Genomic DNA, 922,746 nt, shown 5'->3' on the forward strand with positions numbered 1-922,746 from the left:
GTTTCGTCGGATCACGCAGCGACTCTGCCTCGTGAGCCGGCAACAGCCGCCGAGGACCAAGAATGCAGCATAAGGCAAGCACCAGCCGATGATCGCAAATACAATGCCCGTGAGGGTCGTCGGAAGCGCGGATGCATAGGCGCTCCAGGCTTGCGCCATGATCGGCTTGTCGTAGTCAACCGCTACCGCCAGGATGGCCGCAGGCGTGACGCCATTCGCCAAAGCCGATTGCTGCTCGTTCAGCCGGTCCAGCCTTCGAACATATTCCGTCATTCGCTGCGCCTGGTCGCACACCAGTCGTTCTGGGTTCTTCGCCATCACACCGAGTGCGCCCGATCGGTCATAACCCGAGCGGCGGGAGTCCTCGTCGAAGTTGCGCACAATGACTATCAGCTCGTCGGCTGCGCCACCGAGCCGCTGCCTATACTGTTGCAGGAGCTCAGGAATCTGCGCAAACAGCAAAGGGTTGCGTCATCTGCTTGCGACCAACGTTCACTGCCGGTGGCCTAGCCTGCCGACGCATCACACACCACGCGGGGTACCGACATGCCTGCCATCGAACCAAAAAACGTCACCGCGCAAATCCTAATACTGTTCACTAGTGTCGACGCCTTTCGCCGTGAATACGAGGGGCGCGCAGCCTAGTTCAGCCAGTGGTGAAGGAGCAGGCGCCGATGTTTTCCTCGTGGCGGCGGCAGCGAAAACCGCGCGGGAATCCGACCTTCATCAGCTTCAGCCACTGCGCGAGATACGAGCGTGATCGGCACGCACATTCCTGCGTGATCTGAAGCTCCGCGCACAGGAACGCCGCGCCGATTTCAGCGACCAATTCCTCGGCGGCGTAGGCCGCCGAAGCGTTTGCCGAACGTGCGATCGAGCCTGTGTTTCGCGCCGGGTCAGCTCGTGGACAAGCGTGCGTAATAGCCTTCGCTTGCGGGACAGCGTTTCGGTGCCTCAGAACATTTCCTCCGGAGGCATCTGGATACGATCGGTGGAGGGCCGGTAAAAGGCCCGGTCGCCCCCGTGCTCGATGCGCGCGCCCGTCCCTCTCACGAACGCATCGGCGCCTGCGATGCGGGCGACCGGACCGAGAGGCTCCGGCACTGGGTTCAGGGCGTAACCCTCGACCTGCGCCGCGTTGAACACCCGCGATGCGCGGGCGACACGCGGTTTGCCGTCGTCATCCGCAACGTCGGGATCGGGCTCGGCGTCGAATTCCTTGTTGAAGATCACAGGGCTCGATTTCACGCCTGCGCGAACCTGAGCGCCAAGCTCCGACCATTGTTTGTAAGTGGCCCACACGGGCGAGCTGAACCCCTTTAATTGGGCGGCGACGCAGAGACTCACGATATTGATGCCGGTATAGCCGTTCTTGGTCAGCACATTGACCGGCATGAAGAGAGCGCCGGATGATTGCGCCAGGGTAATTATGGTCTGTCGGGATTCGCTTCGATTGCGGCCACAAGCTGGGACGTGATCTCTGATTAGCATCCTTCCGGGTGGAGACGCTGGTTGATTGAGGGGACATTGCATCGCCTTTCGCTCTTGCGAGCCCGCCGTGATTGGCGGTCTCGATGCCGAGCGAAGGCGGCGGTGCCTGACGAAGTGCCATACGCTTCGAATCCACGGCTAGTCACAGCACTTATTGCTGTAAGCCCACAAGACTCACAGGGAATTGACGAGCATAGCTCCTGATCTCGTACGTTCAACCTGAAGCGGATTCGAACCAAAATTGTGAAACATCGGCTTGGTATAGCTAATAGTATTCTCGGTTTGGTAAATTATAAAATTGTGAATTTGCAGTTAGTTGGTGGTATTCTTAGATTCCGGCCAGGGGCTTGCGGGTCAGGCCATGGAAACGAAGCTTGGCCGCCACCGCCTTCCTCGACCATGCCGAGGATATTCGACCACCTCTCCGACGAGAGGGATCGCCGCAGCCCGCCCCCTCCGGCCAGCTGTGACATAAAGGCGCCAGGCGCTCGGCACCCTTGAAGCCACGGATCGATGGGATCATTCCAGAGCAACTCGATCGTCCCCTGAAGCACTACGACATCGTCAATAACAGAGTCGACGATCCCGCCCTGGGATTTGGAAGAGACCGCACAGGCCATCGTCGCGCTGGCAATGCTTGATCACTTTCTTTGCTATACAAGTCAACGTGACCCAAGCTTTTCCCATAACGAATCAACGGTGCACTTAGTCAGTCGGAGCCCGAAGACATTGGCCAAGACCTGCTGCAGTTCGATCTTCGTTTCCAGTGTTTGTGTTTCCCTAAATTGGCTGCGAGTCAATCTGAGCTTCTTGTTAAGCAAGGTTGCACGTCCCTCCGATGTCAGCACACTCATCATGAGGACGGATGGAAAGGGCATACGGTCCCAGCGTGCGCAGATGAAGTTGGCGCCCTCGAAATCGGGTGGCAGGGCGACGGCTCGGTCAATGCCGAAAAGAGCGAACCATTCATCTTCGTTCTTGCGTTCAAGCACGAGCTCTCCACTGGCCGGGTCGGCCCGCAGACGAAACACGTCCCCGCCAACTATTTGCTGCTCCTTCGCATCGATTCGTAGCGGTGCAATCGGTGCCGGACCGGGAAAGCCGGCATCGGCAAGCCAGTCGCAACCCTCTATGGTCACGATCAATGCATGATGTGTGCGTGGGCCACCTTCCGAAGCCCCCATGCGCACCCTGCAAAGAATTGGCCGGACCGTGAAATCGAGTTCTTCGAGCGCCAAGCCAAACAACTTGTTCAATTCGAAGCAATAGCCGCCTCGCCGGGCATCGATAAGTTTGGCCCAGATCGAATTCTCAGTCAGATCGGGGATATCGCCCAGCAGAACATCAATGTTCTCATAGGGGATCGCTCGCATTTGAGCCTGCTGGAGCGCAAGAAGGCCATCAACCGTTGTCGGGACTTGAGCAAGGCCGATCCGATCGAGATAGGTCGCAATCTTAAATGCCATGGCACGTCCTCTGATGTCTGGATTCGTTTGATTAAGCCGCCGGAAGCGCGATGACTTCGCAGGCGACGCGTAGAAGGTGGCCATCTCTCCTATAGAAATGAAACAGCCCCAGCACTTCCGGCGACAGCCTCAGTGCCAGTATCGAACCAACAGCCCGTCGGACTCCCGGTCCGCGGCGATTTGCAGCGGCGATCTTCCAGCCTTGCGGAATCATCTCGTCTCGCCTCGCCGCGAATGCTCCGCGTTTCGAGATCCACTGCCGCCCGCGATCCGCCATCACTAAGTAGAGAACGGCGACAGCTACCAGCTGAGGAATCGCTCTCAGCTACACCAGCAGTTTCTGCCGCGTTCAACATGACATCACCCTTGATGAATCGTAGTTACGAACCTGCAGCTCTTGCGCTACTAACGAGCGGCTGTCGCTCTTTTGGTTGCTCAGCCGACGGCAGCGATAAGGCGCCACGCCTGTATCGCGCAACCAGGCGCCCCCCGGTGGCGCGCCGGTCTGCCAGAACACGTCGATCGGGATGCCGCCACGCGGATGCCGGTAGCCGCCGACGCGCAGCCACAGTGGTTTGATCGCCCCGGCAATGCGTCGGCCCACTAGCGCTGTGCATTCATCATGCAAAGCGCCGTGTTTGCGGAACGAAGTCCTGAACTGCTTCAGTGATTTGGAGCCCACCAGTGCCTCGTCGGGCGCGTAGTCGATTACGATGAAACTCGGCTGACCGGTGACGGGCAGACCGAGGTGAATTCCGGGCAGGTGCAGCGCACGATGGCGGGCGGTCCGTCGCCGCGCCTGAGCGGCGCGTTTTCGAGGACCGCCTTATCTGGGCTTCCTGGCGTCTCGACGTGGGCGCCGACCTGTGTAAAGTTCCGGGTGGTAGGCACGGGCAACTCCTTGATGCATGCCGCCGGAAGTGCGGCCGTCGAGCCGGGCATCGCCGATGAAGTCCTCCTGATCCACTGCCGCTGCTCTCGAGTGGACGACGACATCGGAGAAGCCACCGCGATCGTCGCAAGGGTGAAGCCGCAGAACCTTCCAACCCCGTTACCGCACGCCGAGAAACTTCGTGTTTGAATGATGACGCGCTCAGTAAGCGTGCAGTCACCTCCTGAGTGCTCAGCTCCGCTGCCTTGGCTCAACGATTGCATCCATATTGCTGGCTTGGTCGCCCCACCGATGTTGAGGGTTAGTAGTTTGTCGACGTCGGCAGGCTTGTCGACGGGCGACATCTTGGCCCAACAGGCGACGGTGCGACGGCGGGCGCCGCTGGCAATACGCAGCAGATAGGCCGATTTCACGGCCGTATGTCTTGAGTGATACATAGGTCACGGTTTAGTCCTTGATGAGCGCCAGAAATTCGCTACGCAGTATTTTGCTGTCGCGGAAACACGGCGCATGATGCTGGTCACCATAGTGGTTTCCGTCTCGCGAACGCCTCGCCACACGCACTGGTGCCGCGCCGTAACCATGACGGCCAACCCCTTCGGATTAATGTGGCCTCGAGCTCGTCTGCCAACATAATACGCTTCCTCTTGGATTGCGGGAGCGCCATGATCAAGTTGGCCACACGCACAACTTTGCTGATACCGATCACCGACACCAGGCAGCACGCCGACCCACATGCGGTGGAGCTTGTCGGGGCCGAACCTTCCCGAGCCGCCGGGCCGCAATGAGCCGAACGCGGCCGAGAGAAGCGCGCGGCGGGCGCCGGCGGTGAGGCCCGCGAGATCGGGGCAACCCGGCTCGCCGATCACGAGCGTCGGTTGCGGTGTGGAAAGGTCCGGGAGGCGCATCGAAAACCCTCAATGAAAATGCCAATGACCGGAACAAAGTGGTGCGAGCGCGCCGATCTCACGGTGATGGAGCCAAGCGCGTAGGTCTCTTGCAGGCAGCCCGCGCTTGGCAAGTTCCGTAGCCGCAGGGCTAGGTTTAAAGCGCTCGACGAACACCTGGCGCACGTACATCTTGGCTATCCGTTTTGCAGTCCCAGTCGTGTTGTGGTCGCGGCTAGTGTCGATAACCAAGCCTCAAGCAAGACTGCAAGTGCTGCTCGACTTCTGCTTGTACTATCTCACCCTCACCGGGCCGCAAGTATTCTGCGACATTGGCGTTTATTCCAAAGGACACGCCTGCGTCGAGCAGGCGTTTACGAGTTGCTTGCGTTGAGCTCATCAAACATCCTAGCCGGGCGCTTTGCCTCGCTCTCGCGCGAACAAGTTGATGTGCGGGCGCTTCTGCATTTCGGCAGTCCACATGATGCCCCTGGCGTCGGAACGGCCGCTTGTCGCCTCCCGATCTGCGATTACCTGCCGCGTGGCCTTGATATCCTGGATGAGTTCGAGACTTCCACCGTGTCGGCAGTATGGCCAGTCGAGCGATGCCATCCATTGTGCTGCGTAGCGCCTCCAACGTTCGAAGAATGACGGAGTTGTTTGATGGAATAGATAGCTTTCATCTGAACTCTTGACTGGTGACGGCGAGAGATCGCTGTTTTTGAAATGCATCCTTCACCGTCGCTGCAATCAACGTGCCGAAAACCGCCTTCCTCGTCTTGCTGCAAGAGAACAACACCGTGCGCTTTGCGAGCGCGCGCGGAAACATTTTACGCCCTGATGTCGGGGACCGGACATTAACGTCTTCAAGACGACCCGGCTGAAAACAGACATAGCGGCGTGAAAACATGAGCCGGTCCCCTTGCCGACCTCGCTTGCGTCTGCGCCATGTGCCTGAAAGTACATTCAGTGAAGCCTAGCCGAATCGCACGAGCTTCGTTCACAAACGCCCTCATTTATGTGACGCTTCAATAGCCTTCACTTTCCGTATCGATGCCGTCACGGAGCGTCTACCCATTGAAAGCTGCAACAACGGCGCACAGCGCTGTTCGCTCCGTGACATCAAGGAGATCGGAGCGTGCACGAATTCAATCAGCAAACAGGGCCCGATGGTCCCTCAGGTGGGGGTCCAGTTCACTGAACGTTTTGGTTCTTCAGCGTAGGGTTCGGACTGGCCGCTTGAGGATTGGACCAAGACATTCCCGCCGCGGCAACAGTCGCGTAACGCTCTTTGCTGCGGCTGCTAGGCGGAGCACCGCGGGATAGCCCCATCAGGCACCGTGCCCACCAAAGCTGACTTTTGGCGGCCGCGCTGTCGGAAGTCAGGCAGCCGGATCAGGGCGGCTGTTTCGAATCACACAGTTCGCTTGCCAAGCTCGGCGAAGCCTCCTGCCCGCGAAAGAGGACTTGGTACGAGCCTTGCTTGCTGAGGCGCAAAACCATGTGCTTCGCGCCAGTCGACGGATTACCTCCGCTCGGTGTCGGTTCCAGACATCGGATGTCTGCAACCGTACAGGGGGGAAAACAACAACATGCAACGGGCGACATCCATAATCGTCGGTCAAGGAGACATAGCATGTCCGGTGCTGCAGGCGCATTTCTGTTGCCTTCAAGCCGCTCACAAAGGCCGGTTTCCGATCAGCTCAAGCACATGGTGCCGAAGCTTGAAAACCGTGCACAGAGGGGGTTCGGCGTTGCCGCATCTATGCATGAAGAACGGTTTCAACATACAAAGTCATGCCGGCCAGCAGGCAAACTAGCAGATGTTGATTTCACTGAGCAGGACGCGCATTCCAGGCCGCATGTAGCTATAGCACACGTTCGCACTCCCTCTCACAGGGAGAAGAGTGACGCCGACTTCCAGCCCTTTGACAATCATAAAACCTCCCGCCGTCGTTTGACGGTTTGTTTGAACGGGGCTCTGGTCAACGCTGATGTGCCCTTTGAAGTCTGCTTTCTTTGCTGCCGCGGGGACATGAGGGAAACGGTCTTTCTGCGTTTACGTTCGAGATGCCGCCCCGTTGGCGGGCAAAAACGAGCAGACGAGACTTCGAATAGATTGATCGCCGATCTCACCTCAACGAAAACGTCTGCAGCATGAGGCCATGATGAAACCTGCTCTTGTATTCGATTGGAACGGCACTCTCCTCGACGACGCCGACGCCTTGCTACAAACGACGAACACCATTTTGGACCGCTTCGGCCGAGCTGCCATCGACATGCACACTTTTCGGGATCATTTCGATGTTCCACTTTCGGCTTTTTACCGCAATCTAGGAATGTCGGAGAGTGAAATCGAAACGGTCGATAGCCATGACAGCGCTATTTTTCACGACACTTACGAACCGCTGGCGAGCAAAGCCGAACTGCGCGAAGGCGCGCGTTGCATTTTGGAAACGGCACGTCAACAAGAGGTTCCCAGCATTATTGTTAGTAACCATATAGTCGATCCCCTTATTACCCAATTACGAAGACATGGAATCGACGATTGTGTCGCGGAGGTTCTGGCTTTTGAAAGCCGCGCTACTCAATATAAAAGCACAAGCAAAGGAGAGCGGCTTCATCTGTATATGCGAGCATACAATCTGAACCCCAGCTCAACGTTCATCATCGGGGACATGCCGGTCGAAACGGATATTGCACGCGAACTTGGCCTGATCAGCGTAGCCATTACGGGCGGATTTGTTTCCGAGACGCGTCTGCGAGCGGCGCAGCCGGATTATCTCATCGAGGACCATCATAAGCTGCTGCCCATTCTGCAGGAGCGTGGCGTTTTTCAGAACTCATAACGACGCAGAGCATGACTGAAAACCTCTACCGTCCATATCTTCCTGTTCTCCAGCGAAGCCTTCACACTGATGGCCGAAGCATCGGCTCTGGACGGACGAGGCCCAAACGAAGGTGCGCGCCTAATTAGTATTGGCCGATAGGGGACTTCGCCGTTCGAGTTTGTCAATCTGCAACCTGAGGCAGTCCGACTCAACACCCATTCCCTACGTCGAGGTCCTTCCAGACGGGCCGGTGTTGAAGACGTAAGACCCGCGCCGAGAAATTTCCTCTTGTCGGGAGCGCGCTTGCCGCGGCGCTGCCGTCGAGTTCTTATCCAGGAGCGTTAGAGCCTCGGAATTGTGCAGCGATGGGCATGCCTGATAGCGCCCACAAAGCTGCCCAGATTACTCGCGGACCGGTGCGGCAACTTCCGCTTCAAGCTTTGGCTGGTGCTTGAAGATCGCGTGGATCAAAGCTTGCGGCGGCTGCTCGGAAGCCTCCACCAGCAACGCTTTGTCAGCGCGCGCCGAGGGAGCGAAGACTCACCTGATCACGGTCGGCGAGACCACATTTGGAATCGTCCTCGAGACCCGCGTCCTGTGCGTTCCATTTCACCATTGGCGCGCGGGCGGCTCGTAGCGCATGCGGCCATGGCGCCGCGGCGAATCTGGTGGTGGCCTCGAGAATCGTAATGAGATACGGGCTGGTAAGCAGAACCTGGACACCGCCTTCGGCACGTCGTTCCGTTTGGATTGTGCGCACGGTTAGGTCTAGTGCTCTGATCTTGCCGACGTAGGTCAGCCGTAGCATCCCAAGCCGCTTCGCAATCCGGGTCCCACCTGGGCGGTGTCACCGTCGATGGTTTGCTTGCCGGTAAAGATGAAGTCGGCGGTCCATGCTCCTTACGAACTTTTCGGATGGCGGCTGCCAATGCGTAAGTTATCACCAGAGTATCAGAACCAGCGAAGCGCCGGTCAATGAGCAGAACGGCTCGATCGGCGCCGAATGTCAGCGCCTTGGGTACAATCGCCGTCCATCAAGATGCTCACGCAGCATGGACATCAAAAATAAGATTGAGGCGGATCGCCACAATGACGGCTTGGATCCGGCTGGTCGCGCCCAGCTTTCGCATCGCGTTCTTAAGATGAAAGTTCACCGTATTCTCGCTGATTTGTAATATCCTCCCGATTTCCCAAGACGATTTGCCCTCTGCCACCCACCCTAGACAATCTAATTCCCGCTGTGATAGCGCAACTCTCATATTGCAGTTATCTTCCGCCGGACGTGTGATCTCCACACAAGCGGTGTGAAAGTGCCAGGCTAGTGCGTTCAGATGGCCTTTGGAATGTTGAGGATCGGCATCGTCGAACCGAGATGCAAACGATACGACCGATAATCGACCCAATGGCCCAAACAATGGTACACTCATGCCGTGCTTGAGACCGGCCTCTCTGGCCTCATCAAGTACGCGCCTTTCGTCGGGCTGTAGTTGATATTGCTCGGCGAGTTGATCCCACAGAAACGGCCGCGAAAGCGTCGGCGTCCGCCGGACCACCGGATCGATTTTGTGGTACTTTCGCTTAAAATATCGTTCACACCACTCGGGCGGCCACTTAACGGCCACGGCGGGCGGCGGATACTCCGGTAGGCGAAGTGGCTCTGCGAAATTGAGCGCTCCGTAAGAGACTTCGCTGAAGCCTTCGTCGCTGGCACAGCTCACAAGAAGCTCGAAAAGCGATCGGAGCGATTGCGTTCGCGTCGCGCATTCGGTGAAGCTGAAAAGATCCATTTTGGGCGCCTCAGCGGGCTGACCCAAGAGGTCGGTATTGCGCCGCTCGATTGAGCTTGTTTTAAGCGGAGGCAAGTTCCAATCCGTCGCCGAGCCGCTCCGCGGTCCCGAGCTCAACGAGCCTGGTGTCACCGCGGATGTTCGGCTTGCCGGCGAGCATGAAAAGAAGTGGGCCAAGGTCGTGCACGATCTACGGATCTGCATCGTCAGCCCCCAACTGATCTTCACCGCGCCGGCACCGACGATAGCCGGGTCGATGAGCAGCCCAACAGACTCGTCGCGCAAGTTTGGCTCCTTGCATGAACAATGCGCGGCGTCTGGGTGGCTTAGTCGCACGCCTTCGACGCGAACAATTCTTAAGGGTTGAGCGCGACCGGCCCTCGTGGTGCAAGACGATGTTCGTCGGGGGGATACCCCGATATGCCGGCAGTCGGAAATTCTGTTTGGTGCAGAGGGCACTTTGCATACGCATCTCCGGAAGGGAGAGAACCTAGGGATGAGAACAGCAAGGGTCGTACCAGTTGCACCGCTCCAAAAAATCGGGTTTAACGACAATGACTTGAGAGAATTGGGATAGCTGCCTCGAGCGCGTGCGTTGAAGAATTCGCGACAACAGGAGGAAAGCCGACAGCGCCATTTGGCTTAATTGTTCGTGACGATTGCCTGATTGGCTTTTTCTCTTGGGTGTGACCGGTGCCCCTGAATCGCTCATTATTGCGTGTCGCTTGCCAATAAACTGAAAACGAGCGAAAACGTTCAAGGACAGCGCATGCAGGCTGTCTGAATCCTCTGTGAGCCGAATCCGCTCTGGCCGACCAACACATGCACTTCTGAGGCACTGACGGGAGATGAGCGCTCGTCTGTCTAGTTGCGCGCCGACGCTTCAATCTGTCACTGCCGCTGTTAGCGGCTTACCGACGTTTCTCAGGACAGCGGCGCGGCAGTTGACAAACATCTGCTTCGTGTACTTCTCGCCGAAGTAATCCAGTACGAAGGTGCCTGTATAGTCCGGATCATCGCCCACGCTGCGGATTAGGTTGTCGAGAATCTCACCGATTTCGGAAATGCGCTCGCAGTAACGGGCACGGAGAACATTAACAGCGTTCATCGAGTGAACTGCCTCGTCGGCAACCACCTCTCTCAGGCAACGAAGGAAGCTGCTGCCAAGTCCGGCATAGAACTCTCTATCCGCAGCATAGGCGCGGCAAGTACACATCTCATCAAATGCGATCATTACGATCAGAGAGAATTCGTCCTTCAAGTATTCATTGATTGCAGAAAAACTATGCGATCGAGCCTCCAATCTGTCTCGAAGATCTTTTTCGGATTCACCAGCGACAAGCTCCATGATCCGGATGAAACTATCGGTGTGACGCTCTTCATCCGCGGCCCAGGCACTAATAAACGCCTCAGCTTCGTTGGTGGCGATCAGATTTCGGTTGAACACTTCTTGTTTTAAGTGCCTCGCGTCGTATTCAGTATACAACTCTGGCCACAACTTGTGCCGACGTGCGCGCACAATCGATGGTCCGGCCGTGAACATGGCCGGCGTCAACTCATCGAAAATGTCTTTTGGATTCCAGTTCCGTCGAATCGGCGCAATCATCCGACTGTCCTTCTCTGTGAGCAGCCTGGCAGACGGCGCTCGCAAAGCACACTTGCTCCACACCAAGTATGCTGTCGCCCCCTCGTTTTGGTGGGCAATTTCGAGACGGAACTCATCAAACGGTTTGAAACTCGCGATCATCAACAGAAGCTCATGGGGACGGTCAACGTTTTATAGTTCGCGTGTAGTGTAGGCTGCGGCATCCCATCGCTTTCTTTGCAAACCGCTCCCTTTGCTTGCGCGGCAGGCGAACTGGGGGTCGCGGCGGCTTCCCGGCGTGCGTCAAAGCAGAGAGCCGACTGAAGGAATTCTGGCCGATTTGGTGGCCGCCGCAGGAGCTTCGCTCGGATGTGAAGGAGCATGAGCCAAGCTGGGACCATCAGCTATGACGGGTAAACCGGACTTGACCTCCCAACGCCTTTGACCGCCCCTTTTGACCCGATCCAGGCGTTCAGCCCTGACGACATCGTTCGCGGCATGGCGCCCCGCGGCTGCCAAGGAGATTCTCGAACTGCATTTGGAGCGGCCTACGCCATTCTACCTAACGAATATCGACGCAGGTGGCGGTGGCGCGCGATGCCCAACATTGAATGATTTCACTTCGCATGGAGTTGCGAGGGGTCGGCCTGCTTCTGGAGCAGCAAGCCGAGCTTGCGTGCCTTCTTCCTTACTGAGGTGATATGGCGATCGAGCCCCGGCTATATCGAAGGCCACGCGAATGGTCAAAGCAGGAGGCGCAGCGATTGATAGCTCTCGCGCGTCAGAAAACCTGCGCCGTCGGACCCGGTATCTGGGTTGGACTCCGCCCGGCGCCGACAGTGCGGTCGCGATGTGTGTCTCTGTCCTAATTCCCACATTTGCGAACAAAAGCGCAGCCGTTTGTCGCCCCTCGGACAGACGGGCCAAATCCGCTCGGCTCCAACTTCACTATTGGAAGCAGTCATCGGTTGGGGAGACGAAATGGAACATTTCCTATTAATTGAAATGACGCGCGACAAATATGTCGAGCGGTGCAAGCAGCGGGCATTCGATCATCTCGACCGAGCTGATCTTAGGAACTCGGTTGCCTCGTTTGTGCGCAATATGAACGCGCTTCCCGATTGCGAGTTGCCAAACTACTTGGAAATGCTTGGCGGTTCGCTTCTGACGGCGAACGATGCGCTCGGCCGGAGAACGCTCATTGAGGGATTGAGGTGATGGTCCGATGATCAAGCCAGCGAGGGTCTGGGCCCGCTCAATTTCTTGGGAAGGGGATGGCGCACTACCGAGCTTACCTTTTAGATCACGACCGCCACGTTATAAGCGCGGCCAATTTGCAGTGTGCCGACGAGCAAAAAGCACAGGAACGTGCTCAGCAGCTAGTTGATGCCATCGACATCGAGCTATGGCAACTCGACGGACGTATTGCGGTGTGTTTGAAGCCGCCACAAGCCGAGCCTCGCACGTGGCAGGACAGGCAAGACCGCGGCGCCCTACAGACAAACGAAGCGTGCGTGAAAGTTAAGCGCGCGTCTCAGTCCTAGGCTTCGGTTGATTGCGGATCACAGGCGCGGGATAGTTAGGGAAGACGCCCGGCATGGGCTGCAAGTTGCCGACGTAGCGATTGACCACGCGGAAGATGGCTCTTGAGCACTCCCACACGGAGCAGGTTTGCGGGCGCGGTCAACTACCAACCCTCGCAATTGATCTAGATGACGGAAGCAGGTCACCTATCGATTGATGAAATCGGCCGGTCTACACGTTAGGCCCGTCATCACAAGGAATTGGCATGCAAGACCGATTAGCATCTGTTCGCGCCAACGGCCCCGATCAATCCGCTGGTTCCTCACCTGCTGAAATGCTGCGGGCCGAAATCTGTTGCCGCAGCGAGCTATCGTTCCTCATGGAAGCGCATGATGGTCTCTCCGCCGCAATCGCTGAGCGCGCGGGGTTCAAAGGCCTCTGGGCGTCCGGCCTGTCAATTGCCTGCTCCCTGGGCTACCGCGATGCCAACGAAGCGTCGTGGAGCCAACTCGTAGATGTAGTCGAGCGGATCGTGGACTCGAGCGGACTGCCTGTGCTCGTTGACGGAGATGGCGGCTTCGGGAATTTCAACAACGCGCGCCTCGTGACACGCAGCCTCCGTCAGCGTGGAGCAGCCGGCGTGGCGCTCGAGGACAGTTGCTTTCCGAAGATGAACTCGTTTGTTGGGCATCGGCACCCCCTCGCCGATATCGACGAATTCTCTGGCCGCCTCCGGGCAGTGAAGGATACAGTCGCGGACGACTTGATCTTGGTGGCAAGGACCGAGGCGTTGATTGCTGGGCATGAGATGGACGAAGCACTTTCGCGCGCTCACGCCTACGCCGACGCGGGAGCCGATGCGATCCTCATTCATTCGCGAAGGAGCACCGCGGACGAAGTCCTTTCGTTCGCGCGCGCTTGGCAGAACAGACTGCCGGTCGTGATCGTTCCGACGAAATACTATCGAACACCGATTTCTGTATACCGAGAAGCCAGCATCTCTACGGTGATCTGGGCCAACCAGTCTATGCGAGCGGCAATAGCGGCAATGCGTCAAGTCTGCGGTCGCATCATCGCTGAGGAAAGCACCGCGAGCATTGAGCCGCACATCGCTACTCTCGAGGAAGTCTTCGAACTGTTCAAGTACGACGAACTCGCCCGTGCGGAAACGCGATATTTGCGTCCCGACGCTGAACTGCGCAAATAGGGTTTCGTCGACACAGGAGCGCATTTTCGTTGTCCACCTACTGTCCTGGACTTCCTCCTAGCTGGCCAAGTTCGACTGCAATCTCAAATGCCTAACCATTGCACTGAGATGTCCTGAGATAGCGTAGCCCGCCTCACTCAACCGAAATGCGCACTTTGCCATCTCGGCAGCTCGAGGCACCGGATCCACCGCCTCCCTTCTCTCTGGTGAAAGGACCGACGAGAACCATTTGTCTGTCTTAACGCTTGGGCTCCATTTTCAGATGGCTCCGGCAGACCTGATCTCGCTTCAGCACGCTAAAGCTGGCGCAAGAAGTCCGTCGGTGTTTCACCTTAGAGGCGCGACGAAAAAGGAACTAAACTGTGACCGATGCTCCCAAGAACGCCATCATTCTCGCCGCTGGCTGCGGCTCCCGCCTGCGTCCTCTGACAGATCTGCGGCCGAAGTCGCTGGTCGAGGTCAACGGCACTTCGATTCTTCACAACGCTCTACACAATCTGGAATCTGTTGGCGTGGAAGAGGTGACGATCGTGGTGGGTTACCGCAAAGACGCCATTCAATATGCCTGCGGTAGCAACTTTGGCGAACTCAAAATCAAATATGTCGAGTCGACCGTCTTCGACCGCACCGGAAGCGCCTATTCTTTGTGGCTGGCGCGCGACGCTCTTCTCTCCGGAGACTGCTTTCTTCTCGAGGGCGACGTCTTTTTCGAAGAGGATGCGCTGCGACACTTGATGGTCTGCCGCGGGACCGACGTAGCTGCAGTCGTTCCCTTCGATGATTCAATGGAAGGGTCGGCCGTCCTGTTGTCGCAGAACGGCTTCATCTCAGGCTTTCGATTGAAGCAAACCGCGGCAAATCTTGTCGCGGATGGCCCAAAGCTTTTCAAGACGATGAACCTGCTACGGCTTTCAGCGCCGACACTCAAGGCAACGATCGTTCCGACACTGGACGATATCATCACCGCTGGAGCTAGGCAGACCTACACCGAAGAACTTTTGGGTTATCTGATAGCGAGGCGAGGCCTACAGCTCGCCGCGGCGCAATGCGACGGCCTCAGCTGGTACGAAATTGATAATGCTGACGATTTGGAGATTGCCGAGCGCATTTTCAAGGACCGAACGAATGCCTACGCGGCGAGACGTCATTTGCAAACGAGGTGAGAGTTCAATGCTGAAATACCTTTGGGATCCAGCGAACGCGATAACGATCACAGGTCTTCTCTTTTCCTCCGCCAGCCTGTTTTTAGCTCTCTCTGACCGCCTGGAGCTATCTGTGGCAGCGGCGCTTTGGGCTGTTCTATCGGACCACCTGGACGGGTTTGTGGCAGGTCGCACGAAAGGTCGGGATCCAGATGTCGCAAAAATGGGAGCGAGCCTCGACGGCTTTGCAGATATCGTCTATGGAGCCGTTGTGCCTGCGGCAGTTGTGGTACAAGTCAGCCAAGCTTCACAAGTCGCGTTTGCGACCGCAACCGCTCTACTGGTGACGGGAGCAATACGGCTTAGCTACTTTGCGAACTTTGGCAGGTCGCGTGATGGACGGTTCTTGGGCATCCCCTTATCATACGACGTGCCGCTCCTGGCGCTTCTATTTCTTTTTAAGCCTCTTATTCCTGCTGAAGCATTTCCGGATTTCGTGAACATTGCCTTCTTGCTGCTCGCTATAGCGCATGTCGCGCCTCTTCGCGTGCCACCACTCAGCGCAACAATGTATACGGCAATAAGCATCTTCGCCGTCGCGTCATCGGTGCTTTTAGCCAGTCGCTCCTTTTGATGGCGGATGGAAGTATGATCCAGCGACTGGCCTTCTTGGGCTTGCAGGCTTCACTTCCATGCAGGTCACATGATGACGTGTAGTCTCGCCAACCCCGGCGTGCACCAGACTTGTTGCCGAGAACATCTCCGCACGGATCGGCACTGCTCGATGCTTGTTCGCCGGGAGCTTGTCGGGAGATCGCGACCATCCTACGATTTTCGTTTGCCCTGAAACGTTGAGCTAGTCGCACTCATGAACAGCGCAGCACAAATCGCCGTATCCCTTAGGCCGGACGAGGTTTCTGACCTGGTCAACCGATTCCCCGGCGGCTATTGGAAATATGACATCAAGGACTTCGTCCTTCTGGTAAATCCGTATTTTCCGCCGCAGGCGTTCCTTGACGAACTTAAGAACGCTCTACCGCGGCTTATTACTTGCTATCCCTCTCCTAATGCGCAGCTGGTCCAGCTTCTTGCGGATGCGGTGAAGACGCCGGCTAGTAATCTTGTCATTTGCAATGGCGTGGCTGAACTGATTCCCATCCTCCTTGGCCGACTGGGTATGCGGATTGCTGTCCCGGTCCCAACCTTCAATCCCTATGAAACCACCGCCTTGCCCGGGCGGTTGTCACGCTTTTTCCTGTCACCGCCAGATTTTGAACTCGATGTGCACCGCTATGCAGCATTTGCGCGTGCAAATGGTGTCGACGGCGCAGTCGTGATATCGCCGAATAATCCCACTTCGCGGATGGTTCCCTATGCGGATTTACTATATCTGGCTTCCGCGCTTCGAGCTCAACAGCAACTCCTACTGATCGACGAGTCATTTATCGAGTTTAGTGAGCTCGGGCGACGTGCAAGCCTGGAAAATCACTTGCTGGAATTTCCCAACGTGATCGTTCTCAAAAGCCTTGGAAAGATTTACGGGACATGCGGTTTACGGGTCGGGTATGCGGCATCAGCAAATGTACAGACGATGGACGAAATTAGAGCCGCCCTCCCCACGTGGAATGTTAATACGTTTGCTGAGTTTTTTCTAAGCAAGCTTCCTCACCTGGCGCACGCTGCAAAGCAGAGTTGGGTGAGGGTGGGCAGCGACAGGGACAAACTATACGCAGACCTGCGCAGCATCGACGGAATGAGAGTTCTGAAGCCCGACGCAAATTTCGTGTTCTGCGAACTCCCGCCCCATTGGCCGGATGGGGACGTGATCGCCCAAACACTTTTAAAAGATAGACGGATATTGATCAGGCACAATGGCGGCAAGACTCTTCAGAATGGTAAACGATTCTTGCGCATCGCAAGCCGCACTGAAGACGACAATAGGCTTTTGGTGGAAGCACTGAAAGACATCTCTGATTAGCGCAACCGACGCCGGTACTAAGCCTTCTCATGGCTGATCCAGAAGGAAAGAAACTTTAGTTGGGGCCAGAGCTGCAATCACAGAACACTGCATTACGCTTTTCGTCTATCTGGTCCGTCGAGCGGAATCAAAGCAGATCAAGGCGCCGCGGCAACCACATCGCGGTTCTCTTCGCGCGGTCGGCAACCACAATCTTCCAGCGCGGATCGGCTATGTACAGCACTCTTCATGCTTACCTAATCTGGTATGCGACACAAGAGCGCGTCCGCGCTGGCGGACGGAAGTCCGCCACGCTCGACTAATAAGGCGCGAAACTTGCCCCATCGGGTCACATGCCCGTCCTCAAGCCACGCACACTGAGTCTGCTGTCCAAGTGCGAGCGTCGTTCTCCCGAACAAGCCTCATCATTTCCACCTTCGCGATGTTCTACCTCGCCCACCGGGCGTTGACCGTCTGAAAGCGGGTTCTCCCGATTCTCGGAACGAGGTATCTGCATTAAGTCGTCATGCGCTCGTCTATTGGTGTTGCCATCTCGTAGTCCGCCTGCCTCAGGCCGCGAGCGACAGCTTCCGTTCCTTGTAGTCTCGCCCCCGACAATCGATAATCCTTGGTAACTCCATGTCCCGTTGCGCCCCTTGGCCGACGCGATGCCGAGTTCGGCCAGGTGCCCGCGCAGTGCATTGCTCAACATTGGTAGGCTGGCGCACCAGCGATTGTCGAGTCCGGTGCAGCATCAAAACGGCTGCTGCTCCGTCGTCTCTTGACCGGGACAAAACGCATCGACGGCCGCGTCACAACCTCACAGATTGCAGCCGCATCATTCGCATCGTTCTTACTGCGGTTGAGGTAGGCCTTCACATAGCTCGGAGGTGTCAGTCTGACCGTATGTCCAAGCGCCTGAAGTTCGCGGCCCCAATGATGCGCTGACGGTCATGCTTCGATCCCAACCAAACAACGTGGCTGCTGGCAAAAATACTCCAGCACCTTTGCCCGACTTACCCGCTTCATCAGGACCGCGCGCGTGACATCGATCCGATGCACCTGGAACAGCGACTTCGCCAAATCCAGACCAATCGTGCTAACCTCGCCCATGGACGCCTCCCTCAACGGGCAGAATCACGCTTCCCAGCACGCCCGGCATGTTCCGGCGGTACCAACTTGGTCGGCTTGGCGATGTCAGGCGTGCTGAGCAACATCGCTGATGTCCCGACTGGTCACAAGTATGAACTGCAGATGAGGCAGTGACGATCATCTTCGAGACCGGCCGGTCCAGTGGCCCGCCGCAGCCTTGAGCAGCGGCATGCCATCGAGCGCCGGTTCGTCGGGCTCGACCAGATACGCCAGCAAGGCGCCAGGTGTATTGCGTTCGATTTTAGCCAGATCAGCGCGGCGGTGGTGACGATTACTCACAGTGATACCTCGTCGTCTCCCGCAATCGTTTCTGTCACCCAGTTTGTCGTCGTAGCAAGCCATCTGGTGGTGCCTTGCGTGGCGGGCGTGGCGCGCGGCGGTGCATCATGCTGTAACGCGAGCTGTAACGCCAAACGCTCGCGGCATGCGCGCGTTCTGCACGCCCCCGAACAGAACCGCGAGCTGGAGCGCTGCAGCGTTTAAGCCCTGCCGCACTGCTCGCACTTCCTGCACCGTTCCGGAGGACTCTCGCCCTCGTCACGAACGTGGAAGACACGGCGGCTCGTGTGTCGGGCATCGAACCTGAACTCACGACGACGCTCCGGCAAAACACCCAGACGCTGGGATAATCGACGAGCAGCGGTGGGCTGACGTGTGACTGCTGGCTCGCCTCGATTCAGAACGGCACAGCCGGGGTCAAAATCTCAAACAAGGTAAATGCCGCCAAGCCCAACCGCTCGGCGCCCAGAGGGAGCGGCTTGCGTCAACATCCGGGAATTCTGCGGCTGACAAGCGGCTTGGAACGACTTCCCGATTGCAAAGTTTCCTGTTGCCCTTTGCCAGCGGGTGGCTGCCTTTCCCAAGGGGCAGCCTCAAGACAGCCCCAGCTTCACCGCCCTGAAGCTGGGGTCCTTTTGCTCTCTCAATGGTCTCGGACCGCGCTGACCGAAGCAGCCACCCTGCGGCAATTTGCCTGACGTATTGAAATCCGATATTTACCCATGATAGTTTTCACTTTTACGCTCGCGCTATTTGCTCTGAAGCCGTCCTGATAGTGCTTTTTGTGCTGGGGAGGACATTATGCGAAGCTCTCGCCCAATCTTTTGTGCTCGACGACTTGGTGAACTCATTTCTCAGCTCTCAGAGTTGGAAGATCTTCGAGATCTGGTCGAAGAAGCTGAGCGAAGCGCCCGAGGTGTGCCTCCACTACGCTGGACACATCCTCCGTCGCGCCGCGTTCGACGTGGTGAACGGGTCGCTTTGTCTGTTCGCCTCCGTCGCCACGCGGCACTAAGGGGGAATGCAGGAGCTATCAGCTCCCCCTGACAACGACAACCAAGTCGATTGGGCTTTGCCGGAGCCATTCCTGGACGGATGGTGGGCTTCCTCCTAAGCCTCTCCAAACGCTGGCTTGACCAAGAGATTGATCGAATGCTGGTGGACTACCCACCGAGAGAAGACACCTGACAGCCCTTCGGACTATTCTTATCGTGGCCATAGCCCATGCAACAGAAGGGCCGTTCGCCAATGGACGAATTCGCGATGCTTCTCGCCGAGCTGGACCGGTGCAAGGCGGAATTTCAGCACCTGCAGAACGAACCCAATCTCGCGACCGGCGCCGGGCCGACCGACATAGTAGCGCTTCAACACGCGGCCCGCCGGATGAGCGGCATCGCAGCCCGCCTCGAGGCTTTGACGCGCGCCATCTCGAAAGGTACGGCCAGCGGAGTACATTGAGCACTCCCCTCCCTTCCCTTGAAGGGAGTGAAGGCAACCGTCGAGAAGGCGACCTACGAACGCCATTACGGGGCTATGACCCGAATCGGGAAGAATAGCGCCACAATCACGAGACAAACGCCAAGTCCAGAGATCGCAAGGTTCATCGCAATCCAAAACTGATTCAGACGTAGAACACTCAGTTTCGGAAATTCTCGCGTGTTGTCATCATCCGCGATCCGTCTGATGCTTCTCAGAGGTGACCCTGGAAGCAGCGCATCATAGGCATCACGATAGCCCCGTGCGCGCCGCGTGTGTAGCTGTATCCGCTCGTATTGCTTCGCGGAAAACACTGCTCCGAACATGCCGAGCAGAACGAGTAGCAGTGCAGGCGGCAGGTCCAAAGGACTCAGCGTCTTGTCCGAAGTCATGAAGGCGATGACTGCGCCCGAAATGCCTATGAATGTAGATGCTACCGCCGCTCGTTGCGTCTCGTGATGACGCGCTTGGATCGAATTCTCTGAGTACATTTTCCAATGCGCATCGCGCAAAGTGGAGTCGTGTTCATCAGGCACTGGACCCTCCCGGCGTAGGAGCGAGTTTCCCAAAATGAACTGCAATTAATGCTTTAGACCACAACATTAGCAGAAATGCCACAGGTTGATAGTCCCTATGTGCTCACCCCTGAAGGGAGTCTAGCCGAAAATCTGCACCGGAATAGCGCCGCTGTTATTGGGGTCCACCCGTATACTTGTCAACCGTCGACATGAGCGGCTTCGAGGTCGACAGATTGAACATCAGCCCGAACCGACCATCGGGACCAGTCTTGTCCGGCTCGTCGATCAGCTCGTAGAGATCGATCCACTCGATGAACGAATACTGAGAGAATTTCGCCAGCATCGCATCCAGGTTTGAGTTGCAGGCCGACATCGACGCAGACGTCGAGGTGTTGACGAACGTTGAGTCGTAGATCTCGGCGCCGTTCATCTCATTGATGGCGACTGGAACGCCGTAGCTCGACAGCTTTGTGAACAGGTTGAAATTGGGACGAACTCCGCCCCAGTAGTTCGTCGGGTCCAGGCCGGCATGCTCGTAATAGTGATAGCCGAGCACATCGACCTTGACGCCATTCGCCTTCATGAAGTCGATGTAGCCGAACATCGTCGATGTGGTGCCGACGATGCGCCGAAGGTTTCTGCCGGTGTCGCGGCGTACCTGCTCGATCGCGTCCGACATTCCCCGCAAGAGATTGGCGAAGTCGGCCATCGACGGATATGCAGCGAACTCGGCAGAGGTCCACCCCTTGCCGAACAACGGAGAGCCGTTGCCATCACGCACGGTCAGATTGATCTCATTACCAAGTTCCCAGTCGCCGACTGAAGATGCGAACTGCCGAACAAACGCCAGGGTCCGATTGTAGCCCTGGGAGTAGATCGCAGCAGCTTCGCCGGCAGGATACTTGCCGGCGTCGGTCTTGTCGCCCCACATTAGCGGAAGCGCCAGAACAGGTTCAAGAGTGACGCCATAGTTGGCGGCAAGGCCTACGATCGAGGTGAAGCGCGTCGCTACCCATGGATCAGTGTCAGCCGCCAGAGGAATGGTCAGGCGGTATCGCTTGAGTTTATGTGCGGCGAGCGTCTTGAAGACGTCCTCGTCATTGATCTGGCGGTACGCCCCGGAGGCGAACATGGAGTGGCCATTGACGCCGATTTGAACTGTCAAGTCTTGTTCCTTGATTGCGCGAGGAAAGAAGAGGACGCCCGACGTTTTGCAGCAGATCTGATTTCGGGCGCGGCGGGGTAAAGGAGGAGAAACCCCCGCCGCAGTCGGTCCTTAGCAGTCAGTCGCGCTCTGTGTCGCAGCTCCCTATTCTGTACTCCGAGTATGGTTGTATTTTGGCCAACTCTCCCTGAGGGAGTGAACGCTAGACCTGCCGCCCGTATGGGCAGGTAGCCTCAAGTTTCGGCGAACGATGATATTCGCGCCGTGCTAGCTTTCGGCATTCCCGCACGGTTGGCGGAGGAAGCGGACCGGCACCTGACAAAGTGCAAAGTTCAATGCGGCTAAAAATGTGCGCTGTTTCACAAAAGTGCACAGACTGCCGGGCTAAAGTCATACACGCTTACTTTCCCTCGTACGTTGCGCCTGCACTATTTTTTGGCTTTCATTGTTTTGTGTTGGAGGCATTGATGAAGAGCTCTCGCGGTCTCCTTTTTGCCCAGCGGTTGAACGAACTCAATTCTCGGCTCTCAGAATTGGAAGAACTTCGAGAGCGGATCAAAGAAGCGGAGCGACGCGCCTGCGGTGCACCGTCACTACAATCGACACCAAAGCTCCGAAGTCTCGCGAATATCGATATCTGTCCTGACACTCGTAACCGGGCACGCGCCGCTTCTATGCGACGGAGTTCCCGAAGGGCGCGACCGGCGCCCTAATGGAGTGGCCGGATTCACCTATGAAAATGCTGGAACTGGAGAGGACTGCGACGCTGCGGCCATTCCCATCGTTCCAAGTATTGCGGGTCGCTCCATGGTTTCAGCCGATCAGTCGAACGAGAACACCGTTGTCGCTACGCAGTTGCCGATCGCGGGCAATTGGCGCCTTTTCGAGTGGATTTGGGGAGTGAGCTTTTTCCTCAGCATCATGCTGGCGATGGCGGGATGGCTCTACGTGCTGGGCACGCTTTCCATCAAAGTTGTCTATTGGCTAGCTTCCTAGCAGCTTCGCGCGACGCGCCCATTGCCGTGAAGATTACCATTAAAATTTGACCGAGATTTTAGAACCGTCCTTCAGCGGTCTTCCGGTACGCTGTTTGAGCATTCATCAGTGGAGGCACTCATGAGATATCTACCTGACCATGGCCTGCCCCTTGTTCAACTCAAAGAGCGTCGCCGCGAATGGTCGTGGCGCTGCAGAGCCGCATCGGCCCGATCAGCGATGACGAACTGCAGAAGATTGCAGCCATACAGCAGACCAGCTCAGCTTTCGAGGATGTCATCGCAGATCTCGACACGGAATGCCTTGATCGGGCGGCTTGAGACGAGCCAATCAGGCTTGCGCACGCCCCGGATCTGGATAAGGATCATGCCGCTACCGGCTCGCGTATTGGGTGGCCGCCCCACCTTTTATTAGGACCATTGGCAGGCCGCCGTCATCCCCAGGATGACGGCGGTATGATTCAGGGGCGACGAGCTAGCCTAGTAGCGCGAGCACTCTCAATGCCGCGCAGCCGATGATTCCCCAAATCGCAAGGCTAATCAGCAGCGCATCGCTCATCGCGTCCATCCTGCGTATCCCCTGGTGCAGAGTGGCGGTGGTTCGAAGAAGTGACCAGAAATTCCCGTTGTGCGCCGCAAGGCCAGCACGTACTCGCCTCCCAACGAGAGAGCCAATACCCTGAGGGAGTGGAAGGACTGCCATCTGCGCCAACCAGATCGCATCGACAGTCGCGCAGATGACGACAATCTTACGCAATAACCTTTACGAACAAACTATGCGTCTACTTACCGAGGAGAGCGAACCGCATGTTGCTAGCCAACATAGATTCAGCCAAAGACTAACACTGGCTGGAGGCAAGGCCGAGGGAACGGCTGATGCCAAGAACTATCCAGGAACAACTGGACCAGGTGGAACGTGATATCAAACTTTACACTGAATTCGATAAGGCCGAAAAAGCTCGCTTCGATCGCGAGTGTTACCTCTGGACCGCGGAAGACCGCATCGAGTGGCAGGAGACGCAGCTTTCCAATGCTCAATATCTTCGCGAACTAAACGACGAGCGCGTTGCGTTGCTTAAGCGGCTAAAGGGGTGAGCGGCTGTTGGCGCAGCGCGGTGCCCTGAAGGGAGTGGACCGCCTGTCCTGAGGGAGTGGACGGTTGGCGAGGGGAGATTTACGCTGCGATTGTCCAGCCGAGAGGAACCCTAAGTAACTTTCTCACGTAAACACTTCTAAGATGGCATTTTCGGAGAAGACCCATGGCCAACGCGAACCTCGCAAACCCGTTTGCCAGCTGCTCAATGAAGCTGAAGCGCGCTCATTCCCATACGGAGGCTTTCGCGAGAGAGTTTAAGGCACTCGACGGGACTGATTTTGCTGCAATGTATGTAAATTATAATCGCGCCAGCGGTGATTTCGACCTTAAGTGGGGCGGATCGCAGCCCTTCATTGTCGATCTACAACTCACCGTCGCAGACTCGCTTTACAATCTTCGGTCGGCATTGGACCAAGCAGCATGTGTATGCGCAGAATTAGGCGGCCAAGCTGCAGACGGAACGTACTTCCCCCATGGGAAAGATGCGGCACATTTCGAAAAGAATTTAGAGAAGCAATGTCGCAGGGTACCCCAACATTTCGTGCAGATTATTCGTGAATGCGAGCCATACTGTGGGGCACAGGGATACCTAATCCGTGCCCTGCACGAGCTAAACATCGTAGACAAGCATCGCCGTCTTATCCAGCAAGATTTCGCGATGCAAGAGGTGCATATCGATCAACAAGTCGAATCGACCCCCGAAGGTCTTGTCATCCTTCCGCCCGTGCATTGGAGCAGCGAAGCGGCCGCGAAAGATGAAGACACCATCGAAAACTCAAAAGACGGAGTGCGTTTTAGCTGTTCGCTCTCGTTTGGAGAAGTCGAAGTCCTCCGAAGCCGGCCGGTCGAGTAGTGATGGAGGAAATGGCGGCCTGCGTTCAGCAGATTATCGAAAAGCTAGGAAAATCCGCTCTCTCGCAGCCATGACCATACCGAAATGCCTGCACCTATGTAGTTCGTTTGATGCACCGCCCTGGGAGATTGTTCTCGGAAAGGCACTGTCCAGAAGGGAGTGGACACAGCTTGCTCAGGGCTCGTAGGATCAAGCACTCAGGAGAGGCCAGATGCCTGTTGCAAAGCCCTTTCAGCGGAATTTTCGAGGAATCGCAGATGGACCGAACTCGGGTTACAGCAGCTTGGCCTACATCCTCGATCGCGACTACGCGAGAGACGCCGAACATTATGTTCGTGCACTGACACTGATCCAGGACGATCTTCGTTCAATATTCGAATACGTCGAACCAAGCGCCGAGTGCATGAGCGCCTACTCGTTCCGGATCCACTCGCTCTTCATGCGGACCTGCATCGAGATTGAAGCAAATTTCAAGGCGATCCTAGCCGAGAACAATTGCAGCCGCAGCGGCCGGCAATTGAATATGGTCGACTATCGAAGGGTAGATGCTACACACCACCTGTCGTCCATGTTACCTATTTGGAGCGGTTCGCCGCCGACCTTGCGACCTTTCGAACAGTGGCGACCTCTACGTGGACTTCCGAGTCCCCACGGAAAGGGCGCCCCAATTTCCTGGTACCAAGATTACAACACCAGCAAGCATGATAGGCACGATGCTTTCAAGAAGGCTAATTTGAAGAATCTGATCCTGTCCGTCGCCGGTCTGCTGGTGATCGTCACGTCTCAGTTTGGTGCACACGATTTCGGCGCTGGCACACCAGCAATTGTTTGGTCCAACGGCTATCAGCCGATGCGCGCTTCGATCGGCGAGCTATTCAGAGTCAACTATCCCACCGACTGGGCCGAAGATGAAATCTACAACTTCAACTGGTCGGATATCAAAGATCAACCGAACCGGTTCGGGCGCATCGACTTCGACGCCATACCCGCTTAAGCGACGTGACGCGCGATGGACGATGCACGAATAGTCAAACTAGCTCTTCGATTCAGCTCGCCTCAGGCCCAAAGCGCTCAACGAGGCGGCCAGTGTCTCTTGAGCCTGTTGCGTCGTGTAGCTGTCTCGCGTCGTCATGGTTACGATCAGAGCTGCCGCTGCCGCGATAGCTTCTGCTTCACTGACTGGCCCAGCCACCCCCTGCACAGGCCAGGTCGCAACTGGCATATTGCCTGGCAAACTCTGAATTACCGAGAGTTCGCCGCCGTCGTAGGGACGACCGCCAAACCAGTACGTTGCCGCATCGCCGATGTCGCCGCTTTGATTTGCCGGCTGGCTGACATTCTGCGAGACGGCCGGATTGTCTCCTACCCAAAGGGCGAGCACGACGTTGATTGTGTTCTTGTTCGCAGCAGAAATAAGAGTCACACCATAGTGAGCGGTCATGATCAGGGGTTCCTTCGCGACATGAGATAGGAGGCCAGGACCGCTGGTTTGGTGGCACTCAGTGGCTTGGTGATAAGAAAGGCCGCTCCGATCCCGGTCCAATAGTTTGACGGAGTGGCGAGCGCGCGAGCAAACAGAGCGACGCGGGCTGCCGCCGTTGCGGGCGTCCCGGGCAAGCTCCCTTCCTGCGCTCCGTCCATGAACAGCACAGTGCCAGCGGAGCTATAGGCCCCTCTGATCACCCGGCGTCCTGAGAATAGCGTGGTGCCGCCGACAGAGACGTTGCCGCCGCCGGTTCCGAAAACCGTTCGGCCGTAGACTGGCGTGGCGATCCTTCCGATCGTGCGAGCGTCGCTTTGCGACGCGTTGGCATAGCCGAACAGATCGAAAAACGTTGCGCCGGCCACAAGATTGTCGTTCTGCGCCAGCGACCACAATTCGCCGCCCGCGTCCCCTGCCGGCAGGCCGGTGAGCAGCGCGGCGTCTGTGCACACCAGACAGTCGTCGATACCGTCAGAGGTTAAACCCGGGGAGCCGTTGAACGAAGTGCTGGAAAACACCGGCTGCGCTGCCCCCGAAGCTTGAACCGCGCTGTATCCAGCGACGATATCCCGCCAAGAAGAAACCCCCGTCGCAATCGTCATGCCGCCGTTCGCGCCCCAATAGTGCGCGTCAGCGTCCACCATGCAAGCAGATCATAGCCGAGCGCCACTACGGGATTGTAGGCGTTCACTCCCCCAAGGAGTGTGTACAGGTCAGTGAAGTTCGCCTGCGTCGCGGCGCGCAACTGATCGCTTGAGAGCCCGGCATTTAGATAGCGCGCGACCGGCAGCAGCAAGCCGCTGGCCACGATCGCATAGGCCGGCACGAAGACAGGAACTCCGGTGAGCGCCTGCGCCTTCACCGCAGCATAGAGGTCCGCAAAATTGGCCCGCGTAAAGTCCAGCACCTGGCTGTCAGAAAGCCCGCTGTTCAGAAGCCGCGGCACCAGGTTGGTACCGTACTCGGAATTCAAAGCGGCATAGAGCTCCACGAAGTCGGCCTGCACTGCCGCCCGGATCTGCTCGCGGGAGAGCCCGATGTTTAAATTTTGCTGCGTCATCTTAAGCGGCCGATCTCAGGATGTCGTTGAGCGACGCAAACCGAAACTCCTTCAGCGCGCTGCCTTCAGTCGCGTTGATGACTTCGACGCCGACGGCGCGTGCGGCCTCGTCCCAGCCTGCAAAGCCCGGAACGAATTCGCGCTAATAGATCTCGGAATCGCGGGCCGAGCCCTTGTACTCGTCGTGGCAGTGCTCCCGGTCCTACCCGCGTCGCGCCGAGCGCGATCGCCAGGCCATCCCAGTTCGCCACCAGCTGGCGCCGCGGCTCGTACCAGCCGGAATCCGTGAAGAACAGCGCGCTCGCCCAGGGCGCCAGCACGGCCGACAAGTTGATGGCGATCGACCGCCGGCCGCGCACACGCTGGCAGATCTCCGCCATGAGGCTCGGGCCCGACGCCAGGCAGAAAATCGTCTCGCCCTTGAACAACCAGGCGTGGTTGTCTTTTCCGGCATGCTTCAACCCAGGAATCCGTTCCAAGCGGCCGACCGCCACGATGTGCGAGCACGCTTGCCCAGTCACGTGTTCCAGCAACAGCGCATGCATCACCTCCCCGGTGTAGGGCGGGCTGGCGGGCGGGGGCGTCTTTTCACTTCCGCACGTTCCGATCCCTGTACTGCCGGAGAAGCGCAGAGCGTCGCGCCAGAGGCGCCGTGCCTAACTATTGACGAGCTCCTGGCACAGATCGGGAGCCCCGTCACACGCCTGACCACACGAGCGAGCTAGACGATGCCGTTTATCAAGGAAGTAAAGTGGGAGCACGTTCCTAGCAGCACCAGCGGCGAGGATAGTAAATGGTGAAGCCGCTGCGGCCAAGGCCGTGCTTGGATCGGATCAGTTGGCTATTTGACGGCGCGCAAGGCGCCGAAGGAATTGTTGCTTTGGTCTTTGACATGCCGCTGGAACATTGCCCAAGCGCGGTCCAAACATCTCCATCTTCTGTTTGATTGAACGCGCGACCGCGACCACCGCGTCGGTCCCCTGCCCGATCGCGTTGTTCAGATTGAGCATGCCGAAGTCAGGCCTTATTTCGCAGCGGCCACAATTCAACCGGGCCGCCGTGACTCTTCCGCAATGAGACGTGGCCGACTCATCTGGCGGCGTTCCGCTCGCATAGACAAAGTGGCGGCGATCTCGCTCCTGCCGGAACTGGCAGGGGGCGCCGCTCAGTTTTTCGAGTATTCTTTGCCGCTTCGGCGAGAAGCTCTTCCCAGCTGAAGCACTCGGCACGCACTCCATGCGGTTACGACCTGTCGAGATCGGGTTCTTCAAAGAGAAACGGCCAAAGGACACGGTCATGAAAACGCCCTTTAACGTGCGCGGAGGCGAAGATGTGCGCGGCATCCCGTTGAGAGATCTAGATGTAAGCGAACCTAGACGATTTCAAGATGATAGCTTATGGCCCTGCTTCGAGCGGCTGCGAAGGGAAGATCCCGTTCACCACTGCCAAGACAGCCCATACGGACCATATTGGTCGATAACGAGATACCGCGATATCGTGGCCGTCGATACAAATCATAAAATATTCTCGTCAGAGCAAGGTGTCACGATCCTCGACGTGCCCGAGGAACATTGGACACCGAGTTTTATCAAGGCAGGTCCTCCCAAACATGCCGCGCAGCGCAACACCGTAAGTCCGATACTCGCACCGGACAATTTGGAAAAACTCGAGGGATTAATCCGCAGTCGCGCTAGAACAATCCTTGATGGCCTGCCGCGCAATGAAGCCTTCAACTGGGTCGATATGGTCTCGATCGAGTTGACGACGCAGATGCTGGCCACACTTTTCGACTTTCCGTTCGCGGATCGCCGGCTCCTAACGTACTGGTCGGACGTAGCCGTTGCAGCGCCGACGGTTGGGCAGGCGATCGACAGCTGGGGCAAGCGAAGCGCAATCCTGTCCGAGTGCTTGACATATTTTACTCGGCTTTGGCGGGAGCGGATAAATGCCGAGCCACGACTTGATCTCATTTCGATGATGGCGCACTCGTCCGGGACTCGGCATATGGAGCCACGTGAGTTTCTTGGCAATCTCATTCTACTGATCGTGGGGGGCAACGACACCACGCGCAATTCGATCACCGGTGGCCTGCTGTTCATGAACCAGCACCCCTCCGAGCTACGAAAGCTACGAGATAATCCCGCCTTGGTGTCGAGCGCTGTGTCCGAGATTATTCGGTACCAAACGCCCATCGCACATATGCGCCGCAACGCCACCGCGGACATTATCATGGGAGGCAAACAAATCAGGCGAGGCGACAAGGTTGTAATGTGGTACATCTCTGGCAACCGAGACGATGAGGTCATCGAGGACGCCAACAAATTTACGATCGATCGCAAGAACGTGCACCAACATCTCTCGTTCGGATACGGCATCCATCGTTGCCTTGGTCGACATCTCGCGCGGCTGCAGCTTAAAATCCTCTGGGAGGAGATACTGAATAAGCGCATGGAGGTTGAGGTCGTTGGCGATCCGGAGCGCGTTGCATCGAACTTCGTGCACGGTTATTCCGCACTCCCGGTCCGAATCATAGTCTAGGCTGTGACGCCCTGAAATGATGCGTGAGCTACACGGCAGGACCGTCGTCGGGCTCTCTGATGACCAGTTACGCCATTGCACGCGGACTGGCGCGCGCCGCTGAAGATCGCCATCCCGGCTGGAGCCCGCACCTCTTGACCAACTTGGTCCGCCACTACGCTTCGCGTGACGCATCTCTCAAAGGCATCAAGTCCATGTCCGGGAACTCTGTCACAATCGGGTTCAGACCGGAGCACGGGCGTATAAGATGATAGGTAAGCGGCAACGAGACCCGCAAGCCCGGAACCTTTGGTCGCAGCGGTCCTCCGGTGCCGGCTTATCGCTTCGAAGACAGCCGGTCCGGCGAATGCACTGTTCGCGATTCAGTGGCCTTCTGCCCGCGCAGAAGCCGGCCGCCGACCGGCGTGCGGCCTGATCCTGAACCCCTGCGGCCATTATCGTCGGCACCAACCCCAGGTGCAGCGCCCATCATCATAGCGGTGTCAGGCCACAATGAATGCGCGATCATCGCGATCCGTCATCGGCGCTGCCGGTCGATCCAGAGCCCGCGCGGGGCGACGAGCGGACCAACTTCACCGCATGATCGGCGTCGAGGGTGCGTGGCCACAGGTTCACATACACGCGTCAGCGACGGTCTGGGCCGGGCGAGGAGCATCAGTTCTTCTTCGGCACGAGGTTGAGACTGACAGCGCTGCAACTGCAGCGGAGCACTTCCTTGTCACCCTTGATAGGCGAAACGCAGAGGAATTCGCCGCAATCGGTGTTGGGGCACTGCATCAGTTGAAGCAATTGTTGAAACGAACTTACGACCGCAGCGAATTCCTTCGATTGCAGGTCCGCCCAGGCGTTGTAGTGAACCGCCTTGTTGATCATCCACTCTTCGGACTTTGTCGCCGCCACCCGCTTTTTGGATTCTATCTGGAGCGCTTCGGCATCCTGAATATTTTTCCCCCACGAGGAGGCGGAGTCGCGCGCCTCTTTGAGACGGGCCTTCCATGCGGCTAACACCCCAGGCCAGAGATCGCCCAGGTCGTATTGTCCGTTTCCATGATATTCGATGCGAGCGCGCAGATTATCCGCAAGGATCGTCGAGGTGAACTCCAGATAGCGTCGCAAAGTCCCTGCCGCCAAAAATACATTGTCATTGGCGAGGTGTTTCTGGATCTGCGTCCAGACGTGACCCTCGTTCCAGACCTGTGGGCCACTGTCGACCGTCCAGCCGCCAAAGCTAAGAGTGCTCTGAACCAGCTTTTCGCTCTGCATGAACTTGAGCCACACGCCGTCGTGAGTGGTCAGGACAAACTGCGTGTTTGGAAATTTCTGCTTCAGGAGCTCGCGCAAACCTCACGACGATGGCCGGCGTCGACCGTTCAGCACATCGTCGAGGACGGCAAGCGTAAATCCATCGCCGAGCGTGTGCTTCACCAGTGCAAGATAGAGGCAAAGCCCCATGCCATCCTGATGGCCCTCGCTGTGGTAGGCCACGGGAGGAAATCTGCCTCGTCCGTAAAAGTCGACATCGAAGGCCAGTTTGCCGAATGATGCAGAGAGCTTGCCCTCGAAATTGGCCTCATCGTCGCGGTTGATGAAACTGTAGTATTCGGTGAAGTCCTTCTGCACCTTGTCGTAGATGCCTTCCAACATTGCGGTGCTGACCGTACCGTAGTGGCTAAACACCGCAGAAGCTGTTTCGGCCTGCTGGGCCGCGATATTGAGGGTCTGCTGCGTCCCACGGCATTGATCGTATTTCTCCTGGGCGACGATCAAGAATTCCTTGGCTTCTTGCTCCTTTGAAGGGTCGGAGAGCGTTTCGATATAGGCCGCCAGACGATCGGCGGGCTGAAGCAACTCGACCGCGGGCGATGCCCCCAGTCGACCAAGGGCTTGCAGCGCGTGGGCGATCGCTGCCGGGTCCCGGACGACCTTGTCTAGTGTGTCGCGGTCACCGTCGAGGGCCTTTGCGTGGGACCGCAGCGACGTGGCATCTATAGGAGGATTGGCCTTTTCGCACCATTCGGCCACTTTGCCCGCGTCAAGCGCCATCGCCCGCAGGTGAGCCGCGAGGGGGTCGATCGCCAGGGCCAGTTGCTTCAATGCCGTCGAGGCTGCATCTGCCTTTGCGATCTTCTCTTGAAGATGTGTTGCCAGGAGGGCCATCTCCCAGGGACCGTCGCACAGTGGACAAGCGTCTCCTTCGACCAGCTCAAGACCCCGCTCAACCAAAGCGCGCTGCTTGACACCCCTTAACAGGGCCGGATCGTCCGTGAGCTGGGCGAGAGCGGCGACTGCATCCGACTTTGCGCCAGTTATGGTTATTTCCTGCGAGACAGCCAGCCTCTTCAGGAAGCTCGCAAGGTCATTCTTGGCGCCGAGCTTGGAGAATGGCTGCGACGCCTCGTGCTCGGCATCTGGATTGATGCCTACCTTCAAGGCATTTTCCGGCGCGAGGTCCGCCACAGGATCGAGCTTCAGCACAGCTCGACGAGCATTTACAGAAGCAAGCAGATCAGTTTTGTTTGGAGTGGCAATGCCGAGATGGTGAAAGAAATCGGACTTGGTCCGCCGATCCTCCACCTCGGCCCTTCCGTGGTCGCGTTTTGCATCGTTGGCGACGCGTTGGACTGAGACCCGCAGCTTTTCGAGCTGATCAAGGCGCAGCAGCTCTTGGACGTATTGTGATCGTTTGCCTGCAGGAACGTGAATATATTTGATGATTTCTCGACGAGACAGGGCAAACTCAGGATGGGTTTCGAGCTGCGCCAGAAGCGCCATGGTTTCAGCACTGCTCGGCTTGAGTACCGCGGCGCCTGGATTCTTGACGCTCCGCTCGATTATGAAGCTCTTTTTGAGAGCGGGCGCATAGACCTGCAGGCGAACGAGCGCGGTTTCGGGCTTTTTGCTCGCGTCGACATGTGGAGCGTGCGCCTTGACACTCAGCTCCGCCGTGCCCGCACCGCCGAGACGAGTGATGTTTCCGGTGAGGGCAAATTCGATCGCATCCACGATGCCGCTCTTGCCAGTACCGTTCGGCCCCGCAATGCCAAAACTCCTTCGGCCCAACGAGCGCTTGAGATGACGAATTCCACGGAACTCGACAATTTCGATTTCTTCAATCTGGATCATTGCTCGGCTCAGCAGCATTGAAAATGGCCGCCCGTAGGCTCTCGGCGTCCAATTGATGATCCGCCAGTGCCTTTCGCAGCGCCGACAAAGACGCCCGCGAAAGGGTTTTCTGGTCCTCGAGCTTTTTCAAGAAGGCATCGACAACGGATGAGACCGTAGATGAAAAGGGAAGATCGTCAGCGGCCATATGGTTGCTATTCCTGGGCTGGCCACCTGCTTCTGTGCGGCAGCGTCAATCGCGAGACGTCTCGACAAACAGCGATTTCGGACGTGGTCCTAGTGGTTGTGCACAATGCGCACTAATCGCTTACGTTACTAGCCCTGCAAAGCCGCCCAGAACGCTTCGCCAAATGAAATTGAGATTAGAACTGAGCCACCCATCTGGCACAATGAAGCCGACTTGAAAGCGCTGCCTGAAAATCAATCAAGCCGACCGATCGACCATCGGAAAGATCTGCAGTGACCTCGGCTTGAGTTTGACTTGAACTGAGTCAGCGAGCACACCGCGGCGGCCAAGCCGACGCGAACGAAGCAAAGAACGCTGCCCTCTCAAGCTTGACATATTTTCCTGCCCCAGGCCCGTGGCGGGGCTCGTTTTACCCGCCACGGCAGCTGCGAACTAGGCTAGGCGGCCGCAATGTTCGCAGCGCGGCCGCCCTCCGGTGCCGGAGGCGAGATTCTGCCGTTCGATGTTATTGCCCTCGGTACACTTGTCGTTGTCGTGATAGACGCTTCGCGCACCAGGCTTCGTTGAATGAAATGGTGAAACTTTCGACATAAATCGGTCCCCGACGGAGATGGGTGCATTTGTCGTATGTGGTAGCAAACATGGGGGTTTGAATTAGTGCAATGACTCTCGAGCCAGCGCTTAAATTTGGCGCTCCATCGAATTTTTCGACGAATTTCACCATCGGTGGCACAGACCGGCGCTTGCGGGACGCAGATCGAGCTTGAGTTATGTCAGTTATTGGGACGCCCCACGACGCCAGCAAAATCAAGATAGACTGCCTCACCGACCTGCACACGACGAAGGTGCTGCCGGTATGCACCGGGAAGCCCGATATTTCCTCGCACGATTGTGGGACTGGCGCGCCAAAGACGATGGCAGCGATCAGCTTTGTCGATCGGCAGTTGCGCCGCGTGCTCGGTAGGAGGCTGAGGGCGCCTCCCTTGGCGTGCACCTGATCGCCGCCTCCGATCATGGACATGTGACGGTGCATGCGCGGGCCGATCTATTTGAGACGCTCGAGGCTGCCGGGCTGCGCTGCGGCCCGGCACCGGCGGCCGGCATCGATGCCATCGTCATACTTGGCCAAGTCGGAGCAATTTACCGCCGAGCCATCGGACGCCGTTATCCGCCGCACAGTAGGATCGATGATCGAGCGGCCCTGGTGTGGTCCGGTGCTTACCGCGGGTGGCGCGGCCTATGGCATTGCAGCGGCCAGCTTTGCCCGCCATTTGGTGTTCGCCGACGATGCCCTATCGGCGGACATTCTGTTCTCGTTCCGGTCGGATGGTCTCGATCCATTTGGCGTTATGGGCCGCACCTTGAGTGCGGATGGGGCGGTCGGCTTCGGAGTGCACGGCGGGTGGCATGCCAACGAGATGTCGTCGGTCGGCATTTTGGCGGGACCGCTGATCGAAAAACGCTTCGTCTCGCAAGTTCCCTCAGGCATTTGCGACATTGCGCCGACAGTGCTCGGTCTTCTGGGCCTTTCGCGACGGGCAACGATGACCGCTCGTGCGCTCGCAGAGATCTTTATCGATGATGGACAGGACGTACCTCGTACGGTTGAAAAGATATGCGAGACCAGCAGCGGAAGGAGAGGATTGCGACGTCGGGCCGAATTTGAGGCCAGATTACGTCGAGGAACGCTGAAGTCAGGAAGGCTTGAGAGGCAAGATCTGGGTTGCCGGCGGGGGGACGCCGCAGGCGTCGGCGCCAGCGGGGTCTCCACTCGTCTGAGCATCTCGGCGGAGGTCGCGATGCAAGGGAAGTGGCCGGAGAGCGTCACTTGTCCGAGCTTTCGAGCTTTATGGTTCAGCAGGCGCCTTGCCCCCGCCGAGTTGGAAGCGAGGACTGAGAAGGTTCTGCCGTTCGCCGCGAGGATCTCACCAAGTGATGGCACACCGACTAGATGGCCCTTGCTCGCGGCATCAAGGTGCTCGATCAGGCGCGCATCGCTCGTGTCGACAGAGCGCGGTATGGGCGACTGCCTGTCGAGATATTGATCTCAATGATGCCGTGGCGATCAGGCGTCGCGCCAGTGACGAGGCTCGTGAGCGCTATTCGTGTTTCGCTGGGCGAGACGGTGCGCTGCCTGGCCAGCACAGCACCGCGGCGCTGGAACCTGACCAGTTTCGGCGTCAATGATGGTTTGACGAGATCGGGTCGAATCCCATCGAACAGCACGATGAGAACCCGATTCCGGATCGGTCGGTCGAACATGTAAAACTTTCGTCTAACTGGAACGTAGCGGACTGGGAGCGACCAGGACCTGGCTGGCGCAGCCCAGCGCCATCGACTTGGAGCCGAGGCTGATCGCTAGCACGAGCGCAATGCGGGTATGGCGCTCCCAGCCATGCTGACCAAAGCCCGGCCAGCGCGACGGCCGCTCCCGAGCCGGGATTAGCGGCGTGCGAGCGCCAGCAGCTCTCCTCAGCTGTAGATCGGCCCGGCTTGTCTAAAACGGAGGGTGCGGGGTCAGTGGTTTGGTCTGATCATGATCGCCTGATGCACCTCTGCGGGCACAGCGTGAAGACACGGAAATCATCACAGGCCCCGAGGATCGCCCAATTCCGGCGAGGACGTCAGGTAGGATGTCCAGCAAGCCGTCGATAGCACGGCCCCGCAAGCAAGCGTAGCAAATGCCGCGTCCAGGAGAACCTGCTCGCGCCCTAGCCGATCCTGATCTGGTCGACGTCGCTTGAGCCAGCAAGCGTGATCGATGCTGCCGGCAGATCGTTTTGCCTGGCGGCTTGATTCCTGCGAATGCGATGCATCTCGTGTGCTTCGCATTTCACAGCTGTGGCGCTCGAAGACACCGGTGGGCGTCTCGAAAATTGATATGCCCCGACTAAGCGTGATCGTATCGACGCCCGGTGCGCTGGGCTGCTCGATTTTGCCGGCGTTGCTCTCGAAGGGAGGGACCCGTTGAGCCATTCTGGCAGGAGTGACAAGTTGGAAAGCCTGCAAATCGCCAGGGACGCCTTGAGGACTCCTACTCGCACTCGAACGAGCTAACGACACTTTGGCTATCGTTTTTTGAAATGAAATGATCGAAAAATATGATGCTAGTTGAGTTCCTATTTCGTTGTTATGTTATCCCTGCAGTCGCGCCGTGAAGCGAAACCTTCAATTTTTCAGTCCGGGCGTTCGCCCCGGTCACAACCGCACGGGCAAGCACCCGGGCATATCGTCGCCGCTGGCATCAGTGATGCGCGCGCCTCAGAGAGGGCGACTTGCTAAGTGGCGGAACCGCAGCACGAGGATCGCCGCATAGATTGTGAATCCGGTCGACAAGCCAATCCATATACCGACGGCCCCCAAACCGATCTTCAGACTGAGCCAATAGCTGAGGGAAAAGCCGATCGGCCACCAAGCAATAGTCGCAAACAGCAGCGGCACCCGCGTGTCCTTCAGCCCGCGCAGGCCGCCTGCCGTAATGCACTGGGCGGCGTCAGTGATAAAGAGGGTTGCGCCGACGATGAGGAGCGTTGCAGCGAGGCTGATCGTTGCCTCCGAATCGCGAGCCGTTCTGCCCAGAAACAGCTCCACGACCTCAAAACGCACGGTGATCAACGTAAGCGTTAGCGTTGTAGCTATGACCATACCGAGCAACATCGCCGCCAGATTCGCCCGCTTGACGCCTGCACGGTCGTCGCGGCCGGCGGCATGGCCAACGCGCATGGCAGCAGCCGTCCCAATGCCGAGATAAATCATAAACAGGGTCGAGGAAACCTGAACAACAATCTGGTGAGCGGCCAGTGCGCTGTTGCTGATCGAGCCCGCAACGAGCGACGTGGCTACAAATAGTCCCGACTCGATCAATGAAGCGATGGAGATCGGCGTCCCAAATGCGATGAGCTGCCGCATTGCCCGCCAATCGAAACGCCAGAGATCCGCAAGCACATGGTACTCACGGAACGGCCGGCGCAGTGCAGCGAACCACAAGCCCGCCAAAAACATGCCGCAGTTGACCAGCGTGGTCGCAAGACCTGCCCCGAACAGTTCCAACCGGGGCAGCCCAAGCTTCCCATAGGCCAGAATATAGACCAACAACGCATTGAGGGGGATGGCGGATAGCGTAATCCAGAAGACTGGCTGTGGCCGATTGACCCCACCCATGAAATTGCGGATAGCCAAAAACGCCAGTGCCGGAGCCGTGCCGAGGGCTAATCCGAAGAGGTATTGCTGGGCGAGCTGCGCCACATCTGGGGTCTGGCCCAAGGCAAGCAGTATTTGCTCTGCTCGCAGCGCCACAGCAATGATCGGGAATGACAGGATCAGGGCCAGCCATAGGCCCATGCGCAGCGAGCGCTGTACCGCGCCTAGATTATTTTCACCAAACGCCCGCGCCGCCAAAGGCGCAATGGCACTTAGTAGTCCCACGCCGAATGTGACGCTAATGAGATAGAGCCGGCCTGCCAGCGCTGCCGCGGCGAGCGCCTCAGCGCTGATACGCCCGATGAAGGCAAGATCAGTCGTCATCATCGCAACCTGCGCAACCTGCGTCAGCACCATTGGCAACGCGAGCTTCGCGGTTTCGCCGAGCTCGATAGAGAAGCGACGGATAGCCGCCCGTCTCGTCCCTTCTGGTCGCCAGATTAATGCCGGCTTTGTCTTGGCTATCTTGTCCATATCATCAGGCCGCCGTTTGCCTCGGCGAACGAAATACCGCTTCTTTCACGGAGTATTACGTTCTGACGTGAATTCGCGGTCAGCCTGCGATGCTGCTCGCGGGCAGCCTCGTGCGACCGCACGTTTAGACGCAAAAACGGACCACGGCTTGGCCGCTGGGCTTCGACCAGCGCGGCGCCGATTTTCGCATGCGATAAGCGCCAAGGAGAGGTTGCAAATGCCGCGCCAGAATTGGCCAATCACCGCAATCGTGCAATGGTAACGCCGCCCATCGGGATGGAGCCAGGTCGATCATGGAGGCGATTCATGCGCAGGCCACTGCGTTGATGCCAAAGATTGGAGGCCCGAAGCGGACCCGATCTATGCCACGAACTGAAGACTTATCATCCCGCAAGCCATCCCTGCACTCCTGAGCAATCGATGGGATCTCACTCTTCAAAGCCCCTCTCACTCTTCAAAGCCCATGCCAACTGCGACGAATTGAATAGATGCTCGCTCTTCTGCAAGCGGACTTGTCGGGAGATCGACAGCACGTCGCAAATAAGACAACCGGCATCGCCTGCTCACCGGCGAGAGGGCGGCGATGCGACCACATGACGAGCGTGATTTCATCCGTTAGGAGGACCTAGCGGGATTGACTCGTTTGCTCGACTAGATCACAGACATCGATATGCAATCACATTGATGAGCTGCGTGGCCTCGATCCCAGGCTTGGCACCTTGGAAAATGACGTGCTCTCGACATTGGTGGCCCAAGTTAGGAAGCCATAGACGTCGATCGTGACTTCCCCTTCCTGAGCCTTGCACGGGATTGTCCAGGAAAGGCTGCATATGAATGCGGTACTGTGCTGCCTCGTTAGCCTTATCCGGCAAGGTTTTCGTTTGAAAGCGCTGATGTACGCTACCCGGCCGTGGCTAGTGCCGGTATCGTCGGGAGTTCCTTGAATCTTTGCGTGCGCATGTGAGCTTTCAGCTATCCATACTGAAGATACTTGCCGGCCAGCCGGGCGGCCGAGCCGCTCTTGAAGTCGTCAAACAGCACTTGGCCATCTTTTACACCAGCGGACCCGAGTGGGCAGCGCGCATGAAGCGCATCGCGAGCCGCGAGCCGAACCTCGACATCTTCGGACAAAAGCTCATCGACCGCGAGGTGGGATACTGGACCATCACTGGGGAGGGACGGAAGGTCCTTGAGGTCCTTGAGAAGCTCGATCGATGTGTGGCGCAAGGCCAGCCCGAGGCACAGGCCGATGAGCCAGCTGGCGATGAGCGACCGCCATTGCCGGCTGCGCCGCCACGACCGATGGCCCGCAGAAACCGCCCTGGGCGTAAACGGTTGTAGACGCGTGATGGGCCCTCAACGTCAGGGGTCGCGCGGACGTCCTTATGGTCAGGCAGTTCTTCGATTAGATCGCGGAACTTCAGTTTGGAAATAATGCAATGGCATTGGGGACTGTGAAGTGGTTCAACGCGGCCAAGAGATACGGCTTCACCAGCCAGAAGACGGGGGAGCTGGCCTCTTCGTTCACATCAGCGCGGTCGAGAAGGCCGGCTACACTGATCTCGCGGAAGGCGTGCGGGTCAGCTACGAGCTGATGGCTGGTCGTTCGGGCAAGACGAGCGCCGAAAATCTGCGCATCGGCTGATCGGTAGCCCTGAGGAATCTGCCAAGCTTTGGGGTTTCTGAATTAGCTTCTGGCTTGCGCGAGAAGCATGGACTCAGCAAATCTCCCGGCCTGAGGCCGTTTCCTGTCCGACGCACGATCAGCGGCGCGTATCGGAGCGCCGTGCGAGGCGCTTATCGGGATCGCATTCTCAAGCAGACATTGCAGTGAGGGATGCGACAAATCTCTCGGCCTGCTTCAAGCGCGAACACTGGATCCGCTGGTTCACTCCGTTGGACGCGCGAAGATCGATTTTGCCATATAGGCCGATCGGTAGCTCCCGGTTGTCGTTGAAGCGCCGGTCCGGGCCGCCCTTACGATTCAGGTAGCGCCAAGTCTGGTCTACGACAGTCCCGTCGGCGGGCGGCGTCTCTTCCTCGATCAAGCGAGCGCTTCGAAACATGATTCAACGTCTTCGTAGCCGAACCCGGCGGGTCTTGCCGGCACTAACCAGGATCGCGTCAGGTGTCAGATAGAACGTCTCTTTTCCGGGTCCGCTCGCTGGCGAGCAGGCCGTTCACGCGCGCGGAAAGCTTGGGAATGATGCGCTATTCGATGCCATCGAACGGGGGGGGCGACCGCCCCAATACGAATCGTGGGCAACCAGCGAGACACGAATATCGAGCTTGTGGTCGAGGAGCTTGTAAGGACCGCTTCCAACAGGGGCTGTGGTCCACCGCTCCCACGAGCCCGCCGCCACGAAGGCGCGCTGACTGACGATCTCCGATCCCCAAGCAGCCAGACGCTGCTCGAGGAGCGCGTCGCCGCCCTTGGCATGCACAATGACGATAAACGGATCAACGATTTCGACTTTCTCAAGCCGATCAGGCGACTGAAGCGCCTGGGACATTCCGCTGCGTCCAGGTCCGAGCAGGTGGTCAGGACCAAGACTAAAGGCGACATCTTCAGCCGTCAAAGACGTTCCGTCATGGAAAGCCACTGCCTTGCGCAGGAACAGCCGCAGTGACTGCGCATTGATCCGCTCCCAACGCTCGGCCAAGCCGGGCCGTAGCGCCATATCATGGGCATGGTCGAAGGTGATCAGCGTTTCGAAAGCTGCGGCATGGTCCGGCGAATGGCAGTATCGGTCGCGATGACCGGTCTAACGATCGCGGAAATCCGGACATGGCGACCTTGAGGCGGCGACGCGTCAATGTCTTAGGCTCACCCCCACAGCACCGGCGCCTGTGCTGGCCAACACGCTTGCGGCAACCGCGCCTGCGATGGCTTGCCGTCACGTCAGTTCGATATGGGTCATCACCCCCTCCGGTTCCACTTCCATTCCTACGAATGCCACGCCCGCGAATTCTTAGATCGGCACTGACATTGGCGGACCACCGAAATTGGGCGCTTGTGTCATCAGGCATATTCGCGATTGTGTACGACCCTAAAAACCTGAACTGCTGCGGCAGGATGACACTATCGAATAATTCGATGTAAGCTTGCGAAGATGCGATAGTTGGCCCTTCTAACGCAGGCTGATGAAGAGGGAGAGCGAAGACGCAACGCACTGCGAACGGCCCAACAGCGCCGCACGAAGAAGCGATACGATTATTGTAATCTTCGATGATTTTATCCAATGCCGCGATCCCCCGGTTAGTTTGGTCGTTCGCGTTCGGATAGACGCCACGAAACCGCTCATTCGAACTCGAAGGATATTGTGTCTTGTCTCTCGTTTCAGATCGGCTCAATCTCGTCCGTCCCTCTCAAACCAAGGTCATGACGGCTCGCGCCGCCGAGCTGCGCGATCAGGGCGCCGACGTGATTGCGCTCAGCCAGGGTGAGCCGGATTTCGACACGCCGTCCGCTATCTGTGAAGCTGGCATCCGAGCCATCCGCGACGGGAAGACGAGATACACGGCGGTCGCCGGAATCAAGCCACTGCGGGCAGCGATCGGCGAGAGCCTCCGTCGCGATCATGGCCTCGATTACGGTATTGACCAGATCACGGTGGGCTGCGGCGCCAAGCAGGTCGTGTTCAACGCCCTATTCGCTAGCCTCGATCCGGGCGACGAGGTTGTGATCCCAACGCCATGCTGGGTCTCCTATCCCGACATGGTGGTGCTGGCCGGCGGCAAGCCGGTGCTCGTCGCCTGCAGCGAACTCGACGGCTTTAAGCTCCTCCCCCGGGCGCTGGAGAAGGCGATCACGCCGCGCACCAAATGGTTGATGTTGAATTCGCCATGCAATCCGACCGGCGCAGTCTACAGCCGAGGTGATTTGCTCGCGCTCGCTGCGGTGTTGCACGAGCGTACCCATGTGCATGTGCTATCCGACGACATCTATGAAAAGCTCACCTACGACGCCGAATTCGCAACAATGGCCGCAGTCGCGCCGGATCTCTACGAGCGCACACTAACAGTCAACGGCGTGTCCAAAGCTGACGCGATGACCGGTTGGCGCGTCGGGTATGGTGCCGGACCTCTGGCGCTAATCAAGGCCATGAACCTCATCCAGGGCCAGACTTCTTCGCACACCAGCTCGATTTCTCAACATGCCGCGCTCGAGGCGCTGTCAGGGAGGCGGGACTATATCAAAGAGTTCGTGCGCGCGTTTTTGGAGCGCCGCGATCTTGTCGTGGCCAAGCTAAACCAGGCCAAGGGGCTTGATTGCCGTGTGCCGGACGGTGCCTTTTATGTTTTCCCGTCCTGCAAGGGGGTTATCGGCAAGCGCACGCCGGACGCCAAGCTGATCGAAACAGACAGTGACTTTGCCATGTATTTGCTCGACGCTTTCGCCGTGGCTGTCGTGCCCGGCAGCGGCTTCATGGCCTCGCCCTATATCCGGATTTCCTATGCTTCCTCGTTCGAGGACCTCAACCGGGCCTGCGACCGAATCATCGCCGCCTGCGCGACCCTGTCCTGAAAGCCAATCTGATGTCCCCAAAAAAAGCCTGCGCGCCCGCATGGCCGAGACTGGCCTGGTCCACATCATGGCCGCCCACAGCCCATTTTCGGCGATTCTCGCGGAAGAAGCCGGATTTGACGGACTGTGGGCGTCCGGCTTTGAGCTGTCTGCGCCTTTATGGGCTGCAGGACATGAGCCTCATCTCAATGAAACAGCATATGGACATGCTGCGGGCGATCGCCGGACGCACGAGGCTGCCGATCGTCGCGGACATTGATACGGGCTATGGCAATGCGATTAGTGTCATTCACACTATCACGGACGAGCGGGCCGGCGCCAACGCCGTTATGAGCGGCGAGGCCGCCATCACGGCCAGATCGGACCCTGATTTCCTCGTCATCGCCCGCACTGAAGCCTTTATTGCGAGCCTCGGCGAAGCCGAGGCGCACGCTTACGCGGAGGCTGGCGCGGACATGATCCTGATCCATTCGAAAAGGGCGAGTCCTTCCGAGATCGAAAGCTTTTCGCGCGCCTGGACCGGAGCGGTGCCGCTGGTGATCGTGCCGAACGCCTACCCTGACCTCGAGTCCAAGCGGGTCAAAAACGTTGGCAATATCAGCATGATGATCTTTGGCAGTTACGGCATCCGTGCTGCTGCGACCGCCATGCAGGAGACCTCCCGACGGATCATCGCTGACGGCGGCGTCCAGAACGTCTACAAAGGATATTCTGCCGGTGGATGAGATCTTCAGAATCCAGAATATGCACGAGCTCAAGGCGGCTGAAGCTCGCTTCCTTCGGTGAACGCTGCGACTAATACTGCTGTCGAGATTTGAGAAGGAACTCAGGACCGCGCTCTGCTCCGGCGCACTCTAAACGTTCTTAAGATGTGGTCCTGTCGTCTAGACGACCCTCGATGTCGACTGCTCCATCAGCGGTTAGCCCGCTTGGCGGCACCTCGAGATCACCTCTTAAAAAACCGTCGACGGGAATCGGTAGTTGCGGGCCAGACCGCAGGAACCGTAGCAAGAAGGCGGATTTTGCGCGTGAGAAATCGTTCATAAGCGGCAATCCGGCTACACACATCAAATAATGTGATGGAGCATTCATTTCCGGCAATGGCCCGCCGTGACAATCAGCGGACATTCCAGGATCTACCGGAGCAGAAAATGGCTGTCGAACACAATGAAGTGCCTCTCAATGCTATACGGGTGTTTGTGACCATTGCGCGCGAGGGAAGCGTAACGCGTGCAGCGAGCACATTGGGGACGACACAGAGCTCGGTCAGCCGTTATTTGGCTGTGTTACAAGACTACTTTGGCACCGATCTTGCAACGGCGAGGCCGGCGGAACGAATTGACTGAATTCGGAAGGCTCTTCGCGAACGCGGTTGCCGAACCGCTTGACACAGTGTGTTACCGCGAAGAGGATGCGGCGTAGGAGCCGAACGGACGCTAATCGAATCGTGGTCCACACGTCTCTTTCCACCTTCGCGTACTCCTTTCTGATTCCGAATCTCCAGGCGTTCTCTGCCGAGATGGGCGGCGTAGTCGTCGATGTGATCAGTTCATTGTCTCCGCCGAGATCCTCCGACAATTTCGACATCTTGCTCACTCGCGATCTTTGTATCGCTGAACCGGCCGACGACTGGGCGATCTACAATGAGACGCTCGTATGCGTAGGTTCTCCAAATCACGTCATGGGAAAAACGCTCTCAACTGTCCGCTCGATGCCAATTCTGAACATCACATCGCGGCCCGACATACTGCCAACATGGCTTAGGGCCATGAACCTTTCCGCAAAGGACATCAAGTCGGGGGTAAGCGGGGCTGCGAGGCCCACCAGATTGTTTGTGCGTAGACCTGTGAGCGCCGTTAGAAGAGTCATCTTCTGCAAGGGTGCTCACAATGGACGACCATTCGGACGACATAAGACGACCGTTGTCACCGCGCATAGAAGTGTACGCCGGCGGCGGCCGGAAACAGTGGCCAGATGATTTGAAGGCGCAGATTGTCGCGGACAGTCTCGAGCCGGGCGCGATCGTAACAGATGTCGCACGTCGCCATGGCTGCCGGCCCCAGCAGGTGCATGACTGGCGGCGCCGGGCGCGTTTGGGTCAACTGGTGCTGCCAGCTGCGGCGGGTGCACTGTCGTTTGTGCCGTTAGTGTCGGAATCGTCGCCATCGGCGGCTGCAGCTCCCTCCGGGGCGCCGGAAGCAGCCGTTGTGACGGTTGAGCTCCATGGGGCACGAGTTGAGGTGCGAGGGACGCCTGGACTTGCCGTGCTGAGTGATGTGTTTGTTGCGTTGCGCCGGACACGTTCATGCTGACGGCTCCCGCTAACCTCATGATTTACGTTGCGAGCCGACCTGTAGACTTCAGGAAGGGCGCGGATGGTCTGGCGCTGTTGGCGAAGGAGACGCTGGGCCACGATCCGATGAAGGGCGTGGCGGTGGTCTTCCGTGCGAAGCGCGCTGATCGGGTGAAGATCGTGGTCTGGGATGGTAGTGGCCTCGTGCTGTATTGGAAGCGGCTTGAGGGCAGCGCCTTCAAGTGGCCGCCGGTCGTTGACGGCGTCATGCGAATGAACGCCGCGCAGTTGTCCGCGCTTCTGGCCGGCATGGATTGGACACGCATGCATGCGCCTCGAATCCCGCAGCCGAAAGCGCTTGCGTAGGACATAAAATCGTCGCTGCATCGGGGCGCGAAGCATGGCAGACTCGGGCCAATGAGTGATTTGCCTGATGAACTGCCGAGCGATCCAGCCGAGTTGCGTGCCTTTGCCGCGGCTCTGCTGGATCGCTGCGCCAGGCTCGAGCGGTTGCTCAAGCTTGCAAAAGACGCGCAGTTCGGTCGATCGCCGGAAAAGCTTGACGGTGATCAGCTCCAGCTTGTTCTGGAGGATATCGATCAGGCTGTCGCGGCTCTCGAAGCAGCCGAGGACCGCGCCAATCCCAAAACACGCGAGAAGAGGGCTGCCGAGCGCAGGGCCAATCGTGGCAAGCTGCCGGAGCATTTGCCGCGCATCATCGAAACGCTGATGCCGGCTGCAACCTGCTGCCCGTGCTGCAAAGGCGATCTCGTTGAGATTGGCCGCGATGAGAGCCAGAGGCTGGACGTCGTACCGGCGCAGTATCGCGTCATCGTTACCCGCCGGCCCAAACTGGCCTGCCGCGCCTGCCCGGGCGTCGTTCTCCGGCACGCTGCTCTCGAGCGACTGATCAGGGGTGGATTGCCGACCGAGCGGCTCGTCGCGCATGTGATCGATGCCAAGTCATTGGCATTTGCCGCTTTACCGCCAGACGCAGATGCTGGCGACGCACGGTATCGCCATCGACCGTTCCACGCTCGCCTTCTGGGTCGGCTATGCTGCCCAGGAGCTGAAGCCCTTGTGGGGTCGTCTGCGCGAGGTTTTGCTCGCCTCCGCGAAGCTTTGTGTCGATGAGACCCCGGCGCCGGTGCTGGATCCCGGGCGCGGCAGGACCAAAACCGGCTACTTCTGGGCGCTCTCGCGCGATGACCGGCCTTGGGCCGGGCCTGATCCGGTCGATGCCTATGCGCCGGGCCGTGGGGCCATCCATGGCTTGAGGCTGCTCGAAGGCTATCGCGCCATCATCCATTGCGAGGCTATGAGGTTTACAAGACCATGATGCGAGAGACGCGTGCGGACGCCTTGTCCGGGACGCTCGCATTCTGCTGGTCGCATCTCCGGCGCCAGTTTGTGAAGATCGAGCGCGAGGCTTCGCCGGCGCCGGCGCCGGTTGCCCGCGAGGCCCTCGAGCGCATCGCCCAGCTCTACGCGGTCGAGAAAGCCCTCCGTGGCCGATCTGACGCCGAGCGCCGCGGCGGGCCGGCAGGCGCATGCCCGGCCGTTGGCTGCAGCCTTGAAGCAGTGGTTTGAGGCCAAGCTTGGTCACCTCGCGCAGAAGAGTGAGACGGCGAAAGCTTTACGCTATGCACTGCGTCATTGGGACGGCTTGACGCTCTACCTTGATGACGGGCGCATCGAAATGGACACCAACGCAGTCGAGCGTGCGATGCGGCCGATCAAGCTCAATGCCAAGAACGCCCTGTTCGCCGGGTGTGACGAGGGTGCTGAGAATTGGGCATTGCTGGCGTCGCTCATTGAGACCAGTAAGCTCAACGGCGTCAGCGCCGAGTATTGGCTTGCCGACGTTCTGGCAAAGCTCGTCAATGGCTGGCCGGCGGCACGGCTGGACGAACTGCTTCCCTGGGCATCCACCTATACGATGCATGCACAAGATCCGAGGCTTGCGGCATGAGCCTCAGCACGACCGCGGTCCGGATCAAGGTGACCCTCAAGGACGTGAAACCGGAGGTGATGCGATGCCTTGTCGTGCCGCTCACGCTGCGCCTTGATCGGCTGCATCTGACGCTTCAGGCGGCGTTTGGCTGGACGAATAGCCATCTCTTCGGTAAGCGCGATTTTCTCCGCACGATGACGCCCGCGCTTTTGACGGATGGCCTTCGTATCGAGGGCGGCATCTGACCCGTTCAGGCAGCGGCGGTTTTGGGGAAGTTGAAGGGCAGCAGGTCGGTGATATCGGCGTCGTCGGCGCGCTGAGGCAATTCGGTGAGCACGTGGCGCAACCAGGCTAACGGCTCGACGCGTGAGGCGCGGCAGGTCAGCATCAGACTGTAGACGACGGCACTGGCCCTGGCTCCCTCGACGGTGTCGCTGAACAGCCAGCTCTTTCTGCCAGTGGCAAAGATTCTGATATCGCGCTCCAGGAGATTGTTGTCGATCGGCATCCTGCCGTCTTGCGTGTAGCGCGTCAGATATGACCATTGGTTCAGAGTGTAGGATACGGCATCGCCAAGCTTGCTGTCGGGCAAGACCTTCGGGGCGATTTGATCGAGCCATTCCTTGAGGGCGTTCAGGACGGGAATGCTGTGTTGCTGGCGGAAGCGGCGAATGCATTGATCTGGCGTTTCGCCTCTGTCTGGTTTTTCGTCCCGCGCCTGCCTTTCAACCCGGTAAAGCTGTTCGAAGAACCGCAGCGCCTGCTCTGGCGGGCCGCCGCCCTTCTTCCTCGCCTTGAGGGCATCGACAAAGCGCCGTCGGGAGTGGGCCATGCATCCAATGTGGGTGGTCCCTTCCAGCGTGCGCCATGCGGTATAGCCGTCACTCATCACGATGCCACGGTAATCGCCGAGGAAGGCCTGCGGGTGGATCTGGCCGCGGCCCGGCTGATAATCCAGAAGAACGATGGGCTCGTGACTGCCCTGGCCGCTGCGATAAGCCCACATGTACGATGTGCTGGTGGCTTTTTTGTCCTTCTCCTTGAGGACCTGAACCGTCGTCTCGTCGCCATGGATGAGAGGTTGCAGTCTGAGCCGCAGCTTCAGGGCGTCTGAGATGCGATGCAGATGCTTCTCGCTCGAGCCGATCACCCAGTGACCCAAAGCGCCGCGGCTGACAGGAACACCTGCGCGTTCGAAGGCCTGCGCCAGACGGTAGAGCGGCGTGCCATCGACATATTTGTGAACCAGCGCGAACGCCAGCGTTGAGGCCGTGGCAACGCTGCCCGGCAAGGGCTGCGTCGGCATCGGCGCGGTCACGACAGGGGCATTGATCCCGGTGCGATCGCAATGGCGGCACCCATATTTGAAGCGCACATTCTGTAAAACCTTCGCCTTCACCTCGATATGAAGTTGCTCGGTGACAGTCTCGCCCATGCGATGCATCTGGCCACGGCAGCAAGGACACGCCTTCTGATCGTCGGGCAGGTCATACTCGACCCGCTCACGCGGCAGGTTCGCCGGCAGCGGTCTGCGGCCGCGCTTCTTTCCCGTTGTGCTTTCGACGGGTGGCAAGCCCGTGTCCGGAAGTTCGGCGATATTGTCCGTTTCGCTGCCGGCATCATCCTCGTCGGCGGCCTGCTCGGCTTCATTGAACAGACGGTCGACGTGCTTTTCGCTGCGCGGCGCAAAACGATGCAGGCGTGCCAGCGCCAGTTCTTCCTCGAGCCTGACGACGCGCTCCGTGAGCTGACGATTCTCCACCTGCAGCGCAGCAATGCGCGCCAACAGCGCTTCGACACTCGGTTCGCCGGTTCGATTCATCGGATTCTTGAATCTGAACCGTACCGACGCGTCAACCGCTCAAGTCGAGAGCTCAGCCGGCAACCTGATATTGCCGCACCGGATGGCGGACCATCGCATCGATATCGATGCCGTCAAGGATCCAGTGCAATTGCTCGGTCGTCAGCGTGACGACCGCCTCCTGGCGGCGCGGCCATCGGAACTTGTCCTCGGTCAGCCGCTTCAGGACCAGCACAAAGCCGGACCGGTCGAAGAACAGCAACTTCATCCGGTCGCAACGGCGATTGCAGAACGCAAAAACCGCCGGAGCGAACGGATCGAGCGCCATCGTCTCCTGGACCAGAACCGCAAGGCTGTTGATGCCAGCCCGGAAGTCGATCGGCTCACGGTGCAGATAGACCTGCAGGTCACCGCCCAGTCTGAACATGGCCCAGGGCTCCGATGATCGCCGTCAATGCATCCACATCGCCGCATTCCAGCGCGACCTTCACGCCGTTCGGCAGCGACGCGCTCACTTTGGCCGGAGAACAAAAAGCTGTAGTCCCCTTGGGTTCCGACCCGCGCACTTCATCGCAAGCCGCCGGCAAACCCACCATCGCCACGCTGCTCCCCCGCGACAGGGCGCGATCGGAAGCCCCCTCAAGTTGAACCGGGATGAACGCCGATGGGGGAGACCGCGGGACAGACCTGGTCGCGGTGTGCTTCTTGATCCATTTCCGAAGCAGGTTCGCGTTGACCCCGTGTTCGAGCGCAAGTCTCAATACCGAAACGCCAGGCTCAAGACAACTCGCGACAAGACGCTCCTTCGATGCCGCCTCGTAGCGCCGGCGACCGTTCCGACCAACAAGCCTGACCCGCAGTTTCTGATCATCGTCTGCCATCACAAGGTGTCCACCTATTTTGGTGGACACCTCATGCATCAGAGCACTCAAAAGCAAAAGGTGCAGGGAAATTCGCGCTTACTCTCTTCGAGTTCTTCGCTGGTGAGGCACATTGGGGGATTCCCGACCCCGACAATGATTACGGCCACCAGCCCATGGATGCCCGTAAAGCGCGGCTTTGCGATATCGTTCGAGAGACTGGCGCCAAGACGATCCACTATCTCTATGACTTCGGCGACAGCTGGGACCATGTGATCAAGCTCGAAAAATGGTTCGACAACACCACGACGGAGGGCATGCCCTTCCTGCTCGAGGCCGCCGGTCGTTGTCCTCCGGAAGACGTCGGCGGTGCGCCAGGCTATGCCGAATACCTCGACGCCATCAGCGACCCTGCTCATCCGGAGCACGAACATATGCGCCGCTGGGGCCCAGAGCGGTTCGATCCCAACGTAATCGACCGGAAGGCCCTCGAGGCCGCCGTCGACGCGTTGTCCGACACATGGAAACCGCGGCGACGCGCCACGCGAACAAAATAGACGTCAAGCGCCATTCAAAAGGGCCGCAGAGCTACGCTTACAGTCGGGGGCGCATACGATCACAATTACCTTGCTTTGCCGGCCGTCATGACCGGAAAATGCCTGCTGGTGGCGCCTGAAATCATCGTCAGCGATCTCGTGCGGACAGGGGCGCTCCATGTGATACCAGGATCGCGCACTTCAAGCGGCATGCAGTATCGGGCCTATGCGGTGGACCGAAGTGACAATCCCGAGATCGCTCGTGCCTTCTGCCGATGGGTCGCTCGGCTCTGCAAAAAGGCCGCAACTCCGGAAGCCGCCTAACCGCGTATCGGTGTTAGCAGAAGTTCGATCGATGCTTTGAATAATGCTAGCGCGTCCATTTGCACATGCAGACCGTTCCCAATGGACGGCGAGGCTCGTTTTTAGGCGAGTACCGCGGCCAACCCGCAGTCCAAAACGCTAACCGCCCCGCCAGAACCCTTTCCGCCTTCAAACCGGCCGACTACAATCGTCTTGTGAGATATCAGGGCCGCACCATCAACCAAAAGCTCAGGACCCCTTGCTCCTGTCTTTGCGGTTGCGACGGAGCAATGCGCGATAGCCGCCTCGCATGAGACGCAGCCCCGCCCGGACCAGGCGAATGGTCCGGCTGCGGAGATGGTCTGTTTTCCAACCGCGATCGGGAATACGATGGTTGCCGAATAGGCCTTGCGCGATTTCGCGATAGCTGTTTCCTTCCAAGGACCCATCGACTGCACGCAAGGCGAGGATAAGCCGATGACGGGTCAAGATTGGCAGCGTCAGAGGGGGTGGTCCGATGGGCCGCCGTTCAAGCGCCAGCCAAAGTCGATGAGCTGCCCGCACACGAACCTCAAAATTGCGATCGAGCGGCAAGTCGACAGCAACCGATGAGCCCACCGGTGGCAGTTCTGCTAGCCAAAGGCGATGCTTCGCTCCTCCGAGCGCCACGACGGCATGCCATCCATCCGGCGCGCAACGAAGCTCGCTATCCGCTAGTTTGCTGAAATCCAGGTCATACCGTTTGGACGCCGCCGAGCGGACAGCTGCGCGCACGGGCAGCACGGTCGACAGCACTTCAGGCGCCCAGAAAATGGCTTGTTGGTCGAACGTCTTTTGCGGATCAGCTGCGAAAAGACAGCCCCCATCGCTGTCGGAAGGGACCCGTCGTCGCGCTGGATCGTTGGCTGGTGGCCAGGGCCATATAGTCCCGCTGGTACTCGCAATTGCGGCGCAGCCATTCCCAGGCTATGTCCACAGCTTCTGCTTTCTTGGCGTCAGGATAGGCTTCCTCTGATTTCCAGTCAGCACCTGGCATCGTACCACTTTCCCCGTATGTTCTTAACGCACATGCAAGGAATTGCAGCCCGACAAATGTGACGATTTATGGTTGCACAAATGAAGATATTCACTTTAAATGCACTTACGCGATGGGACGATCACATTTTGCGATCGGACATCAACAGAAGTGACGTCCGTTTCGAACGCATTCATTCCTCGCTGTTGGGCCAACCGCGCTGCAGGAGATGCCGAAAGCCGTGACGCGCCGCCCATTTGGCGCGAGCCAGATGACTTTCAAAAGTACGGCGGGCGCGATCCGGATCCAGGGTGGGATCAATACCAAGCACAATGCGCGCAACTTCGCGCCAATCAGCGTTATCGGCCTCGGCATCGAGCAGACGCATATAGGTGACGGCATGTTGCTCGTCATACGGCGTGAGCTGGGGCGCGTTAGGCGCGGAATCTGCGATCTTGGGATCGGGCGGCACTGCCTGAAAGTCCTACCAGATTGAGAAGCATCGATTTAAGCGAGGGTAGCCGTATTCAGAGCCTGTTCGTCGAGAACCGATTGTCGCGGTCTGCAGGAATATTCTTGCCAAATACTGGCTGGCAGCGGCTATTGCCGTCGTTCCCTTCCATTTCGTTCGCGACCACCGCCAGAATACATTTGATCGCCGTCCGTTAGCTCAGAGCGCGATCAGCAGAACTACCGTTCAGCGTGCGGCGCCGTCCGCCCGAATCGAGAGGCTGACGTCGGATGCTGCTCGTCATAACTCGTCAGCACTGTCTCATTCCGCGCGACAGTTGGCGACATCCGGATCCAGTACCAGCTCTTTCATTTAACTTACGCGCGGACTCTGCTCATCTGCATTCTGGACGAACTTACCGCAATAGTATGGCTTTAACCAGTGGTTTGATGGCCGTCAGAATGGCTGCTTTAGCGCATGAAAGCTCGTGCGCTTGTCGCCTGGAATGTGCGCCGGATCCGCGCAGATCGCGGTATTCCGCAAGAGCAGTTGGCGTACGATGCCCGGATTGACCGCTCCTATATGGGCGGTATTGAGCAGCAATCAGAGAACCCGACGATTGACCTTCTCGACCGTATCGCGGCGACGCTTGACGTTCACGTGTCTGAATTCTTTATCCAACCACCCAAAGGTGCGGCGCCTCCAAACACCTTGCGTAAGGGTCGCAAGCCGGCGCGCCCACATCGCAAAAAGAAATAGCACTCCCCGCCCCCTACAAAAAGATTGCCTCAGATTTTTAAACAGAAATCCGCGCGAACCCGTGATGGACCTTGATGCACGTGCGGCGACTCTATGACCAGATCACCGCAGATGCGCCGTTTCAGGTGCTCCTCTCACGTCAACTTCCCCAGAAGCAAACTGGTCCACGATAATCTCGAGCTTCCCGGAACGTCGCATCACCTACACGATCGGCACGCTTGAGCTGTACGGGTGGAGTACGAAGTGGCGAACGCCGCAGAGACATCTCGCCAGTTTCCATACATTCGCATTTGAATCGGAACGATCTCTATTTTGGCAGAAGTGCCTGCCCAAGCAAAGGAGCTCAGTATGATGCGCCAGCGCCATACGGCTTTAGCAGCGTCCGGCTCCAACAGCGTGCGGAGTATAGTGTCCTCGCCTCGGTCGGCCACTCTGTAAAGAAACGATGAGAAGCCACCCACTATCGCGAGTGGTGGTACGATTGGCAGCCGACTTGCAGCGCCGCCACGCCATCCATGGATAATAAAAAAGACGAGAGCGATCGAGAAGCCAAGATCGATCTAAACGTGCTCGCGGTAAATTCGAGAGCTGACTTGAGGAATGTCGTGGGCCGGCTAAGGGCGACCATCCTGAAGTCTAGAGGATTGTGGGTATTATATTCGCATCCCTGTCATTCGAGAACTCAAGGGAGCAACTTCCTCATTCACCGCAGCCTGCACTTCGCATAGTGATAGCCAATAGTCGCACGCCAGAGGCGGCCCCGCCCGGAGGCCCAGCCTTCACGGAAGCTCAGCAGGTCCTCATTTCCGTCGCAACGGCTACTTCGACGGCTTGATGAAGAATGAGCTGCATCCCGCATTGTTGTTGTAGAGCCACTGACACTTATGCGGGACGGCGAGGACTACAGTTGAAATAAAGCGTCCTTGACCTGCCCCTGAAGTTTCACCCAGTAGCGGTTAGAGTCTCGGCGGATGTTACGCCGTTTGGCGCGGTGTGAGCAACGTGCGATCGGCGGAGCCGGTCGGGGTTGCGCAGCCGATCGCACGTTGCGGTGAGGTAGGCGGCATAGGCCGCAGGGGTCAGATAGCCGAGCGAGGAATGCGGGCGTTGGCCGTTGTAGTCGCCGACCCAATCCGCAATCTTGGCGCGGGCGTGATCGAGGCCGAAGAACAAGGTTTCGTTGAGAAGCTCGTCCCGCATCCGGCCGTTGAAGCTTTCACAGAAGCCGTTCTGCATCGGCTTGCCCGGCGCAATGAAGTGCCAGTCGATCTTGTTCTCCTCCGACCATGCCAGCATGGCATTGCAGGTGAACTCGGTGCCGTTGTCGGAGACGATCATGCCCGGCTTGCCGCGCTGATTGATCAGCGCCGTCAGTTCGCGTGCCACCCGCCGCCCCGGGATCGAGGTGTCGGGGATGGCCGCCAGACATTCCCGGGTCACGTCATCGACGATATTCAGGACCCGGAAGCGACGGCCGCTGGCGAACTGGTCGTGGACAAAATCCAGCGACCACCGGGCGTTCGGCCGAGCCTCGACCAGTATCGGCGCTCGGGTGCCCACGGCGCGGCGGCGGGCCCGGCGCTTGCGCACGCTGAGGCCTTCCTCTCGATACAGACGGTAGATCCGGTTCCGCCCGGACGGCTCGCCCTGCTGGCGAAGCAGCACGAACAGCCGGCGGTAGCCGAACCGCCGACGGGCATTAGCAAGCTCGCGCAAGTGGCCGCGTAGTTCGGTGTCCGGCGGTCGGCACGATCGGTACCGAACCATCTTGCGGTCAGCGCCGACGATGCCGCAGGCCCGCCGCTCCGACAGACCCATGACGGCCTGCAGGTGCGCGACGGCTTCGCGCTTGCCGACGGGCCCTACCATTAATGGGATGACCCGCCCCGTCCTCTCAGTCAGACTGAGTTGGCTTTTGAAAGGAGGAAGCAATGAGGACACGGAACAAGCCCAGGCCGGCAACGGTGTTTGGGATCGACATTGGCAAGAACCTTTTCCACGTCGTTGGGCTCGACGCCGCCGGAATGCCGATCCAGAAGGCGACCTTTCGGCGCGATACGCTCTTGCAGTTCTTCGAACGTGCAGGACCGGCTTTGGTGGGGATGGAGGCCTGCTCCGGCTCACAATGGTTGGCCCGCAAGATCGCCGCCATGGGGCACACCGTTCGCATTATCCCAGCTCAATTCGTGAAGCCATATGTGAAGTCCAACAAAAATGACATCATCGATGCCGCGGCGATCGCCGAAGCCGTGACGAGACCAACGATGCGCTTCGTCGAGCTAAGGTCGCCTGAGCACATTGACCTGCAAGCGCTGCATCGTGTTCGCGATCGGATGATGTCGCAACGGACGTGCCTCATCAATCAGATGCGCGCTTTTTGCCTGGAATATGGGATCGCTATTCACCAGGGCGCCGGCAAGTTCAAGGCTGATCTGCCGAGGGTTTTGGCCGATCAGTCGAATGATCTAACCTCGGCGATGCGTCGCATTCTTGCATCTACATTTGACGAGCTGCGGCAGCTGGAGCTGCGGATTGCCGAGGTCAACCGCGAGATTGAGGCAATTGCCTCTCAAAGCGATACCGCACGTCGATTGATGACCATCCCGGGCATTGGTCCGCTGGCCGCGACGGCGCTTTTGGCAGCAGCTGGATCTGCCCGCCAGTTCAAAAAGGCCCGCGATATGGCAGCTTGGCTAGGTCTTGTCCCGAGAGAATATTCTACGGGAGGCAAAACGAAGCTGCTGGGGATAAGCAAGCGCGGCAATCGATATCTGCGCCGGATGATCATCCATGGCGCCCGTTCCTGCGTGACTCATCTTGATCGCTCGCGATACCGCCTTGGCGCGTGGCTTGATGGACTTCAGGCACGCATGCACACTAACAAGGTCACCGTGGCCTTGGCGGCCAAGATTGCGCGGATCGCATGGGTGGTGATGACCAAGCCCGGCGCAAGCTATGAACGGCGGGATCCGGCCTTTAGCTGATCCCGTTTGTTCCAGACTGCGAGGTTCGTGAAGGTGATGACGAAACAGTCGATCGGCGCGCCGTAAACCCTGTGCAAAAAAGCGGGCTTCGAGCCCGAACCATTTATCTGGGAACGGCACGCGCGGATCTCATCATGGCCTGGCCGCAACAGCGGCCCACTTGCAAGAGGCCGGATACATTTGTGCAGACTGCATCGTCCTCATTAAACGACCTTGCACGGGCGGGGCGGGTCATACATTTTTTGACAAAAGCTCGCGTAGCGCTGCAGCATCCAGCATCTGCTCGGCCAGCAGCTTCTTCAGCTTGGCGTTCTCGTCCTCGAGTTGCCGCAACCGCTTGGCATCGGAGACGTCCAGACCGCCGAACTTCGCCTTCCAATTGTACAGCGTCGCTTCAGAGACGCCATGCTTCCGCGCCAAATCGGCAGCCTTCGCACCCGCCTCATGCTCACGCAGCACGCCAATAATCTGCTCTTCCGTAAACCTGGCTCGCTTCATCTGTCCGTCCTTCAGAAGGCCGGACTCTAACTTCAACTGGAGGAAATCGGCAGGGGCAGGTCAGGGGATATGAACGGCAGTCTCTGTCCAGACAGCCGAGTGCCGTCACCCGGATTGTGAAAGGCCAAGTAACCTCGTGCGTCCGTCTCAACGCTACCGTTCGCCAAGATCGAGGGTGCGGGCGCCACGGTGACTTTGCAGGTATGCTAGCATTACAGTTGCTTTTGTTGCGGGCTTCTGAATCCATGGGCAACCATGATTCGAATGTCGTGGGCGCGGGCCGCGTCGGTTGAGGCGACGCTTGCGTTGTGGGCGGCGTCGCTTCGAGAGATCAAGCAACGGATACGTCCGTTGTTCACGCAAGAGCGTGTTGCGACGAATGCAGGTCTGTTCCTGGAAGGTCTGCTCGGAGATGAGCAGCGCAAGACCGGTTGGATGCGCGCGGAGGCGGCTGGCGATCCCGGCCCATGGCGGCAGCAGGCGATTCTGGGTCGTGGAGACTGGGACGCTGATGCCCTGCGCGATATCGTGCACGACTATGTCATCGAGCATTTGGCGGATGACGATGCGGTGCTCGTGATCGACGAGACCGGTTTTCTCAAACAGGGCAAAGCGTCATGCGGAGTGGCGCGGCAATACACTGGTTCGGCAGGAAAGATCACGAACTGCCAGATCGGCGTCTTCGCTGCCTACGTTTCGCGTCATGGCCATGCGTTCATCGATCGCGCGTTGTATCTTCCGAAGGAATGGACCGACGATCCAGATCGTCTGGAAGCCACATATGTGCCTGCCGATGTCGGCTTTGCGACCAAACCAAAGCTTGCGACGAGAATGATCGCACGCGCGATAGCCGGGTCTGTACCATTCAAGTGGGTTGCCGGTGATACCGTCTACGGTGTTGGCAACATCGAACAGCAACTACGTCGGGCAGGCAAAGGCTACGTGCTTGGGGTCAGCAGCGCTCATGTGTTTCGATCCTGGGGCAAGCGACCGCCGGTCGCCGGTACGGCTGCAGACCTCGCCCGGACGCGGCGCTCATCCGACTGGAAGCGCCTGTCGGCGGGAGCCGGAACCAAAGGACCGCGGCTGCACGATTGGTGTTATCTCGAATTGGCGGATCTCGAGGCCGAGCAGTCCAACAGTGCAAATGACGGTTTGTGGACACGCGGTCTACTGATCCGTCGTCGCATTGCCGATGATGACCTCGCCTTCTTCACCACCTGGTGCCCAGCGGGAACAGCCATTGAAACGCTGGTCGCGGTCGAAGGCCATCGATGGGCGATCGAGGACAGCTTTGAAACGGCGAAAAACGAGTTCGGGCTCGATCACAACGAGAGCAGATCCTGGCATGGCTGGCACCGTCATGTGTCCTTGGTGATGCTCGCCTTCGCCATGATGGCCGCGATCCGACATCGCGCTAATCCGCCACCGCCCAAAAAAACGAAACGGCGCCCCCCGGCAAAAGCCAAAACATAACCACCCCACCACTGATCCGTTGGTCAATCCAGGAAATCCGCCGCATTGCTATCAGACTTGCGCGGAAGCGGATTCAACCCGCACACATCATCGCATGGTCCTTCTGGCGCAGAGCTCACCAGGCTGCCGCTCAACGCGCCCACTTCAAATCAAAAAAGCAACTGTAATGCTAGGGTCTGTACCTAATTAGCGAGTTCTGATTCCCTGGTGCCAAGTTGATTCGGCACGGGGGACTTCGATGCGCAAAGGACTGTTCTGGCTCAACGACAAGCAGTGGGCTCAGATAGAGCCGCATCTGCCAACGAACCAGACCGGCCCGGCGCGCGAAGACGATCGACGCATTATCAGCGGTATCATTCACATGCTCCAGTGCGGCGCACGCTGGCGCGATTGCCCGTCCGACTATGGCCCTTACACGACGATCTACAATCGGTTCAATCGCTGGGCTAAGCGCGGACATTGGCAGGCGATCTTTGAAGCGCTCGCCCGCTGCGGCAAGGACCGAGTGGCTTTGTCGATCGACTCCACCTCGATCAAAGCGCATCGCTCGGCGAGCGGCGGAAAAGGGGGGAGTGTGAACAGGCGATCGGCCGCTCGCGCGGTGGGCGGACCACGAAAATCCACGCGCTGAGCGACCCTGATTGCAAACCTTGCGCATTTCATCTCACTCCGGGACAAGCCGCAGACATTGCCGCAGGGCCGGCCCTTTTGAAGCTCGCGCCGCCCATGTCTTCCCTCATTGGGGACAAAGGCTACGATGGCGACGGCTTTCGCGCCGAAATCGTCAATCGCGGCGCGAAACCCGTCATTCCAAACAAATCCAACCGGGTAACCCTCCACAGCTTCAGCAAGCGCCTCTATAAAGGGCGCAATGTTATCGAGCGCTGTTTCTGCCGGCTCAAGGATTTCAGGCGTGTTGCTACTCGCTACGACAAACTTGCCAGAAACTTCTTGGCCGCCGTCCACCTCGCCGCTCTCGTCGCTTATTGGATCAATTGAGTCTGAACCCTAGCATTACAGTTGCTTTTTTGATTTGAAGTGGGCGCGTTGAGCGGCAGCCTGGTGAGCTCTGCGCCAGAAGGACCATGCGATGATGTGTGCGGGTTGAATCCGCTTCCGCGCAAGTCTGATAGCAATGCGGCGGATTTCCTGGATTGACCAACGGATCAGTGGTGGGGTGGTTATGTTTTGGCTTTTGCCGGGGGGCGCCGTTTCGTTTTTTTGGGCGGTGGCGGATTAGCGCGATGTCGGATCGCGGCCATCATGGCGAAGGCGAGCATCACCAAGGACACATGACGGTGCCAGCCATGCCAGGATCTGCTCTCGTTGTGATCGAGCCCGAACTCGTTTTTCGCCGTTTCAAAGCTGTCCTCGATCGCCCATCGATGGCCTTCGACCGCGACCAGCGTTTCAATGGCTGTTCCCGCTGGGCACCAGGTGGTGAAGAAGGCGAGGTCATCATCGGCAATGCGACGACGGATCAGTAGACCGCGTGTCCACAAACCGTCATTTGCACTGTTGGACTGCTCGGCCTCGAGATCCGCCAATTCGAGATAACACCAATCGTGCAGCCGCGGTCCTTTGGTTCCGGCTCCCGCCGACAGGCGCTTCCAGTCGGATGAGCGCCGCGTCCGGGCGAGGTCTGCAGCCGTACCGGCGACCGGCGGTCGCTTGCCCCAGGATCGAAACACATGAGCGCTGCTGACCCCAAGCACGTAGCCTTTGCCTGCCCGACGTAGTTGCTGTTCGATGTTGCCAACACCGTAGACGGTATCACCGGCAACCCACTTGAATGGTACAGACCCGGCTATCGCGCGTGCGATCATTCTCGTCGCAAGCTTTGGTTTGGTCGCAAAGCCGACATCGGCAGGCACATATGTGGCTTCCAGACGATCTGGATCGTCGGTCCATTCCTTCGGAAGATACAACGCGCGATCGATGAACGCATGGCCATGACGCGAAACGTAGGCAGCGAAGACGCCGATCTGGCAGTTCGTGATCTTTCCTGCCGAACCAGTGTATTGCCGCGCCACTCCGCATGACGCTTTGCCCTGTTTGAGAAAACCGGTCTCGTCGATCACGAGCACCGCATCGTCATCCGCCAAATGCTCGATGACATAGTCGTGCACGATATCGCGCAGGGCATCAGCGTCCCAGTCTCCACGACCCAGAATCGCCTGCTGCCGCCATGGGCCGGGATCGCCAGCCGCCTCCGCGCGCATCCAACCGGTCTTGCGCTGCTCATCTCCGAGCAGACCTTCCAGGAACAGACCTGCATTCGTCGCAACACGCTCTTGCGTGAACAACGGACGTATCCGTTGCTTGATCTCTCGAAGCGACGCCGCCCACAACGCAAGCGTCGCCTCAACCGACGCGGCCCGCGCCCACGACATTCGAATCATGGTTGCCCATGGATTCAGAAGCCCGCAACAAAAGCAACTGTAATGCTAGCACTACTTTGGCGGAATGTGTTTTCGCCGCTGTTTTTCAAGGATTTTCTTTCGGCAATATGGGCACTGCTGGGGCGGCGGCCGAAGGATGAGATCGACGATGGCGTGACGTACGGCGGGCATAGTCGGTTGAGGCGGAGGCCCGTTGATTCTTTTTTTTTCGCCCCGCGTTTGCGAGGCGACGATGTTGCAGGAAGGCGTAGGCAATCATTGTCATAAGGGCGTGGCGATGAAGACCTTGCCATGATCGCCCTTCGAAGTGATCAAGTCCAAGTTCCTCCTTCAACTGTTGATGCGCCTGCTCACAAATCCACCGTGCCTTGATGGTGGCGGCCAGCGTGCGCAGATCCGTCGTCGCCGGAAGATTGGCGAGATAGTATTTCTTCTCCCCGGAGGCACGTTGCTCGCCAATGAGCCAGGCTTCGTCGCCTGGGAGATGCTGCTGACCTTTATCCCATATCCGCTGCGGAGGGCCGTCGGCGGTGCGGACACGGAGAGCAGCAAATCGGGCTTTGAGCCGACCTTTCGTCCCGCTGCGCCAACTCACGGTTTTCCATTTGGCGCTGGCCAGCATTTGTTCTGCCGCAATCGATAAGATATCGGGCACGTGGTGCTTTCGTGGTTTGCCACGGGCTTTGGTGATCGGCCAAATGAGCTTCACATCGACCGGATACACTTTCTGGTGCCGAGGGATACCGACCGCCCAGGCCAGCCCGCGCTCTGTTAGCCCTTGTCGAAACGGCGCGCTGAGGCCGTATCCTGCATCCGCCAGCACACATCCAAAGCGTATGTTGGCTGCCATCGCGCGGTCAATCTCGGCCAAAGCGATCTCCGGCTTGGACCGCGGCGTTCGGTGTTCGACTGGCACGCGAGCGCGCTTCAAGCGAGGCATGTCGCTTGTCCAGCTGTCAGGCAGAAAGAGACGTAACGCGACCATCACGGGCACTTCCCCGCGCGCAAGCGTTAAAGACACCAGCGTTTGGCAATTTGCAGTTTTACCGAGAGCCGACGCGTATTGAGCCGCAACACCGACCGATCGCTCACCCTTTTTCGGCAGTGAGGTGTCATCAATAACCAGCACCGCATCCCTGCCGCCGACAAGTCGGTCCGCCTGGTTGAGCAGCTCTGTCTCTAGCGGCGTCGCGTTCCAGACGCCGTCCGCAATGAAATGGTGCAACTGGTCGTAGTTGCTCGTGGCAAGGCGTTCCGCCATCGGCTGAACGCTCTTGCGATCGCCAGGACCGATCAATCCCGCAACATATACCATCCGCTGTCGGGTCTTATGACCCAGCCGGTCCAAGAACGGCATCAGCCAGCGTTCGAGTTCGTCTTCCCATCCCGGCATGGTCAGCCCTCCAAGAGCCGACCACCCATGAATCATTGAAAAATTGATTCGGGAATCCTATAAATCGCGGCAAAATCAACAATCTGCCAAAGTAGTGCTAGCTTGTCGCATAGTCCTTGTACCGCCTCGCAAGGGCTGCCGGGGAGCTATCGCCAAATTTTGGTGACGGCCGGAGCCGGTCAGGCGGCGGCGGTTATGGGCTGACGGTCGGTCGGCTTGGCGATGACCTCGATCCTGTCGCTGAATGTCACACCGACAACGAGTTTTGGCAACTGGTTGTGGCCATCGAGACGACGCCAGCTTCTCTGCGCGGCCTCGAGCAGTTTGAAGACCATCGCGAGTGCCGTCTTGTTGGACAGGCAGCCCTTCGATCGGATGGTGCGGTGGCGAACGGTGGCGAAGGTGCTTTCGATGGGGTTGGTAACCGGTATGAGAGTTTCTCGGTGCCGATGTTCCGCTGCGATTTTCAAGATCGTAGCGTATGGTGCGACCATCGGGACAGAGGCACCGGGAGCACGAAGGTGCGGGCAGGCCGATGCATTCGATGAGCCGCGAGCTCGAGTTAGTAGCTGGCCGCCTCTGCGACTCGCCCGGTTGCGCTGAGAGCGCGAATCCGTAGTTGTCGTGTCGCCCGTAGCTCCCGTCATGTGGTCTGATTGGCAGGAGGTGCGAATGCGACGGGTGATTGGCATCGACGTCCACCGAACTTTCGGGGAGGTGGTGATTTGGGAGGATGGCAGGCTCCGACATGCGGGCCGCATTGATTTGACGCGGACTGCGTTGGAGGGATTTAGCAAGACCCTGCTGGCCAGTGATGAGGTGGTGGTCGAGGCGACCGGCAACAGCATGGCGGTATCGCGGGTTCTGGCACCGTTCGTGGCACGGGTGATTATCGCCAATCCGCTGCAGGTGAAGGCGATCGCCCAGGCTCACGTCAAGACCGACAAGATCGATGCCGGCACGCTCGCCAGTCTGCAGGCGGCTGGGTACCTGCCGCAGATCTGGACGCCTGACGCGGAGACGGAACGCAAGCGTCGGCTGGTGGCGCGGCGCTACCAGGTCGTGCGCCATCGCACGCGGCTCAAGAACGAGGTGCATTCGATCCTGCACGCGCACCTGATCCCGAAGTGCCCGCATGCCGATCTTTTCAACGGCCGCGGCCGGGCGTGGTTGGCCGCCCAACCGTTGCCGGACGATGAGCGCGCGGCGATCGATCGGCACGTCCGCGAGCTTGACCGGCTGGCGGAAGATCTGGCCCTGCTCGACCGCGAGATCGCGCAGGACGCCATCGACGATTCCGCGGTCAACAGATTGATGACGATCACCGGCGTCAACTTGGCGGTCGCTGCCGGCATCATGGCGGCGATCGGCGACATCAGCCGGTTCAACAGCCCGCAGAAGCTGGTGAGCTATTTTGGGCTGAACCCGCGGGTGCGGCAGTCCGGACTTGGCGCCGCCCATCACGGCCGCATCAGCAAGATCGGCCGCAGTCACGCGCGCGCCATGCTGGTCGAGGCGGCCTGGGCAGCGGCCAAGGCGCCCGGTCCGCTGCATGCGTTTTTCGTGCGCATCCGCGCCCGGCGCGGCCATCAGATCGCCGCGGTGGCCGTGGCCCGGAAGCTCACCGTGCTTTGCTGGCATTTGTTGACGAAGGGCGAGGATTACCTGTGGGCGCGCCCGGCACTGGTCGCCATCAAGACCCGCGCGATGCAACTTCAAGCCGGACATCCGCAACAGAAAGGCAGCCGGCGTGGGCCAGCGTATGCCTACAACATCAAGGCATTGCGCGACCGCGAGATGTTGATTGCCGCACAGGCGGAGCAAAGCTACCAGCGCCTGGTGACGCAATGGAAACCACGGCGGCCAAAAACCGGCGCGCGGGCGCCTCAGCTCGGCAAGACAAAATAGGGCAGCCTGGTGGCGCTTGCAGCCGATGCGCCACGCTTCGCCACGAGATCGCCCGCGCCCACCCAGGATAATCCCGCCTGACGGCAAGTGCCAGCCAGGAATGCAGTCCCGTTCCACGCCAGCATGCCGCCGTGCTCGGGCCGGTCAAGGCCAAGCCATGCGGTGGCCGCAAATGCGGCCAGCCTTGACCGCCCCTGCGCGCGGCGGCTGCGAGATCGATGGCCGGGACGGAAGAATGGCCCGCAGCGGGACCGAACAAAAGAATGGACGTACGCGATTTCTGCAATCGTCATCTCGGTCATGAAAAAAAATCGCTTGTCCATCTCATCCGTCGTCCGCAAGTGTTTCCAGTGCTCGGCCGGGAAGTCGTAGAACGTCAGTAGCGTGTCTCGATCCTTGCTCAGGCAATCGGCGGCCTTCTCGTACTTCAGCGCGTAGCTCTCGATGAAGGCGTCGAGCGCCAGCTCGGCGGCGAGCTTCGTTTCAGCCATCCAGATCTCCTGCAACGCGCGTTTGGCCTTCGGCTGCTGGCTCTTCGGCAACTTGGCGAGCACGTTGGCGGTCTTGTGCACCCAGCAGCGCTGCTCGCGCGTTTTCGGCCAGACCTCGCCGGCCGCCTTCCAGAACCCGAGTGCGCCATCGGCGATGGTAAGCTGCGGCGCCACGTCGAGCCCGCGCCGCTTCAGATCGAGCAGCAGATCGCGCCAGTCCTGCGCGCTCTCGCGGGCGCCATCGGTGAAGCCGACCAGTTCCTTGCGGCCTTCCGGCGTCGCGCCGATCAGCACCAGGATGCACTGCTTTCGTCTTCGAGGCGCGCTTGGAGATGGATGCCATCAGCCCAGATGTAGACGTAGCGCTTCGCCGACAGATCGCGCCTCTGCCACGCGGCGTGCTCGTCGAGCCAGCCATCCTTCAGGCGACCGATGGCGGATGCCGACAACCCGGCAGCATCCTTGCCGAGCAGCGCAGCGAGCGCCTCAGAGAAGTCGCCGGTCGAGATACCCTTCAGGTAAAGGATCGGCAGCAGCGTCTCGATCGACTTCGACCGGCGCATGTAGGGCGGCAGGATCGACGGCGAGAACCGGATGCGGCCAGGATCGGCGGCGTCCGCTTCGCGATCGCGTACACGCGGCTGGCGGACGGCGACCGGACCGATGCCGGTCATCACCTCGCGCTCCGGCAGGTGACCGTGGCGGACCACGCGCTGGTGGCCGTCCCGGGTCTTCAAATCGGCATGCTGGCCTAGAATGGCTGCAACCTCGGCCTCGACCGCCTGGGCCAGCAGGGCACGCGCTCCATTGCGCAAGACTTAAGTGAGTTGATCGTCGAAGATGCCCGGTTGAATCAGATGGATGACGTTATCGTTGGACACGGCATATCGCTCCTTCGGTGGAGAAGTGGAGGCGTCAAGCACCCCCACGATATGCCGCCTTTCCGATTCCCGCCGTCACCAACTTTGGGCGATAGCTCGCTGCCGGGTCCGGCTTGGTGTAGGGACATAGTATCGCTCAGAAGTGGACCCCGGAGCGGGGACCATGGATCGCCAAAGTTAAGGTGTGATCCGGCCTGCCTTGTCGTTCAAATCAAGCAGCTTTCTTCTGCTGCTGTTGCGTCTGCTGTGGGTATGTGGGCAACGCGTTTGCGTTGTCCAAGCGAAGCGGCATATCCACAGTCCTCGCCGCCTCGATCCTGTCGATGCCGGCACGCCATGCCGCCATCGGAAACTGGTTATTCATCGCCTGGTGCGGGCGGCGATGATTGTAAAAGCTCATCCATGATCCGATGCCATCTCGCGCTTCGCGTCCGTCGGCATAGGCTTTCAGATGCACTTCCTCGTACTTGATCGAGCGCCACAGCCGTTCGATGAAAATATTGTCCATGAAACGACCGCGTCCGTCCATCGAAATCGCAATGCCTACAGCCTCAAGCCTGCTGGTGAAGGCTGAGCTGGTGAACTGCGCGCCCTGATCCGTGTTGAATATTTTAGGCCGGCCGTGCCGCGCCAGCGCTTCGTCGAGCGCGGCGATGCAAAAGCCCGTATCCATCGTGTTCGACAGACGCCACGCCAGTACCGCCCGGGTAGCCCAGTCGATGATCGCCACCAGATACAGGAATCCCTGCGCCATCGGAATGTAGGTGATGTCGCTGGCCCAGACGTGATTGGGCTCGGTGATGCCGACGCCGCGCAAAAGATATGGATAGATCTTGTGGCCGGGCGCTGCCTTGCTGGTGCCGGGACGCGGGACCAGCGCCTCGATTCCCATCACGCGCATCAGCCTTTGCATGCGCTTGCGGTTGATGCCGTAGCCTGCCTGGTTGAGTTCGAACACCATTCGTCGCGAGCCGTAGAACGGCCACTTCAGATGCAATTCGTCGATCCGTCGCATCATGGCCAGATCGTCGGAGCTGGTCACCGGCTCGGAGCGATAGACGCCCGAACGCGCCAGATTCAGCAGCTCACATTGCCGCCGAACCGACAAATTCTCGCCAGGGCGCTCGACCATCGCCCTGCGCTCGGGGACGGTCATCGCCCGGGCCTCTTGGCCAAGAAATCCCTTTCAACCGTCAACTGGCCAATCTTCGTATATAGCTTCGCCGTCTCACGCTCATGCTCCTCCTCGCCATCTCCCAAAGCCGTCGCGCCACGCACGAACAGGCTCGCCAAATTGTCGAGGACTTGCTTCTTCCAGCCGTAGATCTGGTTCGGGTGAACGCCGTGCCGCTTCGCCAGTTCAGGCACCGTCGCGACCTCGCGCAGGGCCTCCAGGGCAATCTTGGCCTTGAATGCGGCATCGAACTTCTTGCGTGATTTCGTCATATCCGTGCTCCGTCGGTTCAAACAGAGCAGGACGCTTCACACCTTAACGTTTGGTCCTATTTCCGGGGTCCACTTCACTCAAGACGATCGACTTTGTAGCCCGAAGCAAAGCAACACTTGGAGAGCCCAAATGAGACCAGCGCACCTGCAGCCGGGATGGATTCGAGGTTCTTCGCCGGCACGCAAAAAAGTGCCAGCTTGATCCAAGGCTGTGAAGACAGGCGATTGCCCACGGTTCTAACCGAAAGCGCTGAACCCAGGTAATAGCGCCATCCCGAACGCAATGAGTTCACGCCTACCTGGAGCGCATCTGGAAGCAGTATGGCGCAGGAAGCGCTGCGTCGAAGGCGCTGCGCCAAAGCGCTTGTCATTCTGTCATCAATCGCAGGGCCTAGGCGGTTGCCGCGGATGATCAAACCTCCCAATACCCGCCAGGATCAGGAAAGTCACACTGGGCACAGTACGCTAACCACTGAGAGACTCACGACGGCAGAAAGATACTTAGAGAGCTGGTCCCGCTTGTCTGAACAGACTTTTCGCGTCGATAAGTGGAGCCTCTGCCGAGATTAGGCCGCCGCGCGGAGCGGCGGAAGGTTGAAGTAGGCTTGATCCGGGGTAATGTCGTCAAGGCTCGAATGGGGCCTTCGTGCGTTGTACAACAACGTTTGAGAACGCCCACAGGACCGTTCTTCGCGAGGTTCTTTATCGGCATCATCCTTGGTTTGGGCGCCGAGTTTGCGTTCATGGGGCCATCGACAAGGCCGACGATGTCGTTTTTCGCTGCACCCTGGACGGATCGCAAGCAGACCGTTGGCTGGAAGTTCCCGATGGATGTTCGACCGGACGGCATGCCATGACGCCGGGTTTCTGACAGCTCAGCCGCTTGTTAGGATCGATGCACTTGCGGCGCTTTCTGCGCTTCTCGATGTAGCGTTGAAGGATCGAACGCCATCAGCTGCCCCGCTTTCTGGCGCATCCAGAGCCTCTCACGACCAGAATCGGGGAGCGACTCATGTCAAGCCAGACGGCAATGCCAGGGAGCGGATACTGACACAATCAACGACCGCGGCCGCAGCAGCAGATGGATCTGTTCGGGAGCGGCCTGTCGAACGGCGCCATCGGCGCGCCCGCTTGGCGGGAGCTGCCGGCGGAAGCGCGAGCGGCCCTCATGAGCCTGATGACGCAATTGATCCTCGACCATGCTGCGACGACAGCGACGCCGCCCACGAAGGAGGCCGGTCATGATCTCTGACAAGGTCAGACCGCATCATCTGGATGCGCAAGGCGATTCTCTACGTGCGTCAATCCTCGGCACATCAGCTGTTGCACAATCGCGAGAGCAGCGCATTGCAATACGCCATGCGGGACCGGCTGACGGTGCTCGGGTGGTCGGAGATCGAAGTGATTGATGATGATCTCCGTCGTTCAGCCGCCGGCGGGGTACAACGCGCCGGCTTCGAGCGGATGGTAGCGGAGGTTTGCCTCGGTAAGGTTGGCGCGGTTTGCGCCCGCGAGGTCTCGCGCTTCGCTCGCAACAGCCGGGATTGGCAGCAACTCATCGAGATGTGCCGCGTGGTCCGATACCGTTCTGGTCGATCAGGAGACAATCTATGCGCCGAGGCACGGCAACGACCGCCTGCTGCTCGGGCTCAAGGGCAGCCTCAACGAGTACGAGCTGGATCTGTTGCGTCAGCGCTCGCTCTCGGCCCGCTACGAGAAGGCGCGCCGGGGCGAGTTAATCGTGGTGGCGCCCGTCGGCTTCGTGAAGGCCGGGGGCCGTTATGAGAAGGATCCGGATCGGCGTGTCCAGGAAGCGATCAAGCTGGTGTTCGACAAGGTCGAGGAACTGGGCAGCGCGCGACAGGCGCTCTGCTGGCTTCACGAGTACAATCTCGATCTGCCGGTGAGGGAGACCAACGGCGATACGGCCTGGCGGCGACCGAGCTACTCCGCCATCCACCGGATCATTGAGAACCCGGTCTACGGCGGCGCCTATACCTATGGTAAGACGGCTGTGGCGGCGGGATACAGCGCCGCGGGCGTGAGCGTGAAGATCCACCGCAAGGCACGGAACGAATGGCTGGCGCTGAAGCCCAACACCCACGAAGGATATGTGAGTTGGGAGAGATTTGAGGCGATCCGCACAATGGTCAGCAGCAACGTTCCCACGGGTCGGCATCACGGCGCGCCCAAGCATGGTGACGGGCTGCTGGCCGGTCTGATCCGGTGCAAGCGCTGCGGCCGCAAGCTCACGCTCCGGTACTCCGGCATGAAGCACCATATCCCTCGCTACAGCTGCAGCCGCGCCTGGATGGATAATGGTGGCCCTCACTGCATCGGCTTCGGCGGACTGCGCGTCGATGATGCAGTCGAGGAAGCGCTGCTTGGCGTCGTCGGTCCGGGCGCTATCGCCGCTGCAACCGCGGCCGCCAAGGAAGCCAGGGAACGGCGGGATCAGGTGCGCGAAGCGCTCAGTCGCGACCTCGAAGCGGCGCGCTATGCCGCCGACCGGGCCTTCCGGCAATACGATGCCGCTGACCCCGCGAACCGGCTGGTGGCCAGCGAGCTTGAAGCGCGCTGGAATAGGGCGCTCGTCCATGTGGCGGAGGTCGAGGGCAAACTTGCCGCGCCTGATGCGAGTACACCTGATCCCGCCGTCGCTCCGGCCTCGTTCGGCATCCTGGCGTCGAACCTGCGAACCGTCTGGTCAGCGCCGACGACCGATGCCCGTATCAAGAAGCGCATCGTGCGCACCCTGATCCATGAGGTCGTGGCCGATATCGACGATGCGGCCTCCGAAATCGCTCTCATCGTCCACTGGGTGGGAGGCGTCCACAGCGAGTTGCGCTTGCCCAAGCGCCGGCGCGGACAGCGCAACAGCACCTCTGCCGATACTATCCAAGCCGTGCGTCAACTGGTGCTGATCGCCAGCGACGATCTGATTGCCGGCCTCCTCAACCACAACGGCCTCAAGACGGGCAACGGCAATCGCTGGACCCGCGAGCGCGTCACATCAATGCGCTCGTACTATCGCACCCCGGTGTTCAAGCCCGTGTTCTTGGCGCTTCGACGGACACGTTCATGCTGACGCTGCCCGCCAGCCTCATGATTTACGTTGCGACGCGACCTGTAGACTCCAGGAAGGGCGCGGATGGCCTGGCGCTGTTGGCGAAGGAGACGCTGGGCCACGATCCGATGAAGGGCGTGGCGGTGGTCTTCCGTGCGAAGCGCGCTGATCGGGTGAAGATCGTTGTCTGGGATGGTAGTGGCCTCGTGCTGTATTGGAAGCGGCTTGAGGGCAGCGCCTTCAAGTGGCCGCCGGTCGTTGACGGCGTCATGCGAATGAATGCCGCGCAGTTGTCTGCGCTTCTGGCCGGCATGGATTGGACACGCATGCACGCACCTCGAATCCCGCAACCGAAAGCACTTGCGTAGGGAATAAAATCTTCGCTGCATCAAGGCGCGGAGCATGGCAGACTCGGGCCAATGAGTGATTTGCCTGATGAGCTGCCGACCGATCCAGCCGAGTTGCGCGCCTTTGCCGCGGCGCTTCGACGGCCGACAGTCGGCAACAATGATATCAGGATGCGAGAGCGGAATTGCATTCACCGCCTCCGCGTCATCGGGGCGATTCTCTGCGGGTCCAGTGCCGATCACCGCCCAACATGCCTTCTAGCCAGCACCAATCCAGTCGCTCGCGCCTGGTCGGCCGTAATCTGCATGCAGTGGTCAGATCCATCGATTAGATGCAGGTCAAACTGCGGAAGACGCCGGAATGGCTGCTGCGCCACATCCGACGCATCACATCGAACCAAGGTGAGCTGCGGAAAGCGGCGCCTTAGGTCAGCAACGGCGCTAGTGTCTGTGTTAGCTGTCTCAAGCAGGCGTTCGATTTCGATCAATAGTTCTGTGGCGAGCGCCATTGTGACTCCTTATGATTGTTGCCAATGAGCATCACTGCCAGAACAGCCGCTCGGGATCCGTGTTCAATTCGTCGATCGCCGACGCAAGCCGGTGGAAAATGCTGTAGAATTTCCAGCTTCCTCGCGCATGATTCTTGAAGAACAGTTTCCAGATCCCGCTCACGGCATCGTAATGAAACAGCGCGACCTCCATCTGACCGCCATCGTTCTCAATATTGCGCGAGCAGCAGGGACTCTCAATGAGATAGCCAGCCTTTACCGGCGTCACACTCGGCGAGTGCTTGCGGGAGATCAAAGCACGTTCGATCCGCTTGCGATCTAGCTCGTTCGGATGCGGGATCAGCCCGACCGGTACCTCTCTCGACACTCTCATTGCGAGAACATCCCCTCAAAGGACTGTGATCTCTTCTTCAAGACAACCAACGACCAGCCGCTCACCAAAATCTACAAGATAAATCGGCACCCTTGCTTCGGTATGCATCGCGACCCGGACGATCTCGCCGATGGCACCGGCGCCGACCAGGATCCCATCAGGCGGCGCGGTGGCAACTGACTCGTCATTGATGAGATTGGCTGCCGTTTTCACGCGCTGGCCCGATCGATATTTTGGCATGCGCGGCTCTGTCATGACACAGCTTCCGGCAATGGCAGATCATCTACGCCCTCGTCGACCGGTCCGACCTCTTTGCGCCTCACGGCGACGCGGTAGCCACTTTCAAGAAGTTCGACACCGCAGATATAGACTTTCTGCAGGAACGTACCGATGGAAACGACGTAACCCAAGTCGCCTTTCTTGGCCAGAATGTCGCCGATCTCCTTGCCGCAAAGGGTGCCGTCATTGCGGATGGTACTCCTCACCTTTTCGCCAAAGCTGAACGCGGGCCGCCCGCTTAGCTGGACCACATCACGGTCGGAAACGATCATGTTCATGCACCGTCCCCTCGCGAACCTGCAGGGCGCACGGAGACGCGAGCAGAGGTGCTCTTCTGCAACATATTGTCCTTGTCTGCGATGAGACATGCCGACTCGTCATCCGCGATGCGACTCGCCACTTCGCAGCGGGCATGCCGTTCAGCTTCGCGGTTCAGAGCGGTTACCAAATGAGGTGAAGGTCGCTGCGCGTACTCGAGGTGCACGGAGGTATCCGGGTCGTTCACCGTCGCAAGCGGCCGCATACGTCGTGCCACCATGCGGCGAAACTCTATCGCTTCATCATTCATCACCCAGCCAAGCCGGCGCGGCGCGATGCGCTGCGTTCCGACCCGACAGACGCTATAAAATGCAGAGCTTTGCCACCCCCGACGTCTTAGCCCAGCGAGTCTGTAGAAGTGGAAGCGGTAGAGCTCGATCGGGGCAGAGGCCAACGCCTCTGCTTCGAGCAGATGTTTTCGGCCACTCCGTCCAGACGATAGAAGAGCCCGGTCTGCCGTTGCTGATCCTCGGCTTCGGGTAGCAGACTTTCGTCGAGCCGCGTGTGTGCGACCAATGCTCCCTTGCTGCCTGATAGTGGAATGACTGGGTCCAGGTTCATGGGCAGCTTTCCTCCTCTGACCGTTGGCCCCTTCGACATTGCAAGGCGATGCGGCTGGCTCGGCGAAGAACAGGCCCGTCAGCACAGAGGCGTGGGTCAAATCGGTGACAGCGCTGCTTAGCGGGTGCTCGGCATCGAGGCGGAACTTTGGACCGTTGCGCTCCGTGACTTTCTTAGGGGACCCGGGGCGCCGCCTACGCACCGATGTTGGCGATCGATCCTGAGTAATCCATGGCCATGACAGGAAATTGCAAGTCGACGCCTGCGGCGCCCTCACTGCACACGGCGATACTCGCGACTTTGGAGTGACGGAGCTCGGCATGAAGTTCACGAGCACCCCCCTTTGAGGCAGGCGCGTGGTAAACGCGACACTGATGTATCCATGACGTTGGTGTTTTCAACTGGACAGACAGCGACACACTGCGGCTCGTCAAAGTAGACGATGCATTCGGTGCACTTCTGGGATTCAATTACGAAGTTTCCAGCCTTCTCCGACGTTGCAACATTCGGGTATAAGGGTTCACAAGCCGAGGAACGCGTACATTGCGAGGCGACGATCTTGAATGGCATAGATACGACCTCTTACGCGACCGAGATCAGCGGTTCTTGCGGGATAGCGGCGTCGCCGCGCTTGGCCTTTGAGCCCGAATGCTGTGCCGTACTCGGGCACGGAGATCTGTGGCATGGTAAGTCATTTTCGGATTGGCCAAGGCATCGCCGGGGCCGACGATACCGAGCACAGTCAGCTGCGGAATTCTGGTGGCTACCGCGAGCAGCTTTCCCGCCGCCTGCTCAGGAGTGAGCTTGTCACGACCAACACCGGGATGCGATTCTTTAGCGCAGTCGTACTTACGATTGCAGTAGTTGCATTGAAAATTGCACGCCGGCGCGACCGCGACATGGATGCGAGCGTCATGATGATGAGCTTCTTCGCTATAGCAGGGATGCGTCCTAACTTTGTCCCAGATTTCGGCCGGCAGATCCCCTGGGACAGCCTGTGACCCATAGCTCCCTTTGCCATTCTTCGAAGAGCTCCGGGAACCCGTATAATCGGCGCATCCCGCCGCTATCCTCAGCATCTTTGACATGTTTTCCGCGTCCGGCAACAGCGTCCATATTCAATTCTCTACCAAGTGTGCCCATGGCGATCAGCCTGAGCGGCCACAGAACGAGAGTTAGCAACTCGCGTGCCATCTCGGATGGCGATGGCATTCCCGCCGTATGAACGAGTTAGCTAGACTTGGTCCGCACAGTTGTGCACGCGTCAGCGACAGTTCACACGTCGGAAATGCGACAGGCGTCGCAATTGTGACGGAGATGGCCGTTGGGTTCTCATTGAGCTCGCGTGAGATCTCCCAACACGCACCGGTCGCTTGCGATGCGACCTCTTCCTACTAGCGGACCGCGGCGAGAAGACCACTTTGCGCCGCTACTTGGCGCTCAACATCTCTATCGCGTGCGGGCCATATCGCGACCAGTGTCAGATGTTGCTCGACCAGAAAGCAGAGTTCGTTGCGTGAGAGTGCTTGCGGATCGACGATCGCGTGATGGACGTCAGCCGAGCGTTTGGTGATCTGCCGGGCATAAATAGCAAAAGCAGATCAGTGAAGAGACAGCCGAAGAAGAGGGAGGAACCTGCATCCGTTCCGCCTTTCCTTGATGAGGTCCGGAACTGGTGTCTGGATGCCGATTCCAGTCAGAACCTCAACATAATCCAGCGTCAGTAATTAGAAAGCTCTTGACCGGCAGCACGCTGCCGTGCGTGTTGCGCAGCACAGTAGGCCAATGGGGCCGCCGAGGCATGATCAACCTCTTGGCCTGCCGGATCGTAAATTGGATACCAGCAATCGACGTGGATGCCGGAGCGCGCGATACCTTCACCTCACGCCATCCGTCGCGTGTACCGGAGAGCCGTCCGCATCGCGCCGTCGTACCAAGAGTCGACTATCACAGGCCGTGGTAAGGATGCTAGATGATGATGCAGTGGTGTCGGCTCCGCCCGCGCACGAACGCCTGGACCGTCAATGCCGTCACGGTGGAGCGATGTGTGTCGCTCTCGACATCCGAGACGTTGCCTTTGGCCTCGCGCGATAGTGCAACTTTGCTGGAGAAGGCAGAAGGCCTCCTGTGTCATTGGCATATCTGGTCCGATCAACTCGGCGAGGTCAGGTCCGAGATACGGAACAATGCTGAGCTCTCATCCTCACCCCAAGATCAGTAGGAATCGCCTTCGCGTCGACTGCGTTGACAAATTTCAATTCGCGGGAGCGCGTTCATCGGTCCCCCTGTCTTCCCGCGCGTTTTGGCATTCATTGTGATCGGGAGCGGCGTGTCGCTCGCCATCTCAGGCAGATCGAGCATCCAGCTAATGGCCATTCTGATCCCAACCGCCCCGGAGCGTTTCATACTCGGATTCCGCGATCGGCTCTTCGAGATCTTTCTTGCGAAAGGCCCGCATCAAGAGAGCGGCGACTCAACTTCATGAGGCCAATTTTCTCGACCGCGATGCATACTTGTGTGGTTTAGCATGCTCCCGCGAGTTGGCGCGCAGGTGAGCCACAATGTTTGACAATACGGCGACGACCTGGTCGACCTCTGGAGGGTTGTCTCACGCGGTAGGGACAAGCGCAGCGCGCCGTGCAGGACATGCGATGGCGCGATTGAGCAGGATCCGCAGGCTGATCCGAGCGAAGCGGCAATGCCCGCACGATTTAGATGGTGGAGAATTGCGTTTCTTTCGCCAAGCGATCTCGGAAGATCTCGGCGTTAAACTGAAGAACGTCACGCTCAACATGCTCGGTCGCACCAAGAAGGGTGATGATCGGCAAGGAGAACACCACCATCGTCAATGGCGCCGGCAAGAAGGCTGACATTGGGGCGCGTGGCCCAGATCAAGGCTCAGACCGAGGAGACCACCTCGGACGAACAGCACGCAAAAGCGCAGTGGTCGTTGCGTCCAACACTTGGCGACTCCGCAAGGAGCAAAGAAGTAGCACGAGGAAGCACGCTGACACTTTAAAATGAACTACTAGCTGATTCCAAGACTATGAACTTCACCACAGTTGCCGTTGTTCTTTGATGCCCGAGACGTCGCGGCCGTGTCCTCCTCACAACGATAGTTGTGATGCTCTCGCTCCGCCACGCTGGTGCCGAGGAACCACCTCCGTGATGGAATCCAGCCCCGGAGGCGCTCTTTTTACGATTTTCATCGCGATGGGTTTGTCCTCGCCGCGCAACATCAATTCATGGTCGTGGCAACGCATCTTCAGCATCAATATCGGGCGCTGAGGCTGATTGAGCTCGCTCACCCGATGCTCAACTGCGCGGACGGCTATTCGTAACTTGCCTTGAACTCCTCAATCTCGCTGAAGCCAAGGCTTCGTCGGGCCGAGACCACGTTCTGGAAGCCCGCTGCGTAGAGATTGATGACAGACCGCAGGGAGGGTTGCAATTTGCCCAGATTCCAAGAAGGTCTGTGACAACGGTATAACATGATCTTTGAATTCGTTGCTGGCATTCGACTCACGTTGCGCCACGCTCCCGTAGAGCATGGCGACAGCGCAGATTGCGCCTGTGACAATGGCGCTTGAAATCCCCAGCGGTGCCAGCTGTTCGCGTAGCCCAACGCGCAATCCGCGACGCGGTGATGATCTCCACGAAATCCGATCGCAACTTTGCGCATTTTGCCCCTCAAATGACTTGTCCGGAGGCGCCCGATGCTGGTTCGCACTGTCGCGACGCGCAGCTATCCTGCTGGATCGCCGCGCTCAACATTTCTCTGCCGCTCGTCACGAGCGCTGACTAATTTAGATTGATTTCCGTAAATCCTGAAACCATCAACGGGACGGACGCGTACACGAGCGAATGTTCGATGCTCTCAATGAACAGTACGCAAGTTCGAATGTTCTCGCGAGAAGCGCTTGCAGATAGCAAGTGCTGCGAAGTTGGCGAAATCTGCGCACAAAAACTGCAAGATATCGCTACGAACGCCTCCAATCCTCTCAGGTAAATGAGTATCCGATATCCGCTTGCACGATCTAACGACCTTTCGTGCAAGATTGGAGTTCGCGGTGAGTTCATTTACTTGCCGAGCTCCTATTCAGTGCCCTTCGGGGCGTTTCCTCCCTGACTCGGCCGCGCGGTATCTCGCGCGGCCTTTTTTCGCGGTCGACGAAGACCTGATTGCTCGAATTTGAAGACCTCCAGGAGCAAGGCGACGACCCCGACCACCGGCGCACAACCCACGCAAGGCTTGTCCTCCTTCGCTAGCGTCTGAAGGACCTGTCACTTCGGCGGGAGACCTGCTACATTGATGGCGCCTGAGTTGGCTCACCTCGCCTTGCGGTAAAAACAATCTGGCGATCAGCATTTGGCTCGCCAAACTGCCGCAGCTCTCAGCCGACGGCTGCACGAGAGCCGTGGAGGCTGCTGAAAGAGCGCTCCCTGCATGGGCTAAACTCACAGCCGAGCAACGTTCCAACACCCTGCGCAAATGGTACGAATTGATCGTCGCAAATCGCGAGAATCTCGCGCTAATCCTGACCTCCAAGCAGAGCAAACCGCTCTCTGAGGCGCTAGGCGAACTCGATATCGGGGCGCCTATGTCGAGTTGTACGCCGAAGAGGCGCGCCGCGTCTATGGCGAAACGATTCTCTCGCCGCGCCCGGATGCAAGGCTGCTTGCGATCACGCCACCGATTGGCGTCTGCGGCTCCACACGCCGTGGAACTTCCCCAACTCGATGATCACCCGCAAGGTCGGGCCGGGGCTCGCCGCAGGTGCACCGTGGTGCTGAAGCCAGGCAATCAGACGCCGCTCTCGGCGGTTGCGCTCGCAGCCCTCGCTGAGAAGGTAGGCGTGCCCAAGAGTGTCTTCAACGTCATCGCCGGAGATTCGGGAGGATCGGCGAGGTTTTGTGCGAGCACGCGGCCGTGCGCTTTGTCGGCCTCACCGGCTCGACGGAGGTCGGCAAGATCCTCTACGGTCGGGCCTGCATCGGCCTGAAGAAGCTCGGCCTCGAGCTGGCGCCTTTCGTGGAGTTCGACGATCCCATATCCGCCATCGAGGGCGCCATCGTCTCCAAATACCGCAACATGGACCAGACCTGCGTCTGCGCCAATCACCTCTACGCACAGGCAAGCATCTATGAGGAATTCGTGCAGAAGCTCTCGACCAAGGTCGCGGCATAGAGATCGGCGAAGATGCGGTTCGTGCCTCCACACTGTCCATGAGCGGCGCGATCGCGGCGATGGTGCTCAGTCATAATTCGGCCTTGACAGCCGCAGCTCTGTTTTTGCGGGCGCCGTATGGACGTGATGCCGTTCAACATTGACGTGCAGCTTTCGGCCCCACGCTGGGTTGCGGGCCGATCCGTTGCAGCTTGGCAGGCTGCGTTCTCTGGAGGCCTCGCTCTTGGCAGTTGGGGCTGGGGTCGCCTCACCGATGCCGTCGGTGTGGACATCACGCTGCTCGCCTCTGCCGGATTGATGCTGCTCTTGCCGCTGCTAGGGCGCTGGCTGCGCATGCCGGCCATCACCGATCGCGGGGAGGACGCCGAAATGCTTGCGATCCTAAGGAGCGGCTTCTGCTGACACCGGAGCGGCCCGCTGGTGGTTGAGCTCGAATATCTTGTGGCTTCGGAAAATGCGCGAGCCTTCCACAACGTTATGCAGAATGTGCAGCGCTATGGGCAACGCAACGGCGCCTATGGCTGGTCGATTGTGCGTGATATCGCCGACCCGAGCTGTGGACCGAGCGCTATCACTGCCCGACATGGCTCGATTATTTGCGCCAACGCAACCGCTGGACGCGCTCGGAGCGCGCATTAGATGCAAGGCCACGGATTTCCATGTCGGGCCTGAGCCCGTGCGTCTCCGTCGTATGCTGGAGCGCCCGTTTGGATCGGTACGCTGGAAGGATGATGTGGCCGACCGCGCCCCGAGTGAGCTCTAGCTGCGGGTTGGACGTGCGCAAAGGCACTAGCAGTCGTCCCTTCCGTGCCCCGCATTGAAAAAGCCCCGGGCGTGTTGACGCGCTTGCGCTTCGCGAGCCCCTCGCCGTCGCCTTGCCTAGAGGACTTCCACTCCAAGCTATGGCTGATACTCGGCACAAAAAAAGGGCCACTCTGATGAGTGGCCCAAGTCTGCGAGAGAATGTCCGCAGCAGAGCCTCTGGGATCAGGCCGCAGCCTGTTCGATCGGCGAGAAGGGAAGCCCAAGACTCTCGGCGACAGCCTTATACGTTAGCCGGCCCCGATAGACATTTAGGCCGGCGCGCAGATGCGGATCTTCGAGCACAGCTGCAAATCCTTTACTTGCGAGAGCCAAACCAAAAGGTAGCGTAGCGTTGTTGAGTGCCTGGCTTGAGGTGAGCGGCACAGCTCCGGGCATGTTTGCGACGCAATAATGGATCACGCCATCCACCTCATAGGTTGGATCGGCATGTGTCGTCGCCCGCGATGTCTCGAAACATCCGCCCTGATCGATCGCCACGTCCACGATCACGGAGCCTTTGCGCATAGAGCTCAACATACCTCGGCTGACCAGTTTCGGCGCGCTCGCGCCAGGAACGAGAACGGCGCCAATGACAACATCTGCCGCAAATACCTCTTCTTCAACGGCCTCGATCGTCGAGAATCTGGTCCGTACTCGCCCTTCGAACTGCTCATCCAGTTCGCGAAGCCTGGGAATCGAACGGTCGAGGATTGTGACCTCAGCGCCTAAGCCTGCCGCCATCCTTGCAGCGTGAGTGCCGACAACGCCCCCGCCGATCACCACGATGCGAGCGGGTGGCACGCCCGGTACCCCGCCAATCAGCAGTCCCCGTCCGCCGGCGTAACTCTTCAGCGCGGCACCCGCGGCCTCGATCGCAAGTCGTCCCGCAACCTCGCTCATAGGGGCAAGCAGTGGAAGGCCGCCGTTCGCGTCAGTCACAGTTTCATAGGCAATTGCGGTGCAGCCAGACTTGATAAGGCCCTTCGCCTGCTCCGGATCCGGAGCCAAATGCAGATAAGTGAAGAGGATCTGGTTTTCTCGCAGCTGCGTCCATTCGGAGGGCTGCGGCTCCTTGACTTTCACGATCATTTCGCTTGACGCGAACACCTCGCGAGCAGAGGCCGCAATCGTTGCTCCAGCCTTTTGGTAAATCTCGTCTGTTGCGCCAATCCCGGCGCCGGCGTTCGTCTCGAGCAATACGCTGTGGCCAGCGGCCACGTATTCGCGGACGGCCCCAGGCGTCAGGCCGACGCGGTACTCGTGCGTCTTGATTTCCTTGGGAACACCGACCTTCATTTGCAATCTCCATGGTGAGCAGCTCGTTGTAATCGGAAGAGCGTTACAAACCTGCGGGGCGAGAGGTCAAATAGCGCAGTAATCCGGCGATCTTCCATGCCCGCTTGCAGGATTTCAAACAGGCGACCGAAGACCGCCCAGTTGGCAGGGATGCTACCACAGGGTGGCGAGACCTGATGCGGCCCCGGCAGCCAAACCAAACAGCCGTGATCAGGATTGATCTACGCCGGATTGGATCGCCTTCTTCGTTGTTTTGCCTCATTCGCAACGATGCTCGATTTGCTAAAATGAGAGCGCTTGAGATGGAGGCCCGTTGGTTCATCAAAGGATGGATCGGGTTTTTCAAGGTCTGCTGAACGATTGATCGAAGGTACGCATCCAGACGCAGCTCAGCAGAGCATGGCTTGGGTCGCCGCTGCGCTCAAACTATCGTGCTTCGCATATCTCGCTCGTCCCGCGAGCCAGGCAGTGCTTGCAACCTGATCTCGACATATCGCCCTCCTGGACCGTCATCCATCTGCAGCGCGGCTACGACTCCGTCGATCCGGTGGTACGTCGGGCAATGCGCCAGCCTAAGCCCTTCCGATCGGGGCCCGGATTGGAAGTGCGAAATCGGCCGAAGCCTGAACGCGCTCTGTTCGAAGAAGCCGACAAAATTGGAATCCGCTGCGGGTTTACGCTATCCTCGATGACAGGTGCGTAACCGCCGCGCTGAGCTTTGCAACTGACGAGCGTCGAGCTGGTTTCGCGCGCGCGCTTCTCGAGCACGCCCAGAGCCTGCGGTTAGTCGCAACCGTTTTCCATGAACATGCAAAACGGTTCTGGACGATTGATCGCATGGTCGGCGGCTTGGTTCTGTCTTCTCGCGAGTACCAGTGTCTCGAATGGTCCGCGCGCGGTAAATCGGCCGGGGAGATCGGGATCATTTCGGTATCGCAGAGCGAACCGCGGGTTTTCACCTGGACAGCGCCCGTGCGAAGCTCCGTGTCAGCTCCCTGCGTCAAGCGATCGTGCTGTTGACCGATCAAAATCTCGAAAATGGATCGCCAGCCCTCCATAAACGCCTCTGGAACTGCACAAGATGCGCTCGCCTAGGCCTCTCTGCTTAGTTGCCGAAATCAAGCAGGGAGGCGAGAATGATGCAGCTCATCATGCCGGAGTACTACGGGGAATTCGTCAACGATCGCGCCGAGATGCACCGGCTGCGCTACGGCGCTTTCAAGCAGCGTCTGGATTGGACCGTCGAAGTCAGCGGCGACATGGAAGTGGACGAATTTGACGTCCTTCGGCCGGTGCATCTACTGAACCGCTCGGGAGCCGGACAAATTCAAAGTTGCGTGCGGCTTTTGCCTTCCACCGGGGCAACCATGCTGAGGGACGCTTTTCCGATCCTGCTGGACGGGCAGCCGGCACCACGAAGCGACTGGATCTGGAGAGCAGCCGATTCGCGCTCGATGTTCCCGCGGATGCGCCGGCGAGCGGTGGAGTTGCTGCTGCCACTTACGTGCTGTTTGCGGGCATTTGGCCTTTCCATCGAATTGATCGAAATCGTCACTGTGACCGACGCCCGCATGGGGCGGATTCTTCGCCGGGCCGGATGGCCCCTTCGCAGAGTGGGAAAAGCGCGCCCCCTTGGAAACACCACGGCTGTCGCCGGCTACCTGGAGGTGCCGTCCGATGCGTTGGACCGCATCCGCAAGGCGCAAATCTCGGGACCGGTGCTCTGGGCTCCGGTCATTCAAGTCGCTGCCTAGCTTCTGGGAAGCAAACGTAACGGCTGCAGATCGGTGCGCAGAGCCACTCTGCGCTCTCAAGACTTACCATGCACAAGCCAGGTCCCACACTTCCGTCACTCCAAGCCACCAGAGCGATCGAACTGAAACACCTGAGATCGGCGGTCGCTGCCGCCGATTGCGGTAGCTTTCGTGAGCCGCCGAGTTGCTCGGATCGCAACAATCGAGCCTTAGCCGCAGAATCAGCGAGTTTGAGCACGACTTGGGCGTTCCATTTTTCGAGCGCTTCAGCGGAGGTGTGCGCCCAACGCGGCCCGGCCGCGACGTTCTTCGGTCCCAGAACCATCCTGGGCGGCGCGCTTATTGCAACGGCCCGATCCGTTCACAACAGCGAAACCGGCCGTCTGAGCGTCGGTTTCTGCACATCACTTTCGGACGGCAATCTGCAAGCCTCCCTACTTGAGTTCAAGCAGCGCTTCCCGCAGAGCACGATCACGGACACGTTTAGCAGCGGCACTTCGTAACGGAGCGCTCGATCTCCTGATCGTCACCGGGCGCTTGCCGTTGTTGGACAATAAAGCCATGGCTCTGTGGAGCGAGGGTGTTCTCGTGGCCTTCTCATGACCATCCCCTCAGTTCGCGCGAAACTGTCTACTGGAACGACCTGCGCGGCGAGACGGTGCTGCCCAGCCACTACGACCCCGGAAAAGAGCTCGAAGATCTTCTGGTTTCCAAGCTCGTCCGACCTGAGGTCCGCCCAAAAATCTGGCGCCACGACGTCAGTCGCGGCATCATCAAAAGCCTGATCAGCATGAACACAGGAATAAGCCTCGTGTTCGAGGCCGACATAGGCGCAAATTCTGCGGGCCTTGTTTACCGGGAGCTGCGCGATGGCGCGGGTGCGAGCCGATTCGAGCTTTCTGCCTATTGGCGCGCCGACAATGAAACCCGGCGCTGCACGAATTCCTCAAGTTGGTCTCTGAGCGCTACCCATCGCCTTCGAGTGGTCGCTGACGCGCGTGGCGCGCTTTCCGGAAGCTCCTGTCGGCTGCCATGAACCGGGCCAGCATGGGCGCGATAAGCTTAGCTGGATCGCCGATCGGCTGAGCGGTCTCCTGCGCAAGGATCTCGGCATATGCCACGAGATCCCTGTGCACGCTCGCGGGCAGTTCATGCGTAATCTTGATCGGCTTGTCGTCGTGGATTGCGCCGAGCTTTAACTTGGGCATCGTTCTCACCCCCTATACGGTTCGAGCACCAGGTCACGGTTGACGATCACCCGCACCGGAAATCCCGGACGGATCGTCAAAGTTGGCTGAATGTTGAGATTGCGGCGGACTATCTGCTGGCCCGCTTGATTGATCGATTCCCCAGCTCCACGGCGGAGCGCGGCAATGAGATCGCTGTTGGTATTGCCGCTATCCGCCCCGGAATTCACCTCCGTGCCGACGGAAAGCAGCGTCGAAAGAGCGGCGGCCCCCAACAATTCCTTCCAATGATTGTCGACTTCGTCCTCAAGACCAGAGTAACCTGCCGCATCTGCGCCGGGCTGCCGTTCCAAAACAATCGACCTCCCATTCGGCATGATAAGGCGCGTCCACACCAGGAGCACGCGCGACTGTCCAAATGCGACCTGGCTATCGTAGCTCCCGATCAGCCTTGCTCCCTGGGGGATAAGGCGAGCTCGCCCGGTAGGAGAATCGTACACCGCTTCTGTGACTTGGGCTGTGATCTGGCCAGGCAGGTCGGAGCGGATTCCTGTGATCAGCGCGGCCGGAATGACCGTTCCGGCCTGAACGACAAAAGGCGAAGCGGGCCTCACAAGGCGATCGGAGCTTGTCGTCCGACGATCGACCGTTGCACTGACGAACGCAAGCTTTCGGTCTTGGCCATTTTGAGCAAATGCTTCGTCGGATGATGGCGCGGCGGATGAACGAGCTTCGCTCGATGAGGTGGCAGGGACCTGTGGCCGGACATTGGTGCTGGCAAATACCTTGCTGATCCGTGCCGCCTCGCTCTCCTGGCTGAGACGCTGCTGTTCGGCATCGATGCCGAGGGAGCTGGATGTCGAAGACCCCTGTGCTGCGACGATCGGCCGGCCGAGATCGCCCGGCAAGGGCGGCCCTAGACGCGGCACGTCCTTCGGGATAACGGTGTAATCCTTTGGTAAGGTCGCGAGCTGATCGGCGATATTGTGGTGGTCGGTGGCGTAAAGCTCCTCAGGCGCTGAAGTATGAGACCGTTTCTCCTGCAGCGCCCAGAGCACCGCGCCGGTGACCAGCACGAGCACAGAAGCGCTGACGCCTATCAGGACCTTTCGCGAGAGGCGCGCAACTTGCGGAGGATCCGGCCGAAGCCGCAGCGCTTCGCCGATCTCTTCCGGTGGCCTGGCCCGAGGTGGTTCGTTTGGTTCATCGATCGCCTGGTCACTATCGTTCAAAGCGACCTCCCGTCGGTTCGCACGATCCTGACCTTCTGCTGGTGCTCCTCGCCGAGCCTCAGCTCGGCGGCCGCGAACAGCCGGTCAACAATCAGCACATTTCCGTAAGCGCGGTAGTTGACGATCTCGGTTTTGCCGTCGGGCCCGATCACGAAGAGCGGCGGCATCTCGCCCTGACTGACGCCGGAGGAGAATTCGACATAGGTTTTGCGGCCGTCATCATAAGCGTTGACGGGACGCCATGGCGGGCTGTCGCCCTCGATCGCGTAACGATACCGGCGCGCCGGCAGGTCCGGAATAAAGGGTGCCGGCGGTAGAGCTCGCGTTCGCCCGCCGCGCGCAGACCCAATGCGATCATCCCAGACCTGGGCGGCGCGTTGATACGGAGTGACAGGCTCCGGCATGCGGCCATAGTGAACGGCCGATCGTTTGAACATTGTTTGACCTCAAGATGCTCAGGAATGGAAATGGTCGATGTGAAGCGTCAGCGGTCTTGTTGCGAGAGGTCGACAGATCCGCCGCCCACGCCGTGATCGCCGGAACGGATCGCCTGGGTAGCCGCTGATGCGCCATGGCTGATCGTCTGCGCTCGCTTCATCCGACGAACCCAAGGGGGCGCGTCGGACCCAGCGGCGGAAGAGTCCCCCTCTTCACGACCGGCATGGTTCGGCGCTCCGCCAAGACCAGTGGCGACCGAACGTAAAGGACTAGCCGCACCTGACGCACTTGCCTCTGCGCCGGACATGCTCCCCGCCCGCGACACGCTCATCGTACCATTTGCAATCGCGCTGCCTCCACGTGCCGCGCCAGCAATCGCGCCGCCGGCGAGACCGGCCGCGCCGGCGGCGAGACCTGCGCCAGCCGCAACAACGCCACCGGCGGCGAGGCCTGTCCCGACAGCGCTTCCGGCGCCAAGCTGCGGACCTCCGGAGACGATGCCGTTGGCAATACCGGGCCCGAAGATCCCGAGCCCCAGAAGTGTGAGCGCACCGAGCACCAGCGCCATCGCATTCTCGATGGTCGGCTGGTTGCCGCCGAAGCCTGCCGTGAACTGGGAGAACAAGGTCGATCCGATGCCGACAATGACGGCCAGGACCAGGACCTTGACGCCGGAAGAGATTACGTTGCCCAGCACTCGCTCGGCCGCAAAGGCCGTCTTGCCGAAGAGGCCAAAGGGGATCAGCACGAACCCGGCAAGTGTCGTCAGTTTGAACTCGACAAGCGTGACGAAAAGCTGGATCGCGAGAATAAAGAAGGCCAACAGCACCACGATCCAGGCGAACAGCAGGACCACGATCTGCACGAAATTCTCGAAGAAGCTGACGTAACCCATGAGCCCCGAGATCGAGTCGAGGATGGGTCGGCCGGCATCAAGGCCAACTTGGGCGATCCGGCCCGGCCGCAGAAAATCTGTCGACGACAGGCTTGTGCCTGAGGCTTTTAGCCCAAGGCCTGCAAAGCTCTCGAAGACGATGCGCGCAAGGCTGTTCCAATTGCTGATCAGATAGGCAAAGACGCCGGCAAACAATGTCTTCTTGACCAGCCGGGCAAAAATCTCCTCATCAGTGCCAAAGGACCAGAACAGGCCCGCGAGCGTGAGGTCGATCGCCGCCAGCGTCGTGGCGAGATACCCCACTTCGCCTCCGACGAGGCCAAACCCGGAATCGATGTAGCGGGTGAAGGTTTCCAGGAATTGATCGATGACGGAGGTACCACCCATGGGTCACTCGCTTTGGCTTGGAATGGAGGGAAAACCGGACGGGAGGCGACTTTCGTCCTTGCGCGGGACAGGAGAGAGGAATGGCGCGGCGCCTGTCCGGCTGTCCGGATCACCTGTCGATCTACTTCCTGCCAAGAACTGCCTGCGCTGCTCGGCCCAGATCTTCTGGCATTCGAGAAGAGCCTCTTTCTGCTCGTAGGTGACGGTGCGGCATTGCTCGAGCTTTGCTGCGGTCGCATCGGATTTTGAGGCGAGATAGACGGAAGATTGGGTCGCGCTCCTGTCCTCAGGCAACCGAATGGCGCAGACGCCAACCACCAGGACAGCAAGACCAAGGGCTGCCGCGGCGGGCAGTCGTTCAAGTCGTTTCTTCATGATCAGTGAAACATCTGCACGGTTGTTGGTTGGTAGCCCTGCCCCTGGCTAAGAAAGCGCCGCAGTTGCTCCCTGCCCTGATCCTGCGCAGCTGCGCGCTGGGCAGACTCGAGCGTTTGCGCACGACCTTGCGACGCGACAGTAGCCGTAAGGTCCGCAAGCTGCTGAGCTTGCAACGCAAGGAGCTGGTTGCCGGCCTGACTTGCCTGAAGCGCACCCGATGCGCCCTGGCTCGCCGTCACCAGGGCGGACATTTGGGTGCGGTTGGTGTCGAGATTGCGGACAACACTCGCTTGGAGCCGCATGGCGTCCTGCAGCCCGGCAACCGAGTTCTGCCAACGCGTCTGCGCATTCCCGACAAGGAGCCCATTGGACATGCTGACCGATGCCGGCGCATAGGTGGTGGAAAACGCGCGATCGACCTGCTCGACATCATAGGCAATTCGCTGTGCCTGCGAGAGTAGCTGCTGGGTGCGCTGAATCGATTGCTTGAGCTGTTGTAACGACGAATAAGGCAGGCTGGCCAGGTTCTTCGCCTGATTGATCAGCATCTGCGCTTCGTTCTGCAGCGAGGTGATCTGGTTGTTGATCTGCTGCAGCTCACGCGCGGCGGTCAGCACATTCTGAACGTAGTTGTTGGGATCGAAAACGATCCACTGCGCCTTTGCTCTGCCGGGCGCTTGGACCATGATCATGGCGATGATGCTTGCCGCCAGAATCGGCCGGATCCAGTTCATGAGAGCGCTCCTTGTTGGGCGAGCTGCGGAATGAGATTGCAGGCCCAGCCGAGGTCGCGCGCCATGAGCCAACCGGTCACGAACTCGTCCCTTCCGTGCTCGGCAAGCACCCGGTCGACGAGAGCCTGGTCGGCTTTGGACGAGGCGGCCACGAAGGCGAGGGCGATTTCGCCAAGTCCGAGCTCGAACAGGCGGTTGCCGCGTCGAGATTGGCAGTAGTAGTGTCGCTTGGGGGTGGCGCGGGCGAGGATCTCGGTCTGGCGGTCGTTCAGCCCAAAGCGCCGGTAAATCGCCATGATCTGCGGCTCGACGGCGCGATCGTTTGGCAACAGGATCCGGGTCGGGCAGCTCTCAATGATGGCAGGCGCGATTTTGGAGCCGTCGACATCGGCGAGCGACTGGGTCGCAAAAACGACGGAGGCGTTCTTCTTGCGAAGCGTTTTGAGCCATTCGCGGAGCTTGCCGGCAAAATCGGCATCATCGAGCGCGAGCCAGCCTTCGTCGATGATGAGCAGTGTCGGACGGCCGTCTAAGCGGTCCTCAATCCGGTGAAACAGATACGCCAGAACTGCGGGCGCGACAGAGGTCCCAATCAATCCCTCGGTCTCGAACACCTGGACGGAGGCTTCACCGAGCGTTTCGTGCTCGCCGTCCAGCAACCGCGCGTATGGCCCCCCGAGGCAGTAGGGCTGCAGCGCGCGCTTGAGAGCGTTGGATTGCAGGAGAACGGAGAGCCCAGTCAGCGTCCGCTCGGCAACCGGCGCCGAGGCGAGCGAGGTCAACGCCGACCAGACATGATCCTTAGTCTCAGGCGTGACCTCGATCCGCTCGCGCGACAGGATCGATGCGATCCAGTCGGATGCCCAGCCTCGCTCGCCGAGGTCGTCGATGCGCGCGAGAGGCTGGAGGGCGACGAGTTCTGACGGATCGAGCGCGCCGCCGAGATCATGCCAGTCGCCGCCCATGGCGATGGCCGATGCGCGGATCGAGCCGCCGAAGTCAAACGCAATGATCTGGGCCGCGCTGTAGCGGCGGAACTGCAGCGCCATGAGCGCCAGCAGGACCGACTTGCCGGCGCCCGTCGGTCCGATGACCAGCGTGTGGCCGACATCTCCGACATGCAGAGAAAACCGGAATGGCGTGGAACCTTCAGTCTTGCCGAAGAACAATGGGGGCGCCTTGAAGTGGTGATCCCTCACCTCTCCGGCCCATACCGCAGATAGCGGGATCATATGGGCGAGGTTCAGGGTCGAGACCGGCGGCTGGCGGACGTTCGCGTAAGTTTGTCCCGGCAGGCTGCCGAGCCAGGCTTCGACGGCATTGACCGTCTCGGCCATACAGGTGAAGTCCCGGCCCTGGATAATCTTTTCGGCGAGGCGGAGCTTTTCGTCGGCTGCGCGCGGATCCCTGTCCCAGACCGTGACCGTTGCCGTGACGAAGACCTGGCCGATCTGATCCGAACCCAATTCCTGGAGCGCACTGTCCGCATCCATCGCCTTGTTGTGGGCATCGGTATCCAAAAGCGCGGAGGCCTCATTCGTCATCACCTCCTTCAGGATCGAGGCGATCGACTTGCGCTTGGCAAACCATTGACGCCTGATCCTGGTGAGGAGCTTTGTGGCATCTGTCTTGTCGAGCATGATAGCGCGCGTCGACCAGCGGTACGGGAATGCCAGCCGGTTCAGCTCGTCGAGAATCCCGGGCGTGGTCGCAGTCGGAAACCCCACGAGCGTCAGAACGCGCAGATGCGCGTCGCCCAGCATGGGTTCAAGGCCGCCTACCAGCGATTGATCGGCTAGCAACGCATCGAGATACATCGGGATTTCTGGCACGCGCACCCGGTGCCGTTTGGTCGAGACCGTCGAATGCAGGTAGGTCAGCGTTTGCTCGTTATCAAGCCAACGGCATTCCGGCATGAAACCCTCGACCAGCTGCAGCACGCGGCTGGTCCGGTCACTAAAGCCGGCGAGCAGCTCGCGTGCATCGGCTCCCGCAGCGCGCTGGCTGCCCTCGTACAGCAGGCGCTCTGCTGCGGCCGCACTCTCTGCCGGAGGCAAATAAAGGAAAGTCAGGTAGTAGCTCGACTCGTAATGACTGCCGGCTTCCTCGAATTGCGCCTTCCGCTCCGCATCCACCAGCGCCGAGGCGACGTCCGGGAATGTATCCGGCGGATAGCGTCCGGCCGAATGCCGCTGCGCCTCGACGAACACGGCCCACCCGGATCCGAGACGACGGAGTGCATTGTTGAGGCGGCCAGCGACCGCAACGAGCTCGGCCGGCACGGAGCTGTCGAGATCCGGCCCTCTGAACCGGGCCGTTCGCTGAAACGATCCATCCTTATTGAGAATGATCCCTTCATCGACCAGGGCAGCCCAGGGCAGGAAGTCGGCAAGACGTGTGCTTGAACGGCGGTATTCGGCAAGATTCATCATGGGACGACTTCAGGTTCTGAGGTGAGCGGGAACGCGAACATGCCGGCGCACGACTTCCACGAATTCCGGATCGCGCTTTGCGGCCCAGACCGCAGCCATGTGACCCACGAAAGCGAGGAGAAGGCCGGCCAGCCACATGCGCAGGCCGAGACCGAGTGCGGCAGCCAGTGTGCCGTTGAGGATGGCAACCGCGCGGGGCGCGCCGCCCATCAGGATCGGTTCGGTGAGCGCGCGGTGGACGGGAGCCACAAATTCCGGGACTGGCTCGTCCATCAGATCACCACTCCGCCGCCGAATGAGAAGAACGAAAGGAAGAAGCTCGATGCGGCGAATGCGATCGACAGGCCGAACACGATCTGGACTAGCCGCCGGAAACCACCCGAGGTGTCGCCAAAGGCGAGCGACAGCCCGGTCACGATGATGATGATGACCGCAATGATCTTTGCGACCGGACCTTCGACCGATTGCAGGATCTGGTTCAGCGGCTGCTCCCAAGGCATGTTCGAGCCGGCGGCCCAGGCCGGCGCGCTGGCTAGGGCAAGGCTGGCGAACGCCACAATTGAGATGAAGCCGCGCCCGAGAGACGATCGTGTGGTCATGACTGATCTCCGATGTTCGAAAGGCTGTAGTCGCCCGATGATCCAAGGCCGTCGACGCTGGCGAGTTCGCTCAACCGCCGTTCGCCGCCACGGCCAGAGAGAACGGCTATGACGTTGATGGTTTCTGCAATCAGGGCGCGCGGGACGGTGATGACGGCTTCCTGGATCAGCTGCTCGAGCCGGCGCAGCGCGCCAAGCGAGGTCCCGGCGTGTATCGTTCCGATGCCACCGGGATGTCCTGTGCCCCAGGCTTTCAAAAGATCCAGCGCTTCGGCCCCACGGACCTCGCCGATCGGAATGCGATCAGGGCGCAGGCGAAGAGAGGAGCGCACAAGATCGGAGAGCGAGATCACGCCGTCCTTGGTCCGCAGCGCCACCAAATTTGGTGCCCTGCACTGAAGCTCCCGGGTATCTTCGATGAGAACGACGCGGTCCGAACCTTTGGCAACCTCGGCAAGCAGCGCATTTGTCAGCGTGGTCTTGCCGGTCGAGGTGCCGCCGGCGACCAAGATGTTCTTCCGTGCGGCGACCGCGTTGCGAAGCGCGCTCGCTTGGCTCGCGTTCATAATGTCCGCGGCGACATACTCGTCGAGGCCAAACACGGCGATCGCCGGTTTGCGGATGGCAAAGGTCGGCGCGGCAACAACCGGCGGCAGCAATCCTTCGAAACGTTCCCCCGTTTCCGGCAGCTCAGCCGAAATCCGGGGCGAGCCGGAGTGAACTTCTGCTCCTACATAGTGCGCGACCAGGCGGACGATTCGTTCGCCATCCGCTGCCGAAAGGCTCTCTCCGGTGTCTGTAAGGCCGCTCGACAGTCGGTCGATCCACAGCCGGCCGTCGGGATTGAGCATCACCTCGACGATTGCCGGATCTTCCAAAAACCCTGCGATGGCGGGCCCCAACGCGGTACGCAGCATACGCGCTCCGCGCAAGTTCGCTTCTGAATCAAAAGAATGGATCGCCACGATTTGCCCCAAGCTGCTGAGGCCGCTTTCGCGCCCTCATCTGAAGGCAAATAAAAGATAGGTCGCGTGTTACCGCAACGAAGGGAATATGCTGTTCGTAGTCTAGCGTAGAGAAAGGAACATTTGAAAAGAGCGCCGGGCTTGACGCCCCGGCCCCTCCACCGCGAGGCGAGAAATCAGCAATGAGCAATGGTCCTGAGCTTATTATTTTTACGCCTTTCCCGGCCGCGGTGTTTGCTCAGCCTCCATTGCTTCTCCTGAACCAATGTCGCTCCCTCGCGTGGGCACGATTGAGTTCCCAGTTTTTGAGGAAGCTCAAACGTGGGATAATGAACCACATCAGCCGGCGGGCTGCAGCAGGCACCAATGCCGACGCTGGTCTGGTGCACCACCGTGAGCGTAGCATGACCCTGCACCATTCTCCCTGGAATCAGGGTGGTCCAGTACTGCACGACGATTGCCGACGCAGAATGCAGGCATTCAAACAGTGATTCTAGTCCGCAATGGCCGAGCTGAAATCGCAGATCTACTTGAGCTGCGCGTGTAGCGAGACATGGTCGAGTTCACCTTCCCACCACGACACAAACACCGCCGCAATACCGTTCCCGATGATGTTGGTAAGCGCGCGCACCTCGCTCATGAACTTGTCTATCGAGAATACGATCGCAATGCCCGGGACGAGGTCAGGACTGACCACGGTCAACGTTGCGGCCAGGGTGACGAACCCGGCACCGGTAACACCACTTGCGCCCTTCGAGGTGAGCATCGCCACAACGAGTATCGTGAGCTGCTGGGCGAAGTCGAGATCGACCCCGAGCGCCTGCGCGATGAACAAGGTCGCCAACGTCATGTAAATGTTGGTCCCATCCAAATTGAAAGAGTATCCTGTCGGCACCACCAGGCCCACGACCGGCTTGGAACAGCCCAGCCGTTCGAGTTTTTCCATCAACTGCGGCAGCGCGCTTTCGGACGACGATGTTCCGAGCACGATCAACAGCTCATCCTTGATGTAGAAGATGAACTTTAGAATAGAAAAACCGACCAAGCGCGCGACCAGGCCAAGCACAATGATCACGAAGAGCCCGGCTGTCACATAGAACAGAGCAACCAAGCCGATGAGTTTACCGAGCGCGGACGGTCCGAATTCGCCGATAGTGTAGGCCATAGCGCCGAACGCCCCGATTGGCGCTGCCTTCATTACGATCCTAATGACGCCAAACACCGCGTGTGCAGCATCGTCGACCAGACTGCGCATCCGCTCACCCCGCTGGCCAAGCGCCATCAGCGAGAACCCGAATAGGATGGCAAACAGCAGCACCTGTAGCACGTCGCCTCGGGCCAGAGCGCCAACTACGCTATCCGGAATAATATTGAGGAGAAAATCGACCGCCTTCTGCCCTTCCGCTCTTTTGACGTAGTTGGCTACCGCCGCGGCGTCAGCCCTGGGAGCAAGCCCATGACCGGCCTGAACGAGATTGCCCATCACGAGACCCAGGATCAGCGCGAAGGTTGACACGATCTCGAAGTAAAGCAGCGCCTTGACGCCGACTCGGCCGACCTTTCGTGCATCCTGAACATGCGCAATTCCGGACACAACAGTGCAGAAGATGATCGGCGCGATCACCATTTTGATCAGCTTGATGAATCCGTCACCAAGCGCTTTGACCCAGCTGTTCGTCCCCACAGAAGGCCACAACCAGCCAACGAGAACGCCAATCAGGATCGCGATGAGTACCTGGATATAAAGAACATTGTACCAGGGGCCAGATGGCTGGAACAGGGCGGCGGCTTTAACAGAGCGGCGCTGGCGGTGATTGTACATCACGCTCGACCCGGCGCCGTGGTACCAAAGCGGAGTGACAATGAAGGCACGGCTTCGCTCAGTGCTCCCTTAGCGCCGCGCGCACAGCGCACTGACCGCTTTAAAAAACGTCCGTTGCCACCGGTTGCCGCCTCTCCCGAATGGGCTTGCGGCCAACGCGAAACAAAGTCCTGAATCCCTTCTGAAACCAGCGGTAAAAACTTCAGAAAGCTTCCTTGAGAGTTCGAATGCATCAGCGTCACCACCCATTTCTATCTTTTTTGGTTGTTCGAAGATGCCACCAGCATGTTAAAAGCCGCCACCCTTAGCAGCCGGCGACCACTCTTCACCTGAGGCATTCTCGCCGTATCGCGCCGGACCGCGACCGTACGTTGAAGAGACATTCACCGTAAAGAACTTGTGGTGGTGCGGCGCGCCTGCGTTCACCCCTCACTCGTCCTATCCTGGCTTCAGGTGAATGCCCGGACATTCCCAAAGGCATCAACTTCGATCGAAAACCACAAGGGCCGAGAAGACATAGCCAGTAGCATTGCTCACGCTGCCTCCATTGGCGATCCCGGTTCCGCCTTTTCGGGAGCTGTGTTTTGCGGTGCCGAACAACACTCCTCGTAACAGAGCTTCTCACTCCTGTAGCTCGCCAAGGCCTGGAGGGAGCACTGCACGAGATCCCGTTTCGCTACATCGGAGGCAGGCGCTGCATCCAGCCATTTCAGCGCCACCTCGACCAATTCGATCGCGCGATCCCTGTTACCGGTCTCGTAATAGTACCGAGCGACCGCCCCGTACGAGAGGAACTTCGCGCCCTCGCTGCCTTGGGGCGGATTCGCCGCGAGGATGTGTTCGGAGAGGTCCTTGCCCATGGCAAAGCGCTCGGCATGTGGGAAACCGGAGTAGTCTTTCGCGGGGTCGAAGAGTTGGCGGATGGCCACGCTCATCCAAACCACAGATTTCTTGTCGATCGCATCGCGAACCAATTGGCGCAATACCGCCAAGCCGGCCCGCATGTCGCGTATCTTGTGAAGCAACAATTCCGCATGAAGCCCACGGAAGGTGACATCGTCCGGCATCGCAGCGAGTGCCTCCTCAACCCCTGAAAGGGCTGCCGCCCAATCCTTACTATTCATGGCGGCTTCAAGTCTGGCAAAGATCGGTTCCACCAGCGCTCGCTTCTGCGATAGTTCGCGCTTTCTGCGTCTGCCCGTGGTTATCCTCTCCGCATCCAGGGCTTTGGCTTCGTCGCTCACTGCCCAGGAACCGTTCAGAACTTTGGGCAACAAGTTATCGAGTTGCGTCGGATGGCCGATAAAGGCGAAGCGGCCGTGACGATCGACCACGAATGACGATGGAATCCCGACAGAAAAGCTGGGATCCATCCAAAGGTTGTTCATTTCGCCGGAGTAGTCGAATGCGATCGCGAAGTTCAGATCTGGCAAGCTCTTCGTCAACCAAGCGTCCAAGCTGGCTCGCGCTTCATCTGCCGTCGAAGCTTGTTCGTGAGCCGCGATGCCCACCACCTCAACTCCGTTGCTCCTGTATTTGCTTTGCAGGGTCACCAAATTCGGCATCGAGGCGATACATGGTCCGCACCACGTCGCCCAAAACTCGATGATGTATACTTTCCCAGGTTCGAACTTTGTAAGCGGTTGGCCACGTAGCCAGTCCTCAACTTTGATGGAGGGAGCCGGCGAACCGACTCTCAGCACACTGTCCGCACCGACTTGACTTGCGCTCTCAGTCACACTGGTCATTGCTCAAATTCGCTTTACCTGGCTCTGTGGAAAACAACAGCAAGTCGCATGCCAGCCAGCGCTCATTGATATTACGCATTTTTCGTATCATTCCTGTCGACCTTGCGACGCATGTCGCATATCCGACCAGCTGTTTGGAGCTTCTTAGGCAATCAGTCGGCCGGACGTCCTTAACGCAGACCGACGAGGCGGGAAGTCAGGCAGAAGGCCGAGTTCACCACTCCACATCATGATCGGTTTCCAGGATTACCATTTCGGCGCTCGGGATCATGACGTGAACTGACCTGCTTTGGCCCGTCGACTTGCGCTTGACGGCGATCTCAGATTTCCAATTCAACTCTTTGAACCAAGGGGCGATGAACCAGACTAGAGCGACCAGCTGCAGCACAACATTCATACTGAACGCCGTCTGATACGCGATTGAGGGGTAGTGTCCGTCCTTTACCGGCCATTGCTCTAGAATTAACCCCGTCCCGTACTGGACGAGGAAAGCCCACCCGAAATGCAGAACATTGAGCACGCCGTTTGCGCGCGCGATCAGTTGGGCCGGAAAGTAATCTCCGATGATCGCGTAGCTGAGGACGATTGCTGATCCGACCACCGCCACAACGATCCACGACGGTAGCGACGGGAATGGCGGATGCAATATCAGCGCGAGTTCGGCTGCAATGAACACAGCAGCTACTATTGAGAGCAACGTTTCAATGTTCTTGCCATGCCGGCGCAGTGAATCGGCGACCACGCTGAGCAGCAATGCGCCAATGCTTAGGGCTATCGCCATTGCGAGCAATTGAGTGACAAGGCTTGTTCGATCCAACCCTTCCACATCGCTCAGCCAGGACGCTGCCCACAAGGACTGCAGGGCCCACGCGGACCCGATACATGTTGAAGAAATCGGCGCAATTCTCCAGAACCGCCCATCCGTATAGACGGTCTTCAGGCTGACTGTCCCTGGAGGGCTCTTCGCAGTTGCCTCATGCTCTGGAACCAAAAAATAGATCGAAGCGGCCGCGGACGCGCTGGATGCGGCAAGCACCTCAAATAGACCGCGCCAGCCTATCCAGTTAAGCAATGCCTCGGCTGGTGCGGTTGCCGTTACCGCGCCCAGTGCACCCAGCATGATCATACAGCCGTTGATGAGCGCCACGCGCTCTCTCGGAAACCAGAGCACGACTGTTTTCAGGCCAGACATGAGGGAAGCTGCGGTACCGAATGCTATCACCGCGCGAGCAATCAGAAGCGACAGAAATCCATTCGATAGTCCGAAAAGCGCAGCGCCTGCGGCAGCCAGCAGCAAGAGCGCACCCTGGACTCGGCGCGGACCGAAGCGATCCAAGAGCATGCCCATCGGAATCTGGCTGCCAGTAAGGACTAGAAAGTAGATCGAGCCCAACAGCCCCAAATCGGCCGTACCAAGCCCCAATTCAGAGGCGAGGCGGTCACAAATGAGCGTGTTGATCATCCGAAACAGGTAGGAAAGATAACATCCCGCTGCAAAGGGAAGGAACACGCAAGAGATCATCCGCCAGCTCCAACCCCGGTTGACCGGCTTCTCGCCTGATCTCAGCCCAGCGGCATCACTGCGCGTGTTGCTCGAAACGCGGCCACTGGCTTTAACACAAGGCGTTTGGCAGCTGTCGAAAGTGGATATTGCTGCCGCCCTCCTCGGCGACAGCACCCGCTTTTGAGTTTTCACCTACGACGGCCACGCAGTGGGTTTCTTCTTCAACTGGCGCTCGTGGAACGGCGCGTGACGCTCCGCCGCCCATTTCAGGCCCAGATCGGCTGGAACTTCCCGAGCTATCAATTGCCTCCTGCAGCAAGGGCCGGCCAAACCGTACGCGACGATCGACCTGCTCGGCAAAAGCCTTGAAGCGCTCGAGCCCCAGTCGCACGCCTCGTCCTGCTTGGATGGTGGCATCGGCGGCGTCAGCGTGAGGTGGTATCGCACATGGAGAGCCACTGTTTCCGCGATCACCGCAATGTCCGTCCGCAGACTGAGCACCTGCTTATTCGTTCGCTCGATCGCCTCGTAAACCAGACCCTCTATACGCGGCGCCGGATCCAGGAAGCGCTCAAGTGCCGCCTCGACGACGACGCTCTTGCCCATACCAGGGCGGTCAGTCGCGGCTTCGAGTCGCTGGAAAATGCACTCAGAAAGTTGAATTGTTATCTTTCTGGTCTGCTGAACTTCGCTTGGACTCGGCTGCGCGTCCACCTCAGGTTCATTCCGACTTGAGCTCGGTTCTTCCCGGCGCCCGCCGCTAATCTGCATACTCCAGCTTCCTTCTTTCTGCGACCGCACACCGCCTGCGCTTGCTCGCGCGTGGTCTGGATGTTTGGTCGAAACAGATGAATCGCCCTGCGATGACGCACGACAAAAGGGCCGAGACCGCATGCCGCTTCAACCGCGGGGACATTCTGGTCGCAGCCTGGCGTACCGAAAGAAAGAAAGGGCGGATTCCTAAAGACCAGCGCCAGACGTCGTAGCCTCTTGTGCCTCTAGACAGTCAGGTCGCCGATAGACGCGCGATTTCGCGGACGGTGCGTGCACCCTTACGTCAAATGGACAAAGTTACCGATCAAAAACGAGGCGCAGGCGCAATCTAGATGCGCCCTCGCGCCCTCGAGGTCGCGAACGACCCGCGCGGACGCACCGGCCTTATTCGCTGTGCGGTGATGCGCCTCGTAAGAAGCGCACCAGCTCATGGGCGCGACCAAATACACCCGCGCCTCGCCCGATTTCCGGCATGCATCACCAGCGTGCGATAGGACTTACACCCGTTCGCGTGCCGCACGTCGAGCCCGTCCTACGGCTGTTCAAACGTATCAGCAGGCCGAGTGCGACCACTCACTTGTCAGGAGGCCTCAGGGGAACTATCGGTCGCACTGGCAGGCGGGAGGACGCAGCGGGTCCCCCTCGTTATGGCTGCAGACGTAGCGCTCGTTGTGCCGGTCCTCGCCAGCCACCCGATTCATCGGTCCGCCCGCACCCCGGGCGTCGCTTCCGGATCGATGGAGGTCTGACATGTGAATTGCCCCTGCCGACGGCGAGCTTACTGCGGCAAATCGGCTGCTACAGCCGCGTTGCAGAATATTGTGCGAAAGGCCCCCCTGTTCGCCCGCCTTGGGATCGGAGCCGCCGATGTACTTAAGCGCAAATCCTGGTGGCGTTGAGTGAGGGCACATCATGGATGTCGAGTTCTACAGGAGCTTTGCAGAGCGGGCCCACGATGGCTGATCAGGCCGACCCGTTCACGCGAAAGCGGCTTCTGGTGCTGGCCGAGAAATACGATGCTAAGCTGGGGAAACCTTCGCCGGCCAGCCGCAATCTTCAACGCACGCTGCCGCTGCACCGCACCGTGCCAGCCGTAAGCGCCATTTCTGATGGTGGCGAAGCTTGAGGAAGAGCGCCGGCAGCGAGGGCGACTGCGACGCCTGCAGCGGCAGCAAGCATCACCCCTCCAAGGCGCTGGATTTTCCAGGGATGGTACGCGAACTACGCCGGAAAGGATGCGCACCCAAACCGGAGTGAGCATGCCGGATGGCACCCGTCGACTGCCCTCACCGCACTTCAGAAGCACTGTGGTCACAGCTTGCCGGTGGAGGCATTCACCAAATGGACCGAGGAGCATGCCGGCCAAACGACCGGTAGATGAGTATCGGGACCGATCTGCTCCAGTCCCGTCAGCAGTTGCTGCACGTTCATGCCCGTCTGCGCGGGCACCTGAAAAGTACTGATTGCTCCATCCCGCCAGCATAGGCCTGGATACTGCGCCCTGAAAGTGCGGTTGTTTACTGAGAGCGTGCCAGCGCCTTCCAGAGCACGTGCGGCGGCAGTTATGAATTTTCATCGCATCTGGAGGCCGGGTCCAGGACACAGCTTTTCGTACTCTTTAGCCCATTTCTCGAGCCGCGGGCTGGGTCCGGATCGTTGAGCGCAACGTGGGCACCTTCTCGGCGAGTAATCTGGTTTTTCTTCCTCCATAAAATTCCTAACCCGAATGGGCGCTCGTGTTGCGCAGGATTGCCGTTGCATGGAGATCACATAGCTTGAGTGCGCGTTCACCTTCAGCCGCCAGCTTCCCCGGCGGGGATCGCCTGGACCTGATCTGTCCGCCGTTTGGCGCCACTCGGAAAGACCTGCCGTGACGAGCCGTCTCGAGCTGACGATGTAGGCTCCCAACATGAGCGGGTCCTCATCGAGGCAACATCCAGATCTCAAGGCGGGGCGCGGCAAGGATGGGCGCGGCGGTCAGCGTAACTTTTCGAACACCTGAAGCGAACTTGCCGCTGCAGTGACCGGGTGCGCTGTAGGCTGAAGGTCATTGGCGAGGCTCCGCAGCTAGTCATTTCTCCAATAGAGAATCGGTCTGGATCATGCCAAGCGGCCCGCATGGCCCTGCTGCAAACAAGCTCTTTCTCTTTGCGCACGCGACTCTCGGGCGATTACCTGATCTCCGGCCGTTCGGGTCGAAGCGGGGATGCGCCATCTCCGGCTCGGGCGGGGAGGACCAAAAAATGTCAAGAGGCGTCCGCAGCACGGTCCTCGCGATGAAGGCCGGCAGTCGCCACGCTCCTCGGAGGAATAGTCCGTTCATGGACGTGCGAAGAAGGTGTTCGGTCGATCAGGAGGCTGATCAGTTCAGGGCGACTGTAGTGACCGCTTGCATCCATCACTCTCTTGCGCCCGTCGATTTCGATGAAGTCGAGATCGGCAATCACCTCTCCTTCACCTTCCTTCAGGGGCTCGCCTATCAATTGACCATCGGGGGCAACGATAGCCGTGAAGCAACCGCCGGAAATCGGGGCGATAGCAGCGCCCGTGTCATTGGCAATTTGGGCTTGTTGGTCGGCGTTGAGCCATGCGGTTGCGCTGACGACGAAGCAGGCCGATTCAAGGGCATGCTGTCGGGTGCTCACTTCCGTTTGCTGGGAGAAAAGAGGGCCGAAGATTGAGCCGGGGTACATCGCGGAGTGGATCTGCTCGCCATCGGCAATCAAGGCGTATCTTGCCAGCGGGAGATAATGTTCCCAGCACGCAAGCTGGCCGATCCGGCCAACGGCGCTGTCTACGGCGCGAAGGCCGGCACCGTCGCCTTGGCCCCAGACCATCCGCTCATGATAGGTGGGGGTGATCTTGCGGCGACGCTGGATCAGCGTGCCGTCCGCATCGAACAGGAGCTGAGTGTTATAGATCGATCCTCCGTCCCGCTCATTGGCGCCGACCGAAACGACCATTTGGGCGTCCTTGGCCGCATCACCGATCGCATGCGTCTCCGCAGAGGGTACCGTAAGGGACTGCTCAAGCAGCCTCTGATGCTCCTTGGCAAGCGTGAAGGGCGGCTGGACGAACGAGAAATACGGGTAGTAGGGAATGATGGTCTCGGGAAACGTGGCGAAACGCACCCCCTTTTTGCCCAATTCGCGAATCTTTCTGGTGATCTTCTCGACTGTCCCCTCTCGGCTGTACAACACGGGGCTGATCTGTACGGCGGCTGCCTTAATGATTTTTCTCATTCTGTTCTTCTGCACATTGTGAGTATCCGCGTTGCACTGCAACTGGTGTAGAGGATGACGGATGACTCTCACGGGGGCTCTTCGAGCCCATGGGGGCTTGTTGGACTCAGGACTGTGTGCGTCTGCCATCGACAGCCACGTCGATGCCGGTGATGTAGGATGCGTCGCCGAAGGCGAGGAAGCTCACGCGCCGCGATCTTCCGTGGCTTACCGAAGTGTTTCGCGGCTATCTGCTCCAGCGGGACCGTTCCGCGGTCTTGCACGCTGGTCTCGGAATGTTTCTAAACAGCGGACTTTCGGTGGCGCCCGAGCTCTCGGCGTTTATCCGAGCGCTTCGGCGGATCAGTTGGGTGCCAAGGGCTCGCGTCAAGTGGCACAGTTCGGCCTTGGATGCCGACACAACCGATGTTCGCGCGATTCCGACCTGATTGGACGAAAAAACCGTGAAGACGATCTCGCTCGGGTTGCGCGCGAGAGGCAGCGCCTTGTGAGTATTGAAATAGAATCCGGGGAAATTGACGAAGACGTCAACGCTCTGCTGAGTTGTTTGCGCGAGCGAGCCGAGTTTCGCGATTTCGGCATTGGCATCGAAATGGGCTATCACAGTTTCGCGCTTTCCTCCGAAGCGGGATAGCCGGCGTGAAAGATAGCCGAGCCTCGCTGTCGGGATAGCTTCGCGATTCCCTGCAGGACTTTGGCTCATGACGCGTTTTCCGCATCACTTGGCTTATACATTGACGGATAGGGCTTTCTGCCCACTGTGTCGGTAGTCGCGTCGGCAACTGCCGTAGTCAAATGATGCGCCATCATGTAGTACGTGGTGAAGTGGCCGCTCTTGCTCGCGATCTTGACCGTTCTTGCGAGTGACGCTGCCCTTCTCACGTTTGGTAATCAGCTTCATCTTGCACCGCTTCGCGATCAGGGGCATCGGGACAAGCTTCCATCCTGTGGCCTTGCGCAACTCTGCTTGCGTAACGCCGTCTTGTCGCGAGGCCAGCGAGCTGATCAGATTGATCTTGGTGTGAGGATGCTTGGCCATCATCGCCATCCGGCGGGATTGGGTCTCATTCAACGGCTCCAAGCCAATGTGCTTCTCCAGTTGTCCTTCCATCGAAAGTGGACGATGTAGTTCCGTTCCTCTGGAATTGTGGAAACATATTGCAGGCGGTCTCAGGGGTTGCCTCATTGCAATCTGACGTAAATGGATAACGTTACACCAGTTTGCTGAAGTTTGGGGCAGTGCAAGTTCTCGCATTTTCGACAGGATTTCGCAGACTAAGACCGTGCAAGGTGGATTGCTAACACAGAGGCCCTGCGATGCAATCCGCAAAAACTGGTAGGCCAACTTTTGAGAAGAGCTTCCGGAACTCTGGAGAGGCTTCCGCTTGCTCAAGCAAGCAGCGTCCATCGAGCGGCAGCTCGAATGCAGGCCGTACCTCGTCTCAACTCGCTTCAGATTTCAGCATTCATGTCATGCGGCCTCCCAGCCCTCAGATATCTGCCGTCGGTCCCGATCTAAGGCGCTCGGTCCGTTCGATTTGGCCCTGTCGTTATCGGGTACTCGTGATAACGAACCTTGGTGGCACGCAGCGGGTGGAGGCCCGACACCATCACAATCGCCTCTTTCGATGAGAGCTGCATGACTTCGCCAGGCGTCAGGAGAGGACAGGACGTTTCTTGGCGACTCACCATCAAGTGTCCAAGCCAGGGGGCTTATGCGATGCCCGGCATAGTTTTTCATGGCGCGCAGTTCGGTCGCGGTCCCCAGCGCATCCGAGACGCGCTTAGCGGTGCGCTCGTCATTGTGGAGACGGCTATCCGGATGTGACGATTGTTGAGGTCGCGTGGTTCGGTCCATAGGCGCGTTCTAACTGGTTCAAGCTCTGAGTGATCAGGAAACTGCGAATGCCATAGCCGGCCATGAAGGCAAGCTGGCTCTCGAACAAATCGAGGCGGCCCAGAGCTGCATGACTCGTGGAGCATCAGGAGGAGCTTTTGACGGCGCCGGTCGGGATCCAGGCTCTCGGTTAGGCGCCGTCCGATCTGATTGAGGATGAGCCACATCAGGAATTTTGTGTGGACGATGTCGGATGGCGGCACGGCGAGATAGAGTGAAACGGGCTGCGGTTTGTCGACGAGATCGAGAATGCGCCAATCGCTCCGCGCGGTGACCTTAGCAACGACCGGATCGCGATAAAGGCCCAAGAAGCTCATTGTGGTCGACAGCACGCCCGACCGCTCGTTCTCGCTCTTGTTGAGCAGCTCTCGCGCTGCTGAAGCGACGACGGGATGAACGCGATCACCAAGTTGAGCCCGGCAAGTGTCTTGTCAGCTTCAGCGTAGAGGACATGCAGGATAGCGCCGACGAGCAGAGAATGGCTGGTTTTTCCCAATGGTTGCGGCGCTCGAGCGCCCCTTCGGGATCAACCAGGATATGCAGACATTTTGCGCTTCTCGTACTTCCCAAGTTGTAGGCGGCGCTTGCCGTGTTTGTCGGTCGAATAAGATTACATCTCCAAGGCGCGCGCGCCATCCCGAGGTCAACTGGAAATTCTCGCGCTTGATTTCGTGGACGATCACCGAACGCGGCCACTCCCGCTCGAGCGAAGGCGACCAGGGCACAAGCTGAAAGCCGAGGCCGTTCTCGATCATCGCGAAGCGTGCGGACGCCACTGACAGACGTCCACGATAATCCCCTCAGATCTGCTCACCTACATCAGATGATAAGTGCGGAAGCCCCGCTTGCTCCATGAGCCGTCGTGTAACGACGTCGAGTTCGCGGTCGCGGAGGCTTTCGATCACGTTGCGGCTTAGCCGGACCTTGTTGCCATCGCGCCGGGCGGGTCCTTGGTCGGCCAAAACATCGATGCGCCGTTCAAGTGCGCACGTACCTCGGCGCCAAACGCAATGCGCGAGAGCTCGGCAGGATCTCGCGCGACGAGCTGCCGGTCTAGCCACGTTGCTCCATCCGCCGCGACCTGCTGGTCCAGAAAGAGCTCCGAGCGAACCGCGAGCGCAATCCGTGTTCGACCACGGGTGTCCGCAAACCGGCGCAGTTCCACGATCCCACCGATCGGCCCATCGCCGGCCGCCTCGACAGCAGGAAGCTTCACGTGATGCACACGCCCGTCAATCCCGTCGACAACGGCAAAGGCTGTGCCCTTCATCAAGCCCGCGCCCGATGAGACGGCCAACGATTGGTTCGCCATGAGTTTCGCCCTCCAGTGCCCAGGATGCGGGGGTGCGGCTGGGGCCGTCCCGCGTGAGGGCTTTGTGCAGCCGCTTGATGATGTCACCGCGCTCGCCCAGCGCGCGCAAGCTCGCCTCCGGATCGGGGGCCAGAACCCGGACGGCGGGGCCCGCAGGTTCCGCCAAACCGCGCCGCGCGAGCGTCCGCATGCGCCCGATCCGCTTTCCCGCAATGCATCGCGCCCGGCATCCCGCTCGGACCTCAAATTGATAACGCCGTCCGCCGTCCCCGCTTCCCGGGCAAGCGTCCGATCGAGTGTGGTCCAGCGTTCGGCTGTCGTGTCCGCCTCAAGGCTCTGGCGAGTCTCGAGCTCCGAACGAGGGCCAAGTTCGCGCATGACAAGGTCGCTGGCGCCGGCGCGCAAGCCATAGCACCGCGGCCGCTGGCGTTGAGCCGTGCCGCAGCGATGCTCGCGGCGCGGCCGCGTCCAAACTTTCCGCCACGGCCATCCTTGCCTCGCGAGAGGCCGCCGGCCTTCTGAGCGGCTGTGAGTACCTGCGCCACAAACGGCTTTGTCCGGGGCGCGCGCGTGGAGCGGATACGGCCAGGACGGGTCCGAAGATCATCCTCGCGCGTCATTCCGGCCGCCGCAAGGCATCGAAAGCCTTGTAAGAACAGCGCCTTGGGGAAAGCTGAACTTTGCTCCGAGTCGCCGCAATGTTTAGTCGATCATTGAAATCCATACACTTTCTCTCACAACCGACCGGCCGCACCTTGCGGCTTTTATCCTGCCGTCTTAATCGGTCGTGTCGTCTGTCTGACCTCAGCCATTCTCGCTTCCTTTCTCGCTTGCGACAAGCCTCTCTGATCCACGCCATGACACGATGCGCCGCGAGGCTTGCGAGTCCTGATGCGCCGTGCAGTCTTCCGCGCTCAGCGACGGCACAGTGTCGCTGCAGCAAGGCAGCGCGGACGCCGTCGCGGCGCATCTTTCCATCGGTGTGACGGAGCCACATCACAGGCAATCCGGCGCGATCGGTCGGCATCCGAAGATGCATCGTCGCAGGCAAGATAACGTGCGTTCCGTCGTGTTGGTGCTGCACCAGTCCTCATCCGCCGGCGGCGGAGCTCCGTGTTCAGGTCGCGGCCATCACCGCGTCGTTGCCAGGTTGCAGGATCACGCGCCTCATGCGTAGGGCCCGAGCAATTTGCGCTGCTTAGCTGTTGTTTCGGCATGCATCTCCGCCGCCGAGGCGTCCGGATCGCCGCAGTAGAACGTGCCGCTGGTCCACATCGCATGCATGATCACAGCGAGCTTGCGCGCTACCGCCACCGTCGCCTTGCGGTGCGAGGAGCGCTTGGCCAGCGCCAGCCCCCACGCCTTGACCTTGTCTTTTTTCTTGTAGCGAGTCAGCAAAGCGCTGGCCGCCTCGTACAGCGCCCGCCGCACGTCACCGTCGCCCGCCTTGCTGATCCGGCCCTTGACGTCGATAGACGAGCCGGACTGCCAGCGCCGCGAGGTCAGGCCAAAATAGGCCGCCACGTCGCGCGAGCGCCTGAAGCGCGAGGGATCGTCGACCGCGGTCATAAAGCTCAGCGCCGCGATCGGGCCGACGCCAGGAATCTGCATGAAGCGCCGGCACAGCTCATGGCCGGCGACCAGGCGAACCACCAGGTCGTGCAGCCGGCAGTACTCCTTCCACAGCGCCGCGCGCGCATTCAGCATGGCGTCGATCAGCTCGCTGACAAGCGCATCGTGGGCCACCGCCTCGCGCACGACTTGCGCAAAGCCGCCGCGCCCGACCCGGTTCAGCCGGATGCCAAACACTTTCAGCGAGTGCCGGATCGCATTCTCGAGGTCCACAAACTTGCGCTTCAGATTGCGCCGGTGCGTCAACAACAGCCGCAGCCGGTAGCAGGCCTCGCTCTTGATATGGGCGCGCCGGAACCAGCCGGTGCGCATGATGTGGGCAATCCCGAGCGCATCTGCCCGGTCGGTCTTGTTGCGCTGCGCCTTCAGCGCCGCGCGAACATGCAAAGTCTCCAGGCAGACCGCCGGCAGGCCCAGCCTGAGCAGCTCCGGATGCAGCCAGGGCGACAGCGATCCCGCCTCATGACCAAGGCGTCGCAAGCGGCCAAGATAGGGCGTCAGCGCCACCTTGATCGCGTCCGGATCGGTCACCACCGCCGTCTCCAGCATCACCTTGCCGGTCGCGTCCACCACGCAGATCGCCGTCTCGTCCATGCCGATGTCCAAACCACAGAAGAATTCCATCACACGCCTCCCGCGTTGCTGAGCCGGTGCAGTGTGCGCAATATTCATCGCGCAGACCATCTGCTCCGCCGCCGCAAGTTCTGCAGGAGACCGATTACGGGCGGCCGTCTTGCCGTCGTGGTCTCCCGGTCGCCGGCTCCCGAAAAAGCCGCCGCGACTTGGCAGCCAACTCGCGAAGCCCCCACTGCTTCCGAGCGCTTGCGATAGCGATCGTTACCCGAAGGGCCGAGACACCCGTAGGGTGGCTCGGTGAGGAGCGAAGCGACGAGTAGAGCGCGGGCCGAAGGCATCGACCATACGCCGTCAGCTTGCGAACCCGCACACTTGTTCATTGCGATGCTCCCGAATCCGATCGAGGGACGAACACGCCAATAGGCAGGGGACCATGGGCGAAACATCGGGCGCCGAGATTGCGGTCGTGTGACCCCTCGACGGCATGGGCGCCCGCAATCGATCGCGCGTTTTCATAGGTTCGGATCGCGTGACGAACAGCATCGCACCTGCTGACGACTGTCCGCCGGACGTCCACGTGGGCGGCAGTTCGATGGCAAGCAGATTTGCAAGCTTTGCGACGTATGCTCGCGTCTCGTCCGGTAAAGCGCCGCCTGCGAGATGCTCTTCATAGCGAGACGGTCCCGCGTTGTACGCGGCAAACACGCCAGGCGAGCCATACCGGTCGAGCAGTTCACGCAGATAGGCTGTGCCTGCCAGAATGTTGTCGCGCGGGTCGTAGGGATCGCTGCCGAGATTATAGCGCTCGCGAAGTTCCGCCCAGGTCGCCGGCATGATTTGCATCAGGCCCATTGCGCCTTTTGGTGATCTGGCGTGCACATCACCAGCACTCTCGATGTTGATGACCGAACCAATCCAGTTCACCGGAACGGCAAAGCGCTCTGAAGCGTCGTTGACGAACGCTGCAAATGAGTTGCTCGCCTGGTTGACCGTTCGAGCCGCGACCGCTCCGCTCTCGGCCAGAGCAGAACTGTGCGGCACACCGAAAATAGACAGCAGCGACACGACAGCCCAAACGCGCGCGGCCGACCGAGCCAAGCAGGCCGCCGTGCTCTCGAGCGTCCCGGGTAAAGCTGCTTCGCGCCGGCCATTCGGCCGCCCTGGACTGCCGCTGCGCGCGCCGGCCTTGCAGACTTTGATCGGAACGGAAGAATGATCCCGCAATCGATCGCACAAGGGAATGGCGAGGTGAACTCGTCGAATACGCACGATCACTCCTCCCGCGTCCACACCGGGATCGCACTGCCGATCACGGCCGACGCCGGGAGAAATCCAAAATATCGGCCGTCAAGAGAGTCGTCCGACTGCCAGTTCATGAGAAAGAGCTCGCCGTCTCCAACGACGCGGCAGCCCTGCCAGTTCGGCAGCGGACGTCCGCGAGCGTCGCGATCCCGCGCCTCGCCCATTGCAATGTCATCGACCGAGATGGTGAGCCCACTTCTGCAGACCGTTTGGCCGGGAAGCGCGAAGACGCGTTTGAGCATGGGGAGACCAATCGGCAGATAGCCGCTCAGGTCGAGAAAGGTTGCAAGCGGCTCCGGCGGCTCGACAGCGAGCAGTTCGGTGACATGGAAGCGCGTCGTCGGCCGTAAACGGTAGAGACCGATAGGCACGCTTGTCGATGCATTCCAAATGTAGAGCGGTAGCGGCTCCAGGACGACTGTCGCGACTAGCGCAGCAGCAGCCCCAAACGTTGTGGTCAGCACCTTCAACCGGCCCGTCATCGCATCACGCTCTGACGGTGAAGCCAAGCCTGGTGGCGTGCCTTGGTGTAGGGACGCGGGTTTTCGTTGACGGATAGCCGGTTATGAACGTGATGCCAATGATCAGGCGCTACGTCAGCGGGATCGATGCCGAGTGCATCAACGGCATCGATCATCTGCAGCACGCGCTCGACCTTCGGCCAGCCGGACAGACGCAGCAGAATGTCTCCGCCGGGTGTCACATAAGGGAGCGGTCGAGCAGCGCTGCCCCGGCGCGACAGCGCGCAGGATGTCGATCCGCGAAATGATCGTGCCAAAGTCGTTGGACGTCCAGCGTACGAAGGCAAAGATGCTGCCCGGTGCAAATGACTGGACACGCCGGTGACGGTCAAGCTTCCGTTCCTTGACGATGCGGCCGAACCGAATGCGGTTTTCGATCCGCTTCTCGAGCCACAGTACTTCCACTTCGGTGAGATCGCTCATGCCGCCGCTCCCTGAAGCTGAGGCTGCGAGCCGTGAGCTTTGGGGCCGGCGAACTGCGTATGCGGCTTCTGAAGGCAAACAGGACTGACGCCCCGCCGTTGCCAGACGTCGCTGATGCGGCTTGTGTCTTGGTCCGTTAGAAGAAATCCGAAGGATTTCCGGTTAGTAAAGTTAGAGCGGCCGGAAAGCGCGCAGGAACAAGCTCTTAAGCTCAATTCCGGTCCACGATAGCACGAGGGTTACGGTCCCCGATAGCACGAGTTGATTCACAAGTTGTCCTCCGAGCTTGGAATGAGACCGCGCCGGCGCAGGCGTGCCGTTAGGGGATCGAGGGCGTTGGCGCGAAGGCAGCCGCTCGGTGCCGTTCGCATCGCGCGTGAGCAGGAGCTGATAACCAGGTAATGTCTGGCGCTGGACAATCTGCCTTACGTCGTAAGCAAAATGCTTGAGCGGCGAGAGGATGCCGGACTTGGCATGGAGGTGCACAAGATCAAAGCTCCAGCCGCCGTCCTGACGACCGCCGTGTTTGCGCATGAGCCGGTAGAGCCACCGCTCAAGCCCGCCCGTCAGATCGAAATACGCGCGATCAATTGTCAGCACGAGCGCGTCATCGATGACGCCCGCATAGAACCAATCCGGCAAAATCAGCTCGAGCCCAAGCGGGCGACCATTAGAATCGGCAGTCTCCTTCCACTCGTTGATCCAGGAGAAGCGATGCCGCCGCCGTTCTGCCGGCTGACGGATCGAGGTCAGCACGGTCGTTGACTGCAACTGTCGAGACCCGCCTTCAGCCGGTCATAGTCGCGCGCGCTGGTGCCGCGGCCGACAAACGTCAGTATCTCGTAAGGCGTTGCAGCCATCAGGCGCGACGTCTTCAAGCCGGCGTCACGGGCTTCGACAATCTAGGACGCGGCCCAGATCAAAACGTCTGCATCCCAGAGGGTCGCCATGCCGTGTTCCGGCACGGCTTCGACACGAATTGCGATCGCCACCCGCGCGGAAATCGATTGGTACAATCCGTTTTGTTTTGGCGAGCGAGAAGAACGGGTAAGCCATCAAATCCTGTGCATCTCGGGGCGCGAGATCGCCGGGCAGCGCCCGAAAGAGCTCCAGCTGGTCGCGCTCGGAATGGTGTCTACGCCGCATGGTCATTGCTCTCACGCGGCGATCAGCGACGTTCCTGGCCCGCATACGGGCGCAGAACCGGATGCTTTTTCGCCGGCAGCACGGTCCCCTTCCCGGGATCGGACGTCGACGTTTTGGCGCCGAGATCGGCCCAAGCTTTCAGATCGTCTACGGCGTACACGACACGTCCGCCGATCTTCCGATACGTCGGCCCGGTGCCGTACGTGCGGTGCTTCTCGAGCGTGCGACCGGAGAGACCAGGTAACGCGCGGCTTCCGGTGTACGCAGGAAGCGCGGGGGCAGTCCGGCCATGGGATCGGGCATTTTAGAACTCCAGGGTGACAGCGCACCGCGCATGGCGGCGTCAGCGTGTGTGCGGTCATCATGGAGAAGCGCGATCTCGGAGGGGGATGCCGAATATTGAGGGTATGATTTTCGATACCCCTCGGCCGAGGGGCTATTCGTCCCTGCGGCCGGGCCGCAGAAGTTTGCGATAGCCTCCGCGTACCAACGCGAGGCCGCCTTTCACCAGGCGGACTGTTCGATTGCGCAAATCGTGCGTCTTCCAGGCGCGTTCAGGGATGCGCTTTGTGCCGAACAGCGCTTCGGCGGTAATGCGATAGCTGCCGCCGGCAGTACGCACATCGAGCGCGCTGATAGCGGCGCTCAGGCGTTCGCGCCGCTGCTTAGATAACTTGTGAAATGCAGGACCTGGCGCGCGTCCATTCATTGGGCGCGACAGCCGCCGCGCTGCATACGCGCGCGCGTTGAAATCGCCGTCAAACGGCAATTCGGCTGCGTATAACGCGCCGAGCACCGGCGGTTCTTTGGACCAGACACGGTGATCCACCGCACCGATGCGCAGCACAGCGTGCCAGCCATCGGCGGCGCGGCGCACCTGACTTGCTGTAAGGTCGAGCAATGGCTGAGACGCCGAATTGCGATCGGCGACCGAGGCAACCGTCACTGGAACGACCGTCGCTAGAACCTCAGGCGCCCAAAAGATCGTCTGCTCGTCGAAGGACCTCTGCGGGTCATGGGCGAAAGCAGATGCCCCACCTCCTCCTGAATTCCGCGGTCGCTTCGCCATCTGGGCTGCTAGCGATCATCGCTTCGTAATCACGTCGATAGTCCGCGTTACGACGAAGACATTCCCAGGCGATGTCGGTGATTTCGGCGTCTTGTAGGCTCTTATAGGAATCCGGCGACCGCCAGTCGAATTCAGGCATTGCTTCCGTCCCATTGCACTCAGCTAACAACGATTGCGGCGCAATAGGTATGAACGAAACGGTTGTAGGAAGCCCCTGATTTGACACCACGTGGTGCACTGGAATGACCACCGGTTAGCAGAAGAAGATAGTTCCGGCTGCAAGCCGCTAAGCGGCGATTTTCTTCTATTTGGAGCCAGTGTCGCGTAGGAGACGACCCTGCTCCGTAACCCATTTAGCGCGCGCAAGATGACTCTGGTATGCGCTCCGCGCACCTTCCGGCTCTCGCTCTGGGTCTATACGCAGCACGATCCGAGCGACTTCCATCCAGTCAGCCCCTTCCCTCTCAGCCTGCAGAAGGCGCATATAGGTCACCAAATGCTGCTCATCATAGACCGTCAGAATCTGGTCCGTGGGCGCGGCGTCGAGTGGCGGCTTCCTCATAAAACTCCACGCCTTAGATTAGACATTTTCTAACACGCGGGCGGCAAGGGGCAGAAGCCTCAACATTTGGCCATTGGACCCGACGATCGCGCTTTATCGAGAATACTCCGTGGTGAAATACTCTTCAAGGACATGCCCTCTCGCGTATGGACATACGCGAGATACTTGCAATCAATTTGCGGAAGCTCCGACAAGCGCGCGGCTTGTCGCAGGAGGAATTAGCTCACGAGCAGAAATTGACCGCACCTATATCAGCGCACTCGAGCGAAGCGTCTATGCGGCGGGTATCGATGTTGTCGATCGGCTGGCGCGTAGCCTGGGTGTCGAGGCAGCCGACCTTCTCACTCGGCCGCCCACAACAGGCCCCAAGCGAAAGACTTGAGGGCAGGCCGAATAGTTGATGCGGGCCGCTCGATCCAGTGGGCGGGCCTCGCTGTAGGGAAGAATGAGAAGCCCCGCCCGGCGAACCGGACGGGGCTTGACGTGGCGATCTTACTCGCCGTTCTTGCGCGGCCGCGACCAGAGCAGGGTGTAGCCTTCACCGCCTTCGTCGTCGAACAGGTTCGCGTAGATCGGTGCGTTGAACGAGGGGTCGTCGAGCTTGAGCGAGAGGTAATCGCGGCCCTCTTCGGAGCGCTTCGACCAAGCTGCGCCGATCTCGGCGCGGCCCACGTAGATGCGGTGGCTGGGAGCGTTGTCGTTGGATCGGTTGGACTCGGCGACGATACGGACGCCCTTGGCTTGCAGGCTCAGGGTGACGATCTCGCCCTGGAAATCGTTGCCGACCTTCTTGAAAGAACCGATGTTAGCCATGTCACTTCTCCTATTTTGTTTCGAGCCCGCGACCACCGCGGCCTCGATGGCGATCTAGAGGCGGAAGACGATCGGCGACGCACCCGCTCGCGGGCCGGAGCGCAGCGGAGGACGTCGGTGCGGCGACTTTCTTGCCTCGCGAGGAATGGGCGCAAGCCCAGGGGAAGAAAGTCGCATCAACGGCGTTGCGGCTCAGACGATCGAGGCGAAGCCGGTCTTCGGCCAGATCAAGCCATCAAAGAGGCCACGTGGGTCCGCGTGCTGAACCGCAATCTTAAGGAGAAGACTTGGCGATTCTCGGTTGAGCTGCACAAGAGGTCGGTACGGTTCGGCGCAGAAGGAGAAACAATCTGCCGCAAAGGGCGGGATCGTCCCGGAAGAAATGACGGGCGCGGCGCGCCGCTCCACCGCAGCAATGTGGGCCGGGCCGAGATTGGGGCTTGGTCAAAGCGCTCCGACGAAAAGCGGGGTTACCTCTCCCCCAAGCTCGATGATCCCTCGTTCAACGTGGCGCCCTTTGCGACCTTGCTCGACCGATGATGGCGACGAAGCGTCATCGCTCATGCGTGGCTGCTGTGAGCACCGGTCGAGGCATGTTCTCCGCCACCCCGGCCGATACCAACGGGCGGGTCTCCGCGAAAACGGTCAAGCGGTCCATGCCGTGCCGCCGATGCAGACCGCACCAAGGGAAGCGAAGGCCTCGCGCCAAGCCAGCGAAGGCACCCCGACCTGCGACAGGGCGAACACCACATGATAGCCAGCGATTGCAGCAGGGACGGCGAATGCCGGTTGCGATCGCAACGCGCAAAGGCAAGGACCGACTGACCGCGACGGCGACCTGACCGGCAGCAAGCGTCAGTGTGCCGGAGGCCAATCCGATAAGCAGCGCCCCGACGACGCCCGCCCGCCATGAAATGCCAACATCCCGATACTGAGCGCGACGAAAAACGGCAAGGCATAGACCGCCAGCGCAAAAATCAGCCAGCAAAACAAACCGATACCAAGTGTGTTGAGGACAAGCCCAAGGGCAAGCATGGCCGTGGCTCCAATGCATAGATGTACTGGTCGCGCCCTCCACCACCACCACCACCGCGGCGCAGCCTAGGACGTACTGTCGAAACGAGGCGGAGTTGCGGCGTGCAACTCCACGTTGATTGTGCACGAGACGAGAAAGGCGGCGCTCATGCGCCGCCGAATTTGCGAACGGGAATGCCGAGTCGCTTCGCTTTGTCGGCTAGGTTGTCTTGAATTCCCGTGCCCGGGAATTGCATGACGCCGATCGGCAGAAGCTCGAGCATGGCGTCGTTGCGCTTGAAGGGTGCCGCCTTGGCGTGCTTGGTCCAATCGGGCTTGAAGGCGATCTGAGGCACCTTGCGGGTGGCCGCCCATTTGGAGGCGATGAGTTCGGCGCCTTTCGGCGAGCCGCCATGGAGCAGGACCATGTCGGGATGCTTGGCGTGAACCTTGTCGAGGCGATCCCAGATGAGGTGATGGTCGTTGAAGTCGAGCCCGCCGGTGAGTGCGATCTTGGGCCCTGGCGGCACCAGGACCTCGGTCTCGGCGCGGCGTTTCGCTGCGATGAAGTCGCGGGAGTCGATCATTGCTGCGGTGAGCGTGCGGTGGTTGACCAATGATCCCGATCGAGGACGCCAGGACGAGCCTGTGTGGACTTCAAAGCGTTCAATCGCCTGGTCGCGGAAGAGTTCTAAGCAATTGCGGCGCTCGATGAGCGTGATGCCCTCGGCCGTCAGACGCTGGAGTTCGACCGATCGCACCTCCGAGCCGTTCTGCTCACGCTGGCTCTTATGCTGCGCCTGCTCGTTGTCGTCGAGCTGGCGTTCGACACGATCGACGGCACGATGAAACAAGTTGACGGTCGACCAGAGCAGATCGTCAAGGTCCGGCTCGAGCCGCGTGTCGTTCAGGGTCGCAACCAGGGCATCGAAGATATCGGCCACGGCACCGGAGATCATCTTGCCTTCGGGAAGAGGTCTCGGATCAGGCTGGTCGTCGAAGGGACGGTAACCGAAGAGCTGTAGTTCGGTGAGGACGTGGTCGGTCGGAGAAGAGGCATGCGGCGGCTCAACGTCGTCATGGTCGGTCATGGAAGGAGGTCCTTTGCCGGGTTTGGCCGCGCCCTTCGCGGCCTTCGTGGCGATCACTCAGACGGCGGGCGGAACAGGCCAGAACCCGAAGGGCCGAAGCGGCAGCGGAGGATGGCGGAGGCCGGCTATTTTGACTCGCGATGCAAAGCGCGCTGGCCAGACGTATGATGTGTGTTTCAATTGCCGGCGCGCGGCGGAAAATAGCCGGACGCAGCCATTGCCGGCCCGGGCCGCTTGCCGTCCGATCGCCCTCTAGAAGGCCGAGGTCGCGTCCTCTTCCGGTATTGGCCTCGCCCATGACGACCTGTCGCGGTCGATCGAACCGTCGTGACCTCTTCCGCGGGCACCGTCGACGAATACAGGAAGCGGACGACATCCTCAGGTACGAGTTGAATTCGCAAGGCCGCTCGGAGACCGTCAAGACCGAAGACGTGCAGATCTTCGTTGAAATCGCCCAGCCGCGGCGACAACGCGATCGCCTCAATGCCGGCGCCTGCTGCGCGCTGGGTCAGAACGGCGAGCACCGTATCACCGGCGGCATCGGCATCGCGAGCGATATAGAGCCGACGCAAGCCAGGCGGCAGCAAGATGGCCAAGAGGTGATTGGCCGAGAGCGCAGCGGTCATCGGCATCGTCGGCAGCAGGTAGCGAGCATGGTCTCGATGCCCTCGCCGGCAACGAGGACGTCGTCCGCCACGCCGAAACGAACGGCATTGCCGAGGAGATCGCCCATCGCGCGTCGTGGCGTATCGATCGGAGCCTTGCCCAGCCGAACACGATCAAAGCCGTCCGGGTCGAGCCAAGTGCGGTGTACGCCGGTGATCCTGCCATCGAGGTCCGTGACAGAAGCGATCATCGCCGGCCAGGTCTCAATCGGCAGTTGCTCGTCCGGCCGATAGTAGCAGCGTGGATGGAACCGCAAGCTGCCACCATGGTGCACATGGGCTATTCCGCGCCCCTGCAAATAAGTCTCGACCACGGTCCCCTCGATCGGGCTGGATATTGCAAAGAGCCGACGGGCGGCCTCTTGCGATCCAGCCGGTGCTGCCCGACCGACGGGCTTTGAGATGAGCTCCGGTTCAGCGCGAGGCAATTTCAAGAAGCGTCTTGCCTCCTTCGCGACCTCGCGGAAGTCGCGCAACCCCAGGCATTCGCGGATGACGTCGAGAAGGTCGCCATGCTCACCGGTCGCAGCGTCCGTCCATTTGCCGGCAGGCCCCTTCGGCGATTCCCGGAGCCGCACGAACATCGAGCGGCCGGGCGTATTGTGGACGTCGCCGACCACCCAATACCGCCCCGCCCGTCTGCCATTGGAGAGATAGTATCGGCACACCGCCTCGGCCTCACGCGCGAGGCGGCGTGCCAGTTCGATGGCATCGCGGGGCATCAGGCGGCCTCCCGCTCGCTGATACGCGCGACGGGATACTGCTCAACTACTTTTGACAGGATCTCGACACCGCTCGCGTCGGTGGGCACGAACATGCGCAGCTTCCAGGAGATGATCTCTCCGAAGAGGCCGTTGGCCCGCAAGCGGTCGCGCATCGTGTCGTTGAACCCACACAGTTCGATGCGGTATGCGCCCATCACCCGAGCACGGCGAAGCTGGAGCCCCTCGGCAAGCTCAAGGACTGTCCGCCCCTCCATCAGCGCAGCAAAGGAGGCGTCCGGTGTCAGCGCCGGCGCGTCAGCCGCGAGGACGTTCGCGACCCAGGTCGCCGAGACCTTGCGGCCGATGACGCGCTCGCCCGCATCGGTCTGAAGCCGATAGACCCGCGTCGACTCGTTCGGCAGCCGCTTTCAGATAGGCAGCAACAAGCCCGCTGCGACGTGAATCGTGGCTTCGGTGAACTCGGGGACCTCGGCGAGCTCCGCGAGCCAGGCTCCAGCAAAACGCTCACGATCCGCCTCGACCCAATGGCTTTCCGCCATCATCGTCAAGGGAGCGCTGTGCTGCTCCATGGGACGGATCAGGCGGACGCGCCGCTCGATCTCGCCGTCATCAAGCATGAAACTCGGAGCCGGTAGCTGTACGGCGGCACGGCCCGATCGCTCATTGATCAAAAAGACGGCACGATGGTCGGAACGACGATCAAGAGCATCATCCAGGCTCAACGGATGATTGCGCTGACGCTCGGTGATCGTGAGAAGCCGTGTTTCGGCGCCGGTGCCGGGATGGGTATAGATCGTGCTCCGGTCGGTGACGACGAAGCTGTCGGCGCGGAGCGTTTCCAGTCCCAGGTCATAGGTGCCAGATGCGACCGCGCCCTCGATCCGAGCAGTCAAGAGCTGCTCGAAGACGGTGAACAGGATGTTCTGAAGCTCGATCGTGAGCGCCAGCAGCCGGTTCAGGAAGGTCGTGATCGGCGGCAGGTCATCCCTGAGCCCGTTGGTATCTGTCAGCTTCAGGCCGGTCGCATCCTCGAACCTCTCGAGCGAGCATCCCTCGACCTTGCCGCGCGCCAGCAGCGTATAGAGCTGGCGCAACGCATCCCGTCCGTACTGGCTTTCGAGATTGTCCTCGGACCGGAACAGGCCCTGCCCTCGGTCTGGCGCTGGCCGCGCGTGATGGCGACCAACGTGTCGAGCCGGCGCGCGATGGTGCTCAAGAAGCGCTTTTCGGCCTTCACGTCGGTCGCGATGGGGCAAAACAGCGGCGGCTGCGCCTGGTTGGTCCGGTTGGTGCGGCCGAGCCCCTGGATCGCAGCGTCCGCCTTCCAGCCGGGCTCCAGCAAATAGTGGACCCGCAGGCGGCGATTCCGGACCGACAGTTCGGCATGGTAGCTCCTCCCGGTGCCGCCCGCGTCGGAGAACACGAGGATCCGCTTGGCGTCATCCATGAAGGCCGACGTCTCGGCGAGGTTGGCCGAACCAGCGCGGTTCTCGACCACTAGCCGGTCGCCCTTGCGAACAATGCGGCGTGATCGACCTGTGACCTCGGCGACAATGTCGATGCCGAAGCGCTGGATCACCTGGTCCAGCGCACCCGGGACCGGCGGCAGCGAGGCCAGCTTCTCGATCAAACGCTCGCGGCGTGCGACAGCGTCCCGGCTCTCGACCGGCTGGCCGTCACGATAGACAGGCCGGGAGCAGAGATTGCCTTCCTGGTCCGTGAAGGGCTCGTAGAGGCACAAGTCGTCGCCGAGGTATGCGCACGACTGATCGGTAATCTCGAGATCGAACTCAACGACGGCGAAAGGCGACGACTGCGACCGGGCGACATCGCATTGCTGGCCCCGGTCTCGACGGACCTGTGGCGATACGAGCGGGCGCTGGAAGAGGCAGGTCTGCCGTTCGCCTCTCAGGCCGGCAAGAACCTCTTCAAGCGTCAAGAAGCCCAGGATCTCGTTTCGTTGATCCGCGCCTTGGCCGATACACGGGATACGCTTGCGCTCGGGGCCCTGCTGCGGGGTCCGCTCGTAGGCCTCACCGAACAGGAGTTGCTCGACATCACGGCGAGCATGCCGGTCGAAGACAGCAGAATCGTCGGCCTATCGCTGCGGACCGACCCGACCACGATCGGAAATCCGGTGGCGCGCGAGGTACTGTCGATCCTGGGAGACCTGCGCCGGCGCATGAACGGCACAACGCCCGCTTCGATCCTCGCAGAAGCCATCGAGCGGCTCCGGATCCGCGCCGTCGTCGCGGCGCGCAGCGCCGACCAGGCGGCCCGTTCTCTCGCGAACATCGACGGCCTCATAGAACGCGCGCGTAGCTACGACGTGCGCGGCTTCGTCCAGTTCGCCAGAGACGTGGACGACGAGTGGTCGAGCGGATCGGGTTCGCCGGAAGGCATGATCGAGGCCGACGGCCAATCCATCGAGATCGTCACCGTACACAGTTCAAAGGGCCTGGAATGGCCGGTCGTCATTCCTATCAACCGCGCCTCCATGCCGCGGAGAGCAGAGGCGTTCGTGCATCGACGGCGCGACGAGAGCCTACACTGGGCTTTGGGCCAGATCGTGTCGCCCGGGTTGGGAGAAGCGCTGCGGACCGAAGAGGCCGAGAAGAAGGACGAGAACGTACGACTGCTCTACGTCGCGTGCACGCGCGCGATGGAGCTTCTGGTCATACCGGACTTCACATGGAGCAACGACACCTCTTGGGCGAAGCTCTTGGATTTCAAGCTCAACGATATTCCGGAGCTGGACATCGGCCGCTTCTCGCGAACGCCGATCGCTACGCAGCCGCCGGCCGTCAACCTCCAAAGCGCGGAGATCTTCGCGGACGAACGAGCTCGCATCGATGCAGCGCCGCGCGTGTGATGGATCAAGCCCAGCGACGGCGACCCGGACGTAATCACCGCTCCGTTGTCTCCGGACGCTAGCGACGAGGGACCGGTCAGCTCTGTCGCGGCGATCGAGGGCGGACGTATCCGCGGCATCCTCTTGCACAAGATCATGGAGGAGCTGATCACCGGAGAGATCGAGGAGGACGTGGCTGTCGTCACCGGCCGGTCCGCGGAGTTGCTCGCTCAACTATCGTCGATGTCGCCGACCGGAGCCATCATCGAAACGGCAGAAATCGCAGCGACCGCGCTCAAAACGCTGCACCTTCCTGATATCGTCGCATACCGTGGACGTATGGTCGCTGAATTGCCGATCTACGCCGCGGCGTCCGACGACGATCTCATCGCGGGTCGAGCCGATGCTGTCGCGCACGACGACGAAGGCGAGGTCGTTCGACTGGAAAAGCGACGTCGCCCCGAAGGAAGCCGAATTCGCCGCCTACCGCAACCAGCTCGGCCAGTATCTGCGGGCGGTCGGTGCCCGCAAGGGCGCCATCGTCTACATGACGACTGGGAAGGTCGATTGGGTCCGCCTTACGTAACGAACACGACCGTGTGTCGTGCAAGCCGACCGGACCGAGAAAGAGGCGGCGCGTGCCGTCGCATGGTTGGCCGAATGAATTGCTGCGCTAATCCAGAGTGAAGCAAGCTGGACCCGCGGACGATCGCGTGCATGAGGAACTTCTGGAGCGCCCGAAGCACGACTCAGATATTTCAGATGCATGGAGGTCGATATGGCGTCGGTTCCACAGCAACCGGCGTACGGCACCTCAGATAGACCACGAAAGCGCGAAATGGCCAGCCAGAAGATCGGGACATTCGGAACTGGGCAGACGCCGTGGCAGGTCCCGAGCGATGACGAAGCTCGCCAGGCGATCGCTCCGCTACGCGGCTATGTCTACCAGATCCACAGAAGCATGTCGGCTTGGTTGGCGCTCCGCGAACACGACGAGCTCCATCTGGAGATTGCCGAAGACTTCGCGGAAGTCCTGAAGGACCCGTCGCAGCTAGACGAGGTCCTGAAGGCGACGCAAGTCAAGGACACCAGGGAATCCGGATCGGTAACTCTCAACTCGACCGACGTTCTCGACGCCATCGGGCGATTGTTCGCCTTGAGCGGGACGAACCCCGGCAGAGAGGTCCGGCTGAGCTTCCTGACCACATCGCCGATCGGCAAGGAGAGAAAGAACGCGCTACCTTCCGGGCGGGCGGCCATCGCTGTATGGCAGGAAATGGATCCGGCGAACGTCGGCGAGCTCCGCGCGGCACTCGCCCAACGGTTCTATCAGGGCGAGATCGGCGATTTCATCCGTAAAACTACCGACGCGGAGTTGCGGAATCGTCTGCTTGACCGACTCGAGTTCGTCTGCGGCGCGGCCGATTGGAAGCACGTGTCGGCGGAAAATCGGAAGACGTTGGTCAAGCTGCGAGACCAAGTCGGAGCAACGGAAGAGGCCGCAGAACGCGCCTACGACTTCATGTTATGCGGAATGATCGACACCGTTCTGGGATCTCCCGACAGACGGCTCGACCGTACCGCCTTCCTTTCGACCTTCAAGAAGGCGACCGTCATCTCGGTACCGTCGCAAACATATGAGAATCTCGTTTCGCAAGCCACCACGCCGAAAAGCGGGCCGGCTGCACCTACGGAAGATCGCCTCCGAACGATCGCGCAAGCGTTGCTGGACGCAAACGCGCCGCCTTCGATAGCAGCGCTAGTCGGGACCGAATCGGCGCAAGCCCGCGCCGCGCTCGACGGTCTATCGTCGATAGAGCGAGAAATCGTCGAGGACAACCGGCCGGTCGGCGACCAGAGCCGGTCCTTCAGGACCATCGGAGAACTCGTCGAGAGTCCTGCGCTTCACAACATCATCGTCGCCGCACCGGGATCGGGAAAAACCCACGCTCTCTGGCGGGTCGCCGCCAATCTGCTCGGACAGCGCGATCTCATCCCTATCTATCTTGCAGCAGGTGGCGTTTCGACCTGGCGGGCGCTGCGGGACTCGATTCTGGACATTGACCCGACGATCGACGCGATGTCCGCCTTGCGACAACCGAAAGTCATCATGTTCGTGGACGGTTGGGGCGAGTTCGCCGATGGCGCCGTCGCCGAACGTAAAGCCGCCGCCAGGGCGATTCACAACATTCGCGTGATCGCCAACGGACGGCAGCGGAACGCATCGGACACATCCTTCAAATCCTGGACGCTTCAACCTTTCACGCCATCGCTGGTCAGATCGACGCTCGAAGAAGCGTTCGGAGCCAAGCATCAGATCGACGCCAATTTCGTCGATCTTCTACGCATCCCTCTGCTACTCGTTCTTTACATCGCCTTGGGCGGCGCGTCGGTCACGCGAGGCGAACTGCTGCATCGTCTTCACGACCAGGTTTCGAACGGAATGCCGGAAGCCATAAGCGAGGCCCTGTTCGGCACGGCAGCCGCAATGACGCTCGCCGGCGACACCGACTACGCATCGCTCCTCGCTGGCTTGAGAGCCCGTGCCAGCAAAACCGGTCTCGAGGGACCCGTCGCCCTTCTCGATCGGCTCGGTACGCTTACGGATCGATCCGGACGCGTACTTCCGATTCACGACCTGTACTGGAGCTGGCTCGCCGGCATGGGGTATCTGCACGCCCGTATAGTGCAAGATGCCCTGCCCGATCTGAAGACACGCGAAAGCTTCAAGCTCGCATTCGAATCGCGAGAGCGGTCGGATGTCGACATGGTATCGGCAAGCGCCCCTTCGGATGCCGTGTTCGCAGCCGCGTTAAGCGTCAACGTCGACGCGACGCGAACCAGTCCCGTTCTGGACAAGCAGCTCGACGGCATGCTTGCCGCGACCGATTTGGCCGTGCGCGTCCGGGGAGCGATCGCTGGTCTGCAGACGCGTCGATCCCGCTTCCTGCGTCCGGCCCTCGATATACTGAGCGAACTCTCGGCGCCCGGCATGCATTCGGTCGAGCTTCTGAACGCTTTCGACGTCGAGATTCTTTTCCAGAATCGCGCCGCGTTGGCGGATTGGCTCGGTGTTCCGGGAACAACAGCCGTTCTGGACATCATAGCCCGCGCGGGCGGTCCGGAATGGCTCGGGTGGCTCGAAGAAATGCAACGCTCCAACCGTCTGGACCCAGAGCTCGCGCTTTCCGCCGCGCTGGCGTGCGGCGATTTCATCCCCGACTGGGGCCGCCCGCATCTGGAGGGCCTCATCAAAAACGGGCCATGGCGGCTCCGGACTGCGGCAGAGCGCGCGACAAACCAGAAGCTCGCGGGATGGATCGCGGACAACTACGGGGACATCGTCGACCGCTTGTTGAACCCAAACACCGGCGGTTGGTGGAGTCTGAACCGATTGTTGGTGACTGTCGGGGACGATGGCATCTTCCAGGATCTTCTCCAACATTTCCCCGGGATGTCACCTAAAGCGCAGGAGCTATTGGGCTTCGCCGTTATCGAAAAAGGAAGCGCGTGGATCGCTCGATTTCAGAGATCGGCGTTCGCGGCGAGCGACATCCGGCACCATCATCAATTGGCAAACGAGGTCTCGCTGGAGATCGACGACCAAACAGCGAGAAGCTGGATCGCAGCTGGCCACGACGCCGTTGGATGGCGCGTGCTCATCGCGCGTCACGGTTCATCCATGGTGCCGGAACTGATCGCCGGATTGCCGGCGTCCTTCGATGGCCTGCATGATGTCCCGACGCTGTCGGCCATGAGCTTCCTGACCGAAGCGCCGGAGACGATCATCGCCGAAATTACGTCTCGTGTCCGCGGCACGATGCAGCCAAAAGTAATGCAGGACGTCATCGAAGCGATCGCGAAAGTCCAAGTTACGGGCTTGCCGGAGATCGTAAAACGGTTCGCCGCGCCATCCGGATTGCCTACCTACCATGTCGTCCAGGTCCTACGGCTCTATGTGGCCTGGAAACGGACGACGGGCGTCGACCTCGAGGTCGGACCGCCGACTGGCGGACTGCCATTCCGTGAGTTTGCCCTCATGCGCGAATATTATCGACGCCAAGATCCCGATATGCTGGCGCGAGGCTTCGGTTTCGCTCCCGACGTTGCAATTCGCTTCGTGCTGTCGACCCCCGGGCCGGACACGCCTTACGCCAAGAAGATTCTCGAATCCCTCGAACCTCTCGAATCCTTGGATCGCGCCTTGCTGCAGCATATGATGGCGATACCCGACCTTACATCGGAGATTCCGACGCTTTTTGCGGAGGTCATCGACGAAATGTCGGCGGACGAGCTGCTCGCGTTGGCGACATCGCCCCACGTCGATTTCAACCTCTTGCTTTGGCGCACGTCGACGACGAGCAATCCGATGCACCGAGCGTTTCACCTGGATGCTATGAAAAGGACGCTTGCGACAGCGGTCAACCTTCACAATTACGGGTACATTGGCTCGATGCTACGCGCTTACTCCCGAGATGATATGAAGGAGCTTCTCGGACAGCCCCCTCTCGACGTTCGAAGCGACAAAGTCTTGTGGCTGATCCGCGCGATCGAGGATGCCCGTCGCGAACGTCTGATCAACGAGGCCGGCGAAGTTCTCGAGTAACGCTTGGCAGACGCTCGATGCGACCGCAAGACGATCGCTATTGCGTGAGCGTCACTGGGGCAGACGATGGTTTCGCCAACGAATGCGGCGCACGAACGCTTAAAAAGCTGTAAAGCGATCGACATCGATCTCTTCGAATTCCGACCTATCAGAGTTCAAAGAACACGTGGCCGACGACAAAAATCTCTGCCCACATTGCATTCAGGAATGGCCGCTGCGGGAGTGGATCGGTACGATCGGTGTCGAGAACGATTGCGGGGCGCTGACACATATCGACTCCGAGCGCCTCGCTGTGTCGGGACCTATCGGGATGCGACGCCGAGGCCGCGCTCGTTCGTCGTGCCCCCGCCGGACTTCCGGGCGTCGATACCGCCCCCCGACGTCTCGGCGCGGTACGCATTCTGCGGTGATAGGCCGCAAAGAAACTACCCGGTAAACGAACTCGTATCGACCTGAAGCCCTTCGATGAGAATCTCGCTTCCGTTGAGACTACCGTTGAAGCGTCCAGGGAAAGTCTCCGACCATGTCACGTCGTCCGAATACTGGAGCGTCACATGCACGTTCACCGGACCTTCGAAATGCGTCCCCGATAGGCGAATTTCGTCCTCAAAGACCTCCACCGCTTCGACGTGGGTGTGCGACGAAAGCAAATCGAGATCGCTCCAAGCTTCCGTCGTGGACACTTCCAGGCTTCTCACCGCGTCCGCGATGTCCCGGGCTTGTCGAGACGTCAAACCGGGTGCCTTTTCGCCGCTCATGCATCCCTCCTATAGTCCGGCCGCGCTGATACCGAGCTTCTTCTCGTATTGCCACTTCAACGACGCGCAGACTCCTTCCAAGTTCGCCCAGATATGAGCCGCGTCGATTCCCATTCGGAATAGCTTGCGTTGAAAGATGAAGCGATAATCCGCCGGAATAATGAAACGATGTGCGCTCAGATGGTCGGGTTGCCAGGGCTGATTGGGCTTGGGATGGACGGAGAACAATCCGCGCTGGCTCGATATCCGTGGTGCCAAGCTGGAGGGAAACAGAAAACCGACTTCTTCGATCTCGAAGGGCGAAGGCCAAGTCGAGGGATCGACGATCTGCTTCTCGTCCAGAGGATAAGCGTACACCACGGCGTCAGCCAATTTGCCTGTGCCAGGAGTTTTCGCCGTCTCGTCGAGAAGCGCGAAATAGCACGCCACCAACGGATTCGTGCTCCAATCCAGCAAACGGGTCGGTAACCCGAAATGTTGCCCGAGCGCCAGCCAATCCCAGTCGGTGGTCTCGGGCAAATGCATGTGAAGCCGAGCGTCCTTCTTGAATGCTCGGAACACCCGTTCCTCGAAGAGAGGGTCGTACGTCTCGCCGCCACGGCCGGCCGCCGGCATCAACTGCCAATCGACCGACGATTGCCCGCGAAACACGTACCGGGATGGCATGTGTCGATCCAAGAAAGAAAGGAATTCATGCCATTTCTGCTGGGAGCGCACGGCTCTCGCCGTCAGGTCTTCCTTCGAGGTAGCAGCCGACGAACGAGGCGGGTCGTCAGGATTGCGTCTGAATGGCTCGGGCCGCTTCATCCTGCCGGTCTCCGCTTGCCCGCCACCATGGCGCGGTAAACCGCAGACGCGAAATCACGCGCGATCTCGCAGTCCGTTCCCTGCCACAAGCTAACGCGCGGCTCGCGCGATTCTTCGGCCAGCACTACGATGGGCAATTTTCTTACGCGCGCAAGCCCGACCGCGAGGACAGATGGAAGATCGGCGCCCTCCGCAAGCACGAGAACCGCCGAGCAGCCGTCCAATACCCGGCCGACATCGACATTCTTTCTCGATACTCCGTCTAATCCCAAGTCGTAAGGCGTTACCGTTTGAATACGTAACATCTCGAAGGTGCGGATTGCCTCGTCGACGAGCCATTGTTGTGCCATCGAGATGCACGGAGAAGCTATGAAGATCTTGCAATCGGCGGTCGGATCGAACTTCTCCATGTCCGGCAGATTCTGCGAGACAGGGATCGGAAGCGCGCGGGAGCCCGCGTAGTATGCGGAGCATCGGGAAGCGAGGTCCGCGGCCGCCATAGCGTCCATATTCTGCTCGCCCCAATAGTGAGCGAACATGGCGCAGAAAATGTTCCCGGTCCCGATCTTGAACCATTCGTTGGCGACGTAAGCCGGAATCGAATGTTCCATCTCGCCATCGAACAAAATGCCGCCGCCGGATTGCCAGCGGAAGATCAGCAAATTGGCGTTGTGCGCGGGCATAGTCTGCGCAGCGAAATCCTGGACGTTTGCGGCCGCCTGAGGGAAATCGTTCTCCGCCGCGATAAGCGCGAGCTTCCCGATGTCACCGCGTTCGATCTCCTCATCCTGCTGGGACAGTTCGAAGACGGCGCGCTTTGCGCTGACGACGATCTTGGTCTCCTGTAGCCGAAAGGCGAGCACGGTATCGCCTTTCACGGACCAGGATTCAGACAGTTGCGGGGCGGCCGAATCGTCCGGCGTCTCTTCTAACTTCGGCGTACGCCGGGGATATGAGAGGGGATGTTTGTAAGAGTAGGCGACCTTTTCCCCTCTCATTCTCACTTGCGGCGTCGCCAATCCATTCGTCAGCATCGTACGCCGAAGATCTTCGATGACCGCATCGTTAGCGTACGAGTAGAGCTCTGTTTGCGGCGACACTTCACTTAGCGCCAAAGCCGCTCGAACGCCCGGGCCCATGAGGCGTGTCCATTCGGGCCAGTCGCACTCTTCGATGTACGTTCCGCCGACCACGATCATCCGTTGCTCCGCGACACGAACACGCCGCAGGCTTGCGGGCTCGACCTCTCGACGATGGCGGAATAAGTCGCTCCACCTTCCATGCACTCTATAAGTTGGGACAGCCCGGGAAAGGCCGACAAAGCTCCGACCGTCTCGGCTCTGTCCGTCTGACAAACTACGGCGCGAAGATCGCCATCGTACAGCAGGACGACCTGAAGCAAGTCTCCCGGCCTGAGCCTGGCGGCCTGAACGCTGCGTACTCCCATCAGATCGATACGGAAGCGCTGATCGCAATCGCCGCCTCCGACCGGTCGACGAGGATCCCGCGCCGGCGATTTCTTATCAGGTTTTGGTCCGCTCATCCCGCGGCTCCCGTTCATCCGAGTTTCTCGATCTGCGCTTCGCCCATGCGAGCGTGGCCAAATGCTTCTCGCATCCGCGACATCGGCCGCACGGGTATTCCATTACATGACAGGAAAACGTCAGGCCGGTCGCCGAAAGAGGAAATCCCGACACGTCGAGGAGTTTCTCGGGGCTTAGCTTACGAGCCGGCGCCGTCACGTTCACGCGACCTTCTTGCAAAGTCATGAGACGATCGATCGTCCGGAGGAACGGGTACTTTCCATCCGCGTGCACGTCGGTCTTGACCGCACCAATCATGATTTCCGTCAATCCGTCAGCCACGAAGCGCATTCCAGCAAGCGTGACCAACATCTGGTTTCGGTAAGGCCACCATTCCTCGGCCTTTGCGAGACGTGACGTCGGTTTGCCCGACATCGTACCGGATCCAAGGGCCTTGAGATCTACCGCAAGGGTTTCCTGGCGTAGGTCAAACTCCGCGCAGATAGCCTGCGCGGCGGCGATCTCCCCTCGCGCAGGCCGTTGCCCGTAATCGACCGTCAGACAAATGTCGGGCCGTTTCCAGTAGGCTATCGCGGAAGAATCCAATCCGCCCGAGAACAGAAGCACCCTCATCGATCAGCGGCCCAAATCAAATGGTAAATCGATGTCGCGAAGTCTTGAACTACCTCGCAGCCGGAGCCTCGCATCATCGTGAGATTGGTGGACTCCAGTCGTTCAGCCAGCGCCACCACGGGAATGCCGAGAGCCCGCGCGTAACCAACCTCGAAAACAGTGCCTGGATCGGCTCCGTCCAGGACAGCCCACACTTTCGTACACGTGCGCAGACCCGCGAGATCGGCTTCCGCAATCGCCTGATCGGGAAGCCCCGTTCCGACTTCGTGCAACGGCGAGAATATTTCGACGCCGAAGCTGGTAAGCGCTTCCGCAGCCTGCTCGATCATCCACCGCTGCGGCAGGTCGAAGAACGGTCCGGCGACGTATATCCGACCGCCGTGCGACCCCATGACCGGCTCCATCGCGGTCTCGATCACCGAAGGTATCGGAAGCACGTGCCCGTCGACAAACTGCGCAGCGCTCCTGGACGCCAGGTCGGCGGCCACCGCCGGGTCAAGGCCTCGCTCGCCCCAATGCGCTGCGAATGCGGCGCTGAACACGTCGCCGGACCCGATCTTGAACACGCTTTCCGATTTGTATGCCGGAACGTGAACGGGCGCGGTCGCTCGGGCGTGGACGGTTGCCCCGAACGGCCCCCGTTTGACAACCGCGAGTTCGGCTCGATGCATGTCGAGCAGATCGTCGATCTGAGCGGTGCCGCCGCCTTCCGCTTCGTCTTGGTTCAAGACGAGCGCAAGGCTGCGGGCGACCGACCCGTTGGCGCTGAAGGGCTCCTGCGGGTGGCTCGATTGAGGGTCGTAGACGGCACGGTCTGCGGTCACGACCGCGTCACCTTCGACGAAAGCGAACCGAAGAACCGTCTGTCCCTCCACGACCAACGGCGGATTACGCTGGACGATTCGTGGATCGCATCGCGCGCGCGACAGCGGGTGATCGTAGGAAAACGATATGGGAGTGTCGGTCGAGGTGACCTTGGCGACGCATCCGAATGCGGCCGCCGAATGTCGGATGTCGTCCGCCCACTCGCCGAACGCGTACGTATGCAGCACGGTACCCGGGGATAGCTCGGCCGACGCACATGTGGCTCTCAGTCCAGAGCCGAATATGCGATGCCATGCCGGTCTCAGACAAAGTTCGAGATAGGTGCCGCCGGCGATGATCATGCGAGCTTCCGCGTGACGTGAACCCGGCATGCGGTTCGGCCGAGCTTGACGATCACGGCGGTATAACGATGTCCGCGCTTCATGCAACCGACGAGATCGGACAAACCTTGGAACGCCGCCAACGAGCCTACGATGGCACCGTCCGCCCGACGCTTACAGACGACGGCGTCGAAGTCCTGCTCGGCAGCCAAATCGACATCGAGCATCTCCCCAAAGGTGACGTCGCGCACGGCTGGCCTGAGCGAGGTCAAATCGACATCGAACACTAGATTGCAGTCGTCGCCGACCGGCTCCGCTCCTGTCGTCGTCGATGCCCTCCCTTTCTTGGTGGGCTTTGGACCGGATTTACCTGACAATGCCCCCCCAAAAAGCGCAATTAGGAAGCGAGTCGGTCCAAGAGTCAAACCGGACCGCGATGAAGTTTGCGCATTTCTCTCCACATCACCGCATCGAGGAGAGATGGACGGACGTTCAGCGCTCGTGCAAAGGACAGGAATCGCTCCTCCATGGCGGAATAATCCCGGGGCACGGTTTGCCCTCGATCGAACAAACCGATCAGTAGACCGGCTCGAATGATGTGAATATCGAGTATCGCGACGTCGTCGCTGCCCAGCCAATTTCGCGTAATCCATGACGCAGTCTTCGGACCTATGCCCGGAATACGCATGAGGTCGTCGCGGAATCGTTTTGGCTCCTCCGTGGCAGGAGGATTTTCCTCTACGAGGCGCATCGCACGTGCCAGACGTGCCGAGCGCTGATGGGGGAAACGATAGCGCCTGAGCTTTCCTTCGACCGAGACCGGTTCGAGCAGCAACTTTTCGATCTTCTGAGCCTCGGGAAGGAAGCGATCCGCAAAGATGCCTTCGCCGTGCAGCCTATCGAAGATCGCGTGATTCATCTCTGCGGTGATGCCGAAACCACCCAGCAGGCAAAACCCGACCTGCTCCTTCAAAGTGGCATCGGTGCAGACGTAATCGTCGTCCTTATCCGAGAACTTCGCCATCACGGCCCAATAGGCGGCGCTGGGCACCCATTCGGGTCTACCCCACTGCACGCCCGGAATGACCTCGTCCTGAGGTGAAAGTTCGCGACTAGCGGGCCGCATGAGCAATTCTCGGTGCATGCAATACTATGTACATTTATGTATTTTTATGCTAGCCATTGAAAATGGCAAGAGACGCATTTTCGAAAGATCTTGATAACTATCGGCGGACAAGGGGCCTGACGCAGGCGGAGTTGGCGAGAGAGCTGCGCGTATCGCAGCCTCACCTTTCACGGTTGCTCGCAGCAGGCGCGAAGCCCGGGGTCAAGTTAAGACGCAGAGCGTCCGAACTACTGGCGATGGAGAGCCGAAAGGTGTCGCCGAGCTCGGAATGGTCACGGGCCGTAGCCGAATTGGCCGCACGTTTGCCGGCATTCAAGAAACTGGTGAATGCCGCGATGGAATTACTGAACCGGCGCTAATTTGACACGCGAGATAGGCAGGCTCTTGAAGGAGTATTGATTCCCGTCGGCGAAATTCGAAAGGCGCAAGCGATCGGCAAGGATCCAAAGCCCTGCATCGTGACGAACGCGCCGTTGCCGAGCGACCTACATCGGAGCGCGGCAGACCATTCGATGGCCAGGGACGCAGGATCTAACCCTGGATCCGCTCGGCGAGCTCGCAGACCCAGGGGGACGGGTGATGCTCCTGAAACACCAAACTCAGCGATTTCCTCGGACGCGTGACGCCGACGTAGAAGCTACGGCGCGCTTCGCGGAGACTATGTGCGGATTTCTTATCCTTGTAGCTCGGAAGATCCGCCGCGTTGACGCCGAACATGACGACCGCGTCGAACTCCCGGCCTTTGGCGCTGTGCAACGTCGTCAAGGTGACGCGGCCGGCCCCCTCGGTGCGACCGGCAAATCGATTGATGGGCATATCGAGATCATTCGCGGGATCGGTATTCGCAATCATCTCGGAGCATACGTCCCAATCCGACTCCGAATTGCGCGAGATCTCACGCCATGGCACGACGAGCTCGTCTTCACATCGTTGGAGCCAGGCGTGCGTGCTTTCTGTCGACCCGATTGAAGAGTTCAGGAAACCAATCAGCCGATCCGAGAGATCTTGCATCTCTCGCTCGCTCGCGTCCCTGCCATAGACGAACGTGCCGGCGCGCGCGAGTAGCCGGCTGTAGCGTGGCTCGGCCTGCCGCCAACCGCCGGTCGCCCATTTCGCGCAGTCTTCGATGAAGCAGGCGAGCCGCGAGCTCCGGCGAACCAGCCCCTTCGGGTCCGCCCGAACGAACGGTATGTCGGCTCGTCTCAACGCATCGGCAACCTTGTCCCCGAGCCAAGCGGCCCGATATAAAACCGCGATCTCGCCCAGCGAGATTCCTTTCTCGGTGATATCCGGGATGATGGTCGTGGCGATCTCTTCCGCCTGCTCGTCGAGCCCGTGCGGGACCTCGTAGAACGAGATTTCGCCCTCCGGCGCCCCCTCGATCTCCTCATAGTCGCGGTCCTTGCCGAGCGCCCCCATGGAAGCTCGAATGATCCGTTTACCCGATCGGTAATTGAAGCGCAGCTTGATGGTTTTGACGTCCGCGCGATCCGTCAGACTTTCCAGAAGCTCCGGGTTGGCGCCGTTGAAACCGTAGATGGACTGATCGACGTCACCGACCGCGAACAGCCTGATGCCTCCACCGAAGCAAAGCAGGAGCACGAGTTCGTGGAGGGCATGGCCGAGATCTTGATATTCGTCCACGAACAGAATCGGGAAGCGCGCCGCCACGGCGGCACGTATCCAATCGTGTTGCTTGATCATACGGTATGCGAGAAGCGGCATATCATCGTAATCGATGAGTCCAAGGCGCCTTAGCTCAGCCTCGTAGGTCTCGATGAAATCAGCGAGTTCGGGGCTTGATCCCCTCCATTCCGGACGTGTGCGGTCGACGTCGCGACGCCGCTTCTCAACGGCGAATTCCCAACGCCGATGCGGATTATCACCATCTCCGATCGCAGCGGCGTGGGCGGTCTCCACCGCGGTGCGACACTCGGTGCGCGTCGCTACCCTGAAGTCGGGCGGTAGGCCGATCGAAACGCAGTGCGCATAGGGCGAGACGACCTGGCTAAGCGCAAACCCGTGTACGGTCCCGATGAAAGCGCGATCGCCAGGACCGATACCGAGCTTGGCAAGTCTAGTCTCCAGCTCGGCGACGCACTCGTTGCTGTAGGTGATGCAGGCAACGCCGCGCGGATCGATAACCTCTTCGATCAGAGCCCGAGCCATGGCTGTCGTAAGAGTCTTGGTCTTGCCGCTGCCCGGACCGGCCATGACGACGCAATGCCCCTTCTCACGGACGGCAACCGATTGCTCGGGATTGCCGGCCAGTTCGTCGAGCGCCTTCAGAAGTCTGCGCGTATCAAACACGGGCGGCCACAAATTCGATGGCATCTGCTATATATTTGGGCGGGGGAAGTCCGACCATCTTCTTGCTGAGCCGCGATCCCAACCGTCCTTTGCCAATATCCGCGATCATGGCGAGCAGTTGCGTCGGATCCACGGCAACTGAACCTGCACGCCAAGCGGCGATGCGACCGGTCCGCGTCGACCCGAACCCCTGCTCGTCGAGAATATCGAGAAGCGGCTTCAAAAGCGCCGGGGTATTCGCAACCGATACCTCGAACGTTCGGTCGTTCAAAAAAATTCCTGTCTTGATCGCCTGATTTGCGAAGTAGGTGTGGTCTTTGGTCTCCAGAGTAGCCAGCCTGGCAGGCTTCATTACCGGCTTGCCTCTGATTCCGAGCATGATCTGTACAAGATCCAGCGTGCGCTTCCGGCCCAACGGCGGCTTCGAACCATCGAGCGGGTCCCAATCCGTGATCACCGCGTACGGCAGGCTCAACGACTCGGCGAGCTTCACGTAGGGGCCGAAATTGACGCCAGCCACGTTGCAAACGGTGATCCCGAGCTCGTCCAGCGGACGCCCCATCGACTGCGCGAAAACCGGGACCAAAGCTTCCTCGGCGTCACCTTCGACGAACAGCACGCCCCGCGCGAACAAAAGCTCCGCCCGCGTCGCGTTCAGATAGCTTTCCAGATCGTCGAGTTCGTCGGCGCTCACGGGGAGTGCGGCCAGTGAGAATGCGCCGGTCGCTCCGTCCCGGCCTCTCAACTGAACGATCGAGCGCAACGGTGTGACTGCGGCCAGGGTGGGCGAATGGCTGGTGACGATGAGCGCTTGCGCGGGATCCTCACCGCCGAACAGCTTCTTGAAGACGGACCGTTGCAACTGCGGGTGCAGATGCGCCTCCGGCTCCTCTATGCACAGCAGCGAGAAATTCCGATCGTTCTTCTTGCGACGCCACGCGAACTCCGCCAGCTTGAGCGCGAGCAGCGCGACGTTTGCCGATCCCAGGCTCGCCTCGGCGATACTGCGCTTGCCTCCGTCGATGAACATCCCGATCGCCCGGAACAATCGGAAGGGATCGGATGGCGCGAACCTCAATCTGGCGTCGATGTCGTGCGCCTTCCCCGACAGGCGAAGGATGCCAGCCCTCAACTCGTCCTCGAGAGCCTTGATCGTCGGAAAGCCTTCCAGCGCCTTGGTGGCGTTGTCGAGCTCCGCAGCGACAGCATCGATATCGGCCGACGGGATGGCGGAGATCGCTTCCTCCAGCAGATGGCGGAGCGGCGAGCTCCGCCAAGTGGCAAGCTGCCCTTCGGCGTCGCGCAGCGCGTCCAGCACGTCGATCGCCACCCTCCGCCGGATTCGGCCGGGCACTGGCCGCGTTTCATCGCCCCCGCCGAAAACGACGAAATCGAAGTCGGCGCTGGTCTCCGGCGCGCCGGACATCCCGGGCTTCTTCCGGAACACGTAGCTGAGGCTGACCGTCATCGGATCATGGGCAGTCCGGAAATCTGTCAACAAGGCGACGAGTGCCGGGTCGCCAGCGAAGTCGGTGAACTCCAGGTGCACCTCGATCGGATCGTCGTAAGTCGCCGCGCAGCCATCCCAGAAATCCGAAAGCCTGAGTTGACGAGCGGAATCCGGCAATGTCGGATCGAGGACGAGGCGTATCGCGAACAGGAGATTGCTTTTGCCGACCCGGTTTTCACCCAAGAACACGACGTTGCCGGATAGAGGCACGTCGACCGCCTGAAAATTCCGGAAGTTGCGGATGCTTAATCGGGAGAGACGCATCTGGCTCCACTCGTACAATCGCAGGTGCGGTGCCGGCAAGACTAAGCACTCGGCCAGTTGCTCCGCAGGTCTAACGCAGCGATCATTCCGATGTCGGGGCTTATAAAGCAAGACTGGACACGAACGCGACCCGCGCCCTCAACATGCCCAGGATTGAAGCAATTTCTCTAACTTATTGATGTATATGATACAGTTGGGTGGGTACTGCCAACCGCGAGCCTCGGGATTGATAAACCTAAAGAATTTGTGCCTCGACGGGGCTGCTTTGTAGCAGGGCTTTGTACTGAACAAAAGCGCTCATCAGGTCCAAATGCTTACGACGTCTTCGCGCTGCGACGCCGTCTCAGTAACTCGCTTAACCGACAGGCAGCCCCAAAAAGCTCCACGGCCCACTCATGCCCCTGCTGCTTTCGAAGCCTCACAAACCCAGACTCGGCCTGCAAGCTATGCACCTTTATGTTGTTGGTTCGAAGGAAGGTTTGCACACTCGGGTGTCTTTTCTTCGGGCGTGTGCCCCCTTCGTCAGAGGTTGCAAAGGCGCGCTGCGCCAAGCCTGTTATTGTCTTGACACCATCCGTACTTGGTAGCCGACCGCGACCCCGCCTCCACGGCGTCAACACAGCGATTGGATCGCTCTCCACCATATCCTGCCAGACGTTGGGATTGTGTCCGGTCATGGAGCCATGATGGGGCACCTTGTAAACCTGCGCCTTGGCCCCGAAGGGGGTAGCCGAGTTAGCACGTAGCACTGCCCCCCAGCCCGAGCTGACCTTGCTGTTCTCCAAATCGGCCCCGAGGAGTAGTACGGCATCTCCTATCTCAACAAGAGACGCTATCGAGATTTCATTAGGGCTTGGGCTGCCGAGGGAGCCCTTTTGCTTTCCCGCCGACGGCATTTGGGCCGCGATGCGGATCAAAAAATCCAAGTGGTCACCGTGAGAAGGCGAGAGCGCAACTAACCGGAACGGGGCGCCGTGAGCCAGTTGCTGACCTGCCACCTGGTGCACCAGCATATTCTGGCTCGCGACACCGAAGGTGGGTAGGCCGGCCCTCTTCCGTTTAAGCAGTTCTTCGAGGATTTGAGAGAACTCTCCAGCCTTGTGGCCCGCAATAGCGGTCTTGTTCTTAGAAAGCCTCTGCACGAACTTTATGAATTCGTGGCTGGTCAGAGCGGATGCGATCCAAATCGACGCGTTAGGACAAGCAGCGACTAATTCCGAAATCCCTTTGCAATGATCATCGTGCCAGTGAGTCACAATGACTCGCTCGACGACAGAGCTGGCGTCTAGACCAAGTTGCTTAAAATAATGGAGGGCCGCCGGTCCGGGAATGCCGGGGTAGCTGCAAGAGTCGATGACAAACCAGCGGTTGCTACCGAAATGAACGATAATGCACTCGCCAAAGTTCGGCCCGAAAATCGTTACCTCAACCTCATCCGGCGCTGGCGGCCCGATCTTCGCTAGCTCCGAAAATGGCATCATGCAGCTCGCTTGCTTCCCGATCCGCTTCTGACATCTCTCGCGCCGTCCAGATAGGAAGGCGGCGCACAATAACTCTCGCAAATCGCTCCTTGCGCCCAGACGCGTAGGAGTACCCTATAATCCAGCGAAAAATCGCGCCCGGCCGAAGCAAAGCCTGATCTGCTTCCGTAACATCATCCAACGGCAGCTCGACTTCTTCGGCTTCTTCCGTGTCGCCCGCTGTAATGTCGACGAGACGCGCTATGACAAGCCTTCCTTGGATTTGTACAACACGTCCCTCCCACTCCTGCAGAGTAATCTCGCGAGGTGCGATGCGGACATGGGATTGGGGAAACCTTAGAGGACGGATGCCCACTTCCTCAGGCGCAGGAAGATCTGCGCGCGGGTCAATGTCCTCACTGCCTACGCTAGTGTTGTCTACACTTTGGTTGCGTAGAATGAGAGCTCGCTTCTTCTGCCGGTACTTTACGGCGTCAGCGTCAAAGGTGACGCGAAGGGCCTTGCCATTTGTTGGACTGCTGGAACTCTCAAATTCAGTTTGCATCGACATCCACAATGCTCATCAGGTGATCAAACCAATGCTCGGCCTGCTCAATAGCGTCGTGCCACATCTCTGACACTAGCTCTGCGGCTGCTCTACCGTCGTTGGGCTCGCCTTTAACAGTCAAATCGAAATGGTTATTAACTGAGCCGAAAACACCATCCGGGACATCCCCGCGTACGGATGGTTCGACCTTGAACTGGATGTACCCGGCGCGTCCGTCTTTCCGTATCTTACGCCCTTCTCGCACAACTCCCTGTTCCATGACAAGGCTTCTTAAACCTCCGATACGTTTCCCAGTTGCCTCTGAGGTCCATTCTTCCCAAAACTGCTTCGGCGCAAGGGTGTCACCAATGAGATGCAGTTTTTCAGCGCTTCCTGCGGGGAAGTGAATTTCCCGGTTAATGCCTACCGCGCGAACTGGCGTCTCAGGTAGCATTTGAAAACAGCTCACAAAGAAATCATAGGCGGTGACTATGGGGTCTTTGTCAGTGGAGACCACGAACTGGCCTTGATCACAATGCAGCCGACCCCATGGAAATTGCAGGAGAACAAGCTCCGAGTGGATCACCTCAACGCGCATCTGCTCGCTGTCACTTCCAACGATCAGCTCCTTTTTGAGGAGCCAATCTGGCCGGAGGATCAGGGGGTTGAAGTGTCCTACAGCAACTATGGAAGACGAGGAAATCTGCGGTTTAATGCGCATCGCTTGGCATCCAGAACATCCGGTCCTTCCCCATTCGTACACGGATAGCTTGCTTGTAGCTTGCTCGCGTTAACAGCCTAGCAAAACCCGTGCAAGGAGGGTGGGAAATCGCAGCGGGGCGCCGATGAAGCCCTTGTCAAAAATCTAATCGGACGTATAGGTTCTTTACAGACCTGATCTGGAGGACCCTAGACGTGCCGGCAGCCCCCCTCGTCACCTACATTCGCGTCAGCACCTCGGGCCAAGGCCGCTCGGGTTTGGGCATCGAGGCCCAACGGCACGCCCTCTCCCACTTTGCGGCTTCCGAGGGATACGAAGTGGTCCGTGAGTTCGTTGAGGTGGAGACAGGAAAGGGGTCGGATGCCCTCGACCGCAGGCCGCAGCTCAAGGCCGCGCTGGCCGCCGCACGGAAACTCAGGTGCCACGTCGGTGTCGCGAAGCTCGACCGCTTGAGCCGCGATGTTCACTTCATCTCCGGCCTTATGGCTCACAAGGTGCCCTTCCTGGTCGCTGAGCTTGGGCCGGATGTTGACCCGTTCGTGCTGCACCTGTTCGCCGCGCTGGCCGAGAAGGAACGCTCACTGATTTCCACGCGCACCCGGCAAGCCCTCTCGGCCGCCAAGGCTCGCGGGGTCACGTTGGGCAATCCGAAGCTCCATGTGGCCCGCAGGAGTGGTGTGGATGCCGTGAAAGCCGAGGCAGACCGATACGCGGCGAACGTGCTGCCCATCATCCGTGAGGCACAGAAGGCCGGTGCGAGCACGCTGAGGCAGATTGCGGAGGCACTGAACGCTCGCGGTATCGCCACGGCACGCGGGGGGCAGTGGTACGCGCAAAGCGTCGCTAACATCCTTGAGCGGGCCTGAGACAAAGCCCCGCTGAATTTCTACGGGTCCCATCTGACGCACCGGGACCCTTTCCGAACACCCTAGCCACCCCGGTTTCAAATAGCGGGCTTCAAGGGGGAAAATGCAGTCAAGCTCGCGACTGCGGCGTCTGCCTTCGAACGAATGGGTCCCTTCTGCGACGCTGGGAATCCCCATGGGTCCCATCGGCCTCCATTGCCCCATACCTCTATTGTATTCGTTGGATAATCCCGAGAAGATCAAGGACTTAGCCGGTTTCGACCCGCACATATAGACCAAAGGGCGCCGTTGAGGGACTTGGCGGGCAATGCGTGCTCGACTACTCGTGATGGCTGAGAAGGATCGTGTGTGGGCCAAGCAAAGCGAAAGAGGCTGGGGCCGTGCCGGTGCGGGGTCGGGCCTTGTAGCTGTGGCGTGCTGTTGGACCAGCCAAGGCTTTCACAAGACGCATCAGCGGATCGATCTACACGACACGGGCGCAACCGGTCAGCGCGATGGTTGCTACATCCGAGCAGCATTTGCTGTAGAGAGCCCCTCCTCCCATGCGATTTACGTTCGGGCCGCTATCGCTGAACAATGCCGCGGAGATGCGCCGTGCAACAGCCTGGAAAGAAAAGCCCGAGGGACTCTGCTGTTCTCGGAACTTGTGAATAGGTTGTGGTCAGGCTCAATGAGGAGATTGTCATCGCGATCATGATATTACCGCGGCCTGAGGGCAAACATATACCAGGCAGGTGCCGATGATGAATCGAAGAGTTGTTCCCGGCTCGTGTAAACTCTCGTCGCAAGACTGGACGGGTGGCTCGCGACATGCGGAGCTCACATCTGTGAGCTTGCTGAAGAGAGGACTTCCCGGTCATATCGGCGCTCATCGGCAGATCGGCCCAATCCGTTGTGGTGCTTTCTGTCTGCGACTTTGTACCGTGCCGCCCCCCTGTTTTGCCGTGCGCGTCTTGATATAGATTCAAGGCGATGTTTATCAGCAAGAAGTCAGCACCTGCCGTCGCTGCGCGATGCCGACCATCATGATGACGTGGTGCTCGGGGCAGGCTACACCGTCGAGATTCATAAGAAAGCTGTCATTCAGCTCATTTTCGAGAGAGCTTGAATCGTACGTAGCGTCATATTGTACTCTATCGATTGCGTAGAGTTTCACTTCGGTCGCGCATTTGGGAGGACATTCATCGCGGACGTGTCGAGTTAAGGACAGTACCGCCAATGGCATGAGTGATGCTTCTTGGAATAAGCGAGACGTTAGACGAACCCCATCGACGGATGTGCATTCGGCAGCCGTCCATTCCTGCTGGACTGGGGTGTTATGGGAGAGAGCCGTGGCGCATCCTTCATCTACCGCGATCGCGCTTGCGACCATGCCGGGTCGCGCTGGTGGACGACGAATCGAGAACTGAAGCATGAGCGAACCGGCATGAGATGCAAATCGACGGTCCCCTCAATATCTCTTTGTTCCAAACGCGGAGCGCGGAAGTGGACAATATAGAATCGATGACTCCACAGGAGCTGCGCTCTGCAATCAGTGGCGGCAGGGTCTTGGAGATAACTACGACAACTGGCTGTGTCGTCGGATGTTCTTATTGTCCGCAAGACAAGTTTGCCGAACGGCAAAGAGCGATATCCGACGTGAAGCATCTTTCTCTCCAAGATTTCAAGCGATGTCTGGCGCGCGTACCAGCAGCCGTCGACATTAGCTTTTCCGGATATTCGGAGCCTTGGCTCAATCCGGCTTGCACCGAAATGGTTGAGCATGCCTATGCGTGTGGCCATGGAATCCGCATTTTCACAACCCTGGTAGGAATGAACGGGCGGGATCTAAGACGTTTGCGTGCGATGCAGTTCCGCGTTTTCCTAGTGCATGTTTTTGATGACGGCACGCACATGGATAGTGGTCTCGTCAAGCGCAACTATGTCGATTTGATGCGCCAACTTGTCGATGCCGACTTTTCATCGTTGCTCTTCATAGTCATGGGCGAGGTGCATCCCGACCTTGTCGGCATAATTCCTGACGAAGCGCTGGTTCGTTCGCGTCCGCCGCGCAGCAGGGCTGGCAACGGCGAGAAGATGGTTGGAGCGCGACAGCCAATCGTTGGAGCACTGACATGTCCTGACGAACGGCAATATCGTAATGTTCTTCTCCCAAACGGCGACGTTACTTTCTGCTGCATGGATTTTGAGCGACGACACGTTTTGGGCAACCTCCTCCGCGACAGGTACAAGGATCTCTTTGAGGGGGCAGCATTTTGCAACATTGCCGATCGCATGAACGGAACGGATGGCTTTCTGCTTTGTCGATCGTGTGAATTCGCCGAACCAATAACGTCGGAATGCTGATCTTTGAGAGAAGTTGACCTTTGCTCGAAGCGAATCGCGAGCCCTGGCAAGGATGGCGCTGCGCTCATCACCACATCAGCCGCAGGGACTACCCTGCCATGAACGGAGGGCCGCCATGGCCTGGAGCATTTTGTTGGCCGCCGGCCTGCTGGAGGTCGCCTGGGCAATCGGCCTCAAATACACGGAGGGCTTTACCAAGCCCGTTCCGTCCGTGCTCACGCTCGCGGCCATGGCCGGCAGCGTGATCCTGCTCGGCCTTGCTCTAAAGACGCTGCCCATTGGAACTGCTTATGCGGTCTGGACCGGCATCGGTGCGGTCGGCACCGCAGCGCTCGGGATCATCCTGTTCGGAGAACCGGCCGCCGCGTTTCGCCTTGCCAGCATCGGGTTGATCGTCGCCGGCATTGTCGGGCTGAAGCTCGTGTCCTAACGAAAACACCGAAAGCATTGACCCCACCAGTTCAGCGGCCGCAACGATCGCCGAGGCCGGCACGCTAATTCTCCAGGCATGGACCATCGAGCTGGCCACGTTCCAGCGCACCGCCGAGCGGCGCGGCGCCGACAGTGGCGCGGAAGTCGCCAAGAACAAAGAGGGATGCAAGGCCTCTGGGCCGAGACCACCTGGCCGCGACTTGGTCGTCACGCGAAAGCCCTAGTGCGGACGATACGCCAGCTGCCCATCAGGGGTCCCACCTGCATCGGTCTGGCACAATAGCACCACCCAGAACGGCACGAACAATTCGCTGCCCAGATCGCCGTGCGAATAGACCAGCAATGAAACCCAGCTATGGGGCTGATCTCGGGGAGACGGTTAAGAAAGGTCGCTTGCCGGAGTTATACGACGCCTGATCTCCGGAGCAGCAGGGGAGAAGATGCAGATCGGCAGATCGTGTTCGTTTGTTTCGGACCGCTTCCGACTATGCCGCGTCGGCATCATCAGGGACTGCCGACCCAGTTCAATTCCTAGATGGCAGAGGTGAGCTTGCGGTCTTTGACTGAGCTCAGCACTGCGCCTCGAATTAAGGTGCGACTTCATTGTGTGGTTGCAAAGAAGCTCGATCACCTAATCTCTTTCGCAGGAGCGTTCACTGAAATCATCGAACTGGCGGTGCCGGCGCTCGGCATTCGATTCGTGTTCGACCTCAAACCCGGGCTTGTTTGAGCAATGACCGCTATCGTCGGGTTGGTGACATCGCGATCGAAAAAGGCCAGGAGCTTGCATCGTGCCCGTCGGCACAGAGTCTGCACACCACTAGGTTATGGGAGCGACGCTGCGAGTTCAGTGGCTCACGCTTCGTTCTGGGACGCGCGCACTTCGCGTTCGGTAGGTGATATGCGATCTGACGTTCTTGTTGGGGTTGCTCATTCAGCGGATCTCCGGTCAGTCGTCAGCGAGCCGTGCTGTTTCCAACCGAACGAGCAGCTGCATTGTCTTCTGAGGCATTGTTGTGATCGGCGCCTGCAAGGCAGGTCCACACGTCTTTATCGCCGAAACCGCGCGTGTGGTGTTCAGCTTGTTACGCGCCCGGCCAAATTCTGGCGTAAATCGGAGCAGCCGTTGCTTGAAAAGGCAATCGCCGCCGATATCGCCAACAGCAGCGAAGTCCGGGAAGGGACCTATGCGGCGTTCCCGCGGCAAAGGGCCCAATTCGATTACCGTCCTTTCGATAGGCCCGCGGAGCCGGCGTTGAGCAAGCGCTCACACCGGCTCGCTGCATCAGATTTGAGTGCGAGTGTATGAGTTTTGGTGGGACGGCATCTGGCGACCTCTGGGAATCAGGCTGCGAGCCCTGGGCATGTCAAAACCTGAAAGTTTGCGTCGAATGGAGTGGAGGTCGGCTGCATCCCAAGCCTCATTCGTGTTGCCTACCGCGCCCAATGGTGCCTTGAACGCCACTGGCCTTCTTTCTTCCGCTCAACCTGTACCCGGCGAAACTGATTGTTTTCCGTGCCACGCCTTTGCTTTGTCCGGAGAGCCCGCCATTCTTCCGAGTAAATGCGGCTCTCTCACTCAAAAGGCGCCGCCTTGGCATGACTGCGAGTCCATGATTCCGAAGAATTAGGGCGAGAACCATGGCGTTCCTGTGGAGCTCGCGATTTTCTGTCTTGCGACTTTCGCGCTTACGAGAGCTTGAGACCATCTTACCCCTTTTGAGCACGGTGGCGCGGCAGTGGTAAGCTTGCTCACTCGCGGCCGACGCCAGCTCGCCCGTGACGGTCACTTTGTGCGGAACGACTCTGGCGTATATTCTGGTGTGAGGAATACCGGTCAAGGGTGAGCATTCGCGTCGTCAGAACAGCTGGCTGGTCCACCACCTAACCGAATGCACGCTCGATATAGCCAAGGTACGGCAAAGCTGCCCGCCCACAAGCCCAGTCCGCCACGATCGGCCGCGCGTTGCGCAGCATGGTATCGGCGCCTGGAGTATCGCTCCCAATCGAGCACGAGACCGTTGCGCACCAACCATTCTCCGAGATCGATGCCATCAGCTGAACAGATCGCCAATGTCCGTCCACACTCATCCTCCAGGACTGACAGACAACTGACTTCGCGCTCTGCAATGAAGGCTTCAAGATCGCTCGCGGCCATGAGGCCACATCGATAAGGATTGAGGTTGATATCTCGGCACATTTGAGACTTGTCCGGCGCGTCGATGCCCCAGAGCCTAACGCGTGTCCCGTGAATTTCAAGGGTGTCGGTGCTGATGACCTTTGCCGGCCCGGTCAATTCGCCGGCAAACACGATGCTGCACAGTGCGAGCGTGGTCAACACCACGATCAATCCATACATGGCGATCTTCTTTGTCGAACTGCGAACATTCCGGCCGAGTGCAGCAGAGCGTGCGAAGCCGCCGAACGGCGGTCCATCGCGCCTGTGCTGAGGAGGCTGCCAATGTTGCATGGATAAGCTCGTTCGACGGATGACTCGCAGTGTATCAGCAGCGCAAGACGCCCTCGTGTCCAACCTCGTCCCCGATGCTCTGCGACCAGGCTGCTGCCCTGAGCGCTTCCCGCCATTCCTCCACGTCGTGGCGGCAGTTCGCCTTCGCCACATCACCCACCAGCAGGTCGAAATCGGTAGTGCGCGTCCGATCGCCAGCGACCGGGCCGGCGCAGACGGCCGGCCGCAATTCGGCGAGAAATGATTTCCTGGTCGCCTTGTGCGGAATGAGCCTAAAGTCGGCCCCCTCGCGGATAACAGCGAGTGCGCGTCGCCCGGGATCGCGGCAGCCGGCTGCTATCGGGGAAAGCGTACGTATCGCTTGAGCAAAGCGGCCGAGATGGCGGCCATCGTTACTTTCGACCGCAACATGCCTTCTGGGAGCGGTAGGCGACAGATCCCCTCACACTCACGCCGCCCAATTTGTGTCCCGAGCGCCAGCGCAGCCAGATCAGCCAGCGGCTCGACCAAGGCCACAACTGCATAGTAAACCGCGAGCGATGCGACTTTACCGAGGTTGGCGGCGCCGAAGCCCGCGCGATAGAGCGCCAAAGACGCGATCCAGACAGCGATACCGGATTGATACGCAGTCGAGAGCGAAAGCGCCTTGCTGTACTGCAGATCGCGATAGGCAGCCTTGGATGGAATGAGGCGCTTGGCGAGCGCCTTGATCGCAAACAGCGGTATTAGAGGCGTCGTGACATTCATCCGATATTGCGGCAGGTCGGTCGGAACAAAGAGGACGCTTTGCAGCAAGGGGCCGAGCGCAAGACCTAAGGCCGCCGGCGCCGCGCCAAACAAGAGGAACAGCGTGGAGCCCAGGACGAGGTGCACTTCCGATGCCCAAACCGCAAAGTGCGGCAGGAATTCGAATAACGTGAACACAAGGCCCGTCGCGGCGATGGCTTGCACAGCAAATGACAGAGCGCGCCGCTCGTGTATGGCCTCGACCACAAGCTTGGCGACGACGCAGCCCATCGCAATGCCTGTCGCGCAGCTCAATACGAACTTGGCGCCTGTTGCTATTCCCGGTTCGATATGCACGGTCTCTAGTCCTTTCTGCCGTTGTACTCGGGCCTTGGCTCAAGAATTTGCCGCGACGTTCGTGTGGCTGACGGTTGGAAACGGCACTTCACCTTCCCCATCCTCGGTCCACGGGCAACTTGCTGTTTTCGCCCGATCGGACCAGGTCTGCACTCAGCCTTCGCTCGGTCTTTGCGACATTTCATAGCAACAGCTATGCCAGCGCCGCTGCCGCGGTTAAGGCTCTGATTGCGCTTTGAAAGCTTGTGCGGCGCCCAAGATCCGCCGTGTTCTGTAGCCGACATGCTCTGGAGGAAATTGAACACACATCGCGACCAGCTTTTTGATCAACCTGCGCCGTTCCAATCGATCATTTTCGCTCGCCCATTGAGGCGGAAATCCTGACGCCGCTGGCGCGAAGACACCGGTTCGGCATCAATCTTGCTCGACGTTGTTCGAGGAAGGCGCCTACGGCGCAGCCAAATGTGGCGGCCGGGGATCGTCGAATTCCTCGAAGAGCTTTGCTGGGCGTTCGATTGAGCTTGCGGGCAAGCATGCACGAACATGAAATAGAGACCACCCATCCAAACTCTGAAGCCGGCATTTGCTGGAGCTCAGCGTCATCTCTCAGCAACGCGCCCGGCAAATTCCGCTGCACCATCTGCGACGAAGTTCTGGACGTGTTTCTGGGGGAACGCTATCGCGTCGCAGTGGCGCCAAACCGGATGCTAAAGTGAACATGGATCAACTTACGCCCGGTAAGGCTGTGGTCTCCGGACAGACGGCGGCCGCCTCGGTGCTGCGCATTCGGGCAGTCATGCTGGGAGATCGTATCAACCCGTCGGCTCTGGAAATCGGAACGCTGGTGTCCTCGACGCCGGTCGCTTTCCGCATTCATGCGGGCCTTGTCGTGGTCTTCCGCTATGGCGTTGTAGTGCTCATCGGACTGTCGCCCTCCGAAGAAACCGCTCTGATCGAAACCCTGATGCCGCGCGTCATTGGTGAACTCACCTCCTGTGAGGAGGATAGCGCGCAGGCGCAGCTCTGCAACGACCAGAGCGCTGAGGTCATCCTGCCGGGCGGGCGGATTTGTCTTAGAAATTTTAGTGACGATCGGCTGCTGCTGATCGCCGATACGCTAGCCAAGAGCACGGCGCTGGAGCGAGATGAGCGCCGTGTCGCCGCGGTGTTCGACGTGATCGAACCCTTTGCACGCGAACTGGCCGAGCGCGGCCGGACGCCGCGGGGCCGCAAGGGCATTCTCCAACTGATCGGCAATGCGCTCCTGGTCGAGCAGCGCGTCGCGGGCCGCATCGCGATTGCCGAAAAGCCCGACGCACTCTGGGAGAAGCCGGAACTCGAGCGGCTCTATGCGCGTCTGAAAGACGAATACGAACTGAAGGAGCGTCTTGAGATGCTTGAGCGCAAGCTGTCGGCCATCTCCGGAACGGCTAACGCACTGACGGACATTATCGACACACGGCGCTCGCTGCGTCTTGAGTGGGTTATAGTCGTGCTGATCGTGATGGAAGTTGCGATCGGATGCTTTCAGATTATTGCAGCAGGTCACTGACGTGCCGCTGGCCGCAGCGCGTGAGGCGCCTTCGTGGGGGTTTGAGCAGGCCTACTGACCGACCTGGCCGGCATTGACGTGGGACGCGCCGTTCGGCCGTACTCAGCTGCGGATTTCGGCTGTGTCTTCGGCGTGCTCGTGGACACGACGTTCGGCGAAAGCCGGTGCGGCTCGCGAAGACAGCGAATAGCCGACGCGAGTTCGGCGTATTTCTCGGCCTCGAGCAAGGATAGGGGGTTTATGGCAGACGCTCGGCGGAGCGTTCATGTCGACGATCCAGCGCCACCCAAGAAGGCCCTTTCGCCCAATTTGCAGCGGGCCGCCACTCAGCTTTTCTGCTATTCTCGACTCGCTCGCGGAAAACTTGCCAGGGCCGCGGCTCCCAGGGCGCAGCCAGCGACTACCGAAACAAGGGCTGTCGATTTCACCAGGACGCCTCACCGAGTTGAGCGACCGCCTTTCGCCGCTTTGGCACATCGCCGCGGCTCGGTCGATCCTGCCGTGATTTCCCTTGCATGGCTGTTAGCGAACGGTTCCATGATCCGCCAGCGGGCAAACGCGCGCTGCAACTGAACATGAAAGCTCAGAGTGCGGATCTCGTCCTCGCTAACGCGAAGGTCACCGAGCTTGACGCGGCCGGGGACTGCGAGCGGGCATGCATAGCGGCTCCGCGCCAGCGATAAACGGGAAACGGATGACAAAGGAGCTACGCCGCGAATTTCGAGGCGGTTTTGACCTCGCAAGCAGGCGCCGAGATTTTCTGACGTCCCCATCCGCTCTGGACATTCAATCTTGCAGGACTGTCCCTCAAAGCGCCCTGGACACTCACGCACGCTCGGCAGCTGCTCTTAAATCCGCGTCCGAACCGATCCCGGCCTGGCGATCCTTCGCTGATCGTTCAGGAGCCCGGCGAGCCTAGAGGCCTTCAAGGACTCCTTCGAGCCGCTGTTCGCGAATGATTGCGGCCAGTAGCGAAACGGCCTCCTCCCGATCGACGGTGAAGCAGACGTCAGGCGCTCGCTCAACCAACAGGTCCAGCAAGGTCGGAAGGTCAGCAACGTGGTGGCGTAAGGTCGAGACCACATCATTTGCGAGATAGGTCGCGAAATCAGCATTCGGCGGCGGATCAAAGTCCAAGTCGACCTCGGCGCGCTTCTCGATCGCATGTCGTATCAACTCGCCCTGCCGTCTTGCATTCATCGGGAGCATGAACACCGCACAGCGAGCTTCTCGCGCGGCAAGCTTCTCAGTTCGGCCATGCGGGCCTGGATGTCGCCCACCGAACTCTCACGGCGTGCCTCTGCTCGCCGCGCGTTAGCGGCTGCCCTCCTCTTTTGTAATCGAACCATCGTCATGCTCTCCGGCCGACCATATATCCCGGCGATACAGGCGAATGAAAGGGCACAATTGTGTGCTGCATGCACGCAGCCCACCTGACGAATGCGCAACCGGCGGCTGCGCGAAGGAGTCGCAAATCGCTAATTTTGTGATCCGCCGTGCTTGTCTAGTCTACAAGGCGCTCGATGGCACCTTGTCGGGTCGGCGGCTATGGCGAAGCGAAATCCTGCTTCCAGCGTTCCGTTTGAGGTGATAGGCAGCGTTGCGAGGCAGTGGCGGCAGGCGGATCGCCGCGAACTCCAAGAAGGACGAAACCGGCCAGATTTTGGGGAAGAGAACCAGGATCGGTCGATCCGAGATGGACGACCTATTCCCGCCAATGCGTTGCGCCCTGTTTCGGATCCGGCTCGCTTTGGGTATCTCCGGGCATATTGTAGCGGAACCTGGGAAGGGCCCGCCCGGTAGATGGAAAGATCGGGACTCGATTGAATCAGGCGAAATCTCAAACTCGCGCGTGATCTCGTTGTACCGCCACAACGCCGCAGCCTTGCCAATCAGCCCCTACCCCGAAGCTTTAACCAAATTTGAATAGCACACCGTAACCGCCACGTGGGTAGCTCCACTCGATATCACCACTTTCTTCGCAGATCACCCGGCAGGTGCCGCACTCGACACACCCGTCGACTGTCACCTCAACATGACCTTTATCGCTGAGCTCGTAGCACCGTGCAGGGCAGGCCTTCAGCATCGATAAGAGCCGCGACGAAGGTGTGGTGTGCGGCCGCACCTTGATATGGGCGCGGCCGGAATCAACGAGATAGCGGTTGTAGAATAGTTTGTCTTCGACACGTCGGGATGGCTCGCTCGGCATTGTTTCTGGCTCCGTCGTTCGTCGTTGTCTTTGGTTTATGATCACCGCCAGGCCCGGGCAATGCGCAGGGCATCGCTGAACAATCCACTCCACGACCGCGCCTTGATGAACGAGCTCAGCATCAGCTTCTCTTTCTCAAGCTTTGGTGTGCCGTCGACGCGCACGTAATCCTGCATCGCCTTGGAGAAGAGCTGCGGATATGTGAGAAAGAAGTTCTGCGAGTGGGTGTGCATCAGTGCCGGCATATCCTTGTACTTCTTCAGGTCCTTGATCACGAAGGATTCATTCAGGAGTTTTTTGTAAAGCGAAAGATTTTTGGCCGTCATCGGATCATTTCGCGATTTGATAAGACAGATCGCTTCCGCGGCGATACGGCCCGACGTCATCGCCAGATTGGACCCCTCGCGATGGATGGCGTTGTTGAGCTGGGCGGCGTCTCCGACAACGACCCAGCCCTCACCACAAAGCTGCGGGATCGCTCTGTATCCACCTTCGGGGATCAAATGCGCGGAATATTCCTTTACTTCCGAACCCTCGATCAACGGCGCGACGGACGGGTGACGCTTGAAGCCCTCGAGAAGGCCGTAAGGCGTCTCGCCAGTACGCTGGAAATCGGCAACAAGACAGCCGATACCGAGCGATATGCATTCCTTGTTGGAATAGATGAAGCCCATACCGGTCATGCCGCGGGAGATGGTTCCGGCGGCTTCGATGACGAGCCCCTCGTCGCCTTTGAGATTGAAGCGAGCATCGATTGTCTCGCGCGACAGGAAATGCATCTCCTTGACCGCGAGTGCGACCTTGTCCGGTTTCGGCCGCCCTCTTAAGCCCGCACCCGTCCCGAGCACTCCGTTTACCCCCTCGGCCAGCACGACGACATCTGCATGGATTTCACCCCCATCTCGGTCTGTGCGCACCCCGACGACCCTCCCATGGGAATCCTGGAGGAGCTCGGTCACCGTGGTCTCGCACAGCACCGTGGCGCCGGCCTCGCGGACCTTCTGCGAGAACCATTTGTCGAACTGCGCGCGGATGATGGTGTAGCGGTTCGGCTTCTCCTCGTTGAAATCATCGGAGCGATAGTGAATCCCCGTGTGCGAACGCTCGTCCACGATCCAGAAGCGTTGCTCGACGAGATGCCGCTCAAGCGGTGCATCTTCTCGGAAATTCGGGATCAGCTTCTCCAGCATGTCGGCATAGAGGATAGCGCCTTGCACGTTCTTCGACCCCGAATACTCGCCGCGCTCCAGCTGCAGCACTTTTAGGCCCCGCTCGGCCATGGTAAGCGCTGCCGCATTCCCGCCCATCCCAGCACCGACGACGATCGCGTCGAATCTTTCCTCGATCATAACAAGCTCCCCTAGCCAGCGATGCGGTCGTGCGAGTGCGGCGACAGCTGCGCGCGGAATGCAGAGGTCAACGCGGGCAACAGTCGAATGGCGTCGGTGACGATGCCGATATGGGCGAAGTCGAAGATCGGAGCGTGCTTGTCGGTGTTGATGGCAACGATGAGGTCGCCCCCCTCCACGCCAACGCGATGCTGGATCGCGCCGGAAATACCGGCCGCGATATAGAGCTTTGGCCGAATGGTTTTCCCGGTCTGGCCGATTTGACGGTCCGAGGTGACCCAGCCCTTCTGGACCAGCGGCCGCGAGCAGCCATATTCGGCGCCAAGCACGTCCGCGAGCTGCTGTACCAGTTGGAAGTTCTCAGGCGATCCCAGACCGAGCCCTCCAGCGACGACCACGTCGGCATAGGCAAGGTTGGACTTTGTAGAATCGCGGTCCGGGAGGAACGACAGCACTTTTGTGACGATATCTTCCTCTACAAGCCCGAGCGGATGCGAGATGACGCGCCAGACGGCGCCGGTCACGCGCTCGGGCATCGGCATCACGCGCGGACGGACGGTTGCCATCTGTGGACGATAGTTCAGTGTGTAGATCGTGCACAATAGTGAGCCGCCAAACGTCGGCCGGGTCGCTGCAAGCGAGCCGTCGGCATCGACATCGAGCTCGGTGCAGTCGGCGGTTAGACCGGTGAGCAGTGTGGTGGCCACTGAGCCGGCGAGGTCGCGGCCCAGTGTAGTTGCCCCTAGGAGTAGGATTTCCGGCTTGTACGTATTGACCAGCTCTGACAGGGCCTTGGTGTAGGATTCATTGCGATAATCGGCCAAGAGATCATCCGCGACGATATAGGCAAGATCGGCGCCGTAGCAGAAGGATTCGGCGACCGCCTGCTGCGTTGTCTCCCCGACCGGGCCGATGACAACCGCGACGAGGTCAACGTTGAGCTTGTCGGCGAGCCGGCGGCCGGCACCCATCAGCTCCCAGGAGACGGGGTGCACTATCCCGCGTTCCTGCTCGATGAAGACCCAGACGTGCCTATAAGCCTTGAATCGTTCGGGCAGCTCCCTCTTGGTCGCCGCGCGACCACCACCCGGGGCCGGAGCTGCGCTTTTGGGTGCGGTGCTCATCATCTGTACTCCCATCCGTGTTCAGTAGCGGCTCGCCAGCGAAGCGTGCTCCGCCTCCAGCTTTGAATTCGCGGGTGAAGATTGCTTCAGTTAAAGTTCGGCCGCGTGCCCGCCGCCATTTTTTCAACACTGCCTGGCAGCAGCGCGGGGCCCAGACACCCGTTGCTGGACCTTGATCGACGAGCCAGGAAGCACGCGCTTGGGCGTTCTTTCCCGGTTCGGCATTCTGGGTCACCGTTTGGCAATGGAACTAGTGAGGCACGCAACCGCGCGGTCACTCGATCCGATCGATTGTTCCCCCTCATCTTCGAGATGCAACCGAGCTGGAACAGACCGAGGACCTGCCAGAGGCTCGGCTGGTCCCATTGCCGGCCGCGAGCTTGCCGGTGAAAACGCGATCCATTACTCCGAATGCCCTCGCAATATTTCCGATTGCAGCGACACGCCCGCAACTCTTGGCGAGGGCACGAGGGCCGGCGGTGAAGCCGCCCGTCAACGGCGCCGCGCGACCAGCGCCGGAGAGCAAGGGCGCCGCCCGGAAAACCTCGGCCATAGATCGGCCAGCGGGAGTGATTTCGTCGACGAATCTTTGGCGCGGATCAAGCGCAGCTTTCAGCTCAGCCGGGCCGGAATATGCAACCATCGCTTTGGCGTCGCGACGTATCATTGTGTCGACAGGCAGCGCGCGCGAAACTGCGCGGCGTCAAAAACAAACTCGATGCGGACCAAGATGTGCATTCCTTTCTCCAGACTAGCTGAGTAAATGTCAGCAATTGTCGTACCAATTGCGCAGACGATGAAAATTGACCGCCAATACAGAATCTTACTGAAGGAAATCGGATTGGCAGCCCCTCACGAGGATCGGAACATTCGGCACCGTGCTGGACCCGTGTCCAGAATGCGACAAAAGACAGTCATCCGCATCTTGGTGCTCTTTCCTCGCCAAATATGTGCTCCCCGCTGCCGGCGTACCATTGCAGGAGATAGGTGCACCATGGGCACCAGCTTGAAACGACGGAAATATCAGCGCTGAGCCGTGATTGGCTCTTAGGGAGCCGAGTGTCCAAGCTGCGGACCCGCGGCCGTAACTGCAACTTGCGTTTGAATTTGACGCCCTGGGTGGTTGGCAGGTTCTCTGGACCTTCACGCTCCAGAGCACGATATAAACTGAATTCACTCCAAAGAACCGAGCTGCACCAATGCTCGATGCTTGTTCGATTGTGGTGCGGCCGCATCCTTCAAGACCTTGAACACGCGCTGTTCGATCGGGGAGGAGGTGACGAAATCGGCATAGGCGCGCTCGAGCGTGGCCTTGCAACGCGAGGCGATGTCAGGATCGGATGCACCGGTAAACTCTTCGCCCGCGAGATATTCACCCATGCGACGCAGAATATGAAGCCGCGCCACGTCGATGATTTTCGCATCGTACTCGACGCCGAGCAGTGCAAAAAACTCCTCTGCCGCGGAGGCCTTGTTCAATTGCGAAAGGATCCCGTCCGTCGTCATTCTCAACCTCCATCTAGATCCGCGACCAGAAGCCGTCCTGGCCCGAATGTTCCAACCTGATCGCGCGAAGCGCATGGCTGACCACCTGATCGCCCTCCGTTGAGGAGCGATCTCTCATGAATGTCGCGCCACATCGCCACCACCTTCCTCGGAAACCGGGCCTTTGTGCTCGACGGCATGCTTACGGACGCGCGCGAGAGTGGTTTGGGTTTCGTCGGCGGTGACCGAAAGCTGCAAGTCGGACAACAGCGAAGTGATAGCGGCAAGCTCTGAATGCTCGCCGATCACAATGCGGTGGGTCGATCAGGAAGTTGACATCGGCACGCGAGGAGTCTTCGCCACCTAGCGCGACACCCAGTCCCTTGTCGCGAGCGTGGGCCACGACGCGCTTCACCCGCTCCAGCACGGCCAAACGGCGCCACCGAGTTTCGCCGCAATCTGCGCGTCCGACGATGGAATCGATAGGATTACCATCGAAACACCGGCCTCGATCTCCGCATCGACATCCGCGGGTTTTATCTGGCACCCGCCGATGATCGTGGCCGCGAGGCCAGCTTCGGCGACCGCTCGGATCGCGGCAATCTCTTCCTGACCCATCGCCGGCGTGCCGGCCTCGATCTCCGTGACTCCGGCCGCGGCCAGCGACACGCGCCATCGAGACATTTTCCGGTGTCGCGAAGGCCACGCCCGGTGTCTGTTCGCCGTCGCGCAAGGTGGTGTCATTAAGGACTATGGACCTCGACTGATCTTTGTCGGGCGCGGTGATTGCGGCAGCTAACGCCATCAGCGGCTCCGTAGGTTTATGCCGGAAGCTTTACAGCAACTGCTGTGCCAAACCGCTCGAATTCCCGAGAACTTGTGAATGACGTCGAATTTCAGATTAGTCCGGTGTGTCGCAAATCCGCCAGGGTGGAAACGGCGGAGTGCAGGTCCGGTGCGCTTGCGACCGAGCTGAAGGCAGGCGCCGAGCTTGGAAGCTTGGCGGCCGGGCAACGGTTCGGGCCTGACCTCAAGCTGCAACACTTCGGGGAAAGGCGCGTGCATCCCGGCGCTGATCGAAGAGGATTCTTGAGCCATCCGGTCGTCCAACCACAAGTCGTCGTTCGTAAAACGTCAGCGGGCGCGATCGAGAGGGCGGATGTTGGCCTCGATCGCGCGTCAACATAGAACATTTTGGCGGTAAATGTGACGGTCGCATCCACCAGTTATCAAGCCCGATGATCAGGCGCCGCCGCGTCCTGCTTAGGCTGCCTGCGCGAAGTTGTTTACCCGGTGTCTTTTCAAACCCTCAGTCCGGTCATGTGACCGTTGGCCGAAAGCTGGTCCGATACACCGGGACTCGCGCCGAGGAGCGGGCATCCAATATGAGCTCAGCCCTGCGAACTTCGGATGGCTTGGACGGAGTCATCGAGACGACGCAGATGATCCCGCCGGCGTCCGGCCATCCGGCTCTCCCCGCTCTCCTCGCCGAAGCAAAGATCAAAATCATTGCATTCCGTGCAGACCGGCGTGGTACACATCACCAGACCGTCATCTTCGCATAGCGTGCGATAGAAGAAGCGCTTCCACCGCATGTTCTTGGTGTTGCGAGCCGCCAGCGGCCTGAAATGGCGCATCAGGAGGCGGGACAATTCGTCCCGCTCCCGCAGACCGAGATCTTCCCACAGGTGATTAGGCTCCATGGCGCGCCGCGCGATCATCGTCGCGAGCCAGCCGCCGACCTCTCCATGAGTGGAACGTTGCGCAAGCAGGAGGTCTAGCACCATAATCGTCTCGTCAGGAGCCGGTAACGCGGACTGTTCGCGCCAGGTACAACTCCTGATCGGCGTCGATGGAAAGTATTGCACCAACAGCGCATCGAGCTCCTGGTTAGTCAAGCCGGCCCGTTCGGGAAGTTGGCCGCCATCCATAGCGGATGCGGCGAGAACGCAAGCGAGCACATGGCGATCGAAATCGTTATCGTCGCTGATGTCGACTTCTGTTGGATGGCGCCCGGTCAGAAGCCCGTAGAGCTCACTCGCATCGCGCTGCTCGGTGACGTGAGCTGCTGATACAGGAGATGACACTGTATTGGCAAATTCGCTTTGTGTGCCAATCATAAAGGTCCCGCAGTGGACGATGTCGGCCTTCCCCGGTCGAGAAGGCCGACAAGATGAACTATGCCGAAACAGCGGCGAGCTCGGCGGCGGTCTTGCCGACCAGGCTCTCGTCGACAGGCTTGATGATGCCGTGCTCCATGAGCATATCCTCGAGCTCGTCCATGCTGATTGGCGTCGGGATGGCGCCTTGTCCCGCATTATTGTGGATCTTGGTCGCGAGATTGCGATAGTGATCCGCCTGCTTGGACTCTGGCGCGTATTCCAGCACAGTCATGCGGCGCAGCTCCGCGTGCTGCACGACATTGTCGCGTGGCACGAAGTAGATCAGCCGGCTGCCGAGCTTCTTGGCAAGAGCATCTGCCAGCTCCAGCTCCTTGTCGGTCTGGCGCTCGTTGCAGATCAGGCCGCCGAGGCGCACGCCGCCGGAATTGGCATACTTCAGAATACCCTTGGAGATGTTGTTGGCGGCATACATGGCCATCATCTCGCCGGACATCACGATGTAGATTTCCTGTGCCTTATTCTCGCGGATAGGCATCGCGAAGCCGCCGCAGACGACGTCGCCCAGCACGTCGTAAGAGACATAGTCGATGTCCTCATAGGCGCCATTCTCCTCCAGAAAGTTGATCGAAGTGATCACGCCTCTTCCGGCGCACCCGACCCCCGGCTCTGGACCGCCGGACTCGACACATCGAATGTCCTTGTAGCCGAGCTTGATGACGTCCTCAATTTCGAGGTCCTCAACGCTGCCGGCATTCGCCGCCAGACTCAGAATGGTGTCCTGCGCTTTGGCGTGCAGGATGAGGCGAGTCGAGTCCGCTTTGGGATCACAGCCGACGATGAGAATCCTTTGGCCCAGCTCAGCAAGAGCCGCCAGCGTATTTTGCGACGTTGTCGATTTGCCGATGCCACCCTTGCCATAAAACGCGATTTGTCTCAGCGAAGACATGTTGCTCTCCATCAACCGATTGCCAATTTTGCGCGCCGAACGCGCGAGGCTGTTTCTCTCTCAGAAACGTGGGCACACGGGTTTCGGGAAGGAGGCCATCGCTCGCCATCGGCGTCGGCGTGCCCTCAGCCCTCACTCCTTGTTGCTGCATTCAGTTAGCAACTGGCGTGCCATTCGTTCGCACGCGCGTTAAGCATCTGATTAGGCTTGACTAATAGCGCAGCGCCCGAGACCGGAAGCTGTGGTGGACCCGACAGCGGCAAGGGCTCTGACAGAAAACCGACAAAGCGGGGCGCGTGGATTCCCCTGCGAGAGGCGGGCGAAGGAGCGCGCAACGGGAATGCCGGGCCCAGTCAATTGAGGAGACCACACGGTGCAGATAGGGTCCGAGGACACCGCCATCATCAAAGGCGAATGTTCCACGACCGGCATGATGGGACTTGCCATCAGCGGGGTGGCATATCGCTTGCTTTGCCAGTCGCGGAACGCTGTTTCCGTGTGACGCGATGCTGTGAGGACAATATGCCTGGAATTGGAAGTAAGTTGCCGCCGTTCGACATCACAGGCGTGAAGCCCGGGTTTCACCTGCCAGAGGAGAACGGGCAGAGCGCCTTCGAGACGCTGACTGAGAGGAGTTTCCCCGGAAAATGGAAAGTCATCTTCTTTTACCCGAAGGATTTCACATTCGTCTGCCCAACCGAAATCGCTGAGTTTGCTCGCCTGTCCAAGCATTTCGCCGATCGCGATGCAATCGTGCTTGGTGGCTCGACCGATAACGAGTTTTGCAAGCTCGCTTGGCGGCGTGAGCACAAGGATCTGCACCGTCTATCGATCTGGCAGTTTGCGGACACCAAGGGCGCACTGGTCGATGGCCTTGGAGTGCGATCGCGTGATGGCATCGCGCATCGCTACACGTTCATCGTCGATCCTGAGAACACGGTCCAGCATGTCTATGCGACAAGCCTCAATGTCGGCCGCAGCCCGACGGACACGTTACGCGTTCTGGATGCGATACAGACGGATGAGCTCTGCCCTTGCAACCGCGAAATCGGCGGCGACACGCTTAAAATTGCCTGAGGCAACATATCGAAAGTGCAGCAAGGAGCAGCTCCCGAATTAAGGACGTCAGATTCAATCGTTTCTGGATACGGGCGATCTTACCGCAAATGCGGCCTGCTGCTAGCGAGTGCGGCACGCAATTCAAATCTCATTGCCACCATCGAGTCTACCGCGGCCGCCGCGCTGTCCGCGCGCGGCAGTCGTGGCGGCCAATCGACGGTCTCGATGATGACGATGAACAAGGTTCACCACCGCTCTTGCCCACCTCATAACAAATCCCGCATACAAGAGGATGCCGAGGCGGCTACGCATGAACATACAAAATACTTGTACGCTTCTGCGCCTACTCGACGCACATCTCCTGCCGGAGTTCCTTTATGTTGTCGCCATAGGCCGGACCGCGGCTATTCCCTTCTTTCTGCGCCTTGCCGGCCCGCAGCATCATCGGAGCGATCTGCGTCAGCCGCAGGCCGCTAATGCTGTAGGCCGACATGCCGGCACCCACGGACTCGGGCCAAGCTCCCTCTTCGGGGCAACTAGGGTTCCAGTAGTCGCGCCTCGATAAGGATGGAGGGAGAGGGAGATAGCTCAGCGCCGAATGACGTCTACCGGCCGGGATGATGATCCGCCGGCACGCTCGCGGACCGTATTTCCGGGCTCGATAAATCTATATTGACCCATGTAAGCCGCACTATGAGACGAACGAGTCGGGCTTATCAGTCCCTGACTAAAACCATGACTCGACGAGTTTTAGGCCAAGTGAGCCGGTCTATCAGGAAATCGGTCAGCTCGTTCATGGCGCGAGCTGACCCTTGGGCGCAAGGACCTGAAGCGATCGGGTGGCCTGGCGGTCGTAAGCCGCCTGGCCATCTCGATCATCACGCCGGTCAATTTCCGAACATTAAGGCGGATATCAGCGCTGGTGACCCAAGCCAATCCCCAAGGTACGTGCTTTCTGTCTTAGAGAGCCCTCGGATCGCTTCATAAGCTTTGAAACCCTAGCTACAGGGGTGCGGGCCTTTGAGTGCGCCTTGAGCAGCTTGACGTCATCCTTACTATACTCTTTGCGCTTGGTGCTTTTTGCCACGTGTTCTCCGATTTCGCTTTGCACATCTGCCTGGAGCGTCTTGTTTTTGGCGAAGACGCAACTGCTTCCCATTACCATATCAATGGTCATCGACAACCATTCAAGCGGATTTTTCTCTTTGAGATAAGAACCGGAACTACACGCGAATTTGTCCTCTGTCATCTGGATCTTTATTCGCGTGACAAACCTGATTTTCTACGTGCACGTCAGCGCCTTCAACATGGAAGCAAGCGATAGAGATGGGACACTCGATGCGTCTTCGAAACAACAACTCGAAAAGCGCTTCTGCTTGAACGCGCCGACTTCACTCAGTAGTTTGTAGTATGATATTTCCAAGCCCCAATACTATTGGTGCACTAGAGAGAGCGGATGGGCCGGGACAGTCGCACTGCCTCACTTGCGCGCGCATCATCAACCGGCCTTCACGGCGAGTGCACGGCGGTTGACCTAAGGGCGAGTACTCACAAAGGCACATCTTACAAAGCCTGAGCGTTATTCCTCGTCAGCAGATCGAGCACGGCTCGCTGATCCAAACTTCATCTACCGCAGTATCCTTGGTTTAATAAGCCACGTTGACGTTCCCAGGCGATTCCGTCCTCAGCGAACAGTTCTGGGAGACCATCGCCTGTCCCCGTCTTATGGACCCGATGGACGAGCGAGCGACCTGATCCTGATATTCCCGGGCCGGGCACTACGGCATGGCAAGCAACCCGCGGGCCTAGCCGTCCTGTGTGAGCTTGGCACCGGCAGGCGATTGCTTGATCGGTTTGCCAGAGCGCTTGGCCAGCACAATGCCGGCGCGCTGCGGATCATTCGTGATCTGTAGCAGTGACCTTCACTGTCGAGTAGATGCAGGTCGAACCTCCAACCCGGCGGAACGGATTCTGCGTCATCTCGGACGCCTCGCAACAAATCCAGGCAAGATGTGGAGCTTTCTGCCGGAGCGTCAGGCAGGGCTCAGAGGCTGTATGAATAGCGGCGAGCGTCTACTCGATCTCCGTCAAGGCGCCTTCGAGCACCATCTCCACGATCTATTGCCAGAACAAACGTTCAGGGTCGGCGTTCAGAACCGCTGTCGCCAGGCCAAGCCGTTGATGGGTTGAATGCCACTCCCAAAGGCCCCTGCGGTGATCTTTGCGGAGCAGCTGCCATGCCGCCGCAGTCCTATCGTGGTGCAGCAGCGCGACGTCGACGAGGCCGCCCTCCGCATTGATATTGCCTGAGCAGCACGGGCTCTCGACCAGATAGCCACCAGCAACCGCTGTCACCTTTGGCGAGACATATCGGTAGTGCTCGCGCTTCTTCAGCGCGCGCACGATCCGCCACCGGTCGAGCTCGTTGGGATGCGCAGGCAATCCGGAATGATGTCGTCTGATGATTGCTGCGTTCATTGCGCGATATCCTAGACTGCAGAGATTTCTGCCTCGAGGCAGCCAACCACCAACTGCTTGCCGAAGTCGACCATATAAATGGGTAGGTTCGCTCCCGTATGGCGACCGACCTGGACGATCGGACCAATATACCCGACGCTGACCAGACACTCTTCGGCCGACGCGCCGGGAAAGGAACCGTCGTTGAGCAGATCGATTGCCGCCTTGACACGTTGGCCTGACCGGTATTTTGGCGATCTTGGTTCGATCATCGGGGTGCCGCTCCTGGCAAGAACGGCTCCTCGGCTTCGTGGCTTGGCGAGACTAGATCGAGCTCCTTGCATTTCATGCCGACGCGATTGCCGGAGCCGAGGAATTCGACTCCATAAATATAAAATTGTTGCAGGAACGTGCCGATCGAGACGACATAGCCAAGCTCCCCTTTCTTGACCAGAACCTCACCGATCTCCTTGCCCACATAGGTGCCGTCGTTGCGGATGGTGCGGTTGGCCCGCACGTTGTCACCATAATCAAAGAAGGGGGCGTCCGTCAGCTCGACGATGTCACTATCACGGGCGATGTTGCTCATGCTGCCGTCCCTGCTCCATGGTTCATTTGTACCGCGCCTCGCGAGCGCCCGGGCTTACGAACCGCCCTATCATGATGCTCGATGGACCCCCTCCATTCCCGCACGGCGGCGCTTGGGGTCACGGATTGCATGAGCCTGTCGGGATCCCGGTGCAGCAACATCAATGCCCGCAGCCTAAAATCGAGACGATCGAGACAACTATCCGTGAGCCCATCGTTGATGTTGAAGAAGCCATCGACGCGGCACGCGCGTCTGTCATCGAGCCGGGCGTGCTTGAGCCGGCCGCGAGCCGCGTGCTTCAGCGCGGGATGCGCACAGCTGACAGAGTCGACCTGATTACCCCGGCAACCGAGGGCATTGTGGACGTGATCACTCACGGTCCCGCCCATACGCTCGCCCAACAACACCTTGGCGCTAGCATCGTCCGCCGGACAAAGCCCCAGCAGCCTCCGACAGTTGTCGTCCTTCGCCGGGTTGCCCGAGACGCACCTGCAAGTCGGCAATAGGCGTTGAGCGAGAACAGGAAGACCCGCACGAGGTGCTCTCATAGCAGCCGAATTCCAACTTGGTGGCGCCGACCGCACCGGTGGCAGGAAATTCGTTTCCGCATCACGTGATCGGGTCCGAACGCCATGCCGCGGCGCAGGTGTATTTCTGCACCTTCATCGAGGTGATAGGATAGCCCTGTCGCCCTGTGATGATGCTTAGCCGGCTCGATACCGTGCGACCAAGACACGGCTCGGTGAGGACGCCCTCTCTCGGATGACCAACTGAAGAAGGCCTCGGGCATGAATATCGCCTGTTCAATGATGGCCGCACGTGACTGGATTGATATCGTGGAAGACGGGTCAGCCCTTTGTGGGTCCATCGGCGAAATTGATCCTTGACACCCAAGACAGCGGCCTTCGGGTCGAGGAATAGCTCGAGCGCTCCCGCCCACGTGCGCGTTGCCAGAATATGGGTCGACAACTGGCGAAAAGGTTAGCGACCAGGGAGAGCCGTCCACCCGGTCTGAGAAGGGGAAAGTCGTGGCCGGCGCCTCGTGAAGGCGGAGCATCATCCGCCCGAGTTTCTGAACGAGTGTCGAAGTGACATCCATCGTGGCCCTCAAGCAGCCTGGTGACGCGGCAGCGCCGTATCAAGCACGCATGTATTGTCAACCGGGCAAACCGCCACGCATTGGGGCTCATCAAAGTAGGCGGCGCACTCGGTGCATTTCTCAGGATCGATCAGGAAAACGCCGGCTCGCTCGGAAATAGCGAAGTTCGGGCACTGCGTTTCGCACGCCGAACAGCCCGTGCATTGCGAGGCGATGATCTTGAACGGCATTGTCTGAACCCATCCTCAGGCGGCGGAAATCAGCGCATTGCGGCGGGCCGCCGGATCGACCCGCTCAATGTGCTTGATCTTCCCCTCATTGACTTTATGGAGATAGAGTTTGAACCAGGCGATCGCCGAGCCATCAATGAACTCCCAGGCGTACTGATCGACCGGTTCGATTCCGGCCTTGATCAATTCGGCCTTCGGGCAGCCGCCGATTTTTGACACGAGCACGGCATGGCAGTCATTGATGGCATCGATGGCGATTTCGAGCTTGCTGTCCTCGCCATCGCCGCCCTGGCAATAGGAATGAATAGGACGATGGCCAACGAATTTTGCGCCCGAAGTTGAGAGCTCGTAGATCTGGAACTCCTTGGCATGACCGAAGTGCTGGTTGATCAATCCCGAGCCCTTGGTTGCAACCGCCACCAGCACCTTGATTTCGCTGGACGCGCTGGCAAGCCCAGCAAGCTGCTCCTGCTTGGCCGCAAGCTTTGCAATGCGCGCCTTCTCGACTTTGGCCTGATACTCCTTTCGGGCCTGTTCATCATATTTGATGTCCATGGCCATGATCTTTTCCATGGTGAACTCGCCGCCGCGGTCCTCCCCGAGCAGTCCGACGGCGTCGGCGCGGCACTGGCGACAGTGACGCATCATGTTCATCTCGCTTTCGCAGCTATCCTGCAATGCTGTCACTTCCTGTGCGGTCGGGCCGCGTTGCCCGCTGAGACCGAACACGGTGCCGTGCTCGGGTGACGAAATCAGCGGCATCACGTTGTGCAGGAAGGCGCCACGCGACTTCACGGCCTTGTTAACCTCAACCAGATGCTGATCGTTAATCCCGGGAATCATCACCGAGTTGACTTTGCACAGGATGCCGCGCGCGGTGAGCATCTCCAGGCCCTGGAGCTGCCGATTGCTGAGGATGCTTGCAGCTTCAATGCCGGTGTAGCGCTTGTGGCGGTAAAAGATCCAAGGATAGATCTTTGCGCCAATATCGGGATCGATCATGTTGATCGTGATCGTCACGTGATCGACATTAAGTCTTGCAATCGTGTCGACATGATCAGCTAGCGCCAGACCGTTGGTCGAGAGGCACAGCTTGATATCTGGCGCGAGTTTATTGACGAGCTCAAACGTCTTGAATGTCTTGTCCGGATTCGCCAGGGGGTCGCCAGGGCCAGCAACGCCGACCACGCTCATCTGAGGGATGGCGGAAGCGACCGCCAGCACCTTCTTGGCGGCCTGCTCCGGCGTCAACTTCTCGCTGACAATGCCGGGGCGCGATTCGTTTGCGCAATCGTATTTGCGATTGCAGTAATTGCACTGGATATTGCAGGCGGGTGCGACGGCGACATGCATCCGGGCATAATGGTGGTGCGCCTCCTCGCTGTAGCAGGGATGGTTCTTCACCTTTTCCCAGACCTCATTTGGCACATTGCCGATGCCGGCCTGAGATCGGCACCTGGCCTTGTCGCTCCCACCGACCGTACCGCAGCTGTTCTGCTTAGCCATGACTTGCATGGTCTCGCTGATGTCGCTGCCGCCGCAGGCTACCTGGTGTTGCGCTGAAGTACTCATTTTTCCAATTCTCTTCGCAAGCCGAATCCCTCCAGCAAGCATCCCCAGAGTTCTGAAAAGGCAAGAGCAACTGGCGTGCCATACCTGCCACAAGCGTATTTTGTGTTTCGCTCCAAGCAGTTAGGCACCGTCCGTTCGAATGTCCGTTATATCAACTCATGTTCGAAAGCTGACAGAATTGCGATCACAAGAGCGCCCAGCAGCGCTATTACGAGGGCGGTACGCTGGTTCATCTATGCCCTTGGGCAAAGAGCATGGCGGCTGGTGTCGTTGAAAGTTGATCTTGTCGCCGAAATGTGACGCGTATGCAAAGCACAATCCGCAAAAGACGTTCCGGACGCTTTGAAGGACAACTTGAACCGGCGATGCTTCCTAGATGCAGACAAGAAACCCGTTACCGACCTATGTCGTGAAGATCACGCGGGCCCCTTCCTGACACTCCGGACGCATTGTCGGGCAGGTGAAGAGAAACGCCTGGTGCCCAGGGTCCCGACGGCCACGAATTGGACCGTGCGTCCAAACGTTGGTAGGCATCTCGAATAGGTGGTGCGGGTGTGGACGCCTCAGATTCGTAAAGCTGCAGCCGCCTCGGTCGACATCGCACGAACTGCCGTCCAACAACTACACTGCGTCGCTCCCGTCCTCGGTATCCAGCCAGCCGATCCTGCTCTTCAGGAAACGCAGGCCCAGCACCAACAAGCCGGCGTGCTCCCTGTTGTCCTTGCCACAGCCGTGTCCGCCGGCGGCATGCTCGTATAAATAAGCCTCATAGCCCATCGCCTGCAGCTTCGCTGCCATTTTGCGCGCATGTCCGGGATGGACGCGATCGTCCCGCCGCCTGGTGGCCATCAGGATCGGTGGATAGGACTGCCCGGGTCTTGCAGCATGATAGGCAGAATAGGTCTTCAGCCACTCCCACTCCTCAGCGTTGTCGGGATCGCCATATTCGGCGAGCCAGTTCGCCCCGGCGAGCAGTTTGGTGTAGCGGCGCATGTCGATCAGCGGGACGGTGCAGAACAGTGCGCCAAAGAGCCCAGGATATCGCGTTAGCATGTTGGTAATGAGGATGCCGCCGTTCGATCCACTCTCGGCCCCGATCCGCTTGGCCTGTGTCACGCCGCGCTTAACGAGATCGGCGGCGACGGCTGCGAAATCGTCATGCGACAATCTCTTGCCGGCCAGTCGGCCGGCGTCGTGCCAGCGCGTGCCGAACTCACCGCCGCCGCGCAAAATTGCCTGAACCGTGGTGCCGCCGCAGTCAAGCCAAAGCTTACCGAGCGCGGAATTGTAATACGGTTTCACGGAGATTCCAAACCCGCCATATCCGCTCAGATGGACCGGCGCGTTGCCGGTCTGTCTGACCGGGCCGGTCTGTAGGTAGGGAATTCGCTCACCGTCGATCGAGATGGCCTCGTGCCGCGTGACCACGCAGTGCTCCGCGGCAAACGTCTTCGGCGCCTGCTTCAGCACGGCGGGACTGCCAACGCCCCGCTCCAGCAGGATGAGAGACGGCGGGGTGAGCGCATCCTCGACGTGAGCCAGCAAGTCGCCATTGCTCTCGGACGGATTGCGATCGAGAGACCAGATGTCAACGACGCCAAGATCAGGAAGCCCGCCCAATTGCTCGCGGTTCCAGCGATGATCGGATGGCGTGCAGATCTCGAACACTGGGCGGAGTTCGTCGAGAATACAAAGCACAAGCTTGCCCGCACTCCAAAAGAAGCTCTGCAGCGCACGGCGCGGGCCCGGCTCGAAGAGAATGTCGAACTGGCGGCTGCCCGACAGGAATGCCGGCAGCGCGATGACGAGCACCGTATCCGCGGCATAGGTGTACCCTGCCACAGACCAGGATTCGCGCGGCTTCAGGGCAAGCCAGTTGCGATGCGACCGCATCCAGATGTTACTTGGCAAATCGAGCCTCGTCTTGGCTCCCGTTTCATCGCCCAGCCAGACCACGCAATTGGAGACGTCTGTCGCATCGAGGAACCAGATCCTGGGCGGCACGACAGTGTCGTCAACACTGCAACCGACTGACACATGAGCGGCCTTGGTCTCAAAGATCACTGCCGCTTTGTCAACATGCGTACCACGCCGCCACAGCCTCACGGTGCGCGCATAGCCGGTGGTCGCGGCCATGCCGTCACCATGGGAGCTTAACAACACCAGCGTATCAAAATCGAGCCATACGCCGCTGCCTTTGGCTTCCGGCAAGACAAAGCCGTCGTGGATGAAGAGCTTCGTGTCTGAGTCGAATTCACGCAAGGTGACGGCATCGCTTCCGCCGCGCGATAGACTCAAGATCCATCGCGAGTGATCTCCAGGCGGTGCGGCCGTGGCGTTCAGAAGCCAGTCTTTGCCTTCGCTGACCGCAAGTTGATCGAGGTCGAGCAGGATGTCCCATGATGGCTTCAGCCTGCGATATTCTTCCAGAGTGGTTCGCCGCCAGAGGCCGCGTGGATTATTGGCGTCCCTCCAGAGATTGTAGAGATACTCGCCGCGCCGGCTGACATACGGGATATTGTCAGATCGGTCGTAAATCGCCGTCAGCGCATCTCTGTCTCGTTCGGCTGCGGGTCCGCCAAACACCTCCAGGGTTCTGCTATTCTGCCGCTCGACGAAGTTCCGCGCCCGCGCGCCTTCTATTTGTTCCAACCACAGATAGGGATCATCGTCAGGAGCGGAGGGCGTTGGCCTTCCAGTTCGCGAGTCGCCGACGCTCCTTGTATGACGATGCGTCATTTACACCCTTAGTCTTCGCGCAATTCGACTGATTCAAGGATTTGCATCGCGACCGTTGCATCACGATTTGCGAGCTACGACTTGGCCCGGTGCGAGATCCAATCCTCTCGAAACTGTATCTTGCGGAGTTGCAGCGATTGGCCTGACGCTGTGAAGATGTGCGGAATGTAACGACCGGGCTGGCGATGTCAGCACAATGCGCCCTCGCGAGGCCTCCCCGGCAACGCCATCTCGCTGGCCCAACAGTGCAGGCCTAGGCCGAGTATTGCGTTTGACACCATGCGTCGGCGCCATCTTGGGTCCCAAGGACGGTTCGACCGCTTCCGGAGTCATTGGCAGGTTCGGCTGGAACCTTCGACCACGCCAAGCCAAAGCCAGGGATTGATGTGGCCTTCCTCGCAAAGGCCGGACCGCTGCGCCAAGAACAGCTTCCGCATCCGATGGTTTGGCGAGGTTCTGTGGAGTCGCAGCATTCATCATTCGGTTGCTTCGCCGCCGCGCTTCCTGGCATTGATCGTAATTGGAAGGATGGTGTCACTCGCCATCGCGGGTAGGTCGAGCACCCACCCGTTCGCGATTCTAATCCAACCACCCCACAGCGTCTCGTGCTCACATTCGACAATCGACTCCTCAAGATCCTTCTTGGGCACATAAATCGAAAGCCCCGTCTCGGGCGAACGGCGAATCATGACCTTCATAGGAGCTCCGCAACTTGTGAGCTCTCGCCCGCGCGCTCCTGACACGCACGCCACAAGGCTCTCTGTTTGGCATTGATGTCCGCCAGGACTTGCAGGACACGATCGATCTCATCCTTCGCCGTCTCGCGCGACAGCGAGAAGCGAACCGCACCGCGCAAAAAGGCCGGTGGTACTCTCATCGCGCGCAGGACATGGGACGGCTCCATCGAGCCGGACGCGCAGGCTGAACCGAGCGAGGCGGCAATTCCGTTGCGGTTCAGGTGGTCGACGATGGCCTCTGCTTCGAGATGCTCGAATGCGATGTTGGACGTATTTGGCAAGCGGTTCTTGATATCACCAAGCACGATGCAACAGCCGAGAGCGAGAATGCCTTGCTCAAGCCGGTCGCGAAGCATGCCAATCTGCGTCTGCTCTTGTATGAGGTGTGCCGCAGCGAGTTCCGCCGCCTTGCCGAGCCCAATAATGCCCGGAACGTTTTGGGTGCCAGCGCGGCGATGCCGCTCCTGTGCGCCGCCGAAGATCAGCGGTCGGAACCTGATGTCCTTGCGCACATACAGCGCGCCGATCCCCTTCGGACCATGGAGCTTATGGCCGGAGAGCGATAGCATGTCGATGTCCGTAGTCTTCAGGTCAATCGGAATCCGACCGACCGCCTGGACCGCATCGGTGTGAAAGAGCGCGCCGACTGAGCGCGCCATCTTGGCGAGGGATTTCACCGGAAAGATCGTACCGGTCTCATTATTGGCCCACATGACCGAGGCGATTGACGTCCGCCTCGACAATGCGTTGCGATAAGCCTCGATGTTCAATCGGCCGCTTGCATCGACCGGAATGACATGGGTCTTGATTCCGCGTCGGCCCAGCTCCTCGGCAAGGGACAGCACGGCTGGATGCTCAACGGCCGTAGTGACGATCTCGTCGCGTCCCTCCTGCACGGCGAGCGCGGACAGGATCGCGGTGTTGTCGGATTCAGTCGCGCCCGAGGTGAAGACGATCTCGTGATCGAATTCCGCGCCAACGAGGGCCTGCAGCTTCCGGCGCGCTTGTTTCAATGCGGGCGCAACCTCAATGCCGAATGCATGCCCGGACGACGCATTGCCGAATTGCCCAGAGAAGAACGGCAGCATTGACGCGACTACCAATGGATGTGCACGGGTCGTCGCGTTGTTATCCAGGTAGATCGGCTGCACGGACTGTCCGCTCTGCACTTAAGGCCCCTCTTTGGCAGCTGCGGGGAGCGGGATCAGGCGGACGAACTCGCCGAGCCGCTCGATCAGGCGCGCCTGAATGGCCGCGAGCGTCGTTCTCGCAAGCTTGCATAACATGCAGGCGCCGGTGAGCCTGACCATGATCTTGTTGCCTTCGATTTCGACGAGCTCACAATCCCCGCGATCACGCCTGAGGCTTGGCCGAATCTCATCGAGCACGGCACGGACAATCCGCGCGCGATCGGAAGCCTCTGCACTCGAAGACTGCTTCGTTCGTTCAGCCTTCAGGCCCATGTTCGATGCTCCTTCCATTGCGAATGGTCCGAAGGCGGCTCAGCTGAACGATTTGCCGCAGGAGCAGCTCGATTTGGCATTTGGGTTATCGAAGCGGAACCCTGATCCTTCGAGCGACACGACGAAATCGATCGTGGTGCCGTTGAGATGCGCCCGGCTCGCCTTGTCGACGAAGACTTTGATCCCGTCTTGCTCAAACACGGGCTCATCGGAGACCGGCTCATGAGCAAGACCCATTTTGTACGTGAACCCTTGGCAACCGCCGCCTTCGACCATGACCCGCAAACCGCTTGCCGGCTGGGCCGTCGAGGAGATTGCGGCCTTCAGTGCGTTGACGGCGCTATCCGTTAGGCTGATCATTTCTGGCTCGCTCTCAGTTTCTGTCGGAGGCACAATTCGCAAATCCCATGCCAATCGAGATGCAGCTGAAGTCCATTGGTTTTGAAGGCGGCGACCATTCGATTTGCGACCTGTCTGATTTGCGACAGGCGGTTTTCGGGCGTCCCGCCCTTATCCGGCCGAGACCTCGTGATGGTGCCAGCACGTATTATCCCTGCACATTGCGCCAATCCGCCGCTTACCGTGTGCGTCGCCGCAGACATGGGCGCACGGCAAACAACTTGCATAAGGTGAGCGGACACGCCGCATTGGCGATGCATGTACACGACAGATTGATGAGGAGCCTTCCATGACGTCGATCGACAACACCGCTCTTGGCCAGTTGGACAAGGAGGGGCGGTTGCTGAATGCGGTGCTTAAGACCGAGACAACGAAGCCGGGGCGATTTGGATTTCGGGGCGACATCGCGCTGAAGTTCCAAGCCCAGCTCGCCGACGAAAAACGACCGCCGGACTATTCCATTGAACAAGTTCTTGCAATCGCGCAGGAAGGCGAACCGACCATCCCAGTCCTTGCCGGATATCTGCATTCGTTCGCGTATCTACCTCAGGCCGCAAAGGTTCTGGATGGCAGGCTGAGCCCCAAAGGCAGCTATTTCATTTTCTGCAACAACATTGATCTGCTCGCGAAGTACCGCACCAAGATAGGCGACATCACCTTCCGCATTCTGCCTTGCGACGAATCAACTGTGTGGAAGGAGATGATGGACCTCGCCGGCGTCGACAAGAATGACATCAAGAAGCTCGGTACGGCGGGTAGGCTCGACTACCTGCTCGACGCGGCCAAGGACATCGGTGGATCATACACGGAAGTTTCATACGAGGACGGCCTTTCCAAAATGGAGCCGGTGAAAAACAGAAGCGAAAACCGCCCCGTCTGAGGCAGACCTCTCTCTCGCCAGCTCGACGACTATGCCGCAGAGAGAGTCACTGCGCCCGCTTCACCGTGACTGGCTCTGACAAACCCTGGTGATGGACTACCGGCCCTCCCTTTCGGGAGATCACACCGCCACTCTGCTGGTCGTGTGTCGGCCAAGAGCACTGTCGTCAACTGCACTGAGGGGCGGCTGGCCACGACCGTCCGCCTGACTGCATCCATGGGGATCCGGACAATCCAATGCTGATCGGCTGATGGTCGCGGTCACATTTCAGAGGGCGGATCGCCGATGTATGGTTCGGCTTTGGCGCTGTGCTCCAGGCCTTTGCCAGCCTGCGTGGCGCAGAGATGTCGCGCGTTCGATGCTCGCCAGCCGAAATTATCGACGAGCTGCGCCCATGAATGATGGAGACCGACCCGGGGACTGAGTAACGCGCACGTTTGCATCGTTCCAGAGAACCCAGTGAGCCAGTGTCAAGCCTCGTACATGCAATTCCGCAGAGCCGTAAAAACGCGACGGCGGGGTGCCGGTTGGTCGAGCCAGGCCAAGCGATAGCTGAGCAGACTTGGCCGCACGTCTTCAATGTTGTGAGAACGAAGCGAAGCTATGCAGCATGCCGCAACTGAATCTGCCCTGGGAAGTTGCTCCAGGTCGCGGATCGCGCGGCCGACCCGCCCATGCCAGAGACGCCACTTCACAGTTCTGACGTCCCTGCCGATGGCTGGAAGCACTCAAAAAGGGCCTGATCGGAATCGTACGATGCGATCGGCGATCTGCTGTATGGGCTGGATCTCCATGGCAATATGAAACCAGTCGATGATGTGGGTCGTTGGTTTCGGCATGGCGCGGGGCAGCCGCTTTAAGATTTCGGCCCCGTCCGAGGTCACCGTCACATCCCCAAAGCCGCGATATTCCGACTTCCTAGAGAGGGCGAAGAGCACGATCGCGGATTGCCTGATGGTCGGTGCTGCCGGTTAAGAAATAGCAACCGCCCCTTTCTCCCCGTCCCCCGCGGGCGCATCTGGCCACGACGAGCTCGAAAATTCGCGCCGAATGTTGATCAGCGCTACGAACGTACGCCGTATCGATGCTGGTGACGAACTCTTGCGCCGAGCTCCGGGAAGCTGCATCTCAAGGTGCCATCGGTCATCCGTTTGGGACCTCGCACGCCAATTTCCTGCATGACCTGGTCGTCGAGCCGCTTGCCGATCCTGATCGTACCTTGCGCACGATCGCATGCGTCTCAGTCGGTTCAGTGGGCAGGAATCGGCCAGCACCTTTGGCGCCTGCCAGTAGGGCAGCATGCTTTCAAGCCGCGCCATCAGTTCCATCAGCTCCGGTGTCGTTCGATCGGCCCTGGATGGCATTCCCGGCACAGCATGCATCGGGGATTGCGAACCTCAATGGTGCCGCAGACGGTTCGGATCCGGCGTGTCGTGTAGTCGGTGACCGGTCGGAGTGTATGGCAGTCCGGGCAAAACCGGCGAGAAGGGCATATGTCTCTGCCTCATGATTCACGACCGCGCTCTGCAGCGCTGCCATGATCTTCTTGCTCTCGCGCATCGACAAGCAAGTTGTCGCCGTCGAACAGGCTCTCCCAGCTCTTTGTCTGTGTCTGTGCGGACCTCCTTCCGGCATTTGTCGTCAAATTCGTTCCGGCCCTCGATCATTCCACCGCCATCGCTTGGTCTCAAAACGATGCTGACGGGACTGCTTGAGCCTAACAACCCTTGTTTGACACCACAGAAATTACCGGTCTCCTCACGACGGATCGCCCATGACTCGGGGTCGATCGCTACTCCTTCATTGCAATGGACTTGCACCATCTACTCCTTGCCGGTCTCCCGGCGCACCTTGTTCCGGCCCCGTCAGGGGCTCAACTCGTTCGGCGTGGCCGATCACCCCGATCAAAGCATCGACATAGGCGCCGAATGCGGCTTCACTCTCGGCTGTCCAGTCGGGCATGGCGGGGCGCTTCCTGGCACGAAGCAGCACCCGAGCAAATCCGCCACCACCGCGAATCCCCGCATCCGCGACTTTCTGGCTGAGTAAGACTAGGCGCCCGCCGCAAGTCCGGGCGACGCCGCCATCAACCGGCGGGCAGATGCGCCGATGGCAACAAGCGCGCGTGACGCAACGCCGCCAGATCAGCCGAACCGGTGCAGAAGCAGGCGACGGCCAACTGGCGGATGACGATCTCGAAATGCGCGACAACCGCCTCGGTGGATACCGTAGCCGCGCGCAGCACGCCGGCCGCCTGCCCGGCGATGTCCGCGCCCAGGCGAATGGCCTTGGCCACGTCAACGCCGTCGCGGATTCCGCCCGACGCGATCAGCTTCACCGTTGGCAGCGCCTCACGTACCGCCTGCAGGCTGGCTGGGGTCGGAATCCCCCAATCGGCGAACGCCATTGCCACTGTACGGTCGGCGGCATCGCGGGCGCGCTCGCCCTCCACCGCGGCCCAACTGGTGCCGCCGGCGCCGGCGACATCGATCACCGCCACGCCCGCCGCAACGAGCGCACAGGCCACCGAGGCGGACAGGCCCGACCCCACTTCCTTGGCCACGATCGGCACGCCCACGCTGCGCGCGGCGCGAGCGATCTGCGCCAGGACGGCGCGCCAGTCGCGGTCGCCCTCCGGCTGTACCGCTTCCTGCAGCGGATTGAGATGGACGATGAGTCCATCGGCCTCCAGCGCATCCACCGCGCGGCGCGCCAGGTCCAGGCCGTCGGCCTCGCGCAGTTGCGCGGCGCCGATATTGGCCAGCAAGGGAATGTCTGGGGCCAGGCGGCGCAGCGCGCGCGTCAGCCCCTGGGAGTTGCGGGATTGCAGGCTCACGCGCTGCGAACCGACGCACATGGCAATCCCCAAGGCTTGCGCTGCCTCGCTCAGATGCCGGTTGATGGCCTCGGCGCGTGACATGCCGCCGGTCATGGAGCTGATCAGCAGCGGGGCGCGCATGGTCTTGCCCAGCAGCGAGGCGCGCAGGTCGATCTGCGTCAGGTCCAACTCGGGCAATGCGCAGTGTTCGAAACGGACGTACTCCCAGCCGGCGGCGATCGTGGCCGGCGCCGTTCGTCGGTCCAGCACGATGTCCAGATGGTCGTCCTTGCGCCGGCTCAGGGCGGTGTCGCTCATGCTCGCTCCGTCCGTCGCATCGGGCGACCGCGTTGCGTCGGATCGGACCGACGGCAGCGCGCGCACGCCGCCGCCTCCCGCGCCTTCAGGCCGGCGCACGCTGGCCTCCCCCGCAGCGTCGCTGCGGTAGCGGCTGCTCGAGGTCTGGTAGTACTGCGCGCGGATGGCCGCCATGGCCTCGATCAACGGTCCCCACGGCGCGGGAAAGCGTTCTTCCGCCATCACCCGGTGCAGCATGCGCGTATGGCCGGCCAGCTCGTCGTTGAGGAACTCCACCGCAGGCATAGCCGGATAGCGCTGCAGCAGCAGGATCGCCGCGTTGTCGGCCTCGCCGGCCGACCTGTCCTTGTCGCGTCCATGCAGATCGTTGTGCAGGCGCCCTATCGCGCAGATGAGCCGCAGGACCTCGCGAAACGCCGGACGCGCGCGCAAGCTCGCCATGTCCAGCCCCCACAGCAACGACAGGCAACAGAACACGTTCGTGTAGGCGATCGAATCGATGCCGTTGTGCAGGTACTCGGCGTAGGACCAGCGTTCCGCCCCTACCGCCTGCGCGTGTCCGCCGCGCAGCGCCGCGCAGTAGCACCGGGTATCGTCAAGAAGCTGAACATAGTCGCGACGATCGTAGGCGAGCGCGGCCAGCGAAGCGCGCAGCACAGCGCAGCCCTCGAATCCGGGCAGCGCGCACGGCACGCCCTGCCCCAGCGCCTGCTCCACGGCAGCGAGCTGCTCCGGCGCGATCAGGCCAAGGTCGTTGCAATCGTCGAGCCAGAACAGCAGCGCCAGTTCGCGATAGAACGCCACGATCAGCGTTTCGTCGTGCGGATCGCGGCCGGTGCGGGCGCTGGTGTCGCGCAGGCTCGCCTGGATGCGCTGCAGGATGTACTGGCCGCCCCTGACCGCTTCCACGGCATGCTCGTCGGCGAACCCGGTCAGGGAACGCCCCCACTCCAGCACCTGCTGCAGCGCGCGTTCGGTCTGGATCATGGCGCCGCTCCTGCTCCCTCGGCCGCGACGCGCCGCCCCCAACCAAGCGCCAGCCACAACCCGGCGAGTTCGGCCACGCGCACGACCCGGGTGGGGCAATACAGTTCCTTACCGATCCACAGCGGCGTCTGCGGCAATGCATGCGCCGCATGGCGGGCGAGCATCCACTCGAGCGCACGCGCCACCGCCTGCGCGATGCGCCGGCGCCCTGTCGGCTCTTCGCTCCGGTCCATTGCGTACAACGCGAACAGCGCATAGGCGGTTTCCTCGAATGTGGACGCGCGACCGGCGCCCCAGCCGCCGTCGTCGCGCTGCGCCTGCAGCAGCGCCGCCAGCGCGCGCTCGTCGCGCCACTGGGGCTTGCCTTGCGCCAGCGCAGCGACCGCATGCGCGGTGGGATACAGCCACGAAACGTGCCATTTTTCGTTGTCCCATACACCATGCGGGTTGCGATTGGCCTCGACGTAGGCACTGGTCCCGGCGGCGGGCTTTCCCAACAGTCGCAACGCATGCAGGGCATGAATGTTGGTCGACACCGAGGCATTGCGCTCGCCGGGGAAGGTGACGAACAGCTCGCCGACTTCGAAATGGCGTAACGCATCGACCGCCGGGTCGCGGCCTGCAAGGCGCAGGACGCACAGCGCAACGGCGGTGTCGTCCGCATCGGCCGCGAAGTGCAAGGCCGGGCCCAGACCGCGCACGCCCAGGCGCGCGTCGAGCTGCGCGACGATCACGCGCACCGCCTCGGCGAGCGCGGGATGCGCGAACAGCCCGGCCAGATGCAGGGTGTACAGCGACCAGCATGGCTCGAACACATTGATCGGCCAGACATTGGGAACGACACCTTCGATGCCGCTGCGCGTCGCCCGCGATGCCGCTAGCAGATACGCGTCGGCGCGCCCGACCTGCGGCGTGCTCCCCTGTGTCACGGCGTGCGCACGACACGCGGCGGTGGCCGCCGGACTGATGCCGATACTGCCGTCGTCATCCGGGCATGCGGTGCTCAGCGAGGTTCCCCAGGCTTCCCAGGAGTGCAGCAACGGATGGCCGCTCGGCAACGTTGCTACCGCCCCCAGCTTGACCAGGCACGCTTGCCGCAACGGCAACAGCGCCGGGTGGCGCGGGAACGCCACGCCGCCCAGTAAGGATGCGGCCTCGCCGCACAACTGCGGCAGGATCAGCTCCGCGGCGATCGGCGCGTCTTCCGGCACCGTATGCGCGTAGGGATCGGGCTCGCGCTCGAGGAACCGTGTTGCAGCCTGGACTGCGTCGGCAGCGCCGGGAAGAGGATCGGCACGCTGCAATGCCAGCAACGCCGCCCAAGTGGGCGCATGGCGGAACAGCGGGAAGTCCGCGCTTCCCCATCCACCATCGGCCTGCTGCTGCGCGATAAGCCATGCGTATGCGTCCTGCCGACCGGTGACGTTGCCGCGGAACTGTAGAGCTCGCGCCGTGTCATAGACCGACGGGCCGACGCTGCCGCCGTCGCTCATCTCGCTCAGCAGGTGGCGCAATTCGGAAAGGATCTGTTCGGAAAGCGCGTTCACTCAGGATGTTCCTTCTGCAGACGGTCCGGGCAGACGCCGCGCACGTCGCCGCGGGCCCGTCGCGGCCCCGCGCATGGGCAGCGCCGGACGGTCGCCCTGCTCCGGTGCGGCGACGCGCCGATGCTGGCGCCGGTCCGCCGCATAGGCTTGCGCGCAGCGCGCCGCGGCCGTTCTGGGCAACCGCTGCGATTGGCGCCGCGGACTCGGACACGGTGCAGCATGCACCGCTCCCGCCCGCCGATCGCAGCGGCACAGGGGCGACTCCACGCAGACGGGCGCGCTCATGCGCATGGCGCGTGCTTGAACAGATACGCGTTGGCCCGCTGCAGCATCTGCGCCAACCGTTCCGCACGCGGCCCCAGTGGGGCGATGGCCTCTCCGGCGTCGCGCAATAAATCCAGCGCGAACTGGCGCGCTGCCTGCAGCCCCATGATCGACGCGCAGGTCGGCTTCTGCGCCGCCGCGTCCTTGCCGGGGGTCTTGCCCAGCGTCGCGGTATCAGCTGTCGCGTCGAGAATGTCGTCGACCACCTGCAATGCCAGGCCGAAACAGGCCGTGTAGCGATCGAGCCCACAGTACAGCGCAGCGTGCGCGGCATCCTCGGCGATGGTGCATAGCGCGCCCATGCGAACGGACGCGCGCACTAGCGCTCCGCTCTTCATCCGGTGCATCGCCACGATCCTGTCCAGCTCGACGTGCTTTCCGACCAGCGACAGATCCATGGCCTGCCCGCCTGCGGCACCCTCGGCGGAGACCGCCTGCGCCAGTTCGCGCACGAGCGCGATACGGTTGTCGCCCGGCACATCCAGGCTCGCCAGGGTCAGGAAGGCGTGCGCCTGCAGCGCATCGCCGACCAGGATTGCAGTGGCTTCGCCGAACTTGACGTGCACGGTCGGAAGGCCGCGGCGAAGCACGTCGTCGTCCATCGCGGGCAGGTCGTCGTGGACCAGGGTACAGGCATGGATCATCTCGATGGCGGCGCCGATGTCGTCGAGCATGTGCGCCGGCGTGTCGGCCAGTGCGCCGGCAGCCAGACAGAGCAAGGCGCGGGTGCGCTTCCCACCATTCAAGGTGGCGTAGCGCATCGCCGCCATCAGCTCGGCCTCACCATCGTCTTCGGCGCAGAGAAGACGCGCCAACGCCTGTTCGACCCGCTTTGCGCCGTCCTGCATCCAGATCTCCGGCAGCAGCCTGCCGGATGCGCCGCGCACCTGCGCGCCCAATCCGCCGAGCGCGGAAACGCCAGTTCGGTCGTCGTGTAGCGTAGAACCGGTCTGCATGTTGTTCATGTCCTTGTACCTGACACGGCCACGGCGAGCGCCGAGCCGCCGCGGTGTTGCCGGCGTCGCACCGAGCGCACGCGCCCAGTGCAGTAATGCCGCCCGTCGCCGGCGCCGCTGCCTCGCCACACGGGGATGCGATGCCAGCTCATGAGAAGCCGATGCGGATTGTCATGGACGGATGTGCGGTTGGGTAATAGCGCCGGCCTTTTTCGACGCCGCTCAGCAACCGTGGCCGCACCCCGGCCTTGTGCATGGTCAGCGCCAAGGCGATGCAGAACTGCACCAGTTCCAGCCATACCAAGTGGTAGCCGATGCAGACGTGTGGGCCGGTACCGAACTGCAGCATGTCCACCGGCTGGATCGGTTCCGTGCGTTGCAGCCACCGCGACGGGCGGAACTGATCAGGCGCCTCGTGCAGCAGCGCCGAGGTCGAGAAATGGAGCAGCGGGATGCACAGATGGGTGCCCGCGGGAATGCGCCGTTGGCCGAGTTGCAATTCCTGCAGCGCGCGACGCGGCAGGAGCGTGGCCGTCGGATGCACGCGCAGCGTCTCGCGGAACAGCGCCTCGGCGACCGGACACTGCGCCAGGTCCGCGTGCCGGGTCGGCACCGCGCCCACGCGTTGCGCCTCCTCGACCAGGGCGTCCCACAGCACAGGCTGCCGCGCCAGCTCGATCACCATCCAGGCCATCGTCGAGGCAGTGGTGTCGTGACCGGCAAGCAGCAGCAAGCGGATATTGGCGACCAGGACGTCATCGGACATCCCATCATCGCTGCGATCGAAGGCGCTCACCAGGTCGTTGATCAACCCGGTGCGCGCGGCATGCGCGCGCACGTCGCGGACGAATTGGCGCAACTGTGCGTCGATCCAGTCGCGGGCGGCGCGGCCGCGCCGCAGGGGCAGTCCGGGCAGGTCGACCGGGGGCGCGACGATCAACTGCACCAGTTGCCGGTACTTGCGATGCCATTCCGGCAGGTCCTGCGCGGGGATTCCCAAGAGGCTGAAGATCAGCTTGAGCATCAGGTCGCCGGTTTCGCGCAGGATAGTTACGTCGCCGCGGTCGCGCCACGCCTGCACCCGCGCTCGGATGACGGGCACGAACAGGTCGCCGATGCCGGCCTGGGTCAGCCCCTTGGGCAGGAACGCCGCCTTGATCGCATCGCGCGCCTGCCGGTGCGCGCCGCCGTCCTGGGTAACCAACGTTCCGCCAAGCAATTCGGGCGCGATCTCTTCGATCAGCGCCGAGGACACGTCCTTGTGCCGGAGCAGTGCGAACGCATCCGGATCCACGCATGTCATCATGTGTCCGGCAGGGCCGAAATCCAGCCAGAAGTGGCTGCCCAGCATCCCTTCCGCGCGCCGCAGCAGGCGCGGCAGGTCGCAGACGATGGCGGGAAGATGCCCCACCAGGGGGAAAGCGCCGGGCACGACCGGAATGTCGTGCCGCAGCCGGTGCCGACGGTCCAGCGGGTTGAGCAGCATGTCCGTCAGCAGCGCGGCGCCGCGGCCGCTTCGGCGGTGTGCCGGCAGGCCGCGCGGCGCGGCTGTTGCCACGCTCGGCGTACGTCGGCACATGCGCCAGCATGCCGAAGTCGATGCACACGACCCGGCCGGTGATGAACGCAGCATCGTCGTAGAGCAGGAATGCCACCAGCGCGGCGACGTCCCTCGGCGCAGCCGACGCGCGGCAGGAGCTGGTGCCGCCGCAGATGCCGTTGCATGCACTCGTCCAGCTTGGCGAGGAGACGCTCGGTCATGACGAGACCCGGCGCAATCGCGTTCCAGCGGATCTGCGCATGACCGTACTGGGTGGCGAGCGAGGCCCACAGCATTTTCATCGCCGCCTTCGACGCGGCGTAGGACGTCTGCGCGGGGTCAGCGCTGAGCCCCTGCCACGACCACATGTTGACGATCGCGCCACCGCCGCGAGCGATATGGCTTGCGGGCAGCAGAGCAGCGTGCCGCGCAGATTGGTCGCCATGGTCTCATCCGAGACGGTCAGGGCCAGGTCGAGGATCGCGCAGTGGCGCGGGGTCAGATGCATGTCGCTCGCGTTGTTCACCAGCAGGTCAACCCCACCGAAGTGCCGCTCCGCCGCCTCGCGCAGCGCTGCCACCGACTGCGCGTCCGCGATGTCCATGGCCACGGCCAGCCGCGTGGCCCGCTTCGGCCGCGATCTGCGCGGTGCAGGCGATGCCCGCCGAGCCATCAATGTGGGCCACCACCACTCTGCCGCCCTCGCGCGCGATGGCGAGGGCGCTGCCTTGCCGATGCCGGCGCCAGCGCCGGTCACCACGGCCACCTTGCCTTCAAACCGCGCCATCGTGTCCTCCTGGATTGCGTTGTTCTTTCGCGGCATGCAGCTCGGCCTCTCCCGGAGAAGGCGCAGGGTCGGCGCTGGCGCGCTCGTCATCGCCAACGTCGCTTTCGATGACCCGAATGGCGGCGACTGGGCATTGGCTGGCCGCGAGCCGCACGGCGGCGTGCAGCGCCTGCGGGACCGTCGCCACGCACACTTCGGCCACGCCGTCCGGTTCGCGCGGGCGAAAGGCGCCCGGCAGCGTCAGCACGCACTGCCCGGTCGTTGCGCACAGATCCTGGTCCACCACGACGCGCATCTTAGCCCCCCTGCCCACGCAGCCGCACCGGCAGCGCGCGGAACGTCCTAAGGAACTCGGAGGGCTCCCGGGTCGGCGGCTCGGCCAATGCCAGCGTGGGGAAGCGCGCCTGGATCCGCGGCAGGCTCTCGGCCAACTGCACCCTGGCCAGTTGCGCACCGACGCAGAAGCGGATGCCGTGGCCGAAGCTCAGCATGATCTTTCCGTCCGTCGACATGCCGGGACTGGTGCCGTAGAACCGCGCGGGATCAAAGCGGTCGGGATCGGCGAAGGCGTCCGGGTCGCGATTGCCGGCCGCGATCAGCACGCGCACGTCCGCGTTCTTCGGGATCACCACGCCGCCCAATTCGATGTCGCGCTGGGCGATCCGCATAGTGGTGCTGAACATGACGGGCGAATCGCGGCGCAGGACTTCTTCGACGAATGCCTGCACCCCCACGGCGTCTCCCTCAAGCCAGTGCCGCTGTTCGGGATACGCCAGCATCGCCAACACCGCATGGTCGATGGTCGCAGCAGTGGTTGAGAAGCCGCCCAGCAGCATGCCCCAAAGCATGCTGATTAACTCCGCATCCGACAGCGTGTCGGCATCGTCGTCGTGTGCGCCGACCAGCATCGACACGATGTCGTGGCGGGGATCGGTGCGCTTACGCTGTATGAGGTCCCCGAAGTAGGCCTGCACCCTGGCGCTGGCCGCGTCCGCCGCGGCGAGCTGGGGGTCGCTGGCGTGCGGGCCCAGGCCTTTCAGAATGGGGTCGATGACGGCGGCGAGCCCGAACATGTCGTCCTGGGGCATGCCGAACAGTTCGGCCAAGACCAGCATGGGTAAGGCCAGCGCGAATTCCCGATGCAGGTCCACCGGCTCCCCGCGCTCCAGCGCGGGCGCCATGCCGTCCAGGCGCGCTGCGACGATGCGCGCGATGCTCGGCCGCAGGTTCTCGATCTGGCGCATGGTGAAATCGCGCGAGATCAGCCGGCGCAGACGCGTATGCGCCGGTGGGTCCTTCATCGCTATTGTAGACGCCAGCAGATTGAGTGACCGGCTGGTCGCCGCACGCGGAAAATAGCGCGCCAGTTCGCCCGGCGCCGGTGCCCGAAAGGCATCGCCCGTGCCCTTGAGCGCCCAGTAAATATCGGCGTGGCGGCTCAATAGAAAGAGGCCCGACGCCGCGCGATGCACCGGATCGTGCTCGCGCAACCACCGCATAAACGGATATGGGTCGTGGGTGCGCGCTGGCGACGCCAGTTCGGCGAAGGCGTCCCGGCATGCTGCCGTGGTTTCTTGCACGTCCATCTTCCTTACCTGTTGGCTGGCTGATCCGACCGGCGCGCGCCAGGCGCTCGGGCAAACTGCTGAGAACATCGGGGCGATTTCGCCGAGGCCCCCTGCCCATAGAATGCTGTCTGATGCGGATTTGACATTTTGCTTTTCTTTCTTCGTTCCATCGATCGCGGTGTCATCCACGAAATGAAGGTCGGTCGGCGGCTCCCGGCTCGCAACGAAGGAGCTTCAAAACTCGTGCCAATTTGCCGACCCAGCAGAAGGAAGAGATCGTGATTGCTTTTCAGCGGATTAGCCTGAGGCCAGACAAGAGCTCGCGAACTAGGCCAGTGTCGCGGACCAACAAAGGCGACAGAACAGTGTCGGATAGTCGTCAGACGCCAGACTGGCGACACCTTCTTTATCAGTTCTCCTGAATGACGATTCCAGTAGCTGGATAATATATGCGGCCTCTCGCAAGTGGACTGCTGTTGCAGGCAGGCCATAATGAGATCCGCGCACACGCGTTCCCAATGAAGGGTTGGGGCACGAAGCCCGCTTTTTTGCACAGGCTTACGGTATGCTGATCCACTGTTTCGTCATTACTATTCGCGAACCTTGCAATCGAGCCAGAAGCGTCAGGCAAACGCGGGATCTCTGCCGTCGCCACGCATCTGCTCGAAGCGCTAACAAAGACAGTGCTCCAGATCGACTTCAGGTCCGTCGCGATGTCCGGGACTGTTAGCATTCTTGCTCTTCGGGGGAGCGCTCCACGTCGATCTCGCAACGTTGGTAAGCCGCGCCGTGCCCCCAATCGAGCTTGCCACCTTCGCCACGATCACGTCGACGTTTATCCTTGGCTTTCTATTCTGGCAGCCCGCTGGTCTACTTGGTTAGTCGCTGCCGCTGCCTTTGCCACTGGTGTTTGGCGGCCTCATCAGCCTGACCGATCCGGTGGCGGTCATGGGTACGCTCAAAATGTAAAGGCACCTGAAGTCTCGAGGTCGAGATGCAGGGCGAGTCACTCTTGAACGACGGTGTCGGCATTGTCGTTTTCACGATCCTGCTGGCCTCCGCCGCCGGCGGTCCATGCGAGGTCGCGGCCCGACTCGGCAACTGCCGGCTTCACGCCAGAACAGGTCGGATCTGGGAGTTCCCTACCAGCTTGTATCTGACAACTCACTCTTCGATTTCGTCGGAGAAAGCTGAATCAACCAGGTGGTGTGTGGGTCTGACAGTTTGTTGGGCACACCCGGGCGCAGGCGCTGCAGCCGATGCAAGCGCCTTCGTCCTTCAGCACCATGACCTTCTTTTCGAGCTCATCGTCGTCCTCGTCGAGATCGATGATCTCGCCACCCTCACTTAGCCCCTTCAGCGTCATGACCTCACGGCCGCAGATCTTGTAGCAGCGGCCGCAGCCGATGCATTTGTTGGGATCGATAGAAACCAGGTAGTCCGGCCTCCAATTGCGACCGTCGCGGGTCCTGAATGACATGGCTAACCGTCCGCTATGTTTTGTCCAGCGCCTCGAGATATTGGCGCTTGCTTTCGAGCTCGCTGAAGGCAGCGTGGGCCCTCTGGGCCACGCTCAGGATCGACGACCAGTTGACTGGCAGCTCCTCGGAGAGGTCGTGGAGGTCCATCTTGGCCTGGGTCGCCTTGGCCGACAGCTTCTTTATTTCCGCTTTCAGAGTTTCGATGTCGCTCACACTTGCCTCAACAACTCGCCACTTCCGGGAACTTACGGATCATCTCAACGCCACTGTTGACGAATTTGTCGCCTTGATTGGCGAGATCAGAGAGATGGTCGAAACCAAAGCGATGCACGTCGCGCAGCTGCTTGCTCACGACAACGAGCCGGCCGCCGATCAGCACGATCCGACCGAACCCTTCGTGATGCATCTTCAGCATTGGCGAGATCATCACACCGGTTGCCTTCTCGATAGAGAGCGCAACGGCGTCGAAGAACAGCTCCAGCCGCCATGTCGTGTCCGGGTCGGGATTGCCGACGATCGGCAGCGCACGGCGCTTGCGCTTGTCGAGAACGTAGGGTTCGAGCAGCTCAAGATCCTTTTTGCCCTCCCAGGCGCCGTGGGTGTCCTGGGCGCGCCAGATCTTGATGAGCTCTTTCAGAAATGGCCATTCCGCGGCGGCGGCGGCTGGAGTGACTTCAGACGGATCGGCCATCTTTATTCCTTCAGGCTTCGAAATCCACCGTACGTTCCCGGCCTTTGGTGAGCAGCTTCCGCAGCCAGGGCGGCGGCGACCCCTTCAGCACGGTTTCGAGTTTGACGCAAAGGTCGTGGATGGGCTCTGGCTGCAGCACCTTCATCGGATGGATGTTCCTGGCGACGACTCGCGCAGCACCCGAGCCGCCAATCGCCGCAACATAGAGGATTGCGCACTCCCGGATCGCCTCGATCTTCGGCCCGAGCTTATCCTCATTGCCGTCTTCGGTGAGGTCACCGTCGAATTGGATCGCCTCGATAAACCGATGCCCGTCCGGGCCGACCTCGTAGATCACGATGTTCTTGGCCCAGCCGAAGTGGGCATCGACGTGCTTCAAGTCCTGAGTGGCGAATGCAACTTTCATCCGGGTTGTTTTCTCTCCCTGCTCAATGCAACTGGGGTGGATGGACCTGTGGGCCGCCGCAGCTTGATCGCCAGGTGTCGGGCGTCGGCCCATGGTTCGCTTCGCGGTCGGTGATGATCAGATTGGCAATGTCAAAGATCAGATCGCGCGTGCCGCGATAGCCAACCATCGTGAGGTGCGCAGCGCCAAGGCGATCGAACATCGGAAAGCCTACCCGGAAGAACGGGACATTGAGTCGCGAAGCGGCCTGGCGACCATGTGAATGCGACATCAAGAGGTCGCAGTCACGCGACCTGGCAAGCTCTTCAAGGTCCTCCAGATCGCCGATCAGGACGTCCTCGGTCCTGACCCGCTGGAGCACCGGTGAGGTCGTCGTCGTCACCGCAGCACTTACCTGTGCGCCCATCTCGTGGAGCAAGCTGGAGAGATCGAATAACAAGTCCGGCTCGGCGCCGATCGCGAGCTTGCGGCCGCCGATATGGAAATGTGCATCCAGCATGGCGTCTGCCAGCTGTCCACGCTGCCGGCGATATTTCCAGGGCACCGACCGCCCGCTGATCTGGCTCAGGAAGGCGATGAATTCGTCATTTGGGATAAGGCCACAGAGCCGCTCGAACAGGCGGAACGGCGCGCCTGTCCGCACCTGCATGGCCTCGGCCGCACGGCGCATCTGCGCGCCGATCGCGATCGTCCAGGCCACCTGCCCCATGGTCGCAATCTCGTCCACTCCAATGCCCCCGATCGTGATGGGCGTGAATTCGTCGGGGATGTGACCGTCCAGCGAACCGGCGACGTCCGGCAGGAACGAGGGCTTGAGCCCAAAATCCTCAAAAATCGTGCGCAGCTCGTCGAGATCGCCGGGCGTGAGGTGGCATCCAGGTAGCACGTTGACGCGGGAGATATCGCGCGGTCTCGCCGTGTCGACGGGAGCCACAAGCATCTCGATCATCCGCGCCACTGTCTTGCCCCAGCCATCCTGAAAGGCATCCTTGAAATCCGGGGTGGAGACGTAGACAAGGGGGAGCTTTTCGAGTTTCGGATGCTTCTGTCGGATCAACCGGATGAAGGCTTCGACGTCATCGCCGTTGGTCTCGGTGACGCCAGTCGAATTGATACCAATGATCTCAGGCTCGAGCCGATTGTAGATGTTGAGGATCGCCTGTTCGAGATTCTCGTGGCCACCGAGCACGGTGGCAACCTCGCTCATGGCCGTCGTCTGCATCGGCACGGCTTCATTGAAATGGCGCACGAACAGCGTTAGCCCGAAGGAGGTACAACCTTGCGGACCGTGCAAAAGCGGCATCGCGCCGCGCAGTCCCAGGAAGGCAAATGAGCCGCCGATCGGCTGGCTCATTTTGAGCGGATTGACCGAACAGGCTTTCTTCGAGGTAGTGACGACCGCCATGCCGCTCCCCTACTCCGCCGCCTGCAGCGCTGGGGGCTGCAAATCGGAACGAATGTCCTTACAAGCAACGCACCGTGCGGTGGAATTGGTGCATGGCTTGGCGAGGTTCAGGCCATGGGCCGCAATCGCGCTCTCGCCACCGCTGGCCTCATTTTCATTCGAGAGACTTATCGTATTGACGCCGTTCTTGCTCGCGTCTCGAACTGGATCAGCGGCTTGCGCATACATCTGCGCAACCGTCCTTGCCTGACGCTTTCGGTCGAACTCATCCCATGGCGCGGCTTGGCGGAGCTGATCCCATATCGGATTGTAGAGCGCTTTCTCGATCTCCTCCATGAGCTTGACAATCCCGATATAGCCCATATAGGCGTGGCAGCGCTCCTGGTTGATATCGAGCCACGGCATCGCCGCCTTTAGTGCGACGAATTGCGACTTGCCGCCGGAGAGCATGATGTCGGCTTTTGCGTCCTTTAGCATCTTGTAGATCTCGCGAGGCGACATGTCCTCGATCATGTGGGCGTGCTGGCCCATTAACTCCTTGATACGTTCCTTGTCCTTCTTGGTCGATTTCTTCACGGACGTGCCGACGATCTCGAGCCCGGCCTCTTGCAAAGCGGACACCATCGACCAGGATTTCACGCCACCGGTGATGAGAACAACCCTCTTTGCGGCAAAGCGTGGCTTGAAACGTTCAATCGCAGCCCAGGCTTTGGTCTCTTCGCGTGCGATCAGGGCTTGCGTGCGTTCCATCAGCTCGGCCGGCGCGCCGCGTTCGATCAGCATGCGCGCGATCTGGCGTAGTGAATCGCTGGAATCCTCAATACCGTAGAACGAGCCTTCAAAAAACGGGATGCCGTAGCGCTGCCTCATCTTGCGTGCGACGTTGATCATTGCCTTTGAGCAGACCATCATCGCGGCTTTGGCTCGGTGCGAATAAGCCACCTCGCGATACTTGCCGTCCCCCGAGATGCACGACAGGATCCGGATTCCGAGCTCATCGAGCAGCGGCTTGACCTGCCAGAGCTCGCCGGACAGGTTGTATTCGCCGATGATGTTGATGTCATACGCAGTGGTGTAATCGGGCTCTCCGGTACCGATGACGTGCTCCAGCAGTGCTTCGCCTGCGAGCTTGTTGCCGAGGTTCTTCGACCCCACAAATCCCGGTGCATTGATGGGAATGACCGGTTTGCCAAGTTTGGCGGAGGCTGCCTTGCAGACCGCATCGATGTCGTCACCGATCATTGCGGGCACGCATGTCTGGTAGACGAAGATGGCCTGCGGGTCGTATTTCTCTGTGATCTCCTTGACTGCCCTGTACAGCCGCTTCTCGCCGCCGAACACGATGTCGGTCTCGCTCATGTCCGTGGTGAAGCTTCTGCGCCAAAGATCGGAGCCGGAGGAGGCGGAACCGCGATTGTCCCAAGAATTGCCCTCACAGGCGATTGGACCATGCACAAGATGGGCGACGTCGGTGAAGGGCTGCAGTGCGACTTTGGCGCCATCGAAGGCACACCCACCGGCGACGCCGCCCGGCTTCAGCTGCTTGGTGCATCCATTCTTGCGCTCGACGTTCGACTTGCTCGCATTCCTGGCGCAGCCCGGTTCGTTAAAGACGTCCTGTATGGTCCTGGGAAGCGAAGTCATGGTGTCTCTTTCGGGGATGTCAAGACATTCGCACAGACCAAGAGGATGGCCCGGCGGAAAACCCGGGATCCCCGCCACAGCGCCGCTGTTCCTGCGGACGATGAGGCGGGGCGCTCGCCTCAACGTATGATGTCGAAGCTGTAGTCTGTCTTGCCAACCGAGCTGGTTTTTCTATCGATCTCATCAAAGATCTTGTCGAGAATCTTGACCAGCACATTCATGCTACCCTGATAGCCCCACACTGGATAACGATGGTGATGATGGCGATCGAAGATGGGAAACCCGATGCGGATTAGCGGCGTTCCAGTGTCACGCTCGAGATACTTGCCGTAGGTGTTACCGATCAGGAAATCGACTGGTTCTGTGAACAGGAGCGAACGCATGTGCCAGAGATCCTTGCCCGGGAAGGCGCGGCAGTTTCTACCGAACGGCGAGCTCGCGAACAGCGCCTGCATCTTCTGCTCCCAGCCCTTACTTCCGTTGGTCGAGAGCACGTGCGTCGGCTCAGCGCCAAGCTCCAGCAAGAATGCGGCAAGGCCATAGCAGAGGTCGGGATCGCCGTAGATCGCGAACTTCTTGCCGTGAACATGCGCGCTAGAGTCAGCCATTGCGTCTACCAGACGCCCGCGCTCCCGCTCCAGCGCATTGGGAATTGCCTTGTTGGTGATACGCGACAGCGTCATCAGGAAATCGTCCGTGGCGCTGACACCCAGAGGGTGATTGAAGGAGACGACCTCCTGGTCGTGCCCCTTGATGAAGGGCAACGTCTTCTCCGTACAATATTGCTGCATGGAAATGGTTGCCTTCGCATGGACTGCGTTCGCGGCATCCTTTAGTGTCGTGCCGCCATCATACATGCGGAACTCGCCGTCGGTGGGGGTATCGAACACATCACTGTTATCCGCGAGGATCGTGTAGCCGATCCCCATCAGCTCGAAGATGCGCTTTATCTCACGGATGTTTCCGACAGTGTAGCCGTCGAAGCCACCGATGAAGTTGATCCAGTTGTTCGCCTTGCGCTGGAGTTTAGGCGCCGTGCCGGCTTTGCCATCCCAGAAATGCTCGAGGATGCCCTTGAGCGCGTTGTCGTAGCCCGTAATGTGACTACCGACGAATGCAGGAGTGTGAGCGAATGGTACGTCGTAGTCCGCGGGGACTGAACCTTTTTCCTTTGATGTTTTGATGAAGGCGTTGAGGTCGTCGCCAATGACTTCCGCCATGCAGGTCGTGGCGACCGCGATCATCTTCGGCTTGTACATGTTGTAGCTGTTGGCAAGCCCGTCGGTCAGGTTGTTGAGCCCCCCGAACACAGCCGCGTCTTCCGTCATGGACGAGGAGACGCACGAAGTCGGCTCCTTGAAGTGCCGCGACAAATGGCTGCGATAATACGCGACGCAACCCTGGGAGCCGTGGACGAACGGCAGTGTGCGCTCGAACCCGAGCGCGGCGAAGACCGCACCTAGCGGCTGGCAAGCCTTCGCCGGATTGACGGTTAGCGCCTCGCGGGCGAAGTTCTTCTCGCGGTATTCGGGCGTCTTGGACCATTCTCCGATACGGTCGACTTCGGCGGGATCGTGCGGATTCTCAAATAGCGCCTTCTTATTGGCCAGCATCTGCTGGTATTCGTCTCCCCGGAAAAGCTCAGAGTGGTCGAGGATGTGTTCGGCGTTCTGTGTCATCATGGCACTCTTCAGGTTCTTGTGTTCGTTCTCCTGCCCTTCCCTCCTCTGCGGAAGAAAGGGCCCGAGCGTCGGCTTTCCTATTCCGCCGCCATGAGGCTCGGCCGCGGAGCGTCCTTCCAAGGTGCGGTGGTCTTCCCCCAGATCGGGGAGTTGATTGCCATGTCCATGTCTCGGGCGAAGATCGCGAAGCCGTCATAACCGTGGTAAGGACCCGAGTAGTCCCAGGAATGCATTTGGCGGAACGGCACGCCCATCTTTTGGAAGACGTATTTTTCCTTGATACCGGAGCCGACGAGGTCGGGCCGGATCTTTTCGACGAAGCGCTCGAATTCGTAACCGGTGACATCGTCGTAGATCAGCGTGCCGTCCTTGACGTAGTGCTGGGCGGTGCGCTGATAGTCGTCGTTGTGACCGAACTCATAGCCTGTGCCGACAACATCCATGCCGAGGTCCTCATACGCGCCGATGACGTGGCGAGGACGTAGGCCGCCGACGAACAGCATTACGGTCTTGCCATCGAGCCGCGGCCGGTATTTCGCGGTCACCGCATCGACCAGCGGCTGATATTTCGCGATGACGCGCTCGGCGCCCTCCTTGATCTTATCATCGAAGAAGCTTGCAATTTTGCGCAGCGACTCCGCGATTTTGGAAGGCCCGAAGAAGTTGTACTCGCACCAGGGAATCCCGAATTTTTCCTCCATGTGCCGTGAGATGTAGTTCATCGAGCGATAGCAATGTAATATGTTGAGCTTCGCTTTCGGCGTCGCCTCCAATTCAGCGAGAGATCCATCCCCGGACCACTGGGCGATGACGCGCAGGCCCATTTCTTCGAGCAGGATCCGTGACGACCAGGCGTCGCCGCCGATGTTGTAGTCACCGATAATGGCGACGTCATATGCGGTCGGCTGAAATTTAGAGCTGGCTTCTGGGGCGCTCTTGTCGAAGATCCAATCTCGAATGGCGTCGTTCGCGATGTGATGGCCGAGCGATTGTGACACGCCACGAAAACCCTCGCACCGCACAGGCACGATGGTTTTGCCGCCATATTCCTTTGACTTTTCTCTGGAGACTGCCTCGATATCGTCACCGATCAAACCAATCGGACATTCGGACTGAATGGTAATGCCCCTGTTGAGAGGAAACAGCTCCTGTAGCTCGTCGATGAGTTTGGTGACCTTTTTATCTCCGCCGAACACGATATCCTTTTCTTGGAAATCGGAAGTGAACTGCAGTGTCACGAACGTGTCGATGCCGGTCGTGCCGACGTAGTAGTTGCGCCGCGAGCCCCATGAGTACTGACCACAGCCGACCGGACCGTGGCTAATGTGGATCATGTCCTTGATCGGCCCCCAGACCACGCCCTTGGAGCCCGCGTAGGCACAGCCGCGGATGGTCATTACGCCCGGAATGGACTTGATATTGGATTTGACGCCACAATCGGACTTCCCCGCCTCGTGAACACTCAGATGCTTGGCGCGCCTTTTGGCGGTCTTCTCTGGGTAGACCTTCAACACCTCATCAATTAGCTGCTTGTTGCGCGCCTTGATCTCTGCGACGCTTTCGGTAGTTGCTCGGCTCATACAAATTTCCTTTCCATTGTCGTCTCAAATGAAGAAGCGACGCTTTTCCGGTAGACCGACGGATTTCCGATCCGGCGTTGAGGTGTAAAGCGTGCAATCTCCCTGTCCGGTCCGACCGGACGCAACTCCGCGGGGTTCTGGATCATGCCGCAGCGATCGATCAGAATGTTGCAGCTCATCTCGGCTAAGCGCTTGCGAGCGCCATGTGTGACGCTGTTGATTTGTCGACGGAATCGCTGACCAAGACGCGTCTCGGTGATGTCATGCCTGCCCTCCAGCCTTGGTCATATCGGCTTCTTTACTCGCTCGCGTGCCATCAGGGGCGGCCTGCCCCTCTGCATGTCGATGCAAAGGGCTAACAGCCGCCTGTTGCGCAGGGGTTTGCAACGAGTGTGCCAGCGCTGGTTGAACACGAAAAACCCACGTCTGTAGAGCTAGATAGCTGGCAGGATGCGGATTGTTATAAACCCGACCCTGCGTGGCACCGACAGGCGTACCCGCTAACGCTCTGTCTGAAACAAAACAATCACTTGCGCTCTCCGCCAGCGAGATAGGTAGAGTCTTCCCGCGCGCCGGCATCACTCCGGTGCGCAGCTTTGCTTGGCGCCCCATCGAGCGATCGCAAACACGATCGGCTCGAGAGAGTTCAGCGCACGTAGATGCGCCCATGGTGTTTGCGTCCGATACTGAGCAAGTGATGATTGAGCGCTGCAGCACCTCTTCTGGATGACTAAGAGAACTCAGTTGTCAGCAGAAGGCGTTGTTTCACTTACAGGCGATCTTTCGCTTCGCTCCTCATTCCAGTTGATCTCTCGTGGAGACGCGCTCTAAGTGGCGACACCCGATCTCGTGGAGAGCATTGGGGCTGATCGATTCTCAACCCGCGATAGCCTTAAAGGCGCAAGCTCCTGGCCCTTGCTCATTCGGGGTAAAGAGGTCGGCGTTCTGCGTCATTCGGCAGCCCAGTTGCAGCTCGTTTCAGCATCTCGGGAAGACACGCCCCGACGCAATTCGGCGCTTCGATCGCTCGCCCGTCGACTTTTTTCTAACGCCGCTTGCGGGAGCGTGACGCGGTGAGCCGACGCCGGCACGCGGCACCGAGTGCAGCGACAACGAGGCCTGTCTGATGATGAGCGCGAGGCGCTGCTCCCACTACAGACGGACACCACTAGAGCGGCTCCATCAGCGCGGGCTGCCCTCAAATTCGCGTTGAGCGTTCATCCTCCGTCAATGAAGCTTCGCATATTCTCCGTTCGGCAAATAGGGCCCGTGGATAGCCTACTTTTATCTACTTCCCGGCGCGAAATTGATGCGTTCCAGCCTTAGGCCAACGGCATGGGGCAAAACAAACCCGCCGGCTGGACGGCGGGGGCCTGAAGCGAGCATGATGGGTCCGAGATCTACGGAGCGGCTCGGCTGCTCATCGTCCGCCCGATGTTGCCGAGGTTGAGATTACACCGAGGGCGAGCCAGCGCTGCATTCCGGCGTCATCCTTCTACCAGCATCGATTGAAGCCGTTTCGCCGCTTAACCACGCTGATGCGTCCATCGCGTGCGCCATTCTTGGCATCGCGGAACCAGCGCTTCTTCTGTTCGCGCTTGCGCTCAGGGCTTTTGCTCGGTCGATTGGGGATGCATACCCCCCAATGCTCTCGCAGCGGCCTCGTTCTGGCAGAGTAGACTCCGGCGTCAGTCGCCACCAGCCGCGGCACGCCCCCTGGTGGGTTGCGATGGCCGGGATCAACAGATCGCCATTGGGCCGCCGGACATAGAGTTAGTCGACAATCTTGCAGCTTGATCATTTTGCCGAACTCATTGGGCTTGCCGGCTTGTCCTTACGGATGATCTCGGGCCGGCGGCTCGAACACGCCGAGAACCTTATCTTCCACATGAGTGTCGCCGTGGAAGATGCGCGCCCGGGCTCTTGACGCATCACCCGCAGTACCAGCGGCAACATCCTATCGAGCTCCGCGCAGAGCCCCTCCAGTGCGATCTGCTGCAGAATGTCCGTTGCCTTCTTCACTCCTTTGGATATTTCTGCGCTTGCGGAAACAAAGCGTAAGACACGAGTTACTTCCAAAAAAGAGATTCTGGCCAATCTGTGAACTCCAATTCGAAGCTACGTAGGCCAGTAAGTTTGGTGGTGAATTTAAGGGTCTTCCCTGAAAGGGCTGCCAATGAGCCAGATGCGAACTTGAATACTGTCGTGCCGGAAGTTGCGACCGCAATGCCTTGCTCGCCTTCCATGCTAGAGAAGCCGGTCGCCTCCGAGAGTTGCCCAATTGCAACTCCCTCCAGCGCGCGGTGAAATTCCAGGGACGCTAGGTACGTTCCTTTATCAGCAGCCCACTCGCTGACCGACACTGCTGTAATCCCCGCGTCACGCGAGAGACCATCCGCGATCCGGCAGCCATATTGAACCGTGAGAATGACCCGCTCGTTCCGAACTCCGACCGGCTCTCTATCGGCGGCAGTGATCGTGCACGCGTACCGCCTTGTGTCCGCAACCGCGCTCGCGCTTAGCCCGAGCAGCTCGAGAGCGAAACATAATGCAAAAGCGATAGCGGCTCTTCTCATTCGGCTACACCTAGTCTGGAGTATCGTTCGCCTGCTCTGTACAATCTGACGCTACGGCCGATTCAAGCTTCTTCGATCGCTCTGTCGGATGAAAGCTACTCATGGTGACCGCGGTTTCGCAGAAACGGCGCAATCGGTGTCCCCCAGCCGTGGTCCTGGATGGCGGGCCCGAACGGTTTCATCATCGGCGCTCAGCGCGGGCCAGCACATCGGTGAAAAGGCCGAGGACCGACGCATTTCAGCTCGGCGGCGGCCATGATGGCGCGGCGGTCCGCGGCGACGGAGCCTACGTTTCTGACGCAGGCGCATGCGTTCTATGAGCCGACGCCATTTTGCGCGCCAATGACCTGCGGCTCCCGAATTTTGCTTGACAGTGTCAATGTAAAAGGAAACGTGGTCGCTAGGAGCCGTTCAAAGGCAGATTGCCGCTCAAGCAGGCGATCTTCGAGAACCTTACGCTCGAGATCACTCAGCTCGCTTTTAAGCCTTCTTCGACAGCGCCAAATGTCATTCCGCACGTGTCGGATCTCATTCAATCGATCGTCAATCGAAGCCATCACCGACGCCATATCTAACTTGAACCAGCCATGGACAACTGGTGATCACGTCCTTCCCTCAGTAAGACGCGGATGAGATCTCACGACCTGGCCATCTGCGGACATGATGTAAAGATCTCCTACCAACATGTCCTCTTGTACGGAAGTCTTTCAACGCAAGAGCACGAAGTGACCATTGCTTCTGCAGAAGTTCAACGATTTTTGCGACCAGCGCGCAGGATTTCAAAAGCTGCCACTCGGCCGTGAGTGGGTCGAAATGGTTATCTTATCCCAACCCACACGCGGCCCGATCAGGTGTCAGGCCGGCACTTCAGCTGGTGTCGAATGGGAATATCCGAGTAAATCGGACGGTCGTACCGTCAAACTCTAGTCTAGGTAACAGATTTGAGATGGGCAATTGCTCTGCCAGCGAACCCCAGGTGGGATTCAAGACGAGCCATGTTCAGGCTTCGGGGCTCGTCTGTTACAAACGAGCGCGATTTCGGAGGCGGCGCGCAAAGAGCCGACCCGGATATGAGTCGGCGAGCCTTCAGTCGGCAGGGCGCGGCGAAATCGTGAGCGATGCGCACCGCCGGGCGCCTCGGCTCAGTGTCTCGCCGTACGCCAGCGTTGATCTTTGTACCGCCGTGCCATGTGTGGCCGGCAAGCCTGGCAATCGGATCTCATCACAAAACTTTCTGTGCGATGATGTCTAGCCGGGACTGGCGCTTGTCGCATCTGTGACACTGTATGTATTCATCAAAGCAAGACATCCGACGTTGTTCGGCAGCCCGGACTCGTTTTGTACCTAAATCAGCAGCTTGCATGTCAGATGCAAGACTGGCATGGGGGTTGCTATTGTCCAGCGGCACCGTGAGCGCTGAGCGCGACCAGCGGTGCAACACGGATAGATCAACTTCGCTGGAGCGTATTGGTCACCCAATCGCTCAATGGAGAACCGATGCGGCCACCGGACAGATTATCCTTTTTCGGCACGCTTATTGTTGTCAGATCGGCCATCATTCCGAAGGTTGAGGCGCTAGTCTGATCTACCAAGGTCGTGATCTAAGCTCAAAGCGAATTCGCGAATCAAATAACGGCTTAAAGCCTCTTGGGCGAACGCCGGCAGCGAGCACCTCGAAATCGAACATTTGATGCAGCCTCGCTTCACAGGATCCGGTGCATGCTGCGCCGGCCCGTTCAGGGAACAGAGTGTGGCATCGCTTTCGACTGTTTCCTTCGTATCAATCAGAACTGATGAGGCGGGTGTATGAACAAATCGATCCGGGAGCTTCGGCTTGTGGCTGAAGCATCTGTTTTGGCGATTGGCCTGTTGATGTCGTCAGGAGCTAGCGCGGACGATGATCTGATGAGAGCCGCCAGGCAGATCTTCCATCCGATCCCCTCAGTCATTCCTGCGGTAAAGGACAATCCAGTCACGCATGAAAAGGTCGAGCTTGGCAAGATTCTGTTCTTCGATCCACGGCTATCGGCAAGCGAGATCATTAGCTGCAATACGTGCCACAATCTCGGCAGCGGCGGAGTCGATGCCGGTCCGACCTCAGTCGGTCACGGCTGGAAGGTCGGCCTACGTCGGGCCCCAACCGTCTACAACGCGGTCTTCAATGCGGCGCAATTCTGGGACGGACGCGCCGCGGACCTCAAGGCGCAAGCAACTGGCCCTGTGCAGGCGAGTGCCGAAATGAATGCGACTCCGGATCATGTGCTCGACACCTTGAACTCAATGGCCAGCTATGTCGTCTTGTTCAAAAATGCTTTCCCGAACGAGGCTAGACCGGTCAGCTTTGAAAACTTTGCGAAGGCAATCGAGGCTTTTGAAGCCACTCTCATCACACCTGCGGCCCCGTTCGATCAGTATTTGGAGGGCAATACACATGCTCTCGATGATCAGCAGAAGTCAGGGTTGGCGCTGTTTATGGAGAAGGGATGCTCCTCTTGCCACAATGGAATCAATGTCGGTGGACAGGCCTACTTCCAGTTCGGCGTGATGAAGAAGCCGGACGCAACCCTGCTTCCCCAAGCCGATAAGGGCCGATTCGCGGTCACCAAGGCGGTCGGCGACGAATATGTCTTCCGCGCTGCGCCGTTGCGGAACGTTGCTTTGCGAGCCCCTTACTTCCATTCGGGCCAGGTTTGGAGCCTGAAGCAAGCTGTTGCCTTGATGAGTGAAATCCAGCTCGGCGCCAAGCTTAGCGATGGGGAAGAAAACGACATTGTCGCGTTCCTGAATTCGCTTACCGGGCGGCTACCTAAGATCGAGTATCCGGTACTACCCACCCGCACCAACACGACGCCAAAGCCTTCAATAGACAGATAGGATTAACAGCACCGGCCTCATGCCTTGCCGAATAATAACAGATGCGACGCAAGAACCCGGCGTCCCGCAATGACGTCAAAATGAATGATCCCACTCATAACCAGGCAATCGGGTAGGAGGAAGCCTCACGGCTTCCCCTTACCGCGGTTCGTCAGGCACCATTGAGGTGGCGGTGCAATCCAATGAGGGACGGCAGCCCGAGTTGCACGAAGAAGGCGGCGCAATAGGCATCGTTCATGTGGCTTGCCCCGGCATCCCGCCCGTCATCAATCCAGCTTGAGCGCCTTGTGCGCAACCCAGGCGGCCCGCTCACCCGGCTGCTGTTCAAACTGCTCAACCCACGGCTCGTGAACCAGACCAGCCAGCCCTATGATCTGCTTGTGCGTTAGCGGGCTCGGCAGTGTCTGCGTGCCGCCCAGAGCTTCGCGAGTGCGACGCCAGCTTGGTTCTTCCGTATTTCGGCGATTGCGACGTCGCGCGTCTTAAGTGAGAATTTCACCTCAGCGCCAATACGGGCACTCACGACGAACGCGGGGCTGCCCATGCACTGCTCGAACGTCAGCAGTGCTCGGTCATTATCCAGGGCGCGCAGAATATCGGAGGGCGTGCGCGTCCTGAAGCTCCAGAACGAGGAGTCGTTGTCTTTCGATAGATAAGCCATTCGATAGTTCATCGTCGCTGTGTCCCGGTTCTGTGTACCGGTCAGCGGCTCAAATTCCCTGCAAATTAGCGATTTCAATCGCTTGGATATGGTGTGGTGCCCAGGAAAGGATTGGGGCCCGATCCGTCAAACTGTAGCAAAAACAGCCACTTACCTCTTCGCCAAGTCCGGCCCTTGTACCACTGGAATGTGCTCGTGTCGACGCTGCTCTGATCACCAACCCACACGCTTGCAAGAGCGGCGATAGTGCGGATGGACGAGCCGCTTGCGAGAGTTTGGCATAACGACGCTTGGCTCGTTTCGTCCTACGTGCGGTCCCCTTCGGGTCTTGGCGATCCTCTTGGAGCCCTCGACAAGGAAGTCGACCGACAGCTGAGCGAATCGTCCAACTTTCTCATGTTCCTCCGGCTCCGACGCGATCTTGGCCTCGGTGCGCTAGACCTCAGCCGCGAGTCTTGGCCGACTTAGCATAAGTAGAGCTGGGGTCATTGCCACCGGCTAAGAGTTTGATCTTGAGATGTCCGTCATTCCCGAAGATGACCGAGAAAGGAAGTTTGCTTTTTGCGGAGAGCATCTCCCAAATCAAAGTGAACGGCGAGCGGTAGTTAAAATACAGTTCGCAGGGGCTTGTGCACGCCTTGACTATTCTCGCGATGCTATCCGGATCCGGAAGACCATGCCGCGAGCCATCCGATGAGATCGCGTAGCGAGGGCAATCGATTTCGGCCATCAGCCGATTGGAGAGATTTCCGGCGCTACCGTGATGGGGGACTTTCAAGAGATCAAGGCGAAAGGGGGGTCCGCCATTTCGAAGTCGCTGGAGCGAGGAGACTAATGTGTCTTCGTGAGCGTCGGCCGCAAGCAGCGCACGTCGACCTTCGAATTCCGCCAGCAGCGCGATACTTGTTCCGTTCGGTCGGCTGTCATCCGGAAAAAAGGGGGCAGAGGCCAGCGCCTCGATGTCAATCTGCTCGCATCTCAGTCGCCGGGCGGCACGCCCAGACCGTTCGTTCCCTTTGCCCGCCACGATGCCTGCGCGTTCGCATTCCGCCACCCACCGAGCTTCGAGCCTGCGGAGCTTGGCCTGTGTTGGGGAGAGAACCGTAATCATAAGGCCTCCAGGCATCGGCACGAGCGGCAGGCTACCGTCGCCACTGATGGCGACTGCGTCGCCTCCGAACGCCTCATTCCAAGCAATTTTTTTGTCTCCCAGTAGTCGCGAAAGTGCCTCGCCGTCCCGAGCGCCCCGTTCATTCCGGGAGCCGGATACATGGCGATACGCGTTGAACCAAACCTCCCCGATCGCAAGGTTGGGGTTTCCCTCCAGAAGCTCAACGGCCCCCTCGATATGATCAAGATCGATGTGGCTGATCACGAAGAGATCCACGGCGTTGTCCGGCGCCAGGCGCTCGCGGACACTGCTCACAGTGCTCTTACGTCCTCCATCGATTAGGATCCTATGAGGCCGATCCGGAGGGCCGTACTCGACGAGGATGCAGTCGCCTTCCTTGGCCGGCAGAAGCTCCACGTTGAATAGGGACCGGGCTCCACGCTCAATCATCGATGCAGCACCTGCTTGACGGGTTCGCGCACAAGTAGATATACCATCCTTTTTAGTATTTGTGAGTTGCATATGACTTCGAAGCACTTGCGGCCCAAGTGGAAGCGGCGGCGCACGCCGCCAGCCAAATTGAAATGGCCCCACCCCACGGAAAGCACCACTCGCGCCAATCCGTTCGAGATCGATCTGACTATCCTCCTCGGCAAAACGGACGACAATCTCGCGCTGAAACTGGGCTTCAAGTCCGACTGGAAGGACATCGCGACTGAAATCTCCTACGTCGGCATGCGAGACGTGTATGAACGGATCGTTCGCTGCGCCCGCGACGTACTTCGTCGCGAGCGTCCCGCGTCGGAGTTGGCGGCCGTGGGCTATGGAGCGTATGTCAAGCTCTTTCCGGACCAAACCATACGGGACAGGGTCGCCACCCTCTTGGTGGAAAATGACGGCTGCCGAATTCAGGTCGCAGCAGGCAAGGCACACATCTTCCCGTGGAATTTCCTCCACGTTCACGGTGAGGCCGATCCGGATCCGCGATGGTTTTGGGGAGCCAGAGCTCGCATCAAACGTACGTTTGTGAATGCGGCCAACGTTCCACCACCGGCCGCAATGTCCACAAAGGTCCCCACCGTGCAGATCGGTGCCTGCAGCACGCTCGCTGGCGTGATCGGCCACGAGGTACCGCACCTCCAACGGATGCCGCCGGACGTGGCGATGACGAAAATGCTGCCCCGCTTCGTTGGCAAGGATAGGCACAAGAACGTGGTCGATCTGCGCAAGCTCATGATGAGCGAAAGCGCGGACATCATCCACTTTGCGTGTCACGGCGAGAAAGGCGGAGGCGGCGTCGCGGCTTCCTTCACGATCGACGACGATCTGGAGGTGCGCTCCGATCTTCTATTCGCGCAGGCAGGCCCGCTGTCCAAGGCTCCACTGATCTTCCTAAACGCGTGCGAAATGGCCGCCCAGGCTTTGGATTCAGAGGCGACGTTCACGATAGGCTTTCTCGAAAACGGTGCGCGGGCGGTGCTTGCGCCGGAATGCCATGTCTCCAACGAGCGATCCGCCGCGTTCGCCTGCGTCGTCTACGACAAACTGTTGCGGGAGCGGAAACCCCTCGTCGACGCGGTGAGGGAGACTACGAACGAAATGCTGAGCGATGACGAATTGACAGGCCTGATGTACGCGATCCACGGGCAAGCCGAGGCGCACCTACTGTGAAATGCAGAGCAAGTTGCATTAGTTCCTAAATTTCAGTTTGATATCAATGCCTTACGGAAGGGAAGAAATAGCGGCCGATCTGGGGAAAAGCGATGCAAAAGCCGACCGCGTCGCTGGGTATAAAGGGGGCGGAGTGTTGACAACCCAAATTGACTTGCGACCGAGGAGCCCGAATCGTTTGATGGGAGAAATCGCAGTGGGCAAGACTCATCATAGGTTAAATCATTGTCACGCTGGGACTCACCTCCGGTTGAATCAAGCGAATCGCCATGTTAATTCTGATTCGTCCGGATCATTGCGATGAAGCTCAATGAGATTGGAACGAATCCTGGTGAGCGTAAGCGGCGGCGCAGGGTCGGACGAGGCATCGGCTCGGGCCGCGGCAAAACGGCTGGCAGAGGCGGCAAGGGGCAGACTGCGCGCTCAGGAGTCGCGATCAAGGGCTTCGAGGGTGGGCAGATGCCCATCCATCGGCGCCTACCTAAACGTGGCTTCACGGGTAAGCCCGAAAGAAGCCGGCCGGCTCATTACGATTTCGACGATTTGGTGCGCCTTATCAAATCGAAGCGGATCGATGCCGAACAAACGATCACCGACGACGTTCTACGCAAGGCGGGAGTTTTGCGCCACGGACGTCCGGGAAAGCTCCTGTCCGAGGGTGAACCGCCGAGCGGCCTTCACATCCAAACGTACAGCGCCTCGCGCCGGGCGATCGAGAAGATTCAACGGTCCGGCGGCTATATCGAGATCGATCCGCTTGCGTTCGGTGTCGCTCGGTGCGAGGCGGCCGACAGCGAGAAGGGCGAACCGGCCATGATGCTATCTGGTTCGATCGAGCGCAGCGGTGACAGGTTGGATTTCGTCTTCAACCTCGAAGCCTCGCCGAACGAGCGCGAGGCATTGAACGACTTCGAGTTCGTCCTTCAACCGAAGGACTCGCACTTCGACACCACGGTTTTCGGGTTGAAACAGATGGCTTCGAAGAGTTCCGAGCACAAGCTCTCTTACGAGATCAAATTGGTAGGCAAATCTGACGGCCCTCGGCCTCGCGTCGATGTGATGACGGTCTTCCGGCGAAACTTCGTAGACGCGCACAGTTTCGTTGCCGCGAAGAACAGGCGTGAGAAGACGACGACTTAGCTCCATCACGCTCTGACCAGGGCGAGCTGGTCGGCCTACCGTTCGGCGTCAACTGACGATGATCGCGCTGGCGGGCAGTTTGCTGCAGTATTTGTCGCCGCGTTCATAGGCTGAAGAGTACATCATCGCGCCCTCTGCAATGAGTGGGCGGTATAACTCGTATGCTTCACGGTCTCCTCCGTCGTCCAATCATAGTGCTTCCTCGGGACGAACTCGGCGAGAGGGCAACCTGTTCCGATATTGCCAGGGCGTCATCAACCTCAATGCCGAGATACCGGACATGGTGCGGCTGACGCTTCAGTGCAGCATCCAGCGGCCTCGCCGGGCGTTCAGAGCTTCCAGTAATTTGAGTTGTCTCACTGAATAAAACACCCTAAGGTAAATGACGTTGATTGCTAGTCTGCCTTTACTTTCTGCATACTCAGGCCTCTAGGTGCAGCTCATGAGCCCCCGGTATCCGGCTCCCCCAGCACGCAGGCTTCGTGTCTACGCCTTCGATCCACAAACTGCCAGCAGGCTGGGCTCGGTCGACTATGCGTTCGCCACTATCTCGTTGCCATGGGGAACAGCCGAGCAAGATCAGGTGCAGCCTGGTCCCATTAACGACTATGTCGAGGTCATCGACGTCGACCCGGCCAGCCGCCAGTTCTACGATCCTGTGGATCTCAACAACCCATACTTGCTTGCGCAGGACGGACTGACGCCGTCCGAAGGAAATCCGCAATTCCACCAGCAGATGGTTTTTGCGGTGGCGATGAAAATTATCCACATCTTCGAGCGCGCGCTCGGGCGCAAGGTGATCTGGGCGCCACACTGGAACCCCGCGCGCAACACGTACGAGCCGGTGGACAAGCTACGCATCTACCCTCATGCGCTGCGCGAGGCCAATGCCTACTACAGCATGGCCAAGCGAGCCCTCCTGTTCGGCTATTTCCGCAGCACCAACGCATCGGCCGCCGCGAGCTGGATCTTTACCGCGCTATCGCACGATATCGTCGCCCACGAGACCACGCATGCAGTGCTCGACGGACTGCACCGGCGATACGCGGAAGCGACGAGCGTCGACAGCCTCGCATTTCACGAAGCGTTCGCCGACATCGTAGCGCTCATGTCGCATTTCACCCTTACCGAAGCCGTTTCCGCGCACATCCAGGACAAGGGCGGGTCGTTCGACCAAGCTGGCCTGCTGAGCGGACTCGCAGAACAATTTGCCCGCGGCACGGTCGGACGAACATCGCTGCGCCAATACGTGGGTCATGCCCCTAAGTCGGAACTGCTCGCCGTGACAACCGAGTGCCACGAACGGGGTGCCATTCTTGTCGCGGCCGTTTTCGATGCATTCCTGACGATCTACAAGGCGCGCACGGATGACCTGCTGCGCATTGGCAACGTGACACGCGGGGAGGGCAAGCGACTTAATACTGATCTCGTCGCCCGGCTGACGAGGGAGGCGGTCAAATCTGCCGATCATGTCCTTCGGATGTGCATTCGGGCGCTTGATTATCTGCCGCCCGTCGATGTCCGGTTCGGAGAATTCCTGCGTGCCATCATCACCGCCGACACCGACCTCGTGCCCGACGATTCGCACAACTACCGGATCGCATTCGCGGAAGCCTTCCGCGGGCGCGGCATTCTGGTCGAGGACTGCCTGTCAATGTCACCAGAAAACCTCCTTTGGGAAACTCCAGAGCAGATGTTCGGGTCGAATCCTCTGAGTGTCGACGACCTGCACTCCCTCAAACTGGACCTCACCCCGCACTACACACGCAAGGACATTCACAAAAGCTCGGAAGCAAATCGCAAGAAGGTCCATGAGTGGCTCCGCGAGCGGGACGAGGACGTATCGGTCGACCTTGCCTGGGAAAATGCACTCGGGGTCTATTTCGTGTTCCGGAAGAATGTGCCGCACAGCATCTCCTCTGGGAAAGTCTACCCGAATGTCGAAGTACATAGCGTGCGGACGACACGGCGAGCTGGACCTGACGGGCAAGACCTCCGGCAACTCGTCATCGAGGTGACGCAACGGCGGCGTGGCTATTTTGATCCCGAACAGCAGAAGAAGGCCGATGCCGACGAGGAAGAGCCTGCAACAGCGGATTTCATCTTCCGTGGTGGCGCTACGCTGATCATCGATCTCAAGGAAGAACTGCTGCGCTACGTAATCCGGAAGCCTATTGCCGATGATACGCGCCTCGACGAGCAGCGAAAGATTTTGTCGAATCCCGAGGGTTTTGGATTCACGTATAATCCGGATGAGAGCGGCGAGCGCGAGCCGTTCGCCATGATCCATCGCGGTCAATAGGAGGCGGCCGTGGCACCAAAGGCAAAGGCCCTCAAGAAAAAGTCGCGCAAGAAGAAAGAAGCATCGAGGTCCACCTCGGGACCCAGCAAGAGGAAACGCTCCGCCGCCGCCCGAACAGCGGCCGGCAGGAAGTCGACGCAAGATGCGAATCCCGCGCGAGCCGCGGATGGCGCCGTCGATCACGACAGCCCTGCGCCTCTGCGTTCTCCCGGAAATGGCACCGTGTCGATCCGGATGTACCGCGGATTGCTCGGCGATTTCTTCCTCGTCAGGCACGCCGCCGGCGGTCGCGTTTTCAAGATGCTGATCGACTGCGGCGTCTTGCAGCGCATTGGTACGGCGGAGGCGAAGCCGTCCACCTCCCTTGGCAAGGCGCGCATCGTAGACAACGTGGCGGATTTCATGAAGGAGACCGAGGAACAGGTCGACCTAGTCGTGGCGACGCACGAGCATTATGACCACCTTTCCGGCTTCATCCTGGCAAGTGAAAAGTTCAAGGATTTCAAGATTGGCAAGGTCTGGATGGCATGGACCGAAGACCGGACCGACAAGATCGCGAACGGTTATCGCAACAAAACGAAGAAAGCTCTCGCGGCGCTTGCGGGCTTGGCACTGAATTCGGCGCTCGCGCCGGACAGTGACGCGATGCAGACGGTGAACAATCTGCTGCAATTCTACGGCGACAAAGAAGACGTTCGAGCTCACGCCCTTGGTGTCGCAAAACTGGAGGCCGACGGGAAGCTCTCCGGTAACGCAAGCTGCGAAGCGGTGTTGGACTGGTTGCGGAAGCGCGCTGGCGCCGCCAACGTATCGTTCCTCAAACCGGGCGAGGTGGTGCGCTGGGGGGTCGATGACGCGTTCCGCGCGTACGTCCTTGGTCCGCCGCGCGACGACAAGCTACTCCGCCGGCTCAATCCCTCCGAGGAAGACAGCGAGGTATATCTCGCGCGCCGTGAGGAACTGTTTCTCGCGCGCAACGAAGAGGTGGAAATGGTCGCGGGGCTCGCGGCGATTCACGGCGACCCCATCGATGTCCGTGATCCCGGAGCAGAGATCGACAACCAGCCCTTCACACGGATGTATCAGCATCCTTACCCTGCCGGTAAAAACGGTGCCGGCGACAGGAAAGGCCTGGTCAAGCTTGTGCCACGTTCGCCTAACGATCCGATCGCCAGGCTTTACAGGTCGAAACAGATTTTCGATCGTTGCATCGATGACGAATGGCTCGGAAGTGCCGAGAGTCTCGCACTAAAAATCGACAACGACGTCAACAACACATCGCTGGCTCTCGCGCTCGAGCTGGCCGACAAGAGGGTGCTTCTGTTTCCCGGCGACGCGCAAGTCGGCAACTGGCTGTCGTGGGACCGCCAGAGTTATCCCGCTGACGACAAGCTAGGCGGACCGGCTCTAAAGATTGACGACATTTTGGCTCGCGTTATCTTCTACAAGGTCGGGCACCACGCAAGCCACAATGCGACCATGCGGGAGCGCGGTCTCGAACTAATGACGAACTCCAGCTTGGTGGCGATGATTCCCGTCGTCGAGTTGACGGCTCGCGAACAGAAGACAAGGACCTCGCCGAAAGGCTGGGCCATGCCTTATGACAAGCTCTACCAACGGCTCGACCAGCGCACGGGCGGCAAGATCATCCGCGGGGACGGCGACACAACTACGGAGCAGGGCAAGTTCAAAGGATCGATCTTCAAGCTGTCCTACGGAGCAGATTTCAAGGACAAGGATCCCTTGTGGGCGGAACTCAAGCTTGATGTCTAGCTGACGCGTCGAACACCAGAGTTCGACGCGAGTTCCGATCGCTCCTCTCCCCGCCGGGAGTGAGGACGCCTTCGAGTCTGCGGCGACCTGATGACATAGCCGCCGTCAATCGCCGTTGTCGAAGCGGTTATATCGGCAAGTCGATCTTCAAACCCCGCCAACGATCGTACCAGGTTTGATCGGGGAATTGACGAAGCTCAATTCTCTTGCCTTGGGTACTCGCGATGGTGCCATCGACGATCCGATTTCCATACTCCCAGTATTTTTCAGCAATCTCTGCCTGCCTTGCGATGACACGGCGTTCCGCCACCGACTTCAGGAGAATCTCGACATACATGCTCTGGATCGCGCGACGCCAGTTTGCAGCAGCCTCCGCACGGCGCGGTGCAGTCGGCTGCCGATCGAAGTGCATGATCCAATAATCTGCTTCCTCGTCCTTCCAAATTCCTGGGTCGTCGGATGGATCGACGCAAGGCGAGCGACAGACCAGTGGCCTGCCCGTCGCTGCATCGACAAAGAAGAAGAAGCCCAGCTTGTGATAGAAGCGGATTCGGAGGAACTTCCGGATCTCCTCCTGCTGTTCAGACGAGAAGCACGCGGGTTCGGTTTTCAGTTGCTTGATCGTTGCGTCCACCGCATCGATGTCGAATCGCTCAACCTCCAGGATCAATGCCTCGTACTCCGGGAACAGGTCTGCCAGCACATCAACAATGTCCTGAAAGAGAGCTTTTGCGAGCTCGCCTTCACGCCAGCATCGCTGCACGCCGACATAATTCACGTAAGCGAGTTTGGCATCATAGTCGTACGTCAGGAATCCGAGACCGACCGCCTTGTTCGCAACACTCAGAATGAAGTAGCGCGAATCCAGCTGATATGAAATTTTTCCCCGGGCTGGCAAGTTGAACGACCTCACCGTTCCGAGATCGGTATCGAGTACCCAATGCACGATATCCTCCGGGTCGTCACGTTCGTTTGGCGGAAACAAATCGGCATACAGCTTGAAGACCTCGGTTTCGTTGAAGCTCTTTACGTCCCGAATATCGCCGCGCGCGACCGTAAGTGTCGGGCGCATGAATGCGATCAAGGCGTTGCGCGCTTGAGGGTGTGTCAATTCGTCGAAGGATGGGTTCAGCGAAAGAAGCCCGGTCCGCTCTCCCGTTTCGAAATCACGAACAGGAAAACTCGGTACTGTTCTGAGCTTTCGCCAGTCACCCTCTCTTGTAAAAACCTGGATTACAATTGGCTGATATCCCCCGGTCTCCCGTTGGCGGGCGCACGCAAGGCCTAGCTCCCGCTGAATGCGATCCGACGCGAGCGACTTGTCGCTAACCAAAAATATGAAGAAGTGCGCGTTCTCGATCTCGCTCCTGCTATCGGCGTGAGACACAACCGAAAACCCGGAAACCACAAGGAGGCTCTTGTACTGCTCGGCCTCATGATGATCTTCGTCGCAATGGGCAACGAAGACGGAATGCTTGCTGCTAGGTCTAATTGTTCGCATGAAATCTGAGTCCAAAAGGCAATCCCGGGCTAAGGCAGCTTACAATCTCTCGGTCGAGTTTCAACGCCAGAACAGCTTTTGTCTCCGCAGGTTGAATTTCTTGACTGTTCCCTCGGCCGGTGTGAACAAGCCGACGCGGACCAGAACGTCGGCGCCACGCCATCCGAAGCGAGTGCCGATCACATTAGTCTCGTTCGACTCAGTTTCCGCCATCGGGACGCATGCACCTTTTCTAGCAACGCGTCTTTTTGAACCAAGCAGATCAGTGCTGTACCACCAGGACTAGATTGGCTGCATTGCTCGCGCACACATGAAGTGAAATTCGGTCTCAGCCCGATCGTCTACGACCTTGTATTGCTTTCCGGCAGCCTGGACCTGGCTCAGGGTGTCTTCCAAACCAGCAACACGATTACGATCTCGAATGGTGGTAGCTACCGCAAGTGCGAGGCCGTCGAAATTTAGCACTTCCTCATGGAAATCCTTCGACGAACCATGATGCGGCAGCGATAGTATGCATATTTGCTTCGAAAAGGGATTGAAGAACGAGTGCCAAGGCTGACGCCTTGCGCTTTGTTTGAGCTTAGAGTCGCCGGTCTCTAACCAAGCTGCTGGCGACGGCCTCATGCTGTACCCGATCGGAGTGTCGCCGGCAGGAACGAGCCAATCCGAACCGGATTGAGATCCAAGCGACCTTCCGGGACCTGAATAGAGCGACATCGATATCGCGTTCTGCCCTACTTCGAAATGATCATTGTATAGCGTGACGAGCCCTTTCCTATTTGAAGCCAGTTTGTCGAGCAGCGCGCTCGCGAACGTCTCGTTTTCAAAGGAATTGAGGCCCAATTCATTCATGATCGCTCGACGAAAAGCCCTCCTCGTTTCGCATTCAACAGGATGCACATAGGGCAGAAGAATCCAGTCTCCTAAACGCCAACGGTCACTCGCATCCTTTCGCCACTCAAGACGAAAATGCGAACCACATCCCGCCAACAACGATCCGCTTGATAGTTCGCGGTCAACATCGCGCGGCGTGTCATAAGGCACGGGGACAAAGCCTTTTGAGGGCGGCTTCCGCGGCCTATTTACGATGAGGGTGAGCCGCGCCTGAAGTCCCTCCTCCGAGGCGGGAGAAATCGGAAGCGGTCCTTCCGGATCAATCGGCTTGTCTGGCACCCCACCACCAGGTGGCTGGTCTTCTCCGTTTCCTGGTTCTACAAAGACGACGATATCTGCTCCATGCCGACGCCACCATCCGCCCGGGTCACGAATATAGTCGCGGATGGACGCGGTGGCGCTCCCGCCATCTACTTCGCGCATCAATAGTTCGGACAAATCTTCGGGTTCCAAATAGGGAAGCACCACTATCTTGGCGGGTGTCGTGCCCATGAGCCGATCGATCTTGTTTACATGATCGGAAACGAGATGTGATATGAAAAGCAGATCGGTTCGCCCTCCCGTCATTCGTTCATGATTTCGGAGAGACCGATCAAAAGACTGAGGCGATTCCGACCCGCAATCGTAGACGTAGAATTTTTCAAGGACCGTGGTCGACTTGCCCGTGGCATCCTTCGTGTCAAGCATCATCAATTCCGGTATGTGAAGTTCGTCCTTGCGGACCGTAATCTTGCCCGCATGAAACCCTCCATGACCTACAGCATATTGCTTCCTGACAACTGAAGCTGTGAACATCTTTGCCTTCCCTCGGGGTGGGGTGGACTAGAGTGCACCAAGTGCACCTTCCGGCCGGATACGATTCAAGAGGATCAAGCTTGCTTCACCGCTCCAGTGCATCCGATTGGCGCCCCGGGTGCTGCGCACGGCAATGACGTGAACGGTGTGGTGGGCGAAACCGTCCAGCCTATGGTCGCCCCGTCTAAATGCGTTCCTGGATGTTGCGCTGTTGCAAGAACATCCCGCGTTGCCACGCTGGTGCCGGGAGTACTGCCAGCCCAAGTGCCATGATCCCAAGACTGAGTTCGGTGTGCATTCATGGCGCCAACTGTCGGATGCTGCACCCCGGGCTTTCGCCCATGTCGGTTCCCAGGTCCAAATGAGTAGAGTAGACGCGCATACGCTGGCGGTCTGCTAGGAGGGATGCTGCTGCTTCCCATGTCAGCACCGTGATGAGGCACAACGATTGCGCTTGGGTTCGAAGGAGGCGTCCCTATCTCGTGATAGCCTGCATCTCCGGTCAGCAACCACTGCTTGCCCGAACTTGCGTCCTCCACAATGGCGGCGATCCCCGAACCGTTTCGGAGAGCAGCGGTACCCGTGCATCGTCGCAATTCGAGAGACTGCCGGCCACTTGCGAGCGAAATGCGAAGCGTTGCCGGGGTTGTACCCCAAACCAATAGAGTTGCCCCAGCCTTTAGGATACGATTGACGAATGCAAGATGCTTCTTGGTAATTGATTGACGCGGGGCGATCCACGTCCTGGATCTCGCTTGCGGGTCCGTCAACTCTCCCGACCAATGATCCGAATCCCAGTGGCTCAGCACGATCGCTGCACCCACTCTCCAGCAGAATCGCAGCGGCTTCGGTCTGGTGGGCGCATTCCTATAGACGCCCCCGCCTAGATCGAAATATAGATGAACATCCTCATTAGCGTCGGCTAGACCTACCGCCGCACCCTGACCGACATCAAAGCCAATGAGATAGTCGAAAGAGGGGGCTGAGATCGCCCCCGAGAGCTCAGACGAAGTGGCGTCCGGAAAAGAGTCCATCGAAAACGCTGCGTCGAGTGCTGCCGCCTCAGGTATAACTCTCTGAACATCCTTCGATGCGGTTACGGCTGCGGCGAGCAACCCACCAAAAAACATCGACTTCGAAGTACCCAGAATCTTCAAGTTCAATTGTCACCCACTCGTTCTCAGTTATCGCAACGAGTAAGTCGAACCAGGCATCGCCCGGGCTAGCTGTAATCTCCACTCGATAGATCGGAAGCTGATCGTATGGATCCGGACCGACGATTGGATAATGTTTGAAAAGTCCTTGCCAGTACTTGGCATGGTCAATCTTCAGAGGCGTCACACTTCCAAGATCGAAGAGGCCGCCATCGCCGAAGCCGGGCCAATCAGCATCGACCACGTCAAAGCAAAATACGGCCACCGACGCACCCTTGGGCGCAATCGGCTCGCTCTGGTCCAGCTTGCCATATGAACGTCTCGGAAAGCTTGGCCATCCCTCGCCAATTGGTGAGAAGATATGATTCATTGCTTTACCCTGCCCGCACCGATTACGGACACTTTCAGCCCTGCGGTCGGCCTCTCAACCGCTTTGAACGTTCGAGCTAGGCTAGCGAAGCCAACGCCCACCCATTAGACGAGGAGATTAGCGGCACCGATTCTTCTAAGATTTTTCTCGGTCACAAACCCGACAACGACTACGTTAATCTGCTTGGGAAGGATCACTCAGGATCTGCCCGCCTACAATGTCATAGCGCCATCAAACACCTTTCGCGCTCTACGTGCAACCTCCCCGAAGCACATTTGTCAGGCAAGAAGTTTCTGCGTTCGCGGGCGGTGCCTATCCTAAGGATCGGATCGCTTGAAAAATCTTGCTCGAATTTTCCAAACATGACGACTATACTACCCGAGATTGTGCGTCTCTCGACTAGGGCCTCGATCAGGCAGAGCGGCGCACCCTCGCGAGGGAGCGGACATGGGGGCCAAGAAGACCAAGGCACCTGCTGAAGCCAAGGCAAACGGCTCGGCGGGAAACTCCGATCGGAAGCTAACGCGCGCCACCTTAATTGAGCTGTATGCGGCCCGACGTTACCTGGGACTCGCTGCCCTAAAGGAGACCGGGCTGCGTTTGCCAATCGAGGTCTATTTCAAGGATCCGGCTGTAGCCAGCGCATCTGAGGGCGCGGGCTTCGACACCGAGTTCACTGCGCCTTGGGAGCCCGGGCTGCGCGACGGTCCAACCAGCGCGCGCTTTGCCGTCGTTGACTATGATGCCACAAGCAACACGCTTACCCCCCCTGCGGTCTGGGACCGCAAGTGTAACTGCTATCGAGCGCTCGACGGCTCGGTACTTAACAGCAAAACAAAGGATCGCTTCCAGTATCATCAGCTCAGCGTCTGGGCAAACCTGCAAAATACTCTTGAGTTTTTTGAGAGCGGCTTTGCGCTCGGTCGCAGGATCAGCTGGGCATTTGAAGGTAATCGGCTGATAGTCGTGCCTCACGCTGGATATGGCGAAAACGCTTACTACGACCGGACTAGCAAGTCGCTGCAATTCTATTGGTTCGGCGATGACAAGAACCGAGTCTACACTTGCTTGTCGAGCGACATCGTAAACCACGAATTTGGCCATGCATTGCTCGACGGGCTTCGGCCACACTTCTACGAATCGGTCGACGCGCAGACCGCCGCGTTTCACGAGTTTTTTGGCGATCTCACTGCTATTGTGATGGCATTCAGAAATAACGCTTTCCGCAAGGTTGTGCTCAAGGAAAGTAACGGCGATCTCAACACTGCCCAATTGCTTGCAGGCCTTGCTCGGCAGTTCGGTGAGGCAACATCTAACTCACCCTATCTTCGCAGCGCGCTCAACGACCAGACGATGGAGAAACTCAAAGGTAAGCTCGAGCCGCACGCGCTCTCAGAGGTCATGACCGCCACGATGTTCGACATTCTCAGGGGTGTTTTCGCCCAGCACCGCGAGCGCGAGTTAGAGCGACACAAGGAAGGCCGAAGCAGTAGACCCAGCGATGTGAGAGCGTTGGCCGACACGGTCCCTCGGATGCAGATGCTCGCCTTTCAACCACTTGACCTCTTACCCCCTTGCGCCGTTACCTTTCGTGACTATGCGTTGGCAGTACTGCGCTCCGAGCAGGTTGCCAATCCGACCGACCCTTCGGGCTATCGGGCGCTCATGCTCGATTGCTTCATCAGGCGCGGCATTCTGACCGAAGGCGACAGGACGGAGTTGCTTGAACCAGCGCCGGTGTTTCAACGGCCGCCCCTAGACGTATTTCACTCGATCGACGCTATCGCCGCATCGAGGGGGGGCGCCTATCGCTTCCTCGATGACAACCGCGCTAAACTACTGATTCCGCTCAACGCGGATCTGATCGTCAGCGAAATCGTGCGCGCCAGCAAGTTAGCGCGGGACGGCCGATCGTTACCCGAGCAGATCATCGTGCAATATATCTGGCGTGAGGATCTTATTCTCGCAGGTAAACAATTTGGCCGCCTCGACGGCGAGCGGACGGCCATGCTTTGCGGCGCAACCATGGTACTCGACCAGAATGGGAATCTGATCCACTGGGCCCGCAAGCCAGGCAGCGTCAGCGTCGGGACCAATGCGGCAGCCACGGCAGAGCAAGTCCAGGGCGCTGCTCGGCGTACTGAGCTTCTGGAGACAATTGCAGCGCGGGTCGCGGCAGGAGCCGTCGGCGAAGCGATCGGCAGTGAGATCGGCTTGGTCGAGCGAGCTACGCCGCCGTTTGGCTTTCAGAAGGTCGACGGAACAATCCGCTTTCAGCTGTCACCGCACTTTTCACTTCGTGGCGACGTCGAACTCGACGAAACGGGGGATCGGCAATGGCAGATAAGCTTCTGATCCGGATGTTCGATGTCGGTCTGGGCGACTGCATTTACTGTCGGATCCCCAAGGCTCATAAAGACGGGCGCGACTTTCACATCCTCATCGATTGCGGAACGCTGAGCAGCACGGATTATCTTTCGGCGGCGATAGAAAACCTCAAGACTTTACTGCCGTTGATCAAAGGCAAGCGCCGCATCGATCTCTTGGTCGTCACCCACGAGCACAAGGATCATATGACCGGCTTCGGAATGGACCTCTGGGAGGATATCTCGTTTGGGGCGATTTGGATGAATGCCGCGATGGACCCGAGACATCCTGAGGCGGAGAAAGCGAAGAAGCTACATAGTTTCGCCGCTGGCGCGATGGCCCAGGCATTGCGCCTCAACCTGGCGCTCGGACCTGAATTGACGGAGCTCGCGAATGTGATGGCGCTCAACGCAGACGCTATGCGGACGCTTCGCGTAACGCTGCCGAAGGCAAGCTGCATTAAACCGACCTACGTTCATGCAGATTCGAGCAAGGCTGATCTTTCGTTGCCGCTTAACAGCGCAACTATCAGCGTGCTCGGGCCGGAGCGCGACATTGATTTCTACTATCCGGGCGACGAGGGAAACCCCTCGCTCCGCCATGCTCTGGCGTTCATCGATTCGGAGCTTCCCCCAGTGGAGGCGGCAGTTCCGGAATTACCAGTATCAGCTCCTGGTAATCTTGATCCTGCCGACTTCCGTCAGTTGCGCTCGCGCATGCTGTCGACGGCACTCGCCTTTGCAGATCTCGACGGGAAAGTCTGTAACAACACGAGCGTTGTGCTTTTGCTTGAATGGAAGGGCAAGCGACTTCTTTTTGGCGGCGATGCCGAGTGGGATGGAGCATACAAGAGGGGGACCAAGGCAAACTGCTCTTGGAACGTAATGTGGAACTTGCGGAAGAACAAGCTCAACGGAGCGCTGAATTTCTACAAGGTAGGACATCACGGGAGTGTCAATGCGACGCCCTGGGGACAAACGGCCGCTGCCAGCAAGGGAGAGCCGCTCGCCATCCTCAATGCAATCCTTCCTGAGGCGTCGAAACCCGGCGCCAACGCAATCGTTTCAACCCACAGGGCTAATTATCCAACGATTCCCTGCACGGACCTTCTCGCTGAAATTGGCAAACGAGTATCGAACACCCGAAACTACGCCGCTCTTTTCAAGAAGGCCAAGATGACGACCTCGGAAGTACCACGCTTCGCTGAGTACGAGAAGGAGTCATTCGCTGCCCCCCAGCCGGTCCGCACGGACCTTGAGCGGATGCTCGGCTCGCAAGGCTTCATCGACCTGGAGATCGAATAGATCGCGACGACATCGAAGAGGTCGAAAGCAAGATCACTACCATCAGAGCAAACCTTTTCATCCGGTCGTCGCCTCGTTAAACAACGCAAGATTGGAGCATCAAATGTCATTAGACGAATTCATTGACAAGCGACCCGCTCAGCCTGAAGACGGAATCGGCCTTGCGCTTTCGGGTGGAGGGTATCGCGCTATGGTCTTCCACGTTGGTGGATTGATCCGCCTCAATGAGCTTGGACTTCTGCGCAAGGTCAAGCGGATATCCAGCGTCTCGGGCGGATCGATCACCGCCGGCGTACTCGGAACGAGCTGGAAGGATCTGCAATTTGCCGATGACGTCGCCGTAAACTTTGAACTCGTCATTGAACGGATCAGGCAACTCGCAGACACTACAGTTGATGCTGGCGCAATCATCGGCGGCATCTTTCTCCCGGGCTCGATCAGCGACAGGGTTGCCAAGGCGTACGACAAGGTACTCTTCAAGGGCGCGAGGCTGAATGATCTGCCAGACGATTCTCAGCCAGGGAACCCCCGTTTTGTCATCAACGCCACAAACATTCAAACGGCTGCGCTTTGGCGTTTCTCTCGAAACTACATGGGCGACTACCGCGTCGGCTTGGTCGAACGGCCCAACATCCTTCTAGCCGTCGCAGTTGCAGCATCTTCTGCGTTTCCGCCGGTGCTTTCTCCCTCCGAACTCGACATCGAGCAGCCAGTTATCAACACGCCTGGAGCAGATCTGCACAAGGAGCCTTACACCGAAAAGGCAATCCTGAGCGACGGTGGCGTGTACGACAATTTAGGGCTTGAGACGATAACGAAGCGCTACGTCACACTTCTGGTCAGCGACGCCGGTCAAAAGATTGCCCCAGATCCAGATCCTCATCGCGACTGGGCGAGACATTCGCTGCGAGTCCTGGATACCGTGGACAATCAAGTCAGGAGTTTGCGCAAGCGTCACCTCATAGATTCCTTTGAGCGCAAGGATCATAACGGCACCTATTGGGGTATCCGCACATCTTTCGCAGACTATAAGTTGGCGGACGATCCTCTGAAATGCCTGGGAAGAAATCCGGTACCGCTCGCCGAAATTCAGACCCGGCTCGAGGCTATGCCTCGCAACGTCCAAGATCGTCTCATGAACTGGGGGTACGCCATTTGCGACGCCGCACTACGTGCTCACATTGACGAAGCCCTGCAGGCCAAATTGGGCGTGAAAATCGGCCTGCCAACAAAATTTCCCTTCGATGGAGGCTATTGAGGATCGCGCGACAGGTACTCCGTCGCCCTGCGAGAGAGGCCTTGGTACAATCGACTCATTCGGCGGACGCTTGAGCAACCTACTCTTTGAGGATAGTCACTGGCGGCACCGTCTTCGGCAAATCACCTTCTTGCGTGGCCGCCTGCACGGTCTGGAGCACGAGATCCAAAGTCTGGAGCGACCGTTCCTCAGTAGGAGATCCGAAGTTGGGTCGAGGAACGTACCAAGTTGTTCCATTGTGCCGAATGTTGACGGCAGCGCCTGCCAATGGCTCACCGTGCATCACGACGAAAAGAGGCACATCGACGAAAACCCGAGTCGGTCCAATAGACCGTCCATATAGAACCAGGGGTGTAAAGGGCTCGTCGATATAGTTTTGAGCCGCAATCAACTCTCCCAGGTAGCCAATCATCTCAAGAGGCGACCGTTCCTTCGCAAGAAGACACTGCGGAGCAGGTCTTTCGCTGCAAACTGGATAGTTGGTGAGCCTGACCTCCTCTAGAAAGAGTCTGAACCGAGTGTAGTGACAATAGTTGACCGCCGTATTGTAGTATATTCCACGATCATTGCTAAACTCGCCAATGCGAGCGCTTACGTCGACAAAATGTGAGTTACAGCGTGATGTAAATTCCGCAATTTGCTCGCTCATCCTTTCGCAGCGTGACGCTGCGCCGGTAGTTGTTGGCGCGAGGCATTGGCTTCTGCGTCTAGCATCAACAGCTCTGAGGATCTGTTCTGTCGGTTTAAACTCTTGGAAATAGACGAGGTCCAATAGCTGGCGGGGCCATCCCGTACTTTCGCGAAAGGCTGCCGTTATTTCTTTTCTAACAGGCGCTCTCATGGCCAACATAAACTTCTGGGCATTCAGATTTCCGAGGGAAAACTGACTGTAACCAGCGCCGGCACTAGCCGAGGGATTGAGAGAGTACGTTTGCAAGCCAGCGAGAGATGTGAAGTTCAACGTGCTAGCAAGACTGCCCGATATCGGTGGGCTGGCGGCAAGTTGACCGACTGACGTAAAGGATTTTGGATAGTGCTGGCTTGCTCTGACAGCATTTAAAAGGAGGAGTTGATTGGCCGTATCCGCGATTGCGTTGTCGTACGTTAATACGTTGTAGCCCATCTGCACTTCGGCGCAGCCACCTAAAAAGCAAGATGCAAGTGCGACATACAGAGATCGAATTGCGACTCCACTCACATTCCGGACCAAGCTGAGCATTGTAAGCCTTCAGCGTTCGATTCTAAATGAAGACGGTTCACAACAGTGAGCGCCGATGAGGGAGACTCAAGCCAAATCGATGATTGGCTGTTCGGTTAACCGCAATGTGAGAAGGCTGCGTGGCCGAAGGTCATCCATCGAGAACGAAATTCTTGGAGACGAACAGGAATGTAGTATTGGTTCACGACCTGAGAATTCATACCCAGCGGCACACGCTTTCCAAAATAGCTGTTGCCATATCGTGCGCCCTCTATTGAATTATAAGCTCATACAGGCCAGGGGCGCAACTGGTGGTTTAGTCCAAATGCACCGGCTTCGGGTCAGGCAATTGATCGGAGCGTCGGCGCCAATAGTAGTAGGCACGCAACTTGCGGAAGTTCGCGTTCAGCGATCTGCAGCGTCCCGCATGTCTAGACCGGTGACGTGGCCGGGCCTATCCGGTGGGATGTGCCTAAACGTCTCCACGAAAGCAGGCCCCATCTTGGGCGAGATGAAGAACCGAACATTGGGGCTTGCGGTGACCGAAAGCCAGCTTCGCCAGAATTTGTTGTAGGAAATGCCAGACGATGCGTTCAGGCTCAGTCTCCGCCTTGAATCTTCTCGCGGATACGCAATGCGATACCCTGGCGAGGGGAATGCCTTGAAGATTTTCGTGACGTCCAGACAGGCCTCATCGAGCGACAGAGGTTCGACGAACTTTTGTGTACTCGGCGAAGATCTCTCGCGTATTGCCGGCTGATCGCCCTGTACACCTCGAAGCGCGGCCTAACGAAGACCAGGTCAGTGACATGGTCACTTCACGGTCACCGAGGGCATTGCAGAGCGAACCCCAAATTTGCGGGCGTCGATCGCGGCCGCCTCGCCCCCCGCTCCGCCGAGCCGCTCACCGCGTTCGGATTGTCGTGGATTATTCGGCGGGTACGCGAAGCGCACGGCGCAAAGCGTCAGTCTTGCGCAATTGCGTGACACCGCAGCTCATTTTCACGCGCGCTATCAGGACAAAACACGATTTGCAAACTTAATGCATGGGGAAAAAGACCCTGCGCCTCTCGGCGTTGCTGGGAGACCCGTTCGAAGAACTCACCAGCGAAGACAAGTTGTTTCTTCTTGTCTTGTCGTCTTCCGATACCGTGACAATATTTTTCACGGCAACAAGGGCGTCGAGTCGTGGCTGCTCTACCGCGAGCAAATTCGACATTGTATTGAGTCCATGCAAGTCTTGATCTCTCATGCCGAGCAGACCAACCCAACCATGAACGACGAGGCGGCGTAAGAGTGTGCTTCAGAGCGCCTCATTGAGCAAAGAGGCTCGCTTATCAGCGCTAGGTGGCGGCGCAGCCTCAATTGTCTTCGCTCTTTGCCTCGTTCCTCCTGGACACTTGGGTCGCGCCGGCGCTAGGACGAGGCCGCTGCCCTGCCGACCACCATGGCGAGGAGGCTCAGAACGCTTCCGATGTCGCTGGGCTTCTACGATCTCGCGGTCAAGGCGCTAGAGCGCGAGAGCGCGCTTCCGTTTGGCTCGATAATCGCTCTAGGCTTCGCCCGTACATAGGATTCACATCGTTGGCTTGCCGCCGCACATAGCCAGCCCCCAACGGGCTCCGCCCTTCAAGCTAGCCAAGCAGTGGAGATTAAGCGGACACAGCCGAAAGGCATCGGCAAAAGCTGACAGTGTCAAAGCTGATAGCAGGAGTGGGCTCCGGTGAATCCCGACCCACAGACGCTGCGCAATGACGGATTTGTTGCGCAGTAGTCCCGCCAGATGAAGCGGCGCGTAAAGGTCGACCGGCTGACCCCGGCCTTCCCGTAACAGGGTGCGCTTATCCGAAGACTGACCGACGGCGTGGCTCCGGTTTTCGAGCGCGGCCTTCAATCAGCAGCTTCGCCCTCGCAGGCGAAGCTGTGCCTCTTCGAGGCACAGAAACCTCCCTCCGACGTCCACCAATTTTCGATACTAAAGAGACGAGCAACGCAACCGCTTCGCTTAATCGCTCGATCAATTCCTATCCCAACCGCGAAGAATTCATCCGAGCCGTACGCTCTTATATCTGCATATCGAGAACTTCATCGAGCGCAATGATCCAGGAACACCCACATGATTATCGGAGACGGCGCCCACAAATTAGAGAGGCGCATCAACGCGACCATGAACGGCACCACCCTGACCGCGAAAGAATTTAACTTCCTTGAGGCTATACTACATAGGATCGAACGATATCGGGACCAAGCCTTCATCACCGACGCTCAAGCCAGTTGGCTTTACACGATCCTCACGCGGGACGAGTCAGACGCAAGCCGCTCCAACTTTCGTCCACCAAAACCTGGCCGCTCGTCTTACGCTCAAACCTTTCGCGGTAACCTTCGCCGAGTTTCCAGCGCTGCCTCCGCTTCGTTAGCTCACGTCAAGTGTGAGGAAGACGAGAGACCCCAGGGGTTCGATATCACCGAGGCGCTTGTTCGAGAATAACGACCCACCTCACCAGGAACCCGTCCAAACACCATTTCCTCCGACGCTCCGCAGGCAGATCTGCCTGAATGCGATCTCCTTTGTGAAGACCGCGGCATCATTCCCGTCTTCGCACAACAGGATCGCTCGACTCCCTGACACCTGCAGTTTCCACACCTGAAACGGCTGAGCCTTGACCAACGGGGTCCCGACCTGAGCGATCGCAATCTCGTCAAGCAACCAGTAAGCACCAACTTGATCGGCAACGTATCGCGCCCCTTGCGTGAAGGTGATGCGCCGGTTGAGCGGGCGGCGGTACCATTCCTCCGAACCGTTGAAATCTTTCAAATTGGATAATCGTTGGTCAGTCATGTTGTGCAAACCGCAAGAGAGAATCCGTAAGGGGTGTGCGGGCGCAGGCGAAGCCGAGCCACGGCCCAAGGATTGTCTTTGCGGTGCGCCGAGGGGCAGCGCCCCTAAGCTTCAGCCGTTAGGCTTGGAAAGGAGGCACCCGCAGGAGCGTCAGCATAGCGCCGCCGCAGGCGGGACGCGGGACCGAGTGCAGCCGCGAGACCGGTTAAGAAGGCACCCGTCGTCCGGGGCAGTGATAGCGACGCCCGGACACGGCGGGCCCCTGATGCGAGTGCCTCCGGCGAACGGCTCAATATGCACTTCCGCGAGGGATCGTCACCGAATGGCCGGGACAAACGTTCCGCCTTCCGCGGCAACGGGTTGGCCCGGTGAGCGTCGGCGAATAGAGCCCGGTGCATCGGACGCGCCCAAGTCGACGATGGCGTAATGATGCGAACTCTACGGAAGACTCGACTTCTTTCAGGCCACTGCGCAATATCCATGCATTGGGTGGGTATTTGAAATGATAGATGATCTATCCGTTCCGACATCTGCGAATTTTTATTCGATCCGAAAGAAATTGTCAGACAAGGCCATCGAGAGCTTGTTCGTGTTGTTGCGCGCTAATCATGGTGTAACGGCACACAATGAATTCAAGCACACCCGACAGCGGCTCGATGGCACTCGATGGTCAGCCGTGTGCTTCAAGTATGATAGTCCACCTTCCTTCTTGGAAGAGCGCACTGCGATCAGAGAGAGCCTTTGCGGTCTTCTGCTGTTGGTCGAGTACCAGGGATACGTAGCGGTCCTCTCCTCTCGGCTGAGTCTCCCGATCTCATTCAAGACGGATCACTTTTCATCCGTCGAGACTACGCGCGTTGAGGGGGCAATTGCCAAGGCAGACGCGATCTTCCAGCGGATGACCATGCGCAACATGTCGATCTCGCCTTACGCAATGCGGACCAAGACTCTCGAAGCTCAGGATCTTGCCAACGTCGTTGGACCGGCAGGTAGTCGCAGATATGCACCGCGAACCTATAGCGTTATCGCAGATGGCAATCAAAGCACCGCGACACCCAGCACAGGACGCATTGGCATTCGTTCTGCACGGGCCGATCTTCCCGGTTTCATCGCGTTCGCCAAGGGCGTAATCGATGAACTTCGGGTGGATAACGCGGACATTTCACCATTCATCCGCTCGTTTGCTCGACCCGTGTCCTTAACGGAGGCCCTGCAACAGTCTGCGCCCATCACGTTGGCCATGGATACGAATAAGCTGACAGGAGCGCTGGCCAGCGAGCAAGCGACCATTCGGCTGGTTCGATTGGAAGAAGAAGATGCAGTCGAGCTAACCGCTGGTGCATTGACCGCCCTGATAGAGCAGCTCGAGCAGGTTTTGAACATAGAGGGCGACGACCGCGTCAGACTCGCCCGGATTCCTGGTATTGGTGATCAGGCGGCGTCGATCAGCTTGAACAAGAACCGCATCGCGCTTCGCTCTTTGTCTTTACCGCCGGCTTCTGACGTTTTTGTAGAGAGCCTGGACGCTCTTTTGGGTGAAGATAGTGAACGTAAGACGCTTCGCGAGTATCTCGACGAGATCGATGCGCTCATCGTTCTTTTTGATGATGTGCGTTGGCCTATATCGACGGTCAAGTCTTTCGAGATGAGACGCTGCTGGATGGCGGGGAATCGTTCTTAAGATACTTGACCACGGATGCATCTTTGGTGGGCGTTACCAGCGAGAAAGGCATCTTTACAGCAGCTCAGACCGGATTCGAGCCGACATCGAGTTTTGGCGCAATCGTCGATCATATCGCCGCCCGCGACGCGACCTTGCTATGTGATGATCTCGGCGATGAGTGGGCGGACTTCATTGGCATCACTGAAGACGGCGGCCTCACGCAAATATCTTTTTATCACGCAAAGCATGGTGTGTTGTCCCTCGGAGCCAGCCCTTTTCACGTTTCAGTCAACCAAGCGACCAAAAATTTGGGAAACATGATGTTTCCCGATGAACGGATGCAGGCAAAATTGGAATTGTGGGGTACTCTTTACAACGCGGCTGGTCAGGCGACACAAATACAAAGAACTATCCGGTCGGGCGAGATGGATCTCGCAGCTATACTGCGCCGAGCAAGAACAGCCGCCGACGCGCGCCGACGCGCCGTCATCGTGACGTCCTCATTGAGCAGGCAGGCAGTGGCGGATGCGTTCCTAGCCATTCAGAACGGTCAGAGGCCTGCGCCGTCTTTCGTCCAACTATATTGGTTGCTTCAGTCATTCTTCGGTGCATGCTCCGAAATCGGCGCAATAGGAATGGTTGTTTGCCAGCCGTAAATGCCGTCTTCAGCGGAGGGCGTTGCCAGAAAAACAGGCCTGCAATGGTCACCGCAAGACCCAAATAGGCGTTGCTGCTACCCCGGTCATAGTGAAGGCGAAGGTCAGTGTGACATCTCACAGTAGAGCCCGGTCAAGGCATGCGGACGCGCCCGACATTCACCAAGCTCCGCGAGGCACTTGTACGTTAAGCTGCGCCCATTCGACGACCGTGCTTGGCATTGGGGTTTTCAAGGCAAAACGTCCTTGCTAACGCGAAGTCTGCCTGTTGGCAGACCACGTAGCGAGAGGCAAACGATGTTTGCAGTGAATTGTAATAGTCCATGTTATCTTGGTTCGACGATACGGGTATGCCTTCTGCCGCGTCACGCAAAAGAGAAGCTGCGGGCTGGTTCGTTGCGTGGAAGCGCTCCATCGATTCCTTCATTTGTCGTGCCGTCATTGTGCCCGCCATCACCCGGCCTAGTGCCTCGGTTTGCCGGAGTCGAGCGGCGCTTTCGTAGTCCGAACGAAGCGCGGAAAGAAGTGAGGGACACCAGGCGCAAAGTAGCAGATCAGAAGCCAAGGGCATGTAGATTTAGATGCCTGTGACGGCAAGGCCAAGGTTTCCATAGGGGCCGAACGTCTGCATATTGTTGAGGCACACCGGATTGTCCCCAAGATAAAAGCTGCGTCCGTCGGCGGGCGCCGCTAGCAGAAAATCCTTTGTGCCGATTATCTGCGCGAATTCGCCGATGCTGTTTCGTATGCTGAGGAGATGAGCGCGTTTGAGTGAGTTTTCCGTGGCGGGTTGCCAATCTTCCCAACCTCGCACGTCCTGCATCTTCCCACCGCTTTCCTCGACCTTCGCAACGATGAGTTCCTCTACTTGTTGCCACTGGTCTCGGTTTGCTTTGGTCCTCAACAATTGGAATGCCATGAGAAAAGCAAGAGCAGCTTTTTCCTCCGGCGAATTGTCTAGGCGTCGTGTCTCCAGAATCTTCTTGTAGACGGGGAGCACTTGGTCTTCCGCAGCACAAGCAATCGGCTCGAAGGAAACCATCCAATCATCATCGAATAGGAAATCGTTGAAGCGGTTTTCTGCCATGACGTTTCGAATGGAAGTGACGAACGTCTTATCCGTTTGCTTGTCGTAAACAGCTACGCGCTCGCCGTCCGTATCGGCCAGAAACTGTCGCAAGATGAACTTGGGAACGTAGTGCTGATTCTGGGTCATCTCTGATATCTACCAGAGTCGCCGAACCGGAGTGCTGGCGAGTGGAGCCTGGTTGGTAAATGCCGGTGCGTGCCGCAAGTGAGCGCGATGAGCATCCAGCCAGGACGGAATAAGCAGACATCTAATGACGTCTTGGAAGACGGGGTTTTCGTCTGCACCGTCGTGCCGGACGACCGACTGAAAGCATCTCCGTGACATGATCTAAAGCGACCCTCTCACTTTTTGCCTTCTAAGCCATTGATTTTGTTGACTCCGGTATTGTCATTGAAAAGCGAGGCCCGACGAGGTAGTAATGTTAATAAATTAAGCAGTGTGACATGGACGATATAGCCAATGTTTTGATGGCTCACGGGCCGAGCCGGTCTTCGCTGATAGCAGAGCTTCTTCAGGAGCAGCACGGTTTAAATCCGGACGCTGCTCGTAAGCGGCTTTCGCGGATCGTGAAGCCGGTTGTCCGCTTTCCTATACCGCTGCTTCCGAAACGAGAAGCCTTCCTTTATCGGCTGGTGGATCGCAACACCGAGCGCTTCTGGACCAATTTTCTCCGCGATCTCCGCGAGACTAACTCAGTGTATGGGGCCGCGATCGACGGTATGCTGGCGCGCGGTGGCATCGTCCTGAAGGAGGATTTCCCTGTAATCAGCGGCGCGCCAGTTGCGCAGAAAGGTCAAGTGTCGGCAGATCGTGTTGCTTCCCAGCTGATAGATGCTGGCTTCATGACGTCCTTTGATCTGCCGGACAGCTGTTACGCTATCACTGGAGCTGGACCAACCGTTGGAACAACTACGCGGAGAGCAAGGGCACTCGCCGAGGGCGTTCTTCTCGATGCGCTTAGGGAATGGACGCGAAAGACCGGCTTCGCAAGTTATAACTCGATCGCCATCAGAGGCGATGCCAGGTCGCGCCAGGTCGGTCCGTTCGTGTGGGATCTGACGGGTCCCAGCTATATACTTCCGTTACGTAATGGGGATGCGCAGCCTGGATTCCTGGTTGCCGACGTTTTCGCGGACGGTACGCTTGACGAATTTCATATCAAATATTTCATCCGGAAAGCCCGTATGTCGAAGGCTTCCCTCAAAGGGATGGGCATATTCCCTATCTTGCTAGCCGATTCGTTTACATCGACGGCACTGACCGAAGGCCACAAAGCCGGGATCGTCATGGTGACGCACGAAACTCTATTCGGTGTCCGGGTAGCAGAATCGATGCGCAATCTGCTCAAAACTTTGAACAATGCAGCTGCAATGGTGTCCGGTTATCCGGAACGTCTCGAAGAGTATATTCGCGAACTGTCCTCGATTGAAGGCAAAGCGGGTAATCTTCGTGGGATATTGTTTCATCTTCTGTCAGCACACTTGCTGCGGAGATCAACAGTCTCGATCGATATCGGCAAGAACGCCTTCGACGAAAAAACGGGTAAGCACGCCGATATCGATATTATTGGCGTGACTGAACAATCGGCCGGTTGCGTGCTTATCGAATGCAAAGGAAAGCAGCCGGGCGGCATCGTAGAGGTCGACGAAGTTCAGGACTGGCTGCGGCGCATCCCAATATTCAATGCGTATATCCAGAGCCAGCCAACGCTTCGCGAGGCGGATAGACGTTTCGAACTCTGGACGTCCGGCATTTTCAGCGCCGACGCTCTGGCGCTTCTTGCCAACGAGAAAATACAGCGCACGCGGCTGCCAATCGATTGGAAAGATGGTCAAGCCGTTCTGGCGCTTGCGCGGGCGGGCAAGCAGAAACTCATCAACGATACGCTGTTCGAGCACTTCTTGCGCCATCCTCTGGCCGAGGCTGCTTCTGTGCTAGAGACAGCCGCCTGAAGCTGCGTTGCGATTTTAAGCTGAGGCGATGGCTCAATCGTGCCGGAAAGTTTAACCTGCCACGTCTGACGGTTTTTCGGTTCGGCCGGCATGGAGCGGACGAGTGTATTTTGCACAAAGCACGATCGACGAGTTTTATGTCGAGCTTGCCGACACGACCGCAAAGCGGATCGCTGTCCTTGAAGCGCTGTTGTCGCAATCCTATCAAGTTCCGCGTGCTCAAGAATTCGCGGCCCATGGTGTCTCGCGTCGCCTCAGAACCATGGAGCTATGCCTAAAGAACGTCTTCGCCATTCTTCCGCCGGAAGTCGAGGATGAGCCGTCGATGAACGAGTTGGTCGATGCAGTCATTCAAATCCAAGCGTTCATTTTCAATGCCTTCGCTTGCGTGGACAACATCGCTTGGATTTGGGTCTGCGAACAAAAATTGACGACCGACAAAGGAGAGGCTATCGCCGCAACGCACATCGGGTTATCGAAAAATTGTCGAATAATCCGGCGTTCCTTGCCGACCGAGTTCCGAGAACATCTCGTGTCGCTCAATCCATGGTTCGCACAACTCGAAGATTTTCGTCACGCGCTCGCACATTGCATTCCGCTTTATATTCCTCCTTCGGCCGTCCTGATAAAGGACGCGGCAAAATACGAACTTTTGGAAAAGAAAATCGCGAAGGCGTTGCGGCGCGGAAGGCGTGATAAGGCAGAGCAGCTTGCAGCCGAACAGCCTGTCGTCTGCGGGTCGCCCACTCGCTGACGACGCGGAGCGAGCCGCGGAAGCCGCGCGCTGCTAGGCGGCGCCAGAGTTCAGCCCCGCTTCGAAGTCGGACACCCCATTGGTTATCGAGACATGGCAAATGCAGATCCAACGAACTTTGCCAGGTTCGAAAGACATCGGTACGTTCGCCGCGGATCTGCGAGAACTCGGTGCCGATGAACTCATCGACTACAAGAGGACTAGCCCCGAAGAAGCCATGCGCGATTTCGATCTGGTGCTCGATGCCTTGGGCGGGCCTACCGCAGGCCGGTTCTTTCGTACGCTCAAGCGTGGCGGCGCACTATTCCCAGTTTTTCCATTGGGCTTCTCGGGCCACGGGGAGGCAGAGAAGATCAGCGTGGCGGTATCCGCGACGCAGGTGCGCTCCAATGGCAGGCAACTCGCCGAACTTGGACGCCTGCTCGACAACGGAGCTATCCGTGCCGTCATTGACAGCACGTTTCGACGTCACCATTAGTGACGCGGTTTTTGATTTCGTGGTTTCAGGGACACCGCTGACAATTCCGCGCTTGGTGATTGGCAAGCCAGACGATAGCGGGGCGGCGGTCCCTGCGATGTCAGCGGTGTCTTAAACGAGCGTTCAAGGCGGAGGACAGCAAAACGGAGAGCAGTGGGCGAAGCGAATTAACTCTGAACCATGGCAGCCGGACCTAATGCGAGTGCTTCCGGCGAGCGGGTCGGAAATTTGCCGATGCGCCCGACTATCACTTCAGAAGATCCTAGAATCGCTTTCGAACTGGCGTTTCGATTTCCTGGGGCGCTCTGCAGACGAACTCATGCGCTTGTGCGCGATCGGTTCCTGCAAGTTCAACGTACCTTGCCGCAGCTTCCACGCTGAAGCTCCCTTCGAACGGCCAGCGTGGTCCGATGGCTGTCCAGATGACGGCGTCTGCGTCCCTCGTCTTGCCCCACTTAGCAATTTCGTGTGCGGTCGCTTTGTGTCGCTCAAGCGCGGTGCCGCTGAAACTTCCATTATTGATATCGACGTAACCAATGCCCTTCGCAGATGGCGCACCTTCACGAACACGGAGGTTCTCGATTGCATCCTCAAGTGTTCCGCAGGCGCTGCGAACAAACCGAGACTTTACCGGGACGCCGTTAGTTTCGTCGATGACGAGTGTCAGGCGCTTGTTGTTTGAGATGCGCGAGAATTCGACTGGCAGTGTCGGGCCATCGAGCGACCAGTCACCGACAGTTTTCAGTTTATCCGGACGCCAGATAAGGGAGCCCCATCCAAGGATCAAGATTTGAGCCATTTGCTACACCCAGATGATCTTTCCGTCCCTGATCCAGAAGTGAGCGCCGCATCTTTCTGCAGGCACCCAAAGTGACGGATGGAAACTCGGCTTTCCGTTTACAACAGAGAACTGCCAGACGGGATTGCGTGATCGCATTAGGTTCACGTCGATTGTGTCGCCGCATCCGCATGGACATTGCAGGATCGCCCATTTCGCGGGATCGCCCACGATGTAAAGCGCAAGCCCCAGCCTCTCTGGAAGCTCGGAGCGGCTGCGGACCTGGACAATCGTCGCTATCTCGTGGCGTCGTCGAGACCAGGGCCGCAGGCTCCAGAGATAGAGCCAGAAACTCCACAGCCGAGTAATCAGGTTTTTCATTCGGTGCGCCAGGTCGTGTCCAGGAAGGGACGAACATCGCCCCGGCCCCAATGATAGCTGTCCACGCAAAAGCAATCATGCCGCGATGCAAGGTTGTTTGTGCGTATCCGGGCTTCATCGATGAGGTAGATGACCTCGGTGCTTTCGCGATCCGGGCCCATGAAACCGGTCAAGCGATGCAGAACTTCGGTCACAGCACCGGCAGCGATCGTGGTGGTGAATGCGACGACCGCTGGTGCCGGATCACCCAGTTCGGGCAGGTAACCTTCATCTTCCAGCGCTTTTGCGCCTTCGGGATCCGTCTCGCGCTTCGCCTGTGCCGCCACGCGTTCAGCAGAGATGCGGCCACGGCAATGCAAGCAGGCCGCTCCGTTCATCAGAGTGGTGACACGGCCCTGAATAGAGCGAATGACGCCGTCTTCTGAATCGATCTTCACCCCCATGTCGAAGACCGGAACGTAGTAGTAGATCGCGAAGGAATTCAGCAAAGAGCGCCCGAGCTCGTCGTCGGTGCAGCCCATGACGATGTCGCATTCGCGGAATCTCTTCAGCGCAGACTGGTACGAGACCGGCTTGTCGATCAGCTCGATCTTGGTTCCCAGACCAATATCTGCGGTCAGCCGCTGCGCGATCTTGATCTTAGCGAGGGTGTCGTCAACGACGCGAGACCCGTAAACGCGGTTGACGTTCGATGACTCGAACATCTCGCCATCGGAAATCATGATCGTTCCGACGCCGAGCCGGATGAGCTGTTCGAGGACGCATGAGCCGGTGCCGCCAACTCCAACGATGCCGACGCGCAGGCGCGACAGAAGCCGCTGGATGTCCGGGCCGAATGCCCGGACCTGGCGGTCGAAGAAGGATAGCACTTCCACTGTCCCGGATTTCGGGAACCAAAACCGGGCGCGCCGTCCAATGATGCGGATACGCTCGATAGCTGCGGTCGATCCATCCGGCAGCCACACGCGGGCGCTCGAGAAGCCCTGACGGGTCAGCACCAGTGAGCCGTGAACACCTTGCGTCCGGATGCGGGTGTAAGCGGTCCTGAATAGCTTTTTTTCCTCGATGTCGTCCTGGCCGGAATGGTCGGCATGGCCGTTGGGGTGCGAGTGGACGAAGAGCAGGCAGGACTTCTCGTCGTTCGCGCGCTTCATCGCGCTTGTATAGGCGCGGGGTGCAATCTTCATGTGCACGGGCGACTGCTCGATGATGTCATCGCCGGTCACCAGGATGCACGCGCGCACGAGCAACCTGGTCTCGTTGTCGGTTTGGGAAATCCTGCAAATCAAAAACGCGGCCTGTTCGTCGGTGCTGGCCGCGATATGCGCCTCGAGCGCTTGGCAATCTTTTTCGAGAAAAGTGACCGAGTAGCGCATCAAAGGCCTTTCGCAAGCTCGGACTTGACCGTGGTCATGTAGCTACGGAGGTTGTCTACGCCGGGCCGCCATTTTCCATCGGCGATGTGCCGCGACCAGCGCTGCCAGTTCCGCTCGCCGTGCTGTTCATGCACGTCAGCCTTCAACGGAATGCCGCCGTTCGGTAAGAACACGTCCGGAAAAGTCCAGAACATGTCGAGTTTCGCGTTCGGGTAGCCACTCGGAACGATAATCAGCAGATCGGCGCTCTGCGGCTTGTAACGCGGCAGCGGGAAGTTCCGGATTACGATGTGAACCTGCTGGCCGACGCGTTCGATTGTATGGTCGTAGCCGGCGGCGGACAGAAAATCCCTGTCGGCTTCTGGCAACAACTCTTTGACATCAGTGACCGTCACGGCGCGCCCCCGGATTGAGCGAGGACTGGGCCGTATAGAAGTGATCGCCATTCTTCAGCACGACCTGCGTCGCATTGTTGGCGATCTGCTCGTCGTCACCCTGGCCGTGCGCTTCGCGCCACAGGTCGTAACCGGCAGCGACCTGACTCAGCAGGTACAGCGCCGAACCCGTCGTCGGGCTCGGCGACTTGTACTGCTTTTTGTCGATGTGGATGGTCACCTCGTCGTTGCCGCCACCATGACCCGGGTTGCCAGCGCCGTGTCCTTCATTTCCATTCGCCATTTCACCTTCTCCTGTTTGTTAGTGTTTTTTGTCGCGCGGCGGGAACGGGTCACGGCCCGGAGCAACAGTGTCCGAATCGCGCCACTTGCCGTCGCGACCCTGGATGCGCACTTCGCCGCCGCCGAGGCCACGGACCGTGGACTTGGCCTGCTGCTCGGCGCGGCTCTGCCTGTGGTGCACGCTCTCCGGTGCGGCGACGCCGCCCTTCTTCACGGCCCAATCATCGCCGTGCCGGACGACGAACCGATCGTTCTTGGACATCATCAACTCCATGTTTCAGGGCTTGCGCCTTGCGATTCCGCCATGGCATGATTGCCACGACCGCCATGAGGATGACTGGGATTGGCGGTTTCGTCAAGTTCCACATGTCGAAAATGCCATGCAAACCAACGAACCTATTGATATCTTTAAAGAACGCCTCAAGGCTGCCCGCGCCTTACGGGGGCTAAACCAGGCCGAACTGGCCGCACGAGCTGGCCTGCCGCCTGCCTCTGTGTCCCATTTTGAATCGGGTCCGCGAAAGCCATCCTTCGATAACCTGAAGGCGCTGGCGACCGCACTTGACGTCACGACGGACTACTTGTTGGGACGCGCCGACACGCCCGAAGCATCGGCAGCAACGGTCGGTCGTCTGCATCGCGATCTCGGGAAGCTCACCGAGCAGGACCTGAAGCTTGCGACTGAGTTCGTCGATCTCCTCGTGAGGCGGGGCGTCAAAGAAGGCGAATGACCCGGAAGCCCGGCCCCGCACGTCGCAGTCTGGCCGAAGCAGCGGCAAGTTCGGTGCTGCGGCAGATGACGATCGATGGCCTCTGGGTGGATCCCGAAGCAATCGCCGCCAGCAAGGGCATCGTCGTGAAAGCGAAGCCGGACACGGCCTCCGGCGTATCCGGCATGCTGATTAAAGCTGGCGACAATTTCGGCATCTTGTACGCGACGCACATCCCAAGCCGGGGCTTTCAGAGATTCAGCATCAGCCACGAGCTGGGGCACTACTGCATCGAAGGCCACCCCGAAGCGCTGCTCACGACCGGCGTGCATCAATCACACGCAGGATTCGTTTCAGGTGATCCATTCGAGCAGGAAGCGGATTACTTCGCTGCCGCGCTGCTGATGCCGGAACTTCCGTTCAAAAAGGCAATCGCGGATCACGATCCCGGCCTGGCCTGTGTCGAGTCTCTTTGCAAGGCGTGCGAAACATCGCTGACCGCCACAGCGATCCGCTATAGCGCGCTCACGTCGGACGGCATCGCCGTTCTATCCAGCACCGGAGATGCAATCGACTGGTGCTTCATGTCCAATGGGCTCAAACAGGCGAAAGGCCTGAGCTGGATCCGCAAGGATACGCCCGTGCCGGCGGGTACAGTCACGGCGCGATTCAATGCGAACCCCGACAACGTATCGTCAGGCCAGCGTGAATCGGACGAAGGACGTTTGAACGACTGGCTAGGCGGAGATCGCATTTACCGTGTGACAGAAGAAGTGGTCGGCCTCGGCCAGTATGGCCGGACACTCACGATCCTTACCTGCAAAAACCTGAGTTTGCGGGCTGAAGCGGAAGAGCCGGAAGATGACGAAGACGCTCTTATCGAAAGCTGGACACCACGCTTCAGGCGGTGACGAATTGGGTGGATCTACGTTTGGGTCCTTCACAACCTCACGCACGAAAGCATTGACCTTATTTCGCGCGGTCTTCACCGCCTTGCGGACGCCAAGGTCGCCGGCTTTGGGGTCTATGAAGAGATAGCCGCTCTTTGAGTTCTCGTAGAACTCCAGAAAGCCCTCCTCAATGATTTGCCGGTGCAGTACGACGTCTCTGGCTTCGTCCGTCTTCACGGGGCCGGCTTCGGGCGTCACGTGCACGACCCAGTGCTTTCCCTCGCGTCGAACGTCCTCCTTGCGAAGTTGAAGCATTTCGCCAACCCGCGCCCCAGTGAAGGCGCACAACCATGGCACCCACCGTTTGGCTGCCGCCAGCTTCGGCGCCTCCCTGCCCGCCGCAAAACTCCGGGCGTGTTTGAGAATGGCGGATGCCTCCTGGTCGTAGAAGCCCTTCGACCTGAGCTTGCGTGACTTTCCGATCTTGATGGTGAGCCCTTCGGCAGGATTGCTGGCCATCCGTCGATTCATGGCTGCCCAGCCGAAAACCGTCTTTAGCCCCGCGAGGTCACTATCCTTGACCGTCTTCGCGCTGGCGCCGCCTTGAAGCCTGTGATCCTTGTACCGAACAATGTCCTGCGGCGTCACGCGGCTCGCTTGGTCATGCTTCAGGAACCCCACAAGCTTCGCCACAGTGTTGCGGTAGCTCTCGTAGGTGCTCTGCTTGCGACCAGCAGCCTTCGCCTCCTTCCACCAATGCTCGACCAGTGCCGATAGTGAATCTTCTAAGGCGGCGCTGTTGACATCATTCTTCGCCTGCTCCGCCCGTGCCGGCCATTGCGGGAACCGAATCACCTGAGGTCTAGGCGACTCTTCGCCTTCCCCTCTTGCAAGCTTCGCCAAACTCAGACTTGCACGCTGAATGGCCGCGCCTAGCGCACTCGCCATGGTTCGGCGGTTCTGATCGTCGACGATAATCCCGTTGCTCGTCAGATAGCCGTTTGCAGCGTCCACACACGCTTGCTCCATCCGGAAGATCTTGTCCTCGGGCAGCTCCGGGGCACCGTCTAACGCCCGTTGGCTCGCAGCCAGGAGCTCTTCCCTGGCCTGTGGGGGGCCAAATAGGCGTGCCCCTGCAACGGTATCCCAGTTGGTCTGCTGGCTTGGGTTATCCCTGTACTGCTCCAGCCATCGCTCATAGGCGACCATGGCAAGACGATGCGCTTCCCGCTCGGTCAGAGGCACCGGGCCAGCGCGCAAATTCGCCCAGCGAGCTTCGAGTTCGGCAAGCGCTTTCGCATGCCGCACCTTTGCCTCAGAAGGATCGCGCGTCTGAAGGCTTACCTTTTCCTCGCGCTTGCCAAGAAGCTTACGCAGATCCTCCGGAACGGCTTTCCGGAGCTGATAGATTCCAGTTTTGGGATGCTTCCACGGACGCGACATAGCCAACGGCATTGTACCACCCTTCTGTACCACTGAGGAGCGGGTAAGCCGTTGAATTTGCTAATCTGCTTTGGATTTCACGCTCTTAGGAGAGCGATGGTGCCCAGGAAAGGACTCTGACCTCCAAGTCATCGACCGGACACCACTCCGGTCGAATCGCGCCAGTCACGGCGGTCCGCGCCATGCCTGGCGCACCAAAAAAAGCCCGGCCTCCTCCGGAGGCCAGGCGAAAGTCACGCAGGAACGACGCTGCTTTACGCATCGCACCAGCTTTCGTCGGCAGGGAGGACTTACCGCCGATTGATCTTCGGCGAGGGCATTCGCCGTCAAACAAGGAGAAACGGATATCACTCCGCGCGAAATCTGGAGCCGTTTGCCTTCCGCTCCTGTCGGAAACTTCACGACTTTTCCACCACTCGCCCGCTGTCCGGTTGGGACGGCAGTGCCTTGACCGAGATGGGATCCTGCGCCGGTTTGGCTGCCGTGCCCTGAAACACAAGCGGCAGTTTGCCGTCGCACAGCAGCATTTGGTACGTCCCCAAAAACCAACAACGCTCGATTACCTCTCCCGAAGAGCGTGCCAGGGCCTGAATTTCGTATGACGTTCCGTAAGGACCGTAAAATAGATTGTTGTGATGAGACGCATCCACGCGATGGATAAATGAAAAAGTCGGGCTGTGCTTCGCGTCGAGCGTTAATGACGTCGCAATAGGACCTGATCGGACCTCGCCGGCATGCTGTCGGCCGTCGGGTCGAGAATCGAGCTTGTCGCCGGCTGTATGCGACCGCCTCCGCCGACGCCCGCCCGCATTCCGCGGCGCTGGGAACTTTGAAAGCTCCCAAGGACATCGTAAGCCCCCAAAGCGCGTGCATCTTGTTCACAAACGCGTTGGCGAAACGCTCCGGCCCATCATGGCTCGGCCCGCAACTCGCGTGCGGCGGCCACCATATTGACGAGCGCGGGACGCACCTCCTCCCACCTTCGCGTTTTCAGTCCGCAGTCGGGATTGATCCAGAGCTGCCGATCGGAAACTCGCTGCCGCGCCAACACAATCAGCTGCTTGATTTCCGCCGCTGCGGGAATGCGCGGTGAATGAATGTCATAGACGCCGGGCCCGATCTCATTTGGATATTTGTAGCTCTTGAAGGCCTCGAGCAATTCCATCTTAGAACGCGACGTCTCGATTGAAATGACGTCGGCATCCATTGCTGCGATCGCATCGATGATTTCGTTGAACTCGGAATAACACATGTGAGTATGGATCTGAGTTCCGTCGGCGACCACGGAGGAGCAAAGGCGGAAGCTGTCCACCGCCCAATCTAGATAGTTCTTCCACTGCGATTTGCGTAGCGGCAATCCCTCCCGCAACGCAGCCTCGTCGATCTGGATCATGGTCGCTCCAGCCGCCTCAAGGTCGATGACCTCATCTCGGATCGCGAGAGCGATCTGTCGGCATGTCTCGCGCCGCGAGATGTCGTCACGGACAAACGACCAGTTCAGGATGGTCACCGGTCCGGTCAGCATAGCCTTGACGGGTTTTTTGGTCAGAGACTGCGCATAGCGCCACCATTCAACGGTCATGGGCTTCGGCCGGGAGACATCTGCGAACAGGATAGGCGGACGAACGTACCGCGAGCCATAAGACTGAACCCATCCATGCTTGGTAAAAGCGAAGCCCAACAGCTGCTCGGCAAAGTATTGAACCATGTCATTGCGCTCGAACTCACCGTGTACGAGCACGTCCAGGCCGATATCTTCCTGCCACTTCACGGTACGGGCTGTCTCCGCTTTCAGAAGCTGCTCGTACTGCGTGTCATTCAACGTTCCCCGCGCATGAGCCGCGCGCGCATTCCGGACATCGGCCGTTTGCGGGAAGGATCCGATGGTTGTCGTTGGGAACATCGGCAAAGCGAACGCGACGCGCTGGACGTCGGCACGCTGGGTGAACGCACTGCGACGGCGAAGCATGCTATCGTCGATCGCGGCGATTCGTCCGGCGACATTCGCATTGTGGATCTCGGGCGATGTTTCGCGGGTGACGGCTGCCTCCTCCGTAAGCGCAAGTTCATCGGCCACCTCGGCAGCATGGCCGGCCAGCGCTTTGCCCAATATCGAAAGTTCCTTGATCTTCTGAACTGAGAACGCCAGCCATGTCTTCAGATTGGGATCGAGATCGGTCTCTAGCTCAATGTCGATCGGAACATGAAGCAGCGAGCAGGAAGGAGCAATCTGAACACGGTGCCTGCCCAATTTTTGGACCATAGGAGCAAGTTGGTCGAGCAGCGCCGGAAGATTGGAGCGCCACACGTTCCGACCATCAACGACGCCTAGTGAGACCACGAGATCTCTACGGGTTGTGGCGACAATTGCGTCCAACTGGTCAGGTGCCCGAACCAGATCCACATGAAGCCCGGCAACGGGCAAGGCCAAGGTTGTTTCAAGATTGTCGCCGATAGCCCCGAAATATGTGGCCAGCATGATTTTAAGGGCCGGCACAAGCTTTGCGAAATGAGCATAGGCCCGGCGGACAGCCGCCCGCGATGCTTCGTCGACGTCCATCACTAGGCATGGCTCGTCCAGCTGAACCCATTCAGCACCGCGCGAGGATAGTTCGCGGAGAACATCGACATAGACTGGGAGGAGCCGATCGAGCAGCGACAGCGGATTGAATGCGGGATTTGCGCTTTTGCCAAGCTTCAGGAAAGTGACTGGGCCAACTAGGACGGGGCGCGTTTGGTAGCCGAGGCTTTTTGCCTCCTCATATTCCTCGATCGGCTTTCGAGAGGAATACTTAAAGATCTGATCCCGGTGAAATTCCGGCACCATGTAGTGGTAGTTGGTATCGAACCACTTCGTCATTTCCTGTGCGGCTACGCCAGGCCCATGCTGAGCGTGACCACCGTCCTGAGCGCCACGCGCCATGGTGAAGTAGGTCTTGAGCGACACAGGACCTTCGGTCCAGCCGTAGACGTCGGGAATGGCGCCGACCATTAGGCTGGTATCGAGCACATGATCGTAAAACGAGAAGTCATTCGAAGGAATGACGGTCGCACCGCGGGATTTCTGCCGTGCCCAATTAGCGGCACGAAGTCCACTCCCCGCCTCGAGGAGCTCGGCTTCGCTGGAGTTTCCCGCCCAGTACCTCTCGAGCGCGACTTTGAGTTCGCGTCGTGGGCCGATGCGTGACGTCCCCAGTGTGGCAACGGGAAGCGAAAGAAAAGACATAGCTCAGACCCCATGATTGGGGCAAAGGCCATGGCGGACGCATGCAGCGAATATCGCGTGAGCGACAGCTGCTTGGCGCACACCGGGACACCCCGCCCGTGGACGATATATTGTCGAGGCAGGTCTCCTGGCTCGCGGGTCGTCGCTGCTGTCCGGCCTTCCCGAAGCCGCATGGCTTCAGTGACTTCGTTGGACAGCGGCTCGCCGCTTACAGTTGCGGGGGCAGCGCCGGCATTGCACCGGCTTCCCTCTTAGCTCCGGATCAAACGAATCCGAAGACCACGACGACTGGCATTAGGCGCACGAGGATCGATCCGTCAACCTACTAGCATTACAGTTGCTTTTGTTGCGGGCTTCTGAATCCATGGGCAACCATGATTCGAATGTCGTGGGCGCGGGCCGCGTCGGTTGAGGCGACGCTTGCGTTGTGGGCGGCGTCGCTTCGAGAGATCAAGCAACGGATACGTCCGTTGTTCACGCAAGAGCGTGTTGCGACGAATGCAGGTCTGTTCCTGGAAGGTCTGCTCGGAGATGAGCAGCGCAAGACCGGTTGGATGCGCGCGGAGGCGGCTGGCGATCCCGGCCCATGGCGGCAGCAGGCGATTCTGGGTCGTGGAGACTGGGACGCTGATGCCCTGCGCGATATCGTGCACGACTATGTCATCGAGCATTTGGCGGATGACGATGCGGTGCTCGTGATCGACGAGACCGGTTTTCTCAAACAGGGCAAAGCGTCATGCGGAGTGGCGCGGCAATACACTGGTTCGGCAGGAAAGATCACGAACTGCCAGATCGGCGTCTTCGCTGCCTACGTTTCGCGTCATGGCCATGCGTTCATCGATCGCGCGTTGTATCTTCCGAAGGAATGGACCGACGATCCAGATCGTCTGGAAGCCACATATGTGCCTGCCGATGTCGGCTTTGCGACCAAACCAAAGCTTGCGACGAGAATGATCGCACGCGCGATAGCCGGGTCTGTACCATTCAAGTGGGTTGCCGGTGATACCGTCTACGGTGTTGGCAACATCGAACAGCAACTACGTCGGGCAGGCAAAGGCTACGTGCTTGGGGTCAGCAGCGCTCATGTGTTTCGATCCTGGGGCAAGCGACCGCCGGTCGCCGGTACGGCTGCAGACCTCGCCCGGACGCGGCGCTCATCCGACTGGAAGCGCCTGTCGGCGGGAGCCGGAACCAAAGGACCGCGGCTGCACGATTGGTGTTATCTCGAATTGGCGGATCTCGAGGCCGAGCAGTCCAACAGTGCAAATGACGGTTTGTGGACACGCGGTCTACTGATCCGTCGTCGCATTGCCGATGATGACCTCGCCTTCTTCACCACCTGGTGCCCAGCGGGAACAGCCATTGAAACGCTGGTCGCGGTCGAAGGCCATCGATGGGCGATCGAGGACAGCTTTGAAACGGCGAAAAACGAGTTCGGGCTCGATCACAACGAGAGCAGATCCTGGCATGGCTGGCACCGTCATGTGTCCTTGGTGATGCTCGCCTTCGCCATGATGGCCGCGATCCGACATCGCGCTAATCCGCCACCGCCCAAAAAAACGAAACGGCGCCCCCCGGCAAAAGCCAAAACATAACCACCCCACCACTGATCCGTTGGTCAATCCAGGAAATCCGCCGCATTGCTATCAGACTTGCGCGGAAGCGGATTCAACCCGCACACATCATCGCATGGTCCTTCTGGCGCAGAGCTCACCAGGCTGCCGCTCAACGCGCCCACTTCAAATCAAAAAAGCAACTGTAATGCTAGGGTCTGTACCTAATTAGCGAGTTCTGATTCCCTGGTGCTAAGTTGATTCGGCACGGGGGACTTCGATGCGCAAAGGACTGTTCTGGCTCAACGACAAGCAGTGGGCTCAGATAGAGCCGCATCTGCCAACGAACCAGACCGGCCCGGCGCGCGAAGACGATCGACGCATTATCAGCGGTATCATTCACATGCTCCAGTGCGGCGCACGCTGGCGCGATTGCCCGTCCGACTATGGCCCTTACACGACGATCTACAATCGGTTCAATCGCTGGGCTAAGCGCGGACATTGGCAGGCGATCTTTGAAGCGCTCGCCCGCTGCGGCAAGGACCGAGTGGCTTTGTCGATCGACTCCACCTCGATCAAAGCGCATCGCTCGGCGAGCGGCGGAAAAGGGGGGAGTGTGAACAGGCGATCGGCCGCTCGCGCGGTGGGCGGACCACGAAAATCCACGCGCTGAGCGACCCTGATTGCAAACCTTGCGCATTTCATCTCACTCCGGGACAAGCCGCAGACATTGCCGCAGGGCCGGCCCTTTTGAAGCTCGCGCCGCCCATGTCTTCCCTCATTGGGGACAAAGGCTACGATGGCGACGGCTTTCGCGCCGAAATCGTCAATCGCGGCGCGAAACCCGTCATTCCAAACAAATCCAACCGGGTAACCCTCCACAGCTTCAGCAAGCGCCTCTATAAAGGGCGCAATGTTATCGAGCGCTGTTTCTGCCGGCTCAAGGATTTCAGGCGTGTTGCTACTCGCTACGACAAACTTGCCAGAAACTTTTTGGCCGCCGTCCACCTCGCCGCTCTCGTCGCTTATTGGATCAATTGAGTCTGAACCCTAAGTGTCGCCGCACCCTAGCTCCATGCACTAGTGCATGGGGAAGGTGGGCAAGCAGATGCCGAGCTTCTCGTACGTCTTCAGGATCTCCGGATCGATCTCGTCGCGCGTGGAGACCGTCTCTTCGGCTTCGAAGTGACGTAGCTTTAGATATCCTGCAAGCTGATCTTGGGATATTCGACGCCCGTCCACCTCGCCTCGGCTCGGCTCGTCAGCCAACGACGATAAGCCTCAACGCGACGACCTGGAGCATCGAGGCGGCCTTGTCATTATTCGAGACAAATTTGACGGTCTCCTCTGACAGAGCCCTTCGAGCGCTTCTCGGAGTCGATCAGCGCCTTAAGCTCATAACGATGTTGATCGACCTCGATGCGCCGCACGCGGACGGCGGCCTCCACAAGCTCGACATCTAGTCCTTCGTTCGCAAAATCGAGCGGTGAAGCCTTCTGGACGCGGGCTGCTTATGTTGTCTTAGACGGGACACAGGTGTCAGGCACCGGACAGACCACAGCGCATTGCGGCGTGTCGGAATGGCCCTCGCACTCCGTACACTTTTTTGCATCGATAACGTAAATGTCGCGCTTGAGGCTGATCGCCGCGTTGGGACACTCGAACTCACATGCCCCACAAACGGTGCATTGCGAAGCGACGATCTTGTAAGCCATGCCTTCCGACTCCTTAGGCGAGCGATGCCATTGGCGATCCCTTTCAAATGCCGTGCCAAGGACAGGCGCGCTCAATGATGGGCAACTTGCCCAATGGTGCTGTGCGGGGTCTGAGACCGTGTTGCATCTGCGACAGCATGGGCCGCTTCAATATCAAGCCGTGCGAGCCCTCGGGCGCCTACTCCGATAGCCGGTCGCGACTCGACTGCTGCGAGCTTCCGTCGGTTTCGCGGGGCCAAGCAACGCTCGACGATTCCCGAAACCGGCGGCGCGAGTAAAAGCCGCGAGCCGACGCACGTCTACGCCGGATGTCGGCAAACCTCCGGTCACACGCCCTGACCGGAGATTTTGTCCAAGCCGCGCTCACGCCTGCAACGTTAGCTCCGCGGATTGACTCGCTGGAGGCTTGCCAAAACGGCTTTGTGCTACAATACCCTTCGGCATCGCTTCGGAGGGAAATGAAGTTCGGCCGGGAGAAGCGATACTGGGTTTGCAAAGTGACCGATTTAATTGCAGTCAGCCGCATGCCTGGTGCCGAGTAGGCATGGCCGCGCGGGCCAGCGCTGGTACGCTTTGCCTGGCTGTGCTCAGTCACTCCTCATACAACTATTTTGGACGAAGTGGAACAGGGCTGAAAGATGACTGTGCAAATTGCTTCAGCGGCATGGCCTTTCCGAACAGATGGCCCTGCGCAAGGTCGAAGCCGAGTTCGGTCACAGCGATCAGGTCGGCGTGGCTCTCCACGCCTGCGGCGACGGTGCGCACACTGTACTCTTTGGCTAGATCGACGATATGGCGGCACACCGTTCGCTTCAGGGGCCCATTTCCGCAACCGGCGACGTACTGCCGGTCCACTTTTAATTTCATGAACGGGAATTTTTCGAGCCCCATCAGCTGCGGCCAATTGGCGCCGATATTGTCGATTGCAAGGCCAATGTTGTGAAAGCGAACCTCACGCGCGACCTCGATCAGGAGATCTAGGTTCTGGATCGCTTCCTCGCTCTCGATTTCGATCGTCAAGCCGCCGAAAGCGGGGTGCGACGGCATGCGCTGACAGAGATCGCGTACCGCCTGCGGGTCAATCAGGAATGCTGCCGGGAGATTGATGGAGAGATCGGTCGAAGTTTGCTGCTCCAGAAGATACTTCCAATCCTTGATCGCGCGGTCGATCACGAACTGCGACAAGTCCCTAAAATGAGGATCGTGAGCCTCCGGGATGAAATACGCTGGTGGAACAACGCCCCAGGTCGGATGCCGCATTCGCACAAGCGCCTCGGCGCCGCGGCGGCTGAGGGTACACGGGTCAAAGTTCGGCTCATACCAGAGCTCAAGCCAGCCAGCGTGTAAGGCTTCTCCGACATGGACTGCGGGACGGGGCGCCGGCTCTCTGGGCAAGAGCATGGCGACCCGATCGCGCAGCGTCTCGGCTGCAAACGGCGTCCTCAGCGGCGGCAGCATATCAAGTCCATATTCGCCCCCGACCTGCTGCACTGCCGTCATGACGATCGACTCGCGGGCGCCGAACGCCAGCACTCTGCCTGCAAATTCTTCGCGTACGAGTATCTCGAGCAATCGTCCAGGCTCGATGCGATCGGAGCCAATGCCGAGCAGGATCAGATCAGGGAAGTCCGTGCAGAGTACGCGCGGCAGCTCGTCAGCAGTCCCGCATTCGCTGATCACAAACCCCATATCCTCTAGCACATCGCGTAGAAAGGCGCGCAGATGCCGCTTGCCCACGGCCACGCACGCTCGCGGCCGCACCTTACGCTGGCCGAAGATTACAGGTTTCCCTCCGACCAGTTCGGCCTGCCCATGCTCCATCGCAACCACTCCCCTTCCGTGAAGGTCCCTTAAACGAGGAGCGAAGGTCCATACAAGCAGTGCTTGCCACTATCTTTCGATTCTTCGAGGTAAGCTTAAGATAGTGCATTAGCGTGCAAAATCTTTTCGCGATGTTGTTCAGACGATTTTGTCGGGCGCACGCGTATGATACCTGTCCCGGCTCGCGCAACTTTGTACGAGTGACGCACACGTGTGTGGGGAATCTCACCTTCGGACGCGCCGAGCTGATGCGCCCTATGCCACGGCGATGATCATGCTGCAAGATGTACTGAATCGACTCTCGTGAGTGATGATCAGCAATCTCTCCTACGAAATGTTTGATCGGCATGGCCGGCCTGCCCACGCGCGAATGTGCCGTCTCGTGGATTTCCTATCTAGTCGAAGGAGATCCAACTGAGTTCGCAGCGGGTCAAGCCGCGGTCGATTCTAAGAACGGCAACAGCTTGCACTTACCTCACCTCTGTTGGTTATAGCGAGTGCGGACGTCCTATTCCCTATCGAGCTTGATAGTTTCTCTCAGTTGCGTTCTCTGTATCCTTCTGAACATGGATATCCTCAAGAGGGACTGGAGGGACTAACGTGACGGGTGTTCGTGTTGGCGCTGAAGCGCAAGGCTTGCCCCACGGGGGCACGGCTTTGCGCAAAGGCGTGCCAGGAGATGAGAACGCGATCGTAGAAGCCGTCGGAAAGCTACTTTCTGAATTAGGTGGTCCCGAACCAGAGTTCAGCCTTGAAGGCGCAAAGCAGACTGCTTTGCGCCTGATTCAGGATCCCGAAGAGGGCTTCATTTTTGTCATCGAGGAACAAGCCACCCGGCAGATTGTAGGGATCGCTGCCATCTCCGCCGTACTGGCCGTGAGAGCAGCTGGAGCGTACGGCGTGCTTCAGGAGCTATGGATTTCTCGGGACTTCCGAAGCTCTGACCGCGGTGGGCATCTGCTCGAGGCGGTACGTTCGGAGGCGAAGCGCCGAGGCTGGCAGATGATTGAGGTTGCGTTGCCCCCTGATGGCTATCCGGCCTTAGAACGGGTACGCCGTTTCTACGAGGAGAGGGGATATCGGGTTGGAGGATTGCGCGCGCGCAAGAGGCTATGACAGACTGCGACCTCTGCTCCACACTTAAAAGCGCTCCTGGTCCTGTCACTAAAGACTTTCAAGGCAGACAATCCTGCTGCTTGTTGCTTCTCAAAACGAACGCTCCAACGCGTGCGTCGCGGCCGAGGACAATCGAGAACCTCGGCGCTGATGCGGTGCTTACTCCCACTGCGAGCGGGTTACCTCTTCGACTTTTTTGGCGGGTATCAACCATCAAATCGTTCTTCATGGTGCGGAGCGATACGATGGTCTTCTCAAGGCTCGTGGACCGCGAGCGGAAACCTGCCCGGCTAGAAGGCGCGGAGCCAGGTCGGCGGCGGCCCGTTGCGGGCGAAGCGCGACCCAGCCTTACAAACGATAGCCGAGTCGTTCTTTCGTGCTTCCCACACAATGCCGCCAGTTTGGGATCACCGCACACAAATGCGATCCATTCGTCGCCAAGTCCAATGCCTCGGCAACTGGCAAGCCAATCATCTATGGGGCTTCTTCCTGCAACTTGATTCGGTGGACCGTCGCGTAAAGGGATTCGGTACCACGCTGTCGCTCCTGCTGGCGAACGTTCAAGGAAGGTGACGAAATCAGCCATCAACACTGATTCGGTAGAGGATTCCGTAATGAGCAATGTGCCGTTTGCCGCCTCCAATACGAGGTTCGTGCAGGTCGCCCCAGCGCAGGACTTGATGCGGGCGATCGTTTCGCCGTTCGGCGCCATGACGAAGACGTGGCCGAGGGAGGCGAGCGCGACAAAGAGCCGCCCGTTTTGATCCATCGTCAGCCCGTCAGGACCGCTGGTCCCGAAGGACAAGCTGAACCGTCCCACCTTCGCAGCCCCGCCGTCACGCATCAGCGGCACGCGCCAGCTGCTGTTGTCGCGCGTCATTGCAACGAACAACACGGCCTCGTCGGCGCTGAGCACCAGCCCGCTCGGGCTTGGCCAGTTCGAAATCAGGCAATCGAGCCGGCCGGCAGGACACAGTCGGACACCCAGCCGGTCGGATCGTGCACTCCAGTTCGCCCCTGATCGGTGAAATAGATGTCGCCGTTAGTCGCGGTATGCAGGTCGTTGCAGCCTCTGAAGGACTCGCAATTGCGGTTGCCCCAGAAGCGGGCTGATAGTATCCCGCTGCGGATCGAGCTCCATGAGGCCGTTCATGTAGTCGGCCACCAGCCCCCGGCCATCAGGTGCGATCTTCAGACCAATCGGCCAGCCGTCATATTCGATTATCAGAGACCAGATCCCGTCGCGCGAAATCCGGAAAATGCGGCCGAAGGGGATATCGACGACGTAGAGATCCCCGGACTTGTCGAACGACGGCCCCTCGATGAAACAGTCCACCGATGGCCTCCGCGGTTGGCATCCGGCCCATTTCGAGGAAACACCACGGCGACGAAATTCCGCGGCATCGACGAGAACACGCGGGTCTCAGCCAGCTGAGGCGGCTTGTCGAGATACATCATGACGGGCCTCCCAGCGTGCGGCGCGGCTGTCCCTCATATTTGTAGCCAAACTGCTTGGGCATCGGTCCCTTGTTACGATCCTTGCGCCTGGTCTGTTCCCAGGCGTGGGCCAGGATTCCGACCGCTCGCGACAGGCAGAAGACGCCGCGCGCCAGCGGTGGCGCGAATCCGAGCTCGCCGTAAATGACCGCGGTCGCGCCATCAATGTTCATTGGGATGAGTTTGCCCTTGCGCTGCTGCATCACCCGCTCGATCGCGCGGGCGGCCTTGGCATAGTCGCCGCTGACACTGCCCTCAGCACTTGCGTCATCCACCAGCGCCAATAGCGGTGCGGCGCGGGGGTCGACCGAATGAAACCGGTGGCCGAAGCCGGGCAGATATTTGCCGCACCTTGCAGTGAAATGGTCAATTGCGGCGGCCGCGGCCTCGCCGATCTCTAGGCCATCGCGCCTCCGCAGCACATCTTCGTAGAGTTCGACCGCCTGCTCCCCTGCTCCGCCGTGCACCTCATCGAGTGTATTGATGGCGGACGCCATCGCACCATTCAGGGGCAGCCCACAGCTCACCGCCATCTGCGCAATTGCGATGGAGGGCGCGTGCGGACCGTGGTCAACGGACGCGACCAGCGCAGCTTGCAGCAGCCGCTCCTGCGCTGGCGTCGGCAGATCGCCGCGCAACATCAGCCAGATCATGGCGGGAAAGGAAATCCGGCCGATCAAATCTTCGATTGGATAACCCCGATAGGCGATGCGACCGGGCGCGATGTCGCAGATGGAGGTTCGCCACCAACGGGCCGCTTGCTGCCGCAATTCTTCTTCGTTCATTTCCGGTTCCGCCCCTTCAACCCTGCCATTGCCGATCGCCGCAAGCCGTCGAATATCATGATATTGGTCCGTCCGCGGCTACGCGGACGGGCAGGAAATCAGCCGCCCGTTGCTTTGGCGTCCCGACGGCCCGGGTTGAGACCAGCTGCTCGACCTCCGCATACGAATAGCCGAGCCGCTGCAGCCATCGCTCGGTGTCTGCTCCGAGCGTCGCAGGTGGTGAAGGCACCGAAAACTCCTCATCCAGCCGGAAGCCCGGCCGCATGATTCGTAACGGCTGCGCACCATCTTGGTCTGGGGCCAAAGTCTCGACGAATCCGCGCTCGAGGAGCTGTGGCTGCTGCAAGATTTGGGAGACCGTCAGCACGCAGCCTGCGGGGACTCCAGCCAGATTCATTTGGGCCTCCCATTCTTCAGCGGGCTTGCAACTCAACGCCTGGTTCAACTCCGTGTTCAGCGCTGCGCGATGGACCTTGCGCATCTCGCGCTCAGCAAAGCGTGGATCCGTCTTCAGGTCCGGTCGGCCAATCAGGTCGCATAGGGCTTGGTACTGCTTCTGCTCGTTGGCGGAAATGTTCAGCGGGCCTGTTGCGGTGCGGAACGTGCCGGAGGGAGCCGCGGTGAAGTTCTCGTTGCCGATGGGCTGCGGCTCGACACCAGCGTTCAGGTGGTTGGAGACGACCCATCCCATCGCTGCAACGGTGGCTTCGAGCAGGGACACGTCAATGAACCGACCGCGGCCGCTATGCCGCTGTTCGACCAGAGCCGCGGCTATGGCAAAGGCAGCAGTCAGTCCCGCAATCGTATCCGAGATCGGAAAGCCGGTGCGCAGGGGAGCCGAGGCCGTATCGCCAGTGACGCTCATGGCACCAGACAGACCCTGAACGATCTGGTCATAGGCCGGACGGGCGGACCATGGCCCGCTCTGCCCAAAGCCGGAGATCGCGCAGTAGACGAGACGCGGGTTGTGCCTGCTGAGCACATTAAAGCCTAGGCTAAGCCGTTCCATCACCTTCGGCCGGAAGCTTTCGAGCACCACATCGGCTTCCTTGACGAGTCGCAAGAATACCTCGCGGCCCGATTCCGACTTCAAGTCCAGCGCCACGGATTGCTTGCCGGCGTTCACCGCGACAAAAGAGAGGCCCTGCAAGCGCTCTGCCCTTTGCGGATCGGCGCCGAGGCGCCGCGCAAGGTCGCCGCCGTTCGGATTTTCGACTTTGATGACCTCCGCGCCAAGACGCGCGAGATGATAACCGCAGAACGGACCGGCCAACACGTTCGACAGGTCCAGGACGCGGATGCCGGTGAGCGGCAGAGACATCTGAAGACGCCTTCCTTTAGGTGATCCGATGGTGAGGGCTTGGCCGGCTGGCAGCTATTTCAGTTGTTGTGCGGCGCGTTCCGCGAAACGATTGGTGAAGGTTTTGTTCAAGTCGATCTTTGCGGCAGCAATTTTTGGATCAAAGTCGCTTAGGACAGCCAGCGGGACCTTGGCCGCCTCGATGTCCATCTGTCCGGTTGGCGAGAAGAGCGCTTTCGATGCGTTCATGATTTCGATATTCACCTCGCGATTGTCAGTCTTGTAACCAGGAGGAATCGTATCGACGAGCTGCTCCGTCGGCGTTGCGTTGATCCAGCGGTGAGTTTTGAGCAAGGCGTTGACCAGGCGCTGGACCGTTTCGGGATTTTTGTCGATGAAAGTCTGCTGAAGGTAGAGACACGCGGTCGGATAGGACCCGCCGAAGGCCTGCTTTGAGCCTTCGATCGTGCGCGCATCGAACAGCGCTGTCGCGTTCTTTTTGCGCGCGAGAAGCGTCGCGATGGGATCGAAATAGACCAGGGCATCGACGTTCATGGCCTCAAGCGCCACCATGCCCGGTGCGCCGCTGCCGACGGCAATGATGTTGACATCGCGTGAACCCAATCCTGACTTCTTGATGTAGTAGCGCGCCATACTCTCCGTCGATGACCCCGGCGCCGTGATCCCGAGCCTGAGCCCCTTCAGGTCGGCGCCGGTTCTGACCTTGTCGGCGAGGTCGCTGCGGACACCGAGCAGGACGCCGGGAATGTCATTCAACAGGAACACGCAGGAAATTTGCTTACCCAGCACCTGCATCTGAATGGTATGATCGTAAAAGCCGATAGTCCCGTCGACAGAGCCGCCGATCAGGGCCTGCAGAGCCTTTGAGCCACCGGCCTGGAAGTTCTCGACGGTAACGTCAAGGCCTTCTTCCTTAAAGGAGCCAAGCTTCACTCCAAGTTCGACAGGCATATAGTTGAGGATTTTTGACCCCACCGCGATCTTCAATTTTGTTTTCTCGGGCGCGGTGGCATGCGCCAAAATGACCGAGAATGCGGCCAGCGCCACCACCGGCATCAATCTTATGGAAACGTGCATGCGAACCTCCATAATTGATGGGAGAGCGTACGATCAGCTTTCGTGCGCAGGCGCCGGCCGCCAGACCAGGAGCCGCTTTTCCGCGCAGTCGACGATGGCATCGAGGGCAACGACGAAGGCGGAGAGAACGATAATTCCTGCGAACACTCCGGTCGCATCGAGGACGCCTTCGGCCTGCGCAATTAAGTGCCCCAATCCTGCGGACGAGCCGAGATATTCCGCGACCACGGCTCCCATCACAGCCATGCCGACGGACACCCGCAGGCTCGACAGAATCCAGGTCGTGGCGGACGGCAGGTAGACGTGCCGTAGCAGGGACGACTTCGAAGCACGCAGCAGGCGGGCATTCGCCAGCACGACCGGATTGACCTCGCGGACGCCTTGGAACGTATTGAAGAATGCGACGAATAGAACCAGCGTGACGCCGAGCGCAACCTTGGAGGTGAGGCCCAATCCGAACCAGATGACGAAAATGGGTCCAAGCAAGATCCGCGGGATTGCATTGAACATCTTGATAAAGGGCTGAACGACTTCGGCAGCAAATGGGCTTAAGCCCAGCCAGATCCCAAGTGCTGTGCCGATCCCGATGCCAGCCAGGAACGACAGGACCGTCTCCAGCAATGTTATGCCAATATCGCCCCAAAAGTCCGCCGTCGACATCCACTCCCCGATCCTTACGACAAGTGTCGACGGCGCCGGAAAGAAGAAGGGATCAATCAGTCCGGCCCAGACGCCCAATTCCCAGATCAGGATCATGCCAAGCAGGATGGCGAACTGCGTGAGAGCGACCCTACCCCTGCGTGACATAGCTTTTCTCCACTTCGGCGCCGAGCAGCGACCAAATTTCACGATAGAGCGCGACGAATTCGTCGGTGGTCTGCAGCGCAGAAACATCGCGCGGACGAGGGAGCGTGATCCTGACGTCGGCAACCATGCGGCTGGCGGGACCGGCAGACATCACAACGACGCGGTCCGCCAGCGTGATCGCCTCATCGAGATCATGGGTGATGAAGATGAGCGAGCGCCGGTCCGCCTGCCAGAGGTCGAGCAGGATGCGGTGCATGAGTCGGCGTGTGTGAACGTCCAGCGCGGAGAACGGCTCATCCATGAGAACGATTTTGGGCTCCATGATCAGGGTTTGTGCCATCGCAACGCGCTTGCGTTGGCCGCCGGACAATTGATGCAGATAGCGCTCCTCGAATCCCTTCAATCCGACCTTGGCGAGCCAGGGCCGTGCCTGCTCGCGCGCTTTCGCGACCGACCTGCCCTGAAAGACGAGCCCGAGGCCGACATTGTCCTGGGCGGTCTTCCAGGGCAGCAGCCCTTCCTGTTGAAGCATGTAGCCGGACTGACCGTTCAGGCCCGTAAGAGACTTGCCGAAAATGCGAACGTCGCCGGCGGCGGGCTTCAGCAGTCCGGTGACAGTGTTGAGAATGGTCGATTTTCCGCAGCCGGTCGGCCCCACCACTGCAACGAATTCCGTCTCGGCCACCTGGAGGTTCATGCTTTTGACTGCCGTGAAGTCGCCGAAGCGAATCATGACGTCGTGCAAGTCCACGGCAAGTCCCGGCCGCCCCATTGTTTCGCTCCATAGAACTTGTGCTGAAACCTGGAACCGAGTAGCTCGCGTTCTCACGAGGAGTCAATCGTATTCTGACGTGCAGGATTGTGCTCGCGCTAGCTTGGTGGACTCCTGGCGTCAGTTTGACTATTGGTTCTGCACAGCAGAACCAGAGGTATCGATGGTAAGAACAGGCGTTGATGCGGTCACGCGGGCACTGGCAATCCTTAAGGCGTTCGACCCGGAGCGCGCCGCGATGACGCTGACGCAGATTGCGGATGCGACTGACCTCTACAAGAGCACAGTCCTTCGCCTTGCCGCATCTCTGGAGGCGGGTGGGTTCCTGGTGCGGGGTACGAACCGGCTATTTCGACCCGGACCGGAGCTATGGCGCCTTGGGGCGCTCTATCAGCGCGGGCTCGACCTTGGTGACCTGATCAGACCCTCGCTCCATCGTCTGGTCGAGGCTACCGGAGAGACCGCATCCTTCTACATCGCGGAGGGCGACGAGCGCATCTGCCTTTATCGCGTCAATTCTCCGCGTTCGGTCCGGCATCACCTCGAAGAGGGTCACCGATTGCCGATTGACCGCGGCGCTGCCGGCCGTGTTCTTACCGCCTACCGCGATTCTGCATCAACCGATGGAAAGAAGGTCAGAGATCGTGGCTTCTACGTCTCGATCGGCGAGCGGGATCCTGAGGTCGCGGCTGCAGCTGTGCCTGTGATCGACGTTCATGGCCAATTGCGCGGCGCTCTCTCGGTGTCCGCCATTCGGAGGCGCTTTGATGCAGATGCTCGGAAGGCTGCGATTCTAGTTCTGAAGTCCGAGGCTAAAGCGCTGATCGGTCTGCTGCCCGCAAGCGAGCGCTGAGCTACAATGGCAGCGTTCCGTTTATGATGCACAGCTCAGCGGGTGCCGCAAGGGCCTCTCCTGAGCGCAGCGTGCATTTTTTACATTGTTGAGGAGCATCGGGACGCGAATCGGCGAGGCGTTCTTTTGCGACAAGAATTTGGTGGTGGAAGGAATGCCCTGACAAACGACAGAGCGTCGTGCAGTGGTGACGCCCCTGAAGCCGTTCCTGGAGTCGTTCCAAGTGATCCCGCCGCAGATCATCCTCGAGCTCGACGCCACCTACCTGTACACGGGCATAAGGAGGGAGGCTTCTTCAAAGGCTACGCTGCTGGATATATGTGCTGGGCGCGCTGACATCGATGCAAGCGCGGCCAGAACGTTGCGCAGTTGTGCGGCCGTTCGACCCATTTGGCCCCCATCTTCGGCGTGGTGGTGTTGAACTGGCGCGCGGCGGCGTGCATTGCTCAGTGCCGTTTCCACACACCGCACCATGGCCTCTCGACCTTTCGGCGCTCCTTGAGAGCTTCTGGCAGGCTCGACATCCGCCTGATACGCCGCCTATCTCAGTCCGTCATCACCCAGCTTATTCAGAGATCGAAGTGATCGATGATGATCTCGGTCGTTCAGCCGCCGGCGGCTTACACACGCCGGCTTCGAGCGAATGGTAGCGGAGGTTTGCCTTGGTAGGGTTGGTGCGGTTTGCGCCCGCGACGTCTCGCGCTTCGCTCGCAACAGTCGGGATTGGCAGCAACTCATCGAGATGTGCCGCGTGGCCGATACCGGTTCTGGTCGATCAGGAGACCATCTAAGCGCTGAGGCATGGCAACGACCGCCTGCTGCTCGGGGTAAGGGGCAGCCTCAACGAGTACGAACCGGATCTGTTGCGCCAGCGCTCGCTCTCGGCACGCTGTGAGAAGGCGCTCCGGGGCGAGTTGGTTATGGCAGCGCCCGTCGGCTTCATGAAGGCCGTTATGAGAAAGACCCGGATCGGCGCGTCCAGGATCAAGATGGTGTTCGACCAGGTCGAGGAACTGGGCGGATCGCGACAGGCGCGTTGCTGGCGCCACGGGTCCAATCTCGATCCCGGTGAAGCAGACCAACGGGGACACGGCCCGGCGGCGACCACACTACTCCGCCATCGGCAGGCTTAAACACCGGGATATGGTAGTTCGAGCGCATTGATGTGACGCGCTCGGGGTACGCGATTGCCGTTGCCGGTCTTGAGGCCATTGCGATTGAGGGGGCGGCAATGAGATCGTCGCTGGCGATCAGCACCAGTCGGCGCGCGGTTGGATGGTGTCGGCGGAGAGCATCACGCAACTGATGCCGCCGTTCTTTAGCTCTCTTGCCGGCCGCGGTTGCAGCGGCGATCGCCCCGGGACCGACGACACCAAGCCGCGCTTCCTCGATCACCGCGCTGAACGATGCGGAGTTGCATGCCCTACACCGGCGTATTGAGGGCGATGGGACAACTGTTCGAAGCGCGACGCCCTGTCGGACGATAGCAGCGCAGACTGTCAGTCTCGAGACAAATGTCAGCAACTTGACGCTACACACCTCACGGAGTGCCTGCAGAGCTTCGAACTCTCTTCGGCACGAGGTTTGCTTTACTCAGTCATCATCATCACCACGCAGTGCGATGGTCTTCGGGACGGGCTCGGCGCATCGCCGTTAGCGTCTGGTCCGCCCGACGTTTTGCTGCGGCGATAACTTAAGGGCGCTCGGTTGTCGACCGAGAAAATGCAGGGAAGGAAGTATTGGTGCGATCTGGAGTTTTTCTTTCGGGAGCCACAACAATTGCGCTCATCGCAACCGGTGCAGCCAATGCGGCGGACCTTGAGCCAGAAGTGAAACTGCCACCAGCGGTGTGGAGCTGGTCCGGAGGCTATATTGGCGGGCACGTCGGCGGTGGGTACGGCCGAACCTCCTTCGGTAATCCCTACGGTCCGTCAATCTATGGCGGCGTCGTCGATACCCCAGTGTTCCTCGCAGGAGGCCAGATCGGCTACAATTGGCAGAAGAACGGCTGGGTCTTTGGCGTCGAACTAGATGCCAGCGGCGCTGTCTCCGATGGCACAAATACTTGTCTCGCCGCCTCCGGCTTTGTTGTGAGCGCAAACTGCACGGCTGGTCCAAACCTCTTTACCACCGGGACCGGTCGCGTCGGTTACGTGTTGGACGCTCTCGGCCATACGCTGGCCTATCTCAAGGGAGGTGTGGCTTGGCAATACAATCAGGGCAACGTCCTCAATAACTACGAATTCAATGACCTCGGGCTACAGAAGAAAACTCATTTCGACTATGGTCAGGTCGGTGGCGTCATCGGGCTGGGCGTCGAACAAGCGCTTACGCCTGCATGGTCGGTCAACGTAGAGTATGACTATCTGCATTTCGGTGGGCCAAGCGTCGCAACGCCTACGACGGTGCAGCTTCCGCCGTTCGCAATTCTTCCGGCGAACACAACGAGCCTGTCCAGCAGCTATCACATCGGAAAGATCGGGTTGAACTACCATTTTGGCGCCGACCCATGGGCGGCGCAATGGGCCGATGCGCCGCTGTATGCGAAAGCACCTGCCGGCGCGCCGCCGATTGCTTACACGGCCGGTTGGTCGTTCGAAGGCGGATCGCGGCTCTGGCTCAGCCGGGGACGATTCCAATGGGACGCCAGCGCTGTTCCCCATGGGATCCCTACTGGAGATCCTAACATTCTTGTATCAAGGCTCACCTACCACGGCCTCGACGGACTTTCCGGCGAATTATTTGGCCGTCTTGACAGCCCGTGGGGAGTGTTCCTGAAGAGCAACGTCGGCATCGGGCGCTTCGATAAAGGAAAGATGAACGATGAAGATTGGAGCCTCCCTCGCGGGGTCTCTTATAGCAACACGATATCGGGCCAGGCAAACGGAAGGTTCACCTATTATACGGTCGACGCGGGTTACGATTTTTTGCGCGGCGCCAACTACAAGCTCGGCGGATTTATCGGCTGGGCCTATTACGCCCAGAACTCCGATACGATGGGATGCATGCAGATTGCCAACCCCATGACACTATGCCCGGCGTCGGCTGATCAAATCATTGGCAGCCAGGATACGCAGTGGAATGCACCTCGCGTCGGCCTGAGCGCCGAAACCATGCTTACCGAGCGTTGGCGTTTAAGCACGGATGTCGCTTACCTGCCTTGGACCGATTTCGCTGGTCGCGACCACCATCTGTTGCGCCCGAGGACTACCTTTATTGATCATCGCGGGAATGGAGGCGGGGGTGTACAGGTCGAAGGCGTGTTGTCCTACTTCATCACCGATAATCTCAGCCTCGGCGTCGGCGGGCGCTATTGGGCAATGTGGACCCAAAAGGACAGCGAAGCGATATGCACAGGCTGTTATCCGGGAACCACTGCGGCTCAGTTTTCAAAGTTCAGCATGGAGCGCTGGGGTACGTTCTTTCAGGCCTCTTACAAGGTCAATTGAAAAGGCCCCACCTTAGTCAGCTCCAGACACCAGCCCTGCTGGACGAGCATCCTGAAGCCGTACGCGTTTCCCTGGCAGAAGTATCTTGAACCGTCCTAGGCGTTTTCGAAGCTGGAAGTCATTACCGGCGTGGCCCGCCCGGATTTACGTTGGATTCCGCCGCCAAATAATAGTGAGATACTGTCGAGCAGCTGATGGAAACGTGGAAGCGGCGCCAGGCTGAAATCGGTAACTTCAACAAGCTCCGCATTTGCCTTTGTAGGACGATTCGCGAAGTTGACGGGTGAAAACAAGGTTCAATTCTGATCGACGGGCGGTTCGTAAGACGCACGCACTCACTCACTAGTAAAGAAGGGGCCGCCGCCGTGAACTTCGGCGGTGACCCACCTAGGCCTACGGTGCAGAAACTCCGGTCCGTCATCGGCCCAACATATCGAACTTGATAACAAAGACATTCAGCGAGATCACATTAATGGGGAAACCGTCCGCGTGTTTCTTTTGCTCCACGAACGCGCTCGACACCTATCGCGATGGCTGCCGTGCGATTGTTTTCACGTTTGCTTCGCGCCAAGACGCGCTCGAAAGCACGATCCAAAGTTGATACTCCCTACTCGTGACTTCCTCCTCCTCCCAGAATAGTCGTTGGAAGCCCTGCACCCCCCATTCAAAGTAGCTGACCACGACACCGCCCGAGTTGCGGAGAATATGGGGATGAGAAAGATCTGCTTCTGATGGCCTTGCTACTGGCTGTTTCGGGGTCGATGCCCCGTTCCGGGCAGCCGGAACAAGCACGTCACACGGGATCGTCAGCAGCTCGCCTGGGTCTAGAGCAAGCTCGCTGGAGTGGCCATCCAGGCTACCTAGGAGGCAGCATGTCCGACCAGCTGTGGTATATCGAGCGCCGAGGTCGATAAAGCGCGCCCGTGTGATCTCTGACTCCGATCACTTTCGCTCGCATATTGTGTAGCTCGAGTGCGGTGATCGAACCGACATCTCCAAAGCCTTGAACAATACCGTGACAGATTCCTTCGGCATCAGCAGGCGGGTTCTTAGGTCGTCTGGTATCCTCGGGATAATTCGCGATCAGTTCGAATTGCTTTACGGCCATCTCAAACACTTGCCCAGTGCAGACAGTCACGGATAGCTCCTGAGCCTGGATATGAAACGTCGGAATGCTTGTGCTTCAGAGCACCGAGCTCCCTGGTGCGTGTTGCGCGTTTCAGACGCGGGTGAGACAACTAGTCCAATCAGCAAGATTGCGTCTCGCGGTCACGCCAGAAATATCACCAATGCGATGAAAGCGAGATTGACCGAGGCGGCCACGACGGCCCAACAGCAAATCGTGGCAGGCGAAAATTCAAGAGCGTCCTGCGAAGTGTCGACCCAAAGCGGCGGCATTCAAGTCAGCTCCAAAGACGCGGTTAAGAGACAAACCTGCATAAGCGCAGAAACCACCCACTCTGCTAAAGCCGAGCCTTTCGACCTTGCGTAGAGCCCTTGCCACCCCGCCTGGCGAGCGGGAGCACATCGGCTATCGCTCGCCGAACTGCCCGATCCGTCCGCTAGGCGAGCCGGTGCGATCCGCGAGTGCGAGGAGCACGGCTGGAGGAAGGACCGCGCGGATCGCACGCCCGCGAGCCCGCAAAATCCGTGCCCACTGGCAGCCCGTCTTGCCGCGAGCTTCTCGGGAGGCTTGCGCCCAATGCTCTGGGTTCGATGACATCCATTCTAAGGTCAACCCGCTATCCCGATCGCTCTTGAGCCACGGTGCCGGAGCGCTCGTCTGAGCTCACCGAACTGATGGAACATGACGAACAGAGCGATCATTCCGGCGCCCAGCTCAGCGATTGCTTGACTGGCTAACAGCCCATCGAAACCCGCAACCACCGGGAATAACAGTACGGCCGGTATGAAGAGATAGCCCTGCCTCGCCAGGGCCACAATTGCACTGAGGCGTGCTCTCCCAAACGCTTGAAGCATTGCCGTCACGAAACTCTGAACCCCAAACAGTCCAAAGAAGAGATGGAACACGATGCAGGACGAGACGGCTATTTCCGTGACATTCTCGTTATCGCTAAATAGACTCACCAAAGGCCTTGCAAAAACAACAACGGCCGCAGAATACGCGATGGAGAATGCGACCGTCACGAAGAGCATGAACTTCGCAGCCTTCAGAATACGAACATAGTCGCGTGCGCCCCAACCGAAACCCAGGATAGCTTGAGCGCCTATGCAGAACCCGGTGATAGGCAGTGCGCCGACCATCAAGATTCGCACAGCTATTCCAACTGCAGCGATGGAATCATCGCCGAACGGTGCGGCAGCTCCGTACAAGAGCATAACCGCAAGAGCCGATAAGATACTCGTCATTGTCGCTGGCGCGCCCACCAACGCGAGCTGTCTGATGCGATCTGCTCGCAATGATATGTGAGATATCCTGACGAGAACTGTCCCGCCAAGCTTCGCAAAATACGCAATATACAGTCCAATAGCGGCGATCTGCGATACCAGCGTTGCGAGGGCTGCGCCACGCACGCCAAGGTCAAACAAGAATATGAAGACAGGGTCAAGCACAGCGTTCAGTAGAAACGAGGTAAGCATCGCCCACATGCTGAATCGCGTATCGCCTTCGGCTCTGACAATGAACCCGCTAACGATGTTTAGAAGCATCAGGGTGTTCCCGAACAAAAGCGTTCCCGCGTAGTCGAGCGCCACGGGCATGATGGTTGGAGTCGCTCCGAGGATTGCGAATATCGCTGGCAGACTTGGAAGCAGAGCGACGGTAACTATGATGCCAATCGGAGCGGTGAGCGCGAGAGCTGTACTTGCGCCTCGACTCGCCTCTAGGTACTCACGAGCGCCCAGATGACGAGATATGAAGGACGCCGTTCCAACACCGATTCCCTGTGCGGCTGCCGCGAGCAGGACCATGATCGGCAAGGTCATGCTCACAGCTGCGGTCGCCTGCGCGCCAAGTGCGCCAACAAAGATCGCATTGACGACCTGCTGTAAAGCATGGATCGATAAACCAACAACAGATGGAATGGCGAGCCGCAGGATAAGGCTCGAGAGATTCGGGTCCGATAGATCGATGTGCTGTTTCTTCTGTGGCATCAAACTTCGCTCGCTCTCGAGCGCGAATTCCGTTCCGGCTCATTCATGCATGAACGTGTCGCGATTTTCCAAATTCGCTGATCGCGCACTCAGCGCAAGCTTTTCCGATCCGCTCTTGCACAGCGGTACATAAGTTTATCTGCGCCGATCGATCGTCGTGATCGCGTGGACCCGTTTGACGTTTCACAAGCTGATTTTTGCCTTGGTCGATTTTCCCTAGGCATGACGCCTCCCGCCAATCGCAGGCTTCTGCGGCTCTTAAGTAGAACAACGAGGATCCTGATTGAGGTGTCCGTGCGTAGCCACCTAGGTTCTGCCAGTCATATTGTGCCGTTCTGCCCTTTGTTGACTTCTCATCCGTTGCGTTTTTCCTCGATGATGATCGGCGGGGAACGCGGCCGGACCCTACAGCCTCAACTTGGCTTTGGCATCTACCGGATCTTGTAGTAGACGCTCCATCGTCTGCATGGCACACGCAATGAACGTGCCCAGAACCAGTGTTAGGTTCGGCGACGATGTCGTGCAAGCGCTCCATGATCTCGGGTTCCTTGTCGCGATCGAGACGAACGGCAGGCTGCTGGTCCCGGCCGGCGTGGTAACTGGGTTTGCGGCAGCAAATCGCGCCGCACTGGCCATCGCTCGCGGACACGAACTCAAAATTCGTGTAGCCGCAGCCGTGTGCCGGCGGTTCGATGAGAGGGCTCGGACGATTTCTGCTTCGGCCCACAGACGGCCCTGGCGCCGTCGACCACATGCGGCAGGCCGTCGCGCAACGCCTGACTCATCGGAAATGGCGAATCAGCGTGCAATGTCACAAACATCCCGGCATCAGATGAAGATATCCCAGGTATTTAAGTTCGAGGCAGCGCACCGACTTCCAACCGTCCCGCAGACACATCGCTGTCATCGGACGCACGGTCATTCCTATCGCGTCGAGGTCGTGCTGAACGGGCCCGTCGATCCGCACACCGGGTTCGTAATGGATTTCTTCAGCATGGAAGAAGCGTTCGGTCTTCTTCTAAAGAAGCTCGATCACCATTGCCTGAACGAAGTCCCGGGACTCGAAAATCCGACGGCGGAAAATATCGCCATCTGGATCTGGCAGCACGCGAAACCGCGCCTTGCGCAACTCTCGAGCGTGAGGGTGTACGAGACGACAGATTGTTGGGCCGAATATGAGGGGCCCGATCGCTGAATTCCGCGCTCATTTTGGGCTGTATTGATGCGGCGCGCCTGTCCTTCTTCGGCTCCGAAACCGACGATCTGCGCTTCGGCTCCTCATCGGCCCGATCCGCGGGCAGATTCCCTCGCTCACGGGAGGCCCTTTGGATCTCGCGGGAGGTCAGACGACGGCGCCCTGCAAGGCTAGGATCTCAAGGAGCGCGAGGCAGCCATCGACAGCGCCATGAGCCGCCGCCTTCATCAGCAAATGCGGCAGCCGTAAGCCTCCGAAGCCCGCCGGACCAATTGCCCGGGTTGAGCGGATTTATGCCTCCCGCGACGACCTGGTGTATGTGCCTGCATGGATGATGATCAGGACCTTTACGCGAGAGGCGGCCTTGAGGGACGACCGGGTTTGACGGGAATCTGAGTCGAGAAGGCCCTCATCATAGGGCACTTTCGGCTTCGGTAGGTTCCCCTTCCACGCCACGCTCGTCGGGCGCTTGACGCGCCGCGCCGGTGAAGCCATCCGGCGTCAGCCTCGAGGGACTGGCACGGCGCGAGCCGTACAAGACGGCCCTTGCGCAGAGGGGTGCGAAGCGCGCGCAAGGCCTGATCTTCACCGCCGAGCTTGGTGAACTCACACACTAGGAAGACAGCGTCATCCTTCTTGCGCTCGATCTTCTCAAGCGAGGTCTGATGCTTTTGCATCGTGGTCTCCGTTCCCACAAAACATGGACGCATAAACGCGAAGACGTTCAATAAAATAGGACAAAACATAATTACACCACTCCGACGCACCGAGGCGGCCATCCTAATGCCTCGACGGAGCCGCGATTCCCGTTGCGGGCTGGCTGATTCCTCGTGGAAAACGGCGAAGGTATCCTGTCCAACCCGATCTTGGCCGAGACGGCAGACTCGGCGTGCTCTTCCCACCACAGGCCAGCGGGTCGCGTATATCGCCAGCGCTGGTGAGGCGCCACGGGGCATCATCGACGGTGTGTCGCCAGCCGACAGGGAGGAAATCCGCGGGGATCCAGACGCCGGACGGGAGCTGAAGCGAGTTCAGTTTTGAACTACTTGGATGCCGGAACGGGAGGACTCTGTCAGAAGTAAGCGTTTTTCTGACAGTGCTTTTTCGACGCGCGCTTGCGGAGCTCACCCACACGCGAGTGCTTGCTCTTGGAGGCTCGACGCAAGGGTCATCGAACCAACGGAATAAGAAAGCCCCAACCAGCGACGGTTCCTTGGTCGAACCACGGCGACTGGGCTGTGCGCGACAATCCGTCCGCCAGCGGTTGATGGACGAGCCGGCGCTCCGCGCCGGCCACTACACATCTGTACGAGAAGCCTCATGAACCGAGAACGGGTCCGCTAGGCACAGCTCACGCAGCCACGGACTTCGTCGCCGTCACCCGCAAGTATTTTTACTCCGCTTTGCTTAGCGTATCTGCTCTCGACTACGCGCCTCATCGCTAGGAATGCCCTCACGCGCGCCGCGGCACTTCAACAATTTCATTTTCATTCGACGCTGCCGAAGTCAGCATGCGAGAAGCGTTGCGAGTAATCGCTGCGGCTTGGCTGTAGCGCAGCGCAGAAATTTAGGCTAGCTTCTGCTCGCGAGTTTGCAAATGCGTACCCGCACCCGATCTCTCCGAAGACAACGAGCGATCATTCGACCGCTCGCCCCCTCACATCCTCAGAGCTGGGATAATCCGGACAATGAGGAAATCTGGTTTGAGTTGGCGCGCGCTATCGGACGTCAGGTCGCACGGGATGAAAATCACGGCTCGGGGCAGCCGATAAAGGACCGACATGACGACAGCGTCATCGAAGAAAACGGCCGTACTATACGCCCGTTATTCCAGCGACATGCAAAAGGCGACCTCGATTGATGGTCAGCTATTGCTCTGCCGGAAGGTCGCATTGCGCAACGACCTCGATGTCATCGGCGAGTTTGTCGATGCCGCAAAATCTGGTCTTACCGAAGGTGCGCGGGACGGCTATCAGCGTTTACTCAACGGTGTGAGAAACCGGGACTTTGACGTAGTCGTGGTTGAGCATTTCGACCGCTTGTCGCGCGATCCCGCAACCATCCAGCGTCTCAAGCAGGTCTTCGAGTTCAACGGCGTTGAGCTGATGGATCAGAAGGGGGTCTATGCGACCGCCACTGACATCAGCATCGCAAGTCTCTACAACACGATTTACAAGCCGCAGCTCGCCGAAAAGGTTCGGCGCGGCCATGACAACGCTGTTGCCAACGGAAGAATTCCTGGCTCATGCGCCTATGGTTATCGGCCGAGGCCGGGCGCGCCGGGCGAACGCGTGATCGATGACAACGAAGCAAAGATTGTGCTCCGCATCTTCAGCGAATATGCAGCGGGCCGCTCGACCCGAACTATCGCCGCTGATCTCACCCGCGAAGGCGTGCCCTCACCAGGGGCAACTCGTCACAAGAACAAGGCTGATCGTACCACCTGGAATCACCAGTGCATTACAGGCGGCCGGCATGGTCGCGGTATTATCGGCAACGATCTATATATAGGCGAGATACATTGGAACGTTCGCTCGACAATTCTCAACCCGGAGACCCAGAAGAAACAGAAGCGCCGCAATCCAGAAGAGCGCCACATCATAGTTAAGAAGCCGGAGCTACGGATCGTGCCGCAAGCGCTCTGGAATCGAGCGCATGAGGTTCGTAGCGCACGCGCCGTATCTATGTTCGGACCGACTGGCAAGCCGCGGCGTCGCGCCGTGATCCCGCGCAACAACGAGCACCCGCTTGCCGGTGTGCTCCGGTGCGGCGTCTGCAATGGCCACATGCGAATCGCTCAATCCTCGCGTAACGGCGCACCGCGCGCGGCATGCGCGAGCGCGCATCAGCGGGGCACGTGCGAGCACACCCGTAGCTTCGACATGGACGTTCTGCTCGAGGATGCCTCCGACAAAATCCAACTGAAATTGCTTTCGCCGAAAGCCATTGAAGAGGCGATGTGTGCCTGGAAAGAGGAGCGCAAAAACGATCGGAACAAGGGCAGCGAACACTCTAAGCTAGAGCGTCGACGCCGCGTGTTGACTACCGAGATGGAACGCCTGTCATATGCCATCGCAAATAGCCGCCGGAAGCCGGACGAGTTGCTCAAGCGCATCGATGAGTGCGACCTGGAGCGGGAAAGCGTTGAAGAGCGCTTGCGGCTGCTGGGCGCTGGCGGCGAAAATGTCATTGGCTTCGATCACCCGAAATTCGGTGACCGATACCGTTCGGAGGTTAGAAGACTGGTCACCGCGCTCAAGGCCAATCCGAAGGCGATCGAAACTCGCGTAGCCTTCCGCAACTTGATCGAATGCATAGTAGTGCATCCGGTTCGCAAGCGGATGCCCTACGAATATACGCCCTACCTGAACAGCTCCGCGCTTTACGGCAAGAACCTTTTCCCAGAAAACCGCAGCAAGGCGCGAGAAATCAGCACGTTTGCCTACTACGACAATGGCAAGTCAGGGAAATCCGTGTCCTCGTAATAGACGCGGACCTGCATATGGTGGCGGCCGTCGCGGATCTCGCCGTCGAGATGAGCTGTCACGTCGCGAGCCTCTTCGCTTTTCGGTAACCAGCCCGTTTTGCGCAAAAACGGCCGGCTGCGCAAGCGTGGCTAGACCACCGCCGGCCCACGCCCCAGCGTCACCTCGACGATCTCCGGCGGCACGCCGACGCGGAGCGGCATGATGCTGCAACCGAGGCCGCCGGAGATGATGACGTCGCATTTCAGCCGGACATGACCATAGGCGAGCCGGATGCCGTGCTGCGGCGGAACCGCCGGCGACCAGCCGAGCAGGCGGACCTGGCCACCATGGGTGTGGCCGGACAGTTGCAGCGCGACGCGGGCGGGCATGCGCGGCGCGATATTGGGCTCATGCGCGAGCAGGATGATCGGCGCGTCGTCGGTGACCTTGGCAAGCGTCGCGTCGAGATCGTCGGCGCCGAAGCGTCCCGTGCTCCGGAAGCGTCGCGCCGGCAGAAAGGCGAGTTGATCGCCAAGGCCGGCGAGCCAGAATGCGCGGCCATCCTTGGCGAGCCGCACGACGTCGTTCTCGTAGACGGGAATGCCGGCCGCCTCCAGCGCGCGATGCGCGACCGTCGGCCCGTGGCCGGCCTGCTGCACGGTCCTATCGGCCCAATAGTCATGGTTGCCCATGACGGCATGGACGCCGAGCGGCGCTTTCAGGCCGGCCAGCACCTTGGCCCATTCGCTCGCCGGAATGATGCGCGTGACCTGGTGCAGACCGGCAACATAGTCGCCGAGCAGCACGATGATATCCGCGCTGAGCGCATTGGTGCGGTCGACGATGGCTTCGATCCGCTCCAGCGGCATCCAGGGATCGCAGGCATGGATGTCGGCGATCACGGCAATCTTCAGCGGGAAGTCCGCCGGCCATTGCCGCGGGGTTGGATGATAGCGGGTGACGCGAAGCCGCAGCACCGGCTCGACGCCGACGCCGTAGGCCGCGGTCGAGACGGCGAGAGCGGAGAGGCCGCCGAAGGAACGGATGAGGTGACGGCGCGTGATCATGGCAGCCCGATCGTGATGCAGCTTGTTGATGCGACCCGATTGAAGCGGAAATGGGGTGCGCTTGTGCAGACCCTCTGCACGAGATCACCGGAAATTCATGACGGCCCGACCGTCCGTACTTGCGCAGATCAGTCGTCGCTCTCGTCGGTGCCGAACAGGCCGAACTGTGCCGCCGCATCGCGCGATGGCTCGCTGATGCCGAGATGGCGAAAGGCGTGCGAGGTGAGCAGGCGGCCGCGCGGAGTGCGCTGCAGATAGCCGCACTGGATCAGATAGGGCTCGATGATGTCTTCGATCGCATCGCGCGGCTCCGACAGAGCGGCGGCCATCGTCTCGACGCCGACCGGGCCGCCGCCATAGTTCTGCGCGATGGTCGTGAGGTAACGGCGGTCCATCGCGTCGAGGCCGGCGGCATCGACCTCGAGCGCGCTCAGCGCGTGGTCGGCAATCTTGCGATCGATCCTGTCGGCATCGGCCGCCGAAGCAAAATCGCGCACGCGGCGCAGCAGCCGGCCGGCGATACGCGGCGTGCCACGCGCGCGTCGCGCGATCTCGTTGGCGCCATCCGCGCTCATGCCGACGTTGAGCACGCGGGCACCACGGGTGACGATGCTTTCCAGCTCCTCGATGGTGTAGAAATTCAACCGGACCGGAATGCCGAAGCGGTCGCGCAAGGGATTGGTGAGCAGACCGGCGCGGGTGGTGGCGCCGACGAGGGTGAATTTCGATAGCTCGATCTTGACCGAGCGCGCCGCCGGACCCTCGCCGATGATGAGGTCGAGCTGGAAATCCTCCATCGCGGGATAGAGTACTTCTTCCACCGCCGGGCTCAGGCGATGGATCTCGTCGATGAACAGCACGTCGCGCTCTTCGAGATTGGTGAGCAGCGCGGCGAGATCGCCGGCCTTGGCGATCACCGGGCCCGACGTGGCACGAAAGCCGACGCCGAGCTCCTTGGCCACGATCTGCGCCAGCGTGGTCTTGCCGAGGCCGGGAGGACCGACGAACAACACGTGATCCAGCGCCTCGCCGCGCTTGCGCGCCGCCTCGATGAAGATGGACAGATTCTTGCGCGCCTGCTGCTGGCCGACGAAGTCGGACAGCGATTGCGGACGCAGCGCAGTGTCGCCGACATCGTCGCTGCGGCGCTCGGGCGTGACCATGCGGTTGGCCTTAGGATCGCTCACTTCGCGAGCTCCTTCAGGCCAAGGCGAATGAGCTGCGCGGTCTCCGCATTCTCACCCGCGCTGCGCGATGCAGATGCAATGGCCGCGGCAGCTTGCGGCTGGCCGTAGCCGAGATTGACCAGCGCGGAGATCGCGTCCGCCACGGGCCGCGGCGCGCGCTGGTCGTCGACGGCGCCGGCGAGGTGCACGACCGCCGGATCGACATTGGCAAAGGCCGGCGCCTTGTCCTTCAACTCGGTGACGATGCGCTCTGCGACTTTGGGGCCGACACCCGGCGTGCGCGCCACCGCAGCCTTGTCGCGCAACGCGATCGCGTTGGCGAGGTCGGACGGCCCAAGCGTGCCGAGCACGGCGAGCGCGACCTTGGCGCCGACGCCCTGCACGGTCTGAAGCAGGCGAAACCATTCGCGCTCCTGATCGCTGCGGAAGCCGAACAGCTTGATCTGATCCTCGCGAACATAGGTCTCGATCGACAGCACGGCGGCCTCGCCCGGCGAGGGCAGATGCTGCAGCGTGCGCGTCGAGCAATGCACCTGATAACCGACCCCGCCGACGTCGAGGATGACGAAATCCTCGCCGTAGGAATCGATCAGGCCCTTGAGCTTGCCGATCATAAGCCTGCCACCTTCAGCCGCAGCGCGGTGCTCTGGCGATGATGGGCATGGGTGATGGCGATGGCGAGCGCGTCGGCGGCGTCCGCGGACGGCGGATCGGCCTTCGGCAGCAAAATCTTGAGCATCATCGCGATCTGCTGCTTGTCGGCGTGGCCGGCGCCGACCACCGTCTTCTTCACCTGGTTCGGCGCGTATTCGGCAACACTGATGCCGAACATCGCAGGCGCGAGCATGGCGACGCCGCGGGCCTGGCCGAGCTTCAGCGTCGCGACGCCGTCCTTATTGACGAAAGTCTGCTCGACCGCGGCTTCCATCGGCTTGTGACTGGACAGGACGGCGGCCAGCCCCTCATGGATCGCGAGCAGCCGGCTCGCCAGCGGCAAATCGTCCGGCGGCTCCACCGAGCCGCAGGCGACGTAGATCAGGCGGTTGCCCTCGGCCTCGATCACGCCCCAGCCGGTGCGGCGCAGGCCAGGGTCGATGCCGATGATGCGAACGGGGCCACGAATCGGGAGCGTCGTCATGAGCCAGTGATAGCGGCTGGCCGCCGTGGGGGAAACAGAAACAGAACGGAAGTAACAGGGGAAGTGCCCCCCTACCCGCCCATCTTCGCCAGCAGCGCGTCCGACACCTCGAAATTGGCGTAGACGTGCTGGACGTCGTCGTGCTCGTTGAGCAGGTCCATCAGCTTGAGCAGCTTCTCGCCGGTCTCGTCGTCGACTGCGACCGTGTTCTGCGGCTTCCAGATCAGCGCGGCCTTGCGCGGCTCGCCGAACTTGGCCTCCAGCGCCTTGGCGACGTCGCGATAGCCTTCGGTCGAGGCGTAGATCTCGTGGCCGCCTTCGCTCGAGATCACGTCGTCGGCGCCGGCCTCGATCGCGGCATCCAGCACCGCATCGTCGGAGGCGATGCTGCGGTCGTATTCGATGATGCCGGTTCGGTCGAACATGAAGGAGACCGAGCCGGTTTCACCGAGATTGCCGCCGGACTTGGCGAAGAAGGAGCGGATGTCGGAAGCCGCGCGGTTGCGATTGTCGGTCAGCGCCTCGACGATGACGGCAACGCCGCCCGGGCCGTAACCCTCGTAGCGGATCTCGTCATAATTCTCGCTGTCGCTGCCGAGCGCCTTCTTGACGGCGCGCTCGATATTGTCCTTCGGCATGTTCTCCTGGCGCGCCGCGGTGATGGCGGCACGCAGGCGCGGGTTCATGTTGGGGTCGGGCGTCCCCAGCTTGGCCGCGACGGTGATTTCCCGCGCCAGCTTGCCGAACAGTTTCGACTTCTGGGCATCCTGCCGCCCCTTGCGGTGCATGATGTTCTTGAATTGGGAATGTCCGGCCATGCGTGATCTTCTCTAGGGACTCGTGCGCCAAGGTGAGCGTGGGAAGCGCGGCCTTATAGGCCGCGACCCCCCTGGAAAGAAAGAGGCTCTACGACTTTAAGGTAACACCGTACGGGCCCGTGCCTAGATGTCAGGCATCGTTAACCCTGATTTCATTCCAGCCTGCGAAAATAGCCTCCGACCGTCCCGTGACAAGAGAGAGCTGATGGCATTCGAACTATTTCGGAAGCGTCTGCCGGACATGGCTGCAACTGCGGCTGCCCCGCAGGCCGCGCAGCCGGCGGCCCATCCCGAGCCTGCCGCGGCCGTCGAAAGCGATTCGGCCAAGGAAATCCTGGAACTGCTGGAACTCGAGCTGGGGCCATGATTCGCCAGCTCGAGCGCGCCGCCAATTCGGTGGCCGGCGGCGCCGAGGCGACCGCCACGACGCTTGCCGCCATTCGCGACCGCACCGACGCCCTGACCGGCCGGACCAACGCCGCGCAATCGAATGCCTCCACCTTCGCCCATGCCGCCGACAAATTCACCCAGTCGGCGCTGGGCATCGGGGCGCAGGTTCGCGAGGCCGGCAAGCTCGCCGACGAGGCCAGTGCCGCGGCACAGGAAGCCCGCGCCAATGTCGATCGCTTGCGCGAATCCTCGGCCGCCATCGGCAACGTCGTCAATCTGATCGCACAGATCGCGCGGCAGACGACGCTGCTCGCGCTCAACTCGACCATCGAGGCCGCGCGCGCGGGCGCTGCGGGAAGAGGCTTCGCGGTCGTCGCCACCGAGGTCAAGGCACTCGCGGTGCAGACCCAAGGCGCGACGGAGGAGATCACCAAAAAGATCGACGCTCTGCAGCGCGACGCCGCCGGCTCAGCAGATGCGGTGCACCGCATCTCGCAGGCGATCGAGGCGATCCGTCCGGTGTTCGAGACCGTCAACGGCGCGGTCGCCGAACAGAATGCCACCACCAGCGAAGTCTCCGGCAACGCGACCAGCGCGTCGCAGTTCATCATCTCGGTCGGCGAAAGCGCAGCCGAGATCGATGCTGCGACCAAGGCGGCCGAGAGCCACGGCGAGCACGTCGCCAGCGCAGGCAAGGCCGTGACCGCCTTCGCACAGAAACTGAAATCGCGCTGCGCCGTGCTGCTGCGCCAGAGCGAGCACGACGACCGCCGCAAGACCGAGCGGCTGCCCTGCCATCTCAAGCTCGAAACCGCCCGCGGCGTGCTGCCGGTCTACGAGATAGCGATGGACGGCGTGCTGATCGGCGGCGCGGACGCGGGCCGCCTTGCATCGCAAGCCATGGTCGAAGGCACCCTCGAAGGCGTCGGTGCCTGCCGCCTGCGCGTGGTCGAGCAGTCCAAGGCCGGGGCCCGCGCGCAATTCGTTAGTCCCAATGCCGAGCTACGCGAGAAGATCGAGGACAGGCTGTGGTCGATCCACGAGGAGAACACGGAGTTTGTCACCCGCGCCATGGAGGCGGGTAACGCGCTGACCGCGATCTTCGAGCAGGCGGTTGCCCGCGGCGAGGTGAAGATCGACCACCTCTTCGACACCGATTATGCCGAAATCGCCGGAACCAATCCGCAGCAGTACCGCACCAGATATCTGGATTGGGCCGATCGCGCGCTGCCGGCGTTCCAGGAAGCCTTTCTGGCGAAGGACCCGCGCATGGCATTCTGCGCCATGGTCGATCGCAACGGCTTCCTGCCGGTGCACAATAGGATCTATTCGCATCCGCAGCGGCCTGGTGATGCCGCCTGGAACACGGCCAACAGCCGCAACCGGCGGATGTTCAACGATCCGGCGGGGTTGGCTGCCGCGCGCAACCTGCGCTCGTATCTGGTGCAGAGCTATGCACGCGACATGGGCAACGGAAATACGGTGATGATGCGCGAGATCGACGTTCCGATCCGCGTGCAAGGCCGGCACTGGGGCGGATTCAGGACGGCCTACAAGCTCTAGTGCGCGCTCAGGCAAGACGCCAAAGCGCGAATCACCTCCTAAGATCGATATTGGAATGGGAATGCCGCGGAGAGCCGGCGAATGGCTCTGACTGGAGGACTCTCAAGACATGTCCGTCGTACAACTTGCAGTACTGGACACCGGCTCCAACCGAACACTTTCCGAACGGCTGATCGATCAGCTCGCCGACCGCATCGGCGGCCTCGGCGTGGAACTGGCTGACATCGCCGGCAACGTCCAGGAAGTCGCAAGCCGCGTCGCGAACCAGTCGGAACGTTTCCACCACCTCCAGGAAACCGCCGAGACGATGGTGTCGGCCAACCACGACATCGCCAATGCGTCACAGGCGGTGCAAACGACCACGTCAGCGGCGGTCGGCGAGATCGCGCAGTCGCGCGGCGCAGTCGACGCCGCGGTTAGCCACATCTCCGAACTCGTTGCAGCCGTCGAACGCATCGAGGCGCGGCTCAGCGCAGTCGGCTCCGCGCTGGCACAAGTCGCAAAGGTCTCCGGCTCGATCGAGGCGATCGCGAAGCAGACCAATCTGCTCGCGCTCAATGCCACCATCGAGGCGGCACGCGCCGGCAATGCCGGCCGCGGCTTCGCGGTGGTGGCAAGCGAGGTCAAGAACCTCGCGGAAGCCACCCGCCAGGCCACGCACCAGATCTCCGACACCGTGCGCGATCTCGACGGCCAGATCGAAGGTCTGATCGGCGAGAGCAGCGATGCCTCGCAGCGCGCGAAGACGGCCGGCGAAGGCGCCCAGCGGATCTCCGGCATCATCTCGCGGGTTCAGCAGGGCTTCGCCTCGGTGGAAGCGGAGATCGGCAGCGTCACGCGCGCGGCAACCTCCAACCTCGGACACTGCGACACCGTCATCAGCGAGCTCAACGAACTCGCCAAGGGCGTCGATCTCTCCTCACGCGATCTCAAGAACGCCGATCAGCGCGTGACCAAACTGCTCGACACGTCGGAAGGGCTGATCGCGCTGATCGCCGACAGCGGCGTCGAGACATCGGATGCGCCGCTGATCCGAATTGTCGTCGAGATCGCAAAGCGGATCTCGGACGAGTTCGAAGCCGCCATCGGCCGCGGCGAGATCACGCTCGACCAGTTCATGGACGAGAACTATCGGGAAATCCCCGGCACCGATCCCAAGCAGTACAACACCAACTATGTCGACTTCACAGACCGCGTGCTGCCCGCGATCCAGGACCCGATCCAGAAATCCGATCCCCGCATCGTGTTCTGCGTCGCCTGGGCCAAGGGCGGCTATCTGCCGACGCACAACCCGAACTACCGCCTGCCGCAGGGCAAGGACCCGGTCTGGAATAACGCCAATTGCCGCAACCGCCGCCTGTTCACCGATCGCGCGGTGCAGAAGGTCGCGGCCAACACCAAGCCGTTCCTGCTGCAGACCTATCGCCGCGACATGGGCGGCGGGCAGTTCGTGCTGATGAAGGACCTGTCCTCGCCGATCATGATCCGCGGCAAGCACTGGGGCGCCTTCCGGATGGGCTTTCGGCAGAGCTGAGGGTCGTCGCGACGCGCTTGCGGCGGGGGCGCATGGTCTCCCTGAATCAGAAACCTCGAAAACAACCCCATGCACAGTAGCCGGGGCGGGCAGAATCAATGGCTTAAGCGCCTGATGAATCCCTCGATCCAGACGCCTCTGAAGCGCTTGCGCCGTCGGGCAAAACAGGCGTATACTGCTATTATTCCGAAATTTCCATCCCCTCCTCTTCTCCCCTCGCGAGAGAAGCCGATTTCGATAGCCCCGCCCCGCTTTCCGTAGACGGCGCTGGCCGCGCGCTGTACGGCCTTCCGGGCCTACGCTTGGGCGGCCCGGTAGCTGTGCTTGGCAATGAACGGACTACTTCTTTTGCTCGGTGGTCGTCGTGGCGGCCGGGGTGCCGTCGCGAGCGTCCCGTCGCTCGTCGCGTCCCGTACGCCTCTCTTGGCGCCGCTCTGTGCGTCCCGTGCGGCGTTCCTGGCGGCGCTCTGTTCGCCCGCTGCGCCGCTCCTGGCGGCGTTCTGTGCCTGACTTCGGCGCGTCCGCTGGCGGCGTGGTAGGCGCGGCGGCTGGCGCAGTGGTTTGAGCAACAGCCTCTGAGGCCGCCAAAATTGAGGACGAAACCACAAGCCCAAACACCCCTGCGTATCCAAGGAAGGTTAGTGCGTTGCGACGACAGACCTGTTTCGGCTCCGAACGTTCATTCATGGTCAGGCTCCCGGTTGCTGCCCCTTAGAGCATGTCACCAGCGTCGGTGGCCTAGTTATTGATCTGGATCAACTTGGTTCGGTGCTTCGAGCCACGTTGGGATTTCGGCCGATGGGATCGACACTCTCGGAAAGTGAGGGATGACAGTCCCTGCACTGACGATCAGTCCGTCGTTGAATTTGGTTCGCGCAAAATCCTTGGCTGCTGCTTCGCTTTCAAACGTGTTGGTTAGCCGCGGATGTCGCCGTCTTGACAGTGTGCCATCCAGCGGCACTTCAAAAGTGACGTACCAAGTGTGTTTCATGCCTAAAGCCGCCCCGTCGGTACCGTGGCCTATCCCCGCCAGACAAAGCAAAGCCGCCACCGGGACGAAGCGATGGCGGCTTCTTCCTGGCTTGCGAAACCGGCCTTTACCGCCTGGCTCCGACACGATTGACGCCACCATTCGCATTGCCGCCGGCGTTATGACGGACTGCGGCGCGCGCCACCGGGCGGGGCCTGAGCACGACGCCTGCCCGAGCAACGCAACCCGCTGGGTAGGCAGTGTATTGGCAATACACGACCGCATTGGCTGGGCCTGGATTGAGCGTGAGACCTGCAAGGCCCAACAGGGCGCTGGCAGCAATCCCGGCAACAGTCGCTGACCTGATCGAAAGATGCTTGCTCGGATGCATGGCGGACCTCTCTCTTGGAACTTGCGCAACTGAGGCTCATCGCCTTCTCAGGTGCGGCAGAACACAGCGTAGTCGCCGCAGTGCGCGGGTTCGATTGATCTACATCAAGCTCCTGCGCGGAGAGAGCCGCAATCTCGCGAGCGGGGCTTAAGGAATTCATGGAAGGGTTTCTGTCATGCTCCGCTTCATTCTTGCTTCTCTTGCAGCTTTCGTTTTGCTCACCGCCTGCTTGATCCCCGATGATGCCGAGGCTCGGCGCGGCGGAGGTGCCTATCGGGGTGGCGGCGGTTATCGCGGCGGTGCGGTCGCAGTTCGAGGACCGCGAGGCGGCGGCGCTGTTGCGGTGCGCGGCGCAGGCTACCGTGGCTACGGCTATCGGGGCGGCTATCGCGGCTACGGCTATCGGGGCTACGGTGTAGGAGCGGCAGCGGTAGGCGCGGCTGCCGTTGGCACTGCTGCGTACCGCCGCAGTTGCTACGATGCTTACGGAAACTATATTTGCGCCTATTAACCCGTCGACCGCGACTTCCATCGTCTTCCGCTCAAGTCCGCGCCTGATCGAGCGAATAGGCGTGGACGGTGAAGAGCGGCTTCGGGCTTTGGCCGGGACCGGCTGATAGACGGTGAACGGCTTTGGGCTTCGCATGGCTTGCTCCTGTTGAAGCTCGGGCGAACCCCGAGCTTCAACTTTCAGCCACCGTTAGCGCGTGCAGTTAAACCAAGATTTCGGCTGGAATTCATTGTCCCCGGAATCGTTGCGGTCCGCTGCCGCTGGGTCCAGTCCTGATCGCTCTCCCCGGCCAAGCCGCCGACAGCCGTTTTTCGGCCTATTAAACATTCGGCCGTGCCATTAGGCTCCGGGACCGAGGGGACTAGGATGGCAATGCGGTTTTGCCTGTTCTCACTATCCTGGCGATCCTTTTGCAGGCGGACCTTCGCCGCCCCGCTGGTCGTCGCATTGTTGCTGGCAACACTGGGCCGGGTCGGGCGGCTGATCCTGAGCCCAAGCGCGTTTTGATGCTGCAATCATTCGGCCTCCGCTTCAAACCGTGGACCGATTTCGCTGAGTTTCTTCGCCCTCAAATGATCAAGCAATCGAAAGTCCCAATCGACTTTCAGGACCACTCGCTGCTAAGCGCCCTTGTGGACGACGACAAGGCGCTCGCACCCTTTATCGGTTACCTCCAAGCATTGTACGGGGCCAAACCTCCCGACCTCATTGTCGCCCTCGGTGCGCCAGCTGCCGAGTTTGTGCAGCGGTATCGCGCTCAGCTTTTCCCCAAGACACCAATGATGTTTACTTCCGTCGAGGCGCGACGGGTCCAATACGACAAGCTGACCGAGTATGACACCGTGGCCGCTGCGGCTCATAATTTTCCTGCCGCCATCGAAACTATTCTGAAGGTGTTGCCCGACACGAAAGTGATCGCCGTCGTGAATGGGGCTTCGCCCAATGAAACATTTTGGCAAGGGGTATTGGAGCGAGAACTCGCACCGTTCAGCGGGCGGGTTGAACTACGATGGTATAACAAGCTGTCATTTGAAGATATCCTGAAAGACGCGGCACATCTTCCACCTCACAGCGCCATCTTCTGGCATCTGATGAGCGTTGATGCGGCGGGTGTTACACATGAGGGCACTGCCGCCTTGCACAGGCTCTCGGCTGCCGCCGATGCTCCCATCTTTTCCTATCTTGACGGATTTTTTGATGGCTCGATTGTCGGCGGCTCTATGCATTCGATCGAGAAGGGCATGACTATCGCAGCCGCGGCGGCAATCCGTATTCTAAACGGTGAAAAAGCTGGCGACGTAAAGGTCGCACCCAGCCAATTCGAGCTGCCAAGGTTCGATTGGCGGCAAATGCAGCGGTTCGGGATCAGCGACAGCCACCTGCCGCCCGGCAGCACGGTCTACTTCCGCGAGCCATCGGTGTGGGAACGGTATTTATGGCTGATCGCATCCGTCGTCGCGGTTTTTCTCATACAAGCCGGGCTTATTGCTATCCTGCTACGTGAGCATCGCCGTCGTCAATTCGCCGAAGTACAGTCGCGACAGCGCATGACTGAACTGGCCCACGTTAATCGCTTCGCGACCGCTGGCGAACTGACCGCCTCGATTGCTCACGAGATCAACCAGCCGCTTGGGTCTATTCTGACGAACGCCGAAACCGCAGCCGCGATCCTGCAATCGCAGCGTCCCGATATCGCTGCACTTTCCGATGTCGTTGAACTCAGGGAAATTGTGAACGATATTTTACAGGATGACCGGCGTGCCACCGAGGTCATTCGCAGGATGCGCAGCCTCCTAAAGAAGGCGCCGTTCGAATTGAAGCAACTGGACCTCAATGAGGTTGTGCAAGAGACGGTCAGATTTCTTTCGGCGCTAACCGTCAGCCGAAAATTCGAAATGGTCAACGTGATCACGCCAGATGCGCTACCGATCCTCGGCGATCGCATTCAGCTTCAACAAGTCATTTTGAACCTTGTGCTGAACGGGGTCGAGGCTATGAAGGACACGTCTCACGAAAGCCGCACTATCAGCATCCGGACCGCGCGCGTCGAGCAATTCGCCGAGCTATCCGTGTCAGATCGCGGACCCGGCATTCCAGAAGACAAATTGAAACAGGTTTTCGAGCCGTTTTACAGCAGTAAAGCGGAAGGCATGGGCATGGGCTTGTCCATTGCGCGCACCATTATCGAAGCACACAACGGGTTCATATCAGCGAGCAATCGGGAGCATGGCGGTGCCTCGTTCGCGATCAGGCTTCCCTTTGTCGCTTGATCCAAAACGGCGCCCGTACGCGGAGACGGACCCCTCACCCGAATGAGCCTGCGTCTACCGGCCTCGCTGCCCTCTCCCACAAGGGGAGAGGGCACAACAATGAGTCGCGGCAATTGATCGCGCCGTCGATCGACTTCCACAATCGCACGAGTTTCGTCATCGCATGATTTTGCGCATTCGCACGATCTTCTGTGGCCATCAATGACGCTTGTGAGCAAAATGCGTCAGAAAATGACGATTATCATATCAATTAGCCCAAAATTACTGCAGTGATCGCCGCACAAATTCGTGAACGTCATGGCCTAACGCGCTCACTGCGCAAAAATGCATTGCCGGACATGTCGACGCTTCATCGTTTCGCATCGATATGATTATTGTGCGCGCAAATTCGCTGACTAGATCGCCGCAAGCGATCGAGCGAGCAAGGGGATGCATATGGCAACTGTTCTCACCATCAACGGCGAAACGAAATCGTTCGACGCGCCACCTGACATGCCGCTGCTGTGGGTGCTGCGCGACGTCCTTGGGATGACCGGCACCAAGTTCGGCTGCGGGATTGCGCAGTGTGGCGCCTGCACCGTGCACGTCGACGGCAAGGCAGTCCGCTCCTGCGTCTTGCCGGTCAGCGCGGTCGCGAACCGCGCCATCACCACGATCGAGCATGTCGGCAGCACGCCAGCGGGCGCAAAGGTGCAGAAGGCCTGGCTCGATGCCGAAGTGATCCAGTGCGGCTACTGCCAGTCCGGCCAGATCATGTCGGCCGCGGCACTGCTGGCGGCAACGCCCAGCCCTGACGATTCCGACATCGACGCCGCGATGGCCGGCAACATCTGCCGCTGCGGCACCTATGTGCGCATCCGCGAGGCCATCAAGCAAGCCGCCTCCGGCCGTCAGTCGTGAGGTCCGCCATGATCACCGACAAGACTCTTCCTGACGTCTCCCGCCGTGCGGTTCTGACCGGCGGTCTCGCCACCGGCTTCCTGCTCGCCTTCCATCTGCCGCTCCGCGCCGCCGTCAACGAGCCGGAGCAGCCGAAGGACACGACCGACGGCAAATTCGCGCCGAACGCCTTCATCCGGGTCGAAGACACCGGCCGCACCGTGCTCCTGATGCCGCAAGTCGAGATGGGCCAGGGGGTCTATACCTCGATTGCGATGATCCTGGCCGAAGAGCTCGACGCGGATTGGGCAAAGGTTGCGGTGCTGCACGCGCCGCCCAACGACAAGCTCTACGCCAATCCGGCGTTCGGCCTGCAGGCCACGGGTGGTTCGACCTCGATCCGCGCCTGGTGGAATCCGTTGCGCGCCGCCGGCGCCAGCGCGAAGGCGATGCTGGTGCAGGCCGCAGCGGCGCAATGGCAGGTCGAGCCGGCAAGCTGCACGACATCGAAAGGCGAGGTCGTGCATGCCGCAAGCGGCCGCAAGCTCGGCTATGGCGAACTGGCACTGGCCGCACAGGGCCAAACGCCGCCGAAGGACGTCCGGGTGAAGGACCCCAAGGACTTCGTCATCATCGGCCAGCCGCTGAAGCGGCTCGACACGCCGGACAAGGTCAATGGCAAGGTCGTCTACGGCATCGACGCGATCCTGCCCGGCATGAAGATCGCCGCGATCGCCAATTGCCCGGTCTTTGGCGGCAAGGTCGGCAAGGTCGACGACAGCGCGGCGGTCAAAATTGCGGGCGTACGCAAGGTCGTGGTGCTCGAGGATGCGGTCGCGGTGATCGGCGATCACATGTGGGCCGCAAAGAAGGGCCTCGATGCGCTCAAGATCGAGTGGAACGAGGGACCGAACGCGAAGCTCAGCACGAAGGACGTCTGGCAGCATCTGCGCGCCGCCAGCGAGAAGGACGGCGTGGTCGCGAAATCGGTCGGCGACATCGCCAAGGGGCTCGCCAGCGGCGACAGGTTCGAGGCAAGCTTCGAACTGCCGTTCCTTGCGCATGCCTCGATGGAGCCGATCAACGCCACCGTTCACGTCAGGCCGGATGCCTGCGAGATCTGGACCGGCACGCAGATCATGACGCGCGTGCAGTCGGAGGCGGCGAAGGCTGCGGGCCTCCCGGTCGACAAGGTGATTGTCAACCAGCATCTGCTCGGTGGCGGCTTCGGCCGCAAGCTCGAGCCGGATATGGTGGTGGCCGCCGTGAAGATCGCAAAGCAGGTCGACTATCCCGTCAAGGTGATATGGACCCGTGAGGAGGACATCCAGCACGACGTCTACCGTCCGGTCTATCGCGACCAGGTCACGGCGTCGCTGGTCGACGGCAAGGTCGCGGCCTGGAAGTACAAGGTCGCCGGTTCCGCCGTGCTGGCGCGCTGGCTGCCGCCGGCGTTCCAGAAGGGTATCGACATCGACGCGGTCGATGCCGCCGTGGATGCACCCTACGACTTCACCAACTTCCATGTCGAATATGTCCGCGCCGAACCGCCGGCGGTGCCCACCGGCTTCTGGCGCGGCGTCGGTCCGAACAACAACGTGTTTGCGGTCGAATGCGCGATGGACGAGCTCGCGCGCAAGGCCGGCAAGGATCCGGTCGAATTCCGCCGCTCGATGCTGACGAAGAATCCGCGCATGCTCGCGGTGCTCAATCTTGCCGCCGAGAAATCTGGCTGGGGCCAACCGCTGCCACCGCGCGTCGGCCGCGGCGTCTGCGTCCAGCCGTCGTTTGCAAGCTTCCTCGCCACCGTGGTGGAAGCGGAGATCGACGATATCGGCGAGATCGTGCTCCGCCGTATCGTCTCGGTGGTCGACACCGGCATCGCGGTCAACCCCGACACGGTGAAGGCGCAGATCGAAGGCGGCCTGGTGTTCGGCCTCACCGCCGCACTCTATGGCGAGATCACCATCGAGAAGGGCCGCGTGCAGCAGTCGAACTTCCACGACTACCGCATGATGCGCATCAATGAGACACCGAAGATCGAGGTCGTCGTCGTCAAGAGCGGCGAAGCGCCCGGCGGCATCGGCGAGGCCGGCGTCAACGCCGGCCCGCCGGCGCTGCGCAACGCCATTTACGCAGCAACCGGCGTGGCGCTGCGGCGCCTGCCGATCGATCGGAAACTGCTGGCTGCGGGGAAAAAGGCATGAGCGGCAAGATGCGTATCCTCACTGGCATCGTCGTGATCGCCATTGTCGTCGTGGCGCTCGGCGTCTGGATCATCCGCGGGCCCGGCCCGCTCGACTTCGCCGGCGGCACCAAGGTGGCGCTGGCGGATTACCGTGCCGGCAAACCGGCCGGCGTGCCGGCAAAGTTGGAGAAGGCGAGCCTGGTCGAACGCGGCGAATACCTGGCGAAGGCGGCCGACTGCATGGTTTGCCACACCAAGCCCGGCGAGACGGACTATTCCGGCGGGCTCGGCTTCAAGCTGCCGTTCGGCACGCTCTATTCCACCAACATTACGCCGGACACGGACACCGGCATCGGCAATTACAGCGACCAGGATTTTCTCAACGCCGTCCAGCGCGGCAAGCGCCATGACGGCGCCCGGCTCTATCCGGCGATGCCCTACACGTCCTACACCTACATGACCGACGACGACGTGCTGGCGGTGAAGGCCTATCTGTTCAGCCTGCCTGCGGTGCGCGCGAAGCCGCCGGAGAACACGCTGTCCTTCCCTTTCAACCAGCGCTGGGCGATGATTGTCTGGTCGGCCGTGTTCAATCCGGACACGCGCTTTGCGCCCGATACGTCGAAGAGCCCGCAGTGGAATCGCGGCGCCTATCTCGTGGAGGCGCTGGCGCATTGCGGCGAATGCCACACGCCGCGCAATCTCGGCTTTGCGCTGGACAACCGCAAGAAATTTGCAGGCGCGATCACGGCCGGGTGGCGCGCCTTCAACATCTCCTCCGACAAGGCCACCGGCCTCGGCAGCTGGCGTGACGAGGACCTGGTCTCCTATCTGTCGCTCGGCCATGCGCCGGGCCACGGCTCGGCGTCGGGTCCGATGGGCGAAGCGGTCGACCACAGCTTTAGCCAGTTCGCGCCTGAGGACATAAGCAGCATCGTCGCTTATCTGCGCAGCGTGCCGCCGCAGCCCTCGCCCGACCTGCCCGCAATCACCGCGCCCGTCGCACCCGCCTCGCACAAGGACGGCGTCACGGCGGATGCGCGCGGCAAAATGGTGTTCGCCAGCGCCTGCGCCAGTTGCCATGGCTGGAGCGGCGAAAGCCCGGTCTCGCCGATGGCGACGCTGACCGGCACCTGGGCCGTCAACGACCCCGCCGCCACCAACGTCGCGCAAATCGTGCTGTCAGGCACCAAGCGCGACACGCCGGACGGCGCGCTGTCGATGCCGGCGTTCGGCAAGGCCTATAGCGACGACGAGATCGCGGCGGTGGCGAACTACGTGACAGCGCGGTTCGGCGCGAAGGGCTCGAAGCTGACGGCGAAGGATGTTGCGGAGTTGCGGGAGCAGACGGCGGAGTAATTCTCGCGCCGACTGACGCTGCACCCTCTCCCCTTGCAGGAGAGGGTGGCTTCGCGAAGCGAAGCCGGGTAAGGGGTTGTCTCCACGCGTCCAACTCGCATTTGAATTCGCGGAAGCGACCCCTCATCCGGCGCTTCGCGCCACCTTCTCCCACAAGGGGAGAAGGTGCAGCGGGATCTGCCGCTGCAATTCAGCTCAGCCAGAATTTCGGCGTCGTCGGCTCCAGCCTGCCGCCGGCGCGCACCGGCCCAATACGGAGCGCAAGCCCCGTCGCGTCATCCGTCTCGACCGCAACGCCGCTGAGCGTCGCAGCGCCCGCTGCCGGCTCGAAGCGGCCTGAGGGGATCCCGGAGGTGAACCTGCGCAACGGCTCCTCCTTCTGCATGCCGATGATGGAATCGTAGTCGCCGGTCATGCCGGCATCGGTCATGTAGGCGGTGCCGCCCGACAGGATCTGGTGGTCGGCGGTCGGCACATGGGTGTGGGTGCCGACGACGAGGCTGGCGCGGCCGTCGCAGAAGAAGCCGATGCCCTGCTTCTCGCTGGTCGCCTCGCAATGGAAGTCGACGACGATGGCGTCCGCGGCAATGCCGAGCGGGCAGGCGCCGAGCTCGCGCTCGAGGGCCGCGAAGGGATCGTCGAACGGGGTCATGAAGACGCGGCCCAAAGCGTTGACGACGAGCGCGTGCTTGCCGTTCTTGGTCTCGACCAACGCGGCGCCACGGCCGGGCGTCCCGCGCGGATAGTTCGCCGGCCGCACCAGGCGCTCCGCGCGCTCGATGAACACCAGTGCTTCGCGCTGATCCCAGGAGTGATTGCCGAGCGTCACCGCGTCGGCGCCGGCGTCGAGAAACTCCTGATAGATCGCTTCCGTGATGCCGAAGCCGCCGGCGGAATTCTCGCCGTTGACGACGACGAAATCGAGCGACCAGTCCTTGACCATGCCAGGCAGATATTCGGCGATGGCATTGCGCCCGGCACGGCCGACGACATCACCCACGAAGAGAATGCGCAACTTCAGAACTCCGGAAATCGAATACGTCCGATTCCGTTAGCACATAATCCAGCGCCACGTCGTGGGCTAGTGCCGGAACCGCCTTGATCTCCTGCGCTGCAAAAGCGAGCCCGATGCCGACGATGGTCTTGGTTTTTCGCAGATGCGCGAAGGTGTGGTCGTAGTGCCCCGCGCCATAGCCGATGCGATGGCCGAGACGATCGAAGGCAGCGAGCGGCGTCAGCATGATGTCGGGAATGACTTCAGCGGCCCCAGGCGACGGCTCGGGAATGCCGAGCGGGCCGAGCATCAGGCGATCGTTCGGATGGAAGATGCGGAAGATCAGCGCCTGGCCCCGCGCAGTGACGCAAGGCAGCGCAAGCCTGGCACCCTGCTCGGCGAGCTTCTTCAGCAGCGGCATCGGATCGATCTCGCTGCGGATCGGCGAATAGCCCGATACGATGCTGCCAGGCAGAAGCTGGAATGGCAGCCCGCGCTTGGCGAGCTTGGCGGCGGCGGCGATGCGTTTCTTTTCGCTCAGCGCATCGCGCGCCGCGAGGGCTTTGGCACGGAGTTCGGCTTTGGTGTTGGTCATGCGCGCTTGCTCCGAAGGCTGAGCCTTGCTCCGCCGTCATCACCCGCCTTGTGCGCCCTTGCGCACTGGGGCGGGTGATCCAGTATTCCAGAGACGCCAATGCAAAAACCTCGACAGCGCGGCGTACTGGATGCCCCGCCTGCGCGGGGCATGACACCGAAATCAAACCGCGAGCGTGTCGGGGACGCAATTTCGACAGGCACGAACCAGAAGGAAGAAAAACAAAAGTGCGAAGCCGCGAACGCCGTTGAAGCACTCGATCCCGGAGTTCCCTACGAAAGTAGGTGGGCACCATATGTCCGAGCCCACGGGCCCGGCCAGGGACAGTTCCCTAAAGGATCGATAAGGCCCCGGGGATAATGGCTCCTGACGCGCGTCGCAGCCCCGCTTGGGCAATGTAACAACGATGCTGACGAATCGCCAGCCCGGTGAAGGGTCAGCCGATGGCGATCCCGTTGCCGACGGTGCGGTTCAGGACCTGGGTCGACTTCTCGATGCGCTCGGCGGCAGAGTTCAGTGCGTTCACGACCGCGGTCTGGGTCAACCGGGCGCGCTCGACGGCGGCGTTGCGGAAATCCCGCAGTTCGGTCAGCTCCTGCTCCATGGTCCGGATGCGGTTGCCGGCATCGACCAGTTCGTCGCAGACGGTCAGCGCCGCCATCACGGTGAGCCTGGCATCACCGATCTCGCCGAACTTTCCGCGCAGCGACTGAATCCGCGTCTCCAGGCTTTCAGCCAGCTTGAGCAGCCGCACCTCCTGGCCTTCCTCGCAGGCCATGCGGTATTGCCGGCCGTTGATGGTGACGTTGATGTGGCTCATCCGTCCTCTCCGGTATCGAGCACCGAACGTATCGTGACGATCGCGGAATCCAGCCGATCGGAGATCTCGCGGCTGGAGCGCTCGAGCTTGCGTGCCTTCACCAGCGCGCCGTCGAGCTCGTCGGCAAGCCGCGAGCGGTCCGCGCCGAGCGCCTGAATCCGCGCCGCGAGCTCGTTCTCGTCGCGATCGGCATCGCGCCGCCGCTCCACCGCGCTTTCGAGCGAGTCGAGCGCCGCCATGAGCCTGCGGGTCGCGATCTCGATCTCGACGGCCGAGGACTCGGTCATGGCAGAGCTGTTGGATACGCGATCGTTCATGCAGTCAGCGGCGGAACCTGTGGCCTTGCCCTTGGAGTTTTCCTTTGGGCTTTTCCTGGGGCTTGCCGTCCGGCAAAAGACTCGGTTCGGCAAGCGGTTAGAAGCAGAAATTTACGTGGCAAGCTAGGGAATCGCAACGCCGCCGCGAAACCTATGCACTGCTAAGCAACTTTTGCGGCCAAACCGGCGTTTGATTGCCTTGGCCTGTCGGAACCGAGATGCTATCCCAGCCGCGACCCCAGCGGCCGAAAGGCTCCTTCCGGCGCGGCCAAATCCAGCCACAAGCGCCTCATTTCAGACGGATTTTCAGACATGACGCAGGTCGATCACAACCGTATGGCCAATGCGATCCGCGGCCTTGCCATGGACGGCGTCGAGAAGGCGAAATCGGGTCATCCGGGCCTGCCGATGGGCGCCGCCGACATGGCGACCGTGCTGTTCACGCAATTCCTGAAATTCGACGTCGCCGCGCTGGACTGGCCGGACCGCGACCGCTTCGTGCTCTCGGCCGGGCACGGCTCGATGCTGATCTATTCGCTGCTGTATCTGATCGGCAGCCCAGAGATGACGATCGACCAGCTCAAGGACTTTCGCCAGTTGGGATCGCTGACACCCGGACATCCCGAGCACGGCCACACCAAGGGCATCGAGACCACCACCGGTCCGCTCGGCCAGGGCATTTCCACCGCCGTCGGCATGGCGCTCGCCGAGAAGATGCTCGCCGCCGAGTTCGGCAAGAAGATTGTCGATCACCATACCTATGTGATCGCTTCCGACGGCGATTTGATGGAAGGCGTGTCGCAGGAAGCGATCGCGTTGGCCGGGCACTGGAAGCTCAACAAGCTGATCGTGCTCTATGACGACAACGGCATTTCGATCGACGGTCCGACCTCGCTTTCCGACTCCGTCGACCAGGTGAAGCGGTTCAAGTCGGCGGGCTGGGCCGCCGAAAAGATCGACGGCCACGACCAGGCCGCAATCGCCGCCGCGATCACGCGCGCGCAGAAATCAAACAAGCCGACGCTGATCGCCTGCCGCACCACCATCGGCTTCGGCGCCCCGCATAAGGCCGGCACCAACAAGGTGCACGGCGAAGCGCTCGGCGCCGACGAGCTCAAGGCCGCCAAGGAAAATCTCGGCATTTCGCTGGAGCCGTTCTCGGTGCCCGACGACGTGCTCAAGGCCTGGCGCGCGGCCGGCAGCCGCGGCGCGGCGGCACGACAGGAATGGGAAGCAAGGCTCGGTGAACTCGGCAGCCGCAAGCGCGCCGAGTTCGAGCGTCGCCTGCGCCACGAGCGCCCGGCCGCGCTCGCGAAGGCGGTGCGCGCCTACAAGAAGGAGCTGCTGGAAAAGCCGATGAATGCGGCGACCCGCAAATCCTCCGAAGCCGTGATCGAAGTGATTGCCGGCGCGATGCCGATGGAATTTCTGGCGGGCTCGGCCGACCTCACCGGCTCCAACAACAACAAGGCGAAGTCCGCAACCGCGTTCTCGGCCAAGACGCCGAAGGGCCGCTTCATCCATTACGGCATCCGCGAGCACGGCATGTGCGCGGCGATGAACGGCATCTTCCTGCACGGTGGTTTTGCGCCGAACGGCGCGACCTTCCTGGTGTTCACCGATTATGCGCGGCCCGCGATGCGGCTCGCCGCATTGATGGGGACCGGGGTCGTTTATGTCATGACCCACGATTCCATCGGCCTCGGCGAAGACGGCCCGACCCACCAGCCGGTCGAGCATCTCTCAGCACTTCGCGCCATTCCCAACATGCGCGTGTTCCGTCCGTGCGATTCCATCGAGGTTGCCGAGTGCTGGGAGCTCGCGCTCAACCGCATCGACGGCCCGACAGTCTTGGCGCTGACCCGTCAGAACCTGCCGCAACTGCGCACCACCGCACCGAACGAGAGCCCCTGCCGGTTCGGTGCCTACGAGCTGGTGGCCGCCCAGGGCGAAGCCAAGGCGACGCTGTTCGCCTCGGGCTCCGAAGTGGAGATGGCCGTGGCCGCCCAGAAGCAGCTCGCCGAGCGCGGCATTCCGACCCGGGTGGTTTCGGTTCCCTCGCTCGAGCTCCTGCTAGCGCAACCAAAGGAGCGCCGCGACGAGATCATCGGCAATGCCCCCATCAAGGTCGCAATCGAGGCCGCCGTGCGCTGGGGCTGGGACGCCGTGATCGGCCAGGATGGCGAGTTTATCGGCATGCACTCCTTCGGCGCCAGCGCCCCTCTCAACAAGGTATTCCAGCACTTTGGCATTACCGCCGAGGCCGCGGTTAACGCCGTTCTGAAACGCGTTTCCTGAGAGTTGAGATTACCGAAAAAAAGGACTACCTAACGTCCCATATGATCAAGCCCCGCCCGGCCGAACCGGGCGTCCGCCCTAAAAAAACCCTCGCAGGCGCGCTAGCGCGTTGTGCGGGATGACAACGGTCATTGAAGGAGACGAAACATGGCAGTCCGCGTCGGAATCAACGGTTTTGGCCGCATCGGCCGCAACATTCTGCGGGCCATCGCTGAGTCCGGCCGCAAGGACATCGAGGTCGTCGGCATCAACGACCTCGGCCCGGTCGAGACCAACGCCCATCTGCTTCGCTTCGACAGCGTCCATGGCCGTTTCCCCGGCACCGTGACCGTCGATGGCGACACGATCAGCCTCGGTGGCAACAAGATCAAGGTGACCGCCGAGCGCGATCCCTCGAAGCTGCCCTGGAAAGATCTCGGCATCGACATCGCGATGGAATGCACCGGCATCTTCACCTCGAAGGACAAGGCCTCCGCGCATCTGACTGCCGGCGCCAAGCGCGTTCTCGTTTCTGCGCCCGCCGACGGCGCCGACGCCACCATCGTCTACGGCGTCAACCACGACACGCTGACCCGGGAACATCTGGTCGTCTCCAACGGCTCCTGCACCACCAACTGTCTTGCGCCGATCGCCAAGGTGCTGAACGACCTCGTCGGCATCGAGACCGGCTTCATGACCACGATCCACGCCTATACCGGCGACCAGCCGACTCTCGACACCATGCACAAGGATCTCTATCGCGGCCGCGCGGCTGCGATGTCGATGATCCCGACCTCGACCGGCGCCGCCAAGGCGATCGGCCTCGTGCTGCCGGAACTGAAGGGCAAGCTCGACGGCGTCGCGATCCGCGTGCCGACCCCGAACGTCTCGGTCGTCGATCTCAAGATCGTGGCCAAGCGCGCCACCGATCCGAAGGAAATCAACGAGGCGATGAAGCGTGCCTCCGAGCAGCAGCTCAAGGGCATTCTCGGCTACACCACCGCGCCGAACGTCTCGATCGACTTCAACCACGACCCGCACTCCTCGACATTCCACATGGACCAGACCAAGGTGCAGAACGGCACGCTGGTGCGCGTGATGTCCTGGTACGACAACGAGTGGGGCTTCTCGAATCGTATGGCGGATACCGCCGTCGCGATGTCGAAGGTGATCTAACTCCGCTCTCGTGTCCCGGACGCGACGTAGCGTGAAGCGCTGCGTCGCAGAGCCGGGGCCCGTTTAACTAACCGCGGGACTCGCCGCAATTTGGGTCCCGGTTCTGCACGGCGGCACTACGCGCCGCGGTGCGCCCGGGACAAGGGCCTCCGATGACGAAATCATTCCGCACCCTCGACGACGTCGATGTGAAGGGCAAGCGCGTGCTGCTGCGCGTTGACCTCAACGTGCCCATGGAGAACGGCCGCGTCAGCGACGCAACCCGGCTCGAGCGCGTCGCGCCGACCATCACCGAAATCTCGGACAAGGGTGGCAAGGTCATCCTGCTCGCGCATTTCGGCCGGCCGAAAGGGCGCGATGCCAAGGACTCGCTCAAGCCCGTGGCCGAGGCGCTGTCGAAGGTGGTGAAGAAGCCCGTCGCCTTCGCCGACGACTGCATCGGCGAGCCCGCGGTCAAGGCCGTTGCCGGCTTGAAGGACGGTGACATCCTCTGTCTCGAAAACACCCGCTTCCACAAAGAGGAAGAGAAGAACGATCCGGCCTTTGTCGCGGAGCTCGCAAAACTCGGCGACATCTGGGTCAATGACGCGTTCTCGGCCGCGCACCGCGCCCACGCCTCGACCGAAGGCCTCGGCCACAAGCTGCCCGCCTATGCCGGCCGCACCATGCAGGCCGAATTGGTCGCGCTGGAGAAGGCGCTGGGCTCACCGACCAAGCCTGTCATCGCTATCATCGGCGGCGCCAAGGTCTCGACCAAGATCGACCTGCTCGAAAACCTCGTGACTAAGGTCGACGCGCTCGTGATCGGCGGCGGCATGGCCAACACCTTCCTGCACGCCCAGGGCGTCGGCATCGGCAAGTCGCTGGCCGAGAAGGATCTCGCCGCGACCGCGTTGCGCATCATGGAAAAGGCCGAAGCCGCCAACTGCGCCATCATCCTGCCGGTCGACGCTACCGTCGCCTATCATTTCGCGGCCAACGCGCCGTCGCACGCCTATGGCCTCGACGCGATCCCGGCCGACGGCATGATCCTCGACGTCGGTCCGCAGTCGATCGCACGTGTCCATGCCGCGATCGACGATGCGGCGACGCTGGTCTGGAACGGACCGCTCGGTGCCTTCGAGATGCAGCCGTTCGACCGCGGCACGATGTCCGCCGCCAAGCATGCCGCCGAGCGCACCAGGGCCAAGAAGCTGATCTCGATCGCGGGCGGCGGCGACACCGTCGCGGCTCTCAACCAGGCCCATGTGGCCGGTCAGTTCACCTATGTCTCGACCGCCGGTGGCGCATTTCTTGAATGGATGGAAGGCAAGCCCCTGCCCGGCGTCGAAGTTCTGCGCACCAAGTAATCGGTCGGCAAGTCGTCAGCCGCCTTCAAGCAGTGGCCTTGCAGGCCCAAACGGGAGAAAAACACAGATGGCTCGGATCACGTTGCGTCAATTGCTCGACCATGCGGCGGAGAACGATTACGGCGTCCCGGCCTTCAACATCAACAACATGGAGCAGGCGCTGGCGATCATGGACGCGGCCAACCAGGTCGACGCGCCCGTCATCATCCAGGCCTCGCGCGGTGCGCGCTCCTACGCCAACGACGTCATGCTCAAGCACATGATGGACGCGGTGACCGAGATCTACCCGCACATCCCGGTCTGCGTGCATCTCGACCACGGCAACGAGCCGGCCACCTGCATGACCGCGATCCAGGCCGGCTTCACCTCGGTGATGATGGACGGCTCGCTCAAGGCCGACGGCAAGACCCCCGGTGACTGGGGCTACAATGTCGGCGTCACCAAGACCGTAACCGACATGGCCCATCTCGGCGGCATCTCGGTCGAGGGCGAGCTTGGCGTGCTCGGCTCGCTCGAGACCGGCATGGGCGACAAGGAAGACGGCCACGGCGCCGAGGGCAAGCTCAGCCACGACCAACTCCTGACCAATCCGGATGAAGCCGTGAAGTTCGTCCAGGAGACCCAGGTCGACGCGCTCGCGATCGCGATGGGGACGTCTCACGGTGCCTACAAATTCACCCGCAAACCCGACGGCGACATCCTCGCCATGAACGTGATCGAGGAGATCCACCGCAAGCTGCCGAACATGCATCTCGTCATGCACGGCTCCTCCTCGGTGCCGCAGGACCTCCAGGACATCATCAACGCCTATGGCGGCAAGATGAAGCCGACCTGGGGCGTGCCTGTTGCCGAGATCCAGCGCGGCATCAAGAACGGCGTGCGCAAGATCAACATCGACACCGACAACCGCATGGCGATGACCGGCCAGATCCGGAAAGTGCTCAAGGACAATCCCGAAGAGTTCGATCCGCGCAAGTACCTGAAGCCCGCGATGGAAGCGATGACCAGGCTGTGCAAGCAGCGGCTCCAGGAATTCAATACCGCGGGCCAAGCCTCCAAGATCAAGAAGGTGCTGACCACGGCCGAGATGGCCAAGCGCTACGCCAAGGGCGAGCTCGCCCCGAAGGTGGCGTAAGCTGCTCTATCCTTCCCCTCTCCCCGCCCTTCGCGGGGAGAGGGTTGGGGTGAGGGGCTCTCTCGGCAGATGAGATGACTGCGGGACCTGTACCCCCCTCACCCGGATCGCAAGGGCGATCCGACCTCTCCCCGAAGCGGGGCGAGGTGAAGAGTCGCCCGGCCGGCCCAACGCTGCCCCAGCCCTTACCCTGCGACGAACGTTAACTCGGCATTTGCCCGAGAACGGTCTATTTTCACCGGCAAGGGCAGAATCGTTTTGGGAGGACATCTCGATGAATCTGACTGAGCTGAACAGGATCGCGACCGCCCTGGTCGCGCCCGGCAAGGGCATCCTTGCCGCCGACGAATCCTCCGGCACCATCAAGAAGCGTTTCGACGCGATCGGCGTGGAATCGACCGAAGAGAACCGCCGCGACTATCGCGAGATGCTGTTCCGCTCGAACGAAGCCATGAGCCGCTACATCTCCGGCGTCATCCTCTATGACGAGACGATCTGGCAGAACGCGAAGGACGGCACGCCCCTGGTCAAGCTGATCGAGAGCAGCGGCGCCATCCCCGGGATCAAGGTCGACGAAGGCACCCAAGCCCTGCCGATGTGTCCGGGCGAGCTCGTCACCGTCGGGCTCGACAAGCTCGCCGAACGGCTGAAGAAATATCACGAGCGCGGCGCACGCTTCGCCAAATGGCGCGCGGTGATCGACATCGGCAGTGGCATCCCTTCCATGACTGCGATCAGCGTCAACGCCCACGCGCTGGCGCGCTACGCAGCGCTGTGCCAGGCCGCGCAGATCGTGCCGATCGTCGAACCCGAAGTGTTGATGGACGGCGATCACGACATCGATCGCTGCTATGAGGTGACGAGCCGTGTGCTCAACAAGACGTTTCAGGAATTGCGCGTGCAGCGCGTCGCGCTCGAGGGCATGGTGCTGAAGCCGAACATGGCCATCTCCGGCAAGAAGTGCGCGAAGCAGGCTTGCGTCGAGGAGGTCGCGGAGAAGACGATACGGCTGCTCAAGGCGTGCGTGCCCGCGGCGGTGCTCGGCATCGCCTTCCTCTCCGGCGGCCAATCGGATGAAGAGGCAACGGCGCATCTCAACGCCATGCACAAGCTCGGCCCGCTGCCCTGGGGCCTGACCTTCTCCTATGGTCGCGCACTCCAGGCCGCGCCGCAGAAGGCCTGGTCAGGCAAGGCCGAGAACGTCGCGGCCGGACAAAGCGCATTCAGTCACCGCGCGCGCATGAATGGCCTCGCCTGCAAAGGCGAATGGCAAAGCAGCCTGGAACAGAAAGCGGCCTAGATCTTGTCGAACAAATCTCCTCCGCCGCGCCCGGCGCCGCGCCTTTATCTCGCGACGCCTGTCGTCGACGATCCCGCTTCGCTCCTGGCCGAGCTGCCCGGCCTGCTCGCCGCCGCCGATGTCGCGGCCGTGCTGCTGCGGCTGAAGCAGACCGATCAGCGCACCATGATCTCGCGGATCAAGGCCTTGGCGCCGCCGGCTCAGAAAGCGGGCGCGGCGCTGCTTGTCGATGGCCATCCTGAGCTCGTCGCACGCGGCGGCGCCGACGGCGCGCATCTGCCCGGCATCGCCGCGCTGAAAGAGGCGCTGCCATCGCTGAAGCCCGATCGCATCGCGGGCGTTGGCGGGCTGACGACGCGGCACCATTCGATGGATGCGGGCGAGATTGGCGCGGATTACGTGCTGTTCGGCGAACCCGACGCAAAGGGCCAGCGGCCGTCGTCGCAAGCGATCGCTGAGCGGCTGGACTGGTGGGCCGAGCTGTTCGAACCGCCCTGCGTCGGCTTTGCCATCTCGCTGGAGGAGGCCCACGAATTCGCCGCCAGCGGCGCCGATTTCGTGCTGGTGGGCGACTTCATCTGGGCCGATCCGCGCGGACCCAAGGCTGCGCTGATCGAGGCCGACGCTGCGATCAAGAAGGCTCATGCGACTGCGCTTGCAGACCAGGAGCACGGCTAGCGCCCGACATGAAGCTCCCGCGCATCATCATGCTGGCCACGCTGCTGCTGACGGCGCCCGCGGCCGCGCAGCTCCAGATCACGCCGCCGGTGGCAACGCCGGGCGCTTCGGCCGAGAAAACCAAAGACAAGCCGAAGGCCACGCCGCACACCATCACCAAGAAGAAGGAAGCGCCGCCGGCACCCAAACCTTCAGCCTCCCCGAAACCTTCCGCTTCCCCAAAGCCTGCTCCGGCCGCGACCGTGATTCCGGCGCCGCCGACCGACAACCCCAACGTCGATCTGGTGTACGGCGCCTATCAGCGCGGCCAGTACAAGACCGCCTTCGAACTCGCCACGGCCCGTGCCGAAACCGGCGATGCCAAAGCGATGACCATGCTGGGTGAGCTCTATTCCAACGCCATGGGCATCCGACGCGACTACACCAAGGCGCTGCAATGGTACAAGCGCGCCTCCGACGCCGGAGACCGCGAGGCGATGTTCGCGCTCGCCATGCTGAGGATGACCGGCCGCGGCGGCCCGGTCGACAAAAATGAGGCGGTCAAGCTGATGGCGTCCGCCGCCAAGCTCGGCGAACCCAAGGCGGCCTATAATCTCGCGCTGCTCTATCTCGACGGCCAGACCCTGCCGCAGGACGTCAAGCGCTCCGCCGAGCTGCTGCGCCAGGCGGCTGATGCCGGCCTGCCCGAGGCGCAATACGCGCTCGCGACCTTCTACAAGGAAGGCACTGGCGTGCCGAAGGATTTGGAACGGGCGGTGCGTCTGCTCCAGGTCGCCACGCTGACCGACAATGTCGATGCCGAGGTCGAATACGCCATCGCGCTGTTCAACGGCACCGGCACGCCGAAGAACCAGCCGGCGGCCGTCGCCCTGCTCCGCAAGGCGTCCCGCCAGGGCAGCGCGATCGCGCAGAACCGGCTGGCCTGGGTGCTGATCAACGGCATGGGCACGGCCGTGGACAAGGTCGAAGGCTTCAAGTGGCATCTGGTGGCCAAGACCTCCGGCAAGGGCGATCCGGAGCTGGACAAGCAATTGTCCGATTTGCCGGCCGAGGACCGGGCCAAGGCCGAGGCCGCCGCCAGGAAATGGCTCGGGGCCAAATGACTTGACGTTGAGGCCCCCGCAGGGCACCCCATCCCTCAAACAGGCGCGATTTCGCGCCATTTCCCCCGATCAAGACCGGAAGCTCATGCTATATTCCGCAACTATCAACGTCATGGTCAAGGCCGCGCGCCGCGCCGGCCGCAGCCTCAAGCGCGATCTCGGCGAGATCGAGCATCTCCAGGTCTCGCTGAAGGGACCGGCGAATTTCGTCTCGCTGGCCGACAAGCGCGCCGAGGAGATCCTCTACCAGGACCTCGCCAAGGCGCGGCCCGGCTACGGCTTCATCGGCGAGGAAGGCGGAACGCGCGAGGGCTCCGACAAGAGCCACACCTGGATCGTCGATCCGCTCGACGGCACCACCAACTTCCTGCACGGCATCCCGCAATTCGCGATCTCGATCGGGCTTTCGCGCGAGGGCACGATCATCGCCGGCGTGATCTACAATCCCGCCAATGACGAGCTCTACATCGCCGAGCGCGGCAAGGGCGCCTTCCTCAACGACCAGCGGCTGCGCGTGGCCGGCCGCCGTCAGCTCAACGAATGCGTGGTGGCCTGCGGCCTGCCTCATATCGGCCGCGGCGACCACGAGGAATTCCGTCGCGAGATGACCGCGATGCAGGAGCGCGTCGCCGGCCTGCGCCGCTTCGGCGCCGCCTCGCTCGACTTGGCCTTCGTCGCCGCCGGCCGCCTCGACGGCTACTGGGAGCGCAATTTGCAATCCTGGGACATCGCGGCGGGTCTGATCATGCTGCGCGAGGCGGGCGGAACGATCACCGACATCGATACGCCGGGCGACGCGCTGGTGACAGGCAATGTCGTGTGCGGGAATGAATACGTGCACGGGGAATTGGTGAAGATCTTGCGGAAGTAGGCCGCAGCAGCACGACGGCTCGATCGACGACGGTTAGGAATCGTCGTCCTCATCGTCCTCGTCGGCTTCGTCGTCGCGATATTCACCGCCGATGGTCAGGCCCTCGATCGCCGTGGCGCCTTTCGACTTGATCACCCGGCGGAGCGGGACCGAACTCTCGCTTCGCAGTGCGTCCATCAACTGTTCCGAATGGGTGACAATCCAGATGTCGGCGCGGCGCGATGCCTTGGCGATGAGCCGGGCCAGCGGCGCAAGCAGCGACGGATGCAGGCTGGTCTCGGGTTCGTTCAGCGCAATGAACGGCGGCAGCCGATAGCCCATGAATACCGCGAGCAGGCAGATGTATTTCAGCGTCCCGTCGGATAGTTCATGAGCCCTGAACGGCCGCGGCATATCCGGCAATTGCAGATCGAATTCACACCTGCCATTTTCTTCCCATGCGCGGAGTTCGGCACCCGGGAATGCATCCTGGATCGCGTCCTGCAGGTCGTCGGCGTCTTCCCGAATGACATAGAGGGTCGCCAGGGTGGCAGCCAGATCGATGCCATCGGCGCTGAGCGAGGGCGTTGCGATCGCCAGACAAGGCTTTCGTATCGGTGACGCCGGATCAGTGCGAAAGTCATGATAGAATCGCCAGCCCAGCATTGCATTTCTGATCAGGTCGATTTCCGGGCATTGCTTGCCATCGGAAAAAGCCGCAAGCGCGGTCTCTGACGGCAGCACCGCATCCTTGTGAGCGTTCCAGGCGCCACTCTCGCCGCGGACGCTGATGAGCGAATTGATCCGCTCCATCAGCTTGACCGTGCGTTTGCCGCGCGTCGTTTCGATCGTTTCGGCCTTGATCATCGGCTCGCCGGAAAATGCCGCCTGAAGCGGGCTGGGAAATCCGAGCTCGATGGAATATCTCATGCCGTCGAATGTCGCCGACAGCCGCAGCCGCCCGTCTTCGCCTCGCTTGCGTATGCCGGACCAGCAGACCGAATTCAAACCGCCTTCATCGGCGATCGTGCGGGTGATCTGACCGGTCGCCGCGTCGCGCAACAGCGACAAGGACTTGTAGAGATTGGACTTGCCGACTCCATTTTCGCCGACGAACACCGACAGGGGATGGATGGGTATGGAGAGCCGCCGAATGGAGCGATAGTTCGAGATCGCAATGTCGGTCGGACGCATCACATGCTCTCAATCGGCGGGCTATCTCCGCATTCGCAGTAAGGTGCGAATACGATGTTTCAATCCAGGGCTGCAGTCTGGATTGAGGCCTCCGAGAAATCAAGCCGACCGATCCGGCGTTCAATGGCCGACTCTCACCAGCGCAAACCCGACGGTCATCATCCGCGAAGGCGGATGATCCAGTATTCCAGAGACGCCGCTCGGATACGGAAAGGCCGCGGGGTACGGCATGCCCCGCCTGCGCGGGGCATGACACCTCACCTTACAGCTCGGCCGGCGCCGGCGGCCCGTACATCTCGCCCTGCTTCGCCGCCTTCTCCCGATCCCCGCCCAGCACGCGCTGCACCGAGACGAAGAACACCGGCACCATCAGCAGCGCCAGGATCACTACCGCGATCATGCCGCCCATCACGACACTGCCGAGCGCCTGCTGGCTGGCGCCGCCGGCGCCATGGGCGATGGCCATCGGCAGCACGCCGCAGATGAAGGCAAGGCCGGTCATCAGGATCGGGCGGAAGCGCAGGCGGCAGGCCTCGATGGTGGCGTCCACCAGCGGCTTGCCTTCTTTCCGCAGATCCTTGGCGAACTCGATGATCAGGATCGCGTCCTTGGCCGCAAGGCCAATGATGGTGATCAGGCCGACGGTGAAATAGACGTCGTTGGGCAGGCCGCGCAGCATCGCCGCGACCACCGCGCCGACGATGCCGAGCGGCACGGTGAGCAGCACCGCGAGCGGAATGGTCCAGCTCTCGTAAAGCGCGGCCAGACACAGGAACACCACGAATACCGAGAGCCCGAGCAGGAACGGCGCCTGCGAGCCCGACAGCTTCTCCTGGAGCGACTGCCCGGTCCATTCATAGCCGAAGCCGCGCGGCAGCTTGCCGGCAAGCCGTTCCATCTCCGCGATGGCATCGCCCGAGGTGAAGCCGGGTTTCGCCTCGCCCGAGATGCGCACCGCCGGATAATAATTGAAGCCGGCGATCTGCGTCGGTCCGCGCGCCCATTCCACGGTGGTAAAGGACGAGAACGGCACGAGCTGGCCGCGGCTGTTCTTGACGTTGTAGTTGAGGATGTCCTCGGTCCGCATGCGGTCGCGGGCATCGGCCTGCACCACGACACGCTGCATGCGGCCGCGGTTCGGGAAGTCGTTGATGTAGTTCGAGCCGAGATTGGTCGAGATCGTATTGTTGATGTCCTCGAAGGTGACGCCGAAGGCGCCCGCCTTTTCGCGGTCGATCACGAGATTGACCACGCCGGCCTCGGGCAGGCCCTCGACATAGACCTTCTGCAGCACAGCGCTCGCATTGGCCTCCGCGATCAACTGATCGGCGGCGCGCATCAAGGCCGGATAACCCTTCTGGCCGCGGTCCTGGAGACGGAACGAGAAGCCCGAGGAGTTGCCGAGATTGTCGATTGGCGGCGGCTGCAGCGCGGAGATTTTTGCGTCGCGGATCGACGACGACAAATCGCGGTTGATGTCGGCGACGATCGCGGCCGCAGAATCCTTCGGCCCGCGTTCCGACCAGTCCTTCAGGGTGATGAAGGCCTGCGCGGTGTTCATGCCCTGGCCGGAGAAGCTGAAGCCGGTGAGGAAGGTGACGTTGTCGACGCCCGGACGCTGCGCCAGGTATTTTTCCACTTTCTCGATCACCGCCTCGGTTCGGCCGTAGGACGAGTCCGACGGCGTCTGCACGTCGGTGGTGACGAAGCCCTGGTCGTCGACGGGCAGGAAGCCGCCGGGCAGATTGACGAAGGCCCAGGACAGGCCGGCGAGCAGCGCGACATAGACCAGCATCAAGCGGCCGGTGCGCTTCAGCGAGAAGCCGACGGTGCGGGAATATCCCTCCTTGCTGCCGTCGAGCATGCGGTTGAACCAGCCGAACACGCCCTTCTTGGCATGGCCATGACCGGCCGCGACGGGCTTGAGCAGCGTCGCACACAGTGCCGGCGTCAGCGACAGCGCGAGGAAGGCCGAGAAGCCGATCGCGGCGACCATGGTCACGGAGAACTGGCGGTAGATGATGCCGACCGAGCCCGGGAAGAACGCCATCGGCACGAACACGGCCATCAAGACCAGCGTGATGCCGATGATGGCGCCGGTGATCTGCGACATCGCTTTCCGCGTCGCTTCCTTGGGCGGCAGCCCCTCCTCGGCCATGATGCGCTCGACGTTCTCGACTACGACGATGGCATCGTCGACGAGGATGCCGACGGCGAGCACCATGCCGAACATCGAGAGCATGTTGATGGAATAGCCGGCGAGCAGCAGCGTGGTACAGGCGCCCAGCAGCGCCACCGGCACCACGATGGTCGGAATGATGGTGTAGCGGATGTTCTGCAGGAACAGGAACATCACCACGAACACCAGCACGATGGCTTCGACCAGCGTCGACAACACCTTCTTGATCGAGGCCTCGACCACGGGCGTGATGTTGTATGGAATCTCGTAGCCGATATTGGCCGGGAAGAAGCGAGACAGCTCCTTCATCTTCTCTTCGACGGCGCTCGCGGTCGCCAGCGCATTGCCGGTCGGCGACATCAGCACGGAAAGACCGGCGGTCGGCTTGCCATCGAGACGGGTGTTGAACTGGTAGCTGAGGCCGCCGACCTCGATCCGCGCGACATCGCGCAGCCGCACGGTCGACCCGTCGGCATTGGCGCGCAGGATGATGGTACCGAATTCATCCGGGGACGAGAGCTGGCCCTTGACCAGCACCAGCGCGGAGGTGCGCTGGGTCGAGGTCGACGGCTCGGCGCCGATGCTGCCCGAAGCGACCTGCGCGTTCTGCGCGGCAATGGCCTTGTTGACGTCGTCGGCGGTCAGGCCATAGCCGACCAGCTTTGCCGGGTCGACCCAGACGCGCAGGCTACGTTCCGTCGAATACAGCGTGGCGCGGCCGACGCCGGGGATGCGGCGGATCTCGCCCAGCACGTTACGGATCATGAAGTCGCCCAGGCCGACCTCATCCAGGCTGCCGTCGGTCGAGTTCAGCGTGATGATCTGGAGCACCGCGCTGGAGGCTTCCTCGATCAGAATGCCCTGCTGGATCACCGCGCGCGGCAGCCGCGCCTCGACGCGCTTGATGCGGTTCTGCACCTCGACCGAGGCGGCGCTGGTATCGGTGCCCGGCACGAAATTGGCGATGATCTCGACCTGGCCGAGCGAGTCGCTGGTCGATTCGAAATTGAGGATGCCGGAGGCGCCGTTGAGCTCCTCCTCGATCAGCCGCGTGACGCTGTTGTAGAGGTTCTCGGGCGAGGCACCGGGATAGCTGGTCGAGATCGAGATCGAGGGCGGCGCGATGATCGGGTACTGCGCGATCGGCAACAGCGGAATCGAAATTGCGCCGACCAGACAGATGAACAGCGCGACGACCCAGGCGAAGATCGGCCTGTCGATGAAGAAGCTCGCCATGGTCTATTACCGCATCAGCTTCTGGGCGTGCCGGTTGTCGGCGGTCGCATCCGCTTCCGACCAGGATTGCGGCTTGACCTTGTCGCCGGCGGCGAACTTCTGGAAGCCTTCGACCACGACCTTGTCGCCAGCCTTCAGGCCGTCGGTGACGAACCAGATGCCGTCCTGCACCGAACCGGTGCGCACCGGCTGCACCGAGATGCGATTGTCGTCCTTGACGACGAACACCTCGCTGCCGCCGCCGCCATTGCGCTGAATCGCCTGCTGCGGCACGGCGATCGCATCGCTATCGAGACCCTGGTCGATGCGGACGCGGACATACATGCCCGGCAGCAGCTCGCGCTTCGGATTGCGGAACTCACCACGCAAGGTCACCTGACCGGTATTGGCGTCGACCTTGGCATCCGAAAACAGCAACTTGCCGTCGAGCGAGTAGAGGGTGTTGTCGTCGAGCACGAGATGCACCTTGGCGGCGTCGGGCGCGATGCGCTCGAGGTCACCGCTCTCGAAGGCGCGGCGGAGCTGGTTGAGCTCGTTCACCGACTGGGTGAAATCCGCATAGATCGGATCGAGCTGCTGAATGGTGGCCAGATTGGTCTCGTTCTGGACCGCGAGCGCGCCCTCGCTGACCAGGGCGGCACCGACGACGCCGTCGATCGGCGCGCGTACGGTGGCATAGTCGAGATTGAGCTTTGCGCGCGCGAGATCGGCCTTGCGGCCCTCGACCTCGGCATGGGCCTGGCGCTCGGCCGCGATCGCCTTCTCGTTCTCGGCTTCGGGCGCGGCGCGCTGGCTGGTGAGCGTGGCGATGCGGCGCGCCTGCTGCTGGGACTGCATCAACGCGGCCTCGGCCTTGGCGACCGCAGCCTCGTTGGCCATCACCTCGACCTCGAACGGACGCGGATCGATCCGATACAGTGGATCGCCGGCCTTCACCTCGCTGCCCTGCCGGAACAGGCGCTCGACCACGATGCCGGACACGCGCGGCCGCACGTCGGAGACGCGCGTCGGCGCAATGCGGCCCGGCAGCTCGCGCACCACGGCACGCGGCTGCGGCTTGACGATGACGATGCTGACGTCGGGGTCGTTGGGCTGGGCGGCTGAAATGGCGGAGCTGGATTCGTCGCAGCCCGCCAACAGCGGCGTAAAGGCCGCGAGCATCATTGCAACGCATGCCGATCGCGCGCGAAGTCCTGACATGAAATGGGGTGCCCCGATATTGTTGAAACCGATCCCGCTCGGCGCGAGGCCCGTTCTGGGCCATGGCACGCGGCTGATGCGGTCAAAATAGAGCGGACGTGCTGCGACGCAACGCACCTTGCGGGCGGCCCAATGTCACACGGCCTAGGGTGCTGAGTTCACGGCGTTTTTCGCGTCTCACCCGATTGTGAGTCCGGTTCCATCACCGCGTGCTGCGTCAGAAGACCGCAATTACCCCGCCGCCTTCATGCGGTAGTGGCTGACGCCCCACTCGGTTCCGTCGGCATAGCCGAACAGGCCCGAGGTCGCGAGAAAGAACCAGCGCCAGCGTCGCATTCGCTGGGCGGTCTCCTCGCCATGGATGTTGCGCAAGGCCGCTTCGATGAAACAGCGATGCGCGTCGAAATTGGCGAGCCAGTCGTTGGCGGTGCGCTGATAGTGCGTGCCGCTCCAGCACCATTCCTTCTCGACTGTGAAAATATCGTCGAATTGCCTGACGAGGTGATGGCTCGGCATCAGCCCGCCCGTGGAGACGCGCTGCGCGATCCAGTCGTCGCGATCGGCCCGGTCGAACAGGTGAGAGCCGGAGCGATGGGCGACGATGTGCATGAAGAACCGCCCCTCCGGCGCGAGCCATGATCGCAAGCGCGTCATCAGCTTGCGCCAGTTCATCACATGCTCGAACATTTCGACCGACACGATGCGGTCGAATTGCCCGTCGGGCGCGAACACGTTGATGTCCGCGCAGACCACCCGCAGATTAAGAAGACCGCGCAGCCGCGCCTCTTCCTCGATATGGGCGCGCTGCGCCTGCGAGCTCGACACCGCCGTCACCTTGGCGTGCGGAAACTGCCGCGCCATCCACAGCGACAGCGAGCCCCAGCCGCAGCCGAGTTCGAGGATGGTCTGACCATCGGCGAGAGCGGCATGCTCGGCGGTCTGACGCAGCGCCTCCTCCTCGGCCTCCCGCAAGGTGGTCGCGTCGGTCTTGTAGAAGCAGCAGGAGTATTTGCGGTTGGGGCCGAGCACCTTCGCAAAGAACGAAGCGGGCACCTCGTCGTGCTCGGCATCCGCGTCCTCGGCGATCGGCCGCAGCATCATCCGCCCGGCGAAGGCGGCATCGTCCGCCCCGCCCAGCGCGGACAGGCGCGTCACCGTGCGCGAGCACAGGCGCTGGATCGCCGCGCGGATCACGACATCAGGCAACGGCACCCGTTCGGCAGTCCCGATGATCGCGGACACGACGCTCATGCGACGACTCCGTCTTGGGCGGCGGGTTTTGGCGCCAGGGGAAAAGTGCGACTTGAACCTGTGGAATGCCGACGATTTGCAAAGTACGTCCTTACCAAAGCCGGTTTCAGCCTTGGGTTCCCCAGCTCTCCCCGAAATCGGCGCATCCGGCGCTTTTTTTGGGCTGGCGCTGTGCCATAGTGCGCGCCGCAAGCAAGTTAACGGATGATACCGGCCATGCCGCCAGGCGCCTCGCCCCGCTCCTCCCTCGACATCGAATACACCAAGCTATCCTCGCCCAGCGTCTTCCTGGTGCGGATGCTGGTCTTCCTGGTGCTCTGCACCCTGGTGGGCGTGGTGCTCTATAAGCAGATCATCCAGGCCTTCTTCGCCAATCCCGGCCTCAATGCCCTGATCGGCGGCGTGCTGTTCATCGGCATCATCCTGGCCTTCCGCCAGGTGATCCGGCTGTATCCCGAAGTCTCCTGGGTCAACAATTTCCGCATCGCCGATCCCGGCCTTGCGCCCGCCCGCCACCCCAAGCTGCTGGCGCCGATGGCGATGATCCTCGGCGGCGAGCGCACCGGGCGGATGTCGATCACCCAGACCACCATGCGGCACCTGCTCGATTCGATCGCGACCCGCCTCGACGAGGCCCGCGACATCTCCCGCTACATGACCGGGCTTCTGGTCTTCCTCGGCCTGCTCGGTACCTTCTGGGGCCTGATCGAAACGGTCGGCTCGGTCGGCAAGGTGATCGACGGGCTCAAGGTCGGCGGCGATTCCGGCGCCCTGTTCGACACGCTGAAGGAGGGGCTGGCCGCCCCGCTCGGCGGCATGGGCATCTCGTTCTCGAGCTCGCTGTTCGGCCTCGCCGGCTCGCTGATCCTGGGCTTCCTCGACCTGCAATCGAGCCAGGCGCAGAACCGTTTCTACACCGACCTCGAAGACTGGCTTGCCACCACCGTGCGCGAATATGGCAGCGGCGAGGTGGCTGTTGCCGGCACTGGCGGTGGCATTGCCAGCGGCGAGCTTCAGGCCGTCGTCGAGCGCTTACGCTCCGTGCTCGAGGAAGGCAGCGGCAGCCGCGGCACCACCGCGGCGATGGCGAGCCTCGCCGAAGCCATCCAGGCGCTGGTCTCGCATATGCGGACCGAGCAGCAGATGATCCGCGAATGGGCCGACGGCCAGGGCGAGCAGAACCGCGAGATCCGGCGCCTGCTGGAGCGCATCGCGCGTCAGCCCGAGAAGGGTTAGCGACATGGCACTGGCGCGCGGTCGCCGCGGCGATACCTCCTTCAACTACTGGCCCGGCTTCGTCGACGCGCTGTCGACGCTGGTGCTGTCGATCGTGTTCCTGCTGTCGGTGTTCCTGGTCGTGCAGTTCTTCCTGTCGCAGGAGGTCACCGGCAAGGACAAGGCGCTGGAGCAGCTCAACGCCAAGATCGCGCAGCTCAACGAATTACTGTCGCTGGAGAAGCTCGGCAAGCTCACGCTCGACGACCAGGTCTCGTCACTGAAAGCCGGCCTCGCTTCGGCCGAGAGCGAGCGCGACCGCATCAAGGGCCTCTATGAGGGGCTCGCCGCGGCCGGCAACGATGCGCAAGGCAAGTCCTCCGAGCTCGGCAAGGCGCTGGATTCCGAGAAGGCGGTTTCGGCCCGGGCGCTGGCGCAGATCGAGGTGCTGAACCAGCAGATCAGCGCGCTGCGGCGGCAATTGGCCGCGCTGGAAGAGGCGCTCGACGTTAGCGAGAAGCGCGACAAGGAATCGCAAAATCGCATCGCCGACCTGGGCTCTCGCCTGAATGTCGCCCTGGCGCAGCGCGTGCAGGAATTGTCGCGCTATCGCTCGGAATTCTTCGGCCGCCTGCGCGCCATCCTCGGCAACCGCCCCGACATCCGCATCGTCGGCGATCGCTTCGTATTCCAGTCCGAAGTGTTCTTCGACACCGGACAGGCGGTGCTGCTGCCCGAAGGCCGCGCCGAGCTCGACACGCTCGCAACCGCGCTGATCGATCTCGACAAGAAAATCCCGAACGAGATCCCCTGGGTGCTGCGTGTCGACGGCCATACCGACGTGCGCCCGGTCAACGGTCCGAACTTCAAGTCGAACTGGGACCTCTCGGCCGCGCGCTCGATCTCCGTGGTGCAGTACCTGATCTCGCTCGGCGTGCCGGCCCAGCGCCTGGTCGCCGCCGGCTTCGGCGAATTCCAGCCGCTCGACACGGCCAACACCGAGGAAGCCTACAAGCGCAACCGCCGCATCGAGCTGAAGCTGACGGAGCGGTAGTGAGCGCCCTCCACCTCCGCCGTTACCGTCCCGAGGACGAGGCCGCCTCGATTGACCTGTGGCATCGCACCTGGCAGCAGGCCTATCCGCAGATCGACTTCGCGGCCCGCCTGGACTGGTGGCGCGAGCGCTGGCGCAAGGAGCTGGTGCCGAAGGCTTCGATCGTGGTCGCGGAGCAGGACGGCGCGCTGACCGGCTTCGTCACCATCGACGGCGACGGTTATCTCGACCAGCTCGTGGTCGATCCCGCGCACTGGGGCTCGGACGCGGCGCGGCTGCTGGTGGATGAGGCCAAGCGCCTGTCACCGGCGGGCGTGACGCTGCTTGTCAACAAGGACAACAGCCGCGCCATCCGCTTCTACGAGCGCAAAGGCTTCGCGCATGCCGGCGACGAGGTGAACCCGACCTCGGGACGTCCGGTGCTGAAGATGATTTGGCAACCTTAGATTCTGGCGATCTTGATTCTGGACGCGTGACGGCCGTCACGTCGGGATCCCAGGACGTCAGCTAGTCGTTGTGCCCGCAAGTTGCGCCGGCAAGCGGATGGAGATGACCGATGAAATTGAGCGATCTGGCCAAGGGGTCTTCGGTCCTGCTCGGCGTCATCGTCGCCGGATATGTTTCGACGAGCTATGTCGACCAGCACCTCGCCACGCCGGTCAAGACGACGAGTGCTCCGACGAATGGCCTTGGGCCATCGGCCTGCGTTGATGAGGACGGGAGCTGGAAGAACTGGCCATGGCCGAACGTGCCGGCGCTGTCGCCGAAGTGCTGATAAGCAGTGCTGCCGTCAACTCGCCGCGGTGCGCTCTCGGCTCAAGCGGAGTTCAAGCTCGAACTGCCAGCTTTCGGCTTGGCGGATCGCGCGTTGGCTGTCTTCGCGAAGCCGGATCGACTCATCGATCGCTCGCTGCGCCCGCTCCAAAAGTTCGTGGGTTTCCTTGCTGAATGGCGGGGCCATGAGGCGCACTCCCATTGAGGCGGGAGCACAAATCATCTCTCAGGCACCGACGCCTACGGACGAGCCTTTGGCCGGCGATACCTGATTAGGCGCCACATCCGGGGGAACTGCAAGGTTCATCCACTCGGCTCAGGGCGCGGGCTGCCCTATCCGAAATTCCGGAAGCCCACGATGGGCAATCCGAAACTCAGCACAACGATGACGCCGCTACCAGCGACAACAAGCAGCGCCGCTTTCCACCCCGCAAGGCCGCGCATCTGCTGTCGAATAGCGAACAGGATGAGGAGGATGAACAGTACCGGACCGATCAGAACAATCATTCACAACACCGTCCACTCCGTCAGCTCAACGAACAACGCCTGCCGCATCGTTCTTGCTAGGAACCACCCAATCGATTGCGAGCAGGCAACTTTCGACGACAATGAAGGCGGCCAGACCGCCGAGCCAACCGAAGAAGACCACGGAAAAGGTAGCAAGCAAGAGCGCGCAGAAGACGTCGGCGACAAGCTTGCCGTTGCGCTCGCCTCGGGTCTGGTCGGCTGTCGAATAAGGCATTTGGCGTCTCCTGGGTCGGCCCGAACCCTAGCTTCAGCAGCCGCGGCCGTCCACTCCCTCCGGGCGCGCCAACGCTGTCCGAAATTCCGGAAGCCAACGACGAGCATTCCGAAACTCATCAAAACGACGACGCCCATGTTCTGCGACAGCCAGCAGCGCCGCTTCCATCGATCACCTTACGATGTGGCCGATTCGAATCGCGCAGCCGATCAGATCGACAAATGTCCGCTATCGACCCGGCTACGAAGGGAGACCACGTGGTGCGACGCTCTCGCCAAAAGCTCCGCTGTCATTCCCCGCGGAGGCGGGGAATCCAGTACGCCGCGGCTTATCGCTTGATCACTTCCGTCTCGGAGTACTGGATCGCCCGCCTGCGCGGGGGATGACAGCCTGAATGAAGCGGCAGTCCAGACTACCTCGCCTCACGCCCCCTCGAACTGCAACCTCGCCAGCCTGGCATAGAGCCCGTTCGCAGCGACGAGCTCCGCATGCGTGCCCTGCTCGACGATCCGGCCCTGGTCCATCACCAAGATGCGGTCGCACGACAAGACGGTTGCGAGGCGGTGCGCGATGACGAGCGTGGTGCGGTGGCGCATCAGCTCTTCCAGCGCGGTCTGCACCAACGTCTCGCTTTCGGCATCGAGCGCGGAGGTGGCTTCGTCCAGAAGCAGCAGCGGCGCATCGCGCAGGATCGCGCGCGCAATCGCGATGCGCTGGCGCTGGCCGCCGGACAGCGTCACGCCGCGCTCGCCGAGCGGGGTGTCGAAACCTTCGGGCAGGCGGCGGATGAACTCGGCGGCGTGCGCCAGCTCGGCCGCGCGCTCGACCTCGGCATCGGTGGCATCGGGCCGGCCGAAGCGGATGTTGTCGCGGGCACTGGCCGCGAACACGTTGGATTCCTGCGGCACCAGCGCAATGCGCGAACGGAATTCACGGGGATCGGCGGATTTGACCGGCACGCCGTCGAGCGAGATCGCGCCGCTGCGCGGATCGTAGAAGCGCAACAAGAGATGAAAGATCGTGCTCTTGCCGGCGCCGGACGGACCGACGATCGCGACCTTCTCGCCGGGACGCACGGCGAACGACACGGCATCGAGCACATTGACGTCGCGCCGCGCCGGATAGGCGAAGCTGACCTGGTCGAAGCCGACTTCGCCGCGCGCCGGCACCGGCAGCGCGCGCGGCGACGCGGGCGCGGTGATGTCGGGCTGCACATGCAGGATCTCGAACAGGCGCTCGGCAGCGCCTGATGCCGCCGAGATCTCGCCCCAGACTTCGCTGAGCTGGCCGAGGCCGGCCGCGGCGAAGGCCGCATAGAGCACGAACTGGCCGAGCCGGCCCGGCGTGATGGTGCCGGTCAGCACGTCGTGCGAACCGATCCAGAGGATCGCGACCACGCTTGCGAACACGATGAAGATGATGATGGCGGTGAGCACGGCACGCGCCTGCGTGGAGGTGCGCGCGGCTTCATAGGCCTGCTCGACCTCGCCGCCGAAGCGCCTCTCGGCGAGGCTCTCGCTGGTATAGGCCTGCACGGTACGGATCGCACCGACCAGCTCGCTCGCATAGGCGGAGGCCTCGGCCAGCGTGTCCTGCGCGTTGCGCGACAGCCGCCGCACCCAGCGCCCGAAGGCGACCAGCGGCAGCACGATCAGGGGAATCGCCAGCAGCACGAATCCCGACAGACGCGGGCTGGTGATCACCATCATCGCCGCGGCACCGAAGAACATCATCAGATTGCGCAGCGCGATCGAGACCGAGGCGCCAACGGAGGATTTGATCTGCGTGGTGTCGGCGGTGAGGCGCGACACCAGCTCGCCGCTTCGCGCGGAATCGAAGAAGGCCGGCGACAGCGAGAGCAGATGGGCGAAGACGTCGCGCCTGAGATCGGCGACGATGCGCTCGCCGATCGTCATTACGAGGTAGTAGCGCGCGGCACTCGCCAGCGCGAGCACGGCGACGACGGCGATCATCACCGAGAAGTAACTGTTGATCAGCTCGATGCCCTCAGGCGTCAGGCCGAAATCGATCATCCTGCGCACCGCGACCGGCACCAGCAGGGTGGTCAGCGCCGCGATCGTCAGCGCGACAAAGGCCAGCGCCGCCCGGCCGCGATAGCGGGCGACATAGGGCGCGAGCGCCAACAGCGGCCGCAGCTTCGCGCGGCTCTTCGCCGGCGCCTCGATCAGGTCGGCCTCGATCGACGGGGCTTCCGCGGGCCCGGTTTCAAGCCGTTCTACTGCGCTCATGAGATCCGACCAAAAGACAAAGAGAAGGTGGTCCGTCCCAAATAGGCCGGGCGAGCGGGAGTGGCAAATCCGGGAAGTCCCTTAGGGGGCAGCCCGGCCCGCTAAGGCCCTCAAAAGGCTTGCAATGGCTTGTTTTACAGGGGCCCGTGGGGTATAGACCCCGCCAAATCCGTCATTCGATAGCCACTCAAGTGAGGCGCCGGGGCGCCGAGGAATTGCCATGAAAGCCGAAATTCACCCGAACTATCATACGATTAAGGTCGTGATGACCGACGGAACCGAGTACCTGACCCGCTCCACCTGGGGCAAGGAAGGCGACACGCTGAACCTCGACATCGACCCCAAGTCGCACCCGGCCTGGACCGGCGGCAACGCGCAGCTGCTGGATCGCGGCGGCCGCGTCTCGCGCTTCCAGAAGAAGTTTTCGGGCTTTCTCAAAAAGGATTGATCCGGCCCCTCGAGGCTGGAGACGAAAACGCCCCCGGAGAGCCGGAGGCGTTTTTTGTTTTGGGGGCGCTCGTCGCGATGACGGGAGCTTACCGCTCGAACGCCGCCTTCAACGCGTTGAGATGCGGCACCAGCGGGTTGCCGATCGAGGAATGATCGACCGGCGGGGTGTGGATGGTGTTGTCCAGGCGGCGCACGCGGGTCTGAAGGCTCATCGAGCGATGGATCAGGTCCTGGAGCTGCGACGGCAGCTTCTCGATGGTGTCGGTTGAGCCGGGATCGGCGGCGGAGAGCTTGACCTTGGTCTTTTCGCGATTGGCCTGGCCCAGCGTCATCTCGCCTTCCTTCACGGCGCGGTGCAGCAGCAGCCACGAGGCGAGCTGCATCAGGCGGGTGGTCAGACGCATGCTCTCGGTCGCATAGGTGAGGCTGACGGCACGATCGAGCGCCTTGGCCTCGGTGCGGCCGGCGCCATCGAGATAGGCGGCGGTCTCCTCGACCAAGTCCATGCCCTCGCGGAAGAGGACGCCGAACGCCGCAGAATTGGTGAACCGCTCGCTGAGTTGAACGAGAGCGCCTTCGGCTTGCAAACGTTCCATGGTTAACGCCCCTTACGCAACTGTCTGACGCCCGGCTTTGGCACCGGCTTATGATGAACAAATCATTGCGCGGGCGAGACGCCGAGTCCAGTGACAAGCGCGGATATGGTTTCCGCGGGTCTTTGCCCGGAATTCAACCGCGGCGAGACGCAAAAAGGCGGAGCTGGGCGCAAAAAAAGAGCCGCCGGAAAACCGGCGGCTTTGAAAGTTGATAACAGGGAGGCGTCAAACAGAGTGGACAGGAGCCACTCGGTGTCCAAACGAGGACAGTTCCCAGTCATAAACTCGAAAGCTTAATGTGGAGTAAACGAGCGATTATCTTGAGGGTTCGTTAGCCATGTCGGTCAGTGGCCGAGTGGGCCCGCGGAACAAACTGCCCGTCATGCCCGGGCTTCCACGTCCTCTCCTTCGGCGAAAGATCAAGAACGTGATGGCCGGGACATAGGCGAGCGGAAGCGACGCCGTCCTTCGGACGTGCCCGGCCATGACGCCGTGGAAGTGGCTGGCGCTCCTCTTCCAATCCGCTACTTCTTGAAAACGCTGTTGGCCGCATCACGCGAGGCGCGCTTCTTTGTTGCGGCTTCTTCCAATCTTGCGATCTCGCCCTTGAGAAGCGCGATGCGGTCGGTCAGTTCCTCCACCGACAAGAGTGAGAGATCCTGTCCGATGTCATGGCTGATCTTCTTGCGCGGGCGGTCGTCGTCTTCCATCGCCATCCTGGTTCCTCCTGCGTTCGCCTCACAAGCGGCTGAGGCGGTTGCCAGCCTGCACCGCGCTGGCTAAGCAATGGCCTCGTTCCATCCCGCACCTTTGCTCAAGGACACATCATGGACAAGCTGCCCGCGCAAATGACCGTGGTCGCCATCTCGAAACCCGGCGGACCGGAGGTGCTGGTGCCGGAACAACGGGCGCTGCCGCAGCCCGGCCCCGACGAGATCCTGGTCAAGGTGCAGGCCGCCGGCGTCAACCGGCCCGATGTCGCGCAGCGCTCCGGCGCCTATCCGCCGCCGCCCGGCGCCAGCGACCTGCCCGGCCTCGAAATCGCCGGCGAAGTGGTGGCCGTCGGCAGCAACGCCAAGCGGCACAAGATCGGTGACAAGGTGATGTCGCTGGTCGCCGGTGGCGGTTATGCGCAGTACTGCATCGCGCAGGACGGTCAGGCGATGAGCGTGCCGCCGTCGCTGTCGATCAAGGAAGCCGGCGCACTGCCGGAAACACTGATGACGGTCTGGCACAATGTGTTCGAGCGCGGCGCCCTGAAGGCCGGCGAGACGCTGCTGATCCACGGCGGCTCTTCCGGCATCGGCACCATGGCGATCCAGCTCGCAAAAGCTTTCGGCGCCAAGGTGATCGTCACCGTGGGATCGCAGGACAAGATCGATGCCTGCCTCAAGCTCGGCGCGGATCGTGCCATCAACTACAAGACCGAAGACTTCGTCGCCGTGGTCAAGGCGGAGACCAACAATGCCGGCGCCAATCTGATCCTCGACATGGTCGCCGGCGACTATGTCGATCGCAACTATGACGCCGCAGCGCTCGACGGCCGCATCGTGCAGATCGCGACCCTCAACGGGCCCAAGGTCACCGTCAACATCGCCAAGGTGATGGTGAAGCGCCTGACCCATACCGGCTCGACGCTGCGCCCCCGTAGTAATGCGGACAAGGCGGCGATGGTGGCCGCGATCGAGGCGAAAGTGATGCCGCTTTTGCGCGAAGGCCGCGTCAAGCCGCTGATGGACAGCACTTTCCCGCTGGAAAAGGCATCCGACGCGCACCGGCGGATGGAAACCTCGGCACATATTGGCAAAATTGTGTTGGAGGTCTAGGCCAACGGCCCACAGGGCAAGCCGGAAACCCTTTGATTTTCCTTGCTTTCGTGGCATCTATCGCGACGCACCGAACCACCTTGTTCCGTTCGGAAAACGCCGTGCACCGAAGAGCCTGCACCGAAGAGTTTGCGTCGAACGCGGAGAACTGACCTTGCGTCTGATCAGGTGCCTCGCGCCCATAGCGCTGGGCCTCATGATTCTCGTCTGCGCGTTCCCGGCGCGCGCGCTGGACGCTGTCAGCGTCCGCGGTGACGCGCCCGCGATCGACCTCACCGGCGTGCTCGAGCATCAGCGCAGCGACGCCGACCGCATCCAGGTCTCGACCGCGCCCGGCACCGACGGCATCGTCCGCCGCATCGAGGTGCGCGCCCGCGAAGGCGGCCAGAACTGGGTGGTGTTCGCGCTCGCCAACAACACCGACGACCAGCTCGACCGCCTGATCGTCGCTCCGCATTACCGTATCGTCTCCTCGGGGCTGCTGTGGCCCGACCTCGGGCTGTCGCGCATCGCGACCATCACGCCCTCGACCGGCGACCGGCCGGAGCGGCAGGAGAGCCCGACCGCCGACGTCTTCCGCGTCACCCTCGATCCCGGCGCGGTCGTCACCTTCGTCGCGGAGCTGCGCACCGACAAGCTGCCGCAGCTCTATCTGTGGGAGCCGGAATCCTACAAGGACAAGGTCAACTCGTTCACGCTGTACCAGGGCATCGTGATCGGCATCTCCGGCTTGCTGGCGCTGGTGCTGACAATCCTGTTCGTGGTCAAGGGCAGCATCATGTTCCCGGCCGCCGCGGCGCTGGCTTGGGCGGTGTTGGTCTATATCGGCGTCGATTTCGGCTTCTGGGGCAAGGTGCTCGACATGTCGAACAACGCCGAGCGCATCTGGCGCGCGGCGGGTGAGGCGATCCTGGCGGCGACGCTGCTGGTGTTCCTGTTCGCCTATCTCAATCTCAGTCGATGGCACGTGCGCTATTCCCACATCACCGTGGGCTGGCTCGCGTTCCTGGGATCACTGGTGGCGCTGGCCCTGTTCGACCCTGCGGTGGCCTCCGGCATCGCGCGCATATCGCTGGTGCTGATTGCCTTCGCCGGCTTCGCGCTGATCGTCTATCTCTCCACCCACGGCTTCGACCGCGCTGTGCTGCTGATCCCGACCTGGTTCCTGCTGGTGGTCTGGGTGGTCGCGGCCGGCATGACGGTCGCAGGCTCCGTCACCAACGACATCGTCGGCCCTGCGCTGCTCGGCGGCCTCGTGCTGATCGTGATGCTGATCGGCTTCACGGTGATGCAGCATGCGTTCGCCGGCGGCGGCGCCACCACCGGCGTCGTCTCCGACATCGAGCGCCGCGCGCTGGCGCTGGCCGGTTCCGGCGATTTGATCTGGGACTGGGACGTGTCCGCCGACAAGGTCTTTACCAGCCCTGAGACCGAGGCCCTGCTCGGCCTCAAGCGCGGCACGCTGGAAGGCCCGGCCGCCTCCTGGCTCGAAGTGCTGCACCCGCTCGACCAGGACCGTTTCCGCGCCGCGCTCGACAGCGTGCTCGACCAGCGCCGCGGCCGCTTGGTGCAGGATTTCCGCCTGCGCACGCCGGACGGTCACTTCATGTGGTTCGCGCTGAAGGCGCGCCCGGTGGTCGGCTCCGACGGCGAGGTCTCGCGCGTGGTCGGCACCCTCACCGACGTCACCGAGCTGCGCAACGCCGAGGAGCGCCTGCTGCACGATTCGGTGCATGACAATCTCACCGGCCTGCCCAACCGCAAGCTGTTCATGGACCGGCTCGGCGCCGTCGCGCATTTCGCCAAGACCATGCCGACGCTGCGGCCGACGCTGATGGTGATCGACCTCGACCGCTTCAAGCAGGTCAACGATTCCGTCGGCATCGCGGTCGGCGATTCCATCCTGCTGACGCTGGCCCGCCGCCTCACCCGCATCCTGAAGCCGCAGGATACGCTGGCGCGGCTCGCGGGCGACCAGTTCGGCTTGATCCTGCTCTCGGAGCAGGACCCCGCCCGCATCACCGCCTTCGCCGAGACCATCCGCAAGACCATCCGCGCGCCGATCGCCTTCAACGAACGCGAAATCTTTCTCACGGCCTCGATCGGCCTCGCCTTGTCCGATCCGCAAGTTCAGCTCACGGACGAGATCATCAAGGACGCCGAGCTCGCGATGTATCACTCCAAGCGCATCGGCGGCGACCGCATCGACGTCTACAAGTCCGCGATGCGCGCGCGAAAAACCGACCGGCTGACGCTGGAGAGCGAACTGCGCCGCGCCATCGAGCGGCAGGAGCTCACGATCCTGTACCAGCCGATCGTGCGGCTTGAAGACCGTTCGGTCGCCGGCTTCGAGGCGCTGGTGCGCTGGGATCATCCCAAGCTCGGACGCATGGCGCCCTCGGAATTCATCACCATCGCGGAAGAGACCGGCCTGATCATCGACCTCGGCATGTTCGTGCTCGACCAGACCGCCAAGCAGCTCTCGATCTGGCAGCGCGCGATGCGCTCGCGCGAGCCGATCTTCGCATCGGTCAACGTCTCCTCGCGCCAATTGCTGCGCCACGATCTGATCCACGACATCCGCACCGTGCTGTCGCGCTCCTCGGTCGCGCGCGGCACGCTGAAGCTGGAGCTGACGGAATCGCTGGTGATGGAGAATCCGGAGCACGCGGCGCAGATGCTGACGCGCATCCGCGAACTCGGCACCGGGCTGTCGCTCGACGATTTCGGCACCGGCCATTCGTCGCTGGCCTATCTGCAGCGCTTCCCGTTCGACACCATCAAGATCGACCAGTCCTTCGTGCGCACCACCAACCGCGGCACCCGCCCGGTGATCCTGAAGTCCATCATCGCGCTCGCGCACGACCTCGGCATGGACGTGGTCGCCGAAGGTGCCGAGACCGATTCCGACGCGGTCGAGCTCTACCAGATGGGCTGCGAATACGCGCAAGGGTTTGCCTTTGGCGAACCCATGGATGCCGACGCCGCGATGCGCCTGCTCACGGAAGAGCGCCTGGAAGCGGCGAGCTGACTTTCCCTTCGCCTCACCCAGGCCTGCGCCGGTCACTCTTCAGCTTGGTGAACCGCACGCTCGCACCGTCCGGCATCCGCATCGCCTTGAAACCCGCGGCGAGGCAGGCTTCGCGTTGCGGCATCTGGATATCCGGGCTGCGCAGGCTGTCCCACCATGAGGCACGATTCGCCGCGCGCGGCAGGGCCGCGCCGATAATCTCTTCGATCTGTTCATAGGTCAGCACGAATTCCGCCTGCTTCTGCCGCATCAGATAATCGCGCAACGCGTCGTAGTCGTTCACCGCTGTCCTCTTCGCTGGTCGAAGCTCCGCTTTGCCCAAAAACGTGAGCCGCGGAAACCAATTTTTAACTCATTCCGGCAGCGCCGTCCCGGCTTAAACACTACTCAAGCTTTCGGGCGCATTCACTGGTGTCGGGAGCAAACGATGTTGTCTCGATGGCGCGACGTCACGGCCCGCCGGCCATGGCGGCTTTCGGCGAAGCTGCTGATCATCTCGTCCGTGGTGACGGTGATCGGCTTTTCCGCCATTTGCGTCAACGTCATGCTGGACATGCGCCGCGGCGAGGAGGCGCTCGCCCGCCAGACGCTGGAAAACCTGGCGACGACCATCGAGTCCGACGTCAGCCGCAACATCGAGATCTACGATCTGGCCCTTAAGGCGGTCGCCAGCAACATGCTGCTGCCGGAAATCGCCACGGTCTCGAAGCCGATCCGTCACCTCATCCTGTTCGACCATTCGACCACGGCGAGGCATTTCGGCGCGATCCAGGTGTTCGACGCCGACGGCCGGTTGACCATTGACGCCTCGACGCTCGATCCCGTTGTCGTGAACCGGGGCGACGAGGATTACTTCAAGGCCCATCGGGACAATCCGCAAGCCGGGCTCTTCATCAGCCGTCCCATGCTGTTCCGCGGCGCTTATTCGATCGTGCTGAGCCGGCGCATCAGCGATACCGACGGCGGCTTTCTCGGCGTCGTCGCCGGATCGATCCGCTTCAGCTATTTCCACGAATTGTTCGAGCGGCTGAGCCTCGATCCCGACGATACCATCACCGTGCTCAGGCGCGACCGTACCGTCATGATGCGGCGGCCGTTTGATCTCGACGTGATCGGCACGAATCTGGCCGACCGGCCGGTCTGGAAGGCCGAAAATCTGAAGGTCGGCAGCGCATTCGCCGGACAGGGGCCGATCGACGGCACGCCGCGGCTCTATGTCCGCAGCGGTGGGACCAGCCCGCTATTCGTGGTGGCAGGTAAGCCACTGAACACCGTGTTCGAGCTCTGGCAGAGGGAAGCCTACCGCATCGGCGCCGTGGTCGTGGCGCTCAGCCTGTTCATGCTGGCATCGACGCTGGTGCTCGCGCGCGAGATCGGCCGGCGCGCCGAGGCCGAGCGCAAGCTCGAGGAGATGGCGACGACCGACGCGCTCACCGGCCTGAAGAACCGCCGCAAGTTCGACCAGGTGATCGACGTCGAATGGCGCCGCGCGATGCGGCAGCAGACGCCGATCGCGCTCTTGATGATCGATGCCGATCACTTCAAGGCCTACAACGACACGTTCGGCCACCAGGCCGGCGACCAGGTGCTGGTCGGCATCGCCATCTGCATTTCCGATTCGGTGAGCCGCGCCGGCGACTGCGCCGCGCGCTATGGCGGTGAGGAATTCGCCGTGCTGCTGCCGGGCACCTCGGTCACGGACGCCCTCCTGGTGGCCGAGACGATCCGCGCCAAGGTGCAGGGATGGTCCGACGACCACACGAGCTCGACGGTGTCCTGCGGCATCGCGAGCCTCGTTCCCACCACCGGCATGGACTGGCCGATCCTGGTCGCCGCCGCCGACAAGGCGCTCTACGCCGCAAAAGCCGGCGGCCGCAACCAGTCGGTGGTCGCAAGCTTGCCGAAGCTGTCGCTGGTGGCGTGAGGGTTTCGTTCCGTCATTGCGAGCGAAGCGAAGCAATCCAGACTGTCTCCGCGAAGACAGCCTGGATTGCTTCGTCGCTTCGCTCCTCGCAATGACGAGCGGAGCGCTACTGCCCCAAATACTTCTTCATTTCCGCAATGAGCCCGTCACGCAGCTCCGGCCGCTTCAGGCCGTAGGCGATGTTGGCGCGGAGGAAGCCGGGCTTGGAGCCGCAATCATGGCGCTCGCCCTCGAACTCGACGCCGTAGAAGCTTTGCGATCTGGCGAGGCCGATCATGGCATCGGTGAGCTGGATCTCTCCGCCGGCGCCGCGCTCCTGGGTCTCCAGGATCTTGAAGATCTCCGGCTGCAGGATGTAGCGGCCGGTGATCGAGAGGTTGGAGGGCGCGGTGCCCTTGGCCGGCTTCTCGACCATGCCGTCGACCTCGAACATCTTGCCGGTGCGTTTGCCGACGCCGCAGATGCCGTATTGATGGGTCAGATGGTCGGGCACCGCCTCGACCGCGATGACATTGGATTTTTCGCCGAGCTTGCTGGCGGTGTCGATCATCTGCTTCAGGCAGCCGGGCGAATTGAGCACGAGCTCGTCCGGCAGCACGACCGCGAACGGCTCGTTGCCGACGATGTCGCGTGCGCACCAGACCGCGTGACCGAGGCCGAGCGGCGCCTGCTGGCGGGTGAAGCTGACGGCGCCGGCCTCCGGCTGGTTCTGCGCCAGAACGTCCTGCTCGGTCTTCTTGCCGCGCGCGGCCAGCGTCGCATCGAGCTCGAACATCCGGTCGAAATGATCTTCGATGACACTTTTGTTGCGGCCGGTGACAAAGATGAAGTGCTCGATGCCGGCTTCCCGGGCCTCGTCATAGACGTACTGGATCAGCGGCTTGTCGACGATCGTCAGCATTTCCTTCGGCATCGCCTTGGTGGCGGGCAGGACGCGGGTGCCGAGGCCGGCAACGGGAAATACGGCTTTGCGGATTTTCATGGGATTGATCGAATACCTGAGGAACACGTGAAGGGAGCAATGGCATCTTGCTAGCTTGTTTGCAGCCGCCAACAAAGGCGGATGTGGGGCCTCATCCTCACAGAGTTAAGAAAAAGGCCACCATCAAAATTTCACCTTTGTTAAGCTGTTGGCAACCGTAACCAGGCCTCCTGATGGCGGATTTTGGCCGGACAGGTGTGGACATGATGCAATCAATGGCAGGGCTGGCAAAACGGGGCGGGTCCGTGACCGGTGCGACGATGATTGCGACCGCCCTGCTGTTCCCACTTCCCGCCAGCGCGCAGGCTCAGAACGGTTTGTCCAATCTGTTCGGCGGTATTTTCTCCGGCCCGAACCAGGCGCCTTCGCCAGCAGCGCCCGGGCCCAGCGGCGCTCAAACGGGAGTTCAACCTTGGACCGGCGAGGATGGCGCCTCCGGGCATCCGCTGATGACAGCCGCCGCGATCCGAGAGGCCGCGGGTAACTTCAACAATTGCGTCGCAGGCATGTGGCCCGATGCCGCACGGCGCAACATCACGCAGGAAAATTTCCAGCGCTTCACTGAAGGCCTCGCGCCCGATCTGCGCATCATGGACCTGATGGATTCGCAGCCCGAGTTCACCAAGTCGATTTGGGATTATCTCGACATCCTCGTGAACGACAACCGCCTCGCCAAGGGCCGCGAGGTCCTGGCCAAATACAAGGCGCAGTTCGAGGCCACCGAAAAAGCCACCGGCGTCGATCGTTATGTCATCGCCTCGATCTGGGGCATCGAGTCCAACTACTCGACGCAGATGGGCGACCGCAGCGTGCTGCAATCGACCGCGACGCTCGCCTGCATCGGCCGCCGCCAGGCTTACTTCAAGGACGAATTCCTCTCCGCGCTGGAGATCCTCAACCGCGGCGATCTCAGGCCCGAACAATTGCGCGGCTCCTGGGCCGGCGCCTTCGGCCCGACCCAGTTCATGCCGACCGCGTTCAAGCGCTTTGCCGTGGACGGCGACGGCGACGGCCGGCGTGACGTCGTCGACAATCCCTCCGACCTGATTGCGTCGACCGCCAACAATCTGAAGAAGGACGGCTGGCAGGCCGGCCAGACCTGGGGCTACGAGGTCGTGGTGCCCCAAGGCTTCAACTACATGCTGGCCGACCGCGCCAAGGCGATGACGGTAGCGCAGTGGGAGAAGCTCGGCCTCAAGCGCCCGACCAACCAGCCCTTCCCGCATCCAGCCGAGAAGGCCTATCTGCTGGCGCCGGCCGGTGCCCAAGGGCCCGGCTTCCTGATGCTGCAGAACTTCCGGGTCATCATGAAGTACAACCCGGCCGAGGCCTATGCGCTGGCGATTGGCCATTTCGCCGATCGCCTCCGCGGCGGCCAGCCGTTCGTTCAGCCCTGGCCGCGGCAGGAACGGGAGCTGTCCCGGACCGAGCGGCTGGAACTCCAGCAGCTGCTGGCCCAGCGCGGCTTCTACAGGGGCACCCCCGACGGCCAGTTCGGCGGCCAGACCCGGGAAGCCCTGCGCAACTTCCAGGCCTCGATCGGGGTCCCCGCGGATGGATTTGCCTCCTCCGACGCGCTGAATCGGCTGCGGGGGCAGTAAAATCGCGCCGAAAGTAACCCTGAACAGGGATTTTGGCCGGCAGTCTTGACCGGGGCGGCGGTTCGCCGTGTATGGGCCAATAATTCTGGGCCGAGAATCTGGGCCCAGAATCTCAAGGATCTGAAGAGAATCTGAAAGAGAATCTGCCCGTTTGGCGCCCGATTCCGTTATTATATCGAGCCTGTCCTGATCCCTATTGCACGTGCCGAGATCGCATGTCGAAGAAGTCCCTGTTCAAGGTGCTGACCGAGACCGGCCCGCTGATCGCGCTGGGGACGGCGCTTGCGATTCTGGTGTCGGTCGCGGGACCCGCCTCGGCGCAGTTCTTCAACTTCCCCGGCTTCGGCGGCCCGCCGCAGCGCTCGGCTCCGCCGCCGCCGCGCAACGGCGGAGGCGGAGGCGGCGGATGGTTCGGCGGCGACTTCTTCGCGCCGTTCCAGCAGCAACAGCCGCAAGCGCCGCGCCAGGATTTTTCGCGCGCACCGGCGCCGGCCAAGCGCGACACCATTCCCGACAGGAACGTGCTGGTGATCGGCGACGCCATGGCTGACTGGCTCGCCTACGGCCTGGAGGACGCCTACACCGAGCAGCCCGACATGGGCGTGATCCGCAAGCACAAGACCACGTCGGGCCTAATCAAGTACCAGCCCAAGGGCGAGCCCTCGGACTGGACCGCTGCTGCGAAAGGCATTCTCGAGACCGAGAAGCCCGACGTGATCGTGGTGATGCTCGGCCTCAACGACCGCATCGCGATCCGCGAGGCGGCAGCACCCGATAAATCGGACAAGGCGACGGACAAGGACAAGAAGAACGACAAGGGCGCGCGCGGCAAACCACCGGCCAAGCCTGGCGATGCCAAGCCCGGCGACACCGCCGCGAAGCCGGATGACAAGCCGGCCGATGCCGACCTGCCGCAGGATGATGCCGACAACGCTGACGCACCGGCGGTCGCCGCGCCCGAGAAGACCGCGCGCAACCCGAACGGCCTCTACGAATTCCGCGACGAGCGCTGGGTCGAGCTCTACGGCAAGAAGATCGAGGAGCTCGCCAACGTCCTCAAGTCCAAGGGCGTGCCGGTGCTCTGGGTCGGCCTGCCCGCCATCCGTGGCCCCAAGGGCACCGCGGACATGCTGTTCCTGGATTCGCTCTATCGCGAAGGCGCGGCCAAGGCCGGCATCACCTATGTCGACGTCTGGGACGGCTTTGTCGACGAAGCCGGCCGCTTCTTGCAGAAGGGCCCGGACTTCGAAGGCCAGATCCGTCAGCTCCGCAGCGGTGACGGCGTCTATTTCACGAAACCCGGCGCGCGCAAGCTCGCCCACTATGTCGAGCGCGAGATCACCCGCCTGCTCGCCGGGCGCTCCGGCCCGATCGCGCTGCCGAGCGAACCGGCGACCCCCGACACCAGTGCCGAACCCGGCAAGCCCGCGCCGCGGCCGCTGGCCGGTCCGATCGTGCCGCTGGTTGCGGCCTCGATCTCGACCGATCAATTGCTGGGTGGGCCGGGCTCACGTCCTGCCGCCGTCGATGCGCTCGCTGCGAAGACGATGGTGAAGGGCGAGCCACTGGCTGCGCCCGCCGGCCGCGCCGACGATTATGCCTGGCCGCGCCGCGAAGTCGGCCGCGAGCAGGCCAAGGGCGATACGCCGGTCGCCACGACGACACCCGATGGCGGTACGCCGGGTGCGGCCGCGGCGATCGCCCCGCCAAAGCTTGCGCCGAAGAAGCCACCGGCGCCGCAGCAACCGGCACAGGCAGCGCCATCGATGCGCGATTTCTTCGGCTTTGGCTCGCCGCCGCCCCCGCCGCGTCAATTGGCGCCGGCGCCGCGCAATCCGAATCCCAACCCTGCGATCCCGCGTCCGCCTGGCAACGTCGGGCGATCGGCGGAAGTGTTCCGATAATTTTCTAAGCTGAGCTCTCGTGTCCCGGACGCGCTGCAGCGGGAAACGCTGCTGCGCAGAGCCGGGACCCAGCTCGTCCGACAGTCACAAAAAGAATGGGCCCCGGCTCGGCAACGCGGCGTACGCGCCGCGCTGCGTCCGGGGCCCTGATGCTTATCGCGCGTTGGCTTTAGCCTAGTAGCGCCAGCGCGGCGGCGGGCGGCGCGAAGGCCGCGCCATCAGCAGTGCCAGTGCAAAGCCGATGCCGCCGGCGACCAGCAGCGCGCCCATCGGGTTGTCCTGCACCTTCTGGGCAATCGCCTGCGAGCCGTCACGCAAGGTTTCGGCCGGCTTGTCGTAGGCGTCCTTGGCATAGCTTGCCGCGGTGTCCGTGGCGTCACGTACGGCATCCTTGGCCTGGCCGTAAAGATTCTGCACACTGCCGGCGGCTTCGCGTGCCTTGCCGGACGCCTGTGTCTGCGTATCGCTAGCCAAATCTCCGATAGCGCCTTCCGCGCGTCCGGCGAATTCCTTGGCCGATCCGACAATCCGATCCTTATCCATGATGCTCCTCCTCGGGGGTCAGCCCAAGTAACCGATCAGGAGCGGCGCAGTTCCATCTGACTTGAAATTGGACTCAGAGAATCAGCCCGCCGTCGACGACCAATGTCTGGCCGATGATGTAGGACGACAGCGGCGATGCCAGGAACAGCGCCGCGCCCGCCATGTCAGCCGGGGTGCCCAATCGCCGCAGCGGAATGCGTGAAAGTGCACCTTCGAGCCGCTTGGGATTGTCGGTCGTCACCTTCGTCATCTTGGTGTCGACCAGACCGGGCGCGATGCCGTTGACGCGGATGTCATCTTCGGCCCAGGCCTCGCCCAGCGTCCGCGTTAGTCCGACCGCGCCGGTCTTCGACGCGTTGTAAGCGGGATTGCCCATGGTGGAATGATAGGCCGCGGTCGAGGACACCATAATCAGCGATCCCCGCGCGTCCCGCAACATGGGATGGAAGCGCGTGGCGCAGGCCATCAGGCTCATCAAATTGACCTCGACGACCTTGCGAAAGCCCGCCATCTCGAACTCGCCGCGGCGATAGAGCACCGCGCCCTGTGCGAGCACCAGGATATCGAGCCGATCGAACGACGGCTTGAACGCTTCGACCGCTCCGGCATTGCCGACGTCGAGCTGCGCATAGGAAAGACCGGTGAGATCCGAGCCTTCAGCTTGCGAATATTCCTTCGCGTGAGCACGCGTGCCGCAGACCGCAACCTGCGCGCCCCTGACGCGAAAGGCTTGCGCAATGCCGTTGCCGATGCCGCTGGATCCGCCGACAACCAGCACCTGCTTGCCTGAGAAATCGAGCTCGTTCGTCATCGCTGGCCTCCCTCATTGTCTTGCTTGTTTGACCTGTCTGCGGATCGATGACAGCCTTGTCAATCACAACAAGAACAAGCAGGGCTCAGAGGAAACAGCATGGCCGATTTCAAACAACTCAGCCGGTCCGTGAAGGGCCTGACCGTTCTCGTTACCGGCGCGGCCAGCGGCATGGGACGCGCGACGGCGCGCGTGTTTGCCACTGAGGGCGCGAACGTTGCCGTCACCGATTATGACGAGCAGGGCGCGCTGGCCGTCGCGAAGGAGATCGTGGCAAGCGGCGGCGCCGCGAAAGCCTGGAAGCTCGACGTTGCCGACGGCGATAAGATCAAGCGCGTGGTCGGCGACGTCGCTGCACATTTCGGTGGACTCGACATCATCGTCAACAATGCCGGCATCTCCGTGCGCGTCGCGATCGACGACGACGCCTATGAGGAAGCCTGGGCCAAGGGCCTCGCGGTGATGCTGACGGCGCATCCGCGCATCATCCGCGCCGCGCTGCCTCACTTGCGCAAGTCGAAGAGCCCGCGCATCGTCAACATCGCCTCGACCGAGGCGCTCGGCGCCACCGCATTGCACGGCCCCTATTCGGCGGCGAAGGGCGGCGTCGCCAGCCTCACCCGCTCGCTCGCGGTGGAGCTTGGCCGCGAGGGCATCACCGTCAACTGCATTTGCCCGGGGCCGATCCGCACCGCCATCACCGACCGGATCTCGGAAGAGCACAAGACCATCTACGCCAAGCGCCGCACGGCACTCGGCCGCTACGGTGATCCGGAAGAGGTCGCGCACATGACGCTGAGCCTGTGCCTGCCGGCAGCGTCCTTCCTCACCGGCGCGGTCATCCCTGTCGACGGCGGCCTGATGGCGCGCAACGCGTAAGCGGCACCAAAGGTGCGTAGCCTGGATGGAGAGCAGCGCAATCCGGGGTTCTCACATCGCAGGAAGACTCCCCGGATTACGCTTCGCTCCATCCGGGCTACGGGCAGCTATGCGCGCCCAGCGTTGACATCGCTTGTTACGGGAGTAACTTTTTCCTCGACAGAGCGGGACCAACCGCTCGCGGTTCGCGGGAGAAACGTCATGACGATCGCCATCCGGCAGCTTCACAAACATTTTGTCGGCGAGGTCTCGGGCCTCGACCTGCGGCAACCTCTCACCGAGGCCGAGGCGCGCGAGATCGAAGCCGCCATGGACAAATATGCAGTGCTGGTGTTCCACGACCAGGACATCACCGACGAACAGCAGATGGCCTTTGCGCTAAACTTCGGCCAGCGCGAGGACGCGCGCGGCGGCACGGTCACGAAGGAGAAGGACTACCGGCTCCAATCGGGCCTGAACGACGTTTCCAATCTCGGCAAGGACGGCAAGCCGCTGGCAAAGGACAGCCGCGCGCACCTGTTCAACCTCGGCAATTGCTTGTGGCATTCCGACAGCTCGTTCCGCCCTATCCCGGCAAAATTCTCGCTGCTGTCGGCCCGCGTGCTCAACCCGAAGGGCGGCAATACCGAATTCGCCGACATGCGGGCGGCCTATGACGCGCTCGACGACGAGACCAAGGCGGAGATCGAGGATCTCGTCTGCGAGCACTCGCTGATGTATTCGCGGGGATCGCTGGGCTTCACAGAATACACCGACGAGGAGAAGGAGATGTTCAAGCCGGTGATGCAACGTCTCGTGCGCACCCACCCGGTCCATCGCCGCAAGTCGCTCTATCTCTCATCGCATGCCGGCAAGATTGTCGGCATGAGCGTCCCCGAGGGAAGGCTGCTGCTGCGCGATCTCAACGAGCACGCCACACAAAGCGAGTTCGTCTACGTCCACAAATGGAAGCTGCATGACCTCGTGATGTGGGACAACCGCCAGACCATGCACCGCGTCCGCCGCTACGACCAGTCGCAGCCCCGTGACATGCGCCGCGCGACGGTGGCGGGCACGGAGCCAACGGTGCAGCAGCAGGCGGCGGAGTAGTTCTCCAGTCGTCCTGGACCAGCGAGCGAAGCAGCGCCGATCCAGGACCCATTACCACCGATGTCCAGTTCGGCGAAGGCTGGTGGTTGCCAGCCTGCTTCAACAATTGCAGCCTGGGGTAATGGGTCCTGACCTTCGCCAGGACGACACTGAGGCGCTACGCGTGCCCCGCCTCGTTCGAGAGCATGCCAGGATCGATGCCGATCTTACGCAGCGCGCGTCCGTATTTTTCGTCGACGTCGTCGCCGAAGATCAAATCCGAATCCGCGTCGCAATGCAGCCAGCCATTGCTCTGGATCTCGGTCTCGAGCTGGCCCGGCGCCCAGCCGGCATAGCCGAGCGCCAGGATGGCGTGCTTGGGGCCGGAGCCGTTGGCGATCGCGCGCAGGATGTCGACGGTCGCGGTGAGGCAGACGCCGTCGTCGATCCGGAGCGTCGCATTCTCGATGTAGAAATCGCTGGAATGCAGCACGAAGCCGCGGCCGGTATCGACCGGACCGCCGCGCAGCACCTTCATGCTTTCGGCATTCTCCGGCAGCTTGATGTGCTCGCCCTTGTTGATGATGCCGAGCTGCTGCAACAGCTCGGGGAAGTCGATGCTGCCGGCCGGATGGTTGACGATGATGCCCATCGCGCCTTCGGCGGAGTGGGCGCAGAGATAGATCACCGAGCGCTCGAAGCGCTCGTCGCCCATCACGGGCATGGCGATCAACAGCTGGCCGTCGAGGTAGCCCGCCGAACTCGGGAGCGCGGGGGCTGGCTTGCGGGTGCTTTCGCCCGTCCTCTTGCCTGTGGGAGCCATCGGTGAAGCACTCCGGTTTCAATTCCTATCCTGATGTCGGGCCGGGCCGCTGTCAAATCAAGGCTTTCAGGGACTTGATTCAAGTGCATCCATCACAAGCAATTCAATGGTTTGCCGCCGGGCGACCCTGTAAAGACGTACCATGCTGACAAGAGTTCCCCGGCGTGCGGCGATTGGCGTCGCGACAACCCTGCTCGCGTCCTCGCTGGCGCTTGCGGCCCATGCCGACGACGCATCGCCGTGGCAGCGCGACGGACATTCCGCGGTGCGGTTGCTGGCAGGATCGCGCAGCGGCGCCGTCCTGCTCGGCGGTATCGCCTTCCAGATCCAGCCCGGCTGGAAAACCTATTGGCGCATGCCGGGCGATTCCGGCGTTCCGCCGCGCTTCGATTTCTCGAAGTCCGACAATGTCGAAGCGGTGACGGTGATGTGGCCGGCCCCGCAGAAATTCGACGACGGCGCGGGCGGCCATTCGATCGGCTATCACGACCAGATCGTGCTGCCCCTGCGCATCATCGCCAAGGCGGCCGACAAGCCGGTGACGTTGCGCGCCGAGATCAATTATGCGGTGTGCGAAAAGCTTTGCATTCCCGTCGAGGCCCGCGCCGAGCTTGGCTTCAACAGCGTCGCCTCGACCGAGGACGCCAATTTGCGTGCAGCGCTCGACACCGTGCCCAAACCTGCCGCCATCGGCGATCCCAATCCGCTCACCATCCGCGACGTGAAGCGTGATGGGCCCAAGAATGTGGTGGTCGACGTGGTCGTTCCGGATGCGCGCACCGTCAGTCTGTTCGTGGAAGGTCCGACGCCCGATTGGGCGCTGCCCATCCCGGCGCCGGTCGAGCCCAGCCCACCGGGCGTGAAGCGATTTTCTTTCGAACTCGACGGCCTGCCGCCGGGCGCCCAGCCCGGCGGCGCAGCGCTGAAGTTCACGCTGGTCGGACCGGAGAAGTCGTACGAGTTCAATACCAATCTGGAGTGAGTGGTCGTCCTGGCGTTCGCCCGGACGACATCTTTGATCCAACCGAATCTTAACGAATGGTTGCTAATCCCCAGGGCTACTGCGGCAAGTCTGCCGCAGCATTCGTGTGCGCCTCGGGGATCCTTCGAATTGGCCGTGATGGATGCAGAACCCGCAACGACCGGACCTGCCGGCCTCATCGCGCGGCTGCGCGACAAATTGACGGGCGGGTCGAGCGAAGCGTCGCTGACGCGGCGGCTGGCAGGCACCATCTTCCTCATCCGCGTGATCAGCGCCGGCCTTGCATATTTCTCGCAGGTCCTGCTCGCGCGCTGGATGGGGACGTCGGACTACGGCGTCTATGTCTATGTCTGGACCTGGGTGCTGCTGCTCGGCAGCATGATGGACTTTGGCATCTCGGCCTCCGCGCAAAAGATCATTCCGGAATACCGCAGCCGTGGCGAGCATGCGCTGCTGCGCGGCTTTCTCTCGGGCAGCCGCTGGCTGACCTTTTGCGCCTCCACGCTGGTCTCGCTCGGCCTCGCGGGCATCGTCAAATTGCTCTCGCCCTGGATCGATCCCGCCGAAGTGCTGCCGCTCTACATCGGCTGCATGACGCTGCCCGCTTTCGTCGTCGCCAACACCCAGGACGGCATCGCCCGTTCGCATGACTGGATGCAACTCGGCCTGATGCCGCAATTCATCATCCGCCAGACACTAATCATCGGCATCACGGCTTGCGCCTTCCTGCTCGGCTATCATCTCGGCGCGGTTGCCGCGATGATCGCGAGCGCAGGCGCGGTGTGGATCGCGATGACCGGGCAGATGGTGGTGCTGAACCGCAAGCTCGCCGATCACATCGAGGCGGGCCCCAAGGCCTACGACGTCGGCGGCTGGCTCGCCGTGTCGCTGCCGATCCTGCTGGTCGAAAGCTTCTATTTGCTGCTGTCCTATACCGACGTGCTGGTGCTTCAGCAATTCCGCCCCTCCGACGAGGTCGGCGTCTATTTCGCCGTGGTGAAGACGCTGGCGCTGGTCTCCTTCATCCACTACGCGATGTCGGCGACGACCGCGCATCGCTTCGCCGAATACAACGCGGCTGGCGACAAGGCGCGGCTGTCGGCTTACGTGGCGCATGCCATCAACTGGACGTTCTGGCCGTCGCTGGCGGCGACCATCGTGCTGCTCGCGCTCGGCAAGCCCCTGCTCTGGCTGTTCGGGCCGCAATTCGTGATCGGCTACGACATCATGTTCGTCGCCGCGATTGGCCTCGTGGTCCGTGCCGCGATCGGCCCGGTCGAACGGCTGCTCAACATGCTCGGCCAGCAGAAGATCTGCGCGCTGGCCTATGCGCTGGCCTTTGCGATGAACCTGGTGCTCTGCATCGCGTTGGTGCCGCGCTTCGGCGGCCATGGCGCGGCGGCCGCGACCTCGATCTCGCTCAGTTTCGAGACGGTGCTGCTGTTCTGGATCGTGCGACAGCGGCTCGGCCTGCACGTGCTGGCGTTTGGGAAATAGACTTCCGACTGCCTTCGCGTGCTGCTCTCGGGGAACGGCTGCTTCGAAGCATGCCCGGGAACAACGCGAAACACCTATTTATTGCCAAGGGCACAGCACGATTTTTCTTATTTGGCCCAAGCGGTTGCACCGCAGGGAAAGTTTATTCTACGTCGTATTGCCCAACTGACGAGATAAACCTAAGATTCCCTGGACATGATCGATCCACTCTACGTCGCCTCTGGTTTCGGCGTCGGCCTGCTGGTCGGGATGACCGGCGTCGGCGGCGGTTCGCTGATGACGCCGCTGCTGATCCTCCTGTTCGGGATTCATCCATCGACCGCGGTCGGCACCGACCTGCTCTATGCTGCCGCCACCAAGACCGGCGGCAGCGTGGTGCATGGCTGGTCGCGCAGCGTGCACTGGCCGGCGGTGCTGCGGCTCGCCTGCGGCAGCCTTCCGGCGAGCGCGCTGACGCTGCTGGTGCTCTGGAAGCTCGACCTCAAGAGCGATTCCGAGCGCAATCTCGTCAACCTCGTGCTCTGCTTCGCGCTGCTGCTGACAGCGACCTCGCTGATCTTCCGCAGATCGATCATGGAGCGCTGTCGCCGGCGCCTGGAGCAGGTCGATGACCGCGCCACGGCGATCGCGACGGTCGTCACCGGGATCGTGCTCGGTGTGCTGGTCTCGATTTCATCGGTCGGCGCCGGCGCGGTCGGCGTCACCGTTCTGCTGCTGCTCTATCCGCGCCTGCCGGTGGCGACCATCGTCGGGTCCGACATCGCCCATGCGGTCCCGCTGACGCTGATCGCCGGAATGGGGCACTGGGCGCTTGGCGACGTGGATTGGGCGCTGATGGGCGTGCTGCTGTTGGGCTCGCTGCCCGGCATCGTCGTCGGCAGCTTTAGCGCGACGCGCGTGCCCGAGACGGTGCTGCGCCTCACACTCGCCAGCGTGCTGTTCGTGGTCGCCGGCAAGATCATGTTCGCGGAGCTGCACCTGTCCTCGGCATTCGAGACGGCGCTGGCCTGGACGCACTGAACGAAAATGGCGGAGCTCGGCTTCCGCCATTCGCCAGCGATCGCGGTCTACTCCGCGGTCCAGCCGCCGTCGATCGACAGATTCGTGCCGGTGATCTGCGCGGCATCGTCGCCGCACAGGAACAGCGCGAGGGCTGCGACCTGCTCGGAGGTGACGAACTCCTTGGTCGGCTGCGCGTCGAGCAGCACGTCGTTGATGACCTGGTCGCGCGTGAGGTTACGGGCCTTCATGGTGTCGGGGATCTGCTTCTCCACCAGCGGCGTCCAGACATAGCCGGGGCTGATGCAGTTGCAGGTGATCTTGCTGGTCGCGACCTCGAGCGCCACGGTCTTGGTCAGGCCGGCGATGCCGTGCTTGGCCGAGACATAGGCCGACTTGAAGGGCGAGGCGACCAGCGAATGCGCGGAAGCGGTATTGATGATGCGGCCCCAGCCCTTCTTCTTCATGCCCGGGACGGCGGCGCGAATGGCATGGAACGCCGAGGACAGGTTGATCGCGATGATCTGATCCCATTTCTCCGGCGGGAATTCCTCGATCGGCGAGACGAACTGGATGCCCGCATTGTTGACGAGAATATCGACCGAACCAAAGCTCTTCTCGCCGAGCGCGACCATCCCGGCGATCTCGGCCGGCTTGGTCATGTCGGCCGGCGAATAGACCGCCTTCACGCCGAAATCGGACTCGATCTTGGCGCGCTCCTTCTCGATGTCCTCCGGCGAGCCGAACCCGTTGATGACGACATTGGCGCCGGCGGCGGCGAAGGCGCGCGCATAGGCAAGTCCGATGCCGCTGGTCGACCCGGTCACGACGGCGTTCTTGCCTGACAGACTACCCATATTATTCGCTCCTTCTTGGCGGGGGCGCAGTGACGTCCCCCGTGAGATCGTAGGTCACCATGGTCTCGCCGGATTGCGGCCGCTCGAGCCAATCCTTGTGGCGCATCGACAGATGCACGTCACGCACGCCGGCTTCCCAATGCTCGACCATGGCGACATGCGAGAAATCGTAATCCTTGGACGAGGATTCGTAGTTCTTGCTGCGGTAGATCAGGTGCACCACAGTCACGGTGCTTTCGCGCGATACCTTGGCAAGGAATTCCACGGAAGGGTCGTTCTTGAGATAATCGGGCAATTTGGAAATCAGGTCGCGCACGGCCCTGCGGGCGTTGTGCACCTGCTTGTTCTTGTCGGTGTTCATCCGCGTGCGGCTCGAGAAGCGGATGTCCTTCTCGCGCTCGGTCGCCTCGAGTAGCGAGGTCGGCAGATCGCCGCGGGCGCTGAACAGGTCGATCTGGAAGATCAGGAGATCGCGGTCGGTCTCGGCGTCCAGCACGTAGTCGAGCGGCGTGTTGGAGGCAATGCCGCCGTCCCAATAATGCTCGCCGTCGATCACGATGGACGGAAAGCCGGGCGGCAGCGCGCCGGAGGCCATGATGTGCTCGGGTCCGATTTTCTTGCCGAGCTTCCTGAACTCGAAATTGTCGAAATATTTGAAGTTGCCGGAGGTAACGCCGACTGCACCGACCGACAGCCGCGTCTTCAGATCGTTGATGCGGTCGAAATCGACCAGACGCTCCAACGTCTTCTTCAGGGGTGCAGTATCGTAATAGCTCTCGGCCTGGGGGCTGCCGGGCGGCCAGAGCGGCGCGGGCGGCATGCGCGGAACGAAGAAGCCGGGCACGCCGAAGGTCGCGATCAATGCGGCGCTGGTCGAATTGAACAGTTCGCGGCTGTGCTCGCTTTTGCCGATCGGCTTCCACGGCACCGGCGCGGAGACCATCTCCCAGAATTCCTTGAGCCGCTTGACGCGCGTCTGCCCTTCGTTACCGGCGATGATCGCGGCGTTGACCGCGCCGATCGAGATGCCGGCGACCCAGTCCGGCTCGAAGCCGGCATGGCAGAGCGACTGATAGGCGCCGGCCTGATAGGAGCCGAGCGCGCCGCCGCCCTGGAGGACCAGGACACGTTGCGCGTTCGCGGGGATAGTTGCGACTTCCGGGCTATGATCGGTCATGCGGGAACAGTAGCAGATGGCGAGCGACCGTGGCGACAGTCTGCCGCGGCGTCAATGCATCCCGTGATCAAGTCTGGCTTATCGGGAGTCCGTCGAGGCCAGGATCATGGTCCAGAACACCTTGTATTTGGTGCCGGGAGCATAGCCCGCCGCAATGCCCAATTTTGTGACACCGCTCTTGAGCATGTTCGCGCGGTGCGGGGGCGAGTCGCGCCAGCCGGAAAACGCTTCCGCCAGCGTATGATAGCCGGCCGAGACGTTCTCGACCGCAACGGTCGCCGGATAGCCGCCGGCGCTGAGGCGCTTGGCCAGCGGCGCGCGGACGTCATGGTCCATCTTGTTGGCGGCAGCCATGGCCTGGGACTGAGATTCGGCGAGCCGCATCAGTTCGGGGTCGATCACGAGGGTGCCGAGCCCGTTGTTCTGGCGGTATTGCGAGATCATGATCGCTGCGGCCTGCGCGTCGAGCTTTGCGCCCGGGACAGCCATATCGGCATACATCGAGGGCTGCTGGACCGATGCTTCGTTGCCGGCGCAGCCGGCGAGCAGCAAAAGGATTGATATCGCGGCCGCGACGCGCATGAACAGGAGCCCCCAAATCAGGCGCCGTTGTTGCATACCAACCGTGGCTGAAAGGTGAATATTGAGGAAAAATTGACCGGTTGACCCCGCTCAGGCGCCCCCAAATATCCGGTAGCGGCGGGGCTCCAGGCCGATCGTGTCGCCGGCGCGCAGTTCCCTGTCCCGCGGAGCGTCGATCTCGATGGTCTCTCCGCCTGATAATGCCACCTCGGCCCGCTGCACGGGACCGAAATTCCGGACGTGCTGCACGGCGCCCTCGAAGGCACCGCTGCCGGGCGGGCCAACGAGCATGTCGTGCCGCCGCACGAACAGTCTTGACGCGCCAGGCGCAAGCCCATCTGCCGCGAGCTGAAGCGGCCGGTCGCCAAGCCTGATGACGCCGTCGGCGATCAGGACCGGAAGCTCGATGGATTCGCCGATGAAGCTGTGGACGAAGGCGGTCGCCGGGCTCTCATAGACGTCATCGGGCGAGCCGATCTGCTCGATCTTGCCCTTGTCCATCACCACGACGCGGTTGGCGACTTCGAGCGCCTCCTCCTGGTCATGGGTGACGAAGATCGAGGTGACGTTGATCTCGTGGTGCAGCGAGCGCAGCCATTTACGCAGCTCCTTGCGCACCTTGGCATCAAGCGCACCGAAGGGTTCGTCGAGCAGCAGGATACGTGGCTCGATCGCGAGCGCGCGGGCCAGCGCGATGCGCTGGCGCTGGCCGCCGGAGAGCTGGCTCGGGTAGCGGTCGGCGAGCCAATCGAGCTGCACGAGATCGAGTAGCTCCTTGACGCGCGCACGGATGGTCGCTTCGTCCTTGCGGATCGCGCGCGGCTGCACGCGGAGGCCAAAGGCGACGTTCTCGAACACCGTCATGTGGCGGAACAGCGCGTAGTGCTGGAATACGAATCCGACGTGCCGCTCGCGCGCGCCCTGCGCCAGCGCGTCCTCGCCGTTGAAAGATACCTCCCCGGAATCGGGCCAGTCCAGCCCCGCGATGATCCGCAGCAGCGTGGTCTTGCCGGAGCCAGACGGACCGAGCAGCGCGAGCAGCTCGCCGTCATTGACCTTGAGGTCGACGCCGTCGAGAGCTTTGAAGCTGCCGAACTTCTTGACGAGATTCCTGACTTCAATGCTCACTTGCGTCATGTCCTTCGTCGAGATGATTTTCGAGAACGGTTTTCGCGACCAGCGTGATCAGCGCCAGCATCGCGAGCAGCGAGGCGATCGCGAACGCCGCGACGAACTGATATTCATTGTAGAGAATCTCGACCAGGAGCGGCATCGTGTTGGTCTCGCCGCGGATATGGCCGGAAACGACGGAGACCGCGCCAAACTCGCCCATCGCGCGCGCGTTGCAGAGCAGGACGCCGTACAGCACGCCCCATTTGATATTGGGCAGCGTGACGCGGAAGAAGGTCTGCAGGCCCGAGGCGCCGAGCGAGATCGCGGCCTCCTCCTCCTGCGTGCCCTGCTCCTGCATCAGCGGGATCAACGCCCGCGCCACGAAGGGGAAGGTCACGAAGGTGGTCGCAAGCGCGATGCCCGACACCGCGAACAGGATCTGGATGTCGTGATCGCGCAGCCAGCCGCCGAAATAGCCCTGCGCGCCGAACAGCAGCACGAAGACGAGGCCCGAAATCACCGGGCTGACCGAGAACGGCAAATCGATCAGCGTGATCAGGAAGGTCTTGCCCGAGAATTCGAATTTTGCAATCGCCCAAGCCGCGACCAGGCCGAAGACGAGATTGAGGCCGACGGAAATTGCAGCAACCAACAGCGTCAACTTGATCGCGGACAGCGCCTCCGGGTCGGTCAGCGCGGCGAAATAAGCGCCAATTCCCTTCGAGAAGGCCTGCGCGAACACCACGACCAGCGGCAACACGACGAAGACTGATAGAAAGGTCATCGCCAGCGCGATGATGACGATGCGGACCGCGCGCGGTTCGGTGCGAAGGTTGTTCCGCGCGGCGGCTGCGTACGCGCGTGCCTTGGCGTCGGAGGCCGGGAGTGGGACGGAATCTGCGATCTGCATCGTCATGGCCCCGTCCTCACCGCACCGGAATCCGGCTCTGCGCCCAGCGCTGGAGCCGGTTGACCGCGAAGATAATGACGAAGGACACGACCAGCATGACAACCGCGATGGCGGTCGCATCGGCATAGCGGAATTCGGAGAGCCGGATCACGATCAGCAGCGGCGCGATCTCGGAGACGTTGGGCAGATTGCCGGCGATGAAGATCACCGAGCCGTATTCGCCGACCGCACGCGCGAAGGCGAGCGCGAGTCCGGTGAGCAGCGCCGGACCGAGCGAGGGCAGGATCACGCGAATGATGGTCTGCCAGCGGCTCGCGCCAAGGCTGCCCGCGGCCTCCTCGATCTCTGGGTCGAGATCCTGGAGCACCGGCTGCACCGTGCGCACCACGAACGGGATACCGATGAAGATCATGGCGACGAAGATGCCGACCGGCGTGAACGCCACCTTGATGCCGGCCGCCGCAAGCGGCGCGCCGAGCCAGCCCTTCTCGGCGAACAACGCGGTCAGCGCGACGCCGGCAACCGCCGTAGGTAGCGCGAACGGCACGTCGACGATGGCATCGAACAGCCGCCGACCGGGGAAGCGGTAGCGCACCAGCGCCCAGACGATGATGCTGCCCATCACCAGATTGACGCAGGCGGCTGCGAAGGCGAGTCCGAAGGACACGCGCAACGCATTCAGGGTGCGGCGGCTGGAGAGGATGTTCCAAAACTGCTCGGGACTCAGCTCGACCGATTTCAGGAACAGGCCGGCGAGCGGAATCAGGATGATGATCGACAGCCAGGATAGCGTCAGCCCCATGGTGAGACCGAAGCCCGGCAATGTCCGGCGTCGTGCTGCGATTGCGCTCACCAGGCCCCCTGTTTAAGCCCCGCCGACAGCGCCCGATCAGTTCTTGTAGATCTGATCGAAGACGCCGCCGTCGGCAAAATGTTCCCTCTGCGCCTTGGTCCAGCCGCCGAAAAGTTCGTCGATCGTGAACAGCTCGACCTTCGCGAAGGAGTTTTCATGTTTTTTGGCGATCTCGGGATCGCGCGGACGATAGAAGTTGCGCGCCGCGATTTCCTGACCTTCCTTGGTGTACCAATATTGCAGGTAGGCATCGGCGACACTACGGGTGCCTTTTTTATCGGCAACCTTATCGACGATCGTCACCGGCGGTTCCGCCAAGATCGAGAGCGGCGGCGCCACGATCTCGAATTTCTCCGGACCGAATTCCTTGAGCGCCAGGTACGCCTCGTTTTCCCAGGCGAGCAGCACGTCGCCGACGCCGCGCTCGACGAAGGTCACGGTCGCGCCGCGCGCACCGGTGTCGAGCACCGGCACCTGCTGATAGAGCTTTCCGATGAAATCCTTGGCCTTGTCCGCCGAGCCGTATTTCTTCTGCGCAAAGCCCCAGGCGGCCAGATAATTCCAGCGCGCGCCGCCTGACGTCTTCGGGTTCGGCGTGATCACGGCGACGCCGAGCTTGAGCAGATCGTCCCAGTCCTTGATGGCCTTGGGATTGCCCTTGCGGACCAGGAACACAATGGTCGAGGTATAGGGCGACGAGTTTTGCGGCAACCGTTTCTGCCAGTCGGCCGTCGTGAGGCCTTTGCCCGCGATGGCGTCGATGTCGTAGGCGAGCGCAAGCGTCACCACGTCGGCCTGCAATCCGTCGATCACGGCGCGCGCCTGCGAACCGCTGCCCCCATGCGACTGCTTGATCTCGACGCTCTTGCCGGTTTCCTTCTGATAGGCACTCGCGAACGCCTTGTTGAACTCGACATAGAGCTCGCGCGTCGGATCGTACGAGACGTTCAGCAGAGTGATGTCAGCGGCAAGAGCCGCGCTTGCCAACAAGCCTGTCACGAGCAGTCCTGCCGCGAGCGGAACGATACGACGCATCATGTCCATCTCCATTCACATCAATGACGTCGGCGTCATCGATGGCAGGCATAACTCGGGGCGAAACGCGCTTAAGTCAACGGAACCGGATTTTCTTGTTCGTAGCCGGGCAGCGTAACTTTGCTACGAAGTCTTCATCGTGTGGATGCCGCATTCCGTCTTGGCCCGGCCACGCCAGCGACCGGCACGCTCATCCTCGCCTTCGGCCGTTCTGCTCGTGCAAGGCATACACCCAACCGATAGAAATCCCGACGCGACCAGGGGATGACGCGGCAATTTGGCGCGGGCGAAAATCGCCTCGAGTTCCTCCCGCGAGACATTGGCGAAGGGATTGAACTTCAACCGCGTACCGTCGTCCTCGACCACCGGGATGTCGGCGCGCGAGTTGCCCTGGAAGCGCTTGCGGCCGTTGAGCCATGCATCGAACGGTTTCAGCGCCCGCGCCAGCGGCTCGACCTTGCGGATACGGCAGCAAGCGTCGGGATCGGAAAACCAGAGGTCGCGGTCGGGATCTCCGCGCGACAGCGTCTCCTCGGCAGGCTTGATCGAGCGGACGTCCTTCAGGCCCAGCGTCGCGATCAGCGTATCACGATAGGCCAGCGTCTCCTCGAACAGCCAGCCGGTGTCGAGGAAGATCACCGGGATCGCCGGATCGACATCCGCCATCACCTTGAGCAGCGTCGCCGATTCCGTACCGAAGGACGACACCAGCGCAAGCTTGTCGCGCCCGACCGTCTTCAGCGCAGCGGCGATGATTTCGGCGGGCGAGGCATCGCGCAAGGCGCGATCGAGGTCCTCCGCCGAGGGCAGCGCCGAGGCGGAGATTGCCGAAATTGGAGACGCGATTGCGTTCACGTGCCGACACCCTCGGAATGACGCAGCTGCATGCGCCGGTGCAGCGCCGTGATGCGGCCATCGCCGGTGGGCTGGTAGAAGACCGAATAGCGCTTCGCGGTCTGCATGAACGCTTCCGCGTCGGCCTGCTTCTTGACGTCGAAGGAATCGAAGCCAGCGCGCAGCATGAACACGAACTGGTCCCGCAGGATCTGGCCCGTCGCACGCAACTCGCCGCGGTAATTGTAACGCTCGCGCAGCAGCCGCGCCTGGCTGTAGGCGCGTCCGTCGCGGAAGGTTGGGAACACCAGCGCGACGACGGCAATCTTGCCGAGATAGGGCACCAGCTCGGCGATGTCGCGATTGTTCGGCCAGATCACACCGACCTTGCCGGTCCGCTTGAGCAACGCATCCGCCTCGCCAACGAAACGCTCGGCCGGCACCAGAATGTCGCCGCCCTCGGGCAGCGGCGTGTCGACGGCGAGCTTGACGAAGCTGTCGTCGGCGATCTTTCCGCCGTTAACGAGTGGCATAAACGCGCTCCTTGAAGGGTTCGACGCCGAGGCGTTTTACCGTGTCCATGAACAGCTCTTCGGGCCGCTCGCGCAGCGCCAGATAGGCTTCCACGATGTCCTCGACGACGTCGGCGACCTCGTCGAACTTGACGCCGGGGCCCATCAGATTGCCGAGTGCGGCACTCTCGTCGGCGCGCCCGCCGATGGTGATCTGGTAGACCTCCTCGCCGTTCTTCTCGACGCCGAGAATGCCGATATGACCGACATGGTGATGGCCGCAGGCGTTGATGCAGCCGGAGATGTTGATGTGCAACCGGCCGATCAGATTGGCCAGCTCATGATTGGCGAAGCGCCGCGTCAGTTCCTGCGCGATCGGGATCGAGCGCGCATTGGCCAGCGAGCAATAGTCGAGACCCGGGCAGGCGATGATGTCAGTGATCAGATTGACGTTCGGCGTCGCCAGCCCGAGCTTGTCGAGCGCCTTCCACAGCGCCGGCAAGTCACGCTTGGCGACATGCGGCAGAGCGAGGTTCTGCTCGTGGCCGACGCGGATCTCACCGAAGGAGTATTCGTCGGCGAGATCGGCGAGCGCATCCATCTGCTCGGCGGTGGCATCGCCCGGAGGCGCGCCGATCGGCTTCAGCGAGATCGTGACGATGGAATAGCCCTGGGCCTTGTGCGGGGCCACCGAGTTCTTGCGCCATGCCTCGAAATCGGGATCGGCCGCGGCCTGGCGCAGCTCGTCCGGCATGTGCGGCAGCTTCTCGTAGGCAGGATAGGTGAAGCGCGAGCGGATGTCCTCGACCACCTCGTCGTCGATCTGGAGCGAGGAGTTGCGGATGTGCTGCCACTCCTCCTCGACCTCGCGCGAGAACTTCTCGATGCCGAGCTCGTGCACCAGGATCTTGATGCGCGCCTTGTAGATGTTGTCGCGGCGGCCGTACTGGTTGTAGACGCGCAGAATCGCCTCGATGTAGCTGAGAATGTCGCGGCCGTGGACGAAATGCTTGATGGTCTTGCCGATGAACGGCGTGCGTCCGAGCCCGCCACCGACCAGCACCTCAAAGCCGGTCTCGCCCTTCTCGTTCTTGATCAGCTTCAGCCCGATGTCGTGGATCTTGATCGCGGCCCGGTCGTGGTCCGACGCGGTGATCGCGATCTTGAACTTGCGCGGCAGGAACGAGAATTCCGGATGCAACGTGGTGTGCTGGCGGATCAGCTCCGACCAGATGCGGGGATCCTCGATCTCGCCGGGCGCGACGCCGGCCCACTGATCCGAGGTGACGTTGCGCATGTTGTTGCCGGAGGTCTGCATCGCATGGATGCCGACCTCGGCGAGATCGGCCAGCGCATCCGGCAATTCGGCGAGCTTGATCCAGTTGAACTGGATGTTCTGCCGCGTCGTGAAATGGCCGTAGCCACGGTCGTATTTGCGCGCGACGTGGGCGAGCGCCCGCAGCTGGTTCGACGCCAGCGTCCCGTAGGGGATCGCGACGCGGAACATATAGGCGTGCAGTTGCAGATAGACGCCGTTCTGCAGCCGCAGGATCTTGAACTCGTCCTCGGTGAGCTCGCCGGAGAGGCGGCGCTTCACCTGGTCGCGGAATTCCGAGACGCGCTCGTTGACGAGCGTGCGGTCGATTTCATCGTAAGCATACATAAGAAAGCGCCTTAAACCTGAACCGGCTGTCCGATGGTCACGCCGGTGCGGCGGATCTGTTCGCGCAGATTTCCGGGTTCGACCTTGCCGTCTGCACCGACCTGTACCGGCGCGATATAGGGGCCGATCGCGCCGACGTCATCGGCAACGGATTCCGCAAGCAACGCCTTCGCCTCGTCGGAGTTGCGCACGATCGCGGCTTCCGACAGGTCCGCGGACCAGCTCTTGGCGGCGGTGCGGTAAACCACGATGCCGTCCCAGGTGCGGTTGGCGGTCACGACCGAGGGGCCGGCGATCTTGATCTTCTTCTGTTCAAGCGGGGAGGTCATTCGGCTGCATCCAATAGGTCAGAGATGATTTGCTTTGGGGTTTGGCGGCGAAGCGAGCCGGCATGCCGGACCACATCGCCGATGATGAGAATGGCGGGACCGCCGTTGGTCCGGCGGACCAGTTCGGGCAGATCGCGCAGCGTGCCGATCTCGCCTTGCGCATCGGGACGCGTGACGCGGGCGAATACGCCGACCGGCGTCTCCGGCGAACGGCCGGCGGCCAAGAGGCCGGCGCGTATGGCCGGCGCAGCCGTCATGCCCATGTAGACCACGACGGTCATCCTGGCGTCGGTCAGCGTCGACCAGTCCACGACTTCTGCGTCGCGCGCCTTGTGCGCGGTGAGGAAGGTGATGCGCGTTGCTTCGTGACGATAGGTGAGCGGCACCTCGAAATCGGCGGCGCCGCCGAGACCTGCGGTGATGCCGGGAACGATCGAATAGGCAAGGCCGGCGGCACGAAGTGCTTCGACTTCTTCGCCGCCGCGGCCGAACACGAAGGGATCGCCGCCCTTCAGCCGCACCACACGCTGGCCGGATTGCGCGGCCTCGATCATGCGCTTGTTGATGGCGTCCTGCCCGATGCCGGGCTTGCCGACGCGGCGGCCGACCGGCACGCGCGTGGTGTCACGGCGGATGCGGTCGAGAATTTCAGGCGAGACCAGCTCGTCATGGAAGACGATGTCGGCATCCTGGAGCGCGCGCAACGCCTTGATGGTGAGCAAATCCGGATCGCCAGGCCCGGCGCCGACCAGCGCGACGGATCCTTCCGGCTTGTCGGCCCGCGCGAACGCGGATGGATCTGAAATCGCCTTGAGCGCTGCGTCCGCCTCGCCTTTGCGGCCGGCCAATACGGCGGCACCGATCGGGCCGTCGATGACGCGCTCCCAGAAGCGGCGGCGCAGCGGAAACTCGGCAATACGTTCGTTGATGGATTTGCGGAAGCCGCCGATGAACTCGGCGAGCTCGCCGATGCGCGCCGGCAGCAGCGCCTCGATCTTCTCGCGCACGCGCCGCGCCACCACCGGCGACGTGCCGCCAGTGCCGACGGCGACCACGACATCGCCGCGATCGACGATCGCCGGAAAGATGAAGCTCGAATGCTCGAGATCGTCCATGACATTGACCGGCAGGCCGAGCGCCTTGGCGCGGACCGACATCGCCACGCCGACATCGCCGGCGCCGGCGCAAACCACCGCGATGATTCCCGAGAGATCGGCGGTCAGCGGATCGGTGGCCGAGATGTCGATACGCGCCGCGTCCTCGGAGCTCAGACCCAGGTCGTGATTGCCATCGATCGCATGCACGCGAATGCGCGCACCGGCAGCGGTCAGCACGCGCAGCTTGGCGCGCAAAAGCTCACCCGCACCGATGAGGACCACCGGACCGGCCTTGAGATCGAGGAACACGGGCAAGAACCGCATACGATACTCGCTTACCCCACATGCGGGGTTGACTGGAATTATTTTCTATATATGTGTCGTTTCAGGCGCGCAAAGAGAAAATTTTTTCTTCTCTCTTGCACCGCAACTATAGAATTTTCGCCTCCAAACGCAAAGTGGCAGAGATGCATCTTCTCAAGGACAATTCCACTGCTGGCGGGCTGAGCAGCCCCGCTCTCGCCGAGCGCGTGCCCGCGCAAGAATTTTCTTCTGACCTTGCCCCGAGCATGGACCATCTCGACCAGCTCGAGGCCCAGAGCATCTACATCTTCCGCGAAGCCTTCGGCCGCCTCAAGAAGATCGCCCTGCTGTGGTCGCTCGGCAAGGACTCCAATGTCATGATCTGGCTGGCGCGCAAGGCATTCTTCGGCCGTCTGCCGTTCCCGGCCCTCCATGTCGACACCGGCAAGAAGTTTCCGGAGATGTATCGCTTCCGCGATCACTACGGCAAGGAATGGGATCTCGATCTGCGCGTCGAGCCCTGCCCGCCGATTGATGCCGTCGACCCAACGCTGCCGCCCGCCGCCCGTTCCGCCGCGCGCAAGACCGAGGGCCTCAAGATGGCGCTCGCCAAATACGGTTTCGACGGTCTGATCGCCGGCATTCGCCGCGATGAGGAGGCGACGCGCGCCAAGGAGCGCGTGTTCTCGCCGCGCGGCTTGGAGGGTAATTGGGACGTGCGCGACCAGCCGCCGGAGTTCTGGGATCATTTCAATGCGTCGCCGCCGCAGGGCGCGCATTTGCGCATCCATCCGATCCTGCATTGGACCGAGTCCGATATCTGGGCCTACACCAAGCGCGAGAACATCCCGATCATCCCGCTGTATCTGTCGCAAAACGGCAAACGCTATCGCTCGCTGGGCGATCAGGACATCACCAATCCGGTCGCCTCAAACGCGTCGACTATCGACGAGATCCTGATCGAACTCGAGCAGACCAAGGTGCCGGAACGTTCCGGCCGCGCGCTCGACCACGAGACCGAGGACGCTTTCGAGCGCCTGCGCGTCGCCGGCTATCTCTGATCAAGGACGCGAGCGTCGTATGAACATGATCGTCACCCCCGCATCGCCCGCCACCCCGAACGGCACCACGCGTCCGCAGGTCCGCATCGTCATCGTCGGCCATGTCGACCACGGCAAGTCGACGCTGGTCGGCCGCCTGCTGCACGAGACCGGCAGCCTGCCCGACGGCAAGCTCGACATGCTCAAGGCCGTCAGCGCGCGGCGCGGCATGCCGTTCGAATGGTCGTTTCTGCTCGACGCGCTCCAGACCGAGCGCGACCAGGGCATCACCATCGACACCACGCAGATCCGCTTCCGCACCAATTCGCGCGACATCGTACTGATCGACGCGCCCGGCCACGCCGAATTCCTGCGCAACATGATCACCGGCGCCTCGCAGGCGGACGGCGCGGTGCTGATCATCGACGCGCTCGAAGGCGTGCGCGACCAGACGAGGCGGCACGGCTATCTCCTGCATCTGCTCGGCGTGAAGCAGGTCGCGGTCGTCGTCAACAAGATGGACCGCGTCGACTTCTCCGCAGCGCGCTTCAAGGAGATCAGCGACGAGATCTCGGCGCATCTGCAAGGCCTCGGTGTGAAGCCCACGGCCGTGATCCCGATTTCCGCCCGCGAGGGCGACGGCGTCGCTGAGCGCACCGACCGCATCGGCTGGTACAAGGGTCCGACCGTGGTCGAAGCGCTTGACCGGCTCGAGCCGGCCCGGCCGCTGGAAGCGCTGGCGCTGCGGCTGCCGGTGCAGGCGATCTACAAATTCGACGATCGCCGCATCGTGGCGGGCCGGATCGAATCCGGCAGCCTGGTTGCCGGCGACGAAATCGTGATCATGCCCGCCGGCAAGATCGCCAGAATCAAGACGGTCGAGAGCTGGCCGGTGACGCCGGTCGCAGGCCGCCAGGGTGCGGGCCGCTCGGTCGGCATCACGCTCGACCGCGAGCTGTTCCTCGAGCGCGGCGACATCATCGCGCATGCCAACAGCGCGCCGCGCGAGACACGACGGCTGCGCGCGCGGATCTTCTGGCTGCACGACAAGCCGCTGGCCAAGGGCGACCAGCTCCTGGTTCGCTGCGGACCGAAGGAAAGCCGTGCCACCGTCGTCGCCATCGAGAAGGCGGTCGATCCCGGTGAGCTGTCGAGCGTCGAGAACAAGGCAATCGGCCGCAACCATGTCGGCGAGATCGACATATCCCTTTCGAATCCGATTGCCACCGATCCCTACACGGAAAATCCGCGCACCGGCCGTCTCGTGATCGAGGTGTCCGGGCGCATCGCCGGCGGCGGTCTCGTGCTGTCGGTCGATGCCGGCCAGCGCGCCTTGCCCGTCGACATCGTGCCGGTGGAATCCGCGCTGCGGCCCGACGAACGCTCCGCGCGCTATCGTCACAACGGCGCCGTGGTCTGGCTCACCGGCCTCCCCGCCTCCGGCAAGTCGACTCTAGCCAAGGCGCTGGAGCGGCGGTTGTTCAGCAATGGCGGCTCACCGATCCTGCTCGACGGCGACACGCTGCGTGCCGGGCTCAACAGCGATCTCGGCTTCTCGGCCGCCGATCGCAGCGAGAACATCCGCCGCCTCGCCGAAGTCGCGACGCATCTCGCCCGTAACGGCCACATCGCCATTGTCGCCGCCGTCTCGCCCGCCCGCGAGGACCGCGCCACCGCGCGCCGCATCGCCGACACGTCGTTCCGCGAGATCTACGTCGCGACGCCGGCGGAAATTTGCGAGGAGCGCGACCCCAAGGGCCACTACAAGAAGGCCCGCGCCGGCACGCTCGCGTCGTTCACCGGTATCGGCACCGACTACGAGCGGCCCGAGGCCGCCGAGCTCGTGATCGACACCTCGACGCGGACGGTCGCCGAGGCGGCGGACGAGATCGAACAGATGCTCAAGACGACCGGCGTGCTGTTCGACGAACTCGTGGACCTCGCCGCGAATATTTGAAGCCGGGCTGCTGCTCCGCTGTCGTCGCCCGGCTTGACCGGGCGACCCAGCATTCCACCGACAGCAGTGATTCAGGCGAGAGGCCGCGGCGTACTGGATTTCCCCGCCTTCGCGGGGAATGACACCGTGCGTGGGCCGCCCACCTCGCCTTGACATTTTGACAACTTTTGGGGGCCTTCTCACGGCCCCGATTTTGGGGCTAATAAGACCCCGAAAGCCGCTCCTTGGAGCGCATTTTGCTGCTGTCGGGTCAAAAGCAGCCAAAAACAGCCATTTCCAACAAGAAAGCCCATCATGAAACGCGTCGACGCCCACGGACTGAAGATCGCTCCCGTCCTGTTCGATTTCATCGCCAAGGAAGCGGCCCCGAAGACGGGGATCGCGCCGGATGCGTTCTGGGCCGGGCTCGCCGCCATCATCAAGGAGCTGGGGCCGAAGAACCGCGCGCTGCTGGCGGTGCGCGACACGTTGCAGGCCAAGATCGACGACTGGCACCGGGCCAACAAGGGCAAGGCGTTCGACCTCAACGCCTATACCGCCTTCCTGAAGGAGATCGGCTATCTCCTCCCGGAGCCGGCGACGCAGAAGGTCGAGACCGCCAATGTGGACGAGGAGATCGGCAAGATCTGCGGCCCGCAGCTCGTCGTGCCGCTGACCAACGCACGCTATGCGCTGAACGCGGCGAATGCGCGCTGGGGCTCGCTCTATGACGCCTTCTACGGCACCGACGCGATCCCGCACGATCCATCCGAGAGCGGCAAGGGCTACAACAAGGCGCGCGGCGACAAGGTGATCGCCAAGGCAAAAGCGTTCCTCGATGCCGCCGTGCCGCTGGCGACCGGCAGTCACACCGACGTCACCGCCTATAGCGTGGTCGCGGGCCAGCTCGCGGTGAAGCTGAAGAGCGGCAACGCCACCGCCCTGAAGAACGCCGCGCAATTCGCAGGCTTCCAGGGCGACGCAGCCGCACCGAGCGCGGTACTGCTCGTCAACAACGGCCTGCACGTCGAGGTAAAAATCGACCGCACCAGCGCGATCGGCAAGGACGATCCGGGCGGCGTCGCGGACATGGTCATGGAGTCCGCCGTCTCCACGATTCTCGACATGGAAGACTCGGTCGCTGCCGTCGATGCCGAGGACAAGGTGCTGGTCTATCGCAACACGCTCGGCCTGATGAACGGCACGCTGTCGGCCGATTTCGAGAAGGGCGGCAAGACGCTGACGCGCTCGCTCAATGCCGACCGCAGCTACAAGATGCCTGACGGCAAAGGCGAAGTGAAATTGCACGGCCGCAGCCTGCTGCTGATGCGCAATTGCGGTCACCACATGTTCACCGACGCGGTGCTGGACGACAACGGCGAGGAGATTCCGGAAGGCTTGCTCGACGCCGCCGTCTCCGGGCTTCTTGCTGTCCATGATCTGAAAGGCAACTCCAAGGTCAAGAACAGCCGCACCGGCTCGGCCTATATCGTCAAGCCGAAGATGCACGGCCCCGACGAGGTGTCGCTGACCTGCGAGATCTTCGACCGCGTCGAGAAGATGCTGTCGCTGCCCGAGAACACGCTCAAGGTCGGCATCATGGACGAGGAGCGGCGCACCACCGTCAACCTCAAGGCCTGCATCCAGCGCGCCTCCAAGCGCATCATGTTCATCAACACCGGCTTCCTCGACCGCACCGGCGACGAGATCCACACCTCGATGGAGGCGGGTCCGATGATCCGCAAGAACGAGATGAAGGCGCAGCCCTGGATCAAGTCCTATGAGGACTGGAACGTCGATATGGGCCTGACCTGTGGCCTGCCCGGCCATGCCCAGATCGGCAAGGGCATGTGGGCCGCGCCGGACAAGATGGCGGACATGCTGGCGCAGAAGCTCGCCCATCCGCAGGCCGGTGCTATCACCGCCTGGGTGCCCTCGCCGACCGCCGCGACGCTGCACGCGCTGCACTACCACCAGGTCAACGTCACCGCGCGCCAGCAGGAGCTCGCCAAGGGCGGCCCACGGGCAAAGCTCGAAGACATCCTCACCATCCCCGTGTCGAAGTCGAACTGGGCGCCCGACGACGTCAAGCAGGAGATCGACAACAACTGCCAGGGCATTCTGGGCTATGTCGTGCGCTGGATCGACCAGGGCGTCGGCTGCTCGAAGGTGCCTGACATCCACGACGTCGGCCTGATGGAAGACCGTGCCACCTTGCGCATCTCCAGCCAGCACCTCGCCAACTGGCTGCACCAGGGCGTGATCACCGAGGCGCAGGTGATGGAATCGCTCAAGCGCATGGCGGTGGTCGTCGACAAGCAGAATGCGGGCGATCCCATCTACAAGCCGATGGCGCCCGCCTTCGACGGCACAGCCTTCAAGGCGGCCAGCGACCTCATCTTCAAGGGACGCGAGCAGCCGAACGGCTACACCGAATACATCCTCACCGCCCGCCGCCGCGAGGCCAAAGCCCTTGGCTGACAACGCCCTGGCTGACAAGGCGGCCTGCCGACCCGACTAGAACACCAAAAGCCCCGGCTCGCGCCGGGGCTTTTTCGTTGCGCTAGCTAAGCGCCCGGCTAAAACACTGCCAGATATTTCAGCAGCGAGACGATGCCGATGATGATGACGACGACGCGCGCGATCTGCTTGGCGCGGCCGTCCATCGGCAGCATGTTGATGAGGTAAAGTACGAGAATGACGACGAGAAAGGTGACGAGTACGCCGACCAGCATCGCTAGGACCCCCCTTTAGGCAAAATTGCTGACAGTCTCCTAACGCGCAGCTCGTGGCTTGGTTCCATCGACGCAACCCTTTGCAACTTCTAGTAAATACGTACTTCTACGATCAGCCGGCCTGCTGAAAACTTTACCCTTTTCCTTTCAGATGCGGAAACCGTTTGGGCCCTGAGCCGCAAACGGCATGCGATTGCCTTGTCTGACGGGCCCCTTTTTCTGCTGTTGCCGGGGCGCCTTTACGAACTTTGTATTGGGAATTGGGGGACTTCGATGCTGAATCGTCTGACCGTATCCGCGCTGCTGAAGGCGGTGATCGCGATCACGTCGATCTGCGTGGTGATCGCGCTCTCGCTCACCGCCTACGAGTCCTGGGATCGCCTGAAGACCGCCAACCGCATCTCGCAGATCGCCGACACGTCCGCCGATCTGTTCAAGGCGATGCACAATCTGCGCACCGACCGCTCGACCACGGTCCGCCTCCTGAATGCGACCGAGCCGATGGACGGCGAGATCGAGAAATATCTGCGCGCGCTGCGCGATGCCCAAATGCCCGCCATGGCGCGCGCGATCGAGCTGCTGCCGGCCATGGACTTTCCGCAATCAGGCACGCTGGTACCGGAGCTTGCGCGCCTCTACAAGCTGCTGATCGAGGAGCAGAAGCAGTTCTGGGAGGATGTAGCCAAGCCGAAGGACCAACGCCGCGCCGGTCTGCCCAAGGAATATATGGAGACAACGCAGGGCCTGCTCGACACGCTCGACAAGCTCTCGAACACGTTGGCCGCCACGGTCAATCACCTGGACGCCGCGATCGACCAGCTGCTGTCGATCAACCAGAACGCCTGGCTGCTCCGCAACACCGCAGGCGAAGCATCGCTGATCGTCTCGACCGGGCTGGCCGCCGGCAAGATCACGACGGAGGGCCGCTACGCCTATACCCAACATGTCGGCGGCACGAGCGCGATGTGGAAGGCGCTGGAGCTGTCGACGTCCGGCATGCAGTTGCCGTCGGGGCTCGCCTCCGCGATGGCCTCCGCCAAGACCTCGTATTTCGAGCCGCAATATCTGGCCTTGCGCGACCGTCTCACGGACGCGCTGGTCAAGGGTGAGAAGCCCGAGATGACGGCGAACCAATGGAGCCCGCTCACGGTCGCCCGTATGGCGAGCGCCGTCACAGTGGCAGAAGGTGCGCTCGATGCTGCCAAGATCCACACGCAGGAGCAGCGCGGCGCCGCACAGCGCGCACTGATCGTGCAGCTTACGCTGCTGGCGCTCGCCGTGGGGCTTGCCGTCGGCGCGATCATGCTGGTCAGCCGCCGCGTCATCACTCCGCTCAACACCATCCGGGACGCCATGCTGAAGGTCGCCGGCGGCGACCTTGCCGTCGATAGCGGCTATCTCGACCGCAACGACGAGATCGGCGCGCTTGCCGGCGCGCTGGAGACCTTCAAGCAGCAGGCCAACGACAAGCTCACGATCGAGGCGCAGGAGCGCGAACGCAATGCGGGCGCCTCCGCGCGCCAGCGCGCGGTCGAGACCTATGTCGGCGAGTTCGAGGGCGCGGTGCGCAAAACGCTCGGCGAATTGAGCGAAGCCTCTGGCGAGATGCGCAAGACCTCGGGCGATCTCTCCGCGGTGTCGCGGCAGACCAACGACCGCGTGCAGATCGCCGGCAAGGCCTCCAATGACGCCTCCATGAGCGTCGACAGCGTCGCCGCCGCCGCCGAAGAGCTGAGCGCCTCGATCAACGACATCAGTCAGCAGGCCGCGCATGCCGCGGGCATCGCCAGCCGCGCCGTGACCCAGGCGCGCGAGACCGACGGCACGTGCAGGGACTTCAAAAGTCGGCCGGCCGCATCGGCGAGGTCGTCGGCCTGATCAACACCATTGCGCAGCAGACCAATTTGCTCGCGCTTAACGCCACGATCGAGGCGGCCCGCGCCGGCGAGGCCGGTCGCGGCTTTGCCGTGGTCGCCTCCGAGGTGAAGTCGCTGGCGAGCCAGACGGCGAAGGCGACCGAGGAGATCTCCGAGCAGATCGCCGACATCCAGAAGGTCGCGGCCGACGCCATCAGCGCCATCCAGACCATCGGCGGCATCATCGGCGAAGTGAACGAGGTCGCGACCGCAATCGCCGCCGCCGTGCAGGAGCAGGGAGCGGCCACCCAAGAGATCACCCGCAGCACCCAGTTTGCGGCGCAGGGCACCAAGAACGTCTCGGACAACATCACCGGCGTCAAATCCGATGCAGACGCTGCTGCCGCTGCCGCCGACAACGTGAAACACGCCTCCGAGATGCTGGAGAGCCAGAGCCGCCAGCTCGGCCATGACGTCAGCGACTTCCTCGGCAAGATCCGGGCGGCATAGCCCACACTCTTGGTGTCGTCCTGGCGAATGCCAGGACGACGTTGAGGCCTATTCCTTCGCCACCACCGGCACCTGGCGGAATCTTGCGCGAACCGAGTCGGGCAGCGGCGAGAAATTCATCGCGACGCCGCGGCGGTCGTTGGCATTGCGGCTGGCGACCACCAGGCCGTCCGCGCCCGCGACGATGTCGCCCTTGCGCAAGGTGGGATCGTCGTCGACCTTGACCTGAGCGAGCCCGACCGGATCCTTGCCGTTGCAGGTACAGCCTGCGACAATCTCATTGCGATAGCGGAACGCGTTAGGCAGGTCGGAATAGGATTTCCCCTTATCCGTCGTCGCGTCGTCGATGTTGCCGCCATAGACCAGCGAGGTCTCCGAGGCCGGGCAGAAGCTCTTGCAGGATTGCGCCTTGCTCTCGGAATCGTTTCCCTGCGCCGGGAAATAACGTCCGTCGCAGCCGCGCACGCAATAGGCCGTGCCGCCACCGTAGGAGGCCCGCTGGCGCGGCGGGTCGTAGCGCGGCGTGTCATCGGTCTGGAAAGGCATGCGAATCTCGGGCGCCGGCCGTCCGCGGAAGCCGCCGAACAGCGCCGAGAAAAAGTCCTCCGCATGGGCGGATGGCGTCAGCGCGAGGCCGAAGGAGGCAATGGCGACGAACGCCGCCGCGCCCCCGGCGAGTTTGCCGATCGAACGTCTCTTCATGTGACCTCACTCGACCCTTAGTTCACGGCCGAATTCGAAATGTTCAGCGCCTGCCGGCCTGAGGGCAGCGCGGTCACGGCTGGGCGCTTGCGCACGGAATCACTGCCTTTCGCCATCAGCGGCGCGTTCTTCGGTAGCACGACCACCTTGGCGCCGACATTGACACGGCCGAACAGGTCGGTGACATCCTCATTGGTCATGCGGATGCAACCGGACGAAACGAACTTCCCGATCGTGGTGGGATCGTTGGTGCCATGGATGCGGTATTCGCTCGACCCGAGATACATCGCACGCGCGCCGAGCGGATTGCCGGGGCCACCAGCGACGAAGCGGGGCAGATAGGGTTGGCGCGCGATCATCTCAGCCGGCGGATGCCAGTCCGGCCACTCCGCCTTGCGGCTGACGCTCTGCACGCCCGACCAGGTGAAGCCCTCGCGGCCGACGCCGACGCCATAACGGATCGCGCGGCCCTGGCCGAGCACATAGTAAAGGTAAGTATTGTTGGTATCGATGACGATGGTGCCGGCCGGCTCGCTGCGGTCGAAGCTGACAATCTGCCTGCGCAGGCGATCTGGCAGCGCGGCATCCTCGTCGGGCGCTTGCGCGTTCTGACTTGCATAGCCTTGGTTCGCATAGCCCTGGTTCGCATAGCTTGGGCTCGCATAACCCTGCGAATAGCCCTGGTCCTGCGGGTAAGCCTGATCTTGCGGATAGGTGTAGCCCAGCGTCTGTGCGCTTGCGGCGCCGAACGGCACTGCCAGCAAAGCGGTTGCAAAGGCAAAAGCGGTGATGCGGCGCTGCGATAAGCGGCGTCGGACTGCAGAGAACTTCGTCATGTGCTGCCCCGTGTGGATGCCTGCATCAGGGTGATGCGCTGGTTTGTTCAACGCGGTCCAACCGCTACAAGTTCCGCGGCGGGATGCAGCAGCGACGTCAGAGTCAAGCGAGCGCTTCTTCGCGAAGCCGCGATGGAACCCGCAGGGCGCGAGGACGTTCTCCCCTGGTCATGGGCGCGAGGACTGAAGTCTCCGTGCCGGAGAGGTATTGTGCGCGTCCTTCCCAGTGAACGTATGACTCCCGGCAATGGCGAAGGCACTCCGCTTCCCGAGAGCCACGGCGAACTCCCGCCGGTGATCCGCCGCACCGAACTCGTCGCCTTCTCGCTCGCCGGACTGCTCCTCATCGCAATCGTCGCGGTGCTCTATGTCGGAAAGGCGTTCTTTTTGCCTGTCGTGATGGCGTTCGTCACCGGCACGATGCTCTCGCCGGCAGCGACCTTTCTGGAGTACCGGAAAGTGCCGCGCGGGCTTGCCGCCGTCTTGATCGTGTTCGCGGTGACCGCCGTGGTCGGCTTCATCGTCGCGCTGATCGCCTCGCCGGCGATGGAATGGAGCTCGCGCCTGCCCGAACTCGGCGCGCAGTTGAAAGACAAGGTCCACGTGTTCGACCGGCCGCTGGCGCTGTGGCGAGAGCTGCAGACGATGCTCGGCGGCTCGGAGGGATTGCCAAGCTTCCAGATGCCGAAATTCGAGTGGGTGCAGCCAACGATTGAATTCCTGTCACCGACCTTTACCGAATTCCTGCTGTTCTTCGTCACCCTGATCCTGTTCATCGCCAGCTGGCGCGACCTGCGACGGGCAATGATCATGACCTTCAGCGATCACGACGCACGGCTGCGCACGCTTCGCATCCTCAACGAGATCGAGGTCCATCTCGGCAACTACCTTTTGACTGTGACCCTGATCAACGTCGGCGTCGGCGTCGCCGCCGGAATCGTCTGCGCCCTCACCGGAATGCCCAATCCGGCTGGCCTCGGCGCGCTGGCGGCCACCCTCAATTTCATTCCGATCATCGGACCGGTGGCCATGTTCGCCATTCTGGTCGTGGTGGGGCTGGTCACCTTCCCGACCGTCAGCGGCGGCCTGATGGCGGCGCTCGCCTTTGGCGGCATCACCTTCCTGGAGGGACATTTCGTCACGCCGACCATCATCGGCCGGCGGCTGGCGCTCAATGCGCTCGCGGTGCTGCTGGCGCTGGCGTTCTGGACCTGGCTGTGGGGCCCGATGGGCGCGTTCCTGTCGTCGCCGCTGCTGATCGTCGCCCTGATCCTGAAGGAGCATCTGTTGCCTGAGGATTCGCCGCAGCTCCCGCAGGACTGACCGGTTTCCGTGAACGGAACTTACACCACGACGAAACGTTTCCCGGCTGTCTCAACCGTCAACAGCCCGGAGCCCCTGATGTCCACCACCAATGCCGAAGCCGGGATGAGAGACTGGACCGACAAAGCCACCAGAGAACGCCTCGAGAAGGATGTAGCAGCCGTGAAAAGCGATATCGCCGCCCTCACTGATCAGATCACCGACGCGCTCAATACTTTTGCCAACTCCTCCAGCAAGCAAGCCCGCCGCGGCTATAGCCAAGCGCGCGAAAACGTGGATTCCGCGATCGACGACATGTCGGAACGCGGCAGCGCGATGATGGGCGCGGCACAGGAGGCCTACGGCTCGATCGAGGAGACGCTGGAGGACGCGATCACGCAGCGGCCGCTCGCGACCGTCGGGCTTGCGCTCGGCATCGGCTTCCTGATCGGCGCGGTCTGGCGTCGCTGAGATCGCGAACGGGTATCGAGACGGTGGCGCAGCGGCGCCGCCGGTGCCGGCTTGTGGGGATCTGAGGAGCAAGACCATGTTTCAGCGCATCATCGACGGGATCAGCGCATCCACCGGCACCACTGTGCGGCTGACCTCGCTGGCAGCAGGCGCGGCGTTCGCACTCTTCATCACCACGTGCTTCCTGTGCGCGGCGGCATTCATTTCGGTGCTCAACAAATATGGTCCGGTGCAGGCCTGCCTCGCCGGTGCGGGCATTTTCTTTCTGCTGACCCTCACCGCGGCGGTGAGCTATTGGGTCTACAAACGGCAGCTGCGCAAGCAAGCTCATATCGCGGCCGAGCGCGCCACGAAATCGGCGGCCTCGAGCATGCTCGCGGACCCCATGCTGCTCGCCACCGGTCTCCAGATCGTTCGCGCCATCGGGATCAAGCGGCTGTTGCCGATCCTGGCGATCGGCGGCGTCGCCCTCGGACTCATGGCGAGCCGCGCCGGCGTACCCGACGAGGCCTCGGCTGAGCCTGCCGAGTAGCAGCTACCGGGTTAGAAAATTTCGTCACGGGTCCCGCGAACGCGCCTATCCAATCGGCACCGGCGGCCCCGCGCCAATTTCGCGCCGTTTGCCTGCGCCATCACGCAAACGCTACTCGGATAGGCAGGCGGTTGCCGCTAAAAGCAGCGCCCCTGATTCCAAAAGCCATTTTTTCGATGAAACCGTCCGTCCAGGCGAACCTCGCCGCATTTCAACACGACCCCCGGCTCTATTTGACGCTCGGTATCGCCAACTGGTCGGTTTTCGTCGACCACATCCCGAACAACGTCGTCAATTTGCTGACGCTGCGCAATTTCGGCTTCAGCGGCGCCGCAGACTTGTTCGTGTTCGTGGCCGGCTATGGCATGGCCATCATTCACGGCAAGATCGCCCTGGAGCGCGGCTACGTCGTCGCGGCGACGCGCATCTTCCAGCGCATGTGGCGGCTCTACGCCGCCTATGTCGTCCTGTTCGTGATCTACATCGACGCCATCGCCTATGTCGCCTCGCAATCGATGGCGCCCGAGATCATCAACGAATACAACATCTCGGGCATCATCGAGCATCCGCTGCGGATCCTGATACGCGGACTGGTGCTTCAGGAAGAGCCGCTGAACCTCGATCTTCTTCAGCTGATGATCCCGCTGATGGCCCTCCTTCCACTCGCGCTGTGGGGGCTGTTGCGGCGTCCGAACCTGACGCTGGCGGCGTCGGTCGCGCTGTACGTTGCGGCGCGCTGGTTCGGCTGGAATTTCCGGGTTTATCCGGACCAGGAGTGGACCTTCAACCCGTTCTGCTGGCAGATGCTGATGGTGCTGGGCGGCTGGTTTGCCGTGACCGGCACGTCGGGCCGCGCGCTGCATGGCCTGTCCTGGCTGCGCGTGCTCGCAGGCGCCTATCTCGTATTCGCGATGGCAATCACGCTGATGCGACACTCGCCGACGCTAGCGGCCTATTTGCCGGATATCGCGCTCAACACCATCACGCCGACCGACAAGGAAGACCTCGCCCCCTATCGCGTGGTCCACTTCCTCGCGCTCGCTTTCCTCGCGACATATTTCGTCCCGGCCGATCATCCCGGCCTGCGACTGAAGCCGCTTCAGGCGGTGATCAGATGCGGCGAGGAATGGCTCGCGGTGTTCTGCGTCGGCGTGTTCCTGTCGTTTGCCGGCCATCTCATCCTGATCACCGGCGCCAATTTGGTGGTGATGCAGATTGCCGTGAGCCTGGCCGGCTTCGCGGCGATGGCCGCGGTCGCATATTACATCGCCTGGTCGAAGCGGCAGGACCTGCCCGCGGCCTTGCGGCAACAGGCCTAACCCGGCACCTTCCGATTCCCCTAGGCCGGCCATTACGGCTGGGCTATGCGGAGCGGCAGCGGATTGCATGGGGAGGCCGGGCGTGGTGATGGCGAATGGCGGGGATGAGGGAGCCGACGGCGCGCCCCGGCGCGGCCGGCCAAGGTCGATCGAGACCACCAACGCCATTCTCCAAAGCGCCTATGCGCTGATGGCCACTACCGGCCTTGCCGCCACCACCATTGACGCGATCGCGCGCCACTCCAGCGTCTCCAAGATGACGATCTACAAATGGTGGCCGTCGCGCGAAGCCTTGCTGATCGACGCCTTTCTTCACCATGCCGCGCAGATGCTGCCGCTGCCGCATGCAAGCTCGGGCAGCCCCGCCGCGCGCGCACGCCGCCATGCCGCCGCCTATGCCGAAGCCCTCCAGGGCGAGTTCGGCAAGGTCCAGCTCGCCGTCATCTCCGAATGCATCTCCAAGACCGGCTCGGCGGAGCTGTTCTACGCCCGCTACCTGCAATTCCGCCGCGACGCGCTGATCGAGATGATCGCCGCGGGCCAGAACGACGGCAGCATTCTGGCGGAAGCACCGCCCCAGGATCTCTACGACGCGATCTATGGCAGCCTGTTCTACCGCTACGTCTTCGGCATCGCGCCGATCACGCCGGCCTACGCGCGGACCCTGGTTGACCTCGTGCTGCGGCCGAAGAGCTAGCCTCGAATTACCGCGCAGGCCGGATCGGTGCTGACAGCTTGTCGGTGCGGTCGCGCTCGGTCATGTCCTCGACCGTCTCCATCGGCGCGGTCAGCTCGTAGACATAGGAGACATCGGTGAAATAGCGCTTGGCGGTGCCGCCGAGCGCCTCGGGCGCGACGCGGTCGAGCAGGATCAGGCCGAAGTCGGAATCGGGGCGGCGCGTCGCTTCGCTGGTGTTGAACTCCTCCCAGCGGAAATAGAAGACCTCGCCGGACCCCTCGTTCGTCACCGTCCAATTGGCAGTGATGTGCGGATGCTTGCCGACAAGCGACAGGCCCTCGTCGGAGTGCGAGGCGAGCTCGAAGAACAGCAGCGACAGACTCTGCGCCGCGCGCGCGCTGACTGCGATATCAGGACCGGTGACGGCAATGCGGTCGGCATGCGGGATGGCGCGCGCCTCGAACAGGCCCTTCAGCTTGACACCCTGCCACTGGCTCTCGCTGAGCAGCGAGACGACGTTGGACATGGCGTGGATGCGGCCGATCAGGAGCTCGCGCGCGACATCGATGTCGGAGCCATGGCGCAGCGTGCGGGTCACGATCGACTGGATCACCGCCAGGATGTTTTTGACCCGATGGTTGAGCTCGTCGATGACAGCCGTCAGCCGGCGCTCGAAGCCGATTCTGACCTGGATTTCCCGGCTGAGCCGCAAATTGTTGTAGGCGACATAGCCGAACAGGCCGCACACCATCGCGGTGATCGCAAGGCCGATCGCCGCCACGATGATCGCAGTCTGCTCGGCGCGGCGCGCCGAATTGGTCTTGGCGTAATAGCCGAGCTGCCAGTCGCGACCACCGAAGCTCACCGTGCGCGTCGCCGACGGCGCCGGCCCATCGGCCGCTGTCGGGCGGGCCGAGACCACGCCTTGATCGTTGGCGACCAACTCGCCACCCTCCCGGCGCGGATCCTTCAGCGCAACCGCGAACAACGACATGTCGTCGTTGGTCAGCATCAGGGAAGAGAGCTCATAGGAAAATGTGATGAAGCCCGCCGGCTCCGTCGCGCCCTCCGGGATGACGGGAGCCGCCACAATGATGCCGATCGACCCGTCGCCACGCAGGAGGGCAACCGGTTCTGAGGCAACCGACCTCTTCTCCACTCTGGCGCGCGCCAGCATGGCGCCGCGCACCTGATCCTGGTCGTAACTGCGGCCGGGCAGCCCCTTGGTCTCGTTGCTGCGCGGCTCGAGATCCATCAGCACATCGATCGGCTGGGTGACACCTGCCGGATCGATCGGCTTGTCCTCATAGCTGCGGATTCGCGGATTGGGGAAGCCGGCGCTCGCGATCGCGGCTTGTGCTGCGGCAAGCTCGTTCGGCTTCAGGCGGGCGACCCAGCCCGCCACCACGAAATCGGTCTTGAAGGCGTAGATGGCCGAGCGCAGCGGCTCGAGCATGTTGGGCTTGAGCACCGACGGCGCCCGGAACAGGCCGGAGGCAACCCGCGCGAGCAGTTCGCGCTCGGTGAGCCGGTCCTGGACCAGGCTCGCATGGACATCGATCGCGCGCGCCAGCGCGATCCGGTCCAGCGCCAGCTCCTGGTCGTGGACGCGATAAGCCGCAAGCCCGGAGAGCAAGGCCCCGAGAAGAGCAATGAAGCCGATGATGAAACCCAGCCGGACCACGCGACTACTCAGGCGAAAGCAGGAGGTCGGCAATAAATACGGAGCATATGGACGCCGCTCGAACGGGCACGTGCCGAAACAGGGTGAACCCCAATCGCCGAGATAATGAAGGAGGAGGCATCGGTACGCAACTTGGTCGCCTGAGAAGCTTAAATCGGCCCGCCGATGGTCCGGCCGAGTTGGATTTGCTCCGGGCACCGGAGGTAATCAATTGCCGTGACCGAAATTTGTTCCGCGGACACGGCTCTGCCCACGGTGTTAACGGGGGAAACGCCTGCGTTAGGTCGTCGCGCCGGTCAGCCGGCCCGTTTCAAGCCGCCTTTGGCCTCAATGAAGCCGATGATGCGGTCCAGCCCCTGGCTCTTTTTCAGGTTGGTCATGACGAACGGCCGCTCGCCGCGCATCCGCCTGGCGTCCGTCTCCATCTTTTCCAGGGAGGCGCCGACATGGGGCGCCAAGTCGATCTTGTTGATGACAAGGAGGTCGGACCGGGTGATGCCGGGGCCGCCCTTGGACGGGATCTTGTCGCCGGCCGCCACGTCGATGACGTAAATGGTGAGATCGGCGAGCTCCGGGGAAAAAGTGGCAGCGAGGTTATCACCGCCGGATTCGATCAGCACGAGATCGAGTCCGGGAAACTTGGCGCGCATATCCGCCACCGCGGCGAGATTCATCGAGGCGTCCTCGCGGATCGCGGTGTGCGGGCAGCCGCCGGTCTCGACCCCGGCAATGCGATCCGGCGTCAGCGAGCCCGAGCGTACCAGGAATTCCGCATCCCATTTGGTGTAGATGTCGTTGGTGATCGCGGCGATGTCGTAGCGCTCGCGCATGGTCTTGCAGAGCAGGTCCATCAGCGCAGTCTTGCCCGATCCGACCGGACCGCCGATGCCGACACGCAAGGGGCCGTGAGATGTAGCCATTGCTTTTTTTCCTATCGTCGTCCTGGCGAAAGCCAGGACCCGTTACCACTGAATCCGATTGTCACGGCACGCTGCAGCCACATCTGTGCATAACCACGCGCACCCGTGGTTATGGGTCCTGGCTTTCGCCAGGACGACAGTGAAAGCGACGAACCCGCTCAAGATCTGAACAGCCGCGTATATTGCGTCTCGTGCCGCACGCTGGCGAGGTCGGCGCGGAACGTCGCGCCGCCGACATCGTCCAATGTCGCATTCAGCGCACGATTCGCCGTCGCGGCAACCGCGGCTTCCAGCCTCACCAGCACGCGCTGGCTGTCGGTCTGGCCGAGCGGAATGAGCCGGCTGGCCGCGGAAATCCAGTTCGAGACCAGCGCATGCAGGAAGGCGTGCAGCGTCGGCGCCAGCGGCACGCCGTGCATCGCAGCGACCACGCCAACGGCAACGGGATAGACCAGTGGCGTACGGCATGCCGCAACCATCGCATCCAGCCCGTCTGCATCCCACGCGGCGCGGGCGATGTCGATGAAGGCACGGCCCTGCGATGTCGTCTCCAGCTGCCGCTCGCGCGACGGCACGAAGGCCGCGGCGAGCTCGGCGATATCGCCCAAGGTGTCGCCCTCGCCCGCTTCAGTGGCGCGATAGGCGTGGACCAGAAACGTCGCATCGCAGAAGCCAGAGCCATCGCGAAGCATCGCATCGAGCCAGTCCGCCAGCGACGCGGTGTCGTTGATGTCACCGGCTTCGACCGCCCATTCGATGCCGCTGGAGTAGGAAAAGCCCCCGACGGGAAACGCCGGCGACAGCCAGGTCATCAACCGGTACAGCGCCGCCGCCTCGCACTCCGCGAGGTCGCGGGCCGCGACCGGCTCATTTGTGGTCATGAGCATGCTTGTGGCCGTGGTGATGGTCCGGGTGATCGCAATGCTCGTCGTGGTGGTGATGGTGATCGTGACCGTCGCCATGTGCGGCATGATCATGATGGTGATCATGACCGTGATGATCATCGTGGCCGTGATCGTGATGCGCGTGGTCGTCGTGTCCATGCGCATGTCCGGCATCCGCATAGGCGCCGCCTTCGGGATCGAACGGCGCCTCGATCTCGATCACGCGCGCGCCGAGGCCCTTCACCATGGCTTCGATGACGTGGTCGCGGCGGATGCGCAGGCTCTTGGCCATGATCTGCGTCGGCAGATGGCGATTGCCGAGATGCCAGCCGACACGAATAAGGTGGTGCGGATCGTGGCCGCGGATCTCGAGCAGCGGCTCGGGCGCAGCGACCACCTCGACCAGCCGGCCGTCCTCCAACACCAGCGCATCGCCGCCGCGCAGCGCGACGGCATTCTCCAGGTCGAGCAGGAACTCGAGTCCCCGCGTCCCCGTCATTGCCATGCGGCGGCGGTGCCGATCGTCGAAATCGAGCACGACCGTATCCGCCGGCGCTTCCGCGAAGCGGTGTTGTCCCCTGACCTGCGTCGCCCGGATCATCCGCGTTTACCCCGTTACCGTGTCTCGACCTTCTCGGGCGTGATCACTTCGATCTTCGGCGGCGCCGTAAAACACTTCACCGCGACGCGGCCGAACGTCTTCATGTGCTCCATGGCGCGATGCGGCACCAGCGCCTCGGCATTCTCCCACTGCTCGACGAACACCATCTTGGCGGGATCGGTGACGCTCTCATGCAGATCATAGGCGATATTGCCGGGCTCTTTCCGCGTCTCCTTGATGCAGGCGGTGGCGGCTGCAATGAATTCGGCGCGCGTTTCAGGCTTGATGGTCAAGGTGGCGACGACGTAGATCACGAGAAATCCTCCCGGCTTTTCTTCTGGGCTTCAGATACCGGGCGGGACCTTAGACCAGGCGGGATCGAACGCAAAACCCGGAAAAGCCGCTCCCGGATATGCGACCAGGACATGGTCCTGGGACATGCGTTGAGGCGCTATTTCAGTACATGAAATATCGCTGCGCCATCGGCAGCACCTCGGCGGGGGCGCAGGTCAAAAGCTCGCCGTCGGCGCGGACCTCATAGGTCTCAGGATCGACCTCGATATTGGGCGTGGCGTCGTTGTGGATCATGCTTTTCTTCGAGATTTTTCCGCGGGTGTTCTGGACCGCATAGAGCTTCTTGTCGATGCCGAGCTTACGCGCGAGGCCGCCGGTGATGGCGGCCTTCGAGGTGAACACCACCGAGGACGCGGTGCGCGCCTTGCCGAAGGCGCCGAACATCGGCTGATAATGCACCGGCTGCGGGGTCGGGATCGAGGCGTTGGGATCGCCCATGGGAGCGGCGACGATCATGCCGCCCTTGACGACGCAATCCGGCTTGACGCCGAAGAAGGCCGGCGACCACAGCACGAGATCGGCGAGCTTGCCCTTCTCCACCGAGCCGATCAGCTTCGAAACGCCATGGGCGATCGCGGGATTGATCGTGTATTTGGCGATGTAGCGCTTGACGCGGAAATTGTCGTTGTCCTTGCCCTTGTCCTGCGGCAGCGAACCGCGCTGCTTCTTCATCTTGTCGGCGGTCTGCCAGGTCCGGATGATGACCTCGCCGAGGCGGCCCATGGCCTGGGAGTCCGAGGAGATCATCGAGAGCGCGCCGAGATCATGCAGGATGTCCTCGGCCGCGATGGTCTCCTTGCGAATGCGGCTTTCGGCGAACGCCAGGTCTTCCGCGATCGAGGGATCGAGGTGGTGGCACACCATCAGCATGTCCAGATGCTCGTCGATGGTGTTGCGCGTGAAGGGCCGCGTCGGGTTGGTCGAGGACGGCAGCACGTTCTTCAGCCCTGCGACCTTGATGATATCGGGGGCGTGACCGCCGCCGGCGCCCTCGGTGTGGAAGGCGTGGATGGTGCGGCCTTTGAACGCCTTGATCGTATCCTCGACGAAGCCGGATTCGTTGAGCGTGTCGGTGTGGATCATCACCTGGATGTCGTAGTCGTCGGCGACCGACAGGCAATTGTCGATCGCGGCAGGCGTGGTGCCCCAGTCTTCGTGCAGCTTCAGCGCACAGGCGCCGGCCTTGATCATCTCGACCAGCGCGGCGGGCCGCGAGGCGTTGCCCTTGCCGGAGACGCCGAGATTGACCGGGAATGCGTCGAACGATTGGATCATCCGCCCCATGTGCCACGGCCCCGGCGTGCAGGTGGTGGCGAACGTGCCGTGCGAGGGGCCGGTGCCGCCCCCTAGCATCGAGGTGACGCCCGACATCAGCGCGTGCTCGATCTGCTGCGGACAGATGAAATGGATGTGGCTGTCGAAGCCGCCCGCGGTGAGGATCTTGCCTTCACCCGCGATCACGTCCGTGCCGGGGCCGATGATGATGGTGACACCGGGCTGGATGTCGGGATTGCCGGCCTTGCCGATGCCGGCGATCATGCCGTCCTTGATCGCGACGTCGGCCTTCACGATGCCCCAGTGATCGACGATCAGCGCATTGGTGATGACTGTGTCGGCCGCGCCCTGCCTGTTGGTGACCTGCGACTGGCCCATGCCGTCGCGGATCACCTTGCCGCCGCCGAACTTCACTTCCTCGCCGTAGCTGGTGAAGTCCTTCTCGACCTCGATGATGAGATCCGTGTCGGCCAGCCGCACCTTGTCGCCGGTGGTCGGGCCGAACATGTCGGCATAGACGGAACGCTTTATTTTGACGGACATCACAAGCCCCGTTTGCGTTTGAATTCTGGATCGGTGCTCACAGAGAGGTTCTCGCTGTGAGCACCATGTCGTCGAAGGTCGTATCGAGCCAAGAGTTACCGCCGCGGCAACCAGCGACAACCTGTTCGGCCCAGTCGGTATAATCGACGAGATCGTCACGTTCCTCGGCCGTCGGATCCGAATGTACGCGCGCGCCGATATTGCTGATCTTGTCGGCGATCTTGATCAGCCTGGCGCCAGCCGATTTTTTCGGTGCGTCGAGCACCTGACGCCGCCGCCGCTCCGGCTTCGACAGGCTCATATCGTCGGTGCACTCGTCGACAAGCGACGCGACACGGTCGGAGAATTTTTGCGCGAGCTCCTCGCGCGTGGTGTCGGTGTCCTCGATCGCATCATGCAGCCAGCCGGCTGCAACCAGTTCGGCGTCGGCGCCGTCGGTCGCGGTCGCAAGCAGGTTCGCGACCTCGGCGAGGTGGTTGATGTAAGGCTCATGACCGCGGCCCTTGCGCGCCATGCCGTTGTGACGGCGCGCGGCGAGTTCGGCGGCTTCGGAGACGAGGCGGACAGGTGACAGCATGGCAAAGTCCTCCGTTTTCGCCTCAACCATGCCGCGCCACGCTCGTTCCTGTGGAATTCACAGCTTCCCCATCACGTCGCCGCGGAAGCCGTAGATGGTCTTCTTGCCGGCCACCGCGACGAGTTGGACGTCGCGGGTCTGGCCGGGCTCGAAGCGGACCGCGGTGCCGGCGGCGATGTCGAGGCGCATGCCGCGGGCCTTCTTGCGGTCGAACTTCAGGGCCGGGTTGGTCTCGAAGAAATGGTAGTGCGAGCCGACCTGGATCGGGCGGTCGCCGGTGTTGGCGACCGTCAGCGTCACCGTCTTGCGGCCGGCGTTGAGCTCGATCTCGCCGTCCTGGATGAAGAGTTCGCCGGGGATCATGCCTCGCTCCTACCTGATCGGCTCGTGCACAGTGACGAGCTTGGTCCCGTCCGGAAACGTCGCCTCGACCTGGATGTCGTGGATCATCTCGGGAATGCCCGGCATCACCTGGTCGCGGGTGAGAACCTGCGCACCCGATTGCATCAACTCGGCGACGGTGCGGCCATCCCGCGCGCCTTCGAGGATGAAATCGGAGATGAGCGCGATCGCCTCCGGATGGTTGAGCTTGACGCCGCGATCCAGCCGGCGGCGGGCCACGATGGCCGCCATCGAGATCAGAAGCTTGTCCTTTTCGCGAGGAGACAGGTTCATACGAAATCTCTTCCGTTCACTTCGTCAATTCAACCAGAGCCGCGGCAGCGCCGCGCCGGTGCGCGCCAGCACGGTCATCATGTCTGCGCGCAGACGCGCCGCATCTTGGGCACAGAACCGCGCCATTGCAAAGCCATTCCAGGCGGATATCCCGACCTCGCTGGCGAAGGATTCCGAGGCCTCGCGGATGCGCTCGATCAGGGCCTCGTCGCCGGGCACGATCAGCGCCGTGCCAATCGCAGCGCCGCCCCTGGCCACCGCCGATCGCGCAAGCTTTGCGCCAATATTGCCGTCGAGCCTGACGGTCTCGGCGAACACTAGCTTGCCGCCGCGACGCAGCCGCCAGCGATCGACGAACTCACCCTGCTCCATCCGTTCGCCCATCGCGGTACGGCCGAACACCACGATCTCGCACAGCAGGAGCGAGGCAGTCGCATCGAGGTCTATGTCGAAGCGACGACGCACGCGCGCGCGGTCGAACAGGATCGTCTCCTGCGGCAGCCAGCCGAGATGTGCGCCTGCGGCAACGTTCAGTGCGATATTGAGCTCCGCCGCCTGACCGGGCGCGCGATAGACCTTTTCCGCGGCCGCCGTCGTCAGCGTCAGCTTCGAACCATCTGCGGCAGCGATCTCGATGTCGAAGCGATCGCCGCCGGCGACACCACCGGCCGTGTTGACGAACACGCCGGAGAGCCCCTCGTCCTCCGGCGAAGGGAAGCGCACGCGCAGGGAGCCGGACTCATGCAATATCCCGCGACGTGTCACACCGTCGCGCGCGTGGACGTCGAAGCGCACCGCGCCGCGGGCACGGTTGGCGTCGAACACCGAAGATGCCGTTAGAACGTCGCTGCGCATCCGCCCCCCAGCCGGTCGCGGCAGAATGGCCTACAGCGCCATCTGGCGGCTGATTTCGCTCGCGTCGAGATTGGAGCGGTCGCAGGTGAACTTCACCGCGCCGCGATCCATCACCGCAAAACTGTCGCCGAGTTCGCAAGCAAAGTCGAGATATTGTTCGACCAGCACGATGGCGATGTTGCCGAGATTGCGCAGGTACGAGATGGCACGGCCGATGTCCTTGATGATCGAGGGCTGGATGCCCTCGGTCGGCTCGTCGAGCAGCAGCAGCTTCGGCCGCATCACCAGCGCGCGCCCGATCGCGAGCTGTTGCTGCTGGCCGCCGGAGAGATCGCCGCCACGCCGTCCGAGCATGGATTGCAGCACCGGAAACAGGGAGTACACGTCGTCCGGAATGTGCTTGTCCTCGCGCCTGAGCGGCCCGAAGCCGGTCTTGAGATTCTCCTCGACCGTCAGAAGCGGAAATATCTCGCGCCCCTGCGGCACGAAGCCGATACCCTTGCGCGCGCGCTCATAGGGTTTCAGGCCCGTGATATCGTTGCCGTCGAGCACGATGGCGCCCGAGGAGATCGGGTACTGCCCGACCATGGCACGCAGGAGCGAGGTCTTGCCGACGCCGTTGCGCCCGAGCACGCAGGTGACCTTGCCGGGCTCGGCCGCAATCGACACGCCGCGTAGTGCCTGCGCCGCGCCGTAGAACAGGTTGATGTCCTTGACCTCAAGCATCGCTCAGCGCCCCAGATAAACTTCGATGACCCGCTCGTTGGACGAGACCTGGTCGATGGTGCCTTCCGCGAGCACGGTACCCTCGTGCAAGCAAGTGACCTTGACGCCGAGCTCGCGCACGAATGTCATGTCGTGCTCGACCACCATCACGGTGTGGGTCTTGTTGATTTCCTTGAGCAGCTCGGCGGTGAGATGCGTCTCGACGTCGGTCATGCCGGCGACGGGCTCGTCGACGAGCAGTAGTTTCGGATCCTGGGCGAGCAGCATGCCGATCTCGAGCCACTGCTTCTGGCCGTGGCTGAGGCTGCCGGCGAGACGGTTGCGGGCATCGGTGAGGCGGATCGTCTCCAGCACCTTGTCGATCTGCTCGGCCTCCGCCCGGCTGCCGCGCCAGAACAGCGTACCCTTGACGCTGTGGTCGACATTGAGCGCGAGCAGCAAATTGTCCTGCACGGTCTGGCTCTCGAACACGGTCGGCTTCTGGAATTTACGGCCGATGCCGAGCTCGGCGATGCGGGTCTCGTCCAGTCGCGTCAGATCGGTGACTCCGTCGAACAGCACGGTGCCTTCGTCGGGCTTGGTCTTTCCGGTGATGATGTCCATCATCGTGGTCTTGCCGGCGCCGTTCGGGCCGATGATGGCGCGCATCTCGCCGGGCTCGAGCGTCAACGAGAGGTTGTTGATGGCGTGGAAGCCGTCGAACGAGACGTGCACACCGTCGAGATACAGCATTGCGGAGGTCGCGCGGGTGTCCATGACGTTCATTGCGCCTCCTCCGCCATTTTGGGTTGGGTGACGCCGTCTTCGGCCGCGGCGCTCGCAATGGTCGCGGCGTCGCGCCTTTCCTTCGACGAGTCCCACCAGGCGTTGAAAGTGCCGACGATGCCCTTAGGCAGCAGCAACGTTACCAGGATGAACATGGCACCCAGCATGAACAGCCAGTAGGGCGCGAGCATGCCGGAGGTGAAGAACGTCTTTGCGTAGTTGACGACGACGGCGCCGAGCGCGGCGCCGACCAGCGTACCGCGGCCGCCGACCGCGACCCAGATCACGGCCTCGATCGAATTGCCCGGCGCGAATTCGCTCGGGTTGATGATGCCGACCTGCGGCACATAGAGCGCGCCGGCGACGCCGGCCATGCAGGCCGACACTGTGAACACGAACAGCTTGTAGGATTCGACCCGGTAGCCGAGGAAGCGCGTGCGCGATTCCGCATCGCGCACGGCGATCAGCACCTTGCCGAGCTTGGACGAGACGATGGCGCGGCAGATCAGAAAGCCGGCGATCAGCGCCAGGCAGCTCAGCGCGAACAGCGCAGCACGCGTGCCCTCGGCCTGCACGTTGAAGCCCAAGATGTCCTTGAAGTCGGTCATGCCGTTGTTGCCGCCGAAGCCGAAATCGTTGCGGAAAAAGGCGAGCAGCAGTGCATAGGTCATCGCCTGGGTGATGATTGACAGATACACGCCAGTGACGCGCGAGCGGAAGGCGAGCCAGCCGAAGGAAAAGGCGAGCAGGCCCGGCACGATCAGCACCATCAGCGCGGCAAACCAGAACATGTCAAAGCCGTACCAGTACCAGGGCAGCTTCGAATAGTTCAGGAACACCATGAAGTCCGGCAGAATCGGATTGCCGTAGACGCCGCGGCTGCCGATCTGCCGCATCAGGTACATGCCCATCGCGTAGCCGCCGAGCGCGAAGAAGGCACCGTGACCGAGCGAGAGGATGCCGCAATAGCCCCAGATCAGGTCGATCGAGAGCGCCAGGATCGCGTAGCAGACATATTTGCCCCAGAGCGCGACGAGATAGGTCGGCACTTGCAGGAACGAACCTGCGGGCAGCAGCAGGTTGGAGAGCGGGATGAGGATGCCGCAGGCCACGACGATGGCAAGGAAGATGGTCGCGCCGCGGTCCAGCGATCGCGTCAGCATGTGAGGGGTCATGCTTCCACCGCGCGGCCCTTGAGCGCGAACAGGCCGCGCGGCCGTTTTTGAATGAACAGGATGATGAGAACGAGGATGGCGATCTTGCCGAGCACGGCGCCGGCGACCGGCTCCAGGAATTTGTTGGCGATGCCGAGCGTGAAGGCGCCGACCAGCGTGCCCCAGAGATTGCCGACGCCACCGAACACCACGACCATGAAGCTGTCGATGATGTAGCTCTGGCCGAGATTGGGGCTGACATTGTCGATCTGCGACAGCGCCACGCCGGCGATGCCCGCAATGCCCGAGCCGAGACCAAAAGTCAGCGCGTCGACCCGCGAAGTGGCGATGCCCATCGAAGCCGCCATGCGCCGGTTCTGTGTCACCGCGCGCATCTCGAGCCCGAGTGCCGTGTAGCGCAGCATCGCGAGCAGAATGACGAACACCGCGAGCGTGAAGACAAGGATCCAGAGCCGGTTATAGGTGACCGTGATCTGGCCGATCTCAAACGCGCCGCTCATCCAGGAGGGGTTGCCGACCTCGCGGTTGGTCGGGCCGAACATGGTGCGCACGGCCTGCTGCAGCACCAGCGACAGGCCCCAGGTCGCCAGCAGCGTCTCCAGCGGACGGCCATAGAGAAAGCGGATGATGCTGCGCTCGATCACGACGCCGAGCGCGCCGGCCACCAGGAAGGCGAGCGGCACGGCGATCAGCAGCGAATAGTCGAACAGGACGGGATAGCGGGTACGGATCACCTCCTGCACCACGAAGGTGGTGTAGGCCCCGATCATCACCATCTCGCCATGGGCCATGTTGATGACGCCCATCACGCCGAACGTGATGGCAAGCCCGATCGCAGCAAGCAGCAGCACCGAACCGAGCGAGAGGCCGTACCAGGCATTCTGCACCATCGACCAGACCGCGAGCGAACTCTGGATCGAGCCGATTGCGCTCGCGGCAGCCTTGGTCACCGAGGCCGGCTGGTCGCCCATGCCGGTCAGCAGCGCCATCGCCTCCTGGTCGCCGCGCGCCTTGATGGTGGCAACGGCTTCGAGCTTCTCGAGCTCGGTGGCATCCGGCTTGAACAACAGGATCGCCGCGCGGGCGTCGCCCAGCGCAGCCTTGACGGATCGGTTGGTTTCCTTGGCGAGCGCGCCATCGACCGCTTCGAGCGACGTCTCCTCATGCGACTTGAAGACGGATTGCGCGGCCTGGAGCCGCGCTCCGATGTCGGGTGACTGCAGCGTCAGGCTGCCGATCGCCGCATCGACGCTGCGGCGAAGGCGGTTGTTGAGGCGGACCGCGCTCGCACTGTCGGGCACGCTGGCCACGGCCTGACCGGTCGTGGCATCGATCGACTTGCCGTCGGTGCCGCTGACGTAAACCTTCTTGCTATCAGGGTCGGCCATGAGCCGGCCGTCCTGGAGCGCGCTGATGATCGGAAAGGCCAGCGTATTGCCGCTGCTTGCGACCACGCCGATCGCCTCCTCCGTGTCGGAATAATCGTCGTTGGCGAATTTGGCGACCGCATCCTCGAACGGGCCGGCCAAGGCCGGCAGTGCGAACGCGATCAGGAAGAACGAGAGCAGGAGCGAACAGAGGCGGGCGGACAAATTGGCTGGCACTGTGAAAGACCCCGGCAGAAAAGGGTGGAGAAGGCGGCGGGATCGCCGCCTTCTCCGATCGTGCAATGGAGCGTCAGATCCGGATCAGGAGCCCGAACCGAGGCACTTGTTGGTTTTGGTGTTGAAGTTACCGCACTTCTTGCCGACCCAGTCGCCGACCAGGTCCTTGGAGCCGTCGAGCTCCTTCGACCAGGCGTCGCCCGCGACAAGACCCGGGGTCTTCCACACCACGTCGAACTGGCCGTTGGCTTTGATTTCGCCAATGAACACCGGCTTGGTGATGTGATGGTTCGGAAGCATCTTGGAGGTGCCGCCGGTCAGGTTCTTGGCTTCGATGCCGGGGAGCGCATCGATCACCTTGTCCGGATCGGTCGACTTCACCTTCTCGACCGCCTTGATCCACATGTCGAAGCCGATCACGTGCGCTTCCATCGGATCGTTGGTCACGCGCTTCGGATTCTTGGTGTAGGTCTGCCACGCCTTGATGAACTTCTCGTTCTCCGGCGACTTGATCGACTGGAAATAGTTCCAGGCGGCGAGATGGCCGAGCAGCGGCTTGGTGTCGATGCCGGCGAGTTCTTCCTCACCCACCGAGAACGCGACGACCGGGATGTCCTTCGCCTTGATGCCCTGGTTGCCGAGCTCCTTGTAGAAAGGAACGTTGGCGTCGCCGTTGATGGTCGAGACCACAGCGGTCTTCTTGCCGGCCGAGCCGAACTTCTTGATGTCGGCCACGATCGTCTGCCAGTCGGAATGACCGAACGGCGTGTAGTTGATCATGATGTCTTCCTGGGCGACACCCTTGGACTTCAGATAGGCTTCCAGGATCTTGTTGGTGGTGCGCGGATAGACGTAGTCGGTGCCCGCGAGCACCCAGCGCTTCACCTTCTCGTCCTTCATCAGATAGTCGACGGCGGGGATTGCCTGCTGGTTCGGCGCGGCGCCGGTGTAGAACACGTTGCGCTCGCTCTCCTCGCCCTCGTACTGCACGGGGTAGAACAGGATGCTGTTCAGCTCCTTGAACACCGGGAGCACCGACTTGCGCGACACCGAGGTCCAGCAGCCGAACACGACCGAGACCTTGTCCTTGGTGATCAGCTCGCGCGCCTTCTCGGCGAACAGCGGCCAGTTCGAAGCGGGATCGACGACCACGGCTTCGAGCTTCTTGCCGTTGACGCCGCCCTTCTTGTTCTGCTCGTCGATCAGGAAGAGGATGGTGTCCTTCAGCGTGGTTTCGCTGATGGCCATGGTGCCGGAGAGGGAGTGAAGCACGCCGACCTTGATGGTGTCGTCCGCGGCTTTCGCACCAGAAATGGAAGCCAGACCAAGCATCAGTCCGGCGGTCGCGGCGAGAACGCCACGGCGGCTAAATGGCGCCGCTATATCGTGAGTGGATTTGCTATGCATGAGTGTCTCATCTCCCTGACGCAGACGTGAAAAACGCTGCGAAACGGCCCCAACGGCCGCCTGCGATTAACGGATTCGCAAGAACTGTGCCATGGATTAGACACCCTTCAACCGATTGTTTTTGCTGGTGAAATTGACAGAAAACGAAGTATCGCACAGGCCGCGCCGCCTAAACATTGAGCAACTCTAATGTATGCGAATGCGGCAGGCAGGTTATTTTCTGAGCAAATTTGTCACTCTGGCTAAATTTCCGGCATAACTATTTCTGCACCGCGATCGCCGTTTCTGTGGGGCGTGCCTTGAAAGCGCCGCCTCAATGTTCCATATGAGGTCGAGGTCTCTTGCGAATCAGGAGACCGTTGCGAGCCGCGTGTTCTTAAGCCCTTACGGGCGTCTGGCTTGCCCCATCCCATCAAGCCATCCGACACCCCAAACACGCAGGTGTCCCACTCGACACCCTTTTGCGCGCGCCGCGCCGAATGCGCCGGGCGCCCGCTTTTGACATGGAAAGAACCCATCTTTTGACTTCGTTTCAGGATTTCGGCCTCGCCGAGCCCATCGCCCGTGCTCTCACCGAAGAGAACTACGTCACCCCCACCCCCATCCAAGCCCAGACAATTCCGACCGCGCTGACCGGCCGCGACGTCGTCGGCATCGCCCAAACCGGAACCGGCAAGACCGCGTCCTTCGCGCTGCCGATCCTGCACCGCCTGCTCGAGAATCGCATCAAGCCGCAGCCGAAGACGACCCGCGTCCTGGTGCTGTCGCCGACCCGCGAACTGTCCGGCCAGATCCTCGACAGTTTCAACGCCTATGGCCGTCACATCCGCCTGTCCTCGACGCTCGCCATCGGCGGCGTGCCGATGGGCCGTCAGGTCCGCTCGCTGATGCAGGGCGTCGAGGTGCTGGTCGCCACCCCCGGTCGTTTGCTCGACCTCGTGCAGAGCAACGGACTGAAGCTTGGCAGCGTCGAATTCCTCGTGCTCGACGAGGCGGACCGCATGCTCGACATGGGCTTCATCAACGACATCCGCAAAATCGTCGCCAAGCTGCCGATCAAGCGGCAGACGCTGTTCTTCTCGGCCACCATGCCGAAGGACATCGCCGAGCTGGCCGACGCCATGCTGCGCGACCCCGCCCGCGTCGCGGTGACCCCGGTCTCCTCGACCGTGGAGCGCATCCAGCAGCGCATCATCCAGGTCGACTTCTCCGCCAAGCCGGCGTTCCTCGCCCAGCTGTTGAAGCAGGAGCAGGTCAACCGCGCGCTGGTTTTCACCCGCACCAAACACGGCGCGGACAAGGTGGTGAAGACGCTCGAGAAGGCCGGCATCCCCGCCAGCGCCATCCACGGCAACAAGTCGCAGAACCACCGCGAACGGACACTCGCTCTGTTCCGCACCGGCGAGATCCGTACCCTGGTCGCCACCGATATCGCCGCCCGCGGCATCGATGTCGACGGCATCACCCACGTCATCAATTTCGATCTGCCCAACGTGCCGGAGACCTATGTGCACCGCATCGGGCGCACCGCGCGCGCGGGTGCCGAGGGCACCGCGATCTCGCTGGTCGCAGGCGGCGAGGAACTCGCCTATCTCCGCGACATCGAGCGGCTGATCAAAGTGGCGCTGCCGCGTGAGGATCGCCGCACCGACGCCGGCCGCCGCGATGCGGGCCCTCCCCCGCAGCAGCAACGACAGGGTCGGCCGGGCCGCCCGGGCCAGCGTCCGCAAGGCGCAAGGCATGGTGAGGGACGCCACGCTGACGGTCGCCGTGCCGACGAAAGGCATGCGGACGGGCGCCACCACAGTGCCGCCAAGCAGGGCGACGGAAGGCCCGGCAGTGGCCCGAAGGCAGCTCCTCGCAGCCGCTCCGGAGGCAAGGCGCATTCTTCGCCAAACGCCCGTCCGGAACAGCGTTCCGCGCATAGCGCCGGGGCGTCTGATGGGATACAAGGCGTTGCCTTTTTGCGCCGCGAGAGTCGGCCGAACGGCCAACCGAACCGCAAACCCCATTCGCACTAGCCGTCCACGACCTGGAGAAATTCATGGCTAAGGAAGAGCTGATCCAGTTCGAAGGACTGGTCACCGAAATCCTCCCCGACGCGCGCTACCGCGTGCAGCTCGACGCCGGACACGAGATCGTCGCCTACACCGCCGGCAAGATGAAGAAGAACCGCATCAAGACTCTGGCGGGCGACCGCGTGACGGTAGAGATGTCGCCCTATGACCTCGAAAAGGGCCGGCTGATTTTCCGCCACAAGGACGAACGTCCGAGCGGGATGGGCGGACCTCCGCGTCCCGGACAGCGCGGCGGCCAGTTCCGCCGCCGCTAGCGGGGGCCCAGCGCGCGAGCGCGGACCTGTAATTCCGACGTGTATGCTGATCCGCCGTGACCATCACGGCGGATCAAAAAATCGTGCACGTCAGCATTGTTTTGGGTGTCTGTTTCCAATAAAATGACTTAATCGATTTTCGGCCGGACGACATTAGCATCCACCGGTACAGCCGGTTCAGACACGCTGACGACCCTTCCAAAAATTCGATCTAACCTGTCCGCGCAAGCGGGCTCTGACATTGTGTTATCTGAGAAGGGACTACCCCCATGAGCATGGGAACCGTGAAGTGGTTTAACGCGACCAAAGGCTTCGGCTTCATCCAGCCCGACGATGGCGGCCAGGACGTGTTCGTTCACATCAGCGCTGTGGAGCGTGCAGGCCTCGGCACGCTGCGCGAAGGTCAGAAGATCTCCTACGAGATCGTCGCCGACCGCCGTTCCGGCAAGTCGGCAGCCGACAACCTCCGCTCCGCCGGCTGAGCCTACCGCTTACGGGCCCCGATCGGCTCGAGCGAACCAATCAATGAAAAGGCCGGGCGCGATGCCCGGCCTTTTTTTATTCCAGGATCTGCTCTCGTATTTCAGCACGGCGACTTTACACCCGTGTAAGGAACGCAGGTGACCTGGCGCGGCCGCGTGTAGGAGACATCGCTCAGCGTGATGCCCGTCTTCAGGACGAATTTGACAGAAGGCGTGTAGACGTAACTCGCCTGACTGAAGATAAGGTAGGTCGACGCGATCAAGAGCGATGGCGGAATCATCGAGGTGACCGTGGTGCCAGCTACCAGAGTCGGGGGCGGAGCCGTCAGCGTGGCCTGCGTCGCACCGTTGGCAATGGTGGCGGACTTGCTCCATTGAATCTTGGCGACCTTGCTTGAGTCGATATAGATCTGAAGGACCGTGCCGTTCACGAGCGTAGCGTCGTACGGCATGATCATCGATATGCTTGCCGTGAACGTGTCCTGCATGTCGCCATCGTCGACCGATGTCGACTGCGACGTCAAATCGGACAGAGTCCGTGCAATCATTGTGACTTTGCGATTGATCGCCACGGCCGATGAAAATTCGACGGTCCCGAAGAACATCACCAGCATCAGCGGCACGATGACCGCGAACTCGGTCGCCGCGATCGCACGCGTGTCGGCGACGAAGTCGCGCACGGAGTTACGGGCATTCCTCCAGATATTCGCAATCGCCTGCATCTGTCCGCTCGGATCCATCTGTCTCAGAAGGGTTCATTCTTGAAGGCCGCGGTCGCAATCAGCAGCCGCTTGTTGTTGCAGCCCATGTTGAAGCCAAGGCCAGTGACGAAGAGCGGCCACTGATAGAACAGCCGCACCACGACGACCTGGTTGGCGGCCCCGGCACTGTACTGCACGCCGGTTGGATTGAAGCTGCAGGAATCACCATAATTGGTGAGGCTCAGCGCTCCGAACGAGTTTGTACTCACGACGTCGACGTAGAGCTTGGTGCAATCAAACAGCGCCGGGATCTGGCTGCAGACGTAAGCCTTGAACGTCGTTTGCGAGCAGGGTGTGCTGACGCCGGAGACCGCGCAGGCCGTGAGCGTGCCGGATTGCGCCTGCCCGGTCAGCAACACGCGCGCAGAATTTTGCGAGGCACTCTCGAGCACCTGGCTCGCCAGGAACATCAGCGCCGACTCGATGATGGCGAACAGCAACGCAAAGAACATCGGCGCAACGAGCGCGAACTCGACGGCTGCGGAGCCGCGGCGGCTGCCACGAAACCGGCGCAACGTGGCGAGGAGCCTGAATCTCGTAGGTGCAGGCGAAGGCATCAAATTCCCCAGCAGCAGCAATCATCTGCCATGTTCAATAGCGGAAACTGATTGTTTAAGTGTTTCAGGCGATCCGCACCCGGCGGCCCGGGCCGTTAAGAGCGCGTTAACCGCGAACGACCCGGACCAGGGAGACGAGGACACGGAAAGAGAAACTCGCGCGCGTGCGGCGGGCGGGGACGATCCTTGCCCCCAAATCCGCCAATCAAACTTGCTGGTTGGTCTTACTTGGTTCGTCTTACTTGGTTCGTCTTGCTCAGTTCGCCTTAGTCAGTTCGTCTTGGCGCCCGCACCGGCACTGCCGCTCGCCGAGCTGCTCAACGAACCGGCCTGGCTCATCGTGCTGTTGAAGTAGGTGTCGCTGTCGCCGAGCGTCACGCGGCGCTGGCAAAGCGGCGCGCAGCTGTAGGACTCGCGTTCGATCCCGCGATAGACGGTAACGAGCCGGTCGCTCGGACCTTCGACCTGGACCTGGCGGTCGACCAGGATCTCGCCGCCGCGGTCGAGCGCGATGAAATTGGTGGCGCCATAGCCCTTTCCGGTGACGACGATCATGCCGCCGGGCTGGAGCGTGACGTCGGCGATCAGGGGATTGCCGACCACGATGGTTGCCACCTTGCCAGGCAGCCGCACCAGCTTGGCCTGGTCGACATTGACGGCGATGGTATCGGCGGACTCGGCAATGACGGCAGCCGGCGATGCCAGCACCGCTGTCGCAACCAGAAGACAGACGCGCGCATGACGGCGCAGCAGTTGTTTACGCATACTCTTACCCCCGGGACGTCACAAACCGGCAGAAGCGATCAGATAACAGCCGAGCCGGTGCCCGACCCGGCTAACCTGCCCTCAATTCGTGAACGTTCCGCAAACTCTCGGACTATTGTTTGAACGGACTGGCGTTCGCGGCTCTCGAGAACCTAGCGGCGGAACGGATAGGCAAGCTGCCCTCCGATTTCCTTCGGCATGGTGGCTTCATCCTTGCCGTAATCCTGCGGCAGTTGCCCCTCGGGCATGCGGAAAGTGCCGAACAGCAAGTCCCAGATCGGGAACGTGCCGGCAAAATTGGTGTCGCCGCCCTCTGCTAGCGCGGTGTGGTGCCAACGGTGGAACACCGGCGTCGCCAACACATATTTGAACGGCCCGAAGGTCCAGTTCAGGTTGGCGTGCACGAAGGCCGAATGGAAGGTCGTGAACGGGGCGAGCCAGACCATGGCGTTCGGCGAAATGCCGGCCATCAGCAGCACGACGTCGACCGCGATGGTACCGAGCACGAGATTGACGGGATGGAAGCGTGCCGCAGAAATCCAGCTGATCTCCTCCGAGGAGTGGTGGATCGCGTGGTACTTCCAGAACCCACCGCCGTGGAACAACCGGTGCAGCCAGTACAGCATGAAATCGGACAGCACCAGGAACAGCATGGCCTGGACCCAGAGCGGCAATAGCGCCAGCGAGCCGTGGCCATTGTCGTAGAAGGCGATGAGCCCGTCGGCATCATGGATGTTGAAGACGAAGCTCGCACCGACGATCAGAAGGCCGATCCGCATGACACGTGCGAACACCGGAACGATAAACCAGTAGCAGATGTCCGTGACGATCTCCCGCTTGCGCCACCACGGCACGCCGGGATTGCAGGCCCAGACATGCTCGAGCACGGTGAAGACCACCGCGAGCGCGAAGGTCGCGGGGATCACCTTCGCGATGGTCTCGCCAAGCATCAGGGCGATTTCCATGGGCAGGCTCGACATTGTCGCCTCTCTTGCGAATTGCTGGTCCCGCCTACGCGTACTCCCCCAAATTTAAGGGAGGGTGAAGCCGGTGCTGCGCTTGCTGCACATCCGGAACCGGAACGAATTGCAGCTGGCTGCCTTAAGGCGAAATTCACTCTGGCCAGCGGCAAGCGCGTTTGCCCGATCGAATTAACTCTCCCGAAAGAGCTCGGATCTCATGGTCGTTGCGTCAAGCACACCGCCGAACGAGGCGATCCCACCCCAGATGGAGTTTTGTTCATGAAGAACCTGATTGCGCGTTTCGCGAAAGATGAATCCGGCGCCACCGCCATCGAATACGGTCTGATTGCCGCCGGCATCGCGCTGGCCATCATCACCGTCGTCAACAATCTCGGCACCACGCTGAACGCCAAGTTCACCTCGATCAGCAGCTCGCTGAAGTAGGCGATCGATCAACGACTGCAAAAGCCCCGGATTTCCGGGGCCTTTGTTTTTAAGACGGCGAGTTCCAGTGGCGTTGAGCAAGTACAGAACCGATGCCGTGGTCGCGGCGAACGCGGCCGAGGCGGCGCAGACCGGCTCGCCGGCTTACTGGGTCTGCCTGGCCCTGCTGCTTGCGACCGTCGCGCTCGCCGCACGCATCGCCTCCCTCTGGTGAGCACGCCTTCGGCTGGTTCTACCCCTCAAGACCGCCGCCGCCGTTTTCGGTTTGTTTAGCACTGCCGGCTAGAATCCGGCGACGCCAGCTCCGCGGCACACCCAGGCCTCAAGACGCAGCCCATGATCCTCGACCTTGCGCGCCTTCTGCTCTTCCCGGCCCTGATGGCGTTTGCCGCCGCAAGCGATCTCTTCACGATGACGATCTCCAACCGCGTATCGCTGGCGCTGGTCGCCGGCTTTTTCGCGCTCGCTCTCGCCGGTGGCATGGCACCTTACGAGATGCTGGGCCATGTCGGCGCCGGCGCGCTCGTCCTAGTCGTGGCCTTCACCTGTTTTGCGATGGGCTGGGTCGGTGGCGGCGATGCCAAGGTGGCGGCCTCCGTCGCGCTTTGGTTCGGGTTCGCACAGCTGATGAACTTCCTGCTCTACGCCTCGCTGTTCGGCGGGGCGCTGACGCTGCTCCTGCTCCAGTTCCGGCAGTGGCCGCTGCCTTACGGGCTCGCTGGCCAGACCTGGCTCGCGCGGCTGCACGCCAAGGACAGCGGCATTCCCTACGGCATCGCGCTCGCACTGAGCGCGCTGATGGTCTACCCGGAGACCGAATGGGTGAAGGCGATCGACCTCGCTCACCTCGCATTGCGCTGAACGCATCGGGTAAACCCGGCGTTAAGGCGATTTAGATACGCCTCATTAACCATGCTTTGACGAATAGCTGGTCAACTGCCGATTACGGCGGCGTCAGCGTCGCGGCGTTTGTTGGAAAGTGAAGCGTATGAATAGGGCACGCATTGTCGTCCTGACGGTCGCCATCTGCGCCGGCGGTGTCGCCGCGTATCTGGCGAGCGGCTCGGACAATTCTGCACCGCCTCCTGCTCCGGTCGCGCAGCTTCCCACCGTCGACGTCCTGGTCGCGAAAAACGACATCGGCCTCGGCCAGACCGTCAAGCCGGAAGACGTGCAATGGCAGACCTGGCCGTCCGCGACCGCCAGCGCCACCTTCATCCGCCGCAACGAGCGCCCCGAGGGGGTAACCCAGGTCACCGGCTCGATCGCACGATCTCCCTTCATCCAGGGCGAGCCGATCCGGGACCAGAAGCTGGTCAAGGCCGAAGGCTCCGGCTTCATGGCGGCAATCCTGCCCACCGGCATGCGGGCGATCTCGACCGAGATCTCGCCGGAAACCGGCGCAGGCGGCTTCATCCTGCCCAACGACCGCGTCGACGTGCTTTTGACGCGCCGTCTCAAGAACCCGGACCAGAGCAGCGGCGCTCCCGATGTCGTCACGTCCGAGATCATCCTGGCCAATATCCGCGTCCTGGCCATCGACCAGGCTCCCAAGGAGAAGGACGGCCAGAACGCGGTGGTCGGCAAGACCGTCACTCTCGAACTCAATCCTGCGCAGACTGCGACGCTCTCCTCCGCACGCCAGAGCGGCACGCTGTCGCTGGCGCTGCGCAGCATCGTCGATGTCAAGCTGAGCGAGATCACGCTCGATGACTCCGCACAGAAGCGCGAGGGCATTTCGATCATTCGGTACGGTATCCCAAGCTCGACGGCGAAGGCACGATGAGGACTGTCGACATGAAATGCAGGGCGAATTTGGCGACGATGCGAACCCCGGTGGTCCGCGCCCTGCCGTTTTCGGCCGCCGTCGCGCTCGCGCTCAACCCGGTGCTCACCCCTGTGGTCGCCGCCGACTATCGCCCTGTGGCGCAGGCTGCGGCCGACGGTCAGATGAACGCGCGATTCCTCTCGCTCGGCATCGGCAAGTCGATCGTGATCGACCTTCCGCGCGACATCAAGGACGTGCTTGTCGCCGATCCGAAGATCGCCAACGCGGTCGTCCGCTCGGCGCAGCGTGCCTACATCATTGGCGCCTCGATCGGGCAGACCAACATCGTGTTCTTCGATTCCGCCGGCCAGCAGATCGCGGCCTATGACATCGCGGTCAAGCGCGACCTCAACGGCGTGCGGGCCGCGCTGAAGCAGGTCCTGCCGAACTCAGACATCCAGATCGACGGGCTAGGCGACGGCATCATCTTGACCGGCTCGGCCGCGAATCCGGCCGAAGCCCAGCAGGCCAACGACCTCGCCGTGCGCCTCGCCGGCGGCCCCGAGAAGGTCGTGAACTCGATCGTGGTCCGCGGCCGCGATCAGGTCATGCTCAAGGTGACGGTCGCGGAAGTGCAGCGCAGCATCGTCAAGCAGCTCGGAATCGACCTCACCGCCAACCTCAGCTACGGCACCTCGGTCGTCAGCTTCAGCAACTCCAATCCGTTCACGGCTCTTGGCCACAACCTCGTCGACGGCAATAACCTGACCACGAAGTTCGGCGCGGCCCCGTCGGTGCAGGCCACGCTGCGTGCGATGGAGACCGCGGGCGTGATCCGGACGCTGGCCGAACCGAACCTGACCGCGATCTCCGGTGAATCGGCAACGTTCATTGCCGGCGGTGAATTTCCGGTGCCTGCGGGCTATGCGTGCGACCCCACCACGCACGTCTGTACCACCCAGATCAGCTTCAAGAAGTTCGGCATCTCGCTCAACTTCACCCCCGTCGTTCTCACGGAGGGCAAGATCAGCCTGCGGGTAATGACCGAGGTGTCCGAGCTCTCGAACGAAAACGCGATCACGCTGTCCCAGGCCGTGACCTCGACCTCGGTCAACTCGCTCACGGTGCCCTCGATCAAGACCCGCCGCGCAGAAACCTCGCTGGAAATTCCCTCAGGCGGCGCGATGGCGATGGCTGGCCTGATCCAGCAGCAGACCAAGCAAGCGGTCAGCGGACTGCCAGGTCTGATGCAGCTCCCGGTCCTCGGCACGCTGTTCCGTAGCCGCGACTTCGTCAACAACGCGACCGAGCTGGTCGTGATCGTGACGCCCTACATCGTTCGCGCAGTTGCGCAAAAGGACCTGTCGCGGCCGGATGATGGCTTCTCCGCACCGGCTGATCCGCAGGCCGAACTGCTCGGCAACATCAACCGCATCTACGGCGTGCCCGGCCGGACCGAACCGGCCAAGAACTACCGCGGCACCTACGGCTTCATCACCGACTGAGGCGGAACGGGGACTTCATGAAGATCACTAGACCACCCCAGATTCGCAGGCGCGCCATCCACCTCGGCGGCGCGCTCGTCGGCATGGCGCTCGCCCTAGGCGGCTGCCAGCATGACGAAGCGGTCACGGCCTCCATTCCCGACGACTACAAGCAGCGCCATCCGATCGCGATCGAGGAGCAGAATCGTTCCATCGTCGTCTTCGTCGGCCATGCCCGCGGCGGCTTGACCGCCGCCCAGCGCGCCGACGTGATGGGCGTCGCGTCGGCCTGGATGCACGAAGGCACCGGCGCGATCCGGATCGACGTACCGTCCGGCACGCCCAACGCGCGTCCGGTCGCGGACACCATGCGCGAAATCCAGGCAATGCTGTCGGCGGCGGGCGTTCCGCCGCGCGGCATCAACGCCCGCTCTTACACGCCGGACGACAAGCGATTCCTGCCGCCGATCCGCCTCACCTATTCCAAGATCGCCGCAGTCGCGGGTCCCTGCGGCCTGTGGCCGGAAGATATCGGCCCTTCGATGAAGAACAAGAGCTGGTTCGAGAACAAGGACTACTACAATTACGGCTGCGCCTATCAGCGCAACCTCGCAGCGATGGTCGACAATCCGTCGGATCTCGAGCAGCCGCGGCCCGAAACGCCGTCCTACACGCCGCGGCGGACCGCCGCGTTCGAGAAGTATCGCAAGGGAATGCCGACGGCGGTCGCCTATCCTGAGGCCGACAAGGCCAAACTCAGCGACACCGGCAGATGATCAGCTACGCTCGCCAGCCCCAAGAAGATCAGTCCGAGGCATCGCTCCCACCGGTCGAGGAGCATATTGCGCCGGCGCCCCGCGTTTCCGTCCAGGCTTTCTGCGAGACCGTGGAAACGGCGGCCGCCGTGCAGTCAGCCGGCGAAGATCGCCGTCTCGGCAAGGCCCATCTGAAGATCCAGATGGGCGGAATGGCGGCTGCGGTGGAAGCCTACCGCTCGGCCCCCACGCCGAACGTGATCGTGCTCGAAAGCGACGGCCGCAACGACCTCCTGGGCGGGCTCGACCATCTCGCGACCGTCTGCGATGCCGGCACCCGCGTGGTCGTGATCGGCCGCATCAACGACGTCACGCTCTACCGCGAGCTGGTCCGCCGCGGCGTCAGCGACTACGTGCTCGCGCCGGTCGGCGCGATCGACGTCGTGCGCTCGATCTGCAACCTGTTCTCGGCGCCGGAAGCCAAGGCCGTCGGCCGCATTATCGCCGTGGTCGGGGCCAAGGGCGGCGTCGGCGCATCAACCATCTCCCACAATGTCGCCTGGGCGATCGCCCGCGATCTCGCGATGGACGCGGTCGTCGCCGACCTCGACCTCGCCTTCGGCACGGCCGGACTCGACTACAACCAGGATCCACCGCAGGGCATTGCCGACGCCGTATTCTCACCCGATCGCGTCGACACCGCCTTCGTCGACCGCCTTCTGTCGAAATGCACCGACCACCTCAGTCTGCTGGCGGCGCCGGCGACGCTCGACCGGGTCTACGATTTCGGCGCCGACGCCTTCGATTCCGTGTTCGACACGTTGCGCTCCACGATGCCCTGCATCGTCCTCGACGTTCCGCACCAATGGTCGGGCTGGACGAAACGCGCCCTGATCGGAGCGGACGACATCCTGATCGTGGCGGCGCCCGACCTCGCCAATTTGCGCAACACCAAGAACCTGTTCGATCTCCTGAAGGCCGCGCGCCCCAACGACCGGCCGCCGCTCTACTGCCTGAACCAGGTCGGCGTGCCGAAACGGCCCGAAATCGCCGCGGCGGAGTTCGCCAAGGCGATCGAGAGCCAGCCGGTCGTCTCGATTCCGTTCGAGCCGCAGATCTTCGGCTCGGCGGCCAATAACGGCCAGATGATCGCGGAGATCTCGGCCAACCATAAGTCGATCGAGATGTTCCTTCAGATCGCCCAGCGCCTGACCGGCCGCAGCGAAACGAAGAAGCAAAAGTCGTCCCTGCTTTCACCCCTGATTGACAAGTTGCGGGGAAAATAGGTCGCCGCATGGAGTTTTTAAGTGTTCGGTAAGCGTAGCGGAACAGACGCCGACGCCCGGGCCCCGAAGCCCGGTGCCGTGTCGCCAGAGCCTGCCCAGGCTTCGGCGCCCGCCATGTCGCGCGTGCCGCCGCCGCCGGCAATCTCCTCGCCGCCGCTCGCCCCGGCGAAGCCTGCGCCGACCATGGAAGCCCGCCGCTCGGACAATTATTACGAGGTCAAGGCGACCATCTTCGGCGCGCTGATCGAGGCCATCGACCTCGCCCAGCTTGCCAAGCTCGATTCGGAGTCCGCGCGCGAGGAAATCCGGGACATCGTCAACGAGATCATCGCGATCAAGAACATCGTGATGTCGATCGCCGAGCAGGAAGAGCTGCTCGACGACATCTGCAACGACGTCCTCGGCTACGGTCCGCTGGAGCCGCTGTTGTCGCGCGACGACATCGCCGACATTATGGTCAACGGCGCCGACACCGTCTACATCGAGGTCGCCGGCAAGATCCAACGCACCGGTATCCGCTTCCGCGACAATCAGCAGCTCCTCAACATCTGCCAGCGTATCGTCAGCCAGGTCGGCCGGCGCGTCGACGAATCCTCGCCGATCTGCGACGCCCGCCTGGCCGACGGCTCCCGCGTCAACGCCATCGTGCCCCCGCTGTCAATCGACGGCCCCACGCTCACGATCCGCAAGTTCAAGAAGGACAAGCTGACGCTCGATCAGCTCGTCAAGTTCGGCGCAATCTCGCCGGAAGGCGCGGAAATCCTCCAGATCATCGGCCGCGTCCGCTGCAACGTGCTGATCTCCGGCGGTACCGGCTCGGGCAAGACCACGTTGCTCAACTGCCTGACCAACTACATCGAGCACGACGAGCGCGTCATCACCTGCGAGGACGCCGCCGAACTCCAGCTCCAGCAGCCGCACGTGGTGCGACTGGAAACCCGCCCGCCCAACATCGAGGGCGAGGGCCAGGTCACCATGCGCGAGCTGGTGCGCAACTGCCTGCGTATGCGTCCCGAGCGCATCATCGTCGGCGAAGTCCGCGGACCCGAGGCGTTCGACCTGCTCCAGGCCATGAACACCGGCCATGACGGCTCGATGGGCACGCTGCACGCCAACAATCCGCGCGAGGCGCTATCGCGCTGCGAATCCATGATCACGATGGGCGGCTTCTCCCTGCCTTCACGCACCATCCGCGAGATGATCTGCGCCTCGATCGACGTCATCGTCCAGGCCGCGCGCCTGCGCGACGGTTCACGCCGCATCACCCACATCACCGAAGTGATGGGCATGGAAGGCGACACCATCATCACCCAGGACGTGTTCCTCTACGACATGGTCGGCGAGGACGCCAACGGCAAGATCATCGGCCGGCACCGGTCGACCGGAATCGGCCGCCCGAAATTCTGGGAACGCGCCCGCTATTACGGCGAAGAGAAGCGCCTTGCCGCGGCGCTCGACGCGGCGGAAGTGGCGCCCACGACGTGAGCAGGTCAACGCAGCCATGAACATGCAAGTCCTTGCCCTCGCCTTCCTTGCCACCGCCACCGTCGGCGGCCTCGCCTGGGTCTTCCTTTATCCAATGCTGTCCGGGGAACGGAAGGCCGAGAGCCGCCGCGCCTCGATCTCGCGGGCCGAGGCGCCCACGGCCCGCGCCGCCGAGAAGACGCAGCGCTCGCGCCGCGAGCAGGTCGAAACCTCGCTCAAGGATCTCGAGGCGCGGCGCCAGCAGGAGAAGAGCGTACCGCTCAGTGTCCGCCTGTCGCAGGCCGGCCTCGATTGGGCGCCGCAGAAATTCTGGATCGTGTCCGCCGTCGTGGCGGGCGTGCTGTTCGCAGTCGCCTTGTTCATCGGCGGCGGCCTGCTCGGTGCCGCCGGCTTCGCGTTTGCCGGCGGCCTCGGTCTGCCCCGCTGGGCGCTCGGCTTCCTGAAGAAGCGCCGTGAAAACAAGTTCCTGGCCGCCTTGCCCGATGCCGTCGACGTCATCGTCCGCGGCATCAAGGCGGGCCTGCCGCTGTTCGAATCGATCAAGGTGGTCGCCGCCGACGCGCCAGAGCCGCTGCGCTCCGAGTTTCTGTCCATCATCGAGACGCAGGCGATCGGCATGCCGCTCGGCGAGGCCTGCACGCGGCTCTACGATCGCATGCCGCTGCCCGAGGCCAATTTCTTCGGCATCGTCATCTCCATCCAGCAGAAATCGGGCGGCAACCTCTCCGAAGCGCTCGGCAACCTTTCCAAGGTGCTGCGCGACCGCAAGAAGATGAAAGAGAAGATCCAGGCGATGTCGATGGAAGCCAAGGCCTCGGCCGGCATCATCGGCTCGCTGCCGCCGATCGTGATGTTCCTCGTCTACCTCACAACGCCAGGATACATCTCGATGCTTTGGACTCATCCCACCGGCCAGCTCATGCTGGTCGGCTGTGTTGTCTGGATGTCGATCGGCATCATGGTGATGAAGAAGATGATCAATTTCGACTTCTGATGGTGTCTTATGGTAGAGTTCCTCGTTGCGAAACTTCACGACGTCCACTTCATGACGATGCTGCTGGCGGCCATTGCCGCCAGCGCCACCGTCTATACGCTGGTGATGCCGCTGTTCGCCGGCGAGGGCCTTTCCAAGCGCATGAAGGCGGTGGCGAACGAACGTGAGCGCATCCGGCAGCGCGAGCGCGAGCGCCTCCACAAGAGTGAAAAAGTCTCGCTGCGCCAGACGCCGAAGCAGCTCGTCTCGAAGGTCGTCGATGACTTCAACCTGACCAAATGGCTCGCGCAGGAAGCTGCGCGGGACAAGCTCATCATGGCCGGCTATCGAGGCCAGGCGCCCTACATCACCTTCCTGTTTGCCCGCCTGGTTGCCCCGATCGTGCTGTTCGTCGGTTCGGTCGTCTACGTGTTCCTGATCGCGCATATGCAGCAGTCCATGCCGATCAAGATCGGCATCTGCGTCGGTGCGGCCTATCTCGGACTCCAGGCGCCGATGCTGTTCCTCAGGAACGCGATCTCCAAGCGCCAACTCTCGATCAAGCGCGCCTTTCCCGATGCGCTCGACCTGCTCCTGATCTGCATCGAATCCGGCATGTCGGTCGAGATGGCGTTCCGGAAGGTCGCGGTCGAAATCGTGGGCCAGTCGATCGCGCTATCGGAGGAGTTCACCCTGACCACGGCCGAGCTGTCGTATTTGCAGGATCGCAAGGTCGCCTACGAGAACCTCGCGCGGCGCACCGGGCTCGAGGGCGTCAAGTCGGTATGTCTCGCGCTCCAGCAGGCGGAGCGTTACGGCACCCCGCTCGGCCAATCCTTGCGGGTGATGGCGCAGGAAAACCGCGACATGCGCATGAACGAAGCCGAGAAAAAGGCCGCGGCACTGCCGCCGAAGCTGACGGTACCGATGATCCTGTTCTTCCTGCCGGTGCTGTTCGTCGTCATCCTTGGACCGACTGGCATCAAGGTCACCGAGATGCAATGACCTTAGACGTGGACCGCGTACGGTCCGAGGATGCCTTCAAGATTGGAAGATCAAGATCGGAAGATCACGTCTGATCAGTCGGGCAGGCCGAGCGAGGCGACCGGCGTCCGCTTCGGCGCACCACGCCGGACGTCGCTGCGGGTCAACATTTCCTTGAGATAGGCGACATTGGCCGTAGCCTGGTCCGGCGGCAGGTCCGCCTTCACAATAGTCTCGGCTTCGGCGAAGCGGCCCTGGAGACCGACGACAAGACCGAGATTCTGCCGCACCCGCGCGCTTGCGTGCGGCGAGGCATAGGCTTGGCGCAGCGCGTCTTCGGCCTTCGGCAGATCTCTCGACAACATGTAGGACAGGCCGAGATTGGAGAGCACGCCGGGATCGCCAGGCGCGATCTTGAGCGCACTCGCATAGTAGGAGCGCGCTTCCTCGTGACGCCCCATCTGATCGAGCGCGGTACCCTGCACCGAGAGCAGGCGCCAATCCGGGTTATCGGGCGAATGCGCCTTCGACAGCACGTCGAAGGCTTGCTGGAAATTGCCGTTGTCGGAGAGCGCGCGGCCGTATTGGGCCATCAGCGCCTTGTTGCCGGGATTGGCGATGGTCGCCTGCTCGAGCACGGCGGCAGCCTGGGCGCGCTGGCCGTTGGCGCGCAGGGCCTGGCCGTAGGCGAGCGCCGCGTCGGCGTCCTTGGGATTGGCACGATAGCGCTCGCCATAGACTTCAGCAGCGCGCGCAGGATCGGTGGGAGCGGCTTCCGCCCGCGGCCCGACCGAGCCCGTGACGTCGGAGAGTTTCGACATCGCCGTGCAGCCGCCGAGACCCATGGCCACCGCTGCGACCAGCGAGGTGGACGCAAGAAGCCGGGCAAGACTTAACCGTTCACGACTGAACCGTTGACGCATGACGCTTTGACTCTCGAGCCGATTGATCGAGCCGAACGCGCCAGCAATAGACTGTTAACCCTAACGGCCGGTTAATGCTCCCGGCCCGGGCCCGTCACTGCGGCGCCTGCGGCGGCACCTCGCCGCCGAGACCCGCATCGAGGCCGAGCGCCTTCGCCTGCTCGTTCAGGTCCCGCAGCAATTGCAGTCGTTGCCGCGTCTCGATCGCGACATCGATGCCCGGACGCACGACCCTCGGCAATTCGCGTCGAAGATCGTCACGATTGACCAGACGCCTCGCGCGGAGCTCGTCGAGCTGAACGTCGTCGATGCCGAGCACATTTGCAGATTGCTCGATCAGTCGGCGCAGTAGTGACGTCACCGCGGCCTCGACATCATGCTTGCGTGCGGATCTCGAGAACTTGCTTTCCAGATCGGCCCAGACATGAGAGGTCACGAGATAGACGTGGAGCAAATTGGCCCAATCCACCTCGTCGTCGGCATAGAAGGCGCGGCGCAGCAGGAGCCGGCGCGCGAATGCTGCGACCTGATTCCGTTTCAGCGTGGTGCATGCGTCGATCTCGATGCCCGATTGGACGGCCGGATCTCGGGAAAAATCCCGTCCGGCCGGCAGTCTGACGACGCCGTGCGGCAGGTTGGAATCGAGCGGCCTGAAGACACCATCCTTGCGCGGACGTGAGTAGCGGGCGATCGCGAAGCGATACTCTGTGCGGCCGCCATGGGACATCGGGTCGGACATCGGGCCGAAATGGATGACGTTGAAGCCGGCATCGTCACCGGCCTGCCCGGTCGATGACGGACAGGACAGGACGTAGATCGTGCGCCAGAATGCTTCAGCGCTCTCGCTCGACGTGGCGCGCGGATCGGGAATCGAATAACGCGTCAGCCCTTCGACATGCCGGTGTCCGTGCAGGACCAGATCGACATTGAGCGATGTCGCCGCTTCGAGGAAGGTCGCGGGCGCGGCGAGATACATCAGCGGCTCGTCGGGCACGCCGAGAAACCGCTTTCCTTCTCCGGTCGCCTGCGGCAGTGGATGATGGTGCAGCGCCAGCACGCGCACGAGGTTTTCCACCGGCTCGGCATAATCGGCGCGGCCGCCCGACCCGAGGCTGCCCGCGAGCTTGACGCTCAGCCGCGCGGAATCCGAAACCATGGCGCTATAGGCGCTCTGGTCGACGTTGCCGCTCACGAGCGTCGTGAGGCTCGCGCGGTTGGAATCCAGCAGCACCAGATCGAGGCCGGCCTGACGGTAGTAGACGCTCTTCGAGGTCCGCGGCAAATGCAGGTAATCATAAACATCGTGGCGACCTGCACGCTGGCTCGGTCGCTTGACGTCGTGATTGCCGGCAATTGCCTGGATGTCGGTGAACAGCCCGGTCTGCCGGAAGGACGCAATGACGGCGATCGCTTCGTCGAGCGCAGGCGGCGCCGGGTCGTCCACGATATCGCCGGTGATCAGCAGGATGCGATCGGGAACATCCGCGAAGTCCGCCATCCTCTCGCGAATTGCGGCATTGAGCGTCTCGATGGTCGCAAGCAGTCGACCAGACCCGTCCAGATGCAGGTCGGAAATCTGTACGATGACGAACGATCTATCCATTTTGCGTCGCTTATTTGCGAATGCCGCGCCGCGCAAACGATGAGAGAAATGCCTTCGACGATCAGGTTCAGTCCGGTATCAATCAGCCCGGGCCATGATGAGCCGGGTAAGAATTGACCCCATCCCCTGTTGTTGCACTCCGTGCAGAACCGTACGACACAATCTAAAATATTGGGCAATAATGCCACAACCGCAGCGCTAGTAAAGCCCTGCGGCCGCTCGCGTGGATCGTGTCCTCGGCATGAGACGGGGCTCGCCCGATGATGGTTTCGCTCACCCGATCAATATTCGATAGCGAGCCTCTTGCGAATTTCATCAATGCGCTTGTCCAATGCATCGAACCGCGCGTGAACGGAGCGGTCGTGGAGATAGAAGACGTAACCGCCGGCAAGGAACGCGAATATCCAATGATGATGCTCGACATAGCCAAAAATCGCCTCGACCGCCTGCCCGATGAAGGTGACCACGCTCCACACAAATTCCATTGCATTTCCTCCCGGCCGGCTTTGTCGTCGGCCGCCGGAGATCTGCACACCTGACGGCCGTTGCCGGAACCTAGCATGGCCCCTTTGCTGCGAGTAGCGGACCGCCGAACGGTGGCAGCAAAGCTGATTGCGGCGGCGGCAAAACTCTGCGAAATCTCGTCCGTTCGTATGACCCGCTCGATCTGACGATCCGGACCCGCCAATGCCTTCTGTCTTCGAGACGTCGCCTACCGCCATCCCGATCACCTTCGTCACCAAGTCGAGCTGGGATCAGGTCGCCGAGGGGCTACCGGCGGCGCAACGCCAGTTCGCCACCGCGAGCGCCTTCACCGCAAAGCCGGGCGGCTATCTCGCGCTGCCCGCGCCCGATGGCGCGATCGCGCAAGTGCTGTTCGGGCTCGAGGACGAGGGTGCAAAATCGCGCGACCTGTTCCGACCGGGCGCCCTGCCCGGCCTCCTGCCGCCGGGCATCTATCGCTTCGCCAATGCACCGCAGGATGCACGGCTCGCCGCACTCGCCTTCGCGCTCGGCAGCTACCGCTTCGCCCGGTACCGCAAGGCCGATCGCCCCGAGGTCAGCCTCGTTCCCCCCGACGGCGTCGACGCGACCGACATCAATCGCATGGCGGACGCCGCAATGCTGGCGCGCGACCTCATCAACACGCCGGCCAACGACATGGGGCCGGAGGAGCTGGCCGCAGCCGCGCAGGATCTCGCCGCCGAATTCGGCGCAAGCTTTGCCTGCACCATCGGTGACGACTTAAAGACGAATTTTCCACTGATCCACGCCGTCGGCATGGCATCTAGCCGCGCGCCGCGGCTGATCGACATTGGCTGGGGCGACCCGGCTCATCCCAAGGTGACGCTGGTCGGCAAGGGCGTCTGCTTTGACACCGGCGGGCTCGACTTGAAGCCTCCGAGCGGCATGCTGATCATGAAGAAGGACATGGGCGGCGCCGCCAACGTGCTGGCGCTGGCGCGCATGGTGATGGATGCGAAGCTGAAGGTGCGACTGCGCGTGCTGATTCCGGCCGTGGAGAACGCGGTCGCGGGCAATGCCTTCCGCCCGCTCGACATCTTCACCTCGCGCAAGGGCATCACGGTCGAGATCGGCAATACGGACGCAGAGGGGCGGCTGGTGCTCGCCGACGCGCTGGCGCTTGCGGACGAGGAAAAGCCGGACCTGCTGATCGATCTCGGCACGTTGACGGGAGCGGCACGCGTCGCGCTGGGGCCGGATTTACCGCCCTTTTACACCAATGATGAGACGCTTGCCGCTGACGTCGCACGATGCGCGGCGAGGGAGAACGATCCGTTGTGGCGCATGCCACTGTGGCCGCCTTACGATGCGTGGCTGGATTCCAAGACCGCCACTATCACCAACGCACCATCAGGCGGCTTTGCCGGCTCGATCATTTGCGCGCTGTTCCTGCAACGCTTCGTCGAGCATGCCAGGAGCTGGCTGCATGTCGACATCTACGGCTGGACGCCGTCGGCGAAGCCCGCACGCCCCGAGGGCGGCGAGTGCCAGGCCGCGCGCGCGATCTACACATTGCTGAGCGAGCGCTATGCGTGATCCAGAACACGATCTAAGCCACGATCCAAGTCACGATCCAAGATACGATCCAAGGCTGACACCGTCGCGCGGCGACATCGCCGCGAAATACCTCGAAAGCAAGGTGCAGGCGGATCGTTTCGTCACGGGCGAGGAATTCGAGATCATCGCGGCGATCGCGCCCGTGCGCGAGCAGCCGTCGTCGAACGCGATGCTAATGACACAAGCGTTGCGCGGCGAGGGCGTCACGGTTTACGACCGCAACGGCGAAGGCTGGGCATGGGGTCAACTTTCAGGTGACGGCTATGTCGGCTGGCTGCCGGACGCAGCGCTCATGAAGCCCGCGGCCGCGCCGACCCATATGGTCAGTGCTTTACGAACCTTTGCCTTCCCCGGTCCCTCGATCAAGCTGCGGCCAGCAGACACGCTGGTGATGGGATCGAAGATCGCGGTTGCACGCGAGGACGGCAGCTTCGCCGTGACACGCGACGGACACTATCTGCCGAAGGCCCATCTCGCCCCGCTTGGTCATTGCGAGCCGGATTTCGTCGCAGTCGCCGAGCGTTTCGTCGGCACGCCCTATCTCTGGGGTGGCAAGAGCAGCCTTGGCGTCGATTGCTCCGGCCTGGTCCAGATGTCGCTGACATCGGCGGGCATCGGCTGCCCGCGCGACAGCGACATGCAGCAGGCCGGCCTCGGCCGCGCGCTGGAGCCCCATGAGCAAAGCAGCTTGCTGCGCGGCGATCTCATTTTCTGGAAAGGTCATGTCGCCATCGTCCGCGATGGCAGCACCATGGTTCACGCCAATGCGCATCACATGGCAACGGTGATCGAGCCGATCGAGCCGGCAATCGCAAGGATCAAGCAAGCCGGCAGCGAGGTCGCCGCGATCAAGCGGCTCTGACGGAGGCTACGTCGCCGCGGACCCGTTCTCCGCCGTCTCCAGCCGGAACGCCGCCGCAAACAGCGCGCGCGTGTAATCCGTCTTCGGGTTCTTGAAGAGCTCGGCGGCCTGACCTTCCTCGACCACCTTGCCGCCACGCATCACGATCAGATGGCTGGCGAGCGAGGCGACGACGCGCAGATCGTGCGAGATGAACATGTAAGTGAGATCGCGCCGGCGCTGCAATTCACGCAGCAGATCGACCATCTGCGCCTGAATCAGCATGTCGAGCGCACTGGTCGGCTCGTCCAGGACGACGAAATCCGGCTCCAGCACCACCGCCCGCGCGATGCTGATGCGCTGGCGCTGGCCGCCGGAGAATTCATGCGGATAACGGTGGCGAGTATCCGGTTTCAGTCCGACGTCCTCGAGCGCCTTGACGACGCGCTCCTCCCGCTCGCCTCGCGAGAGCTGCGGCTGATGCACGGTGAGGCCTTCGGCGACGATGTCGGCGACCGACATGCGCGGGCTGAGCGAGCCGAACGGATCCTGGAACACGATCTGCATGTCGCGCCGGAACGGCCGCATCTCCTTGAAGCGCAGGCCCTGGATATCTTTTCCCAGGAACACAATGCGTCCGTTCGAGGAGATCAGCCGCAGCAATGCGAGCCCCAGCGTGGTCTTGCCCGAGCCGGACTCGCCGACAACGCCGAGCGTCTCGCCCTTGCGCACGGCGATGCTGACGCCGTCGACCGCCTTGATGTGGCCGACCGTCTTACGCATCAGCCCCCGCTTGATCGGGAACCAGACCTTTAGGTCGTCGGCGGACATCACCACCGGGGCATCCGGCTGCGGCGGCGCCGGATCTGGCTTCGGCTCCGCGGCGAGCAGGTCGCGCGTATAGGGATGCTTCGGGGTCTTGAAGACGTGCTCGACCGGCCCCTGCTCGACGATCTCGCCCCCCTTCATGACGCAGACCTGGTCGGCGATGCGGCGCACGATGCCGAGATCGTGGGTGATGAAGAGCAGGCTCATGCCGAGCCGGCCGCGGATCTCTGCGAGCAGCGTCAGGATCTGCGCCTGCACGGTAACGTCGAGCGCCGTGGTCGGCTCGTCCGCGATCAGGAGGTCCGGCTCGTTGGCGAGCGCCATCGCGATCATCACGCGCTGGCGCTGGCCGCCGGAGAGCTGGTGCGGATAGCTCTTCAGCCGCGTTTCAGGCTCGGGAATGCCGACCTGCGTGAGCAATTCCAGCGTCCGCCTGCGCGCCTCGGCATTGCTGGTCGGATTGTGCAGCTGAATGATCTCGCCGATCTGCGCCTCGATCGTATGCAGCGGGTTGAGCGAGGTCATCGGCTCCTGGAAGATGATCGAGATGTCGCTGCCGCGAATCTCCCGCATCTCCTGCTCCGACCGGTCGATCAGTTCCTGGCCCTTGAAGTGGATGCTGCCCGAGGGATGCGAGGCATTTGGATAGGGCAAGAGCTTGAGAATCGAGAGCGCGCTGACCGACTTGCCGGAGCCGGACTCGCCGACCAGCGCCAGGCACTCGCCGCGCTTGATCTGGAACGAGACCTTGTCGACCGCGAGCGTGGTGGCGCCCCCCTGGTGGAAGGCCACCGAGAGGTCGCGCACGCTGAGCAAAGGCTGGTTGATCGCGTCCATTGGCTTACCTGAACGTCTTGCGCGGATCGAATGCGTCGCGCACGGCCTCGCCGATGAAGATCAAAAGCGACAGCATGATCGCGACCGAGAAGAAGCCGGAAAAACCGAGCCACGGCGCCTGCACGTTGGACTTGCCCTGCGACAGCAACTCGCCGAGCGACGGCGAGCCGGGCGGCAGTCCGAACCCCAGGAAATCGAGCGCCGTCAGCGTCATCACCGAACTCGACACGATGAACGGCAGGAACGTCATGGTCGCGACCATCGCGTTCGGCAACAGATGCCGGAACATGATGACCTTGTTCGACACGCCGAGCGCCCGCGCCGCCTGGATATACTCGAAATTGCGCCCGCGCAGGAATTCCGCGCGCACGAGTCCGACCAGCGACACCCAGGAAAATAACAACAGGATGCCGAGAAGCACGAAGAAGCCGGGCACCAGCACCGACGACAAGATCAGCAGCAGATAGAGCGAAGGGATCGCAGTCCATATCTCGATGAAACGCTGGAACAACAGGTCGATCCAGCCGCCGAAATAGCCCTGCACCGCGCCGGCCGCGATGCCGACGATGGAGGAGACGATGGTCAGGCAGAGGCCGAACAGCACTGAGATGCGGAAGCCGTAGATCAGCCGCGCCACCACGTCGCGGCCCTGATCGTCGGTGCCGAGCCAGTTGTATTCGAGATCGCGGCAGCTCTTGAGGCCTTTCTTCTCGACGACGGGCTTGCACTGCGCTTCCGTCAACATCCAGGTCGGCCGCGACGGCGCCGGCGTCGGCAGATCGAGATTGTGGGTGTCGTAGGAATAGCGGATCAGCGGCCAGACGATGCTGCCGCCCTTGTCCCTGATCAGCTTCTGCAAATAGGGATCGCGATAGTCGGCCGCGGTTTCGAAGTCGCCGCCGAAAGTGGTTTCCGAATAGGTGACGACGGACGGCCAATAAAGGTGGCCGTCATATTTGATCAGGAACGGCCGATCATTGGCGATCAGCTCGGCGAACAGCGACACCACAAATAGGATCAGGAAGATCCAGAACGACCAATAGCCGCGCCGGTTCGCCTTGAAATTCTGCCAGCGGCGCCTGTTGAGCGGCGACGGCACGAACGGTTTGCGAGTGATCGGCACGGCACTGCCGAGCGGCGACTTCGCAGTGGTTTCGATCGGCGTGGTGGGGGCGGCCAGCGTCATCAGACCTCCCGCGCCTCGAAATCGATTCGTGGATCGATCCACATATAGGTCAGGTCAGAGATCAGGTTGATCACGAGGCCGACGAGCGAAAAGATGAAGAGCGTGCCGAACACCACGGGGTAGTCGCGATTGAGAACGCTCTCGAAACTGAGCAGTCCCAGTCCGTCCAGCGAGAAGATGGTCTCGATCAGAAGCGAGCCCGAGAAGAAGGCGTGAATGAAGGTCGAGGGAAAGCCGGCGATGACGATCAGCATCGCGTTGCGGAAAACGTGACCGTAAAGCACCCGATTCTCGCTGCAGCCCTTCGCGCGCGCGGTCATCACGTATTGCTTGCGGATCTCGTCCAGAAACGAGTTCTTGGTCAGGAACGTCATGGTGGTGAACGCACCGAGCCCCATGGCGATCAGCGGCAGCGTCAAATGCCAGAAGTAATCGATGATCTTCCAATACCACGGAAACTGCGACCAGCCGTCTGACGTCAGTCCGCGCAGCGGGAACCAGTTGAAGAACGAACCGCCGGCAAACAGGATGATCAGGAGGATCGCGAATAGAAAGCCGGGAATCGCGTAGCCAAGTACGAGCACGCTCGACGTCCAGGTGTCGAAGCGCGTCCCGTCCCTGACCGCCTTGCGGATGCCGAGCGGAATCGAGATCAGGTAGGTCAGCAGCGTCAGCCAGATGCCGAGCGAGATCGAGACCGGCAACTTCTCCTTGACGAGCTGCAGGACGCTGACGTCGCGAAAATAGCTCTTGCCGAAATCGAAGCGGGCGAAATTCCAGACCATCAGCGCGAAGCGCTCCGGCGCCGGCTTGTCGAAGCCGAACTGCACTTCCAGCTTCTTGATGAAATCGGGATCGAGGCCTTGCGCGCCGCGATACTTCGAGTTGATGGCGTCGCCGCCGGCTCCCAACTGCCCCGGGGCGCGCTGCGCAAAGTCGCCGCCGCCCGAAATGCGCGAGGTCCCGCCGGTGTCCGCGCCCGAGAGCTGCGCGATCACGCGCTCGACCGGGCCGCCCGGCGCGAACTGCACGACGATGAAGGAGACGAAGAGGATCCCGAGCAAGGTCGGGATCATCAGCAGGATGCGGCGGGCGATGTAGGCGCTCATGGCTGCTTCGCCTGCTCGAGCCTGGCGGCCTTGCCGCCATCGTACCACCAGATGTCGGGAGCGCCGACGCCGTTGGCATAACGCGGCGGCTTCTGCGGATGACCGAATTGGTCCCAATAAGCAAGCCGGTGCGTCTTGTTGAACCAGTGCGGCACCCAATAACGGCCGGCGCGGAACAGGCGATCGAAGGCGCGGCAGGCGACGGTCAATTCCTCGCGGCTGTCGGCCGCCATGATCTTCTCGATCATGGCATCGATGGCCGGATTGGCGACGCCCGCAAGATTGTACGAGCCCTTCGTTGCCGCGACCTGCGACGAGAAGAACGAGCGCATGGCGTCGCCCGGCGTTGCCGACATGCTGAAGCGCTGGGTCGTCATATCGAAGTCGAAATCTTCCTGGCGTACCTTGTATTGCACGGCGTCGACGAGGCGCACGCTCGCTTCGATGCCAAGCGTCGCGAGATTCTTGATGTAGGGCCCATGGTGCGGCTGGAACGAAGGCTCGTCCAACAGAAATTCGATCCTGAAGATCTCGCCGTTCGGCAGCATCCTCTTGCCGTCCTTGATCGGCAGGCCGGCCTCGCTCAGCAATCGCTGCGCCCTGCGCAACAGGCTGCGATCCTGCCCGGAGCCGTCGGAGACGGGCGGCGTGAACGGTGCGGCGAACACCTCGTCCGGAACCTGGCCGCGAAACGGCTCCAGCAGCTTCAGCTCTTCCGGCGGCGGAGGCCCATCGCTCGCCATGAGGTCCGAGTTCTGAAATGGCGATACCGTGCGGGCATAAGCACCGTACATGATGGTCTTGTTGGTCCACTCGAAGTCGAAGGCGTCGATCAGTGCCTCACGCACGCGAGGATCCCTGAATTTTTCGCGCCGCGTGTTGATGAACCATCCTTGCGCGCCGGACGGCGTGTCGTCGGGCACGACCTCCATCTTGACGCGACCCTCCTTGACCGCGGGGAAGTCATAGCGGGTCGCCCAGATACGAGCGGTGAACTCTTCGCGGTAGAGATAGTTCTTGCCGGTGAAACCTTCAAAAGCGACATCGCGGTCGCGGTAGAATTCGTAGCGCACGACGTCGAAATTGTAGCTGCCACGACAGGGGGGCAGGTCGGCAGCCCACCAATCCTTGACGCGTTCGTATTCGATGTAGCGGTTGACCTCGAACTTGCCGACCTTGTACGGGCCCGAGCCCAACGGGATATCGAGCGATGTTTCGTCGAAAGCGCGAGAGGCATAATATGCTTTCGAGAAGATCGGCAGACTCGCCACATAGAGCGGCACGTCACGCGCGCGTCCCTTGGCAAAGGTGACGACCAGCGTCGCATCGTCAACGGCTTCCGCGCTGACCATGTCGCGCATCTGCACGATGATCAGCGGATGCCCCTTGGCCTTCAGCGACGTCAGCGAAAACGCCGCGTCGTGAGCGGTAAGCTTGGTGCCGTCATGGAATTTCGCCTCTGGCCGCATGGTGAAGCGATAGACCAGCCTGTCTGCCGATATATTTACAGACTTGGCGGCAAGCCCGTACATCCCGTCCGGTTCGTCATTGGCTCGCACCATCAGCGGCGCAAAAGTCATGTCCATGCCCTGCGCGCCATCGCCTTTGAGGATGAAGGCATTGAGCGAGTTGAAGGTCTGGTAGGACTGGTTGTACGCGCGCACCGACGGGATAAGCGAGAAGGTGCCGCCCTTCGGCGCGTCGACATTGACGTAGTCGAAGTGATGGAAGTCGGCGGGATATTTGAGGTCGCCGAAGGCCGACATGCCGTGGGCCTCTGCAGGCATCTCGGACGCTGTCGCGCCCCGGAGCCAGGCGGCGCTGAACGCGCCACCGGCACCCAAGGCCAGCACATGCCGGCGTGAAAGCTGCGCCATGCGAGAAATGCCCTTCACGACTTCTTTGCGATCCGCGCCGCCTTGTCCGCGTCGTACCACCAAATGAACGGGAAGCCGGACTGACCGTATTTGGGTAATTCCGCCGGCCGGCCGAACCGATCCCAGCGCGCGGTGCGCACCTTCGTATAAGTCCACTGCGGTACGACGTAGTGATTCCACAGCAGCACGCGGTCGAGTGCCTTGGTTGCCGCGACGAGATCGTCGCGACCCTTGGCGTAGATCACCCGCTCGATCAGCTTGTCGACCGCCGGATTCTTGATGCCGGTGATGTTGCGTGAACCGGCGATGTCAGCCGTCTTCGAGGACCAGAATTCGCGCTGCTCGTTACCCGGCGACTGCGACTCGCCCCAGGAGTTAGTGACGATGTCGAAATCCCACTCGCGCGTCCTGTTCTCGTACTGAGTGGGATCCACCGTCCGCACGCTGACAGCAATGCCGAGCCGTTCCAGCGACGGCTTGTAGAACAGCGTGATCCGCTCGAAGCTTGGATCCGAGTTCAGCAATTCAAGGGAGAACTGGGCGCCCGTCTTGACGTCGATCAGCTTGCGCTCGCGCACCTCGTAGCCAGCTTCCTTGAACAGGCGCAGCGCCTCGCGCAGATTGTCGCGAACGGCTTCCGGACTGCCGCCGACCGGGTTGGTGTAGGCCGTGGTGAAGACTTCGGGCGGGACCTCGGCGCGGACTGTCTCGAGGATCTCGAGCTCCTTGCCCTGCGGCAACCCGGTCGCCATCAGCTCATCGATGCCGTCGAAATAACTGCTGATGCGCTTGTACTGGCCGTAGAAGATCTGCTTGTTCATCTCCTCAAAGTCGAACGCGTAATTGAGCGCGCGTCGCACGCGCGGATCCTTAAACTTGGCGCGGCGCAGGTTCGGCACGAAGGCCTGCATGACGCCCGAGCTGCGATTGGCGAACTCCTCGAGGATCACGCGTTTTTCGGTGACGGCCGGGAAATCGTAGGCTGTCGCCCAGTTCTTCGCGCTGTTCTCGGTGCGCCAATCGACCTGATCGGCCTTGAATGCCTCAATCGCCACGGTGGCGTCGCGGAAATACTCATAGCGCAGCTCGTCGAAATTATTGCGGCCCACATTGGCGGCGAGGTCGCGCCCCCAATAATCCTTGACGCGCTCCAGCGCGATCGACCGCCCGGCAACGAATTCCTTGACCCGATAGGGGCCGGAACCTAGAGGCACTTCAAGCGTGGTGGCGGAGACATCGCGCTTGCGGCCCTGCGCATCCGTGCCCTCCCACCAATGCTTCGGCAGGACCGTGAGCTGCCCGACGATCTGCGGCAGTTCGCGGTTGCCCGGCGCGTCGAACACGAATTTTACCTCGCGCTCGCCGACCTTCTCGGCTTTCGTCACATGGCTGTAATAGGCCGAGTACTGCGGGTGGTGCTTCTTGAAGGAATCGAGCGAGAAGATCACGTCATCCGCGGTTACCGGCTTGCCGTCGTGCCATTTGGCTTGCGGCCGCAAGCGGTAAGTCACGAAGGAGAAATCATCCGGATGGCTGACGGCCTCGGCCAGCGCGCCGTACTCGGTCGAGACTTCGTCAAGCGAGGCCGTCGTGAGGGATTCGTAGATGAACGCCACGGCACCGGCGACTTGCCCCTTCACACCGGAGACGACGATGTTGAAATTGTCGAATGTGCCGACGGCGATCTGGCGCGCGACGCCGCCCTTGGGCGCTTCCGGATTGACGTAGTCGAAGCGCTTGAAATCCGCCGGGTATTTGATCTGTCCGAACAGCGACAGCGCGTGCCGCCAGGTGGGCTCGTTGGCGGATTGCGCGTGTGCCACGCCGACGCCGGAAAGGCCCCCTACGGAACCAAGGGCGGGGAGCGTTGCGGCAGCAGTGCCGGTGAGCAGGAGATCGCGTCGGGTAAGGGCCAAATCAACATTCCTGTCTTGAAGGAGGCTACTCCTTTAAGTTCCCAATATAGGCGAGGTTTCGACGGAATATGTTGCTTTTTCCTCATCTTGGAGGGCCAGCTGGCCGATCGCTGCGGCCAAACGCCCCGATAACAACGCCGCGAGGCCCGGATAAGCAAACGGCCAGGCTTTTCAGCCTGGCCGCGTACTAAGATCGAAGTCGATAGGCCTTACTTCGCCGCGGTCGGCAGCGGCTTCGGGCTGTCGGAGAGACTGTTCAGGTAAGCGATCACGTCGGCACGCTCGCTATCCTTCGGGATGCCAGCAAAGCCCATCGCGGTGCCCGGGACAGCTGCCTTGGGATTGGCGATGAACTTGTTGAGCGCATCGAAGTCCCAGGTGCCGCCCTTGGCCTTCATCGCGGCCGAGAAGTTGAAGCCGCCGCGGCCCTCGCCAACATGGTCGCCGACGACGCCATAGAGGTTCGGACCGACACGGTTCGGGCCGCCCTTCTCGAAGGTGTGGCAAGCGCCGCACTTCTTGGCAGCGGCGGCGCCCTTCTCGACCGAGGCGGTCTGGAGCAGCTTTTCGATCGGCTCGGCAGCCGCGGCGGCAGCGCCGCCTTCCTTGCCGTGGCCGGCGTCTTCCTTCACGGCGATCTCGAAGCCCGGCTTCTCCGGCATCTTGGGCGAGAACAGCGCACTGGCGGTGAAGCTCGTCACCAGCAGAAGGAGACAGGTGCCGAGCACGGCACCGAGAATCTTGTTCAGTTCGAAAGAGTCCATTTCCGGCCAGGCCCCACACCGCAAGAAGGATCGAGCGGCCCAGTGCGGCCGCCAGGACGAGCCTCGGAGAATCAACGTTCCTTACTGTTTCCCCGAGTTTTGCCATTGAGATATCGGTTTGCCCGGGGTCTGGCAACCCGTATAAGCGAGCGGGCTTCACCCCCGTCCCCACCCCATTTCCCGGCGCGGAAAACGCCCCGTTTCCAGGCCCTTGAACCGATGATCGATCCCCGCATCCTGGTGCTGATTCCGGCCCGCATGGCCGCCACCCGCCTGCCCGGCAAGCCGCTAGCCGATATCGCGGGGCAGCCGATGATCGTGCACGTGATGCGCCGTGCCGAAGCGGCCGGGATAGGCCGGGTCGCGGTCGCAACCGACACCGCGGAGATCGCATCCGTCGTGACCGCCCATGGTGGCGAGGCCGTGATGACCCGCCCGGAGCATCCGTCCGGCTCCGACCGCATCCACGAGGCCATGCAGAAGCTCGATCCGGACGGCAAAGCCGAGATCGTGGTCAATCTGCAGGGCGATTTCCCGACCATCACGATCGACAACATCCGCGAGGTGTTGCCGCCGCTGCAAGACCCCGCCGTGGATATCGCAACGCTGGCGTCGCAGATCCACACCGAGGAGGAGGACCTCGCGCCGAGCGTCGTGAAGGCGATCGGAACCTCGCTCGGCGGCAGACGCATGCGCGCACTTTATTTCACCCGCGCAACCGCGCCGACCGGCGACGGACCGCGCTACCACCATATCGGTCTCTATGCCTATCGCCGTGCCGCGCTGGAGCGCTACGTCCGGCTTCCGCCGTCGCCGCTGGAATTGCAGGAGAAGCTCGAGCAGCTCCGGGCGCTCGAGGCCGGAATGCGCATCGACTTCACCATTGTCGATACCGTGCCCCGCGGGGTCGACACGCCGGCGGACCTGGAAACCGCCCGCAGCATCCTTTCCAAATCCTGAGCCGCTGTTACAAGGCCGAGCATGAGCAAGCTGAAAATCGCATTCCAGGGCGAGCCTGGGGCCAATTCGCACATCGCCATCGTCGAGGCCTATCCCGACGCCGAGCCGATGCCCTGCGCCACCTTCGAGGACGCCTTGTCGGCGATCTCGTCGGGCGAAGCCGATCTCGGCATGATTCCGATCGAGAATTCGGTCGCAGGCCGCGTCGCCGACATCCATCATTTGCTGCCGGCCTCCGGCCTCTTCATCATCGGCGAATGGTTTCTGCCGGTCCGGCATCAGCTGATGGCGGTGAAGGGGACCAGGCTCGAGGACATCAAGAGCGTCGAGAGCCACGTGCACGCGCTCGGCCAATGCCGGCGCATCATTCGCAAGCTTGGCATCAAGCCAATCGTGCACGCCGACACCGCCGGCAGCGCCCGCGACATTTCCGAGCGTAACGACAAGTCCGTCGCCGCGATCGCCTCGCGCCTCGCCGCGCAGATCTACGGCCTCGACATCCTCGCGGAGGACATCGAGGACGAGGCCCACAACACCACGCGCTTCGTGGTGCTCGCGCGCGAACCGAAATGGGCCGCACAGGGCTCCGGTCCGTTGGTCACGACTTTTGTGTTCCGGGTGCGCAATTTGCCCGCCGCGCTCTACAAGGCGCTCGGTGGCTTTGCCACCAACGGCGTCAACATGACCAAGCTCGAGAGCTATATGGTCGACGGCAATTTCTTCGCCACGCAGTTTTATGCCGACGTCGACGGCCACCCCGCGGACAAGGGCCTCGCTTTCGCGATCGAGGAGCTGAAATTCTTCTCACGCGAATTCCGCATCGTTGGCGTGTATCCGGGGCACCCGTTCCGCGCGACGATGGAATAGATTCGTGTCCCGGACGCGCGAAGCGCGAGCCGGAGCACCAGAGCCTTATCCGACCGCCTTAAGCCCGAACGCCTCCGCCAGCAGCGAATATGATTTCTTTCGTGCCTCGTGATCGTACACGGCGGTAATCACCATCAACTCGTCCGGCTTGCTCGCATCGATCAACGGCTGCAGCGTCTTCTGCACGGTTGCCCGGCTGCCGACGAACAGACGGGAACGGTTGCGCCGCATCGAGGCGCGCTCCGAGTCGGTATAGGGATAGGCCAGCGCCTCTTCGACGCTCGGCAACGGAAGATACTGGCCGCGGTCCCGGCGCAGGCGGTTGAGGTCGAAAGACGCGGCGAGCTTTTCGGCTTCGTCATCCGTGTCGGCCGCAATGACGGCGACCGCGAGGATCGCGCGCGGGCTCGCACTCCAGGCCGAGGGCTGAAAACGATTGCGATAATGCACCATCGCATCGATCGCATCGTGGGACGCAAAATGATGGGCGAATGCGAACCCCATGCCGATTTGCGCGGCGAGCTCCGACGAATAATCGCTGGAGCCGAGCAGCCAGATCGGCGGCAACGGCGTATCGTCGGGCATCGCAACGACGTTGTGATAGGGATGGCCCGAGGGGAATTCCCGGGTCTGCCACAGGATCAATTCGTGCAGCCGCTCGAGGAAATCGTCGCCTTCGCGACGGTCGAGCCGGCTGCGCAGCGCATAGGCCGTGGCGCCGTCGGTGCCAGGGGCGCGGCCGAGGCCGAGATCGATGCGGCCCGGAAACAGCGCCTCCAGCATCTTGAAGCGCTCGGCCACGACCAGCGGCGCGTGATTGGGCAGCATCACGCCACCGGAGCCGACGCGGATGTGCTTGGTCACCGCCGCGATCTGCCCGATCATCACGTCGGGCGCCGGGCTCGCGACGGAGGCGAGGTTGTGATGCTCGGCGAGCCAATAGCGGACATAGCCGAGCCCATCGACATGGCGCGCCAGGTCGATGCTGTTGCGCAGCGCCGCGGCGGGCTTTGTGCCGGTGGTGACGACGGAGAGGTCGAGGACTGAGAGCGGGATCATGGCGCGCTAACGTAGTGGAGGGCAGCGCGGCGGCAATGGGAGGGCGCGCAGATCTGACGTGCAGGCCAGGGCCCGCGCGCTCCGGACCCGCGCCGCGGCGTTGGGACAATGATCAATCTGGCAACATGACTTTCATACTGCCCACTCAATATATTGCGCCAGTTAATCCGCAAGTTCTCCCTACTTGGCTGGTATATTTATCTTTTTATACCAAACCGAGCTTCCCACTTCGATTCTAGATCACCGAATATTTTATGCCAACACCGCCAAAGTGGGCCACTTCCCATTACCGATGGGCTGTCGGATGCGGCCGCTTTGGCTTATCTTGGCCTTTCGCAATCTAGACCTGACCGCCGGCCGCCAACGACCCGGCGCGCCCTTGGAGAGTGAGTGGTGCCCATGACTGACGCGACAATGCCTGCCCACACCGGCGGGCAAGACGGGTACCTGAAGCGGCCTGCGATTTCCTTCGAGTTCTTTCCGCCCAAGACCGAAGATATGGAGCGCAATCTCTGGGACACCATCAACCGGCTGGCCCCGCTCGACCCGAAATTCGTCTCGGTGACCTATGGCGCCGGCGGCTCGACCCGTGAGCGGACCCACGCGACCATCTCGCGCATCCTGAAAGAAACCGCGCTGCTGCCGGCCGCGCATCTGACCTGCGTCGGCGCCTCCCGCGGGGAGATCGACGAGATCGTCGACCGCTATCACGAGGTCGGCGTCCGCCACATCGTCGGCCTGCGCGGCGATCCCCCGAGCGGCATTGGCACGGCCTATTCTAGCCATCCCGATGGCTACCAGAGCTCCGCCGACCTCGTCGCCGGCATCAAGAAGCGGCACGGCGATATCGAGGTGTCGGTCTCGGCGTACCCTGAGAAGCATCCCGAGGCGCGCGACTTCGACGATGACATCGACACGCTGCAGGCCAAGGTCGATGCAGGTGCGACCCGCGCGATCACGCAGGTGTTCTTCGATAACGACCTCTATTTCCGCTATCTCGACCGCGTGCGCGCGCGCGGGATCAACATCCCGATCGTGCCGGGCATCATGCCCATGCATAATTTCAAGCAGGCTCGCAATTTCGTCACCCGCGCCGGCACCTCCGTGCCGGACTGGTTCGCCGCGAAATTCGAGGGGCTCGACGAAGACGCCGAGACCCGCAAGCTGGTGGCGGCGACCGTCGCGGCCGGCCAGGTGCAGAAGCTGGCCAAGCACGGCGTCGACACCTTCCATTTCTACACCATGAACCGCGCCGATCTCGTGTTCGCGATCAGCCATTTGCTCGGCATCCGCGCCAAGAGCGCGCAGAAGGCGGCTTAAGACACCATGACCGTATCCACCTCTCCCAAGCGAACCGCCCTGCTCAACGCCGCGCGCGAGCGCATTCTCGTGCTCGACGGCGCCATGGGCACGATGATCCAGAATCTCCAGTTCGACGAGGCCGCCTTCCGCGGCGAGCGATTCAAGAACTTCCATCGCGATTTGCGCGGCAACAACGACCTCTTGATCCTGACCCAACCGCAGGCGATCGAGGACATCCACGCCGCTTACTTGCGCGCCGGCGCCGACATCGTCGCGACCAACACCTTCTCCACGACCTCGATTGCCCAAGCCGATTACGATCTCGCCGACATCGTCTACGAGATGGCGCGAGAAGGCGCCCGCCTCGCCGGCAACGCCGCACGCCGCGTCGAGGCCGAGGACGGCAAGCCGCGCTTCGTCGCCGGCGCCATCGGACCGACCAACCGCACCGCCTCGATCTCGCCCGACGTGTCCAATCCCGGCTACCGCGCCGTCACGTTCGACGACCTGCGCAAATCCTATGGCGAGCAGATCAACGGCATGCTCGACGGCGGCGTCGATCTGCTGCTGGTCGAGACCATCTTCGACACGCTGAACGCCAAGGCGGCGCTGTACGCGATCGCCGAGATCACGGAAGAACGTGGCATCGACATGCCCGTGATGGTGTCGGGCACCATCACCGACAAGTCCGGCCGCCTGCTGTCCGGCCAGTTGCCGGAAGCGTTCTGGCATTCGGTCCAGCACGCCAAGCCCGTCACCATCGGCTTCAACTGCGCGCTCGGCGCGGAAGATCTGCGCGCGCATATCGCCGATATCGGCCGCGTCGCCGACACGCTTGTTTGCGCCTATCCCAATGCCGGCCTGCCCAACGAGTTCGGCCAGTATGACGAGACCCCGGAATACATGGCCCGCCTGGTCGGCGAGTTCGCGCGCGATGGCCTCGTCAACATCGTCGGCGGTTGCTGCGGCACCACGCCGGACCATATCGCGGCGATTGCGGCTGCGGTCGCGCCGCACAAGCCGCGCATCGTGCCGGAGATCGAACCTCGCTTGCGGCTCTCCGGCCTCGAGCCGTTCATCCTGACCGACGCCATTCCCTTCGTGAACGTCGGCGAGCGCACCAACGTCACCGGCTCCGCCCGCTTCCGCAAGCTGGTCACCGCCGGCGACTACACCGCCGCGCTGCAGGTCGCGCGCGACCAGGTCGAGAACGGCGCGCAGATCATCGACGTCAACATGGACGAGGGTCTTCTGGACTCGGAAGCCGCGATGGTGACCTTCCTCAACCTTGTCGCCGCCGAGCCCGACATTGCCCGCGTCCCCGTAATGGTCGACAGCTCGAAATTCTCCGTGATCGAGGCCGGCCTGAAATGCGTGCAGGGCAAGCCGGTCGTCAACTCGATCTCGATGAAGGAAGGCGAGGACAAATTCATTCACGAGGCCAAGATCGCCCGCCGTCACGGCGCGGCCGTCGTGGTGATGGCGTTCGACGAGGTCGGCCAGGCCGACACGTTCGCCCGCAAGACCGAGATCTGCAAGCGCGCCTACGACATCCTGGTGAACCGCGTCGGCTTCCCGCCGGAAGACATCATCTTCGATCCCAATATTTTCGCGATCGCAACCGGCATCGAGGAGCACAACAATTACGGCGTCGACTTCATCGAGGCGACGCGCTGGATCCGCAAGAATCTGCCGGGCGCGCACATTTCTGGTGGTGTGTCCAATTTGTCGTTCTCGTTCCGCGGCAACGAGCCGGTGCGCGAGGCCATGCACTCGGTGTTCCTGTATCACGCCATCAAGGCCGGCATGGACATGGGCATCGTCAATGCCGGGCAGATGATCGTCTATGACGATATCGATCCCGAATTGCGCCAGGTGTGCGAGGACGTCATCCTCAACCGCGACCCCGGTGCGTCCGAGCGTCTGCTGGCGCTTGCGGAAAGATTCCGCGGCAACAAGACTCAGACCAAGGAAGCCGATCTCGCCTGGCGCGAATGGCCGGTGGCGAAGCGGCTGTCACATTCGCTGGTGCACGGCATCACCGAATTCATCGAGCAGGATACCGAAGAGGCCCGCAAGGCCTCGACGCGGCCACTCGACGTGATCGAGGGACCGCTGATGGCCGGCATGAACGTGGTCGGCGATCTCTTCGGCGACGGCAAGATGTTCCTGCCGCAGGTGGTGAAGTCGGCCCGCGTGATGAAGCAGGCTGTCGCCTGGCTGATGCCGTTCATGGAGGAGGAGAAGGCGCGCAATCTCGCCAACGGCATCGGCACGGAAGGCTCCTCGTCCGCCGGCAAGATCGTGCTCGCGACCGTCAAGGGCGACGTCCACGACATCGGCAAGAACATCGTTGGCATCGTGCTCCAGTGCAACAATTACGAGGTCATCGACCTCGGCGTGATGGTGCCCGCGGCCAAGATCGTCGATACGGTGAAGGCGGAGAAGGCCGACATCGTCGGGCTGTCCGGCCTGATCACACCCTCGCTCGACGAGATGGCGTTCTTCGCCGCAGAATTGCAGCGCGAAGGCCTCAAGCTGCCGCTCTTGATCGGCGGCGCCACCACGAGCCGCGTGCATACGGCGGTGAAGATCGACCCGAGCTATCGCGCAGGCCCCGTGGTGCATGTCAACGACGCCAGCCGCGCCGTCGGTGTTGCGTCGGCGCTGCTGTCGCCCGAGAGGCGCGAGGCCTATGCCGCGGAGGTGCGCGCCGAATACGCAAAGATCTCGGACGCCCATATGCGCGCCCAGGCCGACAAGAAGCGGCTGAAGCTGGCGACCGCCCGCGCCAACCGCGTGCCGGTCGACTTCACCGCGAACAAGCCGGTGAAGCCGACCTTCCTCGGCACCCGAAGCTTTGACGACTACGATCTCGCCGAGCTGGTGCCCTATATCGACTGGACCCCGTTCTTCCAGACCTGGGAGCTCGCCGGACGCTTCCCCGCCATCCTCGACGACGCCAAGGTCGGCGAAGTTGCGCGCTCGCTCTACGGCGACGCGCGCAAGATGCTCGACCTGATCGTCAAGGAGAAATGGTTCCGCGCGCGCGCCACCGTCGGCTTCTGGCCGGCCAATGCGCAGGGCGACGACATCGTGCTCTATGCCGACGAGAGCCGGACCAGGACGATCGCGACGCTGCACACGCTGCGCCAGCAGCTCGAGAAGCGCGAGGGCCGTTTCAACGCCGCGCTGTCCGACTTCGTCGCGCCCGCCACAACCGGCGTGCCCGACTATGTCGGCGGCTTCGTCGTCACCGCCGGCATCGGCGAGGATGTGGTCGCTGACCGTTTCAAGATGGCCAATGACGACTATTCCTCGATCCTGTGCAAGGCGCTGGCCGACCGCCTGGCCGAAGCGTTCGCCGAGCGCATGCATGCCCGCGTCCGCCGCGAATTCTGGGCCTATGCGCCGGACGAGACGCTCTCCCCCGACGAGTTGATCCTCGAAAAGTATCAGGGCATCCGTCCCGCCCCCGGCTATCCCGCGCAACCCGATCACACCGAGAAGGCCACGCTGTTCGAGCTGCTCGATGCCGAGAACACCGCCGGCGTGAAGCTGACCGAGAGCTATGCGATGTGGCCGGGCTCCTCCGTGTCGGGGCTCTATCTCGCCAATCCAGAGAGCTATTATTTCGGAGTCGGCAAGATCGAGCGCGATCAGGTCGAGGATTATGCTGCGCGCAAGGGCATGAGCGTCGCCGAGACCGAGCGCTGGCTCGCGCCGATTCTGAACTACATCCCGACGCGAGAGGGTGGGAGCGACAAGGCGGCGTTCACGGCAACGCCGGCGAACGACGAGACGTCGAAGGAGCTTGCGTCGCATCCGCCGGGCTGCACCTGCGCGGTGCACCTGGTCTGGCAGAAGAAGCGCGCGGGCGCGGGTTAGGCGCCCTCCAAACAGAAAACGAGAAATCAACCCCATGCACAGTAGGCATGGGGTTGAAAAAGCTCGATAATTTTTGCGGTGTCACCGAATAATTTTTCGATATTACCGAAATTGCTTGCGGCGTCGGGCAAAACACCTGTAACATTCCATCATCGCCGACCGTGCCCGTTTGATACTCCCTCGCCAGTCGCCATCACGGCGCGTGCCACACGTTCGCTGTCGTCCTGGCGAAAGCCATCCATACCGGGTGATCCATTGGTGGCCATCGCAGGCAATACCGAACGACCAATCTTCGCCAAATGACCCGCTGGGGCAATGGGTCGTGGCTTTCGCCAGGACGACATTGGTGAAGCAATGCCTGGCATGTGCTGGGGCAACGCACAGCATCGAACGCAAAGCGCGTTTGCCGCGACCAATGGCGGTCGTCGCCGAAGCGCAGGGGAATCGGATGCTGAACGCCCAACAATTGATGTGGACACAGATTGCCGCCGGCATCGCCGTGCTGCTGTTTGGATTGACGCTGTTCAATCTGATCCGCATGCGGGGCCGGATGGTGGCGGCGCGGAGCTGGGACAAGGTGGAGGGCATCATCACGGTCTCCCGGGTCGACCAGCCGACGGCGCATTCCTCGGACGATCGGAACGACGCCAAGCCCATCATCCGCTATCGATATCAGGCCGGCGGCCAGGAGCTGGAAGGCGACAAGATCTTTGTCGGCGGCACCGTCATCACGACGAGGGTCCTGGCCGCAAAACTGACCGGACGCTATCCGGTCGGCGCCCATGTCGAGGTCCATGTCGATCCGAAGCAACCGACAGAGGCGCTGCTGGAGCCTGCCGCCGCGCAGAACGTCGCGGCCCTGGTGGCGTTCACAATGGTGTTCGGCGTCATCGCCGCCACCCTGACCGCGCATTCGTTCGCGGGCCACGTGCTCTACGCCGACAAGGGCGTCCCGCTGTTCGCGTTCGCGGTGCCGATCATCGTGCTCGTGGGCGGGGTGTTCCTCGCCGCCGATTATGTCCGGACGCGCCGGCTGGCGAGCGCCAGCCTGCGCTGGCCGACCGCGTCGGGCAGGGTCACCCATTGCGACGTGATCGAGGAAATCATCGAAGAGAAGACCGAGCACGACAATCGACCGACGACTTCAAAGCTCGTCCACCGCTATCAGATCGACCTGCGCTACGCCTACAGGGTCGGCAAGCGCGACTTCATCGGCACCGAAGTCGATTGGAACGGCACCATGATCTCCGGCCTGCGCGAGGTCGCCGAAGAGGCCGCGGCGAAATATCGGCCTGGGAAGAGCGTCCAGGTCTATTACGATCCGGACCAGCCCGGACAAGCCGTGCTGGAGCCTGCAAGCCGGGGAGGCGCGCTGGGGCCGCTGATCGGTGCCGCGGTCTGCGCGGTTGTCGGCGGCCTCTTCCTGACGATCCTGATCAAGGTCGGGTTCGCATAGCGGCGATCACCCCTTCGGCGGTGCCAGGGGCTGCACAATCTCCTTGAACGGCGCCAGCGCCTCGCACGCGTCGGCATGCGCCGACAGCGCCGGATAGCGCGATGGCTCGAACAACTGCGGATGGGCCTCGCGGGTGAAGCGGACGACGCAGGCGACCACAATATCGGCGTGGCCGATGCGCTCGCCCAGCCAGTACGGCGTGGTCACCTTGGCGCGCTCGGCCTCCAGCGCTTTCAGCACGTCCGCGATCTGCGCCTGGCAGCGCTCGACCCATAGCGTAAGCTGCTCCTTCCGCAGCACGCGTTCGTAGAGCAGGCTCACGGCCTTGTCGCCGAGGCCGGACGCGAGCGCGCAGATGCGCAAGTGATGCCGGCGCTCGGCGCCGGAGCGCGGCAGCATCGCCTTCTCCGGCCCGGCGAGCTCGTCGAGATAATCGAGGATGAACGTGCTCTCGATCAGCGCCTCGCCGTTGTCGAGCACCAGCGTCGGCACGCGGCGCAGCGGATTATAGGGCGCGATCTTGTCGGCGTCGCCGAAGGTCGACCACGGCCTGTGCTCGAAGGCGAGGCCGTAAAGCCGCAGCGCAATCGCGACGCGGCGGACGAAGGGGGAATCATATTGGCCGATCAGGAACATGGTTTTGCGCTCTTCTCTGGCTTTTGGACGAGGCAGGGCCGATCAGTTTCCACGGCAAGGCCGCAGTGGCGCAAGCAAAATCATGGAAGTGGAGCATTGCGCTGCATGCAACGGCGCCGCGACAGCGGCTGCCGGATGCGTTATCAAGGACGGCATCATGACAGCAACAATGGACATCAATCGGGAGCGGATCGCGGCGACCGAGGCCGTCATCCGTCCGCACATACGGCGCACGCCGCTCGTTGAGGCCGATCTCGCCGATTTTGGCCTGCCGGCTTCTCCCGTCACGTTCAAGCTCGAGATGCTGCAGCATTCCGGATCGTTCAAGGCGCGGGGTGCCTTCGCCAATCTGCTGTTGCGCCGGCTGCCGGAAGCCGGTGTCGTCGCCGCATCGGGCGGCAATCACGGCGCGGCGGTGGCGTATGCGGCGCAGCGGCTCGGCATCCCGGCCACGATTTTCGTGCCCGACATCACCTCGCCGGCCAAAGCCGAGCGTATCAGAGGCTATGGCGCGAAACTCGTGATTGCGGGCAGCCGCTATGCCGACGCGCTCGCCGCAAGCGAAACCCATGTCGCGCAGACCGGCGCCATGGCGGTGCATGCCTACGACCAGGTCGAGACCTTGCTCGGTCAGGGCAGTGTCGGAATGGAGCTGGAGCAGGATGCACCGGGCATTGACACGGTGCTGGTTGCAGTCGGCGGCGGCGGCCTGATCGGTGGCATGGCAGCCTGGAGCGCCGGCAGGACGCGCATCGTGGCGGTCGAGCCCGAGCAATCGCCGACGCTTCACGCCGCCTTCGCGGCAGGCGCGCCGATCGATGCGCCGGCGGGCGGCATCGCCGCCGATAGTCTCGCCCCGCGACGTGTCGGACAATTGATGTTTCCGATTGCGCGGGCCCATGTCGAGCGGGTCGTCCTGGTCGCCGACGACGCGATGAGGCGCAGTCGGCCTTGTGGTCGAGCCTGCGCCTGGTGGCCGAGCCCGGCGGCGCCGCCGCATTTGCCGCCTTGCTCTCCGGTCGCTATCGCCCCTCACCCGGCGAGCGGGTCGCGGTGCTGCTTTGCGGTGCAAACACCACGGCGGTGAATTTCAACAGCTAGCGAGCTTCGCATGATCGGGTATCGCGGACTCATCGCCGCACGGAGCAGAGCGATTTGACTGCTGACCAGCCTCCCTCACTCACTCTCCTAGGCGCCTACTCCTTCAGCGCTGATAATGCTGCCTATGCCCGTTTCATCCGGGAATTGATCGACTCACACGATCCCCCCAATTTCAGCGAAGAGGTGAACGCTCTGCTGCGGAAAGCCGGCAGGGGCGATGAAATAGTGCCTCTGACTGGTGAGGACCGGCGGAAATTGGAAGACAATCTACGAGGTTACATGGATGACGCTGTAATTCTCGAGGTGCTCGTGGCGAATCCGGACGCGCGGTTCAATCCTCATGATTTTACCCAAATCGATCCGTCCAACCCGGAAGGCCACGCAGAGATGGCGTGGAACGAAACGTTCCTGACCGCGGATGGCGAGACGGTGATCGAGACCGACTACAAGCAAAGACTGCCCGCGGCGAAACAGTATCGCGTGGTGTTCGTCATCCATCGTTGGGAGCCTAGCCTCCCACTGCTCTCCAGCTACGGAGAGCTGTATGCTCCGCCCGTGCAGCCATTGACCGAGCGATTACGGCGTCTCGCTCCCTATGATCTTCCGGAACCGAGTGTTGGCGTGATCCGGTGATCCCGCCACGCGTAGCCCCAATGAAACGCGACGACAGCGCCACACTCCGTCATTGCGAGCGCAGCGAAGCAACCAGTATCTCCCACGGAACCAGACTGGATTGCTTCGTCGCAAGGGCTCCTCGCAATGACGGCGGAGAGGCAGCTGCTACCTATTCGATGATCGGCACATGCTTTGCCGCGGACCGCGGCGCCGTGCCATCGAGCCGCGGGTCGTCGGCGATCTCGATCTGGCGGCGGAACGGACGGAAGCCCGAGCGCTGGTAGAATGCGACGGCGGACGGATGGTCGAACGTGCAGGTGTGCACCCAGACGCGGGACAGGTCGCGTGACCATGCGAGCTCAAGCGCGCGGTTCATCATAAAGCGGGCGGCACCGCTGCCGATCAGTTTTGCGGTGACACCGAAATACACCAGCTCGCATTGGCCGGCCTCGCGAAAGTCCAGCTCCAGCAGGCCCTCATCGTGGCCGTCCACGACAAGCGCATATACCTCGACGCCCGGTGCATGGATGATTGCGGCGAGCTCGCCGTCGTTCATGCGCGCCCGCGAAAACCACAGCCACTCCTCGCCGACGCGGCGATGGAGGTCGCGATACCAATGAAGCGCGGGAGTATCGACCTTGCGCAGGGTCCATGCGCCAAGAGGATTGTCACGCAGCGGCGGACGCGCTGTCATCTCGAGATGCGTGACGACGGCAGCGATCTTGCTGGCGGGAATGTCGGAATAGCCGTCGGGGAGGATCATGGGATGCGTCCCTTAGAAGCTGAACGCCGGCAACACATTCCGGGTCGTCCTGGCGAAAGCCTGGACGACGGCGGGATTTCTGGATACGCCTCATTCACCGCGGCGTCAGCGTGATCGCCTCCGCCGTTGCAGCCTCGACCGCGGCGCGGCTGTAGAGCAGCGGCACATACTGGCCGGTCGCCCAGAGCGGCGCGAGGTCGCGATAATGGCCGCTGAAGGGATCGCCCGACTGGCCCGGTGTGTTGATGGTGCGGCTCGCATCCCAATTGCCGACGTCGAGCACCATGCGGAACGATGCGCCAGCGAACAGCTGATAATCGGTGCGGCGATAGGTGGCCGCGCGCGGCACGTTGGCGGCGCCGCCGTAGGCCAGCGGACCGACCGAGAGCTGAGCGGCCGTCGCCTTGTCGGCCAGCGGCATCAGAGCATGGTCGAATTTTGCGACGTGCAGGCGGCCCCAGCGCCAGGTTGAGGAATCGGCCCCGAGCTTGGCTGTGACATCGGCCACCGCGGCGCCGAGGCTGTCGCGCAGGATCTGGTCGCGCGCGGTGGCGGGATCGGAGCCAAACGACGCGTCCGGAGATTCCAGAAAGGCGACAAGCGCCGAAATGCTGGACGCCTCCGGCGCGATCAGGTCGGCAGCCTTGGGCGCCGTGGTCTTCAGCAGTACCGGTCCAAGATGATTGGAGATCCAGACCTCGAACACCGCAGCAGCGGCATTGTCGGCGGCATCACGGGCGTCCCAAGGCTTGAGCAGTTCGAGGCCCTTCTTCACGTTGGCATCGTCCGAAGTGAGCGGCTGCAACAGCTTGACCAGCCGCCGGCCCAGCATCGTGGTGTCGTCGTTCTGCAGATCCATGGCATCGGCCAGCGTCACCTTGCTGTTGGCCTTCAGGACCTCGGTGATGCGCTGCCAGCGCGCACTGTCCGCCCATTCGAAGCCGACCTTGCGCTCGCTGACGGGATAATCCGCCGGCAGGTTCATCTGGTTGGCGGTGGCGAGAAAGCCCTGCTTGGGCTGATAGGTCTTGGGCAGTTCGTCGAGCGAGAGAAAACCCTGCCATTCGTAGCGGCCGTCGCCGGGCACCGGCATCAGGCCATCATAGTTGGCGCGCCGCGGCGTCTTGCCGGCGGCGACCCAGCCGATATTGCCCTTGGTGTCCGCATAGACCTGATTCTCCGACGGCGCGCCCCAGCGCCGCATGGCGCCGAGGAATCCGTTCCAGTCCTTCGCGGTCATGTAGTCGGAGGAGCCGAAATAGGCCGAGGTGCCGGGCTCGAACCAGATCGAGCGGACGGCGAAGGCCCGCTTGTTGGCGTCGTCGACGTAGATCACCGGACCATGCCGGGTGAATTTCAGCTCGAGATCGCGATCGCTCTCGCCTTTCACCTGCTCTTTCTCGTGGACGATGCGCATGTCCTCCCAGCCAGCGCCATAGCGGTACTGGTTGGGATTCTGCGGATTGAGCTCGTAGATGTAGAGGTCTTCCTGGTCGACGTTGAAGATGGTGAGACCGAAGGCGATGGTGCCGTTGTGGCCGATGGAGATGCCGGGCAGCGCGGGCTCGCCCGCGCCGATCACGGAGAGGCCGGGCGCATTGAGGCCGACGATGTAGCGCAGCGAGGGCACGCTGTGCTCGCGATGCGGATCGTTGGCGAGGATCGGACGCCCAGTCGCGGTCCGTGACGCCGCGATCACCCAATTGTTGGAGCCGATGGTGTCGCGTTGCAGGTCGGCCTCGGTGAGGTACTTGTCGGGATCGTGCGCGAGTGCGGCCTGGCGATCTTTCGGCGCGGCAAAGGCGACCGGGCGCGTCGCCAGATCGTAGGGCGCCAGCACCGCCTTCGGCACGCTGCAGGGATCGAGACCATCTGGAATTTTCGTCGTCCACGCCGGCTCGAGCTTGACGCGAAACCGATCGGCATCGAGGCCTGCCGCGCAGGCGACCAAGGAGCGCTTGACCTCGGAGGCGACATTGCGCGTCAGGCCGTGGCTGCGGATGCGGACGATGTCATCCGCCGTCCACGCATCCGGCATCGTGCCGGCGATCCTGAACTCGATCGGCAGCGGGCGCTTGCCCGCGCGCACATCGGCGACGTAGGCGTTGACCCCGGCGACGAATGCCTCCGCATAGGTCTTCCCCTTGGGGCCGTAAGCCGCCCATTCCGCATTCATATCGCCGCGATAAAGAAAGAGACGCAGCGCCTTGTCCTGTTCGGCATAGGCCGGGCCGAAATCCTTGGCCAGCAGACCAAGCCCTCGCTTGCGCCAAAGATCGATCTGCCAGAGCCGGTCGCGCGCGGCGTTAAAGCCTTGCAGGAAGAACAGGTCGTGCTCATTGCCGGCATAGATGTGGGGGATACCCCAGACATCGACCAGAATCTGCGCGGGAGCATCGAGACCGGCGACGTCGGTCTTGACCTGCCGCGCGCTGCCGAGCGGGTCCGGCTTCTCACGCGCGAGGGAGGTCGAGGTGAGCAGCGCGGCGCAGATCGCGGCGCCGCAGAGCTTTTGGACGACCCGGTTGAAATCCGTGTTCATTGTCGTTTCTCCCGTTTGTTGTTGTTGGGCGCGTCGTGCGCGCCCGTTATTCGCCCTCGTCGCTCGCGAGCACGCCCTTCACCGCCCTCGTCCATCCCGCAAGCTTCCGCTCGCGCGTCGCCTGGCTCATGTTGGGCTTGAAGCGGTGCTCCAGCCGCCAGTTATCGGCGAATTTGGTCGGCTCGGGATAGACGCCGGCCTCGAGGCCGGCAAGATAGGCGGCGCCAAGTGCCGTCGTCTCCTGGATCACGGGGCGATCGACCGGCGCATCGAGCAGGTCGGCGAGGCGCTGCATGGTCCAGTCGGATGCGGTCATGCCGCCATCGACGCGGAGCACGACGCTTGCCACCTCCGAGCTCGGCCAGTCGGCGCGCATTGCGGCCCAGAGATCAAAGGTCTGGTAGCAGACGCTTTCCAGGGCGGCGTGGGCAAGCTCGGCCGGGCCGGTGTTGCGGGTGAGGCCGAACAGGGCGCCGCGCACGCGCGGATTCCAGTACGGCGCGCCCATGCCGACGAAGGCCGGGACGAGATAGACGCTCTGCATGGAGTCCGACTGATCGGCGAGAGGTCCGGTCTCGGCGGCATGCTTGATGATGCCGAGGCCGTCGCGCAGCCACTGCACTGCCGAACCTGCGACGAAGATCGAGCCTTCGAGCGCATAGGTGCGCTTGCCCCCGAGCTGGTAGGCGATGGTGGTGAGCAGCTTGTTCTTCGAGGCCACGGGCGTGGTGCCGGTGTTGAGCAGGGCGAAGCAGCCGGTGCCGTAAGTCGATTTCATCATCCCCGGACGGAAGCAGGCCTGGCCGATGGTCGCGGCCTGCTGGTCGCCGGCGATGCCGCAGATCGCAATGGCGCCGCCGAACAAATCCAGCGTGCTCTCGCCGAAACGGGCGGAGGAATCCTTCACCTCGGGCAGCATCGAGCGCGGCACGCCGATGATCTCCAAGAGCTCGTCGTCCCACTGGCCGGTGTGGATGTTGAACAGCAGCGTGCGCGAGGCGTTGGTGGCGTCGGTGGCGTGGACCTTGCCGCCGGTGAGACGCCAAAGCAGATAGCAATCGACGGTGCCGAACATCAATTCGCCGCGCGCGGCGCGCGCCCGTGCGCCGGGGACGTGGTCGAGAATCCAGGCGACCTTGGTGCCGGAGAAATAGGGGTCGATGATCAGGCCGGTCTTCTGCGAGATCACGGGCTCGCGGCCGTCGGCTTTCAGCTTGGCGCAGATGTCGGCGGTGCGGCGGTCCTGCCAGACGATGGCGCGGTGCACGGCCTGCCCGGTGGCGCGGTCCCACACCACGGTGGTCTCGCGCTGGTTGGTGATGCCGATCGCGGCGATGTCCTTTGCGCCGATGCCGGCCTGCGCGATCGCGTCGCGGCAGACCGTCACGGTCGAGGTCCAGATGTCCTCGGGCTCGTGCTCGACCCAACCCGAGGCAGGGAAATGCTGCGGAAACTCGGCCTGCGCCTTCGCCGCAATGGAAATGTCGCCGCGAAACACGATCGCGCGCGAGGAGGTGGTGCCCTGGTCGATGGCGAGGACGAAAGACATGGAAGCAAACCTTGGGGTTTCTTTGGCGTTTTCCCGGCGTTGTCCGGTGAGGGGCTATTGTGTTTCGCCAAAGGGAGCGGATTAGGGCGGGAAGGTCAAGACGGCTGTCCTCCCACCCTCCCCTGGAGGGCAGGGTGGGCTCGCATGCAGCGAAGCGGAACGCGAACCGGGGCGGGGTGACAGACTATCCGCGAACTTGATGAGCAGCAGCCGTCTCGTCGACGCAAGCGATACCGCCTTTGCGGCTTCACCCCACCCCGCCTCGCGTTGCGCTCTGGGCAACACGAAGCGACCCTCCCCCTCTAGCGGAGGAAAAGTGAAGCGCGCCCGGCGTACAATTGCAAGTAGAGCAGAAGTTACGGCGCCGCCGTGGTCACGCCGCCGTCGATGACGATCGTTTGTCCCGTCATGAAGCTCGACGCGTCGGAGGCGAGGTAGGCCACTGCGCCTGCGATTTCGTCGGGTTCGCCGATACGGCGGAGCGGCGTGGTGGCCGTGCGGCGTTTCAGATTCGCTTCGTCTTCCCACAGCGCGCGGGCGAAGTCGGTCTTGACGAGGCCGGGCGCGATGCAGTTGACGCGGACGCCTTTCGGGCCCCATTCGCCGGCGAGCGAACGACACAGCGCGAAGTCGGCGGCTTTCGAGATGCCGTAGGCGCCGATCACGGTCGAACCGCGCAAGCCCCCGATCGAGGAGATGATGACGACTGAGCCGTTGCCGCGGTCGGCCATCTGCGGGATCGCAAGCGCGGAGAGCCAGATGTTGCTCTTGACGTTGCTGCCCATGATCTTGTCGAAGGCCTCGTCGGTGATGTCGAGCAGCGGGCCGTAATACGGGTTGACCGCGGCGTTGCAGACGAGGATGTCGATCTTGCCGTAATGCTTGATCGTGCCCGCGATCAGCGCCTCGACCTCCTGCTTGCGCGCGATGTTGCAGGGGATGACGGTGGCCTCGCCGCCGGCCGCCTTGATGCCGTCGGCGACTGCCTTGCAGGCATCGGCCTTGCGCGAGGAGACCACCACTTTGGCGCCGAGCTTTGCGAGCAGCTCGGCGGAGGAGCGGCCGATGCCGCGGCTGGAGCCGGTGACCACGGCGACCTTGCCGGTGAGATCGAACGGGGTGTTCTTCATTGTTGTTGGGCTCCGTTGAGGCCACTTGTTCAGACGTCATCGCCCGGCTTACCCGGGCGATCCAGTATTCCAGAGACGGCGCGGCTAGAACCGAGAAGCCGCAGCGTACTGGATCCCCCGCCTGCGCGGGGGATGACAGCGACCTTGTAGCTAGATCAACCCGCCACCGTCCGCCACGCGGCGCTGGTGGTAGTCGGTGTCGCCGAACGAGTTCTCGATCATGGTCAGGCGCTTGAAGTAATGGCCGATCTTCGCCTCCATGGTCATGCCGATGCCGCCGTGGAGCTGGATCGCCTGCTGTCCCACGAACTTCAGCGACTTGCCGATCTGCACCTTGGCCGCGGCAATAGCGTTGCTGCGCTCCTTGGCGTCCTGGAAATCGCCCGCCATGGTCGCGAACATCGACATCGATCGCGCCTGCTCGGTGGCGACGAACATGTCAGAGGCGCGGTGCTGCAGCGACTGGAACGAGCCGATCGGCACCCCGAACTGCTTGCGCGTCTTGATGTACTCGACCGTGGTCTTGAGCGATTCGTCCATCAGGCCGACCGCTTCGGCGCAGAGCGCGATGCGAGCTTCGTCGACCACACGCTCGATCAGCGTGAGCGAATCGTCGGGATTGCCGAGCACGGCATCGGCACCGATTTCGACGCCGGTGAAGGTGATGTCGGCGGCGTGCAGGCCGTCCTGGGTCGGGTACGACTTCTTGGCGACGCCCTTGGCGTCGGCCGGCACCAGGAACACGCCGATGCCGCTCTTGTCGCGGCGCTCGCCCCTAGTGCGCGCGGTCACGATGAGGGTATCTGCATTCTCGCCGTTGAGCACGACGAACTTCTCGCCGTCGATGACCCAACCGTCGCCCTTCTTCTTCGCCGTCGTGGTGACGTCGAAGAGATCGTAGCGCGAGTTCTTCTCGAGCTGGGCAAAGGCGAGCGTCTTGCTGCCGTCTACGATGCCGGGCACATGCGCGGCCTTCTGCGCATCGCTGCCCGCATGGCGCAGGAAGCCGCCGCCGATCACGACGGTTGCGAGGTAAGGCTCGAGCACCAGTGCCTTGCCGAGCGCCTCCATCACGATCATGGTCTCGACGCCGCCGCCGCCGAAGCCGCCATCGGCCTCCGCGAAGGGCAGACCGAGCAGGCCCTGCTCGGCGAGCTTGCCCCAGACCGCTTTGCTCCAGCCGCCCTTCTCCTTCATGTACTTCTTGCGGCTCTCGAAATCGTAGGAATCGGTCAAGAGGCCGTCGATGCTTTCCTTGAGAAGCCGCTGCTCCTCGTTCAGATCAAAATCCATGTTCTTTGCTCTCCGGTATCGATTTCGTCATGCCCGGCCTTATGCCGGGCATCCACGTTCTTTCGTGGCGCTAGGCGTGGATGGCCGGGTCAGGCCCGGCCGTGACGGTGAGTGCGTGTTGATGGTGTACGATCAAAGCCCCAGCACCGCCTTGGCGATGATGTTGCGCTGGATCTCGTTGGAGCCGCCGTAGATCGAGACCTTGCGGTTGTTGAAATAGCTCGGCGCGATCTGGGCGGTCCAGTCCATGGCTTCGTTCGAGCCGTCGTCGCCGTGCACGTCATAGGGTGCCGCGAACGGGCCGATCACCTCCATCAGCAGCTCGGTGGTGGTCTGCTGGATCTCGGAGCCCTTGATCTTCAGCACCGAGGAAGCCGGATTGGGCTTGCCTTTGCCGTGCTTGCCTTCGTCGGCGACGACGCGGAGCTGGGTGAGTTCGAGCGCCTTGAGCTCGATCTCGCAGGCCGCGAGCTTGTCGCGGAAGGCCGCGTCCTGAATGATCGGCTTGCCGCCGGATTCGACCTTGGAGGCGAGATCGCGGATGCGGCGGAGCCGCTCCTTGGAGACGCCGACCCGCGCGATGCCGGTGCGCTCATTGCCGAGCAGGAATTTCGCGTAATCCCAGCCCTTGTTCTCCTCGCCGATCAGGTTCTCGATGGGCACTTCGACGTCGTCGAAGAACACCTCGTTGACCTCGGCGCCGCCGTCGATGGTCTGGATCGGGCGCACCGTGACGCCCTTCGACTTCATCGAGAACACGATGAAGGAGATGCCCATCTGCTTCTTGGCGGACGGGTCGGTGCGGCAGAGGCAGAAGATCATGTCGGCGTGCTGGGCGAGCGTGGTCCAGGTCTTCTGGCCGTTGATGATCCACTTGTCGCCCTTGCGCTCGGCCTTCGTCTTCAGCGAGGCGAGGTCGGAGCCGGAGCCGGGCTCGGAGAAGCCCTGGCACCACCAGTCGTCGACATTGGCGATGCGCGGCAGATACTGCTTCTTCTGCTCTTCATTGCCGAAGGTGTAGATGACGGGACCCACCATGCTGACGCCGAAGGCGAGCGGCTGCGGCGCCGGATAGGACTGCAGCTCCTCGTTGAAGATATAGTGCTGCACGGAGGTCCAGCCGGTGCCGCCATATTGCTTGGGCCAGTGGCTGACGCCCCAGCCCTTCTTGTTGAGGATGCGCCACCACGTCACCATCTCGTCCTTCGAGAGGTGGCGGCCCTCGACCAGCTTGCGCCGCGTATCCGGCGGCACGTTGTCGCGGAAGAATGACCGCACTTCCTCGCGAAACGCCTGCTCTTCTTTCGTGAATGCGAGATCCATCGGATCCTCCTGTGAATGTGTCGTCCCGGCGAAGGCCGGGACCCATAACCACCGGCCTTCGTTGGTTTGCGAAGGCCATTGTTGTTCGCGTGCCACACTCCTGCTGCGGAGTATGGGTCCCGGCTTTCGCCGGGACGACGGTTACTGGACGACGGCTACTGCAACACCTCGAAAAGCCCCGCCGCGCCCATGCCGCCGCCGACGCACATGGTGACGACCGCGTACTTCGCCTTGCGGCGGCGGCCTTCAATCAGAGCGTGGCCGGTGAGGCGCGCGCCCGACATGCCGTAGGGATGGCCCACCGCGATCGCGCCGCCGTCGACATTGATCTTGTCGGGGTCGATGCCGAGCTTGTCGCGGCAATACAGCACCTGCACCGCGAAAGCTTCGTTCAGCTCCCACAGGCCGATGTCGTCGACGGTCAGGCCATGACGCTTGAGCAGGCGCGGCACGGCGAATACCGGGCCGATGCCCATCTCGTCCGGCTCGCAGCCGGCGGAGACGAAGCCGCGGAAGATGCCGAGCGGGTTCAGCCCGCGCTTTGCCGCTTCCTTGTCGCTCATGATCACGCTCGCGCTGGCGCCGTCCGAAAGCTGGCTGGCATTGCCGGCGGTGACCGAAAATCCCTCGCCACGGACGGCCTTGAGGCCGGCGAGGCCTTCTGCGGTGGTCTCGGGGCGCGGGCCCTCGTCCTGCGACAGCGTGACGTCCTTGAACGAGACTGCACCGGTGGCCTTGTCGGTCACCGCCATCCTGGTGGTGATCGGCGCGAGCTCATCCTTGAACTTTCCGCCCTGCTGCGCCGCGGCGGTGCGGCGCTGGCTCTCCAGCGAATATTCGTCCTGCTTTTCGCGCGAGATGCCGTAGCGCTTGGCGACGATCTCGGCGGTGTCGATCATGGGCATGTAGACCTCGCCCTTGATCTCGAGCAGCGCCGGGTCCTGCGCGTGGAAGCCGTTCATCTTGTCGTTCTGCACCAGCGAGATGGACTCGCCGCCACCGCCGACCGCGATCTCGACACCGTCGAAGATCACCGAACGCGCGGCGAGCGCGATCGCCTGCAGGCCCGAGGCGCATTGCCGGTCGATAGTGGTGCCGGCGACGGTGACGGGGAGACCGGCACGGAGCAGCGCCTTGCGCGCGATGTTGCCGCCGGTCGCGCCCTGCTGGAGTGCTGCGCCCATCACGACGTCCTCGACCTCCTTGGGGTCGATCTTGGCGCGCGCGACGGCCTCGCCGATGGCGTGGCCGAGCAGCGTTGCGCCCTCGGTGGCGTTGAGCGCGCCGCGATAGGCCTTCCCGATCGGGGTGCGGGCGGTGGAAACGATGACGGCGTCGGTCAAGCGCGATCTCCTGATGCAAGTCGGGTGGCAAGTTGGGCGGATTGTGACGGTTTCTGCCGCTGGCGCAATTCGTGGCGCGACAGCTTTCCGACCGGCGTGCGCGGCAGATCGTGGACGAATTCGACCTCCGCCGGCAATTCGTGCTTGCCGAGCTTGCCGGCGAGCTGAGCGCGCAGCTCGTCGAGCGAGAACGGCTTTGCATCCGTCTTCAGCTTGATGAAGGCTTTGGCGGCCTCGCCGCGGTACTGGTCGGGAATACCGAGCACGATCACCTCGTGCACGCCTGGTATGGTATAGATCGCCTGCTCGATCATCTGCGGATAGACGTTGAAGCCGCCAGAGATGATCATGTCCTTCTTGCGGTCGACCAGGAAGAAATAGCCGTCGGTATCGACATAGCCGATGTCGCCGGTGAGGAAGCGGCCGTCGACGAAGGCCTCCGCGGATCCTTCGGGCTTATTCCAGTAGCCTTTGGTGACGTTCGGGCCCTTGATGCGAATCTCGCCGACTTCGCCCGGCGGCAGCACCTTCGAGGGATCGTCCAGGGAAACGACGTCGAGCTCGATGCCGGGCAGCATCAGGCCGATCGAGCCGGGCTTATCGGGACCTGTAGGCGGATGGCCGGTGCCGGGCGAGCAGGTCTCGGTCATGCCCCAGCCGCTGCGGAGCTTCTTGCCGACTTTGCGCTCGAAGAAACTCGCGATCTCCACCGGCAGCGGCGCGCCCCCGGAGCCGATCGTCGCCAGCGAGGAGAAATCGCGCTTGTCGAGATCGGGAAGGGCTGCGATCGCGATCCACATCGTCGGCACGCCGGGAAAGTAGGTTGCGCGCTTGATTTCGATGTCGCGCATCACCGCTTCGACGTCAAAACGCTGATGCAGCGAGATCAGATTGCCGCGCCTGAGCGAGGACAGCAGCACGACGGTGAGCGCATAGATGTGGAACAGCGGCAGCACGCAGATCACGCGCTCGACGACGTCGCCACGCGTCGCGCGCGACGGCTTGCCCCAGACGTCGTAGATCGACACGGCCGAGGTGAGATTGCCGTGGGTCAGCATCGCGCCTTTGGGCAAGCCGGTGGTGCCACCGGTATATTGCAGCAGCGCGACATCGTCGGCGCTCACTTGCGGCCACTCTGCCGGCGCGGTGGCGCCCTCGACAAAGGCCTTGAAGGTGACGATGCGGGGATCGCTGGGGATCGCAGCCTGCGGCGTGCCGACCTTACCCCAATTATCGTCCTCGCAGACCACCAGGCGGTCGATCAGGCCCTTCTCCAGGAATTTCAGCGCGGTCGGCAGCAACGCCGCCAGGTTAGAGGTGACGAGCAGGCGCGAACCGGAATCGGAGACCTTGTGCGTCAGCGCGATCTCGCCGTCGAGCGGTGAGAGATGCGCGACGCGGGCGCCGGCCTTCAGCGCGCCGAAGAAATTGACGGGATGGTCCGGCGTATTGCCGAGGAACAGCGCGACCGAACTGTTCTTGCCGTAGCCGGCGCGCAGGAAGGCGGCGGCTGCGCGCTCAGCCATCGCGGCGAGTTCGCTGTAGGTAATCGGATGGTCGCGGAATTCCAGCGCGGTGCGCGGGCCGTACTCGGCGGCGGCTTTTGCCAGCAGATCAGGCAGCGTGCCCTGGACGATGGTGTCGTCCCAGCGCACGCCCTCGGGATAAAACTGTTCGCCGGGATGGGTCATTAGGGGTCGTTACTCTGCAAGGCGGCCGCGACGATACCGTGTGAGGTGGGCACAAGCGGACCGGCTCCCTTCCCCCTTGTGGGGAAAGGTTGGGGAAGGAGGTGGCCACAAACGCCGGCGCCCGGGCCTGCCCCCGTCCCTGACCCTCCCCCACAACGGGGGAGGGAACGGAGAGAGCGTTGCCCGGGACGAGACATCACAGCCACCGCCAATCCAATCACGCCGCTTTCGAGCCCGCCGCGAGCGAGGCGAAGGTCTTGCCTTCGGCCGCGAGCTTCTTCAGCAGCGGCGCGGGCTCGAGGCTCGGATCGTTGGTCTCCTTGGCGTAGAAGGAGAGCCGATCGGCGATGTGCTTGAGGCCGACGGTGTCGGCCCAGAACATCGGGCCGCCGCGGTAGATCGGCCAGCCATAGCCATAGAGCCAGACCACGTCGATATCGGACGGGCGCGCGGCAATGCCCTCTTCCAGGATCTTCGCGCCCTCGTTGATCATCGGGTACATCATGCGCTCGAGGATCTCATCGTCGCTGACGACGCGCTTCTTGCGGCCCAAACGAAGCAGCGTCTCGTCGATCAGCTTCTCGACTTCGGGATCGGGCAGCGCCGAACGGGAGCCGGCTTCGTATTTGTAATAGCCCTTGCCGGTCTTCTGGCCGAAGCGTCCGGCTTCGCAGAGCGCATCCGCGATCTCCGACTTGATGCCGCGGTCCTTGCGCGAGCGCCAGCCGATGTCGAGGCCGGCGAGGTCACCCATCGCGAACGGCCCCATCGGCATGCCGAACTTCGTCACGACGGCGTCGACCTGCTGCGGAAGCGCGCCTTCGAACAGCAGTTTCTCGGACTGCTTGCCGCGCTGGGCCAGCATGCGGTTGCCGACAAAGCCGTCGCAGACGCCGACCACGGCCGGCACTTTTGCGATTTTGCGCGCGATCGAGACCGCCGTCACAAGGGCATCCGGCGCGGTCTTGTCGGCGCGCACGATCTCGCACAATTTCATGACGTTGGCGGGAGAGAAGAAGTGCATGCCGAGCACGTCCTGCGGACGCTTGGTCGACTTCGCGATCTCGTCGATGTTCAGGTAGGAGGTGTTGGAGGCGAGCACGGCGCCCGGCTTGACGTACTGGTCGAGCTTGCCGAACACTTCCTTTTTCACTGCCATGGTCTCGAACACGGCTTCGATGACGAGGTCGGCGTCGCCGACGTTCTCGATGCCCACGACGCCGTTGATCAGCGCCATGCGCTTCGCGGGCGCATCCGCCGGGATGCCGCCCCGTGCCGCGGTCGCTTCCCAGTTCTTCTGCATGATGCCCATGCCGCGCTTGAGCTGCTCCTCGCCTGTCTCGATCAGGGTGACGGGAATGCCGGCATTGGCAAAGGACATCGCGATGCCACCGCCCATCGTGCCGGCGCCGAGGATGGCGACGCGGTTCACGGGCCGCGGCTTGGTCCCTTCAGGAACGCCGGCGATCTTGCTGGCCTCGCGCTCCGCGAAGAAGGCATAACGCTGCGCCTTGGACTGATCGCTGGCGACGAGCTTCAGGAAGCCCTCGCGCTCCTTCTTCAGACCTTCGTCGAACGGCAGGTCGATGGCGTAGCCGACGGCGTCGGCCGCCGCGAACGGCGCTTCCAGGCCGCGCGACTTCTTGGTCATGGCGGCGACCGCATTGGTGAAGATCGAGCGGTCGGCCTTGGCCGCCGCGATCTTGGAGTCGTCGTCACGCAGGCGGCGCAGCGGACGCTTTTCAGCCAGCAGCTTTCGTACGAAGGCTTCGCCACCGGCGGCCGGACCCTCGACGATCTCCTCGATCAGACCGTTCTTCAGCGCTTCCGCCGCTCCGATCGGATCACCGCCGACGATCATCTTGACCGCGAGCTCCGGTCCAACCGCGCGCGGCAGGCGCTGGGTGCCGCCGGCGCCCGGCAGCAGGCCGAGCTTCACCTCGGGGAGGCCGAGCTTGGCTTCCTTCACCGCGACGCGGAAATGACAGGCGAGCGCGACCTCGAGGCCACCGCCGAGCGCGGTGCCGTGGATCGCGGCCACGACCGGCTTCGGTGAATTCTCGATCTCGGAAAGCACGTCGTTAAGGGCGGGCGGCTTCGGCGGCTTGCCGAATTCGGTGATGTCGGCGCCCGCGATGAAGGTGCGGCCGGCACAGGTCAGCACGATGCCCTTGATGGCGGGATCGGCGACCGCGGCCTTGATGCACTCCAGAATTCCGCCACGAACCGCGGCGCTCAGCGCGTTGACCGGAGGGCTGTCGACCGTGACGATCCCGACTTCGTCATGACGCTCAAGCTTGACCACTTCGCTCACGGTGTCCCTCCTTGGTGGGGTAACTTTGTTCAATTTCGCACTGCAGAATTTAATTCCGCATCTTGACGGCAGGGTTATTTTGAAGCACGTGGCTTGTCAACGACTCCGCGCAAGAAGCAGATCAGGGATGAAGCGTACAGGAAAGAAGACAGCGACCGATCGGAATTTCGTCGTCGCGCTTTCCCGCGGACTTGACGTATTGCGCGCATTCCAGCCCAGCGACGGACTTCTTGGCAATCAGGAAATCGCGGCCCGCACCAATTTGCCCAAGCCGACCGTTTCGCGGCTGACCTATACCTTGACCAAGCTCGGCTATCTGACGCCGGTTCCCCGCTTCGAGAAATATCAGCTTGCGCCGGCCGCGATGGCGCTCGGCTACGCCGCGTTGTCCAATCTCGGCGTTCGGCATTTGTCCGAGCCGTTTCGCGAGGAAATGATGCGTGCGACCGGCGGCGCCGTCGCCATCGGCGGCCGCGACCGGCACAGCATGATCTATTTCGGACAGAGCCGTGGCAGCGAGACGGTTGGCGTTCAACTGGACGTCGGCTCCCGCGTGCCGATTGCAACCAGCGCGATGGGCCGCGCCTATTTCTGGGCACTCGACGAAGACAATCGCGCTGAACTGTCTCGTGTCTTGCGCGAACATTACGGCAGCCGCTGGCCCAAGATGCGCGACGGGTTGGAACGCTCCGGCGAGACGGTCGCGAAATATGGATTTGCGATTTCGGTCGGCGACTGGCACGACGACATCGGCGCCGCCGGCGTCGCGCTCAGACTCAACGACGGAACCGGTCCTTACGCATTCAATTGCGGCGCGCCCGCATTCCGCTTCACGGAAGAGCGTTTGATCAACGACATTGGACCGCGTCTGCTTGCGATGGTAAGGAACATCGAAGCGGCACTCGGGGGTCTGATGCCGCATTCCAAAAAAGACGTCAGCAAAAAGCTGAAATCAGGAGGGAAAGTTGCGCGTGTGGCCGAGGGGATCAGATAGCCTTTGTCATCATCGGGAGCGGTTCACATCGCCCCTTCGCTCACTGAACACAGTGGGCGAGACGAGATGACGCAGGCACAGCTCGCGCAGGGGACATCGCCCCTGCTCGCGGTTCGCGACGTCAGCGTCGTGTTCGGCGGCATCGTCGCGCTCAATGGTGTGTCCTTTGACATGCACAAGGGCCAGATCCTCGGCTTGATCGGCCCTAACGGCGCCGGCAAGACCACGCTCTTCAACTGCCTCTCGCGGCTCTACCAGCCGTCGTCCGGCGACATCCTGATGGAGGGCGCGAGCATCCTGACGCGCCCGCCGCACCGGATCGCGGAGATCGGCATCGGCCGCACCTTCCAGAACGTGGCGCTGTTTCCGAATTTGTCGGTGATGGACAATGTCCGCGTCGGCACCCATGCCCGCACCTCCAGCGACATCATCAGCGACTCGCTGCGGCTGGCCTGGGTTCGCCGCAGCGAGAGCGACGTCAACAAGAAGGTGCACGAGATCCTCGCCTATCTCGACCTCGAGGACGTCGCCCACACCGTCGTGTCGGGCCTGCCGTTCGGCACGCAGAAGCGCGTCGAGCTGGCGCGCGCGCTCGCTGCCGATCCGAAGATCCTGCTGCTCGACGAGCCCGCCGGCGGCCTCAACCACGAGGAAGTCTACGTGCTCGGCGACCTCATCCGCCGCATCCGCGACGAACGCCACATGACCGTGCTGCTGGTCGAGCATCACATGGGCCTCGTGATGTCGATCGCCGACCACGTCGTCGCGCTGAATTTCGGCAAGAAGCTCGCGGAAGGCACGCCCGCCCAGGTGCAGGCGGATCCCGACGTCATCAAGGCCTATCTCGGGAGCAAGGACCAATGACGACGCTGCTCAACGTCAAGGACCTGCGCGCTTATTACGGCCAGGTCCAGGCCCTCCACGGTCTGTCCTTCTCGCTCAGCGAGGGATCGCTGACCACGTTGCTGGGGGCCAACGGCGCCGGCAAGACCACCACGCTGCGCGCGATCTGCAACATGGTGCGCTCAACCGGCGGCATCGAGTTCGACGGCAAGCCGCTGAACAACCGCTCCACCGAGAGCATCGTGCGGTTCGGCATCGCCCATGTGCCGCAGGGCCGCGGCACCTTCACCACCATGACGGTGGAGGAAAACCTCCAGCTCGGCGCGATCACCCGCAAGGACAGCGCCGGCATCGTCTCCGACATCGAGCGCATGTATGCGCATTTCCCGGTGCTGAAGCAGCGGCATACCCAACAGGCCGGCACGCTCTCGGGCGGCGAGCAGCAGATGCTGGCGGTCGCCCGCGCCCTGATGCTGCGGCCGCGGCTGATGCTGCTGGACGAGCCTTCGTTCGGCCTGGCGCCGCTGGTGGTGCGCGACCTGTTCGGCATCCTCGGCAAGATCAACCGCGAGGACAAGGTGTCGATCCTGGTGGTCGAGCAGAACGCCCAGCTCGCGCTGGAGCTCGCCGACCAGGCCTATGTGATCGAGACCGGGCGCATCGTGATGTCGGGCAACGCCAAGGACATCGCGAACAACGAAGAAATCCGCAAATCCTACCTGGGTTACTGAGGAGCCGGCACGATGGAGCTGTTCACCAACCAAGTGCTGGCCGGCATCGCCACGGGCGCGATCTACGCCTGCATGGCGCTCGCCGTGGTCATGATCTATCAGGCGATCGACCATCTCAACTTCGCCCAGGGTGAGATGGCGATGTTCTCGACCTTCATCTCCTGGCAGCTGATGCAATGGGGCATCCCATATTGGGCTGCCTTCGTGATCACGCTGGCATTGTCCTTTGTCGGCGGCATCGCGATCGAGCGCATCCTGTTCAAGCCGCTCGCCAAGGCGCCGGTGCTGACCAACGTCGCCGGCTTTATCGCGCTGTTCGCGATCATCAACTCCTCGGCCGGCCTGATCTGGGACTTCACCATTAAGCAGTATCCGACCCCGTTCGGCTCCTCGCCCTTCCTCGGCAGCCAGCTGATCTCGACCCACCAGGCCGGCATGATCGGCGTCACCGTGCTGCTGCTGCTCGGCCTCTACTTCTTCTTCCAGTACACCAAGATCGGCCTCGCCATGCGCGCGGCCGCCTCCGTGCCTGAATCGGCCCGACTGGTCGGCATCAACACGAGCTGGATGATCGCGCTCGGCTGGGGCATGGCGTCCGCGATCGGTGCGATCGCCGGCATGCTGATCGCACCGGTCGTGTTCCTCGAGCCCAATATGATGGGCGGCGTGCTGATCTACGGCTTCGCCGCGGCGGTGCTCGGCGGACTGACCAGCCCGTTCGGCGCCGTGGTCGGCGGCTTCCTGGTCGGCGTCTTCGAGAACCTCGCCGGCACCTACATTCCCGGCGTCGGCAACGAGCTGAAGCTTCCGATCGCGCTCGCGCTGATCATTTCCGTCCTGGTCGTCAAACCCGCTGGCCTGTTCGGCCGGCAAATCGTCAAGCGAGTTTGATCATGAGCGCTGCAGAAGACGTCGTCACGGAAGCCCCGGCCGTCGAGGCGGTTCCGAAGCGGGCGATGACGCTGGGCACGGGCACCTCTCTGTTGGTGCTGGCGGTGCTGTTGATCGTGCCGGTGTTCGTCAAGAACTTCATCATCTTCCAGATGACGATGCTCCTGATCTACGGGCTCGCGGTGCTGGCCTTGAACATCCTGACGGGCGGCTCCGGCCAGTTCTCGCTCGGCCAGAGCGCCTTCTACGCCGTGGGCGCTTATACGTCGGCGGTGCTGATGGAGTACTTCAACGTCAACTATGCGCTGACAATTCCGATTTCCGCCGCGGTCTGCTTCGCATTCGGCTACCTGTTCGGCAAGCCGGCGCTGCGGCTGTCGGGCGTCTATCTCGCGCTCGCGACCTTTGCGCTTGCCACCGCGATGCCGCAGCTGCTGAAGCTGAACTTCCTCGAGCACTGGACCGGCGGCGTGCAGGGCCTCGTCGTCACCAAGCCCGACGCGCCGTTCGGGCTGCCTATGTCGCAGGACACCTGGCTCTACTACTTCTCGCTCGCCGTCGTGCTCGCGATCTACATCTTCTCGGTCAACCTGCTGCGCTCCCGGTCGGGCCGCGCCTTCATGGCGATCCGCGACAACGAGATCGCGGCCTCCTCGATGGGCGTCAACGTCGCACTGTACAAGACGCTGGCCTTCGGCGTGTCCGCCGGCATCACCGGCGTTGCCGGCTCGCTTGGCGCCATCGCCGTGCAGTTCGTCGCGCCCGACAGCTACACGATCACGCTGGCGATCTCGCTGTTCCTCGGCATGGTCGTCGGTGGCGTCGGCTGGCTGCCCGGCTCGTTCGTCGGCGCCGCCTTCATCATTTTCGTGCCGAACATGGCGGAGGGCATCTCCAAGGGCCTCTCCGGCGCGGTGTTCGGCGTACTCCTGTTCGCCGTCATCTACCTCGTGCCGCACGGCGCGAGGCAGATTGCGATCATGGGCCAGCAACTCGTCGGCCGGCTCAGAAAGAACTGACAACCCGTTGATTAAGCTAAGGAGACCCGAATTGTTTTTTGAAAGAACACTGCGAACCGCTGCGCTGGTGACGGCAACGGCGGTCATCACTCTCACCTCCGGCGCCGCATTCGCCCAGAAAAAATATGACACCGGCGCGTCCGATACCGAGATCAAGATCGGCAACATCATGCCGTATAGCGGTCCGGCCTCGGCCTATGGCATCATCGGCAAGACCGAAGAAGCCTACTTCAAGATGATCAACGACAAGGGCGGCATCAACGGCCGCAAGATCAACTTCGTCACCTATGACGACGGCTATTCGCCGCCGAAGGCCGTCGAGCAGGTCCGCAAGCTGGTCGAGAGCGACGAGGTGATCGTCGTGTTCAACCCGCTCGGCACGCCCTCGAACAGCGCGATCCAGAAATACCTCAACGCCAAGAAGATCCCGCAGCTGTTCGTCGCCACCGGCGCCACCAAGTGGAATGACCCGAAGAACTTCCCCTGGACCATGGGCTGGCAGCCGTCCTACCAGAGCGAAGCGCAGATCTACGCGAAATGGCTGTTGAAGGAAAAGCCGGACGCCAAGATCGCGATCCTCTATCAGAACGACGATTTCGGCAAAGACTACCTCAAGGGCACCAAGGACGGCCTGGGCGCCAAGGGCGCGTCCATGATCATCATGGAAGAAAGCTACGAGGTGTCCGAACCCTCGATCGACGGTCACATCGTCAAGATCAAGGCGGCCAATCCCGACGTCCTGCTGATCTACGCGACGCCGAAGTTCGCGGCCCAGACCATCAAGAAGACCGCCGAGCTGAGCTGGAAGCCGCTGCAGATCCTCACCAACGTGTCGATCTCGGTCGGCAGCGTGATGAAGCCGGCCGGCTTCGAGGCCTCGCAGGGCGTGCTGTCGGCGGCCTATGCCAAGGACTCCACGGACCCGCAGTGGGCCAACGACCCCGGCATGAAGAAGTGGAACGAGTTCGTCGACAAGTACATGCCGGGTGCCGACAAGTCCGACACCAGCATGGTCTACGGCTACGGCGCGGCGTCGACGCTGGCCAAGGTCCTGGAGATGTGCGGCGACGATCTGACCCGGGCCAACATCATGAAGCAGGCGGCCTCGTTGAAGGATTTCGCACCGGATACCCTGCTGCCCGGCGTCAAGATCAACACCAGCCCAACCGACTTCGCCCCGATCGCCCAGCTCCAGATGCAGCGTTTCAAGGGCGAGAAGTGGGAACTCTTCGGCGAGATCATCAGCGGCGACATCGCCACGGAGTGACGCTCTGACGCTATAGTCCGACACATCGAGAAGCCCCCGCGAACGAATCGCGGGGGCTTTTTGTTGACGTCCCGCATCAATCTTGTTCAATGCGGCGGCGATCCGTTCCGGGTGGAGAAAGATGACTGCCGTTCGATTTCAGGTTGCGGGCGTTCTGGCCGCATTCGCGTTGTGCACTGCGATGAGCGGCCCGGTCCTGGCGCAGAAGAAATACGACAGCGGCGCTTCCGATACCGAGATCAAAATCGGCAACATCATGCCCTATAGCGGCCCGGCCTCCGCCTATGCGGCGATCGGCAAGGCCGAGGAAGCCTATTTCAACAAGATCAATGCCGAGGGCGGCATCGGCGGCCGCAAGATCAAGTTCATCTCCTACGACGACGGCTATTCGCCGCCGAAGACGGTGGAGCAGGCCCGCAAGCTGGTCGAGAGCGACGGGGTGCTGCTGATCTTCGGCTCGCTCGGCACCTCCACCAACGGCGCCATCCGCAAATACATGAACGAGAAGAAGGTGCCGCAATTGTTCGTGGCGAGCGGCGCTTCGAAGTGGAACGATCCGAAGCAATATCCCTGGACCATGGGCTGGCAGCCGAGCTACGCCAGCGAGGCGCGCATCTACGCCAAATACATCATGAAGGAGAAGCCGGACGGCAAGATCGGCGTGCTCTATCAGAACGACGATTTCGGCAAGGACTACCTGAAAGGGCTGAAGGATGGCCTTGGACCCAAGGCCTCGATGATCGTGCTGGAAGACGGTTACGACACGTCGGAGCCGGCAATCGACGAGCACGTTGTGAAATTGAAGGCCTCCGGCGCCGACATTTTCGTCAGCATCACCACCCCGAAATTTGCAGCGCAGGCGATCAAGAAGGCGGCCGAGATCGGCTGGCATCCGGTCCACATCATCTCCAACGTCTCGGCCTCGGTCGGCGGCGTACTCGAGCCGGCGGGGCTCGAGATCTCGCAAGGGATCCTGTCGGCGAGCTACACCAAGGACGCCTCCGACCCGCAATGGAATGCCGATGACGGCATGAAGAAATTCTACAACTTCCTCGCCAAATACGATCCCAAGGCCAACAAGCTCGATGCCGGCGTGGTGTTCGGCTATGCCGCCGCGCAGACCATGGTGAAGGTGCTGCAAATGTGCGGTGACGACCTCACCCGCGACAACGTCATGAAGCAGGCCGCCTCCTTGAAGGATTTCCAGCCCGACACGCTGTTGCCAGGCATCAAGATCAACACCGCAGCCGACGATTTCGCCCCGATCGAGCAGCTCCAGATGATGCGCTTCAAGGGCAAGAAGTGGGAGCTGTTCGGGGACGTGATCTCGAGCGAGCTCGACCACTGAAGCCGCGCAACTCAAACTCGCTCCTGATCGGTTCATCAACTCAAGCGGATGCCTCTTCTCGCAGTCGCACACGAGCGCGCGGCCGCCCCTGACTACTAAAGAAGCAGCCCCCGCGACCCCGCCGCAGGGGCTTTCTGTTGTAGGCATCAGGTAAATCGTATTGAATTGCGGCTGCGTCACCAAAAACAGGCAACACAAGAAAAGGGACGCACACACACCAAGAAAATAGGGAGATAGGAATGCCCGCTGTCACCGGCAAACTTGCGGCCGCGTCACTGGCGCTCGCGCTCATTGCGGCCTCGGCCTCCACTGCATCGGCCCAGAAGAAATACGACACCGGCGCGACCGATACCGAGATCAAGGTCGGCAACATCATGCCTTACAGCGGACCGGCCTCCGCCTACGGCATCATCGGACGGACCGAAGCCGCCTATTTCAAGAAGATCAACGACGAAGGCGGCATCAACGGTCGCAAGATCAACTTCATCAGCTACGACGACGCCTACTCGCCGCCGAAAACGGTGGAGCAGGCGCGCAAGCTGGTCGAGAGCGACGAGGTGCTGTTCATCTTCAACTCGCTCGGCACGCCGCCGAACTCGGCGATCCACAAATACATGAACTCGAAGAAGGTGCCGCAGCTCTTCGTCGCCACCGGCGCCACCAAGTGGAACGATCCGCAGAACTTCCCCTGGACCATGGGGTGGCAGCCCAACTACCAGAGCGAGACGCAGATCTACGCGAAGTGGCTGCTGAAGAACAAGCCCGACGCCAAGATCGCCGTGCTGTTCCAGAACGATGATTACGGCAAGGATTATCTCAAGGGCCTGAAGGACGGCCTCGGCGCCAAAGCCGCGTCGATGATCGTCGTGGAGGAGAGCTACGAGACCTCCGAACCGACCATCGACAACCACATCGTCAAGCTGAAGTCGACCGGCGCCGACGTCTTCATGAACATCACGACGCCGAAATTCGCAGCCCAGGCGATCAAGAAGAACGCCGAGATCGGCTGGAAGCCGCTGCACTTCCTCAACAACGTCTCTGCCTCCGTCGGCAGCGTGATGAAGCCTGCCGGCTTCGAGAACGGCCAGGACATCATCTCGGCCGATTATCTGAAGGACGTATCGGATCCGCAGTGGGCCAATGATGCCGGCATGAAGGACTTTCTCGCCTTCATGACCAAATACTTCCCCGAGGGCGACAAGCTCGATAAGGGCACGATCGTCGGCTATGCCGTGGCCCAGACCCTGGTTCAGGTCTTGAAGCAGTGCGGTGACGATCTCACGCGCGAGAACGTCATGAAGCAAGCGGCGAATCTGAAGGACTTCCGCACCGAGGCCCTGCTGCCGGGCGTGAAGATCAACACCTCGCCGACCGATTTCGCGCCGATCAGCCAGCTTCAACTCGAGAAGTTCAAAGGCGAGAAGTTTGAGCTGTTCGGAGACGTGATCAGCGCCGACGTCGGCGGTTAGCCCCATCAAGGACGCGACGACGGAAACCCCCTGCGAACCATCGCAGGGGGTTTTTGCTTGCGCGGCGATTATGATCACGCGATTGCACAATCGAATGATGGCAAAGCCGGCTTACGCTTTGGCGCATGATGCGGTAGGCAGGTGAGCGGCGCGTTCGCCGCCAGTCTTTCCTGTCCGCTCAAGGCCCTTCGTCATGACCGACCGACGCCCCCTGCTCCGCGCGCTCTACGACGCCGCCGTTGCCGCCGCTCATCCGAGCACAATTCTGGCGCCGCACCTGCGGCCCGCGCCAAAGGGACGCGTGATCTGTCTCGCCGCCGGCAAGGGCGCGGCCGCGATGGCCGCCGCCGCCGAGCGGCATTATCTCGACACGCTCGGGCTCGCACCGGAACGCCTCGTCGGCATCGCCACCACGCGTCACGGCTACGGCGTGCCGACGCGCCGCATCCGCGTGGTCGAGGCCGGTCATCCCGTGCCCGACGAAGCCGGCCTGAAGGGCGCGGCCGACACGCTGGCGCTCGCGGCCGAGGCCGGGCCGGACGATCTGCTCTTGGTGCTGCTCACCGGCGGCGGCTCGGCGAACTGGATCGCGCCCGTCAACGGCATCAGCTTCGGGCAGAAGCAGGCGGTCAACAAGGCGCTGCTCCGCTCCGGCGCGCCGATCGGCGAGATGAATGTCGTGCGCAAGCATCTGTCGCGGATCAAGGGCGGGCGGCTGGCGCGCGCCGGCAAAAATGCCGCCGAGATCGTGACGCTTGCGATTTCCGACGTGCCGCATGACGATCCCTCCGCAATCGCCTCCGGTCCGACCGTGCCCGATCCGACCACGCTCAATGATGCGCGCGCCATCGTCGCCAGGTACAAGCTCGACATCGACGATGCCGTCCGCCGCGCGCTGGACGACCCCGCCAACGAGAGCTGCAAGCCCGGTGATGCCGCCTTCGCGCGCGCGCATTTCGAATTGATCGCACGTCCGAAGCAATCGCTCGACGCTGCGGTCAAACTCGCGCATGAGGCCGGTTACGAGACGATCGATCTCGGCGCCGACCTCGAAGGGGAGGCCCGCGACGTTGCCGCCGATCACGCCAGGCTGGCGCTTCAGGCCCGCGCGCAGGGCAAGCGTGTCGCGATCCTCTCCGGCGGCGAGCTCACGGTCACCGTGCGCGGCAATGGCCGCGGCGGCCCGAACCAGGAATACGCGCTGGCGCTCGCCGGCCTCTTGAAGGACACGCCTGACATCTCCGCGCTCGCCGGCGACACCGACGGCGCCGATGGCGGTGCCGGCAATCCCACTGATCCCGCCGGCGCGCTGATCGACGCGGCGACGTTCGCGAAGATGGCGGCGCAGCGGCTGCAGCCGCAGGCCTATCTCGACAACAACGACGCGACCACGTTCTTCGAGGCGACGGGCGACCTGTTGCTGCCGGGGCCCACGCTGACCAATGTGAACGACATCAGGGTAATCCTGGTCGACTGACACGGTGGCATCGCCATCCCGCCGGCGCCCCGCGCGGTTCGGCGGACGACATGGTTAACGATCTCTGAATTCTCGTCGGTGTCCTCTTTTCCAGGGGGCGGGCATCGCCGCCCTTAACCTCGCGTTCGCCGCAGTTTCAGGAACATGTCGCGAAATTGGGCGAATTGTCGGGCTGATCTACCGCGAGATGTACGCGCTCTCGCCCGACCAGGTGCACCCGGGCACGCCGATCAAGGACCTGATCGAGCATCGGCTCAAACTGGGCCTGAGCATCGGCGGAGAAGCCGGCGCCTATGTCCGTGCCCGCACCGAGGGTTCGGTCGTCAGTGAGCAGACGGTCCAGCAATTCGCCGACGGACGAATCATCGCCTACACCATTCATCCCCTGCCCGACGGCGGCGGCATGGCGACGCACGAGGACATTACAGAGCGCGAAGAGCTCAGTCGGCGGTTGCAGGAGCGCAATTTTCAGTTCGACATCGCGATCAACAACATGTCGCACGGACTCTGCTTCTTCAGCGCCGACCATCGGCTGGTGGTCTGCAACACGCACTTTATCGAGATGTACGGCCTGCCGCCCGACCGCGTTCGTCCGGGCACGCCGCTCCAGGAGATCCTCGACCTACGCTACGAGGTCGGCAGCGTGCCGGCGATGACGCGGGAGGAATACGCCAAATGGCGGACCGATGTCGCCATGTCAGCCGAGGCCATGGACAGCATCGTCGAGATGCAGAACGGGCGAACCTTCAGATCAGGCACCGACCGATGCCCGATCTCAGGTGGGTCGCGACCCACGAAGACATCACCGAGCAGCGCAAGGCGGAATTGCAGATCGCGCATATGGCGCACTACGACGCGCTGACGGACCTCGCCAATCGCGCCCTGCTCGGTCAGCGCCTCAAGCAGGCGCTCGAACAGGGCGGGATGTTCGCGATCCACCACGTCGATCTCGACAAGTTCAAGGCCGTCAACGACACCCTGGGCCACCAGGCCGGCGACATCCTGCTGCAGGATGTCAGCCGCCGCCTCAAGCAGCTCGCGCGCGACAGCGATACGGTCGCGCGCATGGGTGGCGATGAATTCGTGATCCTCCAGACGCCGATTTCCGATTCGAGCGAGGCGGACCTGCTGGCGCGCGACGTTGTCAGGACGCTGAGTGCTCCGTTCGGGCTCGACGGACACCAGACCATTGCGGGCGCGAGCATCGGGATCGCGATTGCGCCTGGCGACGGCTCGACGCCCGAGCAACTCCTGCACAATGCCGATCTGGCCCTGTATCGCGCGAAAAGCGACGGCCGCGGCATGCACTGCTTCTTCGAACCGGCCATGGGCGAAGAAGCGCAAAGCCGTCGCGGGCTGGAGCAGGACCTGCGCAACGGCCTTGCCGCCGGCCAGTTCGAACTGCACTACCAGCCGGTCGTGAAGACCGACGGCGGCGAGATCAGCGGCTTCGAAGCCTTGATCCGCTGGCGACATCCCCGGCGCGGACTGGTCGCGCCCAACAGCTTTATCCCGCTTGCGGAAGAGATCGGCCTGATCGTGCCGATCGGCGAATGGGTGATCCGGCAGGCCTGTGGCACTGCAAGCCGATGGCCGGACCATCTGCACGTCGCCGTCAACATCTCGGCGGTGCAATTCCGCCAGCCGGGCCTGACGGAGGTGATCGTCGGCGCGCTGGCGGCCTCCGGCCTCGATCCGCGGCGGCTGGAGATCGAGATCACGGAAAGCGTGTTTCTGCAGGACAGGAACGGAACGCTGACGACGCTGCACCAGCTCCGGGCGCTGGGCATCAAGGTCGCCATGGACGATTTCGGCACCGGCTATTCGTCACTGACCTATCTGCAATGCTTCCCCTTCGACAAGATCAAGATCGACCGGTCTTTCGTCAGCGGCGTGGAAAACAATGCGGCATCCCTCAGCATCGTGCGGGCGGTGGCGGCACTGGCGCGCGGGATGGGCATGACGACGACGGCGGAGGGGGTGGAGAGCGAGGAGCAACGGGACCGGATCGCAGCGGAGGGCTGCACGGAAATGCAGGGCTATTTGTTCAGCCCTCCGTTGCCCGCCGAGGAAATCGAGCGCCATTTCCTGTCCGCGAAAACACCTGCCATGCCCGACCGGTTCGCTCTGCGGCATAACCGCCGCCAGCCCGCCCGCGCTTCCGGGTTTGATGCCCGGTCGCCGGGCAATCAACCGTCAAAACTCGTTGGCGATCTTCGAGAGCATCCCGAGCAGGGCTTCGCGGTTGGACGGCCCGAGCAGCTCGTTCAGCCGGGCCTCGTGCTTGGTGGCGACGAGCTTCTTGGCGCGGGCCAGCACGGCCTTGCCCTTGTCGGTCAGCACCAAGATGTGCGAGCGGCGGTCGTTGGTGGAGCGGATCCGCGCGCAAAGGTCGCGGCTCTCGAGATTGTCGAGCATCGCCACGAAATTCGGGCGCAGGATGCCGAGGGTGGAGGCGATCTCGGTCTGGTTACGGCCGGGGTTTTTCTCGACCAGCAGCAGCACGGAGAACTGCGCCGGCGTGAGCTGGAGCGAGGCCATGCAGCGCAGGAAGTTCTCGAACACCTTGAGCTGTGCCCGCTTCAGGACATAGCCGAGCTGCTCCGAGAGCTCGCCGAGCTGGAGGGCTTCACCAGGCCCGTCGGCCGCGTCCTTGCGGCCCTTGGCGGTCTCGGCGGGTTTTTCAGAGGACTTTTCAGCGGTTTTGGAAACGGTCATCGCCTCATGCTCGCAATCCCGTTAAGTTCGGGAGGATCGTTCGCCACCCTTGATGTTATATTTGATAATTGTTATGGACCATATCAAATATCGTCAGCGCTGTTCAATGGCTGTGAGCGGACCGTCCACCACAATCAGGGGACCGGTCCTGAATCTTTGAGGGGGAGCGTCCGGTCTTGAATACCACCATCATGCTGTTCCTGCTGCAGGACGGCATCACCAATGGCGCGATCTATGCGCTGCTCGGCCTGGCGCTGGTGCTGGTGTTCGCCGTCACCCGCGTCATCCTCATTCCCCAAGGCGAATTCGTCACCTATGGCGCGCTGACCTATGCCTCGCTGGCCGCGGGCCAGATGCCGGGTACGGCGAAACTCGCGCTCGCCCTGGGCATTGGCGCCTTCGCGTTCGACCTGTTCGCCGCGCGCAAGGCGCTGCACGGACGCCTGATCCTGCGCAGCGTCATCACCAATATCGTGCTGCCGGCCATCGTGCTGGCGCTGACCGTCTACTACGCCGCTCAGAAGCCGCCGGTTGCGGTCTGCATCGCACTGTCGCTGGTGATCGTGGCGATGATCGGCCTGTTTCTCTACCGCATCGCATTCCAGCCGCTGGCGCACACCTCCGTGCTGGTGCTGTTGATCGCCTCGGTGGGCGTTCACCTCGCGCTTCAGGGTTTGGGCCTTTTGTTCTTCGGCGCCGAAGGCCAGCGCGGACCTGCCGTGCTGTCCGGCTCCTTCACCAGCGGTGCGCTGCGCTTCACCGGCCAGAGCATCACGGTCTATGGCATTACCATCGCCTTCATCGTCGGGCTGTGGCTGTTCTTTGGGTTGACACTTTACGGCAAGGCGCTGCGCGCGACCGCTGTGAACCGGCTCGGTGCCCGGCTCGTCGGCATCCGCACCACGCTATCCGGTCAGATCGCCTTCCTGCTGGCGTCCGTCATCGGCGCACTGTCGGGCATCATGATCGTGCCTATCACGACGCTGTATTACGACTCGGGCTTCCTGATCGGCCTGAAGGGCTTTGTCGCCGCGATCATCGGCGGGCTTGTCAGCTACCCCCTCACCGCCGTCGCGGCGCTAGTCGTCGGCATCGTCGAGGCGTTCTCGTCCTTCTATGCCTCCAACTACAAGGAGGTGATCGTTTTCATGCTCTTGATTCCCGTGCTGCTGCTGCGCTCGCTCGCGGCGCCTGCGGTCGAGGAAGAGAAGGACTGACGCCAAGATGCAGAGCCGGCTCCCCATCCTCATCTTCGCGCTGATCATGGCGGCGATCCCGTTTGTTCCGGGCATGCCCCCATTCTGGATCGTGCTGCTCGACAATATCGGCCTCGCGGCCCTGGTCGCGATGGGCCTCGTGCTGCTGACCGGCGTCGGCGGCCTGACCTCGTTTGGACAAGCGGCCTTCGTCGGCTTCGGCGCCTACACCACCGCGGTGCTGTCGACAACCTACGGCATGTCGCCCTGGCTGACGCTACCACTGTCGCTGCTGGTCAGCGGATTGCTGGCGGTGCTGCTCGGCCTCGTCACCGTCCGTCTCTCCGGCCATTATCTGCCGCTCGGCACGCTCGCCTGGGGACTCGGCTTGTTCTATCTCTTCAGCAAGCTGGAATTTTTGGGAAGAAACGACGGCATCTCGGCGATCCCGCCGCTGTCGATCGGCTCGTTCAAAATGCTCTCGCCCGGCTCGATCTACTACGCGATCTGGGTTGCCGTGATCCTCTCGGCGTTGCTCACGATGAACCTGCTGGACTCCCGCACCGGCCGCGCCATCCGCGCGCTCCGGCGCGGCCATGTCGCGGCCGAGGCGTTCGGCGTGCACACCCCGCGGGCGAAAATGCTGGTGTTCATCCATGCCGCCGTGCTCGCCGGCCTCTCCGGCTGGCTCTACGCCCATCTTCAGCGCGCGGTGAACCCGACGCCGTTCGGCGCGCAGGCGGGCATCGAGTATCTCTTCATCGCCGTGGTCGGCGGCGCCGGCTATGTCTGGGGCGGCGTCCTGGGCGCGGCGCTGGTCGTGGTCCTGAAGGAAGTGCTGCAGAGCTACCTGCCGTTGATCCTGCCCGGCTCGGGCCAGGTCGAGACCATCGTGTTCGGCATCATGCTGGTGGCGTTGCTCCAGCTCGCACCCGGCGGCGTCTGGCCCTGGCTGATGTCGTTCCTGCCCCAGCGTACCAGTGGTAAGAAGCCAGACACTTCGCTGAAACTGGAGCAGCGCACCCGCTCGCCCGGCCAATCCAGCGTCCTGCTCCAGGTCGAGAAGGCGCGGAAACAATTTGGCGGCGTGGTCGCGGTGAACAACGTCTCCTTCGACGTCCAGGCTCGCGAGATCGTCGCGCTGATCGGCCCCAACGGCGCCGGCAAGAGCACCACCTTCAACCTGATCACCGGCGTGCTGTCGGCCAGCTCGGGCTCGATCTCCGTGCTCGGCAACAAGGTCGACAGGGCGCCGCCGCAGGAGATCGTCAAGCTCGGCATCTCCCGCACCTTCCAGCACGTCAAGCTGGTGCCTGATATGACCGTGCTGGAAAACGTCGCGATCGGTGCCCATCTGCGCGGCCATTCGGGGCCGATCTCCTCGATGCTGCGGCTCGACCGCACTGATGAGGCAAAGCTGCTCGCCGAAGCCACCCGCCAGATCGAGCGGGTCGGACTTGGCGAGCAGATGCATCAGCTCGCAGGCTCGCTCTCACTGGGACAGCAACGGATCGTCGAGATCGCCCGTGCGTTGTGCGTCGATCCGATGCTGCTGCTGCTCGACGAGCCGGCCGCCGGCCTGCGCCACATGGAGAAGGAGCGGCTCGCGACGCTGCTGCGCGAGCTGCGCGACGGCGGCATGAGCGTCCTGCTGGTCGAGCACGACATGGGCTTCGTCATGAACCTCGCCGACCGCATCGTGGTGCTCGATTTCGGCACCAAGATCGCGGAAGGAACGCCGGCCACGATCAAGACCAATCCCGAAGTGATCAAGGCCTATCTCGGAGTGGCGGCATGAGCGCGCTGTTGTCCGTCGCCAACGCCCATGTCGCCTATGGCAAGGTCGAGGCCGTGCGCTCGGTCTCGCTCGAAGTCGGCCAGAACCAGATCGTCACCATCGTCGGCGCCAACGGTGCCGGCAAGACCACGCTGCTCTCCGCCATCATCGGCATTTTGCCGCTGAAAGGGCGCGTTTCATTCGCAGGTCAGGACCTGTCGCGGCTCGACATCGAGGACCGCGTCGCCATGGGGCTTGGCCTCGTTCCCGAGCACCGCGAATTGTTCGTGACCATGAATGTCGAGGACAATCTCGAGTTAGGGGCCTTCCGCATCGAGAGAAGCAAGGCGAAAGCCTCGATGGAGCGGGTCTACACGCTGTTTCCGCGGCTCAAGGAGCGGCGCAAGCAGCTCGCCGGCACGCTCTCCGGCGGCGAGCAGCAGATGCTCGCAATGGGCCGCGCACTGATGGGCGAGCCCAAGCTCCTGATGCTGGACGAGCCGAGCCTCGGCCTCGCCCCGATCATCGTCGCCGACATTTTCCGCATCGTCACCGAACTGCGCGCCGCCGGCGTCTCCGTGCTGCTGGTCGAGCAGAACGCGCAGGCGGCATTGAAGATCGCGGATCAGGCCTATGTCATGGAGCTCGGCGAGTTCGTGCTCAGCGGCAAGGCCAGCGACATCGCGGCGAATGAGCGCGTGGCGGCGAGCTATCTCGGCTTCCAGCACGAAGGGGCGAGTGTGTTGTAACTTCGAGACGCGCTTCCTCAAACTCATCTGTCATCGTCCGCCTAGTGCGCAATTGCGCACAGGGGCGGACGATCCAGTATTCCAGAGACCTGTGCTTGAACCGAGGCGCCGCGGCGTACTGGATGCCCCGCCTTCGCGGGGCATGACATCGGAGGATTCAGGGAGAGACGAAGATCGTGGCCTAGCTTGCCCCCTTGTCACCCTTCAGCGCCGCGAGCTCTGCTTCCAGCTCCGCGATCTTCGCATCCCTTGCCGCCAGCGCCGCCGCCACATCTCCAGCGTCGAACTTCTGCGGGATGTGCTGCGGGCAGTTCGTGTCCCACGCTTCGATCTTGAACAGGATCACCTGCTCGGGCCGGGCGCGATAGCCTTTCGGCATCAGCGATGTCGTCAGCGCCTCGTCGTCCTCGACCACCCGCGCTTCGCCCCAGATCTTCACCCGGCGGCGATGGGCGTAGTCCATCACGAAGATGTAGGCCTTGGGATTTTCAGACAGGTTTCCCTGCGTGATGTATTGCCGATTGCCGGCGTAGTCCGTGAAAGCCAGCGTCTGCTTGTCCAGCACCTTCAAGAAGCCCTTCGGGCCGCCACGATGCTGGATGTAGGGCTGGCCGTCGGCCGATGCCGTGGCGAGATAAAAGCTGTTGGCGTCGGCCAGGAACGCCGCGAGGTTCTCATCGACCTCGGTGCGCCAGCCGCGCTGCTCGGCATGGGCATAGCCTTCGCGTGATCCCTTTCGGGTCTGGATCGACTTCACCGCCGGCGTGAACGCCACGTCGCTGGCGTAGGTGTGAGTTGCCGTCATCGGAACATCTCCTGAAATCCCGGCGCATCCCTGCGTCTTCGCCATCCAAAATGGACCTCCCGCCGGCTAAAACAATCATCCCGCTTGACACTTCATCGTTGCGTTATATGCAATAATGCCATGGATCGCCTCGAAGCCATGCATGTTTTCGTCACCGTCGCCGACCTGCGCGGCTTCGCGCCGGCGGCACGAAAACTGCGGCTGTCCCCCTCCGCGGTGACGCGGCTGATCGCGGCGCTGGAGGAGCATCTTGGCGCGCGGCTGTTGCAGCGGACCACCCGTCAAGTGACCCTGACCGACGTCGGCACGCGCTATCTCGAGCGCGCGCGTCGCATCCTCGCCGATGTCGAGGAGGCCGACGGCTCGGCACGGGAGGAGCGCAACCGACCGAGCGGGCGGCTGGTGGTGTCGGCGCCGGTCGGCTTTGGCCGGCTCCATGTCGGGCCTGTCATGATCGCCTACCTCAAGCGCTATCCCGAGGTCGCCTGCGAATTGCGGCTGTCGGACAACCTGGTCAATCTCGTGGAAGATGCCGTCGACGTCGCGGTGCGGATCGGCCATCTCGCCGACTCCTCCCTCGTCGCGCGCCAGGTCGGCGAGATGCGGCGGATCGTGGTGGCGACACCTGGCTATCTCAAGCGCCATGGCGAGCCGAAGACGCCGGAGGCATTGCTCGGGCACCAGACCATCGCCTTCGGTCCATCCGCGAACTGGCGCTTCGTGCAGGACGGCCGCGACATCGAGGTGGCGCCGAATCCACGCTTCGCCAGCAACAGCGCCGACGCCGCCCTGCAATATGCCGAGGCGGGCGGCGGCGTGACCCGGGTGCTGGCCTATCAGGCTGCCGAGGGCCTGCGGCGCGGGCGGCTCAGAATCGTGTTGGCGAAATACGAGCAGCCGGCGTTGCCGATCCACATCGTCTACCCGACCTCGCGCCTGCTCTCCGCCAAGGTGCGTGCCTTCGTCGATCTCGTGGTGGAGACCGCGGAGTGGAAATTCGGGTGACGCCCTCACCCCTTCTTCGGCACTACGCGAAAGGTGCCGCTGGCGCGGGCGATCACGGCGCCGTCGGCCTTCGCGAGGCACTGCGCGAAACAGATCGTGCTGCCGGTCTTGATCGCCTCACCCTCGACCGCGAGCCATTGGCCGATCTCGCCGGCGCCGACATAGTCGACCGACAGCGAGATCGTGACCAACGAGGTCGTCCAGCCCGTCGCCTGCGCGCAGCTGTAGCCCATGGCGGCATCGGCCAGCGCCGCGATCAGGCCGCCATGGATCAGCCCGCGCGCGTTGGTGTGCGGTTTCGCCAGCCGCAATCCCACGGTGACGCCGTTGTCGGTCTTCCTGGAGTAAAGCGGCTCCCAAGGATCGGTGAGCGGGGCTTTGCGAAAGTGCGGCTCGAAGCCGGCGGGAATGTCGGTGCTGGTCATGTCCGTCTCGCGTTGGTGGCTCCCGCCATTGAACGCGGCAGACGGGACAGATGCACCACCTACAAAGTTTTAAACGGAATTTGCGCGGGTGTTTGAAAGGAGTGGCGCCGTCGCCCCGCTATCCCTGTCATCACCCGCGAAAGCGGGTGATCCAGTATTCCAGAGACGGTGACGTGATACGGAGAGGCCGCGGCGTACTGGATGCCCCGCTTTCGCGAGGCATGACGGCGCGCCCTAAAACGGCAGCCCCACGTAATTCTCCGACAGCGAGGTCATCGCGGCCTGCGACTGCGTGACATAGTCGAGCTCGGCGAGCTGGATGCGCGCGCCGATGGTGCCGGTGTCGGGGAATTTGTGCAGCATCGAGGTCATCCACCAGGAGAAGCGCACGGCCTTCCAGACCCGCGCCAGCGCCTTCGCCGAATAGGCATCAATGCCGGCGCTGGATTTTTCGTCGTAGAACTCGCGAAACGCACTCGACAGATAATGCGCGTCGCTCGCGGCCAGGTTCAGCCCCTTGGCGCCGGTCGGCGGCACGATATGGGCGGCGTCACCGCACAGGAACATCCTGCCGAAGCGCATCGGCTCGGCGACGAAGCTGCGCAGCGGCGCAATGCTCTTCTCAATCGAGGGGCCCGTGACCAAGCTGTCGGCGGCGTCCTGGTCGAGCCGGCGCTTGAGCTCGTCCCAGAAACGGTCGTCCGGCCATTGGTCGACGTGGTCGTCGAGCGCGCACTGCACATAGTAACGGCTGCGCCTGGTCGAACGCATGGTGCAGAGCGCAAAGCCACGGGCGTGGTTGGAATAGATCAGCTCGTGGCTGACCGGCGGCGTCTCGGAGAGGATGCCCAGCCAGCCGAACGGATAGATGCGCTCGAACTCCTCGATGGCCGAAGCCGGAACGCTGGCGCGGCTGACGCCGTGAAACCCGTCGCAACCGGCGATGAAATCGCAATCGATGGTGTGGGTGACGCCATCTTTCACGTAGGTTACGCGCGGGTGACCGCCGTCGAAATCCTGCGGCTGCACGTCCTTGGCCTCGTAGACCGAGGTGAGGCCGGCGGCCGTGCGCGCATTCATCAGATCGAGCGTGACCTCGGTCTGGCCGTAGATCATGACCGTCTTGCCGGTCGCAGCCTTCATGTCGATGCGGTGGCGGCGCCCCGAGAAGGTGAGTTCGATCCCTTCATGCACCAGCCCTTCGGCATGCGCCCGTGCGCCGGCGCCGATCTGGTCGAGCAGCGCAACTGTTCCCTCCTCCAGCAGTCCGGCACGGATGCGGCCGAGCACATAGTCCGGGCTCTGCCGCTCCAGAATGACATTGTCGATGCCATAATGATGCAGCAGTTGCCCAAGCAACAATCCTGCCGGCCCCGCCCCGATGATTGCGACTTTTGTCCGCAATACTTGCTCCTCCCGATCCTGTAGGCTTTCGGCGTGGCTCGCTTGTCGCTGCCGTCCGCGCACGATAATTATATCATATAACGGTTGGGCAAAAGGGAGTGCGCGGCGGCACGTCGCGCCAGTTCCGGCTTGAACGCGCCGGCCAACTAGATAACATGTTAATTAACGAGACCGGGCCATCGAAGCCCGCCGTCAAAAGAGGGAGAGACGCGTGATGAGGAAAGCCTGTCTGGCGTTGCTGCTGGCAGCAAGCGTGAGCCCTGCGTTCGCGCAGGACAAGACCTTCGATTTGAAGATCTCGCACTGGGTGCCGGCCTCGCATCCACTACAGAAATCGCTGGAGGACTGGGCTGCTGCGGTCGAGAAGGATTCCGGCGGCACCATCAAGGGCAAGGTGTTTCCGGCCCAGCAGATGGGCAAGGCGTTCGACCATTACGACATGGCGCGCGACGGCATCGCCGACGTCACCTATGTCAATCCCGGCTACCAGCCCGGCCGTTTCCCGATCATCGGCGCTGGCGAATTGCCATTCCTGATCTCGGATGCCAAGGGCGGCTCGATGGGGCTCGACGCCTGGTACCGCAAATACGCCGAGAAGGAGATGAAGGACGTCAAATACTGCCTCGCCTTCGTCCACTCGCCCTCCTCCTTCCATTCCCGCACCAAGAAGATCGTGATGCCGGAGGACGTGAAGGGCCTGAAGATCCGCCCCGCCCACGCCACCATGGCGAACTTCGTCACCTCGCTCGGCGGCACCAATGTGCAATCCTCCGCGCCCGAAGTGCGCGACATCATCGAGCGCGGCGTCGCCGATGGCGTCACCTTCCCCTGGGGCTCGCTGGTGCTGTTCGGCATCGACAAGGTGACCAAATACGACATGGAGGCGCCGCTCTACACCACGACCTTCGTGTTCGTCATGAACAAGGACAAGTACAATGCGATGTCCGACAAGCAGAAGGCCGCGATCGACAAGAATTGCACGGTCGAAATGGCAGGCGTGGTCGGCGAGCACTGGGGCAAGTTCGAGGATGCCGGCATCGACAAGGTCAAGGCGGAGTCCGGTCACGAGGTCTACAAGCTGACGCCCGAGCAGACCGCGGCCTGGAAGAAGGCCGCCGAGCCGCTGGTGAAGACCTGGAGTGACGGCGCGAAGAAGACCGGCGTGGATCCGGACGCGGCGCTTAGCGAGCTGAAGGCCTCGCTGAAGAAGTACAACGCGCTGGCGGAGTAGTTCTTCGTCGAAACACATGCGGCGGCGGGATGCATCTCGCCGCCGTTGTTCTGCACGCGGGTCGAGACGCGAGGAGCGCATCGCGCGTCCTCTCCCTCTCCCGCCCGAGGATGGCATCTCTTAGGAAGCTCCCATGAAGCGCAGCTGGATGGATCGTATTATCGATTCGATCGAATGGATTGCAGCGGCTTTCGTCGGCATCGTCGCGCTCGACATCTTCCTGTCGGTGTTGCTTCGCAACACGCTGAACTATTCGATCCCCGATAGTTTCGACATCGGCCGCATGCTGCTCGGCATCCTGATCTTCTGGGGCATCGCCGCGACCTCCTATCGCGGCACCCACATCACCGTCGACCTCGTCTGGGGCAATGTCGGGCCGCGCTACCAGCGCTGGATCGACGTGTTCGCGACCCTGGTGCTGCTGTTCGTCGTGACGGTGCAGACCTGGACGCTGTTCGACAAGGTGCGCGGCACCTACAACGACAACGTCCAGACCTTCGACATGCACATGCCGACCTGGCCGTTCTTCGCGATCGCCTGGATCGGCGACGTCTCGGCCGTGCTGCTGATCGCGATCCGCACCTACCGGTTGATCTTCCATCCCGAAGAGATGCACGACCCCAAGCTGAAGGCGACGGAGTAATCATGAGCACCGATGCCGTCGCCGTAATCGGCTTCGTTTCCCTGTTCGCCCTGATGCTGCTGCGCGTGCCGGTCGGCATGGCCATGGGCCTCGTCGGCGTCTCCGGCTTTTCCTATCTCGTCGGCGCCACGCCGGCGCTGAAGCTGGTCGGCCAGACCTCGATGCGCACGGTGACCGACTACACCTTCGGCGTCATTCCGATGTTTCTGCTGATGGGCTCGTTCGTCAGCAATTCCGGCATGAGTCGCGAGCTGTTCCGCGCCGCCAACGGCTTTGTCGGCCATTTGCGCGGCGGACTCGGCATCGCCACCGTCGGCGCCTGCGGCGGCTTTGCCGCGATCTGCGGCTCCTCGGTCGCGACCGCCGCGACCTTCTCCGCGGTCGCTTACCCCGAGATGCGCCGCTTCGGCTATCCGCAGTCGTTTGCCACCGGCGTGATCGCGGCCGGCGGCACGCTGGGTGCGATGCTGCCGCCCTCCACCGTGCTCGCCGTCTACGGCATCATCACCGAGCAGGACATCGGCAAGCTGTTCATCGCCGGCATCATCCCGGGCATCCTCGCGATGACCATGTACATGATCACGATCTTCCTGATCGGTTATTTCCGGCCCGACTTCCTGCCCAAGGGCAAGGAGCTGCCGTGGCGCGAGCGCTTCGCCGGCCTGAAGGACATCTGGGCGCCGGTGCTGCTGTTCGTGTTCGTCATCGGCGGCCTTTACGGCCTGCCCTATTTGCCGCGCTTCACGCCGACCGAAGCGGGCGGCGTCGGCGCCGCCGGCGCCTTCATCATCGGCGTGGCGACCGGCCGGCTCGACCGCGAGAAGATTCTGGCGTCGCTGCTCCAGGCGACGCGCACGGCCGCCGCCGTGTTCACCGTGCTGATCGGCGCCTTGATCTTCGGCTATTTCCTCACGGTGACGCAGACCCCGCAAAAGGTGACGGAATTCCTCACCGGCCTCGGTCTCGGCCCCTACGGCGTGCTGGCGTTGATCATGGTGATGTATCTCGTGCTCGGCTGCCTGATGGACGCCATGGCGATGATCATCCTCACCGTGCCGATCATCTTCCCCGTGATCATGCATCTCGGTTTCGACCCGATCTGGTTCGGCGTCATCATCGTCATGACGGTCGAGCTCGGCCTGATCCATCCGCCGGTGGGCATGAACGTCTTTGTCATCAAGAGCGTGGTGAAGGACGTTTCCTTCTCCACCATCTTCAAGGGCGTGATTCCGTTCGTGGCGACAGACCTGGTGCGCCTGGTGATCCTGATCGCCTTCCCGCTGCTGGCGACATGGCTGCCGACGCGGATGATGGCGCATTGAGGAGGTGGTAAAGCGGCGAGCTGTCTTTTCCCTCTCCCCTTGTGGGAGAGGGTGGCTCGCCGCAAAGCGGCGAGACGGGTGAGGGGTATATTTCCTCAAGCGCTGATCTGAGTTTGGAGAGGCATACCCCTCATCCGGCGCTTCGCGCCACCTTCTCCCACAAGGGAGAAGGAAGGACAGCGGCGCTAGTTCAATACAGAAAGGTGACCGATGACGGCCCCTACCCTCGAGACCAAATACGTCTTTACCGTCACCGCACGCATCGGCGACGTCGTCACCGCCGGCGAGACCGGTATCGGCATTCGCCGCATCATCCCGATCGTCGGCGGCGAGGTGACGGGTGCGATCACCGGCAAGGTGCTGCCGTTCGGCGCGGACTTCCAGACCATCCGCCCGAATGAGCTGATTGATCTCGAAGCGAAGTACGCGTTCGAAACCGACGACGGTGCCACCGTCTATGTCGAGAACAAGGGCATGCGCTTCGGCCCGGTCGAGCTGTTGCAAAAGCTCAAGCGCGGCGAACCGGTGGATCCCAAACTGATCTATTTCCGCACCGTGCCGAGGTTCGAGACCGGGCACGAGAAGTACCGCTGGCTGATGGAGCACATTTTTGTCGGGTCAGCAGCGCGTCATGCGGATCGAGTCGTGATCGACGTGCATCAGGTGATGTGAAGGCTTCAGTGCCCTTCGCCGTCGTCCCGGCGAAGGCTGGGACCCATACCGCGTGATCTGTCGATCGCGAATAGTCGGAGTACCGAACGACTTGGCCAAACTTCTCCCTGTGGTTATGGCTCCCGGCCTCCGCCGGGACGACACCGCATTTGGAGGGCGCCTTTTGCCCGCCTGACTGACCCAAGAGGCACCTAGCCCCTTGTTGACTCCTCCTGAATTCGTTATACAACATAACTATTCTGACAAGGACGCAAATGACACAGGGAAACGCCGAGACCGCTGACGCGGGCGCCGCCGGGCTTTTGAAGATCGAGCGGGCGGACCGGGTTTTGACCGTCGGCCTCAATCGGCCGGCCAAGCGCAATGCGCTCAACGACGGCATCATCCTGGAGATCGGCGAGTGTTTTGCGGCCCTGCCCGAGGATATCGGCGCCGTCGTCATCCACGGCATCGGCGACCATTTTTCCAGCGGTCTCGACCTCTCCGAACTGACCGACCATGATGCCAGTGGCGGCCTTCTCCATTCCCAGATGTGGCACCGGGTGTTCGACCGCATCCAGTACAGCCGCGTGCCTGTGATCGCCGCGCTCAGGGGCGCCGTGATCGGAGGCGGGCTGGAGCTCGCCTGCGCGGCGCATATCCGTGTCGCCGAACCCTCGACCTATTTCGCGCTGCCGGAGGGGCAGCGCGGCATCTTCGTCGGTGGCGGCGGTTCGGTGCGCCTGCCGCGCCTGATCGGCGTCGCCAGGATGATGGACATGATGCTGACCGGCCGCGTCTATTCCGCGACCGAAGGCACCTCCTACGGCTTTGCGCAATATGTCACGGAAGCCGGCAACGGGCTCGGCAAGGCGATGGAGCTTGCGACCAAGGTCGCCTCCAACGCGCCGCTGACCAACTTCGCCGTGCTCCAGGCGCTGCCGATGATCGCGGAGGCCAATCCGCAGACCGGCCTGTTGATGGAATCGCTGATGGCGACGGTGGCGCAGAGCGACAAAGAGGCAAAACGCAGGATCCGCGAGTTCCTCGAACACAAGACCGCAAAGGTGAAGCCGAAATCATGAGCGCGCAGCCGTCCTCTTCCAGCATGGAGCGCGGCGCGAGCACTTCCCCGCTGCGGCCCATTTCGTTCGGCGATCCCGTCGTCAATATCGAGCGGCGCGACGACGGCACGATTTATCTGCGGCCCAAACAGCCGCTCGGCGATTATCCGGCCCGCATCACCGACCGCCTGCATCACTGGGCGAGCGCGACGCCCGATCGCGTCTTCATGGCCGAGCGCGAAGGTGGCCGCGGCTGGCGCAAGATCAGCTACGCCGAGCTGCTCGCCGCGAGCCGGCACATCGCCTCAGGGCTCATTGCGCGCGGGCTGTCGGCGGAGCGGCCGGTCGTCATCCTCTCCGGCAATTCGATCGACCACGCATTGCTCGCGTTCGGCGCGTTCTATGCCGGCATTCCGTTCTGCCCGGTGTCGCCGGCCTATTCGCTGGTATCGAAGGATTACGGCAAGCTCTCCTACCTGATGAAGCTGCTGACGCCCGGCCTTGTCTTCGCCGAGGACGCCGACAAGTTCGCCGACGCGCTCGCGGCCAACGTCTCGCTCGGCACCGAGATCGCCGCGTCCTACGGCCACGTGCCGGGCCGCGACGTCACCTTGCTCGCCGACCTCATGGCAACCCCGATCCGCGGCGATCTGGACGAGGTCCACGGCAAGATCGGCCCCGACACCATCGCGAAATTCCTGCTGACCTCGGGCTCGACCGGCAACCCCAAGGCGGTCATCAACACCCAGCGCATGATCTGCGCCAACCAGGTGATGCTGCGCGAGACACTCGCCTTCCTCAGGGACGAGCCGCCCGTTATCATCGACTGGCTGCCCTGGAATCACACTTTTGGCGGCAACCACAATATCGGGCTGACGCTCTACAATGGCGGCTCGATGTATCTCGATGCCGGCAAGCCGGTGCCTGGAGGCATCGAGGAAACCGTGCGCAATCTCCAGGAGATTTCGCCGACGGTCTATTTCAACGTCCCCAAGGGCTACGAGTCGCTGCTGCCTTATCTGCGCGACGACCAGCGCCTCCGCGCAAAATTCTTCGACCGGCTGCACGCGATGTTCTTCTCGGGCGCGGCGCTGTCGCCGTTCGTCTGGAACAGCCTCGACGAGCTGGCGGTGAAGGAAAAAGGCTACCGCGTACCGATGCTGACCGGCCTCGGTGCAACCGAGACCGCGCCGTTCTTCATGTCGGTCAACCCGCGCACCAGCCGCTCCGGCCATGTCGGGCTTCCCGTATCCGGCAATGACGCCAAGCTGGTGCCGAACAACGGCAAGATGGAAGTTCGTTGCAAGGGGCCGAACGTGATGCCCGGCTACTGGCGCCAGCCCGACATCACCGCAAATTCGTTCGACGAAGAAGGCTTCTACAAGCTCGGCGATGCCCTCAAGCCCGTCGATCCCGATGATCTCAATGCCGGCTTCGATTTCGACGGCCGCATCGGTGAGGATTTCAAGCTCGGCAGCGGCACCTGGGTCAGCGTCGGCCCATTGCGCGCGCGCTTCGTCGCGGCTTGCGCGCCGCTGGTGCGCGACGTCGTCATCGCCGGCATCAACCGAGACGAGATCTCCGCGCTCGTCGTGCTCGATCTCGACGGCTGCCGGCTGATCAACCCGACGCTGCCGACCGACGATCTCGTCGTCGCGACCCGCGACCGGCTGGTGCGCGAGGCATTTCGCGAACGGCTGACCCGCTTTCTCAGCGCGGCCACGGGATCCTCGACGCGGATCACGCGCGCGATCCTCATGGACACGCCACTCTCGATCGACAAGGGCGAAGTCACCGACAAGGGCTCGATCAACCAGCGCGCGGTGCTCGAGCATCGCAGCCTGCTGATCGAGGAGCTCTACGCTGCCAATCCATCGGACCGTGTGATATCGGTCGGGTAAGAGGACGTCGCACCTAGGGAGAACGCCATGTTGTTGAAGGATCAGGCTGTCATCGTCACGGGCGGCGCGTCGGGACTGGGCGCGGCGACCGCGCGTAAGCTGGCGGCGCAGGGCGCCAGGGTCGCGGTGTGCGACCTCAATGCCAAGCTCGCCGAAACTGTCGCCGCCGAGATCAAGGGCGTGGCTGTGGCTTGCGACGTCTCCGATGCGGCTTCCGCTGAGGCTGCGATCGCCCAAGCGACCAAGTCCCATGGACCCGCGCGCGTGCTGGTCAATTGCGCCGGCATCGGCGTTGCCAAGCGCGTCGTCGGCCGCGACGGCCCGATGGCGCTCGCCGATTTCGACAAGGTGATCAAGGTCAATTTGATCGGCACCTTCAACATGCTCCGCCTTGCCGCGAACGAGATGTCCAAGCTCGAGCCGCAGGCAACCGGCGAGCGCGGCGTCATCATCAACACGGCATCCGTTGCCGCTTATGACGGCCAGATCGGGCAATCGGCCTATTCGGCCTCCAAGGGCGGCATCGTCGGCATGACGCTGCCGATCGCGCGCGAGCTGGCGCAGTTCGGCGTCCGCGTGCTGACGATCGCGCCCGGCCTGTTCCTCACGCCGCTGCTCGCCAACCTGCCGCAGGAAGCCCAGGACTCGCTCGCCGCCGCGATCCCGTTCCCGCGCCGGCTCGGCCACGCCGACGAGTTCGCGGCGCTCGCCCTGCACATGGTCGAGAATTCCTACCTCAACGGCGAAGTGGTGCGCCTCGACGGCTCGCTGCGCATGGCGCCGAAATAGGGCGCGGCATATGTTCGTGAACCGGCGCGACGTCCAGATCCAGTGGGGTGACTGCGACCCCGCCAACATCGTCTATTACCCGCGTTATTTCGCGATGTTCGACGATTCGACGTCGACCCTGTTCGAAGTCGCCGGCTTCTCCAAGCAGGACCTGGTCAAGAAATACGGCCTGGTGGGCATTCCCATGGTCGATACACGCGCCAAGTTCTACATCCCCTCGACTTATGGCGACTGGATCACCATCGAAACCAAGATCGAGAGCATCAAGCGCTCGAGTTTCGAGGTGAAGCACAGCGTCTTCAAGGGCGAGGCGCTGGCTATCGAGGGTTTCGAGACCCGTGTCCTGGTCGGGCGCGACCCCGTTAACCCCGACAAACTGAAATCGGCACCGTTTCCTGCGGAAATGGTAGCCAAATTCACGGGGAGCGAGGCCCGGAGCTAAATCGCCACATCACCAAAAGAGGGGGCTGAATTACCCCCCGATTTCTGCTTTCAAAGAAACACATAAAGGGAGGAATAGATGAAACGCTTTTACCTGACCGCCGCCGTCACCGCGGCTGCGCTTGCGCTGCCGGCCGTGCCCGCGCGGGCTCAGACCGCCGAGGTCACCATCGGCATCACCACCACCACGACCGGCCCGGGCGCAGCGCTGGGCATTCCCGAGCGCAATGCGCTGGAGTTCGTGCCGAAGGAGATCGGCGGCGTGCCGCTGAAGGTGATCGTACTCGACGACGGCGGCGATCCGACCACCGCGACCACCAACGCCCGCCGCTTCGTGACCGAATCCAAGGCCGACATCATCATGGGCTCGGCGCTGACGCCGCCGACCATCGCGGTGTCCAACGTCGCCAACGAAGCCGGCATTCCGCATTTCGGCCTGGCGCCGTTCCCGATTACGCCGGAGCGCATGAAGTGGTCGGTGGCGATGCCGCAGCCGATCCCGATCGTGGGCAAGGTGCTGTACGACCACATGAAGTCGAAGGGTGTGAAGACCGTCGGTTATATCGGCTATTCCGACTCCTATGGCGACCTCTGGTTCAACGATTTGAAGGCGCAGGCCGTGCCGATGGGCATAACCATCGCCGACGAGGAGCGCTTCGCTCGCCCCGACACGTCGGTGACCGGACAGGTGCTGAAGCTCGTGGCGGCGAATCCCGATGCCATTCTGGTCGGCGCTTCCGGCACCGCGGCCGCGCTGCCGCAGACCGAGCTACGCGAGCGTGGCTATCAGGGCCTGATCTACCAGACCCATGGCGCCGCCAGTATGGACTTCATCCGTATCGCCGGCAAAGCTGCGGAAGGCGTGCTGATGGCCTCTGGTCCCGTCATGGATCCCGAGGACCAGCCGGACGAAGCCGCCACCAAGAAGCCGGGCCTCGCGCTCAACTCGGCCTATGAAGCCAAGTACGGCCCGAACAGCCGCAGCCAGTTCGCCGGTCACTCTTACGACGCCTTCGAGATTCTCAAGCGCATCATCCCGGCGGCACTCAAGACGGCGAAGCCAGGCACGCCGGAATTCCGCGAGGCGATTCGCCAGGCGCTGCTGTCGGAGAAGGAGCTTGCGGCGAGCCAAGGCGTCTACAATTTCACCGAAAAGGATCGCTACGGCCTCGACGAGCGCTCGCGCATCCTGCTCACGGTGAAGAACGGCAAGTACACGCTGGTGAAATAGACGCAGCGGCAGGATTGAGACGACGAGAGCCGGCCCGATGGGCCGGCTCTTTTTGTTTGCAGCGAGCGTAATGCCGGATCGCGTTTGAACAACAGCACCGCTCTCTGAGTTCCCTCCTCCCTTGTGGGGGAGGGGACACACCTTTCTCGGGGCGCTAGATGAGTCTCATTCCAGGCCTCAAGCCGCCTGCCGCAGCGGGGTCCAGGCGAACTCCGGATAGTAACTGTCCATCATCCGGTCGACATAAGCGGTGAGGTTCGGAAATCCTTCGGCGCGACGGCGCAGTGCGGATTCGAAGAACGGCGTCAGGATCCCGGCGAGTGCACCGAAGGCGGTGGCATCGACGCCGCAGGGCTTGTTGCCCATCAGATAGGACTTGTCGCCGAGCTGCACCGAGAGCGCAAACAGCGAGCGCACGGCGAGATCGACGTCGTCATCGGGCGCGTGGCGGCCGAGTCCGGAGAGCAGGTAGTTCTCGGCGACACGGAATTGCGCGTCCTCGCGCAACTTCTCGCGATTGTGCTCCGGCGCGCCGTCGAAGAAATGCGCAGGCCCCTTGGCGAAGTTGACCGGATCGACCCAGCGCGCCCCGACCAGCGCAAAATAAACGTGATGCTCGATCATGCGTTCGAATGCCCAGGCCTGCGCGCGCTCGACGAGCGACAGACCGGCGTCGAAATCGAAGCCGTAGCGGCGCTCGATATGGGCGCGGATGAAAGTGGAATCGGCCACCGCCTCGCCGCCATCGTCGATGAAGGGCAGCTGCCCCTTGGGTGATGCGGGTGGCATCGCCCGCTCCTTCCGGTAGGGCAATCCCGCCATCTTGAGCTGCACCTCCGTCTTGGTGACGAAGGGGCTGATTTCCGGCAGGCCGAAGCCGGCGCCAAAGCCGTAAAGCGTGATCATGAAGGCTCTCCTGAAACGACCGAAAGAGTTGAGGGAACTTAACCGCGGGCTGCTGCCACCATGGTGGCAGCAGCCGTGATATCTTCTGCGAAACGGGCCCCCCGCCAGGCGCGGGCCATGACATGACGGACCAGCGCGTCCGCGGCCTGCACCAGGAAGCGAGCCACCATGGTCGCGAGCGCAAGGCGGAGGTCGAGGACCATGAGATCAAGGGATACGAGGCGGCCGAACGCCCATGCGTACCAAGCTCGGGCTTGCAAACGCGGGACTTGCAAAGGCTGGACCTGTAAAGGCGGGGTCCGCCATAGCGCAGCGGCCGGGCCGAAATGAGTTGGAATGATCATGGACAAATCCTCTTCAGTCGACGTGTTGTCCCGGTATAGAACTCCCCTGCTGCCAACATCCTGTCAGCAGCCGCGCGCCGCCTTCTGAAAAACCACCGACAAGAGATCCGTCATGAGACGCGCCGACCGGCTGTTTCAAATCATCCAGGTGCTGAGGCGCACGCGTAAGCCGCTGACGGCGGACGCCATCGCGGCCGAGCTCGAGACCTCGAAGCGCACGATCTATCGCGACATCGCCACGCTGATCGGCCAGCGCGTGCCGATCCGTGGTGAAGCCGGCATGGGCTACATCCTGGAAAAGGGTTTTGACCTGCCGCCTTTGATGCTGACACCCGACGAAATCGAGGCGGCGGTGCTGGGCGCGCAATGGGTCGCCGGCCATGCCGATCCCGCGCTGGCGCGTGCGGCTGAAGATCTGATGGCCAAGATCGCCGACACTGTCCCTGAGCGCCTGCGTCCGTTCGTGCTGGAGCCGGCAAGCCGGGCCCGACCGAGCTGGAACAGGGAGCCGGACCGCTTGGACATGGCTCGCACGCGCACCCAGATCCACGAAGGCAAGAAGATCATGCTGCGCTATCGCGACGAGCAGGGCCGCGCCAGCGAGCGCATGATCTGGCCGATTTCGATCGGCTATCTCGAAGCCGTGCGCCTGCTCGCGGCCTGGTGCGAGCTGCGCGGCGACTTCCGCAGCTTCCGCACCGACCGCGTGGTCGACGCGAGCTATCCCGACGAGAGATATCCTGAAAGGCGCGACGTGCTGCGCGCGAAATGGCGCCAGAGCCTGGTCTGGGGCCCGCCAAAGGACACGTGACGATGGATGAGAACGCCCCGATCGACCTGTCGAGCTGTTGCCAGAGTTGCGGCGCCTGCTGCGGCTATTCGGCGAACTGGCCGCGCTTCTCGATCGAGAGCGACGAGGAGCTTGCCGCGATTCCCGAAGCGCTCGTCAACGACCGTCAATCCGGCATGCGCTGCGAAGGCGATCGCTGTTCGGCGTTGCAGGGGAACATTGGAAAAGCGACCGCGTGCGGCATCTATGCAGTGCGGCCGGACGTGTGCCGCACCTGCATGCCGGGCGATGCCGAATGCGCGATGGCGCGACGGAAATTCGGGCTGCCGGTGATAGAGGCCGCCGGCGCATGATCCGGAAAAGTGTGCAGCGGTTTTCCGCCGAGATCATACGCCAATAGAGAGCTAGAGCGCGATCGATCGTGCTTTAGGCCGGGACGGCTTCGCCGATCTCGTCGTCGATCTCGTCGTCCAGCGGCGCGAGCACCGAGAGCGGCTTGGTCGACAGCGTGATCGGCTTGCGGCCACCCGACAGCGACGGCGAGGATTTCGCCGCGCCTTCGCGCGCAAGCGCGTAGAGCGTCGAACCGACACGGCCGCCGTTCTCGATCAGGTCGCGCTCGTTACAGCTGCCAGCGATCGCGACCGCCAGCGAGTGCAGATGGCTGCGCCGATAGCAGAACAGCGCCAGCCTGGCGCGCGCGTCAGGGGAAACACTTTCAACCAGCCTCGGCAGGCCACTCTCGCTGGCGCGGTACATCTCGCCAAGGAGTTCGTCGCGGACCGGGCAGGAATCGCCTTCAAAGGTATCGCGGCTTGAAAACATTGCAGTTCTCCCTCGTCTGGGAAGATGCAGTGCAATTCTCTAATGAAAGGTTAACCACGCTGCCCGGTAGTCACCCGGGGGTCCTTGCGCGTGGGCCGCGAATCAATGGGCTGGGCGGGGATCCAGCCGCGCTATCTGAGCCGATGAGTCAGGCGCGAACGCCTCCACGCGTCATGGCCGGGCTTGTCCCGGCCATCCACGGAAAGCCGAGAGGCGCGAAGAACGTGGATGCCCGGGACAAGCCCGGGCATGACGACCTCTTGTGGATGCCGATGGACGACCACCTACGCGCCGAGGCCGCCAGCGGTCAGTTCGCCGCCATGAAGATGGAGAGGCCGAAGCCAGTCAGATGGTGCAGGGCCTGGTCGACACCGATCAGGGTCCAGAACCAGGGATGCGCAAGATCGACACCGAAATTGGCTGAGACGAGGCCCTTGGCGCGGTCGATCGTGATGTGGATGACGAAGTCGATCAGCGCCACAAACCAGAATTTCGGCGCCACGATCAGGATCAGCGGCAGCGCAACCGCAAGGTGAACCAGGCAGTGCACCAGGAGCGGCAGGGCCCAGCCGTGCTTCTGGTCCTTGCCGTGCGCCATCCAGGCGGTCTGGAGGACGAAATCGGCGATGATGTGCTTGAACGTCAGCAGCAACATCCAACCAATGAGGGCTTCGACCGGAACCGCCGATGACAGAGGTGGAAACGACAAGGCGCCCTCGTTGACGTGACAAGAAGAATTGGAGCGTTCAGCGCAATCTCTTCCTGGACCGGTCAAATCGCCGGGACTTGCGATTTATGACACCTCCCGCGGCGGAATGCAGCCGGGGGGAACCGGAAAATCGCCAACTGTGGCTAACTGGTGATAGGATGACCAATCGCCGGAGCCGAGTTGAGTAAGGTTACCTTCGGCTCGGAATTTGCATTCCGCGGCCTGCGCGCTACCATCGTCAGTAGAGAATATCGTTCTTTTTTCAGACGTTTACGAATTACAGGGCGACCGCAGCGATCACATCCGCAAGCCGCCCGCCACCGGAAGCATAAGGCCAGAGTGCTGCCATGAGTACTGAGGGCCCGACCTCATCGCCGATCGAGCCACCGCCCCGGCGACCCAAGGTGATCAAGACCAATCAGCAGCAGGTCTTCCTCTACGTCGTGCTGACCCTGCTGTTGTCGCTTGCCACCGTCTGGGGCGGCCGCATGCTGGTGCACAATTCGGAGACGCTGACCTTTGCGGTCGGCGCCCCCAACAGCGACGAGGCGCTGTTCGCAGCCAAGCTCGCCGCCGTCCTGAAGAACAACGCCTCGCGCTTCCGGATCAAGATCGTCAACAACGCCGACAACGCCAAGGCGATCGCCCAGTTCGATCGCAAGCAGGCCGACCTCGCGGTGCTGCGCACCGACGCCAAGGTGCCGCTGCGGGCACGCACGCTCGCGATCCTCGAGCACGATATCGTGCTGCTGCTCGGGCCCGGAAACAAGAAGATCAAGTCGCTCGCCGAGCTGAAGAAGAAGAAGGTCGCCGTCGTCGCCGACAACGACTCCGCGCTCGTCTTCGTCCGCGGTATCCTCGACGTTCCGGAGGGTGCGGACGCGGGGAGGATCCGGATGGCGCCACAGGGCGCTACACTCGACAAGCTGTTCGCGCCGGCGAGCGGCTTTGGCGCAGTCGTCGCCATCGTCCACGCCTCGCGGGCGGTGCGGGACAAGGCGTATGAGCAGGTCGCCAGGCGCGGCGGCTTCACGCTGAACGCGATCGACGAGGCGAAAGCGCTGGCGCGCAAGATCCCCGGCATTTCCAGCGAGACGCTGACGGCGGGCACGCTGTCTGCATCGCCGGAAATTCCCGGCGACGATCTCGACACGATCGGGCTCGAATGGTTGCTGGTCGCCCAATCCAGGATGTCGCCGACGGCGGCCGGGGAGCTCGCGCGCACCGTCTACGAGAACAAGTCCGCGCTCGGGCTCGACAGCGGCTTTGCCACTAGGATCGAGCCCGCCTCCGTCGAGAAGGACGCCTTCGTGATGGCGCATCAAGGGGCGGCCGACTACATCAACGACGACACCAAGTCGTTCATGGATAAGTACAGCGACCTGATGTATCTCGGCGCTGCCGCGCTCAGCGTCATCGGCTCGATCTTCGCCGCGATCTACGCCAAGATCACCCGGATCGCGCCGGAGAAGGCCAGCGAGCTGGCCACCGCCATCCTCGACATCGGCGAGCGGATCGAACATGCGCATTCGCTCGACCAGCTCGAATGTCTCCAGGACGAGCTGGAAGGCATTTTACGCGGCGCCGTCATCGGCCTCAGAGACGGCACGATCAGTACCGACGGGCTCGACACCTTCAAGCTCGGCTACGAATTCGTCCGCGACGAGATCGGCATGCGCCGCGACTATCTCAAGCGCCATGCGGGCGCGGGCGAGAAGGCCGCTCAGGATGTGGCCCCTTCCCAGCACGACGAGAGCAATGTCGTGGTGGTGAAGACAGCTCAGAGTGCCTGACCCATCAATTTGAGGACCTACGGCGACGCCTTGCCGGCACGTCTTCGAGCGACCGGGGGCCCTAGGCCGGGAACCGTCCCTGTCCACAACCGTTTGTTCTCGGATCAACCGGAGACCGCGCCATGCGTGCACTCCTCATCATCTTCCTGCTGGGAATGTTGGCCGCGGTTGGCTATTTCGTTTATTCCGCGATGGCGGTCGAGGGCGAGCCGATCCCGACGGAAGGCTACGTGGCGCTGGCGTTGGGGGCCGGTTTTTCCGTTCTTGTCGGCATCGGCTTGATGGTGCTGCTGTTCTTCAGCAGCCGTCGCGGCTACGACGAACCGCCGCATTTCAAGTAGCGGCGCGTGGTCCGGCGGACCGTCGTTGACGGCCTCGAGCCGGGCAGGCACTTTGGCAGCGAGGTTCCAGCCGGGGACCGCAAAGACGAAACTGAGCCGCCTGCTCGCATGTCCAAGCCGCTGATCTCCGCTCTGGCCCAGTTCGCGGCCGCCACGGCCGGCCGCAACATGACCAGGGCGGCCTATGTGGCCGTCGCCGTCGGCGTGCTTGCCATGGTGCTCCTGACGGTCAACCCGGCCTATGAGACGGCACATCGCTGGGTCGACGCCCTGCTTTGGACCTGTCTCGTGTACTTCGTATACGAATGGGTGGTCCGGCTGCGCCATATGACGCGACAGGGGCGCCTTGCACTCTACATGTCCTCCTCCGCCGGGCTGGTCGACGCGGTCGGTGCGTTGGCCGTGCCGGCCGCGCTGATTCTCGGGATCGAGCCCAGGACGGCGTGGCTGCTCAGCGTGCTCTGGGTGCTGAAGGTGGTGCCGGGCATTCCCGGCCTGCGGCAGCTCCGCCGCGTGCTGGTGCTGGAATCGGGGCCGCTGGTCAGCGTGCTCGTGATCTTCCTGATGGTGGTCTTCCTGGCCTCGGTTGCCGAATATTTCCTGGAGCGGGACGTGCAGCCGCAGACGTTCGGCAGCGTGCCGGCCGCGCTGTGGTGGGCCGTCGCAACCCTGACGACGACGGGCTATGGCGACGTGGTGCCGGTGACGCCGCTGGGCCGCATGGTGGCGGCGCTGGTGATGATCTCCGGCCTCGGTGTGTTCGGCCTCTGGACCGGTATTTTGGCGACCGGCTTTGCCGCGGAGACCCGGCGCGACAATTTCCTCAAGACCTGGGAATCCGTCAGCAAGGTGCCGTTCTTTGCAGCGCTTGGACCGGCCGCCATCGCCGACGTCACCCACATGCTGCGCACCATGGAGCTGCCGGCGCGCACCATGATCATCCGCAAGGGTGCGCAGGGCGACTGCATGTATTTCATCGCCGCCGGCGAGGTCGAGGTCGACCTGCCCGGCAAGAAGGTGCGGCTCGGCGATGGCGCCTTCTTCGGCGAGATGGCCTTGCTCGGCAACAATTTGCGCGGCGCCAACGTCTCGACCACCAAGGTGTCGCGGCTTCTTGTGCTCGACCTCGTCGACTTCCGCGTGCTGATGGCGCGGCATCCCGATCTCGCCGAGACCATCGATGCCGAGGCGAAGCGGCGCACGCTCGAAAACAAATAAATGGCGACAAGCAAAATAAATGGAGACAAGAATGTCGGACACAGCCGACGCAGCCACTGGCCCGGTGCTCGAACTCGTTGGCGCACGCGCCACCATCCGCCTCAACCGGCCCAAACATCTCAACCGGCTCCAGGCCGAGGATCTCGGCGAACTGGTCAAACTGTTCGACCGGGTCGAGGCCGATCCTGCTATCCGCGTGCTGGTGCTGACCGGCACGGGGCGCGCCTTCTCCGCCGGCTATGACCTCAATTCCGTTGCCGAGCGCGCGGTCAGTGCGAACGAGCAGCAGAGCGCGGGATCGGCGTTCGAGGTGGTCGTCAACCGGCTGGAGGATCTCGGCGTCCCCACGATCTGCCGGCTCAACGGCGGCGTCTATGGCGGCGCGACCGACCTCGCGCTTGCCTGCGACTTCCGCATCGGCGTCGATACCGCCGAGATGTTCATGCCCGCGGCACGGCTCGGGCTGCATTACTACAGCAGCGGCATCAAGCGTTACGTGACGCGGCTCGGCGTCGACAATGCAAAAAAACTGTTCCTGACCGCGCAAAAGATCAGCGCGCCGGAGATGCTGCGGATCGGCTATCTCACCGACATGGTGGCGTTGGAGTTTCTGGACGAGGAGGTCGACAGGCTCGCTGCGATCCTCGCCGGCAACGCGCCGCAGGCGATGCGCGGCATGAAGCGCGCCATCAACGAATTCGCCCGCGGCGAATTGGACGCGCAAGCCGCCGATCAGCGTCACCGCGACAGCATGCGCGGCGACGAGATCAAGGAAGGCATCAAGGCGTTCGCGGAGAAGCGACCGCCGAAATTCTGATCAAGCCCGCTTCGACCGCATCGCGCGCACCTGCGTGAGCCTGGGATCGCGGGCAAGCGCCTTGTAGTGTTTGCTCTCGATGGGATAGATCGCGATCCGGCCCTTGCTATCGGCATGAACGCCCCAGCCGAAGCGCTTGCCCAGGCTCGACGCCCTCATGCACGCCTGCCCTCGGGAGAAGAACGCTTCGCGGGCCGCCTGCTTCTCCGTTTTCGTCGCCTTCACGGCGAGTTCGCGTCCCGACGCAGAGGTCGCGAAGATCACGTCGTCGGACGTGTATTTGTAAGGCGCCTTGGCGATCATCCCGTATTGCAGGCACGCCACCGTCGGCTTTCCCGCGCGCAGCGGCGGCTCTTCGCCGGTACGCGCAGGACAATCTTCAGCAACCTGGATGAAGGTGTTGAAGCAGTTGGTCGTGTGCACCGGCTTCGTCATCTGCAACCCCGGTTCATTCAACCGCCAGCCGCCGCAGCATGCTGCGCCGCCATCTCAGCGTCCGCTGCGTTGATGCGCTGGAACGCGGGCCGCGAGGTCATGCGTTCGGCATAGCGGACGAACACGTCCTTTTTCGGCACAATGCCGAACATCATGGTCCAGCTGAACGCGACGCCCCACAGCACGTCGGCGCCCGTCATGCGCTCGCCGAGCAGATACGGGCCCTTCGACAGCTGCGCCTCGAGCGCGCCGAGCATGATGTCATAGTCGGCATACGGCGATTGCGTGATCGGTGCCGGCTCGCGCTGCATGAACTTGTCGATCAGGGCCGGCTCGAACGAGGCGCCGTAATAGGCGATCCAGCGCAGATACGGGCCGCGCAGCGGATCGTTCAGCGCGGGTGTCAGCCCCGCCTGCGGAAACAAATCGGCTAGATAGATGGTGATCGCGACCTGCTCGGTCACCAGCGCGTTGCGGTGGTGGATCGCCGGCACCTTGCCGAGCGGGTTGATGGCGAGATAGGCCGGCTGGCGCTGCTCGCCGGCCTTCATGTTGAGGACACGAAGATCATAAGGCGCTCCCAGTTCCTCCAGCAGCACCCGCGTGCCGGTGGCCCGGGTTTGCGGCGAATAATACAGCGTGATGCGGTTCGGATCAGTCATGGCGGTCTCCATCTGCCGGCTGGCGATGGCGTTGTAGCGGACCATACCTGACATCCTGTGTCAGGTATGGTTTAAGGAATCATGCGCGCGAGCCGGATGCTGTCGATCCTCACCACCCTCCAGGCCAAGGGGCAGGTCACCGCGCCCGAGCTCGCGCAGGCCTGCGAAGTCTCGGTGCGCACGATCTACCGCGACATCGACGCGCTCGCGGCGTCCGGCGTCCCCGTCTATGCCGACCGCGGGGCGGAGGGCGGCTATCGCCTGCTCGACGGCTATCGCGTGCGGCTGAACGGTCTGTCGCAGAGCGAGGCGGAAGCGCTGTTTCTGGGGGGATTGCCGGGCCCAGCGGCGGCGTTCGGGCTGGATGCGGCGATGATCGCCGCACAGAACAAGCTGATGGCCGCGCTGCCCGCCAATTTGCGCGAAGACGCCGGACGGATGCAGGAGCGCTTTCACCTCGACGCGCCGGGCTGGTTCGGCGAGGCGGAAGAACCGAAGCATCTGCGCACGATCGCCGCCGCGACCCTGCGCGGGACACTGATCAAGATCCGCTACCAGAGCTGGCGCGCCGAGAAGCAGCGTCGCGTCGCGCCGCTCGGTCTCGTGCTGAAAGGGGGCAGCTGGTATCTCGCAGGTCTGGTCGACGGCAGCGTGCGGACCTATCGCGTCGCGCGCGTGCTCGACTGCACCGCGCTCGACGATCGGTGTGAGCGGCCCGCCGGTTTCGATCTCGCCGGCTATTGGCGGGATGCAACGCTGCGTCTTGAGGCCGAGATGCATCCCAATGTCGCGATCGTTCGGCTGTCGCCCTTCGGCGTGAAACTGCTCGATGCCCTGAGCCAGCCTTACGTCAGGGCGCGTACGCAGCTCGAAGAGACCGCGGATGCGGACGGCTGGCGCATTGCCAGAGTGCCGACCGGCAAGACGTCATGGCATGCCGCCGCCGAATTGTTGCGGCTCGGGCCCGAGGCCGAAGTGCTGGAGCCGGCCGACCTGCGCGAGAAGATGGCCGAGCTGACAGAGGCGATGGCTGTGCGCTATCGCGCGGCGCGGAAAACAGGACGGCGGCGCGACGCGCCGCGACCGACGAAACACTCCTGAAACACGATTCTCCCCGCGCTGCATGAACGCATTCGCGTTTCGGCTCGACCGAGATGCAGGGACACAACAACGGCCCTTACGCCAAACTGGAGAATGAAAATGTTTCGTAAGCTTGCACTTGGTCTGATCGCCGCCGGCTCGCTCGGCGTTGCCGCTCTCGCCCCCACCGCCGCGTCGGCCCACGGCTTCCACCATCACTGGGGTCACGGCTGGGGCTTTGGCGGGGTCTACGTCAACAGCGGCGTCAACAATTGCTATCAGGAGCGCGTCGTCCAGACCCGCCACGGCCTGCGCGTCCGCGTCGTGAACGTCTGCGCATACGGGATCTACTGATATCCCGCATTCACGACAAAGCCCCGATCGCACCGCGATCGGGGCTTTGCGCGTCGATTTTTCTTCCGCTAGCCGGCCTGTCTATGTCGCCGAAACCAGGCCCAGGTCTCGCGCGTCGTCCGGATGTAGCCGCGGCCACGATGGACGATTTCGCCGTCGACGATCCCGTTCAGCTTCGGCAGTGCGTGGAACGGGATCGAGGGATAGGCGTGATGCTCGACATGGTAGGGCATGTTCCACGCGATCCATTTGACGATCGCGCCGGTGTAGGTGGTGCGGGTGTTCTGGAATGCGCTGCGGGTACGCTCGCAGCCGGTGTGCTCGGCGTAGAGATAGGGACGCAGGAAGAACTGCCCAATGATCAACGGCACGATCCAGACCCAGAGCAGCAGCGCCGACGAGAACCACAACGACAGCACGAGCAGCAGCGCATAGAGCGCGACATAGGCGCGCGCCTCGGTGACGATGATGGCGCGCCTGTTCTCGGGGATCCATGGCACGACGACCTTGCCGGTGACGGCATGGCCGAGCATCAGCCACAGGCGGCCGGCGACCTGAAGCACGCCGCTATAGGCGAGCGCGAGCTGCGTGTCGGATTTCGGCTTCACGCCGACGACGAGCTCCGGGTCCCTCTCGGGGTCTTGGGTGTAGCGGTGATGGTCCCAGTGAAACAGGCAATAATATTCGTAGGGCAAGCCGATGATGAAGCCCGAGAGATAGCCGACCACGAGGTTGAGACCGCGACTTTTGAACGCGGTCTTGTGCGCGGTCTCGTGCACGGCCATGAACAGGAAGGCGACGAGATAGCCCTGCACCGCCATCAGCGGCAACGCCCAAAGGATACCCCAGGTCGTCGAGACCCGCCAGATCAGCGCGCCGACCAGTACGACCATGCCGTAATGGCCGAGGCTCTGCACGGCGCCCCTGAGGTTGGACCGCACCGACAGTTCACGCAGCATCGCCGGCGCCAACGGCTTCAGCCGATGGCCGGAGTCTGAAACGGTTGCGTCGCTCATGATCGGATGCCTGCCCTACTTGCCGAGAAGCTCCGCGATCTCGGCCTTGATGAAGGCCCGATCGCGCGGATTGTTGATGGGGTTGCCGGCGCGATGGCCGTGCAGCGACGGGATCGGATGCAGCACCGCAGAGCGCGCATTGACCAGCCGGCCGAGTTCGTCCTCGTTGTCGCGGACGTCGAAATAGCGGTCGGTCGCACCGGGCATCAGCAGCATGTGGGCCGTGATCGCACCGAGCGCGCGATCGAAATCGCCGTTGAATGTGGCGCAGCGACTGATATCTCCGTTCTGCCAGATCCCGATCTGAGCCAGGAGATCGTTGGCATCGCGCCGGGCAAACGCCGCGTCCCATGTGCGGACGAGATAGTCGTCCAACGAGGTGAAGCCTGCTTCGCGCCAGATCTCGTCGCGATAGAAACCGTGCGACATCGCCCAACCCGCGTAGACTCGCCCCATGGCGCGATAGCCTGCGACGGGCTTCTCGGCGAAGCGGCCGTCACGGAAGGCGGGATCGGCGGTCAGCGCGGCCTTCACACTTTCCAGGAAGACGTAATTATAGGGCGCACAACGGGCACTGCCGCAGACGACGGCCGCCCGTTCGACCATATCGGGATGCAGCGCCGCCCAGTGATAGGCCTGCATGCCGCCCATCGACCAGCCATAGACCAAGGCTAGCTTCGAGATGCCGAACCGCTCGGTGAGCAGCCGATGCTGGACCGCGATGGCATCGTGATAGCTCACGATCGGGAACGGCGCGGCGGTATTCGACGGCGAGGACGACAGGCCGTTGCCGAACAGGTTCGGAATCACGATGAAGTAGCGCGTGGGGTCGAGCACGCCGTCGGGGCCGATCAGCCACTCGGTGTCGGTGTGCTGCGCGCTGAACGAGGTCGGATAGAGAATGACATTGTCCTTGTCCGGACCGAGCGTGCCGTAGGTCTTGTAGGCGAGCTTGAGCGAAGGGACGACGGCCCCGGACCGGAGCGTGACGTCGCCGGCCTCGAAGATCTCGTAGTCGCGCCCTGCCGTCATGGACCGAACTCCCGCTCACGCGGCGAGCGCGCCGCGGAAACAGCGATGCATCGATCATGCCGGTCCCGCAGACGCATCGTCGCGTAACGCTTAATAACTGTACTTATAGTCCATTTATTGTGGATCAGCAAGATAAATCCCGTCGCGAGCCGGCTCAGGCGATGGCGGCCAGGTAGCGCGCGACAGAGGCCGCGAAGGCGGCCTTGGCGCCTGCGGCGATGTTGCGGTCCCACCAGGCGCCGTAGATGCGATCGAAGGCCAGCGGCTCGACGGCAGCCGCAATCCGTCGCACTGCGGCGGCATTGAGTGGCATGTAGTTCGGATATGAGTACATGAAGCTGACGAAGCGGCGATCCATCGTGACCTGCGCGATATCGCCGGTGAGCAGCGCGCCCCTGCCGTCCGCACCCCTCGCATGGTGCAGCATGGTGGCGCCGGCGAAGTGACCACCGGTGCGCAGGAGCAGCACATCGTCGGAGATGCGATGGTTTTCGCCGGTCCAGTGCACGATCGACGCATGCGGACGCGTCACCCATTGGCGATCATCGGCGTGCAAATAGACCGGCACCCCGCCGAACGCCTCGCTCCAGTCGGCGAGCGCGCCATAGTAATGCGGATGCGAGATCGCGATCGCCTTCAACCCGCCGAGCGACCGCATATGCGCGATCGCCTCCGGCGTCGCCAGCGGTACGCAGTCCCACATCAGCCAGCCGTCCGCGAGCGGCACCAGCAGCGCCCGCTGGCCGATCGCAAAACTTGGCTCGAGCGCGATGCCGGTCAAGCCGAGATCGTCGCGCCAGGCCAGGCAGTGACGTTCCGAGAGCGCCTCGCGCGTGAGGAAAGTCTGGCCCTTCCAACCGACGTATTGCCGCTCGTCCTCGCAAATCTGACAGGCCGCGGGCGGATTTTCGCCATCCGGGAATTGCGCGCCGCAGGTTTCGCAGGTCCAGAGAGGCATGCCGTACTCCCAACAGAGACAATCCAACGTCAATAAGGAATTGCTGGCCGTAACTGCAAGGCCCGCCTCCGGGCAAGGGCTGGAACCAACCCGATCAGCACTCGTTAATGCCTCGTCCGCGCCAGAACGATTGGCTGAAAGGATTATGTCCCACCCGCCGTATTCCGGCTGAGACGACGTTTTGGTATCGATGACATCGCGGTCCCCCTCCTCGTCTCGTATCTGGCCCCTGTTCGCTCTCAACTTCTTCATGGCCGACATGCAGTCGGGCATCGGCCCTTTCGTCGGCGTCTTCCTCCAGGAGCGCGGCTGGGCGAGCGGGTTGATCGGTACCGCGATGACGATCGGCAATGTCGCGGGCATGCTGATCACCACGCCGATCGGCGGCTTCATCGACGCCAGCCGCAACAAGCGCATGTGGGTCGTGATTCCCGGCATCTGCGTGGTGCTCGCCTCCGCGATCATCCTGATCTCGCAAAATTTCTGGGCGGTGACGTTCTCGCAGATCGCACAATCGCTGGCGAGCGCCGCGATCGTGCCCGCGGTCACCGGCATCACGCTCGGCATCGCCAAGCAGAAGGGCTTCAACGCGCTCAACGGCCGCAACCAGGCCTTCAACCACGCCGGCAACATGGTCGGCGCCGCGCTGTCGGGCTATCTCGGTTACAAGTTCGGCTATGTCTCGGTGTTCGTGCTGGCGGCGGTGTTCGGCGCCATCGCGATCGCCTGTGTGATGATGATTCCGGCCAAGGCGATCGATGATCGCGCCGCGCGCGGCAGCAAGGAGGACGATCCCGACAGCGCGCCGGACGCGTTCACGATGCTGCTCAAGCACCGCGCGCTGCTGGTGCTGGCACTGGCGCTCGCGCTGTTTCATCTCGGCAATGCCGCCATCGTTCCGCTCTATGGCCTGGCGGCGGTCGCCGAGGGCCAGGCCAACGGCCCGAGCTTCGTCGCGACCATCGTGGTGATCGCACAAGGCGTCATGGTCATCACGTCGCTGATCGCAATGAAGGCGGCGAGCAAGCGCAACTACTGGCCCATCATTCTTGTCTCCTTCATGTTCCTGCCCATCCGCGGCGTGCTCGCCTTCTTCGTCACGGGATGGTGGGGCGTCGTACCGATGCAGGTGCTCGACGGCCTGGGCACCGGACTCCAGACGGTTGCCGTCCCCGGCATGGTCGCGCGCTCGCTCAACGGCACCGGCCGCATCAATCTCGGCCAGGGTGCCGTGATCACCGTGCAGGGTGTCGGCGCGAGCCTCAGCCCCGCGCTTGGCGGCTGGATCGCGCAATGGATCGGCTACGGCCCGACATTCCTGCTGCTCGGCGGTTTCGGCCTCGCGTCCATGGCGCTGTGGTTCGCGTTCGGCGCCCACGTGAAGAAGTATTGAGGCGCGAGCTTCACGTGCCAAAATTCTTCTGGATCGCCTTGTCGAGCGTCTCGCCGCCGACGAAGCGCTGGCGTAGCTCGCGCTTGAGCAGCTTGCCGCTCGGGTTCTTGGGCAGGGCATCGACGAAGATGACGCGCTTGGGCACCTTGAAATGCGCCATCTGGCCGGCGCAATGCTTGATGACGGACTCCTCGTCGAGCTTCTCCCCGCTCTTGACCACGACGATCGCAGTCACTGCCTCGATCCAGCGCGGATCGGGCAGGCCTACCACAGCAACCTCCGACACGGCAGGGATGCGGTAGACCATCTCCTCGACCTCGCGGCTCGCGACGTTCTCGCCACCGGTCTTGATCATGTCCTTGACGCGATCGACCACGGTGATGTGGCCCTCGTCATCGACGGTGGCGAGATCGCCGGAGTGAAACCAGCCGCCGGAGAACGCCGCCGCCGTCTTGACCGGATCGTTGTAATAGCCGGAGAGCAGATGCGGCGAGCGGTGCACGATCTCGCCGACTTCGCCGACCTTCACATCCTCCATCGAAGTGTTGACCACGCGGGTCTCGACATTGAGCACGGGCTTGCCCGCCGAGCCGGCCTTGCGCAGTTGGTCCGCAGGACCCAGCACGGTCGCGAGCGGCGCGATCTCGGTCTGGCCGTAGAAATTCCAGAACTTCACGCTGGGCAGGCGGCGCTGGAGCTCGAGCAGCACCTCCACCGGCATGATCGAGGCGCCGTAATAGCCCTTCTGCAAGGTCGACAAATCCGTCTTGTCGAAATTGGGCGAGCGCAGCATCGCGATCCAGATCGTCGGCGGCGCAAAGAACGATGTGATCCTGTGCGCCTGGATCAATGTCAGAATATTGTCGGCCGCAGGCTTGCCCGTGATCACACCGGAGGCGCCGAGATAGATTTGCGGCCCCAGGAACACGTCGAGCTGCGCGCAGTGATAGAGCGGAAGCGCGTGCAGGAATTTGTCGTCCACGCTCATGCCGCCGTCGATGATGCAGCTGACATACTGCCACATCACCGCGTCATGGGTCAGCATCGCGCCTTTGGGCAGCGACTCCGTGCCGCTGGTATAGACGATCTGCGCGAGATCGCGGCTGTCGACGGACGCATCGAGATACGAGCCGTCGGAGCTGAGGAGATCGTCGAAGGTGGTGAGGCTAGCGGGCGCGGTGGCGGGATCCTCACCCGGCAGCCAGATCATCTTCTCGACCGCGCAATCCCTGGCGCTGGCCGCGCGCGCGGGCTCGACGAAATCAGGGCCGGCCGCGAGCAGCTTTGCGCCGGAGCTCTTCAGGATGAAATTGATCTCGTCCGGATTGAGCATGAAGTTGATCGGCACCAGCACCGCACCGATCCGGGCCACCGCGAACCGGAGCGCCGCAAAGGCATGCGAATTGCGCGAGAGCACGGCGAGGCGGTCCCCCTTTTTCACGCCGAGGCCAACCAGGCCACGGCCGAGCCGATTGCAGATCGCGTCCATCTCGGCAAAAGTCCAGCTCACATTGCCGCAGCTCACCCCGAGCTTGCCCGGATCGCGACCCGCCGCACGGCGCAGGAGGTCGCCGATGGAATGCTCGCGGGCCTTCGAGATGGTCGCTGCGGTGTCGCCGGTCATTTCCGTTCCCCTGAATTTTCTCATTGCGTGAGTGCCGCCCTGAGCACAGGTCAGGCCATTGCATTCACGCGCGTCTTGTTCTTTGCAAAAGCGTAGTCGGGGCAACCGGCCGCGTCAAATCAGCCAGCGAGCGCGGCGCCGTTACGCAAGAGTTGACGCTTGAGGGAGGCAAATCTAGCCTCGTGCGCCAACGATAGAGTTTGGGGAAATGCCATGTGCCGGATTATGCGTGCCGCCCTAGCGGCCGGATTGACTGCGTTTGTGATCAGCCCGTCTCTCGCCCAGCAGGCGCCGCTCAAGATCGGCGTGCTCTCCGACTTCTCCTCGGTCTATTCCGACATCGGAGGCCAGGGGAATGTCGAGGCCACCAAAATGGCGATCGAGGATTTCGGCGGGCAGATGTTCGGCAAGCCGATCGACATGGTCAGCGCCGACGTGCTGAACAAGCCCGATGTCGCCTCCACCATCGCGCGAAAGTGGTGGGAGACCGAGGGCGTCGACATGATCATCGACCTGCCGACCTCGGCCACTGCGCTTGCAGTGATGGAGCTGTCGAAGCAGTATGAGAAGATCATGATCGTGACGGATGCGGCAAGCTCCGACATTACCGGAAAGTCCTGCTCGCCCTACACCGCGCACTGGACCTACGACACCTACGCCAACGCGCACACGGTCGGCAGCGCCATCGTCAAGAACGGCGGCGATAGCTGGTTCTTCCTCACGGCGGACTACGTGTTCGGTCATTCAGTCGAGCGCGACACCTCCGACGTGGTGAAGGCGGCCGGCGGAAAGGTGCTCGGCAGCGTCAAGCATCCGCTCAACACCGCGGACTTCTCCTCATTCCTGCTGCAGGCCCAGGCCTCGAAGTCCAAGATCATCGGGCTGGCGAACGGCGGTGGCGACACCATCAATGCGATCAAGCAGGCCGGTGAGTTCGGCATCGTCGCCGGCGGCCAGAACCTGGCTGCGATCGTGATGTTCATCTCCGACGTGCACAGCTTAGGGCTGAAGCTCGCGCAGGGACTGATCATCACCGAGGCCTATTACTGGGACCTCAACGAGAAGACCCGCGCTTTCGGCAAGCGTTTCATGGAGCGCGTCAAGCGCATGCCGACGATGAACCAGGCGGCGACCTACAGCGCGACGCTGCACTACCTGAAGGCGGTGCAGGCCGCTGGCACAAAGGACACCAAGACCGTGATGGCCAAGATGCGCGAGCTGCCGGTGAAGGATGCCTTCACCGACAACGGCAGCTTACGCGAAGACGGCCGCATGGTGCACAGCATGTATCTGTTCCAGGTGAAGAAGCCCGAGGAGTCCAAAGGCCCGTGGGACTATTACAAGCTGCTCGCCGAAGTCCCTGCCGACCAGGCCTTCCGGCCCCTGAAGGACGGCGGCTGCCCTCTTGTGAAGTGAGCCAACAGGACGGACAAGGCGTAGGTTCGCTAGCGCTGTCGGTACAGGCTCAGAGCTTGTGCCCCTTCTGTCGCAGCGCCTCGATGAGGCGCTGCTTCAACTCGTCGGCCGTCTTCTGACCGACGTCCTGACCGATCTGCGCGCTGGCCTGCGCCAGCGCATCCGACTTCTCCAGAAGCTTCTTCCCGGCTGGCTGGACATAGAAAGCCTCGATCTGGCGCAGCTCGTCAATGCTGAAGCTCTGCGCATAGAGAGCGGCGACCTGGTCGATCATTGAGGTGAGGGCCGGGGTGTAGATCTCGGAGCCGGGTGCCGTCACCGCGTCATAATCGCGCTCGATCTCCGGCCTGTCCTGCGCGACCCAGGGCCTCAGCTTGAGCAGGAGCTGCGGCAACAGCGCGCGATACTGATCCGCGATCTTCAAGGTGACCACGAGCTTGCGCGCCGCGCTCATCGCCTCCGGCGAGGGCGCTTGCGCCGATGCACCCGAGATCAGGAGCAGGAGTGTGCCGGCGATCGTCAACACAAGTCTGGACATAAACCCCTCCGTTGGATCTCTCCGCGAAAATGCAGGCCGGCGATACTCAACGACCCGCGGGCGCCACGGCAGACCTGTCCGCAGGCGCGCTTTCCAGGACGGTGTCGGCCTCCTCGATCTCCGTCACCTTCACGAACAGGTTCGGCACCCGTTCGGTCCGGTCGAGCAGCCAGGCGGCTGCGATCATGATGACGATGCCGACGACGGAGACCGCGAGCTGCTCCCAGACGCCCTTGGTGTATTGCGTCAGGATCCAGTGCGCCGAGAACGACAGGAAGACGCCAAGGCAGAAGATCGGCAGCGAATGCTGGCCGCAGAGGATCACAGGGCGCAGCCAGGCCCCGTGCAGGGTCCGCCATTTGCGCGAGATGAGGTGAGTCACCCAGATCGCCAGCGCCAGGAAATGCGTGAAGCGCAGCATGTCGAGGTCGGTCTTGTCGATCGGGTAGATCGCCTTGATCATCCATTTCGGGGTCAGGGCATCGAGCGCGGGGACGTGCCAGGTCATCACGATCAGCAGCGCGAAGGCGAGCCAGGCCGCGGCCAGCGCCATCGCCGCCCTGGACCACACCCATCTCGCGATCTTGTCGATCTGGCCGATGCCGCACCAGGCTGCGAACACGAACATCAGCTGCCAGCAGAACGGGTTGAAGTACCAGTGCGTGCCGGGCGGATAGGAGGCGACGTTCCAGTCGAACCAGCGCGCCAGCACGTAGAGCACCACGGATGCGGCGAGCGTCAGGTTCGGCCGGCGCACCAGGCACCACACGATGAAAGGCGAGGCGAAAACGAGCGTGATGTAGAGCGGCAGCACGTCGAGATTGACCGGCTTGTACTTCAGGAGGATCGCCTGCCCGATCAGCTCGTCCGGATGCGACAGGAAATTGAACACGTTGAACTCGTGCTCGTACATCGGATTGTCGAAGCGGCGCGCGGTGCGGGCGATCTGCGCCGTGAACAGCAGGAACAGCATGATGTGGGCGACGTACATCTCGACCGCGCGCCGCCACAGCCGCTTCAGCGCGGCGAGAAACCAGCCGCCAGCGACGATCGGCCCGTAGATCCAGCCGACCAGATAACCGGAGATGAAGACGAAGAATTCGGCGGCGTCGCTGAAGCCGTAATTGCGCAAGGTCAGCCAAGCCACGACGTCGTGCGGAATGTGGTCGAGGAAGATCATCCACAGACCGATGCCGCGGAAGAGATCGAGTCGCAAATCCCGCTCGACCGGCGCGAGCAGCGCTGACTGGTCCCGTGTGATCATGGCCCCGCCTCGTTCGGTGGGCGTCGCGCCGTCGCGGCGCCGCAAAATCGGATGCTAAAAAATTGAAATCAAAAGTCGCCTGGCCGTGTGGCCAGGGCCGACGGTAGCCGACCTTGCTGCGCGCGCAAGGGCATAGTCATCGGAGCGGGCGGCACAAGCGTGCCGTCCTCCGCGCTGCACCATGAAGGGCCCTTCAAGATAAAGGGCGAAAACAACCCCATGCACAGTAGCTAACTCCTTGCGGCGCCTGCTTAATTTATTTGACGCGTCGGGCAGATTTCGGCCCCGATAGCGGCCCGGCCGCCGCTGCCGTCAGCTGAGCTCGTCACCCGTCGCCTGCATCTCGTTGAGCATCGCCTCGGCCTTGTGGCGCAGCGGCAGCGCGCCGCTCTCGGCGGCGATCGCGATGGTCGCGCGCAGGGCGCTCAGGATCGCCGCCCTGGCCTCCGGATCCGACGGCGGCGTCACCACGGCCTCGCCGAACAGCGCCTCCGCCTCCAGGCCGGAGAACCCCTGTTGCCGCGCGGTGTTGCGCGCTTCGCGCAGCATGTTCTGCGCGGCCTGGACGTCGCCGAGACGGTGGGTGGCGAGCGCCAGGTAGATCGAGCTGCGAAGCACCGCCGAGGTATAGCCGACCGCCTTCGCTTCCTCACGCGCTTCCGTCAGCATGCCGCGCGCCCGGTCAAACAGCCCCTGCTCCAGATAGGCCATGCCGAGATGGCAGGCGAGCACCGGCACGAACAGCCGGATGCCGTGCTTCTGCGCCAGGACAAAACCATTCTCGAGAATGGCCGCGGCCGCCGCCGGCTCGCCGCGGCCGAGCATCAGCCAGCCGCCGCTATAGGCCGCGGCGACGCGGTCGTAGGGGCGGCCGGTCTCCTCCGCGATCGCTGCGGCTTGCTGCTGGAGCTGCTCGGCGGCATCGATCTGGCCCATCACCGTGTGAGTGACGCTGTTCATCATGCAGCAAAGCAGGAGCAAAGATCGTGGGGTCGTGCCGATCGGAGCACTCGCGGTCAGACCCGCAAGGTGGACGCGGGCGGTGGCCAGCATCTTCTCGGCGCGATCGTAGCGGCCGGAAAGAAAATAGGCCTGCCCGAGACTGTATTGCGCGAGATTACGCCAAGCGGGATTTCCCGAGCTTTCCGCCAGATGCACCACATCTTCCCCGATCGTGACAGCTTCAACCGGCGTTCCATAGAAATTCTGGGCACCCGCTCTCATGGTCATGGCCGCGACCTTGCGTTCAATATCGCCAATCGCATCGGCTCGCCGTTCGGCCTCGCTCCCCAAATCCAGGGCTTCGGCGACACGCCCCGACCCGGCAAAGGCCAATCGCGCCTCCATCCGCAGGTCGATGGCGTCCGTTTCGCGCGCGTGCGTCACCGGGATCTTGTCGAGAGAACCCATCGCGATCTCGAAATAATCGACCGCTTCGGCAAAGGCCGAGCGCACCAGACATTTTCGAGCCGCGCTCCTGCCATGCTGAAAAGCCTTCCGCCAATCCTTCGCTCGGGTCGCGTGATAGCAGAGCGTATCCGGACCGTCGGTCCACGCCTCGTCGGTCTCGAGAGCCGCCAGAATGCTGGCATGGATGCTTTCCCGCACCTTCTCGACCATCGAATCGTAGGTCACCTGCCTGACCATCTCGTGCCGGAACTCGAGCGAATCCTCCAACTCACTGTCGATCCTGACGAGCAACTCGGCCCGGTCGAGCGCGGTGAGGCAATCCTGCAGGACGTCTTCCGGCACGGCCGCTACTCTTCGCAGTGTGGCCTGGTCGGCCCGGGGTCCAAGCGCCGCGGCGATCTGGAGAAGCGATCGTTCCTGTCGTGACACACGATCCAGCCGCGCCGCGATCACACCCTGAATGCTGCTGGGGATGCCGAGTTCGTCCACAGGACGCGCAAGGGAAAGGTCGCCCCACTGGCCAAGAAGCATGCCGCTGTCCTTCAAACTGCGGCAGACCTCCTCAATGAACAGCGGAACGTTGGCCGTATGAGAGATGATCCGATTCTTCAGGTCTTCGTTGGTCGTGGCGGGACCAAGCATGTCCGCGAGCATGGCCAGCCCCGAATTGTCATCGAGAGGCCGCATCGCCACGATTTCCGCGCGGCAGCTCGCGATCCACACCGGCATTCCATTGGGCCGCGTCGTCAGCAGCACAAGCAAATCAGGGCATTGCAGCCCCGAAAGGGTCGCGACGACCGCATCGCTGGCCCGATCCATCCAGTGCAGGTCCTCAATCAAAAGGATCGTACGCTGACGACGGGCGACGCTCTCGATGATCGCACAGCTTGCGTCTGAAATCGCACGACCGCGCGCGTGAGGCTCCAATTCATCCCATTGCGGATCGGAAACCGGCAAATCCAGGATCGCGTCGAGAGCCCGCTGTTGCACCACCGGCAATTCGTCTCTGGGATCATCCGTCTTGGTCTGATCTCTTGCTGACGTATCGAGGATCGAGAGCAACAGGCGCTTGAGCGCGCTGTACGGCGCACCCTGGAGATTTGGGCTGCACTCGACATCGATCAGCCGCCAGCCGCCAGCCCGGAGGTCCTGCGCGAATTCATGCGCAAGCCGAGACTTGCCAATGCCGGCGTCACCCATCAGCAGAACCGTCTGCCGGCCGGCAGCAACCCTATCCGCAGCGCGCCACAACAACGCCCGCTCCGTCGTGCGGTCGACGAATCTGGAAACGCTCCGCGCACGTCGGACCCGCCAGCTCGACAGATCACTCGCACCCATCACCCGGTAGACAGGCAGGGGCTCGCCGAAACCACGGAGCGCCTTGCGGCCAAGGAATTCAAAGCGGACGTGTCCGTCCGCCAGCTCCTGGCAGGCTTCGGAGACATAGATCTGGTTCGCCTCGGCTGCCGTCTCCAGCCGAGCCGCGAGGTGCTGGGCTGCGCCGCCGATCTCGTAGACCTTGGAAAATTCGCTCGCGACCATGTAGGCCACCACATGACCCGAGTGCAGGCCGACCCGGACTTGAAGTCCTGGATCGCCCAGACTGCCAACACGCCGGACCAGCTCGATGGCCGCGTGGCAGGCTAAGGGCGCGTGGTTGTCGTCGGCGATCGGGGCGCCGAAGACGGCGGCCAACCCGTCACCCAACTCCTTGCTGACGATGCCGCCGAACTGGCGCACCGCGCCTCTCATCGCCGCAAGAGCAGGCTCGAGGCGCGACACCGCCGCCTCCGGCTCCAGTTCGGCAACAAGACCTGTGGAATCGACGACGTCGGCACGCAGAATCGTCACAAAGCGTCGTTCGCTGTCGGGGTCGACGGGCTGGCGCACCGCCGCTCCGCATTTGGAGCACCAGCGGTCGCCCGGACCAATCGCCGACTGACAAGCGAAGCAATGCATTCCAGCGCCTTCAACCACTGCCTCGGCAGCCTCACCCCAATCCCCGCGAGGCGTTCGACCCAACAATACCTATAGGAAAGTGCATGGCAATTGGGCTTGCGACATAGGCGACGTTACGGGATGGAGGCTCTCTGGACGAAATACATTCCTGAGTGGTAGCGTTGAGGGCGCACAACAAACAGCGTGATCGGCCGTAGCGTGACGCGTATTTTCGGCCACCGCACCAGAGATTTTGACAAACAGACATATGAAGGAAAGAGGCGATGGCCGGACTGGTATATAGCGGCAAGGCATTTCGAGACTTGATGAATAGCAATTACTATCCTTTGGCGAACATGAAGAAGAGCGTCGCGAAGCTCAAGGAGTCCGAGGACATCGACCTGCCGACCTTGGAATACGGCCAGTACCATTTGATTCTGAACCCGGCATCGAACTGGCCGCAGGGCAGCGCCAAGTACTGGCACAAGGAAAAGGGCCGGGCCCGCGTCGACCTCAGCACCCAGCCGAACACAGTCCCCCTGTCCAGGGATGAGCCGGGCGTCATTCCGCTGACGCGATGCGATCTGCTCGATGCCTGCGTCCGGAAATGCTTCAACTCCGAGCCGCCAATCCCGATGAAGACGAAGATCATCACCCACGAAGCCAGCGACGCTTTCGCGCACCGGCACGAGATCCGGCTGGAGTGGGACTACAAGAAGGGCTCGGACAAGCCGACGCTGCTCAATCTGACGATGGTCTGTCCGCACAGATCCTGACGCATTCTGTAGTACGCAAGACGCATCACGCCCGCGCGACTGGCGCGGGCGTAATGTTTGCTTCCGATCGCCGTTCGCCCCAAGGGGGCAGCCCTCGCGCTTGCCAAGACCGTGCTGTCGAAGGAAGCAGCACTGCCAAGACGCTGGTCCTATCCACCGCCTCCAAAAAACCGGTTCAGCTCGTACGCAGTCTGCTGCGGAAGCTCCTCCGGGAAGAAGTGCCCGCCATCAAGCGGCTTTCCGTCGATGTCATCTGCCCACGCCCGCCAGAGCCCCAAGGGGCCGCCCTCGCTCGCATACCACGCGTTGAGGGGGCCGCGACCGCTCCAGAGCACGAGCACAGGGCAGTCAATTCGGCGGCCGGAACGACGGTCCGCCACATCGTGCGCGTGATCGAGTGTCGCGGCCGCACGATATTCCTCGCAGATCGCGTGAACATGCGCCTCATCGCTCAACGCGTCGATATAGGCTGCTCGCACCGCCGGACTGAAGCTGCCGGCCGAAGACCCCCAGCCATGCAGCGCATTGTCGATGATGGCGTCGGGGGCTGCCGACAATAACCGCTCGGGAAGAGGTTCAGGCTGCGCAAGCAACGACCACGGCCAATAGCCGACCGTCAGGTTCTTGTCGGCGCGCTCCCAGGCGTCGGCAATAGGAACGACATCCAGGACGGCAAGCCGCTGCACGCGTTCGCGGTGATCAAGCGCGAGCCGAAAGGCGACACGGCCGCCACGATCATGGCCCGCGACCGAGAAACGGTCGAAGCCGAGTTTCGTCATGACGGACACCATGTCGTTTGCCATTGCTCGTTTTGCATATGGCGCATGGTCCGGACTGGAGGGAGGACAATCGCTCCGGCCATATCCGCGAAGATCGGCGCAGACCACGGTGAAGTTTTGCGCGAGCAACGGCGCAACGTCTCGCCACATCAGATGCGTCTGCGGAAATCCGTGCAACAGGAGAACGGCCGGCCCCGAACCGGCCCGACGGATGAAGATCCGGGCCTCGTCCGCCTGAACATCGGCGGCGTCGAAATCCTCGAACTGCATTGGCCCTCTCCTTCCGAACGACGGCAAGCCAACAAGCGAGCACCGGACGGGCCCGGTGTCCTCGTGTTGACGCCCGGCGCCATCCTGGGTTCCTTCCCGGATGGCATGCTCTGGGCTGATCGCGCTTACGCTTGGCAGCTCCACCGACGGCGACGGGACGCGCTTCGGCATGGTCCGAACGAACCCAAGCTCAGCCAAGCAGGACATGCATGATCGAGGACGCCCCAAAACAAAAAATGGCGCGCGCAAGGCGTGCCATTTCCTTCTGTAAACCAACAAATTCAGCGAAGGCCGCCGGCGACGTGAAGCGTCTCGCCCGTGACGTAGGATGCGTCGTCCGAAGCGAAGAAGGCCACCGCGGCAGCGATCTCCTCGACCTTGCCGACTCGGCCAAGCGGAGTGGTGGATTCGATCCAGTTTCGCATGTCGCCCTCGTGCAGGCCGGCGGACACGACCCCCTCGGTGACGATCATGCCGGGATTGACGGCGTTGACGCGGATCTTGCGCGGCGCCAGTTCCTTGGCCAGCACGGCGGAGATCGCATCCACCGATGCTTTGGTGGCGGAGTAGACGGCGCCGTTCGGCGGCGCGAGAGTCGACGCCGCGGAGCTGATGTTGATGATGCTTCCGCCATTGGCGTTGAAGTGCCGCGCCGCCTCTCCTGAGACCAGGAGGAGGCCCAGCACATTGAGATCGAACTGCTTGTGGAAATGCTCCGGCGTGATGGCCTCGAGCGGCGCGAACTCGTAAACGCCCGCGTTGTTGACGAGGATGTCGATCGCACCGAGCGCCTTCACGGTTTCCGCGACTACACTTTTCACGTCCTTGGCATCGGCCAGATTGCCGTCGACCGCGACGGCTTTGCCACCCTTGGCGACAATGGCGGCGACGACGCGGTCGGCGGCCTGCTTGCTGGAGCTGTAGTTGACGGCGACCGCCGCGCCCTCGGCCGCGAGCCGCGCGGCGATTTCGGCACCGATGCCTTTGGATGCGCCGGTCACGAGCGCAACTTTTCCTTCGAGTCTCTTGGTCATCACATTCTCCATCATCCGGCGCGACGCCGATATTCAATAGTTCAATATTAGTGAACTATTGAATGAGTTCAAGGGAGGTGCTATATTTTGTGCATGGTGCAGTTCGTTCACCCATCGCGGAGCGAGATTTCACTGGCTGGGGTGCTGGGAGCGCTCGCGGACCCTATGCGGCTGCGGATCGTCAAAAGCCTGGCCGCACAGAGTGATTGCATGTCGTGCACCGAGGCGGCGCCCTGCCCTGACATGGCGAAGTCGACTCTGTCGAACCATTTTCGCATCCTGCGCGAGGCCGGCCTGATCCGGACCTCAAAGCAAGGCGTCCAGCACCGCAATGTCCTACGCGAGGAGGACATCAATGCGCGGTTTCCGAAGCTGCTGAAAATGATCCTTAGCTATCCGGAGTGAGCCGTTCCCCACTCTTGCGCAAGGTGCGACCGACGTTTCCACCGGAGCGCGGCCAAAACAAAAATGGCCCGCGTGAAGCGGGCCATTTTCGGATCGGGACCGGTAAGGTCCGAACTTGGTTGCGGGGATAGGATTTGAACCTATGACCTTCAGGTTATGAGCCTGACGAGCTACCGGGCTGCTCCACCCCGCGTTAACCGTTGCTTTGCCTTCGTGAAAGCGCCGGGGACGGTGAATGAAGGGCCGGCGCTGTTCGCGTGGCTTGCTTCGTCCGTCCCGAAGGCTTCCTTGGAAGGCAACCCCGGGCAAAGCCCGTTGGGTGCGGGCGGTATGTACCAACCCGGGGTGCCTTTGGAAAGGGCTGCGAGAACGTTTTTTTCGACTTTATGACAGCGCGGTGGACGAATTTGCGGCCTATTTGGCCGGCCCTTGCCAGAAGTTCCACAAGGGGCCAGCTTGCGGCAACAAAACCAGGCGGAAACGCCACTTAATGGGGGAGAACGCCATGGACCACGCCTTGGATCGCCCCTCAGATCGCCCCCCGCCGAGCGCCCCGCTTCGGGGCCTCGAAGACGCCTTCCATGCCATGGTCGAGCGGTCGCGGGCCGAGCCGGCGCCTGGCCTCGCCGAGCGGCTCGACCGCCTGGCGCGGTTGCGCACTGTCGTCGCCGACAACGAGGAGCGCTTCCGGCAGGCGATCTCGGCCGATTTCGGTCACCGCTGCGCGGTCGAGACCAATATCGCCGAGACCATGATGGTGTTCTCCGAGATCCGTCATGCCACCAAGCACCTCAAGAGCTGGATGGCGCCGCAGCGCGTTTCGACGGCGCTGCAATTCCTGCCCGCGCGCAACCGGCTGATGCCGCAGCCGCTCGGCGTCGTCGGCATCATCGCGCCCTGGAATTATCCGCTGCAGCTGACGCTCGCGCCCGCGATCGGCGCGCTCGCCGCCGGCAACCGCGTCATTATCAAGCCGAGCGAGCTTGTGCCGCACTTCTCATCGCTGCTGAAGGAGACGGTCGCCGAGCGGTTCGACGCTGCGGAATTGCTCGTCACCGGCATCGAAGACGAGGTCGCAAAGGCCTTCGCGCATCTGCCGTTCGATCATCTCGTGTTCACCGGCTCGACCCGGGTGGGGCGGCTGGTGGCGGAGGCCGCGGGGCGTAACCTCACGCCCGTCACGCTCGAGCTCGGCGGCAAGTCGCCTGTTATCATCGACGCCTCGGCTGATCTCGAAGAGGCCGCCGAGCGCATCGCCTACGGCAAGCTGCTCAATGCCGGGCAGACCTGCATCGCGCCCGACTATGTGCTGGTGCCCGAGCGCGCGTTGCAGGCCTTTGCCGAAAAAGTTCGCGCGCAGATGCGACGCATGTTCGGCACCGACCCCTCGAACAAGGACTACACCTCCGTGATCTCCGACCGGCATTATGCGCGGCTGGAAAATCTCGTCTCCGATGCGGCACGTCGCGGCGCAAAGATCCTGCAGCCGGCGAAGCCGGACGATCCCAACTGGAAGGCGCACCGCAAATTCCCGCCGACGCTGATCGTGGGCGCGAGCGAAGACATGGCGGCCATGCAGGAGGAGATTTTCGGCCCCGTGCTCCCCGTGCTCGGCTATCGCGACCCGGCCGACGCCATCGCCTTCGTCAACGCCCGCGACCGGCCGCTGGCGTTGTACTGGTTCGGCAAGGACCGCGTTGCGCGCGACGAGGTGCTGGCGCGCACCGTCTCCGGCGGCGTCACGGTCAACGACTGTCTGTTCCACTTCGCGCAAATCAACCAGCCGTTGGGCGGCGTCGGCGCATCCGGCACCGGCGCCTATCACGGCGAATGGGGCTTTCGCACGTTCGGCAAGCTGAAGCCGGTGTTCTACCGCTCGAAATTCAACCGCCTCGCCGACCTCTATCCGCCTTATGGCGGCAAGATCGCGCGGCTGGAGAAGATGATGCGATTCGTGTCGTAGGTTTCAGCACCTGTCATTGCGAGCGCAGCGAAGCAATCCAGAATCCCTCCGCGGCAAAGGTCTGGATTGCTTCGCTTGCGCTCGCAATGACGGAAAGAATGAATGCAGGGGGAAACATCAGTGACGGACACATTCGATTTCGTCGTCGTGGGCGCGGGCTCCGGCGGCTGCGCGGTGGCGGGGCGGCTGTCGGAGGATGCGGGGACATCCGTGGCGCTGCTCGATGCCGGCGGTCGGAACGACAATTGGCGGATCACCACGCCGTTCGGACTGGCTTTGCCATACAAGGCGGCGAACTGGGGTTTCGATACCGTGCCGCAGAAGGGATTGAACGGCCGGATCGGCTATCAACCGCGCGGCAAGGGACTCGGCGGATCCTCGGCGATCAACGCCATGGTCTATATCCGCGGCAACAAATGGGACTACGACCACTGGGCCTCGCTCGGCAATGCCGGCTGGTCATATGCCGACGTGCTGCCCTATTTCAACCGCTCGGAGAACAACGCCGATTTCGACGGCGCCTATCATGGCAAGGGCGGCCCGCTGCATGTCAACAGACTGCGCGCGGACAATCCGATCCACGACATCTTCCATCAGGCCGCCCGCGAGGCGCAGTTCCGCATCCGCGAGGACTTCAATGAAGAGGATCACGAAGGGCTCGGCAGCTACCAGGTGACCCAGCACAATGGTGAGCGCTGGAGCGCGGCGCGCGCCTATCTGCATCCCCACATGGACAAGCGCCCCAATCTGCGTGTCGAGACGCAGGCGCATGCCACGCGCATCCTGTTCGAAAGTGGGCGCGCGGTCGGCATCGAATATGTCCAGGGCAAGCAGACAAAGAAGCTACGCGCCCGTCGCGAGGTGATCCTCGCCTCCGGCGCCTTCCAGTCACCGCAATTGCTGATGCTGTCGGGCATAGGCGACGGCAAGGCGCTTGCCGCCCACGGGATCGACGTCGTGCATCATTTGCCGGGCGTAGGACGCAATCTGCAGGATCATCCGGATTTCGTGTTCGTCTACGCCTCCGACTATCCACACTTCGTCCATTCGTCGCTCGGCCGGCTACCATCCCTGCTCCGCGCCATCCAACGATACCGCCGGGAGCGGCGCGGCCTGATGACCACCAATTTCGCCGAGTGTGGCGGCTTCCTGAAGACCCGGGCCGACCTCGATGTGCCCGACATCCAGCTGCACTTCATCATCGCGACGCTCGACGACCACGGCCGCAAGAAGCACAAGGAGGCGGGCTTCTCGTGCCATGTCTGCCTGTTGCGGCCGAAGAGCCGTGGCAGCGTCTGGCTGAAAAGCGCCGATCCGCTGGCAGCGCCGCTGATCGATCCGAATTTCTTGGGCGAGGCGGAGGATCTCGAGACGATGGTCGCGGGCTTCAAGACGACGCGAAGGCTGATGGAGACGCCCGCGATGCGCGCGTTGCAGAAGAAGGACATGTTCACGTCCGATGTGAGAACGGACGACGATATCCGCGCCATCCTGCGCGCGCGTGTCGACACCGTCTATCACCCCGTCGGCACCTGCAAGATGGGCACCGACGCGATGGCCGTGGTCGATCCGGCGCTGAAGGTGCACGGCGTGGAAGGTCTGCGCGTCGTCGACGCCTCGATCATGCCGACACTGATCGGCGGCAACACCAATGCGCCGGCGATCATGATCGGCGAGAAGGCGGCGGATATGATCAGGGGCGAGATGCGGTGACTCTACCTCGTCGTCCCGGCCTAGTGCGCAATTGCGCATGGGGGGCCGGGACGATAGCAGCTTCTCAATTCAGCAAGAACCCGCCGTCCACCGTCACCACACTGCCCGTCATGTACCGCGAGGCCTTCGAGGCCAGCAGCAGGATCGCGCCGTCGAGATCGGACTCGGCGCCGATGCGGCGCTGGGGAATGCGCTTGGTCAGGCGCTCGCCCGGCGGCGTCGCCCAGAACGCGTGGTTCATCTCGGTGTCGATGTAGCCGGGTGCCAGCGCGTTGACGCGGATGTTCTGCCCCGCAAGCTCCAGCGCCATCGCTTTGGTCGCCTGGATGATGCCGGCCTTGGAGATCGCGTAAGGCGACACCGCCTTCAGCACGCCGGTGCCGAGCACGGAGGCGATGTTGACGATGTTGCCTGCCTGCTTGCTCGCGATCATGCGGCGCGCGATCTCGGTCGCGAGGAAATAGGCGCCCTTGAGATTGGCGCCCATCACCGCGTCCCAATCGGCCTCGGTCTGCTCGGTCGCGAGCTTTTCGATCGCGATGCCAGCATTGTTGATCAGCACCGTGACCGGGCCGAGCGCGGCTTCCGTGGCATCGAGGTCCCTGGCGATCGATGCGATGTCGGTGACGTCGAGCGCGACGGCGGCGGCGCGGCCGCCCTTGCCGCGGATCTCGTCTTCCAGGCTCTTCAGCTTGTCGGTCTGCCGCGCCGCGAGCGCGACGGCCGCGCCATGTGCCGCCAACACCCGGGCAAATTGCCGCCCCAAGCCCTGGCTCGCACCTGTGACGAGGATGGTTTCTCGACTGACGTCGAATAGGTCTGACATTGGGCGCGTCCCTGAGCTTTGGGGTCATCGGTTTTGGCCATCAATACAGACGATTTTAACGATCTGAAACCGGAATGATCGGTTCTGCGTTCACTCGTTCCATGGCAGGCTCCCGCGCATGAACAGTTTCGATCTCGCCGTCTATGCGGCGCTCGCCATCGCGATCGGCTTCGGTTTCAGGACCGGCCTGCTCGGCAGCGCCATGACGATCCTGGCCTATCTCCTCGCCGCCCCCATCGCGGTTGCGCTGATGCCGCTGATCGTCCCGCAGGTCGCGGGCAATCCGAATGCGCCGCTGCTGCAGAACTGGATCTGGTTCTTCGGCATCTTCGTGGTGGTCGGCATGCTGTTTGGACATCTCGGCCGGCTGGCGCTGAGCGACACGATACGCGACGCCGGCATCGGCGACCGCCTCGGCGGCGCCGCGCTCGGCGCCATCAGGGTCGGCCTCGTCGCCACCACCTTGGTGCTGGTGTTCGACCAGATCGTGCCGGCCAACCGGCAGCCGCCGTTCCTCGCCGGTTCGCATCTGCGGCCGCTGTTCTCGACGGTCGGCCAGATGGGCTTCAAGTCGCTGCCGCCGGAGGCGGCCTCCGCGATCGACCGTCTCAAGCAGGAGCGGCGCATCTGATGAGGCGCATTTGCATCGCCGCGCAAGCGTGCATGCATTTTGATGCGAGCCAATCCCTTATCAGCGGCGCCAAGGTTGGCTAGAATAGCGGCTCTAAAAACCTGCCTGACATTACGGGAGTGAAACAGTGGATCTTGGGATCAAAGGCCGCCGCGCCATCGTCTGCGCATCCAGCAAAGGCCTCGGACGCGCCTGCGCCATCTCGCTGGCCGAGGCCGGCGTTCACGTCACGCTGACCGCGCGCGGCGCCGAGGCCCTGAAGAAGACGGCCGACGACATCCGCAAAGCCTATCCTGATGTGACCGTCACCGAGATCGTCGGCGACATCACGACGCCGGCGGGCCGCGAGGCCGTGCTCAAGGCCTGCCCCGAGCCGGACATCCTGATCAACAATGCCGGCGGACCTCCGCCCGGCGATTTCCGCAACTGGACCCGCGACGACTGGATTAAGGCGATCGATGCCAACATGCTGACCCCGATCGAGCTGATCAAGTCGACGGTGGACGGCATGATGGCCCGCAAGTTCGGCCGCATCGTCAACATCACCTCAGCGGCGGTGAAGGCGCCGATCGACATCCTCGGTCTCTCCAACGGCGCGCGCGCCGGCCTCACCGGATTCATTGCCGGCCTGTCGCGCAAGACCGTGATCAACAACGTCACCATCAACGGCCTGCTGCCGGGCCCGTTTGAGACCGATCGCCTGCGCAGCACCGCGAAGGGGGAATCCGAGAAGCGCGGCATCACGCCGGACCAGGTTCTGGCCGAGCGCGCCAAGCTCAATCCCGCGGGCCGCTTCGGCGATCCCGAGGAGTTCGGCTATGCCTGCGCATTCCTGTGCGGCGCCAAGGCCGGCTTCATCACCGGGCAGAACCTTCTGCTCGATGGCGGTGCCTTCCCGGGAACGCTGTGAGGGCGGTCTGGTACGAGGAGACAGGACCGGCGGCGGACGTCCTCACCTATGGTGAGATGGCCACGCCGGTCGCAGGTCCAGGCGAAGTTCGTATTCGCCTGGAAGCCTCCGGCGTCAATCCGGCCGATGTCGGCCGGCGCGGGGGCGGCTATCGCGCCAAGGAATTTTCGCGCGTCATTCCGAACAGCGATGGCGCGGGCTTTATCGACCAGATCGGCGATGGCGCGACGCGGTTCAAGATCGGCGACAGGGTCTGGCTGTTCAACGGCCAGCGTAACGGCCGCGCCTTTGGCACCGCGGCCGAATATATCGCGCTTGCCGAGCATCTGGTGACGCCGTTGCCGGACAATCTCTCTTTTGCGGAAGGCGCGACGCTGGGCATTCCCGCAATGACGGCGTGGTGCTCCCTGTTTGCGGACGGGCCGATCGTCGGCAAGTCGGTGCTGGTCACCGGCGGCGCGGGTGCAGTCGGACATTACGCCGTGCAACTCGCGAAATGGGGCGGCGCGCAGGTGATCGCGACCGTCAGCTCGGCGATAAAAGGCGAGCATGCGCGACAAGCCGGTGCCGATCTCGTGGTCAATTACAGGGACGAAGATGTCGTTGCCAAGGCCATGGCCTTCACCGGCGGACGCGGGGTCGACCAATTGGTCGATGTCGATTTCGGCGGCAACATCGCGACGACCCTGAAGTTGATGGCCATGAATTCGACAATCGCGGTCTACGCCACGAACGGCAACCGCACGCCGACCGTGCCGATGCGCGAGCTGATGGAGAAGTGCATCACGCTCCGCTCGCTCGTCTTGTTCGCGCTGCCGCCGGCGCTGCTTGCGGCGGCGCAGGCCGACATCTCGAAATGGCTGGCAGCGGGGCCGCGAATCCACAATGTCGCGGCGCAGTTTGCGCTGTCGGAGACGGCGCAGGCCCATGTCGCCGTCGAGAAAGGCGACAAGCTCGGCACCGTGGTGGTCGACTGCGCGCGCTGATATCGGCCGGAATCACCGCTGCTTGGTGATCTCGTCTTCGTCCCGCTGGCTTGGAGCGGATGAATCGGCCACCAGGTCTCCGTCGGTCCAGTCGACGCCGAATTCATCGAGCCCGTCGGCGAGCAGATCGCCCAGCATCGGCTCACCGAGCAGATAATGCGCCGTCTCGCGCCGGGGACTGCGATACTCCGCGCGTGCTTCCACGGCGCGTGCGCGCAAATCGTCCCAATCGTCGATCGTGCCGTCGCCGCGGCCGAGCCAGGTCAGCGCGACCAGATCGATCTGCTCGTCCTCGTTCATGGCCACGATGAAACTTCCGAGTTCGTTGACGACCGGATCGGAGCCGTCATCCTCGAGGACGTCGACCGCATCGTCATCAGTCGCATTCGAGCCGGAATCCGGATCGGAATCCGCCTGCTTGACGTCGAATTCACGCGCCTTTTCGATGATGAAGGCGACCTTCTCCGCGGAAATCGCAAGCTCTGGCATGGCTGGCCCTTTGTCTTTCCCTGGGTTCCCGCGATAACGCCGCACGGCGTCAGATGATCCATTGCGCCTGAGGGCGAAACTGCGCATGTTCCCCCGCAAAGCAAGAACATCAAACAAGAACATGGGGATGCGCCGGATGCAGTGGAAAGTCGGCAGGGTCAAGATCACCAAACTCGTCGAGATGGAGACGGTGGGTTCAACCCGCTTCATCCTCCCGGCAGCAACCAACGATGAAATCCGGAAGCTGCCCTGGCTGATCCCGCATTTCGCCACGGAAGAAGGCCGGCTGAAAATGTCGATCCATTCGCTGGTGCTCGAAACTCCTTCGCGCCGCATCGTGGTCGATACCGGACTTGGCAACGACAAGCAGGGCCGCAACGTCCCGACCTGGAACAATCGCACCACACCATTCCTGGAGACGATGATTGCGGCGGGCTTTCCGCCCGACAGCATCGATACCGCGCTGTGCACGCATCTTCATGTCGATCATGTCGGCTGGAACACGAAATGGGTCGACGGCAAATGGGTGCCGAGCTTCCCCAACGCGCGCTACGTCTTCGGCAAGACCGAATACCAGCACTGGCGCGACCACTCCACCGAGCCGGACAAGCAGGCCGTGTTTGTCGATTCCGTGAAGCCGATCGTCGATGCCGGCCGGGCGGAGTTGGTCGCGAGCGACCACCGGCTCAGCGAGGAGATCAGCATGATCCCAACCCCCGGCCACAGCCCCGGGCATATGAGCGTTCTGATCCGGTCGGACGGCGAGCAGGGACTGCTGACGGGCGACGTCGCCCATCATCCCTGCCAGATGGCGCATCTCGGCTGGTCCTCGAACGCGGATTCCGATCAGAGCCAATCTGCCGCGACGCGGCGCGAATTGTTCGGCCGGTTTGCCGACACCCCGACGCTGGTGATCGGCGGGCACTTTTCGGCCGGGCACATCAAGCGGGATGGGGACGCATTCAGGTTCGAGGCGCTGGCCTAGTCTCGTGCCCCGGACGAACCTCCCGAATCGAGAGGGCTGCAATGCGCCCTCTTTGAGCGGTTGAATTTCCCGCCGCCCTGTTCCATGAAGCTGTTTAACCGATCGGTCCATTCCAGGGAGAAACGAGAATGAAGCTTGTTCGTTATGGCGAGAAGGGTGCGGAAAAGCCCGGCCTGATCGACAAATCCGGCCAGTTGCGGGACCTATCGGCGCATGTGAAGGACCTGACCGGCGAGGCCTATTCGCCCGAGAGCCTGAAGAAGCTGGCGGCGCTCGATCCCGCCTCGCTGCCCGCCGTCTCCGGCAAGCCGCGGTTCGGCGCCCCCGTTACCGGCATGTCGAAATTCGTGGCGATCGGCCTCAACTACAGCGACCACGCCAAGGAGACCGGCGCGGAGATCCCGAGCGAGCCGATCATTTTCATGAAGGCCAACACCTCGCTGTCCGGCCCGAACGACGCCATCGAGAAGCCGCGCGGCTCGACCAAGCTCGACTGGGAGGTCGAGATCGCCGCGATCATCGGCACCCGCGCAAAATACGTTTCGGAAGCCGACGCGCTCAACCACGTCGCCGGCTACTGCGTCTGCAACGACGTCTCCGAGCGCGCCTTCCAGATCGAGCGCCTGGGTCAGTGGACCAAGGGCAAGTCGCACGACACGTTCGGCCCGCTCGGCCCCTGGCTCGCCACCAAGGACGAGATCAAGGACGTGCAGAACCTGCCGATGTGGCTCGACGTGAACGGCCAGCGCCGTCAGACCGGCTCGACCAAGACTATGATCTTCTCGATGGCCAAGTGCATCTCCTATGTCTCGCAGTTCATGACGCTGCTGCCGGGCGACATCATCACGACAGGCACCCCGCCCGGCGTCGGCCTCGGCATGAAGCCGCCGACCTTCCTCAATGTCGGCGACGTCATCACGCTCGGCATCGAGGGTCTTGGCGAGCAGCGCCAGGAGATCGTCGCGGCGTAAGCCTCGGCCAGCGCACACTCGTCGTCATGCCCGGGCTTGTCCCGGGCATCCACGTCTCACAGTCTAGCCACGCGGAAGCGCGTGGATGGCCGGGTCAAGCCCGGCCATGACGGACGAGACACCATTTGCTCAAGACCGATCGCAGGGAATTGTCCCATGAAGCTCACCTTCTCCCCCGCCTCGCCCTTTGCCCGCAAGGTGCGCATCGCCGCGATCGAGCTCGGGCTGATCGACAAGATCGAACTCACGCCGGCGAGCGTCGCGCCCGGCACGGCCAACGAGGACTATTCACGCATCACGCCGCTGAAAAAGCTGCCGGTGCTGATCACCAATGACGGCGACGTCATCCTGGACTCGTATGTCATCGTCGAATACCTCAACGAGATGGCCGGCGGCAGCCTGATCCCCGATTACGGTCCGCGGCGCTGGAAGGCCAAGACCAATCATTCCCTGATCAACGGCATGCTCGATTCCATGCTGCTGTGCCGCTACGAGAAGATGGTGCGACCGCAGGGCCTGCAATGGCAGGCGTGGTCGGACGACCATTGGAATCGGGCCTGGACCGGCATGGCGCGCTTCGAGAACATGCCCGATGTCCTCAACGGTCCGTTCGACATCTCGCAGATCGGCCTCGTCTGCGTGCTCGGCTATGCCGACTTCCGCTTCGCCGATTGCGGCTGGCGCAAGGCCTATCCGAAGCTCGATGCCTTCCATCAAAAGATGCTCGAGCGGCCCTCCGTGAAGATCTCGGTGCCGCCGGCGGCGTAAAGCGCGGGAGTTCATATGAGCCTGAAATACGCGGTCGGCGATCTCACCATCCATCGCATCATCGAGCAGGAAACCTCGTTCGTCCCGGCGCTGGAGATGTTGCCGGGGCTGACACCGGAGCTGCTGGCCGAGAACCGCGCGTGGATGAGGGAGGCGAAAGCCTTGGATGACGGCGACACATTGATGCTGTGCTTCCAGTCCTATGTGATCAAGACGCCGCACCACACCATTCTGGTCGACAGCTGCATCGGCAACGACAAGCCGCGGCCGCAGCGCCCGAAATGGAACATGAAGACCGACGACACCTATCTGCGCGGACTCAACGCTGCCGGATTCTCGCCTGACGACATCGACTTCGTGATGTGCACGCATCTGCATGTCGATCACGTCGGCTGGAACACGCGTCTGGAGAACGGCCGCTGGGTGCCGACCTTCCCGAAAGCGCGCTACGTCTTCGCCAAGCAGGAGTTCGATCATTGGACCGAGCAGAACGCGAAGGCGGAGGTGCCGCCCTTCGCCGACAGCGTGCTGCCGGTGGTCGAGGCCAAACGCCACGAGCTTGTCGGCAACGATCACCAGATCGGCGATCACGTCCGCATCCTGCCGACGCCGGGCCACACGCCGGGCCATATCGCCATCACGATGGGCCACGGCAAGGACGACGCCGTGTTCTCCGGCGACCTCATGCACTCACCGATCCAGACGCTCTATCCGGAGCTGTCGGTCAAGTTCGACCTCGATCAAGCCAGGGCGGCAACGACGCGCCGCAGCTTCCTGGAACGCTATTGCGACACCGACACGCTGTGCTGCACCGCGCATTTCCCGTCGCCGTCCGTTGGGAAGATCCGGCGCAAGGGCAGTGGCTTCGTATGCGCGGCGGTGTAGTCGAATGGCGCAATCGTAGGGTGGGCAAAGCGAAGCGTGCCCACCATGCCAAACGCGTTGTAGAATGATGGTGGGCACGGCGCGCGAAGCGCGCCTTTGCCCTCCTTACGATTCCACCCGTGTGGAGAAAGCAAATGACAATGCTCCCCGACATCCCGCTCCCCGCCGGCATCCGCTCACGCTATGTCGACGATATCAACGGCCTGCGCATGCATGTGCTGGAGGCCGGCTTCGAGACCAAGGGGCGGCCCTGCACCCTGCTGCTGCACGGCTTTCCCGAGCTTGCCTTCTCCTGGCGAAAGGTGATGCCGGCGCTGAGCTCGGCTGGCTATCACGTGATCGCGCCGGACCAGCGCGGCTATGGCCGGACGACGGGATGGAGCGCGGAGTATGACGGCGATCTCGCGCCCTTTTCGCTCTTCAACCTGGTGCGGGATGCGCTCGGGCTGGTGTCGGCGTTCGGCTACAGGCAAGTCGACGTGGTCGGACATGATTTCGGCAGCCCAGTCGCGGCCTGGTGCGCGCTGATGCGGCCCGACGTATTTCGTTCGGTGACGATGATGAGCGCGCCATTCGGCGGAGCGCCGCCGCTGCCGTTCAACACGGTCGACACGCCGGTAAAGCCAGCGGCCGAAGACCCCGTGCATCGCGAGCTCGCCGCCTTGCCGCGTCCACGCAAGCATTATCAATGGTACTATGCGACACGCCCGGCCAATGCCGACATGCACCGCGCGCCACAGGGCGTGCATGATTTCCTGCGCGCCTACTATCATCACAAGAGCGCGGACTGGACCGACAACAAGCCATATCCGCTGAAATCCTGGTCGGCGAACGAGCTTGCGAAGCTGCCGACCTATTATGTGATGGACCTGAACGAGACCATGGCCGAGACGGTCGCGAAGGAGATGCCCTCGCAGGCCGCAATCGCCGCCAATCAATGGCTGCCCGACCGCGAGCTCGGCTACTACAGCGCCGAATATGGCCGCACTGGATTCCAGGGCGGCCTGCAATGGTACCGCTGCGGCACATCGGGCGCATTCAACAGCCAGCTCCAATTGCTGGCCGGCCGCAACATCGACATCCCCTCCTGCTTCATCTCGGGCAAGCAGGATTGGGGCACCTATCAGCGTCCCGGCGTATTCGAGGCCATGCAGGCGCGGGCCTGCACGAAGCTGCTGGGCTGCCACCTCGTCGATGGCGCCGGTCACTGGGTGCAGCAGGAGCAGCCGGCCGAGGTGAGCCGCCTGCTGCTCGATTTCCTGGCGAAGAGCCGCGGCGTGGTTTGACCCGGTAACCCAAGCGCCCTATATAGTTTAGAATTATTCTAAACTAATCAGACAGGGCCGCCGTGAAGAATTTTGCCGATCTGACCGAGCGCGAGGTGCTTGCGGTCGCAATCTCCTCCGAGGAGGAGGACAGCCGCATCTACATGAGCTTCGCCGAAGACTTGAAGGAGCGCTATCCGGACTCCGCCAAGATCTTCGAACAGATGGCCGAGGAAGAGCGCGGCCATCGCCACATGCTGCTGGAAATGTACGAGCAGCGCTTCGGTCCGCATTTGCCCCCGATCCGCCGCGAGGACGTCAAAGGCTTCCTGCGCCGCCGTCCGGTCTGGCTCACCAAAAACCTGTCGCTCGACACCATCCGCAAGGAGGTCGAGACAATGGAATTGCAGGCCGAGCGCTTTTACGTGAAGGCCGCTGAACAGGCGCAGGATGTCGGCGTGCGCCGCCTGCTCGGCGATCTGGCCGAGGCCGAGAAGGGCCACGAAGAGGTGGCGGCGAAGCTGACGGATCGGATCCTGAGTTCAGACGTGCGCGCCGAGGAAGACCGCACCAACCGGCGCATGTTCGTGCTGCAATATGTGCAGCCAGGTCTCGCCGGCCTGATGGACGGCTCCGTCTCGACGCTGGCGCCGCTGTTTGCGGCTGCCTTCGCCACGCATCAGAATTGGCAAACATTTCTGGTCGGCCTCGCCGCCTCGATCGGTGCCGGCATCAGCATGGGCTTTGCGGAAGCGCTGTCCGATGACGGCTCGCTGACCGGGCGTGGTTCGCCCTGGCTGCGCGGTCTCACCTGCGGCTTGATGACGACGCTAGGCGGGCTTGGGCACACCCTGCCCTATCTCGTGCCCGATAGCTGGGCCAACGCATTCTGGATCGCGACGGGAATCGCCGGAATTGTCGTGTTCTTCGAATTGTGGGCGATCGCCTTCATCCGCGCGCGCTACATGGACACGCCGTTCCTCCAGGCCGTGTTCCAGATCGTGCTCGGCGGCGCGATCGTGCTGGCGGTGGGGATATTGATCGGAGCGGCGTAGGACGCCTTCATGCCCCGGCTTGACCGGGCATCCAGCACGCCGCGACCTGTCCGTGTCCAATCGGCGCCGGTGGAATACTGGATCGCCCGGTCAAGCCGGGCGATGACTGCGAGTGGTTGCTTGGCTCACCGCGTTCCGTCTTGCTCAGATGTCAATCGCGATCAAACGGCGGTTGCGGTGCTGGGCCAAACTGCGCATCATTGTTCCACGCTAAGAACAGGAGATGCGGGATGGCCAAATCCGAATGGAGCTTCAAGAGCGCGGTCGAGCTGTCGGCGGCACTGACGGCCAAGAAGGTTTCCGCGGTCGAGCTCACGCAGGATGCGATCGACCGCATCGAACGGCACGACAGCAAGGTCAACGCGATCTGCGTCCGGGATTTCGACCGTGCGCTGGACGCCGCACGCGAGGCAGACGCCGCATTGGCGCGCGGCGAGCGAAAGCCGCTGCTCGGTCTCCCCATCACTGTGAAAGAATCCTACAACATCGCCGGCCTGCCCACGACCTGGGGCTGGACGCCGCAGAAAGATTTCAAGCCGGCGGAGGACGCGCTGTCGATCGCCCGGGTCAAGGAGGCCGGTGGCGTCATCCTCGGCAAGACCAACGTCCCCGTGGGCTTGGCGGATTGGCAGAGCTACAACGAGATCTACGGCACGACGAACAATCCGTTCGATCTCGGCCGCACGCCGGGTGGCTCGTCGGGCGGCTCGTCTGCGGCGCTCGCGGCAGGCTACGGACCACTCTCGCTTGGGTCCGACATCGGCGGCTCGTTGCGCGTGCCCGCCTTCCATTGCGGGGTCTATGCGCATAAGCCGACCTACAATCTCTGTCCAACGCGTGGCCACACGCCGCCGCCCTTTCCAGCCATCCCGATGGAGCGCGATATGGCGGTGATCGGTCCGATGGCGCGGAGCGCAGTCGACCTGCCCCTGCTCCTGGACGTGATGGCAGGCCCCGATCCGTTGGACCTGGGCATCGGATACAAGCTCGCGCTGCCGGAGGCGCGACACCGCGCGCTGAAGGATTTCCGGGTGCTGGTGATCGACAGCCATCCGCTGCTGCCTGCGAATGCAGATATTCGCGGCGCGATCGAAAAACTGGCGGGGCAATTGACGGGCACGGGCGCGCGCGTCGCGCGCGAAAGTCCGCTGTTTCCGGACTTCACGGAGGCTTCTCGCCTCTACATGCGCATGCTGATGAGCTTCCTCGGCGCCTTCCTTCCGCCGGACAATCTCGCGCGCGCGCGTGCCGGTGCAGCGCAGCTCTCACCCGACGACAAGAGTCTCGCTGCCGAACGGCTGCGTGGTATCACCAGCACGCATCAGGCCTGGGTATTCGACGAGGGCGCCCGCGCCGGCCTGCGCGCGCAATGGCGGCAATTGTTCAAGACATTCGATGCGGTGATCTGTCCGATCATGCCCACGCCGGCCTATCCGCATGATCATTCGCCGGAGCAGGAAAAGCGCCGAATCAACATCGATGGCAAGGACCACGCCTATCCGGACCAGCTTGCGTGGCCCGGCATCGCCACGCTGACGGGCCTGCCGGCAACGGCTGTTCCACTCGGCCTATCGAAGGACGGCCTGCCGGTCGGCGTGCAAATCATCGGGCCCTTCCTCGAGGACCACACGCCGTTGAAGCTCGCCGAGCTGATCGAACGCGAGTTCGGCGGGTTCGTGCCGCCGCCCTTGTTCAATGACTGAGAGAAACCCCATGAGCAACGACCTCGAACAGCTCACCGCGCTCAACCGCGACTATGTGGCCTCGGTGCAGAATTGCGACGTCAAGCGCTTCGACGAGATTTTGGCGCCGGAGTTCTACTGCTCCAATCCCGACAAGACGCTGGTCGATCGCGAGGCCTTCCTGAAGCAGACGGCGCGGCCGATTGCGATCCGAAACCTCAGAGAGCACGACGTCATCATCCGTATCATGGGTGATTTCGCCATCATCCACGCGGCAACGAGCTACACCAATGCGGACGGCCAGCAGGCCACCGGGCGCTATACCGATTGCTGGGCGAAGACGAACGGGACGTGGCTGGCGGTGTCGGCGCACGTGTCGCGGTAAAGAGCGCGTCACACCACACATTCTCCGGCACAGCCAGATATTCGGGAGGCCGCGAGCTCACCGCTCCAGATTCTTCAGCAGCAATTTCAGCGCTGTCGCTGCAAAGGTCTGCATATTGGCCAAGCGGTCGTTGCTGCCCGTCTCAAGCGTCATCACCTCGACTGCGGGCCCGGCGACCGCCATGCAGCTGTGGCCCGCCGCATCGCCGTAGCGATTGCCGGTGGGACCGGACGCCCCGGTCTCCGACAGGCCCCAATCGCAGTTGAAACGGCTGCGCATCTGCCCGGCCAGCAATTGCGCGTAGGGCTCCGAGGAGGAACGAAAGCCCTTCATTCCTTCGTCCGAAATATCCATCAGCACGCGCCTGGCATCGCGAGTGTAGACCACGGCCCCGCCGAGGAAATAAGCGGACGCGCCGGGCACCGCGAGAAGGCTGGCCGAGATCAGGCCGCCGGTCGAGGATTCCGCAACAGCAATGGTCTGTTTGCGCGCGATCAGCTTCGCTGCGACCTGTTCCGCAATGCCGACGAGCTCTTTCATTCCTTGACCCCTTATTGCTTCGCAACCGAGCTCGGCCTTTCTAGCATATGACAGCGCCGTTGGCCGAGTTGCAGCCAACGGGCAGGCCTGCTTGAATGGCGGCCAAAGGGCGGAGCGGCCAAGCTCTGCCCGCGGGAAAGACGCGACGAGGAAACGTGAAGGACACGTCATGGCGTCCCTGATCGCCGGCGGAGTGGATTGCGATGTGCATCCGGCCGTGCCGCATCTGACCAGCCTGCTGCCGTACCTGAACGAGTATTGGCGCGATCAGGTGACGACGCGCGGCATGGTCGATCTCATCTCGCAATCCTACCCGCAGAACTCGCCGATCACGGCGCGGCCCGACTGGCGCCCCGAAAGCGGCAAGCCGGGTGAAAGCCTGGCGGACATGCAGCGCCATGTGCTCGATCCCTTCCAGCTCTCGCACGCCATCTGCAATCCGCTCTACGGCGTGCAGATGGTGTTTTCAGAGGATCTGCAGGCCGCCTTCTGCCGCGCGCTGAACGACTGGCTCGTGAAGGAATGGCTCGATCGCGATCCGCGGCTGCGCGGCTCGATCGTGATCCCCACCCAAAGCGTCGAGAAGGCCGTCGCCGAGATCGAGCGCTGTGCGACGGACCGCCGCTTCGTGCAGGTGCTGATGCTCGTGATGGGCGATACGCCGCTCGGCAAGCGCGCGCTCTGGCCGATCTACGAGGCGGCGGAACGGCTGGAATTACCGATCGGCATTCATGCCGGTTCCGCCTATCACAATCCGCCGACCGCCGTGGGCTGGGGTTCCTACCACATCGAGGATTATGCCGGTCAGGCCCAGGCGTTCCAGACCCAGCTCACCAGCCTGATCGTCGAGGGCGTGTTCGTCAAATATCCGCGGCTGAAGATGGTGATGCTTGAATCCGGGGTGTCCTGGATCTCCCCATTTCTATGGCGCCTGCACAAGTTCTGGCGTGGGGTGCGGATGGAGACGCCGTGGGTTGATCGCGCGCCGCTGGACATTGTGCGCAGCAACATCCGCTTCTCGTTGCAGCCATTCGATGCACCGCCGGATGAGGCGACATTAATTCGCCTGTTTGATCATATGCAGTCCGACGAATTGGTCGTATTCTCCACCGACTATCCGCACTGGCAGTTCGACGGCCAGGAGGCGCTGCCCGCAGGTCTCACCCCCGATCTCGTGCGCAAGATCATGATCGATAATCCGCATGCGACCTATCCCCGCCTGACTTAGCCGCTGCCAAAGGAGGCAAGGCGATGAATATTCAGTTCCGCGAAAGCTCCGAAGCCGCTTCCCCACTGGCCGTCAAAACCGCGATCGCGGACTGCGACATCCATCCGGCACGCGCGACCCGCGCCGAGCTCTATCCCTACCTGGCCAAACGCTGGCAGCATCATCTCGAAGTGTACGGCGTCCATGCCTATCAGGGCATGATGGAAGGCCCGCCCTATCCGAAGGCCCAGCCCAACGCCTCGCGCCGCGACGCCTATCCGCCGGAAGGCGGGCCGCAGGGCTCCTCGCTGTCCTTCATGCAGAAGCAGCTGCTCGATCCCAACAACGTGCAGCTCGGCGTGCTCAATCCGCTCAACACCGGGCAAGGCATCCGCAATCACGAGCTTTCGGCGGCCTTGTGCTCGGCGATCAACGACTGGCAGATCGACAAATGGACCAGCAAGGACAAGCGGCTGAAGGCGTCCATCGTCGTCGGCAATGAGGACGGGCTGTCAGCCGCCGCGGAAATCCGCGAGCGTGCCGGCGACAAGAATTTCGTGCAGGTGCTGCTGCTCAGCCGCAATGTCGAGCCGCTCGGCCAGCGTCGCTACTGGCCTATCTATCAGGCTGCGGAAGAGGCCGGCCTTCCCGTCGGCGTCCACGCCTTCGGCTTCGGCGGCAACCCCATCACGCCGTCGGGCTGGCCCTCCTATTACATCGAGGAGATGGTCGGCCACTCGCAGTGCCAGCAATCGGCGCTCGCAAGCCTCGTGCTGGAGGGCGTGTTCGAGCGCTTCCCGAAGTTGAAGATGGTGATGATCGAGGCCGGCTTCGGCTGGGCGCCGTCGCTAGCATGGCGGCTCGACAAAGTCTGGCAGCGCCTGCGCAGCGAGGTGCCGCATGTCAAGCGGCCGCCGTCCGAATATATCCGCGAGCAGGTGTGGTGGACGACGCAGCCGATGGAGGATCCGGAGCGGCGCGAGGATCTGTTCGATGTCATCAAGTGGATCGGCTGGGACCGGCTACTGTTCGCGACCGACTATCCGCACTGGGATTACGACGAGCCGTCGCGCGTGCTGCCCGCGGGCGTCAGCGACGACGACCGCGAGGCCTTCTATCTCGGCAATGCGAAGAAGCTGTACGGGATCAGTTGATGGCGCGGCATGTGATTGCCGCGGTCGACGAGCTTCCGCCCGGCACGCGAAAATTTCTGGAGATCGACGGACGGCCGATCGCAATCTTCAACATCAAGGGTGAATATTTCGGCCTGATGAACCGCTGCCCGCATCAGGGCGCTGCGCTGTGCGAGGGACCCTTGATCGGGCTCGCGCAATCGAAGGATCCGGGCGAGATCGAATATACCAAGCTCGGCGAGATCATTCGCTGCCCCTGGCATGGCTGGGAGTTCGACATCCGCACCGGCCAGTCCTACTGCGACCCTCGCCGCTTCCGCGTGAAGGCCTACCCGGCCCATGTCGAGCCGGGTGCAAGCGTGGTGAAGGGGCCGTATGTCGCCGAGACGATACCCGTGAAGATCGAGAGCGACTACGTCGTGGTGGAGCTGTAGCGAGAAGCAGGTTGCGCGGACATGCGCCGGCACGATTTCAGGCCTTATTCCGCGTTGCCGCGATCATCCACTCACGGAATGCGGCGAGCTTCGGCGCTTCGCGGCGCCCCTCCGGCGCGACCAGGTAGAAGCCCGCATCGGCCGGCAGCGCGATCTTGAAGGGGACCACTAGTCGCCCCTTGGCGATGTCGTCCTGGACATAGGAGGTCCGCCCCATCGCCACGCCGATGCCGTCGATCGCGGCCTGGATGGTCATGAAGATCATGTCGAAGGTGATGCCGGGCTGCCTGGCGATGTCGGCCGGCAGACCCGCCGCCGTCAACCACAGCCGCCAGTCGTCGCTGTTGGCGTTGGAGGTGTGCAGCAGCATGTGGCTCTTGAGGTCCTCGGGACAGCGCAACGGCTTGTCGCCACGCAGCAGAGACGGGCTGCAGACCGGAAACAGCTCGTCCGCCATCAGCCAGTCGGCGCGCAAGCCCGGCCACTGGCCGCGCCCGTAGCGGATCGCGGCATCGACATTGTCGCGCTGGAAGTCGACGAGGCTGGTGGAGGTCGTGATACGGACGTCGATGCCGGGATGGTGCTCCTGGAAATCGGTCAGCCGCGGCAGCAGCCATTTTGCGGCGAGCGAAGCCAGCGTCGAGACCGTCAGCACCTTGTCATCGTCCTTGCGCAGCAGCCGATCGGTGGCAAGCCGGAGGTCGTTGAAGGCGGCGCGGACGCCCGGCAGATAGTCGCGCGCCTCGGCCGTCAGCGCCAGCGCGCGGTTCTGCCGGACGAACAGGCGGATGCCGAGCTCCTCCTCGAGCCTGCGGATCTGGTGGCTGATCGCGGTCTGGGTCACGTTCAGCTCGGACGCCGCCAGCGTGAAGCTGAGATGGCGCGCGGCGGCCTCAAAGGCCCGCAATCCATTCAGGGAGGGCAATCTGGCAGTCATCTGGCAGCAGGATACATGACGTTATTTCATGCGAAAGAGTACAAATTGTCGTTTGTCGCAGTGCACCCGGAAGCAGATATTAGCGGTCAACTTAGCTCCAGGAGCTGGCAATGTCTACTTTGACCCAGAATTCGATGACAAATCATCATGCGCCAGGGCTGATCCACCAGATCGGCGAGACGCTTCACGTTTGGCACGAGCGTTACCGGACCCGGCGTGAGCTCACCAACTGGTCCGCGCGCGACCTTCAGGACGTCGGACTGTCCTGGAGCGATGTCGCCTACGAGGCCGACAAACCCTTCTGGCGGGCCTGATTGGCCGCCAGGCCGGCGCCGCCTGACTGTGGGGGCGCCGGCGGTCCCTTTCCCCTTTGGTCCCCTTGGGGGCGCGTGTCATGAGCACCCTTCGCCTGGAAGATCTGAAGCAATATTCGGACACGCTGCGCACGCGACACGGCGAGGCGCTGCGCGTTCGTTTCGTCGAGCCGCGCGACACCGAGGAGCTCCAGCACTATTTTCGCTCGCTCTCGACGCGGTCCCGATACAACCGCTTCTTCGGCGCGATCAGCGAACTGCCGCAGGGCCTGCTGCACGAATTCCTTCAAATCGGCGAGCGCGAACGTTTTACCGTGGTGGCGACCATGATGGTCGACGGCTTCGAGACCATCGTCGCCGAAGCGCGCTATGCGCTGCATGCCGAAACCGCGACGCTTGAATTCGGTCTGTCGGTTGCCGACCGCTGGCAGGGCCACGGCATCGCCACCGTGCTGATGAAGAATCTTGAATGCCGCGCGGCCGCGCTCGGCGCCGACCACATGTTCGGCGACACGCTGCGCTCCAACGCCGCCATGATCTCGGTCGCGCGTAAATCGGACTTCGCCTTCGTCAACCATCCGGACGACTGGAAGCTAGTGCGCTTCGACAAGGAGATCTCCGTCGCACCGAAAGACATTCCCTGCGCGAGCTGGCGCCTCGTCGCTCTTTCCCGTCAGGCCGATAGCCCCTCAGCCTCGGCCTGACACCACTCGAGCCCGGCCTGGCGAAAACCAGAGCCGGGCATTTTTGCGCCGCTACTTCCCCGTGAACACCGCCTTGCGTTTCTCGATGAAGGCCTGCACCGCTTCCTTGTGATCGGCGGTCGTGGTCAGGCGAACCAGACGTTCGGCCTCGTGGTCGCGCGCGGTCTCGAAGTCGAACAGCAGGGCCTCGTCGAGATTGTCCTTCATGTAGCGCAACGCGAGGCGCGGACCTTCAGCGAGGGATTTTGCCAGTGCAAAGGCCTCCGCCTGCAATTTGTCATCGGGCACCACGCGGTTGACGAGGCCGATGGCCTCGCACCTGACAGCATCGACCCGATCGCCGGTGAACAGCAGCTCGCGCGCCCGCGCGGTGCCGACGAGGCGCGTCAACAGCCACGCGATGCCATAGTCGCCGGACAGCGCGATGCGCGCATAGCCGGTGGCCACGAAGGCCGATTGCGCGGCAATGCGGATATCGCAGGCCATGGCGATGGCGAGCCCCGCGCCGACCGCCGGCCCCGGCAGCGCCGCGATGGTCGGCTTGCGCACCGACACCAGCGCGCCGGTGAGCAGGCGCTGCCGCTCCTGGAGATCGGCGACCTTGTCGTCAAAGGACATCTCCAGCTTCTTCGGGTCGCGATGCGCGCCCATGCCCTTGACGTTGCCGCCGGCGCAGAACGCTTCGCCGGCGCCGGTGATCAGCAGCGCGCCGACATCGGGGTTCTCGCCGCAGGAGCGGATCATCGTACGCAGCGCCGGGGTCAGCGCGTCCGACAGCGAGTTGCGCGCCTCGGGCCGGTTCAGCGTGATCAATGCGACGCGATCGCGGATCACGCAGAGGAGTTCACTGGTGCCGGTATCGACGGTGGTTTCCGTGGACATGATTCCCGCCCTTGTAGGATGGGCAAAGCGAAGCGTGCCCACCAATTGCTGTTTCGTCGTTGATAGTGGGCACGGCGCTATGCGCCTTTGCCCACCCTACGGCAGCTTGCCTCAAAACTTCTCCACCCAGGGCCGCAGCTCCAGCTCCCAGCTCCAGGCGCTGCGCGGCTGCTGCAACACGTTCCAGTAGCTCTCCGCGATGGCATCGGGATCGAGCATTGAATCCGGCTTCTCCGGCGCTTCCGTGCGCGCTGCGCTCCTGATGCCGCCATCGATCACGAAATGGGCGACATGGATGCCTTGCGGCGACAATTCGCGCGCCATGCTCTGCGCGAGCCCGCGCAGTGCGAACTTGCCCATCGCGAACGGCGCGGACTGCGCATAGCCCTTGACGCTTGCCGAAGCGCCGGTGAACAGGATCGCGCCGTGCTGGTTCGGCAGCATGCGCCTGGCCGCTTGCTGCGCCACCAGGAAGCCGCCATAGGCACTGACCGCAATGGCGTTCGCCACGTCGGCCGGAACGAGATCGACGAACGGCCCGCGCGCGCGGCCGCTGGCGTTGTAGACGACCACGTCGGGCATGCCGATCTCGCGTTCGACCAGGCCAAACAGGCGTTCGACCGCATCAGGCTCGGTGGCGTTGCAGGCATAGGCCTTGGCGCCGGTCTCGCTGCAGAGCGCGCCGAGCTTCTCGATTTTTCGCGCGGCCAGCGCGACGCGGATGCCCTGGGCGGACAACAACCGCGCCAGCGAGGCGCTCAGGCCTTCGCCGGCGCCGACGATGAGGGCGATCTTGTATTTCGGGTGTTCCATGGCGTGATCTCTCGAAGACGGGAAGCCGCTGATCTATGCACGGTCCGCGCGGACAACCAGCCGGGACGATCATAATTCCGCAGAGCGAATTGCGCCCTCACGGCGATCATGCCTCCCTGACAATTTGCGGCTTTATCCGCTTTCGCGACTGGAGCATGATCGACATCATCACAAGCGGCAAGCGCCAAATCAGCGCAAAATGACCGCAAGGCGGAAACGAAGAGGATGATCATGCGACAGCCGGCCCCCGCGCAGCCAAAACAGGTCGCGGCCGCACCATCCGGACTGCTGGCTCCCGATACCACCGGCATGAATTTCTACCGCGCCGATCAGGCACTCACCGATCTCCTCCGCATTCATCTACCGGAGACGCTATTCCGCCACATCGAGCCGCATCTCGATCGGCTGGGCGAACTCGCCGGCGGCGTGCTCGATGAATGCGCGCGGCTCGCCGACCGGCACACACCGGTGCTGCACCAGCGCGACAAGTTCGGTCGCGACGTGCAGTGGATCGAATACCACCCGGCCTATCGCGAGCTGGAGAAGGCCGCCTTCGGCGAGTTCGGCATCCACGCGCTCTCGATCCGCAAGGGCATCATGGGCTGGCCGGACAAATATCCTGTCGTCGCCAAGCACGCCTTCACCTTCCTGTTCAACCAGACCGAATTCGGCATGGGTTGCCCGATCAACGTAACCGACGGCTGCGCCAAGCTGCTCGCGAATTTCGGCAGCGAGGCGCTGAAGGCGAAATATCTCGACGGACTAACCCAGACCGACATGAGCAAGCTGACCCAGGGCGGCCAGTTCATGACCGAGAAGGAAGGCGGCTCCGATGTCGGCACGCTGACCACGACGGCCGTGCAGGAAGGCGACCATTGGCGCCTCACCGGCGAAAAATGGTTCTGCTCGAACGCCGACGCAAAGATCGTGATGCTGCTGGCGCGCCCCGAAGGTGCCGGCCCCGGCACGCGCGGAGTCGGCCTGTTTCTGATGCCGCGCTTCCTCGACGACGGCTCGCAGAACCACTACCGGATCGTGCGTCTGAAGGACAAGCTCGGCACGCGCTCGATGGCCTCGGGTGAAATCAAGCTCGAAGGCGCGATCGCCTACGCGGTCGGCAAGCTCGACCGCGGCTTCGTGCAGATGGCCGAGATGGTGAACTCGTCGCGGCTCTCAAATGGCGTCAAATCCACCGCGCTGATGCGGCGGGCCTACCATGACGCGATGACGGTGGCGAAAAACCGCGTGGTGTTCGGCAACCGCATCATCGACCTGCCGCTAGGTCGGCGCCAGATGCTGAAGATCATGCTGCCGGTCGAGCAGGCGTTGTCGATGAGCTTTCTCACTGCGGACGCGCTCGACCGCGCCGAGGCCGGCAGCCAGGATGCGGCCGCACTGCTGCGCATCCTGACGCCGACCTTGAAATTCCGCGCCACCCGCGATGCGCGAAAGGTCTGTGGCGATGCGCTCGAGATGCGCGGCGGCATCGGCTATATCGAGGAATTCGCGACCGCCCGCCTGCTCCGCGACGCGCATCTCGGTTCGGTCTGGGAAGGCACCGGCAACATCGTCGCGATCGATGCGCTGAGGCGTGCGGTCGGCCGCCACGGCGCCGAATCCGCGCTGGCCGCCGATCTGCATGCTCGCCTCGATGACAGCCCCTCGGTGCCGCAGGCCTGGCGCGACCGGCTGCACACGCTCACCGATCGTGCGGTGGGCTTCGCACGCGAGGTCGCGGGAAAGGCCGACAATGAGGCCGATGCGCGCCGCGCCACCAGCCTGCTCTATCATGTCGCCGGTGCCGTCGCGCTCGCCTGGGAGGCGCATCGTATTCACGACATGCGGGGCGATGCGCGCAGGCTGTTGTTGTCGCGGCTGGTGATCGATCACCGGGTGTCGCCGAGCGATCCGTTCCGGCTGACGGAAAATGCCGTGCAGCAGAAGATCGCGGCGCTGCTGCTCGGCGATCGTGCAGGCAGCATGAGCGAGGTTGGCGAACTGGTCCTGGCAGCGTAGGCTGCACCCACGTTCGAAGCAAAAAAAGCGATAGGGAGTGCTCGATGAAGGCGGCCGTCCTCCATGAAGTCAACAAGCCCCTAGTCATCGAGGATGTCAGCCTGCCGAAGCCCGGCCCGCGCGAGGTCCTGATCCGGACCTCGGCCGCAGGTCTCTGCCACTCCGATCTGCACTTCATGGAAGGCCTTTATCCGCATCCGCTGCCCGCGGTGCTCGGGCACGAGTCGGCCGGTGTCGTCGAGCAGGTCGGCTCCGACGTCACCTATGTGAAGCCCGGTGATCATGTCGTCACCTGTCTTTCGGTATTCTGCGGCACCTGCGACAACTGCACCACGGGCCGCACGGTGCTCTGCACCGACACCACGGTGAAATTGCTGCCGGGGGTGTCCAATCGGATGCAATGGGCTCGCTCCGAGAAGCTGCATCAGTTCCTCAACCTCTCGTCCTTCGCCGAGCAGATGCTGGTGCACGAGAACGCGATCGTCAAAATCCGCAAGGAGATGCCGCTCGATCTGGCCGCGCTGATCGGCTGCGGCGTCATCACCGGCTACGGCGCGGTCGTGAACACGGCGAAGGTGACGGCCGGCGAGACCGTGGCCGTGATCGGCTGCGGCGGTGTCGGCATGGCCGCGATCAACGGCGCGCAGATCGCGGGCGCCGGCCGCATCATTGCCATCGACACCAACCCGGCCAAGCTCCAGCTCGCGACCAAGCTGGGCGCCACCGACATCATTAATCCGGCAGACGGCGACGTCGTGAAGCAGGTGCGCGATCTCACCAATGGCGGCGTGCATCATTCCTTCGAGGTGCTCGGCCGCAAGGAGACCGCGGAGCAGGCCTTCGGCATGCTCGCCTCGGGCGGCACGGCCACCATCGTCGGCATGATTCCGTTCGGCCAGAAGATCGAGGTGCACGGCTTCGACTTCCTGCGCGAGCGCAGGATCCAGGGCTCATCGATGGGCTCGAACCATTTTCGCGTCGACATGCCGCGGCTGGTGGATTTCTACCTGCGCGGCCGGCTGCATCTGGAAGACTGGATCTCGGCCAAGCTGAAGCTCTCCGAGATCAACGAAGGGTTTGCCAACATGAAGGCCGGCAAGACGCTGCGCAGCGTGATCATGTTTGACAGCTGATGGCTCGATGACGCGGGTCGCCCAGGATTAAGGCAACTGGTCCGGGCCGGCCAAGTCGCCACGCGACTCTTTCAGGAGCAGCAGCGCCGCAGCTGTCACGAGACCCGTGGCGAGCAGGTACAGGGGCGATATGTTCAAACCGGGCCCTTCGATGACCAGATAGGAGAACAATCCCGCGGTCGACGCGATGAAGCCGAGCCAAGCAAGCTTCGGAAAGCGAAATCCACGTTCGCCGCGCCAAAGATCATGCACGAGGTAGTACACGAGAAGGCTGTTGCAGAGTGCCGCCGGCAGCACGCCCAGGACGATTCCGTTTTCGAACGCGAGATAGGATAACACGCCGTCGACCTGAGCAATCACCGCGAAGGGCACATAGCGCGGATTGAGGCAGGCCAGCGCGATCGACGCAAGCTCGAACGCGTAGAAGTACCGCTCGTGCATCTTCGGGAGCAGATACGGCATGAGCATGAGCGATACACAGGCGACGAGCAGAATAAACTCCGGCCCCGCCCGTCGAGAGCGCGCGATGAAGATCGACAAGGCGAGCCCGCTCGCGGCCGCGAGCACCATGCCGACGGCGACTCCGATCGCGTACGGCAGTCCGCCAGCCAGCACCCAGATGTTCGCTGCGTTCATGGTGAGGCGATTGAAGGTGTGAGCTTGGTCCAGATAGACCGCGAACACGGAGGCCAAAGATCTACCGGCGACCAGAACCGGAATGGCGAGAACCACATAGATCCCGGGAACGGTGGCGAGCCATGCCGGGTGGATCCTGCGGCGCAGAATCATGCCGAGCACGAAGGGTCCCAGGAACACGCCCTGAGCCTTCACCGAAAATGCCATCGCAAATGACGCAACGCCATTTCGGTCCCGCATGAACAGCGCGATGGAAACCAGCGTGAAGTACGTCCAGATCGAATCACTCTCCGCCCACACCGCGCCGTTGAAGATCACCGTCGGTGCAAGCCAGACAGCGCAGAAGGCCAGGGAAGCTCGCAACGGCAGCTTTGTCGCTCGCCAGACGATCTGGGCCACAGTGATCGCGCAGCCCAACTCGAATACTGCCGAGATCGCTTTCACGAGGGAAAGTGGCTCGCCTAGCCAATCAAATCGGGCGGCAATCAGCAGGAGGTAGCTGTAGAACGGCGTGTAGTTGGTAAAGGCTTCGGCCAGCCCGGCGACTCCGTGATCGCGAGCAAAGACATACCAGGGGATCAGATGCTGAATGGCGTCATCGGTCGCGTGTTCCCGGGCAACGTAGCGGAGCGCAAGGCCGACAAGTCCACATCCGATCGCGACGGCGATTGCAAGCCGCCAACTCTCTGGCTGCGTCTTGTTCGGATTGACGTCATGACCGGGCCCGCGGATCGCGTCGATTCCAACAATGTCTTTTGTCACGCGATCACTCGTGAGGCTCCATTTCGTGACCCAACCTCTACGGGCCATCAATTCATAGCTGGATAACGTCTGGTTTCGCAGGTCTTAAGATTGCCGCGAAACGGTTGCTTGGTTAGCGAATGCTTTAGAGGAATTGACGCTCGTCGAAATGGCTGCCGGCGGGAAGGTAAGCCCGGCAAGACCAAATCTTGACCAACTGATGAACTGTCCTGGAGCATGACGGCGGAGGCTGGAGCGGCACTATCGCTGCAAATGTCGCGTGAAGATCCGCACCACATGGCCCCTGACCCGCGGCGCCTCGTCGTAGAGGTCTGAGGCGAGCCGCTCGATGGTCTCGCGCAGCGACAGGAACTGGGCCTGCCGCGCGCTGCTTTCGGTGCCTTGCATGCCCGCAAGCTCGTCCATGGCGGCGTCGCTGATCTGGCACTGCACGACCTCGCCGTCGTTCAGCATGGTGAAGCGAAAGGCGAGCCGTTCGAGATCATGGCCAATGATCCTGTCGCGCATGAGTGGCATCAATTCGTCCCGGTCGACCCCCGCGCCGAAAATGCCGAAAATCCCGCTGCTTGTCAGCAGCAAAGGCAATCCATGGCCTACTGAAATGCAACTTCGGCGAAACTGCGGAGCTTGCGGGAATGCAGTCGCTCGGATTCCTGCTGCTTGAGCCGTTCCAGCGCCTTTAAGCCGATCTCGAGATGCTGGCCGACGCGGCGGCGGTAGAATTCGCTGGCCATGCCTGCGAGCTTGATCTCGCCGTGGAGAGGCTTGTCGGAGACGCACAGCAGCGTGCCGTAAGGGACGCGAAAGCGGTAGCCGTTGGCGGCAATCGCGGCCGATTCCATGTCGAGCGCAACCGCGCGCGATTGCGACAAGCGGCGAATGACATCGGGCCCGCTGATCTCCCAATTGCGGTTGTCGACGCTCGCGACGGTGCCGGTGCGCATCAGGCGCTTGAGCTCGAATCCTTCGAGCCCGGTGACGTCCTCGACCGCCTCCTCGAGCGCCACCTGCATCTCCGCGAGCGCCGGGATCGGCACCCACAGCGGCAACTCACGATCGAGCACATGGTCCTCGCGCACATAGCCATGGGCGAGCACGTAGTCGCCGAGCCGCTGCGTGTTGCGCAGGCCCGCGCAATGGCCGAGCATCAGCCAGGCATGGGGCCGCAGCACGGCAACATGGTCGGTGACGTTGCGCGCGTTCGACGGACCGGTGCCGATGTTGATCAGGGTGATACCACGATAGCCGGGCGCGGCCAGGTGGAAGGCAGGCATCTGCGGCGTGCGCGCGGGCGCAACGCCCGTCGTCGCGCCGCCGCTGCGCGTGATCACATTGCCTGGAGCGACGAAGGCATCGAGGCCCGCCTCGCCAGCCTGAAGCCGCTGCTGGCAAAGCTGCGCGAAGGCGTCGACATAGAACTGGTAGTTGGTGAAGATCACGAAGTTCTGGAAATACTCTGGATCCGTGCCCGTGTAGTGGTAGAGCCGGCGCAGCGAGTAGTCGACGCGGGCCGCCCGAAACAGGGACAGCGGTTCGGGCGCGCCGGGCTGGAGCTCGAAAGTGCCGTCGGCGATGGCATCGTCCATGGTGGCCAGATCAGGCACGTCAAACGCATCGCGCAGCGATCGCGTCACCGGCGAGTTCTCGCTGGTGGTGATGGCGGCTTCGATGTTGATGTCGCGGCGATAGGCGAAGTGAACGGGGATCGGTTCGCTGGACTCGCCGATTTCGACTGGGACACCGTGGTTCTGGATCAACAGTCCGATCTGCTCTGTGAGATAAGTCCGGAACAGATCCGGCCGCGTGACGCTGGTCTCGTGCACACCGGGCCGCGCGACGAAGCCGTAGGCGAGCCGCGAATCCAGCCGCGCATGCGTCGCGGTGGTGATACGGACGAAGGGATAGAAGGCCCGCACCCGCGTCGTGATTGCCTCGCCGTTGACGTAAGCTTCGAACCGGTCGCGCAGGAACTTCGTGTTGCGCTCGTAGATCTCTTCGAGGCGGGCGACGGCGAGGCCGGCGTCGGAATAGGATTCGGTGGCGACGGAGGGTGGAGATTGGATGGATTGCATTGTTCGACGCCGGGTTTGCTGGGGCTGAATCGAACTATAGCAAGAAAACTAAAGCAAGAAAGAAGCCGCCCGTCATTGCGAGCGTAGCGAAGCAATCCAGAAATCTCGCCACGGAGGCGACCTGGATTGCTTCGCTGCGCTCGCAATGACGAATGGGATGACGCGCTTTCGCGCGTCACTTCTCCCGGAACGCTCGCATGAACTGGTCGTGCAGCGGCTTCATCAGGTAGGACAGCATGGTGCGATCGCCGGTCTGGACGAACGCTTCCGCCGGCATGCCGGGGATCAGCCTGGAGTCACCGAGCTTGGCGACCTCCTCTGCGGACAGCGAGACGCGGATGGTGTAGTAGCTCTGGCCGGTGCGCTGATCGGTGGTGACGTCGGGCGAGACGCGGCTGACGACGCCGTTGAGCTCCGGCGTTGTGCGCTGGTTGAACGCGGACAGGCGCAGCAGCGTCTTCTGGCCGATCTGGAGCTTGTCGATATCGACCGGATTGACCTTGGCTTCGACCTGGAGATCGTCGGCCTGCGGCACGATCAGCATGAGGGCGTCGCCGGCGGTGATGACGCCACCAACGGTATGCACCGTCGATTGCAGCACCATGCCGTCCTGCGGCGCGCGGATGTCGACACGGCGAAGCTGGTCCTCGGCGGCGACCTTGCGCTCGATCATTTCGCCGATCTTGTCGTTGGTCTCGCGCAGATCCTTCGAGACCTCGCTGACCATGTCCTTGTCGACCTGGATGATCTGGAGCTCGGTCTCGGTGATCTTGCCCTTGGCCTGCGCCCGCGAGGCGATGTATTGCGCGCGCTCGCCGTTGAGGCGGGCGCTGTCGCGTTCGAGCGTGGTCAGACGGGAGATCTGCACCAGGTGCTTGTCATAGAGATCGCGGACACCCACGAGCTCCTGCTGCACCAGCGAAATTTCCTTGTCCTTGGCCCGCTCCTGCGCGGAGAGGCCCTCGATCTCTTCATTGAGCTGCTGGATGCGCTCGCGCAGCTGCGCCTTCTGGCCGGCGCGTCCGTTGACGCGGACGTCGAACAGCTTGGTTTCGGCGGAGAGCAGCGCCTTGACGTCGGGATCGTTGCCGCGATCGAGCAACGCTTGCGGGTAGTCGATCCTGTCGATTCCGCGCTGCTCGGCCTGGAGCCGCGCCGCACGCGCCTGCGCCGCGTCGAGATTCTTGGTGACGATGGCGAGATTCGCCTTGGTGACGGTGTCGTCGAGCCGCACCACGATGTCGCCAGCCTTAACTACGTCGCCATCGCGAGCACGCACCTCGCCGACGACGCCGCCGGTCGGATGCTGCACCTTTTTGACATTGGACTCGACGACGATCTGACCCGGCGCGATCAGCGCGCCCGAAATCTGCACCGTCGAAGCCCAGCCGCCGAGGCCGACCAGGAGGACCAGCACGATCCCAAGCCCGAGCATCAGGTGAAACCGGATCGACTGCCGTACGGTCCTCTTCGCGGCAGGCTTCGCGCCGCCGAGCGCCATCGTGCTCATGCCTTGGCTCCGCCTTCGCTGACGATCTTGATCGGCGCCGGCGGCGTCACGCGCGGCTGGAGCACCTGGGCGAGCACCTGTTCCTTCGGCCCGAAGGCCTGCATGCGGCCGTCGCGCAGCACCAGGATCTGGTCAACCGCTTCCACGCCGATCGGACGGTGCGCCACTACGATGACGATGGCGCCGCGCTCGCGCGCCGCGCGGATGGCGCGGGTCAGCGCCTCGTCGCCTTCGGTATCGAGATTGGAATTGGGCTCGTCGAGCACGATCAGGAAGGGGTTGCCATAGAGCGCGCGCGCCAGCGCCACGCGCTGCGCCTGGCCCGCGGAGAGCGCCGTGCCCTGCTCGCCGACCTGGGTGTTGTAGCCCTCGCGCATCTTGATGATCATCTCGTGCACGCCGGCTTCCTTGGCGGCGCCGATGATGCCGTCAGACGTGGCCTCGGGATCGAAGCGGCTGATGTTCTGCGCGATGGTGCCGCCGAACAATTCGACGTCCTGCGGCAGATAGCCGATGTGGCGGCCAAGCATGTCCGACGACCACTGGTCGAGCGCCGCGCCGTCGAGCCGCACCTTGCCGCGGACCGGCTGCCAGACGCCGACCAGCGCGCGGATCAGCGACGACTTGCCGGAGCCGCTCGGTCCGATCACGCCGAGGCCATTGCCGGCTTCGAGCGCAAAGGTGATGTCTTGCACGATGAGGCGCTGGTCGCCCGGCGGCACCATGGCGATACCTTCGACCGAGAGGCGGCTGGTGGGCGCCTGCAACTGGGTCGGCATCGTCTGCGCCGGCATCTGCTCGAGAAGGCGGGTCAGACGATGCCAGCTCTGGCGTGCCGCGACAAAGGATTTCCAGTGCGCGATCGCGAGGTCGACCGGCGCGAGCGCGCGTGCCGAGAGGATCGAGCCGGCGATGATGATGCCGGCGGTCGCCTCCTGGTGGATGACGAGATAGGCGCCGACCGCGAGCACGGCCGATTGCAGCATCATGCGCAGCACTTTTGCGACCGCGCCGAGACCGCCGGCGACGTCGCTCGCACGCTGGTTGCCGTCGAGATATTTTTCGTTGGCCTCGCTCCAGCGCGCGTTCATCCGGCCGGCCATGCCCATCGACACCATGACTTCGGCATTGCGGCGGCTGGCCTGGGCGAGATCGTTGCGCTGGGCGGCGAGCCCCATCGCCTCGCGCGCCGGCTGGCGGGACATGAACTCGGTGACCAGCGTCAACCCGACCAGGATGACGGCTCCGACCAGCGCGGTGACGCCGATCATGACGTGGAAGGCGAAGCAGATGGCGAGATAGAGCGGCAGCCAGGGCAGGTCGAAGAACGCGCTCGGTCCCATGCCGCCGAGGAAGGAACGGACATTGTCGAGATCCCGCAGCGGCTGAAGCCCCTCGTTGCGGCTGCCAACCAGCAGCGGCAGGCGCACGATGGTGTCGAACACCCGCTTGTTCAAGGCTTCGTCCAGGGCGGTACCGACCCGGCCCAAGATCCGGTTGCGGATCATGTCCAGCACGCCCTGCGCCATGTAGAGGAAACCGGCGAGGACGATCAGGCCGACCAGGGTCGGAATACTGCGGCTCGGCAGCACCCGGTCGTAGACCTCCAGCATGAAGATCGACCCGGTCAGATAGAGCAGGTTGATCATGCAGCTCATCAAGCCGACGCCGACAAACGCCGTGCGACAGGCGCGCAGCGCATCACCGAGCTCTGAGCGGCGGACGCCGGGAACGGCTGCCATCAGTCTGATCTCTTTCGGGTAGGGGCCAAAGTCCCTGATTTCAAAGGCAAATTCAGGAGTAATTGACCCGGATTAACATCGCGTTTGCGCTCATCGCTCAACGCAGTCGAACACCCGGGACCCCTATGGCCCACATCACCCCCGACCGACCTTGCACGCAAGTCCGGAATCTCACGATCTTGCGGCTTTTTCTTGCAGACATGTCACCTCTCCCCGGGCGGGGAGAGGTCAAAAGTTCGATCAATTGAACCCGGGCGCCATTAGAACCGGCCGCCGCCGCGGACCAGCCGCACCACCAGCAGCAGGATGACCGCGCCGATGGCGGAATAGATGATCTCCGATATCAGCCCGGTGCCGATGTGAATGCCGAGCTTCGGAAACAGGAAGCTTGCCACCAGCGCGCCGGCGATGCCGACCACGATATCGCCGATGATGCCGAACCCGGTTCCGCGCACCACCTTGCCGGCCAGCCAACCAGCGACGAGGCCGACGAACAGGATGACAAGCAAGCCTTCATTCGAAATGTACATAAATGAGGTCCCTCTCCGTGAACGGTTCCATGGAAGCGGAACCGGGATGAACGAGGTCTGAATGCTGTTCCCCCGTTCCCCGCTGGCGGTCCAAATATCATGACAGCGCGGTGACCGGCTCCGCCAGCACGCACCGTGCTGCCCGGCCCGGCCCGACCTCCACATTCCCAGGCAATTGCTCCAGGCAGCGCGGCTGGGCAGCGGCGCAGCGGGGCGCAAAGGAGCAGTTGTGCGGCCGCTCGCCCAGCGACGGCGGGGTGCCGGGGATGGTCTCGAGCCGCTGTCCCCGCTTGGCCCCGTGGACGGTCGAGGCGAGCAGGCCCCTGGCGTAGGGATGCACCGGCGAGCGGACGATGTCGCGAAGCGTGCCCTGCTCCACGATCTGGCCGGCATACATCACCGCGACCCGGTCGCAGATCTCGATGGCGACCCCGATGTCATGGGTGACGAAGATGACGGACATGCCGAACTCGCGCTGCAGCTCGCGCAACAGCAGCAGGATCTGGATCTGCACGGTGGCATCGAGCGCCGTGGTCGGCTCGTCCGCGAGCAATATCTTGGGACGACACGCGAGCGCCAGCGCGATCATCGCGCGCTGACGCATGCCGCCGGACATCTCATGCGGATAGGCATCGAGCCGCCGTTTTGCGGAAGGAATGCGCACGACCTCGAGCATTTCGAGTGCGCGCGCCCTGCCCTCCGCATACGACTTGCCTTCGTGACGCACCACGCTTTCGGCGATCTGCGCGCCGATGGTGTAGACCGGATCGAGCGCCAGCGCCGGCTCCTGAAAGATCATCGACACGGTTTGGCCGCGGAACGACGACAGCTGCTCGTCGTTCATGGCGAGCACGTCGCGGCCCATGACGTTGACCTTGCCCGTGATCTGCGTGCGCTTCTTCGGCAACAGGCGCATCAGCGCGCGCAAGGTCACGCTCTTGCCCGAGCCGGACTCTCCGAGCAGGCCCAGCACCTCGCCGTCGCCGAGCGAGAGACTGAGATCGTTCACGGCATAGACCGTGCGCTCCCCGGTGAAGCGGATGTTAAGGCCTGAGATCTCGACGAGCTTTGTCATGACGGAAGTTTCGGCAGCCTTTCGTGGTAGTCGGTGGCGCGCTGGAACGCGGCGCCGATGGTGAGCAAGGTCGCTTCATCGAACGAGCGGCCGATCAGCTGCATGCCGATCGGAAGACCGCTTTTGGTGAAGCCCGAGGGCACCGTGAGCGACGGCAGGCCGAGGTAATTCACCGGACGGGTGAACAGCGTCAGCCGCTGCAACAGCGCCGGCGCATTCGGCCCGCCGCCAACGTCGCTCTCCTCGATCGTTGGCGCCGGCACGGGGGACGCCGGCGCGATCATCGCGTCGACGCCCGATGTGGCAGCGTTGTGCGCGGCGAGCGCAGGTCCGCGCCAGCGCATCGCCTCGAGATAGGTGATGGCGGGGACCGCGAGGCCGTTCTGGAGCCGCATCAACACCTGCGGACCATAATCCTGCGGCCGCTCAATCATCCAGCGCTTGTGGAAGGCGGCGGCTTCGGCTGCGAGCACGAGCTGGCTTGCCGAGGACAATTGCCGCTGATCGGGCAGCTCGACCGTGACGATGTCGGCGCCCTCACGCTTGAGCACCGCAACGGTCTCGTCCAGCACGCGCGCGACCTCGCCGTCGAGATCATCGACATAGAAGGACGAGGGGACGCCGACCTTGAGGCCCTTCAGCGAGCCCTTGGTCGCGCCGACATAGTCAGACAGCGGCTCATGACTGCAGGTCGAATCCTCAGGATCAGGGCCGGCCATCAGCGCCAGCAGCAGCGCGCAATCCTCGGCGGTGCGGGCGAGCGGGCCGACCGTGTCGAGCGACTGCGACAGCGGCATCGCGCCGGCGCGGCTGACCCGGCCGACGGTGGTCTTCAATCCCGTGACGCCGCAGAAATGTGCGGGCATGCGGATCGAGCCGCCGGTGTCGGAGCCGAGCGCCGCATAGGTCAGTCGCGCCGCGACCGCCGAGCCCGAGCCCGACGACGAGCCGCCGGTGATGTGCGCAGCGTTCCAGGGATTGCGAACCGGGCCGTAATGGGCGTTATGGCCAGTCGGGCCATAGGCGAATTCGGCGAGATGCAACGTGCCGAGGCGAACCTGGCCGGCGTCCTTCAGCCTCTGCAAGGCGGTGGAGGTCACTGTCGGAACGAAGTCGCGGCGGATCAACGAGCCGCAGGTCGCGACGTGACCTGCGTCGTAATACATATCCTTGTGCGCGAGCGGCACACCGTGCAGCGGACCGCGGACTTCCCCCTTGGCGAGTTCGGCGTCGGCGGCATCGGCGGCCTTCAGCGCTGCCTCTGCCTCGATCGACATGAAGGCGTTGAGGTGCGGCTGCCACTGCGCGATGCGATGCAGCAGCGCACGCGTCACCTCATGCGAGGACACCTGCTTCATCGCGATCGCGCGCGCGACCTCGGTGAGCGTCATCAATGCGGGCTCGGTGCTCATTTCGAGACCTTGGCAGTCTGCGCGATCGGATAAAGCGCGGGCTCGAGATCGAACGGCAACGTGCCGGCAATGGCCGCAAAGCCCTCGAAGGCCGGTCCGATGGAATTGGAGATGCGCGTCGCGATCTCGTCGTCGACGGGAACGCCGGCGACCTGTGCCGTCGCCTTGATCTCTTTTGTCGTCGGTCTCATGCGGTTTCCTCCTTCGGCGCGCGGCGATGGCCTGAACCCGGGATCGCCATGTAGCACGCGGCCTCGTGGCCCATTCTATCGAGCGCGGTGAGTTTTGGTGTCGCATTTGCGCAGAGCGGCTCCGCAAACGGGCAACGGGTGTGGAAGCGGCAGCCCGAGGGTGGATCGATCGGATTGGGCGGATCGCCCGTGATCGGCGGCGTCTCGGTGCGGCGGTCCGGATCCGAGGACGGCATCGCGGCAAGAAGTGCGCGCGTATAGGGATGCGCCGGTTGGTCCCAGACCTGGTCGACCGGGCCGAGCTCGACGACCTCGCCGAGATACATCACCAGCACGCGATCGCTGATATAGCGCACGACGTTGAGGTCGTGACTGATGAAGAGATAGGTCAGGCCGAACTCACTCTTGAGATCGGCAAGCAAATTGAGCACCTGCGCCTCGACCGACTTGTCGAGCGCGGAGACGGCTTCGTCGAGAATCACCAGCCGCGGCGACAGGGCCAGCGCACGCGCGATGTTGACGCGCTGGCGCTGGCCGCCGGAGATCTCATGCGGGTAGCGGTTGGCAAAGTTTGCAGGAACCAGGCCCACTTTGCCCAGCAGCTCGCGCGCCAGCGCGCGCGCGGCGCCGTCGGCCATGCCGTGCACCTTTGGGCCGAAGGCGATCGAGTCCTCGATGGTCAGGCGCGGGTTGAGCGAAGCGTAGGAATCCTGGAACACCATCTGCATGCCGCGGCGCAGCTCGCGCAAGGAGAGCGACTGGCCGACGCTCATGCCGTCATAGATGATGTCACCGGTGTCGCGCGGCATCAGATGCATGAGCAGCCGCGCGGTGGTCGACTTGCCGCAACCGGACTCGCCGACGATGCCGACGGTCTCGCCCTTGGCGACGGTGAACGAGACATTATCGACCGCCCGCACGGTGCGCTTTGCGGCGAACAGGCCGCCACGAACCGGGAAATGCTTGGTGAGGCCGTTGACCTGGAGCAGCGGCTGGGCGACGCCGCCGAGGTCTTCGATCGGCTCCAGCATTGCGACGGAGAGGTTGGTTTCGCTCATGGCTAGTTCCTGATGTCCATGGCGCTGCGCAGGCCGTCCGAGAGCAGGTTGAAGCAGATCGAGACCGCGAAGATCATTGCACCGGGGAGCGCGGCGACCCAGGGGTTGACATAGATCGCGGTCCGCAAGGTATTCAACATCAGGCCCCATTCCGGCTCCGGCGGTTTGGTGCCGAGGCCGAGGAACGACAGGCCTGCCGCGAGGATCATCGAGACCGAGATCAGGCTGGTCGCGTAGACGAAGATCGAACCGAGCACATTGCCGAGGATATGAACGCGCATGATGGTGAACGGTCCCGCGCCCGAGGCGCGCGCGGCGTCGACGAAGTCCATGTTGCGCACCCCCGTCGTGACGCTTTCGGCAACGCGGGTGATCTGCGGCACGAACACGACGGTCAACGACACGATGGAATTGAGGATGCCCGCGCCCAGCGCGCCCGAGATCGCGATCGCCAGCAGCACGGACGGAAACGCGTAGAACACGTCGATCGTGCGCATGATCGCGGTGTTGAGCTTGCCGCCGACATAGCCGGCAACGAGGCCGAGCGAGGTGCCGATGCAGAAGGCGAGGATCACAGGCAAAATGCCGATGAGAAGCGACAACCGGCCGCCATAGATCAGCCGCGCCAGCATGTCGCGGCCGAGTTCGTCGGTGCCGAGCGGGTAGCCGGATGTGCCAATGTGCCGAAGGCGGCGGATCATCGAGCCCTTGTAGGGATCTTCCAGACCGAGCCACGGCGCAACGATCGCGGAGAGAAAGATCAGCAGCAGCACCAGCGCGCAGACCATGCTGACCTTGTCACGCCAGATACGACGGCCGACGGTCGCCCAATAGCCGCGCGCCTTGGTCGCGGGCGCGGACTGAAGCGCCGTATCGCTGGTGACGGACAACGGAAGCTCGCTCATCGCTAACCCCGTTTGATGCGCGGGTCGATCGCGGCTTGCGCGATGTCGACCATCAGATTGAGGAAGACGAAGAACAGCGCCAGGATCAGGATCGTGCCCTGCAGCAGCGGCAGGTCGCGCTGGAAAATCGCGGAGTTGAGCAGGAAGCCCGAGCCCGGCCAGGAGAACACCGTCTCGATCAGGATCGAGCCGCCGAGCATGTAACCGAGCTGAAGTCCCATCACCGCGAGCGCGGTGGGGGCGGCGTTCTTGATGACGTGGCGGAACACGCCGCGCTCATGCAGGCCTTTTGCACGCAGCGCCTCGACGAAGTCCTGGCTGAGAATGTCGCCGGTCAGCGCGCGCACCGTGCGAGTGACGATGCCCATCGGGATCACCGAGGTCGTGATCGCTGGCAGCACGAGATATTGCAAATGCGCCCAGTCCCAGGCCCAGGCGGCCGAGCCGCCGGGTCCGGCGCCGACAGCGGGCAGCCAGTTCAGCTGGACCGAGAAGATGATGACGAGCACCATGCCAAGCCAGTAATGCGGCACCGAAACGCCGGCGACGGCAAAGGAGGTCGCCAGCTTGTCGATCCAGGTCTCGCGGAAATAGCCGGCGATCAGGCCGAGCAGGATGCCCATGGTGAAGCCGATGATCGCCGCCGCAATCGCCAGCGTGACCGTGTTGCTGACCGCGCGCATGACCTCGGCGAGCACCGGGCGGCCCGTGGCGATGGAATTGCCGAGATCGCCATGAAGCGCGCGGAGCAGCCAAAGCCCGAACTGCACCGGCAGCGGGCGGTCGAAACCATAGGCTGTCCGGAGCTGCGCGGCGAGCTCCTGCGAGGCGTCTGCGGGGAGCACCGCGACGAGCGGATCGCCCGGCGTGATGTGCACGAGCAGAAAACACACCAGCGCGACGCTGATGACGATCGGGATGACGTAGACGATGCGTCTGGCGATATAGGCGAGCACGTTGTTTCTTTTCTTCCCTTCTCCCCTTGTGGGAGAAGGTGGCGCAAAGCGCCGGATGAGGGCTCTAACCCCGGATGCAGTGTTAACGAAAAAGAGAGAGGGTCATCCGCGGAAAGAGATCCCTCACCCGGCTTCGCTTGCGCGAAGCCACCCTCTCCCGCAAGGGGAGAGGGTGCACTGCGTATGAGGCGGGAACTATTGCATCGACACCAGTGAGAAGTCGATGAACCAGCTCTTTGGCTGCACGACGCCTGTCACCTTCGGGCTGATGGCGCGGGGACCGACGTCGTGGGCGACATAGAGGAAGGCCGCGTCATCGACGGAGGCCGCGTGCAGTTCGGCGAGCGCGGCGTCACGCGCGGCGGGATCGAAGGTCTGCCGCGCCTTCTTCACCAGCTCGTCGAATTTGGGATTGTTGATGAAACCCCAATTGTTCGAGACCGGCGGCGCCATGCCCGATTGCAGGAAGCGCACCAGCGCGAAGAACGGGTCCATCGCCGCATAGGTGACGTTGGTCGCGTTCGAGCCGTTGGCACTGGGATCCTTGGCGCCGCGGCGCCAGTTGGTGAACAGCGTATTCCACTCGATGACATCGAGCTGCACGTCGAAATAGCATTCGGCCAGCGCCTGCTGGATATATTCGTTCATCGGCAACGGCTGCATCTGGCCCGAGCCGGACGCAGACGTCTGGGTCTTCACCGTCAGCTTCTTGTTCGGGCCGAATCCGGCCTCCTGCATCAGCTTCTGTGCAGCAGCCTTGTCGTACTTGATCTCGAAGGTCGGTCTGCCGCGCCAGGGATGGCCGACCTCGAACGTGCCGGTCGCGGGCACCATCAGCCCCGCGAGCAGGCCGTCCTTGAGGCCTTCGCGATCGACGCAGAGGTTCGCGGCCTTGCGCACGCGGATGTCGTTCCAGGGCGAGCCCTCGACGCGCGAGAACTGCCACGGCCAGACGTGCGGCTGCTCGTTGGCGTAGAGCTTGAAGCCGCGCTGCTTGAGCTCGGGCAACGCGTCCGGCGCCGGCGCCTCGACCCAATCGACCTGCCCGGAAAGCAGCGCCGCGGTGCGCGCGTTGGCCTCCGGCATCGGCAACAGCACCATCTTGTCGACCTTGGGCACGCGGTCCTTGTTCCAGTAGCTCGCATTCTTGACCAGCTCCAGCCGCTCGCGCGGGGTGAAGCCCGCCATCTTCCACGGGCCGGTGCCCGCGGCGTCCTTGGCAAACGCGGTCCATGCGGCCTGCGACTTGGCCTTGGCGTCGGCGCCCTCCGCCTTGTCGTAGAAGGCCTGCCACTTCGCCGGGCTCGCCATGAAGAGATTGGTGAGGTTGATCGGCAGGAAGCTGTCGGGCTCCTTGGTGGTGAGCTCGACCGTCATGTCGTCGACCTTCTTCGCTGATGCCAGCGTCGGCATGCGCGAGGCCGTGACACCGACCTGGCTGGCGTCGAATTGCGGCGCGTCCTGCTTCAGCACCTTCTCGACATTCCACACCACGGCGTCCGCATTGAACGGCGAGCCGTCATGGAAGGTGACGCCCGGCCGCAGCTTGAAAGTCCATTTGGTCTTGTCGGCATCGTCGACCTTCCACTCGGTAGCAAGGCCGGGGATCACCACGCTCGCCTTGTCGGCCGAGGAAAGGTCCCAGCCGGTGAGCGCGTCATACATGGTGAGGCCGGTGAAGCGGTTGCCTTCAAAGCCCTGATCGGGCTGGCCCAGCGTGCGCGGAATATCGGCAGCCGTCATGGCGATGCGCAGCACGGTTTCGGCAGTGGCCGCGCGCGGCCACGCAGCCGCGCTACTGAGCGCCAGCAACGCGATCAGCGCCGCGCGGGTCTTGTTTTTCTTGATCAACATTGACTCAATCCTTTTCCGGCTTCGATGACTAATTTTGATGCAATCGTATGCAATGCCTATGCCAATGGGGAAACTTATTCTGCAAATTGCCCCTGCGACGACAAGTCCTTGTGATGACACGTCGGCGAAAGCACCTCGCTGCCTATTCTGGCATCAAGATTGCAGGTTTGGCTCCGATTGTCCTTGAATTCTTCCTTGGAGCTTTGGCCCATGCGTATCCGACTATCGACCTGTTTCGCCGTGCTTGCACTGGCGTTGTCCGCGATTCCGGCGGGCGCCGAAACGGTGCTGCGCTACGGCATCTCGATGGCGGACATCCCGCTGACGACCGGCCAGCCCGATCGCGGCGCGGGCGCCTATCAGTTCACGGCCTACACCATCTACGATCCGCTCGTGGCGTGGGAGATGGACGTCGCCGACCGGCCGGGAAAGCTGGTGCCCGGATTGGCCACCGAGTGGAGGGTCGATGCCGAGAACAAGACCAAATGGCGCTTCACCTTGCGCAAGGGCGTGAAGTTTCACGATGGCAGCGAGTTCGATGCCGACGCCGTGATCTGGAATCTGGACAAGGTGCTCAATGACAAGGCGCCGCAATTCGACAAGCGCCAGAGTGCGCAGGTCAAGACCCGCCTGCCTTCGGTCGCGAGCTACGCCAAGATCGACGACTTCACGGTGGAGATCACCACCAAGACGGTCGATTCCTTCTTTCCCTATCAGATGCTGTGGTTCCTGGTCTCCAGCCCGGCGCAATACGAGAAGCTCGGTAAGGACTGGGACAAGTTCGCGAGCCAGCCTTCGGGGACCGGCCCGTTCAAACTGACAAAACTGGTGCCGCGCGAACTCGCCGAGCTCACGAAGAATCCGGATTATTGGAACAAGAAGCGTATTCCCAAGGTCGACAAGCTCGTGCTGGTGCCGATGCCGGAAGCGCTGACGCGCACCAATGCGCTGCTGGCCGGGCAGGTCGATCTGATCGAGACGCCGGCGCCGGATGCCGTGCCGCAGCTCAAGGCCGCCGGCATGAAGCTCGTCGACAACGTTACGCCGCATGTCTGGAATTATCATCTGAGCGTGCTGCCGGGTTCGCCCTGGACCGACATCCGCCTGCGCAAGGCGCTGAACCTCGCGATCGATCGTGAAGCCGTGGTGGGCCTGATGAATGGCCTTGCGAAACCCGCCAAGGGACAGGTCGATCCGTCGAGCCCCTGGTTCGGCAAGCCGAGCTTCGAGCTGAAATACGATGTCGCAGCCGCCAAGAAGCTGGTCGAGGAAGCCGGCTACTCCAAGGCGAAGCCGCTGAAAGCGACCTTCATCATCGCACAGGGCGGCACCGGCCAGATGCTGTCGCTGCCGATGAACGAATTTTTGCAGCAGAGCTTCAAGGAGACCGGCATCGACATCGATTTCAAGGTCGTCGAGCTCGAGACACTCTATACGCATTGGCGCAAGGGCGCGGCCGACGAGATGAACGCCGGCATCACCGCCAACAACATCGCCTATGTCACCTCTGACCCGCTCTACGCCATCGTCCGCTTCTTCCATTCGAGCCAGATCGCGCCGGTCGGCGTCAACTGGGGCGGCTACAAAAACCCGAAGGCCGACGCGCTGATCGACGAGGCCAAGCAGACCTTCGACAGCGCCAAGCAGGACGAGTTGCTGGCGCAGGCGCACGCGCTGATCGTCGACGACGCCACGCTGGTATGGGTGGTGCACGACACCAACCCGCATGCGCTGTCGCCCAAGGTCAAGCAGTTCGTGCAGGCGCAGCACTGGTTCCAGGATCTCACGACGATCGGGGCGGAGTGAGGCTCAAGGTCGGCACCCCGCTTCCGCAAACACCACTGTCGTCCTGGCGAAAGCCAGGACGACACCTCTTATTAAGGCGACGGCCTGCGGCGTCGAACACCGCTGTCGTCCCGGCGTAGCCGGGACCCATAACCACCGAGTTGAATTCGGCAACGACAGCCAACTCCGATCTGGCGTACAGCTTCTGCTGCGGAGTATGGGTCCCGGCCTGCGCCGGGACGACACCGAGGGTTTAGCCGCTAGCAAGCGCCTCCCTTATTTCGTCAGCAGCGCATAGGCCCCGGTCCAACCTTCCGGCGGTGGATTGACCTGGAATTCCTTGATGCGCACTTCATAGAGCTTGAACAGCTTTTCCAGCGTGTCGGCATCCTCGCTCCTGCGGCCGCGGTCGATCGCGTCCAGCGCGCCCTGCCAGTCGCGGCTGCGATAGCAGGCGAGCATTTCGATGGTGACGTTGCGCAGGCGCTGGAAGGCGCCTGAAAGCATCACATCCTCGCGGCCGGCGATGGCATAGATCACCTCCGGCTCGGTCTTGCCCTTGACCATGATGAAGTCGAGTTCGAGGATCGCGAACTTGTCCTTGGCCGCGAGCGCGGTGCGCGAGCCAACGATAATGGGAAAGCCGTATTCCTTCGACTGGCCTTCCAGGCGCGAGGCCAGGTTGACGCTGTCGCCGAGCACCGAATAGTTCTTCTTCAGGTCGGATCCCATGTTGCCGACGACGCCGATGCCGGTGTTGAGACCGATACCGACATTGAGCGGGATGTAGACGTGACCGCCATCAATGGCCTCCTGCTCGCGGTCCTTGTTCACCGCGTCGATCTTCTCCAACATCTGGATCGCGGCCTCACAGGCGTTGACCTCGTGCTCGGCATCGTCGAGCGGCGCATTCCAGAACGCCATGATGGCGTCGCCCATATATTTGTCGATATAGCCCTTCTGATCGATGATCACGTCGGTCAGCGGAGTCAGGAAGCGGTTCATCAGCGCGATCAGGCCCTGCGGATCGTGCTTGTAGGTTTCCGATATGGTGGTGAAGCCGCGCACGTCGGAGAACATGATCGTCATTTCGCGCTCCTCGCCGCCGAGGACGAGTTTTTCCGGTGACTGCGCGAGTTGCTCGACCAGCACCGGCGACATGTATTGCGCGAACATGCCGCGGATCTGCACGCGCTGGCGCTGCTCGCGCACGAAGCTGGCGAAGATTAGCGTCAGATAGATCGCGGTGGTCGAGAGCAGCGGATAAGTGAAGTCGATGAGATAGCGGTGCTGCGCATAGAAGAACCAGGACACTCCGATCAGGATAGCGGCGAAGGTCGCGCCGGCAAGCACGAGGCGAACTGGTCCGAGGTTCGGCGTGAAGATGATGACGAGCAAGCCGATGACGAGCGCGGCGAGCAGCTCGACGCCGAGCGCATAGTTCGGCTGGGAGATCACCGCGCCGCTCAGCACGCTCTCCAGCACCTGGGCGTGGATCTCGACGCCGGGCATGGTCGAGGACACCGGCGTGGTCTTGATGTCGTTGAGCCCAACCGCCGAGGTGCCGATCAGCACCAGCTTGCCGGCGATCTTGTTAGGCGGCACCGTATTGTCGAGCACGTCGGCGGCCGAGACGTAGATCGAGGGATCCTGGCGCGCGTAATGCACCCAGAGCTGACCGTTCCTGTCGGTTGGGATCTCCACGCCCTTGAGACGCACGGCCCGCACGCCGGTCTTGTCGGTCCGAACCAGCAAGGTCGGCGTGCCCGTGACGACGCGCAAAATCTCGAGGCTCAGCGAAGGCATGACCATGCCCTGGGCGCGCATGATCATCGGCACGCGCCGGATCAGGCCGTCGCGCTCGGTCTTGATCGAGAACAGGCCGCGGCCGGCCGCGACCTTCTCGATCTCGGGCACGTTGCGCAACAGCCCGGGAAATTCGAATAGGAAGCGCTCAGCGCCCTCCTCGCCGACCGTCGCGACGCCGGTGAAGGGCAGCGACTTGTCGACCTCGGACGAAATCGCCCGCTGCCCAGTCTCGCCCAGGATCACGCGCGAGCGCTTGATCGCTTCGGAGAGGATCTGGTCGTTGCTCGGCAGCTCGCGCAGCTTGGCGCGGGTGGCGTCGTCCAGGTAGCGCATCTGGCTCGCGACCAGATCCGGGTTGAGCCGGTCGGCCTCCGAGAACACGACGTCGAAGCCGATCGCCACCGCGCCGTGATTGGTGAGGTTCTGGATCATGTCGGCGATCCGCGTCCGCGGCCACGGCCACTGGCCGAGCTTGGCGAGGCTCTTGTCGTCGATGTCGACGATGGTGACCGGCCGCGCCGTCTTGTGGCGCGGATCGATCAATTGAAACATGTCGAACGTGCGCAGCCGCAGTTCCTGGATCGGAGGCGGATCCCAGAGCCGAGCGCCGGCAAATACGACCAGCAGCGCAAGGCACATCAGCCGCGCAAACCCGAACTTGCGCGCAAACCACCGCCGCAGGATCTTGAGACGTTTCATGGTGGCTGGATATCACGCTTTGGCGGTGAACGGCAGCGTGGATCGGGCCTGCCGACGATCGCGGCCCATCATGCAGCAATCAGGCATGGACGATGAAGTCGCTCGCCTGGAGGTGGGCGACACCCTTCAGAAGGATGGTGTCCGAAGCGTTGATCGTGACCAGGGTGTCAGCGGAATTGGTCGGCGAAGCCGCCACGTGCTGCGCCATCCATGCCCCAAAATCGCTGGCGGTCACGACTGCCGACAAGTCGATATGGTCCTGACCGGGCGTGAAATTGGTGATCGTATCGTTGTTGGAACTGGCGGCGAACACGAACTGGTCCTGATGGCCTGTCCCGATGAAGTCATCTTGCCCGGCCGTGCCAAAGAGCAGGCTAACCGTCTTGCTTGCGTTGTGACTGTCGGCCACGGTGAGCGTGACCGTCTGTATGGCCGCACCTTCACTTGCATCAGTGTAGGTCACGGTCTGCAGCGCGGAATTGATATGCGCCAAGGTATCGGACGTCGACGCCGGACTCAAATTGCTACCCGAGCCGGAGGCAACGAGCGTGAAGGTTTCATTGGCAGCCGCATCGGAGTCGGTGGCCGAGATACCGTGCACAGTGACTTGAGCGTCGTCATGCGTGAGGCTGATCTGGTTGACGTCCATTACCGGCGCATCGTTCGCGCCGTCCACGTCCACCGTGAGTGTCGCAGTGCCGGTCGCGCCATGCGCGTCCGTCGTCTGGACCGTAAACGTATCCGCGAAGGGCCCTTCTTGCAACGCGTTGATCGCAGCCGCGTCGGGAACGTAGGTGTAGCTGCCGTCAGAGTGGACCGTCAGCGCGCCGTAGTGTCCTGGAGCCGTCCCGCAACTATCCGCATTCTGGACAGAATAGGTCAGCGTCACCGTCTCGTCGGCATCGGCGTCGGTGCCCGCGAGATTTCCGGTGAGATTGGAGAAGGTGTCGGTCGCCGCCGTGTCCGTAAGCTTGCCGAGGTTGAGAGCGGACAGCGTTGGCACGTCGTTGGCGCCCGTCAGGTCCACCGTGTATATCGCCGTGGAGGCGGCGCCATGTGCATCCGTGACCTGGACCGTGAAACTGTCGGAATAGTGCAAGCAGCCCGGCAGCGCGTTAATCGAAGCCGCATCGGGAACGTAGGTGTAGGTGCCGTTCGTGTTGAGCGCCAGCGCGCCATAGTGACCCGTGACCTCTCCGACTGCCTGGTGATCTGCGTTCAGCAAGGTGTAGGTCAGCGTATCGCCGGAGTCGGCATCGGTCCCGACCACCTGTCCGGTGAGGTCAGAGAAATTATCCGCTGCGCACGTATCGGTGAGCTGCCCGATGCTACCATCGGTCAACACCGGAGCGTCGTTGGCGCCTGTTACGGCAACCGTGAATGATGCCGTGCCGACAGCACCTTGCGCGTCCGTGGTCTGAATCGTGAAGACGTCCGAACAAGGGCCTTCCGAAAGCGCGTTGATCGAAGCCGCATCGGGAACGTAGGTGTAGGTGCCGTTCGCGTTGACCGTCAGCGAGCCGTACAGGCCAGCCGTCGTCCCATGACTATCCGCGTTCAGAACGGCATAGGTCAGCCCCGCCGTCTCTCCATGGTCGGCGTCGGTTCCGACCAGCATTCCCGTGACGTCCGAGAAGCTGTCGGCGATGGAGGTATCGACGAGCGGATCCGTGGTGACCGCGGCCAAGGTCGGCGCGTCGTTCTTGCCTGTGATCGTGACCGTGACGTCGGTTGTGGCGGTCTCGCCGTAATCGTCCGTGCTCGTGATGGTAGAAACCACCTTCGCGGTCTGGTCCTTGGCGAGGAAGTCCAGCGCGCCGTCGGCGATCGAATAGCTCCAGGTGACGATGCCATTGTTCAGCCCGGCCTGCGGCAGAAGCGTCAGCCCGCTCTTGAGCGCCGCGATCTCGTCAAGCGAGAGCGACGAGGTGAGGTTAGTGCTGTGATCGGCGCCAAGCGAGGTCACGTCCTGGCCGGTGATCTGTGCCGACGGCAGGTCGGTCAGGTCGATGTCGGTGAAGTCAATCGCGCCGGTCGCAGGCGTTGAGGTATCGGAGGTGGCGAAGTCACCGGTGGCGTCCGCCTGCTCGGAGACGCCCCCCGCCAGCACGCCGCCGGCGGTGAAGGCCGGGGCGTGGTCATCGGTCATCGTGATCAGCGTGTGGCCAGTGCCGTCGTCGCTCCCGGCGAAATGGGCATTGCTGTAGTCGGCGCCGGCCAGGTTCAGGCTGATGTGATTGCCGTCCGCATCGGTCACCGTCAGCACGCCGCCGGTCGCGGGATTGGAGTTTGCAACATAGACCGCGCTGGTGCCGAGCCCGTATTTGATCGTCGACAGGTCGATCGTGTCGTTCGCCGACAGCTCCGCGATCGATCCGCCGAACGTATCCGTATCGATCTCAACCGCGGCGCCGTCGCCCGCGAGGTTGATCGTCTGCGCGACCGTGCCTTCGAGCTTCAGCAGCGCACCGGCATCGACGGTGACCGAGCCCGTGCCGGTCAGCAAGCCGAACAGCGACAGCTCGCCATCATGGACCTCGATGCTGCCGGTATTGCTGATGGTGCCCGAGATCGACGCCGTGCCCCAGCTGTCGATGTGGCTGTGATTGACGAGTCCAGGCCCACCCAGGGAGATCGAGGCGCCGTTGAGGAGATCGATGACACCGTCATTGACGATCGACGACGCATTGCCGAAGGCGCTCGTGCCGGCGACCGTCCAGGTGCCGCCGGACTCGTTATTGAAGGTCGCGCTGGCGACCGAGATATTGCCGTTGATGTGGCCGGTGTTGTTGATCGTGAGGCTGCCACCGATCTCGATGATCGCGTCGGTCGCGGAGGTCACGCTCGAAGCGGCGGGCGGCCCGATGGTGCCGGAATTGTTGATCACCGAACCGGTCGTATCCTGCTGGATGTGGATCGCCGCATTGCCACCGGCGCCCACGATGGAGCCGGAATTGACGATGTGGATCGAACCGGTCGCGCCCGAAAACTCCAGCGTCGCGCCAACATCGACGATTACCTTGCCTGAACCGGCGATGCCGCCCGCAAGGTCGAGAATGCCGCTCTGGACCTCGATGATGCCAGTGTTGGTGACGCTGCCCGTGACCGTATCGACGCCGGCGCTGTAGAGATTGCCGGCATTGCTCAGGCTGCCGCCGTTGATCGAAACGTCGGTCAGATAGAGCTTCGAGGTGCCGTCGACCGTGATCGACCCAGCACTGCTGTTGCTAACGGTGAGATTTGCCAGCTTCAGCGTGCCGTGGTTGACTGCCTCAAGAGCCGCAGTGTTGGAGATATCCTCACCGGAGACGTCGAGCACGCCGCCCTTCGCCTGAATGAGATTGTGATTGGTGATGGCGTGAAGCGTGGCGGGATCAATCGTCAGCGTACCGCTGGTGACCGTGATCGTGCCGGTGTTGGTAATGTCGGCATTGTCGATGGCGCTGGTGCCGGTCGATTCCAGCGTACCGGCAATCGTCACCGTGCCGCCGTCGATGGTCGCGCCCTGAAGATCGAGTGCCGAGCCGGACTCGACCGAGACACTACCGCTGCCGGTGTCGGTCACCGTCATCCCGATCAGCTTCAGTGTCCCATGATTGATCGCCGCCAGCGTGCCGGTGTTTGCGATGGCTTCGCCGTTGATGTCGAGCTCGGCGCCATTGGCCCTGAGGATGCCGCCATTCGCGATCGAGCTTGCGGAGGTCGTCGCCAGCAGCGTCAACGCGCCCAGGGTTGCCTCGATCAGATAGTTGTTCGAGATGTTGGCGTCGGTAATCGCAGTTGTGCCGGTCGAATTCAGCGTGCCCGAAACGGTGAGCGCGCCGCCTGTCAGGCTCGCACCGTTCAATGTCAGCTTGCTGCCTGCATCGACCTTGACCGTGCCATGATTGGCGATTGCGGTGCCCGCAACTATCACGTCATCCAGCGTCAGGATGACGCCGCTCTCGACCGTCACGGCAGTGGTGCTCAGCGTCGCCGATTGATCGATCTTGCTGGCGCCGGTGACATCGATCGTGCCGAGACCGTTGATCGTACCACCGCTGATCGTCGCGCCGTTAACTGTCAGCTTGCCGTTGGCATCGACCGTGACGTTACCGGCATTCGCGACCGTCGAGCCCTGGTCGATCGTCAGCGCGCCATTCGTCAGCACCTCGATCGTGCCGGTGCTCGCATTCGTGATCGTCTCGTGGTCCAGCGCGTTGCCGGTGCCGCTGACCTTCAACGCCGCGTTGTTGTTCAGGATGCCGCCGCTCAGCACCGCAGCGCCGGTCAAATCGATCTCGCCATTGCCGGTGACCGTGCCGGTGCCGTTGATCGTCGCCCCGTTGACCGTCAGCTTGCCGTTGGCATCGACCGTGACGTTACCGGCATTCGCAACCGTCGAGCCCTGGTCGATCGTCAGCGCACCGTTCGCCAGCACTTCGATCGTACCGGTGCTCGCGTTCGTGACCGTCTCGTGGTCCAGCGCGTTGCCGGTGCCGCTGACCTTGAAGGCCGCGTTGTTGTTCAGGATGCCACCGCTCAGCACCGCAGCGCCGGTCAAATCGATCTCGCCATTGCCGGTGACCGTGCCGGTGCCGTTGATCGTCGCCCCGTTGACCGTCAGCTTGCCGTTGGCATCGACCGTGACGTTACCGGCATTCGCGACCGTCGAGCCCTGGTCGATCGTCAGCGCACCGTTCGCCAGCACTTCGATCGTGCCGGTGCCCGCGTTCGTGATTGTTCCATGGTCTAGCGCGTTACCCGTGCCGCTGACCTTGAAGGCCGCGTTGTTGTTCAGGATGCCGCCGCTCAGCACCGCAGCGCCGGTCAAATCGATCTCGCCATTGCCCGTGACAGTCCCGGTACCGCTGATCGTGGCGCCGTTAACTGTCAGCTTGCCAGCGGAATCGATCGTGACGTTGCCGGCATTCGCGACAGTCGAGCCCTGGTCGATCGTCAGCGTGCCGTTCGCCAGCACCTCGATCGTGCCGGTGCTCGCATTCGTGATCGTCTCATGGTCGAGCGCGTTGCCGGTGCCGCTGACCTTGAAGGCCGCATTGTTGTTCAGGATGCCGCCGCTCAGAACCGCGCCGCCGGTCAGATCGATCTCGCCATTGCTGGTGACCGTACCGGCACCATTGATCGTGGCGCCGTTCACCGTCAGCTTGCCGTTGGCATCGACCGTGACGTTGCCGGCATTCGCAACCGTCGAGCCCTGGTCGATCGTCAGCGCGCCGTTCGCTAGCACTTCGATCGTGCCGGTCGTCGCATTCGTGATCGTTTCGTGGTCCAGCGCGTTGCCGGTGCCGCTGACCTTGAAGGCCGCGTTGTTGTTTAGGATGCCGCCGCTCAGCACGGCAGCGCCGGTCAGGTCGATCTCGCCGTTGCCGGTGACAGTCCCGGCACCGTTGAGCGTGGCGCCATTGACTGTCAGCTTGCCGTTGGCATCGACCGTGACGTTACCGGCATTCGCGACCGTCGAGCCCTGGTCGATCGTCAGCGCGCCGTTCGCCAGCACTTCGATCGTGCCGGTGCTCGCATTCGTGACCGTCTCGTGGTCCAGCACGTTGCCGGTGCCGCTGACCTTAAAGACCGCGTTGTTGTTCAGGATGCTGCCGCTCAGCACCGCAGCGCCGGTGAGATCAATCTCACCGTTGCCGGTGACCGTGCCGGTGCCGCTGATCGTGGCGCCGTTGACCGTCAGCTTGCCGGTGGCGTCCACCGTGACGTTGCCGGTGTTGGCGACGCCGGAGCCCTGGTCGATCGTCAGCCAGCCATTCGCCAGCACCTTGATCGTGCCGCCGGACGTGTTTGCGACGGTCTCGTGGGCGAAATCCGCCGTGCCCTTGACGTTGACCGCCCCTGAATTGTTCAGCGTGCCGTTCTTGAGGACGCTGCTGCCGTCGAGTTCCAGCGTGCCGGCGATGGTGACCGTGCCGCCGCTGATGGTGGCGGTGTCGACGATCAGCGTCGTGCCGGCATCGGCCTTCAGCGTGCCGCCGGCATTGTTAATTCCGGCGAGCGTCTTCAGCGTGCCGCCGAACAGCTCGATCGTGCCGGAATTGGTGATTGTGGTGCCGTTGGCGAAATCGCCGCCGCCCTTGAGCGTCAGGTAGCCGGCATTGGTGAGGACGCTGCTGTCCAGGAACTCAGCCTTGCCACCAACCGAGATCGTGCTTGCCGTGAAATTGGTGAGCTTCGAATCGGCCTTGAGGCTGATCTCGCCCGCAATCGTCAACGCACTCTTGTTGATGACTTCCGGCGCCTTGTGGCCGACCGCGGTGTCGTAGTCGTTCATCGTGATCGACTTGGCAAAGGCTGCCGTGTCGATCGTCACCGGATAGGACGGCGTCAGCCCATGCAGCTGGTCGGTGATGACGATGACGTCGTCATTGATGGTCGGGACCGTGCCGGTTGCCCAGTTGGCCGCATCCTTCCAGAAGCCGCCCGAGGGAGCGCCGGGCTTGTCGGTCGCGATCCACACCACGGCGGGAGCGTCGGTGCCGGTGATCGTGACGGTGATGGTCTGCTGCGAGGTGGCGCCTTGCGCGTCCTTGAGCGTCACGGTGTAGACCAGCGTCAGCACCTCACCCTTGGGGATGAAGTCGGCGAGATAGACCGGCAGGTCAGCCAGCGACCAGTTGATGGTGCCGGTGCCGTCTCCGGTGCTATCGGCGCCCGCCGCGATCGCGACCGACATCGCGCTCTGGAACGCCGCAAGCGGCCCCGGCGGAACGGTGCCGTCAGGCAGGGTCGCGCTGCTCAACGCCACCGACACCGTATGCTTGTCGGTGAGATCGACGTCGTCGAAGCTCAGCGTGCCCGACGTGGGAACATCGCTGGTGAGCGGGCCACCCGGCACGCTGGTGCCGCCTTCGAAGATGATGGTCGGAACGCTGGTGGTGATCACCGGCTTGTCGTTGGTGCCGGTGATCGTGATGGTGATGTCGATGGTCGACGTTTCGGGATTGACCGAGAAATTATTGTTGACGCGGACCTTGTAGGTCAGCGTCAACGTTTCGCCCGCCGCGAGGAAGTCGAAGACGTGGTCGGGAATCGTGTAGGTCCAGACCGCCGAGCCGTTGTTGTTGTTACCGGCGGCTGCGGCCACGCTGAGCTGGATCTGCGTTGCCGCGATGTCCTGCTTCTGGAGCGCAGAGAGCGCGCCGGTGACATCCTGCTGGCCGGCGTTCTTGTAGACAAAGTTCGGCGCATCGCCGAGGTCTATGCTCACCGTTGGCAGATCGGCCAGGTTTTGATCGACGAAGGTGATGCGACCGGAGATGGTATCGTAATGAGTTGTGTCGCCGGTCGTGCCCGCGCGCTCGATCATCTCGAACGCCGTCTTCACATTGCCGTTGAGATCGAGGCTTTGACGAACGGGCGGGCCGGGAATGCGGGTGCTGGTCGACGGATTATGGCCGGTCCCCTGCGATCCCGGCTCAGGGAGATGCGTGAAGGTCGCGGTCGCGGTGGCACCGGTATCCGTCTTGATGAAGACAATGTTGCCGGTCTGCGTGATCGAGTCGGTGAAGTTCTGGGTCAGCTTGGTGTTGCTGTTGTTGTCCGTGAACTTCAGCGTGAACACGTCCGTGATCAGCTTCTGGATGTCCGGCGACATCAGCGCATTGGAGATCGAGACGTTGCCGCCGCTGATCTGGATCATCTGGCCGGCCTGGTTGACCGTCGCGATCGGCAGCAGCGTGACCTTGTCGAACAGGATGTAGGAGCCCGTCGTGCCGTTCGGCTCGACCAGCACCTGGAAGCTTGCCTGCGGCTGCGGATCGCCGCCGCCAGCGGGAACGACGAAGTTGATCTGGCTCAGCACCGCCGTACCGCGGATGCCCATGGTGGCGACCGGCGTGTCGACCTTCATGTCGCCGTGCTTAGCGGTCTCACCGGCAACGAAAGTGATGGTGCCTGCGACCAGACTGAGCAGAGAGGAATTGTTCGACCCGTTGGGGTCGTAGACCATATCGTTCAGCACCATCCGCGCATTGGAGGACAGGCCGAACACCGTGCCGTCGATGAACGTAATGCCGAGCGTCGAGTCGCCGCCGGTCGAGACCACGTCGCCCTTCTCGACGTTGTCGCCATTGTTCAGGATGACGGAGACGCCGTTACGGACCGCGGTCGCGCTGCCGGAGAGCTTGGTGACGTGGCCGATGACCTGCGCGGCGGCAATGCCTGAGGCGGCCTGCGCGTATTGCACATGGCCGGTGAGTGCGTTGACGACGTCGCCGGTGAGGTGCGCGCCGTCGGGCGAGGCGATCGCCGCGCGCTTGTCGCCCCTGAAATAATCGTGAACGACGAAATCGTGCCCATCATGAGACAGCACGAGATCGAGACCGGCGCGCTTGAAATCGCCGTTGAAGATCAGGTTCGGGTCGGGAACCACGAATGCGCCATCGGGCACGTGGCCGTGTGCCTTCGCAGTAAAGGAATCGACATGGCCATCGGCGGGCGATCGGGAACCCAAGCCGTCCAAGGAAATCGCGGCGTCAAATTTGCCAGCGTAATTCAATCCGGGCACCAAAAAAGGAGTTAAAATCTAAGTAAGTATCGCTCGCCTAAACTTGCATATCATTACCAAGTCCTTAGCGAAACCACCTATTGCTTGTGTGATTTCGCATCACCAAGCGGTCGATGCTCTCGGACGGCTGGGCACCTGCAGGGAAGCCAAAGTAATCTTTCAAATACTCATAAGTAAAGTAGCGCTTATTTTCGCTCATTTTCAGTAACCTCATGTATTCTATTGCAGAAATCTGGCAATAGATACTTCTGTCATCTTTTGTTCGTGGTGCCCCGCACCACCCTGCGGCAAATACGGGGCCAAATCTGTGATCCAGCTACAGAACTCACGAAATAGCCAGCCGTTAGCCATAAGGCGCAGAATCAGTTCCACAACAACTTCTGCCTGCAATTGGTCCCTCTTCGCGGCAACTGCCGCCCTCCTAGCCGGCGAATCGTAAAATTTTACGCAATATGAGCAGGCCCGTTTCAGCCTGTTGCCCGGTTTTGGGACCCCAGGCCGGGCGCGTTAAGCAGAACAAAACCGCCCGCCTCGCACTATCTCCGCGAAAGCAACAAAGCCCGGCACGTGCAGGTCGAGGGGGACCTGGCGAAGCCGGAAGGGGATGTCAGATGGAGACCGCTGCTCGTTCGCGCGCTTGGCGCGCTATCCTTGTGCTGTGCGGATTGATCCTACTCGGATCGGCCGCCGAGCTTCGCGCTGGCACGCTACTATCGCCGGGAGCCGGCGTCCTCGTGCGCAAATCCGCCGAGCCGTTCGGCGTGTTCGCCTTCGCCATCTCCGCCGGCAGCCTGCAACAGAAATGGCTCGCCCTGAGGTCCAGGCTCGACGATGACATGGTGCAGCTCGCCCTGTGCGACGGCGATCGGGACAATTGCGCTTCGCCCGCTGCGCTGAAACTGCTCGCGATCGTCGACCAGGCCCGCAGCCGTGACGGCCGCGCCCGGCTGGGCGAAACCAATCGCGCCATCAACCTCGGCATCCGCGCCGCCGATGACGGTTCTGAGGACGTCTGGAGCTCGCCGCTCGCGACCTTCGCGCGTGGCGCCGGGGATTGCGAGGACTATGCCATTGCCAAGCTCGCCGCTCTTAAGCTCGCGGGCATTGCCGCGGAAGATCTCCGCATCGTCGTGGTGCGCGACCTCAGGGCCGGCGAAGAGCATGCGATTGCCGCTGCACGGCTCGACGGCCACTGGCTGATGCTCGACAACCGTCGCATGGCAATGGTCGAGGACGACGCTGCACGGAGCTACCAGCCGCTGTTCGTGCTCTACCAGTCGGCCGTGTTGAAATATGTCGACGAGCCCGTGCGGTTCTCGATGATCGCCGCCGAGGCGCGTTGATCTTGTTGTAGCCCGGTATAAAGTACGCTTACCCCACAAAGTCATTTCGCCGCGCGATTCGGGACGCTAGCATGCCCGCGGCTATGCGGGGGCGACTGGAATGCGGTTCATCGTGCTGACTATGCTTGCGCTGCTGGCCTTGCCGGCGGCTCCAGGCTTCGCGCAATCCAGCCCGTCCGACCGCTCCGTCGCCGACAGGCTGCCGCTGTTCGCCAGGAACAACTGCCAGCAGATCCGCGATCCCGGCAATCAATTGTTCTGCGGTGATGCCGAGCTTGCCGCCGCCGCCGAGAAGCTGAGCACGGGAATCGAGGCGCGGCTTGCCCGCCTGCCCGATCGCCTGCCCGGGATCGAGGAGAACGCGATCTGGATCCGCCAGCGCAATCTCGGTTGCGGCATCGTCGGCCAGACCGCGATCCGCGCCGAAGATTTCGACCGGGTGAAGGCATGTCTTCTCAAGGTGACCGATGAGCGCGCAGCGATCGTACGCGATCCGGATTTCGACTGTCTCGCCGCCAACACCGCCGCGGGCGCGCTGATCTGTGCGGACCCGTCGCTGGCGCTGGCCGAGACTGAGTTGAACAGCCAGGTTCTCGGCCTGATCGGCAAGCTCGATCCGACCGCGGCGCGCTTTGCCTTCGCCGAATACGGCCGGTGGACGCGGGAGCGCGATCGCAAATGCAATCTGGTTGGCAAGGAGAACGTGCCGCTCGGGGAGCTCGAGTCCGCGGAGGACTGTCTCGCCGGCTATCTGAAGCACAAGGCTGACGAGATTGGCACGGCGAAAGGCGATCCGAAGAAGGTGTTCGGCCGGCAGGTCGCAGCCCACTCGCCCGACACCGATGCCGTCGATTTCTGCGCCGCGCGAATCCACGCGGCCAATTCCTGCGGCAACTTCCTCCGCATCAACCGCGTCTACGCACTCGACAGCCAGGTGGGCGAGCAGGAAGCGCAGGTCACGGGCGAGATCGAGATGGCCGTGCTGGCGCCCTTCGCCACCTGCAGCAAGATCGCCACGACCTGTACGGGCACCTGCTGGGATGCCAGAACGGGTCGTCCGCAGCCCGGCGTCGGCAACAAGGAGCGCTCCACGGACGCCTTCAACGTCACACGCCGCCTGCGGATCCAGCGCACGTTTGCATTTGTCAAAGCCGCCGATGGCTGGCGCTGCCGGGAAGACGAACTGGCCCCGGTGAATTCAGGCACCGCAGGTGGGGGATCGTAGGGCTGTGTGCTCTCCCTCTCCCCGCTCTTCGCAGGGAGAGGGTTGGGGTGAGCGGCTGCTTCAGCGAATCCGGTGACAGTTAGACTCGCGGAGAGCCCCCTCACCGGGAAATTTGCTGCGCAAATTCCCGCCTCTCCCCGCATGCGGGAAGAGGCGAAGAAATCAAAACATCAGATTGTCCTTCACCAGAACCCAGCGGCCGCCCTTGACCTGCTGCACCTGGGTGATGGTGTTGGCGAGGTGGTCGGTCTTGGAGAATTTGGTCGGCGGCGAGTTGAAGATGTCGAGGAACTTGTCGCCCGATTCCAGCGCGTCCAGCATCTTCTGGCCGGTCAGATCCTTGCCCGCCTTGTTGGCGTAAAACGCGAACGTCATCACCGCATTGTAGCCAATGATGGCCTGCGTGTTGGCATCGGTGCTGAACATCTTCTTGTAGTTGACCAGCCAGTCCTTCACCTTGCCCTTTGCGGTGTCCTCATAGGGAATCTCGAATCCGGACGCAGCATAGAGGCCTTCGACCGCCTCCTTGCCGAGCATGGGCACCTCCATCACGTTGGTCGGCGTCGCGCCGAGAAAGGTGACCTCCCAGCCGAGCTTCTTGGCTTCCGTCATCGCGCCGATGGGCTCACGGAGCACAGCGCCGAGCACAACGAGGTCGCAGCTGTCGGACTTCATCTTGGCGATCTGCGCGCTGAAGTCGGAGGCACCGCGCTTGTAGCTCGTGATCGAGGCCGGCTGCACCTTCATGGCAGTAAGCTGCTGGTTGAAGCCGTCGAGCACGTTCTTCCCGTACTCGTCGTCCTGATGCATGATGCAGGGTTTCTTGAAGTTCTTCCACTCCATCATGTATTTCAGCGCCGCCCGCGTACTCTCGACATAGGGCAGCAGATTGTTGAACTTCAGCCGCTCCTGCGGCTTGGCGGGATCGAACTTGAACGTGAACTCCGCCGCCGTCAGCGGGAAGAGCTGAAGCACGCCGGCGTCGAGCAGGATATCCTGCGCCGCCAGCACGGTCGGCGAGCCCATTGGCCCCACCATCGCGAAGATCTTGTCGCGCTCGATCAACTTCTGCGACGCGAGCACGGCCTTCTTCGGATCGTAGCCGCTGTCCTCGACGACAAGCCGAATCTTCCGCCCCTGGACGCCGCCGGCGGCGTTGATCTCCTCGACCGCCATCTTCATGCCGTTCGAGACTGGCACACCCCAGCCCTTGATCGGCCCCGACAGATCCTGATGGGTGCCGATGACGATCTCGGAGGCCGAGATGCCCTCATTGGTGACCTTGGTCTGCGCCGCGGCAGGCAGACAGGTGAGCACCACCGCGCCTGCCGCAAAGCCGAACGTTTTCAACGATCTCGACATTGAAGTCTCCTCTCCTTGGGGCCCTTATGATGCGAAGGGTGGGGCCTTCACTCCTTCCCTGTTATTCAAACAAGATTGTTCAAGCCACCGCCCGCGCCGGATACATCGCGTCGATCTCGGCGGCATAACGCTTGTTCACGAAGCCGCGCTTCAGCTTCATGGTTGGCGTCAGCTCTTCGTCCTCCGGGGTGAGCTGGCGTTCGATCAGATAGAATCTCTTGATGGTCTCGACGCGGGCGAAATTGGCATTGACCGTTTCGATTTCGCGCCAGATCAGGTCCTGGATCTCCGCCGCGCGGCACAGGCTGGCATAATTGGTGAAGGGGATGTCGTGGTCCTGCGCGAATTTCTCGACATTCTCCTGGTCGATCATCACGAGGCAGGTGAGGTATGGCCGCTTGTCGCCGATCACCACGGAATCCGAGATGTAGGGCGAGAATTTCAGTTGATTTTCGATTTCGGACGGCGTGATGTTCTTGCCCCCGGAGGTGATGATGATGTCCTTCATCCGGTCGGTGATGCGGACGAAGCCCTCATTGTCGATGGTGCCGACGTCGCCGGTATGCAGCCAACCGCGATGGTCGATGGTCTCGGCTGTCCTCTCCGGCTGGTTCAGGTAGCCCATGAACAGGAAGTCGCCCCTGATCAGGATTTCCCCCTCGGGTGACAGCGCGACTTCGCCCCAGGAAACCGCCTTGCCTACCGAGCCGAGCTTGATCCGCTCCGCCGGCATCATGGTGGCGACCCCGCAATTCTCGGTCTGGCCGTAGACCTCGTGAATGTCGATGCCGAGCGCGAGATACCAGCGGATCAGCTCCGGCGCGATTGGCGCCGCGCCGGTGAAGGCGATGCGGCAACGGTCGAGCCCGATCATGCGTCGGATGTTGCGGAAGACGACCCGGTAAGCGATGCCGTTGGCGAGCCGCAACGGCAGCGGCGGCGGCTTGCCTTCAATCCTGCAATCGACCATGCGATAGCCGATGTCGATGGCGCGGCGGTAGACCCATTGCTGCAACCGCGTCGCATCCTTCAGCGCGATGGTGATCGCGGAATAGAATTTCTCCCAGATCCGCGGCACCGCGAGGAAGATGGTCGGCTGCACCTCGCGCAGATTGTCCGGCACAGTCTCCGGACTCTCGGCAAAATTCATCACCGAGCCAAGCGCGACCGAGATGTAATAGCCGCCGATCCGTTCGGCGACGTGGCAAAGCGGCAGGAAGATCAGCCGGTCCTCGTTCTCGCGCGCCGGAATGAAATCGTTGGCGTGCCGCATCTGGTGCGTGACGCTACGGTTGGCGTGCATGGCGCCCTTGGGCGGACCCGTGGTGCCGGATGTATAGACGAGGACCGCGAGATCGCTTGCGCTACGACTGTCGACCATCTCCTGCCACAGCGCCTCGCGGCCGGCCATGTGGTTGCGCCCGAGCGCGCGAAACTCGTCGAGCGACATCACCATTTCATCGGAGAAGCCGCTGAGGCCCTCCATGTCGAACACGATGATCTTTCGCAGAGACGGGCAGCGTGCGCGACAGGCCAGGATCTTGTCGAGTTGCTCCTCGTCCTCGGCGAAGATCACCTTCGTCCGGGAATCGTTGACGAGATATTCGACTTGGGATGAGGCATCGGTCGGATAGATCCCGGAAGAGACGCCGCCGGCGCACAGAATGCCCATGTCGACATGGACCCATTCCGGCACGGCGTTGGCGATGATGGAAGCAACGTCGCCGGGCCTGAAGCCGATGGCATGCAGCGCGTAGGCGACCTCCTTCGAGATCTCCAGCCATTCGCGCCAGCTGGTCGGCTGCCAGATCCCGAATTTCTTCTCGCGTATAGCCGGCCTGTCGCCCCGCGTCTCCGCGGCGCGCAAAAAGCTTTTCGCGATCGTGTCAGCGACCGTCAGCACCGCCGGTCGGGCCATGCACGTCTCCTCCCTGTCGCGTTCCCCTCCGCTGCCTGCCTTGCCGGCGGTCTATATTGGCGGATGGGCTTTGGTATTTAAGGCTTTTTCTAACGCCAAGTCTTCCCTTAACGCCAAGTCTTCCTCTAACGCCAAGTCTTCTTCTTTTTCCAGCGCCGCTCGCCTCGTGCGCCCGCTTCCTTGGCGCCAAGGTAGAATTCCTGGATGTCCTTCGAATGCATCAAGCGGTCGCAGCTGTCGTTCATCACGATCCGGCCGGTCTCCAGTACATAGCCATAATGCGCCGTCTCCAGCGCCACCTTGGCGTTCTGCTCGACCAGCAGGATCGACATGCCCTGCTCCTCGTTGACGCGCCGGATGATCGCGAAGATTTCCTTCACCAGGATCGGCGACAGCCCAAGCGAGGGCTCGTCGAGCAGCAACAGAGTCGGCCGGTTCATCAGCGCGCGGCCGATCGCGAGCATCTGCTGCTCGCCGCCGGAGAGCTGTCCGGCCGGCTGGTTGATGCGCTCCTTCAGCCGCGGGAAATAGCCGTAGACGCGCTCCAGATCGTCCGCAACGCCGTTACGATCCTTGCGCGGATAGGCCCCCATCATCAGGTTCTCGCGCACGGAGAGGAACGGGAACACCTCGCGTCCCTCCGGCACGTGGCTGAGGCCCAGCCGCACGATCCTGTCCGCCTCCATGCGTTGAATCGACTTGCCCATGAACTCGATGGCGCCCTTCTGCGGATCGAGAATGCCCGAGATCGTCTTCAGCACCGTCGTCTTGCCGGCGCCGTTGGCGCCCAGCAGCGTGACGATGCGGCCGCGCGGCACTTCGAGCGAGATGCCGCGGATGGCCATGATCGGCCCGTAATAGCTCTCGATGTTGGAGAGTTTCAGGATGATGTCTGGTGTTACCACGGCATCCATCGCGTCAGGCTCCCAGATAGGCGGCAACGACATCGGGGTGCTGTTGCACTTCGGCGGGCGAGCCCATCGCCAGCACCCGGCCGTAGTTCAGGGCGATGGCGCGGTCGGAGACGCGGTTGACCAGCGACATATCGTGCTCGACCATGAGCACGGTGACGCCGAGCTCGCTCTTCAGGTCGCGGATCCAGAACGACATGTCGTCGGTCTCCTCCACGTTGAGGCCGGAGGACGGCTCGTCGAGCAGGATCAGCTTCGGCTCCGAGCACAGCGCGCGGGCCAGCTCGATCACCTTGCGCACGCCGTAAGGCAGACCCGAGATCAGCTTGTCGCGGTAGGGCTCGAGATCGAGGAATTCGATGACCTGTTCGACCCTGCGGCGATGCACCTTCTCGTCGGCGCGCACGCCCGGCAGGAACAACAGCTCCTGCCAAAGCTGCGTGGTCGAATGCCGGTGGCGGCCGACCAACAGGTTCGACAACACCGTCGCATTCTCGAACAGTTCGATGTTCTGGAACGTGCGGGCGATGCCGAGCCTTGCGATGTCGTGGGGCGGCTGCTCCGTGATGTCCTGGTCTTCGAAGAAGATGCGACCCGAGGTCGGGCGGTAGATCCGCGAAATCAGGTTGAAAATCGAGCTCTTGCCGGCACCGTTGGGCCCGATGATCGAGAGGATCTCGCCCTTCTCGACCGCGAACGACACCGCATCGACGGCCTTCAGCCCACCGAAATGCAGGGACAAGTTCTCGGCGCGAAAATAGCTCATCGGTTGCGCTCCGACTTCACGTAGATCTTCTGCCGCTTGAAGGTGGCGCGCTTGTAGAGCGGGAACAGCTGGAAGAAGAGTTTGATCTTGAGCCAGCGGCCGTAAAGCCCGAGCGGCTCGAACAGCACGAACAATACGATGATGATGCCGTAGATCGCGCCTTTCAGGCCGTTGAGCGAGGCAAAGGCCGCGACCTTGGACTGGACATTGGCTGCGGCTTGCGTGCCCGCTCCGAAGGTCGCTGCAATGCCGGCGATGATGCCGGGCATGTCGTCCTTGAGGTAGGTCAGGAACGGATCGATCATCACGATGAAGATTGCCCCCAGCACCGCGCCGTGCAGGCTGAAGGTGCCGCCGATCAGGATTACGATGATGAACTCGATCGAGAGTTGGAGCGTGAACATCTCCGGCGAGATGAAGGAGAGCTTGTGCGCAAACAACACGCCGGCGAAGCCGGTGATCGCCGCGGAGATCGCAAAGGACTTCACCTTGTACAGCGCGACATTGACGCCCATGCTGCGCGCAGCGGTCTCGCTGTCGCGGATCGCGACGAAGGCGCGCCCGGTGGGCGAACGCAGCAGATTGAGCGTACCGACGATGGTCAGCACCAGCACGGCGAGGCAGAGGAAATAGAAAGTGGGGCTGTCGCGCGGCACCGCAACGCCGAGCAGCGACAGCGTCTTCACCCGCATGCCCTCGTTGCCGTGGGTCACGCTCTCCCAACGCGCCAGGATCTCCTCGACGATCAAGGCGAAGGAGATAGTGGCGATGACGAGGTAGATGCCCTGGAGCCGCAGCGCGGGAAAGCCGACCAACGCGCCAATGCAACCGGACAGAAGGCCTGCGGCGAGGAAGTAGACCGGGAACGGCACGTTGTACGTCTGCAAGTACGCCGCCGTGTAGGCGCCGATCGCGAGGAACGCCGCGTGCCCGAGCGAGGCCTGCCCGGTGAAACCGGTCAGGATCAGCAGCGCCACGCCGACGGTCGCATAGATGCAGACGAAGACGAGCTGGCTCATCAGATAGCTGGAGAGCACATAGGGCGCGATCAGCAGCACGGCCAGCAGGAGACCGTATGAGACGTAATAGCCCGAATGCGGAAACAGCCTGATGTCGTCCTCGTAGTCGGTCTTGAACAGGAAGCGCATGCGTTCAGACCTTCTTGCGGACGTGAAGGCCGAACAGGCCTTCGGGCTTGAGCAAGAGCACGGCGAGCAGCACGATGTAGGGCGCGACGTCCTTCCAGCCCTCGGCCAGATAGAAGCCCGCCATGCTCTCGATGACGCCGATCAGGACGCCGCCGACCACGGCGCCGGGGATCGAGCCGAAGCCGCCGAGCACGGCGGCCGGAAACGCCTTGAGGCCGAGCACGAGGCCGACATTGGAATGGATGAAGGTGATCGGCGCCAGCAGCACGCCGGCGCAGGTCGCGACCGCCGCGCTGATCGCCCAGACGATCGACACCACGCGCTTGACCGGAATGCCCATGTAATAGGCCGCGAGCATGTTCTCGGAACTGGCGCGCATCGCAGTGCCGAGCGTGGTCTTGTTGAAGAACAGATAGAGCAGCGTGCACAGGATCATGGTCGCCGCGATCACCGAGAGCTTGTCGTAGGCGAGCACCAGCGGGCCGATGCGCAGCACGCCCTGGCTAAACGGCGTCTCGATCTTCAGATCATCGGTCCCCCAGATCATGCCTGCGATCGAGCGCAGGAAATAGCCGAGCCCGATGGTGGCCATGATGATGGAGAATTGCGGATAGCCGAGGATCGGCCGCACCACCACGCGCTCGGCCAGCATGCCGAACAGCGCCATCGCCGCCACCGCACCGGCAAAGCCGATCCAGTAGTTCAGCCCCATCATGCCGATGAAGGTGAAGGCAAAGAAGCCGCCCAGCATCATCAAATCGCCCTGGGCGAAATTGACGACCTCGGTGGCTTTGTAGACAAGCACGAAGCCGAGCGCGATCAGGCCGTAGACGCAGCCGAGCGCAACACCGCTGACCAGCTGCTGAACGAAATCCAGCATCGTCGCGCATCCTCCCGATACAACCGGCGGTTCTTCCTGACCGCCTTGCCGCATCTTGTGTTCAGTCGCTACGCAGTCGTTTCGCTGCGTTCGCGCCATTCGTCCCTTCACCAATTCAGCCTGAACCGCCAAGCGCTGTCAACAAACGGTGACTTGCCATTAGTCCAATCCGGATGACGGAATTTGCGGCAGCGCGATTCACGGTGCCGAAACATCTTCGGGGCATGGTCGCGAGCGATGCAAAACCGCAAGGTGTGGCCGTGATGAAGCGGGACGACTCGGCGCTCGAAGTCATGGGGTTAACGAAGTGTTTTGACCGTCTGGCGGTCGATAACCTCGATCTCACCATCCATGCCAGCGAATTCTATGCGCTGGTCGGCCCCAACGGCGCCGGCAAGACCACCACTTTGCGCATGGTTGCAGGCCTTTTGCGGCCCGATGCCGGCTCGGTCTCCATCTTCGGCATCGATGCGCTCCAAAACCCCGTCGCCGCCAAGCAGGTGATGGCGTGGGTCTCCGACGAGCCCATGATCTATGACAAGCTCACGCCGCTCGAATATCTCGAGTTCGTAGCCGGTCTGTGGGGCATCGCACCATCGGCCTCGGAACCGGTCGCCGCGGAGCTCCTGAACTCGCTCGGGCTCGAGCCGCACCGGCACGAACGCTGCGAGGGCTTTTCCAAGGGCATGCGCCAGAAGGTCGCCCTCGCCGGCGCCCTGGTGCACGATCCCCGCCTCATCATCCTCGACGAGCCGCTGACGGGACTGGACGCCGTCTCCGCCCGCCATGTCAAGGGACTCCTGAGCGAGCGCGTCCGCGCCGGCTGCACCGTCATCATGACCACGCATATCCTCGAGGTCGCCGAACGCATGGCCGACCGCATCGGCGTGATCGCAGCCGGCCGCCTGGTTGCCGAGGGCACGCTGACTGAGCTCCGGCAGCAAAACGGGCACGCCGATACCAGCCTGGAAGATCTCTTCATCGCGCTGGTGACCCTCCAGGAAGCCGCATGAGCTCGGCCACCGCGCTGTCCTGGTTCGCCCGCCACGAGCTCCGGCTCGCCTGGCGCGAATGGCTCGCCATGATGACCGGCGGGCGGCGCAATCGAACGCGTGCCGCGGTGATCGGCCTGCTGTTCTTCGCGGCGCTGCTGCACGTCCCGGCCTGGGCGGTGATCGGCCGCTTCGCCGACCTGCAATTGCCGCTCGACAAATCCTCGCTGATCGTGATTTCGGCGACAATTTTTCTGGCCTGGACGCTGATGCTGTCACAGGCGATCGAATCGGTGACGCGGGTGTTCTACGCACGCGCCGATCTCGACCTCATCATGTCCTCACCCGCGACGCTGGCCAATCTGTTCTCGGTGCGCATCGCCGCGATCGCGCTCGCCATCACGGTGATGGCGCTGCTGTTCTCGACACCCTTCATCGACGTGCTGGTGTTCGGGGGCGGCGCGCGCTGGCTTGCAGCGTTCGGCGTCGTCGTCGCGATGGGCCTGTCGGCCGCAGCGATCGCGATCGCCGTCACCATCCTGCTGTTCCGCCTGATCGGTCCGGCGCGGACACGGTTCGTCGCCCAGATCCTCGCCGCCATCATCGGCGCCGGCTTCGTGATCGCGCTCCAGGTGGCGGCGATCATGTCCTACGGCACGCTGTCGCGCTTCACCATCCTGACCTCGGGTAGCTTGGCCGCTTACGCGCCCGATGCCGACAGCATCTGGTGGTGGCCGGCGCGGGCGGCGATGGGGGATGCCGAAGCGCTGCTGCTGCTCCTGGCGCTCGGCCTCGTGCTGCTCGGAGGCGTCATGGCGATCTTCTCGGGCCGCTTTGCGGACACGGCGATCGATGCCGCCGCCTATGGCGCGTCCGGCCGTCGCAGCGCGAAGGAGCGCCCGTTCCGCGGCGGATCGCGGCAGCATGCCCTACGGCGCAAGGAATTTTCGCTGCTCTGGCGCGATCCCTGGCTGATCTCGCAGACACTGATGCAGCTGCTCTATCTGGTGCCGCCGGCATTGCTGCTCTGGCGCAACTTTGCCGACAGCTCCGCGGCGCTGACGCTGATCACGCCCGTCATCGTCATGGCGGCGGGACAACTCGCCGGCGGGCTTGCCTGGCTGACGCTCTCGGGCGAGGACGCGCCCGACCTGGTTGCGACCGCGCCATTGCCGCCGTCCAGCGTCATCCGCGCCAAGATAGAGGTGGTGCTGATCGCGATCGGCGTCATCTTCTGCCCGCTGATCGCGGCGCTCGCTTTCGCCTCGGCGTTCCAGGCCGCGGTCAGCGCCGGTGCGGTCATCGTCAGTGCGGCCTCCGCCACCGCAATCCAGCTCTGGTTCCGGGTGCAAGCCCGGCGCAGCCAATTCCGCCGCCGCCAGACCTCGTCGCGGCTTGCGACCTTTGCCGAGGCGTTCTCCTCGATCGGCTGGGCTGCCAGCGCCGCGCTGGTGCTCACGCTGCCCATCGTCGGCCTCGTCAGCAGCCTGATCACCGCGAGCCTCGTCGCCCTCACCTGGAAGTTCAGCCCGCGGCGGGAGTAGTAAAGGCGCGAATCATAGGGCGGCGTGACGGTGCGACACTGACGCGCTGTTGATCGCGCGCTGTTGGCCACGCGCTGCATTGCAAGCTAGACTTTCCCCTGAAGTCATCGGGGATGAATTCATGCGACGACTGGTTTCGGCCGCTCTGGCGCTGTTCGGCGCATTCCTCTCACCTGCCATCGCCCAGCAGTCGCAGCGCAGCGAATGCTTGGCGATGGCGAATGCTGCGCCGCGCCTCATGTCGGTCGCGTTCAGGCAGGCGGCGGCTGCGCCCGAGGTCGAGATCACCTATGCCGGCCATTCCACCTATTTCATCGACACGCCCGGCGGCTTACGCATCGCCACCGACTATAGCGGGGCCTACCAGGTGGGCCGGCTGCCCGATGTCGTCACCATGAACCGGGCCCACAGCACGCACTACTCTTTATATCCCGACAAGCGCATTCCTCGTGTGCTGCATGGCTGGGGCGAGGACGGCAAGCCGGCCATCGTGTCGGAGCGCATCGGCGACACCTTCATCCGCAACGTCACGACCGACATCCGTCGCTATTTCGGCGACGATGCCGGCGCCGACATGATCCGTGACGGCAACTCCATCTTCATCTTCGAGGTGGCGGGCCTCTGCATCGGCCATCTCGGCCATCTTCACCACAAGCTCGATGACAGCCACTTCGCCCAGATCGGGCGGCTCGACATCGTGATGGTGCCGATCGACGGCACCTACACCATGTCGCTCGACGGCGTCTCCGAGATCACCAAGCGGCTGCGCGCCTCGGTGGTGCTGCCGATGCACCGCTTCGCCACCCCGCTCGACGATTTCATGCAACGCATCGGCCAGCAGTTCGAGATCGACCGGCGCATGGAACGAAGTTTCCGGATGTCCCGAGATGCGTTGCCGTCGAAGCCGACGGTGATCATCCTCGACGGGGTGTGACGCAATTTTCTCCAAGTCGGCTGCCGGCCGGTCGTGCTGATCTCCCGCAAAGGGAGATCGACATGACCGACTTTGCGAGATTATTGCACGCGGACGGACCGAACCCCCAGCACGCGGCGGCACTCCAGCTTTATGGCCGCTTCGTCGGCGATTGGGACGCCGAGATCACCGCCCATGGACCCGATGGAACGAAACACACCGCGCCCGGCGAAATCCATTTCGGCTGGGTGCTGGAGGGCCGCGCCGTGCAAGACGTCTGGATCATTCCGCGCCCGGCCGGCAGCCCGGCCTTGCCGATCGCCGGCAATTGGTACGGCACGACGCTGCGGGTCTACGATCCGACCATCGATGCCTGGCGGATTTCATGGTTCGATCCCGGCCGCTGCATATTCCGCCAGCAGATCGGCCGTCCACGCGATGCCGACATCGTGCAGGAAGGCACGACCGAAGCTGGCGACCTGACGCGCTGGAGTTTTACGGAAGTCACCGAGGATTTCTTCCACTGGCTCGGCGAGGTCAAGCCGGCCACCGCAACCGATTGGCGGCTGGTGGTCGATGTGAGGGCGAAGCGGCGCAAGGGTTGACGCCGGCGCCGCTGTACCGCGATGACGGGCGCGATTGCGCAACGCGCGTTGGTGCATGCGAGGACGAGGTGCTAGGCTCCCAAAACAAGAAGCATACATCAAGGGAGCGCACGCCGATGGCTGCAAGCGGTTTGCCCGCCAACACGAGCGGGCTATTCGTCGAGCCGCGCGAGGACTGGCTCGCGCTGCATCAGGAGGAGATCATCGATCCCTCACGGCCGATCGTCGATCCCCATCACCATCTCTGGAATCGCGGGCACCGCTATCTGATCGAGGAGATGGCGGCAGATATCGCCTCCGGCCACAACGTCATCGCCACCGTCTATGTCGATTGCCGCTCGATGTATCGCGCGCACGGGCCGGAGGCGTTCCGGCCGGTGGGCGAAGTCGAGTTCGCCAATGGCGTCGCCGCGATGAGCGCCAGCGGCGGTTACGGCAAGGCCGCGATTTGCGCCGGCATCGTCAGCCACGTCAATCTGCTGCTCGGCGATGCCGCACAACCCGTGTTGGAGGCCGAGATCGCGGCGGGCAACGGTCGCTTCCGCGGCATCCGGCATTCCTCGGCCTGGGACCAGGATCCTGCTGTCGCCGGCATGTATGCGAGCCGGCCGCAGGGATTGCTGCAGGACCCGACCTTCCGCAAGGGCTTTGCCTGCCTCGCGCCGCTCAACCTGAGCTTCGACGCTCGGCTGTTCCATCCGCAAATCGGCGAGCTGACCGAGCTCGCCCGCGCATTTCCCGACACCAGGATCGTGCTCGACCATTGCGGCGGCCCGGCCGGAATCGGCCGCTTTGCGGGGCGACGCGAGGAGGTGTTTCCGCAATGGCGCGCCTCGATCCGGGAGATCGCCAAATGCGAGAACGTGGTGGTGAAGCTCGGCGGGCTCGCGATGTGCCTGCTCGGCTACGACTTCCATTTGCGCGCGAGTCCGCCATCATCCAAGGAGCTTGCCGCGGCGTGGCGGCCTTACATCGAAACCTGCATCGAGGCGTTTGGACCCGAGCGCGCGATGTTCGAGAGCAACTTCCCGCCGGACAAGGGCCAGTGCAGCTACCAGGTGATCTTCAACACGTTCAAGCGTATCGCGGCGCCCCTGAGCGAGACCGAGAAGACGGCGTTGTTCTCGCAGACCGCGAGCAATTTCTACCGGCTCGATTTGCCTTAAAGGGATTGGCACCATGACGAGAACAGGGGCCGGGATGTTGATCCCGGCCCCTGTTCCGTCGTGACCGCTGGGAAGCGTCCTTGAACTGTTTGAACTCTAATTTGCGCCCATCAGCGAGGCCGGACGGCGCTCGCCGGTGGCGACGAAGATCTTCTTGAGCTTGTTGACGACGCGGATCAGGAAGCCGATCATCACGGGATTGGTCTTGCGGCAGAAGGCGATCTTCTTGACGTGGCCTTCGACATGCCATTTGGCATGCGCGCCGTCGCGGAAGAAGATGACGTCGCCCGGGCCGTAGCGCTTCGGCGGCATGCCGTCGCTTTCGAGCACGATCGATCCTTCCATGATCATGATCGTCTCGTCGATATCGTAGTACCAGTTGAAGCGCCCTTCGGTGCAGGCCCAGATGATGGTCGAAGCGGTGCCGTCGGCGCTGGTGGACAGGATGTGCGAGCGCGACACCGGATTGCCTTCGATAATCCAGGACGGCTCGATCGGCCGCAGCTCGAGATCTACATTGCAATGACTGATTTCAATCAATGTGCGCGACATCTGTTTCCTCGGGGGATAAAATATGACCTGCCCGGATCTCGGCCCGGATTGTTCAAAGATGGCGGGAACGCTAGTAGCCGATTTTTAATTCTTTCTTACGCAGGGCCCGACAATCAGCCGCAAGTTGCAGACGCGAAACGGTTAACGTCGCAATTTCCCTGCAATTTCGAGCACATGAACCCTTCTTTTCCGGGGTGCGACAAAGTGCGCGAAGCATCTGAAGGAGCCATGCCGATGCCCCTCACCCCGGAGGTTCTCAAAGCTCATGGCGAGGTCGTCGCCTGGCTCGGCAGCCTCGATGTCTCCTTCGCAACCGAAGAGGAGCCCTGGTTCACCGTTGACGGCATCGAAAGCCCCGGGCAGATCGGCGGTGACCTCCATGAGATGCTTCGGGCGGCGGATGCGCTCGAGGCGACACTCGACGACGAGGACGACGTCAACGAGGCCCCCGAGCAAATCCGCAGGGGCCTCGACCTGCCCGAGGCGAATGATCCGGTCGGTGCGCTCTACGATGCGGTGGCGGCCTCCGACGCCGTCGTGCGGGCCACCGACGGCAGCCCGTTCACGACGTTGTTCAACCGCTTCAGCATCGACAACAGCCCGATGCTGCGCAACCCGGCTGCGTAGTTACTTCGCCCATTCGCCCTTGCGAAACACCGGCACTTTGCTGCCGTCGGCGAGAATGCCGTCGATGTCGGTCTCGGCCGAGCCGATCATCCAGTCGATATGGATCAGGCTCTGGTTGCCGCCTTGCGCGGCGATCTGCTGCGGCGTGAGCTGCGCGCCGTTGACGAAGCACTTCGAGTAGCACTGGCCAAGCGCGATGTGCGAGGCAGCGTTCTCGTCGAACAGCGTGTTGTAGAACAACAGTCCGCTCTGCGAGATCGGCGAGGAATGCGGCACCAGGGCCACCTCGCCGAGACGGCGCGCGCCCTCGTCGGTATCGAGCACCTTGTTCAGTACCTCCTCGCCGCGCGAAGCCTTCGCATCGACGATCCTGCCGTCCTCGAAACGCACCGCGATCTTGTCGATCAGCGTGCCCTGGTAGGACAGCGGCTTCGAGCTCACGACATGGCCGTAGACGCGCCGGCAATGCGGCGTGGTGAAGACCTCTTCGGTCGGGATATTGGCGTTGCAGCTGATGCCGTTCTTGGAGAGCGAAGCGCCGCCTTCCCATTCATGGCCGTCGGCGAGCCCGATGGTGAGGTCAGTGCCCGGTCCCGAGTACTGGAGCGCGCGGAAACGCTGGCCGTTGAGCCAGTTGGTGCGCTCGCGCAGCACCGCATTGTGGCTCGCCCAATTGGCCGGCGCGTCGTCGCGATCGACGCGGGACGCCGCGAAGATCGCGTCCGCGAGCTTGCCGATCGCGACCTCTTCAGGATCGTTCGGAAAGACTTGCTTTGCCCAGGATGGGCTTGGATACGCAATGATGTTCCAGTTGGTATCGAAATTGACGATCTTTTCCAGCGCCGGCTGATAGGCCATGGAATTGGCCTTGCTGGCGCGCGCGACCTTGGAAGCATCTTCGCCCGACAGCAGCATCGGATTGTCGCCGACGATGGCGAGACGGGCGGTGTTGTTGGAGAACGCCTTGGCCATGCCCTCGTAGAGCCAGTTGGCGGCGCGATCGAAGCTGTCGTCGTGGCCGTGGCGGTAGCGCGCCAGCGTCATCTCTTCGTCGGAGAGAATGGGCGTCACGATGCCGGCGCCGGCCTTGTAGGCATGCACGGCAATCCGCCGCACCAGCGGCAACGCGATCGCAGGTGCCGTCAAGAGCAGATCCTGGCCCGGCCGCAAGCCCAGGCCCACCTTCACCGCCACCTCGGCCAGCCGGTCGAGCTTCACGGGATCGATGGGAGTGGAGGTGATGCGTTGATCAGTCATGCCGGGTCCTCTGCCGAACGTCTCTTGCTCAATTTAAGTCTAGCATCGCGAGACACAAGTGCGCGAGTGCCTTGCGACACCCCAAAGATACGCAGTTTCGCGCATTTTGGTTTTCAACGCGTTGCCGATTTCAGCACCCGGTCGACCATGGCGGGAGCAAGGCCGAGGTAATTTTTCGGTGATGTCAGCGCCTCGATCGTGGCACGGTCGATTCTGACAGAGACGCGGGCGTCGGAAGACAGCGCGTCCGCCAGCGTAAGACCTTTCTCATTGGCGAGCCGGCAGGCATCATAGACCACGTCATGGGCCTCCTGCCGTCCGATCTGCGGCGCAAGCCCCATCATGACGGCTTCGGCCACGATCAGACCGCGGCTGACGGCGAGATTCTCGTTCATCTTGCTTTCATCCACGATGAGGCCGGCGAGCGCGAATTTCGCCTGGTGCAACGCGCCGGCGGTCAGCACGAAGCTCTCGGGGATCGCCATCCATTCGGCGTGCCAGGGCCCGGTGGCGCGCTCGAAATCCTGCACCATGGCATCCAGCATGAGGCCGGCATGCTGGCGCACCGCCTTGGACGCCGCGAGCATGAGTTCCGAGGAGATCGGGTTGCGCTTCTGCGGCATGGTCGAGGAAGCGCCGCGTCCCTTGACAAAGGGCTCATAGACCTCGGCGAATTCGGTCGAGGCCATGATCATGATGTCGAGCGCGATCTTGCCGAGCGAGCCGGTGACCAGCGCCAGGAAATTCACGGCCTCGGCAAAACCGTCGCGTGCGACGTGCCAGGTCGAAGCGGGGACGCCGAGCCTCAGTTCGGCGCAGAGCGCTTCCTGCACCTCGAACCCCTTGTCGCCGAGCGAGGCCAGCGTGCCGGCGGCACCGGCGAACTGACCGACCAGGACGCGCGGCTTCAACTCACTGATCCGCTCGGCGTGGCGGTCGAACATCGCGAGCCAGATCGCGGTCTTGTAGCCGAAGGTGACCGGCAGCGCCTGCTGGAGATGGGTGCGGCCCGCCATCGGCGTGTCGCGGTAGCGCCTCGATAGATCGGCGAGGATCTTGCGCAAGCCCGCGATGTCCCGTTCGACGATCTCAAGCCCTGCGCGCAGTTGCAACACCACGGCGGTGTCCATGATGTCCTGCGTGGTCGCACCCCAATGCACATAGCGGCCGGCATCGCCGCATTGCTTCACCATCTGATGCACCAGCGGCAGGATCGGATAGCCGACGACATCGGTCTCCTGCCGCAACAGGTCGAAATCCAGCGCGGCAACATCGGTCCGCGCGGCGATCTGATCGGCCGCGTCCTGCGGAATCACTCCGCATCTCGCTTCCGCCTTCGCCAGTGCCACCTCGACCTCGGCATAGCGCGCGACCGTCGCGATATCGGAAAACACCTCCCGCACCTGCGGCGTGCCGAAGGCATCGCGGAACAGCATGGAATCGAGCACGGTGGTCGAGGCATGAAAAGCGGGCATGGGCGTTTCTTCGTGGTTGGTGTTTTGTGTGAGGGCAGCTTACGCACACGGAACTGTTCGGCAATGGACATTCACTATTCGTCACACATTCGATGCCGTCGCGAAGGCCAGGACAACGTCGGCAGCTGCCGCACGCCATTGCCTCAACACCGTCATTGCGAGGAGCCCTTGCGACGAAGCAATCCACGCTGGCTCCGCGGCGGCAGGCTGGATTGCTCGCAACGACGTGAGGAAATCGCGACAATCCGGCCGAAACGGCTTTATTCTAATCCAGGTTGCATTCCTCCCCGTAAACTGCATGCCTGCCATCACGCGATCGTGGTGAACCGGGCAGGCCCCTCGGCGGACTCACAGACATCAGCCGAAATCCGTTTTGCTTTCATTATTGCCCGATGTTGCCTTGAGGTCTGAGTTTTCGACGTGCAGTTTCTGTTCCGGGATCACCTGCTCGATACCGACTTGCGCGAGCTGAGCCGCGAGCAGGTTCCCGTTGCCGTGGAGCCACAGGTCTTCGATCTCGTCGTCCACCTCATGGAGAACCGCGATCGGGTGGTCAGCAAGGACGAGCTGATCGACAAGATCTGGCACGGGCGCAGCGTCTCCGAATCCACGCTGACCAGCCGGATCAATGCGGCACGCAAGGCGGTCGGAGACAGCGGCGCGAGCCAGGCGCTGATCCGCACCATCTCACGCAAGGGTTTTCGTTTCGTCGGCGACGTCGAAACCAAGCGTGGGGCAACCGCGCCGGAATCCGATTTCGAAGCGAAGCTTCTACGGGCCCCGCTGCCGCTACCGGACCGCCCCGCGATCGCGGTGCTGCCCTTCACCAACATGAGCGGCGACCGCGAGCAGGATTATTTCTCGGACGGAATCAGCGAGGACATCATCACCGCGCTGTCGAAGCTGCGCTGGTTCTTCGTCATCGCGCGCAACTCCTCCTTCGTCTACAAGGGCCGCGCGGTGCACATGAACGAGGTCGCGCGCGAGCTCGGCGTGCGCTACGTGCTCGAAGGCAGCGTGCGGCGGAGCGGCGATCGCGTGCGTATCTCCGCGCAGCTCAACGACGTCTCGACCGGCAGCCATCTCTGGGCCGAACGCTACGACCGCGAGCTTGCCGACATCTTCGCGGTGCAGGACGAGATCACCGAGGCGATCGTCGCCGCGATCGAGCCGCAGCTCTATACCGCCGAGAGTTTTCGCGCCCAGCAGAAGCCGCCGGGAAGCCTGGATGCCTGGGACCTTGTGATGCGCGCATTGTCGCATTACTGGCGCATCACCCGCGAGGACAATGCCGCCGCGCAAGGACTGCTCGAAGAGGCCGTCGCGCTCGATCCCGCCTATGGCAAGGCACTCGGCCTGCTCGCAACCAGCCACATCTTCGGCGCGCATATGGGCTGGTCCGACATGGCCCCGACCGTGCCGGTAGCCGAGCGCGCCGCGCTCGCGGCGGTGGAGGCCGATCGCGAAGATGCCTGGGCTCATCATGGTCTGGCGTATGCTTATCTATTCCGCCGCCGCTTCGACGACGCGCTGGCGGAGTTCGAACTGGCGCTGAACCTCAATCCGAACTTTGCGATGGCGCACGCCTTCTATGGCGTGACGCTGTGCTACGCGGGACGATGGCAGAACGGCGATGTCGCGGCGCGCCGCGCGCTGCGGCTGAGCCCGCGCGACCCGCTCGCAGCAATCTATTGCGGCGTCGCGGCCTATGCCCGGTTCATCGGCCGCGATTACGAAGGCGCCGCACAGATGGCGCGCGAGTCGATGCGGCAGCGCGCCGATTTCGTCGGCGCGCATCGCGTGCTGACGGCCGCCGCCGGTATGTCAGGGGATTCCGCGCGCGCGGCTTCCGCCTTGGAAGGCTTGCGCCGCGCCCAGCCCGGCATCTCGCTGGCCTGGATCACACGCGAGCTGCCGATGCTGCGGGACGAGGATCGCGAGCATTATCTCGAGGGATTGCGGCGCGCGGGGATGAGGTAGCTAATTTCTCGTCTCCCGCTTGCGGGAGAGGAGAAGGGCGCCGCTACTCCTGCATCATCTCGCCGCTGCCGCCGAATTCGGCCGGGAAATCCTTGAGCTTGGGCAGTCCGTCGCGCATTGGCAGCACCGTCTCGGCGTAATTGACGTGGACGCCTGGTGCAAACGCGAGGGTGGGGATGGTGGCAGTGAAGACGTCGATCAGGCCGAGCGGCGGATGGTTGGTCATGAGATGACCGCCGCACTTCTTGCAATATTTGCGCTGGCTGAGCGGCGTCTTCGCAAAGGTCTCGACATTCTCTGCACCTTCGCTGATGCGCACGGCTTCGGGCTTCCACAGGCTGAAGGCGTTCACCGGACCGCCCGACCACGAGCGGCACGAGCTGCAATGGCAATAGCCCATCGCCTCCGGTGCACCTGTGACCTCGATCGTGACTGCGCCACAGAAGCAGTTTCCAACATGTTTCATTAGGTCGTCTCCGTTGATGATGGTTTAGATTCCTCCCCCCGCTCCTGTTTGCCGAGAACTCGGCAAAAACGAATGCGGGGTCGCGACGAGCTTTGCTCGCACTGATAGCGTCGGGGTGAGGGGGATTCACCCCGAGAAACGTTGAAGGTTGCGTCCGGCACGATCCGTTACGCGCCTCGGCGCCGCCGCGCATCCTCCTTTCGGCGGACGCGACGGAACGACGCGCAAGCTATACCGACTTGCGCCAGGGAATAAGCATCGACACCCGTTGTTTGTACTGCCGGTACTCGTCGCCGAAGAGATCGACGAGGTCGTGCTCCTCCAGCGCGATGCCGACGAAGATGTAGGCCGTGGTCACGGCGGCGAACAGCAGATGGCCCGCGGTCATGACCGGCGCCGCCCAGAACGCGATGATGAAGCCGAGATAGATCGGATGACGGACAAACTTGTAGAGCAGCGGCGTCTTGAATCGCGGCGGCGACGCCTCCTTGCCGACGAGATGATTGGTCACCTGATGCAAGCCGAACAGCTCGAAGTGATTGATGATGAAGGTCGAGGTGAACACCAGGACCCAGCCCGCCAGCGACAGCGTGACGATCGTCACAGCGATATCCGGATTCGCGACGTCCCATATGACCGTGGGCAGCGGACGCCACTGCCAGAACAGGAGGAGCAATGACAGGCTCGCAAACAGCACATAGGTGCTGCGCTCGACCGGCTTGGGGACGTACTGCGTCCACCAGGCCTTGAATTGCCGGCGCGCCATTACGCTGTGCTGGACCGCAAACAGGGCCATCAGGAGCAGATTGATGATGATGGCCTCGGCCACGGGCGTGTCGGTCCCGGTATCGATGGTCTTCGGCACCACCAGCCCCATGACGAAACCGATGGCGTAGAGAATGGTGATGAAAAACACGAGATACGCCGCAATTCCGTACAGAAAGGCGATGAACTTGAAAATGCGTGAGCCCGCAACCGGGCCGATAGGATGAACCTGATGATCAATTTGGGTCATAAACAGCTCCGTTGTGCCAAAACGCCGGCACTTCATTGGTCGCTGCACCATGCCGCACCGGAGGTCCCAAGACTTTCGCGGACGGTTGATTTTCGCCTGAGACGACTTTGATTTTTGCTTGAGACGACAAAAACGTGCGATTTTGCTTTGAAAACAACGTGCTCGACGGCGACCTGCGGGAACTCACTTGCAGCGGAGCCGCTGTGCCGTTGCAGCCGCAGGTGTTCGATCTCCTGCTCTATCTGGTGGCGCAGCGCACGCGTGTGGTCAGCAAGGATGACCTGATCAGCCAGATCTGGAGCGATCGGATCATCTCGGATTCCGCCCTGAACAGCCGGATCAACGCCGCCCGCAAGGCGCTCGGCGACGATGGCGCAAGCCAGCGGCTGATCAAGACCATTCCGCGCAAGGGTTTTCGTTTCGTCGGCGAAGTCCGGGAAGAAGTGGCAGCCACGACTGCGCCCGCGCAGCCCGTCGCTGCCCTGCCGCGCGTCCTGACGGACCGTCCGGCGGTCGCGGTGCTCGCTTTCGAGAACATGAGCGGCGATCCCGCACAGGACTATTTCGGCGACGGCATCAGCGAGGACATCCTCACCGCGCTGTCGAAGCAGCGCTGGTTCATGGTGATCGCCCGCAACTCGTCCTTTACCTACAAGGGACGCGCGGTCCACATCCGGCAGATTGCCGAGGAACTGGGCGTCCGCTACGTCGTCGAAGGCAGCGTGCGCAAGTCGGACAACCGGGTGCGCATCACCGCGCAGCTCAACGACGCCACGACGGGCAGCCATCTCTGGGCCGAGCGCTACGACCGCGAGCTGGTCGACGTGTTCGCCGTGCAGGACGAGATCACGAATGCGATCGCTGCGGCGATCGAGCCGCAGATCCATGCGGCGGAAAGTTTTCGCGCCCATCGCAAGCCCCCCGCGAGCCTGGATGCCTGGGATCTCCTGATGCGGGCGCTGTCGCATTACTGGCGCGTGACGCGGCGGGATCACGAGACCGCACGGGCGCTGCTAGAACGCGCGGTGGGGATCGACCCGAACTACGGCCAGGCGCTGTCGGTGCTCGCGGCGAACCACATGTTCGGCGTGCATCTCGGCTGGGCCGAGCTTGCCATGGTGGCGCCAGCGGCGGAAGCCGCCGCGCTCGCCGCGGTGCGCTGCGACCATGAGGATGCCTGGGCGCACGCCGCGCTCGGCAGCGTCTACTTCTCGACGCGAAGACTTGCCGACGCACTGTCCGAGTTCGAGCAGGCGCTCGCACTCAATCCGAACTTCTCGCTGGCGCAGGGCTATTACGCACTGGCGCTGTCCTATGCCGGGCGGCCGAAGGATTCATTCGAGGCAGCGCAGAGGGCAATGCGGCTGTCGCCGCGCGATCCATCCCTGGCGATCTATCACGGCATCGCCGGCTATGCCCGCTTCACCGAGCGGCGCTATGCCGAGGCCATCGCGCTCGCGCGCGAGGCAATCCGTCATCGCGGCGACCTTACCGGCGCCTACCGCGTGCTCGCGGTTTCTGCCGGCATGACCGGAGACGGCGTGCTTGGGGAGATGGCGCTGGGCGAGCTCCGCCGCACCCAGCCCAACATCTCGCTGCACTGGATTTCGACGCAATTGCCATGGGCGAATGAGGCCGACCGCGAGCACTATCTGGAAGGATTCCGGCGGGCGGGCTTGCGCTAGACGATCCTCACGCCGGGTCCGCGTCGCGCTTGCGGCGCAGATGGACGGATCGCGCGGCGCTGCGGCGCCGGATTGGCTGCCAAACGCCATAACAGGACGCGCTGTACATTTTTTGTGCGAACACTGTCGAGACTTTCATCTTGCGGCGCCGAACGAGACTGTGTGAGCCTCGATCCCGGATGGGGACTGGGATGGGCCGGCCATAGCTTTGCGCGCCATGACGTGCGAAGCGTTTGCGGCTGGTCTCGCTTGAGAAAGATACGACATGTCAAAACGAGTGTTGCTTGGTGTCCTCCTGGCTTGCGGTCTCGCGGCCCCGGCGCTGGCGCAAGACCCGAAAGCGGGTGGAGCGATCAATGCCGTGATTCAGCCCGAGCCGCCCGGCCTGATGCTGGCGATGGTCCAGAACGGCCCGGTGCAGATGGTGTCGGGCAACATTTTCGAAGGCCTGCTTCGCTACAGCCCCAAGCTCGAACCGCAGGCCGAGCTCGCCGAGAGCTGGAGTGTCAGCGAGGACGCAAAAACCTACACATTCAAGCTCAGGAAGGGCGTGACCTGGCATGACGGCAAGCCCTTCACCGCCGCCGACGTGCTGTTCTCGCTCGAGATGCTGAAACAGACCCACGCGCGTGCCCGCAACAATCTGGCGCAGGTCGACAAGGTCGAGGCTCCCGACGACTACACGGTGGTGTTCACGCTGAAGCAGCCGTTCGGCCCGTTCCTGGGCATCTTCGAGGTCGGCTCAATGCCGATGGTACCCAAGCATCTTTATGAAGGCACCGACTGGAAGACCAATCCCTACAATAACGCCCCTGTCGGCACCGGCCCCTTCATGTTCAAGGAATGGCAGAAGGGCTCTTTCATCCGCCTGGTCAAGAACCCGAACTATTACGAGAAGGGCAAGCCCTATCTCGACGAGATCTACTGGCAGATCATTCCCGATGCCGCGGCGCGCTCGGTGGCGTATGAGACCGGCAAGGTCGACGTGCTGCCCGGCGGCTCGGTCGAGAATTTCGACGTGCCCCGGCTCTCCAAGCTGAAGGACACCTGCGTCACCGGCGCCGGCTGGGAGTTCTTCTCGCCGCTGGCCTGGCTGTGGCTCAACAACCGGCAGGGTCCGCTCGCCGACAAGCGGGTGCGGCAGGCGGTCATGTTTGCGATCGACCGCGAGTTCGCCAAGGACGTGATCTGGAACGGGCTCGGCAAGGTCGCAACCGGCCCGTCGGCCTCGACCATCAAATACTACACCGACGACGTGCCGAAGTACCCTTACGATCCCGCCAAGGCCAAGGCGCTGCTGAAGGAAGCCGGCTACAAGGGCGAGAAGATCCGCCTTCTGCCGCTCGCCTATGGCGAGACCTGGCAGCGCTGGGGTGAAGCCGTGAAGCAGAACCTCCAGGACGTCGGCATGAACATCGAGACCATCGCCACCGACGTCGCCGGCGGCAACCAGAAGATCGGCGACTGGGACTACGACATCGCCTTCACCTACCTCTACCAGTACGGCGACCCCGCGCTCGGCGTCGGCCGCAATTACGTCTCCAGCGCGATTGCCAAGGGCCAGGTGTTCAACAACGTCGAGGGTTACTCCAACGCTGAGATCGACAAGCTGTTCGCCGAGGGCGCGGTGGCAACGCCGGACTCCAAGCGCAAGGAGATCTACGAGAAGGCGCAGAAGATCCTGGTCGAGGACGTGCCGGTGGCCTGGATGCTCGAGCTGCAATTCCCGACCATCATGCGCTGCAAGGTCAAGAACCTGATCACCACCGGGATCGGAGTCAACGACGGCTTCAAGGATGCATGGCTCGACAAGTGAGGGCTACCTCCGTCACCTCTCCCCGCTTGCGGGGAGAGGTGGGCGCTCCGTCTCTGTCGCTCCAGGTCACACCACCGATATGATCCTCTAGATGCTCTCCTTTGTCGCTCAGCGTGTCGCGAAGGGCGTGATCGTCCTGCTTGCGATCGTCGTCCTCAATTTCTTCCTGATCCGGCTCGCGCCCGGCGATCCCGCCGTCGTGATGGCGGGCGAGGCCGGCGCCAGCGACCAGATCTTCGTCCAGCAGCTCAGGGAGAAGTTCGGCCTGGACAAGCCGCTGCCCGAGCAGCTCTTCATCTACGTCAAGGGCATCGTGACCCTCGACCTCGGCTTCTCCTTCCGCCAGCAGGCGCCGGTCGCGAAGCTGATCGGCGAGCGGCTGCCGGCGACATTGCTGCTGACGCTGACGGCCTTCGCGATCTCGCTCGTGCTCGGCATTCTCTTCGGCACCTTCGCCGCGCGCTTTGCCGGAACCTTTCTCGACACCGCGATCACCGTCTTTGCGCTGATCTTTTACGCCATGCCGATCTTCTGGGTGGCGCTCATGAGCATCCTGCTGTTCTCGGTCACCATGGATTGGCTGCCGAGCTTCGGCTACGAGACGGTCGGCGCCAACCTTTCCGGCCCTGCCCATGTGGTCGACGTCGCAAGGCACCTGATTATGCCGGCGATGACGCTCGGCCTGTTTTTTATGGCGACGTATACGCGCATGACGCGAGCCTCGATGCTCGAAGTGAAGCGTCTCGACTTCGTCAAGACCGCGCGCGCCAAAGGCCTGTCCGACGCCGTGATCCAGCGTCGCCACGTCCTGCGCAACGCGCTACTGCCCGTCGTGACGCTCGCCGGAGTCCACTCCGGCACCCTGATCGGCGGCGCCGTCATCACCGAGACCGTGTTCGCCTGGCCCGGCATCGGACGCCTGATGTACGACGCCCTGCTCCAGCGCGACTACAATCTGCTGCTCGGGGTCTTCGTGATCTGCTCCGCCATTGTCCTGATCTTCAACCTCATCACCGACCTGGTCTATCGCCTGGTCGACCCGCGCATCGAATTCTCCATATGAAACAGTTCTGGAAATCGATGTTGAGGAGCCCGAGCGGCGTCATCGGGCTCATCATCCTGCTCCTTGCGATCTCAGTCGCCTTGTTCGGTCCGATGCTGTTCCCGAACTCGCCCTGGCGCATGGTGCAGCGGCCGTTCCTGCCGCCGTTCACGCTCGCGACCGTGCCGCTCGGCACCGATGCACTCGGCCGCGACGTGTTCGCCGGCATGATCTTCGGCGCACGCGTCTCGCTGCTCGTCGGCATGGTCTCCACCCTGGTTGCGCTGGTCGTCGGCGTTCCGATCGGCGCCATGGCCGGCTATTTCGGCGGCAGGGTCGACGACGCCCTGATGCGTTTCACCGAGTTCTTCCAAACCATTCCGAGCTTTGCGCTCGCGATCGTCCTGGTCGCGATCCTGCAGCCCTCGATCTATTCGATCGTCGCCTCGATCGCGCTGGTAAGCTGGCCGCCGGTCGCGCGCCTCGTCCGCGGCGAGGTGCTGTCGTTGCGCACGCGGGAGTACGTCCAGGCCGCGGTGGTCACGGGCCAGAGCAACACCTGGATCATCCTGCGCGAAATCCTGCCGAACACGCTGTCGCCGGTGATCGTGCTGGCTTCGCTGATGGTGGCGACCGCGATCCTGCTGGAATCCTCGCTGGCGTTCCTCGGCCTCGGCGATCCCAATCTGATCTCCTGGGGCTACATGGTCGGTGCCGGCCGCACCGTGATCCGCCAGGCCTGGTGGATCACCGTGTTTCCCGGCGTCGCGATCCTGATCTCGGTGCTCGGGCTCAATTTGATCGGCGAAGGCCTCAACGACGCGCTCAATCCGCGGCTGTCGCGGGAGGGCCGCTGATCATGACCGCACCGCCCGCCGTCTCCGTCAAGAATCTGCGGATCGCATTGCCCAAGGGCGCCGAGCGTCCCTTCGCGGTCGACGGCATCTCGCTCGATTTGCGGCCCGGCAAGATCGTTTGCGTGGTCGGCGAATCCGGCTCCGGCAAGTCGATGTGCGCGCATGCGCTGATGGGCCTGTTGCCGGACACGGTCACCGTCACCTCCGGCGAGATCCAGTTCGAAGGACGCGACCTGCTCAAACTCGACGACGAATGCTGGCGCGATCTGCGCGGCCGCCGGCTTGCGATGATCTTTCAGGAACCGATGACCGCGCTCAATCCGTTGATGCGGATCGGCGACCAGATGGCGGAGATGTTCGAGGCGCACGGGCTGCTCACGCCGAGGGAGCGGCGCGCAAAGGCGCTATCGCTGGCGCGCGAAGTCGGCCTCCCCGACCCCGAGCGCATCGTGCGCGCCTATCCGCACCAGCTCTCCGGCGGCCAGCGCCAGCGCGCCATGATCGCGATGGCGCTCGCGCTCGAACCGGCGGTGCTGGTCGCGGACGAGCCGACCACCGCGCTCGACGTCACCACGCAAGCGCAGATCCTGAAACTGATCCGCAACCTCCAGCGCAATCGCAACATGGCGGTGATGTTCATCACCCATGATTTCGGCGTGGTCGCCGACATCGCCGACCAAGTCGTGGTGTTGCGCCATGGCAAGGTGGTCGAGGAAGGCCCCGCCTCGGCGGTCTTCAACGCGCCGCAACACGACTACACCAAGGCGCTGCTCGCCGCCGTGCCCTCGATGGACCCACCCGCCCGCAGCCCCCTGGACGACCAGGCCAAGGCGGTCGAGGTGATCGGACTGGACAAGACCTACGTCACCTCGGGCGGCTGGTTTCGCGAGGACCGCCGCGTCGATGCCGCGCGCGGGGTTAATTTCAACATCCTCAAAGGCGAGACGCTCGGCCTGGTCGGCGAATCCGGTTCTGGCAAATCGTCGGTGGCCCGCCTTGTGATGCGGCTGATCGAGGCCGACCGCGGCACCGTGCGGATCGGCGAGACCGATCTCACAAAGCTCGCGGGCAAGGCGCTACGCGCCGAGCGCCCTCGCATCCAGATGATCTTCCAGGATCCGTTCGCTTCGCTCAATCCGCGCCGCAAGGTCGGTCATATCATCGCCGACGGCCCGATCGCGGCCGGCACCGATCCGAAAGTGGCGTTCGACCGCGCCCGCGATCTCCTCAAGATGGTCGGGCTCGATGCCGGCGCGCTCGAACGCTATCCGCATGAATTCTCCGGCGGCCAGCGCCAGCGCATCGGCATTGCGCGCGCGCTCGCGCTCGAGCCCGAGATCATCGTCGCGGACGAGGCCGTCTCCGCGCTCGACGTCTCCGTGCAGGCGCAGGTCCTAAGGCTGCTCGAAGACCTCAAGGCCCGCCTCGGCCTCTCGATGCTGTTAATCACCCACGACCTGCGAGTCGCAGCGCAAATCTGTGACCGCATCGCCGTGATGCAGCGCGGCGTCATCGTCGAGCTGAAGCCGACCGCGCAGCTGTTCGCCGCGCCCGAGCATGCCTATACACGCGAATTGCTCGCAGCAGTCCCGGGGCAGAGAGAGCGCGCGCCGGCGTAAGTCAGCCGACCGCGGTTTCTACTTCGTTCGAGGATTCGTGTTGTTCCAGGTGGGGACTGAGTTTGTTACGCCGACGGAGGGCTGGTTGGACGTTCCGATCGACGGCGCCGTCACGGTCCCGACGGTCTGCCCGGAACTTCCGATGGTCCCTTGCTGCACCGGCGCTCCGGTGCGTCCGCTCGTGCTGCCTGGTGTACCCGTCCCCGATGTTTGTGCGTTTACAGCAAGTGGCGCGGCGGCCAATCCGAGAGCAATAAGTGCAGCAATGGTGCGTTTTGTTCTTGTCATGGCTGATCCTTTCGGGCGCGGTCTCTCAATCGCAATGCCGTTCGTCGAGGCGCCCGTGCACTGACTGACCTTACAACTCCACGCGCGAGAAAATGTGCCGCAGTGCCATCATCCCGTGGGCTCAACTCTTCATCACGATGCTACGAAGCGGTCCCCGCCGAACGGATGCGCCGTGCCATCGGCGCATCGCTGAAGGTACCCCGTTCCACCTCAGGAACGGAATAGTCACGGGCTTTTTATCCCTCGTGGCCGCCCGCATGGCTGCAAAGCCGAAGCCGGCACCCCACATCCGCATGAAATGATTTCCATCATGTGATGGTGGATTGAAGATCTAATTGGAGCCGACATGGGCCAGATTATTCAGTTTGTCTCGAAATCCGAGCGCGAGCGCATTCGCCTCATCCAGGAAGCGCGCGCGATCTACGACAGCATCTTCCCGCCGACTGATCCGATGAGCGAGAGATCAGGCGGAGCCGCCGCACGTCGCAGCGACGGGGGCAACCTCGCGTGATCAAAATCATCGCCGTGCTCTGCAACCTCGCCTCTCCGGCGAACTGTCATGAGCAGACCGTCACCACATCCGACTTCGCCGACGTCTCGATGCAATCTTGCCTGATGGGCGCGCCGCAACTCGCCGAATGGATGAACCAGCATCCGGCCGAGCGCCTCGCCGGGTGGCGCTGCGTGATCGGCCAACAGGCCGGGCGGGGAATTTAGGATCGGACGGGCTCTCCCTGAACGATCCGCAATGTCTGGTCCACCGCCATGATCATTGCTGGTCGCACTTTATCATCTTCTTTGGCCTTGCGACCGTCACAGGTGACCGGCATTGGCTCGCCAGACAGGCGCGCCTACCTGACCGGCGGGTTGGTGTTGCTCCAGGTCGGGACTGCGTTGGTCACGCCGACCGACGGCCAGTTATACGTACCGACCGACGGCGCCGTGACCGTCCCGACCGACTGTCCGCTCGACCCGTAGGCTCTGGGCTGTGCTGCCAACGATCCGGCGCTCCCATAGCTCGGAGCCACCACGCCGGTGCTGTAAGCTCGGCTTGACCGGTGCTTCTTGGCCTCAGCCGCGATCGGCGCGGCAAGCAACCCGACGGTGACTAGGGCGGCAATGGCGGGTTTGATGCTTGTCATGGCTGATCCCTTCATTCGCTGTGGGCCCCTTGCCATCTGTTCATTCAGCCGCGGATTTCCATAGGCAGCCGTTCATAACTCCGTGCGCGGGCGGAGGCGCCGGGGAGCGGTCGCACGACTAGCACGCCCGCTCGCGTGCCTCGCCTTCGGATGGACCCGAATCAGCGCTAGTGCATTCACCTCATCGACTTCGCGTATTGAGGCGACATGACCGGTCCCGAACTGAAGCAACTCCGCAACGATCTCTCGGAGGTCCTCGAGCGCAAGCTCACCGCGGCCGACATGGCCCGGCTTTGCGGATTGCCGGAGAAGGGCGGCGCCGACACCATCCGGCGCTGGGAAGTGAGCGGCCCGACACCGTCGGCGACCAAGGTGCTGCGCGTGCTCGCGATGGCGAGCGAGCGCTATCCGATCCTGGAGAAGTTCGACGTCTTCGATCGTCATGACGTGCGCGAGGAAGACCGGCCCGCAAAGCGCGCTGCATTCCGCGAACAGATGCGCGATGAGGCGCGGCGCCGTCTTGGTTAATGAGATGCGCGCGCAAGTTACCCTGATAACGCCGAGTTAAGCTTTCCTTCAGCACTTCTTAAGCCGACATTAAGCACAAAAATCATTTACAGCCCAATAAGTTACGTTGGCTGCCGCTGTGCCATGGATGTGACAGCATTTTCGTCAAAAGCGAGCTATCTGCAAACCAACGACGGCGCGGAAAGCGCGACTGCCGGGGACTTAAGTGTTGGAGTTTGGACTATGAAGAAGATTCTGTTTGCGACCGTTGCGCTGCTCGTGGTGGGCGCTGCCGCACCGGCGGTCGGTGCCGATCTCGGTAACCGCAACTATTATAAGGCGCCCGCGCCCGCCTATGCCGCCCCGATTTACAACTGGACCGGCTTCTATATCGGCGGCCATGTCGGCGGCGCGTTCTCCAGCGACAACAATTTCAGCGGCCTCTCCACCGGCAATAACGGCAACGGCCGTTTCCTCGGCGGTCTGCAGGCCGGTGCGGACTGGCAGTTCAACCCGAACTTCGTTGTCGGCGTCGAAGGCCAGTATTCCTGGCTCTCCGGCAGCGTCGGCGCGGTGTTCCCAGCCGGCGTCGCCTACACCAACGACCAGCGCGGTCTCGGCTCGATCACCGGCCGCGTCGGCTACACCTGGGGTCCGGGCCTGCTCTACGTGAAGGGCGGCTACGCCTATTCCGACAACAACGAGAAGGTGACCGTCGGCGGCGTGCCGACCGGCTTCATCATCAGCGGCGACCACCGCAACGGCTACACCGTCGGCGCCGGCCTCGAATACATGTTCGCGCCGAACTGGTCAGCCAAGGCCGAGTACCAGTACTACAATTTCGGCGACGCCCACTTCACCGCGGGCCCGCTGGCGGGAACCGGCAACTTCACCACCGACGACCACACCATCAAGGCGGGCGTCAACTACCGCTTCAACTGGGCCAACTCGGCGGTCGCGCGCTACTGAACGGTTATCAAAGCCTTATCATGATGAAGGGCCGGCATCGTTGCCGGCCCTTCTTTTTTCGCTGTGCGGAACGCAACGCAACCAATTGAGCAACTTGCGATTTTTTAACCTGCCCCGAGGATACTCCGCCGCGAAAACATAAAGATCATGCGTGGGGGAATTTCGATGGCGATCCGTCTGGGCCTTGGCCGTTTGCTTGGTGGTATCCGGCCTCGTTTCAAAATGCCGACATGGGGCGTGCGCGGCAGCCTGTTCACGGCCTTCGCAGTGATCGCGGGCATGGGTCTCGTGATCGCGGCCGGCGCCGGCTTCGTCTTCAACCATCTCGGCAGCACTATGATGGACCTGAGCGGCCGCGATATCCCCCGCCTTTCCGCAAGCCTTCAACTCGCATCGCAAAGCGCAACGCTCGCGGCGCAGGGGCCGGGCCTGCTGGCGTCGCCGTCCGACGAGGCGCTGAACGAACGCACCAAGAAGGTGCAGGAGATCCAGCAGCTTGCCATGGCCAAGCTTGGCGAGATCATCGAGCTCGGCGCCGACAAGCAGATCGCAACCGCGTTGCGCGACACCGCCAAGAGCATCGACGAGGCGACCCAGAGCCTGGTGTCAGCCGCGCGCGAGCGGCTCGATACCGGCGCGCTGCATGACAAGCAATATGAAGCACTCCGCAAGGCGCAGCTCACCTTCGTCGGTGCGGCCGGTCCTGCCATGCTGGATGCGCAGACGCGTCTGAACGCGATCCTCGGTGCGGCGGAAGTTTCCGCTGACGATGCCACCGAAGCCGCCCGCACCGTCTCCCAGGTCGCGACCATCTCCGCCAACGGCAATCTGATGGCCGCCGACATGATGGCGGCGCTGTCGGCCAACAACAGCGATACGCTGGAGGCGATCGAGAAGGAGTTCAAGGCGACGCGCGACCGTGTCAAGTCGAACCTCGAGGACCTGCCGAACATGGCCTCGATGCAAGCGGTGCGCGACACCGTGCAAAAGCTGTTCGCCTTCGGCGAAGGCAAGTCCGGCGTGTTCAAGATCCGCCAGAAGGAGCTCGACGCCATCGACTACGGCCAGACCATCCTGGACGAGACCCGCAAGCTCAATGTCGGCCTCGGCATCAGCGTGCAGCAGCTGGTCGAGGGTGTGCAGAAGGAGACCAACGCGTCGACCTTCCAGGCGCGGCAGGAGATCTCGCTCGCGACCACCGCGATGCTGGCGCTCGGCGCACTGACGCTGGTCGGCTCGGCGCTGTTCGTCTGGCTCTATGTCGGCCGCAACATCCTGCGCCGCATTCGCGAGCTTCAACGCGCCATGCAGTTGCTCTCGGCCGGCGACCTTGACACCGAGATCGTCCGCTCCCGGCAGAACGACGAGATCGGCGCGATGAAGGAAACGCTGACGGTGTTCCGCGACAGCATGATCGAAGCCCGGGCGCTTGCGAGCGAGCAGGACAGGGATCGCATCGCCAAGGCCGAGCGTGCGGCGCAGATGGAGGCGAAGATCGCCGGGTTCGAGAGTACGGTGCGCTCCGCACTCGACAATCTCGCGCAGTCGGCCAATTCGATGCAATCGACCGCGCAGAGCATGTCGACCACGGCAGACCAGTCCAATGCGCTGGTGAACGCGGTTGCCTCCGCAGCCGAAGAGACCTCGGTCAACGTGCAGACCGTATCGTCAGGCACCGAGCAGCTCTCGTCCTCGATCGAGGAAATCAGCAAGCAGGTCGTCACCTCGGCCGCGATCGCCAGGAAGGCGGTCGACGAAGCGGGCGCGACCGACGCCACCGTGCAGAGCCTCGTCGACAGCGCGAGCCGCATCAGCGTGGTGGTCGACCTGATTCAGACCATCGCCTCGCAGACCAATCTGCTGGCGCTCAACGCCACCATCGAGGCGGCGCGCGCGGGCGAAGCCGGCCGCGGCTTCGCGGTGGTCGCCTCCGAGGTGAAGAGCCTCGCGAGCCAGACCGCCAAGGCCACGGAGGAGATCCGTAGCCAGATCGCCAGCATGCAGTCAGTGACGACGTCGGCGGTCGGCGCCATCCAGGGCATCGGCCGGATCATCGGCGAGATCAACGACGTCACTACGACGATCGCCGCCGCCGTCGAGGAACAGGGCGCGGCGACACGCGAGATCGCCCGCAACATCCAGCATGCGGCCGGTGGCACCAGCGAGGTTTCCAGCAACATCGTCGGCGTCTCCACGGCTTCGGCGGAAGCCGGCGCAGCGGCGAACGAAGTGCTCGGCGCCTCCGACGCGCTCCGCCGCGAAGCCGACATGCTGCGCGGAGAGATCGACGCGTTCCTCAACAACATGCGGGCTGCGTAAGGCGCCGTTCCGTAGCCCGGAATGACCGCTATGCAGGCCGCGCCAGCGTTCTTTTTCGGCTGGCGCGCCGTGACGGGCGGGTTTAAGCCGGTAGGATGAACGCAAAGACCGACACCGTGCAGTCCTCCGCCGACGCCCTGCGCTATCCCTGGGAACAGCATCCCGGCCCCGAACAGGTCGTCGAGGTGAAGCCAGGAGTGTTGTGGGCGCGGCTGAAGCTGCCGTTCCGCCTCAACCATGTGAACATCTACCTGCTCGCCGATGGTGACGGCTATGCCATGATCGATGCCGGCTTCGGCAATGAGGAGACGATCGAAGCCTGGACGAAGCTGTTCGACGGGCCGCTGAAGGGCGTCAACATCACGCGCCTGATCGTGACCCATTCCCATCCCGATCATGTCGGTCTGGCCGGGTGGATCGTCGAGCGGTTCAACTGCCCGCTCGTGATGTCGCAGGTCGAATATCTGCAATCGGTCTATCACCAGAACCGCGGCACCGAGGAGCGGCAGGAAGCGCAGCGGCTGTTCTTCCGCCGCCATGGCATGGACGAGTCGCTCACCGAAAAACTGCTCGGCCGCGGCCAGGACTATCTCAAGCGCGTCTCGGTGCTGCCGCCGTCCTACCGCCGCATCTCGCATGGCGATGACGTCGTGATCGGCACGCGCCGCTTCAAGGTGATCACCGGCGGCGGTCACGCGCTCGACCAGGTGATGCTGTACTGCGCCGACGACAAGCTGTTCCTCTCGGCCGACCAGGTGCTGAGCAAGATCTCGCCGAACGTCAGCGTGTGGGCGGTCGAACCCGACCAGAACTCGCTCGGCGAATATCTGGCCTCGCTCGCCCGCCTCACCACGACTCTCCCCTATGACGTGCTGGTGCTGCCTGGCCACGGCGTGCCGTTCTACGGGCTCAAGACCCGCATCAAGCAGCTCGCCGATCACCATGAGGAGCGCTGCCGCCTGATCGCGGAAGCCTGCCGCGAGGTGCCGCAGACCTCGCGCGCCCTGGCGCCCGTGGTGTTTAACAAGCACGTTCTGGACGAACATCAGATGGGTTTCGCTGCCGGCGAACTGGTCGCCCACGTCAATTACATGATCGTCGAGGGCCGGCTGACGGCCGAGACGCAGGACGGCGTGTTGCAGTTCAGGACGACCTGAGCGCTGACTTCAATTCAGCGGATGGTGCAGAGCAACATTGCATCTCGCGCGAACTTGATCCGGATCAAGTTTCAAATCGCACGATAGGGCATTTTGCCCAAATGCCCCGCAGGTCCAAATGTGGGATAGCGCATAGACATTGGAGCTGGAAAAGCTCTAAGGATATGCGGGTCTTTGGTCGGTTCCGCTGCAGGTTTGACGATGGATTACGCCCAGTTTTTCAATTCCGCCCTTGATCGTCTCCACACCGAGCGGCGCTACCGCGTGTTCGCCGATCTCGAGCGCATTGCCGGCCGGTTCCCGCATGCGCTCTGGCACTCGCCCAAGGGCAAGCGCGACGTCGTGATCTGGTGCTCCAACGATTATCTCGGCATGGGCCAGCACCCGAAGGTGGTGGGCGCGATGGTCGAGACCGCGACCCGCGTCGGCACCGGCGCCGGCGGCACCCGCAACATCGCCGGCACGCATCATCCGCTGGTGCAGCTCGAGGCCGAGCTCGCCGATCTCCACGGCAAGGAAGCCTCGCTGCTCTTCACGTCCGGCTACGTCTCGAACCAGACCGGCATCGCGACCATCGCAAAGCTCATTCCGAACTGCCTGATCCTGTCCGACGAGCTCAACCACAATTCGATGATCGAGGGCATCCGCCAGTCCGGCTGCGAGCGGGTCGTGTTCCGCCACAACGACCTCGCCGATCTCGAAGCACTGTTGAAGGCTGCGGGCCCGAGCCGGCCCAAGCTGATCGCCTGCGAGAGTCTTTATTCGATGGACGGCGACATCGCCCCGCTCGCTAAGATCTGCGACCTCGCCGAGAAGTACGGCGCGATGACCTATGTCGACGAGGTCCACGCCGTCGGCATGTACGGCCCGCGCGGCGGCGGCATCGCCGAGCGCGACGGCGTGATGCATCGCATCGACATTCTCGAAGGCACGCTGGCCAAGGCGTTCGGCTGCCTCGGCGGCTACATCGCCGCCAACGGCCAGATCATCGACGCCGTGCGCTCCTATGCGCCGGGCTTCATCTTCACCACCGCGCTGCCGCCGGCGATCTGCTCGGCCGCGACCGCCGCGATCAAGCATCTGAAGACGTCAAGCTGGGAGCGCGAGCGTCACCAGGACCGTGCCGCCCGAGTCAAGGCGATCCTCAACGCCGCCGGCCTGCCGGTGATGTCGAGCGACACCCACATCGTCCCGCTGTTCATCGGCGATGCCGAGAAGTGCAAGCAGGCTTCCGACCTCTTGCTCGAACAGCACGGCATTTACATCCAGCCGATCAACTATCCGACGGTCGCCAAGGGCTCCGAACGCCTGCGCATCACGCCCTCGCCCTATCACGACGACGGCCTGATCGATCAACTCGCCGAAGCCCTGCTGCAGGTGTGGGACCGCCTGGGTCTGCCGCTCCGCGAGAAGTCGCTGGCGGCGGAGTAGGCTTCTTCGCCTTCTCTTTCGATCTAAGTTTCACCGTCCCGGAGCTACCCCCTCCCCACCGTCCCCCAAGGGGGAAGGGAGCGAGAGAGTTGCGCCTCCCTTAGGTCGGCGGAGCCGCACAGCGTAGCGGTCGGTCTCGAATTTCCTGCAACGCGGACGGTCTCTCCGTTCCCTCCCCCTTGTGGGGGAGGGTCAGGGAGGGGGTACCACGCGGGGACTCTCTCGGGGAGCCAGAAGCAGCGCAGCTTTAAGGCAGCCGCTTAACGACAACTCCGGTTCCCGCCGTGGCACGGCATTTCGCTGTCGCCTCCACCCGTCCAACGCGCTAGATTTACAGGGAAAATGAGATCGGGCGCGGCCAGCGCGCGCCCCGGGAGAAGCACGCTCGCCATGCTGCACGATTGGGGCGTGATCGCCGCCGCCTTCGGCTATATCGGCTTTCTGTTCCTGGTGGCGAGCCATGGCGACCGCCGCTCGCCGGCCGGGCGCGGCCGCGCCTCGGGGCTGATCTATCCGCTGTCGCTGGCGATCTACTGCACCTCCTGGACCTTCTTCGGCTCGGTCGGCTTCGCCACCCGCACCTCCACCGACTTCCTCGCGATCTATGTCGGCCCGATCCTGATGATCGGACTCGGAGCCGGCGTGCTGCGCCGCGTGATCCAGCTCGCGAAGGCCCACAACATCACCTCGATCGCCGACTTCATCGGCGCGCGCTACGGCAAGAGCCAGGCAGTGGCGGCAACCGTCGCGCTGATCGCCATCATCGGCTCGGTGCCCTACATCGCGCTCCAGCTCAAGGCGGTCGCCTCCTCGCTCGAAACCATCCTGAGCGAAGACCAGGCCTTCTCCCACATCCCGATCATCGGCGACGTGGCGCTGATCGTGACGCTGGCGATGGCGGCCTTCGCGGTGCTGTTCGGCACGCGGCAGACGGACGCCACCGAGCACCAGCACGGCCTGATGCTGGCGGTCGCAACCGAATCCATCATCAAGCTCGTCGCCTTCCTCGCTGCGGGCACCTTCGTCACGTTCTGGATGTTCTCGCCGCACGAACTGATCGAGCGCGCGATGAAGACACCGGAGGCGGTGCGCGTCATCAACTATTCGCCGTCGATCGGCAACTTCCTGACCATGACGCTGCTGTCGCTGTGCGCGATCATGCTGCTGCCGCGCCAGTTCCACGTCAGCGTGGTGGAGAATTCCTCGGACGCCGAGGTCGGTCGCGCGCGCTGGCTGTTTCCGCTCTATCTCGTCGCCATCAATCTGTTCGTGATCCCGATCGCGCTCGCCGGCCTCGTCAGCTTCCCGTTCGGCGCCGCCGATCCTGACATGTACGTGCTGGCGCTGCCGATGGAGGGCGGCGCGGATCTGCTCAGCGTCGCCGTCTTCGTCGGCGGGTTGTCGGCGGCGACCGCGATGGTGATCGTCGAATGCGTCGCGCTCTCCATCATGGTTTCGAACGACCTCGTGGTGCCCCTGGTGCTGCAACGACGGCCGGAGGGGCGCACCGGCGGTGCCGATTTCAGCGACTTCCTGTTGCGTTCGCGCCGGCTCGCGATCTTCGCCATCATGGTGATGGCCTATTTCTACTACCGCGCGCTCGGCAACACCCAGCTCGCGGCGATCGGCCTGCTGTCTTTTGCCGCCATCGCCCAGCTTGCACCAAGCTTCTTCGGTGGACTGCTGTGGCGGCGCGCGACCGCGCGCGGCGCGATCGGCGGCATGCTGGTCGGCTTCGCAGTGTGGCTCTACACGCTCTTCATCCCGAGCTTCATGGATACCTCGACGGGGGGCATCCTGCTGCTCCAGCACGGCCCGTTCGGGATCGAGGCGCTGCGGCCGCAGGCGTTGTTCGGCGCCGATTTGCCGCCGCTGATGCACGGCGTGGTCTGGTCGCTGTCGCTCAACATCCTCACCTACGTGCTGCTGTCGCTGGCGCGCCGGCCGTCTTCGATCGAGCTGGTCCAGGCCGATCTGTTCGTCCCCAACACGCTCGCGCCAATTTCCCCGAATTTCCGCCGCTGGCGCACCACGGTCACGGTGCAGGACATCCAGACCACGGTAGCGCAATATCTCGGGCCTGACCGCGCGCGGCATTCGTTCGAGGCCTTATCCGCGCGGCGCAATGTGCGGCTGGAGTCCGGGGCGCCCGCCGATTTCGAGCTGCTGCAGCACGCCGAGCACCTGATCGCCTCCTCGATCGGCGCAGCCTCCTCGCGTCTCGTAATGTCGCTGCTGCTGCGCAAACGGACGGTCTCCGCCAAGGCTGCGCTAAAACTGCTCGACGATTCCCATGCGGCGCTGCATTTCAACCGCGAGATCCTCCAGACCGCGCTTAACCATGTGCGCCAGGGCATCGCGGTGTTCGATGCCGATCTGCAACTGATCTGCTCCAACCGGCAGTTCGGCGATCTCCTCAACGTTCCTCCGCATTTCATCCAGTTCGGCACGCCATTGCGTGAAATCCTGGAATTCATGGGCGTGAGCGAGCCGGCCGATCCGATCGAGCGCGAGGCCATGCTGGAGCGCCGGCTGGTGGCTTACACCACCGACGGCGAGCCTTATCTCGAGCGCCTGCCCGACCGCCACATGGTGATCGAGATCTTGACCAACCGCATGCCCGGCGGCGGCTTCGTCATTACCTTCACCGACGTCACGCCCACGTTCGAGGCGGCCGAAGCGCTGGAGAGGGCCAATGCGACGCTGGAAAAGCGGGTGCGCGACCGCACCGAGGAGCTGACCCGGCTGAATTCCGAGCTGGCGCTGGCCAAGAGCGCGGCCGAAGACGCCAGCATCTCCAAGACCCGCTTTCTCGCCGCCGCAAGCCACGACATTCTCCAGCCGCTGAACGCGGCGCGGCTCTATGTCACGAGCCTGGTCGAGCGTCAGCACAGCGGCGAGGAGACACGGCTGGTCGAGAACATCGACGAATCGCTCCAGGCGATCGAGGAAATTCTCGGCGCGCTGCTCGACATCTCCAGGCTCGACGCCGGCGCGATGACGACCTCGATCTCGAGCTTCAAGATGGCCGATCTGATGCGCTCGCTGGAGATCGAGTTCGCGCCGATCGCACGCGCGAAGAATCTGGCGCTCGTGTTCGTGCCGTGTTCGCTGCCCGTCGAGTCGGATCGTCTCTTGCTGCGGCGGCTGCTCCAGAACCTGATCTCCAACGCGATCAAATATACTCCACGCGGGCGCGTGCTGGTCGGCTGCCGCCGCCGCGGCGCCACGCTGAAGATCTGCGTCTACGACACCGGCGTCGGCATCCCGACGGTCAAGCGCGGCGAGATCTTCAAGGAATTTCACCGCCTCGAGCAGGGTGCGCGGATCGCCCGCGGCCTCGGCCTGGGCCTGTCGATCGTCGAGCGGCTGGCGCGCGTGCTCAAGCACGACATTGCCATCGATTCCAATGTCGGCGGCGGCTCGGTGTTTTCCGTGACGGTGCCGACGGCGAAGGCGATCACCCACACCGCGGCCGTGACCAGTGCGACGCCGCTCGCACGCACCTCGATCTCGGGTACCCTGATCGTCTGCATCGAGAACGACGCCGCGATCCTCGACGGCATGCGCACGCTGCTGAAAGCCTGGGACGCCGAAGTGATCGCGGTCGCCGATCCCGAGGCCGCGATCGCCGCAATCGAGACTGCGGGCCGCCGCGTGACCGGCCTGCTGGTCGATTACCATCTCGACCGCGGCAACGGCATCGCCGCGATCCGCGACATCCGCCGCCGCTTCGGTGACGGCATCCCCGCGATCCTGATCACCGCCGACCGCAGCCCCGCCGTGCAAATGGCTGCGCGCGACGAAAAGGTTGCGGTGCTCAACAAGCCGGTCAAGCCGGCTTCGCTGCGCGCCCTGCTCGGCCAGTGGCGCACGCAGCAGATGGTGGCTGCGGAGTGAAACTCCGCACTCAGGGCGCAAGCCTTGTAAACACGTAGTCGCGACACTTCACACGAGCTTCGTGGCACGCGAAGCAGGTGCGATGCTGGGCCTCGTCGACCGGCTTGCCGTTGATGAAGCGACCAAATCCCCAGCCGCCGGTCGAGGCATATTTTTTGGAATCCTTGACCATCACCTGGACGGTGGTGGCTTCACCGGGAATCGTCGCGGACGCAAATTCGGGCGACTGTTTCCGCTTCCAGGCCCGCTTGACCAGAATTGTGCCGTCCGGGAACGGAAGCTTGTTGTCTTGATAAGCATCGATCGCGGTCCTGTTGCCGACGACGGCACGCAGCTCGTCCAGGGGAGCCGCCTCCTCGGCCGGCGCGATCAGCTCCCACTGCTTGTAGCCCTCCGGCACAGTGACGCCGAAGATGGGCGAGGCATCCGCCGGGCCCTGCGCGAAAGCGATCGTGACCAGATAGGGCACGCAGGTCAGGACAACGACGAGGAGGAGCACGGCAAGCACGATCATCGTCGTAGAAGACGGAACTTTTGACTTTTCGGATTTCATTTTCGCTGACGCTTCATTGAACTGCGTTCGCATGTCAGGCCTCGGTCCGGCCTTGCCGGACCGAGGCGCTGCCAAAATCCTCAGGCGCCGCCGTCGGCGTCGATGACGGCCTTGGCAAAGGCTTGCGGTGCTTCCTGCGGCAGATTGTGGCCGATGCCCCCGGTGATCAGGCGATAGTCGTACCGGCCCGAGAATTTCTTGGCATAGGCGCTTGGATCGGGATGTGGCGCGCCGTTGGCATCGCCTTCCATCGTGATCGCCGGGACGCTGATGACGGGAGCTGCGGCAAGCTTCTTTTCGAGCTCCTCGTACTTCGCCTCGCCCTGGGCGAGTCCGAGCCGCCAGCGGTAATTGTGGATGGTGATCGCGACGTGATCCTTGTTGTCCAGCGCCGCCGCGCTGCGCTCGAAAGTGGCGTCGTCGAACTTCCACTGCGGCGAAGCGAGCTTCCAGATCAGTTTTGCGAAATCATGCGTGTACTTCTCGTATCCGGCGCGGCCGCGCTCGGTCGCGAAATAAAACTGGTACCACCATTGCAGCTCGGCCGACGGCGGCAGCGGCGCGTTGCCCGCGGCCTGGCTGGAGATCAGATAGCCGCTGACCGAGACCAGCGCGCGGCAGCGCTCCGGCCAGAGCGCGGCGATGATGTCGGCGGTGCGCGCGCCCCAATCAAAACCGGCGACCACCGCTTTCTTGATGTCGAGCTTGTCCATCAGCGCGATGATATCGGCTGCCATTGCCGCGGGCTCGCCGTTGCGCGGCGTCTCGGCGGAGAGGAAGTGGGTCGAGCCGTAACCACGGAGATAGGGAATGATGACGCGATAGCCGGCCTTTGCCAGGATTGGCGCGACGTCGACGAAGGCGTGAATGTCGTAGGGCCAGCCGTGCAGCAGGATCGCGACGGGGCCGTTCGCAGGACCGGCCTCCGCGTAGCCGACGTTGAGGACGCCGGCATCGATCTGCTTGATCGCGCCGAACGACGCATTCCTTGCGGAAGAGCGCGTCGCTTGCGATTCGGCGCGGGCGAGGCCGATCACGCCGAGGCCGGCGGCGACAGTTCCCGCGGCGATGCCGAAAAACTGGCGGCGGTGCTGATCGATGATCTGTTTCATGATGCTGCTACCTTTCTGATAGTTGGAGGTGGTGCGTCAGATCAGTGCGACCGTGACGTCGATGTTGCCGCGGACGGCCTTGGAATAGGGACAGGTCTGATGCGCCTCATCGACGAGGCCGCGCGCGATCTCGCGATCGAGGCCGGGCAGGCTGACATCGAGGCGTGCCCTGAGCGAATAGGCGCCCTCGTCGAGCACGAGGTCGATCTCCGCATCGATCGCACATTTCCTGGGGAGCTCGATCTTCCGCTTGCGGGCCGCGATTTCCATCGCGCCTTCGAAGCAGGCCGACCAGCCGGCCGCGAACAATTGCTCGGGATTGGTACCGATGCCGTTGCCGCCCGGCGGCGACAGCTTGACATCCAGACGGCCGTCGGAACTGCGCGATATCCCGTCCTGCCGCCCGCCACTGGTGCGGGTCCGGGCCGTGTAGAGCAATTTTGCCGCTTGGGTCATGAATGTCTCCTTGCCATCGCGCAACTCACTAGCAGCGGCTGCCGCGACACACCCGTTGGGACTTGTGAGAAGTTGTGAGGTCTCGGTTCGCGCGCCTCACAGGACCTGCATCCGCGGTCCGATCGCGGCGTGGGACGGCCTTGCCGGATTGCGATCATCTGGCTATCCGGTCCGTTCCAAAAGATCAGGATTCCGCCATGACCGAGCCGGCCGGCACCGCAACGGGAACCCTCTCGTTTGGGCCATTCACTGTGACGCCGCACGAAAGACTCGTCATGCGCGACGGCGTCGCGCTGCCGCTCGGTGCAAAGGCCTTCGACACGCTGCTCGCGCTGATGTCGCGGCCGAACCAGGTCGTCAGCAAGTATGATCTGATGGCGCTGGTGTGGCCCGGCATGACAGTCGAGGACGCCAATCTGCGCTTTCACGTCGCGGCGCTTCGCAAGGCCCTTGGCGACGGCAGGGACGGTGCCCGCTACATCACGACGCTCTCCGGCCGCGGCTATTGCTTCGTGGCGCCGATCTCGCAGGCGGCTATCGCGGCAGATCGGCGCACCGTAGCGCGAACGGAATTGCCGCCCGTCAAACTGCCGAACCGGCTGCAACGAATGGTCGGGCGCGACGATGCGGTCGCCGCCGTCTCCGACAGGCTGATCCGCTCGCGCTTCGTCACGATCGTCGGCCCGGGCGGTGTCGGCAAGACCGCCGTTGCCGTTGCCATCGCTCACGATCTGCTCGCGACATTCTCCGACGCCGCACATTTCGTCGATCTTGCCGCGCTGAGCGATCCCGATCTCGTGATCACCTCGATCCTGCTGATGCTGGGCTTGCCGGCGCAAACCGACGATCCCCTGCCTGCGCTGCTCGCGCATCTCCGGGACAAGCGGATGCTGCTGATCCTCGACAATTGCGAACACGTCATCGCAGCCGCGGCCCCGCTGGCCGCCGAGATCTTCCACGCCGCACCGAATATCTACATTCTGGCGACGAGCCGCGAAGCCCTGCGGGTCGAGGGCGAGCAGGTGTATCGGCTGGCGCCGCTTGCCGTTCCGCCCGACCATCCCGGTCTGACGGCGGCCGCGGCGCAGACTTATCCTGCACTTCAACTCTTCCTCGAACGTGCCACGGCCGGTGGCGCGCAGATCGCGCTCGACGATGCCAATGCAGCGATCGTCGCCGGGATCTGCCGCAAGCTGGACGGCATGGCGCTGGCAATCGAACTCGCCGCCGGCCGGGTCGAAGCCTACGGCCTGGAGCAGACCGCGGCACTGCTCGACGAGCGCCTCAATCTGCTCTGGCAGGGCCAGCGCACGGCGCCGCCGCGACAGAAGACGTTGCAGGCGACGCTGGCATGGAGCTACGGGCTCTTGTCCGATATCGAACGTCTCGTGCTGCGCAGGCTCGCGGTTTTCGCCGGTCACTTCACTATCGACGCCGCACTCGAGATCGTGCCGGACGAACGCGTCGACCGCTCCCGCCTGTTCGATGCCATCGACGGCCTGGTGGCCAAGTCGATGGTCGCGGCGCGGCCGATTGGCGCCATGATGCGTTACCGTCTGCTCGACACGACGCGCGCCTATCTGCTCGAGATCGAACCTGATGACGCGGCGCTCGCCGCCCGCCACGCGACCTATTACCGGCAATGGCTGGAGCAGGCCGGCACGACATGGGCCACGGTGCCGAGCGCCGACGAGCGCGCGATCCACTTCTCCGCGCTTCACAACGTGCGCGCGGCGCTGGACTGGTGTTTTGGCACGGACGGCGATGCCAGCATCGGCATTGCACTGGCCGCAGCTGCAGCGCCAATTTTTCTCGCGATGTCGTTGCTGGTCGAGTGCCGGCGCTGGTCTGAACGGGCGCTGCTTGCGCTCGATCCTTCCTCGCGCGGCGGCGCCGAGGAAATGCACATCCAGGCCGCGCTCGGACTGACCTTGATGTTCACGCGCGGCGGCAGCGAAGCGGCGCGTGCCGCGTTGAGCCGAAGCCTTGCGATCGCCGAGGCGCGCGGCGACGCGCCGAACCAGCTCCAGCTGCTCGGGCGCATGCATATCTTCCACGAGCGGATGGGACAGTTCGACGCCGCGCTCGGCTATGCGCAGCAAAGCCTCACGGTCGCCGGGACACTCGGCGATGCCGCCTCCCTCGCCCTCGCCCATTCGCTCCTCGGTGTCTCCTTGCATCTTGCCGGCGAGCATCGCGACGCGTTGACGATGCTGGAGACCGCCTGGCATAAGCCGGGCACGGAACGGATCAGCACCGTCTATGGCTTCGATCACCGCAACCGGGCCGGCATCTCGCTCGCGCGCGAGTTTTGGTTGCAGGGCCGCCCCGCGGATGCGATGCAACTGGCCCGGCAGACGGTCGTCGAGGCCGCCCAGATGGACCATCCGATCACGCTCTGCATTGCGTTGATCTGGGCGGTCTCGATCGATCTCTGGAGCGGAGACCTCGATGCCGCGGAAGAGAACATCGACCGCTTCATCGCCCATGCCGAATCGCGCTCCATGGGGCCCTATCTTGCGGTCGGCCGCGGCGTCAAAGGCGAGCTGGCGATCCAGCGCGGCAATGCCGCCGAAGGCGTCGAGACGATCGGGACGTGTCTGCGTGAGCTCCACGATGCCGGTTACGAGTTGCTCACCACGACGTTCAACATCGCGCTTGTTCAGGGCTTGATGACGCTTGGGCAGATCGAGCGGAGCGCGCGCCTGCTCGACGACGCGATCCGCCTCGTCGAGCAAAGCGGCGATCATCTGTACATGCCCGAGCTGCTGCGCATGAAGGGCAGGGTTCTCTTGGCCAGAGCCCAGCCCGAGGCCGATCAAGCGGAAGCCCATTTCGTGCAATCACTGGCATTGAGTCGTCGCAAAGGTGCCAAGGCCTGGGAGCTGCGGGCCGCGATCGATCTCGCCGGTCTCCTTGTCGAACGCGGCCGGCGCGAGGAAGCGAAGCGGTGGCTTCAATTGGCGTATGAAGGCTTCGCCCAGGGCTCGGAAACAGCGGATATCAAGGCTGCCGAGAAGTTGTTGCAAACATTGTGACGCGGACTCTGGTGCGGAGTGAGGCGCGCACTCTCTCAAAGCGTCATTGCGAGCGCAGCGAAGCAATCCAGAATCTCTCCGCGGTAGGACGCTGGAACGCTTCGCTACGCTCGCAATGACGGAGCAAAGGGCAGCATCGCCATCCTCCAATTCAGGTTCAACTTGCAGACATGCCTTCGCGTCCTCGCGGCGCGTTTCGCCCGAGCTTTGCCTGGTCATTCCACCCTCAAAGCCAAGAGGGCGCAGGGAAGGCCGGGTGCCGGCTGGCACCCGCGGTCCGCTGCGCGAAAATGTAGCGCAAGGAAACCGCACAGCAGCATACAGGTGTAGCCAATCACTCGGCCTTCCCTGCGCGATGGTTGGACGGCTTATGCCGTGCTCTCCCGGGAGCCGAGTTCCTTTTGGCCTCCCTCGTCCCAACGAAAGTCACCGGCACCGCGCCGGTTGACGCGGATGCCGCATTCGCCAGGGCTTGACCGTAGCAACGACGGCCAGGACCACACGGTTTTGCCGTACGCACGGCTCGCCATTTCGCCGCAGTTTTTCCAGCCCTGTCGACGGAGCCGGAAACTTACAGACGAGACGAAGCCTAGCAGCGCCGCTCGTCGGAACGCAGCCTTGGGCTCACGGAGAGCAATCCGCCCTGCCCTTGGCCTCTCGCACCCGAACGCTGCCGCGTCCACCGCAAGCCCGGCTCGCGAACATGACGACCACAAGATCGCCCCTCAAGGATGAGCCGGGATGCGCGACACATACGCCATTTCCGAATTTCGGTAAAGTGGAATATTTTTGCGGCGGCGGATTGACGGGGGCGACACAGAGGAGGTCCGGTAGCCCGGATGAGCGAAGCTATATCCGGGGTTTTCGCTAGCTAGCCGCACTAGCGGTCCCGGATGTCGCTTCGCTCATCCGGGCTACAGGCTGCGAGAGGCGCTCGCTACAGGCTCACCCCGTCGGGGTACCCTGCTTCCATTGGCCGCCGGCGATTTTCGCGGCGGCGATCACGGCTTGGGTCCGACTTTCGACGCCGAGCTTTTGCAGGATCGCCGAGACATGCGCCTTGATGGTGGCCTCGGAGACGCCGAGCTCATAGGCGATCTGCTTGTTGAGCAATCCCTCCGACAGCATCATCAGAACCCGGACCTGCTGCGGCGTCAGCGTCACCAGCCGGTCGCGCAGGCGCGTCATGTCGGGGTCGGCGACTGCCGACAGATCAGTGTCGGCGGGAACCCAGACGTCGCCCTCCATTACCTTGAGGATCGCGTCGCGCAAGGTGTCGACGCCGAAGCGCTTCGGGATGAACCCGGAGGCGCCGAAGTCGAGCGAGCGGCGGATGGTGGCGCTGTCGTCGGACGCCGAGACGATCACCACCGGAATAGCCGGATATTGCGCGCGCAGATAGATCAGGCCGGAAAAGCCGGAGATCCCGGGCATCGACAGGTCGAGCAGGATCAGGTCGACGTCGGAGGTCTGTTCCAAAAGCTTGGTCAGATCCTCGAACGATCCAGCCTCGTCGATCCTGGCCGAGCTCAGGACGCCCGTCACCGCCTGCCGCAACGCGTCGCGGAACAATGGGTGGTCATCGGCAATGATGAGATGGGTCGAGGGAGCGTTCATCGTTCTCTTGCTGGCAATCGCACCGGGCCAGTAAGCCGGCGCGGGGCCCTGGTCAATTCTTTCCCGACCAGCCGTGGCATGCAAGTGGACATTATCCCTTTGCGGCAACGGGGTTAATCCACAGGCCGGCACTATGTTGCCGGATGGAAGGCTCGCAGTGTCAGGCGAGCGTCAGTGTGAAAGGCCGAAAGTCGTATTGGGGCGGGTTTCACGCCAATGTTACCTTGGGGGCAAGGCTTGGGTTGATCCGGCATGACCGGACATCCAGGGCGCGAGGAAACGATTTTTCGGGGAGCGACTCAACATGTCGACAATGGCTGTGTCTCAAGCAGGCGCGGGAGGGATGACGAAGGACGAACGGTTCGTCATTCTCGCCTCCTCGCTCGGTACCGTCTTCGAGTGGTACGACTTCTATCTCTACGGTTCGCTGGCCGGCATCATCGGCGCGCAGTTCTTCTCGGCCTATCCGCCGGCAACCCGCGACATCTTCGCGCTGCTGGCCTTCGCGGCCGGCTTCCTGGTGCGCCCGTTCGGCGCGATCGTGTTCGGCCGTGTCGGCGACATCGTCGGCCGCAAATACACCTTCCTCGTCACCATCCTGATCATGGGTCTGTCGACTTTCATCGTCGGCCTGCTGCCCAACGCTGCCACCATCGGCATCGCGGCCCCGATCATCCTGATCGCGCTGCGTCTCGCCCAGGGCCTCGCGCTCGGCGGTGAATATGGCGGTGCGGCCACCTACGTCGCGGAGCATGCTCCGAACGGCAAGCGCGGTTACTACACCTCCTTCATCCAGACCACGGCGACGCTCGGCCTGTTCCTGTCGCTGCTGGTGATCCTGTTCACGCGCTCCGCGCTCGGCGAACCCGACTTCGCGGCATGGGGCTGGCGCATTCCGTTCCTGGTCTCCGTGCTGCTGCTCGGCGTTTCGGTCTGGATCCGGCTTCGCCTCAACGAATCCCCGATCTTCCAGAAGATGAAGGACGAGGGGAAGAGCTCGAAGGCCCCGCTGACGGAAGCCTTCGGCAACTGGCAGAACGGCAAGCTCGTGCTGCTGGCGCTGTTTGGCGGCGTGATGGGCCAAGGCGTGGTCTGGTACACTGGCCAATTCTACGCGCTGTTCTTCCTGCAATCGATCCTCAAGGTCGACGGCTACACCGCCAACCTGCTGATCGCCTGGTCGCTCCTGCTCGGGACCGGCTTCTTCATCGTGTTCGGCGTGCTCTCCGACAAGATCGGCCGCAAGCCGATCATCCTCGGCGGCTGCCTGATCGCGGCGCTGACCTTCTTCCCGATCTTCAAGATGATCACCACCAATGCCAACCCGGCGCTGGAAAAGGCGATCGAGTCGGTCAAGGTCGACGTGGTGGCAGATCCCGCAGGTTGCGGCGACTTGTTCAATCCGGTCGGCACCCGCGTCTTCACCTCGCCTTGCGACACGGCACGTGCCTACCTGTCGCAGTCGTCGGTCAAGTACTCGACCACGCCAGGTGCGGCAGGCTCCGGCGTGAAGGTGATGGTCAACGGCAAGGAAGTTCCCTACGCCAACGCCAAGGACGGCAATCCGGCAGTGCTCGCCGCCGTGCAGGGAGCCGGCTATCCGAAGGCCGGAGATGCGGGCATCGTGAAGATGGCGCATCCGTTCGACATCTTCCGTCCGCAGGTGGCCGCGGTCGTCGGATTGCTGTTCGTCCTGGTGCTCTTCGTCACCATGGTGTACGGCCCGATTGCCGCGATGCTGGTCGAACTGTTCCCGACCCGCATCCGCTACACCTCGATGTCGCTGCCCTACCACATCGGTAACGGCTGGTTCGGCGGCCTGCTGCCGGCGACCGCCTTCGCGATCGTGGCCTCGACGGGCGATATCTATGCGGGCCTCTGGTATCCGGTCATCTTCGCGTCGATTACCGTCGTGATCGGCTTGTTCTTCCTGCCGGAGACCAAGGACGTCGATATCAAGTCGACCTGATCGACGCAGATCGAGATCAACACCAACCGGCCGCGGTCTCCGCGGCCGGTTTTGTTTTGGCCTACTGATTGCTACCGAGGAATTGCAGCACCACCTCGCGCCGGTGCGGGCGGGCGCGATGCTCGATCAGATAGATCGCCTGCCAGGTGCCAAGCGCGAGCTTGCCGCTCAGGACCGGCACATGAAGCGAAGTCTGGGTCAGCATTGTCTTGACGTGCGCCGGCATGTCGTCCGGTCCCTCGGCATCATGCGTCCAGCCGGCGTTCTCGGGCGCGAGCCGGGACAGAGCCGTGGTGAGATCCACGAGCACGGAAGGGTCGGCGTTCTCCTGGATCGTCAGCGATGCGGAGGTGTGACGAACGAACAGCGTCAACGCGCCGTCTCGCGCGCCTGCCTCCGCCACGAACTTCGCAGCTTCAGCGGTGAGATCGGTGAAGCCGCGGCCGGGCGTCTGCACGGTCAGCAGCGACGATGCGATGGTGGTGGCTTGCACCGACGATGGCGCCGAGCGCGTGATGGATTTGGCTGATGTCATCATCACTCTCTCAATTCGGAAAGCTGCCATAGGTGGGCAAAGCGAAGCGTGCCCACCGACTCACGCAACGAAAACAAAAATGGTGGGCACGGCGCGTCGCGGCCTTGCCCACCCTACCGCATCTCGCCACGTGCTAAATCTTCCCCGACACGTCCTTCTGCACGCGGTTGGCCATGTCGATCAGCCGGCGCCAGGCCCTTTCCAGGAATGACATCACGCGATCGACGTCCTGGTCGCTCGGCAGCGGGATCTCGATCCTGCGCTCGCCCTCGGCGGCCTTTGGTGCTTGCGGCTCCGCCTTCTTGAGCGGATCCGTTTTCGGCAGCGCCTCGTCGATCTTGCCTGACACGGTCGGCCCCGCCGCAAGCCGTCCCTTCAGCGTCTCGACTTCGGCCTGGAGCCTGCCGATCTCGGCGTCGAGCGCGGTACGTTCATCGGGCACCGCGTAGCAGGCCCAGCCGGCGCCGCTGCGGGTGCAGGTCGACACCGTGCCGGTGCGGCTGTCGAGCCGCAGCACCCCCTCGGGGATGGGCGTCATGCTGTAGCGGCCGTTTTCGCTGTCGGGCGCGGATTGCGCGACGAGGCAGCCGCCGCTGATGGTCAACACCGCGGCGAACGCCGCCGCCGCCAGCCATGATGCTGTGGATGAATTCGCTGCTCTCATCGCGTTCTCCGCCACGACGCGCAGGTAGCACGTCCAAAGATGGCGCTCATAAAGGTGGCACGTCTCGCAATTCTACACCCCGGCGAGGCGATCCGCCGCCCAAAACGCGCCTTTGACATGAACGATCACGGCGCCCCCTTTGATCCCGGCAGCCGGGCGAAATGGCGACGGCATCCGCCGATCCAGCGGAGACCTGCTGCGGTGCGGCGTCACGCTGTGTGCAGCGCTGCCGCCCGCGCCGATATTGTAAGATAAATCAAATACATAACAGGAATGGACACAATCGTGACTTGGCTTGACTTGATTATGGGCCATCAGTATGGTCCACGCGGCTTTTGAGGGTGGCGGGCGTAATTTCCATTCAACCGCGGCGTTTCGGGTCTTCGTTGCATGACACAGGGCACGGGACACGGCGAGAATGGAGATCGCGATAGATCGCCCGAGGAAGCTGCGCTTTCCGAACGGCTCGGAAATCTTGATCAGCGGTTGTCCGAATTTCGCGGCCGCCACGTCAAGACCGAGCAACCCGCAGGTGACGGTGAGGACAGAGCGGCCAGAGCCTCGGCGATGGCGCTTGGTTTTCGGTTATCCTCCGAGTTGGTCGCCGGGGTCGTTGTCGGAGCGGGGATTGGCTGGGGTTTCGACCGCTTGCTGTCGACGTCGCCTTTCGGATTCATCGTGTTCCTGCTGCTGGGCTTCGTCGCCGGCGTGGTGAATGTGGTGAGAACGGCAGGCGCGGGTCAAAACAGGCGCGGTGGTTCTTAGGCGGTCCACACCAGGAGAGGAATGATCGTGCCGGCTCGTGCCGGTACGGGCCGGGCCCGACCGGCAGACCGAGACCCGCCGGCATCGCCCGGCAGACCAAGAGATGCCGCGCTGATGAAAATCGATCCGATCCACCAGTTCAACATCGAGCCTCTCTTCACCCTGGGCCATATCGGCAACCACACGATCGCCTTCACCAACTCGTCGCTCTACATGCTGGTGGCGGTCGCGATCATCTCGATCCTGATGCTCGCCAGCGGCACGCAGCTGGTTCCCGGCCGGCTGCAGTCGGTCGCCGAGATCTCCTACGAGTTCGTCGCCTCCACCATCCGCTCGACCGCCGGCGCGGAAGGCATGAAGTTCTTCCCGCTGATCTTCTCGCTGTTCATGTTCATCTGCGTTTCGAACCTGGTCGGCATTATCCCCTACACCTTCACGATCTCGAGCCATCTGATCGTCACCGCGGCGCTCGCGCTGCTGGTCTTCTTCACGGTCCTGATCTACGGCATTGCCAAGAACGGCCTTAAATTCTTCTCGATCTTCGTGCCCCACGGGGTCCCCGGCTACATCCTGCCGCTGGTGATGTTCATCGAGATCCTGTCGTTCTTCCTGCGGCCGGTTTCCCACAGCGTCCGTCTGTTCGCCAACATGCTGGCCGGCCACATCGCGCTGAAGGTGTTCGCGGGCTTCGTCGCCATGCTCGGCTTCTCGCTCGGCGCCCTTGGCTGGGTCGGCGGCGTGCTGCCGCTGGCGCTCACGGTCGCGCTGTACGCTCTCGAGATTCTGGTCGCGTTCCTGCAAGCCTATGTGTTTGCGATCCTGACCTGCATCTACCTCAACGACGCCATTCATCCGGGACACTGAGCGGTCCGGGGAATTTCCACCCAAAACCCAATCTTTCTTCCAAGGAGTCTAAAATGGATCCGGCAGCAGCAAAACTTATCGGCGCGGGCATCGCATGCATCGGCATGGGCGGCGCGGGCGTCGGCGTCGGCGTGATCTTCGGCAACTACCTCGCCGCGGCCGTTCGCAACCCCTCGGCCGCTCAGGGCCAGTTCGGCAATCTGATCTTCGGCTTCGCCGTGACCGAAGCGCTCGGCATTTTCTCGCTGCTGATCGCGCTGCTGCTGCTGTTCGTTCCGCTCTGAGAACGATTTTTCGCGCCGCTTCAACCGAGGCGACGCGCATGACTGCAACAGGAGTACTCCATGGCTGAAAGTCATGGCGGGGCGAAAAGTCCGGCGGCGGGCGCCCACACCGGGTCCGAAGGCGGTCACGGTGGCGGTTTTCCGCCGTTCGAGAGCGGCACTTATGCTTCACAGCTGGTGTCGCTCGCGATCTTCTTCGTCGCGCTTTACGTGATCGTGTCCAAGCTCGCTCTGCCGCGCGTCGGCGGTGCGATCGAGGCGCGTCAGAACAAGATCGAGGGCGACCTCGCCGAAGCGCAGAAGCTGAAGGACCAGTCCGAAGCGGCGCTGAAGGCCTATGAAAACGAGCTTGCTTCGGCACGCTCGCGCGCGCAGGCCATCGGCAACGAATCCCGCGACAAGGCGAATGCGCAGGCGGACGCCGAGCGCAAGGCCTTGGAAGAGCAACTGGCGGCCAAGCTCGCCGAGGCAGAGAAGACCATCGCCTCGACCCGTGCGACCGCCATGAGCAACGTCCGCGGCATCGCGGCCGATGCGGCAGGCACCATCGTGCAGCAGCTCACGGGCGTGGTTCCGGACGCGGCATTGGTCAATGCCGCCGTTGATGCGTCCTTGAAGGGTTAATCGATATGTTCTTCGATCCTGAAACCTGGGTCGCCATCGCCTTCGTGATCCTGATGGTCGTGTTCGGCTATCTCGGGGTCTTCAAGAAGGCCATGACTGCGCTCGACCATCGCGCCGATCGCATCAAGGCCGAGCTCGACGACGCGACGCGCCTCAAGCAGGAAGCCGCCAAGGTGCTCGCCGACTACAAGGCGCGCACCGCCTCGGCCGAACGCGAGGCCGCCGACATCATCGCCAACGCGAAGAGCGAAGCCGAGCGCATCGCAACCGAGGCCAAGGCCAAGGTGGAAGATTTCGTCGCTCGCCGCACCAAGACCGCGGAGGGCAAGATCGCGCTCGCCGAGGCTCAGGCGGTGGCCGATGTTCGCGCCGCAGCGGCCGAAGCCGCCGTCCAGGCCGCCTCCACGATCCTGTCGAAGTCGGTCAGGGGCCAGGTCGCCGACGATCTGCTCGCCAAGGGCATCACCGAAGTCAGGCAGAAGCTGAACTGAGAGATCTTGCCTTCACCAATCAAAAAGCCGGCGCGATCAGCGCCGGCTTTTTTGTTTGTCGGGCACTGCATCGGCAAATCTGATGTCATCGCCCGCGAAGGCGGGCGATCCAGTATTCCAGAGACAGCCCTGATAGATCGAGAAGCCGCGGCGTACTGGATGCCCCGCCTTCGCGGGGCATGACGACTATCTTGACGTGGTTACTTCTTCTTCGCCCGCGCCTTCGGCTCGGGCGACAGCGCCTGCGGATCGAAGCCGACATAGAAGATGTAGCTATCGGCGTCCTTGGCCGAAGGCATCGGGTAGACCAGATCCTCGGCCACGAAGGTGAACGGCACGCTGCCGCCCTCCGACATTCCGACCGTGGTCCGGTAGGCCTTGGAAGCGATCACCTTCTCGCCGACGCCGCCCTGCACCACGGCGACGCGCAGCGGCACCTCGACGCTCGCAGGCGCGCCGGCGGGTCCGGCAATGACGCGGCCCTGGATGCCGATCCGGGCCGTGATATCGCCGCCATTGCGGGCGCATTCGCGCGCCATCTTGGTGATGGTGGCCTGGAAGCGGATCTCGTTGCCGACGGCCGGCTTCCCGGTGGCACCGACCGCGTAGGTGGAGGCTCCGGCACGCACCGTGACCTGCGGGCAATCAAGATCGTCATCAGCCGCCGGCTGGCCCGGCGCAGGCGCCGGCTTGGGTTGGGCCGGCTCGTCCGACTTGCCGCCGAACAGGCCCTTGAATCGATCGGTCAGCGACTGCGCCGCGACCGGCGAGATGGAGACGAGCGCAACTGACAACGCCAGCGCGACCGCCGCCCCCCGCCGCAACGCATTCCGCGATGACCGAAGCTCCTGCACCATCAACACCCATACTCCTGACGACATCCCGACCGATCACCGGCCGGGTTGCGCCGTTATATCGTCAAAACCGGCGAACCCAAGGCAGCAAACAAGGAGACTTTGGCCGCATCAATCAACGGGCTCAGCCGCGGAAATCCTCGTGCAGCAGGCCGAACAGCAAATGGTCCTGCCAGACCCCGTTGATGCAGAGATACCGGCGCGCCAGCCCCTCGCGGGAGAAACCGCACTTCTCCAGCACCCGGATCGAGGGCGCATTGGTCGGGATGCAAGCGGCCTCGACCCGGTGCAGATTGAGCTCCCCGAACAGCGTCGGCAGCAGCACCCGCAGCGCGGCCGTCATGTAGCCGCGCTGGGCGTGGGGCTTGCCGACCCAATAGCCGATGGTGCCGGCCTGGACGATGCCGCGGCGGACATTGGCGAGCGTGATGCCGCCGACCATGGCGCCGTCGAGCTCCCGGAAGATCAGAAAGGGATAGGACCGGTCCGCGGCGATGTCCTCGGAATAGCGGCGCAGGCGGCGGCGGAAACCGGAGCGGGTGAGATCATCCGACGGCCAGATCGGCTCCCAGGGGGTCAGGTAATCGCGGCTGGACTCGCGCAGATGGGCCCATTGCAGGAAGTCCGACATCTGAGGCGCGCGTAGCAACAGGCCGTTGCCGCGCGGCGCGAGAGCGGCGGGTCCACTGGATGGCAGGCGAAAGAGGGCCATGGTGATGCTTCCCGGGGCGGATCAACCCGTGCGCGGCTCCTAATGCAGCCGCGCCTTGGCGCGTGCCCGGGTCAATCCTTCCGCAAAAGACACCGCCGTGTCCAGACCCCTGCCACTGCCCAATGCGACAACCGCAGGGCGGCTGCGCGAAAGCAGCGCACGCGCCGCATCCCGGGTCGATTCGACGCTGACGGCGTCGATCCGGGCCACCAGCTCCTCGGCGGTCTGGGGCCGGCCATAGGCCAGCACATGCCGGGCGAGTTGCTCGGCGCGGGACGAGCAGCTCTCCAGCGCCATCAGCAGCCCCGCCTTCATTTGCGCCTTGGCCCGCGCGATCTCGACCTCGGTCAGGGTCTCGACCGAATCATTCATGATGTCGACCACGACCTCCATCATCTCGGGCGCATCGGCCGGATCGGTGCCGGTGTAGAGGCCGAAGAAGCCGGTGTCGGTATAGGGGGCATGGAACGAGTAGATTGAGTAACAGAGGCCGCGCTTCTCGCGCACCTCCTGGAACAGCCGCGACGACATCCCGCCGCCGAGGATGTTGGTAAAGACCTGGAGCGAGAACAGCGACAGATCGGTCTGCGGCACGCCCTCCAGGGCCAAGGTCAGATGCGCCTGCTCGAGCTCGCGATGCACCACCTTGGTGCCGCCCTTGCCGAATTGTGCGGGTTGCGGCTTGGGACCCGCTGTCCCCTCAAAACTGGCAAAGCGCTGCTCGACCTCGGCGACCACCTGCTTGTGATCGACCGCGCCGGCGGCCGCCACCACCATGTCAGGGCCGCGGTAGTGCGTCGACAGATAGTCGCGCAGCGAGTCGCGGCTGAAGGCACGCAAGGTCTTCGCAGTGCCGAGCAGCGAGCGGCCCATCGGCTGGTCGGGATAGCAGAGCTCGTTGAGATGCTCGAACACGACGTCGTCAGGCGTGTCCTGCGCCGCGCCGATCTCCTGCACGATGACGTTCTTCTCGCGCTCGAGTTCGTCGGGCTCGAAGGCGGGATTGGCCAGGATGTCGGCGAGCACGTCGAGTGCGAGCGGCACGTCGGCCTTCAGCACCCGCGCATAATAGGACGTGGTCTCGGTCGAGGTGCCGGCATTGAGGTCGCCGCCGACCGCCTCGATCTCCTCGACGATCTCGCGCGAGGAGCGCTTCGTCGTGCCCTTGAATGCCATATGTTCCAGAAGATGCGAGATGCCGTGCTCGTTGGGCTTCTCGTCGCGCCCGCCGACGCCGGCCCAGACGCCGAGCGCCGCGGTCTCGAGATGAGGCATCTTGTCGGTGACGACAGTGAGGCCGGACGCAAGCTTGGAAATCTCGACGCTCATCCGGCAACTCCCTGTTTCGCGGCGCGGCTGACCGACAGCACGAACCGCTCGACCTCGGTCTGGTCGTTCTTCATCACCTTCATGTGTTCGGATTTGGTCATCAGACCATCGAGCCAGGCCGGCAGTTGCGGCCGCTGGCCGCAGGCCGCTTCGACCGCATCGGGGAATTTGGCCGGATGGGCGGTGGACAGCACGATGCTGGGAACCGTCCTGTCCGTGGTGTCGCGGTCGGCGACCGCAAGCGCGACCGCGGTGTGGGGATCGACCAGCTCGCCGGCCTCGCGCCAGGCGGCGCGGATCGCGGCCGCGGTCTCGGTCTCGTCGGCCCGGCCTGCGTCGAACCCCTCGCGGATCGCGGCCAGCGTCGCATCGGGCAGCACGAAGCGTCCCGATTGCTTCAGTGAATCCATCAGACGGCGCACGCCGGCGGCATCGCGCCCGCCAGCCTCGAACAGCAGCCGCTCGAAATTCGAGGAGATCTGAATGTCCATCGACGGCGAAGCCGTCGCGTGGACCTCGCGCACCTCGTAGATCCCGGTCTTCAGCGTGCGCGCCAGGATGTCGTTGACGTTGGCGGCGATGCCCAGGGTCCGCACCGGAAGACCCATGCGCTTGGCGACATAGCCGGCGAAGATGTCGCCGAAATTGCCGGTCGGCACGACGAAGTCCACCGCGCGCGCGGGTGCACCGGCGGCAACGGCGGAGGTGAAATAGTAGACCACTTGGGCGACGATGCGCGCCCAATTGATGGAATTGACGCCGGACAGCGACGTCGCATCGCGGAAGCGATGGTTGTTGAACATCGCCTTCACGAGGGCCTGGCAATCGTCGAAATTGCCCTCGACGGCAAGCGCATGGACGTTGGCCGCGCCCGTCGTCGTCATCATTCGCCGCTGCACCTCGGAGATGCGGCCATGCGGGAACAGCACGATGAGATCGACATTTTCGAGTCCTGCGAACGCGTCGACCGCAGCACCGCCGGTGTCGCCCGAGGTCGCGACCACGATGGTGGTGCGCTGGCCGCGCTGGGCGAGCACGTGGTCCATCAGCCGCGAGATCAGCTGCATCGCCACGTCCTTAAAGGCGAGCGTCGGGCCGTGGAACAGCTCCAGCACGAACTGGTGCGGCGCCATCTGGCGCAGCGGCACCACCGCCGGATGGCGGAAGGTGGCGTAGGCCTCGTTCGCCATACGGCCGAGCTCGGCGTCCGAGATCTCGCCGGCGACGAAAGGGCGGATCACCTCGACCGCGACCTCCCAATAGGGACGCCCGAAAAAGCCGGCGATGGCGTCAGGCGAGAGTTGCGGCCAGGTGGCCGGCACATACAGGCCGCCGTCGCGAGCGAGCCCGGTCAGCATCACGTCGCAGAAGCCGAGTTCGGGGGCCTCGCCCCGGGTCGAGATATAACGAGTCAAACTGCCCTCCAAAGGCCGGCCGAGCCTGGACTCGGTCCGCAAGCCTTTGATTTTACGAAATTACTTGTTAACAGCCAGAGGCTTTGGGCCACCATAAAGTGTTTTGCGGCATCAGGAAACCGCTTCGCGCCTGGGGCCGTCCAAGGAAAAAGGCTGCCAACGAAAAGCGCTGCCAACGAAAAGGGCTGCGGCAATGCCGCAGCCCTCTCTTGGAAGGTCTGTCGTTGTGTGCAGACCGGTTTGGCGTCTTGGGGTCACCGACCCGCAAAAACTGTTCGCGCAAGCTTTCGTCGGCTGTCACGATATCGTCAAGGGACAAAACGGAATGTGTGAGAAAATGTTCCTGTTTTTCCCGACACGTTTCGGCGCGGGCAAACGTTCGCCAGCAGCTTGGCGTCACGCATTACCATTATATCCCGAACGACAGCACAGTTCGGGAACGAACGACGGCTGCGCTCATTGTGTCGGCGGATGGTGTCGGCGCTATCCATGCATTGCCCGGCTGAGCGCCGAGACCGGTCCGCCCGCCGAACCGGCAGCATCCTGGTGCAGCCGGTTCGGTGCCCTGAGGCGTCAGTTCATCCCGATTTCCACCGCGATCCGGATCAGGTCGGAATGGTTCTTGGCACCGAGCTTCTGCTTGAGCAGAGAGGTGGTGTTGGCGACGGTCTTGTAGGAGATGCCGAGCGCCTCGGCGACCTCGACGATCTTGTCGCCTCGCCCCAACAGGCGAAGAATCTCGAGCTCCCGCGGCGTCATCTGCGAGGCTGGATTGGCCTTGATCGCCGCGCCGGAAAACGTCACGGCTTCCGCGAGCTGCGGTGAGATGAAATTGTCGCCCGCAACCACCTTGCGCACCGCCTTGAGCAGGATCCGGGGATCGTCGCCCTTGGAGACGTAGCCCTGGGCCCCGAGCTCGACCGCCCGCACCACGAAGGCTGGATCATCGTTCATGCTGAACATGATGATCTTGGCGTCGGGATCGTCCTTGCGAATGCGCCGCATCAGTTCAAAGCCGGAGACGTCGGGCAGGCTGATGTCGATCACAGTGACGTCGGGCCGCCTGCTGACATAGGCGCGATGCCCGGATTTGGCGTCGGTCGCCTCGTCGATCCGGATCGAATGGTCGGAGGAGAACAGGGTGCGGCAACCGGACAACACCACGGGATGGTCGTCGACAATCAGGACGCGGGTCGCCGGCTTGGCAGTATCTTGCATTGTAACTCTCTAGTTTTTCGATTCATAAACCGACGGGAACAAATGGAAAGAGCAAAATCCCCTGATGCGCGTTAGAATTGACCTAATGTGGCAACGGCTGTCCTTCAGTACACAATTGTTTCTGCCGCTCGGCCTGCTGTTCATGGCGGCGCTGATCATGGGCGGCGTCCTGCTGCACGTCTTCACGACCGGTCAGCTCGCCGAGGAGAACCAGCCGGCCCAACGATCGACCAAAGCCGTGGCCGAGGCCCTCAACAACGCTCTGCGTTCATCCGACCATCCGCGAAGGACCCTGGATGACTTCGTGCGGATGCTGGACGAGTCCTCAGATATTCAATTCCTTCCTGCAGGAGCGGTTGCTCCTCCCTTTGCGTCGAGGGGCCTGCAAGGTTCGCATGGCCCACCAAAATGGTTCGTCAGTCTCCTTTCCATTCCGGACTTGCACATCGCATTTCCGGTATCCCTCAACGGCGAGCATTTCGGCGACATCGTGTTTGTGCCGGACCTGTCCGCAGCGCCGTTCGAGACCTGGGTGGGCTTCCTCGCCTTGGCCGGCTTCGTCGTCGCGCTGACCGGGCTGACAGGGGTCGTCGCCTATGTGTTTGCGGGATCAGCCCTGCGACCACTGCAGGATCTTGGCGCAGGCCTCACGCGGCTACGACGCGGCGACTACGCAACACCGATCTCGGTCGGGGGACCGCCGGAAATCCGGCAAAGCTGCGAGGAGGCCAATGCGCTGGCCGAAACGCTGGTGCAGTTGAGCCAGGACAATCGCGACCTGCTGCACCGCCTGGTCTCGCTCCAGGACGACGAGCGGCGCGATCTCGCGCGCGAACTGCACGACGAACTCGGTCCGCTGCTGTTCGGCATCCGCGTCGGCACCATCGCATTGGTCGATGCCTCGCCCCCGGCGGGAAATCTCAGCAGTTCGGCGCAGGAGGTGTTGCAATCGGTCGAGGCGCTCCAGCAGACCAACCGCCGCATCCTCGACCGGTTGCGACCGCTCTACATCGAGGAATTGGGTCTGGAGACCAGTGTGCAGACGCTGCTCCGAAATTTTCGCAAGCAGGCGCCGTCTATCGACCTGACGGACGCGGTCGATCCGAATCTCAACGCGATCGACGGGCCGCTGGCTCAAACCGTCTATCGCGTGATTCAGGAGGCGCTGACCAACGTGCTGCGTCATGCCGGCGCCAGCCATGCCCATGTGCAGGCGACCTTCGCCGGCGAGACGGTCGTCATCGAGATTTCCGACGACGGCGGCGGCTTTCCCGAAGGGAATCTGTTCGGCCGCGGCCTGACCGGCATGCATGAGCGCGTGCGCGCACTCAGCGGATCGCTGTCACTGCTGCGCGTGGACGACAGAACCTATGTGCGCTGCCGCCTTCCCGCCGAACCGGCACGCGAGGCGCCGGTCAGCGATTGAAGCGCTTTCGAGCGAAGTGGATACCGGTTCGCGTGAAGAAAACGCCAAAACAGAATCTGGTGTTCGGCTCTGATTAATCAGAACGGAAACTCTAGCACGCACAGCCAAGCTGCGCGTTCTGTCGCGCCGGCTCGCACAGCGTGGTGCGGATCTTGCCGTCGGGGCTGAAACAAAACGAGGCGCGAATGCGCAGCGCGCCGGCGACGGAATATTCGAGATCGACGCCGTGGGGTGCAGGATGGATTTCCTCCAACCCGAAACCGGCCGACGAGAAAGCGCTGAGCCGCGGCTGCCAATAGGCTTCGAGCTCGCTCCGGCCGCGATAGCGCTGCGTGCCGTTGCACGTGCATTCGACCTGGGCGTCATCCGCATAGAGGTCGAGGAGCGTCGCGAGGTCGCCCTTCCTGCAGGCATCCACCCAATCGACGACAATTCCCATCTGGTCGAAATCACTCACGCTGCAATCCTGTCTGCCGCGGAAAATTACTGGCGGCTTAGGACCACACTCGTGAATGTGCGCTGAATGGTAAACCCCGGGCGATACCGGGTTCCCTAAGTGGATCTACGGAGCTCAGCCCCGCCGCCGCCCTCTTGCCCACACGGCGAAGGCGATGAGCACGGCGCCTGCAAGGGTGAACCAGGTGATGGCGTATTGCAGGTGATCGTCCTTGAGATGGACGTCGAGCGGCCCCGGCCGCGGAATGCCATTCTCGGGCGCCGGCTGCTCGAGGTCGACATAGAACGGCGCAACCGCGCCCCAGCCCAGCGCGCTCGCGATCGCCACGTGATCGCGCACGAACCACAGCCGCTTGCCGCGGTTCTCCGCCGGGGTCAGCCAGCCCGGTGCCTCGGGGAAGCGCAGATAGCCGGTGAACGAGACCGCCTGCCCGGTGACGAGCTTCCTGACCGCGCGATCCTCGACGCTGCGATCCTGCATGGTGTTTTCGACGAAGCCCGCATCGATCACCACCGTCTCGCCGCTCGGCAGCCGCGCCGGCAGGAAGGCCCAGGTGCCGGGGCCCGACGCGTCCTTACGCACGGCGGATCCGGAGGAATAGACCATCGCATCGGGCAACGGCGCGTAGGTCGCGGTAAAGCTGACACGGCGGAATTCATCGCGCGCGGGACTTAGCGCGGCCCATCGTGCCGGCGGCGGCAGAGTGACCGGTGCCTCCGCGAGGCGCTCGGTCAGTGCGGCGATCAGCTCGTGCTTGGCGATGCGGCGCTGCAATTGCCAGACGCCGAGCGTGACGCAGACCGCGGTCAGGAAAAGCGTAAACAGCGCGAAGCCGGCCACGCGGGGCTTGCGCGCGGTCTCGTTCATTTCGCGCGGTCGACCAGCCGGCCCGGCGCCGCCTTATGGTGGAATTGCAGTGCGATCAGCAGCGACTTCATCGCGCGCAACGGCAGCAGGGTAGTCGCAAGGATCAGCGGCAGCCACAGCACCGCGTGCAGCCAGTACGGCGGCTGGTACTTGACCTCGATGACGAGCGCGCAGCCGACGACGATCGCGCCGGCCAGCATGATGATGAAGATCGCCGGACCGTCACCGGAATCGATGAAGGCGTAGTCGAGGCCGCAACGCTCGCAGCAAGGCGCAAGCGTCAGGAAGCCTGCATAGAGCTTGCCCTGGCCGCAGCGCGGGCATTTGCAGGCAAGCCCGCGCAGCGCGCTTTGCAGGACGGTGGCTTGCGGCTCGGACGTATCGGCGGCTTCGTTCATGGCAAAAGGTCTATCACAGTTTCTGCCGAAACCCCTGCGCGCAAAAAAGCAAAAGGGCGGCCCGGGGCCGCCCTTTCTCGATCCGAAGCCAGCCCGCTCAGTGCGCGCCGTGAGCCATGGTCTCGGCGCCGTGTCCCCAGACATAGATGCAGAGGAACAGGAACAGCCAGACCACGTCGACGAAATGCCAGTACCAGGCGGCGAACTCGAAACCGAGATGCTGGGTCGGCGTGAAGTGGCCGGCATAGGCGCGGAACAGGCACACCAGCAGGAAGATGGTGCCGACCAGCACATGGAAACCGTGGAAGCCGGTCGCCATGAAGAAGGTCGCGCCGTAGACGTTGCCGCCGAAGGAGAATGCCGCGTGGCTGTACTCATAGGCCTGCACGCAGGTGAAGAGCGCGCCGAGCACGACGGTGAGGATCAGGCCATATTTCAGGCCCTGGCGATCGTTCTCGAGCAGCGCATGGTGGGCCCAGGTCACCGTGGTGCCGGAGGTGAGCAGGATCAGCGTGTTCAGGAGCGGCAGATGCCAGGGATCGAAGGTCTCGATGCCGTGCGGCGGCCAGGTGCCCGGCACGGTGCAGGCGCCGGCCGCGGTCCCGAGACCACAGCCGAACACCGCATCGCGGGTAGCGTGGACGGCGTCGGCCGGGAATAGCGCCGCGTTGAAATAGGCCCAGAACCAGGCGACGAAGAACATCACCTCCGAGGCGATGAACAGGATCATGCCGTAGCGGTGATGCAGCTGCACGACGCGGGTGTGGTCGCCCTTGTACTGGGCTTCCCTGATCACGTCGCCCCACCAGCTCGCCATGGTGTAGAGCACACCGACGGTGCCGACACCGAAGATGATCGGCGCAGCCGAGAACATGTGGTGCATCCAGGTGATCGCGCCGACCGCCATGATGAAGGCGGAGATGGAGCCGACGACGGGCCATGGCGAGGGATCGACCAGATGGTAGTCGTGATGCTTGGTGTGCGCCGTTGCCATTTGCGGTCTCGCTCCTCAATCCCGTGCCTGTCAGGCACTTATCCCCTTATTCCAACCCCGGCGCGTGAGTCCGGAGATCAGAGATTTCCCTTGCGTTTGTCGTCTTCGCTGGCCGCGAGCGGCTTCACCACCGGATCCTTCACCGGATAGAACGTGTAGGACAGCGTGATCGTGTTGAGACCGTCGTTCTCGTGGTCGTCGGCAATCGACGGATCGACATAGAATACGACCGGCATCTCGCGCTTCTCGCCCGGCGCCATGGTCTGCTCGGTGAAGCAGAAGCAGTTGATCTTCTGGAAATAGGATCCGACCGTCAGCGGCGCGACATTGTAGGCGGCCTGGCCTGCGGTGGTCCGCGCGGCCTGGTTGGTCACCGTGTAGAAGACGGTCACGACCTGGCCGATATTGACCTCGATCTCGCTCTGCTCGGGCTCGAACTTCCAGGGCAGGCCGGGCGCGACGTTGGAATCGAAGCGCACCGCGATCTTGCGTGCGATCGGGCCGCTGGCCGGCGCCGAGGTCGCGACCTGGGTCGTGCCGTTGAAGCCGGTGGCGCGGCAGAACCAATTGTAGAACGGCACCGCCGCGTAGGAGGCGCCGACCATCAGCGCGACCACGCCGCCGCAGATCGAGGCGACCACCACGTCGCGGCCAAGCCCCCTGGCAGGCCTGCGCCCCTTGGTGGCCGTCCGGCTCTGATCCCGCGATATGGTCGGCTTCTGATCCATGTTTCCTACATCGGCCGGACGAGCACGGCCGGCCCCTTGACCATGGTCACGGCGAAGAACAGCACTACGAGCACGCCGAGCGCGAGTGCGATCGCGATCGAGCGCTGACGACGGCTCTTCTTCTGCGCCTCGGTGAGGACGATTCCGTCTATCTCGGGTTTGTCGGCCATCCCTGTGATCATGCGCCCCCTACCATCGGCGCAAGCGCCCGGAACACGACCTCGGCCAGCAAGGTCGCAAACAGCGCGAACAGATAAAGGATGGAGAACGCGAACAGCTTGCGGGTCGCCCGCAGCGATTGGCTGCGCTCGCGACGGACATAGACGTTGATGGCGAACCCCAGCATGCCGGCGCCGAGGATCAGCGAGACGATGCCGTAGATGGCGTCGAAGTAGCCGAGCGCCCAGGGCGCGGCCGCGACCGCGATCAGCACGATGGTGTAGAGCAGGATCTGAAGCCGGGTCGCGTCGGGGCCGGCGACGTTGGGCAGCATCGGAATGCCGGCGCGCGCGTAATCGTCGGAGCGGAACAGCGCCAGCGCCCAGAAGTGCGGCGGCGTCCAGAAGAAGATGATGGCGAACAGCAGTAGCGGCTCGACGTCGACCGTGCCTGTGACCGCGGCCCAGGCCACCACCGGCGGCAGTGCGCCGGCGGCACCGCCGATCACGATGTTCTGCGCGGTCCAGCGCTTCAGGCCGATTGTGTAGATCACGACGTAGAAGAAGATGGTGAAGGCGAGCAGCGCGCCCGCGATCCAGTTGACCAGGATGCCGAGCGTCATCACCGAGAAGAAGGCGAGCGTCATGCCGAAGGTCATCGCCTCGGGACGGGTGATGCGGCCGCGCGGAATCGGCCGGTTCGCCGTGCGCGACATCTTGGCATCGATGTCGCCTTCGAGCGCCATGTTGAGCGCGCCGGACGCGCCGGCGCCGACCGCGATGCAGAGCAGCGAGGTGATGGCCAGCACCGGGTGGAAATGCCCGGGCGCCATCGCCATTCCGACCAGCGCGGTGAAGATCACCAGCGACATCACCCGCGGCTTCAGGAGCGCGATGTAATCGCCAACCTCCGCTTCGGAGATGCGGGGATTGATGTCGATGGCGTTGTGGTCGAGGACGGACACTAGACTGACTCGCTTGGTTGTCGAGCCGCGGCGCCCGTCACGGGCGCCGCGAGCATTGGCTTACTGCACGCGGGGCAGCACTTCGAACTGGTGGAAGGGCGGCGGCGAGGGCAGCGTCCATTCCAGCGTGGTCGCACCTGCACCCCACGGATTGTCGCCAGCCGGCACCTTCTTCGCGAAGGCGTCGATCACGCAGTAGAGGAAGATCAGCACGCCGAAGCCGGAGATATAGGAGCCGACCGACGAGACCAGGTTCCAGCCCGCGAACGCGTCGGGATAATCGACATAGCGGCGAGGCATGCCCGACAGACCGAGGAAGTGCTGCGGGAAGAACACCAGGTTCACGCCGATGAAGGTGACCCAGAAGTGCGCCTTGGCGAGCCCTTCATTGTACATGTAGCCGGACATCTTCGGGAACCAGTAGTACCAGCCGGCGAAGATTCCGAACACCGCACCGAGCGACAGCACGTAGTGGAAGTGCGCGACCACGTAGTAGGTCTCCTGGAGCACGCGGTCGACGCCGGCATTCGCCAGCACCACGCCGGTGACGCCGCCGACGGTGAACAGGAAGATGAATCCCACCGCCCAGATCATCGGCGCGCGGAACTCGATCGAGCCGCCCCACATCGTGGCGATCCACGAGAAGATCTTCACGCCGGTCGGGACCGCGATGACCATCGTGGCGGCGACGAAATAGGCCTGCGTCGCCGAGGACATGCCGACCGTGTACATGTGGTGCGCCCACACCACGAAGCCGATGCCGCCGATCGCGACCATGGCGTAGGCCATGCCGAGATAGCCGAACACGGGCTTGCGCGAGAAGGTCGAGACGATCTGGCTGACCATGCCGAAGGCGGGCAGGATCAGGATGTACACTTCGGGGTGACCGAAGAACCAGAACAGATGCTGGAACAGCACGGGATCGCCGCCGCCTTCCGGATTGAAGAACGTCGTGCCGAAATTGCGGTCAGTGAGCAGCATCGTGATCGCACCGGCGAGCACCGGCAGCGACAACAGCAGCAGGAACACCGTCACCAGGATCGACCACACAAACAGCGGCATCTTGTGCAGGGTCATGCCCGGCGCGCGCATGTTGAAGATCGTGGTGATGAAATTGATGGCGCCCAGGATCGAGGAAGCGCCCGCCAGATGCAGCGACAGGATCGCGAAGTCCACCGCCGGGCCCGGATGGCCCGAGCTCGACAGCGGCGCGTACATGGTCCAGCCGGCGCCGACGCCGTTGGCGCCCGGCTCGCCCTCGACGAAGGTCGACATCAGCAACAGCGCGAACGAGGCCGGCAGCAGCCAGAACGAGATGTTGTTCATGCGCGGGAACGCCATGTCGGGCGCGCCGATCATGAGCGGCACGAACCAGTTGCCGAAGCCGCCAATCATCGCGGGCATGACCATGAAGAAGATCATGATCAGACCATGGGAGGTCACGAACACATTGTAGGTGTGCGTCTCGTGGAAGATCTGCACGCCCGGATACATCAGCTCGGCACGGATCGCGATCGACATCGCGGCGCCGATGACGCCGGCGATGACCGCGAAGATCAGGTACATCGTGCCGATGTCCTTGTGGTTGGTCGAATAGACGTAGCGCCGCCATCCGGTCGGATGGGCGTGCTCGTCATGTCCGTGGTCTTGCGCGTGATCGCCGTGTGCCGCTGCGCTCGTTGCCATTTTCTAATCCTGCCTTGCGTCCCGATCGGACCTCTGGAGGTCCCGCCTTATGTCGCTTTCAGTTTCCTCGAACCCTGCGCCCGGCGCTCACTGCGTCGGGCCGGCCGTGGAGGCGTAGGTGCTGGTGCCGCCGCTCGCATATTTCTTCTTCGCGGTCTCGACCCAGGAGGCGAACTCCTGGTCGCTCACCACACGGATCGCGATCGGCATGAAGGCGTGGTCCTTGCCGCACAATTCCGAGCACTGGCCGTAGAACATGCCGGTCTTGGTGGCCTTGAACCAGGTTTCGTTGAGCCGGCCCGGAATGGCGTCGATCTTGACGCCGAAGGCCGGCAGCGCAAAGGCATGAATCACGTCGGCCCCGGTCACCTGAACCCGAACCACCTTGTTGACGGGCACCACCATCTCATTGTCGACGCCCAGCAGACGGGGCTGCTTGTCCTGGGCCATCAGCGAGTCGAACTCGAACTTGCCGTTATCAGGATAGGCGTAGGACCAGTACCACTGCTTGCCGGTCGCCTTGATGGTCAGATCCGCCTTCGGCACGTCGAGCTCGAGGAACAGGAGGCGGAACGACGGCACCGAAATGCCGACCAGGATCAACACCGGCACGAGCGTCCACGCCACCTCGATCAGCGTGTTGTGCGTGGTCCGCGACGGCACCGGATTGGCTCTCGCGTTGAACTTCACGACAACGATCACGAGCAGCGCCAGAACGAACAGCGTGATCAGCGTGATCAGCACGAACAGGAAATTATGGAACCAGACGATGTTGTCCATCACCGGGGACCCGGACTGCTGAAGCGTCCACTCCCACGCAGCCGGCTGCCCCAGCTCGGCAAATGCCGCACCGCCCGTCGCCAGCGTCAGACCCGCCACGGCCAATCCCAGCAAGTGCCGGCCCACCGGGCCCATCGACATCTTCATGCCGTTCGCGCTCCCCTAACGAAATCACCCCAAGTGCATTCCCCTATTTTCGGGAAACGCTTTATTCGATCCCCCCGTCTGACAAACCGCCGCGCAAGAATACCTCTAAGAGGAATTGGGGCCAGATCGCTAGAACGCCGAAATCAAGCCTCTCAAACCATAATTCTTGATCTATCGCAATGCAGTCTTGAGCCTCGTCTGTCAGCCATCACCCGCAAGATATTTCCTAGTAACATCAGACAAAAATACCATTTCCCGGGATGCTGCCGCTTGACAGCGGAATTGCCCGCGGTAGGCACTTGGCGCACAGCCGCACAGGAACCTGATTCGTGCGGGCGATTGCGGCCGGGGCGGCGTGGAATTTGCTTGCGAATCGCCTTCAAGACGCCGTCATTCCCGTATCAGTCCGCCTGACGCGAGCGACCCAGGCGAGCAGAGGGACCGACCCGATGGGGTTTTCGAGATCCATGGCAAGGCGGGCTAAAAGCCAGGCTGGCAGCCTCACGATGCTGGCCGCTCTGCTGGCGGCGGTCGTCGTCCTGGCGCTTCCGGGCCTCGCCCATGCGCAGGGCGCGGTGCGCTCCGTCCATGGCGACTGGCAGATCCGCTGCGACACCCCGCCGGGCGCCCAGTCCGAGCAATGCGCCCTGATCCAGAGCGTGGTGGCCGAAGACCGCTCCAACGCCGGCCTGACCGTGATCGTTCTCAAGACCGCCGACCAGAAGAGCCGCCTGATGCGGGTGGTCGCCCCCCTCGGCGTTCTCCTGCCCTCCGGCCTCGGCCTCAAGCTCGACAACCAGGACGTAGGCCGTGCCGGCTTTGTCCGCTGCCTGCCCAATGGCTGCGTCGCCGAGGTCGTCATGGACGACAAGCTGCTCGGCCAGCTCCGCACTGCCAAGACCGCGACCTTCATCATCTTCGAGACCCCGGAAGAAGGCATCGGCTTCCCGCTCAGCCTGAACGGGCTCGGCGAGGGCTATGACAAGCTGCCGTAGTGCGAAGGGCGGTTAGGCCCGCGAATCCTATTGTTTCCGTAATGTGAGACTTGGCGCCCTCGCGGAAGTGCCGGGAAACCATTATCTTGCCTCACATCCCCCGATAATGGACGGACGCATGACCAACCCTGCCACAACCTCCCTGCTCGACCGCGCCAATCTCGACCGCGATCAGGTTCGCAACGAGCTCGCGCGCGGGCTTGCCGGTGCCGACGACGGCGAATTGTTCCTGGAATACAGCCAGACCGAAGCGCTGATGTTCGACAATGGCCGGCTGAAGCAGGCGACCTACGATACCTCGCAGGGTTTTGGCCTGCGCGCCGTCAAGGACGACGCCGTCGGCTACGCGCATTCCTCCGACGTGTCGCTGCCGGCGCTGATTCGCGCTGCGGACGCGGTCGCGGCCGTGCGCGGCGGTTATTCCGGCAGCTTCGCCGCGCCTCCTGCGCATACCAACGTGCGGCTTTATAGTGACGACAATCCGCTCGATGCCCCCGGCTTCGAGACCAAGGTCAAACTGCTCGCCGAGATCGACGCTTATCTGCGCGACAAGGATCCGCGGGTGCGGCAGGTCAGCGTCAGCCTGGGCGCGACCTGGCAGGTGGTCGAGATCCTGCGGCCCGACGGCGAGAGCTATCGCGACATCCGCCCGCTCGTGCGCGTCAACGTCTCCGTCGTCGCCGGTCAGGGCGACCGCCAGGAGAGCGGCAGCAAGGGCTATGGCGGCCGCGCCGGCTACGCCGAATTCATCGAAAGCAAGAACTGGCGCGACGCCGCCGACGGCGCGTTGCGTGAGGCTCTGGTCAACCTGGAATCGATTCCCGCCCCCGCCGGCGAGATGGACGTCGTGCTCGGGGCCGGCTGGCCCGGCGTGATGCTGCATGAGGCGGTTGGCCATGGCCTCGAAGGTGACTTCAACCGCAAGAAGACGTCCGCGTTTGCCGGCCTGATGGGCCAGCAGGTCGCGGCCAAGGGCGTGACCGTGGTCGACGACGGCACGATTGCCTCGCGCCGCGGCTCGCTGTCGATCGACGATGAGGGAACGCCGACCAACCGCACCGTGCTGATCGAGGACGGCGTCCTGGTCGGCTACATGCAGGACCGTCAGAACGCCCGCCTGATGAACATGAAGCCGACCGGCAACGGCCGCCGCCAGGGCTATGCCCACGTGCCGATGCCGCGCATGACCAACACCTACATGCTGGCGGGCGACCGCGATCCGGCCGAGATCCTCGCGTCGGTGAAGAACGGCGTCTTCGCCGCGAATTTCGGCGGCGGCCAGGTGGATATCACCTCGGGCAAATACGTGTTTCAGTGCACCGAGGCTTACAAGATCGAGAACGGCAAGATCGGTGCGCCCCTGAAGGGCGCCATGCTGATCGGCAACGGGCCGACCGACCTGCATCGCATCCGCATGATCGGCAACGACCTCGCGCTCGATACCGGCATCGGCACCTGCGGCAAGAACGGTCAGGGCGTGCCGGTCGGCGTCGGCCAGCCGTCGCTGTTGATGGAACGCATTACGGTGGGTGGAACAGGCGGATGAGCGTCGAGAAGATAACTGTCACCACCAAGCGGAAGAGCAGCGGCTGGGGCGGCCAGCTGGTGCAGCTCGCCGGCATCGTCGCGGCGGTGTTCATCGCCAAGGGTGCGCTGGCCGAGCCGTTCTACGTGCCGTCGGGCTCGATGGAGCCGACGCTGTTGATCGGCGACGCCTTGATCGCCTCGAAATTCCCCTACGGCTACGGCACCTCGTCGCTGCCGATCCAGATCAACCTGCCCGAGAGCGGCCGCGTCTTCGCGGAAACGCCGAAGCAGGGCGACGTCGTGGTCTTCCGCTGGCCCGGCGACCGCTCGCAGGCCTGGGTCAAGCGCGTCGTGGGCCTGCCCGGCGACCGCATCCAGCTGCGCCAGGGCCAGCTCTTCGTCAACGATCGCCCCGCCGAGTTGAAGCCGGACGGCGTTGGTGCCGCCGAGGACGACAATGGCGGCAGCGAACCCGCCTATCGCTATGTCGAGACGCTGCCGAACGGCGTCTCGCATCTGATCTTCAAGATGCGTGACAACGGTCCGCTCGACAACACGCAGGAAGTGACGGTGCCGGCAGGCCATCTCTTCGTGCTCGGCGACAACCGCGACAATTCCGCCGACAGCCGCGTGCCCTTGCGCTCCGGCGGCGTCGGCATGTTGCCGATCGACAATCTGGTCGGCCGCGCAGACGCCGTGCTCGGATCCTGGGATCTCGGTATCCGGGGCCAGCCGGTGTGGACCTGGCTGTCCGGATTTCGCATGGCGCGGTTTTTCACCGCCGTGCATTGAACCGATCTCATGACCTTCGACGACGTCAGAAAATTCGCACTGACGTGGCCGGAGGTCGAGGACGGTACCTCCTACGGCACGCCCGCACTAAAGGTGCGCAAGAAGATGCTGGCGCGTCTGAAGGAAGATGGCGACAGCCTGGTGATGCCGGACGTCCCGGTCGACGAGCGCGCGATGCTGGTCGAGAGCCAGCCAAAAATCTTCTACTTCACCGATCACTACGCCGATTATCCGATAGTGCTGATCCGCCTGTCCAAGGCAAAGCGCGCGATCGTGGAGTCGCTGCTGCGGCGGCGTTGGCGCGCGCTGGCTTCGAAGGCGGCGCGAGCGGATTATGATGCACGCGTGAGCGCGTGACGACTGTCATGGATGAGGCCCGCTTCCTCGCGCTGGCGCTAAAGAACCCGATTAACGTCGCGATTCTCGATGAGCTCCACCAGCTCGCGCTGCCCGATGCGTGGCTGGTCTCGGGATGTCTCGTGCAATCGGTTTGGAACGTGCTCACCGGCCGTGCGATCGATTACGGCATTGCCGATTACGACGTCTTCTACTTCGACCCTGACACCTCCTGGGACGCGGAGGACGTCGTGATCCGCAAGCTGCAAGCGCGCCTCGATCATCTCGGCGTCAAGATCGAGACCCGCAACCAGGCACGCGTGCATCTGTGGTACCCGGCCAAGCACGGCCTGCCCTATCCGCCGCTGTCGTGCTCGACTGACGGTATCGACCGTTTCCTCACACAGAACACGCAAGTGGGCGTGCGGCGCTCGGACGACGGTTTCCACGTTTATGCGCCGCACGGCTTCGATGACGTGGCGGGCTTGATTGCACGCCCCAATCCAAGCCCGAATTTCTCCGCAGCGAATTACGCGGTAAAGGCCGCGAGATGGAGGGCGTTGTGGCCCGAGCTTACGGTGATTGCGCCGGAATGATCCGAGCTATCTCACCACGCCCGACGTGAATCCCGCCTTCCGCCGCGGCGGCTTGATCTCCTTTTTCAGGAAACAGCGCGCTTCGCGTCCCGTGTAGCCCGGGCGGGCATAGGTGAAGGCGCGGCATTTGTTGTCGGCGGTGCAGACGGCCTTGCAGGCTTCTTCGCCTTCGCCGTCCTTCATCTCGAAATTGCGCAAATCGCCGCCGGGGCGGTCGATGGAGGTCTCCACGCCTTCGACACGCGGCTCGATCACACCGGCGCCGCGCACGCCGGAGATGCAGCAGCTTCCCGGCACGCGCGCAGGCACCGTGTTCTTCAGCCAGCACACCGCCGAGCCGCCTTCGATGTCAGGATAGTTGAAGCTCCACGAGCGGCAACGGCGGTCGCGCTCGCACAGCAGCGCGCAATCCTCGGGATCGCCCGACGTGACCGGAGAGCTGAAATAATCTCCGCCTGGCCGGTCGAACGCCGTCTGGGCGCGCGCAGGCCAGCTCGCAAACACGAGCGAAAGCAACGCGGCGCAGGCTACGACGCCTGCCAGGACGCTTGCCATGACGGCCAGGCGGCCCTTCCCCATCGGAACAGCTTTCGAGTTATTGACGACGCTCGGGTTTTTCAGCTGGCCATTTGATCGCCGCAAACCTGTACGGGCGATGAACGGCCCGAGTCCGATCGTTTTGCCTTGGGTCTAGAACGCGTATTCCGCGTAGGCCGGTTCCACCGAGCGGTTCCAGGGACCGTTGAACTTGTCGAGCATCTCCTCAGCCGGCGTGCGGCCGGAATCGATAATGCGATCGAGCGGCTCCAGATGCCTGGTCTCGTCGCGGCCAAGCTGGTCGATCCGGCCGCGCCGGCGCAAGCCGGCATGCGCCAGAACGAGGCACTCCTTGGCGATCTCGAACAGATAGCGGTCCTTGATTCGCGACTTGAACCCGAAGCGTGGCACGTCGTCGCGCAGCGCCTGACGCTCATGCGCGGTCCAGTGCTTCACGAGGTCCCAGGCGGCATCCAGCGACACATCGTCGTAGAGCAACCCGGCCCAGAACGCCGATAGCGCCGGCAGACGGCCCCACGGGCCACCGTCGGAGCCGCGCATCTCGAGATAGCGCTTGAGCCGCACCTCCGGGAAAATCGTCGAAAGATGGTTGGCCCAGTCCGACAGCGTCGGGCGTTCCCCGGGCAAATTGTTGTTGCGGCCATCGAAGAAGGCGCGGAACGAGGAGCCCGAGACGTCGATGTAGTCCTCGTCGCGCTTGACGAAATACATGGGCACGTCGAGCGCGTAGTCGACATAGCGCTCGAAGCCCATGCCGTCCTCGAATGCCCACGGCATCATGCCGGCGCGCGCGTTGTCGGTGTCGCGCCAGATCTCGGACCGGAAGGAGAGAAAGCCGTTTGGCTTGCCCTCGGTAAACGGCGAATTGGCGAACAAGGCGGTTGCGGCCGGCTGGAGCGCGAGCGAGACACGCAGCTTCTTGACCATGTCCGCTTCGGAGGAGAAGTCGAGATTGGTCTGTACCGTGCAGGTCCGGTACATCATGTCGAGGCCGTACTGGCCGACCTTCGGCATGTAATTGGTCATGATCTTGTAGCGGCCCTTGGGCATCACCGGGATGTCGGCGCGCGACCAGGACGGCGTCATGCCGAGGCCGAGGAAGCCGATGCCGAGCGGCGTTGCGATCTCGCGCACCTGCGCCAGATGCGCCATCAGCTCACTCTGGGTCTGGTGCACGTTCTCGACGGGGGCACCCGAGAGTTCGAACTGCCCGCCAGGCTCGAGCGAGATCGCGCCGCCGCCAGTGACGTCGTAGAGGCCGATGATGTTGCCCTTCTCCATGATCGGCTCCCAGCCGAGCAGGAGTTTCATGCCTTCGAGCAGCGCGCCGATACCGCGCGCGCCCTCGTAGGGCACCGGACGGTGGCCTTCGAGCGTGAACGGCGTCTTCTCGTGCTCGGTGCCCATGCGGAATTCGGACGGGTCCTTGCAACCAGCCTCGAACCACGCGACGAGTTCGTCGCGCGATTGCAGCGGCGTCATATCGATCTGGTCTCGCGCCATATCAGACTCTAATCAAAAGCGCTTCGATCGAACGCGCGTGGGTGACAGGGATGGTCCGCGCAGCCACCGGCTGCACGGACGAGCTGGTTTGCCGCGCGATCATCGCAACGGCGTGGTTTCGTTGACGTGGGCAGGCGGCAGTTTCATCTCGCCGCACGAGCAGCCCAGACGGTCGAGCAGACCGCTGAGCTTCACGGCATCCGCATCGGACAGCTTCGAACCGACATATTTCTCGATCGCGGCCGAATAGGCGCCCCACATCCGCTTCTGCAATTCGCGGCCGGCTTCCGTGATCTCCACGAACTGGCCGCGCTTGTCGATCTTGCATTCACGCCGCGAGGCGAGGCCTTCGTCGACCAGGCGGTCGATCAGCCGCGATGTCGAATATTGCGGGATCAGCATCTGCCGTTCGAGTTCGACCGGCCGGAGCTCGCCCGAGGGCGCCCGTGACAGTTCGAGCAGCGCGTCATACCATGCGAGCGGCGGGAAGCCGGCCTTCTTCAGGTCCTGCTCGACGCAATTGAGCACACGGCTCTGCACCCGCATCAAGCGGATCCAGGCGGAAGTCGCCTCGGTCGATGGTTTGCGTTTCATGGTCCCGCTCAAGCTCGTCGCCCGTCTCTTACCCTATTCGATGCACCTGCATCAATCTTGACTATTTCAAGCAGATGCATGTAGTCGTTCTTTCGCCTGAACCAAGCAACAAGAGGAGGAAATTCCATGAAATTGTACTATTCGCCCGGTGCGTGCTCGCTGTCCCCCATATCGCGCTCCTGGAAGCCGGCCTGCCCTATGAACTGGTCAAGGTCGATATTCGGGCCAAGAAGCTCGAAAACGGTGAGGATTATCTGAAGCTGAACCCCAAGGGCCAGGTCCCTGCGCTGGGCCTCGATAGCGGAGAGATCGTGACCGAAGGCCCGGTGATTGTCCAGATGATCGCCGATCAGGCCTCAGCCAAGGCGCTGGCGCCGGCCCACGGCAGCGCCGAGCGCTACAAGCTGCTCGAATGGCTGAACTTCCTCACCTCGGAGGTCCACAAGAGCTTCGGCCCGATGTTCGCGCCGACGCTGAACGACGAGGCCAAGGCCTTCTTCAAGGACCGCGTCATGGGCAAGCTGAAATACATCGACAGCCAGCTCGCCGGCCGCGACTACCTCATGGGCAAGCAGTTCACGGTGGCCGACGGTTATCTCTTCACGATGCTGACCTGGGGCGACCGGATGAAGTTCGACCTCTCGGCGATGCCGAACCTTGCCGCGTACAAGACCCGCGTCGCGGCGCGGCCGCAGGTGCAGGAAGCGATGAAGAAGGAAGGGCTGATCCAGGCTGCCTGAGGCACACATGCGAAAGGCCGGATCGAGAATCCGGCCTTTCGTATTTTTCATCCCGGCTACGGTTCAGAGAATCACGCCGCCGCCTTCTTTGGCGCGAAGCGGCCGTAGAAGGTCTCGCCCTTCGCCGCCATCTCTTCGAGCAATTTCGGCGGGGTGAAGCGCGATCCGTATTTCGCCTCCAGCTTGTGGCAGAGTTCGACGAACTTCTTGGGACCCATGAAGTCGATGTAGGACAGCGTGCCACCGGTGAACGGCGCAAAGCCGAAGCCGAGGATCGAGCCGACATCCGCTTCGCGCGGATCGGTGATGACGTGGTCCTCAACGGTGCGCGCGGCCTCCACCGCCTGCACTACCAGGAAGCGCTGCTTCAACTCCTCGACGTCGAGGGTATCTGGGTCGAGCTGCTTGGGCTGCAGCGCGGACAAGCCGGGCCACAGGCTCTTCTGTCCCTTGCCCTTCTCGGGGTAGTCGTAGAAGCCCTTGCTGTTCTTGCGGCCCAGACGGCCCTGCTTCTCGACCATTTCCACCATCAGCTTCTTCTGATCGGGATTGATGGCGTTGGGGCCGAGATCGGCTTCCGTCGCCTTCATGATCTTGAGCCCGAGGTCGAGCGCGACCTCGTCCGACAGCGAGAGCGGGCCGACCGGCATGCCGGCCATCTTGGCGCAGTTCTCGATCATCGCCGGCGGCACGCCCTCGAGGAACATCTCGTTGCCCTCGGCGACGTAGCGGCCGACGCAGCGATTGGCGAAGAAGCCTCTGGAGTCGTTGACGACGATCGGCGTCTTGCCGATCTGCCGGACGTAGTCGAGCGCGGTCGCGATCGCGAGATCGCCGGTGTTCTTGCCCTGGATGATCTCGACCAGCATCATCTTCTCGACCGGCGAGAAGAAGTGGATGCCGACGAACCTGCCTTGGTCCTTGAAGGATTCCGCCAGCGAGGTGATCGGAAGCGTCGAGGTGTTGGACGCGAAGATCACGTCCGGCTTCATGTGCTCCTGCGCCTTGGCAAAGGTATCAGCCTTGACCTTGCGGTCCTCGAACACGGCCTCGATGACGAGATCGACGTCCTTGAGCGCGGAATAGTCCGCGGTCGCCGTGATGCGCGCGAGCAGCGCTTCTGCGTCGCCGGGCTTGGCGCGGCCCTTCTTGATCTGCTCCTCGATCACCTTTTGCGCATGCGCCTTGCCCTTGTCGGCGCTCTCCTGGTCGCGATCGATCAGGACGACGTCGAGACCGGCACGGGCTGAGACATAGCCGACGCTCGCGCCCATGAAGCCGGCGCCGATCACGGCGATCTTCTTCACCTTGGTCGGCGGCACATCCTTCGGACGGCGCGCGCCCTTGTTGAGCTCCTGCATCGACAGGAACAGGCTGCGGATCATCGCAGCCGCTTCCTTCGAGCGCAGCACCGAGGTGAAGTAGCGCGACTCGACACGGAGCGCGGCGTCGATCGGCAGCTGCAGGCCCTCGTAGACGCAGCTCATGATCGCGCGTGCGGCCGGATAATTGTCGTAGGTCTCGCGGCGATAGATCGCGTTGCCGGCCGGGAACATCATCATGCCGGCCTTGGAGAACACCGGACCGCCCGGCAGCTTGAAGCCCTTCTCGTCCCAGGGCGCAACAGCCTTGCCGCCGCCCTTGATCCAGTCCTTTGCCGCCTTGACGAGGTCGGCGGCGGGAACGATGGCGTGGATCAGATTCAGCGCCTTGGCTTTCTCGATCGTGACCGGATCGCCCTTGAGCAGGATCGTCATCGCGTCCTGCGGCGGCACCAGGCGCGGCACGCGCTGCGTGCCGCCGGCGCCCGGGAACAGGCCGACCTTGACCTCGGGCAGACCGAGGCGGGTCTTGGGATTCTCCGCCGCCACGCGATAGTGGCAGCACAGCGTAATCTCGAAACCGCCGCCGAGCGCGAGGCCGTTGATCGCCGCCGCCCACGGCTTGCCGGAGGTTTCGATCGAGCGCAGCACCTGCGAGAAGCGCCGGCTCTGCTCGAACAGCATCTGGTTCGCGGCCGTCTCGCCCTGCTCCCCAAACACTTTTGCGTAGGCCTGATTCATGCCCTCGAGCATGGAAAGATCGGCACCCGCGCAGAACGCCTCCTTGGCGGAGGTGATGACGACCCCCTTCACCACGGCGTCGGCCGTGGTCGCCTTGACGATCGCGTCGAGCTCGCTGGTCGATGTCTCGTCGAGCACGTTCATCGAACGGCCCGGGATGTCCCAGGTCACGAGCGCGATGCCGTCGGAATCGGTCTCAACCTTGAAGTTCTTGTAAGCCATGCTGGTTGCTCCCTGCCCTTAGACGCGTTCGATGATGGTCGCGGTGCCCATGCCGCCGCCGATGCACAGCGTCACCAGTGCGGTCGCCTTGTTGGTGCGCTCGAGCTCGTCGAGCACCGTCCCGAGGATCATGGCACCGGTCGCGCCGAGCGGATGGCCGAGCGCGATCGCACCGCCATTGACGTTGATCTTGGCGTTGTCGATGTCGAAGGCCTGGATGTAGCGCAGCACAACCGAGGCGAAGGCCTCGTTGAGCTCGAACAGGTCGATGTCCGACTTCTTCATGCCCGAGCGCGCGAACAGCTTTTCGGTGACATCAACCGGACCGGTCAGCATCATCGCGGGCTCCGAGCCGATATTGGCGAATGCGCGGATCCTTGCACGCGGCTTCAGTCCGTACTTGCCGCCGGCTTCCTTGCTGCCGAGCAAAACGGCGCCGGCACCATCGACAATGCCCGACGAATTGCCGGCGTGGTGCACGTAATTGACGCGTTCGATTTCCGGATGCGACTGCACCGCGACGCCATCGAAGCCGCCCATCTGCGCCATCATCGTGAACGCCGGCTGCAGCTGCGCCAGCGACTGCATCGTCGTCGAAGGACGCATATGCTCGTCCTTGGCGAGGATGGTGAGGCCGTTGATGTCCTTCACCGGGACGACCGACTTGTCAAAGCGGCCTTCTTCCCAGGACTTCGCCGCACGCTGCTGGCTCTGCACCGCATAGGCGTCGACGTCGTCACGCGAGAAGCCGTATTTGGTCGCGATCAGATCGGCCGAGACACCCTGCGGCATGAAATAGGCCGGCACTGCCATCGAGGGGTCCATCGGCCAGGCGCCGCCGGAAGCGCCGATGCCGACGCGGCTCATCGATTCGGCGCCGCCGCCGATCACGAGCTCGTGCTGGCCGCTCATCACCTGGGCTGCGGCAAAATTCACGGCATCGAGGCCGGAGGCGCAGAAGCGGCTGATCTGGACGCCCGGCACCGCTTCGCCGAGGCCCGCCTTCAGCGCGGCAAAGCGCGCGATGTCGGAGCCGGCTTCGCCGACCGGATCGACCACGCCGAGAATGACGTCATCGACGGAATCTTCGGGGAGGTTGTTGCGGTCCTTCAGCGCCTTGAGCGGCACGGTCGCGAGCGCGAGCGCGGTGACTTCGTGCAGCGCGCCGTCCGCCTTGCCGCGGCCGCGCGGGGTGCGGACGTGGTCGTAGATGAATGCCTCAGGCATGACGCCCTCCTGATGTGATGATCTTGTGGTCGTGATCCGGTCGCAGCGAAAGCGGCTTCAGAACGCTTCCGCCGGCAGTTCCATGATGGTGGCGCAGCCGGCCTGGATGCGCGCGAGATTGGCGGCGGTCTCCGGCAGCATCCGCTCCATGAAAAAACGGCCGGTGACGAGCTTGGTCGAGAGATAGGGCGTCGCACCGCTCTCGGCAATCTTGGCTTGCGTCACCTTCGCCATCTTCGCCCACATATAGCCGAGCGCGACGAAGCCGAAGAGATTGAGGTAATCGGTTGCGGCGGCACCGGCATTGTCGGGCTTGGCCATCGCGTTCTGCATCAGCCAGGTGGTGGCCTGCTGGAGATGGCCGAGCGAGGCCGAGAGCGGAGTGATGTAGGGCTTCATCGCCTCGTCGCCGCCGTTCTCCTTGGCGAAGGCCATGACCTCGCCGAAGAACGCCATGATGGCGCGGCCGCCGTCGCGCGGCAGCTTGCGGCCGACGAGGTCGAGCGCCTGGATGCCGTTGGCGCCTTCGTAGATCATGGCGATGCGGGCATCGCGCACGAACTGCTCCATGCCCTGCTCGGCGATATAGCCGTGGCCGCCATACATCTGCTGCGCCTGCACCGCGTTGGCGAAGCCGTAATCGGTGAGAAAGCCCTTCAGCACCGGCGTCATCAGGCCCATGTGATCATCGGCGGCCTGGCGGTCCTTGGGATCCTCGGAGCGATGGGCGACGTCGCTCTTCAGCGCGGTCCACATCACGAAGGCGCGCGCGGCCTCGTTGAAGGCGCGGATCGACAGCAGCGTGCGGCGCACGTCGGGATGGACGATGATCGGATCGGCCGGCTTGTCCGGCGCCTTGGCACCGGTGAGCGAACGGCCCTGGATGCGATCCCGCGCATAGGCGACCGCGTTCTGATAGGCCACTTCCGACTGCGCGAGACCCTGCACGGCGACGCCGAGGCGGGCCTCGTTCATCATCACGAACATGCCCTGCATGCCCTTGTTCTCTTCGCCGATCAGCCAGCCGGTGGCGTTGTCGTAGTTCATCACGCAGGTGGAATTGCCGTGAATGCCCATCTTGTGCTCGATCGAGCCGCAGACCACGCCGTTGCGTGCGCCGACCGAACCATCGGCATTGACCAGGAATTTCGGCACCACGAACAGCGACACGCCCTTGATGCCGGCGGGCGCGCCCTCAATGCGGGCAAGCACGAGGTGGATGATGTTGGGCGCGAGGTCATGCTCGCCGGCCGAGATGAAGATCTTGGTGCCCGTGATCTTGAAGCTGCCGTCGGCCTGCCGCACCGCCTTGGTGCGGAGCATGCCGAGATCGGTGCCGCAATGCGGCTCGGTCAGGTTCATGGTGCCGGTCCACTCGCCCGCCACCATCTTCGGCACGTAGGTCTGCTTCTGCTCCGGCGTGCCGTGGACGATCAGCGCCGCGGTCGCGCCCATGGTGAGGCCGCCATACATCGAGAACGCCATGTTGGCGGAGATCTGGAATTCGTTGACCGCCTGGCTCAGCGTCACCGGCAGACCCTGGCCGCCGAACTCGGTTGGTGCCGACAGGCCGAGCCAGCCGCCCTCGGCGACCTGCTTGAACGCCTCCTTGAATCCCGTCGGCGTGGTGACGCTACCGTCATCGGCGCGCTTGCAGCCTTCGAGATCGCCCACGCGATTGAGCGGCTGCAGCACTTCTTCGGCGAGCTTGGCAGCTTCGCCGAGAATGGCTTCGCGCACGTCGCTCGACGCGTCGGAGAAGCCGGCCAGATTGTCGTAGCGGTCGATCTGGAAGACGTCGTTGAGCAGGAAGTTCACGTCTTCGACGGGGGCTTTGTAGATCGGCATGGTGGTCTCCCGGCAGGCCTTGAAGTGACGGTATTGGCTTAGGATTGAGTGGCGGCAAGCTGTTCCGCCATCAGGCGATGCAGCATGTTGATCGCCTTCAGCGGCCGCACCATCACCTTGAAATGCGTGATGCGCCCCTCGCCGTCGAAGCTGATGATGTCGACGCCGTTGATCTCGATGCCGTCGATCATGGTCTTGAATTCGAGCACGGCGCCGCTCTCACTCTTCCATTCACCGACATAGCTGAAGCCGGGACCGCCAAGCACCTTCTCAGCGCTGGCCAGATATTTGAAGGTGATGTCGCGGCCGCGCTGCGGCGCGTGCACGACAGGGCTTTCGAAGACGGCGTCGGGATGGAGCAGGTCCCAGAGCGCTGCCCGGTCATGCGACTTCATGTAGCCGTACCAGGACTCGAGGCCGGTCATTCAGGTGCCTCCCTAAAAGGCTCGGGCAAAAAACGCGAAAACAACCCCATGCACAGTAGCGCGAAGGTTGACTCCATTGGGGTTTTCGGGGCGGTTTTTGCCCTCGTTATCGGGTCGCCTCATATGCACATTGACGCATATGCGCCGATGCGCATAAAGTCAAGCCAATTGGTTAAGATCGACAACAGGAGGACCGGGTCATGGCTTTGGGCGACGCAATCCTCGCTTGCCTGACGGAACGTCCGATGACGGGCTACGAGCTCGCCAAGACATTCGATTCCTCGATCGGCTTCTTCTGGAAGGCCGACCACCAGCAGATCTACCGCGAGCTCTCCAAGCTGCGCGACCGCGGCTACATCCAGGGCCGCGAGGTCGTGCAAACCGGCAAACCCAATAAACTGATCTATACGCTGACTCCGGAGGGCCGAACAGCGCTGCGGCACTGGGCCGCGCGGCCAAGCACGCCCCCTTCCATCAAGGACGATCTCCTGGTGCGGTTGCATGCGCTCGACAGCATCGGCCTCGAGCCCATGCGCACCGACCTGATGGCCCGGCTCGAGCACCACCGCGATCGCCACGAGAACTACGAGCGCATCCTGAAGAAGCGCTTCCCGGAAGGGGCGGCGTCCGGCGTGCTCGACCTCGGTAACCTGCTGCTGCTTCAGCTCGGCGCCCGGCACGAGCAGATGGTGGCCGATTTCTGCGAAGAGGCGCTCGAGGCCCTGTCGGCGATGAGCGCAAGCGGCACCGTGGTGCCGCTGGAGGATGGCAAGCGCGAGGGCAAGGGCTGAGGGGCTGGCCAGACGCCATGACGTGCCGTTGCGTATTATTCCGCTGTCATCGCCCGCCTTGTGCGCAATTGCGCACGGGGGCGGGCGATCCAGTATTCCAGAGGCTGCGCGGCTGGAATCGAGAGGCTGCGGGTACTGGATGCCCCGCTTTCGCGGGGCATGACAGCGGTGGGTGTCGCACCCCGCCGCCCAACTTTAAGACACCGTCAACGGGTTCCTTAACCCGTTATTTACCGTAACAGACAAAAGTCGGTTTTCGAGGCAGACGACCCGCGCCAAATCCGATTGTCTTTGCAACCGGCACGCGAGGGAAGACTGGAGGCGCCGGATGGGGCGCCGGAGTCGGAACCGGACAGAGTCATGAATTCGCGCGTATCGTGGAGTGTTGACGGCATCGATCCATCCGTCCGGGAGCGGGCCGAAGCTGCTGCGCGTCGCGCCGGCATGTCACTCAACGATTGGCTGAACTCCACGCTCGGCGAGACCGCCCCGCCAAACTTTCGCGGACTTTACGACCAGCGTCCGCAAGCCCAGAACGTCCCGAGCCAGGTACCGACTCAAGTACCGAGCCAGGAAAGCCGCGAAGTTGCCGACATCCACCAGCGGCTCGACGCCATCACCCAGCAGATCGAGCGGATTTCAAAGCCCGCGCCGCGGCAAGATTCTTCGCGACAAGATACTCCGCGACAAGACGTTTCGCGCGAGCAGGGCGTTGCGCGCCAGCTCAACGACGCGATCTCGCGGCTCGATGCAAGGCTGTCGCAAATCTCAAAGCCGCAGCAGGCTCCGGCACCACGACAGGCCCCCGTTGAAACGCGCCAGCGCCAGGCCGATGCGGTCGAGCGCGCGGCAGCACAGGTCTATCGCAACTCACCGCCCCTGAGCCCCGCTTCGTTCGACGTCGCGGTGGCCGAGATCACCGCACGGCAGAGCGAGCTCGACGGCTTTACGCCCAGGCAGATGCCGCCGCGCGCCGCGCCGCCGATCGCGCCCGCGGCAGCTCCTTACGCGCCCCCGATGGCGCCGCCCGCGCCTGCCTATGCTCCGCCGCCACCCCAGCCGGGGCCGGATTTCTCTGCGCTTGAGCGCCATCTGCTCAAGATCACGAGCCAGATCGAATCGCTGCAGCGCCCTGACAATACCGAGCAGGCGATCAACACGTTCCGCAGCGAGCTTGCGGAGATCCGCAACGCCATCACCGAGGCGATGCCGCGCCGCGCGATCGAATCGATCGAGAACGAGATCCGCTCGCTGCATCGGCGCATCGACGAGACCCGCTCCAACGGCACCGACGGTCAGGTCCTGTCCGGCATCGAGCACGCGCTGTCCGAGATCAAGCAGGTGCTCCGCACGCTGACGCCGGCCGAGCAGCTCACCGGCTATGACGAGGCGATCCGCAATCTCGGCGCCAAGCTCGATCTGATCCTGCGCGCCAATGACGATCCGTCGACGGTCCGCCAGCTCGAAGGCGCGATCTCGGCGCTGCGTGGCATCGTCTCCAACGTTGCCTCCAACGAAGCGCTGGCACGGCTCTCGGACGACGTGCAGCTGCTGTCGTCCAAGGTCGACCAGGTCACCCGTGCGTCCGGCCAAGGCGACAGTTTTGCGGTGCTGGAACAGCGCATCGCGGCGCTCACCGCCGCTCTGGAAACGCGCGAGCGCCCTCAACCATCCGAGAGCAGCGAGCAGCTCGAAAGCGCGATCCGCGCCCTGTCTGACCGTTTCGATCGCATGCAGGTCGGCAACGACTCGGCTTCGACCTTCGCTCATCTTGAACAGCGGGTCTCGTATCTGCTGGAGCGGCTCGAGGCCGCCTCCGATCCGCGCAACGGCAATTTCAGCCGCGTCGAGGACGGGCTGCACGACATCCTGCGCCACCTGGAGCGGCAGCAGGCGACCTATTCCGCGCTGGCCGAGAGCCGCAACTCCGCGCCGCCCGCCGATTCCGGCATGGTCGATCTCGTCAAGCGCGAGCTCTCCGACATCCGCTTCAGCCAGGCCGAGACCAACCGGACCACCCAGGATTCGCTGGAGGCCGTCCACAACGCCCTTGGCCACGTCGTCGATCGTCTCTCGATGATCGAGGGCGATCTTCGCAATGTGCGCACCGCGCCGCCCGCCCCTGCGGCGCAGCCGATGCCGATGCCGATGGCCGCTCCCATGGCGCCCGCGCCGATGGCGCACGAGCCGCGGCCGCAGCAACAGCAGCACCCGAAATACGATCCGAAGCCCGAGCTGCCCAATCCAGCCGCCGCGCAGGCGGCGCACGCCGCCTTCGCCGCCGCGCCGCGCGAATTCCAAGCCGCCGCGCCGGCGGCGCCGCCGCCGATGCCGATGGCACCGCCGGTTCCGCCACGCGCGATCAGCGAAATCCTGGAGCCGCATACCGCGCCCACGCGCGCCGCGCTTGCGCCCGAACTGCCGCCGGATCATCCGCTCGAGCCGGGCACAAGGCCGGGTGCACGCATCGCCACGCCGTCCGAGCGCATCGCTGCGTCCGAAAGCGCAATCAGCGAAATCCCGGCCGCGCCCAAGGAGCCGGTGTCGTCGTCGAGCTTCATCGCTGCCGCGCGCCGCGCAGCGCAAGCCGCCGCCGCGCAGCCACCCGAGAAAACCGGCCGGGCCGCCAAGGCGTCTGCCGGTCGCGCCAAGGACAAGGGCCAGGAAGGCGGGTCGACCATCACCTCGAAGATCCGCTCGCTGCTGGTCGGCGCGAGCGTGGTCGTGATCGTGCTCGGCACCTTCAAGATGGCGATGAACCTGCTCGATGGCAGCAGCTCGTCGCCAGCGCCGCAGGCGATGGAGAATACGTCGAGCGAGCCCGCGCCGCGAGCCCTGCCGTCCATTGAGAACAAGCCCGCCGCGCCAGAGCAGGTCACGCCCTCGATGACCTCGCCGACGCCGATCGGAAAGCAGTCGCAGAACAATGCCGCGCCGGGGTCCGTGACGAGCCCGAGCGGCACCGCTTCGGTCGAAATCCCGCAAACCGCGGCGCCAACCCCGCCTGCGGCGTCGAGCGACGTCACCGGCGCGCTGTCGGGCACGAGCCGCGCGAAACTCGCGATGATCCAGGTGCCGCCGACCGAAAAGCTGCCTGACGGCATCGGTGGCCCCGGCTTGCGCACCGCCGCGATGAAGGGCGATGCGACCGCGGCCTACGAGATCGGCGTGCGCTTTGCCGAGGGCAAGGGCGTGGCCGCGAATTACGACGAAGCCGCCAAATGGTACGACCGTGCGGCGCAGGCCGGCGTCGTGCCCGCAACCTTCCGCCTCGGGACACTCTACGAAAAGGGTCTTGGCGTGAAGAAGGACGCCGACATCGCCCGCCGCTACTACACGCAGGCGGCCGAGCGCGGCAACGCCAAGGCGATGCACAATCTCGCGGTGCTCGACGCCGATGGCGGCGGACGCGGAGCCAATTACAAGAGCGCGGCACTGTGGTTCCGGAAGGCCGCCGACCGCGGCGTCGCCGACAGCCAGTTCAACCTCGGCATCCTCTATGCCCGCGGCATCGGGGTCGAGCAGAACCTCGCCGAGTCCTATAAATGGTTCACGCTCGCCGCCGCCCAGGGCGATGCGGACGCGGCCGGCAAGCGCGACGACGTCGCCAAGCGGCTCGACCCGCAATCGCTCGCCGCCGCCAAGCTCGCGATCCAGACCTTCAGCGCCGAACCGCAGCCCGACGACGCCGTCAATGTTGCGGCCCCGAACGGCGGCTGGGACAGCGCCCCGCAGGCCAACGCGAAGCCTGCGCCGAAGCCGGTTGCCGCCAAGCGCGCGGCCTCGGCTGTGCATTAATCGGTTTAGTACGCTTTCTCCTCTTGTCGTCGCCCGGCTTGACCGGGCGACCCAGTATTCCAGAGGCGTCGGTTGGATACGGAGAAGCTGCGCCATAGTGGATGCCCCGGTCAACCGGGGCATGACGGCGGAGAAGGTGGCGGAATGCTCGGTTCGCTGCGAGCCGTGATCTGATCTCTCTTAGCCCATTCACCACGCCTGAAATTCCTGGTCCCGCCGGCCACCGAATTCCGCTATTGAAGGGCGCGGCAATCGTTCTGCCCTCCTGCGAGCATTCCGCGCAATCGATCCGTCTCGCGGGAAGCGTGGTCTCTCGATGCAGCTCTATCTCCCGATCGCCGATCTTCCGGTCAATGTCTTCCTCGTGCTAGCGATGGGCGCGGCGGTCGGCTTCGTCTCCGGCATGTTCGGGATCGGCGGCGGCTTCCTGATGACGCCGCTTCTGATCTTCATCGGCATCACGCCGGCGGTCGCGGTCGCCTCCGTCGCGAGCCACATCGCCGCCTCGTCCTTTTCCGGCGCGCTCGCCTATTGGCGGCGACGCGCGATCGACCCGGCGCTGGCAAGCGTGCTGTTATGCGGCGGCGTGACCGGGACGGCGCTGGGCGTGTGGACCTTCACGCAGCTGCGTGCGCTCGGCCAGCTCGATCTGATGATCGCACTGTCCTACGTCGTGCTGCTCACCACCGTCGGCAGCCTGATGTTCTCCGAAGGCCTGCGCGCCCTAATGCGGACCCGGCGCGGCGCGGTGCCGCCACGACGCACCCACAACTGGATCCATGGCCTGCCGCTGAAGATGCGGTTCAAGCGTTCCAAGATATACCTCTCGGTCATTCCGGTCGTGATCATCGGCGTCCTGATCGGCTTCATCGGCGCCATCATGGGCATCGGCGGCGGCTTCATCCTGGTGCCGATCATGATCTATCTGCTGCGGGTGCCGACCTCGACGGTGATCGGCACCTCGATGGTCCTGACGCTGGTCACGATGCTGTTTGCGACCCTGCTGCATGCGGTGACCAATCACCTCGTCGACGCGGTGCTGGCGCTGATCCTGATGGTCGGCGGTGTCACCGGCGCGCAGTTCGGCGCACGCGCCGGTCAGAAGATCCGCGGCGAGCAGCTGCGGCTGCTGCTCGGCCTCTTGATCCTCTCGGTCGGCGTTCGCTTCGCCATCGAGCTGGTGATCCGGCCCGAAGACCTCTTCACCATCCGCGAGCTGGGGGTGAACGGATGATGCGCACAGCTCTCGCGGTCCTGCTCGTTCTGCTGCTCGGCTCCGTCGCACGCGCCGAGCGGCTGATCGTGTCGGTCTCCAACCATCGCGTCACGGTGACGCCGAATTATTCCGGCGAGGAGCTGGTGCTGTTCGGCTCGGTCGAGAAGGACGCCTCCACGCCCGCCGATCGCAAGAGCTACGATCTCGTCGTCACCGTGATGGGCCCGCGCGCCGAGATGGTGACGCGGCGCAAGGAGCGCACCTTCGGGATCTGGATCAACACCGACTACCGCCAGTTCCTGGAGGTGCCGAGCTATCTCGCGCTATTTGCCAACCGCTCCTTCGATGTCATCACCTCGCCCGAGATCGCGCGGCGTCAGCAGATCGGGCTTAACAACGTGCTGCTGACCCAGCGTGTCAGCGGCGACTATGCCGATGTGGTGCCTAACGACGTGTTCCGCTCCGCCTTCATCCGCCTGCGCACCCAGCGCGGTCTCTACCGCGAGGATCCGAGCGCGGTGACATTCCTGACGCCGACGCTGTTCCGCACCGGCATTCCGCTGCCGGCGGAGGTGCCGATCGGCACTTACGAGGTGGAGATCAAGCTGTTTGCCGACGGCGCGTTCATCGGCAAGACCGAGACCGCGTTCGAGATCGTCAAGGTCGGCTTCGAGCAGTTCGTCGCCACCACCGCGCGGCAGAACGGCCTGATCTACGGCCTCGTCACCGCCGCGATGGCGCTGATGACGGGATGGATGGCTTCGATCGTGTTTCGCAAGGATTGAGGAGACTACGCTCTCTCCTCTCGTCGTCGCCCGGCTCGACCGGGCGACCCAGTATTCCAGAGGCCTGCGTTAGGCGACTCGCTCTCACAATTACCGCCGCGGCGTACTGGATGCCCCGGTCAAGCCGGGGCATGACAGTCGGGGCTACGGCGCCTGCACCACCGTCGGCACGCCGGGCTCGAGCAATCGCAGCCGCGTCCCGAAGCCGAGCACGTCGAAGGTCTTGCGTAGATCCTCGCTGTTCTGGCGGAAATGCGCCCAACCCTCCGTATGAACCGGCACGATCATCGCATCGGGGAAGGCGCGCGCGGTCTCGATGGTGTCGTTGGTGTCCATGGTCAGATGGAACGGCCCGCGCGTTTGCGCGGCGCCGGCGAAAGGCATCACCACGCCGCATTTGAAACGGCGCGCGACCTCGGCGACGCCGTCGAACCAGGTGGTGTCGCCGCTGATGTAGACCGATGTGGTGTCGGTCCGGCTCGACGACACCACGAAGCCGATGACGTCGCCTGACAGCGGCTCGATGCCGGCCGGCCCGTGACGCGCCGGGGTCGCAGTAATCGTCAGCGAGTTGCCGTCACGATCTTTCAGATGCGCCGTGCCCCACGGCGCCAAACCTTCGACATGCCCGCCGAGGCGCTGCGCGCCGGCCTCGGTGGTCAGCACGCGCTTCACATGTTTGAGAAAGTCGCGGCCGGAATTGTCGAGATTGTCCGAATGCTGGTCGTGGCTGAGCAGCACGGCATCGATCGGGCCGATCGCATCGGCCTTGAGCGCAGGGCCGATCGTCTTCTCCAGCTTCACATGCGGCAGCTGATAGGCGGTGTGCGCGTCATCGAAGGTCGGATCGGTGAGCAAACGGAAGCCATCGATCTCGATCAGCGCAGTGGGACCGCCGATCAGGGTGATGGAAATGGGCATGATGGACGCCTCTTACGAGACGGATTTGGCGGGCCGCGTCACCAGGTAGATGCCGAGTGCGACCGGGATGATTCCGAGCAGATCGCGCGCCTCGACATGTTCGCCGAGCACGAGATACGCAAACAGCATGCCGAGCGGCGGCATCAGGAAATGATAGGCACTGGCAGCCGTCGCGCCACACACTTTCAAGAAATGAAACCAGAGCCAGTACGCCAGGATCGAGCCGCCGAGCACGAGGAAGGCGAAGGCGCCGATCAGGCCCGGCGTGAAGTCGATGGCATGAACGTCGGCGAAGGTGAGCGCCACCGGCGTCAGCACGATGCCGGCGGCAAGATTCTGCACGCCATTGCCGACCCACAGCGAGCCCTTCGGCGCGAGCAGCTTGAACAAAATGGTGCCGGCAACGAGAGAGGCGAGCGAGGCCAGCGTGAACACGATGCCGTGCAGCGAGTCGGTGCCGACCGCCAGGCGGTGCCAGACGATCAAGGTCACGCCGATGATTCCGAGCAGGAGGCCGCTCGCCTTGCGCCAGGTCATGCCTTCGCCGAGCAGAAGCGCGGCGAGGCCCGCCGTGAACACCGGATTGGCCGACACGATCAGGCCGCCGAGGCCGGCGGAGACCGATTGCAGTCCGGTGTAGCCGAGGCCGAGATAGAGCGCGTTGTTGGCGACGCCGAGCACGGCGAAGATCGCGGCATCGCGCCAGGACAGCGACCAGTCGTCGCCGCGGACCAGCGTGGCACCGAGGATCAAGATGCCGGCGAGCGAGAAGCGCGCGGCGAGCAGGATCAGCGGCGGGCAATGGGTCACGCCGATCTTGCCGGCGACGAAGGCGTAGCTCCAGAGCAGGCAGAACAGGCCGATGGCCAGCGGCAGCGTGTTGAAGCGGCTGCGCGGAACGGCAAGCGAAGGGGCGAGCGACATGAGGGGCATTCTCCTGAGCCCTCGATCTAGGGAGCCGGCTTGTCATTTGGAAATTAAATGATTAACTTCCAGCCAGTGGATTTTCGAATGGAGGCAGCCATGCTCGATCTGGAGCTCCTGCGCAGCTTCGTGTCGGTAGTCGATGCCGGCGGCTTCACCCGCGCCGGCGAGCGCGTCCATCGCACCCAATCGACCGTCAGCCAGCAGATCAAGCGGCTGGAGGAGGATGTCGGCCAGGTCCTGCTGCATCGCGACGGCAAGGACGTGCGCCCCACCGAAGCCGGCGAGCGGCTGCTGTCCTATGCGCGGCGGTTGTTGTCGCTTGCGGAAGAGGCGCGCGACGTGCTGCGCCAGCCCGACGGCGAAGGCGCAATCCGGCTCGGCATCCCCGAGGACTTTGCGGCGTATCGGCTGGCGAAACTGCTCGGCGCGTTCTCGCGCTCGCATCCGGGCCTGCGGCTCGATGTGCGCGCCGACCAGAGCAAGAATCTCGCCCGCGACCTCGATCGCGGCGAGCTCGATCTGGCGCTGTTCAAGCGCGCGGCCGGTGAGAAAGGCGCGATTGCGGTGTGGCCGGAGCAGGTGCACTGGGTGACCAGCAAGAGCCATCCGATCCACGCCGATGTCGCCTCCGTGCCGCTGATCGGCTTTCCGCTCGGCTGCCTCTACCGCGCCGGCGCCATCCATGCGCTGGAAAGCGCGGGCCGCATTTGGCACATGTCCTATACGTCATCGAGCCTGGCCGGCATCCAGGCCGCGGTCGCGGCCGGCATGGGCTTGAGCATCCTGTCGGAGATGGCGATCCAGTCCGACCACCGCGTGCTGAGCGCGAAGGACGGCTTTGCGCCGATCAACCGGACCGAAGTGGCGCTGATGGCCGCGCCGGGCGCAAGTCCCGCGACGTTGCGGCTGGCAGATCGGCTGGCGGAGTTCTGCGACGACGTGCAGGCGAAAGCGGCTTAGCTGCACCGTGACGCGGCGATCGCGTGGACGCGGCGGTCGCCGAGCAGGTGCGCGACAAAACCGTTCATTGGAAAGATCTTTGCAAACGCCACATCGCGGATGCTGAGGCCGCCGGCGTAGGCGCCGAAGGCGGGCATCACGGCACGCTCGCCGTCACAGGCGAAACAGCGGCGCTCCATCGAGCGGCCGCGCGCGGAGACACGCGCCTTGGGATGAAGATGGCCGGCGATCTCGCCGCTCGCGCCCGTCGGCTCGTGGCGGAAGGTGATCGGACCGATCGCAACTTCGTCGGCGACGGTGCCGCCGAGATCACGCGGCAGCGCCGGATCGTGATTGCCTGAGATCCAGATCCAGTCGCGGCCAGCCTGCAAGGCGGCGACCGCGTCGCGATCCTCCGCCGACAGCCGTCCATGCGCCGTGCGATCGTGAAAACTGTCGCCGAGCGCGATGACGATTCGGGGATCATGGCGGGAGATGACAGCAGCGAGACGACTGAGCGTCGCGATGGTGTCGTAAGGCGGCAGCAGCACGCCGCGCATGGCGAAGCTGGAACCTTTTTCCAGATGCAGGTCGGAGACGACGAGCAGGCGCTGCTCTTCCCAGAATAGCGCGCCGGAGAGATCGGCCGCGAAGGTCACGCTGCTGATGCTGACATTCGAAACGCGCATGTCCTCGATATCCCCTGAAACCAGCGCGCCTGCCCCCACGTCAAAACCTGCTGTTATCCCATCGCCTCTTTGACGAGCTCGTCGGCGGCCTCCGCCAGGAGCTCGTCTCCAGCTTCGCCATAGACTGACTCGCGGCCGATTTCCAGCATCACGGGGACGGCGAGCGGGGAGACGTGGTCGAGTTCCCGATGCGTGATGCGGCCCCGGATGCGGGTGAGCATGTCGCTGAGGCGTCGCAGATCGAGCAGGCCAGTGGCGGCATCGGCACGGGCGGCGCGCAACAGCACGTGATCGGCCTGGTGCTTGCGCAGGACGTCGTAAACGAGATCGGTCGAGAACAGCACCTGACGGCGGCTCTTCTCCTCACCGGTGTGCCGCCGCGCAATCAGGCCGGAGATGATCGCGCAATTGCGGAACGTGCGCTTCATCAGCGCGGATTCGGCAAGCCACGCTTCGAGGTCGTCGCCGAGCATGTCGGGATCGAACAGCGCGTCGAGGTCGATCCTGCCGTCCCGGATCATGGAGGACATGTCGCCGAGCGCCCAGACCGCGATCGCATATTCATTGGCGACGAAACCGAGCGGCCGGGCGCGGGCGCGCTCCAGCCGGCGCGTCAAGAGCATGCCGAGCGTCTGATGCGCGAGACGGCCTTCGAAGGGATAGCAGACGACGTAATGCTTGTTGGCGCGGGGAAAACTCTCGACCAGCAGCTCGCGCACCGCCGGCACGCGCGAGACGTCCTTTTGCAGCGACAGCCAGTCGCGCACCTGCTCCGGCAAGGCGCCCCACGCGCGCCCGTCATCGAGCAGGCGGCGAACCCGTTCGGCAAGATAGGTCGAGAGCGGAAACTTGCCGCCCATATAGGACGGCACCTTCGGGTCCTTGTCGTTGGCGCGCGAGACATAGACCTGGTCTTCGACCAGGGTTTCGTAGCGCACCACCTCTCCTGAGAACACGAAGGTGTCGCCCGGGCTGAGACCCTCGATGAAGGCTTCCTCGATCTCGCCGAGCAGCCTGCCGCCGCGCGCGATCACGCCGGTCGACCCGCCTGCTTTTCCTTGACCTCCGCCGCGCGAGCGCACCAGCCGCACCTTGAGCATGTCGTCCTCGACGATGGTGCCGACATTCATCCGGTAGCTCTGCCGCACCCTGGGATTGGCGACGCGCCAGCGTCCCTCCTTGTCCTGCTTGATCCGCGCGAAACGCTCATAGGTCTTCAGCGCGTAGCCGCCGGAGGCGACGAAATCGACCACGTCGTCGAAGTCCTGCCGCGTGAGATCGGCGTAGGGCGCGGCGGTGCGGACCTCACCGTAAAGCTCGTCGGAGAAAAACGGCTCGCCGCAGGCGCAGCCGAGCACGTGCTGGGCCAGCACATCGAGCGCACCCAGGCGCAGCGGCGGCGTGTCCTGCGCATTCTCCGCGATGGCGTCGATCGCGACGCGGCACTCCAGCACCTCGAATCGGTTCGCGGGCACCAGCACCGCGCGCGAGGCTTCGTCGAGCCGGTGGTTGGCGCGGCCGATGCGCTGCATCAGGCGCGAGGAGCCCTTGGGCGCGCCGATATTGACGACGAGATCGACGTCGCCCCAGTCGACGCCGAGATCGAGCGAGGAGGTACAGACCACGCCGCGCAGTTTGCCCGCCGACATCGCGTCTTCGACCTTGCGGCGCTGGGCGACGTCGAGCGAGCCGTGATGCAGCGCGATGGCAAGATTGTCGTCGTTCATGCTCCAGAGATTCTGGAACAGCATCTCGGCCTGGCTGCGGGTGTTGACGAAAACCAGCGTGGTCTTGTTCGCCTTGATCAGCTCGTAGATCTCGGGAAGTGCGTGGCGCGCACTGTGGCCGGCCCAGGGCAGGCGTTCGCGCGTGTCCATCATCTCGACCAGCGGCGGTGCGGCGCCGCCGGCAAGGACGATGTCGGCCGCCGCTTCCTTGCCGCCGGGCTGCGGCACCAGGAAGCGCGCCAGCGATTCAGGCTCGGCCACGGTCGCCGACAGGCCAATCGCCCGCATCTGCGGCGCCAACCGCCACAGCCGCGCGAGTCCAAGCGACAGCAGATCGCCGCGCTTGGACGTCACCAGCGCGTGCAGCTCGTCGAGCACGATGCGCTTCAAGGAGGAAAACAGGAACGGCGCGTCGTCGGAGGACAGCAGCAGCGCAAGCTGCTCCGGCGTCGTCAGCAAAATGTCCGGCGGATAGCGCCGTTGCCGCTGCCGCCGCGACGTCGGCGTGTCGCCGGTACGGGTCTCGATCTTGATCGGCAGCGCCATCTCGGCGACGGGGCGCTCGAGGTTGCGCGCGATATCGACCGCGAGCGCCTTGAGCGGCGAGATGTAGAGCGTGTGCAGGCCGCCGGTGCGTTGCAGACTGCGGCCGGTGGAGATCACCGATTTCGCCGAAGCTTTGGGCGCGGAGCTCAGCTCGACCAGCGTCGGCAAGAATCCCGCCAGCGTCTTGCCGGCGCCGGTGGGCGCGATCAGCAATGCGGATCGGTCCTCGCGCGCCTTCTCCAGCAGCGCCAATTGATGCGCGCGCGGCGACCAGCCGCGGGCCGCGAACCACGCCTTGAAGCGGTCGGGCAGCAGCGCGGCAGGTTCGACCGGGATTTTGCGGATGCGGGGCGGCACGGCATCACAGGTAAGCCGTGGGGACGGGTTCGTCGAGGGGGTGAACGACGAGGGCGATACTGCCGTTCCCTCTCCCCTTGTGGGAGAGGGTGGATCGCCGCGAAGCGGCGAGACGCGTGAGGGGTATCTCTCCGCGAAAGAGCATCGTTCGAGTACGCGGAGAAAGCCCCCTCATCCGGCGCTTCGCGCCATCTTCTCCCACAAGGGGAGAAGAAAGCGCCCCTACTCCGACATCGGCTTGTCGGAGATGTCCCAGTCCTTGCCGGTGAAGGTGGAGATGAAGAGCGTCTTCATCGGCGTGTAATCGTCAGGCGTGTAGTCGTAAGTGACGCCGTCGAGGAAATAAGGCGAGTGGAAGCCTTTGAGGTTGGAAGCCTGCTTCAGCACGTTGGCGCGGGTGAGCTCGTCGCCGCAGCGGCGCAGGATCTCGCCCATGGTGACGGCCTGGCCGTAGCCGGCGAAGGCGATGGTGTTGTCTTGATCGATCGCCGGCGTGTACTTCTTGCGCAGCTCCTCGAACGCCATGACGTCGGGGTCCTTCTCCCATTTGGGCAGGCCGACTTCCTTGTTGTAGCGGATGGCGACGATGCCGGCGGCGTTCTCGAGGCCCGCGGCATTGAGGATGGAGCGGCCGGTCGAGCCGGCCGACAGCAGCTGCAGCGGCTTCCAGCCGAGCTCGGCTACTTTCCGGATCGACTGCGACGAGGCCTTGCCGGTGGAGATGTTGTAGAAGACGTCCGCACCCGACTTCGAGAGGTTGATGAGCTGGGAATCGACCGTCGGATCGGTCAGATCGTAGGTCTGCTCCATGATCACCTTGGCGGTGCCGCCGGCGTCTTCCAGAACCTTCTTGAAGGGGCCGAGGAAGTCGCGGCCGAAATCGTCGTTCTGGTACAGGATGCCGACCTTCGCGTTCGGCTTCACGCTGACGACGTGCCGCGCCAGGATCCGCGCCTCGGTCGGATAGAGCGGCAAGCCAGCCATCGTCCATTTGAACTCTTTCGGGTTATTCCACTTCGACGCGCCGGTGTTGAGCAGCAACTGCGGCACGCCCTTCGAGTTGAGGTATTTGTGCACGGCGGTCTGCGGCGCGGTGCCGAGCGAGCCGTAGAGCGCGAGCACCTCCTCCTGCTCGACCAGGCGCCGCGTCGCCTCGACGCATTTCGGCGCGCTGTAGGCATCATCCATGGTGAGGAATTTGACCTTGCGTCCGTTGATGCCGCCCTTTTCGTTCAGCATCTGGAAATAGGCCTCGCCGACGCGCCCGAGCACGCCGTAGAGCGAGCCGGGGCCGGAATGCGGCACGGTCTGCCCGATCTTGATCTCGGTGTCGCTGGCGCCGGAATCGTATTTCTTCTCCGCGGCCCAGACATAGGGCGCGGGCAAGGTGGAGGCCGCGATGGTCGCGAGCGCGGCGGCGCTGAAATCGCGCCGCGATGGATTCCTGGTCATTGTTTGTTTCTCCCTGGTGCGCGCATTGTGCTGGCATCGCCGCACGGCTCGCAAGTGGGAAGTCGCGGCTTTGCGACGCAATGACGCTTAAAGCGCCGCTTATAGCGCCTAAACTCAAGTTTTCTCGGCGACCACGACGAGGCCGCCCACCGGTTCGTTGTTCTCGGTGCGTGGCGAGGCCTGCTCCAATGTGAGGAGCTTGAGGCCGGCCTTCGCCATCGCATCGCGCACATATTCCGCCGAATGGGCATAGCGCAGGCCTTCGCCGAGAACGATGCCGCTGCCGTCATGGGTCTCCAGCGTGAACGCAAGCACGCCGCCGGGCGCGAGCACGCGCCTGGCTTCGCCGAGCACCGGTGCGAGATCGGGGAGATAGACGAACGCATCGGCAGCGACGACGAGGTTTGCGCTCGCCTCGCTCCTGCTGCGCAGGCCTTCGATCATGTCGGCGACTTCGAGCTCGGCATAGAGGCCGGTGGCTCGCGCCTCCTTGACCATGCCGGGCGACAGATCGATGCCGATGAACTGGTCGACCTGTTTGGCGAAGGCGGCGGCCGCGAGCCCCGTACCGCAGCCGAGATCGATGGCGCGCTTGAACAGGGCGGGCTTCTTCGCGGCGACGCGGGCAGCCACCACCGCCTTGAAGATCAGCGACGGCGCGCGATAGCCGAGATCGTTGATCAGCACGTGCTCGAAGCGCGGGGCGTATTGATCGAACAAGGCCTGCACATAGGCCTTGGGCATCTCGGACAATTGCGCATCGCCGAGGCGTATCAGATGCAGATGAGCGCCATGCTGATCGCTCGGGTCGGACTCGCGCGATTTGCGAAAGGCCGCAATGGCCTTGTCGCGCTCGCCGAGTTGCGCGCGGATTTCGCCGAGCGTGAACCAGGCCGAGGTGAAATTCGGCGCAATCTCGATGGTCTGCTCCAGCAGGTCGGCGGCGGCCGCCAGATCGCCCTTGAGCTGGAGGTCGCGCGCGAACTCGAAGCGGCGGTCGGCCATGAGATCGCCGGAGGTCAGGAACAAGCGCAGGGGCATTGTGGGAACCAGGGAACGAAGCGGTGATGACTCGAAGATGCGGGGTCGCGACCTATATAACAGGCATGCGTCCGCAAGACATCCTGCTGCCAGTTGCCGCCGGCCTATGCTGTAAGCCGGGCGGCTTCCATATCGACCCCGTCCGGCCGGTCGAGCGGGCCGTGATCACCCACGGCCATTCCGACCATGCCCGCGCCGGCCACGGCGCGGTGCTGGCGACGCAGGAAACGCTGGACATGATGCGGCTGCGCTATGGCGAGAATTTTGCCGGCTCCACCCAAGCAATCCACTATGGCGAGGAGATCCGGCTCGGCGACGTCAGCGCGAAGTTTCACCCGGCCGGCCATGTGCTCGGTTCGGCGCAGGTCGCGGTCACCTGCAAGGACACCTGCATCGTCGCCTCCGGCGACTACAAGGATGCGCCCGACCCGACCTGCACGCCGTTCGAGCTCGTACGCTGCGACGTCTTCATCACCGAGGCAACGTTCGGCCTGCCGGTGTTTCGCCATGGCGATGCGGCCGACGAGGTCAAGAAGCTGCTGGCGTCGGTGGCGCTATTTCCGGAGCGCGCGCATCTCGTCGGCGCCTATTCGCTTGGCAAGGCGCAGCGCGTGATCGCTCTGCTGCGCCAAGCGGGTTACGACGCGCCGATCTATCTGCATGGCGCGATGGAGAAGATCACGCATTACTATCAGAGCCGCGGAATCGAGCTCGGCGAGTTGCGGCCGGCGAAGGGCGTCAAGAAGGCGGCGCTCGCCGGCACCATCACGCTGGCGCCGCCCTCTGCAACATCCGATCTCTGGACCCGCCGGTTTCCCGATCCCGTCACGGCATTCGCCTCTGGCTGGATGCGGGTGCGCGCCCGCGCGCGGCAACGCGGCATCGAGCTGCCGCTGGTGATCTCGGATCACGCCGATTGGGACGGCCTCACCGCCACGATCGCCGCGACCGGTGCCGGCGAGATCTGGGTTACCCATGGCCAGGAAGACGCGCTGGTGCATTGGTGCCAAAGCAAGGGTTTGCGGTCGCGGCCGCTCGATCTCGTCGGCTATGGCGACGAGGAGGAGACCGAGACGCCGCTCGCTGACGAGGCCGAAGCATGAACCGCTTCGCCGAACTTCTCGACCGCCTCGCCTACGAACCCGGCCGCAACAACAAGCTGCGGCTGATCACGAGTTATTTTCGCGAGGTCGCCGATCCCGATCGCGGCTACGCGCTGGCCGCGCTGACCGGTGCGCTGAGTTTCAAGCACGCAAAACCTTCTCTGCTGCGCGATCTTATCGCCCAGCGAACTGACCCGGTCTTGTTCGGCCTATCCTGGGACTATGTAGGCGATCTCTCCGAGACAATCGCGCTGATGTGGCCGAAGGCCGTGGGTGTCCACAACAACCCACCTCCCCCAACCCTCACCGAGGTGGTCACCACCCTGCGCACCCTCGGCAAGACCGAGCTGCCGAAGCAGCTCGAGCGCTGGCTCGACGAATTGGATGAGACCGGCCGCTGGGCGCTGTTGAAGCTCGTCACCGGCGCGTTGCGCATCGGCATCTCCGCGCGCCTGGCAAAGACCGCGGCCGCCGCGCTCGGCGACAAGGACCCGCATGAGGTCGAGCTGATCTGGCCCGGTCTCGCGCCGCCTTATCTCGACCTGTTCGCCTGGCTGGAAGGCCGCGGCGACAAGCCAGTCAATCGCGATCCCGCGCCGTTCCGTCCTGTCATGCTGGCGCATGCGATCGAGGACACCGATTTCGCTGCACTCGATCCCGCCGACTACATCGCCGAATGGAAATGGGACGGCATCCGCGTGCAGGCGGTGGCCGGCCGCGACGAGCACGGCCACATCACCGCTCGGCTCTATTCGCGCACCGGCGAGGACATCACCGGGAGCTTTCCGGACCTCGTGCCGTCGCTGCGGCTGCCCGGCGCCATCGACGGCGAGCTTCTGATCCTGCGCGAAGGGCGCGTGCAAAGTTTCAATTTTCTGCAGCAGCGGCTCAACCGCAAGGTCGTGTCTCCGAAGCTGATCAAGGAATTTCCGATTCATCTGCGCGCCTACGATCTGCTCGGCGACGACGAGAACGATTTGCGCGAGCTGCCTTTCGCGGAGCGGCGCGAACGGCTGGAGACCTTCATCGGTAAGCTCGACGATCCCCGCATCGATCTGTCGCCCACCGTCGCCTTCGCAAGCTGGGAGGCGCTGACCGCAGCACGCGCCGATCCCGCCAGCGCTGGTGCGGGCGAGGACGCGGACGCCGTCGAAGGCGTGATGCTGAAGCGGCGCGACGCACCCTATCTGCCGGGGCGGCCGAAGGGACAATGGTGGAAATGGAAGCGCGATCCGCACATCATCGACGCCGTGCTGATGTATGCGCAGCGCGGCCACGGCAAGCGCTCGTCCTACTATTCCGACTACACCTTCGGCGTTTGGACCGCAGGGCCGGGCAGTGACGAACTGGTGCCGGTCGGAAAAGCCTATTTCGGCTTCACGGACGAGGAGCTGCTCCAGATCGACCGCTTCGTGCGTCGCAATACCACCGAAAAATTCGGCCCCGTCCGCCACGTCGTGCACGAGCCAGACAAGGGGCTGGTGCTGGAGGTCGCCTTCGAGGGGCTGCAGCGCTCACCACGGCACAAATCCGGCGTCGCGATGCGCTTTCCCCGCATCAGCCGGCTGCGCTGGGACAAGCCGCCGCGGGAGGCCGACCGGCTGGAAACGCTGGAAAAGATGCTGAAAGCGGAGGCGGCCGAGGTTGAGGCTTAAGAAGCCCCGGGCGTGTGCTTGCCCGAATTAAAATCCCGTAAGCCGATTGACGCCCCCTCACAGGTTCCCCATGTCCCCGCCTTGCCCTATGATAGGTCGAATCCCCTGAGGAGTTTGAGATGGCCCACGACGTCAGAGATTTGCCGGCCGGCCGCAGTGACGGCCTGCACCGCTTTCTCGGCGGCTCGCCGCTGGCGGTCGCGTTTCGCCTGGTGCTGCTCTCGATCCTCGTCGGCGTCGTGCTGGCGGCGATCGGCTTCGACCCCTGGAATATCATCTTAAGCATTCGTCTTCTGTTCCAGCGTTTGTGGGATCTCGGCTTCGATACCGTGAACTGGCTGTGGCGCTACTTCCTGCTCGGCGCTGTCATCGTGATTCCGATCTGGCTGCTGATGCGCGTTTTCGGCGCGCCACGCAGGTAAAGGATTTGGAGCTGGCGGCCGATGCAATTGCGCTTTGTCGGCTGCGGCGACGCCTTCGGATCCGGCGGCAGGCTCAATACCTGCTTCCACGTCTCGGGGCGCGAAGCCAACTTCCTGATCGATTGCGGCGCGTCGGCTTTGCCGGCACTGAAGCGGCTGGAGATCGACCGCAATGAGATCGATCTCATCCTGATCACGCATTTCCACGGCGACCATTTTGCCGGGCTGCCGTTTGTCCTGCTCGACGCACAATTCTCGCGGCGGACGCGGCCGCTCACGATCGCCGGCCCCAAAGGCATCGAGACGCGGCTGCGTGAGGTGATGGAGGCTCTGTTCGAGCACTCCTCGAAGACGAAACAGCGCTTCGAGCTGTCCGTCGTCGAGCTCGCGCCCGAGCAGAGCCAAAGCTTCGGCGCGGTGACGGTGACGCCCTATCCCGTCGTGCACGGCGAATCCGGTGGACCGTTCCTCGCTTATCGCGTCGAAGCCGAGGGTCGCACGCTGGCCTACAGCGCCGATACCGAATGGACGGAGACGCTCATTCCGCTGGCGCATGGCGCCGACCTTTTCATCGCCGAAGCCTATATGTACGAGAAGGTGGTCAAGAATCACCTCAGCCTGACGACCTTGGAACAGCACCTTCCCGAAATCGGCGCAAAACGCCTCGTGCTCACCCATATGAGCGAAGACGTGCTGTCGCGCCTCGACGACATCGCCCATCTCGCCGCCGAAGACGGCATGGTGCTCGTGTTCTGACATGCACGCACCCGTTCACTTGAAGATCGGTTCCCGTCAGGTCTTCGCCATCGCAGGCCCGGCGATGGTCGCCAACCTCACCACGCCACTGATCGGCGTGGTCTCGACCACCGCGATCGGACGGCTGGACGACGCCGCGCTGCTCGGCGGCGTCGCCATCGCGTCCGTCATCTTCGATTGCCTGTTCTGGCTGTTCGGTTTCCTGCGCATGAGCACGCTCGCCTTCACGGCGCAGGCGCTCGGCGCCGGCGAGACGCGCGAGCTGACCGCGATCCTGGTGCGCGGCTTCATCGTCGCCGGCTTGATCGGCGTAGCACTGATCGCGCTGCAACTGCCGCTGGCCACCGTGCTGTTCGACCTGATGGGCGGCAGCGAAGGCGTCACGCGCGCGGCGAAAACCTACTTCGTGATCCGGATCTGGTCGGCGCCGCTGGCGCTCGTCAATTATGTTATCCTGGGCTGGCTGGTCGGCCAGGCTCGCGCCAACCCGGCGCTCGCGCTCCAAATCGTCATCAATCTCGTCAACGCGGCGGCGACGATCCTGCTGGTGCTGGTCTACGACACCGGGATCGCAGGTGCTGCGATCGCAGCGCTGCTGTCTGAAGCGGCCGGATTCGGCCTCGGCATGATCGTCTGCCGCCGCTATGCGGACGGTGGGTTCGCGGTGCCGTACGCAGAGCTGTTCGACCGGGCCAAGCTGATGCGGCTGCTGGCCGTGAATTCCGACATCCTGATCCGTACCGCGGCGCTGATCGCCGTGTTCTTGTTCTTCACCGCCAAGGGCGCGCGGGCCGGCGACGTCACGCTGGCCGCGAATTCCGTGCTCAACAATTTTCTGCTGGTCAGCGCCTTCTTTCTCGATGGTCTAGCGAACGCAGCCCAGCAGCTTTGCGGCCGTACGCTCGGCGCACGCGACGCCAGGGGATTTGCTGATTCGACCCGGCTGGTGCTGCTATGGGGGCTCGGCTTCGCGCTGGTCGTGTCCGCGCTATTCGCGGTATTCGGGCCGAACTTAATCGATTTCATGACGGCGAGCGAAAGCGTCCGTCGCGGCGCGCGGGAATTCCTGCCGTTCGTCGTGCTCGCGCCGATTCCCGGCGTGTTCGCCTTCGGCTTCGACGGCATCTATATCGGCGCGACCTGGGCGCGTGAGATGCGCAATCTGATGCTGGCCTCGCTCGCGATCTTCCTCGCCACATGTTGGGCGCTGCAATCGTTCGGCAATGCCGGGCTGTGGAGCGCGCTGATCGCCTCCTACGTCTCGCGCGGCGGCTTGCAGGCCGCGCGCTATCCGGCGCTGTACAGGAAGACGTTTTCGAGGTCGTAGCTCTCGTGTCCCGGACACGCTGCAGGGTGAAACGCTGCTGCGCGGAGCCGGGACCCAGAATGCCGCGAGCGTGGGCCCCGGTTCAGCAGTGCATCACTAACGTGCTGCGCTGCGCTCGGGGCACGAGACCGCCTACATCCCCGGCCAGTCTTCCGCCGTCAGCGTGGCGGCGTCGGAGCCGACGATCTCGGAGAGAGAATCCCGCCCCGTCCGCAATAGGGTCGAGGCGAGGTCACGCTTGATCTCGTCGACGATGCCGAGGCCCTTGTAGACCAGCGACGAATAGAGCTGGATCAGGCTCGCGCCGGCGCGGATCTTCGTCAGCGCGGCGCCGCCCGAGTCCACCCCCCCGACACCGATCAGGGGGAATGCGCCCTCGACGCGCACATAGGTCTCCGCGACCATCCGCGTCGACAGCCGGAACAGCGGCCGGCCGGACAGGCCGCCCTGCTCCTTGGCGCGCATCTCCTCGCGCAGCGTACTCGGCCGCGCGATCGTGGTGTTCGATACGATCATGCCATCGACCCGGCGCGAGCGCGCGACCTGCACGACGTCGTCGAGCTGGGCGAGGCTCAAATCCGGCGCGATCTTGAGCAGCACCGGCGTGTCGCCGGCGCTCTCGCGCACCCGCTGGCGCGCGTCGATCACCCTGGCGAGGAGATCGTCGAGCAGCGCGCCTTCCTGCAGATTGCGCAGGCCCGGCGTGTTCGGCGAGGAGACGTTGACGGTGAAATAGCTCGCGACCGGCGCAAAGGTCTCGATCAGCTTGACGTAATCATTGACCCGATCGGGCGAATCCTTGTTGGCGCCGACATTGACGCCGACGATGCCGCCGTGCTGCGCGCGCGCCGCAAGCCGGCGCAGGGCTGTCTCCGCACCGTCATTGTTGAAGCCCATGCGGTTGATCACGGCCTCGTCGCGCTCCAGACGAAACAGCCGCGGTCGCGGATTGCCGCTTTGCGGCTTCGGCGTCACCGAGCCGATCTCGACGAAGCCGAAGCCGAGCCGCAGCAGCGCATCCGGCACTTCGGCGCTCTTGTCGAAGCCCGCGGCCATGCCGATCGGATTGGGGAAGTTGAGCCCGAACGCACGCACCGCAAGCTTGGGATCGTCAGCGTGCGGCTTGCCCGGCGGCAGGAAGCGCAGGCCCTGGATCGCGAGGCGATGCGCATCCTCCGGATCGAGCCAACGCAGCACCGGCAGCGAGAGAGCGTCGAAAGCGCGGATCACGGGGCAAGCTCCGGAACATCGTGGCCGCCGTCGGAGCGCGTGTTGAGGTTCATCACAGCCATCACCGCGCCGAGATCGAGCTCGCCATAGAGATGCGGAAACAGCTCCTCATTGCGCGAGCGCTCCCAGCGCAACGCGCTGCCGAGCGCATCGCCGTCGACCTCGACCAGGAACAGCGCGCGCTGCCCGACATAATGCTTCTGCAGGGTCTCGGGAACCTGGGCGGCGGTCGAGAAATGGATGAATCCGTCGCGCGAATCGTCCGCGCTGCCGCGATAAACGCCCTGCCGTTCCGCCTCGCGCCAGGCCGAGGCCGGACAGATTTTGTAGATCTTGACCACCGCTTACGCAGCCCTGTTTGCCCGGGGAGACAGCTCTTTGAGTCTCCTGGGGATTTTCGTCTCTCGTGGGTCGTTAAATCCCGGGCGGGACCGTAAAGGCCACCCCTGCCGAACTCAAGACTTAGACGCCGCCTCTTGCACCGAAAACGGAAAACCGATTGATTTGAGGATAGTTTTCCTGAGTTGCGACGGGCTGGACCTTCCATGGTCAGGCAGGCCAAAGCGCAGAGGATGCTCACCCACGACCAGATCTGGGGCGCGCTGGATCGGCTGGCGGCGCGTGCCGGCCTGTCGCCGTCCGGCCTCGCCAAGCGCGCCGGGCTCGATCCCACCACCTTCAACAAGTCCAAGCGCGTTACCTCCGACGGCCGCGAGCGCTGGCCCTCGACCGAATCGATCGCGAAAGCGCTGGCGGCGGCAGATTCGTCGATCGACATTTTTGCCAGGCTGGTCGGCGACGAGGCAGGCGGCGGCCGTTCGGTGCCGCTGCTCGGCTTCGCACTGGCGGGCGCGAGCGGCGCCTTCGACGAGTCCGGCTTTCCCGTCGGCAAGGGCTGGACCGAATTTGCCCTTCCCGCCTTCGAGGGCAACCATAGCTTCGCGCTGCAGATGTCCGGCGAAGCGCTTGCGCCCGCCTATCGCGACGGCGACATCATCCTGGTCGCGCCCGGCGCGCCGATCCACAAAGGCGATCGCGTGGTGGTGAAGACCAACGCGGGCGAGCTGACGGTGGCGACGCTGAAGCGCCGCACCGCAAAGGCTCTGGATTTGCAGCCGCTCGATGCGACGCAGGCCGAACGCAGGATGGCGGCGAGCGAGGTGGTGTGGATCGCGCGGATCGTGTGGGCAAGCCAGTGAGGCCTCGGTGTCGTCCTGGCGAAAGCCAGGACCCATTACCTCGGGAGAAGTTGTGGCACCAATTGGCCACTCCGAGTCTCCGTAACCACATCCGGCGGTGGCTATGGGTCCTGGCTTTCGCCAGGACGAATCGGGGAGATAGGTCGCGCCTACAACTCAGTTCCGTAGCCCTCACGCACTCCGCGCCAGCGCGCCGTCGATCATGTTGACCGCGTTCTGCACGCCATACACCGCGACAAAGGAGCCGAAGCGCGGGCCCTTTTCCTGGCCGAGCAGCACCTGGTAGAGCATGTTGAACCAGTCGAGCGTCACGCCCGGACGGCCGTCCTTGCCCTTCTTGACCTGGTCGAGGAACGGCTCGCGGCGGCCGATCTCGTAGACGACGTTCTGGATGTCCTCGGCCGAGGCGTCCTGCGGAAGCTGCGATAATGCATCCCGCAAATCCTGCAGCGCCGCGCGCTCGGTCTCGGTCGGTTCGCGGAACGTCTTCGTCGGCGCGACGAAGTCGCGATAATAGTTGATGGCATAGCCGACCATCGCGTCGAGCTTGGGATGCGTCTGCGGGCTCACACCGGGTCGGTAGCGACCAATGAAACCCCACAGTGTCTCGGCATTCTCCGCATTCGACGACGACACCAGCGTCAGCAGGAGCTGGAACGTGACGGGCATGTCGAACTTCGGCGGATGGCCATTGTGGACATGCCAGACCGGATTGCCGAGCTGCTGCCTGGCGTCCTGCTTCGCAAAGCCGTCGATGAACTGCTGGTAGTCGTCGACATTGCGCGGGATGACGTCGAAATACAGCCGCTTGGCCGCCTTCGGCTCGCGATACATGAACAGCGACAGCGATTCCGGCGAGGCGTAGCGCAGCCATTCGTCGATGGTCAGCCCATTGCCCTTCGACTTCGAGATCTTCTGGCCCTTGTCATCGAGGAAGAGCTCGTAGTTGAAGCCCTCCGGCGGCGTGGCGCCGAGCGCCCTGGCGATCGCGCCGGAGAGTTTGACCGAGTCGATCAGGTCCTTGCCGGCCATCTCGTAATCGACGCCGAGCGCGACCCAGCGCATCGCCCAATCGGCCTTCCATTGGCACTTGACGTTGCCGCCGGTGACCGGCGTCTCGACTTCCTGGTTGGTATCGGGATCGAGGTAGGTCACCGTGCCGGCCGCAACGTCGCGGCGGATCATCGGCACCTGCAGCACGACACCCGTGGTCTTGCTGATGGGGAGGAACGGCGAATAGGTCGCGCGGCGGTCGGGACCGAGCGTCGGCAGGATGATCGCCATCACCTTGTCGTAGGCCGCGAGCATTTTGAGCAGCGTCGCGTCGAAACGGCCGGACGTGTAATAGTCGGTCGAGCTCGCGAATTCGTAGTCGAAGCCGAAATGATCGAGGAAGGCGCGCAGCCGCGCATTGTTGTGGTGCCCGAACGACGGGTATTCGTTGGAGAACGGATCCGGCACCCGCGTCAGCGGCTTGCCGAGATGCGCGGCCAGCATCTCCTTGTTGGGGACGTTGTCGGGCACTTTCCGAAACCCGTCCATGTCGTCGGAGAACGCGAGCAGGCGGGTCTTGATCTTGTTCTCGGTCAGCACATGAAAAGCGTGCCGCACCATCGAGGTGCGCGCGACCTCGCCGAAGGTGCCGATATGCGGCAGGCCTGATGGCCCGTAGCCGGTCTCGAACAGCACCTCGTCCTTCGGGCTTTTCTTCAGCCGCGCGACAATGGCCTTCGCCTGCTCGAACGGCCAGGCGTTGGATTGTTCGGCGAGCGCACGCAGATCGCTCGGATTCGCGGCAAGATCGATAACAGACATCTAAGGGGCCTCCGGGCCGCGGAAAATAGCGATTTCCGGGCAGAATGCAATTTTGTGAGACCCTCATCCTGAGAGCTTGTGACGCTTTTGCTCGTTCGGAGCGCCTCCGCAGCGCATAAATGATAACTCATTGACGAACTCAGAGCCGCCATTTACCGCGATAAACAGCCCCACTCCGGCGGCAGCTAGAGGTCGGTGCCGTGCTTGGATTAACGAGCGCTCCATAGGAGCGGGTCTCGAAGGATGCCCGTGAAGGGCGGGCCGCGCTCCCCACCATGAGGGTCTTCTTGCGCCTCACGTCCCGCGCGGCTTGACCCGCCGGGTCGGCAGCGCATTCGCCGGATCTTCCGGCCAGGGATGGCGCGGGTAGCGGCCGCGCAAATCGGACCGCACGGCACTGTAGCTGCCGCGCCAGAAACCGGGGAGATCGCGCGTCACCTGCACCGGGCGCTGCGCCGGCGACAGCAGTTCCAGCACCAGCGGCACCTTGCCGGCGGCGATCGAGGGATGGGTGTTGAGGCCGAACAATTCCTGCAGCCGCACCGCGATGGTCGGCCCCTGCTCGGCTTCATAGTCGATCGCGAGCACGCTGCCGGTCGGGGCCTCGAAATGCGTCGGCGCCTCGCGGTCGAGCCGCGCGCGCATCTCCCACGGCAACAAAGCCATCAACGCGTCGGAGAGATCGCCGGCGGAAATATCCTTCAGCGCGATCATGTCGTAGAGCGCCGGCACCAGCCAATCGTCGCGCCGCGCGATCAATCCGTCGTCCGAGAGATCGGGCCAGCTGTCGCCTTCGGCCCTGCGCAAAAACATCACGCGATCGCGCCATTGTTTGGCTACCTTCGACCAGGGCAGCCGGTCGAGTCCGGCGGCGATCAACCCGTCGGCGAAGATGCGCGCAGTGTCCCCCGAGGGCGACACGGCGAGCGTCGCCTCGGAGAGCGTGATCGCGTGCAGCGCGCGCTTGCGCCGCGCCCGCAGCGCCATCGCGCCGCGATCGAACGAGATCTCCTCGACGGATTCGATATGCTCGGCGAAATGCCGCTCGATCTCGTCCTGCGAGATTTGCGCCGCGAGCAGAATGCGCCCGCTCGCCGCCGTGCCGGTCATCTCGCCGACCGCGATATAAGGCGTGCGCGCGAGCGACGAGGTCTGATCCACCGCAGCACCCCGGCCGTTGGCGAGCACGAAGCTGCCATTGCCGCGGTTGCGCGCGACGCGATCCGGGAAGGCGTAGGCGAGCATCAGGCCGGTCGAGAGGTCACCTTCTGCGGTCGCCGCCTTCTCTGACGCCGCCACCTGCGAAGCCCAGCGCCGGGCGAGGTCGCGCGCGCTTGCGGCACGCGGGGAACGGTCGCGGCGGAACTGATCGCGCCGGTGCTCGAGATCGACGCTGTCGCCGCCGAGCCCGCGCTCGGTGATGATGGCCGCGATCTCGGCGGCGGCCTCGCCTTCGCCGGCACGGTGCGAATCCACGATCATGCGCGCGAGCCGCGGCGGCAGCGCCAGCGCGCGCAGGCTCTTGCCCTCCGCGGTGATGCGGCCATCGCCATCGAGCGCGTTGAGCTCGGAGAGCAGGCTTTTTGCTTCCTTCCAGGCCGGCTGCGGCGGCGGGTCGAGAAACGACAGCGCGGCAGGATCGGCGACGCCCCATTGCGCGAGATCGAGCACCAGCGAGGACAGATCGGCGCTGAGGATCTCGGGCTGGGTGTAGGGCGCTAGCGAGGCTGTCTGAGGTTCGTCCCAGAGCCGGTAGCAGACACCGGGCTCGGTGCGGCCGGCGCGGCCGCGGCGCTGGTCCGCCGCCGCGCGGGAGACGCGCACGGTCTCGAGCCGGGTCAAGCCGATGTCGGGCTCGTAGCGCGGCACGCGGGCGAGACCGGAATCGACCACGATGCGCACGCCCTCGATGGTGAGCGAGGTCTCCGCGATCGAGGTCGCCAGCACCACCTTGCGCGTGCCCTTGGGCGCCGGCGAGATGGCACGATCCTGCACGGCGGCGTCGAGCGCGCCAAACAGCGGCACGATTTCAATGCTGGAATCGTGTATGCGTTCGGCGAGGAAATTCTGGGTGCGGCGGATTTCGGCGGCGCCCGGCAGGAACGCCAGCACCGAGCCGGCATCGGCCCGCAGCGCCGAGGCGATCGCATCCGCCATCTGCCGCTCGATCGGCGCGTCAGCCTTGCGGCCGAGATAGCGCGTCTCGACCGGAAAGGCGCGGCCCTCGCTTTCGACGACGGGCGCTTCGCCCAGCAATTTTGCCACGCGGGCGCCATCGAGCGTTGCCGACATCACGAGGATGCGCAAATCCTCGCGCAAGCCCAGCTGCGCGTCGCGCGCCAGCGCCAGGCCCATGTCGGCATCGAGCGAGCGCTCGTGGAATTCGTCGAACAGCACGGCGGCGATGCCCGACAGTTCGGGATCGTCGAGAATCTGGCGGGTGAAGATGCCCTCCGTCACCACCTCGATGCGGGTCGCGCGCGAGATCTTCGAGCCGAAGCGGACGCGATAGCCGACAGTCTCGCCGGCGCGTTCGCCGAGTGATTTGGCCATGCGGTCGGCGCTGGCGCGCGCCGCGATGCGCCGCGGCTCCAGCACGATGATCTTCTTGCCTTTGGCCCAGGGGGCATCGAGCAGCGCCAGTGGCACGCGCGTGGTCTTGCCGGCGCCAGGAGGGGCCACCAGCACGGCGGCATGATGCGCCTCCAGCGTGCGCGAGAGGTCGTCGAGCACGGCATCGATCGGGAGGGGCGTGTCGAAACTGAGGGGCAAGGCCTGTCCATTCGTCACGCCCGAGCAAAAAGCGCGAAGCGCGTCTTCGCACGGAAGTCGCCGGGCATCCACGTCGTCACACTAGAAAACAGACGTGGATGGCCGGGACAAGCCCGGCCATGACGGAATCGTTGCGAGGTCGGATCGCTAGCCCTGCACCGGCGGCCGTCCAACACTCTCATAGACGAAGCCGGCCGCAGCCATCTCCTCGGGGCGGTAGATGTTGCGCAAGTCGACAATGACGGGCTGTGCCATGGTTGCCTTCAGCCGGTCGAGGTCGAGCGCACGGAACTGCACCCATTCGGTGACGATCACGATCGCATCGGCGCCTTCCGCGCAGGAATAGGCGTCTTCGCAATAAGTGATGCTGGGCAGCTCAGTCTTCGCCTGCTCCATGCCGACGGGATCGAAGGCCTTCACCTTCGCGCCCATGTCGATCAGGCCGGTCACCAGCGGGATCGACGGCGCGTCGCGCATGTCGTCGGTGTCGGGCTTGAAGGTGAGCCCGAGCACGGCGATGGTCTTGCCGCGCAGCGAACCGCCGAGCGCCTGGCTCACTTTTCGCGCCATCGCCCGCTTGCGGTTCTCGTTGACCGCGAGCACGGATTCGACGATGCGCAAGCTCACGTCGTAGTCCTGCGCGATCTTGATCAGCGCCTTGGTGTCCTTTGGGAAGCAGGAGCCGCCGAAGCCCGGACCGGCGTGCAGGAACTTGGTGCCGATGCGGTTGTCCAGGCCAATGCCGCGCGCGACCTCCTGCACGTTGGCGCCGACCTTTTCGGAGAGGTCCGCGATCTCGTTGATGAAGGTGATCTTGGTCGCGAGGAAGGCGTTGGCGGCGTATTTGATCATCTCGGCGGTGCGGCGTTCCGTGAACATCAGCGGCGCCTGGTTCAGCGACAGCGGACGATAGATATCGCTCATCACCTTGCGGCCGCGCTCGTCGGAGGTGCCGACGACGATGCGGTCGGGGAATTTGAAGTCGCGGATCGCCGCGCCCTCGCGCAGGAATTCGGGATTCGAGGCGACGACGACGTCGGCTTTGGGATTGGTCTCGCCGATGATGCGCTCGACCTCGTCGCCGGTGCCGACCGGAACGGTCGACTTGGTCACGACGACGGTGAAGCCGGACAGCGACTGCGCGATCTCTTTCGCAGCGGCATAGACGTAGGACAGATCAGCATGGCCGTCGCCGCGGCGCGACGGCGTGCCGACCGCGATGAAGACAGCATCGGCATCCGCAACCGGCTTGGACAAATCGGTGGTGAACTCCAGCCGCTTGGCCTTGACGTTGGTCGCCACCAGCTCGTCGAGCCCAGGCTCGTAGATCGGGATCTCGCCGCGATGAAGGGCCGCGATCTTCTTCTCGTCCTTGTCGACGCAGATGACGTCGTGGCCGAAATCCGCAAAGCAGGCTCCGGACACCAGTCCCACATAGCCCGTGCCGATCATAGCAATGCGCATGAAAAACCCTGTTTGGCTTGGTTAACAAAACCCCAATTCCACGGCGGTTTAGCATTTTCCCGGGGTGAGGGAACAGCCCGCGTGCAAAAAACGGCACAGCAATTGTACCAGTAAAGAAATCGTAAGCCGCAAGGCGGCAAACTGCTCCGCGTTCACACAGATGCTGGCGGAACACGCCTCGAAAAGAGACACCATGGCACCATCAGGCACAATCGCCGCGAGCGGGGGACTCAAGGCCCCGGCTGCTGCGCGCGTCGATTGGGTCGATTACGCCAAGGGCATCTGCATCGTCATGGTCGTGATGATGCATTCGGTGCTGGGGGTCGAGCTTGCCGCCGGCGAGACCGGTTTCATGCATGTTTTGGTGGCCTTCGCGAAGCCATTCCGGATGCCGGATTTCTTCCTGATTTCGGGTCTGTTCCTGTCACTGGTGATCGACCGGGACTGGCGAACCTATCTCGACCGCAAGATGGTGCATTTCGCCTATTTCTATGTCGTCTGGGTGACAATCCAGTTCGGCTTCAAGGCCCCCGCATTCGCAGCGGAAACGAGCTGGCGCGACGCCGGATTGCTATATCTGGAATCCTTCGTCGAGCCGTTCGGCACGCTATGGTTCATCTACCTCCTGCCGATCTTCTTCGTCGTCACAAAACTGACACGGCGCATGCCGCAGCCCGCGATATGGCTCGTCGCGGCCGCGCTGGAGACGGCGCGCATTTCGACCGGCTGGACCGCGATCGACGAGTTCTGCGCGCGCTTCATCTATTTCTATTCGGGCTATCTGTTCGCGCCCTACGTGTTCGCGCTGTCGGACCGCGCGCGCAATCATCCCGCATGGGCGCTGACAGCGCTCGCGACATGGGTGCTGGTCAATGCCGGCCTCGTTGCGCTCGGCGCCAGCGAATGGAAAATCGTATCGCTCGTGCTCGGCTTCGCCGGCGCCTGCGCCATCATCACGATGGGCACGCTGCTCGCGCGCGTGCAATGGCTGAATGTCTTCCGCTTCTGCGGCGAGCATTCGATCGTGATCTATCTCGCCTTCTTCCTGCCGATGGCGGCGACACGGACGCTGCTCTTGCGCACGGGCATCATTCCCGACATCGGTGCGGTGTCGCTGATCGTGACCATCGCCGGCGTGATCGGCTCGCTCGCAATCTGGCAGATCGCACTGCGCCTTGGCGGCAACTTCCTGTTCGAGCGGCCCGATGCGTTCTGGATCGCGCCGAAGAAGACAAGCGCGGTGTTGCAGGCGGCGGAGTGATACTCTGCTGTCATCCCCGCGAAGGCGGGGATCCAGTATTCCAGAGGGCAGCAGTCGTATACGGAGAAGCCGCAGCGTACTGGATTCCCCGCCGTCGCGGGGAATGACAGCGGGGGATGCGGGAAATGACAGTGGGGATAGCGGCATCCGCAAGCCAAAAATCCACCTCCCAAGGCTGTCAAATCCCGCAAAAATTCATACATTGCGGCCATGCCCAAGAGCTCCCCAAAGACCACCGCCCAAGCTGACACCAAGGCTGCCGCGCCCAAGGCCGCCGAAACCAAGCCCGCTGCTGCGACAGCTGCTGCCAAGCCCGTTGCCGCGAAGGCGGCCGGCAAGGGCGATCATGTCTTCCTGGTCGACGGTTCCGGCTACATCTTCCGCGCCTACCATGCGCTGCCGCCGATGAACCGCAAGTCCGACGGCTTGCAGGTCAATGCCGTGCTCGGCTTCTGCAACATGCTGTGGAAGCTGTTGCGCGAGATGCCCGAGGACAACCGGCCGACCCATCTGGCGATCATTTTCGACAAGTCGGAAATCACCTTCCGCAACAAGATCTATCCTGAGTACAAGGCACACCGGCAGCCGGCCCCGGACGATCTGATCCCGCAATTTTCGCTGATCCGCGAGGCGGTGCGCGCCTTCGACCTGCCTTGCCTGGAACAGGTGGGCTTCGAGGCCGACGATTTGATTGCGACCTATGTACGGCAAGCCTGCGAGCGCGGCGCAAGCGCGACAATCGTGTCCTCCGACAAGGACCTGATGCAGCTCGTCACCGACTGCGTCACCATGTACGACACCATGAAGGACCGCCGCATTGGCATCCCCGAGGTGATCGAGAAGTTTGGCGTGCCGCCGGAGAAGGTGGTGGAAGTGCAGGCGCTGGCCGGCGATTCCACCGACAACGTTCCTGGCGTGCCCGGCATCGGCATCAAGACCGCGGCGCAGCTGATCGTCGAATATGGCGATCTCGAGCAATTGCTGTTCCGCGCCACCGAAATCAAGCAGCCGAAGCGGCGCGAGGCGCTGATCGAGAACGCCGAGAAGGCGCGCATCTCGCGGCAGCTCGTATTGCTCGACGACAAGGTCGACCTCGACGTCCCGTTGGACGATCTCGCCGTCCACGAGCCCGATGCGCGCAAGCTGATCGCGTTCCTGAAGGCGATGGAGTTTTCCACGCTGACGCGCCGCGTCGCCGAATTCTCGCAGATTGACCCGGCCAACGTCGATGCAGATCCCGGCTATTCCAGCGGCGCCAGCGTCTTCTCGCCGCTGCCGCCTTCGGACGTCGTGCCGGCCCCGGGACCCGGCGCGCCGGCGCAAGTTCCGGTGGGCCAGCGCAACCCTTCGGCGAGCAAGGAGGACAAGGCCGCGAGTCCGAAGGGCGCGCCGATTTCGCTCGCCGCCGCGCGGGAAGAGGCTTTGCGCAAGCTTCCGGTCGACCGCAGCAAGTACCAGGCCATCAAGACGCTCGCGGAATTGAACGCGTTCATCGCGCGCATTCACGATGCCGGCCATGTCGCGGTCGAGATCCGGGGAAACTCGATCGATCCGATGCAGGCCGACCTCTGCGGTATCGCGCTGGCGCTGGCGCCGAACGAGGCCTGCTACGTGCCGCTGGCGCACAAGCAGTCCGGCGGCGGCGCCGGCCTGTTCGACGCGGGCCTCGCGCCCGACCAGGTCAAGCACACTGATGCGATCGAAGCGTTGCGGCCGGTGCTGGAATCACCAGGCATTCTCAAGATCGGCTTCGAAGTCAAATTCACCGCGGTGATGCTGGCGCAGCACGGCATCACACTGCGCAACACCGATGATGCGCAGCTGATCTCCTACGTGCTCGATGCCGGCCGCGGCTCGCACGCGCTGGAGCAACTGTCCGAGCGCTGGTTCGGTCACGCGATGCTCAAAGACAACGAGCTGCTCGGCAGCGGCAAGGGCAAGATCACGTTCGACCAGGTGCCGATCGACAAGGCCGCGTCGCTGTCGGCGGAAGGCGCCGACGTGACCTTGCGCGTCTGGCGCGTGCTGAAGCCGCGCCTCATCGCCGAGCACATGACCACGGTCTACGAGACGCTGGAACGCCCGCTGGTCGCGGTGCTCGCACGCATGGAGCGGCGCGGCATCTCGATCGATCGTCAGGTGCTGTCGCGTCTCTCCGGCGACTTCGCCCAGACTGCGGCCCGTGTCGAAGCCGAGATCCAGCAGATCGCGGGCGAGCCGGTCAATGTCGGCAGCCCGAAGCAGATCGGCGACATCCTGTTCGGCAAGATGGGACTGTCGGGCGGCACCAAGACCAAGACCGGCGCGTGGTCGACCACCGCTCAGGTGCTCGACGAACTCGCCGAGCAGGGCCACGAGCTCCCGCGGAAGATCCTGGAGTGGCGCCAGGTCTCTAAGCTGAAATCGACCTACACCGACGCGCTGCCGACCTACGTCAATCCCCAGACCCACCGCGTCCACACGACCTACGCGCTGGCCGCGACCACGACGGGCCGACTGTCGTCGAACGAGCCGAATTTGCAGAACATTCCGGTGCGCACTGAGGACGGGCGCAAGATCCGGCGCGCCTTCATCGCAACGCCAGGGCACAAGCTGGTCTCCGCCGACTATTCACAGATCGAGCTGCGGCTGCTCGCCGAGATCGCCGACATTCCCGTGCTGCAGCAGGCGTTTCGCGACGGTCTGGACATTCACGCCATGACGGCATCGGAAATGTTCGGCGTGCCGATCAAGGGCATGCCGAGCGAAATCCGGCGCCGGGCCAAGGCGATCAATTTCGGCATCATCTACGGCATTTCGGCATTCGGCCTTGCCAACCAGCTCGGCATCGCGCGCGAAGAGGCCTCCGCCTACATCAAGAAATACTTCGAACGCTTCCCCGGCATCCGCGCCTACATGGACGAGACGCGCGACTTCTGCCGGAACCACGGCTACGTCACCACGCTGTTCGGACGGAAGATGTACTATCCCGACATCAAGGCTTCGAACGCCTCGGTGCGCGCCTTCAACGAGCGCGCCGCGATCAACGCCCGGCTCCAGGGCACCGCCGCCGACATCATCCGCCGCGCCATGACGCGGATGGAGGATGCCCTGGTCCTGAAGAAACTGTCTGCGCAGATGCTGCTGCAGGTGCATGACGAATTGATCTTCGAGGTACCGGACGCGGAGGTCGAGGCGACGCTCCCCGTCGTGCAGCACGTGATGCAGGACGCGCCGTTCCCGGCCGTGCTGCTCTCGGTGCCGCTGCATGTCGATGCACGCGCAGCGAACAATTGGGACGAGGCGCATTGATCGGACGGTACCGCCCCGGCGAAGGCACACGCACAAGCTGAATTGTCCTCCGAGCAATTGCGCGATGGCCCCACTGCGCCACGCATATTAGAACCGTGCCGTCTCCCGCACCGGTTCAGCCATGCCCCACGCCTCCGCCCTGCTCGGCTTCGCTCTCGTCTGCCTCGGCCTCGTGCTCACGCCCGGGCCGAACATGATCTACCTGATCTCGCGTTCGATCACGCAAGGGCCTGCGGCGGGCATCGTCTCGCTCGGCGGCGTGGCGCTCGGCTTCTTGTTCTACATGCTGTGCGCGGCATTCGGCATCACGGCGCTGCTGCTCGCCGTTCCCTTCGCCTATGACGCGCTGCGCTTTGCCGGCGCGGGTTATCTGTTGTGGCTGGCCTGGCAGGCAGTGAAGCCGGGCGGGCGCTCGCCGTTCCAGGTGAAGCAGCTTGCGATCGACAGCCCGCGCAAATTGTTCGCGATGGGGTTCGTCACCAATCTGCTCAACCCGAAGATCGCGATGCTTTACCTCGCGCTGCTGCCGCAGTTCATCGATCCCACCGCCGGCAGCGTGCTGGCGCAGTCAGTGGTGCTCGGCGCGATCCAGATCGCGATCAGTGTCAGCGTGAATGCGATGATCGCGCTCGCGGCCGGGTCGATCGCGCTGTTTCTCGCAAGCCGGCCAAGCTGGATGCTGGTCCAGCGTTGGCTGATGGGCACGGTGCTGGCCGGGCTTGCGGTGCGGATGGCGGTGGAAGCGCGGAAGGTGTGATTTTCCCCTCTCCCCGCTTGCGGGGAGAGGGAGAGAAAGATCAATCTAGCTTCGCCTCCATGCCCCGCTTCACCGCCGGGCGGGCCATCAGGGCCTCGTACCAGCGCTTGACGTTGGGAAAGTCGGCCAGGTCAACCTTGTGGCGAGGGTGACGCCAGGCCCAGCCCAGGATGGCAAAATCGGCGATCGAGAGCTCGCCGGCGACGAAATCGCTGGACTCCAGCCGGCGGTCGAGGACGCCGTAGAGCCGTCGCGTCTCGGCCATGTAGCGCTTGAGGCCGTAGGCGCGGTCCTGCTCGTTCTCGAGCGCGATGAAATGGTGCACCTGGCCCGGCATCGGCCCGAAACCGCCCATCTGCCACATCAACCATTCATAAACGGGAATGCGGCCCGAAAGCGATTTCGGCAGAAATTTGCCGGTCTTTTCGCCGAGATACAGCAGGATCGCACCCGACTCGAAGATGCTGACGGGCTTGCCGTCCGGGCCATCAGGATCGACGATCGCGGGGATCTTGTTGTTGGGTGAGAGCTTCAGGAACTCCGGCGCCATCTGTTCGCCCTTGCTGATATTCACCGGGATCCCCTTGTAGGGCAGCCCCATCTCCTCCAGCGCGACCGAGATCTTGCGGCCGTTCGGCGTGTTCCAGGTGTGCAGCTCGATGGTCATTTGTCGCGTGTCCTTGCCCAGCCTTCTTGCAGGTTTTCTTGCCCGAGATATCCGGCATCCACCTACCCCAGAACGTTGCACCCCCACAACCGGCCGCCCGGGATGGCCGATCCCTGTTGACGGGGGAAGCCCCCTCTGGAATGTCGAGGCCGTCGCGGATAAATTCCGCCACCTCCAAAAATGCTCCCGAGGGCCCGCCGTGTCTAAATCAGCCTCCCGCGCCCGCCTGTTCGAGATCATCCGCCGGCGCTCCTTCGGCCGCGGCGAGGTGACGCTCGCGTCGGGCCGCAAGAGCGACTTCTACTTCAACCTCAAGCCGACCATGCTCGACCCGGAGGGTGCGACCCTGCTCGCCGAGTTGACCTATGAGGCGCTGAAGGATGACCAGCTCGATTTCATCGGCGGGCTTGAGATGGGCGCGGTGCCGCTGGCCGGCGCGCTGGCGCAGATCTCCTGGATCAAGGGCCATCCCATCGCGGCCTTCTTCGTGCGCAAGAAGCCGAAGGAGCATGGCGCGAAGCTTGCGATCGAGGGGCTGCCCAGGGGCGAGACGCTGGAGGGCAAGCGCGTCGTGATCGTCGAGGATGTCACCACCACCGGCGGCTCGGCGATGAAGGCCGTGGAAGCGGTGCGCGAGACCGGCGCGGAAGTGGTGCTGGTGCTGACCATGGTCGACCGCGAGGAAGGCGCCGACGACACCTTTGGCGCGGCCGGGCTGCCGTTCCGCTCGCTGTACAAGGCGTCGGAGTTCTTGAAGGCTTGAGCGGCTAGACTTTTTCCGCCGTCGTGCCCGGGCTTGACCGGGCATCCACGTCTTTGCCGCACCAGAGATCCTGGATGGCCGGGACAAGCCCGGCCATGGACGAGGTCCACCCGTCCGGCGACACCGCTCCTCCCCCCTCAACCGCTCATTTACCATCCCGCCTTATGGTGAATCATGTGCTGAGACCTGATGGTCCCGGCCGGTTGGGTAGCGCCGGGTGGAGTAAGCGTTTGCGTACAGTCATGTCCCATGCGCGCCGGTGGCGTCGCGCGATGCTCGTAGCCGCCACATTGGCAGCACCGCTGGTTGCGGCTCCGGCCCCGGTTTCGGCCGAAGGCCTGTTCGACTTCTTCTTCGGCGGAATGCAGCAGCAGCAGCGGCCGCAGCGTGAGGTGCCGCAGCAGCCGAGCTCCTACGCCGATCCATTCACCGGCCAGCAGAACGGCGCAAGTCCGCCATACGTGCCGCCGACACGTTCGGCTGCGGCCGGCGGCTCGGGACCGGCGTTCTGCGTGCGCAGCTGCGACGGCAAATATTTTCCGCTGATGCGCGGTCTCACCTCGCCCGCGCAGATGTGTCAGGCGTTCTGTCCTGCAAGCGCCACCAAGATCTATTTCGGCTCCTCGATCGACGGCGCGGCGTCGCAGACCGGCGAGCGCTATGCCGATAGCGAGAACGCGTTCGCCTATCGCAAGGCGCTGCGCGCCGACTGCACCTGCAACGGCCGCGAGCCGGTCGGCCTTGCTCCGGTCGATCTGGCGCTGGACTCGTCGCTAAAGCCCGGCGACGTGATCGCCACCAGCGACGGTCTCGTCGCCTATACCGGCATCCGCGTCGGCAACGACCAGGCCGCGGACTTCACCCCGGTCGCCTCCTATCCCGGTCTCACCGCGCAGGTCCGCGCACGGCTCGGCGAGATGAAGGTGGCGCCGGTGCGCGCCGACACGGTGGCGGCGGATGCCCCTGCCGCGGAGATCGTGCGCGAGACGCTCCCCGACGTGACGGTGCCGAAAACGCAAAAGCCGGCGAAGCGGGCTGGGCTGGACTAGCTCAGGCTCGTCTGTAGCCAAGCCGTCATTGCGAGCGACTTGTCCGCCGAAGCTCGAAGAGCGAAGGCGGAAGCGAAGCAATCCAGTCTGGCTCCGTGGAGGCACTCTGGATTGCTTCGTCGCAAGAGGCTCCTCGCAATGACGGAGGATGGTGGGTCACCGTCCGATGATCACGCCGATCACGTTCGGCGCCGCCAGATATTTCTCCTCGATCGCCGCGCGCGCGGCGGCGCGGTTGTCTGCCGTGAGCAGGCCGCGCTTCTCGGCTAAAATCATCCAGCAAAAACCCCACCAGTCGGTGAGCATGCCTTGGTCGTCGACGAGATCATAACCCTGCTCGGCGGCGAAGATGCGCGCATGCGCTTCGTCAAGCGTGTCGAGGAACAGATGGTCCTGCGCCGAAAACAGATCGTCGCTGACGTCGTCGATGGTGTAGCCCCAGATCGACTGGCACACCGCGTTGAACTCGCGGTCGAACTGGTCGTCGTCGACCGCGTGGCGCCGCGCCGCCTGATGCAGCCGCGACAGCGAGCGCGCGAAATCGGCGATCCTGGTGAGGGCAAATTGATCGAAGGCAATGGTGGACATGTAGTCCTCGCGAAGTCTGGCAGACGCTAGATATGGTGTCGGCAACACGCCGAATCACAATGATATATCAAAGACTTGCTAAAGTGTTCTTAATTTGTTCTGATGTTAGGCGCGATTGTTGGAGAGCGTCGTCCTGGCGAAAGCCAGGACCCATTACCCCGGTCAGTGTTGCTTTTGCGGGTTGGGCCATGAGCACGAGCAGCTACTTCGTCTACATTCTCGCAAGCCGCCATCACGACACGATCTATATCGGAATCACCAACGACGTCCGCGCGCGGCTTGAGCTACATCGTTCGGGTCGCGGCTCGAAGTTCGTGCACAAGTATAAAATCTTCCGCCTCGTTCATGTCGAAGCCTACGCAACACTGCAGGAGGCGATCGCGCGCGAGAAGCAGCTCAAGTTCTGGAAGCGGGACTGGAAGATCAAGCTGATCGAGGAAGAAATCCCGATTGGAATGATCGGTCAGGCCTCATCTGACAGGCGGGTAATGGGTCCTGGCTTCCGCCAGGACGACACCTTCTTCGTTGCACCAGCCCCTGCTCAATTCGCCGCTGACATCAACTTATCCCCGCACGCGCTTGCGTAAAATTTGCCGCCGCATTGGCGCTTGATGGCGGCGCAGCGGGCGGCGGAGGATGCGTTTTGCGGAAGCGTGACGGCGCAGCTCAGGCCGTCGGCGCTGCGGCCGATCTTGCCGGCGGCGAAGGCGGCGCTGGACGCGGTGATGCAGACGACGAGGAAGGTGGCGGCGGCGATTTCGATCAGCCGTCGCGTCACAGGTCTCATCAGAGAGTTCATCGGGCGCCTCCTCCACACTGATGGCTGAATTGGCCGCCATTCTAGCACCAAATCCACGTTTCCCCGTATGCGTCCGGGTTCCCAAATCGGCCCGTTCCTTGCATAATTTTACGCCAAACGCAGTGCACGGTCGCACCAGCAATGGTTCCGTACAGAGGCAAGATGCGTAGGGTCAGTAGTGTTCTCGCGACCAGGAAGTGACGACTTTGCAAGATTCATCGTTCCAGCCCAATTTCTCCGCCCCCAACCAGCCCATCGACGAACTCGCTCTGGCTGAGATCAAGGGCGCGATCCTGGCGAAGCTGCGCCTTGCCATCGGCAAGGATGCGGGCATGGCCACCAAGCACGACTGGTACCAGGCCGCGGCGCTGGCGCTGCGCGATCGCATCGTGCATCGCTGGCTCACGGCCGAGAAGCACAGCTACGATGCGGGGCGCAAGCGGGTCTATTATCTCTCGCTCGAATTCCTGATCGGCCGCCTCTTCAGCGACGCGCTGAACAATATGGGGCTATTGAAGATCTTCGAGGTCGCGCTCGGCGATCTCGGCGTTTCCTTGCCTGAGCTGCGCAAATGCGAGCCGGACGCGGCGCTCGGCAATGGCGGCCTGGGCCGTCTCGCCGCCTGCTTCATGGAAAGCATGGCGACGCTGTCGATCCCTGCGATCGGCTACGGCATCCGTTATGATTACGGCCTGTTCCGTCAGATCATCAATCAGGGCTGGCAGCAGGAATATCCGGACGAATGGCTCGGCTTCGGCAACCCTTGGGAATTGCAGCGGCCCGAAGTGATCTATGACATTCGCTTCGGCGGCGGTGTCGAGCATGTCGAAGACAAGGGCCGCGATCGCGCGATCTGGCATCCGTCCGAGACCGTGCAGGCGATGGCCTATGACACGCCGATCGTCGGCTGGCGCGGCCAGCACGTCAACGCGCTGCGGCTGTGGTCGGCACGCTCGCCCGATCCGTTGAAGCTCGATGCCTTCAACACCGGCGACTATGTCAGCGCCAGCGCCGAGCAGTCGCGCGCGGAAGCGATCTGTAAATTCCTCTACCCGAACGACGAGAGCCCGGCGGGCCGCGAGCTGCGCCTGCGCCAGGAATATTTCTTCGTCTCGGCTTCGCTGCAGGACCTGATCAAGCGGCACCTTGCGTCGGACGGCCAGCTTCGCAGCCTGTCGAGCAAGGTCGCGGTGCAGCTCAACGACACCCATCCGAGCCTGGCCGTCACCGAGCTGATGCGGATCCTGATCGACGACCACAATTTCCGCTGGGACGAGGCCTGGAAGATCACGGTCGCCACGCTGTCCTACACCAACCACACGCTGCTGCCTGAGGCGCTGGAGACCTGGCCGGTCGAGCTGTTCGAACGGCTGTTGCCGCGGCATCTCGAGATCATCTACCGCATCAACGTGCAGCATCTCGCGCTCGCAGAGGCGCGCGCCCCCGGCGACATCGACTTCCGCGCCTCGGTGTCGCTGATCGACGAGCGGAGCGGCCGGCGCGTGCGCATGGGCCAGCTCGCCTTCGTCGGCTCCCACCGCATCAACGGCGTCTCGGCGATGCATTCGGACCTGATGCGGGAGACCGTGTTCCACGACCTCAACCATCTCTACCCCGGCCGCATCACCAACAAGACCAACGGCATCACCTTCCGCCGCTGGCTGATGCTGGCGAACCCGAAACTGACCGATCTGTTGCGCGAGACCTGTGGCGACGCCGTGCTCGATGATCCGACGCAGCTCAGCCTGATCGAGGCCCGCGCCAGCGACGTCGAATTCCAGAAGAGGTTCCGCGCAGTCAAGCTTCACAACAAGACGGCGCTGGCGCGCCTGATCGGCGAGCGCCTCGGCATCAAGGTCGACCCGAACGCGCTGTTCGACGTGCAGATCAAGCGCATCCACGAATACAAGCGCCAGCTTCTCAATGTCATCGAGACGGTCGCGCTGTACCAGGCGATCAAGGACGACCCCAACGGCAACTGGGTGCCGCGGGTGAAGATCTTTGCGGGCAAGGCGGCGGCGAGCTACCGCTACGCCAAGCTGATCATCAAGCTGATCAACGACGTTGCGGAAGTCGTCAACAACGACCCCGCGATCGGCGGCAAGCTCAAGGTCGTCTTCCTGCCCGACTACAATGTCAGCCTCGCCGAGGTGATCATTCCCGCGGCCGACCTCTCCGAGCAGATCTCGACGGCCGGCATGGAAGCCTCCGGCACCGGCAACATGAAGCTGTCGCTCAATGGCGCCCTCACGATCGGCACGCTCGACGGCGCCAACATCGAGATCCGCGACCATGTCGGCGCGGAGAACATCGCGATCTTCGGCATGGAAGCCGGCGATGTCATGATCCGGCGCAAGCAGGGGCTGGACGCCTCCGACGTGATCCGCAATTCGCCGAAGCTCCAGCGCGCCATCAATGCGATCGGCGCCGGCGAATTCTCGCCCGGCGATCCCGGCCGCTTCGAATCGATCGCGCATGCGCTGCGCTATCTCGACCATTACATGGTCAGCGCCGACTTCGATTCTTATTACGAGGCGCAGCGCAGCGTCGATGCGCGCTGGCAGGTGGCGCCGGCCTGGACCCGCGCCTCGATCCTCAACGTCGCGCGCATGGCGTGGTTCTCCTCCGACCGCACCATTCGCGAATACGCCGAGGAGATCTGGAACGTGCCGGTCAACCCCACCACGCCGCTGCTGCCGACCTTGCGCGACGTCGCGGGCTGAATTTCCGCGACGTGAAATCGGTTACTCACGAGGTAATTGCACAAGCCGGCGGCGGACGTGATATGACGTCCGTCATTGAACGCCGGATCGAATAATGCACGCCAAGCTCCCGCACCCTTTCGACGACGCCACCCGCGTCACCGCCGGTGACTCCAGCTGGCAGGGACACACCAGCGACGATTACTGGGCCTTTGTCGGCCCGTTCGGCGGCGCCACCGCCGCGACTATCCTGCGTGCGCTGATCGAGCATCCGGAACGTGCCGGCGACCCGCTGGCGCTCACCGTGAATTACTGCGCGCCGATCGCGAAGGGGCCGTTCGATCTGGACGTGCGGCTGGTGAAGGCTAATCGCTCCAGCCAGCACTGGAGCGTCGAACTGTCGCAAGGCGGCGGCGAGGTCGCAACGCTCGCCACCGCCGTGTTCGCCGAACGCCGGCCGTCCTGGGAGCACAGGGTGGCGCAATATCCCGATGCAAAGCCGTTCGAAGAGACGATGCCGTTCCCGAAGATCGCGGCGTCCTGGGCCAACCAGTACGAATTCCGCTTCGTCGAGGGCGAGATGCGGATCGGCCCGCTCAAGCCCGAGCTCGCCAGCACTTACTCAAAGCTCTGGATCAGTGATCGCGAACCGCGCAAGCTCGACATGCCGTCGCTGATGTCGATGTCGGACGCCTTCTTCGGCCGCATCTTCCACGCGCGACGCGAGCTGGTTCCGTTCGGCACGGTGTCGCTGACGACGTATTTCCACACTGACAGCGAAGAGCTCGCCGCCGAGGACATCACGCGCGTGCTGGCGACGGCCGATTCAAAGATCATGCACAAGAGCTACGCCGACCAGAACGCCGAGCTGTGGTCGCCGAACGGAAGACTGCTCGCGACCACGACGCAGATCGCCTATTTCAAGGCGTAGCTGCTTCCGCGAGTTCGCCATCAATCCAGACTGTTTCCGCGGAGGGATTCTGGATTGCTTCGCTGCGCTCGCAATGACGGTGGAGAGACATCTTGAAAAGCAAAAGGGCGGCCTCGCGGCCGCCCTTTCGAATTTCAAACGACGCAAGCTTACTCCGCCGCGAGCTTCACGTCCGGTGCAGCGGCGCGGACCTCGGCGTCGACCTGGGCTTCGAACTTGGCAAAGTTCTTCTGGAACATGCCGACCAGCGCGCGGGCGGTCTTGTCGAACTCGTCCTTGTCCTTCCAGGTGTTGACCGGGTTGAGGATCTCGCTCGGCACGCCCGGCAGCGCGGTCGGGACCGCGAAGCCGAAATATTTATCGGTGCGGAATTCGACGTTGCGAAGCGAGCCGTCGAGGGCCGCGGTCAGCAGCGCGCGCGTCACCTTGATCGGCATGCGAGAGCCGGTACCGTACTTGCCGCCGGTCCATCCCGTGTTGACCAGCCAGCAGTCGACATTGTGCTGGGCGATCAGGTCGCGCAGCATGTTGCCGTAGACGGAGGGGTCGAGCGGCAGGAAGGGCGAGCCGAAGCAGGTCGAGAATTCCGGCTGCGGCTCATTGCCGAGACCGCGCTCGGTGCCAGCGACCTTGGCGGTGTAGCCCGACAGGAAGTGATACATCGCCTGCGCCGGCGAGAGCTTGGCGATCGGCGGCAGCACGCCGAAGGCGTCGGCGGCGAGCATCACCACGTTCTTCGGCTGCGGTGCGCGGCCGGTGCGCGAGGCGTTCGGGATGAACTCGAGCGGATAGGCCGAGCGCGTATTCTCGGTCTTGGAGCCGTCGTCGAAATCGACCACGCGGGTGTCTTCGTCCAACACGCAGTTCTCGAGCACCGCGCCGAAGCGGGTCGAGGCGGCATAGATCTCGGGCTCGGCTTCCTGCGACAGCTTGATGCACTTGGCGTAGCAGCCGCCTTCGAAGTTGAAGACGCCGTTCGGGCCCCAGCCGTGCTCGTCATCGCCGATCAGCGTGCGGTTCGGATCGGCTGACAGCGTGGTCTTGCCGGTGCCGGACAGGCCGAAGAAGATCGCCGCATCGCCCTTGGCGCCGACATTGGCCGAGCAATGCATCGGCATCACGCCGCGCTCGGGCAGATAGTAGTTCAGCGTGGTGAAGACCGACTTCTTCATCTCGCCGGCATAGTAAGACCCGCCGATCAGCACGATCTTGCGGGCGAAATCGATCGCGACGACATTCTCCGACTTGCAGCCATGGCGCTTCGGATCGGCGCGGAAGCTCGGCATGTCGATGATGGTGAGCTCGGGCACGAACGCCGAGAGCTCGATCGCCTCGGGACGGATCAGCAGCGTGCGGATGAACAGCGAGTGCCAGGCGAGCTCGGTGAAGACGCGGGTCTTGATGCGATAAGCCGGATCGGCGCCGCCATAGAGGTCCTGTGCGAACAGCGACTTGCCTTCGGCGTGCTTGAGGAAGTCCTGGTAGAGCGTCTCGAACTGCTCTGCGGTGATCGACTGGTTGCCGGCCCACCACATCTTCTTGTCGGTGGTGGCGTCACGCACCGTGAATTTGTCCTTGGGGCTGCGGCCGGTGAACTCGCCGGTGTCGGCGCAGAGCGCGCCATCGGCCGACAGCACCGCCTCGCCCGCGGAGAGCGCGTATTGATAGAGTTGCGGCGCACCGAGGTTCCAGTGAACCTGCTTGAGATTCTTTAAGCCGAATTTGTCGGCGCCGAAGGCACCGTTGCGCACGCCCGTCTCTTGCACGAAAAATCCTCCTAGAACCCACTCAGCGCGATCATGCTTGGCGCCGCCGCGGTCACCGTGATTACAGGCCGTTCGGCCTCGGTTGGAACGACCTAATACTGATGAACGCTGGCGTTGCCAAGCTGATCCCTTAGGATTTGGTTTATTCAAGGACCGCGCCAAACGTCGCGCATGTCAGCTCTGAGCAGGCGCATCAAAAAATCGACAATGATCGCGCAACCAAATGTGCGTTTCGGCGTTTCCTGAGGTTATTGCAACGCACAATGTCCAAGACAGCTGAAGGACAATCGCAGCCCGCCCTATCGTACCGCGCCTTCGCCGATGAGCGCGAAGGGCCCCCACATCGCTGGATAGGCGTTGCGCGGAGACGAGGTGTCGTCAACGTAGGTTAACATCGCGCGGCGCAAGGCTTCGGCACGCCCGATTTGTGGTTCGTTTTTGAGCAGCTCGAAAGTCATCGTGGTCAGGCGGGTGGCAGCTTCCGAATCCACGGCCCAATGCGAGACCAGGAGCGCGCGCGCACCGGCGTAGAAGAACGAGCGCGCCAGTCCCGACAGGGCCTCGGCGCCGGGCTTGTCGCCCGCGATGGTGTTGCAGGCCGACAGTACAACCCAATCCGCATTGAGCTTGAGCTGAGCGACTTCACTCGCGGTGAGTAGACCGTCGTCGAGTTCAGTGGGCTGATCGGGAATGGAGAGCGCGAGCGAGGGCTCACCCAGTCCCTTGATGTCGCCGGCAACGAGGCCGTGGGTGGCAAAGTAGATGATGCCGTATTGAGCAAGCGCTGCACGCTTGAGCGTCGTCTCGCTGGCGTCGCGGCCGAGATGAATGTCGGCCTCGGAAGCCCCGACATCCCTGGCCACCGCGTTCAACTCATCGGCGGTGTCGGGCAGTTGCGGCAGCGCCTGCGCAAGCCGCGCGCGATCGACGCCGGCACCGCGCCCGAAATCACTATAGGCGATGGTCGCGATGCTGCGCGCGGCGACCTTGCCGTTCGCGGCGCGCCGCTCGGCGGGCCCTTCCAGTGCAGGATTGAACACGGGATCGCCGAAGCCGGTCATCGGCTTCACGCTTTGATCCCGACGCGCGAAGGCCCGCAGCGATTTCAGACTGCCCACCGACGGCAGCACCGAGACGGCCTGGCGCCGCAGCAGCCAGGCGGCGCCGCGATAGCCTTCGAGCGTGTCCGGGATCGCAGCCTGCGGCTTCTCCGTGACGAGCAGATGAAACGGCAATGCGGTCAGCGCAGCCGACGGCACCACCAGCAGGCTGTGCTTGTGCTTTGTCAACGCCTCGACCGGACCGAGCAGCGCGACATGGAGCTCGTTGGCGAGCGCCAGATCGAACAATCCGGATTTGCCGGAGGCGTCGCGCGCTTTGCCGACGTCGAGTCCCTTGCGGAATGCCGTCACCTTCTGCGTCAGCGCATCCGCGCCGAGTGGGATGGCCTTCCAGTCGACGCCCTCGCGCGTGATCGCGATGACACAGCTCTGCTTGTCGACGACGGAATAGAGCACCATCGCCTCGTCGGCCGACAGCAGCAGCCGGATGTCCTTTGCCGTCAACGGCAGCGGATTGGAGAGTGACGCCTAGTCGGGAAACTCGACCGCGAGCGTCTTCTGCAAGCCCGCACGCTCGTTGGCAATCATTGCAATCCGCGCGCGGCTGCGCTGTTCGGTTGCGAGATCGCGCTGCGCGGATTGCTTCGACACTGCGGCAACGATCGCCTTGTCGAGTGCCTCTGACTCAGCCGCGAGATCCTGATCCCGGCGCACCAGCTCGGCGAGCCGGTCGCTGCCGGCGGCAAGCCGAACCGCGAGCTTGTTCACGGCGGATGCGGCGGAGGATTGCGTGCCGCGCTGGATCGCGGCGAGGGCCTCGTCGAGCGCCTTGTCGCCGGACAGCAGATCTTGTTGGCGCGCGGCGAACAGGACCGGCAAGACGATGCGCAACTGGGCGCGATCGCCCCGAAGAGTCCTTTCCGCGAACGGCAATGCGTCCGCGGCGCGCCCGGCCACGTAGAGGAAATAAGCCAGATTGCCGGTCGAGGTCATGACCTCGGGATGATCGGGCCCGAGTGCATTTTCGCGGATGACCAGCGCGCGACGATAGAGCGGCTCGGCGTCACCGTAGCGCTGCTGGTGCTCGTAGAGGCCGGCGAGATTGTTCAGCGAGCGGGCGACGTCGGGATGATCCGGTCCCAGCACCTTATCCCGGATCGCGAGCGAGCGCTTGATCGGCGCTTCCGCGTCCGCATCGCGATTGAGATCGCGATAGACCTGGCCGAGATTGTTCAGGACGGTGGCCACCGCCGGATGCTCGGAGCCGCCAGCCTTCTGGTAGATCGCGAGCGCCCGCTGAAACAGCGGCTCGGCTTCGGCATAGTGCTGCTGCTTCACATAGAGCGTGGCGAGATTATTGAGTGACTGGCCGACATCGGGATGCTCGCGCGACAATCCCTTCTCGCGAACGGCGAGCGCGCGCTTGAACAGCGGCTCAGCCTCGGCGTAGCGGCTCTGCCGCTGGTAGAGCGCGGCGAGGTTGCTCAGTTCGGCTCCGATCAACGGGGTTTCGAGACCGAGCGACTTTTCCATCAGCATGATGGCGCGCTTGTAGAGCGGCTCCGCCAGATCGTCGTGGCCCTGACCGGCATGAACCTGGCCGAGGTTGTTCAGCGCGGCGGCGAGTTCGCGACCTGTGTCGCTCTTCTCCAGGTTCGCGACCATACCTTGCGCCAAAGGCAGTGCTTCCGAATATCTGCCGGCGCTCATGAGGGTGTTGATCCGCGCGCTCTCCGCGGCGAGACCTTTCTGGGCGACGCTAGGCGTGACAAGCGATGCGGTGATCGCGAGCGTCAAACCCGCAACCAGCGTCCGTCTATTCCATTCTGTCATGACGCTCTCGCCGCCGCCTTCTGACCGGTAACGAACTTGGGTCGCGGCGATGGGCAGCAGCGTTCAATGTGTTGCGCTCTGGTTCATCCTGGTGCGCGCTTCGCCGGCGAGGCGAACCAGCATCTTGCGCAGCGCCGTGCCATCAGCCACCCGCTCCGGAAAATCCAGCCGCAAGACGGTCTGGCCGTCCTGCATGTCGAGGCCCTCCGGGTCGCAGCCGGTGCAGCGCCAGTCGCCCGCGGCAGCACCGAGCAGTTTTGTTGCATAGAGGCCCATGGCCTCGCGGTGGTCGGCATTCATGTGCTCCACCGCGCCCTCCTCCGCCGTCAGCAAGTCCTCGGCCCCCGTGAGGTCGGTCAGGAATTGCTCCGGCTTGAGGTCGACGATCCGGCCGAAGCCGGCGACCAGATGGGTTCCCGTAGGCCGGATCCGAAAGAAAGAGAAATCTTTAAAGGAAACAAAGGCTCCCGCTGAGGGATGAGCATTGAGATACCGTCGCCGGAGCAGATCCTTGTCGGCATCGGCCGGCTCGGCATGGCCGGACAGCATGATCCGGGCACCTTCCAGCGGATCGCCCGCCGCCCGCTCGTCCAGCATCAAGGACACCCGGCTGTCGGCCAGGATGTTCCTGGTGTGCACGGCCAATCCTGAGATCAGCAGGATCGGAGAGCCATCCGGATGGCTCGCCAGATTGACCAGGGAACAATAAGGATCGCCGCTGCCGGCCATCAATGTCGCCAAGGCCCCCTGCCGTGACCGCCGCAGCAGCGATTTGGCGAGCTTTCCGGGGTCGAAGTCGGGGGTCGGTTGCATCGGCTTTCTCGGGTCAGGTGGTTGCATGGAGGGCCTTTTTTCGGGTAAACCGGGGCCCGGTTATGGGTCGAGATGCGGCGAATCTGCCGTGTTTCGTGGAACTTGGTCACACTTCAGCCTAGCTTGCATTGCTCGGTGACAAGGTTCGAATGCCAACATCGGCACCCATGTATGCGGCGCATCAGTGGATTGCTCGCCGTTTTCAAGCCACGACCCAAACGGAAAGCAGAAAGCAGAGGCTCATGCCCACAATCGCTTTGGTCGACGACGACCGCAACATTCTCACATCCGTCTCGATCGCGCTGGAGGCCGAAGGCTATCGCATCATGACCTATACCGACGGCGCCTCAGCGCTCGACGGTTTCCGCACCACCCAGCCCGATCTTGCCATCCTCGACATCAAGATGCCGCGCATGGACGGCATGGAGACGTTGCGCCGGCTGCGGCAGAAATCCGACCTGCCGGTGATCTTCCTGACCTCGAAGGACGAAGAGATCGACGAGCTGTTCGGCCTCAAGATGGGCGCCGACGACTTCATCCGCAAACCGTTCTCGCAGCGCCTGCTGGTCGAGCGCGTCAAGGCGGTGCTGCGCCGTTCGGCGCCGAAGGACCCGACCGTCACGCCGAAGGAGAACGACGCCAAGGCGCTCGACCGCGGCCTGCTGCGCATGGATCCTGAACGGCACACCTGCACCTGGAAAAACGAGCCGGTGACGCTGACCGTCACCGAATTCCTGATCCTGCAGGCGCTCGCGACCCGGCCCGGCGTGGTGAAGAGCCGCAACGCGCTGATGGACGCCGCCTATGACGACCAGGTCTATGTCGACGACCGCACCATCGACAGCCACATCAAGCGGCTGCGCAAGAAGTTCAAGGTGGTCGACAACGAGTTCGAGATGATCGAGACGCTCTACGGCGTCGGCTACCGCTTCAAGGAAGCCTGAGGCGCACGCGCCTCCACGAAAGACCGAGAGCATCGCCGGTTCTGATTCCATCGGGACCGGGATGGCTCTAGGATGCGGGGACCTTCGCACGAGCTGTCCTAACGCGGGCGTGAGCATTGCTTGACCGAACGCAGCCTGACGAGAACCAGAACGCCGAGGACGTCACCGCCCACGGCGCTCCGGATCAATTGGCTGAGGACAAGCTGGCCGTGCGGGGCTGGCGTCCACTGAACTGGTTGAAGCGCGCCGGGCAGTTCTTCTTCGCGCTGTCCTTCTCGAGCCTGACCCGCCGCATCGTCTCGCTCAACCTCGCCGGCCTGGTCGCGCTGGTGGCGAGCATCCTCTATCTGTCGCAATTCCGCGCCGGCCTGATCGACGCGCGCGCGCAGAGCCTGCTGGTGCAGGCGGAGATCATCGCCGGCGCGATCGCGGCGTCCGCGACGGTGCAGACCAACGCCATCACCATCGACCCCGACCGGTTGCTCGACCTCAAGCCGGGCGAGACCTATGGCGGCTCGGACGAGTATTCCCCGCTGGATTTTCCGATCAATCCGGAGCGCGTGGCACCGGTGCTGCGCACGCTGATCTCGCCGACCAAGACGCGCGCCCGCATCTACGACCCGAACGGCAGCCTGCTGGTCGATAGCCGCAGCCTCGATACCGTGGTGCGCTTCCCCCTGCCGTCAGTGTCCGCCGAGAAGCCTGGCATGGTCGAACGCGGCATGGTCGCGGTCCGTACTTGGCTCAATCGCGGCGACCTGCCGCTCTATCGCGAGCTCGGCCCCGAGAACGGCAATGGCTATGCGGAGGTCGGCGACGCGCTCCAGGGCCAGAAGCGCTCGATGGTGCGGGTCAATGCGCGCGGCGAGGTGATCGTCTCTGTCGCGGTCCCCGTGCTGCGCTCGCGCGCCATCCATGGCGCGCTGATGCTGTCGACGCAGGGCGACGACATCGACCAGATGGTCACCGCCGAGCGCCTCGCCATCCTCAAAGTGGGCGGCGTCGCCGCCGCGGTCATGATCATGCTGTCGCTGCTGCTCGCCAGCACGATCGCAGGTCCGGTCCGCCGGCTCGCCGATAGCGCCGAGCTGATCCGCCGCCGGATCAGGACCCGCGTCGAAATTCCCGACTTCACCCGTCGTCGCGACGAGATCGGCCATCTCTCCGGTGCGCTGCGCGACATGACCAGTGCACTCTACAGCCGCATCGAAGCGATCGAGATGTTCGCCGCCGACGTCGCGCACGAATTGAAGAACCCGTTGACCTCGTTGCGCTCCGCGGTCGAGACGTTGCCGCTGGCGCGCAACGAGAACAGCCGCGCGCGCCTGCTCGAGGTGATCGAGCATGACGTCAAGCGGCTCGACCGGCTGATCTCGGACATCTCCGACGCCAGCCGTCTCGATGCAGAACTGCAGCGCCAGGATGCGATTCCGGTCGACCTGCGCCGCCTGCTGACGACGCTCGTCTCCGTCGCCAATGAAACCAAGCTCGGCCATGACGTCGCGGTCGAAATGCGTTTCGAGGGCCGCAGCCCGACCGACAATTTCGCCGTGACCGGCCACGATTCGCGACTCGGACAAGTGGTCTCCAACCTGCTCTCGAACGCACAGTCCTTCTCCGAGCCCGGCAACAAGGTGCGCCTCACCTGCCGCCGCGTACGCGGAGAGATCGAGATCGTGGTCGACGACGACGGCCCCGGAATCCGCGACGACGCGCTGGAGCGCATCTTCGAGCGCTTCTACACCGACCGCCCTCATCAGGGCTTTGGCCAGAACTCCGGCCTTGGCCTGTCGATCTCCAAGCAGATCGTCGACGCACATGGCGGACGCATCTGGGCGGAGAACCGCCTCGGCCCGGCGGACGAGGACGGCGCGCCCAGTGTTGTCGGCGCGCGTTTCGTGGTGAGGCTGCCGGCGCTATGAGCGACGGTGGCCCCAGCGTTCACGCCTCGGCGGTCAAGGTTGGAGATCTGGCGGTGCTGATCCGCGGGCCCTCGGGCTCCGGCAAGTCGCGCCTTGCCTTCGATTTGATCATGGCAGGACGCAGCGGCGTGCTCGAAACGGCCGTTCTGGTCGGTGATGACCGTGTCCATCTGGCGACAGTCGGCCGCGAAATTGAGGTCCGCCCCGCCCCGGTTCTGGCCGGCCTGATCGAGATCCGGGGGCTGGGAATCCGCCGCTGCGACTTTGTGGAGCATGCGACCGTCGGCCTCGTGGTCGATCTGGACGCCGCGGATGCGGAGCGGCTGCCGCCGGCCCAATCCCTGAAAACAGCCATTTTAGGTGTCGAAATACCACGAATCCCAGTCGGCCGCGACTATTTGCCCCTTCCTCTGGTTGTCGCGGCCTTGACCACTACCAAGAGTTCATCTCCCGTTAACCCTTCAGGCGATTGTTTGAAGGGAAATGGTAACCATATGAACCCCACACTCGCGACCGAATAGACCGGCGCAGCTCCCCTTATCCATCCGTCTAGATTCAGGGAGATACGCAACATCCCCTCTTGCGCGGGGGCTCTGGATGGTCAAAGTGGCGCGTTCGTGCGGTGCACCAAAAGCGCCCGCGAGGAGTTTTCCGATGATTGGTCTAGTACTTGTGACCCACGGGCGCCTTGCCGACGAATTCAAGGCAGCGCTTGAACATGTCATGGGCCCACAAAAGCAAATCGAAGCGATCACGATCGGCGCCGAAGATGATTCCGATCTCTGTCGAAGCGACATTATCGAGGCGGTTAACCGCGTCGATTCCGGCGACGGCGTCGCGATCCTCACCGACATGTTCGGCGGCACGCCGTCCAATTTGGCAATATCCTGCATGAGCCGGCCGAAGGTCGAAGTGCTCGCGGGCATCAACCTTCCCATGCTGGTGAAGCTCGCCAAGGTGCGCGAGGAGCGTCCGCTCCCCGACGCGATCGCGATGGCCCAGGAAGCCGGCCGCAAATACGTCACCATCGCCAGCCGCGTCCTCGCCGGCAAATGAGCGACGAGGCGCCGCAAGCCGGGACGGGCGTGCCCGCGGGCGCGATCTCCAAGGACCTCCTGATCATCAACAAGCGCGGCCTGCACGCGCGGGCCTCCGCCAAGTTCGTTCAGGCCGTCGAGCGTTTCAGCGCGCAGGTCTGGGTGACGCGCGGCGGCGAAACCGTCGGCGGCACCTCGATCATGGGCCTGATGATGCTCGCCGCCGGTCCCGGCACCACCATCACGGTCGCCGCGTCCGGCGATGATGCCGAGGCCGCGCTCGCGGCGATCACCGAACTCGTTGAAAGCAAATTCAACGAGGAAGGGATTTAGGCGGATTCGCTTCGATCAATTCCCCGGCGGCGCGATGTAGATGTTCCAGCTCATCGACGGACCGGCTTTGCCGTGAGTGAAACGGCGCGTCGTCATTACGATGCGCTCGGCCTTCGGCGCAACTTCGGACACCCATTTTTCGAACGCCGGCAGGCGACCATCGGCCGGGTCGAACACGCCGATGAAGCCGTATCGCTTGACGTCATCGGGCGAAATCAATCCGGACCCCCAGGCCTCGAGCGGCGTGAACGCGGCCGGATGATCCGGGCTGTAGAACACCATCGGCTGGATCGATTCCATGGTGCCGGCGACGACCGCCCAGTGCGAGGCGAAGCGCGCGTGCCAGGCCTGCGTCAGCTCGCGCGCGAGATCCGAGCGCGCGCCGTAAGTCGCCGTATTGCCGGCATTGGCCGCCATCTCGCGGGCGGCGATCCAGGGCGAGGCAATGAGCGTGGCAACGCTGAGCACGAGCCAGATCGCGACAATGTTGAACAGCGCAGCGCTCTGCACCCGCAACGCCGGGATCGCGACCAGCGCCAAGGGCACCAGGAAGAACAGCGAGATGCCCCAATCGGTCTTCATGTAGATGCTGAAGGCCAGCGCGCCGAGCGCGGGGCCGACCGCGACAATGATCTGGATGAGCCAGACGTTGCGCGCCTGCGAAAGGTTCACGCTGGAATTCGCGCCGCGCGCCCAGTCCCGCGTGACGATGCGCAAGGGCGCACGCAGGAGCAGCCTGAACCAAGGTGGCACCAGCGCCATCGCCAGCGCGGCCAGCGCCACCGGCAATGCCAGCAGCGCGACATTATGCAGGGCATAGCCGGTCACGAGCTGATGCACCTGGCCGCTGTCCTCGAGGCTGTAGGTATCGCCGGCATAGGTCAGCGGCACGAAATGCGCGTCCGCCAGCCACACGATGTGCGGGATCATCGCCACCACCATCGTCGCGATCGCAACCCACGGTGCCGGCGACGACAGGAATCTCATTCGCTCCGGATGGATCAGCGCGGCAAGCCCGATGGCGCCGATCATGGTCAGCACCCAGTATTTGGTCATCAGCGCCAGCGCGCCGGCAAGGCCGAGCAACACTCCGGACTGCCAGCTCCGCTTCTCGAACGCATTGAGATAAGCGAGCACGAGGAGCGGCAAGGTGACGAGCTGGAGCAGGTCGGGATTGTACTTGAAACCCTTGAAATTGAAGATCGGGTAGAGCGCGACCATCACCACGACCAGGAACGCGCGCCGCGCATCCACGACGCGCAGCGCGATGAGCCAGCAGATCACCATACCGGTGCCGACGGTCGCCATCGCCAGCGCATAGGTCGCCCAGTCCGTCGGCGGGAACACTGTGAACCAGAGGCCGGCGACCCAGCCCGACAGCGGCGGGTGCTTGCCATAGCCCCAGAGGAATTTCTGCCCCCAGCCCCAGGCTTCCGCGACGTCCATGTGAACGTCCTGCGCTGCCTTGAGATTGATCAGGATGAAGGTCCAGAGCACCGCATGCAGGATGGCGAGCTGGATCACCAGCCAGAGGCGCGCCTCGGGGCGGGTCGCGCTGGCAACCAGCCAGGCGCGGAAGCGGGCATAGCTCACCCGGGTCTTCGCGCGCGCTCGGGCAGACGGGATCGAGGTCGTCGTCATGGGCCTGGACATCAGGCGTTGCGTAGCGCGTTTCGGGCCTTCGTGGAATCAGCTTGGCGTGAACAAAGGCCCTGAAATTACAGCAATATGGTTGCCGCACGGGGGTGTGAGTGGTATCCCGCGCCCATGACGACCGTCCCCATTTCCAACATCCGCAATTTCTCCATCGTCGCCCATATCGACCATGGCAAATCGACGCTGGCCGACCGCCTGATCCAGATGACCGGCGGCCTCACCGACCGGGAAATGGCGGGCAAGGAGCAGGTGCTCGATTCCATGGATATCGAGCGCGAGCGCGGCATCACCATCAAGGCGCAGACAGTGCGCCTCGCCTACCGCGCCAAGGACGGCAAGGATTACATCTTCAACCTGATGGACACGCCCGGCCATGTCGACTTCGCCTACGAAGTGTCGCGGTCGCTGGCGGCCTGCGAGGGTTCCCTGCTGGTGGTCGACGCCAGCCAGGGCGTGGAGGCACAGACGCTCGCCAACGTCTACCACGCGCTCGATGCGGGGCATGAGATCGTTCCGGTCCTGAACAAGGTCGACCTTCCCGCCGCAGAGCCGGAGAAGGTCAAGCAGCAGATCGAGGACGTCATCGGCATCGACGCCTCCGAGTCCGTGATGATCTCGGCCAAGACCGGCCTCGGCGTGCCCGATGTGCTGGAAGCGATCGTCACCCGCCTGCCGCCGCCGAAGGGTGATCGCGAAGCGACGCTGAAGGCGTTGCTCGTCGACAGCTGGTACGACGTCTATCTCGGCGTGGTGGTGCTGATCCGCGTCGTCGACGGCGTCATGAAGAAGGGCAGCCGGGTCCGCATGATGGGCACGGGCGCGGCCTATGACATCGAGCGCGTCGGCTTCTTTACCCCGAAGATGACGCAGGTCGACGAGCTCGGCCCCGGCGAGATCGGCTTCATCACCGCCGCGATCAAGGAAGTGGCCGACACCCGTGTCGGCGATACCATCACCGACGACAAGAAGCCGGTCACCGAGATGCTGGCGGGCTTCAAGCCGGCCATTCCCGTGGTGTTCTGCGGCCTGTTCCCCGCCGACGCCGACGACTTCGAGACCTTGCGCGCGGCGATGGGCAAGCTGCGCCTCAACGATGCCAGCTTCTCCTACGAGATGGAGACCTCGGCCGCACTCGGCTTCGGCTTCCGCTGCGGCTTCCTCGGGCTGTTGCACCTGGAGATCATCCAGGAGCGTCTGTCGCGCGAATTCGATCTCAACCTGATCGCGACCGCGCCGAGCGTGATCTACAAGATGAGCCTGACCGACGGACAGGAAATCTCGATTCACAATCCCGTCGACATGCCTGATGTGGTCAAGATCGCGGAGATCCAGGAGCCCTGGATCGAGGCCACGATCCTCACCCCCGACGAATATCTCGGCAGCGTGCTGAAGCTGTGCCAGGACCGCCGCGGCTCGCAGAAGGAGCTGACCTATGTCGGCTCCCGCGCCATGGTGAAATACGATCTGCCGCTCAACGAGGTCGTGTTCGACTTCTACGACCGCCTGAAGTCGGTCTCCAAGGGCTACGCCTCGTTCGACTATCATCTCACCGACTACAAGCCGGCCGATCTGGTCAAGATGCAGATCCTGGTCAACAACGAGCCGGTCGACGCACTCTCGATGCTGGTGCATCGCACCCGCGCCGAGGGGCGCGGCCGCGCCATGGTTGAGAAGATGAAGGATTTGATCCCGCCGCACATGTTCCAGATCCCGATCCAGGCGGCGATCGGCGGCAAGGTGATCGCGCGAGAGACGGTGCGCGCGCTGCGCAAGGACGTCACCGCAAAGTGCTACGGCGGCGACATCACGCGTAAGCGCAAACTTCTGGAGAAGCAGAAGGAAGGCAAGAAGAAGATGCGGCAGTTCGGCAAGGTCGACATCCCGCAGGAAGCCTTCATCGCCGCGTTGAAGGTGGACAGCTGAGGCGACGGCTTTAGGCCGCCGCGAGCGCGGCGAGACAGGTCCGGTCCGCGCTTTTCGGGACCGAAAACAAAAAAACGCGAAAACAACCCCATGCACAGTAGCGAGGGGCTTGTTCGGATTGAACTTTTGATTTTCAGAATTTCGTTTGACTCGTCGGGCAAAACAGGGGCATGATGGCATCATGCAGCACGTGGCAATGCCGTGCGCATGAGAGGCAGCATCGGCCTCCCGACGCTTTGGGAAGATGTGGGCTTCAGGCGAATTGCTTCTACGCCGGTGGAAGCATCACTCCCGTCAACTCGCCCAGCCTGTCCAGAAGCCGCTCCTGAAAATCGGGATCAACTGCTTCGTGCGCCGGCTCTTGTTGCCGGAGGTCATGCCAGTAACGACCGCTGACCAGGGCGGCGGGATCATCGCTCACAGCGAGCCAGGTCTGCGTCCGTTGTCCGGTGGCCACGCCGACCGGCGCTCCGGCACCGCCCATTTTGGTGCGCGCCCAGCCGGGATCGACGGCGTTGCTCAGCACCTGCGGCCAACGCCGCGCCAAGGCAAAGGCCAGTGCGACCATGTGCAGTTTGCTCTCCGCGTACGCCTTGGCCGGATCCCAGGTTCGCCTCGTCCAGTCGAGATCGCTCAACGATCCCTCTCCGCCGCGATGTAGTCCGCTGCTGAGATACACCAGCCGATCGGGGCGCTTCATCAGGGCGGTGAGCAAATAGGGCGCGAGCGTGTTGATTGCCAGGGTGGTGGCGTGGCCTTCGGGCGTCGGGCCGCGGCTGCGCTCGGTATAGACCCCGGCGTTGTGGATGACCGCGTCCATTCGTCCGATTGCGTTGACCTGATCTGCCACGTGTCTCGTCTGGGCGGCGCTCTTGAGATCGCCGATCACGACCCGTGCGGAATGCGATTCAAGCTCGGAGATTGCGGTCGCACGTTCCGCTGATCGTGCGTGCAGGACGACCTGGTGGCCCTGTTCGAGCAGAGACTGGGCAGCTGCGCGGCCCAGACCGTCCGTGCTGCCGGTGATGAAGACGATTGCCATTGCCGCTCCTGTTCGACCCCCGCTTCGGCGCCTGCGTCGAAACCTCAAGGAGAATGCAACATGTTCGACTGATCATGCCGTGGCGCAAGGAGCGCCGAACGAAGACATCACAACCGAACAATCTTCCGGGATGCGCATTAACATCCGATAAGTTGGGAATGACCGCATGTCGAATTTCGTCATGCTGCTGGTCGAGGACGACTCACTCCAGCGCGAAGTTCTGTCCGACCTTCTCAAGGACGAAGGGTTCGAAGTCGTCGAGTGCGCCACTGCGGAAGCCGCGGAGCTTATCGTGGCCTCGACGGGCACGGAGCTGCGGGCGCTCATCACCGATCACAACCTCGCAGGGAGAATGACCGGGCTTGAGCTCGCAGAATACGCTCGCAGTGCTCATCCGGGGCTCAACATCGTGCTGATGTCCGGGACGGTGATGGCGCCGCTGCCGCCCAACACGACCTTTTTGCGCAAGCCGTTTGCGCCCGCCCATTTGCTGGCGGCCGTGTAGAACCAGGATGCTCTCGAAGGTCATCCGCCCGAATTTTCTGCGCCGACGGTGTTCTCGCTCTCCGGCACCGTTAGCCGGACGGAATGACCCTGCCGCATGGCGAGCGATGCCGCGGCCACAGCCGCCTCGAAAGCGGCTTCCTTGGTCTGGTAAGTGTTCCGGATTTCGCCATCGTGGTCGACGTGCCAGGCACCGTCCCTGCCAACAATATCATAGGCTGCGAGGCCCATAGTCTATCCCTCCTTCATGCGTCCGGTGTTGCCTTGGACGCCTGGGTGCTGCTCACCGGGTCCGACGCCGGGAAACTGTCCTTCAAGCCCTTGTCCAGCTCGTCGTCCCTGGCCTTGTCGCGTCGGATGCCACGCTTGAGATCTTCCGCGTTCTTGTCCGGCGGTGCCGGATCGAATTTCTCGGTCATGCAAGTGTCCTTTCGCTACCTCAAACGCCTTGAGCTCCTGACCGTTCCTTCAGAGGAACCAACGCTGTCCGGTTTGGTGTTGAATGGAAAACCAGAGGGCGCCCGCAGCGCGGGTCTCTTTCATTCAGGTTGCGCCTCCAGCTATAATGCATCCTGAGATAGTATACGCATCGTTCCATCAGGAGAATGCAATGAAAGCGTCGGTTCTTGCGTTAGGGGGCTTGCTGATTTTGTCGATCACATCAGCGAACGCAGCACCAAAGCCACTGTCGCCCCGACCACGGCGGCCAGTTCGGTCGCATGTTCCACCTCGGGTGGCGGCTTTGGGAGCTATCCGTCAGGCTGCCGAAACGGAGCTAACTTCAAGACCTACAATGAATGCAAGGAATCAGGCGTCAAGCGCGGCTGGAGACACGAAGACATGGCGTGGTACTGCAGCGGTCTGGGACTGCAATAGCGAGCGGTCTTTGTGCTTTTCACGCCGCGAACTGGAGTGGCCCATGGAATGCACAATCCGTCCTGCACTTGAAGATGACGCCGCTCATATCAGCGCGGTCATCGTGCGTGCACTGCGGGAAACCAACGCGAAGGATTATCCGAACGAGGTCATCGAAAGGATCGTGCGCGGCTTCAGTCCGGACGCTGTGCGGCAGCTCATTGGGCAACGCACCGTTTTTGTCGCTACCATCCGCAGCCGCATCGTCGGGACCGCGAGCCTCGACGGGTCCGTCGTCCGCACTGTCTTCGTCGCTCCACACGTTCAGGCCCGCGGCATCGGCAAGCTGCTGATGGCCGAGATCGAGCGTACCGCACGCGAGCGCAACATCCCTTCGCTGACCCTTTCTTCCTCAATCACCGCTGAAACCTTCTACGCCGGCCTTGGATTCAGGGCGGCGCGCGACAGCTATCATGGTGACGAACGCACGATCGTCATGGAGCGATTGCTCGATGGCAGTTCGTAAGATGGGCTTGGCGCTTGCGAAACCCATCGCCCCTCATTGATCCTCCCCGCCAAATCCGCCACGATAGTGCCTCTCGCACTCGCGATGGAATGGAGCAAGGAAAGGCAAATGTCCGAGCTTCCTAGAGCTGGCCTGACTGAGCCGCCGGCGTCGACCATGCAGATGCTCGCGCACGCGCCCATGAGCGACGTCATCGATGCCTTGGCCGGCAGACGGATCACCGCGAGAGCGCTGGCGGAATTCTATCTCGCGCGCATCGCGGCCTATGACCGCGACGGGCCTAAGCTCAACTCGGTCCGTGCACTCAATCCCGATGCGCTCGCCGGCACGAGGCCGTCGGCCCAGCGGCCGCTGGCGGGCGTCCCTATCCTACTCAAGGACAATATCGCGACCGGAGACGAACAGCCGACCACGGCGGGCTCGCTGGCGCTGGAGGGCGCGCGCGCCAGGGATGATGCCACCATCGTCAAGCTGCTGCGGAGCGCCGGCGCGGTGATCCTGGGCAAGGCGAACCTGACGGAGTTCGCCAACATGCTCGCGATCGACATGCCCTCGGGCTATTCATCGCTGGGCGGGCAGGTAAGAACCCCTACGCACCAGGGCTGATGGACGAGCACGGCATCCCGGTTCTGACCCCAGGGGGCTCAAGCTCGGGTTCGGCGGTCGCGGTGGCGGCCGGACTGTGCGCGGCCTCGATCGGTACCGAAACCTCGGGCTCGCTGCTGCACCCCGCCAGCCTGAACGGCCTCGTCACCGTGAAACCGAGCGTCGGGCTGATCAGCCGCGCCGGCATCCTGCCGCTTGCGCACAGCCAGGACACCGCCGGTCCGATGACGCGCACGGTGCGCGATGCCGCGATGTTGCTGAATGTGCTGGCTGCCAAGGACCCGCTCGACCCAGCGACGCAAGAGCAGCGGCGGCCGGCCGACTACACCGCCGGCCTCGTCGCCGACGCGATGAAGGGCGCGCGCATCGGCGTGCCGAGCGACCCCGCTGACCCGCTGAACGATTGCTATTACGGCAAGCTGCCGGCGAAGTCGGCCAAGCTGATGGCTGAGGTGATCAAGGTGCTGGAGGATCTCGGCGCCGTCATCGTGCGCGCCAGCATGCCCACACTTGGCTGGATCGGTGGGCCGGGCACGACCATGGCTGTGCTCAACCGCAATCCGCTCAGCGCCCACAAAGGCACGGTCGCAAGGCCGCCGGTCGTCTTTCTGTACGAGCTGAAGCACGATCTCAATCTCTACCTGAGGGATTGGGCGACCAACACTGACATCAAGACCATGGCCGACATCGTGGCCTTCAACGCAGCAAACGCCGACAATGCGCTGCGTTTCGGACAGGACCACTTCCTCGCCGCTGACTTGACCAGGGGCGATCTGAGCGAGCCCGAGTACAAGTCCGCACGTGCCATGGACCTGCTCTCCGCCAGGACGCGCGGCATGGACGCCTATATGAACCAGCACGAGCTCGACGCGGTGCTATTCCCCGGCGCCTATGGCGCCGCAATCGCCGCCAAGGCAGGTTATCCCAGCGTCATGGTGCCCGGCGGATTCGTCTCGGGGACAGACGACGGCAAAGACACGCCCGACTATCCGCTCGGCGTCACTTTCGCAGGGCGCGCCTGGAGCGAGCACAAGCTGCTGCGTCTGGCGTATGCCTTCGAGCAAGCAGCCAACGCACGCAGGCCGCCGTCGGGTCTGCCCGAGCTGTGATGTCGCCCGTGTCAGCGCGAGCTGGCGAGACCGACGCTAGGACCAGCTTGATCCTCCCCGCCGGATAGACCACGATTGCCTCCTTACCGCTCACACCAAGAATGGGCGAGGAAACGCGCATGAACGCAACTTCCGGATACCAAAGCCGGTATCGCTACCGCCGCGCGGCGAGCACGTTCGAAGGAGGGGTTTGCAACGCTGCGCGCCTCTCGCTGAGCGCATGATCGAACAGTTCGAGCACCAGGCCGAAGGCTGCCAGCTCCTCTTCCTCGATGGCGCCGTCATCGTAGCAGCCAAGTGTTTCGACGATGATGGCGTCGACCTCCTGCTGCATGGCCAATAGCTCGTGGTCGAATTCCGCGGTGCGCACCTTGGAAACCAGCGCCAGAATTCTGTTGCGATGGCCAGTGTTCTCGTCGCGTTCATCCCGATTCAGATATTGACGCAGCCAGGCGCCGGCCGAGCCAATGCCGGAGAGAAGCAGGAGCGCAAACCAGAAGTAGTCGCCATATCTGTCGAGGAAGGTGCGCTCGGTCCCGTCGATCACGGCCGCCGCTCCCCGATGAACCGGCAGCTCGGCTTCCTTCTCGGTGTCCGGCTTGGTGATTTGCGCAGCGCCAGGCACCTGCCTGGCAATCGCCTGCCGGAGGGCAAATTGCTGGCGGTAAAACGCTGACACTGTCGTTTCGGACAAGGCTTTCCGGGCGACGATCAAATGGCTGACACTGACGGTCTCCACCTTGTCATCGGGCCAGGCTGGATTCGCATTGAAAATGCTTGGCGGAATTTCCTCCGATTCATAACGCGGATGCTTCAGGGCGATGGCTTCCGATGCGTCGATCGCGAGAAATTTCGGCTCGCCACGCGCCCGGGCGGTCGCGGCGACGGCGTCGGCAGTTATCTTGCTGTCGAGCGGACCGACAGCCATGAAGGCGTCGAGGCTCGGGTCACGCGCCAGCTCCTCGAGCTGGCCAGTGCCGAATTGAGTGACCGTGACCTTGTCCGGCTCCACACCGGCGGCGCTCAGGATGACTCTCAGCAACGCGGCGTTCGCCGGGGTCGCGCCGATCACCCCCACCCTGCGCCCTGCGAGATCGGCGACCTCCTTGATTTTGGGCGCCGGCTTTCGCTTGGAGCCCTTGCCCGCCGGTCCCGAAGAAGACCACAGCACGACGAAGTTCTTGCGCAAGATGACGACTGTTTGCGCGTCGGCCGGCATTTCCAGATCGCCGCGACCGACCGCAAGGTCGGCCTTGCCGGCACCGAGCAGAGCGAGAGCTTCGGCCGCTCCGGCGGTCGCGATCGGAGACAACCTCACCGTCCTGCTTTCGTTGGCAAAGGCCTCGGTCATCGCCTCGATCACCTTGTGATCGTTGCTTCCCGGCGGTCCGACGGCAATCCGAAGCGTTATCGGCCGCAGCGCGTAATACAACGTGCCCGCAGCGGCACCGAAAACGAGAAATCCGATGGCTAAAATCAGCAATAGGGTCTTCGTCTGTCTCCGCCCTCTGCGGGCTGCGTCACTGCGTTTCATCGGAGCATCAGACGAGGACATTTGCCGCTGCCGGTTGGAGGCCAAAATCGCTGCCTGTTTCGGAACAGTATCATGCTCTTCTGGAAAACGATAATGTCGGAGCAGCCCCAATAGTTTCTTGGCCCGGCGTGAGCCTTTCGAGCTTGCGCGATCATCTCTGATTCCGCACTTCACGTGGCGATGGCCGGATTGACGCCACACCAACTTGATCCCCCTCGCCAAATAGATCACCATCGTGCGATTGACCGCTCACGGTAGAATGGGCGAGGAAACGCGCATGAACGCAACTTCCGGATTTGGCCTCGTCGAGCGGGCACGGGCTATTGCGCCGCTGATCGCGCGCGAAGCCGACGAGATCGAGCGGACGCGGCGACTGACCGATCCCGTCGTCGGCGCGCTGATCGAGAACGGGCTCTATCGCGCGCTGCTGCCGCAGAACCTTGGTGGCGCCGAAGCGCCGCCGGAAGCCTTCATGCAGATGCTGGAGGAGATCGCGAAAGCGGATGCCTCCACCGCCTGGTGCCTCGGCCAATGCACGGTCTGCGCCATGATCGCGGCCTCGCTCGACCACGACACCGCGCAGGAGATCTTCAACACGGCGCCGGGCATCCTCGCCTGGGGCGCGATCGCGCATGAGGCGCGGGCGGTCGAAGGCGGCTATCGCGTCACGGCGCGCTGGGATTTTGCCTCCGGCTCGCGGCAGGCGAGCTGGCTCGGCGCGCATGTCCGCATCGTCGGAGCCGACGGCGCGCCGCGGAAAAATGCCGACGGCTCGGCGGAGGTGCGCACCATCCTGTTTCCGGTCGCGAGCGGCGTGCTGCACGACGTCTGGCAGGCGATCGGGCTCGCCGGCACCGGCACCGATTCCTACGAGGTCGCCGACCTGTTCATCCCCGAGCGCTTCACCGCGTTTCGTGACGTGCCGTCCGCGCTACGCGAGCAGGGTCCTCTTTACAGGATCGGCACCGGCTCGACGTTCAGCCTCGGCTTTGCCGCGGTGTCGCTCGGCGTGGCGCGCGCCACGCTGGATGCCGCGATCGCGCTGGCGCGCGGCAAGCATCAGTCGCTGGCGGCAAGCGCCATGCGCGACAACCAGGCGGTCCAGGGCCTGATCGGCCGCACCGAGGGCGACCTGCGGGCCGCGCGCGCCTATCTCTATGCGACGGCAAGTGCGATGTGGCGCGATCTCTGTACGACCGGCGAATTCAGCGCGGCACATCGGGGCTCGGTTCGCCTCGCCGCGACCTGGACCATCCACCAATCGGCCAAAGTGGTCGACACCGCCTATCACATGGCCGGCGCGACCGCCGTATTCCGCAGCAATCCGTTCGAGCGCCGCTTTCGCGACATGCACGCCATCGCTCAGCAGATCCAGGCGCGCGACACGCATTACGAGGATGTCGGTAAGATGATCCTTTCAGGGGACCGCTGACGTCGAGCAGTTACGAAAGTGCACGCACGCTGACCTATATTGAGTTGCCCTCCGGCGTCTTCGTCGCTGAACCTTCGTGAATTTTCTCCGACTAATTTCCATAGCTATAGGAACGACAGCTTTTCCGCTGTAACCGCGCCGACCACATGGAAGTGATGATTCCGAATTCTTCTTAGCGCGCTGGATTTGCGCAAGAGAGGTCCGTTATGGGCCGAACAGCTGGCAGGAAAGTCAGTTGCCATGCCATTCAGGGGCGTTCGCCGGGATGGCACCATGGTGGCATTCTCATTATCGCCATCCTCTGCATCGCATGCACTTTCCTGTTTGCGAGCGAGGCCGTGGCTCAATGCTCGGCGCGAGACGTCCTGCGGAATCACCTGAAGCTCAAGCAAGCGCCGTCTGGGCCGCAAATCCCAATCAAATCCGCCGTCGATGTCCCTGCGTGGAAGACGATCAGGATCGGGACGTTTGCAAACTTCTTCGCCCTCAGTAACGCTTTGGATGCGGCAGGTTGTGGCATCGGAAACTCGGCCGGCGAAATTCTCGCGCGGCCGACGTTTACCGTGAGCGCCACGACAACGAGCGTAGAGCTTTTCACGGTGTCGGCAGCCGAACTGGGCTTTCGGACCGACACTGCGTTGCTGGCAGACATCTACGCGCGCGCCAAACAATTGGGTTTCGGCCTGGCGGCTGCAGAAGTCGGACCACAACTGAGGCTTCAATATTTCGACCAGCCGATCGGTGAGTTTCTCATCATCGGAATGGAGCCAATCAGGACCTGGCAGGGCGCCCCCGTCATCTTGAATGTAGCCAATGGCGGCGCGGGACTTATCCTCATCGGCCAGGATGGCAGCGCCGACGCACAGATCCCCGCGGCATCCCGTTTTGTATTCGTGCGGTCCCATGAAACCGCTCCTGCCGAGGCCGTAACACTTGTCGGCCACTGAATTTCCGGGTTTGTGCATCTCGAGACGCAAGACAACAGGTCAGCACCTTAACCCTAGGCCACCAGCGCGGCGTCCTCGCCTACGCCGTCGATGCCGCGCTGCGCGGCGAGCAGGCTGATGATCTGCGCATTCGGCCGGGCCTTGCTGAACAGAAAGCCCTGGCCTTCGTCGCAGCCCTCAGTGCGGAGGCAGCTCAGCTCGGCTTCGGTCTCGACGCCTTCGGCGGTGATGGTGACGCCGAGGCCTTTGCCGAGGCTGACGATCGAGCGAATGATCGCCTGTGCCTCGCGATTGGCGCCGAGATCGCGCACGAAGGACTGGTCGATCTTGATCTTGTCGAACGGGAAGCTGCGCAGATAGCTCAGGCTGGAATAGCCGGTGCCGAAATCGTCCATTGAGATGCGCACGCCGAGCGCGCGCAGCGCGTGCAGCGTCGCCAGCACCTGGGCGCTTTTCTCCAGCAGCAGCGTCTCCGTGATCTCGAGTTCGAGCCGCCGCGGCGGCAGGCCGGAATGCTTCAGCGCATCCGTCACCACCGAAAGCAGATTGCCGCTGCGGAACTGGAGCGGCGACAGGTTGACGGCGACGCGGACGTCGTCCGGCCAGGTCGCGGCATCGTGACAGGCCCGGCGCAGCATCAGGCCGCCGAGCGGATTGATCAGCCCGGTTTCTTCCGCGACCGGAATGAACTCGGCCGGCGAGACCATGCCGCGCTCGGCATGCGGCCAGCGCACCAGCGCCTCGAAGCCGGTGATGCGGCCGCTCTGGAGGTCGATCAGCGGCTGATAGTACGGCCGCAGCACGTCGTTCTGAATGGCGTCGCGCAGCTCGACCTCGATCTTGCGGCGGGTCTGCGCTTTCGCATCGAGCGCCGCCTCGAAGAACGCGAACGATCCGCGCGCATCCAGCTTGGCGCGCGACAGCGCCATGTCGGCGCTCTTGAGCAGCTTTTCGGAATCGTCGCCGTCGCCCGGCGCCATCGCGATGCCGATGGAGGCACCGACCACCACGGAATGGCCGTCGAGCAGATAGGGATCGGCGATGGCTTCGAGCAGGCGCTTGGCCAGCAGCACCGCATCCTCGGGACGCGTCAGGCCGCTCTGCACGATGGCGAACTCGTCCGAGTTCAGCCGCGCCAGCGCGTCGTTCTCGCGCAAGGTCGAACGCAGCCGCTTGGCGACGCCACGCAGCAGCTTGTCGCCGACCGCGTGTCCCAGCGTGTCGTTGACCGCCTTGAAATTGTCGAGCCCCAGCATCAGCAGGGCGACCTTGTCGGTGCTGCGCCTCGTATGCAGCAGCATCTCGTCGACCTGCTGGCGCAGCAGATTGCGGTTTGGCAGACCGGTCAGCCCGTCATGCTGGGCCATGAAGGCGAGCCGCGCCTCGGCGCGCTTGCGCTCGGTGATGTCCATCAGCGCGAGCAGCACCGCGGGCCGCTCGGCATAGATCAGTTCGCGCGAATAGATCGCAAGGTCGATCAGGGCGCCGTCGGCCCTGACGTGCTTCCAGGTGCGTCCGGCCTGCTCCTCGCCGGCCGCATCGGCGGTCCAGGGCGGCTCACTGTCGAAAGCCTGAAGGGAACGGATCGTCAGCCGCTCGAACTCGGCGCGGCTGTAACCGTAATGGGCGACCGCGGCATCGTTGACGCCGAGGATGCGCTCATCGTCCAGCGCGCAGACGATCATTGGGACGGGATTGCCGTCGAACAGCAGGCGAAACGAGGCCTCGCGCTGCTTCAGCTCGGTGATGTCGACGCGCAGGCCGACGACGCCGCCGTCGTCGGTCAGCCGCTCGTCGATCAGGATGACGCGGCCGTCCGCCAGCTTCTGTTCGTGGCGCGCGCCGGGCTGATAGAGCCTTTGCAGCCGCTCGGCGATCCATTCTTCCTCATGGCCGGCAGCCTCGGGATAGTCGCCGCGGGCGACGCCGATGCGCAGCGTGTCCTCGAGGCGCGCGCCTTCCTCGAACAGATCGGCGGTCTTGCTGTAGATCTCCGCGTATTGCTTGTTCCAGAGGACGTAGCGGCCCTCGGCGTCGAGAAACACGATGCCTTGCGGCAGGATCTCGATGGCCTGGCGCAGGCGCTCATGGGATTTGCGCGCTTCCGCGATCGCGGCCTCAGCCTCGGCACGGCTGCGCAGAACTTCGTCGCGTTCGGACGGAAGATGAGGGGGGCGCGCAAAGCGCGGCTTGCGCGGGTGCAGGCCGCCGAGCACGCTGCCCATTCGCTTTTTCGGCTTTCGAAACCCCAAACTCAACTTCACTCGTCCCAGTCGCACCCAGCCCCGCAACTCTTGGGGCAAGTGTCTGAAAAAAAGGTAATCCTGGGTGGCATGGCGATGGGACGCACGGTCTGGCAGTCTCGACAAAACAGCCCTCATTGCCCGTTTGCAAGGCGCGGCCGTGCCGATGGGCGCTCCAAGCGCATCGCATTGTCGTCATCGGAGAACGAGATGGCGCAAAATTGCGCGCTGCCTTGAATCATTTCCGGGATCCCGCGCGCTTGCATGCAGAAGGGGGTGAGTACGCGTCCCACGCACGAATTTTGGTCAATGCATGAGAGGGTTATCGCATTGTTAAAAACCGGCCGGCCGACGCACCGGGAACTACGACTTCGAGACGATATTTCAGCGGAAGGACTGTTCCTTAACCCTGACGCTGTGTTGGGTTATAAGAATGTCAACATGAGTCCCCGCCGCCTCGCCCCTCTCCTGCTCGTCATGACGCTCCTGGCCGCCGGCGACGCGCTGGCCCAGGACAAGGGCAGCGTCAACCCAAAGCCGCTGCCGCCGCTCGCCAATCCAAACGATCCCACTATCGGCGCCAAGGAGCTGTTCGCGCGAAAGCTGCTGCCGTCGAAGGGACCGGCGCACGTCATCGGCTCCTATGTGAAGGGCTGCATCGGCGGCGCCGAGCAGATGCCGCTCAACGGCGACAATTGGCAGGTGATGCGGCTGTCGCGCAACCGCAGCTATGGTCACCCCGCGATGATCGCGCTGATCAAGCGGCTTGCGGCAAGAGCGCACAAGGACGCGGGATGGCCGGGCATCCTGGTCGGCGACATCGCCCAGCCGCGCGGCGGGCCGGCGCTGTCCGGCCATGCCAGCCACCAGATCGGCCTCGATGCCGACATCTGGCTGACGCCGATGCCTGACCATCGCTTATCGCGCGAGGAGCGCGAGGACATGTCGGCGGTGATGATGGTGCGCCCGGACCGGCTCGACATCGATCCGAAGGTGTTCACGCCGGGCCATGTGCTGGTGCTGCGCGACGCGGCGCAGGAGCCGGCGGTGCAGCGCATCTTCGTCAATGCCGCGATCAAGAAGGCGCTGTGCCGCGAGGCCAAGGGCGACCGTTCCTGGCTGTCGAAGATCCGGCCGTGGTGGGGCCACGACTATCACTTCCACATCCGCATGCACTGCCCGGCGGGCGCGAGCGACTGCGAGGGCCAGCCGTCGCAATCCGAGGACGAAGGCTGCAAGCCCTCCGATCTCGCCTATTGGTTCAGCGACGGCGTGCTGCACCCCAAACCCCCGCCGGAGCCCCCGAAGCCGAAACCGCCGATGACGCTGGCGCAGATGCCGGCGGCGTGCAAGGCCGTGCTGCACGCGGGCAATGCGAAGCCGTAAAACTCTCCGCCAGGATGACGAATTCCTGGTTGGCGCTATGCGAACCGTCGCCTTTGACCTGTTCCGCCACCCTGTTATGATGACCCAGCGATCGCTTGCCGGACCGTAAGTCCGTCGGGCCTGCCGGAACAGCGCTTCCGCCGGTCGCAAGCCTCATTCAACCCACGCCGTCTTGCGCGCGCCGCCTTGCGTGCCCTGAGCGCGCGCATGGAGCGCTGCCGATGTCCCGCCTTTCCGTGCTTTTTTCAGCTTTATTCCTTCTGGCCGCGGGCCTTTCGCCTGCTGGAGCCGAGGACAAGACCATCACCGTGTTCGCGGCCGCCTCGATGAAGAACGCGCTCGACGAGGTCGACGCCGCCTACACCGCCAGGACCGGCGTCAAATTCATCGTCAGCTATGCCGCAAGCTCCGTGCTCGCCAGGCAGATCGAGCAGGGCGCGCCGGCCGATGTATTCGTCTCCGCCGACACCGACTGGATGGATTACGCGATCTCCAAGAAGACTATCAACGAGCCGACCCGGGTCAATCTGCTCGGCAACAGCATCGTGCTGATTGCGCCGAAGGATTCCAGGCTCGACAACGTCCCCATCGGGCAGGGGTTCGACCTCGCAAAACTCGCCGGCGACGGCAGGATCGCGACCGGCGACGTCAAGTCCGTACCAGTCGGGAAATATGCCAAGGCGGCGCTGACGAGCCTGGGCGCCTGGCAGGCGGCGGAGCCGAAATTCGCGATGGCCGAGAGCGTGCGTGCCGCGCTGACGCTGGTCGCGCGTGGCGAGGCCAACCTCGGCATCGTCTATTCCACCGATGCCAAGGTCGAGCCCGGCGTGAAGATCGTCGGCACCTTCCCGGCGGATTCGCATCCGCCGATCATCTATCCCGTCGCTGCGACCGCGACGGCAAAGGGCGACACAAGCGACTATCTCGCCTTCCTGCGCTCGACCGCCGCCAAGACCATTCTCGAAAAATACGGTTTCAAGTTCCTGATCAGCCCCTCTACTTAATTTGCGATTTGATGCTCGACATCTCTCCCGCCGAATGGACCGCGATCCTGCTCTCGCTCAGGGTTGCCGTGATCGCGACGCTGGTGGCAACGCCGTTCGGCATTGCGCTGGCATGGCTGCTCGCGCGGCGTGATTTCTGGGGCAAGTCGGTGCTCGATGCGCTGGTGCATCTCCCGCTGGTGCTGCCGCCGGTCGTCACGGGTTATCTGCTGCTGCTCACTTTCGGCCGCCGCGGACTCGTCGGCGCTTTCCTGGCGGACCATCTCGGCATCGTATTCGCCTTCCGCTGGACCGGTGCCGCGCTTGCCTGCGGCCTGATGGCGTTTCCGCTGCTGGTGCGCCCGATGCGGTTGTCGATCGAGGCGATCGACCGCCGGCTCGAGCAGGCCTCCGAGACCCTCGGCGCCACTCCTTTCAAAGTGTTCTTCACGGTGACGCTGCCCTTGGCGCTGCCCGGCGTGCTCGCCGGCATGGTGCTTGGCTTTGCCAAGGCGATCGGCGAGTTCGGCGCGACCATCACCTTCGTCTCCAACATTCCCGGAGAGACCCAGACGATTTCGTCCGCGATCTATTCGCTGATCCAGACCCCGGACGGCGACGCCGCCGCGGGACGGCTCGTGATCGTCTCGATCGTGCTGGCGCTCGGCGCGCTGATCGCGGCCGAATGGTTCGCCCGCCGCGCCACCGCGCGCCTGCACGGGAATTGACCATGCTGCGCGTCGACATCGAAAAGCAGCTCGGCGAGTTCTCGCTGTCCGCGTCCTTCGCGAGCGAAGGCCGCGTCATCGGACTGTTCGGAGCGTCGGGCGCCGGCAAGACCTCGCTGGTCAACATGATCGCGGGGCTGCTGCGGCCCGACCGCGGCACCATCGTGATCGACGGCGAGACGGTCGACGACAGCGCGGCCGGCATTCATGTGCCGACCTGGCGCCGCCGCATCGGCTATGTGTTCCAGGATGCGCGGCTGTTTCCGCATCTCAACGTCGCGCAAAATCTCGACTATGGCAGGCGGATGAACCACCTCGCGCCCGATCCGGCGCAGCACAAGCGCGTCATCGAGCTGCTCGACATCGGCGCGCTGCAGGGTCGCCGCCCCGGAAAGCTCTCCGGCGGCGAGCGCCAGCGCGTCGCGCTCGGTCGCGCGCTGCTGTCGCGGCCGCGCCTGCTGCTGCTCGACGAGCCGCTCGGCGCGCTCGACGAGGGCCGCAAGCTGGAGATCCTGCCCTATCTGGTGCGGCTGCGCGATGAGGCCAACGTCCCCATGGTCTATGTCAGCCACGACGTCGCCGAGCTGCGCCAGCTCGCGACGCAGATCGTGATGCTGAAGCAGGGCCGCGTGACGTCGTTCGGCGGGGTGAAGGTGCTGACGTGAGGGGTCCGTTGAGCAGGCAACGGATGAGGCAAGCCGCCGGCCCACCCTCCGCCGTCGTCCTGGCGAAAGCCAGGACCCATACCGCGTGATCTATCAGCGGCAGGTGGTGTGCGTACCAGCGAAGAAAACGTAACTGCCGGTGTTCGCAAAACTACTCCCCGGGGTAATGGATCGTACCGCGAGCGGCGATCGCGCTGCATTGGATGGTGGCGGTGCCGGCCGAGTGATCCTCGCCGACACCGCTACCGAGACCCGCCACTACCAGCCGCGATCGACGTTGCGCACCTCACCCGTTCGCGCGTCCACATCGACCTCCATCCAGCGGCCGGCGCGATCACGGCCTTCGATCTGCCATTCGTCGCCGAGGAACTCGGTGTGCGAGACGGTCATGACGCCGATGTCGGTGGCGACGTCGAGCGCGACCTGCATCGAGATCTGATCGCCGGTGTCATAGGCCATCGCGGGCGCGGCCGATCCGAGCCCGATCGCGACGATGGCCGGCAAGATGAGCTTTCGCATGGATTACTCCTGTCGGATGCGTTTACGCCGCTAAGAACGAGCGGCATCGCGGAGCGTTCCGGGAGCAGCGGTCACGAAGACGCGCAAATCTTCGGCGGTTGCGGCGATTTGGGGGCGGTTCCAGCGTTGTCGCCATCGCTCTCCGCCGTCGTCCGGCGAAAGCCAGGACCCATTACCCCAGAGAGGAGAGTGGGTGGGCCAGATCGTCACCACCAGCCTTCGCAAAACAGCTGACGGTGGGTATGGGTCCTGGCGCCTGTGCGCAATTGCGCACTAGGCCAGGACGACGAAGAAGCAGACGTGCGCTTCATCAATGACCGCCAACGCGGATGTGGCGTTAAACCCCAGCCACCGAGCTCCACAGATCCGCCAGCTTGCGCCGCAGGACCTGCCTGCGCGTCAGCGGCGCGGGCGTTTCCTCGTCTTCCGGCAGGCGCAGGCCGACGACGTTGACTCGGCCACCGGAGATGGAGCGCGCCACGAGCACGATCGGATCCAGCACGAGCTCCGCGCCCTCTTTCGGCGCGCGGTCGAGATGGACGTCGAAATAATCAGCGAGCGTGTGCCCGCGCTCGTCCTCGCCGACCTCCACGCCGTAGATCTCCGCGAGCTCGGCGAGCGTGTGCTCGCCGGAGACCATGAAGTCGCCCAGCAGATGCGGGTCCGGCGCTGAGCTCGGCTGCATGTCGACGAAGAAGCGGTCAAGCGATTCGGCCTTTTCCGGCGGCGCCAGCAGATAGATGTAATCGCCGGGCGCGATCGGCTCGGCTTCCGCCGGCGTCAAAATGTTCTCCTTGCGGATCACCAGCGTCGGCTTCGACCAGGACGGGATCAGGCCGCGGCGAAAATACAGGCTCTTGGACCGCACCGGATAGCCGACGAGCTGCTGCTCGAGCTGGCCGGGCAAGTCCAATTCGACACGGCGCGGGCCGCGTTCGGCGCGCGGCAGCGCCACGTGCAGCTTGCGCGCGGCCGGCCCCAGGGTCCAGCCTTGCAGGAGGAGCGAGATGATGACGACGACGAAGGCGACGTCGAAATAGAGATAGGCCTTCGACAGCCCGACCAGCATCGGGATCGAGGCCAGGAAGATCGCGACCGCGCCGCGCAGGCCGGTCCAGGCGATGAAGATCTTTTCGCGCCAGTTGAAGCGGAACGGCGCCAGGCAGACGAACACGGCGATCGGCCGCGCCAGCAGCATCAGGACGAATGCGATCCCGACCGCCGGCAGCACGCTGCCGCCGAGCCGGCTCGGCGAGACCAGCAGGCCGAGCAGGACGAACATCACGATCTGCGCCAGCCAGGTCGCGGCGTCCAGGAAGGCCACCACCGAATTATGCGCGCGGGTCGGGCGGTTGCCGATGATGATCCCGGCGAGATAGACCGCGAGGAAGCCTGAGGCATGCATGATCTGCGAGCCGCCGAAGATGACGAGCGCGGCGGTGGTGACAAACGGCGCATGGAGGCCCTGCGGCAGCGCGACCTTATTGAGCGCGATGACGACCAGACGCCCGCCGATCACCCCGACGACGGCGCCCAGCACGGCCTCCTGGGCGAACTCCATCAGCACATGCGCGGCCGTGCCTGTTCCCAGCGAGATGTACTCGACCAGCATCAGGGTCAGGAAGATCGCGAAGGGATCGTTGGTGCCGGATTCCACCTCCAGCGTCGCGCCGACGCGCGGGCGCAGGCGCAGGCCCTGGGTATGCACCAGCAGGAACACTGCGGCCGCGTCAGTCGAGGCCACCACGGCGCCGACCAGCAGCGACTCCGTCCAGTTGAGGTCGAGCGCATATTTCGCGAACGGCGCCGTGATCAGCGAGGTCAGCAGCACGCCGACGGTCGCGAGCACCATGGAAGGCGCGAGCACGGTGCGGATGCTGGCAAAGCGGGTCCGCAAGCCGCCGTCGAACAGAATCAGGGCGAGCGCGACCGAGCCGACCAGATAGGTGGTTCGGACGTCGTCGAACTGCAGCTGTCCGGGACCGGAATCGCCCGCGAGCATGCCGATCGCGAGGAAGACGAGCAGAAGGGGCGCGCCGAAGCGCAGCGCAAGCAGGCTTGACAGGATCCCGGCCAACACCAGGACGGCACCGAGCAATATGGCGAGGCTGACACTGTCGAGGGAAGCCATCCACCTTCCGGGTACGAAATCGCTGGAATTGCATCCTTATCGTCGGCGGACTCCCACGCCAACCCATTTTCTCCCGCTCGCGGCAATCTGCCCGCATTTTGCGGCCTTAACGCACTTCACTTGGCGGTGTATCGGTGGTCCGGCCGCGCCCTTTGTGGGATTCTCCGGCGCGCTCGAATCAACGCCTCCCGCCCGCTCCCCGACGAGACCGATAGACATGGACCTCAAAGACTTCATGGAGTTCGTGCAGACCACCGCGCGCAGCGTCGGGGCGGAAATCTCCTCGCCCTGGTTCTACCTGCAATTCGGGCTCATTCTGGCCGCGGCCGGCATCGCCTATGCCGCGGAAGCCGCCGTTCGCAGCCGCGTCGACATGACCTCGCTGGCGATGCGCTGGCCGCTGCCGCTCCGGCACTTCGTCCGGGTGATGGTCTCCAGCGCCTCGACGGCGGTTTTCACCCTGCTCGTGATCGTCTCCCGCGTGGTCATGTACCACGCGACCTGGCCGAGCCGCAGCTATCTCCTGATGGTCGCCGCCAAGCTGGGGCTGGCCTGGCTCGCGATCCGGCTCTTGACCTCGGTGCTGCGCAACGCCTTCATCGTCAAGCTGGTGTCGATCACGGCCTGGTTCGTCGCGGCGCTCTCGATCCTCGGCCAGCTCGATGCGACGGTCGACCTGCTCGACTCTTTCGCCATCGTGCTCGGCGGCCTGCGGCTGACGCCGTTGCTCGTGATCAAGGCGGGTGCGCTGCTGCTCATCGCGCTCTGGCTCACCAACATCGCCAGCAATTTCGCCGAGAGCCGGATCAACTCGACCACAGATCTGACGCCATCGGTGCAGGTGCTGCTGGTCAAGATCATCCGCATCGGCCTGCTTGCGGTCGCGATCGTGATCGCGCTCGGCACGGTCGGCATCGATCTCTCGGCGCTCGCGGTGTTCTCCGGCGCGGTCGGCGTTGGCATCGGTATCGGCCTGCAGAAGATCGTCGCCAATTTCATCTCGGGGATCATCCTGCTCGCCGACAAATCGGTGAAGCCCGGTGATCTCGTCACCATCGGCGACAACACCGGGCGGATCAGCGCGATGAAGACGCGCTATATTTCCGTCGCCGCCGGCGATGGCCGCGAATTCCTGGTGCCGAACGAGGATCTGGTGACGCAGAAGGTCGTCAACTGGACCTACACCGACAAGAACACGCTGGTGAAGATCGCCTTCGGCACCAATTACGACGCCGACCCGCGGCTGGTCTGCAAGCTCGCCGCCGAGACCGCGGCCGCTCACCCGCGCGCGCAGAAGGGCAAGCCGCCGAATTCCATCCTGACCGAGTTCGCCGAAGCCGGGATGAAGTTCTCGCTCACCTTCTGGATTGCCGACCCCGACGGCATGGACAACGTCAAGAGCGACGTGATGCTGGCGCTGTGGGACGCCTTCAAGCGCGAAGGCATCCGGGTTCCCTACCCGGTTCGCGAAATCCGCGTCCGCGGCGGCGCCCTGCCGGTGGAAACCATCATGGAAGTCCCGAATTAGGCCCGCTTTCAGGCGCAAGGCAGGGCAGGCCTGACTTGCATGAAGGCGCGCAATCATTAAATTGGGCGCGAAATCAAGCCTTTCCGCCGATATCGAGCCCACCCCAGAAGATTGCGCCCGCATGAGCTACGTCGAAGCTACCGATACCTCGCTCCGCAAGACCGGGCAGATCAAGCTGCATGGACCAAGCGCCTTTGCCGGCATGCGCAAGGCGGGAGCGCTGGTGGCGAAGTGCCTCGACGAGCTCACCGACATCGTCGGGCCCGGCGTTCCGACCGACCGCATCGACCAGTTCGTCCGCGACTTCGCGTTCAGCAACAATGCCTATCCGGCGACGCTGATGTATCGCGGCTACCGCTATTCAACCTGCACCTCGCTCAACCACGTGGTCTGCCACGGCATGCCCGGCGACCGTCCGCTGAAAGAGGGCGACATCGTCAACATCGACGTCACCTTCATCGTCGACGGCTGGTACGGTGATTCCAGCCGGATGTATGCAGTCGGCCCGATCGCACGCAAGGCGGAGCGGCTGATCGAGGTGACCTATGAGGCCATGATGCGCGGCATCGCCGCGGTGAAGCCCGGCGCCACCACCGGCGACATCGGCCACGCCATCCAGAGTTTCGTCGAGCCGCAAGCCATGAGCGTGGTGCGCGATTTCTGCGGCCATGGCCTCGGGCGCATGTTCCACGACGAGCCGAACATCATCCATATCGGCCGGCCCGGCGAGGGCGTGCAGCTCAAGCCCGGCATGTTCTTCACAATCGAGCCGATGATCAATCTCGGCAAGCCGCATGTGAAGATCCTCTCCGACGGCTGGACCGCCGTGACTCGCGACCGCTCGCTATCGGCGCAGTTCGAGCATTCGGTAGGCGTCACCGCCACCGGCGTCGAGATTTTCACGCTGTCGGAGCGGCACGGCGAGAAGCAGATCGGGTGATCCCGGCGGCTGACGTTCGCATTCGCCGGCTGGCGTGAAACGGATTTGCCGCCGCAATTGACGGTTGCAAAAACGGTTATCCGCGGCAATGCTGGCGGCCGATGCCCGCCAAGACCGACCACGACAAGAGCAAGCCCGAAGAAGCGCCGCACTATCTCGGCCATCGCGAACGGCTGCGCGAGCGCTTCTACAGCGCGGGTGCGGACGCGCTCAGCGACTACGAGCTGCTGGAGATGGCACTGTTTTCGGCGCTGCCGCGGCGTGACACCAAGCCGCTGGCGAAGTCGCTGATCAAAATTTTTGGCTCGTTCGCCGAGGTCGTGCACGCGCCGGTGGCGCGCCTGCGCGAGGTAGACGGTGTCGGCGAGTCCGCGATCCACCAGCTCAAGCTGCTCGCGGCGGCGGCGCATCGCGTCGCCAAGGGCGGGGTCAACAGCCGCAACGCGCTGTCGTCCTGGAACGAAGTGATCGACTATTGCCGCACCAGCATGGCGTTCGCCGACAAAGAGCAGTTTCGCCTGCTGTTCCTCGACAAGCGCAACCAGCTCATCGCCGACGAGGTGCAGCAGACCGGCACCGTCGATCACACCCCGGTCTATCCGCGAGAGGTGATCAAGCGCGCGCTGGAATTGTCCGCGACCGCGCTGATCCTGGTGCACAACCACCCCTCAGGCGATCCCTCGCCCTCGCAGGCCGACATCCAGATGACCAAGGCGATCATCGACATCGCAAAACCGCTCGGCATCGCCGTGCACGACCACATCATCGTCGGCAAGAGCGGGCATGCGAGTTTGCGCGGGATGCGGCTGATCTAGTAGCAATATCGCGGATCGACCGGGACATAGGAGCCGTCCCGGCGCTGCGCGTAGCAGCCGCGCTGATAGGCGTAATAGCCGGAGCGGCGGCGTTCGCCCTCGGAGGCGATCGCAGCGCCCGTGCCGGCACCGACGACGGCGCCGATGGCGGCGCCGCGGCCTCCGCCGATGGCGCCACCCACGATCGCTCCACCGACGCCACCGAGGATGGCACCGCCAATGGCGTCCTGCGCCGCCGCCTCATGAGCCGGCATCGCGATCACGACCGCCAGACATGCCGCGATAGCGAAACTTCCAATGCGAAGACCTCGAAGCATGCTCGCCCTCCCCTGTGGTCAGACGAGTCATAGCGCCGCAGCCGGATTCGGACCAGAAAAATCACCATTTCGGGACCCGGCGCGTCACGCTATGGCGTCGGAGGCTCGGATCGAAGGCGGCTCAGACCATGGCGCATGCGCAGCACGGGCCGGCCGCTTCATCTCATGCATCGACCCAGCGCTGCACGGCCTCGGCGGTGTCGGCTGGCGTGGTGTTGAAGCAGATCGCGGCGTCGGGCGCCAGGCGGTGGACGAGGTTGAGCACCTTCTCGAACAGCAGCAGACGCTCCCGAGGCTCGCGCAGCCCCGCGCCGATCACGATGCAGTCGAAATTCTCCTCGCGCAACGCTACCGTGACGGCGGCTTCCGCCGCGGCATCGAGATCGATCAGGCAACTCGTGACCTCGTAACCGAGATCGCGCAGGCGCAGCAGCTGCGCATCGATATAGTTGCGCACGAGCTCCGGCGTGAGCTGCGGGAATGCGCTGTAGTCCGCGTTGCCGGGTTCGATGCCGATCGCGAGGACGCGCGTGGTCATGTTGGACTCCCTGGCCAGACTGCCTCGCGTCGCTAACGGGGCAGCGGCCCTGCCGGTTCCGTCGCGGACCGCCGCCCTGATCCCGGTCCTGCCGCTCATTTTCCCGGCGAGGTTGTAACCCACTTCACACGCGGCGCCCCGGCGGCCTGCCAGACTTGCAGGAGATCACGCTGGCCTCACGCCCTGATCACGGCACCTGGTTCATTTCGACTGACGCGCAGTTGCGAAAACTCATTCATTGCGGGAGCGGAAAATGATTTCATTCGAGAGTCTGAAAAGCGAATACGAGCGTAATTGGGCCAATCTCGAGATCCGGCCTTCGCGCCTCTCCGACGCGAACGCGATCGCGCGCAAAGCCATCAACGGCAAGGCGACCTATCAGCAGATCGAGCGGTTGACCGGCGTGCCCTGGTATTTCGCTGCCCTCTGCCACTACCGCGAATCCAATTTCGATTTCGACACCTATCTCGGCAACGGGGAAACGCTCCATCGCGCGACGACGCTCGTTCCGAAAGGACGCGGTCCGTTTGCCACGTTCGTGGACGGCGCCGTGGACGCCTTCAGAATCGAGAATTTTGTCGGCGCTCACGACTGGGGGATCGCGCGGATTCTGTTCCGGCTCGAAGCGTTCAACGGCTTCGGCTATCACGCCAAGGGCTGCAACTCGCCCTATCTCTATGGCGGTTCGACGCTGTATGGCCCGCCCGAGGCAAGGGCCGGAAAATTCGTCCGCGATCATGTGTTCGATTCGAACCACGTCGATTCCCAGCTCGGCACCGCGGTGATCCTGCATGCGATGATGTCGCTGGATTCCTCGATCACCCTCGACGGCAGCCCGCAATTCGCAAGCCGCGCCGAGCCGGAGGACGACGCGGCGTCGACGATCGTCCTCATGCAGCAGGCGCTCAACAAGCTCGGCGCCAATCCGCCGCTCGCGGAGGACGGCATCAGCGGGCCGAAGACCAGGGCCGCGGTCTCGCAGTTTCAGCAGCAGAACGGCCTGAGAGATACCGGACTTCTCGACGGCGCCACCGTCGGCGCCCTCACGCGCGCGGCGCAGTCGGGCCCCACCGGACCGACCGGCGATGTCTCCCGGATCATGAAGCGGCTGGAGGACCTCGCGCAATTGCTGCGGCCGCCGGTCGGCGGTGTGACGCCGGCAACGACGACATCGGGCAATACGCTGCCCGCCACCAATGATCCGATCAGCCTGTTCGAACGGCTCTTTTCCCTCGTCAACAAGTCAGCCCCCATGCCAGGACCAGTCACCCTCACCCCAACCAGCCCCGCTCCCGTCGACCAGTTGAAGCAGGTCGTCGACCTGCTCGGCACCTTGCTCAACCGGGACGGCAAGCCCGTCCTCGGCCAGGTCAATGGCGCGCTCGGCGAGACCATCGGCAAGATGCTCGACGGCAAGAAGACTGCGCTCGGCATCGGCGGCTCGCTGATCACGGCGCTGCTGTCGTCCGTGACGGCGAGCCCCAATGCGGGAGGCCTTGCCGGGTTGCTCGGGACGCTCGTGTCGGCGGTGCCGGGCCTCGGCCAGTTCGCGATGCCGATCTCGCTGGCGCTCACAGCCTGGGGCGTGCTCGGCAAGATGGAGAAGTGGGCCCAAGGCACAGCGCCGCCGCCCAAGCCGACGACGTAGCCTGCCACCATCCTTCGAGACGCCCGCCTATGGCGGGGCCCTCAGGACGAGATTGCGTTTCGCGGCGCTACTGCCGCAGCATGATCAGGGGATCGGCGGTATCGGGGACGCGCCGCCATTGCGCGTTGTCGTCGGCCTCGAACTGCCAGGCCTCGCCGGCCTTCGACAGCAGGATGATCTGGCCGCGGTCTAGCCGCCATTGCGTCGGGTTGAACTGCGCGATGGCCGCATCGCATTTCGGCTTGAGGAAGACCTGGAAATTGTCCGGCCCGGCTTCCGTGTTGGTCAGCGTTAGCCCGCAGACAGGCTGGCCGTTGCCGCGCACGATCGACCAGTCGCCGATCATCTGGTCCATCGACTTCGCCATCGAGCGGGCGGCGGCGAGGTCTTGCAGGATGTAGACGCCCTCGCCCTGCCGCAGGCCCTCGAAGATGCCGGCCTCGACCTCGGTGAAGTCGATCACGGCCTCACCGCTCGCATCCTGCAAGCGGACGATGTCGAGACCCCTGACGCTCCAGGCGACGATGTCCTTGGTGAAAGGCAGCGCGGCCTTGCAGGCCGGCTCCAGCTCGAGCTTGAAGCCCTGCGCCGCGGCGTCGGCCTTGAGCGTGACGACGCAGGTCTTGCTGCGCTCGGTGGTCGAGAGCTCCCACTGCCCGGGCATCTCCTTCTTCAGGGTCGTCGTATCCTGCGCCTGCGCGATGCCGATCGCGGCCAAGCAGGCCACGACGGCGAATGTAACGACGCGAAGAACTCCCATCAGCGTCCCTTGAACGGCGTTTCGGCAACCGGCGTCAACGGCGCCTTGCCTGAGAACCAGGACTTGAGATTGTCGACCACGAGCTGATCCATCGCGTTGCGCGTCACCACCGAGGCCGAGCCGATATGCGGCAGCAGCACCACATTCTGCATGGCCTTGAGCTCGTCCGGCACGTTCGGTTCGGCCGCGAACACGTCGAGGCCGGCCGCGAGGATGGTGCCGGACTTGAGCGCCTGGACCAGCGCCGGTTCGTCGATCACCGAGCCGCGCGCAACGTTGACCAGCACCCCGCGCGGGCCGAGCGCCTTCAGCACCTCGGCGTTGATCATCTTGTTGGTCGAGGCGCCACCGGGCACGATCACCATCAGCGTGTCCACCGCCTTCGCCATCTCGATCAGGTCGGGGTAGTGCTTGTAGGAGACGTCCTTGGACGGGTTGCGGGTGTGATAGACCACCGGCACCAGCGAGGCATCGAGCCGGCGCGCGATCGCCTGTCCGATCCGGCCCATGCCGACGATGCCGACCTTGCGGTCGCGCAGCGAGCCGACGCTGAGCGGATAGTTCTGGGTCTGCCAGAGACCGGAGCGCACATAACGGTCGGCCTTGATGAACTCGCGCACCGTGGAGATCAGAAGCCCCATCGCGACGTCGGCGACCTCCTCGGTCAGCACGTCGGGCGTATTGGTGACGATGATGTTATGCTCGGCGGCGTATTTGGCATCGACGTGGTCGTAGCCGACGCCGAAGCTCGCCACCATCTCGATCTTGGGCAATTGCGACAGCGAATCCCGGTCGGCGCGCACGGTGTGATAGGTCACCGCCACGCCGCGGATCTTTTCGCGGATCGCCGGCGTCAGCCGCTCGAGATCGCCCCGCGTCTCCGCCTTGTGCACGACGAAATGATCGGAAAACCCGTTCTCGAGGATCGGCCGGACCGGCCCATAAATCAGAAGGTCGATCTTTTCGGACGAAATCGAACCGGTGGTCATCAGTTGTCCTTTCCAAGCGCGCTCTCGTGCCAGCGCCGTAAGACGAGGTGGGAAACTAGCGCCAGCACCCCATAGATGACAATCCCGGCCAGCGACAACAGCAGCAGCGCTGCGAACATGCGGGGTATGTTCAAGCGGTAGCCGGATTCTACGATCCTGTAGGCGAGCCCGGAGCCGGCGCCGGCCGTTCCCGCCGCGATCTCGGCCACGACCGCGCCGATCAGCGACAGGCCGCCGGCAATGCGCAGGCCGCCGAGAATATAAGGCAGCGCCGCCGGCAGCTTGAGATAGCGCAGGGTCTGCTGTGGCGAGGCGCCATAGAGCTGGAACAGGCCCGCGAGGTTGCGATCGACCGAATTGAGCCCGAGCGTGGTATTGGACAGCACCGGGAAGAAGGCGACGATGAAGGCGCAGACCACGACCGCGGTCTGCTGCTCCAGATAGATCAGCAGCAGCGGCGCGATCGCGATGACCGGCGTGACCTGAAGCACCACGGCATAGGGGAATAGCGATGCTTCCACCCATTTGGACTGGTTGAACAGCAGCGCCAGCGCGATGCCGCCGACGCTGGCCGCGACAAAACCTTCAAGCGTGGTCAGCAGCGTCGCGGCAAGCGATTGCGACAGCACCGCCCAATCCTTGATCAGTGTCGCGAATATGACCGAGGGCGCCGGCAGCACGTAAGGCGGGATGTCCTTGATCCGGACCACGAGCTCCCAGGCGAGCAGTCCCGCCGCGAACACGATGACCGGTAGCGCGAAGCGCACCGCGCGTTGCGCGCCGGACGGCTTCGCAGTGACGGAAGCTTGCGCGTTCATAGCGTCGACTGCCCTGCATAGGACGGCGCCAGCGCCGCCGACACTTTCCGGCAATAATCGGAATAGGCGACTGAAGTGCGAAACTCCTCGCCACGCGGCTCGACCGTCTCGACGCGGAAGTCGGCCTGGATGCGGCCCGGCCGCGCGGTCATGACCACCACGCGCTGCGACAGATAGACGGATTCGAACACCGAATGCGTGACGAAGATGACGGTCTTGCCGAGCCTGCGCCACAGCGCGAGCAAATCGTCGTTGAGGCGGAAGCGCGTGATTTCGTCGAGCGCCGCGAACGGCTCATCCATCAGGAGGATATCAGGGTCTGTGACGAGCGCGCGCGCCAGCGACACCCGCATCTTCATGCCGCCGGAGAGCTCGCGCGGAAAGGCGTCGGCAAAATCGGCAAGCCCGACGCTTGCGAGCGCCTCATCGGCGCGCGCGCGCGATTCCGCCTTCGGAACGCCTGAGAGCTTCAGCGGCAACCGCACATTCTCGCGCACGCTGGTCCAGGGCATCAGGGTCGGTTCCTGAAACACGAAGCCGATGCCATGACCTGGGTGAACATGACCTGGCTGCGGTGTGCCCTCACGACGCGCCAGCCGGACGATTCCTGACGACGGCGCGCTGAGTTCGGCGATCAGCCGCAGCGCCGTCGACTTGCCGCAACCTGACGGCCCCAGCAGCGAGATGAACTCGCCCTTGCGCACCGCAAGATCGAGCGGGCCGAGCGCCATCAGGCCGTTGTCATAGGCCTTCATCACGCCGCGCAGGCTGACAGCCAGAGCCGTCAGGCCGGTCTCGACCCCCGCCGACGTTTGGACTGATGACATCGGCCCTGCGCTACGGCTTGCTCGGGCGCAGCTCGGCGCCGACGCCCTTGTTGACGAAGCGCAGCGTATAGGATTTGCGGAAATCGAGGTCCGCCTTCACCACGCCCGCCTTCACCATCTTGTTGAAGAAGGAGGTGTAGCGCTCGTCGCTCATCGCGCCGATGCCGTTCTTCAGCGAATCGCCGGAATCGACGATGCCGTATTCCTTCATCTTGGCGACGGAATAGGCGAGCAGCTCGTCCGTCATCTCCGGATTGAGCTTCTTGATCATGGCGTTGCCCGCTGAATTGTCGCGGTAGATGTAATTGTACCAGCCGACCATGGAGGCATCGACGAAGCGCTGCACCAGGTCGGGCTTCTTCTCGACGACGTCGCGGCGGCTCTCGATCAGGGTCGAATAGGTGTTGAAGCCGTAATCGGCGAGCAGCAACACGTTGGGCTTGAAGCCCGCGGCCTTCTCGACCGCGAAGGGCTCCGAGGTGACGTAACCCTGCATCGCGCTCTTGGGATTGGCGATGAAGGGCTGCGGATTGAAATTGTAGGGGCGAACGTTCTTCTCGCTGAAGCCGTATTCGGACTTCAGCCACTGGAAATAGCTGGTCATGCCCTCCTTGGAGACGAACAGCGTCAGCGGCTTGAGGTCCTCGATCTTGGCGACCTTGGCATCGGGCTGCGTCAGCATCACCTGCGGATCCTTCTGGAACACCGCGGCGATGGTGACGACCGGGACGTTGTTGGCGACTGCGTCGAACGACATCAGCGTGTTCGCGGCCATGAAGAAATCGATCTTGCCGGCGATCAGCAGCATCCGGTTGTTCTCGTTGGGCCCGCCGGGCACGATGGTGACGTCCAGCCCGTATTTCTTGTAAGTGCCATCGGCGACGGCCTGGAAAAAGCCGCCATGCTCGGCCTCGGCGACCCAATTGGTGCCGAACATGACCTTGTCCAGGGTTTCGGCGCGGGCCGGGACGACCGAGACGAAAGCGGCCATCAGGCCCGCCGTTAAGGCTCGCCGCAGATGAGAGGGGCTCATGATGGGACTCCGTCGATCGCTTCTAGCCGATGTCCAAGCAACGCGATAAAACCGCAAGACATTCGGGGACGCGAGCCGGCCTGGCCCGCGTCCCCTGATACCCTAAATTACGCGACAAATTCGGGCAAAGAAACCTTGATGACGCCTTCCCGCGATTGGACCGAGATTCGCTGGGCCGATGCCAGCCTCGCGGAGGTTTCGCGCTGGATCGCGGTGCTGCCGCTGGCCGCGACCGAGCAGCACGGCCCGCATCTGCCGCTCGAGACCGACGTGCTGATCGCGGACGCCTATCTCGCGCGCGTGCGCGAGCTCCTGCCCGAGCGCGCTCCGGCCACTTTCCTGCCCGTTGAACCGATCGGGATTTCCACCGAGCATATCGACTATCCGGGCACGCAGACGCTGCCGACTGACATCGCGTTGAAAAAATGGACCGCGATTGGCGAGGACGTCGCGCGCCGCGGAGTGAAGAAGCTCGTCATCGTCACCAGCCATGGCGGCAACAGCGCGGCCATGATGCTGGTCGCGCAGGATCTTCGCGCGCATCGGAAACTGTTCGTGGTGACGACGTCGTGGTCGCGGCTGTCGGGCGCGGACAAGCTGTTCCCGGCCGACGAAGTGCGCCACGGCATCCACGGCGGCGCCATTGAAACCTCGATCATGCTGGCGCGCTATCCCGATCGGGTGCGCATGGATGCGATCGCGAATTTTCCCGCGAGCAGCATCGTGATGGAGCAGCAATATCGCTGGCTGTCGACGCAGCGACCCGCGCCGTTCGCCTGGCAGGCGCAGGATCTCCACGCGAGCGGCGCCGCCGGCAACGCGACGCTAGCCGTGGCCGCGAAGGGCGAGCAGCTGATCGACCAGGGCGCCCGCGCTTTTTGCGAGCTGCTTGCCGAGGTTGATAACTTCGACGTGAACAGGCTCGCAAAAGGCCCGCTCGGCTAGCGCTCATCCTTCTGGAATCATTCAGGAAAGAGCCAGACTCGAGCTCCGCCTTTGCCGAGTTCGAACCGGACGCGCGGAGCCTCCGTCCAACTCGGTACGCGGGCCACAAGGGACCGCCTCAACCCGGATGGAGTTTCACATGTCGATTAAGACCAAGATTTTCGCAGTTGCCCTCACCGCGCTCACCCTGACCGGCAGCGTCGTGGCCACCACCTCGCAGGCGCAAGCCAAGCCGCTCGGCTGGGGCGTCGGTGTCGGCCTGGGCATCGCCACCGCCGCCGTCGTCGGCTCCGCGATCGCCGCCAGCAACGATCCCTATTACAACGGCTATCACCGCTGCGGCTGGGCCGCCCAGTACAACGCCTTTGGCCAGTACGTCGGCCGCGTGCGTACCTGCTTCTGATTTGAGTCCCTGAGGCCGATCTCACGTGGATCCCGCGTCCGACACGGGCGCCTCATCCACCCCGTGTCGTGCCCCCGACCCCGCCCGGATGTCCCCCCGGGCGGGGTCAACCGTTTTGGACCTTGGAATTTGTTGCAGTCCCGTCACATCGCGGTGCGAACCATCTCCTGCGACAATCCGCACTAGTTGCTACTGCGAATTAATCGCAATAAGGTTTCCAGAGACTCAGGGGCTTGGGAAGAAATCGCGCCGGATCGAGATCATCTCGACCGATCGCGGAGCACCTAATCCTGATGACAGGGTCGCCGCGAATCGGCAGGGATAGTGCGGCGAGTGGACACACTCGCTTTGGGGGCGTGCGTTTTGACGTTGAGGGGTCACCGTTACAGGTATTTGCGAACGGCCGCGGCGATTGCCACGGGCGTCTTGACTTTGCCCGCCAGCAGCCGCGCGGCTGATCTGCCGCTGAAGGCACCGGCGCTGAAGGCCGTCTATGACTGGACCGGCCTCTACATCGGTGCGCATGCCGGCTACAGCCTCGGCTCGTCGCGCTTCGCGCTGAACGACGGCACAGGCATTAGCGACAGCGGCGTCTTCAGCGGCATGATCGGCGGCGTGCAGGCCGGCTACAATTACCGGCTCAATTCCGGCTGGCTCCTCGGCGTCGAAGGCGATTTTTCGTTTCCGAACTACATCACTTCCAACTCGATCGTGTCCTTCCTGGCGACACCCGCCAACACCGTCACGCAGCAATGGGACTACACTGCGAGCCTGCGCGGCCGCGTCGGCTACACCAGCGGTCCCTGGCTGGTCTACGCCACCGGCGGCTTTGCATGGATGGGCGAGCGCTATTTCGACACGCCGGCCGCAGGCGAAGCAGTCCCGAAAATCCTGAACACGCGGCCCGGCTGGATCGCGGGTGCCGGCATCGAATACGGCTTTGCGCCGCATTGGAGCGCACGGCTCGAATATCTCTATAGCCGCTTCGACGGCGCCAATGTCGCCTTCTCCACAGGTGCCCAATACAATTCGTCGTCGCTCGACTTCCAAACGATCCGGCTCGGCCTCAACCGCAAGGTCGATTGGCCGGGCATGCCGGGCTACAATCCCAAGAGCTTGGGGATCGGCTCGCTAATCGACACCGAATCGGATCGCTGGGAGATCCACGGCCAGAGCACTTATCTGCCGCAAGGCTACCCGTCGTTCCCCGCCCTCTACACCGGGCCGAATTCGCTCTCGCCATCAAGGCAGGCCAAGGCGACCTGGAGCAACAGCCTGTTCCTGAACGCAAAGCTGTGGGACGGCGGCGAGGTCTACTACAATCCCGAACTGCTGCAGGGATTTGGATTGAACGACACGGTCGGCGCGGCCGGTTTCCCCAACGGCGAGGCGCAGAAGTCGAACTTCCCCTATCCGCACTACAACACATCGCGCCTGTTCGTGCGCCAGACATTCGGCTTTGGCGGCGAGCAGGAAGAGCTCGCGAGCGGCCAGTTGCAGCTCGGACAGAAGGTCGACGTATCCAGGCTCACGGTGCAGGCCGGCAAATTCCCCGTGATCGACGTGTTCGACGGCAACGCCTACGCCAAGGACACCCGCAAGGACTTCATGAACTGGTCGCTGTGGGCGCCAGGCGCCTTCGACTATTCAGCCGACAAGGTCGGCCTCACCTACGGCGTCACCGCCGAGCTGAACCAGAAGCAGTGGGCGCTGCGCGGCGGCTACTTCCTGATGGTCGCCGAGTCCAATTCGAATCATTTCGACACCAGGGTCGGCGAGCGCGGCCAGTACGTGCTCGAGCTCGAAACGCGCTTCTCGCTCCTTGGCCAACCCGGCAAGCTCAGGACCATCGGCTGGCTCGACAGCGCCAATATGGGCAGCTTCCGCGAGACGCTGGACAATCCCGCGCTCAACCTTGACATCGCGCAGACCCGACGCGGCCGTCTGAAGTATGGCTACGTGCTCAACCTCGAGCAGGCGATCACCGACGATGTCGGTCTGTTCAGCCGCTGGAGCTGGAACGACGGCAAGACCGAGACGCTGGCCTTCACCGACATTCACCGCAGCCTGTCGGCGGGATTGTCGATCAAGGGCACGAAATGGGGCCGGCCGGATGACGTGATCGGCGTCGGCGGCGCCATCAATGCCATCTCGCAGGATTATCGCGACTTCCTGGCCGCCGGCGGCCTCGGTGTTCTCATCGGCGACGGCGCGCTCAACTACCGCCGCGAGCGCATCCTCGAAACCTATTACGCCTACGCGCTGAACAAGAGTCTCACCCTCACCGCCGACTACCAGCTGATCGTCAACCCCGCCTACAACGCCGATCGCGGCCCGGTGTCGGTATTTTCCGGGCGGCTACACGGCGAGTTCTGAGCGCTTCCGGCTACGTGACTTACGCAGCCCGGATCGCGTCCAGGAACTTCCCGACCTCGACCTTGAGGCGGCCGCTCTCGCCGGACAGCGACTTCGCTGACGCGAGCACGGTGGAGGAGGCCGATCCGGTCTGGCTCGCGCCGCGCTGCACGTCGACGATGCTGGCGGAGACCTGTTGGGTGCCGCATGCCGCCTGCTGCACGTTGCGGGAAATCTCCCGCGTCGCCGCGCCTTGCTGCTCGACCGCGGAGGCGATCGCCGATGCGATCTCGGACATGCGGGTGATGGTGTCGCCGATCGACTTGATGGCGCCGACGGAATCCTGCGTCGCGCTCTGGATTCCCGTGATCTGCTGGCTGATCTCGCCGGTGGCCTTGGCGGTCTGCTCGGCGAGCGCCTTGACCTCGGAGGCGACCACGGCGAAGCCGCGCCCGGCCTCGCCGGCGCGCGCCGCCTCGATCGTTGCATTGAGCGCCAGAAGATTGGTCTGGCCCGCGATCTGGCTGATGAGCTCGACCACGTCGCCGATCCGGCCGGCCGCCTTGGCGAGTTCGCCAACATAGTCGTTGGTACGCGCAGCCTGCTGCACCGCTTCGCCGGCCACCCGCGCGGAGTCCTGGACCTGCCGGCTGATCTCGTCGACCGAGGACGCCATTTCCTCCGCGGCCGCGGCGACGGTCTGCACGTTGCTGGAGGCCTGCTCGGAGGCGGCCGCAACGGTCGCGGTGACCTTTTCCGATTGATCGGCGGTGCTCGTCAGCGTTCCCGCCGACACTTCCAGCTCCGACGATGCCGACGACACGGTGTTGATGACGTCGCCGATCAACGCTTCGAAATCGCGTGCGATCTGGTCCATGCGCTGGCTGCGCCGGAGCTTCGCCTCGGCTTCCACCGCGGCGGCCTCATCGGCGGCCTTCTTGGCGGAGAGCGAATCTTTGAAGTGCTGGAGCGAGCCCGCCACCTGGCTGATCTCGTCATTGCGGCCGGTCACGGGAATCTCGACCTCGTGCTGCCCGGCGGCAAGAGTTGCGATCACGTCCGCGAGCCGGCTGAGCGGCGTCACCACGCGCCTGCGCAACATCATCGTCACGCCACCGAGTGTCCCCAGCAGCGCCAGCACCGCCACGCCCGCGAGCGCGAGCATCGCCAGCGCGCCGTCGCGCGCGGCCGAGGCGCGCTCGGCAGCTTCCGCCAGCGCGGCATCGCGGACGCCGTAGAACATCTGGATGGCGGGGACGATGATGTTGGCCAGCTCTTCGGCATTGATGCCGTACTTGCCGTCGCCACGCGCCGCGAGCATCTCCTTGTCCACGGCAGCGGCTGCTTTCCCGAAATAGGAATCCGTCGCCGCCTTCAGCGCGGTGGCGATCCGGGGCGGGCTTCCGAGCTGGTCGATGCCGGCCTCGATGCGCTCGCGGTCGGCCTCGACACGTCCCTGCATCCGATCCATCAGCGACAATTCGGCCGCCGTGAGCGGTCGGCGAGCGCTCAGCGCCGGCGACAGCGTGGCGGCGCGGCTGCCGGCCGAGACGCGCAGATCCTGCGCCGTTCGCGCCAGGCTCAACAGCGCCGCAAGCGAGGAATCGGCATTGATGACCTTGGCTTCAAGCCGGTTCATGATCGGCTCGATATTGCCGATGACCTCGGCAACGCCTGGAAGGAAGCCCTTGATTACAGCGCCGTCGCGCGTCGCCAGGGGCACGCTCATCGCGCGATCTGCCGCCGTGATGATATCCTTGAGCCGCCGCGCAGTACGGTCCAGGTTTTCGATCATCGCTCCGGAATCATCCAGCACCATGATGGCGCGCCTTGCCCCCTCGAACGCGCCATCGACCGCTTTCGCCGCCTTTGCGGCGGCTTCGATCTGGACCTGCGTCGCAGAATTCTCCTGGAAGATCGGGGAAATGTAGGGAGCACGAAGGCCGGCAACGTGCTGACTGACCATCAGGGTCGCACCGAAGGCCTCGACCGTCTTGATCGCATCGGAGCGGTTCGTGAAGATGCGCGCCTGGGGTATCAGCACCTCGGCGCCAAGGATGACTGCAAACACCGTCACCGTCAGCATCGACAGCGCAAAGAGCTTCCCGATCCGCATTCTGATCCCCGAATACATTCCTGCAAATGCCGAGAACCTAGCTGGTGGCCGCTAAGAGCCCGTTAAGCAACGGCATGCCCGTAGTTCCGCGGGGTATTGGGGAGTGCCTTCGGGGACGGGGTCGCCGAAGTTCCTTCGCGATGCCCGATGGGACAGAATCATCGGCATTTCTTCCTCGAATACCTATATCAAGACCTGTGCGGCCATCCGCGCCACACTCCCTTACCTCGGAACATCAATGCTCTCCGCCGAACTCGCCATCGTCGTCGTCCTGATCGTCATCAACGGCTTGCTGTCCATGTCCGAGTTGGCCGTGGTCTCGTCGCGCCCGGCCCGGCTGTCGATGCTCGCCGCCAAGGGCGTCCGCGGCGCCGCGCGGGCGCTGACGCTCGCGGCCGATCCCGGCAAATTCCTCTCGACGGTGCAGATCGGGATCACGCTGGTCGGCGTGCTCTCCGGCGCGTTCTCGGGCGCGACGCTCGGACAGCGGCTGACGCAATGGCTGCTCGAGCTCGGCCTGTCCGCAGGAATTGCCGACATCGTCGGAGTGGGGCTGGTCGTCACGCTCATCACCTACGCCACCCTGATCGTCGGCGAGCTGGTGCCGAAGCAGGTGGCGCTGCGCGACCCCGAGAGCATCGCGGTCAGGGTTGCACCCGCGATGCACGTGCTTGCGAAGGTCTCGCTGCCGCTGGTCTTCCTGCTCGATCTCTCCGGCAAGCTGATCCTCACGCTGCTCGGCCATGGCGGCAAGTCTGAAGAAAAAGTGTCAGAAGATGAGATCCATCATCTCGTCAGCGAAGCCGAAAACGCAGGCGTGCTCGAGTCAGGTGAAAAGGAGATGATCGCGGGCGTGATGCGGCTCGGCGACCGGCCGGTCGGCGCGATTATGACGCCGCGCACGGAGGTCAACGAGATCGACCTGAACGATACGCCGGAAAGCATTCAAGCGACCATCGCCAAGAGTCCGCATTCGCGCTTTCCGGTGTCCGACGGCGACCGCGACAAGCCGATTGGCGTGCTTCAAGCCAAGGACCTGCTGGTGGCCTTCATGAACGAGCGCACGCCGGATTTGCGCGTGCTGGTCCGCGAGGCGCCCGGCATTCCCGCCTCGGCCGATGCCCGCGACGTGCTGGCGATCCTGAAGGCTGCACCGGTGCATGTCGGCCTCGTCTACGACGAATACGGCGCCTTCGAAGGCATCGTGACGACGGCTGACATTCTGGAATCCATTGTCGGTGCCTTCCATTCCGAGGAAGGCCCGCCGGAACCGGCCTACGTCAAGCGCGCGGACGATTCGCTGCTGGTCTCAGGCTGGATGCCGGTCGACGAATTCGGCGAGCTGCTCGGCATCGAACTGCCGCCGCACCGCTACAACACCGTCGCCGGCCTCGTGCTGCAACAGTTCAACGTGCTGCCTGATGTCGGCGACGCCTTCGACTTTGGCGATTGGCACATCGAGGTGGTCGATCTCGACGGGCGGAGGATCGACAAGATTCTGGCGAGCCGGCGGAGCGAAGTAGAGACGGGGTGAGCCACTCTCGTCGTCCCGGAAGCGCAGCGAAGCGGAGCGCAGATCCGGGACCCATAGCCACAGGATTGAGCTTGGCGAAGACTGGTAGTTGCGCGGTGCTGCTGTCTGCGCATGATCGACAGATCACGCGGTATGGGTCCCGGATCTGCGCTGGCGCTTGTCCGGGACGACGGCGGAGTTTGTGGTTAGAGCTTGCGCCAAACTCTAGACCCTCACCCGAACCTCACCCCGATCCGCTTTTCCTTGCGCCAGATCACGGTGCAGGCGAGATGTTTTCCGTCGGCCCGCACAAGCAGGCTGAAATGGTCGGGGATGCCGACGGGACTGCTGACGTCGAGCGCGGCGCCGGTATCTGACAGGTTGCGGATAGTGCAGTCGATCGCGCCGCCGCCGCCGAACTCGATCGTTCCGGCCTTCAGCACGCGATGCCTTGCCTTGTCGCGCCGCTCGTCCATGGGAACAATCTACACCCAAAGTTGAATCAAACGTTAAACGCACCCCCTCGCGATGCTTTTGCGCGCGCGGCCGCGGCCCTGCAAGTGGACCGGCGTCCTACAGCGCCGGCTGGAACGTCTCCGTCCGTGCCATCCGCCAGGCGTCCCGGAAGCGTGGGTCTTCGGTGCCTTCGAGCAGTTCGCCCGGACGCAGCGACGGATAAAGCTGCGCGAAGGATTTCACGTCCGTCGTCGAGGTGCGCTGGGAGAAGTGGATCGGGCGCAGCTGCTGCGGATGTTCGAGACCGGCCGCGGCGATCAGCTCGGTCAGCGAGTGCAGCGTCGCCAGGTGATAATTGTGCACGCGGTCGATCTTGAGCGGCACATAGAGTGCGCGCGCCCGCGTCGGGTCCTGCGTCGCGACGCCGGTCGGGCAGCGGTCGGTGTGGCAGCTCAGCGACTGGATGCAGCCGAGCGAGAACATGAAGCCGCGCGCCGAATTGCAGTAGTCCGCGCCGATCGCCATGGCGCGCGCCATGTCGAACGCGGTGGCTATCTTGCCGGAGGCGCCGATCTTGATGCGGTCGCGCGCGTTGATGCCGATCAGCGCGTTGTGGACGAAACTGACGCCCTCGCGCATCGGCATGCCCAGATGGTCCATGAACTCCAGCGGCGCGGCGCCGGTGCCACCCTCGTTGCCGTCGACAACGATGAAGTCGGGATAGATGCCGGTCTCGATCATCGCCTTGCAGATCGCCAGGAATTCCCACGGATGACCGATGCACAGCTTGAAGCCCGTCGGCTTGCCGCCGGAGAGCTTTCGCATCTCGCCGATGAACTTCATCATGCCGACAGGCGTCGAGAAGGCGCGATGCGAGGCCGGCGAGATGCAATCCTCGCCCATGGCGACCCCGCGGATCTTGGAAATCTCCTCCGAGACTTTCGCCGCCGGCAGCACGCCGCCATGACCGGGCTTGGCGCCCTGGCTGATCTTGAGCTCGACCATCTTGATCTGGTCCTGGGTCGCGACGCGCGCGAAGGCTTCGGGATCGAAGGCGCCGTCGAGATGACGACAGCCGAAATAGCCCGAACCGATCTCCCAGATGATGTCGCCGCCCATCTCCGCGTGATAGGGGCTGAAGCCGCCCTCGCCGGTGTCGTGCGCGAAGCCGCCCTTCTTGGCGCCGGCATTCAGCGCGCGCACGGCGTTCGGGCTGAGCGCGCCAAAACTCATGGCGGAAATGTTGAATACCGAAGCCGAATACGGCTTGGCGCAATCCGGGCCGCCGATAGTGACGCGGAATTTCTCCTCGGCATGCGTCTTCGGCGAGACCGAGTGATGCATCCACTCATAACCCTGGCGGTAGACGTCCTCCTGGGTACCGAACGGACGCTTGTCGAGCTGCATCTTGGCGCGCTGATAGACCACCGCACGGATGTCGCGCGAGAACGGCATGCCGTCCTTCTCGCTCTCGAAGAAATACTGCCGCATCTCCGGGCGTATCTCTTCGAGCAAAAAACGGATATGGGCCGAGATCGGGTAGTTGCGCAGAACGGCGTGGCCCTTCTGCATGAGGTCGCGGACGCCAAGCGCCGTCAGCGCGCCGAAGATCAGGATCGGGATCAGCAGAATGTCGAAGATCTTGCCATCGGCAAATCCGATGCCGGTCAGCAGCGCAGTGACCACCGCGCAGATCGTCAGGACGATGAAGCGCGGAGAGAATGGCAGCAGCAGGGTTTCCATGATCCCCTCTTCCGCCAGCGGCAGCCGTTTGACCGACGGGTTGGGCGATTCCTGCGTTTTGTTCTCGTCGGCCACGATTCCCATCCTCTCGCCAGCATGAGGCGGTACGATACGCCCGCGCCTGTCATACGGATATGACGCGGCGGTTGTTTCACGCTAGCGAATTCGGCGGGGACAAATCAATCAGCCCGATGGGCGGGCTGCTGCGGTGCAGCAGGGCTCGGGAGGGACGGGCATTAACCGGTCAAGGCGCTTTACTCAGGCAAGCGTCCTGGCTTTTGCCAGGACGAGACCGAGAGGGCCTACCGCTCGACGAACGCCTTTTCGATCACGAAATGGCCGGGCTTGTTGCCCGAGCCCTCGACGAAGTCGCGGCCTTCGAACATCAGTTTCAGCTCTTCGAGCATCGCCGGGCTGCCGCACATCATGATGCGGTCGGTCGCGATGTCGAGCGGACCCTGGCCGATGTCGTTGAAGATCTGCTCGGAGCTGATGAGGTCGGTGATGCGGCCGCGATTCTTGAACGGCTCGCGGGTCACGGTCGGGTAGTAGATGAGCTTGTCCGCGAGCAACTCCCCGAACAGTTCGTCCTCGCGAAGACCGGCGACGAGCTTCTCGCCATAGGCGAGCTCGGAGACCTGGCGGCAGCCGTGCACCAGCACGATGCTGTCGAACTGGTCGTAAACCTCGGGATCCTTGATCAGGCTGGCGAAGGGCGCGAGGCCGGTGCCGGTCGAGAGCAGCAGCAGCCGCTTGCCGGGAATGAGATTGTCCGTGATCAGCGTGCCGGTCGCCTTGCGGCCGACCAGGATGGTGTCGCCTTCCTTGATCTTCTGGAGACGCGACGTCAGCGGGCCGTCCTGAACCTTGATCGAGAAGAACTCGAGCTCTTCCTCGTGATTAGCGCTCGCCATGCTGTAGGCGCGGAGCAGCGGGCGGCCCTCAACCTCGAGGCCGATCATCGCGAACTGGCCGTTCTGGAAGCGGAAGCCGGAATCGCGGGTTGCGCGAAAGCTGAACAGGGTGTCGGTCCAGTGCTGGACGGAAAGAACCTTCTCTCGGTAAAACGCGCTCATGATTTTCGATATTCCGAATAATTGCGGTTTTAGGGCAAAAGCGTTGCCCGGCCCCTGAAAGCGGAGCGGACACCATTGCCATGGCGGAGGATTTCGCGAGTGTGATCTACGCCATTGAGACCAATAATCAACCTCGTTCCGGATGCAATTGATGCCGGTCAAACCGGCATTTGCGGCGGAAATGGTCACATCATTAATGGATCTGCTGTCCGGCGCATTCGGAAGGCAATTTCTTTTCCCTCCCAGGCTCGAATACAGCACTTAATTTCCGTAGCGCTCGCGAGAATTTCATTAAGAATAGCTCTGATTTCACCCCCGTTTAGCGTCGTTTCCCCGATTTTTGCGGCTTTTGGCGCCAAGATCGACCGGAACTGGCGACTAGGACCGGCGACAGAGACAGATGGCGAGCGGCGAGCGGATCTTCGTGCAGGCGATCAAGCGCTATTGCGTAACCCATGGCATCGCGCTCGATGTCCGCGCCGATGGCTGGCTGCTCGCGATGCGCCGGGGCGAGCAGCGCCACTTCGCGTTCGGCTACGACATCGGCCTCAACAGCGCCATCGCGCACCGCCTGGCCAATGACAAATCGGCCACCGCCGAGGTGCTGGCGCTCGAGGGCGTGCCCTGCATTCCCCATCGCCTGTTCCTCAATCCGAAGTTGGGCGAGAAGGTTGTCGGCGTTGGCTGGCGAGAGGCAATGCTGGCGCTGCTTGGCGACAATCCGCAAGGCGTGGTGGTGAAGCCGAACGAGGGGACGTCGGGACGATCCGTCTTCAGGGTCACGACGGAAACAGAGCTCGATCATGCGGTTGGCGAAGCCTTTTCGATGAGCGCCGGACTCGTGATCTCACCCTATGCCGTGATCGAGGACGAAGTACGCGTGGTCCTGCTCGATGATGTGCCACTCGTCGTCTACAGCAAGCAGCGTGGCTCGGGTTGGCGGCACAATCTCGATGCGGGCGCGAAGCCCGTGCTGATGCAGGACGGCGATCTTCGCACAGCCTGCGCAAAGCTCGCCATCAACGCCGCCAAGGCCATCGGCATCACCTTCGCCTCGATCGACCTCGTGCACGTCGACGGCGTCTGGCGCGTGCTCGAGATCAATTCCGGCGTGATGATGGAGGCGCTGGCGAAGCTGCATCCGGAGCTGGTGCAGACGACGTACGATGCGGCGCTGGATCGGGTGTTTGGGGACAAACACTGAGCGACACGCGCGCTGGCGGCTTCAACCAATCGCCAACCGATACGCAGCCTTCGCATTCACGCCGAACGCCTTCTCCCGCACCTGCGGCCCGAGCTTCATCAGGCAGGCCCCCAGCGCGCCCGTGATCTCACCATAGCTCCCCGCGAGCAAACATACCGGCCAGTCCGAGCCGAACATCAGGCGATCCTCGCCGAAGCATGTCGCGGCGTGCGCGACGAACGGAAACAGCCGTTCCGCATTCCAGTCGCTCCACACCGCTTCCGTCGCCAGCCCCGAGACCTTGCACCAGACATTGCCGCAGGCCGCGAGTGCCGCGATGCCGTTGGACCATCCAGTGCTTCCGCCATCGGCGATCGGCGGCTTGGCTGCGTGGTCGAGCACGAAGCGCGCCTGCGGGAACGCTTGCGCGGTTGCGATCGCGGCCGGCAGCTCGCGGGTGCGGACCAGGAAATCGTAGGCGAGATCGTGCGCGAACACGGCCGTGAGGCCGCGCTGAACGTCCTCGCGCAACAACCAATCCGAGTCGGCCTCGTCATGGACCTGGTGGCGGATGCCGACCAGCTTGTCGCCGCCGGGCGAAGCACGCAACTGCTCCAGCGTATCGCCAAGTGCAGCGTCGGTCAGATCGGCCCAGCCGACGACGCCGATCACCGAGGGCGTCGCATGCGCGATCCGCAGGAATTCCTCGGTCTCAGCCAGCGCGGAGCGGCACTGCACCAGGATGCTCGCGTCGATGCCGTTCGCGCTCAAAAGCGGCGCGAGATCGGCCGGACCGAAGGCACGCCGGATCGGCGTGAGCTCGGGCGCGTCCATCCAGGGATAGTCGGCGCGCGCCGGATCCCAGAAATGCTGGTGAGCGTCGACGATCATGCCTTACGCTCCGGCCGGCAATGGCGCGCGGGCGTCGACGAGTTTTCGCCCACGCAGCTCCTGCCAGAACGCCGCCGGCACCGCCATCTCCGACATCGCGATGTTGTCGGCAATTTCCGCGGCGTTGCGCGCGCCCGTCACGGCGACCGTGACTGCCGGATGGGCCATGCAGAACTGCAGCGCGGCGGCTTTCAGCTCGGTGCCGTGCTTGCGGCAGAGCTCGTCGAGCGTGAGCGCGCGGGCGACGAGTGCCGCATCGGCATCCTGATAATTGAACTTCGCGCCCGTGTGCGGATTGGCCAGGATGCCGCTGTTGTAGATGCCGCCGAGCAGGATGCCGATATTCTTCGCCGCGCAGACCGGGAACAGCGCATCCAGCGCGCCCTGGTCGAGCAGCGTGTAGCGGCCGGCGAGCAGGAAGCAGTCGACCGGAACGGCCTCTGCAAACCGGACCAGCATGTCCGACTGGTTCATGCCGGCACCGATCGCCTTGACGGTACCGTCCCCGCGCAGGCGCTGGAGCGCGCGGAAGGCGCCGGCGACGGCGTCGTCATAGTGATCGTCGGGATCATGCACGAGCAGGACATCGACGCGGTCGAGCCCAAGCCGCGCCAGGCTTTCCTCCACCGACCGCATCACGCCGTCATAACTGAAATCGAACACCGGCCGCTCGCGCGACGTGCCCTTGTAATGCTCGTCCTCGGCGGCAGCGCCATCGGGCGCACGCAGTAGACGGCCGACCTTGGTCGAGATCGCGTAGGAGTCACGGGGTTGTTGCCGCAGGAATGCGCCAAGGCGTCGCTCCGCGAGGCCAAAGCCGTAGAGCGGCGCGGTGTCGAAGAAGCGGATTCCGAGCGACCAGGCGCTTGCGATGGTCGCTTCCGCATCGGCATCGCTGACGGGGGTGAACAATCCGCCGAGCGGGGCAGAACCGAGGCCGAATGAGGTGACATCGAGCGAGCCGAGCCGCGACCTTTTCATTCCCATTGCCTCAACAGTCCTCCCCAACAGCCAAAATCATCTCTCCCGCTTGCGAAAATCGCAAGCGGGAGAGGCACGCAGGAGCGTGGGGCTGGCGACGCTCCTACTTCAACATCTGCGCAACGTTGTCCTTGGTCACGAGATCGAGGCCGGTATAAACGATCTCCGGCACCTTCTCGCCCCTCTTGATGGCGAGCAGCGTGTCCATCGCCTTCTCGCCCATCTCGAACGGACGCTGGCCGACCAGCGCATTGGCGTAGCCATCGCGCAACAGCTCGAGCTGCATCTTCAGCGTATCGGCCACGACAAGCGTGAACTTGCCGGAATCGATATCCTTCTTGTACCTGGACGCGAAGGCCTTGAAGCCTTCGGGGGCGAACATCGGCCAGCCGCCGATGGGAACGATTGCGGCGAGGTCGGGCGTCGCGGTACGCATGTCAGTCATCTGCTGAACCGCCAGCGCGGGATCGTCGTTGCAGAACGTTGGAGAGCCCGCGACCTCGGTCCATTTCGAGCCCTTCAGCGCCTCGCGCACGCCGTCAACGCGTTCGGCGAGGTTCTTGGCGCCGGGACCACCCGAAACCATGGCGTATTTGCCGCCGTCGGGCCGCAGCTTCAGGAGCTCCTTGCCGAGGGCGACGCCGAACTCCTTGTTGTTGGTGCCGATATAGGCGATGCGCTTGGCGCGGGGCGCATCGGCGTCGAAGGTGATGACAGGGATGCCGGCCGCGGTCGCCGCGTCGATCGACTTGGTCATCGCCGCGACGTCGGCAACCGAGATGGCGAGGCCGTCGACCTTCTGGGTGACGAAGTCCTGGATGATCTGGGCCTGCGTCGCCGGCTCGTGCTCGACCGGCCCCTTGTAGATGCACTCGATATTGCCGAGCTCCTTGGCACGCTTCAGGCAGCCGTCGCGCGCGAAGTCGAAGAACGGATTGTTCATCGCCTTGGGCACGATCACGAACCGGTAGTTTGCGGCAAACGCCGGCGTAGCCATCATCGCCACCGCGATGCCGGCAAGTAGAAATTTCCTCATCGTCTCCTCCACCCTTCTTTGGCGCCTGTCCTCTCAAGATCGTCCGGGAAGTGGACAGGCGGCATTTTCGTTGCCGTCCCGGAACGACGTCGTTTCAGATCATCCGCGAGCGGATGCGGTCGACCAATACGGCCAGGATGATGATCACGCCCACCAGCGTCTGCTGCCAGTAGGAGCTGACCTGGGCGAGCACGAGGCCGTTGCGGATCACCTCGAGCAGCACGCAGCCGACGATGGCGCCGAGTGGACCACCGATGCCGCCGGCGAGATTGGCACCGCCGATGACGGCCGCAGCGATCACGTTGAGCTCGTAGGACGTCGCCATGTTGGCCGGCGCCGATCCGAGCCAGCCCGAGATGATGATGCCCTGGAGGCCTGCGGCGAGCGCGCAGATCACATAAACCTCGATCTTCACCCGCACGACCGGGATGCCGGTGAGTTCGGCCGCCTTCTCGTTACCGCCGAGCGCGAACACGTGACGGCCGAACGAGCTGTGGTGCAGCACCACGGCCATCGCCAGCGCGAGGACGATCAGATAAATGAATGGCACGGGCACGCCGAGCACGTCGCCGGAGGTGAGCGCGTAGAAATAACCGGCATCCGGCCCACCGGGAAAGCTGCCCCGTCCGTTGGAGACGACATAGCCGAGCCCGCGCACGATCGAGAGCATGCCGAGGGTGGTGACGAACGGCGACAGGCCGAGCACCGCGATACAGAAGCCGTTGACGAGGCCGGCGAGCAGCGCGACGCCGAGGCCGGCGAGGAGCGAGACCACCAGGATCAGGCCAGGGACATTGGCGAGCACGGTCTTGCCGTCGGCCGCCATGTGCACGAACAGGGATCCCGCCGGCGAGCCGGGCGCCGACAGCTCGGTCATCACCATCGAGGTGATCATGGCGGAGAAGCACATCATCGAGCCGACCGACAGATCGATGCCGCCGGTGATGATCACGAAGGTGACGCCGAGGGTAGCGATAGCGATGAAGGAGAAATTCTTCGCCACGTTCTGCATGTTGCCCTCGGTGAAGAAGTACGGGCTGGCGAAATGCATGACCACCAGCAGCACCGCCAGCGCGAGCAGGACATAGCCGGTCTGGGACGCGAAAATGCCGCGCTGCCACCATCTAATCTTGCCGATGTTCGAGAAGGTGATCGGAGATTCCATGGGCATGGCCATCACGCCGCCTCCTTCGCGCCGGTGATCAGGGCGGTGACTTCCTCGGGGGAGGTCTGGTGGATGGGCTTGTCGGCCCGCTTTTCGCCGCGGCGCATGACGATGACGCGATCGCACACCGCGAACACGTCGGGCATGCGGTGCGAGATCAGCATCACGGCAACGCCCTGCTCCTTCAGCCGGTGAATCAGGCCGAGCACCTGCTCGACCTGGCGGACCGAGATCGCGGCCGTCGGCTCGTCCATCATCACCAGCTTCGCGTTGGAGAGCCGCGTCCGCGCGATCGCAACCGCCTGGCGCTGGCCGCCCGACATCTGCTTGACGAGATCGTCGGGGCGCGTCTCCGAGCGCAGCTCGCCGAACAGCTCCAGCGCACGCGCCGCCATTGCCTTGTGGTCGAGCAACGCGAACGGCCCGATCCTGCGCTTCAGCTCGCGCCCGAGAAACACGTTGGCCGCTGCGGTGAGATTGTCGGCGAGCGCAAGGTCCTGATAGACCACCTCGATGCCGACGCCGCGGGCATCGACGGGCCGGTTGAAATGGACGGCGCTGCCGGCGAAGCGGATTTCGCCGTGGCTGGGGCGGAAATTGCCGGCGATGATCTTGACCAGCGTCGACTTGCCCGCGCCGTTGTCGCCCATCAGGCCGACGACTTCGCCGGGGAGGACCTGCATGTCGACATCATGCAGCGCGCGGATCGCGCCGAACTCCTTGCCGATGCCGGTCAGCTCGAGGACCGGTGTCGCTTGTGCATTTGTCATCAGCGGCCTTCCTCAGACGTAGCGGTTGACGAGGGATTCCAGATATTCCTGCCGGCCCGAGCGCGGCTGCGGGTCAAAGCCCGGGCCGTGCGCGCGGTCGGCAAGTTCGGCAAGCGAGCGCTGGCCGCCGAGAATGGCGCGGCCTTCAGGCCCGGCCCATCCCTCGTAGCGTTTCGCGAGCGGCCCAGTGAGCACGCCGGCGTCGAGCATGTCCGCAGCGGCGAGCAACGCCCGCGCGCAGGCATCCATCGAGCCGACATGGGCATGGATCAGATCGTCGGGATCGATCGACTGGCGGCGGATCTTGGCGTCGAAATTGAGCCCGCCGGAGCTGAAGCCACCGCGGCTCAGGAGCTCGTGGAACACCAGGGCAAGCTCGGGCACGTTCATCGCGAACTGGTCAGTGTCCCAGCCGAGCAGATCGTCGCCGCGGTTGATGTCGAGCGAGCCGAACACACCCAGCGCCTCCGCCAGCGCGACCTCGTGATGGAAGGAGTGGCCGGCGAGGATGGCGTGGTTCTGCTCGATGTTGAGCTTGACGTCCTTCAGCAGGTCGTAACGCGCGAGGAAGCCGTAGCAGGTGGCGACGTCGAAATCATATTGGTGCTTGGTCGGCTCCTTCGGCTTCGGCTCGATCAGGATCGGTCCCTTGAAGCCGATCTTGTGCTTGTGCTCGACCACCAGCGAGACGAAGCGGCCGAGCTGGTCGAGCTCGCGCTTGAGATCGGTGTTGAGCAGCGTCTCGTAGCCCTCGCGCCCGCCCCACAGCACGTAGTTCTGGCCGCCGAGCCTGTGCGTCACCTCCAGCGCGGCGCGGACCTGGCCGGCGGCATAGGTGAATATCTCCGGGTCTGGATTGGTGGCCGCGCCCGCCATGTAGCGGCGATGCGTGAACAAATTGGCGGTGCCCCAGAGCAGGCGCACCTTGCTTGCGGCCATCTTCGCTTCGAACAGATCGGCGATGGCATTGAGGTTGGCAACAGATTCGCCAAGCGAGTTGCCTTCCGGCGCCGCATCGACGTCGTGGAAGGTGAAGAAGGGCACGTCGAGCAGGCGAAACAGCTCGAAGGCGACGTCGGCCTTCGCGCGCGCCTGCGCCATCGCATCGGCGCCGTGATGCCAGGGCCGCAGGAACGTCTCGCCGCCAAAGGGATCGCCGCCGGGCCAGCACAACGAGTGCCAATAGCAGACCGCAAAGCGCAGATGGTCTTCCATCCTGCGGCCATGGACGAGGCGGTCCTTGTCGTACCAGCGGAAGGCAGGCGTGTTGCCGGCATCTCCGCCGGCGAAGGCGACAGGTACGCTTGTATCGAAGAATTTCACTGACGCAGTCACTCAGGCACACTCCTTCAACGCGGGATAAAGTTCGCGCCAGCGGCGATAGGCCTCGTCATAGGCCGCGCTGACCGATGCGCGAGGCGTAAAGCTCGCGAGCCGCCGCGGACGGGTGCAAACCGCAGCCGCGTCTTCGCCGGTGGCGGCGAGCCGTCCGAGCCTGGCGGCGCCGAGCGCCGCTCCGACCTCGCCCTCCTCGACGCGGTGGACGGGGATGCCGAGCACATCGGCGCAGATCTGCGCCCACAGCGGCGAGCGCGAGCCGCCGCCGACGAGATCAACCTCGGGAAGCGGCCCGCCCGCCGCGCTCAGTGCCGCCAGATTGTCGCGCGCAGCGAAGGCGACGCCTTCGAGGACGGCCTGAACGATCTGGGAGCGCCCGGTCGCACCGCGCAGGCCGACGAAGGCACCGCTGGCGGCGGCATCGTTGTGCGGCGTGCGCTCGCCGTCGAGATAAGGCAGGAATTTGACCGGACTCGGTCCATCGACGCGCTCGCCGAGCGGCGCCAGCAGCGCTGGCGCCGGCGTCTCCATCACGCCCGCGAGCCAGGCCAGCGAAGCCGCCGCCGACAGCATCACGCCCATCTGATGCCAGCGGCCGGGCAGCGCGTGACAGAACGCATGGACCGCCGCGGCCGGCGCCGGTGCAAACCGATCGGTGACGCGGAACACCACGCCGGATGTGCCAAGCGACAGAAACGCATCGCCCGGCGCGATGGCGCCGAGCCCGATCGCGCTCGCGGCATTATCGCCGGCGCCGCCGGCGACCACGACATCCCTAGTCATGCCCCAGCGTTGAGCGTAGTCCGGCGCGAGCGTCGCGCTGACGTCGCTGCCCTCGACCAGGCGTGGCATGTGATGGAGATCGAGCCCGGTGGCATGCAGCAGCAGGGGCGACCAGCGGCGCAGACCGACGTCGAGCCATAGCGTGCCGGCCGCGTCCGACATGTCCTCGACCATCTCGCCGGTCAGGCGATAGCGGACATAGGCCTTCGGCAGCAGCACCTTTGCGACGCGCGCGAAGATTTTCGGCTCGTGCCTGGCGACCCAGAGCAGCTTCGGCGCGGTGAAGCCGGGCATGGCCAGATTGCCGGCGATCGTATGCAACGACGGGCAGCGCCGCTCCAGCGCGACGCATTCGGCATGCGAGCGACCGTCGTTCCAGAGGATCGCGGGACGCAGCGGCGCTCCGTCCTCGTCCAGCAGCGTCGCGCCATGCATCTGGCCGGATAGTCCGATGCCGCGCACCCGCGCGACCTCGCGGGGATGGCGGGCGGCAAGATCGTCGACCGCGCCGACCGCCGCATCGACCCAGGCATCGGGATCCTGCTCGGACCACAGCAGCGCCGGATGCGACAGCGCAAGCTCGCGCGCCGCCGTCGCGACAACAGCGCCGGCTTCGCTGACGAGCACCGCTTTCACACCCGATGTGCCGATGTCGATTCCGAGATACACGCCGTCCTCCCTTTCGCCTGTTGCGGTGCGCGAACTCAAAGTCGCCTTACCCGCAACGGGTCGTTTTGAATTCCACCTGCCGCTAAGGCAGATTGTCCCGCATCACGATGTCGATCCTGATCTTCTCCTGTTCGCGCAAGATCGGCTCGCCACGGGCGAGCGCGAGCAGCACACGTACGGCGGCGCGCGCTTCATGTCCGGGGTTCTGCGAAATCGCGGCATGCATCACGCCCTGCAGCAGCAGCCGACGCGTCAACGCGGTGAGGTCGTGTCCGACGAACACCGCCTGCTTGTCGCGACTGGCATCGCTCAACGCCTTTTCATTCAACGCGTTGGCGACGCCTTGCGTACCGGCGCCGACATTATAAAGACCCACGATGTCGGCATGCCGGCTCAACAGCCGCGTCAACACCTGCTCCGAACGCGCGTCCTCGTCGCGCCCTTCGAGCACCGGCAGCACGGTGAGGCCGGGGAATTCCGACGCCATCACCTGGTTGAAGCCAAAAATGCGCTCGGCATGATCGCGCAGGCCCTGCGAGCCCGCGACGATCGCGACCTTGCCGGACTTTTGTCCGACCAGCCGCCCGACCAGCGCGCCGGCAGTCCGCCCCGCAGCAATGTTGTCGATGCCGACATAATGGTGCCGGCGCGACGACGGCACGTCCGAGACCAGCGTCACGACCTTGGCGCCGGCATCGACGAGATCGTCGATCGCGGCGCGGACCCTGGGATGATCCAGCGCCACCACAGCGACACCGTCGTAATCATCCGAGAGCCCTTCCAGGGATGCCGCGAGCATGGACGGATCGAACACGTCGGTCGCGACGGTCTCGACGCCAAGGCGGCGGGACGACAACCAGCCCGACATCTCGCCGAGATAATCCTGGATCTGCTGCATGAACGGGTTCGGCCCCGACGGCATCACGAAGGCGAAACGGCGGGCGCGGCCGCGGGCGAGCTCGGCGGCGGCCACGTGCGGCTGGAACGAATTGCGCTCGATCGCCTCCTTGACGCGCCGGACCGTATCCGGCCGCACGCCCGGCCGATTGTGCAGGACGCGGTCCACCGTCGCGAGGCTGACGCCGGCCTGGCGGGCGATGTCCTTCAGCGTCAGCGCGGTCGTGGTGAGCGTCTCGGCCATGGCTGAAGGCTAGCAGAGGTGTTTTGAGGTACGCAACTCATTTTGAGAGGCGGCAGCATTTTCCCGCAGCTCAGCCCAGGAACAGCCTTTCCCGTCCGCCGTTGCCGCCCTGTGCATAACGATATCACCCATGATCCGGGCGAGGGATTGAGCCCGACGCTCGAGCGCAACATCCAGGCTCTGGTCGAGCGCCGCCGCCGGGAGCAGCGCGCTGCCAAGGGTCAGGAAAAGCTTGCCGATGCGATCACGGCGTTCACCGGCAGCATGGCGTTCGTCTATCTCCATGTCGCTGTGTTCGGCTTCTGGATCATCGCCAATCTGCATTGGCTGCCGGGAATCCCGGCCTGGGACGAGAGCTTCGTCGTGCTGGCGATGATTGCTTCGGTCGAGGCGATCTTCCTGTCGACATTCGTGCTGATCTCGCAGAACCGCATGAGTGCAGCAGCGGACAAGCGCGCCGATCTCGATCTCCAGATCAGCCTTCTCGCCGAGCACGAATTGACCAAGGTTGCCCGCCTCCTTACGCAGATCGCCGAGCGGCTCGATGTCCAGCCCGACTCGAAACGGGATCTGGAGGAGGCAAGCCGCGACATCGCTCCCGAGCGCGTGCTCGACAGGATCGAGGAGACGCGCTCCTGAGCTATCGGCTGGCCGACAGGTCGAGGGTCAGGAACAGGCTGTTGGGATCCTCGACATAGCCCTCGAACGGGCCGCAGAGGACAAAGCCATGCGCCCGGTAGAGCGCGAGCGCCGGCTTGAAATAGTCCCACGAGCCGGTCTCGAGGCTGAGCCGCGCCATGCCGCGCGCGCGGGCTTCTGTGACGATGTGGCGGAGCATCTCACCGCCAAAGCCGCGCCGCCGCGTGGTCTGGAGCGTGTGCATCGACTTCACCTCGCCGTGCTCGGCTGACAGCGTCTTCAGCGCACCGACGGCGACCAGCGTCTCGCCGTCCCAGCCGGTCCAGAACGCGATGTCGGGCGCGCGCAGTCCGGAGAGATCGAGCGCATGGGCGCTGCCCGGCGCGGTCTGCGCCCGCGCCGCCGTGACGTGATGATCGAGCAGCGCGATGACGCGCGGATCAAAGGTGTCGCCGGTGCGGATCTGCATCGTCACGGTCTCACATCTTGCCGTAGGACGCGCCGCGGCGCGTGATGATGACGTAGCGCGCGTCCTGTCTGGTCTCGTTCTCGAAGATCACCGCGCGCATCACATCGAAGTCGAGACAGTCGCCTTCGCGCAGGCGAACCGCCTTGGCGTCGATGTGCACGGCGATCGCGCCCTCCAGCATCAGGAGCTGCTGGGTGAAGGCATTGCGGCCCCAAGGGCTGTATGGCACCCGCGCACCGGCCGGCAAATCGACGACGATGATCTCGATGCCGCTCGCCGCGTCCGTGGGCGACGCGTGACGGCGGCGATAGCCGCTGTCGGGATCGCGCCAGTGCGGCTGGTCGGCGAGCCGCACCAGCCGCTCCGGCGGCTTTTCGGCCAGCGCGACGACGTCGCTGAGCGACACGTCGAGCGCGGCGCAGAGTTTTCCCAGCAGCGCAGCCGTCGCGCTGCTCTGCGCCCGCTCCACCCGCCCGATCATCGCCCGGCTGACGCCGGAGCGGCCTGCGAGCTCATTCAGCGTCATGCCGGCCTGCGTCCGCAGCGTCTTCAAGCGACGACCGATCGCGCGATCGAGTTTCTGCTGGTCCATTTTCTTTACAGGTCCTGGTCTCTGATCCGAACATTGCCGACACGAGGACCGCACCCATCAGGGCCGCGAGAAGCTTAAGCTGGGCGATGCGTGCGTGCCGGAAGCGAGGGGCCAATATATTAGAAACTTTGCGGAGCCTATAGGGCCGACTAGGATAGACCCAACGACGATGACCGGGAGGCGGCGACATGGGCGAACCGACGCAGCGGACGATCAAGGCCAACGGCATCAGCCTCAACGTCGCCGAGCAGGGCAAGGGGCCGATGGTGCTGCTCTGCCACGGCTTTCCGGAAGGTTGGTACTCCTGGCGTCACCAACTCGAGGCGCTGGGGGCAGCCGGTTTCCACGCGGTCGCCCCTGACATGCGCGGCTACGGCAAGAGCGACCGGCCCGAAGCGATCGACCAGTACACGATCCTCCACATGGTCGGCGACCTCGTCGGCGTGCTCGACGCTTTCGAGGCGAAGGACGCCGTCATCGTCGGGCACGACTGGGGCGCGACGATCGCCTGGCACACGGCGCGCCTGCGGCCCGACCGCTTCCGCGCCGCCGCCATTCTTAGCGTGCCCTATCGACCACGCAGTCCGGTGCGGCCGACGAGCGTAATGCCACAGACGGCGGATGCGCAGTTCTATCAACTGTATTTCCAGGAGCCGGGTGTCGCCGAAGCAGAATTCGAAAGGGATACGCGCGCAACGCTCGGCGCGATGCTCTATGGCGGTTCCGGCGAAGGCGCGGCGGTGATCCGCGCCAATGCCGAGCGTCAAGGGCGGACCGCCGGTGTCGGCATGGTCTCTCGCAAGGACGGCATGCTGCCGAAGGTGCAGGTGCCGCTGCCGTCGTGGCTGAGCAGCGCGGACCTCGACTATTACGGCGCCGAATTTGCCCATAGTGGGTTTCGCGGACCGCTCAACTACTATCGCAACATCGATCGCAACTGGGAGCTGATGGGCGCCTTCGAGGGCGTCAAGGTGGTCGTGCCCTCGCTCTTCATCGCCGGCGACTACGACATGGTCATGGCCTTCCCTGGCGCCGCCGAGCACGTTGCCAACATGAAGCAATGGGTGCCGCAATTACGCGAGATCAAGATGCTACCGGGGTGCGGACACTGGACGCAGCAGGAACGGCCGGCGGAGGTGAACGCGGCGATCGTGGAATTTCTGCGGAGCCTGCCGAACTAAAGGATGGAGCGGGCGAAGGGAATCGAACCCTCGTATGCAGCTTGGGAAGCGGAATCTTCCGACCTGCTCGAGGGCATTAATGCCGCCTTAAGCAATTGAAATTACAAAGTAATGCTGCTATAAAAGGCGTTCGAAGCGAGCGCAAGGACGTCTGGTTTTGAAAGCTGTTTTGTACGAGTGTTGTACGGGGTCGCAATGCCGGTCACCTACGAGCGGGAAGTGAAGTCGCTGACTGACAACGACGTCGATAGCGCGATATCGTATAGTCAGAGCAAAGCGATCGTTGGAAAAATCGCGGAATGGCGGGATCGCAAGACCGTTGGATTGACGATCCGGATCACGCCCGGAAAGGCCGTCTGGTACGTGCGGCGGCGCGAGTTGACGCTTCGACTGGCTTTTCTCTTGCCTGGCAACCAACTCGCACCCGCCCCCGAAACACTCAATCTCGAACAAGCGAGATACGTCGCCGAGCAAATTCGTCTGGCCGCGAAACGAAAGCGGAATTTGCGCGAATTCGCCGAGGCCTTAGTAAAATTCGAGACCACCAAGGCAGAATATTACGACCGTATGGGAGAAGCGGATTTTGCCGACGAGCTGGCCAACGAGGCGTCGTTGCTCGCCTATCGAAAGCGCATCGGCGACACCGGTCTGGCCTGGACCTGGAAGGCGCTCACTGCCAAGTTCCTCGAATACCAATTGCCTAAGCTCAAAGCCAAGTACCGCAAGCAGTACGAACACTACCTCAAGCTACCCGAATTCGACCACGTGAACGGAAAGCTCGTTAGCCAAGTCAAGCTGAGCGACTTAGAACGGTTGCGCGACGCGATTCATCTCAATCATGCTCCCTCCGCAGTTCATCGCGCGCTCACGCAATCCAAGACGATGATGAGTTGGGCTTGGAAGTATCACGCGACCGCCGCCGGCCTCGAGGAGGTCGAGGCCGAATGGTGGACGCGGTGGTCCTTCGAGTACAAGACCAAGACCCGCACGCATGCCCCGACGATCGAAGAGATCGCCCGCACCATCGTGCTCGCCGAAAAATTCCGACACCTGGCCGACGGCGAACACGAGACCTACCCCGGGACCATCGGAGCGTTGTGGGGCGTGGCCCTTACCGCCCAGCGGACCGGCGGCTTCCTCCAGTTGCGATCGGACCGACTGTTCGCGCCTCCGAAGGGCGAGCGGCATCTCAAAGGATGGAAGGTCGCCAACTGGACCGAAGAAGAGATGAAGGGAGGGCGCGACGGCGGCAGACCTCATTCGCTGCCCTTGCCTCCGGAGGCCCTCAACATCCTGAACGCCTTCCATGCGGAATCCGGTGGGAAGTCCGACTGGATGTTCAGCGGCCGCGACCCCAAGAAACACATCACGCAGGCTGCGCTGAACCTGCTGATGTACCGGCTCCAGGGGCGCGTCTATGACCACACGGTGAAGCACAGGCCTGCTCGAAAGGGGAAGCCCGGCCCTAAACCGCGCCCCAAGAAGGAGCGACCCAATCTCTTCGAACTCTACGGCATCGCACCGTGGACACTGCACGACGTCCGCCGGACGATGACTACGCTGCTCGACGACAAACGACTCGGCGGCGCCGCAACAGCCATTCTCGGTCACAAGACCGATCATGATCGGGTCGACGAACGCGAACGCATGGCGTCGGTGACCGAGCAACACTACAACCGCAGCCAGCGGATCGGCCTGAAGGCCGAAGGCATGGCGCTCTGGGTCAAGGCGCTTCTCGCCGCCTACGCGAAGGAGCTCCGGAAGTTTCGGGACATTCGGTCGGCCCAGCTCGCGGCTTGAAAAATCCCGATGCGGGGACTTTTCTCCTTGGCGGAGAGAGTGGGACTCTCTCCCCCGATGCCGCGAATGCGCGAAACCCGCCGCGAAACAAGGATTCCTGAAAAAGCCCGGTCGCGATTTGTGACCACCGCTGTGTACCACTGGCTTGGCCGGTTCGGCCGTGAACCTCATGCGCTGTCGTGGCAGTTGGCGCGTCTTCGAAGCAGCGTGCGCTCGATCGTGCCGGATAGTCTAGGGTAGCCCCTCCAATCACCGGAGCGAAAGCGACCAAAGCGCTTATCCAATTCAGTTGACGCAGACCACTTGGCGCGCTCAGCGCCCCCGGCGCCTCACAGGAACATCTTTTCCGACTGGTCAACTTCGAGGGACTACTTGAAGTTTCCGCGGCTTTTTTATTCGGGGGAATCGCTTGTCGAGCCGCTTGATGAACTCGTCACTCGTCGAATGGTCGCCCGAATGCGCAGCCGAAACGTACAAATAATCTTTGACCCTCTCGGCGCTCTCGGGGTCCCAAGTCTCGGCGATCCGTAGGTAAACGCCGCGGAAGCGCGCGTCGCTTATGTGCTCCGACCAGAGGTCCGGATCGTTGAAAGCCGCTGCTATGAAGAAATCCCACACGCGTTCGTGCCGGAACAAGAGCCAATTCTTCTCCTTGCCCTGGGCGTCTCTGATCGCCCGTGGTACAAGAAGCCGCTGCTCCTGCAAGCATGAAGCCTCGGCTGGGAATTCGTCGGGGTTCAGCTTGTTGCGATCATCGAGCCGCATTGTGACGGCAAGTTGGCCGAATTTCTCCAGGGGAAACGCAACCACGTTGATCGTCTGATAGCGCTCGGCTGCCAGCCGAAAAGCCTCGTCCACGAGCGCAGTCGGCGAAGGCATGTGCCCGCGCGCCATAAGCTCGGCTGCGAAAGTCAGGTCGAACGGGTTCGACAGCATCAGCTCCGCCGTCTCACGTTCGATCTGTTGCAGCGGTTGGTGGAATGCGGTCGAGACAAACTTTTGCACGGCCCCCTTGTAGGCCTCCCCTCGGCACGGCTGCGTCTCGTCTGCGCCGACAGGCCGTGACATGAGGAACGCGGTCGCTTCGCTGCGGTCCAGCGGTAGGATTTCGACCTTTCGGGAATTCGCTGGCGGGCGCCACTCGATCGGCTGAGTCGCGACGATCACGTCACCTTTGGACATGTCTCGGGCGAAGGCCCGGATCTTTTCGCGTGTGTCGGCTTCTACCTCATTGAGACCGTCCACGATTACCTGGAGTGTGCGCGTATGGACGAGACTTCGCACGAAGCCCGCTTCCTGCACGTCGTGAATGATGCGGGAGATGGCAACGTCGACGCCATCGGCGCAGTCGCGTGCGTGTAGGAAGGCGACCGGCCGCGTCGCCTTGCCTGCGATCTCACGCAGGAAGCTGGTCTTGCCTAGCCCGGAATCAGCCTGAAGCACGACCACCCCCGAGAGGTCGGACTGCAATTGGGAGAGACGAACGACCTCCCCATCATCCACCTGCGCGCGACTGTCTGCGAAATAGGCAAGCTCAGCAAAATCCTCGAGCCTAGCCTGCGCAACGAGGTCGTCCCGGAACGGCGCAAGGAGACGCCGTCGCAGCGGCGGTAGGATGAGCAGCACTAGCGGCACGAAGCCAGCGCTGAAAAACTGCCGGGCCCGCGGATTCCAAAAGAAGATTGCCTGGATGGTGCGCGACCAGGGAAAGGCGACGAGGAAGGCGATCCAGAACAACGTCCAGAGGACGAGTGACCACGTCAGCCAGAGGCTGATTGGAGCAATGTTCTCGCTCCTGAGATGCGCGGCGAGCGCCTGCGCATGGGTCGAATGGGACTTCTTAAGGTGGGCGAGGAGCGCCTCCACCGTCCGCCTTTGGTCAGAAGTCCAGCAGCGGTGAAAGGGGCCCTCAATCGGCAGGTCGCGCAGCCATGCGATGGAGGAGCGGACGAACTCGGCGAGGCTGCTCGTTTCGGTGGGTACCTGGCAGGCCGCTTCGATCGCAGCCATCGCGGCGTTTTCGGCTTCTACACGGGTACGCTGTGAACTCGACAGCGCTGCCCAATTATCCGTCAGCAGCTGAAGGACCCTGTGGGCTTCGGCGGGATTGTTCCCAACCGAATCCAGAGGCAACGCATCGGGGCGTCCCAGCCACGCAAAGAGGAGCTCGCTACCGTCCTTTTTGTCGTCCGCTCCGGTCGCGACATGCGCCGCGGCCCGAAGCACCCCCGCCACTTCGTCCTCGCGAGAGTTGATAAGGCGAACGGCGGTTAACGCAGCACTTAGACCGCCTGGTCCAATCCGCCCGAGGGCCTCTGCCACTGCGCCTCTGACGGTGCTATTCGGGTTGCCCAGGAGCGGCAGCAGCTCGTCGATGACGGGGCCTGCACGGTTGCCGGTCGCAATCTGACCGAGGGCTAGGGCCGCCGCGCCCCTAACAGTGCTGTTTGTGTTGTGGAGGAGCGGCACAAGCTTGTCGATGGCGGGGCCTGCACGCTCGCTCTTTGCAATTTGACCGAGGGCTTGTGCTGCTGCGCGCACGATGGAGGTGTCCCGGTCGCTGAGGAGGGGTAGCAGCATGTCGATGACGGGGCCCGCGCGCTCGCCGGTCGCAATCTGGCCGAGCGCTCGGGCCGCTGCGGCGCTGATGTCGGGATCCCGGTCGCCGAGGAGCGGCACCAGCTTGTCGATGGCGGGACGCGCGCGCTCGCCGGTCGCGATCTGACCAAGAGCTCGTGCCGCTGCGCCCTTTACGGAGCTATTCGGGTTGTCGAGGAGTGGCAGCAGACTGTCGGTAACGTGGCGCGCGCGCTCGCCGGTCGCAATCTGACCGAGGGCTTGTGCCGCTGCGTACACAATGGAGGGGTCCTGGCCGCTGAGGAGGGGCAGCAGCTTGTCGATGACGGGGCCCGCGCGCTCGCCGGTCGCAATCTGACTGAGGGCTTCTATCGCTGCGCCCCTGATGGAGCTATTCGGGTTGTCGAGGAGTGGCAGCAGACTGTCGGTGACGGGGCGCGCGCGCGCGCCGGTCGCAATCTGACCGAGGGCTTGTGCCGCTGCGTACACGATGGACGGGTCCTGGTCGCTGAGGAGGGGCAGCAGCTTGTCGATGACGGGGTCCGCGCGCCCGCCGGTCGCAATCCGACCGAGGACTTGTGCCGCTGCGCCCTTGACGATGTTGTCCTGACCGCTGAGGAGCGGTTGCAGCTTGTTAATGACGGGGCCCGCGCGATTGCCGGTCGCAATCTGACCGAGAGCTTGTGCCGCTGCAGCGCTGACGGAGGACGCCCGGTCGCCAAGGAGCGGCAGCAGCCTGTCGATGACCGCGCCCACGTGCTCGGCAGTCGCAATCTGACCGAGGGCTTGTGCCGCTGCGGCGCTGCTGGAGGCGTCCTGGTCCCTGAGCAGGGGCAGCAGCTTGTCGATGACGGGGCCCGCGCGCCCGCCGGTCGCAATCTGACCGAGGGCTTGTATCGCCGCGCCCCTGATGGAGCTATTCGGATCGTCGAGGAGGGGCAGCAGCTTGTCTATGGCCGGGCCACCGCGCTCACCGGTCGCAATCTGACCGAGGGCTTGGGCCGCTGCGTACACGATGGACGGGTCCTGGTCACCGAGGAGGGGCAGCAACTTGTCGATGACGGGGCCCGCACGCCCGCCGGTCGCAATCTGACCGAGGGCTTGTACCGCTGCGCCTTTAACGACGTTGTTCTGATCGCCAAGGAGCGGCGTCAACTTGTCGATGACGGGGCCCGCGCGCTCGCCGATCGGAATCCGACCGAGGGCTTGTGCCGCAGCGGCGCTTATGGCGGGGTCGCGGTCGCTGAGGAGCGGCAGCAGCTTGTCGATGACGGGGCCCGCACGCCCGGAGGGCACAAATTTTGACAGGTACAAATCGGCGTCGAGCGCGATCCCGCCCCGAGTCGAGGCCAAATCATTGATTGCTGCCTCAAACCCCCGCTCCATCCAATCCGGCGGTCGACGCTCGGTGTCGAACTGCGCCAGCGCTGGCATGGACAAGATCACGCCGATAAGCAGGACGCCGCAACGCATTAGAAGACATCGGATCGGGTGCGCGCAGAGTTCGAAATGGTCTCCCCGACCCTGCATTGCTTTCGCAGTCACGTGAGACCTCGCGTTGCCGGTAATCGCAACAGCTCCCAATCGGTCCGAAGTTCTCTCTGCACCGAGAAACGAATCGAGCTTGGACGGACGTTTCACGCCGGGCCTCCTCCCCTGCCAAGAATCATCACATCATCCAACCCAATACCCTCAAACGCGAAAGCCGATTTGTACCCATGCCGACTTACACTTCGATTTCGCATGCGGTTGGCCGGATTCCATTATTCGTAGAGCGCACGATGGTGCAATTGCACTCGCTCACCCGCGACGCCGCTCCAACGCGGCTGTCGCAGCGGAAAAACGATCTCTATAAAAAGCGCTTCGCAGTCTCCAGTCGCTCCTTCAGCACATCCCTAAACCGCACATAGTTGCTATAGGACACGGGATCCACGCCGCTCGCGCCCCCAGAACAACTGTTATGCAAACCGTTGATTAATGCGTCCAACTGACTCACACCTGTATTAATCTGTTGCAGAGCATCCGATGTCTGGCCTTTTGCCAAAGCCGTTCTTGCGGCGCTGAATGCATTGACAGCCAAGTTACCGGATTTCTGCTTTTCACCCCAGCCAACTGGGGGCAATCCGTTCGACCCGCCAGAGCAACCCTGGCCCATCGACGCCATTACATTTTGGAGCTGAGGGATTGCTTCGCCCAGGATCTGGTCTAAAACGACCTTCGCCTCGACTGCGAAGGCAACATTGGCGAACGGAGCCCACAAGAGAACCCCACAAAGGATGGAGGCAGTTCTAGACTGCAGCGAGCGAGATACCAGACTTTTAGAGCCTGTGATTTCAAAGGCCATTTGAGGATCCACTTTGCTTCGATTTCCTCATAAAACCACCGTCCCTCTCTACAAGAGAACGGCTGTCATCTTGCCGAGTTTACCACACAGCGATGCTCTGACCTACGAAGTCCTTACAAGGTAAGTGGCAAAAGTTTCGCGAACTTGCAGCGGGACGGCAGCACTTTGCAAACAACCTTATGCATGGGACGAAGGGTTTTGATCTGACGCCGCGCTATGGTTGTCGGCTCGCGATGAGCTCGCGACGACGTCGCGCGCGGCAGCCCGGGCGGGACCCATCGGAACTTCCTTGATCCCCCACTGTTCGGCCAACAATGAAAGATGCCGCTTCTGCCGTTGTTCGTAGGCATCGAGGTCCCATCGGGGCAGACCAATCAGTTCCTGCGCACTCTCGTAAGTGGCTCTCTTCTTCCCCGCCGCTGTACTTCCTTGACCAGAGTAGATCTTCTTCTTTTCGGCGAAGGGTGCGTTCGAAGCACTGGAATTTTTGCGGGAGGTCAACAGAACAAGATTGCCGATCGTGTCCGTCATCGAGCTCCGGAGCGCCTGATCGAATTCGATCCATTCTCCCTTCTCCGGGTTCTGAGGAAGAATGTGCTCCACTGTCTTTTGACCTTCCCAAGCAACGGGCTGCTCCGCGAGGAGCCGGTCCAGCCGCTCTAGTATGGCACGCACGACTCTGACGGGGAATCGACTATAGATATGAAGAGAAGAATTCTGGATCGGGCGCGCCCCTGTTACGATGGCTCCCAGTGGCTCCTGCAGACGTACTACGATCGTCCAACGGCCGCGTTCGTCGACGCGAAGGGCGTCGAAGTGACGTTCGACCAGTGGGAAATGATCACCGAAGCCTATTCGTTCTTTATCGACGGCGAGAATGCCGACCTGCCGGACCCCGTGGGAGAGGGCTACGTCGGACGTGAGGTCGACGCCGGAGTTTTCTTCGCAATCGATAAAAAGGTTTTGGGCGTGGCCGCCGGCCAGGCTCCGACGTCGGCGTCAGAGCGCCAACAGCGGCTGAACGAGGTCTTCGGAATTCTGGCTCATCGCGCGACCTTCTATCGTGAGCGCCGCACCGAAGAGGTGTCCCCGGGACCTGACGGAATACTGCTCATTGATCGACGCCAAGGCGAAATCCGGCCGCGCCGCAAGAAAGTTTGAGGCTGCAGGGCCTTCTCGATCCTCGTCGTGAACGGCGCGGCCCGGGCGGCAGTCGAAGCGGAGCACTCCCGTCCGCGGCCACTCCGCGGGAAAGTCGGCCGGTATTCTACCGTATCTCACCTCGGCCGCTTTGCGCTGGCATGGCCCGCCGGGCGGCGGCCGGGGCCGCCACCGCCGTTTCGGCCGTTCGACTTTTTTCCTTGGAAAAACGGAAATTCCAAGGATGCGTTTTTTTCCAAGGATTCGTCTGTCGGAGCCCCGACCCGGCGCGACGCGCCGAGCGGCGCGGGGACGCCGTGCCGGCCGGCGGGCCCGGTCGAGACGGCGAGGCACCGCTCCGCGGCCCGGGCGGACCGACGACGGCCCGGACCTCGATCGCGCGTCGCGGCGACAGCGGGTCGCCGGCGTCGATCATGGTCACTTCATGCCGCCGCCTCATTACCGCGCCGACCGGCAGGTCGCCGAGCCGTATCACGCCCGCGATCATCTCCTTCACCGGGCTCCAGCACGCCTGCGTTTTCGGCTTCCACGACGAGGGTCCGAATTTCCTCCTCGCGGACCTTCTTTCCCGCATCGCTCCGATGACCGAGCAGCCAGAGCAAGGCCATGCCCGAGCGATCCAGCAGCCAGACGAGCGGCAGCCAAACCGTCGCCAGCAGCGTAATGGCCGGTGCTACTCCGACGGCCACGGCCTCGGGATCGCGCAATGCGATCTACCTCCGCGGCGCCAGCGGATCGTTGCACCGGACTTCGGTGTTACTCCGCTCGCACTTCACAAAAGCACATTGCCTCCCTCTGTCCGTCCAGCGACTTGCAGAGCAATGGAACACCAGGGTCGTTTGCGCTCTTGCATCGGCAATCAGCGGTCGACTTCTCGCATTGCCCACTGCAGCTGCATAACGCCAGACCATTGTCCGACTGGCATCTGTCCGCCCTCGCCGGCGGCGACCACATGACGATGCAGATTGCCAGCGCGACATACGCCAGGCCGGCCGTTAGACGCAGTGGAGACTTTCGCATAGAAGCGCTCCCCGATATTTCGGATCTTTATTGACTGACTACAAGGAGTTTGGCGGGCAGGCATCATCCGTACCCGCTCTCGCCTTGCTTTGAAGAAGGGAGGAAACTTCCGCTGATGTCGTCAGAAACTTGGGGGTATGACCTTTTCCGCTGACAGTCGTACTGATGACGCCAATGAATGCGTCCAGACTTTGGGCCGTTACCAGCTTTATGTCGTGAAACAGGTAGATCAGCTCCGTCACTCCGGCGGCAAGCTTCTCCTCGGTTTTGGTTTTCAGCGCTGCCGATACGGAAGCCTTGTTCGCCCCCGCGGCGGTGTCCGTGCTGTCGATATCCCAGTAAATGTGCTTGAGGCTGCGCGTTTGATAAACGCTCATGCAGGCAGCGTTTGTGTAGCCGAACGTTGCTCGTACGAATGCCGGATCATTGCCGGTAATGGCCTTGAGACTCTGCTTAGCCCGCACCATGTCCGAATCCAGACCGTTTGTCGTACCGGGAAGATCGGCAAGCTTCGCGACGCGCGACTTGTGGCAGCGATGGTCCTCCTTGTTCCCATTGTGAATGGCAAGGACGTGCCCGTCCCTATAGGAACGGGAGCTCATCATGGCGCCGTTCGCGCCCTTCAAGCGGTTAGGCACTTCCGTTTGGATGAAGAAGGCGGCCTTGTAACCCTTGGCTGACAGCACGTTCAGGACACGCTCCGTCCTGTTCTTCTCGTCGGGCCCGCCGACGGCATCCAGAACGTTGTTGTCGGGACCATCGTCAAACGTAAGGGCGATCTTGATTTCAGCCATGAAGGTCTCCAGTAAAATCTGCAACTATCGAAAATAGAAATAGACGGTCTCGCCTCAGCGCCAGCAAACCTGGCGCCGGCCTGTTGCCAGCGAACTACTTTCCTCCTCGTTTCGCACGGCATTCGTGAATGCCAGGCCCCGACAGTTTGTATCGCTATCAGCTGTGACCTTCGCCAGGAATGTCGCGCCGCAAGGCAGCATGTCGATGCGACGGAAGGACATAGCAATCGCGCGCCGCCTACCGCTTTGCAGCATGACGGCTGCAGTCGCACAACCCGCGTGGGTGACGTCAAGGTGCCTGTTCTCCCGACCTCCGCTATCGCTGGTTGTCTGGCCATGGGCCACCATCTTGCATTTCTGCCGCGAGTGCGATTAGTATTTCTACAATGTTTAGTTGAAGACATACCGCAAAGGCGTAAGCGGGGGCGTTTTAAATGGATACTCCAGTTGGAAAGGTCTTTGGGGGCTTCATCGCGGTCATCCTGCTTTTGCTTTTCTCGGCGACGACATTCTACATCGTCTTCTTTGTGATCAAGGCGTGTTGGGCCGTGGGAACCAGTTGCGCTGTGAAGCCCGAGTTCGGCGACGGGCTTATCTACGTCGTTACGACGGTCGGCGGCCTGGTTTCCGCCTTTGTCATTGCGAAGCTCAGCGTGACGGAGCCCGGAAAAGTGCCGACGGTCGGCATTGGTGATATCGAAGCGACAACGGCCGCGACATCCGTTGCGATCGCCTACCTTCTGGGCTGGATGGCGACGGGACTCGCCGCGCTGGTGATCGGCGTCATGGCCTATCCGAAATCATTGCAGACACTGAGCGATATCGGGACCACCTGGCTCGGCCTCGCGGTGTCGGCGGCCTACGCCTATTTCGGCATTACGCCGAAGTCGGCCGGCAATCAGTCGTCGATGGGATCGGCTCCAACATCGTCGCTCTCCGATGACCTGACGCAGGGGCAAAAGGTCCCCAACGCGTCCGAAACGGCGACCTGCGGCGCGATCACCAAGAAGATCAAGCGAACCGACCCCGAGTTTGCGACGCTGGTCTCTAATCAGAACGCCAGCATCGTTTTCAAGGACGAGGAAGGCACCGGCGCCGACCGCATGATGTCGACCCGCATGCAAGCCAAGCTCGATGCGCTGGCTTCGCTGGTCAGTGCGGAATGGCCGGGGGTGAAGCTTCGCGTGACTGAGGCCTGGGACGAGAATGACGAGCACTCGCCTACCGCATTGCACTACGAGGGCCGGGCAGCCGACATCACGACGCAGCCGCCGGATGGCGCCAAGCTCGGGCGCCTTGCCCGGCTGGCGGTGAATGCCGGCTGCGACTGGGTGTTCTACGAGGACACCAACCACGTACATGTGTCGGTCAAGAAGGTCTGAACTGCCCTCGACCCACGCACCGAAGATAGAGGGTGCACGCGCGGCGACCGGCGGTAACGGTTCGCGCTGGCATCCAAGCAGCTTCTGATCGCACGGACTTTCGCGTCACGCCTGAGGAGACGACGCGACGAATACTCTGCCGGAGGTACGCGCTTTTTTCTGTTTTTACGTTTGGGCCGGGAGTTGCTCGATGTTCTTGATATTCAGGCTGTACGGCAAATTCTGTTGGCCGCCGACCGCGCAGTTTCACAACGACGACGAGACGTCGCGGCAGTCCGGCATCGTCGAGCTCCATGCCGTCCCCAGTCAGCAAGATGCCACAAAACACATCGCGCTGCTGCGCTGGTTTCCGACCGATCGTCAGGCCGATCCATCTCCACCCGACCCGACCAAGGCGACAGACCATCTGTTCGATCTCACCCCACAAGGCGCAGTAGACTGGTTCAGCACCAACACGCGAAACGACTGCGCGATATGGCTCGATAGTAGCGGCGCCGCGGCGGCTGGCGCCGATCAGGCGTTTGTCATGTTCCGCGGCGCGTTCCTCTTCGAGCAGTACCGGCGGCCCAAGGACGACAAGGCGGCAGGGTCGGCCGACCTCGAGGTGCAGTGGCCGCTGATGCGCTGCTTCACTTACGCCGACAATCCGGTTTTCTCCTCGCTCGGCATCTACGGCAAGACCCATCCGCTGCTTCATCTGGGCCTGCATCTGCCGCTGCCCGTGCGCCGGACAAGCCTTCCGACGGCCAGCCGCAAGAATGCAGGCGCGTTTCCATTCTCGGCGGTGTTCGATCTCAAGCCGAAAGCCACGGACGATTGGTTCAAGATCGACCGGCTGTTCGCCGGCTGGAAGGCCAATGACGGCCTGCCAAAGTTCGACGTGCCGGAGAAGACTTGCTTTCCGTTCCGCGGCGAGAACAAGCCCAACAAGGACAACATGCGCCTTGGTTCGTTCGGATTTGCCGAATATGGCAAGACCGATAGCAATTTCGCCGTTTATGGCCTCGATCGGCCGACCTCGCTGACCTATTGGCCGCTCAACAGCCAGACGCTGCGCCAGGATATCCTTTGGCCCTACGGCTTTGCGCTGGACTACAATGAAGACGACTGGCTGCAGTCCGCCAATATCGGCCTTGCCGATTCCAGCCTGCGCTTTTACTCGGCGGCCAAAGAGACCGGCGTTGACCGGGGGCATTCCAGCTCACTCACCTATCGCGCCTCGGTGATCCGGACCGGAGTGAACAACCCGAATTCCGGCGACTTGCGCGGCGACACAAAGGGACTGCGTCTGCGACTGGCCCGCGAACTCGGCGGCCGCCTGGCAGATGGCATCCACTATGGAGCCGACGAAACCGCCAACGAGGAGGAAGCAAGCAAGGTCGATGGCTGGATCAGGATCGGCGCTAGGCATCTATCCGTCGACTGCGAACTGGCCTGGGAGATTGCTCGCCGTGATATCTGGACCACCGACCCCGATTCCGATTGGTCGCCCACCGTCAGTATACGCCTGCACTGGCTCGAACCGATCTCGGCGCACAACGTCAACGCGGCGCCCGTCAACGCAAATACCGAATTTCGAAGCGGGCTGCTCGCGCACGCCAACCATTCGCTGGCCACGGTCAGGGACTCGCTCGAACGCGGCGAGGCAGGACGGCCTCATTCCTTCCTGCCGGACCTGTCCGGTCCTGACGGAAGTCCGAGCATCCGTTTCTGTCTTTATGGTTCGCCGCTCCCCGCCTCCTTCAAGGACGGAATGGTTTCATGGGGACGCCCTGCGCCGGGCGCCGGACAAGGCGGCTGGCGACGGCCATCGATGCGGCTGAGCATCGCCAACCCGGATCACCTGATCGGGGGAACCAACGAAAGCACGCTCAAGAATTTCGAGCTGAAGCTGTCCGCTACCGGCCTGACTTTCTTTCAACCGAAGCCGGAAGCGCCTCCGCCCGAGCTTGAATTTACCCTCGAGCACGACAAGGACTGGCCGCCGCAGGCCACCGACAGCGTGGAGGACGGCGAGCCGTTCTTTGCGTCATTCAGGGTGACCACACGGCCCTTGCTGCAGCAAGAACAAGGGAGCTGGCAGGGCCGGCTTTCCTCTCTGCAGTTTCGCGGATCGAAGAACTATCCGACAACGATCGAGTTCGGTCATTTCCGGATCGGCGGACGAGGCGCGCATCTCGGCCTCGGTGACGGCGCCCCGTTGCTGCTCTATCCCGAAGGCCGCATTGCGACGGAAATCAGCCTCGCAATTCCGGCGTCGACCATCGAGCCGATCGGCGTCGACACCGCACGCACCGACCGCAGCGGGCGTCCGGGACCGTTGCTGATCCCGCTCGACGCTGCAACAACCGATTCCGACGGCGCGAACGTGTTCTGGCTCAAGGCGACCGAGACCCTGTCGCCGACCCACGATCGCAAGCTTGTCGCGTCGATCATCGAAAACTCACCGCAGATCGGAACACGCTCCTACGTCGTGCTCTCGTCAGAGCCCTTCTCGATTTTCCGCTACACGCATCAGCCGCTCTACGCGCGCGGCACGGTCGAAACGGCGAATGTCGCGTTCTATTCGGACGACGACCGGATCTGGCAGTACCGGCGAACCTCGGATCTCTATCACTATGTGTTCCCGCCGCAGGTGGTCGGCGAAAGCGCCGATAAGCCGCGGCGGCTCGAACTGCACGATCTGCCTGAATCTGATCCGAATAACGAGAACCCGCCCACCCCGTTCGTTCCGCACCAAGACAACAACGGCAAGAACGTTCTCGACGCACACAATTTTCGCACGGCTGGCCCGAACAGCGATCTGCAGCGCCGCGCGGTTGAATTTCGCCTCACGCCGTCCGCAGAGATGTGGATCCAGCCGAGCGACGTCCAACGCGGTTATTTCATGCCGGAGGCGACGAGCTACGAGATTTTTCGTCAGCGCGGCGAGTATGGACTTGGCGCGGCTCTCGGATATTTGCGCGCTGAATTCCTCTACGGCTTGCCGGTCGGAATCGATGTCGGCAAGGAACGGTCGATCGCCCGCGGCGCGCGTGTCGCCGAGATCGAGGCCCTGACGGGCAAGCCGACCGGCTCGGCGCAGCCCGGTTCGGAAGCACGGGTTTCCAGCCGCTGGAATGCGCTGCGCAGCGCCATCGCCCGGCGCCCCGAGCGTCTGGAGATTTGGGCCCGCGATCTGGACTCGGCTGTCGACTTCACTCCGGCGCGCTTTACCGACGGTGTGCAGTTTGCCCTGCGCCACACGGCCCTGCACCGCCCGCCCCAGATCGATCTGAAGCCGAACAGTGGGGTCGGGGAAACTATCGACGACTACAAGTCGTTGCCGCGCGTCGGAGGCATCGACGCCGACAAGGTGTTGGACGAAGCCAAGAACAACCCGCGCCATCATCCACAGGGCCTGAGCGGCGGTGCGCTTTGGCCGGTCGAACAGCTGAACCTGTTCAAGACCCTGCTGCAGGTGCCGCAATCCGTCGGCGGGACGATCGAGGCGATCGCGCTTTCGCCGACGGGAGGCGATGCAAGGCAGAAAGCCCAATTCCTCGATGGCAGGGTCACGATCATCAGCGAGACCTATAACGGCTACGTGCAGCGTCAGCAGGTCGAGGTGCTCGGTCGCATCTGCGCCTTCTGGCATCGGGCCAAGCACGTCGTGGTCTACGAGCGCACGGTCAACCCCTCCGCGCAGTTCGCGCCGAAGTTTGGGGATGACAAGCAACGCACGCGATCCCGCCGGCCGATCCTGCGCAAGGTCCGCGAATATATCGAGTTGCTGCAGCCAGAACGCAGCTATCCCGACTTCACGATCGCCGAACAGCGCACCGCCGGCTTCCTCGAACGCGTGCGATTCAACTCGAAGATCATCAATGTCGACAGCGCATGGGCGCGCGATATCGAAAATTACGGCTGGGAGATTCCGCTCTGGAACCGCCAAAGCGCCCGCGAGCGGCCGCAAGTGTACCCGATGCCCGACATCGCCTTCGTTTCCACCGCCGAGGGCGATGCCGAAAAGCCTGTCGTTGCACAGGAGTGCCTCGATCCGGACTACCTGTATTTCTACGCCGATGTGAGCCCCAACGCATCATCTGACACCGACACCTGGAAACCTCGGCTCAATCTTGACTTTCCCAACATGCCGGCGGCGCACGACATTGCCGAGGAGGTCGACAGGAAATCGTCTGACCAGCCCGAAATCAGCGAACACGAGAATCGGCGCCCGCCGGTCAGCCGCATCCTTCCCGGCCTGCGCCGCTTCACCTGGCGGCTGGCGCCGGCTGCGCAGAAGGTCGCGGTCAATGCGGGGCGCGCCGGTAAGCCGGTCTATGCCGGCCTCGACAGCGTCTCCTTCATGCGGGCCACGCACGCAAGGCCGAAGGAGCTGAAAGAATCAGCTCCCACGCTTTCGAAGGTCCTCGGAATCGTTGGCGGTTTGGCAGGCAAGCCAGAAAGCGAGGCACTCGCCGCCTTAAAGTACTGGGGCGCCGACGGACAGAACGCCGGCTCTGACGGCGCGAAGGCCTTCTCCGCCAGTATCTCGGCCCTCAATGCCGCGCTTGGAGCCGGCAACCTAGGCGCCCTCAACGATGCACGAAAGAAACTGGATGCAGCCTGGAAAGGAAGTCTCAAGAGCGACCTGAAGAAGCTCATTCCAGGCGACGTGGGCAAGTTCAAGGACTTCGTGTCGGAACTCAAGGCGACGCCGGCGCTGTGCGAGAGACTGAAATCAGATGCCGTCGAAACAATCCAGCGCAAGGAACTATTGGTTCGCACGGCCCTGCACGATTGGAGCGCGCAGTTTGACGAAATCCTGAAGAAGCTCGATCCCTACAGGACAACATCCAAGAAGGAGGTCATCGATCAGCTCACAGACAAAGCAGTAGCGTACATTCACCCGCTCTTCGCCGAAGCCAGCCAGGACGTCGCTAGGCTGCAGGAGGGCGTTGAGAAATCGAGCGCCATCGTCGCGGATATCAAGGCGGAAATCGAAGCCGTCGTTGCTCGCGCACGGCAGCGAATCGCGCAGTTCGTGAACGGTTACGACCAGAACAAGCCGTGGTCGGAAGAACGCCGCCGCTCGTTCCGTGCGGGCCTGACAGCTGCCGTCAGCAGCGTCGGTGGAGACATCGTCGCGGCCATCGAGGAAGCGCGTCAAAGACTGGGTGTCGAACTCAACGAGGTCAGCCAGGCGATCGGCGGGCACATCGCCAAGGCGCTCGGACAGCTGACGGTTCTGCAGGCCGGCGCGCTCGGCGAGGTCACCGAGGTACACCGGCACGTCGACCAACTGCTCGGCAAGATCGACAAGGTTCTCGAAGGTTTCGTCAACGCCAGCGGAACCGGCCAACTCGACGATGTCCTGACCAAGATCAAGAATAGTGGTGTCAGTGCCGGCCTGAAGACCCGTGCAGAAACGGCCATCACCAGTTTGAAGACGGCCGTTGCAAAGGCGAAGGCGGCCGCTGGCGAAGCCCGGACACAGGCCGCAGCCCTCGACCAGCGCGCCGACCAGGCCGCAAGCCAGGTCACGGACCTGATCACTGCCGTAGGTACAGCGATCAAGGAAATCGGCACATCGTTGTCGACCGAGCTCGGCGAACTTAACCAGGTTGCGATCGAACTCACGAACGAGGCGGCCACCGACCTTTCCAAGGAAGTCAGCGGCCTGCTCGACAGCGTCAACGAGGAGATCGCCGACGTCATCGCCTGGCCCCAAAAATGGCTCGTCAAGATCGGCACCCAGATCGACGCCGTCGTTACGCCGGCCGCAGCATTCCTGGACTCAATTCTGCTCGACGCCAGGGCCGAGTTGAGTGCCATCCCGGCCGCGGCACTGCCGGTGATCGATGATGCAAAAGCCCTCCTTCAGTCCGTGCAGGACGCGCTCGCGCCGGACGCGCTGCTTGAGGGCTTCGTCAAGGACGAGATCATCAGGGCGACGCTGGATCAGCTCTTCCTATCGTTGCCGGAGACCATCAAGGACATCCCCGAGGCCGACAAGGCCATCACCGAGGCCGTCGCCGCGATGCGTTCGCAACTTGACCTTTTCGTGGACAAGGTCGGCGACCTCATGCGTACTCTGAGGAACGACGCGCTGACCGGAATGGAGCAGGTTTCCGCTGCATGCGGCCAGGTTGCGGAGGGCATCGCGGAAGTCGAGAAATACTTCCAGACGATAGGATCGGATGCGGCCACCTACTTCGAGAACAAGTTGAAGGACGCCTATGCGGCACTGGAAAAGAACCCGACGTTCCAGAACCTGCAACAGGACCTGGCGAATTTTCCCACCGATGCAAAGCAACTGCTCGCGGCGGCTCAATCGTTCGACCGCTCGGTGCGCGGCTTGCAGAACGACCTCTCGCGCGCGCATGAGTCGGCCCGCGCGTATGGCGACCGGGTCTTTGATCAGTTCAGCAAGCTCGACGATGGCGGCCTGCTGGCGGCGCCGAACAACGTCCTCAAGCTCTATTCGGCCGTCACCGGTGCGCCGGAGCTCGCCGCTCTGAAAGCGGACATCGACCGGATCCGGTCCGACTTCGACGAAATCGACAACGTCATCAAGACGACCAAGGCCAACGCACTGTTCAACCGGCTCAGTGACGAGCTGAAGGCGCTCGGCCTGTCGCTGCCTTTCGATAAGATCAGCGACCAGCTGTTGCCCGCTGATCTCTCGAATTTCGATATCGGCAATGTGTTCCGCAATTTCGGCGGCGCCAAGCTCAGCAATCTCCTGAAGGACTATAAGATCCCGGAAGGCGTGAGCAATGCGGTGCGCGTCACCCACGATTTCGACAAGAAGCAGGCGCGCGCCTGGGTTCAGGTCGACATCGATGCGCCGATGGGCGGCCGCCGCAGCCTGTTCTCCGTCGGCGTGTTCAAGGCGGACTTCGTCGACATGCGCCTGACCGGTCAGGTGCGCTTCGAAGCGTCGAAGGACCAGGACAAGGTATCCGAGACCGGGTTCGGCCGGGTCGGCACCACGATCGATCTCGTAGTCGGCGGACAGTCGATGGTGCAGTTCGAGAAATTCGGGCTGAGCTTCACCCGCGAGAAGGGCCTCGACGTCGAGTTCGATCCGAAGAACATCCGCCTGAACCCGACGTTCAAGTTCATTCAGGACTTCCTTTCGGCCCTGTTCCCCGACGACATCGGCGGGCTGGCGGTCATCAAGGAGAACGGCATTCCGGTCGGCCTGCAGCACGACTTCGCGATCCCGCCGATGGCGCTCAATTTCGGCACCAGCGGCGTCTCCAACATCTGTATCGCCAATCACTTCAAGCTGCTGGCGTTCCCCGACTTCATGCTCGCCAACCGCTTCAACCTGTCGTCGGTCGAGCGCCCCTTCATCTTCTCGATCTTCATCATCGGCGGAACGGGCTACATCCAGATCGACGCGGAGTACCGGCCGTTCGACAATGAGCTGATGGTCTGCGTCGAGGCCGGTGCGGGTGGATCGGCATCACTCGCGTTCGCATTCGGCCCGTTCTCCGGGCAGGTATTCATCACACTGTCGGGCACCCTTGCCTACCGCAAGGTGATCGGCAGGCCCGGCGGCGGCCTCTCGATCTCGGCAGTCCTCGTGATTGCCGGCCATGTCAACGTCGCCGGTATCGTCACGGTCGGCATCGTTCTGATGCTGCGCATGACCTATCGCGACAACGGCCAGATCGATGCCGACGGCACCCTGACGGTCGAAATCCGGATCTCGAAATTCTTCAAGATTACGGCGCGCGCGCAGGCGAAATACAAGCTGCGCGGCGGCAAATCGGAAACCACCGTTTCCACGAGCGTCAGCGGTCAGGTTACCGACGAGAGGTTGAACAAATTGCAGAAGGCCGCCGAAAAGCTCGAAGCGGCGAGGCATTGAATATGACGATTTCAAAATACATCCATTGCCTGGTCGACCGCGAACCTACCGCGTTCCACGCGAGCGACGACGACGGGAACAAGGCTTCGTTCGCGGTCAATCTGAGTTTCGAGGTTCGCACCGACGGCACGGCCGCCGATCCCGAGCAGGAAGCAAAGGACGCGGCGCTCGCGTTCAAGGATTTCCTGAAAGCCGTTCGCGACGTACGCTTCCAGCTCTACAAGGTCACGGATCCGGGAAAAATCGAGATCGAGTATGACAAGAAGATTACCGATCTGACTTCGGAGCCGGTCGCACCTGCGGATCCGGACGCCATTTACAAGTGGCTCGAGCGGGAGCGGAAGGCAGCGCCGATCGAACACAACATCGACTACTGGGCGACGAAGGCCACGACGGAATGGCGCCCCGACAGCGCTGTCGACGTCGATGTCATCGGTGCGTCACATCGCCTTCGGGCCGCGCAGGCGTGGAATGCGCCGGTTGCGCACAAGTTCAGGCTGACCCACATCGTTCAGCTGCTGGTCGCCGCCCTGACGGGTGACGGCGTCGTCGTATTGCCGTTCTTCGTGGACGACCCCGAGCAGCAGACATTGCCCGGCAAGGCGCTCGGGACTGATCCGCTCGCCGACGAGGCGGCTTGCACTTTCGACTATAACGCGAAGGGAGACGTCGGCGCGGTCACCTGTTACACGTCGATCGTCGCCAAAGCATCGCCGTTGGATTTGAAGGGGATCTATCCCGGCCTGACACCGGACGGCTATTTCGAAATCGATCCCGAAGCGCCCCAGGTCCACCGGCTGCTGACATGGTTCGAGCTGCGTGCCGCAACTCTGCTGTCGGCGAACGCCGCGCTCGCTTCGCGCGCCAGCAATCCGGACGATGATCCCGCGTTTGAAAATCGCTTTGGTGTGAGCACCGTCCAGGTCACGAAGGACGGACTGCCCGTTGAAGTGACCTGCTGCTCGATCGTCTGGTACGTCGTGGCAAGACTGCTGTCCGCGCTCGACAACGTAGTGATCGGCGCGCTGAAGCCGCTCACCGTGCCGGCTGAACCATTCGGGTTTGACCCGCACGCCCAGGGCGAAGTGCTTGCGCCGCTTGTGTCGGCGATGCTCGACCAGTTGGAGAAATCGCTCCCGGATTCAATCATCGATCCGGGCAACGTCGCGCTTGCAATCAGGAAAGGCCTTTCCCGTACCAGCCCGCTGATTTCGAATCCGTCCGGCGCGAAGCCGACCCGGACTGACGTCGTTCAGGCATTGCGCAAGATCTATGACATCGAGGCGCCAAAGAGTGAAGAGCCTAAGGATGCGCGTGAATTCATCTCGTTGACGCTCGCCTGTTACGAAGAAGCACGCGACAAGCCAGAGATTGACAAAGTCAAGCCGCGCGCCCAGGTGCTCGCCTATGCCAAAACCGTCACGGATAAAGCCGCCAAGGCTCGTGCCGACAAGGGTGGTGCCGACAAGGGTGGCCTGGCCAGCAAGGTGTCGACGGCGCTGCTGCAATACGAGCAGCGGCTGGTCGACGAGGCCGGTACAGAAGCCGCGATCATCAAATTGTTCGAGACGGCTGGTCCATCTCTGTCAACACAGGTCGGCGAGCAATATCTACCGCTCCCATCCGACCCTGCGGAGCAAGCAAAAATCAAGGGCGCGGTCAAAGCCGCGTTCGAACAGGCGTGGCCCACCTACCGCACAAAGCTCGCCGGCAGCTTCAACGGCGCCGAAGCCGTCCGCAGATCCGCAAGCGCATCCTTCGTTCGCAGCCTGCTGGATTTCGCCTCGCTCGAACCAAAAGCCGGCAATACGTCGTTGCTGGTGAAGAATCTGAACAGCAGCGCCTTCTTCGCAAACCGGGTTACCCGAACTCCGACTCCGGCCGGCGGATGTTTCGATGCACATGCGGCTTCCGTGGTCCGCGCCGATGCCGACATGCTGCTGCTGACCACCGCACCCGACGGAATCCCCGCAGGGGAATTGCAGGGCCAGATCGATGCCCTGCTGGAGTCGATCTACGTACATCTCGAGGATGGCCTCCACGACTTCCTCGCGCCGGCCGCATCGTTCTCCGATCCCGACGTCCGCTTCATTCCCGACAGCACGCCGCAGCCGCTGGCGATTGAGGTCGCGGGCAATATCGACGGCGGCAAGATCGACGCGTTTTCCAGACACTTCAACGGAATCGGCCTGGCAATTCAGCGCGGCGATCTCGGCACGGGCGACGATAGCTGGGCTCATACGCACCTCGCCGATCTAACCTGGACGCTTCCGACACCGCCGCGACCGGGCGGCGAGTCGCAGGACCCTCCGCCGGATATTACAGCGGCCATTCATCCGATGCTGCCTGCCATCAACGATGGCCGCGGACCGATGTTCGTCGAGTATCACGGATTCCCGTTCGCCGACCGGGCCCTCGAGGAGAGCATCGTCGGCAACGACATGGTCGCGCGCGATGCGCGGCGTCCGTTCTACGTGCAGGATCCGCACGACGCGGTGGACCGCCACCCCAGGGTCCCGCGGCTTGCCTATGGCCGCACGTTCAAGACCTTCAGCTTTATCACCAGCAACGCCGGTACGTTGCCACGCCGGTTGCAGGACGAGGGCACGCCGCCGTGGACGCCCCACTGGAAGATCAAGCCGCCGCAGGATTCTGTCGGCAACGAGGACCAGACGGTCATCGCGAATGTCGATTATCAGCGCCGCACCGCGATTGCGCAGATGTCAGTCGTCGAGAACACTGCGGGCCGGCCTGCCCGTATCGGCGCATTGGTCGACGGGGTGATGCCGCTTGCGGCCGACTACCCCCGCGTGGGCCTGCACGCCGAAGCGCGCATCGATGGCGTACGCGACCTGCTGCGCGATTCCGACGGCCGCGGGTCGATGGTCGCGAGCAAGACCTGCGAATGGCACATCAGCGATATCAAGATCAGCGGCCAACCGAAGACGCTCACTCTCAACGTCTTCGAGGGGACCGCGAACGAACCTGACAAGGAGCCTGGCTCGAAGGGAGCCTCATTCGTCATCGGCGAGGGATTTGCCAGCCTGTCGAACATCACGATTCGTATCGTGTTCGAGCCGGACCCGGGAAATTTGCCCAAGCGTTGGCTCGAGTTCAAATGCGACGGGGCCGAACCGGAACGGCGGGACCTTAAGGCGGGCGATGAATTCAATGGCTGGCTGCGTCTTGCCCTGAAGACCGACGACGATCATTCGGCATCGATGTCCTTTGCCAATATCGGCTCACAGAAGAGCGACAATGTCAGCCAGCCCTTGCTGATCCTCGCGCCGGACGAGGACGCATGGAAGGGTGGCCTCGAGCGACCGGTGACTACCACCGTTACGACACCTCGGGTCAGCTATCTCGATTTCGAACGCTGGTTCGCCAATGGCAGCCTGTTTCTCGAAACGTTTGGCAGGGAGCGCGGAGAAGATCCGAAGAATAACGCCGGCGTCATCTTCATGAACGACCTGGCCACCGCCTATGCCATGAGAAAGTTCGATGCCGAACTCGCCAGGAACCTCGAGAGCTTGCCCGATCCGGCGGTCGAAAAGATCCGGCTCGAACTGGTCGCACTCGATGACCTCACGCAGGCAACGATCGCGCCCGTTGGGGCACAGCTGCACGAACTCGGTGGCCGGTTGGCAGAATTTTCAAATGCGTATGCCGCCAAGTCCAAGGCGCAGACGAAAAAGTTCCCGAAGTGGTTCCTCGACAATCTGCTCAAACCTCTCGACAAGGAATTTCGCTTTGAGGTCACGGTCCAGCCGGGACCACTGGCGCTCGCGCCGATAAACCAGCCGAAGGCAATGAAACGGACGGCGTCAGTGCCGGCCGGAATGGTCGCCCGGTTGTCGATGGACACCATGGTCAGGGCAAAGCGCTTCAAGAGCGACGGTCATCATCCGTCGGTAATCTATCGAGGCCTGCTGCAGTACGCGTCGCGCAACGTCTATGATTCTTCCGAACCACTCGCGGAGCCTACTCACGTCATCTTCCCCGCAGCGGCGCTGCTGGCAGAGACGATGTACGACGGTATCGAGAAAGACGGCGCTGGCGCGATCGCTCTCGCTGCAGCGGTCATCTCCGCCAGGTGCATCGATCACGTCCGCCGCTTTGAAATCGTGACAGGCATGCCAGCGCCTGGCGAGCAGCGGGAAAAATGGCGCTTGCTCGGCGAAGTCGATGTGATCACTCAGCGCTGGCGGCCGAGCGGACGGCCGATCTACCACCTCATCAACCCCCGCGAGCCCGATTTCGCCATCGACAAGAAGCCGTCAACCGAATCCAGAAACCAGCCCGCCCTGCCCTTGAACCTCGACATGGCCGGAAGACTGGCGCAGTTCGAACTCGAGGCATTCTTCGATCGGTCGGATGTCGACGCCCAGACCGTAACGCAACAACTAGCACCGCTGCCGGCCAGCACCATACTTCAGGATCATCACTGGAATCCGGAATCGGCAACTTACTTCCGACACCGTTTTACCCTGCGTTCGCGCTATGCTGGCGCACTGCTTAAGCGGGACAGCCGTCAGGTCAATGCCTGGCGCACCGACAAGCTGGAGACCCAGGCCCATGGCTGGACGATGCGTGTGGCCATGCTGGCCGATCTTGCGCGTATCCAGCTGACGCGGCCGCAGCTGCGCGCGCTGATCCCGCTTACGACCGCGCCGGGAGGCGAAAGGATTGACCGGCCGGCGCCACCGGTCGCGGCAATCCTGCAGGAACCGCCTTATGCACGCGGCGGCCTCGCCGATCGCATCGCCACCGAGATCAAGACTGGCTTCGGCTACGGCTTTGAGAATGACGTTGACCCTCTCGAAATTCGAGACGCACGCAAGGAAGCGGGCCGCAATGCGCAGCTCGATTATCGTGCTCTCGGCAGCGAAACCGCGCTCAGCCTCATGCTGCGCGGCGAAGGGCCGATCGGCCTCACCTTTGACAACGTGGACGCGCCGGCGCCGGCCTTTCCCAACTCAATGTTCGTACTCAAGCCGGACGTGTTGTTCGGCAGCAAGCCACCGCTCGAGGAATTCTTTGCCGGCGTCACGATGCGCCGCTACATCGATCCCGCATGGACGGGAGCGGGAGGCAACAACAGCAACGGGCTCGAGGCCGAGAACGCCTGGTGGATCGATTTCGATCAACGGGATACGAAGATCAACAAAGAGACCGACCTGCTACGGTACAAAGTCGAAGGCCTGGAGGGCTCGATGGCGCTTCTGGCTTTCAGGCAAAGCTCGGACAAGCAGCACATCGAGCTATGCGCTTCCATACTGGCCATCGATGGCTTTTCAAACCCCGGGCGGGACTGGGTTGCCGTCGCGACGGTCACCCTGGAACAGTTCGGCAAGCTCTCCGCGCTGCATCAGCAGGTAGCGCCCGCACGCCACGCCTTGTCTATTTTCGTCCGCACGGGTTCGGCAAAGACCGAGCGCGGCGAGATCAATACCCCCCAGGTGGTCGCGGGCTTCGAATGGTCGTCGCCCAAAGAGAAGAAGGTGAAGGATGACGCAGGCGGTCCCAAGGAGGAGCCACGTCCACCCTCCGTGCGACTCGAAGCTACTTCCGCAAGCGCCCTCCAGACGATGGCGAGCGGATCAACGTTCCTCCGATGGACCAAGACCGGGCGCGATTTCGATTTCGTTCATGTTGCCGAACTCGGCAACAACGAGTGGAAGACCGGTCCCATTCACGTGCGCGAGCTGACCGCGAAGCTCAACCACGACAACCACGAATTCCTTACGTTCCATCGGACCGGATCGCCTGCGGACAGCAAGGCAGTCTGGCTATGCTCCTCGACATTCGCCAATCCTGCCCCGATCCACGTGCATCGACACGTCGGCCTGATTTCGTCGCGTTTCCTGAAGGAGCTTGGCACTCCTGTGGAGGTGTTCTGCCGCACCTCCGCCGATGCCGACGCCGCATATCAATTGGTCACGATGGACGGCAATCTCCGGCTGAACGATGGCAAGATCTTCAAGCCGCAGGAAGAAGTGGTGCGCATTGTTGAATTCGAGACTCCGGCAGCGATCCTGTGCGCGGAGGGACCGCAAGTTCCGCAAACCTACAAGCAAGCCTATTTCGACCTGCTCTCAACCGGATTCAAGTTCGAGCAAAACATCGGTACTGTGCAACTGCACTTCCGCTTCGTCGGCCCGCCGGCGCAGATCGCCAAATTCACCGAGATACGGCTCAACTTCTGGCGCAATCGCAGTGGTGAGCTCAATCCGTTTCGTCTGCCGGTCAAGTTCAACAACCTGCCTTCGAAGTTCGCGGTCGGGCTCAGGCTCGCCTTCAGAGGCTCGGAAACGGCCAGAACCTACGACCTGCAGATCATCTACTCCGACGGAACCCTCGCCACATCGAGCGGGCAATTTGCTGAAGCCGATCAATTTCCTTTGGTCGCCGCCACGAACGCGGCTCCGGGATTCTTCGTTTCGATCGACGGTACCAAAGGTGGCTCCAGCGAATTCTGGTCGGACGTCTCGATCCTGCATTCGCCGCGGGCGCTTAAACCGGAGATCAGCCCGCTGGAATTTGGCTGGCTGTTCGCTCCGTCGGGTAACGGCGAGCCGACGGACAGTGTCAGCGCCGCGGGTCTGACGAACATGGTAGAAACCCAGGCCCGAGTCATCGCGGTATCCCCGCCGGTTCCGATCATTAGTCACTGATCATCTGGCGTCGCGGCCTGCAGCAAGGGCAGGCCGGAGCCCGCTTCGCCTCGCCCCGCTCCTCGGGCTACATCGGCTCCAGGCGTGCTGCGTCGTCCGAAACCAAAAACGGCTATGCCTGGGCTGTCGTCAATATCGGGGCGCGCATGGCAGGCGTATCCGGTTGGTAAAATGAGGCCGCGCGATGCAGGCGGAACGGTTAACTATCTACCGGAGCGTGCTGGCTCGCCGGCGGAGTTCCCGCGTCACGTTCGATCGGGTCGTTCGGACGCGGGCAAGGTTTAAGAAACAACCTCTGGTCGCGTTTCGATATATGCGGTAATGGTTACACGGGAACGATCTTGGGGGAACGCCATGGGCTTCGAGACCATCTCCGGCATTGACATTCAATATGGCCTGATCAGCTTCGACGTCGAGGGCAAGGAGATATCCGAACCGGGGGGGCTGATGAGCCAGCGCCTCATCGACAAGGCGCGCACGGACAAGGTCACCAACGTTTTCCTGTTCTGTCACGGCTGGAAAGGTGACGTGCCCGGCGCCAAGAACCAGTACGCTCTTTGGATCAAGGCATTCGCAGAATCGGCCGACCGCGCCAAGGCGGACACGGTCTTTCCGAACTTCCGGCCGCTTTTCATCGGCCTGCACTGGCCCAGCCTGCCGTTTGGCGACGAGGAGGTCGGGTCCGCTTCGTTCGCGCTTGGCGGCGCGGTTCTCGGCGCCGATGCACTGCTGCAAATCTATCTGAAGCGCCTGGGCGACAGCCCGAAGATTCGCGGGCCGCTCGAAATCATCATCGAGGAGGCGCGGCGCAACAGCAAACCCGACGAGTTGCCCGAACACGTCAAGAAGGCCTATCTCGACCTCAACGACGCGCTCGGACTGCATAGCGAAGGGGTGGACGCGCCGCCGGATGCGGATCGCGAGGGCTTTGACCCGGAGGATTCCTTCGATGCCGGCAACGAGGCTGGCCCGACGTCGTTCGGCGGCGGTGGCATCGACCTTGGCGGACTGCTCGGACCGCTGCGCCAGCTCTCTTATTGGACCATGAAGAAGCGCGCCCGCACCATCGGCGAAGGCGGCATGCACGATTTCCTCAAGAAGCTGCAGACCGCAACCGCGGACAACCACACGCGGATCCATTTGATGGGTCACAGCTTCGGCACCATCGTGGTGTCCGGGATGCTGGGGGGGCCTGGCGCCGCCGGACCGCTGTCGCGTCCGGTCGATTCCGTCGCGCTGGTGCAAGGCGCGGTATCCTTGTGGTGCTATGCGGACAGCATCCCGTTCGACGCCGCGGGTCCGGGATATTTCAGCCGCATCATGACCGACGGCAAGGTGCGCGGGCCGATCGTCACCACGCAGTCGAAACACGACAGTGCGGTGGGCTCGCTTTATCCGCTGGCGTCCCGTATCAGGGGGTCGGTCAATTTCGCGAACAGCTTTCCCAAGTTCGGCGCGATCGGCGCGTTCGGCCTGCAGGGCGTGCCAGACGCTTCGCGCCGCGAGCTCAAGATGCTGGGCGCGTCGGGTGCCTACCAGTTCGAGACCGGCAAGGTCTACAATCTGGACGGTTCGGAGTTCATTGCCCATTTGGACGGAGTCAGCGGCGCCCACAGCGATATCGCGGGGCCCGAAGTCGCGCATCTGATCTGGGCGGCGGCCTTCGCGTCGGCAGCGGGCCAGGGCTGAGGGGCTCGCGCTCATGGCTCACGATGACGATGCTCCAGTCCCGTTCGGTATTCGTGCCGACACCGGACTGCCGCTCAACGGGCTGACCGACGAGGTCATCAGCGCCCTGGTGGGCCGCGAGATCGAGCCCACCCCCGAAACCATGGCGCTGTCGAGCCGTGTCGATCCGGCCAACATCTCGTTCGCCACCGAGGGCGGCGTCGATCCGAGCGATCTGGCGCAGGCCGGATGGGGCGTCATCTACGCGCCAGGCGTCAGCCAGGCGATCAAGGATGCGCTGCAGCCGCTGCTCGACCATCGCAAGGCGCAGGCGCAGCCGTTCAAGATCTTCGACGGGCCGGACGGCTATCGGCCCGGCGACACCGCGAATGGCTGGCTCAATCGGCGCGGAGTGCGACTGGACGTCGTCGATCCGGAAAAGGGCGTGCCGTTCTATCTGCTGCTGGTCGGCCCCCCCGACCAGTTGCCGTTCGAATTTCAGTATTCCCTCGACATCTACTGGGCCGCGGGACGGCTGTGGTTCGACACCGCCGATGAGTTCCGCCGCTACGCCGAAAGCGTCGTCCGTTACGAGACGTCTGCCACGGTTGCGACGGCACGCCGCGGGACGATTTTCGCCACCGAGCATGACTTCGATGACGCGACCCAGCTGTTCATGCGCCAGGTGGCGCGGCCGCTGGCGGACGGCGAGAACGGTGGCAGCAGCGTGTGGAAGCGGCAGAAATTCGGCCTGCAAAAGCTGCTCGGCGAGGCGGCGACGAAGGCTGCGCTGGCGGACCTGCTGCGCGGCCAGATCCAGCCTGCGCCGGCCCTGCTCGTCAGCGGCAGCCACGGCATGCAGTTTCCGTTCGGCGACGCCCGTCAGCTGGAGGCGCAGGGGGCCCTGGTGTGCCAGGACTGGGATCGCTCCGGCCCGATCACGCAGGAGCACTGGTTCGCGGCTTCCGACGTTCCCGACGACGCCAAGCTTCAGGGCATGATGCACTTCCTGTTCGCCTGCTACGGCGGTGGCTGCACCGAAATCGACGATTTCGACCGCCTGAACAGGACGCCCAAAAAGATCGCCGACAAGGCGTTCCTGTCGCGCCTGCCGCAGCGACTGCTCGGGCATCCCAATGGCGGGGCGCTGGCGGTGCTCGCCCATGTCGAACGGGCCTGGGCCTATTCATTCCAGGGCCAGCGCGGCGGTTCGCAAATTCAAGGGTTTCGCGACGTGATCGGCCGGCTATTGAACGGCCAGCGCATCGGCCAGGCCACCGACATGTTCAACCTGCGCTGGGCGGCGATCGCAACCGAGCTCAGCGACATGCAGGCCGATCTTGCCAGGGGCGCTGATGTCGCGCTCCGCAAGCTCGGCAATCTGTGGGTGTCGCGCGACGACGCGCGAAATTTCCTCATCCTCGGCGACCCGGCGGTCCGGCTGCGGGTCGAGGACATGCCGCAGGTCTGAGGGTTGCCGGACCCGCGATCCGGGCGGCTCATTTGCCGTCAGGGGCATGCGCGATCGCGTCGGCGAGCAGGTCTGCAAGGGCGCGGCCACTTTGACGGTCGCCATCCTGCCGGGCCGCCAGATCGGCTTTCACCGCGGCCTCGTTCGCAACCGATCCGTCGCTGCTGCGGAACTGATTGACGAACTTTTTCCCAATCTGATCGACGATCAGTCCGAAGGCCCCGGCATGCTGGTTCGGTTGCGGGTTCTCGTGCAGCCACTGAGCCCCGGCGAAGAGCCGGCGTGGATCGGTAAAGTTGCAAAGATCGCGCGCCGACCCCTGACCCGCGGCTTCGCCGATGGTGCGATCGGCGAACGCATCGCCTGAAATTGAGATGATGTCGGTCAACCGGTGGCCCCGGTAGGGGCCGGCGTGGATCGCGTCGACCACCGTTGCGACGTCTTGCCTGAATTCGGGCATGGTTTCGAGCGGCCCATAGACCTCTTGCCAAGTCGTGCGGAGGCGCGCAGCGTCGGCCGCATGGTCCCGCTGCAAGGCTTCGAGCATCAATTCGACGCGCAGCGCGCGGCTCGGATATTTGCCGCCGCTGCGGATTTCGTTCTGCACCGAGGATACCGATGCGGTGAGCAGGTCCATCATGGCGCCGACGAAGGCCGGCCCCATGCACCGGCAGCCATAGAGATCGGCGAAGATCTCCGAGGCCCACCCCTTCCAGATGTAATCCTGTTCGAGGCCGGCATTCGACAACGCCGCGGCGATGTCGGCGGTCAGGTCAAAGTCGAATTCGACGACATGGCCGATTTCATGGGCAATGATAATGGCGCCGGGCAGATGAACCGCATGATACCAGGGCACGCTGATCAACGGGATCGGCAGGTATTTCAGCACGCGTAGAAATTGGTCTTCGCGCAATGCGCCCGCCGCCCCCGGGCCGGCGCGAACCTCGTTATGGAAACTGGAATCGCGGGGCGTCATGAATGGGCTCCACGTTGCCGTGAAGTACACCAGCGGCGGTCCCTTGCGATCGGGATCGAACAGCTGCATAGCCGGCCCGTAGCACTCCCAGGCCAAATCATCGCAGGCGGCGAGCACGCCGCGAAATATCGCGTCCTCCCGCAGCACGAGTTTGGCGCGAAATACCTCCCAGATCGAATGGGCGGCCAGAATCGAATTTTCCAGCGAACTCGCCTGGTCGAGCACGTTCGCGCCTTCAGGCAGGCGCGCGAGGACTTGCCTGACCGATTCGGTCAGCCCGTCGAGAACCTCCGCAACGCGGCCCACCTGCGTGTGGTGCCGGCGCAGCCCCAGCCCTTCGCATTCGGTCAGGGCCTTCCAGTGCGCCAATTCCTTGTCGAGGCTTTCGACTTTGGCGTCGATCTCGGCGCGCCGCCGCTGGTTCAGCCCGGCACTCATGGTAAAAACAACCGGTCTTCCGGATCGTTGGTCCACAACGCCGCCGCGTGCCGGGGCAGGAGCTGGTCGAGATCGATCGGCGGAACGTCGCGCAGTCGGTGAATCGGCGCCGTAACACTGTCGGACAGCAATGCGTCGGTGATTATGGCGCTCAGCGCATGCCGTTTGTCGGGCGTTGCGAGGCCGCAGCCGAGAACGCCGCGCGCCATGCCCAGTTCAAACAGCTCGGTTGCGAACATATTCCGCAGCAGCAGCATGCGAACGGCTTCGGCCGCGTTGAGCGGATGGGTGATGTCGAGAATGACGAATGGCGGCCGCGACAGGCCGCGCAGCAGCCTTCCCAGGAATTGCGCGGTGGTCAGGCTGGCCTCGCCATAGCTTGATCCACCTCCGATCGACTCCAGCCGATGGGTAGTGCTTGCAAAGTCCAGATAGGGGCCCCCGGATCCCTCGCGCACGGCGGCAACGATGTGTATCAGGGCCGGAGGATCGTTCTGATTAATCGCGTCAAACAAAACTTTGACGTCGCTGACATGCATGATGAACGGCTTGATGCCGCCGCTATAGTAAACGTCCTGGAGGCGGAATCCGCTAGACGCGGAAATGCTGACGTCGTCCTCGCTGCTTGCCGGCATCAGCAAGAGTACAGCGGCGTCACGCATCCGATCCCCGGCGATCGAGGCGCGGGGCGGCGCTACCGACGATTGCCGGCATAGCGCGCCGCCGAGTTCCCAGGGCAGCGCCGCAACAGCCCTGCTCGGCAGAATCGCGGCGTCCTCGGCATGCCGGTTGCGAAGGACGCCGCGGAGTTCCGCCTCGAACGCGCGCCAGCTGCCGGACAGGAAATCGATCGCGAATGCGTGCGACGTGGCTGCGTTGTTCAGGGACGGCGACAAATCCGATTGGGAAATCGGGATCGCGTTCTGAGCCGGCGCGTGGTCGAGGCTCGATGCGGGAACGCTCGCAGAGCTGCGTTCCGGCTGCGCCGGGGGAGACAGTCCGAGCGCTTGATACAAATCCGCGGCTTCGCGGTGCAGGCGGGAGCGATCCTCCGGCGGCGCAACCCTTGCCAGCAGGTCGAGGCGGCGAGCTTGCCAGATATTCGGAAGTTCGTCGGCCGGCGAATGCGCGCCAAGCATCTCGCGCGCGGCTGCGGCATCGCCGGCGCCCAGCGCCTCCTCCGCGGCCTCGCACACCAGCGCGTCATGGAACGGGGTGCCTGCCAAATCCGTGGTCCGGACCCGATCGAGCAGATACCTGAACCGGGTGGTGGTCTGCCCAAGGCGTTTTCGCGCCTGGTTCAAGTGCCACGCTCTCAACAGCCGGCCTTCGCCGGCGTCCTTGAACTCGGTGGCGGCTTCCTTGAGCCAGCCGGCACTGGCGCGGTCAAGCTCCCTTCCGGCGTCGTCGATCCTGCCGAAAACCCGGTAAACGTCGGCGCGCCGGATCAGCAGTTCGATGCCGCTGGACAGATCCGATCCAGGGCGCGCGAACTGTCCGATCAGCCGCATGACGAAATCCGCGGGAACATCGATGCCGCCTTCGGCATATCTGACCCAGTCCAGCGCCTCCGCCGTCCGGCTGATCGGCTGGATCTGGCCGATCGTCTCGCGCACGTCTTCCAGGAATTCGGCCGAGGCTTCGCGCAGCTTGAAGACCAGCGCGAACATCAACACCCGTGCGTGCATGTGCGGCGGGACGGCGGGGCGCTCGATCAGCATCGCCACGATGGAGCGCGCCAACTCGGTGCGGCCGGTTCGGCACAGCACGAACGCCATCAACAGATTGAGCTCGGTCCGGATCTCGAGATCCTCGCTGCCGGGCAGGGAGAGCGCCGACGAGATCTCCGTCTCGGCCTCCTTGTAGTCCTGCATCGCGCGCGCCTTCATGGTCGCCGAGAGCACGGCGCACCGCGCCGGTCCCGCCGAAATGACGCCGAGAGCGTACATCTTGGCCGCCGAATCCCAATCATTCGATGCGGCGCGAAACTGGAACAACAACGCCCGAGCCTCAGCCCGCTGATCCAGGCACCGCGCCCGTTCGCTCTCGTTATCGGCAACCGTCAGACCCTGTTCACAGGCACGCAGCGCCCTGAACGGCTCGGAGTCCATGATCGCAAGCCGTCCTTCGAGAAGCTGGAGCGACGTGGCGGCGGGCAGCGTGTCGGCCGGCATCGTGCGCATCTGGATCAGCCGTTTCGCGGCGGTCGAACCGTCGCCCACGCCGATGGCATACCAAGCTTCGTGGTTGATGACGCGGGCGCGGGCGCGGGGATTTTGAGCGCTGCGCGCCGCCGAACTCAGCGCCTCGATGACGGCGGCGTGCGCGCCGAGGAATGTGTAGTGGAAGGCCAATGCCAGATGCAGGTCGGTGGTCGTGACGCCGGCCCATTCGGCATCCGGCAGCAGCCGCAAGGCCTCGCGCAGGTGGACCGGGGTGTTGGCGGCCGGGAACTTCAGCAGGATGTTGGAAAGCTGGAATTGCAGCGTGAACGCATGACGGGCGCCCTCCGCACCCGGGATCGCCGCGCGCAGATATGCCGCAGCCTTCTCGGGCGAACCGGATTGCCAAGCCCAGAAGATCTGCTTGAGAGGAAGTGGAATCGCGTCCTCGAGGCCAGGCTTCCCGGCGGCGATGTCGAGGGCGATTTCGATGTGCCGGTTGAACTCGTTCCGGTTGACCGGCTCGACGAATTTCAGTCCCGCCGCCTGCATCAGCAATTCCGCGGCTTCGCAATGCGCGGACACTAGCAGTTCGGGCGAGGAAACCCCCGGACGGGGGTTGCGCTCGGCCTCCGCATAATCGCGGCCGAGAATTTCCGCCGCGACCGGCACGGCCGCGGCGGGACCGAACCGGTTCGCCGCGCCATGCACCTGTCCGATCCAGAATTGCTTCGCTTCGGTGTCGTTCGCCTGAAAGCGATGGAAGATCGCCTCCTGAAGATAGCCGAGCGCGACCTCGGCCGCGGATTCCGATTCCGCCTTGCGCTCGAAATAGGCCGCGGCCGCGAGCTGCAATTCGGCGAAAATGTCCTGTCCACGCAGCAATTCGCGGGTCGGAATGACCACTTCGGGATGAAAATGCAACTCGGTCTGCCCGTGGTCCTTGACCGACGTCAGCCATCCCCGATCGCGCTCGTAGGCGGATAGCTGGTTCCAGAGCCCTTCCATGCCGTCCTTTTCCAGCGCCTCGACGGCATCGGCGTCGGGTTTCCAGACATCGCGGCTGTGGTCGTCGAGACCCTTGCCGGGCTCGTCCTTTTGCTCGCCGCGCAGCGCTTTCAACAGCGGCGGCAGCAAGACGGCTTCGGCGAACTCCAGAGTCAGGTGCCGGGCGATGACGCCATACCGGATCATCCAGCGCACTGACTGGGATTCTATGCGCTTGATTACTCGCTCGATCAGATAGGCGATGTCGACGCGCGGAAAACGTCTTACTTCATCGGCCGTGAGGTTGGTGCGATTGAGCGCCAGCTCGGCAAACATGGCGAGCTTGAACGGATTGCGCCCGATCAGCCGGTCCTCGGAGGGCTTCGCCGCCGTATTTTCCTCGGCTTCGGTACGCTCCACGATCGCGTCCCGGACCGAACCCGACCCGATGCCGCGCTTTTCGAGATATTGATGGGCCTCAGTGTCGGTGAAGCGGGGCAGGTCGTAGGAATGGAATTCGCCGGCGCGTAGCACATTGCTTCGGGCGGCGATGTTGTAGCGGCCTGACAGCACCAACGTGAGCGTTGGGCAAATTTCATGGATCAACCGAAGCGCATCCACGCATCGCTCCAGCCAGTCGGCGGCCGACAGAGTGGCCTCTTCGAGCGTATCCAGCATCACGACAATGGGAGAAGTGATGCGTGCGCCGCGGATCTGTCGCCTGATTTCATCGATCAGGTCGGGGTTCCAGCCGCTCTTGAGCTCCTCAACGCGCAGCTTTTCGAGCAGCGATCGTAATGTGTCGCCGCCTGACGGCTGCTGGGTGAATCGCTCGATCATTCGCCGGAATAGCTGCAGCGGGAACTTGCGCAGATCGTTGAGGCGCCACTCATCGAAGTCCAGCCGGGCGCACAGGATCCGCTTCGGGACCAGATGGCGCGCCGTCAGCCAGCGCTGGAATATGGTTTTGCCCGCACCGCCGGTCGCATGGAGATGGAAGATCCAGACTTTGTCGCCACGCGTTCGGTTCATCACCGACAGGAAGTTCGCCAGCAACTCCGGCCGCTCGAAGTAGGAGCCGGTCTTGTAATAATCGTCCAGGAACAGGACGCGCGCGGCGTGGACCAGCTGCATCTCCCGCCACACGGCCGACACCTGCGATCCGCGCCAACCTTCCTGAAGGCGCAACATCTCGAGCAGCGCGTTGCACTGGGCCAGGTCGTCTGCCTCATTGGCGCGGTTGAACCATTTCTGAAAAAACGGAATGACCCGCTCCGGGTCGGTCGAGGCTGCCAGATGATACACCGCGGCAAGTTGCGCCTCGGGCTCGTCCCTTGCCACGAAATGATACCCGATATCGGTGTTGCGGCGCTTCCAGCCATGTGGTTCGGCCTGCCAATCCTTGAGCACGCGTGTCCGCTCGCCATCTTCGATCGACCAGTGGCCGGGCCGAAGCCGGCGCACCTCGGTGTTCTGGATGAATTCTTCGAGCGGAGGCCTGTCCTTGAGATCTTTGCAGAGCGACGCATAAAGCGGCTCGTCGAACCAGCGGACGAGCGCGCACTGCTTGATCGCCTCGGCCACGCCCGGCGGCCGTTGCGGCCGAATCTTCGCGAGAACCTCGTCCAGCGGCATGTCGGCCGGGAAGCTCTTCAGCGTTTGCAGCAGAATGGTTGCGATGTCTGGAAGACTCATCGCATGCGCTCCACGGCATTATACAAATTTTCGTAGTTGTCTCGCATCATGTTTCGGATCACCCGCAGGCGGGCCAATCCCAGCGGTGCAGGAGCCTCCCGTTGCGGCGGACGCATGAACAAGACGCTCGCCAGATCCTTGATCCATTCTTCATCCTTGAACCACATCATTTCGACGGCGAGAGCGGTCAGTTCGTCGTTCGAGATATTGGTGGGCAGTTGATATCTCGCCACCCGGCCGGCGTATCTCGCCGGCATCGGCGCCAGCCTGAACGCCGATTCCTGCGCATTCGTCGCGACAATGGCGACCTTGACCGGACTGGACGGCGCGTCGGCAATCGGCAGGACCAGGCGCTGGAGCAGCTGTTCGAATTCGTCGACCGGCAGCAGGCGTTCTCGTCCTCCCACGCCGCCTTCGAGCTGATCGAACACCAGCACCAGCGGTTTGTCCCCCGCCGCGGCGCGCAACGCCTCCAGGAAGAACGCTCCGATTTCCTCCTCCGGCCGTCTTTCGCCCAGCGCCGTGAATGGCTGCCCCTCGTCGGTAATCTCCGCTTCCGCATGATCCGCCTCGATCCATTCGCCAAAGGTGCCGGTTCGGATCAGATGGTTCAGGCGCCAGTTGAATTGCCGGAACGCCGGCTTGGGCAGCCCGGCATGCAGATGATGGGTCTGGATGTCGCGATCGTCGGCTTCGCCGTCGCGGATTTGCCGAAGCACCGAGAGGAAGGTCTTGGGCTGCCCATCGTGCACCTTGATGTAGCGGACGCGCCCCCCCCCGATGACCCAATTCTCCATGCACCATTTCAGCAAGTGGGATTTGCCTGAGTTCTGCTCGCCGACGACGAGCAGGACGTTTTTTTCCGGACCGGGAGTCGCGATGCAGGGATAGGCCCAGTGGGTGAAGTCCCGCCGCGGCTCGCGGCAATTGGCAAACAGCCGCACGTCTTCGAATTCAGCGCACTTTTCGTAGCTCTCGTCGGCAGGGAGCGGCTGAGGCGCGAACAGTCTGGCATTCCGTTCGCGGACGGTCATTGCGGGCAGCGCCCAGCCGATGTCGCGGGGAACGCCCGGAATGACCGCGCGCGCCTGGTTCATGGCGTCTTCCAGGCTCGTGCCGGTCGCCAGGCTTTTGTACAAGGCGGCCGCAAAATCCCCGGCGAGATTGCCGCTGACGTCTGCCTGCATGGCCAGCACGGCTTTGGCGCCGCCGGCGAGAAAGCTTCGGTGCGTGCTCCAGGCGCCGTACTGTTCGGCGGCGCTGCGGCATGCATTCAGGAAAACAAACGTCGGAACCCATCGTGCCCTGGGCAAGTCGTTGTCGATATTGTCACCCAACCAGGTCCAGGCACCGCCCGCGCTCTCGATGCGCAGGCCGTATTGTTCCGCTCCCGCGACCTTGATGCCGTGGCCGGCGAAGTGAAGGACATGTGGTTGAAAGCGCGCGATCCATTCCATCATCTCGGCGTGCGCCGGCCGGCGCATGCAATGGACGTCGACCGTTCGTCCGAGCGGGTGAAATGCCCGTTCGATGGCGTCGACTTCCTTGCCGACGCCGAGCCCCGCCTCATCGGCTTCGGTGCAACCGACCACGATCAGGATCCGGAACGGCCAGTTCGAGCGACGGTTGGTCGCCGGAACCGCGGCACCGGCTTGCTGTGTCAGCCGGCAGAGGCCCCCGATCAATGCCGGCCTTTGGCGGGGCGGCGTCGCGGGGCACGCCATTTCCCACGGCAACCGCTCCAGGGCGTCGACCTCGGTCTCGACATAGACCCGGGGGACGCCGAGTTGGCCCCAGCGCTGGCGCACGGCGCCGGCCGGCAAAAGCCATTCGTAGAGTGTTGTTGCAATCTCCTCATAGTCCGGATGACTGCGCCGTTCGGGTGTCACGCCGGATACTTTGCTGACAACATCCGTGGCGGGCGGGGGTGACGCGCGGCTGACATTTGCGGTCCAGCGACCTGTCGTCAGGTCGGCGTGCCGGATCAACCCGACCGTCTCCGTTCCGTCCTCTTCGATCAGGAGGACATCATAATCGGTATCGCCTGCTTGTCGTTGCGGTGTGATCCTGATCGTGACGGAAACCATTTTCACCTGAACTCCTTTGGCCGGTCCTATTGCATAGCCGGAGAAGATCTCGACGGCCTTGTAATTTCAGGGCCGTTCAATATCTCCGCGCGGAATTTGCCGCAGCGGTTGCCGGTCGTGCGCCCGCGACCGGCCTGCCGCCTCACTCGCCGTCCTCGAACACCGACGAAAAGGCGACGCGTTTGAAGCCGGGCGGCGTATCCTCGTCGTCCTTGGCGACGCGCGGACGGGCCGCCGTCGGGTGCGCGGTGGCAAGCGTGTTCCAGTCGTAGTCGTAGACCTCCGCGAGGTAGGTCGCGATTTCCTCATCGTCGAAGATCAAACTGGCGTCGCGGTTGGTCGCCACCCCCTCGTTCGACCAGTTGTGGCTGCCGAACACAACGATCTTGCCGTCGACGATGATCGTCTTGTTGTGGCAGGCCGGCTGGAACCGGAATACGTCCTTCGGAAAGTCGAGCCCGATCAGCACGTCGAGGCTCTCCTGTTTCATCAGGTCGCGGCAGATGATGCGGACATCGAGCTCCTTGTCGATCTTGTCCTTGAGCGCGCCGACCAGTTGGCGGAATTCCTTGAAGTCGTCCTCGGTGCCGCGGAAGTTGATGTACTGGTTCTGGAACCAGACGCTTTTCTTGGCCGATTTGATCAGCTTCAGCACCTGCTGCGCATAATTGTCCGGCGTCAGAAGCGGCTGCACGCTGACCTCGCGGTTCAGCCGCAGCGGCTTGAACAGCCGCGTCGGCTTGGCGAAGTCGACCGGTGCCGGCTCGTCTTCCGGCACGAACAGATCGGGGGCTGTAAAGCTGACGGCTTCGGCCTGCGCCGCGGACAGCTCGAAGTCCCGCTTGAGGTAGAACTCGTAGATCGACGCCAGCTTCTTGTTGCTGATGATGGCGTGGTAGTCGCGATTGAATTTTCTCTGGAATTGCGGCGGCAGCTTTTCCGGATGCGCCACGAACGGATGGACGTTGGGCTGGTTGGACGATTGCCAGTTGCCGCTGGAGAGCCAGAAGGCCTCGCCGTCGCGTACCGCGACCTTGATGTGATAGGCCGACGCGAACAGGCCATCCGGATTCTTCTTCGAGACCAGCGTCGCCCAGGTCTGCTCGAACCGCTTCTTCATTTTCTTTTCGAGCGACGGGATGACCGTTTCCTCTTCGTCGAGATCGTCCGCCTTGACGCCGCTCTTCGGCGGCTTCTCCGGCACCGGATGCAGGATCAGCTCGAACTTGCGCCCCGCCGGCGTGACGGCTGCCTCGATCGCCTCGAAGATATGCGGCGCCGTGAACTGATAAATCCCCACCGTGAGAGATTTCTCGGTTCCGCCAAGGAAGGTTTCCAGCTCGGTCCAGCCGGCCTCCGGACTGACGCAGATCGTCATCTCCATCTTTTCCTTGACCAGTGGCAGGTTCGGCGGGTCGGGTGGCTCATAGGCCCCGGTCTTGGGCGGCAGGAAAGCCAGCGGTTCGTCTCCGCCGAGCATCTTCTCAAACGCCGAGACCATCGATCCGTCCGGCATTCCGAACGAGACCGGCTGTTTGTTGTCGGCGGCCAATTGCTCTTCCACGGTGGCGTCGATCGCCGTGAACGGCACCGCGAACTTTGCCTCCAGCTCGGCGGTCTGCACCGGCGTCGTGCCGGGCGTCACGGCGACCACGATGGCCGGGATCGGCTTGCCGTCCGGCGGATATTTATAGCCCGGCCGGGTTGCCACGACGTCCTTGACGCCGGCCAGCTCCTGACGCGCCTGGGCGACCACTTTCATGATCGGTTCGAATGAGGCCCGCACCGCCTCCGGTACCTGCGGAATGCCCGGTTGATCCATCATCGTTTCCTGCTTTCAAGAATTAATCACTGGAATCGCAACTGATCTTCCGCCGCCGGCATAACCGGCGGATGACGTTACCTCGGGCGTCATGCCAGGGCGTCGCTGCGGATTCGCACCGCGGGATCGCCGAGCAGGACGTAGTTCTGCGCGTCATTCCGTTCGAGCCACCTGGTGACGAGTTCGCGGTCGCTGAGGCGCGTCGCGTTTGCCGCGGTCGGCGACGTCGCGCTCAGCAGCAGCACCGACAGCGACGCAAACTTGGCGCCGAAAAATCCGGATATCGCATGCCCCACCGGTCCGCCTTTCAGGATGGAGCCGATGCTGTTGCGGAAGGCGCCGATCTGCGGACCGGACGTCTTGGGAGTCTCGATCGAAAAGCCCCAGGCGCGATCGATGTGGCCGATCACCGCAAGGGCGCTGCCGTTCGGATGGGCCAGCAGGCGCTGCGGCAAGGCGGCGATGAAGGGCTGCGGCGCCAGCGGCGGCGCCCGGCCGGCCTGCGAAAGGTTCATCAGGAACTGATCGGCATCGGGCGTGCCGGCGCCAAAGCAGGCGAACAGCAAGGCGACCACGCCGTTGACATTGGCGTCGTCAGCGACGTCGGCCGCGGCCAGCATATGCTCCTTGTCCACGCTGCCGAAGCCGGGCCAGTCCTGGCACAGCAGCGCGCCCTGGTTGGTGGTCTGGGCGGCCTGGCCGGACCGCATCGCCATGCCGTGTGACGCCGTGAACAGCATCGCCGGCGGCGTCTTGGCATGCAGCGTTTCGAGCAGGCTGGCCTTGGTCGCATCGTCGCCGAGCAGCAGCTTGCGCTCGTAGCCGACCTCGGTGTTGACGGCCCGTTTCAGCGTGCCGGTCGCGCCGGCGATTCCCTTGGCGAGCGGGTCGACCAGCATCGAGGCGCTGAGTTCGGTGGCCGCGTCGCCGAGATGCCGCGTGCCCCAATAGGCGATTTCCTTGCGGTTCAGCGACCTGGCGCTCTCATAGGCGACCGTCGAACGCGCATAGCGCTGATACCCCTCCGGCGTATCGAAAGACAGCCTGCCGATCGCATAATCGACGCCGAGCAAATACTGAAACTCGAACGGGATCAGTTCGGGCGGTCCGACCAGCAGCAGATAATACGGGACGATCGGGGGGTCGATATTGCCGGGCGATATTCCGTGACGAGCGTACCAGTCGCGCGCCTGCTCGCCCTTTCTGTAGTCGAGTTCCTTGAAGAGCCCGTTGGCCTGAGTCCGGCGCAGCGCAATCAGTGGTTCCAGCGCATCGTGGATTGGCTGCGGCGTGTCGGTGTGGAAGATGATGGCCCATCCCGACTCTTGCAGCTTGTTGGGATCCATGTTGAACGGCAGCGCGAACGAGCGAGGCTTGTCGCCGTGCATGTCGCTGAAGTGATCGGTACCGGGATTGGCCAGCACCTGCTTGGCGAGATCGCCGATCGATCGCGGCGGGAAGGCGTATTTCCCGGTGTCCAGGTCGATACCGTTGACGTAGACGAGATTCGGATCGGGTGTTTGAGAGCCGGCGTTCGGATCCGAGGCTGCCATTTTCGCAACTCCTGAGGTTGAAGACGTCGACCGCGTATCGAGCGCCTTGACGGCGACGGCATCGCTTGCTGCCGCTTGCGAGGCTGCATCATCTGGGGCCGGATTGTTCGGCATTGCCACCAGCTTGTCGCTCACCTGCCCGTAATGCTGATACGCGCCCCAACTGGGCGATTGCGGTTTGCGGATGTAGGCCATCTCGCGGGCTTTTTTCAGTGCCTCGCCGATCGTGGCCGGCGGCGCCGTGCCGATCAGGCCGCCGGTGGCGCCCGGACTGCTCAGTCCCATGATGCGGGCATAAAACCACCTTGCGCATTCCTCCGCGCAGGCATCGTCGACCTTCCAGCCGGCGCCGATGAAGTTGGGGATTCCGCGGGCGAAAAACGCCTGCGCCAGGCCGGCCATGTGGTCACGCTGTTCGTTGTGGTCGCTGGTCGCAGCCGAAAAGCAGGCATTGGCGAACACCAGCCGCGGCACCTGTCGGACGCGGAAAATGTCTTTCGCCGAGAGGATGCAGTCTCCGGCGAAAATCCAACCGGTCTGTCCGGTCTCGGGCTGGGAAATGCCATGACCTGCATAGTGAATCAGATCGAATTGTCCGTTGACGATCAGCATCGCGAGTTCGAGCGGCTGGCACGGCTCGGCGCTCACGACGCATTTGTTCTGGGCCTGCAGTTTCTCCAGCAGCACCTGACCGGCGGCGTCGTTGCAGGGACCGATGCGGACCATGGCCGTGATATCGTACCGCCCTTTCCAGGCCTTTCGGGCCTGCTCCAGCACTTCCACCACGGCCGCGCCCTCATTTCGCGCATGTGGCAACGCCAATTCATCGGGCGCAGGATCGGCGATGATGAGCGCCTTCAACCTGTTGTTCAGCGTTGGGGGGGAGGTGGGCGGAGGTGAGAGTACGGAACGAAATTGACGGGACACGGCCACCGTGGTGCTAAGGAAGGAAGCCTTCGCGAAACTCTTGCTGGTGGCCATCTCCCAAGGGTACACGGCCGTCGTTTCATCCACCTCCAAGGTCAGGTTGGCGGATCCTTCGGTCAGTCTCCGGAAGTCCTCGGGGATCAGGATATTGGTGAAGAATACGCCGTAATCCTCGCGCTGCTTCGTCGTGGAATCTCGCGTCATGTGATCGGCGAGATCGCGCAGGATGCGCGTGTTGACCTCCTGCTCCCGCTGCGGAACGACCGACACATCGGACAGCGCCGAGAACTGAAACACGTCGGTCATGAAGGGATTGACAGGCGGGCCTGCCAACAGCTTCTTGCGCTTCTTCAAGAACACGGATTTGCCCCGCATCGCCGCGGTCGCCGATTTACTGCGCGTGATCCGCAGATAATTCACCGGCCGGTCCGGTTCGACATCGACCGGGCGCGGCTCGAGGATCGGATCGGCCTCCGTGTCGGAGCCGCGTCGTACCGTTAACCTGACGTCCGGAAACGTGTTCTCGCCCGCCAGGGCCCGGAGCTGATCCTCGATTTCCTTCGATTTGGCCGCATCGGGATGCACGAGGACCACAGAGAGCGGTTGTGCGGCGGCGGAGCGCAGGCTGTCCCGATTCTTGCTGTCATCGTCGGCGATGGCACGAATGCGCTCATAGCCGTCGTGAATTCCCTGGACGAGGCCGCGAACCGCGTCCGCAACCGAGAGTTCGTTCCGCCGGATGCCGATCAAAGGGGCGGCGAATTCATTGTGCCCCATGACCTTGATCGCCACCACGATGTTGGAGACGATGAACTGAAGACCGTCGCGGGCAAAGCGTCCCGGCTCCCCCATACCCGCCAGCAGCAGTTTGTCTGCCTTGATCCTGCCGGCGCGCTGAAACTGTTCGAGGTTGATCAGGAAGAGCTCGCCGAGGCGCGATCCGATGATTCCGAGGTCGACCGCCCGCGTCAGCCATGAGTCGAGCAGACGGTCGAAGGACGCGGTCGGACCCGCGAAAGCCAGGCCGTCATAGCGCGCGCCAATCGCGACCGGCACCTTGACGTTAGTCATGCCGCCCTTGATGACGGTGAACTGCAGGTCGATAACGGGTCCTGTCGCCGGGGCACCCCAAACAGGATCGGTCGCGACGGGCGTCGCAGCCGGCTCCGGCGGTGCGACCGTCCCATCCGCCCGTGTCACACTTTCTGGCTTCGCGGGAACGTCGGCCGGTGCAGTCTGCTCGACGGCCCTGGCGACGGCCTTGGCGCGATCGCCAGTTTCCTTTTGCCGAATCTGCCCTGTTGCCACAGCGGAACTCGCGATGTCACTTGTCGGCGCAATTTCGGGCCAGCCAACCGACCTTCGTTCAAATCATTCAATAGAAATACGGAGATCGTGACACAACCTTCGGTTAAGTCAATCCCGTACTGCAGATAAGGCGCTGCAAACAGATGTCCGCGGAAATCGGGTCAGCCGAGAAATGGGACTCTCTCCCCCGATGCCGCAAATGCGCTAAAGCCGCCTGAAAACGAGGATTCCAAAAAAACCGGTCGAGTTTTGTGACCACCGCTGTGTACCACCTGGCCGGCCAATTCGCGCGTCAATCTCGGGCGATTTCGAGGCGTCCTGCGGGCGTTTGTTTCGGACCTGGGCAGCGGAAGCGGGGCGCGTTTGGGTCGAGAGCTGCCCTCAATAACCAGCACGACGGTGTCAACTCACCTCACGAAAGGAGACCTCGCAACGCGCCCGGCTGAGGTCAGCCAAAGGCCACAAGCGGCTGTGAGCAGATATTTGAGTTAGTATCACGGCTTTCGTGCGCGTACCGACGCAGGCATACGCACCCAAATTCGCTTTGTCTTGAAAGCTCTCGGCAAATCCACCCAAGCAGCTTGCCCTATTCGGACCTAACGCTTTCCCGCGCCGGCCTGCGAGGAGGCGGGCGCTTCCGAATCAGTGAAAGGCATGAAGATAACGACCAGTGGCGCCGAACTATTGGCGCCAAGTCGGCGCAGCCATCACACAAATTCCGATCTATAGTACCTGAAGGCTCGCATGAGCGGTTCGTCCGACAAACAGAAAAGCTGAGCATCCGACGACGCTTCGTGACTGAAGGCCGACCACGTCGGGACAACGACAGTGTCACCTCTTTGCCAGGCAAAAACACTGTCACCCACTCTCGTCGTACCCGTTCCCTCCATGACGACGAAAATCCGATTGGCTGTGGAACGCTGGCGGCGCGTCAGCTGGCCGGAGTTCACTCTTTCGACCGTGAGCCCCATCATGGGCATGTCCGGGGCCTCAAGGGTGATCCGCGGCCCGTGAGCTCCCTCGCTATCCGCGGCAGTTTTGTCCAACTCAGTCAAGATCAAATCGCGCGAGAATCTGAAACGCGAGCTCGCTGCGACCGAAGCAATCTTTTCGTACTTCTCAGGATGCTCTTCATAGAACATCGGCTCCATCAAATGCACCGACGGGATATCCAGGCCGTCCAGCCAGTAAGCCGGCTCCGAGCCCTCATGGCCATGCCCGTGCCAGTACCCACCGGGCGTCAAAATGACGTCGCCCGATTCCATCGGGGTCTTTTCGCCGTTGACGACGGAGTAGGATCGCTTGGCGTCGAGAATGACACGCAAGGCATGTGCCGAGTGACGGTGCGAAGGCGCCACCTCGCCCGGCAGGATCATCTGATAGGCGCAGACCAGGGTCCTTACGGTCGCGAAATTGTTGGCAGGAAATGGATTGCGCAGAATGAGATTACGGCGCTCGGCCAGCGCGACGTCGATCAAGTTTCCGGCCGACGCCAATGCACTCCGGACATGCTGATAGTGCCAATGAGCGGGCACAAAATCGGTTCGCGGTTCCTTCCAGAAGATCGGCCGGTCGCGGCTGATCCAGCCAGGCGTAACCTGCAGGCGCTCCGCCTCGCGATAGAGATCATCCAGCGATGTGATGCTGCCGTCGTGGACGGCGCGGTCCTGGGTCACTACATTATTCATCATGATCTCCCATCGGCTGGATTGGCGGCATCGTCATTCTCGTCGGCATCGGCGAGCATCTGCAGGCACTTCAGAAACACCGGCCGGAGATAATCGGGCAAAGGCGACAGCAACGCCTTCTGAGCTTCCAGAGCCTGTTCGACCACTGTCAACATCGCGGTCTTTCCGGTTTGCGTCAGAACGATCTCGACGGCGCGTCTGTCTCTTTCATGCGCGCGCCGCCCCACCAGTTTGCGATCGACCATCCGCTGCAGCATTTCGCCGAGCGTGCTGCGATCAAGATGCAAGCGGTTGCCGAGCTCGGTTTGGGGAAGCGGGCCCGCTTGAAACAACGTGAGCAGGACACCGAATTGCCGCGGCGTGAGGTCCGATTGCGCGGTGAATTTTTCGTAGAGGAAGGCCGCGCGGCTATCGAGCCGGCGGATGAGATACCCCGGCAATTCGTGAAGAATCAAACTCTTCGCAACGGACTCGATCCCTGCGGGGCTCGGATTGGTGGAGGAAGCTGTGGTTGCTTTCGGCAAGATACATTCCTGTAGCTGTGGGCAGTCCCGGAGGATCTTCAGATGCCGACGGGCACTGTCATTTCGCCGAGGCCATCGCATCCGGTCACGATGATATCGCCCGGTGACACCGCGCCGACACCTTCCGGCGTTCCGGTCATCAGGATGTCGCCGGGATAGAGCGTGTAGGCGCTCGACGCGATCTCGATCAGGTGCCGTATGCCCACGGTCATTGCGGCCGTCGATGATCGTTGCCGCTCGGTTCCATTTAACGTCAACCAGAGGGTCAGCTGCTCGGGATCGGCAATCTCGTCGGCGGTCGTGAGCCATGGGCCGAGCACGGTGTAAGAGTCGGCGGATTTGCGGAAGCTTCGCTCCTGCGCGCCGCGGACGCTCATATCCAGGCCGACGCAGTAGCCGGCGATGTGCTCCGTCGCATTCTCAGCGCGGATGTTCTTTCCGGCTTTTCCGATCACGACCACAAGTTCTGCCTCGTAGTCATTCCGCCGCTCTTGCCAGTTCAGGTTGATGCCAGGGCTTGGCCCGACCACCGAGGACGTCGCCTTCAGGAAGAGGCCGAGCGTTTCCACGGGACGCTCGAGCCCCGCCAATTGCTTGTTGTGAACATTATGGTGGACCGCCGGGTCCTTCGCGTCGATCTCCACGTGAAGACGGTAATTGGCCGGCGCCGCCATGACCTTCCCTGGATTGGCAATGGGGCTGCGCAACGCGACCCGCGCCAGATCGAATCGGCTGGCGTGCGGTTTCAGCTTCTCGGCAGCGCGGCACACCTCAGGCAGATGCGCGACAAGCGCATCTCCCATTGGAAACGGCCAGCGGCGGCTTGGCAGTGTCTCAGTCGATGAGGTGACGTCGTAGATGGTGCTGCCCTCGACCAGGCCGAGCCGGTCGTCGTTGAAACGGCACAGACGCATCGCGCGCTCCTCCCCGTGGATGGACTGGCATTGAAGCCGATTATTGTCCGTACACATACGATATGGCGACGCCGATGTCCAGACAAATGGCCGCGTATGCAGGATAAGCTTGACCTTCTGCACTATATTATGTAGGTATACGGACATAAATATCGCCTCCGAACAGGGGCAATTGGGAGGATATGGATATGATGAGGCGTTGCATTGCCGCAGCAGCTTTTGCCGCCCTGCTGTCGAGTACGGGGGCTCAGGCCGAGATTTCTAATGGCGTCGTCAAAATCGGTGTCTTGAACGATCAGTCGAGCCTCTATGCAGATGCCGCCGGTCCGGGCTCGGTCCTCGCCGCGCAAATGGCTGTGGAGGACTTTGGTTCGCTCGGGCCGGGTCTCAAGCTGGAAGTGATATCCGCGGATCACCAGAACAAGCCGGACATCGGCTCTGCCATCGTTCGTCGCTGGTTCGACGTCGATGGCGTGGACGCCGTTCTGGATCTTCCAAACTCGGGCGTCGCGCTGGCAGTCAACGAAATCACGCGCGGGTCCCGCCATGCGTTGCTTGCGTCGAGCACTGCGTCTTCCGATCTGACCGGCAAGGCGTGCTCGCCCAACACCGTGCAATGGACATTCGATACCTGGTCGATAGCCAATGCGACTGTTAAGTCCGTCGTCGAACGCGGCGGGGCCTCATGGTTCTTCCTCACCGCCGACTATGCGTTCGGGCACGCGCTGGAGCGCGACGGCACGGCAGCGGTAGCGGCGAACAATGCAAAGGTAGTCGGCTCTGTTCGGCATCCGATCGGGACGTCCGATTTTTCGTCGTTCCTGCTTCAGGCGCAATCCTCGAAGGCCAAAGTCATCGGATTGGCCAACGCCGGCGGCGATACAAGCACCGCCATCAAACAGGCTTCTGAATTCGGGATACCGCAGGGCGGTCAGACCCTGGCGGCTCTGCTGGTCTTCATCTCGGACGTTCATGCGATCGGCTTGCAGACTGCGCAAGGCCTACTCTTCACCGAAGCCTTCTACTGGGATTTGAACGACCGAACCAGGCAGTGGAGCAAGCGCTTCGCGGCGCGCAACAACGGCAAGATGCCGACCATGAACCATGCCGGCGTGTATTCCTCGGTGTTGGCCTACTTGAACGCCGTGAAAGCAACGAACTCCGATGACGGCGCTGAGGTGATCGCCAAGATGAAGGAGCGTCCGATTCAGGACGACCTCTTCGGTGCGGTCACCGTCCGCCCCGACGGCCGGGCCATCCATGACATGTATCTGTTCAAGGTGAAGAAGCCTGAGGAATCCAAGGGACCTTGGGACTATTACGCGCTCGTCAACGTGATCCCCGCTGACAAGGCCTTTAGGCCAATCGCCGAAGGCGGCTGCCCGCTGGTGCAGAAGTAGCCGCATCGGTTTCGTCCTGGCAAAGCCAATAGGAGCTTCTAATGAGCCGCGATAGCAACGAAATCCTGATTGTAGGCGGTGGCCTTGGCGGCCTTTCGGCGGCCTTGGCGCTCGGCAGGAAGGGACTGCCGGTGCGCCTGCTTGAGCAAAGCGAGCACATCGGCGCCATTGGCTACGGGATCCAGATGGGCCCCAACGTGTTCTCGGCCTTCGTGCAAATGGGGGTCGCCGACACTGTTCGCGCACAATCTCACAAGCCGAGCGCATTGCTCATGCTCGATGCATATTCGGGAGAGCAGCTCGCCGCCGTTCCCTTTGATGAGACGTTCAGGGCCCGGTTTGACGACCCCTATGTCGCGATTCATCGCGTCGACTTGCACAACATTCTCCTGGATGCCTGCCGGAAGCTCCCGAACGTTCGCTTGGATCAATCGATCACAGTGTCGAGCTTCGAAGACCTGGGGGACAGGGTCAGCGTGCTCACGGCCGAAGCGGGGATCATCGAAGGCGCGGCTCTGATTGGCGCCGACGGCTTGCGGTCCGTGATCCGTTCTCAAATGCATCCGCAAGATCAGCCGCGTCTGCTGGGCTATGTGGCGCACCGGACCATTGTTCCGATCAAATCGGTTCCCGATATTGTTCGATGCGACGAAGTCGTCCTATGGGTCGGTCCGGCCTTTCACATCATCTACTACCCGCTGCGGAATGGCACGGAGCTCAACATCGTCGCGGTGTTCAGGACGGATACCTACGCCCAGAAGAACGATCCCGTAGCCCACAAGGCCGAGCTCCAAAAAACCTATCAGGATACGCATCCGGAGATGCAGGCAGTCCTTGGATTGATGGATCTGTCCAGGCGCTGGCCGCTTGCCGATCGCAATCCCATTCGACAATGGGCCAGAGGCCGCGTCACGCTGCTTGGCGATTCCGCGCACGCGACCTTGCAGTCGCTCGCGCAGGGTGCCGGCATGGCGATCGAGGACGCCGTCTATCTCGCCGCACTGCTCGAAGTGACAGGTGGTGACATAATCGCCGCATTTCAGCGATTTCAGCACGACCGCGTCATTCGGACTTCAAGGGTTCAGCTCGAATCCCGCGCGCTCTGGGACATATATCATGCCGAGGACGCGATCGCGCACGATGTAAGGCGCCAACAATATCAGGAGCGCACCGCCGAAGATTATTACCGGTGTTTGAACTGGCTATGGCAGCCGATCGCGATACCAAGGCGTGAATATCGGCTTCAACCGATCGGCGAGCGAGCTTAGCTTCGATGGCGCGAACATCTGGGCGCACCCATCAAACGACTTTGACGCAAATCTCGAAGTTCACCGCGGCGACTTCGAAGCTCCATTTCCATGGACGTTCGCAACTTTCCCGTTGGGGAGTGTTGGCCTCATCCAGGCTCTTCCGGGCAGGTACAAGAGCGTCAGGAAGCTCGCGACGAACAAGCCGCCCATCATGGTGATCGCCATCGGGCGATTAGCCAACTAATAACTCTCTACTCTCCGAGCCGAGACCGCCGGCGAATACGCCCTTATCTGGTCCCGCTGACCGGTCAAAGACGCCCCCCTCCACCGAGCAGGGCGTCTCCTCTGCTAATCGGTATCAGCTTGCCGGATCGCGCGCCGTGACGATCCACGCCGCGCTGTCGATCGTCACCGACCGCTCGCCGGCGCGGCCCGCGAAAGCGGCACGAACCGCGGCCGAGGCGCGGGCGCGGATGTCGTCGGGCTGATCAGCGAGCGCGCGCGACAGCGGGCCGACCTCCAACGTCATCTTCACCGCATCGTCGATCGCCCCGTCCCGCGTCTCGCCCTCGCCAAACGGGATGGAAACATCGAAGGGCGCGATAGCGATATCGGTGAAGCCGGCCGCCGTCAGGATGCGAACCACCCGCCCCCGGTCGCCGAACGAGAATGGGCCGGGCACTTCGGGATCGGGCGGCGCCGTCGGCGGGACGATGCCTTTGATCGCGTCCATCGGCAATCGCACCCAATCGTTCTCGGCCGCACCACGCCAACAGACGAAAGCGACCCGCCCGCCCGGCTTGAGCGCACGGCGCATATGAGCGAACGCCGCCGTAGGATCGTCAAAGAACATCACCCCGAAACGCGAGAACAGGATGTCGAACGCGCCCTCGGGCAGCTCGGCTCTGCCAGCGTCGGCCACTCGGAACTGGACCGGCGTATCCGGTGGCGCAAGCGCGCGCGCTCGGCCGATCAGCGGTTCGGATATGTCCACGCCCAGCACATAGCCCCCCGCGCCGACGCGGGCGGCCAGAGCCAGACTCGACGCGCCCGCGCCGCAGCCGATGTCCAGCACGCGTTCGCCCGTGGCGGGCGCTGCGGCTTCGATCGCTGCCTGGCCGAACACCGCCACCCTGGCATCGAGCCGGGCCTGGTGGGCGACCCAGCGCTCCCCGCTTTGGCCATTCCAGTCGGCGACCTGATCGGCATTGTGCTGTGCCACGACATGTCCTTGTTCTGGCCCGGTCACTGGAAGCAGTGGCGACCGCCGGGGACTTCCGAGACGATGCAGTTCATCCGGCCTATAAGCGAAAGATTACGGCTTGCGCGCGTCTGCCTTTTGAAAGTCGTCCCGATGCGCGCGCACAAATTCCTCGACCGACATCGGCGACACACCGGTCAGCAGGTTCACATCGTCCGAGGATCGGTCGTATCGGCCGTCCCGGTGCAGCAGTGCCATCGACTCCAAGTGCGCGACCACGTGTGCGGATGCGCCAAAGGATCGCAGGCTCTCCAGCCACGGTTCCAACGGAATGTTCATGTAGGTGATCGGGCGCCCCAAGACTCTTGTGAAATCTTCGGCGACCTCGCGAAGAGTCTCCGCACGGGGACCGGTCAGTTCGTAAACCTTTCCAAAGTGAGATTCGGGATTCACCAACACCTCTGTCACGCACCGCGCAACATCGTGGGCGGCGATTGGCGACGTCTTTGCCTCTCCGAAGGGCAACATCAGCGCGTTCTGAGCGGTGATAGTCGGAACGGCAAATCGCCAGAAGAACGCGTCCATGAAGGCGGTGGGACGGATCGTGACCACCGGCAAGCCGCTCCACCGCAACACCTGCTCGGCCAGCCAGTGCTGCTTGTGCTGCGGGCTGCGCGCGGTCTCACGGATGCTCATCTCCGAGACCGTCATCTGCGACATGTTGACGAATGCTTCGACGCCATGGTGCCGGGCAACCGCCGCCACGTTCGTCGTAGCCTCGAGATACTTCTCGCTGGCCGACATGCTGAAGTACAAGCGCTTGCAGCCATCCAGGGCGCGGTGCACCGCGTCCAGGTCGAGCAGATCTCCGACGATCACCTCGGCACCGAGTGCCCTCAGCGATTCCGCCCGGCCGTCATCCAGGCGGACCATGGCGCGCACCTTCAGCCCGCGCTCCAGCAGAGACTTCGTCACGCTCGGTCCGATCGCTCCAACTTGGCCAGCGGCACCGGTGACGAGGATGGGATGGGAGTGTTTCATGTCAAGGTTTCCTTCAGAGCGATACCGGAGCTTCCGCCGGTGACGGAATGGTGTGACCGGACAACTTCACTGGCGGCTTCTGCAATTGGTGTTGAATTGGTTGAAGGGGCTGTTCGAGGCCGATCACCTGGTAGCGAGGCTCGGCGCGTCTCACGACGCCACCATGCCGGCGTGAATCCCCTCGACGACCGCGGCGGGGTGGGTCAGCGGGATCATGTGTGCAGCGCCGGGGACAACGACCGTGTGGGCGTCGAACGCTCCCGCGAGCAGACGGCTCACCGACCGCGGAGCGACCGACGTCCGCTCGCCGACGAGCACCGAGGTCGGCACCGCGGTCGAGGTGAACTCGGCGAGCGTGGTCCGATCGGCTGCGCTGGCGGTCATCTCGAGCCTTAGCCGCGGTGCGAGCCGTGTAACCAGCGCACGCCCCTTCTCGCCCAGCGCGTTCCACGCGCCGGCGCCGCTCCAGTGCTCCACCAGCAGGCAGGCGGCCGCACCGTGATCCGGCCACGCGCGCATGAACCGATTGCACAGGGTCTGCCCCTCGCGCAGGGCGTCTTCTTCCCCGGGCACGCGCAGCACGCTGACGACCACAGGATCGACCAACGTGAGCCGCGCCACGCGAGACCCGACGGCCAGCCGCAGGTGAAGTCCGAAAAATGCCCCGAGCGAGTGGGTGACGAGGTGGAACGCGCCGACGCCCTGCATGTCGAGCCAGCCGCGCAGGTGGGAAACCTCGTCCTTTGGCTGCCACGCCTCGCTCGGTGTCGGCGACCGTCCGTAGCCGAGCATGTCGGGTGCCAACGCCCTGGCGCCGCGCGCCTCAAGACCTGTGCGGACCGCGGCCCAGGAGTGGGAGCCGGTGGCGGAGCCATGGAGGAGCACAATGGGAAGGTCGTCGATCATCGGAAATCCTGATTTCGGGAAAAAGGGAATCTTTGATCTCAAACCAGCATCGACTGCTGGGCGAAGATACCCGCCATCGCGCCCTGCGATGATGCCTGGGTGACCGAGGGCAAGAAGGGCGTGGTGAGGTCGCCGGCGGCGTAGATGCCGGGCATGCTGGTTTGGCGGCGCTCGTCGACCTTGAGAACGATGCCGCCCGGCGTATCCACCGTGGCGAGGCCCAGTGATTCATGCAGGCTTGCGGACGGCTTGGTGCGCGGATGGGCGAACAGGATATCGACTGCGACATTGCGGCCGGTATCGAGATTGACGATGGCGATATGCCCCTTGTGATGGGCGATCTCGGCGATCCGGCCATCGACGACCGGTATCTTGCGGCGCGCCAGATCGGCCTGGATATCGGGCGGAATGTCGCGACCGTTGGCAAAGACAGTCAACTTGTCGGTCCAGTCGAGGAACAGCCTGGCCTGATTGTGCGACTGCGGGCCGGACCAGACGAGGCCCCAATGCTGGCCGGCGACTTCAAAGCCGTCGCAATAGGGGCAGGGCACGATGGACGTCCCCCAGCCTTCGGCAAAGCCCGGAACGTCAGGCATCTGGTCGGCGACGCCATAGCTCAGGATCAGGCGTCGCGCCCCAAGGCTTTCGCCATCGCCGGTGAGGACGGAGAAACCGTCGATGGCGCCGGAGACGCTGTCGGCCCGGGCCCTGACCAGCTTGATCGTGGGATAACGCGCAAGCTGCTGCCGCGCCTCGACCAGGATGTCCAGCGGCGGCTTGTGATCGTGGCCGAGCAGGCCATGCGAGTGGCCGGCGAAGCGGTTGCGCGGCAGGCCGGTATCGAGAACGGTGACCTTGCGGCGGGCACGGCCGAGCTGCAGGGCGCCGGCCAGACCGGCAAAGCTGCCTCCGATGATGAGGACGTCATCCATGGTGATGGGCTCCGTTGGAGGACAGGTTGAAACCTACCCATTGGCTTGCACATTTACGATACTATATGGTATCGTAATGCGATAATTAGAATACTGTCAAGTACTGGAATTGTCGTGACTGAAAACAGACAGGGCCGGCGCGGCCGGCCCGCCAACGAGGCGCTTGGCCAAACGATCGTCGACGCCGCGAGCGAACTCTTTGTGGAATTGGGTTTTCAAGCGACGACCTTGGACAAGGTCGCCCAGCGGGCGAAGATATCCAAGCTCAGCATCTACAGGCACTTCGAGAACAAGGAGGCGCTGTTCAGCGCCGCCCTCGCGGCCGGCTGCCATCAGTTGTTTGCACCACAGGCCCTTCTTGAAGGCGTCGACGGTTCGGTCGAAGATCAGCTCATGGCGGTGGGATCATCACTGCTTCGCACGCTGTTGAGATCAGACGTCCGCAGTGTCGAAGCCATGGTCATGGCCGACAAGACCAATCAAAACTCGTTGAGCAAGCTCCATTACGAAGCCGGTCCCGCCCATGTCATCGCCCAAATCGAGGCCCTGTTGCGTCAGTTGCACGCGAACGCGGTTCTGAACGTGCCCGATCCTCTCCGGTCCGCCCGCTTGTTTGCCGCGCTTTTCAAAGGATCCGATCTCCTGATGATCGCACGCTTCGATCAGGCGAGAGCAGAGGACGACGACGAAATCGAATCCTATTGCCGGTCGGCCGTCGCCATGTTCATCGCCGGGCACGGTGGCAACGAGCGCGCGGGCGGATAACCGCCGCGCTGGCGTGGTCGGAACTGACTCGTCTACGCGGGGCTGCCGAGCACAACGTGCCGGAAGGCTGGCCAACGCGGCAGCTTCTTACCGGTGCAAGGCGCAGCGTCTCCCTCGACCCCGATCCAAGCCGCTAGGATCGCGTTCAGGGCGAAAGACGATGCGGCACCCGCTTGTGACCTCAAATCCTCGCTGGTGAGGCCAGAACCACCGGAGGTCGGAACGATATTGCGGCGACGTATTTGACTCGGCGGACCATCGTCCGCCGTTTGAGTAGGGCGTCCTGTAGCGGATAGCCAAAGGCTCACGCCCGCTGTTCAAAAACATGCGCTCCCGCGGATAGCCAAAGGCGGTGGTCCCGTTCGGCGCCTTGAAAGAATCAGCTTGAAGAAGCCGGCGAAAACCCGCGAAGAACTTGAGGCCGCCATCAGGCTGGAGATGGAAGACGTCAGCGACTGGCCGACGGACCTGGCCATCTCGGTCGTGCCGCACGAAGATTCCTGGAAAGTCGAGATCATGACGGACGGGCCGCAGCAGGACGCGGAGCGTTGCGACATGATCGAAGCCATTGCCAATAGGCTGCGTAACCAGTTCGATCTGAAAGGTTGACCTCCCCACCTCCGCAAACGATCCGCTGTGACTATCGCCGAGAGCGAAGATCGGGCGCGCGCCCGAGGTGAGGGGCAGGGCAAGCTAACCGGCGAGCATACGGCGAAGCGTCACGTCCTAGTACGACGACCCGGATAGTCCTGCTCTTGCGACGGCCAGGGTTCGCGCGCCTTGGCGGTGGCGACGAGTTCGCCGTTCAGGCATTCGTCGATGAGGAAGCGGACCATCATGCCAGCAGACGAAAGCGACCCACCCGCCCGGCTTGAGCGCGCGCGGCGCATATGGGCGAACGCCTTTGTCGGATCGTCGAAGAACATCACCCCGAAACGCGAGAACAGGATGTCGAACGCCCGCTCGGCGCTGCTGGCGTCGGCCACCCGGAACAGGGCCGGCGTATCCTGTGTCGCAAGCGCGCGCGCTCGGCCGATCAGCGGTTCGGATATGTCCACGCCCAGCACTTGGCCCCCCGCGCCGCAGCCGACGTCCAGCACGCGCTCGCCCGTCGCGGGCGCGGCGGCTTCGATCGCGGCCTGGCCGAACACCACCAGCCCGGCATCGAGCCGGGCCTGGTGGGCGACCCAGCGCTCCCCGGTTTGAGCATTCCAGTCGGCGACCTGATAAGCTGATGGCGGCATCACACGAATGATCCGCGTTAGCTCACGATCGGTCCAGCCGTCGCTTCATCCAAACCGGCACGAGCTTGGATAGCGAGGCTTCGTTCTGCAGCCTGCGAGTCAAAGTATTCCTCAATCGAATAAACCTTGCCCCATCGCAACTTGAAGACGTGGACGCCCCTGTTCACATACGAGCTTTGGCCGTCAAGTAGCCTCGCGTTGGCCCGCCACTTGACGAACACTGTGGTATTCCATGGCCAACCCGTCACCTCGACCTGCTCAACATCTATGTGCAGCTTCGGGAAAACACGGCCCATGCGCTCGAACCACTGCTTCACCGATTGCTGTCCATGTCGCTCACCCCCCAACGCATGATCTCCGGCAACCCAGTGATACGCGTTCGGTGTTAGGCCTTTTGCAGCATCATCCCAACGCTGGTTGTTGACATGATCGAAGCTTCTGCGGATCTCTTTTTTGACAATTAGACTGTAGACCATTGATGTCCCCTGTTGTCGGATAGCCGACGGCTCTGCAAGACGGGATGGATACTTTCCAGATCTGCTCGAGGTAACGGCGGTGATCTGTTGGGAAAGCTGGCTGACGGGCGGCCACGCAGGCGGCAGCGGCGCAACGGTCAGAGCCAGCGGCGAACCTCGGCCTTGTAGCGGCGGTAGTCGTCGCCGAACTTCGCTTCGAGATAGCGCTCCTCGCGGGCGATCACCTGCGTCTGGATCGCGATCAGCACCAACGGGAGCAAGGCGAAGGCGATCGGCCCGTCGAAGCCGATCGCAACGCCGGCATAGATAAGCGCCATGCCGAGATACATGGGATTGCGGGTCCACCGATAAGGCCCGGTCGTTGCGATGAGGGTGGTTGGCTGCGATGGCGGAACGTTGGTGCCCAGCCGCCGGAACAGCCCCGCCGCCGCAAGCATCATCGCTGCGCCGGCAACGCACAGCAGCGCGCCCGTCGCGACCAGCAACCGCCAGTCGATGCCGAAAGAGCGCAGGGTGACGAACCGCTCCGCTGCCAGCCCCAACAGCAGCGCTCCCAGATAGACGAAGGGCGGAGGGAAGCGCACACCCGCGCTGTCCGGTTCGACGGCCATGCTCATCTCCAGTCTGTGCTCTCAAACCAGCATCGACTGCTGGGCGAAGATACCTGCCATCGCGCCTTGCCATGATGCCGTGGTGACCGAGGGCATGAGGGGGTTGGCGAGGTCGCCGGCGGCGTAGATGCCGGGCATGCTGGTTTGGCGGCGCTCGTCGACCTTGAGGGCGATGCCGCCGGGCGTATCCACCGTGGCGAGACCCAGCGGTTCATGCAGGCTTGCGGACGGCTTGTTGCGCGGATGCGCGAACAGGATGTCGACCGCGACATCGGGGCCGGTATCGAGTTTGACCGTGGCGCTATGGCCCCCGTGATGGCCGATCCCGGTGATCCGGCCCTCGACGACAGGTATGTTGCGGCGCGCCAGGTCGGCCCGGATATCGGGCGGAATGTCGTGACCATCGGCGAAGAGCGTCAACCTGTCGGTCCAATCGTGGAACAGCCTGACCTGATTGTGCGACTGCGGGCCGGACCAGACGAGGCCCCAATGCTGGCCGGCGACTTCAAAGCCGTCGCAATAGGGGCAGGGCACGATGGACGTGCCCCAGCCTTCGGCAAAGCCCGGAACATCTGGCATCTGGTCCGCGACGCCATAGCTCAGGATCAGACGACGCGCCCCAAGGCTTTCGCCGTCGGAAGTGAGGACGGAGAAATCGTCGATGGCGCCGGAGACGCTGTCGGCCCGGGCACTGACCAGCTTGATCATGGGATAACGCGCCAGCTGCTGCCGCGCCTCGGCCAGGATGTCCAGCGGCGGCTTGTGATCGTGGCCGAGCAGGCCATGCGAGTGGCCGGCAAAGCGGTTGCGCGGCAGGCCGGTATCGAGAACGGTGACCGTGCGGCGGGCACGGCCGAGCTGCAGGGCGCCGGCGAGACCGGCAAAGCTGCCGCCGATGATGATGACGTCATCCATGATGATGGGCTCCGTGTTGTGGATGGAGGGGTTGAACGCAGCAGACCGCTCAGCCCGATTTTCCGAGTGCTTTCAGTATGAAACGAATCTGGTCGCGCAGGCCTGCTTCCGTGTCTTCGCCGTGTACAACGCAGTGCTCGATCAGAATCGGATGGAAGAATGGCATAAACGCGGATCTGACTGCTCGCGCCGCTTCCGCGGCATCTTCGACATCGAACTGGCCCGCTTGGGCGCCCCCGCGTATGATCGCCTCGAAGATCGTCTCCATCCGCTCGATATGCGCCTTGATGATCGGCCAGTTCTCCTGCGTGGCGGCGACGATCAGATCGTGCATGGGCTTCGCCGTGACCAACGTCATCTTGCTGTGGCGGTGAACAGCGCTCAGCAGTTCCTCGAGTTTCTCGGTGGCCGGCGCGTCCCTCCGTGCGATCGCAAAGGCGAAGTCGGCAAGCTCGTTCAATAGACGCCCGCAGATGGACTCGTCGATTGCATTCCGGGAGGGAAAGAACCGGTAGATGTTCGCCGGGCTCATGCCGAGCTCGGCGGCGATGTCGGCCACCGAAGTCCTGTGGTGACCGACACGCCGAAAGCGCTCTTCCGCCGCTCCCAGGATCCGGGCGCGGGCCTCGTCGGACTCTCTTCCCGTTCGGACCGGACGATCCATTGGAGCAACAGCGCCTTATTCGGCAGCCAATGCTGGCTGCAGTTCCGGCTTCTTGGGTGAAACCTCATGCATGTCATCTTCGGTCGGCTTGATCCGAAACCAGGCGGCATAGAGCGCAGGAAGGAACAGCAGAATCAGAACCGTTCCGACTGCGGTGCCGCCGATCAGCGTGTAAGCCATCGATCCCCAGAAGACAGAATGCGTGAGGGGAATGAAAGCCAGCACCGCAGCCAATGCGGTCAGGATCACGGGTCTGGTGCGCTGCACCGTGGCCTCGATGACGGCGTGATAGTCGTCAAGGCCGGCGGCAAGATTCTCCTTGATCTGGTCGGTCAAGATAAGTGTGTTGCGCATCAGGATACCCGCCAAGCCTATCAGGCCCAGAATGGCGTTGAATCCGAAGGGCTGGTGAAAGATCAGCAACATCGGCACGACGCCGGCGAGGCCAAGTGGTCCGGTCAGCACGACCATGGCCATCATCGAGAAGGATCGCACCTGCAGCATGATGACGATCAGCATGGCGGCAATCATAACCGGAAAGATTGTCGCCAACGCGTCGTTGGCTTTGGTTGCCTCCTCGATCGATCCGCCCAACTCGATGCGGTAACCGGCCGGAAGGGATGCGATCAGCGGCTGAAGAGCCGTCTGGATATCCTTGGAGACCTCCGGAGGCTGAGTCGCCTCATTGATGTCCGACCTGATCATGACGACGGGGGTGCGGTCGCGACGCTTCATGATCGGTTCTTCAAGCTGGACTTCCGAATGGCCCACCTGGTCGAGCGGAACGGCGCGGCCGTCTCGGCTCATCAATGAGAAATCCGCCAGTCGCGTCGGATCCAGCCGCTCGCCGCCGGCGCTGCGCGCCACGATGGGGACATTGCGAATGTCCTCGCGGACCTGTGTCACCGCGATGCCAGTGAGCAGGAACTGGAGTTGCCGGCCCACCTCCGCGGGAGAAAGGCCGATGAGGTTCAGCCTATCCTGATCCGGGATGAAGCGGAGCACGGGCGTGCGATCACCCCAATCGCGGTTCGCCTGGCGCACATCGGCAACGCCACGCATGATACCGAGCGCCTTTTCAGAGATCGCATATAGTTGCGCAGGGTCGGGCCCCATGATCCGAAACTCGACGGGGAATGGCGTATAGGGTCCGAACACGAGCTGCGTGACACGCACATTGGCTTCAGGCGCAAGCCCATCCGACACCGCCTGTCGGAGCCGATGCTTCAAGACCTCGCGGGCTTCCGCGTCCGGTGTCAGCACGACGATCTTGGCGAAGGCCGGATCGGGCAGCTCCGGCGCCATCGCGAAGAAGAAACGCGGCGCACCCTGACCGACATAGCTCGTCACGATCTTGGCCTCCGACTGGCCTTCCAGCCAGCGCTCAAGCTTTGCGACGGTGGCGGTCGTCGTCCCGATGCTGGTGCCTTCCGGCAGACGAACTTCCACCAGCACTTCGGGGCGGTCAGACGTCGGGAAGAACTGCTGTTTGAGGCCGCCCATGCCGGCGACGGAAAGCGCGAAAGCGACGGCGACGACGCCGCAGGTCACGAACTTGTGGCGCACGACGAAGGTAATGAGAGCGCGCAAGCGCCGATAGTTGGGCGTACCGTAAATGGCGTGGTGACCGCCTTCGATCGGTTTGATCGCGGGCAGCATCTTGACGCCGAGATACGGCGTGAAGACCACCGCGACGATCCAGGAGACGATGAGGGCGAATCCCACGACCCAGAAGATGTTGCCCGCGTATTCCCCGGCCGTCGAGCGGGCGAAGCCCACCGGTAGGAAGCCTGCGATCGTCACGAGTGTTCCGGACAGCATCGGTGCCGCAGTGTGGCTCCAGGCATAGGCTGCCGCCGAGATGCGGTCCATGCCCTCTTCCATCTTCACCACCATCACCTCGATGGCGATGATCGCGTCATCAACTAGAAGACCAAGCGCCAGGATGAGGGCGCCCAGCGTAATGCGGTCGAAGAAACGGCCGGTCTCCAGCATGATGAGGAACACGACGGCAAGCGTCAGTGGGACGGCAGCCGCGACAACGATGCCGACGCGCCAGCCGAGGCTGAGCAGGCTCACCAGCAGCACCACGCCGAGCGCCATCGCGAACTTCATCATGAATTCGTTCACCGATGAGGAGATGTTGACGGCCTGGTCGCTGACCTTGGCCAGCGTCATCCCGAGTGGCAGTGTCCGGGAGATCGCTGCAGACCTCTCCTCCAGCGCCTTGCCGAGCGCGAGACCATTCCAGCCCTCCTGCATGACCGCCGCGAGCATGATGGTGGGCTCGCCCTGGTGCCGGATGAGGTAGGTGGGAGGATCCTCGTAACCCCGGCGCACTTCGGCGATGTCGGAAAGCTTCAGCGTTCGCCCGGCTGCGACGATCGGAGTGTCGGCGATCGCCTGGACGCTGTCATAGGCTCCCTCGACCCGGATGAAGACCTGCGGCCCCTTGGTGTCGATCGAACCCGCCGGTGTGACCGTGTTCTGCCGCTGCAAGGCGGCAACGATATCCGTTGCCGATACGCCGAGAGTTGCCAGTTTGGGATAGGAGAACTCGACGAATATCTGCTCGGGACGCTCGCCGAGGATGTTGATCTTCTTGACGCCGGGCACGTGCAGGAGATCCTGGCGAATGGTCTCGGCCTGCCTGGCGAGCTCCCGCATCGGCATGCCCTTGGCCTTGAGGGCATAAAGGGCGAAGCTGACGTCCGAATATTCGTCATTGATGAAGGGGCCGAGCACACCGGGAGGCAGCTTGCGCGCTTCATCGCCCAGCTTCTTGCGGGCTTGGTAGAATTCCTCCTGCACGCTCGATGGCGGTGTGTTGTCCTTCAGGGTCACGGTCATGTAGGCATAACCCGGCCGTGTGGTCGTCTCCACCCGGTCGTACCAGGTCAGCTCCTGGATCCGCTTTTCCAGCGGTTCGGCGACCTGGTCCTGCATCTCGCGTGCGGTCGCACCCGGCCACACGGTCGTGACCGTCAGGGTCTTGATCGTGAAGGAGGGATCCTCGGCCCGTCCGAGCATGAAGAAGGCGTAGGCGCCCGCGGCTGCCAGCAAAAGCAAGAAGAACAGCGTTGCGGCCCGTTCACGGACTGCGATCGCCGAAAGATTGAAGCTCATCAGTTGCTCCTGTCTTGAGAGGCTGTCCTGACGTGAGCGTCCTCCTGCAGGAGGTGTGCGCCCAGAGAGACAACCCGATCACCGGAGTTCAGGCCGGAGATAACGGCATTTTCGCTGGTCACACGCACAAGCTTGATGGTCTGAAAGCGGACCGTCGAGGTGCCGCCGTCGAACACCCAAACGCCGGTCTTGCTGCCGTCGTCGAGCACGGCTCCCAGCGGCACCTGAACTTCCGGCTGGCTCCCCTGGCTTGCAAGCCGAATGGTGATCGTCGCGCCAAGCGGTGCCGCCGCGGCCTCACCGCCGAGCACGTAGCGAGCCTCATAGGTGCGGGTCTGAGGATCGGCGGAATCCGACAACTGCCGCAGATGCGCAGTAAACCGCCCATCGCTCCCATACAGGCTCGCCTCAGCGAGCGACCCGATCGCCGGCCGGATCGTTTCGGGGAGCGCCACCACAGCCTCGCGAGGACCGGACTGCGCGACCCGAACGACCGCTTGGCCGGCGGAGACAACTTGTCCCGGCTCGCCCAGCGTCTGGGTGACCGTTCCATCCGCATCGGCCACCAGGACGGAATAGGTCGCCTGGTTCTCGGCAACCCCGGCGTCGGCTTCCGCCGCGGCAAGCTGCGCTTTGGCTGTATCCGAGGCGGCCTTCGCCTGCTCGTATCGCTGTTTGGAAGTCCATCCGTCGCTGACCAGGTTGGCGTATCGCCGCTCATCGGCGTCGGTCTGAACGACGACTGCACGCGCAGCGGCGACGGCATTGCGCTTCGCTGCGAGTGCCAGGCGGAGGTCGGTTTCATCGATCCGCATCAGCGGCTGCCCGGATTTGACCTGCTCACCGACACTGACGAGCCGCTCGACGATCTTACCGGCGACGCGAAAACCGAGATTGCTTTCCACCCTCGCGCCGATGGTGCCGGTGAAGCCGCGGTCGGATCCGCTGACCGGCGCGGCCATCACGAGACGGACCATTGGGGGCTCTTGCCTGGGGTCACCGACCGCAGAGGCTTCCCGGGGCGGGATCCCGAGGGCAACGAAGGTCGCCACCCCGGCCGAGATCAAAATACCAGCCAAAACCGCAAAGCCCCGCATCCTCATGTCAATCTCCCAATTTTAGATTTCGTCCGAACTCTGTATTCCGTTTAGCTTTCGAACGCAATCTAAAAAGGAAGCGACGCGACAGAAATGTGATTCAGGCCCTCGGGGACGTAAAAGGGACGGCTGAAGCGCTCCTACCAAGAGATTCGGCCTTGAGCCCTTGATAGATTGCGTTCGGCTTCTATATTGTGGTAATAGAGTTCAAATGCAATCTAAGTTGGAGGTGCCGATGCGAGTCAGTCGCGTTCAGGCGGCGGAGAACCGCAAAACCGTGATCAATGTGGCAAGTCGCCTGTTCCGGGAGCGCGGCTTCGATGGTATCGGGCTCAAGGATCTGATGGAGGGGGCCGGGCTAACCCAAGGCGCCTTCTACAAGCAATTCGCGTCAAAAGAGGATTTGGCGGTCGAGGCGTCCAGGCGAGCATTGGAGAGCGCGTCGGGCCGATGGTCGGATGCGGCCGCTCGGAATCCCGATGATCCGCTCGGCGCGGTGATCGGGATTTACCTCAGCGGCGACCATCGCGAAGAAAAGATGGACGGCTGCCCCATCGTGGCACTCGGCTCAGACGCCGCGCGGCAGGGCCCCGAGGTGAAGGCGGAATTCGAAGCAGGAATCAAAGCGCATCTCGACGTGCTCGACCGCTTTCTCGCCGGGGCCGGCGACGAGGCCTCCCGCGGCAAGGCCATGGCCATTCTCGCGACGATGGTCGGCGCGGTGACGCTCTCGCGCGTCGTCAACGACCCCGATCTGGCTCAGGCGCTGTTGGATGCCGCGGCCGAACAGGTTCGCGGCGCCGCCGCAGCTTGAAAGGATGGGCCGGTGTTTCTGATTGAGATCTGGCCGAGCCATTCGCCGACCAAACAGATGAGGACGAGAACGATGTCGAATGAAGCAATGAACAGCTTCGCCGGAAAATGGGCGCTGGTCACGGGAGCGTCGAGTGGCCTCGGTCTTGAATTCGCAGGTCTCCTGGCGGCGCAGAAAGTCAATCTCGTCTTGGCGGCTCGACGGCGGGAGTGGATGGAAAAGCTTGCCTCCGATCTCCGCAGCAAATACGGGGTGGATGTGCTCGTCGAGGCGATCAATCTTGCCGCGCCGAGCGCGGCCAGCCGCCTGAAAAGCAGTCTCGACGCGAGGTCGGTGACGATCGACATCTTGGTGAACAATGCCGGATTCGGCTTGCACGGCGATTTTTTGGACACGCCGATCGAGCAGACCGCGAACATGATCCAGCTCAACATCACGACGCTCACAGAGCTGACCTATCTTTTCGGCCGCGACATGTCCAAGCGGCGGTCTGGACATATCCTTCTGGTCGCCAGCCTCCTGGCTTTCCAGGCCGTTCCCAGCTACGCGGCCTATGCGGCGACCAAGGCTTATGTACTCGCCTTTGGCGAGGCCCTGCATGAAGAACTCCGCCCGCACGGCGTGGTCGTTACGAGTCTCTGCCCGGGGCACACCGCGACCGGTTTCGATGCGGCGGCCGGCGCAACCACATCGGCCATGCTGCGGCTCCTCACCATGAAGCCGCGTCCGGTTGCCGAGAGCGGCGTTCGGGCGCTCTCGCAAGGAAAGGCCATGGTGATCCCTGGCCTGACGAACAACATGGCTGCCTTTTCAAATCGCCTGACGCCGCGATCGATGCAAAGGGCCACGATGAAAAGAATCATGGACGCTTGACGCGTGGAGCGGTTGCGGCGCTATGGAAAAGCCTAGGCCTCTGTCGAGCACCCGTCCGAGCTTGGCTCGCCTGACATTGGCGGCAGCGCATCCATGAACAGCGATAGCGAACGCCGCTAGTCCGGCGACAGCAAGTGTCGCGATCTAACCGCCCGCCCCAGGGCTCCAGCGTGCTGAGATGCCGACTCGAATTAGAATGATGATCATAATATACCGCCCGTATCGGGCATCTAACGGGAGGAAGAAATGCGCAGAACCGGTGTACATAACTTTCCGGCAATTGACCGTGTCATCTATGGCAAAGCCGCCTCTGAAGCTGTCCGGGACGAAGCGGAGCGATTTGACGCAAAGCGCGTCTTGCTCATTGCCAGTCGAACCCTGAACTCCAAGACCGACGAGATCGAGAAGATCCGGCGTGCGCTTGGCGACAAACATGCAGCGACCTTCGACGGAATTGCGCAGCACACGACGCGCAAGCAAGCTGCCGAGGTCGCCCTTCACGCAAAGGAGATGCGAGCCGATCTCGTCGTGGCCGTCGGCGGAGGTTCGGCGGTCGATCTCGCCAAGATCGTCATCATGGCGATGGAGCACGATATCCGCGATGAAGCGGGCTTCGATCCCTTTCCGATGGGGCCGGGCGTGAGCCAATCTCCTTTCCGCTCGCCGACGGTCCGGCAGATCGCCGTGCCGTCGACGCTGAACGGCGGCGAATACAATGCCGCAGCGCTCGTCACCGATGAGCGCCAGAAGCTGAAGCAGATTTTCTTTCACCCACAGATGATGCCGGTGGCGATCATTCTCGACCCCGCCCTCACGCTTCATACGCCGACAAAGCTCTGGATGGGATCGGGCACACGCTCGATGGATCACGGCATCGAGGCATTGTGCTCGCCGGCCGGCACTCCCTTGGCCGACGAAGTCGTCCTGGCGGGCATCCGCACGTTGCGTGAGGGAATGCTCCAGACCTTGCAACAACCTGATGATCTCGAGGCACGCCGCTTGTCACAATATGGCTCTTGGCTCGCCTCCTTCGGGCTGCAGGCCCGCGTCCCCATGGGCGCAAGTCACGGCATTGGCCACGTGCTTGGCGGCACGTTCGACGTTCCCCACTACTATTGCACGCCCGTCATCATGCCCAGCCTTCTTCGCTACAACAAACCGTTCACCGAAGATGCCCAGAAGCGTCTGGCGGCGGCTCTGGGCGCTCCGGGGGAAGAAGCCGCAGATGCCTTCGCCGAATTCACCAGGAGGCTTGGACTGCCTGGGCGGCTGGCCGAGGTCGGCATGGGTGAAGACAAGTTCGATCAGATCAGCAAGATCGCGATCAATCATCGCTTCGTAAAAGCCAACCCGCGCCCCTTCAAAGACGAAGCCGATATCGTCGATCTGCTGCGAATGGCCGCGTAGCGGCCGTGGCAAGGCAACGGACGCGAGGCGATCCCGCCTCGCTCGTGGGCCTCTAAGCCGGGAAGCGCGCGTTCGTCAGTTCAGACGGGCCTTACCGAAGGAAACGCCAACCGTGATCGCCTCCGCTCCAACGGCCGAACAACGGCACGCCGACATTCCGTGGCGTACGCCGGAGAACTCTCTGGCGAGCGGTCATATCCGCAAGCGCACGGTTCACGCCAACGGGCTCGATTTCCCGATTCTGGAGGCTGGACATGGTCCTCTCGTGCTCTGCCTGCACGGCTTTCCAGATCATGCGCAGAGTTGGGTCCCCTTTCTCGATCGTTTCGCGCAAGAAGGATATTGGGCGGTCGCGCCGGCGCTCCGCGGATATTGGGTCGGCGGCGCCGCACCGGATGGGTCGTACCGCGCCCCGGCGACAGGGCAGGATGTATTGGCGCTCATCGAATCGTTTGGGGTTGAGCAAGCCGTTCTCGTCGGCCATGATTTGGGGGCACGTGCAGCCTACGCCGCGGCAAGCCTCGATGCGGGACGCGTCCGCAAGCTTGTCGGGCTGGCGGTGCCCTATGGAAAGGGACTGGCATCGGCGTTCGTTGCCGACGGTGATCAGCAGCGACGAAGCTGGTACATGTTCTTCTTCCAGACACGTCTGGCGGAGATGGCCGTTCAGTTGAACGACTTTGCATTCCTCGACCGCCTCTGGCGGGAATGGTCGCCGGGGTACGTGCTGCCGGCTCCGGCTCGATCTGCACTGAACGAGACCTTTGCCCAGCCCGGCGTCCTCACGCAGGCTTTGGCCTATTATCGGCAGTTGTTCACGCCGCCATCCGACGCAGCGGTCCAAGCTCTCGAGGCTCTCGCGAGTGGCCCAATTGCGGTCCCCTCGCTCTACCTTCATGGGGCAGACGACGGCTGCATGTCTGCGCGGCTTAGCGAAGGCATGGAAGTGGCGTTCACGCGCGGACTCGAACGTGTCGTCCTTCCCAAAGCAGGGCATTTTCTGCATCTTGAGCAACCCGAAGCGGTCTTCGATCATGTCCTCCGTTTCCTGAGGACCTAACCGGTCCCGCGCGCCACAATCGCGAGACTCGGATCCGCCCAAGAACTACTCAGTAACTCAGCTAAGAGGACAAACCGATGTCAAAGCGGCCCCCAATATTGATCACTGGCGCCGGCGGCGAGGTTGGCTCCATAGGCAGGACGATGATCAAGATGCTGCTGTCGCAGCAATATCCGGTGCGCGCCTTCGTGAGGAGAGAGGACGAGCGGGCTGAGGCGCTTCGACAGGCCGGAGTCGAGGTATTCGTCGGCGATCTTCTTGATGTGGCCGATGTCGCGGCTGCCCTGAAAGGCTGTCGCCGGATCTACTTCAGCATGAGCTTGAACCCCTACTATAGCGACGCAACCATCCTGATGGCAGCCGCTGCGCGTGCGCAAGGCGGCATCGAGGTTTTCGTGAACATCTCGGAGTTCGAGCAGACCTTCATGACGTTCGATCGAATGACCGCCGAGCGGGAGGCGCGAATAGCCTGGCTCGGAGGATCTGTCGCCGAATGGTCGCCGCAACAGCGGGCACATTGGGCGTCGGAGCAGGCGCTGCAATGGTCCGGTCTCCCGGTCGTCAACATCCGAGCGACGATGTTCGCCGAGAACCCGATCCTTTCCTGGTTTCCCCTCAAGCAATTGCTGAGCGCGGGCGAGCTTCATCTGCCGTTCGGCACGCAGAAGATCGCGCCAATGGCCGCCTATGACGTTGCGGAGGTTTGCGCGAAGATCCTGATCGACCCGCCGTCGCATGTATCAATGTCATATGCGCTCACGGGACCGGTGTTGAAGGACATGCATGGGTTTGCGGAGGATTACGGCGCCGCGCTAGAGCGCAAGATTTCGTACGTGCCCCAAGATCCGGATGCCTGGATCGACACATACATCAACAGGGCTCTGGCATCTCGCAATCCGCACATTGCGGACCACCTGAAAGCCATCACCCGCCTGGTCGCAGGCGGACGTTATGACGTTGTCACCGACGAGCTCGAGCGATTGCTTGGGCGCGCTCCAAAGACCGTCCAATGGGCTCTCGAACACAATCCGCGTATCCGCAAAGCACTGGAGGGCGCATGATCGCCGTGACTGCGGCTCGAGCCCAGGCGTTTGCGCCATCCATCTGGTGGAAGCGCGATCGAGAGCCTCACATTCCTGTGCGCCCTTCCGTTCGAACTCATTGTAGAACCGGCCATGAGTGAAGCGGCGGCTTTCATCAGATGGTTGACTGAATGATAGTGAATCCGCCGCGAAGGAGCTTTTACTTCTGCCGATTCTTCTGACTTTCAGTTATTCGAACGGAGAGCGGAGGGATGAAATGTCGATAGAGATCCCTCAAGGGTGGGCTCGCCATGCAGACAACCAGGGCGCCGTTCCCTTCATTGAAGTAGTGCATCCGGAAGCCGTTGCCATCGAAGAAGCCAGGCTTGAACGGCCGAGTTCCTCCAAAGGTCTCCTGTGCTGCAATCATCGATAGTCGGCTCCTTCAGTTCCGCTCCTCGAGAGAGGGCGGCCCACATGTCAGATCATGGTGCCCTGCAGAAAGCAGCGCACCCGCACGAAACCACCTCTGGAAATGCCGGTCGCATCCTTCAACGATAGCACTTCGTATCAATCGCTTTCCTTAGATTCGGGCTGTATTTGACGTTCAACAGGGCGGCCGGCTTCTGCCCCTTGACGACGATGTCAGCCTGGACCCGATCGCGCTGTTGTCCTTGAAGAACGGATATGGTTCACGTTGCCGTCGACCATCCTCAGCTGCCCGCGACGCCCTGCCCGACCAGCTTTGCAGGATTGACGATCTCGTCGAAACGAGCCTCGTCGATGAAGCCGGACTTGAGCGCCGCTTCCTTCAAGGTCAGACCCTCGTCGCTGGCCTGGTGAGCGATGGCGGACGCCTTCTCGTAGCCGATCACCGGGCTGAGCGCGGTCACCAGCATGAGCGAGCGGCCGACCATCTCGTCGATACGCTTCCGGTTGAGCCGGGTGCCCTCGACCGAGAAACGGCGCAGCTTCTCGCACGCATCACCAAGGATGCGGGCGGAGTGGAGGAAGTTGTTGATGATGATGGGGCGCATGGCGTTGAGCTCGAAATTGCCCTGACTGCCTGCGAATGCGACGGCGCTGTCTTCGCCGATCACCTGGATGCAAACCATCACCATCGCCTCCTGCTGGGTCGGGTTGACCTTGCCCGGCATGATGGACGAGCCGGGCTCGTTCTCAGGTAGCACCAGTTCGCCGAGACCGCAGCGCGGGCCGGAGGCAAGCCAGCGCATGTCGTTGGCGATCTTCATCAACGCCACCGCGAGCCCGCGCAGCCCCGCCATAGCGGCGACTATCGCGTCCAAAGACCCTTGCGCCGCGAACTTGTTGGGCGCGGTCACGAACGGATGGCCGGTCAGCTCGGCGATCTTGGATGCGATCTCCCCGCTGAAATTCGCCGGCGCGTTCAGCCCGGTGCCGACCGCTGTGCCGCCCGCCGCGAGTTCGAACAGGCCGATTTCCGATTGGCGAATGCGGGTCAGCGCATCCCGGATCTGATGCGCCCAACCCGACCATTCCTGTCCGACCGTGAGGGGTACCGCGTCCTGCAGATGCGTTCGCCCGGTCTTGACCACATCCGTCCATTGGCTTGCCTTTGTCTCGATCGCGGCAGCGAGAGCCTCGCCGTTCGGCAGCAGGTGGTCTTCAAGCTCCAAAACGGCAGCGATGTGCATGGCGGTCGCAAAGGTGTCGTTCGATGATTGTCCCCTATTGACGTCATCGTTCGGATGAACCGGAGACTTGCTGCCGATCTGGCCGCCAAGCAACTGGATTGCGCGGTTCGACAAGACCTCGTTGACGTTCATGTTCGTCTGCGTGCCGGACCCGGTCTGCCAGACGTAAAGCGGAAAATGCTCGTCCAGCTTGCCCGTGATCGCCTCGTCCGCCGCGCGGACGATCGCGTCCGCCTTCCATCGCGGAAGCCGCCTGGCGGCTTCATTGACCAGCGCCGCCGCCTTCTTCACGTACCCGTAGGCGTGATAGACGCGTTTCGGCATGCGGTCGTCGCCGATCGAGAAATGAACCAGGCTGCGCTCGGTCTGCGCGCCCCAGTACCGATCGGCCGGCACGTCGATGCCGCCCATCGAGTCGGTTTCTTGACGCAGGCCGGTGGCATCGACACCGATTGGTTCGTCATGCAAGACCGGATCCGGTTGGTTGTTCATGAGGATATCCTTGAAGGAATGGGCGTCGCGGCGCCGCTTGCGTGCGACGCGCCTATGCGATCAATAGTGGGGCTCGTAGAGCTGACCCTCGATCCAGGTGCGGATGTCGCTCGGGCGGTCGACCTGGGCGAGACCTTTGTCGAATATGAATTCCGCCACCCGCGTCGCCGTCGTGACTTCCGTCTCGAGGATGTTGGCCTGGCTCGGGAACAGCATGCCCTTGTCGCGTAAGTTCGGACCGACCTGATCGGCGTTCGCCTCGGCCGCGACGATGAAGCACTCGTCGGTGAGCCGCCGCGGCCGCGTCGCATAGGTCGCCAGGCCGACGGCCGGGAAGATGTAGAAATTGTTGGCCTGCCCGGGGTGAAAAGTCGTGCCGTTCAAGGTCACATCCGGGAACTGCACGCCGGCCGCATACAGCGCCTTGCCCTTCGACCAGGTGTAAGCCTGCTCCGCGGAGCATTCGGCCTTATTGGTCGGATTGGAAAGTGCGAAGATGATCGGACGCTCGTTGAGCCGGCTCATCGCCTCGACCACACTCTGGTTGAAGGCACCACCCTTGGTGCTGACACCGATCAATATCGTCGGTTTAAGCGTCTCGATGGTCTTGACCAGATCCTTGGACGGCTCGGCCTTGTGCGCATACGGCTTCTGCGCGTCCGATAGGTCGGTGCGCGACGACTCCAGCAGACCGTTGATATCAAACAACGAGATACGGCTGCGCGCGGCATCTTGCGAGAGCCCCTTCATTTGCATCGCGGATGTGATGAGGTCGGCGATCCCGATTCCAGCCGAGCCGGCACCGAGGAACAGAATGCGCTGATCGGCGAGCGGCGCGTCGACGATCTGCAGCGCCGTCGTCAGGCCGGCGAGCGCGACGCTCGCCGTTCCTTGGATATCGTCGTTGTAGCACAACACTTTATCGCTGTACCGGCCGAGCATCCGGATGGCATCGGAGCCCTTCCAATCCTCGAAATGGATGCAGCACCCCGGGAAGACGGTCTGCACGGCCTGGACGAACTCCTCGGTCAGTTCATCCAAATCCGCATCGGATGGCGGCTTCTCGCGAAGGCCCAGGTAAAGCGGGTCGGCGCGCAACGCGTCGTTGGTCGTGCCGATGTCGAGCAGAATCGGCAACAGGCATTCAGGCGGCACCGCAGCGCAGGCCGTATAAAGCTGCAGCTTCCCGATCGGAATCCCCATGCCGTTGGCTCCGATGTCGCCCAGGCCCAGGATGCGCCCACCTGTGGAGACGCAGATGAAGCGAACGTCGCGCTCGGGCCAGTTGCGGAGGACATCGGCAATCCGGCCCTTCATCTCGCGGCTGATGTACATGCCGCGCGCACGTCGGTAGATGTGGCCGAAGGCCAGGCAGGCATCGGCGACGGTCGGGTCGTAAAGGATCGGGATGAACCGCGCGGGATCGGACATCACCGTACGGTAAAACAACGTTTCATTCCGGTCCGACAAGCCGATCAGGTAGACGTAGCGTTCAAGATCGTTGGGCTTGGCATCGAGGTGGCCCAGCACGCGCTCGAGTTGCCGTTCAATGGTCTCCACGGCGGGTGGTAAAAGGCCCTCGAGTCCGAATTGCTTGCGCTCCTGCGACGTGAACGCCGTGCCCTTGCTGAAAATTGGGTTTTCCAGCAACGCGAGTCCTCGCAACGCGGTGGATGCAGGATGAGCCGTAGTGTGCGGCATGTGAGTCTCCTTCAGAGATTTTAGGCGACAGCCGATGGTGTGACGGCAAAGTGAAACATCGATGAGTCATCGGTTGATCGTTCGAAAAGGCTGAATTGCGGATGCCGTTGCAATCGTCCTTCGGCCTACAACGTGATCCTGTCAGATCGGCCGGCCGAGCTGCTTTCGCAGGCTGTTGTCGAATGCGGATGCGGGGACGAAACGCAGCAAGAAACTGACTTGGCGCACCATTTTTCCGCAACTGGTCCGACGTAAACGTCGAGCGGCTGTCCTGGCGGCGGGTTCGGGTGTTTTATTGATGACGATTTCAACATGCCCGAACGCGCGCATAGCTGCATCAGAGAAAGCCTCAACTGGGCTCGCGATGCAGACAACGAGGAGAGCGCCGTGTCGTTCCCTTCATCGACGTAGTGCATCCGGAAGCGGTTGCCATCGAAGAAGCAAGGCTTGGAAGGCCGAGTTCTTCCAAAGGTCTCCTGTGCTGCAATCATCGACAATCCCTGCTTCGGTTCCGCTCCCCAAACGAGGGCGGCCCACATGTCACATCATGGTGCCTGGCAAAAAGCAGCGCACCCGCGGGTGGCCATCAATGTAGTAGTTCCAAACCATAGTGCGCCCGACCTTGTTAGGCTGTGTGATCACGGCCCCGTCCGGCACCATCACCCACTCACTGTTGATGCGCACACGATAGTGGCCGCGGTCGGATTCCCAGTCGACATCCGCAACGAAGTATCCATCCGCATCCGAGCAGCACTGCCCAAAGTCGCTGGAGAGGCTTTCGAACCAAGGCTTCAGTGGTGAACCGGTGTAGCGCCCATCGTCACGCGCCAGCGCGGACGTAGCCAGCATGATCAGGCCCAGCGACAAGCCCATGCGGTTCATAGCGCGCAGCCCGGGTTTCCAGCCGTGTACAAATCCACGTTGCGCACGAGAGCTCTGCCCTTGGTGACCTGTCGGATCAGCAGCTCGCATACGGCATGATCGACAGTCGCTGCGGCACTCGAGATCAAGATAGGAAAATCCATATCCTCCTCCTCCGGAGCCCCCAGCGAGCCGAGGCGGCGTCGGGCAGGCCTATCCGGAATGCGGAGAGGGTTGGTGCGACCTCCTCGATCGCCTGTGCGTCCGGATCCGGGCGGCTGTCCAGGCATGCGGCGGCGGCCCCGGCAAACGTTGCGTTCACACAAAGAAGGCACAGGTCCTCTCGATTAGCCAAAACGCCCCCACCGTGCCGATCGCGTATGCAGCGACGACATCGACCCGGTTGACTGCCCGTTGAAAAAGGGGAGGTCTCAGGCGAAGCGCCATTGCGGCATGGAACAAGCCCCCCGCCGTCAGGATCGCAGCCACGAAAGCCAGCTGCCCGATCTCCACTCCGATGTTAAAAAACAGCAAGGCAACAGGGATTGCGTGTTGAGGTAGCCCCACCTCGGCCAAGGCGCCGGCGAAGCCAAAGCCGTGCAAAAGCCCAAAGCCGAAGGCGACCAGCCACGGCAGACGCGCGGTCAAACTATGCTTTCCGCGGCGTGCATTCAGAATCTCGACGGACACGAGCATTATGCTGAGCGCTATGGTCGCCTCCACGGGCGGACCCGGCACGTTCACGAAGCCCAGCGTCGCCGCGGCAAGCGTAATGCTGTGTGCAATCGTGAACGCAGTGACAGTGATGGCGACGCGCCGCCAGTCGCGAACCAGGATCACCAGCGCCAGCACAAACAACAAGTGATCGAAGCCGAAAAGAATGTGTTCGACGCCCAATCGAAGATATGTCGCCGCCACTTCTCCCGAGGCGGGCACGGCCTGAATCACGAACGATGTCTTCGTCGGTGAAAGCCGTTCAGTCTGGATTGCCCCTTCAACGCTTTCGATTCGAACCAGCACGTCCGTCGATGTGGCCGACAGACCCTCGATGGATACGGCCTGTCCAGCTAGTCCTCCATCCCGCCGAACGGTGCGGCGCTCGACATAAGCTCCATCGACGTACGAGGCGCGGGGCAGCCCAGTGTCCTGAGTGCCCGCCGGCAGCTTGACGTAGATCGCGAGGCGCAAGTCCTCACCCCGCGCGGGAATTTTGAAAAGCAGATTATAGGTGACGGCGCTGGTTTGTCGCATCTCGAGATAGCCCGGGCGAAGCTCATCCGAGAGCGCGGGATGTGCCACCAGGACGGCAACAACGGCAAAGATCAGGCGGAAGCCAATCATCGATTCGCGGACTCCGCCGCTTTTGCCCGAGGCTTCTCAATCACGATGTCGTAGCGGCCGCGCAGCGAGGCATAAAGCTTTTGTTCTGTCTCCAAGCGGCGCGCGTTTGCCCACTCTCGCTGCACAGCCGGGCGGATCGTATCGAGCGGCGGCAGGTCTCCCGGCACCCGTTTGCTGATGAAGACGAAATGCTGCCCGAAGCTGGACGAAACCGGTCCTTGCCAGCGCCCCTCCTCGGTGATTGAGAGCTCTTTGGCGAAGCTTTCACCAAATATGCCCCTTACCTTGGCCGGCGAAATGTCGCGAAACTGTTCGCCAAGCAGGAAAGCGTCCCCGAGGGACGTTGCGTCTACGGTCCCGTCGGCCCGTGCCAGAATGCCCGCAAGGCGCTTGCCGTCGCTATCGATCGCATTCGCGCGCCTCGTGGCGCTCAGGAATACGTGATGGAATGTCAGTTGATCCTCGGCTCTGAAGCGCTCCGGATTGGACGCAAGATATGCCGCAAGCTCAGCGTCGCTGGGTTCGGGCACGGACATCTCACCCGCGAGAAATTCCATCTTCTGCCGCACGCGGCGGCGAATGATGGCGTCGTCGCGGTCCAGACCGGCCGCCCTACCCTCGCGATAGAATACCTCGTCCCGGACGTAGTCCTCGATCAAGCCCTGCAGTTCCTGGTCGGTCGGCGGCCGCCGCCAGGTCCGCACAAACGCGTCGCCGAGATTGGCGGCTTGTGAGGCGGAAACCACGATCTTCTCGGGCGCCTCCGCGCCTCGCTTGCCGGCAAGCCCGTAAAGCGCGAACAGCAGGGCACCGAGCGCCAGAAACTGCAGCAGCGGCTCCCGCAGCAGCCGGACGATCAAGGCGTGTACCAGATCGGCGAGGTATAGGCGCGTTCGGTGGTCGTCATCCTGACTTCAGCAGGCATCTTGATGTCGAAATATTTGGCGTCATAGGCCGTCCAGCGCGGCGTCGGAATTTCGATCACGCGCACATAGTAAAACGCGCGCAACGCCGGATCGAAGTCCGGATCTTTCCAGACGGTGATCATCTCGCCTGCGCCGATCGTATTGGTCCATGTCGCATTTGCGACATCGACAGTGCTCCCGACGGAGGTCTTGCTGCGCCCGTCGGCGTCGATCGTACGCCCCCCGGAAACGGCGACATCGTAGACCCGTTCCTGCGTCTGGCCGTCTTTTCCAAGCCACCCCTTGATGATCTGAATGCGATCCAAGTTTGCGCCGATCGGATCCTTCAAGGCGGCGACGAGGAAGGAAGGCAACCTTCCGCTTGGTGCGGCGCTCAAGTCGCCGCCCATCGGCACGCCCTTGGTGTAGCCAATGCGCGCCGGCATGCGGTTGTTGGCGTCGGCAGCCTCGAAGTCCCATCCGCCGAAGAAGCGAACGACCATCCTCGGACCGGTGGTGGCGTAGGTCTCGCGCCGCTTCATGGCGTCGAAGATTGCCTCGCGGGTATTGTCCGCCGCCCATACCGCGGCGTAGCCGGCCGCTGTCGTTTCCCAGCCCATGATAACCGCCTTGTCGGTCTTGACGAAGGGATGCGTAGCGCGACCGGCGCTTGGTTCGGAAGAAGACGTCTTGCCGAAGAAATTATCCTCCTCGACCGCGGCGAGCCCCGTGTGTGTATCGGTGCTGCCGACCAGACCGAATTTGTAGGGATTGAGGCCGAGCTCGGCTTCCATCTTGAGGCCGTTCTTGAGCGCAGAACGCACATACTCGAACTCAAGCATTTCCGGCTTCTTCACTTCGGTCAGATCGAGGTTGCCCTTGTCCCAACGTTCGTAATTCGCGAACTCATCGTTGGGCGAAAGAAATGGATGGGTCTCACCGTCGCCCTTCATTTGTGTCGCTTCGTAGAGCGGCTCCCAGCGAGTTCGATTCTCCGCGTACTCCCGGTCGATACGCTTGCCGTTGAACGATTCGATGATCGGAAACATCCGGCCGTTGCTGAGATTTCCGTTGTGCGCCAACGCAAGAATTTCGGCTCCGGTCTTTTCCTCGACCATCGCCATCCATTTCCAGAGATCCCGAGGATTCGGACTGCCGAGCGGCGGCAGCGTGGTATAGGGCTCCACCAGGCCGGCCTTTGCTCCATTGTCCCGCCAGATGATATTGCGATGAAGGTTGTTGCCGCCGGCGTTTGAAGTCCACTCATACCCGATGAACGCGGTGAAGCGCCCCGGCTCGTTGGCTTCTTCCGCAGCTTTGATCGTCTCGCGCCAGGCGCTGCGATAGGCCGGCGTCCCCGGCGTCGGGAATCCCTTCGGCATTAATCCCTTGCCGAAGCTGGTGATGATATCCAGGGCGGCCTGCGCGCCCTTTCCAGAATTGATCTCGTCGTACCACTTCCGGCCCTGAGGCGTCGCCAGCAGGCCGGCATCGCCCCCAATCAGTTGCGGGAAAAAGCCCATGCCGTCCGAATGGTCTGCAACCACCATGAAGTCCAGCGGCCGCGAAAGTTTGGCACGTTGGCCGCTGGAAGAGATAACTTCCTCCCCCTTGGCGAAGCGATAGGCATCCTTGGGCCCGAGCCGCGCACCGAACGCGCCGGCATCCATCGAGTATGAGGTGTGCGTGTGCGTGTCGCCGAAATACGGCCGTGTCGGGAAGTTGCGCCCCGCATATGGCGAATAGGGCGGCTTGGCGGGAAAGGCCTTCTCGGCCGTCTCCCTGTCGAGCGTGCCGATGTCCGTGGTTTGATCTTCCGCAGCAACCGCGGTGACAAACAAGCACGCCGCGCACAAGCCGGCAAGCGCGGTTACGCAAACGTAAGACGACGAACGGCTCATCATGAGCGCCCCTATGATCTCGGCGAATTGTGTCTTCAAGCAAATACGACCCAGCGCAAGAATAGGCGCCATCAAACGGCCGTTCAGCGTCGGCCCACTCGATTGACCGGACCACCACGATTCATAGGCCGTCCAGGGGTGACCGCACGCGCAACCGGCCGAGCCACGAGCCGAACACCGGGTCGTACGATGCAGCCGGCCGGATAGCTGATGTACTGGCAGTAGACGACGGCGCTGGCCGGTTCACTGCTTGCGACCACGCAACCGGCGATCACTAGCGCTGACAACGCAATTGATAGCTTCATTCTTTGCTTCCTTCCCTGGGGCACAACGGTCCCCTTGAGAGGGCTGCGGCTGATCCCAGTTCAAGGTCAGCCCAGTCAAAGGATGGGCAATAGGATCACGCGCGGTGTCCTGGTAGCAAACGTTTTCGGACATTCTGTAGGGTAATTGCGAGATGCACCCGCGCCGCCGTACCGGGGAATCGCCGAAAGAGCCGGAGAATCGGTAGTAGCGAAGCCACACGCCCGTCGATTTGGTTATTGCCTAGATGACCTACCTGGCCTTACGTCTTGGTTGGGCATTGGTACTCTCAAAGCCGTTGTGGGTGTGGAGTCTTCCTTGGCTGGCGAACGGATGGAAAGGCGACTGGCTGCAGTTCTTGCAGCCGATGTTGCCGGTTACAGCCTTCTCATGGGGCGGGATGAGGAAGGGACGCTCACCCAGCTTAAGGCGTTCCGGACGACGCTAGTCGATCCGATGATCGCGGCGCACCGAGGCCGAATCGTCAAATCGACAGGCGATGGCGTGCTGGTCGAGTTCGCCAGCGCCGTTGACGCTGCGCGGTGCGCGGTGGAGGTACAGCGAGGGGTTGCTCTCGAGAACATCGGTGTGCCCGAGCACGCCAGGATCGAATTTCGGATTGGCATTCACGTCGGCGACATCATCGTCGATGACGATGACATCTTCGGGGACGGTGTGAACATCGCGGCCCGCCTGGAAGGAATTTCTCAGCCGGGAGGGATCTGCATCTCCGATGACGCGCAGCGTCAGATCCGGGGCAAGCTTGACAGCCCATTCGAAGATATGGGGCCCCAAAACCTAAAGAATATCGCCGAACCGATGCGGGCGTGGCGATTGAGCGTAGACGCCAAGTCAGCAGAGTACCTCTCGGCAGAGCGGTCCGTCGGACTTGCGCAGCCCCTTGCACTTCCGGACAAGCCATCGATCGCCGTGCTGCCGTTTCAGAATATGAGCAGCGATCCGGAGCAGGATTATTTTGCCGACGGTATGGTGGAGGACATCATCACGGCCTTGTCGCGATACCACGGCCTGTTCGTGATCGCGCGCAACTCGAGCTTCGCCTACAAGGGACAAGCGGTCGACATCAAGCGGGTGGGCCGTGAGCTCGGCGTCCGTTACGTTCTCGAGGGAAGCGTACGCAAGATTCCCAACCGGGTCCGCGTGACTGCGCAATTGATCGACGCCGGAACGGGGGCACATCTCTGGGCGGACCGCTTCGACGGGGCGATGGAAGACATCTTCGATCTGCAGGACGACATTACGCTGAAGGTCGTCGGCGCCATTGCTCCCAAACTGGAGAACGCCGAGATCGATCGGTCGATGCGGAAACCGACTGAGAGCCTCGACGGGTACGATTATTACCTGCGGGCAATGGCCAGGTTTCACAAAGCCGGCAGGGAAGATATCGAGGAAGCGGTTCGCCTATTCCATAGGGCGATCGAATTCGACGCCGGCTACTCGTCCGCGTACGGAATGGCCGCTTGGTGTTATGCCCGGCGCAAGTTGAACGGCTGGACAGACGACCGATCTGCCGAAAGCTTGGACGCCGAGCGGCTCGCCAGGCGGGCGATAGAATGCGGCAATGACGACGCCGTTGCACTAGCAAGCAGCGGTATCGCGATCGGCTACATGTTCGACGACTTCGAACGTGCCGTATCGTTGATTGATCGCGCTCAGGCGCTAAACCCCAATCTCGCGATGGCATTTCATCTGAGCGGCTGGATCAGATGCTTCGTCGGTCAGCCGGACCTGGCCATCGAGCACCTCAATCGTGCCATTCGGCTAAGCCCTCTTGACCCGCAAAGACCAGGGATGCTGGCCGCCATAGCCGCAGCCCATTTTGCGGCCGGCCGGTTTGATGCTGCTTCGTCCCTAGCGACCAAAGCCATGCTGGAGCAATCGAACAACTTCATCGCTGCACTCGTCGCGGCTGCGTCGAACGCCCTTGCTGGCAAACTCGACGCGGCCAAGAGGGCGGCCGAGTTCGTGTGTGCAAGCGACCCGGATTTTCGGATTCGGAACGTCAAGTACCGCTTGCCGCACAGGCAGCCCGAGGTGCTGATCCGATGGGAGGATGCTCTGCGCAAGGCGGGCGTCCCCGAATAATCCTAGGCTTATAGAACGCGAGTGCCAGGTCCCCGCACGATGCTTTTTGGTCGGTGGGGCGGCTCTCTCTCTACGTACGCTCGCGGTCTCGCCGAGGTCAGGCAAGTGTCTGCGTGCTCGGCTTATCAAATGCTCTATCCCGCGCCCACGCTTCCAGCGCCGGCTTCATCGCCCGCGCGGCGCTCGCGAGACCGAAGGAGCCCGACGATGAAGGTCTTGAGCTTTCTTGCCATGTGGCCCGGTCGCTGCTCGTCAGCGGCGGCGGGCGACCCACATTCCGAGCGCGAACGCGACGGCGAGCGATTGCAGCGGCGCCTGGACCGTCACCTTGCGGAGGCGGTCCGCCCAAACGATGGCGGCATCCTTCGCGGGCTGGGCCGGTCGCCGGCGCCCCCCGGAGGTCTGCTCGTTGCCATCCGTCTCGTTCGTCAGCCCGGAGGCTTCGGTCATTGCCGAGGCTTCCTTCAAATCGATATCCATGCGGCTCTCCTATTCCGTCGTTAGGCGGTCTTCCGCTGCGGCTTGGCCGCGGGCTTCTTCGCCGCCGCATCCTTCACCGGCTTCTTGCCCGCGATCGGCATCAGCATTTCCTTCTGGCCGGCCGCTGCCTTGCGCGGCTTCTTGGCTGGCTTGCCCGATTTCGCTGGCTCAGCTTCCTTCCCGACGCTCCGCCGCAGCGCCTCCATCAGGTCGACGACGTTGGTCGCGGCCGGCTTCGACTTCGGGGTGATCGGCTTGCCGGCCCGCTTCTGGTTGATGAGCTCGATCAGCGCGGTTTCGTAGTGGTCCTCGAACTTCTCGGGACCGAACCGCCCCGCCTTCTGGTTCACGATGTGCCTCGCGAGATCGAGCATGTCCTTGGTCACCTTCACGTCCTGGATCTCGTCGAAATACTCCTGCTCGCTGCGCACCTCGTAGGGATAGCGTAGCAGCGTGCCGACGAGGCCCTTGTCCATCGGCTCGAGCGCGATGATGTGCTCGCGGTTGGTCAGCACCACCCGCCCGATCGCGACCTTGTCCATCTCGCGGATGGTCTCCCGGATCACCGCGAAGGCGTCGTGGCCGACCTTGCCGTCCGGGCGGATGTAGTAGGGGCGGATCAGGTAGCGCGGGTCGATGTCGGATTTGTCGACGAACTCGTCGATCTCGATGGTGCGCGTGGATTCCAGCGCGATCTCCTCGAGCTCCTCCTTCGTGACCTCGATGAACTGGTCCTTCTCGAGTTGGTAGCCCTTGACGATGTCCTCGTTGGGCACCTCGTCGCCGGTGTCGGCATCGACCTTCAGGTACTTGATGCGATGGCCGGTCTGCCGGTTGAGCTGGTTGAAGGAGATCTTCTCGCTTTCGGACGTGGCCGGATAGAGCGCCACCGGGCAGGTGACGAGGGACAGACGCAGGAAGCCTTTCCAGTTGGCGCGCGGGGCCATGTACGCAGAACTCCGGTTCGGGACGGCTCGGATTCAAGACGAACGAGGACTGCCGGTTCCGACGTGCCGGCCGGCAGTCTCGAGATTCATGCAAAGGCCGTCGCTGCGCCGTGGGAATTCGGGAGACCGTCTCTTGACTCTTCGGAACGAAACGGGAACATAATTGGATGAACGCCACCTCGGAGCAGGCCGGACCGGCCCCCGACGACCTCGAGGCCGCCGCCGACCAAGCGATTGCGGCGTGCGGCGGCGACCCCCGGGAAGCCGTGAAGGCCCTCATCGTCGCCATGGACTTCCTGGAGACCCGGCTCGACGAGCTTCGCAGCAAGGTGTCGACCGGCTACGCCCGCGGGCGGCTCCCAGGGGCGCCCGAACGCAAGGATGAGGCAGATGTCTGAAGTGACCTACTATGTCGCTCTGCCGTTCGTTTTCTCCGACGACGGCGTGGCCGCCGGCGAGGCGGCGGAATGCCTTAGCGCCCTGCGGCGATGCGGGCGGAGGCGCTCTCCCGCAAACCGGGCCATGCCGGCGCCATCGCGTTCTCTCGGACCGGAGATCCGTCGAGCGGCGACTTCAGTGACGCCAGGCTGATCCGGAAATTCGGCGACGTGCCGGACGATCTCAGCACCCGATGAAACTCGATCGGGTCCGCAACGAGATCGCCCGCATGCGCGGGCAGCTCCGTGCTCAGGAACGCGAAATCCAGATGCTGCAGGGGGCCGGCGTCGCGACCGCTTCGGCCGAACTGCTGCTCTCGAGGATGCGCGCGAAAATCGACGATCTCTGCCTGGAGCGGGACGCACTCCGGAGAGCGCCGACCGCCTGACCACCGCAGCACGGGCGCGTCCGGTGCCTTGACTCCTCGGCCTCTCACGTACTCAATTCCTGCAATCGATGATGTTGCGGGTTGCGTCATGGAGCAGGAATTCTATCGGGGTCTCGCCGACCGGGTCCGGACCATCGCCGAGAAGGCCGACCCTTTCACCAGGCGACGCCTGCTGGATCTGGCCAAACGGTACGACACCAAAGGAGGCTCGCGCCCCGCGCACTCGGTCGAGCGCCCGCTGCCGCGCACGACACCGCCGGCGACGATCTTTTCCGGACTTGGCGAGGTCTGACGGCGCAACAGCTTTCGTTTGCGCTGTTTGCACCTAGCCGGCGGGAGCCTTGAAATCGTACGAGATGCGTCCAGCCGGGAGATAGAACAGCGCGATCACCGCACCGCCCCTGACCTCCGGAAAGTGCCTGCTGCCCGATTCGGGCGCCGTCCAGCCGGGTCCCTGCCAGCCCTGCAACCCCTTCAACTCCGCGCCCGCGTCCAAGGGCACCACGAGGTTGATCTCGCCATAGGGATGACCGTGATACTGCCCGCGCAGCACGTCGTGGTCGTCCTCGTCCTTGAACCGGCGTGGAGCAGCGCTGTTCATGTAGACCGCCGTGAGGCTGAACTGGAAGGTTTCGGCAGTCGGCTCGACGATGCGGCTGCGGCGGTAGTTCGGGCCGTCCACCTCCTGGTTCGCCGCCCAGCCCTCCTCGACCCCGATCTTGATCAGACGAGACAGATCCCGATAGAGCGCGCTGCTTTCGCCGTACGTCTCGTTGAGCCAGCGCTCCATATCGGCTCCGGGCGTCATGTCCTTCACTTCGCGCAGAAAAGAAATGCTGCGCCGGATCAGTTCTTCTCGACAAGCCATGGCGATCTCCTCTGTTGATTGTCTCTTACGCGTCCAATCCCAAGAACGTCGCGAACTCATCTACATGCGCCCGCGGCATCAATCGCTGCCCCTCGACTGCGGGCTTCCCGACCGAGATGCCGCACACCACTATCTGCTCCTCCGGAATCGAGAGCAGGGGGCGCAAGATCCGGTGATATTTCGAGAACGTCTCCTGCGGACACGACTGAAGTCCGCGTCCCGCCGCGGCGAGCATCACGTTCTGGACGAACATGCCGAGATCGAGCCAGCTTCCGGCTTCCAGCCGGCGATCGATCGTCACGATCAGTCCCACGGGCGCTCCGAAGAACGTGTAATTCTTCGCGGTCTGCCTGCTTCTTGCCTCGGCATCGGCCTGGCGGATTCCCAGCGACCCGTAGAACAGCCGCCCGAATTCCTGTCGTCGCTTCACGTAGGGATCAGGTAACTCGCTGGCGTAATATTTGTATTCCGAGACGTGCTCGTCCCGGCATGTTTCATGCGCGTTCAGCAGCGCCGCCGAGATGTTGGCCTTGGCGGCGCCACTCAGCACGTAGACATGCCAGGGCTGAATGTTAGCACCGCTTGGCGCGAAGCGCGCGACGTGGAGGATCTGCTCGATCGTCCGTCGCGGGACCGGAGCATCGCAAAAGTCACGGCACGCGATCCGGCGGGTCATGATCTCGTCGATCGGGCTCTGCGCAGCGCCGCACTCCTCGCTCGGTCCGATCACGGCTTCTTCAGGTCCGCACATCGTGGCTCGGATGACGCTCATCTGGATTTACTCCGGTCCAGCAACGAAGGTCAGTTCGGCCAGGCCGAACCGAGGATGATCGAACAGAAGTTCTGGCGGACATAGCTCATGTCCTTCAGCGCAAGCACATCAGCCTTCACGTTCCCGAACGTGGTCAGCGGCTTTTTGATGATGCCTTTGGCGAAGTGATCTATGATGTTCTCCTTGAAGTTCGTCTCGCGCGGATGATGGACGCAGACATGGTCGCGCTGTTCATGCGTGAAGTCGTGATAGGCGATCCCGAGCACGTCCATCTCGACACCCGCGGTCACCAGCGAGATGGTGGGTCGCATATGTTCGGGAATACCTGGCGTGGTGTGGAGCGCGATCGCGGTCCAGACGTCCTCGATCTCACGCTCGGGCAGGCCGTAGCTTTTCATGAAATCGCGCGCGGCATTGGCGCCGTCGACCTCGAAGCGCAGGTCGGGACTGGAATACTTCTCCGTGAGGCCCATGTCGTGGAACATCGCGCCGAGGTAAAGTAGCTCCGGCTCGTACTTAAGGCCGTGGCGCTCGGCGGTGAGCGCACCCCAAAGGAAGACGCGGCGACTGTGGTTGTAGAGTAGGTCGTCTTCCGTATCGCGCACGAGCTGCGTGGCGGCGCGGGCGATGGCACTGTCGGGCAGGCGGATGCCGGCGATGATCTCGGACATGGAGCGCTCTCCTTTTTTGCGTAGCAGGCTGGTTGCTTGTGCCTATTTGCCAACCGGGCACCGCTCCGCACAAGGAAGAGCATCCCGCGGATCAGGACAGCCGCACGTCTTTTCCTGACATGACGCTTCGCAGGGAAAGCAGGATCGCGAGCGTTGCCTTGCCGGGGAGCCGCGCGGTCTATTCCGATATCGCCCGCCGGAAGCTCGCCCGATATTGGATGGGGCTGACGCCAAGACGGGCGGTGAACACGATCCTCATCCGATCCGCCGAGCCGAAGCCGCAGTCGAATGCAACCGCCTTCAGCGGCCGGTCGCTTCCCTCCAGCATCATGCGCGCCGCATCGATGCGGGCGCGCTCGATGAATTCGTGCGGTGTGATCCCGGTCGCCTGCACGAAATGCCGGGCCAGATTTCGGGCGCTCATCCCGACGACGGCGGCAAGGGACTCCAGCGAGTGGCGATCCCCGACGTTCGCCATCACATGGTCCTGGATACGGGCGATCGGCGATTCCGGATCGGCTGGCGCGGTGAGATAGGGGCTGAACTGAGACTGTCCGCCTTGGCGCTGGGCGACTACGACCAGCCGCTTGGCCACTTTGAGCGCCGTTTCCGCACCGTGGCGCTGCCCGACCAGCGCCAAACCGAGATCTATTCCCGCCGTTACACCCGCGGCGGTGATCAGCCGCCCATCGCGGACATAGATCAAATCCGGTTGGACTTTTGCCTTTGGGAACCTGGCCGCCAGCGCCTGCGCATCCTGCCAATGGGTCGTGACACGCCGATCGTCGAGCAGACCGGCATAGCCAAGGACAAAGGCCCCGGTGCAGATCGAACCATAGAGGCTCGACCGCCACGGCAGCTCCTTGACCCATTGAAGCAAGTGTGGGTCGGGCTCCGTTTCAGGTGGGGTGGGCGTGCCGGCCACCAGAACGATGTCGAACCCACCCGTCGCCTCCTCAAGCGTTAGATCGGCAATAAGCCGTATGCCGTTCGAGGCGCGCAGCGGATTGTGGTGAGCAGCAACGAGTACGGATTCATAGCGGTCGGCACTGTCGAGAAAAGTGTTCGCCTCGCTGAACACGTCCATCGGCCCGGCCACGTCCAAGGCCTGGACCCCCTCGTAGATGACGATCGCGACAGCTTGTACCGGCACCTTTACTGCCTCTCCAATCAGGCGCCTTATTATGCATGTCGTTCACACCGTGCAAAGGCCGGGCGGTGACTGGACAGGCGATCCTGTCGCGCCATCATCTCGGTGCTGCGTCCTTGTCGGGGATCGTCAATGCCCCGTCTTTGGAATCGACCACGAAGACCGCGAGCAAGCTGGCGGACTCCGTGTCGCTCGCGTTCTCGCTCACCCTGTGATGTGAGCCTGGCGTTTCGTAAAAGCCCTCGCCTGTGCGAAAGACCTGCGCAGGGTCATCGCCGACCTGGCTTCGGATGGCCCCGGACAGCACATAGGCGTAGATGAAGGCCGACGCTGCGTGGCGGTGAGGCAGCGATTTGCTCCCGGGCGGATAACTCACCAGGACGGCAGCCATTCTCTTTCCTTCGACGTTCGGCAGCGCGTGCTCGAAGACAAGCTTGACTTGCTCCCGATCCTGAGCGATGGCGGGCGAAGCTCCCGCAATGGCCGCTGCTACGATCGCCAAGAACATCGTGCGTGGCAATTCTATTCCCTGTCTGGGCGTGATTGCTGAACGGCGTAACAGCGCCGCCATTCGATTGGTGAATGCACTGATCGACATCATGACCTCCTTTTCTAGTGAGACCAGGGCGAACCCGCGATCAAGTCGCAGGCGTTGGGGCTCTTGAACCCCGGCATGAAGCGTTCGCAGACCGCGGCGTTGACGGTGCCGTACGTGGTCGCCGGCTTGTGCGCAAAACCGGCGAAATACTCCCGAACGAAGCCTTCCTTGAAATTCGTGCGGGGATATTTGGCGACGATCTCCTCGCGAAGCTCCACGGGAAACTGGTCGAAGCCTACCCCGACGACATCGAGCAGAACACCTGAATTGAGGAGCGCGACCTCCGGACCCATGTACTTCGGGATGCCGGGAGTGGTGTGCAGCGCGATCGCTTCCCAGACCGTCTGCACCTGGTCTTCGGCGATGTTGTGCGCGCTCAGAAACTGCCGGGCGGCATTTGCACCATCGACCTCAAAGCGTTCGTCTGTGCTCGCGAATTTCTTGATCAGGCCGAGATCGTGGAACGCGGCGGCCACGTAGAGAAGCTCGGAGTCGAAGCGCAGCTTTTTCTGACGACCCTGCTCCGCCGCAAACAGGTACACGCGGATCGAGTGATTGAAGAGCAGATCGGTGGAATGCTCGCGCAGGACGTCTGTCGCCTCTTTCGCCAGCAAGGAATCGGGAATGACGAGGGCCGGGGCGGGAGTTCGGGGTGTCATTTTTTGTCCTTTCAGCAAAAATCGATGGGCTTGGCTGGCGCTCCGGACGCGTGAGCGCAAGAGAGGCGCGAGATCGGTCAGTCCGCTCCGACCGCGAGCACGATCTTGCCTTTTGGCCGGGGCCGCGCGCCCTCCAGCATGAAGTGGGCCTCGCGCGCATCCGCGAGGGGCAAGACCACGCCGACGTTCGTTCGCAGTTCTCCACCATCGAGGAGGCGAGCGATTTCCGTCAGACACCGGCTCGTGACGTCGACCAAAAAGAAGGTGGCTTCCACACCGTGCTGTTTTGCGAGATCCTGATCCGGGCGGGACACTGCCGAGATCAGCTTGCCGCCTCGACGAAGGACCTGGAACGAGCGGCTTTGCGTCTCGCCGCCGACGAGATCGATGACGGCGTCCGCATCCCGCACTTCCTCCTCGAAGCGCTGGCTCCGATAGTCGATCACCGTGTTTGCGCCAAGGTTGCGCACGAAGGAAGCGTCGGCCGTCGACACCGTTGCGATGGTCTGCACACCTGCGTGACGGGCCAATTGGACCGCGTAGGATCCCACGTTGCCAGCCGCCCCGTGAATGACCACCGTTTGGCCCGCTCTGAGTTGCGCGTGGTCGAACAGCGCCTGCCATGCGGTGACGGCAATGACGGGAACGGAGGCGGCTTCGGGGTGAGTTAGCGAGTTCGGCTTGCCTGAGACCATCTCCGCGGAAGCCAACGCGTACTCGGCGTAGCTCCCGACAAACCGCGGGTTCGTAACACCGTAGACCTGCTCTCCCGCACGTGCTTGCGAGACACCGGGCCCAACGGCGACGATTTCACCTGAAAGGTCCGAGCCCAGAGTGAGCGGGAGCGGCTGCGGCAATGCGCTCTTTCCGGCTCTGATCCAGCCGTCCCATGGGCCTACTCCGGCAGCTGCAACTTTGACCAGGACCTCGCCAGGCCCGGGCTCCGGACGGGAGAGGGCCTCGAACTGCATGACCTGCGGCGGCCCGAACTCATGTACGCGCCACGCCATCATCGTCGATCCGGTCCGCGCTTCCGTGACTTGAGTAACCATGCTGCTCGAGGCCATCTCACTCTCCTTGCGCTCAGCTCGTCGCGAATACCGCCGACCACTCCCGGAGCCTGTCTGCGGTTTTCCCGGTTGTCTCCTCGGCCCAGGCGGGATTGCCCGTATGTCGTCATGAAGCCCTGCTTTGGACAACGGACAAGATCCTACGGATCAGGACAGCCGAACGTCCTTTTCTGACAAACGGCCGCCGGAGAGTTCGCCGCAAGAGGTTTCGACACGCTGGGCTCCGAGATCGCTGGAGAGGCGGTCCGATGGAGGATCAGGGCATGCCAGGCGAGCAAGAACGGGTGGCAAGACAACTCGGACCTCCGCAGGAGCGCCGCGCCTCCAGGAACTCACCCGCAACAGTTTGGAATTGCACGACACTCCCGAAAAGGCCGTGAATTGCCTGTCTTTCGGATACCTCCCGGCCGCCGTCCCCGGTATCGTGGGCTTCCGGTCAATCGGTAGGGACACCACGAGAAGAGATGTTTCAAAACCCATCGGATCTGGCGGCCATGGCCGAGGCCTTGAGCCAGTCGACGGATTACCGGGTGCTGCGGCGTCTCGTGCCGCGGCCGACGTCCATGGCGGCCCCGGGACAGGAGACCCGGACCGGCATTCTGCTCGACACCGAGACAACCGGCCTCGAGCACGCCAAAGACGAGATCATCGAGCTTGGGATGGTCAAGTTCGACTACACGCCGGATGGGCGGATCATCGGCCTCCGCGACACCTTCTCCGCCTTCAACGAGCCGAGCGCGCCGATCTCCGCGGAAGTGACGGCACTCACCGGCATCACCGACGAGATGGTGGCCGGTCACAGGTTCGATGACATGGCCATCACGGCCTTCGTCGACGGTGCTGTCATCGTCATTGCCCACAACAGCAGTTTCGACAGAAAATTCGCCGAACGCTACTGGCCCGTGTTCGAGCACAAGGCGTGGGGCTGCAGCATGAGCGAAATCGACTGGCGCAAACACGGCCTTGCGGGCTCGCAGCTCGGATATCTGTTGAACGGTGCTGGCTACTTCCACCAGGCTCACCGAGCGGTCGACGACTGCCACGCGTTGCTGGAGGTCCTCGCCTTCGAACTGCCGACTACGGGCTCGCCGGCGCTCGCGCTGCTGCTCGAGAACGCCCGCAAGCCGACGCTGCGGATATGGGCGGAGCAATCGCCTTTCGAGCTTAAGGATTCGTTGAAGAGGCGAGGTTATCGCTGCAGCGACGGCACGGACGGCCGTCCGAAAGGCTGGTACATCGATGTCTGCGAGACCGCGCTGGACGCCGAGCTCGCGTTCCTCAAGGCGGAGATCTATCTCCGCGACGTCGAGCTGCGCCAGCAGACGCTGACCGCCTTCACGCGCTTCTCGAGCCGGGCTTGAGCGGCCGGCCTCGGAGCAGGCCTCCTCCGGATTGGCGCACGAGAGCGGAGCTCAGCGGCCGAGACGCTTCTCGAGCCGCTTGCGGGAATTGCCGACTTTCTTGACGGCTTTCTTGACGGCGGAGGCCGAGCGGCCGGTCTTCTTCGCCTCGTAGCCGACCTCGTACTTCTGCCCGCCGGCGACGCGCGCCCGGTCCTGCTTGCGTCCTCGCGCGGTCTTCTTCGCGGCTGCCATCTGCTCCTCCTTCTCCAAATGTGATGGCGGTGCAACGCCGCACGGACCGGGGTTCCCCCGATCTCCTCGCCATTTCCCGCCGCACTCGTGACCAGCGGCCAACAGGCTTCCGATCCTGCGGTGCCGACCGAACCATAGGCGATTGCCTGCGTTTACCGAGACCATGTCGGACGCTTTTGATTACTTCCGCGCTTACGCTCTCCGGGCCCTTTGCAAAGCCCGAGCGATGCCGCGGGGCAGGATGAAGCATCTGCAGCTGGTGGTCGGCCGAATCTACAATCTCCTCAAGAAGGAGGCCGCCTATGCCCCGAACACGCAGCACCTTCAGGACTTCCGGGCAGCGCAGAAGCTTGAGGCATCTCTCGAGGGTCGGCCCGATGACGGCCCGATCTCTCAAGGTCGCTTTGCTGCGGCGAGGCGGGGCGCGGAACGGGAGGCTCGTTGAGTGGCTTCCGTCGACGCTCGCACCGTAGCAAGTCTCCTGCGAGAGTACGCTCAGCGCACTGCGTTGCGTGGCGGCAATCCTTACAGGGCAAAAGCGTATTCTCGGGCCGCCGACAGCCTGGTGGCCCTCGCCGTCCCTCTGCACGTGCTCATCGCCGAAGACCGGCTTACCGAAATCCCCGGTGTCGGCGAGGCGATTGCCGACATCATCACCAAGCTTCACAAGAGCGGCACTCATCCGAGCCTTGAAAAGCTGCGCAAGGAGTTTCCCGAGGGTGTGCTCGAGATGTTGTCGGTGCCCGGCCTCCGCCCCGAGAAGGTGCTGCGGCTCTACAAGGATCTCGGTATCACTTCGCTGGCCGAGTTGGAGGCCGCCGCCAAGGACGACCGCATCAAGAAGGCCAAAGGCCTCGGGGCCGCCTTGCAAACCAAGATCCTGCAGAATCTGGCCATCGCGAAGAGCGGTGAAGGCCGCCTCCATCTGCACCGCGCCGCCGCCCTGCTGGCCCACGCCAAGGATTCGGTCCGCAAGTCCAGGCCCGAGCTGAAGCGCGTCACGATCGCCGGCGACTTCCGCCGGGGCTGCGAACTCGTCGGCGATCTCTCGATCGTTGCTGAAGCCCCCAAGGCCTACAAGGTGGCGAAGCCGTCGCCGGCCGAAGGACTGCAAATTCGCCTGTCCGACCGCAAGCACTTCGGTGCCGCCCTTCTGTTCGCCACCGGCTCCGCCGCGCACTTCGAGCAGCTCCAGGCGTTGGCCATTGAGAAGGGAATGCGGTTGGAGGCCGACGGCTTGCACAAGGGCCGCACCCTGATCGCCGGCGACGAGGCCGAGATCTATGGTGCCCTCGGCCTGCCCTTCATCGATCCGGAACTACGGGAAGGGCGCGGCGAGGTCGGGTTGGCGCTGAAAGGCAAGCTCCCGAAACTCGTCACCGACCAGGACCTGCGCGGTATCCTTCACTGCCACACCGATGCCTCCGACGGCACCGAGACCTTGGAGACGATGGCCAAGGCCACGCGCCAGCGCGATTTCGAATATTTCGGGGTCGCCGACCATTCCAAGTCGGCGCACTACGCCGGTGGTCTCTCCGTGGAGGAGATCGCGCAACAGCACTTGGAAGCCGACCGTCTGAACAAGCGCTTCGGCAAGGAATTCCGGATCCTCAAAGGCATCGAGTCCGACATCCTGGCTGACGGCTCGCTCGACTATCCGGATGACGTGCTGGAACGATTCGACTTCGTGGTCGCGAGCATCCACGGTCGCTTCAAACTGGACCGCAAGGTCCAGACGCAGCGCTTGCTTCGGGCCATCTCCGATCCTCATACCACGATAATCGGCCACATGACCGGCCGGCAGCTCCAGCGGCGGCCCGGCTACGAGATCGACGTCGAGAAGGTGCTGCGGGCCTGCGCCAAGCACGACGTCGTCGTCGAGATCAACGCCCACCCATGGCGGCTCGATCTGGACTGGCGTTGGCACCAGGCGGCCCTCGACCTCGGCTGCATGCTGAGCATCAATCCGGACGCTCACTCGATTCCCGAACTCGACCACATGCATTGGGGCGTCTTGATGGCCCGGAAGGGAGGTGTCCCTGCCGACCGGGTCCTGAACGCGATGAAGCTTCCCGAGATCACGCGCTACCTCCGCCAGAAGCGGCGCTCGCTCGCCCGTGCCGCCTGATGCCGCAGGCACACGATCTCTCGCTCGAGGGAAAGGTGGCGGCGGTCGCCGCCGACCCTGGGCACCACTTCAGCAAGCCGCTCCAGGACCGCATCGTCCTGGTGGTAGGACATGGCGTCGACGGCGACGCACACGCAGGCCCGTTTGTCCGGCACCGCTATCTCGCCCGCCGCCGGCCACGCCTACCCAATCTCCGGCAGGTCCACCTGATCCCGGCAGAGCTCTTTGCATCCCTCTCGGAAGCCGGCTTCGAGGTCGCAGCGGGGGACATGGGTGAGAATATCACAACGGCTGGCCTGGACTTGGAGCGGATGCCGCTCGGCACCCTCGTCGAGTTGGGTCCCACGGCCCTGGTCGAGCTGACCGGTCTCCGGACGCCCTGTGTCCTCATCGACCGTTTCCGGGCAGGTCTGAAGCGACAGGTGCTCTCGTCGGCGGAAACGGGCCCTCCATTCAAATCTGGGGTGCTGGGCGTGGTCCGAGCCGGGGGACCGGTCGCGGCTGGCGATCGCGCGCGGGTTCGACTCCCGTCCTGCTCCTTTCGCGCCTTGCCGGCCCTGTAGAAGGACCCGTGCACCGCGTCGACGGTCAACTGGTGTTCACGAACCTGGCGCTGCGCCTCAATGCCGTCCGGACGGGCTCGGGTTGGCCTATATGATCAAAGATCAAGTAGAAGGAAGCGACCGACACAAAGCCGCTCAGCGGTCAGTGAGCAGTGAACCCGCCGTCGACTGTCAGGCCGATGCCGATGACGAAGCTCGCGGCCGGGCTGCACAGCCAGAGCACCGCTGCGGCGACCTCCTCCGGACGGCCGAGGCGCCCGATTGACTGCTGCTTCATGATCTCTGCCATTGCGTCGGACTGACCTTGCAGCATGTCCGCAACCATCGGAGTGTCGATCGTCCCTGGACATACAGCATTGATCCGGATTCCACGCGGCGCATATTCCACGCCAGCGCTCTTGGTCATGCCGAGCACGGCATGCTTGGTCCCGTGATAGGCCGCCCGCTGCGGCAAGCCGACGAGGCCCCCGAGCGAGGAGCAATTCACGATAGCGCCGGAGCCCTGTTCGCGCATGATGCGGAGCTCGTGCTTCATGCAACTCCAAACGCCCCGCTGATTGACGGCGACCACCCGATCGAACTGTTCGATCGGCTCGTCCGCGGCGTCGGACGGGGGCACCTGTATCCCAGCGTTGTTGAACGCCATATCGAGCCGCCCGTATTCGGCAGCCGCCCGATCGACGGTTGCAGCGACCTGGGCCTCGTCTGAGACATCGCACCTTAATCCGATCGCCGAGCCTCCGCCGCGGACGATTTGGTCCGCCGCTTGCGCGGCCAAGTCACCGTCCAAATCACAAAGGACGACGGAAGCTCCGCTCTCGGCAAACATGCACGCGGTTGTCAGTCCCATGCCCTTGGCAGCGCCTGTGACCAGCGCGACCTGGCCATTGAAATCGTAACGAGGGTTCATCATGCTCTCCTACGTGCATTCGCGGGCCTTCGATCATGGCAAGCGGTCACCGACTTTTCCCGAACACCGGAAACTTCGCGGCGTCGCCGTAGTCGTCGTGGTCGAAGCCCTTGAGCGTCGCCATGTCCTCGGCGGCGATTTCGAAGTCGACGGCAATGTTGCTGCGTAAATGCTCGGGGCGGACGGTCTTCGGCAGCGGCAGGAGCCCGAGCTCCAGGCAGTAGCGAATGCAGAGCTGCGCGACGGAGACACCGTATTTGGCAGCGAGCTCGGCCAGTCCGGGATTCGTCAGGACGGCGCCGTGCGCGACCGGAGAATAGGCTTCCACCAGCACGTCGCGGCTGCTGCAGTGGTCGATCAGGTCGAACGGCGTGTTGCCGACGTGTGCCAAGATCTGATTGACCGTGGGCTTCACGGCCGCATTTTCGAGGATTTTGTCTAGATCTACCTGGTCGAAGTTTGAAACGCCGATCGCGCGCAGCTTGCCGGCGGCGTGGCCTTCCTCGAGCGCGCTCCAAGCCTCGAGGTTGCCTTCAAAATAGCGCTCTCCCTTGCGGAATTCGGTCCAAGGCTGCGGGCTATGGATGAGCATCAGGTCTATGTGCCCGACGCCCAAGGCTGCCAGCGAGTCGTCGATCAGCGTCCGAGCTTCGGAGTAGGACTTACATTCCGCGGCGAGCTTCGTCGTGACGAATAGTTCGTCGCGCGCGATGCCGCTGGCGCGTAGCCCTTCCCCGACGCCGCGTTCGTTGGCGTAGGCTTGGGCGGTGTCGACGTGGCGGTAGCCAAGCGCCAAAGCCTGCTGAACGAGACCGGCAACCTCGCGGTCGTCGATCATCCACGTGCCGAAGCCCAACTTGGGAATCGGCACGCCGTCAGCGAGCGTGAAAGTCTCTTGAGCAATCATGGGGTCTCTCCCGAAGTCAAAGCTATGCGTTGGTCGGTGTCACAGGCGCGGTCGTTCCGATCACTTTCGGTACTGCTCGTCGTTGACCTTCTCCATCCAGTCCACGTTCTTGCCGTTCAGCGATTCGTGGACCGCGATGTGCGTCATCGCGGTGGTCGGCGAGGCGCCGTGCCAGTGCTTCAGTCCGGGCGGAAACCAGACCACGTCGCCAGGCCGGATTTCCTCGACGGGCCCACCCTCGCGCTGGACCCAGCCGAGTCCGGCCGTGACGATCAGCGTCTGCCCGAGCGGATGGGTATGCCAGGCAGTACGGGCGCCGGGCTCGAAGGTCACCTGACCCGCGCCCGTCCGAGCGGGATCCTGCGGCTGGAAGAGCGGGTCGATGCGAACGGTCCCGGTGAACCAGTCTTCCGGACCCTTCTGCGAAGGGCGTGAGCCGTTTCTTTTGATGTCGATGTCCATGTTGAACTCTTTCGATTGGCCGGTCGTCTGCGCCGACGATCCGCGGATATAGATGACAGCGGCGGCGCAGCCGCCGATGAGCACACCTCTGCGGGTGATCATCACCTTCCTCCTTCAGCGAGGGTCGTAGCCGGGTTTCTTGAAGATGGTGTCGAGCTTGTCGACGATGTCCGGCCCAAAGACGCGGCTGGTCCAATCCTTCGGATCGACATCTTCGATGCCGACCGACACAGAGTCCCGGCCGTAGTCCAGACTTTCCACCACGGCCTTCGTTACGGCTTCGGCCAGCGCGGCCTTCTGCTGTTTCGACTTCCCGGAATAGAGCTTAACGATGACGTGCGGCATGACGTTCCTCTCAGTGCGGGCGCTTTTCGATGACATCCTTGACCACCGGCGCAGCCGAGAATGCGTTGGGCCAGCCGGCGTAGAACGCGAGGTGACCGAGCATCTCGCCGGCCTCTTCCTTCGTCAGTCCGTTGTCCATCGCGCGGTTCAGGTGATAGGTGACTTGCGCAACCTGACCGGTCGCGATCAGAGCGCTCACGGTGACCATGCTGCGGTCGCGGGGAGCGAGCGCCGGCCTGAGCCAGAGATCCCGAAACAGCACGTCGGTCGTGTACTGGACGAGGCTCGGCGTGATCTGCCCGAACTGCTCTCCGACGCGCGTCGCCCGCTGCTTCTCCGCCGCTTCGTCGAGAGGCAACTGCGGTCCCGTCGCCGGCGGGAGCTGATCGGCTCCGATGTTGCGGCTCTTGAACGCGTCCCTCGCTGCCGGGATCGCATCCATCGCACTCGCCCAGCCGGTGTAGAACGCCAGGTGCGTGATGATCTCCGATATCTCCGCCGGCTTCACGCCGTTGTCGAGCGCGAGCGCCAGGTAGCGCGGCAGTTCGATTGTCTGGTCGCGGGCGATCAGCGCGGCCACCGTGACGATGCCGCGGTCGCGGCGGGACAGGCCCGGTCGCTTCCACAAGTCGTCGACGACGAATTTCTGCGCATAGCTTTCGAGGGCCGGCGCGACGGCGCGGACGTCTTCGGGCTTGGGCATGGCGGTTGCTCCTTCCTTGGGTGCCTGCGCGGCAGCCGCGCCGGCGAACAGGCAGATTGAGATCAAAGTGGCTGCAAGCGTTCTCATTGCGGGGATCCTTCCAAGCTCGATGGGTTCACGATCAGCCACCAGGCGACGAGCGAAGCGCAGAGCACGGTGCCCGAACTGACGAGAAACAGAGCGTTCAGTCTCGACCCGGCAGCGATCAGACCGAGCGCGGGACTGGCCAGGCCCTGGGCGAGATCGAGGAACGCGTGTAGGCGCCCATGGCGAGACCCCGGCTCTGTGCCGGCACGCGGCGGACCGCTTCGACACCGAAGCCGGGATAGACCAGCGAGAAGCCGAAGCCGGTGAGCGCCGCGCCGGCGAGCGCCATCTCGGGGCGAACCGCGAGCCAGATCAGCGCTTGGCCCACGGCTTCGATCGCGGCGCAGACCAGCGCGACCTTCGCGCCGCCGATCCTGTCAGCCAGATGGCTGAAGAACACCCTCGCCAGGATGAAAGCGACCGCATAGGCGGTGTACGCTGCCCATTCGTTGGCCCAACCCTTCGCTGCGAAAAGCAGGACGACGAACGTGGTCACGGCGCCGAAGCCCACGGAGCCGAGCGCCGATCCCAAGCCCGGCACCCAGACGGCGCCGACCACTTCGACGAACGAGGCCCGAGCGTGTTTCGCCGGTGCGACGGCCGGCAGAAGAGCAACGAGAGGCAGCGCCGCGAGCGAAGCCAACGTAGTCGCCAGCGAGATCGCGGCGAATCCGTAGGCCGCATATAGCGCGGAGCCAGCCGGCGCGCCGATCGCGAAGGCCGCGAACATGGCCGATCCCACCCAGGCGATCACCTTTCCCGTGTGGCTCGAATGCGCGAGCGCCAGTGCCCAGCTCACCGCCGCCGTGATGATGAAACTCTCCGCTCCGCCGAGCAGCGCACGGCCCGCGAGGAGGATCGCGACCGAGATCAACGGTGATCCGCTGAAACCGGACGAGAGAAGATAGAGCAGTCCGGCGGTGGCCGCCGCCAGCAAGCCGGCGACCACGCCGCGTTTCGCCCCGCGCGCATCGGAGAAATGTCCCGCCCATGGCCGCGAGATCAACGAAGCCGCGAACTGGCTGCCGGCGACCAGACCCACCACAAATGTGCCGAAACCCAGCCCGTCGTGCACATGAAGCGGAAGCACGGGCATCGCCACGCCAATAACGAGGAAGCCGACGAACACCAGGCTCATGATGGGCAGCAAAGTGGCCGTGATGCTGGCGGCCGAAGCACGCTCTTGGATGGTCGTGACGGACATGTCCGGGTCATTGCCCTCTTCTGGAGCCAATGATGCGGCTCGATGGCTGATCAGAACCTAGGACTTTCGAAGCTCCCCGATTAGGTGATAGATTTCGATTGGAGCCATTAGGACCGCTAATTAATGAACCGGGACAATGCCAGCGACCTCGTCGCCTTCCTTGCAGTCGCGAGGGAGCGGAATTTCACCCGCGCCGCGGCGAAGCTCGGCATGACCCAGTCCGCCCTCAGTCAAATCGTCCGGAATCTGGAGGAGCGGCTCGGGGTTCGATTGTTGAACCGGACGACGCGCAGCGTCACCCCAACACAAGCCGGGGAACGGCTGTTCCTAAACGTTGGACCCAAGTTCACGGAGATGGATGCCGAGCTCGCGGCGCTCGGCGAGCTTCGCGAGAAACCTGCGGGAACCATTCGGGTCACCGCAGGAGAGTACGCCGCCAGCGCGATCCTGTTTCCGGCCCTAAGCCGACTTCTACCCCAGTATCCCGACATTCACGTCGAGGTGATCGTCGATTACGGTCTCACCAACATCGTCGCGCAGCAGGTCGATGCCGGCATCCGCCCCGGGGAGCTCGTCGCCAAGGACATGATCGCCGTGCGCGTCAGCCCCGATCTGCGGATGGCCGTGGTCGGCTCCCCGTCCTATTTCGCCGACCGCAAGCGGCCGAAGACTCCGCAGGACCTCACCCAGCACAACTGCCTCAACCTTCGCCTGCCGACGCATGGCGGCAGCCTCTACGCGTGGGAGTTCCAGAAGAACGAACGCGAGCTCAACGTGCGGGTCGACGGGCAGTTGGTGTTCAACAGTGCCGGCCTTCTTCTGGACGGGGCGATGAAAGGTCTGGGCCTCGCCTACCTCACCGAGGGGCAGGTGCAGCCGCACGTTTCAGAAGGCCGGCTGGTCCGCGTGTTGGCGGATTGGTGTCCGCCGTTCCCCGGGTACCACCTCTACTATCCCAGCCGACGACAACCTTCGCCGGCTTTCTCGCTGATTGTCGACGCGCTGCGCTACAGGAGCCGGTGACTCGGTTTTCGAAGGTCCGAGACGTCTTGAGCGCTTGCCACGGCGTGCCGCTCGCACCGTCACGAACCACCGAACCACACATCATGAGACCGCCGGCAAGCGATCCAGGTGTTTATCCAGGGTCACCGGGTATTCACGGACACGGACGCCGGTTGCGTTGTAAACTGCGTTGGCAATTGCGGCGGCAACTCCGCATATGCCGAGTTCGGCCACGCCCTTCGCCTTCATGGGCGAGACCTTGTCGTCAGCCTCGTCGAGGAAAATCACTTCCTGATGCGGTATGTCGGCATGAACCGGCACTTCATAACCGGCCAAGTCGTGGTTCACGAAGAACCCGCGCCGCTTGTCGACCGCGAGTTCCTCCATCAAGGCGGCTCCCGCGCCCATGGTCATGGCTCCGACGACCTGGCTGCGCGCGGTCAGCGGATTCAGGATTCGGCCGGCTGCGCACACCGCGAGCATGCGGCGGATCCGGATCTCGCCAGTGAAGCTATCGACGGCAGCCTCGACGAAGTGGGCACCGAAGGTCGACTGCTGGTAGCTCTTGTCGAGGCCGCCCCATTCCATCTTGTCCTCGCCGAGCAGATCTCCTTGGCGGACGGCGTCCGCAAGCTTCGCAGAACGATTGCCGCTAAGCACATGCCCATCCGAGAACGTAGCGTCCGCCGAGTTGAAGCCGAGCCGCTGCGCAACGGCTTCCCGAAGCTTTACGCATGCCGCGTAAACGCCCGAAGTCGAACAGTTCGCGCCGAACTGTCCTCCGGATCCGGACGAAACAGGGAAAGAGGAATCGCCAAGCCGAACCACGACCTTGTCGAGGTCGACCCCCATCATCTCGGCGGCCGTCTGCGCGATGATCGTATAGCTGCCGGTGCCGATGTCGGTCATGTCCGTTTCGACGACAACCACCCCGTCCGTTCCCAGACGAACGCGCGCCCCCGAAGGAATCAGCAAATTGTTGCGGAACGCGGCTGCTGTGCCCATGCCCACCAGCCATTGTCCGTCCCGCACCGCGCCCGGGGACGCGTTTCGGCGCTGCCAGCCGAACCGCTCGGCGCCCCCGCGCAGGCAGCGCACCAGATTGCGCTGAGAAAACGGACGGTCCGGCTTCTCGGGGTCGACCCGGGTGTCGTTCCGCACGCGTAGCTCGACCGGGTCCAGACCAAGCTTCTCGGCCAATTCGTCCATCGCGATCTCGAGCGCCATCATGCCTGGCGCCTCGCCAGGAGCGCGCATCGCGTTCCCTTCCGGCAGATCCAAGACGGCGAGGCGCATCGCTGTCAGGCGATTGGCGCCGGCATATAGCAATCTCGTCTGATTGGTTGCCGTCTCCGGTTGACCGTCAGGAAGATCTCCGGAGCCGCTCTCGTGCGCCATGGCGACGATGCGTCCATCAGGGCCCGTCCCGATCCTGATACGCTGCCGGGTGGCGGGGCGGTGTGTGGTGTTATTGGGAATGAGCGCCCGCTGCAATGCGACTTTCACCGGACGGCCGGCGGCCTTCGCTGCCAGCGCGGCCATCACCGCATCCGAGCGCAGGAACAGCTTGCCGCCGAAGCCGCCTCCTATGTACGGCGACACGAAGCGGACGTTCTCTTTGGGGATGCCGATGGTGGTCGCGAGATCCGTCCTGCCCCAGTCGATCATCTGGTTCGACGTCCACACCGTGAGCTTGTCGCCGTTCCAGGCCGCGATCGAGGCGTGAGGCTCCATCATCGAATGGCTCTGGTCGGGGGTCGTGTAGAACTCGTCCAGCTTCACCGGCGCCTGAGCAAAGGCCGGCTCGAAGTCGCCGACGCGACTTTCGGGTGGCCCCTGTTTCTCGGGACTGTTCGGGTCCTTCGCAAGGGGTGCGGCCTTCAGCGCCTCTTGGAGATCGAATCTGCCTTCAGAGGGCGTGTATTCGATCCGTAGCAGCCCGGCTGCCGCCGTCGCCTGTTCGAACGTTTCCGCGACAACCACCGCGACCGCCTGATGGTAGTGGTCGATCTCGGGACCGCCGAGCAGCTTTGCCGTGTTGAATTTTCCCTTGCCGAGCTTGCCGGCGCTCTCGGCCGTGACGATGGCGATGACGCCAGGCTCGCGCTGCGCCTCCGCCAGGTTCATGCTCTTGATGCGTCCCTTGGCGATCGCCGACCCCACGATGACACCGTAGGCCGGATTGGTCACGACGTCGTGGTGCTCATATGCGTAGGTCGCTTTCCCGGTGGTCTTCAAGGGGCCATCGATGCGGGGATGGGCGCGACCGACGACACGCAAGCGGTCGATGGGGTTGGTTTCGGCGGGTCTGTCGAACTTCATCGCTGCCTCATTTCGTTCATGGCGGCGGCCACGGTCCGCTCGACCAACGGTAATTTGAACGCGCTGGCGTTGGTGGGTTTCGCATCGGCGAGCAACCCTGCGGAGAAGGGCTTTGCACCTTTAGGAAGCTCGGCTTCGGCGGCTTCGACCCGCCACGGCTTGTGGGCGATGCCGCCGACGGCTACCCGCCCGGTCCCGTCGCGCTGCAGGATTGCAGCGACGGAGACCAGCGCGAAGGCGTAGGACGCGCGGTCGCGCACCTTCCTGTAGATGTGCGATCCGCCGACGGGTGGCGGCAACGTCACCGCGGTGATCAGTTCACCTGGGGTGAGCGTCGTCTCGATGTGAGGGGTATCTCCGGGCAGGCGATGGAATTCTGCGATCGGAATCTTGCGCGTCTGCCCTTTGTCGTCGACCGTCTCGATCTGAGCGTCTAGGACTCTCATGGCGACGGCCATATCGGAGGGGTTGGTCGCGATACATGCTTCGCTCGATCCGATGACCGCCAGTTGTCGGCTGACGCCTTCGATCGCTGCGCAACCGGAGCCGGGGCTTCGCTTGTTGCAAGGCTGATTGGTGTCGTAGAAATAGGGGCAGCGCGTGCGCTGGAGCAGATTGCCGGCGGTCGTCGCCTTGTTGCGGAGCTGGCCCGAGGCGCCGGCGAGCAGCGCCCGGCTGAGGACACCATAGTCGCGCCTGATGCGCATGTCGGCGGCGAGCGTTGTGTTCCTGACCGACGCGCCGATCCGGATTCCGCCGCCCTCGGTATTCTCGATCTTGTCGAGACCGAGACCATTGACATCGATGAGATGACGGGGCGTCTCGATCTCGAGCTTCATCAGGTCGAGAAGATTGGTGCCGCCCGCGATGAACTTCGCACCTCTCGTTTGTTGGGCCTTTGCGGCCGCTTCTTGAGACGAAGCGGCTCGTTCATAGGTGAATTCCTTCATGTGCTGCTCCCGGCGACCTCGGCGATTGCCTCGGCGATGTTGGAGTAGGCACCGCACCGGCAGATGTTGCCGCTCATGCGTTCGCGCAACTCGGTATTCGTCAGTTCAGGTGAAGCGGTCAGGTCGCCGCTGACATGGCTCGGGATTCCCGACTTGATCTCGTCGAGCACCGCCACCGCCGAGCAGATCTGCCCGGGCGTGCAGTACCCGCACTGGTAGCCGTCGTGTTTGACGAAGGCCGCCTGCATGGGATGAAGGCGCTCCGGCTGACCCAATCCTTCGATCGTGGTGATCCTGTCGCCTTGGTGCATGACCGCAAGGGTAAGACAGGAATTGATGCGCACTCCGTTCACGATCACGGTGCACGCTCCGCATTGGCCCTGGTCGCAGCCCTTCTTTGTTCCGGTCAGACGGAGATGCTCGCGCAAGGCATCGAGAAGCGTCGTGCGGGTGTCCAGTTGAAGGCTGCACGGCTTCCCGTTCACCTCGAAGGCGACAGCGGCTTGCGGCGCTTTCCGACTCGCCGCTTGCGATTGCGCCGGTGCGCCCGGGACGACGCCGATCATGGCTGTGGCCGTACTGGCGGCGAGAAGACGCCGCCTCGAAACTTCCAGTTCGGATTTTGGCATGTCTTCACCGCTTCGTTCCTGGTGGGTTGGCCCGGGTGCGGTCGCAGGCGCGGTTCCGCTGCCGATCAATTCCCAAACTGTACGCAAGTTCTTGCGAGCGGTTCGAATGCGACGATGAATGTTTCTCATGTATGCAAAGCCGGGCGATCAACAGCGGCCTCATCCTTGGGCGATCGGCAACTTGCACGCCATGCCCAGTAGGCCAAGAGCGAAGAGGCACAAAGGATAGTGGCGCTAACGCTGAAGGTGCTTTGGTAGCCGCTGCCGTCGTAGAAGAAGCCGCCGATAGTGGCCCCCAAAGTGATCGCCAACTGGATGATGGCGACCATGAGCCCTCCGCCACGTTCGGCATCGTCGGGCAGCATCTTGCTTAGCCAGGTCCACCAGCCGACGGGCGCGGCTGTGCCGATCAACCCCCACCCGGCGAGCAGTGCCGCGACGGCCGGCACCGCCCCTCCGAACAAGATGAGTCCGGTTGCAATCAGCGCCATGAACAGCGGCATCGCGATCAGAAGACCGTAGAGCCGGGTCTTCAGGAGCAGACCGATGAAGGAGGTCCCCAGGAGACCGGCGATGCCCATGATCAGCAGCAGCGAGGAAAGCGTGGATACGCTCACGTGAGTGACCGCTTCAAGGAATGGGCGCACGTAGGTGAACAGCGCGAACTGCCCCATGAAGAAGAACGCGACTGCGATCATCCCAAGGCCGACCTTCGGCAAGCGAAGAATTCCGAACACGGAGCCCCTGCGGCTGTCGTCCGCGGCTGACATCGAGGGGAGCGTGAGAAATTGCCAGGCCAGCGCGAGCGCGGCGAGCGGAACGACTGAAAAGAAGGCTCCGCGCCAGCCGATGTACTGACCGAGAAAGCTTCCCAATGGCGCGGCAATCGTCGTGGCCAACGCATTTCCGCCGTTGAAGATGGCCAGCGCCCGCGGGACCTGAGTTTCGGGAACGAGGCGCATTGCCGTCGCCGCTGACATCGACCAGAAGCCGCCGATGACGATCCCGATCAGGGCCCGCCCCGCCATGAAGATGGCCTCGTTCGGCGCGAGCGCGACGATCAGGCCCGACGCCATCATGAGCACCGTGAGAGATAGCAGGACGGTCCGCCGGTCGATGCCGCGTGTCGCCCGCGAAATGAGCAGGCTCGCAAGAACGGCGAATATGCCGGAGACTGCGATGGCCTGGCCCGCTTGACCTTCGGTAATGTGGAGGTCCGCTGCGATCGGCGTCAGGAGACTGACGGGCATGAATTCGGACGCGATCAGCGTCGCGACGCAGAGAGTGAGGGCGAAGACCGCGCCCCATGCCGGCGCTTCTCGCTGGACGGCACCGTCCTCGAAAGTGGTTTCGCTTGTCATTCTAGCCTCGGAAACAAACTGCTCCGCACCCGGTCGGCCGGGTCCGGGCGGCGATCGGCCGCCGTTCTCAGATAGTTCCGCGCGAAGCCCGACAGCAGACTGGCGCTGTCGGATGTTCCGTTGAGAAGGATTCATCGATCGGAGGGGCCTCAGAGGCCTAGCGGTCGCAACTCCCGGACGAGATCGATGAAGAGCCGGAGCGCCGCCGGAACCTGCCGTCGGCTCGAGTAGTAGATGTGGAAGCCAGGCCCGAGGGGCGCCCACTCCTCCAACACAGTGCGCAGCGTGCCGTCCCGCAGGTCCTTGCGCACCATCGGCTCGGCCACGTACATGAGCCCCGCCCCGTCTCGGACGGCGACCAATCCGATCTGCCCTTGATCAACAGTCATCCCGCCCGGAACATTGATCTCGATCTTCTCGTCGCCGCGTTCAAACTCCCAGCGATAGATGCTCTCGTCCCCGATCCTGATCTTCACGCAGCGGTGAGATTGCAGGTCACCTGGATTCACCGGAGTGCCCATGCGGTCGAGGTAGGAAGGAGCCCCGACGACGAGCCAGCGGATATCGGCGGACAGACGCTGCGCGACCATGTCCTGCGGCATTGTGCCTCCGTACCGGATACCCGCGTCGTACCCGTTTTCGATGACGTCGATCATACGGTTGTTGACCGAGAACTCGATCTCGACCTCCGGGTACCGTTCCAGGAACGTGGCCATCACAGGTCCAACGAGAAACTCGGCAGCTTCCGTCGGTACGCTCAACCGCACCCGACCCATCGGCACGTCGCGAAAGCGGTTGAGAACGTCCAGGGCGCTGCCGATCTCGTCGAAGGGCTGCGCAAGCGCTGACTGCAACGCCTCGCCCGCGGCGGTAAGCGTTACGCTGCGGCTTGTCCGGTTGAGCAGTCGAACCCCAAGGCGCTCCTCCAGGCTGCGGAGCGCGTGGCTTAGAGCGGAGGCTCCGATGCCGAGTTCGATCGCGGCGCGTCGGAAATTCCGGTGCTTGGCGATCTCCAGAAAATAGGAGAGGTCGGCGAGGTCCGAGCGACGAAGCTGCATCTCAAGCGCGTGTATCCGACGGCTGCCCGACTGCCGGGCGAGCAAGGGTCGAGGTTGGCCTATTGTCTGGCGGAGTCAACAATGCTCGGCGGCCGAGGCGCGGAATTGGACTTTCCCGGACTGACAGACGGGTGCTCACCGCAGTCCTTACAGCCCCCTATGGTCTCGCCCGCGCCGCCCGCGGGCGTTCCGGCTGCCGCCCGAGATGACGTCGGTGAGGTGCTAGATCGACGGCGGGGGCCGGACAGTTATGCATCGCAAAAATGGTCGGACGGGAAAGGCCCCGAACTGCCCCGACATCGCCGGACGTTGACGACCTTTTCAGCGGATCAGGTGGTACACACGGGTGGTCACAAAACTCGGCCGGGCTTTTTAGGAATCCTTGTTTTCTGCGGGTTTTGGCGCATTCTCGGCATGGGGGGAGAGATTCCCACTCTCTCGGCCGGAGCCGCTCCGTTTGCTGCGGCTGACGTCTTTAAACATCCGGAGCAGGTGTTCACTCGCATGAAATGCAGCACCTGTTCGCGCGCTCGATCGTGCCGGCCACCAGACTCGTGCCTCGCCTTGCAGCAGAGGCGTTAAGGCGGAAGAAACCAAGCGCCTTTACGCGCTCTTTCTGTGTTCTGCCTTAGCTTGACGCCGGCTAGGGCTAACTCGATGGGCATACTTAAGCAAATCCGTGGCGCATTCTCAGTGGGCGATACGACCGATCCAGTCGGTCGCTCGCTGCTGGTCGAGCAATTCCGCATCCTGCGCAAACAGGTGCCGGCGCTCTACGCGGCGCTGCTCGTCGACAGTATCAGCGTAGGGTTGGTCCTCCCGTCCACCGTCTCACCATGGCTGAGGTTCGGCTTGCCGGCCGCACTCCTCGTCATGTGTCTCGTTCGATTATCCCAATGGATTCGGCTGAACGGCACCGATTTCTCGCCCGAAGAGGCTTACCGTCAATTAGCCAAGACCCGCCTTGTTGCGGTCGTGCTCAACGCCGGCTTCGTGTTCTGGATCCTGGCGCTGTTCGGGACAGTTGAGCCTAGTCTGCGAGCCCCGGTGGCATTGCTCGTCTTCATGGGCTGTGTGGGCACCGCCTACTGCCTCGGCAGCTTCCCGCCTGCCTCTCGGCTGACGATGCTGATTGGCGGTGCACCGATCGGGACGTTGCTGCTCCTCTCCGGAGACGCAATGATGATCTCACTCGGGATCAATCTGTTGCTGCTGCTCGGTCTGCTCGGCCGCATGATCAACACGAACTTCCGGTCCTTCGTTCAACTGGTCCAGACCCACAGCAAGATGACCGAAGAAGGTGCGCGCGCGCGGGCTGCCGAGCAGACCGCCACCGCTTTTGCCGAGCGGTTCGACACCGCTCTGAACAACATGTCGCAGGGCCTGTGTTTCTTCGACGAGGACCAGCGCCTAATCGTCTGCAACCGCCAATACCTGGAAGTCTACGATCTCGATCCGGAACTCGTTCGGCCGGGCATGAGCCTGAATGCGATCGTGGACCTTCGGTACTCGGTAGGCAGTGCACCAAAGATGTCGAAGGCCGAATATCTCGTCTGGCGCAACAGCGCCCCAGTGATCGCTCGACAGTCCGATACCACAGTCGAACTGACAAACGGTCGCATCGTGCGTATCCGGCACCGGCCGATGGAGGGGAACGGATGGGTCGCGACTCACGAGGACATCACTGAGCGCCACCGGACCGAAGCCGCACTTGCCGAGGCCAAGGCCGCTGCCGAGCAGGCGGAAGCTGCCGCCCGGTCCGCGCATACCCACCTCACGGAGGCCCTCGACGTCGTCCCGGAAGGGCTGGCGGTATTCGACAAGAACGATCGTCTGGTTCTTTGGAATCGGCAATACGCCGAGTTCTATACGGCCAGCGAAGAGGCGCTCGAGAGCGGAGCGCCGTTCGAACATATTCTCCGGGTTGGCCTAGCTCGGGGGCAGTACCCGGACGCTATCGGGCGCGAGGAGGAATGGCTTTCAGAGCGCATGGCCTGTCACGTTTTGCCGCGCTACTCCCATGAGCAGCATCTGGCCGGTGACCGGTGGGTGCGCGTGGAGGAGAGACGCACCGGGGACGGAGGCAGTATCGGGGTCCGGATCGACATCACCGACCTGAAGCGCCGCGAAGCGTCCTTCCACCTGCTCTTCGAGGAAAACCCGCTCCCAATGTGGGTGGCTGACGCCAAGACGCGACAACTCATTGCCGTGAACGGCGCGATGTGCCGCCATTATGGATATGCCCGCGAAGCTCTCCTGGCGATGTCAGAAACGCAGCTCGAGCACGGTGAGACCGATGGCGGTGCCGAACGCGATTTCGAACTGCACAAGAGTGCCTGCGGGGACGCAATCCAGGTCGTGATCGAGTCGCGACCGCTCATCTATGAGGGACGCCAGGCCTACGTTAGCGTCGCCTTCGATGTCACGGAGCGCAATCGGACGCAACAGAAGATCAGCTATCTGGCTTGCCACGACGCGCTCACGGACCTGCCCAACAGGACCGCATTGGATCAGCATCTCGTTGCCGCGATCCAACGAGCGGAAGTCTCGGACGGCGGGCTCGCGGTGCTCTGCATCGATCTCGACCACTTCAAGGAAATCAACGATCTGTTTGGACACGCGATCGGAGACGCCGTCCTTCGCGAAGCATCCAGGCGTCTGCAGGAGGCAGCGCAAGGTTCTTATGTGGCGCGCGTCGGGGGAGACGAGTTCATCGGTCTCACCGACCAACTACCTTTGCCGGCCAGTGCGGAATTGCTTGCCACCAGGATGCGAGCGGCCTTCGATCAGCCGATCGAGGTCGAAGGTCACGCCTTGAAGGTAGATTTGTGTGTCGGCGTGGCCCTCTTCCCGAGAGACGCCGGTGATGTCGTCTCACTGTTGGCCAACGCCGATGCAGCACTCTATCGCGCGAAACACGAAGGCAGGGGCGCAATACGTCTGTTCACGAGCGCCATGGATCAGCAGCTGCGCAACCGTCGCGCCCTCGAGCACGATCTCCGACTCGCCGTAGAACGGGGAGAGTTGTACCTCGAGTACCAGCCGCAGCAGCGCCGGGATGGGCGGATCGCCGGATACGAAGCGCTTGTGCGTTGGAAACATCCCGTGCGCGGCATCATTGCTCCGGGAGAGTTCATCCCCGTCGCCGAGAAGAGCGGGGCAATCGCGCAGATCGACGATTGGGTGCTGATGGAAGCGTGCAGGGAGGCCGCCTCGTGGGATCAGCCGCTCCGGATTGCGGTGAACGTCTCGGCCGCGCAGTTCCGCCGGGAGAATCTCGACGCGCATGTCCGCAAGGCGCTTCGGGAAACCGGCCTGCCGCCATCGCGGCTCGAACTCGAAATCACGGAAGGCGTCCTGATCGAGGACATCGCCCGCGCCAAGAAGACAATGCAATCTCTCAAGACCTTGGGAATTCTGTTCGCGCTCGACGATTTCGGCACGGGTTACTCCTCCCTGTCGTACCTCGAAGCGTTTCCGCTGGACAGGATCAAGATCGATCGGTGCTTTGTTGCATCGCTCGGCCAGAGCGAACGATCACTCGCCATCGTCCGGGCCGTGATCGGCCTCGCCCACGGTTTAGGCGTGCCGGTCCTTGCCGAAGGGATCGAAACCAACGAGCAGATGTCGCTCCTGCTGCATGAAGGCTGCGATGAATTGCAAGGCTACCTGATTGGGCGTCCCCGGCGCTTGGCGGTCAACAGAGAGACCAAGCACGACGTGATGCAAGCGGCATCGTAAGGCACGGGACGGTCCGGCGGCAGGGTCTCGGCTCCTGCGCACGAACTGCCGCCCTCGCGCAAGCGGCTGCCAGTAAACAGCAGACCTCCGGAACAAATCTCGAATGAAGACGTTCGATGTCGCGGAGCCATCGCCCGCCGTTCACAACGGCGCCAGTCGCGGATAGCCAAAGGTCGACGGACCCGCTGTTATTCACCACTAGCGCTCGCGCGGATAGCCAAAGGCGATGGCTGCCGTCCCGAAGCATTTCATGTCCGCGACATGTGAAGCAAGGCCCACCTCGTCACCGGCGGTTGATGAGGCGACAACCTCCGATAGGCTCGAATTGATACGGCGGTAGTTTGCCGACCAGATCAGGCCTTAAAGCGTACGCTTGCTTGTGAAGCCGTAGCAGTCGAAGAAGGCACGATGACGCCGCCGTCGAGCTTCTCCTCTTTGCGGCTACGTCCAATCTGGTTTCCTAAACCTTGCGAGACTTGAACTTGCCCCGACGGCTTCTAACTTGAATAGTTGCCGGGCAGCAGTTCGGCAAAGTGAAAATCAAGAGGGAAGACAAGCGCTCCTTTCGCGCGGGAATTTTGGAGGAAAGTGACATGAGAAAGCTTGCTCTTGCAATCGTCGCGGCAGCAACGCTCCTCATCGGATCGGTTGCGCCGGCTTCGGCTCATTGGCGTCATCATCATTGGGGCGGCCCGGGCATCGGCCCCGGACTTGCTCTCGGGCTATTTGCCGGAACATTGGCTGCTGCGGCCGCGCCGCCAGTCTATTATGGACCGGTCTATGGCCCGCCACCCTACTACTACCGTCCCGGATACCGGGTGGTCCGCTATTATCGGCCGGCCTATCCCTATTGGTACGGTTGGTAGCCCAGAAGGAGGGCCCGGTTTCAAGCGAACCGGGCCTTTCCTGCGAACGCGCAGGCTTCAGCGCTTTGCTGAGATGACCCTGTTGATGTGCCTCCGTCCTGTCCGGCACTCGTCCTGAAACCTCGCCTGTTCTTACTAGTTGTTCCAGAGACCAACAGCCCGTCGCTACTCAAATCGAGCCTATGGCATGACTCAGAAGAGCCGATTTAACTTCGCGTATGCTGTTTTCGCGATCTTTGCGCTGCTGTTCATTCAGTACGTCGTCGCTGCGGCGAACAGAATCGGTGTCATTCCCTACAGTGAATATCAGCAACTGCTCCGGGACGGTAAAGTCGACAGTGTCGGTATTTCCGATCGCACTGTGCAGGGAACGCTGAAAGAGGCGTTGCCCGGCGGGCAGAAGCAGTTCGTGACCACCCGCGTCGACCAGGACGTGGCGCAGGAGCTGGACAAATACCACGTCCGTTTCACCGGCCAGATCGAGAGCACGTTCCTCCGCGACTTGCTCTCATGGATCATGCCGGTGCTGCTTTTCTTTGGCGTATGGTGGTACATCGGCCGCCGCGTTGCCGAAGGAGGTGGCCTCGGAGGAGGCCTGATGCAGATCGGGAAGAGCAAGGCCAAGATCTACGTGGAGTCCAACACCGGCATCACCTTTGCGGACGTCGCCGGTGTGGACGAGGCCAAGGACGAACTTCGCGAGGTCGTCGACTTTCTGAAGAATCCCTCCGACTATGGCCGGCTCGGCGGCCGCATGCCGAAGGGCGTGCTGCTGGTCGGTCCGCCCGGGACGGGCAAGACCTTGCTCGCCAAGGCAGTGGCCGGCGAAGCCAAGGTGCCGTTCTTCTCGATCTCGGGTTCGGAGTTCGTCGAAATGTTCGTCGGTGTCGGCGCGGCACGCGTGCGGGACCTGTTCCAGCAGGCACACGAAAAGGCGCCCGCGATTATCTTCATCGACGAACTCGACGCGCTGGGCCGGGCCCGTGGCATCGACCCCTTTGCTGGCGGACATGACGAGAAGGAACAGACACTGAATCAGCTCCTGGTCGAGCTCGACGGCTTCGACTCGCGCTCGGGCCTGGTGATCCTCGCTGCAACGAATCGGCCAGAAATACTCGATCCTGCGCTGCTCCGGGCCGGCCGCTTTGATCGCCAGGTGCTGGTTGATCGGCCGGACAAGAAAGGCCGTATCGAGATCCTCAAAGTTCACATGAAAAAGGTGCAGATCGCACCTGACGTTGCTCCGGATGCCATCGCCGCATTGACACCGGGCTTTACCGGCGCCGATCTCGCGAACCTCGTCAACGAGGCGGCACTCCTCGCCACTCGACGCGGCGGAGATGCGGTCACGATGAGCGACTTCAATAATGCGGTAGAGCGCATGGTCGCAGGTCTCGAAAAGCGCAACCGGCTACTCAATGCCAAAGAGCGCGAGATCGTTGCCTATCACGAGCTGGGCCACGCGCTGGTCGCGCTCTCATTGCCCGGCGTGGATCCGGTGCACAAGATCTCGATCATTCCTCGGGGCGTCGGAGCCCTCGGCTACACTATTCAACGGCCCATCGAAGATCGCTTCCTGATGACCAAAGAGGAGCTCGAGAACAAGATGGCGGTCCTGCTGGGCGGCCGAGCGGCGGAGTTGATCGTCTTCGGTCATTTGTCAACCGGAGCGGCGGACGATCTGCGCCGTGTCACCGACATCGCCCGCAGCATGGTGACCCGCTACGGCATGTCGGAAAAGCTCGGGAGCGTCGCTTATGAGGGCGAGCCTGGCAATTTCCTGGCGAGCGCGGACCGGCCCTACCCGGTTCGTGAGCGTGACTACGCGGAGGAAACCGCTGCCAGCGTTGACCGTGAGGTCAAGGACATTGTCGATCGGGTTCTGGAGCGGGCCGAAGCCATCCTGACGACTCGCCGTCCAATTCTCGACCGCGCGGCCAAAAAGCTATTGGAGAAAGAGACGCTGGAGCAGAACGATATTGACGCGCTGATCCGGGAGATGCCCAAAGAAGCTCTGCGGGCCGTGTGAGCAGGAGGCACGCGGCTCAACCGGCAGGGTTCGTCCCAGTGCCCCTGCGCGGCTCAGTCATGTTCTCATATGGTGACGGCGCGTTCGAGATAAGGGCTGGCAAAGCAGATGGCTCATGGCGAGTCGACGGGTCGGCTGTGTTCTCCAGGTAGAGCTGCCCCCGACCAACATGATGCCAGCGTCACGCTTAAAGTCACCAGATCTCAATCGTCCATCCCTCTCACCCCCAGATCGACCGACGACCGAACGCGGCCATTTGCGTTTCGGTTGCAAACGTGCCGAGCGCCTGCTCTGTGTCACTTACTCAGCCGTGACGCTGGACCTGTGTCGGCGCGCTACTTCGCCGCGCTGCGCTGTGCGATGGCCTCGGGCCGCGGTTGATCCTTGGCCTTGGCGAGCCGTTCCGGGGACGTCGGCCTGACAAGACGAAACGCAATTGCAGAGCCGGGAATCGGATCTTCGCCCGCTCGTCTGAGTAGCTGGCGCTCGACGAGGTGTTTCAAGGCGAGTGCCAGCTCCTTTGCCCGCCCCACGATGCCGGCGGTGGCGGCCAGAGGCGGTTCGAAGGCTGCAAGAAAGTTGCGCTCGATCTGCTGGACGTTCGTTGAAGTCCCGCTTTCCATGACTTTGTTCCTGCATACGCGCCGAGATCAACAGCAATGGCTGTTCCGGCCGGTGCAGCCAAGATTTCTCCCCCGCGCAGCGGCGGCGCGGGGAGGAGTCAGCGGCAGAGGCTCAGGCCATCTGCTGGTGCTCGAGCTTCTGATTGTCGTTGCCGGCCATCTGACGCGGCTTCATTGCTTGCGGGACCTCACGCACCAGCTCGATCTTGAGCAGCCGTCCACCAGGGACGCGCCTTTTACTTGCACGTATTCGGCTAGATTGAACTGCCGCCGGAACGGGCGAGACGAGATGCCCTGATACAGGAACTGATGGGCACCTCGATCGGCCTTGCGGCCTTCGACGGTCAGCATGTTCTGCTCCGGTGATGGTCACCTCGTCAGGCGAGAAGCCGGCCAGAGCGAGCGATATCTGATAGTGGCCCTCGTCGCTTCGCTCGATGTTGTAGGGCGGATTCCGGCGCCCGATAGCCGCGTCCTAAGAAGGCACCCGGAGCAACACATGAAGCAGCGCTGCACTAATGGAATTAGAATGGACGCGGCCATTTTCAAGGCCCTATGCCTCGCAAGCTGATGTCGATAAGAGCGCCACCTGCGAACTCTGCTGATTTGCAGGGCTCGGCTACGGCTCGAACCGCCACTGACCGGTTTTCACATCCTCCCGCTGGGCCCCGCCTTTTCAATACCGGGCGCAAGCGCGGTCTGCGAGGCGATTGCCGGCCAGCAGACGCACTCGGCGATGCCCGACCGCTCCGGGACTATCAAGCACCCTTTCTAGCTTGTCGGCGGCATACATCGTCCACCGGCCACACCTGTGCAGGGGCTATCCCTCATCCGGACGCCAGCGCCTCTCAGGCGGCAAGTCCATGATCAACGCGCCTGAAGTCGCCGTAGGGCCGGAGATCGCGCGTACGCCAGGCACGGCGGTGCGAACAAGACGCGCCGCGACGGCTGCTCGGAACGTCGACCCGCCGTCCCTCGGATCGCGAGCCGGCCTTCCGCCCAAGAGATCCCGCGCGATCTGCCGGACCTTCCAGAAGCTCTCCCCCCCTCCGGTTCCAAAGAAATGCCAGTCTCTCAGGAGGCGCGGTTGCGCCCCCTCGGGTGGTATCGATCACCGCCAGCCGGCGCGAGCAACGGGTGCTTATTTAGCTCATGGGTGAGCTGACTGGAGGAACCGATTCCGCCCGCGCCCGATTGCTTGTCGAAAGAGACTCCGACGAACGGAGGCGTGATGGCGCATTTCGCACAGCTCCGCGATCGCATGGTCAAGGTTCAACTTGCAGGTCGCGGGATCCGCGACGGGCGGGTTCTGAGCGCCATGGCGCAGGTGCCCCGGGAGCGGTTCGTCGAACCTGGCTTCGAGGAATTCGCCTACGAGGATGGCGCACTGCCGATTGCGCACGCCCAGACTGTCTCGCAGCCCTACATTGTCGCACTGATGACCGAAGCGGCCGAACTGAACCCGGCAGATAAGGTTCTCGAAATCGGAACCGGCTCAGGCTATGCCACGGCCGTGGCCTCGCGGCTCGCCAGAACCGTTCACACCATCGAGCGGCATGGTGATCTGGCCAGTGTCGCAGCCGACCGTCTTTCGAGACTAGGATACACGAACTGCGTTGTCCATACGGCGGACGGCACACGAGGCTTGCCCGAGGAGGCACCATTCGATGCAATACTGGTCGCTGCTGGCGGACCAGCGATACCGGAGCCGCTCAAGCAACAGTTGGCGATCGGCGGGCGCCTCGTCATCCCCGTCGGCGATTTCGAGCACGAACAATCATTGCTGCGGCTCACCCGCCGGAGCGACTTCGAATACGAGGAAGAAGCCTTCGGAGCAGTGCGTTTCGTGCCCCTGATCGGCGAGCACGGATGGGCCGAAGATGGGACGCGCTCTGCAAGCAATCACGTTCCCGGACAGGCCCAATTCCGCTCACTCCCGGACATGATCCGAGCCGCCGTCGACCCCTTGCCGCCTTTCGACGATCCCGCATTCGGCGAGCCGTTTGATCGCTTCGCGTCCTCTCGGATTGTTCTGCTTGGGGAAGCCAGCCACGGCACGTCTGAGTTCTACCAGGCGCGAGCCGCGATCACGCGCCGCCTGATTGAGAAGCACGGCTTTACGGCCGTTGCCGTCGAAGCAGATTGGCCTGACGCCGCGGCGATCGACCGATACGTTCGCCAGCGAGCGTCCCGCAGCTCGAGCGGGAAGCCGTTCCAGCGCTTCCCAAGCTGGATGTGGCGCAATACGGATGTTGCCGCTTTCGTCGAGTGGATGCGCGAACACAACGACAGAAAGCCTGCGCGTGATCGGGCCGCATTCTTCGGTCTCGATATCTACAACATGCGAAGCTCCATCGCCGCCGTCCTCACCTATCTCGATAGGGTAGATCCTGCAGCAGCAGCAATTGCGCGCGAGCGTTATGGGTGCCTGACCCCTTGGCAGCGCGAACCATCGACCTACGGTCGTGCCGTCCTGACCGAAGGTTATCGAAAATGCGAGGCGGAGGTGGTCCGGCAGTGCCAGGAGATCCTCGGAAAGCAACTCGACTACGCCGCGAACGACCCGGACAGCTTCCTGGACGCGGCGCAGAACGCGCGTCTTGTCGCATCCGCCGAACGCTACTATCGGATCATGTATTACGGAGGCGCCGAATCTTGGAATCTGCGCGATACCCACATGTTCGAGACCTTGGGGCATATCCTCGAGGCGCAAGGTCCCCAATCGAAGGCAGTGGTCTGGGCGCACAACTCTCATATCGGCGATGCCCGCTTCACGGAGATGGGTGTCGTCCGGGAGGAGCTGAACCTCGGTCAGCTTTGTCGAAATAAGTTCGCTGGCGCAGCATGCTTGGTCGGATTTGGCACCCATAGGGGTACCGTGGCCGCCGCGTCGGACTGGGACGGCGAGATGGAAGTGATGCAGGTGCGGGCCTCTCGGCCGGACAGCTACGAGCGCCAGTTTCACGACGCCGGTGTGGCGCGCGGCCTTCTCGAGTTTCGCCGCGATGAGAGCCTTCGCCGTCGCCTGATCGAGCCGCGGCTCGAACGTTTTATCGGAGTTATCTACCGTCCCGACACCGAACTGCAAAGCCACTACGCGGAAGCCTCCTTGCCCCAGCAGTTTGATGCGTTCTTGTGGTGCGACGAGTCTCACGCAGTCCGGCCTCTAGGGCCCGAACATTGCCGTGCCGGCGTCCCCGACACCTATCCATTCGGCCTGTGATGCGAGCTGGCGCGAGGGCAGCTATCGAAGCTGCAGTCCTGCTACCAGGCAATTGGCGAGTTCGCGACAGGCGCACAGGCTCGAGATGGAAGCCACTGTAGCGTTTCGTAGTATTTGTGGAGCAACCCACATCGCCCGAAGCGGGGCACAACCTGACTCGCACCCGACGATGATCCTCCTGAGACCTGTAGTCGCGGAAACGCGTTTGGATCGTTTCCGCTCGATGCGAGTTCTTGTCGATGTTGCAACCGCCCCGCGCCATAGAGGCAGTCCTGCCAGAGATCATCGATGACGGAGATCGGCTATTCTTATGCGCTTTCTTGGCGGCGCGTCTCGGCGGCGATGCTCGCGCTGATTATTCTGTTTGTCTCGCCCTGCCGCGCGGAAAGTGCTCGTGTCCGTATCAACATCGCGGGCCTGGGCACCGAGAGGTGCGATGTCATCGAGACCGGACGCGCCAGTAAGGTCGACGTGATGAAATGGGTTGAAGGGTTCTGGAGTGGACTAAACTACGTGGCTGCGGCAAGCGGCCAGAAGCAGTCGATTGTCGATACCGACTTGATCATAACTGAACTTGAGAAGGCTTGCCGCCGCCGCCCGTCCCAGATTTTGGCGACTGCCGCCTGGAACGCATTTCTTGCGCTGAATGAAAAGTAACGCCGCGTCAGTTGGGGTGGCGGGAGGCCTGGACGTACGCCGGCCTCCCTCCGCCAGTTGGACCAGGCCTTACGCTGTGGCCTGCGCATGGCCGCCCTGGGCGTACCAGATCCGAACAGCAGCGATCAGAGCCACCAGCGTGCCGGCGACAACGTGGACCGGCATCGCGGTGGGGCTGTTCGAGAACTTCACAAGCCATGGCGATAGCGTGACCCACACGCCGACCGCAAGCGCGATCCACTCCTCCCATTCGGCGAACGCGGTCAAGGCGGCAAGGGCCAGCGCGGCGATGACGAGGCCGCTCGCCCAGGCATTCCAGCTTGGCGTACGCTCATTGGAAAAGCCCAGGAGCCAGGGGGATATGAACAAGCCTGCCCCGAGCAGAAGATTGGTAAGCGCTGTTCAGCGGCCACCTACCGGATGAGGGTGTGATCTGCGAGTCTGCGGTTCGGTTTGGACCGTTAGGCTTAGAATGGACACAGTGCATACTGCTATCACGGAGCCGGTGCGGCGGCTCGAGGTCTTCACCGGAGCCGGTCGTCGGCGGAAGTGGAGCGACGAGGACAAGGTGCGGATCGTCGCGGAGATCGTGGCGAGTGGCGACTCGGTGTGTTCCGTGGCTCGACGGCATGGATTGTCGCCGCAGCAGCTGTTTGGCTGGCGACGTCAGTTGCGAGAAGCAGCAGGCGGTCATTCCGAAGCTGACGAAGTACAGTTTGTGCCGGCGGTGGTGGACGCAGTGGTACCGGCGCCAAGTGCTCACCGGGAGCGCAAAACGGTGCGCAAGGCAGATAGCGGGATCATCGAGATTGAAGTGGACGGCATCACGATCCGAGCCGGTCGTGGAGCGGATACGGCGATGATTGCGTCGATTGTCCAGGCGCTGAAGGTGAGCCGGTGATCGGTCCGTCAGGTGCGGTCCGGGTGATGGTGGCGACCAAGCCGGTAGACTTCCGCAAGGGCATGGAGGGTCTTGCGACCCTGGTGCGCGAGAGCATGGGTGCAGATCCATTCTCGGGAGCTGTCTATGTGTTCCGGGCCAAGCGGGCGGACCGGATCAAGCTGGTGTTCTGGGATGGAACGGGCCTGTGCCTGTTCGCCAAGAGGCTTGAGGATGGGACCTTCCGCTGGCCGAAGATCGAGGACGGTGTGATGCGCCTGTCGGCAGCGCAATTGTCGGCGCTGCTGGAAGGACTCGACTGGCGGCTTGTGCACGAGGCACGGGGGACGCCGGCGCCAGCGCAGCCCGGGTAGTTGTTGGCAGCGCTGCGGCGAAGTGAATCAGGACCGTCGGATGCGTCGCCAGATGGCGGCGAATATGCTCTGATTTGGCTGTGAGCGACGTCCTGCCTGACGATCCGGAGACGCTGAAAGCGATGCTGCTCGCCGAGCGGTGCGAGAGCGAGCGGCTGCGTCAGATCATCAAGGAATTGCAGCGGCATCGGTTTGGCCGACGGGCAGAGACGCTGCCTGAAGACCAGATGCTGCTGGGCCTGGAAGACGTCGAGCAAGTCGCAGCGTACGGCGAGACGGCACAGGACATCATTGCACCTGAAGGCCGTGATGCGCGAGCTCGCAAGCGCCGGGGCAACCGTGGCGCCTTGCCGGCGCACCTGCCGCGGATCGAGGTCATCGTCGACATCGAGGACAGGACCTGTCCCTGCTGCCAAGGCGAGTTACATCGGGTCGGCGAGGATAGAAGCGAGCGGCTGGACCTGGTCCCGGCGCAGTTCCGGATCCTCGTGACCCGGCGGCCCAAATACGCCTGCCGGGTTTGCGAGGATGGCGTCATGCAGGCGCCAGCTCCGGCTCGGCTGATCGAGGGCGGACTGCCAACGGAAGCAACCGTCGCACAGGTTCTGGTGTCAAAATATGCCGATCACCTGCCGCTCTATCGGCAAGCGCAGATCTATGCCCGCCAGGGCATTGAGCTCGATCGTTCAACGTTGGCGGACTGGGTGGGGCAGGCAGCCTTCCATCTGCGTCCGTTGCATGAGCGCCTCCTAGGCAAGCTTAAGCAACGGCCAAAGCTGTTCGCCGACGAGACGACGATGCCGGTGCTCGATCCCGGCCGTGGGCGCACCAAGACCGGTCAGCTCTGGACCTATGCTGCGGACGACCGGCCGTGGGGCGGCGCAGATCCGCCCGGCGTCGCCTATGTCTATGCCCCCGATCGCAAAGCCGATCGACCGATCGCTCATCTGGCAGGCTTCAAGGGGATTCTGCAGGTCGACGGCTATGCCGGCTATGGCAAGCTCGCCGAGCGTGGCGATGTTCGGCTTGCATTCTGCTGGTCGCACATGCGGCGTAACTTCTACGAGCTTGCCACACCCGGTCCGGCGCCCATTGCGAGCGAGGCGCTCAAGCAAATCGCCGAGCTCTATGCCGTCGAGAAGGACATCCGTGGCCGCAGCGCCGAGGGGCGCCGTCTCGTTCGGCAACAGAAAAGCCGACCGCTGGCGGAAGCGTTCGAACGGTGGCTCCGCGCCAAGCTTGCGCTGATCAGTCAAAAGGGCAAATTGGCAGACGCAATCCGCTATGCGCTCTCACGCTGGGAGGGCCTGACGCGCTTCATCGATGATGGCCGTATCGAGCTCGACAACAACGCCGTCGAGCGCTCGATCCGTCCGATCGCACTCAACCGGAAAAATGCACTGTTCGCTGGCTCCGACGGCGGCGCCGAGCACTGGGCCATCATCGCATCCCTGGTAGAAACTTGTAAGCTGAACGACGTCGATCCCCTTGCCTTCCTGACTGACGCGCTCACCAGGATCGTCAACGGTCACCCAAACAGCGAAATCGATCAGCTGCTTCCCTGGGCCTATCGCGCGCAATCCCTCAAAGCCGTGGCCTGAGAACGACGCTTACGAAGATTGAGCACGTCGGGTATCAGCTCTTTTCTCCAAGTGCTGTACATCGTTCGTCTCCTTCATGATCCAGGTACCCGGCGGGAAGCAGAACCTCCCGCCGGCTAAACACTCATTTGCCGTTGATTGCGATCCGTTTCACCTTCTGCTGAGCGGTGGGTGACTTCGGCAGCGTCACCGTCAGCACGCCGTTCTTGAACGACGCAGCGACCTTGTCCCGGTCGATGTCGTCAACCGGGATAGCCCGCTCGAACCGTCCATAATAGCGTTCGCTGAAGCGACGCTCCTTGTCCTCGGTCTCGCTCTTCTTTTCACCGCTGATGGTCAGCAGACCATTGCGCAGTTCGACGTTGACGTCCTTTTCTTCGAGACCGGGCAGTTCCGCGACCACTTTGACGTCCTTCTCGGTCTCGTTGACTTCGACGCTCGGCCAACCGAGCCCGTTTGACTTGAACGGGGCGATATCAAACGCACGAAACGCATTGTCGAACAGCCGGTTCATTTCGCTGTGCAGCGCGAAGAACGGATTGGCCTCATTGCGTTGGAAGGACATCTCCCGTGAGCCATTTCCGAATGGAATGAGATCTCGCAGTGCCATGGTATTCTCTCCTTTGTTTGCTTTTTGCCGTGCGTGCGGACGGGCGCGCGGCAACGCCGCGCACCACCCGCAGCTCTGACCGGTAGACCGGTCAGGCTACTTGCTTCTGCTCGATTTGCTGGTTGTCATTGCCGGCCAAGCCGATCTCGATGTGACGCGGTTTCATTGACTCCGGCACTTCCCGAACCAGATTGATCATCAGCATACCGCTCTCGAACGTCGCATTCTTCACCTGGACGTGGTCGGCCAGGTTGAACACGCGGCGGAACGGCCGCATGGAGATGCCCTGGAACAGGAAGTTGTGATCACCTTTGTCGGCCTTGCGGCCCTCCACGGTGAGCTTGGATTGCTCCGCAGTGATCGTGATCTCATCCGGGGTGAAGCCGGCCAACGCCAGCGAGATTCGGTACTGGTCCGCGCCAGTCCGCTCGATGTCGTACAGCGGATAATTGTCCCTGTCGTTCATCGCGTCGTTGGCCAGGTCAAGCATTCGTTCGAAGCCGATGCTCGAACGCCAGAATGGGGACAGATCATAGGTCCTCATAGCCATATCCTCCTTTGAGCAACATGGATAAGAGCGCGCCGGGATCTTCCGGCGGTTTCTGCCGGACCGTAGAACGCGTCCGGCGCCACACCGGTGGCAAGCAACCATTTAGAAGCACGTTTTTCGACGTCAAGAGATCCCGCCCGCTCTTCTGCTGAATTTTCGAAGTCACGGGTGTGCTGCTCAGCACCCGGCACGCCGGCGGCGGGGTTCCTAGGAGGACCGTCTGCCGGCCGTTGCATGGGCCCGCGTCTGCGCCTCACAGAGAGGCCGTTCCGATCCGAGAGCAGAGCGGGACGAGGGCTGTCGGGCAAGCGCTCAGCCGCGCGCCATCATCTTCCGTCTGCTGGTCGGACTCGGAGGGCACCCGACGAGGAACAAGGAGACAGACGACACGCGCTCTAGTGGCAACTCCAAACTATTCGCCACGCCGGCGGTTTAGTTTTAGGTGGATTCAACGCGCGTATGTCGCCTGGTTCCTTCAGCCAAAGGATCCAGACGGGCCGTCCGTCGCGCGAATCCGTGCCACGCAAGCGGGACGGCGACTATGCAGAGAGCTGCCATCGGAATGAATGCTGCCCCGGCATACGCCTCGTAGAGAGCGCCGGAAACGAGAGTCAGCAGCGTGCTCACCAGTCCGGAGCCGAACGCGTACACCGCCTGGGCTGTCGCCGCGATGGTTATGGGCACTACGGGGCGCATGAGGCGCATGCAAGCGAGATGAAGCAGAGCAAAAGTCAGTCCGTGCAACGGCTGTATCATCGCAAGGAGCAAAACCGAGCTTGTCAGTCCCGCAACGCACCAACGCACGACGCCGGCGGCGGCCGCCAGAACAGCGGCGGCACGGGCGCCAAACCGATCAAGCATGGCCGGACCGACCAGCAAAAAGACGAAGACCTCTGCCAGGACCGCTTCGGCCCATAGGAAGCTGATTGTCGACGGGGCCAAGCCAGAATCGCTCCATCGGATGACCGCGAAGGCGTCATGCATTGCGTGACTGCCGTAGACCAAAGCTGAAGCCGCCATAACCGATCGGAACCCCGGAATCTTGAGAACTGCGAACACTTCGTCCACAGCGGAGCGGAGCCCGCCGCTCGATGAGGCTTGAGCGACCGGACGGGGAACCCATGCCGTTGCGCCGGCGGCCGCGATCAGGAGGATCGCATTCACCCAGGCGACCGGCGCGAGATCCGTGGAAGTTATGAGCTGCCCAACTGCCAACGTGCCCAGCACAAAAGCGACCGAACCCGCACCTCGTATCCAGCCGTACTCGAGGGGCCTCCCTGCCGTCTGCGGCCGCGCGGCATTGACCGACAACGCATCGGCAATCGCGGTCGTAGGAGCAAGAGCCGCCGCCTGAACCAGTGCGGCAAGGAGCAACAGCACGAATGTATCCGTCCCGAGCAAAGCAGCGGCGGCGCCTGCGGCAACGATCGCACAGCCGGCGAGCACAAGGCGCAACGATGCGATCAGGTCGGCGAAGGCTGCGACAACTGGTCCGGAGACGAGCCGCATCAGCATCGCGCCCGCGAGTAGCCCCCCGATCTGCTGGGCGCTCAGCGCCTTCGCTTCGAAGAACTTCGGCCAGAACGGTGATGCCACGCCAAATGCTGCGTATAGCGCGCCATACAACATAACATAGGCGAACGGTCCGGTTACGCGCACGAGTCCGCGCCCTCAAATCCCACAGGCCCGAATGCATAGCTGGCGCAAGTAGGGCCAGCTAGTCGCGACCCCACTTGCCCCAGCAACTCCGCACTTTCGAACGGATCATCGCCGTCCGCAACGGCTCGATCCGGTCTTGTCGATCCTAGGCGCGAACCAGCATGTCGCAAATTGGTTATGGCGTAGCAGCGAACGCGGGCCTTCGGAAACGGAACAGGCAGCATGGCGAACAACGAGGAACAGAGCTATCTCGAGTCGCTCGTCCGCGCCGACTTCGAGCGTTGCCACCCCGACGACACGTTCGAGGATCTCAAGCGGCGGGCGGCCTTCTCGAAGGAAGACAAGGGGCTGCTGCGGGACTGGATGGCCATTGCCAAGTCTCGTGCCGCAGCGCAGCGCGCCAAGCCGTCACCGATGCACCCCGCGGCATAGAGGCAGGAGAGCCGATGGCAACTCGGCGCCACCACGCAACAGGGCGCGGGCGATTTGACGCTGATCGCCGGCAGCCTGGTCGCCTTTGGCCGTTACTCTGCTTCGCCGCGCCAGACAAGATCCAGCACCAGCAAAGCCGAACGATGTTAGACACCTTCATCAATTCGCTCCACAGCTGATGCTGCGCTTCCAGCCAGCTCTCTCTTGAGGCGCTGCACGTCGCCCGCGGGGCGGTCATGCCGTCGTAGGCTATGGGCTTGCCAATCCCGGCAGCTCACTTCGAATGCCCGTCATAATGAAATTCACGCCGATCGCGGCGACGATAAGGGCCATCACGCGGGTCATGACACTGATGCCGGTACGACCCAGCACCCGCTGGACCGCTGCGGCCATCCATAACGTCAGTCCGATCAGGAAAGTAGCCACGAGTGCGGCGGCGCCCAGGAATGCCTTGGCAAGCCACCCCGGATTGTCATTGGAAAGAGTGATCAGGATGCCCATCTCGGCCGGCCCGACCAGCAGCGGAAAGGCAAAAGGGGTAATGGCGAGCCCGTGGACGTCGACTTCGCTGCGGCTCGCCTCGTCCGAGCGCGGTATCAGTTTGCCATGTTGCGCCTGAAACATTTCAAACGCGATCACCAGCGCGAGCAGCCCGCCCGCAATGCGGAAATCGTCCAGTCCGACATTGAAGAACTTCAGGATCTCCTTGCCAAGGAGCACCGAGCTGACGAAGAAGGTACCTACCGCTGTGCACGCCAGGAGTATCACCCGGTGCGCCTTTCCGGTGCCTGCATGTCGAGTGAGCGCCAAGAAAATCGGAATGGCGCCGATAGGGTTGCTCAGTGCGTACAGGAGCATGGTAGTTCCGACAAATTGATTCCAGGCCATGGCTCGTCCCCACATTGCTCTTGCGATGACCGCTGCCGATTTCGCCTATATGGGCGCATGAGCTCGGAATGGCAGCGACAAGCTTCTCCGGCACTCAAGACTGTCTGCCACCGCGGCGCCGGTCGGGCATCCCCAGCCGAGCGCCTCTCCAACCGATGCTCTTTCCAAGGCGCGACGGGAACAATGCGACTGGTTCGTGATTTTGTGAGCGCGACCGATGCGCTTGGGTGCCGCTCCCGGGCCCAAGGCGCACCCTCGGTGCTCCAACCCACTTTGCTCTCAGGAGGAATTGGATATGAGCTCCCTGTCACTTCCATCAACGATGCCCACCGTTTATTCTGAAGGCGGGCTCTCGCGGTACCTAGCGGCCATTCGCAACTTCCCGCTGCTCAATCCGACCGAAGAAGCAATGTATGCCGAACGATGGCGCGAACACGGCGATCGCGAGGCCGCATACCGTCTGGTGACAAGTCACTTGCGGCTGGCGGCGAAGATTGCGCTGCGCTATCGCGGCTACGGTTTGCCCGTCGCCGATCTGATCTCAGAAGCGAACGTCGGGCTGATGCTGGCTGTGAAACGGTTCGAGCCCAAGAAAGGCTTTCGTCTCGCCACCTATGCGATGTGGTGGATCAAGGCAAGCGTCCAGGAGTACATCCTGCGGTCCTGGTCGTTGGTCAAGATCGGCACGACGGCAGCGCAAAAGAAGCTGTTCTTCAACTTGCGCAAGCTCAAGAACCGAATAGGAGCGAGCGAGGAAGGCGAGCTGTCACCGGAGCAAGCCGCGTACATCGCTGGGCAATTGAAGGTTGAGCCCCGCGAAGTGGTCGAGATGAACGGAAGGATCCGAGGAGACGTTTCGCTCAACCTGCCCATGGCGCAGGCGGACACCTCCGAGGAGATGCAAGACCGTCTGATCGATCCCTCGCCTGATCCTGAAACGCTGGTCTCCGACGCACAAGATCGCGAGCGGATAAGGGACGTTTTGAAGAATGCGCTCGCAGCCCTGACTTCGCGAGAGCGCAGCATCATCGAAGCGCGATTCCTGACGGAACAACCGACGACATTCGACGAGCTTGCTGTCACGTTTGGCGTGTCGCGCGAGCGCATTCGTCAGATCGAGGCGCGCGCGCTGCAGAAGATCAAAAGCGCAGTCTGCGCTCGCTTAGACGCAGCTTCGTTGGCTCCAACCCGCCTACATTCCGAACTTCAGGGCTGACCAGCCAGCCCTATCAGCTCCCAAGCCTGACCTGCCCGTGCCGCCGAGGCCGTCTGGCAGGTCGGGTTCTCGGGACGACCGGCTAGACACAACAGAAGTGCCCCGCGGCTCAGCGGGGCAGTTCGGCGAGCAAGTCGTCGAGCTTAAGGGGCTCGCCTCGCGCTGCGAACCACTCCGTCGCGCAGCCGCACGGCGGCGACCGCGTCCGTCTACCGGTAGCCTCAATGCATCCAGGACGCTCTGCACCTCGCGCTCAGCCACGGCATGCGCCGCATCGGCATCAATACCGGGCGCATCGCCGTCCAGCCCCGAAAGGCCACGGGGAAAGAGATTCCGGTAAACCGGACGCTCAGGTAGCCCAGCGCCGTTTCGAAAGCCCAGCGCCAATCCCAGTTCGTTCAAGCTTTCAGATAGCACCGATTTACCTGAGGCCCGATCAGGGGAAAACCGGTTGCGCGGCACGATCCAATCGATGAGGGTGCCGTCGACAGACCGGCGATGGCGACGCATTTCGCGCACCAATTCCCCGTAGTGGCTGACGCCAATGATGCCCAGCGTCACGGCATCGAGGCTCGCCAGCACGTCCAGATCGACGAAACTGTCCTTGAGCGGTGTCACAACTGTGTCCGCGATGGAATGCGCCAGCCGCATCAAATAGCTGTCGTGCGGTGGGGTATCGATCACGAGGAAGTCGTGGCGGCGCCCGATGGATGCGATGGCTTGCTCGAACTCCTGCAGCTCGGCGACCTCGTTTTCGTCCACCTTGAGACCGTCGGCACGCGTGACGGTGAAATGAGTCGGCAGCTCGAGCTCGATATGACATCTGCGAGCCCAGTCGCGCCGGTTCTGAATATAGCGGGTAAGGGTGCGCTGGCGGCCGTCGAGATCAATAGTCGCCAATCGCTGGCCGACCTTCAACAGGGCGACGGCGATATGCATCGCGACCGTCGTCTTTCCCGTACCTCCCTTTTCGTTTCCAACCACAATGACGTGGGGCGCGGCATCCGCTTGTATGTCGACGTTCAGCATGATCCGGCCTCTGAAACGGACGGCGCCACAATGTGCCGACCGAGTCAGTATTTCTCTCGGGCAGTTTCTCCGTCGCGACCGTCGAGTGGCTCAATCGAGGCGGGCATCGCGAACAACCAAGAGGAAGCTGCGTGGTTTCAAACTAGATGGCAAGTTTAGCTCGACTGAAGTTCGTGGCGAGGCGGCAGCTCGCGAGCGACCGTGCTTCAAATGGTACAGAATGCCTGCGCCTGTCCCCGCGCGTGCTCAGCTCGAGCCACTCGCTCAAGCGACGCATTTGCGAGCGGTCAAAGGAACTTTGATGAGCCGTGCCCGTTCGACCGCCAAGCGCTTGAATTTGAGGGCGAGAGATGAAAGCTGTACCGAGATTACTCGTGGTCATGGGCTTGGCCGTCACCGGATGGCTTGGCCCCGGCCTGGGCACTGCGTTTGCGCAGACAATCTATCTGGATCCGTACCCCCCGATCTTACCACCGGCGATAACCTACTTAGTACGGCGGCCGATCATGGAGCCGCCCGCAGCAATCGTCCGCGAGCGGACCGTCGTGGTGAGGCGCCCCGTCTATGTGCCCGCGCCGGTATATCGCGCGCCGCTGCCGCCCTACGGGTATCTTGCCGAGGTCGACTACGTGGCACCAGGTTGGTGATCGACGCCCAAGCCGTTCTACGGTGAACCCAGGCTCTAGCTCGCGGACTCGCGCAAGATGGCCCAACGGCTGAGTGCAGCCCTGCCGGTCAGCCGTTCATGACGGCCGCGGACGGATCGACAGCAATGGGCTTTGCGCCTGAGATCGCTTCAATTTTTGCCGCGAGATCCGCAAGGGAATAAGGCTTGCTGAGAAATGCCTCCTTGCTGATGCGCTTTCTATTCTCCTCGATCAGGTCTGGAAAGCCGCTGCAAAACAGAATGGGAAGGCGCGGCGAGCGTTGCCGTAGTTGCCGCCCTACATCCACTCCGGAAATCTTCGGCATGGCCAAATCAACCAGCGCTAGGTCAACGCTCTCTCGGCCGAGAGCTGCCAACGCGGCTTCGAGGTCATCAGTGGCTACGACCCGGTAACCTAAGGTCTCCAACATGCCGCCGGTCGTTTCGCGCACGTCAGCATCATCGTCGATAACCAGAGCCGTCCCCCTCGCAGACGCCGTCGGTTCGCTGGATCCCTGGCCGGCAACGACGGCCTCAGTCGAACGAGGCAGGAAGATGCGGACCACGGTGCCTCGACCGAGCTCGGTTTCGATCTTGACCGTCCCACCGGATTGGCGGGCGAAGCCGTAGACCTGTGACAGACCGAGGCCCGTGCCTTTGCCGGGAGCCTTGGTGGTGAAGAACGGATCGAAGGCACGGGCCAGAACATCCGGCGGCATGCCCGTGCCGGTGTCCTTGACGGAGATGCACACATATTGCCCTGCTTTGAGCTCGCTCGCCAGTTGGTCGGGGACGCGGTTCAGAGCGGTAGTTTCGATGACGATGGTGCCACCCGTCGGCATGGCATCGCGTGCATTGAACGCAAGGTTGAGAAGCATGAGTTCAAGCTGGGTGGGGTCGACCAGCGCCGGCCACAAGCCCTCTTGGGTGGCGACTTCAAGGCGGATGCCGGTCCCGATCGTCCGCGACAGGAGCTCGGCGACCACTCCGGCAAGCTCGTTGATGTCGATGGGCTCTGGTGCGAGGTGCTGCTTACGCGAAAATGCCATGAGCTGCTTCACCAGCTTGGCGCCGCGTTCCGCCCCGTGCATGGCGTTGCGCAGGTAACGCTGGAGGCGCTCGTCCTCGATGCGCAAGCCAAGCAGCTGCAGATTGCCCATGATGGTCGTCAACAGGTTGTTGAAGTCGTGTGCGATGCCACCGGTGAGTTGTCCCACGGCCTCCATTTTGTGGGCGTGGCGAAGCGCGACTTCGGTCCGCTCGCGCTCAACCATTTCGGCCATCAACCGCCGATTTGCATTCGCCAATTCGTGGGTACGATCCTCGATGCGCCGTTCCAGCGAGTCGGTCAGATGTGTCAACTGATCCAGATAGCTTTCAGTCTGTCGCTGCTTTACCCGCGCCCGGACGGCCGCTTTGACCGCGCTCTTGAGCGAAGCCGCAGCGAGGGGCCGTTCGAGCACGGTCACGTTTCCGAGCAACTCGACGAGATCTGGCTGCGGATTGCGCGCTGCCCTCAGCGTCAGCAGGACAAAAGGAAAATCCGACCATGGCGGCTGGTTGAGGATCCACCGCGCAAGGCTGCCGCGATCCTCGTGGGTCAAGGCCTCTTCTGCAATCACGGCGGCTGCCGCCTCGCCCAGATTGCCCACCAGCTCGGTAAGGCTCCGCTGCTCAAGAGCAAAAGTGCCGTCAGCCTGCAGCATCGAACAGATTACTGCCGCATCCCTACCGACCGGCGCCAGTACAAGCGCAGGCCCATTTTCAACATGCTCACGCCGCGCCATTCGGGCTTTTTCCAAGCAGAATCTTGTGTTGGCCTGTATAGGTCGGCGATCCGGACAGAACCCCTTGAAATTCCGACAGTGGAGGACCGACCATGATTCCGCGATCATCGAGCCGGTATTCCCTGATCTCGTCCTCATGGCGGCCAGTCCGCTTCTTCAGGACCGAAATGGCCCTTCTGATCCTTCCCGCGGCCTCAAAGAAGCGAAGCAGAAGCACGGTATCGCTGAGATAGGTCAGATCGACGCTGGACTGCATCGGGCCGATGAGACCATGTTGCGCGAGCGTAAGAATCGTCACGACCCCGCGGTGGTTCAGATAGGTCAGCGTCTCATGCATGAGCAGAAGCATGAACTGCTCGGCCGGCATCGCGTTCTGGTAACCGCTGAGACTATCCAGGACCACGATGCGGACGCGCTCAACCTCCACCCGGCGGCGCACCATTCCGGTCAACTCACCGGGAGACAGTTCAGCCGGATCCACCTGCTCCAGAATCAATTGACCGCCCTCAATTGGTCCGGCGAGATTCCAGCCCATTCCTGCCGCGCGTTTATTCAAGATGCTTTTGGTCTCGTCGAACGTTACGAAGAGTGCGCGCTCGCCTCGCCGAAGCGCAGCCATCACGAATTGCATGGCGATCGACGATTTGCCAGATCCGGAAGGCCCCATCAGAAGGGTGCTGGTGCCCCGGTCCAGCCCGCCTCCCAACAGTTGATCCAGCTCGGCAATCCCTGAGAGAATCGGCTCCGCAACCTGCTGACCGTCCGCGTATTCGGCTGCGACCAGTCTCGGGAACAAGGCAATGCCGCCCTTCCGGATCAGGAAGTCATGATAGCCCCCGCGAAAACTTCGGCCGCGCATCTTGAACACGCGCAGCCTGCGCCTCTCGGCGCCGTACTGAAGGGCGTAGTGCTCGAGGCGAATGACGCCGTGCACCAGGCTGTGCAAATTTTGATCGTCGCCCTCCTCGGTCAGGTCGTCCAGGAATAATGTGGTGCAGCCCTGCTGAGCAAAGAAGTGTTTCAACCCAATCACCTGCCGACGATAACGCAGCGGGTTTTGCGCCAGCAGGCGGATTTCCGACAGGCTGTCGAAGACCACGCGAGACGGCGTAACGCGCTTCACCTCGTCGAAGGTCATCTTCGTCGTCTCACCGAGTTCCAGGTCGGAGGCGTAGACCACGGTCTGCCGCTGCTGGGGATCCAGACTGAGTTCGGCCGGAACCAACTCAAAGATGTCGATCCCGCGAAGATCCCATCCGTGGGTTTCGGCAACCTGCTCCAGTTCGTCCTTGCTTTCGGACAGCGTGATGTAGAGACAGCGTTCGCCGACTGCCGCCCCCTGCATCAGGAACTGCAGGGCGAGCGTGGTCTTTCCGGTGCCGGGCTGCCCTTCGACCAGATGCACCCTGTTGGAGAGGTCCTGCAAATCCTTCGGACGGCACTACTTTGCAACGAAACCATGCGGATTTGTCAAGCACCTATCCGAAGGAAGCCAGGACGAGCTCGCGCGCAATGAACTGTTTGGAGAAGTCCGATTGCGGCCAGCAGTTTAGGCGTGATGGTTTCCATCACGTGCTAACACTTGTGACGCGCAGAGTAGCTTCAGGTGTCGCTCTGGCCCTTGTGCAAGTAGCGATCGTTGAAGCCGCCCATTTTCGCCACTTTGGCTGCATCGGTAAGGCTGACCATCTTCCTGCGCACATCCAGTACGCCATCACCCCGGAGTTCTCGGATGACCCGATTGACGTGAACGGGCGTGAGCCCAAGTGCGTCGGCCAAATCGACCTGGGTGATCGGAAGCGCAAATTGCTGTCCGGCGACCAGCCCGACCGCGGCGAACCGCTCCCGCAGTTCGGCCATGAGGTGGGCCAATCGCGCGGGTGCGGATCTGGCCGCGAGATTCACGATCCACTCTCGAAAAACCGCGGCATCGACCAGAGTGTCGCGCCAGAGCGCCTGGGCCACTGACCATCGCGCCTTGGCAACCTCCAGCAGGGCGTAATGGCTGACGAAGCCAAGCTTTGCCTTCGACATTGCCGTCAAGTCGTGATCCATGGTTTCGAGGAAGAGGCTTTGCAGGTCGGGCATGTCCCCCGGGATGTGGAATGACACGATCTGTCGCTTGCCCGTTTCAGCTATTTTCGACCGACATGCCAATCCATCTAGCAAGAAGCAGCAGTATTGCGGATGATCGCCCTCTCTCACAATGAGAGACCCGGCCTCGATCTGTCTGACCTGAACCGAAAGCCTCCTAAGCGCGGAGACGTCATCCTCCCTCAATCTTGTATTGACCCGCAACTTGCGGATCATCATTTCGGCGTCTTGGGGGCCGGCCGGGCGCTGGGGCACTGCAGTGATCCGATCGTCAATGGCTATCCAAGCCGAAGCAACCGGGAGCACTTTCACACGTTCCTATGCTCCGGCCGACGCGGGAAGAACGCCTCCGGAGTGGATGCGGATCTCGATCGGGGCTTGAGACGCCGACGCTGGTTCCTCAATGTTCGTCGGGGACCGAGTGTGGCCATCCTGCCAGCATTCCGGCGGGCCCAGAAAAGTTAACGGGGGCGCGAGGGCGTGTTGCTTTGCACCTCGCGACGCCGATCCGCTGTAGAGCCAAGAAGCGCTTGGCAGCTGCCCTGCGCACTTAACTGGCAAGCCCAATGTCAGCACCCTGCGCAAGCCGAAGCCATTTCTCGGAAAGGAGAAGCCATCTCTGCTTTTCGATCGAGCTAATAGCCTTCAGGGCATGCTCGCGGCATTCTTCGGCTTGCTTGCGAAATATAGCTGCGTCCGTCATCAGCAGACCGCCTCACGTTTGGTTCATTTTGGCGGCCACTCAAGCGGCCTCCAGCGGAGGCTTGCCGCGCAGGGCAAGCCAGTGAGCACCGCCGGTTCTGAAGACCGCGCAGACCAACGTGCCCAACGCGGGGAGCGCCGTCCTTAACAATTGTTGATGTAGTCGAAATTATCAGAGCTCGTGGCCCCGCTGACGACGAGTCGGTCGGAGTCCAAGCGGCCTGAGCCTTAGCGATTCACCACCAGTGCCGGTGCCAACCCTGGTGCCCAGCAGCGCCGGGCGAAATAAACAGACGGCGGCGGCGGATAGAAGGCGTACGCGCCATAGAAGTTGGGCGGCACCTGCAGCGGCCCCAAGGATTGCAGATCCAGCGCACCCCTTCCACTCCGGCACCGGATTTTGCGAGCTGCTGCGCATGGGGCAGACCGTTGGGCATGGCGAAGGCCACTGGGGTGAACCCTACGCTTCCCACCAAAGCTACAAGGCGTAGACAAGCGGTCCGGAACTTCATTGGAGTCCCTCCCTCGAATCGTCTGCGCGACAAACGCGAAAGCTCTGCGGAGACTTCAGAATGGCCTTCAGTTTTCATCTGCCTGTTCGCCGCCCCAAACACGGCCAGCTAAACCTCGCGACCGGGGAAACTGGTCTCATCCAGCCAATCGTTCGACCCAGCCTTTCAGCAGGTTCGCCTCGGCCACTCCGGCATGGCGGGCAGCCACTTCGCCGCGGTTCAGCGCGAAGAGGGCCGGAATGCCTTGGACACCATAGTCGCGCGCCGCCTGCGGATTGTCGTCTACGTTTATTTTGACGAAGCGAGCTCGGGGCTCGAGGCTCCGGGCAGCCTGCGCGAAGATAGGTGCCATGGCTTGGCACGGACCACACCACGGTGCCCAGAAGTCGACGATCACGGGCACATCGGAATTGGCAATGTGCTTTCGCAAGCGCGCGGCATCGAGCTCGACCGGGGCGCCCTCGAAAAGCGGCGCATGGCAGCGGCCACACCTGGCTTTCTCTGCCGGCCGGCTTGTCGGTACGGCGTTGATGCTGTCGCACTTTGGGCAAACGACACGACGTTTTTCCACGGTCATCTCCATCTATCCTGTGTTGCGGGCTGTTGCTTGGGATCTGGTTATGAAGAGCAGCCGTTGCCAGCCTGGATAGGGTGGCGCGATTCACTCGCGCTCCTATATCAATCGCGAGCGGCGGCGCGTCCGCGCTCGCCCGCCTCCTGAACAGACTGAACAGAAAGGAAAGATCTTACGACGGAGCACAGCCATGGATACGCATGCAGGTCCACTGGACGTTCGTTCCAGCCGCTTAGAACAACTGGAGGGGGACTTCGCCGCCCTCGCACCCCAACTTGCGCAGGGGCCCGAGAAGCAGGCTATCTCGACGCTGCACGGAATGGTGCAGGAGTTGTGGCGCGCAGTGGGGCCTTCCGGTCCCGCGCAGGCCAGACCAGGCCCCAACATCGAGGACATCGTTGAACTGCATCAGCACGCCCCGGCTATGGAAGGTGATGCCGTCAGCACGCCCCTCGAGATTGGCCAGGTGGCGCCCGAATTCGCCCTCCCCGACGCAAACGGTCGTACGGTGCGCCTGTCCGATTTCCGTGGCCGGCCGGTTGTCTTGGCGTTTTATCCGCTCGACTGGAGCCCGGGCTGCAGTCGACAGCTCGATCTGTACCAGCAAGAGATCGAGGAGTTTCAGCGCAGGGGTGTCGAACTCGTCGGCATCTCCGTCGACAGTCTCTACAGCCACGGCGCCTGGGCGGCCGTTCGGGGACTGAAGTTCCCCCTGCTTGCCGACTTCAACCCCAAGGGCGAAGTCGCCAAGCGATACAATGTCTGGCGAGACAAAGACGGATTCTCCGAGCGGGCGCTGTACGTCATCGATGACACGGGCGTCATCCGCTATGTCCATGTCTCGCCCAAGCTCCAGCACGTGCCCGACATCTACGAGCTGCTGGAGGTCCTGAACGGGCTGAACACCCGCAAAGCTGCTTAAGGAGGCTAAGTCATGTACACGACGACTTCTTCACGATCCGGATATCGGCCCAACATCGGCGAAATCGTCATCTATGGAAGCCGCTGGTGCGGCATCACCATGATGGTGCGCAGGCATCTCGACAGGGCTGGCGTACCTTACCGTTTCGTGGACTGGGATAGCTATCCGCAGGTCCGCGACGAGCTCGAATGGCTGGCCGGCGGCCGCATCGGCAGCCCGACGATCACGGTCGGCGGCCAGGTGCTCGTTCAGCCCTCCTTGCGCGAACTCGATTGGGCGCTGACCCGCGCCGGATATCGCTGAGCAGCGGCAGGGCGATGCGTCAGCGCCGGGCCCCCTGCCTTGGCGCAGCGGGGCTCGGCGTGGCGCCCGCTCAGAAAGCCGCATGCAATTAATTATTGATCCAGTTGAACGCGACAGGAGACGTGCGCCGCGGGACCGATCGAACCCGAGGAACATCCGGGTACAGCCCTCGTTATGAGGCAAAATTCGCCGCTCGACAGAGGAGCGACGCGGCTAGGGGTTGAAGACGCAAATCAGGGATATCTACCATGCCAAAGGCAATCGGCATTGATCTTGGTACAACGAATTCCTGTGTAGCCGTGATGGAGGGAAGCAGCGCTAAGGTGATCGAGAACGCCGAGGGCGCGCGCACCACCCCGTCGATGGTTGCGATCACCGACACGGACGAAGTACTCGTCGGGCAGCCGGCGAAACGCCAAGGCATCACCAATCCCGAAAACACGATCTTCGCGATCAAGCGCCTGATCGGCCGGCGCTACGAGGATTCCTTCACCCAGAAGGACAAGGACATGGTCCCGTACCGGATCATAGCCGGACCGAACGGTGACGCGTGGGTGGATGTCAGAGGGAAAAAGTACAGTCCCAGCCAGATCAGCGCGTTCATCTTGACGAAGATGAAGGAAACCGCGGAGGCCCACCTGGGAGAGAAGGTCGAGCAGGCGGTCATAACGGTGCCGGCCTACTTCAACGACGCCCAGCGCCAGGCCACGAAGGACGCAGGCCGCATCGCCGGCCTGGAGGTCATGCGCATCATCAATGAGCCCACTGCGGCGGCACTCGCTTACGGACTGGAGAAGAAGGCCACCGGCAAGATCGCGGTGTACGATCTGGGCGGCGGCACGTTTGACATTTCGATCCTCGAGGTGGGCGACGGCGTCTTCGAGGTCAAGGCGACGAACGGCGACACCTTCCTAGGGGGCGAAGACTTCGACAAGCGCATTATCGACTATCTAGCGGATGAATTCAGGAGAGAAAGCGGCATCGAGCTGCGGAACGACCGCCTGGCGCTACAGCGTCTCAAGGACGCTGCGGAGAAGGCCAAGATCGAGCTGTCCAGCAGCACACAGACCGACGTCAATCTGCCGTTCATCACCGCGGATCAGCACGGACCCAAGCACCTCAACATCCGGTTGACCCGAGCCAAACTGGAAGCGATCGTCGACGACCTCATCCAGAAAACCATCCCACCATGCCAGGCTGCCCTGAAGGACGCCGGTCTGGAGCCTGGTCAGATCGATGAAGTCGTACTGGTCGGCGGCCAGACCCGCATGCCCAAGGTGCAGGAGACCGTCCAGGCCTTGTTCGGGCGCGAGCCCCATAAGGGCGTCAACCCCGATGAGGTCGTGGCCATCGGGGCCGCCATTCAAGCCGGCGTGCTGCAGGGCGACGTGAAGGACGTGCTCCTGCTCGACGTCAATCCCCTGTCCTTGGGAATCGAGACGCTCGGCGGCGTGATGACCAAGCTGATCGACCGTAACACTACCATTCCCGCGAAACGCAGCCAGGTGTTCTCGACTGCAGAGGATAATCAGAGTGCCGTCACTGTGCGTGTGTTCCAGGGCGAACGCGAGCTGGCCGCCGACAACAAGCTGCTCGGCCAATTTGACCTGGTGGGAATTCCACCCGCTCCCCGTGGCATGCCGCAGATCGAGGTCACTTTCGATATCGATGCCAACGGCATCGTGCATGTTTCCGCGAAGGACAAAGCGAGCGGCAAGGAGCAGTCCATCCGCATCCAGGCGTCCGGCGGACTGAGTGAAGCGGACATTCAGCGGATGGTTCGCGAGGCCGAAGCGAACGCCGAGCAGGATCGCCGGCGGAAAGAGCTGGTGGAGACGCGCAACCAGGCCGATGCCGCAGTCTACCGGATCGAGAAGACCATGCAGGAGTTGGGCGAGCGCATACCAGCCGCCCTGAAGGCTGAAGTCGGGCAGCTCATCACCCGGGTCAAGGACGCCATGCAGGGCGACGAAATCGGCCGGGTTCGGGAAGCTGTCGCCCAGCTGGAGAAAGCTGCGCAGCGTCTTGCGGAAATCCAGCAGCACGGTAGCGGAGCAGGCAGCTCGCAATCCTCCGGAACATCCGGCGATCGGGGAGACGCCGACGTGATTGATGCCGAATTCGAGGAGCTGGATGACAAAGATCGCAAGACGGGATGAGGCACTGCGGCTCTCAAAGCTCCTCTAGCCGCTTAACAGATCCGCGATAGGAGGTCCGGATGCAGGGGAACGTCACGGGCGAGCAGGCGCCGCCTGTCTATGAAGCCAAAGAGCGCGATTCTCTTCAGGCGGAAAATACCGCCCTGCGTGATCGGCTGCTGCGCGCGCTGGCGGATGCCGAGAACACTCGCCAGCGCGGCGAGCGCATGGCGAAGGATGCCCGCCAGTACGCCATCGCCGACTTCGCTCGCGAGCTCCTGACGGTGCTCGATAATCTGCATCGTGCCATTGCTGCCGCCGAGCAGCGACGCGCCGATATGACCGATGACTCTTCCCTGCTCGAAGGAATTAAAGCCACCGAGAGGATTCTGACCTCAACGCTTGAGCGGTTTGCTGTCCGCCGGGTCGAGGCGCTCGGAGCAAAGTTCGATCCTGCCCTGCACGAAGCCGTAATGCAGGTGGAGGATGACGAACACGATCCGGGCACCGTCATGCAAGTTCTCGAGGATGGCTATGTCATCCACGAGCGGCTGCTGCGTCCGGCCCGGGTCACCGTTGCGAGGCGACGGCAGGAACGAGCCTCGCATTCCGAAGCTGTCAAACCTCGAGACCACGACGGATTCCACCATTTCGAGACGTGAGAGGAGAAGGCGTTGGCCACCGACCCCTACGAAACACTGGGCCTGAAGAAGGGCGCCTCGCAGGAGGAGGTCCAAAAGGCCTACCGCCGGCTGGCCAAAAAGCTGCACCCCGACCTCAATCCGAGCAACAAGCGGGCAGAGGAACAATTCAAGGAGGTTTCGGCCGCCTACGACCTGCTCAGCGATCCCGACAAGCGAACGCGTTTCGACCGAGGAGAAGTCGATGCCTCGGGAGCCGAGCGACCGCGGTACCGTTCCTATCGGGACTTTGCCGAAGGTGCCGGAGCCTCGGCCTATAGCAGCGACGCCGGCTTTTCCGATCTTGACGACGAAGGAGATTTGTTTGGCGAACTGTTCCGCCGGCGCGGACGATCCGGAGCCGCCGGCGCGACTTTCCGGATGAGAGGAGAGGACGTCTATTATCGCATGGAAGTCGACTTCCTTGATGCGGTGAACGGCGCAAGGCGCCAGATCACGCTCCCGGATGGCTCTGCCCTCGAAGTCACCATTCCGCCCGGGAGTCGCGACGGTCAAATACTGAGGCTTCGCGACAAGGGACGGCCGGGTCTGGGTGGCGGGCCCGCCGGGGATGCCCTGATTGAAATAGAAGTGCGCGAACACCCGCTGTTCACGCGCAAGGGCGACGACATCCATGTCGAACTGGCAATCCCGCTCAAGAAGGCTGTGCTCGGCGGCAAGATCGAGGTGCCGACACCGACAGGCACGGTCACCATGACCGTGCCGAAATGGTCCAACACCGGAACGGTCCTGCGGCTCAAGCAAAAAGGCGTTCGGCGCTCCAACGGCACGCGAGGAGATCAATACGTCACCTTAAACATCAAGTTGCCCGAAAAGCCCGACCCGGAACTCGAGAGATTGATATCGAGCTGGCGCGCGGGGGCACCATGCAGCGTGAACCAATGAGGCCTCGCATGGAGATCAATGAATTTCTCGTTCACGCGCGGCTCGACCGCGAGCACCTCCAGAGCTGGGTCGAGGCCGGCTGGCTTGCCCCCAGCAGCGAAGGTGAGGAATGGCTGTTTGCCGAGATCGACGTCGCCCGTGCCCAGCTGATCCGAGACCTGAAGAGCGACATGGGCGTCAACGACGAAGGCATTGCGATCATCCTGGACCTATTGGATCAGCTGTATGGCGTGCGCGGAACGTTGCGCGATATCGCGTCGGCCATTGCCGCACAGGATGAGCCGGTACGTCGACGTGTCCTGGCGCAAATCCGGGGTGCCCCGCTCAAGGCGTGGTCCCGGGAAAGCATGGACAGCGAACGCCGCGTTTAGCCGAATTCCCGGGCGGCCTATGCGGCGATAGGCTCGGTGCCGTCCGGCCGCAACCGCAACCCGGGCCAGCTCGCCCGCACATCGCCGACCCTGGAAAGAGGCCTTGCGACTGCGGACGTACGGCGTCGCGACAGAGCCTTTTCTCCCGGAACGCCGGCTCAGATAGCAACCCTGCACTCGAAGCAACGTTACTGCCCGCAAACCGCCCGACCCCTGAGGCGCCCAGCGCAACCGGGAAGGCGGGCTCGTTTGCCTCGACGGAAAGGACTGTCTTATGGCCGGCAATCTTAAAGCGCGACTGTTCTGCACCTTGTTCGCGAGTACTTTTGGTGCCGCAATCTGCTCGACGACGCTGCCGGCTCACGCACAGCAGGCGGCAGTTCCGACCGACTTTACCGCCGTTGTGAAACAGAAAGCCCCCGCGGTGGTCGCGATTCTCACGAAACAGATGATCGAAGACGAAGCGCGCCAGGCTCCGGACGACCTGCCCCTTGGCGAGCTATTTCGGCGGCGGTTCGGCGAACCTCGCGCACGCGAGCGGACGGCGCTAGGTTCGGGTTTCATCGTCAGCCCCGAGGGGCACATCGTCACGAACAATCATGTCGTGGATAACGCCAGCGAGATCCACGTCCGCTTCGCGGACAAAACCGACGTGGCGGCGAAGCTGGTCGGTCGTGATCCATCGACGGATATCGCGGTGCTCAAGATCGAGCCGCGGCCCAACATGGCTGTAGCGGCGTGGGGTGATTCCGACAAGATGGAGCCTGGGGCGTGGACGATCGCGATCGGCAGCCCCTTCGGACTCGGTGGCACGGTGACCGTCGGGGTCCTCTCGGCGCGGGCACGCGACATTCAAGCTGGGCCCTACGACGATTTCCTGCAGACGGACGCGTCAATCAATCAGGGTAATTCCGGAGGTCCGTTGTTCAACGCCGCAGGCGAGGTCATCGGCGTCAACACGGCGATCCTATCGCCACTCGGCGTCAACGTAGGCATCGGATTTGCCGTGCCGTCGCGGACCGCGCAGACGGTCGCGGATCAGATTATCCGCACCGGAAAAGTCGAACGCGGCTACCTCGGCGTCCGACTGCAGGAATTGACAGCCGGAATCGCACAGGCGTTGGGCCGTTCCGATACGACGGGCGCCCTCGTTGCATCCGTGGAGCCGGGTAGCCCCGCGGAGAAGGCCGGGATCAAAATCGGGGACGTCGTCACCCGCGCTGATGGTCAAACCATCGCCGGACCGCGCGACCTGTCGCGCGCCGTCGCGCGGACCAAGCCGGGATCGCCGTTGAATCTAACGGTGGTCCGAAACGGCAACACGGAGGAACTCACGGTCGCGGTCGGCCGGGCCCAAGAGGACCGACGGAGCGGAACGAGCGATTTGCAGGACTCGGATAAGACGAGCAAGCGACTTGGATTAAGTCTCGTGCCGATCCCGGAGCCGGCGCGGAAGCAACTGGGCGCGGATACGACAGGTTTGATGGTCGGCGATGTGGAGCCCGGTAGTCCGGCTGCCGAAAGCGGGATCCGTCCGGGGGACGTCATTACCAGCGCCAACAACCGCGAGGTCCATCAGCCGTCCGATGTGGCCGAGGCGTGGACGAACGCACGGCGGGAGAACAGGCCGGTGCTCCTGCGCGTCAAGCGCGATGGCCAGTCCCTTTTTATCGCGGTCTCTTGAAGCAGGAGTAGCATTCTCTGTTGCGGAGAGCGGAACGCCGCGCCGGGCACCCCCGCTCCTCCAGCACCGGCTCGCGCCACGCCTGACGTCGTAAGAAACTTCGTGCTCGTAGCTCCTTGAGCAGCCGCGCTGGCCGCAAGGACTGCGACTAGCGCGACTTACAACCACAGCAACCGTTAGCCATTCTTCCCCTCGGCGGCCGGTATGCTTTGCTTCCGTTCGGAATTCAGTCGAGATGCTTGAGGCGTCGCCGGAGATTTCCTAAATTGTTTGTTGCCAATGCCTCGGCAGGATTGGCGCGATCACCAGGCAAGAAGCTTGGATCCACGTTGCTTTTAGGAGGATGTGGTTATGAAAACTACGTGTCATCTCTCAACCGGCGCTTCGTCAGAGCGCATGATTGGCCGCACTCTGCGGCGCTCAGCCCGGCGCATCGCTGCACAATCCAGGATTCGCAGCGTCGGGCCACTTTCCGCGATGGCTGAAGCTGGCGCGCGAGCGTGGCGCCCCTTGGTTTCAGCTTTACTAGCGCTGGCACTGCTGCTGAGCGCGACAGAATTGGCCGGTGCAGAGCAAAAGCGTTCGAAGCGGCCGGACGGTGCGAACGCAGTCGTTCAGACCTCATCGCCCGAACGAACGATGCATGGCCGGCTTACCAGAACCAAGCGTAACATCAGTATGGACACGTTCCGGGCGGAGGAGATTGTCCCCGATATCTGCAGGGGCTGCTCCTCGTGAAAATGGGGGATCGCGATTAAATTGGGCGACGTGCGCGCGGCGCGATATCCATCGGCCGCGCGCACCCTCGACCAAGCGCCGGCCGCAACTTAAGCAGCCTTACAAGGACGGCAGACGCATCGTCCCACAAACGATGGATGCCGAGTTGTCATGGAAATCGATCTGGCGCGCTTGGGCGCACGTGGCCGGCCCAGACATCTCTCAAGCGACCGCCTTCAAACAACCTTTCCAGCCCTTGCGAAATCCTGGGCTGCAATCCCATTTTCTTGCTGCAAGCAGCTACCCAGCGCTAAGCAATGAATTCCAATCGGTGCAAGCGAGAGCTACGATGACCATCTTGCAAGACGACCCGGTCGATACCGCGCTACTGGAGTCCTTCCCTGCCAGCGACCCGCCGAGTTTTGTCGCCCGCGGAGTCATGATCGGCAATCCTCCACGAGGCGACGCAGCGCAGGAGGGACCGGTCCGAACCAAGCACCGGGAAAGCCCCGCCGGTCAGAACAAAATCAGCCGCCCGCCGCGCGACCGCACTCGTTGCACACACGGAGGATGGAAATGAAGATTGCGCAGATTGCACCACTGTTTGAAAGCGTACCACCCCGGCTCTACGGCGGTACGGAGCGGGTTGTCCATTACCTCACTGAGGAACTCGTTAAGCAAGGACACCAGGTCACTCTGTTCGCGAGCGGAGATTCTATCACCTCCGCCGAGCTGGTCTCGTGCACGCCGCGGGCGTTGCGGCTCGACGCTGATGTCCGCGATTCAGTCCCTCACCAAATGCTGCAGCTCGACAAAGTTCGCGAGCGCGCCGACGATTTCGACGTCCTCCACTTCCATACCGACTATCTGCACTTCCCCTTATTCCGAGCAGAAGCCGGCCGCACGTTGACCACCCTGCACGGCCGCCAGGACCTAGCCGACCACCTGCCGTTCTACGCGCACTTCGCGAAGATGCCGCTCGTGTCCATTTCAGATGCGCAACGCGCGCCACTCCCCCGCGCAAACTTCGTGGCGACGGTCTATCATGGCCTGCCGCTTGACCTTCACACGCCGACTTTCGCTCCCCGAGGTTGCTATCTGGCATTTCTCGGCCGGATTTCTCCGGAGAAAGGACCCGACCGCGCGATCGCCATTGCGCGCGCGGCGGGGATACCGCTCAAGATCGCAGCGAAAGTCGACAAGGCCGACGAAGCCTATTTCCGGGAAGTCGTCGCGCCGATGCTGAATGGACCGGGAGTGGAATTTATCGGTGAGATTAACGAGAGCGAGAAGACTGAATTCCTCGGCCAGGCCGCTGCGCTGCTCTTTCCTATCGACTGGCCTGAGCCGTTCGGGCTGGTCCTGATCGAAGCGATGGCCTGCGGCACCCCGGTACTCGCCTTCCAACGCGGCTCGGTTCCGGAGATCGTCGAAGATCGGCGTACGGGGCGGGTTGTCTCGACCATGGAGGAGGCTGTGCAGGCGATCCCGGACGTACTGGCCCTGGACCGACGAAGCGTCCGCGCCCGGTTTGAGGAGCGCTTTTCCGCTTCGCGGATGGCGACCGATTATCTGAGGCTCTACCAGAAGATGGCCCGCCGGCGTCCAGGCCCGGAAGGCGAGTTCTCGGCGCTCGCCGCGCGCTCGCTCTCGATCGCCAAGCCTGTCGGGCGTGTGACGGCGCCCCGACCGCAGTCCGAGGCGAATTGAGGATCGTCCATTCACCGGGCGCCACCTGCCCCAGGTCTGCAGTCGCTCATTTTGCCGCACGTTCGAAGCGCAACGAAAGAACAGCGCACGTCCGTTGCATGCAAACCGGTCGGCCCCGCGCCGCCAAGGTGCGGCGGGCGTCCGCGCGGTGACGCGTGAAGCCAAAGCGCTCGTGACGCCGTCGACCATCTCAGGGCTTTAGGCCTACCGGAGATTTTGCTGGGCATCACGGGAGATTTTGCTGGGCATCATATGTGATCGATGCCGATGTCTCAGCGCTTCCCAGACCTCGGACAGTAGCCGGCACTTGAAACTGGCAACTACTATCCTAGTTCGTTTGAGGCGAGATGACCAGGCGCTGCTTCCTTCGGCAAGTCCTGTCCGGAAGACGGCGCACAGGCGTGCCGTACGGCTCAGAATTCTTCGGGAGGACGATATGAGCGCGAAGGAAGTCCGATTCTCATCCGACGCCCGCGAAAAGATGCTCCGAGGCGTTGATGTTCTTGCCAACGCGGTCAAGGTGACACTGGGACCAAAGGGCCGAAATGTCGTGCTCGAAAAGAGTTTCGGGGCGCCCCGCATCACTAAGGACGGGGTCACGGTGGCAAAGGAAATCGAGCTTGAAGACAAGTTCGAGAACATGGGCGCGCAGATGGTCCGCGAGGTCGCATCGAAGACATCCGACCAAGCCGGCGACGGCACCACGACAGCAACAGTGCTGGCGCAGGCAGTCGTGCGGGAAGGCGCCAAAGCCGTCGCGGCGGGCATGAACCCGATGGATCTCAAGCGTGGGATTGATCTGGCAGTTGATAGGATCGTTGAGGAACTGCAGAAGAATGCGAAGAAGCTGACCTCAAACGATGAAATCGCACAGGTCGCGACGATCTCGGCCAACGGAGACCGGGAGATTGGACAGTTTCTTGCAGATGCCATGAAGAAGGTGGGCAACGACGGTGTCATCACGGTGGAGGAGGCCAAATCGCTCGAGACCGAGCTTGAGGTCGTCGAAGGCATGCAGTTCGACCGCGGCTATATCTCCCCTTATTTCGTGACCAATACGGAGAAGATGCGGGTCGAGTTGGACGATCCCTATATCCTTGTCCACGAGAAGAAGCTCTCAACCCTACAACCCATGCTGCCACTGCTCGAGGCGGTGGTCCAAAGCGGAAAGCCGCTGCTGATCATAGCGGAAGACGTGGAGGGCGAAGCTCTTGCTACCCTTGTTGTCAACAAGCTGCGCGCCGGATTAAGGATCGCAGCTGTCAAAGCACCAGGCTTCGGCGATCGCCGCAAGGCCATGTTGCAGGACATTGCCATTCTGACCGGTGGCAATTTCATCAGCGAGGATCTTGGCACCAAGCTCGAAAAAGTCCAACTCAACATGCTCGGGCGCGCCAAGAAGGTGACGATCGACAAGGACAATACCACGATCGTCAGCGGCTCAGGTAAGCAGTCAGAAATCGAGGCGCGCGTCAGACAGATCAGAACGGAGATCGAGGACACTACCTCGGACTATGATCGCGAAAAGCTACAGGAGCGGTTGGCCAAGCTTGCCGGCGGGGTAGCCGTGATACGTGTTGGAGGCGCGACCGAAGTCGAGGTGAAGGAACGCAAGGACCGCGTTGACGACGCCATGCATGCAACGCGTGCCGCGGTCGAGGAAGGGATCCTTCCAGGCGGCGGAGTGGCGCTGCTCCGCGCCGCAGCCGCGCTGGAGAAGCTCAAGGCGGCAAATGACGATCAGCGGCATGGGATCGAGATCGTCAAACGAGCAGTCGCTTGGCCGGCGCGGCAAATTGCAGAAAATGCGGGCGAAGAGGCTTCACTCATCATCGGACAGGTCCTCGAGAACAAGGATTATGCTTGGGGCTTCGACGCCCAGACAGGGGAATACGGCAATCTGTTTGCGAAAGGCATCATCGATCCGACCAAGGTCGTTCGATCCGCATTGCAGGATGCAGCTTCGATCGCGGCCCTGTTGATCACGACGGAAGCCATGGTGGCGGAGGCGCCGAAGAAATCAAACGAAGCTGGCCAAAACGCTCCTGCTGGCGCAGCAGAAATGGCTCCTTAAACGAGCCGCACGGCCAGTGCAGGGCTGTTGCAGCCTTGGCCGCGACGCAACGGTGATGAGTATGGTTGCGGAAACGATATTAATGGTTGTCCTTGCCAACCTTCTCGGCACGGCCGCGTCGATGCCGTTCTTGGCCGGATATGACCTATTCTTGCAATCGTACCGAACGTTCCGGGGCCATCCCGCAGACCCGGTGTCCTTTGCGGCACGCAGTAGCTCGGCGTCAGCCGCGCATGCCGTGAAGTATGCCCAGGTGGTCGGCTGCAGGGCCTGCTCGCGCGTACACTCCTTGGATCCTTGCATTCGCAACCCAGATTGATGATGCGCGCTCGACCCAGTCGCAGCTGACTTGGCCCGCCCCGAAGGCACGAAGGCCGAAAAGGCCGTGCCGCTCCCGACCACCTGCTATGGAATGGGTCCGTTCTGAAGGATAGGAACGGATGGCTGGCCGGCCGATTGTTCCGCGGCTGCGATTAACCGAGACGGTGCCGCCAACGCCCAGCTTCGGATGCGGCCGGCTCAGGCATTACGTCATGAATGATGACCTCGACAAGCCGGTTCAGAAACTGCCAATGACAAGAGATGGCTATACGGTCCTTCGACAAGAACTGGGTCACCTTGTTCAGGTGGAGCGTCCCCGCATTGCCGAACGCATCCGGGAGGCGATCGCGGACGATGCGAATCTGGCGGAGAATGCAGAGTATCAGGCCGCTAAATCAGAGCAGGACGTCAACGAGGCCCGCATTGCGGAAGTACAGAACAAGCTCGCTCGGGCTGAAGTGATCGACGTTTCAGAACTCTCGGGCGATACGGTCAGGTTTGGTGCCATCGTGACGGTCGTGGACGAGGACACCGGGGATGAACGGCGGTGGCAGATCGTCGGTGAGCCCGAGGCCGACGCCGCACGGGGTAAGATCTCCATGTTTTCGCCGCTTGCTCGCGCGCTTATCGGAAAGACGAAAGATACAACCGTGGAGGTTCTGACGCCTCGCGCGGCGAAGGCCTACAGGATCACCAGCGTGGAATGGCGCTGAGCTGAGTGCCGACGCTCGTTCGGCCGGGCGGCCTGATGCCCCAAGGCCAGCTTGGTCGCTGGAGGGCAACGTGCAACGTGGTCCGGCAGTCGCCACCGATCGCGGTCACCACTTCAACAAACCGCCTCAGGATCGCAGGGGACCTAGGCGAGAGCATCACCACCGCAGGCTTGGACCTCGAGCGAACGCCGCTCGGGGGCGTTATCGAGCTCGGACCCACAGCGATGATCGAGCTGACCGGCCTCCGAACGCCGTGTGTCCTGATCGACCGCGGCAGGTGCTCTCGTCGGCGGAAATCGGCGCTCCATTCTAATGTGGGGTGCTGCGAGGGGTGGGGGCCGGCGGCGCGGTCGCGGCCGGCGACATTGCGCAAATCCGGCTCCCGTCGTCTTGATTTCGCGCGTTGCCACCTCTGTAGGACATCTCAACACGCGTTGGCCCTTGCTCGTTCGCGCGCCTCACGACGACGTTCGCGGCGTTCGCGCCGCCGCTTGGCGCGGTCAGCGGGCTGCCGCAGCGGAGGAACCTGCGTCGGAGCGACTGTCGCAGCCGTAGCATCCTCGACCAAGGGCGCCCGGATCGGCTCGGGCGCAGCGGTTCGGGCCTCCATGAACTCGAGCACTGCCCGTCCCTTGGACGTGATCCTCCAGCCACCGCTGATGCGTTCGACCAGCCCTTGGGAAAAGATGTGGAGATCCGGGACTCGGGCGGCGAGGCGCCTGGTCCGGTCCGCCCATTCGCGACCACTGGTCGCCAAGATGGCCATGTCGCGCTTGAGGTCCTCCATGACGGCGAAACCATCTGGATAGCTCACCAGGATCTTGAGGACCGTCACCTGGAAGTTCATGCCCGCCCCGCGCGATCAGCGCCACATCGTGGGCGCGTCGGAGAGAGCTTCGCGTCCGATTTGCTTGAGTTGGTCCCGAGATGTGTTGCCCCTGGTCACAGCTTCCGGAATTGTCGAGGCCACATGGGTGCGGGTGCTGGTCCCGGCCCGGGAAACGCTTTCGCAGACCTCGTCCAGCACCGCGCGCAAAAGCGCGGACATAGCAGGATCGAACATGGGAGACCCCATAAGAATCAACGCATGACGTGGAAATCAAGAGTGCTGCAAAATGTAGCGAATTCTACCTCCTCGCGAAGGCTTGGCAATGGGGAGAGTGCGTCTCGCAGCACTCTCATGCTGATTGACGCTCAGGCATCCCCGAAATTGCCGCGCGGCAGCGCCCACCCTTTCGACCACTACGACAGCGGTGAGCGCGCCTTCGCCCTTGTGCTATGGCGACCCCGTCGGCCAGCTGAGTCGATGGCTCGCGCCGCACTCATCCTCAGGATTGCATCACCGGAACCAGCCCGTAGCGCAACATTGTTTCCTTCATTTTGGCCGGATCAGGCGTGCCGGCCGATAGCAGGGCCGCCATGTCCTTGAAGTATTGTGGGCCGAGTACGCCGGGGCTGAGGATGCACAGGCAGGTCGCCGGTCGAGGCGAACGGTTGATAAAGCCGTGCACCACGCCCCGCTTGATGAAGAGGCTTTCGCCCGGCGCCACGTCGATGTCCTTTGCGTCCATCCGCCAGGTCGAGATGCCGCTGAGTCCATAGATCGTCTCGTCCCAGCGATCGTGATAATGCGGAATTGGCATGCGCGCGTTCGGCTGTAGCGTCATCTCAAACAGATCGAGGCGGCCAGCGGTTTCATCCTTGGTCTGTAGGAACGTCAGCTGCAGCGCGCCAAGATTAATGATCTCAGGCATGGCGAACTCATCCAGTCGTGTGGCGCGCAATATTAGCGCACGACGAAAGGAAGCCAAGACGGAGGAGTCCAAATTGCCGAGCATGCAGCAGGCGCCCCTTGCTGTGCACTGCCGAAACGCGCGCTGCACCCGCTCTGATTTTCCCGGCGGCGCCCGCAAAGCCTCGAAATCACCTGAAATTTGAGTCCTTGTCCGCCCCGCAAAGTGGTACACAGCGGTGGTCACAAAATCCGACCGGGCTTTTCAGAAATCCTTGTTTTACGGCAGTTTTCGCGGGTTCGCGACATCGGGGAAGAGAGTCCCACTCTCTCCGCCGCTCAAAAATTGGAAAAGTAGCCCCCGCGCAGCCGAACAGCGGTGCCCCAGAGCCCGTCTGTTGCGCGCACATGGCACCTGCGCCTCGCGACAACCAACAAAGCGCGCTGGCTTCCATCAGAACGGTAGACCTTGGGTCCCGGCCGGCCTACGACCGCGCGCAGCGATCCCGCGCTCGACTATCCTCTTAGCAGCACGCGAGATGCGTATCCTGATGTTCTAGTTAGTGATCCTGCTCGACCAAGTAGAAGGGCGACGAATTACGCAACCGGACCATCTCCGGGTCTCGGCTGATCAGCTTACAAGCAAGATCCGCGGCCGGAAGGGCAAGCAGCTGGCCGAATCGCGGACGAACGGCCAATCCACGAACTGCTGAGCTTGACGAGCATGGACGAGCTTGGCTCGCTCGATGATCGTCGGATCGCACCGAAGCCTCCGCACGATCAGCCGGTGCATAAAGAGCTTAGCGACGTCGCCAACGACGCCCCTATTGATGGTCCCTTCTGTTCATACTCCCAAGGCGCCATCCAAGCAGGACCCAAGCATACAACAGCCGACGTCAGAATCGAAGCAAACCACCAGCTTTAGACACATGCTGCAATGGCCGACGGAGTCCATATTAAGGAGTGCGCTTGTTCAGAGCCAGCCCAGCATGCGGCATGTTATCGGGGCCAAGGCTGGGGACATCTAATTCCGATAGGCGCCTAAGTACCACCGGGTTCGTCTCTGTCATCAACGTACGGCTGTGATTCATACATCAGACCCGCTCGCTTACGCGGCGATCAGCCTCGGCAATGGCCGCATCGACATCTTTGATCATGAACCGGACGCCCGGCGTCATATGGATCGTGATGGGCTCGCCAGTGCGCGTATAAGCTCCGCCTGGGAAGACCTCGTAGGTATTCCCATACACGCCGAGCCCGTGACCAGCTTCCTGGATCTTTACTGACGTGTCCCAGCAGGAATACGTCCGCGGCTTACCCAATGTATCTCTCCTCTAGAGACTAGACGAACATCTTCACCGCCATCACGTTCGCGAGCATCCATGACGGCGTGTTTCACTCAATGACCCAGCTCGCGAGTGCGTAGGCCGGACCGCCGGGCTATGCTGCCGACGGCCGATCTGCCTGAGCCGTTCGGTCGGCATAGCTCATCCAACAACTTTCGTGGGGCGCCCGGAAATCGACGCTAGTCCGCAGGTTCTCAATCGACGTTACAACGTCGGCGAAATAGCTGGTTTCTAAATCGTGACCGACTATCACGCACCGGGAGGCGAACGTCATATCGTCTTTTCGCCAGCACCAAGGCGTTTCCGGGCCGGATAGGGGCGACAGGACGTGGTCGTTTCCCGGAACACGCATGTACGAACCGACCTGAGCGCCCAAGAGGCTTACCAACGCAAGTCTGTGTGGCGCGACCGTCACTTCCTCTATCAGACCCTGCTCCGGATCGATCACGATCGCTCGCACCGTGGCGGGCGGCTTAGGAGGCACATCGACGGCCGTCCAACGGACCATCGTGACCACGTCGGCGAGGCGAACGTGTGCCGGACCGCGCTCCCCCGGTCCGATGCGCGGGCCCACGATCAGACCAGATCCGGCGATCGGCCGAGATCCTCCGATGGTGAACGCCTCCGCGCGCGCTTGGATTCCGGCAAACAGGACGTCACCCTTCGGAAATTTCACGGCCACCCGCGGCTTCTCGCCGAAAAGGTCGCTCAGCCGAGCTCCCGGACTGATGTCGATTCTCACGACCGACTTCATATGAGGATCGATTAAGATCGCTTTCATGCTGTCGAACTCCCGGCGTTCGTCTCGTTTAGGCTCTGCCCGGCTTCTCGGTTCAATGCTTGGGGGGAGCGGCTTTCTCCGCCCACTTATTCGGAGGCGCCGTGCGGCGATACGTTAGGATGGCCGGATGAGAAGCTGCGCGCAAACCGCAGTGGGAAGCTAAGCTCTCTAGATGCGCGAATCGGGGTTTGTCCCCAGAGGAATTTGGGATGACTTTCGCAAAGGAGGCGGCCTGCTTTCGAGCCGAGACCTGCGGCGATGGCATACGCCAGCTCCACGTACTTCGCTTTCGACCTCAATCCATGGCGAGAGGGTAGCGCCCGCCGGAATGAGCGTGAAGGGCCGTAGCGCTAAGCACATCAAGGGCCGCCTGCGGCTTGCCTCGTACCCGGCACCAGCCCCAGGAGCCGCAGCGCGCTCGAGTTTGGCGCCGAAAAGCCTTGGGGGCGACTGCGCTGGCGGTTGTTTTCGGGCCGCAGAAGCCAATACCGAATCCGGATCCGGGCGAGCAGCATGCAACAGCTCGTCCTGTCGACGCACACATTAGAGCAATGTCGGGCCTGTATAGCGGATGATCACGATGCCCTTGCCGCCTCGCCGGTGCCGGTCGAGCAGCTGCCGCGGTTGCGAGCCGGCGCCGCCGGTGTTGTCGGTGTCGACTGGCCGTTGCCGGCGGTCGCGCCGCCGGTGCCGCCCGAGCAGCCGGCCACGCCGGAGCCGCCTCCGACGCCGCCGGGGGTCGAAGGTACGCCGCCGTTCGATGAGGCGGCTCGCGCTGGTGCCGGCGAGCGAATCGTCCCGCGCGAGCAGGCGGGGCGAGATCTTTAGGTCGGTCACGTGTCGACGGCGAGGCCGATGGCGAGGCCGATCAGGATGACGTTCACCGTCTGCCCGAGCCGGCCGCTCAGCTCCTCGGGGCTGTCAACTGTGCCACTCCACCAGTTTGCGGGGGCAACCGTAACTTTACAAAATGAAAGGTTACAGAATTCCGCGAGGCAGTTTCGAGAGGCTAGAAAAATCGAGCTCTCCGGCTTTTCATTACAAAATCGGTGAGCACTATGGACCTAGTGCTCACTGCTATCTCTCACCGCTGATTTGTAAGGTATTCCAATAGCCGTCCGCACCACGCAAAAGGCCGGAAGCCTGCAGGCTTCCGGCCTTTTGCGTGGTGCTTTGCCCTAGGGTTAGGCTTGAGCGCGCCCCTCGGCGCCGGCATGCCGCGCCAGCTGACTGTCCTTCTTCTGCTGCCTGCGCTTCAGGTCCTCGTCCTTGATGTCGCTGCGGCGGCGCGCGTCCGGCAGCGGCTCGTTGAGCTGGTGCTCCCGGATTCCGTTGTCTTCGGCGTTGAAGAGCCAGGTCACGAACTTTTCGTTCAGAGCGTCGTTGGCGGCGCGCAGCATCCGGTTCTCTTCCTGCAGCTCCGTAAGCCGCTCGGCGAGAGGCTTCCGCTTCGCCGACGGAAGGCCGTCGCGGAGCCGCTTCTTTACTCCGAGGTAGGCGCCGTGGATGTCCGGGTTGGCCTCGAGCGCCTGCCGGCTGAACCGACGCGGCTTGAGCAGCGCCGCGACCCGCACGACCACCGCGCTCCAGGTGATCTTCGGCTTCGGCCAGTTCTCCAGATCACTCGTGATGAGCTTGACGTCATCGTCCGTCAGCCGCTTGCTGGAGCGGAAATGCCGTCGCGCCCGCCCGCCCGTCGCGCCGCTCATGTTGCGGCCTCCGCCTCGGCGATCAGCGCCGGCAGGTCCAACTGGACGTAGCTCCCGTCCGGGATGGACGGATCGTCGTGCACGGCTATGGTCGCCTCGAGGGCGGCGATCTCCCGCGCCAGATGCCGCGCATGATTGCCGGCTCCCCTCTGCCCCTCCTCGGCCTCCGCGTCTGCGCGCGCCAGCAGGATGCGGTTCTCCCGCAGGTTGCGGGCGATGCTCTCGCGATGCTGCGCATCGCCCTTGCGGATCAACTGCTTCTCGCAGGCCGCGCACGCGCCGTGCCGCACGCAAGGACTAGACAACCAGTCGCGCGCGCACATTCCGTATTCGGTGACGTGGGCGGTCGCCAGCACCGCCTCCAGGAAGGTGTCGCGGTCTCTCGGTCCCTTGAAAGAGCGCGCGATCTCCGCTATCGGGCCAATCCCGAATCCCTCCCCGATGGCCTCGCGCGCTTCCCGCCCGAGTTGATCCGGGGTCCGGTAATCGTAGGCCGGCAGCCAGCGGTCCGATGATTGACCGAGCCAGTTCCGCACCTCGGCCGCCGATATTTCACCGTCCAGGGCCAGCGTGGCGAGCCACCGGCGGAACATGTGACTCGTGACGTGGATCGGCTTTCCATCGTCCTCCTTGAAATCGTGGCGCTCGAAGACGCTCTGAGACTCGTGACCGGTGAGGAAAAACCGCAATTGGTCCGAGTCCATCAAACAGACCACGGGAAGCAAGGATCGCCGCTTCCTGAAAAAGAACCACTTCGGAAACACGAACAGGCACTCCGAGAGTTTCCACGGGAACCCCGGTGAGACGTTCTTGTTCATCGACAGCAACAGCGCCTCCAGATCGCTGCGCGCGATGGTGGCCGGCCGCACGGGGATCTGTTTCATTCTCAGCCACCTAGGCAGATCCCGCACAGGAATGACGGGCCTAAGCAGTCCGATCTCGAACCGGCGGCTGGTCCGATCCCCCGACAATAGCTGGCGGGCACTGGCGACCAGCGCCTTCTCGATCGCCCTGGCGCTCCGTGTCGTCGACAGCCCCGCCTCGAACTCGTCTCGAACAACGTGCGCGGGATCCACGGGAATCCGGTAGGTGCGCAACCAGTGGCGGGCTTCCTTGCCCGTGCATTGCAGGACATCCGCGACGTCTTGCAAGCTCAGACGCTCTTGTGCGCGAAAGCGCTCGGGCAGCCAAGCCCGGCCGGGATGCTCTTCCATATAGGCGGCGATTTTGCGTGCCTCGACCGTGTGCTCCCGCAGATCCTTCAAAGCGCGGCGAACCAGCGGAACGGCATTGGATGGGATCCACTTGATGTCGGAGGACAAGCCCGGGCTCTTCTCGGGTCTATACCGGAGTCCGTAGCGGACCGGCATGGTCCCGCTCTCGAGGTCGGCCACCGTGAGCGGCCTGCCATCGACCGAAGTGACAATTTCGCAGTGCTCCGGCAGGGAAAACAATTCCCCGATGCGCCACGGGGCGCAATGCAGCAACTCGATGGCTCGCATCATGCATGTGTCCGACGCGTCCGTGACCGTCCGCGCGATCTCGGGCAGGGCTGCCAGCGCAGCCTTGCTCGGCAGCTTCGCCGGATCGATCTTCACGTCGAGCCGACGGCGATCGTAGTTGGGGGCCTTCGTCGTCGGTTTGTATTTGAAAATGGCTTCGCTCAACCGGTACTTCCGGACCACCTCGGAAATCGTGAAGAGATTCTGAGCGATGGTGAAGCGCGATTTCGGGGGAGCGGCGGCTTCCGCCTGCCGGAAGTCCCTGGCCGTCAACAGGGCCGGATCGTGACCGCGACGTTCGAGCTGAGCGTAAAGGTACCGACCCGCTCTCAGTAGAGGCGTGTAGGACTTTCCCTTCTTGTGCTTGGCGACCTCGGCCAGCCGGATGATCGACTTGAGGAAGGTGGCGAAAGGCTCCCGCAGGCGCTCCCGCTGCCCTACGTTCTTTGGCGCGTCGCCCTCGGGATCGACCTTGAACCACAGCTGACACATCCTCCGGTCGGCGGCGTCCTCCTGTATCCGCCAGACATCGTCGTCAAATCTAAGGTCCGCGCCGAAGGCGATGCTGTTGCGCGCGGCCCTTTCGAGAAGCGCCAGATTGGCGCGGCACTCGGCCCGCATAAGATGCGGGTTCAGCGCGATGGTCGATTTGCTTCGCTTCATGGCGCCTGGGTCCCCAATCCCTTTGCAATCTGGATGGTCTCGACGACTTCGCTTATGGCCTGGATCGAGCGGTCCTGAAGCCCGACGATACGCGGGTGCATCCCGGCCGAACGCCGGCGGTCCCGGTCTTCCTTCAAGCTGGCGAGAAGACGCTCGTGCGGCGCGTCGATCCACGGCTCGAATTCGCGGCAGCTATAGCAGGCGAGCGGAGCCGCCCGACGGCAGGCGCCATCGCTGCCGCAGTTGCCGAGATCTTCTCCCCGCTCGCGTTCCTTGTCGAAGAAGGGAATCCGCGATGACGGCGGCCTGCCGCGCGCGGCTTCGCTCGACTTATCGGCAAGCTTCTTCCCCAAAAACGCCTCGGCGACCACCTGCATCGCACCGCCCACGCCCGTATCGAGGCTTCCGGCCAGACGATAATCCTCGAACTCGTAATGATCCACCGTCTTCGTTGTCAGATGGTCGAGTGCGTCGGCCACGACCCGCTTCGGCTTGCCATCGGCGATCAGGTTCGTGGCGAACGTGCTCCGCAAGCGACGGGCATTGAGCCGAAGCTCTTCGCCAAGGCGCGACGTCGCGCCCAGCCGGTCGGCGGCGTTCTGCAGGAGCCTGGAGAACTCGCGCGGGGTCAGATGAAGCAGGTACTCGCGCATGGCCGGCTGCAGGTCCGTTCGAGGGCGCGAGCGCATGAAGATCGGTATCGCGACCCCCTCGGGCCGCTGCTGCCCGCAGGCCTCGTTCGCCGTCGCCCGGTTGAGTTCGATCAGACGCTCGAGGTGCTTCGCCCACGAGCGCTCGATCTGACGCGGTCGGAACGCAGCGCGCTCTTTCGCAAGTCGCTTCTTGTGGCGTGGCACCTGCAGCAGATGATAGCTCGTTCCCCCGGAGGTCCGTACGCTGTAGTCCCCTACCTGGAGCAGGGAAAGCGGACCGGAGTTCGGCCCAAGGCCCATGGAGAGCAGCACCGCGACCCGCTCTGTCAGAGGCAGCTCCTCATCGGATGCATCCAGCGTCTTGTTCAGGAGCTCGTCTCGTTCGCCATCGGTGAGCGGCCCTTTTTCGAGTCCCTTCTTTCGCGCCGGCCTGTTGTCCGAATTTTTCCGGATCGTGATAGCCTCCAGCACGCCTGCGACGTCCGGATCGAAGCCTGGTAACTCCAGGATCGCCGCCCATCTGTACCATGCTCGGTATCGGGTCAGCTGCGGAACACTGACCCTAGGGTCCGAACGGAGTTCTTCGAACGCCCGCATCGTGACGGTGCCGTCGAAGGCTCCATCGAAGCACGGGCACCTGACAAGCAACTGGTACATGCGGAACAGACCGTCGAGACTAGGGGGAGCCCAGAGTGGAATGCGGTACTGCGCATAGGTGCGCGCAGCATTCCGCACCGGTTCGGGAAGGCGGGCCAGCTTGTGCCAATCGAGGACGATGGGCGCGCCGGCTGTGTTCAGCCGCCAGATGGGGCCGGAGCAATGGACGTCGCGTCCCGCCACGTCCTTCACAGTCTCAGGATTCATTTCGGAGTGCCTCCCAACGGCTCATCCATTGTTGCTGCATTTCGACAATCGCTTGATGCGCTTCGCGCTGCGTGGAGCCTCGCGCATAGCGCGCGGTTTGGGGGCTACCGCGAACCCACCCCATCAGAAACTCCCGCAACTCGGTCTCCCGCGGTCCGAGGCTTTCGCCGCGCATTTCGGTGAACATGTCGTTCCAGGTTCGCCGGAGAGCATGCGGCGAAAGGTTCACCGGCAGGCCCGCCGTACGCATGCGCAGCGTGTCGAATATCTTCTGCACGCTCGACAGCGACAAAGGAGATCCTCGCGAGCTGACGAAGATGAAGGGGTTGGATCTCAACCGCCGCATCGCGTCCTTGTGGCCTTTGTTGCTGGGGATTTGGCGACGATGCAGGTTGATGTACTCCCACAACACTCCGTGCAGGATCGGGGTGATGGGTACCGCTCTGGGCATGGTCTTCAGACCTGGTGGCCTCGCCCGCGTCTCGTCGGGGTCGTCTGGCCTATACACCAGCTTGAGCGTGGGCTGATCCCCGGCGGCGGACAGGTCCTCGACCTGCAGCCCCATAGCTTCCGACCGTCGCAGCCCGTTCTCCCAATACGTCGCAATCAGCGCGAAGTTTCGGAACTGATGTCGCTCGGCAAACGGATTTGTACCCGAACCCGGACGGATTGCTTCGAGCAGGATAGGCCACTGTTCCGGCGAAAGCGCGGCTTGATCTCCGGCCGTGGCCGGACCAGCCCCGTCGGAAATGATCAGCACGGCCTTTGCGAGCTCTTTTTCGATCCTGATCGACTGATGCGGCGCGACTCTGAGCTCGGTCTTCACGCGGTCCACAAGCCATCCGAGATAGTCGGCCGCACGCAGGCGTCTGCGATGCCATTCTTGACCTGCGACTATTTCCCTTCCCTTGGCCGCACGCTTCGAATGCTCCGGGTTTCGTCTCGCCTCGATCATCCGCGAGCGACTTCCGACCGTCCTGATGTAATGTCGCAGCGCAGACGTTTCCGCATAGTCCAGGACATGACCGTCGGCCAAGCGTGCACGAAGATCGATGCCGTAGGCCCGCAGGAAGTTGTGCACCATGGCAATCGTGCGCGCCTTGCTGTCGAGCGTGTTGACGGCGAGCTCGCGCTCGTTTGCCAGATACAGAGCCGGATCGCACAGGGGAATGCCGCGTTTGTCGAGCACGAGCGGAAATCGCTCACCGCTGTCGAAACGCGCCATTCGGGTATGGAATTCCGCGACTATTTCCCGCATGCGGCTCCCGGTGGATTGAACGGCGCCCTGAGTGCGCACTTGATCGATAGGTGGTACGAAGCGAATCGCACAACCCAGGTAAATATGATGTTCCAATCGATCATTCGGATCGCCGTCACGTCGGCAATCTGCCCGAATGGCTAATAACTAGTCTGTCCGGAGGAGCCCGCGGGTGACGAAGCCGCGGCTGCCAGTCCACCTGAATTCTTCGCGATGAGGCTTCATCTTCGTTGATGCGAATGGTTTATGAACAGTTGTCGCCACTACGGCCCGACGGAACCGCCTTCCCAACCGCTTCCACGGCCGCGTGCACCAGCTCCGAGGCTCGCCCTCGCCGACTTTCGTAACTCGGACTTCAAGAACGAAGTTTGGTTCGAAGCTTCACATTTTCCCGCGTGCGGTGACCGGGCATCAACGGTCCGGGCCCCTTTGCATTGGTCAAGTCGCGCGTCCTGCCGATCATGAAATCGCGGCCCTCATGCGCTTGTCCGTATATCCGGAGATCGACCCTCTTCAGCAGCTCCCGACAGTCGCTCATGGAGGCCGCGGAAATGATGTCGTGCTCCGTGCCGTTCCGAATGGCGTGACCAACGCGAACGTGATGGGTGACCCATCACCTTCCGTTGATGTATCCGGTATCGTATGCGCGATGAATTCGTGCCACGCGCGAGCCGTGTAACGATGTCGACCGGGCGGAGGCGCTGCTCATAGGAATGCTTCCTTATCTTTCTGAGTTGTTCATAACGTCGCCGGCCCGGTTCATCGCGAAGGCTCGGTTGCCGAACAACTCGAAATTCAACCAAAATGTCGCACCTACAAGGAGGCATTCCGCTCTTTTTTCGCGCATGCCTAACGAACGTCTCGTCGGAACGGCATATGATGGCTGTGTCCCCTCTCCGGCGCCGCGAAGGGAGAGGACCGGTAGAGGCGGCCCTTACGAATTTTCGAGATCCGCCCGAACGATCTCGTCGCAAGCGCGCAGCAGCAGAGCCCAGACGCTTTGACGACGGTTGTGGTTCCTCACCATGCATTCCGTCGTCCGAAGCGGCGTGCCTGCCAAAGGATTCGCGTTCTCCGTGGCTTCGACTTGATAATCCGAAATTTGGTGAAGGTTCGACAGGTTCGAGATCCGGATCGATGCGATCTTCCGGCTCATAGGTTCGAAGCCCCCGGGTACCACTTCGATGGTTACCAAAAGCATGCGACAGCCCCTATTGCCCGAGTTGCCGATCCATGTCTCTCGCTACCGGACACATCGCTGCGCCTCGTGCCTCCATTGGACACTCTGGAATTGAGGGTGCCGCTATGCATGTCTCTCTCCAAGGCCCGAGCGCGGCTTCTTGATTCCGCGAAGTCCGCTACCGAGCAAATACGATCGTTCTCGGTCCCAGCGGATCGCGGCTGATGTTGATCCCGACCAGATCTTGGCACGCCAGGGCACAGACCGCCGCCAAAGTGTCGCACGTCGGGCGAGCGCGCTCTTCCACCTCGAGGACTGACTGAGGACCGCCGTCTTCCAGGGCGAGAGCTATTCTCAGCCTGTCAGTGATCGGCACATGATAGCGCGCGAACGACCACGCGAGGCGCACGTTCGAGAATAGCGGCTCCTGCCGGATGTCCGTCGCGTCGCGTTCGAGCAGGCGAAGCCCATGGCGCTTGAGAACGAACTCGAGTCTGGCCGCCTGCTCTGCGCTGCGCTCGGGTCGGATCTCGTGCACCTCAAGAAGGAAGCTGCCGTCCCAGCGGTCCAGGACCACGCCGGCCAGCGAGACTTGCGGACATTCGATCTCGGGACCAACTTGCTGATGGATCGCCCGCACGGAGCGGTCGAGAGCGGCCTGCTGCAGCGCATGGAGCAGGAGCGGATCGCGCACCGCGATGGCCATTTCGCATTTGGGATGGATAAAGAACGCACGGGCAGCCCTGTGACGGAATTGATGGGGGCGCATGTCTCTCTCCTGAATACATTTCGGAGACGTGAAACTTCTCGATGGTTCATCGGTCCTTTGGACGCGCTCGTATAGCGCTGGGCGTCACGCCGGCTTCGAGCCCGAAAGATGTTGACTCGTGCACTCAATTTAGCTGTACGCTATAGCGGACAGAACATGAGTCAATGCTCCGCAGGGGCATCATTAGATGTACATCGTTCGATGCCAACCAAACTGTTCGGCTCTATTCCTCGGTCTCGGACCTCGACTGCGGATTGAGCAGCTGGTGCGCTTCGACCCGCAACACCCGCGCGATCCGCACGATTGTGTCGAGAGTCGCGTTCGTCTCGCCGCGTTCGATGTCGCTGACGAGCGCCCGACGAGTTCCGGCTCGATCGGCGAGATGGGCCTGGGACAGCCGCAGAGAGAGCCTCAGCTCGCGGACGTTGCGGCCGAGCGCAGCTCTGACGCGCCCCTGTACTTTTTCAAAGGATTCGAATCTTGCCAAGGCCCCTCCGCCAATCCTTCACGACCGGCTCATTCGGGCGGCGGAAGGCGTAGCGGGAAACTATTTGCCACGTCTGGGCGGCAGCGGCTACCGCGCTGTGTCGGGATCCAAGGACTCGCCGTCGGCCTGCGAAGAAGAGCGGCTGGATTGCTCCGCGCCGAGGTGGACAGCCAACCTTATGGACGCGGTGGCTCGACCCCGCTCGGGCCTCAAGAGCTTGCCTTTGTCCCCGAATCCTTGAATCTCGCTGCCGTGAAGGGATAGCGCCGTGACCATAGCGGGCCGGATCGAGTTGCGAACTGTCGTGGTGGACGGCTCGGTAGCGCCGGGGATGCGTCGCGCCCATGCCGCGCGTGCAAACGAATGTGGGATTCAGATCCTGAGCCTGCCGCAGCTCGCGGCGAGGCTTGCGGGCGGATTCACCATTCCCGTCACGGCCGAGCTGCTGGATCCGGCTGTCCGGCTCGCACTCGACGAAGGCGGCTTCGTCGAACTCGAGCCTGTTCGGCGGCTCCCCGGGACGTCCCGGGCGGTCGCACGCGCACTCCGCAAGCTCTGGGATGCCGACCTCGATCTTCATGGAAGAGCGGCCGGCGGCCGAATCCGCGAACTGACACTGATCGAGGAGCGGGTCAAGCGGTCGATGCCGAAGGCGGTGCTGACCACGCGGAACCTGCGCGATGCGGCGCTCCAACGGATCCGGTACGCCCCGAAGCTCGTCGGCACCGTGCGTCTCGAAGGGCTTTCCTTCCTTCAACCGGTCTGGCGCCCCCTGATCCAAGCTCTTGAGAACATCGTCCAAGTGGATTGGGTCGCTCCTCGGGATGCGGAAACCGAATGGTTCTCCGGGACCATCACCACTGTTGCGCCGCCCTCCCGGTCGGCGGAGGTGAGCGTGGTCTCCTGCGCCGATCCGCGCCACGAGGTGGTCGAAAGCCTCCGCTGGGCGCGACATCTGATCGCATCCGGCGCCGCGAAGCCCTGCGAAATCGCAATCGCGTCCACCGCGACCGCTCCTTGGGACGATCACTTCCTTGCGCTTGCAGCCGACGCCAGACTGCGGTTGCACTTCGCGCACGGTATTCCGGCCCTCGCCACAGTCGACGGCCAGCGCTGTGCCGCGTTAGCCGATCTACTGCTGCGCGGCCTGAGCCAGCGGCGCGTCCGTCGGCTGATGTCGCTGTCGGCCGGCCAGGGGCTCGGACTGGATCGACTGCCCATAGGGTGGCTGACGGCACTTCCCCGAGGCGCGGCCTTGTCCAGCGTGGAGGATTGGCGGCGGGCGCTCTCCGACGCGATTCTCAACGACAGTTCGCTCGATACGGCGTGCGCCGTGCTGCCGGTTCTCGAAACGCTCGCGCAAGGTCCCTCGGCTTCAGACAAGGCCGCCGAGCTGTTCCTGCGCGGGCGCTCGCTTCAGATTTGGGAAGCGTCGACCCGCTCGGCGCCGGCCGACGCGCTCGAACTCTCGCTTCGCAACGTCCGGCTCGCGGCGGAGACCGATGCCGCCGACTCGATCGTCTGGTGCACCGCGCGTGACCTGGCGGCCGCGCCCAGGGCACATGTACGGCTACTAGGTCTCACGAACAGAAGCTGGCCGAGAAACACCGGTGAGGATCCGGTCTTGCCGGGACACGTGCTTCCCGCGGACGAGTTCGATGCCGATCCCGTCGGTCGGGCGGACCGCAGGCACTTCAATGTGATACTCGGAGCCGCATCGGGCAGCGCGGTATTGTCTCGCAGCCGTCGCAGCACCCAAGGCAGCCGAGTAGGCCGAAGCCCATTGCTGCAAGGCCGTCCAGAGACCGCCCTGTCGCGCGCTCGCATCCCGGAACACGCATTCAGCGAGGCGGATCGGTTGATGGCCCGACCGGCAGACGGGACCGGCGTGGATAGGATCCGCGCTGCCCAGTCCTGTTGGCGCAACTGGCACGTCGAACAGCTTACGCCGCACGACGGGCAATTCGGCGCGGATCATCCGCTCGTCCTGGCGGCCATCGAGCGCGTACAATCGGCGACCTCGCTCCGCCGGCTCCTCCAGGACCCGTTGGGCTTCGTCTGGCGATACGGACTGGGCTGGGATGCGCCCGAACCGCGCGAGCAGCCGCTTTCGATTTCGGCGCTGGATTTCGGCAAGCTGGTTCACGAGCTGTTGCGCCGGACCGTGGACACGCTCGAGCCGAACCCTGGTTATGCGAAGGCATCCGACAGCGAGACCGAAGAGGCGCTCGCCGCCGCCGTTCGGTTCGTTCGCGAGACCTGGCCCCTCCAACGGCCCGTCCCTCCGAGACTGCTCTGGGGCAACACGGTCGATCTTGCAGCTTCCGTGGCTCTTGTTGCTCTGTTGCGAAAGGAGATTTCCGAAGCAGGGACGCGTAGCTGGACGGAGGTGCCGTTTGGACAGCCCGACGGATTTGTCGCAGACCGGGAATTGCCCTGGGACCCCACGAGGATGGTCGTCGTTCCGAATACGCCTGTGAGATTGCGCGGCACGATCGATCGTCTGGATTTGCGGCACGACCTCGCCGCGGTACGCGTCACGGATTACAAGACCGGCTCACCTCCGAAGAACCCGGGCCGAATCGTCATCGCCGGAGGCTCCGAACTGCAGCGAGCCCTGTACGGGCTTGCCTGCCGCCAACTGCTGGAGGGTGAACCGCAGATCGTGGCAAGGCTGCTCTATCTGGGCGGAGACCCCCTTGCGCTGAAGCTTCAGGATCTCGAGGGCGCGATCGATCAGATAAGCGCATTCATCAACGAAGCAGTCGCCCTGCTCAGGCTTGGCACTGCGATCCCCGGTCGTCTCGCCTTCGAACGCTCGAACGATCTGCGCTTGGCGCTGCCTGCCTCGCCCGGGTACGAGAGACGCAAGCGTCTCGCCTACGGTAACGTCGGCTCCGCCGTTTCGCGGTTTTGGAGCGCGCCATGACCACGATCGCGGACGGAGGCGAACGCTTCAGAGCACTGACGGAAATCGCTTCGACCCAGATCGTCGAAGCGGCGGCCGGCACGGGCAAGACATCTTTGTTGGCGGGGCGTGTCGTCATGCTTCTGGCCTCGGGTATTGATCCACGGTCCATTGCGGCAATCACGTTCACCGAGCTCGCAGCCGGCGAACTGCGCCAGCGCATTGCGGATTATCTCGAGTGTTTGATCGATGGCCGCGTGCCGGAGGAACTTCGCATCTGTCTGCCGAACGGACCGAGCGCGGCGCAAGGCACGGCTCTGCGCGCCGCAGCCGTACAATTCGACCAATTGGTGTGTTCGACCATCCACGGCTTCTGTCGCGACCTTCTGGCGACTTATTCGGTCGAAGCAGGGATCGACCCCGGCGCTGAGATTCTCGATGCGGACCAGGCGGATTTCGCCTTCGATTCCATATTCGATCAGTGGTGGCGCAATCGCCTAGATGGGACTTGTCCGGATGATGATCCGATCGCCTCGGTGGCGCGCAGGGATCCGAGGGGCGCCGAAGCGCTCCTGCGGAATTTCGCGAAGTTCCGTAGGCGCTACCGCACGGCCCGCCCGTTGCAACCGGATCTCGATCCGAACGCCGACCTGGATTTCACCGAGAGCGTCCGGGAGTTCAGACGCTGGTGCGATCATGTCGGCGCACCACGCGAGGCGGATCCGGAGGTGGCGGCACTTGAGACCATGGTTTCCCACTTCGAGCGACGCTTCGATCCCCTGCCTGGCTTCGAGCGTCTATGGGGCCTCGCGCACCCGCCTCCGCTGCCGATCATGCGCAAAGACTCGTTCGACCTGCGGGAATACCGGCGGCGGTCGATGTGGCGAAAAGCCATGGGCAGAGAGGCGGGCGATCGTCTCGCCGACCAGGCCGAGGAGCACTACGCGCGTTGCCGCGCGGCCTATAGCGCGTTGATGGGGCGCATTGCGACGGCCCTTATCAGCACCTTCTCGGCCGAACTGGACGGCGTCTTGGCGGATTACGAAGCATTCAAGAAGCGGGCGGCCGTGCTCGATTTCGACGATCTCCTGTTTACCTGCCGCGATGTCCTCCGCGCTTATCCGGGGGTGCGCCAGGCGGCCGCCGGACGGTTCGTCCGCATACTCGTGGATGAATTTCAGGACACGGACCCGGTGCAAGCGGAGGTGCTGTTTCTGCTCTGTGGTTCCGGAGACGATACGGAGGTTTGGCACAGGCGACGGCTGAATCCGGGCCAGCTTTTCCTCGTCGGCGACCCTAAGCAGGCCATCTATCGTTTCCGGGGCGCCGACCTTGCTACCTATCTTACGGTCCGGCGAGCGGTCGAGGAGCAGTTTCCGGACAGCATCCTCCGGGTCACTTCCAACTTTCGATCGCGTGGTCAGATCCTCGAGCACGTCAACCGCTGCTTCCAGGAGAGACTTTCCGCACAGGAAGCCGGCTATGTGGCCCTGCGAAGCACCCGACGCGAAGCCGAACACGGCTTCCCCTGCGTCGCAAAGGTGTCCATCCAGCTTCCGCCCGAAACGCGAGTCGACAGTTCGAGGGACGAAGAAGCGTCCGTGGTCGCCGAGGTCTGCGCTCGCCTGATCGGAAATCTCGAGCTGAAGTTGAACAACGGAGACACCCGACGCCTGACGCCGGGGGACATCGCGCTGCTGGCGCCGGTTTCGACGGATCTTTGGCGGTACGAAAGAGCCCTCGAAGAAGCGGGTCTACCGTTCGCGTCCCAGGCGGGCAAGAACCTGTTCCGAAGACAAGAGGCCCAGGATTTCGTGGCTCTGGTGCGCACGTTGGCCGATCCGCACGACACCCTGGCTCTGGGCGCGCTGCTTCGCGGGCCTCTGGTCGGCCTCACGGAGCAGGAATTACTGGACATCACGCACAGCTTGCCTTCGCTCGACGAGGAGGAGCGCCTTGCCAGACTCTCCCTACGTACCGATCCCGCTCTCGTAAAGAACGAGGTGGCACGTGAAGTGCTGACCGTTTTGCGGGATCTGCGACGGCGCGTGCACCGAACGACCCCGGCGCTCCTTCTGACGGAAGCCGTCGAGCGCCTTCGTGCGCGCGCGATCGTGACGGCACGGAGCGCCGATCAAGCCGTACGATCCCTTGCGAACATTGATGGGCTTCTGGAGCGCGCCCGGAGCTATGGCGTGCGCGGGTTGGCTCAGTTCGCCGCAGACATCGACGACGAATGGTCCAACGAATCCGGCCATCCGGAAGGCATGGTCGAGGCTGACGGCAACTCGATAGAGATAGTCACGGTGCATTCGTCCAAAGGTCTCGAATGGCCGGTCGTCATTCCGATCAACCGCGCGTCCATGCCGCGTCGGGCCGAAACCTTCGTCTATCGACGGAAGGACGAGAGCCTGCACTGGGCGCTCGGTCAGGTGGTACCGCCAACTCTGGAAGACGCCCTTCGGGCCGAGAACGTCGAAAAGCAGAACGAGAACCTGCGGCTGCTGTACGTTGCCTGCACCCGTGCGATGGAGATGCTGATTGTTCCTGAGTTTAGCTGGAGCAACGATGCATCATGGGCCAAGCTCATGGACTTGAAGTTGGGCGACGTACCCGAGCTGAACCTCGGTCGTATGCCCAGGACGAAAGTCGTCCCGCCGAGCTCGACGGAAAATCGGCAGACAGCCGAGGTATTTGCCGCCGAGCAATCGAGTGTGGAACAGGCTTCTCAGCCCATTCGTTGGATCCGACCGAGTGATGGAGATCCGGATGTAATCCCGCTCCAGATCTCGAACTCCTTCGGTGAAGAGCCTCTCCAGCCATCGGTTTCGATCGAAGGCGGGCGCACGCGTGGTGTCCTCCTCCACAAGCTGATGGAAGAGCTGGTGAGCGGGGAACTCGATGAAGCGATCGAGGCAATCGCGTCGAGGGCCAGGACTCTTGCCGAGCAGTTGGCGACGCAAGGCTCTTTCGGCAACCCATTGGATGCGGACGAACTCGCGGAGACGGCCCTGCAGACAATCCGACTTCCGGAAATCGAGCCGTTCCGGAAAACGCTCACTGCGGAAGTGCCGATCTACGGATCGGCTCCTGCGAGCGCAAACCGGTTGATTGGTGGACGAGCCGACGCGGTTGCGCAAACCACGGATGGCGGCAGGATCGTATTCGATTGGAAGAGCGACATAGCGCCGAAGGAAGCCGATCGGTCCGCCTACAGAGAGCAGTTAGGTCAATACCTGCACGTACTGGGCGCCCAGCGCGGTGCCATCGTCTACATGACCTTGGGTCGCGTCGATTGGATCTCGGCTTCTCGATCATAGCCGCTTCCATCGTTGAAGGCCGCTCCGAAGGCAATGCGGACAGATGACTACGAGTGTACGCGGTCCAGCTCCTAGACTCGAAGCCGCTCAATTTGCTGGATCAACCGATCAAACTCCCGTTCAGGGTCGCGGTACCAATCGGTCGACCAGACCCGATAGATCCGCCAGTTGAGGCCCTCAAGAACATCCTGCCGCAGACGATCGCGGTCCCGCGCCGACTTCGAGGAATGGTAGGTCGCACCATCGCACTCGACACCCAGGATGTAACTACCTGGCTTGTCGGGGTGCACTACTCCTATGTCGATCCGATACCCTGCCACGCCGACTTGAGGATGAGCTTCATAGCTCGCGGACTTCAGGCGCGACAGGAACCATCGCTCGAAATCACTGCCGGGCTCCTCTCCGGTGCCGCGTCCCGGCGTAAAGGTGCCGCGATCCGCATATTCGAGAAACTCCTTCAGAACTCGAACTCCGCGGCGATTTCCGTCCGCGACGATGCGACCGGGGTCGAGCGAAGTGAAGACCGTGAGTTTGCGTTTCGCTCGAGTGAACAGCACGTTGAGTCGCCGATGACCATACGCGCGGTTCAAAGGGCCGAAGTTCTGCCGAAAAACACCCTCGGCCGTGGGTCCGTAGACCGTCGAAATCAATATGACGTCGCGTTCGTCACCTTGCACGTTCTCCAGATTCTTGACGAAAAAGTCTTCCAGACTGTCGGCCCACTTCTCACGGTACGCTTGGACGTCCGGATCCGAAGTGGCTCGCTCGTCCATCAAGGTCTCGATGAGATCTCGCTGCGCCTGATTCATCGCGACGATGCCGATCGAGCGGTCGGCCCGCGTTCGCATCAGTTCCGCCGCCTCCTCTACGATTGCTCGGGCCTCCTTGGGATTCCGGCCCTGGCCGACCTCGTAGTCTCCATCGATCTTTCGGCACGAAACTCCGTAGTCCGGATCATCGAGCACCGGACTTGGATACACCAGAAGTCGGTCGCCGTAGAACTCGTGGTTCGAATATGCGATCAGGCTTTGGTGTCGCGAGCGATAGTGAACTTCCAGCATCCGCATCGGATGCCAGCAGCGACGACCAAGCTCTAGGATCGATTCTTCGGGAGCATCCTCGACCTTCTCGTCGCTCGGGTCATCCGACGCGCTGAAAAAGTCCGTGGGCGGCAATTGTTCGGGATCCCCCACGATCACGGCCTGCCTGCAACGCAGCATCGCACCCAGCGCGTCCTCGGGGCGCATCTGCGAGGCCTCGTCGATCACGAGTAGATCGAAGCTATGCCGGCCAGGCTCGAGATACTGCGCTACAGACATCGGGCTCATCATCACGCAGGGCGTGTACGCACGAATAGCGGGTCCTGCGTTTGAGAACAGTCGGCGCAGTGCGATCCGCGGTTGCTGCAGTCCGGTTTGGTGCGTCAACATTTCATTATCGGTGTAGTCGCGCGTCGAACCTGCGCGTCGACCCGGCGGAATCGACCGAGCGCGAAGCTGGGCCGCGACCATCTTGCGATTCAGTTGAAGTATCTCGCGATCCAGGTCCTGGAACCGCTTGCGCACCTGCTCGTGAGTGTTCCCGGCATGCCGCGTCAGGACGGGATGCTCCCTCATGAGCTTCTCCGCAGCCGAGCGATAGAATGCGGCTTCGACGGCGATGGCGACGCCCGAATAGCGAAGTCCTTCCGTCGGCCAGCAACGGATAAGGTCGCCCAAACCAAGGCTTGCGGCTTCGAGCTCCGTCGACAGCAATGCGATCTGCTTTTCGAGAGCATCGGGAGCCTGTGACGCTCGCCCGCACTTCTGCAATTGCGTCCGGATCGGCACAACTCTCCAAGGGGCGCCGCACCATTCCTCGGCTCGAATCTTGAGGAGTTCATCCGCCTCCCCGGCAGCCCGGTCGACGTCGGCGATCGCGGCCTTCAGATCATCCGCGGTGCGCTTCAAGCTGGACGATCGGCCGCCGTAGCCTTCCTGTAGGAGACAGCGTGTGACAGAAGCAGGGAGTTGCATCGACTGCACCCCTTCGACGAAGCGAGTTGTCGCTCGAACACGCCCGGCGCGCTCCAATTCAGATCCCGCGGTCATCGACGCGCAGGCGTTCGTGGCCATCACATCTGCGGCCATTTGCTGCCGGAGGACCTTGGCCTCTGTCTGCATCTGCAGGGCCTTCGGAAGAGAGGCCACTGGCTGGCTGGCCTGAATTCCGAACTTCTGACTGGTCGTGACGATCGAATCGAGGGCTGACGCGCGAGCCTCGTAGCGATCGGCCTCGGCGTTGATCGTGGATCGCGCAGCGAACGCTGTCTGGAACGCATCGACGAGATTCAAGCTGCCGGCGGCTTCCGCGAAGCGGACGAGCATCGCGAATTCGTCGGAGCCGCCTTCGAACGCCAGCCGGCGCAATTCTCGTGCACCTGACTCGCCGAGAGGAGTCACTTTTTGGACCGACCGCATCCATTCCGACACTTCTATAAGGCGGCCGAACGGGGTTTCAGCCCCTTTCCAGTGACGACCGGCAGCAACTTTTGCTTCGGCGCATTCCTCCAACCGCTGCAGCCGATCCTTCCACAGCGCCGCGGCGATCAGCCGTTTTGCGGCATCGACCGGAGGAAGCTTGGGTTCGTCCGGAAAGGTCTGGCGGCAGACGGAGCGCGCAGCCCGCCATTCTCCTCCGAAGATTTTGCCGAAGAATCCAGTAGAGCGAAACGTTCCTGCAGCCCGACGCAGTTCGGCCACGGATGGAATCGAGTCAGCAAGGCTCGTCGTGGCCTGCTCCGAGAAGCTTGCTTCGGCCGCCGCGGATTTGACCTCGCCGGCAAGCTCTTCGGCAAAACCCAGATCGTCGATCACCGCTTCCGCCGTGAGTGTCTGCGAGCGATAGCGAAGATTGTCCTGCCGGATCTTGGGAACGACGAGAAGGTAGCCCGCGGCCATCGCCTCTGACTTGACGTCAGAAGGCGCATTCGGATCACGGCTGGCCGCACTGAGCAGGTCCGCCATCAATCGAACCAGGGAACCAAGTCTGGCTGCGGATTGTCTCGCCGCTTCGAGAGCCTTCGATATCTCTTCGACCGACAGAGTGGCTACTTCGAGAGCCGTCGCCCGCTCGAGCAGCGGCCCGACGGCTTCACCGTTGGTTTCGAGCGCCTGCTTGGAGCAAATTCCGTCGACCTGCAGTTCGAGATCGTGGGCTCTTATGCAGCGATCGACCCAATCGTCGAGCGACTTGCGAGCCGATTCGCCGGTCGCGAGGGTGAGCAACTTCTCCTCGACGTCCGCTGGGGCTGTGGGCAGATCGGAAACGATCGTCGCGGCCGCGGAGGCGTCGGCCGGCGAATTTAGGCCTTCCCACGACGTCGCGCCGGCGAGTGCCTCGACGTGCTGTAGTAGTTGCCTCAGCGCGTCGCCCCAACCCGCCACGACTTCTACGGCCTTGGTGCGATCGAAGCGGTTCAGGTTGAGGTTGCCGACGCCCCGCCAAGGCTGATGCTCAGGCTCGGCGGCGGAGCCCATCCCTGTCGCCCAATCGTCCAAAGCCTTGCCTAGTCCTACGAGTTCGGCGAGCTTAAAGCGGTCGATGCCCAATGGCTCCGGAAATCGGAACTGTGTTGTCGGTCTTGGAGGTGCAGGCTCTTCACCGGCTCTGGTGAAATCGCCCCAAAGGACCTGATGCACGCTGAGGCCGGTAGTGCCGGCCGGGCTGTTGATCAGACTCGCATATTCGGTGAGACGCTGTCGTGCCTGGCGAAGAGCTTCGCGGGCGCTCTCGACCTCCTGGACGTTCGCGACGCCGCGCGGAGTTTCCATACGCTCGCGTATCGATTTGAGGACCGACGCCTTCGAAGCTTTTGCCGAGTGCACTTCAAGGCAATAGAGACCGAGGCCCATATGGTCGAGCCGATCCTTGACGACCTTCAGCGCGGCCATCTTTTCGGAGACGAACAAGACCGTCTTGCCGTGCCAAAGAGCGTTGGCGATGATGTTGGTGATCGCCTGCGACTTGCCAGTGCCTGGCGGCCCCTGAATGACGAGGTTCTTCCCGCTTGTGGCGTCGATTACGGCGCTGAGCTGCGAGGCGTCGGCATCGATGACCAACGCGGGGGCTTGGGACTCGAGCTCTGGCTGGTCGACGTCGTAGACTGCAGCGACGTTGTCGCCGTGCTCGCCGGCCACATCGCCGTAGACTTGCCCCAGCAATTCGTGAGTCTCTGGACGCGAGTCGGCCGGCCATCGAGCCGAGTCGAGATCGCTCCACATCGCCTGCCGGGCAAACGAAAAGAGCCCAACGGTCGCGAAGCGCCGAACCTTCCATCGAGGTTTGTTGGTGAGGCAGGCGGCTACGCCGGAAAGATAAGCTTCAATTCCGACCTCTGGATCGTATTCGGGCAGATCTATTGCGAAGCGCTTCAGCTTTTCGCGAAGCGCGACATTGCTCGCTTCGTCGTCGTCCCGCCCTGCGATGGAGTAGACGTACTCGCCGCTCGCGATGCGCTTCTCCATGTTGACTGGCAACAAGACGAGAGGCGCATAGGCTGGATCTGTCGAATCGTCCTGTTCGTACCATTCGAGGAAACCGACCGCGAAGTATAGCGCGCTTAGTCCGGCATCCTCCTGGAGCGCGCGCGCGGCACTGTGGATGCTGGCCAGCTTCGGCTCCAGGCGATCCGGGAAAAAGAGTGTCTGGAGAGTGTTGTCTGCATGGTGCTTTTGCGTGGAACGTTTGGACGGCGGCAGATCGTACGATGGGTCGATTCCGAGCTCCCGAGCTCTTGCTCGCGCATCGGTCGCGACCCGCCACTCCGGCATTCCGAGCTTCGCACGCACACGATCGCGGAGAGCTCTTTCGGCGACCTTGTCTTTCGCCCGGCGGCGGTTTCCTGCAGCGCGACGCGCATCTTCAGCGGCCAACCAGTCGGGATCGGTCTCCTTAGCCGTCTTCAGGGCGGCTCGGAAATCGTCGGTCTCCTCGTCCCGAGGAACCTGCTCTACGGGCGGTATCGGAATGACATCGAGGGACTTGCCTGAGGCCAAGGCTCCGATCAGTAGCGCCAAATCCTCGTCGACGATGCGAACGTGCTTTGCCGATGTCTCCGAATGACGAAAGTTCAGCATGGTATTACGCATGCTGAGGTCGATCAGCTTTTCTCGGGCTTTGCGGACGCCTTCTCGCACCAACTCGGCGATGCCGGAGGCAGCCTCACTGGACCTGGTCGGGCGAGAAAAGTTGTCGCCGTTAGTTGCCCCGAACGTCGTCATGAACCGGAACTGCCACCTGAACTGAGCCGCCAGGCACGCTATCTCGTTCCCCGTGAATTTGCCGACGCCGGCCCTTCACAACAAACTATGCCCCCTGATTTCGCTTGCATATTGCCTCGCGGACAACCGACTCGCAAGCAAAAGGAAACCCCTCTTTGGTTCAATGATGGCAACGCTGACGTCACCGCTCGACCCGGTCACCACCATTTCGGATACTGGGCAGGAGCGGCACATCGCATCGGGATCTCAGGAAAAGGGCGCGAACGCGCTCGCGGGAAGAACAGCCGCCGATCGCTCTCGATTCGACGCCACATTTGTTGCGTTTGGTTGGGGCAAAGCGTCGTCATCGGCAACGTGTCTGCGGACATGAAAAGGTCTTAGGCAGAAACCGCTTCATGGGCATGCTAGGCGCTAGTTGCGGCAGGCAAAGCTCCCCAAAGAGCGGCATTTACCGAGCTCAGAACGGGGTTGCTGCAGAATTCGCAACCCGTCTGAGGCGGTCGCAAGATGCGCCTGCGTCCGAGCGGAGGGTGCCAAGGGCTAACCCTCCAGTAGTTGAAGTCCAAACTATTGCGTCCGGATCCGGCTCTTCGTAGCACCTCAAGGGCAAGGAGTGTACCTGCCAAAACCGAGACGAACGCGAACGGCGCAACAACTCTGCGTCCCTCTAGAGTCCGCAGCGTCCCTTCACCGCAAAGTTGCTTGAACAGCGTATCGTAGGCGATTCCGATCAGCGCCGAAGCTTCGACGCCGTGAACCTTCGCAGCAATCTGATGAGCAGCGGAAGGGCTTATCCGTTCGGACTTCACATCATCGACGGACACACCAAAATGTTCCGCGATATGGTGCTCTCTTGTAAACTCTTCCTGATCTGCCTCATAGATGCAGCTTAAACACGCCCCCCGCGTCGGCTGCCGGTGGTGGTGGACGACTACCTCACGAATGTCGGTCGTAGAAGCATCGAAGACCTCTCCTGGAAACTCCATCTGGATCTTCCGTCTAGCCCGTCGGCTATCGACCGCGACCAGAAGTCGGGGCAACCAGGGACCATCCGACTTCTCTGGCAGATCCTGTAAACGATACGATCTGGGCGTCAGCTTCAGACCCGGAAATTCACCCTGCGCTAAACGTGCCAGACACTCGGCCTTCGAAAGGCCGATGTCGTCCTTACCGAACCAAATCTGACGGTTCAGATTTCCGGGGCTGACGTCGTCGTCGTCGACGATGTGCAGGATTCCGGTGAAGTTCAGGTGCCTCGCTGCCCAAAGGAAACCGTTCCCGATCGCGCCGGCGCCAGCAAGATAGGCTTGCCCCAGGGCAACGGACGCATCAAACGCCTCCGGATCGATTCCCAGTTGATCGAAGGATATCCGCTGCGGCAGTACAGCTTCGAACGGTAGCCGGGCTCCGAACACTGCCCGCATGGTCGCTGCTGCCGTGTAGCATGCAATCAGTAGGCAGAGAATCCGAGGAATGTCTGCACAGCGTTGCTGTTCGGGATCGTTTCCGATCACTGCTGCATCGGATCCGACATGAACCAACAAAGATGGCAGGCTGGTCTTGGCATCTACTCTGCCGATCAGCACTTCGAGAGCCGTATTTGGTTCTGCATGACCAAAGGTGACCGTCGCGATGGTCCGTACGAGGAGAGCAGCCAAATCGTCCGCTACAGCTGCAGCAGTAGCATCGGCGGGATCGAAGGTGATCATCACCCCGAATTGTAGCGCTTCGCTGGCAGACTCCAAATCGGTCCCAAGCGCTGCGGCAAGCATTGCCGCGTTCTCGCGCCTGGCCTCCGCTGTTAGACTATCCGTAGACATTCTTGCACCACTCCGCCGGACACTTCGTCCCACGTCGCCGTATCAGAGAACCTGTACACCTTGGTTTGCGTCAAAAAATTTTCGGGAAAAGTATCCCGGGCGAACCTCGGCACGACGAGAGACAAAGCCCCTCCATGCCGGACTATCGCCCAGGCGTCGTCCGCCCTCGAATGGAAGGCCTCCTGCGGGTGCGAATGGACCTGAGCCGCCACCATAAGCCTTTCCGAACGGAGTTTTGCCCGCAGCGTGTCCATTCCCGCGACGGTAATCTGGAACCGGTCGGCCTTAGCGAGTTGATGAGGCCGATAACACTCGACGACGTTCGTGCCCTCACGACCGGGACGACCCAACCACAAGACGACGCACTCGCTGTTCTGCTCTCCGGCGGCCCGCAGAAATGACAGCGTTGCTTGAACCACCTGGTCTGAACAATGGATCATCAACCTGCCCCCTTGAGCCAAGCGTTCCAGATTTGAGTTATGATACCGCCAATCGTGAAGCTCGAGCCTCCGCGACATCCATCCCAAAGATCCGTCACATGACTGGGATGCGTATGGTACTCGCGAGATCCACGCATGCAGACGAAGGGCAAGTTCGTGAGGTGGTGCGGCCCGGCGTGAAAGACGCCTGTCGGATTTGGCGACAAAACCCGCAGCGGCTCGCCCGAAGGCGTCTCCAGACGAATGGAAGGGGGAAGTTCGTTCCAATTGTCGCAAGTCAACGTCAGCCGGAGAGGTGTCCTGCCGCTGGCGTTGAAGGAGCAGTTGATGACCGGGAAGTCGATGCGATGCATCGTCCACCCCCGTCGCGCGCACAATGCGGGGCCGAGATGTTTTGTTTCCTCCTCGAACAGCGCTTGTACGGCGGCGGGATGCATTAGCCACCGCCTCCTTCGCTCGGACCCCAATCGATCTCGGCCTTACCGCTAAGGCCGTTTTCGACGTAGCTTTTTGAGGGATCGAGCGTCCGCTTCCCCGCGGGCGTGATCACGCTCACGATCCAGCCGGTGACGTCCTTGATGTTCAATTCCTTCTTCGCCTTGTCCAACTCGTGCTGGATGGGCTGGTTTTCAGGAACCGAATTGAACCCTTCGGCGGGATAGAAGCCGGCCGTGGTCGAGATCGAGACCTCGACGTGGTTCTTCTTGGCTTTGTCGATCTCTTCCTCTGCCTGTGCCAATTCGCTGCGCGCCTTAGCCATTTCCTTTTCGGCCTCGGCGTAATGAGCCTCTGCCCGTTCAAGGTCCGCGTGGGCCTTGGCGAGATCGTGCTCAGCCTTTTCCAAATCGTCGCTCATGATCCTCCTCCATGCCGGGAACCATCCTTGATCACCAGATAATACATATTTTCTATGTAGTCAACGGCCAATTAGAATGCAAAAAAAATTGACTTTATAGCCGAACAATACATAATGCGACCTAGCAACGAGCAAATTCGTAGGTTTAGCCATGGATCGCCGGCAAATGACGCTCGTCTTGAGCGACAAGGAGATGGAAGTTCTCGATGAACTTTCGCAGCGGCGCGGCATGTCGAAGACCGCCCTGCTGCGCCAGGCCCTCCGCCTGTATCAATCGGTCACCGATCGGATCGAGCGCGGAGAGAAGGTTTTCGTGGAGCATCCGACCACGAAAGATAAGGCAGAGCTTGTCGTGCTATGAAAAGGCTTCTCGGCGCCGCCGTTCTGTTGAATAGGCACACCGGCGAAATCGAGCCTGCACAGATATTCTCGGGGTGCGACGAGGCAAACCGTCGACATTACGAAGAGGTGTGGAAGCCGGAGCTGCTGCGACGCAGCGCCGATTTCACGAACTGGGATGAATCCGCAACAGGCAACGCACAGGACTCTCACTGGGGATGGGATGAGATCATGACATCGAGCCTTTCCTATGAGAGTTTTGTCATCGAATGCGGCGGCGTGATGCAAGGCTTGATGAACGTCAACGTTGCTACCAAGTTCGCGAGGCTCCCGCCGCACAACGGACGTGAGCTCGCTTATATCGACCGTGTTGCGACCGCGCCCTGGAACAGGCACAAATTCACCGAGACACCGAAATACAAGGGTGTAGGTCGCGCGCTCTTCGCCACCAGTGTTAGCTTGAGCTTCGAACTCGAGTTTCGCGGCAGGATCGGCCTGCATGCGCTCGAACAATCGGAGACCTGGTATCAGGAGTTAGGTCTTACCGACTGTGGCTTCGACGAAGCAGAGGGAATGCGCTACTTCGAGATGACGGAAGAACAAGCGATCGAATTCCTCAAAGGAGCGGAGGTTTGATCATGAAACTTCTGTTTTCGACGCAATGGCTTGAGCAGAAGATCAAGTCGGATCTGGATATCGAGACGGATGCCGGGAGGCCACTTGAGCGGAATGCAGTGGCGGACGACCTGACAAGCGGAAAGTCATCCATCGTCGCACCGCGTACCGCTCTTCAATTGAGAATTGCGTTAGGGGCGCTCGTTCGCCAATTGCGCATGCGGGATCGCCTGACGTTACCTGAATTGGCCGTGAAGGCTGATGTCTCGGAAGAAGAGCTCCGACAGGTCGAAACCAATCCAAGCTACACGGCGCGCCCTCGTCTTCTCCACAATCTCTCCAATTTTTTTGGAGTCTCGCTGAACAATCTTTCTCAGATGTCCGGCGCGACGGTCGCAATAGATCGAAAACTGTACAATACGGCGGTCCAGTTCGCGGCTCACTCGGACGATGTTTCCAATCTCTCGCAAGAACAATTGGAAGTGTTGGAAGCATTCGTCGGGGCGTTAAACGAATTGGCATAGGTGAGTGCGAGTGATGATCGAGGCCGAGGTCGGAGAATACGAAAGGCGCGAGATCGATGCTCAGGTCAACCGCATCTTACGGGACTTGGGAAATCCGGAACCGCCCGTACGTCTCCCGGAAGTGCGAAAGCTCCTCAAGCTCGATCTTCGCTACTACAAGAGTACTGATCCCGGATTTCTCGATGAAATCACTCACCGCTTCAAGCTATTCGCCAGAAAGACCATCCCCGACGTAGGCAGAATACTGAGCGACGCATTGACCCAGTCAAAGTTGACGGCGTTTTGGGTGCCGTCATCTATGCGTATTCTTCTGGACGAGACCGTACCGGAACCAAAGCACCGCTGGATCGAGAGCCACGAAATCAGTCATAGCGTCATCGGGTGGCACAAGGACTTCTTGCTGGGTGACAACAGGGTCACCCTCGATCCGACCTGTCACGCTACAATCGAGGCAGAAGCCAACTATGGCGCGGGTCGGCTGCTCTTCATGTCCGATCGGTTCACCGCGGAGGCTCGCGACTTGCCGCCGACATTCGACTCGGTCAAGAAACTTGCCAAACGGTATGAGAACTCAATCGTGTCGACGTTCTGGCGCTTGATCGAGAGCCGAGATCCCGAGCATGCCGCGTTCGGTGTCGTCAGTTCACATCCCAAATTCCCGACGATCGGCGCTCACGACGGGCCGTTGGCATGGCGCTACTTCATCAGGTCTCCGGCCTTCAAGGGCAAGTTTTCCAATTTAGGTCCGGAGATGGCATATGCTCTCGTCAAAGCGCACGCGACCAATCGAACGAAGGGGCCCGTCTTCGACGTCACCGACATTCTTATAGATGACACCGGCGAGAACTGGGAGTTTCGAATCGAGTGCTTCTCGACGACGCGGGCGGTATTGACGTTGGGCCTCGCATCGAAGAAGAAGGCCTCCGTATTTGCGTAGCTGACTTTATTGAAGCCGGCCGGGAGCGCTAAGATTTCACGCTGGGTAAATGAGACAATCTATTTCTTTCGTTCGATCCTGCCCCGCCGGCGGCGAGGGACTCGCCGCATTGCAATACGACGGCAGGTCGATGGCGCCGACCGGCCTCGGCGTGGTGCTTGGTGTCCGTGCCACCCATCCACAAGAGAGCGCTTTAAAGCTACGATGGCCTGCACGTCAGGGCACGTTCTGACGCTACGAGGACACAGCGTGGATTCCGAGGGGAACGTTTTTCCAAGCGTGGTTTGTCCCGAACCCGGGTGTCGCTTCCACGCATTCGTCCGACTTGAGAACTGGACTTTCGGAAGCGTCGGATAGCCTTTTGAACGCATTTCCGTCCGCGATATTCCTCCCCATCGCCTGCGTCCGGTCTGCGCGAGAAGTTGAAAACGCTCCGACCTATCCAAACCGATGGGGCGATGGCGGCTCTTCCTTATGTCCTGTTCTGTACCAAGCTTGCCGCAAGGCGATCTGGCATCTCTAGCCGAGCATCGACAACAAGACGTCCTGGGCCTCGCGGTGCGCCTTCTCCCCTGGGTGATACCGGCGCGCAGGCCTGGGATCTGGCGGGAGCACGAATGTGACGTCCGACAGCGGTAGCGGATTGCGACCATTGAGGTGAAGCTCCCGGAGCGCCTCGTGCAACGCGTGCAGGAATCCAAACATCCTCTTCATCTCCTCGATGTTGGTCCTCGCCAGCAGGGCATCGAGAACTTCAGCGGCGCCCTTGTTGTGCGCGAGGTGATGGCGGATCTCGCCGTACACCGGTGCGTAGATCTTGCGCCATGCGTCAACCTCCTTGCGGAGCTGGCGGACGTCGGCGGCAGTAATCTCGCGCTTTTCCTTCACGTAGTCGGCGGCCTGCTCCAGCGTGATGAATGCCTCCTTGCGACGCCGGAGGGCATCCAGCCCGAGCGTCTCCAAGCTCCGGGCCGTCATCGCGAGAAGCCGGTCTAGATTGTGCGCAGAGTCCTGATCGAAGATGCGGCCCAGGCCGATTAGGCTTGAAACCAACATCGCATGGTGGGCGGTCCGCCAGAACATGGCGTTGCGGTTGACAGCGGCATGCACCTCCGGGCGGCGGGCTATGAGATCGAGCACACCGAGATAGGCGAAGAATGTCTGTTGTGCCGACTCCTCGTCCTTGCGAAAGATCTCGATCTCCGCGTTGATGTCGCCGGGCGGCGGCGACACGTACGTCCTCTTCTTAGGCACGTTCGGCGCGCACCAACGCAAGCCGGTCTTCGCGCAGATCAACGCGAGCCACGGCCTCATTCATATCTGCCCAAGCGGCTTCTGTGGCTGACCGAGCACCTGCATCCAGGCATCGTAGCTGTTGTGGAGGATCCAGCGCAGCCCGTACTTGCTACCGTCCTTGGTCTGCACGGTGACCTCCTCCGCGCCGCCGTACTTCTGCTCGCCGTAACGCATTTCGCCGTAGCCGTTGCCGATTGAGACGATGGCGCTCGCACTCTCGACGTTCGAACTCGGGCGATCCACTGTGACGTGCTTGAGCGCGTCGGGCGCGTCCCGCAGCAGATCGGTGTCCTGCACGGCAGTCGTGCCGCGAGCGAACACGCAGACCGATCGGATCGCGGCCCGGGCGGCGGTCAAGTCAGCGAAGGTCGCACCCGGTGCCGGGTTGTTCACCACGAGGTCGGCCAAGTGGTGCAGCTCGATCGCGGCCGTCCGGACCTTTCGGATCATTTCGAGCCGCGCATTGGCGATCGCCTGGGCATCGCCCTTAGCATTGGCAGCATCGAGCGCCTGCTCGGCAGCGAAATAATCGCGGATCGCTGGCCGGATGATGTTGTCGAGGTGATCCAAGATGGTCTGCATGAAAACGGCAATATAGACGACTACAAAGGGATAAGACCGCGAAAGGCTTCCGCTCCCTGGCGGCTCTTAACCCGGAAAGTTGCGCGCTTTCGAGCAACATCGCCTAATTTTGTACGACCGTTGTACGGACCGTCAATTTAAAACACAAAAACGGGTCTCTTGAAATCGCCAAACGATCAACAATTACGGTAGCTTGGTGAATTGGAGCGGGCGAAGGGAATCGAACCCTCGTATGCAGCTTGGGAAGCTGCCGTTCTACCATTGAACTACGCCCGCGGATGCGCAGCTTGCGCCCGCTCTGATTAGCCGAGACGGCGCATCTCGCCAAGCGCTTTGGCGCAGCCCGCCCGCCCCTTCTTAAGTTTCCGGTACGATTTTGGGTGCGGCGGATTGTGGCGGTGTTATGGTCGCGGTCTGGGGAGAGCGTACGTTGCGTGGGGGCGTGTGTATGGTGGGGCATGGCTACGCGATATTCGACACGACCATAGGGCGCTGCGGCATCATCTGGAGCAGCACCGGGGTCGTCGCCGTGCAGTTGCCGGAGGCGCGGGAGATCGACACCCGCCGCCGGATTTTCCAGATCCATCCCGAGGCACGCGAGCAGCGGCCTTCCGCGAACGCCGAGTTCGCGATCGAGGGCATCGTGAGCTTGCTGCAGGGCAGCGATGCTGATTTTTCCGAGGTCAGCCTGGACGCGAGCGGGGTGCCCGGCTTCAACCGGCGGGTCTACGAGGCGGCCTGCGCCATCCCGCGCGGGGAGACGCGCACCTATCACGAGATCGCCAAGGCGCTGGGCGCCTCCGGCGCCGCGCATTCGGTGGCACAGGCGATCGCGAAAAATCCCTACATGCTGATCGTGCCCTGCCACCGGGTGCTGGAGGCCGGCAATTACACCGACCGGCTCTCGCCCTATGGCGGCGTAATCTCCAAGCGGCGGCTGCTGTCGCTGGAGGGCACCCATCCGATCGCCAGCAAGACGCTGTTCGACGTCCTGCTGCCCGTTGCCCCACCGAGACCCTCCACCTAGATAGGGAGGATGGATGCAACAACGCTGCTGACCACCCCCTCGATGACCGTCTCCGAGTTTCGCTGCGACGCGGGACCGGACGACAGCCCGTTTGCGGAGTGCCGCACCGGCCATTCCATCGCCTATGTCCGCGCCGGCAGCTTTGGCTGTCATTGCCGCGCCGGCTTCTTCGAGCTGGTGGCGGGCTCGATGCTGGTCGGCGCGCCAGGCGAGGAATACACCTGCACACATGAGCACGTCGCCGGCGACGTCTGCCTGTCCTTTTTCCTCAGCGAGGATCTGGTCGACGCGCTCGGCGGCCGGAGCGACGTCTGGCAGGTCGGCGCGACGCCACCGTTGCCCGAGCTGATGGTGCTGGGCGAGCTCGCCCAGACGGCGGCAGATGGCAACAGCGACCTCGGTCTCGACGAGGTCGGGCAGATCCTCACCGGTCGTTTCGTCGATGTCGTGTCGGGCAAGGCGCGCAAGCCGACGACACCGACGGCGCGTGATCGCCGCCGCGCCGTGGAAGCCGCGCTCTGGATCGACGCCAACTCGCATGCCGAGGTCGACCTCGAACAGGCGGCACGGCAGGCAGGCCTCAGCCCCTTCCACTTCCTGCGGCTGTTCTCCGCCGTGCTCGGCGTCACTCCGCATCAATATCTGGTGCGCTCGCGGCTGCGGCATGCGGCGCGGCTGCTGACTGACGACGACATCGCAGTCACCGACATCGCCTACGACGTCGGCTTCGGCGATCTCTCCAACTTCGTCCGCACCTTCCACCGCGCCGCTGGTGTATCGCCGACCAAGTTCCGCCAGGCTTCGAAGGGAGAGCGCAAGATTCTCCAAGAGCAGCTTGCCCTCAACTGACTAGGTTCGTCTCCGGCGCGCGCCGATTGTGGCGCGCTTTGGCAATGGAGACGACCATGTACGACCATATCGGATTGCGCGTTGCCGACCTCGACGCCGCCACGCGCTTCTACACCGCGGTGCTGGCGCCGCTCGGTTATGTCGTGTGCTCGAGTGGCGATGGTTATGCCGGCTTCGGGCCGAAGGGCGAGCCGGCGCTGTGGCTGCACCTGAACAAGGGGCGCAAAGCCGATGGCGTGCACATCGCGTTTCGCGCGGGGGATCATGACGCGGTCAAGGCATTCCACAGCGAGGGCTTGAAGAGCGGTGGCCGCGACAATGGCGGCGCCGGCCCGCGCAAGGATTACAGCCCGACTTACTACGCGTCGTTTTTGATCGATCCCGATGGCAACAATGTTGAGGCGGTCTGTGTGTGAACGCGGCAGCCCTCACCACACACACACGCTGTCATCCCCCGGCTTGACCGGGGTATCCAGTACGCCGCAGCTCCTCGATTCAATCACAGCGGCCTCTGGAATACTGGATCGCCCGATGGAGTCGGGCGATGACAGCTGGGATGACGGCGCTATCGCTCGCTTCTCTACATCAAGGAACTCAACCAGGATTGCATCATGGCCTCCATCCACAACGACATTCCCCTCAACGCCCCAGCGCGCGACGTCTGGGATGCCGTGCGCGATTTCGGCGCGCTGCATCGGCGGTTGGCGCCGGGCTTCGTCACGGCCTGCACGCTCGACGGCGACACGCGCATCGTCACCTTCGCCAACGGATCGGTGGCGCGCGAGGTGCTGGTCGATTGCGACGATGCGCGGCAGCGGCTGGTCTACGCGATCAACAACGAGCGGCTGAAGCATTACAGCGCCTCGGTGCAGGTGATCGCCGAGGGCGAGGCGAGATGCCGCCTGGTCTGGATCATCGACATGCTGCCGAACGAGCTCGCGCCCTATGTGCAGGGACAGACCAAGGACGCCGTCGCCGCCATACACCGCGCGTTTCCGGCCGCAGCTGCGTGATCTTTCTCACAGAGCCCAGCCCTCGTCCGCAATAACGATGGCGCCGTGCGTCCGGTTGGCTCCGCTCTCCCGGCGGCGCCACGCACGCGAGGAGCAGGCCATGAGAGGTGCGGACAAGGTGATCTGCCAGGCGGCCGCCGTGCTGCTGATGTTTTCGATTTCGAGCGCGCCGGCAAAGGCGCAGTTCTTCGGCGGCGGCGGTGCCGGCGGCGAGGACATAATGACCCAGATGGCGCCGATGCTCGAGATGATGAAGGCCAAGATGGGCAAGCGCCGCTTCGGCATGATGATGCAGACCATGGGCCCGATGATGAGCCGCATGATGGAGAATGGCGGTGGTGGTCTTGGCATGATGGGCGGCGGTGGCATTGGCGGCCTCGGCGCCGGCAACCTCGGCGGCGGTTTCGGCGCGCCCAATTACGGCGGCTACGCGCCGATGGGTGGAGGCGGCACCATGCCGGCCGGAATGGGCGGCATCGGCGGCGGCGATATCATGGGCATGCTCGGCGGCGCCGGTGGCGGCGACATGATGGCGATGATTCCGCAACTGATGCGGCTCGCCAATGTCGGCGGTGGTGGCGGCCATCGCCGCCACAGGCACCGCTAGTCCGCGGCGGCCGACAGAGCCGGCCTGATCGCAGGTTTGGTTTGGCGCGGTCCCCAGCGTGTCAGCACCACGCTGGAGCACGAGAGCAGGCCGAGCACGACCATCGAGCTCGCCGCCAGCCAGAAGAAGCTTTGCGCGGTGGCATCATGCGTCGACAGCCACCAGCCGACAGCCGAGATGTAGATCAGCCGCGCGGTCTGCGCCAGCACCGGGCCGATCACCTTCGCAGCGCCCTGCGACGAGAAATACATCGTCGAGGCGAGGCCGATGAAGGCGTAGAACGGCGCCACTGTCGACAAATATTGGTGGCTGGTGGCGCGCACGGTCGCGCTGTCCGTGAAGATGTTCACCCAGAGATCGGGGAAGGCCGCGACCAGGCACGCCGGTGCACCGACGGCGACGAAGGCGCTCGCCGCTGCGATCCAGGCGATGCGCCGGGCGCGGGCGATGCGGCCGGCGCCGACCGCCATGCCGATCATCGGCACCGAGGCGATGCCGAACGAGAACGCGATCGAGGTCAGCAGGAATTCCAGCCGCGCACCGATGCCGTAGCCGGCCAGGATCGCGGTGCCGAATTTCGCAAGCATGTGAGTGAAGATCGAGATCGTCAGCACCGATTGCAGCGGCGAGAAGCAGGCGATGGTGCCCACTTTGAGGATGTCGAAAAACATCGCCCATTGGATGCGAAGTCCGCGCAGCTTCGGCGTCACGCGGGCGCGGCCGGAGAACAGGTACCAGCCCATCACGCCGATATTCATGCAATAGGCAATCAGCGCGCCGGCGGCGACCCCGCGCATGCCGAATTGCGGCACCGGACCGAGGCCGAGGCCAAGCGTGCCACCGAGCACGATCTGCCAGGCCGCGGAATTGAGGATCAACAGCGACGGCAGCTTCATGTTGCCGGTGCCGCGCAGGACGCCGGCCATGGTGTTGAGCAGCCAGGGCAGCACGGCGCCGCCGAAAAACACCTGGGTGTAGGCGATCGCATGCGTCAGCACGTCGCCGCGGCCGCCGAGCATCTCAAGCACCTTGGGCCCGAAGATCAGCATGCCCAGCATGAAGACGAGGCCGAAGCTGATGCCGATCAGCAGCGCGTGCGCGGCGAGCGTCCCGGCACGCTCGCGATCGCCCGCGCCGAGCGCGCGCGCGATGGCGGAGGCCACCGCGCCGCCCATCGCACCGCCTGACATGGTCATGGTCAGGATCACTGTCGGAAACACCAGCGCCATCGCGGCCAGCGCTTCCACGCCGAGCCGTCCGATATAGGAGGTCTCCGCAATCACGGTGCAGGTGCCGGCTGAGAGCGCGACCACGTTGGGCCAGGCCAGCCCGAGCAGCGTGCGCAGGATCGGCCCGTCCATCAGCGCGCTCCTCACGGGGCGCGGAGGCGGCGGCAGCGGACGCTCTTGTTCATCGACCGGGATTTCGGCGATGTCTGACATGTCCTCTCCGGGCAAAGCGCCATTTCCGGCGCAGCAATGCTTGGGTGTGCCAATGAATTGGTTCGCGCAGGGCGCAACAAGAGGCTTGTTAGCACGACGCGCAGCGATTCCTCCTGCGCTAGGTGCAGGCGTGCCCTGCGGCAGCGCGGTGACGCCGTCGTCTACCCAATCGTCCAGAGCAATGGCGGACGACCGCTCGGTGTCGGGGACAGGTGCACGCCGATGTGCCGGCCGCACCCGGCCGCAAGCCCCTCGAACAACCCCGCCAGCACCTTGGCGCAAGCGGAGTGGTTATCGGCGCCGTCTTCCATCAACCTCCAGCTCTGCTGACGGATTTCGAACGTGCCCTCGGATTGCGTCGTCTCAGCCGCATCGTCCTGCGCGACAAACAGCGCGTTGAGGAACGTCGCGAATTCGCTCGCACCGCCGCGGCCCATCGACAGCGCCGCAGCGACCTCATCGAAATATTGCATCCCGATCAGCTTGCCCGTGAGGTGCAGGAGATAGCCCGCATCCTCCGGACCGAACAGCTGCACCATCACGGGCGCGGCGGTGCGCACATATTCCATCGCATAGTTGCGATAGGCTTTTTCCAGTCTCGGCCTTGGCCAGCTTGCGACCGGCAACGCCGGAGCCGCGGCTGCATCGAACAGCGGGGCTTCGAGGTGCCGCGCGAACACGAGGCGCTGGTCGAGCTCGAGGGGCTGGTCATATTGATAATAGTAGCCTTCGAGCCCGTCCTGGCCGTCGACGCTCTGCTTGGTGCAGACGAACCCCAATCTGGTATCGCCGAGCGCCACGCCGTTGTTGGCGTGCCAGCCGCGCAGCATCGCGCGCGAGACTTCGCCCGGCACGCCGCAGATGGCAGTGCCTTTCCAGATCCAGCGCGGCGGCGGATAGCGGATCCAGGCTTTGCGGTCGCTCTCATACATGTATTCGACGTGCACGCCGCCGATCCAGTTCGAGAGATAGTGATATTGCGCGGCTGCCACGGCGGGCGGCAGATGGCTCAGCCCGAGCTTCTCCAGCCCCGGCAGGAAGCGCTCCTGCTGCTGGCGGCGGAACACGCGAAAGACGAACTCCGCAGCATCTGCCGTGCCGCGACGCGTGACCACGGTGAGGATCAGACCGGTGAAGTAGGCGTGATAGAGATCGGCAACCGCGCGCCAGCGTTTCCATTGAGCTTCCTGCGCGGGGTCTGGTGCGGTCATGTTCGCTCCCGATCGTTGTTCTGATCGAGTGTGTCACTGCATCCGGTGACGGACAAGCTGAGCCGCACGCAGGGAGCCCTGCACGCCGGCGCGCCAATTCCGCATCACGAATTTTGCGCAGGCTTAGTTTGCGAGGCTTTGGCGGCACGCTCGCGCTCGACGCGCTCGGTGACGTCGCGTGCCATCGCCACCGATCCCTGCACCACTCCAGCGGCGTCCCGCACCAGCGCAAAGGTCATCTCGATGTAGAGCTTGCGTCCGTCCTTGTGCAGCGCGCGGGTCAGTGTCGGCTTGCCCGCAAGCTTCATCGCGCCGCTGGCAAGCGCGGCCTCAAAACCTTTCCAGTGCGCGGCGCGCAGATGTTCGGGAATGATCAGGTCGAGATTCTGGCCCAGCGCTTCGTCCGCCGAGAAGCCGAACAGTGCGGACGATGCGCGGTTCCAGCGCATGATCGTGCCGGAGCGATCCGAATAGATCAGCGCGTCGGCGACGTCGTCGAGGATTCTTGCGTCGAGTTCGGATTGATCTGTCATTTCGCCACCTCGGACGTAGCCCGGATTCACTTCCCATCTTGACACAGATTCGGTGTCATCGCCCGACTTGATCGGGCGATCCAGTATTCCAGAGGCGGATGTGATCGAACCAATAGGCTACGGCGTACTGGATGCCCCGGTCAAGCCGAGGCATGACAGCGGAAGGTGAGGCTATCCCTACACCCGGAAATGCTTGCTCAGCTTCAGGCCCTGCGCCTGGTAGTTCGAGCCGATGCGCTGGCCGTACATCGCGTCGGGGCGGGCCAGCATCTTCTCGTAGACGAGGCGGCCGACGATCTGGCCGTGCTCGAGGATGAACGGCACCTCGCGCGAGCGCACTTCGAGCACGGCGCGCGAGCCTAGCCCGCCGGCGCCGGCATAGCCGAAGCCGGGATCGAAGAATCCGGCATAATGCACGCGGAACTCGCCGACCAGCGGATCGAACGGCACCATCTCCGCGGCGTAATCGGGCGGCACCTGCACCGCCTCTTTCGACGCGAGGATATAGAACTCGCCGGGATCGAGGATCAGGCTGCCGTCGGGACGGGCCGAGATCGGCTCCCAGAAGTCCTCGACGGAATAGCCGGCGCGGCGATCGACGTCGATGACGCCGGTGTGGCGCTTGGCGCGGTAGCCGACGAAGCCGCCGCTCTTCTCGCCGGAGAGATCAACAGAGACGGCGACGCCGCCGGTGAGGTCGGCATCGTCGATATCGACGAGACGCTCGGTCGCGTGCAGCGCCTCGAGGTCGTCGATGTTGAGGATGGCATCGCCGGTGCGGAAGCGCACCTGGCTCAGGCGCGAGCCCTCGCTGACCAGCACCGGAAACGTCTTCGGGCTGATCTCGGCATAGAGCGGGCCGTGATAGCCGGCACCGATCATGTCGAAGCGGCGGGTGCCGTCGGCGATCACGCGGGTGAAGACGTCGAGCCGGCCGGTCGAGCTCTTCGGGTTGGCGGCCGCGACGATTTCCGGCGGCAGCGCGAGGCTTTCAAGCAGCGGCACGATGTAGACGCAGTTGGTCTCCAGCACCGCGCCGTCGGCGAGGCTGAACTCGTGCAGCTTCAACTCGTCGATGCGCTCGGCGACCGTGGCGCCGGGACCGGGCAGGAAGCTGGCGCGAACGCGATAGGCGATATCGCCAAGACGCAAATCGAGGCTCGCCGGCTGGATCTGGCTTTCGACGAAGTCGTAAGCGGGCAGGATGAGACCGCCCTCCGCCATCGCCGCGATCATGCGGTCGGGCAGGATACCATTGGCGTCGGCGGCGACCGTGAACGTCAACCCGGGGTCCTCATCAGGGATCAAACACATCCCGACATGCGGGAAATATGAGCGTTTTACGGCTATCCGATGGACGTCTTGACGGAAAGGGCATTGCGGAATATGAGCATGACTTATCCCGTGGTGATTTGAGCCGGCCGGCTTGCAGCCACGTTAAATAAGTCGCTAAACAGGCCGGGGACCTCTGTGATCCCGGCCCGTGGAGATATTCCAGGCCGGTTTTTTTGTGACCATTCTCGATGGTCACTTCAGGAGGTCCTATGTCGAAGTCCCCGGCGCCAACCGCCCACTACCGTCCCGAAACTCGCCTGGTTCATTCCGGCACCTTACGCTCGCAATATGGCGAGACGTCGGAGTCGCTGTTCCTGACCCAGGGCTACGTCTACAACAGCGCTGAGGAGTGCGAGGCGCGGTTCAAGGGCGAGGACCCCGGCTTCATCTATTCACGCTACTCCAATCCGACCATCTCGATGTTCGAGCGCCGCATGATCGAGCTCGAAGGCGCCGAAGCGGCACGTTCGGCCGCGACCGGCATGGCCGCGGTGACGACCGCGATCCTGGCGCCGCTCAAGGCCGGCGATCACGTCGTGGCCTCGCGCGCGCTGTTCGGCTCGTGTCTCTACGTCGTGCAGGATTTACTGCCGCGCTACGGCATCCAGACCACGCTGGTCGACGGCCTCGATCTCGACCAGTGGCAGCGCGCCATGAAGCCGAACACCAAGACGTTCTTCCTGGAGAGCCCGACCAATCCGACGCTCGACGTGCTCGACATTCCCGGCATTGCCGAGATCGCGCATAGTGGCGGCGCGCGGCTCGTCGTCGACAACGTGTTCGCCACCCCGATCTGGCAGAGCCCGCTCGCGCTCGGCGCCGACGTCGTGGTCTATTCCGCGACCAAGCACATCGACGGCCAGGGCCGCTGTCTCGGCGGCATCATCCTGTCCTCGGAAGCGTTCATCGCCGAGCACATCCACAATTTCATGCGCCAGACCGGCCCGTCGATCTCGCCGTTCAACGCCTGGGTCCTGCTCAAGGGGCTGGAGACGCTCGCCGTGCGCGTGCGCGCGCAGACCGAGACGGCGGCGCGCATCGCGGACGTGCTGGCGAGCCATCCGAAGATTTCGCGGCTGGTGTTTCCCGGCCGCGCCGATCATCCGCAGGCTGCATTGGTGAAGAAGCAGATGCGCGGCGGCTCGACGCTGGTCGGCCTCGAGGTCAAGGGCGGCAAGCAGGCGGCGTTCCGCGTGCTCAACGAGCTCAAGCTCGCCAAGATCTCGAACAATCTCGGCGACGCCAAGAGCCTCGTCACCCATCCCGCGACCACGACGCATCAGCGTTTGAAGCCGGAGGACCGCGCCGTGCTCGGCATCAGCGAAGGATTCATCCGCTTCTCGGCAGGCCTCGAGCACGCGGACGATCTGATCGAGGATCTGACCGCGGCGCTGGAGAAGGCGTGAGTTATTGTCGTCCCGGCCTAGTGCGCAATTGCGCATGGGGGCCGGGACGACAAGTCACATTGGCCGGTACGTCCGCACGTCCGCGGGCACGTTCACGCCGAGCTTGATCTGGCCGACGGAGCGAATGATGTCGTCGCCGAGGAGCTGGGCGAAGCAGGCATAGCCCCAATCGTTCATGTGCAGTCCGTCGGCGATCACGAAACTCTCGACCGGAAGCGATTGCTTCTCGTGCCAGTCGCGCATCACCTCGAAGCGCGGGAAGATGCCGACGTGACGGAGCTCGGCGACCTTGCCGAGCAGCTTCACCATCTTGCCGGCGCTCTCGGCGCGCTGGTTGACGGCGGGCGAATATTGCGGATCGACCAGCACGATGTCGGTGCCGCCGGTGGCCTGGATGCGAGCGATGCCGTCCTCGACCAGTTTGGCGGTCTCGCCAGGATCGAGATTGCGCAGCACGGCATTGGTGCCGACCTGCCAGATCACCAGATCCGGATGCACGTCGATCACCTCTTTCTGGAGACGCTTCATCATCTCGGGCGCATCCTCGCCGCCGACGCCGGCATTGACGACGGTGATGTCGGCGGTCGGATAGTGCCGGTGCAGCTGCGCGGCAAGGCGATTGGGATAGTTGAACTCCGGCGAGCTCGCGCCGAATCCCGCGGTCGACGACGAGCCGAACGCGACGATGACGACGGGCTGGCCGGCGACGAGCTTGCCCGCGACATGCGGCAGCGAGCCCATCGCCTTCGAGCCGCCCTTCGGCGACAGGCAGGGCACGCGGCTAAAGATGTCGCCGGCGGATTTCGCGACCTGCTTCACCTTGTCGATGGCGCGCGCCGTGATGCCGCGCTGGTCGGGGGACGTCGCTGCGACGGTGGTCTGGGACGGTGAAGCGGGAGCCGGATCAGCCGACTGCTGCGGGGCCGGTGTTGCCTGCGCGGCCTGCGTCTGCGCGTGGGACTGCGAGGCCGGACTCAGCAACAGCAGCACCGCTGCTGCGGGCACAGCCAGCCATGCCGTCAGGCAAAAAGGGCGGAGAGAACTCATTAACGCTAGACCTCAATTTTGCTGCTGGGCCGGCTCCAGATGGGCAGCGTCGATCAGGAACTGTGCCAACGCCCGGCCAAGGCAATCATGGACCTGCTTCGCCAACTCGGGCCCGCGCGACGGGCTGAATAGGTCGAACTGGCCCTGATCATTCCACTGCCGCATGATCGCGAACCGATCGAACAGCGGAATATCGTGCTCCTGCGCCACCACCCGCATATTGTCGAGGTATGGCGGCACCGAGATCATGGTTTCGGTACGCGGACTGTACTGCAAATTCATCAAGACGACGTCAGCCCCTGCCTTTTGCAACGCAACAACCCCTTCGGTCACCGCGCCACGAAAATCATCGGGATCGATGGCTCGGATAGCATCGACAGTCCCGGTCTGCCAGATGACCAAAGTAGGCGTTTTTGCTTCCATCAGCTTAACGAAGCTGGCAGCCGCCTCCTCGGCCGTTTTCTTGCTCTGTATTTCTACGGAGACGTGCACAGTCTCGGACGGCGGCAGCTTGTCCTTCAGGATGGCCTGCATCCGCGCCGGATAAGAGGCGTCCTCGGAAGCCGGAATCGTGGTCGAGCGACTGCCGATGACCAGGATTTCGAGCGGCTTGCCGGCCTTCACGGCATCGGCGACCTTGGGAAGCTGGCTTTCGCTGGTGAGCAGATAGGACGGCACTTCACAGGCTGCGGGCGCGGCTGAAGCAGCCGGCGCAGCATCGTCCGCGCGCGCCGGAGGCGCGGCGAGACCACCGCACAGCAGGATCAGGCTCAGGAAAACCTTCGCCTTCATCAGCCCCCTCCCGCCATATCGGCGCTGCCGACGGCGCTTTTGGTTTTCGAACCGCTCTTGTCAGCCACCCGCTTGTACCACGAAATCAGCCAGGCCATGGCCCACATGATCAGGATTCCGGAGAGACTTATTAGCGCATGCATGACCGGGCCGCCCGAGACTTCGGCCAGGATGAAATGGCCGGCAAAGGCGAGGAAGACGCCGAGACAGAATATCTCCAGGGAATGCGAGCCGCACAGGATCAGCGGCCGCAGCCAGGGCGATTTCAGGCCCGGCCAGTCCCGGGGCAGGACGCGCACGGTGAGCGCGGCCAGCGCCAGGAAATGCGTGAAGCGCAGCACGTCAAGGTCGGCCTTGTCGATCGGATACATCCACTGCTCGAGCCGCTTCGGCATGAAGTGGGAGAGCTGCGGCACATACCAGGTCAGCGTCACGTAGAATGCCGCAACCAGATAGGCGATCGCGATCCACATCGTCACCCGCGAAGCCAGAATGTGCGACATGCGTCGCGCACCCCCGAGCGCGCACCATGCCCCGAACACGAACAGCAATTGCCAGGCGAAGGGATTGAAGGCCCAGAAGCCGTTCGGATAGGCCGACAGATAGAGGTCGTATTCCCAGGTCACCGCGTAGAGCGCGACCGAGAGGCCGAGCGTCACGTCGGGGCGCCACTTCATCAGCCACAGGATCAAGGGCAGCGCCAGCATCAGCACGATGTAGAGCGGCAGCACGTCCATGTTGACCGGACGGAAGCGCAGCAGCAGCGCCTGCACGATCGTGACGTCGGGCTGCTTGAGGAAATCCATGATGCCCATCTCTTCGGTGTAGAGCGGGTTCTCGAACCTGGTCGCGACGTAGGAGATTTCGGCAAGGAAGATCGTGAACAGGAAGACGTGGGCGACATAGATCTGCCAGACGCGCCGCAGGATGCGCGCGGTGGCGACGACGATGCCGGACTCCAGCATCGCCCGACCGTAGACGAAGGCGGCGGTATAGCCGGAGATGAAGATGAAGATCTCGGTGGCGTCGCTGAAGCCGTAATTGCGGATCGTGAACCAGGTCAGAAGGCTCGGCGGCAAATGGTCGATGAAGATCAGCCACAGCGCAAGGCCGCGGAATAGGTCCAGCCGGAGCTCGCGCTCGCCGATGGCTGGCAGCGAAATGGCCGGCGCGGCCGCGCGCCGCTTCGCTCCCGCGGACTTGACCTCCACAGGTTTAGCGGTTCCCGCGATCGTCGATCCCGTCACTTGGTCGGCAATGGTCATCGGGGGCCTAAAAACCCTTCCGCAAATCGCGACGTGGCAAGGAGTGTACCGGTCCGGCCGTCATCTCGCAAAGCGACCGGATCACAAGCAAGTACATTTGCAAGCCCATTTGGACGTGTACTTCCCTGCGAATTCTGGCGGGACGATGTCGCCAAGGCGTCTCCGGCGTTTGGTTCCCGGGCGGTTTTCGGTATGATGGCAATCATGTACCGCGCCGTGACCCGCCAGATCGAAGTGACCGTCGAGCCGAACTTTGTTCCGGAGCAGTCGTCGGCTGACCGCTCCCGTTATTTCTGGGCCTATACCGTCGTCATCACCAATTCCGGCGACGAGACCGTGCAGCTCAAGACGCGGCACTGGATCATCACCGACGCCACGGGCCGGCAGCAGGAGGTGAAGGGCGAGGGCGTCGTCGGCGAGCAGCCGACGCTCGCGCCCGGCGAACGCTTCGAATACACCTCCGGCGTCCCGCTCACGACCGCCTCGGGCTTCATGACCGGCCGCTACCAGATGGTCAGCGCGACTGGCGAGCGCTTCGAAATTGACGTGCCGACGTTCTCGCTGGACAGCCCGGACAACAAGCGGGTGTTGAACTAGGGCAGGAGATGGTGGGCGCGCTCCGCTTTGGCCGACCCTATCGCACCTGCAGGCTAACGCCTTACGCGTCTTCCACGCCTGCTTCATCCGGCGTGAACTCGTACACCGAGCTGCAGAACTCGCAGGTCACGACGACCTTGTCGTCCTTGACCATCGCGGCACGGTCGTCAGACGAAAAGCTCTTTAGCATCGATGCCACCGCATCGCGCGAGCAGGAGCATTGCGCCTTCAAGGGCAGCGGATTGAACACGCGCACGCCGCGCTCGTGGAACAGGCGGTAGAGCAGCCGCTCCCCGGACAGCTCCGGATCGATCAGCTCAACGTCTTCGACGGTCTCGATCAGCGAGCGTGCCTCGACCCAGGCATCGTCTTCAGCGACGGCGTGCACTTCGACGCCTTCGGGCGCATCGCCGGGATGCAGATCGGCCTGCCGCGCACGCTCGGGCGCCTTCGGCAGGAACTGCATCAGCATGCCGCCAGCACGCCAGCGATGCTTGCCGCCGTCGTTCGAACGCCATTCCTCGCCGACAGCGAGACGCACGCGTGTCGGGATCTGCTCGGAGCGCAGGAAATATTCGTGAGCGGCGTCTTCGAGGCTGCCGCCGTCGAGCGCGACCAGGCCCTGGTAGCGGCTCATGTCGGGGCCTTGGTCGATGGTCATGGCGAGATGGCCGTGGCCCAGCAGCGCGCCGGAATGCGTGCCAGTATCTTTGGCCTCGCCGAGTCGCGCGGCGTCGTAGCGCGCATAGGCGCGCAGGCGATCCGGCGCCTGATAGTCCACGACCAGGAACGACACCGGACCGTCGGTCTGGGCCTGGAGAATGAAGCGGCCCTCGAACTTCAGCGAGGAGCCAAGCAGCGTGGTCAGCACGATGGCCTCGCCGAGCAGCTTGCCGACCGGCGCGGGATAATCGTGCTTGGTCAGGATTTCGTCGAGCGCCGGACCAAGCCGCACCAGCCGACCGCGCACATCGAGCGCGTCGACCTCGTAAGGCAGCACGGCGTCATCGATCGGAACCGCGGATGGCGCGCGAACCGGGCCTTCAGGCCCGGTTTTCATATCAGGGGATTGGGAAACCATGGCGCTTTATCTGGGGTCGGAAGGCGGAATTGGAAGGGGTGAGGGCTGCATCCAGAATGCAGCACGGATCGTACGCAAGCACGGCAAATTCGGTGTCGTCCTGGCGAAGGCCAGGACGACGATGAAGACCTACTTCGCCGGCACGGCGGATACCGGCCCGGATTACTTCACCGCGTCGAAGCACCAGGCCAGAATGCCCTTTTGCGCGTGCAGGCGGTTTTCGGCCTCGTCGAACACGACGGATTGTGGACCGTCGATCACCTCGTCGGTGACCTCCTCGCCGCGATGGGCGGGCAGGCAGTGCATGAATAGCGCATCCGGCTTGGCAAGCGACATCAGCTGCGCATTGACCTGATAGGGCTTGAGCACGTTGTGGCGGTGCTTGCCTTCCTTGTCGCCCATCGACACCCAGGTGTCGGTCACGACACAATCGGCGCCGCGCACGGCGGCTTCGGCATCCGTGCCGAGCATGATCGGCGCGCCGGTCGCCTTGATGAAGTCGCGCATCGCCTTTTTCGGCGCGAGTTCCGGAGGCGTCGCGACATTGAGCTGGAACTTGAAGCGCTCGGCGGCGTGCGCCCAGGAGGCGAGCACGTTGTTGTCGTCGCCGGTCCAGGCCACGGTCTTGCCCTCGATCGGGCCGCGATGTTCCTCGTAGGTCATGAGGTCCGCCATCACCTGGCAGGGATGCGAGCGGCGCGTCAGGCCGTTGATGACGGGCACGGTGGCGTTCGCTGCAAGCTCCAGCAGGGCATCGTGATTGAGGATGCGGATCATGATGGCGTCGACATAGCGCGACAGCACGCGCGCGGTGTCGGCGATGGTCTCGCCGCGGCCGAGCTGCATTTCGGCGCCGGTGAGCATGATGGGCTCGCCGCCGAGCTGGCGCATGGCGACGTCGAAAGACACCCGCGTCCGCGTCGAGGGGCGCTCGAAGATCATCGCCAGGGTCTTGCCTTCGAGCGGCCTGACCGGCTGATGCGCCTTCTGCTTCGCCTTCATCGCGGAGGACGCAGCGAGCATGCGCTTGAGCTCCGACAGCGGCAGCTCGTTGATATCGAGGAAGTGCTTCGGTGTTTTATCGGGCGACTTGCTCATCAGCTTGCCGCCCGCTTGTTGCCGGACAACGCGGTGCAGGCGCGCTCGAGCCGCCCGACGCTGTCCTCGATCTCGGCTTCGGTGACGATCAAAGGCGGCAGGAAACGCACGACATTGTCGCCGGCACCGACGGTGAGCAGCTTTTGGTCGCGCAAGGCTGCAACGAGATCGCCGGAGGGCACCACGGCCTTGATGCCGATCAGGAGGCCCTCGCCGCGCACTTCGCTGACGACATCGCCGTGACGGTCGATCACGGAGGCGAGCTTCTGCTTGAGCAGCAGCGACATCCTCTGCACGTGGTCGAAGAAGCCGGGCTTGAGCATGACGTCGAGCACGGCGTTCGCAGCCGCGATCGCGAGCGGATTGCCCCCGAAGGTCGAGCCGTGCGAGCCCGGCGTCATGCCGGACGCCGCTTCGGCGGTCGCAAGGCAGGCGCCGATCGGGAAGCCGCCGCCGAGCGCCTTGGCCAGCGACATCACGTCGGGTTCGACGCCAAGGCGGCGGTACGCGAACAGATCGCCGGTGCGGCCCATGCCGGTCTGCACCTCGTCGAAGGCGAGCAACAGACCCTTCTCGTCGCAGAGCTGGCGCAACGCCCTCAGGAAGGCGGGCGTTGCCGAACGCACACCGCCCTCGCCCTGGATCGGCTCGATCAGGATGCCGGCGGTCTGCGGACCGATTGCCTTTTTCACGGCATCGAGATCGCCATGCGCAACCTGGTCGAAGCCCTCCATCGGAGGGCCGAAACCTTCGAGATATTTTGCCGATCCCGTTGCGGCCAGCGTCGCCAGCGTGCGGCCATGGAAGGCGCCTTCGAAGGTGATCATGCGATAGCGGTCGGGATGACCCTTTGCGGCGTGATAACGGCGCACGACCTTGATCACGCATTCCAGCGCTTCGGCGCCGGAATTGCAGAAGAACACGAAATCCGCGAAACTTTCATTGCACAGGCGCGCGGCGAGCTTTTCGCCGTCCGGGCTCTGGAACAGATTCGACATGTGCCAGAGCTTGGTGGCCTGCTCCTGCAACGCCGCGACCAGCGCCGGATGGGCATGGCCGAGCGCATTCACCGCCACCCCGGAGGTGAAATCGAGATAGCGCTCGCCATTGGTCGCGATCAGCCAGCAGCCTTCGCCACGCTCGAAACCAAGGTCGGACCTGGCGAAAACGGGGAGCAAATGCGGCGCTGCGCTGTTAGTCATGATGGTCACTTGAATGTTGCGGACGGAGTGAGCGTGCATTGCGCAACGCACCATCGACCGGCCCGGAAAACGAAACGTGCCGCCTCTTGAGGGCGGCACGTGCGACTATCTTAGGCCTGGTGAAACGGGTGTCAATGCCGCCCGGAAAGCCTCGCGAAACGCTGAATCCGTAGTCTTGCGGTGCCGATTTTGCGGGATTTGGCCACGGAACATGTGGAAGCGAGTCGGCGGACTCTTGCGCGGGAGTCACGCCATATTGTAGCGTTTGGATTGTCAGATACGACATCTCGTGCAGTGGTTCTGATCTTTAAGTCCTTATGTACCGGCGTAAACGTTCGGGCGTTCAAGACGCGCCCGGCGAGCCTTAAGGGATTCTGGCGGCACGGGTTTTTGAAGGCTTAGGCATTCGCTGCGAGGCCCCAGGATGGCTGGCGCGCAGCGAGGGAAAGGGTGCAATGACGGTTTTGACCTGGTCCGATGATCGCGTCGAGCAGCTGAAAAAGCTCTGGGAGGCCGGACTTTCGGCCAGCCAGATCGCGGCGGAGCTCGGCAATGTGACCCGCAATGCCGTGATCGGCAAAGTGCACAGGCTCGGCCTTTCGGGCCGCGCCAAGAGCCCATCATCGGCAGCGCCGCGGCCGCGCAAGGCGCGCCCCGCGCAGCACATGATGCGGGTGAGCCGCCCGATCTCGCGCGGCAACACCGCGCTGGCGCAGGCCTTCGAGGTCGAGGCTGAGCCGGATCCGGTCACCTACGACAACGTGGTGCCGATGAGCCAGCGGCTGTCGCTGCTGGAATTGAACGAGGCGACCTGCCACTGGCCGGTCGGCGATCCCTCGAGCCCGGACTTCTTCTTCTGCGGTGGAAGGGCGCTGTCCGGACTGCCCTATTGCGCCCAGCACTCGCGCGTTGCGTACCAGCCCGCGTCGGATCGGCGCCGCGCACCGGTAAAGCCGGGTCCCCGTTAGTCGTCACGCGAAGACAGTTCAACAATTTCAGTGTCGTCCCGGCCTAGTGCGCAATTGCGCACGGGGGGCCGGGACCCATACTCCGAGCACGCAATAATCGTGCGGAAGGGGTCACTCCGAGTCTTCGCCAAACCACGTTCGGTGGTTATGGGTCCCGGATCAGCGCTCGCTTCGCTCGCTTGTCCGGGACGACGGCTGAGAATGCAGGGACAGCTCGCCAACAAACAAGCCTGCAACCCTACACCTGCTCCGCCTTCGCGAAGCGATCATCCAGCGCGTAGCCGGCGCCGCGGACGGTGCGGATCGGGTCCTGCTCGCGGCCGAGATTGAGCAGCTTGCGCAGGCGGCCGATATGCACGTCGACGGTGCGCTCGTCGATATAGATGTCGCGGCCCCAGACGCTGTCGAGCAGCTGCTCGCGCGAGAACACCCGTCCCGGATGCTCCAGGAAGAACTCCAGCAGGCGATATTCGGTCGGACCGAGATCGATCGGCCGGCCCGAGCGCGCCACGCGGCGCTTGTCACGGTCGAGCTCGATGTCGCCAAAAGCAAGGACGGTGGCGAGGCGCTCCGGGCTCGCGCGCCGCAGCAGGCCTTTCACGCGCGCCAGCAGCTCCGGCACCGAGAACGGCTTGACGATGTAATCGTCGGCGCCGGTCGCAAGACCCCGCACCCGCTCGCTCTCCTCGCCGCGCGCGGTGAGCATGATGATCGGGAGCTGCTTGGTCTCGGGACGGGTGCGAAGCCGCCGGCACAATTCGATGCCTGACAGGCCCGGCAGCATCCAGTCGAGCACGATCAGATCGGGGATGTGCTCCTTGAGGCGGGTGTCGGCGTCGTCGCCGCGCATCACCGTCTCGACGTCATAGCCGTCGCCTTCGAGGTTGTAGCGGAGAAGCTCGGTCAGGGCTTCCTCGTCCTCAACCACCATAATGCGTGCGCCCATCGGGTCGTCGCTCCTTAAGTCTTCAGGTGTTCGGTACCGTGTTGGCAAAGGTCGTCATGTCGCCCTTCGGCCGCTTGTCGGTGATCGCCTGGCCCTCGATCATGTAGAACACGGTCTCGGCGATATTGGTGGCGTGGTCGCCGATCCGCTCGATGTTCTTGGCGCAGAACATCAGATGGATGCAGAACGAGATATTGCGCGGATCCTCCATCATGTACGTGAGGAGTTCGCGGAACAGCGAGGTGCAGATGGCGTCGACTTCCTCGTCGCCCTTCCACACCGCCATCGCCGCCGGCAAATCATGCGCGGCATAGGCGTCCAGCACCGACTTGACCTGCTGCTGCACGAGGTCGGTCATGTGCTCGAGGCCGCGGAACAGCTTGAGCGGATGGAAGTCCGTCTCCAGCGCCGCGACGCGCTTGCCCATGTTCTTGGCGAGGTCGCCGATGCGCTCGAGATCGGTCGCGACGCGCATGGCGCCGACGATCTCGCGCAGATCGACCGCCATCGGCTGGCGGCGGGCGATGGTGAGCACCGCACGCTCCTCGATGCGCTTCTGCAGCGCGTCGAGCTCGGTGTCGATGGCGACGACGCGCTGGCCGAGCGGGACGTCGCGGCGGATCAGCGCGTCGACGGACTCGACGATCATGCGCTCGGCGATGCCGCCCATCTCGGCGACCAGGCGAGTGAGTTCCTGGAGGTCGGTGTCGAAAGCCTTTGCGGTATGTTCAGAACCCATGTCGCGTCTCCTAGCCGAACCGGCCGGTGATGTAATCCTGCGTGCGCCGATCTGACGGCGACGTGAAGATCTTGCTGGTGTCGTCGAACTCTATCAGCTCGCCGAGATACATGAAGGCGGTCTTGTCGGAGACGCGCGCCGCCTGTTGCATGTTGTGGGTGACGATAGCGATCGTGTAATCCTCGGACAGCTCCTGGATCAGCTCCTCGACCTTGGCGGTCGAGATCGGGTCGAGCGCCGAACAGGGTTCGTCGAACAGGATCACCTCGGGCCGCACCGCGACGGTGCGGGCGATGCAGAGGCGCTGCTGCTGGCCGCCGGAGAGCGACAGGCCGGAGGCGTTGAGCTTGTCCTTGACCTCGTTCCACAGCGCGCCGCCGCGCAGCGCCTTCTCGACGCGGCCGTCCATCTCGGACTTCGAGATCTTCTCATAGAGACGGATGCCGAACGCGATGTTCTCGTAGATCGTCATCGGGAACGGCGTCGGCTTCTGGAACACCATGCCGACGCGGGCGCGCAGCAAATTGAGGTCCAGCCTGGGGTCGAGAATGTTGGTCTGATCGAGCATGAGCTGACCGGTGGCGCGCTGGCCGGGATAGAGGTCGTACATCCGGTTGAAGATGCGCAGCAGGGTCGACTTGCCGCAGCCCGACGGACCGATGAACGCCGTAACGCGGTTGGCGCCGAGCGTCAGGTTGATGTTCTTCAGCGCATGGTGCTCGCCGTAATAGAAGTCCAGGTTACGCACGGTCACCTTGGGGGGCGCCTCGGGCAGCACCGCCGCGTGCGGCAGTCCACCGGACGCGCTCATCGACACGGAAAGATCACTCATTTTGCGGTCCTCTCGGCGCCAAGGATGCGCGCGAAAATATTAAGGGCAAGAACGGTCAGGGTGATGAGCAGCGCCCCGCTCCAGGCCAACTGCTTCCAATAGGCATAGGGGCTCTGCACGAAGTTGTTGATGGTCACAGGCAGGTTCGCCATCGTCTTGTTCAGGCCGAGGCTGAAGAACTGGTTCGATAGCGCGGTGAACAGCAGCGGCGCGGTTTCACCGGCGACGCGAGCGGTCGCGAGCAGCACGCCGGTGATGAGACCCGATCGGGCAGCACGATAAGCGATCCGCTTGATCACCAGCGAACGCGGCAGGCCGAGCGCCGAGGCCGCCTCGCGCAACGCGTTCGGCACCAGCAGCAGCATGTCCTCGGTCGTGCGCAGCACCACCGGGATCACGATGACCGCGAGGGCGAGCGAGCCTGCGATCGCCGAGAAGCCGCGCATCGGCACCACCACGGCGCCGTAGATGAACAGGCCGATGATGATCGAGGGCGCCGAGAGCAGGATGTCGTTGATGAAGCGGATCACCGAGGTCAGCCGGTCATTGCGGCCGTATTCGGCGAGATAGGTGCCGGCGAACATACCGAGCGGCGCGCCGATGCCGACGCCGATCACGGTCATGATCAGCGAGCCGACGATGGCGTTGAGCAGACCGCCCTCGTTCGATCCCGGTGGCGGCGTGTTCTCGGTGAACAGCTGGACATTGAGTCCCGCCAGCCCGTTGTAGAGCAGCGTGATCAGGATCAGCGCGAGCCAGGTGACGCCGAAGGCGGTTGCGGCGATGCAGAGCCCGCGGACGACGATGTCCTTGCGGCGTCGGCGTGAATAGATCGGATTCATGGCGCTAATTCCCCGCCTTCTTTTCCAGCCGCATCAGCATCAGCCGCGCCGCTGCGAGCACGAAGAAGGTCAGAACGAACAGCAGGAGGCCGAGCAGGATCAGGCCGGATTGGTGCAGGCCGTCGCTCTCGGCGAACTCGGATGCGATCGCCGCCGAGATCGTGGTGCCCGGCGCAAAGATCGATGACGAGATCCGGAACGAGTTGCCGATGATGAAGGTCACCGCCATGGTCTCGCCGAGCGCGCGGCCCAGCGCCAGCATGATGCCGCCGATGACGCCGACCCGGGTGTAGGGGATCACCACGCTGCGGACGACTTCCCATGTGGTGCAGCCGACGCCGTAGGCGGCTTCCTTCAGGACCGGAGGCACCGTCTTGAACACGTCGACCGAGATCGAGGTGATGAAGGGCAGCACCATGATGGCAAGGATCAGCGCGGCATTGAACAGGCTGAGATAGGACGGGGGACCTGCGAAGATCGCGCCCAGCACGGGAACGCCGTCGAAGATCTTGATCATGAAGGGCTGGAACGTGTTGGCCAGGAACGGACCCAACACGAAGAAGCCCCACATGCCGTAGATGATCGAGGGAATACCGGCGAGCAGCTCGATTGCCATGCCGATCGGGCGGCGCAGCCATTGCGGGCAGAGCTCGGTGAGGAAGATCGCAATGCCGAGACCCACGGGAATGGCGATCAGCATCGCGATGAAGGAGGTGACGAGCGTGCCGTACATCGGCCCGAGCGCGCCGAGCACCGGCGGATCTGCGGAGGGCGCCCAGCGCTGCGTCCACAGGAAGGAGACGCCGTATTCTTTCATCGCCGGGAAAGCGCCGACGATCAGCGAAATGATGATGCCGCCGAGGATCAGAAGCACCGAGATCGCGGAGAGCCGCGTAATCCAGTAGAAGGTAACGTCGCCGAGCTTGAACGCGCTCAAGGCCTTGGCGCGGTCATACGGTCCGGCGTCGTCGATTACATCGCTCTGAACGGCCATCTCTGCCACGCCGATCCCCTGTACCAAATAGTATACGTTTTTTGTTGGTCCGTGCCCCGGATGCAGCGCAGCGCATCCGGGGCACGAGCGTCGCGAACCTAGCTCTTGATGTCGGCAGCCCAGGTCTTCTCGATCAGCTGAACGACCGGATCCGGCATCGGGATGTAGTCGAGCTCTTCAGCCGCCTTGCCGCCGCTCTTGAAGGCCCAGCGGAAGAACTTGATGGCTTCCTGCGAGGCCGCCTTGTCGGTGGCGTCCTTGTGCATGAGGATGAAGGTCGCCGCCGTGATCGGCCAGGATTTCTCGCCGGGCTGGTCGGTCAGGATGACGTAGTAGCCGGGAGCCTTGGCCCAGTCGGCGTTGGAGGCGGCCGCCTGGAAGGCTTCGACGGTGGGCTGCACAGGCTTGCCGGCCTTGTTGATGAGACCGGTGTAGGTCAGCTTGTTCTGCTTGGCATAGGCGTACTCGACATAGCCAATCGAGTTCTTGGTCTGGCTGATGTTGCCGGACACGCCTTCATTGCCCTTGGCGCCGACGCCGACCGGCCACTCGACCGCGGTACCCTCACCGACCTTGCTCTTCCAATCCGCGCTGGCCTTGGCGAGGTAGTTGGTGAAGTTGAAGGTGGTGCCCGAACCGTCCGAACGGCGGACCACGGTGATGGCCTCCGAGGGCAGCTTCACGTTCGGGTTGAGCTTCTTGATCGCGGCGTCGTCCCATTTGGTGATCTTGCCGAGATAGATGCTGGCCAGCGTCTCGCCGTCGAACACCAGTTCACCGGGCTTCACCCCCTCGATGTTGACGACGGGCACGATGGCACCCATCACCATCGGCCACTGGACGAGGCCGTCCTTCTCGAGCTGCTCGGCCTTGAGCGGCGCATCGCTGGCGCCGAAGGTCACGGTCTTGGCCTGGATCTGCTTAATGCCGCCGCCGGAGCCGATCGACTGGTAGTTCAGACCGTTGCCGGTCTCCTTCTTGTAGGCGTCGGCCCATTTGGAATAGATCGGGAACGGGAACGTCGCGCCGGCTCCGGTGATGTCGGCAGCAAAGGCCGCCGTCGTCGATGCGGCGACAATGCCAGCAGCGACGAGTGTTTTGAGGAAATTCATGCTGGTCTCCATACAGGGGAGCGAAGCGCCATCCGCGCCCGATCGCGCTCCCCGTGCCGCCCCTTTAGGAGCGGACAGCTGAGCTTTTACGAAGGTTTGGTGACAGTCGGATGACAGTGTTAAGCAGCTGAAATCGCTGGAATTTAGCTCAGAGCCGCAGGCTTGCCCTGGGGAAAACAGGCGGTGAAAGTGGCGCCCTGTTTGGGCACGCTTTCGATCAAAAGCCGGCCGCGATGACGGTTAAGAATATGTTTCACCAGCGACAATCCCAGGCCGGTGCCGCCCTGCGAGCGGCTGTCGCCGACATCGACCCGGTAGAAGCGCTCGGTCAGCCGCGGCAGGTGCTCCGGCGCGATGCCGGGGCCGAAATCCCGGACCAGCACCCGGATTTCCTGAGTTCCATCAGGGGCCGCGCCTGATATCAGCGACACGATAATGCGTCCACCGGAGGCGCCGTATTTGAGCGCGTTCTCGATCAAATTCTCGAACAGGCGGAGCAACTCCTCGCGGTCCCCCGCGATCAGCACCGGGGTCTCGGGCAGCTGGGTCTCGACCTCGACCTGGCGTTCCCGCGCCAGCGGCTCGAGCCCATCGGCGACCTGCAAGATGATCGGCAGCAGGTCGACCAGGGTGTCGGGCCGCACATGGGCCGACAGCTCCACCCGCGACAGCGACAAGAGATCGTCGATCAGGCGCGCCATCCGGGTGGCTTGGTTGTGCATGATGCCGAGGAAGCGCTCGCGCGCCTTGGGATCGTCCTTGGCCTGGCCCTGGAGCGTGTCGATGAAGCCGGACAGCGCGGCCAGCGGCGTGCGCAGCTCGTGGCTGGCATTGGCGACGAAATCGGCCCGCATTTCCTCGACCCGGCGCAGCGGCGTCTGGTCGTGAAAGGTCATCAGCATGCATTTGTCGGCGCCGCCAAAGGTGGTCGGCACCGGCACCGGCGTGATGGTCAGCTCCATCCAGCGATCGACCGGGACATGGTCGAGATAGGTCGCGCGCCGCGGCTCGGTGGTCGCGATCGACTCGCGCAGCGCCGTGATGATCTCGGGCGAGCGCAGCGCGAACTGGGCGAGCTCATTCCGGCGCAGTGCCGGCGCGAGCTGGGCGGCTGCGGCGTTGAGATGGATGACGCGGCCGGCGCGGTCGAGCAGCACCGCGGGATCGGGCATGCCGGCGACCACTGCGGCGACCGCCGCGCTCTCGACCGGGTTGACGCGGCGGGTCTCTTCGCGCGAGGCGGCGGTATCGTGCAGGCGCCACGGGATCAGCGCTGCGGCCGCGATGCAGAGGAACACCGCAATCGCATGCAGCGCCGATAATTCCCCCAGCGAGACCACCACGGATAGCGCGAGCGCCGCGGCGATCAGGATGACGGTCGAGTGCCGCAGCCGGTCGGACCAGGGCGGGGAGGAGGGAGAAGTTGGGGCGTCGATCGCCATCGGGGCGGGCTTCTCCAAAAGGCCTTGCGCCGGTCAGGCGCCGCTGTCGCTGCGCTTTCTCACGTAAGCGGCTTCAGGCGCGGGGCCGGGGTCGAGCTTGAGCGCAGCCTGCTGCAGGCGCTTCGATCGTGCGCCGATGATAACTTCGCGAAACGTCAGCAAGATTACAGATATGACAAAAGGGGACAGATAATAGAGGACGCGGAACAGCAGCATCCCGCCCAGCAGCTCCTCGCGGTCCATCTGCCAGAGCCCGACCAGCATCGCCGCGTCGAACACGCCAAGGCCTCCGGGCGAATGGCTGGCAAAGCCGAGCAGCGTGGCCGAGACGAAGATCACCGCGACCACCACGAAACCGAGATTGGGCTCGTCAGGGACCAGCACGTACATCGCGAGCGCGCAGAAGCCGAGATCGATGATGCCGATCGCGATCTGGAGCAGCGTCAGCGGGCCGCCCGGCAGCATCACGGTCCAGGGCCCGCGGCCGACCATGCGCGGCTGGGTCCAGACCCAGACCACGTAAGCGACCAGTCCGACGATGATCATCATCGCCAGCATCCGGTTCAGCCAGGGCGGAAGCATGTCGATCGAGGCCGCGGCTTCCGGATGATAGGAGATGCCGAGGCCCAGCACCGCGGCATTGCCGAGCCAGAAGGTCAGGCCGGCGAGGAAGCAGATCTTTGCGACGTCGATCGCGTTCAGGCCATAGGCGGAATAGATGCGGTAGCGCACCGCGCCGCCGGTGAAGACGCTGGCGCCGACATTGTGGCCGATCGAATAGCTGGTGAAGGCAGCGAGCGCGTTAATCCGATAGGGCACGTGGGGATGGCCGATCGCGCGCACGGCGAACAGGTCGTAGAAGGTCAGCGTGAAATAGCCCGCAGCGACGAACAGCGCCGCCATCGCGATCTGGCTCGGCTCGGTGCTCTTGATCGCTTCGAGGACTTCGTTGACATCGATGCCGCGCAGCATGTGGTAGAGCACATAGCAAGCGATGCCGATGACCGCGACGCTGATCACAACTCCAAGCTTATGCAGGATTTGCTTCTGGCGCAGAAACGACATCGCCCTGCGTATGGCTTCCAGCATCTAAACCTCGAACAACGCTTCAGCGGCCAGGGTGGCCGGCGAACAGGCGGACGACACGCAGGCACCCGACGAATCCTCGCCGGCGGCTCCGGCATCGCGCATGCCCCCTGCCCCTCCACTAGCGCGTTTTGGGGCGGAGTGGAATTCGACAATTCGAACAAAAAGTCGTGGCTTCAAGGTTTTAGGCAGGTTGCGGGCTCCTGATGCACGGTTTGGCGCTTTCGGCGGCAAGCCTGACGCGAATCTCCATGGCCATCCTGGCGCAGACGCCATGAAGTTTTGATGATTTCGGCCGTACAATGTTCCGTCACGGCTTAAGTCGAAATCAATCTATGGGCGGGATTTCGCTGTTGAAAGAGGGTCGCGCCGCGCGCGGCCGCTGCGGCGCGCACGATTACGTGGCCGACGGCTCGCGCTCGATCATCCGGTTGCACTGCGACATCACAGACGTCATTGCGGCCGCCCGCCAGCGGCCGCGATGAGCACGTCGTTCGGAGGTAGCGTTCTGCTCAGGCCGCAAGCTGCGGGCGCACTGCCTCGATGCCCGCGATCCAGCCGGCGACGGAGCGCCCGATCGCCTCGGGGTGATCCTCCTGGAGGAAATGCAGGCCGGCGCCGAGACGAACCAGCGCGCAGTGCTTCAGGGAGGCTGCAAACCGTTCGGCAAATTCCGGTGAGACCAGAGCTCCGGGCTCGCCGGTGAACAGGAGCTTTGGATAGAACGACGCGGCCAGCGCTGCATGCGCGGACTGCAGAGCCTGATAAACGTCAGCGGGCTCGCCTGCGATCGGCAGTTCGCGCGGAAGTGCAAGAACGGGCCGGCGGCTCTCTGGTGTTGGAAACGGCGCGCGATAGGGCGCCATCTCGTCATCGCTGAGCTTGCGGACCATGCCGCCGGGTAGCACGCGCTCGACGAAGGCATTCGCCTCGAGGATCATCGCCTCGCCCTCGCCCGGCGTCCTGAATTTACGGAAGGCCGCCCGCGCCGCCTCGGCATGCTCCTGCTCTGCGGCAACCTCGGTGTCGTGGAAGTCCTGCCAGGTCGGCATCGGACGAATGAATTCCATGAAGGCAAGGCCGCGCACGAAATCCGGCCGGCGCGCCGCAAGATGAAATGCGAGCGCCGTGCCCCAATCCTGCGCGACCAGATAGGCCGACGTAATGCCGCGCTGTTCGATGAAGGCATCGAGATAGCGGACGTGGTCGAAGAAGCGATAGGCGATGTTGGGCTTGCCGGACTGACCGAAGCCGATGTTGTCGGGCGCGAGGCAATGCGCGACCGGTGACACCAGGGGCATGATGTTGCGCCAGATGTGCGAGGACGTCGGATTGCCGTGCAGGAAGAGCGCGACCGGCGCGTTCTGCGCGCCTGCCTCACGATAGGCCATGCCGCTTCCGAGGACGGACGCTTTGCGAAGCTTGATGTCGATCTGCTTGGTCATGTCAGCTCCTTGAACACGGTTTGGAATGCGATGCTCTTGAAACGTTCGAGCGCTTTGGGATTGCGGTCGACCTTCATGCGCAGGATCGCGCCCTGCCAGGACGCGAGCAGGAAGTCTGCGAGCTCCTCGGGCTCGAAATCGGATGCGATCTCGCCGCTGGTTTGGGCATCCCTGATGCAGGCGGCGAACGGCATGCGCCATTCAGCAAAGATGGCCGCAAGGCGCGCGCGCAGCATCTCGCTGCTGCCGGTCGCCTCCAGACTGAGATCGCCGATCAGACAGCCGCGGCCGTAGCCGTCCGCTTCGAGCCGGCCAATGATGATGTCCAGGTAGCGCTTCAGCCGAGCCCGCGGGGTCAGCGAGGTGTCGTCGAGCGCCTCGGCGACCAGCCCCCTTGTGATCTCGAAGTAGCGGTCGAGCACCTCGGAGGCGAACGCTTCCTTGGAGCGGAAATGATTGGTGAAGGACCCCTGCGGCGCGCCCGCAGCAGTGGTGACGTCGCGCACGCTGGTGCCGTGATAGCCGGTCCGAAACATGACCTTCAGGCCGGCGTCGAGAATGGCGTCTTTGAGCGAGGGCTTGGGCATGGCGTTATAATACGTACGTACGTATTATTGTCAAGCGCGCTTTGTCGCCCTGGAAATCTGATGGCAGCGCAAGTTGATGAGCGCGATAGCGGGCGCGCGTTTGCCTCTCAGCTCAGCCGCTCAGGCCGGTGGCATGCTGCGCGCGACCACACGGTCGCGCAGCCAGGCGCCGATGCCGCCGCCGACGAGGTAGCAGGCGAACATGACCAGGCCGAGGTCGAGCCAGTAGCCGAAGCGACCGGGGACCACATGCGCGAACGAGGCCGCGACCAGGCCGGCAACAAGCACGGCGAGCCAGCGCGCGGTCACCTTCGAGGTGCCGTTGCCGCGTTGGACCACCGAGATCCAGCCCATGCAGAAGCCGAGCAGCAGCGAGCCGATCAGCCAGCCCAGATGGAACGAGACGAGATAGGGCATCGTCACCTCACCAGAAATTCGATGCGGCGGTTCTGCGCCTTGGCGTCTTCGCTGTCATTGCCGGCGACGGGCTGCGTGCTGCCGTAGCCGACCGCGGTGAACCGGTTGCCAGGCAAGCCGGCCTTGACCAGGTAGTCGATCACCGCCTTCGCGCGCTTCTCCGACAGTGCCTGGTTGAAGGAATCCTCGCCGTCGGCATCGGTATGCCCGGCGACCTCGATATTGGTGGTGGGACATCGCAATGCCGTCTCGATCAGATGATCAAGAATGCCGGCGGAATCCGGATCGATCTCGGCGCGCTTCGCCCCGAAGCGAATCTTGGCCTTGGCCAAGAGCTCGGAGAACAATTGCTGGCACACGGTGCCGTCGACCGGCCCGGCCGCGGGTTTCACCGTGATTTCCGGCTTGTACTGCCAGTTTTTCGGAAAATCCTTGCCGAGGCCTGCGCGGATGTCGTTGGCGGCACCTTCATAGAGCGCATCGCCCGACAGCTTCACCTCGCGGTCGGACACGACGAGCGTGCCGGTCGACAGTCGCGACAGCGCGCCGAGCGCTGCGACCACGGCGGGGCTGAAGGAGCCGGGCGCGCCGACGCTGGCCTTGAGATTGTCGACAACCTTTTCGTTGAAGAATTTCCGCGACGCGCTGGTGGCGATGGCCGCGTGGACATTGTTGTCGGGAACATAGCCGGTCAGCGTCACCGTCGCGGCCACCGGATCCTTGTAAGCCTGGAACACGTAAGGCGGCGCCTTGACATCGTTGGCGGCGATCGAAAAGCCCTCGGGCAGGTTTTTAAGGGCCGCTGCGACCGCTTCGCGGCCGCCGAGATCGCGCGCCATCCCTGACAGAGTGACTTTGGTGTCTGTGATCGTGATCTTGCCGTCCTTGAGCTTGCCGATCTGGTCGAGCAGCAGCATCGCAGCCGCCTCGAACCGCGGCGGTGCGCCGCGGGCCAAACCCATCTGATCGGCCACCTCGGTGCCGCCGACCTCCTTGCGGGCCGCCTCGGTCAGGCGGCCCTTCATCGACGGCAGGGGCGCGGAGCCTGACAGCGTCACCCGCACCACGTCGCGCTCGGCGTTCCAGACGAAGGGCTTTGCCTCGGGCACGAGGCGGGTCCGGTCGTCGACCAGGCGCACGCCGGGGACGGTCTCGACCGCCACAACAGCGTCGCGGCGCCCCTCCTCAGAAAACGCGTCCGCAGCCAGGCTGACGTCGCGGCCATCCACCGCGATCCGGGTCTTGTCCAGAACGGTATCCTTTAGCGCCGCCGAGCTGCGGGCGGAAAGGTCCGCCTCGACCGGCAAAGTGTTATTCCAGGCCGCAAATCCCCACATGACGGCCAAGGGGATCAGCCCCGGCCACCATTTGCTGGCCCACCTGAAAAGCTTGTGCATTCGACGACCCGAACTCTGGAACCGGAGACAAAACAAACCCTTGGCAGGCTGTCAAACCGGAAATGACGCCCTTCCGAAGGCCGGGCCTGGACAATTGGAATAACTTTTTCTTCAAGGGTTCTTCCGTAAGTTGAAAGCGGAATGCCAAAGTCCGCCAGCGGGTCATGAAACAACTCCGTAACAACGTCATCCGCGCCGGGCTGGAAGCACTCTATTTCAGCGGCGCCCACCACCTGTTGCGTCCGCTTTTGTCGGGCGTCGGCGCCATATTCATGCTGCATCACGTGCGGCCGGCCCGCGGCGCGGCGTTCCAGCCGAACCGGCATCTCGAAGTCACCCCCGAATTCCTGCGTGCCACACTGCGCCACCTGCGCGCGCGCGAGATCGACATCGTCAGCATGGACGAGCTGCACGAGCGGCTGGTGCGGCGCCGGTTCGACCGCCGCTTCGCCGCCTTCACGCTCGACGATGGCTATCGCGACAATCTCGATTTTGCGCTGCCGGTTCTGCGCGAATTTGACGCGCCCTTGGCGGTCTATGTCGCCAGCGATTTCGCGGAGGGGACGGGCCGGCTGTGGTGGGAGGCGCTGGAGGCCGTGATCGCCAAGACCGAGCAGATCGAGGTGACGATCGGCAATGCCGCGCTGCGGCTCGATGCGACGACGCCAGCCGCCAAGCAGGTGGCGTTCGATCGCCTGCACGACTGGTTGCGCGCACTGCCCGGCGAGCACGATCTCAAGCGCGAGATCGAGGCGCTCTGCACGAAGTACGGCGTCGACATGGCCGCGCTGTGCCGCAGCCTCTGCCTGTCCTGGGACGAGGTGAAGACATTTGCCGCCGATCCCCTGGTCACGATCGGCGCGCATTCCGTCAGCCATTGCAATCTCGCCAAGCAAAGCGAAGCGATCGCCACGCAGGAGATGGCCGTGAGCCGCGCGCGGATCGAGCAGGCGCTCGGCCGCAACGTTCAACATCTGGCCTATCCCTATGGCGATCGCGAGGCGGCGGGCGAGCGTGAATTCGTGCTCGCTGCATCCGCCGGCTTCAAGACCGCGGTGACGACGCGGCCCGGCATGCTGTTCGCCGAAGACGCCGGCCGCATGACGGCGCTGCCACGGGTCTCGCTCAACGGCAATTACCAGGACACGCGGATTCTGCCGGTGCTGACCTCGGGCGCCGCGACCGCGATGTGGAACGGCTTCCGCAGGATCGCGGCGGCTTAATCTCTCCGTCTTGGCTGCCCGAACTCGGACGTCGCATGGCGAAAGCCAGGACGACGATGCGGCACTTTCCTTGACTCCCCTCCCTACCCCGCTCAAAACGTCGCCAAACACCAAGGGAGGCACCATGTTCAACGATCTGTTCTCGCTCAAAGGCCGCGTCGCGCTGGTGACCGGTGGTTCGCGCGGCATCGGCAAGATGATCGCGGCGGGATTTCTCAGCGCGGGAGCCGCGAAGGTCTACATCACCGCGCGCAAGGCAGGACCTTGCGAGGCCACCGCGAGAGAGCTGTCAGGCCGATATGACGGTGAGTGCATCGCGCTGCCGATCGACATCTCGACCGTCGACGGCTGCGACAGGCTCGCTCGCGAAATCATCAAGCTGGAGCCGAAGCTCAACATCCTCGTCAACAATGCAGGGGCTGCCTGGGGCGCGGAGTTCGACGAATTCCCCGAAAGCGGCTGGGACAAGGTGATGGACCTCAACGTCAAGTCGCTGTTCTTCCTGACCAAGGCGCTGGCCAAGCCGCTGCGCGCGGCGGCTTCGCATGAGCGGCCCGCCAAGGTCATCAACATCGCCTCGGTTGACGGCATTTTCGTCAATCCCGGCGAGACCTACTCCTATGCCGCGAGCAAGGCCGCGGTGATCCATTTGACGCGGCGCATGGCGACGAAACTGATCAAGGACAACGTCAACGTCACCGCGATCGCGCCCGGCGCGTTCAAGTCCGACATGAACCGGGCTGCGCGCGACCATTCGGACGAGGTCGCCAAGCGCATTCCGGCGCGGCGGATCGGAACCGACGAGGACATGGCCGGCGTGGCGATCTATCTCGCCTCGCGCGCGGGTGACTACGTGGTCGGCAACACCATCGCGGTGGATGGCGGCGTGGTGTACGCGAACGCGGGGCTGGAGATCGCGGGGTAGGCGGGGGCGCGTCAGCACGACGCCCTCACCTCACACTCCGGTGTAGTCCCGGCCTTCGCCGGGACGACAGGTGAGTATGTAGCGCGGCCGTCGCGCCTCGCTGGCGGCCCTTACGACTCGATCCTCACATATTCGAAATCGCCGGGCTTGTTGTCGATGCCGACTTTCGGCGGTGAGATCCAGGAGGCGAACTGGCCGGTCTCGGTGACGGGCTGCATCAGCGAGGTGATGAAGTCGCCGTCCGCGGTCGAGGGCAGCCATTCGTCCTTGCGCTTCGCCCAGGTGGCATCGTCGATCAAAATGCCGTCGGGCGTCGCGTGGATGCCCTTGAACTCGCCGATATGGCGGTGGAAGGCGACGTTGGGCAGCTTGAGCTGAAACTGGTAGCCCGCGGTCGAGATCACCTTGTTCCAGCGCAGCATGCCCTTGACGCAATCCTGGCTGTAATCGTCGCGCAGGCGCATGTTGAGCGCGGTCAGCGCCGGCTCGTCGACGAGCTTGATCTCACCGTCGATGAACTTCAGCACCGGATAGGTGGCGTTCTTGAGCTGATGATCGTCGTCGATCTGGGTCTCGTGATAGCGACCCTTGATGCCGGTGTTGAAGGCGTTCGCCGCGTTGGTCGAGACTTCCGAGCCAAACAGATCGAGCGACAGCGTATAGTGCAGGTTCAGCTTCTTCTGAATGGTCGGCAGGTCGATCACGCCGAGCGCGCGGACCTTCGCGATGTCGGTGGGATCGGTGATGCCGGCTTCGCGCATCGCATCGCAGGTGCGCTGCACGACGCGGGTGATGCCGGTCTCGCCGACGAACATGTGGTGCGCTTCTTCCGTCAGCATGAAGCGGCAGGTGCGCGACAGGGGATCGAAGCCGGACTGCGCAAGCGAGTGCAGCTGCATCTTGCCGTCGCGGTCGGTGAAGTAGGTGAACATGAAGAAGGACAGCCAGTCCGGCGTCGCCTCGTTGAAGGCGCCCAGCATGCGCGGCGAGTCGGCGTCGCCCGAGCGGCGGCGCAACAAATCGTCGGCCTCCTCACGTCCGTCGCGACCAAAGTACTTTTGCAGCAGGTACACCATCGCCCAGAGGTGACGGCCTTCCTCGACATTGACCTGGAACAGATTGCGCATGTCGTACAGCGAGGGCGCGGTCTTGCCGAGATGGCGCTGCTGCTCGACGGAGGCGGGCTCGGTGTCGCCCTGGATCACGATCAGACGGCGCAGCATGGCGCGATACTCGCCCGGGACTTCCTGCCAGGCCGGCTCGCCAAAATGCTCGCCGAACGGCACGACGCGGTTCTCTTCCTGGGGAGCAAGGAGAATGCCCCAGCGATACTCGGGCATCCGCACATAGTCGAACTTGGCCCAGCCGCGCGGATCGACCGAATAGGCGGTGCGCAAGTACACCAGCGATTCCTGGAAGCCTTCCGGCCCCATGTCTTTCCACCAGTCCATGTAGCCGGGATGCCAGCCTTCCAGCGCCTTGAGCACCTGGCGGTCTTCGGCCAAATTGACGTTGTTCGGAATCTTGGTCGAGTAGTCGACGTTCATGATGTTCATGGAAGACCTCCCGTGTGGGACTAGTTCATTAAATCGCGGGCATCGAATTGTGGGATCGCGAATAGCGAGGCGAATGACGTCTCTATTCGCTATTCGCCACTCTCCATTCGCGCTCTACACTCGCGTCATATCGAATTTCGGCTTCTGGCCGCTGCCGTAGCGGCGCAGCGCGCCTTCCTCGCCGACCGCGTTGGGGCGCTGGAAGATCCAGTTCTGCCACGCGGTGAGGCGCGAGAAGATCTTCGATTCCATCGTCTCGGGGCCGACGAAGCGCAGGTTGGCTTCCATGCCGGTGAGGCTGTCGGGCGAGAAGCTGGCGCGCTCCTCCAGGAACACGCGGACCTCGTCGTCCCAGTCGATGTCGTCGAGTGCGAAGGTGACGAGACCGAGCTCTTCGGCCTGCTCGGCGTCCAGCGCGGTGCCCGTCGTGGCTTCCGCGCGTTCCACATCGGACGGATCGGCCTGGAAGCGCGACTGAAGCCGCGTCAGGCCATGGCTCATCGGATACGGGCCAAAATTCATCGCTGACAGTTCGATCGACGGCGGCGGGCGGTTGTCGCCCTGGCGCGTGCCGATCAGCATGTAGGAACGGTCGGCGGCGAAGACGAGCTCGGCGAGCGTGCCGGCGAAGCAGGAGCCGGGCTCGACCAGCGTCACCAGCGTGCGCGAGGTGACGTCGATGCGCTTCAAGACACGCTTCCAGTAGTGCCTGATTTCGTTGACCAGCCAGTGCGCCTTGTTGGCTTCGAGGAAGGCGTCGCAGGCGAGCACATGGGCGCGGTCGCCGTGACTCTTGAACACCAGCATCGCGATCTCGAGCTCGTTGATACGCAGATGCAGGATGGCGTCGTCGAGTTCGCGCGCGACCTGGAGCGGCCAGAACGCGACACCCTGCGCCATCATCCCGTCGATATCGGCGGGCGGCGCGGCTTCAGGCGCCTTGATCGAGATCGTGGCGATGCGGGCGGCGCGGTCGACGTCGACGGTGACAAAGCCGTAGCGGATGCTCGTCTCATCGATGATGCGCTTGAGCGGCGTCAGCGCGATGCCCTTGCCGCTGCCCTTGCGCTTCGAGGCCTGGGCGAATTCCCTGGCGCGCTCGGCAACCTTGCCTTCGAGCTTGCTGTTCGGCGCGATCTCGTCGACCAGGCGCCATTGCACGGCGCGCTTGCCCTTCACGCCTTCTTCGATGGTGCAGAAGAAATCGGCGTGATCGCGGCGCACCTTGCGCTTGTCGACCACACGCGTGAGGCCGCCGGTGCCCGGCAGCACCGCCAGCAGCGGCACTTCGGGCAAGGCGACGGCGGACGCGCCGTCATCGGCAAGCATGATGTAGTCGGTGGCGAGCGCGAGCTCATAGCCGCCGCCGGCGGCCGAGCCGTTCACGACGGTGATAAAGCGCTGGCCGGAATTCTCCGACGAGTCTTCCATGCCGTTGCGGGTCTCGTTGGTGAACTTGCAGAAATTGACCTTGTGGGCATGCGTCGAGCCGGCGAGCATGCGGATGTTGGCGCCGGCGCAGAACACGCGGTTCTTGGCCGAGCGCATCACCACGACCTTCACCTCGGGGTGCTCGAAGCGCAGGCGCTGGACCGCGTCGGCAAGCTCGATGTCGACGCCGAGATCGTAGGAATTGAGCTTGAGCAGATAGCCCTCGAACAGGCCGCCATTCTCGTCGACGTCCATGGTCAGGGTGGCGACGTCACCGTCAACCGCGAGCTTCCAGTGCCGGTAGCGGGACGGCTCGGTCTGGAAATCGATGAATGTCGCGCCGCCTGCGAGGCGCCGATCTTCCTCGGCCATGGGCCACCCTTGAGTTCGTCTTGGTTTACCGTTAGATGCACAATAATGCATATTGTTGCGCGCGTCTAGACTTTAACGGCCCATACATGCATTTTGTTGCATGTCCTCTCCTAGGGCCGCTGCTGCAAATTGCTCAATCGCGTGAAGCGTCGCTCCCGGAGCTTCGCGATGCGGAGAATGCGCCGCGCCTGACATGACTTTCAAATCGACCGGGCAATAGCATTCGTGCTGCGCGATCTCGGCCTGACGCAGCGTCCCGTATTGGTCGTCCACGCCTTGAAGGATCAGGACGGGAACGCGGATATAAGCGAGATATTCCGAGATATCCCAGTCGCGGAATTTGGGATCGAGCCAGGCGGCGTTCCAGCCGTAGAAGGCGTTGTCGACGTCCGTGTGCCAGCGCGCGAGCTTTGCCTTCAGGTCGGTGGTCTCAAATGCCGTCTTGATGTCCGCAATCGACTTCACCGAGATGTCCTCGACGATGAAATGCGGCGCGATCAGTACGAGGCCGTTCAGGCGATGATCCTGATGCGCGCCGGCATAGATCGTCGCGATCGACGCGCCGTCGGAATGGCCGAGCAGCAGGCCACGCCTGAAGCCGATCGCGTCGAGGATCTTCGGCAGCACGTCGAGTGCCTCGCGCTGCATGTAGTCGAGCGGCCGCGGCAGCGCGACCTTGCTCGACTGGCCGTAGCCCGCGCGCGAATAGACGAAGATGCCGGCGGAGGTCGCCTCTCGCAGCTTCTCGGGGAAGTCACCCCAGAGCCCGACCGAGCCGAGGCCTTCATGCAGCATGACGATGGTCGGTGCATCGGCGGATTGCGGCGCCAGCCATTTGTATTCGAGGCTGGCGTCGCCGATGCTGAGGAAGCCGGTGGGGGCGAGGTTGGTCATGCTCTGTCGCTCTTCTCTCTCCGTCGTCAAGCCCGGCCATGACGACCTGTTGTCAATTCGCCCCGTCCCGCAGCTTGAACCGCTGGATCTTCCCCGTCGCCGTCTTCGGCAAGGAATCCACCACGTCGATCCAGCGCGGATATTTCCACGGGCCGATCTTCTGCTTGACGTGATCCTTAAGCATCTCCTGCAGGCCCGCCGTCGTCGCGCCGGGGCGCAGCACGACGAAGGCCTTGGGCTTCAGCAGACCTTCCGGATCGGCTTCGGGCACGACGGCAGCTTCCAGCACGGCGGGATGCGTGATCAGCGCGCTCTCGACCTCGAAGGGCGAGACCCAGATGCCAGAGACCTTGAACATGTCGTCGGCGCGGCCGCAGAAGGTATAGCGGCCCTCGGAATCCCTGACATATTTGTCGCCGGTGCGGGTCCACGGCCCCTCGAACGTGCGGCGGCTCTTGTGGCGCTGGTTCCAGTACCCCTCGCCGGCGGAGGGCGCATCGACCAGGAGCTCGCCGACCTCGCCGTCGGCGACATCCTGTCCGGCCTCGTTGACAAGCCGCACCGCATAGCCGGGCACCGGTTTGCCGGAGGAGCCGTATTTGATGTCGCCGGGCGCGTTCGACAGGAAGATGTGCAACAGCTCGGTCGAGCCGACGCCGTCGAGAATATCGACGCCGAAGCGCGCCCTCCAGCTGTTGCCGACGGACTCCGGGAGCGCCTCGCCGGCCGAGGTGCAGATGCGGAGCGACTTGCCGCCGCGCTCGCTCTTCATCGCTTCGTCGTTGAGCATCGCCGCGAACAGGGTCGGCACGCCGTAGAAGATCGAGGGATTGTAGCGGTTCATCAGGTCGAACATGCGTGCGGGCGTCGGCCGTTCGCTGTTGAGCACCACGCTGGCGCCGACCGACATCGGAAAGGTCAACGCATTGCCGAGGCCATATGCGAAGAACAGCTTTGCCGCGGAAAGACAAACGTCGTTCTCGCGAATGCCGAGCACCTGCTTCGCATAAGTGTCCGCGGTCGCCTGCATGTTCGAATGGATGTGCCGCACGCCCTTGGGCATGCCGGTCGAACCTGAGGAATACAGCCAGAATGCCGGTTCGTCGGAATGGGTGGCGGCGGTGGTGGACTGATCGCTCTCGTCCGCAATCTCCTCGGCGAGCTGCTTGTGGCCGTTCTGTTTGGCGCCGGAGACCACGACATGCTCCAGATCCGGCATGCGGCCGACGACGTCCTTGATGACGGGATAGAGCGCTTCCGAGACGAACAGCACGCGCGCGCGGCAATCGGCGAGGATGTAGGCGTATTGATCTGATGTCAGCAGCGTGTTGAGCGGCACCGGCACGATGCCGGCGCGGATCGCGCCCAGAAACACGATCGGGAAGTCGACCGTATCCAGCATGATCATGGCCACGCGCTCTTCGCGGCGGCCCCCGAGCCGGCGCAGCATGTTGGCGGCGCGCCGCGTTTCGCGCTGGAGCTCGCCATAGGTGAGGCGTGAGACGGTGTCGTCGAAGGCGAGCTTGTTGCCGCGTCCCTCCTCGACGTTCCGGTCGAGCAGCCAGGTCACCGCGTTATAGGATCCCTCGCTCACGGACTTCTCCCCTGAATTTAGAATTATAATTCATAGAAAGACACCGCCTCGGCTTGCTGTCAATGCCAGCAGGCACTATGTTTCATTAATACGCGCCGCAGGACCTCTTTAAAAGAAGACATCCGCTCAAGCAGGCCCATGATCCGCAGTCCATGACCGACAGTCCCGACGCCGAATCCCGATTTCTCGAACAGCTCGGCCAGCGCGTGCGCACCATGCGCGCGCTGCGCGGCATGTCGCGCAAGGTGCTCGCTAAGGTATCAGGAATATCGGAGCGCTACATCGCGCAGCTCGAAAGCGGCAAGGGCAACGTCTCCATCGTGCTGCTGCGCCGCGTCTCCGACGCGATGGGCGCGCATCTCGAAGACCTGCTTCCCTCGGCCGATCCGACCCCGGACTGGCAGATGTTTCGCGATCTCCTGCGCAAGGCGACGCCGGCGCAGGTCGCACAAGCAAAAGATCTGCTCGCAGGCGGCAGCGCCTCCGCGCCGCGGCGCGCGCCGTTCTGCGGCATCGCGCTAATCGGCCTGCGCGGCGCCGGCAAATCGACGCTTGGGCGGATGCTGGCGAAGAAGGTCGGCTGGAGCTTTGTCGAGCTCAACAAGGAGATCGAGCAGCAGAACGGGCTGTCGGTCGCCGAGATCATCGCGCTCTACGGCCAGGAAGGCTTTCGCCGCATGGAGCAGGCGGCGCTGCAGCAGCTGCTCGCGCGCAACGAGCTGATGGTGCTGGCGACCGGCGGCGGCATCGTCTCCGAACCTCTGACCTTCGACCAGATCCTGTCGTCGTTCTACACGATCTGGCTGAAGGCCGAGCCCGAGGAGCACATGGCCCGCGTCCGCCGCCAGGGCGATTTGCGCCCGATGGCCGACGACCGCTCCGCGATGGCGGAGCTGCGCAACATCCTCTTGAGCCGCGAGCCGCTATATGCGCGCGCGACGGCGGTGGTCGACACGGCGGGGCTGTCCGTCGATGCCGCCGCGGCGCGCCTGGTTGATGCGGTCCGGCCGGTGCTGCAGAACGAAGCGCGCAGCTTCGGGCTGCGCAGCGTCGCGCTGTAGGTCCGAACTCCCATGACCGAGAGCGACGTCGCAATCGCCATGTTCGAGCGGATCGGCGGCAGCGCCACGATCGATCGACTGGTCGATCGCTTCTACGACCGGATGGATACGCTGCCGGAGGCGAAGATCATCCGCGCGATGCATGCGGACGACCTCGGCCTGATCAGGGATGTGCTGAAGCGCTATCTCACCGAATGGACCGGCGGCCCGAAACTCTATTCGGTCGAGAAGGGCCACCCGCGGCTGCGCCAGCGCCACATCGGCTTTGCCATCGGCGATGCCGAGCGCGACGCGTGGATGCTCTGCATGCGCGGTGCGCTGGAGGAGACGGTTGTGGACGCCGCAGCGCGGCAGGACCTCGACAAGGCGTTGTCCGGCCTCGCCGACTGGATGCGCAACCGCTAGTGATTTTTGCACGGGCGCGTAGCCCGGATGAGCGAAGCGACATCCGGGTCTTCACGATGACTTTCCCGGGTATCGCTTCGCTCACCCGGGCTACAAGAGTTGCGACCGCAACGCCTCCGCGCCCTCACGCAACAGCGGCAAAAATCGCTCGATCAATTCCTGCGCCGGCACGCGATCGACGTGCGCGCCCATGTTAATGGCGGCGACGATCACGCCGTCGTAGCGGCGGACGGGGACCGAGATCGAGCGGAAATGCGGCTCGGCCTCGCGGTCCACCAGCGAATAGCCCTGCGCGCGATCGGCGACGGTGCGCGCGAGCAGCACCTTGGGATCGGTTACCGTCTGCGGCGTCAGCGCTTCGCGCTTCGTCGCCGTCAGGCGCGCAGCAAGCTCGGCATCGTCGAGTTGACCGAGCATGGCGCGGCCGACCGAAGTGCAGAAGGCCGGAAGCCGGTAGCCGATTTCCAATCCGCCCGAGAACATCCGCGCCGGACTGCTGCGCGCGATGAACACGACCTCATCGCCGTCGAGCACCGCGAGCGAGGAGATTTCGTTGGCCGCTGTCGCGACGCGGTCGAGCACCGGTTGCAGGACCGTGACGAGTTGGCTCGACCGCAGATACGACGCGGCGAGTGTCAGCACATGTGGCGTCAGCGAGAACAGCTTCCCGTCGCCACTGACGAAGCCGCCGCGCTGGAGCGTGAACAGCATGCGCCGCGCGGTGGCGCGGGGAAGCTCAGCGGCACGGGCGAGATCGCTCAGCGTCATCGGGCCGGCCGTGATGCCGAAGCATTGCAGCAGGCGCAGCCCGCGATCGAGGCTCTCGACGAAATCCGTCGCGCGTTCGTCGCTCTCGCTTCGCTTCAGCTTGGGCATGGTGTCGGGTCATTCGTGCAAAATAGTGCTTGCTGCCGCGTCAAGGCATGCCATAATTCGCCCATTCGTTCAATAGGCGAACAAACGCCATTCCATAAAGGATGCACTCGCCATGATGAGCCAGGAGCAGAACGACCTGATCACCCGCACCGGTGCGAAGGACCCCTGCGGGAAGCTGATGCGAAGCTACTGGCAGCCGGCGGCGCTGGTGGACGAGCTCGACGGCGATCGACCGATCCGTCCCGTCAGATTGCTCGGCGAAAGCCTGGTGCTGTTCCGCGACGAGACGGGGCGTTACGGCCTGATCGATCGCCACTGTGCGCATCGCGGCGCCGATCTCGCCTTCGGACGGCTCGAGCATGGCGGCCTGCGTTGCGCCTTCCATGGCTGGCTGTTCGACGCCACCGGGCAATGCATCGAGACGCCGGCGGAGCCGAAGGACTCAAAGCTCTGCCAGAACATCCGTCAGCGCTCTTACCCTGTGGTGGAGAAGAGCGGCATCCTCTGGGCTTATCTCGGCGAGGGCGAGCCGCCGGCATTTCCCGAGCTCGACTGCTTCGTCGCGCCCGGCACGCACACCTTCGCGTTCAAAGGCCACATGGCCTGCAACTGGCTCCAGGCGCTCGAAGTCGGCATCGACCCCGCGCACGCCTCCTATCTGCATCGCTTTTTCGAGGACGAGGACACCTCGACGGCCTACGGCAAGCAGTTCCGCGGCACATCGGCAGGCAGCGACTTGCCGATGACGAAGATTTTGCGCGAATACGACCGCCCGATCATCAATGTCGAGCACACCGAATACGGCCTGCGGCTGATCGCGCTGCGCGAGATCGACGAGGAGCGCACCCATGTGCGCGTCACCAACCAGCTCTTTCCGCACGGCTTCGTCATCCCCATGAGCACGGAGATGACGATCACACAGTGGCACGTGCCGGTCGACGACGAGAACTGCTACTGGTACGCGATCTTCACCAGTTATTCGAACCCCGTGGACAAGCAGAAGATGCGCGACCAGCGGCTCGAGCTCTATGAGCTGCCGGATTACAAATCGCGCAAGAACGGGACGAACGATTACGGCTTCGATCCGCACGAGCAGCAGACGGCGACCTATACCGGCATGGGCACCGACATCAACGTCCACGACCAGTGGGCGGTGGAATCGATGGGCGCGATCCAGGACCGCACCCGGGAGCACCTCGGCACGAGCGACAAGGCGATCGTGCAGTACCGGCGCCTGCTGCGGCAGGAGATCGAGAAGGTCGCAGGCGGCGAGAAGCCGATGCTGCATCTCGACGAGGCCACCGCACGTTCGATCCAGGGTCCGGCGACCATGGACGGCATCGGGCCGACCCGAGGCTGGGAGATCTACTGGATGGAAGTCGACGTCAAGCGCCGCCGCAGCGCGCCGTGGACGGCGCCGGTGCCGAAGGAGATCGCGGACAACGTGCATCGCCTGACGGCGGCGGAGTGATAATGCAGTTCGCCGCTAGCGAGGCGAGACGGCGGCTCCACATTCTCCGCTGTCATGCTCCGCGAAAGCGGGGCATCCAGTACGTCGCGGCCTCTCGTGAACACACGGACGTCTCTGGAATACTGGATCGTCCGCCTTCGCGGACGATGACAGTGTGCGCTATACTCTCGCCGAGCAAGAAGGAACTGCCAAAGTGACTTTCGTCGCGCGTCATGCGCTGTGGTCGGATGAGCAGAAGGACGCCGCATTGCGCGTGCGGCGCATCGTCGACGAGAAGAATCTCGAGGTCATCCGCCTCGCCTTCCCGGACCAGCACGGCATTTTGCGCGGCAAGACCATCGTCGCGTCCGAGGCGATCGCCTCGCTGGAGAGCGGCTGCTCCATCACCACCACCATGCTCGCCAAGGACACCTCGCACCGCACGGTGTTTCCGGTGTTCACGTCAGGCGGCGGCTTCGGCATGAAGGAGATGGAGGGCGCGGCCGACGTGCTGATGGTCGCCGATCCCACGACGTTTCGCGTTTTGCCATGGGCGCCAACCACGGGCTGGGTTCTCTGCGACCTCTATTTCAACGACGGCCGTCCCGTGCCGTTCGCGACGCGCGGGCTCTATCGCAAGGTGCTCGACGAGCTCGCAAGTCGCGGCCATGATTTCGTGGCAGGCCTCGAGGTCGAATTCCACATCTTCAAGCTCGACGATCCGCATATGCGCCCGGAGGATGCCGGCCAGCCCGGCACACCGCCTTCGGTGAGCCTGCTCAGCCACGGCTATCAATACCTCACCGAGCAGCGCTTCGACCAGATGGAGCCGGTGCTGGAGATCTTGCGGCGTGACATCGTCGCGCTCGGTCTGCCCTTGCGCTCGGTCGAGGTGGAGTTCGGGCCGAGCCAGTGCGAATTCACCTTCGCCCCGAAGAAAGGCATTGAGCCCGCGGACAACATGGTGCTGTTTCGCTCTGCCGTGAAGCAGATCGCGCACCGCCACGGCTATCACGCCACGTTCATGTGCCGGCCGAAGCTGCCGAACCTGTTCGCGAGCGGCTGGCATCTGCACCAATCGGTGGTCTCGCGCGCGAGCGGCGAGAACCAGTTCATGGCCAAAGACGGCGGCGAGCCGCTCAGCGCGTTCGCCCGCGCCTGGCTTGCGGGCCTGCTCGACCACGCCCGCGCGTCGACCGTGTTCACCACCCCGACCATCAATGGCTACAAGCGCTACCGCTCCTATTCGCTGGCGCCGGACCGCGCGATCTGGGGCCGCGACAATCGCGGCGTGATGATCCGCGTGCTCGGCGACGCCGGCGACGCCGCCACGCGCCTGGAAAACCGCATCGGCGAGCCCGCCGCCAATCCCTATCTCTACATGGCCTCGCAGATCCTCTCCGGCCTCGACGGGGTCGACCGCAAGCTCGATCCCGGCCCGTCGGCCGACACGCCTTACGAAACCAAGGCGCCGCTGTTGCCGAAATCGCTGCGCGACGCGGTCAGCGCGCTGAAGGACGATCCGTTCTTCCGCGAAAAGCTCGGGCCTGAGTTCGTCGATTATTACACCCACATCAAGAATGCCGAGATCGACCGCTTCCTGTCCGAGGTGACCGACTGGGAGCACCGCGAATATTTCGAGGTGTTTTGAGCCAGACACGCCCTCACCTCCCCGTGAGGCGACTTCGTCCGCTCAGTTCCGACGACATTTCACCGCTCCCGACGAAGCCATTTTCCAAGGCCCACGAAAACCGCCGGAAAGACGGGCGATGTAGATTTGCTCCGTGATCAACAAAGGAGTTCGGTCATGTGGGGTCATCTGTTCAGTTTGATCTATCGCCTGTCCTGCCGCGCCACTCTGATTGAGATCGGGGCGGGTCGCTCGTCGCGATAGAGGCCCAGCGGATTTAGGTAAGAGCGATTGACTAGCGAACGGAGGGTGTCATGCGAAAGCTGATCCTGATCGCGGCAATGTCGCTGCTGGCAAGCCAGGCCTATGCCGGCGGACCACGGAGCCTTAGCCTTGCGGCGACAAATGCGAGCCAGCAGACCGCCGAGCCGGGAACGACAGCAGCCACGCCGCCACAAGCTCCGGCGGCAGCACCCACGAATGTCCAGACGGCGACCACGGCCGCAGCTTCAACGTCTCCGGCAGCGACTGCGACGACAACCGCGATCGCTCCGGCCGCAACTCAGTCCAGTGCCGCGCCGATTGCCAGCACAAGAGAAATGACCAAGCCGAAACGTCGCCAGCCATCCACCGAGGCCCGCGTGATTCGCGAACTGCATCGGCACGGGATTTACTGGTGATTGCCAATGTCGTCCTGGCGAAAGCCAGGACCCATTACCCCAGGGAAAAGTTGTCGCACGCGGCTGCTAACCGCCAATCTTCGCCAAACTGAATTCGGTGGCTATGGGTCCTGGCTTTCGCCAGGACGATAACGTATGAGCGGCGCCCAGCATCGCGCCCTCACCCTCAAATCCCTAGATATTTGTGCTGCAGATCCGGCTCAGCCAACAGCTCGTCCGAGGTGCCGCTCCATACCGTCTTGCCGCGCTCGATGATGGTGTGGCGGTCGCAGATGCGGGCGAGGTGGTCGACGTTCTTGTCGACGACCAGGATCGACTGTCCCCGGCTCTTGAGCAGCGACAGGCAGCTCCAGATCTCTTCGCGGATCAGAGGCGCCAGGCCTTCGGTCGCTTCATCCAGGATGAGCAGCTTCGGGTTGGTCATCAGCGCGCGGCCGATGGCGAGCATCTGCTGCTCGCCGCCGGAGAGCTGGTTGCCCATATTGGAAGCGCGCTCGGCCAGGCGAGGAAACATCACGTAGATCGCCGCCAGCGTCCAGGGATTGCTGCTGCCGAAACGATCGGCCGCTGCCGCGACAAGGTTTTCGCGCACGGTGAGGTTCGGGAAGATCTGCCGCCCCTCGGGGACGAGGCCGACACCGAGTTGCGCGATCCTGTAGGACGGCTGCGTCCGCACTTCCGAGCCCGCAAAGCGGATGCTGCCGGCGCGCGCCGGCGTCAGGCCCATGATGGATCGGATGGTCGTGGTTTTGCCCATGCCGTTGCGACCCATCAGCGAGACCATCTCGCCTGATTTGACCGACAGGGACAAGCCGAACAGCACCTGGGACAGGCCGTAGCAGGTCTCGATGCCGTCGACCTCGAGCAGCGTGTCATCCATGGTGCGTCACCACATGGGCCTCGCCGAGATAGGCGCGCTTGACGTCCTCGTTCGCCCGAATCGCGGCCGGATCGCCGGAGGCGATGACGCGGCCATAGACCAGCACGGAGATGCGGTCGGCGAGCGCAAACACCGCCGGCATGTCGTGTTCGACCAGGACGATCGAGACCTCCTTGCGCAGCTCCTGGAGCAGCTGCACCATGCGCTGGGATTCGGTGACGCCGAGTCCCGCCATCGGCTCGTCGAGCAGCAAAAGTTTCGGCTTGCTTGCCAGCGCAACCGCCAGCTCGATCTGGCGACGCTCGCCATGGCTGAGCCTGGACACCAGGACATCGGCACGATGGACGAGACCGACGCGATCGAGCGCGGCATGCGCGGCATCGCGCAGGCCCTTCTCCTTGCGTGCATCGGCGAAGAAGCGGAACGAGGTGCCGGCATGCGCTTGCGCCGCGAGCGCGACATTGTCGGCGGCGGTGAAATCGAGCAGCAGCGAGGTGATCTGGAAAGAACGTGCCAGGCCCAGCGCGCAGCGGCGATAGGCCGGCAGATAGGTGATGTCGCGCCCCGCCAGCGAGACGCTGCCGGAATGCGGCTCCAGATGCCCTGTGAGCTGGCTGATCAGCGTGGTCTTGCCGGCGCCGTTCGGGCCGATGATGGCGTGCAGCTCGCCTGCCGCAACGTCGAGCGAGACGTTGTCCGTCGCAATGATGCCGCCGAAGCGGCGCACCAGCCTGTCGACGCGGAGCAGCGGCTCAGCCAC

The 922,746-nt window shown here is 62.6% G+C and carries 780 protein-coding genes, 2 tRNA genes, 1 other RNA gene, 51 pseudogenes and 2 riboswitches (2 of these 836 running past the window's edge); of the genes and pseudogenes, 349 read left to right on the top strand and 485 right to left on the bottom strand.

Annotated features, from left to right (window positions below; translation table 11 throughout):
- The 6 genes and pseudogenes from IVA93_RS31060 to IVA93_RS31080 all read right to left on the bottom strand — a co-directional run.
- Positions 1 to 462, bottom strand: the 5' portion of a protein-coding gene (locus tag IVA93_RS31060) for a DUF2937 family protein (protein ID WP_247369958.1). It extends 147 nt beyond the left edge of the window; 462 of the gene's 609 nt are visible here — the first part of the coding sequence; its start codon is at positions 460 to 462; the stop codon falls past the left edge of the window.
- A 184-nt stretch (positions 463 to 646) separates the two neighbouring features.
- A complete protein-coding gene (locus IVA93_RS41315) occupies positions 647 to 958 on the bottom strand; it encodes a zincin-like metallopeptidase domain-containing protein (protein WP_524536872.1) in 312 nt (103 codons plus the stop codon).
- Positions 955 to 1,395, bottom strand: coding sequence for an ArdC-like ssDNA-binding domain-containing protein (locus tag IVA93_RS40690; RefSeq protein ID WP_018455431.1), 441 nt, complete (start codon positions 1,393 to 1,395; stop codon positions 955 to 957). Before IVA93_RS40690 ends, IVA93_RS41315 begins: the two co-directional genes overlap by 4 nt.
- Before the next feature lie 758 nt (positions 1,396 to 2,153).
- The gene (locus tag IVA93_RS31070) at positions 2,154 to 2,957 is read right to left on the bottom strand and encodes an arylamine N-acetyltransferase family protein (RefSeq protein ID WP_247363832.1); all 804 of its coding nucleotides are present in this window, start codon (positions 2,955 to 2,957) and stop codon (positions 2,154 to 2,156) included.
- Positions 2,958 to 3,399: 442 nt separating this feature from the next.
- Positions 3,400 to 3,899: pseudogene (gene queF, locus IVA93_RS31075) on the bottom strand (preQ(1) synthase); the annotation flags it as partial.
- 1,516 nt (positions 3,900 to 5,415) lie between these two features.
- Positions 5,416 to 5,646 carry a hypothetical protein gene (locus tag IVA93_RS31080; RefSeq protein ID WP_157642938.1) on the bottom strand — a complete coding sequence of 77 codons (231 nt, stop codon included), beginning with the start codon at positions 5,644 to 5,646 and terminating at the stop codon, positions 5,416 to 5,418.
- A 726-nt stretch (positions 5,647 to 6,372) separates the two neighbouring features.
- On the opposite strand from IVA93_RS31080, the gene IVA93_RS31085 reads away from it, so the two are divergent.
- Both IVA93_RS31085 and IVA93_RS31090 read left to right on the top strand, forming a co-directional pair.
- A complete protein-coding gene (locus IVA93_RS31085; protein WP_247337000.1) occupies positions 6,373 to 6,897 on the top strand; it encodes a class II glutamine amidotransferase domain-containing protein in 525 nt (174 codons plus the stop codon).
- A 4-nt stretch (positions 6,898 to 6,901) separates the two neighbouring features.
- Entirely contained in the window at positions 6,902 to 7,585 is a 684-nt protein-coding gene (locus IVA93_RS31090; RefSeq protein ID WP_018455426.1) for an HAD family hydrolase, read from the top strand.
- Between the two features lie 384 nt (positions 7,586 to 7,969).
- Here the strand turns inward: IVA93_RS31090 and IVA93_RS31095 are convergent.
- From IVA93_RS31095 to IVA93_RS31105, 3 genes and pseudogenes are all read right to left on the bottom strand, one after another.
- A pseudogene (locus IVA93_RS31095) lies at positions 7,970 to 8,583 on the bottom strand (electron transfer flavoprotein subunit beta/FixA family protein); the annotation flags it as partial.
- Positions 8,584 to 8,610: 27 nt separating this feature from the next.
- Positions 8,611 to 9,354: a LuxR family transcriptional regulator gene (locus IVA93_RS31100; RefSeq protein ID WP_247298780.1), complete on the bottom strand. Its 744-nt coding sequence runs from the start codon at positions 9,352 to 9,354 to the stop codon at positions 8,611 to 8,613.
- 883 nt (positions 9,355 to 10,237) lie between these two features.
- Positions 10,238 to 11,101 carry a hypothetical protein gene (locus IVA93_RS31105; RefSeq protein WP_247789333.1) on the bottom strand — a complete coding sequence of 288 codons (864 nt, stop codon included), beginning with the start codon at positions 11,099 to 11,101 and terminating at the stop codon, positions 10,238 to 10,240.
- Between the two features lie 819 nt (positions 11,102 to 11,920).
- Between IVA93_RS31105 and IVA93_RS31110 the strand changes: the two genes are divergently transcribed.
- From IVA93_RS31110 to IVA93_RS31130, 5 genes are all read left to right on the top strand, one after another.
- Positions 11,921 to 12,157: a hypothetical protein gene (locus tag IVA93_RS31110; protein ID WP_247789334.1), complete on the top strand. Its 237-nt coding sequence runs from the start codon at positions 11,921 to 11,923 to the stop codon at positions 12,155 to 12,157.
- A 640-nt stretch (positions 12,158 to 12,797) separates the two neighbouring features.
- Positions 12,798 to 13,670, top strand: a complete 873-nt coding sequence (gene aepX, locus IVA93_RS31115) for a phosphoenolpyruvate mutase (protein ID WP_018455418.1) — start codon at positions 12,798 to 12,800, stop codon at positions 13,668 to 13,670.
- Positions 13,671 to 14,032: 362 nt separating this feature from the next.
- A complete protein-coding gene (locus tag IVA93_RS31120) occupies positions 14,033 to 14,833 on the top strand; it encodes a phosphocholine cytidylyltransferase family protein (RefSeq protein WP_018455417.1) in 801 nt (266 codons plus the stop codon).
- Between the two features lie 7 nt (positions 14,834 to 14,840).
- Entirely contained in the window at positions 14,841 to 15,446 is a 606-nt protein-coding gene (locus IVA93_RS31125; RefSeq protein ID WP_018455416.1) for a CDP-alcohol phosphatidyltransferase family protein, read from the top strand.
- A 234-nt stretch (positions 15,447 to 15,680) separates the two neighbouring features.
- On the top strand, positions 15,681 to 16,790 hold the full coding sequence (locus IVA93_RS31130) for a pyridoxal phosphate-dependent aminotransferase (protein WP_247480119.1): 1,110 nt from the start codon (positions 15,681 to 15,683) through the stop codon (positions 16,788 to 16,790).
- Positions 16,791 to 17,421: 631 nt separating this feature from the next.
- On the opposite strand, the pseudogene IVA93_RS31135 reads toward IVA93_RS31130, so the two are convergent.
- A pseudogene (locus IVA93_RS31135) lies at positions 17,422 to 17,882 on the bottom strand (IS110 family transposase); the annotation flags it as partial.
- Between the two features lie 180 nt (positions 17,883 to 18,062).
- On the opposite strand from IVA93_RS31135, the gene IVA93_RS31140 reads away from it, so the two are divergent.
- Both IVA93_RS31140 and IVA93_RS31145 read left to right on the top strand, forming a co-directional pair.
- Positions 18,063 to 18,404 (top strand): hypothetical protein, encoded by a 342-nt coding sequence (locus IVA93_RS31140; protein ID WP_247369948.1) that lies wholly within the window; start codon positions 18,063 to 18,065, stop codon positions 18,402 to 18,404.
- A 1,044-nt stretch (positions 18,405 to 19,448) separates the two neighbouring features.
- Positions 19,449 to 19,658: a hypothetical protein gene (locus tag IVA93_RS31145; RefSeq protein WP_247789335.1), complete on the top strand. Its 210-nt coding sequence runs from the start codon at positions 19,449 to 19,451 to the stop codon at positions 19,656 to 19,658.
- A gap of 65 nt (positions 19,659 to 19,723) precedes the next feature.
- On the opposite strand, the gene IVA93_RS31150 is transcribed toward IVA93_RS31145, so the two are convergent.
- Both IVA93_RS31150 and IVA93_RS31155 read right to left on the bottom strand, forming a co-directional pair.
- On the bottom strand, positions 19,724 to 20,212 hold the full coding sequence (locus IVA93_RS31150) for a hypothetical protein (protein WP_157642934.1): 489 nt from the start codon (positions 20,210 to 20,212) through the stop codon (positions 19,724 to 19,726).
- Between the two features lie 154 nt (positions 20,213 to 20,366).
- Positions 20,367 to 21,359, bottom strand: a complete 993-nt coding sequence (locus IVA93_RS31155; protein WP_247369942.1) for a hypothetical protein — start codon at positions 21,357 to 21,359, stop codon at positions 20,367 to 20,369.
- A 717-nt stretch (positions 21,360 to 22,076) separates the two neighbouring features.
- Here IVA93_RS31155 and IVA93_RS31160 point away from each other — a divergent pair.
- The 5 genes from IVA93_RS31160 to IVA93_RS31180 all read left to right on the top strand — a co-directional run bounded on the left by IVA93_RS31160 (position 22,077) and on the right by IVA93_RS31180 (position 25,297).
- On the top strand, positions 22,077 to 22,355 hold the full coding sequence (locus tag IVA93_RS31160; protein WP_247789337.1) for a hypothetical protein: 279 nt from the start codon (positions 22,077 to 22,079) through the stop codon (positions 22,353 to 22,355).
- A 179-nt stretch (positions 22,356 to 22,534) separates the two neighbouring features.
- On the top strand, positions 22,535 to 22,675 hold the full coding sequence (locus IVA93_RS31165; protein ID WP_247284137.1) for a hypothetical protein: 141 nt from the start codon (positions 22,535 to 22,537) through the stop codon (positions 22,673 to 22,675).
- Between the two features lie 555 nt (positions 22,676 to 23,230).
- Complete coding sequence (locus IVA93_RS31170) at positions 23,231 to 23,449, top strand: hypothetical protein (protein ID WP_247338593.1); 219 nt, start codon at positions 23,231 to 23,233, stop codon at positions 23,447 to 23,449.
- 164 nt (positions 23,450 to 23,613) lie between these two features.
- Positions 23,614 to 24,303 (top strand): hypothetical protein, encoded by a 690-nt coding sequence (locus IVA93_RS31175; RefSeq protein WP_247789339.1) that lies wholly within the window; start codon positions 23,614 to 23,616, stop codon positions 24,301 to 24,303.
- Between the two features lie 211 nt (positions 24,304 to 24,514).
- Positions 24,515 to 25,297, top strand: a complete 783-nt coding sequence (locus tag IVA93_RS31180) for a hypothetical protein (RefSeq protein ID WP_247789341.1) — start codon at positions 24,515 to 24,517, stop codon at positions 25,295 to 25,297.
- 39 nt (positions 25,298 to 25,336) lie between these two features.
- Here IVA93_RS31180 and IVA93_RS31185 read toward each other — a convergent pair whose 3' ends face one another.
- From IVA93_RS31185 to IVA93_RS31205, 5 genes are all read right to left on the bottom strand, one after another.
- The gene (locus tag IVA93_RS31185) at positions 25,337 to 25,744 is read right to left on the bottom strand and encodes a hypothetical protein (RefSeq protein ID WP_247480125.1); all 408 of its coding nucleotides are present in this window, start codon (positions 25,742 to 25,744) and stop codon (positions 25,337 to 25,339) included.
- Between the two features lie 2 nt (positions 25,745 to 25,746).
- Entirely contained in the window at positions 25,747 to 26,430 is a 684-nt protein-coding gene (locus IVA93_RS31190) for a hypothetical protein (protein WP_247412732.1), read from the bottom strand.
- A complete protein-coding gene (locus tag IVA93_RS31195; protein WP_247370314.1) occupies positions 26,385 to 26,846 on the bottom strand; it encodes a hypothetical protein in 462 nt (153 codons plus the stop codon). The genes IVA93_RS31190 and IVA93_RS31195 overlap by 46 nt, the downstream gene beginning before the upstream one ends.
- A gap of 65 nt (positions 26,847 to 26,911) precedes the next feature.
- Complete coding sequence (locus IVA93_RS31200; protein ID WP_247789342.1) at positions 26,912 to 27,391, bottom strand: hypothetical protein; 480 nt, start codon at positions 27,389 to 27,391, stop codon at positions 26,912 to 26,914.
- Positions 27,392 to 27,679: 288 nt separating this feature from the next.
- Entirely contained in the window at positions 27,680 to 28,144 is a 465-nt protein-coding gene (locus IVA93_RS31205; protein ID WP_247789344.1) for a GPW/gp25 family protein, read from the bottom strand.
- Here IVA93_RS31205 and IVA93_RS31210 point away from each other — a divergent pair.
- Entirely contained in the window at positions 28,143 to 29,384 is a 1,242-nt protein-coding gene (locus IVA93_RS31210) for a cytochrome P450 (protein WP_247284194.1), read from the top strand. The genes IVA93_RS31205 and IVA93_RS31210 overlap by 2 nt on opposite strands.
- A 654-nt stretch (positions 29,385 to 30,038) precedes the next feature.
- Here the strand turns inward: IVA93_RS31210 and IVA93_RS31215 are convergent.
- From IVA93_RS31215 to IVA93_RS31235, 5 genes are all read right to left on the bottom strand, one after another.
- Positions 30,039 to 30,725, bottom strand: a complete 687-nt coding sequence (locus tag IVA93_RS31215) for a hypothetical protein (RefSeq protein ID WP_247789345.1) — start codon at positions 30,723 to 30,725, stop codon at positions 30,039 to 30,041.
- Between the two features lie 3 nt (positions 30,726 to 30,728).
- Positions 30,729 to 32,507 (bottom strand): ATP-binding protein, encoded by a 1,779-nt coding sequence (locus IVA93_RS31220; RefSeq protein ID WP_247789346.1) that lies wholly within the window; start codon positions 32,505 to 32,507, stop codon positions 30,729 to 30,731.
- Entirely contained in the window at positions 32,494 to 32,694 is a 201-nt protein-coding gene (locus tag IVA93_RS31225; RefSeq protein ID WP_247293751.1) for a hypothetical protein, read from the bottom strand. The genes IVA93_RS31220 and IVA93_RS31225 overlap by 14 nt, the downstream gene beginning before the upstream one ends.
- A 1,983-nt stretch (positions 32,695 to 34,677) precedes the next feature.
- Positions 34,678 to 34,956 (bottom strand): alkaline phosphatase family protein, encoded by a 279-nt coding sequence (locus IVA93_RS31230; protein ID WP_247789347.1) that lies wholly within the window; start codon positions 34,954 to 34,956, stop codon positions 34,678 to 34,680.
- Positions 34,957 to 35,955: 999 nt separating this feature from the next.
- Entirely contained in the window at positions 35,956 to 37,368 is a 1,413-nt protein-coding gene (locus tag IVA93_RS31235; protein ID WP_247293746.1) for an MATE family efflux transporter, read from the bottom strand.
- Between the two features lie 1,083 nt (positions 37,369 to 38,451).
- On the opposite strand from IVA93_RS31235, the gene IVA93_RS31240 reads away from it, so the two are divergent.
- Positions 38,452 to 38,709 (top strand): hypothetical protein, encoded by a 258-nt coding sequence (locus tag IVA93_RS31240; protein WP_247412739.1) that lies wholly within the window; start codon positions 38,452 to 38,454, stop codon positions 38,707 to 38,709.
- A gap of 98 nt (positions 38,710 to 38,807) precedes the next feature.
- Positions 38,808 to 39,013, top strand: a pseudogene (locus tag IVA93_RS31245) (cold-shock protein).
- Between the two features lie 169 nt (positions 39,014 to 39,182).
- On the opposite strand, the gene IVA93_RS31250 reads toward IVA93_RS31245, so the two are convergent.
- Together IVA93_RS31250 and IVA93_RS31255 are read right to left on the bottom strand one after the other, a co-directional pair.
- Positions 39,183 to 39,416 carry a hypothetical protein gene (locus IVA93_RS31250; protein ID WP_247453970.1) on the bottom strand — a complete coding sequence of 78 codons (234 nt, stop codon included), beginning with the start codon at positions 39,414 to 39,416 and terminating at the stop codon, positions 39,183 to 39,185.
- Positions 39,417 to 39,548: 132 nt separating this feature from the next.
- A complete protein-coding gene (locus IVA93_RS31255) occupies positions 39,549 to 40,031 on the bottom strand; it encodes an ABC transporter substrate-binding protein (RefSeq protein WP_247789349.1) in 483 nt (160 codons plus the stop codon).
- Between the two features lie 665 nt (positions 40,032 to 40,696).
- Here IVA93_RS31255 and IVA93_RS31260 point away from each other — a divergent pair.
- From IVA93_RS31260 to IVA93_RS31290, 7 genes and pseudogenes are all read left to right on the top strand, one after another.
- Entirely contained in the window at positions 40,697 to 41,896 is a 1,200-nt protein-coding gene (locus IVA93_RS31260) for a pyridoxal phosphate-dependent aminotransferase (RefSeq protein WP_247789351.1), read from the top strand.
- Between the two features lie 140 nt (positions 41,897 to 42,036).
- Positions 42,037 to 42,621, top strand: a complete 585-nt coding sequence (locus tag IVA93_RS31265) for an isocitrate lyase/phosphoenolpyruvate mutase family protein (protein WP_247789352.1) — start codon at positions 42,037 to 42,039, stop codon at positions 42,619 to 42,621.
- 426 nt (positions 42,622 to 43,047) lie between these two features.
- Positions 43,048 to 43,242, top strand: a complete 195-nt coding sequence (locus tag IVA93_RS41320; RefSeq protein ID WP_524536873.1) for a LysR family transcriptional regulator — start codon at positions 43,048 to 43,050, stop codon at positions 43,240 to 43,242.
- 543 nt (positions 43,243 to 43,785) lie between these two features.
- Entirely contained in the window at positions 43,786 to 44,208 is a 423-nt protein-coding gene (tnpA, locus tag IVA93_RS31275) for an IS66-like element accessory protein TnpA (RefSeq protein WP_247282116.1), read from the top strand.
- A complete protein-coding gene (gene tnpB / locus IVA93_RS31280) occupies positions 44,202 to 44,555 on the top strand; it encodes an IS66 family insertion sequence element accessory protein TnpB (RefSeq protein WP_247282115.1) in 354 nt (117 codons plus the stop codon). Before tnpA (IVA93_RS31275) ends, tnpB (IVA93_RS31280) begins: the two co-directional genes overlap by 7 nt.
- A 51-nt stretch (positions 44,556 to 44,606) precedes the next feature.
- Positions 44,607 to 46,161, top strand: a pseudogene (gene tnpC, locus IVA93_RS31285) (IS66 family transposase).
- A pseudogene (locus IVA93_RS31290) lies at positions 46,158 to 46,313 on the top strand (IS1096 element passenger TnpR family protein); the annotation flags it as partial. The pseudogenes tnpC (IVA93_RS31285) and IVA93_RS31290, both read left to right, overlap by 4 nt.
- 80 nt (positions 46,314 to 46,393) lie before the next feature.
- Here IVA93_RS31290 and tnpC (IVA93_RS31295) read toward each other — a convergent pair.
- Genes tnpC (IVA93_RS31295) through tnpA (IVA93_RS31305) form a run of 3 tightly spaced genes read right to left on the bottom strand, consistent with a single transcriptional unit; the run spans position 46,394 to position 48,825 of the window.
- Positions 46,394 to 47,965, bottom strand: coding sequence for an IS66 family transposase (gene tnpC, locus IVA93_RS31295; RefSeq protein ID WP_247384585.1), 1,572 nt, complete (start codon positions 47,963 to 47,965; stop codon positions 46,394 to 46,396).
- A gap of 52 nt (positions 47,966 to 48,017) precedes the next feature.
- Positions 48,018 to 48,371 (bottom strand): IS66 family insertion sequence element accessory protein TnpB, encoded by a 354-nt coding sequence (gene tnpB, locus IVA93_RS31300; RefSeq protein ID WP_148750250.1) that lies wholly within the window; start codon positions 48,369 to 48,371, stop codon positions 48,018 to 48,020.
- Entirely contained in the window at positions 48,352 to 48,825 is a 474-nt protein-coding gene (gene tnpA, locus IVA93_RS31305) for an IS66-like element accessory protein TnpA (RefSeq protein ID WP_247789239.1), read from the bottom strand. The genes tnpB (IVA93_RS31300) and tnpA (IVA93_RS31305) overlap by 20 nt, the downstream gene beginning before the upstream one ends.
- Between tnpA (IVA93_RS31305) and IVA93_RS31310 the strand changes: the two genes are divergently transcribed.
- Positions 48,819 to 49,361 (top strand): plasmid pRiA4b ORF-3 family protein, encoded by a 543-nt coding sequence (locus tag IVA93_RS31310; RefSeq protein ID WP_256469935.1) that lies wholly within the window; start codon positions 48,819 to 48,821, stop codon positions 49,359 to 49,361. The genes tnpA (IVA93_RS31305) and IVA93_RS31310 overlap by 7 nt on opposite strands.
- A gap of 45 nt (positions 49,362 to 49,406) precedes the next feature.
- Positions 49,407 to 49,664: pseudogene (locus tag IVA93_RS31315) on the top strand (type 2 periplasmic-binding domain-containing protein); the annotation flags it as partial.
- 228 nt (positions 49,665 to 49,892) lie between these two features.
- Here the strand turns inward: IVA93_RS31315 and IVA93_RS31320 are convergent.
- The 3 genes from IVA93_RS31320 to IVA93_RS31325 form a co-directional block, all read right to left on the bottom strand.
- A complete protein-coding gene (locus IVA93_RS31320; RefSeq protein WP_346771677.1) occupies positions 49,893 to 50,438 on the bottom strand; it encodes a DUF2285 domain-containing protein in 546 nt (181 codons plus the stop codon).
- 46 nt (positions 50,439 to 50,484) lie between these two features.
- Positions 50,485 to 50,679 carry a transcriptional regulator domain-containing protein gene (locus IVA93_RS41325; RefSeq protein WP_524536845.1) on the bottom strand — a complete coding sequence of 65 codons (195 nt, stop codon included), beginning with the start codon at positions 50,677 to 50,679 and terminating at the stop codon, positions 50,485 to 50,487.
- 172 nt (positions 50,680 to 50,851) lie between these two features.
- The gene (locus tag IVA93_RS31325) at positions 50,852 to 51,130 is read right to left on the bottom strand and encodes a DNA -binding domain-containing protein (protein WP_247284221.1); all 279 of its coding nucleotides are present in this window, start codon (positions 51,128 to 51,130) and stop codon (positions 50,852 to 50,854) included.
- Positions 51,131 to 51,586: 456 nt separating this feature from the next.
- On the opposite strand from IVA93_RS31325, the gene IVA93_RS31330 reads away from it, so the two are divergent.
- Positions 51,587 to 51,868, top strand: a complete 282-nt coding sequence (locus IVA93_RS31330; RefSeq protein WP_247789353.1) for a helix-turn-helix domain-containing protein — start codon at positions 51,587 to 51,589, stop codon at positions 51,866 to 51,868.
- 942 nt (positions 51,869 to 52,810) lie between these two features.
- Here the strand turns inward: IVA93_RS31330 and IVA93_RS31335 are convergent.
- Positions 52,811 to 53,737, bottom strand: a pseudogene (locus IVA93_RS31335) (IS3 family transposase); the annotation flags it as partial.
- A 62-nt stretch (positions 53,738 to 53,799) separates the two neighbouring features.
- Between IVA93_RS31335 and IVA93_RS31340 the strand changes: the two are divergent.
- Positions 53,800 to 54,852, top strand: coding sequence for an IS110 family RNA-guided transposase (locus IVA93_RS31340; RefSeq protein ID WP_247385528.1), 1,053 nt, complete (start codon positions 53,800 to 53,802; stop codon positions 54,850 to 54,852).
- A 234-nt stretch (positions 54,853 to 55,086) separates the two neighbouring features.
- Here IVA93_RS31340 and IVA93_RS31345 read toward each other — a convergent pair.
- Positions 55,087 to 55,350: pseudogene (locus tag IVA93_RS31345) on the bottom strand (transposase); the annotation flags it as partial.
- A 255-nt stretch (positions 55,351 to 55,605) separates the two neighbouring features.
- On the opposite strand from IVA93_RS31345, the gene IVA93_RS31350 reads away from it, so the two are divergent.
- Positions 55,606 to 56,826: an IS701 family transposase gene (locus IVA93_RS31350; protein WP_247285483.1), complete on the top strand. Its 1,221-nt coding sequence runs from the start codon at positions 55,606 to 55,608 to the stop codon at positions 56,824 to 56,826.
- Between the two features lie 238 nt (positions 56,827 to 57,064).
- Positions 57,065 to 57,825, top strand: a pseudogene (locus IVA93_RS31355) (IS5 family transposase).
- A gap of 182 nt (positions 57,826 to 58,007) precedes the next feature.
- On the opposite strand, the gene IVA93_RS31360 reads toward IVA93_RS31355, so the two are convergent.
- The 3 genes and pseudogenes from IVA93_RS31360 to IVA93_RS31370 form a co-directional block, all read right to left on the bottom strand.
- Positions 58,008 to 59,228 carry an IS701 family transposase gene (locus tag IVA93_RS31360; RefSeq protein ID WP_247285483.1) on the bottom strand — a complete coding sequence of 407 codons (1,221 nt, stop codon included), beginning with the start codon at positions 59,226 to 59,228 and terminating at the stop codon, positions 58,008 to 58,010.
- Between the two features lie 85 nt (positions 59,229 to 59,313).
- Positions 59,314 to 60,657, bottom strand: a complete 1,344-nt coding sequence (locus IVA93_RS31365; protein ID WP_247789355.1) for an IS701 family transposase — start codon at positions 60,655 to 60,657, stop codon at positions 59,314 to 59,316.
- A 143-nt stretch (positions 60,658 to 60,800) separates the two neighbouring features.
- Positions 60,801 to 61,043: pseudogene (locus tag IVA93_RS31370) on the bottom strand (IS256 family transposase); the annotation flags it as partial.
- A gap of 268 nt (positions 61,044 to 61,311) precedes the next feature.
- On the opposite strand from IVA93_RS31370, the gene IVA93_RS31375 reads away from it, so the two are divergent.
- On the top strand, positions 61,312 to 62,529 hold the full coding sequence (locus IVA93_RS31375; protein ID WP_247789938.1) for an IS110 family RNA-guided transposase: 1,218 nt from the start codon (positions 61,312 to 61,314) through the stop codon (positions 62,527 to 62,529).
- Positions 62,530 to 62,813: 284 nt separating this feature from the next.
- On the opposite strand, the pseudogene IVA93_RS31380 reads toward IVA93_RS31375, so the two are convergent.
- Positions 62,814 to 63,901 (bottom strand): annotated as a pseudogene (locus IVA93_RS31380) (IS256 family transposase); the annotation flags it as partial.
- A 334-nt stretch (positions 63,902 to 64,235) separates the two neighbouring features.
- Positions 64,236 to 65,347 (bottom strand): annotated as a pseudogene (locus IVA93_RS31385) (IS3 family transposase); the annotation flags it as partial.
- 1,081 nt (positions 65,348 to 66,428) lie between these two features.
- On the opposite strand from IVA93_RS31385, the gene IVA93_RS31390 reads away from it, so the two are divergent.
- The 3 genes and pseudogenes from IVA93_RS31390 (at position 66,429) to tnpB (IVA93_RS31405) (ending at position 68,782) form a co-directional block, all read left to right on the top strand.
- A complete protein-coding gene (locus IVA93_RS31390; RefSeq protein ID WP_247789357.1) occupies positions 66,429 to 66,599 on the top strand; it encodes a hypothetical protein in 171 nt (56 codons plus the stop codon).
- Positions 66,589 to 68,435: pseudogene (locus IVA93_RS31400) on the top strand (recombinase family protein). Before IVA93_RS31390 ends, IVA93_RS31400 begins: the two are co-directional and overlap by 11 nt.
- Positions 68,429 to 68,782 carry an IS66 family insertion sequence element accessory protein TnpB gene (tnpB, locus tag IVA93_RS31405; protein ID WP_247789361.1) on the top strand — a complete coding sequence of 118 codons (354 nt, stop codon included), beginning with the start codon at positions 68,429 to 68,431 and terminating at the stop codon, positions 68,780 to 68,782. Before IVA93_RS31400 ends, tnpB (IVA93_RS31405) begins: the two are co-directional and overlap by 7 nt.
- Before the next feature lie 218 nt (positions 68,783 to 69,000).
- On the opposite strand, the gene IVA93_RS31410 is transcribed toward tnpB (IVA93_RS31405), so the two are convergent.
- From IVA93_RS31410 to IVA93_RS31430, 5 genes are all read right to left on the bottom strand, one after another.
- A complete protein-coding gene (locus tag IVA93_RS31410; RefSeq protein ID WP_247440342.1) occupies positions 69,001 to 69,270 on the bottom strand; it encodes a DUF6129 family protein in 270 nt (89 codons plus the stop codon).
- Between the two features lie 31 nt (positions 69,271 to 69,301).
- On the bottom strand, positions 69,302 to 69,643 hold the full coding sequence (locus IVA93_RS31415) for a DUF3024 domain-containing protein (protein ID WP_247338329.1): 342 nt from the start codon (positions 69,641 to 69,643) through the stop codon (positions 69,302 to 69,304).
- A gap of 15 nt (positions 69,644 to 69,658) precedes the next feature.
- Entirely contained in the window at positions 69,659 to 69,898 is a 240-nt protein-coding gene (locus tag IVA93_RS31420) for a nitrogen fixation protein NifZ (protein WP_247789363.1), read from the bottom strand.
- A complete protein-coding gene (locus tag IVA93_RS31425) occupies positions 69,895 to 70,200 on the bottom strand; it encodes a nitrogen fixation protein NifZ (RefSeq protein WP_247789365.1) in 306 nt (101 codons plus the stop codon). Before IVA93_RS31425 ends, IVA93_RS31420 begins: the two co-directional genes overlap by 4 nt.
- Positions 70,201 to 71,128: 928 nt before the next feature.
- A complete protein-coding gene (locus IVA93_RS31430) occupies positions 71,129 to 71,371 on the bottom strand; it encodes a 4Fe-4S dicluster domain-containing protein (protein WP_247440340.1) in 243 nt (80 codons plus the stop codon).
- A gap of 113 nt (positions 71,372 to 71,484) precedes the next feature.
- Here IVA93_RS31430 and IVA93_RS41330 point away from each other — a divergent pair, with 113 nt between their 5' ends.
- From IVA93_RS41330 to IVA93_RS41340, 5 genes and pseudogenes are all read left to right on the top strand, one after another.
- On the top strand, positions 71,485 to 71,802 hold the full coding sequence (locus IVA93_RS41330) for a hypothetical protein (RefSeq protein WP_524536846.1): 318 nt from the start codon (positions 71,485 to 71,487) through the stop codon (positions 71,800 to 71,802).
- Between the two features lie 1,740 nt (positions 71,803 to 73,542).
- Positions 73,543 to 73,778 (top strand): annotated as a pseudogene (gene groEL, locus IVA93_RS31450) (chaperonin GroEL); the annotation flags it as partial.
- Positions 73,779 to 73,966: 188 nt separating this feature from the next.
- Entirely contained in the window at positions 73,967 to 74,089 is a 123-nt protein-coding gene (locus IVA93_RS40825; RefSeq protein ID WP_256464718.1) for a hypothetical protein, read from the top strand.
- 984 nt (positions 74,090 to 75,073) lie between these two features.
- Positions 75,074 to 75,986: pseudogene (locus tag IVA93_RS41335) on the top strand (aldehyde dehydrogenase family protein); the annotation flags it as partial.
- A 129-nt stretch (positions 75,987 to 76,115) separates the two neighbouring features.
- Positions 76,116 to 76,628, top strand: a pseudogene (locus IVA93_RS41340) (MFS transporter).
- Between the two features lie 348 nt (positions 76,629 to 76,976).
- On the opposite strand, the gene ald reads toward IVA93_RS41340, so the two are convergent.
- Complete coding sequence (gene ald, locus IVA93_RS31465; RefSeq protein ID WP_247367627.1) at positions 76,977 to 78,089, bottom strand: alanine dehydrogenase; 1,113 nt, start codon at positions 78,087 to 78,089, stop codon at positions 76,977 to 76,979.
- Positions 78,090 to 78,636: 547 nt separating this feature from the next.
- On the opposite strand from ald, the gene IVA93_RS31470 reads away from it, so the two are divergent.
- From IVA93_RS31470 to IVA93_RS41040, 4 genes are all read left to right on the top strand, one after another.
- Positions 78,637 to 78,792, top strand: coding sequence for an autoinducer binding domain-containing protein (locus tag IVA93_RS31470; protein ID WP_247367688.1), 156 nt, complete (start codon positions 78,637 to 78,639; stop codon positions 78,790 to 78,792).
- 433 nt (positions 78,793 to 79,225) lie between these two features.
- Entirely contained in the window at positions 79,226 to 79,843 is a 618-nt protein-coding gene (locus IVA93_RS31475; protein WP_247789366.1) for an acyl-homoserine-lactone synthase, read from the top strand.
- Between the two features lie 184 nt (positions 79,844 to 80,027).
- Positions 80,028 to 80,285: a helix-turn-helix domain-containing protein gene (locus tag IVA93_RS41035; protein WP_345956793.1), complete on the top strand. Its 258-nt coding sequence runs from the start codon at positions 80,028 to 80,030 to the stop codon at positions 80,283 to 80,285.
- Between the two features lie 138 nt (positions 80,286 to 80,423).
- Positions 80,424 to 80,879, top strand: a complete 456-nt coding sequence (locus IVA93_RS41040; RefSeq protein ID WP_346658648.1) for a type 2 periplasmic-binding domain-containing protein — start codon at positions 80,424 to 80,426, stop codon at positions 80,877 to 80,879.
- On the opposite strand, the gene IVA93_RS31485 is transcribed toward IVA93_RS41040, so the two are convergent.
- The 14 genes and pseudogenes from IVA93_RS31485 to IVA93_RS31550 form a co-directional block, all read right to left on the bottom strand.
- Positions 80,809 to 81,051, bottom strand: a complete 243-nt coding sequence (locus IVA93_RS31485; protein WP_247289307.1) for a DUF2274 domain-containing protein — start codon at positions 81,049 to 81,051, stop codon at positions 80,809 to 80,811. The genes IVA93_RS41040 and IVA93_RS31485 overlap by 71 nt on opposite strands.
- A 5-nt stretch (positions 81,052 to 81,056) precedes the next feature.
- Positions 81,057 to 82,262, bottom strand: a complete 1,206-nt coding sequence (locus IVA93_RS31490; protein ID WP_524536847.1) for a TraB/TrbI/VirB10 family type IV secretion system protein — start codon at positions 82,260 to 82,262, stop codon at positions 81,057 to 81,059.
- Positions 82,259 to 82,543: pseudogene (locus IVA93_RS31495) on the bottom strand (TrbG/VirB9 family P-type conjugative transfer protein); the annotation flags it as partial. The gene IVA93_RS31490 and the pseudogene IVA93_RS31495, both read right to left, overlap by 4 nt.
- A gap of 203 nt (positions 82,544 to 82,746) precedes the next feature.
- Positions 82,747 to 83,982, bottom strand: a complete 1,236-nt coding sequence (gene trbL, locus IVA93_RS31500; protein ID WP_247789368.1) for a P-type conjugative transfer protein TrbL — start codon at positions 83,980 to 83,982, stop codon at positions 82,747 to 82,749.
- 3 nt (positions 83,983 to 83,985) lie between these two features.
- Entirely contained in the window at positions 83,986 to 84,357 is a 372-nt protein-coding gene (gene trbK-alt / locus IVA93_RS31505) for a putative entry exclusion protein TrbK-alt (protein WP_247296878.1), read from the bottom strand.
- A gap of 2 nt (positions 84,358 to 84,359) precedes the next feature.
- Complete coding sequence (trbJ, locus tag IVA93_RS31510; RefSeq protein ID WP_247789370.1) at positions 84,360 to 85,094, bottom strand: P-type conjugative transfer protein TrbJ; 735 nt, start codon at positions 85,092 to 85,094, stop codon at positions 84,360 to 84,362.
- On the bottom strand, positions 85,091 to 87,526 hold the full coding sequence (gene trbE / locus IVA93_RS31515; protein WP_247338341.1) for a conjugal transfer protein TrbE: 2,436 nt from the start codon (positions 87,524 to 87,526) through the stop codon (positions 85,091 to 85,093). The genes trbJ and trbE overlap by 4 nt, the downstream gene beginning before the upstream one ends.
- Positions 87,527 to 87,535: 9 nt before the next feature.
- Complete coding sequence (locus IVA93_RS31520) at positions 87,536 to 87,799, bottom strand: VirB3 family type IV secretion system protein (protein WP_247289291.1); 264 nt, start codon at positions 87,797 to 87,799, stop codon at positions 87,536 to 87,538.
- Positions 87,799 to 88,125: a TrbC/VirB2 family type IV secretion system protein gene (locus IVA93_RS31525; protein ID WP_247338342.1), complete on the bottom strand. Its 327-nt coding sequence runs from the start codon at positions 88,123 to 88,125 to the stop codon at positions 87,799 to 87,801. Before IVA93_RS31525 ends, IVA93_RS31520 begins: the two co-directional genes overlap by 1 nt.
- Positions 88,122 to 89,042 (bottom strand): P-type conjugative transfer ATPase TrbB, encoded by a 921-nt coding sequence (trbB, locus tag IVA93_RS31530; protein WP_247789371.1) that lies wholly within the window; start codon positions 89,040 to 89,042, stop codon positions 88,122 to 88,124. Before trbB ends, IVA93_RS31525 begins: the two co-directional genes overlap by 4 nt.
- Positions 89,043 to 89,616: 574 nt before the next feature.
- Positions 89,617 to 90,912, bottom strand: coding sequence for a C4-dicarboxylate transporter DctA (locus IVA93_RS31535; protein WP_247296874.1), 1,296 nt, complete (start codon positions 90,910 to 90,912; stop codon positions 89,617 to 89,619).
- A gap of 533 nt (positions 90,913 to 91,445) precedes the next feature.
- Positions 91,446 to 92,660: a TlpA family protein disulfide reductase gene (locus tag IVA93_RS31540; protein ID WP_247789373.1), complete on the bottom strand. Its 1,215-nt coding sequence runs from the start codon at positions 92,658 to 92,660 to the stop codon at positions 91,446 to 91,448.
- A 214-nt stretch (positions 92,661 to 92,874) separates the two neighbouring features.
- Entirely contained in the window at positions 92,875 to 94,182 is a 1,308-nt protein-coding gene (locus IVA93_RS31545) for an MFS transporter (RefSeq protein ID WP_247789374.1), read from the bottom strand.
- 174 nt (positions 94,183 to 94,356) lie between these two features.
- The gene (locus IVA93_RS31550) at positions 94,357 to 94,770 is read right to left on the bottom strand and encodes a hypothetical protein (protein ID WP_247456007.1); all 414 of its coding nucleotides are present in this window, start codon (positions 94,768 to 94,770) and stop codon (positions 94,357 to 94,359) included.
- A gap of 1,123 nt (positions 94,771 to 95,893) precedes the next feature.
- Between IVA93_RS31550 and IVA93_RS31555 the strand changes: the two genes are divergently transcribed.
- Positions 95,894 to 96,064 carry a hypothetical protein gene (locus tag IVA93_RS31555; RefSeq protein ID WP_247339234.1) on the top strand — a complete coding sequence of 57 codons (171 nt, stop codon included), beginning with the start codon at positions 95,894 to 95,896 and terminating at the stop codon, positions 96,062 to 96,064.
- Positions 96,065 to 97,184: 1,120 nt separating this feature from the next.
- On the opposite strand, the gene IVA93_RS31560 is transcribed toward IVA93_RS31555, so the two are convergent.
- The 15 genes and pseudogenes from IVA93_RS31560 to IVA93_RS31630 all read right to left on the bottom strand — a co-directional run bounded on the left by IVA93_RS31560 (position 97,185) and on the right by IVA93_RS31630 (position 108,620).
- Positions 97,185 to 98,180, bottom strand: coding sequence for a nitrilase-related carbon-nitrogen hydrolase (locus IVA93_RS31560; protein WP_247289279.1), 996 nt, complete (start codon positions 98,178 to 98,180; stop codon positions 97,185 to 97,187).
- A gap of 226 nt (positions 98,181 to 98,406) precedes the next feature.
- Positions 98,407 to 98,883 carry an SDR family oxidoreductase gene (locus IVA93_RS31565; RefSeq protein ID WP_247789376.1) on the bottom strand — a complete coding sequence of 159 codons (477 nt, stop codon included), beginning with the start codon at positions 98,881 to 98,883 and terminating at the stop codon, positions 98,407 to 98,409.
- Between the two features lie 24 nt (positions 98,884 to 98,907).
- Complete coding sequence (locus IVA93_RS31570; RefSeq protein WP_247456009.1) at positions 98,908 to 99,291, bottom strand: hypothetical protein; 384 nt, start codon at positions 99,289 to 99,291, stop codon at positions 98,908 to 98,910.
- Between the two features lie 449 nt (positions 99,292 to 99,740).
- Positions 99,741 to 100,838: pseudogene (locus IVA93_RS31575) on the bottom strand (type IV secretory system conjugative DNA transfer family protein); the annotation flags it as partial.
- A 152-nt stretch (positions 100,839 to 100,990) separates the two neighbouring features.
- Positions 100,991 to 101,389, bottom strand: a complete 399-nt coding sequence (locus IVA93_RS31580) for a DUF3363 domain-containing protein (protein WP_247367596.1) — start codon at positions 101,387 to 101,389, stop codon at positions 100,991 to 100,993.
- Positions 101,310 to 101,579, bottom strand: a complete 270-nt coding sequence (locus IVA93_RS31585; RefSeq protein ID WP_247789377.1) for a DUF3363 domain-containing protein — start codon at positions 101,577 to 101,579, stop codon at positions 101,310 to 101,312. The genes IVA93_RS31580 and IVA93_RS31585 overlap by 80 nt, the downstream gene beginning before the upstream one ends.
- A 977-nt stretch (positions 101,580 to 102,556) precedes the next feature.
- Positions 102,557 to 103,645: an IS110 family RNA-guided transposase gene (locus IVA93_RS31590; protein WP_247357292.1), complete on the bottom strand. Its 1,089-nt coding sequence runs from the start codon at positions 103,643 to 103,645 to the stop codon at positions 102,557 to 102,559.
- A gap of 303 nt (positions 103,646 to 103,948) precedes the next feature.
- Positions 103,949 to 104,872: a lytic transglycosylase domain-containing protein gene (locus tag IVA93_RS31595; RefSeq protein WP_247789379.1), complete on the bottom strand. Its 924-nt coding sequence runs from the start codon at positions 104,870 to 104,872 to the stop codon at positions 103,949 to 103,951.
- Positions 104,869 to 105,381, bottom strand: a complete 513-nt coding sequence (locus IVA93_RS31600) for a S26 family signal peptidase (protein ID WP_247456529.1) — start codon at positions 105,379 to 105,381, stop codon at positions 104,869 to 104,871. The genes IVA93_RS31595 and IVA93_RS31600 overlap by 4 nt, the downstream gene beginning before the upstream one ends.
- A pseudogene (locus tag IVA93_RS31605) lies at positions 105,378 to 105,843 on the bottom strand (DUF2840 domain-containing protein). The gene IVA93_RS31600 and the pseudogene IVA93_RS31605 overlap by 4 nt, the downstream one beginning before the upstream one ends.
- 266 nt (positions 105,844 to 106,109) lie before the next feature.
- Positions 106,110 to 106,989, bottom strand: a pseudogene (locus IVA93_RS31610) (replication initiator protein A).
- Positions 106,990 to 107,011: 22 nt separating this feature from the next.
- Positions 107,012 to 107,292: pseudogene (locus IVA93_RS31615) on the bottom strand (helix-turn-helix transcriptional regulator).
- A gap of 133 nt (positions 107,293 to 107,425) precedes the next feature.
- Positions 107,426 to 107,935 carry a DUF2285 domain-containing protein gene (locus IVA93_RS31620; protein WP_247789380.1) on the bottom strand — a complete coding sequence of 170 codons (510 nt, stop codon included), beginning with the start codon at positions 107,933 to 107,935 and terminating at the stop codon, positions 107,426 to 107,428.
- Positions 107,936 to 108,002: 67 nt separating this feature from the next.
- Entirely contained in the window at positions 108,003 to 108,197 is a 195-nt protein-coding gene (locus IVA93_RS31625) for a transcriptional regulator domain-containing protein (protein ID WP_247456427.1), read from the bottom strand.
- Between the two features lie 165 nt (positions 108,198 to 108,362).
- Positions 108,363 to 108,620, bottom strand: coding sequence for a DUF2285 domain-containing protein (locus IVA93_RS31630; RefSeq protein ID WP_247789382.1), 258 nt, complete (start codon positions 108,618 to 108,620; stop codon positions 108,363 to 108,365).
- A 146-nt stretch (positions 108,621 to 108,766) separates the two neighbouring features.
- Between IVA93_RS31630 and relB (IVA93_RS31635) the strand changes: the two are divergent.
- A pseudogene (gene relB / locus IVA93_RS31635) lies at positions 108,767 to 109,002 on the top strand (type II toxin-antitoxin system RelB family anti-toxin).
- 110 nt (positions 109,003 to 109,112) lie between these two features.
- Here relB (IVA93_RS31635) and IVA93_RS31640 read toward each other — a convergent pair.
- The gene (locus tag IVA93_RS31640) at positions 109,113 to 109,433 is read right to left on the bottom strand and encodes a DUF736 domain-containing protein (protein ID WP_066503735.1); all 321 of its coding nucleotides are present in this window, start codon (positions 109,431 to 109,433) and stop codon (positions 109,113 to 109,115) included.
- 378 nt (positions 109,434 to 109,811) lie between these two features.
- On the opposite strand from IVA93_RS31640, the pseudogene IVA93_RS41345 reads away from it, so the two are divergent.
- A pseudogene (locus tag IVA93_RS41345) lies at positions 109,812 to 109,973 on the top strand (DUF736 family protein); the annotation flags it as partial.
- 315 nt (positions 109,974 to 110,288) lie between these two features.
- Here IVA93_RS41345 and IVA93_RS41350 read toward each other — a convergent pair.
- From IVA93_RS41350 to IVA93_RS31665, 4 genes and pseudogenes are all read right to left on the bottom strand, one after another.
- A complete protein-coding gene (locus IVA93_RS41350) occupies positions 110,289 to 110,468 on the bottom strand; it encodes a hypothetical protein (RefSeq protein ID WP_524536848.1) in 180 nt (59 codons plus the stop codon).
- 146 nt (positions 110,469 to 110,614) lie between these two features.
- Positions 110,615 to 111,538: a DUF2493 domain-containing protein gene (locus IVA93_RS31655; RefSeq protein ID WP_247789384.1), complete on the bottom strand. Its 924-nt coding sequence runs from the start codon at positions 111,536 to 111,538 to the stop codon at positions 110,615 to 110,617.
- A gap of 335 nt (positions 111,539 to 111,873) precedes the next feature.
- Positions 111,874 to 112,925: pseudogene (locus IVA93_RS31660) on the bottom strand (DUF7146 domain-containing protein); the annotation flags it as partial.
- Positions 112,925 to 114,663, bottom strand: a pseudogene (locus tag IVA93_RS31665) (strawberry notch C-terminal domain-containing protein); the annotation flags it as partial. The pseudogenes IVA93_RS31665 and IVA93_RS31660, both read right to left, overlap by 1 nt.
- 99 nt (positions 114,664 to 114,762) lie before the next feature.
- Between IVA93_RS31665 and IVA93_RS31670 the strand changes: the two are divergent.
- From IVA93_RS31670 to IVA93_RS31680, 3 genes are all read left to right on the top strand, one after another.
- Positions 114,763 to 115,800, top strand: coding sequence for a 3'-5' exonuclease (locus IVA93_RS31670; RefSeq protein ID WP_247456430.1), 1,038 nt, complete (start codon positions 114,763 to 114,765; stop codon positions 115,798 to 115,800).
- A 382-nt stretch (positions 115,801 to 116,182) separates the two neighbouring features.
- On the top strand, positions 116,183 to 116,365 hold the full coding sequence (locus IVA93_RS31675; protein WP_247789385.1) for a hypothetical protein: 183 nt from the start codon (positions 116,183 to 116,185) through the stop codon (positions 116,363 to 116,365).
- 252 nt (positions 116,366 to 116,617) lie between these two features.
- Complete coding sequence (locus IVA93_RS31680; RefSeq protein ID WP_247789386.1) at positions 116,618 to 120,385, top strand: NACHT domain-containing protein; 3,768 nt, start codon at positions 116,618 to 116,620, stop codon at positions 120,383 to 120,385.
- A 425-nt stretch (positions 120,386 to 120,810) separates the two neighbouring features.
- Here IVA93_RS31680 and IVA93_RS31685 read toward each other — a convergent pair whose 3' ends face one another.
- From IVA93_RS31685 to IVA93_RS31715, 7 genes are all read right to left on the bottom strand, one after another.
- Positions 120,811 to 121,143 carry a pPIWI-associating nuclease domain-containing protein gene (locus IVA93_RS31685; protein ID WP_247456433.1) on the bottom strand — a complete coding sequence of 111 codons (333 nt, stop codon included), beginning with the start codon at positions 121,141 to 121,143 and terminating at the stop codon, positions 120,811 to 120,813.
- A gap of 9 nt (positions 121,144 to 121,152) precedes the next feature.
- Positions 121,153 to 121,950, bottom strand: a complete 798-nt coding sequence (locus IVA93_RS31690; RefSeq protein WP_247456435.1) for an FRG domain-containing protein — start codon at positions 121,948 to 121,950, stop codon at positions 121,153 to 121,155.
- Positions 121,947 to 123,149, bottom strand: coding sequence for a hypothetical protein (locus IVA93_RS31695; RefSeq protein ID WP_247789388.1), 1,203 nt, complete (start codon positions 123,147 to 123,149; stop codon positions 121,947 to 121,949). Before IVA93_RS31695 ends, IVA93_RS31690 begins: the two co-directional genes overlap by 4 nt.
- A 324-nt stretch (positions 123,150 to 123,473) precedes the next feature.
- Positions 123,474 to 124,106: a 7-cyano-7-deazaguanine synthase gene (locus IVA93_RS31700; RefSeq protein WP_247456438.1), complete on the bottom strand. Its 633-nt coding sequence runs from the start codon at positions 124,104 to 124,106 to the stop codon at positions 123,474 to 123,476.
- A complete protein-coding gene (locus tag IVA93_RS31705; RefSeq protein WP_247789389.1) occupies positions 124,103 to 125,272 on the bottom strand; it encodes a nucleoside 2-deoxyribosyltransferase in 1,170 nt (389 codons plus the stop codon). Before IVA93_RS31705 ends, IVA93_RS31700 begins: the two co-directional genes overlap by 4 nt.
- Positions 125,269 to 125,502 (bottom strand): hypothetical protein, encoded by a 234-nt coding sequence (locus tag IVA93_RS31710; protein WP_247789391.1) that lies wholly within the window; start codon positions 125,500 to 125,502, stop codon positions 125,269 to 125,271. The genes IVA93_RS31705 and IVA93_RS31710 overlap by 4 nt, the downstream gene beginning before the upstream one ends.
- A 170-nt stretch (positions 125,503 to 125,672) precedes the next feature.
- A complete protein-coding gene (locus IVA93_RS31715) occupies positions 125,673 to 126,377 on the bottom strand; it encodes an 8-oxoguanine DNA glycosylase (RefSeq protein ID WP_247456441.1) in 705 nt (234 codons plus the stop codon).
- Positions 126,378 to 126,439: 62 nt separating this feature from the next.
- Between IVA93_RS31715 and IVA93_RS41355 the strand changes: the two genes are divergently transcribed.
- On the top strand, positions 126,440 to 126,736 hold the full coding sequence (locus IVA93_RS41355) for a helix-turn-helix domain-containing protein (RefSeq protein WP_524536849.1): 297 nt from the start codon (positions 126,440 to 126,442) through the stop codon (positions 126,734 to 126,736).
- A 172-nt stretch (positions 126,737 to 126,908) separates the two neighbouring features.
- On the opposite strand, the gene IVA93_RS31720 is transcribed toward IVA93_RS41355, so the two are convergent.
- From IVA93_RS31720 to IVA93_RS31740, 5 genes are all read right to left on the bottom strand, one after another.
- Entirely contained in the window at positions 126,909 to 128,687 is a 1,779-nt protein-coding gene (locus IVA93_RS31720; protein ID WP_247789392.1) for an ATP-dependent helicase, read from the bottom strand.
- Positions 128,680 to 130,461 carry an ATP-dependent nuclease gene (locus tag IVA93_RS31725; RefSeq protein ID WP_247456443.1) on the bottom strand — a complete coding sequence of 594 codons (1,782 nt, stop codon included), beginning with the start codon at positions 130,459 to 130,461 and terminating at the stop codon, positions 128,680 to 128,682. The genes IVA93_RS31720 and IVA93_RS31725 overlap by 8 nt, the downstream gene beginning before the upstream one ends.
- 314 nt (positions 130,462 to 130,775) lie before the next feature.
- Positions 130,776 to 131,942, bottom strand: coding sequence for an MBL fold metallo-hydrolase (locus tag IVA93_RS31730; protein WP_247789394.1), 1,167 nt, complete (start codon positions 131,940 to 131,942; stop codon positions 130,776 to 130,778).
- Positions 131,893 to 132,492 carry a hypothetical protein gene (locus tag IVA93_RS31735; protein WP_247456447.1) on the bottom strand — a complete coding sequence of 200 codons (600 nt, stop codon included), beginning with the start codon at positions 132,490 to 132,492 and terminating at the stop codon, positions 131,893 to 131,895. Before IVA93_RS31735 ends, IVA93_RS31730 begins: the two co-directional genes overlap by 50 nt.
- Positions 132,476 to 133,189: a hypothetical protein gene (locus IVA93_RS31740; protein ID WP_247456448.1), complete on the bottom strand. Its 714-nt coding sequence runs from the start codon at positions 133,187 to 133,189 to the stop codon at positions 132,476 to 132,478. The genes IVA93_RS31735 and IVA93_RS31740 overlap by 17 nt, the downstream gene beginning before the upstream one ends.
- A gap of 194 nt (positions 133,190 to 133,383) precedes the next feature.
- Between IVA93_RS31740 and IVA93_RS31745 the strand changes: the two genes are divergently transcribed.
- The 3 genes from IVA93_RS31745 (at position 133,384) to sugE (ending at position 136,831) form a co-directional block, all read left to right on the top strand.
- Positions 133,384 to 134,055 (top strand): recombinase family protein, encoded by a 672-nt coding sequence (locus IVA93_RS31745; protein WP_247456450.1) that lies wholly within the window; start codon positions 133,384 to 133,386, stop codon positions 134,053 to 134,055.
- 1,638 nt (positions 134,056 to 135,693) lie between these two features.
- On the top strand, positions 135,694 to 136,401 hold the full coding sequence (locus tag IVA93_RS31750) for an SPASM domain-containing protein (RefSeq protein ID WP_245288498.1): 708 nt from the start codon (positions 135,694 to 135,696) through the stop codon (positions 136,399 to 136,401).
- Between the two features lie 115 nt (positions 136,402 to 136,516).
- Positions 136,517 to 136,831: a quaternary ammonium compound efflux SMR transporter SugE gene (sugE, locus tag IVA93_RS31755; protein WP_018458212.1), complete on the top strand. Its 315-nt coding sequence runs from the start codon at positions 136,517 to 136,519 to the stop codon at positions 136,829 to 136,831.
- On the opposite strand, the pseudogene IVA93_RS41360 reads toward sugE, so the two are convergent.
- From IVA93_RS41360 to IVA93_RS31765, 4 genes and pseudogenes are all read right to left on the bottom strand, one after another.
- Positions 136,828 to 136,960, bottom strand: a pseudogene (locus IVA93_RS41360) (inorganic phosphate transporter); the annotation flags it as partial. The gene sugE and the pseudogene IVA93_RS41360 sit on opposite strands and share 4 nt — an antisense overlap.
- A 77-nt stretch (positions 136,961 to 137,037) precedes the next feature.
- Positions 137,038 to 137,182 (bottom strand): annotated as a pseudogene (locus tag IVA93_RS41365) (inorganic phosphate transporter); the annotation flags it as partial.
- A 1,488-nt stretch (positions 137,183 to 138,670) separates the two neighbouring features.
- Positions 138,671 to 139,192 (bottom strand): thermonuclease family protein, encoded by a 522-nt coding sequence (locus IVA93_RS31760; protein WP_247789396.1) that lies wholly within the window; start codon positions 139,190 to 139,192, stop codon positions 138,671 to 138,673.
- 447 nt (positions 139,193 to 139,639) lie between these two features.
- Complete coding sequence (locus tag IVA93_RS31765; RefSeq protein WP_247789398.1) at positions 139,640 to 140,386, bottom strand: energy-coupling factor ABC transporter permease; 747 nt, start codon at positions 140,384 to 140,386, stop codon at positions 139,640 to 139,642.
- A 712-nt stretch (positions 140,387 to 141,098) separates the two neighbouring features.
- Here IVA93_RS31765 and IVA93_RS31770 point away from each other — a divergent pair.
- On the top strand, positions 141,099 to 141,938 hold the full coding sequence (locus IVA93_RS31770) for an RMD1 family protein (RefSeq protein WP_524536874.1): 840 nt from the start codon (positions 141,099 to 141,101) through the stop codon (positions 141,936 to 141,938).
- A gap of 915 nt (positions 141,939 to 142,853) precedes the next feature.
- Here the strand turns inward: IVA93_RS31770 and IVA93_RS31775 are convergent.
- The 5 genes from IVA93_RS31775 to nifW all read right to left on the bottom strand — a co-directional run bounded on the left by IVA93_RS31775 (position 142,854) and on the right by nifW (position 148,126).
- Positions 142,854 to 143,153, bottom strand: a complete 300-nt coding sequence (locus tag IVA93_RS31775) for a hypothetical protein (RefSeq protein WP_247789399.1) — start codon at positions 143,151 to 143,153, stop codon at positions 142,854 to 142,856.
- 697 nt (positions 143,154 to 143,850) lie between these two features.
- The gene (locus tag IVA93_RS31780) at positions 143,851 to 144,147 is read right to left on the bottom strand and encodes a ferredoxin family protein (protein ID WP_083926516.1); all 297 of its coding nucleotides are present in this window, start codon (positions 144,145 to 144,147) and stop codon (positions 143,851 to 143,853) included.
- A 41-nt stretch (positions 144,148 to 144,188) separates the two neighbouring features.
- Positions 144,189 to 145,496 carry an FAD-binding protein gene (locus IVA93_RS31785; RefSeq protein WP_247285953.1) on the bottom strand — a complete coding sequence of 436 codons (1,308 nt, stop codon included), beginning with the start codon at positions 145,494 to 145,496 and terminating at the stop codon, positions 144,189 to 144,191.
- Between the two features lie 11 nt (positions 145,497 to 145,507).
- The gene (locus IVA93_RS31790; protein WP_524536850.1) at positions 145,508 to 146,623 is read right to left on the bottom strand and encodes an electron transfer flavoprotein subunit alpha/FixB family protein; all 1,116 of its coding nucleotides are present in this window, start codon (positions 146,621 to 146,623) and stop codon (positions 145,508 to 145,510) included.
- A 1,170-nt stretch (positions 146,624 to 147,793) separates the two neighbouring features.
- Positions 147,794 to 148,126, bottom strand: coding sequence for a nitrogenase stabilizing/protective protein NifW (gene nifW, locus IVA93_RS31795; RefSeq protein ID WP_247336454.1), 333 nt, complete (start codon positions 148,124 to 148,126; stop codon positions 147,794 to 147,796).
- 120 nt (positions 148,127 to 148,246) lie between these two features.
- On the opposite strand from nifW, the gene IVA93_RS41370 reads away from it, so the two are divergent.
- Complete coding sequence (locus tag IVA93_RS41370; protein WP_524536875.1) at positions 148,247 to 148,399, top strand: hypothetical protein; 153 nt, start codon at positions 148,247 to 148,249, stop codon at positions 148,397 to 148,399.
- Between the two features lie 25 nt (positions 148,400 to 148,424).
- Here IVA93_RS41370 and IVA93_RS31800 read toward each other — a convergent pair.
- The 3 genes and pseudogenes from IVA93_RS31800 to nifH all read right to left on the bottom strand — a co-directional run.
- Positions 148,425 to 148,910, bottom strand: a pseudogene (locus tag IVA93_RS31800) (hydroxymethylglutaryl-CoA lyase-like TIM-barrel protein); the annotation flags it as partial.
- A gap of 586 nt (positions 148,911 to 149,496) precedes the next feature.
- Complete coding sequence (locus IVA93_RS31805; protein WP_247410331.1) at positions 149,497 to 150,225, bottom strand: nitrogen fixation protein NifQ; 729 nt, start codon at positions 150,223 to 150,225, stop codon at positions 149,497 to 149,499.
- A 58-nt stretch (positions 150,226 to 150,283) separates the two neighbouring features.
- A complete protein-coding gene (nifH, locus tag IVA93_RS31810) occupies positions 150,284 to 151,174 on the bottom strand; it encodes a nitrogenase iron protein (RefSeq protein ID WP_026233535.1) in 891 nt (296 codons plus the stop codon).
- A 522-nt stretch (positions 151,175 to 151,696) separates the two neighbouring features.
- Between nifH and IVA93_RS31815 the strand changes: the two genes are divergently transcribed.
- Positions 151,697 to 152,251: a peroxiredoxin gene (locus tag IVA93_RS31815; protein ID WP_247299029.1), complete on the top strand. Its 555-nt coding sequence runs from the start codon at positions 151,697 to 151,699 to the stop codon at positions 152,249 to 152,251.
- A gap of 325 nt (positions 152,252 to 152,576) precedes the next feature.
- On the opposite strand, the gene IVA93_RS31820 is transcribed toward IVA93_RS31815, so the two are convergent.
- The 13 genes from IVA93_RS31820 to IVA93_RS31875 all read right to left on the bottom strand — a co-directional run bounded on the left by IVA93_RS31820 (position 152,577) and on the right by IVA93_RS31875 (position 163,479).
- Positions 152,577 to 152,726, bottom strand: a complete 150-nt coding sequence (locus IVA93_RS31820) for a hypothetical protein (RefSeq protein ID WP_247299031.1) — start codon at positions 152,724 to 152,726, stop codon at positions 152,577 to 152,579.
- Positions 152,727 to 153,146: 420 nt separating this feature from the next.
- Positions 153,147 to 153,482, bottom strand: coding sequence for a hypothetical protein (locus IVA93_RS31825; protein WP_247299032.1), 336 nt, complete (start codon positions 153,480 to 153,482; stop codon positions 153,147 to 153,149).
- An 869-nt stretch (positions 153,483 to 154,351) separates the two neighbouring features.
- Complete coding sequence (locus IVA93_RS31830) at positions 154,352 to 154,711, bottom strand: DUF3024 domain-containing protein (RefSeq protein ID WP_247299034.1); 360 nt, start codon at positions 154,709 to 154,711, stop codon at positions 154,352 to 154,354.
- Positions 154,712 to 154,722: 11 nt separating this feature from the next.
- On the bottom strand, positions 154,723 to 154,962 hold the full coding sequence (locus tag IVA93_RS31835) for a nitrogen fixation protein NifZ (RefSeq protein WP_247789403.1): 240 nt from the start codon (positions 154,960 to 154,962) through the stop codon (positions 154,723 to 154,725).
- Positions 154,959 to 155,279, bottom strand: coding sequence for a nitrogen fixation protein NifZ (locus IVA93_RS31840; RefSeq protein WP_247299036.1), 321 nt, complete (start codon positions 155,277 to 155,279; stop codon positions 154,959 to 154,961). Before IVA93_RS31840 ends, IVA93_RS31835 begins: the two co-directional genes overlap by 4 nt.
- Positions 155,276 to 155,827, bottom strand: coding sequence for a 4Fe4S-binding leucine-rich repeat protein (locus IVA93_RS41375; RefSeq protein WP_524536851.1), 552 nt, complete (start codon positions 155,825 to 155,827; stop codon positions 155,276 to 155,278). The genes IVA93_RS31840 and IVA93_RS41375 overlap by 4 nt, the downstream gene beginning before the upstream one ends.
- A 559-nt stretch (positions 155,828 to 156,386) precedes the next feature.
- Positions 156,387 to 156,608 (bottom strand): 4Fe-4S binding protein, encoded by a 222-nt coding sequence (locus IVA93_RS31845; RefSeq protein WP_247299039.1) that lies wholly within the window; start codon positions 156,606 to 156,608, stop codon positions 156,387 to 156,389.
- A 15-nt stretch (positions 156,609 to 156,623) separates the two neighbouring features.
- On the bottom strand, positions 156,624 to 158,180 hold the full coding sequence (gene nifB, locus IVA93_RS31850) for a nitrogenase cofactor biosynthesis protein NifB (RefSeq protein ID WP_247789940.1): 1,557 nt from the start codon (positions 158,178 to 158,180) through the stop codon (positions 156,624 to 156,626).
- Between the two features lie 621 nt (positions 158,181 to 158,801).
- On the bottom strand, positions 158,802 to 160,919 hold the full coding sequence (locus IVA93_RS31855; RefSeq protein WP_247789404.1) for a prolyl oligopeptidase family serine peptidase: 2,118 nt from the start codon (positions 160,917 to 160,919) through the stop codon (positions 158,802 to 158,804).
- Between the two features lie 476 nt (positions 160,920 to 161,395).
- On the bottom strand, positions 161,396 to 161,617 hold the full coding sequence (gene nifT / locus IVA93_RS31860) for a putative nitrogen fixation protein NifT (RefSeq protein WP_018457694.1): 222 nt from the start codon (positions 161,615 to 161,617) through the stop codon (positions 161,396 to 161,398).
- A complete protein-coding gene (gene nifS / locus IVA93_RS31865; RefSeq protein ID WP_247789406.1) occupies positions 161,614 to 162,807 on the bottom strand; it encodes a cysteine desulfurase NifS in 1,194 nt (397 codons plus the stop codon). Before nifS ends, nifT begins: the two co-directional genes overlap by 4 nt.
- Before the next feature lie 18 nt (positions 162,808 to 162,825).
- Entirely contained in the window at positions 162,826 to 163,119 is a 294-nt protein-coding gene (locus IVA93_RS31870; protein ID WP_247789408.1) for a NifU family protein, read from the bottom strand.
- A gap of 39 nt (positions 163,120 to 163,158) precedes the next feature.
- Complete coding sequence (locus tag IVA93_RS31875) at positions 163,159 to 163,479, bottom strand: HesB/IscA family protein (protein ID WP_247299146.1); 321 nt, start codon at positions 163,477 to 163,479, stop codon at positions 163,159 to 163,161.
- A gap of 328 nt (positions 163,480 to 163,807) precedes the next feature.
- On the opposite strand from IVA93_RS31875, the gene IVA93_RS31880 reads away from it, so the two are divergent.
- Positions 163,808 to 164,398, top strand: a complete 591-nt coding sequence (locus tag IVA93_RS31880; protein ID WP_247363991.1) for a hypothetical protein — start codon at positions 163,808 to 163,810, stop codon at positions 164,396 to 164,398.
- Positions 164,399 to 165,126: 728 nt separating this feature from the next.
- Here IVA93_RS31880 and IVA93_RS31885 read toward each other — a convergent pair.
- The 18 genes and pseudogenes from IVA93_RS31885 to IVA93_RS31975 form a co-directional block, all read right to left on the bottom strand.
- The gene (locus IVA93_RS31885; protein ID WP_247299051.1) at positions 165,127 to 165,336 is read right to left on the bottom strand and encodes a hypothetical protein; all 210 of its coding nucleotides are present in this window, start codon (positions 165,334 to 165,336) and stop codon (positions 165,127 to 165,129) included.
- 1,148 nt (positions 165,337 to 166,484) lie between these two features.
- A complete protein-coding gene (fni, locus tag IVA93_RS31890) occupies positions 166,485 to 167,534 on the bottom strand; it encodes a type 2 isopentenyl-diphosphate Delta-isomerase (protein WP_247789410.1) in 1,050 nt (349 codons plus the stop codon).
- Between the two features lie 85 nt (positions 167,535 to 167,619).
- Positions 167,620 to 168,521: pseudogene (locus IVA93_RS31895) on the bottom strand (terpene synthase family protein).
- Positions 168,518 to 170,068, bottom strand: coding sequence for a hypothetical protein (locus IVA93_RS31900; RefSeq protein ID WP_247789411.1), 1,551 nt, complete (start codon positions 170,066 to 170,068; stop codon positions 168,518 to 168,520). The pseudogene IVA93_RS31895 and the gene IVA93_RS31900 overlap by 4 nt, the downstream one beginning before the upstream one ends.
- A gap of 281 nt (positions 170,069 to 170,349) precedes the next feature.
- A complete protein-coding gene (locus IVA93_RS31905) occupies positions 170,350 to 171,348 on the bottom strand; it encodes a polyprenyl synthetase family protein (protein ID WP_247789941.1) in 999 nt (332 codons plus the stop codon).
- A gap of 148 nt (positions 171,349 to 171,496) precedes the next feature.
- The gene (locus IVA93_RS31910) at positions 171,497 to 172,834 is read right to left on the bottom strand and encodes a cytochrome P450 (protein WP_026233421.1); all 1,338 of its coding nucleotides are present in this window, start codon (positions 172,832 to 172,834) and stop codon (positions 171,497 to 171,499) included.
- A gap of 5 nt (positions 172,835 to 172,839) precedes the next feature.
- Positions 172,840 to 173,765: pseudogene (locus IVA93_RS41045) on the bottom strand (SDR family NAD(P)-dependent oxidoreductase).
- A complete protein-coding gene (locus IVA93_RS31925; RefSeq protein ID WP_083926492.1) occupies positions 173,662 to 173,970 on the bottom strand; it encodes a ferredoxin in 309 nt (102 codons plus the stop codon). Before IVA93_RS31925 ends, IVA93_RS41045 begins: the two are co-directional and overlap by 104 nt.
- 1 nt (position 173,971) lies before the next feature.
- A complete protein-coding gene (locus IVA93_RS31930) occupies positions 173,972 to 175,261 on the bottom strand; it encodes a cytochrome P450 (RefSeq protein ID WP_247789942.1) in 1,290 nt (429 codons plus the stop codon).
- 1,177 nt (positions 175,262 to 176,438) lie between these two features.
- Complete coding sequence (gene fdxB, locus IVA93_RS31935) at positions 176,439 to 176,723, bottom strand: ferredoxin III, nif-specific (protein ID WP_018457679.1); 285 nt, start codon at positions 176,721 to 176,723, stop codon at positions 176,439 to 176,441.
- A 13-nt stretch (positions 176,724 to 176,736) separates the two neighbouring features.
- Positions 176,737 to 176,937 (bottom strand): CCE_0567 family metalloprotein, encoded by a 201-nt coding sequence (locus IVA93_RS31940; protein WP_247789415.1) that lies wholly within the window; start codon positions 176,935 to 176,937, stop codon positions 176,737 to 176,739.
- A 7-nt stretch (positions 176,938 to 176,944) separates the two neighbouring features.
- Complete coding sequence (locus IVA93_RS31945; protein ID WP_018457677.1) at positions 176,945 to 177,415, bottom strand: NifX-associated nitrogen fixation protein; 471 nt, start codon at positions 177,413 to 177,415, stop codon at positions 176,945 to 176,947.
- A gap of 10 nt (positions 177,416 to 177,425) precedes the next feature.
- Positions 177,426 to 177,821, bottom strand: coding sequence for a nitrogen fixation protein NifX (gene nifX, locus IVA93_RS31950; RefSeq protein WP_247377115.1), 396 nt, complete (start codon positions 177,819 to 177,821; stop codon positions 177,426 to 177,428).
- Positions 177,822 to 177,843: 22 nt separating this feature from the next.
- On the bottom strand, positions 177,844 to 179,226 hold the full coding sequence (nifN, locus tag IVA93_RS31955; protein ID WP_247377116.1) for a nitrogenase iron-molybdenum cofactor biosynthesis protein NifN: 1,383 nt from the start codon (positions 179,224 to 179,226) through the stop codon (positions 177,844 to 177,846).
- 9 nt (positions 179,227 to 179,235) lie between these two features.
- Positions 179,236 to 180,870, bottom strand: a complete 1,635-nt coding sequence (gene nifE / locus IVA93_RS31960; RefSeq protein ID WP_247364017.1) for a nitrogenase iron-molybdenum cofactor biosynthesis protein NifE — start codon at positions 180,868 to 180,870, stop codon at positions 179,236 to 179,238.
- A gap of 119 nt (positions 180,871 to 180,989) precedes the next feature.
- Positions 180,990 to 182,549 (bottom strand): nitrogenase molybdenum-iron protein subunit beta, encoded by a 1,560-nt coding sequence (nifK, locus tag IVA93_RS31965; RefSeq protein WP_247299153.1) that lies wholly within the window; start codon positions 182,547 to 182,549, stop codon positions 180,990 to 180,992.
- Positions 182,550 to 182,629: 80 nt separating this feature from the next.
- Positions 182,630 to 184,132 (bottom strand): nitrogenase molybdenum-iron protein alpha chain, encoded by a 1,503-nt coding sequence (gene nifD, locus IVA93_RS31970; RefSeq protein ID WP_018457672.1) that lies wholly within the window; start codon positions 184,130 to 184,132, stop codon positions 182,630 to 182,632.
- 1,797 nt (positions 184,133 to 185,929) lie between these two features.
- Entirely contained in the window at positions 185,930 to 186,229 is a 300-nt protein-coding gene (locus IVA93_RS31975) for a hypothetical protein (protein WP_247377122.1), read from the bottom strand.
- A gap of 2,285 nt (positions 186,230 to 188,514) precedes the next feature.
- Here IVA93_RS31975 and IVA93_RS31980 point away from each other — a divergent pair.
- Positions 188,515 to 189,582 carry a cytochrome-c peroxidase gene (locus IVA93_RS31980; protein WP_276577878.1) on the top strand — a complete coding sequence of 356 codons (1,068 nt, stop codon included), beginning with the start codon at positions 188,515 to 188,517 and terminating at the stop codon, positions 189,580 to 189,582.
- 385 nt (positions 189,583 to 189,967) lie between these two features.
- Here IVA93_RS31980 and IVA93_RS31985 read toward each other — a convergent pair whose 3' ends face one another.
- A complete protein-coding gene (locus IVA93_RS31985) occupies positions 189,968 to 190,255 on the bottom strand; it encodes a DUF6538 domain-containing protein (RefSeq protein WP_247789417.1) in 288 nt (95 codons plus the stop codon).
- Between the two features lie 430 nt (positions 190,256 to 190,685).
- A complete protein-coding gene (locus IVA93_RS31990) occupies positions 190,686 to 191,630 on the bottom strand; it encodes a ComEC/Rec2 family competence protein (protein WP_247789419.1) in 945 nt (314 codons plus the stop codon).
- 246 nt (positions 191,631 to 191,876) lie between these two features.
- On the opposite strand from IVA93_RS31990, the gene IVA93_RS31995 reads away from it, so the two are divergent.
- The 4 genes and pseudogenes from IVA93_RS31995 to IVA93_RS32010 all read left to right on the top strand — a co-directional run bounded on the left by IVA93_RS31995 (position 191,877) and on the right by IVA93_RS32010 (position 198,240).
- Positions 191,877 to 193,025 carry a CHAT domain-containing protein gene (locus tag IVA93_RS31995; protein ID WP_247789421.1) on the top strand — a complete coding sequence of 383 codons (1,149 nt, stop codon included), beginning with the start codon at positions 191,877 to 191,879 and terminating at the stop codon, positions 193,023 to 193,025.
- A gap of 300 nt (positions 193,026 to 193,325) precedes the next feature.
- Positions 193,326 to 193,775: pseudogene (gene rplO, locus IVA93_RS32000) on the top strand (50S ribosomal protein L15); the annotation flags it as partial.
- A gap of 832 nt (positions 193,776 to 194,607) precedes the next feature.
- Positions 194,608 to 196,467, top strand: coding sequence for a gluzincin family metallopeptidase (locus IVA93_RS32005; RefSeq protein WP_247789423.1), 1,860 nt, complete (start codon positions 194,608 to 194,610; stop codon positions 196,465 to 196,467).
- 9 nt (positions 196,468 to 196,476) lie between these two features.
- Positions 196,477 to 198,240 (top strand): ComEC/Rec2 family competence protein, encoded by a 1,764-nt coding sequence (locus IVA93_RS32010; RefSeq protein ID WP_247789425.1) that lies wholly within the window; start codon positions 196,477 to 196,479, stop codon positions 198,238 to 198,240.
- 127 nt (positions 198,241 to 198,367) lie between these two features.
- Here the strand turns inward: IVA93_RS32010 and IVA93_RS32015 are convergent, their stop codons facing one another.
- The 3 genes from IVA93_RS32015 to IVA93_RS32025 form a co-directional block, all read right to left on the bottom strand.
- The gene (locus IVA93_RS32015; RefSeq protein WP_247789427.1) at positions 198,368 to 199,741 is read right to left on the bottom strand and encodes a toll/interleukin-1 receptor domain-containing protein; all 1,374 of its coding nucleotides are present in this window, start codon (positions 199,739 to 199,741) and stop codon (positions 198,368 to 198,370) included.
- A 282-nt stretch (positions 199,742 to 200,023) separates the two neighbouring features.
- A complete protein-coding gene (locus IVA93_RS32020; RefSeq protein ID WP_247789428.1) occupies positions 200,024 to 201,430 on the bottom strand; it encodes a hypothetical protein in 1,407 nt (468 codons plus the stop codon).
- Between the two features lie 1,062 nt (positions 201,431 to 202,492).
- Positions 202,493 to 202,954 (bottom strand): hypothetical protein, encoded by a 462-nt coding sequence (locus IVA93_RS32025; protein ID WP_247789429.1) that lies wholly within the window; start codon positions 202,952 to 202,954, stop codon positions 202,493 to 202,495.
- A 447-nt stretch (positions 202,955 to 203,401) separates the two neighbouring features.
- Between IVA93_RS32025 and IVA93_RS32030 the strand changes: the two genes are divergently transcribed.
- The 3 genes from IVA93_RS32030 to IVA93_RS32040 all read left to right on the top strand — a co-directional run bounded on the left by IVA93_RS32030 (position 203,402) and on the right by IVA93_RS32040 (position 207,883).
- A complete protein-coding gene (locus tag IVA93_RS32030; protein ID WP_247789431.1) occupies positions 203,402 to 205,309 on the top strand; it encodes a gluzincin family metallopeptidase in 1,908 nt (635 codons plus the stop codon).
- Positions 205,291 to 206,625, top strand: a complete 1,335-nt coding sequence (locus IVA93_RS32035) for a ComEC/Rec2 family competence protein (RefSeq protein WP_247789433.1) — start codon at positions 205,291 to 205,293, stop codon at positions 206,623 to 206,625. The genes IVA93_RS32030 and IVA93_RS32035 overlap by 19 nt, the downstream gene beginning before the upstream one ends.
- 103 nt (positions 206,626 to 206,728) lie before the next feature.
- Positions 206,729 to 207,883 (top strand): patatin-like phospholipase family protein, encoded by a 1,155-nt coding sequence (locus IVA93_RS32040; RefSeq protein WP_247789435.1) that lies wholly within the window; start codon positions 206,729 to 206,731, stop codon positions 207,881 to 207,883.
- A gap of 79 nt (positions 207,884 to 207,962) precedes the next feature.
- Here IVA93_RS32040 and IVA93_RS32045 read toward each other — a convergent pair whose 3' ends face one another.
- Positions 207,963 to 209,006 carry a hypothetical protein gene (locus IVA93_RS32045; protein WP_247789437.1) on the bottom strand — a complete coding sequence of 348 codons (1,044 nt, stop codon included), beginning with the start codon at positions 209,004 to 209,006 and terminating at the stop codon, positions 207,963 to 207,965.
- Positions 209,007 to 209,937: 931 nt separating this feature from the next.
- Between IVA93_RS32045 and IVA93_RS32050 the strand changes: the two genes are divergently transcribed.
- Together IVA93_RS32050 and IVA93_RS32055 are read left to right on the top strand one after the other, a co-directional pair.
- Positions 209,938 to 210,375, top strand: a complete 438-nt coding sequence (locus IVA93_RS32050; protein ID WP_247789438.1) for a hypothetical protein — start codon at positions 209,938 to 209,940, stop codon at positions 210,373 to 210,375.
- An 822-nt stretch (positions 210,376 to 211,197) separates the two neighbouring features.
- The gene (locus IVA93_RS32055) at positions 211,198 to 211,569 is read left to right on the top strand and encodes a hypothetical protein (RefSeq protein ID WP_247789440.1); all 372 of its coding nucleotides are present in this window, start codon (positions 211,198 to 211,200) and stop codon (positions 211,567 to 211,569) included.
- 9 nt (positions 211,570 to 211,578) lie between these two features.
- Here IVA93_RS32055 and IVA93_RS32060 read toward each other — a convergent pair whose 3' ends face one another.
- On the bottom strand, positions 211,579 to 211,920 hold the full coding sequence (locus tag IVA93_RS32060) for a DUF6876 family protein (RefSeq protein ID WP_247406451.1): 342 nt from the start codon (positions 211,918 to 211,920) through the stop codon (positions 211,579 to 211,581).
- Between the two features lie 502 nt (positions 211,921 to 212,422).
- Between IVA93_RS32060 and IVA93_RS32065 the strand changes: the two genes are divergently transcribed.
- Positions 212,423 to 213,601: a hypothetical protein gene (locus IVA93_RS32065; RefSeq protein ID WP_247789441.1), complete on the top strand. Its 1,179-nt coding sequence runs from the start codon at positions 212,423 to 212,425 to the stop codon at positions 213,599 to 213,601.
- A gap of 5 nt (positions 213,602 to 213,606) precedes the next feature.
- On the top strand, positions 213,607 to 214,239 hold the full coding sequence (locus IVA93_RS32070) for a hypothetical protein (protein ID WP_247789443.1): 633 nt from the start codon (positions 213,607 to 213,609) through the stop codon (positions 214,237 to 214,239).
- A 187-nt stretch (positions 214,240 to 214,426) separates the two neighbouring features.
- Here IVA93_RS32070 and IVA93_RS32075 read toward each other — a convergent pair whose 3' ends face one another.
- Both IVA93_RS32075 and IVA93_RS32080 read right to left on the bottom strand, forming a co-directional pair.
- Positions 214,427 to 214,681 (bottom strand): hypothetical protein, encoded by a 255-nt coding sequence (locus IVA93_RS32075; RefSeq protein WP_247789445.1) that lies wholly within the window; start codon positions 214,679 to 214,681, stop codon positions 214,427 to 214,429.
- Positions 214,682 to 214,816: 135 nt separating this feature from the next.
- Positions 214,817 to 215,455 carry a DUF4238 domain-containing protein gene (locus tag IVA93_RS32080; protein WP_247789446.1) on the bottom strand — a complete coding sequence of 213 codons (639 nt, stop codon included), beginning with the start codon at positions 215,453 to 215,455 and terminating at the stop codon, positions 214,817 to 214,819.
- 317 nt (positions 215,456 to 215,772) lie between these two features.
- Between IVA93_RS32080 and IVA93_RS32085 the strand changes: the two genes are divergently transcribed.
- Positions 215,773 to 217,281 carry a hypothetical protein gene (locus IVA93_RS32085; RefSeq protein WP_247406444.1) on the top strand — a complete coding sequence of 503 codons (1,509 nt, stop codon included), beginning with the start codon at positions 215,773 to 215,775 and terminating at the stop codon, positions 217,279 to 217,281.
- Between the two features lie 103 nt (positions 217,282 to 217,384).
- Positions 217,385 to 218,035: a hypothetical protein gene (locus IVA93_RS32090; RefSeq protein WP_247789447.1), complete on the top strand. Its 651-nt coding sequence runs from the start codon at positions 217,385 to 217,387 to the stop codon at positions 218,033 to 218,035.
- Here the strand turns inward: IVA93_RS32090 and IVA93_RS32095 are convergent.
- Positions 218,004 to 218,192: pseudogene (locus IVA93_RS32095) on the bottom strand (ISL3 family transposase); the annotation flags it as partial. The gene IVA93_RS32090 and the pseudogene IVA93_RS32095 overlap by 32 nt on opposite strands.
- Between IVA93_RS32095 and IVA93_RS32100 the strand changes: the two are divergent.
- Positions 218,193 to 218,498: pseudogene (locus tag IVA93_RS32100) on the top strand (zinc-binding dehydrogenase); the annotation flags it as partial.
- A gap of 277 nt (positions 218,499 to 218,775) precedes the next feature.
- Here IVA93_RS32100 and IVA93_RS32105 read toward each other — a convergent pair.
- The 6 genes from IVA93_RS32105 to IVA93_RS32130 are packed head-to-tail and all read right to left on the bottom strand — an operon-like array spanning position 218,776 to position 221,987.
- Entirely contained in the window at positions 218,776 to 219,312 is a 537-nt protein-coding gene (locus tag IVA93_RS32105) for a hypothetical protein (RefSeq protein WP_247789449.1), read from the bottom strand.
- A gap of 3 nt (positions 219,313 to 219,315) precedes the next feature.
- The gene (locus IVA93_RS32110) at positions 219,316 to 219,672 is read right to left on the bottom strand and encodes a ubiquitination-like system serine protease family protein (RefSeq protein ID WP_247789451.1); all 357 of its coding nucleotides are present in this window, start codon (positions 219,670 to 219,672) and stop codon (positions 219,316 to 219,318) included.
- Positions 219,669 to 221,048 carry a ThiF family adenylyltransferase gene (locus IVA93_RS32115; protein ID WP_247406431.1) on the bottom strand — a complete coding sequence of 460 codons (1,380 nt, stop codon included), beginning with the start codon at positions 221,046 to 221,048 and terminating at the stop codon, positions 219,669 to 219,671. Before IVA93_RS32115 ends, IVA93_RS32110 begins: the two co-directional genes overlap by 4 nt.
- On the bottom strand, positions 221,048 to 221,443 hold the full coding sequence (locus tag IVA93_RS32120; protein WP_247406430.1) for an E2/UBC family protein: 396 nt from the start codon (positions 221,441 to 221,443) through the stop codon (positions 221,048 to 221,050). The genes IVA93_RS32115 and IVA93_RS32120 overlap by 1 nt, the downstream gene beginning before the upstream one ends.
- The gene (locus IVA93_RS32125) at positions 221,430 to 221,726 is read right to left on the bottom strand and encodes a hypothetical protein (protein ID WP_247406427.1); all 297 of its coding nucleotides are present in this window, start codon (positions 221,724 to 221,726) and stop codon (positions 221,430 to 221,432) included. Before IVA93_RS32125 ends, IVA93_RS32120 begins: the two co-directional genes overlap by 14 nt.
- Before the next feature lie 18 nt (positions 221,727 to 221,744).
- Positions 221,745 to 221,987 carry a DUF2188 domain-containing protein gene (locus IVA93_RS32130; RefSeq protein ID WP_247406424.1) on the bottom strand — a complete coding sequence of 81 codons (243 nt, stop codon included), beginning with the start codon at positions 221,985 to 221,987 and terminating at the stop codon, positions 221,745 to 221,747.
- On the opposite strand from IVA93_RS32130, the gene IVA93_RS32135 reads away from it, so the two are divergent.
- Both IVA93_RS32135 and IVA93_RS32140 read left to right on the top strand, forming a co-directional pair.
- The gene (locus IVA93_RS32135) at positions 221,980 to 222,456 is read left to right on the top strand and encodes a helix-turn-helix domain-containing protein (protein ID WP_247789453.1); all 477 of its coding nucleotides are present in this window, start codon (positions 221,980 to 221,982) and stop codon (positions 222,454 to 222,456) included. The two genes, IVA93_RS32130 and IVA93_RS32135, sit on opposite strands and share 8 nt — an antisense overlap.
- On the top strand, positions 222,453 to 223,346 hold the full coding sequence (locus IVA93_RS32140; RefSeq protein ID WP_247789454.1) for an ImmA/IrrE family metallo-endopeptidase: 894 nt from the start codon (positions 222,453 to 222,455) through the stop codon (positions 223,344 to 223,346). Before IVA93_RS32135 ends, IVA93_RS32140 begins: the two co-directional genes overlap by 4 nt.
- Before the next feature lie 525 nt (positions 223,347 to 223,871).
- Here the strand turns inward: IVA93_RS32140 and IVA93_RS41050 are convergent.
- The 3 genes and pseudogenes from IVA93_RS41050 to metE form a co-directional block, all read right to left on the bottom strand.
- Positions 223,872 to 224,780 (bottom strand): annotated as a pseudogene (locus tag IVA93_RS41050) (DUF6538 domain-containing protein); the annotation flags it as partial.
- 386 nt (positions 224,781 to 225,166) lie between these two features.
- Positions 225,167 to 225,295, bottom strand: coding sequence for a hypothetical protein (locus IVA93_RS40830; RefSeq protein ID WP_256464700.1), 129 nt, complete (start codon positions 225,293 to 225,295; stop codon positions 225,167 to 225,169).
- A 383-nt stretch (positions 225,296 to 225,678) separates the two neighbouring features.
- The gene (gene metE / locus IVA93_RS32150) at positions 225,679 to 227,994 is read right to left on the bottom strand and encodes a 5-methyltetrahydropteroyltriglutamate--homocysteine S-methyltransferase (protein ID WP_247789456.1); all 2,316 of its coding nucleotides are present in this window, start codon (positions 227,992 to 227,994) and stop codon (positions 225,679 to 225,681) included.
- Positions 227,995 to 228,094: 100 nt separating this feature from the next.
- Positions 228,095 to 228,293, bottom strand: a riboswitch (cobalamin riboswitch).
- Between the two features lie 75 nt (positions 228,294 to 228,368).
- Between metE and IVA93_RS32155 the strand changes: the two genes are divergently transcribed.
- Both IVA93_RS32155 and IVA93_RS32160 read left to right on the top strand, forming a co-directional pair.
- Complete coding sequence (locus IVA93_RS32155) at positions 228,369 to 229,589, top strand: IS701 family transposase (RefSeq protein WP_247285483.1); 1,221 nt, start codon at positions 228,369 to 228,371, stop codon at positions 229,587 to 229,589.
- A 238-nt stretch (positions 229,590 to 229,827) separates the two neighbouring features.
- Positions 229,828 to 230,588 (top strand): annotated as a pseudogene (locus tag IVA93_RS32160) (IS5 family transposase).
- A 39-nt stretch (positions 230,589 to 230,627) separates the two neighbouring features.
- On the opposite strand, the gene IVA93_RS32165 reads toward IVA93_RS32160, so the two are convergent.
- The 3 genes from IVA93_RS32165 to IVA93_RS32175 all read right to left on the bottom strand — a co-directional run bounded on the left by IVA93_RS32165 (position 230,628) and on the right by IVA93_RS32175 (position 233,083).
- Positions 230,628 to 230,816 (bottom strand): hypothetical protein, encoded by a 189-nt coding sequence (locus IVA93_RS32165; protein WP_247789458.1) that lies wholly within the window; start codon positions 230,814 to 230,816, stop codon positions 230,628 to 230,630.
- A 242-nt stretch (positions 230,817 to 231,058) separates the two neighbouring features.
- Positions 231,059 to 231,262, bottom strand: coding sequence for a 4Fe-4S binding protein (locus IVA93_RS32170; RefSeq protein ID WP_083926370.1), 204 nt, complete (start codon positions 231,260 to 231,262; stop codon positions 231,059 to 231,061).
- A gap of 606 nt (positions 231,263 to 231,868) precedes the next feature.
- Positions 231,869 to 233,083: an EAL domain-containing response regulator gene (locus IVA93_RS32175; protein ID WP_247284010.1), complete on the bottom strand. Its 1,215-nt coding sequence runs from the start codon at positions 233,081 to 233,083 to the stop codon at positions 231,869 to 231,871.
- A gap of 600 nt (positions 233,084 to 233,683) precedes the next feature.
- Here IVA93_RS32175 and IVA93_RS32180 point away from each other — a divergent pair.
- Positions 233,684 to 234,199: a GNAT family N-acetyltransferase gene (locus IVA93_RS32180; protein WP_247374770.1), complete on the top strand. Its 516-nt coding sequence runs from the start codon at positions 233,684 to 233,686 to the stop codon at positions 234,197 to 234,199.
- A gap of 577 nt (positions 234,200 to 234,776) precedes the next feature.
- On the opposite strand, the pseudogene IVA93_RS32185 reads toward IVA93_RS32180, so the two are convergent.
- The 6 genes and pseudogenes from IVA93_RS32185 to IVA93_RS32210 all read right to left on the bottom strand — a co-directional run.
- Positions 234,777 to 235,657: pseudogene (locus IVA93_RS32185) on the bottom strand (SMP-30/gluconolactonase/LRE family protein); the annotation flags it as partial.
- Positions 235,654 to 236,481, bottom strand: a complete 828-nt coding sequence (locus tag IVA93_RS32190; RefSeq protein ID WP_247789460.1) for a citryl-CoA lyase — start codon at positions 236,479 to 236,481, stop codon at positions 235,654 to 235,656. The gene IVA93_RS32190 and the pseudogene IVA93_RS32185, both read right to left, overlap by 4 nt.
- Before the next feature lie 55 nt (positions 236,482 to 236,536).
- Positions 236,537 to 237,802 carry a CaiB/BaiF CoA transferase family protein gene (locus IVA93_RS32195; protein ID WP_247299127.1) on the bottom strand — a complete coding sequence of 422 codons (1,266 nt, stop codon included), beginning with the start codon at positions 237,800 to 237,802 and terminating at the stop codon, positions 236,537 to 236,539.
- Between the two features lie 54 nt (positions 237,803 to 237,856).
- A complete protein-coding gene (locus IVA93_RS32200) occupies positions 237,857 to 238,879 on the bottom strand; it encodes an ABC transporter substrate-binding protein (protein WP_247411997.1) in 1,023 nt (340 codons plus the stop codon).
- Between the two features lie 33 nt (positions 238,880 to 238,912).
- Complete coding sequence (locus IVA93_RS32205) at positions 238,913 to 239,686, bottom strand: ABC transporter permease (RefSeq protein WP_247299131.1); 774 nt, start codon at positions 239,684 to 239,686, stop codon at positions 238,913 to 238,915.
- Positions 239,670 to 240,458 carry an ABC transporter ATP-binding protein gene (locus IVA93_RS32210; RefSeq protein ID WP_247299133.1) on the bottom strand — a complete coding sequence of 263 codons (789 nt, stop codon included), beginning with the start codon at positions 240,456 to 240,458 and terminating at the stop codon, positions 239,670 to 239,672. The genes IVA93_RS32205 and IVA93_RS32210 overlap by 17 nt, the downstream gene beginning before the upstream one ends.
- A 106-nt stretch (positions 240,459 to 240,564) precedes the next feature.
- Here IVA93_RS32210 and IVA93_RS32215 point away from each other — a divergent pair, with 106 nt between their 5' ends.
- The 3 genes from IVA93_RS32215 (at position 240,565) to IVA93_RS32225 (ending at position 244,760) form a co-directional block, all read left to right on the top strand.
- The gene (locus IVA93_RS32215; protein WP_247299157.1) at positions 240,565 to 241,311 is read left to right on the top strand and encodes an IclR family transcriptional regulator; all 747 of its coding nucleotides are present in this window, start codon (positions 240,565 to 240,567) and stop codon (positions 241,309 to 241,311) included.
- Between the two features lie 920 nt (positions 241,312 to 242,231).
- Entirely contained in the window at positions 242,232 to 242,444 is a 213-nt protein-coding gene (locus IVA93_RS32220; protein ID WP_247299135.1) for a hypothetical protein, read from the top strand.
- Between the two features lie 609 nt (positions 242,445 to 243,053).
- Positions 243,054 to 244,760: an outer membrane beta-barrel protein gene (locus tag IVA93_RS32225; protein ID WP_247789461.1), complete on the top strand. Its 1,707-nt coding sequence runs from the start codon at positions 243,054 to 243,056 to the stop codon at positions 244,758 to 244,760.
- 95 nt (positions 244,761 to 244,855) lie between these two features.
- Here the strand turns inward: IVA93_RS32225 and IVA93_RS32230 are convergent, their stop codons facing one another.
- The 4 genes from IVA93_RS32230 to IVA93_RS32245 form a co-directional block, all read right to left on the bottom strand.
- A complete protein-coding gene (locus tag IVA93_RS32230; RefSeq protein ID WP_247789462.1) occupies positions 244,856 to 245,053 on the bottom strand; it encodes a hypothetical protein in 198 nt (65 codons plus the stop codon).
- A gap of 229 nt (positions 245,054 to 245,282) precedes the next feature.
- Complete coding sequence (locus tag IVA93_RS41055; protein ID WP_346771313.1) at positions 245,283 to 245,552, bottom strand: Rossmann-fold NAD(P)-binding domain-containing protein; 270 nt, start codon at positions 245,550 to 245,552, stop codon at positions 245,283 to 245,285.
- Positions 245,553 to 245,616: 64 nt separating this feature from the next.
- Positions 245,617 to 245,868: a hypothetical protein gene (locus IVA93_RS32240; RefSeq protein ID WP_245288394.1), complete on the bottom strand. Its 252-nt coding sequence runs from the start codon at positions 245,866 to 245,868 to the stop codon at positions 245,617 to 245,619.
- A 626-nt stretch (positions 245,869 to 246,494) separates the two neighbouring features.
- Positions 246,495 to 247,874 carry an MATE family efflux transporter gene (locus IVA93_RS32245; protein WP_247789463.1) on the bottom strand — a complete coding sequence of 460 codons (1,380 nt, stop codon included), beginning with the start codon at positions 247,872 to 247,874 and terminating at the stop codon, positions 246,495 to 246,497.
- Between the two features lie 832 nt (positions 247,875 to 248,706).
- Between IVA93_RS32245 and queD the strand changes: the two genes are divergently transcribed.
- Together queD and IVA93_RS32255 are read left to right on the top strand one after the other, a co-directional pair.
- Positions 248,707 to 249,069 (top strand): 6-carboxytetrahydropterin synthase QueD, encoded by a 363-nt coding sequence (gene queD, locus IVA93_RS32250; RefSeq protein WP_018454585.1) that lies wholly within the window; start codon positions 248,707 to 248,709, stop codon positions 249,067 to 249,069.
- A gap of 1,781 nt (positions 249,070 to 250,850) precedes the next feature.
- A complete protein-coding gene (locus IVA93_RS32255; protein WP_018454587.1) occupies positions 250,851 to 252,554 on the top strand; it encodes a recombinase family protein in 1,704 nt (567 codons plus the stop codon).
- Here the strand turns inward: IVA93_RS32255 and IVA93_RS32260 are convergent.
- From IVA93_RS32260 to IVA93_RS32285, 6 genes and pseudogenes are all read right to left on the bottom strand, one after another.
- A pseudogene (locus IVA93_RS32260) lies at positions 252,536 to 252,616 on the bottom strand (acyl-CoA thioester hydrolase); the annotation flags it as partial. The gene IVA93_RS32255 and the pseudogene IVA93_RS32260 sit on opposite strands and share 19 nt — an antisense overlap.
- Before the next feature lie 69 nt (positions 252,617 to 252,685).
- Complete coding sequence (locus IVA93_RS32265) at positions 252,686 to 253,603, bottom strand: metallophosphoesterase (protein WP_018454588.1); 918 nt, start codon at positions 253,601 to 253,603, stop codon at positions 252,686 to 252,688.
- A 128-nt stretch (positions 253,604 to 253,731) separates the two neighbouring features.
- Positions 253,732 to 254,766: a Holliday junction branch migration DNA helicase RuvB gene (gene ruvB / locus IVA93_RS32270; RefSeq protein WP_018454589.1), complete on the bottom strand. Its 1,035-nt coding sequence runs from the start codon at positions 254,764 to 254,766 to the stop codon at positions 253,732 to 253,734.
- Positions 254,767 to 254,786: 20 nt separating this feature from the next.
- Positions 254,787 to 255,404 carry a Holliday junction branch migration protein RuvA gene (ruvA, locus tag IVA93_RS32275; RefSeq protein ID WP_018454590.1) on the bottom strand — a complete coding sequence of 206 codons (618 nt, stop codon included), beginning with the start codon at positions 255,402 to 255,404 and terminating at the stop codon, positions 254,787 to 254,789.
- Positions 255,401 to 255,928 carry a crossover junction endodeoxyribonuclease RuvC gene (gene ruvC, locus IVA93_RS32280; protein WP_018454591.1) on the bottom strand — a complete coding sequence of 176 codons (528 nt, stop codon included), beginning with the start codon at positions 255,926 to 255,928 and terminating at the stop codon, positions 255,401 to 255,403. Before ruvC ends, ruvA begins: the two co-directional genes overlap by 4 nt.
- A 71-nt stretch (positions 255,929 to 255,999) precedes the next feature.
- Positions 256,000 to 256,746, bottom strand: a complete 747-nt coding sequence (locus IVA93_RS32285) for a YebC/PmpR family DNA-binding transcriptional regulator (RefSeq protein WP_018454592.1) — start codon at positions 256,744 to 256,746, stop codon at positions 256,000 to 256,002.
- Positions 256,747 to 256,951: 205 nt separating this feature from the next.
- On the opposite strand from IVA93_RS32285, the pseudogene IVA93_RS32290 reads away from it, so the two are divergent.
- Positions 256,952 to 258,699 (top strand): annotated as a pseudogene (locus IVA93_RS32290) (methyl-accepting chemotaxis protein).
- Between the two features lie 109 nt (positions 258,700 to 258,808).
- Positions 258,809 to 260,233: a methyl-accepting chemotaxis protein gene (locus IVA93_RS32295; protein WP_247294131.1), complete on the top strand. Its 1,425-nt coding sequence runs from the start codon at positions 258,809 to 258,811 to the stop codon at positions 260,231 to 260,233.
- Positions 260,234 to 260,975: 742 nt separating this feature from the next.
- Here the strand turns inward: IVA93_RS32295 and IVA93_RS32300 are convergent.
- Positions 260,976 to 261,365 (bottom strand): hypothetical protein, encoded by a 390-nt coding sequence (locus IVA93_RS32300; RefSeq protein WP_231191003.1) that lies wholly within the window; start codon positions 261,363 to 261,365, stop codon positions 260,976 to 260,978.
- Positions 261,331 to 261,594, bottom strand: coding sequence for a hypothetical protein (locus tag IVA93_RS32305; RefSeq protein ID WP_083926371.1), 264 nt, complete (start codon positions 261,592 to 261,594; stop codon positions 261,331 to 261,333). Before IVA93_RS32305 ends, IVA93_RS32300 begins: the two co-directional genes overlap by 35 nt.
- A 175-nt stretch (positions 261,595 to 261,769) precedes the next feature.
- Between IVA93_RS32305 and IVA93_RS32310 the strand changes: the two genes are divergently transcribed.
- The 5 genes from IVA93_RS32310 to IVA93_RS32330 all read left to right on the top strand — a co-directional run bounded on the left by IVA93_RS32310 (position 261,770) and on the right by IVA93_RS32330 (position 268,801).
- Positions 261,770 to 262,105, top strand: a complete 336-nt coding sequence (locus tag IVA93_RS32310; protein ID WP_083926372.1) for a hypothetical protein — start codon at positions 261,770 to 261,772, stop codon at positions 262,103 to 262,105.
- 380 nt (positions 262,106 to 262,485) lie between these two features.
- Positions 262,486 to 264,375, top strand: a complete 1,890-nt coding sequence (locus IVA93_RS32315) for an ATP-binding protein (RefSeq protein WP_247540817.1) — start codon at positions 262,486 to 262,488, stop codon at positions 264,373 to 264,375.
- A gap of 435 nt (positions 264,376 to 264,810) precedes the next feature.
- Positions 264,811 to 265,275, top strand: a complete 465-nt coding sequence (locus IVA93_RS32320) for a (2Fe-2S)-binding protein (RefSeq protein ID WP_018454596.1) — start codon at positions 264,811 to 264,813, stop codon at positions 265,273 to 265,275.
- Positions 265,276 to 265,283: 8 nt separating this feature from the next.
- Positions 265,284 to 267,461, top strand: a complete 2,178-nt coding sequence (locus IVA93_RS32325) for a xanthine dehydrogenase family protein molybdopterin-binding subunit (RefSeq protein WP_026232772.1) — start codon at positions 265,284 to 265,286, stop codon at positions 267,459 to 267,461.
- Complete coding sequence (locus tag IVA93_RS32330; RefSeq protein ID WP_018454598.1) at positions 267,458 to 268,801, top strand: cytochrome c; 1,344 nt, start codon at positions 267,458 to 267,460, stop codon at positions 268,799 to 268,801. Before IVA93_RS32325 ends, IVA93_RS32330 begins: the two co-directional genes overlap by 4 nt.
- A 190-nt stretch (positions 268,802 to 268,991) precedes the next feature.
- On the opposite strand, the gene IVA93_RS32335 is transcribed toward IVA93_RS32330, so the two are convergent.
- The 5 genes from IVA93_RS32335 to IVA93_RS32355 all read right to left on the bottom strand — a co-directional run bounded on the left by IVA93_RS32335 (position 268,992) and on the right by IVA93_RS32355 (position 271,527).
- Entirely contained in the window at positions 268,992 to 269,816 is an 825-nt protein-coding gene (locus IVA93_RS32335; RefSeq protein WP_018454599.1) for a TIGR00282 family metallophosphoesterase, read from the bottom strand.
- Positions 269,794 to 270,390: a 5-formyltetrahydrofolate cyclo-ligase gene (locus IVA93_RS32340; RefSeq protein WP_018454600.1), complete on the bottom strand. Its 597-nt coding sequence runs from the start codon at positions 270,388 to 270,390 to the stop codon at positions 269,794 to 269,796. The genes IVA93_RS32335 and IVA93_RS32340 overlap by 23 nt, the downstream gene beginning before the upstream one ends.
- Positions 270,391 to 270,618: 228 nt before the next feature.
- Positions 270,619 to 270,778: non-coding RNA, 6S RNA (gene ssrS, locus IVA93_RS32345), on the bottom strand.
- A 48-nt stretch (positions 270,779 to 270,826) separates the two neighbouring features.
- Entirely contained in the window at positions 270,827 to 271,210 is a 384-nt protein-coding gene (locus tag IVA93_RS32350; RefSeq protein ID WP_007599950.1) for a cell division protein ZapA, read from the bottom strand.
- The gene (locus IVA93_RS32355) at positions 271,207 to 271,527 is read right to left on the bottom strand and encodes a DUF4164 domain-containing protein (protein ID WP_026232773.1); all 321 of its coding nucleotides are present in this window, start codon (positions 271,525 to 271,527) and stop codon (positions 271,207 to 271,209) included. Before IVA93_RS32355 ends, IVA93_RS32350 begins: the two co-directional genes overlap by 4 nt.
- On the opposite strand from IVA93_RS32355, the gene IVA93_RS32360 reads away from it, so the two are divergent.
- The 9 genes from IVA93_RS32360 to IVA93_RS32400 all read left to right on the top strand — a co-directional run bounded on the left by IVA93_RS32360 (position 271,496) and on the right by IVA93_RS32400 (position 281,416).
- Positions 271,496 to 271,654, top strand: coding sequence for a hypothetical protein (locus IVA93_RS32360; RefSeq protein WP_018454601.1), 159 nt, complete (start codon positions 271,496 to 271,498; stop codon positions 271,652 to 271,654). The genes IVA93_RS32355 and IVA93_RS32360 overlap by 32 nt on opposite strands.
- Before the next feature lie 185 nt (positions 271,655 to 271,839).
- Positions 271,840 to 273,825, top strand: a complete 1,986-nt coding sequence (tkt, locus tag IVA93_RS32365; protein ID WP_018454602.1) for a transketolase — start codon at positions 271,840 to 271,842, stop codon at positions 273,823 to 273,825.
- Between the two features lie 147 nt (positions 273,826 to 273,972).
- Positions 273,973 to 274,980: a type I glyceraldehyde-3-phosphate dehydrogenase gene (gene gap / locus IVA93_RS32370; protein ID WP_018454603.1), complete on the top strand. Its 1,008-nt coding sequence runs from the start codon at positions 273,973 to 273,975 to the stop codon at positions 274,978 to 274,980.
- A 152-nt stretch (positions 274,981 to 275,132) separates the two neighbouring features.
- Positions 275,133 to 276,329, top strand: a complete 1,197-nt coding sequence (locus tag IVA93_RS32375) for a phosphoglycerate kinase (protein ID WP_018454604.1) — start codon at positions 275,133 to 275,135, stop codon at positions 276,327 to 276,329.
- Between the two features lie 67 nt (positions 276,330 to 276,396).
- Complete coding sequence (fba, locus tag IVA93_RS32380) at positions 276,397 to 277,464, top strand: class II fructose-bisphosphate aldolase (protein ID WP_018454605.1); 1,068 nt, start codon at positions 276,397 to 276,399, stop codon at positions 277,462 to 277,464.
- Positions 277,465 to 277,738: 274 nt separating this feature from the next.
- Positions 277,739 to 278,764 carry a class I fructose-bisphosphate aldolase gene (locus IVA93_RS32385; protein WP_247789464.1) on the top strand — a complete coding sequence of 342 codons (1,026 nt, stop codon included), beginning with the start codon at positions 277,739 to 277,741 and terminating at the stop codon, positions 278,762 to 278,764.
- A gap of 3 nt (positions 278,765 to 278,767) precedes the next feature.
- Positions 278,768 to 279,442: a thiamine phosphate synthase gene (locus IVA93_RS32390; protein WP_018454607.1), complete on the top strand. Its 675-nt coding sequence runs from the start codon at positions 278,768 to 278,770 to the stop codon at positions 279,440 to 279,442.
- A gap of 8 nt (positions 279,443 to 279,450) precedes the next feature.
- A complete protein-coding gene (locus IVA93_RS32395; RefSeq protein ID WP_018454608.1) occupies positions 279,451 to 280,545 on the top strand; it encodes a tetratricopeptide repeat protein in 1,095 nt (364 codons plus the stop codon).
- Between the two features lie 85 nt (positions 280,546 to 280,630).
- Entirely contained in the window at positions 280,631 to 281,416 is a 786-nt protein-coding gene (locus IVA93_RS32400; protein ID WP_018454609.1) for an inositol monophosphatase family protein, read from the top strand.
- Between the two features lie 33 nt (positions 281,417 to 281,449).
- On the opposite strand, the gene IVA93_RS32405 is transcribed toward IVA93_RS32400, so the two are convergent.
- From IVA93_RS32405 to IVA93_RS32420, 4 genes are all read right to left on the bottom strand, one after another.
- Positions 281,450 to 282,589 carry an AAA family ATPase gene (locus tag IVA93_RS32405; RefSeq protein ID WP_018454610.1) on the bottom strand — a complete coding sequence of 380 codons (1,140 nt, stop codon included), beginning with the start codon at positions 282,587 to 282,589 and terminating at the stop codon, positions 281,450 to 281,452.
- Positions 282,590 to 282,851: 262 nt separating this feature from the next.
- A complete protein-coding gene (locus IVA93_RS32410; protein ID WP_018454611.1) occupies positions 282,852 to 286,004 on the bottom strand; it encodes a multidrug efflux RND transporter permease subunit in 3,153 nt (1,050 codons plus the stop codon).
- A gap of 6 nt (positions 286,005 to 286,010) precedes the next feature.
- A complete protein-coding gene (locus IVA93_RS32415) occupies positions 286,011 to 287,204 on the bottom strand; it encodes an efflux RND transporter periplasmic adaptor subunit (protein ID WP_085351844.1) in 1,194 nt (397 codons plus the stop codon).
- 231 nt (positions 287,205 to 287,435) lie between these two features.
- Positions 287,436 to 288,455 carry an SAM-dependent methyltransferase gene (locus IVA93_RS32420; protein ID WP_247294142.1) on the bottom strand — a complete coding sequence of 340 codons (1,020 nt, stop codon included), beginning with the start codon at positions 288,453 to 288,455 and terminating at the stop codon, positions 287,436 to 287,438.
- Between the two features lie 216 nt (positions 288,456 to 288,671).
- Here IVA93_RS32420 and IVA93_RS32425 point away from each other — a divergent pair, with 216 nt between their 5' ends.
- The 4 genes from IVA93_RS32425 to IVA93_RS32440 all read left to right on the top strand — a co-directional run bounded on the left by IVA93_RS32425 (position 288,672) and on the right by IVA93_RS32440 (position 291,499).
- Positions 288,672 to 289,691, top strand: a complete 1,020-nt coding sequence (locus IVA93_RS32425; RefSeq protein ID WP_018454614.1) for a flagellar motor protein MotA — start codon at positions 288,672 to 288,674, stop codon at positions 289,689 to 289,691.
- A 4-nt stretch (positions 289,692 to 289,695) separates the two neighbouring features.
- Positions 289,696 to 290,724 (top strand): peptidoglycan -binding protein, encoded by a 1,029-nt coding sequence (locus IVA93_RS32430; protein ID WP_018454615.1) that lies wholly within the window; start codon positions 289,696 to 289,698, stop codon positions 290,722 to 290,724.
- Entirely contained in the window at positions 290,724 to 291,170 is a 447-nt protein-coding gene (locus tag IVA93_RS32435; protein ID WP_018454616.1) for a GNAT family N-acetyltransferase, read from the top strand. The genes IVA93_RS32430 and IVA93_RS32435 overlap by 1 nt, the downstream gene beginning before the upstream one ends.
- 110 nt (positions 291,171 to 291,280) lie before the next feature.
- Complete coding sequence (locus IVA93_RS32440) at positions 291,281 to 291,499, top strand: hypothetical protein (RefSeq protein ID WP_018454617.1); 219 nt, start codon at positions 291,281 to 291,283, stop codon at positions 291,497 to 291,499.
- Between the two features lie 15 nt (positions 291,500 to 291,514).
- Here the strand turns inward: IVA93_RS32440 and IVA93_RS32445 are convergent, their stop codons facing one another.
- The 4 genes from IVA93_RS32445 to IVA93_RS32460 all read right to left on the bottom strand — a co-directional run bounded on the left by IVA93_RS32445 (position 291,515) and on the right by IVA93_RS32460 (position 294,489).
- A complete protein-coding gene (locus IVA93_RS32445) occupies positions 291,515 to 291,685 on the bottom strand; it encodes a hypothetical protein (protein WP_157642917.1) in 171 nt (56 codons plus the stop codon).
- Between the two features lie 146 nt (positions 291,686 to 291,831).
- Positions 291,832 to 292,005, bottom strand: coding sequence for a hypothetical protein (locus IVA93_RS32450; protein ID WP_018454619.1), 174 nt, complete (start codon positions 292,003 to 292,005; stop codon positions 291,832 to 291,834).
- Positions 292,006 to 292,030: 25 nt separating this feature from the next.
- Positions 292,031 to 292,240 (bottom strand): hypothetical protein, encoded by a 210-nt coding sequence (locus tag IVA93_RS32455; RefSeq protein ID WP_018454620.1) that lies wholly within the window; start codon positions 292,238 to 292,240, stop codon positions 292,031 to 292,033.
- Between the two features lie 422 nt (positions 292,241 to 292,662).
- On the bottom strand, positions 292,663 to 294,489 hold the full coding sequence (locus tag IVA93_RS32460) for an ABC transporter ATP-binding protein/permease (RefSeq protein WP_018454621.1): 1,827 nt from the start codon (positions 294,487 to 294,489) through the stop codon (positions 292,663 to 292,665).
- A gap of 220 nt (positions 294,490 to 294,709) precedes the next feature.
- Between IVA93_RS32460 and rpmE the strand changes: the two genes are divergently transcribed.
- The gene (gene rpmE, locus IVA93_RS32465; protein WP_018454622.1) at positions 294,710 to 294,937 is read left to right on the top strand and encodes a 50S ribosomal protein L31; all 228 of its coding nucleotides are present in this window, start codon (positions 294,710 to 294,712) and stop codon (positions 294,935 to 294,937) included.
- A gap of 88 nt (positions 294,938 to 295,025) precedes the next feature.
- Here the strand turns inward: rpmE and rcdA are convergent, their stop codons facing one another.
- Both rcdA and IVA93_RS32475 read right to left on the bottom strand, forming a co-directional pair.
- On the bottom strand, positions 295,026 to 295,535 hold the full coding sequence (gene rcdA, locus IVA93_RS32470; protein ID WP_018454623.1) for a protease adaptor protein RcdA: 510 nt from the start codon (positions 295,533 to 295,535) through the stop codon (positions 295,026 to 295,028).
- A gap of 524 nt (positions 295,536 to 296,059) precedes the next feature.
- Positions 296,060 to 296,251 (bottom strand): DUF1192 domain-containing protein, encoded by a 192-nt coding sequence (locus tag IVA93_RS32475; protein WP_018454624.1) that lies wholly within the window; start codon positions 296,249 to 296,251, stop codon positions 296,060 to 296,062.
- 111 nt (positions 296,252 to 296,362) lie between these two features.
- Here IVA93_RS32475 and IVA93_RS32480 point away from each other — a divergent pair, with 111 nt between their 5' ends.
- Positions 296,363 to 297,361, top strand: a complete 999-nt coding sequence (locus IVA93_RS32480) for an NAD(P)H-quinone oxidoreductase (RefSeq protein ID WP_018454625.1) — start codon at positions 296,363 to 296,365, stop codon at positions 297,359 to 297,361.
- Between the two features lie 154 nt (positions 297,362 to 297,515).
- On the top strand, positions 297,516 to 300,392 hold the full coding sequence (locus IVA93_RS32485; RefSeq protein WP_247540802.1) for an EAL domain-containing protein: 2,877 nt from the start codon (positions 297,516 to 297,518) through the stop codon (positions 300,390 to 300,392).
- A 13-nt stretch (positions 300,393 to 300,405) separates the two neighbouring features.
- Here the strand turns inward: IVA93_RS32485 and IVA93_RS32490 are convergent, their stop codons facing one another.
- The gene (locus IVA93_RS32490) at positions 300,406 to 300,675 is read right to left on the bottom strand and encodes a DUF7662 domain-containing protein (protein ID WP_018454627.1); all 270 of its coding nucleotides are present in this window, start codon (positions 300,673 to 300,675) and stop codon (positions 300,406 to 300,408) included.
- A 144-nt stretch (positions 300,676 to 300,819) separates the two neighbouring features.
- Here IVA93_RS32490 and IVA93_RS32495 point away from each other — a divergent pair, with 144 nt between their 5' ends.
- A complete protein-coding gene (locus IVA93_RS32495) occupies positions 300,820 to 302,316 on the top strand; it encodes a sensor domain-containing diguanylate cyclase (RefSeq protein WP_247294148.1) in 1,497 nt (498 codons plus the stop codon).
- Positions 302,317 to 302,422: 106 nt separating this feature from the next.
- On the opposite strand, the gene IVA93_RS32500 is transcribed toward IVA93_RS32495, so the two are convergent.
- Entirely contained in the window at positions 302,423 to 303,298 is an 876-nt protein-coding gene (locus tag IVA93_RS32500; RefSeq protein ID WP_026232775.1) for a UTP--glucose-1-phosphate uridylyltransferase, read from the bottom strand.
- Between the two features lie 203 nt (positions 303,299 to 303,501).
- Here IVA93_RS32500 and IVA93_RS32505 point away from each other — a divergent pair, with 203 nt between their 5' ends.
- Together IVA93_RS32505 and IVA93_RS32510 are read left to right on the top strand one after the other, a co-directional pair.
- Positions 303,502 to 304,899 (top strand): lytic murein transglycosylase, encoded by a 1,398-nt coding sequence (locus IVA93_RS32505; RefSeq protein WP_198293349.1) that lies wholly within the window; start codon positions 303,502 to 303,504, stop codon positions 304,897 to 304,899.
- A 215-nt stretch (positions 304,900 to 305,114) separates the two neighbouring features.
- The gene (locus IVA93_RS32510) at positions 305,115 to 306,803 is read left to right on the top strand and encodes an SGNH/GDSL hydrolase family protein (protein ID WP_018454631.1); all 1,689 of its coding nucleotides are present in this window, start codon (positions 305,115 to 305,117) and stop codon (positions 306,801 to 306,803) included.
- 174 nt (positions 306,804 to 306,977) lie between these two features.
- Here IVA93_RS32510 and IVA93_RS32515 read toward each other — a convergent pair whose 3' ends face one another.
- Both IVA93_RS32515 and IVA93_RS32520 read right to left on the bottom strand, forming a co-directional pair.
- Positions 306,978 to 307,346 carry a CsbD family protein gene (locus tag IVA93_RS32515; protein ID WP_018454632.1) on the bottom strand — a complete coding sequence of 123 codons (369 nt, stop codon included), beginning with the start codon at positions 307,344 to 307,346 and terminating at the stop codon, positions 306,978 to 306,980.
- A gap of 73 nt (positions 307,347 to 307,419) precedes the next feature.
- On the bottom strand, positions 307,420 to 308,157 hold the full coding sequence (locus tag IVA93_RS32520) for an SDR family NAD(P)-dependent oxidoreductase (RefSeq protein WP_018454633.1): 738 nt from the start codon (positions 308,155 to 308,157) through the stop codon (positions 307,420 to 307,422).
- A 99-nt stretch (positions 308,158 to 308,256) separates the two neighbouring features.
- Here IVA93_RS32520 and IVA93_RS32525 point away from each other — a divergent pair, with 99 nt between their 5' ends.
- Both IVA93_RS32525 and IVA93_RS32530 read left to right on the top strand, forming a co-directional pair.
- On the top strand, positions 308,257 to 309,036 hold the full coding sequence (locus IVA93_RS32525; RefSeq protein ID WP_018454634.1) for an SDR family NAD(P)-dependent oxidoreductase: 780 nt from the start codon (positions 308,257 to 308,259) through the stop codon (positions 309,034 to 309,036).
- 201 nt (positions 309,037 to 309,237) lie between these two features.
- A complete protein-coding gene (locus tag IVA93_RS32530; RefSeq protein WP_018454635.1) occupies positions 309,238 to 310,125 on the top strand; it encodes a TauD/TfdA dioxygenase family protein in 888 nt (295 codons plus the stop codon).
- Between the two features lie 157 nt (positions 310,126 to 310,282).
- Here the strand turns inward: IVA93_RS32530 and IVA93_RS32535 are convergent, their stop codons facing one another.
- Positions 310,283 to 310,927 (bottom strand): YqgE/AlgH family protein, encoded by a 645-nt coding sequence (locus IVA93_RS32535; protein ID WP_018454636.1) that lies wholly within the window; start codon positions 310,925 to 310,927, stop codon positions 310,283 to 310,285.
- 142 nt (positions 310,928 to 311,069) lie between these two features.
- Between IVA93_RS32535 and IVA93_RS32540 the strand changes: the two genes are divergently transcribed.
- From IVA93_RS32540 to IVA93_RS32550, 3 genes are all read left to right on the top strand, one after another.
- Positions 311,070 to 311,909, top strand: a complete 840-nt coding sequence (locus tag IVA93_RS32540) for a protein-disulfide reductase DsbD domain-containing protein (RefSeq protein ID WP_018454637.1) — start codon at positions 311,070 to 311,072, stop codon at positions 311,907 to 311,909.
- Positions 311,910 to 312,047: 138 nt separating this feature from the next.
- Positions 312,048 to 313,406 (top strand): flippase, encoded by a 1,359-nt coding sequence (locus IVA93_RS32545; protein ID WP_018454638.1) that lies wholly within the window; start codon positions 312,048 to 312,050, stop codon positions 313,404 to 313,406.
- 195 nt (positions 313,407 to 313,601) lie between these two features.
- On the top strand, positions 313,602 to 314,426 hold the full coding sequence (locus IVA93_RS32550) for a sulfite exporter TauE/SafE family protein (RefSeq protein ID WP_247789466.1): 825 nt from the start codon (positions 313,602 to 313,604) through the stop codon (positions 314,424 to 314,426).
- 47 nt (positions 314,427 to 314,473) lie between these two features.
- Here the strand turns inward: IVA93_RS32550 and IVA93_RS32555 are convergent, their stop codons facing one another.
- The 12 genes from IVA93_RS32555 to cysG form a co-directional block, all read right to left on the bottom strand.
- Positions 314,474 to 315,262: a 3-hydroxybutyrate dehydrogenase gene (locus tag IVA93_RS32555; protein ID WP_018454640.1), complete on the bottom strand. Its 789-nt coding sequence runs from the start codon at positions 315,260 to 315,262 to the stop codon at positions 314,474 to 314,476.
- Between the two features lies 1 nt (position 315,263).
- Positions 315,264 to 316,439, bottom strand: a complete 1,176-nt coding sequence (locus tag IVA93_RS32560; RefSeq protein ID WP_018454641.1) for a DUF3734 domain-containing protein — start codon at positions 316,437 to 316,439, stop codon at positions 315,264 to 315,266.
- A 78-nt stretch (positions 316,440 to 316,517) separates the two neighbouring features.
- Positions 316,518 to 317,021, bottom strand: a complete 504-nt coding sequence (locus IVA93_RS32565) for a CAP domain-containing protein (RefSeq protein ID WP_026232777.1) — start codon at positions 317,019 to 317,021, stop codon at positions 316,518 to 316,520.
- 90 nt (positions 317,022 to 317,111) lie between these two features.
- Positions 317,112 to 318,149, bottom strand: coding sequence for a sulfate/molybdate ABC transporter ATP-binding protein (locus IVA93_RS32570; RefSeq protein ID WP_026232778.1), 1,038 nt, complete (start codon positions 318,147 to 318,149; stop codon positions 317,112 to 317,114).
- On the bottom strand, positions 318,139 to 319,050 hold the full coding sequence (gene cysW, locus IVA93_RS32575; protein WP_018454644.1) for a sulfate ABC transporter permease subunit CysW: 912 nt from the start codon (positions 319,048 to 319,050) through the stop codon (positions 318,139 to 318,141). The genes IVA93_RS32570 and cysW overlap by 11 nt, the downstream gene beginning before the upstream one ends.
- A 10-nt stretch (positions 319,051 to 319,060) precedes the next feature.
- Entirely contained in the window at positions 319,061 to 319,846 is a 786-nt protein-coding gene (cysT, locus tag IVA93_RS32580; protein WP_018454645.1) for a sulfate ABC transporter permease subunit CysT, read from the bottom strand.
- Between the two features lie 87 nt (positions 319,847 to 319,933).
- Entirely contained in the window at positions 319,934 to 320,947 is a 1,014-nt protein-coding gene (locus IVA93_RS32585) for a sulfate ABC transporter substrate-binding protein (protein ID WP_018454646.1), read from the bottom strand.
- A 108-nt stretch (positions 320,948 to 321,055) separates the two neighbouring features.
- On the bottom strand, positions 321,056 to 321,787 hold the full coding sequence (locus IVA93_RS32590; RefSeq protein ID WP_018454647.1) for a phosphoadenylyl-sulfate reductase: 732 nt from the start codon (positions 321,785 to 321,787) through the stop codon (positions 321,056 to 321,058).
- A complete protein-coding gene (locus IVA93_RS32595; RefSeq protein ID WP_018454648.1) occupies positions 321,784 to 322,299 on the bottom strand; it encodes a DUF934 domain-containing protein in 516 nt (171 codons plus the stop codon). The genes IVA93_RS32590 and IVA93_RS32595 overlap by 4 nt, the downstream gene beginning before the upstream one ends.
- A complete protein-coding gene (locus IVA93_RS32600; RefSeq protein ID WP_247789468.1) occupies positions 322,286 to 323,941 on the bottom strand; it encodes a nitrite/sulfite reductase in 1,656 nt (551 codons plus the stop codon). Before IVA93_RS32600 ends, IVA93_RS32595 begins: the two co-directional genes overlap by 14 nt.
- Positions 323,942 to 323,952: 11 nt before the next feature.
- On the bottom strand, positions 323,953 to 324,270 hold the full coding sequence (locus IVA93_RS32605) for a DUF2849 domain-containing protein (protein ID WP_007599842.1): 318 nt from the start codon (positions 324,268 to 324,270) through the stop codon (positions 323,953 to 323,955).
- Positions 324,267 to 325,691 carry a siroheme synthase CysG gene (cysG, locus tag IVA93_RS32610; RefSeq protein ID WP_018454650.1) on the bottom strand — a complete coding sequence of 475 codons (1,425 nt, stop codon included), beginning with the start codon at positions 325,689 to 325,691 and terminating at the stop codon, positions 324,267 to 324,269. Before cysG ends, IVA93_RS32605 begins: the two co-directional genes overlap by 4 nt.
- 245 nt (positions 325,692 to 325,936) lie before the next feature.
- Here cysG and cysD point away from each other — a divergent pair, with 245 nt between their 5' ends.
- The 3 genes from cysD to IVA93_RS32625 all read left to right on the top strand — a co-directional run bounded on the left by cysD (position 325,937) and on the right by IVA93_RS32625 (position 331,127).
- Positions 325,937 to 326,731 (top strand): sulfate adenylyltransferase subunit CysD, encoded by a 795-nt coding sequence (gene cysD, locus IVA93_RS32615; protein WP_026232781.1) that lies wholly within the window; start codon positions 325,937 to 325,939, stop codon positions 326,729 to 326,731.
- 19 nt (positions 326,732 to 326,750) lie between these two features.
- Positions 326,751 to 328,667: a sulfate adenylyltransferase subunit CysN gene (gene cysN / locus IVA93_RS32620; protein ID WP_018454652.1), complete on the top strand. Its 1,917-nt coding sequence runs from the start codon at positions 326,751 to 326,753 to the stop codon at positions 328,665 to 328,667.
- 294 nt (positions 328,668 to 328,961) lie between these two features.
- Complete coding sequence (locus IVA93_RS32625; protein ID WP_247789470.1) at positions 328,962 to 331,127, top strand: malate synthase G; 2,166 nt, start codon at positions 328,962 to 328,964, stop codon at positions 331,125 to 331,127.
- A gap of 98 nt (positions 331,128 to 331,225) precedes the next feature.
- Here IVA93_RS32625 and IVA93_RS32630 read toward each other — a convergent pair whose 3' ends face one another.
- Positions 331,226 to 331,381, bottom strand: a complete 156-nt coding sequence (locus tag IVA93_RS32630; RefSeq protein ID WP_007599832.1) for a Thivi_2564 family membrane protein — start codon at positions 331,379 to 331,381, stop codon at positions 331,226 to 331,228.
- A gap of 273 nt (positions 331,382 to 331,654) precedes the next feature.
- Between IVA93_RS32630 and IVA93_RS32635 the strand changes: the two are divergent.
- Positions 331,655 to 333,747 (top strand): annotated as a pseudogene (locus IVA93_RS32635) (methyl-accepting chemotaxis protein).
- A 48-nt stretch (positions 333,748 to 333,795) separates the two neighbouring features.
- Here the strand turns inward: IVA93_RS32635 and IVA93_RS32640 are convergent.
- Complete coding sequence (locus IVA93_RS32640; RefSeq protein WP_018454654.1) at positions 333,796 to 334,449, bottom strand: DUF2865 domain-containing protein; 654 nt, start codon at positions 334,447 to 334,449, stop codon at positions 333,796 to 333,798.
- Between the two features lie 17 nt (positions 334,450 to 334,466).
- A complete protein-coding gene (locus IVA93_RS32645) occupies positions 334,467 to 335,285 on the bottom strand; it encodes a L,D-transpeptidase (protein WP_204513289.1) in 819 nt (272 codons plus the stop codon).
- Between the two features lie 210 nt (positions 335,286 to 335,495).
- On the opposite strand from IVA93_RS32645, the gene IVA93_RS32650 reads away from it, so the two are divergent.
- The 5 genes from IVA93_RS32650 (at position 335,496) to IVA93_RS32670 (ending at position 339,606) form a co-directional block, all read left to right on the top strand.
- Positions 335,496 to 336,608 carry an AI-2E family transporter gene (locus IVA93_RS32650; RefSeq protein ID WP_026232782.1) on the top strand — a complete coding sequence of 371 codons (1,113 nt, stop codon included), beginning with the start codon at positions 335,496 to 335,498 and terminating at the stop codon, positions 336,606 to 336,608.
- Positions 336,609 to 336,686: 78 nt separating this feature from the next.
- On the top strand, positions 336,687 to 337,058 hold the full coding sequence (locus IVA93_RS32655) for an ElaB/YgaM/YqjD family protein (RefSeq protein WP_026232783.1): 372 nt from the start codon (positions 336,687 to 336,689) through the stop codon (positions 337,056 to 337,058).
- A gap of 76 nt (positions 337,059 to 337,134) precedes the next feature.
- Positions 337,135 to 337,590 carry a hypothetical protein gene (locus IVA93_RS32660; protein WP_018454658.1) on the top strand — a complete coding sequence of 152 codons (456 nt, stop codon included), beginning with the start codon at positions 337,135 to 337,137 and terminating at the stop codon, positions 337,588 to 337,590.
- A 176-nt stretch (positions 337,591 to 337,766) separates the two neighbouring features.
- On the top strand, positions 337,767 to 338,909 hold the full coding sequence (locus IVA93_RS32665) for an OpgC domain-containing protein (protein ID WP_018454659.1): 1,143 nt from the start codon (positions 337,767 to 337,769) through the stop codon (positions 338,907 to 338,909).
- 67 nt (positions 338,910 to 338,976) lie between these two features.
- A complete protein-coding gene (locus tag IVA93_RS32670; protein WP_026232784.1) occupies positions 338,977 to 339,606 on the top strand; it encodes a TetR/AcrR family transcriptional regulator in 630 nt (209 codons plus the stop codon).
- A 7-nt stretch (positions 339,607 to 339,613) separates the two neighbouring features.
- On the opposite strand, the gene IVA93_RS32675 is transcribed toward IVA93_RS32670, so the two are convergent.
- The 15 genes from IVA93_RS32675 to urtA form a co-directional block, all read right to left on the bottom strand.
- Positions 339,614 to 341,272, bottom strand: coding sequence for a CHASE domain-containing protein (locus IVA93_RS32675; protein WP_018454661.1), 1,659 nt, complete (start codon positions 341,270 to 341,272; stop codon positions 339,614 to 339,616).
- Between the two features lie 296 nt (positions 341,273 to 341,568).
- The gene (gene ureG, locus IVA93_RS32680) at positions 341,569 to 342,192 is read right to left on the bottom strand and encodes an urease accessory protein UreG (RefSeq protein WP_026232785.1); all 624 of its coding nucleotides are present in this window, start codon (positions 342,190 to 342,192) and stop codon (positions 341,569 to 341,571) included.
- Between the two features lie 158 nt (positions 342,193 to 342,350).
- A complete protein-coding gene (locus IVA93_RS32685; protein ID WP_018454663.1) occupies positions 342,351 to 343,079 on the bottom strand; it encodes an urease accessory protein UreF in 729 nt (242 codons plus the stop codon).
- Positions 343,060 to 343,677: an urease accessory protein UreE gene (locus IVA93_RS32690; RefSeq protein ID WP_018454664.1), complete on the bottom strand. Its 618-nt coding sequence runs from the start codon at positions 343,675 to 343,677 to the stop codon at positions 343,060 to 343,062. Before IVA93_RS32690 ends, IVA93_RS32685 begins: the two co-directional genes overlap by 20 nt.
- A gap of 14 nt (positions 343,678 to 343,691) precedes the next feature.
- A complete protein-coding gene (locus tag IVA93_RS32695) occupies positions 343,692 to 343,991 on the bottom strand; it encodes a putative quinol monooxygenase (RefSeq protein WP_007599815.1) in 300 nt (99 codons plus the stop codon).
- A 142-nt stretch (positions 343,992 to 344,133) separates the two neighbouring features.
- Positions 344,134 to 345,849 (bottom strand): urease subunit alpha, encoded by a 1,716-nt coding sequence (gene ureC, locus IVA93_RS32700; RefSeq protein WP_018454665.1) that lies wholly within the window; start codon positions 345,847 to 345,849, stop codon positions 344,134 to 344,136.
- 37 nt (positions 345,850 to 345,886) lie between these two features.
- On the bottom strand, positions 345,887 to 346,426 hold the full coding sequence (locus IVA93_RS32705; protein ID WP_026232787.1) for an HD domain-containing protein: 540 nt from the start codon (positions 346,424 to 346,426) through the stop codon (positions 345,887 to 345,889).
- Between the two features lie 57 nt (positions 346,427 to 346,483).
- Positions 346,484 to 346,789 (bottom strand): urease subunit beta, encoded by a 306-nt coding sequence (locus IVA93_RS32710; protein ID WP_007599812.1) that lies wholly within the window; start codon positions 346,787 to 346,789, stop codon positions 346,484 to 346,486.
- A gap of 9 nt (positions 346,790 to 346,798) precedes the next feature.
- Positions 346,799 to 347,101 carry an urease subunit gamma gene (locus IVA93_RS32715; protein ID WP_018454667.1) on the bottom strand — a complete coding sequence of 101 codons (303 nt, stop codon included), beginning with the start codon at positions 347,099 to 347,101 and terminating at the stop codon, positions 346,799 to 346,801.
- Between the two features lie 24 nt (positions 347,102 to 347,125).
- Positions 347,126 to 347,956, bottom strand: coding sequence for an urease accessory protein UreD (locus tag IVA93_RS32720; protein WP_018454668.1), 831 nt, complete (start codon positions 347,954 to 347,956; stop codon positions 347,126 to 347,128).
- A gap of 30 nt (positions 347,957 to 347,986) precedes the next feature.
- Positions 347,987 to 348,682 carry an urea ABC transporter ATP-binding subunit UrtE gene (gene urtE / locus IVA93_RS32725; RefSeq protein ID WP_007599806.1) on the bottom strand — a complete coding sequence of 232 codons (696 nt, stop codon included), beginning with the start codon at positions 348,680 to 348,682 and terminating at the stop codon, positions 347,987 to 347,989.
- Positions 348,683 to 348,685: 3 nt separating this feature from the next.
- Complete coding sequence (gene urtD, locus IVA93_RS32730) at positions 348,686 to 349,447, bottom strand: urea ABC transporter ATP-binding protein UrtD (RefSeq protein WP_018454669.1); 762 nt, start codon at positions 349,445 to 349,447, stop codon at positions 348,686 to 348,688.
- The gene (gene urtC, locus IVA93_RS32735; protein WP_026232788.1) at positions 349,444 to 350,622 is read right to left on the bottom strand and encodes an urea ABC transporter permease subunit UrtC; all 1,179 of its coding nucleotides are present in this window, start codon (positions 350,620 to 350,622) and stop codon (positions 349,444 to 349,446) included. Before urtC ends, urtD begins: the two co-directional genes overlap by 4 nt.
- Complete coding sequence (gene urtB / locus IVA93_RS32740; RefSeq protein ID WP_018454671.1) at positions 350,619 to 352,226, bottom strand: urea ABC transporter permease subunit UrtB; 1,608 nt, start codon at positions 352,224 to 352,226, stop codon at positions 350,619 to 350,621. The genes urtC and urtB overlap by 4 nt, the downstream gene beginning before the upstream one ends.
- An 84-nt stretch (positions 352,227 to 352,310) precedes the next feature.
- A complete protein-coding gene (gene urtA / locus IVA93_RS32745) occupies positions 352,311 to 353,633 on the bottom strand; it encodes an urea ABC transporter substrate-binding protein (RefSeq protein ID WP_026232789.1) in 1,323 nt (440 codons plus the stop codon).
- Between the two features lie 479 nt (positions 353,634 to 354,112).
- Here urtA and IVA93_RS32750 point away from each other — a divergent pair, with 479 nt between their 5' ends.
- The 3 genes from IVA93_RS32750 (at position 354,113) to IVA93_RS32760 (ending at position 356,447) form a co-directional block, all read left to right on the top strand.
- Positions 354,113 to 355,654 carry a DEAD/DEAH box helicase gene (locus IVA93_RS32750; RefSeq protein ID WP_051112971.1) on the top strand — a complete coding sequence of 514 codons (1,542 nt, stop codon included), beginning with the start codon at positions 354,113 to 354,115 and terminating at the stop codon, positions 355,652 to 355,654.
- Positions 355,655 to 355,677: 23 nt separating this feature from the next.
- Entirely contained in the window at positions 355,678 to 355,965 is a 288-nt protein-coding gene (infA, locus tag IVA93_RS32755; RefSeq protein ID WP_007599789.1) for a translation initiation factor IF-1, read from the top strand.
- Between the two features lie 269 nt (positions 355,966 to 356,234).
- Positions 356,235 to 356,447: a cold-shock protein gene (locus IVA93_RS32760; protein ID WP_007599788.1), complete on the top strand. Its 213-nt coding sequence runs from the start codon at positions 356,235 to 356,237 to the stop codon at positions 356,445 to 356,447.
- Positions 356,448 to 356,548: 101 nt separating this feature from the next.
- Here the strand turns inward: IVA93_RS32760 and IVA93_RS32765 are convergent, their stop codons facing one another.
- The 4 genes from IVA93_RS32765 to IVA93_RS32780 all read right to left on the bottom strand — a co-directional run bounded on the left by IVA93_RS32765 (position 356,549) and on the right by IVA93_RS32780 (position 359,510).
- Entirely contained in the window at positions 356,549 to 357,169 is a 621-nt protein-coding gene (locus tag IVA93_RS32765; RefSeq protein ID WP_039799130.1) for a TadE/TadG family type IV pilus assembly protein, read from the bottom strand.
- A 23-nt stretch (positions 357,170 to 357,192) separates the two neighbouring features.
- On the bottom strand, positions 357,193 to 357,765 hold the full coding sequence (locus IVA93_RS32770; protein ID WP_026232791.1) for a TadE/TadG family type IV pilus assembly protein: 573 nt from the start codon (positions 357,763 to 357,765) through the stop codon (positions 357,193 to 357,195).
- A gap of 270 nt (positions 357,766 to 358,035) precedes the next feature.
- Positions 358,036 to 358,530, bottom strand: a complete 495-nt coding sequence (locus IVA93_RS32775) for a pilus assembly protein N-terminal domain-containing protein (RefSeq protein ID WP_018454676.1) — start codon at positions 358,528 to 358,530, stop codon at positions 358,036 to 358,038.
- Positions 358,531 to 358,682: 152 nt separating this feature from the next.
- Complete coding sequence (locus IVA93_RS32780) at positions 358,683 to 359,510, bottom strand: sterol desaturase family protein (protein WP_018454677.1); 828 nt, start codon at positions 359,508 to 359,510, stop codon at positions 358,683 to 358,685.
- A 261-nt stretch (positions 359,511 to 359,771) separates the two neighbouring features.
- On the opposite strand from IVA93_RS32780, the gene IVA93_RS32785 reads away from it, so the two are divergent.
- The 10 genes from IVA93_RS32785 (at position 359,772) to IVA93_RS32830 (ending at position 368,692) form a co-directional block, all read left to right on the top strand.
- Positions 359,772 to 359,936: a Flp family type IVb pilin gene (locus IVA93_RS32785; RefSeq protein WP_007599783.1), complete on the top strand. Its 165-nt coding sequence runs from the start codon at positions 359,772 to 359,774 to the stop codon at positions 359,934 to 359,936.
- A 73-nt stretch (positions 359,937 to 360,009) separates the two neighbouring features.
- Positions 360,010 to 360,150 carry a hypothetical protein gene (locus IVA93_RS32790; protein WP_162496356.1) on the top strand — a complete coding sequence of 47 codons (141 nt, stop codon included), beginning with the start codon at positions 360,010 to 360,012 and terminating at the stop codon, positions 360,148 to 360,150.
- Positions 360,151 to 360,272: 122 nt separating this feature from the next.
- Positions 360,273 to 360,797, top strand: coding sequence for an A24 family peptidase (locus IVA93_RS32795; protein WP_018454679.1), 525 nt, complete (start codon positions 360,273 to 360,275; stop codon positions 360,795 to 360,797).
- A 127-nt stretch (positions 360,798 to 360,924) separates the two neighbouring features.
- Positions 360,925 to 361,722 (top strand): Flp pilus assembly protein CpaB, encoded by a 798-nt coding sequence (cpaB, locus tag IVA93_RS32800; RefSeq protein WP_018454680.1) that lies wholly within the window; start codon positions 360,925 to 360,927, stop codon positions 361,720 to 361,722.
- Positions 361,723 to 361,733: 11 nt separating this feature from the next.
- On the top strand, positions 361,734 to 363,209 hold the full coding sequence (locus IVA93_RS32805) for a type II and III secretion system protein family protein (protein ID WP_247789944.1): 1,476 nt from the start codon (positions 361,734 to 361,736) through the stop codon (positions 363,207 to 363,209).
- Between the two features lie 17 nt (positions 363,210 to 363,226).
- Positions 363,227 to 363,964, top strand: coding sequence for a CpaD family pilus assembly protein (locus IVA93_RS32810; protein WP_018454682.1), 738 nt, complete (start codon positions 363,227 to 363,229; stop codon positions 363,962 to 363,964).
- On the top strand, positions 363,961 to 365,229 hold the full coding sequence (locus IVA93_RS32815) for a CpaE/TadZ family protein (protein WP_018454683.1): 1,269 nt from the start codon (positions 363,961 to 363,963) through the stop codon (positions 365,227 to 365,229). The genes IVA93_RS32810 and IVA93_RS32815 overlap by 4 nt, the downstream gene beginning before the upstream one ends.
- Before the next feature lie 21 nt (positions 365,230 to 365,250).
- Positions 365,251 to 366,714, top strand: a complete 1,464-nt coding sequence (locus tag IVA93_RS32820) for a TadA family conjugal transfer-associated ATPase (protein WP_026232793.1) — start codon at positions 365,251 to 365,253, stop codon at positions 366,712 to 366,714.
- 16 nt (positions 366,715 to 366,730) lie between these two features.
- The gene (locus IVA93_RS32825) at positions 366,731 to 367,708 is read left to right on the top strand and encodes a type II secretion system F family protein (protein ID WP_026232794.1); all 978 of its coding nucleotides are present in this window, start codon (positions 366,731 to 366,733) and stop codon (positions 367,706 to 367,708) included.
- Between the two features lie 9 nt (positions 367,709 to 367,717).
- The gene (locus IVA93_RS32830; protein WP_018454686.1) at positions 367,718 to 368,692 is read left to right on the top strand and encodes a type II secretion system F family protein; all 975 of its coding nucleotides are present in this window, start codon (positions 367,718 to 367,720) and stop codon (positions 368,690 to 368,692) included.
- 74 nt (positions 368,693 to 368,766) lie between these two features.
- Here the strand turns inward: IVA93_RS32830 and IVA93_RS32835 are convergent, their stop codons facing one another.
- The 3 genes from IVA93_RS32835 to IVA93_RS32845 all read right to left on the bottom strand — a co-directional run bounded on the left by IVA93_RS32835 (position 368,767) and on the right by IVA93_RS32845 (position 371,682).
- Positions 368,767 to 369,594: a tetratricopeptide repeat protein gene (locus IVA93_RS32835; RefSeq protein WP_026232795.1), complete on the bottom strand. Its 828-nt coding sequence runs from the start codon at positions 369,592 to 369,594 to the stop codon at positions 368,767 to 368,769.
- A gap of 94 nt (positions 369,595 to 369,688) precedes the next feature.
- On the bottom strand, positions 369,689 to 371,197 hold the full coding sequence (locus IVA93_RS32840) for a metallophosphoesterase family protein (RefSeq protein ID WP_085361622.1): 1,509 nt from the start codon (positions 371,195 to 371,197) through the stop codon (positions 369,689 to 369,691).
- 281 nt (positions 371,198 to 371,478) lie between these two features.
- Positions 371,479 to 371,682, bottom strand: coding sequence for a hypothetical protein (locus IVA93_RS32845; protein WP_018454690.1), 204 nt, complete (start codon positions 371,680 to 371,682; stop codon positions 371,479 to 371,481).
- 202 nt (positions 371,683 to 371,884) lie between these two features.
- Here IVA93_RS32845 and IVA93_RS32850 point away from each other — a divergent pair, with 202 nt between their 5' ends.
- Together IVA93_RS32850 and IVA93_RS32855 are read left to right on the top strand one after the other, a co-directional pair.
- Positions 371,885 to 373,258, top strand: a complete 1,374-nt coding sequence (locus IVA93_RS32850) for a leucyl aminopeptidase family protein (RefSeq protein ID WP_085361623.1) — start codon at positions 371,885 to 371,887, stop codon at positions 373,256 to 373,258.
- Positions 373,251 to 374,141 (top strand): C40 family peptidase, encoded by an 891-nt coding sequence (locus IVA93_RS32855; RefSeq protein WP_018454692.1) that lies wholly within the window; start codon positions 373,251 to 373,253, stop codon positions 374,139 to 374,141. Before IVA93_RS32850 ends, IVA93_RS32855 begins: the two co-directional genes overlap by 8 nt.
- Before the next feature lie 6 nt (positions 374,142 to 374,147).
- Here the strand turns inward: IVA93_RS32855 and IVA93_RS32860 are convergent, their stop codons facing one another.
- From IVA93_RS32860 to IVA93_RS32885, 6 genes are all read right to left on the bottom strand, one after another.
- The gene (locus tag IVA93_RS32860; protein WP_018454693.1) at positions 374,148 to 375,785 is read right to left on the bottom strand and encodes an ABC transporter ATP-binding protein; all 1,638 of its coding nucleotides are present in this window, start codon (positions 375,783 to 375,785) and stop codon (positions 374,148 to 374,150) included.
- A gap of 4 nt (positions 375,786 to 375,789) precedes the next feature.
- Positions 375,790 to 376,971, bottom strand: a complete 1,182-nt coding sequence (locus tag IVA93_RS32865) for an ABC transporter permease (protein WP_018454694.1) — start codon at positions 376,969 to 376,971, stop codon at positions 375,790 to 375,792.
- Entirely contained in the window at positions 376,971 to 378,080 is a 1,110-nt protein-coding gene (locus tag IVA93_RS32870; protein WP_018454695.1) for a microcin C ABC transporter permease YejB, read from the bottom strand. Before IVA93_RS32870 ends, IVA93_RS32865 begins: the two co-directional genes overlap by 1 nt.
- Positions 378,077 to 379,957, bottom strand: coding sequence for an extracellular solute-binding protein (locus IVA93_RS32875; protein ID WP_018454696.1), 1,881 nt, complete (start codon positions 379,955 to 379,957; stop codon positions 378,077 to 378,079). Before IVA93_RS32875 ends, IVA93_RS32870 begins: the two co-directional genes overlap by 4 nt.
- A gap of 14 nt (positions 379,958 to 379,971) precedes the next feature.
- Positions 379,972 to 381,873 (bottom strand): extracellular solute-binding protein, encoded by a 1,902-nt coding sequence (locus IVA93_RS32880; RefSeq protein WP_026232797.1) that lies wholly within the window; start codon positions 381,871 to 381,873, stop codon positions 379,972 to 379,974.
- A gap of 209 nt (positions 381,874 to 382,082) precedes the next feature.
- Positions 382,083 to 382,637, bottom strand: coding sequence for a c-type cytochrome (locus IVA93_RS32885; protein ID WP_018454698.1), 555 nt, complete (start codon positions 382,635 to 382,637; stop codon positions 382,083 to 382,085).
- Between the two features lie 219 nt (positions 382,638 to 382,856).
- On the opposite strand from IVA93_RS32885, the gene IVA93_RS32890 reads away from it, so the two are divergent.
- Both IVA93_RS32890 and IVA93_RS32895 read left to right on the top strand, forming a co-directional pair.
- Positions 382,857 to 383,597, top strand: coding sequence for a 3-deoxy-manno-octulosonate cytidylyltransferase (locus IVA93_RS32890; RefSeq protein ID WP_018454699.1), 741 nt, complete (start codon positions 382,857 to 382,859; stop codon positions 383,595 to 383,597).
- Positions 383,598 to 383,618: 21 nt separating this feature from the next.
- Entirely contained in the window at positions 383,619 to 384,464 is an 846-nt protein-coding gene (locus tag IVA93_RS32895; protein WP_018454700.1) for a prephenate dehydratase, read from the top strand.
- A gap of 45 nt (positions 384,465 to 384,509) precedes the next feature.
- Here IVA93_RS32895 and IVA93_RS32900 read toward each other — a convergent pair whose 3' ends face one another.
- Positions 384,510 to 385,523, bottom strand: coding sequence for an LLM class flavin-dependent oxidoreductase (locus tag IVA93_RS32900; RefSeq protein ID WP_018454701.1), 1,014 nt, complete (start codon positions 385,521 to 385,523; stop codon positions 384,510 to 384,512).
- 399 nt (positions 385,524 to 385,922) lie between these two features.
- Here IVA93_RS32900 and metF point away from each other — a divergent pair, with 399 nt between their 5' ends.
- The 3 genes from metF (at position 385,923) to IVA93_RS32915 (ending at position 392,169) form a co-directional block, all read left to right on the top strand.
- The gene (gene metF / locus IVA93_RS32905; protein ID WP_026232798.1) at positions 385,923 to 386,843 is read left to right on the top strand and encodes a methylenetetrahydrofolate reductase [NAD(P)H]; all 921 of its coding nucleotides are present in this window, start codon (positions 385,923 to 385,925) and stop codon (positions 386,841 to 386,843) included.
- Between the two features lie 6 nt (positions 386,844 to 386,849).
- The gene (gene metH / locus IVA93_RS32910) at positions 386,850 to 390,713 is read left to right on the top strand and encodes a methionine synthase (protein WP_204513270.1); all 3,864 of its coding nucleotides are present in this window, start codon (positions 386,850 to 386,852) and stop codon (positions 390,711 to 390,713) included.
- 448 nt (positions 390,714 to 391,161) lie between these two features.
- On the top strand, positions 391,162 to 392,169 hold the full coding sequence (locus IVA93_RS32915; protein ID WP_088930619.1) for a DUF3592 domain-containing protein: 1,008 nt from the start codon (positions 391,162 to 391,164) through the stop codon (positions 392,167 to 392,169).
- Positions 392,170 to 392,175: 6 nt separating this feature from the next.
- Here IVA93_RS32915 and IVA93_RS32920 read toward each other — a convergent pair whose 3' ends face one another.
- Positions 392,176 to 392,805 carry a glutathione S-transferase family protein gene (locus tag IVA93_RS32920; protein ID WP_018454705.1) on the bottom strand — a complete coding sequence of 210 codons (630 nt, stop codon included), beginning with the start codon at positions 392,803 to 392,805 and terminating at the stop codon, positions 392,176 to 392,178.
- Positions 392,806 to 392,962: 157 nt separating this feature from the next.
- Between IVA93_RS32920 and IVA93_RS32925 the strand changes: the two are divergent.
- A pseudogene (locus IVA93_RS32925) lies at positions 392,963 to 393,906 on the top strand (threonine ammonia-lyase).
- 54 nt (positions 393,907 to 393,960) lie between these two features.
- A complete protein-coding gene (locus IVA93_RS32930) occupies positions 393,961 to 394,539 on the top strand; it encodes a hypothetical protein (protein ID WP_018454706.1) in 579 nt (192 codons plus the stop codon).
- Positions 394,540 to 394,690: 151 nt separating this feature from the next.
- Here IVA93_RS32930 and IVA93_RS32935 read toward each other — a convergent pair whose 3' ends face one another.
- The 9 genes from IVA93_RS32935 to IVA93_RS32975 all read right to left on the bottom strand — a co-directional run bounded on the left by IVA93_RS32935 (position 394,691) and on the right by IVA93_RS32975 (position 408,469).
- Positions 394,691 to 395,284 carry a GNAT family N-acetyltransferase gene (locus tag IVA93_RS32935; protein ID WP_018454707.1) on the bottom strand — a complete coding sequence of 198 codons (594 nt, stop codon included), beginning with the start codon at positions 395,282 to 395,284 and terminating at the stop codon, positions 394,691 to 394,693.
- A 94-nt stretch (positions 395,285 to 395,378) separates the two neighbouring features.
- Entirely contained in the window at positions 395,379 to 397,826 is a 2,448-nt protein-coding gene (locus IVA93_RS32940; RefSeq protein WP_018454708.1) for a penicillin acylase family protein, read from the bottom strand.
- Between the two features lie 46 nt (positions 397,827 to 397,872).
- Positions 397,873 to 399,375, bottom strand: a complete 1,503-nt coding sequence (glpK, locus tag IVA93_RS32945; protein WP_247789472.1) for a glycerol kinase GlpK — start codon at positions 399,373 to 399,375, stop codon at positions 397,873 to 397,875.
- A gap of 356 nt (positions 399,376 to 399,731) precedes the next feature.
- Positions 399,732 to 400,505 carry an SDR family NAD(P)-dependent oxidoreductase gene (locus tag IVA93_RS32950; RefSeq protein ID WP_085351716.1) on the bottom strand — a complete coding sequence of 258 codons (774 nt, stop codon included), beginning with the start codon at positions 400,503 to 400,505 and terminating at the stop codon, positions 399,732 to 399,734.
- Between the two features lie 150 nt (positions 400,506 to 400,655).
- Positions 400,656 to 401,798 carry a pimeloyl-CoA dehydrogenase small subunit gene (gene pimD, locus IVA93_RS32955; protein ID WP_018454711.1) on the bottom strand — a complete coding sequence of 381 codons (1,143 nt, stop codon included), beginning with the start codon at positions 401,796 to 401,798 and terminating at the stop codon, positions 400,656 to 400,658.
- Between the two features lie 132 nt (positions 401,799 to 401,930).
- The gene (gene pimC, locus IVA93_RS32960) at positions 401,931 to 403,121 is read right to left on the bottom strand and encodes a pimeloyl-CoA dehydrogenase large subunit (RefSeq protein ID WP_018454712.1); all 1,191 of its coding nucleotides are present in this window, start codon (positions 403,119 to 403,121) and stop codon (positions 401,931 to 401,933) included.
- Positions 403,122 to 403,276: 155 nt separating this feature from the next.
- Complete coding sequence (locus tag IVA93_RS32965) at positions 403,277 to 404,464, bottom strand: acetyl-CoA C-acyltransferase (protein ID WP_247294166.1); 1,188 nt, start codon at positions 404,462 to 404,464, stop codon at positions 403,277 to 403,279.
- Positions 404,461 to 406,155, bottom strand: a complete 1,695-nt coding sequence (gene pimA / locus IVA93_RS32970; protein WP_018454714.1) for a dicarboxylate--CoA ligase PimA — start codon at positions 406,153 to 406,155, stop codon at positions 404,461 to 404,463. Before pimA ends, IVA93_RS32965 begins: the two co-directional genes overlap by 4 nt.
- 217 nt (positions 406,156 to 406,372) lie before the next feature.
- On the bottom strand, positions 406,373 to 408,469 hold the full coding sequence (locus IVA93_RS32975) for a 3-hydroxyacyl-CoA dehydrogenase NAD-binding domain-containing protein (RefSeq protein ID WP_247294167.1): 2,097 nt from the start codon (positions 408,467 to 408,469) through the stop codon (positions 406,373 to 406,375).
- A gap of 127 nt (positions 408,470 to 408,596) precedes the next feature.
- Between IVA93_RS32975 and IVA93_RS32980 the strand changes: the two genes are divergently transcribed.
- The 10 genes and pseudogenes from IVA93_RS32980 to IVA93_RS41380 all read left to right on the top strand — a co-directional run.
- Complete coding sequence (locus IVA93_RS32980) at positions 408,597 to 409,463, top strand: IclR family transcriptional regulator (RefSeq protein WP_018458483.1); 867 nt, start codon at positions 408,597 to 408,599, stop codon at positions 409,461 to 409,463.
- Between the two features lie 66 nt (positions 409,464 to 409,529).
- Positions 409,530 to 410,327 (top strand): ABC transporter ATP-binding protein, encoded by a 798-nt coding sequence (locus IVA93_RS32985; RefSeq protein WP_007599710.1) that lies wholly within the window; start codon positions 409,530 to 409,532, stop codon positions 410,325 to 410,327.
- Complete coding sequence (locus IVA93_RS32990; RefSeq protein ID WP_007599709.1) at positions 410,324 to 411,037, top strand: ABC transporter ATP-binding protein; 714 nt, start codon at positions 410,324 to 410,326, stop codon at positions 411,035 to 411,037. Before IVA93_RS32985 ends, IVA93_RS32990 begins: the two co-directional genes overlap by 4 nt.
- A gap of 12 nt (positions 411,038 to 411,049) precedes the next feature.
- A complete protein-coding gene (locus IVA93_RS32995) occupies positions 411,050 to 411,928 on the top strand; it encodes a branched-chain amino acid ABC transporter permease (protein ID WP_007599708.1) in 879 nt (292 codons plus the stop codon).
- A 2-nt stretch (positions 411,929 to 411,930) separates the two neighbouring features.
- A complete protein-coding gene (locus tag IVA93_RS33000) occupies positions 411,931 to 412,947 on the top strand; it encodes a branched-chain amino acid ABC transporter permease (protein WP_026233593.1) in 1,017 nt (338 codons plus the stop codon).
- A 31-nt stretch (positions 412,948 to 412,978) separates the two neighbouring features.
- Positions 412,979 to 414,214 carry an ABC transporter substrate-binding protein gene (locus IVA93_RS33005; RefSeq protein ID WP_026233592.1) on the top strand — a complete coding sequence of 412 codons (1,236 nt, stop codon included), beginning with the start codon at positions 412,979 to 412,981 and terminating at the stop codon, positions 414,212 to 414,214.
- A gap of 121 nt (positions 414,215 to 414,335) precedes the next feature.
- Positions 414,336 to 415,562: an ABC transporter substrate-binding protein gene (locus tag IVA93_RS33010; protein ID WP_018458480.1), complete on the top strand. Its 1,227-nt coding sequence runs from the start codon at positions 414,336 to 414,338 to the stop codon at positions 415,560 to 415,562.
- Positions 415,563 to 415,801: 239 nt separating this feature from the next.
- Positions 415,802 to 417,031: an ABC transporter substrate-binding protein gene (locus IVA93_RS33015; protein WP_018458479.1), complete on the top strand. Its 1,230-nt coding sequence runs from the start codon at positions 415,802 to 415,804 to the stop codon at positions 417,029 to 417,031.
- 193 nt (positions 417,032 to 417,224) lie between these two features.
- Complete coding sequence (locus tag IVA93_RS33020) at positions 417,225 to 418,508, top strand: glycerate kinase type-2 family protein (RefSeq protein WP_018458478.1); 1,284 nt, start codon at positions 417,225 to 417,227, stop codon at positions 418,506 to 418,508.
- Positions 418,509 to 418,652: 144 nt separating this feature from the next.
- A pseudogene (locus tag IVA93_RS41380) lies at positions 418,653 to 420,506 on the top strand (PAS-domain containing protein); the annotation flags it as partial.
- A gap of 198 nt (positions 420,507 to 420,704) precedes the next feature.
- Here the strand turns inward: IVA93_RS41380 and IVA93_RS33035 are convergent.
- Positions 420,705 to 421,226 (bottom strand): MarR family winged helix-turn-helix transcriptional regulator, encoded by a 522-nt coding sequence (locus IVA93_RS33035; protein WP_007605305.1) that lies wholly within the window; start codon positions 421,224 to 421,226, stop codon positions 420,705 to 420,707.
- 176 nt (positions 421,227 to 421,402) lie between these two features.
- Here IVA93_RS33035 and IVA93_RS33040 point away from each other — a divergent pair, with 176 nt between their 5' ends.
- From IVA93_RS33040 to IVA93_RS33050, 3 genes are read left to right on the top strand one after another with little or no spacing between them, the layout of a single operon-like run.
- Positions 421,403 to 422,443, top strand: a complete 1,041-nt coding sequence (locus tag IVA93_RS33040; RefSeq protein WP_026233590.1) for a branched-chain amino acid ABC transporter permease — start codon at positions 421,403 to 421,405, stop codon at positions 422,441 to 422,443.
- 7 nt (positions 422,444 to 422,450) lie between these two features.
- The gene (locus IVA93_RS33045; protein ID WP_018458476.1) at positions 422,451 to 424,220 is read left to right on the top strand and encodes a branched-chain amino acid ABC transporter ATP-binding protein/permease; all 1,770 of its coding nucleotides are present in this window, start codon (positions 422,451 to 422,453) and stop codon (positions 424,218 to 424,220) included.
- Positions 424,217 to 424,948 (top strand): ABC transporter ATP-binding protein, encoded by a 732-nt coding sequence (locus IVA93_RS33050; protein ID WP_018458475.1) that lies wholly within the window; start codon positions 424,217 to 424,219, stop codon positions 424,946 to 424,948. The genes IVA93_RS33045 and IVA93_RS33050 overlap by 4 nt, the downstream gene beginning before the upstream one ends.
- A gap of 181 nt (positions 424,949 to 425,129) precedes the next feature.
- Here IVA93_RS33050 and IVA93_RS33055 read toward each other — a convergent pair whose 3' ends face one another.
- Positions 425,130 to 425,753: a pyridoxamine 5'-phosphate oxidase family protein gene (locus IVA93_RS33055; RefSeq protein WP_018458474.1), complete on the bottom strand. Its 624-nt coding sequence runs from the start codon at positions 425,751 to 425,753 to the stop codon at positions 425,130 to 425,132.
- Positions 425,754 to 425,873: 120 nt separating this feature from the next.
- Here IVA93_RS33055 and IVA93_RS33060 point away from each other — a divergent pair, with 120 nt between their 5' ends.
- Positions 425,874 to 426,758 carry a LysR family transcriptional regulator gene (locus IVA93_RS33060; protein WP_018458473.1) on the top strand — a complete coding sequence of 295 codons (885 nt, stop codon included), beginning with the start codon at positions 425,874 to 425,876 and terminating at the stop codon, positions 426,756 to 426,758.
- 5 nt (positions 426,759 to 426,763) lie between these two features.
- Here IVA93_RS33060 and IVA93_RS33065 read toward each other — a convergent pair whose 3' ends face one another.
- Both IVA93_RS33065 and pobA read right to left on the bottom strand, forming a co-directional pair.
- Positions 426,764 to 427,183, bottom strand: coding sequence for a PaaI family thioesterase (locus tag IVA93_RS33065; RefSeq protein ID WP_018458472.1), 420 nt, complete (start codon positions 427,181 to 427,183; stop codon positions 426,764 to 426,766).
- Positions 427,184 to 427,417: 234 nt separating this feature from the next.
- On the bottom strand, positions 427,418 to 428,587 hold the full coding sequence (gene pobA, locus IVA93_RS33070) for a 4-hydroxybenzoate 3-monooxygenase (protein WP_026233588.1): 1,170 nt from the start codon (positions 428,585 to 428,587) through the stop codon (positions 427,418 to 427,420).
- Between the two features lie 214 nt (positions 428,588 to 428,801).
- On the opposite strand from pobA, the gene IVA93_RS33075 reads away from it, so the two are divergent.
- The 9 genes from IVA93_RS33075 to IVA93_RS33115 all read left to right on the top strand — a co-directional run bounded on the left by IVA93_RS33075 (position 428,802) and on the right by IVA93_RS33115 (position 437,860).
- Positions 428,802 to 429,818, top strand: coding sequence for a TRAP transporter substrate-binding protein (locus tag IVA93_RS33075; RefSeq protein WP_018458470.1), 1,017 nt, complete (start codon positions 428,802 to 428,804; stop codon positions 429,816 to 429,818).
- A 133-nt stretch (positions 429,819 to 429,951) separates the two neighbouring features.
- The gene (locus IVA93_RS33080) at positions 429,952 to 430,461 is read left to right on the top strand and encodes a TRAP transporter small permease (RefSeq protein ID WP_018458469.1); all 510 of its coding nucleotides are present in this window, start codon (positions 429,952 to 429,954) and stop codon (positions 430,459 to 430,461) included.
- 2 nt (positions 430,462 to 430,463) lie between these two features.
- A complete protein-coding gene (locus IVA93_RS33085; protein ID WP_018458468.1) occupies positions 430,464 to 431,783 on the top strand; it encodes a TRAP transporter large permease in 1,320 nt (439 codons plus the stop codon).
- A gap of 210 nt (positions 431,784 to 431,993) precedes the next feature.
- Positions 431,994 to 432,455 (top strand): DUF3237 domain-containing protein, encoded by a 462-nt coding sequence (locus IVA93_RS33090; protein WP_018458467.1) that lies wholly within the window; start codon positions 431,994 to 431,996, stop codon positions 432,453 to 432,455.
- Positions 432,456 to 432,709: 254 nt separating this feature from the next.
- The gene (locus IVA93_RS33095; RefSeq protein WP_018458466.1) at positions 432,710 to 433,519 is read left to right on the top strand and encodes a crotonase/enoyl-CoA hydratase family protein; all 810 of its coding nucleotides are present in this window, start codon (positions 432,710 to 432,712) and stop codon (positions 433,517 to 433,519) included.
- On the top strand, positions 433,516 to 435,399 hold the full coding sequence (locus IVA93_RS33100; protein ID WP_026233587.1) for a feruloyl-CoA synthase: 1,884 nt from the start codon (positions 433,516 to 433,518) through the stop codon (positions 435,397 to 435,399). The genes IVA93_RS33095 and IVA93_RS33100 overlap by 4 nt, the downstream gene beginning before the upstream one ends.
- 27 nt (positions 435,400 to 435,426) lie before the next feature.
- The gene (locus IVA93_RS33105) at positions 435,427 to 436,188 is read left to right on the top strand and encodes an SDR family NAD(P)-dependent oxidoreductase (protein WP_018458464.1); all 762 of its coding nucleotides are present in this window, start codon (positions 435,427 to 435,429) and stop codon (positions 436,186 to 436,188) included.
- Positions 436,189 to 436,198: 10 nt separating this feature from the next.
- Positions 436,199 to 436,630, top strand: coding sequence for an acyl-CoA thioesterase (locus IVA93_RS33110; RefSeq protein WP_018458463.1), 432 nt, complete (start codon positions 436,199 to 436,201; stop codon positions 436,628 to 436,630).
- A 78-nt stretch (positions 436,631 to 436,708) separates the two neighbouring features.
- Positions 436,709 to 437,860 carry an ABC transporter substrate-binding protein gene (locus tag IVA93_RS33115; RefSeq protein ID WP_018458462.1) on the top strand — a complete coding sequence of 384 codons (1,152 nt, stop codon included), beginning with the start codon at positions 436,709 to 436,711 and terminating at the stop codon, positions 437,858 to 437,860.
- Positions 437,861 to 438,037: 177 nt separating this feature from the next.
- On the opposite strand, the gene IVA93_RS33120 is transcribed toward IVA93_RS33115, so the two are convergent.
- Positions 438,038 to 438,766: a glutathione S-transferase family protein gene (locus IVA93_RS33120; RefSeq protein WP_018458461.1), complete on the bottom strand. Its 729-nt coding sequence runs from the start codon at positions 438,764 to 438,766 to the stop codon at positions 438,038 to 438,040.
- Positions 438,767 to 438,804: 38 nt separating this feature from the next.
- Entirely contained in the window at positions 438,805 to 439,110 is a 306-nt protein-coding gene (locus tag IVA93_RS33125) for a hypothetical protein (protein WP_247294194.1), read from the bottom strand.
- 112 nt (positions 439,111 to 439,222) lie between these two features.
- Between IVA93_RS33125 and IVA93_RS33130 the strand changes: the two genes are divergently transcribed.
- Positions 439,223 to 439,921: a helix-turn-helix transcriptional regulator gene (locus tag IVA93_RS33130; protein WP_007599649.1), complete on the top strand. Its 699-nt coding sequence runs from the start codon at positions 439,223 to 439,225 to the stop codon at positions 439,919 to 439,921.
- A 2-nt stretch (positions 439,922 to 439,923) separates the two neighbouring features.
- Positions 439,924 to 440,253 (top strand): YkgJ family cysteine cluster protein, encoded by a 330-nt coding sequence (locus IVA93_RS33135; RefSeq protein WP_018458459.1) that lies wholly within the window; start codon positions 439,924 to 439,926, stop codon positions 440,251 to 440,253.
- A gap of 73 nt (positions 440,254 to 440,326) precedes the next feature.
- Here IVA93_RS33135 and IVA93_RS33140 read toward each other — a convergent pair whose 3' ends face one another.
- Both IVA93_RS33140 and IVA93_RS33145 read right to left on the bottom strand, forming a co-directional pair.
- On the bottom strand, positions 440,327 to 440,725 hold the full coding sequence (locus IVA93_RS33140; RefSeq protein WP_018458458.1) for a hypothetical protein: 399 nt from the start codon (positions 440,723 to 440,725) through the stop codon (positions 440,327 to 440,329).
- A gap of 307 nt (positions 440,726 to 441,032) precedes the next feature.
- A complete protein-coding gene (locus IVA93_RS33145; RefSeq protein ID WP_018458457.1) occupies positions 441,033 to 441,380 on the bottom strand; it encodes a DUF3307 domain-containing protein in 348 nt (115 codons plus the stop codon).
- Positions 441,381 to 441,781: 401 nt separating this feature from the next.
- Between IVA93_RS33145 and IVA93_RS33150 the strand changes: the two genes are divergently transcribed.
- From IVA93_RS33150 to IVA93_RS33165, 4 genes are all read left to right on the top strand, one after another.
- Positions 441,782 to 443,227: a TAXI family TRAP transporter solute-binding subunit gene (locus tag IVA93_RS33150; protein WP_026233586.1), complete on the top strand. Its 1,446-nt coding sequence runs from the start codon at positions 441,782 to 441,784 to the stop codon at positions 443,225 to 443,227.
- Between the two features lie 122 nt (positions 443,228 to 443,349).
- Positions 443,350 to 443,568, top strand: a complete 219-nt coding sequence (locus tag IVA93_RS33155; protein WP_018459453.1) for a hypothetical protein — start codon at positions 443,350 to 443,352, stop codon at positions 443,566 to 443,568.
- A 108-nt stretch (positions 443,569 to 443,676) separates the two neighbouring features.
- Positions 443,677 to 444,786, top strand: a complete 1,110-nt coding sequence (locus IVA93_RS33160; protein ID WP_026233815.1) for a cyclic nucleotide-gated ion channel — start codon at positions 443,677 to 443,679, stop codon at positions 444,784 to 444,786.
- Positions 444,787 to 444,817: 31 nt separating this feature from the next.
- Complete coding sequence (locus IVA93_RS33165) at positions 444,818 to 445,603, top strand: enoyl-CoA hydratase/isomerase family protein (RefSeq protein ID WP_018459451.1); 786 nt, start codon at positions 444,818 to 444,820, stop codon at positions 445,601 to 445,603.
- Here the strand turns inward: IVA93_RS33165 and IVA93_RS33170 are convergent, their stop codons facing one another.
- On the bottom strand, positions 445,604 to 446,038 hold the full coding sequence (locus IVA93_RS33170; protein WP_018459450.1) for a DUF6157 family protein: 435 nt from the start codon (positions 446,036 to 446,038) through the stop codon (positions 445,604 to 445,606).
- A 17-nt stretch (positions 446,039 to 446,055) separates the two neighbouring features.
- Positions 446,056 to 446,700, bottom strand: a complete 645-nt coding sequence (locus IVA93_RS33175) for a glutathione S-transferase family protein (protein ID WP_026233814.1) — start codon at positions 446,698 to 446,700, stop codon at positions 446,056 to 446,058.
- A gap of 81 nt (positions 446,701 to 446,781) precedes the next feature.
- On the opposite strand from IVA93_RS33175, the gene IVA93_RS33180 reads away from it, so the two are divergent.
- Together IVA93_RS33180 and IVA93_RS33185 are read left to right on the top strand one after the other, a co-directional pair.
- On the top strand, positions 446,782 to 447,801 hold the full coding sequence (locus IVA93_RS33180; protein WP_085361649.1) for a helix-turn-helix transcriptional regulator: 1,020 nt from the start codon (positions 446,782 to 446,784) through the stop codon (positions 447,799 to 447,801).
- A gap of 99 nt (positions 447,802 to 447,900) precedes the next feature.
- A complete protein-coding gene (locus IVA93_RS33185) occupies positions 447,901 to 448,134 on the top strand; it encodes a hypothetical protein (RefSeq protein ID WP_018459448.1) in 234 nt (77 codons plus the stop codon).
- 68 nt (positions 448,135 to 448,202) lie between these two features.
- Here the strand turns inward: IVA93_RS33185 and IVA93_RS33190 are convergent, their stop codons facing one another.
- From IVA93_RS33190 to IVA93_RS33200, 3 genes are all read right to left on the bottom strand, one after another.
- Complete coding sequence (locus IVA93_RS33190) at positions 448,203 to 449,150, bottom strand: fatty acid desaturase (protein ID WP_018459447.1); 948 nt, start codon at positions 449,148 to 449,150, stop codon at positions 448,203 to 448,205.
- 15 nt (positions 449,151 to 449,165) lie between these two features.
- Positions 449,166 to 450,182, bottom strand: coding sequence for an alpha/beta fold hydrolase (locus IVA93_RS33195; protein WP_018459446.1), 1,017 nt, complete (start codon positions 450,180 to 450,182; stop codon positions 449,166 to 449,168).
- Positions 450,183 to 450,336: 154 nt separating this feature from the next.
- Complete coding sequence (locus tag IVA93_RS33200) at positions 450,337 to 451,140, bottom strand: MBL fold metallo-hydrolase (RefSeq protein WP_018459445.1); 804 nt, start codon at positions 451,138 to 451,140, stop codon at positions 450,337 to 450,339.
- Between the two features lie 190 nt (positions 451,141 to 451,330).
- On the opposite strand from IVA93_RS33200, the gene IVA93_RS33205 reads away from it, so the two are divergent.
- The gene (locus IVA93_RS33205; protein ID WP_026233813.1) at positions 451,331 to 452,533 is read left to right on the top strand and encodes an MFS transporter; all 1,203 of its coding nucleotides are present in this window, start codon (positions 451,331 to 451,333) and stop codon (positions 452,531 to 452,533) included.
- A 10-nt stretch (positions 452,534 to 452,543) separates the two neighbouring features.
- Here IVA93_RS33205 and IVA93_RS33210 read toward each other — a convergent pair whose 3' ends face one another.
- Entirely contained in the window at positions 452,544 to 454,157 is a 1,614-nt protein-coding gene (locus IVA93_RS33210; protein WP_018459443.1) for an acyl-CoA synthetase, read from the bottom strand.
- A 225-nt stretch (positions 454,158 to 454,382) separates the two neighbouring features.
- Here IVA93_RS33210 and IVA93_RS33215 point away from each other — a divergent pair, with 225 nt between their 5' ends.
- Entirely contained in the window at positions 454,383 to 455,573 is a 1,191-nt protein-coding gene (locus IVA93_RS33215; protein WP_018459442.1) for an ABC transporter substrate-binding protein, read from the top strand.
- Between the two features lie 49 nt (positions 455,574 to 455,622).
- Here IVA93_RS33215 and IVA93_RS33220 read toward each other — a convergent pair whose 3' ends face one another.
- The 3 genes from IVA93_RS33220 to IVA93_RS33230 form a co-directional block, all read right to left on the bottom strand.
- On the bottom strand, positions 455,623 to 456,111 hold the full coding sequence (locus tag IVA93_RS33220; protein WP_026233811.1) for a DUF2059 domain-containing protein: 489 nt from the start codon (positions 456,109 to 456,111) through the stop codon (positions 455,623 to 455,625).
- Positions 456,112 to 456,157: 46 nt separating this feature from the next.
- Positions 456,158 to 457,375: an OpgC domain-containing protein gene (locus tag IVA93_RS33225; RefSeq protein ID WP_026233810.1), complete on the bottom strand. Its 1,218-nt coding sequence runs from the start codon at positions 457,373 to 457,375 to the stop codon at positions 456,158 to 456,160.
- Between the two features lie 312 nt (positions 457,376 to 457,687).
- Positions 457,688 to 460,744 carry an ATP-binding protein gene (locus tag IVA93_RS33230; protein ID WP_026233809.1) on the bottom strand — a complete coding sequence of 1,019 codons (3,057 nt, stop codon included), beginning with the start codon at positions 460,742 to 460,744 and terminating at the stop codon, positions 457,688 to 457,690.
- 263 nt (positions 460,745 to 461,007) lie between these two features.
- On the opposite strand from IVA93_RS33230, the gene IVA93_RS33235 reads away from it, so the two are divergent.
- On the top strand, positions 461,008 to 461,499 hold the full coding sequence (locus IVA93_RS33235) for a hypothetical protein (RefSeq protein WP_018459438.1): 492 nt from the start codon (positions 461,008 to 461,010) through the stop codon (positions 461,497 to 461,499).
- A gap of 149 nt (positions 461,500 to 461,648) precedes the next feature.
- On the opposite strand, the gene IVA93_RS33240 is transcribed toward IVA93_RS33235, so the two are convergent.
- Both IVA93_RS33240 and IVA93_RS33245 read right to left on the bottom strand, forming a co-directional pair.
- Complete coding sequence (locus IVA93_RS33240) at positions 461,649 to 462,548, bottom strand: alpha/beta fold hydrolase (protein ID WP_018459437.1); 900 nt, start codon at positions 462,546 to 462,548, stop codon at positions 461,649 to 461,651.
- Between the two features lie 281 nt (positions 462,549 to 462,829).
- Positions 462,830 to 463,582: an SDR family NAD(P)-dependent oxidoreductase gene (locus IVA93_RS33245; protein ID WP_247789474.1), complete on the bottom strand. Its 753-nt coding sequence runs from the start codon at positions 463,580 to 463,582 to the stop codon at positions 462,830 to 462,832.
- A 93-nt stretch (positions 463,583 to 463,675) separates the two neighbouring features.
- Between IVA93_RS33245 and IVA93_RS33250 the strand changes: the two genes are divergently transcribed.
- Positions 463,676 to 463,987: an ArsR/SmtB family transcription factor gene (locus IVA93_RS33250; RefSeq protein ID WP_026233807.1), complete on the top strand. Its 312-nt coding sequence runs from the start codon at positions 463,676 to 463,678 to the stop codon at positions 463,985 to 463,987.
- Between the two features lie 116 nt (positions 463,988 to 464,103).
- Here IVA93_RS33250 and IVA93_RS33255 read toward each other — a convergent pair.
- Positions 464,104 to 464,180: transfer RNA gene (locus tag IVA93_RS33255), tRNA-Met, on the bottom strand.
- A gap of 312 nt (positions 464,181 to 464,492) precedes the next feature.
- On the opposite strand from IVA93_RS33255, the gene IVA93_RS33260 reads away from it, so the two are divergent.
- Entirely contained in the window at positions 464,493 to 465,950 is a 1,458-nt protein-coding gene (locus IVA93_RS33260) for a coniferyl aldehyde dehydrogenase (protein ID WP_247789476.1), read from the top strand.
- 120 nt (positions 465,951 to 466,070) lie between these two features.
- Complete coding sequence (locus tag IVA93_RS33265; protein WP_247789478.1) at positions 466,071 to 467,663, top strand: GMC family oxidoreductase; 1,593 nt, start codon at positions 466,071 to 466,073, stop codon at positions 467,661 to 467,663.
- Positions 467,664 to 467,727: 64 nt separating this feature from the next.
- On the opposite strand, the gene IVA93_RS33270 is transcribed toward IVA93_RS33265, so the two are convergent.
- Positions 467,728 to 468,489, bottom strand: coding sequence for an SDR family oxidoreductase (locus tag IVA93_RS33270; protein ID WP_247789480.1), 762 nt, complete (start codon positions 468,487 to 468,489; stop codon positions 467,728 to 467,730).
- 118 nt (positions 468,490 to 468,607) lie between these two features.
- Between IVA93_RS33270 and IVA93_RS33275 the strand changes: the two genes are divergently transcribed.
- From IVA93_RS33275 to IVA93_RS33285, 3 genes are all read left to right on the top strand, one after another.
- The gene (locus tag IVA93_RS33275; RefSeq protein ID WP_018457563.1) at positions 468,608 to 469,120 is read left to right on the top strand and encodes a CvpA family protein; all 513 of its coding nucleotides are present in this window, start codon (positions 468,608 to 468,610) and stop codon (positions 469,118 to 469,120) included.
- A gap of 127 nt (positions 469,121 to 469,247) precedes the next feature.
- Complete coding sequence (locus IVA93_RS33280; protein ID WP_007605221.1) at positions 469,248 to 470,030, top strand: SDR family oxidoreductase; 783 nt, start codon at positions 469,248 to 469,250, stop codon at positions 470,028 to 470,030.
- Complete coding sequence (locus tag IVA93_RS33285; RefSeq protein ID WP_018457564.1) at positions 470,027 to 471,016, top strand: NADPH:quinone reductase; 990 nt, start codon at positions 470,027 to 470,029, stop codon at positions 471,014 to 471,016. The genes IVA93_RS33280 and IVA93_RS33285 overlap by 4 nt, the downstream gene beginning before the upstream one ends.
- 12 nt (positions 471,017 to 471,028) lie before the next feature.
- On the opposite strand, the gene IVA93_RS33290 is transcribed toward IVA93_RS33285, so the two are convergent.
- Positions 471,029 to 471,505, bottom strand: a complete 477-nt coding sequence (locus IVA93_RS33290; RefSeq protein WP_018457565.1) for a DUF3775 domain-containing protein — start codon at positions 471,503 to 471,505, stop codon at positions 471,029 to 471,031.
- 136 nt (positions 471,506 to 471,641) lie between these two features.
- Here IVA93_RS33290 and IVA93_RS33295 point away from each other — a divergent pair, with 136 nt between their 5' ends.
- The 8 genes from IVA93_RS33295 to IVA93_RS33330 all read left to right on the top strand — a co-directional run bounded on the left by IVA93_RS33295 (position 471,642) and on the right by IVA93_RS33330 (position 479,501).
- Positions 471,642 to 472,490 carry an MBL fold metallo-hydrolase gene (locus tag IVA93_RS33295; protein ID WP_247789482.1) on the top strand — a complete coding sequence of 283 codons (849 nt, stop codon included), beginning with the start codon at positions 471,642 to 471,644 and terminating at the stop codon, positions 472,488 to 472,490.
- A gap of 128 nt (positions 472,491 to 472,618) precedes the next feature.
- Complete coding sequence (locus tag IVA93_RS33300) at positions 472,619 to 473,461, top strand: fumarylacetoacetate hydrolase family protein (RefSeq protein ID WP_018457567.1); 843 nt, start codon at positions 472,619 to 472,621, stop codon at positions 473,459 to 473,461.
- A 156-nt stretch (positions 473,462 to 473,617) separates the two neighbouring features.
- Positions 473,618 to 474,229, top strand: coding sequence for a glutathione S-transferase family protein (locus tag IVA93_RS33305; RefSeq protein ID WP_018457568.1), 612 nt, complete (start codon positions 473,618 to 473,620; stop codon positions 474,227 to 474,229).
- Between the two features lie 15 nt (positions 474,230 to 474,244).
- On the top strand, positions 474,245 to 475,114 hold the full coding sequence (locus IVA93_RS33310; protein ID WP_018457569.1) for an MBL fold metallo-hydrolase: 870 nt from the start codon (positions 474,245 to 474,247) through the stop codon (positions 475,112 to 475,114).
- Between the two features lie 134 nt (positions 475,115 to 475,248).
- Positions 475,249 to 476,400: an alpha/beta hydrolase gene (locus IVA93_RS33315; protein ID WP_026233401.1), complete on the top strand. Its 1,152-nt coding sequence runs from the start codon at positions 475,249 to 475,251 to the stop codon at positions 476,398 to 476,400.
- A 62-nt stretch (positions 476,401 to 476,462) separates the two neighbouring features.
- Positions 476,463 to 477,434, top strand: a complete 972-nt coding sequence (mbfA, locus tag IVA93_RS33320) for an iron exporter MbfA (protein WP_018457571.1) — start codon at positions 476,463 to 476,465, stop codon at positions 477,432 to 477,434.
- Positions 477,435 to 477,664: 230 nt separating this feature from the next.
- The gene (locus tag IVA93_RS33325; protein ID WP_018457572.1) at positions 477,665 to 479,137 is read left to right on the top strand and encodes an amidase; all 1,473 of its coding nucleotides are present in this window, start codon (positions 477,665 to 477,667) and stop codon (positions 479,135 to 479,137) included.
- A 10-nt stretch (positions 479,138 to 479,147) separates the two neighbouring features.
- Complete coding sequence (locus IVA93_RS33330; protein WP_018457573.1) at positions 479,148 to 479,501, top strand: nuclear transport factor 2 family protein; 354 nt, start codon at positions 479,148 to 479,150, stop codon at positions 479,499 to 479,501.
- Between the two features lie 57 nt (positions 479,502 to 479,558).
- Here the strand turns inward: IVA93_RS33330 and IVA93_RS33335 are convergent, their stop codons facing one another.
- On the bottom strand, positions 479,559 to 480,041 hold the full coding sequence (locus IVA93_RS33335) for a CinA family protein (RefSeq protein ID WP_018457574.1): 483 nt from the start codon (positions 480,039 to 480,041) through the stop codon (positions 479,559 to 479,561).
- A 169-nt stretch (positions 480,042 to 480,210) separates the two neighbouring features.
- Here IVA93_RS33335 and IVA93_RS33340 point away from each other — a divergent pair, with 169 nt between their 5' ends.
- Genes IVA93_RS33340 through IVA93_RS33350 form a run of 3 tightly spaced genes read left to right on the top strand, consistent with a single transcriptional unit; the run spans position 480,211 to position 482,815 of the window.
- Positions 480,211 to 481,269 (top strand): amidohydrolase family protein, encoded by a 1,059-nt coding sequence (locus IVA93_RS33340; protein ID WP_018457575.1) that lies wholly within the window; start codon positions 480,211 to 480,213, stop codon positions 481,267 to 481,269.
- 23 nt (positions 481,270 to 481,292) lie between these two features.
- Positions 481,293 to 482,402 carry an amidohydrolase family protein gene (locus IVA93_RS33345; protein ID WP_018457576.1) on the top strand — a complete coding sequence of 370 codons (1,110 nt, stop codon included), beginning with the start codon at positions 481,293 to 481,295 and terminating at the stop codon, positions 482,400 to 482,402.
- Positions 482,402 to 482,815 (top strand): Rieske (2Fe-2S) protein, encoded by a 414-nt coding sequence (locus IVA93_RS33350; protein ID WP_018457577.1) that lies wholly within the window; start codon positions 482,402 to 482,404, stop codon positions 482,813 to 482,815. Before IVA93_RS33345 ends, IVA93_RS33350 begins: the two co-directional genes overlap by 1 nt.
- A 37-nt stretch (positions 482,816 to 482,852) precedes the next feature.
- Here IVA93_RS33350 and gcvA read toward each other — a convergent pair whose 3' ends face one another.
- Positions 482,853 to 483,752 (bottom strand): transcriptional regulator GcvA, encoded by a 900-nt coding sequence (gene gcvA, locus IVA93_RS33355; protein ID WP_026233402.1) that lies wholly within the window; start codon positions 483,750 to 483,752, stop codon positions 482,853 to 482,855.
- Positions 483,753 to 483,862: 110 nt separating this feature from the next.
- Between gcvA and IVA93_RS33360 the strand changes: the two genes are divergently transcribed.
- Both IVA93_RS33360 and IVA93_RS33365 read left to right on the top strand, forming a co-directional pair.
- Positions 483,863 to 484,066, top strand: a complete 204-nt coding sequence (locus tag IVA93_RS33360; protein ID WP_007599575.1) for a DUF1127 domain-containing protein — start codon at positions 483,863 to 483,865, stop codon at positions 484,064 to 484,066.
- A gap of 80 nt (positions 484,067 to 484,146) precedes the next feature.
- Entirely contained in the window at positions 484,147 to 484,770 is a 624-nt protein-coding gene (locus IVA93_RS33365; protein ID WP_018457580.1) for a GNAT family N-acetyltransferase, read from the top strand.
- A 51-nt stretch (positions 484,771 to 484,821) separates the two neighbouring features.
- On the opposite strand, the gene IVA93_RS33370 is transcribed toward IVA93_RS33365, so the two are convergent.
- Together IVA93_RS33370 and IVA93_RS33375 are read right to left on the bottom strand one after the other, a co-directional pair.
- Positions 484,822 to 485,652: an enoyl-CoA hydratase gene (locus IVA93_RS33370; RefSeq protein ID WP_247789484.1), complete on the bottom strand. Its 831-nt coding sequence runs from the start codon at positions 485,650 to 485,652 to the stop codon at positions 484,822 to 484,824.
- Positions 485,653 to 485,763: 111 nt separating this feature from the next.
- Positions 485,764 to 486,465, bottom strand: a complete 702-nt coding sequence (locus IVA93_RS33375) for an SDR family NAD(P)-dependent oxidoreductase (protein WP_018457582.1) — start codon at positions 486,463 to 486,465, stop codon at positions 485,764 to 485,766.
- A 231-nt stretch (positions 486,466 to 486,696) separates the two neighbouring features.
- Between IVA93_RS33375 and IVA93_RS33380 the strand changes: the two genes are divergently transcribed.
- The gene (locus tag IVA93_RS33380) at positions 486,697 to 488,481 is read left to right on the top strand and encodes an acyl-CoA dehydrogenase family protein (protein ID WP_026233403.1); all 1,785 of its coding nucleotides are present in this window, start codon (positions 486,697 to 486,699) and stop codon (positions 488,479 to 488,481) included.
- Between the two features lie 44 nt (positions 488,482 to 488,525).
- Positions 488,526 to 489,614 carry a Zn-dependent alcohol dehydrogenase gene (locus IVA93_RS33385; RefSeq protein ID WP_247540647.1) on the top strand — a complete coding sequence of 363 codons (1,089 nt, stop codon included), beginning with the start codon at positions 488,526 to 488,528 and terminating at the stop codon, positions 489,612 to 489,614.
- A gap of 27 nt (positions 489,615 to 489,641) precedes the next feature.
- Here the strand turns inward: IVA93_RS33385 and IVA93_RS33390 are convergent, their stop codons facing one another.
- From IVA93_RS33390 to IVA93_RS33450, 13 genes are all read right to left on the bottom strand, one after another.
- A complete protein-coding gene (locus IVA93_RS33390) occupies positions 489,642 to 490,694 on the bottom strand; it encodes a putative hexosyltransferase (protein WP_247540645.1) in 1,053 nt (350 codons plus the stop codon).
- 558 nt (positions 490,695 to 491,252) lie between these two features.
- Positions 491,253 to 491,528, bottom strand: a complete 276-nt coding sequence (locus IVA93_RS33395; protein WP_026233404.1) for a DUF1488 family protein — start codon at positions 491,526 to 491,528, stop codon at positions 491,253 to 491,255.
- A gap of 77 nt (positions 491,529 to 491,605) precedes the next feature.
- Complete coding sequence (locus tag IVA93_RS33400) at positions 491,606 to 493,084, bottom strand: AMP nucleosidase (RefSeq protein WP_018457588.1); 1,479 nt, start codon at positions 493,082 to 493,084, stop codon at positions 491,606 to 491,608.
- Positions 493,085 to 493,259: 175 nt separating this feature from the next.
- Complete coding sequence (locus tag IVA93_RS33405; protein ID WP_018457589.1) at positions 493,260 to 494,594, bottom strand: HlyD family type I secretion periplasmic adaptor subunit; 1,335 nt, start codon at positions 494,592 to 494,594, stop codon at positions 493,260 to 493,262.
- The gene (locus IVA93_RS33410; protein ID WP_018457590.1) at positions 494,591 to 496,336 is read right to left on the bottom strand and encodes a type I secretion system permease/ATPase; all 1,746 of its coding nucleotides are present in this window, start codon (positions 496,334 to 496,336) and stop codon (positions 494,591 to 494,593) included. Before IVA93_RS33410 ends, IVA93_RS33405 begins: the two co-directional genes overlap by 4 nt.
- A gap of 260 nt (positions 496,337 to 496,596) precedes the next feature.
- Positions 496,597 to 496,866 carry a GlsB/YeaQ/YmgE family stress response membrane protein gene (locus IVA93_RS33415; RefSeq protein WP_007605178.1) on the bottom strand — a complete coding sequence of 90 codons (270 nt, stop codon included), beginning with the start codon at positions 496,864 to 496,866 and terminating at the stop codon, positions 496,597 to 496,599.
- Positions 496,867 to 496,963: 97 nt separating this feature from the next.
- The gene (locus IVA93_RS33420) at positions 496,964 to 497,941 is read right to left on the bottom strand and encodes an ABC transporter ATP-binding protein (protein WP_018457591.1); all 978 of its coding nucleotides are present in this window, start codon (positions 497,939 to 497,941) and stop codon (positions 496,964 to 496,966) included.
- Positions 497,938 to 499,353 (bottom strand): Asp-tRNA(Asn)/Glu-tRNA(Gln) amidotransferase GatCAB subunit A, encoded by a 1,416-nt coding sequence (locus tag IVA93_RS33425; RefSeq protein ID WP_018457592.1) that lies wholly within the window; start codon positions 499,351 to 499,353, stop codon positions 497,938 to 497,940. Before IVA93_RS33425 ends, IVA93_RS33420 begins: the two co-directional genes overlap by 4 nt.
- Positions 499,350 to 499,544, bottom strand: a complete 195-nt coding sequence (locus tag IVA93_RS33430; protein WP_018457593.1) for a hypothetical protein — start codon at positions 499,542 to 499,544, stop codon at positions 499,350 to 499,352. Before IVA93_RS33430 ends, IVA93_RS33425 begins: the two co-directional genes overlap by 4 nt.
- Complete coding sequence (locus IVA93_RS33435) at positions 499,541 to 500,602, bottom strand: ABC transporter ATP-binding protein (RefSeq protein WP_018457594.1); 1,062 nt, start codon at positions 500,600 to 500,602, stop codon at positions 499,541 to 499,543. The genes IVA93_RS33430 and IVA93_RS33435 overlap by 4 nt, the downstream gene beginning before the upstream one ends.
- Before the next feature lie 2 nt (positions 500,603 to 500,604).
- Positions 500,605 to 501,507: an ABC transporter permease gene (locus IVA93_RS33440; RefSeq protein ID WP_018457595.1), complete on the bottom strand. Its 903-nt coding sequence runs from the start codon at positions 501,505 to 501,507 to the stop codon at positions 500,605 to 500,607.
- Between the two features lie 2 nt (positions 501,508 to 501,509).
- Positions 501,510 to 502,463, bottom strand: coding sequence for an ABC transporter permease (locus tag IVA93_RS33445; RefSeq protein ID WP_018457596.1), 954 nt, complete (start codon positions 502,461 to 502,463; stop codon positions 501,510 to 501,512).
- Positions 502,464 to 502,658: 195 nt separating this feature from the next.
- Positions 502,659 to 504,317, bottom strand: coding sequence for an ABC transporter substrate-binding protein (locus IVA93_RS33450; RefSeq protein ID WP_018457597.1), 1,659 nt, complete (start codon positions 504,315 to 504,317; stop codon positions 502,659 to 502,661).
- A gap of 210 nt (positions 504,318 to 504,527) precedes the next feature.
- Between IVA93_RS33450 and IVA93_RS33455 the strand changes: the two genes are divergently transcribed.
- Entirely contained in the window at positions 504,528 to 506,123 is a 1,596-nt protein-coding gene (locus IVA93_RS33455; protein WP_018457598.1) for an ABC transporter substrate-binding protein, read from the top strand.
- Between the two features lie 255 nt (positions 506,124 to 506,378).
- Here IVA93_RS33455 and IVA93_RS33460 read toward each other — a convergent pair whose 3' ends face one another.
- Positions 506,379 to 508,610 (bottom strand): CHASE2 domain-containing protein, encoded by a 2,232-nt coding sequence (locus tag IVA93_RS33460; protein WP_018457599.1) that lies wholly within the window; start codon positions 508,608 to 508,610, stop codon positions 506,379 to 506,381.
- A gap of 79 nt (positions 508,611 to 508,689) precedes the next feature.
- On the bottom strand, positions 508,690 to 517,008 hold the full coding sequence (locus tag IVA93_RS33465; RefSeq protein WP_247452652.1) for a VCBS domain-containing protein: 8,319 nt from the start codon (positions 517,006 to 517,008) through the stop codon (positions 508,690 to 508,692).
- A gap of 728 nt (positions 517,009 to 517,736) precedes the next feature.
- On the opposite strand from IVA93_RS33465, the gene IVA93_RS33470 reads away from it, so the two are divergent.
- A complete protein-coding gene (locus tag IVA93_RS33470; protein WP_018458192.1) occupies positions 517,737 to 518,468 on the top strand; it encodes a transglutaminase-like cysteine peptidase in 732 nt (243 codons plus the stop codon).
- Positions 518,469 to 518,568: 100 nt separating this feature from the next.
- On the top strand, positions 518,569 to 519,693 hold the full coding sequence (locus tag IVA93_RS33475; RefSeq protein ID WP_018458191.1) for a lysozyme inhibitor LprI family protein: 1,125 nt from the start codon (positions 518,569 to 518,571) through the stop codon (positions 519,691 to 519,693).
- Between the two features lie 162 nt (positions 519,694 to 519,855).
- Here the strand turns inward: IVA93_RS33475 and IVA93_RS33480 are convergent, their stop codons facing one another.
- The 6 genes from IVA93_RS33480 to IVA93_RS33505 all read right to left on the bottom strand — a co-directional run bounded on the left by IVA93_RS33480 (position 519,856) and on the right by IVA93_RS33505 (position 526,678).
- Positions 519,856 to 521,055, bottom strand: coding sequence for an ABC transporter substrate-binding protein (locus IVA93_RS33480; RefSeq protein WP_026233521.1), 1,200 nt, complete (start codon positions 521,053 to 521,055; stop codon positions 519,856 to 519,858).
- Positions 521,056 to 521,134: 79 nt separating this feature from the next.
- Positions 521,135 to 522,973: an AMP-dependent synthetase/ligase gene (locus tag IVA93_RS33485; protein ID WP_018458189.1), complete on the bottom strand. Its 1,839-nt coding sequence runs from the start codon at positions 522,971 to 522,973 to the stop codon at positions 521,135 to 521,137.
- Between the two features lie 125 nt (positions 522,974 to 523,098).
- On the bottom strand, positions 523,099 to 523,887 hold the full coding sequence (locus tag IVA93_RS33490; RefSeq protein ID WP_018458188.1) for an ABC transporter ATP-binding protein: 789 nt from the start codon (positions 523,885 to 523,887) through the stop codon (positions 523,099 to 523,101).
- Between the two features lie 4 nt (positions 523,888 to 523,891).
- Entirely contained in the window at positions 523,892 to 524,650 is a 759-nt protein-coding gene (locus IVA93_RS33495; RefSeq protein ID WP_247789486.1) for an ABC transporter ATP-binding protein, read from the bottom strand.
- Positions 524,647 to 525,798 carry a branched-chain amino acid ABC transporter permease gene (locus IVA93_RS33500; protein WP_018458186.1) on the bottom strand — a complete coding sequence of 384 codons (1,152 nt, stop codon included), beginning with the start codon at positions 525,796 to 525,798 and terminating at the stop codon, positions 524,647 to 524,649. The genes IVA93_RS33495 and IVA93_RS33500 overlap by 4 nt, the downstream gene beginning before the upstream one ends.
- Positions 525,799 to 525,802: 4 nt before the next feature.
- Positions 525,803 to 526,678 (bottom strand): branched-chain amino acid ABC transporter permease, encoded by an 876-nt coding sequence (locus IVA93_RS33505; RefSeq protein WP_018458185.1) that lies wholly within the window; start codon positions 526,676 to 526,678, stop codon positions 525,803 to 525,805.
- A gap of 263 nt (positions 526,679 to 526,941) precedes the next feature.
- Between IVA93_RS33505 and IVA93_RS33510 the strand changes: the two genes are divergently transcribed.
- The 5 genes from IVA93_RS33510 (at position 526,942) to IVA93_RS33530 (ending at position 531,898) form a co-directional block, all read left to right on the top strand.
- Positions 526,942 to 527,691: an ABC transporter ATP-binding protein gene (locus tag IVA93_RS33510; RefSeq protein ID WP_247452647.1), complete on the top strand. Its 750-nt coding sequence runs from the start codon at positions 526,942 to 526,944 to the stop codon at positions 527,689 to 527,691.
- Positions 527,688 to 529,214 carry a hypothetical protein gene (locus tag IVA93_RS33515; protein WP_018458183.1) on the top strand — a complete coding sequence of 509 codons (1,527 nt, stop codon included), beginning with the start codon at positions 527,688 to 527,690 and terminating at the stop codon, positions 529,212 to 529,214. Before IVA93_RS33510 ends, IVA93_RS33515 begins: the two co-directional genes overlap by 4 nt.
- Positions 529,215 to 529,335: 121 nt before the next feature.
- On the top strand, positions 529,336 to 530,148 hold the full coding sequence (locus tag IVA93_RS33520) for an MBL fold metallo-hydrolase (RefSeq protein WP_018458182.1): 813 nt from the start codon (positions 529,336 to 529,338) through the stop codon (positions 530,146 to 530,148).
- 62 nt (positions 530,149 to 530,210) lie between these two features.
- Positions 530,211 to 530,732 carry a hypothetical protein gene (locus IVA93_RS33525; protein WP_018458181.1) on the top strand — a complete coding sequence of 174 codons (522 nt, stop codon included), beginning with the start codon at positions 530,211 to 530,213 and terminating at the stop codon, positions 530,730 to 530,732.
- A gap of 116 nt (positions 530,733 to 530,848) precedes the next feature.
- Complete coding sequence (locus tag IVA93_RS33530; RefSeq protein WP_018458180.1) at positions 530,849 to 531,898, top strand: amidohydrolase family protein; 1,050 nt, start codon at positions 530,849 to 530,851, stop codon at positions 531,896 to 531,898.
- A 96-nt stretch (positions 531,899 to 531,994) separates the two neighbouring features.
- On the opposite strand, the gene IVA93_RS33535 is transcribed toward IVA93_RS33530, so the two are convergent.
- Positions 531,995 to 532,450: a cupin domain-containing protein gene (locus IVA93_RS33535; protein WP_018458179.1), complete on the bottom strand. Its 456-nt coding sequence runs from the start codon at positions 532,448 to 532,450 to the stop codon at positions 531,995 to 531,997.
- Between the two features lie 234 nt (positions 532,451 to 532,684).
- Between IVA93_RS33535 and IVA93_RS33540 the strand changes: the two genes are divergently transcribed.
- The gene (locus IVA93_RS33540) at positions 532,685 to 533,077 is read left to right on the top strand and encodes a hypothetical protein (RefSeq protein WP_026233519.1); all 393 of its coding nucleotides are present in this window, start codon (positions 532,685 to 532,687) and stop codon (positions 533,075 to 533,077) included.
- On the opposite strand, the gene IVA93_RS33545 is transcribed toward IVA93_RS33540, so the two are convergent.
- Positions 533,078 to 534,334: an aminopeptidase gene (locus IVA93_RS33545; protein ID WP_018458177.1), complete on the bottom strand. Its 1,257-nt coding sequence runs from the start codon at positions 534,332 to 534,334 to the stop codon at positions 533,078 to 533,080.
- Between the two features lie 113 nt (positions 534,335 to 534,447).
- A complete protein-coding gene (locus IVA93_RS33550; RefSeq protein WP_018458176.1) occupies positions 534,448 to 535,809 on the bottom strand; it encodes a class-II fumarase/aspartase family protein in 1,362 nt (453 codons plus the stop codon).
- 420 nt (positions 535,810 to 536,229) lie between these two features.
- Between IVA93_RS33550 and IVA93_RS33555 the strand changes: the two genes are divergently transcribed.
- Entirely contained in the window at positions 536,230 to 537,789 is a 1,560-nt protein-coding gene (locus IVA93_RS33555; protein WP_018458174.1) for a winged helix-turn-helix domain-containing tetratricopeptide repeat protein, read from the top strand.
- Between the two features lie 43 nt (positions 537,790 to 537,832).
- Here IVA93_RS33555 and IVA93_RS33560 read toward each other — a convergent pair whose 3' ends face one another.
- On the bottom strand, positions 537,833 to 538,255 hold the full coding sequence (locus IVA93_RS33560; protein ID WP_026233518.1) for a GFA family protein: 423 nt from the start codon (positions 538,253 to 538,255) through the stop codon (positions 537,833 to 537,835).
- Positions 538,256 to 538,484: 229 nt separating this feature from the next.
- Positions 538,485 to 539,270, bottom strand: a complete 786-nt coding sequence (gene mddA / locus IVA93_RS33565; protein WP_018458172.1) for a methanethiol S-methyltransferase — start codon at positions 539,268 to 539,270, stop codon at positions 538,485 to 538,487.
- Positions 539,271 to 539,404: 134 nt separating this feature from the next.
- On the opposite strand from mddA, the gene IVA93_RS33570 reads away from it, so the two are divergent.
- The 5 genes from IVA93_RS33570 (at position 539,405) to IVA93_RS33590 (ending at position 546,289) form a co-directional block, all read left to right on the top strand.
- Positions 539,405 to 540,955, top strand: coding sequence for a winged helix-turn-helix domain-containing tetratricopeptide repeat protein (locus tag IVA93_RS33570; protein ID WP_026233517.1), 1,551 nt, complete (start codon positions 539,405 to 539,407; stop codon positions 540,953 to 540,955).
- Between the two features lie 265 nt (positions 540,956 to 541,220).
- A complete protein-coding gene (locus IVA93_RS33575; protein WP_026233516.1) occupies positions 541,221 to 542,771 on the top strand; it encodes an ABC transporter substrate-binding protein in 1,551 nt (516 codons plus the stop codon).
- A gap of 91 nt (positions 542,772 to 542,862) precedes the next feature.
- A complete protein-coding gene (locus IVA93_RS33580) occupies positions 542,863 to 543,834 on the top strand; it encodes an ABC transporter permease (RefSeq protein ID WP_018458169.1) in 972 nt (323 codons plus the stop codon).
- On the top strand, positions 543,831 to 544,670 hold the full coding sequence (locus tag IVA93_RS33585) for an ABC transporter permease (protein WP_018458168.1): 840 nt from the start codon (positions 543,831 to 543,833) through the stop codon (positions 544,668 to 544,670). Before IVA93_RS33580 ends, IVA93_RS33585 begins: the two co-directional genes overlap by 4 nt.
- Before the next feature lie 2 nt (positions 544,671 to 544,672).
- Positions 544,673 to 546,289, top strand: coding sequence for an ABC transporter ATP-binding protein (locus IVA93_RS33590; RefSeq protein ID WP_247296259.1), 1,617 nt, complete (start codon positions 544,673 to 544,675; stop codon positions 546,287 to 546,289).
- 18 nt (positions 546,290 to 546,307) lie between these two features.
- Here IVA93_RS33590 and IVA93_RS33595 read toward each other — a convergent pair whose 3' ends face one another.
- Complete coding sequence (locus IVA93_RS33595) at positions 546,308 to 546,577, bottom strand: hypothetical protein (RefSeq protein WP_083926507.1); 270 nt, start codon at positions 546,575 to 546,577, stop codon at positions 546,308 to 546,310.
- A gap of 346 nt (positions 546,578 to 546,923) precedes the next feature.
- Here IVA93_RS33595 and IVA93_RS33600 point away from each other — a divergent pair, with 346 nt between their 5' ends.
- Entirely contained in the window at positions 546,924 to 547,088 is a 165-nt protein-coding gene (locus tag IVA93_RS33600) for a hypothetical protein (protein ID WP_018458166.1), read from the top strand.
- Positions 547,085 to 547,294: a hypothetical protein gene (locus IVA93_RS33605; RefSeq protein WP_007605116.1), complete on the top strand. Its 210-nt coding sequence runs from the start codon at positions 547,085 to 547,087 to the stop codon at positions 547,292 to 547,294. Before IVA93_RS33600 ends, IVA93_RS33605 begins: the two co-directional genes overlap by 4 nt.
- 134 nt (positions 547,295 to 547,428) lie before the next feature.
- Here IVA93_RS33605 and IVA93_RS33610 read toward each other — a convergent pair whose 3' ends face one another.
- Positions 547,429 to 547,719 (bottom strand): hypothetical protein, encoded by a 291-nt coding sequence (locus tag IVA93_RS33610; protein ID WP_018458165.1) that lies wholly within the window; start codon positions 547,717 to 547,719, stop codon positions 547,429 to 547,431.
- Between the two features lie 207 nt (positions 547,720 to 547,926).
- Here IVA93_RS33610 and IVA93_RS33615 point away from each other — a divergent pair, with 207 nt between their 5' ends.
- The 6 genes from IVA93_RS33615 (at position 547,927) to IVA93_RS33640 (ending at position 558,002) form a co-directional block, all read left to right on the top strand.
- Positions 547,927 to 548,247 (top strand): hypothetical protein, encoded by a 321-nt coding sequence (locus IVA93_RS33615; RefSeq protein ID WP_027570057.1) that lies wholly within the window; start codon positions 547,927 to 547,929, stop codon positions 548,245 to 548,247.
- 222 nt (positions 548,248 to 548,469) lie between these two features.
- On the top strand, positions 548,470 to 549,195 hold the full coding sequence (locus IVA93_RS33620) for an outer membrane protein (RefSeq protein ID WP_018458163.1): 726 nt from the start codon (positions 548,470 to 548,472) through the stop codon (positions 549,193 to 549,195).
- 165 nt (positions 549,196 to 549,360) lie between these two features.
- The gene (locus IVA93_RS33625) at positions 549,361 to 551,514 is read left to right on the top strand and encodes a methyl-accepting chemotaxis protein (protein ID WP_247789488.1); all 2,154 of its coding nucleotides are present in this window, start codon (positions 549,361 to 549,363) and stop codon (positions 551,512 to 551,514) included.
- Between the two features lie 95 nt (positions 551,515 to 551,609).
- The gene (locus IVA93_RS33630) at positions 551,610 to 552,671 is read left to right on the top strand and encodes an MBL fold metallo-hydrolase (RefSeq protein WP_247789489.1); all 1,062 of its coding nucleotides are present in this window, start codon (positions 551,610 to 551,612) and stop codon (positions 552,669 to 552,671) included.
- 201 nt (positions 552,672 to 552,872) lie between these two features.
- Positions 552,873 to 554,102 carry a 5-aminolevulinate synthase gene (hemA, locus tag IVA93_RS33635; RefSeq protein ID WP_018458160.1) on the top strand — a complete coding sequence of 410 codons (1,230 nt, stop codon included), beginning with the start codon at positions 552,873 to 552,875 and terminating at the stop codon, positions 554,100 to 554,102.
- A gap of 390 nt (positions 554,103 to 554,492) precedes the next feature.
- Positions 554,493 to 558,002: a PAS domain-containing hybrid sensor histidine kinase/response regulator gene (locus IVA93_RS33640; protein WP_247540634.1), complete on the top strand. Its 3,510-nt coding sequence runs from the start codon at positions 554,493 to 554,495 to the stop codon at positions 558,000 to 558,002.
- 10 nt (positions 558,003 to 558,012) lie between these two features.
- Here IVA93_RS33640 and IVA93_RS33645 read toward each other — a convergent pair whose 3' ends face one another.
- The 3 genes from IVA93_RS33645 to IVA93_RS33655 all read right to left on the bottom strand — a co-directional run bounded on the left by IVA93_RS33645 (position 558,013) and on the right by IVA93_RS33655 (position 560,123).
- A complete protein-coding gene (locus IVA93_RS33645) occupies positions 558,013 to 558,516 on the bottom strand; it encodes a cytochrome P460 family protein (protein ID WP_018458158.1) in 504 nt (167 codons plus the stop codon).
- Between the two features lie 119 nt (positions 558,517 to 558,635).
- Positions 558,636 to 559,667 carry an alpha/beta fold hydrolase gene (locus tag IVA93_RS33650; protein WP_018458157.1) on the bottom strand — a complete coding sequence of 344 codons (1,032 nt, stop codon included), beginning with the start codon at positions 559,665 to 559,667 and terminating at the stop codon, positions 558,636 to 558,638.
- Between the two features lie 36 nt (positions 559,668 to 559,703).
- Positions 559,704 to 560,123: an organic hydroperoxide resistance protein gene (locus IVA93_RS33655; protein WP_018458156.1), complete on the bottom strand. Its 420-nt coding sequence runs from the start codon at positions 560,121 to 560,123 to the stop codon at positions 559,704 to 559,706.
- 197 nt (positions 560,124 to 560,320) lie between these two features.
- Between IVA93_RS33655 and IVA93_RS33660 the strand changes: the two genes are divergently transcribed.
- Complete coding sequence (locus IVA93_RS33660) at positions 560,321 to 563,161, top strand: ATP-binding protein (RefSeq protein WP_018458155.1); 2,841 nt, start codon at positions 560,321 to 560,323, stop codon at positions 563,159 to 563,161.
- Positions 563,162 to 564,106: 945 nt separating this feature from the next.
- Here IVA93_RS33660 and IVA93_RS33665 read toward each other — a convergent pair.
- Entirely contained in the window at positions 564,107 to 564,778 is a 672-nt protein-coding gene (locus IVA93_RS33665; protein WP_018459987.1) for a response regulator transcription factor, read from the bottom strand.
- A gap of 343 nt (positions 564,779 to 565,121) precedes the next feature.
- Here IVA93_RS33665 and IVA93_RS33670 point away from each other — a divergent pair, with 343 nt between their 5' ends.
- The gene (locus tag IVA93_RS33670) at positions 565,122 to 566,747 is read left to right on the top strand and encodes an MFS transporter (RefSeq protein ID WP_018459988.1); all 1,626 of its coding nucleotides are present in this window, start codon (positions 565,122 to 565,124) and stop codon (positions 566,745 to 566,747) included.
- A 61-nt stretch (positions 566,748 to 566,808) separates the two neighbouring features.
- Here IVA93_RS33670 and IVA93_RS33675 read toward each other — a convergent pair whose 3' ends face one another.
- Positions 566,809 to 567,282, bottom strand: a complete 474-nt coding sequence (locus IVA93_RS33675; RefSeq protein WP_026233919.1) for a secondary thiamine-phosphate synthase enzyme YjbQ — start codon at positions 567,280 to 567,282, stop codon at positions 566,809 to 566,811.
- Between the two features lie 133 nt (positions 567,283 to 567,415).
- Positions 567,416 to 567,946: a hypothetical protein gene (locus tag IVA93_RS33680; RefSeq protein ID WP_026233920.1), complete on the bottom strand. Its 531-nt coding sequence runs from the start codon at positions 567,944 to 567,946 to the stop codon at positions 567,416 to 567,418.
- Between the two features lie 390 nt (positions 567,947 to 568,336).
- On the opposite strand from IVA93_RS33680, the gene IVA93_RS33685 reads away from it, so the two are divergent.
- The 5 genes from IVA93_RS33685 to IVA93_RS33705 all read left to right on the top strand — a co-directional run bounded on the left by IVA93_RS33685 (position 568,337) and on the right by IVA93_RS33705 (position 570,974).
- Entirely contained in the window at positions 568,337 to 568,711 is a 375-nt protein-coding gene (locus IVA93_RS33685; RefSeq protein ID WP_018459992.1) for an AtpZ/AtpI family protein, read from the top strand.
- 114 nt (positions 568,712 to 568,825) lie between these two features.
- Positions 568,826 to 569,575, top strand: a complete 750-nt coding sequence (locus IVA93_RS33690; RefSeq protein WP_018459993.1) for a F0F1 ATP synthase subunit A — start codon at positions 568,826 to 568,828, stop codon at positions 569,573 to 569,575.
- 53 nt (positions 569,576 to 569,628) lie between these two features.
- Positions 569,629 to 569,859, top strand: coding sequence for a F0F1 ATP synthase subunit C (locus IVA93_RS33695; RefSeq protein ID WP_007599451.1), 231 nt, complete (start codon positions 569,629 to 569,631; stop codon positions 569,857 to 569,859).
- A 60-nt stretch (positions 569,860 to 569,919) separates the two neighbouring features.
- Positions 569,920 to 570,483 (top strand): F0F1 ATP synthase subunit B family protein, encoded by a 564-nt coding sequence (locus tag IVA93_RS33700; protein WP_018459994.1) that lies wholly within the window; start codon positions 569,920 to 569,922, stop codon positions 570,481 to 570,483.
- A 5-nt stretch (positions 570,484 to 570,488) separates the two neighbouring features.
- Positions 570,489 to 570,974, top strand: a complete 486-nt coding sequence (locus tag IVA93_RS33705) for a F0F1 ATP synthase subunit B family protein (protein WP_018459995.1) — start codon at positions 570,489 to 570,491, stop codon at positions 570,972 to 570,974.
- 200 nt (positions 570,975 to 571,174) lie between these two features.
- Here IVA93_RS33705 and IVA93_RS33710 read toward each other — a convergent pair whose 3' ends face one another.
- The 5 genes from IVA93_RS33710 to IVA93_RS33730 all read right to left on the bottom strand — a co-directional run bounded on the left by IVA93_RS33710 (position 571,175) and on the right by IVA93_RS33730 (position 576,502).
- The gene (locus IVA93_RS33710) at positions 571,175 to 571,831 is read right to left on the bottom strand and encodes a hypothetical protein (protein WP_018459996.1); all 657 of its coding nucleotides are present in this window, start codon (positions 571,829 to 571,831) and stop codon (positions 571,175 to 571,177) included.
- Between the two features lie 121 nt (positions 571,832 to 571,952).
- Positions 571,953 to 572,540 (bottom strand): GNAT family N-acetyltransferase, encoded by a 588-nt coding sequence (locus IVA93_RS33715; RefSeq protein WP_007599447.1) that lies wholly within the window; start codon positions 572,538 to 572,540, stop codon positions 571,953 to 571,955.
- A gap of 39 nt (positions 572,541 to 572,579) precedes the next feature.
- Positions 572,580 to 573,869 (bottom strand): M16 family metallopeptidase, encoded by a 1,290-nt coding sequence (locus IVA93_RS33720; RefSeq protein ID WP_007599446.1) that lies wholly within the window; start codon positions 573,867 to 573,869, stop codon positions 572,580 to 572,582.
- Positions 573,866 to 575,284: a threonine synthase gene (gene thrC, locus IVA93_RS33725; protein WP_018459997.1), complete on the bottom strand. Its 1,419-nt coding sequence runs from the start codon at positions 575,282 to 575,284 to the stop codon at positions 573,866 to 573,868. Before thrC ends, IVA93_RS33720 begins: the two co-directional genes overlap by 4 nt.
- A 573-nt stretch (positions 575,285 to 575,857) precedes the next feature.
- Complete coding sequence (locus IVA93_RS33730) at positions 575,858 to 576,502, bottom strand: response regulator transcription factor (RefSeq protein WP_018459998.1); 645 nt, start codon at positions 576,500 to 576,502, stop codon at positions 575,858 to 575,860.
- Positions 576,503 to 576,587: 85 nt separating this feature from the next.
- On the opposite strand from IVA93_RS33730, the gene IVA93_RS33735 reads away from it, so the two are divergent.
- On the top strand, positions 576,588 to 577,928 hold the full coding sequence (locus tag IVA93_RS33735; RefSeq protein WP_247789491.1) for a histidine kinase: 1,341 nt from the start codon (positions 576,588 to 576,590) through the stop codon (positions 577,926 to 577,928).
- A 91-nt stretch (positions 577,929 to 578,019) separates the two neighbouring features.
- Here IVA93_RS33735 and IVA93_RS33740 read toward each other — a convergent pair whose 3' ends face one another.
- The 9 genes from IVA93_RS33740 to coxB form a co-directional block, all read right to left on the bottom strand.
- Positions 578,020 to 578,385 (bottom strand): nuclear transport factor 2 family protein, encoded by a 366-nt coding sequence (locus IVA93_RS33740; RefSeq protein ID WP_026233921.1) that lies wholly within the window; start codon positions 578,383 to 578,385, stop codon positions 578,020 to 578,022.
- A gap of 114 nt (positions 578,386 to 578,499) precedes the next feature.
- Positions 578,500 to 579,252 carry an SURF1 family protein gene (locus IVA93_RS33745; protein ID WP_018460001.1) on the bottom strand — a complete coding sequence of 251 codons (753 nt, stop codon included), beginning with the start codon at positions 579,250 to 579,252 and terminating at the stop codon, positions 578,500 to 578,502.
- On the bottom strand, positions 579,249 to 579,650 hold the full coding sequence (locus IVA93_RS33750; RefSeq protein ID WP_018460002.1) for a DUF983 domain-containing protein: 402 nt from the start codon (positions 579,648 to 579,650) through the stop codon (positions 579,249 to 579,251). Before IVA93_RS33750 ends, IVA93_RS33745 begins: the two co-directional genes overlap by 4 nt.
- Before the next feature lie 97 nt (positions 579,651 to 579,747).
- Positions 579,748 to 580,644 (bottom strand): cytochrome c oxidase subunit 3, encoded by an 897-nt coding sequence (locus IVA93_RS33755; protein WP_018460003.1) that lies wholly within the window; start codon positions 580,642 to 580,644, stop codon positions 579,748 to 579,750.
- A 77-nt stretch (positions 580,645 to 580,721) separates the two neighbouring features.
- Positions 580,722 to 581,372 carry a cytochrome c oxidase assembly protein gene (locus IVA93_RS33760; RefSeq protein ID WP_018460004.1) on the bottom strand — a complete coding sequence of 217 codons (651 nt, stop codon included), beginning with the start codon at positions 581,370 to 581,372 and terminating at the stop codon, positions 580,722 to 580,724.
- A 5-nt stretch (positions 581,373 to 581,377) separates the two neighbouring features.
- Complete coding sequence (locus IVA93_RS33765) at positions 581,378 to 581,554, bottom strand: cytochrome c oxidase system small membrane protein (protein ID WP_026233922.1); 177 nt, start codon at positions 581,552 to 581,554, stop codon at positions 581,378 to 581,380.
- Positions 581,551 to 582,495, bottom strand: a complete 945-nt coding sequence (locus tag IVA93_RS33770; RefSeq protein ID WP_018460006.1) for a heme o synthase — start codon at positions 582,493 to 582,495, stop codon at positions 581,551 to 581,553. The genes IVA93_RS33765 and IVA93_RS33770 overlap by 4 nt, the downstream gene beginning before the upstream one ends.
- A gap of 60 nt (positions 582,496 to 582,555) precedes the next feature.
- Entirely contained in the window at positions 582,556 to 584,181 is a 1,626-nt protein-coding gene (gene ctaD / locus IVA93_RS33775) for a cytochrome c oxidase subunit I (RefSeq protein WP_007605061.1), read from the bottom strand.
- 87 nt (positions 584,182 to 584,268) lie between these two features.
- Positions 584,269 to 585,108, bottom strand: a complete 840-nt coding sequence (gene coxB / locus IVA93_RS33780) for a cytochrome c oxidase subunit II (protein ID WP_018460007.1) — start codon at positions 585,106 to 585,108, stop codon at positions 584,269 to 584,271.
- A gap of 449 nt (positions 585,109 to 585,557) precedes the next feature.
- Here coxB and IVA93_RS33785 point away from each other — a divergent pair, with 449 nt between their 5' ends.
- The 5 genes from IVA93_RS33785 to IVA93_RS33805 all read left to right on the top strand — a co-directional run bounded on the left by IVA93_RS33785 (position 585,558) and on the right by IVA93_RS33805 (position 589,354).
- On the top strand, positions 585,558 to 586,103 hold the full coding sequence (locus IVA93_RS33785; protein ID WP_026233923.1) for an invasion associated locus B family protein: 546 nt from the start codon (positions 585,558 to 585,560) through the stop codon (positions 586,101 to 586,103).
- A 118-nt stretch (positions 586,104 to 586,221) separates the two neighbouring features.
- On the top strand, positions 586,222 to 587,649 hold the full coding sequence (gene tldD / locus IVA93_RS33790; RefSeq protein WP_026233924.1) for a metalloprotease TldD: 1,428 nt from the start codon (positions 586,222 to 586,224) through the stop codon (positions 587,647 to 587,649).
- Positions 587,646 to 588,422: a signal peptidase I gene (gene lepB / locus IVA93_RS33795; protein WP_018460010.1), complete on the top strand. Its 777-nt coding sequence runs from the start codon at positions 587,646 to 587,648 to the stop codon at positions 588,420 to 588,422. Before tldD ends, lepB begins: the two co-directional genes overlap by 4 nt.
- 9 nt (positions 588,423 to 588,431) lie before the next feature.
- Positions 588,432 to 588,779: an MmcQ/YjbR family DNA-binding protein gene (locus tag IVA93_RS33800; RefSeq protein WP_018460011.1), complete on the top strand. Its 348-nt coding sequence runs from the start codon at positions 588,432 to 588,434 to the stop codon at positions 588,777 to 588,779.
- Between the two features lie 8 nt (positions 588,780 to 588,787).
- Complete coding sequence (locus IVA93_RS33805) at positions 588,788 to 589,354, top strand: nucleotidyltransferase family protein (RefSeq protein ID WP_018460012.1); 567 nt, start codon at positions 588,788 to 588,790, stop codon at positions 589,352 to 589,354.
- Positions 589,355 to 589,360: 6 nt separating this feature from the next.
- Here the strand turns inward: IVA93_RS33805 and IVA93_RS33810 are convergent, their stop codons facing one another.
- From IVA93_RS33810 to IVA93_RS33820, 3 genes are all read right to left on the bottom strand, one after another.
- Entirely contained in the window at positions 589,361 to 589,933 is a 573-nt protein-coding gene (locus tag IVA93_RS33810; protein ID WP_018460013.1) for a PAN domain-containing protein, read from the bottom strand.
- Positions 589,934 to 590,044: 111 nt separating this feature from the next.
- Complete coding sequence (locus IVA93_RS33815; RefSeq protein ID WP_018460014.1) at positions 590,045 to 591,415, bottom strand: glutamate--cysteine ligase; 1,371 nt, start codon at positions 591,413 to 591,415, stop codon at positions 590,045 to 590,047.
- 99 nt (positions 591,416 to 591,514) lie between these two features.
- Entirely contained in the window at positions 591,515 to 592,009 is a 495-nt protein-coding gene (locus tag IVA93_RS33820) for a MarR family winged helix-turn-helix transcriptional regulator (protein ID WP_007599417.1), read from the bottom strand.
- Between the two features lie 126 nt (positions 592,010 to 592,135).
- Here IVA93_RS33820 and gstA point away from each other — a divergent pair.
- A pseudogene (gene gstA / locus IVA93_RS33825) lies at positions 592,136 to 592,749 on the top strand (glutathione transferase GstA).
- A 71-nt stretch (positions 592,750 to 592,820) separates the two neighbouring features.
- Here gstA and IVA93_RS33830 read toward each other — a convergent pair.
- From IVA93_RS33830 to IVA93_RS33845, 4 genes are read right to left on the bottom strand one after another with little or no spacing between them, the layout of a single operon-like run.
- Positions 592,821 to 595,034 carry an FAD-dependent oxidoreductase gene (locus tag IVA93_RS33830; protein ID WP_085351979.1) on the bottom strand — a complete coding sequence of 738 codons (2,214 nt, stop codon included), beginning with the start codon at positions 595,032 to 595,034 and terminating at the stop codon, positions 592,821 to 592,823.
- An 18-nt stretch (positions 595,035 to 595,052) separates the two neighbouring features.
- Complete coding sequence (locus IVA93_RS33835; protein ID WP_018460017.1) at positions 595,053 to 596,261, bottom strand: acetyl-CoA C-acetyltransferase; 1,209 nt, start codon at positions 596,259 to 596,261, stop codon at positions 595,053 to 595,055.
- Positions 596,262 to 596,318: 57 nt separating this feature from the next.
- Complete coding sequence (locus IVA93_RS33840) at positions 596,319 to 598,109, bottom strand: acyl-CoA dehydrogenase C-terminal domain-containing protein (protein ID WP_018460018.1); 1,791 nt, start codon at positions 598,107 to 598,109, stop codon at positions 596,319 to 596,321.
- Positions 598,110 to 598,147: 38 nt separating this feature from the next.
- The gene (locus IVA93_RS33845) at positions 598,148 to 598,534 is read right to left on the bottom strand and encodes a nuclear transport factor 2 family protein (protein ID WP_018460019.1); all 387 of its coding nucleotides are present in this window, start codon (positions 598,532 to 598,534) and stop codon (positions 598,148 to 598,150) included.
- Positions 598,535 to 598,734: 200 nt separating this feature from the next.
- Here IVA93_RS33845 and IVA93_RS33850 point away from each other — a divergent pair, with 200 nt between their 5' ends.
- The 4 genes from IVA93_RS33850 to IVA93_RS33865 all read left to right on the top strand — a co-directional run bounded on the left by IVA93_RS33850 (position 598,735) and on the right by IVA93_RS33865 (position 605,124).
- Complete coding sequence (locus IVA93_RS33850; protein WP_018460020.1) at positions 598,735 to 599,325, top strand: PadR family transcriptional regulator; 591 nt, start codon at positions 598,735 to 598,737, stop codon at positions 599,323 to 599,325.
- Between the two features lie 360 nt (positions 599,326 to 599,685).
- Positions 599,686 to 603,123, top strand: a complete 3,438-nt coding sequence (locus tag IVA93_RS33855; protein WP_247364182.1) for a tetratricopeptide repeat protein — start codon at positions 599,686 to 599,688, stop codon at positions 603,121 to 603,123.
- Between the two features lie 316 nt (positions 603,124 to 603,439).
- Positions 603,440 to 604,357, top strand: a complete 918-nt coding sequence (locus IVA93_RS33860; RefSeq protein WP_018460022.1) for a sulfite exporter TauE/SafE family protein — start codon at positions 603,440 to 603,442, stop codon at positions 604,355 to 604,357.
- Positions 604,354 to 605,124 (top strand): TIGR02186 family protein, encoded by a 771-nt coding sequence (locus tag IVA93_RS33865; protein ID WP_018460023.1) that lies wholly within the window; start codon positions 604,354 to 604,356, stop codon positions 605,122 to 605,124. Before IVA93_RS33860 ends, IVA93_RS33865 begins: the two co-directional genes overlap by 4 nt.
- Before the next feature lie 144 nt (positions 605,125 to 605,268).
- Here IVA93_RS33865 and IVA93_RS33870 read toward each other — a convergent pair whose 3' ends face one another.
- Both IVA93_RS33870 and IVA93_RS33875 read right to left on the bottom strand, forming a co-directional pair.
- Positions 605,269 to 606,045: an MBL fold metallo-hydrolase gene (locus tag IVA93_RS33870; RefSeq protein WP_018460024.1), complete on the bottom strand. Its 777-nt coding sequence runs from the start codon at positions 606,043 to 606,045 to the stop codon at positions 605,269 to 605,271.
- 12 nt (positions 606,046 to 606,057) lie between these two features.
- Positions 606,058 to 606,969 (bottom strand): DMT family transporter, encoded by a 912-nt coding sequence (locus tag IVA93_RS33875; RefSeq protein ID WP_018460025.1) that lies wholly within the window; start codon positions 606,967 to 606,969, stop codon positions 606,058 to 606,060.
- A 99-nt stretch (positions 606,970 to 607,068) separates the two neighbouring features.
- On the opposite strand from IVA93_RS33875, the gene IVA93_RS33880 reads away from it, so the two are divergent.
- A complete protein-coding gene (locus IVA93_RS33880) occupies positions 607,069 to 607,932 on the top strand; it encodes a LysR family transcriptional regulator (protein WP_026233925.1) in 864 nt (287 codons plus the stop codon).
- Here IVA93_RS33880 and pdeM read toward each other — a convergent pair.
- The 4 genes from pdeM to IVA93_RS33900 all read right to left on the bottom strand — a co-directional run bounded on the left by pdeM (position 607,929) and on the right by IVA93_RS33900 (position 613,723).
- The gene (gene pdeM, locus IVA93_RS33885) at positions 607,929 to 608,600 is read right to left on the bottom strand and encodes a ligase-associated DNA damage response endonuclease PdeM (RefSeq protein ID WP_018460027.1); all 672 of its coding nucleotides are present in this window, start codon (positions 608,598 to 608,600) and stop codon (positions 607,929 to 607,931) included. The two genes, IVA93_RS33880 and pdeM, sit on opposite strands and share 4 nt — an antisense overlap.
- A gap of 53 nt (positions 608,601 to 608,653) precedes the next feature.
- Entirely contained in the window at positions 608,654 to 611,230 is a 2,577-nt protein-coding gene (locus IVA93_RS33890) for a ligase-associated DNA damage response DEXH box helicase (RefSeq protein WP_018460028.1), read from the bottom strand.
- 222 nt (positions 611,231 to 611,452) lie between these two features.
- A complete protein-coding gene (locus IVA93_RS33895; RefSeq protein ID WP_085384950.1) occupies positions 611,453 to 612,682 on the bottom strand; it encodes an ABC transporter substrate-binding protein in 1,230 nt (409 codons plus the stop codon).
- Between the two features lie 114 nt (positions 612,683 to 612,796).
- A complete protein-coding gene (locus tag IVA93_RS33900) occupies positions 612,797 to 613,723 on the bottom strand; it encodes a methyltransferase domain-containing protein (protein ID WP_018460030.1) in 927 nt (308 codons plus the stop codon).
- A gap of 65 nt (positions 613,724 to 613,788) precedes the next feature.
- On the opposite strand from IVA93_RS33900, the gene IVA93_RS33905 reads away from it, so the two are divergent.
- The 5 genes from IVA93_RS33905 to IVA93_RS33925 all read left to right on the top strand — a co-directional run bounded on the left by IVA93_RS33905 (position 613,789) and on the right by IVA93_RS33925 (position 618,986).
- The gene (locus IVA93_RS33905) at positions 613,789 to 614,826 is read left to right on the top strand and encodes a ligase-associated DNA damage response exonuclease (protein ID WP_018460031.1); all 1,038 of its coding nucleotides are present in this window, start codon (positions 613,789 to 613,791) and stop codon (positions 614,824 to 614,826) included.
- Positions 614,823 to 616,481, top strand: coding sequence for an ATP-dependent DNA ligase (locus IVA93_RS33910; protein ID WP_018460032.1), 1,659 nt, complete (start codon positions 614,823 to 614,825; stop codon positions 616,479 to 616,481). The genes IVA93_RS33905 and IVA93_RS33910 overlap by 4 nt, the downstream gene beginning before the upstream one ends.
- Before the next feature lie 119 nt (positions 616,482 to 616,600).
- Positions 616,601 to 616,903 (top strand): DUF6460 domain-containing protein, encoded by a 303-nt coding sequence (locus IVA93_RS33915; RefSeq protein ID WP_018460033.1) that lies wholly within the window; start codon positions 616,601 to 616,603, stop codon positions 616,901 to 616,903.
- A 21-nt stretch (positions 616,904 to 616,924) separates the two neighbouring features.
- Positions 616,925 to 617,659, top strand: coding sequence for an MBL fold metallo-hydrolase (locus IVA93_RS33920; RefSeq protein ID WP_018460034.1), 735 nt, complete (start codon positions 616,925 to 616,927; stop codon positions 617,657 to 617,659).
- A gap of 1 nt (position 617,660) precedes the next feature.
- Positions 617,661 to 618,986, top strand: coding sequence for an MATE family efflux transporter (locus IVA93_RS33925; RefSeq protein WP_026233928.1), 1,326 nt, complete (start codon positions 617,661 to 617,663; stop codon positions 618,984 to 618,986).
- 132 nt (positions 618,987 to 619,118) lie between these two features.
- Here the strand turns inward: IVA93_RS33925 and IVA93_RS33930 are convergent, their stop codons facing one another.
- Both IVA93_RS33930 and IVA93_RS33935 read right to left on the bottom strand, forming a co-directional pair.
- Complete coding sequence (locus IVA93_RS33930; RefSeq protein WP_018460036.1) at positions 619,119 to 620,216, bottom strand: quinone-dependent dihydroorotate dehydrogenase; 1,098 nt, start codon at positions 620,214 to 620,216, stop codon at positions 619,119 to 619,121.
- Positions 620,213 to 620,557 carry a DUF952 domain-containing protein gene (locus tag IVA93_RS33935; protein WP_018460037.1) on the bottom strand — a complete coding sequence of 115 codons (345 nt, stop codon included), beginning with the start codon at positions 620,555 to 620,557 and terminating at the stop codon, positions 620,213 to 620,215. The genes IVA93_RS33930 and IVA93_RS33935 overlap by 4 nt, the downstream gene beginning before the upstream one ends.
- A gap of 204 nt (positions 620,558 to 620,761) precedes the next feature.
- Here IVA93_RS33935 and IVA93_RS33940 point away from each other — a divergent pair, with 204 nt between their 5' ends.
- On the top strand, positions 620,762 to 621,415 hold the full coding sequence (locus IVA93_RS33940) for a S24 family peptidase (protein ID WP_018460038.1): 654 nt from the start codon (positions 620,762 to 620,764) through the stop codon (positions 621,413 to 621,415).
- A 171-nt stretch (positions 621,416 to 621,586) separates the two neighbouring features.
- Here the strand turns inward: IVA93_RS33940 and IVA93_RS33945 are convergent, their stop codons facing one another.
- From IVA93_RS33945 to IVA93_RS33955, 3 genes are all read right to left on the bottom strand, one after another.
- Complete coding sequence (locus tag IVA93_RS33945) at positions 621,587 to 623,230, bottom strand: lysine--tRNA ligase (RefSeq protein ID WP_018460039.1); 1,644 nt, start codon at positions 623,228 to 623,230, stop codon at positions 621,587 to 621,589.
- Between the two features lie 294 nt (positions 623,231 to 623,524).
- Positions 623,525 to 626,002: an ATP-dependent helicase HrpB gene (gene hrpB, locus IVA93_RS33950; protein WP_026233929.1), complete on the bottom strand. Its 2,478-nt coding sequence runs from the start codon at positions 626,000 to 626,002 to the stop codon at positions 623,525 to 623,527.
- Positions 626,003 to 626,149: 147 nt separating this feature from the next.
- Entirely contained in the window at positions 626,150 to 627,466 is a 1,317-nt protein-coding gene (locus IVA93_RS33955) for a UDP-glucose dehydrogenase family protein (RefSeq protein ID WP_018460041.1), read from the bottom strand.
- Positions 627,467 to 627,659: 193 nt separating this feature from the next.
- On the opposite strand from IVA93_RS33955, the gene IVA93_RS33960 reads away from it, so the two are divergent.
- The 3 genes from IVA93_RS33960 (at position 627,660) to IVA93_RS33970 (ending at position 632,775) form a co-directional block, all read left to right on the top strand.
- Positions 627,660 to 628,727, top strand: a complete 1,068-nt coding sequence (locus IVA93_RS33960) for an acyltransferase family protein (protein ID WP_026233930.1) — start codon at positions 627,660 to 627,662, stop codon at positions 628,725 to 628,727.
- Between the two features lie 210 nt (positions 628,728 to 628,937).
- Positions 628,938 to 632,018, top strand: coding sequence for a DNA polymerase I (gene polA / locus IVA93_RS33965; RefSeq protein ID WP_018460043.1), 3,081 nt, complete (start codon positions 628,938 to 628,940; stop codon positions 632,016 to 632,018).
- Between the two features lie 121 nt (positions 632,019 to 632,139).
- Positions 632,140 to 632,775 (top strand): LysE family translocator, encoded by a 636-nt coding sequence (locus tag IVA93_RS33970; protein WP_018460044.1) that lies wholly within the window; start codon positions 632,140 to 632,142, stop codon positions 632,773 to 632,775.
- A 40-nt stretch (positions 632,776 to 632,815) separates the two neighbouring features.
- On the opposite strand, the gene IVA93_RS33975 is transcribed toward IVA93_RS33970, so the two are convergent.
- Entirely contained in the window at positions 632,816 to 633,442 is a 627-nt protein-coding gene (locus IVA93_RS33975; RefSeq protein WP_018460045.1) for a glutathione S-transferase family protein, read from the bottom strand.
- Positions 633,443 to 633,641: 199 nt separating this feature from the next.
- Between IVA93_RS33975 and pyrE the strand changes: the two genes are divergently transcribed.
- Together pyrE and IVA93_RS33985 are read left to right on the top strand one after the other, a co-directional pair.
- Positions 633,642 to 634,205, top strand: coding sequence for an orotate phosphoribosyltransferase (pyrE, locus tag IVA93_RS33980; RefSeq protein ID WP_018460046.1), 564 nt, complete (start codon positions 633,642 to 633,644; stop codon positions 634,203 to 634,205).
- Positions 634,206 to 634,477: 272 nt separating this feature from the next.
- The gene (locus IVA93_RS33985; RefSeq protein WP_083926594.1) at positions 634,478 to 635,254 is read left to right on the top strand and encodes a DUF2865 domain-containing protein; all 777 of its coding nucleotides are present in this window, start codon (positions 634,478 to 634,480) and stop codon (positions 635,252 to 635,254) included.
- A gap of 156 nt (positions 635,255 to 635,410) precedes the next feature.
- On the opposite strand, the gene IVA93_RS33990 is transcribed toward IVA93_RS33985, so the two are convergent.
- Positions 635,411 to 635,842 (bottom strand): hypothetical protein, encoded by a 432-nt coding sequence (locus IVA93_RS33990; RefSeq protein ID WP_018460048.1) that lies wholly within the window; start codon positions 635,840 to 635,842, stop codon positions 635,411 to 635,413.
- Between the two features lie 188 nt (positions 635,843 to 636,030).
- Here IVA93_RS33990 and IVA93_RS33995 point away from each other — a divergent pair.
- Positions 636,031 to 636,320, top strand: a pseudogene (locus tag IVA93_RS33995) (GIY-YIG nuclease family protein).
- Between the two features lie 63 nt (positions 636,321 to 636,383).
- Here the strand turns inward: IVA93_RS33995 and IVA93_RS34000 are convergent.
- Complete coding sequence (locus tag IVA93_RS34000; protein ID WP_240544159.1) at positions 636,384 to 636,629, bottom strand: hypothetical protein; 246 nt, start codon at positions 636,627 to 636,629, stop codon at positions 636,384 to 636,386.
- Between the two features lie 218 nt (positions 636,630 to 636,847).
- Between IVA93_RS34000 and IVA93_RS34005 the strand changes: the two genes are divergently transcribed.
- Complete coding sequence (locus tag IVA93_RS34005; RefSeq protein ID WP_085384957.1) at positions 636,848 to 639,364, top strand: glycogen/starch/alpha-glucan phosphorylase; 2,517 nt, start codon at positions 636,848 to 636,850, stop codon at positions 639,362 to 639,364.
- 94 nt (positions 639,365 to 639,458) lie between these two features.
- Entirely contained in the window at positions 639,459 to 640,274 is an 816-nt protein-coding gene (locus tag IVA93_RS34010) for an acyl-CoA thioesterase (RefSeq protein WP_018460051.1), read from the top strand.
- Positions 640,275 to 640,423: 149 nt separating this feature from the next.
- Here IVA93_RS34010 and IVA93_RS34015 read toward each other — a convergent pair whose 3' ends face one another.
- The 3 genes and pseudogenes from IVA93_RS34015 to IVA93_RS34025 form a co-directional block, all read right to left on the bottom strand.
- Complete coding sequence (locus tag IVA93_RS34015) at positions 640,424 to 642,040, bottom strand: phosphoenolpyruvate carboxykinase (protein WP_018460052.1); 1,617 nt, start codon at positions 642,038 to 642,040, stop codon at positions 640,424 to 640,426.
- Between the two features lie 299 nt (positions 642,041 to 642,339).
- A pseudogene (locus IVA93_RS34020) lies at positions 642,340 to 644,934 on the bottom strand (CHAT domain-containing protein).
- 63 nt (positions 644,935 to 644,997) lie between these two features.
- On the bottom strand, positions 644,998 to 645,747 hold the full coding sequence (locus IVA93_RS34025; RefSeq protein ID WP_026233934.1) for a HugZ family pyridoxamine 5'-phosphate oxidase: 750 nt from the start codon (positions 645,745 to 645,747) through the stop codon (positions 644,998 to 645,000).
- 242 nt (positions 645,748 to 645,989) lie between these two features.
- Here IVA93_RS34025 and IVA93_RS34030 point away from each other — a divergent pair, with 242 nt between their 5' ends.
- The 5 genes from IVA93_RS34030 (at position 645,990) to IVA93_RS34050 (ending at position 649,983) form a co-directional block, all read left to right on the top strand.
- Positions 645,990 to 646,691, top strand: coding sequence for a response regulator transcription factor (locus tag IVA93_RS34030; protein WP_007597749.1), 702 nt, complete (start codon positions 645,990 to 645,992; stop codon positions 646,689 to 646,691).
- Positions 646,692 to 646,807: 116 nt separating this feature from the next.
- Entirely contained in the window at positions 646,808 to 648,613 is a 1,806-nt protein-coding gene (locus IVA93_RS34035) for a sensor histidine kinase (protein ID WP_018460056.1), read from the top strand.
- On the top strand, positions 648,610 to 649,134 hold the full coding sequence (locus IVA93_RS34040; protein WP_018460057.1) for an HPr kinase/phosphorylase: 525 nt from the start codon (positions 648,610 to 648,612) through the stop codon (positions 649,132 to 649,134). Before IVA93_RS34035 ends, IVA93_RS34040 begins: the two co-directional genes overlap by 4 nt.
- A gap of 133 nt (positions 649,135 to 649,267) precedes the next feature.
- Positions 649,268 to 649,669, top strand: coding sequence for a PTS sugar transporter subunit IIA (locus IVA93_RS34045; RefSeq protein WP_007597752.1), 402 nt, complete (start codon positions 649,268 to 649,270; stop codon positions 649,667 to 649,669).
- A complete protein-coding gene (locus IVA93_RS34050) occupies positions 649,666 to 649,983 on the top strand; it encodes an HPr family phosphocarrier protein (protein WP_018460059.1) in 318 nt (105 codons plus the stop codon). Before IVA93_RS34045 ends, IVA93_RS34050 begins: the two co-directional genes overlap by 4 nt.
- A gap of 15 nt (positions 649,984 to 649,998) precedes the next feature.
- On the opposite strand, the gene IVA93_RS34055 is transcribed toward IVA93_RS34050, so the two are convergent.
- Complete coding sequence (locus tag IVA93_RS34055; protein WP_026233935.1) at positions 649,999 to 651,624, bottom strand: glycosyltransferase family 39 protein; 1,626 nt, start codon at positions 651,622 to 651,624, stop codon at positions 649,999 to 650,001.
- 126 nt (positions 651,625 to 651,750) lie between these two features.
- On the opposite strand from IVA93_RS34055, the gene lepA reads away from it, so the two are divergent.
- Positions 651,751 to 653,562, top strand: coding sequence for a translation elongation factor 4 (gene lepA / locus IVA93_RS34060; RefSeq protein WP_018460061.1), 1,812 nt, complete (start codon positions 651,751 to 651,753; stop codon positions 653,560 to 653,562).
- 268 nt (positions 653,563 to 653,830) lie between these two features.
- Here the strand turns inward: lepA and IVA93_RS34065 are convergent, their stop codons facing one another.
- A complete protein-coding gene (locus tag IVA93_RS34065) occupies positions 653,831 to 654,604 on the bottom strand; it encodes an SDR family NAD(P)-dependent oxidoreductase (protein ID WP_018460062.1) in 774 nt (257 codons plus the stop codon).
- Positions 654,605 to 654,770: 166 nt separating this feature from the next.
- On the opposite strand from IVA93_RS34065, the gene IVA93_RS34070 reads away from it, so the two are divergent.
- The gene (locus IVA93_RS34070; protein WP_018460063.1) at positions 654,771 to 655,109 is read left to right on the top strand and encodes a response regulator; all 339 of its coding nucleotides are present in this window, start codon (positions 654,771 to 654,773) and stop codon (positions 655,107 to 655,109) included.
- Between the two features lie 20 nt (positions 655,110 to 655,129).
- Here IVA93_RS34070 and IVA93_RS34075 read toward each other — a convergent pair whose 3' ends face one another.
- Together IVA93_RS34075 and IVA93_RS34080 are read right to left on the bottom strand one after the other, a co-directional pair.
- A complete protein-coding gene (locus IVA93_RS34075) occupies positions 655,130 to 655,339 on the bottom strand; it encodes a hypothetical protein (RefSeq protein WP_085352004.1) in 210 nt (69 codons plus the stop codon).
- Between the two features lie 14 nt (positions 655,340 to 655,353).
- Positions 655,354 to 655,527: a hypothetical protein gene (locus IVA93_RS34080; RefSeq protein WP_007604975.1), complete on the bottom strand. Its 174-nt coding sequence runs from the start codon at positions 655,525 to 655,527 to the stop codon at positions 655,354 to 655,356.
- A gap of 500 nt (positions 655,528 to 656,027) precedes the next feature.
- On the opposite strand from IVA93_RS34080, the gene IVA93_RS34085 reads away from it, so the two are divergent.
- From IVA93_RS34085 to IVA93_RS34090, 3 genes are all read left to right on the top strand, one after another.
- Positions 656,028 to 656,489 (top strand): GNAT family N-acetyltransferase, encoded by a 462-nt coding sequence (locus tag IVA93_RS34085; RefSeq protein WP_018460065.1) that lies wholly within the window; start codon positions 656,028 to 656,030, stop codon positions 656,487 to 656,489.
- A gap of 108 nt (positions 656,490 to 656,597) precedes the next feature.
- Entirely contained in the window at positions 656,598 to 657,095 is a 498-nt protein-coding gene (locus IVA93_RS40695; protein WP_253075158.1) for an amidase family protein, read from the top strand.
- Positions 657,095 to 658,204, top strand: a complete 1,110-nt coding sequence (locus IVA93_RS34090) for an amidase family protein (RefSeq protein ID WP_253075226.1) — start codon at positions 657,095 to 657,097, stop codon at positions 658,202 to 658,204. Before IVA93_RS40695 ends, IVA93_RS34090 begins: the two co-directional genes overlap by 1 nt.
- Positions 658,205 to 658,358: 154 nt before the next feature.
- Here the strand turns inward: IVA93_RS34090 and IVA93_RS34095 are convergent, their stop codons facing one another.
- Entirely contained in the window at positions 658,359 to 659,759 is a 1,401-nt protein-coding gene (locus IVA93_RS34095; protein WP_026233936.1) for a TAXI family TRAP transporter solute-binding subunit, read from the bottom strand.
- Between the two features lie 256 nt (positions 659,760 to 660,015).
- Between IVA93_RS34095 and IVA93_RS34100 the strand changes: the two genes are divergently transcribed.
- The gene (locus IVA93_RS34100; RefSeq protein ID WP_026233937.1) at positions 660,016 to 661,170 is read left to right on the top strand and encodes an acyl-CoA dehydrogenase family protein; all 1,155 of its coding nucleotides are present in this window, start codon (positions 660,016 to 660,018) and stop codon (positions 661,168 to 661,170) included.
- Positions 661,171 to 661,376: 206 nt separating this feature from the next.
- Positions 661,377 to 662,117 carry a hypothetical protein gene (locus IVA93_RS34105; protein ID WP_018460068.1) on the top strand — a complete coding sequence of 247 codons (741 nt, stop codon included), beginning with the start codon at positions 661,377 to 661,379 and terminating at the stop codon, positions 662,115 to 662,117.
- 53 nt (positions 662,118 to 662,170) lie between these two features.
- Here the strand turns inward: IVA93_RS34105 and IVA93_RS34110 are convergent, their stop codons facing one another.
- Positions 662,171 to 664,342, bottom strand: a complete 2,172-nt coding sequence (locus IVA93_RS34110) for an EAL domain-containing protein (protein WP_018460069.1) — start codon at positions 664,340 to 664,342, stop codon at positions 662,171 to 662,173.
- A 459-nt stretch (positions 664,343 to 664,801) separates the two neighbouring features.
- Between IVA93_RS34110 and mepA the strand changes: the two genes are divergently transcribed.
- The 4 genes from mepA (at position 664,802) to modC (ending at position 668,122) form a co-directional block, all read left to right on the top strand.
- Positions 664,802 to 665,746: a penicillin-insensitive murein endopeptidase gene (gene mepA, locus IVA93_RS34115; protein ID WP_026233938.1), complete on the top strand. Its 945-nt coding sequence runs from the start codon at positions 664,802 to 664,804 to the stop codon at positions 665,744 to 665,746.
- Positions 665,747 to 665,967: 221 nt separating this feature from the next.
- Entirely contained in the window at positions 665,968 to 666,750 is a 783-nt protein-coding gene (modA, locus tag IVA93_RS34120) for a molybdate ABC transporter substrate-binding protein (RefSeq protein WP_018460072.1), read from the top strand.
- Positions 666,751 to 666,761: 11 nt separating this feature from the next.
- Complete coding sequence (modB, locus tag IVA93_RS34125; protein ID WP_018460073.1) at positions 666,762 to 667,457, top strand: molybdate ABC transporter permease subunit; 696 nt, start codon at positions 666,762 to 666,764, stop codon at positions 667,455 to 667,457.
- Positions 667,458 to 667,459: 2 nt separating this feature from the next.
- On the top strand, positions 667,460 to 668,122 hold the full coding sequence (modC, locus tag IVA93_RS34130) for a molybdenum ABC transporter ATP-binding protein (protein ID WP_018460074.1): 663 nt from the start codon (positions 667,460 to 667,462) through the stop codon (positions 668,120 to 668,122).
- Between the two features lie 258 nt (positions 668,123 to 668,380).
- Here the strand turns inward: modC and IVA93_RS34135 are convergent, their stop codons facing one another.
- Together IVA93_RS34135 and IVA93_RS34140 are read right to left on the bottom strand one after the other, a co-directional pair.
- Positions 668,381 to 668,641 (bottom strand): PepSY domain-containing protein, encoded by a 261-nt coding sequence (locus IVA93_RS34135; protein WP_018460075.1) that lies wholly within the window; start codon positions 668,639 to 668,641, stop codon positions 668,381 to 668,383.
- Between the two features lie 337 nt (positions 668,642 to 668,978).
- Positions 668,979 to 670,772: a potassium/proton antiporter gene (locus IVA93_RS34140; RefSeq protein WP_018460076.1), complete on the bottom strand. Its 1,794-nt coding sequence runs from the start codon at positions 670,770 to 670,772 to the stop codon at positions 668,979 to 668,981.
- 211 nt (positions 670,773 to 670,983) lie between these two features.
- On the opposite strand from IVA93_RS34140, the gene IVA93_RS34145 reads away from it, so the two are divergent.
- The 3 genes from IVA93_RS34145 (at position 670,984) to radC (ending at position 674,055) form a co-directional block, all read left to right on the top strand.
- Positions 670,984 to 672,300 (top strand): mechanosensitive ion channel family protein, encoded by a 1,317-nt coding sequence (locus IVA93_RS34145; RefSeq protein ID WP_026233939.1) that lies wholly within the window; start codon positions 670,984 to 670,986, stop codon positions 672,298 to 672,300.
- A 121-nt stretch (positions 672,301 to 672,421) separates the two neighbouring features.
- Positions 672,422 to 673,240 (top strand): type I methionyl aminopeptidase, encoded by an 819-nt coding sequence (gene map / locus IVA93_RS34150; protein ID WP_018460078.1) that lies wholly within the window; start codon positions 672,422 to 672,424, stop codon positions 673,238 to 673,240.
- Between the two features lie 101 nt (positions 673,241 to 673,341).
- Complete coding sequence (gene radC / locus IVA93_RS34155) at positions 673,342 to 674,055, top strand: RadC family protein (RefSeq protein ID WP_018460079.1); 714 nt, start codon at positions 673,342 to 673,344, stop codon at positions 674,053 to 674,055.
- On the opposite strand, the gene IVA93_RS34160 is transcribed toward radC, so the two are convergent.
- Both IVA93_RS34160 and IVA93_RS34165 read right to left on the bottom strand, forming a co-directional pair.
- Positions 674,052 to 674,372 carry a YMGG-like glycine zipper-containing protein gene (locus IVA93_RS34160; protein ID WP_026233940.1) on the bottom strand — a complete coding sequence of 107 codons (321 nt, stop codon included), beginning with the start codon at positions 674,370 to 674,372 and terminating at the stop codon, positions 674,052 to 674,054. The two genes, radC and IVA93_RS34160, sit on opposite strands and share 4 nt — an antisense overlap.
- A 163-nt stretch (positions 674,373 to 674,535) precedes the next feature.
- Entirely contained in the window at positions 674,536 to 674,910 is a 375-nt protein-coding gene (locus IVA93_RS34165) for a hypothetical protein (RefSeq protein ID WP_018460081.1), read from the bottom strand.
- Between the two features lie 253 nt (positions 674,911 to 675,163).
- On the opposite strand from IVA93_RS34165, the gene IVA93_RS34170 reads away from it, so the two are divergent.
- Positions 675,164 to 676,558, top strand: coding sequence for a peptidoglycan-binding protein (locus IVA93_RS34170; RefSeq protein ID WP_018460083.1), 1,395 nt, complete (start codon positions 675,164 to 675,166; stop codon positions 676,556 to 676,558).
- A gap of 67 nt (positions 676,559 to 676,625) precedes the next feature.
- Here IVA93_RS34170 and IVA93_RS34175 read toward each other — a convergent pair whose 3' ends face one another.
- The 5 genes from IVA93_RS34175 to IVA93_RS34195 are packed head-to-tail and all read right to left on the bottom strand — an operon-like array spanning position 676,626 to position 680,985.
- A complete protein-coding gene (locus IVA93_RS34175; RefSeq protein WP_026233941.1) occupies positions 676,626 to 677,318 on the bottom strand; it encodes an AprI/Inh family metalloprotease inhibitor in 693 nt (230 codons plus the stop codon).
- On the bottom strand, positions 677,318 to 678,307 hold the full coding sequence (locus tag IVA93_RS34180; RefSeq protein ID WP_018460085.1) for a 2-hydroxyacid dehydrogenase: 990 nt from the start codon (positions 678,305 to 678,307) through the stop codon (positions 677,318 to 677,320). The genes IVA93_RS34175 and IVA93_RS34180 overlap by 1 nt, the downstream gene beginning before the upstream one ends.
- Entirely contained in the window at positions 678,307 to 679,125 is an 819-nt protein-coding gene (locus IVA93_RS34185; protein WP_247789493.1) for an ABC transporter permease, read from the bottom strand. Before IVA93_RS34185 ends, IVA93_RS34180 begins: the two co-directional genes overlap by 1 nt.
- On the bottom strand, positions 679,122 to 679,952 hold the full coding sequence (locus tag IVA93_RS34190) for an ABC transporter ATP-binding protein (RefSeq protein WP_018460087.1): 831 nt from the start codon (positions 679,950 to 679,952) through the stop codon (positions 679,122 to 679,124). Before IVA93_RS34190 ends, IVA93_RS34185 begins: the two co-directional genes overlap by 4 nt.
- A 10-nt stretch (positions 679,953 to 679,962) precedes the next feature.
- Positions 679,963 to 680,985 (bottom strand): ABC transporter substrate-binding protein, encoded by a 1,023-nt coding sequence (locus tag IVA93_RS34195; RefSeq protein WP_026233942.1) that lies wholly within the window; start codon positions 680,983 to 680,985, stop codon positions 679,963 to 679,965.
- Between the two features lie 138 nt (positions 680,986 to 681,123).
- On the opposite strand from IVA93_RS34195, the gene IVA93_RS34200 reads away from it, so the two are divergent.
- The 3 genes from IVA93_RS34200 to IVA93_RS34210 all read left to right on the top strand — a co-directional run bounded on the left by IVA93_RS34200 (position 681,124) and on the right by IVA93_RS34210 (position 684,709).
- The gene (locus IVA93_RS34200) at positions 681,124 to 681,930 is read left to right on the top strand and encodes a creatininase family protein (RefSeq protein ID WP_018460089.1); all 807 of its coding nucleotides are present in this window, start codon (positions 681,124 to 681,126) and stop codon (positions 681,928 to 681,930) included.
- Positions 681,931 to 682,069: 139 nt separating this feature from the next.
- A complete protein-coding gene (locus IVA93_RS34205) occupies positions 682,070 to 682,333 on the top strand; it encodes a hypothetical protein (RefSeq protein WP_007597808.1) in 264 nt (87 codons plus the stop codon).
- 393 nt (positions 682,334 to 682,726) lie between these two features.
- Entirely contained in the window at positions 682,727 to 684,709 is a 1,983-nt protein-coding gene (locus tag IVA93_RS34210) for a carbohydrate porin (protein WP_026233943.1), read from the top strand.
- 19 nt (positions 684,710 to 684,728) lie between these two features.
- Here IVA93_RS34210 and IVA93_RS34215 read toward each other — a convergent pair whose 3' ends face one another.
- Positions 684,729 to 686,804 (bottom strand): methyl-accepting chemotaxis protein, encoded by a 2,076-nt coding sequence (locus IVA93_RS34215; RefSeq protein ID WP_018460091.1) that lies wholly within the window; start codon positions 686,802 to 686,804, stop codon positions 684,729 to 684,731.
- Positions 686,805 to 687,042: 238 nt separating this feature from the next.
- On the opposite strand from IVA93_RS34215, the gene IVA93_RS34220 reads away from it, so the two are divergent.
- Entirely contained in the window at positions 687,043 to 688,338 is a 1,296-nt protein-coding gene (locus tag IVA93_RS34220) for a hemolysin family protein (RefSeq protein ID WP_018460092.1), read from the top strand.
- Between the two features lie 212 nt (positions 688,339 to 688,550).
- Here IVA93_RS34220 and IVA93_RS34225 read toward each other — a convergent pair whose 3' ends face one another.
- The 3 genes from IVA93_RS34225 to IVA93_RS34235 form a co-directional block, all read right to left on the bottom strand.
- Positions 688,551 to 688,793: a PilZ domain-containing protein gene (locus IVA93_RS34225; protein WP_018460093.1), complete on the bottom strand. Its 243-nt coding sequence runs from the start codon at positions 688,791 to 688,793 to the stop codon at positions 688,551 to 688,553.
- Between the two features lie 97 nt (positions 688,794 to 688,890).
- A complete protein-coding gene (locus tag IVA93_RS34230; RefSeq protein WP_198957634.1) occupies positions 688,891 to 690,600 on the bottom strand; it encodes an FMN-binding glutamate synthase family protein in 1,710 nt (569 codons plus the stop codon).
- 218 nt (positions 690,601 to 690,818) lie between these two features.
- The gene (locus IVA93_RS34235) at positions 690,819 to 691,592 is read right to left on the bottom strand and encodes a ferredoxin--NADP reductase (RefSeq protein WP_018460095.1); all 774 of its coding nucleotides are present in this window, start codon (positions 691,590 to 691,592) and stop codon (positions 690,819 to 690,821) included.
- Between the two features lie 400 nt (positions 691,593 to 691,992).
- Here IVA93_RS34235 and IVA93_RS34240 point away from each other — a divergent pair, with 400 nt between their 5' ends.
- Positions 691,993 to 692,796, top strand: a complete 804-nt coding sequence (locus tag IVA93_RS34240; RefSeq protein WP_018460096.1) for an ATP-grasp domain-containing protein — start codon at positions 691,993 to 691,995, stop codon at positions 692,794 to 692,796.
- A 21-nt stretch (positions 692,797 to 692,817) separates the two neighbouring features.
- Here the strand turns inward: IVA93_RS34240 and IVA93_RS34245 are convergent, their stop codons facing one another.
- The 8 genes from IVA93_RS34245 to IVA93_RS34280 form a co-directional block, all read right to left on the bottom strand.
- Positions 692,818 to 693,666, bottom strand: a complete 849-nt coding sequence (locus IVA93_RS34245; protein ID WP_018460097.1) for an amidohydrolase family protein — start codon at positions 693,664 to 693,666, stop codon at positions 692,818 to 692,820.
- A 3-nt stretch (positions 693,667 to 693,669) separates the two neighbouring features.
- Positions 693,670 to 694,647 carry an aldo/keto reductase gene (locus IVA93_RS34250; RefSeq protein WP_018460098.1) on the bottom strand — a complete coding sequence of 326 codons (978 nt, stop codon included), beginning with the start codon at positions 694,645 to 694,647 and terminating at the stop codon, positions 693,670 to 693,672.
- 103 nt (positions 694,648 to 694,750) lie between these two features.
- On the bottom strand, positions 694,751 to 695,683 hold the full coding sequence (locus IVA93_RS34255) for a sugar-binding protein (protein WP_026233945.1): 933 nt from the start codon (positions 695,681 to 695,683) through the stop codon (positions 694,751 to 694,753).
- A gap of 94 nt (positions 695,684 to 695,777) precedes the next feature.
- A complete protein-coding gene (locus IVA93_RS34260; protein WP_018460100.1) occupies positions 695,778 to 696,860 on the bottom strand; it encodes an ABC transporter permease in 1,083 nt (360 codons plus the stop codon).
- Complete coding sequence (locus tag IVA93_RS34265) at positions 696,860 to 697,618, bottom strand: ATP-binding cassette domain-containing protein (RefSeq protein WP_007597833.1); 759 nt, start codon at positions 697,616 to 697,618, stop codon at positions 696,860 to 696,862. Before IVA93_RS34265 ends, IVA93_RS34260 begins: the two co-directional genes overlap by 1 nt.
- A 12-nt stretch (positions 697,619 to 697,630) precedes the next feature.
- On the bottom strand, positions 697,631 to 698,953 hold the full coding sequence (gene xylA / locus IVA93_RS34270; RefSeq protein WP_026233946.1) for a xylose isomerase: 1,323 nt from the start codon (positions 698,951 to 698,953) through the stop codon (positions 697,631 to 697,633).
- Complete coding sequence (gene xylB, locus IVA93_RS34275; RefSeq protein WP_018460102.1) at positions 698,954 to 700,408, bottom strand: xylulokinase; 1,455 nt, start codon at positions 700,406 to 700,408, stop codon at positions 698,954 to 698,956. It lies immediately after the preceding gene.
- A gap of 82 nt (positions 700,409 to 700,490) precedes the next feature.
- Positions 700,491 to 701,549 carry a LacI family DNA-binding transcriptional regulator gene (locus IVA93_RS34280; protein ID WP_018460103.1) on the bottom strand — a complete coding sequence of 353 codons (1,059 nt, stop codon included), beginning with the start codon at positions 701,547 to 701,549 and terminating at the stop codon, positions 700,491 to 700,493.
- 111 nt (positions 701,550 to 701,660) lie between these two features.
- Between IVA93_RS34280 and IVA93_RS34285 the strand changes: the two genes are divergently transcribed.
- Positions 701,661 to 702,188, top strand: coding sequence for a DUF1003 domain-containing protein (locus IVA93_RS34285; protein WP_018460104.1), 528 nt, complete (start codon positions 701,661 to 701,663; stop codon positions 702,186 to 702,188).
- A gap of 1 nt (position 702,189) precedes the next feature.
- Here the strand turns inward: IVA93_RS34285 and IVA93_RS34290 are convergent, their stop codons facing one another.
- Both IVA93_RS34290 and IVA93_RS34295 read right to left on the bottom strand, forming a co-directional pair.
- Positions 702,190 to 702,657, bottom strand: a complete 468-nt coding sequence (locus IVA93_RS34290; RefSeq protein WP_085384941.1) for a GNAT family N-acetyltransferase — start codon at positions 702,655 to 702,657, stop codon at positions 702,190 to 702,192.
- A 10-nt stretch (positions 702,658 to 702,667) separates the two neighbouring features.
- On the bottom strand, positions 702,668 to 703,249 hold the full coding sequence (locus IVA93_RS34295; RefSeq protein ID WP_018460106.1) for a helix-turn-helix domain-containing protein: 582 nt from the start codon (positions 703,247 to 703,249) through the stop codon (positions 702,668 to 702,670).
- 188 nt (positions 703,250 to 703,437) lie between these two features.
- On the opposite strand from IVA93_RS34295, the gene IVA93_RS34300 reads away from it, so the two are divergent.
- Positions 703,438 to 704,430, top strand: coding sequence for an alpha/beta fold hydrolase (locus IVA93_RS34300; RefSeq protein ID WP_018460107.1), 993 nt, complete (start codon positions 703,438 to 703,440; stop codon positions 704,428 to 704,430).
- A 324-nt stretch (positions 704,431 to 704,754) separates the two neighbouring features.
- The gene (locus tag IVA93_RS34305; RefSeq protein WP_247789495.1) at positions 704,755 to 706,230 is read left to right on the top strand and encodes a site-specific integrase; all 1,476 of its coding nucleotides are present in this window, start codon (positions 704,755 to 704,757) and stop codon (positions 706,228 to 706,230) included.
- A gap of 354 nt (positions 706,231 to 706,584) precedes the next feature.
- Here IVA93_RS34305 and IVA93_RS34310 read toward each other — a convergent pair whose 3' ends face one another.
- The 3 genes from IVA93_RS34310 to IVA93_RS34320 form a co-directional block, all read right to left on the bottom strand.
- Complete coding sequence (locus IVA93_RS34310) at positions 706,585 to 710,241, bottom strand: HEAT repeat domain-containing protein (protein WP_157643139.1); 3,657 nt, start codon at positions 710,239 to 710,241, stop codon at positions 706,585 to 706,587.
- A gap of 415 nt (positions 710,242 to 710,656) precedes the next feature.
- Positions 710,657 to 711,151 carry a hypothetical protein gene (locus tag IVA93_RS34315; protein WP_018460110.1) on the bottom strand — a complete coding sequence of 165 codons (495 nt, stop codon included), beginning with the start codon at positions 711,149 to 711,151 and terminating at the stop codon, positions 710,657 to 710,659.
- A gap of 177 nt (positions 711,152 to 711,328) precedes the next feature.
- Entirely contained in the window at positions 711,329 to 711,826 is a 498-nt protein-coding gene (locus IVA93_RS34320) for a GmrSD restriction endonuclease domain-containing protein (RefSeq protein WP_018460111.1), read from the bottom strand.
- A gap of 27 nt (positions 711,827 to 711,853) precedes the next feature.
- Here IVA93_RS34320 and IVA93_RS34325 point away from each other — a divergent pair, with 27 nt between their 5' ends.
- Positions 711,854 to 712,312: a hypothetical protein gene (locus IVA93_RS34325; RefSeq protein WP_018460112.1), complete on the top strand. Its 459-nt coding sequence runs from the start codon at positions 711,854 to 711,856 to the stop codon at positions 712,310 to 712,312.
- 394 nt (positions 712,313 to 712,706) lie between these two features.
- Here the strand turns inward: IVA93_RS34325 and IVA93_RS34330 are convergent.
- Both IVA93_RS34330 and IVA93_RS34335 read right to left on the bottom strand, forming a co-directional pair.
- Positions 712,707 to 713,025: pseudogene (locus IVA93_RS34330) on the bottom strand (CNNM domain-containing protein); the annotation flags it as partial.
- 345 nt (positions 713,026 to 713,370) lie between these two features.
- Positions 713,371 to 714,126 carry a polysaccharide deacetylase family protein gene (locus IVA93_RS34335; protein WP_018460113.1) on the bottom strand — a complete coding sequence of 252 codons (756 nt, stop codon included), beginning with the start codon at positions 714,124 to 714,126 and terminating at the stop codon, positions 713,371 to 713,373.
- Positions 714,127 to 714,560: 434 nt separating this feature from the next.
- On the opposite strand from IVA93_RS34335, the gene IVA93_RS34340 reads away from it, so the two are divergent.
- The 5 genes from IVA93_RS34340 to IVA93_RS34360 all read left to right on the top strand — a co-directional run bounded on the left by IVA93_RS34340 (position 714,561) and on the right by IVA93_RS34360 (position 733,185).
- The gene (locus tag IVA93_RS34340) at positions 714,561 to 715,508 is read left to right on the top strand and encodes a hypothetical protein (protein ID WP_018460114.1); all 948 of its coding nucleotides are present in this window, start codon (positions 714,561 to 714,563) and stop codon (positions 715,506 to 715,508) included.
- A 190-nt stretch (positions 715,509 to 715,698) separates the two neighbouring features.
- Positions 715,699 to 723,372: a phage tail family protein gene (locus tag IVA93_RS34345; RefSeq protein WP_247789496.1), complete on the top strand. Its 7,674-nt coding sequence runs from the start codon at positions 715,699 to 715,701 to the stop codon at positions 723,370 to 723,372.
- A gap of 2 nt (positions 723,373 to 723,374) precedes the next feature.
- Positions 723,375 to 730,046 (top strand): hypothetical protein, encoded by a 6,672-nt coding sequence (locus IVA93_RS34350; RefSeq protein ID WP_247789498.1) that lies wholly within the window; start codon positions 723,375 to 723,377, stop codon positions 730,044 to 730,046.
- Between the two features lie 354 nt (positions 730,047 to 730,400).
- Positions 730,401 to 731,735 (top strand): hypothetical protein, encoded by a 1,335-nt coding sequence (locus IVA93_RS34355; RefSeq protein ID WP_018460116.1) that lies wholly within the window; start codon positions 730,401 to 730,403, stop codon positions 731,733 to 731,735.
- Positions 731,736 to 731,748: 13 nt separating this feature from the next.
- Positions 731,749 to 733,185: a C25 family cysteine peptidase gene (locus tag IVA93_RS34360; protein ID WP_018460117.1), complete on the top strand. Its 1,437-nt coding sequence runs from the start codon at positions 731,749 to 731,751 to the stop codon at positions 733,183 to 733,185.
- Between the two features lie 28 nt (positions 733,186 to 733,213).
- On the opposite strand, the gene IVA93_RS34365 is transcribed toward IVA93_RS34360, so the two are convergent.
- From IVA93_RS34365 to IVA93_RS34400, 8 genes are all read right to left on the bottom strand, one after another.
- On the bottom strand, positions 733,214 to 734,599 hold the full coding sequence (locus IVA93_RS34365; RefSeq protein WP_247789500.1) for a hypothetical protein: 1,386 nt from the start codon (positions 734,597 to 734,599) through the stop codon (positions 733,214 to 733,216).
- On the bottom strand, positions 734,596 to 739,443 hold the full coding sequence (locus tag IVA93_RS34370; RefSeq protein WP_247789501.1) for an ATP-binding protein: 4,848 nt from the start codon (positions 739,441 to 739,443) through the stop codon (positions 734,596 to 734,598). The genes IVA93_RS34365 and IVA93_RS34370 overlap by 4 nt, the downstream gene beginning before the upstream one ends.
- The gene (locus IVA93_RS34375; RefSeq protein ID WP_247789945.1) at positions 739,440 to 741,530 is read right to left on the bottom strand and encodes a CHAT domain-containing protein; all 2,091 of its coding nucleotides are present in this window, start codon (positions 741,528 to 741,530) and stop codon (positions 739,440 to 739,442) included. Before IVA93_RS34375 ends, IVA93_RS34370 begins: the two co-directional genes overlap by 4 nt.
- A 142-nt stretch (positions 741,531 to 741,672) precedes the next feature.
- Entirely contained in the window at positions 741,673 to 743,355 is a 1,683-nt protein-coding gene (locus IVA93_RS34380; RefSeq protein ID WP_245288563.1) for a phospholipase D-like domain-containing protein, read from the bottom strand.
- 86 nt (positions 743,356 to 743,441) lie between these two features.
- Positions 743,442 to 747,140, bottom strand: coding sequence for a CHAT domain-containing protein (locus tag IVA93_RS34385; RefSeq protein WP_018460122.1), 3,699 nt, complete (start codon positions 747,138 to 747,140; stop codon positions 743,442 to 743,444).
- Positions 747,141 to 747,847: 707 nt separating this feature from the next.
- The gene (locus IVA93_RS34390; protein ID WP_247789503.1) at positions 747,848 to 748,828 is read right to left on the bottom strand and encodes a cupin domain-containing protein; all 981 of its coding nucleotides are present in this window, start codon (positions 748,826 to 748,828) and stop codon (positions 747,848 to 747,850) included.
- The gene (locus IVA93_RS34395) at positions 748,828 to 749,352 is read right to left on the bottom strand and encodes a MarR family winged helix-turn-helix transcriptional regulator (RefSeq protein WP_157643140.1); all 525 of its coding nucleotides are present in this window, start codon (positions 749,350 to 749,352) and stop codon (positions 748,828 to 748,830) included. Before IVA93_RS34395 ends, IVA93_RS34390 begins: the two co-directional genes overlap by 1 nt.
- A 38-nt stretch (positions 749,353 to 749,390) precedes the next feature.
- Positions 749,391 to 750,266: a fumarylacetoacetate hydrolase family protein gene (locus tag IVA93_RS34400; protein ID WP_018460125.1), complete on the bottom strand. Its 876-nt coding sequence runs from the start codon at positions 750,264 to 750,266 to the stop codon at positions 749,391 to 749,393.
- A 182-nt stretch (positions 750,267 to 750,448) separates the two neighbouring features.
- Between IVA93_RS34400 and IVA93_RS34405 the strand changes: the two genes are divergently transcribed.
- Both IVA93_RS34405 and IVA93_RS34410 read left to right on the top strand, forming a co-directional pair.
- Positions 750,449 to 751,666 carry an ABC transporter substrate-binding protein gene (locus IVA93_RS34405; protein WP_524536833.1) on the top strand — a complete coding sequence of 406 codons (1,218 nt, stop codon included), beginning with the start codon at positions 750,449 to 750,451 and terminating at the stop codon, positions 751,664 to 751,666.
- Between the two features lie 41 nt (positions 751,667 to 751,707).
- Entirely contained in the window at positions 751,708 to 752,934 is a 1,227-nt protein-coding gene (locus IVA93_RS34410) for an FAD-dependent monooxygenase (protein ID WP_247789296.1), read from the top strand.
- A gap of 340 nt (positions 752,935 to 753,274) precedes the next feature.
- Here the strand turns inward: IVA93_RS34410 and IVA93_RS34415 are convergent, their stop codons facing one another.
- The 4 genes from IVA93_RS34415 to IVA93_RS34430 all read right to left on the bottom strand — a co-directional run bounded on the left by IVA93_RS34415 (position 753,275) and on the right by IVA93_RS34430 (position 756,996).
- Positions 753,275 to 754,138 (bottom strand): class I SAM-dependent methyltransferase, encoded by an 864-nt coding sequence (locus IVA93_RS34415; RefSeq protein ID WP_247402913.1) that lies wholly within the window; start codon positions 754,136 to 754,138, stop codon positions 753,275 to 753,277.
- A gap of 93 nt (positions 754,139 to 754,231) precedes the next feature.
- Entirely contained in the window at positions 754,232 to 755,158 is a 927-nt protein-coding gene (locus IVA93_RS34420; protein ID WP_247368926.1) for an NmrA family NAD(P)-binding protein, read from the bottom strand.
- Between the two features lie 150 nt (positions 755,159 to 755,308).
- Positions 755,309 to 756,106 carry an alpha/beta fold hydrolase gene (locus IVA93_RS34425; protein ID WP_198293413.1) on the bottom strand — a complete coding sequence of 266 codons (798 nt, stop codon included), beginning with the start codon at positions 756,104 to 756,106 and terminating at the stop codon, positions 755,309 to 755,311.
- Positions 756,103 to 756,996, bottom strand: a complete 894-nt coding sequence (locus IVA93_RS34430) for an NAD(P)/FAD-dependent oxidoreductase (RefSeq protein ID WP_247789505.1) — start codon at positions 756,994 to 756,996, stop codon at positions 756,103 to 756,105. The genes IVA93_RS34425 and IVA93_RS34430 overlap by 4 nt, the downstream gene beginning before the upstream one ends.
- Before the next feature lie 114 nt (positions 756,997 to 757,110).
- On the opposite strand from IVA93_RS34430, the gene IVA93_RS34435 reads away from it, so the two are divergent.
- Both IVA93_RS34435 and IVA93_RS34440 read left to right on the top strand, forming a co-directional pair.
- Entirely contained in the window at positions 757,111 to 757,761 is a 651-nt protein-coding gene (locus IVA93_RS34435) for a TetR/AcrR family transcriptional regulator (RefSeq protein ID WP_247789507.1), read from the top strand.
- 384 nt (positions 757,762 to 758,145) lie between these two features.
- Entirely contained in the window at positions 758,146 to 758,370 is a 225-nt protein-coding gene (locus tag IVA93_RS34440) for a hypothetical protein (RefSeq protein ID WP_247360757.1), read from the top strand.
- Positions 758,371 to 758,601: 231 nt separating this feature from the next.
- Here the strand turns inward: IVA93_RS34440 and IVA93_RS34445 are convergent.
- The 7 genes and pseudogenes from IVA93_RS34445 to IVA93_RS34475 all read right to left on the bottom strand — a co-directional run.
- Positions 758,602 to 759,005 (bottom strand): annotated as a pseudogene (locus tag IVA93_RS34445) (class I SAM-dependent methyltransferase); the annotation flags it as partial.
- 17 nt (positions 759,006 to 759,022) lie between these two features.
- Positions 759,023 to 759,481, bottom strand: coding sequence for a nuclear transport factor 2 family protein (locus IVA93_RS34450; protein WP_247789509.1), 459 nt, complete (start codon positions 759,479 to 759,481; stop codon positions 759,023 to 759,025).
- A gap of 137 nt (positions 759,482 to 759,618) precedes the next feature.
- Entirely contained in the window at positions 759,619 to 760,092 is a 474-nt protein-coding gene (locus IVA93_RS34455; protein WP_018460136.1) for a methyltransferase family protein, read from the bottom strand.
- Between the two features lie 21 nt (positions 760,093 to 760,113).
- Entirely contained in the window at positions 760,114 to 761,007 is an 894-nt protein-coding gene (locus IVA93_RS34460) for an NAD(P)/FAD-dependent oxidoreductase (RefSeq protein WP_247789511.1), read from the bottom strand.
- 49 nt (positions 761,008 to 761,056) lie between these two features.
- Positions 761,057 to 761,671 (bottom strand): TetR/AcrR family transcriptional regulator, encoded by a 615-nt coding sequence (locus tag IVA93_RS34465; protein ID WP_026233950.1) that lies wholly within the window; start codon positions 761,669 to 761,671, stop codon positions 761,057 to 761,059.
- A gap of 15 nt (positions 761,672 to 761,686) precedes the next feature.
- Positions 761,687 to 764,797, bottom strand: coding sequence for an efflux RND transporter permease subunit (locus IVA93_RS34470; RefSeq protein ID WP_018460139.1), 3,111 nt, complete (start codon positions 764,795 to 764,797; stop codon positions 761,687 to 761,689).
- Positions 764,797 to 765,900, bottom strand: coding sequence for an efflux RND transporter periplasmic adaptor subunit (locus IVA93_RS34475; protein WP_026233951.1), 1,104 nt, complete (start codon positions 765,898 to 765,900; stop codon positions 764,797 to 764,799). The genes IVA93_RS34470 and IVA93_RS34475 overlap by 1 nt, the downstream gene beginning before the upstream one ends.
- Positions 765,901 to 766,129: 229 nt before the next feature.
- Between IVA93_RS34475 and IVA93_RS34480 the strand changes: the two genes are divergently transcribed.
- From IVA93_RS34480 to IVA93_RS34500, 5 genes are all read left to right on the top strand, one after another.
- Positions 766,130 to 766,708 carry a TetR/AcrR family transcriptional regulator gene (locus IVA93_RS34480; protein ID WP_026233952.1) on the top strand — a complete coding sequence of 193 codons (579 nt, stop codon included), beginning with the start codon at positions 766,130 to 766,132 and terminating at the stop codon, positions 766,706 to 766,708.
- Between the two features lie 72 nt (positions 766,709 to 766,780).
- A complete protein-coding gene (locus tag IVA93_RS34485; RefSeq protein ID WP_026233953.1) occupies positions 766,781 to 767,581 on the top strand; it encodes an SDR family NAD(P)-dependent oxidoreductase in 801 nt (266 codons plus the stop codon).
- Positions 767,582 to 767,827: 246 nt separating this feature from the next.
- Complete coding sequence (locus IVA93_RS34490; protein ID WP_247789513.1) at positions 767,828 to 768,988, top strand: iron-containing alcohol dehydrogenase; 1,161 nt, start codon at positions 767,828 to 767,830, stop codon at positions 768,986 to 768,988.
- Between the two features lie 112 nt (positions 768,989 to 769,100).
- Entirely contained in the window at positions 769,101 to 770,048 is a 948-nt protein-coding gene (locus IVA93_RS34495) for an alpha/beta fold hydrolase (protein WP_018460144.1), read from the top strand.
- Positions 770,049 to 770,125: 77 nt separating this feature from the next.
- Positions 770,126 to 771,109, top strand: coding sequence for an NAD(P)H-binding protein (locus tag IVA93_RS34500; protein WP_026233955.1), 984 nt, complete (start codon positions 770,126 to 770,128; stop codon positions 771,107 to 771,109).
- Positions 771,110 to 771,783: 674 nt separating this feature from the next.
- Here IVA93_RS34500 and fumC read toward each other — a convergent pair.
- The 6 genes from fumC to IVA93_RS34530 all read right to left on the bottom strand — a co-directional run bounded on the left by fumC (position 771,784) and on the right by IVA93_RS34530 (position 779,947).
- Complete coding sequence (gene fumC, locus IVA93_RS34505) at positions 771,784 to 773,238, bottom strand: class II fumarate hydratase (protein ID WP_018460147.1); 1,455 nt, start codon at positions 773,236 to 773,238, stop codon at positions 771,784 to 771,786.
- 60 nt (positions 773,239 to 773,298) lie between these two features.
- On the bottom strand, positions 773,299 to 774,939 hold the full coding sequence (locus tag IVA93_RS34510) for an NAD-dependent malic enzyme (protein ID WP_026233956.1): 1,641 nt from the start codon (positions 774,937 to 774,939) through the stop codon (positions 773,299 to 773,301).
- A 540-nt stretch (positions 774,940 to 775,479) separates the two neighbouring features.
- The gene (locus IVA93_RS34515) at positions 775,480 to 775,821 is read right to left on the bottom strand and encodes a hypothetical protein (protein WP_247542495.1); all 342 of its coding nucleotides are present in this window, start codon (positions 775,819 to 775,821) and stop codon (positions 775,480 to 775,482) included.
- Between the two features lie 297 nt (positions 775,822 to 776,118).
- The gene (locus IVA93_RS34520) at positions 776,119 to 777,141 is read right to left on the bottom strand and encodes a HupE/UreJ family protein (protein WP_018460151.1); all 1,023 of its coding nucleotides are present in this window, start codon (positions 777,139 to 777,141) and stop codon (positions 776,119 to 776,121) included.
- Positions 777,138 to 778,001, bottom strand: coding sequence for a peptidylprolyl isomerase (locus IVA93_RS34525; protein WP_018460152.1), 864 nt, complete (start codon positions 777,999 to 778,001; stop codon positions 777,138 to 777,140). Before IVA93_RS34525 ends, IVA93_RS34520 begins: the two co-directional genes overlap by 4 nt.
- Positions 777,998 to 779,947: a DUF3604 domain-containing protein gene (locus tag IVA93_RS34530; RefSeq protein ID WP_247789946.1), complete on the bottom strand. Its 1,950-nt coding sequence runs from the start codon at positions 779,945 to 779,947 to the stop codon at positions 777,998 to 778,000. The genes IVA93_RS34525 and IVA93_RS34530 overlap by 4 nt, the downstream gene beginning before the upstream one ends.
- A 621-nt stretch (positions 779,948 to 780,568) precedes the next feature.
- Here IVA93_RS34530 and IVA93_RS34540 point away from each other — a divergent pair.
- Positions 780,569 to 782,356 (top strand): adenylate/guanylate cyclase domain-containing protein, encoded by a 1,788-nt coding sequence (locus IVA93_RS34540; RefSeq protein ID WP_245288564.1) that lies wholly within the window; start codon positions 780,569 to 780,571, stop codon positions 782,354 to 782,356.
- Positions 782,357 to 782,608: 252 nt separating this feature from the next.
- Here IVA93_RS34540 and IVA93_RS34545 read toward each other — a convergent pair whose 3' ends face one another.
- Together IVA93_RS34545 and ku are read right to left on the bottom strand one after the other, a co-directional pair.
- A complete protein-coding gene (locus tag IVA93_RS34545; protein ID WP_018460154.1) occupies positions 782,609 to 782,836 on the bottom strand; it encodes a hypothetical protein in 228 nt (75 codons plus the stop codon).
- Between the two features lie 20 nt (positions 782,837 to 782,856).
- On the bottom strand, positions 782,857 to 783,783 hold the full coding sequence (gene ku / locus IVA93_RS34550; RefSeq protein ID WP_018460155.1) for a non-homologous end joining protein Ku: 927 nt from the start codon (positions 783,781 to 783,783) through the stop codon (positions 782,857 to 782,859).
- A 167-nt stretch (positions 783,784 to 783,950) separates the two neighbouring features.
- Here ku and IVA93_RS34555 point away from each other — a divergent pair, with 167 nt between their 5' ends.
- The 4 genes and pseudogenes from IVA93_RS34555 to IVA93_RS34570 all read left to right on the top strand — a co-directional run bounded on the left by IVA93_RS34555 (position 783,951) and on the right by IVA93_RS34570 (position 784,901).
- Positions 783,951 to 784,181 carry a hypothetical protein gene (locus IVA93_RS34555; RefSeq protein WP_247789517.1) on the top strand — a complete coding sequence of 77 codons (231 nt, stop codon included), beginning with the start codon at positions 783,951 to 783,953 and terminating at the stop codon, positions 784,179 to 784,181.
- Positions 784,174 to 784,418: pseudogene (locus tag IVA93_RS34560) on the top strand (hypothetical protein). The gene IVA93_RS34555 and the pseudogene IVA93_RS34560 overlap by 8 nt, the downstream one beginning before the upstream one ends.
- Positions 784,415 to 784,609 carry a hypothetical protein gene (locus tag IVA93_RS34565; protein WP_247789519.1) on the top strand — a complete coding sequence of 65 codons (195 nt, stop codon included), beginning with the start codon at positions 784,415 to 784,417 and terminating at the stop codon, positions 784,607 to 784,609. Before IVA93_RS34560 ends, IVA93_RS34565 begins: the two are co-directional and overlap by 4 nt.
- An 88-nt stretch (positions 784,610 to 784,697) precedes the next feature.
- Positions 784,698 to 784,901, top strand: coding sequence for a hypothetical protein (locus tag IVA93_RS34570; protein WP_018460159.1), 204 nt, complete (start codon positions 784,698 to 784,700; stop codon positions 784,899 to 784,901).
- A gap of 33 nt (positions 784,902 to 784,934) precedes the next feature.
- On the opposite strand, the gene IVA93_RS34575 is transcribed toward IVA93_RS34570, so the two are convergent.
- The 7 genes from IVA93_RS34575 to IVA93_RS34605 all read right to left on the bottom strand — a co-directional run bounded on the left by IVA93_RS34575 (position 784,935) and on the right by IVA93_RS34605 (position 790,394).
- A complete protein-coding gene (locus tag IVA93_RS34575; protein WP_247789520.1) occupies positions 784,935 to 785,477 on the bottom strand; it encodes a 4-hydroxylaminobenzoate lyase in 543 nt (180 codons plus the stop codon).
- 25 nt (positions 785,478 to 785,502) lie between these two features.
- Positions 785,503 to 786,249: a nitroreductase gene (locus tag IVA93_RS34580; protein ID WP_247789522.1), complete on the bottom strand. Its 747-nt coding sequence runs from the start codon at positions 786,247 to 786,249 to the stop codon at positions 785,503 to 785,505.
- Between the two features lie 29 nt (positions 786,250 to 786,278).
- Positions 786,279 to 786,920 carry an HD domain-containing protein gene (locus tag IVA93_RS34585; RefSeq protein WP_018460161.1) on the bottom strand — a complete coding sequence of 214 codons (642 nt, stop codon included), beginning with the start codon at positions 786,918 to 786,920 and terminating at the stop codon, positions 786,279 to 786,281.
- Positions 786,921 to 787,098: 178 nt separating this feature from the next.
- A complete protein-coding gene (locus IVA93_RS34590) occupies positions 787,099 to 788,073 on the bottom strand; it encodes a GlxA family transcriptional regulator (protein ID WP_247542497.1) in 975 nt (324 codons plus the stop codon).
- Between the two features lie 94 nt (positions 788,074 to 788,167).
- The gene (locus tag IVA93_RS34595) at positions 788,168 to 788,578 is read right to left on the bottom strand and encodes a cupin domain-containing protein (RefSeq protein ID WP_018460163.1); all 411 of its coding nucleotides are present in this window, start codon (positions 788,576 to 788,578) and stop codon (positions 788,168 to 788,170) included.
- Positions 788,579 to 788,682: 104 nt separating this feature from the next.
- Positions 788,683 to 789,327: an HD domain-containing protein gene (locus IVA93_RS34600; protein WP_026233958.1), complete on the bottom strand. Its 645-nt coding sequence runs from the start codon at positions 789,325 to 789,327 to the stop codon at positions 788,683 to 788,685.
- Between the two features lie 77 nt (positions 789,328 to 789,404).
- Positions 789,405 to 790,394: an NADP-dependent oxidoreductase gene (locus IVA93_RS34605; RefSeq protein ID WP_018460165.1), complete on the bottom strand. Its 990-nt coding sequence runs from the start codon at positions 790,392 to 790,394 to the stop codon at positions 789,405 to 789,407.
- A 467-nt stretch (positions 790,395 to 790,861) separates the two neighbouring features.
- Here IVA93_RS34605 and IVA93_RS34610 point away from each other — a divergent pair, with 467 nt between their 5' ends.
- Positions 790,862 to 791,758 carry a 3'-5' exonuclease gene (locus IVA93_RS34610; RefSeq protein WP_018460166.1) on the top strand — a complete coding sequence of 299 codons (897 nt, stop codon included), beginning with the start codon at positions 790,862 to 790,864 and terminating at the stop codon, positions 791,756 to 791,758.
- Positions 791,759 to 791,809: 51 nt separating this feature from the next.
- Here IVA93_RS34610 and IVA93_RS34615 read toward each other — a convergent pair whose 3' ends face one another.
- Positions 791,810 to 791,992, bottom strand: a complete 183-nt coding sequence (locus IVA93_RS34615; RefSeq protein WP_026233960.1) for a DUF3606 domain-containing protein — start codon at positions 791,990 to 791,992, stop codon at positions 791,810 to 791,812.
- Between the two features lie 445 nt (positions 791,993 to 792,437).
- Between IVA93_RS34615 and IVA93_RS34620 the strand changes: the two genes are divergently transcribed.
- Both IVA93_RS34620 and IVA93_RS34625 read left to right on the top strand, forming a co-directional pair.
- Positions 792,438 to 794,120 carry a DNA polymerase/3'-5' exonuclease PolX gene (locus tag IVA93_RS34620; protein WP_026233961.1) on the top strand — a complete coding sequence of 561 codons (1,683 nt, stop codon included), beginning with the start codon at positions 792,438 to 792,440 and terminating at the stop codon, positions 794,118 to 794,120.
- Entirely contained in the window at positions 794,120 to 794,683 is a 564-nt protein-coding gene (locus IVA93_RS34625) for an MOSC domain-containing protein (protein ID WP_018460170.1), read from the top strand. Before IVA93_RS34620 ends, IVA93_RS34625 begins: the two co-directional genes overlap by 1 nt.
- A 142-nt stretch (positions 794,684 to 794,825) precedes the next feature.
- On the opposite strand, the gene IVA93_RS34630 is transcribed toward IVA93_RS34625, so the two are convergent.
- The 6 genes from IVA93_RS34630 to IVA93_RS34655 all read right to left on the bottom strand — a co-directional run bounded on the left by IVA93_RS34630 (position 794,826) and on the right by IVA93_RS34655 (position 799,301).
- Complete coding sequence (locus tag IVA93_RS34630; RefSeq protein ID WP_026233962.1) at positions 794,826 to 795,593, bottom strand: SDR family oxidoreductase; 768 nt, start codon at positions 795,591 to 795,593, stop codon at positions 794,826 to 794,828.
- A gap of 46 nt (positions 795,594 to 795,639) precedes the next feature.
- Positions 795,640 to 796,500 carry an aldo/keto reductase gene (locus IVA93_RS34635; protein WP_247542498.1) on the bottom strand — a complete coding sequence of 287 codons (861 nt, stop codon included), beginning with the start codon at positions 796,498 to 796,500 and terminating at the stop codon, positions 795,640 to 795,642.
- A 60-nt stretch (positions 796,501 to 796,560) separates the two neighbouring features.
- On the bottom strand, positions 796,561 to 796,956 hold the full coding sequence (locus IVA93_RS34640; protein ID WP_039801228.1) for a (R)-mandelonitrile lyase: 396 nt from the start codon (positions 796,954 to 796,956) through the stop codon (positions 796,561 to 796,563).
- 120 nt (positions 796,957 to 797,076) lie between these two features.
- Entirely contained in the window at positions 797,077 to 797,307 is a 231-nt protein-coding gene (locus tag IVA93_RS34645; protein WP_018460174.1) for a tautomerase family protein, read from the bottom strand.
- A gap of 10 nt (positions 797,308 to 797,317) precedes the next feature.
- A complete protein-coding gene (locus IVA93_RS34650) occupies positions 797,318 to 798,097 on the bottom strand; it encodes a carboxymuconolactone decarboxylase family protein (protein WP_026233963.1) in 780 nt (259 codons plus the stop codon).
- Positions 798,098 to 798,215: 118 nt separating this feature from the next.
- A complete protein-coding gene (locus IVA93_RS34655) occupies positions 798,216 to 799,301 on the bottom strand; it encodes an arabinose transporter (protein WP_247789524.1) in 1,086 nt (361 codons plus the stop codon).
- A gap of 123 nt (positions 799,302 to 799,424) precedes the next feature.
- On the opposite strand from IVA93_RS34655, the gene IVA93_RS34660 reads away from it, so the two are divergent.
- Entirely contained in the window at positions 799,425 to 800,324 is a 900-nt protein-coding gene (locus tag IVA93_RS34660) for a LysR family transcriptional regulator (RefSeq protein WP_247412376.1), read from the top strand.
- A gap of 81 nt (positions 800,325 to 800,405) precedes the next feature.
- Here IVA93_RS34660 and paoC read toward each other — a convergent pair whose 3' ends face one another.
- The 5 genes from paoC to IVA93_RS34685 form a co-directional block, all read right to left on the bottom strand.
- Positions 800,406 to 802,625 (bottom strand): aldehyde oxidoreductase molybdenum-binding subunit PaoC, encoded by a 2,220-nt coding sequence (gene paoC, locus IVA93_RS34665; RefSeq protein ID WP_247789526.1) that lies wholly within the window; start codon positions 802,623 to 802,625, stop codon positions 800,406 to 800,408.
- Positions 802,622 to 803,575, bottom strand: a complete 954-nt coding sequence (locus IVA93_RS34670) for an FAD binding domain-containing protein (protein WP_018460178.1) — start codon at positions 803,573 to 803,575, stop codon at positions 802,622 to 802,624. The genes paoC and IVA93_RS34670 overlap by 4 nt, the downstream gene beginning before the upstream one ends.
- Positions 803,572 to 804,141 (bottom strand): aldehyde dehydrogenase iron-sulfur subunit PaoA, encoded by a 570-nt coding sequence (gene paoA / locus IVA93_RS34675; RefSeq protein ID WP_018460179.1) that lies wholly within the window; start codon positions 804,139 to 804,141, stop codon positions 803,572 to 803,574. The genes IVA93_RS34670 and paoA overlap by 4 nt, the downstream gene beginning before the upstream one ends.
- A gap of 188 nt (positions 804,142 to 804,329) precedes the next feature.
- Complete coding sequence (locus tag IVA93_RS34680) at positions 804,330 to 805,565, bottom strand: MFS transporter (protein WP_018460180.1); 1,236 nt, start codon at positions 805,563 to 805,565, stop codon at positions 804,330 to 804,332.
- A gap of 149 nt (positions 805,566 to 805,714) precedes the next feature.
- Complete coding sequence (locus IVA93_RS34685; RefSeq protein WP_026233965.1) at positions 805,715 to 806,623, bottom strand: LysR family transcriptional regulator; 909 nt, start codon at positions 806,621 to 806,623, stop codon at positions 805,715 to 805,717.
- 657 nt (positions 806,624 to 807,280) lie between these two features.
- Between IVA93_RS34685 and IVA93_RS34690 the strand changes: the two genes are divergently transcribed.
- The 3 genes from IVA93_RS34690 to ftsH all read left to right on the top strand — a co-directional run bounded on the left by IVA93_RS34690 (position 807,281) and on the right by ftsH (position 813,259).
- A complete protein-coding gene (locus IVA93_RS34690; RefSeq protein ID WP_247789528.1) occupies positions 807,281 to 810,364 on the top strand; it encodes an EAL domain-containing protein in 3,084 nt (1,027 codons plus the stop codon).
- A 593-nt stretch (positions 810,365 to 810,957) separates the two neighbouring features.
- Positions 810,958 to 811,230, top strand: coding sequence for a hypothetical protein (locus tag IVA93_RS34695; protein WP_083926592.1), 273 nt, complete (start codon positions 810,958 to 810,960; stop codon positions 811,228 to 811,230).
- 187 nt (positions 811,231 to 811,417) lie between these two features.
- Complete coding sequence (ftsH, locus tag IVA93_RS34700; RefSeq protein ID WP_247789530.1) at positions 811,418 to 813,259, top strand: ATP-dependent zinc metalloprotease FtsH; 1,842 nt, start codon at positions 811,418 to 811,420, stop codon at positions 813,257 to 813,259.
- Positions 813,260 to 813,594: 335 nt separating this feature from the next.
- Here ftsH and IVA93_RS34705 read toward each other — a convergent pair whose 3' ends face one another.
- Together IVA93_RS34705 and IVA93_RS34710 are read right to left on the bottom strand one after the other, a co-directional pair.
- A complete protein-coding gene (locus tag IVA93_RS34705) occupies positions 813,595 to 813,882 on the bottom strand; it encodes a hypothetical protein (protein WP_018460184.1) in 288 nt (95 codons plus the stop codon).
- A gap of 112 nt (positions 813,883 to 813,994) precedes the next feature.
- A pseudogene (locus IVA93_RS34710) lies at positions 813,995 to 814,348 on the bottom strand (Hsp20 family protein).
- Between the two features lie 765 nt (positions 814,349 to 815,113).
- Between IVA93_RS34710 and IVA93_RS34715 the strand changes: the two are divergent.
- Both IVA93_RS34715 and IVA93_RS34720 read left to right on the top strand, forming a co-directional pair.
- Positions 815,114 to 817,105 (top strand): protein-L-isoaspartate(D-aspartate) O-methyltransferase, encoded by a 1,992-nt coding sequence (locus IVA93_RS34715; RefSeq protein WP_026233966.1) that lies wholly within the window; start codon positions 815,114 to 815,116, stop codon positions 817,103 to 817,105.
- Between the two features lie 288 nt (positions 817,106 to 817,393).
- Complete coding sequence (locus IVA93_RS34720; protein WP_018460187.1) at positions 817,394 to 817,762, top strand: hypothetical protein; 369 nt, start codon at positions 817,394 to 817,396, stop codon at positions 817,760 to 817,762.
- 69 nt (positions 817,763 to 817,831) lie between these two features.
- Here IVA93_RS34720 and IVA93_RS34725 read toward each other — a convergent pair whose 3' ends face one another.
- Entirely contained in the window at positions 817,832 to 818,146 is a 315-nt protein-coding gene (locus tag IVA93_RS34725; protein ID WP_256469936.1) for an SPW repeat protein, read from the bottom strand.
- Between the two features lie 88 nt (positions 818,147 to 818,234).
- Here IVA93_RS34725 and tnpA (IVA93_RS34730) point away from each other — a divergent pair, with 88 nt between their 5' ends.
- The 3 genes from tnpA (IVA93_RS34730) to tnpC (IVA93_RS34740) all read left to right on the top strand — a co-directional run bounded on the left by tnpA (IVA93_RS34730) (position 818,235) and on the right by tnpC (IVA93_RS34740) (position 820,617).
- On the top strand, positions 818,235 to 818,663 hold the full coding sequence (gene tnpA / locus IVA93_RS34730; protein ID WP_247789533.1) for an IS66-like element accessory protein TnpA: 429 nt from the start codon (positions 818,235 to 818,237) through the stop codon (positions 818,661 to 818,663).
- Positions 818,660 to 819,016 (top strand): IS66 family insertion sequence element accessory protein TnpB, encoded by a 357-nt coding sequence (tnpB, locus tag IVA93_RS34735; protein ID WP_247295361.1) that lies wholly within the window; start codon positions 818,660 to 818,662, stop codon positions 819,014 to 819,016. Before tnpA (IVA93_RS34730) ends, tnpB (IVA93_RS34735) begins: the two co-directional genes overlap by 4 nt.
- A gap of 122 nt (positions 819,017 to 819,138) precedes the next feature.
- The gene (tnpC, locus tag IVA93_RS34740; protein ID WP_247789924.1) at positions 819,139 to 820,617 is read left to right on the top strand and encodes an IS66 family transposase; all 1,479 of its coding nucleotides are present in this window, start codon (positions 819,139 to 819,141) and stop codon (positions 820,615 to 820,617) included.
- 124 nt (positions 820,618 to 820,741) lie between these two features.
- On the opposite strand, the gene IVA93_RS34745 is transcribed toward tnpC (IVA93_RS34740), so the two are convergent.
- From IVA93_RS34745 to IVA93_RS34755, 3 genes are all read right to left on the bottom strand, one after another.
- Positions 820,742 to 821,227, bottom strand: coding sequence for an Hsp20/alpha crystallin family protein (locus tag IVA93_RS34745; protein WP_026233967.1), 486 nt, complete (start codon positions 821,225 to 821,227; stop codon positions 820,742 to 820,744).
- Positions 821,228 to 821,318: 91 nt separating this feature from the next.
- The gene (locus tag IVA93_RS34750) at positions 821,319 to 821,771 is read right to left on the bottom strand and encodes an Hsp20 family protein (RefSeq protein ID WP_247789535.1); all 453 of its coding nucleotides are present in this window, start codon (positions 821,769 to 821,771) and stop codon (positions 821,319 to 821,321) included.
- A gap of 444 nt (positions 821,772 to 822,215) precedes the next feature.
- Positions 822,216 to 823,406, bottom strand: a complete 1,191-nt coding sequence (locus IVA93_RS34755) for an MFS transporter (RefSeq protein WP_249812445.1) — start codon at positions 823,404 to 823,406, stop codon at positions 822,216 to 822,218.
- Between the two features lie 252 nt (positions 823,407 to 823,658).
- Between IVA93_RS34755 and IVA93_RS34760 the strand changes: the two genes are divergently transcribed.
- Entirely contained in the window at positions 823,659 to 823,868 is a 210-nt protein-coding gene (locus IVA93_RS34760) for a hypothetical protein (protein ID WP_018460192.1), read from the top strand.
- A gap of 249 nt (positions 823,869 to 824,117) precedes the next feature.
- Here the strand turns inward: IVA93_RS34760 and IVA93_RS34765 are convergent, their stop codons facing one another.
- On the bottom strand, positions 824,118 to 824,756 hold the full coding sequence (locus tag IVA93_RS34765) for a MarC family protein (RefSeq protein WP_247400815.1): 639 nt from the start codon (positions 824,754 to 824,756) through the stop codon (positions 824,118 to 824,120).
- Between the two features lie 295 nt (positions 824,757 to 825,051).
- On the opposite strand from IVA93_RS34765, the gene rpoH reads away from it, so the two are divergent.
- Entirely contained in the window at positions 825,052 to 825,972 is a 921-nt protein-coding gene (gene rpoH / locus IVA93_RS34770) for an RNA polymerase sigma factor RpoH (RefSeq protein ID WP_247789537.1), read from the top strand.
- 109 nt (positions 825,973 to 826,081) lie between these two features.
- Here rpoH and IVA93_RS34775 read toward each other — a convergent pair.
- The 5 genes and pseudogenes from IVA93_RS34775 to trxA form a co-directional block, all read right to left on the bottom strand.
- A pseudogene (locus tag IVA93_RS34775) lies at positions 826,082 to 827,004 on the bottom strand (ParA family protein).
- A gap of 732 nt (positions 827,005 to 827,736) precedes the next feature.
- Positions 827,737 to 829,434 (bottom strand): ATP-binding protein, encoded by a 1,698-nt coding sequence (locus tag IVA93_RS34780; RefSeq protein ID WP_083926593.1) that lies wholly within the window; start codon positions 829,432 to 829,434, stop codon positions 827,737 to 827,739.
- A complete protein-coding gene (locus IVA93_RS34785; RefSeq protein ID WP_524536852.1) occupies positions 829,421 to 830,839 on the bottom strand; it encodes an ATPase domain-containing protein in 1,419 nt (472 codons plus the stop codon). Before IVA93_RS34785 ends, IVA93_RS34780 begins: the two co-directional genes overlap by 14 nt.
- Before the next feature lie 197 nt (positions 830,840 to 831,036).
- A complete protein-coding gene (locus IVA93_RS34790; RefSeq protein ID WP_157643145.1) occupies positions 831,037 to 831,747 on the bottom strand; it encodes a Crp/Fnr family transcriptional regulator in 711 nt (236 codons plus the stop codon).
- A gap of 1,131 nt (positions 831,748 to 832,878) precedes the next feature.
- On the bottom strand, positions 832,879 to 833,319 hold the full coding sequence (gene trxA, locus IVA93_RS34795; RefSeq protein ID WP_157643146.1) for a thioredoxin: 441 nt from the start codon (positions 833,317 to 833,319) through the stop codon (positions 832,879 to 832,881).
- Positions 833,320 to 833,506: 187 nt separating this feature from the next.
- Between trxA and IVA93_RS34800 the strand changes: the two genes are divergently transcribed.
- The 10 genes from IVA93_RS34800 to greA all read left to right on the top strand — a co-directional run bounded on the left by IVA93_RS34800 (position 833,507) and on the right by greA (position 845,855).
- Complete coding sequence (locus IVA93_RS34800) at positions 833,507 to 834,238, top strand: peroxiredoxin (RefSeq protein ID WP_018460200.1); 732 nt, start codon at positions 833,507 to 833,509, stop codon at positions 834,236 to 834,238.
- A 12-nt stretch (positions 834,239 to 834,250) separates the two neighbouring features.
- Positions 834,251 to 834,541, top strand: coding sequence for a glutaredoxin family protein (locus IVA93_RS34805; protein WP_247400806.1), 291 nt, complete (start codon positions 834,251 to 834,253; stop codon positions 834,539 to 834,541).
- Between the two features lie 248 nt (positions 834,542 to 834,789).
- Entirely contained in the window at positions 834,790 to 836,700 is a 1,911-nt protein-coding gene (dnaK, locus tag IVA93_RS34810; RefSeq protein WP_247542458.1) for a molecular chaperone DnaK, read from the top strand.
- A 59-nt stretch (positions 836,701 to 836,759) separates the two neighbouring features.
- Positions 836,760 to 837,341: a nucleotide exchange factor GrpE gene (locus IVA93_RS34815; protein ID WP_247400802.1), complete on the top strand. Its 582-nt coding sequence runs from the start codon at positions 836,760 to 836,762 to the stop codon at positions 837,339 to 837,341.
- Between the two features lie 12 nt (positions 837,342 to 837,353).
- On the top strand, positions 837,354 to 838,265 hold the full coding sequence (locus IVA93_RS34820; protein WP_247542459.1) for a DnaJ C-terminal domain-containing protein: 912 nt from the start codon (positions 837,354 to 837,356) through the stop codon (positions 838,263 to 838,265).
- Between the two features lie 8 nt (positions 838,266 to 838,273).
- The gene (locus tag IVA93_RS34825) at positions 838,274 to 838,636 is read left to right on the top strand and encodes a chaperone modulator CbpM (RefSeq protein ID WP_247400798.1); all 363 of its coding nucleotides are present in this window, start codon (positions 838,274 to 838,276) and stop codon (positions 838,634 to 838,636) included.
- Positions 838,637 to 838,910: 274 nt separating this feature from the next.
- Positions 838,911 to 840,320: a Do family serine endopeptidase gene (locus tag IVA93_RS34830; RefSeq protein WP_247400796.1), complete on the top strand. Its 1,410-nt coding sequence runs from the start codon at positions 838,911 to 838,913 to the stop codon at positions 840,318 to 840,320.
- 1,293 nt (positions 840,321 to 841,613) lie between these two features.
- Positions 841,614 to 842,747, top strand: coding sequence for a glycosyltransferase family 4 protein (locus IVA93_RS34835; RefSeq protein ID WP_247400795.1), 1,134 nt, complete (start codon positions 841,614 to 841,616; stop codon positions 842,745 to 842,747).
- Between the two features lie 436 nt (positions 842,748 to 843,183).
- A complete protein-coding gene (groL, locus tag IVA93_RS34840; RefSeq protein ID WP_247789540.1) occupies positions 843,184 to 844,821 on the top strand; it encodes a chaperonin GroEL in 1,638 nt (545 codons plus the stop codon).
- Between the two features lie 533 nt (positions 844,822 to 845,354).
- Positions 845,355 to 845,855, top strand: coding sequence for a transcription elongation factor GreA (greA, locus tag IVA93_RS34845; protein ID WP_247542461.1), 501 nt, complete (start codon positions 845,355 to 845,357; stop codon positions 845,853 to 845,855).
- A gap of 424 nt (positions 845,856 to 846,279) precedes the next feature.
- On the opposite strand, the gene IVA93_RS34850 is transcribed toward greA, so the two are convergent.
- From IVA93_RS34850 to relB (IVA93_RS34910), 12 genes are all read right to left on the bottom strand, one after another.
- Positions 846,280 to 846,702 (bottom strand): hypothetical protein, encoded by a 423-nt coding sequence (locus IVA93_RS34850; protein ID WP_247400789.1) that lies wholly within the window; start codon positions 846,700 to 846,702, stop codon positions 846,280 to 846,282.
- A gap of 481 nt (positions 846,703 to 847,183) precedes the next feature.
- Positions 847,184 to 847,693, bottom strand: a complete 510-nt coding sequence (locus tag IVA93_RS34860) for a cupin domain-containing protein (protein WP_247542462.1) — start codon at positions 847,691 to 847,693, stop codon at positions 847,184 to 847,186.
- A 988-nt stretch (positions 847,694 to 848,681) separates the two neighbouring features.
- The gene (locus IVA93_RS34865) at positions 848,682 to 848,909 is read right to left on the bottom strand and encodes a hypothetical protein (protein ID WP_247789542.1); all 228 of its coding nucleotides are present in this window, start codon (positions 848,907 to 848,909) and stop codon (positions 848,682 to 848,684) included.
- A 118-nt stretch (positions 848,910 to 849,027) separates the two neighbouring features.
- The gene (locus IVA93_RS34870; RefSeq protein WP_247542917.1) at positions 849,028 to 849,714 is read right to left on the bottom strand and encodes a hypothetical protein; all 687 of its coding nucleotides are present in this window, start codon (positions 849,712 to 849,714) and stop codon (positions 849,028 to 849,030) included.
- A 543-nt stretch (positions 849,715 to 850,257) separates the two neighbouring features.
- Entirely contained in the window at positions 850,258 to 850,551 is a 294-nt protein-coding gene (locus IVA93_RS34875; protein WP_247789544.1) for a hypothetical protein, read from the bottom strand.
- 347 nt (positions 850,552 to 850,898) lie between these two features.
- A complete protein-coding gene (locus IVA93_RS34880; RefSeq protein WP_247456582.1) occupies positions 850,899 to 851,423 on the bottom strand; it encodes a hypothetical protein in 525 nt (174 codons plus the stop codon).
- Positions 851,420 to 853,588: a hypothetical protein gene (locus tag IVA93_RS34885; RefSeq protein ID WP_247456583.1), complete on the bottom strand. Its 2,169-nt coding sequence runs from the start codon at positions 853,586 to 853,588 to the stop codon at positions 851,420 to 851,422. Before IVA93_RS34885 ends, IVA93_RS34880 begins: the two co-directional genes overlap by 4 nt.
- On the bottom strand, positions 853,585 to 855,090 hold the full coding sequence (locus IVA93_RS34890; RefSeq protein ID WP_247456584.1) for a site-specific integrase: 1,506 nt from the start codon (positions 855,088 to 855,090) through the stop codon (positions 853,585 to 853,587). The genes IVA93_RS34885 and IVA93_RS34890 overlap by 4 nt, the downstream gene beginning before the upstream one ends.
- 4 nt (positions 855,091 to 855,094) lie before the next feature.
- Positions 855,095 to 856,330 carry a tyrosine-type recombinase/integrase gene (locus IVA93_RS34895; RefSeq protein WP_247456585.1) on the bottom strand — a complete coding sequence of 412 codons (1,236 nt, stop codon included), beginning with the start codon at positions 856,328 to 856,330 and terminating at the stop codon, positions 855,095 to 855,097.
- A gap of 967 nt (positions 856,331 to 857,297) precedes the next feature.
- The gene (locus IVA93_RS34900; RefSeq protein WP_247456586.1) at positions 857,298 to 857,564 is read right to left on the bottom strand and encodes a hypothetical protein; all 267 of its coding nucleotides are present in this window, start codon (positions 857,562 to 857,564) and stop codon (positions 857,298 to 857,300) included.
- Positions 857,565 to 857,721: 157 nt separating this feature from the next.
- Complete coding sequence (locus tag IVA93_RS34905; protein ID WP_247456587.1) at positions 857,722 to 858,249, bottom strand: hypothetical protein; 528 nt, start codon at positions 858,247 to 858,249, stop codon at positions 857,722 to 857,724.
- Positions 858,250 to 858,535: 286 nt separating this feature from the next.
- A complete protein-coding gene (relB, locus tag IVA93_RS34910) occupies positions 858,536 to 858,799 on the bottom strand; it encodes a type II toxin-antitoxin system RelB family anti-toxin (protein WP_247456588.1) in 264 nt (87 codons plus the stop codon).
- Positions 858,800 to 859,067: 268 nt separating this feature from the next.
- Between relB (IVA93_RS34910) and IVA93_RS34915 the strand changes: the two genes are divergently transcribed.
- Entirely contained in the window at positions 859,068 to 861,728 is a 2,661-nt protein-coding gene (locus IVA93_RS34915; RefSeq protein ID WP_247542914.1) for a PD-(D/E)XK nuclease family protein, read from the top strand.
- The gene (locus IVA93_RS34920) at positions 861,725 to 865,027 is read left to right on the top strand and encodes a UvrD-helicase domain-containing protein (protein WP_247542913.1); all 3,303 of its coding nucleotides are present in this window, start codon (positions 861,725 to 861,727) and stop codon (positions 865,025 to 865,027) included. Before IVA93_RS34915 ends, IVA93_RS34920 begins: the two co-directional genes overlap by 4 nt.
- Positions 865,028 to 865,098: 71 nt before the next feature.
- On the opposite strand, the gene IVA93_RS34925 is transcribed toward IVA93_RS34920, so the two are convergent.
- The 4 genes from IVA93_RS34925 to IVA93_RS34935 all read right to left on the bottom strand — a co-directional run bounded on the left by IVA93_RS34925 (position 865,099) and on the right by IVA93_RS34935 (position 873,404).
- The gene (locus tag IVA93_RS34925; RefSeq protein ID WP_247789546.1) at positions 865,099 to 870,288 is read right to left on the bottom strand and encodes a DUF4011 domain-containing protein; all 5,190 of its coding nucleotides are present in this window, start codon (positions 870,286 to 870,288) and stop codon (positions 865,099 to 865,101) included.
- Positions 870,289 to 870,692: 404 nt separating this feature from the next.
- Positions 870,693 to 872,108 carry a ThiF family adenylyltransferase gene (locus tag IVA93_RS34930; RefSeq protein WP_256469917.1) on the bottom strand — a complete coding sequence of 472 codons (1,416 nt, stop codon included), beginning with the start codon at positions 872,106 to 872,108 and terminating at the stop codon, positions 870,693 to 870,695.
- Positions 872,109 to 872,547: 439 nt separating this feature from the next.
- Positions 872,548 to 872,985, bottom strand: coding sequence for a putative metal-binding protein (locus tag IVA93_RS41385; protein ID WP_524536853.1), 438 nt, complete (start codon positions 872,983 to 872,985; stop codon positions 872,548 to 872,550).
- On the bottom strand, positions 872,985 to 873,404 hold the full coding sequence (locus tag IVA93_RS34935; protein ID WP_247542886.1) for a hypothetical protein: 420 nt from the start codon (positions 873,402 to 873,404) through the stop codon (positions 872,985 to 872,987). The genes IVA93_RS41385 and IVA93_RS34935 overlap by 1 nt, the downstream gene beginning before the upstream one ends.
- A 166-nt stretch (positions 873,405 to 873,570) precedes the next feature.
- On the opposite strand from IVA93_RS34935, the gene IVA93_RS34940 reads away from it, so the two are divergent.
- The 4 genes from IVA93_RS34940 to IVA93_RS34955 are packed head-to-tail and all read left to right on the top strand — an operon-like array spanning position 873,571 to position 875,819.
- Entirely contained in the window at positions 873,571 to 873,765 is a 195-nt protein-coding gene (locus IVA93_RS34940) for a ribbon-helix-helix domain-containing protein (RefSeq protein WP_247542885.1), read from the top strand.
- A complete protein-coding gene (locus IVA93_RS34945) occupies positions 873,762 to 874,379 on the top strand; it encodes a GNAT family N-acetyltransferase (protein WP_247542884.1) in 618 nt (205 codons plus the stop codon). The genes IVA93_RS34940 and IVA93_RS34945 overlap by 4 nt, the downstream gene beginning before the upstream one ends.
- 2 nt (positions 874,380 to 874,381) lie before the next feature.
- A complete protein-coding gene (locus IVA93_RS34950) occupies positions 874,382 to 874,882 on the top strand; it encodes a helix-turn-helix domain-containing protein (protein WP_247456591.1) in 501 nt (166 codons plus the stop codon).
- Between the two features lie 13 nt (positions 874,883 to 874,895).
- Positions 874,896 to 875,819 carry an ImmA/IrrE family metallo-endopeptidase gene (locus IVA93_RS34955; protein WP_247542883.1) on the top strand — a complete coding sequence of 308 codons (924 nt, stop codon included), beginning with the start codon at positions 874,896 to 874,898 and terminating at the stop codon, positions 875,817 to 875,819.
- 519 nt (positions 875,820 to 876,338) lie between these two features.
- Here the strand turns inward: IVA93_RS34955 and IVA93_RS34960 are convergent.
- From IVA93_RS34960 to IVA93_RS34970, 3 genes are all read right to left on the bottom strand, one after another.
- A complete protein-coding gene (locus tag IVA93_RS34960; protein ID WP_247542882.1) occupies positions 876,339 to 877,115 on the bottom strand; it encodes an AbiU2 domain-containing protein in 777 nt (258 codons plus the stop codon).
- Between the two features lie 18 nt (positions 877,116 to 877,133).
- Entirely contained in the window at positions 877,134 to 877,697 is a 564-nt protein-coding gene (locus IVA93_RS34965) for a hypothetical protein (protein WP_247456595.1), read from the bottom strand.
- A 202-nt stretch (positions 877,698 to 877,899) separates the two neighbouring features.
- A tRNA-Gly gene (locus tag IVA93_RS34970) sits at positions 877,900 to 877,973 on the bottom strand.
- A gap of 172 nt (positions 877,974 to 878,145) precedes the next feature.
- Between IVA93_RS34970 and IVA93_RS34975 the strand changes: the two genes are divergently transcribed.
- The 5 genes from IVA93_RS34975 to IVA93_RS34995 all read left to right on the top strand — a co-directional run bounded on the left by IVA93_RS34975 (position 878,146) and on the right by IVA93_RS34995 (position 881,193).
- Complete coding sequence (locus tag IVA93_RS34975; protein ID WP_018456084.1) at positions 878,146 to 878,724, top strand: methylated-DNA--[protein]-cysteine S-methyltransferase; 579 nt, start codon at positions 878,146 to 878,148, stop codon at positions 878,722 to 878,724.
- 9 nt (positions 878,725 to 878,733) lie between these two features.
- On the top strand, positions 878,734 to 879,573 hold the full coding sequence (locus IVA93_RS34980; protein ID WP_018456083.1) for a helix-turn-helix transcriptional regulator: 840 nt from the start codon (positions 878,734 to 878,736) through the stop codon (positions 879,571 to 879,573).
- A 56-nt stretch (positions 879,574 to 879,629) separates the two neighbouring features.
- Positions 879,630 to 879,989: a VOC family protein gene (locus IVA93_RS34985; RefSeq protein ID WP_026233083.1), complete on the top strand. Its 360-nt coding sequence runs from the start codon at positions 879,630 to 879,632 to the stop codon at positions 879,987 to 879,989.
- Positions 879,990 to 880,184: 195 nt separating this feature from the next.
- Complete coding sequence (locus IVA93_RS34990; protein WP_018456081.1) at positions 880,185 to 880,586, top strand: SRPBCC family protein; 402 nt, start codon at positions 880,185 to 880,187, stop codon at positions 880,584 to 880,586.
- Positions 880,587 to 880,686: 100 nt separating this feature from the next.
- On the top strand, positions 880,687 to 881,193 hold the full coding sequence (locus IVA93_RS34995; protein WP_026233082.1) for a hypothetical protein: 507 nt from the start codon (positions 880,687 to 880,689) through the stop codon (positions 881,191 to 881,193).
- On the opposite strand, the gene IVA93_RS35000 is transcribed toward IVA93_RS34995, so the two are convergent.
- The 4 genes from IVA93_RS35000 to IVA93_RS35015 form a co-directional block, all read right to left on the bottom strand.
- On the bottom strand, positions 881,190 to 882,635 hold the full coding sequence (locus IVA93_RS35000; protein WP_018456079.1) for an MATE family efflux transporter: 1,446 nt from the start codon (positions 882,633 to 882,635) through the stop codon (positions 881,190 to 881,192). The genes IVA93_RS34995 and IVA93_RS35000 overlap by 4 nt on opposite strands.
- 161 nt (positions 882,636 to 882,796) lie before the next feature.
- Entirely contained in the window at positions 882,797 to 883,846 is a 1,050-nt protein-coding gene (locus IVA93_RS35005) for a hypothetical protein (RefSeq protein ID WP_204513160.1), read from the bottom strand.
- A 104-nt stretch (positions 883,847 to 883,950) separates the two neighbouring features.
- Positions 883,951 to 884,379, bottom strand: coding sequence for a PAS domain-containing protein (locus IVA93_RS35010; protein WP_018456077.1), 429 nt, complete (start codon positions 884,377 to 884,379; stop codon positions 883,951 to 883,953).
- A 177-nt stretch (positions 884,380 to 884,556) separates the two neighbouring features.
- Positions 884,557 to 885,693: a 2'-deoxycytidine 5'-triphosphate deaminase gene (locus IVA93_RS35015; protein WP_371827082.1), complete on the bottom strand. Its 1,137-nt coding sequence runs from the start codon at positions 885,691 to 885,693 to the stop codon at positions 884,557 to 884,559.
- An 80-nt stretch (positions 885,694 to 885,773) separates the two neighbouring features.
- A riboswitch (SAM riboswitch) is annotated at positions 885,774 to 885,853 on the top strand.
- A gap of 70 nt (positions 885,854 to 885,923) precedes the next feature.
- On the opposite strand from IVA93_RS35015, the gene IVA93_RS35020 reads away from it, so the two are divergent.
- A complete protein-coding gene (locus IVA93_RS35020) occupies positions 885,924 to 887,120 on the top strand; it encodes an O-succinylhomoserine sulfhydrylase (RefSeq protein WP_247789550.1) in 1,197 nt (398 codons plus the stop codon).
- A 54-nt stretch (positions 887,121 to 887,174) separates the two neighbouring features.
- Here the strand turns inward: IVA93_RS35020 and IVA93_RS35025 are convergent, their stop codons facing one another.
- Genes IVA93_RS35025 through IVA93_RS35035 form a run of 3 tightly spaced genes read right to left on the bottom strand, consistent with a single transcriptional unit; the run spans position 887,175 to position 890,224 of the window.
- Complete coding sequence (locus tag IVA93_RS35025) at positions 887,175 to 888,167, bottom strand: SGNH/GDSL hydrolase family protein (RefSeq protein WP_026233081.1); 993 nt, start codon at positions 888,165 to 888,167, stop codon at positions 887,175 to 887,177.
- A gap of 12 nt (positions 888,168 to 888,179) precedes the next feature.
- Positions 888,180 to 888,959 (bottom strand): SGNH/GDSL hydrolase family protein, encoded by a 780-nt coding sequence (locus tag IVA93_RS35030; RefSeq protein ID WP_018456073.1) that lies wholly within the window; start codon positions 888,957 to 888,959, stop codon positions 888,180 to 888,182.
- On the bottom strand, positions 888,959 to 890,224 hold the full coding sequence (locus IVA93_RS35035; protein ID WP_085349686.1) for an OpgC domain-containing protein: 1,266 nt from the start codon (positions 890,222 to 890,224) through the stop codon (positions 888,959 to 888,961). The genes IVA93_RS35030 and IVA93_RS35035 overlap by 1 nt, the downstream gene beginning before the upstream one ends.
- Before the next feature lie 204 nt (positions 890,225 to 890,428).
- Between IVA93_RS35035 and apaG the strand changes: the two genes are divergently transcribed.
- On the top strand, positions 890,429 to 890,821 hold the full coding sequence (apaG, locus tag IVA93_RS35040) for a Co2+/Mg2+ efflux facilitator ApaG/CorD (RefSeq protein ID WP_026233080.1): 393 nt from the start codon (positions 890,429 to 890,431) through the stop codon (positions 890,819 to 890,821).
- 61 nt (positions 890,822 to 890,882) lie between these two features.
- On the opposite strand, the gene IVA93_RS35045 is transcribed toward apaG, so the two are convergent.
- The 3 genes from IVA93_RS35045 to IVA93_RS35055 form a co-directional block, all read right to left on the bottom strand.
- Positions 890,883 to 891,902 (bottom strand): Hsp33 family molecular chaperone, encoded by a 1,020-nt coding sequence (locus IVA93_RS35045; protein WP_026233079.1) that lies wholly within the window; start codon positions 891,900 to 891,902, stop codon positions 890,883 to 890,885.
- Between the two features lie 162 nt (positions 891,903 to 892,064).
- On the bottom strand, positions 892,065 to 893,000 hold the full coding sequence (gene argF, locus IVA93_RS35050) for an ornithine carbamoyltransferase (protein WP_018456070.1): 936 nt from the start codon (positions 892,998 to 893,000) through the stop codon (positions 892,065 to 892,067).
- Positions 893,000 to 894,202: an aspartate aminotransferase family protein gene (locus IVA93_RS35055; RefSeq protein ID WP_026233078.1), complete on the bottom strand. Its 1,203-nt coding sequence runs from the start codon at positions 894,200 to 894,202 to the stop codon at positions 893,000 to 893,002. The genes argF and IVA93_RS35055 overlap by 1 nt, the downstream gene beginning before the upstream one ends.
- 455 nt (positions 894,203 to 894,657) lie before the next feature.
- On the opposite strand from IVA93_RS35055, the gene IVA93_RS35060 reads away from it, so the two are divergent.
- Positions 894,658 to 895,170, top strand: coding sequence for a GcrA family cell cycle regulator (locus tag IVA93_RS35060; protein ID WP_007597869.1), 513 nt, complete (start codon positions 894,658 to 894,660; stop codon positions 895,168 to 895,170).
- 238 nt (positions 895,171 to 895,408) lie between these two features.
- Here IVA93_RS35060 and phoB read toward each other — a convergent pair whose 3' ends face one another.
- From phoB to IVA93_RS35100, 8 genes are all read right to left on the bottom strand, one after another.
- Positions 895,409 to 896,116, bottom strand: a complete 708-nt coding sequence (gene phoB, locus IVA93_RS35065; protein WP_007597871.1) for a phosphate regulon transcriptional regulator PhoB — start codon at positions 896,114 to 896,116, stop codon at positions 895,409 to 895,411.
- Positions 896,117 to 896,138: 22 nt separating this feature from the next.
- Positions 896,139 to 896,855, bottom strand: a complete 717-nt coding sequence (gene phoU, locus IVA93_RS35070) for a phosphate signaling complex protein PhoU (protein WP_018456067.1) — start codon at positions 896,853 to 896,855, stop codon at positions 896,139 to 896,141.
- Positions 896,856 to 896,865: 10 nt separating this feature from the next.
- Positions 896,866 to 897,687 carry a phosphate ABC transporter ATP-binding protein PstB gene (gene pstB, locus IVA93_RS35075; RefSeq protein ID WP_018456066.1) on the bottom strand — a complete coding sequence of 274 codons (822 nt, stop codon included), beginning with the start codon at positions 897,685 to 897,687 and terminating at the stop codon, positions 896,866 to 896,868.
- On the bottom strand, positions 897,684 to 898,529 hold the full coding sequence (gene pstA, locus IVA93_RS35080; RefSeq protein ID WP_018456065.1) for a phosphate ABC transporter permease PstA: 846 nt from the start codon (positions 898,527 to 898,529) through the stop codon (positions 897,684 to 897,686). The genes pstB and pstA overlap by 4 nt, the downstream gene beginning before the upstream one ends.
- Before the next feature lie 4 nt (positions 898,530 to 898,533).
- The gene (pstC, locus tag IVA93_RS35085) at positions 898,534 to 899,523 is read right to left on the bottom strand and encodes a phosphate ABC transporter permease subunit PstC (RefSeq protein ID WP_018456064.1); all 990 of its coding nucleotides are present in this window, start codon (positions 899,521 to 899,523) and stop codon (positions 898,534 to 898,536) included.
- Between the two features lie 98 nt (positions 899,524 to 899,621).
- On the bottom strand, positions 899,622 to 900,635 hold the full coding sequence (gene pstS / locus IVA93_RS35090) for a phosphate ABC transporter substrate-binding protein PstS (protein ID WP_026233076.1): 1,014 nt from the start codon (positions 900,633 to 900,635) through the stop codon (positions 899,622 to 899,624).
- A 143-nt stretch (positions 900,636 to 900,778) separates the two neighbouring features.
- Positions 900,779 to 902,077, bottom strand: a complete 1,299-nt coding sequence (locus IVA93_RS35095) for an ATP-binding protein (RefSeq protein WP_018456062.1) — start codon at positions 902,075 to 902,077, stop codon at positions 900,779 to 900,781.
- A gap of 33 nt (positions 902,078 to 902,110) precedes the next feature.
- Positions 902,111 to 903,166, bottom strand: coding sequence for a putative bifunctional lysylphosphatidylglycerol flippase/synthetase (locus tag IVA93_RS35100; RefSeq protein WP_018456061.1), 1,056 nt, complete (start codon positions 903,164 to 903,166; stop codon positions 902,111 to 902,113).
- 332 nt (positions 903,167 to 903,498) lie between these two features.
- On the opposite strand from IVA93_RS35100, the gene IVA93_RS35105 reads away from it, so the two are divergent.
- Positions 903,499 to 903,648 carry a hypothetical protein gene (locus tag IVA93_RS35105; RefSeq protein WP_018456059.1) on the top strand — a complete coding sequence of 50 codons (150 nt, stop codon included), beginning with the start codon at positions 903,499 to 903,501 and terminating at the stop codon, positions 903,646 to 903,648.
- Between the two features lie 27 nt (positions 903,649 to 903,675).
- On the opposite strand, the gene IVA93_RS35110 is transcribed toward IVA93_RS35105, so the two are convergent.
- The 4 genes from IVA93_RS35110 to IVA93_RS35125 form a co-directional block, all read right to left on the bottom strand.
- Complete coding sequence (locus IVA93_RS35110) at positions 903,676 to 904,608, bottom strand: haloalkane dehalogenase (protein ID WP_018456058.1); 933 nt, start codon at positions 904,606 to 904,608, stop codon at positions 903,676 to 903,678.
- The gene (locus IVA93_RS35115; protein ID WP_018456057.1) at positions 904,605 to 905,195 is read right to left on the bottom strand and encodes a TetR/AcrR family transcriptional regulator; all 591 of its coding nucleotides are present in this window, start codon (positions 905,193 to 905,195) and stop codon (positions 904,605 to 904,607) included. Before IVA93_RS35115 ends, IVA93_RS35110 begins: the two co-directional genes overlap by 4 nt.
- A gap of 120 nt (positions 905,196 to 905,315) precedes the next feature.
- Positions 905,316 to 905,612: a membrane protein gene (locus IVA93_RS35120; RefSeq protein WP_018456056.1), complete on the bottom strand. Its 297-nt coding sequence runs from the start codon at positions 905,610 to 905,612 to the stop codon at positions 905,316 to 905,318.
- A 2-nt stretch (positions 905,613 to 905,614) separates the two neighbouring features.
- A complete protein-coding gene (locus tag IVA93_RS35125) occupies positions 905,615 to 907,009 on the bottom strand; it encodes an OmpA family protein (protein WP_018456055.1) in 1,395 nt (464 codons plus the stop codon).
- Between the two features lie 164 nt (positions 907,010 to 907,173).
- Between IVA93_RS35125 and IVA93_RS35130 the strand changes: the two genes are divergently transcribed.
- Both IVA93_RS35130 and IVA93_RS35135 read left to right on the top strand, forming a co-directional pair.
- The gene (locus tag IVA93_RS35130; RefSeq protein WP_018456054.1) at positions 907,174 to 908,232 is read left to right on the top strand and encodes a polysaccharide deacetylase family protein; all 1,059 of its coding nucleotides are present in this window, start codon (positions 907,174 to 907,176) and stop codon (positions 908,230 to 908,232) included.
- 124 nt (positions 908,233 to 908,356) lie between these two features.
- A complete protein-coding gene (locus tag IVA93_RS35135; protein WP_018456053.1) occupies positions 908,357 to 909,157 on the top strand; it encodes an SDR family oxidoreductase in 801 nt (266 codons plus the stop codon).
- A 110-nt stretch (positions 909,158 to 909,267) separates the two neighbouring features.
- Here IVA93_RS35135 and boxB read toward each other — a convergent pair whose 3' ends face one another.
- The 4 genes from boxB to IVA93_RS35155 all read right to left on the bottom strand — a co-directional run bounded on the left by boxB (position 909,268) and on the right by IVA93_RS35155 (position 915,004).
- Entirely contained in the window at positions 909,268 to 910,704 is a 1,437-nt protein-coding gene (gene boxB / locus IVA93_RS35140) for a benzoyl-CoA 2,3-epoxidase subunit BoxB (RefSeq protein WP_026233075.1), read from the bottom strand.
- A 123-nt stretch (positions 910,705 to 910,827) separates the two neighbouring features.
- Positions 910,828 to 912,516 carry a 2,3-epoxybenzoyl-CoA dihydrolase gene (gene boxC, locus IVA93_RS35145; protein ID WP_247295966.1) on the bottom strand — a complete coding sequence of 563 codons (1,689 nt, stop codon included), beginning with the start codon at positions 912,514 to 912,516 and terminating at the stop codon, positions 910,828 to 910,830.
- Positions 912,517 to 912,588: 72 nt separating this feature from the next.
- Positions 912,589 to 913,410: an alpha/beta fold hydrolase gene (locus tag IVA93_RS35150; RefSeq protein ID WP_018456050.1), complete on the bottom strand. Its 822-nt coding sequence runs from the start codon at positions 913,408 to 913,410 to the stop codon at positions 912,589 to 912,591.
- 52 nt (positions 913,411 to 913,462) lie between these two features.
- Positions 913,463 to 915,004 carry a benzoate-CoA ligase family protein gene (locus tag IVA93_RS35155; protein WP_247371654.1) on the bottom strand — a complete coding sequence of 514 codons (1,542 nt, stop codon included), beginning with the start codon at positions 915,002 to 915,004 and terminating at the stop codon, positions 913,463 to 913,465.
- A gap of 140 nt (positions 915,005 to 915,144) precedes the next feature.
- Between IVA93_RS35155 and IVA93_RS35160 the strand changes: the two are divergent.
- Both IVA93_RS35160 and IVA93_RS35165 read left to right on the top strand, forming a co-directional pair.
- Positions 915,145 to 916,065 (top strand): annotated as a pseudogene (locus IVA93_RS35160) (shikimate kinase); the annotation flags it as partial.
- Between the two features lie 12 nt (positions 916,066 to 916,077).
- Positions 916,078 to 916,470, top strand: a complete 393-nt coding sequence (locus IVA93_RS35165) for a group II truncated hemoglobin (RefSeq protein ID WP_018456047.1) — start codon at positions 916,078 to 916,080, stop codon at positions 916,468 to 916,470.
- Positions 916,471 to 916,560: 90 nt separating this feature from the next.
- Here the strand turns inward: IVA93_RS35165 and IVA93_RS35170 are convergent, their stop codons facing one another.
- Entirely contained in the window at positions 916,561 to 917,346 is a 786-nt protein-coding gene (locus IVA93_RS35170; protein WP_018456046.1) for an IclR family transcriptional regulator domain-containing protein, read from the bottom strand.
- A gap of 112 nt (positions 917,347 to 917,458) precedes the next feature.
- On the opposite strand from IVA93_RS35170, the gene IVA93_RS35175 reads away from it, so the two are divergent.
- From IVA93_RS35175 to IVA93_RS35185, 3 genes are all read left to right on the top strand, one after another.
- Entirely contained in the window at positions 917,459 to 918,817 is a 1,359-nt protein-coding gene (locus IVA93_RS35175) for an aromatic ring-hydroxylating dioxygenase subunit alpha (RefSeq protein WP_204513152.1), read from the top strand.
- 193 nt (positions 918,818 to 919,010) lie between these two features.
- Complete coding sequence (locus IVA93_RS35180; RefSeq protein ID WP_026233074.1) at positions 919,011 to 920,447, top strand: glutamine synthetase family protein; 1,437 nt, start codon at positions 919,011 to 919,013, stop codon at positions 920,445 to 920,447.
- 293 nt (positions 920,448 to 920,740) lie between these two features.
- Positions 920,741 to 921,106 (top strand): hypothetical protein, encoded by a 366-nt coding sequence (locus tag IVA93_RS35185; RefSeq protein WP_039799580.1) that lies wholly within the window; start codon positions 920,741 to 920,743, stop codon positions 921,104 to 921,106.
- Between the two features lie 166 nt (positions 921,107 to 921,272).
- On the opposite strand, the gene IVA93_RS35190 is transcribed toward IVA93_RS35185, so the two are convergent.
- Positions 921,273 to 921,986, bottom strand: coding sequence for an ABC transporter ATP-binding protein (locus IVA93_RS35190; protein WP_018456043.1), 714 nt, complete (start codon positions 921,984 to 921,986; stop codon positions 921,273 to 921,275).
- Positions 921,979 to 922,746: an ABC transporter ATP-binding protein gene (locus tag IVA93_RS35195; protein ID WP_018456042.1), complete on the bottom strand. Its 768-nt coding sequence runs from the start codon at positions 922,744 to 922,746 to the stop codon at positions 921,979 to 921,981. The genes IVA93_RS35190 and IVA93_RS35195 overlap by 8 nt, the downstream gene beginning before the upstream one ends.
- Positions 922,739 to 922,746 carry the 3' portion of a branched-chain amino acid ABC transporter permease gene (locus IVA93_RS35200; protein WP_018456041.1) on the bottom strand. The gene runs 937 nt beyond the window's last position, so 8 of the gene's 945 nt are visible here — the last part of the coding sequence; its start codon lies off the right edge, out of view — the gene reads right to left on this strand; its stop codon occupies positions 922,739 to 922,741. Before IVA93_RS35200 ends, IVA93_RS35195 begins: the two co-directional genes overlap by 8 nt.

This window comes from Bradyrhizobium sp. 155 (genome assembly GCF_023101105.1).
Classification (GTDB): domain Bacteria; phylum Pseudomonadota; class Alphaproteobacteria; order Rhizobiales; family Xanthobacteraceae; genus Bradyrhizobium; species Bradyrhizobium canariense_D.

Bases quoted from the DNA above. Each gene is read 5' to 3' on its own strand.
- ftsH (WP_247789530.1), top strand. From the start codon at position 811,418: ATGACTCAGAAGAGCCGATTTAACTTCGCGTATGCTGTTTTCGCGATC.
- IVA93_RS31070 (WP_247363832.1), bottom strand. From the start codon at position 2,957: ATGGCATTTAAGATTGCGACCTATCTCGATCGGATCGGCCTTGCTCAA.
- fdxB (WP_018457679.1), bottom strand. From the start codon at position 176,723: ATGTCATTCAGGACCCGCGACGGTCGCAATTGGAGGCCGGACTACCTG.
- IVA93_RS33845 (WP_018460019.1), bottom strand. From the start codon at position 598,534: ATGACCGGCCTCGAGTCCTGGTACGGCTACATGAAGTCGCATGACCGG.
- IVA93_RS34225 (WP_018460093.1), bottom strand. From the start codon at position 688,793: ATGGACGAGCGGCGCGACAAGGCAAGGCATCGCGTGCTGAAGGCCGGA.
- IVA93_RS31100 (WP_247298780.1), bottom strand. From the start codon at position 9,354: ATGGATCTTTTCAGCTTCACCGAATGCGCGACGCGAACGCAATCGCTC.
- IVA93_RS33815 (WP_018460014.1), bottom strand. From the start codon at position 591,415: ATGGCGCGAGACCAGATCGATATGACGCCGCTGCAATCGCGCGACGAA.
- tldD (WP_026233924.1), top strand. From the start codon at position 586,222: ATGACCAACCCTGCCACAACCTCCCTGCTCGACCGCGCCAATCTCGAC.
- IVA93_RS34555 (WP_247789517.1), top strand. From the start codon at position 783,951: ATGAACGCCACCTCGGAGCAGGCCGGACCGGCCCCCGACGACCTCGAG.
- IVA93_RS33400 (WP_018457588.1), bottom strand. From the start codon at position 493,084: ATGCAATCCATCCAATCTCCACCCTCCGTCGCCACCGAATCCTATTCC.
- ruvC (WP_018454591.1), bottom strand. From the start codon at position 255,928: ATGACGACGCTCCCGATTCGTGGCCCCGTTCGCATCATCGGCATCGAC.
- IVA93_RS31475 (WP_247789366.1), top strand. From the start codon at position 79,226: ATGATGCAGCTCATCATGCCGGAGTACTACGGGGAATTCGTCAACGAT.
- IVA93_RS33900 (WP_018460030.1), bottom strand. From the start codon at position 613,723: ATGCCCCTGCGCTTGTTCCTGACCTCCGGCGATCTCATGGCCGACCGC.
- IVA93_RS33955 (WP_018460041.1), bottom strand. From the start codon at position 627,466: ATGCGCATTGCTATGATCGGCACGGGCTATGTGGGACTGGTGTCCGGA.
- IVA93_RS32890 (WP_018454699.1), top strand. From the start codon at position 382,857: ATGATCGATCCCCGCATCCTGGTGCTGATTCCGGCCCGCATGGCCGCC.
- IVA93_RS32040 (WP_247789435.1), top strand. From the start codon at position 206,729: ATGTCATTAGACGAATTCATTGACAAGCGACCCGCTCAGCCTGAAGAC.
- IVA93_RS35130 (WP_018456054.1), top strand. From the start codon at position 907,174: ATGAAACAACTCCGTAACAACGTCATCCGCGCCGGGCTGGAAGCACTC.
- IVA93_RS32015 (WP_247789427.1), bottom strand. From the start codon at position 199,741: ATGCGAACAATTAGACCTAGCAGCAAGCATTCCGTCTTCGTTGCCCAT.
- IVA93_RS41375 (WP_524536851.1), bottom strand. From the start codon at position 155,827: ATGAGAGCACCTCGTGCGGGTCTTCCTGTTCTCGCTCAACGCCTATTG.
- IVA93_RS33050 (WP_018458475.1), top strand. From the start codon at position 424,217: ATGAGCGCGCTGTTGTCCGTCGCCAACGCCCATGTCGCCTATGGCAAG.
- IVA93_RS33080 (WP_018458469.1), top strand. From the start codon at position 429,952: ATGAAGCGCAGCTGGATGGATCGTATTATCGATTCGATCGAATGGATT.
- IVA93_RS34200 (WP_018460089.1), top strand. From the start codon at position 681,124: ATGACGCCTTCCCGCGATTGGACCGAGATTCGCTGGGCCGATGCCAGC.
- IVA93_RS32895 (WP_018454700.1), top strand. From the start codon at position 383,619: ATGAGCAAGCTGAAAATCGCATTCCAGGGCGAGCCTGGGGCCAATTCG.
- IVA93_RS35095 (WP_018456062.1), bottom strand. From the start codon at position 902,077: ATGGCGATCGACGCCCCAACTTCTCCCTCCTCCCCGCCCTGGTCCGAC.
- IVA93_RS32375 (WP_018454604.1), top strand. From the start codon at position 275,133: ATGACGAAATCATTCCGCACCCTCGACGACGTCGATGTGAAGGGCAAG.
- IVA93_RS31195 (WP_247370314.1), bottom strand. From the start codon at position 26,846: ATGACGCAGCAAAATTTAAACATCGGGCTCTCCCGCGAGCAGATCCGG.
- IVA93_RS33420 (WP_018457591.1), bottom strand. From the start codon at position 497,941: ATGACAAAGCTCGTCGAGATCTCAGGCCTTAACATCCGCTTCACCGGG.
- IVA93_RS32670 (WP_026232784.1), top strand. From the start codon at position 338,977: ATGGGGAGGCCGGGCGTGGTGATGGCGAATGGCGGGGATGAGGGAGCC.
- IVA93_RS33105 (WP_018458464.1), top strand. From the start codon at position 435,427: ATGTTGTTGAAGGATCAGGCTGTCATCGTCACGGGCGGCGCGTCGGGA.
- IVA93_RS34170 (WP_018460083.1), top strand. From the start codon at position 675,164: ATGATTTCATTCGAGAGTCTGAAAAGCGAATACGAGCGTAATTGGGCC.
- IVA93_RS31200 (WP_247789342.1), bottom strand. From the start codon at position 27,391: ATGCATGCGCTGTTGCTGGAACACGTGACTGGGCAAGCGTGCTCGCAC.
- IVA93_RS32300 (WP_231191003.1), bottom strand. From the start codon at position 261,365: ATGGTGGCGTCAATCGTGTCGGAGCCAGGCGGTAAAGGCCGGTTTCGC.
- trbB (WP_247789371.1), bottom strand. From the start codon at position 89,042: ATGCTGCGTACCGCGTTGGGGCCCGCCATCGCAGGGTTTTTGGAAGAT.
- IVA93_RS31390 (WP_247789357.1), top strand. From the start codon at position 66,429: ATGGATCTGTTCGGGAGCGGCCTGTCGAACGGCGCCATCGGCGCGCCC.
- ruvA (WP_018454590.1), bottom strand. From the start codon at position 255,404: ATGATCGGCAAGCTCAAGGGCCTGATCGATTCCTACGGCGAGGATTTC.
- IVA93_RS33595 (WP_083926507.1), bottom strand. From the start codon at position 546,577: ATGACAAGAACAAAACGCACCATTGCTGCACTTATTGCTCTCGGATTG.
- IVA93_RS34630 (WP_026233962.1), bottom strand. From the start codon at position 795,593: ATGAACCCTCGTTACGATTTCAATGGCCAGGTCGCGCTGGTCACAGGC.
- IVA93_RS34105 (WP_018460068.1), top strand. From the start codon at position 661,377: ATGGGCCGAACAGCTGGCAGGAAAGTCAGTTGCCATGCCATTCAGGGG.
- IVA93_RS32875 (WP_018454696.1), bottom strand. From the start codon at position 379,957: ATGGCGCAGCTTTCACGCCGGCATGTGCTGGCCTTGGGTGCCGGTGGC.
- IVA93_RS32845 (WP_018454690.1), bottom strand. From the start codon at position 371,682: ATGGAATTTGTGTGGAGCGTGGTCACCTTCATCGGGCAGGCGGTCGAG.
- IVA93_RS32900 (WP_018454701.1), bottom strand. From the start codon at position 385,523: ATGATCCCGCTCTCAGTCCTCGACCTCTCCGTCGTCACCACCGGCACA.
- IVA93_RS33745 (WP_018460001.1), bottom strand. From the start codon at position 579,252: ATGAACGAGACCGCGCGCAAGCCCCGCGTGGCCGGCTTCGCGCTGTTT.
- IVA93_RS34075 (WP_085352004.1), bottom strand. From the start codon at position 655,339: ATGGGCCTCGCAGCCTATGATATTGTTGGCAGGGACGGTGCCTGGCAC.
- IVA93_RS32320 (WP_018454596.1), top strand. From the start codon at position 264,811: ATGGCAACTGTTCTCACCATCAACGGCGAAACGAAATCGTTCGACGCG.
- IVA93_RS34965 (WP_247456595.1), bottom strand. From the start codon at position 877,697: ATGCAGACCATCTTGGATCACCTCGACAACATCATCCGGCCAGCGATC.
- IVA93_RS33905 (WP_018460031.1), top strand. From the start codon at position 613,789: ATGCGTCCGCAAGACATCCTGCTGCCAGTTGCCGCCGGCCTATGCTGT.
- IVA93_RS34745 (WP_026233967.1), bottom strand. From the start codon at position 821,227: ATGGCACTGCGAGATCTCATTCCATTCGGAAATGGCTCACGGGAGATG.
- IVA93_RS35060 (WP_007597869.1), top strand. From the start codon at position 894,658: ATGACGGTTTTGACCTGGTCCGATGATCGCGTCGAGCAGCTGAAAAAG.
- tnpA (WP_247282116.1), top strand. From the start codon at position 43,786: ATGGACGACCATTCGGACGACATAAGACGACCGTTGTCACCGCGCATA.
- IVA93_RS33035 (WP_007605305.1), bottom strand. From the start codon at position 421,226: ATGACCGTTTCCAAAACCGCTGAAAAGTCCTCTGAAAAACCCGCCGAG.
- IVA93_RS33370 (WP_247789484.1), bottom strand. From the start codon at position 485,652: ATGTCCACGGAAACCACCGTCGATACCGGCACCAGTGAACTCCTCTGC.
- IVA93_RS34580 (WP_247789522.1), bottom strand. From the start codon at position 786,249: ATGAGCGTCATCCGAGCCACGATGTGCGGACCTGAAGAAGCCGTGATC.
- nifK (WP_247299153.1), bottom strand. From the start codon at position 182,549: ATGACACAGAACGCCGAACACATCCTCGACCACTCTGAGCTTTTCCGG.
- IVA93_RS34100 (WP_026233937.1), top strand. From the start codon at position 660,016: ATGAACGCAACTTCCGGATTTGGCCTCGTCGAGCGGGCACGGGCTATT.
- IVA93_RS35045 (WP_026233079.1), bottom strand. From the start codon at position 891,902: ATGGTTTCCCAATCCCCTGATATGAAAACCGGGCCTGAAGGCCCGGTT.
- IVA93_RS33350 (WP_018457577.1), top strand. From the start codon at position 482,402: ATGGCGCGGCATGTGATTGCCGCGGTCGACGAGCTTCCGCCCGGCACG.
- IVA93_RS33170 (WP_018459450.1), bottom strand. From the start codon at position 446,038: ATGACGAAGCCGGTGCACACGACCAACTGCTTCAACACCTTCATCCAG.
- IVA93_RS32330 (WP_018454598.1), top strand. From the start codon at position 267,458: ATGAGCGGCAAGATGCGTATCCTCACTGGCATCGTCGTGATCGCCATT.
- IVA93_RS33220 (WP_026233811.1), bottom strand. From the start codon at position 456,111: ATGTCCAGACTTGTGTTGACGATCGCCGGCACACTCCTGCTCCTGATC.
- modA (WP_018460072.1), top strand. From the start codon at position 665,968: ATGTCCCGCCTTTCCGTGCTTTTTTCAGCTTTATTCCTTCTGGCCGCG.
- IVA93_RS31945 (WP_018457677.1), bottom strand. From the start codon at position 177,415: ATGGCCGATCCGTCTGAAGTCACTCCAGCCGCCGCCGCCGCGGAATGG.
- IVA93_RS31425 (WP_247789365.1), bottom strand. From the start codon at position 70,200: ATGAACATGATCGTTTCCGACCGTGATGTGGTCCAGCTAAGCGGGCGG.
- IVA93_RS40690 (WP_018455431.1), bottom strand. From the start codon at position 1,395: ATGCCGGTCAATGTGCTGACCAAGAACGGCTATACCGGCATCAATATC.
- IVA93_RS33735 (WP_247789491.1), top strand. From the start codon at position 576,588: ATGTGGCAACGGCTGTCCTTCAGTACACAATTGTTTCTGCCGCTCGGC.
- IVA93_RS31525 (WP_247338342.1), bottom strand. From the start codon at position 88,125: ATGACCACACGATCGTCTCTCGGGCGCGGCTTCATCTCAATTGTGGCG.
- IVA93_RS33685 (WP_018459992.1), top strand. From the start codon at position 568,337: ATGACACAGGGCACGGGACACGGCGAGAATGGAGATCGCGATAGATCG.
- IVA93_RS33880 (WP_026233925.1), top strand. From the start codon at position 607,069: ATGCTCGATCTGGAGCTCCTGCGCAGCTTCGTGTCGGTAGTCGATGCC.
- IVA93_RS32835 (WP_026232795.1), bottom strand. From the start codon at position 369,594: ATGCGTCAACGGTTCAGTCGTGAACGGTTAAGTCTTGCCCGGCTTCTT.
- IVA93_RS32565 (WP_026232777.1), bottom strand. From the start codon at position 317,021: ATGCGCGTCGCGGCCGCGATATCAATCCTTTTGCTGCTCGCCGGCTGC.
- IVA93_RS34920 (WP_247542913.1), top strand. From the start codon at position 861,725: ATGACCACGATCGCGGACGGAGGCGAACGCTTCAGAGCACTGACGGAA.
- IVA93_RS32240 (WP_245288394.1), bottom strand. From the start codon at position 245,868: ATGGCCGTAAAGCAATTCGAACTGATCGCGAATTATCCCGAGGATACC.
- IVA93_RS34635 (WP_247542498.1), bottom strand. From the start codon at position 796,500: ATGATTGCTCAAGAGACTTTCACGCTCGCTGACGGCGTGCCGATTCCC.
- IVA93_RS34570 (WP_018460159.1), top strand. From the start codon at position 784,698: ATGGAGCAGGAATTCTATCGGGGTCTCGCCGACCGGGTCCGGACCATC.
- IVA93_RS34350 (WP_247789498.1), top strand. From the start codon at position 723,375: ATGACGATTTCAAAATACATCCATTGCCTGGTCGACCGCGAACCTACC.
- IVA93_RS31565 (WP_247789376.1), bottom strand. From the start codon at position 98,883: ATGAGCCAAAGTCCTGCAGGGAATCGCGAAGCTATCCCGACAGCGAGG.
- IVA93_RS33000 (WP_026233593.1), top strand. From the start codon at position 411,931: ATGAGCGCTGCAGAAGACGTCGTCACGGAAGCCCCGGCCGTCGAGGCG.
- nifH (WP_026233535.1), bottom strand. From the start codon at position 151,174: ATGTCTTCGCTGAGACAAATCGCGTTTTATGGCAAGGGTGGCATCGGC.
- IVA93_RS32505 (WP_198293349.1), top strand. From the start codon at position 303,502: ATGATGCAATCAATGGCAGGGCTGGCAAAACGGGGCGGGTCCGTGACC.
- IVA93_RS33250 (WP_026233807.1), top strand. From the start codon at position 463,676: ATGGTGCAGTTCGTTCACCCATCGCGGAGCGAGATTTCACTGGCTGGG.
- fba (WP_018454605.1), top strand. From the start codon at position 276,397: ATGGCTCGGATCACGTTGCGTCAATTGCTCGACCATGCGGCGGAGAAC.
- IVA93_RS34990 (WP_018456081.1), top strand. From the start codon at position 880,185: ATGGCCTCCATCCACAACGACATTCCCCTCAACGCCCCAGCGCGCGAC.
- cysD (WP_026232781.1), top strand. From the start codon at position 325,937: ATGGACCATCTCGACCAGCTCGAGGCCCAGAGCATCTACATCTTCCGC.
- IVA93_RS33625 (WP_247789488.1), top strand. From the start codon at position 549,361: ATGGCGATCCGTCTGGGCCTTGGCCGTTTGCTTGGTGGTATCCGGCCT.
- IVA93_RS34400 (WP_018460125.1), bottom strand. From the start codon at position 750,266: ATGCGTCTGTGCCGTTTCAACGACGACCGGCTCGGCCTGGTCGAGGGC.
- IVA93_RS34655 (WP_247789524.1), bottom strand. From the start codon at position 799,301: ATGTCCGTCACGACCATCCAAGAGCGTGCTTCGGCCGCCAGCATCACG.
- IVA93_RS34925 (WP_247789546.1), bottom strand. From the start codon at position 870,288: ATGACGACGTTCGGGGCAACTAACGGCGACAACTTTTCTCGCCCGACC.
- IVA93_RS34190 (WP_018460087.1), bottom strand. From the start codon at position 679,952: ATGTCATCAGTCCAAACGTCGGCGGGGGTCGAGACCGGCCTGACGGCT.
- infA (WP_007599789.1), top strand. From the start codon at position 355,678: ATGGCTAAGGAAGAGCTGATCCAGTTCGAAGGACTGGTCACCGAAATC.
- IVA93_RS34050 (WP_018460059.1), top strand. From the start codon at position 649,666: ATGAGCGACGAGGCGCCGCAAGCCGGGACGGGCGTGCCCGCGGGCGCG.
- IVA93_RS34430 (WP_247789505.1), bottom strand. From the start codon at position 756,996: ATGGATGACGTCCTCATCATCGGAGGCAGCTTTGCCGGTCTGGCCGGC.
- cysN (WP_018454652.1), top strand. From the start codon at position 326,751: ATGAACATGATCGTCACCCCCGCATCGCCCGCCACCCCGAACGGCACC.
- IVA93_RS32560 (WP_018454641.1), bottom strand. From the start codon at position 316,439: ATGACCGATCATAGCCCGGAAGTCGCAACTATCCCCGCGAACGCGCAA.
- IVA93_RS31090 (WP_018455426.1), top strand. From the start codon at position 6,902: ATGATGAAACCTGCTCTTGTATTCGATTGGAACGGCACTCTCCTCGAC.
- IVA93_RS34185 (WP_247789493.1), bottom strand. From the start codon at position 679,125: ATGAACGCGCAAGCTTCCGTCACTGCGAAGCCGTCCGGCGCGCAACGC.
- lepA (WP_018460061.1), top strand. From the start codon at position 651,751: ATGACGACCGTCCCCATTTCCAACATCCGCAATTTCTCCATCGTCGCC.
- nifN (WP_247377116.1), bottom strand. From the start codon at position 179,226: ATGGCGGTCGTCACTACCTCGAAGAAAGCCTGTTCGGTCAATCCGCTC.
- IVA93_RS33015 (WP_018458479.1), top strand. From the start codon at position 415,802: ATGCCCGCTGTCACCGGCAAACTTGCGGCCGCGTCACTGGCGCTCGCG.
- IVA93_RS31675 (WP_247789385.1), top strand. From the start codon at position 116,183: ATGCTGTCGCGCACGACGACGAAGGCGAGGTCGTTCGACTGGAAAAGC.
- IVA93_RS33750 (WP_018460002.1), bottom strand. From the start codon at position 579,650: ATGAACGAAGCCGCCGATACGTCCGAGCCGCAAGCCACCGTCCTGCAA.
- IVA93_RS34240 (WP_018460096.1), top strand. From the start codon at position 691,993: ATGGCGAGCGGCGAGCGGATCTTCGTGCAGGCGATCAAGCGCTATTGC.
- IVA93_RS34000 (WP_240544159.1), bottom strand. From the start codon at position 636,629: ATGAGACCTGTGACGCGACGGCTGATCGAAATCGCCGCCGCCACCTTC.
- IVA93_RS32460 (WP_018454621.1), bottom strand. From the start codon at position 294,489: ATGAGCGCAGTAGAACGGCTTGAAACCGGGCCCGCGGAAGCCCCGTCG.
- trbJ (WP_247789370.1), bottom strand. From the start codon at position 85,094: ATGAACTGGATCCGGCCGATTCTGGCGGCAAGCATCATCGCCATGATC.
- IVA93_RS33460 (WP_018457599.1), bottom strand. From the start codon at position 508,610: ATGAAACGTCTCAAGATCCTGCGGCGGTGGTTTGCGCGCAAGTTCGGG.
- IVA93_RS34885 (WP_247456583.1), bottom strand. From the start codon at position 853,588: ATGAAGCGAAGCAAATCGACCATCGCGCTGAACCCGCATCTTATGCGG.
- IVA93_RS31740 (WP_247456448.1), bottom strand. From the start codon at position 133,189: ATGCGCATTAAACCGCAGATTTCCTCGTCTTCCATAGTTGCTGTAGGA.
- IVA93_RS34135 (WP_018460075.1), bottom strand. From the start codon at position 668,641: ATGCGAAAGCTCATCTTGCCGGCCATCGTCGCGATCGGGCTCGGATCG.
- IVA93_RS31415 (WP_247338329.1), bottom strand. From the start codon at position 69,643: ATGAGAGTGTCGAGAGAGGTACCGGTCGGGCTGATCCCGCATCCGAAC.
- IVA93_RS33960 (WP_026233930.1), top strand. From the start codon at position 627,660: ATGGCACCATCAGGCACAATCGCCGCGAGCGGGGGACTCAAGGCCCCG.
- IVA93_RS33125 (WP_247294194.1), bottom strand. From the start codon at position 439,110: ATGATCATTCCAACTCATTTCGGCCCGGCCGCTGCGCTATGGCGGACC.
- IVA93_RS32665 (WP_018454659.1), top strand. From the start codon at position 337,767: ATGAAACCGTCCGTCCAGGCGAACCTCGCCGCATTTCAACACGACCCC.
- IVA93_RS31555 (WP_247339234.1), top strand. From the start codon at position 95,894: ATGGCTGATCAGGCCGACCCGTTCACGCGAAAGCGGCTTCTGGTGCTG.
- IVA93_RS33375 (WP_018457582.1), bottom strand. From the start codon at position 486,465: ATGGAACACCCGAAATACAAGATCGCCCTCATCGTCGGCGCCGGCGAA.
- IVA93_RS34750 (WP_247789535.1), bottom strand. From the start codon at position 821,771: ATGAGGACCTATGATCTGTCCCCATTCTGGCGTTCGAGCATCGGCTTC.
- dnaK (WP_247542458.1), top strand. From the start codon at position 834,790: ATGCCAAAGGCAATCGGCATTGATCTTGGTACAACGAATTCCTGTGTA.
- IVA93_RS31600 (WP_247456529.1), bottom strand. From the start codon at position 105,381: ATGACGGGCCGGTTGAAGGTGCTGACCACAACGTTTGGGGCTGCTGCT.
- IVA93_RS32780 (WP_018454677.1), bottom strand. From the start codon at position 359,510: ATGTCGAGCCTGCCCATGGAAATCGCCCTGATGCTTGGCGAGACCATC.
- IVA93_RS32770 (WP_026232791.1), bottom strand. From the start codon at position 357,765: ATGCCTTCGCCTGCACCTACGAGATTCAGGCTCCTCGCCACGTTGCGC.
- IVA93_RS31695 (WP_247789388.1), bottom strand. From the start codon at position 123,149: ATGATCGTGGTCGGCGGAACGTACATCGAAGAGTGCGACTGGCCCGAA.
- IVA93_RS41320 (WP_524536873.1), top strand. From the start codon at position 43,048: ATGGCTGTCGAACACAATGAAGTGCCTCTCAATGCTATACGGGTGTTT.
- IVA93_RS31700 (WP_247456438.1), bottom strand. From the start codon at position 124,106: ATGAGGGTGCTTCTGTTCTCGGGCGGATTGGATTCTTCCGCGATAGCC.
- IVA93_RS35000 (WP_018456079.1), bottom strand. From the start codon at position 882,635: ATGTCAGACATCGCCGAAATCCCGGTCGATGAACAAGAGCGTCCGCTG.
- IVA93_RS34720 (WP_018460187.1), top strand. From the start codon at position 817,394: ATGACGGAGATCGGCTATTCTTATGCGCTTTCTTGGCGGCGCGTCTCG.
- IVA93_RS31340 (WP_247385528.1), top strand. From the start codon at position 53,800: ATGAGGACACGGAACAAGCCCAGGCCGGCAACGGTGTTTGGGATCGAC.
- IVA93_RS31820 (WP_247299031.1), bottom strand. From the start codon at position 152,726: ATGTCGGCCTACAGCATTAGCGGCCTGCGGCTGACGCAGATCGCTCCG.
- IVA93_RS31350 (WP_247285483.1), top strand. From the start codon at position 55,606: ATGATTCGAATGTCGTGGGCGCGGGCCGCGTCGGTTGAGGCGACGCTT.
- IVA93_RS35105 (WP_018456059.1), top strand. From the start codon at position 903,499: ATGGGCGGGATTTCGCTGTTGAAAGAGGGTCGCGCCGCGCGCGGCCGC.
- IVA93_RS32455 (WP_018454620.1), bottom strand. From the start codon at position 292,240: ATGCCTTATTCGACAGCCGACCAGACCCGAGGCGAGCGCAACGGCAAG.
- IVA93_RS34480 (WP_026233952.1), top strand. From the start codon at position 766,130: ATGCGAGTCAGTCGCGTTCAGGCGGCGGAGAACCGCAAAACCGTGATC.
- IVA93_RS32515 (WP_018454632.1), bottom strand. From the start codon at position 307,346: ATGGATAAGGATCGGATTGTCGGATCGGCCAAGGAATTCGCCGGACGC.
- tnpC (WP_247789924.1), top strand. From the start codon at position 819,139: ATGCTGCTCGCCGAGCGGTGCGAGAGCGAGCGGCTGCGTCAGATCATC.
- IVA93_RS32420 (WP_247294142.1), bottom strand. From the start codon at position 288,455: ATGAGCGTCGTGTCCGCGATCATCGGGACTGCCGAACGGGTGCCGTTG.
- IVA93_RS34420 (WP_247368926.1), bottom strand. From the start codon at position 755,158: ATGAAACACTCCCATCCCATCCTCGTCACCGGTGCCGCTGGCCAAGTT.
- IVA93_RS31790 (WP_524536850.1), bottom strand. From the start codon at position 146,623: ATGATGAGCACCGCACCCAAAAGCGCAGCTCCGGCCCCGGGTGGTGGT.
- IVA93_RS32395 (WP_018454608.1), top strand. From the start codon at position 279,451: ATGAAGCTCCCGCGCATCATCATGCTGGCCACGCTGCTGCTGACGGCG.
- IVA93_RS33970 (WP_018460044.1), top strand. From the start codon at position 632,140: ATGCCCCACGCCTCCGCCCTGCTCGGCTTCGCTCTCGTCTGCCTCGGC.
- fumC (WP_018460147.1), bottom strand. From the start codon at position 773,238: ATGAACAACCAACCGGATCCGGTCTTGCATGACGAACCAATCGGTGTC.
- IVA93_RS34380 (WP_245288563.1), bottom strand. From the start codon at position 743,355: ATGATGGATCAACCGGGCATTCCGCAGGTACCGGAGGCGGTGCGGGCC.
- IVA93_RS33910 (WP_018460032.1), top strand. From the start codon at position 614,823: ATGAACCGCTTCGCCGAACTTCTCGACCGCCTCGCCTACGAACCCGGC.
- IVA93_RS34945 (WP_247542884.1), top strand. From the start codon at position 873,762: ATGAAAAGGCTTCTCGGCGCCGCCGTTCTGTTGAATAGGCACACCGGC.
- IVA93_RS32055 (WP_247789440.1), top strand. From the start codon at position 211,198: ATGATTATCGGAGACGGCGCCCACAAATTAGAGAGGCGCATCAACGCG.
- cpaB (WP_018454680.1), top strand. From the start codon at position 360,925: ATGAATAGGGCACGCATTGTCGTCCTGACGGTCGCCATCTGCGCCGGC.
- IVA93_RS31570 (WP_247456009.1), bottom strand. From the start codon at position 99,291: ATGGAAGGACAACTGGAGAAGCACATTGGCTTGGAGCCGTTGAATGAG.
- IVA93_RS35150 (WP_018456050.1), bottom strand. From the start codon at position 913,410: ATGACCAACCTCGCCCCCACCGGCTTCCTCAGCATCGGCGACGCCAGC.
- IVA93_RS34315 (WP_018460110.1), bottom strand. From the start codon at position 711,151: ATGGCCTTTGAAATCACAGGCTCTAAAAGTCTGGTATCTCGCTCGCTG.
- IVA93_RS31210 (WP_247284194.1), top strand. From the start codon at position 28,143: ATGAAAACGCCCTTTAACGTGCGCGGAGGCGAAGATGTGCGCGGCATC.
- IVA93_RS34765 (WP_247400815.1), bottom strand. From the start codon at position 824,756: ATGGCCTGGAATCAATTTGTCGGAACTACCATGCTCCTGTACGCACTG.
- IVA93_RS35135 (WP_018456053.1), top strand. From the start codon at position 908,357: ATGTTCAACGATCTGTTCTCGCTCAAAGGCCGCGTCGCGCTGGTGACC.
- IVA93_RS34325 (WP_018460112.1), top strand. From the start codon at position 711,854: ATGAAGAGAAGAATTCTGGATCGGGCGCGCCCCTGTTACGATGGCTCC.
- IVA93_RS32935 (WP_018454707.1), bottom strand. From the start codon at position 395,284: ATGATCCTCCCCGACGGCTATTCCGACATTCCCGCCAGCAAGATCGCT.
- IVA93_RS34405 (WP_524536833.1), top strand. From the start codon at position 750,449: ATGGATATGATGAGGCGTTGCATTGCCGCAGCAGCTTTTGCCGCCCTG.
- IVA93_RS32660 (WP_018454658.1), top strand. From the start codon at position 337,135: ATGTTTCAGCGCATCATCGACGGGATCAGCGCATCCACCGGCACCACT.
- IVA93_RS33475 (WP_018458191.1), top strand. From the start codon at position 518,569: ATGCGGTTCATCGTGCTGACTATGCTTGCGCTGCTGGCCTTGCCGGCG.
- IVA93_RS32585 (WP_018454646.1), bottom strand. From the start codon at position 320,947: ATGGAGATGGACATGATGCGTCGTATCGTTCCGCTCGCGGCAGGACTG.
- IVA93_RS35185 (WP_039799580.1), top strand. From the start codon at position 920,741: ATGCGAAAGCTGATCCTGATCGCGGCAATGTCGCTGCTGGCAAGCCAG.
- IVA93_RS32805 (WP_247789944.1), top strand. From the start codon at position 361,734: ATGAAATGCAGGGCGAATTTGGCGACGATGCGAACCCCGGTGGTCCGC.
- IVA93_RS41370 (WP_524536875.1), top strand. From the start codon at position 148,247: ATGTCGCGCCACATCGCCACCACCTTCCTCGGAAACCGGGCCTTTGTG.
- IVA93_RS35120 (WP_018456056.1), bottom strand. From the start codon at position 905,612: ATGCCCTATCTCGTCTCGTTCCATCTGGGCTGGCTGATCGGCTCGCTG.
- IVA93_RS33315 (WP_026233401.1), top strand. From the start codon at position 475,249: ATGACAATGCTCCCCGACATCCCGCTCCCCGCCGGCATCCGCTCACGC.
- IVA93_RS34340 (WP_018460114.1), top strand. From the start codon at position 714,561: ATGGATACTCCAGTTGGAAAGGTCTTTGGGGGCTTCATCGCGGTCATC.
- IVA93_RS33840 (WP_018460018.1), bottom strand. From the start codon at position 598,109: ATGCCGATCTACAAAGCCCCCGTCGAAGACGTGAACTTCCTGCTCAAC.
- hemA (WP_018458160.1), top strand. From the start codon at position 552,873: ATGGATTACGCCCAGTTTTTCAATTCCGCCCTTGATCGTCTCCACACC.
- IVA93_RS33275 (WP_018457563.1), top strand. From the start codon at position 468,608: ATGAACAGTTTCGATCTCGCCGTCTATGCGGCGCTCGCCATCGCGATC.
- argF (WP_018456070.1), bottom strand. From the start codon at position 893,000: ATGAGCAAGTCGCCCGATAAAACACCGAAGCACTTCCTCGATATCAAC.
- IVA93_RS33145 (WP_018458457.1), bottom strand. From the start codon at position 441,380: ATGTTGCTGCTGACGTTCAAGCACATCATCGCCGATTTCGTCCTCCAG.
- IVA93_RS32985 (WP_007599710.1), top strand. From the start codon at position 409,530: ATGACGCAGGCACAGCTCGCGCAGGGGACATCGCCCCTGCTCGCGGTT.
- IVA93_RS33865 (WP_018460023.1), top strand. From the start codon at position 604,354: ATGATGCGCACAGCTCTCGCGGTCCTGCTCGTTCTGCTGCTCGGCTCC.
- radC (WP_018460079.1), top strand. From the start codon at position 673,342: ATGCCCGCCAAGACCGACCACGACAAGAGCAAGCCCGAAGAAGCGCCG.
- IVA93_RS31550 (WP_247456007.1), bottom strand. From the start codon at position 94,770: ATGGGCAAGAGCGTCGTCGTCGAGGCGGCACTTGAGCGCTTCCTGGAT.
- IVA93_RS34205 (WP_007597808.1), top strand. From the start codon at position 682,070: ATGTCGATTAAGACCAAGATTTTCGCAGTTGCCCTCACCGCGCTCACC.
- IVA93_RS34515 (WP_247542495.1), bottom strand. From the start codon at position 775,821: ATGAACCGCATGGGCTTGTCGCTGGGCCTGATCATGCTGGCTACGTCC.
- IVA93_RS33055 (WP_018458474.1), bottom strand. From the start codon at position 425,753: ATGACGGCAACTCACACCTACGCCAGCGACGTGGCGTTCACGCCGGCG.
- IVA93_RS31485 (WP_247289307.1), bottom strand. From the start codon at position 81,051: ATGCCCAAGTTAAAGCTCGGCGCAATCCACGACGACAAGCCGATCAAG.
- paoA (WP_018460179.1), bottom strand. From the start codon at position 804,141: ATGATCGGCGTCGTCCCGGGCGCACCGGCGCAATCGCAAGCGGCGAGT.
- IVA93_RS34835 (WP_247400795.1), top strand. From the start codon at position 841,614: ATGAAGATTGCGCAGATTGCACCACTGTTTGAAAGCGTACCACCCCGG.
- IVA93_RS33800 (WP_018460011.1), top strand. From the start codon at position 588,432: ATGACCTTCGACGACGTCAGAAAATTCGCACTGACGTGGCCGGAGGTC.
- IVA93_RS34585 (WP_018460161.1), bottom strand. From the start codon at position 786,920: ATGTCCGAGATCATCGCCGGCATCCGCCTGCCCGACAGTGCCATCGCC.
- IVA93_RS32285 (WP_018454592.1), bottom strand. From the start codon at position 256,746: ATGGCCGGACATTCCCAATTCAAGAACATCATGCACCGCAAGGGGCGG.
- IVA93_RS32920 (WP_018454705.1), bottom strand. From the start codon at position 392,805: ATGTTCCTGATCGGCCAATATGATTCCCCCTTCGTCCGCCGCGTCGCG.
- IVA93_RS34600 (WP_026233958.1), bottom strand. From the start codon at position 789,327: ATGACACCCCGAACTCCCGCCCCGGCCCTCGTCATTCCCGATTCCTTG.
- IVA93_RS31845 (WP_247299039.1), bottom strand. From the start codon at position 156,608: ATGCCGTTCAAGATCATCGCCTCGCAATGCACGGGCTGTTCGGCGTGC.
- metH (WP_204513270.1), top strand. From the start codon at position 386,850: ATGACCGTATCCACCTCTCCCAAGCGAACCGCCCTGCTCAACGCCGCG.
- IVA93_RS33705 (WP_018459995.1), top strand. From the start codon at position 570,489: ATGTTCTTCGATCCTGAAACCTGGGTCGCCATCGCCTTCGTGATCCTG.
- IVA93_RS33415 (WP_007605178.1), bottom strand. From the start codon at position 496,866: ATGTACATTTCGAATGAAGGCTTGCTTGTCATCCTGTTCGTCGGCCTC.
- IVA93_RS34110 (WP_018460069.1), bottom strand. From the start codon at position 664,342: ATGGGCAGCGTGCTCGGCGGCCTGCACCCGCGCAAGCCGCGCTTTGCG.
- IVA93_RS34485 (WP_026233953.1), top strand. From the start codon at position 766,781: ATGTCGAATGAAGCAATGAACAGCTTCGCCGGAAAATGGGCGCTGGTC.
- IVA93_RS34715 (WP_026233966.1), top strand. From the start codon at position 815,114: ATGGCGCATTTCGCACAGCTCCGCGATCGCATGGTCAAGGTTCAACTT.
- IVA93_RS31585 (WP_247789377.1), bottom strand. From the start codon at position 101,579: ATGCGGACGCTCGCGCGGCGCGGTTTGGCGGAACCTGCGGGCCCCGCC.
- IVA93_RS34080 (WP_007604975.1), bottom strand. From the start codon at position 655,527: ATGACCGAGAAATTCGATCCGGCACCGCCGGACAAGAACGCGGAAGAT.
- mddA (WP_018458172.1), bottom strand. From the start codon at position 539,270: ATGACCCAAATTGATCATCAGGTTCATCCTATCGGCCCGGTTGCGGGC.
- fni (WP_247789410.1), bottom strand. From the start codon at position 167,534: ATGAGCGACACCGCCCTGAGCCGGCGCAAGGACGACCATCTGGACATC.
- IVA93_RS32415 (WP_085351844.1), bottom strand. From the start codon at position 287,204: ATGTCAGGACTTCGCGCGCGATCGGCATGCGTTGCAATGATGCTCGCG.
- IVA93_RS34680 (WP_018460180.1), bottom strand. From the start codon at position 805,565: ATGACAAGCGAAACCACTTTCGAGGACGGTGCCGTCCAGCGAGAAGCG.
- IVA93_RS34260 (WP_018460100.1), bottom strand. From the start codon at position 696,860: ATGGCCATGCCCATGGAATCTCCGATCACCTTCTCGAACATCGGCAAG.
- IVA93_RS33720 (WP_007599446.1), bottom strand. From the start codon at position 573,869: ATGAGCGTCGAGATTTCCAAGCTTGCGTCCGGCCTCACTGTCGTCACC.
- IVA93_RS33365 (WP_018457580.1), top strand. From the start codon at position 484,147: ATGAGCACCCTTCGCCTGGAAGATCTGAAGCAATATTCGGACACGCTG.
- IVA93_RS33760 (WP_018460004.1), bottom strand. From the start codon at position 581,372: ATGGATCAGAAGCCGACCATATCGCGGGATCAGAGCCGGACGGCCACC.
- IVA93_RS32810 (WP_018454682.1), top strand. From the start codon at position 363,227: ATGAAGATCACTAGACCACCCCAGATTCGCAGGCGCGCCATCCACCTC.
- IVA93_RS35165 (WP_018456047.1), top strand. From the start codon at position 916,078: ATGACCGAGAGCGACGTCGCAATCGCCATGTTCGAGCGGATCGGCGGC.
- tnpB (WP_247789361.1), top strand. From the start codon at position 68,429: ATGCTGACGCTGCCCGCCAGCCTCATGATTTACGTTGCGACGCGACCT.
- IVA93_RS34660 (WP_247412376.1), top strand. From the start codon at position 799,425: ATGAACCGGGACAATGCCAGCGACCTCGTCGCCTTCCTTGCAGTCGCG.
- IVA93_RS33650 (WP_018458157.1), bottom strand. From the start codon at position 559,667: ATGAAACAGATCATCGATCAGCACCGCCGCCAGTTTTTCGGCATCGCC.
- IVA93_RS34880 (WP_247456582.1), bottom strand. From the start codon at position 851,423: ATGAGCGGCGCGACGGGCGGGCGGGCGCGACGGCATTTCCGCTCCAGC.
- IVA93_RS32685 (WP_018454663.1), bottom strand. From the start codon at position 343,079: ATGCTCATGACCACAAATGAGCCGGTCGCGGCCCGCGACCTCGCGGAG.
- IVA93_RS32830 (WP_018454686.1), top strand. From the start codon at position 367,718: ATGGTAGAGTTCCTCGTTGCGAAACTTCACGACGTCCACTTCATGACG.
- IVA93_RS31830 (WP_247299034.1), bottom strand. From the start codon at position 154,711: ATGAACGCAGCAATCATCAGACGACATCATTCCGGATTGCCTGCGCAT.
- IVA93_RS34980 (WP_018456083.1), top strand. From the start codon at position 878,734: ATGGATGCAACAACGCTGCTGACCACCCCCTCGATGACCGTCTCCGAG.
- IVA93_RS31545 (WP_247789374.1), bottom strand. From the start codon at position 94,182: ATGATCTCTTGCGTGTTCCTTCCCTTTGCAGCGGGATGTTATCTTTCC.
- IVA93_RS31730 (WP_247789394.1), bottom strand. From the start codon at position 131,942: ATGATGCCATTTTCGGAGCTAGCGAAGATCGGGCCGCCAGCGCCGGAT.
- IVA93_RS34465 (WP_026233950.1), bottom strand. From the start codon at position 761,671: ATGGATCGTCCGGTCCGAACGGGAAGAGAGTCCGACGAGGCCCGCGCC.
- IVA93_RS34760 (WP_018460192.1), top strand. From the start codon at position 823,659: ATGGCGAACAACGAGGAACAGAGCTATCTCGAGTCGCTCGTCCGCGCC.
- IVA93_RS33985 (WP_083926594.1), top strand. From the start codon at position 634,478: ATGCTCGTAGCCGCCACATTGGCAGCACCGCTGGTTGCGGCTCCGGCC.
- IVA93_RS33270 (WP_247789480.1), bottom strand. From the start codon at position 468,489: ATGTCAGACCTATTCGACGTCAGTCGAGAAACCATCCTCGTCACAGGT.
- IVA93_RS32850 (WP_085361623.1), top strand. From the start codon at position 371,885: ATGCCTTCTGTCTTCGAGACGTCGCCTACCGCCATCCCGATCACCTTC.
- IVA93_RS33640 (WP_247540634.1), top strand. From the start codon at position 554,493: ATGCTGCACGATTGGGGCGTGATCGCCGCCGCCTTCGGCTATATCGGC.
- IVA93_RS34500 (WP_026233955.1), top strand. From the start codon at position 770,126: ATGTCAAAGCGGCCCCCAATATTGATCACTGGCGCCGGCGGCGAGGTT.
- IVA93_RS34860 (WP_247542462.1), bottom strand. From the start codon at position 847,693: ATGCTCGGCAATTTGGACTCCTCCGTCTTGGCTTCCTTTCGTCGTGCG.
- urtC (WP_026232788.1), bottom strand. From the start codon at position 350,622: ATGACCCCTCACATGCTGACGCGATCGCTGGACCGCGGCGCGACCATC.
- IVA93_RS33530 (WP_018458180.1), top strand. From the start codon at position 530,849: ATGGCTGCAAGCGGTTTGCCCGCCAACACGAGCGGGCTATTCGTCGAG.
- tnpC (WP_247384585.1), bottom strand. From the start codon at position 47,965: ATGAATCGAACCGGCGAACCGAGTGTCGAAGCGCTGTTGGCGCGCATT.
- IVA93_RS32885 (WP_018454698.1), bottom strand. From the start codon at position 382,637: ATGGACTCTTTCGAACTGAACAAGATTCTCGGTGCCGTGCTCGGCACC.
- IVA93_RS34475 (WP_026233951.1), bottom strand. From the start codon at position 765,900: ATGAGGATGCGGGGCTTTGCGGTTTTGGCTGGTATTTTGATCTCGGCC.
- nifD (WP_018457672.1), bottom strand. From the start codon at position 184,132: ATGAGCCGAGCAACTACCGAAAGCGTCGCAGAGATCAAGGCGCGCAAC.
- IVA93_RS33340 (WP_018457575.1), top strand. From the start codon at position 480,211: ATGGCGTCCCTGATCGCCGGCGGAGTGGATTGCGATGTGCATCCGGCC.
- greA (WP_247542461.1), top strand. From the start codon at position 845,355: ATGAATGATGACCTCGACAAGCCGGTTCAGAAACTGCCAATGACAAGA.
- rcdA (WP_018454623.1), bottom strand. From the start codon at position 295,535: ATGGAACGTTTGCAAGCCGAAGGCGCTCTCGTTCAACTCAGCGAGCGG.
- map (WP_018460078.1), top strand. From the start codon at position 672,422: ATGAGCTACGTCGAAGCTACCGATACCTCGCTCCGCAAGACCGGGCAG.
- IVA93_RS31760 (WP_247789396.1), bottom strand. From the start codon at position 139,192: ATGTATGGATTGATCGTGGTGTTGACCACGCTCGCACTGTGCAGCATC.
- IVA93_RS34815 (WP_247400802.1), top strand. From the start codon at position 836,760: ATGCAGGGGAACGTCACGGGCGAGCAGGCGCCGCCTGTCTATGAAGCC.
- IVA93_RS31580 (WP_247367596.1), bottom strand. From the start codon at position 101,389: ATGGCGAACCAATCGTTGGCCGTCTCATCGGGCGCGGGCTTGATGAAG.
- IVA93_RS31910 (WP_026233421.1), bottom strand. From the start codon at position 172,834: ATGCTGCTCAACCCGCTGGACCGTCGGCACCGGCTGCGGCACGACATT.
- metE (WP_247789456.1), bottom strand. From the start codon at position 227,994: ATGTCTTTTCTTTCGCTTCCCGTTGCCACACTGGGGACGTCACGCATC.
- IVA93_RS32105 (WP_247789449.1), bottom strand. From the start codon at position 219,312: ATGGCTCAAATCTTGATCCTTGGATGGGGCTCCCTTATCTGGCGTCCG.
- IVA93_RS32190 (WP_247789460.1), bottom strand. From the start codon at position 236,481: ATGAACGAAGAAGAATTGCGGCAGCAAGCGGCCCGTTGGTGGCGAACC.
- IVA93_RS34375 (WP_247789945.1), bottom strand. From the start codon at position 741,530: ATGGTTTCCGTCACGATCAGGATCACACCGCAACGACAAGCAGGCGAT.
- IVA93_RS31130 (WP_247480119.1), top strand. From the start codon at position 15,681: ATGAACAGCGCAGCACAAATCGCCGTATCCCTTAGGCCGGACGAGGTT.
- boxC (WP_247295966.1), bottom strand. From the start codon at position 912,516: ATGGCCGAGGAAGATCGGCGCCTCGCAGGCGGCGCGACATTCATCGAT.
- IVA93_RS31205 (WP_247789344.1), bottom strand. From the start codon at position 28,144: ATGACCGTGTCCTTTGGCCGTTTCTCTTTGAAGAACCCGATCTCGACA.
- IVA93_RS33490 (WP_018458188.1), bottom strand. From the start codon at position 523,887: ATGGATGCCGTGGTAACACCAGACATCATCCTGAAACTCTCCAACATC.
- IVA93_RS34300 (WP_018460107.1), top strand. From the start codon at position 703,438: ATGGGCGAACCGACGCAGCGGACGATCAAGGCCAACGGCATCAGCCTC.
- IVA93_RS34670 (WP_018460178.1), bottom strand. From the start codon at position 803,575: ATGAAGGAATTCACCTATGAACGAGCCGCTTCGTCTCAAGAAGCGGCC.
- IVA93_RS31190 (WP_247412732.1), bottom strand. From the start codon at position 26,430: ATGGTGGACGCTGACGCGCACTATTGGGGCGCGAACGGCGGCATGACG.
- aepX (WP_018455418.1), top strand. From the start codon at position 12,798: ATGCTGCGGGCCGAAATCTGTTGCCGCAGCGAGCTATCGTTCCTCATG.
- IVA93_RS31540 (WP_247789373.1), bottom strand. From the start codon at position 92,660: ATGACCAGTGTGACTGAGAGCGCAAGTCAAGTCGGTGCGGACAGTGTG.
- IVA93_RS32350 (WP_007599950.1), bottom strand. From the start codon at position 271,210: ATGAGCCACATCAACGTCACCATCAACGGCCGGCAATACCGCATGGCC.
- trxA (WP_157643146.1), bottom strand. From the start codon at position 833,319: ATGACCGTGGAAAAACGTCGTGTCGTTTGCCCAAAGTGCGACAGCATC.
- IVA93_RS34165 (WP_018460081.1), bottom strand. From the start codon at position 674,910: ATGACCACGCGCGTCCTCGCGATCGGCATCGAACCCGGCAACGCGGAC.
- IVA93_RS33110 (WP_018458463.1), top strand. From the start codon at position 436,199: ATGTTCGTGAACCGGCGCGACGTCCAGATCCAGTGGGGTGACTGCGAC.
- IVA93_RS32795 (WP_018454679.1), top strand. From the start codon at position 360,273: ATGATCCTCGACCTTGCGCGCCTTCTGCTCTTCCCGGCCCTGATGGCG.
- IVA93_RS32495 (WP_247294148.1), top strand. From the start codon at position 300,820: ATGTTGTCTCGATGGCGCGACGTCACGGCCCGCCGGCCATGGCGGCTT.
- IVA93_RS32525 (WP_018454634.1), top strand. From the start codon at position 308,257: ATGGCCGATTTCAAACAACTCAGCCGGTCCGTGAAGGGCCTGACCGTT.
- IVA93_RS32170 (WP_083926370.1), bottom strand. From the start codon at position 231,262: ATGGCTTACAAGATCGTCGCTTCGCAATGCACCGTTTGTGGGGCATGT.
- IVA93_RS34045 (WP_007597752.1), top strand. From the start codon at position 649,268: ATGATTGGTCTAGTACTTGTGACCCACGGGCGCCTTGCCGACGAATTC.
- urtD (WP_018454669.1), bottom strand. From the start codon at position 349,447: ATGAACGTCATGGACACCCGCGCGACCTCCGCAATGCTGTATCTCGAC.
- IVA93_RS33560 (WP_026233518.1), bottom strand. From the start codon at position 538,255: ATGAAACATGTTGGAAACTGCTTCTGTGGCGCAGTCACGATCGAGGTC.
- IVA93_RS34010 (WP_018460051.1), top strand. From the start codon at position 639,459: ATGCACGCCAAGCTCCCGCACCCTTTCGACGACGCCACCCGCGTCACC.
- IVA93_RS31410 (WP_247440342.1), bottom strand. From the start codon at position 69,270: ATGGCGCTCGCCACAGAACTATTGATCGAAATCGAACGCCTGCTTGAG.
- IVA93_RS31420 (WP_247789363.1), bottom strand. From the start codon at position 69,898: ATGACAGAGCCGCGCATGCCAAAATATCGATCGGGCCAGCGCGTGAAA.
- IVA93_RS32550 (WP_247789466.1), top strand. From the start codon at position 313,602: ATGATCGATCCACTCTACGTCGCCTCTGGTTTCGGCGTCGGCCTGCTG.
- IVA93_RS32085 (WP_247406444.1), top strand. From the start codon at position 215,773: ATGGACGATATAGCCAATGTTTTGATGGCTCACGGGCCGAGCCGGTCT.
- polA (WP_018460043.1), top strand. From the start codon at position 628,938: ATGCCCAAGAGCTCCCCAAAGACCACCGCCCAAGCTGACACCAAGGCT.
- IVA93_RS33630 (WP_247789489.1), top strand. From the start codon at position 551,610: ATGAACGCAAAGACCGACACCGTGCAGTCCTCCGCCGACGCCCTGCGC.
- IVA93_RS33165 (WP_018459451.1), top strand. From the start codon at position 444,818: ATGTCGGACACAGCCGACGCAGCCACTGGCCCGGTGCTCGAACTCGTT.
- IVA93_RS33060 (WP_018458473.1), top strand. From the start codon at position 425,874: ATGGATCGCCTCGAAGCCATGCATGTTTTCGTCACCGTCGCCGACCTG.
- IVA93_RS33470 (WP_018458192.1), top strand. From the start codon at position 517,737: ATGGAGACCGCTGCTCGTTCGCGCGCTTGGCGCGCTATCCTTGTGCTG.
- IVA93_RS34520 (WP_018460151.1), bottom strand. From the start codon at position 777,141: ATGATTGGCTTCCGCCTGATCTTTGCCGTTGTTGCCGTCCTGGTGGCA.
- IVA93_RS33730 (WP_018459998.1), bottom strand. From the start codon at position 576,502: ATGCAAGATACTGCCAAGCCGGCGACCCGCGTCCTGATTGTCGACGAC.
- IVA93_RS31815 (WP_247299029.1), top strand. From the start codon at position 151,697: ATGCCTGGAATTGGAAGTAAGTTGCCGCCGTTCGACATCACAGGCGTG.
- IVA93_RS32720 (WP_018454668.1), bottom strand. From the start codon at position 347,956: ATGCGCAGCGACGTTCTAACGGCATCTTCGGTGTTCGACGCCAACCGT.
- IVA93_RS35015 (WP_371827082.1), bottom strand. From the start codon at position 885,693: ATGTGTTTGATCCCTGATGAGGACCCCGGGTTGACGTTCACGGTCGCC.
- IVA93_RS34355 (WP_018460116.1), top strand. From the start codon at position 730,401: ATGGGCTTCGAGACCATCTCCGGCATTGACATTCAATATGGCCTGATC.
- tnpA (WP_247789533.1), top strand. From the start codon at position 818,235: ATGGACACAGTGCATACTGCTATCACGGAGCCGGTGCGGCGGCTCGAG.
- IVA93_RS33925 (WP_026233928.1), top strand. From the start codon at position 617,661: ATGCACGCACCCGTTCACTTGAAGATCGGTTCCCGTCAGGTCTTCGCC.
- IVA93_RS33075 (WP_018458470.1), top strand. From the start codon at position 428,802: ATGAGGAAAGCCTGTCTGGCGTTGCTGCTGGCAGCAAGCGTGAGCCCT.
- urtA (WP_026232789.1), bottom strand. From the start codon at position 353,633: ATGCATAGCAAATCCACTCACGATATAGCGGCGCCATTTAGCCGCCGT.
- IVA93_RS32030 (WP_247789431.1), top strand. From the start codon at position 203,402: ATGGGGGCCAAGAAGACCAAGGCACCTGCTGAAGCCAAGGCAAACGGC.
- IVA93_RS32430 (WP_018454615.1), top strand. From the start codon at position 289,696: ATGGCACTGGCGCGCGGTCGCCGCGGCGATACCTCCTTCAACTACTGG.
- IVA93_RS33245 (WP_247789474.1), bottom strand. From the start codon at position 463,582: ATGACCAAGAGACTCGAAGGAAAAGTTGCGCTCGTGACCGGCGCATCC.
- IVA93_RS31535 (WP_247296874.1), bottom strand. From the start codon at position 90,912: ATGTACAATCACCGCCAGCGCCGCTCTGTTAAAGCCGCCGCCCTGTTC.
- IVA93_RS32125 (WP_247406427.1), bottom strand. From the start codon at position 221,726: ATGGCGAATGGAAATGAAGGACACGGCGCTGGCAACCCGGGTCATGGT.
- IVA93_RS32175 (WP_247284010.1), bottom strand. From the start codon at position 233,083: ATGGAGCATGGGCAGGCCGAACTGGTCGGAGGGAAACCTGTAATCTTC.
- IVA93_RS34610 (WP_018460166.1), top strand. From the start codon at position 790,862: ATGTTTCAAAACCCATCGGATCTGGCGGCCATGGCCGAGGCCTTGAGC.
- IVA93_RS33590 (WP_247296259.1), top strand. From the start codon at position 544,673: ATGACCGCACCGCCCGCCGTCTCCGTCAAGAATCTGCGGATCGCATTG.
- IVA93_RS34180 (WP_018460085.1), bottom strand. From the start codon at position 678,307: ATGACCACCGGTTCGATTTCGTCCGAAAAGATCGACCTTCTGATTTAT.
- trbK-alt (WP_247296878.1), bottom strand. From the start codon at position 84,357: ATGAAGAAACGACTTGAACGACTGCCCGCCGCGGCAGCCCTTGGTCTT.
- tnpB (WP_148750250.1), bottom strand. From the start codon at position 48,371: ATGTTCAGACTGGGCGGTGACCTGCAGGTCTATCTGCACCGTGAGCCG.
- IVA93_RS33855 (WP_247364182.1), top strand. From the start codon at position 599,686: ATGAATTCGCGCGTATCGTGGAGTGTTGACGGCATCGATCCATCCGTC.
- pimC (WP_018454712.1), bottom strand. From the start codon at position 403,121: ATGGATCTCGCATTCACGAAAGAAGAGCAGGCGTTTCGCGAGGAAGTG.
- IVA93_RS33830 (WP_085351979.1), bottom strand. From the start codon at position 595,034: ATGGCTTACAAGAACTTCAAGGTTGAGACCGATTCCGACGGCATCGCG.
- IVA93_RS31655 (WP_247789384.1), bottom strand. From the start codon at position 111,538: ATGACCGACCATGACGACGTTGAGCCGCCGCATGCCTCTTCTCCGACC.
- IVA93_RS33525 (WP_018458181.1), top strand. From the start codon at position 530,211: ATGACCGACTTTGCGAGATTATTGCACGCGGACGGACCGAACCCCCAG.
- IVA93_RS35175 (WP_204513152.1), top strand. From the start codon at position 917,459: ATGATGAGCCAGGAGCAGAACGACCTGATCACCCGCACCGGTGCGAAG.
- IVA93_RS33100 (WP_026233587.1), top strand. From the start codon at position 433,516: ATGAGCGCGCAGCCGTCCTCTTCCAGCATGGAGCGCGGCGCGAGCACT.
- IVA93_RS32035 (WP_247789433.1), top strand. From the start codon at position 205,291: ATGGCAGATAAGCTTCTGATCCGGATGTTCGATGTCGGTCTGGGCGAC.
- IVA93_RS31220 (WP_247789346.1), bottom strand. From the start codon at position 32,507: ATGATCCAGATTGAAGAAATCGAAATTGTCGAGTTCCGTGGAATTCGT.
- sugE (WP_018458212.1), top strand. From the start codon at position 136,517: ATGGCCTGGAGCATTTTGTTGGCCGCCGGCCTGCTGGAGGTCGCCTGG.
- IVA93_RS34615 (WP_026233960.1), bottom strand. From the start codon at position 791,992: ATGGCAGCCGCGAAGAAGACCGCGCGAGGACGCAAGCAGGACCGGGCG.
- IVA93_RS31880 (WP_247363991.1), top strand. From the start codon at position 163,808: ATGACGTCGATCGACAACACCGCTCTTGGCCAGTTGGACAAGGAGGGG.
- nifX (WP_247377115.1), bottom strand. From the start codon at position 177,821: ATGAAAGTTGCATTCGCCACTCAGGACTTGAAGCACGTCGATGCCCAC.
- IVA93_RS33535 (WP_018458179.1), bottom strand. From the start codon at position 532,450: ATGTCGCGCACATTGATTGAAATCAGTCATTGCAATGTAGATCTCGAG.
- IVA93_RS31735 (WP_247456447.1), bottom strand. From the start codon at position 132,492: ATGTCGATGCAAACTGAATTTGAGAGTTCCAGCAGTCCAACAAATGGC.
- IVA93_RS31520 (WP_247289291.1), bottom strand. From the start codon at position 87,799: ATGGACGAGCCAGTCCCGGAATTTGTGGCTCCCGTCCACCGCGCGCTC.
- IVA93_RS34310 (WP_157643139.1), bottom strand. From the start codon at position 710,241: ATGCCAGCGCTGGCGCAGTTCGACACCGAGCGTCGACCGCCGGATTGG.
- IVA93_RS32115 (WP_247406431.1), bottom strand. From the start codon at position 221,048: ATGCGCTACTCGGTCACTTTTCTCGAAAAAGATTGCCAAGCGCTCGAG.
- IVA93_RS33160 (WP_026233815.1), top strand. From the start codon at position 443,677: ATGTCCAAGCCGCTGATCTCCGCTCTGGCCCAGTTCGCGGCCGCCACG.
- IVA93_RS31840 (WP_247299036.1), bottom strand. From the start codon at position 155,279: ATGAGCAACATCGCCCGTGATAGTGACATCGTCGAGCTGACGGACGCC.
- queD (WP_018454585.1), top strand. From the start codon at position 248,707: ATGAAGATATCCCAGGTATTTAAGTTCGAGGCAGCGCACCGACTTCCA.
- IVA93_RS32980 (WP_018458483.1), top strand. From the start codon at position 408,597: ATGAAGCGTACAGGAAAGAAGACAGCGACCGATCGGAATTTCGTCGTC.
- metF (WP_026232798.1), top strand. From the start codon at position 385,923: ATGACTGACGCGACAATGCCTGCCCACACCGGCGGGCAAGACGGGTAC.
- IVA93_RS32645 (WP_204513289.1), bottom strand. From the start codon at position 335,285: ATGACGAAGTTCTCTGCAGTCCGACGCCGCTTATCGCAGCGCCGCATC.
- IVA93_RS32865 (WP_018454694.1), bottom strand. From the start codon at position 376,971: ATGACGCTGGCCGCCCCCACCACGCCGATCGAAACCACTGCGAAGTCG.
- IVA93_RS31925 (WP_083926492.1), bottom strand. From the start codon at position 173,970: ATGCGCGTCGTGGTGGACCAGGATCTGTGCGCAACGACCGGGCAGTGC.
- IVA93_RS35005 (WP_204513160.1), bottom strand. From the start codon at position 883,846: ATGACCGCACCAGACCCCGCGCAGGAAGCTCAATGGAAACGCTGGCGC.
- IVA93_RS31705 (WP_247789389.1), bottom strand. From the start codon at position 125,272: ATGATCATCGCCGGCGGCACCTATCTCGAACTTTGTCTGAGACCGGCA.
- modB (WP_018460073.1), top strand. From the start codon at position 666,762: ATGCTCGACATCTCTCCCGCCGAATGGACCGCGATCCTGCTCTCGCTC.
- IVA93_RS33335 (WP_018457574.1), bottom strand. From the start codon at position 480,041: ATGAAAGAGCTCGTCGGCATTGCGGAACAGGTCGCAGCGAAGCTGATC.
- tkt (WP_018454602.1), top strand. From the start codon at position 271,840: ATGACGCAGGTCGATCACAACCGTATGGCCAATGCGATCCGCGGCCTT.
- IVA93_RS33395 (WP_026233404.1), bottom strand. From the start codon at position 491,528: ATGCCACTCATGCGCGACAGGATCATTGGCCATGATCTCGAACGGCTC.
- IVA93_RS31175 (WP_247789339.1), top strand. From the start codon at position 23,614: ATGGCCAACGCGAACCTCGCAAACCCGTTTGCCAGCTGCTCAATGAAG.
- IVA93_RS33155 (WP_018459453.1), top strand. From the start codon at position 443,350: ATGCGTGCACTCCTCATCATCTTCCTGCTGGGAATGTTGGCCGCGGTT.
- IVA93_RS34935 (WP_247542886.1), bottom strand. From the start codon at position 873,404: ATGAGCGACGATTTGGAAAAGGCTGAGCACGATCTCGCCAAGGCCCAC.
- IVA93_RS34805 (WP_247400806.1), top strand. From the start codon at position 834,251: ATGTACACGACGACTTCTTCACGATCCGGATATCGGCCCAACATCGGC.
- IVA93_RS34705 (WP_018460184.1), bottom strand. From the start codon at position 813,882: ATGGAAAGCGGGACTTCAACGAACGTCCAGCAGATCGAGCGCAACTTT.
- IVA93_RS33495 (WP_247789486.1), bottom strand. From the start codon at position 524,650: ATGAGCTATTTTCGCGCCGAGAACTTGTCCCTGCATTTCGGTGGGCTG.
- IVA93_RS31640 (WP_066503735.1), bottom strand. From the start codon at position 109,433: ATGGCTAACATCGGTTCTTTCAAGAAGGTCGGCAACGATTTCCAGGGC.
- IVA93_RS33425 (WP_018457592.1), bottom strand. From the start codon at position 499,353: ATGAGCACCGAGCCCGCATTGATGACGCTCACCGAGGTCGCGCGCGCG.
- IVA93_RS34985 (WP_026233083.1), top strand. From the start codon at position 879,630: ATGTACGACCATATCGGATTGCGCGTTGCCGACCTCGACGCCGCCACG.
- pstB (WP_018456066.1), bottom strand. From the start codon at position 897,687: ATGAGTGATCTTTCCGTGTCGATGAGCGCGTCCGGTGGACTGCCGCAC.
- paoC (WP_247789526.1), bottom strand. From the start codon at position 802,625: ATGAAGTTCGACAGACCCGCCGAAACCAACCCCATCGACCGCTTGCGT.
- IVA93_RS33020 (WP_018458478.1), top strand. From the start codon at position 417,225: ATGACCGACCGACGCCCCCTGCTCCGCGCGCTCTACGACGCCGCCGTT.
- IVA93_RS33360 (WP_007599575.1), top strand. From the start codon at position 483,863: ATGTCTACTTTGACCCAGAATTCGATGACAAATCATCATGCGCCAGGG.
- IVA93_RS33500 (WP_018458186.1), bottom strand. From the start codon at position 525,798: ATGCGCTTCCTGTTCAAGACCGACTACGAGGACGACATCAGGCTGTTT.
- IVA93_RS31170 (WP_247338593.1), top strand. From the start codon at position 23,231: ATGCCAAGAACTATCCAGGAACAACTGGACCAGGTGGAACGTGATATC.
- IVA93_RS32265 (WP_018454588.1), bottom strand. From the start codon at position 253,603: ATGATCACGCGCCGTCACCTCATCCGTTCCTTCGGCGGCCTCTCCGCT.
- IVA93_RS33805 (WP_018460012.1), top strand. From the start codon at position 588,788: ATGGATGAGGCCCGCTTCCTCGCGCTGGCGCTAAAGAACCCGATTAAC.
- cysW (WP_018454644.1), bottom strand. From the start codon at position 319,050: ATGACGATGCAGATCGCAGATTCCGTCCCACTCCCGGCCTCCGACGCC.
- IVA93_RS32410 (WP_018454611.1), bottom strand. From the start codon at position 286,004: ATGGCGAGCTTCTTCATCGACAGGCCGATCTTCGCCTGGGTCGTCGCG.
- IVA93_RS33205 (WP_026233813.1), top strand. From the start codon at position 451,331: ATGACATCGCGGTCCCCCTCCTCGTCTCGTATCTGGCCCCTGTTCGCT.
- IVA93_RS32860 (WP_018454693.1), bottom strand. From the start codon at position 375,785: ATGGACGCGATCAACCAGCCTTTGCTCAGCGTGCGCGACCTCTCGGTG.
- ald (WP_247367627.1), bottom strand. From the start codon at position 78,089: ATGAAGGTCGGTGTTCCCAAGGAAATCAAGACGCACGAGTACCGCGTC.
- IVA93_RS33585 (WP_018458168.1), top strand. From the start codon at position 543,831: ATGAAACAGTTCTGGAAATCGATGTTGAGGAGCCCGAGCGGCGTCATC.
- IVA93_RS32640 (WP_018454654.1), bottom strand. From the start codon at position 334,449: ATGAAGAGACGTTCGATCGGCAAACTCGCCGGGGGCGCGGCGGCGTTC.
- IVA93_RS33180 (WP_085361649.1), top strand. From the start codon at position 446,782: ATGCGCGCGAGCCGGATGCTGTCGATCCTCACCACCCTCCAGGCCAAG.
- IVA93_RS32360 (WP_018454601.1), top strand. From the start codon at position 271,496: ATGGCAGAGCTGTTGGATACGCGATCGTTCATGCAGTCAGCGGCGGAA.
- IVA93_RS34695 (WP_083926592.1), top strand. From the start codon at position 810,958: ATGAGAAAGCTTGCTCTTGCAATCGTCGCGGCAGCAACGCTCCTCATC.
- IVA93_RS33835 (WP_018460017.1), bottom strand. From the start codon at position 596,261: ATGCCTGAGGCATTCATCTACGACCACGTCCGCACCCCGCGCGGCCGC.
- IVA93_RS32480 (WP_018454625.1), top strand. From the start codon at position 296,363: ATGGACAAGCTGCCCGCGCAAATGACCGTGGTCGCCATCTCGAAACCC.
- IVA93_RS33690 (WP_018459993.1), top strand. From the start codon at position 568,826: ATGAAAATCGATCCGATCCACCAGTTCAACATCGAGCCTCTCTTCACC.
- IVA93_RS32110 (WP_247789451.1), bottom strand. From the start codon at position 219,672: ATGAAAAACCTGATTACTCGGCTGTGGAGTTTCTGGCTCTATCTCTGG.
- IVA93_RS32555 (WP_018454640.1), bottom strand. From the start codon at position 315,262: ATGGGTAGTCTGTCAGGCAAGAACGCCGTCGTGACCGGGTCGACCAGC.
- IVA93_RS32950 (WP_085351716.1), bottom strand. From the start codon at position 400,505: ATGAAGAACACCCCGTTCGATCTCACCGGCAAGGTCGCCGTGGTCACC.
- IVA93_RS33135 (WP_018458459.1), top strand. From the start codon at position 439,924: ATGGATGAGAACGCCCCGATCGACCTGTCGAGCTGTTGCCAGAGTTGC.
- gcvA (WP_026233402.1), bottom strand. From the start codon at position 483,752: ATGACTGCCAGATTGCCCTCCCTGAATGGATTGCGGGCCTTTGAGGCC.
- IVA93_RS33695 (WP_007599451.1), top strand. From the start codon at position 569,629: ATGGATCCGGCAGCAGCAAAACTTATCGGCGCGGGCATCGCATGCATC.
- IVA93_RS32750 (WP_051112971.1), top strand. From the start codon at position 354,113: ATGCGCCGGGCGCCCGCTTTTGACATGGAAAGAACCCATCTTTTGACT.
- ureC (WP_018454665.1), bottom strand. From the start codon at position 345,849: ATGTCCGTCAAAATAAAGCGTTCCGTCTATGCCGACATGTTCGGCCCG.
- IVA93_RS32990 (WP_007599709.1), top strand. From the start codon at position 410,324: ATGACGACGCTGCTCAACGTCAAGGACCTGCGCGCTTATTACGGCCAG.
- IVA93_RS35100 (WP_018456061.1), bottom strand. From the start codon at position 903,166: ATGCTGGAAGCCATACGCAGGGCGATGTCGTTTCTGCGCCAGAAGCAA.
- gap (WP_018454603.1), top strand. From the start codon at position 273,973: ATGGCAGTCCGCGTCGGAATCAACGGTTTTGGCCGCATCGGCCGCAAC.
- IVA93_RS34490 (WP_247789513.1), top strand. From the start codon at position 767,828: ATGCGCAGAACCGGTGTACATAACTTTCCGGCAATTGACCGTGTCATC.
- IVA93_RS32155 (WP_247285483.1), top strand. From the start codon at position 228,369: ATGATTCGAATGTCGTGGGCGCGGGCCGCGTCGGTTGAGGCGACGCTT.
- IVA93_RS31835 (WP_247789403.1), bottom strand. From the start codon at position 154,962: ATGATCGAACCAAGATCGCCAAAATACCGGTCAGGCCAACGTGTCAAG.
- IVA93_RS35025 (WP_026233081.1), bottom strand. From the start codon at position 888,167: ATGAGTTCTCTCCGCCCTTTTTGCCTGACGGCATGGCTGGCTGTGCCC.
- IVA93_RS31180 (WP_247789341.1), top strand. From the start codon at position 24,515: ATGCCTGTTGCAAAGCCCTTTCAGCGGAATTTTCGAGGAATCGCAGAT.
- IVA93_RS33610 (WP_018458165.1), bottom strand. From the start codon at position 547,719: ATGACAAGCATCAAACCCGCCATTGCCGCCCTAGTCACCGTCGGGTTG.
- IVA93_RS31230 (WP_247789347.1), bottom strand. From the start codon at position 34,956: ATGTTCGACCGACCGATCCGGAATCGGGTTCTCATCGTGCTGTTCGAT.
- IVA93_RS31105 (WP_247789333.1), bottom strand. From the start codon at position 11,101: ATGATCGCGAGTTTCAAACCGTTTGATGAGTTCCGTCTCGAAATTGCC.
- IVA93_RS31980 (WP_276577878.1), top strand. From the start codon at position 188,515: ATGAACAAATCGATCCGGGAGCTTCGGCTTGTGGCTGAAGCATCTGTT.
- IVA93_RS31185 (WP_247480125.1), bottom strand. From the start codon at position 25,744: ATGACCGCTCACTATGGTGTGACTCTTATTTCTGCTGCGAACAAGAAC.
- IVA93_RS34235 (WP_018460095.1), bottom strand. From the start codon at position 691,592: ATGAGCGCGTTTTACCGAGAGAAGGTTCTTTCCGTCCAGCACTGGACC.
- IVA93_RS34950 (WP_247456591.1), top strand. From the start codon at position 874,382: ATGAAACTTCTGTTTTCGACGCAATGGCTTGAGCAGAAGATCAAGTCG.
- IVA93_RS32130 (WP_247406424.1), bottom strand. From the start codon at position 221,987: ATGTCCAAGAACGATCGGTTCGTCGTCCGGCACGGCGATGATTGGGCC.
- IVA93_RS33660 (WP_018458155.1), top strand. From the start codon at position 560,321: ATGACCGAGCCGGCCGGCACCGCAACGGGAACCCTCTCGTTTGGGCCA.
- ctaD (WP_007605061.1), bottom strand. From the start codon at position 584,181: ATGGCAACGAGCGCAGCGGCACACGGCGATCACGCGCAAGACCACGGA.
- IVA93_RS32400 (WP_018454609.1), top strand. From the start codon at position 280,631: ATGCTATATTCCGCAACTATCAACGTCATGGTCAAGGCCGCGCGCCGC.
- IVA93_RS33510 (WP_247452647.1), top strand. From the start codon at position 526,942: ATGAAGCGGGACGACTCGGCGCTCGAAGTCATGGGGTTAACGAAGTGT.
- IVA93_RS31870 (WP_247789408.1), bottom strand. From the start codon at position 163,119: ATGGGCCTGAAGGCTGAACGAACGAAGCAGTCTTCGAGTGCAGAGGCT.
- IVA93_RS33575 (WP_026233516.1), top strand. From the start codon at position 541,221: ATGTCAAAACGAGTGTTGCTTGGTGTCCTCCTGGCTTGCGGTCTCGCG.
- IVA93_RS31985 (WP_247789417.1), bottom strand. From the start codon at position 190,255: ATGAACTATCGAATGGCTTATCTATCGAAAGACAACGACTCCTCGTTC.
- urtE (WP_007599806.1), bottom strand. From the start codon at position 348,682: ATGCTTGAGGTCAAGGACATCAACCTGTTCTACGGCGCGGCGCAGGCA.
- IVA93_RS31625 (WP_247456427.1), bottom strand. From the start codon at position 108,197: ATGCCTGAATTCGACTGGCGGTCGCCGGATTCCTATAAGAGCCTACAA.
- IVA93_RS31680 (WP_247789386.1), top strand. From the start codon at position 116,618: ATGGCCAGCCAGAAGATCGGGACATTCGGAACTGGGCAGACGCCGTGG.
- IVA93_RS32060 (WP_247406451.1), bottom strand. From the start codon at position 211,920: ATGACTGACCAACGATTATCCAATTTGAAAGATTTCAACGGTTCGGAG.
- IVA93_RS34900 (WP_247456586.1), bottom strand. From the start codon at position 857,564: ATGCTTTTGGTAACCATCGAAGTGGTACCCGGGGGCTTCGAACCTATG.
- IVA93_RS40695 (WP_253075158.1), top strand. From the start codon at position 656,598: ATGTCCGAGCTTCCTAGAGCTGGCCTGACTGAGCCGCCGGCGTCGACC.
- groL (WP_247789540.1), top strand. From the start codon at position 843,184: ATGAGCGCGAAGGAAGTCCGATTCTCATCCGACGCCCGCGAAAAGATG.
- IVA93_RS34390 (WP_247789503.1), bottom strand. From the start codon at position 748,828: ATGAATAATGTAGTGACCCAGGACCGCGCCGTCCACGACGGCAGCATC.
- IVA93_RS33580 (WP_018458169.1), top strand. From the start codon at position 542,863: ATGCTCTCCTTTGTCGCTCAGCGTGTCGCGAAGGGCGTGATCGTCCTG.
- IVA93_RS33130 (WP_007599649.1), top strand. From the start codon at position 439,223: ATGAGACGCGCCGACCGGCTGTTTCAAATCATCCAGGTGCTGAGGCGC.
- IVA93_RS31805 (WP_247410331.1), bottom strand. From the start codon at position 150,225: ATGATTGGCACACAAAGCGAATTTGCCAATACAGTGTCATCTCCTGTA.
- IVA93_RS32600 (WP_247789468.1), bottom strand. From the start codon at position 323,941: ATGTATGCTTACGATGAAATCGACCGCACGCTCGTCAACGAGCGCGTC.
- IVA93_RS34410 (WP_247789296.1), top strand. From the start codon at position 751,708: ATGAGCCGCGATAGCAACGAAATCCTGATTGTAGGCGGTGGCCTTGGC.
- IVA93_RS34825 (WP_247400798.1), top strand. From the start codon at position 838,274: ATGGAGATCAATGAATTTCTCGTTCACGCGCGGCTCGACCGCGAGCAC.
- IVA93_RS34850 (WP_247400789.1), bottom strand. From the start codon at position 846,702: ATGAACTTCCAGGTGACGGTCCTCAAGATCCTGGTGAGCTATCCAGAT.
- IVA93_RS31590 (WP_247357292.1), bottom strand. From the start codon at position 103,645: ATGGAATTCTTCTGTGGTTTGGACATCGGCATGGACGAGACGGCGATC.
- IVA93_RS32355 (WP_026232773.1), bottom strand. From the start codon at position 271,527: ATGAACGATCGCGTATCCAACAGCTCTGCCATGACCGAGTCCTCGGCC.
- IVA93_RS41330 (WP_524536846.1), top strand. From the start codon at position 71,485: ATGGTAAGTCATTTTCGGATTGGCCAAGGCATCGCCGGGGCCGACGAT.
- IVA93_RS32305 (WP_083926371.1), bottom strand. From the start codon at position 261,594: ATGCATCCGAGCAAGCATCTTTCGATCAGGTCAGCGACTGTTGCCGGG.
- nifW (WP_247336454.1), bottom strand. From the start codon at position 148,126: ATGACGACGGACGGGATCCTTTCGCAATTGAACAAGGCCTCCGCGGCA.
- IVA93_RS32715 (WP_018454667.1), bottom strand. From the start codon at position 347,101: ATGAACCTGTCTCCTCGCGAAAAGGACAAGCTTCTGATCTCGATGGCG.
- IVA93_RS33195 (WP_018459446.1), bottom strand. From the start codon at position 450,182: ATGACGGCAGGGCGCGACTACGAGATCTTCGAGGCCGGCGACGTCACG.
- IVA93_RS33330 (WP_018457573.1), top strand. From the start codon at position 479,148: ATGAGCAACGACCTCGAACAGCTCACCGCGCTCAACCGCGACTATGTG.
- IVA93_RS33680 (WP_026233920.1), bottom strand. From the start codon at position 567,946: ATGAGAGCAGCGAATTCATCCACAGCATCATGGCTGGCGGCGGCGGCG.
- IVA93_RS34780 (WP_083926593.1), bottom strand. From the start codon at position 829,434: ATGGCGCGGCGTGAGCATGTTGAAAATGGGCCTGCGCTTGTACTGGCG.
- IVA93_RS34290 (WP_085384941.1), bottom strand. From the start codon at position 702,657: ATGCAGATCCGCACCGGCGACACCTTTGATCCGCGCGTCATCGCGCTG.
- pstS (WP_026233076.1), bottom strand. From the start codon at position 900,635: ATGAATTTCCTCAAAACACTCGTCGCTGCTGGCATTGTCGCCGCATCG.
- IVA93_RS33975 (WP_018460045.1), bottom strand. From the start codon at position 633,442: ATGACCATCGAGCTGCACACCTGGAACACGCCGAACGGCCGCAAGATC.
- glpK (WP_247789472.1), bottom strand. From the start codon at position 399,375: ATGTCTTTCGTCCTCGCCATCGACCAGGGCACCACCTCCTCGCGCGCG.
- IVA93_RS31165 (WP_247284137.1), top strand. From the start codon at position 22,535: ATGGTCGTGGCGCTGCAGAGCCGCATCGGCCCGATCAGCGATGACGAA.
- IVA93_RS34930 (WP_256469917.1), bottom strand. From the start codon at position 872,108: ATGTCTACGGATAGTCTAACAGCGGAGGCCAGGCGCGAGAACGCGGCA.
- pstA (WP_018456065.1), bottom strand. From the start codon at position 898,529: ATGAATCCGATCTATTCACGCCGACGCCGCAAGGACATCGTCGTCCGC.
- IVA93_RS34645 (WP_018460174.1), bottom strand. From the start codon at position 797,307: ATGCCGCACGTCATCGTTAAGCTCTATTCCGGGAAGTCGAAACAGCAG.
- IVA93_RS32140 (WP_247789454.1), top strand. From the start codon at position 222,453: ATGACCCGGAAGCCCGGCCCCGCACGTCGCAGTCTGGCCGAAGCAGCG.
- IVA93_RS33085 (WP_018458468.1), top strand. From the start codon at position 430,464: ATGAGCACCGATGCCGTCGCCGTAATCGGCTTCGTTTCCCTGTTCGCC.
- IVA93_RS33520 (WP_018458182.1), top strand. From the start codon at position 529,336: ATGCGACGACTGGTTTCGGCCGCTCTGGCGCTGTTCGGCGCATTCCTC.
- IVA93_RS33185 (WP_018459448.1), top strand. From the start codon at position 447,901: ATGTTTCGTAAGCTTGCACTTGGTCTGATCGCCGCCGGCTCGCTCGGC.
- IVA93_RS33515 (WP_018458183.1), top strand. From the start codon at position 527,688: ATGAGCTCGGCCACCGCGCTGTCCTGGTTCGCCCGCCACGAGCTCCGG.
- pimD (WP_018454711.1), bottom strand. From the start codon at position 401,798: ATGGATTTTGATCTGAACGAGGAGCAGCGGCTTCTCAAGGAAAGCATC.
- IVA93_RS31240 (WP_247412739.1), top strand. From the start codon at position 38,452: ATGAAGCGCATCGCGAGCCGCGAGCCGAACCTCGACATCTTCGGACAA.
- IVA93_RS34365 (WP_247789500.1), bottom strand. From the start codon at position 734,599: ATGAGTGCCGGGCTGAACCAGCGGCGGCGCGCCGAGATCGACGCCAAA.
- IVA93_RS32540 (WP_018454637.1), top strand. From the start codon at position 311,070: ATGCTGACAAGAGTTCCCCGGCGTGCGGCGATTGGCGTCGCGACAACC.
- IVA93_RS31905 (WP_247789941.1), bottom strand. From the start codon at position 171,348: ATGCAGACCGGTTCTACGCTACACGACGACCGAACTGGCGTTTCCGCG.
- ruvB (WP_018454589.1), bottom strand. From the start codon at position 254,766: ATGGTCACGCCCGAGCGCCGCAGCGACGATGTCGGCGACACTGCGCTG.
- nifB (WP_247789940.1), bottom strand. From the start codon at position 158,180: ATGAGTACTTCAGCGCAACACCAGGTAGCCTGCGGCGGCAGCGACATC.
- IVA93_RS34160 (WP_026233940.1), bottom strand. From the start codon at position 674,372: ATGCTTCGAGGTCTTCGCATTGGAAGTTTCGCTATCGCGGCATGTCTG.
- IVA93_RS32815 (WP_018454683.1), top strand. From the start codon at position 363,961: ATGATCAGCTACGCTCGCCAGCCCCAAGAAGATCAGTCCGAGGCATCG.
- IVA93_RS32510 (WP_018454631.1), top strand. From the start codon at position 305,115: ATGTCGAAGAAGTCCCTGTTCAAGGTGCTGACCGAGACCGGCCCGCTG.
- IVA93_RS31875 (WP_247299146.1), bottom strand. From the start codon at position 163,479: ATGATCAGCCTAACGGATAGCGCCGTCAACGCACTGAAGGCCGCAATC.
- IVA93_RS35125 (WP_018456055.1), bottom strand. From the start codon at position 907,009: ATGCACAAGCTTTTCAGGTGGGCCAGCAAATGGTGGCCGGGGCTGATC.
- IVA93_RS33225 (WP_026233810.1), bottom strand. From the start codon at position 457,375: ATGATCACACGGGACCAGTCAGCGCTGCTCGCGCCGGTCGAGCGGGAT.
- IVA93_RS33235 (WP_018459438.1), top strand. From the start codon at position 461,008: ATGGCCGGACTGGTATATAGCGGCAAGGCATTTCGAGACTTGATGAAT.
- IVA93_RS33940 (WP_018460038.1), top strand. From the start codon at position 620,762: ATGGTCAGGCAGGCCAAAGCGCAGAGGATGCTCACCCACGACCAGATC.
- IVA93_RS32605 (WP_007599842.1), bottom strand. From the start codon at position 324,270: ATGACCTCCCCGCTTGAACAGAAGAAGATCAAGATCGCCGGCCCCTCG.
- ku (WP_018460155.1), bottom strand. From the start codon at position 783,783: ATGGCCCCGCGCGCCAACTGGAAAGGCTTCCTGCGTCTGTCCCTCGTC.
- IVA93_RS33175 (WP_026233814.1), bottom strand. From the start codon at position 446,700: ATGACTGATCCGAACCGCATCACGCTGTATTATTCGCCGCAAACCCGG.
- IVA93_RS41350 (WP_524536848.1), bottom strand. From the start codon at position 110,468: ATGCTTGCCCTTGGGCTTGTCCTCAACACACTTGGTATCGGTTTGTTT.
- IVA93_RS34895 (WP_247456585.1), bottom strand. From the start codon at position 856,330: ATGGCGCGTTTCGACAGCGGTGAGCGATTTCCGCTCGTGCTCGACAAA.
- IVA93_RS32005 (WP_247789423.1), top strand. From the start codon at position 194,608: ATGAGCCCCCGGTATCCGGCTCCCCCAGCACGCAGGCTTCGTGTCTAC.
- IVA93_RS32840 (WP_085361622.1), bottom strand. From the start codon at position 371,197: ATGGATAGATCGTTCGTCATCGTACAGATTTCCGACCTGCATCTGGAC.
- IVA93_RS33300 (WP_018457567.1), top strand. From the start codon at position 472,619: ATGAAGCTTGTTCGTTATGGCGAGAAGGGTGCGGAAAAGCCCGGCCTG.
- IVA93_RS34460 (WP_247789511.1), bottom strand. From the start codon at position 761,007: ATGGATGACGTCATCATCATCGGCGGCAGCTTTGCCGGTCTCGCCGGC.
- IVA93_RS33620 (WP_018458163.1), top strand. From the start codon at position 548,470: ATGAAGAAGATTCTGTTTGCGACCGTTGCGCTGCTCGTGGTGGGCGCT.
- IVA93_RS35020 (WP_247789550.1), top strand. From the start codon at position 885,924: ATGTCGAAGTCCCCGGCGCCAACCGCCCACTACCGTCCCGAAACTCGC.
- IVA93_RS33200 (WP_018459445.1), bottom strand. From the start codon at position 451,140: ATGCCTCTCTGGACCTGCGAAACCTGCGGCGCGCAATTCCCGGATGGC.
- IVA93_RS32500 (WP_026232775.1), bottom strand. From the start codon at position 303,298: ATGAAAATCCGCAAAGCCGTATTTCCCGTTGCCGGCCTCGGCACCCGC.
- IVA93_RS33850 (WP_018460020.1), top strand. From the start codon at position 598,735: ATGGCTTTGGGCGACGCAATCCTCGCTTGCCTGACGGAACGTCCGATG.
- IVA93_RS33380 (WP_026233403.1), top strand. From the start codon at position 486,697: ATGCGACAGCCGGCCCCCGCGCAGCCAAAACAGGTCGCGGCCGCACCA.
- IVA93_RS35010 (WP_018456077.1), bottom strand. From the start codon at position 884,379: ATGACAGATCAATCCGAACTCGACGCAAGAATCCTCGACGACGTCGCC.
- IVA93_RS34755 (WP_249812445.1), bottom strand. From the start codon at position 823,406: ATGTTGTATGGCGCGCTATACGCAGCATTTGGCGTGGCATCACCGTTC.
- IVA93_RS33440 (WP_018457595.1), bottom strand. From the start codon at position 501,507: ATGAGCGAGCTTCCGTTGTCCGTCACCAGCGATACGGCGCTTCAGTCC.
- cysT (WP_018454645.1), bottom strand. From the start codon at position 319,846: ATGGGGCTGACGCTATCCTGGCTGTCGATCATCATCCTGATTCCGCTC.
- IVA93_RS32475 (WP_018454624.1), bottom strand. From the start codon at position 296,251: ATGGCGATGGAAGACGACGACCGCCCGCGCAAGAAGATCAGCCATGAC.
- IVA93_RS32425 (WP_018454614.1), top strand. From the start codon at position 288,672: ATGCCGCCAGGCGCCTCGCCCCGCTCCTCCCTCGACATCGAATACACC.
- IVA93_RS32855 (WP_018454692.1), top strand. From the start codon at position 373,251: ATGCGTGATCCAGAACACGATCTAAGCCACGATCCAAGTCACGATCCA.
- IVA93_RS31995 (WP_247789421.1), top strand. From the start codon at position 191,877: ATGACTTCGAAGCACTTGCGGCCCAAGTGGAAGCGGCGGCGCACGCCG.
- IVA93_RS31685 (WP_247456433.1), bottom strand. From the start codon at position 121,143: ATGAGCGGCGAAAAGGCACCCGGTTTGACGTCTCGACAAGCCCGGGAC.
- IVA93_RS33115 (WP_018458462.1), top strand. From the start codon at position 436,709: ATGAAACGCTTTTACCTGACCGCCGCCGTCACCGCGGCTGCGCTTGCG.
- IVA93_RS40830 (WP_256464700.1), bottom strand. From the start codon at position 225,295: ATGCTGCTGTGCGACGGCAAACTGCCGCTTGTGTTTCAGGGCACGGCA.
- IVA93_RS31080 (WP_157642938.1), bottom strand. From the start codon at position 5,646: ATGTTTTCACGCCGCTATGTCTGTTTTCAGCCGGGTCGTCTTGAAGAC.
- IVA93_RS33305 (WP_018457568.1), top strand. From the start codon at position 473,618: ATGAAGCTCACCTTCTCCCCCGCCTCGCCCTTTGCCCGCAAGGTGCGC.
- IVA93_RS34345 (WP_247789496.1), top strand. From the start codon at position 715,699: ATGTTCTTGATATTCAGGCTGTACGGCAAATTCTGTTGGCCGCCGACC.
- modC (WP_018460074.1), top strand. From the start codon at position 667,460: ATGCTGCGCGTCGACATCGAAAAGCAGCTCGGCGAGTTCTCGCTGTCC.
- IVA93_RS33240 (WP_018459437.1), bottom strand. From the start codon at position 462,548: ATGCAGTTCGAGGATTTCGACGCCGCCGATGTTCAGGCGGACGAGGCC.
- IVA93_RS33945 (WP_018460039.1), bottom strand. From the start codon at position 623,230: ATGTCTGTTATCGATCTTGCCGCGAATCCGAGCGATCTGCGTGCGCTC.
- IVA93_RS33655 (WP_018458156.1), bottom strand. From the start codon at position 560,123: ATGACCCAAGCGGCAAAATTGCTCTACACGGCCCGGACCCGCACCAGT.
- IVA93_RS31125 (WP_018455416.1), top strand. From the start codon at position 14,841: ATGCTGAAATACCTTTGGGATCCAGCGAACGCGATAACGATCACAGGT.
- IVA93_RS34530 (WP_247789946.1), bottom strand. From the start codon at position 779,947: ATGAGCCGTTCGTCGTCTTACGTTTGCGTAACCGCGCTTGCCGGCTTG.
- IVA93_RS34685 (WP_026233965.1), bottom strand. From the start codon at position 806,623: ATGCAGCTTCGTCGCTCGGACCTCGCCGACCTCTCCTATTTTCTGGAG.
- IVA93_RS32520 (WP_018454633.1), bottom strand. From the start codon at position 308,157: ATGACGAACGAGCTCGATTTCTCAGGCAAGCAGGTGCTGGTTGTCGGC.
- IVA93_RS41355 (WP_524536849.1), top strand. From the start codon at position 126,440: ATGGCAAGAGACGCATTTTCGAAAGATCTTGATAACTATCGGCGGACA.
- IVA93_RS33540 (WP_026233519.1), top strand. From the start codon at position 532,685: ATGCCCCTCACCCCGGAGGTTCTCAAAGCTCATGGCGAGGTCGTCGCC.
- IVA93_RS34230 (WP_198957634.1), bottom strand. From the start codon at position 690,600: ATGGGAATCGTGGCCGACGAGAACAAAACGCAGGAATCGCCCAACCCG.
- IVA93_RS34565 (WP_247789519.1), top strand. From the start codon at position 784,415: ATGAAACTCGATCGGGTCCGCAACGAGATCGCCCGCATGCGCGGGCAG.
- IVA93_RS32210 (WP_247299133.1), bottom strand. From the start codon at position 240,458: ATGGGGCGGCCGGGACTTGCCGTGGACTTGCACGACGTCATGATTCGC.
- IVA93_RS32245 (WP_247789463.1), bottom strand. From the start codon at position 247,874: ATGCCACAGAAGAAACAGCACATCGATCTATCGGACCCGAATCTCTCG.
- tnpA (WP_247789239.1), bottom strand. From the start codon at position 48,825: ATGGCAGACGATGATCAGAAACTGCGGGTCAGGCTTGTTGGTCGGAAC.
- IVA93_RS32080 (WP_247789446.1), bottom strand. From the start codon at position 215,455: ATGACCCAGAATCAGCACTACGTTCCCAAGTTCATCTTGCGACAGTTT.
- IVA93_RS34085 (WP_018460065.1), top strand. From the start codon at position 656,028: ATGGAATGCACAATCCGTCCTGCACTTGAAGATGACGCCGCTCATATC.
- phoU (WP_018456067.1), bottom strand. From the start codon at position 896,855: ATGGGTTCTGAACATACCGCAAAGGCTTTCGACACCGACCTCCAGGAA.
- IVA93_RS34790 (WP_157643145.1), bottom strand. From the start codon at position 831,747: ATGATGATCCGCAAGTTGCGGGTCAATACAAGATTGAGGGAGGATGAC.
- IVA93_RS34095 (WP_026233936.1), bottom strand. From the start codon at position 659,759: ATGTCCTCGTCTGATGCTCCGATGAAACGCAGTGACGCAGCCCGCAGA.
- IVA93_RS32595 (WP_018454648.1), bottom strand. From the start codon at position 322,299: ATGCCACTCGTTAACGGCGGAAAGATCGCCGACGACAGCTTCGTCAAG.
- IVA93_RS34175 (WP_026233941.1), bottom strand. From the start codon at position 677,318: ATGGGAGTTCTTCGCGTCGTTACATTCGCCGTCGTGGCCTGCTTGGCC.
- IVA93_RS32870 (WP_018454695.1), bottom strand. From the start codon at position 378,080: ATGAGCGCCTACATCGCCCGCCGCATCCTGCTGATGATCCCGACCTTG.
- IVA93_RS35035 (WP_085349686.1), bottom strand. From the start codon at position 890,224: ATGACCATTGCCGACCAAGTGACGGGATCGACGATCGCGGGAACCGCT.
- IVA93_RS33870 (WP_018460024.1), bottom strand. From the start codon at position 606,045: ATGCCCATTTCCATCACCCTGATCGGCGGTCCCACTGCGCTGATCGAG.
- trbE (WP_247338341.1), bottom strand. From the start codon at position 87,526: ATGATGAATCTTGCCGAATACCGCCGTTCAAGCACACGTCTTGCCGAC.
- IVA93_RS34255 (WP_026233945.1), bottom strand. From the start codon at position 695,683: ATGAGGAAATTTCTACTTGCCGGCATCGCGGTGGCGATGATGGCTACG.
- IVA93_RS31235 (WP_247293746.1), bottom strand. From the start codon at position 37,368: ATGGACAAGATAGCCAAGACAAAGCCGGCATTAATCTGGCGACCAGAA.
- IVA93_RS32065 (WP_247789441.1), top strand. From the start codon at position 212,423: ATGATAGATGATCTATCCGTTCCGACATCTGCGAATTTTTATTCGATC.
- IVA93_RS34265 (WP_007597833.1), bottom strand. From the start codon at position 697,618: ATGACAAATGCACAAGCGACACCGGTCCTCGAGCTGACCGGCATCGGC.
- IVA93_RS31630 (WP_247789382.1), bottom strand. From the start codon at position 108,620: ATGAGGAAGCCGCCACTCGACGCCGCGCCCACGGACCAGATTCTGACG.
- IVA93_RS33675 (WP_026233919.1), bottom strand. From the start codon at position 567,282: ATGACATCAGCCAAATCCATCACGCGCTCGGCGCCATCGTCGGTGCAA.
- IVA93_RS33550 (WP_018458176.1), bottom strand. From the start codon at position 535,809: ATGCCCGCTTTTCATGCCTCGACCACCGTGCTCGATTCCATGCTGTTC.
- IVA93_RS33895 (WP_085384950.1), bottom strand. From the start codon at position 612,682: ATGACCAGGAATCCATCGCGGCGCGATTTCAGCGCCGCCGCGCTCGCG.
- IVA93_RS34215 (WP_018460091.1), bottom strand. From the start codon at position 686,804: ATGCGGATCGGGAAGCTCTTTGCGCTGTCGATGCTGACGGTGACGGTG.
- tnpB (WP_247282115.1), top strand. From the start codon at position 44,202: ATGCTGACGGCTCCCGCTAACCTCATGATTTACGTTGCGAGCCGACCT.
- IVA93_RS34995 (WP_026233082.1), top strand. From the start codon at position 880,687: ATGAGAGGTGCGGACAAGGTGATCTGCCAGGCGGCCGCCGTGCTGCTG.
- IVA93_RS34575 (WP_247789520.1), bottom strand. From the start codon at position 785,477: ATGGCTTGTCGAGAAGAACTGATCCGGCGCAGCATTTCTTTTCTGCGC.
- IVA93_RS32405 (WP_018454610.1), bottom strand. From the start codon at position 282,589: ATGCGTCCGACCGACATTGCGATCTCGAACTATCGCTCCATTCGGCGG.
- IVA93_RS33545 (WP_018458177.1), bottom strand. From the start codon at position 534,334: ATGACTGATCAACGCATCACCTCCACTCCCATCGATCCCGTGAAGCTC.
- IVA93_RS33345 (WP_018457576.1), top strand. From the start codon at position 481,293: ATGAATATTCAGTTCCGCGAAAGCTCCGAAGCCGCTTCCCCACTGGCC.
- IVA93_RS33920 (WP_018460034.1), top strand. From the start codon at position 616,925: ATGCAATTGCGCTTTGTCGGCTGCGGCGACGCCTTCGGATCCGGCGGC.
- IVA93_RS34360 (WP_018460117.1), top strand. From the start codon at position 731,749: ATGGCTCACGATGACGATGCTCCAGTCCCGTTCGGTATTCGTGCCGAC.
- IVA93_RS32625 (WP_247789470.1), top strand. From the start codon at position 328,962: ATGAAACGCGTCGACGCCCACGGACTGAAGATCGCTCCCGTCCTGTTC.
- IVA93_RS34250 (WP_018460098.1), bottom strand. From the start codon at position 694,647: ATGAAAAGGTCGCGGCTCGGCTCGCTCGATGTCACCTCATTCGGCCTC.
- cysG (WP_018454650.1), bottom strand. From the start codon at position 325,691: ATGCGGTTCTTGCCCGTGTTCCTCGATCTCAAGGCCGGTCCGGTGGTC.
- IVA93_RS31855 (WP_247789404.1), bottom strand. From the start codon at position 160,919: ATGACGCATCGTCATACAAGGAGCGTCGGCGACTCGCGAACTGGAAGG.
- IVA93_RS34070 (WP_018460063.1), top strand. From the start codon at position 654,771: ATGTCGAATTTCGTCATGCTGCTGGTCGAGGACGACTCACTCCAGCGC.
- IVA93_RS32705 (WP_026232787.1), bottom strand. From the start codon at position 346,426: ATGCTGTCACCTGTCCGCCTCGTCTCCGAAGCCGCCGAACTCGCCGCG.
- IVA93_RS33435 (WP_018457594.1), bottom strand. From the start codon at position 500,602: ATGAGCGAAACCAACCTCTCCGTCGCAATGCTGGAGCCGATCGAAGAC.
- rpmE (WP_018454622.1), top strand. From the start codon at position 294,710: ATGAAAGCCGAAATTCACCCGAACTATCATACGATTAAGGTCGTGATG.
- IVA93_RS32785 (WP_007599783.1), top strand. From the start codon at position 359,772: ATGAAGAACCTGATTGCGCGTTTCGCGAAAGATGAATCCGGCGCCACC.
- IVA93_RS31715 (WP_247456441.1), bottom strand. From the start codon at position 126,377: ATGCGGCCCGCTAGTCGCGAACTTTCACCTCAGGACGAGGTCATTCCG.
- mepA (WP_026233938.1), top strand. From the start codon at position 664,802: ATGAGTCCCCGCCGCCTCGCCCCTCTCCTGCTCGTCATGACGCTCCTG.
- IVA93_RS34905 (WP_247456587.1), bottom strand. From the start codon at position 858,249: ATGGCCATCGCGGTGCGCGATCCGCTCCTGCTCCATGCGCTGCAGCAG.
- IVA93_RS33450 (WP_018457597.1), bottom strand. From the start codon at position 504,317: ATGTTGATCAAGAAAAACAAGACCCGCGCGGCGCTGATCGCGTTGCTG.
- IVA93_RS33700 (WP_018459994.1), top strand. From the start codon at position 569,920: ATGGCTGAAAGTCATGGCGGGGCGAAAAGTCCGGCGGCGGGCGCCCAC.
- IVA93_RS33385 (WP_247540647.1), top strand. From the start codon at position 488,526: ATGAAGGCGGCCGTCCTCCATGAAGTCAACAAGCCCCTAGTCATCGAG.
- IVA93_RS32765 (WP_039799130.1), bottom strand. From the start codon at position 357,169: ATGCAGGCGATTGCGAATATCTGGAGGAATGCCCGTAACTCCGTGCGC.
- IVA93_RS32655 (WP_026232783.1), top strand. From the start codon at position 336,687: ATGTCCACCACCAATGCCGAAGCCGGGATGAGAGACTGGACCGACAAA.
- IVA93_RS33190 (WP_018459447.1), bottom strand. From the start codon at position 449,150: ATGAGCGACGCAACCGTTTCAGACTCCGGCCATCGGCTGAAGCCGTTG.
- IVA93_RS34955 (WP_247542883.1), top strand. From the start codon at position 874,896: ATGATCGAGGCCGAGGTCGGAGAATACGAAAGGCGCGAGATCGATGCT.
- IVA93_RS32195 (WP_247299127.1), bottom strand. From the start codon at position 237,802: ATGTCTCTGCCGCTCACCGGCATCCGCGTCCTGGACCTGTCGAACGTG.
- ureG (WP_026232785.1), bottom strand. From the start codon at position 342,192: ATGGCTACATCTCACGGCCCCTTGCGTGTCGGCATCGGCGGTCCGGTC.
- IVA93_RS33990 (WP_018460048.1), bottom strand. From the start codon at position 635,842: ATGTCCACCATTGCCTTCGATCAATTTGCCCTCACCAGGATCGCCGAT.
- IVA93_RS31785 (WP_247285953.1), bottom strand. From the start codon at position 145,496: ATGATCGAGGAAAGATTCGACGCGATCGTCGTCGGTGCTGGGATGGGC.
- IVA93_RS34605 (WP_018460165.1), bottom strand. From the start codon at position 790,394: ATGGCCTCGAGCAGCATGGTTACTCAAGTCACGGAAGCGCGGACCGGA.
- IVA93_RS33755 (WP_018460003.1), bottom strand. From the start codon at position 580,644: ATGGCAACGGCGCACACCAAGCATCACGACTACCATCTGGTCGATCCC.
- IVA93_RS34830 (WP_247400796.1), top strand. From the start codon at position 838,911: ATGGCCGGCAATCTTAAAGCGCGACTGTTCTGCACCTTGTTCGCGAGT.
- trbL (WP_247789368.1), bottom strand. From the start codon at position 83,982: ATGGGTGGTACCTCCGTCATCGATCAATTCCTGGAAACCTTCACCCGC.
- IVA93_RS34245 (WP_018460097.1), bottom strand. From the start codon at position 693,666: ATGATCGTCGACGCTCACCAGCATTTCTGGGATCCGGCGCGCGCCGAC.
- IVA93_RS33765 (WP_026233922.1), bottom strand. From the start codon at position 581,554: ATGATCACAGGGATGGCCGACAAACCCGAGATAGACGGAATCGTCCTC.
- IVA93_RS31110 (WP_247789334.1), top strand. From the start codon at position 11,921: ATGGAACATTTCCTATTAATTGAAATGACGCGCGACAAATATGTCGAG.
- IVA93_RS33480 (WP_026233521.1), bottom strand. From the start codon at position 521,055: ATGTCGAGATCGTTGAAAACGTTCGGCTTTGCGGCAGGCGCGGTGGTG.
- IVA93_RS32075 (WP_247789445.1), bottom strand. From the start codon at position 214,681: ATGACGGCACGACAAATGAAGGAATCGATGGAGCGCTTCCACGCAACG.
- lepB (WP_018460010.1), top strand. From the start codon at position 587,646: ATGAGCGTCGAGAAGATAACTGTCACCACCAAGCGGAAGAGCAGCGGC.
- IVA93_RS32775 (WP_018454676.1), bottom strand. From the start codon at position 358,530: ATGCGTAAACAACTGCTGCGCCGTCATGCGCGCGTCTGTCTTCTGGTT.
- IVA93_RS34335 (WP_018460113.1), bottom strand. From the start codon at position 714,126: ATGGCTGAAATCAAGATCGCCCTTACGTTTGACGATGGTCCCGACAAC.
- IVA93_RS33405 (WP_018457589.1), bottom strand. From the start codon at position 494,594: ATGAGCACGATGGCGCTCGGCGGCGCGAAGCCTGCCGCGAAGAGGACC.
- IVA93_RS34595 (WP_018460163.1), bottom strand. From the start codon at position 788,578: ATGTTCTTGGCGATCGTAGCAGCGGCCATTGCGGGAGCTTCGCCCGCC.
- IVA93_RS34055 (WP_026233935.1), bottom strand. From the start codon at position 651,624: ATGACGACGACCTCGATCCCGTCTGCCCGAGCGCGCGCGAAGACCCGG.
- apaG (WP_026233080.1), top strand. From the start codon at position 890,429: ATGTACCGCGCCGTGACCCGCCAGATCGAAGTGACCGTCGAGCCGAAC.
- IVA93_RS32630 (WP_007599832.1), bottom strand. From the start codon at position 331,381: ATGCTGGTCGGCGTACTCGTCACCTTTCTCGTCGTCATTCTCGTACTT.
- IVA93_RS41385 (WP_524536853.1), bottom strand. From the start codon at position 872,985: ATGCATCCCGCCGCCGTACAAGCGCTGTTCGAGGAGGAAACAAAACAT.
- IVA93_RS35170 (WP_018456046.1), bottom strand. From the start codon at position 917,346: ATGCCCAAGCTGAAGCGAAGCGAGAGCGACGAACGCGCGACGGATTTC.
- IVA93_RS33150 (WP_026233586.1), top strand. From the start codon at position 441,782: ATGAGTACTGAGGGCCCGACCTCATCGCCGATCGAGCCACCGCCCCGG.
- IVA93_RS31825 (WP_247299032.1), bottom strand. From the start codon at position 153,482: ATGACAGAGGACAAATTCGCGTGTAGTTCCGGTTCTTATCTCAAAGAG.
- IVA93_RS34450 (WP_247789509.1), bottom strand. From the start codon at position 759,481: ATGGTCTACAGTCTAATTGTCAAAAAAGAGATCCGCAGAAGCTTCGAT.
- IVA93_RS33875 (WP_018460025.1), bottom strand. From the start codon at position 606,969: ATGTCGCTCGCCCCTTCGCTTGCCGTTCCGCGCAGCCGCTTCAACACG.
- IVA93_RS33505 (WP_018458185.1), bottom strand. From the start codon at position 526,678: ATGCTGGATTTCGTTCAGCAGCTGGTCAGCGGTGTTGCGCTCGGCTGC.
- IVA93_RS33715 (WP_007599447.1), bottom strand. From the start codon at position 572,540: ATGGCCCTCTTTCGCCTGCCATCCAGTGGACCCGCCGCTCTCGCGCCG.
- IVA93_RS32255 (WP_018454587.1), top strand. From the start codon at position 250,851: ATGACGACAGCGTCATCGAAGAAAACGGCCGTACTATACGCCCGTTAT.
- IVA93_RS33210 (WP_018459443.1), bottom strand. From the start codon at position 454,157: ATGACCGGCGACACCGCAGCGACCATCTCGAAGGCCCGCGAGCATTCC.
- IVA93_RS35055 (WP_026233078.1), bottom strand. From the start codon at position 894,202: ATGACTAACAGCGCAGCGCCGCATTTGCTCCCCGTTTTCGCCAGGTCC.
- IVA93_RS31225 (WP_247293751.1), bottom strand. From the start codon at position 32,694: ATGGCCGCTGACGATCTTCCCTTTTCATCTACGGTCTCATCCGTTGTC.
- IVA93_RS34870 (WP_247542917.1), bottom strand. From the start codon at position 849,714: ATGAAAGCGATCTTAATCGATCCTCATATGAAGTCGGTCGTGAGAATC.
- IVA93_RS34295 (WP_018460106.1), bottom strand. From the start codon at position 703,249: ATGGACCAGCAGAAACTCGATCGCGCGATCGGTCGTCGCTTGAAGACG.
- IVA93_RS31780 (WP_083926516.1), bottom strand. From the start codon at position 144,147: ATGCCGAGCGAGCCATCCCGACGTGTCGAAGACAAACTATTCTACAAC.
- IVA93_RS34280 (WP_018460103.1), bottom strand. From the start codon at position 701,549: ATGGCCGAGACGCTCACCACGACCGCGCTGACGCTGAAGGACATCGCC.
- IVA93_RS34470 (WP_018460139.1), bottom strand. From the start codon at position 764,797: ATGAGCTTCAATCTTTCGGCGATCGCAGTCCGTGAACGGGCCGCAACG.
- IVA93_RS35115 (WP_018456057.1), bottom strand. From the start codon at position 905,195: ATGCCCAAGCCCTCGCTCAAAGACGCCATTCTCGACGCCGGCCTGAAG.
- IVA93_RS34625 (WP_018460170.1), top strand. From the start codon at position 794,120: ATGCCGCAGGCACACGATCTCTCGCTCGAGGGAAAGGTGGCGGCGGTC.
- IVA93_RS34090 (WP_253075226.1), top strand. From the start codon at position 657,095: ATGGACGAGCACGGCATCCCGGTTCTGACCCCAGGGGGCTCAAGCTCG.
- IVA93_RS31365 (WP_247789355.1), bottom strand. From the start codon at position 60,657: ATGATTCATGGGTGGTCGGCTCTTGGAGGGCTGACCATGCCGGGATGG.
- IVA93_RS34065 (WP_018460062.1), bottom strand. From the start codon at position 654,604: ATGGCAATCGTCTTCATCACCGGCAGCACGGACGGTCTGGGCCGCGCA.
- IVA93_RS32200 (WP_247411997.1), bottom strand. From the start codon at position 238,879: ATGCACGTTTCCATAAGATTGATGCCGGTGGTGGCGCTGGCCGCATTC.
- IVA93_RS35190 (WP_018456043.1), bottom strand. From the start codon at position 921,986: ATGGATGACACGCTGCTCGAGGTCGACGGCATCGAGACCTGCTACGGC.
- IVA93_RS32995 (WP_007599708.1), top strand. From the start codon at position 411,050: ATGGAGCTGTTCACCAACCAAGTGCTGGCCGGCATCGCCACGGGCGCG.
- IVA93_RS33215 (WP_018459442.1), top strand. From the start codon at position 454,383: ATGCGTGCCGCCCTAGCGGCCGGATTGACTGCGTTTGTGATCAGCCCG.
- IVA93_RS34220 (WP_018460092.1), top strand. From the start codon at position 687,043: ATGCTCTCCGCCGAACTCGCCATCGTCGTCGTCCTGATCGTCATCAAC.
- IVA93_RS41325 (WP_524536845.1), bottom strand. From the start codon at position 50,679: ATGCCAGGTGCTGACTGGAAATCAGAGGAAGCCTATCCTGACGCCAAG.
- IVA93_RS32325 (WP_026232772.1), top strand. From the start codon at position 265,284: ATGATCACCGACAAGACTCTTCCTGACGTCTCCCGCCGTGCGGTTCTG.
- IVA93_RS32220 (WP_247299135.1), top strand. From the start codon at position 242,232: ATGGCAGCGCCCGTCGGCTTCATGAAGGCCGTTATGAGAAAGACCCGG.
- IVA93_RS33600 (WP_018458166.1), top strand. From the start codon at position 546,924: ATGGGCCAGATTATTCAGTTTGTCTCGAAATCCGAGCGCGAGCGCATT.
- pdeM (WP_018460027.1), bottom strand. From the start codon at position 608,600: ATGCGCGTTTCGAATGTCAGCATCAGCAGCGTGACCTTCGCGGCCGAT.
- IVA93_RS34140 (WP_018460076.1), bottom strand. From the start codon at position 670,772: ATGGCTTCCCTCGACAGTGTCAGCCTCGCCATATTGCTCGGTGCCGTC.
- IVA93_RS32940 (WP_018454708.1), bottom strand. From the start codon at position 397,826: ATGAACACGGATTTCAACCGGGTCGTCCAAAAGCTCTGCGGCGCCGCG.
- IVA93_RS33410 (WP_018457590.1), bottom strand. From the start codon at position 496,336: ATGGCAGCCGTTCCCGGCGTCCGCCGCTCAGAGCTCGGTGATGCGCTG.
- IVA93_RS34025 (WP_026233934.1), bottom strand. From the start codon at position 645,747: ATGCAACCGACCCCCGACTTCGACCCCGGAAAGCTCGCCAAATCGCTG.
- IVA93_RS32310 (WP_083926372.1), top strand. From the start codon at position 261,770: ATGCTCCGCTTCATTCTTGCTTCTCTTGCAGCTTTCGTTTTGCTCACC.
- IVA93_RS32530 (WP_018454635.1), top strand. From the start codon at position 309,238: ATGACGATCGCCATCCGGCAGCTTCACAAACATTTTGTCGGCGAGGTC.
- IVA93_RS33095 (WP_018458466.1), top strand. From the start codon at position 432,710: ATGACACAGGGAAACGCCGAGACCGCTGACGCGGGCGCCGCCGGGCTT.
- IVA93_RS32385 (WP_247789464.1), top strand. From the start codon at position 277,739: ATGAATCTGACTGAGCTGAACAGGATCGCGACCGCCCTGGTCGCGCCC.
- IVA93_RS31085 (WP_247337000.1), top strand. From the start codon at position 6,373: ATGTCCGGTGCTGCAGGCGCATTTCTGTTGCCTTCAAGCCGCTCACAA.
- IVA93_RS33710 (WP_018459996.1), bottom strand. From the start codon at position 571,831: ATGGTGCAGGAGCTTCGGTCATCGCGGAATGCGTTGCGGCGGGGGGCG.
- IVA93_RS35110 (WP_018456058.1), bottom strand. From the start codon at position 904,608: ATGACCAAGCAGATCGACATCAAGCTTCGCAAAGCGTCCGTCCTCGGA.
- IVA93_RS32445 (WP_157642917.1), bottom strand. From the start codon at position 291,685: ATGGCCCCGCCATTCAGCAAGGAAACCCACGAACTTTTGGAGCGGGCG.
- IVA93_RS33065 (WP_018458472.1), bottom strand. From the start codon at position 427,183: ATGACCAGCACCGACATTCCCGCCGGCTTCGAGCCGCACTTTCGCAAA.
- IVA93_RS32825 (WP_026232794.1), top strand. From the start codon at position 366,731: ATGAACATGCAAGTCCTTGCCCTCGCCTTCCTTGCCACCGCCACCGTC.
- IVA93_RS33260 (WP_247789476.1), top strand. From the start codon at position 464,493: ATGGACCACGCCTTGGATCGCCCCTCAGATCGCCCCCCGCCGAGCGCC.
- IVA93_RS33810 (WP_018460013.1), bottom strand. From the start codon at position 589,933: ATGGGGAAGGGCCGCCTGGCCGTCATGGCAAGCGTCCTGGCAGGCGTC.
- IVA93_RS34030 (WP_007597749.1), top strand. From the start codon at position 645,990: ATGCCCACAATCGCTTTGGTCGACGACGACCGCAACATTCTCACATCC.
- IVA93_RS32545 (WP_018454638.1), top strand. From the start codon at position 312,048: ATGGATGCAGAACCCGCAACGACCGGACCTGCCGGCCTCATCGCGCGG.
- IVA93_RS31330 (WP_247789353.1), top strand. From the start codon at position 51,587: ATGAAAGCTCGTGCGCTTGTCGCCTGGAATGTGCGCCGGATCCGCGCA.
- IVA93_RS33230 (WP_026233809.1), bottom strand. From the start codon at position 460,744: ATGCATTGCTTCGCTTGTCAGTCGGCGATTGGTCCGGGCGACCGCTGG.
- IVA93_RS33860 (WP_018460022.1), top strand. From the start codon at position 603,440: ATGCAGCTCTATCTCCCGATCGCCGATCTTCCGGTCAATGTCTTCCTC.
- IVA93_RS31145 (WP_247789335.1), top strand. From the start codon at position 19,449: ATGGACGAATTCGCGATGCTTCTCGCCGAGCTGGACCGGTGCAAGGCG.
- IVA93_RS33295 (WP_247789482.1), top strand. From the start codon at position 471,642: ATGCAGTGGAAAGTCGGCAGGGTCAAGATCACCAAACTCGTCGAGATG.
- IVA93_RS31560 (WP_247289279.1), bottom strand. From the start codon at position 98,180: ATGAGAAAAATCATTAAGGCAGCCGCCGTACAGATCAGCCCCGTGTTG.
- rpoH (WP_247789537.1), top strand. From the start codon at position 825,052: ATGAGCTCCCTGTCACTTCCATCAACGATGCCCACCGTTTATTCTGAA.
- IVA93_RS32340 (WP_018454600.1), bottom strand. From the start codon at position 270,390: ATGACCAACACCAAAGCCGAACTCCGTGCCAAAGCCCTCGCGGCGCGC.
- IVA93_RS33290 (WP_018457565.1), bottom strand. From the start codon at position 471,505: ATGCCAGAGCTTGCGATTTCCGCGGAGAAGGTCGCCTTCATCATCGAA.
- IVA93_RS33010 (WP_018458480.1), top strand. From the start codon at position 414,336: ATGACTGCCGTTCGATTTCAGGTTGCGGGCGTTCTGGCCGCATTCGCG.
- IVA93_RS31930 (WP_247789942.1), bottom strand. From the start codon at position 175,261: ATGGACGTGCAAGAAACCACGGCAGCATGCCGGGACGCCTTCGCCGAA.
- IVA93_RS32045 (WP_247789437.1), bottom strand. From the start codon at position 209,006: ATGGGCTACAACGTATTAACGTACGACAACGCAATCGCGGATACGGCC.
- IVA93_RS32025 (WP_247789429.1), bottom strand. From the start codon at position 202,954: ATGAATCATATCTTCTCACCAATTGGCGAGGGATGGCCAAGCTTTCCG.
- IVA93_RS32710 (WP_007599812.1), bottom strand. From the start codon at position 346,789: ATGATCCCCGGCGAACTCTTCATCCAGGACGGCGAGATCGAGCTCAAC.
- IVA93_RS33645 (WP_018458158.1), bottom strand. From the start codon at position 558,516: ATGATCGTGCTTGCCGTGCTCCTCCTCGTCGTTGTCCTGACCTGCGTG.
- boxB (WP_026233075.1), bottom strand. From the start codon at position 910,704: ATGAACGTCGACTACTCGACCAAGATTCCGAACAACGTCAATTTGGCC.
- pimA (WP_018454714.1), bottom strand. From the start codon at position 406,155: ATGACCCATCCCGGCGAACAGTTTTATCCCGAGGGCGTGCGCTGGGAC.
- IVA93_RS32760 (WP_007599788.1), top strand. From the start codon at position 356,235: ATGAGCATGGGAACCGTGAAGTGGTTTAACGCGACCAAAGGCTTCGGC.
- IVA93_RS34370 (WP_247789501.1), bottom strand. From the start codon at position 739,443: ATGAGTCTTCCAGACATCGCAACCATTCTGCTGCAAACGCTGAAGAGC.
- IVA93_RS35030 (WP_018456073.1), bottom strand. From the start codon at position 888,959: ATGAAGGCGAAGGTTTTCCTGAGCCTGATCCTGCTGTGCGGTGGTCTC.
- IVA93_RS33665 (WP_018459987.1), bottom strand. From the start codon at position 564,778: ATGAACGCTCCCTCGACCCATCTCATCATTGCCGATGACCACCCATTG.
- IVA93_RS33455 (WP_018457598.1), top strand. From the start codon at position 504,528: ATGCGTATCCGACTATCGACCTGTTTCGCCGTGCTTGCACTGGCGTTG.
- IVA93_RS34195 (WP_026233942.1), bottom strand. From the start codon at position 680,985: ATGAGCCCCTCTCATCTGCGGCGAGCCTTAACGGCGGGCCTGATGGCC.
- IVA93_RS33915 (WP_018460033.1), top strand. From the start codon at position 616,601: ATGGCCCACGACGTCAGAGATTTGCCGGCCGGCCGCAGTGACGGCCTG.
- phoB (WP_007597871.1), bottom strand. From the start codon at position 896,116: ATGGGCGCACGCATTATGGTGGTTGAGGACGAGGAAGCCCTGACCGAG.
- IVA93_RS33310 (WP_018457569.1), top strand. From the start codon at position 474,245: ATGAGCCTGAAATACGCGGTCGGCGATCTCACCATCCATCGCATCATC.
- IVA93_RS33120 (WP_018458461.1), bottom strand. From the start codon at position 438,766: ATGATCACGCTTTACGGCTTTGGCGCCGGCTTCGGCCTGCCGGAAATC.
- IVA93_RS31360 (WP_247285483.1), bottom strand. From the start codon at position 59,228: ATGATTCGAATGTCGTGGGCGCGGGCCGCGTCGGTTGAGGCGACGCTT.
- IVA93_RS31690 (WP_247456435.1), bottom strand. From the start codon at position 121,950: ATGAAGCGGCCCGAGCCATTCAGACGCAATCCTGACGACCCGCCTCGT.
- IVA93_RS34510 (WP_026233956.1), bottom strand. From the start codon at position 774,939: ATGCCGCACACTACGGCTCATCCTGCATCCACCGCGTTGCGAGGACTC.
- IVA93_RS32295 (WP_247294131.1), top strand. From the start codon at position 258,809: ATGTCCGTCGTACAACTTGCAGTACTGGACACCGGCTCCAACCGAACA.
- IVA93_RS31725 (WP_247456443.1), bottom strand. From the start codon at position 130,461: ATGCGTCTCTCCCGATTAAGCATCCGCAACTTCCGGAATTTTCAGGCG.
- IVA93_RS32690 (WP_018454664.1), bottom strand. From the start codon at position 343,677: ATGATCCGGGCGACGCAGGTCAGGGGACAACACCGCTTCGCGGAAGCG.
- IVA93_RS32205 (WP_247299131.1), bottom strand. From the start codon at position 239,686: ATGTCACGCAGGGGTAGGGTCGCTCTCACGCAGTTCGCCATCCTGCTT.
- IVA93_RS34040 (WP_018460057.1), top strand. From the start codon at position 648,610: ATGAGCGACGGTGGCCCCAGCGTTCACGCCTCGGCGGTCAAGGTTGGA.
- IVA93_RS34800 (WP_018460200.1), top strand. From the start codon at position 833,507: ATGGATACGCATGCAGGTCCACTGGACGTTCGTTCCAGCCGCTTAGAA.
- IVA93_RS33485 (WP_018458189.1), bottom strand. From the start codon at position 522,973: ATGGCCCGACCGGCGGTGCTGACGGTCGCTGACACGATCGCGAAAAGC.
- pstC (WP_018456064.1), bottom strand. From the start codon at position 899,523: ATGGCCGTTCAGAGCGATGTAATCGACGACGCCGGACCGTATGACCGC.
- IVA93_RS32535 (WP_018454636.1), bottom strand. From the start codon at position 310,927: ATGGCTCCCACAGGCAAGAGGACGGGCGAAAGCACCCGCAAGCCAGCC.
- IVA93_RS34940 (WP_247542885.1), top strand. From the start codon at position 873,571: ATGACGCTCGTCTTGAGCGACAAGGAGATGGAAGTTCTCGATGAACTT.
- IVA93_RS33820 (WP_007599417.1), bottom strand. From the start codon at position 592,009: ATGAAACGCAAACCATCGACCGAGGCGACTTCCGCCTGGATCCGCTTG.
- IVA93_RS33785 (WP_026233923.1), top strand. From the start codon at position 585,558: ATGGGGTTTTCGAGATCCATGGCAAGGCGGGCTAAAAGCCAGGCTGGC.
- IVA93_RS34545 (WP_018460154.1), bottom strand. From the start codon at position 782,836: ATGGATATCGATTTGAAGGAAGCCTCGGCAATGACCGAAGCCTCCGGG.
- IVA93_RS32915 (WP_088930619.1), top strand. From the start codon at position 391,162: ATGCTGAACGCCCAACAATTGATGTGGACACAGATTGCCGCCGGCATC.
- IVA93_RS34975 (WP_018456084.1), top strand. From the start codon at position 878,146: ATGGTGGGGCATGGCTACGCGATATTCGACACGACCATAGGGCGCTGC.
- IVA93_RS32440 (WP_018454617.1), top strand. From the start codon at position 291,281: ATGAAATTGAGCGATCTGGCCAAGGGGTCTTCGGTCCTGCTCGGCGTC.
- IVA93_RS34690 (WP_247789528.1), top strand. From the start codon at position 807,281: ATGGGCATACTTAAGCAAATCCGTGGCGCATTCTCAGTGGGCGATACG.
- IVA93_RS33090 (WP_018458467.1), top strand. From the start codon at position 431,994: ATGACGGCCCCTACCCTCGAGACCAAATACGTCTTTACCGTCACCGCA.
- nifT (WP_018457694.1), bottom strand. From the start codon at position 161,617: ATGAAGGTCATGATTCGCCGTTCGCCCGAGACGGGGCTTTCGATTTAT.
- IVA93_RS33325 (WP_018457572.1), top strand. From the start codon at position 477,665: ATGGCCAAATCCGAATGGAGCTTCAAGAGCGCGGTCGAGCTGTCGGCG.
- IVA93_RS34455 (WP_018460136.1), bottom strand. From the start codon at position 760,092: ATGGCCGTCGAACCGGACAGCGCGGGTGTGCGCTTCCCTCCGCCCTTC.
- IVA93_RS31430 (WP_247440340.1), bottom strand. From the start codon at position 71,371: ATGCCATTCAAGATCGTCGCCTCGCAATGTACGCGTTCCTCGGCTTGT.
- nifE (WP_247364017.1), bottom strand. From the start codon at position 180,870: ATGACTTCGCTTCCCAGGACCATACAGGACGTCTTTAACGAACCGGGC.
- IVA93_RS33430 (WP_018457593.1), bottom strand. From the start codon at position 499,544: ATGAGACCGACGACAAAAGAGATCAAGGCGACGGCACAGGTCGCCGGC.
- IVA93_RS32450 (WP_018454619.1), bottom strand. From the start codon at position 292,005: ATGATTGTTCTGATCGGTCCGGTACTGTTCATCCTCCTCATCCTGTTC.
- IVA93_RS34650 (WP_026233963.1), bottom strand. From the start codon at position 798,097: ATGAGAACGCTTGCAGCCACTTTGATCTCAATCTGCCTGTTCGCCGGC.
- IVA93_RS33045 (WP_018458476.1), top strand. From the start codon at position 422,451: ATGCAGAGCCGGCTCCCCATCCTCATCTTCGCGCTGATCATGGCGGCG.
- IVA93_RS33670 (WP_018459988.1), top strand. From the start codon at position 565,122: ATGACGAAGGACGAACGGTTCGTCATTCTCGCCTCCTCGCTCGGTACC.
- IVA93_RS32020 (WP_247789428.1), bottom strand. From the start codon at position 201,430: ATGTTCACAGCTTCAGTTGTCAGGAAGCAATATGCTGTAGGTCATGGA.
- coxB (WP_018460007.1), bottom strand. From the start codon at position 585,108: ATGAAGATGTCGATGGGCCCGGTGGGCCGGCACTTGCTGGGATTGGCC.
- IVA93_RS33140 (WP_018458458.1), bottom strand. From the start codon at position 440,725: ATGTTTTCAAGCCGCGATACCTTTGAAGGCGATTCCTGCCCGGTCCGC.
- IVA93_RS33615 (WP_027570057.1), top strand. From the start codon at position 547,927: ATGACCGGTCCCGAACTGAAGCAACTCCGCAACGATCTCTCGGAGGTC.